Raw genomic sequence first — 922,746 nt, forward strand, 5'->3', positions numbered from 1 at the left:
AATCCTTAAGACAAACCACTTCTTCTTTAGCATTTAAAACCCCTAAACAAGGTTCATTATTTAAAAGAAAATTGAGAAATTTCATTTTTTAACTCCTAAATCTTCAAGTTTTGGCGGAAAATTTTCCAAATAAATGCTACGACTTGGAAAGGCAAAAGACAATCCATTTTTTTCAACAATCCTCATCACTTCAAGTAAAATTTGATGCCTTGCCTCTCTAAAATCTTTTCCTGAAATACTTTTGATATAAAAATCAAGCTCGATATTGATAGAACTTTCGCCAAAATCACTTAAAGTGATATAAGAAGATTTTTTATAGCCCTCTAAATCATCGATTGAAACCAAATTTTGACGATATTTCGTCCTATAATCTCCATATTTTAAGGCTCCATCATCTTCATGGGCAATTAAAGGGCAGGTGTCAATAAATTCTTTCAAATCCTTAACGCAAGACTCAAGTTGCTGTGCATTTGCATCATAGGTTACTCCGACATAGGTTTTCATTCTGCGTCCCATTTGTCTTCTGCTTAAATTTTCAATGTTTGCAGCCATAATCGCGGAATTTGGTAAAAAAACCAAAGAATTATCAAAGGTCCTTATGCTTGTTTTTCTAAGTCCTGTTTCAACGACATTGCCCTCAATTCCTGCCACTTTAATCCAATCTCCCTGATTAAAACTATCATCAAATAAAAGCAAGACTGAAGCAAAGAAATTCGCAATGATGTCTTTAGCCGCTAAAGCCACTGCTAAACCGCCTATTCCTAGCGAAGCAATAATGGCTGAAATATTAAAACCAAGTTGAGATAAGACAAAAAGTGCAGCGATGATAATCACAACAAAATATAAAATTTTTATCGCCAAATTGATGATTTCTCTTTTTCCACTCTTTTCTGCAAATTTTGAAACAAAAACCACTCCATAACTATCCAAAATTACAAGCAGAGTCCAAGTGATAAAAATTGCATAAATAATATAAAACAGATTTGAGATTTTAAGCGGAGTAGGAGCTGGATAAAATGCGATAGAAACGCAAATGCTTGCAGCATAAATAATCAATAAATATCCTATAGGTTTTTTAATCTTTTCAACAAATATACTCTTAATCGCATTAGGATCGAATTTGTCTTTATTGCGATAAATAACTTCAACAAGGAAAAAATAAAGCAAGTAAGAGAAAAATTTCCTAAAAGAAGCAAAGAAAATAATCACCAAAATCGAAACAATCGTTTTGCCGACATTAAAAAAATTTATATTTACAAATTCATTGATTTTATCAATCCAAATTTGAAGTTTAAAAACACTAAAAAAATAATTGCTTTGAAGCAAATTTGCATTGTTTTTAAGGTATTTAAAAATTTCATTATAGGAATTGATAATCAACTCAACTTCTCTTTCTTTAATGTTAATTTCTTCTAATTCTTCAGAATTTTTAATCCTGTCTTTTTGCTCTTTTATGTCATAATTTGTATTTTTTTCTAATTTTTCCATAGCAGAATCTATGGTTTTTACTAAGGTTGTGCTATCTGTATTGTTCTTAAAAAGCTTTTCAATATCAAGCAAAGAAGAATAAAAACTCTCAATTGCCCTTAAATGTGTCAAATCAAGCGTAGTTTTTGCATAGGTAAAATCATTTTTTTTATTTTTATTTTGTAAATTTTCTAATTCTCTTTTAATCTTAAAAAAATTTTTAACTCTATCTTCATCAATATTTTGTTCAGTAATGTGTAAAGGAATTTTTTCAAGAATTTGATTTTTCTTTTTTTGAAAATCATTTAATATTTCTTTACTTGCATTTTTTTCTTTATTTTTATATTGTTCAAGCTCATTATTTAAATTAATATATTGACGCACTAAATTATAGACATCTTCTTTTGTTTCTTCATTCATAATCGCACTTTGATTTTCATCTAAAATTTGATTTTCATCTAAAATTTCAGACTCTTTGGCAAAAGCACTTAAAATCAAAAACATTAAAATCCAAAGAATTTTTCTCATTGTTCTCTCCTATTTTGAATTAAGCTAAAATTTTGTGTTTTAATATCGCATTCGTAAATTTCGCCCGTTTCTATAATATAATACCAAGCATGAATTTCCATTTTGCCTTCTTCTAAAGCTTCTTTGATTCCCGGATAAGTTAAAAGATTTTGCAAGGAATTGAGTAAATTAAGCTTTTCAGTAAGCCATGAACGCATAGCTAAATCCTCTTTTGCAAAAAGTAAAACGCTTTTTTTAATAGAATCTAAAATGCTCAGCCATTTTTTAAAATTTGGAGCAGATTCTAATTCTTTTTCTTCTGCATAAAGAGCATTACAACCTCCACAATTACTATGTCCGCAAACGACTATATTTTTTACCTTTAAAGCATTTACAGCATATTCTATTGCTGAAGTTGTCGCCAAATAATCACTCCCTATATGATAAGGAGGAATGATATTTGCTACATTGCGTATTACAAAAAGATCGCCCGGACCTGTATTTGTAATCAAATTTGGAATCACTCTAGAATCCGAACAACCTATAAAAAGAGTATGGGGGCTTTGTTTATTTTTCAAACTTGCAAAAAGCTCTTTATGCTCTTTAAAATCTTCTTGCATAAATTTAATAGCCCCGTTGATTAAATCTTGCATCATCAATCCTATATATTTTTTAAAAAAATCATTATAACAAAGATTTGGTAAAACTTAAATTTTTTAAATATTTTATTTTTTTTACTTCTTGTTAAACTTTTTATGATAAGTTTTTAAAATCTAAACAAATATAATTAAGGGAGAAAATTATGAGTCTTTATGATAGAGATTATTCTAAATCAAGAGAATTTGCAACTTCACACCCTTCAAGTGAGCTTAGCAATTTTATCAAGCAAACTTATCAGCTTTTTGCTGCATCTTTACTTGCTGCAAGTGTGGGGGCTTATGTAGGAGTTTTTGTTTTAGCTGGATTATTTTTTCAATCTATGGCAACTTTTTGGATACTTTTTGCCGTTGAAATCGGATTGCTCTTTGCTTTAATGTATAAAAAAAGAGAGGCACCGCTGAATTTAGTCCTACTCTTTGCTTTTACTTTTTGTTCGGGGCTAACCCTTGCACCAACAATTATACTTACTCTTTCTTTACCAGAAGGTGGAGTGATTGTAGCACAAGCCTTTACTTTAACTACAGTTGCTTTTGGTGCATTAAGCATTTTTGCAATGAATACCAAAAGAGATTTTACAACTATGGGAAAAGCTCTTTTTATTGTTTTAATTGTCGTGGTGGTTGCTTCGTTACTCAATCTTTTCATTCAAAGTAGTCCTTTGAGCTTGTTTATTTCAGGTGTTGCTGCAATTTTATTTTCGTTTTATATTCTTTATGACACACAAAATATTATTCGCGGAAATTATGAAACCCCTGTCGAAGGTGCTGTGGCTCTTTATCTTGACTTTATTAATCTTTTTATCTCTCTTCTTAATATTTTAAGAAGTGTTAATCGATAAATTTCTATGGGACTTCCCATAGAAATTTTTTAAAATTCAAATCTTTTCAAGCTAAAATTTGCTAATATTTTCATTTTAATTCTAAAAATCTAGGAAGAATTATGATTACTCTTTTGATTATCTTGCAATTTATTATTGTTGTGATTATTTGCATTGCCATTTTGTTGCAAAAAAGCTCAAGTATAGGACTTGGAGCTTATAGTGGAAGCAATGAAAGTCTTTTTGGTGCTAAGGGTCCGGCAGGATTTTTAGCTAAATTTACTTTTGTTATGGGTTTATTACTCATCACAAATACAATAGCTTTAGGCTATCTTTATAATACAGCAAGTAAAGATTCTTTGGCTGAAAAAATTGTTGAAAGCAATACAAGCATTCCTCCAAGCGTCCCAAATAATGCCAATATTCCTTCACCTGCTCCTAGTGCTCCACAACTTTCAAATGATACAAATGCTACAAATTAAAGGAAAACGATGTTGAATGAAATTTTTAATAAACAAAAAAGTCAAAATGAAAAGAGTCTTGAAGCCTTGAAAAAGGAATTTACAACCTTAAGAACAGGCAAGGTGAATATCCATATTTTAGACCATATCCTTATAGATTATTATGGTTCTCAAACTCCTTTAAATCAAGTTGCAACCATACTTGCAAATGATGCTTCAACTCTTAGCATCACTCCTTGGGAAAAAACAATGCTCAAAACGATAGAAAGTGCTATCGCAGCAGCTAATATCGGAGTTAATCCTAACAACGATGGGGAAAGTGTAAAACTTTTTTTCCCTCCTATGACAAGAGAACAAAGAGAAGAAAATGTCAAACAAGCTAAAGCTATGGGTGAAAAAGCTAAAATTTCTATAAGAAATATAAGAAAAGATGCAAATGATTCGATAAAAAAACTTGAAAAAGACAAAGCTCTTTCAGAAGATGAAGCCAAAAAAGCCTACGATGAAGTGCAAAAACTTACGGATAATTATATTACAAAAATTGACGAAAGTGTCAAAAATAAAGAAAGTGAGCTTTTAAAGGTTTAAGAATGAATCTAGAATCAATTTATAAAGAATGCAAGGCGTATTTAAGCGGACATTTTTTGTTAAGCTCGGGCAAACACTCCGGATTTTATTTACAAAGTGCAAAGGTTTTAGAAAATCCTCAACTTGCCGACAAGCTTTGTAAAGAATTGAGCTTAGTAATAGAACAATATGGGCTTGATTTTGATAGCATTTGCTCTCCTGCTTTAGGGGGCATACTTGCAGGATATGAACTCGCAAGAGCGTGTAAAAAAAGATTTATTTTCACTGAAAGAGTCAATGGAAAAATGACTTTAAGAAGAGGTTTTGAGGTCAAAGATAAAGAAAAATTCATAATTTGTGAAGATATTATCACCACAGGTGGAAGTGCCTTAGAAAGTGCCAAAGTTTTAGAGGATTTAGGTGCAGTGGTTGTAGGTTTTGCAGCTTTAGCAAATCGCGGTTTTTGTGCAGTTAAGAATCTTAATACAAATTCTAAAGTCAATGCTAAACTCCCCGAAAATTTACCTCTATTTGCCTTAGGAAATTTTGATTTTGAAATCTATGATGAAGAGCATTGCCCTTTTTGTAAAGAAGGCAGCAAGGCTGTAAAACCCGGAAGTCGCACAAATTAATGAAAACTAAAGCAAAAATTGCCTCAAGATGGTTAAGATTTAGGGCTTTGCTTGTAGATGTTTTTTTAATTTATGTGCCGATTTTGTATCTATTTTATTTCATACTTGGTTCTAAGGAAGCTTTTTTAAACAATTCTTTCGTAACAAGCTTTTGCACTTTTCTTTTTGGTTTTATCCAAGCTTTGTTTTTGGTTAAAAAGGCACAGAGTCCGGGTCTTAGAGCGTATGATTTGTATTTGATTGATGTGAATACAGGTGGGAAATTAAGTTTTCTTAAAATTATTTTAAGATATATAATATTTATTGTGAGCTTTGGATTGCTCATCGGTTTTTTTGTCAGTTTTCTAAGAAAAGATGCCCTAAGTTTGCATGATGTTTTAACGCAGAGTTGCATAGTTACAAAAGTTTAAAAGAAAGGTTCAAATGCAAAGAAAAAGAATTTACAATCCGAATTCAAATGAAACTTTAACAAACAGAAAAATTTTCTCAGGAAATCCCCATGGAATTTTAAATTTTACAAAGGCTAAATACACTTGGGCTTTGAAACTTTGGGACCTTATGGAGGCAAATACTTGGTTTCCAAAAGAGGTGGATACAACTAAAGACGCTTTGGATTATCGCTGTAATCTTACAGCAGGTGAAAAAAGGATGTATGATCTTGTTTGGTCTCAACTCATTTCAATGGATAGTTTTCAAACAAATAATCTTGCTGATAATATCAATCCTTATATCACAGCACCTGAAATCAATGCCGTTTTAGCAAGACAAGCCTATGAGGAGGCTAATCATTCTAAATCCTATGCTGTAATGGTCGAAGCGGTTTGTGATAATACGGATTTGATTTATGAAATGGAAAAACATGATGAGACTTTAAGAGAAAAGAATGATTTTATTTCAAGCATTTATGAAGAGCTTGCTGATGATGTGGATGATAATAAGCTTTTGCTTGCTATGGTGGCAAATCAAATTTTAGAGGGTGTGTATTTTTATAGTGGTTTTACGGCAATCTACGCCCTTGCAAGAGCTGGTAAAATGCTGGGTTCAGCTCAAATGATTCGCTTCATTCAAAGAGATGAAATCACGCATTTGCTTTTGTTTCAACATATGATTAATTCTGTGCGTAAAGAAAGAGCGGATTTGTTTCATAATGACAATATCAATAAAATTTATGAAATGTTTCATAGGGCTGGAGAATTAGAAATCAAATGGGGTAAATACATTACGCAAAATCAAATTATGGGTTTTACCGATGATATTATTGAGGAATATATCCATTATTTGGTTGATCAAAGACTTAGTGCGATTAATCTTGATCGTCTTTATAATGCCAAACACCCTATCAAATGGGTTGATGATTTTTCTAAATTCAATGACCAAAAAAGTAATTTTTTTGAAAGTAAAGTGACAAATTATTCTAAAGGTAGTATAAGTTTTGATGATTTTTAAACAAAATTTAGCCTTACTTTGCGATTTTTATGAGCTTACTATGGCTCATGGATATTTTAAAAATGGAAAAAAAGATCAAATTTGCTATTTTGATATTTTTTTTCGTAGAATTCCTGATGATGGGGAATTTGCAATTTTTGCAGGGCTTGAAAATATTTTAACTTTTATAGAAAATTTACATTTTGATAAAGAGGATATTGATTTTTTAAGAAAGCAAAATTTTTTTAGTGAAGAATTTTTGCAATTTTTAAGTGAATTTAAATTCAGTGGAGAAATTTATGCACTCAACGAGGGAGAGGTTATTTTTCCTAATGAACCCTTACTTTGTATTAAAGCAACCGCGATAGAAGCACAACTTTTAGAAACTTTTTTACTCTTAAGCATCAATCATCAAAGTTTAATCGCAACAAAGGCAAATCGTATTGTAAGGGCTGCAAAGGGACGCGATGTTTTTGAATTTGGTGCGAGAAGAGCTCACGGAGTGGGTGCGGCTTTAGATGGTGCGAGGGCTGCGATTATCGGTGGTTGCAAAGCAAGTTCTTGCACTTTGGCAGGAAAACTTTATGATATAAGCCTGTGTGGAACTATGGCACATTCTTGGGTGCAAATGTTTGAAGATGAATACACCGCTTTTTGTGAATATCTAAAAATTTATCCACAAAATCCTACTTTACTCATTGATACTTACAATATTGATTTAGGACTTGAAAATGCTATGAGGGCTTTTAAACATTTTGGGATTAAAGAGGGGGCTGTGAGGCTTGATTCTGGAAATTTAGCACAATTGAGTAGAAAAATTAGAAAAAAACTTGATTTAGCAGGTTTTAAAAAATGTAAAATCATTGTTTCAAATTCCTTAGATGAAACAAGCATTAAAACCTTACTTAAAGCACCTATTGACAGCTTTGGGGTGGGCGAAAAGCTCATTACCGCTTCAAACAATCCAATTTTTGGCTGTGTCTATAAACTTGTTGCCATTGAAGAAAATGGTATCATCAAACCTAAAATTAAAATCAGCGAGGATCCTGAAAAAATCATCAATCCCCATTTCAAAAAACTTTATAGAATTTATGATAAAAATTCACATGAAGCCCTTTATGACAAGCTTTGTATTTATAATGAGAATTTAAAATTAAGCTCAAAACTAGAGAGTAAAGAGCTTTTGAGTCTCGTTTTTAAAGAAGGAAAACGCACTCAAAAGCCTAAAACTTTAAGTGAAATTCAAAATTATGCTAAAGAACAAATTTCAAAACTCAATCCTAAGCTTTTAAAAGCTAAACAAAAATACGCGATTAAACTCTCAAACAAACTTGAAAAAATCAAAAATTCTCTCAAAGAAAATCATCTTTAAAATGCACATAATTTTGAGCTGAAATTTTCAAAAAGGCTAATTCTTCTTCTTTTAATTCTCGCACAAATTTGGCAGGATTGCCAAGAATCAAAGAGCGAGGCGGAAATTTTTTACCCTTAGTTACTACACTTCCTGCACCCACTATGCTATCCTCTTCTATGAGTGCATCATCCATTACAACCGCATTCATACCAATCAAAACCCTATCTTTAATCGTGCAAGCATGGATAACACAATTGTGTCCTATAGTAACATCATCGCCTATAGAAGTTGGAAAACCTGCGTCTTTGAGTGAGCCATCTTCATTGAATTCTCTGTGCCAAACATGGATTGTGGTTAAATCTTGTATATTAGTTCTTTTGCCGATTTTAATGAAATTCACATCAGCCCTTAAAACGCAATTAAACCAAACACTGCTTTCATCACCGATTTCTACTTCTCCGATGATTTTAGCTCCTTGTGCAATGAAAACATTTTGTCCTATTTTAGGATTTTTACCTTTAAATGCAATCAACATTTTTTCTCCTTTTTAATATAGTATATCTAAAATAATTTATTTTTTTTAGATACAATTACAATTTAAGGAGAAAAAATGAATTCTTTTGAGAAAAAACGTTGCGAAGCTATGGCAGAAGAAATTGCCCATAGAATTTTTATCAATGAAGAGCTTTTTAATGCTTTTTGTGAAGTTCCTCGAGAAATTTTCTCTCCTCTTAAGGCTCATTCTTATCGTCTTGATGCGTTACCTTTAGCGAATTCTCAATGGATTAGCTCACCTTTAACGGTTGCTAAAATGACTATGGCTTTAAATTGCAAAGATGCAGATAGTGTTTTAGAAATAGGCTGTGGAAGCGGATACCAAGCTGCAATTTTAAGCCGTATTATACGACGCGTTTTTACAATAGAGCGTATAGAAAAACTTGCGAAAAATGCGGCACAAATTTTTAGAGAATTAGGATTTAGCAATATTAATGTACGTTTTGATGATGGGCAAAATGGTTGGAAAAAATACGCTCCCTATGATAGAATTTTATTTTCAGCTTATACGACTCAAATTCCTGAAATTTTAATTGACCAGCTTAGTGATGGTGGAATTTTAATTGCACCTATAGTGCATAATGGAAAGCAGTTTATCACAAGATTGATTAAAAATGGTATGAATTTGCAAAAAGAAATTTTAGAAGAATGTCTTTTTGTGCCCATACTTGATGGCAAAGAAGCTTAAATCATCTTTGAGAATTTTAAAAACATTAAGGATAACTTCAAATTTTGCTTTGTAAGATGTTAAATTTTTAGGTATTAAAAATTTAAAATAAAATACAACTTTTATATTAAAAATTGACTCATTTGCTAAAAATGAAGCAAAAATTTAAAAATCTATCATTGAGCTTGAATTTCATCATAATTTTTAGTCTTTTGCAAAACTGATTTAAAATTTTGCAAAAGAAAAATAACATTAAATATAAAAATCGCATTGAAATGAATTTTGATTAAAAGAATTTCACCCAAAAGCTCCGCTCAAATAAGCTCTGGTTTTTTCTTTTTGTGCATTTGTAAAAAAAGTTTGACTTTGTCCAAATTCCACAAGCTCACCCAGATGAAAAAATGCGGTATAATCGGCTATGCGTCTGGCTTGTTGCATATTATGAGTGACCATAATCATAGAAAGATTAAGGCTTAATTCCTTTAAAAGTTCCTCAATAATTCCAGAAGAAATGGGATCAAGTGCCGAAGTCGGTTCATCTAACAATAAAAGAGTCGGCTTAATCGCTAAAGCCCTTGCAATACAAAGCCTTTGCTGTTGTCCGCCTGAAAGTGCTAAAGCATTTTGTTTAAGTTTGTCCTTAACCTCTTTAAAAAGCCCAACTTTTTCAAGACAATCTACAACCAAATTTTCCTCTTCTTGTTTATTTTTAACCATGGCATGAAGTCTTGGCGCATAAGAAATATTCTCATAAATGCTTTTAACAAAAACATTAGGTTGCTGAAAAACCATACCAACCTTTTTTCTAAGAGCTGTTTCATTTTGAATTTTAACATCTTCTTCATCAACCTCAACGAGTCCATAAATTTTAGCAATTTTGTCATTCATGCGATTAAAGCATCTTAAAAATGTTGATTTTCCACAACCTGAAGCACCGATGAGTGCGGTGATTTTATTTTTAGAAATTTCCATATTAATATCAAATAAAGCCTGTTTTTTTCCATAAAATAAATTTAAATTTGTAGTTTTTGCAATCATTTTATTCTTCCTTGAAAATATTTTCTTAAAAATATAGCACTTAAATTTAAAAACAAGACCATAAATAAAAGCACTATAATACCCGCTGCTGTCTTTTCTAAAAAAGCCCTCTCTGGCATAGAGGACCAAGAATAAATTTGAGTACTTAAAACGCTAGTAGGTTCAAAAATATTTTGTGCCACATCGGGTATAAAAGCCAACATACCAACAATCATCAAAGGAGCTGTTTCTCCAATGGCTTGAGCTAAAGCAAGTATAGAACCTGTCAGTATCATAGGCATTGCTAAAGGAAGGCTGACGGCTCTTATCATTTGGAATTTTGTCATACCAAGTGCGTAGGCTGCATTTTTTATATTCTCATCAACACTCTTTAAAGCGGCTTGAGTTGAAACTATAATGAGTGGAAGACTCATCAAAGCCAAAGTCACTCCTCCAACAAGAGCAGAAGAGCGGGGCATACCAAACAAAGCTATAAACACTCCAAGCCCTAAAAGTCCAAACAAGATACTAGGAACACTTGCGAGATTATTGATACACACCACAATCAAATGGGTTATAAAATTTTTTGGAGCTAATTCTTCTAAATAAATCGCTGCACCTATACCTACACTCATACATACTAGCATACATACAAGCATGCATTGTAAGCTTCCTATCATAGCCGCTAGAATTCCAGCGTTTTCAGGAGATTTAGAATCTCCATTTAAAAAGAAAGTTGTATTAAATCTAAGCTCAATCCTTTTTTCTTGCTTCAACAAATCCACCAAAGCCTTTTGCTTATCGTCCAATCGATTGTAATTTTCTTTCATATAAGCATCAACTTCGGAATTTGCTAGAAACCAAGAAGTTTCTTTGATTTGTCCGGATCTTATCTTTCTTTGCTCTGCACGTGATAAAAGCTCATAATAAGAATTTTCACCATTTTCAACCAAAATATAACTTTGCTTAAAAGCTCCAATTCCTAAGAAAAATACACTGCCTAAAAAAATACAAAGAAAGACTAAATTACTCAAAAGTGCAAATTTGCAAAATCTTTTAAAATTCTTTGAAGCTTTTTGTCTTTTTTTAAATAAAGTCATAAATTTTTCCTTTTATGAAAACGATTGATGAGATAAACACTCAATATATTGATCATCAAAGTTAAAATAAAAAGCACAAAACCCAGAGAAAAAGCACTCAAAGTTAAAGAGCTATCAAAAGCTTGATCTCCGCTTAAAGCTTCAACAATTTTAACGGTAACAGTTGTCATATCTTCTAAAAAATTCATAGTTAAATTAGGTCTTAAACTTGCAGCCATAACAACAATCATCGTTTCTCCTAAAGCACGGGAAAGCCCTAAAAGACAAGCTGCGATAATGCCACTTAAACTTTCAGGTAAAATCACAGCAAAAACGAGTTCTTTTTTTGTCATACCCAAAGCAAGTGCAGCATTGATTCTTTTTGTGCTTACGCTTTCAATGCAATCAGAAGACAAAGAAGCAACAATAGGCACTATCATAATACCCATAATAAATCCCGCCCCCAAAGCACTTTGAAAACTTGCTTCTATACCGAAAAGACTGAAAAACCATACTATAAAAGGGGCTATAACAATCGCGGCAAAAAAACCAAAAACCACAGTTGGAATAGCTGCTATAATTTCAAGGACAGGCCTTAAATAATTTTTAGATTTTTTACCTGCAAAAACACTCAAATAAATTGCACACGCTATCCCTAAAGGCAAAGCTGTTATCATAGCAATGAGTGAGATGTAAAAAGTCCCCCAAAAAAGAGCTAAAGCACCAAATTGACCCTCTTTACTTTCACCATCGGCTCCTACAAACGCAACATCGGCTGTCCATTGAGATGAAAATAAAAAAGTAAAAACGCTTTCTCTTTGAAAAAATTTCAAAGCCTCAATTAAAATTGTGAGCATAATAGCAAAACTCACTACTACGCTCACTAAAGCACACAAATAAAGAATAAAATGAATGATTTTTTCTTTTACCATTAAAATATTTTTCCAGCCTTAATAAGTTGTTCATTGAGTAAAGTTTTATTTTCTATATGTTTTTGCATAGTTTTTAAATCCTCATCACTTAAAGGCACGAGACCTATTTTTTCAAGTTCTCCTCCACTTTTTGCAAGCTCATCGCTTAAATAAATTTTTGCAAAATCAAAAACCTTTGGATTTTTCTTTGTATTGATATAGATAAACAAACTTCTAGCAAGTTTGTAACTTCCATTTGAAATATTGCTCTCATTTGGCTCAATATCATCAATCTTTGTTGCATTAATCTTATCTTGATTATTAACTAAAAAGCCATATCCAAAAAGACCAAAAGCATCTTTATCCACTGAAAGCTTTGAAATGATTAAATTATCATTTTCTCCACTTGGTATATAAGCTGCGTCAGCTCTTATATCTTTATAAGGTTTTTCATATTCTTTAAAGGTTTTAGAGGTATTAAGCATAACAAGCTCTTCTAAGGTATCTCTTGTTCCAGAGCTTGATGGAGGTCCGTAAATGGTAATCTTACGATTTGGTAGGTCCTTATTGATTTGATTCCAATGCGTATAGGGATTTGGAACAAGCTTACCATCTTGTGGCACTTCTTTAGCTAAAGCTAAGAATAAATCTTTTAGGGTGATGTTTAAATGAGGATTGATTTTATTTTGTGCTAAAACTATACCATCATAACCTATCATAATGCCCATTATATCGGTTACTCCTGCTTGTTTGCATGCTTGAAATTCTGATTCTTTCATCATTCTTGAAGCATTCGCAACATCGCTAATATTTTCGCAAAACACTTTAAATCCCCCACCCGTTCCTAAGCTCTCTACTATAGGTGTTTTAACCTTTTTGATTAAAGCATATTCTTCAGCCACAAAAGTGCTAAAAGGATAAACCGTGCTTGAACCTGCTATTTTTAAATCCTGTGCATAAAGTAAAGATGTTAATAATACTGCTGCACTGATGAGTTTTTTCATATTTTCTCCTCGAATTTTTAAAAAATAATGCAAGTTTAAAAAAATTTGGAAACTTTTTGGATACTTTATTGAATGAAAATTTTAAAAAATTTTCTAAAAAACTTTGTCAATTTCGAATCATGGTTGTATTGATAAATTTTTTAATCAGTTTTGAAAACAAGATTGAATTGAAAATGATGGGATATAAGATTTTTTTAAATTTATTTTATTTTTTTAAATTTTTTGTATTATTAAGTAAATAATTTCACTATTAAAAGGAGAAAAAGATGCTTTCAAAACAAGTTGTAAAATTGCTCAATGAGTAAATTGTTAAAGAAATTTCAATCTTTTTTATCAAATCAAATTTTTTCCCTTATCCCCCTCAACCTTTACATCAAATACTATGATAAAAAATACCATTTAATTTTAATTTAAAAATTTAATATTGCTTTATATTTTTTAATATTTTACTTCATATCAAAAAACTTTTTTTAAAAAAAATAAAATTTTTATTCAAAAAATAACCATAAATTCCTTAATCCTCCCTTTTCAGTTCTTCATCTTAATCCCAAAAAATGCAAAAACCCTGCAAAGAATTTAAAACCTCATTAATTAATATCTCTTTAAGTTTCTTTAGCTATAATTTTATTTCTTTTTTTAATTTTAAGCAAGGGATTAAAATATTTGATTCTAAGGGAGAGTTTTTAAAAGAATTAAAATTCTTAAGCTTAGACTTGTATTAAAATCACACTTAAATTTAAAAAGTTTTTGCAAAGGATTTTAAAAAGATTTTTTGCTTGTGTTCTTTAAATTGAGATATTGTTATTTCATTCTTATAGTCAATCTTTGAAATCTAAACAAGTGATCGATTGAGTCAAAAAGCTTTTAAGCTTTTATATTTTTTTCTTAAATTTTGAGAAAAAAGATTAAACAATCCAAATTTTATGGAGAGTTTGATCCTGGCTCAGAGTGAACGCTGGCGGCGTGCCTAATACATGCAAGTCGAACGATGAAGCTTCTAGCTTGCTAGAAGTGGATTAGTGGCGCACGGGTGAGTAAGGTATAGTTAATCTGCCCTACACTAGGGAATAACACTTAGAAATGAGTGCTAATACCCTATACTCCTATTGAACCTAAGTTTAATAGGGAAAGTTTTTCGGTGTAGGATGAGGCTATATAGTATCAGCTAGTTGGTGGGGTAAAGGCTTACCAAGGCTATGACGCTTAACTGGTCTGAGAGGATGATCAGTCACACTGGAACTGAGACACGGTCCAGACTCCTACGGGAGGCAGCAGTAGGGAATATTGCGCAATGGGCGAAAGCCTGACGCAGCAACGCCGCGTGGAGGATGACACTTTTCGGAGCGTAAACTCCTTTTCTTAGGGAAGAACTTTGACGGTACCTAAGGAATAAGCACCGGCTAACTCCGTGCCAGCAGCCGCGGTAATACGGAGGGTGCAAGCGTTACTCGGAATCACTGGGCGTAAAGGGCGCGTAGGCGGATTATCAAGTCTTTTGTGAAATCTAATGGCTTAACCATTAAACTGCTTGAGAAACTGATAGTCTAGAGTGGGGGAGAGGCAGATGGAATTGGTGGTGTAGGGGTAAAATCCGTAGATATCACCAAGAATACCCATTGCGAAGGCGATCTGCTGGAACTTAACTGACGCTAAGGCGCGAAAGCGTGGGGAGCAAACAGGATTAGATACCCTGGTAGTCCACGCCCTAAACGATGTATGCTAGTTGTTGGAGTGCTAGTCATTTCAGTAATGCAGCTAACGCATTAAGCATACCGCCTGGGGAGTACGGTCGCAAGATTAAAACTCAAAGGAATAGACGGGGACCCGCACAAGCGGTGGAGCATGTGGTTTAATTCGAGGATACGCGAAGAACCTTACCTGGGCTTGATATCCTAAGAACCCTATAGAGATATGGGGGTGCTAGCTTGCTAGAACTTAGAGACAGGTGCTGCACGGCTGTCGTCAGCTCGTGTCGTGAGATGTTGGGTTAAGTCCCGCAACGAGCGCAACCCACGTATTTAGTTGCTAACAGCTCGGCTGAGCACTCTAAATAGACTGCCTTCGTAAGGAGGAGGAAGGTGTGGACGACGTCAAGTCATCATGGCCCTTATGCCCAGGGCGACACACGTGCTACAATGGCATATACAATGAGACGCAATACCGCGAGGTGGAGCAAATCTATAAAATATGTCCCAGTTCGGATTGTTCTCTGCAACTCGAGAGCATAAAGCCGGAATCGCTAGTAATCGCAAATCAGCCATGTTGCGGTGAATACGTTCCCGGGTCTTGTACTCACCGCCCGTCACACCATGGGAGTTGATTTCACTCGAAGAGGGGATGCTAAATCGGCTACTCTCCACAGTGGAATCAGCGACTGGGGTGAAGTCGTAACAAGGTAACCGTAGGAGAACCTGCGGTTGGATCACCTCCTTTCTAGAGTACTTAAGTGATGAGTCTCACAACTATCACTTTAAAATAAAACTCAATAGTCCTTGTTTGGATTTTAAAGATTGATGTAAAGGCTAAGCCTTATCATTATTAGTGTAAAACACAGACTTCAATAAACATTTCATTAATACAAATTTCATTAATACAGATTTAATAAAATTATGGTAAGAATTTATTAGTGTTTTTGAATTAAAACTTATTTTATTATAATCCATTGTTTTATGAATGCATTATAAAACACAGCTTTTTAAACAAACACATTCTTAGCAAGAAATCATCAAAAAATGATTAAAAGATGCATTGTGTGAATAAGACACTTTTAAAACATAATCATTTTAATCTTTGACTCATTGTTTCAATGAATAATCTTTTATAAGGCATTGAGTTTCTTGTTGATAATGTGAAGAAAGAGCTTAAGATGATAAGAATGTTTGATTTTTTTTACTTCTGTGATGATGATATGTTAGCTCTATATTTCTTAGGTATTTTTGCAATATGCATTCTTGCAGGAGTGATTTATGCAAAATTAAAACCCTAACAAGATATTTTCTAAAAATAATATTTATTTTTGTTGATTTAATTCTTAGCATTGTCTCTGCTTTTCATCTTAAAATCTGTTAAGAAGCCATAAAAGAAACTCGTTTTATTCTATATATTTATTTAAAAATAACAAAGATATTTAAAAAGATATTTAAAATATTTTTATATTCTAAATCTTATAATAAGCTTTCTTAGTTCTTATGAAAATAAAATATCAATATTAATCTTAAATTCTAAGCATTGAAAAAAGATATGATATTAAATAATAAAAATTAAAATAAAAAATGATTTGAATGTAAAGAATGTTGTTTTTTAAATCATTATAAATATAAAAGAATGTATTTTTAAAATGATAAAAATCTTTTTTATCATTTTAGAATTGATATAAAAGATTAAGATGATGATTTCATAAAATAATCATTTCATAAGATAATCATTAAATTGATGATTAAATTCTTAAAAAAGTGTTGTTGATTGAGAAAGAAAATTCACAAATGAGACTCAATGTTTAAAGAATTTTAATCTTAATGAGTGAAAAATCAATTGAGAATTTTTGCTTGTGGGTTTGTGATTTTTTTTGGGGGGGGGCTAAAAATTAAAAAAATAACAAAGAGCTTATCAATCAATTTTATTGATTGATAATAAATTGATTGATAATAAAATATTGAGAAAATTTTATAATATATTGAAAGTTTTTTTAGAGAAAAGCAGGCTTATAATTTATATGTATAAATAAAAACTAAATTTTTAAAATTTTTAAGAAATTTTAGATAAAATTTGAAAAATTTAGTTTTTAAGGGTTAAAAAATTGGCGAGTAGCGTAGAATTTAAAGATTTTGTTATGGAACAACTTCAACAGAATTCTTTTAATTTTAATTTTAGTTTTAGAAAAATGTTTGGAGAATATTTTATTTATCTTAATCGGCAACCCGCTTTTTTAATTTGTAATGATATAGTATATGTCAAGCCCTTTGAAGAATTAAAAATTCTTTTAAAAGATAATGAGCTTTCGCGTCCTTTTAAAGGAGCTAAAGAATGGTTTGTTTTAGATATAGAAGAGAGCGAAATCTTAAGCAAACTTATAAAAATTTTAGCTAGAATTTTGCCAAAATATTATAAAAATTAATGAGTAAAAATGCAAAGAATTGTCATTAAAATCGGTTCTCATATTATCAGTGAAAAGCACACTTTAAGCCATGAAAGACTTAAAAATTTGGTGGAATTTTTAGCTCAAATTATGGATAAATATGAAGTGATTGTCGTAACTTCAGCTGCAACTTCTACCGGAAATACGAAATTAAGTTTAGATAGAACTTTGTTGATTAACAAACAGGTTTTAGCAGCTGTGGGACAGCCTTATTTGATTGCAAGTTATAATGAATATTTAGCAAAATACGGCAAACTTAGCGGACAAATTTTGCTCACTCCTAAGGATTTTAAATTTAAAAAATCAAAGCAAAATGTTAAAAATGTTATTGAAGCAATGCTTGATTATAAAATTTTGCCTATTATCAATGAAAACGATGTTACTGCGACAGAAGAGTATTTTTTTGGAGACAATGATAGTTTATCATCTTTGGTAACATATTATTGCAATGCAGATTTATTAGTTATTTTAAGCGATATTGATGGTTTTTATGATAAAAATCCTCATTCTTTTAAAAACGTTAAAAGATTTGATAAAATAGAAAAAGTCAAAAAAAAATGGCTCAAAGATGAAGCAAAAGGTGGAAGCGAACACGGAACAGGCGGCATAATTACAAAGCTTAAAGCAGCTCGGTTTTTACTCGGTAAAAATAAAAAAATGTTTTTATGCAGTGGTTTTGATCTCAAAGTTGCAAGGACTTTTTTGCTTGAAAATAAACAAATTGGCGGCACTTTATTTGAAAAACTTGATGCATAAAATTGATTTAAAGCTTTGATTAAAATTTTTTATCAAAATGAAATCTTAATGACAAAAAAGCTTAATTTGCGATTCTTTGCTTAAAAAACCTAAATTCATTATCATAGAAAATAAATCTGTTGAATTTTTCAAAACGATTTTTTGTAAAATTAAGCTTTTTAAGAATCATTTTAATCAAGCTCAATTTCTTTATCCTTGCTTTGACAGAGATGGCTTAAAAAACATTCTTTGCATAAAGGTTTTTTAGCTTTACAAGTGTAGCGTCCAAACAATACCATAGCTTGATGTAAATGATTCAACTCATCTTTAAAAATTTTTATCAAATCCTCTTCAGTGGCTTGAGCTGTCTTAGCCTTACTTAATCCCAAACGATGAGAAACACGAAAGACATGAGTATCCACAGCCATAAGATTTGCCCCGCACCATTCGATTAATACAACATGGGCTGTTTTTTGTCCCACACCTGCTAAGGATTTTAGTTTTTCTTCATCGAGTGGAATTTCTTCGTTAAAATCATTGCATACGGCTTGAGCCATTTTGATGAGATTTTGTGCTTTATTATTAAAAAATGAGCAACTTTGTATATAAGTTTTTAAGCTTGATAAATTAGCATTTGCTAAAGATTTTATATCCGGATAAGCTTTAAAAAGTTTAGGAGTGATGAGATTAACTCTTTTATCCGTGCATTGAGCTGAAAGCATGACGCAAACGATAAGTTCGTAAAGATTATTGAATTTAAGCTCGGTTTTAGCTCTATCAAAATGTTTTAAAAAAAGTTCTTTGATTTGTAAATTTCTTTTCATTTTTTTATTTTAGTTAATTAGCTTTAAACTAAGTTGAGATATAATAACTCTTAAATAAATATTTTTTACAAAAGGAAGAACTATGAAAAAAATTTCTTTAATTGCGGCAAGTTTGATTGTGAGCGTAAGCCTTAATGCAGCCACAGTGGCTACTCTTAATGGTAAAAATATCAGTGATACAGAAATCAATGAGGCTTTTGCACCAGTGCTTAGAGGGCAAGATTTTAAAAATCTTCCAGAGCAACAAAAAAAGGCTTTAATCAATGAATACATCGCACAACAATTATTTCTAGAAGATGCTAAAAAACAAAATTTAGAAAAAGATTCCCTTTATAAAGAAGAGCTTGAAAAGGTTAAAGATGCGGTTTTGCTTAAGGTTTATCAAGAAAAACTTTTTAGCACAATTAAAATTGATTCTTCAAAAGTTAAAGCCTATTATGAGCAAAATAAAAATGAATTTGTTAAACCTGCGAGGGCTAAAGCCAGACATATTTTAGTTGAAAGTGAAAAAGAGGCAAAAGATATTATCTCTCAACTTAGTAATTTAAAAGGTAAGGCTTTAGAGGATAAATTTGCCGAAATTGCAAGGGAAAGATCGATCGATCCGGGTTCTGCTACTCAAGGAGGAGAGCTTGGTTGGTTTGATCAATCTAATATGGTAAAACCTTTTACTGACGCTGCGTTTTCTCTTAAAAATGGAGAAATGACAAAAATTCCTGTAAAAACAAATTTTGGTTATCATATCATCTTAAAAGAAAATTCTCAAGCAAAAGAGCAAGTTAAATTTGATGAAGTTAAAAAAGGCATAGAAAATAGATTAAAGCTTGAAGAATTACAAAAACTTATGGCTGAAAAAGGTAGAACTTTGTTTCAAAATTCTAAGGTGGAATACAAATAATGGGTGTTTTGAATTTAGTTAAAGCTGGTGTTGTTAGTGGTGATGAGCTTAATAAAGTCTATGAATATGCTAAAACAGAAAGCTTTGCTATCCCTGCAGTTAATGTTGTAGGGACAAATTCCATCAATGCAGTTTTAGAAACCGCTAAAAAGGTCAATTCACCTGTAATCATCCAGTTTTCTAATGGAGGGGCGAAATTTTATGCAGGAAAAAATTGCCCCAATGGCGATGTTCTAGGAGCAATCAGCGGAGCAAAACATGTGCATTTGCTTGCTAAAGCTTATGGAGTTCCTGTGATTTTGCATACAGATCACGCCGCGAGAAAGCTGCTTTCTTGGATTGATGGACTTATTGATGCGAATGCTGAATTTAAAACTCAACATTCTCAAGCTCTTTTTAGCTCTCATATGCTTGATTTAAGCGAGGAGAATTTAGAAGAAAATTTAAGCACTTGCGAAGAATATCTTAAAAGACTTGATTCTTTAGGAATTTGTCTTGAAATTGAGCTTGGTTGCACAGGTGGGGAAGAAGATGGAGTGGATAATACAGATATTGATAATTCTAAGCTTTACACTCAACCGCAAGATGTAGCTTTAGCCTTTGAAAGATTGAGTAAAATCAGCGATAAATTTTCTATAGCGGCAAGTTTTGGTAACGTGCATGGAGTCTATAAGCCCGGCAATGTGAAATTAAGTCCAGAAATTCTTAAAAATTCTCAAAAATATATCAAGGATAAATTTAAACTGACAAAAGATAAGCCTATTAATTTTGTTTTTCATGGAGGAAGTGGAAGCGAATTAAGCGATATAAGAGCGGCTGTGAGTTATGGTGTGATTAAGATGAATATCGATACAGATACTCAATGGGCATTTTGGGACGGAGTTCGAGGATATGAGTTCGAAAATAGAGCCTATTTGCAAGGGCAAATTGGCAATCCGCAGGGTGAAGATAAGCCTAATAAAAAATATTACGACCCAAGAGTGTGGTTAAGAGCGGGTGAAGAAAGTATGATTAGGCGACTTGAAATTGCTTTTGAAGATTTAAATTGCGTTAATAGAAATTAAAAACTAGCTTGAATGAGCTAGTTTTTGGATTGATTTTATTTTAAGATTTAAATCTTAAAATAAAATCAATTTATTAAGGTCATTCAATGGATATAAAATCTGAAGAAGTTTTAGAGCTTGTTTTACCTGAAGGTAAAGAAAGAAAGAGTTCTTTAGTTTATTTTAAAATTATTTTTATCCCAGCTTTACTCTATGTTTTTATTTTACTTGGATATTTTAAAATCATTCATTTTAAGATTGAAATTCACACAGTGATCATGACAGGAATTATTTTTTTAGCAGCTTTGATTTTCTCACGACATAGTGCAGAATACGCTTATAGCATTTTTGAACAACAAAAAGATGAATTCAGACAAGCCTTAAAACGTTATATAATGAAAAATTTTTTAACAATCGGTAAGGATACAAAATCTAATGCAAATTTCGATGATTTTGCTTATGCCTATATCAAGGGTGCAAGAAATGAAAATTTTGCTTCTATAGGTGCAACCATCTTTCCTATGATGGGAATTTTAGGAACCTTTATAAGCATTGCTGTATCTATGCCAAATTTTAACTCAAGCGATACACAAGCTTTGGAGCAAGAAATTGCCGAGCTTTTAAGCGGAGTTGCTACAGCATTTTATGTTTCTATTTATGGAATTTTTCTTGCTTTGTGGTGGATGTTTTTTGAAAAATACGGCACAAGTAAGATTAATAAACTTTTAAATCGACAAAAGAATGCTACAAGCGGTTTTTTTTGGACTAAAGAAGAGCTTGATCAAAGATATTTAAATGAGAGTTTAAAACATTTTGATAAAATCGGCGTGATTTTTCAACAAGTAAGCAGTGATGATTTTTTTTCTGGACTTGATAAAACAATTGAACGTAAATTTGGTCTGTTTCAAGATATGTTAAATACTGAAGAAAAAGCTATTAGGATTAGTAGTGAGCATATTAAACAAACGATGGGAGAGTTGAGCAAAGCTCAAAGAGATCAAAGAGATTTAGGCAAACTTTATGGAGAAATGCTCAATGCTATTAGCACCTTAAGTCAAAATTTAAGAGATATTAATACAAGAATGTCCGAACAATACAATCGTTTGCTAGATATCAGCACTGAAAAAATCACTCATTTTGATAAAACTTTGATTAATTTTGATGAAAGGGTTGAAAGATTTGAAAAGAATTTTGAACTCTACGAAAAATTTATGCTTGAAAATCAGGAAAAAATATTCAATGGTTTTAAAACGAGTCTTTTTGAGGGAATGCAACAATTTAAAGAAATTTATGAAGAAGAAAGAAATATCGATGATAAAATAGAAATGATGGACGGACTTAAAAAAGAAATTCAAGCCTTAGATGATGAAACAAATCAAACATTGATGAAGCTTGAAAATAGCGGTTTAAGTCAAGCAATCAAACAAGATGCACAAAACAATACTGATGCGAAATTACAAATGCAAGATGAAACCGATTTAAATGACCAAAATAAAGAAAATGAAAAAAACGAGGACAAAGAAAACTCTCAAACTAAAGAAAATCAATGAAAAATGATGTAAAAGAAGACAGCAATTTTTGGGTGGCTTATGCAGACTTGATGGCGGGTTTGCTTTTTGTTTTTATTCTTTTAATAGGAGCTATCGTCGTAAAATACGTGTTTTCTCAAAATGATTTAGAGGTCATAAAAGAAAATTTAATCAAACAAGAAGAGCATTTAGAAGAGAATAAAAAAGAGCTTAGAAATAAAGAATCTATCGTATTTGAATTGAGTTCAGCTTTGAGTCAATTAAAACTTGATTTAAACCAGACTTCAAATTCTTTAAATCTTATCAGTCTTGAAAAAGCAGCACTTGAGGCTAATATTACAAATTATGAGAGATTAAGCAAAGATTTAAATTCTCATCTGGATAGCAAAGACAAACAAATTCTTATCTTGTTAGGACAGCTTGAAAAAAAAGATGAAGAAATTAAAAAATTACGCAATAATTTTAAAGAAGCTAAAGAAAAAGTGCAAGGTTTAAATCTTATTCGAGAAAATTTAAGTAAAGAACTTAAGACCAAACTTGATAGCAATATCAGCATTAATGAAAAAACAGGGTCAATCTCTTTGCCTTCTGAAGTGCTTTTTGATAAAAATTCTTATATGCTTAAAAATGAAGCCAAAGCAAATCTTAGAAATATTTTAACTCAATATTTTACTGCTGTGCTTGATGATGAAAATATAAGTAAAAATATAGAAAATATCATTATCGAAGGACATACAGATAGCGATGGTTCTTATATTTACAATCTTGATTTATCACAAAAAAGAGCCTATGAGGTGATGAATTTTATCTATACTTTTTATAAAGACCCAAGACTTCAAAAATTTTTAATGGCAAGCGGCCGTTCTTTTTCAAACCCTGTGCTTAAAAATGGGAGTGAGGATAAAGAATTAAGTCGTAGGATAGAGATTAAATTCAGTATTAAAAACGATAATGCTTTAAAAGAGGTTGAGAATTTTTTTGATTTGTATTGATTAAATTTTTTAACACATAATTTAATATTATCTGCGTAAAATTTTTTTTATGATTATTATCTTTTATAGAGTAGTCTTAGTGTTTTATTTCTTTTAATTACAATTTTATTTCTTTCTATGCAAGAGGTGTTTAAAAATAAAACTTACACAATAAAGCTCTAATAAGGAGGTTTATATGGCGGATAAAAAGGGTGTGGAAAGTTTTTTACGCTGTGTTGGAGATAAATTAAGCCCGGGATAAAAACATATGCTTGAACTAAAACTAGCGGTATGCGGATTTATAAATCAAGATATTTTAAAGACATATTAGAAGTAATCGATTTAACAGCCACAGCAATAGCTGATATTATGGGCTGTGCTGAAAACATTTATTTTAAAAATTAGAAAGTGTGTTCCATTTTTTTAACACTTTTGCTAAAATAGTAGTTTATGTGCATCACATCTTCTTAGAAAATATTTTGTTTTTCAAATTTTAAACCATTCCTCAATATAATTTTCGTCGTTATTATCTTTAAATCAATTTTTAGCTTTTACATTAACAATTTTTACATTTTCTTAAGTCATCAAAAAATAAGAATTCTCAAATACGCTCAAATATTTTTTCTTGCTTAATAAATTCTAAGTTTTAACACCCTTGCAAATTTTTTGTGTTAAGACGTTTTATATTTAGCTTTCTTACGAATCTTATTTATCTCTACAAAGATTTTTATTCATCAAGTCAAAATTTATTCTAAACATTTTTATAATTTTAAATGATTAATTATAATAAAATTTTTAATAAATTTTAAACCTTATAAATTTCGTGCGACATTGTTTTTTATGCCTGAAGTGCAACGATTAAAAACCACAACTTGTAATGTCAAGTCCAAAACCTTTAAGTGCTATAAAATCTTTATCGCAGCTTTGAGATAAGAGTTTAATCTCTTTAATTTTAAAATATTTTAAAATTTGTGCCCCGATACCATAACTTTTAAATTGTGCTGCGTGAGATTTTTCTCCTTGCATAAAGATAATAATCCCACCCTTATCGTGTAAAAATTGAATTTGTTCCAAAAGTTTTGAAAATTTTTGAGAGGTTAAAAGTTCAAAATCACTTCCGCTAATATGAAATTTAACATTTTCTTTTTCTTTTAATTTTCCAAAACAAAACGCAATATGCTGGATATTATTATGGTCTTTAAAGATAAATTTTTGTGCTTTAAAACCTGCTAAAGAAGAGGGAAGTTCTTCAAGAAGTTTAATCAGACTTTCGTTTTTAAGTCTATACTCGATAATATCAGAAACAGCTATCATATTCAGCTCGTGTTTTTGACAAAATTTTTCTAAATCCGCTCTTCTTGCCATATTTCCATCATCTTTAACGATTTCACAAATCACACAAGCTTCTTTTAATCCTGCAAGTTGGCATAAATCCACACTCCCTTCAGTATGCCCCGTGCGTTCCAAAACTCCACCTTTTCTAGCGATGAGAGGATTAATGTGTCCGGGTCGGACAAAGCTATTTTCATTCGCATTTTCATCGGCAAAAATTTTAATCGTCATATCTCTTTCATACGCACTCACTCCTGTTGTAGCTTCTTTTGCATCAACTGTGATTGTAAAAGCGGTTTCGTGATTTGAAGTATTTTTAGGCACCATTAAGGGAAGTTTAAATTTGAGGGCAATTTTTTCACTCAAAGCAACGCAAACAACACCTCGAGCCTCTTTAATCATAAAATTAACTTTTTCTTGTGAGCTAAATTGTGCAGGAAAGATTAAATCCCCTTCATTTTCTCTATCTTCCGCATCAACCATTACAAGCATTTTGCCATTTTTTAAATCTTTAATTGCTTGTTTTACACTAACTAATTTCATTATTTTCCTTAAAATTTTTAAAAAATTATAACCTTATTTTCTTGACAAATGCTTTAATTTTGACTATAATCACAATCTTAAATCAAAAACATTGGGGTATAGCCAAGCGGTAAGGCAACAGGTTTTGGTCCTGTCATTCAGGGGTTCGAATCCCTTTACCCCATCCACAAAATTTGTCGCGAAGTAGAGCAGTGGTTAGCTCGTCGGGCTCATAACCCGAAGGTCGGGAGTTCAAATCTCCCCTTCGCAACCAAAAAATGCATTAAAATTCAAAAACGATACATAAATTCATGACAAATTTATTTTATAAAATTAAAATTGTTGTATTTTTTAAGATTATTTCAGCAAAATTTTTCATCTAAGCATAGAGACAAATGCGTTTTTCTTTTTTTATTCTCTTTCATTATTGTGATGATTGATACACTTGCATATAAAAAACTAAGCTTTATTTTGTGTGTCAATCTTAGTTGATTAACTTTGTTAAAATTTATGCAAATTAGTTCATTGATATGAATGTCTTTTCTCACCTTTTAAGGGACAAACAACCTTACTTTTACTTATTTAATCTACTTTAAATGATATTTTAGCAGAATTTTATCTTAAAAAGCATTGAGATTTTAAGATATTTTAAATTTTTTGAATGAAAATTATATAATTATATATAATTTTAAGAAAATTTTTATTAGAATACTTTAAAGTAGGATTTCATAAGCAATTTACATTTGAATATAAGGAAATTTATGTTTAATCACAAAAACATACTCATTACAGGTGGAACAGGTTCTTTTGGTAAAACTTATACGAGAATTTTACTTCAAAATTATAAGCCAAATCGTATCATTATCTACTCACGTGATGAATTAAAGCAATCCGAAATGGCAAATGTTTTTAATGATAAATGTATGAGATATTTTATCGGAGATGTGAGGGATTTAGATAGACTTAATACAGCGATGCGTGATGTGGATTTTGTCATTCATGCTGCTGCCTTAAAACAAGTTCCTATAGCCGAATATAATCCTATGGAATGCATTAAAACTAATATTAATGGAGCACAAAATGTCATTGAGGCATGTTTTAAAAATGGAGTGCAAAAATGTGTAGCTCTTTCAACAGATAAAGCATGCAATCCTATCAATCTTTACGGAGCAACCAAACTTGCAAGTGATAAAATTTTTGTGGCTGCAAATAATATCGCAGGTAAATTTCAAACACGTTTTAGCGTTGCAAGATATGGAAATGTTATAGGTTCAAGAGGTTCTGTTATACCTTTGTTTAAAAAACTCATTGCAGAGGGTGTTAGGGAGCTTCCTATTACTGATGAAAGAATGACAAGGTTTTGGATTTCTTTAGAAGATGGGGTTAAATTTGTATTGAGTAGTTTTGAAAAAATGCACGGAGGAGAGATTTTTATCCCTAAAATTCCTTCAATGAAAATCGTTGATTTAGCCCATGCTTTAGCTCCTAATTTAGGTAAAAAAATCGTGGGCATAAGGGCGGGTGAAAAACTTCACGAAATAATGATTTCAAGTGATGATAGTCGCTTAACTTTTGAATTTGAAAAATACTATGTGATTGCTCCTAGCATACGATTTATAGATGAAGATAGTGATTTTAGTCTTAATGCTTTGGGTGAAAAAGGCAAAAAAGTTAAAGATGGTTTTTCTTACAGCTCGGATAACAATTCTCAATGGGTGAGTGAAGCTGAAATTTTGAAAATCATCAATCACACACAGGTTGATTAAAATGCTTAGTTATTCTCATCAAAATATCGATAGAAGCGATATAGAGGTTGTCAGCACCGCTTTAAAACAAGATTTTTTAACCGGTGGCAAAAAAATAGAGGAATTTGAAAACGCACTCTGTGAATATGTGGGTGTTAAATATGCTTGTGTTGTCAATTCTGCTACTTCAGCCTTACATTTAGCTTATAGAGTCTTAAATGTGAATGAGAAAATTGTTCTTACCACTCCAATGACTTTCGTAGCAACAGCAAATGCAGCTTTGATGGCGGGTGCAAAGGTAGAATTTATCGACATTAAAGACGATGGCAATATAGACCCAGAAAAACTTGAAAATAGGCTTAAAAAAGATAGTAAGGATATTGGGGCGATTTGTGTGGTTGATTTTGCAGGAAATAGTGTTGAGTGCGATAAAATTTCAGCTCTGGCTCAAACTTATAATATCCCCTTACTTGATGATGCAAGCCATGCTTTGGGAGCTTTATACAAGGGAGAAAAAGTTGGAAGCAAAGGGGATTTAAATATTTTTTCTTTTCATCCGGTTAAACCTATTACCACCTTTGAAGGTGGAGCAGTGGTAAGCAATGATAAAGAAAAAATTGAACAAATCAAGCTTTTAAGAAGCCATGGAATCATTAAAAAAAGGCTTTGGGATAGTGATATGCTTTCTTTAGGATATAATTATCGCTTGAGTGATGTTGCTTGTGCTTTGGGGATTAATCAACTTAAAAAACTTGATACGAACATAGAAAAACGAGAAATTATTGCACAATTTTATGAAAAAGAATTTGCTCAAAATCCTTATTTTGCGACTATAAAAATTAAAGATTATAAAAAAAGTTCAAGACATTTGTATCCTATTTTATTTTTTCCGCAATTTTATTGCCAAAAAGAAGAAATTTTTCAAGCTTTCATTGATGCTCAAATAGGAGTGCAAGTGCATTATAAACCCGTTTATGCCTTCAGTTTTTATAAAGAACTTTTAGGTGAAATTCAGCTTGAAAATGCAGATAAATTTTATAAAGCAGAATTAAGTTTGCCTTGTCATCAAGAAATGTCTTTACAGCAAGCTCAATTTGTACGTGATAAGCTTTTTGAAATTTTAGAAAATTTAGGACCTAAACATGGATAATGTTGTAGCATTTAGTGGAGCTAAATAAAGATGGAAAATTTTCAACAAGATACTTTAGGTCAAATGATGCACAATCTTGCACAAAAACTCTTTCCTATCTGCAGAAGTATCAGTGGTGAGGGCTTCAGAAAAAGCTTGAAAATCCTAGATAATGCCCTCTGCGGGGGGGGGGGTATTATTAGAATTCACTCTATTAAGAGTGGAAGCAAAGTCTTTGACTGGACTGTGCCAAGTGAGTGGAATGTTAAAGATGCCTATATCATTACACCAAATGGCAAAAAAATCTGCGATTTCAAAAAGCACAATCTCCATTTATTAGGTTATTCTCAAGCGGTTGATCAAGAAATAAGCCTTGAAGAGTTGCAAGAGCATCTCTATTCACGTAGCGACATGCCCGATGTGATTCCCTATTATACGAGTTATTACAAGCAACGTTGGGGGTTTTGCCTCTCTCATAATGAGAGGTTGAAGCTCAAAAGTGGAATTTACAAGGTTTTTATAGATTCAACGCACGATAAAAAGGGCGTTTTGAACTATGCTGACTTCATCATCCCTGCAACGCAAAAGACAAACGATGAGATTCTCATCTCAAGCTATCTCTGCCATCCCTCTATGGCAAATAATGAGTTAAGCGGTCCTATCGTGGCTGTGTTTTTAGCCAAATGGCTCTTAGAACAAAAGAGTCGCAAATACAATTATCGCTTCGTCTTGATACCAGAAACTATAGGCTCTCTTGTCTATTTAAGTAAGAATCTCAAAACGCTTAAGGCTCACGTCAAGGCGGGATTCGTACTCTCTTGCATAGGCGATGAGTGTGCTTATTCTCTCATACACACTCCAAGCACTATCTCTCTAAGCGATAGAGTTGCCCTGCATACGCTCAAAAACAAAGCAAACTTCAAAGAATACAGCTTTCTTCACAGGGGAAGTGATGAGAGACAATACAACGCTCCTTTAGTGAATTTAGACATTGTGGGGATTTGCAGAAGCAAGTATGGGGAATTCAAAGAATATCACACCTCAAAAGATGATTTGAATTTTGTAACGCCTAAGGGATTAGCCGGAGGACTTCAAGCATGCAAAGAATTAATTTTGAATCTAGAAATCAATGAAATCTATCAAAGTACAACTTTTGGTGAGCCAAATTTGGGCAAACGCGGACTCTATCCGACTTTAAATTTAGAAAACAAAAGACCCTTAATCACGGATTTTCTTGCCTATTGTGATGGACAAAAAGATGTGCTTGAAATCGCTGATATTTTGGGTGTGCAAGGCTATGAACTGCAAGAATGCATTGAAAAATTGCTCACATTTGATTTGATAAAAAAGATTCAATAAGGAAACGTTATGCAAGTTTTTTTAAAACATAAAGATCGCAGTTACACCAAAGATGATTTTATAGGGATTCTAAGGGATTTAGGAATCAAAAAGAATGATTGCATTTGTGTGCATACGGAGATTTTTAAATTAGGCATTCCTCTAGTGAGTAAGGAGGAATTTCTAAGGATTTTGCTTGAGGGATTTTTAGAGGTTTTAGGCACTCAAGGCACACTCATTATGCCAACTTTCACCTATAGCTTTTGCAAGAATCAAGCCTATGACAAAGTGCATTCTAAAAGCACAATGGGAATCCTCACAGAGTATTTTAGGAGGCAAAAGGGAGTGTTAAGGACAAATGATCCGATTTTTTCCTTTGCACTTTGGGGAGCAAAAAGCAAGGAATTTTTGAGCGAGAATCAAAGCTGTTTTGGTGAAAATTGTGTCTATGAAAGTCTGTATAAAAACAATGGGAAAATCGTGCTTTTTGGCACAGAGCATTTGGGCTATACCTTCACGCATTTCATAGAGGAACAAGCTCGTGTGAGCTATCGGTATTTCAAAGAATTTCGCGGAATCCTCATTGATGAGCATGGGCAGAAGTTTGAAAAAAGCATTTTGTATTTTGTGCGGCATTTGGATAGGAATTCCACCGTGAGCCTAGAGAAGCAAATCAAAATTCTCAAAGAGAGCCATAATTTCAAAAGTCTTGAATTTGGTGGTGCACATCTTGTGCTTATTCGTGCAAAAGAGTATTTTGAAGTCTGTTTAAAAGCTCTCAAAAAAGACGAAAATGCCTTACTTTTAGATTAAATTAAAAAAGGATAAAAATGATAACTCACATTGATGACTTTTTAGAAAATACTGCACGAAGATTTGGCACAAAGACGGCTTTTGTTGAAAATGAAAAGAGCATAAGCTATGGAGATTTTAATATTCTAAGTCAAAAACTCGCAAGTGAGATTGCCAAATTCAAGCTTTATCAAAGTCCGATTCTGATTTTGTTGCCTAAGGGCATTGCTACACTTGTAGCGTTTTTTGGCGTTGCAAAGAGCGGAAATTTTTATACTTTGCTTGATGAAAAAACCCCCAAAGAGAGAATCAAAAAAATCTTAGAAGTCCTACAGCCTCAACTTCTCATCACTTCTAAGGATTTAAATTTTGATTTGAATTTACCAACACTTTTTGCAGAAGACTTTGAGAGTTACAGCATTGATATTTGTGTGCTAAGAGACATAAAAGAGAGGCATATTGATACAAATTTGCTCTATGTATTTTTCACAAGCGGAAGCACAGGGATTCCAAAGGGCGTAAGTATCGCACATAAAAGCGTGATTGATTATACATTTTGGGTTTGTGAGTGCTTTAAACTCAATGAAAACGAGATTCTAGCAAATCAAGCCCCCTTTTATTTTGACAATTCCATCTTAGATATTTTTTCAAGCATAAAATCTGGGGCTTGTTTGCATATTTTGCCTAATGCACTCTTTGCCTTTCCGCATAAGATATTAGAATACCTTTGCAAACATAAAGTTTCTATGATTTTTTGGGTGCCTTCTGTGTTGATTTATTTTGCAAACACAAAGGCTTTAGATCATTTTAATTTAGAATCTTTGAAAAAAGTCTTGTTTTGTGGAGAGATTATGCCCAATAAACAATTAAACTATTGGAGAAAGCTTTTGCCCCATGCTTTGTTTGCAAATCTCTATGGACCAACTGAAATTACAGATGTGTGTTGCTTTTATATTGTAGATAGAGCTTTTAGCGATGAAGAGCTCTTGCCGATTGGAAAAGCGTGTAAAAATACAGAACTTTTGGTCTTTGATGAAAAGCTCAAACTCATAACCAAAGAAACTCCCCATAAAAAAGGAGAGCTTTTTGTACGTGGATGCAGCTTGTCTTTAGGCTATTACAACGATAGAGAAAAGACAAGAGCGGCTTTCTTGCAAAATCCTTTGCATAAAAATTATTTGGATTTACTCTATAAAACAGGTGATATTGTCGCATATAACGAATTTGGTGAGTTATTATGCTATGGCAGAGTGGATTCTCAAATCAAAGTTCAAGGGCATCGCATAGAGCTTGGCGAGATAGAATCCGTGATTAATGCTTGTGAGAATGTCAAAAATAGTGCTTGCATTTTCAAAGAAGAAATCATTTGCTTTTATGAAAGCACTTGTGAGCTTGACTTTAAAGCCTATCTTAAAGACAAACTTCCAAGCTATATGTTTCCTAAGAGATTCATAAAAGTAGAGAGCTTTAAACTCAATGCAAATGGCAAGATTGACAGAAAGGCTTTAAATGAGCTTTGAAAAAATCTATATCATAGGCAAAGGCAGAGTGGCTAAGGTTTGTGCAAAAATTGCCACGCAGTTTTTTTCTCAACAAGTTTTTGAAATCACAGAACAAGACACAAAAGAGCTTGACAGATTCTTTTCACAAATCAAAAATGCACTCATCATCTCTGCAAATAATTTTTATATCTTTAAAAAAGAATGTGTCAAAAATAACCAAATCATTAATTATCATAATTCTTTGCTTCCAAAGCATAGGGGTTTAAACGCTCATATTTGGAGTATTTTTAAAAATGACAAAAAGAGTGGAATCACTTGGCATAAGGTTGAAGAGAGCATTGATACAGGTGATATTTTAATACAAAAAGAAATTCTGCTTGATGAAAATATTTCGGGCATTAATCTCCTTAGAAAACAGCACGAACTTGCTATTGAATCCTTTGAGGAGGGACTAAGCAATCTCATCTCAAATCAAAGCATCCCACAAAAGTGTGCGTTAAATGAGGCTGTTCTCGGGGGGGGGGTATTTAATAGAAAATTACCTAATAATGGCTATTTAAAGCTTTCTTGGAATGCTCCAAAAATCCATCGTTTCTTAAGAGCTATGGAGGGCAAACGAAAGGCAAAAATAAAACTTTTAGGAGGTGAATTTGAAATTTTGTTTTATGAATGTGATGTAAATTGCATTCATTTAGTATTAAATCAACAAATCAACTTAAACATAAAAAGGAGTAAAAATGCAAACCATCAAACAACTTTTCATTAATATCGGAAGAACAGACATTAATGAGAGCATGCAAAATCTCGTCAGTGATGATATCATTGATAGCATTGACATTATGGCATTAGTCGCAGAGATAGAGAGATTCTACAAGGCTCCTCTGTCAGCGGAATTTATAGTGAGTGAGAATTTTGAGAACTTCACCAAAATCTCTGCTATGCTCAAAAAAGCCTATGGACAAGCCTAATGAAAGCTTTTTTGCATATTGGCACCACAAACACGGGCAATCAAGAAAAACAAGGTTTTTTAATGCAAAATCAAGAATTGCTTTTGCAAAAGGGTTATTGCTATGCTAAGAGCTTAAGGGTAGCGAATAGACATTGGGCTTTGGTGGATATGGTTTTAGAGCTTGTCAATAAAACACATTTAAGCAAAAATGTCCTCAATGATTTGCAAAACATACGTCTTAAAGAAGCGGTGAGGACATTTGAAAAAGAAAGGGAGGAACACAAAGATAAGATTTTTATTTTTTCTGCAGAGGGTGTGGTATGGGATTTTTCTAGCAAGAGGCATTTTGAGATTCTAAAGTCAATTATGGAAAATTTGGGCTTTGATGAAATCAAATGTATCGTGTATTTTAGGGAAATAACAAGCTATTTTAATTCACATTGCTCACAAGATATCAAAAACAATATGGGCTTTTATTCTGCGGATTTTACTCCCGATAAGCATCCAAGAAAATGGATTTTTGATTATAGAGGCATTTGTGAGAATGTTACAAGCTATTTTGGCACAAACAATCTCATCGTGCGACTTTTACGTGAAGATTATGTTGGGGGAAATATGATAAGTGATTTTTTGCATCACTTAGGAATTGCTTGGGATGAATCCTTCAAACCAGCTAAGACAAAAAATGAGAGTTTCTCACTTCTAGGAATGGAGATTATGAAAAGGCTTAATCAAAAGGCACAAAATGAGCCAAATTTTAATTCTATACTCTATTTTTCAAGAAAGATTTTTGAAGGTTCTAATGAAGACAGACTTAGATTCAATGCTCCTAAAGACTTAGCAAGAGCCTATGAAGAATATTATGCCCCTGCACTTGAATGGGTAAGAGAGAGATATTTTCCGCACAAAAAGACGCTTTTTTCACCGATTGATTGGGAGAATTATAAAGAAAATTACACCCTTAAAGACATTAAGAGCTATGATTTTGATAAAATAGTGGATTTTATGGTACAAATCATTGATTCTAAAAATACAATCATAAAAAACGCTCTAAGGAATAAGCCATGAATCTAGTCCTTGAAGCACATGATATAAGAGCCATAAGCATTGTTTTTCCGCTCAATCCCCATCAAGAAAATGAAATGCAAATGTGTAAAATCACTCCGCAAAAACTTGAGCTTTTGCGGACAAATAGCGGAATCAAAAGGCATTTTAGTGCAGATGAAAACACATTTTCAAGCGACTTAGCGTGTGAGGCGTTAGGGACGCTTTTAAGAGAGAATATTTTGCACAAAGATGAGCTTGATATGTTGCTTATCTGTAGCTTTTCTCCTGATTTTTTAGCTCCTGCTATGAGTTCTTTAGTTGCAAAAAACTTGCAGTTAAGCTCACACACATTGTGCGTGGATATTGTCGGATTTTGCCCGAGTTTTTTGAGTGCTTTGAGTCAAGCCTTTTTGTTTCTTAACCATAAGGACATTTCAAAAATCGCCCTCATCTGTACTAATACTAAGAGCAAAAAGATTCCTCCCACAGATAAAATCACCTATTTAAACAATTCTGATTCCGCAAGTTGTGTGCTTTTAGAAAAGTCAAGCAACCCAAACAAAGCCGCATTTTCTCAAAAGATTTTTCCCGCCCTTGCTTGCGAGGAGACGAAGCCACTTAGGGCTTTTAATGCAAATGCCAATGATTTTATTGAAGTTAATGCCTCTTTAATTCTTACTTTTGTGAGTGAAAATTTCCCCCTGTTTTTTGAGGAATTTTTGACCTCTCACAAACTTAAAAGAGAGGCGATTGGCCAATTTTTCTTCCAAAGTCCCAATGTGTTTGTCAAAGAAAAGCTTATGCAAAATCTCCATCTCAATCTCCCCAGCACAGATGAAACATTAGAAAATTTTGGGGACACTACGATAAACAAACTCCCCATAGACCTTGCACTCTGTGCAAATCTGGATTCCAATTCTGCGGGGGGGGGTATTTGCCTCAAAACATTCATCTCAAAACTCCTCTTAAGAGACAAAAAGTCCTTCTTGCGTCCTTTGGCACGGGAATTACCTTTAATGCCATGTGCTTAGAGCTTGATTTTCCTCAAATCAAAAGTTTTTTCACCTTTAAAGAATTTTGATTTTTGCCTATAGAAGTTTTTCTTAAGTTTCTATAGGCTACATTGTGCGGAAAATTTTGTTTTAAGGAGAAAAGAATGCAAAAATATCTTAAAAAAATTTCCGATCCGAGAATTGTCGGGATTTTTAGCAAGAGCGGATTAGGACTTGCTGCGATTTTATTAATCACAGGTTGCGATTCTAATTTATAATGACACGAAGTCTGGTTTCTTTACATAAGAATTATTTTATAAATAAAACCTTGCAAGAAACTTTGCCACTTAGTGTTTATAAAAAGGGTTTGGAAATTATTAGACTTAATAATAAGCTATTTTTATATGATATTTTTACAGATTTTTCTAAGTTTTTCAGCGAATTTTGTGCATTCAATGCACTAGAGATTGATATTTATTTTATTTCAGTCTTCAAATATCTTTTTTTATAAAAAATTGCGGCAAACGCTTAATTTAGACTCTAATAAGGTCTATAATCGACAAGACTTTGCTTATTGCATATTAATTATTTTTTTATTTGGCTCTTTATTAAAGAAATTTTTGAGTTTTTAGAATTTTAAAATTCTGATAAAATGTGGAGAAGATGACCCTAATAATATTGCTTTATTTAGCTTTGGTGTAGGAATTGTAATTAGTGCTTTGAGTTTTGAGATTGATTTTAAAAGTCTTAAAATAAGGGTTGAATGCTAAATTTTAAGTCCAAATTTATAAATTTTTAGATAGAGTAGAGTTTTTTTAAAAGGGCTTTGATATGAAAAATCTTTGCATTATCCCTGCTCGTGGAGGTTCTAAAAGGATTCCACATAAAAATATTGTTGATTTTTGCGGTAAGCCTTTGATTGCTTATAGTATTGAAAACGCTTTAAATTCAAATGTTTTTGATGAGGTAATTGTATCAAGTGATGATGAAAAAATCATTGAAATATCCCTAAAATATGGTGCAAAAGCACCTTTTGTAAGAGCTAAAGAATTAAGTAATGATTATGCTTCAAGTACGAGTGTGATTAAAGATGCGGTTTTTAGACTTGAAAAATTAGGGCAAAATTATGAAAATGTGTGCTGTCTTTATGCTACTGCACCGCTCATTGATGCACAAATTTTAAAAAAAGCTTATGAAAAATTTATAGCTTCTGAAATGAAATTTTTATTTGCAGCAAGTGAATTTGAATACCCCATCCAAAGAGCATTTTATTTAGAAAATGAAAGGGTGAAAATGTTTGATGAAAGCAAATATTTTTCACGCTCTCAAGACTTAATTCGGGCTTATCACGATGCTGGAGCTTTTTATTTTGGTAAAACTAAGGCTTGGCTTGAAGAAGATTTTATGTTTAAACCTTATTCTAGTGTGTTTTTATTGCCTAAAAATCTAGTTTGCGATATCGATACACCACAGGATTTGGAATTTGCAAAAATACTTTTTAAGATAAATACAAAGGAGATTTAATGATTATTAAAAAGTTAAAAGGATTTAAATACCCAGATATTGAACTTGTAAGGTGGTTTTTTAAAGGAATGAATTTGAGCTTTTTATTGTATTTTGTTGATTTATCTGCGGTTTTATAATATCTATAAAATTTTTACAATTCTATATTTGCATTCAATAAATTTTTAATTTTATTTCAATTATTTTTAATGCTTGATTATTTTAGTGTCAATATTTACCTAAATTAGTTTTCATTAAATCACTATAATGATGTATAATGACCTTGTTGCAATTTTACTTTAGGTTTTATCAATCACTATGTTTATATCTAATCGTTGGTATATTTGCGAAAATTGAAGTCGTTAAATATGGAATGATAATAAGAGATAGCTTTATCCTTTCTACTATTCTTTTATTTTATTCTGTTTTTGAATGTGCTGTTAAAAGCCTGTTTGTTTTTTGATTATCTTTACTTATATATTCTCTGCTACCATAGACCAATAAACTTTCATCATTAGCTTTAATTTTCCAAGTATAATTCTTAGTCCCCTCAATGAATTCAGCTTTTACATTTTTTGCTACTTTAGGAAAGGATAATAATTCTTGTGTGTTCACCATTTCTCTTAGATTTGGATTATCTAAGTGCTTACGAACTTCTTTTTTTACAAAATCTTTATCCACTTTGATATTGCCCACATTGCTTTTTATTTTTGCGGGTTTCTTTTTCTTGTAAAATATTAAACATTTAGTTTTAATTGTTTTTTTTGCATTGTTTGATATATTCTTTTGTATTTTAATATAATTTTCAAACTCTAAAATTTTGTTCTACAATTCTTATTTTTTCTTTCATTGCCACACTTTTTCTCAAATCTTATTTGATGAATTCTTAGTCTATTCATTGTTAATTAAATAAGGTCTGCTCAAAGATTTACAAGCTAATTTTTAGTTTTTAAAGTTAAATTTTTTGATAATATATCTCTTTGTTTTACTAAGATAAGCTGCATTATTTAATTTATAAAACAAAAAAATTATACCAAATACACTTTACTCTGTGCTTCGTACTTTTTTATTTCTTCTTCATGCTTTAGAGTTAAATCGATTTTATCGAGTCCATTGAGCAAACAATTTTTATGAAAATCATCAATGAAAAAACTAAATTCTTTATCAAAAGCCAAGACTTTGTTATCTTTGAGTGAAATTTCTATGTTTTTATCTGGGTTTTGATTAAGCTTTGTGATAAGCCACTCCACTTCTTCCTCTTTTAAAATCACAACAAGTAAGCCATTTCCTAAAGCATTGTTTTTAAAAATATCTGCAAAAGATGGTGCAATGACAACTTTGATACCAAAATCCATTAAGGCCCAAGGTGCATGTTCTCTTGAAGAACCACAGCCAAAATTATCTCTTGCAACCAAAATAGAAGCTCCTTGAAATTCTGTTTGATTGAGTTTAAATTTTGGATTTAACACGCTTTCTTTATCGTCTAAATAACGCAAATCGTGAAATAAATGCTTTCCAAAACCTTGTTTTGAAACTGAAAGTAAAAATTGCTTTGGAATGATTTGGTCTGTATCGATATTTGCGTATTCTAAAGGACAGGCTATACCTTTATGTGTGATAAATTTTTCCATTTAAACTCCTAAATATTTTCTAAGGTCGCAAATTTTTCCCTCAATAGCTGCTGCTGCTGCTGAAGCAGGGGACATTAAATGTGTAATAGAACCCTTACCTTGCCTTCCGATGAAGTTACGATTTGAAGTTGAAGCAACTCTTTGCCCTGATTCAGCTTTATCATCATTCATTGCAAGACACATTGAACAACCCGGAAGCCTCCATTCAAAACCTGCTTCAAGAAAAATTTTGTCCAAACCTTCTCTTTGTGCTTGCTCTCTAACCCACATAGAGCCCGGCACAGCTAAGGCTTTGATTTCAGGATGAATCTTTTTACCCTTTAAAATTTCCGCTGCAATTCTAAAATCTTCAATGCGTCCATTTGTGCAAGAACCTATAAAAACAATATCAATCTCCACTCCTGCAATTTTTTGTCCTTCTTTAAGTCCTACATAAGCTAAAGCATCTTTTAAAGATTTTTTATCCACTGCATTATCAAAATCTTGCTCTCTTGGGATGTTTTGATTGATTGCAATGACTTGAGCCGGATTTGTCCCATATGTGATTTGAGGTTCGATTTTATCCGCATCAATTTCTATAATTTTATCAAATTTTGCATCTTTGTCACTTTTTAAATTTTGCCAAAGCTTAACTTGTCTTTCAAATTCTTCGCCTTTGGGTGCAAATTCTTTATTTTTAATGTATTCAAAAGTTACTTCATCGGGAGCTATCATACCAACTTTTGCACCAAGTTCTATGCTCATGTTTGAAAGAGTCATGCGACTTTCCATTGATAAGGCTTTAATGGCTTCGCCACAAAATTCAATGCAATACCCTGTCCCTCCAGCTGTACCAAGCTTTCCTATGATATAAAGAATCAAATCTTTAGCATAAACTCCTTTTTGAAGTTTGCCTTTGCATTCGATTTTCATTGTTTTAAGTTTAGCTTGTTTAAGTGTTTGAGTTGCCATTACATGTTCAACTTCCGAAGTGCCAATGCCAAAAGCTAAAGCTCCAAAAGCTCCGTGTGTAGCCGTATGAGAATCTCCACAAACTAAAGTTGTACCCGGCAAGGTCCAGCCAAGTTGAGGTCCTATGATATGCACTATACCTTGATTTTTATCTCCTAAACCAAAGAGTTTAACTCCAAATTCTTTGGTATTTTGCATTAAAGTTGTAATTTGTTCTTTTGCCATAGCTGAACAGGCTTCTAAATTTGAACTCTGCGTGGATACATCATGATCAATCGTTGCTAAGGTTAAATCTGCTCTTGCCATCTTGCGTCCGCTAAGTTTAAGTCCGCTAAAAGCTTGAGGACTCGTTACTTCATGTATAAGATGTCTGTCGATATAAAGGGTTGGAATTTCATTATTTGCTTCAAAAACAATATGACTCTCATAAACCTTTTCATATAAAGTTTTACCCATAATTTTGCTCCAAAATTTTTAAAATTGCATCGCCCATTTCATCAGTGTTTAAATAAGAATTTGCATTTAAATCCTTTGTGTAATTCCCTTTTTCTAGGGCTTTGCAGACTGCATTATCGATTTCATCGGCTGCTTTGACTTCATCTAAAGAATACCTTAACATTAAAGCCGCACTTAAAATTTGTGCAATAGGATTAGCGATATTTAAATGTGCAATATCCGGAGCAGAACCACCAGCAGGTTCATAAAGCCCAAATTTCTTCTCATTTAAACTTGCTGAAGAAAGCATACCCATAGAACCTGTAATCATCGCCATTTCATCAGAGAGTATATCACCAAAAAGATTTGAGCAAAGCATTACATCAAATTGAGAAGGGTTTTTAACCAGTTGCATAGCCGCATTATCCACATACATATGAGTGAGGCTTACATCTTTGTATTCCTTTGAAAGTTCATCTACAATTTTACGCCATAAAATTGAGCTTTGTAAAACATTCGCCTTATCCACTGAAACAAGATTTTTTTTCCTCATTCTCGCACTTTCAAAGGCTACACGAGCAATTCTTTTAATCTCACTTTCTTTATAAAATTCTGTATCAAAAGCATAAAATTCGTCATTTTGCTTTTCAATACCTCTTGGCTTTCCAAAATAAATTCCACTCGTAAGTTCTCTTACGCATAAAATATCCACCCCTTTAGCAATAATTTCATCTTTTAAGGGCGATAAATGCTCCAAACCTGCATAAATTTTTGCCGGACGAAAATTTGCAAATAAATTAAAATGCTTTCTTAAAGGAAGCAACGAAGCCCTTTCTGGTCTTTGTTCTATAGGTAAATTATCCCATTTAGGACCACCAACTGAACCAAATAAGATGGCATCTGAATTTTCACAGAGCTTTAAGGTTTCATCACTCAAAGCCACCCCATAGGCATCAATAGACGCTCCTCCTATTTTTGCTTCTTTAAATTCAAATTCAAAATTATATTTTTTAGCGATGAAAGCCAAAATTTTAAGGGCTTCTTTCATCACCAAAGGTCCTATACCATCTCCTGCTAGAACAGCTATTTTATAGGAATTCATCCTGCATTCCTTTTGACATCTTCTATGAGTAAATATCTATGGATTGCATTAAAAACACTTATAAAAGCTTCTGCTGAAGCCTCTATAACATCAGTAGATAAGCCTTTTCCGTGGAATCTTCTGCCTTTAAATTCAACATCAACATCAACTTGTCCTTGTGCATCAACTCCTGAACCTTTTGCACTGATATTATAATTTTTAAGCAAACATTCAATCTGTGTTAATCTTGTAATGCAATTAAACACAGCTTCCACAGGTCCATTTCCTGTGCTTGATTCTGTTTTTAATTCTCCATCAATACTCATTTTGACCGAAGCAGTAGGGATAACCCCTTTAGCACCACTGATGACATTAAGATTTTCGAGCACAAAACCCATTTGTTCTTCTTTATCTTGACTTAAAAACATTAAGGCTTCTAAATCATAATCATACACCTGTCCCTTTTTATCTGCAAGTTTTAAAAATCTTGCATAAACATCATCTAAATTATAGGTATTTGCAGCATAACCAAGATTATCAAGACAAATTTTAATCATATGGCGTCCGCTTCTTGCTGTCATTAGCATTCTATTATCGTTAATGCCTATACTTTGCGGAGTCATTATCTCATAAGTTTCTCGGTTTTTAAGCACACCATCTTGATGAATGCCCGAACTATGTGAAAAAGCATTACTTCCTACTATAGCTTTATGTGAAGGCACAGGTTCATTGCAAATTGCTGCAACAAGCTTTGAAGTTTTGGCAATATTTTCGTGGATAATATCTGTATAAAGCCCATCTAAAAATTGCGTCCTTGTCTTAATCGCCATAACCACTTCTTCAAGAGCACAATTTCCAGCTCTCTCGCCAAGTCCATTCATTGCACATTCGATTTGTCTGGCTCCTTGCATTATTGCACTAAGGCTGTTTCCTGTTGCCATACCTAAATCATTATGACAATGCACAGAAATTATGGCTTTATCAATATTTGGTACGCGGTTGAATAAATTTTTAATGATTTCTCCAAATTCATAAGGTAAAGTATAACCTACAGTATCAGGGATATTAATCGTCTTAGCTCCCGCTTTTATAGCCTCTTCAACAATTTTACAAAGATTATCAATAGGCGTTCTTCCAGCATCTTCACAAGAAAATTCCACATCATCAGTGTAATTTCTTGCTCTTTTTATAGCGTTTTGTGCCATAATTAAAACTTCATTAAAATCTTTTTTTAATTTATCTTTCATATGCAAATCAGAAGTTGCTATAAAAGTATGAATTCTAAAATGCTGGGCAACCTTTAAAGCTTCATAACAAGCATCTATGTCTTTATCCACAACGCGACTTAAAGCACAGACTATAGAATTTTTAACATTTTTTGCTATGCTTTGAACAGAATTAAAATCACCCGGTGAAGAAACAGGAAAACCCGCTTCTATGACATCAACACCTAAATTTTCAAGAGCAAGAGCGATTTGCAGTTTTTGATTGAGGCTTAAAGATTGCTGTAAAGCTTGCTCTCCATCTCTTAAAGTAGAATCAAAAATTATAATTTTTTTGTCTTTCATCTTTTGCTCCTTTTAAAATTTTAAATTCTTTTAAAGTAAAGTTGTCGTAATTTTTTAAACATTTAAATTACGGAATTTAGTCTTTGATTTTATTAATAATAAGCTAAATTTTTACTAAAATTTAAAAATAAATTGAGCTTTTTTAAGCTTTTGAGTAAATTTTACATTAAATTTTTTAATAATAATATGATAAATAAAAATATGGTTAATTATAAAAATCAATCACAATCTTAATCAATAGATTATTAAAATTTTGCTAAATAATAAAGACAACTAAAATTATAATTAAGAATTTAAATTTTTAATTTTATTATTTAAGATAAATATTAAAAAGAAATAAAGAAAGAGCAAAAATTAAAGAAAAAGTATAAACAAAAACCACAATTATTAAATTGTTACAAGTTTTAAATAAATTTAAAAAATAATTTTGCTAAAGGATTGTTTCTTAAAAAACTTATAACAATAAATAATTTGTTTTATAAGATAATTTAAATTAAATTTATTAATCTTTAATAAGAAAATTTTTGAATACAAGTTTAAATTAGATGAAGAAAATTAAATAATAATTTTTATGTAATAATGATAATAATTTATAAACTTTGCATTTGTTTTAAAAAAATATCTAAAAATTATTTTCAAAATTTAAGATTTATAAAAAATGCAAATGATATAAATGCAGAATTTAAAAAATATTGTCTAAAATTAGTTCAGTTTTCTTGACAAAGGCTTTTTTTTAAGATATAATAATAGTTTTATTTGTAAATGCTGGTTTAGCTCAGTTGGTAGAGCAGCTGCCTTGTAAGCAGCAGGTCGGGGGTTCAAGTCCCTTAACCAGCTCCATAGTTTAGCAGTGTTTGACCAGATAAAAGTAATTTTAGGTGAGTTACTCAAGTGGCCAACGAGGGCAGACTGTAAATCTGCTGGCTTTCGCCTTCCGTGGTTCGAATCCACGACTCACCACCATTGCGGGAATAGCTCAGTTGGCTAGAGCATCAGCCTTCCAAGCTGAGGGTCGCGGGTTCGAGTCCCGTTTCCCGCTCCAAATTTTAGAACTGGGAGCTGTATTCTTACAAGTCTCTCTAAGTTGTCTGTGTTTGTTTATAATTTTTCTGAGCGCTCGTATGGCTCAGAGGTAGAGCACTCCCTTGGTAAGGGAGAGGTCGCGGGTTCAATTCCCGCTATGAGCTCCATAAATTTGAAAAAATTATTTTTATAGATATAGACTTGCTTTGCTTAAATTTAAATTTTTATACGGAGGATTAAAATGGCTAAAGAAAAATTTTCTCGTAACAAGCCACATGTGAATATCGGCACTATCGGTCACGTTGACCACGGAAAAACTACTTTGACAGCTGCGATTTCTGCTGTTTTATCAAGAAAAGGTTTAGCAGAGCTTAAAGATTATGATAATATCGATAATGCTCCAGAGGAAAAAGAACGTGGTATTACGATTGCTACTTCTCATATTGAGTATGAAACAGACAATCGCCATTACGCACATGTGGATTGCCCGGGACACGCTGATTATGTTAAAAATATGATTACAGGTGCAGCTCAAATGGATGGGGCTATTCTTGTTGTTTCTGCTGCAGATGGTCCTATGCCTCAAACAAGAGAGCATATTCTTCTTTCGCGTCAAGTTGGCGTCCCTTATATCGTTGTTTTTATGAATAAGGCTGATATGGTTGATGATGCTGAACTTTTAGAGCTCGTTGAAATGGAGATTAGAGAATTATTAAGTTCTTATGATTTTCCCGGTGATGATACTCCTATTATTGCGGGTTCTGCACTTAAAGCTTTGGAGGAAGCTAAAGCTGGACAAGATGGAGAATGGTCTGCAAAAGTTTTAGACCTTATGGCTGCAGTCGATAGTTATATTCCAACTCCGGTACGTGATACTGAAAAAGATTTTTTAATGCCTATTGAAGATGTTTTTTCGATTTCAGGTCGTGGAACTGTTGTTACAGGTAGAATTGAAAAAGGTGTGGTTAAAGTAGGAGATACCATTGAAATTGTAGGGATTAGAGATACTCAAACTACAACTGTTACCGGTGTTGAAATGTTTAGAAAAGAAATGGATCAAGGTGAGGCTGGAGATAATGTCGGCGTTTTACTTCGCGGAACTAAAAAAGAAGAAGTTATTCGTGGTATGGTTCTTGCTAAACCAAAATCAATTACCCCTCATACAGATTTTGAAGCAGAAGTTTATATTTTAAATAAAGATGAGGGAGGACGCCATACTCCATTTTTTAACAATTATAGACCGCAATTTTATGTTAGAACAACCGATGTTACAGGTTCTATCAAACTTGCTGAAGGCACAGAAATGGTTATGCCGGGTGAAAATGTTAGAATCACAGTAAGCCTTATAGCTCCAGTAGCTCTTGAGGAAGGGACTCGTTTTGCGATTCGTGAAGGTGGCAAAACCGTTGGTTCTGGTGTTGTTTCTAAGATTATTAAATAAAATTTAAAAAGAGCCAAGTTGAACTTGGCTTAATTTTTTTAAGGAAAAATCAATGAGAGTGAAGATTGGTTTAAAATGTGAAGAATGTGGTGATATTAATTACAGCACTTATAAAAATAGTAAAAATACAACTGAAAAGCTAGAATTAAAAAAATATTGCCCAAGACTTAAGAAGCATACGCTTCATAAAGAAGTTAAATTAAAAAGTTAAGCTTGTGCCTTAGGGCAATAGCTCCAACGGTAGAGCACCGGATTCCAAATCCGATGGTTGGGGGTTCGAATCCCTCTTGCCCTGCCACAATTTGAGGTTGAAAAATGGAAAAATTAATAACTTATTTTAAATTGTCAAAAGTCGAATTAGGGAAAGTAATTTTTCCTTTAAAAGAACAGGTAAGAAATGCTTATCTTGCTGTTTTTATAGTGGTTACTGTGATTTCTTTATTTTTAGCATTGGTTGATTGGATTATGTCCTCCATTGTTTCTTTGGTTGTATAAGGAAGATTTAATGAATACTTATAAGTGGTATGCAATTCAAACTTATGCTGGAAGTGAGATGGCTGTAAAAAGAGCAATTGAAAATTTGGTTAAAGACAATGGGATTGAAGAAAGACTTAAAGAAATCGTTGTTCCAACTGAAGATGTGATTGAATTTAAGAATGGAAAAGAAAAAATTAGTGAAAGAAGTTTGTATTCAGGTTATGTTTTTGCAAATCTTGATTTAAATACAGAACTCTGGCATCGCATTCAATCTCTTCCAAAGGTTGGTCGTTTTATTGGAGAGTCTAAAAAGCCTACTCCTTTGAGTGAAAAAGATATTAATTTAATCCTAGAAAAAGCTCATAATAAATCTGCACCTAAACCTAAAATTTCTTTTGAAACAGGAGAAAATGTCAGAATCATCGAAGGACCTTTTGCAAATTTTACAGGTATGGTAGAAGAATACGACATGGTACGCGGTTTGTTAAAGCTTAATGTTTCTATTTTTGGACGCTCAACGCCGGTAGAAATTTTATATTCTCAAGTTGAGAAAATTATTTGAAAATTGATTTAAATATTTAAAGGAGATTTGTTATGGCTAAAAAAGTTGTAGGAGAAATTAAATTGCAAATTGCAGCCACAAAGGCGAATCCATCACCTCCTGTCGGTCCGGCTTTAGGACAGCAGGGTGTTAATATTATGGAATTTTGTAAAGCTTTTAATGAGAGAACAAAAGATATGGCAGGTTTTAATATTCCTGTTGTCATCACTGTTTATGCGGATAAAAGTTTTACTTTTATTACAAAGCAACCCCCTGCTACAGATTTAATCAAAAAAGCAGCAGGTATCAGTAAAGGTGCGGATAATCCCCTTAAAAATAAAGTGGGTAAATTAACGCGTAGTCAAGTTTTAGATATAGTTGAAAAAAAACTTGCAGACTTAAACACTAAAGACAAAGAACAAGCAGCAAAGATTATTGCTGGTTCAGCTCGATCTATGGGTGTTGAAATTGTCGATTGATATTCCTTTACCACTTAGGTAAAAGTGGTAGCACTTTAAAATGCGGAGAAAAAAATGGCTAAAATAACAAAAAGATTAAAAGAATTATCTCAAAAGATTGACTCAAGTAAAAATTATGCTTTAAATGAAGCAATTGAAGTTGTAAAAACTTTAGCTTCTGCTAAATTTGATGAAACGGTTGAACTTGCTCTTAAACTCAATGTTGATCCAAGACATGCAGACCAAATGGTTAGAGGTTCTGTCGTGTTACCTGCGGGGACAGGCAAAAAAGTTCGCGTAGCTGTGATTGCAAAAGATGCTAAGGCAGATGAGGCTAAAAATGCGGGAGCAGATATTGTTGGAAGTGATGATTTGGTTGAAGAAATTCAAAAAGGCAATATTCATTTTGATGTGTTAATTGCTACTCCAAATTTAATGGGACTTGTAGGAAAAGTAGGACGCATTTTAGGACCAAAAGGTCTAATGCCAAATCCAAAAACCGGCACTGTAACTATGGATGTGGCTTTAGCGGTAAATAATGCTAAGAGCGGACAGGTTAATTTTCGCGTTGATAAACAAGGCAATATCCATGCGGGGCTTGGAAAAGTAAGCTTTTCTAAAGAGCAGCTTTGGGAAAATATTTCAAGTTTTGTAAAAGCAATCAATAAGCATAAACCTGCAGCTGCAAAAGGCAGATATATTAAAAATGCAGCCCTATCTTTAACAATGAGTCCTTCTTTAAAGCTTGAAACTCAAGAACTTTTAGATATGAAATAAGAGTTGCAAACGCAGCTCTTAAAATAGACATTTGAGTGAATTTTTTTCTTTGAGATGTTTATTTTAGATTGGAGATAGTCGAGGCGTAAGCTTAATTGGATGATTCCGCTCTGCTTGAAATCTCAAATCGGAAAGGAGAAAGTATGACCAAAAGTGAAAAGATTCAAATCGTTGCAAAACTTGAAGAAGGTTTTAGAGCGAGTGAAGCTATCGTGGTTTGTAACTATAAAGGTCTAAGCACGAAAAAACTTGAAGAGTTAAGAAATAATGCGAGAGAAAACAATGTTAAAGTTCAAATCATTAAAAATACTTTAGCTCGTATTGCACTTGAGAATTCCGATAAAAAAGGTTTAGAACTTAAAGATACGAATGTTTATCTTTGGGGTGAAGATTATCTTAATGTTTCAAAAGTGGCTGCTAAATTTGAAGAGAATAATGAATTTTTCCAAATTAAAACCGCCTTCATAGAAAATGAAATCGCAGATATTGCTAAGGTTAGAGCTCTTGCTAAGATGCCTTCGCGTAATGAGTTGCTTGCTATGCTTTTGCAAGTTTGGAATGCACCTATTACAAATTTTACAATAGGTTTAAATGCACTCAAAAATAAAAAAGAATCAGAATAAAAGGATAAAAAATGGCAATTACTAAAGAAGATGTATTAGAGTATATTTCAAATTTAAGTGTTCTTGAATTATCAGAACTAGTAAAAGAATTTGAGGAAAAATTCGGTGTTTCTGCAGCTCCTGTTGTTGTAGCAGGTGGAGGCGGAGGAGGTGCTGTTGCCGCAGCTGAAGAAAAAACAGAATTTGATTTGGTTTTAACAGATAGTGGTGCTAAGAAAATTGAAGTCATTAAAATTGTCCGCTCTTTAACAGGACTTGGACTTAAAGAAGCAAAAGATGCGGTAGAGCAAACCCCTTCTACTCTAAAAGAAGGTATGGCTAAAGCTGATGCTGAAGAAGCTAAGAAACAACTTGAAGGAGCTGGTGCTAAGGTTGAGCTTAAATAAGTTGTTTTATAAATGTTTGAGAAGGTTTGAAATTTCAAATCTTCTTTTTGCCTAAGTTTTTAGGTCTTCTTTTTTAAATTTACAAAATTTACCACGAGGTATATGCAATATGTTAGATAATAAATTAGGAAATCGTTTAAGAGTAGATTTCTCAAATGTTTCAAAACAAATAGAAATTCCTAATCTTCTCCAATTACAAAAAGCAAGTTTTGATTATTTTTTAAATTTCAATAACAATGGTAGCGAAAGCGGTATAGAAAGAGTATTTAAATCTATATTTCCTATTCATGACCCGCAAAATCGTTTAAGTTTGGAGTATGTCAGTAGTGAGATAGGTAAGCCAAAATATACTATAAGAGAATGTATGGAAAGGGGTTTGACTTATTCAGTAAATTTAAAAATGAAAATTCGACTCACTTTACATGAAAGAGATGATAAAACCGGTGAAAAAGTAGGTATAAAAGATATTAAAGAGCAAGAAATTTATATAAGAGAAATTCCATTAATGACGGATAGAATTTCATTCATTATCAACGGCGTTGAAAGAGTTGTAGTGAATCAATTACACAGAAGTCCGGGTGTGATTTTTAAAGAAGAAGCGAGTTCTACCATTGCAAATAAACTTGTTTATACAGCACAAATTATCCCTGATAGAGGTTCTTGGCTGTATTTTGAATACGATGCAAAAGATGTGCTTTATGTAAGGATTAACAAAAGAAGAAAAATTCCTGTTACTATGCTTTTTAGGGCTTTAGGATATAAAAAACAAGATATTATCAAACTTTTTTATCCTATTCAAACTATAATTGTAAAGAAAGATAAATTTTTAACTGAATTCAATCCTAATGATTTTATGGATAGAATAGAATATGATATTAAAGATGAAAAAGGTGAGGTTGTCCATCAAGCGGGTAAAAGACTGACAAGAAAAAAAGCAGAGCAGCTTTTAAAAGATGGTTTAAAATGGATAGAATATCCTGTTGAAGTGCTTATCAATCGTTATTTAGCAAGTCCTATCATCGATAAACAAAGCGGAGAGCTTTTATTTGATTCTTTTACTTTAATCGATGAAAGTAAATTAGCAAAAATTAAAGAGCAAAAGAGCTTTGAGATTGCAAATGACTTAGCAAATGGCGTTGATACAGCGATTATCAATTCTTTTGCTCAAGATAATGAAACTTTAAAATTACTTAAACAAAGTGAAAACATAGAAGATGAAAATGATTTAGCTGCAATTAGAATTTACAAGGTGATGCGTCCGGGAGAACCTGTGGTAAAAGACGCTGCACGAGCTTTTGTGAATGATTTGTTTTTCAATCCGGAAAGATATGATTTAACTAAAGTAGGTCGTATGAAAATGAATCATAAACTTGGTTTAGATGTGCCTGAATACTTGACCGTTTTAACCAATGAGGACATTATTAAAACCGCAAAATATCTCATTAAGGTTAAAAATGGCAAAGGGCATATTGATGATAGAGACCATTTAGGCAATCGTCGTGTCAGAGCCATAGGAGAGCTTTTAGCAAATGAGCTTCATTTAGGACTTGTGAAAATGCAAAAGGCGATTAAAGATAAATTCACTTCTTTAAATACAGAGCTTGATAAGGTTATGCCTTATGATTTGATTAATCCAAAGATGATTACAACAACTATCATTGAATTTTTTACAGGCGGACAGCTTTCTCAATTTATGGACCAAACCAATCCTTTGAGCGAGGTGACTCATAAACGTCGTTTGTCTGCACTTGGTGAAGGAGGATTAGTCAAGGAAAGAGCAGGGTTTGAAGTAAGAGATGTCCATGCAACTCATTATGGAAGAATTTGTCCGGTTGAAACGCCAGAAGGGCAAAATATAGGTTTGATTAATACTCTTTCAACTTATGCAAAAGTCAATGATTTAGGCTTTGTTGAAGCACCTTATAAAAAAGTGATTAATGGTAAAATAAGCAATGAAGTGGTGTATTTGACCGCTACGCAAGAAGAGGGACTTTTCATAGCTCCAGCTTCAACAAAAATTGATGCTAAAGGCAATATAATAGAAGAATTTGTCGAAGCAAGACAAGATGGCGAAACGATGCTGGTTAAAAGAGAAGAAGTGCAATTAATCGATCTTTGTTCTGGTATGGTTGTGGGAGTGGCTGCTTCTCTCATTCCTTTTTTAGAGCACGATGATGCTAACAGGGCTTTAATGGGTTCAAATATGCAACGTCAAGCTGTGCCTTTGTTAATCTCTAATGCTCCTATTGTTGGGACAGGAATGGAAAAGATTATTGCAAGAGATGCTTGGGAAGCCATTAAGGCTAAACGCGGTGGAGTGGTTGAAAAGGTTGATAATAAAAGTATTTTCATCCTAGGCGAGGATGAGAAAGGTCCCTTTATAGACCATTATACTATGGAAAAGAATTTAAGAACGAATCAAAATACAAATTACATTCAATATCCTATCGTTAAAAAGGGTGATGTCGTTGAAGCAGGGCAGATTATAGCTGATGGTCCAAGTATGGATGGAGGGGAATTAGCTATCGGTAAAAATGCTCTTATAGCTTTTATGCCTTGGAATGGTTATAATTACGAAGATGCCATTGTCGTGAGTGAAAGAATTATACGCGAAGATGTTTTTACAAGTGTGCATATTTATGAAAAAGAGATTGAAGCGAGAGAATTAAAAGATGGGGTAGAAGAAATCACTAAAGACATTCCAAATATTAAAGAAGAGGATATAGCTCATCTTGATGAAAGTGGTATCGCAAAAATAGGAACTCATATAAAGCCGGGTATGATTTTAGTCGGCAAGGTCTCTCCAAAAGGTGAGGTTAAACCTACTCCAGAAGAAAGACTTTTAAGAGCGATTTTCGGTGAGAAAGCCGGACATGTAGTCAATAAATCTTTATACGCCACAGCTTCTTTAGAGGGAGTGGTTGTTGATGTTAAAATTTTCACTAAAAAAGGCTATGAGAAAGATAAAAGGGCAAAAGAAGCTTACGATAAAGAAAAAATGTCTTTAGAAAAGGAACATCACGATAGGCTTTTGATGATGGATAGAGAAGAAATGTTAAGAGTTTGTGCTCTTTTGGCAAAATCTCCTTTGAATTCGGCTCAAAAGATTAATAACAAAGATTATAAAAAAGGGCAAAAGGTTGATATAAAAGATCTTGAAAAAATCAATCGTTTTACCTTGACAACTTTCATTAAAGCTTATTCTAAAGAAGTGCAAAAACAATATGAAGATTTAAAAAATCATTTCCAAAATGAGAAGAAAAAACTCAAGGTTGAACACGATGAAAAGCTTGAAATTTTAGAAAAAGATGATATTTTACCGAGTGGGGTTGTTAAACTCGTTAAGGTTTATATTGCAACAAAAAGAAAGCTCAAAGTGGGCGATAAAATGGCAGGAAGACACGGAAACAAAGGCATAGTTTCAACCATAGTTCCAGAAGTGGATATGCCTTATCTTCCGGGCGGAAAGAGCGTGGATATAGCCTTAAATCCTCTCGGCGTCCCAAGTCGTATGAATATAGGGCAAATTTTAGAAAGCCATTTAGGACTTGTAGGATTAAGACTAGGAGAACAAATTCAAGAGATTTTTAATGCAAAACAAAAAGATTTCATCAAAGAATTAAGAGTAAAAATGCTTGAAATTTGTTCCATTCCAAGACTTGCAAAGGAAAAAGAATTCATTAAAAATTTAAACGATGAAAAGCTTTTAAATTATGCAAGGGATTGGAGTAAGGGAGTGAAATTTGCCACTCCTGTTTTTGAAGGTGTTAATATAGAAGAATTTAGCAAACTTTTCGAAATGGCTAAGATTGATATGGACGGAAAAACCGAGCTTTATGATGGACGCACGGGAGAAAAGATTGCTGAAAGAGTCCATATAGGTTGTATGTATATGTTAAAACTTCATCACTTAGTCGATGAAAAAGTCCATGCAAGAAGCACGGGACCTTATAGTCTTGTAACTCAACAACCCGTCGGAGGTAAAGCTTTATTTGGTGGGCAAAGATTTGGAGAAATGGAAGTTTGGGCTTTAGAAGCTTATGGTGCGGCTCATACTTTAAGAGAAATGCTGACAATCAAATCAGACGATGTTGAGGGAAGATTTAGTGCTTATAAGGCATTGACTAAGGGAGAGAATGTCCCAGCTACGGGAATTCCAGAAACTTTTTTTGTTTTAACCAATGAGCTTAAATCTCTTGCTTTAGATGTTGAGATTTTTGATAAGGACGAGGATAATGAGTAAATTTAAAATCATAGAAATCAAAGAAGAAACAAGACCTAGAGATTTTGAGGCTTTTCAATTAAGACTTGCAAGTCCTGAAAAAATCAAATCTTGGTCTTATGGAGAGGTAAAAAAGCCTGAAACAATCAATTATAGAACCTTAAAACCAGAAAGAGATGGATTATTTTGTGCGAAAATTTTTGGACCGATTCGCGATTATGAATGCCTTTGCGGAAAATATAAAAAAATGCGTTTTAAAGGCGTTAAATGTGAAAAATGCGGAGTTGAAGTTGCAAATTCTAAGGTACGTCGCTCAAGAATGGGGCATATTGAGCTTGTAACACCTGTAGCACATATTTGGTATGTTAATTCTTTACCAAGTCGTATTGGCACACTTTTGGGTGTGAAGATGAAAGACTTAGAGAGAGTGCTTTATTATGAAGCTTATATTGTTGAAAGCCCCGGAGATGCGTATTATGATAATGAAAATACTAAAAAAGTTGAATTTTGCGATGTTTTAAACGAAGAGCAATATCAAAGCTTGATACAACGTTATGAAAATAGCGGTTTTAAAGCCAGAATGGGCGGTGAAGTTGTTCGTGATTTGCTTGCAAATTTAGATCTTGTTTCTCTTTTAAATCAGCTTAAAACTGAAATGCAAGCCACAAGCTCTGAAGCAAAGAAAAAGACTATTATTAAAAGACTTAGAGTGGTTGAAAATTTTCTTAATAGCAATTTAAATGCCGATATTAACAGCGATGAAGCCGTTCCAAATCGTCCTGAATGGATGATGATAACTAATTTACCGGTATTACCGCCTGATTTGCGTCCTTTGGTTGCTTTAGATGGAGGAAAATTCGCGGTTTCTGATGTGAATGATTTATATCGTAGGGTTATTAATCGCAATACAAGGCTTAAAAAACTTATAGAACTTGATGCTCCAGAGATTATTATAAGAAATGAAAAAAGAATGCTTCAAGAAGCTGTCGATGCTTTATTTGACAATGGACGTAGGGCTAATGCTGTTAAAGGTGCTAATAAAAGACCTCTAAAATCCTTAAGTGAAATCATTAAAGGAAAACAAGGACGTTTCAGACAAAATTTGCTCGGTAAAAGAGTGGATTTTTCAGGTCGTAGTGTTATTGTTGTGGGACCAAAACTTAGAATGGATCAATGTGGTTTGCCTAAAAAAATGGCTTTAGAGCTTTTCAAACCACATCTTTTAGCAAAGCTTGAAGAAAAGGGTTATGCAACCACAGTAAAACAAGCTAAAAAAATGATAGAAAATAAAACTAATGAAGTTTGGGAATGCCTTGAAGAAGTGGTTAAGGGACATCCTGTTATGCTCAACCGTGCCCCAACCTTGCATAAACTTTCTATACAAGCCTTTCATCCTGTTTTGGTTGAAGGTAAGGCAATACAACTTCATCCTTTGGTTTGTGCAGCATTTAATGCGGATTTTGACGGAGACCAAATGGCAGTTCATGTTCCTCTTTCTCAAGAGGCTATTGCAGAATGCAAAGTTTTAATGCTTTCTTCAATGAATATCTTATTGCCTGCAAGTGGAAAATCTGTTGCTGTGCCTTCTCAAGATATGGTTTTAGGAATTTATTATCTTTCTTTGGAAAAAATTGGAGCTAAGGGAGCACATAAAATTTGCACGGGCATTGATGAAGTGATGATGGCTTTAGAAGCAAAATGTTTAGATATCCATGCAAGCATACAAACAATAGTCGATGGACGCAAAATTACAACCACTGCGGGACGCTTAATCATTAAATCCATATTACCTGATTTTGTGCCTGAACACAGCTGGAATAAAATTCTTAAGAAAAAAGATATAGCTGCTTTGGTGGATTATGTCTATAAGCAAGGCGGACTTCAAATCACGGCAAGTTTTTTAGATAAGCTTAAAAATTTAGGTTTTGAATACGCAACTAAGGCTGGAATTTCTATTTCAATCGCAGATATTATTGTCCCAAATGACAAACAAAAAGCCATTGATAGTGCGAAAAAACAAGTCAGAGAAATTCAAAATTCTTATAATCTTGGTTTAATCACTTCAATCGAAAGATATAATAAAATTATAGACATTTGGAAAAGCACAAATAACATTCTTTCAAAGGGAATGATGAATTTGATTGAAAAGGACAAGGAAGGCTTTAATTCTATTTATATGATGGCTGATTCTGGTGCAAGAGGGAGTGCAGCACAAATTTCTCAACTTGCAGCGATGAGAGGGCTTATGACAAAGCCTGATGGTTCAATTATTGAGACTCCTATCATCTCAAATTTTCGTGAGGGTTTAAATGTGCTTGAGTATTTTATCTCAACTCACGGAGCCAGAAAAGGTTTGGCTGACACTGCTCTTAAAACGGCTAATGCAGGTTATTTGACAAGAAAGCTCATCGATGTGGCTCAAAATGTAAAAATTACGATTGAAGATTGTGGGACACATGAGGGCGTAGAGATTAATGAAATCACTGCCGATAGCTCCATTATTGAAACCTTAGAAGAAAGAATTTTGGGCAGAATTTTAGCTGAAGATGTGATTGATCCTATCACAAATTCGGTTATTTTTACTGAAGGAACTTTGATTGATGAAGAAAAAGCAAGGATTTTAACTGAAAGTGGAGTCAAAAGTGTTAATATACGCACTCCTATCATTTGTAAGGCGAAAAAAGGAATTTGTGCTAAATGCTATGGTATCAATCTTAGCGAGGGAAAACTTGTAAGACCGGGTGAGGCTGTGGGTATCATTTCAGCACAATCCATTGGTGAGCCCGGTACTCAACTCACGCTTAGAACCTTTCACAGCGGAGGTGCGGCAAGTACAGATTTACAAGACAGACAAGTCAGTGCTCAAAAAGAAGGTTTCATAAGATTTTACAATCTTAAGACCTATAAAAATAAAGAGGGCAAGAATATAGTCGCAAATCGTAGAAACGCAGCCATTTTGCTTGTTGAACCAAAGATTAAAGCCCCATTTAAAGGTGTTATCAGCGTAGAAAGCATTCATGAGGATATTATTGTTTGCATTAGAAATAAAGAGCAAGAAAGCAAATTTATCTTAAGAAAATATGATTTGGCTAAACCAAATGAGCTCGCAGGTGTGAGTGGAAGTATTGATGGAAAATTTTATTTGCCTTATCAAAATGGAAGTGAAGTCAATGAAAATGAAAGTATAGTAGAGGTGATTAAGGAAGGTTGGAATATCCCTAATCGTATCCCATTTGCAAGTGAAATTTTAGTCAAAGATGGGGACCCGGTTGTGCAAAATATCAAAGCAGGTGAGAAAGGCACTTTGAAATTTTATATTTTAAAAGGCGATGGACTTGATAGAGTGAGAAATATCAAAAAAGGCGATATTGTCAAGGAAAAAGGTTTCTTTGTTGTGATTGCTGATGAGAATGATAGAGAGGCTAAAAGGCATTATATTCCGCGAGAATCTAAGATAGAATTCAATGATAGCACTTATATTGATGATCCAAATACAATCATTGCAAGTGCATCTAAAAAAGAAAAAACCATCATTGGAGAATGGGATGCTTATAATAATACCATTATCGCTGAAATTTCGGGTGTTGTGAGTTTTGAGGATATTGAAGCAGGTTATAGTGCAGATGAACAAATTGATGAAGCCACTGGAAGACGTTCTTTGGTGATTAATGAATATTTGCCAAGCGGAGTAAGACCGACCTTGCTTGTAGCCGGTAAAGACGATAAAGTTGTTCGGTATCAATTGGAGCCAAAAACGGTTATTTTTGTCCAAGATGGCAGCAAAGTTGAACAAGCAGATATTTTAGCAAAAACTCCGAAGGCGGTTGCAAAATCTAAAGACATTACAGGTGGTCTGCCAAGAGTTTCTGAATTATTTGAAGCAAGAAAACCAAAAAATGCCGCAGTCATTGCCGAAATCGATGGAGTGGTGCATTTTGATAAGCCTTTACGTTCTAAAGAAAGGATTATTATACAAGCTGAAGATGGTGCAAGTGTGGAGTATTTGATTGATAAATCAAAGCACATTCAAGTTAGAGATGGTGAATTCATTCACGCTGGTGAAAAGCTTACTGATGGCGTTGTTTCAAGTCATGATGTGCTTAAAATTTTAGGGGAAAAAGCCTTGCATCATTATCTTATTTCTGAAATTCAGCAAGTTTATAGAGGACAAGGGGTTGTTATTTCTGATAAACATATAGAAGTGATTGTTTCTCAAATGTTAAGACAAGTTAGGGTTGTCGATAGCGGAAATACTAAATTTATTGAAGGAGATTTAATCTCAAGACGTAAATTTATCGAAGAAAATGAAAGAATTCTTCGTATGGGAGGAGAACCTGCCATTGCAGAGCCTGTATTATTAGGTGTTACTCGAGCTGCCATTGGAAGTGATAGTGTGATTTCTGCAGCATCATTCCAAGAAACAACGAAAGTTCTAACCGAAGCGAGTATAGCAGGTAAATTTGATTATCTTGAAGATTTAAAAGAAAATGTGATTTTAGGTCGTATAATTCCTGTCGGAACAGGGCTTTATAGTGAGCAAAAATTTAAAATTAAAGAACAATGATAAATGAATTTTGAATTGATTTGTTAATTTTAACTAAAATATAAGCAAAATTTAGATAAAGTTTAAGCTTTATTATATTTTAAAGAAAGGAATGAATGTGCCAACCATAAATCAATTGGTTAGAAAAGAGCGTAAAAAAGTTTTAGAAAAGTCTAAATCTCCAGCTCTTAAGAATTGTCCGCAAAGAAGAGGAGTTTGCACGAGGGTTTATACAACAACACCTAAAAAACCAAATTCCGCTTTGAGAAAAGTTGCTAAAGTAAGACTTACAAGTGGTTTTGAAGTCATTAGCTATATTGGAGGTGAAGGTCATAACCTTCAAGAACACAGCATTGTTTTAGTACGCGGAGGTAGAGTTAAGGATTTACCGGGCGTGAAATATCATATTGTACGCGGTGCTCTTGATACTGCAGGAGTTGCAAAAAGAACGGTTTCTCGTTCTAAATATGGAGCTAAAAAACCTAAAGCAGGTGCGACAAAATAAGTTTTTTGATACAGGCAAATCCATTGTTTTGATTGAGCTTGAGTAAAATTTTAAATTTGAAGGAAAAAAATGAAGAAAATTGTGTTTTTAGTATTTTTTATCGTCAGTTTCGCTTTTTCTATAGAGCATTCTTTAAGAAGCGAAAGGGGTAGATTTGTGTTTGGGCAAGTGAATCCATCTTCAACTGAACAATATTTATTAGATACGCAAACGGGCAATATGTGGCACATTGTAACAGAGGGAAAAGATTTATATCTTCAACGCATTTATTTTATTGATGAAAATGGTAATGTATCTATATCTTTAGAACCTAGACCACTAGAACCACCAAGACCACCTAGACATAGACCACCAGAACCCCCTAGACCACCGGAACGATAAAATCAACAAAACTAAGATGACAAAATTAAAATAAGGAATAAAAATGAGAAGAAGAAGAGCTTTAGTAAGAGAGGTTTTACCTGATCCAATTTATGGTAATAAAATCATTACAAAATTTATCAATTCTTTAATGTATGATGGCAAAAAAAGCACCGCAACAAAGATTATGTATGGAGCTTTAGAAACTATTGATAAAAAAGGTGGTGAAAAGAAAGGTATAGATATTTTCAATGAGGCTATTGAAAATGTTAAGCCTATTTTAGAGGTTAAATCGCGTCGCGTCGGCGGAGCAACCTATCAAGTGCCTGTTGAAGTACGTCCTATAAGACAGCAGGCTTTAGCGATTCGATGGATTATTTCTTTTGCAAGAAAAAGAAGTGAAAGGACGATGATAGAAAAACTTGCTGCAGAACTTTTAGATGCTGCAAATTCCAAAGGTGCGTCTTTTAAAAAGAAAGAAGACACTTATAAAATGGCTGAAGCAAATAAAGCTTTTGCACATTATCGCTGGTAAAATAAGGAGAAAAAAATGTCAAGAACGACTCCTTTGAAAAGGGTTAGAAATATCGGTATTGCTGCTCATATTGATGCAGGAAAAACAACAACGAGTGAAAGAATTTTATTTTTTACAGGAATGAGTCATAAGATTGGTGAAGTCCATGATGGTGCAGCAACTATGGACTGGATGGAACAAGAAAAAGAAAGAGGAATCACTATCACTTCCGCTGCAACCACTTGTTTTTGGAAAAATCATCAAATCAATCTTATAGACACTCCCGGACACGTTGATTTTACGATTGAAGTTGAAAGATCTATGCGTGTTTTGGATGGAGCGGTGGCAGTATTTTGTTCTGTGGGTGGGGTGCAACCTCAATCCGAGACCGTTTGGAGACAAGCAAATAAATATGGTGTTCCAAGAATAGTTTTTGTCAATAAAATGGACAGAGTGGGAGCAAATTTTTATAGCGTTGAAGAACAAATTCGTAATCGCTTAAAGGCTAATGCCGTTCCAATTCAAATTCCTATCGGTGCGGAGGATAATTTTAAAGGTGTGATTGATTTAGTTACAATGAAAGCTTTGGTTTGGGAGGATGATACAAAACCGACTGATTATGTGGAAAAAGAAATTCCCGCTGAACTCAAAGAAAAAGCTGAAGAATACCGCACAAAAATGATAGAAGCAGTTTCTGAAACTTCTGATGAGCTTATGGAAAAATATTTGGGAGGAGAGGAGCTTAGCGTTGAAGAGATTAAAACGGGAATTAAAGCAGGTTGTTTGAATCTTTCTATGGTGCCTATGCTCTGTGGGACAGCTTTTAAGAACAAAGGAGTTCAGCCTTTACTTGATGCAGTGGTAGCGTATTTGCCCGCTCCTGATGAAGTTGCAAATATCAAAGGTGAATACGAAGATGGAAAAGAAGTTTCTGTAAAATCAACCGATGATGGGGAATTTGCAGCACTTGCATTTAAGATTATGACAGACCCTTTTGTAGGACAGCTCACCTTTGTACGTGTCTATAGAGGAAGCTTAGAAAGTGGTTCTTATGCTTATAATTCTACTAAAGATAAAAAAGAAAGAATCGGGCGTCTTCTTAAAATGCACTCAAATAAAAGAGAAGATATTAAAGTGCTTTATGCAGGAGAAATCGGTGCTGTGGTAGGGCTTAAGGATACCTTAACAGGAGATACTTTAGCCAGTGAAAAAGATAAGGTGATTTTGGAGAGAATGGATTTTCCAGATCCTGTTATCTCTGTTGCGGTTGAACCAAAAACTAAGGCTGATCAAGAAAAAATGTCTATCGCTCTTAATAAACTTGCTCAAGAAGACCCATCTTTTAGGGTTAGCACAGATGAAGAAAGCGGACAGACTATCATTTCAGGTATGGGGGAACTTCACTTAGAAATTATTGTGGATAGAATGTTAAGAGAATTTAAAGTTGAAGCTGAAGTTGGACAACCTCAAGTTGCGTATCGTGAAACCATTAGAAAAGCTGTTGAACAAGAATACAAATACGCTAAACAATCCGGAGGTCGCGGACAATACGGACATGTCTTTTTACGTCTTGAACCTTTAGAACCCGGAAGTGGTTATGAATTTGTGAATGATATTAAAGGTGGTGTCATCCCTAAAGAATACATTCCAGCAGTGGATAAAGGTGTGCAAGAAGCTTTACAAAATGGTGTGTTAGCAGGTTATCCTGTTGAAGATGTTAAAGTTACTGTTTATGATGGAAGTTATCATGAAGTGGATTCTTCGGAAATGGCTTTTAAACTTGCTGCTTCTATGGGCTTTAAAGAAGGTGCTAGAAAAGCGGGAGCTGTTATACTTGAGCCTATGATGAAAGTTGAAGTTGAAACTCCAGAAGATTATATGGGCGATGTTATAGGCGATTTAAACAAGAGAAGAGGGCAGGTTAATTCTATGGACGAAAGAGGGGGAAATAAAATCATCACAGCCTTTTGTCCTTTGGCTGAAATGTTTGGTTATTCAACCGATCTTAGAAGTCAAACTCAAGGAAGAGCAACTTATTCTATGGAATTTGATCATTATGATGAAGTGCCTAAAAATGTTTCTGAAGAGATTATCAAAAAAAGAAATGGTTAAGCTTTAAGGCAGATTTTCTGCCTTTTGCTGTCCTCGTAGCTCAGCAGGATAGAGCACAAAATTCCTAATTTTGAGGTCGTGAGTTCGAATCTCGCCGGGGACACCATATTTTAATGTGTTAAAGGGTGTTTATTTTGGATTTTTATATACAAGGACATTCCGGTTGTAGCTTAAAAATTATAAATGATAAACTTATATTTAAAAGCTCGCAGCCAAATTATTTGCCAAGACTTAAAAAACAATGTGAAAAACAAAAAGAATTTTATGAGTTATATAAACACCATAGAGCTTTAATTATACCTAAAGTTTTGTATGAGAATTTTAATACAGAGAGGTTAGGGGGGGGGATTTGAGTTAGATAAAGGTATTTCTAAGGAAAAAATTTGTGGCTTTGCAATGGACTTTGTCGTTGCAAAAGAATTTATAACTTTTTTTGAATGTTATAGATTTGATTCTATATTAGAAAAATTTAATCTTTTAATCCATTTTTGTTATACAAATATTCAAAAATCAAAACTTTGTGAAGTAAAAAGAGAACTTTTCGAGCAAAAATATTTAAATATCAAAGAAAATCTCATTAAAAATAAATTCTATAATTTTCATCTTAATCATATTTTTGAAAATTTAGAACAAGACATATCTCAATTAGAAAAAATATTAATTTTACCTTTAGGGCGATGCCATGGGGATTTAACTTTATCTAATGTGCTTTTCTTAGAAAATAAAATTGTTTTAATCGATTTTTTAGATAGTTTTATAGAAACTCCTTTGCAAGATATAGTTAAGCTTAGACAGGATACAAAGCATAAATGGAGTTTAAATTTATATAAAAATTCCTATGACAAAACTAAAATCAATATAATCTTAGATATTTTAGATAAAAAAGTGGAACAATATTTCAAAACATTTGATTTTTATAAATCATATTATACATTTTTTCAAAAAATCAATCTCTTTAGAATAATGCCTTATGTAAAAAATAAAAAAATAATGTCTTATTTAATCAAAGAAATTTTAAAACTTAAAAATGAGGAGGAACAATGAAAATATTGATTACAGGTGGAGCTGGATTTATCGGCTCTTCTCTTGGTTATTATCTAAGCAAAAAGGGATATGAGGTGATTTTAATCGATAATTTTTCTTATGGTCGGCTTGATAATTTAGTCATTGATGGAGAAGTTTTTGGTGAGTTTATAGGACTTGATATAAGAAGTAAAGAACTTAGCTCCTATATGCAAGATGTTGATATAGTGTTTCATTTTGCTGGAATTGCAGCTTTACCGGATTGTCAAAGTGATCCTTATGAAGCTATTGATGTTAATGTTGCAGGAACTGCAAATGTTTTAAATGCCGCTCGGATTAATGGAGTTAAAAAAGTCATTTTTTCAAGCACTTCAGCAATTTATGAAGCTAATAGAAATTTTCCTTGTCAAGAGAGTGATTTTACTAATCCTTATCTTATTTATTCAAATTCAAAAAAACAAGCCGAAATGCTTTGTTATAGTTTTTTTAAAACTTATGGTTTAAATAGTGTGATTTTAAGATTTTTTAATGTTTATGGACCTCATCAGGATATGAAAAGAAAACATCCTCCATTGATAGGTTATATTTTGAAAGAACTTTTGCAAATGGGGGGGGGGAATCGACCTATACTTTATTCAGATGGAAATCAGAAAAGAGATTATGTTTATATCGATGATGTTATTTCTTTATGTGAGCTTGTTATGAGTAATGATAATGTTCATAATAAAACTTTAAATGTTTGCACAGGAGAAGTTGTAAGTGTGGCAGAGATTTATGAAATTATAGCTCAATATTTAAATTCAAATATCAAACCTCTTTACAATGAAGCAAAAGATTTTTGGAAAAAATATCCAGCACTTTATGAGGGAAAAATGATATTAAAAAATAGCATTTTAGAGGACGAAGTCAATAAATATGCATTAGGCTCAAATTCAATAGCTAAAAGTTTAGGCTGGAAACCAAAATACAATATAAAACAGGGTTTAGAAGAATGTTGTAAATATGCAGAAAAAATATTTGGAGGACAAAGATGAATTTAATTTTACCAGTAGCAGGAAAAAGCTCAAGATTTCCTAATCTTAAACCAAAATGGCTTTTAACACACCCAAATGGAAATTTAATGATTACAGAAGCTATTCGTGGTTTGAATTTGAAAGATTTTGAAAAAATCTATCTCATTTCTCTTGACAGACATTTTGAAAATTTTAATTTAAAAGAGGTTTTATTTAAACAATTTCGTAGTTTAAATATCGATAAAAAGCTCGAATTTGTCTGTTTAAAAAGACAGACAAATTCTCAACCGCAAACCATTTATGAAGGGATTAAACATATAGGTTTGGATGGAGGAATTTATATCAAAGATAGTGATAATTTTTTCAAAGAACTAGTGAAAAAAGGTAATTTTATATCAATTGGAGATTTAAATGAACTTGAATTAGCAAATGTAAAAAACAAAAGTTATGTGAGTATAAATGAAAATAATATTCTTACAAATATAGTAGAAAAAAGAATTATCTCACCATTTTTTAATGTTGGGGGATATGGTTTTGAAAGTGCCAAAGATTTTGTAAAATACTATAAAATTTTATCAAACGAAAAAGAGCTTTATATTTCACATATTATTTATAAAATGATATGCGACGGACATACCTTTATAGGCTCAAAAGTTAAAAATTATTTAGATTGGGGAACTTTAGAGGATTGGAATAAGTATAAATCTCATTTTATAACACTTTTTGTGGATATTGATGGAGTTTTAGTCTATAATTCAAGTCAATTTTTTTCTCCAAAATGGGGAGAAACTGCTAAAATAAAAGAAAATGTAGAGATTTTAAATAAACTTTATGAAAGTCAAAAAGTTCAAATTATACTTACAACTTCAAGAACTATTGAGGTCAAAGATTTAACCGAAAAGCAACTAAAAAAAGAAAATATAAAATACCATCAAATCATTTTTAACCTTTATCATACTAAAAGGATTGTTATTAATGATTATGCCTATTCAAATCCATATAAAAGTTGTGATTGTATCAATTTGCAAAGAGATAGTAAAGAATTAAAATTTATGTTAGGGTTATAAATGAAAATTTGGCTGTGAAAAATGATTATTTGATTAATTACCTATAAAAATATAGAATTTCAATCAAATTTCTTTGATTGAAAAAATTTAAATGAGTTAAAAAACTATAGAATTTTTAATCAGAGAGAATTTAAATTCTCTCTTAATTTTTTAACTATGATTGTAAGCTTTTTCGCCGTGTAAAGCAAAATCAAGCCCTTCTTTTTCAGTTTTTTCCTCAACTCTTAAACTCGTAAAAAGAGAAATGATTTTAAAGATGACAAAACTAACAAATGCTGATAATGCAATGCAAATTATGGTGGTAAAGATTTGTTCCTTAAATAAATCCAAATTTCCACTGATTAAAAGCCCTTCGCCCAGAGCATTTTCTGCAATTACATTAGGATTAACCTCTGCACTCGCAAAAAGTCCTGTGGCTAAAGCTCCCCAAATTCCACCTATACCGTGTAAAGAAAAAGCATCTAAAGAGTCGTCCCATTTGAGCTTATATTTAATGAAACTTAAACCAAAATAACACAAAATTGACGCGATAAAGCCTATCAATAAAGATGAAAAAATACCCACAAAACCGCACGCAGGAGTAATGCCTACAAGTCCTGCTACTAACCCGCTCAAACTCCCTAAAAGAGTTGGTTTTTTATGGATAAACCATTCGAGTAAAACCCAAGTTAAAAATCCACTTGCAGCGGATAAAATACTCACAATAAAAGCATTTACAGCGATTTCATCAACCGCTCCAGCACTTCCTGAATTAAATCCTAACCATCCCATAAAAAGCAAAATTGCTCCTAAAAAGGCATAGGGAATGGAATGAGCATTGTCATTGATAGCATGATTTTCTTTTCTAGAACCTACAAGTAAAGCTCCGATTAAACCAGCAACTCCGGAGCTGATATGAACCACTCCTCCCCCTGCAAAATCAAGACTTCCTCGTTGAAGTAAAAATCCGTCTTTACTCCAAATCATGTGAGCTAAAATATCATACACTAAGGTGCTCCAAAATAATAAAAAAACCACCAAAACCCCAAGTTTAATTCTACCCACCAAAGAGCCTGTAATAATGGCTGCAGCAATCAAAGCAAAAGCCATTTGAAATATGGCAAATAAGATATTTGGCACACCTAAATCATTATAGGCACTTACATCTTTTAAGGCAAAATTTCCCAAATCTCCCACAATTCCAAAACCCAAATCTTGACCAAAGGCAAGAGTGAAGCCGATGAAAACCCATTGAAGAGTTATAACTCCAAAAACAATGAAGCAATTCATAATGGTATTTAAGGTATTTTTACTTTTTACCATACCAGAATAAAACATAGCCAAAGCAGGAGTCATCAACAAAACCAGCAAAGAGCACAACATAATGAAACTTGAATTGACAGCATTCATTCTATATCCTCCAAATAAATATATAAAAAAATTATAATTAATATATACTAAAAAAATATTTAAATTTATAAAGGTATATATTTTTTTATAAAGATATATACTTTGTAAATTTGAAAGCTTTTTTGCTTAAAATTGTTTTTTTAATCAAATCACAACAAAACCCATCATTGCAAAATTTACTTTGCTGTTTGAAGCTCTTGTTATTTGGTTGAGTAAATTTTTATTTTTAAACTTTTTTGCTTTATTTCAAAAAAGCTTTATATTTTTAAATTTAAATCCCTTGTTTTTTAAATTTTGCTTTGTTTTTTGTTTGTAAATTTTATTTTAAAAAAAGCTTTTCTATACTTAATCCTAAAAATTTTTATTTAAGTTTTTGCAAGTTTCAAGCTTATTCATTAAATAGGGCTTAATTTTAAATCTTAATTTCAGCTCATTTTTTTGCTTTGATTGCAAGGCTTAGTATCCCTCTAAGAGCTTTAATACAAAAACAAGCAACGACATTTTTAAATTTTGTTGTATTTTTTGCTTTACCTTGTTTAATCTTTGATAAAGTATATCATTTAAATTTTGATTTTTCTTTGATTTTGTTTGCTTTTATGGGATTTTTAAGCTGCGTTGTAGCAGCCTTTTTCGCACTGGTTTTAGGCTTTTTGTTTCAATTCACTCAAGCCACTTTAGCGAGTATGTTTTTGCTTTCTTGTTTTAGCAATAATCTGTTTATAGGTTTGCCCATTGTTGCTGGAATTTATGAGGACATTCAAGCCCTTAGTGTGTTGGTTTTTTACGATATTTTAGCGACAACTCTACCGATTTCTTTATTTGGCACCTTGATACTTTCTTTAGCGAGTAAAAATCAAGTCAATTTCAAAGAAAATATTAAAAAAATTTTCACTTTTCCGCCTTTTTTAGCTCTACTTTTTGCATTCTTTTGTAAATTTTTTCATCTTAATGAAGTGATTTTTGCACCCATTAGACTCTTAGGCGATAGCACCACTGCTATAGCACTTTTTGCCATAGGACTTGGATTTAGTTTTAAGACGATTAAAACTTCTTATAAAGCTACGATGATTGTGATTATAGCAAAGATGATTCTTGCACCCTTGCTTTTTATATTACTCTTAAAAATTTTCAATTTTGATTTTAAACAAGATGTTATTGTAAGCATCATTGCTTGTGCTACGCCAACTATGATTTTAGCTGGAGTTATGGTTATGAGAGCAAAACTTGATTCTAATCTAGCCGTAAGTGTTATAGCCTTTAGCACACTTTTTACCTTTATAAATATGCCTGTATTGTTAAATTTTTTGATTTAATTTTTAAGTTTTTTTCTACAAATTCATCTTTTAATAAGAGTATTAACCTAACTTATACATACAAATCAATCTATAATAATGGAATTTTACAATCTAAAATCCCATTATCAATTTTTTATTTTTCTTTTAGGTTTTATAGATAGTAATTTATCATCACCAAATGCAAACATAAAAATTTTAACTAGTAATTCCAACGAATCCTTTCATCTCTAACGAAAAGATAATCAAAGGCATTCCACATAAGCATTCTATAACCTTTACTTTTTAGCAATTCGCTGACTTCTTTTTGTGCATCTTTAAAATAATTATGCTCTATCGCAATGCAACCAAAGCTATATTTGTTAAAATCAATTCCTTTTAGCACTTCTAATTCTCCACCTTCCACATCTAAAGACATAAAATCAATATGTGAAATTTGCGGATAATTTACCATAAGTTCATCGAAAGTTATTGTTGGCACTTGCACATAAGTAATCTCTCCGCCTTTCTCCACCCTTGCCTTGTGAGCTGCGGTAAGATTTAATTCTAAAGTGTCCAATCCACTATTGCAAGAGGTTGCCATTCTAGTGATTCCAATATTTTTAGAAAAAACTGCAAAATTATACACATCACATTGACGATTTTGCTTTAATTGTGCGAAAGTTTTTGGGTTTGCCTCCACGCAAAATCCTTTCCAGCCAAGTTGTTCAAACAAATAAGAATTAGAAACCATTAAACCATTATGTGCTCCAATATCCACAAAAAAGCCTTGTTTCTTGCAATCATTTAATACATAAGCTAATGCATCTTGTCCTAATTGTCCGCGAAATGAAATATCATTAATCTTAGAGCTCCAAAAGACATCGTTAATTGCCTCAATATGCTTCACTCGCATTAAAAGTTCTTTAAAATAAGACTGATGAGGATAAATATTTTGTTTTGCTCTTGACTCTGCTTTAATGCTTGGAATTCTTAAATAAAAATACAGCAATCCTCCGCACCACCAGAATTTCCAAGCATTAAGAAATTCCTCTCCTAAACGATAGCCGAGTTGATTTTGAAGTTCTAAACTTTGGGGATAATCTTTTAAAGATTCTAAAGGGGGATATTTTAAATTTGAGTTAAGCTTTTTTTGAATTTTGTGATTTCTGGCAATTTTTAAAAGCCTAAATACCCCCCCCCCCATTGTAGGTTTTATCAGTTCTTGCCCTAATTTGTAGCTAAGATGATTTTTCACCCTTTCCACAGCACTATTTGGATTCATATTTGTCCTTTCTTTTTTTTTGATAATTTTAAAATTTCGTTAGAAATTTTTGAAGCATATTTTACATTATTTTAACTTTAATTTTTATTTTTTAAAAAAATATTTTTAGAATTCTTTAAATCTTAATGACTTTAACTGATAAATTTTTTAATCTTTAAAAATTTAAGTAAAGTAAATTGAATAAATTAAGATAAAAACTAAAAATTAAATTTTTCATTCAATTTCTAATTAAAACTATAAAAACAAAAAAAATATTTAAAAATTTATTCAACAACAATCCAAAACACTATCACATCAATATTTAAAAAGATAAATTTAAGTCATAAAAAAGTATAATTGATAGTTTTAAGACTTTATCCTTAAAGACTTGGCTTTGAGTTTAGGGGGTGTCTAGTATGATTGAAGTAATTTACTTTATGATAGCTTTAATCGTTCTTGTTCTAGTCTGCAAAAACTAAAACAAGAAACATCTTTTTGAAACTAAGCCTATTATAGTCTTACCTTGCTTAAGTTAGTCTTAAAATACTTTAATTTTTCAAGCTGAGTCTTTGCAAGGTGAGACTTAGTTCTTAAATTAAAGGAATATTAATTAAAGAAATATTAGAAATTCTAAAAAGATTAAGAGAAAAAGAAAGATTTCAATCAATCAAAATACATTAAGAAATTCAAAAAGAAATAAAAACAAAAATAAAATTTAAAAAACAAGAATTTAAAAATTAAATTTTTCATTCAATTTCTAATTAAAACTATAAAAACAAAAAAAAATATTTAAAAATTTATTCAACAACAATCCAAAACACTATCACATCAATATTTAAAAAGATAAATTTAAGTCATAAAAAAGTATAATTGATAGTTTTAAGACTTTATCCTTAAAGACTTGGCTTGTTTTAAGGAGGTTATGATGGTGGAATTAGCTTTAATTTTAATTCTTTTCATCGTCTTAATCTTAGCTGTAAAAAACTAAAATTAAGACAAATCCAAAAAAACTAAGCCTATTATAGTCTTACCTTGCTTAAGTTAGTCTTAAAATACTTTAATTTTTCAAGCTGAGTCTTTGCAAGGTGAGACTTAGCTTTTACTATCACATCAATATTTAAAAAGATAAATTTAAGTCATAAAAAAGTATAATTGATAGTTTTAAGACTTTATCCTTAAAGACTTGGCTTGTTTTAAGGAGGTTAAAAGATGAATGAAATTTATTTTCTAATTATTCTTTTAATCGTGCTTATCTTAGTTATTAAAAACTAAAATAAAGCACATTCTTAATTAACGGGCTTATTATAGTCTTACCTTGCTTAAGTTAGTCTTAAAATACTTTAATTTTTCAAGCTGAGTCTTTGCAAGGTGAGACTTAGTTCTTACTATCACATCAATATTTAAAAAGATAAATTTAAGTCATAAAAAAGTATAATTGATAGTTTTAAGACTTTATCCTTAAAGACTTGGCTTGTTTTAAGGAGGTTAAAAGATGAATGAAATTTATTTTCTAATTATTCTTTTAATCGTGCTTATCTTAGTTATTAAAAACTAAAATAAAGCACATTCTTAATTAACGGGCTTATTATAGTCTTACCTTGCTTAAGTTAGTCTTAAAATACTTTAATTTTTCAAGCTGAGTCTTTGCAAGGTGAGACTTAGTTCTTACTATCACATCAATATTTAAAAAGATAAATTTAAGTCATAAAAAAGTATAATTGATAGTTTTAAGACTTTATCCTTAAAGACTTGGCTTGTTTTAAGGAGGTTAAAAGATGAATGAAATTTATTTTCTAATTATTCTTTTAATCGTGTTAATTTTAGTTATAAAAAACTAAAAATTAACACTCTTTAAAACCTAACCTATTATAGTCTTACCTTGCTTAAGTTAGTCTTAAAATACTTTAATTTTTCAAGCTGAGTCTTTGCAAGGTGAGACTTAGTTCTTAAATTAAAGGAATATTAATTAAAGGAATATTAGAAATTCTAAAAAGATTAAGAGAAAAAGAAAGATTTCAATCAATCAAAATACATTAAGATAGAAATTTAAGAAATTCAAAAAGAAATAAAAACAAAAATAAAATTTAAAAAACAAGAATTTAAAAATTCAATTTTTCAAACTAAAAATTTAGCAAATTTAAAAAGAAATTTAAAATACCTTAAGATAAAAAACTCAAAAATTTTAACAAATTCAAAAAGAAATTTGAAAAATTTAAAGATTTTGAAAATTTGAAAAAAATCAAAGGTTTAAAAAACTCAAAAAGATGAAAATAATTTAAGAGAAAAAATGAAAATATAAATAAAAAAGGTAAAAAAACGAGAAAAATATCCTCAATAAAAGAAATGAAAAAAACAAAAAATAAGGTTGAAGCGAATAAAAATTAATAAAAAATTAAGTAAGAGAACAAAAAATAAAGAAAATTTGAAGTGAAAAATAGAAAAAATCAAGAAAGTTTGAAATGAAAATAACAAAAATAAAGAAAATAATAAAAATGATAAAGAAAACACTTGAAACAAGAAAAACAATCAACAAAACAGCAAAGAAAAATAAAAAAATTTGAAACAAGAAAATAAAATAAAGCAAATAAAACAACAAAAATAAAGATAAAATCAAGGAAATTTGAAATATAAAAATATAAAAAAAGAGAAAAAATACAAATAAAATAAAAAAAAGAGAAAAATACAAATAAAATAAAAAAAAGAGAAAAAAATATAAATAGAGATAAAAGTCAATCAATATAAGATATAAAAAACTAAAAAAAATAAAGAAAAACAAAAGAAATGAAAAAAAGAAAGAAGCAAAAAAATTAAAAAATTAAAAAATTAAAAAACAAAAAAAGTGAGAAAAGAAAATCAATAAAATAACCAAAAAAGAAAAAAGAAAAACAAAATAAACTAAAAAACTAGAAAACTAAATAAACTAAATAAATAAAACAACAAAACAAACAAAAAATTAAAAAAGAAAAAAACCAAAAAAAGAAAAAAACAAAAGAGAGAAAAAAGTTTGAAACTCCAAAGTTAAACTTTGGAGTTTGATTCTAAGTGTTTTTAGAATTTATAGAGAGCTTGAAGTCTTACGCTGTTTTTGCTATTGTCGTTAGCTTTAGTTTGAGCATCAATATCTACATAAGAATACCAAGCTTGGAAGTCAAGTTTTGGAGAGTATTTGTAATTCACTCTTGCCACAACTTCGAATTTATCTCCAGCTCCAGAACCTAGAGCATTATTTTCGATTTTAGTTCCACCATAAACAAGATCCACACCTAAGCGAAGCACTTCGTTGAAGGTATAACCTGCTTTGATGAATCCAAAGGTGTTTTGTCCTATATCACCTGTGAGGTTAGAGCCGTCTGTATAGTAAATTTCTTGTCCTGCAAGAAGGTGTCCTATGTTACCATTATCTTCTAAAGTGGTTAAGCTCAATTGGTCTTTGTCCCCATAGTAGAAGCCCCCTAAGCTTGCGTCAAAGCCCATGTATTCTAAAGTTCCGTTAAGTCCTACGAAGTTACCATTAGTAGCAGCACCCGGCATTCCAACAACGATATCTTCAAAATCATTTTCTACAGCGTTTCCTAGATAACCAAGATTGAGCTTCCAAACAAGGTCATTTGCGAAAGTGGTTTTAAAGCCAAGATCGATTGCATAAAGGAAAGCTGTATCAGTAAGATAGGCTAACCATAATTGAGAATTGAGTTGTCCAAAACCTAAATCATAAGAACCTATACCTGCTACACCATAGAGGTTATTGCTGTATGGGTTGTAAGTCATACTATTAACAAATCTGTTATTATTAAGAATAGTATCACCTTCTACACCATTTGCACCAAAACCAGCTCTAACATTACTATTTGCGTCAAAATTATCAAAAGCGTAAGCTGCTAAGATGGTGCCCTCAAGGCTGGTGTTGAGGATTTTAGCACCTGTTCCTACGAGTCCTAAGAAATTTGTAGTCCAAATGCTCTCAACTTGCATTTTACCGAGAAGCACACTTGTATCGACTGCGTCTGCTGTGTAAGTTAGATAGTATTGTCTTACATTAAATCCTGTGTTAGTATCAGTTCCGATTTCACTGCCATTACTTGCAAAGCCACTTTCTTGTCCTGCATTATAGTAAAGTTCTACGAAAGCTTTGAAATTATCCGCAATCGCTGCTTGGAAACCAAGTTTTCCTACAAATTGATGAGCTTGTTTTGAGTTACCTATACCACCAGGTCCGTTGAAAAGATTATCTCTGTTATGCTCTACTACTCTGCCGTTATTATAGCGGTAACGTAAAGCACCACTAAGATCTACATCTTTAATCGCTTCATCAAGCGGAGTAGCATTTGCCACTGAGAAAGCACCTGCAGCAAGAGCTGCTACTAAACTAAGTTTAACTAGTTTCATAAGAATTCTCCTTACTAAAATTAAAATTAACAAGTGCAATTCTAGCATAGAAACTTCATATTTTTGCTTAATATTTTCTTAAATGTTTAATATTTTGCTTATTTTTTGAATGGGGATGAGATTTAAGCCCGAAAAAAAGCCCTAAAATAGGGCTGATTCGAGCTTCATTAAGGAGCTTCTTTGTAATGAAATGTTTTTAGCTTTCTGAATGAGAAGTATAAAATTAAAAAGTAAATGATAAGTAATTTATGAGGGGGGGTTAAATTTTTAAGAGAGGGAGCGAAAATTTGAGCGGAGGAGGGTTGTTTTTTGGGCGGGGTTGAGGATTTAGAAAATGTATGAGTTACTAAGAATTTTAGAAAAGGGTATTTGTGTGTGGTTTGGGTTGTGTGAGGGAAAAGGGTGTTGATGATGAAAATAAAAATTTAAGGGTTGAAATTGATTTGTTTATAGGAATTTTTGAAAAAAAGATATTGATGAAAAAATCGCTCGAGGTTTGCTTGCAAAGGGTTTGTTTAAAAAAGTCCTATTTAAAGAGGGAAAAAATTTCTGGGGTGTTAAATATAAGGTTCAAAAATAGCCCCTATAAAATAGCCCCTATAAAATAGCCCCGATTTAGGGGGTTAGAAATTTTCGTCTATGATTTGGCATAGGCTGTGGATTATTAAAATATGCATTTCTTGGATTCTTGCTGTGTCATTGCTTGGCACGACAAGATTAAAGTCGCTGAGTTCATTCATCGCACCGCCCCCTTTTCCACTAAGTCCTATGGTGTGAATTTTGAGTTCTTTTGCTTTTTTGAAAGCCTCTAGCACATTTGGACTCTTTCCGCTTGTTGAAATTCCTATGAGTGTGTCTCCCTCGCGTCCTAAGGCTTCAAGCTGCCTTGAAAAGACAAATTCAAAACCATAGTCATTTCCTAAGGCTGTGAGTGCTGAAGTATCGGTTGTTAGGGATATTGCTGCTAAGGCTTTGCGTTCTTTTTTGTATCTGCCACTAAGTTCGGCTGCAAAATGTTGAGAATCTGCGGCACTGCCTCCATTTCCGCAAATTAAGATTTTATGACCTTTTTTCAGTGTGTTGCTTAAGAATTCGCCCATTTTGGCGATTTGTCCCTTGAGAATTTCTGCAGATTCTAGGGTTTTTTTATGTTCTTTCCATTCTTTTTCAATTATGTGTATCATTTTTTTGTCCTTGTATTTTTTCTATGATTTTACTCGTGCTAAATCCTTCTTTATAGTCTATGAGTTCGACTTTAGCAACCAAATTTGCTCCGATGATTTCTTTGTTTTCATAATCCTTTCCTTTGACTAAAATATCGGGTTTTAAAAAGGAGATGAGTTCAAAGGGTGTGTCCTCTTCAAAAATCACCACATAATCCACAAAATACAAACTTGCCAACATACAAGCACGTTCGAATTGCGAATTTATAGGTCTTGTGTCGCCTTTGAGTCGCTTAATGCTTGAATCAGAATTTAAGCCGACGATGAGTAAATCGCCGAGTTTTCTTGCTTTTTCAAGATAGCTTAAATGCCCTAAATGCAAAATATCAAAGCAACCATTTGTGAAAACCACTTTTTTATTTTGTCCCTTAAGTCTTTTTAACAATTCTTCTTTGCTTGTGATTTTGTTTTCAAAATTTGATTTTTTGAAATTCTTAAGCTCATCAAAACTGACGCTAACACTTCCGATTTTGCTTACAACCACAGCGGCAACTTCGTTTGCGATTTCACAAGCTTTTATGATAGGGATTTGACTTGCCAGACAAAAAGCTAGAATGGCTATGACGCTATCTCCCGCACCTGTTACATCATACACTTCTAAAGCCCTAGCGGCAATGATGTGTAATGTTGTATCAAAGAGTGCTATACCGCCCTCTGAAAGCGTGATAACTCCATAGGTTAAATCAAAATCTTTTTTGAGTTTTTCTATACCAAATTTTAAATTTTCTCCCTCTAAATTTTCATATTTTAAGGCTTCTAAGGCTTCTTTTTTGTTAGGAGTGAGTAGGGTTGCACCTTTATATTTGCTATAATCATTGCCTTTTGGGTCGATTAAAATAGGAATTTTAAGCTCTTTGGCTTTTTTTATCAAAGCTCTGCAGACTTTAGCGGTTAAAACTCCTTTCGCATAATCGCTTAGAATAATGGCTTCAAAATCTTTTGCAATTTGGTTGAATTCCTCGATGAGCTCTTCTTCGCATTCTATGTCTTCGTTGTCTTCATCATCGAGCCTTAAAACTTGTTGATTGTGAGCGATAATGCGATTTTTAAGAGGCGTTTTGCGGTTTTTTTGAATCAAGAATTTTGAGGTTAAATTTTCTTTGAGAAATTTTGCACTCTCATCTTCTCCTACAACGCCAAGTGCAAACACACGAGCCCCAAAAGCCTTTAAATTTGCATACACATTTGCCGCACCGCCGAGTCTTTTGTCTTCTTTTAGGGTTTTTGCTATCAAAACAGGAGCCTCCGGACTCACACGCGAACAATCGCACCATATGTAATTATCCACCATAAAATCGCCTACAACAAGAATTTTAGGGCTCTGTTTGCTTAAAAATTCAAGCATTAGTTTTCCTTATAATGAATGACTTAAACATGGGCTTTGCTTTCTTCTTCAAATAGTCTTTTTATCTCGCTTAAATAGTCTTTTATGCCCTCTTCAAGACTAAATTGCGGAGTGTAAGCGAAGTTTTGTTCTAGTTTTGCTTGTGTGTGGTATTGATAAGCGTTTTTATAAGGGTTTGGTATGATTTCATAGCTGTAATTTGTGCCTAATTCTTTTTGCAAGATGTCTGCAACTTCTTTAAAAGTCCTTGCAACCCCGCTTCCTACATTATACACTCCGGATTTTGCGTTTAGGGCTGCTAAATTTGCATTTATAACATCTTTAATATAAACAAAATCCCTATAAATTTTATCGCTTCCCTCAAATAAACGCGGAGCCTTTGCACTTAAAATTTGATGAGCAAATTGTAAAATCATACTTGAAGTTTTACCCTTAAAAAATTCGCCTTTTCCATAAACATTAAAATATCTAAGTCCTACTAAATGGGCTTTATCGTAAAATTTTGTAGCAAGATTTTCCATCATCAGTTTTGAAAAAGCATAAACATTCTTAGGTTTTTCACCAAAACCGACGCTTTGAGGGCTTTTTGCGTCTCCATAAACTGAAGCAGAACTTGCATAAATGAGTTTGGCATTAAGCTCTATGCTTAGTTTGATTAAATCCTTAAAGGAATTGAGATTCACATTTAAAATTTGGTTTTGATTGTTTGCAGTGGTGTCCGAAATAGCCGCTTGATGAAAGATGACTTCGGGCTTAAATTCACGCATTATTCTTAAGGTCTTTTCGTCTAAAATATCGCCGATAAAAAGCTCTCCTTTAAATTCAAGCAAATTTTTAAAATGTCCTAAGCATTGCAAATTTCCATTTTCAAAACTCTCTTTGCCTCGCATTTTATCGATGATTAAAATTTCATTTTTATCTTGTAAAAAAAGTGCGAGTTGAGAGCCGATAAATCCAGCTCCTCCTGTGATTAAAATCCTCATAATCTTTCCTTTGATTTTAAAAAATTTAAAAGCTCGGTTAGATTTGCAAAGGTTTTGAAATTTTCATTTTCTTTTACCTTAGAATCAATCAAAGCTAAGGTCCCCACTTCGGCACTTAAACCTGCTTGCATGTCGCTAAGATTATCCCCGATAAAAATAGAATCTTGCATGTTTATATTGAATTCATTTTGAGCTTTTAAAAGCATACCCGGCTTTGGTTTGCGGCATTGACAATGTTCTAAATGCGGACAATGATAAATTTTTGAAATTTTAATATTTTTTTCCGCAAATGCGTTTAAGATAAAATCACTTAGAATTTTAAAATCTTCTTCGGTGTAATACGCTCTTGCGATTCCGGATTGATTAGTGATGATAAAAATCAAAAATCCCTTTTTGGAAAAAAAATCGCAAAGCTCGAAAATTCCCTCGCAAAATTCAAAATCTTCTATTTTATAAACATATTTTTTATCAACATTAATCACGCCGTCTCTGTCTAAAAATAAAGCCTTGTTTTTCATACGAAGCATTATAACTTGTTTTTGTTTAAAATTAAAAAAAATCGTAAATTTTTATTTTGTTAAGAAAAGATTTAAAGTTTCAAAAGTATAATAATATATCCAAAAAATATAAGGAGAAAAAATGAAAAAGTTACTTGCATGCTGTGCTTTAATCTGTCTTGGCGTGTCAGCTTATGCTGCTGATGGTGCGACACTCTTTAAAAAATGTGCGGTTTGCCATGGAGAAAAAGCGGATAAAGTCTATCTTGGTAAGGTTCCGGCTTTAAAATCAATTTCTACAGCTGAAAGACTTCAATATATGAAAGAATATTCAGAAGGCAAAAGAAATGCTTATGGTCAAGGTGCGATTATGAAAGTTAATCTTAAAGGTTTAACTGAAGAAGACTTTAAAGCAATCGAAGCTTATATAGAAACTCTATAAGCTCTTAGGACTCTTACAAGGAGTCCTAAGCTTTTTGAATTTTATCATTTCTTAAGCTAAATTTTATATTTTATTTTTGCGGATTATTATCGGACTTTGATTTTTTCCTTGCTTTTATGAATTGCCCTTTTCAATCGATTTTAATTATTTTTTATTTTGTCTTTTTTCTAAGGCTTGTTTTTTGCGATTTTCAAGCTCTATGGCGTCTTTTAGGGACTCTTCATCGTCATTTAAAGTTGTAAATTTATAATCATCGTCAAATTGTTTATTTTTAATTCCCCAAAGTAAGGTGCTAAGTATGATAAAAAACACAATAACCGAAACCCCTATCATCATCATAATGACTGCATTCATTCTTTAATCCTTAAAGCATTTAAAATCACCATTATACTACTTAAAGACATAGATAAAGCTGCGATGAGGGGATTGATAAGCCCTAAAAAAGCTAAAGGTATGGTTAAAGCATTGTATGTTATAGAAAGTGCTAAATTTTGTTTGATGATTTTATAGGTATTTTTAGAAAGACTCAAGGCTTTTTGTAAAGAATCAAGGTCGTTTTTTAAAAGCAAAATATCACTGCTTTCAATCGCTAAATCACTGCCTTCTTTAAGTGTGATTGACACAGCTGCATAATTTAAAGCCAAAGCGTCATTAACCCCGTCTCCTACGAATAAAACCTTATGTTTTTGACTTAAATTTTCAATCATTTGCATTTTATCTTCAGGCAGACAAGAAGCCTTAAATTCATTGATACCAAGCTCATGGGCAATTTTTTGCACGGCTGAGTTATTATCCCCGCTTAAAATCATCGTGCGAATTTTTTTTTCTTTTAAATAAGCTACAAGTTCTTTTGCCCCTTTTCTCAATACGCTTTGAAATTCAAAAAAAGCCAAAATTTCACCTCCTTTAGCAAAGATAAAATGAGAATTTTCAAATTCCTTGCTTTGAATATGATGTTCCTCTAAAAATTGAGAGCTTCCCCCTAAAAATAAAATTCCATTTAAATAAGCTTTTAAGCCTCTTGCTTGGATATTGCTTAGCTCTTTAAAATCCAAATTTTCATCTTTTGCCCCTTTTTGCTCTAAAAATAAAGCCACATTTTTAGATAAAGGGTGGTTTGAAAGCTTGACAAAATTGTAAAGTTCATTGATGTTTAAATGAGGATTGAGATAAAATTCCTTAATATTAAGTTTTGATTGTGTTAAAACTCCTGTTTTATCAAAAACTGCAATATCGCATTTGCTTAAATCTTCAATCACACTTGAGCTTTTAAAAAGTATGCTTTGTTTTAAAGCCCTAGAAAGGGCGATGAGATTGCTGACCGGTGTTGCAAGGGCTAAGGCACAAGGACAAGCGATGATTAAGACAGAAATTGCGTTGATTAAAGAACTTTCCACACTTGCATGTTTAAAGAAAAACCAAAAACAAAAACAAAGCAAGGCAAGGCTTAGGATTGTCCGCGAAAAATAAGCACTGATTTGACTGACTAAGCTTTCAAGTTTAGCTTTTTTAGAATGGGCAAATTCTAAAAGTTTGATGATTTGAGAAAGTTTTGAATCTGTATAAAGCTTTGTAGCAAGGTATTCTACGCTACCATCAAGCACAATACAAGCAGAATTGAGTTCATCACCTTTTTGGATAAGCTTTGGCTCGTTTTCCCCATTTAAAGATGAAGTATCCACGCTTGCTTCACCTTTTTCACAAATTCCATCGATGAGAATTTTATCTCCGCTTTTAAGCAAAATCAAGTCCCCAACTGCAACCTTTTGCACTTCTTTAGGTGAAAATTTTTCTCCATCATAAACTAAAATTTCGTTTTGCAAAAAATCATTTAAACCATCTATGGTATCCAAAGCCCTTTTTTTGCTAAAAACTTCAAGATATTTGCCGATGAAAACAAAACAAATAATCATCGCCACAGAATCAAAATAAACCTCACCGAGCCTTGAAAACATAGCCCAAATCGAATACAAAAAAGCCAAAGTTGCACCGCTAATGACTAAAGTGTCCATGTTAAGACTCTTATGTTTTGCCGCTAAAAATGCACTCTTATAAAAACTCGAACCCGTATAAAAAAGCACAGGAGAGCAAAGTATAAATTCAGCAAAATTTAAAATATCCTTAATATCGCTTTGCATACCGCTAAAAAATCCTGCGTATTTTGCTACTGCCACCCACATAATATTCATCACACAAGCGATTGCAACGACAAGCTTAGAGTAAAATTCTCTTTTTGTCATATCTGCTTTTTTTTGTGCTTTAGTGGGATCATAAGCACTTGCTTTATAACCTATGCTTTGTATTAAGGTTAAAATTTGCTTAAGGGTGATGGAATTTTCATCAAAGACTATTCTTGCTTTGTGTGTAAGATGATTAATATCAAGCTCTAAAATGCCTTTTTGTTTGATAAGAATTTTTTCATTCAGCCAAATACAAGCTGCACATTCTATGCCATGTATCATAAGATAAATTTCACTCAAACCCTCTTTGTTTTTATGTATAAATTCATCGTAATTTCTGCTCTCTTGATTTAAATTTACGGGATTTAAACTGACATTTCCTAATTTTTCATAAAATTCACTCAAATCATTTTCGTTTAAAATTCTATAAACGCTTTGACAACCCTTACAGCAAAAAAAATTGCCTTTTTCTTCTATCATTTGTTCTTTTTTAAAATTTAATCTACAATGTGTGCATCTCATAATCAATCTTTAAATAAATTTTTTTTATAATTATAAACAAATTTGACAAAAAGTGTATTTTTTTATTAAAATCATCTTTTTAAATTCTAAAAATCTAATTTTCTCCTGAGGTCTTATGGAAAAAAAACAACATCAAAGAACCCACATTCCTGTGGAAGGTTACAAAATTGAAAATTTAAAATTGCTTGATTTAGAAAGCTTGATTGCAATTGCTCTTGAATGCGAGATAGAAAATCCTAGAGAATTTCGTCGCCAAGAGTTAATCTTTGAAATTCTAAAAGCTCAAACCAAAAAGGGTGGATTCATACTTTTTACGGGTATTTTAGAAATTTCAAGCGAGGGTTATGGTTTTTTAAGAGGTATGGACGGGGATTTAAGCGATAGCATTAATGATGCTTATGTTTCAAATTCTCAAATTCGTAAATTTGCTCTAAGGGTTGGAGATATAGTTACCGGACAAGTTAGGGAGCCAAAGGACCAAGAAAAATATTATGCCTTGCTTAAAATTGAAGCGGTTAATTATCTGCCTTTGCAAGAAGCTAAAGAAAGACCGCTTTTTGATAATCTTACGCCGATTTTTCCTACTGAAAAAATCAAGCTTGAATATGATGCGATGAAATTAACGGGTAGGGTTTTAGACCTTTTTACACCTATTGGTAAGGGGCAAAGAGGGCTTATCGTTGCTCCTCCAAGAACGGGTAAAACTGAATTGATGAAAGAACTTGCTGCCGCGATTGCTAAAAATCATCCCGAAATGCATCTTATCGTGCTTTTAGTCGATGAAAGACCTGAAGAGGTTACAGATATGCAAAGATGTGTTAAAGGCGAGGTTTTTAGCTCCACTTTTGATTTACCGGCTTATAATCATGTAAGAGTTGCTGAACTTGTGATAGAAAAAGCCAAAAGAATGGTAGAAACGGGAAAAGATGTTATCATTTTGCTTGATAGCATTACAAGACTTGCAAGGGCTTATAATACCGCTACTCCAAGCTCTGGAAAGGTTTTAAGTGGTGGAGTGGATGCTAATGCACTCCATAAGCCCAAAAGATTTTTTGGAGCTGCTCGAAATATAGAAAAAGGAGGCTCTCTTACCATAGTTGCAACTGCTCTTATTGATACGGGTTCAAGAATGGATGATGTGATTTTTGAGGAATTTAAGGGCACAGGAAATAGCGAGATTATCCTTGATAGAAATATATCAGATAGGAGAATTTATCCAGCAATTAATATCATAAAATCAGGCACAAGAAAAGAAGAGCTTTTACAAAATCCAGCAAATTTGCAAAAAATTTGGGCTATAAGGTCTGCAATCTCGCAGATGGACGATGTGGAAGCCTTGAAATTTTTGTATTCTAAAATGCTTAAAACCAAAGATAATATCGAGCTTTTATCGATTATGAATGAGTAAAAATGTTTAGAGCCTTAGCGATAAAATACAGACCTAAAACCTTCGATGAACTTGTTGGACAAAAAACCATAAGCACAAGTTTAAAATATGCTCTAAATTCTAAAAGACTTGCACATGCTTATCTTTTTTCGGGACTTCGCGGGAGTGGAAAAACTTCGAGTGCAAGAATTTTTTCACGTTCTTTAGTCTGTGAAAAAGGACCAAGCGATACACCTTGTTTGAGTTGCAAACAATGTCTTGCTTCTTTGGAAGGCACTCATATGGATATTATCGAAATGGATGCAGCAAGCAATAGGGGGCTTGAAGACATACAAGCTTTAATCGAGCAAACCAAATATGCCCCGTCTATGGCACGATTTAAAATTTTTATTATCGATGAAGTGCATATGCTCACCCCGCAAGCGGCTAATGCCCTTTTGAAAACTCTTGAAGAGCCTCCAGATTATGTTAAATTTATCCTTGCAACGACAGACCCTTTAAAGCTACCAGCAACCGTGCTTTCACGTACTCAACATTTTCGTTTTAAGCAAATTTCTCAAGGTGAAATTTTAAGTCATCTTAAAAAAATTTTAATTAAAGAAAATGTGGAATTTGAAGAGGAGGCTTTAAAATTCATTGCCAGAAGTGGAAATGGTTCTTTAAGGGATACCTTAACCTTGTTAGACCAAGCCATTATTTTTTGTCAAAACCATATCAGCACTGCAAAAATCACCGATATGTTAGGCTTTTTAGATCCTTTTAAAATCAAGGAATTTTATACTGCTATCTTACAAAAAGATAGAGAAAGGGTCTTTAGTTTTTTAGAAGAACTTCAAGACTATGAAGCTTCAAGTGTTATCGATGAAATGCTTTTTTATCTTAAAGAGAGCTTTTTTGCAAGAAGCAATGAATTTTCAACTCTGATTTATGAAAGATTTTTTAGAATACTTTCAAGAGCTAAAAATATGCTTTGTGATGATGATAGTTTCACGCTTTGCGTTATGACTTTTATGATGATGGAGGCGAGTCATCTTAAGGAAATTGACACTCAAATCAATGAAATTCAAAATACTCCAACAATTCAAAAACAAAGCCCTAAAATTCCTATAAATTCAACGATACAAAAAACAAGTCAAAATGCTTATGAGCTTTTGCTTGAACTTATTTATGATAGGGATTATGATTTGGGAGAATGTTTTGAAAAATTTACGCAATTTGTCAATTTTGAAAATCAAATTTTAACAATCCATTCAAACGCACAGGGGCAAGAACGTGATATGCTCAATAAAAATTTTAAGCTCATTGTAGAACTTTTCAAAACTAAATTTGGAAACGATGCAAAAATTGAGGTTAAAAAGCAGATTGAGATTGATGAAAGTAAGTTAAATTCAATCAAAAAAGACGGGGATTTTAAAAATAAAATTGATTTTTTAAAAAACAATTCTAAGCCTTACAATGAAGATGAAGAGAAACTTCAAGCTTTAGAAGAATGTTTTGGAAAACCTATAGAACAACATTTATGAGTTTTTTAAATTTTTAATTGACTTATACAGCAATAAAATATTTTTTTTAAAAGTTTTAAATTTTTAACTCATTGTTTAAAAAATAAAAATTTTTAAAAGCTAAAGAATATAGGTAGATAATAAAATATTTTTAAGAAAAATTGAGTATAATATAATCTTTAATTTTTAATGGATTCATAGCTCAGTTGGTTAGAGCAACCGGCTCATAACCGGTTGGTCGCAGGTTCAAGTCCTGCTGAATCCACCATATTCTTTTAAATTTCTTAGTTTCTCATCTGCAAAATGTTTTTTAATGAATGTTTATTTTTTACTTAAGATTTTTTTAGTAATAATATATTTATTTATCAAGAAAATATTAATTTCTCTTGATAAAATTTATATTTTAGTTTAATTTTTTAAAAAGCAAAATCAAAGATTACAAATACAAGAGCTGACATTATCCCAGCTGCTGGCAGAGTGATAATCCATGCTAAACCGATAGGCTTCATTGTTTGCCAATTTGCATTGCGATTATAAACACCTATGCCTAAAACTGCACCGATTAAAATATGTGTTGAGCTTACAGGAATTCCAAGCCAAGTTGCAACTAAAATCACTAAGCTTGCCCCAAGTTCAGCACTAAATCCTGTTGTAGGTCGAATTTCTGCAAGTTTTGAACCTACAGTGCCGATAACTTCTTTGCCCAAAAACCAAAGTCCTACAACTAAGGCTACACCAAACATAGCCATTACAGCAAAAGGAACGGGCGAACTTTCATTGATTGCATTGCTTCTTAAAGTATCTAAAATTCCTGCAAAAGGACCTACAGCGTTAGCAATATCATTTGCTCCGTGTGAAAATGCAAAACTTGAAGCAGTAAAGATTTGAAACCAAGAAAAAAGTCTGTCTGCTGTTTTATCAAGTTCAGTTTTTCTAACGATTTTAACAATGGCAAAAGTTGTTACATAACCTATAGAACCTAAAATTGCAACAATCCATAAACTTTGTAAAATGCCCAGAGTATTAATATTATTAAGTCCTTTGAATAAAAACATTGCAGCGATAGCCATAGCACCTATACAAGCAAGCACAGGCATATGAATTCTAAAAACTGAAAAAATATCAATATTTTTTTCTTTTTCTCTAAATTCTTTGAGCTTGTTTTTATAAAAACTTTCTTCTTTTTCTTTATCATCTAAATCATCCAAAACGATAGCACTTAGCTCCTTAACTTGTTCTTCTAAGGGTTTTGCTTTAAGATTTGAAAAATACCCTTCTTTAAATTTTTTTCTGTCTTTTTTAATATCTTTAACTTGTTTATTTAGAATTTTAGAAGGCTTTAATATCTTTTTGTCAATATAAGCATAAATAATATAAGCAACCACTCCGCCTAAAACAGGAGAAATCACCCAGCTTACGGCAATTTTTAAAATTTCACCCCATTTAACCATAGAAAGAGCTTCGCCTCCGCCAAAATTTAAAAAGCCCATCATAACACTCGCACCGACTATACCCCCTACTATACTATGTGTGGTCGAAACAGGTAAGCCTTTTTTTGTCGCGATAAAAATCCAAAGCCCAGAGCTTAAAAGAGAAGAAATCATTATAATGACAAAAAATATAGGTTCAAGATTGTCTTTTGGAAAATTCACTATACCACTACGAATGGTTTTGGTTACTTCCCCTCCAGCGAAGATTGCACCACTAAGTTCAAAAAGTGCAGCAATAATCAAGGCTTGTTTAATCGTAAGAGTCTTTGCCCCAACACTTGTTCCAAAAGAGTTAGCCACATCATTTCCACCGATATTGAAAGCCATAAAGATTCCAAATATAGATGCGAGTATGAAAAGGATGAGATGGTATTGAGGGATATAATTAAATCCCCAAATCATAAAAGCAAGAGTGCTTATAGTAAAAATACTGAACGCAAGAAGATTGTCTTTTTTCATAGGGTGAAATTCCTTAATTTAATTTATGTCTTGAAAATAAAACGGATTTATTATAATTGTTTTAACTTAAATGGTTATTAAAAAAATTCTAATAAAGTAAATCAAAATTAAATTTTATCATTAATAATTTGTTTATATTTAAAGATTTTTAAATATAAAATAATCAAACAGATTGAACCTAAATTAAACAAAGAAATTCATTGTAAAAAATCATAGTTGTTTTGAATATCTTTTCTAAAAAGCTGCTTTGAAAAATTTTCATTAAAATTGAAATCAAAACCAAACAGAACAGAATTTGAATCGATATTTTCGTTAAAATTTTTATGATTGAGATTGATACTAAAGGCATTTCCGTAAGGTTTATAAGAAAAACCATAATTTTCCCCTTGATTATCTTTACTAAGGTCAAAATTAAGGTTTAAAACCATAAATCCTAAGCTTTGTTGCAAATCGTTTTCATCATTTTGTGTGTATTGTGTGTAAGCTTTGAAATAATCTTTATAAATCAATTCGCTCCTTAGATTAGGATTAAAATTTTTTCCATTGATAGAGCTGTGAAATCCTAGAGAAAAATTATCCTTTTTATAATGATAGATTAGAGCACTTTGATATTCTTGATTGTTATTATTGAGTGTGCTTTGTTTTTGAAAAAATAAAAAATTCGATTTGTTTTCATAGAGTGGAGTTAAATTATCAATGCTAAGATTATTTGCATTAGGGTCTGATTTTAGCAGTGTTTTACCGAATTCGTTATTGTATTCTTTTTCTGAATTTTGCTCACTTTGATTTTTGAGCATTTTTTCAAAATCATTTGCATTTAAACAAAGTAAAATAAATATTATACAAAATATTGTTCGCATTTTTATCCTTATTTTTTAGCATTATACAAATTTAGGTTTTACGAAAAACAAATTTTTTTAAAAAAAATCATATTTTTCAATATTATGACATAACCTGTCGTTCGCTTTGTATATATTTATTTAATTATTTTAAAACAAAGGAGAAAAAATGAAAAAATTATTTTTATATTAGTTGTTACCTTAGATTTTATGATTGAAAGTTTTACATTAAGCTTTGTATCCGTTTAGCACAAATTTTAATGCGTTTAAATAATGCATAATGCTTAAATTTAAAAGAATTAGCCGATGAATTCGGTGTTGATGAACGCACGATACAAAGGGATTTAAATGAAAGACTCGCATTTATGCCTATAAATAAAGAAAATGGTGGATGTTTTTAGAGGGTTTTGCTTTAGGAAAATTGAGTTTTAAAGATATTCAAAATTTTTCTAATTTAAGCGGAGTTAGAGAGCTTTATTCTAAATTAGATTCAAGTTTTATCACGGATTTGTTAAGCACAAAAATTAATGGAATTTTAATAGTGTGAAATCAAGGCTATGAAAATGTGGATTATAGAGACTTTAAGCTTGTAAGTTTAGCGATTTTAAGTAAAAAATTCTTTATTTTGGTTATAAAAAATACCGCGTTGTATCAAGCCCTATAAACTTGTAAGCAATAATGAAATTTGGTATGTTTTGGCTGATGAAAAGGATATGCTTAAAAATTTCACCCTTTCTAAAATTTAAAACTTAGCGATGAAAATTTTTCATCGTTGCGGTTGAAATTTCTTAATGAAATTTTAAATATCATAAAACAATGGATACCTTATATAAAAATTCTTTCTCCAAAATACTTGCAAATCAAACTTAATGAACTTTTAAAGCAATATTTGGAAAATGATTAAAAAATTTTAATCATTTAAGACATTCCAGCATGACGAAATTTATCGGGATTGTCAATAGCATAGCGGAATTTATCCCAGTCAATTTGCTTATCCCAAATCGCTACAATAAGGGCTGCAACGCTATTACCGCACAAATTTCCCACAGCTCTCATTTCTGACATAAATTTATCAACACCGAGTAAAATTCCTATTGCCGCAACAGGTAAAATTTCAGCTAAAGTCGCACCTGCTCCATTATTTGCTTCTGCAATTTGCATTCCGCCTAAAGCACTTAGTGTGCTTCCAAGCACGATAAAACCAGAACCTGTAACACCCACAGCTCCTTTAGAAGCTATCATTAAGACAATTAAAATGCTCATTTCATGTGCTAAAGAAAGATTTACATTAAAGGCTTGTGCTAAAAAGATAAGGCTCATTGCAAGATAAATATTTGTGCAATCAAGATTGAAACTATAGCCTGTCGGTAAAACAAGTCCCACCGTTGCCTTTGAAAGACCAGCTTTTTCAAGTTTTCTCATCAAAGGTGCAAGTGCGGCTTCACTTGAGCTTGTTGCAAAGACTATTAAAACTTCTCTTGCAATAAAACGCATAAATTTAAAGATATTGACTTTTGCAAAATGACAAATAATGCCTAAAATTCCAAAAATAAAAATCAAACAAGAAAGAAGCATAACGATAAGCAAATAACCAAGATTAATAAGCGTTGTAAGTCCATATTGTGCAATCAAAACAGCCATAGCTGAAAAAGCAGCAACAGGTGAAAAATACATTATAATCTGTAAAATTTTAAAGATGAAATTTTGCACCACTTCTAAAACACTTCGTATGCTTTTTTTATCGTTAGTTTTCATCAAAGAAACGATTAAAGCAGTAACGATGGCAATGACTAAAACTTGCAAAGTTTTTCCTTCCGTAAAAGGACTTATAATATCCCTTGGAATGGCATCGTGAAGAATATGCATAATTTCGGAAGTTGGACTTATTTCTGTAGTTTGAGAGATATATTTTTCTACATTTTTAATATCAACTTTACTTGCATCTAAATTCATACCAGAACCGGGTCGCATTACATTTGCCATAAAAATACCGATAGCCAGAGCAAATGTGCTAACAATTTCAAAATAAACCACAGCTTTAATGCCTATACTCCCTAGTTTTTTAAGACTTTCAAGGCTTATAATGCCAAGAACTATAGTAACGAAAATAATAGGACCGATTAGAATTTTTAAAGCCTTGATAAAATAATCGATTCCGGGCTTACTAGCAATTGCTAAATCTTTATCTATATATCCTAAAGTAATTCCAGCAATAATGCCAATTATGACCCAAAAACCAAGACTTTTAAGAATACGTTTTAAAAGTGGAGGTTTTTTATCGGCTAAAGTTTGACTTAAAGTTTCCAAAGATATCTCCTTAAAAAACAGCATAAATTACAATGAAATCAGTGCATTGCAATCACTATATTTTGTTTTTAAATTTTTTAAAATTATAATAGAATTTTGATATAAGTGTTATAAATTTTCTTAAAAAAATAAAAATTGTCAAAAAATTATGTTTAAAAAGTATTAAAATTTCATTACAATAATCAAACTACATTTAAATTTGTTTAATTTTTAAGATAATTTAATGTATAATTTAAGACAATATAAATCAAAATTTAAGGATAGCTATAAATATGGAAGAAAAAGAAATAGTCCTGCTAGAAGATACACTCATCACTTCTAAAACAGACTTAAAAGGCGATATAATCTATGCAAATGAAGATTTCTTAAAATATGCAGGTTATAAAATGAACGAAATTTTATACAAACCACATAATATTGTGCGTCATAAAGATATGCCAAAAACCGTTTTTAAATGTTTATGGGATACCATCACGCAAAGTAAAGAAATTTTTGCTTTTGTTAAAAATAAAGCAAAAAATGGGAATTTTTATTGGGTTTTTGCAAATGTAACGCCTTCATTTGACGCAAATGGACGCATTATAAATTATTATTCTGTGCGTCGTTATCCTAATCGCAAAGCTCTTCCTATCATAGAAAATGTTTATAAAACCTTACTTGAAAAGGAAAAAGAAGGTGGAATGAAACTTGGTGTTGAAACCTTAATGCAAATTGTTTCTTCATATAATATGGGCTATAATCAGCTGATTTTAAGTCTTCAACAAAGCTAATTTTAAGATAGGAAAACAAAAATGAAAAATATTTTTATTTTAGCAATAATACTTAGTTTGATGGGAATTTTAGGTGTAGTTTTTATCCATTCTTTGGTTGCTATTTTTTGTTTTGTTTTGATTGTTATTGCTCTTTTTTATGCTTTTATACTTTTAAAAGATGAGCAAATTATGACGGATAAGCTTTTAGCACTTTCTAAGGAATTAAGAGAAGGAAATTTTGATGGTAGAATCATTTTTACTCAAACAAGAAGTGCTAAACTTGCCGAAATTTCAAACAATCTTAACAACACCATAGACGGGCTTGAAGCCTATTTGAGGGAGATTAATACTTCTATTTCTTCATCTCAAAAGGGAGAATTTTATAGAAAAGCTTTGCCACAGGGTTTAAAAGGGATTTTTTCTCATAATATTGAATTTACTAATAAAGCTTTAACAAATATAGAAAATACAGCAAAATCAAGCTTTAAAAATGCTCTTTCAAGAACCTTGATGGATTTGAGCTTAGGCAATCAAAACAAAGATATGTCAAGCATTTCTCAATCCCTTAACAATGATATTATCATAATGAAAAATGTCTATAATGTCGTTGATACCATTTCTCAAACTGCTATGGCAAATAGCTCTGAAGTTAATTCTTTGCAAAATGCTACAGCGAGTTTAATGGAAATTTCAAATTTAAATCAAGGCATCATCCAAACTTTTGCCAATAATTCCCAAAATATCAGCTCCGTTGTTGAGGTTATTCGTGATATTGCAGACCAAACGAATTTACTCGCTCTCAATGCTGCCATTGAAGCAGCTCGTGCAGGAGAACATGGACGCGGTTTTGCTGTGGTGGCTGATGAGGTGAGAAAACTCGCTGAAAGAACACAAAAATCAACGAGTGAAATTTCTATTGCCATACAAACAATGCAACAAGATTTTGACAATATTCAAACAAATAGCGAACAAATGTTTAGTATCGTTAGCGAATCCGAAGCAAGAATCAATAATTTTTCAGAAGCATTTAAACTCCTAAAGGATAGCAGTCTTACTTTAGGAACTGACTTTACAAGCTTTGCTAAAAAGCTTATTATATCTATGATGAAAATTGATCATATTCTTTATAAATCAAATATTTATCTTAATCTTAACGGAGCAAAAGAATTTAATCTTGATAGTGCCGATGTCATTTCAAATCTTTGCAATGATGAAGATTCAAAAAAGGTCATTGAAGCAATGATTGATAAAAATGACTTTGAACTTGGAAAAGAAGCGATAAAAGATAATGCAAGAAGGGCTATTGAACAATCAAAAGTTGCGTATATCGATAAAAAAACTTATGATAATATTATAAGCGACATTCAAGCACTTGAAGCAAAGAGTGCTGAAATTTTAGCTCAATTGAAAGATTAAAATGTTTGATATTATCGTCATCGGTGGCGGACACGCAGGCATTGAAGCAAGCAGTGCAAGTGCTAGAATGGGTAAAAAAACCTTACTTTTAACAACGCTTATTGAGCAAATAGGTGCTCCAAGCTGCAATCCAGCAATAGGCGGACTTGCTAAGGGGCATTTGGTTAAAGAACTTGATGCTATGGGCGGTTTAATGGGAGAAATCACCGATGAGGCGGGAATTCAGTTTAGAATTCTTAATGAAAGCAAGGGTGTAGCAGTGCGTGGAAGTCGGGTACAAATTGATATGGATTTATATAGAATTTGTGCAAGAAATAAGCTTTTGCGTTTAGAAAATTTAGAACTTTCTCAAGAACAAGTTTGTGGCTTAATCATTCAAAACAATGAAGTAAAAGGTGTTAGAACAAATTTAAATCATAATTATTTGGCAAAAAAAGTCATTTTAACCACAGGAACTTTTTTAAATGGATTGATACATATTGGTGAAAATCAGCTCGGAGCTGGAAGAGTTGGAGAATTTGGCTCAAATCAGCTCGGAGATGATTTGAGAAAAATAGGTTTTAAAATAGGCAGATTAAAAACAGGAACTTGCCCCCGGGTTAATGCTAAAAGCATTGATTTTAGTGTTTTAGAATTACAATATGGAGATGAGAAGCCTAAGGCTTTTAGTTTTAGGACAAAAAATTTCAATCCCACTCAACTTCCTTGTTATATCGCAAGAACGAATTTAAAAACTCATGAAATTATAAAAAACAATTTTTATCGTGCCCCACTTTTTACCGGACAAATTGAAGGAGTTGGACCAAGATATTGTCCTTCAATCGAAGATAAAATCAATCGCTTTAGCGACAAAGAAAGCCATCATCTTTTCATAGAACCTCAAACCAAAGATGCCACAGAATACTATATCAATGGTTTTTCAACCTCTTTGCCCTATGAGGTGCAAATCGCAATGTTAAGAAGCATTAAGGGTTTTGAAAATGCTAAAATCACGCGTTTTGGCTATGCGATTGAGTATGATTATATCGAACCTACTGAACTTAAACACAGCTTAGAAACTAAGAAAATCAAAGGGCTTTATTGTGCTGGACAGATTAATGGAACAACCGGTTATGAAGAGGCTGCAGCACAGGGCTTTATGGCGGGAATTAATGCTGTTTTGGCTTTAGAAAATAAAGAAGCTTTTGTTTTAAGACGCGATGAAGCTTATATTGGTGTTTTGATTGATGATTTGGTCACTAAAGGCACAAAAGAACCCTATAGAATGTTTACTTCAAGGGCGGAATTTAGATTGCTTTTAAGAGAAGAAAATGCGATTATTAGGCTTGGAAAATATGGTTTTGAATTTGGACTTTTAGAGAAAAAAGATTTTGAGTGGATTGAAAATATTTCTTTAAATTTAAAAAAAGGTTTGGATTTTTTACTCTCTAAAGAATTCACTCCAAATGCTCAAAATAATGCCTTTTTAGAAAGTTTGGGCGAAGAAAAAATTACATCAATCGTCTCTTTACAAAAAATTGTCGCAAGAGCGAGTTTTAATACAGAAAAACTTAAAAAACTTGATTCTATGTTTGAAAATATGGATTCTTATTCTTTAAATGAAATTTTAAATGAAGCGAAATATTATCATTATATTTGTATGCAAAAAGCAGGAGTTGAAAAAATGAAGAGTCTTAATGAACTTAAGATTCCTGAAAATTTTAATTTTAAAGAATTAAGCGGTTTGAGCAATGAAGTTGTAGAAAAATTAGAATCATTTAAACCTCCTACAATCTTTGCTGCAAGTATGATTAGCGGAATCACTCCAGCCGCTTTAGATATTTTACAAATTCATATTAAAATGCAAAAGAAAAAACATTAATGTCAGCCTTAGTGCTTTGCTTAGCGACGCTTATTTTACTTTTTTGGCGTCCTTTTAATCTCGCTCTTTGGGTGTATTCAAGTTTGGCAGCTTTTCTGGCTTTTATTTTAAAACTCGTGGATTTTGAAGATGCCAAGTTTATTTTTGATTTGATTTGGGATAGCTCTTTAACCCTTATCGGACTTATTTTGCTTTCTTTTAGTTTGGAGGCTTTAGGTTTTTTTGATTTTCTTGCCTATGGAATTTTAAAATTTTCACGAAAAAATAAGCAAGAAATTGACACTTATAAATTAATGTTTTTTATGTTGATTTTTGTTTTTTTTCTGGCAACTTTTTTTGCAAATGACGGAGCAATCTTAGTCATAACACCCATCATAATAACCCTTTTTTCCACGCTTAAAGATAAAAATTCTCAATCCATTTTGATTGCTTTTTTGCTTGCTCTTTCTTTTTTATGTGATGCAGGTTCAAATTTATTTGTGATTTCAAATTTGACAAATATCATCACAGCAAATTATTTCAAACTCGATTTTTTAAGCTTTGCATACACAATGTTAAAGCCAAGTTTATTTGTTTTTATTTCTACTCTTATCATGGTTTTTGTCATTTTTAGACGCATTTTGCCAAAAAAACTTGAATTTAATTTTATCCAAAAAAACGAAGGTTCTAAAGCCCTTTTTATTTTTTGTTTGATTTTTTTGATGTTTTTTACGCTTGGATTTTTCATAACTCAAAATTATGGTTTGAGTAAGGGTGTTTTTATTTTAGGTGTAGCATTGATATTTTGGCTTATTGTTAGTGTTTTAAAACCAAAACAAGGTTTAAAAATTTTTAAGAATTCTCCTTGGGGCGTATTGATTTTTAGTTTTGGACTTTATTTAGTTGTTTTTTCACTCTATAAAGTTGGTGCAGGAGAAATTTTGATAAAAATTTATACTTTTTTAATGCAGGATAAAGATTTTGGAATTTTTGGCACAGGCTTAGTTTCAGCTCTTGGCTCATCACTTTTTAATAATCTTCCTATGGTTTTAGTTGGAGATTTAGCCTTAAAAGAATATTTTGATGCAAATTCTTTTGAAAAATTGATGATTTATGCCCATCTTTTAGGTGTAAATATAGGAGCTAAACTCACGCCCATTGGTTCTTTAGCAACCTTACTTTGGCTTGGAATTTTAGTGCGTAAAGGAATCAAAATTTCTTTTTGGCAATACACAAAATTTGGGTTTTCAATGACATTTATCGTGCTTATGAGTGCTCTTTTTGGGCTTTTTTTATAAATGAATTAATAATTTGTAAATTTTTGATTTTTAAAGAATAATTTTATTTATCTTAGATAAAATATATTTTTGCAAAATCAAAATTTTAATGAAAGGAATAGGATATGGCTATTTCTGAAAATAGACGAAGTTTTATGGGCTTTGCATTTGGAGCGGTAGCTGCTGTGGGAGGAGCTTTCTCACTTGTTGCCTTTAAAAAGACTTGGGACCCACTTCCAAGTGTTAAAGCAGCGGGTTTTACTACAGTGGATTTAAGTGGAATGCAAACCGGAGAGCTTAGAACAATAGAATGGCGTAAAAAGCCGATTTTTATCCTTAAAAAAGATGAAAGTATGCCTAAAGATGAAAAACGTGATGTTATAGTGGATAATGTCGCATATACGCTTGTAATAGGACTTTGCACTCATTTAGGTTGTATTCCTGCTTATATTCAAAGTGAACAGATGTTTAAATGTGCCTGTCATGGAGGAGAATTTAATATTAATGGAGTCAATGTTTTTGGACCACCTCCTAGACCTCTTGAAATACCTCCTTTCAAAATCGATGGAACCAAACTCGTTTTAGGCGAAGAGGGACCTGAATATCTCAAAATAAAGACGGAGGCTTAAAATGGCACAGATTAGAGAGGCTAATGGTATTGTAGATTGGCTTGATCAAAGACTTGCAGTGCGTAAATTGCTCGATGTTTTGATGAATAAATATTGGATACCAAAACAAATTAATTTTTTATGGGCTATGGGTGTTATTTTAACCACTCTTTTTACGATTTTATTTTTAACAGGGCTTTTGCTTGTAATGTATTATAAACCAGATACCGCCCTTGCTTTTGATAGCGTGAATAAAACGATTATGCAAGAGGTTGAGTATGGTTGGCTTTGGCGTCATATGCACGGCGTTGCAGCTTCAGTTGTATTTTTAATCATTTATATCCATATGCTTACGGGAATTTATTATGGCTCTTATAAAAAGGGACGTGAGATGATTTGGGTCAGCGGTATGCTTTTATTTGTTGTTTTTTCAGCCGAGGCTTTTAGCGGTTATATGCTTCCTTGGGGACAAATGAGTTATTGGGCGGCACAAGTGATTACAAATCTTTTTGGAGGAATTCCTTTTATTGGACCTGAACTTGTGATTTGGATTCGTGGAGATTATGCGGTTTCAGACCCTACTTTGACAAGATTTTTTATGTTGCATGTGTGTTTATTGCCTGTTGTCATTATGGCAATCATCGCTTTTCATTTCTATTCTTTAAGAATTCCACATGTTAATAACGAAATTGCTGAAGAGCTTAATTTTGATTTAGAAGCAGAAAAATACATACTAGGGGATACAAAAGGTTCGAAAGTCATTCCTTTTTGGCCTGCATTTTTATCCAAAGATTTTGTCTATATTTCTTTATTTATGATTTTCTTTTTCTATCTTGTGAGTTTTAAATTTGATTTTGCAATGGATCCTATTAATTTTGACCCGGCTAATGCACTTAAAACTCCAGCACACATTTATCCTGAATGGTATTTTCTATGGTCGTATGAGGTTCTAAGAGGATTTTTCTTCGATATTGGGAGCATTAAGGCTTTTGATATAGGTTTAGCAGCTTTTGGTATCGCACAAGTGATATTTTTCTTACTTCCTTGGCTTGATAGAAGCGATGTTGTGCGACCAGCTCACGATAGACCTTTATTTTTCATTTGGTTTTGGGTTTTATTGATTGATTTGATTGTTTTAACCATTTATGGAAAGCTTCCTCCGACAGGCGTCAATGCTTGGGTAGGATTTTATGCTTCACTTGTATTTTTGTTGCTATTTATTGTGATTTTGCCATGGATTACTATTTTAGAAAGAAAAGGAGCTAAACAATGAGAGAGCTAAAAATATTTTTAGTTGTAGTTGTATTTACTGCTCTTGTATATTGGGGAGTTGAACCTTATGCACATTCTGTAATGAAACCTCATGTTACTCCTGCAAATTTTAATTTTGCCGAAGAAGATATAAGTTTTGCAAAAGGTATTGTTGAAGCTAAAGAATTAGCTTTGAATGAAGCACAAAAAAACAATGATGAAAATCAAACAGCGAGTGCTCAAAAGGCTCTTGATTTGGCTAAGCAGAATTTAGCTAAGGACGAGGCACTTTGGGCAAGTGTGGAAAAAATTAATTTTGCAAAGGGCAATGCTGCAAAGGGAAAAGAATTCTTTGAAAGCAATTGTTTTGCTTGTCATGGGCTTAAAGAAGATGGCATAGCGGCAAATATTACAGATTCTTCTTTAGGAGTCATTCCACCAGATTTAAGTTCCGCAGGAGTGATTTTCGATGAGAAATTTTTAGCAGCCTTAGTGTTAAATCCATCTTTAGCTCTAAAAGTTGAGCATAAATTTGGTGATGCTTTCATCATGCCAGCCTATAATGCAGAAACTTCAGGAGAGAGTGAAGAAGTGGTTAATGAAAACATTGCAAATCTTATTGCTTATCTTAAAGAAATAGGGCATAAATTTGAAGCCAAGCAAAATTCAGAGATAAAAACAGAAATTGAAGCTAAATATGCTAATTTAGAAAACAACCCAGAAAAAACTGCTTTAATTGAAAAAGATATAATTTTTGCAAAGGATAGAATTTCTTTTATCGAAGCTTGCGGACGTTGTCATGATATGAAATATGATGGCTATTTTACCCCTTCTAAAGCAGAGGATTTAAAAAATTATTTAGGTTCTATTCCGCCTGATCTTTCTATGATGATTAGATCAAGAGGGTCGCAGTACTTGAATGATTTTATCAATAATACTCAAAAATTACTTCCGGGTACAGCAATGCCAAGAGTAGGGCTTAATGAGGATACACAAGCTAAAGTTATCTCTTATATTGAAAAAGTGGGTGATAGCAAAAAAGACGAAAGAGAAAGCTTGGGAATTTATATTATGATATTCTTTGTTATCTTAAGTATTTTTGCAATAGCTTGGAAACAATCTGTTTGGTCTAAACTTCATTAAAATTTTAAAAAAATGGACACTTGCTATTATGTTAAAATAGCAAGTGTTTTTAATGTAAATATTCATCAAATTTTTGAATGTAATAATATTTTACAAAATAGACTTTCAAAATTGAGCTAGTATCAAGTAAAGAAGCGGGAATTTATCAAGCCCTTAATCAAATCAATGAAATTTATGGCTCAAAGCTAGAAATCAAAGAAATGAGTGATGTTAAAACAATACTTGATAGGGGTGAAGGCAGACTTAAATGGTAATATAAATTAAGTGTTTAAATTCCAATCAATCTCTTTTTTTCCAAGTCGTCTTAAAATTTCATTTGCCTTAGAAAAATGCTTACAACCTAAAAATCCACTCCTTGCTAAAGGACTAGGATGAGCTGCTTCTAAGATAAAATGTTTGCTTGTATCAATAAGATTTTTTTTATTTTTAGCAAAATTGCCCCAGAGCATAAAAATCAGCCCTGTTTTTTCATTGCTTAATTTCTCAATCACAGCGTCGCTAAATTGCTGCCAACCCCATTCACTATGACTTGCAGGTTTTCCCGCTTCAACGCTTAAAATAGAATTTAAAAGCAAAACACCTTGTTTTGCCCATGCACTCAAATCCCCATTTTTTGGTAAATTTAAATTTAAATCCGCGTGTAATTCTTTATAAATATTGACTAAAGAAGGCGGTAATTTCACCCCATAAGGCACAGAAAAACTAAGTCCCATAGCTTGATATGGTTGATGATAAGGATCTTGTCCAAGCAAGATGATTTTAAGCGAATTTAAAGGAGTGAGATTAAAGGCATTAAAGGTTAAATTCGCAGGCGGATAGATGACTTTTTTTTGTTGAATTGCCTCAATATATTTTTTTTTAATGTCTAAAAAATAGGGTTTTTTAAATTCATCTTTTAAAAATTCTTTCCAGTCTTCATTCATTTTAATTTGTTCAGGTTTGATTGTAATTTCACTCATCATTTTTCTTTAAAAATTGTTTTAAAATTTTTATTTTAGCAAAATATGATTAAATTCAAAACTTAAGCTAAAATTGATAACAAATTATAAACAAAAATTAAACAAAAAGAAAGAATTAGAAAATTTTGTGTTATAATAAAATCTAAAAATTTGCAATATTTAATCATTGTAAAAATTCAAAAAAAGGTTTATAAATGGGAACAAGAAAAGAGCATGATTTCATCGGGGAGTTAGAAATTTCTGATGAAGTGTATTATGGGGTGCAAACTTTTAGGGCGGTTGAAAATTTTAATATTTCTCATGACAGATTGAAAAATTTTCCTCGTTTTGTGAGGGCTTTAGCAAGAGTTAAAAAAGCTGCTGCAATGGCAAATTGTGAGCTTGGGTTGTTAGATAAAGACAAAGAAGAGGCTATTGTGAAGGCTTGTGATAAAATTTTAGAGGGTGGATACTATGAGCAATTTGTCGTGGATATGATTCAAGGAGGTGCTGGAACAAGCACAAATATGAATGCAAATGAAGTGATAGCAAATATTGCTTTAGAGCTTATGGGGCATAAAAAGGGTGAATATCAATATCTTCACCCCAATGATCATGTTAATTTGTCTCAAAGCACTAATGACGCCTATCCGACAGCTTTAAGAATGGCTTTGCATGATTATTTGAGTGATTTGGCTAAGGCTATGGAACATCTTAAAAAGTCTTATGAAAGAAAGGCTGTGGAATTTAAAGATGTTTTAAAAATGGGAAGAACGCAGCTTCAAGACGCTGTGCCTATGACACTAGGACGTGAATTTCAAACCTTTGCAGTAATGATAGAAGAAGACATTCAAAGAGTTTTAGAAGCTAGAAAACTTGTGCTTGAAATTAATCTTGGTGGCACAGCTATAGGAACGGGCATTAATTCCCATCCGGATTATCCAAAAATCGTAGAAAAAAAATTAAGAGAAGTGACAGGGTATGACTATACTGTGGCAGAGGATTTAATTGAAGCCACGCAAGATACAGGCGCTTATGTGCAAATTAGCGGGGTTTTAAAAAGAGTTGCGACAAAGCTCTCTAAGGTTTGTAATGATTTAAGACTTTTAAGCTCCGGACCAAGATGCGGTTTAAATGAGATTAATCTCCCTAAAATGCAACCGGGAAGCTCAATCATGCCCGGAAAAGTCAATCCGGTCATTCCAGAAGTTGTCAATCAAGTTTGTTTTTTTGTCATCGGAGCAGATGTAACCATTACTTTTGCTTGTGAGGCTGGACAATTACAGCTTAATGTTTTTGAACCTATTGCAGCTTATAGCTTGTTTAATTCCATTGTTATGCTTGAAAAAGCCATGCATACCTTAGCCGATAAATGTATCGATGGAATCAGTGCAAATGAAAAAATTTGTGCAGATTTTGTTTATCATTCTGTAGGCATTGTAACGGCTTTAAATCCTTATATCGGCTATGAAAATTCTGCTTCTATTGCTAAGGAAGCCATGAATACAGGCAAAAGCGTCGCAGACATTGCCCTTGCAAGAGGACTTTTGAGTAAAGAGCAAATTGATGAAATTTTAACTCCCGCAAATATGCTCAATCCTCATATGACAGCTAAAAAGTAGGGATTTATTGTGTTTGAGTTAATTTTACAGCTTGTCGTTTTTTTAGGAGCTATTTTCATAGGGATTAGACTTGGAGGAATTGCAATCGGTTATACCGGAGGCTTAGGCGTTGTAATTTTAGGACTTTTTCTAGGTATGAAACCGGGAAATATACCTTGGGATGTGATTTTAATCATTGCAGCTGCAATTGCTGCTATTTCGGCTATGCAACAAGCTGGTGGGCTTGATTATATGGTGCGAATAACTGAAAGGATTTTAAGAGCTCATCCTAAATTTATCAATTATCTTGCTCCAGCTTGTGGGTGGTTACTAACGATTTTAGCGGGAACAGGAAATGCAGTATTTTCACTTATGCCTGTTGTAGTTGATGTAGCAAAATCCCAAAATATCAAGCCTTCAGTCCCTCTTTCGTTGATGGTTGTTTCTTCACAAATCGGCATTACCGCTTCTCCTGTAAGTGCAGCAGTGGTTTATATGAGCGGGGTTTTAGAGCCTTTGGGTTGGAATTATCCTGTTTTGATAGGAATTTGGATTGTAACGACTTTTATTGCTTGTATGCTTACAGCTTTTATTGTAAGCATTATCACTCCTTTAGATTTAAGTAAAGATTCTGTATATCAAGAAAGATTAAAGGCAGGTTTAGTTAAAGATGAGGGTGAAATTTTACATTCTAAAGACAAGCCGGGTGCCAAACTTTCGGTCATAATTTTTCTATCTGCAGTGTTATGCGTAGTGTTTTATGCAACAGCTATTTCGGATAATATCAAGCTTATTAGTCCTGTTATCGTAAAACGTGATGAGGCAATTATGAGTTTTTTACTCACAGCAGCAGCTTTAATTACTTTATTTTGTAAGATTGAGCCTGCAAAAATTCTTGATACAAGTGTTTTTAAATCTGGTATGACAGCATGCGTTTGTGTTTTTGGTGTGGCTTGGCTTGGAAACACCTTTGTAGCAGGGCATGAACAACAGATTAAAGATTTGGCAGGAGAATGGGTTAGAGATTATCCAGCAATGCTTGCTGTGGCATTTTTCTTCGCAAGCACTCTTTTGTATTCTCAAGCAGCAACAGCTAAGGCAATCACACCCATCATTCTTACCGCTTTAGGAATTTCAGCGACAAATCCTAATGATTCTTATATGCTTGTAGCCTGTTTTGCAGCTGTTTCTGCACTTTTTGTTCTCCCAACTTATCCAACTTTACTTGGTGCAGTGCAAATGGATGATACAGGTTCAACACGGATTGGTAAATTTATTTTCAATCATCCCTTCTTTATACCGGGTATTTTAGCCATTGTTATTGCTGTAATTTTAGGTTTTTTAATAGCTCCTTTATTTTAAATTTCTTCTCTCTTATATTTTAAGAGAGAAGTAACATTTAAGTTAATTATGCTAAGATTTTATTGATTAAAATTTTATCTTTGGAATTCATTCATGTTTAAATTTTTTTTCATTTTCTTCTTTGCATTTTTTTTCATATCTTGTTCCACTCACCAAAAAGATAATGTTTTATATCAACACGAACTTGTCTCTCAAAATTGTAGTGAAAATTTTTTTACTCAAGAGCTCAATGAACTGAAAAAAGAAAATGATGTGATTTTTAAGGGCTTAAATGCAGGTTATATCGCTAGAGATTGTAAGAAATTTAAATTGAGTAATGAATTTTTTGATTTAAGTGAAGAATCATATAAATATGATGTTGATTTGCAAAGTGATTCAAGTAAAATTCTTAAAAGTGCTGCTTCAACTTTGATTAATAATACAATTTTTGATTATCAAGGTTTTTACTATGAAAGGACAATGCTTAATCTCACTAAGGCTTTAAATTTTATGAGTTTGGGTGATTTTGCTAATGCAAGAATAGAATTCAATCGTGCCTTAATGCGTCAAGAAAAAGCTAAAGAATATTTCGCCTTTTATTTAGAACAAAACCGCAAAGAACTTGATAAGGCTAAAAAAGAAGATGAAAATTTTGAGCAAAATATCGAGAAAAATTCAAAATTTATCGCAAGAGAATATGAAAATCTTTTTAAGGATTTTAAAATTTCAGAAAATTTTACAAATCCCTATGTTACTTATGTTTCCGCTGTTTTTTTCTTTATGGATAGGGATTATAGAAAGGCTTATGATTTGCTTAAAGAGGTTTTTGTTTTACATAGTAAAAATGAAGAAATGCAAAAACAATTTCAAATTTTTAATCAATTTGCAAAGAGCTTAAATCCAAAAAAGCTTAAAAAACATATTTTTATCATTTATGAAAATGGTTTAGCTCCCGCCTTTGATGAGTTTAGTCTCACTTTGCCTTTTATTTTTGATAAAAAAATTGTCAGTGCAAGTGTGGCTTTACCTATACTTCAAAAACGCTCTTCTTCTTTTGAATATCTTAGTGTTTTAGATGCAAATGAAAATTTGCAAACTCAAAATTTATTTGATTTTGATGCCATTGTCGCAAGTGAATTTAAAACAAATTTAACCCCTATAATCACCCAAGCTCTATTGACTACGATTTTAAAAACAAGTGTGAATGTAGCAGTTGCAAACAATGATAATACAGGCATTTTATCCTTAGTTAGCAATCTTTTTAGCATTTTAAGCACGAGAGCAGATTTAAGATTTTGGAATTTTTTACCTAAAAATGCACAAATTGCAATGTTAGAAAATAAAGGTTTTGTAGAAATTTTAACCCCTATGCAAAATTCAATTTATAGTTCAAATTTAGACAAAAATAAAGATATTTTGATTTTAGTCCGCTCTTTTACAACACAAATTTCACCAAGAATTTACATAATAGAAAATTAAGAAGGATATAATCACAAAATCAAAAGGAGAGATTAGAATGAAAACGATTTTTTTAAGCTTTTTAGCATTGCTCTTTGCAGCGTGTTCAAGTCCTATTTATACAGATGGCAAAGCTTCGCAGGAAAAACAAGGTCCTGCTCTAACTTTAGGACTTGATAGGGAGGATTTTGAAAAAACAGCTGAAATTATGGTAGAGAGTATGTTAAAAAGCCCGGCTTTTTCAAACATTCCAAGTGGGCAAAGAAAGGTTATAGCCATAGGCAGAATCATCAATGACACTCCACAAAGAATCGACACAGATAAACTCATCTCTAAAATCACCATAGCCCTTAGAAAATCGGGCAAATTTATACTGACAACCGCTGTGGCTGCGGGGGGAGCTAGAGATGAAATGAGTGAGGCTGTAAGAGAACTTAGAGATAATGAGGAATTCAATCAAAACACCATAGCACAAACGGGGACTTTGGTTGCTCCTGATTTTTCTTTGAGTGGAAAAATCAGACAAGATAATGTAAAATTAGAAAATGGAGACATACAAGCAGAATATTTCTTTTATCTTAGTGTAACGGATTTAACTTCGGGTTTGGCTTATTGGGAAGATGAACGCACAATCGATAAGGTTGGCACTAGCAAATCGGTAACTTGGTGATGAGAATTGTTTTATTTTTTCTCGCTCTTGCGGGGCTGCTTTTTGCAGTCGATGAAAATCAAAGCATAGAAGTTAATGTTATTAATAATTCTAAAAATTCCAAACAAGATGCGATTATTTATGATTATATCCCGCAGGAGTTGAATTTAACAGAAGAGGCATTCAAAGCTCAAAACACGCGAACTTTGAATGCAAGAGTGATGACTAAAATCATAGATGCTAGGGGAAGTGGGTCTAATGAGCAAGAGGCTCTAAACAATGCTTTGATTGTGGCTTTATCTCAACTTAGAGGCGTGAGCGGGGAAAATTTAAGACAGGAATTTAAAAGTATAAAATTCAATCTTAGCTCACTTGGACAAATTGAACAAAACTCAAATCAATTCTTACAAAATGTCTCCAAAGGACGCATTGATACTTATAAAATCAATTCTGTCAAACAAACAGAACAAGGCGTTGAAGTGGAAATTTCTGCCTATAAATATATGTTTGAACACAATCAAAAAAACAAGCTCATACTCTATGATTTAACCCATACAGCCCTAAGCGAGAGACTTAAACAGGCTCTTAGTGATATTTTTTCTCAAAGCGAAAATTTTCAGCTTTTACAAAGAGATGAAAACTATGAAAATGAAAACGATTTACTCAAAAGTGAAGACATTTCAAGCGATGAGATTTATAAACTTGGAAATGTTTTGGGGGCGGATTATATTTTAGAATTTAAGATTTTAGAGGGACAAAAAAGTTCAAGTAAGATTAATTATGGTGAAAAATTAAGTCTTAATATAGCCTATAAACTCGTTTTTTTCCCTACAAGGGAGGTGATTTATTCAAAGACTTTAAATTCAAAGCTTGTTGTGAGCGATGATATCAACAAACAACAAAAAGCACTTGAAAAAATTGCCCTTAATGTCAATAAAGAACTAGAAAATCATCTCTTTGCCGTTGCTAAAGATGATAAGACTTCATCTGAAAATTCTAAAGCCATAAATTATAAACTTGGTGAAAAAGGTGGGGTTGATTTAGGATTTTAACCAAAAATTAAAGAAAAATTTTGTAGAATTTAAGTTTTTTAAACCATTAAAGCTTTTAAATCCAAAATTGGTGCTTTATGGTAACTTACCCTAAGGAAAGTTTAATGTATGCTATTATCAAACACGGCTCAAAGCAGTATAGAGTGAGCGTTGGCGATGAGTTAAAGCTTGATCGTTTTGAAGCTGAAAAAAAATCAAATGTTGAATTGAGCGAAGTTCTTGCAATCAATGATAAAGAATTAAAGGTAGGTTCGCCCTTTATAGCGGGTGCAAAGGTTATTTTAGAAGTGATCACTCACGGAAAAGATAAAAAAGTTGTGATTTACAAAAAAAGACGCAGAAAAGATTCTAAACTCAAAAGAGGCTTTAGAAGACAATTCACACGCGTCTTGGTCAAAGACATTCAAGGAGCTTAATATGGCACACAAAAAAGGTCAAGGTTCAACTCAAAACAATCGCGATTCTGCGGGTCGTCGTTTGGGTATTAAAAAATTTGGTGGAGAATTTGTAAGAGCAGGGAATATCATCTTGCGTCAAAGAGGTACCGCAACTCATATAGGAAACAATGTGGGCATAGGAAAAGACCATACAATTTTTGCTTTAATCGATGGTTTTGTGAAATTTGAAAGGAAGGATAAAAACAGAAAAAAAGTTTCTGTTTATCCTGCTTGAATTAATTTTTTTGCTTTAAATTAGAAAATTGACTAAAATTTAAATCACTTGTTCATTGATAGATTTTTATTTAATTCAATTGATTTAAATTTTTTAGTCAATATTTTCTATGTGATTTTATCTGATTTAAAGATAAAATACTACACAATCAATGAAAATACTAAAAAATTTTTATTTTTTAAAGATTTATTTAAATTCAATATGCAAAATGAAGGCTTATAATGTTTATAGATAATGTCCAAATTCTTGTAGCTTCTGGTAATGGAGGTGCGGGAGCGGTGAGTTTTCGTCGCGAAAAGCATGTGCCTTTAGGAGGACCTGATGGAGGCGATGGCGGAAGAGGGGGCAATGTGTATTTTTTGTGTGATAATAACACCCATACACTTTCGCATTTTAAAGGCAAAAAGGAATTTTGTGCTAAAAATGGTGAAAACGGGCTTGGACGCAATAAAAATGGTAAAAAAGGCGAAGATTTAGAGCTTATTGTTCCACAAGGTACTCAAATTTTCGATGCACAAACAAATGAACTTTTGCTGGATTTAACTCAAATTGGAGAAAAAAAACTTTTCTTAAATGGTGGAAAAGGCGGACTTGGTAACACGCATTTTAAAAATTCAATCAATCAAAGACCCGATTATGCTCAAAGCGGTATAAAAGGAGAGAAAAAACTTATACGTTTGGAATTAAAACTCATTGCAGATGTCGGACTTGTAGGCTTTCCAAATGTTGGAAAATCCACTTTGATTTCTGTGATTTCACATGCTAAACCAGAAATTGCAGATTATGAATTCACTACACTCACGCCAAAATTAGGGCTTGTAGATGTTGATGAGTATCATAGCTTTGTGATGGCAGATATTCCGGGTATTATTAGAGGTGCAAGCGAGGGAAAGGGTTTGGGGCTTGAGTTTTTAAAACATATTGAACGCACGAATTTTTTACTTTTTGTGCTTGATCCTTTAAGAGAACTTTCTTTAAAAGAACAATTTATCATTCTTAGAAATGAGCTTGAAAATTTTTCTAAAGAGCTTTATCAAAGGGAATTTGGGATAATGATTTCTAAAATTGATAGTGTTAATTTTGGTCAAGAATTTAAAGAAAATCTTTTACAAAATTTTAATCAACTACAAAATTATCTTTCTGATTTAAATCATCCTGAAAATTTTTTAATGCAAATTTCAAGCTTAGAAAAAATCGGTTTAAAAGAGCTTAAATTTAAGCTTTTAGAGCAAGTTAAAAAGGGTAAGGCATGAGACGCGATGAATTTATTTTTGAGGATAAAATTTATATCGAATCTTTTTTAAATTCCATAGAATTTGGCGTTTTGGCTATACCCGATAAGGATTGTGCTTATGCTGTGCCGATTAGTTTTTGTTTTCATCAAAATGAACTTTATTTTCACGGGGCTAAATCAGGACGCAAATATCAGCTTTTAAAAAATGAACCTCGAGTCAGTTTTAACGCTTCAAAACCTTATTCTTACATACCTTCAAGCTTTTTAAATCATACGATGATACCCACTCAATTTTTCTTCAGTGTTTATATTGAAGGAAAATTTGAAGTTATCACTGAAAATCAAAAGAAAAAACAAATGCTAGAATTTTTGGTAAAAAAATACGAAAATCAAAATTTCATTCTTAAAGAAGGACAAGAAAATGGAGTTTTTACAGGCATTATCAAGGCTCAAACTTTGAGTGCTAAAGCAAAATTTGGACAAAATTTAGATGATGAAAAGATTAAAATTTTGATTAAAGACCTTAAAAATAGAGGAAATGAGCTTGATTTTCAAACCATAAAATGGATTGAAAAATTAAGGGTTTAAAAATATAAGAGTTAATCACTCATTCGTTAATTTATCTTTTTATTTCATAAAAGCAAAAATTCAATTTTTTTCAAGAGCTTTTATAATGATTTGTATCTTTTCATCAAGCATTCCAAAATGAGTGTTGTTGATGATTAAATCAGGTTTGGGCTCATCGTATTTTATATCCACACCTACAACATTTTGAATTTTTGCATTTAATGCACCGCTGTATAGACCTTTTTTATCGCGTTTGAGTAATTCTTCAAAATCGCATTGTATATAAATTTCAAAAAAATTTTTTAAATTTTTTCGGTTATACTCATAACATTCTTTAAACATAGAAATTGCACTCACTATAACAATCATTCCTTGAGAGCTTAAAAAATGGGCAAATTGTGCCTTTTTTAAAGATACTTTAATGCGCTCTTGTTTTTCATAACCAAAATGTCCTAAAAGTTCTCTAAATGCGTCGCCATCAAGATGGATAATGTAATTAAAATTTTCACGCAATTTTTCATATAAAGCTTGTGCAATATAGCTTTTGCCACTTCCGGCTAAACCTGTGAGCCAAATGACTCCGCCTTGATTTAAAATTTTAGCCATAAAATTCCTTATTTTTTTAAAAAAAATCTTAGCATAAATAAACTTTAATTAAAGCAAAAACACGCTAGAATTTAAAAAATATAGTCTTTAAAGAAAAAATATGGAGTATAAAAGATTTAAAACCAAACAAATTAAAGTCGGTGAAGTTTTAATAGGCGGTGATGCACCCATTTCTGTTCAATCTATGCTTTTTAGCAAAACAAGAGATGTTGAGGCTTGTTTGGAGCAAATCAATCGCCTTTATTTTGCTGGAGCAGATATTGTTCGTTTAGCTTGTTTGGATATGGCTGATGCAAGGGCTTTAAGGGAGATTAAAAGCAAAAGTGCTTTGCCCTTAATTGTAGATATTCATTTTAATCACAAATTGGCTGTATTTTGTGCTGAATTTATCGATGGAGTGCGTATAAATCCCGGAAATATAGGTTCTAAAGAAAATATCAAAGAAGTTGTAAAGGCTTGCAAACAAAGAAAAATTCCTATAAGAATAGGCATCAATCATGGCTCAATTGAAAAACAATTTAGCGATAAATTCGGCTATGGGATTGAAGCCATGCTTGAAAGTGCAAAATACAATATCAAGCTTTTGGAGGATTTTGATTTTGAGGATATTAAAATTTCTATGAAAACTTCAGACACTCAAAAAACTATAGAAGCTTATGAAAGACTTAGACCACTTTGTGATTATCCTTTTCATCTTGGAGTTACAGAGGCTGGGACGCAGTTTCATAGCACGATTAAAAGTTCGATTGCACTTGGAAATTTACTCCTAAAAGGCATAGGGGATACAATGAGAGTTTCAATGACAGGAGAGCTAGAAGAGGAAATTCGTGTTGCAAAGGCGATTTTGCAAGATAGCGGAGTGCAAAAAAGCGGAGTAAATATCATTTCTTGCCCTACTTGCGGACGCATTCAAAGCGATTTGCTTAAGGCGATTAAGATTGTTGAAGAAAAGACTAAACACATTAAAGAAGCTTTAAACATAAGCGTTATGGGCTGTGTTGTTAATGCTTTGGGCGAGGCTAAAGGTGCAGATGTTGCCATAGCTTTTGGAAAAAATCAAGGTTTAGTCATAAGACATGGAGAAGTTGTTGCGAAACTTAAAGAAGAGGAGCTTGTGGATAGATTTTTACTCGAAGTTGAAGATGAGGTTAAGAGCAGAGAGATGAAACATTAATGAAAAATATTTGTATAATTTTTTAAAAAATATATAGGAATTTTAGGGTAAAATTAGAGTATGAATTATATTTTTGTAAAATTCTGTATTTAAAAATTTATAGAACTTAGTATAAAATTTGTTAAAATAGAATTTGAAATGAAATGACTTACTTAGATAAATACATAATCTTTATAGAAGTTATTTAAACTTTTATAAAATAATCTCTTTTGGAATAAAATAAACAAGTTATTAATGAAAACATTTTTTGCTTCTATAACTAAAGAGCTAAACATTTCGAGCAATATTGACACAAAAACTCAAATTTTAAAATTTTTAGGCTCTGTTAAAATATATTATTGATTTTTAATGTCGATTTAGTTTCTATTATTTTAGAATCTCAAAATTCAGAAGCTTTGAATATTAATGAAGTTGCATTTTTCAAAGAAAGTATTAAAATTCGAAGTCTTTTAGCAAAATATCCTCCAAAAAGCAAGGCAAATAGAGTGAATAAAGGAGTGAAAATCAAGCTTGTCCTTTTAAAATTTAAATTCATTCAAAATATTTTAATTCTTTCATTTTTTCATAAATTTTAGCTGTGGCTATCCCCGAACTTATACTTCTACCCCCATGTTCGAGTAAAACGGTTACAACATATCTTGGATGAGCATAGGGAGCATAGCTCGTCATCCAAGTGTGCGACCTTGTGTAGTATTCTAAATCTGCTTCATTGACTCTGTTTTTATCTTTTTGAGAAAAGCCTATAACCTGTGCTGTTCCCGTTTTTGCTGCTACTTTAATAGGAAGATGGCTAAGGTAGCGGTAGGCTGTCCCGCCTTGCTCATTTGCAACGGCATACATTGCATCGCGTATATAGGGGAGTTGAGTTTGTTCAAAAAGTGTAAAAACTTCATTGTTTGTATTTTGTGTGCTTAAATTTTTATCTTCAACTTGTTTTAAAAAATGTGGAGTCACACCCGATCCTTTAGCAATTTGAGCTGTGTATTTAGCAACCTGCATAGGTGTTACTAAAAAATCGCCCTGTCCGATTGAAGTGTTTAAGGTTTCACCTTGATACCAAGGCTTTTTAAACCTTTGCATTTTCCATTCTCTGCTTGGAACTATCCCCACAAATTCATTAGGTAAATCCACTCCTGTTTTTGTGCCAAAACCTATACGACTTAAAGTTGAGCTAACCCTATCAATGCCCACATTCAAGCCCCCGTTATAAAAATACACATCACAGCTTTGTTTAATGCCATTTTTTAAATCCACATTTCCATGCCCACTTCTATTCCAACACCTAAAATCTCTCCCACCAAATTCGAACGCCCCGCTACAAAAAAAACTCGTATTTGTATTGATTTTCTTCGAATCTAAAAAAGACAGCCCAACGCCCATTTTTACAATAGAGCCTGGAGGGAAAAGCCCATTGACAAGTTTATTTGTAAAGGGATGATCCGGATTGTTTGAAAGCTCGGTCCATTCTTTATTTGAAATTCCGTTTACAAAAGGATTTAAGTCATATTCAGGAAAACTTCCAGCAGCTAAAATTTCTCCATTTTCAATGTCCATCACCACAACAGTACCTGTATTATCACTAAAAAGCTCACTTAAAAAGGTTTGAAGTCTTATATCGATACTTAATTGTATGTCAGTGGTAACAGGTAAGGTGTAAGAAAGTTGTTCAATTTCTTGATTTAAGGCGTTAATTTTATAGGTTCTTTCTCCCTTTTCTCCTTGCAAAATTTCATTATAATAACGTTCAATGCCACTTCTTCCTATATAATTTGTCAATTTTGCAATTTCATTTTCACTCACATCTTGCAAATTTGCTTTACCCACATAACCGATAATATGAGAAGCTAAGGAGTTAAAAGGGTATTTTCTTCTCACCACAGGTTTAACCTCGATGTTTTCATTCAAGTGAAGGATTGAAAAATAAGGCATCATTTTTTCATAAGGCACAAAATCTATCACTTCTATGAAATTTTGATTATAATATGAATCATTTCTTTTATAATTTCTTTCTAAAATTGTTGCATTTAAGTCCGTGAATAAAGAAGTTAAGGTATTAAGCTCTTTATTTAAAATTTCTTGATTAGATTTTTTTATGCTTAAATAAGGCTTGATAGAAACACTAAAACCCAAATCATTGAGAGCTAAAAATACCCCGTTTCTGTCTAAAATTTGCCCCCTAGTTGGAGCTAAATTTTGAGTTTTAATCGCATTTTGTCTTGCAAGTTCTTCATAATAGACATTTGATTTGATACTAAGATAATACACGCGACTGAGTAGAAAAATAAAAAACAAAAGGATAAAACCCACAACAATACGCATTCTCATTCTTCAAACTTCCTTTTTATCATATAAAAGATGAGAATCAACACTCCTGCTACAAGATAAGGTTCTAGTCAAGCAGATTATGAAAATGAATACAGCATAGAGCATTCTTAGTAAAAATATAAAGACAGCTGTTAATATACTGCTGGTAATTAAGAAGAATGATGCTGTTATTGTGCCAAAAAATGCCATTAAATTTTATCCTTAAAAAAAATATAAGCAATGAATGCTTCTATGAGTATAGAAATAAAATTAACTATACCAAAAAAATGCACATTTTGATTGCTCATATAAGAAAAAATCATATCTAAAATCCAAATAAAACCATAACTGCAAAGCACGAAAACACTTGCTATTAATTGACCGATTTTAAAATTCGTCTTAATCCAATCCGCACAAGTATAATAAAAAATAAAAAAAGCTATCCAAGAAGAAAAAATAAAAAAATTATGAGTGATGTCTGCAAAAAGCAAAAAAGCCAAACAAAAATACCAACGAAAATCAAGTTTTTGCAGAGTCTTTTCACTTTGCTCTAAAAGATAAAAAGCATAACAAAAAAATATCCCATAAAAGGGAGGTAAATAGACAAAAATCGAGCTTAAAATTTGATAGAAAATAAAAAAAAAGCCTGAAATAACATAATTTAAATTCAAATTTTCAACGTAATTTTTAACATGAGCATTTTTTTTCATTGAAACTCCAAAACGCTTGAGATGATTTTTTCTTCAAGAGTTTTTAAGCCAAATTGATTGAAATTTGAAATCAAAAGGGCGTCTTTGAATTCATTTTTAAGTTTTGATTTTTGACTTTGATTTAATTTATCGCATTTTGTAAAAACTTTTAGAATTGTTTGCTTTTCTTGTAAAAAACTTTGCAAATACCGCTCTACATTTAAATCAAGCTCTAAATTTGTATGTCTTGAATCGATTAAATGGATAAAAAGTTTGATTGAGCTGCGAAGTTTTAAAAATTCGTCTAAATTTTGATTCCAAAGTTTTTTGAGTTGCTTTGAAACCCTTGCATAACCAAAACCGGGAAGGTCTATAAAATAAATGCTGAATTTTTTTTCATCTTTTTTACACAAGACTTCAAAAAAATTAATGAGCTGTGTTTTTCCCGGAGTTTGAGAACTTTTCGCAAGTTTTTTTTGTTTGCAAAGAGAATTAATCAAAGAACTTTTGCCCACATTAGAGCGTCCCAAAAAAGCCACTTCAGCGGATTTTGAAGAAAAATTAGAATCAAATTGAGTGAAAGAGGTGACGAATTTGGCATCAAGTATCATTTTTTATCCAAGTCAAAAACAAAATGAGCCGGTTTATTGTCTTTGCTCTCAATGCGATAAATATTTGCTTTTCTATCCACGATGATTCTATTTCCATAGAGTTTTTTATTGCTTTGAATTTCGTTGATATAAGCGTTTCCGTTAATCTCATAAGTATCTTTAGCCACATCATAAATGAATTTATCCCCACTGCCCTCATAAACCTTGCCCTTAAGAGTGATTTTAAATCGAGGCTGTTTGCTTGCCTCGTATCGAATAGGTTTTCGATTCTTATCACTAAAAATGACAAGCTCACCAGAATTTAAAACATCATTTTCATGATTGACAACAACATTGCCACTCAAAACACTTTTCCCGGTATTTTCATCAGAATAAAAATTTAAGGCTTGAATTTTGATTTGATTTGCAAAAGATAAATTGATACAAAATAAAAATAAGATTAACTTCCTTGCAACCACGCTTGAACTCCTTGAACTTGTAAAATTTTATTTTTTATATCGTAGTTTAAAACATTTCCGTTAATGATATTTCCATCAATAAATGCTTTAAAACCAAGATGAGTGCTTAAAATCTTTTCTCGAGGATTAAATTGCATTTTTGGACTCAAAAGCTTTGTCTTGTCTTTTCCTAAATACACGACATCTCCTTCGAAAACAACTTGATTAAAATCCTTGCCCAAAAGCTCTAGGGTATGAGCACTTAAATTAAAATCTAAATTTAAATTCACAAAATTTTTAAACACATCTTTATTTTCATAACGAGTCCAAGAATGTGCCTTATAATAGGACTTAATCATAGAAGAATTAAGCTCATAAGCATCAAGGGAATTTGCTTCTATATTTTTAAAATCCAAAGAATAATTCTTTAAATTTAAAGAATAGGGATCTTGCAAAGACAATATAGTAAAACTTATCGTAAAAAGAGCGATTAAAATCCCAAAAATTTTTATAGCCAAAGCTTATTCCATTCTTTTTGCATATGATTTTTTTTGATAATAATCTCAATCATTTCTGCCACAGCAGCTTTGCCACCTTTTTTAGAGAGTTTAAAATCCACTTTTAAATCCCTGTGTGCATCTTTTGGTTTGAAACTGAATTTTACATTTTTAAGCAAGGCTTTATCATTGAGATAATCACCTATCGCAGCACTTTGCGAAAAATTTAAATTCAAGTCTTGTAAAATTTTTTTTGCACAAGAAAGCTTGTCTTTAACGCCCTGATAAACAAGCTCGATTTTTAAATCCTTTGCTCTTTGCTCAACACAGATTGAAGTGCGTCCTGTGATGATGGCAATTTTCTTACCAAGTTTAAGCCAAGCTTCAATCGCCGCACCATCTTTAACATCGAATTCTTTAAGCTCTTTAGAATCCGATGAATAAATAATCTTCCCGTCTGTCAAACAACCATCAATGTCTAAAAATATAAGTTCAATCATCTATAAATCTTTCAATCCAAATCTTTTAATCCCTAACTACAAAAGCTCCCGCAAAAGCTCCACTTGCAGCAAAATCTCTTGCCTCCTCTTCACTTCTAAAACCGCTTAAAAACACACGGGTTAAGCCATCACTTGAACTTGTGCGAATTGTAGAAGAATAAGTCCTATAAGTTTTGTATTTAGCGGCTATACTTTTAGCACCTTCTGGGTTTTTAAAAGCTCCGATTTGCACCATAAAAATACCGCCCTCATAACTTTGTCCGTTGTTAAAAATTTCCCCGCTATTGCCGTAATTTACATTAGAATGAATGATATTGTGATCAGAATTTGAACTCCCAAAACCTACGACTTCAAGCCTTACCGGAGCTGTGCCTGTTTGAAGCATATCGATTTGAGATGCTGCACCTTTAGATAAATCAATGATACGATTTGCCACAAAAGGACCTCTGTCATTCACTCTAACCGTTACTTGGCGATTGTTGTTTAAATTTGTTACCTTTAAAATGGTATTCATAGGTAAAGTCTTATGGGCTGCACTTAAGCCATTTTGATTGTAAATTTCTCCATTAGAAGTCTTTTTCCCGTGAAAACCCGGTCCATACCAACTTGCAATCCCATCAGCAGTTTCTCCAACTGAAACAACGGTTGGATAATAGGTTTTTCCATTGATTGTGTAAGGCTTCATCGTGCCTTTTGTGCCTGAAGCACTTGGAGAGCTTTTAAAATCATTGCTTGGATAATACACTTGAGCATTTCTAGAATCATCAGAAAAAAAACTTGTAACCCCACAAGCACTTAAAAACAAAGCACAAAAATTAACGAGAAACAATTTGAGTGTAATGATTTTTAGACTTTGTATTTTTTGCATTTTTATCCTCCTTAATTGGTATGATGAGTTTTTGATTGATGCTAAGATGATTTTTCTTAATTTTGTTTAATTCCCTTAAATCTTCAATGCCAACATTATGAGTTTTAGCAATTTTATAGAGAGAATCACCAGCTTTAACCACATAAATTTTCGTCATCGGTATGCTTGTATCCACTTTTTTAAAATGAGTATTTTTAAAATTTTTTTCGAAAAATGCTGTTTTATTTAAAGGTATATACATATAATACCCATTTCCGGGCGGAGTAAAATTGTGTTTAAATTGTGGATTGTATTTTTTAAAGGTTTCTAAATCTATATTAGCACTTTGAGCTAAATCCTTCAAAGCAACTGATGAAGGAATATCAACTTTGACAAAATCATTGCTTAAAGCATAATTCATTAAAGAACCATCTTTTTGAAGCAAAAAGTCCTTATCATTAGCTAAAAAAGCAAGAATAAGAATTTTTCTGATAAAATTTCTTGTTTCTAAAGAGAGATATTTTTTATCTGAATCAAGTAAAATACTTAAATCATCGCTTCCTGCTTTACTGATAGCCTGCTTTAATTTACCATTTCCACAATTATAGGCTAAAAGGGCTAAATACCATTTGCCAAATTCATTTTTTAAGTTTTTAAGATAATTTGCTGCAGCATAAGTAGATTTAACCGGGTCGCGTCTTTCATCGACATAGGCATCGATTCTAAGCCCTAAATTTCGAGCTGTAGCTTGCATAAATTGCCAAACTCCTACAGCTTTAGCATTTGAAATGCTATGAGTTTTAAGTCCTGATTCTATCATCGCTAAATACAAAATTTCTTCAGGAACCTCTTCTTTAGCTAAAACCTTTCGTATCATAGGAGTTACTTTAGAAAAATTTTGTATAGAATTGACTAAAACACCAGAATGTTTAGATTCTAATTCTTCTCTAATTTGCACAAAAATCAAATCGCTCATAAAACTAGGGTCTATATCTAAATTCCTTAAAATTTGAGCCTGTTTTTCGTAGTATTCTGAAGTATAAGTTTGAGCAAATATCACATTGAAAGCAAGGATTAAAAAAAATAAAATTTTTTTCATTGACAACCTTTAAAAAATAATTTTTCAGAATTATTAAAACAGAGTTTTAAAAGTTCTTCAAGGGATAAATTAAGAAGCTCGCTCATCTTGTTTGCAACCATTTGAGTCAGTAAAGGATCATTTCTTCTGCCTCTAAAGGGTTCTGGGGTAAGATAGGGAGCATCTGTTTCTAATAAAAGTTTATCTTTTGGAATTTTAGGTAAAATTTCAACTAAATTTTTAGCATTTTTAAAGGTTAAAACTCCACCGATTCCAAAATAAAAGCCCTCATCAGCAAGCTTAAGCAAATGTTTGCTTGCATTAAAACAATGCAAAACGCCACCACAAAGATTTTTAGCATATTGTTTTAAAATTTCATAAGTGTCCTCATTTGCATCGCGAGTATGAATAATCACAGGTTTTTGGAATTCTTTAGCAAGTTCAAGCTGAAGAATAAAAAATTCTTTTTGCTGTTTTTTGAGTTCTGTATCCTCGCTTTTTAAACGATAATAATCAAGTCCGCACTCTCCCACAGCAACACATTTTTCATCTTTTAAATGTTCTTTTAAAAGTTCTTCATCAAAAACACAGGGCTCACAAGGGTGAATTCCAGCTGCATAAAAAACTTTTTCATAATTGTGTGCTATTTCTCTTGCACGAGCTAAATTTTTAATGTCCGCACCGGGTATGATGATTTTGTCTATGCCATTTTCAAAAGCGTGTAAAAGCATTTCATTTAAATCACCATAAAAACTTTCATCGTCTAAATGACAATGTGTATCGATAATCTTAAATGTATTTTGGAATTGAAGATTTAAGAACATACTTCAACTCTATTTTTACCATTAGCTTTAGCCTTAGAAAGAGCCGAAGAGGCTTTATCTGCTAAGTCTTTTAATTTATCTCCGGTTTTACCAAATACAACACCTATGGAGGCTGTAAAGAAAACCTCATCTAAATTAACTAAAATTCCGGTTTTTTTGATATTAACACGAATACGAGAAAAAATTTTAATGGCTTTTTCTTGTTGAATATTTTTAAGCACAATGCAGATTTTTTCAGGACTATAACGTCCGATTATATCGCGTCCTTTGGTTTCATTAACACTTTCTTTTGCACAAATTTTAATTACTTCATCGCCCGCATTGTATCCATATTCATCGTTGATTGTTTTTAATTCATCAACATCCAAAAATGCAAAAGCGAATTCTTCCTCTGTTTCTTTTGTAGCAAGTTCATTTAAATAATCCTCAATATCTGCAACCACTGCGTTGTAATTTTTAACACCCGATACAGGATCAATGGTATTATAAGAATTAAGAAATTTCATATTATCCATATAGGCTAAACATCTGTCTAAATAATGATTAAATAATTCTTTATATAAAGGTTTAATCAAATAAATATTTAAGCCGTTTTTAAGTAAATTTGTAACCAAAAAATCATCTTTATCGCCCAAGAGTATCACACCAAGCTCATCATAACTATACTTAGCTCTCACTTCAGCCAAAAGACCCCCTCCGTCGAGTACAGGCATTTGTGCATCTGCTATGATAAGTTTTGTATCAGGATTATCTTGAAAATAATTCAATGCTTCCTCTCCGTGTGCAGCAGCCATCACATCAAAAAGCCTTTGAGTGAGATATTTTTTAACTTGATTTCTTTCAGGCATTTTGCTCATCGCTAAAATCACTTTAGTCTTCGCATAACGTTTAAGTTTGGTGATAGAATCTAAAATTTCATCGATACAAGTTTCACTCTCTTTAAAAATATAATCAAGCACATCTTTTTCCATAAATTTTTCTCTGGTTTCTTTATTATTATTTGCAGTAAGGATAATCGTAGGAATCTTTTTTTCTGCCATAAAATCAACCACTTCACCTTGAGGTGCATCGGGCAAAGCAAGATCTACAAAACTTAAAAAATACTCATTTTTTACAAGCTCTTTAGCTTCAGCAAAACTTGAAGCAACATCGACTTCATAGTTAGAAAATTCATTCTCAATTTTTTTAGCCAAAAGCTTACATAACATCTTATTATCATCAACAAATAAAATCTTTCTAGTCATCATAAATCACCTAAAATAAAAATTTTGGGCTATTTTAACATAATTAAATCTATAATTAGCTTAATTCTTGAGTAAAGTTTTAGCAAATTCTAAGGCTTCTTCACTGACAAGCTCTCCGCTGACCATTCTTGCAAGTTCTTTAATGCGCTCTTCTTTTTCTAAATTTCTTACTCTGCTTTGTTCTTTTGTTTTTTCGACTAAAAAATGATTGTGTGCTTTAGAAGAGAGTTGTGGCAAATGAGAGATAGCAAAAATTTGGTAAAAATTTGAAAGCTCATTTAAAACTTTTGCAATACTCATCGCTTCTTTTCCACTCAAATTTGCATCAATTTCATCAAGAAAAATTATACCTTTTCCTGCGTTTAAAACCTTACATTCTGTCGCAATCAAAGCAAGTCTTAAGCGATTAAGCTCACCCGAACTTAGATTTTTTAAATGCGTATTTTCAATGCTTAATTTTAACTCATCTTTACCAAATGCTGAAATTTTCTCATTTTGTTCTAATTCAAGCTTGACATCTTTCATGTAAAGATTTTTCAAATAATCATTGAGTAAATTCTGTAAATTCTGTAAATTTTTTATCCGTGTTTGGGTTAAAATTTCAGCTTTTTGTTCTAAATTTTGCTCTAAATTTTGCACTTTTTTTTCAAGATTTTTTTTCTCAAAACTCAAATTTTCATAATGTTGTAATTCTTTTTTCTTTTGCTCTAAAACCTCTAAAGACTTTTCTATGCTCTCATAACGTTTAATAAGATAGGATAGATTTTCGATTCTATCAAGCATTTTTTCAATATCCATTTCAATTGTGTCAAATTTTTGATTTTGAGCAATGATTCTTAACTCATTAATGCATTCTGAAAAAAAACTCGAATCCACTTCACTCAAATTTAAAGCGTTTATAACCGCACTTTCAAGTTCAAAAATCGCCTCCGCTTTACTCCAAGCTTGTTCTAATTTATCTTTTTTTGAAAGCTTTTTTTTAAGATTTAAAAGCTCTTCGTATTCACCGATTTTAGGATTGATTGATGCAATCTTTTCAATTTGAGAATTCGCAAGTTCTTTTAATTCTTCTATTTTTTTTTCTTCTTCTAAAATCTTTTTTAATGCATCAAAGGCTTGATTAAATTCTTGAAAATTCTTTTGAAATTCTGTTTTAAATTCCTTAAAATTAGGATTTTTTTGAAGTTCTAAAGTATCGAGGAGCGTTAAAAATTTTTCATTGCTGAATTCATTGTTTTCTTTAGAACCCAGATATTTGATGAAACTCTTACTTAAAATTTGCAAACTTTTTTTACTGATACTCTGATTATTGATAAAATATTTTGTATTTTTTTCCTTGAGAAGCTTAAAAATATTTTCATCTTCGCTTTCTATGCCAAAGCTTTCTAAATCCAGCTTGTCATCAAGTTCTATTTCAACAAATTTTGCTTCGCTTTCACTCAAAGCAAAGGCAGATAAAATCGCCTTAAAAAGTATGGATTTTCCCGCACCGCTTAATCCTGTAAAAACCACAAGACCGGGCTTGATATAAAGCTCACTCTGTTTAAAACCTAAATTTTCTTTGATTAAAATTCTATGAATCATTTAATTTCCCCAACCTAGTTTTTCTTTTAAAATTTGAAAATAATCTCTATTTTTAGGGTGGATTAAAGCCACACTTTTATCACTTAAAGCCACTTTTACACTTTTAAAATCATTCATATTAAAATTTTCTTGTCCATCTATGCAAAAAATACACTCGCTCGCTCTGACTTCAAGCTCAAAACCTCGCGGTAAAACAATGGGTCTTTGAGTCAAAGAATGCGAACAAACCGGAGTTAAAATAAAAACTTCAGCTAAGGTATAAACAATAGGACCATTTGCACTCAAATTATAAGCCGTAGAACCTGCAGGAGAAGAAATAATGAGCCCATCCCCAAAGTATTGATTGAACATTTTATCATTGCGATACACTTCTATATGAGCCATTGATTGAGAATGTTTTCTGTAAAAAACCACATCATTAAAAGCATTTTTATAAATGATTTTATCTTCTTGTGTCTCTAGCATAAGATCAAGCATAAAAGGTTTTTCAATTCTAAATTTTCCGCAGAAAAATTCATCAAAAAATTGTTTTGCACCTTCAACCTTAAAATCAGTTAAAAAACCAAGTCTTCCTGCATTAATACCCAAAAGTGCTTTATCATATTCATAAGCTTTTCGACAAAGTGAGATTAAAGTTCCATCTCCTCCTAAAGAAATCAAAAAATCACTCTGTTTAAAAAGTTCGTCCAAATCATAACTTTTAAGTTTTAATGCTTTAGAGCTTTGTTTTAAGAGCAAAAGTTCTATACCTCTTTGCTCTAAACTTTGTTTTATCTCTAAAATTTCTGCATCGAAATTTGAATTTGGTTTTGTTACAAGCCCGATTTTTCGTATATTTTTATAGTCTAATTTATTTTGCATAAAAAATTATAGCAAATCTTAGCTAAGTAAAAGAATAAAAAAGTTACAATTTGAGTTAAAAATATTTTTCTAACAAAGGAAAAGCATTGAGGAGTCATTATAATACAGACTTAAATCTTAGCAATGTTGGGCAAATTGTGAAACTTTGTGGTTGGGTCAATAGCTACCGCGACCACGGAGGTGTCATTTTTATTGATTTAAGAGATAGAAGTGGGATTATCCAGCTTGTATGCGACCCACAAGATAATGAAAAAGCCCATGAAAAAGCTTCTAAAATAAGAAATGAATTTGTTTTGATTGTTGAGGGTAAAATTCGTCCGCGTGGAGAAGAACTTGTTAATTCTAAGTTAAAAACCGGAGAAATCGAAGTCGTTGTTTCAAATTTAATCATAGAAAATGAAAGTGCAGTGCCCCCTTTTATAATAGGCGATGAAAGTGTTAATGAAGAATTGCGTTTAAAATATCGTTTTTTGGATTTAAGAAATCCTAAGCTTTATGAAAATTTTGCCTTGCGTTCTAAAGTCTGTATGGCAGCAAGAACTTCTCTTGTTAATATGGGTTTTTTAGAAGTAGAAACGCCCATTCTTACAAAGGCAACTCCTGAAGGAGCAAGGGATTATCTCGTGCCTTCTCGTGTGCATAGAGGTGAATTTTACGCTCTTCCGCAAAGTCCTCAACTCTTTAAACAACTCTTAATGTGTGCGGGTTTTGAACGTTATTTTCAAATCGCAAAATGCTTTAGAGATGAAGATTTAAGAGCTGATAGACAACCTGAATTCACACAAATTGATGTTGAAATGAGTTTTTGTGAGCAAAAAGATGTGATTGAAGTGGCTGAAATTTTTTTAAGGGATATTTTTAAAGCCTGCGGCAAAGAAATCAATACGCCTTTGCGTCAAATGTCTTATAAGGAAGCAATGGAGCATTATGGTTGTGATAAGCCTGATTTGAGATTTGATTTAAAACTCATTGATGTGATAGATATTTTTGCAAGAAGTAATAATGAAATTTTTGCAAATATTGCTAAAGATACAAAGAAAAATCGCATCAAGGCTTTAAAAGTCCCAAAAGGGGATACAATTTTTTCAAAAAGGCAAATGCAAAGATTTGAAGAATTTGTGCGTAAATTTGGAGCACAAGGCCTGGCTTTCATTCAAGTTAAAGAGGAGGGACTTAAGGGTCCTCTTTGTAAATTCTTTACTCAAGAGGATTTGGATGAGCTTAGCAAAAGATGTGCTTTAGAAGTTGGTGATGTGGTATTTTTTGGTGCGGGGTCTAAAAAAATTGTACTTGATTATATGGGACGCTTTAGAATTTTCTTAGCTCAAGAGCTTAAACTCATTAATCCTGATGCGTTAGAATTTGTGTGGATTGTTGATTTTCCGATGTTTGAGGAAAATGAAGAGGGAACTCATTCAGCCATGCACCATCCTTTTACTATGCCAAAAAATATTGATGAAAAAGAGATAGAGGATATTAGCTCTATAGCCTATGATATTGTGTTAAATGGTGTAGAATTAGGAGGTGGAAGTATAAGAATTCATAAACATGAAATTCAACAAAAAGTGTTTAAGCTTTTAAATATTGATGAAAATGAACAAAAAGAAAAGTTTGACTTCTTGCTTGATGCTTTGAGTTTTGGAGCACCGCCACACGGAGGGATTGCAATAGGGCTTGACAGGCTTATTATGTTGCTAAGTAAAGCAAATAGCATAAGAGAAGTGATAGCCTTTCCAAAAACTCAAAAAGCACAATGTCTGATGACTCAAGCACCTTCAGCACCAAGCAGTGAAGCCTTAAGAGAGCTTGGAATTAAATTAAGGGAGAATTAAAATGAAACAATTGTTTTTAATTATAGGTGCTCCGGGTAGTGGAAAGACTACGGATGCAAGTTTGATTGCAAAGTCGGATGAAAATATTTCCCATTATTCAACCGGAGATTTGCTCAGAGAAGAAGTTGCAAGCGGAACTGAGCTCGGACAAAGAATTGATAGTTTTATTTCTAAGGGAAAATTAGTGCCCATAGATATAGTCATTCATGCTATTATTTCAGCTCTTAAAAGTGCTAAGACAAAAATCATAATCATCGATGGCTATCCAAGAAGTGTGGAACAGATGGTAGAATTTGACAAGATTCTTAAACATCAAAGCGAAGTTACACTTAAAGGAGTGTTTGAAGTACGTGTGAGCGAAGAGGTAGCAAAAGAAAGAATTTTAGGTAGAGCCAGAGGGGCCGATGATAATGAAGAGGTGTTTTACAATAGAATGAAAGTCTATCTTGAACCTTTAAGTGAAATTTTGGATTTTTATCAAAAAAAAGAACTTCATTTTGTGATCAATGGTGAAAGAGCGATTGAACCTATAGTAGAAGATATGAAAAATCTTATCAAAGAAATTGAAAATCAATGAAAGATAAAAAATTAATGAAAAAAGTATCATTACCAATATTAAAATGCTGGAAGTTTTGAAACAGAAACTAAACTAATAATGGGATGGTTTGGTGGAGATTTTAAAAGCACTCTTGATAATAGTGCTAAAGAAATAGTCAATCTCATTAAAAAATATTATATAAAAAAGGAGAAATGATGGATGTATCAAAGATAAAAATCGGAGAAATTCCAAATAAAATTAACGCAGTGATTGAAATTCCTTATGGTTCAAATGTTAAATACGAGCTGGATAAAGAAAGTGGTGCAGTTTTTGTTAATCGTATCGTTGCAAGTGCAATGTTTTATCCAGCAAATTATGGTTTTATCCCTAATACTTTGGGACAAGATGGTGATCCTATAGATATTTTAGTTTTAACTGAATATCCTGTTGAACCTAAATCTGTATTTCCTTGCCGTTTGATTGGGGTTTTGATAATGGAAGATGAGAGTGGAATAGATGAAAAACTTTTAGCTGTGCCACATACTAAGATTGACGCAAGATATGATAATATAAAAAGTTACACCGATTTACCGCAAGCGACTTTGAATAAAATTAAAAATTTCTTTGAAACTTATAAGATGTTAGAGCCAGATAAATGGGTTAAAGTGCAAGATTTTAAAGACCAAAACGCTGCAATAGAAATTTTAGAAAAAGGTATTAAAAACTATAAGTAACTCAAATTAAACGATGAAAGTCTTTGCTTTTCATCGTTTATAATTTATACTTTCTATCCTAAGCTTTCTTGGTTTTATTTTAAAGAATAATGCTCTTTAGTTTTTATTAAGGATTATAAAAGAGAAAAAATAATTCTTTAACAAACAATCTTAATGAAATTTTAAAATGTTTATAAAACATGCTGTTTTTTTATCTCTCTTTTTATATTTTTCATCTCTTTATTATATAAGTTTTAATTATTTCTTTAAATTATAAATTCTTAAGTTAAAGAAAAGTTATTAAAAATTGGCTCTGTTAAAATATATTATTAATTATATATTACTTCCTAAGCCCGGTTCCATTTTTAATTACAGTTGCTATATATAATGCTTGTTCTGATTTACCATGTTGTGGCATACGTTTTATTGTAGAGTTTTTAATAAAATTTTGCTTTGTTATGTAACCCATTATATGAATATTAAACAAATTACTATCAGTTTGCTCTACATAAACCCTAGCATAAAAATCATATATATTTTAATTCAATTTCTTGTAAGGTAATCAAATTAGTATTAAATTGTATTCGGTTATTACTTATGCAATAGTTAAGATATTGTTGCCAATTATTTATTTCAATACTGCTAGGCACTTTTCTATAAAATTTTTGGATATGCTAAAAAGTCATCATTTAAAATAGCTCCATAATCCACTATGCTATTTTTCTTATGTCTGTCAGTAATCCTTGTGGATTTTATCTCCATTGTAAATATTCTAGCATTTTTTAAAAGTTCCTTTGTGTTTTCGTTTATTGCTCCATTTGGATTATTTGTAGCATCTAAATTTATAGCACTTATTACTGATTGTAGATTAGTGTTTTGCTTTTTAAATACTATGCAATCTAGTGGAGCGTGTTTTTTTAGTTATTGACTCTAAAATCATCGTAATCTAAAATAGCATAATCAGAATACCTAACTATATGTTCTTTTAATGCATACTCCGCAATTTTACCTATTGTGGTATCTTTTATTATATCGGCTATGATTCCCAAGTATTTTGTGTATGTGCTGCAATTATTTTGATTTGTTCTAGTAACTCACTGGGGCAAGAAACATTTTTATACAAGATAATATCTTGTGAAGTTATCTTTTAACTCCTTATGTTAAATATTAGCAATAAAACTATCAATTCTATCAATAGCTTGTGTATAGTAGCTTTTATCTAATTCGCATCCTATTACTTGCCTATTGTTTTTAATGGCAGAAATAATTTCGCTACCACTTCCTGCAAAAGGTATAAAAACTAAATCGTTCTCATTTGAGTGGGCTTTTATTAGTCTATCACATAACTTTTGAGCCTTTACTGTGGGGTGAAAACAACGTTCAATGCTTGACTGACTAGCCTCTGTTATATCACACCATACATTAGAAACTCTTTTATGAGTATTTGTTCTAGGTTTGCCATTTGCACCTAAATCTTTTCTTGTAGATTTTTCATCAGTATAAGGGATATTAAACGTGTAGTTTTAACTTTTTGTAAGAAATAAAAAATCCTCTCTTGCTGACATGTAGTTTGTTTTTGCTCCTATACCACGAGTATTAAGCTGCGTAACCCAGTTTTTAATGTTAAAAAATTTTTCATCCTCTATCATTATTGCAAGTCTAGCAGATGTTAATGGTTTATGTCCTACGCCACCCCATAAAATAAGAGTTCCACTATCCTTTAACACTCTTTTTGCTTCAAGTAACCATATTTTAGACCAAGCAAGATACTCTTTAACATCTTTAAATTTACCAAAATCAAACTCTCCACATATCTCAAAGTATGGTGGGTCTGCTATTATTAAATCAATGCTATTACTTTTTAGATGATTTTTCATAAAGCTGATAGCATCTATATTATAAAATGAGTAGTTTTTATTACTATCTAATTTTAATACTCTACTCATTTTTTATCTTTTATGCAACCAATAACGGCACAGCAGATCTATTTGCTATATCAATGATTTACTTATGCAATTAGTATTAATTATGTGATTTAGTAGTATCCGCTCTTTATTTTGTATTGTTTCTTTCGCAAAATTTATGAAATTATAGTAAACAAGATAGTTATTAAGATACTTTGTAGCAACGCCTTTAAAGTTATAGGTTATCATCGTTTTTAATCTGCTTGGTAGCTGTTGATAGATTAAAAAATTTAATATTTTTGATTTTCATAAAGGAGATTTAGCACAGGCTTGGGAGAAATGTGCTAAAGCCTTGTTTGATTTTGTGGAGGAGAAAGAAAAATTCTATAAGGATTTTGAAAGGAACGAGGAGAAATTCATTGATTATTGTTTTGATATTAAGGAGGAGAATTTGCGGGAAAAATAAAATCTTTGATTTAAGGAGTTAAAACGCAAAACATAACTTAATCAATGGTATAAAAATGGTTATAAATGATTTAAAGGATTGTTAATCATATTTTTAATAGAATTGATTAATGTTTTTAAAATAATAAAGAAAGGATTAAAAATGAGTGTTTTAAAAAATCATTTCAAAGATATGAGTGTGGAGAAAAAGACAAAGGGCAGGACTAAAAAAACGCAAGGAAAAAGAGACAAGGTTTATTCTTTTTATTGCACAGAAGAAGAGCTTAAAGAACTTAATGCTAAGGCTGAACAAAGGCATTTGAGTCTGTCAGAATATTTTAGAATGAAAATTTTTGATTAGGATTTAGGTGATGTTTTGTGAAAAGAATATATAATATAAAAGGGTAAAAATTTTATGAGTAAAAAAGATGAATTAAAAATTAATGGTTGAATTGTATAAAGCTTTATTAATAAGTTTTCTTACAGCTTTATTTGGTGTTTTAGGCTATACATTCATTCATTATGAGGATTTTACGACGACAAAAATTATTATAGTGTCTAGCGTTGCGGCTTTACTTTTTATTTTTATTATTGTGCTGTTAATTTTTTTCTTAAAATTAACAAAGAAAATTGCTAAGGAGGATTAAATGGTTGCTTTAATTATCACAACAATATGCTTTTTAGGAGCTTGTTTGGCTGTTATCATTACACTTGCTAAAATTCAAAAGGATTTGTAAAAAAGGAGGAATAAAATGACAGAGAAAAAAGTAAGAGAAATCTTAGAAAAAGTCCTTAAAGAAAAGGAAGAAAAACAAGAAATCATTCAAAGAGGAATGACTCCGCCAACACATAATGTAATGGTGTTACTTCAAAAACTGCAGATTTTACAGAGGATTTAAAAGATGAAATAACAAAGCAAGGGCTTCTTAGGGTATCTTTTTTTATTATGCTTATTCTTTTTTTGCTTTGTGAAATATATTTTGCTATCAAAATTTTGCAGTCATGCGGGTTGTTTTTATTTCTTCCCTTTAGATTATAAAATTTCTTAAATTTTTTAATGATATTTATGAAATTTTTAAGATAGTTTGGTTAGAATTATCTTGTTTGACTTCCTAAGTGTAAAACTTGGCTGAAGAATGGCTTACTTTTAGTTAAGTAACCTCCCCGACTTAGAGCGGGGGTATTTATTTTATAATATTCTCTTTTATTTTCTTTTTTATGATTTCAAAATTGTCTTTACTCACAATAAGTGTTTTTGAGTTTTTCAAAAAGCTCTCTATCAATAGAGGAATTATTTAAAACAATTGACAATAAATTATCTTTTATTTCATAATCAAATTCTTCTTTTATTTTTATCCATAAAATTTCACAAATTTTAGCTCTCCTGCTTCTTTTATATTATTTAAAGCCTCTTCATAAGTATTGCCCTGTAAACACAGCCCTCAAGCTCTAAAATACAAGCAAAATATCCATGTTTATCTTTTTCAATAATAACATTTAACAACATTTAAGTCCTTTTTTTCTAAAGCCTTTAAAGCCCATTGTATATCTTCCTCGCTAGGTTCTATAATGTCTTTAAATAATTCCTCCGCTTCATCTATCATAGCTTTAAATTCTTTAAAGGCCTCTTCGCTATTTTCATCATAGAGTTTTAAAAAATCAGCCACATCTTTACTGATACCCTTATGCAAATTCTCATCATCTAATATTTCATTATCAGAAGATAAATCATGGACTTGTCTTTTTTCTTTCATCACTTTTTGAGAGATTTCTCTTGCTCTCTCCTCTGTCATTTCATTTTTTCTTTTAATGAACCTTTTATTGATATTGAAGGAAACAAATCAGCAAAACTATTTGAATGGGAAAATGATAAGGGTATTAGATTAGAGTAGCAACTGATAAAATCAAAGGGGAGGGTCTCATCCCGCCACTATCCCCCTTTGATGAAATCATTATAACATTTTACTCTGATAGAAATCTTAAGGAAAGAATGGAATTTAAAAATCCTTTAGTTAAAGAATATTACAAAACAAAAGATGTAAATTCTACACAAGAAAATAATCAAACACATCAAACAAAAAATTCAAACAAATATAAATTTGAAAGGATAATCAAATGAATTTATCTCTATTAACCTTAGGGGGATTAGCTCTAATGGGAACTTATTTTGGATACAAAAAGAAAGATTCAAGTGCAAGTCTTTCAAATTGTTTTTTAGATAAAATTGCTCAACCTTTATACAATCTTTTTGTAGAATATCATTCTAATTCTTTATTTCAAATCGATTATATCAAAGAGGATTATATTATATGCAATACTCCTTATGAAAAATTATATGGCATAGAACTTGTTTCAAATGAAAACATAGAAAAACATATACATAACGAAACAATCAAAGAACTCATTAGAGATTCTAAGGACAATGAAAATGGATTTTTTTATTATGTGATTTTAATATGTGTGTTTAAAATGCTTTCTTTACCAAGTTCATAAGCAAAGACCGCAGGAAAAGTTTTTGTGTTATCAAATCCTAAATAAGTAAAAACTCCATCATCATAGGCAAAATTAGGTGTAATGTCTTCACTGCCTTTATTGACTTTCATATAAAAATCCCAATTTCTAGGTATTGAAACTCTGTTAAGAGAAGTATCTAACTTATCTTCTTCAATTTGTTTTTGAAGTTCTGCTTGAAGTTTTTGTATGTTTTCTAACTCTTTTTGTGGATAAGTAAAAGAGAGCTTATAAATTTTCTGTTTTGAATTTAAAGTGAGTTCAAAAACATACATATTAAGATTAGTTGTTACAATGAGGTTTGTTTTCCATTGATTTGGCGTTGGATCAACAATAATTTCACTGATAGCATTTTGTTCTTCTGGATTTTCATTTTGAATATATTTTGTGGTGTAAGCCTTTGGTTTAATGAATAAAAGATTGCCTCTATCAATAAGCTCCCATCCCTCATTAAATCCTGTTGAAACATTAACCACTCTTTCATCTTTACCAAATTCTATGACCGTAACATAGCCATTTTCGGCAGAAATTTTGAAAACATCATGGGCGTTAAAAACCGCATAAGTGATTTTCTTATCATATCTACTTGTTTGTGGTATTTGCAATCCGTAAGAAACTCCAAATAAACAAAATAACATTATTAATCTTTTAAGATTTTTCATCTTTTTATCTCCTCATCGACTCTATAATTTAAAACTTTGAATCCTAGAGGATTCTCTAAACGATTTTTTTCATCTGTCTGTGAAAGTTGATATTCATAAGAAAGTGTAATGACTTTTGTTGAAATTCTTTCTTCTTGTGAGTTTTTATTAATTGTTCTTAAGTTAGTTCTAATGGTAGCTGTTTTTACTCCATTTGAGTTCCCTAAAACAATACTTAAAATACCCACTTCAACCCTCGTAGAATTTCCTAATTTGGCTTCTCTAGAGTTTTCTCCTGAATAAATTGCTCGGTAATTTTCCGCAACTTCTGGGCTTGAGAGTAATTGCACGAAAATATAATCTTGATTCAACATATCAAAATAATACCCCTCCCTAGCTTTAACATATTGACTAATGAAATGTTTGTCTAAAGCTTCATTTTGAGTAATTTCCTTTTCATCCATAATTGTTAGAATATCTACCATTCCTGTGGTGTTATCAACACGAATCACATAAGGCTCTACTGTTTTTAAGGGAGTGAGTAAAAGCACAGCCAAAATACTTAAAAATGCCAAAGCTATACTTATAAAAGCAATCAACCATGCCCTTTTATTACTTTGTTCAACAAGAAATTTGACACTTGCTTCAAAATCCATACCTTGTTTATAGACATTCATTCTTTTTCCTCTATATTTTTTTGTGAATTAACAGGTATCCATTCGCCTTTATCACTGAAAAACTCATCATAATTGTTATTTTTCTTTGTAGAGCAAGCACTAATAAGAATTGCTATTAAAATCATCTGAATCATCTTCATTATTATTTCCTTTTTGAAAATTAGTTGGATTAAAATTATCGAGTTCTGAACAATTAATAAAAATTTCATATTCTCTAAGCTCTTTTTTTAATGTTGCATTTTCCAATTCTAAGTTGCACAATTTTGTTCTAAGTTCTGTAATTTCTTTATCTTGAGCAGAATCAAGCTTATATAATATGAAATCTTCAAGTTCCTTAATAATGCACTTCAATGCCGAAATTTTAACGATAATTTGATTTTTAGAATCCATTTTTTCTCCTTAAATTTTTATGCGAATTATTGTTTATTTCTTGCTGAAGAAAAAAGGCTTTTAACGACTTTTTTAGCTCCATAACCCGCTAATCCAGCTAAGCCTCCTTTAGCACCCGCTTTTAAAAATCCGCCACTTTTTGCACCGATAGAAGCCTTAAGTGCATTATTTGTTACCCCTTTAGTTCCTCCCCAAGCTAATTTACTTGATGAACCTATCATTCCCATCGCACGTCCCATACCTGAAGACGCCGCACTATCAAGAGAAACTTGAGCTAAATTTGAAGCTAAAGTTTTAATGACTTGAATGATAGTAATCATCACTGAAGACCAGAACATGCATTTAACAATGATAATAAATTCATTTTCCCCTTCTCCAAAATTATAAATCTTAGAATAATTTTCTATAAAGAAGTCTGTAATTGTCCCCATAAATAAAAGCAAAAAGATGTTTGAAATAAACATATTAAGCCATTGATTAAAAGCTTGTCTTGTCGCTTCATACATAAAACAAAATAAGGCTAAAGGTAAAGAAATAATCAATAAAGTGTTTGTGATAGAAGCATTAATAATCATAAAAGCAAAAGGAATGATGACGGCTAAAAAAGAGAGAAATAAGAAAAAGATGACAAAAACACAAAAAACAATTTTGAAAGATAAACCTGAAACACTATTCCAATATTTTGAAACCGCTTTTATAAACTCATCTGTTAAAGTGTCAAGCTGTGTATAAAATTCCATTCCTCCACCCGCCCATTCATAGAGTCCTTTTAAAGCGTCAATACTTAAATTGAGCCAACCATTGACATTTAAAATAAAAGTTAAAATAAACATTTTTCTTGCAATATCCCAAATAATATCCCTAATGGGGTCTTGATTTCTTCCTGCTATAGTTTGATAGCCCTTATACATAATGCTTAAAACTAATAAAAGACTCATTAAGCTTTGAAGTTGTATAAATTTTTCATTTAAAGAGGCATTTGAAATTATATTTAAGGCATATTCAATAAATTCACCTATTTGTTGAAATATCTGCATTATTGACCCTTTTGTATAGGTATAGGCACATATTCAAAATTATTAATTCTTTGAGAGTGCATTTGTTCTAATTGTTCTTCTTTTTCCCTTCTTTTAAGTTCAAAAATTTTATTATCTGCTTCAATACTTGCTTGAATCATCTGTATCTTTAAACTTTCAGAAGCAAGGGCGTTAGCAATGTCTTGTGATTCTTTAATATCTTTTGAATTTCTAAGTTTTGTGTCAAGTTCTGCAATTGTTTTACTGACTTCATTTAAATTTTTTTGATGGTCTTGTATTGATTGCTCCTGTGCTACATAGGTTATCATATCCACCATGCAAGCTGTTTTTATTTGGGTGCTTTCTATTTTTTCACATCTATCAAATAGAGTATATTTTTTATAGGTTTCTCCAATTTTATCTGTAATAAAGGATTGTGGGTCTTCTAAGACTTTATTGTTAAAATCCTGTATGTTTTCATAGGCTCGACCAAAATCATTATAAATTTGTCTAAAATCTCTTAAATTCTAAATTCAATGTAAAACGAGTTTTAATATTTCAATATTAAATAACAAATTTTTCAATCTTAATTTTTATAATTTGCAGAAAAACTTTAAGCTTTCTTATCTTACATTAACGCAAATCATAGTAAAATTATCTCCGATTTTAAAAAACGGGGAAATTTAAAATGTTGAAAGATGTTTTGCCTCTATCTTTTATCGTTGGAACAAGATTTTTTGGACTTTTTATTGTGTTGCCGGTTTTAAGTCTTTATGCTTTAGAATTAAAAAATGCAAATGAATTTTTAGTAGGACTTTTAGTCGGCGTTTATGCTTTAGCTCAAATGGTTTTGCAAATTCCTTTTGGAATTTTAAGCGATAAAATGGGGCGCAAAAAAACTATGCTCATAGGATTGATTATTTTCATAATAGGCTGTGGAATTTGTTCTTTTGCTCAAGACATTTATACCATGCTTTTGGGTCGTATTTTACAAGGCAGTGGTGCAATAGGAGCTGTGGCTACTGCAATGATTAGCGATTTTATCCGCGAAGAAAATCGCTCTAAGGCTATGGCGATAATGGGTTCTTTCATAGGACTTTCCTTTGCGGCTTCTATGGTTATTTCTCCTTTAATGAGTGCAAAATGGGGACTATCGAGTCTTTTTGATTTGAGTGCGATTTTAAGCTTATTTTGCATCATTTTACTCTATACTATTGTCCCTAAAGAAACTCAAATCACACACGAAAATACCAAAACTCCTTTATTTCATCTTTTAAAACAAAAAAATTTAGCCCTAATGAATTTAACTAATTTTATGCAAAAAATGCTTATGAGTATAGCTTTTTTAAGCATACCCATTATTTTGGTTTCTCATTTTAATTATTCTAATGATAAGCTTTGGATTGTTTATACCCTTTCTATGATTGCAGGTTTTATTGCAATGGGTTTTGCAGGAAGTTTAGGAGAAAAAAGGGGTTTGGCAAAACAGATTTTACTTTGCGGGGTGGGATTTTTTATCTTATCTTACGCGATTTTTGTTTTGGCTCATTCTCTTGATATTTTTATTTTAGCGGTTGTGATATTTTTTATCGGTTTTAATTTGCATGAACCCATTATGCAAAGCTGTGCATCAAAATTTTGCAAGGTGAATGAAAAAGGGGCTGCACTTGGAATTTTCAATGCTTTTGGTTATGGAGGAAGCTTCTTAGGAGGTATGATTGGGGGTTTTTTTTTGCATCTTGATAAATTAGAGCTTTTAGCCTGTATTTTAATCATTTTAAGTTTATTATGGCTTATTGCTCTTTTTTTCCTTAAAAATCCTTTTGATTTTAAGAATTTCTATTTATCTTTAGACACTCCTATTAATTTGAATGATTTTGCTCAAAATTTAGGTGTCATTGATATTTATAAAAACTCGAAAAACTTAGTGATTAAATTTGATAGCAAACTCACTAATAAAGAAGAATTAGAAAATAAATTGCAAAAAATTAAGTGATTTTTGGTATCAATGATAGTTCATCATCTGCTTATAGTTCTATACTTTCTAAGAGTAAAGACTCAAAAGAGAATAATCAAGTCAAATTTGTTCATGCTATGATAAAAGATAATGTTACAAAATTAAGTGGAATCTAAACTCAAAATTCTTTCACTCTAGCAAAGAATGAAACACTCAATTCAAATCCTTTAGATAATCCTTTACAAGATTCTATTTATATAGTAGAAAACGTTAGAATAAATAAAGAATTATTTATATCGAATTTATATTTATAATTGCGAACCCTTTGATAAAAATGTCCCGGGTGCTGCTTATAGAAAAAACAATAAATCCAAAAAATCTTAAGCAAAATAATTTATAAATTTAGAGTCTAACTCTTAAATCATTTTAATAATAGCCGGTAGGATTTTATATCTGCTATAAAATACACCCAAAAATAAAGTGTTATTGTGCTTAAATCTTATAAGAGTCCCAGAAGTATAGGTTAAAAAGCTTTACTAGAGCATATCAATATTCTTCATATATTTATCAGTAAAAAATAAATACTTTTTTTATCTTATTAAACATTTTTAATTAAATTTAATTAAAAATTTTGACGAGTTAAAATTTTTTGTTTTAAATTCTTTGTTTTTTTAATCATTAAAATATTAAGCCTTGTTTTTACAAGGTAAATACTCTTAAGACTCTTGTTAAAATTGTGTTAATTTATTTAAAAAATATCATTATTTATTATAAAAACTTGACAAAATAGTAAAAATATGTTTTACCGATACTTTAAAAAAGTATGAGATTAAAAGAAAGGAGACATTAAAAAGATGAGTTTTATAGACTTTTTGATTAGGTTAGTGTTTCTTATTTACTTAATCATAAAAATTTTTAAGCTTCTGGCTTAAAAAAAGGAGGTGTGAAAGCCTCCTTACTCATCTTTTTAATATTATAGCATAAATGAGTGCGGTTTTAGAATTTTTTTTGGATATTTTAGAGCTTTTATTATTAGCTTTAATTGTGTTTAAAATCACAAGGGAGAAACAATGACTTATGAAGAATTAACAAAGAGGCTTTAAAGCTTTGGATTTGAGTTTTAAGGATTTTTCGCGGCTTTGCGATTTACATCATAATTCTGTTTTAAACTGGGGACAAACGCAAAAAGTGCCGGGCTGGGTTGAAAATTTTTTAAACTTTTATGAAAAAAGTGTGAAATTTGATGCCTTAGTGAAACATATCAAAGAATGTCAAAAAATGCTTAAAGATTGAAAGCTTTTTAAACAGCTTTCAAAGCCCTTTAAACGCAAAAAACTTGAAGCTAATAATAAGCCTTTCCATAAAAAACGCGTTTAAAGCTTGTTTTTGTAAAGATTTAAGCTGTCAAATCAATGCAATTTTTAATGAGAATAAAGATAAAAAATACTGATTAAAGCCAATTTATGCAAGTTCAAAGTCTCCAAAAAGCTAAGTCTATAAAAGAAATATCACTTTTAACCTACGTTAAAATGAGTTTATTTTTATAATATTCTATCCATTTTTTAAAATCAAAAAATCTAAGTTGAATACATTTAATTTATTTCCAAATAAAAATAAATCTAAAAATTTAATTTTCTTGACTCGCTCTTATAAGTTTTTTCATCTATACTTTTTTTGTTTTAAACTTAAGCGTCCTTTAAAGCTTGATTATATCCTAAAAACGAGCAATACCCAAAATGGCACAAATATTTAAAAATTTTCCGCTTTGCTTTGAAAACATTCTCAAAAGAGATTTATTTAATTACTATATTTATTTATAATTTTTATAATAAAACCAAATTTATATTTGTTATTGATTTTTTATATAAGTTTTATAAATTAAAAATTTTTAAATTTTCTATTAATTTTCATCAATAAGCTTAATAGGATTGAAATAAGATATTTATTTATCACTAATCTTGAAAAATTAATTGATTTTTTATTAAAATAAATTTTTGATTGATATTGTTTTTATAACATTCATTCATCAATAAATCTCTTGCTTAAATCTCCAAAATATTCTATGCGTCTATCTCGTAAAAAGGGCCACCAACGACGCAATTCTTCACATTTTTTCAAATCAAGCTCGATAATTTTACAGAATTCATCTTTGCTGTTTGCCCTAAAAATTTCTTCACCTTGAGCACCAAAAACAAAGGAATTTCCCCAAAATCTTATACCTTTTTCCATCCCACTTTTATCTTTTTCAAAGCCCACGCGGTTGATTGTTACTACAGGCAAGGTATTTGCGATAGCATGTCCTCTTTGTATAGCAATCCAAGCTTCAAGCTGTCTTTGTTTTTCATCTTTTTTATCCTTATCAAACCAACCTATAGCCGTAGGATAAATCAAAATTTCTGCCCCTTTTAAAGCCATAATTCTTGCTGCTTCAGGATACCACTGATCCCAACAAATCAACACTCCAAGTTTTCCAACGCTTGTAGATATAGGATTAAAACCTAAATCTCCGGGAGTGAAATAAAATTTTTCATAAAAACAAGGATCATCAGGAATATGCATTTTTCGGTATTTTCCTGCTATACTACCATCTTTTTCAAAAACCACAGCACTATTATGATAAAGTCCAGCACTTCGCTTTTCAAACAAAGAAGTGATTAAAACCACTTGATGTTTTTTTGCAATTTTAGACCAAAATTTGACATCTTTTTCATAATCCTCTGCAAGATTAAAAAAATCCACATTTTCACTTTGACAAAAATACTCACTTTGATGAAGCTCACCCAAACAAACGAGTTTTGCTCCTTTTATAGCTGCTTCTTCTATGAATTTACAAGTTTTAGCTATAGTTTTTTCTTTGGTTCCATGAAATTTTTGTTGTATTAAAGCAAGTTTCATTGTCTTTCCTTTTCTGCATCTTGATCATCATAAGGATCAAGATGAATTTGTATGTCCCATTTTTCATCATCAAAAGTTTTTCTAATATTTTCTTCAATATGGTCTGAAATTTGATGGGCATTAAATAAAGAAATTATAGGACAAAAAACTAAATGCACACTAAGATAGTTGATATTAGGAGCCTTGCGAGTTTTTAGCTCATGAAAACTTATAATTTCTTGATTTTTTTTAATGATTTCACAAATTTTTTTTACTTTATGCTCCTCAAGGGCTGCGTCCATTAGAAAAGATAGGGCTTTTTTGATGATTTTAAATGCACTAAAAGTTGTATAGACACTGATGATGATGCCAAAAATTGCATCAATGATATGAAAATTTGTAAAGTGGATTAAAATCAAAGTGATTAAGGCACAAAAATTTGTTAAAAAATCATTCTTATAATGCAAACAATCACTTTCTATAATCAAACTTTTGGTTTTTTTAGCAACAAAATTAAGAAAAACAACGAGAAAAAAAGTAACAAATAAAGCAAAAATCATCACAAAAATGCCTAAATTTAAATCAGAAATTTCCTCTTTGTGATAGATTTTTAAAATACTTTGATAAAAAATAAAAATTCCTATACCCGCGATAAAAGAGCCTTCTAAAACGCCCATAAGAGCTTCAATCTTACTAAAGCCAAAATTATAGTTTTCATTAGGTTTTTGAGAGGATTTTTTAAGAGCTAAAAAATTAAACGCTGAAAGAGCAAAATCCATCATAGAATCGATTGCACTTGAAAGCACAGCCACAGAACCGCTTAAAATTCCTACAATAAATTTAACCAGAGCTAAGAAAAATGCACAAATACTTGCAGTGATAGCAGCTTTTTTTTCTAAATTCATTTTAAATCCTTAAAAAGATTTTGACAAGAACAATGGATTGAACCATTTTGCCTTAAAAATACTCTTGCATCTATGCCTATAACTTCTCGGTTAGGCAAAGCATTTTGAAGTCTGTTTTTAACAATTTCATCGTTTTTATCACCATAAAAAGGCACAATGAGAGCTTGATTGATAAAAACAAAATTTGCATAACTTGCCCCAAGTCTTTGATTTTTGTAAAATAAGGCTTTGGGCAAGGGAAGTTCTACAAGTTTAAAATGCGTTTTTTCAAGCTCTTCTTTCATTAGGGCTAAGGGTTTAAAATGCTCATCTTCTTTATCGTCGCAAACGCAAAAGGCTATGGTTTCTTCATCGATAAAACGTGCTAAAGTATCGATATGATGGTCTGTATCATCGCCTTTTATAAAGCCATTTTCAAGCCATAAAATTTCATTTAAACCAAAAATATTTTTGAGTTTCTTTTCGAGTTCGGTTTTATTCAGATGAGGATTGCGATTAGAATTTAATAAACAATACGCACTTGTTAGCATAGTTCCTTTTCCATTAAAATCGATACTTCCCCCTTCTAAAACCAAGTCAATTTTTTGTAAATTTTGTTTTAATTTATCTTTAAAAAGCTTAGAATTTACCGCATTATCGAGTGAGCTTTCAAATTTATTTCCCCAAGCATTAAAAGTAAAATCAAGAGCTTTAATTTTGCCATTTTCATACACTTCAATCGCTCCAAAATCTCGTATCCAAGTATCATTTGTAGGACATTGAAAAAAATCCACATTTTTAAAATGTGAAAAGGGTTTAAAATCTTTTTCATTTGGAGCAATAAGCAAGACTTTTTGAAAAGAACTTACAAGCTCAATGAGATTCTTATAAGCTTCTAAAATTTCATCCAAATAGGGCTTCCAATCTGTTTTTTCGTGTGGCAATGCAAGAAGTAGGTATTCTTGCTCACTCCATTCAGCTATAGATTTTATCATTTAAATGCCTTTTTGATAATAAAATCTAATTGTAAGTATTTTTTATATTTTTGTCAAGAGATTTGATGAATTTTTGCCCTAAAAAATTTAGAGCAAAATTATTCAAAAAATATTTTCATTGTGCCATTGTCAAGGATAAGTTTATCATTTTCGTATGAAATTTTAAAATTTCCTTGTAAATTTGTGAGAAATAAGTGTTCAAATTCCATGACTTCTAAAGGATGACAAAGCATTTGTGTAGAAGCTACACTTTGATCTTCTATACTCATACTCTTAGAATTTTTTTGATAAGAACCAAAAAAACGATTACAACCTGAATAACCATAAAATTTATCTGCACCAAAATTGATATTTGGTTTCGATTCTGCACTTTTTGCATCATAAATTTTGCCATTTATGCTGATTTTTTCTATATTTAGAATTTGATTTTCTTTTAAAATCAAATTTTCTTGCCCATTTGCTTCATCAGCATTTGAAGAACAAGCCGTGAAAAAATATAAAAAAAACATTAAAGGCAGTAAATAAAGCGTTTTCATCTTTTCTCCTTAAATTTCAAATTTACTAAGCTCTCCTTCAAGATTATGACATACTATTTTTAACTCATCTACAATTTGAAGTAAAACTTTAGAAATTGTTTCATTTTTTTCACTGACTTTAACATTTTCTTCCATACACATCAATAAATTTTGTATGTTTTCTTGAGAATTTTTTATTTTTTGTGTGCATTGAATTGCAAGGTTTTTAGCTTCTTGATTGCAAATTTTAACTTCATTAGCACCATCAACCAAAGAAGTAGTGTTAGTGTTTAAAGAATTAACATTTTCAGCATTCTTTTTTAGTTCTTTGCTGACATCATTGATGCTTTCAAGAAGTTCTTTGACGATTTTAACGACACTAGCTAAAAATTCTTCGCTGCTTTGAGCCAAATTTCTTACATCTTCTGCAATAACTGAAAATCCTCTGCCATAAGTGCCTGCACGAGCCGCTTCAATCCCTGCATTTAAAGAAAGAAGATTAGTTTTATCTGCAATTTCACTAATCATTTCTGTAGCTTTTTGGATATTATTTGCTTGATTCATCATATTTTCAACTTTTTTAGCAAGTTCATTTTCATTTTCTGCAACATTAGAAACTTTTTGGGCTACACTAAATAAAGAATCAAGCATTTGATCAAGGAGTTGATAAGATTTATCATTAGCATGGCTTGCATCGCCTGAAAGTGCTGCAAGTTCTCTTAATTCATTGCTCACATCAGCACTCAATTGAAAACTTTCATCAATTTTTTGATGGCTTTCTTTTGTCGCCTCATTTAAAGAAATGGCACTTGTATTGAGCAAACCTGTTTGATTTTCAACATTTTTCGAGCTAGTCGTTACAGAATTAACCGCATTTTGTGTTTTTTCGATGAATTGATTGATATAACTGCAAGCATTTGCTATTTCATCGCGTCCTTTAACGGAAATTCTAGCCTTCAAATTACCACTTCCTTTAGCAAGCTCTCTTGCACGTTTTAAAAGCTCTACAATAGGATTTCCAACCACGATTTTGAGCACAGAAAGCACAACGATTAAGGTAAAAATTAAAGCTAAGGCAAAAATTATAATATAAGAGCGACTCGTCTTAGCAATATCCTTTTCTATGCTTTCTAAAGAATGATAAACATCCATGACACCTATAACATTCCCAATTTTTTCAGTGGCGTGGCAAGCAATGCAACTTTCATCTGCAATTAAAGGACGTATTAATCTTAGATGGTTGATTCCATTGACTTGTTCCTCAAAAGATTTAAATTCGGGTTTATTAAATTGTTCAAGTATCAATTTATCGTTTGAAATTTTAGCATCTTTAATCTCAAAAAGTTCTATAGTGTCTTTAGAAGGATAAATATTAATATCACTAATGCCTTCAATTTTCTTAGCATCATCAATAGCTCCATGAATTTTTTCTCTGTCTCCTAAATTCATTGCCATTCTCATTGTTTGAAAAACTGAAGTGCCTATCATATCTAAATTTGCTCTACTCATTCTATCTGCTGTATTTTTAAAATCTATGCTTATAATAAATTGAATGATTACAAAGCTAACAAGCAAAACGCCACATACAACTGCCGAAACCTTAAATCCTATGCTCTTAAACATAAAATCCTACCTTACAATTTTTAATGCCTTTATTTTATATTTTGTTTTATTAAAATCTTGTTAAAATATCATTTACATTAAAATTTTTATTTTGTTGATAAAATTTAAAAATTTTATCTTTAATCTGCGAAAAGCTCAATTTGTATTATAAAAAATAAAAAAATTAAAAAAGACATAAGCAAAAATTTATATTGATTTTTATAAAAATATAAACAAATAAAAAACTTTAATATTATTGCTTTGAAAAATACTTAAAAAAATTATAAAAAAAATGAGTTTTAAACATACATGGATAATGAAACAATATAATTAAAGCTAAAAATTTTTAATTTTGCTTGATTATATTGTTTGCTTTTTTAACAAGATGAAGCAATAAAATTTAATGTAAAAAATGTCTCACTCCTGTAAAATATAAAGAAATTCCATATTCATTTGCTGCTTGTATCACCTCATCATCTCTTATGCTTCCGCCCGGTTCGACTATAGCTTTAACTCCGACTCTACTTGCCTCATCAATGCTATCTCTAAAAGGAAAAAACGCCTCACTTGCTAAAACACAACCCTCTAAATCTAGTCCCATTTCTTTAGCTTTCATTATGGCTGCTTTAGCTGCATCAATTCTGCTTGTCATTCCCATACCTATAGCAACCATAGCTCCGTTTTTAACATAAACGACATTATTAGATTTTGTTAAAGCAGCAATTTTTAAAGCAATTTCTAGGTCTTTTAACTCGCCCTCACTTGCCTTTCTCTCACTCTTAAGTTCAGCATTTTTTAATTCTTTTTCGCTCACTTCATCGCTATTTTGATAGACAAATCCTCCATTGATGTGTTTAAAATCATATAAATCATAGGGACGCACAAGATAGGGATTTTCTTGAGTGAAAATTTTAATACGTTTTTTACCCTCAAATACCGCTAAAGCTTCCTTTGTAACATTTGCTGCAAGGATAACTTCAACATAAATTTCGTTGATTTTTCGGGCTAAAGTTTCATCCAAGCTTCCATTGATTGCAACAACTCCGCCATAAGCACTGATGCTATCGCATTTTAAAGCATGGGTATAGCTTTGAAGCAATCCTTCTTTAATGGCAAAACCACAGGCGTTGCCGTGTTTAACAATAGCCACAGCAGGAGCTTTATCAAAGGCACTTGCAAGATTTAAAGCCGCATTCATATCGGTTAAATTATTAAAACTTGCTTCACCTTTTAAGGCTTTAAAATGATGATTAAAAAAGTCATCAAACTGATACAAAATTCCTTTTTGATGAGGATTTTCTCCATATTTGGTTTCAAATACTTTTTGTCCAACTATGAATTTACTTGCACCAAAACCTCCATTAAATCTTTCATTCATATAATTTGCTATGTAAGAATCATAATTTGCGGTGTGTTCATAAGCTTTTATCATTAAATCAAGCCTAAATTTTTCATCGTCTTTGCCTTCTTTTAAAGTTTTAATGATTCTTTCATAATCCAAAATATCACACACAACCAAAACATCTTTATAATTTTTTGCCGCACTGCGAATCATCGTAGGACCGCCAATATCGATATTTTCAATAATCTCATCTAAATCATCACTCATAAGAGTCGTCTTTTTGAAAGGGTATAAATTCACACACACTAAATCAATCTTTTCTATATTATATTCTTTAGCTTGATTTTTATGGTTTTCATCGTCTCTTTTGTATAGAATTCCCCCGTGAATTTTAGGATGCAGGGTTTTGATTCTACCTTCGAAAAGTTCGGGACTTTGAGTGTAATCACTCACTTCTAACACTTCAATATGATTTTCTTTTAAAAGTTTGAAAGTTCCACCTGTTGAAAGCAATTTAAAATCCAATTTCACAAGCTCTTTAGCAAATTCAACTATACCCTCTTTATCACTGACGCTAAGCAATGCCTTTTTCATTATCAATTCTCCTTTTAAGACTGAAAAAATTTTTATATAAATTTTTAATGTATTATAGAATAAATTCTAGTTCAAAATGCATTTTTTATGAATAAAATTTTGATTTTTAACATTTTTTATTGATATATTTTTGTTAAAATTTCTTATCATAAAACTACAAAATCATAAGTACAAATGCTTAAGCCCATAGATTTTAAAAGTTAAAATCATATTTTAAGCCGATATAAGAGCTATTTGTAAAAATTCTATAGCGGATAATTATTTTAAAATAAAGCAAAAGAATGAATTTTTCAATTCCCTAAGCATTAATTTTCCAAATGTTTTTTAATGAGCTCATAGGCTTCATTGATTTTTTGAAATTTCTTCACACCTTGCTCTAGTTCTTCTTTAGAAACATTGTTTGCGTTTAAAATGTCAGGATGATACTTTTTAGCCAAGGCTCTGTATTGTCTTTTGACAAGATTTAAATCCGCATTTTTATCGAGTTCTAAAATTTGATAAGCCTCCTCTAAAGTTAAGGTTTTTCGAGGGCTTTTTAAATTATTAAGGCTTTGGATAAAAGAATCTAATTCATCTTTACTGATTTCAAAGGCTCGAGCAATTTCATTTAAAATTTCTTGTTTTTTAGCACTAAAATCTACATCAATTAAAGCCATAAATACAAGCACCCTAAGCACATTAAGCCTTTCATTTTTCGGCAAAGGAACTTCTTTTAAAAAATCTTTTGCAACATAAAAAGTGTCGCTTAAATTGTCTTTATGCTCGTTAAAACTTGCTTTTAAAAAGGCTCTTTCTTTTTCATCTTTAGTGTTAGCGTCTAAAATTTGACTTATCAAGTCTGCTTCTTCTTCGCTCACCCTGCCATCGCTTTTTGCAATTTTGGCTAAAAGTGCGATAACATAATAATTCATGCGTCTTCTTAATTCATCAATTCTTTCTTCCATAACTCCTCTTGCAAAACCCCTCGCAAAACCCCTTGCTCCGCGTTTAGCATTGTTTAAAAAATCCTGCTTACCCCAAGTTTTATAATACCAATAAAAAGCCAAAATTGCTAAAACAATCAATATAAAAATCATAATAAATTCTCTCTAAAGCTGTTAAAATAAATTTCCTTAAGCTCTTTAATGCTTAAAGAAAGTTCATCTAAAGTAAAATTTAAATCATTATCCGTGCAACCTAATTTTGTAAAAGGGATGTTAAATTGATGAATGAGATTTAAAAAAAGTTTCTCATCTTTTACACCCACAATCACACGACTTTGACTCTCTTCAAACAGCCAAGCATTCTGTTTAAAACCACTCTTAAGCCTTGCACCCACATTTGAAATGGCAAACATTTTTGCTAAACTCACCGCAAGTCCTCCTATGCCAACATTGTTAGCACATTCTAAGCATTCTTTTTCATTTGCCTCATATAAAAAATTCCAAAGTTTTAATTCCGCCTCAAAGTCTAATTCTCTAAGCTTTCCTGCAACTTTATTGTCTTGAATTTTCATAGCCAATGAAGCTCCAAATTCTCCAAAACTTTCGCCCAAAAGGTAGATAGGAATTTGGGCTTTATTAAAATGCGATTTTAAAATTTTATTAGCATCCTCTTGTAAGCCTACGCTGACTATGGTCGGACTTGGATAAATGCTTATTCCATTGCTTTCATTGTATAAAGATACATTGCCACTGACTACAGGCGTATTGAGGGCTTTACAAGCTTCTTTGATACCCTCACAACCCTTTGCAAATTGCCACATGACTTCAGGATTTTCCGGATTGCCATAATTGAGACAATCACTGATTGCTAAAGGTTTAGCTCCCGTGCAAGCAACCTTTCTTCCAGCACTTGCTACAGCTATGGCTGCACCGATTTTTGGATTGATGAAATTCAATCTTGAATTGCATTCACAAGCCATTGCAAGTGCTGCATTATTTTCTTTCACACGAATCACACTTGCTCCTAAACTCCCATCGGCTTTTAAGGTATTTGTTTGCACACTTGAGTCAAATTGTTCATAAATATAAGATTTATCGCTGATATTTTCATTGCTTAGCATTTTTACGAAAAGCTCTTGAGCGTCCATTTTAAGAGCGAAAGAAACATTTTGAATTTCACTAAAATATTTTGGCTCACTCAAAGCTCGATTTAAAATAGGACTCTTTTCACTCAAAGGCTCTATAGGTATGAGTCCTACAAGCTCACCTTCCCAAAAGAGCTCCATTTTTCCCGTATCACTCACTTCTCCTATAACTTCCGCATCCAAATCCCATTTTTTAAAAATTTGAATCACTTCATTTTCATAGCCCTTTTTTGCACAAATGAGCATTCTTTCTTGAGATTCACTCAACATCAATTCATAGGGTGTCATTTTGCTTTCACGCATAGGAGTTTTATCCAAATAAAGTTTCATTCCGCTCCCACTGCGTCCAGCCATTTCAAAAGAACTTGAAGTAAGCCCCGCCGCACCCATATCTTGAATGCCTATGATAAAACCGGTTTTAAAAAGCTCCAAACAAGCTTCCATTAAAAGTTTTTCGCAAAAAGGATCGCCGATTTGAACCGTAGGTCTTAGACTTTTATTTTTTTCATTAAAGCTATCACTTGCCATGACAGCACCACCTAAGCCATCTCTGCCTGTTTTTGAACCCACATAAATTACAGGATTTCCTACACCTTCAGCCTTAGCATAGAAAATGTCCTCTTTTTTGCAAATTCCAAGTGCAAAGGCATTGACTAAAATATTGCCATTGAAACATTCATCAAAGGCACATTCTCCGCCTATGGTAGGCACACCGACACAATTTCCATAATGTGAAATGCCACTTACAACGCCTTTGAGAAGGTATTTTTGAAATTTTCCTATTTTTTCATCGTGGATATTGCCAAATTTGAGTGAATTAAGTCCTGCAACCACTCTTGCCCCCATAGTAAAAATATCCCTTAAAATTCCTCCCACTCCGGTTGCTGCTCCTGCAAAAGGCTCGATAAAACTCGGATGATTATGGCTTTCTATCTTAAAAACCGCTGCCATACCCTTTCCTATATCAATGACTCCAGCGTTTTCTCCGGGTCCTTGTATCACCCAAGGAGCTGTAGTTGGAAAGCCATTGAGATATTTTTTACTCGATTTATAAGAGCAATGCTCACTCCACATTGCTGAAATGACACCAAGTTCAAGCAAATTAGGTTCTCTGCCTAAAATATTTAGAATTTCTTTGTATTCCTCATCGCTGATTTTATGAGCTTTTATAAGGTTTTTATCCATATTTTATCCTTTATTTTCCTAAGCAAAAATGACTAAACATCTCATCTAAAATTTCACTGCGGTCAAAATTTTTAGTGAATTTTGCAAGTTCATCAATAGCAAGATTAAGCTCGAAAGCAAAAAGTTCTAAACAACTCTCATCTAAAAGCTTTTTAGCCCTATTGATGGCTTCACTTGCATTTTTACAAGAATGAATCAAACTCAAAGAGCTAAGCATAATGCCATCAGTATCTTGAGTGTTAAGATAATTTTCAAGTGCGTTTTCAAGTGCGTTTATATCATTTTTAGTGCTGATTTTTATAAAATTATATGCGTTTTGATTTTGAAATTTTAACTCCAAATCGCATTTATTTAAAATGAAAAAAATCTTTTTTTGACTTTGCTTTAATAATTCATAAATTTCAAAATCTTGCTCATCTTCTTTTCTCGAAGCGTCAAAAACAGCCAAGATAATATCTGAATCCTCAAGGCTTTTTTTGCTCAATTCTATGCCCTTTTGCTCTATATTATCCGTGCTATTTCTAATGCCGGCTGTATCGATGATTCTAAGAAAATGCGTGCCAAGTTTAAAATTTTCTTCTATAGTGTCTCTTGTTGTGCCTGCAAAGGGTGAAACTATGGCTCTTTCATAGCTTAAAAGAGAATTTAAAAGCGAACTTTTGCCCACATTTGGTTTTCCTATAATTGCAATTTTAAAACCCTCAATCAATCCTTTTTTTTTCTGTGAAAGCGTGTAAATTTCATTGAGAATTTTTGCGTTTTCTTCGCACATTGTTTGAATTTGAAGAATTAAATTTAAGGGTAAATCTTCATCAGCATAATCAATGCTTGTTTCAACAAAGGCAAGAGTTTTAACAAGATCAAGCCGAATTTTTTCTAAAAGTTCTGCAAGTTTTCCTTGCATATTTCTGGCAATGATTTTTGCTGCAAGAGCCGATTTTGAAAGGATTAAATCTTGTATGGTTAAAGCCTTTAAAGCACTCATTTTTCCATTGATACAAGCTCTTTTACTGAATTCACCCGGCTTTGCTAAATGAGCACCAAGCTTTAGAAGTTCTTCAAGTAAAATTTCACTCACGCTAAAACCTCCGTGAAGCTGAAATTCCACGACATCCTCTCCCGTGAAACTCTTAGGGGCTTTAAAATAAATCACTATAGCCTCATCGATAAAATCTCCTTTGAGATTATAGAGTTTGCAAAAAGTTGCGTAACGGGGATTTAAATTTTTTTTTGTGATTTTCAATCCAAATTCTAAAGCCCTCTCTCCGCTTACTCTAACGATAGATATAGAGCCTATGCCGTGTGCGGTGGCTAAAGCAACTATGGTTTCACTCATCTTTTTTGAAAAAATCGTTAATGACTACAATTCTTTGTTCGCCAACTTGTTTAATGCCTACATATTTATTTGGAAATTCTTTGCGAAGTTCCTCAAGGGCAATTTTTATCAAAACTCCGTCCAAAGCTTTGGTTTGTCCGCGTCCGTGAATTTTAATTTTTTCAATCACATTTTGAAGATAAAATTGCATATTTTGAATTTGATTTTGCAAAAATTGTGCAATTTCAAGTCGCACCAGAAGATTGTATTTTAAATTAATCCAATTATGCAAAAGATAAGAAATGGCTTTATAACGATGAGCCTCTTTGCCTATCATTAAGGCTGCATCTTTGCCATCAAGCTTTATAAAAACACAATCCTCGCTATACATTCTAAGTTCAACAAGTTCAATCTCAAACCAAGAATTTTTTAAGAGCCTTTCAAGTCCGTTGCGAATTTCATCTAAAATGTCCTGCGTGTTTTTCTCTTTTTTCTCTTCTTTATCTTCTTTATAAAAACTATCGAAAATTTCATCATTTTTAGCCAGATATTTTTCTTTGTTAAAAGAAATTTTTGGCTCTGTTTTCGTTTCTTCATTGATTTTCGTTTCATTTTTGAAATTTTTCTTTGATAATTTTTCTTCAAATTTATTTTCTATTTTTTCAAAATGCTTACTCGGGCTAAAATCTTTCTTAAAATTCTTTTTGAATTTCTTTTTGACATTAACCTCTATAATAGTATTTTTTCGACCAAAACCTAAAAATCCACTCTTTGCTTGTTGCAAAATTTCATATTCTAAATCCATAACCGAACATTCCAAATTTTTTGACGCTTCAATCAATGCACTTTGAAGATCTTTAGCTTCTATTTTCATATTTTACTCGCTTTCTTTTCTATGGTGCTCTCTTGCAAAAAGTTTATTAATCACCCATTGTTGCACTAAAGAGCACAGATTATTCACAAACCAATAAAGAGTCAATCCAGCCGGGAAAGCCAAAAAGAAGAAAGTGAAAATCAAAGGTAAGAATTTCATAATCTTAGCTTGAGTTGGATCTTGTATTGTCATCGGCGTAATCAGCTGTTGTGCAAACATCGTCAGACCCATTAAAATCGGTAAGATAAAATAAGGATCCATTAAAGATAAATCATGAATCCAAAATGCCCAAGGAGCTGCTTTTAGCTCGATAGCGTTTAAAAGCACACGATAAATTGCAAAGAAAATAGGAATTTGCAAAAGTATAGGCAGACAACCACTCATAGGATTTGCTCCATGTTTTCTATAAAGCTCCATCATATGAGTGTTCATCTTTTGAGGGTCTGCCTTGTAACGTTCTCTAATGTCCTTCATTTTTGGAGCTAAATCTTTAAGTTTATTCATAGAAATCATTGATTTATAAGTCAATGGGAACAGCACAACACGTACAATTAAAGTCATTATAATGATAGCCCAGCCCCAATTTTTCGTATAATTATGAATTCCATTTAAAAAAGCAAACATAGGTTTAGCAATGAAAGTGAACCAGCCGTATTCCACCACAGCTTCGAGTCTAGGGTCTATGGATTTTAAAGTATTATGGTCCTTAGCCCCTATATATCCACCAGCTTTAAATTCGTTATCGCTATAAGCAAAAATCAATGGATTTTGTTTTGCATCTTTGCTGATTGTGATGTTTAAAGTTTTGTCAAAATTATAAAATGAAGTTGCATAATATCTGTCAAAAGCTGAAGTCATTTTGGCATTTTTAATATTTTCATCATTGTCCATATCTTCATCTTCATAAGTGTGAATAGTGTCTTTATCATCAAGAACTAAGACTCCATGAATGGTATAACTATCCACAGCTATATTAGGTCTAAAACCCGGAGTGATAAAATAAGGAGAATTTTGACTCAATTTAACCTCAATTTCATAATTTCCGCGAGGATAAAAGGTTATGATTTTTTGTATTTCAAGCTTTGATAATTTTTGAGTTAAATGCAAAGTTTTGCTTGAATTTTCATCGATAAATAATTCTTTTTCATTCGCTGTATAATTGACATTAAAAGCTTCTTGATTTGTTTTTGTATCACTGAAGCGAATTTCGAGGGGATAGGGAGAATTTTCACTTGAAATGAGATTGATTGCCTTTCCGTCTTTGTCTTTGTATTTTTCATCTTTAAGAATAAAGCTTGAAATGCGACCCAAAGAATCAATTTTTGCATCGAAGTGTTCGCTTTTAATCTCTGCAATGATATTATTTTGTGAATTTTCAGAATTGTTTTGATTTAAATCATTGAGAATCTTTGAATCGGTATTTTTTAAAGCAGGAGCTTCATTTGCCACACTTGCATTTTGTGAGCTGTTTTGCTCCTCTGTGAGATTTTGTTCCACATTCAAAGGCGGTTTAGGGATAAAAAAATAATCATAGATTATAAAAAATACAAAAGAAAGCACTACGGCTAAAAATATACGTTTTTGTTGAGCCTTATCATTATTCACTATTTTTCCTTTTGATTAAAAGATTTTAATAAAATAAAACCCTTATTTTTATAAGGGATGTATAAAAAACAAAGAGGTTTTTGTGCTAAAAATTTAGGTTTGAAGCAAAAATTTTGACTTTGCATAACCTTAAAAACCTTTGGATAGTCAAATCCCCCTTTAAAGAGAGGATTGCATCTTAAAATTCGCAAAAGAGTAAAATAAAAAGCAAAAATGAGTCTATTTTTTTGAAACTGCCAAAGGGCATATTCTGAGCAACTTGGATAATATCTACAAGTTTGAGGCTTTAAGGGACTTAAAAATCTTTGATAAAAATGCAATAAAATTAAACAAATTCTTTTAAACATTCTAATTTTTTAAAACCTCGTTTCAAGCCTTTTTCCAAATTAAAAAAAGAAATTTCAGTCAGCTCACTCTTAGCTATCAAAATATATTTTCCCTCTTTAATCTCATCTTTAAATCTAAAAAATAAAGCCCTTAAAATGCGTTTAGCACGATTTCTTTTCACTGCTTTTCCAACTTTTTTACTCGCAACAACCGCCATTTTTTTTTCTGTATCTTCAAGGTAAAAGATGATAAAACCATCACAATACCATTTTTTACCCATCTTATATACAAAAGAAAATTCCTTAGAATCTCTAAATTTTAAGAAATCTTTCACACAGCAAGTCTTTTTCTACCTTTGGCACGTCTTGCTCTAATCACCTTGCGACCATTCTTAGTTTTCATACGAACACGAAAACCATGAGTGCGTTTTTTTGGAGTATTATGTGGCTGATAAGTTCTTTTCATTCTATCATTCCTTAAATATATAAAAATAAATTTGGATTTTATCTTAAATTTACTTAAAATTGCTTTTAATTTAAGAGTAGTTTTTACTTTATTTTGATAAATTTTTTTAAAACTTTAAGCAAGAAAGTTTTTATTTGCAAGGGCTAAATCGCCTAAGCATTGATTTGATGAAAATGTGATAATATATCGTTTTGCATTGCTTAATGAATATTTAAGAATCAAATAAACCTTATTAAGATGATTTTATTGAACAAAGCCATATTTAAGCAAAAACAGAGTTTTTTGAGTTTAAATTGATTTTAAGTTTCTAAGTAAATTGAGCTTGTATTGAGGTGCGATTATAGAATGCGATTTATAGAAAGAGATGATTAAAAAATGCAAACGATAAAGCGATATTATATGAATTTTCTTTTATAAAGTTTGGATTATGATACGAGAATTACACTATCTTAAAGCAATGGGTTATGATTTCATCGATGAAAATTTAAAAGATGAAAATTTAAAAAATGATTTTTCTGTTAAAAATTTCAAAGATTTACAAAATAGCGTAAAAAATTGCACTCTTTGCCATTTTTCTAAAACGCGTCGCCATGTCTTAATGGAAAAAGAACAAAAAAGTGTTAAACTCTTAATCCTAGCGAGTTTTGCTCAAAAAAGCGAGAATGAAAGCGGAATTTTACTTGATTCTTTAAGGGGTGAGAATCTTAAAAAAATATTGCAAGAAATTTTGGGGCTTAAAAGAGAAAATTTTTATTTTTCTTATCTTTTTAAATGTTTTTCTTATTCAAAATTTGACAATTTTTCGCTACAATCTTGTTTGCCTTTTTTTTGGAATGAGCTAAAGCTTGTTAAACCTAAAATTGTCCTTTGTTTAGGAGAATACGCGTTTGAGGGCTTAGGCTTTAAAAATTTCAATGCTTTGCGTGGAGAAATTTTTGCCTACGAGGATTTTTTTATCATGCCAAGTTTTGAGCTTGAATTTATAGAGAAAAATCCCAGCTATAAAAAAGACTTTATTGACGATTTAAAAAAACTTAAAGGATTTTTATGAAAAAAATATGTTTGATATTTTTTTTATGCTTATTCATTGCAAATGCTAAAGAACAAAAGCTTGTAAAATCAGATTTTCCTCAAGAAAATTACCCGAATTTAAGCTTAAATTCTTGCGATAAAAATTGTTTGCTAGAGCTTTTAGAAGCAAGGCTTTATCTTAGTTTTTTGTGCGAATTTGTAGAAAATAATGACGAATTTTTATCAAATGTTTATGCAAAGCTTTTAAATTCCATTACAGATTTTGACAGCAATTTGCAAAAAATCACCGCAGTTAAACTTGCTATCATTATCCCTGAAAAAACATTAAAGAGTTATTCAAATATCATCATCAACGCGTCTTTAGCCTATCTTTTAAGACAAAGGGCTGAAATCAAAGTTAAAGTTTTTTTAATAGGAACTGAAGACAATAAAAAAATTCAAGAAACTTTAAGTCAAATCGAAGCACAAAACTACGCATATGTGATTGCAGGTTTTACCCTCAAAGGTGCCAATGCTTTAAGTGCTTATAATGGAAATTTAAAGATTTTTATCCCAACTTTAAACAAAAACACAAGCCAAATACAAAATCAAAATATCTATTTTGGTGGCATTGATTATGATGCACAAATTGCCAAGCTTTTAGAAAATTCTAACGCAAATATCGCGGTTTTTACCGATAATTCTAGCCTTGCAAGCAATCTTAATACAAAAATACTCAAGCAAAAAGAACAAAGCAGATTTTACAGAATAGAAAGCGAAAAGATTAATTTCCAAAATTTCTTAAGGACTCAAGGCGGTTTAAGACAAGCTTCAATCTTCTTTAACACGCCTTTGATTAAAACCGCTCTTATTAGCTCTCAACTTAGAGTGCATAACATCAACCCTTACATCTTGCTTTCTACGCAAATCAACTATGCTCCCGCTTTTTTAAGTTTGACTCAAGCTAATGACAGAAAGAATTTTTTAATCGCAAATTCTATCGATAAAAACGATACAAATTTAAATTATCTCAATGAAATTTTTAACCAAAATCTTGATTATAATTGGGTCGCTTATGCAACAAGCGTTGGGATTGATTATTTTTATACTCAATTCTTAAACACGCAAAGCGAGAGAATTTTTGAAGAAAAAATACAAGATTCTCAATTCATCTATAAAATTCGCTTGATGAAAGCCTTAGAGGGAAATTTTGAAGAATTACAATAATTCTTCAAAAATCCTTTTTAAATTCTCATCAATCTTTGCAATCTTAGAATCTTTAACAAAAGCAAGAGTGAATTCCGCCCTAAAAAGCTTTTCATCTTGTTTATAAATTTCTTGACAAAGAATCAAAGACGCCCTTTTGATGTCTAAAAGTTCAGTTTTTATCTCTAATATATCTCCAAGTTTAGCAGATTGTAAAAAATGACAATCCGCCTTTGTCAGCAAAAAATGCCCCCTTTTAGCGTCAAAAATATCAATATTTTTAGCAAAAAATATCTCACTCCTTGCCCTTTCACAAAATTTTAAATAATTACTATGATAAACCACTCCACCCGCATCAGTATCCTCATAATAAACGCGTATTTTCATATCTTTAAACTCCTTTTCACTTCCAAGTTTCATTCAAAGCCAAAATCGCTTCATTTTTTAACTTCATTTTTTAACTTCATCAAACTTCATCTTTTAACGCCCTTATTTTTCATCGCATTATGATAATAAGCCTTAGTTAAAAAATCATTTAAGATTATACCAAAGATGAGCCAAAATTCCATAAAATTAAAAATGATTACAACGTATAAAATTGACTTTTTGGAATTTTTTAACTATAATTTAACCCGTGTTTTAACAAAAAAGAGTATTTCAATCATAGCTAAATTCAAATCAAACAATGTAAAAAAGCTATAAAATTGCGTTAAAATCATTCAAAATTTCGTTTTAAAAATGATTTTAAAAACTTCAATGCAATTAAAAAATAAATACAAAACAAAAATACTCAAACCATATTAATTTAATCTTTAAAGGATTAAAATGAACAAAACTTCACAAACCATTATCAATGACATTTGCTGGAAAGCCTGCAATGTCCTACGAGGAAGCATAGACAGCAACGACTATAAAGACTACATCCTCACCCTGCTGTTTATCAAATATCTCTCGGATTTTCATAAAGAAAAAGTAGAGGAACTCAACGCACAATACGAAAACAGCAAAAAAAGAGAAGAAAGAGTCAAAGCTCTACTCCAACATCAAGCCTTTAAGCTTGATGAATCCTGCGACTTTGACACTCTTGTTAAAAAGAAAGAACAAGACAAACTTGGCGACATTATGAATGCCATACTTGAGAGGATTGAAAAGCTCAACGCACAAAAATTACAAGGAATTTTTAATGTTGATTTCAATCAACTCGGCGATAACACAAGCACAAGAAACGCATTATTAAGAAAGCTCATAGAAATCTTTGATGATAAAAGATTAGACTTAAGACCTAAAATGCTAGAAAACAACGATGTTTTAGGCGATGCCTATGAGTATTTGATTGCAAATTTTGCAAGCACTGCGGGCAAAAAGGGCGGAGAATTCTACACACCCAAAGAGGTTTCAGCCCTGCTTTCACAACTCGTTTTTGCAGAGCAAAAGGACAAAAAAGAGGGCATTTCTATCTATGACCCCACCTGCGGGAGTGGTTCATTACTCATAAAGGCGTCAAAGGAGGCTTCTAAGCATAACAAAGCCTTTCGCCTCTATGGTCAAGAGAGCAATCCCCAAACTCACGCCCTTTGCAGAATGAACATGGTTTTACACAATATCAACGACGCCGACATTCAACGCGGAGACACCTTAAGAGACCCTAAACACATAGAAAATAATCAGCTTAAAACCTTTGATATTGTTTTAGCAAATCCGCCCTTTTCACTTTCGCAATGGGGAGAGGAGCAAGGCGACCCCTATCACAGATTTGCATTTGGCATTCCGCCTAAAAACAAGGGCGATTATGCCTTCATTCTCCACATGCTAAGCTCTCTTAATGCACAAGGCACCTTAGGCGTCATATTACCGCATGGAGTCTTGTTTCGCGGAGGCAGTGAGGGCAAGATTCGCACCAAACTCATTGAGAACAATCTCATTCACGCCATTATCGGCTTACCAGCAAATCTTTTCTATGGCACAGGCATTCCCGCTTGTATTTTGATTTTTAAAAAACACAAACAAGACAAAAATGTCTTATTCATTGACGCAAGCAAGGAATTTGAAAAGGGTAAGAAGCAAAACGCCCTTAAACCAGAGCATATTGAGAAAATCATCCAAACTTACAAAGACAGAAAAAGCGTTGAAAAATACGCTCATTTGGCAAGTTATGAGGAGATAAAAGAAAATGACTATAATCTTAACATCGCACGTTACGTGGATTCCTTTGAGGAGGATGAGGAGATTGATTTACAAGCCCTTAAAACAGAGATTGCAGAATTAGAAAAAGAATGTCAGCACCATTCTGCAAAACTCAAAGCTTATTTAAAAGAATTAGGACTCTAAGGAGCTTTTATGAAACCACCAAAGGGCTATAAACAAACAGAACTTGGCATTTTACCCGATAACTGGAAAGTGGTGAAATGTGGCGAGGTGTGCGAAATTATAGCAGGAGGAGATGTCCCCAAAAAATCTTTTTCAAAATACAAAACAGAGCAGTTTTGTGTCCCTATTTATAGTAATGGAATAGCCGAAAATGCTTTATATGGCTTTACAAATCAAATAAAAGTAGATAAACCTTGCATTAGCATTTCAGCACGAGGAACAATAGGTTATTGTATGTTGCATAAAGAGCCATTTTATCCCATTGTTAGATTAATTGTAGCAATTCCAAAAATTGATATAAACGTAATTTTTTTAAAATACTCAATTGATTTTAAAAAAATCATAAGCACTTCCGCAGGAATTCCTCAATTAACTATTCCTATGACTTCCAAAATTCAAATCCCTTTGCCGCCACTCAAAGAGCAAGAAAAGATTGCGGAGATTCTTAATGCGGCAGATTTGGAGCTTTCAAGTTATGAAAAACTCATTGCTTTGAAAGAAAAATACAAAAAGGGCTTAATGCAAAAACTCCTCACCCCAAAAATCCGCTTCAAAGAATTTAAAGAACAATGGAAAGTGGTGAAATTAGGTGAGGTGTGTGAAGTAAAAAAGGGCGAACAATTAAACAAAATTACACTTCAAGACGAAGGCTATCCGGTTATTAATGGCGGAATTTTGCCATCTGGATATTTTCATAACTTTAATACAGAAAAAAATACTATAACAATTAGTGAAGGTGGTGCTTGCGGTTTTGTTAATTATATGACTGAAAATTTTTGGAGTGGTGGTCATTGCTATACTCTTAATAATGTCAAAGAAAATACAAAGTTTTTGTTTTTTGTATTAAAACATAATCAAAATAATATTCAAAATTTAAGAGTGGGAAGCGTATTATCAAATATTCAAAAGCAAAATATTGTAAATTTTCAAATCCCTTTGCCGCCGCTCAAAGAGCAAGAAAAAATCGCAGAAGTTTTAAGCTCTTGCGATGCAGAAATACAAAATCTCAAAGACCTTTGTGCGTTATTAAAAAAACAAAAACACGTCCTTATGCAAAGATTGCTCTGCGGAAAAGTAAGGGTAAAGGGGACATAAATGCATACAGAAACAATTTTACAAAATCATTGCATAAAACTTTTTGAAAAACTAGGATTTAAGTTTCTATCAAGTAAAGAAGCTTTGAGCTTAAGAAAAAATAATCATAATGTTTTATTAAAAGACATTTTAAAAGAAAGGCTCAAAACGCTCAATCACAATAAATTTGCCTCCGAGACTCTTGAAAGAGCCATAAAAGATTTAGACAAACCCTTAGACAAGGGCTTAAATGAGACAAATAAAAGCATTACAGAATATCTGCTGTATCCGCAAAGCTATCCTGTGGAGGGCAAGAAAAAGAAAGAAGGGCTTACATACATTGACTTTGAGCATCCTTGCAACAATGATTTTCATATCAGTGCAGAATTTAAAGTCGCATGTCATGGGAGTGATAAGACAAGGCGTCCGGATTTGGTCGCGTTTGTCAATGGAATCCCCCTTGCTGTGATAGAGCTTAAAAGATGGAGCGTGGGTTTTAAAGACGCGATTAACCAGATTCTAAGTGAGCAAAAAAATGGTGAAATTCAAAACTTGTATAAATTCATTCAAATCACCCTTGCAGGAAATGGCATAGAGGCAAAGTATGGCACGACCGGAACGCCTTTAAAGTTTTATAATGTTTGGGAGGAGGAGGATGAGGGCATTAAGGAAGGACTAAAGACGCATATCACTGATAGAGACATCTCTAAGCTTGATGAAACAATTGCTGCACTCTTTTCAAAAGAAAGGTTTTTGAAGCTTTTAAAGCATTATATTTTCTTTGATAAGGGGGTTAAGAAAATTTGTCGCTATCCGCAGTTTTTTGCCACAGAAAAGACTCTGCAAAGGGTTGAAACAATGCAAGGAGACAAGAGAAATGGGCTCATCTGGCACACTCAAGGAAGTGGGAAGTCTCTGACTATGATTATGCTAACAAGACTGCTTAAATTGCGTTTTGGAAGGTCTAAAATCATCGTTGTAACCGACAGAATAGACCTTGATAAACAGCTTAGCGAGACATTTAGGGGAGTTGCTATTGACATTAAACATGCAAAAAATGGAAAGGATTTGTTTAAAAAACTGCAAAGCGGGGCGAGTGTCATTACAACTTTGGTGCATAAATTTGAAAAGCTAGATTCTATGGAGCCTTTGTTGGAGGAGAATATTTTTGTCCTCATTGATGAAGCTCATAGGACACAAGGGGGAAGCTTACATGAGGCTATGAGAGCGGTTTTGCCCAATGCTTGTTATATCGCATTTACAGGAACGCCACTGACAAAAGCAGAAAAAAACAGCTTTGTAAAATTTGGCGGAGAGATTCACAGATATACGATTAATCAAGCCTTAAAAGACGGGGCGATTGTGCCTTTGGATTATGAGGGACGCTTTGTTGAGCAAAAGATAGAGGACAAAGAGGGAATGGAAGACGCGTTTGAGCGTATGACAAAAAACTTAAGCCTTGAAGCAAAAGAGGAGCTTAAACGCAAATGGTCGCGTTTTTCAAAAATCGCTTCCAGCGAGAAAAGATTAGAATGTATCGTGCAAGATATAAGCATGGATTTTAGGAAAAAATGCAAACGTGTTTCTTTTAAAGCGGGGGCAATATTTGCGACAAATTCCAAATATGAAGCGACGCGGTATTATGAGCTTTTTAAGAAAAATACAGATTTGAAAGTGTCCTATGTGATTTCAAGCAATGAGCAAGAGGAGCTTGAGGGAGGGCATAAAAAATATATCGCTCAAATTTGGAAAGAAACCACTTGCGGAAATGATGAAACGTATATCAAAAAAGTGTGCGATGAGTTTAAAAAGGGGGACATAGAACTTCTTATCGTGGTGGATAAACTCCTTACAGGCTTTGACGCTCCAAATGCCCTTGTTTTATACATTGATAAGCCTTTGAAAGAGCATAATCTCTTACAAGCGATTGCAAGGGTTAATCGCGTGAAAGAGGGAAAGGAGTGCGGGTTTATCGTTGATTATAGAGGGCTTTTAGGAGAGCTTGATAGAACTTTGACGCAATATTCTTCTTTGAGGGATTTTGAGCCAGAGGATATTCAAGGAGCGGTTTTTAGTATCCAAGATAGGATTAAAGAAATACAAAAATTTTATATGGATTTAGAGGAATTTTTCAAAGAAGTGGAGCACAAAAATGATATGCAAAGCTATGTGAATGTCATAACAGGCGCACATAAATTTAATGAATTTAAGAATCTCTTTTGGAATTTTGCCCATTCTTTTCATGTGGCTTTAAACCATGCAAAGATTTATGAACTCCTTGATAAAGAGACAATTAAGACATACAAAGAAAAGATTAAATTCTACAACGAACTAAGAGCTGCCACACAGCGACAACTTCACATTTCAGCAGACTTGAAAGAATATGAAGTTTGTATGCAAAACCTGCTCAATCAATACATCAATGCAAACGGAGTGAATGAGATTCAAAAGCTTACGAGCATTTTTGATGTGGAATTTGAAAATGAAATGCAAAAGATTGAGGATTTAAGTGCTAGAGCGGATGCGATGATTTGTGCCACTAATGCGGTGATAAGAGAAAAGCAAGAGAGCAATCCTGCCTTTTATGAAACACTCACGCAAGAGATTTTAAAAATCATTGAGGAGTATAAACAAAAGAGAATCAATGCAGAGGAAAAACTCAAAAGAGCCACAAATATCGTGCAAAAAACCAAACAAGGCTCCTTGCAAAAGAGCTATCCTGCAAGTATCAAGGGCAAACGTTTGATTGCTCTGTATGATTGTCTTAAAACACACTTTTCTGCTTTGTCTTTAAAAGAGGATTTAAAAGAAAATTTAGTCGAATCTGTTGCATTAGAGATTGAGAAAATTTATAAAGAGATTACTGTGATACCTGATTGGCCAAGCAGTAGCAAAGCAAACGAAAAGATGAAAAGTGGAGTAGCTGACATATTTTGGAACATTAAACGCAAATATCAAGTGATAATAGAAAATCAAGACGCACTTTGTCAAAAAATTTGGGAATTAGGAGTTAAAAATAGATGATAAATGATGTTTTAATCATTAAAAAAGATGTTAAAAATATTATTTTAAAAGTCAAACCAAATGGAGAAGCTTCTATCATAGCACCAAAAGACACGAGCGATGAGTATATCCAAAAAATCCTTGTAAAAAGAGCGGATTGGATTGAGCAAAAAAGGGAAAGATTTTTGAGATTTCAAAAGAAAGAAAAAGCGTATATAAGCGGTGAGAGTCTTTCTTATCTGGGCAGACAATACAAGCTTAAAATCATACAAGCGAATGAAGAATGCGTAAAATTGCAAAGAAATTATTTAGAAGTTTATGTCAAAAATACAGACGATATAAAGCTTAGAAAATCCCTTATAGAACAATGGTATCACCAAAGGGCTTTAGTGGTTTTTGATGAAATTTTTACACGTTTTAATCAAATCACAAAAAAAGAGGTTAAGAAATTTGCAATCAGAAAAATGAAAACGCGATGGGGAAGTTGCAATGCGTTTAAATCTTATATTCATATCAATAGTGAATTAATTAAAAAGCCAAAAATTTGCATAGAATATGTGATATTTCACGAACTAACTCATATGATTTTCCCTAATCATTCTAAGAATTTTTATAATTATTTAAGTTATTATATGAGAGATTGGAAAGAAAGAAAAGAATGTCTTGAGAATTATAATAAAGAATGAATGATTTGCTGTTTAAGGGCTTAATGAAATATTATTTTTGTTGATTTAAGAGACATTTTTAGAATTTTTTACCCCATAATCTGCAAATATAAAAAGCTAGAATTTATATAATGATTGCTATAGTGTGTGGCTTTATTGTAAATTAATTAAAATAAATTTAAGCATTTAAAACATCAATATCAAAAATAGCTCTTATAAATGCCTTTTTAAAATATAATTTAACAAATATTTTTATCAATTTGTGTTTTATATTTTAAATAAATTTTTTGATATTTTATTTTTTTTCAAAGCTAAGAATGCTAAAATTCAATCAAAAAGAGTTAAAATGAACGCCGATAATGCTTTAAACATTCAATTTTATAATCACCCTTTATACGCACAAATTCAAAGCTTAAAAGAAACAAAATGCGAATTTTGGCTCTCTGAAAGTGTGAATTTAAAAACAGATAAAAGTCAAAGTCAAAAGATTAAAAAGATTGCTTTAGAGCTTAAACCTTGGCGTAAAGGACCCTTTTGCATTGATGAGCTTTTTATAGATTCAGAATGGAAAAGTTTTATTAAATTTGATATTTTAAAGCCTTTTATGAATGAAATTTCAGGCAAAATTGTCGCAGATGTGGGCTGTAATAATGGCTATTATATGTTTAAAATGCTTGAATTTAATCCTTCTTTGTTGATAGGATTTGATCCTAGTGTGAAATATCGTTTGCAATTTGAACTTATCAATATTCTTGCTAAAACTCCTATAAAATATGAACTTTTGGGCGTTGAAAACATACAATTTTATTCCCATTCTTTTGATGTCATTTTTTGTTTAGGAGTGATTTATCATAGAATGGACCCTATAAAAATGCTTAAGGATTTAAAGGCAAGTTTAAATAAAGGCGGAATAGTATTTTTGGATACTATGTATATAGAAGATGAGAGAGAAGTTGCATTATTTCCTAGAAAAACTTACTCAAAAATATCAAATATTTTTTTCATTCCGTCGATATTAGCTTTAAGAAATTGGTGCGAACGAGCAGGATTTAAAGAATTTGAAGTTTTGGCTACCAAAAAAACGGATAAAAACGAACAAAGAAAAACAGAGTGGATTGATTCTTATTCTTTGGAAAATTTTTTGGATTCAAATGATGAAAATTTAACCTGTGAAGGTTATGGAGCTCCGCGAAGAGTTTATGTAAAATTAAAGGTTTAAAATGGCAAAAGAAAAAAATAATTTTGACGAATACACTCAACTTGAAGAATACGCTTCACAAGAAGAAATAGCACAAGCTAAATCAGAGCTTTTAACTTGTCCGGATATTAATAATTCAATCTCTGGAACCATCATCTCTGTGTCTAAAAATCACGCAAAATCCGTAATGATTACCACAGCTGACATGGTTGTTGATTCTCAAGGACTCATTTTTGATGGTTTCATCTTTGCCGCGGCTAATTATGTCGCACAAGCGGCTATTAATAAAGAATTTTCTGTCTTAATCGGGTCAAAATGTTTTTTTTATGCCCCTTTAAAACTCGGAGATGTTTTAGAACTTGAAGCACAAGCTTTATTTGACGATAGCTCTAAGAAAAGAGATGTTAAAGTTTTAGGGTATGTCAAAGAAATAAAGATTTTCGAAGCAACTTTGCAACTTGTATCCACAGATGACCATATCTTTAGGCTTAAACGTCCTCCTCTTAATACATCAAAACCTAAAGAAGAGCAAAACCCTCAAGCAATGCCTAATCCCGAAGATGTAGCAAAGACCTTATCTGCGTCAATGAGATAAAACTATAAACTTGAAGGAAAATTAATCCAATTTTCTGGGCAGTCTTTGTGATACATTCCGCTTGCATCGTAGTATTCTTCACAATCACTATAAAGACGTTTAGAAAGTCCTCTTTCATTGACAAAGCAACCTGAATTTAAAAAAATAAAAATTAAAAATAAAACTATCTTTTTCATTTAAACCTTTAAAATCGATTTTGCTTACGCCATTTATAGGGCTCCAAAGGATTTTTATTTTTCCAAAGCCCTAGCTTTTTTTCTTGAGCTAATTTTTGCTCTCTAAGATACATATCACTATAATAACTATAAGCCCAAGCATGTCCTGTATCGACCATAATTTTATTAATATCTTTATCCTCAAATTTAATAAGAGCTAGAATTCTACCATATTTATCCTTATCTTTATAAATAATGCGAATTTTTTTATCTCCTATCATTGAAGCTAAAAAATTTTTTGATTCTATTCCAAATTCCTGCTTACTTTCAGGGGCATCAATACCAAATAACCTTATCTTAACAATCTTATTGCCCTCTAAAACATTAATCGTATCCCCATCTATGACTTTAACAACCTTAACCTCTAAACTTTGCGGATTGACAATATATTCTTTGGTAAAAAGTGTAACGAGGATTAAAATTAAAACTATGAAAAAATTTTTTGGATGATTAAGTATTTGGTTGATTATTTTAGAATTTAATAGTTTTTTATGATTTATTCTCATCAATAGCCTTAAAAATTTAAAAAAAATATGCCATAATTTTACCAAAACAAGGAGAGAAAATGCAAAGTATTTTACAAAATTTTAAAAATTTATCTCAAATTCCACATTGTAGTTATGAAACTGAAGAATTAAAAAAATTTTTAAGTGCTTATGCGAGAGAAAAAGGTTTTAAAGTGAGCATTGATAAGGCTGGAAATATCCATTGTATCAAAGGTAATCCTAAAATTTGTTTGCAAAGTCATTATGATATGGTTTGTATGGGAAATGCACCAAAGATTGAGCTTTACGAGGAAGAAGGTTTTTTAAAAGCTAAAAATTCATCTTTAGGAGCAGATAATGGTATGGGCGTTGCGATAATGATGAAAATGATGAATGAATTTAATCATCTTGAATGCCTTTTTACGAATGATGAAGAAGTAGGGCTCATCGGAGCAAAAAATTTAGAGCATCGATTAAAATCAAAAATGCTTCTTAATTTAGACCACGAAGATGAAAAAGATATTATCATAGGTTGTGCGGGTGGAGTGGATATAAAGGCTATTTTGCCTTTTGAATGTGAAAAAAAATTTGGAGAACTCTATGAGCTTGAAGCTGTCAATTTTAAGGGTGGGCATTCTGGCATTGATATTGTAAAAAATTCAAAAAATTCCATCAAAGAAATGGCAAAATTCATTAAAGAAAATCAAGGTTTGGTTGTATTTTTTGAAGGAGGAGAAAGGATTAATTCTATCCCAAAACACGCTAAAGCCTTAGTGCATTTTAAAAATAAGCCTAAAGAAAATCAGTGGATTAAATGTCAATTTTTAGAAGAAAAAGAATTTAATTTTTGCAAACAATCAAAGCTCTTGCTTAATGTTATAAACGCCTTTGCACAAGGAATTCGTTCTTATAATCTCAATCTAAATATCGTTCAAAGTAGTATTAATTTATCTCTTTTAAGAATGCATGATGAAAAAATCACAATCGAGCTTTTTGCAAGGGCGAATTTTTTAGAAGATTTAAAAGAATTAGAATTCCAAACTTTGGAATTTTTTCAAGCCTTTGATTTTAAGGTGCAAAGTTACAATTTTTATCCGCCTTGGGAGGGAAAGAATAATGCTTTAAGCGATGAGGTCTTTAAAATTTTAAGTCAAATCATTCCAAATCCTAAAATTTCAGCCATACACGCAGGTCTTGAGTGTGGAATTATAGAAAAGAATCAAAAAATCCTTTGTTGTTCTATAGGACCAAATATCTATAATCCTCATTCTACAAACGAGCGTTGCGAACTTGCTTCAGTAGAAAAAATTTCTCAAGTTGTTTTTGAGGTGCTTAAAAATCATCAGTGAAATAAATTTTTAGCTTTTTTAGCACGTCTTTATAAATATTGATTTATGGCGTGAATTTAATATAAAGATTGATTGTAAAAGTGAGTTTGGAATTTTAGTATCAGTTATATTTGAGTTTAAAATAAATTCTTGTTTATAAAAAAGCAAAATGTGTTTTAAAAATATTGAAGTCTAAAAAGGGCTTAAAAAAGCCCTTTAATTTAGAATTTTCCACCCTCAATCACAACATCATCTGCTTTAATATCATCTGAAAAATAACTTTTCAAAGTTTCATCATAGGCTTTATGAAAGAAATTTTCATCAGCAAGTTTGATGATGAGATTGTCTATAAAATCTTTAAGCTCTTTATCCCCTTTTTTAACCGCAGGAGCAATCACATCTTGGTCGCCTAATTCTTTTATCACAACTTTAAAATTAGGATGTTCTTTAACCCAAGCAAAAAGCAAGGTATTATCGTGTGCTACAGCATCTCCTCTTTTATCGAGTAAAGCGGCAAAAGTTTCAGTGTTTTGGTCATATTTGAGCATTTTAATGTCTGGGTAATTTTTTGTAAAATAGGCATCAGCTGTTGTTCCTTTATTGACGATTAAGGTTTTACCTTTTAAATCCTCTATACTTGAAATGTCAGAGTCATTAGGCACAGCTACACCTAATGCAACTTTCATATAAGGTAAAGCAAAATCCACTTGTTCAGCTCTTTCAGGAGTCTTAGTAAAATTCGCAAGGATGATATCCACTTTATCTGATTTTAAAAACTCAACGCGATTTGCAGCTTCAACAACCACAAATTGAACCTTATTTTCATCACCTAAAAGCTCTTTAGCAATACGTTTTGCAAAAGCCACATCATAACCTTGATTGAGTCCTTTTTCATCAATATAGCCAAAAGGAGGTTTGTCTCCAAAAACACCTATTCTCACAACACCATTTTGCTTGATTTTTTCAATGGAGCTTTTAGTTTCCATGCTAGAATCTTGACAAGCAGTTAAGAATACTGCAACAAAAATCGCAAAAATACTTAATAAAGCATTTCTCATAAACTTTTTTCCTTTCTTTAAAAGATTTGATTGATTATTATACATTAACTTGGTTAAAAATTAAGATAAAAATATTCTTAATTTTTATAAAATTTTTCTAAAGTTTAATTTTATTTTTATTTAAAAAATGAAATAATACCGCTTTGAGAAACATTATGGAGAAAATTTTTATGAAAAAATACATTTTAATGGGTTTGAGTGCTTTAATTCTTTGTGGTTGTGGAGAGAGTGTATCGCAAGAGCTTGTAAAAAGATATGAGACTATGATAAATACTAAACTTAAAGAGGGAACAAATCAGCTTAAAGAAATGTATAATGTCGAGCTTGAAATGCCAGATTTTAGTTGCAAGACTGATAAAAATTTCATTAAATGCACCAGCAATAATATAGCAATTTTTTACAAAGAACCTCGAAAAGAAAAGTATGAAATTTTTAGTATTAAAAGCATAGAATATGATTTCAATGAAATTTATAAGGGTGAAAATAAAGGATTGATTTCCATCCAAGATTATTACAATGAACTTTTCAAAGACAATAAAAAGCTTGAAACTTCATTAAATATAAAGGGTATCAGACTTTCTCAAGATGTGATTGAAAACACGAAAATAAAAGATGTTAATTTTGAGGATATAAAAGTTAAAAATTTAATCATAAAATTAATCCAAGAAGAATACAATCTTAACCACATCAACTACACCACTTTGTCAAATAAAGCTTTAAAATACGATTTTTCTCAAAAATTTTATAACACCAAAAATTCTTTAAATTTAAACTATGGAGGAAGTGTTAATCTTAAAGAAGAAGGTTTTACTGCTCTTGAAAAAGAATTAGAAGTTAAATTTAATACACAAACTCTAAATTATGAGAGAAATTCCACAAATGAATTGAGCAAAGTAAATTTTGATTTACTCTTGCCTCAACTTCCTCATTTTATTTCGATTAACGATTTAAAATTTAACTTTTCTCTTGATACTGAAAACGCTCTTCAACCTTATGTAGATATACTTAAAAGTTCTCTAGAATTGCAAAAAAATACAAGCAAAGATGAGCAAGAAACTTTAAAGCTTGATAAGATTTTAACCTTGCTTGAAGATATTATTAAAAATCCTGTCTATAATATTGATATAAACGCTCAATTTAAAGATATTTTACTCAAAGATTATCAAAAAGAGGGTGTAGAAGTTATAGAAAAAATCACCATCAATGGCAAGGATTTTACAGATATTCTTAAAAAGAATATGAAAGATATTTTGGGAAGGTTTTAACTTTTTTAATTGTGAAGATACTTTTTTCTCCAAGCGAAAATAAGAATGAATTTTGTCCTTATCCTGTGATAAATCAAGATTCATTTATATTTAAGGATTTATTTCAATTAAGAATTCACGCCCTCTCTTGCTATGAAAATTTTGTCAAATCAAGTGATGATGAGAGTTTAAAAGATTTTTTTGGAGTTAAAAATACCAAAGAATTTTCCAAATTTAAACAAGATTTAAAACTTTCTCCTACAAACAGAGCTATCGAACTCTATAGCGGTGTTAGCTATCAATTTCTTGATTTTAAAAGTTTAGATAAAACAAGCAAGGATTATATTTTAGAAAACACTTTAATTTTTTCTAATCTTTTTGGCGTTGTTAGAGCAAGCGATACTTTGCCTTTTTATAAATTCAAGCAGGGTGCAAAAATCGAAAATTTTGCCATAGAAAAATTTTATAAAGACAATTTTTCTTCAAAACTTGATGAATTTTTAAAGGATGAAAATATCATAGATTTAAGGGCTGGATTTTATGATAAATTTTATATTCCCAAAAAAAGATTTACCACATATAAATTCATTAAAAATGGAAAAATAGTCAGTCATTTTGCTAAAGCTTATCGGGGAATTTTGCTTAGAATTTTAGCTCAAAATCAAATCAAAGACAATCAAAATCTCTTAGACAAACTCCCTGATAAGCTCCATTTAAAGGAAATTAGAATTTTAGGACCTAAGGAAGAAATTATCTTAGAAATTTTAGAATAAAGCTTGAAATGAACTTTTATAGTATGAAAAAGGAGGAGAATTATGGAATATTTATTATTTTTAACCATAATCATTATATTTTTATTCATAGTGTTTTTAATCACTATGCGTTATGAAAGAAAGATTAAGCTTTTAAACCAAAATATACAAAATTTAAAAGAACATATGAGTGAAATTGAAAGCAAGGTGATTCAAAATCGCACTTTGATTGAAAAAAATAGAGCAAATATCGAGGATATTTCTAAGCAATAAATTTAATTTTAAGCTTATAAAATGGATTTTGATTAAGAGTAAGGGTAAAAATCTTTTCTCCTATAATTTTATCTTTACTCTTATAGATAAAACTTCTCAAAAATGCAAAAAGCTCTGAATTTTGCATTTTTCCTAATAAAATAATACGTAAAATATTCTTATAAATTCCATATTTATAGCTTACTCCGCTTGGGAAAAGTTCAAGATTAAAGCTAATACTATCACAAGAATCATCATAATTTAAAATTTCAATTTTTACAAAACAAAGCTCTTGCTCACTCTCCTCTAAATCTTTAAAAAATTCGAGTTTTTCTACATTTGAAAGCTCAAAGCTCTCATTTTTTTCAAATTCTTTTGTGTATTTAACAAATAAATTTTTACCAAAAATCCTTGAATAATACTCTGCTAAAGTTAATTGAAATTTTTCTTGTTTATTGCATACTTTTTCCTCTTCATTGCAAGGAAAATTTTCGTTTTGATTTGAATGATTTTTTTGAGAATTCAAATCTTTTTCTTTTAAATTCCTCTCATCTTTTTCAAAAAATTCATCAACAATGATTGTATTTTCATCGCTCGAAGTCTCTAAAAATTTAATGATTTCATCAAAACTAAAATGTTCATCGCTAAATTCCAAAAAATCGACATTTGAAGTTATGAAATTCACCCCATCTCTCTCGTTGATTTTATCCTTAACCACAAAAGCATGGGCACAAAAATGCGATTTTTCTATTTCATATTCTGCACTTTTACCCTTAAAATGCACTTTCATCTAATGCCTTTGCTATGAGCTCTAAAGGATTTTTAAATATAACTTTACTTTTATTTTGTTCAAGAGAATTTGAAATTTGCATTCTACAGGCTGAACATTCTGCACTCACAATTTGTGCTCCGCTTTCATCAATCATCTTTGCTTTTTTAAGTCCCACACTCAAAGCTTTATCATAATAATCCATTTGCATCGTTACACCACCAAAACCACAGCACGCGTTAGAATCTTCCATTTCAACAAAACGATAATTTGCTTTTAAAAGCTCTCTTGGTTCTTTAAACACCCCTTGCATTTTTTTAGCGTGACAAGGATCGTGATAGGTTAAACAAATATCACGTCTTTGTTTTTGATTTAAGAGTTTTAAAAGCTCTGTGTTTTTATAAAAATACCAAGTGGCTAAATGAATTTTTGAAGAAATCTTTTTTGCTCTTTTTGCCCAATCTTCTTGTCCTTGCATCATAAAAAAATGCTCTAAATCAACATTAAGCATAGCCGAACAGGTAGCTTCTGGCACAATGATGGCTTCTAAAGTTTGAAGTTTTTTTTCAAAATATTCTATATTTTTTTTAGCTAAAATTTCAACGCTCTTAAAATCACCCGTAAAAAAATGTGGTGCCCCGCAACAAACTTGTTCTTTCATCAAATCCACATTGATTTTTAATTTTTGAGCTATTTTAAGCACGGAATTTGCTGTATCTGTATAAAAATAATTTGACAAACAACCTACAAAAAAACCTAAAGTTTTTTCTCCGCCATTATCGATAAATTCAGAATTTTGATTCAAAAAACTCGTTTGAGTCAAGGAGCTTAAAAGCCTTCCTTTTTTAACAAAAGGCAAGGAAAACCTCGCTTTCATTCCTAAATTTTTACCTAAATTTTCTTTTGAATTAATATCTAAAGGTTTTTGAATTTTAAAAGCACAGCTTTGTAAGACAAAGCCAAATTTTGCTACAATATCCAAAATTCTGCGTTTTCTTAAAAGAAAAAGAATGATTTTTTTATACCAAGCTATGCCAAATTTTTTAGCAAGATCATAACGCACCGCTTCAATCGCATTATCCACTTTTAGATGAGATGGACAAACTTCAACACAATTTGTGCATAAAAAACAAGACTCAAAAATCTTTTTTGCCTCCTTATCAAGCTCAATATTCCCTTCTTTATAAGCAGCTAAAAGATCTAAAAATCCTCTAGGACTTGTGCTTTCATCAGAATTTATTTCATGTATTGTGCAAGTTGGGATGCATTTTCCACATTTAACACAAGCATCCGAAAGTTCTTTAAAATTCATCATCTACACCACATTTTTCAAAACTTTTTTGTATTAAACAAATGATTTTCTAAGAAAATTGATTTAAATTTCTTAGTCAAAAAATAATAAAGTGTTTTATTCTAGCATAAATGTTTTAATTTGATTTTAAACCACTCTAGTTTGATTTATGAGATTATTAAGTCTATCCATAACAGAAGCTACATAAGAATTAATGCTTTCACTACTTGCTTTCCAACCATTAGCCTTTGCTTGATTAAATTGTCTGTCAAACCAAGCACCACCATAGCCTATACTAGAATCTTGCCATTTAACCCCATTTTCATAGGCATAGATATGACCATCTAACCAACCTCCTAAAGCATCCGCTTTTAATAAACTTGTAAAATCAACCTTACCTGTCATAATATCATCGATATCAATATGAAAACCATTAAAACTTTCTTTAGCCATAGCTGTATTATAAGCCTCTACTCTTGGATTTAGTGTAGTCTTTGAACTTTCAACAGGTTGTCCCCCATTTGCTCTTAAAAAACTCATAAACAAAGCTTCTTTAGGATATTCCCCTTTTTCATTCTTTGAATATACAGACATATCAGGGTTAAACTCCCAATCATTACCACCATTAGTATAAGTTTCTTTTAAATCTTGTAAAGATAAACCAAAATTATTTCCTTCTATGCCACTTATAGAAAGTCCAGATTGTATATACAGACTTGAAGCTTCTTTCATTTGTTCAGAAGTTCTATAAATATTTGCAACAGAAGCCTCAGATAAATCTTTTAGATGAGTAATATTCATTCTATTATTTGGGTCATTAAAATCTATTGTTTTAATCCCACTCACACTATAGCCCTTAGGTAAGCTTTCCAAATCCGCTTCACTAAAACTTGTTTTATTACTAGGAAAACTTTTATCTAAGGCATTAGAAAAAAGATTGTAATATTGTTTTATAGTGTCTGCCATATCTATATTAGTGTAGTATTTATCTACTCCTAGATATTCTTTGATACCTGAAGTAATAGCAGAATTTTCTGCAGCCCTCTCTATCTCCTCTAAAGTTGATTTATGTATCTTAAAATCCTCTGGCAATCCTGCTGCTTTATTAAAATCACTTGTCATATAACCTTGACTATCCACTCCATAACCATAAGCCATAGAAACAGCTTGATTTGTTTCACTTTGTTTATTGATTTCACCTTGTTTATATTTTAAAGCATAAATAGAATTTTGTAAAGGATTATCTAAAGGATTTGAATTGAGTATTTCATTCTTTGCTAGAGTGAAAGTATTTTGAGTTTGAATTCCACTTAATTTTGTAACATTATCTTTTATCATAGCATTAGCAAATTTAACTTGATTATTCTCTTTATTTTCTTTACTCTTAGAAAGTATAGAACTATAAGCAGATGATGAACTATCATTGATACCGAAAATACTCATATTTGTCTCCTTATTTTAGATTAAAAGCAATAATCTAAAACAAGCAAATTTTATTCCATTTTTAGATAAAACTCAAATTTAATCATTGTAAATTATTATGCTATAATTATCCTTTTAAAAAGGATAAATCATTATGAAAATACTTAATTTTTTTTATGAAAATCACCCTAAATTTGAGCCAAATTTTGAAAGAAAAGTAAAAATTTCTTTAAAAAATACACTGATAAAAGGTCCTAAATATTGCGGTAAAAAAAGTTTGATTTTAAATTTTCTTTCAGATTTTAAAGCCGAAGAAATTTTATTTTTGGATTTAAAAGATTTAAGATTTGAAAAGGAAAGCTTAAAAAATTTAGAACTTTTTTTAAAACAAAATTCCCAAATTAAAATTCTTTGCCTTTATAATCTTGATTTTATCCCAAATTTAGATTCCATTTCTATCCCTATAATTCTAAGCACGGATAAGAAAAATTTTATTGTGCCAAATTTTACAGAATTTGAGCTTGATTATTTGGATTTTGAAGAATTTATTAGTGCGAGTAAAAAAAACTTACCCATCAATCATCTTGTGGGACTTTTTTTACAATCAGGACGTTCGGTATTTAGGGATAATGAAATATTAAGAAAAAATTTTAATGTCTTAGAGCTTGAAATTTTAAAATATTTAGCTAAGAATTTAGGCAAACAAATCAGCATAGCCCAGCTCTTTATAGAAGTTAAAAATAACATTAAAACCTCTAAAGATAGCCTTTATCAAAGTGTAAAAGACTTAGAAGATTCTTTTATGATACACAGCATTTTTCATGATGAAAAAAAGCTTAGAAAAATTTATTTTAGGGATTTTGCTTTAAAAAATGCTCTTTGCATTCAAAAGGATTTTAAACATTTATTTGAAAACCTCATTTTGAATGAGCTTTTTAAATTAAAACAAAATTTTTTTTATAATAAATTCTTTCATTTTTATTCTAAAGATTCTAAAATTGCTTATATTTCAAGTCCTACTTTAGATCTTGATTTTATCAAACTTCGTGCGAAAAAAATTTTACCTAAAGCCCTTGAGCTTGGAATTTTTCATATTTTTTTTATCACCCTTTCAAATGATGAAAGTTTTTTTGAGCAAGGAGTAAAATTTGAGGTTTTACCTTTTGATAAATGGGCTTTAGGATTTTAAAACAAATTTTCTTTTTGAATTTCATCGTATTTTTCTAATTCATATTTTTTTATAACGCTTTCTAAGATTTTAATATAGTTCTTATTTTCAGAATAAGAATGCATAGAGTGAATAGCGTCTAAACCTTTAATCTCTTTACCTTGTTCTAAAAATTTAGCCCTTGCTTCTCGAAAATCTTCATAGGCAAAATGACGATTTAAATTCAGTACATAAGAATCCACACTTTGTTGCAGATTATCAAAGATGCGAATTCTGTGATTTTTATTTGTGTGTCTTCTTTGAGGCAATAAGCCCTCTCCGCTCCAAGTCCATTCTCCAAAAAGATTGTTTGCTTCTCTTGCAAAGCGACTTGTCCCAACAGCACTCTCAACCAAAGCTTGAGCCATACCTAAAGATTTTGGAATAAAATTAATTTTTTTTTGATATTCTGCTAAGTCAAAAAGATTTTCAATGCGGTATTTATTTTTAATTTCTATGAGTTTTTCTAAATTTTTTTGATTTTTAATTCTAAAAGCATTTTTAGCACTTTCATTTAAAAAAGCCTCCACGAAGGCTCTTTCTTGCTTAATATTTTCAAAAGAAACATCAAGCATTTCATTCATTTTAACGAAAAAAATTTGCTTTCTTTGCTCTGCGTCTAAATCATAATAATTTTCTCCAAATTCACTTGCAAAAATCAAAGACATAAAACTAAGAAAAATTATAATTTGCCTCAAAACAATATCTCACCTTACCCTTAAAATAAATACAATCCTTTTGAAATCTAAAAAACACCTCTTCTTTGCTTTTAGGGATGATTTTAACCTCATTTTGCACCATTTTTTTTAAAAAAGCCAGGTAAAAACAAGCCGCCATTCCTGTTCCACAAGCTAAGGTTTCATCTTCAACACCTCTTTCAAAGGTGCGAACTTTGATTGAATTCTTATTTATAATTTCGGCATAATTTACATTTGCATTATACTTTTTTCTTAAAAATTCACAAGTTTTTTTATCAAATGCGTCTAAATTTTCACAAAAATGCACAAGATGAGGCACTCCACTATCACATTCTTGCCATGTTTTATTGTCAAATTCAAAGGCTTTTTTTGTGTATTTTATTTGACCTAAATTCACTTCTACAAAGTCTTTTTCAATTTCTGCTTCAATCACTCCTGCAGAGGTTAAAAAACGAAGTTTTACATCCATTCCTTTAATATAATGTGCAAAATGTGCCACTGCTCTTGAAGCATTGCCGCACATTGAAGCTGTGCTTCCGTCTTTATTGTAAAATTCCCATTCAAAATCATAATCTTTATGCGGCAAAAGCACGACAAGCCCATCCGCTCCTATACCTTTATAACGATTGCACACAATTTTTGCAAGCTCACTTCTGTCCGCCTTTTTGTCCGCACTAAAAATTACAAAATCATTGCCATTGGCATAATATTTATAAAATTTCAAATTTCTCCCCTTGAAATTTTTTCTATAAATTTAATACACTCCGCCTTAAAATTCTCATAAGTGCTTGTATTGTAGATGACAAAATCTGCTAGAGGAATTTTTTTTTCAATATCCATTTGTGCTTCAATGCGTTTTAAAGCCTCTTCTTTGCTTAAATTTTCTCTTTTCATCAATCTTTCTAAACTTTGTTCTTTGTTTGCATAAATGAGTATGCTTTTTCCAAGATTTGCGTAATTATTGTTTTCAAAAAAAAGCGGAAGTTCAACAAAAAAAGGCTTGTTTTTTTGCTCTAAAATGTGTATTTTTTCCAAAAGTCTTTCTTTGATTTTAGGATGCATAAAATTTTCGAGCTTTTTTTTAGCATTTTTATCGCTAAAAACTAAAGCCCCTAAGGCTTTGCGATTGATTTTACCATTGATAAGCAAAGCAGGATTTTCGAAAAGTCTTGCAAGTTCATTTGAAAATTCATTTAAAATTTCATGGGCAATTTCATCAGCACTTAAACTTTCAAAACCCATAGAATGGGCAATTTTTATAAAAGTACTCTTTCCACAAGCTATGCTTGCACTCACAAAAAAAGTATGATTCATCTTTATACCTTATTAAAATTTTTTTTGTTAAAATACCTTGTAAATTCTTAAAGGAAAATAAATGAAAATTTCATATGAACAAGCTGGAGTCAGTATAGATAATGCAAATGCCTTTGTCAATGCCATTAAACCTCTTGTAAAACAAACTTTTAATGCAAATGTCTTAGGAGGCATAGGTTCTTTTTCTGGAGCCTATAAAATGCCTTCTCATTTTAAAAATCCTGTGATTTTAGGAGCAACAGACGGAGTTGGGACAAAATTGCGTCTTGCTATTGATGCAAAAAAATATGATACCATAGGGCAGGATTTGGTTGCAATGTGTGTGAATGATTTGATTTGTAATTTTGCTACACCTTTGTTTTTTTTGGATTATTATGCGAGTGCTAAACTTGAAATAGAAGTTGCAAAAAATGTTCTCTGTGGGATTGTAGAAGGTTGCAAGAAAGCTGGTTGTGCTTTAATCGGAGGCGAAACAGCTGAAATGCCCGGAATGTATGCTCAAGGTGATTTTGATTTGGCGGGTTTTGCAGTGGGAATGGCTGAAGAAGAGGAGATTGATAGAAGAGAATTTGTTAAAAATGGAGACATTTTACTCGCTTTGCCAAGTTCAGGGCTTCATTCTAATGGTTATTCTTTAGCCAGAAAGGTGCTTTTTGAAAGCTTAAAAATGAATTTTGAAGACAAAATAGGCGATGAAAAACTTATCGATATTTTGTTAAAACCAACAAGAATTTATGTGAAAGATTTTTTAAAACTTAAGCCTTATATCAACGCTTTAGCTCATATTACAGGCGGAGGTTTGGTGGAAAATCTGCCCCGAATTTTCCCTCAAGGCATAGGTTGTATTATAAGAAAACATCATCTTAATACTCCCGAAATTTTTTATAAAATTGCTGAAGCTGTCGCAGAAAATGAAATGTATAAAAGCTTTAATATGGGCGTTGGAATGGTGCTTGTTGTGAGTGCTAAAAATGTCTCTAAAGTGCTTGAAAATTCTGACGCTTTCATCATAGGAGAGGTGGTTATTAATGAAGGAGTGAATTTAGAATGATTGCGATGTGAATGGAAATTTTTAAAGATTTGCAAAAATGATTTAAACAATGTTTAAAATTGACTTTTTTATCTATAAAAATTTGCAATTTGTATAGATATTTAAAATTTTTAAAAACCAAGAATTAAATCATTGAAATTAAGCATAAAAAGACTTTTTTTAAAAATTTCAAAGACGTATTGTGTGAATCAAAGCAAAAATATTTTTATAAAATCTTTAAAAAGATTATTTGTTTAATGAAAGTCAATAAAGAAATTAATCTTGTTCGTGTTTTAAAATATTATGTTCAATTGATTTTGATATATAGCAGTGTTAAAATTTATTAAAACTTAGATTTAGACAATTTAAGATTATATAAAATATATTCTAAAAAACTAAAATTCTTTTCTTTGCTTAACCCAAAATTTTTTTGACAATTATAAACCCAAAATTGCTTTTTAATTGTATAATACGCATTAAATTTTGTATTTGGAAAAAAGATGAGAAAATTAAACGATGAAGAAAAAAGAGTGATTTTAGAAAAGGGCACAGAGGCTCCTTTTAGTGGAAAATATAATGATTTTTACGAAAAAGGTTTTTATCATTGTAAGCAATGTGGTGCTAAGCTTTATGACTCTAAGGATAAATTTAAATCAGGTTGTGGATGGCCAAGTTTTGATGATGAGATTAAGGGTGCTGTGAAAAGATTGCCTGATAAAGATGGTATAAGAACGGAAATTTTGTGTGCAAAATGTGGGGGACATTTAGGGCATGTTTTTAAAGGGGAGGGTTTTTCACCTAAAAATATCAGACATTGTGTCAATTCTATCTCTTTAGAATTTGTTAAAAGTCAAGACTAAAAATACAAAATGTTTGTGCATATGCAAGAAATTCACTTAATGTTTTTTTCAGCCATTACTCTACTTGCTGTATTGAATCCTTTTGGAAATCTCACTCAATTTTTAGCAATGAGCGAGGGCTTATCCTTAGAATTTAGAAAAAAACTTTTTAGGACTATTTTATATACTGCTTTTATCATTGTTTTGGTCTTTTTGTTTTCAGGCTCTTTGTTTATGAACTATATCTTTCGTGTAACCCTTGATGATTTAAGGGTTTCTGGTGGATTAGTGCTTATTATTATGTCTTTAAAAAATTTACTTTTTTCAACGAGAAACGCAACGAAGGATTTTTCACATTATCAAGAAATGGACGAAAAAGAGCTTTTAAGACAGAGTTTAATCCCTATGGCCTTTCCTATGCTTGTAGGACCTGGAACCTTAGCAACCATTGTTGTGCTTTCAGAAGATGGAGGACTTGAAATCGCATTGGGGGCTGTGATTATAGCCTTTATTTTTATGGGAATTTTATTTCATTTTGCTGCAATGATTGAAAGAATTGTTGGGAAACTCATTTTGCATGTTTTTTCTAGAATAGCCCTTGTTTTCATTGTCGCTATCGGTGTTAAGATTATGGTAACAGGTTTAAAGGGTATATTTAATTTATAAATTTAAGTTGCAAGAGTTAATTTTTTAGTAAAATAAAATCCTTAATCACATTCTAATAGCGATTTTATCATAATTTATAAGCAATTTTTTCGCGTATTTAAATCATAAAATCGCTTTATTTTTTTCAATTTTAAAAATTAAGACTTATTAAACTTTAATATCCACACTTTTATGCTTGATATTGTTTAAATTCATTTGAGAAAGAATTTGATTTAAATTTGAGTGTTTGTCTTATCATTGATTTGAATGCTAAATAAAAGTTCTAATTGTTCTTTTAAAACAAATTGCTCTTTTAAAAGCTTTTTTAAAATTCGTTTGTGTCATAAGTTTTGCTCTTTTTTTAACTTGTATGGGGTGAAGGGTTTGTTTTCATCTTGTTTATTTTTATCAGCTTTGGTTATGACTTTTTTATTGTTAGATTGTTCTTGCATTTCTTTTTGAATGTCTTTTTTGCTTTGTTCTGCAATTTTATGAAATTTTTCATCAATCCAATGCGTTGAAGCTTGATTTTTAGCTTTGAAATCATTAAGTGATTGAATCTGTTTTTGTGTCATTTTGTCGTTTAAAATTTTATTTTGTATAGAATCTTTGAGAATAAAAATTTCCTTTATAGGCTCATCATAAGCATTATATGACAGATAAAAACAAAATGTTTAATTTTATCATATTAAAAACAAGTTATTGATATATGCAGATTTAAAATCATTTGTTGAATTGATTAAAATATCTTTTTTTATATTAAAACGACAAAGATTGCGAGAATTTGAAATGAAATTAAGATTTTTGATATAAATAAAAATCTTTAAGAATATTGAGTTAATATTTAATATAAAATCAATCATCATTAAAATTTTTTTCAACATATGATTTTGAAATATTTTTTATTTGAAAATGTAAAAGTAAATACCTTAAAAAGGATTTACTTTTTAACTCAAACGGTTTTAGAAAATACCTTTTTATCTTCGCTAATATTTCTAAAATAAGCATCAAAACACATAGCAATATTGCGGATAAGCAAAACTCCTGTTTCATTAACCTTGATGAAATTCTCATCTTTACTTACAAAATCTTTGTATTCTTTTAAATCCTCTAAATCTTGCTTAAAATATTCCTCAAATTTAAGATTGAATTTCTTTTCAATCTTTTTAATATCCAACTTAAAATTTGCCATCAAAGACATAATCACTTCTTTTCTAATTTTATCCTCTTCGCTTAAAAGCACACCCCTTTCAAAAGGCAAAAATCCCTCATCAATAGCTTTTTCATAGCTTGACATATCTTTAAAATTCTGTGCATAATGTCCAATTCCCTCACCAATGCTCGTAAGCCCAATTCCTATCAAATCCGCACCATCTTTTGTGGTATAACCTTGAAAATTGCGATGCAAGGTATTGTCTTGCAAAGCCTTAAAAAGTTCGTCATTTTCTTTTGCAAAATGGTCCATTCCTATCATTTTATAGCCATTTTGACTTAGAAATTTTTCACAAAATTCCAAAATTTGAAGTTTAACTTCGGGAGTTGGTAGTGTTTTTTCATCAAATTTTCTCATATTTTTTTTAAGCCAAGGAACATGAGCATAGTTAAAAATCGCTAAACGATCAGGATTTAAAAGCAAAATTTTTTCCAAAGTTTGAGAAAAACTTTCTAAACTTTGATAGGGCAAACCATAAATAAGGTCCATATTTAAGGATTTAATCTTTCTTTTTCTCACTCTATCTACTGCTTCTTTGGTGAGTTCAAAGGGCTGAATTCTATGGATTTCTTTTTGCACTCTTTCATCAAAATCTTGCACTCCAAAACTGATACGATTGAAACCATTTTGGGTTAAAACATCGGCTTGTGCGTCATTTAAAAAACGTGGATCAATTTCACAACTTATTTCGGCATCTTCTGAAAAATTCCTAAAAACATCCTTAATCTTTAAAATGAGTCTTTCTAATTGCTTTGCACTAAAAAAAGTAGGAGTTCCGCCTCCAAAATGCATTTGCACAACCTCTCGCTTTGTGTCTAAAATTTTATCCAAAAGATTAAGCTCTTTAAAAAGATAGTCCAAATACCTTTCCTTACTCTCTTCTTTGGCTGTATATATAACATTACAGCCACAAAAATAGCAAGCACTTCTACAAAAAGGTAAGTGAAAATACAAAGAAAGATTTCTGCTTTGTTCTTTTAAAATTTGTATGTATTCTTCGTATTTAAATTTCGAGCTAAATTCCACAGCAGTGGGATAAGAAGTATAGCGGGGTCCTGCTTTAGAATACTTCACATAAGCCTTATAATCTTTCATCGTTTCTTGCCCTTTCTACCATAGCTTCCATATCTACAAATAGGTTAGGATGTTCTTTTTTTATATCTGCAATCAATTTTTCAAGGTCGATATTTACCTCCATTAAGCCATTTTTTGCTTTTTGTTTAATAGCGTCCATAGCGACCGTCCAAGCATCGTTAAAATCAATGGGAATTTGTTGATAAATTGCCTTTTCGAGTCTGAGTTCAAAATTTTCTTTTTGGTTTTGTTTTAAATTCTCTAAAATATTTTTAAGACTTTTTAAAGACACTAAAGTATGAATTTCATCATTTTCATCGACGATAAACCAAGGTTCAGGTCCATCAAAACTACCATTTTTCAAAACCAAGAGTTTTTCATTTTCCTTTTGAGTTTTTTTGAGTTCTAAAATGGTTTGATCTTCTTTTTTTATCCCTAAATTTTGAGAAAATTCATTAATACGTTTTAAACAAGTATTGTATTTTTTTAATTCTTTCATCTTCTATCCTTTTGTTTGATTTAAAAAGCAAAGCAGAGCTTTGACTACGTACAAGCGATTTCTTGCTTCTGTAAAAATCACTTCACTATGGGCTTCAAAAAGCTCTTCACTGACTTCATACCCTCGATAAGCTGGAAGACAATGGAGTAAAATCGCTCCTTCATTTGCCACACTCATTGCTTCTTTATCAACCATAAAGCCTTCAAAATCCTTAATCTTTCTGTCTTTATCCTCTTCTTGCCCCATAGAAATCCAAGTATCTGTAATGACAACATCTTTATTTTCAATCGCTTCGAATTTATTATGTGTGATTGAAATTTTTGCCCCACTTTTGAGAGCTTTATCTCTAGCAAAACTTAGAATTTCAGGGTTAATCTCGTAATTTTTTGGAAGAGCTATACTGATTTCATAACCTAAAATTGCAGCAGCAATCAACCAAGAATTACACATATTGTTACTATCACCGATAAAAGCGATTTTTCCTTGCTTATTCCATTCTTGAATTGTCAATAAATCGCCTAAAACTTGAGTGGGATGACAAAGATCACTCAAAGCATTAATCACTGGAGCCTTTGAATACTTAGCAAATTCAACTAAATCCTCGTGGTTTTTAACCCTAAGCATGACAAAATCCACCATAGCTCCAATCACTCTTGCTGTATCTTTAATCAATTCACCACGATGAAGTTGCAAGTCATTTGCACTCAAAAACAAAGCCTTTCCTCCAAGCTCTGTGATAGCAAGTTCAAAAGCCATTCTTGTTCGTGTAGAGCTTTTTTCAAAAATCATGGCTAAGGTTTTATCAGGCAAAAGTTTTTGAGGATTTTTTTTAAGTTCAGCCGCATGAGTGATTAAAGCGTGAATTTCTTCTTTGCTAAAATCCTTTAAACTTAAAAAATGTCTCATAAACCCTCCTTTAACATTTTGGCTAATTCTTTAGCATGATAGGTAATGATAAGCTTTGCACCCGCTCTTTTAAATGCTATCATTATCTCAAAAACCATTTTTTGATAATCAATCACCCCAGCCTTAGCCCCAGCTTTGAGTAAAGCATACTCTCCACTCACATTATAAACACACAAAGGAAGTTTGGAATTTTGACTGATTTCTTTAACCACATCAAGATAGGCTAAAGCCGGCTTTACCATTAAAATATCCGCTCCTTGCAACTCATCTTCTAAACTCTCAAGCAGGGCTTCTTTTCCATTTCTAAAGTCCATTTGATAGCTTTTTCTATCCCCATAACTTGGAGTTGATTGTGCCACGTCTCGAAAGGGTCCATAAAAACTTGAAGCAAATTTAGTAGAATACGCCATAAGCGGTAAATTTTCAAAACCATTTTCATCTAAGCTTTTTCTTAGAATTTCTATAATCCCGTCCATCATTCCGCTCGGTGCTATCATATCCGCTCCCGCTCTAGCTTGAATTAAAGCTTGTTTTGCTGAAATTTCTAAAGTGGCGTCATTATCTACACTTTTAGTCTTAGGGTCTATAATGCCACAATGTCCGTGTTCTGTATATTCACAAAAACAAAGATCACAAATGACAATTAAATTTGGAAATTTCTCCTTAATCGCTCTAACACTTTTTGCTATAAGCCCCTCATCATCAAGACTATCGCTCCCACAGCTATCTTTTTTTGAATTTTCTAAGACTCCAAAAAGCATAATGGCTTTTATGCCTAATTTTTCTAATTCTTTACATTCTTTTAAAAGTTCATCAAGACTCATTTGAAAAACATCGGGCATTGAAGAAATTTCTTTTTTGATTTTTTTTCCTTCAACCACAAAAAGCGGATAAATTAAATCACTGATTTCTAGGTGATTTTCGCTAACCATAGCCCTAATATTTTCATTCATTCTAAGTCTTCTAAACCTTTTAAACATAATTTTATCCTTTTTTTGACATAATTTTGAATTTTTAATAAAACTATAAAATTAGATTTTAGCATAAATTTAATGATAAAGAGTAAGTCAATGGATATAAAAATTTCAGAAATTGCAAATTTGCCGAGCAAATGGGGAATGTTTAAAATTCAAAGTTTTGAAGAAAATAACAAAGAACATCTTTGTATCTTTAAAGAACTTTCTCAAAATCCTATAAATTTAAGAATTCATTCAGAATGCTTAACAGGCGATGCCTTAGGAAGTTTAAAATGCGATTGTGGAGAGCAACTTGAATTTTCTTTAAAATACATAGAAAAATATGGTGGAATGGTCATTTATCTCAGACAAGAAGGAAGAGGCATAGGGCTTTTTAATAAGGTCAATGCCTATGCTTTGCAAGATAAGGGTTTAAATACCATAGAAGCAAATCATCAACTCGGCTTTAAGGCTGATGAACGTAGTTATGAAGTTGTAAATTTTATTCTTAAATATTATAAAATTTCGCAAATCAATCTTCTAACAAACAATCCTAAAAAACTTGAATGTATCAAAGATAAAATACTCACTCGTATCCCTATACTCATAGAACCAAACCGCTTTAATGCTGAATATATTAATATCAAGCAAAGACAAATGGGGCATTTAAAAGAGTGAATTTTTTAGAGCATCTTGATTGTTTAAAAACTTGTGATATAAAAGATTTTGAAATGAAAGTGCAAAATTATAAAATTTTGCTTAAAAAATTTAATTCAACCCACAATCTCACAAGATTTAAAAATATCGATGAAAATATTATAGACAGCCTTAAAATTTTGGATTTTAAGGATTTAAGTTTTGCAAAAAATATCGTAGATATAGGAAGTGGAGCAGGATTTCCTGCCATATTTTTAGCCTTTATTTTAAAAGCTGATTTTTATCTTTTTGAACCAAATGCAAAAAAAGCCTCCTTTTTAAGAATGCTTAAAATAGAATGTGAGTTGCCTCATTTGCACATTTTTAAACAAAAAATTGAAGAATATCAAACCCCATTTAAAGCCGATATTATCACTTCAAGAGCCTTAATGAATGCTTCTTCATTAATCAAACTTTGTCAAAATTTTATCGATGAACACACTCTTTTCTTACTCTATAAAGGGAGCGGGGTCGATGAAGAATTAAAAAATTTTAAACATTATGAAATTTTCGCACGCGGTTTTAGGAGGTATTGTTTCATTAAACCTTGATTTTGTTAAAAAGGGGTAAAAGTGAATAAAATATTATTTTTGATGATTTTTATATATGAAGTAATGGTTATATTTAAAGATGAGTTAGAAAAGATTTTAAATGCCTTTATAGTGTTAAGTTTAATAAATTTTAAAATTAATTTATTGTATCATATCTGCTTTGTTATTTAGAAAATTTCGGATTTTAAGGAGAAAATTAATGAGAAAAATTTTCATACAAATTCTTGTTTTTTATTCTTTATTTTTACTTGTTTTTAGTGCAATGCGTTTTGTGATGTCCTATTATTTTATCTTAAATCAAGCCTATGAAGAGCTTACAAAAATGTTTCTTGCAGGTTTAAGAATGGACTTAAAAACATTGACTTATATCTTCTTGCCTTTATTGCTCGCAATGCTTTTAAGCCCCTTATTTAAATCGAAGTTAGCTAGGGGGGGGGATTCATTTGTAATTAGAATTTATACTTTTGCTTCAAGCCTTTATCTTGCTATTACTTCTTTTCTTGTTTTGCTCTTTGTTTTTATCAATTTTTATTATTATCAAATGTATAAAAACAAAATTGATATTTTTATTTTTGGCTTAAAAGACGATGACACTGCCGCGATTTTATCTATCATTTTTAGAGATTATCCCGTTTTATTTTTGACTTTTTTGCTTTTTGCTTTCAGTATCTTTTGTGTGTTTTTAAATCGCATTATTTTAAAAGCAAAAATCAAAAAATACTCCTTGAAAACTTCAACCATATTTGTCCTTAATGTTTGTTTGATTTGTTTGTGTTTTGCAAGTTTAAGGGGGCATAATTTAAGATATGATTATTATCAATTTTCAAGCAATAAAGCCATCAATGAACTTTCTACAAATCCTCTTTTGGCATTTTATTGGGCTTTGAAAAATTACAATAAAGACACCCTATCAAAGCAAATTTCTATGACTAAAGAACAAGGAGTGATTCTGCAAGAACAGCTTTTTCCTCTCTTTCAAAAAAGTCCTAAAAATGATTTGGCAAAAGAGATTAAGCCCCATGTTTATTTTAATCTTATGGAAAGTTTTGGCTTAAATGTCCTTGAATTTAGCAATGAAAAATATAATTTTTTGGGGCATTTGGATAAACATTTTAAAGAAGATTTTGTTTTCAAGCGATTTTTATCAAGCACTAATGGGACTTTAAATTCTATGATGAGTTTATTTTTTATTAGTCCTCTTACTAAAGAGCTTACGACTTCTAAATTTTCACTCACAAAGCTTGACTTTACTCCTTTGCAGCTCTACAAACAAGCAGGATATAAAATCGTTTTTGTCACTTCAGGGAAAAAAGATTTGTATAATTTTGGAGAATTTGCACAAGTAAATGGAGTGGAGCTTTTTATTGATGCAAATGTGCTTTTACAAGAATATCCCCAAGCAAAGGAGACAATCCATCGATACGGCGTTGCCGATGAATTTATGTATCAAAAGATTTTTAAACTCTTAAAGGACTCTAAACAACCCCTTTTTATAATGTCTCTAAGCGTCTCAAATCATCCACCTTTTACACATAAAATCAATGAAAATTTGCTTGATTTTGAGAAAATTTCCAAAGATTTATTGAATAAATTTTCTAATCAAGCTCATAATACTTTAAAATATTATACTTATGCTAACGATGAATTTGGTCAATTTTTAGACGCAGTTAAAACAAGCTCCTTTAAAGATAGAATCATCATTGCTGCAACAGGGGACCATAGGGTAAGAAATTTTGACATTGATTTTGACAGAGAAAAAGCCTTTGCTTATAGTGTGCCTTTTTATCTTTACATCCCTAAAGATTTTCAAAAAGGATTGTATGTTGATAAAAATCGCATAGGCTCACACAAAGATATTTTTCCCACTCTTTATCATTTGAGTTTAAGCGAGGTGGAATTTTTAAGTCTTGGCGGACGTAGCATGTTGCAAGCCCCTATGAATCCTAAGCTTGAATTTGGTTTTAACGACTCGGGAGTTTTGATTGATGAAAATGGCATATATCTTGCAAAAAGCCCTAAGGCATATTTCTATGAAAATAACACAACCCTTAAAAACACTCAACAAGATTTTGAGCCTGATGAATATCATCAAAACTTCTTTAAGTTTTACACAGAACTTAGTTTATGGCAGTTATATTGGAGGTTGAATCTTTTGCGTTAATAATTTGTTAATAAAAATTATTATAGAATATAACTTTTATTTTACAAAAATTAAGGAGAAAAATCAATGAAAAAAATTATTCTTGCCTCTATGGCAGCAGCAAGTTTGCTTTTAGCAGCAAATACAGAGATTTTCGACCCAAAATCAGCTAAAGATCATTTAGTGGTTCAAGTTGAGCTTCTTGGAAAAGATGGCAATAAACCAGCAGGTGAAGTTATCGCAGTGCAAACTGAATACGGAGTGGCATTTTTCCCTAATCTATCGGGCTTAGAGCCGGGAATTCATGGCTTTCATATTCACGAAAATGGAGATTGTGGTGCAAACGATAAAGGTTTAGGAATGAAAGCGGGCGGACATTGGGATCCTAAAAAAACCGGCGGACATTCTTTACCTTGGGATGATAATGGACATATGGGAGATTTACCAGCACTTTATGTTGATAAAGATGGCAAAGCTACAAATCCTGTTTTAGCTCCTAAAATTAAAAATCTTAGTGATATTAAAAATCACGCTTTAATGGTTCATATCGGTGGAGATAATCACAGCGATACACCAGCAGCACTTGGCGGTGGCGGTGCTAGAATGGCTTGTGGCGTTTTTAAATAAAAATTTTCTATCCTCAATTTTGAGGATAGTTTTATTTTTAAAATTTAAAAAATCTTAAGCATTAGAGCTTTTGGTTTTTAAGTCGGTTTGAATTTTTTAAAAAATATAGAAAATCATCATTTTAATCCATAATTGTCTTTAAATAGGTCAAATATCTAAAATATATTTAAGTTTTTATCAAATTTATATGCAAATAAAGTGTTACTTATATTTTAAATTCTTTATATAATTTAAAATATATATTCATAAAATATAAATAAATTTTTGTAAATAAAGTGTCTTTGTTTTTTACTCTATGTATAAAAATATAATCTAAAAAAATAGGCTAAAAATAGATTTAAGGATTGAGTTTTAAAATAAATTATCATAGTTGAAAAAGATTAAATTTTTAAACTATATTTTTATAATTTTATAGTGTTTTTTGTCAATTTTTATTTTGAAATTTCTTAAAAATTTATTTTATTGAGGTGAGATATTAAATTAAAAATTTAGTTAAAATTGATTATATTTTTATAATGGAATTTTGGATTTAAAGACTATGTTGCTTACTATACTCTATATTATCGGTATTTCAGCTGAAGGAATGAGCGGAGCTTTAGCAGCGGGAAGACATAAAATGGATCTTTTTGGGGTTATATTTATCGCTCTTGTTACAGCAATTGGAGGTGGAAGTATAAGAGATATGCTTCTTGGGCATTATCCTTTGACTTGGGTGAAGCACCCTGAATATGTTCTTTTAGTTTGTTTTTGTGCTTTAATCGCAACGAAAATTCCTCGCATGGTGAGCAAACTTGAAAATTTATTTTTAACTTTAGATGCAATAGGACTCGTTGTTTTTAGCATACTTGGAGCACAAATTGCGGTTGAGCAAGATTATGGCTTGATTATTGCTATAGTTGCGGCTGTAATTACAGGCGTTTCGGGCGGAATTTTAAGAGATGTTTTGTGTATGAGAATTCCTTTAGTGTTTCAAAAAGAAATTTATGCGGGTATTGCTATAATTGCCGGAGGACTTTATTATACCTTGATAGTTTGGCTTCATCTTCATACCTTGCTTTGCACACTGATTACGCTTTTCATAGGTGTTCTAGCAAGACTTTTAGCGATAAAATACCGCTGGTCTTTGCCTGTATTTTCTTATGATGAATGAAGGATTTATGATGAGGATTAAAATATTTTTTTTGTGTTTTTTTGGATTTTTCTTAAATGCTTGTGAAGAAACAAAGTCTGTCGAATACTATAGAGAACACCCTGAAGAAGCAAGAGAAAAATCTTTACAATGTCGTGCTTCTCGCAAAATTTCTCAAGATTGCATCAATGCTTATAAAATAGGCTTTCCTACTGATAATGATGAGAATTTAAGCATAAAATAAACTTTGAAAATTTAATAAAATAAAAAGATAAACTAAGATATAATCAAAAAATCGTTCATTTTAAATTTTTAGGAATTTAATGTTAAATGTAATCTATGCTTTATTCTTTAGAGAGTTAAAAACAAGATTTGGGGCAAATAAATATTTAGGCTATATTTGGGTTGTTGGTGAGCCTATGTCTGTGGTTTTGACTATTACGATTATTGTTACAATCATTAGAGAATATCATCATCAAGTCATGCCCGATGGAATTTCCATTTTTATGTTTTTAATCTCTGGAATTGTGCCTTATTTTATGTTTAGAAGTATCGTAACGCAACTTATGCATGGCATAGGAGCAAATTTAGCCCTTTTTGCCTATAAACCTGTTAAACCCATACATGTTTTTATTGCTAGGACCTTGTTAGAATTTTGTATCTATTTTACAATTTTTGTTGTTGTGCTTTTTATATCGGCTTGGTTTTTAAATTTAAATTCCATTCCCAGACATTTTATGGAGGTCATGTTTAGTATCTTTTTGCTTTTATGTTCAGGGTTTTCTTTGGGGCTTTGTTTTGCAATCATTTGGCACTTTGTGGAGCCTTTGAGGACTTTATTGAATTATTTTAGTATTATTTTTTATTGGAGTTCGGGAGTTATTTTTCCAACTTGGCTTATGCCAAAACCTTTGCTTGATATATTTTATTATAATCCTTTACTCCATATTATGGAACTCTTAAGATACAATTTTTTCGAACATTATCCCTTGCAAGATGATTATAATTATATTTACCCTATATTTTGTATAGCCGTTGTCCTTTTTATAGGGCTTTTTATATATTATTATAACAGACAAGCTTTAACGGCGGCTCGAAGAAAATGATAAAGCTTGTGAATTTAACTAAATCTTATCCTTTATTTAATGGCAAAAGACATTATGTTTTCAAAGATTTTACCTTTGAATTTCCTGAAAATTGTAGTATAGGACTTATGGGATATAATGGAGCGGGTAAATCTACGCTTATGAGACTTTTGAGTGGTTCAGAGCTTCCTGATAAAGGCAAGATTCTTACTAATAAAAAGCTTTCATGGCCTTTGGGTTTAAATGGAGCCTTTCAAGGCTCACTCACTGCAAGAGATAATGCTAAATTTGTTGCAAGGGTGTATGGTTATAAGGGTGAAGAATTAAGAGAAAAAGTGCAATTTGTCGAGGATTTTGCAGAGCTTGGAAAATTTTTTGATGAACCGATGAAGACCTATTCTTCGGGAATGAGTGCAAGAATCGCTTTTGGACTTAGCATGGCTTTTGAATTTGATTATTATCTGATTGATGAAGCTGGAGCGGTTGGAGACCCTAAATTTAGGGAAAAAAGCATAAAACTTTACAAAGAAAGACTTTCAAAATCAAAGGTCATTATGGTTTCTCACAATGTTGCTGAAATTAAGGAATGGTGTGATAAAATTATTTTTATGCAAGATGGCAAAGTGAGTGTTTATGATGATGTCGATGAAGGTATAGCTGTCTATCAAGGAAAAAAATGATTGTTAAAAAATATGCAAAAGAATATAAAAATGTATTAGAAAAGATTAAAGATTTAAGCCTATTTGATTCTTTTAAAATTGTTTGGTTTTTGATGATTTTTGTGGCGATTTATTATTTTTTGATTGCCACAGATAGATATGTAAGCACTATGACTTTAAGTGTGCGTTCAACTAATGGAGAAACAGCAGATACAAACGGGGTGCTTTCTTTATTGACTGATACTTCAAATACAAGCGAAGATTTAAAATATTTACAAGGTTATATTTATTCTTTAGATATGTTAAAAATTTTAGATGAAAAAATAGGGCTTAGAAAGCTTTATCAAGAGCAGTTTATTGATTTATTTTTTAAAATTTGGGATTTTAGTTCTATGGAAAGTTTTTTAAAATATTATCAAAATCGCGTTAAAATCTACACTGATGATAAAACAGGACTTTTGAATGTCGATGTGGAAGGTTTTACTCCAGAATCTGCTCATTTGATTGCTCAAAATATTATGGAAGAGAGTGAAAAATTTATCAATGAAATTTCACATGCTGCAGCAAGAGAACAAATGGCTTTTGCTGAAAATGAAATTGTAAAATATAAAGAAAGATATAAAAAAGCTCAAAATGATTTGATTGCGTTTCAAAATAAATATGGAGTTTTTGATCCCCTTAAACAAGCTGAAAATCGAGTCGGTTTAGTCGCACAACTTGAAGGCAATTTGGCTCAAAAAGAAGCCACTCTTTTGACCTTACAAAGCTATATGAATGATTCAGCACCCGAAATTGTAACTTTAAAAGCAGAAATTGAAGCGATAAAAAGACAACTTCAAAGAGAAATAGCAAAAATTTCATCGAGCAATTCTTCGCAAAAACTTAACGATTTGGTGGCTCAATTTCAAGATTTAAGTATAGAAGCGAGTTTTGCACAAAGTGCCTATGAAGCAGCTTTGAAAGCTTATGAAACTGCCAGAATTGAAGCAGCAAGGAAGATTAAACAACTTGTGGTGATTCAAAATCCTGATTTACCTCAAAGTGCAGAATACCCTAAAAGAATTTATAGTGTTATCACTGCTTTTATGATATTATCTTTAATTTTTGGTATTATTAAATTCATTAAAATGATTATAGAGGAGCATAAATACTGATGAAAAACATATTAATTTTATTATTAGGTTTTATTTTTTGTTTTGGAGCGGTTGATATTTCGCAAATTGTTTCACCTGAAAACAATGCTCCAAGTTATGAACAAAATATGAGCTCGTCATATCCAGCTCAAAATACAGAAAATTCAGAAAATAATGTAACTTATATGAGAAATTCCAGCACAATCGCTGTTTTTGGTTCTCATCTTTTTAATGGAAATTTTAGAAATTTTACTCAAAAACTTTATAATCCTGATTATAAAATTGCGGTTGGAGATCAAATCAGTCTTAAAATTTGGGGAGCCGTAGAATTCACTCAAGTTTTAGTTGTGGATTCTCAAGGCAATATTTTTATCCCAAAGGTTGGAGCCATTAATTTATTAGGCGTGAAAAATAGTGCTTTGGTTTCAGTGATTAAGGCTCAAGTTAATAAAATTTATAAAAACAATGTCTTTGTTTATGCGGATATGAATGCTTATCAAAATGTCAGTGTTTTTGTAACAGGAAGCGTCAATGCTCCCGGACTTTATGAGGGTTTAAGCTCGGATTCTATCATTCAGTATTTAGACAAAGCAGGGGGAATTAATTTAGAATATGGAAGTTTTAGGGATATTAAAATTTTAAGAAATAATGCAGTGGTTAAAAAAATCGATTTGTATGATTTTTTACTCAAAGGACAAATGGAACTTTTTGCTTTTAGAAGCGGAGATGTGGTTTTAGTGGGCAATGTGCAAAAATACGCCTTTGTGAGCGGAGATGTGCAAAAGCCTTTTAGATTTGAATTGGGTGAAGATATAAAAACTTTAAGTGATTTGGCTGTGGTTTGTGGAGCAAAGCCCATAGTAACAAATGCCGTGGTGAGAACTTACGCACCTAATCACAAGCTTGATGTTGTTGCCTATAATAAAATTGATTTTTCAAAAGCACTTTTAAGGACAGGCGATGAGGTTGAATTCAGACCCGAATATGTTTCACAAAATATTAGCGTTATCGTAGATGGGGAGCATGATGGTTTAAAAACCTTAGTGGTAAAAAAAGGGACGACTTTAGAAGATGTTTCAAATCTTATCATGCCAAATGCAAGATCGGATATGAATGCCTTGCAAATTTATCGAAAAAGCGTCGCAAAAACTCAAAAAGAGCTTATTGCTGCACAGCTTAGAGAGCTTGAAACCTTAGCTTTAACAAGTTCAGCGGTTAATTCAGAACAAGCCGCCATTCGTGCAACTCAAGCAAAGACCATTTTAGAATTTATAGAAAGAGCCAAACAAGTTGAACCTAAAGGACAAATCGTTATTGATAACACAAAGGCTTATAAAAGCATTGTCTTAGAAGATGGAGATATTATCAATGTGCCGAGTAAAAACAATCTTGTCATTGTGCAAGGCGAGGTTTCATTACCCGGTGCTTTTGTTTATATGAATAAGGAAAATTTGAAATATTATATTGATTTAGCAGGAGGATACAGCGAAAGGGCTGACACTTCAAAAATTTTAGTCATACGCATTAATGGTAAGGCTGAAAAATATCGTGGAAGTATTGACATGAAGCCCGGAGATTCCATACTTGTTTTACCAAAAGTTGATAGTCAAAACTTGCAAATTTTTGGTATGATTACGCAAATTCTCTATCAAATTGCAATCGCAACAAATGTTGTGCTTAATATATAAGGAAGTGAAAAATGTTTGATGGAGTTGAGATTGCTAAGAGAGTTTTTGAGATTGAATCTAAGGTTATAGCTGATTTAGCTAAGAATTTAAACGAGGATTTTAATAAAACTATAGAACTTATTTTGAGTATTAAGGGACGTTGCATATTAAGCGGTATGGGAAAATCAGGACATATTGCGACAAAAATCGCTGCAACCTTAGCAAGCACGGGAACTCCAAGCTTTTTTATGCATCCAAGTGAAGCCTTGCATGGGGATTTGGGTATGCTTACTTCTAATGATATTTTAATCGCTATTTCAAATTCAGGTGAAACTGAAGAGCTTTTAAGAATCATTCCAGCGATTAAAAGATGTAAAATTCCCCTTGTAGTGATGAGTGGAAACAATCAATCCACTTTAGCAAAACAAGCCGATGCCTTTTTGAATATTTTTGTTGAAAAAGAAGCTTGCCCCTTGCAACTTGCTCCGATGTCCTCTACAACAGCGACTTTAGCAATGGGAGATGCCATTGCAGCTGCCTTGATGAAAATAAGGAAATTTAAACCTAAAGATTTTGCTTTGTTTCATCCGGGGGGAAGTTTGGGACGCAAACTTTTAACTAAGGTTGAAGATTTGATGGTTTCATCTCATTTGCCCATCGTCAATCCTCAAACCGAATTCAATGATTTAATCAGCATAATGACAAGTGGAAAATTAGGACTTTGTATAGTTTTAGAACAGGATAAACTTGTGGGTATTATCACAGACGGGGACTTAAGAAGAGCTTTAAAATCAAATAATAAACCAAGATTTGATTTTAAAGCCAAAGAAATTATGAGCACAAATCCTAAGATTGTCGATGCAAATTCTATGTTGAGTGAAGCAGAAGAGATTATGCTTAAACATAATATCAAAGAAATTGTCGTGCAAAAAGAAGACAAGGTCGTTGGTGTCATACAGCTTTATGCGATAGGAAAAATATAGTGAAATATAGTATTGCAATTCCTTTAGACCTTAAATTACGTCCATTCGATATACTTAGGAAAGTTAAAGATATTATTAAAAGAGCGAGTGATGATATTGAAATTGTTTTTGGACATAATGATAGAAATTGTTGGTTTGATAAATATTTAAAAAGGCTTATTAAAAATAAAGACAATGTCAAGCTTGCATCTGGAAATTTTTATACAAAACTTGTGAATATGAGTTTATTAAGAAATAAAGCTGTAGAGCTTTGTTCTTGTGAATTTATTTATCTTATGGATGTAGATTGTTTGTTTGATAAAGAATTAAGCGATTCTTGTATAGAAGAGCTTAAGAGTGAAAAAAAAACTTTTATTATTTTGCCTTGTTTGTATCTTACTCCTAAGGGCTCAAGAGCAATTTTTCATCATAGCAGAGAAGAGATGTTTGAAAAATTTATTTCTTTTAGAAAAGATTTATTTTCAAGCATTGCTTCGCCGAGCGGAGGGACGATATTTTTGAAAAAAAAGGATTATTTAAAACTCGGTGGTTTTGATGAAGATTTTGTAGGTAGAGGTGGAGAGGACTTCGAATTTATGATAAAACTTGCACTTTTTCATAAAGCCATAGAGCCTACGAAAGACTTAATGCTGAATAAATTTTATAAAGCCCCCCTTTTAAGTGAGGGTTTTAGAAAGTATTTAAGTTTTATTTGTTTGCCTTATTTTTTTGAAAAAAAGGTTGCGTTTCATATATATCATAGTAGAAATAGACTTTTAGGTTATTACAGACAATATGATAAAAATTCAAATTTGCTTCAAGAAAAAATTGCATTTAAAGATGACAATTTAAAAGCCTATGGAGCGTCTTTAATGGCATTTTATGAGGAACTTTGTCATAAATATGAGATTCCTTTAGATAAATATGCCATTCTTTTTGATTCTAATAAACCTAAGATATTGAGTTTATCTTGGTTTATACTTTTTTTGAAAAGACTTTAATGTTAAGACTTTCAAGAGAAAATAAAAAACAAATTAAAATTATCCTTGATGGTATCTTTAAAATTTATCTTAAAATCTTTTTAAACCGCTTTAAACCCAAAAAATATCAAGCCTATCAAAAATATGTTGTCATTTCAGCTGTGTATAATGTAGAAAAATATCTCAAAGATTATTTTAATTCTATAATCCATCAAAGACTTGATTTTAAAAACAATATTCTTTTAATCTTAGTCGATGATGGTTCAACGGATAAAAGTGCAACAATTATCAAAGCCTATCAAAAAAAATATCCTAAGAATATCATTTATCTGTATAAAGAAAATGGAGGACAAGCAAGTGCTAGAAATTTAGGTTTAAAATATTTAGAACAAAATTTAAAAGAAAGTTTTAAATTCCTTTCAAAATCAAATAATAAAAATTTAGATTCAATTGACTCTTCAAAGTTAAATACAACTTCACTCAATTCTTTAAATTCAACATTACCTTTTATACCTACTTGGGTGAGTTTTACTGACCCTGATGATTTCTTGGATAGAGATTGTTTTTATAAAGTCGATAAGTTTTTAAATAAAAATAAGAATGAAAATTTGGTTATGATTGCTTGCAATATCATATTTTATTTTGAAAAATTTAAAATATATAAAGATAATCATCCTTTAAATTTTAAATTTAAAAAAACCAGCATACTTACTAATCAAAATTTAAATGATTTTATACAGCTTCATTGTGCATCAGCCTTTTTTTTTGTGCAAAAAATTCTCAAACAGAATATAAAATTCGATGAGGATTTAAAACCAAATTTTGAAGATGCAAAATTTGTTAATGAATTTTTACTTGAAAACTTAAAATCACAAAGTGTTTTTCTTAAAACAGCAAAATATTTTTATAGAAAAAGAAAGGATAAAAGCTCAACTTTAGACAATAAAAAAGAATCAGATTTAAAGCAAGTTTTGAAATTAGGTTATCTTCTTCTTCTTCTTCTTGCAGAAAAAAAATGCTTTAATATTCCAAATTTCATTCAAAATACTATAATCTATGATTTATATTGGGTTATTAAAGACACAATCAATAATCCAAATAAATTTAATTTTCATACCATTGAAGAAAGGAAAAAATTTTTTAAACTTTTTGATAAAATTTTTTCTTTAATTGATGCTGAAAATATTTTAAATTTTAATGTGGCAGGATTTTCTTTCTTTTATAAAGTAGGAATTCTTCATTGTTTTAAAAATGAATATCCTTCTTTTCATATCGCCTATATAGAAGATTTAGATGATAAAAACGAACAGATTTTAATAAGATATTTTACTCCTAATGATAAAGATACAGAAAGTATCAAATTTGATGGTGTGGAAATTTATGCGGATTATAAGAAGATTGTTAAACATTGTTTTTTAAATAGAGTGTTTTGCTATGAAAAAAGACTTTGGGTAAAGATGCCTCAAAACGCACAGAAGCTCGAAATTTTTATAAAAAAAGAAAAGAGTAAAATTTATTTTGAAGAAAAAGAGCTTGAGGGTTTAACTCAAATTGACCAAAGAATGCAAGAATCTAAGGTGCAAAGAAGTAAAAATGATGATTTGTGGCTTTTTGTAGATATGGCTTTTAAGGCTGATGATAATGCCGAACATCTTTATCGATATATTGCTAAAAATCATCCAGAGCAAAATATAATTTTTGCATTAAGGAAAAATTCAAAAGATTATGAAAGACTTCAAAAAGAAGGATTTAAGCTTATAGACCCTAAAGGTTTGAAATTTAAATATTGTCTTCATAAAGCGGATAAAGTCATTTCTTCTCATATCGATAAATATATTTTTAATGCTTTTGGTGGGGATACTTTAAAGACTAAAGATTTTATTTTTCTTCAACATGGGGTTACTAAAGATAATCTTTCAGCTTGGTTTAATAAACGCAAGATTGATTGTTTTATCACTGCAACAAAAGCAGAATATAAAAGCATAGCTAAGGATTACAATGAATACAAATTTAGCTCTAAAGAGGTTGTTTTAACAGGATTTGCAAGACATGATAATCTTTTAAAAAACAATACAACTCCTTTAAAACAAATTCTTATTATGCCAACTTGGAGGCAATATTTAGTCGGTGAAATACAAAGTTTTGGAAAAAGAAAAAAGAGAGACAATTTTGTCCAAAGCAAATATTATAGACATTGGAAAGCTTTTTTAGACAGCAAAATTTTAAGAGATTTAATGCAAAAATATCATTATCAAATCATTTTTAATCCTCATCCTCAAATTCAACCTTATTTTAAAGATTTTGAGCTCGATTCTTATATTAGATTAAGTGAAGGTTCTTGTTTGCAGAAGCTTTTTATAGAAAGTGCTTTGTTGATAACTGATTATTCTAGTGTGGCTTTTGAAATGGCATATTTAAAAAAACCCGTGCTGTATTATCAATTTGACAAAGAAGAATTTTTTGCAAATCATATTTACCAACAAGGTTATTTTTCCTATGAAAAAGATGGTTTTGGAGCAGTGTCTTATACAGAAGAGGAGCTGCTTAAAGAGCTTGAAAATTTACTTGCAAAAGATTGTAAGAGTGATGAGCCTTATAAAAGCAGGATAGAAAATACCTTTGAATTTAGAGATGGTAAATGTTGTGAGAGAATTTATAAAAAAATCAAAGATTTATCATAAAATATTTTATGATAAGCTTTTAAAAAATTGCTAAATTTGATAAAATACCGATAAAAATCAAAAATATTTTACAAATAATTTTTTAGAAAATACAGACCTTAAGGAGAAAAACTTGTTTTTTAATTTTCTTAAAAAATCCAAACAAAATACCGCAGTTTCAAAAGATTTTTCAAAACAAAACACTCAAAATTCAAATGATTTTTTAGCAAACAAAGAGGAAAATACTTCAAATAAAGAATTTTTAAATGATGAAAACAAGGAAGAAAATTTAATCAAAAAAGATGAAAATTCAGACTCTATAAAAGTCTTAAATTCGGCTTATTCTTTCAAAAAAATCGCTTTAGGATTAGTATTTGCTATGATTTTAGGCATTATTTGTGCTTTTTTGGCAAGTTTTTATCTCGGAGCGTCTTTTAAAGTTTCTGCTTTGATAGGCATCATCGCTTTGCTTGTAACACTTTGGACAAATAAGGCTTTGCCTTTAGGCGTTGTATCGCTTTTGCCTATCATTTTGTTTCCAAGTTTTGGAATTTTAGACACGAAAACTGCAACAGCAAATTATGGCAATCCTATTATTTTTCTATTTTTAGGAGGTTTTATGCTTGCCACAGCAACGGAAAAAATCGGTTTGCATAAAATCATCGCTAAAAAATTTTTATCCTTTTTTCCTAAAACCCCTAAAGGAGTGATTTCTGCTTTAGGATTTGCTTCAGCAGCCTTAGGAACAGCTTTGTCAAATTCTACGGTTGCAATCTTACTCTTACCCATTGCACTTTCTATCACAAAAGATTATTTTTTAAAACTTAGATTTTTACTTGCTGTAGCTTTTGGAGCAAGTATTAGCGGTATCACCACGCCCATAGGCTCTCCGCCAAATCTCATATTTTTAGGATTTTTAGAAAATCTTGGTTTTGAAGGCATCAGTTTTACAACTTGGATTTTTATGATGTTGCCGCTTACTTTGCTTATGCTTTATGCGATGATTAAAATCCTTTCATTCAATACAAAAAGTCATTCTATGGAAGTGAATCTTTTTGAAAATGAGGAATTTACTTTTGCACACAAACGTTTGACATTTTTTCTCCTTGTGCTTTTGGTGATACTTTTTATCAATTCTCCTATTAAACCTTTTTATAGTGGTTTGGGTTTAAATGAAAATGTCATACTTTTAGCCTTTGGTTTGCTGATGTTTGTGCCTAAAATTGGCTTTTTGGATTGGGACGATTCTAAGTCTATACCCTATGAATTGATATTTTTATTTGGAGCAGGATTTTGTATTGCAAAAGCCTTTGCAGGAACTGAATTGAGCAAAGCATTTGAGGGATTTTTTTCCCAATTTTCCTCTTTACCTTTTATTGTCTTTTTATTTTTAGCTTGTGTGAGTGCGATTATAGCGACAGGATTTTTAAGCACCACAGCCCTTATTGCTATTTTACTCCCTATCGTTTATACAGCCACGCAGTCCTTTTTAGAAGGTAAAGAACCCACAATCACTATGCTTGCGATTACAATTTGTGCGAGTTTTTCATTTATGATACCCATCAGCACACCTCCTAACGCCATTGTTTTTGCTAAAGGTAATATCAAGGCGTGGGATATGATACGTTTTGGTTTTATGCTAAGCGTTGTAGGGATAGTAGCTGTAACGCTTTTTTCATATGTGTATTGGCGTTGGTTTTTAGGAGTTTAAACGAAGTTCGCTTTTAAATTCTGCTTTTTTTGTAAGATATAAATATTTAATTTTTATATCAATTTAAAGAGAAAATTTATAATTTTTAGTGTATGTAAGAAAATCGCTTTTAATAAAAATTCATAATGGTTTGCTAATAAAGGGGGAGATATTACTCCAAAAAATTTATTTTTGCAGTAATATTCATCAAACCCGCTTTAATTTCTTCATTATATATGCTAGGGCTTAAAATTATAAAAGAATTGTTTTGATTTTTTAGAATTTGGGGATTTTTTACAAATAAAGGAGTTCCATAAAGTCTTTTATCCCATTTATTTGGATTATTATCTAAAATTCCTTTAATTTTAGAGAGTTCTAAACCATTATAAATCAAAACTTGAGAGAAAAGATGAGCCCCAAAGAGATAAAAAGAAGCATTTGTATTTTTTAAAATTTCATTAAGTTTTTTAACTCGGTTTTTGTAATATTCTTTATAATCTAAAAATAACTTTTTGTTCTTTTCATATTCATTTTTTAGTTGAATGTAAGGGGCGTTTTTATCTTTTATTACTTTGTAGAATATACTATGTTCTTTAAAGTATTTTTTATCTAATATCTTAAATCCACTTTTAGAAAGGATAAATTCAAGCACATTTTCATTTAAAAAAATTGTATGTTCAAAACACAAACAATTTGCACTTTTTAGTTCAAGACTCTTTTGCAAATTTGGGAGAGAAAAAATCATAATCCCCCCCCCCCCGTCAGTACTTCAAAGCAATCTTGTAGAAAATCCAAAGGTTTATAGATGTGTTCAAAGGTATGAGAATGCACAATGCAATCAAAATTTTGTTCAATATTTTCTTTTTTGAAAAATGAGTCAATATAATTTATATTATTGTGTTTTTTTGTAGAATTTGGCTCTATGATTGTATATTTTAATTCAGGATTAATTTCAAGGCAGTTTTGAGAAAGTTTTCCATGTCCCCCGCCGATTTCTAAGATATTCTTAGGGTGATTTTGCATAATAAAATTTGCAAATTCTTTGTGATGTTCTTCCCATAATGCCCCGATAGCACCGGCATCATGTCCATTCTTATAGAGCAAATCAAGCGGTATAAGTTTTTTTAATTGCAATACTCCTTCTTTGGATATAGCAATTTCTTCTTCGCAAATCAAATCTTTATCACTTTCTTTTTCAGTGCAACCACAAAATAAAGGAAATTTTTCCTTACTTATGATTTCAAGCTCACTTTGATTGATAACGCATTGTTTTCTTTCAAGATAATTAATCTTTTGCATTCTTTTTAAACTCCAAATATTTTTTTAAATCCTGCGGCGTGCCGATGCCATGCATTTTTTCTTCTTCTATATTATAAATTCCAAATTTTAACCCTTTCTTAATGGCATAATTATAAACAGGAGCGGTATAAAATTCATTATTAATTCTGTCATTTTCTAAAATCATTTGTAAGGCATTATCTACAAAAAATTTACCTTTAGAAAAAAGATAAATTCCAACGGTGGCAAATTTTGAGATGACTTGTTTTTCTCTCACCTCTACAACAAGATTATGTTCAATTTTGACAAAAGACCATTTATTGTCTTTTTTACTATCAATAAAGCAAAGTAAAGACCCATCAAGCTTTCTTATTTTACAATCTTCAATAAAATCCTTTAGATTTAAATCAACAATCTGGTCAGAATTTGCAATAATCAAAGGTGTGTCGTTATTGATAAATTCCCTTGCAAAAAGCACTGTGCAAGCTGTGCCTTCGGTAAGTTTATCAATACCTATAAATAACACATTGAAATCCTTTTTTATTTGTTCGCAAAGAATTTTTTCAGATTCTAAATGTTCTTTTCTTAAAATAATAATAAATCTCGCATCATCACAGGCGAGATTTTCTAAAACCCTAACAATCATAGCTTTTCCTAAGACATCAATAAAAGGCTTAGCTTTTTTAAATCCTTCTTTGGCGAAGCGACTTCCAAGTCCTGCGGCAGGGATAACAATATTTATCATTCTTTTTCTCCTAAGTATTTATCATTTTTGGCACAAGGAAGTTTGACAACAACATTTATAGTATTTTCTAAAGCTTTAAAATCTGTGGATTCATTAGGTTCTATTACAATAATATCACCCTTTGAGTAAATTTTATCATTCATTAAGACCTTGCCTTCTATGATAGCCGTAATTTCAGTAGCTATTCTATGATGATGTCTTTGTTCATAGTCTCCTTTTTTATATCTTTTTACACCCACTTCAACGGCTTCTGTGTTAAAGACACTTGGATTAAAATCTCCTATAAACCAACCTCTAATCATATCATCGAGTTTGAAAATTTTCATCTTAAAACTCGTAAAGATAAGCTCTAAGTTTTACAATTTTTTTATTTTTCCATTCAATAATATCCACTCCTTTTAAATTTGTTTCATCGAGCTTTAGAATGAATTCTATGAAACTTGTATCATCATCTTGATAAATTTTATTTGCTTCAAAGCTTAGTTTTGAATGTTTTTCAAAAAGCTCATTTATAGCATTAAGACATATTTGTTTTCCTTCTAGATGTTTAACAGCAGGATCTTCTAGAATAAAATTTTCATCAAGTAAAGAAGAAATTGTTTTCAAATCTTTGTCATTAAAGGCTTTGATATAATTTTGAGTGAGTTTTTTAAGCATTTTTTATCCTTTCAAATTCTTTAATTTTTTCTGGGCTATAAAAAGTATGATACAAATTTTTGTCGATTCTTATATTTAAGATTTTTTTATTTTCTAAAATGAGTTCATTTAAAATGGGAGCAACAAAGTATTTTCCTTGATAATTCACATCTTTTCTAATCATATTTTTAGCCCCATTTATAAAGAATTTTCCATGTTTAAAATAGTAAAATCCTGCAATGGCATCTTTGCTAACAGGTTTTTTTTCAAAGGCTTCTAAAACTATATTTGAAGAGTTACATTTTACATAAGCCCAACGCGGATGTATATTTTCAAAACTTAGAATTCCAGCATCATAAGCAGAAAATTTTTCAATCATTTCATTTAAATCAAATTCAAAAAATTGGTCTATATTGACAATAAGCAGAGGCTCATCGTTGTCAATAAAATCAATTGCCAACATACAAGAACAAGCCATTCCACCTGTTTCTTTTTCTGTGAAGATATTTTTAGCTTTTTGATTTGTAAGAGTATGGATAGCATCATCAATATGAAAACGAAATGCTTCATCTTTCTTAAGTATAAAAATCAATTGTTTATTTTTAATATTTTCAAAATTTTTGATAAAAATCTCTAACATTGTTTTTCCGCAAATTTCAACAAAAGGCTTGGGAAAACCTTGTTTTGATTCATCAAAAAAATAACTCTTACCAGCTATTGGAACGAGGATGTTTAACATTTAATCCCTTTCAAATTTTTCTATGTGATTTTTGATATTTTCATAATTAACCTCTTCAACTTCTTTAACAATCATAACATTTGCTCCGCTTGCTTTTGCTGCTTTAATGCCATTTTCATTGTCTTCAATTATCATACATTGCTTAGGTTCTAAGTTAAATTTTAAAATTGCTTTAGAATACATTTGTGGATGGGGTTTAGGCTTTTCTACATCTTCATTTGAAAGGCAAAAATCTAAATACGACTCCAGAGCTGCTTTTTGCATCATTACATCAATAGTATGTCGTATGGAATTTGAACAAACAGCTAATTTATACCCTTCATTTTTGAGTTTTGAAAGGGCAAATTCGTGATGAAATCTAGGTTTGCAATAATTATAAACCATTTCCATAGTGTATTGTTGTTTAAGTTCATTAATGAATTCGTGCAAATTGTTACTTAATTTTTTATCAATTGAAAGCATCTTAAGTTTTTCTTTAGTTGGAAGTCCATCGAAAGTTGTTAAGTGTTCATACCTTGAAATTTCTGTGCCAAAAAGCCTTAAAGCTTTATTTAATGCTTCATAATGCCATTCTTTTGCTTCTATTAAAACTCCATCCATATCAAAAATAATTGCTTTAATCTTAGACATTGAAAAAATCCTTTGCTTTTTGAGGATAATCTGTGCAAAGCATTAAATTTTCTCTAGGATTTAATTCTAAGTCAATTTTTTTATATTCTTCCCATTCTTTTATGAAATCTCTACAATGAAGTTCAGGGGAAACAATGCACACTTTCTTTCCTTGTTTTAAATGATTTTTAATAATTTCTTTATCAATCCAATGAGTATAGAATTCATCAAGCCATATTCCATCTGCTTTTTCATATAAGCAAGGCTTAGGTTCTAATTCACTTTGTCTTACAAAAACTTTAAAATTTAAATCAATATAAGCCAAAGTATCCGGGATAGACATATCGAAAACGAAATAGTTTGTAATTTTATATTCTTCTAAAACTTGTTTGAGGGCAAACTGAAGCCCGTCAGCCTTAATATTTAAAGCAAGTGGGCATTCTAAAGGGTATTTTTTATAAAGAGCAAGGAGATTTTTTAAATTTAAAGCATTTTTATCAGCTATATCATGCGATACAACTAAATCCCCCCCCCCATAATCTCTTATATCTGTTTCTATTCCATAATTATTTTCAAAACTCTTTTTAAAGGCTTTTAGAGTATTTTTTTCAATATTTTCTTGCCAAAAACCTCGATGAGCAAGCAAAAGCATTTTTCTTATTGTATCCTCTCTATTTAAAATTTATGCTACAATATTAGCATATGCTAATTTAAAATGTTTTGAAATTTTTTGAGAATAGCAAACGTTTTAATTATTTATCAATAAAAAATACTTACTTTATTTAAATGTTTTATGCAAAATTTAGGGTTAAAATAAAATTTTAAATTGATTTGATGGTATTCGTTCAAAGCAAGTTATTTGACCTTGCTTTGAATTTATTCTTTGAAACTCCAAGTGTCTTTGATGAATTGCATTAGTTTGTTGTATCTTTTATCAATAGCTTTTTTATCCCATTTGTCTTTAGCAAATTGTGAAATTTCTCTTTGTTGCAAGAGAGAGTTTTTATAACTTTCGCGTTTAACTTTAAAGGGTTTGTTTCCAAGTGAGCTATTGTGTCGTTTAGAAATCAGTAAAAGATTGCCTATGCAATCCACATACATTTCTCTAAAATGATCATTATATGTTTCATACCCACTTTTTGCTTTTTCGCCTTTTTCAGTTCGCGGAGCAATGTGTTCAAGTTCTGGATTTTCGATAGAATCTTTTGTTGCTTTATAGCCTCTTGTTTTAGCATCATCTTTTCTTAAATAATTTTCATAACGCATCAAAATATAAAGAGCAATCTTTGAATTTTCTCTGTAAATATACCTAAGACTATTTTCATCCTCATCATCAGCCCCAAATAGTTTTTTATCGCTCCAATATTGATTTTTACAAATTTCTTTTAAAGAATTTGTAAGATTTTCTACATCTTTTTTTTCTTTAAATTTTTTTAAAACACCATTGAGTCTTGAAGATAAATCCGCTCTAGTTCGTGCAAGTTTATCCCTAAAAGCAATGATTTCTAAAGCTTTGAAAATTTCTTCTAAATTTTTTTTATCTTCTCTAAAAAATTCATAAGCTTTGATGATAAAAGGATACACTTCCCACACATTTAAATCAAGTAAATAATCCTTATAATCACTCTTTAGTTGCCCAAAATTTTTCATATCAATAAAGGCTTGTTTAAGCTCTTCCATATAGTCTTCAATCCAAATAACCTTATCCTTAGGCTCTTTTGCTTTTTTTAGTTCTTTTTTATAATTTTTCTCATCATCGTTTTCGCGATAATTAAAATCAAATTTTGCAATATTAAAATAATTCAAAATTCTATCTTCATCAAGAAAATTTATATCCTTTAGTAAACGATAAATATCTTCAAAAATTTTTGTGATTTTTCGTAATTTTTCCTCACAGGATTCTTTTTCACAATAAGTATAAATTTGATAGCTAAGATAAGACTTGAGTTTCTCTAAATTTGTGAGTTCTTTACCACGATTGTTTTGAAGTTCAAACATTAGGATAGAATCTTTTTTATTATTAAAAGCTATGCTTAGAATTTGAGCTTTTTTCAAGGATTTAAAAAGTTTTAAGATTTCTTCTGTGCTTTTGCTTTCTAATTTTTTATTAAAAAATTCTTTCGCCTTTTTAATGCGGTCTTGAGAGAGTGTTTGAGCAGGATAGCTGTTGCTATTTTTGATGATATAATTTTCGAAATATCCATCATCATATTCTACGGTTTTAAGTTTTGCTTTTGGGTTAAGATAAATTTCTTTGAACTTACTAAGAATTTCTTGCTTTTTTGTCTGATTTTCATTAAATTCTTTCTTTTCTAAGATATTGTATAAAGCACGGATAAAAATTATAATGGTTGTGATTCTTTGCTGTCCATCGATAATTTCAGCAGTATTATTTTCAGACTCTTCAAGTAAGATATTGCCAAAAAAATAGCAATTTTCACTTCTTGTTGCCTCTTCTAAATCTTCTAAAAATATATTCCATTGTTTTTCTTCCCAAGAATATGCCCTTTGATAAATAGGAATTTTGTATTGTTTTTCGCGTTGAAAAAATTCCTCAATGGTCTGCTTTTTTGGAGTCATTTCGCTTTCCTTTGCATACTAAAGAATTAAAAGAGAGCTTATTTTACAAAAAAAAAAAAAATAAATCAAGCTCAATTAAGAATATTACAAAGACGATTAAGCAAATTTTTACTTTTCTAAAAATACCTTTTGACAAGGTTATTTTTAGATTTTTCTTAAAACTAAGAGATGCAAATTTAATCTTTGATGATTGTTGGCACAGATTTTAAGCCCAAACTTCTATATTTTTCATAAAGCTTAAAAGCTTCTGCAAGTTCTTTTTCACTAACTTTTGGAAGGGTTTTGATGTTTTCATCGTAGTATTTGTTGAGTATAGCGATTTTTTCTTCATCGTTTTTAGCTTTTTGAGTTTCTTTGTAAATGAGGGCAGATTTTTCAAACGCACTCTTTCCATGCACAGGGGTTAAAATATAATTGACTTGATAATCTTTAAGCTCATCTTTAATCTCTTTTAAATGTTCCCTGCAGAAAGGGCATTCTGGGTCTGAAAACACATAAATAGCGGGTTTGTTTTTATCTCCCATACGAATCACCTTGTCTTCTTTTTGAATTGTGGTTTTAGCATTTTGAATGAAATTTTCTCTTGCCTCTTCGAATTTTTTTACTTCATAGGCTTGACGATAAGAAATTTTGGATTTGATATCAATAAGATCAGGGACGATGAGATTGTCCTTTGTAAAAAGAATTTCTTCTTGTTTTTTTCCATCGATTTCTACATTTAAAACAACACTTTCAAAATCTGTATTTGCAACTTTTTGTCTTTGTGAAACACTGATTTTTGCGTCCGGAAACCGCGTCTTAATAGAATCTGAATAAAATGCAATAATTTGTTCATTACTTGCACCAAATAGGACATTTGCACAAATTAAAGCTAAATAAATCTTTTTCATTTTTACCCCTTAAAAATTTTTACTTTTTTATTTTATACTTTTAATCCAAACAATTTGTTTTTAAAAATCTTTTTTCTTCTTTTTTTATCACAGCCTCTTGTTTGTCGAGGTATTCTAAATATGCGATTGCGTATTTTCTAGAAAGTTTAAAATTTTTCTTAATGATTTGAACATCAAGACTTTGCGTGTTGAGTAGGGTAAGAAATTCTTGCATTAAATTTTCAAGAGCATTTTTTTCTATGAAAAGATTATGAGTGAGTCTTATAACCAAACCATTTTTGGTTAATTTTTTTAAAATTTCATCTCCGCTTTTTCTATCAAGACCTAAATTATCATAAAGATTATAAGGAGAATCGGGTTTTATACCTTGTTTTTTTAGAATTTGATAGAGTGCGTTATTGTTTTTTTCTTTGAGTTTTTCAAAATTCATACCCTTTTTAAAATACACACCTCTTTCAAAGTCTAAAAAATCACTCATTTGTTTTAAAAGCAATTCGCAAAGACTTTCACTCGCCCAAGCAATCCTTAAGGCTAAAAAATGAGCTGAAAGCATGGCGTAAGGATTTTTTTCTAAAACAAAAAATACAAAGTTTTTAAGCTCATCTAAAACCCAAAGATGATAAACATTGAGTTCTTTTTCATCGACAAAAACCTCTCGTAAATCTTTTGCAAGGGCTAAAGCCTCTTTGTGATTGAGTTTAAATCTTTGATAGCTAGAAAGTAAGCCAAAGCCGTATTTATGAGTGTTTTTTAAGAATTCAAAAACTTCTTGAAAATTCTTTTTTTCAAGCAAATGCAAAAGCTTATTTTTTTGTTCCTTTTTCAAAGGTTCATTGACAGGATTTAAAATCCTGCCACCGCCGATTAAGCGATTGTTTTGAAGAAGTATGAATTTTTCATCAAAGCTTAAAAAAAGCTTTTTCTCAAATTTAAAATGCACGAAAAATTTATCTTTTGCGAGTTTTTTTAAGATGAAACTTCTGCATTCTATTTGCCTTGTTCCTACGCAAAAAATCATTTTTTCATTTTTAAGATCTCCATTAACCACGCCATCGCATTCAAAAAAGCCTTTAAAAAAACCTTTTTTGCTCAGCAAAAAACCTTTTTTGAGTTCTTTATAATTGCAATTTAAACTCAAAGCAACGCGGTTAAAGGCGCTCATACTTTCATAGTTTTTTTCGTGATTTTGTATATTTTTAACCAAAAGTTCTTTTTGATTGTCAAGGCAAATGATTTTTTCTCCCACTGAAATTTTACCCTCATTAAGACTACCCGTAACCACAGTTCCTATACCCTTTAAAGAAAAAATTCTATCGATATAATAATGAAAAACAAGATTTTCATCAGCATTTTTAGGCTTTAAACTAAAAAGATATTGTTTAAGCTCCTCAATGCCTAAATTTGTCAAGCTGCTTGTATAAAAAATTTTTAGAGGTTTTAATTCTAAATTTTCAAATTCTTTTAAGAGAAATGCAGCCCTTTGTAAAAAATCTTTGCAAAGGTCGCATTTGCTAAAAACCAAGATGATTTTTTCTATTTCTAAAAGTTTTAAAATCCTTAAATGCTCGATACTTTGTTCCTTAAAACCTTCATTAATATCCACAACAAACAAGCAAGCACTAAAGGCAAATGCTCCGCTTATCATTGTTTTAACCAAGTCTTTATGTCCGGGAACATCGATAAAAGAAATATTTTTATCCTCTTTGCTTAAATTTGAAAAACTTAGATTTATAGTAATTTTTCTTTCTTTTTCTTCTTCTAAAGTGTCGCCTTCAAAACCATTGATGGCACGAATGAGTGAGGTTTTTCCATGATCAATATGCCCTGCTGTGCCGATGATGAGTGAATTCATAAGTCAAGCTCGTTGATTTTTAAAATAAGAGTATCTAATTCATTTTCTCTGATACTTCTAAAATCTAGCACAAAAGAGTCTTTTTCTATGCGTCCTATAATGTTTTTTTCTCTAAATTTTTTTTGTAAAATCAAGGCATTTCCTTCAAAACATAAAACCACACTTTCTAAATTTTTATCAGGCATAGAACCTCCTCCTACAAGGCTCTTGCTTGTTTTTAAAAGACTTTTGAATTTGATATTTTTTTGTACTTTTAAGGCTTTGTCTTCAATGTGCGAAAGTTTATCGTTTAAAAGCCTTAAGGTCGTGATTTTATCATAGTTTTTTTCAAGATAAGCCCTTGTTGTTTCATTGAGAAATGCAAGGGTGAGTTTATCCACTCTTAGCATTCTTAAGAGCTGATTTTGTCTTAATTTTTCAATGAATTGTTTTTTTCCAAGTATGATTCCAGCTTGCACAGAACCAAAAAGTTTATCCGCACTAAAGCTTAAAATATCACAATGTTTGAGAATTTTTTTTACTTGTGGTTCATTTTTTGTTAGTTTTTCGTTTAAATTTTCACACCAGCCCGAACCTAGATCATAATAACTTATAAGGCGATTTTTTTGAGCCAAAATACCCAAATTTTCGATACTGACCTCACTATGAAAACCTTGAATGCTAAAATTTGAACGATGAGTTTTTAGAATAAGGATTGAGTTTTCATTGAGTGCGTTTTCATAGTCTCTAAGATGAGTTTTATTGCTTGTGCCAACCTCGCAAAGCCTAACTCCTGCTGCCTTAATAACCTCAGGCATTCTAAATCCTCCACCAATCTCGACAAGTTCACCCCTAGAGCTAATGACTTCTTTGTTAAAAGCAAGAGAATTCAATACAAGAAAAACCGCAGCAGCATTGTTATTGACAATTAAAGCATCTTCGCACTCAAAAAGAATTTTCAATTTATCAAGCAAACTTGTATATCTTGAGCCTCTTTTGCCATTTTGAAGATTAAATTCTAGATTAGAATAAGAACAAATGCTTTTTTTGCAAGATTCATACAAATTTTCATCAATCACACTTCTGCCTAAATTTGTATGAATGATAACTCCGGTGGCGTTAATAACGCTTTGTAAATCTTTGTGCATAAAATTTTCAAGCTCTTTTTTAATGTGCATCAAAAGAGTTTTTTTATCAATGCGTCCTTGAAAATTTTTCTTAAAATCTGCCACGACGATTTTAGAAAAATAAGCCTTGAGATAAAAAGGATATTTTTTAAGACTTTCATCTGTGATTAAATTTTGAATTTGTGGAAAAGCTCTTAGCGGATTCATTTTTTACCTTAAGAAAAGATTTGGTTATTTTAACATAAAATTGAGTAAAATTTTTAATTTTTAAGGATAAAAATGCGAAGTTTTGTTTATATAAAAAACGATGAGGTTTTGCCTTTGCCGGATGAGATTGAAATTTTGGATACTCCTTTAGATGAAGAGGTTTTAATCAGTAATGATAAAAAACAAAAAGCACTAATTTTTGCTCCTGAAATTAATTTTTATCTCAAAAATTCTAAAGACAACACTCTTCAAAAAAGCAAAAATATTTTAAAACTCTATGAAGCAAGAGAGCATATTTATAATTTTGGACTTGATTTAGAGCAAGAAAAAAACATAGGAAATAAAATCATTCTTGCGGACATAAATGAAAATTTAGCTTCTTTTTTGAAACAACATAATTTTGAAGTGCTTTGTCTTAAAGAAGATGAAATTTTAGCAATTTTTGGTTGTGTGGGTGAGCTTTGTGCTATAGTAAAAAACGCAAACGAGGAGTATGAATTAGATTTTGATATTTTACTTTTTAAAACCAAAGAAAGAGCTGATTTTTTAAGACAAAGTGGATGTTATAATTATGAAAATTTTAAAGATGAAGTTGAGCTTTTGGAATTTTTACAGAGCAAAAGTCCTCGTTATTTTTATAAAAATTATATTATGTATGATTCAAATATTTGTCAATATCATCAAAGACGCACAGAGCATTGTGCAAAATGCGCTGAACTTTGTCCAACAACAGCAATTTTAAAAAATGATGAAAAGAAAGAATTAGAATTTTCTCAAATTGATTGTTTGGGTTGTGGAGCCTGTATCAGCGTTTGTCCAAGTGGTTCTCTTGATTATGCACCTTTGCCAAGAGAGAGTTTTTTTAAGCTTACAACCTTGTATCAAAAACAAAAAATTCTCATCATTCCTAAAAAAATGGACTTAGAAAATTTAGTACTTGATTTGCCCGAAGATGTTTTACCTTTGATGATAGAGGGCGAAAAAGTACTTAGTGCTTTGCATTTTTTAACCCTTTTACAAAGCTCTGGAGCGAATTTGGTTTTTTATACGGATGTTGTTTCAGAAGGGAGTGGGGAGGCGATTTTTCTTTTAAACGCAATTTTTAAAAGAAAATTTAATCAAACAGCCGTGTGGGTTGCAAAGGATAAAATAGAACTTCAAAACGCTTTGCAAAAACTTGAATTTATAGAAAATTTAAGTTTTGATTTCCATAACAACACCTTAACAACAAGGGAAAATTTTGCTAAGGGGTTAGAGCATTTAATCGATAAAGATGATTTGGGTGTAGTGCCAAGCGGAGAATGGTTAAGATATGGAGAAATAAAAATCAATCCAAACACCTGCACTCTTTGTCTTTCTTGTGTGGGTGCTTGTAACGTGGGAGCCTTAATCGCAGACAGCAAAGAAAATGCTTTGAAATTCAATGCAAGTTTATGCACAACTTGTGGGTATTGTGAAACAAGCTGTGCTGAAAAAGATACTTTGGAGCTTTTAAGGAATGGCATAAAGCTTAATTCTTCGTATTTTAACTTTCACACTTTAGCTAAAGATGAGCTTTTTAAATGCATTGAATGCGGAAAAGAATTTGCGACCTCTAAAGCAGTCCAAAAGATAGCAAACCTAATGAAACCTCGATTTTTAGGTGATGAAACCAAGATTAAAAGTCTTTATTGCTGTGCGGATTGCAAGGCTAAGGTGATGATAGCAGCGATGAGAAAAATTTAAGAGGAATGCGAGTGAGATTTTAAAACTTTGAGTTGATTTGAAAAGATAAAAAGATAAATTGTTTATGATAAAATCAGCTTTGATTGTATTTGATAAAATATTTTAAAATATAAATTTTTAAATGAAATTTTTAAAGTATTGATATTAAATTTTTTAAATTCTAAAATTTAAATAAAGATTGAAAAAGATAATTTTATCTTGTTTTAAAGATTTCTAAAAATATATAAAAATTGAAAGCTTTGATGATAATCAAATCCTAACGCAATTTAAACTTATTTTGGTTTGCAAACCAAAATAAGTTTAGAAATATAAATTTATTTGTATTTAAGAGATGAGGCTTTCTGTGATTTTAGCGATTTCTAATTCTTCATCTGTAGGAATGACAAAAATTTTTGTTTTAGAATTTTTTGTGCTGATTTCTTTTTCACCAGAAGAATTTTCTTCGTTTAATTGTTCATCAATTTCTATGCCAAGATGTTTGAGTTTTTCACAGGTCAATTTTCTTACTGCAGCAGCATTTTCTCCCACTCCAGCGGTAAAAATCAAGGCATCAGTATAAGGCAGAATCGCAAAATAAGAACCTATATATTTAGCCAAACGATAACAATACATTTCAAAAGCAAGTCTTGCGAGATTGTTTCCATTTTGAATTTCGCTGATAATATCCCTAAAATCATTGTATCCGCAAATTCCATACAAACCACTTTGCTTATTCATCATTGTATCGAGCTTATCCGGATTTAAATCCTTAGCCTTAGCAATAAAAGGTATGGTTGCAGGGTCTATATCTCCGCATCTTGTCCCCATTATAAGACCTTCTAATGGGGTAAATCCCATTGAAGTGTCAATGCTTTTTCCATTTTCAATGGCACAAACACTTGCTCCATTTCCAAGATGAGCACTGATGGCGTTGATTTCTTCGTTTTTTTTACCCATAAGTTTAGCAACTCTTTGACTGACATAAGAATGAGAAGTGCCATGAAAACCATATTTGCGGATATTGTATTCGGTATAATAATCATAGGGCAGGGCATACATATAAGCATAATCAGGTATGGTTTTATGAAAAGCTGTATCAAAGATTGTCGCATTGGGCACTTTTGGTGCAGCTTTCATCATCGTTTTAATCCCAGCTAGATGTGCAGGATTATGCAAAGGTGCAATGGAGCTTACTCTGTGGATTTCTTCAAGCACAAAATCATTAACCAAACAATGCTCTGTTAAATTTTTACCTCCATGGACAATGCGATGTCCGCAACCATCAAGCTCATTGAGGTCTTTTAAAATTCCAGATTCTTCAAAAAGCTCATTGACAAGCTTAAGTCCTTTTTCATGGTCGCCTATATGAGTATCGCGTCTCATTTTAGTTCCGGTTTTTAATATTTTAAGCTCAATTTTAGACTGATGATTGCCGATTTTTTCAACCAAACCACTACAAACAGCCTTTTGATTTTCAAAAAGTTTAAATTTAATTGACGATGAACCAGAATTTAAGACTAAAATTTTCATAATGTATCCTTATGCTTGTGCTTGAATGGCACTTAAAATAACCGTATCAACTATATCATTGATAGAACAACCGCGACTTAAATCATTGACAGGTTTTTTAAGCCCTTGTAAAATAGGTCCTATGGCTAGAGCATTAGCTGTTCTTTGCACAGCTTTATAGCAAATATTTGCAGAGTCTAGATTAGGAAAGATATAGATTGTCGCTTTTCCTGCAATTTTAGAATCTGGCATTTTTTTAGTTCCTGTTTTCATATCATAGGCACAATCAAATTGCATAGGTCCATCAATTTGAAGTTCGGGGTATTTTTCTTTAGCGATTTTTACAGCTTCATTTACAAGATCAACGCTTTCACCCTTGCCACTATCTCCGCTAGAATAAGAAAGCATAGCGATTCTTGTTTCAAGTCCAAAAGATTTTGCAGTTTGAGCACTGATATAAGCTGTTTCAGCGAGTTCTTTTGCGTTTGGATTAGGATTAACAGCACAATCCGCAAAGGCTAGAATTTTATCCTCAAGCCCCATAAAATATATCCCTGAAACGCAGCCTATGCCTTCTTTGGTTTTGATGAGTTGAAGAGCAGGGCGTATAGTTTGAGCTGTCGTTGTTGAAGCCCCGCTTACCATAGCATCTGCTTTTTGATTATAGACAAGTAAAGTGCCAAAATAAGTTCTATCCTTGACTAAATTTTGAGCTTCTTCTAAACTCATTCCTTTCGATTTTCTTGCTTCATAGAGTGAATTTGCAAATTCGGAACTCAAACTTGAATTTTGAGGATTTATGATTTTTGCATCATTTAAATTTAATCCTAAATTTTTAGCCCTTTGTTTGATTTCATTTTCATCACCAAGTAAAATCAATTTAACCAAAGCATTTTTAAGCAAAATATCACTTGCTTTTAAAATTCTCTCATCATCACTTTCAGGTAAAACCACGATTTTTTTATCTTTTTTTGCTTTTTCATTGAGTTCAAATTTAAAGCGATAGGTTGTTTTAAAATCGTAATTTTTAAGACTTAAAAGCTCTTTAAAATCAAAATTTTCATCGATTAAAGCATAAGGGCGTCCGTCTAAGCTTTGGTTTAGATAATTCTTAATCAATGCTTCGTTTTCTTTTTCATTTATCACAACAAGAGGAGTGTTTAAAATTTTAGCAAGTTTAACATTGCTTTCAAAACCATCTAAAATTCCAAGTTTGTGAAAACCTTCGACGAAAATAAAATCATATTGAGCCTTTAAATTTTCAAAATCTTGTATGATTTTATAAAAAAAGAAATTTGAATCTTCACTCAATTGTTTCAAAGCATTCTTAAGTGTAAAACTATAAGTGCTTTCCAAATTTTGTTTGATGTTAAAGTGCTTAAGATTTTTTTCTACCCTTAAAATAGCATTCTCACAGGCTACTGCACGATAAATTGCAATATTTTTGTAAGTTTTAACACATTCTTCTAAAAGCCTTGCACCGATTTTAGTGTCTGGCTCAACATTTTTTGATTGAATCAAATAAAAACTAGCCATAATAAATCCTTTAGAATTTTAAAAATTGGAACACTCTTTGCTTTTAAGTGTTTAATCGGAATTTATTTTAACGAATAAATAATAAATAAATAAATAATAAATGTAAAATTTTTATATAATGGAGGCAAAATGAAAAAAAAATTAATTTATGTGTTACCATTTGTATTTTTTGGTTGCAGTGCTGTGGTTGATCCACAAATTTCTATGAAACCGCCCGCTTATGTTGAAGAACTTGCACCTAAACAAAGTAACAATATAGAAAGTGCTCCGGGTTCGCTTTTTGGTAAGGGAGATAATCCTTTGTTTTCTGATAAAAAGGCTATGAATGTTAATGACCTTGTAACCGTTGTCATACAAGAAAACACAACGCAAAGCACTCAAGCTAATAAAGCTACAACGAGGACTAATACAGCTAATTTAGGCGGAGGAACTATCACGGGAAGCACAGGAGTGGTTTCAAGTGTGATTGATAAGGTGAATTCCTATTCTAATATAGGTTTTCAAACTAATAGCACAAATAATTATCAAGGCACAGGTACTCAAAGCAGAAATGAAAGTTTTAATACAACCATTTCTACAAGGGTGATTAAAATTTTATCAAATGGAAATTATTTTATCGAAGGTTCAAGGGAACTTTTAATCAACGGAGAAAAGCAGATTATTCAACTTAGTGGAGTCATTCGTCCCTATGATATAGGGCAAGATAATACCATAGATAGTCGCTATATCGCTGATGCAAAGATACTTTATAAAACTGAAGGTGAAGTCGATAGAAGCACTAGAAAGCCTTGGGGTAGCAAATTTATAGAGGCAATTTGGCCTTTCTAAACATAGAAATTTATAGGCTGGTTTTAATGAGACTAGCCTTAAATTGATTTTTAACAAATTTTTTAATTTTGCGATGAAACGAAATATTTTTGCTTAAAACGGGAAAATTTCTTAAACCTAACTTAGCATAGCTTACACAAAGGGTTTTATATTCTAAAATTCTCATTTAAATAACTTAAGGCACCCTCAATCCATTTTATATTTGAATTGATTTTGTATGTGATGAATTTTAGATTTAAAACAGAAAATTAGACTGATAAAACCTTGATTTTATTCAATGATTTTGTAATTTAGGGGTTAAAATCGTTAAAATTGCAGTGAGTGAAAACAATAAACTAAAAAGTAAATTTAAAACACATTTGAGTTAAAGGCTAAAGAAATGTTTTTCCATTTTTAATTCATTTTAATAGTGTTTAACACTCAAAAAATTTATATTTTTAAATTTCACATTAGCTTCACACATTTTATTTAAAATATCACTTAAAATTTTTAAAAGGATAAAACATGCAAAAATCTTTTATGACCGAACTTCCTTCAAAAGCAAATATGCTTAAAGGGCAAGGACTTAGTTTTTTCGAAGCTTATCGAAATTTAAAGAAAGAATACAAAACTTTTTTAAGTTTGAGGGAAAAATTTTTAGAATTTTTAGCTTTTTTGATGTTTGCTCTAACTCTTGTTTTGGGAATTGCAGTGTATTATATTTTCTTACAAATTGATTCTCATATGGGTGCATATATGGCCTTTGATTATGGAAATATCATTTTCTTTTTTGTGCTTTCTGTTTTAGTATTTTTGGGAATTTTATTTCTCATTCGTGAGAAAATTTATGATTTTTTTAGCTTCAATCAAACCCTACTTAAGACATATGATGAAAATTCTTTAAAATTTTATTTTAAATATATTTTCTTATCTCTCTTTGTCTTTTTAGTTATAAGTGTTGTGTTGATAGGATTTATCGCTTATCATTATGCTTTAGAAACAAATTCATCTTTAGGGTATTCTTTTTCTTTAATATTAATGGAAATTTTTGATTGATTTATAGATTTGCAAGATGGAAAAATTTCTTATTTTAAAAATCTTTCTTGTGAAGTTATATTAAATTTTTTAAAGAAGTTTTTGTTATTCTTACATATATAACAAGACTTCTTCAATGCTTCCATTAACTCCATTAATTTTTTATATTATTATACAGAACTTAAATTTATGTATTTTTAAGTTTTTAAAATTGTTACTAAAAGTATCAAAAAACAAAAAAAAAAAAAACAATTTTTATCTTTTATTAATTTTTCTTGACTTTATAATTTTTGTTTATATATTATTATTAAAATATATACTTAAAAAATTATGTAAAAGGATTTTATTATGCTAAAGAGAATATCTTTAAAGTTTAAAATAATTACTTTAATCATAGTTTGTTTTTTGTCTTTATTTACCACAGCTGCGTTGATTGGAATTAAAGCGAATATGATTAATGCAATGGTTTTTGAAAATACAAAAGAGAGTGTAACAGCAGAAAAAAAGACTCAACTCAAATTATCTGTTGATGCTATGGCGACTTCTTTAGGGAATTTAGTTGCTTCACTCGATGAAAAAGAGCAAATAAGAATCATTCAAAAAGCGATTGAAAATTTTTATTTTGAAGAGGATAAAAGTGGATATTTTTTCGCTTATAAAGGCACAATTAATATTGCTCATCCTATTAAAAAAACATTTATTGGTCAAGATTTAGCTCATATAAAAGATGATAATGGAGTGTATTATATCAAAGAACTTTACGCAGTTTCTAAAGATAATAGTAAGGAAGTAAAATTTGTCAATTATAATTTTTTAAAGCCAAATGGTAATTTTCAACCAAAAGAAACTCCAAAAATTGCCTATGCTGCAGCTATTCCAAATACAAATAATATGTGGATAGGAACGGGGGTTTATACAGACACTTTAGAAGAACATATTCGCAATATCTCTTCAAATATTGCAGATGAAATTGAAGATATTTTATATAATTCAATAGGACTTTGTATTTTTATTACAACAATGATTTTAATTGTTTTGCTCTGTATGTTTTATTTAGATATTATAAAATCTCTTAAAGTTGTGAGTTTAAATTTAAATTTATTTTTTGATTATCTGAGTCATAAAATTAATTCTATTAATCTTAAGCATCTTGATAAAGAAGATGAATTAGGAAAAATAAGCCTTATGATAGAGGATAATATAAAAAATGCACAATTAGGTCAAGAACAAGATAAAAAACTTGTTGAAAATTCTTTAGAGGTGTTAAATTATCTCAAACAAGGCTTTATATCTCAAAGAATAGACCAAAATGCTACAAATCCAAGACTCAATGAACTCAAAAATTCAGTCAATGAATGTCTTAATGTGCTTTCAAATCAAATTTGTAATGATATTAATGAGCTTAATAGGGTTTTTGATTCTTATATTAAACTCGATTTTACAACTCGTTTAAAAGATAGTGATGGTAAAATCGCATCAATAGCAAATTCTTTAGGAAATGAAATTTCAAAAATGCTTTCTAATTCTTCACAATTTGCACACTCTTTAAATATTACAAGCGATAAACTTAAACAAGTTGTGCAAGATTTAAATCATAGCTCACAAACGCAAGTTAATTCTTTAAAAAAGACAGCGACTTTAATGAATGCAAGTGCAAATGCTATGCAAGATGTTAATAATCGCTCTTCTGAAGTGATTCATCAAACAGAAGATATTAGGAGCATAGTTGGGGTGATTAAAGAAATTGCTGAACAAACTAACCTTTTGGCTCTCAATGCTGCCATTGAAGCGGCTCGTGCGGGAGAACATGGACGCGGTTTTGCTGTGGTGGCTGATGAGGTGAGAAAATTAGCCGAAAGAACGACGAGATCTTTGACTGAAATTGAAGCTAATATTAATTTATTGATTCAATCCATCAATGAAATTACAAAAATTATCTCTAATCAAACTTCAAATTTTATGAGTATCAATGAATCGGTTGGAGATTTAGAAAACACAATGCACGAAAATGTTAAGATAGCAAATTCTTCTCTTGAAGCTTCAAATGAGGTTTCAGAAATTGCAAAATTAATCCTTGATGATGCAAGTAAAAAGAAATTTTAACATTGAAAAAATTTGCGAAAACCTTAGTTTAGAGATTAAATTTCACTAAAGTTTTAGCAAATTACTTGAAAATAACATCTACTACAGATAACTCGGTGCGTCATTTGAAAACAAAATTAAATCCCCATTTTGAGTGTATTGAGCTAAAGTTTCTACAAGTTCTGCTTTATTTTTGAGGATAAGAGTTTGAATTTTAAGCTCGTTTTTGAAAATTTCAGCATTGATTGAAGCCGTAATGATAGCCAAATCAAAGCATTCATTGATGATTTTACAAAGTTTGATGTTCTCTTCTTCATTCACTTCAACAATGCCCGGAGTGACTAGAATTTTGCGTCCTTTATAATGCTTACAAAGTTCATAACTTGCACTCATACCCTTAAAATTCCCATTAAAACCATCATCAATGATAAATTTTGGTTCTTTGGAAATAAGCTCTAAACGATGCTCTACGGATTTGATTTGACTCATTTGCTTTTGAATTTTAGAATTCTCAACCCCTAAAAAACTTGCACAAAGCACACAGACACAAAGATTTTCCGCATTAAAAGCTCCTAAAATTTTACATTCAAAATCTTGCTCTTTTTCTTTTAAAAGCATTTGAAATTTCAAACCCTCAAGAGTAGAATGGACTTTTAAAAGCTTTTCATCATAAAGCTCTATGAATTCGTTTGATTTTTTTCCTGTGCTCGTGTGTAAAAAAGCCTTTTGCAATCTTTTAGAATTGAGGGCTTCTAATTTGGTATTTTTTATATTTTCTCTATTTTTAAAATACTCCAAATGAGCGTTTCCAATTTCACCGATGATGCAAATTTGAGGTTCTAAAAAACGCGTGATTTCTAAAATATCGCCTTTGTTTCTAGCCCCTGCTTCAGCAATATAAATTTGCGTATGAGCTACTAAATTTTCGTTAATGTCTTTGACAATTCCCATTAAGGTATTAACACTTCTTGGAGTTTTGTAGGTGATAAAATCATCTTTTAACAGCTCATAAAGAAAATTTTTAATGCTTGTTTTTCCAAAACTTGCTGTAATGAGTATGATTTTTAAGTTTTTATTAGAAAAAATTTTTGTTTTTGCTTTGCGTTTAAAATACCCAGCTTGTAAAATTTCATAAATTTTTAAGGCAAATAAAGCAAAAGGAAGGCTTAAAAAATTAAAAAGAAAACTGAATTTCCAAGAAAGTATAGAAAATAAAATGCTGAAGATAAAAACAAAAAGAAAAAAAATCTTAATTTTTGCAGTAAAAACAAGTTTTTTGTCAATTTTTTTGTTCCAAAAATATAAAAATGCTGTGTGAATAAAAATGAAATAAGGCAAAGAATACAAAGGAAAAATCAAAAATAAAAGATAAGGAATGGCTAAAAAATATAAATGCCATAAGGGCTTATGATAATGAAAAATAATGCGTTTAAATTTGTAAGAATACCATTGTAAGGCACTCATAAGATAAAAAGCAATGCAGAAATTAAAAATCAAAGCATTTAAAAAATACAATGAAGTTTTTATAAAATCAATAGTCATTCTCTTGCCTTAATTTTTCTAAAGTTTGTGCTATAAATTCTGCATTTTTAGGGGAGGTTAAAAAGAAAAAATGCTCCCCTTCGAGAGGATAAAATTCACTTTTTTCTATGAGTTTGTGAATTATTTCTCCGCTTTGTAAAGGGGTGGCTTTATCATCTTTACCCCAAAAAATTAAAGTTTTAGCCCTTTGATTTTTAAAAATCTCATTAAAATTTTCATCGACTACTTTTTTAAAAATTTCATACATTAAAGGCGAGAGTTTGGCTCCATCTTCACTTGCAAAATAACGATAAAATTTTCCAAAGCCTAAAAATTTAAGCATTTTAAACAGGCGAATTTTAAAGAGGACTTTCAAGGATTTTTTTACAATAATCCCCGCACTTGAAAGTAAAATTAAAATTGCTTTATCATCACAGAGTAGAGTGCTTACCTTGCCACCAAAGGAATGTCCCATAAAAAAATGGACCTTAAAATTCTTAGCTTTTAAAAATTCTTTAATCACTTGTGCATAATCCTTAGTTTCTAAAAGATCTTCAACGCTTGAATTTCCAAAGCCGGGTAAATCCACATAAATTTGATAAAAATTTGTTAAATGCTTTTCAAAAGCTTGTTTCATCAATTCTTTATGAGCTCCCCAGCCGTGTAAAATAAGGATTTGAGGATTTGCATCAATGCCTAAAAGTTCATAAGAAATTTTATAAATTTTTCCTTTATAGCTGATTTTTGCTAGAGCCATTTTTAAGCCTTTTGATTGTTGTAAATATTTTCCAAAAGTTCTACGGCATTTTGCAAACGTTCAAATTCCTCTACGCTAAGTATTACAGCTTCGAATTTATTGTTTTTCAAAACGACAATTTTTTCAGACTCATTTTTTTTGAGCCTATCAATAATCGCACTAAAATTTCTTACCACTTCCGTTGCAGTGTAAATTTCATTTTGTTTAAAAGAAAGCATAAAAATCCTAGAATACACAAAATTTTATGTAAAATTAATCATATTTTATCTTAAAAAAGTTATAATTTTCCTTTTTGTCCATTTATAGAATGTAAAAAACTATAAGTGATAGAAATTTTTTTCTCATTTTTTACATCTTTGCTTAATTTGTTGATGATTTGATTAAAATCCTTAAAGAGATAATGAGCCAAAGAACCCGGATTTGGATTGATTTCATTGAGATAAACCTCTTCATCTAAAATAAAAAAATCACAACGAATCAAAGCACCTTTAAATAAAGGATTATAAATTTTTTTAAAATTTTCTTTAAGTTTTTCTTTTAAATCTTCGCTTAAATTCGCTTCGGTAAGTTGATTGTGCCGTGAAAAACTAAGATATTTTTGCTCAAAATCTAAAAAATCTTTTTTTTGAGGCTCTTCTATAATAGAAAAGATGAATTCATCTTCAATCATACAACCCGCTAGATTGTATTCTTTGATATTGTTTTTAAATTCTTCAATCAAAAGATCTTCATCAAATTCAAAGCCTATATCTTTAGCGTATGCGAGTTCTTTTAAATCTTTAACCACGCTAATTCCTATGCTGCTGCCTAATCTTGCTGGTTTTAAAATGCAAGGAAAATTTGGTATAAAATCTTTATTTTCATAGCTTCTAAGCATAGTATAGGGCAAAGTTTTCACTCCTATACTTTGAGCATAAAGTTTTGTCCATTCTTTGTTAAAAGAAAGCACACTTGCTTCGAGTCTAGGTCCTATGAATTTCACCCCATAAAATTCAAATAAAGCGGCGATTTTTCCATCTTCTCCATCGCGTCCATGTATGAGATTGATGATGCAATCACATTCAAGTTTGTTTTCACTTAAAAAACTCTTAAAATAAAATCCACCTTGCTTAAGATAAAGCTTTTTTTCCTTTTTAAAGGCTTGTGAGCTGAAAGTTTTAGCATTGAGTTTTATGCTTGGAATTGCGTAAAATTCTCTATTTTCATCGCAAAATATAAAACTCAAATCAGCTTTTAAAATTTTTTTTAAGACCACAGCACTCACTATGCTGATTTCGTGTTCGTAAGAATTTCCACCAAAGAGTATAGCGTATTTCATTATGATAACCTTTAAGCAAGTTTTTGAAGAGCTTCTTTGACGAGTTCGCTCGTGCTTGAGCTTTTGCAAGTACTTAAAACATTTAAAATTTTATCCTGCTTAAAACCTAAAGAAAGTAAAGCTGCTAAAGCCTCGCTTTTATCATCGCTGATACTATCAAGCTGCATTTTTGCGTCGCTAAGCTCTATAATAATACGTTTAGCACTTTTTGCTCCTATGCCCGGCACCTTTTTTAAAGCATTTTCATCGCCTTGATTTAAGGCTTTGTAAAAAGAACTTGTATCTAAGCTTGAACAAACCGCCATAGCTGTTGTAGCACCCACGCCATTAACTTTTAAAAGCATTTCAAAAATTCTTTGCTCGTCTTTATCTAAAAAACCATAGAATTTATTAGAATCTTCTTTGAGAATTTGAGTGATTAAAAGTTCAATTTTTTGCCCTTTTTCAAGTTTTGTTGCACTAAAAAGAGAGATAAAAATTCCATAACTTACTCCACTAGCACATTTAAGCACGACAAAGGTGGGTTCTTTTTTTGTGATTATTCCTTCGATTGCGACAACCACTGCGTATCCTTTTCGTCATAATTTGGTTTTTTATCAATTTCTATAATTTCTTCATTATTTTGTATATCTTTTTTAAGCCCGATAAATTTTATATCCTCATCTTTAGAGCTTGAGTAAAAAAGCTCTTTTTTCGGTTCAATTAAAGTAAAACGCACTTCATTCATATTTGTCCATTTTCCACTTTTATTGATAAATTTTGCTTCCAAAAGGATTTGTTGAAGTTCTAAGAGCTTTTTATGTATCGCATTTTCTTCATCCAAAAGTTCTTTTCTTTTATTTTGTAATTTTGTTAATTGTTGGTTGTGAAGATTGTATTCTCGTATGATTTTTTCATATTGAAGCGGAATGTTTTTTTGGGAATTTTTAAGTTCGCTCACTTTTTTTTCTATGGCAACGACCCCGCTTTTACTAGAAATAATGTGCTGTTTGATGATATGAATTTTTTTGCTGATATTAAACTCTTCATTTTTAAGAGCCATCAATTTTTTATCATAATCTTCATCCAAGATTCTGATTTTAGCACAAAATTTATTATTATCCCCCTCGATATTTTGAATGATTGCATTTTCATAAAAGATTAAAAAATTATTGCTTGTTACATTTTCTATATAGATTTTATCTGCTTCTATATTGCCTCCTAAGCTTTTTTTAATCTTTACAACTTTAGCTTTGATTGTGCCATTTTCAAGAAGGTCAATGTCAATATTTTCTCCTTCTATATAGCCTCGATGGGTTTTGATATAAGCATTTTTAGCATAAATTTTTGATTTTGAATTTGTCATACCTTCAATTCTTAAATTTGTAGCTTTAAGGTCTGTATTTCCTGCAACACTTCCAGAAATATTTAACTCTTCGCATTCTATACCAACTCCAGAATTAACAGCATCTTGCATATCGGATAAAAATTTAATATTAATCTTAACATTTTTATCAAGCCCCGCACGAATGACACCTATGCTTTTAAAATCCACACTCCCATTGAATTCAAGAACATTTGAAATATCGTATTTATCGGCATTTTCAACGATAAAACCTTTTTTAAGTGCTATATAATTTGTGCCGTTTTCATTTTCTACAGCTTTAAAAGCATCTGTGCAAGAAAAATTAAATTTATGTTCTTTAGGTTCTAAAGCTTCTAAAATATGCAGGTTTAAATCCTTTCCCTCTTTCCCTTTTTTAGCCTTAAGATGTGTGAAAACGAGTTCATTTTCATCGACGGAAATGATTCCTGATCTTTTTTCATCTAAAGTATAATTTTTAGCCTTATCTTTATAATTAAAAATCAAGGCTTCATTTTGAGTTGCAATAGGTTCAACACCTCTTGCAACAACAAGCTGCACAGGTTTTTTTAAGGCATTAGTTTTATGCTGGGTTACTAGAGAAATGAGTTCTTTTTTAAAATCAAAAATTCGAATTCCTATAAGAAATTTTAATTTAAGCATTTTTTTATAGATATTTTGCAAAAGTTCTAGAGCAAGTTTGTCATGGTATTTTAATTTATTAAACTCAATTTGAGCGACAATTTTTGTTAAAGTTTTATTTGCTACAAGTTTGATTGCATTAAAACTTGTATTTATGTTTGCATTGTGAAAAATTTCAATTTTGTATTCTTGTTTGATTTGTAAATTTTCTTTTAAGAAATTTTCATCCTCATCAAATAAATTCAAATCTTTTTCACTGATTTTATTCCATTCTGAATCACTATTGAAACGATATTGAGTTGAAAAAGAGAGTAAATTAAAATCAAGTTCATTAATGTTGATATTTGTTCTTTGAGCAACACTCAATAATTCTTGATAAGGATTTTGGGTATAAGATATAATTTTTTCTTCTAACAAAACTCTCTCCGCAGTTAAATTTTAAGACATTATAGTCAAATTTTAATCAAATTTAGTTAAAATAAGACATAAATTTTATAATGAATTATCTTTTAATGAAAAGTTTAGTGTTTAAAAATTTTATTATCAATGCCTTAGGAATTTTATTTTCTAGAATTTTAGGTTTAGCAAGAGATGTTTTAATCGCCCTTTTTTTAGGGGCGGGGCTTTATAGCGATATATTTTTTGTTGCTTTAAAAATGCCTGCTTTTTTTAGGAGAATTTTTGCTGAAGGTGCTTTTGGGCAATCTTTTTTGCCTAATTTTGTCAAAGCAAGAAAAAAGGGTGCTTTTTGTGTGAGTGTTTTATTGCAATTTGGCTTTGTAGTCTTTTTATTTTGTATGTTTGTAAGTTTTTTTGCTTCTTTTTTTACAAAAATTTTTGCCTTTGGCTTTGATGAGAAAACCATAGCTTTAGCCTCTCCTTTGGTGGCGATTAATTTTTGGTATTTATTTTTTATTTTTATTGTAACCTTTCTTGGAGCGATTTTAAATTATAAGCAAAAATTTTTTATCACTTCTTTTTCGGCAGCTTTGTTCAATCTAGCCATAGTGATTGCAGCCTTTTTTGTGGATAAAAACACGCCTCAAACCACTCTTTATTATTTTTCTTATGCAACGGTTTTAAGTGGAGTGGCACAGCTTATTTTGCATATTTTAGTGCTTTGGAGAAATCCTGTGATTAAAGCCATGACTCTTTCTATAAAATTAAAAAGATTTAGAGTTAAACTCAAATCTTTTTATCATAATTTTTTCCACGGGGTTTTGGGTTCAAGTGCTACGCAATTGAGCTCACTTTTAGATACAAGCATTGCAAGTTTTTTAATCACCGGAAGCATTTCTTATCTTTATTATGCTAATCGTGTCTTTCAACTCCCTTTGGCTCTATTTGCCATAGCTTTAACGCAAGTTAGTTTTCCTAAAATTTTAAAACATCTTAAAAGCAATCAAGAAAATTTGGCTTTAAATTTTATGCGTAAAGCCTTAGGAGTTTTAGCGATATTCTTGCTCCTTGCAATGATTATTGGAATGGTATTTTCTGTTGAAATTTCACAGCTTTTATTTCAAAGAGGAAATTTCACAAAAGAAGATACCTTAATCACAGCTTATGTTTTAATCGCTTATCTTGTCGGACTCTTGCCTTTTGGTCTGCAAAAACTTCTCTCCCTTTGGCTCTATGCAAAATTCAAGCAAAAAATCGCCGCTTCAATTGCGTTTAAATCCTTAATCCTAAGTGCTTTTTGTTCCATTGCTTTAATCTTTGTCATTGAGGATGAAAATTTAAAAGTTTTAGCCGTTGCTCTATCGAGTTCTTTAAGTGCTTTTTATCTGCTTTTTGCTAATATTAAAGAATTTGGTTTGAGACGTTTTTTTGACCTAATTTCTTGGAAATTGAGTGTTTTAACGTGTTTGTTTTTAAGTCTTTTTGGAATTTTATTGTTTGAATTTAAAGGACTGATGATTGGTATTTTAATAGAAATTTTTATAAAAATTAAAGGAATATTTTAATGAAACTTTTAGATAGTATTTTAAAAGAAAAAATCAAACTTGAAAAAACACAGCTTAATATTTATCTTTGCGGACCCACAGTTTATGATGATGCCCATTTAGGACATGCAAGAAGTAGCGTTTGTTTTGACCTTTTAAGACGCACTTTAAAGGCTCTAGGATACAAAGTTAAATTTGCTAGAAATTACACAGATATTGATGATAAAATTCTTAAAAAAATGCAAGAAAGTGGCAAGAATTTAGAGGAACTTAGTGAATTTTATATTTTAAATTATGAAAAAGATATGGAGGCTTTAAATGTTTTAGATCCTGATTTTAAACCTCGAGCCACGCATTATATTAAAGAAATGTTAATCTTAATCACAAAGCTTTACAATCAAGGCTTTGCTTATATTTTAGAAGATGGAATTTATTTTGATACAAGCAAAGATAAAGAATATTTGAGTCTTTCAAAAAGAACTTTAGAGCAAAATCAAAGCCGCTTAGAGAATTTTGCAAACAAAAAAAATGAGAGCGATTTTGTGCTGTGGAAATTTGATGAAAATTTTTATGAAAGCGAATTTGGCAAGGGAAGACCGGGTTGGCATACAGAATGCGTTGCGATGATTGAAGCTTTGTTTAAGAATCAATGTGATATCCACGCGGGGGGAGCTGATCTTTTATTTCCTCATCATGAAAATGAAGCTTCTCAATGCCGTTGTGCAAATCATTATCGCTTGGCTAAAATTTGGCTTCATAATGGTTTTGTGAATATCAATGGTGAAAAAATGAGTAAAAGTTTAAATAATAGTTTTTTTGTAAAAGATGCTTTAAAAGAAGTGAGCGGAGAGCATTTAAGATTTTATCTTTTAAGTGTGCATTATAGGGCTAATTTTAATTATTCTTTAGAAGATTTAAGGGCTTGTAAGAAAAGACTTGATAAATTTTATCGTCTTAAAAAGCGGCTTGTTATGGGAGAAATTAGGGATTTTAATCAGCAAAATATAAGTTTTCAAAGTGAAATTGCAAAAGAAATTTTGGAAATTTTAAGTGATGATTTAAACATTTCTAAAGCCTTAGCTGTGCTTGATGAATTTATCATCAATGCGAATTTAAAACTTGACGCACAGACTAAAAATAAGTTTTTAAAACAAGAGCTTAAGCAAGGACTCTGTGAGCTTTCGCAAATTTTTGGTTTTGGTTTTTTAGATGAAAATTTATATTTTCAATGGGGGATTAGTGAGGAGCAAAAGGCTATGATTGAGGAGAAAATTCAAGCAAGATATAAGGCTAAAAAGAATAAAGATTTCAAACAAGCCGATGCGATTCGCAATGATTTAGCTGAACTTGGAATTTCACTTTTAGATACCCCAAATGGGACGCTCTGGGAGTGTATAAATTAATGAATTTAAGAGAAGTTTTAATCCGCTTTAAGCCCTTTTATATCAAATATTGGAAGCATTTTTTCATTGCAATCATCGGTATGATTTTAGCAAGTGTTGGGACGGCTGGAAGTTTTTCTGCCATCAAGCCTATTATTGATAAAATTTTTATTGAAAAAAATGAAACTATGCTTTATATAGTGCCTTTTTTTCTTGTTTTTGCGTATTTGTTAAAAAATTGCGGAATGTATTTGCAAACTTATTATGTTTCTTATATTGGGACAAATATACTAAGAACTTTACGCTCTCTTGTCTTAGAAAATCTTTTGCGTTTGGATATATTATTTTTTAAAAAACACAGAAGCGGAGAGCTTATTAGTCGTTGCACTAATGATATTAACGCTCTTCAAATGATTGTTTCAAGTATCATTCCTGATTTTTTAAGAGAATTTTTTACAGCTTTGGGGCTCTTAATTGTGGTGATTTATCATAGTCCAAAACTTTCTTTTTTTGCTTTAATTGTGTTGCCATTAGTTGTTTTTCCTTTGATATGGTTTGCAAGAAAACTTAAAAAATATGCAAAAAGAGGACAGGAAAAAAACGCAGATTTACTCTCACGTTTGAGTGAAATTTTTTCTAATATTGAGCTGGTTAAAGCAAACAATACAGAAAAAAAAGAAAAGGCAAAATTTGATGTTGAAAATAGTGAGCTTTGTAAAATTCAGCTCAAAAACACTCGCGTCGATGCACTCATAAGCCCTTTAATAGAAATTTTTGGTTCTTTTGGAGTTGCGATAGTGATTATTATTGGGGGAAAAGAAGTGATACAAGGTGTTATGACTCCGGGAGATTTTTTCACCTTTGTTTCAGCCCTTTTTGCCATCTATAATCCTTTAAAAAGAATGACTTCTTTATATGGTAAATTGCAAATTGCAGTGGTAGCGAGTGAGAGGACTTTTTATTTGCTGGATTTAAAACCACAAATTCAAGGGGGTGCAAAGGAGCTTGAAAATATCAATCACTTAGAATTCAAACAAGTAAAATTTGCTTATGATGAGCATAAAGAGGTTTTAAAAGGCATTGATTTTGCTTTTAAAAAGGGTGAAATTTTAGCCTTTGTTGGTCCAAGCGGAGGGGGAAAAACTTCGATTATTGGACTGATTTTACATTTTTTTCAAAAAAAATCAGGGCAGATTTTAATCAATGGTGAAGAACTTGATAATTTTTCTTTAGAATCTTTACGCTCTAAAATCGCTTTGGTGACTCAAGATATTTATATTTTTAATGATACCATTGCACAAAATATCGCTTATAGTGGGGAAATTGATGAAGAAAAAATCATAGAGGTTTTAAAACTTGCAAATGCTTATGATTTTGTGATGCAAATGGGTGGAATTCATACAGAAATTTTTGAACACGGAAAAAATTTAAGCGGAGGGCAAAAACAAAGGATAGCTATTGCAAGAGCCTTGTATAAAAAGCCTGATTTGCTTATCTTTGATGAATCCACTTCAGCACTTGATAATGCAAGTGAGAGGGCTATCGTCCAAACCATAGAAAAACTTAAAAAAGAACATTTGATTTTAATGATAGCCCATCGTTTAAGCACGATTGAAAATGCGGATAAAATTGCCTTGCTTGATGAAGGAAAGATTGTTGCCATAGGAAGTGATGAGGAGCTTATGAGATTTTCTTCTGTTTATCAGAATTTTAAAAATCAAAAAGACAAAGCCGAACTTTAGTTAATTTTAGTTAAAATGTCTGTAAAAAAAGGAAAAAAGATGACTTATGATTTGATAAAACCTTTGCTTTTTAGACTTGAAGCTGAAAAGGCTCATTGTTTGGTTGAATTTTCTTTAAGGACTTTAAATATACTTTTACCGGGTGCTTTAAGCTTTTTAGCCCATCGATATATTGTCAATGATGAGAGTTTAAAGCAAAATTTACTAGGACTTCAATTTTATAATCCCATAGGTCTTGCAGGAGGTTTTGATAAAAATGCGACAATGATTAAGCCATTGAGTGCTTTAGGTTTTGGTTTTTTGGAATTTGGAACCTTTACACCAAAGGCTCAAAAGGGTAATGAAAAGCCTAGATTGTTTCGTTTAAGCCGACAAGAAAGTCTGCAAAATGCTATGGGTTTTAATAATCAAGGCAGTGATAAAATCACTTCAAGACTCTCTCAAATTTATCCTTTTGTCTTGCCTTTAGGTGCAAATATCGGTAAAAACGCCTTGAGTGAAGAGGCTTTAGAGGATTATCTTTATTTGTTAAGAAATTTTAAGGATTTGTGTGATTATTTTACTATCAATATTTCTTCACCAAATACTAAAAATTTAAGGGATTTGCAAAATGCAGAATTTTTAAGTACTTTGCTTGAAGAAGCCTTAAAAATTACTTCAAAGCCGATTTTGATTAAAATTGCACCCGATATGAAAATCAAATATGCTTTAGAGCTTTGCGAAAATGCTATAAACAAAGGTGCTAAAGGTTTTATCATCGCAAATACAAGCACGGATTATTCTTTGCTTGATAATCAACGCACTTTTGGGGGGATTAGCGGTAAGCTTATCACTCAAAAAAATGGAATCTTTTTTGAAAAACTTGCTAAGGAGCTTTTTGGAAAAGCGATTTTGATTGCAAGTGGAGGGGTTGATAGTGCTGAAATTGCGTATGAACGTATTAAAAAGGGTGCTAATTTGGTTCAAATTTACACAGCCCTTGTTTTTAAAGGTCCATCTTTGATTAAAACTATCAATGAAAAATTAAGCCTTTTACTCAAAGAAGATGGTTTTGTAAATATTTGTGAAGCAGTGGGAGCGGATTTAAAATGATACATTATGAAAAAACAATTCTTAAAAACAAACTCGAGGTTTATAGCTTTGCTGTCAATAAAAACAGCAAGGTCATTAGCGTAGATATTTTTTATAAGGTCGGTTCAAGAAATGAAACTATGGGAAAAAGCGGGATAGCTCATATGCTTGAACATCTTAATTTCAAAAGCACAAAAAACCTTAGGGCAGGTGAATTTGATGAGATTGTCAAGGGCTTTGGAGGAGTGGATAATGCAAGTACCGGTTTTGATTATACGCATTATTATATCAAATGTGCTCAGCAGCATTTAGATAAAGCTTTGGGGCTTTTTGCTGAACTTATGAGTCATTTGAGCCTAAAAGATGAGGAATTTCAACCTGAAAGAAAGGTTGTTTTAGAAGAAAGACGATGGAGAACTGATAACAATCCTTTAGGATATTTATATTTTAGACTTTTTAATCACGCTTTTATCCACCACCCCTATCATTGGACTCCGATTGGTTTTTTAAAGGATATTGAAAATTGGAGCATTGAGGACATTAAAGATTTTCATCAAACCTTTTATCAACCTAAAAATGCCATTTTAGTTGTGAGCGGGGACATTGAGAGTGAAGAAGTTTTTGAGTGTGCAAAAAAGCATTTTGAAAAGATTAAAAACCGCAAATCCATTCCAAAAATTCACACTAAAGAGCCTAAACAAGATGGGGCAAAGAGAGTGGAGCTTAAAAAAAATTCGGACACCGAACTTTTAGCTTTAGCCTTTAAAATTCCAAATTATAAACACAAGGATATTCCAGCTCTTAATGTTTTAGCCGAGCTTTTAGGAAATGGAAAAAGCTCTTTAATCAGCGAAATTTTAGTCGATAAACTCAATCTTGTCAATGATTATTATTCTTTTGTCAATGATAGCATTGATGAAAATTTATTTATTTTTATCTGCAATTGCAATCCTCAAATCAAGGCTGAAATGGTCGAAAAAGAATTGCTTAAAATTTTAACCTCTCTCAAGCAAGGTAAAATTTCAAACAAAGCCTTGCAAAAAGTGAAAAATAATATAAAAAGTGATTTTATTTTTTCTCTAAATACCGCAAGTGCTGTTTCTAATACCTATGGTTCTTTCCTTGCAAGAGGAGATTTAAAACCGCTTTTAAATTATGAAAAAGATACGCAGAATTTGCAAATTAAAGATTTAATAAGATGTGCAAATGAATATTTTGTGAAAGAAAATTCCACAACTATAATTTTAAGAAAGGATTAAGATATGGATAAGAATGTCATTATCGGTGCTATGACAGCACTTATAACCCCTTTTAAGAATGGCAAACTTGACGAGCAAACTTATATCAAGCTCATTCAAAGACAAATTGCCCATGGTATTGATGCGGTTATTCCTGTCGGAACAACGGGTGAAAGTGCAACTTTAACGCATAATGAACATAAAACTTGCATAGAACTTGCCGTGCAAACTTGTAAAAATACAAAGGTTAAGGTTTTAGCAGGAGCTGGGAGCAATGCAACTCATGAGGCAGAGGATTTAGCAAAATTTGCACAAGAGCAAGGAGCTGATGGAATTTTAAGCGTAACGCCTTATTACAACAAACCCACTCAAACAGGACTTTTTGAACATTATAAGGCTATTGCAAAGAGTGTGGATATTCCGGTGCTTTTGTATAATGTTCCGAGCAGGACAGCTTGTGAAATTGCTACAAATACAGCAATTAAGCTTTTTAGGGAGTGTGAAAATATTTATGGGATTAAAGAAGCGAGTGGAAGTATAGATAAATGTGTGGATTTACTTGCAAATGAGCCTAGAATGATTGTCATTAGCGGAGATGATGCGATTAATTATCCTATACTTTCAAATGGTGGCAAGGGCGTTATTTCTGTAACTTCAAATTTATTGCCCGATAAAATCAGCCTTTTAACGCATCAAGCTATGGAAGAAAATTTTAAAGAGGCGAAAAAAATCAATGACGCACTTTATCAAATCAATAAAATTTTATTTTGTGAAAGCAATCCAATCCCTATAAAAACAGCAATGTATATCGCAGGACTCATTGAAAAATTAGAATTAAGGCTTCCGCTTTGTCCTCCAAGTAAAGAAAATTTTGATAAAATTGAACAAACAATGAAAAAATATGAAATAAAAGGATTTTAATGAAGAGTGAATTTCAAGGAAAAACTTTAGTCATTAGTGGCGGGACTCGTGGTATAGGAAAGGCTATTGTTTATGAATTTGCTAAAGAGGGTGTGAATATAGCTTTTACTTATAATTCTAATGAAAATTTGGCTAAAGAAATTGTCGAGGATTTAGAAAACAAATACCAAATTAAAGCAAGGGCTTATGAATTTAATATCTTAGAACCAGAAACCTACAAAGAGCTTTTTGAAAAAATTGATAGGGATTTTGAACGTATAGATTATTTTATTTCTAATGCGATTATTTCGGGAAGAGCTGTCGTGGGCGGTTATACTAAATTTATGAAATTAAAACCTAAGGGCATTAATAATATCTTTACCGCAACCGTCAATGCTTTTGTCGTAGGGGCTCAAGAAGCTGCAAAAAGAATGGAGAGGATAGGGGGTGGAAGTATTATTTCTATCTCATCAACAGGAAATTTAGTCTATATAGAAAATTATGCAGGACATGGCACGGCAAAAGCAGCCGTTGAAACTATGGTAAGATATGCGGCTACCGAGCTTGGTGAAAAAAATATACGCGTTAATGTTGTCAGCGGAGGCCCTATTGAAACTGATGCTTTAAGAGCTTTTACAAATTATGAAATGGTTAAAAATGCTACAATCGAGCTTAGTCCTTTAAATCGTATGGGACAGCCCGAAGATTTAGCTGGTGCTTGTCTTTTTCTGTGTTCTTCAAAGGCTGGTTGGGTAACAGGACATAGTTTTATCATTGATGGTGGAACAACTTTTAAGTAAAATTGCGAAAGAAAATTTTGAATAAAATGTATTTTAAGGTAAATGATAATTTATATTTTTAAAAGAAGTGATAAAATCGCGTTTATTTGAGTTTAAAAATTTATTTTTGTAAAAAATGCTTAGTGTAAATTTTAGGAAAAATAAGAGTTTTTTATTAAAAATTTGAAAAATTGCTGTGTTTTGCAAAAAGCGATTTTATCAAGATTTTTTAACTAATTTTATTTGGAGTAATTCAGTCTAAATTTAAACTTTTAAAACAAAAAATTAAGCAAAAAGGGGATTGTAAATTTTTATTGATTGTTTGCAAAATAGTCTTTTAATTATAAAATTTAAGAATAAATGAATTTTTCATTTTACTTTTAAAGATATTATAAAGTAATTTTTTATTTCAAAATTAAATCTTATTTTTTTAAGAAGTGATTTAAAATATCCCCCTAAGGGGCTTCTCAAATCTTTTTCTTTGTGTTAAAATACAAAAAAATTCTTAAGAAAAGGAGAAAAAATGGCGTGTTTTACAGCGGCTATTGCAGAACTTGCTGTTGTGGCGGTGATTAAAAAAAGAGTGGAGAAGAAAGAAAAACTTATGGGCGTTAAAGAAGGTAAAATTGCTTTAAGTGTAAAACTTTCTTGGCTCATGAATTTGCTTTGGGGTGGAATTTTTTTACTCGCAATCGAACATATTTGGCACGGAGAAATCGTTCCTTGGTTTCCTTTCTTAACTGCTATGCAAAATCCTCAAGATACAAAGATGATGTTAGAAGAAATTCTAACTATAGGCGGTTGTATTGATTTATTTATCCCTTTTGTATGGTTTATAGCTTGTGTTTTCATAGATAAAATGACATTCCATAAAGGCTTAAAATGTGCCTAATACTTACCTGCTTTGCGGCTGTGGCAGCTTCTATTTTATGGTATTTTAAAGATGAGAAAAATCTTTATAAACTCGGCACACTTGCTCTTATGTATTGGGGAGCTTGTTTGATGTGGTTTGTGGATTGTTTTTTTGCTTTGATGCAAGAGGAGGCTTTTTTGGATTTAAGTCTTAATGATACCTTACTTGGAATTTTAATCATACTTTGTGGTGTGTTAATGTGGTTTGCAATTCTCATCTATAATGATCCCAGAAAGGTTTTAAATCACAAAAAAAATTTCGCTTAAATCAAACTTCAAGGTCAATCATACCTTGAGGTTTAAAATTCATTCAAGTTTGAGTTTCCAGCCTAAAATTGCACATAAGAGTGAAAATGCAAGAATGAGATTAAAATACAATTCCCCAAATCCCACAAGACTTATAGAACTTGTGCTGTATAAAAATCCTCCCATAGCACTATACATACAAATAAGGCTTAAACTTCCACTTTCAGCCATTTTTTTACAGGGACAAATTCTATAAATTTTTTTTTCATTTAAAGAAGGATTTTTTCCGCTTTTTTTTCTTAGCATTAATCCTAAAAACGAAAAGGCATTTAAAAAAATCAAATAATAAAGCAAAAATTTATTTAAACTCAATCAACTTCCTTAAAAATATCTCAACCAACTCGGCAAGTGTTTTTGCTCTTCTTTTAAAGAAGTTTCTCCGCCATGTCCGGGAAAAAGACGATAATCTTCTTTATAAGTCATAATTTTTTCTAAACTTTGTTTCATTAAATTCGCATCTGAATAAGGCAAATCCCATCTTCCTATGCTTTTAAAAAATAAAAAATCCCCGCTAAACATTAAATTTTCACCTACAAATTCTATCATCGTACAACCGGGTGTATGTCCGGGAAGAAAATGAAATTTAAATTTCAATCCAAAAAGCTCGATTTCATTTTCATTATCAATTAAAAAATCCGCCTTATGTTTTTCAAAACCTTGATTATATGGGTCTTGAAGGAAAAATTCATCATTTTTATGGATATAAATAGGAATATTAAATTCACTTCTAATTTTAGCATTATCCCATACATGATCAAAATGTCCATGAGTGTTGAGTATGGCTAAGGGTTTTTTAACATGAAGTTTGACAAAATCGTAAGCATTCACACCCGGATCTATGATAAATTCACCTTTATGTGTATTTAAAATATAACAATTTGTTTCATACGCCCCGCAAGCTTGTTTTAAAATTTGCATTTATATCCTTAAATTTTTTCGTTATTATATATTTTTTTGTTAAATTTTTTAAACTTTAATTTTCATATAGCTAAAATTTTATTATAATTTCAAAAATAAGCACAAGGGTCAATATGGATTATGAAAAAATTTTAGAAATTACGTGCAATTTTATCAAGCAAAAGGTTAAAGATGCAAGAGCAGAAGGTGTGGTTTTAGGACTAAGCGGAGGGATTGATTCAGCACTTGTGGCTCATCTTTGTAAAAAAGCTTTAAAGGATAAAATTTTTGCCCTTTTAATGCCTAGTTCTTCATCAAACAAAGACAATCTCAAAGATGCTTTAGAGCTTTGTGAAGAGCTTAAAATCGCATACAAAATTCTATCCATACAAGAAATTTTAACTTCTTTTTTAGAAAGATGCGAACAAGCGGACAAGATACGCATTGGCAATCTTTCTGCTCGAATTCGTATGGCTTTGCTCTATGATTTTTCTATGTTAAAAAATTTTTTAGTCATCGGCACTTCAAATAAAAGTGAATTACTCTTAGGTTATGGCACGATTTATGGCGATTTAGCCTGTGCTTTTAATCCTATAGGGGACTTGTATAAGAGTGAAATTTATGAATTCGCTCGCTTCTTAAAACTCAATGAAAAATTCATTCAAAAATCTCCTTCAGCAGATTTGTGGGAGGGACAGAGTGATGAATCGGACTTAGGTTTTTCTTATGATGCGATTGATAAGGGTTTACAAGCCTTAGAAAAAAATGATAAAGAAGAGCTTTTAAAACTTGATAAAAAGTTGATTCAAATGCTTAAAGAAAGAAGTTTAAAAAATGCTTTTAAAAGAAAAATGCCTGAAATTTTATCGCTTAAGAATTTTCAATGACTTGGCTTGATTGTTATTTTTTTAAACCTAATCTTTTTCAAAAAATTCTTGCTTTCTTACTCTTGCCTTTGAGTTTGGTTTATGTTGTATTTGCAATTTTAAATTTTCATTTGAGAAAAAAAGTGGATTTTCAAAAACCTATCATTAGCGTTGGAAATTTGAGTTTTGGTGGAAATAGTAAAACCCCTTTTTGTAAGGCTGTGGCAAAGGAATTTGAGGGAAGTTTTATTGTGCTTAGGGGTTATAAAAGAAAAAGTAAGGGTTTAGTCATTGTAAAAAATGATACAAAAATTCTATGCAGCGTCAAAGAAAGTGGAGATGAGGCGATGGAATATGCTTATGAGGAGCATATAAAGGGCGTGATTGTCAGTAAAAACAGAGAACTTGGAATCACAAAAGCCTTTGAGCTTGGGGCTAAGATTGTGATTTTAGACGATGCTTTTTCTAAATTTCATATTAAAAAATTTGATATTTTGCTTCAGAGTCAAGTCAAGCCTTATTTTAATTTTGTTTTACCAAGCGGTGCTTATCGTTTGCCAAAATTTTATGAAAAAAAGGCAAATTTGATTGCAGAAGAGGGACGAGATTTTTACACTCATTCTTTTACGAAAGAAAATCCTAATGCCATTCTCGTAACAGCCATTGCAAAGCCTTTTCGTCTGTATGAGCATTTTATCAAGGCAAGGGCTTGTTATTTTTTTTCTGATCATTATGAATTTAAAAAAGAAGAATTACAAGCTTTGCTTCAAAAGCATAATTGTGATACACTTATGCTTACTTTTAAGGATTTTGTAAAAATTAAAGATTTTGGTTTTAAATGTCAAGTGATAGAACTTCATATCGAGCTTAAGGAGCATTTAAAACAAGAATTAAGAAAATATATAGGGAGTTTTTATGCTTTTAGTGGAAAGTAGAAATGCAAACAATCAAGTGGATTTTAAAGAAGCTATTTTACACCCAAATGCTAAGGAAGGAGGACTTTATACTCCTTTGGAGCTGCCACAATTTGATGGATTAAAATATGCGGATTTAAATTATAAAGATTTTGCTTTAGAATTGATTAAAAGTTTTGATTTTGGTTCTGAAGAGCTTTTTGAAAAAGCTTTGCAAAGTTATGAAAATTTCGATGATAAATTTTGCCCGATTTTTTTAAGAAAAATTGATGATAAACTTTTTATCAACGAGCTTTATCACGGACCTACAAGAGCCTTTAAAGATATGGCTTTACAGCCTTTTGGAGTGCTTTTAAGGGAATTTTCTAAAGATAAAAAAATTCTTATCATCTGTGCTACAAGCGGAGATACAGGACCTGCGACCTTAAAGAGTTTTGAAAATTCTAAAAATATCAAAGTTGTTTGTATGTATCCACAAGGTGGCACAAGTGCCATTCAAGCATTGCAAATGAGGGCTTTAGATAGGGGTAATTTAAAGGTTTTTGCTATCAAGGGCAATTTTGATGATGCACAAAATACTCTTAAAAATTTGTTAATAAAAGCTGAATTTAAAGAGAAATTAAATCAATTAGGATACGAATTGAGTGCGGCAAATTCTGTGAATTTTGGGAGAATTTTATTTCAAATCATTTATCATTATTATGCAGCGGTTAAAATAGGCAAGGGCGAGGAAATAGACATTATCATACCAAGCGGGAATTTTGGTAATGCTTTGGGTGCATATTATGCTAAAAAAATGGGTGCGAATATTGCTAGAATTAAAATCGCTTCAAACGCAAACAATATCTTAACCGAGCTTTTTACCAAAGGAGAATATGATTTAAGAAATAAGAGCTTGAAAAAGACGATTTCACCTGCTATGGATATACTTGTTTCGTCTAATATAGAACGTTTGTTTTTTGATAAATTTGGAGATAAACGCACTAAGGAATTGATGCTTTTGCTTAAAAATGAGAAATATTTTTCTTTGCAAAAATGTGAATTAAAGGCTTTAAAAGAGGATTTTGACGCGGATTTTTGTGATGATGATTTGTGTATGAGTTTTATTAAACAAAATAAAATTTTAATCGACCCACACACAGCCACTTGTTTTAAATTCCAAGATAAAAATCGCACAAGTATTATTGCTTCAACCGCTGAATGGACGAAATTCACTCCAAGTATGGTTAAGGCTTTATATGATAGAGAATGCAAAGATGAAAAAGAAGATTTGCTAAAAATTTCTAAGCAGTATAATTTTGAGGTAAAAAAAGAGCTTTTAGCACTTTTTGATTTAGAAAATCAAGTTTCTAGGACTTATGAAATGAGTGAAATTGAAAATAAAATTTTAGAATGGATTAAACAATGATTATTATACCCGCAAGACTTAAATCGACGCGTTTTGCAGAAAAGATTTTATGTGAGATTAAAGGTGTGCCTATGTTTATCGCAACAGCTAGGCAAGTTTCAAGTGTTGATGAAGTTTGCATTGCTGTGGATGATGAAAAAGTTTTGCACATTGCTAAGGATTTTAATTTCAAGGCTGTTTTAACCCAAAAAAATCATGAAAGTGGCACAGATAGAATCAACGAAGTGTGCGAAATTTTAAAGCTTAAAAACGATGAGCTTATCATTAATGTGCAAGCTGATGAACCCTTTATAGAGAGTGAAAATCTTGCAAAATTTAAGGCTTTTAGTGAGGATTGTTTAAAGAGGGACGCTTTTATGGCAAGCTGTTATAAAAAAATCAGTTCCGCTCAAGCACAAGATCCTAATCTTGTTAAAGTTGTATGCGACAATCAAGGTTTTGCTTTGTATTTTTCAAGGGCAAAAATTCCCTATGAAAGGGAGAAATATACCGAAGATTTTAAGGGGCATTTGGGAATTTATGCTTATAGTGTCAAGGCTTTGAATGAATTTTGTCATTTTAAGAATTCTCATTTGGAAAAAGCTGAAAAACTTGAACAATTAAGAGCCATAGAAAATAGTAAAAAAATTAAAATGCTTGAAATTTCTACTCAAAGTATGGGGATTGATACAAAAGAAGATTACGAAAAAGCTTTAAAAATTTTTAAAGCTTGATTTATATGGTTTTATTATTGATTTAAATTATAATTAAATTTATATTTAAAATATATTTTTTGGTCATTATTAGTTTAATATAAAATAAAGCTAAAAATTTTATTTTTTGTTTATATTTACTTCAATGAGTGTTCTTGTAAGTATCAATAATAAAGATAGAATCGCTTTAATTTATGGCATTAGGATTAAAAATCTTTTAAGGGCTTTAATGACAAAAAGCTTTGCTTACCTTAATGTTAAGCATTCATTTTTTATTACAACGGATATTGTTTTACATTTCTAAATTTTTTAAAATTTTTCTTAATAAAATTCTCTCAATGCTTATTTTAGAATTTTTAATTTGCGAAAGTTTTGTTTTTATATTCTATTTATCTTAGAAATTCTTTTTATTAAAGAAAACTAAGTCATAACAAAACTTTCTACCAATCTTTGCACGAGCAAATTCCACCCATCTACAAGCACAAATATAAGCAATTTAAAAGGCAGTGAAATCATTATAGGCGGAAGCATCATCATACCCATAGACATTAAAACCGAACTCACAACCATATCAACGACTAAAAAGGGCAGATAGATTAAAAAACCTATTTCAAAAGCTGTTTTTAATTCCGAAATCATAAAAGCAGGGACAAGAACGCTCAAAGGCACATCATCAATGGTTTTTGGATTAGGAAGATTGCGTATGCGATAAAATAAAGCTAAATCCTTCTCTCTTGTATTTTTAAGCATAAAATCTTTGAAAGGTTTTATGCCGCGATTAAAAGCCTCTTCATAGCCTATTTCTTCAGCTAAATAGGGTTTTATGCCTTCATTGTATGATTTTGTTCCCACAGGTTCCATAATAAAAAAAGTTAAAATTAATGCCAAGCTTACCAAAATCGTATTTGGTGGCATACTTTGTGTTCCCATAGCTTGTCTTAAAAAAGAAAAAACTACAATGAGTCTCAAAAAAGAAGTAATCATAAAAATAAGACTTGGAGCCAAAGCAAGTAGAGTTAAAACGATGATAATATTGAGTGTTGTAACGAGTTGATTTGGAGTATCTGGGGCACTAAGACTTAAATTCACGGTGGGAATTGTTGCTTCTGGAGCAGCAAAAAGATACAAAGAAAAAAGCATTAAAAGAAAAAATTTTTTCAATTTCAAGCAACCTTGTTAAAATTAATAAAGAATGTCAAAATTTATTTTATCTTTTGCTATTTTAAAATCAGTTTAACTTTTTATAAAAGGCATTGAATTTTTTATCAATATAAATGCTCATAATTTTTATAAAAATTTAGAAATTCACAAATCAAAGTTAAATTTCAATTGTATTTTTATAAAAATTTAAACCGATATAAAACAAATTTAAAATAAATTTTGTATTTTTAATTCTAAAAAAACTAAGAGTTGTTAAAGCTTTATAAAAATTTTTAACTTTAAAATGTTAAAATATGCTTTAATTTTTTCAAGGGATTTAAAAAGAATGAAAACTTCGGTTATTGTTTTAGCAGCGGGACTTGGCACAAGAATGAAATCTCACAAACCTAAAGTTTTACAAAAAATTTGCAATAAGAGCATGATTTTACACATTTTGCAAAGTGCTTTTGACTTAAGTGATGATGTCAGCGTTGTTTTAGCTCATCAAAAAGAACTTGTAGCAAAAGAAATTTTACAATATTTTCCAAAAACACAAATTTTAGAACAAGATTTAAAACATTTTCCCGGAACTGCAGGAGCATTAAAAAATTACATCCCAAAGAATGAAAAAGTTTTGATTCTTTGCGGAGATATGCCCTTAATGAAATCTCAAAGTTTGCAAAGACTCATTGAAAATAAAGCTGATTTTACTTTGGCTGTATTTGAAACAAAAGAACCTAAAAGTTATGGTCGCGTGGTTTTTAAAAATCAGCAAATTGAAAAAATCGTAGAATTAAAAGATGCTAATGAAGAGGAAAAAAAAATTTGTTGTTGTAATGCAGGAATTTATGCTATCAATTCTAATCTTTTAATGCAAATTCTGCCCTTGATTAGCAATGAAAACAAAGCTAAAGAGTATTATCTCACAGATGCTGTAAAATTAGCTAAAATGAAGAATGCAAACATCGAAGCGGTTTTTGTCGATGAAAAAGAATTTATGGGAGTGAATGATAAATTCGAACTTGCCCTAGCTGAAAATATTATGCAAGAAAAAATCAAAGAATACTGGTCAAAACAAGGCGTGATTTTTCATTTACCTCATACAAGTTTTATTGACCCTGATTGTGAATTTATAGGTGAATGTGAAGTGTATGAAAATGTGAGAATTGAAGGTCAAAGTAAGATCATTAATTCTGTGATTAAAAGCTCTAGTGTGATTGAGAATTCTATAGTTGAAAATAGCGATATAGGACCCCTAGCACATTTAAGACCTAAGAATGAGATTAAAAACACTCATATTGGGAATTTTGTTGAGTGTAAAAATGCAAAATTAAACGGGGTTAAAGCAGGACATTTGAGTTATTTGGGCGATTGTGAGATTGAAGAAGGCACGAATATAGGTTGTGGGACTATAACTTGCAATTATGATGGGATTAAAAAACATAAAACCTTGATAGGAAAAAATGTTTTTATCGGTTCAGATACGCAATTGATTGCTCCTGTAAAGATTGAAGACGAAGTTATAATTGCAGCTGGAAGCTGTGTCGATAGAGATGTTTTAAAGGGATCTTTATTCATCAATCGCAGCCCTTCAAAAACCATAAAAGATTATTTTTATAAGAAATTTAAAAAATGAAAACCATACTTTTAGCTGTGAGTGGAAGTATAGCCTTTTATAAGGCTTATGAACTGATTTCTTTGTTTAAAAAAGAGGGCTTTAAAATCAAAGTTTTACTCTCTAAAGGACTTTTAAAATTTGCAAATAAAATAAGTTTTGAAGCCCTAGCTGATGAAGTACTTTGCGAGGAAAATGAATCTTGGAGTGATTCAAACAATCATATTGCATTCAGTAGAGATTGCGATATTGTTTTATTTGCTCCTGCGACGGCTCATTCTATCAATAAACTTGCACATGGAATTTGTGATAATTTATTCATTCAAAGCTTAATGGCGATTAAAACTAAACTCATCATTGCTCCTGCAGCAAATACGAAAATGTATCAGCATTTTAGCACTCAAAATTCCCTTCACATTCTTCAAAAACAAGGTGCAATCATCATCAAGCCCCTATGCAAAAAACTTGCTTGTAAAGATGAAGGCGAGGGGGCTTTGGCTGAAATTGATACGATTTTTAATACCACCAAAAGAGAGCTTTTAAGAGAGGAATTTTTCACAGATAAAGCTGTGATTGTAACCGGTGGAGGCACTAAAGAAAAAATCGATGAAGTGCGTTGTATAAGTAATTTTTCAAGCGGAAAAATGGCAAAAGCAATAGCCGATGCCTTTTATTTTTTAGGAGCTCGGGTGATATTTTTAAGCAGTGTTAAATTTAAGGTCCCTTACGAGCTTTTAGAATTTGAAAATTCCAAAGATTTAAAAAGACTTTTAGAAAAATTTAAAGATAAAGACTTTTTAATTATGGTGGCAGCTGTGAGTGATTTTATCCCTGAATTTCATCAAGGGAAAATTAAGAAAAAAGAGCATTTGCAAGGCTTAGAGCTGAAATTTTTACCCAATGAAGATCTGCTTGAAAATCTTAAATTCAAGGGTAAAAAAATCGGTTTTAAAATGGAAGTTGATTCTAAAAATGCTTTGGAAAATGCAAAAAAATCCCTTTTAGAAAAAAAGCTTGATATGGTTTGTTTAAATGTTTTAGACAAAGAAAATTCCTTTGGTTCGGATAAAAATAAACTTTGTTTTATCACAGCAAATGAGCTTTTAAATTCCGCCTTAAAGAGTAAAGAAGAATTAGCTTTTGAACTTGCAAGGTTGTGTCAAAAACTATGAGTAAAATCAACGCAACCCTTCCCATACCAATGAAAGTTCTTGCAAAATCAGGTTATGGACGCTATACCTTGCTTTTAAATCACAGAAAAATTCAAACCAAAAGTATGATTGAGCTTGAAGTAGGAGCACAGTATTTGGCTGAACTTTATACTCAAGAAGGTGGAGTGATACAATTTAAAAATCTTTCAAAATGTCCTCATATACCATATTTTGAAAAGGGTCTTGCTTTGATGGTAGAAATTTTGGAGAGAAATTATGATTTTAAAAATTTCATCATTGAAAATCTTTTAGAATGCAAGGATAGAAACGAATATCAAATTTTAAAAGAAATGCTCTTTGCAAGTTTTGAAAACATCTATCATATTCCTTTTGTTTTTGAAAATAAAGCTTGTTTGTTTCAAATGAGAAAAAAAGGCGAAATTTTGGAGCTTTATTTTTATTTTAGCGTGTTTGGAGCTTTGAAAATTTTAATTGATAAAGGCGGAGTTTCAATTTTTACCCCATTTTTTAAGGTGCAAAATTTTCTTAATGAAAATTTAAAATTTAATGTTTTTCAAGATTCTAAGATTGAGCCTCTTTTTGCATTGAAAAGATTATTTGATTTTAAAGGATAATGATGAATGAGTTAAAACACCTTGCAATCGTGATGGATGGAAACAGACGCTGGGCTAAAGCTAAGGGTTTTTTGGCAAAATTAGGCTATTCTCAAGGTGTTAAAACTTTGCAAAAAATTATGAAAGTGTGTATTGAAGAAAATATTTCAAATTTAAGTCTTTTTGCCTTTAGTACTGAAAATTGGAAGAGACCACAAGATGAGATTGACTTCATTTTTGAGCTTTTAAATCGCTGTTTGGATGAGGCCTTAGAGCAATTTCCAAAAAACAATATCAAACTCCGTGCAATCGGGGATTTATCCCGCATTGATAAGGATTTAAGAGAGAAAATTTTTTTAGTGGAGAAAGAAACAAGGGCTTGTAATTTACTCTGCGTGAATTTAGCAATCAGTTATGGTGCAAGAGATGAGATTATACGGGCGGTTAAGCGAACCTTGGAGAAAGGTTTAGAACTCAATGAGCAAAATTTAAGTCAAAATTTAGACCTACCTTTAGATGTGGATTTGATGTTACGCGTAGGAAATGCTAAGAGACTTTCGAATTTTTTACTTTGGCAATGCTCTTATGCTGAAATTTATTTCAGTGAAACCTTATTTCCGTCCCTTACAAAAAGGGAATTTAAAAAGATTATAAAAGATTTTAGAAAAAGAGAGCGAACTTTTGGAAGGTGAAAACTAAGCTGTGAATGAATTTTTAATACAAATCATATTTTTAGCAATTTTAGGAGCAAGTTTGGGGTCTTTTTGTATGGGTTTAGCCTCGCGTTTGACTCAAAATCATAGGCTTTTTACCTTGCATTCTTTTTGTTTTTCTTGTAAAAAAAGACTTGGAATTTTTGAACTCGTTCCTATTTTTTCTTATCTTTTTTTAAGAGCAAAATGCAAACATTGTAAGGCTAAAATTCCTTTGATTTTATTTTTGAGTGAAATTTTGGGCATTATTTTGCTTGGATTTTGCTTTTATTGCAGTAAAAATTTTTATGATTTTTTATTTTTAACTCTTTTTGTATTTAATCTTTTCTTGCTTTCACTCATTGATATAAAGCTTAAGGCTGTGCCCGAATTTTTGCTTTGGACTGCTTTTTTCTTTGCTTTTCTTTATGCTTTTAGTGAAAAAGAATTTATCAATCTTTTTATCTTTGAGGAGTTAGACGGAGGATTTTTCTTCGATGCTATGCTCTTTGCGGGTTTTATGTTTTTGCTTAAAAATTTTATTGCCTTTTTGAGTTCTTTTAAAAAGGGTGAAAAAGAAGAAAATTTAGGCGAAGCCGATCTTATACTTTTAGCTTGTATGAGTGGAATTTTAGGTTTTAAATGGTGCTTTTTAGCTCTTTTTATTGCTGCGATTTTAAGTTTGCCCTTTTTTTTAATCCAAAAAAAACTCGCCTTTATACCTTTTTTAAGTCTTGCTTTTATCGCAATCTTATGTTATAAAAATTGGGAAAATTAAAATGAAATTAAGTTATAAATATATTTTAAATCAATTTTTAAGCACAAATTTATCAATATTTTTTGTGCTTTTTAGCATTGTTTCTGTCGTGTTTTTTATACAAATTGCTAATTTCACTTCAAGCATAGAAATCAGTTTTTTAGACCTTTTAAAACTCTATAGTTTTATGTTGCCACGAATTTTAATTTTTACCCTGCCGATTGCCTTTTTTATCGCTTTAACCTTAACGTTATTTAGACTTTCTAAGGAAAATGAAAGCATAGTGCTTTTTACCTTAGGTTTTTCTCCATTTTTACTCGCAAAATTTTTTTTAAAAATTGCAGCATTTGTGAGTGCTTTAATGCTCATTGTTGCTTTGATTATACTTCCTATTGCCTTTGAACTTCAAGATAATTTCATTGATTTTAAAAAAAGTCAGATTAAATTTAATTATAAAACAGGAGAATTTGGACAAAAATTTCTTAATTGGATGATTTTTATCGAAAAAGAAAATAAAAATAAATACGAAAATATCATTATGTATCACCCAAAATATACTGATAAAGACAAAGAGCAACTCATCATTGCTAAAGAAGCTCAAGCTGAATACAAACAAGATAGCATTACTTTTAGACTTGCTAAGGGTAAAATTTACAGCTTTGAAAATGATGGAAATGTCTTTGTGGGCGGTTTTGATGATTTATCGATTAACACTCAATTAGTGAATAAAAATTCAGGGATAAAGAAATTTTATCATTATTGGAATGATCTTTTTAGCAGTGAGCAAAAAGCTAGGGAATTTGTAATTTACACTACGATTGCACTTTTTCCTTTGGCTAGTGCTCTTTTTGCGTTGTGTTTTGGCATTGTAACTTACCGCTATGAAAAAGGATTGATTTATTTGGGTATGTTTGGAGTGATTGCTTTTTATTTTGGGCTTTTAAGTTCTTTTCATAAGCCTCCGCTTTTGGTTTGTGCTTTGATTTTTTCTAGTGTATTTTTTGCCTCTATTTTTTGTTTTAAAAAAATGATTTTAAGTCGGTATTGATGAAATTAAAACTTATTTTTTCTTATGATGGTTCAGCTTTTTTAGGTTCAGCCAAGCAACCTCATTTAAAAGGGGTTCAAGATGGTCTTCAAAATGCCTTGAAGCATTTAGGAATTTCAAAACCTGTTTTATTTGCTTCAAGAACAGATAAAGGAGTACATGCAAACAGAGCTGTTGCAAGCATTGAATGTGAAGACTTTTTTAAGGATTTAAAAAATCTTAAAAATCAAATCAATCGCTTTGCACATCCTTTCATCCATATTAAAGAAATTCAAAGGGTTGAAGAAGATTTTGAAGTAAGATTTTGCGTTAAGGCTAGGGAGTATAATTATGTTTTTTTTCACGGCGATTTTAATCCCTTTCTTGCAAGATATGTGCATTTTTATCCCCCATTTGATATAAAAAGGGCTCTTGAGATTTTATCCCTTTTTAAGGGCAAACACGATTTTAGGTATTTTTCTAAATCAAAAGGCTGTGCAAAAACAAGCACGAGAGAGATGTTTTATATCAAAGCTTATAGATATAAAAAAATCACCATATTTAAATTTAGAGCAAATGGTTTTTTAAGAGCACAAATTAGACTTATGGTGGCAAGTGTTTTGGCTGTTTTAGAGGGGCGGTTAAAAGAAGAAGAACTGAAAGAACAACTTGAACTTAAAAATTGCTATTTTCGTCTTTTAGTCCCTCCAAATGGGCTTTATCTTAGTAGAATCATTTATTAAAGAGTTTCATAAAAATCAAAAGACTTTTGAGTGAGTATTTTTCTCACCTCTTCTTGATGTTCTTTGCCTTTGGTTTCAAGTGTGATTGAAATCATCGCATCTCCATAATTTAATTTCGTTGAAAATCTATCATAGTCAATCTTGACTATATTGGCATTAGCATTCTTAAGACTATCTGTAAGATTGAGTAAGGCTCCGGGCTTATCGATGAGGGTTACATTGATTTGCATTTTGCGATGAGCCTTAAATAAACCTTTTTCTATGATGATATTAAGCATTTGCACATCGATATTTCCACCGCTTAAAATGGCTGCAATTTTTTTACGATGAGTCAGTTTAATCTTTTGATGCAATAAAGCCGCGACACTTGCAGCTCCAGCCCCCTCAACGATGATTTTATGTCTTTCAAGTAAAAAAAGCACAGCATTAGCAATTTCTTCATCATCAACAAGCACAAATTCATCAACACTTTCTAAAATGATTTTTAGATTAATAGAACTCACATCGCGAACCGCAATACCATCAGCAATAGTGCGGACACTATTAGAATTTAAAGCCTTTTTTGCGTGAAAACTTTCATACATAGCAGGAGCACCTTTAGCACCCACACCGATAATTTTAATGTGAGGATTTATCTGTTTAGCCGCACTTGCAATCCCGCTAATCAATCCCCCTCCGCCAACAGGAACGATAATGGTGTCTAAATCACTTATATCATCGAGCATTTCGAGCATTAAAGTGCCTTGTCCTGCCATCACAAGCTCATCTTCAAAAGGATGAATGAAAATGAGACCTTGTTCTTTAGCATAATTGATTGCAAAAGCATAAGCTTCATCGAAATTATCGCCTTTTAAAAGCACTTGTGCTCCTAAATTCTTTGTTGCACTCACTTTTAAAAGAGGGGTGGATTCTGGCATAACAATAATGGCTTTAATCCCAAATTTTCTAGCACTTATTGCAACTCCTTGTGCGTGATTTCCAGCACTCGCAGCGATGACTCCCTTGCTCTTTTGTTTTTGGCTTAAATTGGCTATTTTATTATAGGCTCCGCGAATTTTATAAGCACCCGTAAGCTGTAAATTTTCTTTTTTAAGATAAATTTCAGCTTTATAAAGCTCACTTAAAAAAGGTGCATAAGCTAAAGGGGTTTTGACTATAAAGTCAGCAATTTTTTGTTTGGCTTGATAAATTTTATTAAGCTCTAGCATTGTTTTTCCTATTTTGGTATTCTATCATTATACATTTATTTTGAATGAAATTAATGTCTAAATTTTTACATTTTTCTTTGACTTCATCATTGAAAATTTCAAGCTGAAGCCAAAAATTTGGTATCTTTTTTTCTATGAGTAGGGGCAAAAGCTCATTTGCCACTTCACCCTTGCGAAACATCAAAACCAAATCAATTTTATCTTTGATTTCACCTAAATTTCTATACACTTTTTCACCTAAAATCTCATTTTCTTTTGGATAAATGGGATAAATTTTAAATCCTTCATTTTGCAAAAATTGTGCTACTTGAAAAGAGCTTTTAGCACAATCAGGGCTAAGTCCGACAACGGCGATATTTTTAGCGGTTTTTAAAATTGTATCAATGACATTTTGCATTTATCTTCCTTGAGAAATAATCCTTTTGTATTCTATCATTGATAAATTTAATATTTTATTAAGCTGAAATTTATGGGGGGGGGTATAATGTTTTTTTTGTTTTGATTGAGAGGTAAAAAATGATTAAACAAGAAGATATTGTGGAGCTTAGTTTTGAGAATGGAGTGCATTATAAGATGTATTTACCTTTTAAGGAAAGTGATTATATACAAAAGATTGTGTTTAATACTAAAAAACCTTATGAATATGAAATGCTTTCATATATACTTACTCAAATTCCTAAAAATTCAACCTTGCTCGATATAGGAATGAATATAGCTAATCATAGTTTGTTTTTGGCAGCAAATGGTTTTAAAATATACGCCTTTGAGGCTAATTCTAAAATGAGTGCAATTGCTAAAGAAAGCATTCGACTCAATAGTTTTGAAGATAGAATAAAGATTTATGAATTTGGGGTGAGTGATAGGGATGAGAAGGCTTATTTTGAAAAAGAAAAACCATGGAATTTTGGTTCTATGTCTTTAAGCACCATTGATGAAAATCATCAAGAAAATTTAGATTTTATAGAGTGTAAAAGTATCGATAGCTTAGACATACAAGATGAAATTGCTTTGGTTAAGATTGACATTGAAGGTATGGAATCAAAGGCTTTAAAAGGTATGAAAGAACTCATTAAAAAGAATAGACCGATTATCTATGCGGAAGCAAATTTTGTTGAAGATTTTTTAAAAATTGATAGGATTTTAAATGAATTTAATTATGTGCATTGGGATATTTTTGGAAATTCGCCCACTCATTTGTATTATCCTATTGAAAAATTAAATTTAAATCAAATGCTTCAAAAAAATCTTTCAAATATCGCAGGACTTAAGCTTTATTGGACTGAATATATGCAAAAAGATTGTTTTTTGCATAGAATTGTAAATTCAAATTTAAACGAAACAAAACAAATGAAAAGGGATTTAACTTTAAATTTAAATGAGATGAAACAAATGAAAAAAGACTTGGCTTTAAATTTGAATGAAGTAAAACAAATAAAGGAATTTATTAAAGAATTGACAAAAAATACAGAAAATGTCAATCATCTTAAAAAAACTTTAACATACAGATGGGGAAAATCTTTAGTTGAATCTTCAAAATCTGTGTGTAAATTTTTTATCTTACCTTTAACTCTATGCAAAGATTATAGAGCGTTTAGGCAATATCTTAAAAAAAGAAATAAAAAATAATTTTTAAATCACTTGCATTTGAATGTTAAAAAATAAATGAGAATATTTTTCTAAAAATACTATGGGTTTTTAAATTTATCTTATAATATTGCAAAAATTTAAAAGGAAAATAAAATGAGTGAGCTTTATCCTTATATACTCATAGTGCATTTATTGTGTGCAATATTTTTTATAGGTTATTTGTTTGTCGATGTTTTGATTTTAGCCTTGATAAAGAAAAAATATCCTAATTTTGATAAACAGCTTTTCAATTCTGGTGGTGTAAAGATTATGCCTTTTATCGTCTTGCTTTTGTTTTTAAGTGGCGGAGCTTTGGCATCTTTTCATTTTAATCCACTTAATTTACTCTTTGTTTTAAAGATGGTTTTAGCTTTTGGCATTTTAGCTTTGGTTTTATTTTCTTTATTTTTTCATTTTGTTCTTAAAAAACCAAATCCTTTAGGGAAATTCATCCACCCTTTAGTTTTTGTCGTTTGTATTTTTGTTGTATTTTTGGCAAAATTAATGAATTTCGTTTTTATCGCTTTTTAAGCAAGACTCCGCATTCTAAATGGGGAGTATCCTTAAACTGGTCAAAAAATGCAAAATCAGTGATTTTATGACTTTGATTTAAAATTGTTAAATTTTCTTTAAGACTTAAAGGATTGCAGGAGATATAAATGATATTTTCAAAATTTTTTATCAATTCTATAACCCCTGTTGAAAGTCCTGAACGCGGAGGATCTACCAAAATATGAGAGAAATTAAAATCATCCAAATCAAGTTCTTTCAGCCGATAAAATTTTCTTTCTTTTTTAAAAGCCTTACTCAAATCTTCACTTGACATTCTTATGAAATTGATATTAGAAATTTCATTGAGAATGCAGTTTTTAAGGGCAAATTCGATATTTTTCTTACAAAGTTCTGTAGCTAAAACTTTTTTAAAGCATTTTGACAAAGGCAAGGTAAAATTTCCATAGCCACAATACAATTCAAGCAAGTCTTTTTTGATTCCATCTTTTAAAATCTTTAAAATCCATTCTATAATTTTTTCATTGATTGCCGTGTTGGGTTGAATAAAACAATCAGCACTGAATTCATAAAAAAATTCCTCATCTTTTATATTTAAACTTTGTTTTAAATTTTCTTGACCAAAAATCAGCTTTTTTCCTTTGCTTCTTGCAATGAGATTGATGTTAAGCTCTTTGCTTAAATTTTTTAAATCTTCTTGAATGCAACTTATATCTTTATGATAGAGCAAAGTTACACTAAAATCAAGTTTTGTGGCTAGAAATTCCGCCCCGAAAAGCTTTTGATTTAATTTTGAATTTGCATTGAGTTTTTCTAAAATTAAAGGCATAAAATTATAAATTTTTTTATTGACAAAATCTAAATTTTCAACAATATATTTTTTCTTATTTTTTGCATCAAACATTGCATAAAAAATCCCTTCATCATTATGAAAAAAGGATAATTCTGCCCTTGTTCTAAAATGTTTATGCGGTGAGGAAAAAAGCTCAAAATTCTGTGCATAAAAATCCTTAAATAAATTTTGAGCAATTTTTGCTTTTTCTTCTAAACTTTTAGCGTGAAAAAGATTTTCAAGCTTCATTGAATTTTTCTATAAAAAACCCATTCCAAGTTTGAGTTACGGGCATCAATTCTATTTCATTGACATTAATATGACTTGGCAATTTTATTAATGCAATGAAGACCTTTGCAATATCTTCAGCACTAAGAAATTGAGTATTTTCATAGAGTGCATCAGCTTTTTGCTTATCTCCTTTAAAACGTACCTCACTAAATTCGGTTTTACAAAGCCCTGGAGCGATATTTGTTACTTTGATATTGCTTCCCCTTAAATCATTTCTCAAAGCTAAAGAAAACTGCCCCACAAAGGCTTTAGTACCACAATATACATTTCCACCAAAATAAGGATTTCTTGCTGCAACAGAGCCTATATTAAAAATATAAGCACTTTTTTGTTTGCGAAGTAATGGGATAACAGCTCTTGCGATGTATAAAAATCCTTTGATATTGGTATCAACCATAGTATTAATATCATCAAGACTTAAATTATCAAATTCTTTTTGTTCAAGAGCTAAACCTGCATTATTAAGAAGAATTTCAAGGTCTTTAAATTCACGCGGTAAGTTTTCTATGGCTTCAAAAACTTCTTCTTGATTGCGGACATCAAGATTGAGTGTATGAATTTTTTCTTTAAATTCACTTTTTAATGTTTCTAATCTTTCTTTGCGTCTTGCAAGAGCAACAACTCTAAAACCTTCTTCAATCAAAGCTTTCACACAAGCTCTTCCAAAACCTGAACTTGCTCCGGTTACTAAGGCACTTTTCATTCTAAACTTCCTTCATAAAATAAATTTTCATTTGCTTTTAAACCTAAACTTTCTAAGTATTTTGCATTTTCTGTTTTGTGAGTGGCTAAAGCAAAATCTAAAGCATTAAATCCTAAATCATCAACTTCAAAAAGATGAGCCCCTTTACTGATTAAAAGTTTTAAAATTTGAGTGTCTCCATAGGCTGCAGCTTGCATTAAAACATTTTTAGAAGTATGTTCTAAGCTACAAAAAGTTATGAAATAGGGAATATCTTTTCCTATATTTGCACTTAGGGCTAATTTTTCATTGTTATTAATGTATTTTTGATTGACATTCGCTCCATTTTCGATGAGAAGCTTGATAATGTCTTTATTTCCAAATTCTATGGCATAAAAAAGCGGAGTTTTGCCAAAGGCATTAGCTTGATTGACATTCGCTCCATTTTCGATGAGAAATTTTGTATTTTCATAATTTTCTAAAGCATAAAAAATTGCACTTTCATAGCCCTCATCAATTTGAGCTCCAAATTTCAAAAGAAGTTTTAAAATTTCCGGACCTCTTTGGTTGAGCAAAGCTGATCTTAAAGCGAGAGTGAGTTCAGCTTTTGGAGGATTGTTTGCATAGATATAATCTTGCAAACGAGCACTTGTATAATTTTTATTTGCTACAAATTGAGAAAGAGGAGAAATATCCCTAAAAATTTTGGTTTCACCTACAGCCCAATTTAAAAATTCATTTAAAGCGTTTGAAGTGTAATAAATATTACTCCCTTCATCAAAATTAAAATGAGTTTGAAAATAATATTTCAAAGGCTCAATCGCTTCATTGTATTCTTGCCAAAAAGCCCGATAAAGCCTAAAATTTCCTATACTTTGATAAGCCCAATACCTAAAATACGCCCTAAGAGCATTGTATTTTTTTTCTAAATTTTTAGGACTATCAAGGCTTTTTTGATAATTGATTGGGTCTAAGCTAATTTCTAAAAGCAAATAATTAAACTGAAATAATTTTGGCAAATAAGAAATCCCCGAGCATATATTATTGTTTCCGCGAATTTCATTAGAAAGTTCGTAAAGTTTTTGTGTGAATTTTTGATTTTTTAAAGAATCCTCACAAGTTGAAACAATTTCAAACAAATCTTGATTTAAATGAGAATTATTTTTAAAAAAACTTGCTTGATGAGTCTTGATATAATCGCAACTCATCTCTTCTTCAGCCACACAAAAAACAAGATACAAACACAAAAATAATAAAAATCTCACTTTTCACCTCAATGTTTATTATTTTAGCTTAAGAATGACTTTAAAATTTAATTAGCCAATTTAAAATTATCAATTTGGTCAAAATTTAAATATTTGTAAATATTAGCCTTTTTCTTATCATTCAGTTTGTCGCTTACGATTTGCAAATATTCTTCTTTACTTGGAATTTTTCCAAGCAAGGCACAAACTGCTGCAAGTTCCGCACTACCCAAATAAACTTTTGCACCCATACCCATACGATTATCAAAATTTCTTGTCGAGGTTGAGAAAACTACGGCTCCATCATTGACTCTTGCTTGATTTCCCATACATAAAGAACAACCCGGCACCTCAATTCTAGCTCCAGCAGCACCAAAAATACTATAATAACCCTCTTTAGTAAGTTCAGCTTTGTCCATTTTTGTCGGCGGTGCAATCCAAAGTCTTGTTTTTAATATACCTTTATCTTTTAAAATTTCACCCAAAGCCCTATAATGTCCGATATTTGTCATACAAGAACCAACGAAAACTTCATCGATATTTTTTGGTCTTTTATCATCTTCTAAAATTTCACTCAAAGTTGCCACATCGTCAGGGTCATTTGGACAAGCTAAAATCGGCTCTTTAATATCATTGAGATTAATATCAATAATATAGGCATAATTTGCATCTTTATCAGCCCTTAAAAGAGTAGGATTCTCAAGCCATTGACGCATTTTATCGGCTCTTCTTGCAAGAGTTGCTTTATCTTCATATCCTGCATCAATCATGGCTTCAATCAAAGAAATATTAGAATGTATATATTCACTCACACTTTCAATGCTCAAATCCACACTACAAGCTGCTGCACTTCTTTCAGCACTTGCATCACTAAGTTCAAAGGCTTGTTCGACTTTTAAATTCGGTAAGCCTTCTATTTCTAAAATTTTACCTGCAAAAATATTTTTCTTATTTTTCTTTTCAACCGTGAGTTGTCCTTGTTTGATAGCATAATAAGGAATAGCATTAACAAGGTCTCTTAAGGTGATTCCGGGTTGTAATTCTCCACTAAAACGTACCAAAACACTTTCTGGGACATTTAAAGGCATAGAACCAGTTACAGCTGCAAAAGCGACCAAACCACTTCCTGCTGGAAAAGAAATACCAATAGGAAATCTCGTGTGAGAATCCCCGCCCGTTCCAACTGTATCAGGCAATACAAAGCGATTGAGCCAAGAATGAATCACTCCATCTCCGGGTTTTAAACTCACTCCTCCGCGACTTGTCATAAAACTTGGTAAAGTGTTATGTAAATTTGAATCGCTAACCTTTGGATAGGCCGCAGTATGACAAAAACTTTGCATAACAAAATCAGCATTAAATCCTAAACTTGCAAGTTCTTTAATCTCATCCCTTGTCATAGGTCCTGTAGTGTCTTGAGAACCTACGGTTAGAGTTCTAGGCTCTATATACATACCCGGCCGCACTCCTTGAACTCCGCAAGCACGTCCGAGCATTTTTTGAGCAAGGGTATAACCTCCTTGACTTTCTTTTGGTTGTTCAGGTTTTATAAAAATATCTTCTTCTTCAAGCCCTAAAAATTCTCTTGCTTTAGCACAAAGCCCACGTCCTATGATAAGAGGAATTCTTCCGCCGGCTCTGACCTCATCAAAAATGGTATTTGGAGTGAGTTTAAATTCAGCAATACTTTGTCCATTTTTGACAATTTTTCCTGCATAGGGATGAATTTCAAACTCATCTCCCATTTCAAGCCCTGTTACATCGCAAACAATCGGTAAGGCTCCACTATCTTGTGCGGTATTAAAAAAGATAGGAGCTATGGTTGAGCCTATAACAATACCTCCGCTGTGTTTATTTGGAATTCCTTTAATTTCTTTACCCAAATGCCATTGTATGGAATTTATTGCCGATTTTCTGCTCGAACCTGTACCTACAACATCGCCGACATAAGCCACTTCTAAGCCACTTTTTTTAAGTTCTTTAATTTTTTCTAAAGAACCTGCCTGACGCACCTTAAGCATAGCATTAGCATGTAAAGGAATATCGCTTCTTGTGAAGGCATCTCCTGCGGGACTTAAATCGTCAGTATTTGTTTCACCTGCGACTTTAAAAACAACGCATTTAATCACTTCAGGTAATTTTTCTTTCTTTAAAAACCATTCAGCTTTAGCCCAGCTTTCAAGGATGGATTGAGCATAGGCATTGTTTTTGCTAAGTTCAGCTATGGTATGGAAATCATCATGAACAAAAATAATATTTTTAAGCACTTCTGCGACATCTTTGGCAATATCTTCTTGCTTTAAAGCCTCGATTAAAACCTTAACATTATACCCACCTAACATCGTTTCAAGCATAGATAAAGCTCTTTTTTTATCGATACTTGGAGCTTTGATTTTATCCTTTAAAATTGCATCTAAAAATTCGCATTTAATCAAAGCTGCATCATCGACTCCCGGATTGACTCTTTCTTGTAAGAGTTTTGCTAATTCTTCATCATTATTTGTTTTAAGCAATTCGCAAAGTTCTTTAGTTTGAGTTGCATTTAAAGGTAGAGGGGGGACACCTAAAGCTTTTCTTTCTGCGACCAGTTTATTGTATTCTTGTATGAAAGACATTTTCACTCCTTTAAAATTTTTTTTGTTATAATTATAACGACTAAAAGGATAAAAAATGTTTAAACTTTATTATAAATCTCCTATATGTTACTTATCTTTACACAGCGATGGAAATTTTTTAATAAAACTTGATTTTTGTCAAGAAAAAAGAGAAGAAAAAAGTTGTGAGCTTCTTGAGTATGCGAAAAATGAACTTGAGCTTTATTTTTCTAAGAAATTAAATGTTTTCAAAACCCCTTTAAAGATTCAAGGGAGTGATTTTGAACAAAAAGTATATAAAGCTTTAATTGAAATTCCTTATGGAAAACTTCAAACTTATAAACAAATTGCTGAAAAAATAGGACATAAAAATGCTTTTCGTGCTGTTGGGAACGCAAATTCTAAAAATGAACTTCCTATTTTTATCCCTTGTCATAGAGTTATAGCTTGTAAGGGACTTGGGGGATATAGTGGGGGTTTGGGGATTAAGAAATTTTTACTTCAGCTTGAGGGGGTTGATTTAGCTCAATTTGCCTAAATGAATTCTTTTTTGATTAAAATCTTTTGTTTTGTAATATTCTTTGACTAAAGGATTTTTAAATTCCATTCTTTCCTTAAAGTTTCTATCAGAATAAAAAGATATAATCTAAGAAATGTCTGGAGAAACACCCGCTAGATGTGTGGCGGTGACTTCAGGCATTTTATCGACGACAGCTCTAAATCTAACATTTTTATTATTTTCCCATTGTTTTATAAATTATTCCTTTCAAATTTATATTTGTTTTAATTTTTTGTTTGATGTGTTTGATTATTTTCTTGTATAGAATTTATATCTTTTGTTTTGTAATATTCTTTAACTAAAGGATTTTTAAATTCCATTCTTTCCTTAAAGTTTCTATCAGAATAAAATGTTACAATAATATCATCAAAGGGGGATAGTGGCGTTTTCGGGAGACCCTCCCCTTTGATTTTATCAGTTGCTACTCTAATCTAATACTCTTATCATTTTCCCATTCAAATAGTTTTGCTGATTTGTTTCCTTCAATATCAATAAAAGGTTCATTTGGTTGCATAATGATTAATGATATAAAACATTCATTTACAAATTTAATGCTAGGACTTTTATATAATAATTTCTTTTTTGTAATTTAAGTTTTTTAATCATTAATAAAATTATCTTATTAATATTTTTTACTCTTAATGATTATTTTGTAAAAAGCGTTTTTATTTCAATGATAATATTTTTTTAACAAGCTCTAGTATAACTCTTTAAGAAAGATTTTGTTATAGGCTTTGTTTTGTTTTTATAAGCTTTTTAAAATATAGAAATTTGTGTTTTTTTAAAATCATCTAAATAGAATTTCTTACTCATATAACCCTTAAATATAAAATTTCAAAAATGTTCTATCATCTCTTAAACTTTTATCATCTAAGATTTAGAGCGTATAAATTAGAATTAATCTTAAAAAATTATAAAAATGACAAAAACATACTCAAAGCAAAGAAGCATTTAAGCTATAGATTAGAAATGGCTTTGGTTAAAGCACACAAAGCTTAGTATAAAGGTGGATATATTAAATTTTTAAGGAATTTAGAGTCATAAAAAAGATTTTAATCATAGTTTATAAATTGAAAAATAAAAATCATATTTTAAATATCTTAGCTCATTTTTATGAAAAAAATGAGGAATTTTGATAATTTAAAATACATTTAGAGCAAGAAAGCGAGGGACAAATCACAATAGAGGAATTATTGAATTTAGGAAATTCTATAAGAGCCTATTTGAAAATATTTAAAGAACCTTTCATGGATGAAAAAGGTGGAAAAGTATTTGAATGGGAAAATAATAATAGAGTGCGTTTTAGAGCTGTAACAGATAAAATCAAAGGGGAGGGCGACAACTTCCACTCAACCCCCTCTGATGAGTTAATTATAACATTTTACTCTGATAGAAATCTTAAGGAAAGAATGGAATTTAAAAATCCTTTAGTCAAAGAATATTACAAAATTACAAAACAAAAGATGTAAATTCTATACAAGAAAATAATCAAACACATCAAACAAAAAATTCAAACAAATATAAATTTAAAAGGAATAATTTATAAAACAATGGGAAAATAACGAAAATATTAATTTTAGAGTTATTACAGACAGAATGAAGTATTCACAAAAAACGATAGAAAATATCAAAGGGGAGGGAGTCAACTTCCACTTTCCCCCTCTGATGAGTTAATTATAACATTTTACTCTGATAGAAATCTTAAAGAAAAAATGGAATTTAAAAATCCTTTAGTTAAAGAATATTATAAAACAAAAAAAGATTATATTAATTTTTGATTGTAGAGTTTTAAAAAGAGATGTTGTAGAATTTAGGAAAAATTTTAATAATTTGATTATTAAAATTTCTTTATCTCTTTCTTATAATTCTTTTAGCAAACTCGCAGTAAAATACCGCATTTATTATCTTTAACAAGATTTTCTATGAATTCTTATAATGTTTTAGCTTGGCTTAATTTTTTTGTTGCTGATGTTCGCGATGGTTTAGGACCTTATCTTGGAGTGTTTTTGAAAGGACATGGATTTTTAGAAGGGCAAATCGGTTTTATCGGCACAATTACTTCACTTAGCACGCTCATTTTAGGAATACCATTTGGAATTTTAGTCGATAAAACGCACTATAAACGCACACTTATTACTTTCTGTATTCTTATGATTATGTTTAGCACACTTGCAAATTATTTTTATCCAACCTTTATTTTCACGCTCCTTGCACAATTTAGCATTTCTTTGTGTGCAGTGTTTCTTGCTCCTGCATTTGCGGCATTGACACTTGGAATTGTAGGACAAAAAGCTTATGCACAGCAAACAAGTCGCAATGAAGCCTACAAACACGCTGGGACAGCCTTTAGTGCAGCTTTGAGCTTTGTATGTGCTTTATATTTTGGAATCGCTTCAATTTTTGCTATCACTACATTTATGGGAATTTTTTCTTTACTTTGTCTTATATTCTTACGCAATGCTTTTATCAATCACGAAGTAGCAAGAGGTGCAGAAGTAAGCCTTGAAAAACCTAAAAATCCGCTCAATGAATCAAAATTAGAAGAAACTCTAATGCAACCACAGAAAACATTTAAATTTAAACAGAATTCTAATGAGCAAAAGGCTTCTTTTAAGCTGTTTAAAGCAATTTTCGATAAACAACTTCTTGTGTTAAGTGTTGTGCTTTTTTGTTTTCACCTTAGCAATGCTGCAATGCTTCCACTTTTAAGTCAAAGAGCACACACCTTAGGTGTAGATTCTAGTGGAGCATATGCGGCAGCAACAATTATAATTGCACAAGGCACAATGATTTTTGTTGCTTTATTTTGCGGAAAATTCTTAGACATTTCTCAAACACAAAATGCATACAAACAAAATAATATATTAAATTCGTTTAACACATTGATTATATATATAAAAACGAGAGTCTCTAAAACGCAAATCATATTAATTCTTATGGGAATTTCTCTTTTTGAACTTTTGATTCGCGGACTGATTGCTGCGTATTTTGAAAATATCAGCGGTATGATTATTGTGCAAATTTTAGATGGTGTTGGTGCAGGGATTACGGGTGTGATTGTGCCGATTTTGGTAGCATTTATCCTAAGAGGGAGTGGGCATATCAATGCCGGACTTGCTTTTGTAATGACCTGTGGAGGCGTTGGCGGGGCATTGAGCGGAAGTTTAGGGGGCTTCATAGCACAATACTATGGATATTTTATGGCATATATGGCTCTTGCTTTAGTCGCTGGAATAGGGCTTGTTATATGGTGTTTGTTTGCAAATATATTTAAAAATAATGATAAAAGGATACAAGAATTTTAAAATTAGGATTTTGAAAAATTCCTTATTTTGTGATGAAATAATCCCCATTAAAACTCACAAGGGAATAGGCTCTTTCATCTCCTATGCTATCCACAAGTTCATCTATGCTTAAAAAACTCAAACTATCTGCTTTAATGTATTTGCGTACTTCTTCAATATTTTTATGGGCACTGATAAGCTCTTCAAAAGTTGGCGTATCTATACCATAAACATCGGGGAATTTGATTTCAGGACAGGCGATTGCAAGATGAATTTTACTTGCTCCTGCACTGCGAAGCAAGGAAATGATTTTTTTAGAGGTTGTTCCACGCACTATGCTATCATCAATCACTACAATTTCTTTGCCCTTCAAAACTTTTCCCATAGGATTTAATTTGAGTTTAACCTTTAAATTTCTGAGTTCTTGAGTGGGCTCTATGAAGGTTCTACCCACATAATGATTCCTTACAATTGCCATTTCAAGTGGAATTTTAAGATAATGTGCAAAACCTATAGCAGCACTCACTCCACTATCTGGAACAGGCACGACAAAATCGGCTTTATAGATGAATTTTTTAGCTAAATTTTCACCCATTTTCTTACGCACTTCATAAACGCTTTTTCCTTCAACAACGCTATCAGGACGTGCAAAATACACATATTCAAACGCACAAATTCTAGGCTCACTTTTGAAAAGCTCTATGCTTTCAAATTGTTCTTGTCCGAGTGTGAAAATCAGCATTTCTCCCGGAAGTATATCACGTATAAATTCAGCTTCTATTAAGTCAAATGCACAGGTTTCACTCGCTATAATATAGCCTCCGTCTTTCAATCTGCCCAAAGAAAGGGGACGCACACCATAAGGGTCTCTCGCAACATAAAGCTTTTCTTTATCCGCCAAAACAAAACAATACGCACCAACGCAATCTCTAAGGCTTTCTATAAATCTTTCTTTTAAATTTTGTTTTTTGCTCCTTGCAATTAAATGCACGACATTTTCGGTGTCCATATTTGTTCTAAAAATCGCACCATCTTGAATGAGTCTTGTTCTTACTTCATCTTTATTGACTAAATTTCCATTATGAGCTAAGGCTATATCGCCTAAAATACAAGTTGCAGCTATGGGTTGAGTGTCATTAAGACTTGAATTTCCTGCTGTAGAATAACGATTGTGCCCGATTGCAAGCTCACCTTCTAAACTTTTGAGCTTTTCTTCATTAAATACTTGACTGACTTCGCCTTTAGCCTTAATGGTTTTTATGTTTTTGCCATTGCTGACACTGATTCCACTTGCTTCTTGCCCACGATGTTGCATAGCAAATAAAGCATAATACGCATAAGTGCTTGCATTTTTTGAATTAATCACTCCAACCACAGCACACATTTAAATTCCTAAAAAATCATTAATTGAATACAAATTTGGCTCTTTAGAAACAAGCCATTTAGCGATTTTAATCGCACCTTTAGCAAAAGTAGCCCTTGAAGTTGCATTATGAGTGAGTTCTAAGTATTCTCCATCTTCATAAAAGCCTATAGTGTGGCGTCCTACTATATCTCCACCCCTTAAACTCATCACAGCAATTGTGTCTTTATTGCGTTCTCCTATGATTCCATCGCGTCCGCTTATACGCACTTTTTCTAAGTCCAAAAATCGAGCTTTTGCAACATTTTGTGCCAGACTCATTGCCGTGCCACTTGGAGAATCCTTTTTATGACGATGATGCATTTCTAAAATTTCTATATCGAAATTTTCAAGCAAGGTGCTTGCTTTGTTTGCAAGATAGTTTAAAACCGCTACTCCTAAAGACATGTTGGTTGCATAAAATACGGGCATCACTTCAGCTGCACTTTGTAAAAGTTGAAAGGTTTTTTCATCAAGTCCTGTTGTGCCTATGACTAAGGGTTTGGGATTTGTTCTTGCAAAATTTAAGAGTTCTTTTGTGCCGATGGGAGAGGAAAAATCAATCACCACTTCACAATTTTCAAAAAACTCACTTATATTGTCATTTTGGTCGAATAAAGCAGAGGCTTTTGCATTTTCCTCTTCTAAACAAAATTGAATTTGTTTTCCCATACGCCCTTTTGCACCATAAATTCCTATTTGTAGCATTGTCTTCCTTAAGCTTTGTATTATATAAATTGTAGCATTTGCTTGATTAAACTTAGATAAGCTCAAAAAATAAATTTATTTTTTTGAGCGAAATTAAATCTTTTTGTTTTAATATTATTGAGCTTCGCTCTAAAAATAATTTAAATTTTATATTTAAAATTCATACTTTTAACTCAAAATATATAGAAATATTACAAACTAAAAATTTTGTTTTTTAAATTTTGAAAGATAATCTTTAATCCTTGTTTTTTCACTTTCTTCTAATCTTATAAAAGAAATTTCTTTAAGTTTTGAGAGCAAAAGATTTTCGTCAGGGATTTCATCCTTGCCGATTTCTAAACCTGTAATGACACTTCTGCTTATCAAAAGTCTTTTGCTTTCGCTTTTTCTAAGCCCCCAAATGCTATGGATTGCAAGTTCTTTGTCTTTAAAACTCCCCACATAAAGCATTATATGTCCTTTAAGATAAAGCAAACTTAAATAAGGTTTAGCAAAATTTTTTAAGAATTCTTTTTTTTGAGTGTTGCTTAAAAAACTTATATCAAAATGTGAAAAAGCATTATTTTGTGCTAGAGAATTTCGAGGCATATATAGACCAAAAGGCACAAAAATATCGTGTGTGAGTAAAGAACAATCGCGTTCAAAACTATATCCGCCCCAACCATAAGGCAGATTTAGAACTTCAGATAATTGATGTTTTAGATGCAAGTCGTTAAATTCTAAAGGGAAATTTGCTGCCTTATCTTTAGCAATTTTGTATTTATTTTCTCCAATTTTTCCATAATAATATTCTTTATCGCTTTTATAATAAGGATAAATCGCACCTATTCTTGTTTCAAAAAAATATCTTCCTTTTTCATCAAAAACAGGCATTTTTTCAAATAAAGGTGTGATAAAATTGAGATTTTCGTAAATTTTTGTTCTGTGTTCGCTAAAAATTTCTAAGGCATCGGTTTGAATAAAACCAAAACTATTTTCAAATCTTACAAAGGCATAGCGTTTATCTTTGGTTAAATGGGAAATTAAAACAGGGCTTCCTATATTTAAAATATTATCGATTGCATAATCAAAAGGAATTCCCTCGCCTTCTTTAAAAGGATTTTTTAAAATCAATCCTTGAGTTGGAAAATTTTTCAAAAGAGTGTTTTTAATCACCAAAGCCTTTTTATTAATACTTCCTAATGCTGAAATATTAGCATTTATAATATTTTTTTCAAACCAAGATTTAGGAATGATTTGCTTGTTAAAAAAATAATATTTATTGTTCTTATTTAAATAAGCCTCAAAAGACCAAAATAAATTTTTAGAATTTAAATTTCTAAAATCACTATGCCAAGCAGAGAAAAAATATTTTTTATATGTTTTACCATCGTTTTTAAAAAACTCTTTAGAAACCGGAAGCAAGGAGAGATTTTGTTCAAAATCAAGTTTTGCGTAGTGTTTTGAACGCGAATTCATTTCAAAATTCGTTTGATTTAAAACTTCATTTGTGTTTGTTTTCAAAGAGCAAGCTGTAAAAATGAGTGCAAATATTAAAAAAATATAACGCATCAATAAACCTTTGCTAAAAAATTGTTATAATTATAATCAAGGAAAAATAATGCTTAATAAATTAGAAAAAATTTTAGAAAGGCACAATGTTTTTTTAAGCGGTGGAGCAGGTGTTGGAAAATCTTTTTTAACCAAAAAAATAAAAAATTCCTATGAAAAACAAGATAAAAAAGTCATCACCTTAGGTTCAAGTGCCTTAAGTGCTATTAATATCGGTGGGATAACTTTACACAGCTTTTTTTGTTTTGGACGCTGTGTGAATTTAGAAGAGCTTTATCTTTATGATAAAAAACAAAGAAAAAAACTCATTCAATTAGAAAAAATTCTCAAAAAGATTGATCTCATTATTATCGATGAAATTTCTATGGTGAGTGCAGACCTTTTAGATATGATTGCTTTTAGGGTTAAAAGCTTTGGTTTTAAAGGGAAATTTTTAATTGTAGGGGATTTTTTTCAATTGCCTCCTGTGATAAAAGATAAGCAAGTTAATTCTTTATTTGTCAATTCCCATTATGCTTTTTCTTCTTTATTTTGGGAGGAATTAATGCTTAAAAATTTGAGTCTTTCTGTGTCTAAAAGAACTCAAAATGAGCAGTTTTATGAAAAACTTTCTCTATTAAGACAAGGAATTTTTAATGATGAGCTTTTAGAATATTTTCAAACATTTCTCTTAAATCCAAAAAAATTAGAAAGTGAATTTGATGATTTTACCTTACTTTGTGGGATAAACAAAAAGGCAGATGATATCAATGAACAAAGATTAAATAAAATTCAAAATCCACTCTTTTCTTTTAGAGCTGAATTGACAAAAGAGGATGAGGATTTAACACAAGCTCAATTTGATTCTTGGATAAAAAGCCTTAGCATCGTTGAAAATCTTAAGCTTAAAGTGGGTGCAAGAATCATTTTCACTCTTAATAATTTTGATAAGGGATATTTTAATGGCGAACAAGGCATAATCGATGAAATTTTAGAGCAAGAAAATAAGTTTTATATCAAAATCATCAAAAATAATGGTTGTGAAATTTTACTTGAGCCTTATACTTATTTATTTGAGGAGGTCAAACAAATAGGAGAGGAAATTTTTACCGCTATTCGTGCAAGTGTGAGTCAATTTCCTATAAAATTAGCCTATGCTATCACCATTCACAAATCGCAAGGAATGAGCATTGAAAAGCTTATTTGCGATATTGATAATATTTTTGAAAACGGACAGCTTTATGTCGCTTTGTCACGTGGTATTAATCCTAAAAATCTTAAAATTTTGTATTCTAAAAGCTTGAATTTTAAAAATTATTTTGTTAATGTTTTAAAAACTGATGAAAATGTTAAAACTTTTTATAGAGAAAATGACTTTCTAGATTTAGAAAACGATGAGGAATAAAAATGAAAAAATTGCTTTTGGCTTTGCCTTTGATTTTAAGTGCAAACAGCCTTGAGATTGAAAATTTAAGAACAGATCTTTATTCTAAAAGTGGAGTTAATGTGTTGAAAAAAATTGAACTTTCTTTAGAATTTGAGGGAGAGAATGTGGATTCAAAAAAAACTCAAATTATTGATAGCGTTAATACCGTAATTTCGGGATTTTTCTATGAGGATATTTTCACAGAATCGGGTAAAAATAATTTTAAAAAAACTTTAGAAAAATTCATAGAAAAAAAATATAAATTTAAGGTTGATGAGATTTATATTTTATCCTTAAGCGGGATAGAAAAATTTGATATTGAGGAATTTAAAAAATTTTTACAAAGCACAGAGGCTAAAGAAAAAAATACAGAAAATGAGCTTAAAAAAATTCTTGACAATATAAAAGTACCTGAAGTAAAAGAAGTGCAAACTCCGCATATACCAGAAATACCAAAGGATTTTTTTGATAATAATGAGCAAAATTTAGATGATACAGATATTAATCCTAAAAATTTAGATATTCCGAAAATCACACCGGATATTGAAGAAAAAATTAAAAGAGATTTAATCAGCAATCAAGAGCTTAACCGGTCTGAAAAAGCTAATATTTTAGAACGAAATCATTTAAAAGAAGATTCATCTTTAGGACAAAATTTAGAAACAAATCAAACCGAACAAAATTCAAATTTAAATCAAAATTTAAACGGATTTGAGCTTAATTTTGATGAAAACGAAACTTCGATTTAAAAATTTTTAAAATTTGTATCCAAAACTAACGCACTAAATCGTAATTTTTTGGAAATTTTGGTATAAAAATATTTTCATCAAGCTTAGTGTTTTTACTTTGCTTTAAAAGAGTGATTAAAACATAATTTTCAAATTCATCTTTATAGCCTATACTTTTGACTTCATCATTTTCTAAAAGAATTTTATAATTTATGTTTTGGTATTTTGCTTCAAGTTCGTTGGGGCGAATTTTTTTAGCTGATTTGAAAATTTCATTTAAGTTAGGAATTGTATCCAAAGTAGAAAAAATCACTTGTTCTAAATCATGTTCTACGATAGTGATTTGATTTTTATTGATATAAATTTCTTTTCTTGTTGGCTTTTCATAGCTCCAAAAAGCTTTATTTTGTGTTAAAACAAAATGTCCGCTGTAATTGATTTTTGAATTTTTAGAGCTCACACTTTGGATAAAATCACTTGAAAAATTCGTAAAATTCAAATCCAAACAAAAAAGTTTTGCCACAAAAAAAGTTATAAAAAATAAAATTCTCATCATCAACCTCAAAGTTTATAAAAATATTTTTATTTATTCTAGCTAAGTTTAATTAAATAATGGTTATAATATAAGCTTAGAAATTTCTAATAAAGGTCTAAAAATGGTTTTAAAAGCTTTAAAAGCTGTATTTGGGACAAAAAATGACAGAGAAATTAAAAAATATTTTAAACGAGTTGAACAGATTAATTCTCTTGAAAAAAAATATGAAGCTTTGGATGATGAGGCTTTAAAAACAGAATTTGCTCAATTAAAAGACAAGGTTTTAAACAATGAAAAAAGTTTAGACGCACTTTTAAATGATGTTTTTGCAATTGTGAGAGAGGTTGGTAAAAGAACCTTAAATATGAGGCATTTTGATGTGCAACTTATCGGAGGAATGGTCTTACATGAAGGAAAAATTGCTGAAATGAAAACGGGCGAGGGAAAGACTCTGGTCGCAACCTTAGCTGTAGTTTTAAATGCAATGAGTGGTAAGGGGGTGCATATCGTTACGGTCAATGATTATTTAGCTAAAAGAGATGCGGAGCAAATGAGTGCGATTTATAATTTCTTAGGTTTTAGCGTGGGCGTAGTACTTTCAAATCAAAACAGCGATTTGGCTCACAAACAAGCCTATGAATGTGATATAACTTACGGCACGAATAACGAATTTGGCTTTGATTATCTAAGGGATAATATGAAATTTTCAAAGAGCGAAAAGGTCCAAAGAGAACATAATTTCGTTATCGTTGATGAAGTGGATAGCATTTTAATTGACGAGGCGAGGACACCTCTTATCATTAGTGGTCCTACAAATCGCACACTCGATGGTTATATTAAGGCTAATGAAGTTGCAAAACAGATGAAAAAAGCTAAAGAAGTTTTACCGCCAAATAAGCCTGAAGGGGATTTTGTGGTTGATGAGAAAAACAGAAATATACTCATCACCGAAGAGGGTATTGCTAAGGCTGAAAAGCTCTTTGGGGTTGAGAATTTATACAGCCTTGATAATGCAATTTTAGCTCACCAGCTTGATCAAGCTTTAAAAGCTCACAATCTTTTTGAAAAAGATGTGCATTATGTTTTAAGACATAATGAAGTCGTCATTGTTGATGAATTTACGGGGCGTTTGAGTGAGGGAAGAAGGTTTAGCGAGGGATTGCATCAAGCCTTAGAGGCTAAAGAAGGGGTTAAAATTCAAGAAGAAAGTCAAACTTTGGCAGATATTACTTTTCAAAATTATTTTAGAATGTATGAAAAATTAGCGGGTATGACAGGCACTGCTCAAACTGAAGCGAGTGAGTTTTCTCAAATTTATAAACTTGATGTGATTTCAATCCCAACAAATATAGCAATCAAAAGGCAAGATAAAGATGATTTGATTTATAAATCTATGAATGAAAAATTCAAAGCAGTGATTGAAGAGATTAAAAAAGCAAATTCCAAAGGACAACCCGTATTAGTAGGCACAGCAAGCATAGAAAGAAGTGAGCTTTTGCATGCACTTTTGGTGAAAGAAAAAATTCCTCATTATGTACTTAATGCTAAAAATCACGAACAAGAAGCTTTAATCATTGCTGATGCAGGTAAAAAGGGAGCTGTAACCATAGCAACAAATATGGCAGGACGCGGTGTGGATATAAAAATCGATGATGAAGTCCGCTCTTTGGGAGGGCTTTATATTATCGGTACTGAAAGGCATGAAAGCAGGAGAATTGATAATCAACTTCGCGGACGTTCGGGCAGACAAGGAGACCCGGGAATTAGTCGCTTTTATCTTAGTTTAGAAGACAATCTTTTGCGAATTTTTGGCGGGGATCGCATTAAAAGCATCATGGAAAAAATAGGCATTAAAGAAGGTGAAAGCATAGAATCTGGTATTGTGACAAGGGCGGTTGAAAATGCACAAAAAAAGGTGGAAAATTTGCATTTTGAGAGTAGAAAACATTTGTTAGAATACGATGATGTTGCAAATGAGCAAAGAAAAACCATTTATAAATACCGCAATGAGCTTTTAGATGAGGATTATGATATTAGGGCAAAAATTTCTCAAAATATCACAGAATATGTCCAAAAAATTATCAATGAAACAATGTTAAATGCAAATGATAGTGTAGAATTTGAAAATTTAAAACAAAGAATTCTTTATGAGTGTTCAACTGAATTGGATGAAAAAGATTTTAAGGATTTAAGTCTTGTAGAAATTACAGACAGACTCGTTGAAATTTTAGAAAATTCTTATAATGCCAAAATGCAAAACATTCAAAGCACTGAATTAAGGCATATTGAGCGTATTTTATATCTTCAAGTACTTGATAAGGTGTGGCGTGAGCATTTGTATCAAATGGATATTTTAAAAACAGGTATAGGGCTTAGGGGTTACAATCAAAAAGACCCCTTAGTAGAATACAAAAAAGAAAGCTATAATCTTTTTTTAGAGCTTGTAGAGCGTATAAAATTTGACAGCATTAAGCTTCTTTTCAGTGTGCAATTTAATGATGAAAACGTTGAAAATTTAGAGCAAAAGGCAAATAAAGAAAATGAAAAAATTTTACAAAACTCCATACAAATGGGTGCAAATGAAGATGAATTAGGAAAAGCTGAATTTAAAAAAGTCCCAAGAAATGCTCCTTGCCCTTGCGGAAGTGGTAAAAAATTTAAAGAATGTCATGGAAAAAGCGGACCAAAACAAGGAATTTTGGCTTGAAAAAAAGTATACCGAGGTATTTGCTTTTTAAATATTTACGTTTTGATAAAGAGCAGCCCTTTATTAATCTTTCTATGTTTTTGGCTTTTTTAGGTGTTTGCGTAGGACTTTGCGTGTTGCTTGTGGCTATGGCAATTATGAATGGTTTTGATAAAGAATTTCAAAAAAGATTTTTTGTGATGAATTATCCTATTACTATAATTCCTAAATTTTATACAAAAATTGATGATTCTTTGGTTAAAGAATTAAAACTTAAATTTCCTCATTTGCTCTTTAGCCCTTATATCAGCACTCAAGTGATTGCTAAAGAAGAAAATCGCTTTGAGGGCGGAATACTTTTTGGAGTGAATTTTGAAGAAGAAAAAAAAATTAATGATGTTGTAGCCCATGCTTTAAAAGATGAGAATTTGCAATCTTTTGATATTTTGATTGGTTCGGGTTTAATGGCAGATTTTGGCTTAAAAAAGGGCGATAAACTTTCCTTAATCTTTGCAAATTTAAGCCCGAGTGGCTTTTCTTTGATTCCGCAGACAAAGAGATTTGATATTAAAGCTCATTTTAGCTCAAATCTTGCTTTTTATGACAAAGCTTATATGTATGTTAATGTCGATACTTTAAGAAAAATTCTTGGTTATAATCAAGATTATGATGGAATTCATATATACAGCAAAAATGCTTTTGAGGATATAGAAAAATTAAGGCAATATTTAAAACAAGACTATATTAGTATAGGTTGGTGGGAACAAAATCAAAATTTTTTTTCCGCTTTAGAGCTTGAAAAAAGGGCACTTTTTATAGTTTTAATGCTGATTATTTTAGTGGCAAGTTTAAATATAGTCAGCTCTTTGTTGATGATTGTGATGAATAGACGCAGTGAAATCGCACTTTTGCTTGCACTTGGAACGAGCAAAGCGGAAGTTAAGAAGAGTTTTTTTGCTTTGGGAATGCTGATTGGTGGAAGTGGAATGATATGCGGAATTATTCTTGCTTTTATCGCTCTTTGGATTTTAGGAAATTTTGACATTATACACTTGCCTGCTGATGTTTATGGCACTTCTAAACTGCCACTTGATTTATCTGTGCTTGATTTTTTTCTTACCCTTATAGGAGCTTTGTTTATCATTGCTTTATCGTCTTTTTATCCTGCTAAAAAAGCTACTGAAGTTAATATTTTAGATACTTTAAGAAATGAGTGAGAAATGAAGTTTATTTTTGAATATGAGTTTTTAAAATGACACCATCAACACCAAGCTCAAAGGCTTTTTTTAAATTTTTTAAAGTATGAACGATAAGAAGAATCTTACTATCAAAAAGATAAAATTCCGCCACTTTTGCTCCAAAACGAGCTAATTTTTCATCTTCAAAAAGTATAAAATTCGCCTCAAAATGATTTGCAAGAAAAACTTCATCTTCATTTTGGACCAAAATTCCAAATTTCACTCCACTTTCTTTAGCTTTTTGAATGAATTTTTCATCATAAAAAAAACAATTGATTCCTTTTTTGAATTTAAAATTTTCTGTCCAAAAAAATTCTTTTTGAGTGTCGAGTTTATGTCCAAAAATCAGCATTATCTTCCCTAAAAATTATTTTGGATAATTTTACCTGCATAAACTTAAAATTTAATTTTTATAAATTTAAAAAATGAAATAAAATTTTTATTTTTTTAAAAACCAAAATCTATGAAAATTTTTATTACATTGAAAAGAAAAGACTACTCGATAAATGGCATTTTTAGTTAAAAATCTGCATTTTTTTATAAAAAATAATTAAATTCATTGTTTATTTTTTGAAATTATTTTTAAAATCAGCAATGCAAACAAGTTTATTAGATGGTTTGATTTTTTACTAGGATTTAATTTATTTAAATCTTTTATTTTATCAGTGCATTAAGTGGAAAAATAGGGCTTGTATTTGATATTTTTATTTTTTAAATGGAGCTTGATGCGTTTAATATTTAAACCTTTACTATGTTAAAATTTTTGAAAATGAGTTTATATTTAAAACAAGATGTGTGAAAAAGAAATTAAAATCTTAAATGATTTAATTTTTAATAAATGCTATAAAAACTCTTGACAATTCAATATGATTTTTGATACAATCACAATTTATTTTCAAGTCTCGTTAGCTCAGTTGGTAGAGCATCTCCCTTTTAAGGAGGGGGTCGTTGGTTCGAATCCAACACGGGACACCATATTTAGGGTATGACCCTTTCGTCTAGTGGCCCAGGACAACATTCTCTCTGTATGGAAACAGAGGTTCAAATCCTCTAAGGGTCGCCAAATTTGGTCGCTTAGCTCAGTTGGTAGAGCGCCACCCTTACAAGGTGGATGTCATAAGTTCGAGTCTTATAGCGACCACCATAGTTTTAAAATTGACAAAATTATAAAAAATAGCTTAAAAGGCTAGATTTTATAGAGTCTTTATTCTTAATACGCAGCGGTAGTTCAGCTGGTTAGAATGCCGCCCTGTCACGGCGGAGGTCGCGGGTTCGAGCCCCGTCCGCTGCGCCATTTATAAGCCTTAGAATGTTTTTTGTTGGAATATGCCTTTAAACTATGAGGATGATTTTGAAAAACTCGATTCTTAAAGTCTCGTTAGCTCAGTTGGTAGAGCATCTGACTCTTAATCAGGTGGTCGTAGGTTCGAACCCTACACGGGACACCAACAATTTAAATATAAATTTTTCATTTTTTTAAGCCTATTATATTGTTTTTTTTTTTTTTGATATAATTGCATTTTTAAAATATTGATAAAACATAAAGGGAAGTTATATGGTCTTTAAAAAACAAGATTTAAATGAAGTTAAATTGATAAAAGATGAGCACAATAAATACAAATTTGCTCAAAAGAGCCTTCTTGAATGCATAAAAATCTATTTTTCTAAAAACCCGACAAAAGAAGAAATCTTAAACAATCTCAATGTTAAAATCAATGATGAATCAATCAATTTAGAAAATAGAATTGAAATGACAGAAAATAAAGTTTATATAATTTTAAGTGAAGATTTTGAGTGTGAGTATTTTGAAATTCAAAGCTCTTTAGAATTTGTAGAAGTAAAGATTTTTAACAGAAAAATTAAAGGCTTACTTATAGCTGCACGCAACGATGCTTTTGGCTCAAGAATGAGTGCTTTTGTAACAGCTATTTATTTTGCTAAAAAAACAGGTTTTAAATTTGGTTTCGTGTGGCGAGCAAGAGTTAATAAGGATAGAGATGGAGTATTTTTAGAAAAAAAAGAAAATTTATTTGAAAAAGAATTTTTAGATGAGTTTGATTACTCAAATGTTTTACCCCTTGGTGATACGAATGTATTATGTTTTAAAAGTCTAACCGAACTTGCTTTAAAACCTTATAAAAAACCTTGGGGTTCTTTTGTAATGAATTATTATATAGTAAATAAAACACATATTAGTGATCTTGATGAAACTGAATATAAGAAAGAATTCCAAGATATTTTTTTCAGCCTTCCTTTTAAAGCTCCTTACAAAAGCCAATTTCAATGTGCTAAAGACACAGCTTTGAATTTAGGATCTTTTGTTGCTATACATATGAGAGGTGGAGACAGTATAGAAACAACATGGTATCGCAGTTTTATTTTTTCTCCTATAATTTATAAATACATTTTTCCTGTGGATTTAGCTATTTTTACTGCAAGACATTTTATAGAAAAAGGATTTAAGGTTGTGCTTTTTTCAGCAGATTTAAAAGCAAGTTTAGCTGTAAAAGAATACTTAAAAGATGAAGTTTTAGATGAAAAATTTTTTATTGCTTCTGATTTTTCTGAAAATTTAAATGCAATGCAGGCTCAAATTTTTGAAGTTGTATTAATGTCAAAGGCAGAAAAGATTATTGCTAATCATTCCACTTATTCAAAATTTGCTGCACATTTAGGACAAGCAGAACTTTTAAATTTCAACACTTATTTTAATACAAAAGAACTTTACAATGCTTTTATTATCCCAAAATTGAAAGATATTATTAATATTTCTTCTGTGCAAAAAACAGCAAGCTGTGCTTATGCTTATTTAATTGGTTTAAAACTTAATATTTCTTTCGAAGAAAAAATCAGACTTTTAAATTTAGGCTTAGAATTTGACACAAATAACAGTGCTTTTAGGGTAATGATACTTGATGAGTTTTTTAAAAAAGGATATTTGACAAGAGCAGAGCATTATTTAAAAAATGTCATCAATGAATATTATGAAAATTTTATTTCCTCTCTTTTATCTAAACTTTGGGGTACCCATTCCACTTTTCAAAGTCAATTTATTTTTTATTTAAAAAATGCCACTCACAACACACCTTATATCTCTTTTGTTGCTGCTCAAATTGCAATCTTTAACAAAAATCAAAAACAAGCAAAACGATACATTCACTTAGCCTTGCAAAAAGAACCTTATCATGAACTTTTTTTAGAAACAGCGAGGACTTTAGGTTTAAAAGTTAATTTAAACAATATAAAAGCTCAAAATCCAATACCCCTCTATTATTCAGCCAAAGCAAGAATTCACAATCATCTTGCCTATAAATTAGGACAGAGTATGATAAAAAATTCTAAAACTTTTCTTTCTTATATGAAAATGCCTTATATACTCATAGCTCTTAGTATAGCTCACAGAGAGGAACAAAAGATTAAATGTAATGATATTTTACCTCCTTTAGAAAGCTATCCTGATTACAAAGAAGCTCTAAAAGAAAAAGAATGTTTCACTTATAAACTAGGACTTGCTCTTATGAAAGCTCATAAAAAGTGGTATGGGGGGGGGTATTTAGTCTTTTTCTTTAAAGAATTGCCCAAATTAAAAGAAGAATTTAAAAGAAAAAAACATAAATTTTAAAACAACAATATAAAAATCAAAGAAACAAAAAAATCAAAAGAATTTCTAAAAATTTGGATAATTCTTTTATCTAAATTTTAATTTAATCAATCAATCTTATTTTTAAAGCTTATAAAATAAGATTGAAATTTAAACCTTGATTTAAAAATAAATTTTTAAAGTCTTAGAATAAGATAGAGTTAAAATGATTTAATTGATTTTTCTTTCATATAAATCAATTTTGATGTATCAATAGAATATGAATGAGATGTTAAATAAATTCTTTAAATGATTTTAAGAATTTAAATTATCAAATTCTTTTTAATCCTTTGCTTTATTTATCAAAGACATTATTGATAAAAACAATATTTTATTCATTTCTTAATAAAAAGAATATTTAAAGATATGTAATAATAAATAAATTATCTCTTTTTTATCACAGATTAAAACCTTATATCAAGTGTTTTTTTAAAGATGAATTTTTATTTAATACAAATCATAAATTCATATGAATACTAAAAAATTCAATTTCACATATCACTTAAACATTTGATAGAGTTTTCCTATAAATTCTTGGTTAATTTTAAACTTTGAGATGTGAGTTGAGATATTTTTTGCCATTCTTTGCGTAAAACAAGCTCTTTTGGGGTGAGCCAAGAACCTCCTATACAAATGACATTATCAAGTTTTAAATATTCTTTCATATTATCGATGCTAATTCCTCCTGTGGGACAAAATTTAATGTCTTTAAAAGGACCAGAAAAAGATTTTAGCATATTGACTCCCCCTGCAGCTTGAGCAGGAAAGAATTTCAAAGTGTCAAATCCAAATTCCAAAGCAAGCATCAATTCTCCAGCACTAGCAATACCGGGAATGAAAGGGAGATTAAATTTCTTTAAAGCTGTGGCAAAAATGGTATTAAGCCCCGGACTTATCCCAAATTTCGCTCCTGCTTTGATTGCGAGTTCAAGCTGATGAGCATTGAGTATCGTTCCAGCTCCCACAACAAGCTCTGGTAATTCTTTACTGATTGATTCAATGGCCTTTAAGGCTTCTTTAGTACGAAGTGTGATTTCTAAAACCTTAGCACCTCCGTCCATTAAAGCCTTAGCTAAATCCACACTAAGACTTACATCTTCAATGGTTATTACAGGGATAATCTTACTCAATCCTAAAATTTCTCTTGCTTTCATCATCAATCCTTATGCGAAATATCCGCCAAAACTCATAGCTCCTGTTTCTGCACTCGAGCTTTGCGTCCTAAAACCGGAAAAAAGTTCTTTACCACAACCAAAATTTTTTATGTTTTTAAGTTTTTTTGGCTTTCTTTGCATCCATTTTTTTTCATCGATTAAAACTTCAAGTTTGCCATTTCGAGCGTCTAAAATAATCTCATCTCCATTTTTAATCTTAGAAATATTGCCACCTAGCAAGGCTTCCGGACTCATATGAATGGCGGCAGGGACCTTACCTGAAGCTCCAGACATTCTGCCATCGGTTATTAATGCAACCTTAAAGCCTTGATCTTGTAAAATTCCTAAAATAGGGGTTAATTTATGCAATTCAGGCATACCATTTGACCTTGGACCTTGAAAAGGAAGCACAGCAATAAAATCCCTTTGTAATTGCTTTTTATGAAAACTTTCTAAAAATTCTTGTTGAGAATGAAAAACCAAAGCTGGAGCTTTTATCATTTGATGCTCTTCTTTTACAGATGAAATTTTAATCACAGCTCTGCCTATGTTTCCATCTAAAATTTTTACCCCTCCATCTTTAGAAAAGGGATTTTCAACCGGTCTTAAAATGTTTTCATCTTTGCTTGTATCTACGCTTTCTTGATAAATGATCGCACCATTGATTAAATAAGGTTCTTTTGTATAAGTATGCATATCTTTACCCATTATAGTATCCACATCTTCGTGCAAAAGCCCTTCTTTTAAAAGCTCTTTAATGACAAATCCTAAACCTCCCGTAGCCTGAAACTGATTGACATCGGCTTTACCATTAGGATAAACTCTTGCAAGAAGCGGGGTCATATTAGAAATGGCATCAAAATCATCCCAATTGATAATAATCCCAGCGGCTCTAGCAATGGCGACAAGATGTATAGTGTGATTTGTAGAACCACCTGTTGCCATAAGCCCTACTATGGCATTGACGATATTTTTTTCACTCAAAAGCTTTGCAAGAGGTTTAACTTCATTTGTAACCATATGTTTTGCGGCTTGTTTAACCAAAGCTTCTCTTAGAGGAGTGTTTGGATTGACAAAGGCGGAATTAGGTAGATGAAGTCCCATAAATTCCATCATCATTTGATTTGAATTTGCTGTTCCATAAAAGGTGCAAGTGCCTACATCGTGATAGGATTTCATCTCGCTTTCTAAAAGTTGGTCTCTGCTAATCTTTCCCTCTGCAAAGAGCTGACGTGCCTTTGACTTTTCATCATTTGAAATGCCACTTGTCATAGGACCTGATGGGACAAAAATACTTGGCAAATACCCAAAACTTAAAGCACCTATTAAAAGACCCGGAACGATTTTATCACACACGCCTAAATAAAAAGCTCCGTCAAAAACATTATGAGAAAGGGCTATGGCTGTGCTCATGGCAATTACATCACGAGAAAAAAGAGACAATTCCATTCCTTCATAACCTTGAGTGATTCCATCGCACATTGCTGGCACTCCTCCTGCAAATTGTGCATAGGCTCGATGAATTAAAAGCTCTTTTTTGATAATATCGGGAAAAAATTTCAAGGGTTGATGAGCCGAAAGCATATCATTATAAGCTGAAATTATGGCGAAATTTAATCCTTTATTTTCTTTGATTTTATCCTTAATATGAGATGGAATACTCGCATAAGCATGGGCTAAATTTGCACAAGCTAAATCTTTTCTGTGAATTTTTTTTTCATAATTTTGCATACGCTTTAAATAAGCTTGTCTTGTTTTTCTGCTCCTATTGACAATCTTTTCTGTAATTTTTAAGAGTTTTTTTTGTGCCATTTTCTCTCCAAAATATTCTATATAATTTTTATATTGATATTTTATTTTAAATAAAAATTACTAAATAATAGCTTTAAATTGTAACCTTTTTTTGCTATAAATATTATTTATAACAAAAAAATATTTAGGAAATTTTATGCAAAATTTTGATTTTATTTTATTTGGTGCAACGGGAGATTTGGCAATGAGAAAGATTTTTCCTTCTCTTTATCAAGCTTATTACGATGGATTGCTTTCTTTAGAGGGTAAAATTATTGCTACAAGTCGCACAAAATTTGGTCGAAAAGATTTTTTAAAACGTTTAGAAACTCAATCCAAAATTCATATAAAAAATTATGATGAAAAAAAATGGGAAGAATTTACACACAATATTTATTATTTAAGTATAAATATAAATGAAGTGAAAGAATTTAATCTTTTAAATCAACAGCTTAGTAAAAATAGCAAGAATATCATCATTTATTTTTCAATATCTCCTGAATTTTTTATCCAAGCTTGTGAAAATTTAACCCTTGTAGGACTTAACGATAAAAGGGTTAAAATAGTGCTTGAAAAGCCTTTGGGTATGGACTTAAAATCTTGCTGTGAGATTAATGAAAAAATTTCAAAATTCTACAAAGAAACTCAAATTTATAGGATTGATCATTATTTGGGAAAAGAGAGTGTTAGAAATATTCTAACGTTAAGGGCGTTTAATCCTATTTTTCAAGCTTTATGGAATAAAAAATACATTCAATGCATAGAAATTAGCGTTTTTGAAACCTTAGGAGTGGAAAATAGAGGAGAATTTTACGACCATACAGGAGCTTTAAGAGATATGTTGCAAAACCATATTCTACAAATTCTTTCTTTAATTGCAATGAAAATTCCTAAAAATTTTGATGCTAATTCTATAAGAAAAGCAAAACTTAAAATTCTAAAAAGCCTTAAACCTCTAAAAATTGATACTTTAAACAAGCAAGTTATAAGGGCTCAATATGTTAAAAATGAAGAATTTAAGTCCTATTTGGAAGAAAAAAACATCAAAGCAAAGAGTCAAACAGAAACCTTTGTAGCTTTAAAAGCGGAATTGATGAATAAAACTTGGCAAGGAGTGCCATTTTACTTAAGAACAGGTAAAAGAATGGCTGAGTCTTTTGCCCATATTGTTATATCTTTTAAAAATAAAAAAAATACAGCAAATGACATCAATAAATTAATCATTTCTTTACAGCCTCATCATCGAATTTCTTTTGAAATGAATATTAAAAAAATAGAAAGCGATACGGACTTTGAAACTAAAATTCTTAATTTAAATTTAAATCATAATTCAACCATGCAGTCTTATGAAAGACTCATCCTTGATATTATCGAATCTAATCCCGCTTCTTTTAACCATAAAGAAGAGCTTGAAGCCGCTTGGAAATGGGTGGATTCTATACTGAAAAATTGGAAAAATAAAAAGAGCGAATTATTCTTTTATCCTGCTAAAAGTTGGGGTCCAAAGCAAGCCTTTGAATTGATTGAAAAAGATGGTTGCGAGTGGTATAATATTTAATTTTTAATATATAATAAAAAAAATAAATAATGTGAAATTTTGAAACATTTTTTAATTTTTTAGAATTCCAAACTATAAATAAATCATAATTTTATATATTTTTTATATATTTTTGTTAAGATTTGAAATAAACAATGTATTTGGGAGTGATTTTACAATGGCATTTAGAATTTACGAATTTGAGAATTCTGAACTATGTGAAGATTCTTTGGTGGAAACTCTAAGCAGTTCAATTAAAGATTATATATCTCAAAAAGGGTTTATCAATTTAGCATTTTCAGGCGGTAAATCTCCTATTAATTTATTTGTAAAATTAAGCAAAGCGGATTTAAATTGGCAAAAATGCAATATTTCTTTAGTGGATGAAAGAATTTTGCCACAAAGTCATACAGAGAGCAATGCTGGGCTTGTTGAAAAATATTTTTTACAAAATAAAGCAAAATTGGCACAATTTAATCCTTTGATTAAAAATTTTAATGAAAATTTAAACAGCAATGATTTCGTAGAATCTGCAAATTCTTTTTATCAGCAACCCGATTTAGCTGTGCTTGGAATGGGTCTTGATGGACATACTGCATCTTTATTTCCTAAGGCAAAAGAATTTGCAAACGCCCTTAAATGTGTGCAAAATATAGTTCTTATAAATCCTACTGAAGCTCCTTATCAAAGATTGTCTATGAGTTTAAATGCTTTGCAATCTTGCAAAAAACTTTTTTTATTCATTATAGGAAAAGATAAAAAAGAGGTTTTTGATAGAGCGAGTTTGAAAGAAAATGCTGATTTTCCCATTTCATTTATACTTCATTCAAGAAAGGTTCAATGCGATGTCTATTACTCAAAATAATTCTTATCCGAGACTTTTAGCTGATATTGGAGGTACAAATGCGAGATTTGCCCTTGAAAGAGCACAGAATCAAATCGAGCATATTGAGGTCCTTGCTTGTAACGATTATGATACTGTTGTTGATGCTGTGAAAGCTTATTTAGCAAAACTTGGCAATCCTAGAGTTAAGCTCGGTGCATTTGCTATTGCAAATCCTGTTATAGGTGATTGGGTGCAAATGACAAATCATCATTGGGCGTTTTCTATCGAAACAACAAAACAAGCATTGGATTTAGATATTTTAATCCTTATCAATGATTTTACAGCACAAGCCTATGCTATCAGCAAAATGTCAGATGAATATCTTATGCAAGTTGGAGGCACTTTGCAAGATATTTGTGCTCCAAAAGTTGTTTTAGGTCCGGGTACCGGGCTTGGTGTGAGTGGTTTAATCCCTTGCGATGATGGAGCTTATATTGCTTTAGCGGGAGAGGGTGGTCATGTCAGTTTTGCTCCTTTTGACGATACAGAAATTATGATATGGCAATATGCAAAGAAAAAATACGGGCACGTTTCAGCTGAACGTTTTTTAAGTGGTTCTGGACTTGTTTTAATTCATGAAGCCTTAGCAAATAGAGAAGGCATCAAAACCCCAAAAATGACTCCTAAACTCATTAGCGAACAAGCTCTTAGTGGGGAATCTCCTCTATGTCGCTTAACTTTAGATATATTTTGTGCTATGTTAGGAACCTTATCTTCTAATTTAGCCTTGATACTTGGAGCAAGATCTGGAGTTTATTTATGTGGAGGCATTATCCCAAGATTTATTGACTATTTTAAGACCTCTCCGTTTAGAGTACGTTTTGAGAATAAAGGCAGATTTGATGCTTATTTAGCTGCTATACCTGTTTATGTCGTTTTGGCAAAATATCCCGGAATCAGCGGAGTAGCAGTGGCTTTGGATAATTATTTAAAAAAACAAAGGCAATAAAATGAAAGCTTTTAATGAATTAAATTCCTACAAAGAACTTCAAAAACATTTTGATGAAATTAAACATATGCATATGCGAGAAATGTTTGAACATGATCCTAAACGTTATCAAAGGTATTTTAGTCATATTGGGGGAATTAGACTTGATTATTCTAAAAATAGAATCACAGATAAAACTATGACTCTTTTAGAGAATTTGGCTCAAGAATGCTCTTTAAGAGAAAAAATTCAGCAAATGTTTCAAGGAAAAAAGATTAACAATACAGAAAACAGAGCCGTTTTGCATACAGCTTTAAGAAATAAAGGCAAGACTTGCATTATGGTTGATGGGATTGATATTATGCAAAATGTCCATTCTGTTTTGGATAAAATGAGTCAATTTTCAGATTCTATTCGTATAGGCTCTTGGCTTGGTTATACAAATCAAATCATTACAGATATTGTAAATATAGGCATAGGTGGTTCAGACTTAGGGGCATTAATGGTTTGTAAGGCTCTTGAAAATTATGGTCATCCGCGTTTAAATATGCATTTTGTTTCTAATGTTGATGGGGTCCAGTTGCAAAAAGTTTTAAATCACATCCATCCTGAAACCACTTTATTTATCATAGCTTCTAAAACCTTTTCCACTCAAGAAACATTAACAAATGCTCTTACAGCTAGAAAATGGTTTTTAAATCATTCTTTAGATGAAAAATTTATTTCCAAACATTTTGTTGCTGTATCAACAAATAAAGAAGCGGTCAAAGAATTTGGAATCGATGAAAATAATATGTTTGAATTTTGGAATTGGGTCGGGGGACGCTACAGCCTTTGGTCTTCTATAGGTTTGTCTATTATGATATATTTGGGCAGGGAAAATTTTGATTCTTTGCTCGAAGGAGCGTATTTAATGGATGAACATTTTTATAATGCAGATTTTAAAGACAATATGCCTGTGATTTTAGCTTTGCTTGGGATTTGGTATATCAATTTTTTTGATGCAGGAAGTCATTTGATTGCACCTTATGACCAGCATTTGCGTTATTTTTCTAAATTCATTCAGCAACTTGATATGGAAAGCAATGGCAAACAAGTGAGAAAAAATGGACAAAAGGTTGAGTATGATACAGGTCCTATTATTTGGGGTGATTTGGGAATTAATTCCCAACATGCTTTTTTTCAACTTTTACATCAAGGAACGCATTTAAGTCCTATAGATTTGATTGTTTCTTTAAGTAAAAAGGGGAATTTGCCGGGTCATCATGAAATTTTATTGAGTAATGTTTTTGCTCAAGCTCAAGCTTTTATGAAAGGCAAAACATATGATGAAGTTTGCATTCAAATGCGTCAAAATGGGATAGAAGAGCAAGAAATTCAAAGACTTGCACCCCATAAGGTCTTTTCAGGAAATCGACCGAGTAATATGATATTGCTTGATGAAATTTGTCCTCAAAATATCGGAGCCTTAATTGCACTCTATGAGCATAAAATTTTTGTTCAAGGAGTGATTTGGGATATTAATAGTTTTGATCAATGGGGTGTTGAGCTTGGCAAAGAATTAGCCAAAGACATTTTAGATGAATTTAAAGGAGGTGAAGAAAGCAAAAAACACGATAGTTCTACAAAAAATCTTATTCAAATTTATAAAAATTTTAATTCAAATCTAAAGGAGAAATAATGCAAAAATCAAATACCTTTTCTCTAGCAACTTTAACAGCTTTGTTTTTTGCTATGGGATTTATCACGGTTTTAAACGATATTTTAATTCCGCATTTAAAGGCTGCTTTTGAATTAAATTATTTTGAATCAGCTTTAATTCAATTTTGTTTTTTTGGTGCTTATTTTATCACGGGTGGGTTTTTTGGAAAATTGCTTTCTGAAATAGGTTATCCTGCGGGGGTGATTTTTGGATTCATTCTTACTGCATTTGGTTGCATACTTTTTTATCCTGCAGCTTCAACGGCATCTTATGGTGTATTTTTAGCCGCTTTATTTATTTTAGCCAGTGGAGTGGTTTTGCTTCAAACTGCTGGTAATCCTTTTGTAACCTTGCTTTCACCCGGAAAAGAAGCGAGTTCTTTAACCTTAGTGCAAGCTTTTAATTCTTTAGGGACAACCTTAGGACCTCTTTTTGGAGGAGCTTTTATCCTTTCTAGCACAGCTCAATTTGCAAGTAAAGCTGAAGAAGCACAATCGGTTCAAATTCCTTATTTGTGTATAGCTGGAGTTTTGTTATTTTTGGCTTTGGTGGTTTATCTTTTAAAACTTCCTGATGTTAGGGAAACTGCAGAAAAAATTAGCGAAGAAAATCAAGATGGCAAAACAAGTATGTTTGAATACAAGCATTTAGTTTTAGGAGCTGCGGCAATCTTTTTTTATGTTGGAGCGGAAGTTTCAATAGGTTCATTTTTGATTTTAACGATGAAAGATGTTTCGGGTATCGATGAAGTTTCGGGAGCAAAATATATTGTATTTTATTGGGGAGGAGCTATGGTAGGCAGATTCATAGGAAGTGCTGTTATGAGATTTATAGCACCTAATAAATGTCTGGCTTTTAATTGTTTTATGAGCATACTTTTAGCTTTAATCGCAATTTTATATGGGGGACAAATTGCTATGTTTGCTTTGCTTGCAATAGGATTTTTTAATTCTATTATGTTTCCAACGATTTTTTCTTTAGCAACAAAAAATTTAGGAAAATTCACTTCTCAAGCTTCAGGGCTTATTTGTATAGCCATTGTAGGAGGTGCGATTGTTCCACCTATACAAGGTTTGATTGCTGATTCTACAAGTTTGATTTTATCTTATATTATTCCTATGCTTTGTTATTTTTATATATTATTTTTTGCCTTAATAGGCTTTAAAGCAAAATAAAGAGCTTGAAATTTCAAGCTCTTTATTGATTAGCAAGAATAGCAAGTTTTAAATTCATAAGCAGTTGGTCTTGCTTCTACTGGCCAAACTTGAGTTTCAAATTTTAAATGTTGATATTCATCGATGAAAATATCACTCATCACAGGTTTAAGGAAAGAATTATAGCGAATCAAAGCCTCTAAGCTGCCTCTTAAAGTATGAGGGAGTTGCTCTATACCTTTTTCTCTAATTTCATCCAAAGTTAATTCAAATAAATTCTCGTCCATTGGACCCACAGGAATGCTTTTATTTTTAATGCCATCAAGTCCTGCCATTAAAAGACTGGTAAAAGCAAGATAAGGATTAGCTGTGCTATCAGGGAAACGAATTTCAATTCTAGCACTATTTTTGCCAACTCCATAAGGCACACGACAACTTGCACTACGATTTTGGCAAGAATAAGTTAAAATGCAAGGAGCTTCAAAACCCGGAATGATTCTCTTATAAGAATTTGAACTAGGATTTGTAAAAGCTGCGACACTTCTTGCATTTTTAAGCACTCCGCCTATGTAATGGATAGCAGTTTGACTTAAATTTCCATAACCTTCTTTATCATAGAATAAATTCACTCCATCTTTCCATAGGCTCATATGCACATGCATTCCGTTGCCATTGTCTCCATAGAGAGGTTTTGGCATAAAGGTCGCAGTTTTGCCATTAAGATGAGCAACCATTTTCACAATGTATTTATAAATTTGCACATTATCCGCAGCCTCAACTAAGGTGCCAAAATTAACCCCGATTTCTGCTTGTCCTTGAGCCACTTCGTGATGATGCACAAAGGTTTTAAGTCCTACTTTTTCAAGAGTTTGGACAATTTCAGCCCGAATATCAACTGAAGAATCAACAGGCTGAACAGGAAAATATCCTCCTTTGGTTCTAGGACGATGTCCTGTATTGTAACTATCTACAAAATCTCTATCATCATTCCATTCTCCTTCTTCAGTATCAACTTCATATTTAGAACAATTCGCATTATCTACAATCTTAACACTATCAAAAATAAAAAATTCATTTTCTGGACCAAAATAAGCTGTATCAGCTATACCACTTTTTTTAAGGTGTTCTAAAGCCTTTTTAGCTATGCTTCTTGGGCATTTTTCATACATTTGCCCCTTGTAAATATCATAAATATCACAAAACACAACGATAGTTTGGTCTGCAGTAAAGGGGTCTAAAAAAGCTCCTTGTATATCTGGTTTTAAAATCATATCCGATTTATCAATCGGTTGCCAACCTTCAATTGAGCTTCCATCAAATGGAATTCCATTTTCAAGACTTTCTTTGCTTACAGCATGGAGACTATAAGTCATATGATGCCATGCTCCTATCATATCTGTGAAACGAAAATCCACAAAAAGCACTTCATTTTCTTTGCAAAATTTGAAAAAGTCATTGATATCGCCGACAAATTTACCCATTTTTTTCTCCTTAAAATAAAATTAATATTTAAAATTATAGCATAAAATTTTTAATTCAGCTTTAATTAATATTTTTTTTATTATGTTTTTAAAATTTTATTTTTATATTTTTAGAAAAAGCAACATTTTAAGGTTATTATGTGTTAAATTATTAAAAAATAAAAATTTATATTTTAATTTTAGTTTAATTTCATTATAATTATACGCAAAGTGTGATTCTAAATTTAAAAAAGGAAAGCTATGACCCAAGAAGAATTAGATGCTTTAGCTAATAGTGTTGAGCTTGATGAAGATACAGACTCTGGGGAAGATAAAGAAAATCAAAGCGGACAAGCAGATACAGAGATACTTGAAAGCGATGATTATAGAATAGACCATAAAACACTTTGGCCACCACCTCCACCTAATCAAGAACATAAGGTCGTCCATCAGCTTGATGATGTTACAAAGGATAGTGAAAAAAAAGCCACTGAATTATTAGAAAAACTTGAGCATATTAGTGATTATTTTGCAAATTCAGAAAATTTAATGAATGAGCTTAGTCAGGTTTTCGATAAAAACATTGAAATTTTTGCTAAATTAAATGAAAAATTTCCTAATGTTAAAAGTTTTATGGAAATTTTAGAACTTAATCAAAATAGCACAAGTAAAATTAAAGATATACTTAAACATTTACAAAATGGACAAGATGAAGTTATGGTAGCAATGGACGCTATGCAATATCAAGACATTCATCGTCAAAAGATTGAAAGAGTCATTAATGTTATGAGAGCTTTGAGTCGTTATATGAGTTCCTTATTTGAAGGTAAGATTGACGATAAAAAACGTGTAAGTTCTGCAGTTTATATCGAAGGAGATAATAACACTAATATTGTAAGCAACGATGATATTGAAGCTTTAATAGCTAGTCTAGGGCAGAAATGATCATTCCTCAAATCGTCTCTCCTGCAGGTAATTTTACAAAACTTAAAATCGCTTTAGCTTATGGAGCTGACGCTGTTTATGCAGGGGTGAATCATTTTTCACTGCGTTCAAGGACGGCTAAGGAATTTGATTATAAAAGCTTTGAAGAGGCTATTGAATATACGCATTTAAGAGGTAAAAAATTTTATGTAACGCTTAATGGTTTTCATTTAAGTACTCAAATCGAAGGTTTAAAAAGACACATTCTAAAACTTAGAGCAATGAAACCGGATGCTTTTATCGTTGCTTCTATCGGAATAATGAATTTGGTTAAAGAGTTTGCTCCTGAAATTGCTCTGCATGTTTCCACGCAAGCAAATGTTTTAAATTATTTAGATGCACAAGTTTATAAAAATATGGGGGCAAAACGTATAGTGATTGCGAGGGAGCTTGGATTAAAAGATGCCCAAATTTTAAAACAAAATTGCGATATAGAGCTTGAAGCCTTTGTGCAAGGTTCGATGTGTTTTGCTTATTCCGGACGTTGTTTAATCAGTAGTGTTCAAAGCGGTAGAATGAGTAATCGTGGCTCTTGTGCTAATGATTGCCGTTTTAGTTATGAACTCTATGCAAAAAATCCAGAAAATGGGGTCTTATTTCGTTTAGAAGAAGATGAAAATGGCACACATATTTTTAATTCTAAGGATTTAAATTTATGCTCTTATATAGAAAAAATTATGAAAGAAGATTGCATCGATGCTTTTAAAATCGAGGGCAGGACTAAAAGCGAGTATTATGTCGCTGTTGCAACAAGGACTTATAAAATGGCAATCCTTGATGTTTTAAACAATCAATTTGAACCCGAAAAATATGAAAAAGAAATTCATACGCTTAAAAATCGCGGTTTTACAGATGGTTATCTTATCTCGCGTCCTTTTGAAAAAAACGATACACAAAATTATATCACAAGCATAGAACAAGGCACACATCAAGTTCAAGCCTTTGTTGAAGATGGAGAATTTTTTAAATGCAAAGGGAAGATTGTGCCAAATGTAGCTTATGAACTTTTAATGCCATTGAATGCAAAGGTTTTAGAATGCGATAATGAACTGGGAAAAATTTATAAAAAAGATGAAAAATATTTCGTAGAATTTAAGAAAATCATCTCTAAAAATCATAAAGAATTTAAAGAAATTCATAGCGGAAACGAAAATCAGATTAAAATGCCTTGCAAGGTCAATGAATTCAGCTTTTTAAGAAAGGAAATCGAATGAAATTTATTGCGATTTTAATGGGAAGTAAGAGTGATTATGAGATTATGCAAGAATGTGCTAAAATTCTTGAAAATTTCAAAATAAAATACGAACTCATTATAACTTCAGCACACCGAAGCCCACAAAGGACAAAAGATTATATTAAAGAAGCTGAAAAAAGAGGGGCTCAAGTTTTTATCGCTGCAGCGGGTATGGCGGCTCATTTAGCCGGAGCGGTGGCTGCTTATACAACCAAACCTGTTTTGGGTGTGCCTATGCAAGGGAATGCCTTAGCAAGTATGGATTCTCTTTTTTCTACTGTGCAAATGCCAAGTGGAATTCCTGTGGGAACTTTAGCTATAGGAAAAGCAGGGGCTGTCAATGCGGCTTATTTGGCTGTGCAAATTCTAGCATTAAATGATGAAAAATTAGAAAAAGCCTTAAAACAAGATCGTAAAGATAAAGAAGAAAAGCTTATAGCAGATTCTAAAAGCGTAGAAGTTTTATTGTAAAAAAAGGATAAGAATGCAAACTTATTTAGAACTCAATGAATTTTGTAAATTAGTTCATCTCAATGAAGATGTGGTTAAAGGCATGATGGCAAATGGAGCCTTAAATTTTAAAGAAGAAGAGGGTAAAATTTATATCGAAGCCAATCAAGGCACTTTTAGTGTTGTCCCGAGCAATTCTTCAAAATCTGCAATGGTTAATTCTATGACTTTGGCTGGAGAGAGTTTTGTAGAAAAGACTATAGGCACAATTTTAAATTTACATGAAAAAGTTTTGGATGCAAAAGATGAAACCTTAGAAACTTTAAAAAATGAAAATAAATTTTTAAAAGATGCCCTTTATTCTATGCAAGAAATTTATGATGAGGATAGAAAAACCATAGAAACTTTAAATGCTGAATTAAAACATGCAAGAGAAGAGGCAGAATTTTTAAAACGAAAATACAAATTAATGTGGAATAAAACCATTCAAATGTATGGCGGTGCGAATTCTAATGAAAAAAGCAACGAAGAGCAAACAGAACAAAACAATGAGGGCAATAAAGAAGGTTAAAATGACTTTTTCACAAATGATACTTAAATTGCAAAATTATTGGCAAGAATGTGGTTGTGCAATCATGCAGCCCTATGATATGCCAGCAGGTGCAGGTACTTTTCATCCTGCAACTTTTTTAAGAAGCTTAGGAAAAAAACCTTGGGCGGTTGCTTATGTTGCTCCAAGTCGCAGACCTACTGATGGAAGATATGGAGAAAATCCTAATCGCTTAGGGGCGTATTATCAGTTTCAAGTTTTAATCAAACCAAGTCCGGATAATATTCAAGAGCTTTATTTGAAAAGCCTTGAAAATTTAGGTTTTGATTTAAAAAATCACGACATTCGTTTCGTTGAGGATAATTGGGAAAGCCCTAGTCTTGGAGCTTGGGGGCTTGGTTGGGAAGTTTGGCTTGATGGGATGGAAGTAACGCAATTTACTTATTTTCAGCAGGTGGGTGGAATCGCTGTTGATTTAGTCAGTGCTGAAATCACTTATGGACTTGAAAGAATTGCTATGTATCTTCAAGATGTGGATAGTGTTTATGATATTGTTTGGAGTGAATTTAATGGAGAGTTTATCACATACGCTGATGTGCATAAACAAAGTGAATACGAATTCAGCCGATACAATTTTGAAGTCAGTGATGTTAGTATCTTAAATTCTCAATTTGATAATGCTTACAAAGAATGCAAAAATATTTTAAAACAAGAATTGGCTTTGGTGGCTTATGATTATTGTATGCTTGCAGCTCATACTTTTAATCTTCTTGATGCTAGAGGTGCAATTTCAGTGGCACAAAGACAAGATTATATGCTAAAAATTCGAGAGCTTTCAAAAGCTTGTGCTGAACTTTATAAGAAAAATTTAAATGAAACTCATTGAAATTTATAATTTTTTAGATTCTATAAGTCCTTTTTGCACTCAAGAAAGTTGGGATAATAGCGGGTTATTGCTTGGAAATTTAGATGATGAAATTTCTAAGGTTTATCTTAGTCTTGATTTGGATGAGAATTTAATCAAAGAAGCAGAGGAAAATTCGCTTTTTATCACGCATCATCCTTTGATTTTTAAGGCCTTGAAAGATTTAGCTGGAGAGTCTTATCCTAAGGCTTTTGTTAAAGAAATGATTAAAAAAAATCTTTCTTTAATTGCTTTGCATACAAATTATGATTTAAGCCATCTTAATGCCTATTTTGTAAGAGAAATTTTAGGTTTTAAGCGTTTCACTCAAGATAAATTTTTAATTTTTGTTGATGTGGATATGAGCTTTGAAATGCTTTGTGAGCATATTAAGCGGAGTTTGAATTTAGAACTTTTAAAAATAAGTTTTTGTGGTAAGCAAAAACTTAAAAAACTTGCTGTTTGCACAGGAAGCGGAGGGGATTTTATTTCAGGACTTAAAGCTGATTGTTTTTTAAGCGCAGATTTTAAATATCATCAAGCTTTGGAGGCATTAAGCAATGATTTGAGCTTAATTGAGCTTGGACATTTTGAAAGTGAGAGATATTTTGCACAATCTCTTGCAAAAGACTTGCAAAATTTGCCACTAAAAGCTATAATAAAAGTTTCAAAAAATCCATTTCAATATTTTTAAGGAAATTCAATGAATAAATATTTAGAGCAAATCGTCCTTTTATCAAAAATCGATCAAGAAATCGATAGTTTTGAGCCAAAGATAGAAAACATTAGCAAGGCTTTAAGGGATTGTGAAAACAAAATTTCAAAAATCAATGCCGAGCTAGAAAGCATTGATGAAGAAATTAAAGACATACAAAATCAGAAAATTCAAAACAATGCACATATTGCTGAATTTTCAGCTAAAATTAAAGAACTTTCTAAAAAAAGCGGCTCCATTAAAACGGAAAAAGAAGCTAATGCCTTAAAGATTGAAGAGGATATTGCCAAAGAGCAACTTGATGCGGCTAATGATGAAATTATTAGACTGGATAAAATTTTAGACAATAAAGAAAATTTCAAAAAAGAGCTTTCGCAACAGAGAGAAAAAGAAGAAGCTGAGCTTGTAAATATCAAGGCAAATATTCAAATGCAAATGCAGGATTTAGAAAAAGATAGAATGAAAATCTATGATAAAAAAACCAAACTTGTTGAACAAATCAATCAAAAAGTTTTATGTTTTTATGAAAAAATTCGTAAATGGGCTAAAAATACCGCTGTAGTTCCTGTAAGAAAACAAGCTTGTTATGGATGTTTTATGAAAATTTATGATAAAACTTATCTTTCTGTGGTAAAAGGCGAGGAGATTATAACTTGTCCGCATTGTGGAAGAATTCTTTATAAAGAGCAAGAATAAAATTGATTTTTATTTATTATTGTTTGGTGTGGATTGTTTATATCATCCTTGCCTTTCCTTTATTTTTGCTTTCTTTTTTTAAATTTAAATATAAAAATTCTCTTAAAGCGAGATTTTTTTTGTATAAAAATTTTCATCAAGATGTTGCAGATGTGCATTTTCACGCTTGTTCTTTGGGAGAAGTAAGGAGTATTAGAGAACTTGCTTTGTGTTTTGATTCTAGAATAAGCACAATCACTCAAACCGGCTATGATGAGGCGAAAAATTTTTGTCAAAAGGTTAATTTTTTGGCTTTTGAAAATTTTATTCCTTTTTGGCTCAAACCTTGCAAGGTTTTGGTGATTTTTGAAGCTGAATATTGGCTTATGCTTATTTTTATAGCGAAATTAAAAGGTGCAAAAGTGCTTTTAATCAATGCAAGAATTTCAGATAATTCCTATAAAAATTATAAAAATTTCTCTTTTTTTTATCGTTTGATTTTTTCTTATATTGATAAAATTTTTGCTCAAAGTTTGCAAGATAAAGAAAGACTTTTAGAGCTTGGGGCAAAAAAAGTCGCAATTTATCAAAATATCAAGGCAGCTTTGAAACCAAAATTAAGCAAAAACTATCCTAAATTAAAACAAAAGCTTATCATATTTGCAAACACTCATTCTAAAGAAGAGCAACTTTTACTTCAAGCTCTTAAACTCAAAGACAATGAAAAACTCATTATTGCTCCAAGACATCCAGAAAGATTTAAAGAAGTAGAAAATTTGCTTAAAGATTTGAATTTAAATTTTGATCGGTTGAGCACATTAAAAAATTGTGAAGATGATTTGGAAAAGGAATTTAAAAGTCAAATTTTACTTTTAGATCTTTTAGGAGAGCTTGTAAATTTTTATGCAATCAGTGATGTGGTTGTGCTTGGCGGGTCTTTTTTTGAGGGAATAGGAGGGCATAATCCCATTGAAGCGGCAAGTTTTGAGAATGTTATAATCTCTGGAATTTATATCCACAATCAAAAAAAATTATTTAACGAGGTTGAAAATATTAATTTTTGCGAAAATTTAGAAGAGCTTGATGAGAAAATTCATCATTTAAGTCAAAGGGCTAAAATCTCTAAAAAGCTTGATTTAAAGCCTATGATTAAAGAGATACAAGAGAGTATTGATGCAAGAAAAAGCCTATAAAGTCCTAGCTTTACAAGAGGGTATTTCAAACAGAGAAGCTAAAGAGCTCATTGATAGAGCTTGTGTTTTTTTAAAAGGAAAAAAAATCACACTCGCAAGAGCCTTAGTCGATGAAAAATCCCAATTTATTATAAAGAAAACTCAAAATCCTCAAGTGATTTTTGAAGATAAAAAAATTCTTGCAATCAATAAACCGCATTCTTTTGTGAGTGAAAATTTAGAAAAACAATTTAAAGCCAAACTTTTAAATCGTTTGGATAAAGAAACAAGCGGAGTTATTTTGCTTTGTAAGGAAGAAAATTTTCGTCAAATGTGTATAGAAGAATTTAAAAAACACAAAGTTTATAAGAGCTATATAGCGATTCTTAATGGAATTTTAGCTCAAGAAATTCAAATCAATGAGCCTCTTTTAACAATTAAAACCAAAAAGGGAGCTTTGAGTAAAATTTCAAAGGAAGGATTTGAGGCAAAAAGTGTGATTAGCCCCTTGATGATTGAGGGTAAAAAAACCTTAGCTAAAATTGTAATTCAAACCGGACGCACCCATCAAATTAGAGTGCATACAGCCTTTATAAAACACGGCATTATAGGAGATGAAAAATATGCAAAAATTCGAGCAGAAAGAATGTATTTGCATAGCTATGAGCTTGGAATTTTGGATTATTTTTTTAAAGCAAATTTAGATGAAGATTTTAATGCATTTGGCTTTGAGATAAAGAATTTAGATTTTAAAGCGATTTAAGCAAAAATTTGATATAATAATGCCTTTATTAAATAAAAAAGGGGATTAAGGTGTTTGAACTTGTTAGCGAATCATTTAAGTCAGCTTTGAGTAAAATTCGCTTTGTCGATGATGAAAAAGCTCTTAAAAATGCTTTGGAAACCTTAAAAAAATCCCTCTTAAAAGCTGATGTCCATCACAAGGTTACGAAAGAACTTTTGATTTTAATTGAAAATGAAGTGAGAAAAAATGGAGTGGGACAGAGGCAATTTTTAAACGCAATTAAAAATAATTTAGAAAATATTCTTAGCGTTAAGGGTAAAAATCAAGGCTTTGTATTCAGCTCTAAACCGCCTACTATTGTTTTAATGACAGGTTTGCAAGGAGGGGGGAAAACAACAAGCACTATGAAACTTGCAAACTATCTTAAACTTCGCAATAAAAAAGTCCTTGTTGCAGCCTGTGATTTGCAACGTTTGGCAGCTGTAGAGCAGCTTAAACAGCTTTGTGAAGCCCATCAAATCGAGCTTTTTTATATTGAAAATGAAAACAATCCTTTAAAAGTCGCAAAACTTGCCCTTGAAAAAGCAAAAAATTCTATGATTGATGTTTTACTTGTCGATACTGCGGGACGTTTAGCCATTGATGAAGCTTTGATGCATGAGCTTAAAGAACTTAAAAAAATTCTTAATCCGGATGAAATTTTTTATGTCGCTGATGCAATGAGCGGACAAGATGGCGTTAAGACAGCTGCGAGTTTTAACGAGGCTTTAGAGCTTAGTGGGGTGGTTTTGTCTAAATTTGATGCAGACACTAAAGGTGGTATTGCTTTGGGTATAGCAAGACAGATAGGAATTCCATTAAGATTTATCGGTGTGGGTGAGAAGGTTGCGGATTTAGAACTTTTTATCCCTGATAGAATTGTAAGTCGTATTATGGGCGAGGGAGATTTAGCAACTTTGGCTGAAAAAACTGCTGCAGTGATTGATGAAAAAGAGGCTAAAATTTTAAGTCAGAAGATTAAAAAAGGAGCTTTTAATTTTAATGATTTTTTAACTCAAATGGAGAGTGTTAAAAAATTAGGCAGTATGAAGTCTATTGTCGGTATGATTCCCGGTCTTGGCAATCTTGCTTCACAGGTTAAGGATCTTGATTTGGATAATTCTAAGGAGATTTTGCATATTAAGGCAATGATTTCATCAATGACTCCTAAAGAAAGAGAAAATCCAGAACTTTTAAATAATACGCGAAAGCGTAGAATTGCTGAAGGTGCCGGTCTTTCTCAAATGGAGGTCAATCGTTTTTTAAAGCAATTTTCAAATGCTGCAAAACTTGCAAAGAGATTTTCAGGGAAAAAAGGTATGGAAAGTCTTACTCAAATGATGAATCAAGCAAGAAAGCAATTTTAAGAAGCGTTAAAATTGATTCATGGGCAAAAAATCAATGCTTATCAATCAATTTTAATTTTTTAAGGAGATAAAGTGACAGTAATCAGACTTACAAGAATGGGCAGAAAAAAAAGACCTTTTTATCGTATTGTTGTAACAGATAGCAGAAAGCGTCGCGATGGAGGTTGGATAGAAAGCATAGGATATTATAACCCTATGGTTGAACCTGAAGTGCTTAAATTTGATAAAGAGCGTTTGGAATATTGGAAAGGCGTAGGTGCTAAACTTAGCGACAAGGTTAAAAGCATTACGAGTAAATAATGATAGAAAATTTCTTAAAAGAGTATGCAAAACTCATTGTAGAATACCCCGATAAAATTCACATACAAAGAGTTGATTTAGATGAGAATTTTGTCGAGTTGATTATCTTTGCGGATAAAATTGATGCGGGAAAACTCATTGGTAAAAATGGCAAATTAATCAATGCAATCAAAACCGTTATCTCATCATCTAAGAGCAAAGATGCGACTTCTTATCGTGTAACGGTTAAAGCACTTGAATGAAAAAAATTTAGTTCAAGTTGCGAAACTTGGTAAAACCATAGGATTAAAGGGTTATATTAAACTTCATAATTTGAGTGATTTTCCCGATCAATTTAAAAAAAATGCAAGTTTTTTTTGCAAGGATATGAGAAATATTTTAAAAATTAAGGATTATAATCCTTCAAATAATACTGCCTTGTTTGAAGGTTTTGAAAATATTGAAGAGGCAAAGAAGCTAACGCATTCCATACTTTATCAGAGCATAGAAGAAAGTCGTAGAACCTGTAAGCTTAAAAAAGATGAATTTTTTTATTTTGATATTTTAGAATGTCAAGTCAGAGATTCTAAGCAAAAATTAGGAAAAGTTGTGGATATTTTAGAAATTTCACATTCTTATTTGTTTGAAGTTTCTACCGATGAGGAGCTTATTAAAAATGGTTTGGCTAAGAGTTTTTTTATCCCTTATTTGGATAAATTCATTAAAAAAATTGATACAGAAAAGAGACTCATTGAGTGCAAGGATGAGGCTTTTTTAATCTTGGAAAACTCGTGAAATTTAGTTTTGTTTCTTTATTTCCTCATTTGATTGAATTTTATTTTGAAGATTCTATTCTTGCAAAAGCTCGAAAAAAAGGGATTTTTGAGCTTGATTTTTATAATCCTAGAGATTTTAGCACCCATGCTTATAAAAAGCTTGATGATTATAAAATAGGTGGAGGAGCGGGACTTTTGATACAAGCTCAACCCCTATTTGAAACCTTAGAAACCATTCAAAAACTTCATACTAATGTGCATTTTATTTTTCTTACGCCCAGTGCGAAAAATTTTAATCAAAAAGATGCAAAACGTTTGAGTAAAAAAGAGCATATTGTGTTTGTGTGCGGAAGATATGAAGGAATAGACGAGAGAGTGCTTGAAAATTTTGCTAACGAGCTTTTTAGTATAGGAGATTTTATTTTAACAGGTGGCGAACTTCCTGCTCTCGTGCTTTGCGATGCGATTTTAAGAAATGTAGAAGGAGTGTTAGGCAATGTTAAGAGCTTAGAAGAGGAAAGCTTTGAATCTTATCTTCTTGAAGCTCCTTCTTTTACAAAACCTTTTGTTTTTAGTAAAAATTTTAAAAAATTTGTTGCCCCTTCAGTCTTTTTAAAGGGTAATCACGCTAAAATTAACGCTTTTAAATCTACTTTAGCGTTATGCAAAACAAAATTTTTTCGTCCCGATTTGTTTTTAGAACATAAACGCAAAAATTTAAAGGATTTTTATGAAAAATAAATTTATAGAGCAATTTGAAGCCAAGCAAATTGAAGGTAAAAAAGTTCCTGATTTTCGTGCCGGAGATACTTTGAAACTTGCGATTCGAATCAAAGAAGGAGATAAGACAAGAATTCAAAGCTTTGAAGGTATTTGTATTGCAAGACGCGGAAATGGCACAGGTGAAACTTTTATAGTTCGCAAAATCGGTGCTAATAATATCGGTGTTGAAAGAATTTTTCCTATCTATAGTGAAAGTTTGGAGAGCATTTCAGTTTTAAGAAGAGGTCGTGTGCGTCGAGCAAGATTGTTTTATCTTAGAGACAGACGCGGTAAGGCTGCTCGTATTAAAGAGCTTAAAAAATAATTTTTTAGAGATAAAATTGTATAAAAATTATTGATAAATTTATTTTATTGATAATTTTTATTTTTTAATAAATAAATCAGAAAATTTATGCTATATTGGCACTCAATTTTTAAGAATCTAAAAATTGAGGGAATCGCATAAATTTTTTAATTTTATTTTAATGAAATCGAAAATTTTTTAGATAAATTTATATTTATGGATAAATGATGAATTGGACAAAAAAATCTTGGAGAAATTATCCCATTAAACAACAGCCTGTTTATCCTGATGAGCAAGAGCTTAATCAGATTCTTAATCGACTTGAAAAATTACCGCCTTTAGTTTTTGCTGGAGAGGTTAGAAACCTTCAAAAAGCCCTAACGAGAGTGTCTAGAGGGGAGGCTTTTTTATTGCAAGGTGGAGATTGTGCTGAAAGTTTTGAAAATTTTGGTGCAAACAATATTAGAGATATGTTTAAAATGCTACTTCAAATGGCTATTGTGCTTACTTTTGCTGGAGGTTGTCCTGTGGTGAAAATCGGACGCATTGCAGGACAATTTGCCAAACCGAGAAGTTCTGATTTTGAAGAGCTTAATGGGGTCAAACTTCCAAGTTATCGTGGAGATATTATCAATGGTTTTGAATTTGATGAGAAAGCTAGAATTGCTAATCCTCAAAGGATGCTTGAAGCCTATTATCAAAGTGCCACCACTTTAAATTTACTTCGGGGTTTTGCTCGAGGTGGTTTAGCGGATTTACACGAAGTTCATCGATGGAATCTGGATTTTCTTAAAAAAAATGAATTACACAAACAATATATTGATATCAGTGAAAAAATCTCTCAAGCTTTAGCCTTTATGGAGGCTTGTGGTATCAATACAAACAACACTCCAAGTTTAAGAGAAGTGGCGATTTATACTTCTCATGAAGCCTTACTTTTGCCCTATGAAGAAGCTTTAACGCGAGTGGATAGTTTAAGCGATGAAATTTATGATTGTTCGGCTCATATGCTTTGGATAGGTGAAAGAACAAGGGCTTTAAATGAAGCACATGTGCATTTTTTAAGCGGGATTAAAAATCCTATGGGGGTAAAAGTTGGACCTCGTGTCAGTGCAAGTGAGATTGTTGCTCTTTCAAGAGCTTTAAATCCTAGCAATGAGGAGGGAAGGCTTAATATCATCATTAGAATGGGAGCTGATATTATTGCTCAAAGATTGCCTGAAATTTTTAAAGAACTTAAAAAAGAGGGCTTAAATCTTATCTATAGCATAGATCCTATGCACGGAAATACGGTAAAAGCTGGAAATTATAAAACAAGAGAATTTGATAAAATTATGCAAGAAGTGCGGTATTTTTTTGAAATCGCAAGGGCTGAAGGAATTTATCCGGGCGGAGTGCATCTTGAAATGACCGGACAAGATGTAACAGAATGCACAGGTGGGGCGTCAAATATCACTGAAGAAAGTCTTAAAAAACGTTATGAAACGCAATGTGATCCAAGGTTGAACGCTGATCAAGCCTTAGAACTCGCGTTTTTAATCGCAGATTTGGTTAAAAAAGCTAAAAAATGAAACTTTATGGCATAAAAAATTGCAATAGCGTCAAAAAAGCGATGATTGCTTTGGAAAAATTTAATTTTGAATTTTTAGACATTAAAAAGATAGATAAAGAAATTCTAAGTTCTTGGCTTAAGCAAAAAACTTTCGAAGAGCTCATCAATACAAACGGAACGACTGCTAAAAAATTAGCCCTTACCAAAGATAAACTTAAAAATCTCAATAAAGAAGAATTAGAAAATTTAATTTTAGAAAATCCTAGTATCATTAAAAGGCCGGTGGTTGAATTTAAAAATGAAATTTTTGTTTCTAAGGAATATGAAAAGCTTTTATAATATAAGCATAGCATCGCCATAAGAATAAAATCTGTATCGTTTTTCAATAGCAATTTTATAAAGTTCTAAGGTTTTTTCTCTTCCTATAAAAGAGGATACGAGCATAATTAAAGTGGATTTTGGTAAATGGAAATTCGTTAAAAGATAGTTTTGCCTTAAAGGCTTATTAAAGGGGTGTAAAAATAAATCACAAGTCCCGCTTTGAATTCCTGTCCTAAAAAAATACTCAATGCTTCTTGTTGTGGTCGTTCCTACTCCTAAAATCGGTGTTTTGGATTTTATCAGCTTTGCTGCTTTATCATCGATAAAAAAAGATTCAGTGTGCATTATATGTTCTTTTAAATTTTCACATTCTACATTTTTAAAGGTCCCCGCTCCTATGTGTAAGGTAAGATAATAAATTTCATGTTTTTGCTTTAAAAGATTGAGCATTTCTTGACTAAAATGCAAACTTGCCGTCGGTGCAGCTACAGCTCCTAAATTTTTAGCAAAAATGCTTTGATAATCACTCTCATCACTTAACTCATCTTTCCTTTTGATATAAGGAGGCAAGGGAATATGCCCGATAAGATTTAAAAGCTCGTAGAGTTTAGTGCTGTCTAAAAAGGTATGATTTTGCTTAAATCTGACTTTGCGTCTGCCATCTTTTAAAAGCTCTAAAATTTCAGCTTGTAAATTTTTTTCAAAGCTTAAAATTTCACCTGCTTTAACCCTGCCTTTAATTTGAACCAAAAATTCAAATTCTGTATAGGCTTGATGCAAAAAAAGCTCTATTTTTGCTCCGCTTGTTTTTGTTCCAAAAATTCGGGCTTTAATCACTTTGGTATCGTTAAAAAATATTGCACAAGGAGGTAAAAATTCAGGCAATTTTCCAAAATAAGTGTGCGTAATCTTGTCTTTTTTTCTTTCATAGATTAAAAGTTTCGCATCTTCTTTAGGGGTTATAGGATAAGTAGCGATAAGCTCCTTAGGTAAGTGATAATCGTAATTATGAAGCTTTAAATCCTTATGCATCATTTTTTGCAGAGGGATTGATTTTTTGTGCGATTAAAATTGAAAGCCCATAGAGTCCGCAAAGTGGCACAGCCATTAAAAATTGAGAAATCATATCCGGCGGAGTCATCATTGCTGAAAAAACAAAAATAACCAAAACTGAAATTCTAAAATATTTTTTTAAAAAATCATCATCTATTAAGCCTAATTTTGCAAAGAAAAAGGTCAACACAGGCATTTCAAAAGCGAGTCCAAAAGCGACTACGAGTTTTGTAAAAAAGCTCACATAAAGCCCTATACTAATGAGTGGTTTAAAATCTTGAGTTTGCACTCCAAAATCGATGAGAAATTTAAAAGTTAAAGGAACCACGACAAAATAGCAAAACAAAGCACCTAAAGCAAACATTACACTTGCAAAGCAAACAAAGGGTATGACGAGTCTTTTTTCATTCTCATAAAGTCCGGGTGCTACAAATTTCCAAAATTGATAAAAAATTATAGGCAAAGAAATCAAAAAAGCTGTAAAAAATGAAACTTTCATCGCTGTAAATAAAGGTTCTTGTAATTCTACGAAGGTGATTTGTTTTGAAACTTCTGGCAAAACGGCTTCTATTGGACTTTTGAGTATATTAAGGATATAAGAATTAAAAGTAAAGCATACAAAAAACATCACAATAATGCAAGAAACACTGATAAAAAGCCTTTTTCTAAGCTCGGTTAAATGAGGTTTTAATTCTTCAAACATTTTGTTTTTCCTCACTTTGATTTGAAATTTGCTCTGTTTTTAAATTTTTTTCTTCTTTCATTTCTTTTTGTGCATTTTCTTCTAAATTTTCATGGGGATTAGACGAAGAACCAAAGGTTAAATCGACTTTTTTATTGTCTAAAATATCCTTTTTAAGCTCATCAAATTCCTCAAAACTAAGTTTTTTGCGTATATTTTCATTTACGGAGGAAAATTCATCTTGGTATTTTTTAGTTTCGCTTTTAAGCTCATTGATACGAATTTCTTTTTCTATACTTGATTTTGCTTCGTCTATGTTGCGTTTTAAGGCTTTTAAAATTTTTGCAATTTGCACGATGGTATCAGGGAGTTTGTCTGGTCCTAAAACTAAAATTGCGACAACTAAAATGACTAAAATTTCACCCATACTCATTGTATCAATACTTCTTTCTTTATATCTTTTTAAAGACACATTTTACATTAAATTGCTTAAAAATTTACTTTAAAATTGTTTAATTATTATTTATGAAGTGAAATTATAATACAATAAAAAATTCATTAAAGGAGCTTTAAGTGAAAGAATGCTTCAAAGACAAAGTCGTGCTTATCACAGGTGCGAAACAAGGAATCGGCTTAGCCACTGCACAAGAATTTGCAAAAGTTGGTGCGAAAGTCGTTCTTTGTGATATTGTGGATATGAGTGAGGAAGTTAAAGAGCTTAATGACAAGCATTATCAGGCTATGCAAATTCTTTGTGATGTGAGTGATGAAAAGCAGGTGGCAAAGATGATTGCAGAGATTATCTCTGTGCATAAGAGATTGGATTGTGGATTCAATAATGCAGGGATTCAAACACCACAAAAACCGATGGCACAAATCACTCAAGCGGAGTTTGATAAGACTATTGCTGTGGATTTAAAAGGCGTTTGGAATTGTATGCAATATGAGATTGAGCAGATGCTCACACAAGGTGGAGGCTGTATTGTCAATACCTCTTCACAAGGGGGAATCACAGGCTTTGTCGGACAAGCCGCTTATATCGCTTGCAAACACGCAGTGATTGGGCTTACAAGGACTGCCGCACTTGATTATGTAGCAAAAAACATTCGCATTAATGCTGTTTTGCCCGGTGCCATTTTAACGCCTATGGCAAAAGATTTAATCAAAAGAAATCCCGAGATTGAAAAAGAGCTTTTAAGAGATATTCCTAAGGGGAGATTGGGCGAACCAAAGGAGATTGCCGATGCGGTGATGTGGTTATGCTCACCCTATGCGAGCTTTGTTGAGGGGGCGGCTATTTGTGTTGATGGAGGATTTACTGCACATTAATAGAATGCTGAAGAAATATTAAATTTTGCTTAGTTTTAATTAGGGAGCTAAATACAAAGCAAGTTCATCGCTGATGAGGAAATTAAGATTGTAAAAGCGATTGTTTTTTAATTCAAGCTTTTTATTCGCTACAAGCTCATTTGCTTTTTGAATTTGAATTGTATTGAGTATTTTTTTATGCACACCGACTTTGCTTCTAAACCCTAAAAATAGCCTTTCTAAGCATAATTCTTTCTGATTTAAATTTTCTATTTGTCTCAAACTTGGATTTAAGATATAAGTCTTTAAATTTTTTGCTGTATAAAATCTTTGATTTTTTAAAAATCCCACCGCACTTAACCCACAACCTATATAATCCTTGCCTTGCCAATATGCTAAATTGTGCTTACAAATGCGTCCAAAATTGCTAATTTCGTATTGTTTAAATCCTAAAATTTGAATTTGCTCTATAAAATATTTCATCAATCTCGGAGCATTCTTTTTGAAATGAAAACAATTTGCAAAGGCTGTATTTTTTTCTATACTCAAGTGATAAGCACTCACATGTTTTAAATTTTTTTTGATTTTTTCTAAATGCAAAAGTTCAAAATCAAGCATTTTTTTATCATCAAATTTTGTATCATAGATTAAATCTAAATTGATATTTTCAAAGCCATTTTTTTTAGCATTTTCCACACTTTCAAACAGCTCTTTTTGAGTGTGTTGTCTGCCTAAAAATTCAAGTTTTTTAGAATGAAAACTTTGTGCTCCAAAAGAAATGCGATTTAAACCAAAATTTTTCATATTTTTAAGCCAAGAATCAATGCTTGATTTTGGATTGGCTTCGATGGTATTTTCGGAATTTTGACTCAAATAAGGAGCTAAAAAATTAAAAATTTTTTCATAAAATTTTTCTTCCACCACACTTGGCGTTCCTCCTCCTATGAAAAGCGTTTGAATGGAATTTTTAGAGAGTTTAAAATAATCAAATTGAAATTTTAAATCTTCAAGTAAGGCTTTAAAATAAGCCTCTTCATAATCTTTTTTCTTCAAAGAAGTAAAAGAGCAATAATGACATTTGCTTTCACAAAAAGGAATATGGATATATAAATGCATACAAACCTTAAAAAAATTTATTTCTATATTTTTGAATTTTAATAAAATTTTATTTGAAATAAGTTAAAATTACACTCATAAGTTAAGGAAACTGATGTGGAAAAAGAAAAAAAATACAGACCCAATGTTGCTGCTATTGTTCTTTCAAGTGATTATCCTTTTGAATGTAAATTTTTTATTGCAAAAAGAAGCGATATGGAGAATATATGGCAGTTTCCTCAAGGTGGTATTGATGAGGGTGAGGATGCTAAAAGTGCTTTAAAAAGAGAGCTTAAAGAAGAAATAGGCACAAATGAAGTTGAAATTATTGCTGAATATCCGCAATGGCTTAGCTATGATTTTCCTAGTAATGTGGTGAAAAAAATGTATCCTTATGATGGGCAAATTCAAAAATATTTTTTAGTGCGTCTTAAACATAATGCTAAGATTAATATCAACACCAAACATCCTGAATTTGATTCTTATCGTTTTGTGGGAATTAAAGAAATTTTTGAAATGGTTAATCATTTTAAAAGGAAAATTTATATTCAAGTTATCAAATATTTTGAAGAAAAAGGTTATATTTAATGCTTATAGTGCAAAAATACGGGGGAACAAGCGTAGGAGATTTAGAACGCATTCGAGCTGTTTCACAACGAGTGATACAAAGTGCAAAACAAGGAAATAAACTTGTCATTGTCGTTTCTGCGATGAGTGGGGTGACCAATGAATTGATTGATTATGCGAATTTTTTTAGCAAAAATCCAAATGGTAAAGATATGGATATGCTTTTAAGCAGCGGAGAGAGAGTCACTGCGGCACTTTTATCCATTGCTTTAAATGAACAAGGTTTTAAAGCTGTTTCTTTTTCAGGCAGAAAAGCAGGGATTACCACTGATGAGGTTTTTACTAAGGCAAGGATTAAATTTATAGACACTCAAGCAATTAAGCAGGAGTTAAATCAAGGAAAAATTGTCGTTATAGCAGGTTTTCAAGGTGTGAGTGAGCAAGGCGATGTTACGACTTTAGGACGCGGGGGAAGCGATTTGAGTGCTGTGGCGGTTGCAGGAGCTTTAGAAGCTGATTTGTGTGAAATTTACACTGATGTTGATGGGGTTTATACTACTGATCCAAGAATTGAACCAAAGGCTAGAAAACTCGATAAAATTTCTTATGAAGAAATGCTTGAACTTGCAAGTTTGGGGGCTAAAGTTTTGCAAAATCGTTCAGTGGAGCTTGCAAAGAAATTGAATGTGAATTTAGTTACAAGAAGTAGTTTTAATCATAATGAAGGAACAATAATCACAAAGGAAAATAATATGGAACAAGCCTTAGTTAGTGGCATTGCTTTGGATAAAAATCAAGCACGAATCACTTTGAGAAAAATAAAAGATAAACCCGGTATTGCAGCTGAAATTTTTTCAACCTTAGCAAATGAGAATATCAATGTGGATATGATTATCCAAAATATAGGTTTAGACGGAGCAACAAATTTAGGTTTTACTGTGCCTGAAAATGAGCTTGATTTGGCGAAAAATGCTATGCAAAAAATTCTTGATGATGAGGCTGTGATAGAAAGTGATAGAGCTGTTGTTAAGGTTTCTGTTGTAGGAGTTGGGATGAAATCTCATTCCGGCGTTGCAGCAACAGCTTTTAAGGCTTTGGCTGATGAGAGCATTAATATAGGCATGATTTCTACAAGTGAGATAAAAATTTCTATGATAGTTCAAGAAAAATATGGAGAATTAGCCGTTAGAGCTTTGCACGAGGCTTATGAGCTGGATAAAAAATGAATGATTTTTTAGCACACACTCTAGAAAATATAAGGGCTGGGGGAAATTTTATGGCTTGGATGGAGTCGCGTCGTTTAGAATGGGCTCCTCTTATGGCTGCAAGGCTTAAATATCTCTTAGAAGGACATACTTTTGTTTTAATGTGTGATGAATCAAGGTCTTGGTATGAAGAGTATTTTTTGAAAAATATCAATGCAAAAGCTTCAAGACCTATGCTTCCTTTTGTATCTTTAAGCTCAATTTATAGAAAAAAAATTCACAATCAAGAAGACATTGCTTTGCTCAATGATTTATTAGAACTTACTTTTCCTAATGGCTATATTTATTTTTATATAGGAAGTGCAAATGATAAAAAGTCTCAAATTGCAAAATCCAAAGATGATAGTTTGTTGTGGCTTTTTGATGAGCAATTGCAAAATAGTTTTTATTTAAATTCTAAAGATAAAGACTTAGACAACAAGCTCATTTCTTTGTTTAAACTTTTGGATATGAGTTTGGATGCGATTTTATTTTCAAAAGTTAGTCTTTAATGTTTGTCAGCAAAATTTTAATCAGCGATGCATTTGAAGAACTAAAAAATGAACTCATTGCTCAATTTACAATCAATGCTTTAAGATTTATCCCAAAAACTCCCGCAGATGAATTTTTAATCGAGGATGCAAGAGCGGTTGAAAGGGAGAGTTATATCGCCGAAAAAGATGAAAAAATCATCGTTATAATGGCAAATTCTTTTAGAATCGAGGCTCAAAATTCCTTGCTTAAACTTTTAGAAGAACCTCCAAGAAATATTAAATTTCTTATTGTAGCACCTTCAAAAAATTTGCTTTTACCGACCATTAGATCCCGATTAATTTGTCAAAAACATAAGAAGATAAAAGAAAAAAAAATTTTAAATTTGGATATAAAAAAACTCGATTTAAAAATGATGTTTGAATTTCTAAAGGAACATGAAAATCTTAGCAAAAATGAACTTTTAGAAATCATTTCCCAACTTAGTCAAGAAAGCCTTAAATGCAAGACTTTTAACGCATATGAACTTGATTTTTTTTATAAAAGTTATGAATTAGCTCAATTAAATTCCAAAGCAGGAATTTTACTGAGCACTCTTTTGCTCAATATCTATACAAAGAATGAAAAATGATTTTTTTAAAACTCAATGAAAATACCGATTTTAACGAACTTTGCAAGATTATATGTCCTGATAAAATAGGGCAGAAAATTATGCAAAAAAAAATTAAAATCCATTTTATATATATTAAAAATATACGCACAGTTGCTGCAAATATTTTAAAACAAGATGCTTTAAGAGTAGGAGCTGAACTTGTTACACATAAAGAGGTGGTTACAGCCGGAATTTCTCATTCAAATGCTCTTTTAATGGCAACTTGTGAGCAAATTGAAAAACTCATTAAAAAAGAAGCTATGCAGGATTTTGGGCTTAAAAATTTGGCTCTTTTTTTACAAAAACAATTCATCAAACCCAAAAAACCAAAACTTATGGCAGTTTTAAATATCAATAAAGATAGTTTCAACCCAAAAAGTCGCACAGATGAAAAACATTTTCAAAGCAGATTAGAAGAGCTCTTAGAATTAAAACCAGAATTTATCGATATAGGTGCGGTTTCTTCAAGACCGGGCAGTGTGTATTGTGGTGTGAAAGAGGAATTTAAAAGATTGAAAAAAAGTCTTGATTTAATTTATGCACAAAATTATTATAAAAAGGCAATTTTTAGTTTGGATAGTTTTGATGAATACAGCTTGGAATATGCTTTAAATAAGGGTTTTGGCTTGATTAATGATATCAGCGGTTTAAAAAATGAAAATCTTGCAAAACTCGCTTGTCAATATAAGGCAAAATATTGCTTAATGCACATGCAAAATGAACCTTACAATATGCAAGATAATCCGCATTATGAGGATGTTTTAGATGAACTCACGCAATTTTTTACGCAAAAACTTGAAATTTTACATAAATATGGTGTTAAAGAAAGCATTTTAGATGTGGGTATAGGTTTTGGCAAAAGTGCGTGGCATAATATGATTTTGATTAAACATTTGGGGCATTTTTTGCAGTTTGATAAACCTTTGCTTATAGGTGCGAGTCGCAAAAGTGTTATTAATGCTTATTTTAAAAGCAAGGTTGAAGAAAGACTTCCAGCAAGCTTGTATTTGCATCTTAAAGCCTTTGAAAATGGAGCAAGCATTATAAGAACTCATGATTTATATGAACACAAACAGATGTTTAAATTACAAAGTATTATGCAGGAGTTAAGTTTATGACAAGACAAGAATATTTAGAAAAAATTACTCAAGCTAATGAGTGGGCTCAAGCATATTATAACAAAGATGACCCTCTAGCAAGCGATGAAGAATACGATGCTTTAATAAAACAATTAAGAGCCTTTGAAGAGCAAAACCCCACTCAAATTGCTCCTAATTCACCCACACAAAAAATTGCTCCGACTTTACAAAGCGAATTTCATAAAATACCGCATCTTAGCAAAATGTGGTCTATGGAGGATGTTTTCAATGAAACTGAACTAAGAGCTTGGGCTAAGAGGGCAAATTGTGAAAAGAATTTTTTCATCGAGCCTAAATTTGATGGGGCAAGTCTTAATCTCATCTATGAAAATGGCAAACTTATAAGCGGTGCTACTCGTGGAGACGGCGAGGTTGGCGAGGATATTACTTTAAATGTTTTAGAAATAGAAAACATCCCAAAAACTATAGCTTATAAAGAAAAAATCGAAATTAGAGGCGAGATTGTGATTTTAAAAAAGGATTTTAATAGCATTAATGAGCAAAGAATCAAAGAGAATCAAAATCCTTTTGCAAATCCTAGAAACGCTGCAAGTGGAAGTTTAAGGCAGCTTGATACAAGCATCACAAAAGAAAGAAATTTGAAATTTTATCCTTGGGGGGTGGGTGAAAATACTTTAAGCTTTAAAAAACACAGCGAAGTGATGAATTTCATAAGAGAGCTTGGCTTTTTAAAAGATGATTTTATAAGGCTTTGTGCGAATTTAGATGAGGTTTTAACTTCTTATAAAGAGCTTTTAAGCTTAAGAGAACAAAAAGCTATGATGATGGATGGGATGGTTGTAAGAATCGATGATATAGAACTTTGCAATGAGCTTGGTTATACGGTTAAATTTCCTAAATTTATGGCAGCTTTTAAATTTCCAGCTCTTGAAAAAACGACGCGTTTGTTGGCTGTGAATTTGCAAGTTGGTAGGAGCGGAGTGATTACGCCTGTGGCGGCGTTAGAACCTGTTAATTTAGATGGGGTGATTGTAAAATCCGCAACTCTTCATAATTTTGATGAAATTTCAAGGCTTGATGTGAGGATTAATGATTTTGTGAATGTGATTAGAAGCGGAGATGTGATTCCAAAAATCACTAAAGTTTTCAAAGACAGACGCGATGGCTTAGAGCAAGAAATTGTGCGTCCACAGCTTTGTCCTGTATGTCAAAATGAGCTTTTGGATGAAAAAACGATGATAAAATGCCAAAATTTGGATTGTAAAGCAAGACTTGTTAATTCTATCATACATTTTGTGTCTAAAAAATGCCTTAATATCGATGGATTGGGAGAAAATATCGTAGAGCTTTTATATGAAAAAGGTAAAATCAGCACTTTGGAGAGCATTTTTCATCTTAAATATGAGGATTTTGAAAATTTAGAAGGTTTTAAAGAAAAGAAAATCACTAAGCTTTTAAAGGCGATTGAAGATTCAAAAACTTGCGAACTCTATCGTTTTATCACGGCTTTGGGCATCGAACACATTGGTGAAGTTGCAGCTAAGAAACTTGCAAAAACCTTCGGCAAAATGTGGCATAAACAAGGCTTTGAGGATTATAAAAATCTCGAAGGCTTTGGAGAGGAAATGGCAAAGAGTTTGGAGGAATTTAGCCGTGTGAATCTGCAAAGAATTGATGATTTTTATATTTTATTGAATTTAAGCGAAGAAAAGAGTGAAGTTGTGGAGCAAAGTCCTATTAAGGATAAGATTTTTGTGATTACAGGCACACTTTCGCGTCCTAGAGATGAGTTTAAAGCTTTGATTGAAAAATTTGGTGGAAAGGTCAGCTCTTCAGTGTCTAAAAAAACTTCTTTTGTGCTTTTTGGGAAAGAGGCGGGTTCAAAACTTGATAGGGCTAAAGAATTAAATCTTGTTTGCCTTAGTGAAGAAGAATTTAACCAAATGCTTCACAATGCGTTATGATACCTTTGTGGCTTTAAGTCTAAAAATCAGCAGAAATAAGGCTTTAGAGCTTATAGAAAAAAAAGAAATTTTACTCAATCAAAAATTGTTTAAACCTTCTTTTAATGTGAAAAAATATTTGCAAAATTTACTTGCTTGTGAGAATTTGCAAGAGAAAGATTTGTTTGATTGCAAGGAATTAAAACTCGAGCTTTTAACGAAAATTTATGTGAGTCGTGCAGCTTTAAAACTTAAAAATTTTATTTTGCAAAATGATTTAGAAATTAGCGGAAAAACTTGTTTGGATATAGGTTCAAGTACGGGAGGTTTTGTGCAAGTTTTACTTGAATTTGGAGCCCTTAAGGTTGTAGCTTTGGATGTGGGAAACAATCAACTCCATTTAAGTTTAAGAGAAGATCAAAGGGTTAAATGTGTTGAAAATACGGATTTAAAGGATTTTAAAACTGAAGAAAAATTTGAATGGATTAGCTGTGATGTGAGTTTTACTTCGCTTTTAAATTTGCTCTCTTATATCGATAAGCTCGCACTTAAAGACATTATTTTGCTTTTTAAGCCCGAATTTGAGGTGGGTGTGAATGTTAAGAGAAATAAAAGGGGTGTTTTAAAGGATGATTTAGAATCAATCAAAGCCAGAAAAAAATTTGAAAAAATGTGCTTGAATTTAGGTTGGTTGCTAAAGAGTACTGCCGTTTCAAGCATTAAAGGAAAAGAGGGGAATGTTGAATATTTTTACTACTATAGCAAAGTGTGAGATTGAAGCTTTGGCACTTGGTTGTTTTGATGGTTTGCATTTGGGACATTTTGAGCTTATTAAATGTTTGGGTGAGAATTCTGCCCTTTTGGTGATTGATAAATTTAAGAGTAAAAAACTTTGCACAAATGAAGACAAACGCGAATTAAGCAAAAAAGAAATCATAGAACTTGATTTTGAGAGCATTAAATTTTTAGATGGACAAGATTTTTTTAACGCACTTAAAAAGGAATTTCCAAAGTTAAAGCATATAGTTGTGGGATATGATTTTTCTTTTGGTAAAGATAGAAAATACAAAGCTGAGGACATTCAAAGAATCAGCGGATTAAAAACGACGATTATCGCTGAATATAAAATCAATTCTCAAGCCGTGCATACAAGCTTAATCAAAGATTTTCTTAGCAGGGGTGAGCTTGAAAAGGCTAATGAATTTTTAGGACGCTCTTATAGCATTAAAGGAGCTTTGATTCGGGGGCAAGGTTTGGGTTCTAAGGAGCTTTATGCAACTTTAAATTTAGAATGCAAAGAATATTTTTTACCTAAAAATGGAGTTTATGCAACTTTTTGTGAGCTTAAGGGTAGGGTTTATAAAAGTGTGAGTTTTATAGGAATACGTTTGAGCGATAAAAAATTTGCAATAGAAACGCATATTTTAGGAGATTTTAATCTTAAGCTTGAATTAGGAGAATGTTTAAAACTTAGTTTTATAAAATTTTTAAGAGAGAATCAAAATTTTAAAGATTTCACTCTTTTAAAGGCTCAAATTTCAAAGGATATTGAAGAAGCTTTAAAGATTTTAGAAAAAAAGGAACAAAAATGAAAGACAATCTTTTCAAAAAAAGTCCTAAAAAACAATTCGAATTTGATAAAAGTGTAGCGAGTGTCTTTGATGATATGATTTATCGTTCTGTGCCATTTTACAAAGAAAATTTAGAGCTTTGCGTGAGTTTAGTCTCCAAACTTGCACCGCAGAAAGCCAAAATTTGCGATTTAGGTTGTGCGAGTGGAAATTTTTTGTTAGAACTTTTTAAATCGCGTAAAGATTTTATTTTAAGCGGGATTGATAATGCCAAACCCATGCTTGAAATTGCCAAGCAAAAAGCTAAGGCTTATGGAGCTAAGATAGAATTTTTTGAACATTCTTTGAATGAATTTAGTTTTTTTAAAAATGATGTTTTTATCGCAACTTATACCTTGCAATTTATAAGACCGCCTAAAAGACAGGCTTTGGTGGATAAAATTTATAAGAATTTAAATGAAAATGGAATTTTTATATTGAGCGAAAAAATCCTTTATGAAGATGCCTTTTTATCTAAAAAAATTTTAGAACTTTATGCTGAATATAAAGAAAAACAAGGTTATACTAAATTTGAAATTTCTGCAAAAAGAGAGGCTTTGGAAAATGTCCTTGTGCCTTATAGCACAAAAGAAAATATCTTTTTGCTTCAAAATGCGGGCTTTAAAAGCATAGAAACTTTGTTTAAATGGGCAAATTTTGAGAGTTTTATTGCTTTTAAATGAGGGAGATTTATGAATTATGTTGATTTTGATTCTATGGAATTTATCTCAAAACCACAAGAGAGAAAAGAAGATAGAGCTAAGATAGCTGAAATTTTAGGAATTAATGAAGATAAAGTGGAATATGGTGAGTATTCTATTGCTAATGAAAAAATAGAATGTTTTTGCATTCAAGGAAATCAAAATGAAAAAATACATATAAAAACAGAAGAAAATCTCAAAGAATTATTAAAAAATTATTCTTTAGTTTTTAAAGATTGCACATTTAAATCTTTTAAATGTATTGCTGATAAAAAAGAAAGTATTGAAAAATTAGGTTTTATAAAATGCGAAATAGAATCTTTTTTGATAGAGAATATTGAGTTTAAAGCTTCTTTTAAAATGTTAGATTGTGGAATAGGAAATAAACAAAATACTGAGTGTAATTTTTCATCTATAATATTTAAAGGAGATTGTAATTTCTTTTATACAAGATTTTATGCAAATTGTCGTTTCTCTGATTCTGAATTTCAAAGCAAATGTAATTTTTCAAATGCAAGATTTTACGCAAATTGCAATTTCTCTAGTTCTCAATTTAAACTTAGATGCAATTTTTCATCTGCAACATTTGAAGGAGATTGCGATTTTTCAAAAGTGGAATTTGAAAAAAGTGATGAATCACAAATACATAGGAATAATTATGCTTTTTCATGTGCAACATTTAAAGGAAATTGCAATTTCTCTAGCTCTAATTTTCAAGGCAAATGTTATTTTAGAAATGCGATATTTTATAAAAGGTGTGATTTTCAAAAAGCAACATTTGGAGGGGATTACGATTTCTCTGGTTCTCAATTTAAAGAAGATTGTGATTTTTCAGAGGTAGAATTTAAAGAGTATTGTGATTTTTCTAGGGCTGATTTTAAAGATAATGTAAGTTTTTATGCAGCAATTTTTGAAAAGGGATTTGATTTTTCTCAAACAAATTTTGAGAAGAATTTAAATCTTGTCAATACAGATTTAAATTTTGATTTTAAAGTTTTAAAGAAAAAAATAGAAGAAAAGTCTGAAAATAATAAAGAACAAGGTATTGATAAAACTCTAGAACAGCTTGCAAATGATTTTAGAGATAGCTTTAGAATATGTAAAAATGCTTTGATAAAAGACAATAATCTCTTGGACGCTTCAAATTTTCATAAACTTGAGCTTTATGCTAAAGAAATTGAATTAGAAGAAAAATCGAAGAGAAAAATTGAATGGGATAAAAGCAAACTCGAAGAAAATATAAATAAAATTGTAAAAAAATTTAAATATTTTATAGAACATTTGCTTTTGGCATTTTATAGAAAATCAAGCGACCATCACACGGATTTTTTAAAAATTTTTTAACAATTTCATATTGCTCATCAGTTTATATGCCGTGTTTCTTTTAAAATTACTTGGAATACATCAAGATAAATTACAAGATAAAACAATTTATTTAACAATAATCCCTAGTTTTTTTAATAATTTTGAATTCCTTATTAAAATACATAAGGATAAAGTGCAGGATAATGCAATTTATTCAATTTTATCTGATTTTTTTCATAGTTATAAATTTTTGATATTGATTATATCCTTTTTATTAATTTTAGGAATTTTTATATTTAAATCAAAGATTTGTGATAAGTTTTTGAAATTTAAACATTTTATTAAAAAATTTAGAAAAGATTTTTGGGAGTTGATTAAAACCATTATTTTTCCTTGTTTATTTAATATTATTTTTATCTGTTCGATTGGTATTGCTATTCTTTTTCTATTTTATACTTTATTTAGTGAAGATGTTGCGTTTTCTTTATTTATAAATGTCTCATTTGTAATTTTGTATTTGTTTTTTGTTTGTACGCAATCATTGTTTTTGAGATATCTATGCTTGGTATCTTTTTATCTGTTTTTTATTTACATTCTCATACAAGCTCCTAGCATTATCAATATAATATCTCATTTTTCAAGCGATTCAAATTTTAATAATCCTAATTATCCAGCTCTTATGACTTTAAATACTATTTATATTATATTGTCATTATTGATTCTTTTCTCTGTGCAAAAAACCGCTCGTAAAAATTCTATCGTGCCAACTTAAACGCAATGAGTTGGCTGAAATGAAATTGTAATATTTATGAGTTAAAATTATTTTTACATTTTTTATTGCCATTGTTTTGCAAAAAATTGAAAATTAAAAAAAAGGATTTGGAAATGTTTAAAGAATTTAGAAATTTCATTTTAAGAGGCAATGCCTTTGATGTAGCGGTAGGAATCATCATCGGAGCAGCTTTTAGTAAGATTGTGGATTCTTTGGTTAAAGATGTGATTATGCCTCCGCTTGGCTTTTTACTTAAGGGTGTGGATTTTTCTAATTTATTCATTGTTTTAAAAGAAGGCACAAAAAAAGCCCCCTATGCTACACTTGAACTTGCTAAAAGTGCAGGGGCTATTACGCTCAATATCGGGCTTTTTATCAATACATTAATCACTTTTTTCATCATAGCCACAACCATTTTTCTTTTGTTTAAAAGCATAGACAAACTCAGACGCATGACTTTGAAAAATCAAACGCAAAGCCAAGAAAAATCTTGTCCCTATTGTCTGTCTAAAATCCCTAATCAAGCTATAAAATGTGCATATTGCACGAGTGATTTATAAAACATGATGAATTTAATTTTTTAAAATTAAATGATTTTTGCTGTTTTTTAAATCATTAAAAAAGCATTCAATTTTATAAAAATTTCTCAATTTGTTTAAATATAATAAATATTAGCTCATAAAACTTTAGTCATATAGACTAAATAAAATTAATAAAATTTTTTTATTTTATACTTGACAAAATAACACTCAATGTTGTATAATTTTACAAAAATATCCTAAAAACATAGAGGAGGTCAAGTGGAAAATCAGGAAAATGAAAATCAATGCGGAGAGAATGAAAAAACTGAAAATCAAAATTTTGAGCAAGAAACTTCATCAAATGAAGAATCCCATCAAGAAGCAAAATTGCAAAAAGAATTTGACGAACTTAAGGACAAATACATTAGAGCCAATGCTGAATTTGAAAATATTAAGAAAAGAATGGAAAAAGAAAAACTTAATGCTTTAGTGTATGCAAATGAAAGTTTTGCTAGGGATTTACTCGATGTTATAGATGCTTTAGAAGCAGCAATTAATGTTGAGGCAAATGATGAGTTGAGTTTAAAAATCAAAGAAGGAGTGCAAAATACTTTAGATTTATTTTTCAAAAAACTTGAAAAACATGGTGTAAAAGCCATTGAAGAACTCAAAGAATTTGACCCTAATTTGCACGAGGCTATGTTTCATACCCAAAGTGCAGAGCATTCAAGCGGTGAAATTGTGCAAGTACTTCAAAAGGGCTATAAGATTGCAGACCGTGTCATCCGCCCAACCAAAGTTAGTGTGGCAAAATGAATTAAAACTAAGGAGTAGCAATGACAAAGCAGAAGAAAGATAGAGACAAAGCAAAAAATTTGTCTGTTAAAAAAGGATGATTTTAAAAATTGATGCGTTTGCAAATGAAAATTTGTAAAATTCGTTTTAAAAATACAGAGAAAAATTTAAGCATATTTTGTGTGTGCTTGGAGAGTTGAAAATGGAAAATAAGACCATTTTTTAAATGAGTCAATTTAATATTTAAGGATAAAAAAGGATAAAAAATGAGTAAAGTTATAGGTATAGATTTAGGAACAACAAATTCTTGTGTTGCTGTGTATGAACGTGGCGAAAGTAAAGTGATACCAAATAAAGAAGGTAAAAACACCACTCCTTCTATCGTGGCTTTTACAGATAAAGGCGAAATTCTAGTCGGCGATAGTGCAAAGCGTCAAGCTGTAACGAATCCTGAAAAAACCATTTATTCGATTAAGAGAATTATGGGTTTGATGATTAATGAAGATGCGGCTAAAGAGGCTAAAAATAGACTTCCTTATCATATTACTGAAAGAAATGGTGCTTGTGCAATTGAGATTGCGGGTAAAATTTACACTCCACAAGAAATTTCTGCTAAGGTTTTGATGAAACTTAAAGAAGATGCGGAAGCTTTTTTAGGAGAAAAAGTTGTTGATGCGGTCATTACGGTGCCTGCGTATTTTAATGATGCTCAAAGAAAGGCGACTAAAGAAGCTGGAACGATAGCGGGTTTAAATGTGCTTAGAATCATCAATGAACCGACTTCAGCGGCTTTAGCCTATGGATTGGATAAAAAAGACTCTGAAAAGATTGTGGTTTATGATTTAGGTGGCGGAACTTTTGATGTTACTGTGCTTGAAACAGGTGATAATGTTGTAGAGGTTCTGGCTACGGGCGGAAATGCCTTTTTGGGCGGAGACGATTTTGATAATAAACTCATAGATTTTTTAGCAACTGAATTTAAAAATGAAACAGGAATTGATCTTAAAAATGATGTGATGGCTTTACAAAGACTTAAAGAAGCTGCTGAAAATGCTAAAAAAGAGCTTAGCTCTGCAAATGAAACAAATATCAATTTGCCTTTTATTACAGCCGATGCGAGTGGTCCAAAACACCTTACTAAAACTTTAACAAGGGCTAAATTTGAATCAATGATAGAGGGCTTGGTTGCTGAAACCATTACTAAAATCAATGAAGTCGTCAAAGATGCAGGACTTAAAAAAGATGAAGTTAAAGAAATTGTTATGGTGGGCGGTTCTACCCGTGTGCCTTTGGTGCAAGATGAAGTGAAAAAGGCATTTGGTAAAGATTTAAATAAATCGGTCAATCCTGATGAAGTTGTAGCCATTGGAGCAGCGATTCAAGGTGCGGTCATAAAAGGTGATGTAAAAGATGTGCTTTTACTCGATGTTACTCCGCTTTCTTTGGGTATTGAAACTTTAGGAGGTGTGATGACTAAGATTATCGAAAAAGGCACAACCATTCCAACCAAAAAAGAACAAGTTTTTTCAACTGCAGAAGACAATCAAAATGCCGTTACTATCAATGTTTTGCAAGGAGAGAGAGAATTCAGTCGCGATAATAAATCTTTAGGAAATTTTAATCTTGAAGGAATTCCACCGGCTCCAAGAGGTATGCCACAAATTGAAGTTACTTTTGATATTGATGCGAATGGAATTTTAACCGTTTCAGCTAAAGATAAAGCTACGGGTAAGGCTCAAGAGATTAAAATCACAGGTTCAAGCGGTCTTAGTGAAGAAGAGATTAATAATATGGTTAAAGATGCTGAATTGCATAAAGAAGAAGATAAAAAACGCAAAGAAGCGGTAGATGCTAGAAATTCAGCAGATTCTTTGGCTCATCAAGTTGAAAAATCTTTAAATGAACTCGGTGAAAAAATCGCGAATGAAGACAGAGAAAATATACAAAAGTCCCTTGATGATTTAAGGCAAACTCTTAACAATCAGGAAGCAAGTAAAGAGGAGATTGAAGCAAAGATGAAAGCTTTGAGCGATGTTTCGCATAAACTTGCAGAAACTATGTATAAAAAAGATGAAAATAAAGCGGGAGATAAAAAGAAGAAAGATGACGATATAATTGATGCTGAAGTCGAATGATAGAATTTTTAGTCAGATTAAGCCTTAAAATGGGCTTAATCTTTGATGAATTTTTTAAAGTTTTGTAACTCATATTTTTTAAAATATTAAAAAGTATGATTAACTTGATTATTTAATGAAGCCTTATTTTAAAGAAACTTATAATATTGTTAAATTTAAACACAAAATTTAATTTTTAATCTCTCTGTTGTTTTTTATAGACATTCTAAAAGAAGAATCTTGTTTAAAACAAGCCATTACATCAAAACACGCTTTTGAAATATGAGTTTATCTAAATTCTTTTAAAATTTATAAAATTGTTGCACACACTATAAAAACGCAATATTAAATTAGATATTAGGGTAAATATATTAAGTGGTTTTAATTTTGATGTAATGTAGATTTCACATTATAATATATTAATAATAAATACAAATGGTTTTACCTATTTTATCGCTGTTAAAAAGATGATTTTTAGAGGCTTTTGTTTATGCAGCTTTTTAAATATTTAATTTTAATTACAAAAGGTTTATGTCTTTAAAAATATCTTTAAAGTATTAAAATAAAATATAAAAAATGGAAAATTTTATTTAAAATATAAATTTATTTTTAAATTCTAAGCAAAAAATGTATTATAATTTTGTTTGATTTAAAATCAATTTTATTTTTCATTTTAAAAATCGAGATTTCATTAATAGAAATCCAAATACCCATTTAAATACAATAATTAAGAATTTTTATAAAAAACAAAATCAGGTTTTTAAAAGCGGGAAAATTCCCGCCGTTTAGTGAGAACAACCGCAACCGCAACCGCCTTTATTTGCAAAGAAAGCATCAAGTTTAGAAATGTCTGGTAAGTTAGTTACTTCGCTTACTATATCTTTATAGGCAATCTTTCCATCTTTCACAACAAAAATAGCTCTAGCAAGCAAACCTTCAAGAGGACCATCTCCAATTAAAACTCCATATTTTTCACCGAATTCTTTTGCTAAAAAATCGCTTCCAACAATCAAATTATCAATGCCTTCAGTGCTACAAAATCTTCCCATAGCAAAAGGCAAATCAAGAGTTATAACGATAACTTCAGCTCCCGGATAAGATGAAATTTTTTTGTTAAATTCTCTTGCTTCAGTTGCACAGACAGCGGTATCTAAACTTGGCATAGAAAGTAAAATTTGAGTTTTACCTGCAGTGCCAATCTCAACCACACTCAAATCTTTTGCCTTAAGTTTTACAACAGGTGCTTTATCATTAACTTCTAAATTTTGTCCTTTAAGTGTAATTTTATTTCCTTTAAAGGTTACTGAACTCATTTTTTCTCCTTTTATTTTTTAAATTTTTGAGTTAGTTTGCAATTCTAGCAGATAAAAGTTAATTTGTATCTTATTTTGTTAAAAGAATTATAAAATTTTTGTAATAAAATTCAAGCATTGATTAAGATACAACGCCCTTATTCTAAAAAATTTAAGATGAATTTTTATCGATAAATCCCGCTTCGATAAGAAAACACGAAGGGGCATAATTTGCTTTTTTATTTCTATCATACTTAGCATAACTTAGATAAAGAATATTTTTAGCCCTTGTTACAGCAACATAAAAAAGTCTGCGTTCCTCTTCTAAACTCCCGCTTGTTGCCATAAGTTTTTGATTTGGAAAACGACCCTGTGCCAAATCCACAACAAAAACCATATCAAATTCCAAACCCTTACTCGCATGAATGCTCAACAGATTAACACCTTTGCTATTGTTCATTTCATTTGAACCTAGAGTCAAAAAATTATAATAACTATAAATATCGCTGTAATTTTTACTCAATTCTTTTAAAACCGCTAATTTAGAAGAAATTTTTTCTAAATTTTCGCTTTTTCTTAGCAAGTCAATTTGTCCCGCTTTGTTTGTAGCCCTTTTGATTGCAAGTGTTTCGCAAATTTCTTTAAAAAAAGCATTATCGCAAAGCTCATTGATGACATTTAAAGAATGGTGATTTTCATTTGTTTTTTGAATAAAAATATAAATTTTTTCTAAATTTTTAGCACATTCTTCATTGATTTTAGAAAGTTTTAAAATCGGATGAGTGTTAAATTCACTCTCTAAAACAAAACGTTTTTCACTCGCAAATTCATCCAAATCAGCAAAAAGCCCTAAATCATAATTGTTCTTTTTTTCGCTTTTTAAATTCACATTTTTATCCGGATTTAAAAAACCTTGAATCAAATTCCCCCGTCCTAATTTAAGCAAAGCATCAAAAAGCTCTTTAGCCAAAACATTTCCAACCCCCTTAGTGTATGTCATCAAATGAATAAATGCCATAATATCCTTAGGATTTATCACAAGGGCTAACATTGCACAAAAAGCTTTGACCTCTAAACTCTCAAAAAAACTTCCACTTCCTTTTCTCACACTAGCAATTCCTCGTTCTCTTAAAGCAACTTCTAAACCATCAGCACTTGAATTGTTACGAAAAATAACGGCAATATTTTCAAAACTCACCCCACTTGTAAGAATCATTTGAGCAATATGCTCATATTGCTCAAAACTTTCATCAAAACTAAGCAAGGTAGGGGCTTTAAATTCATCATTTCTTGTAACGATAAGTTCTTTTGGATACAATCTTTCATTGTTTAAAATGACTTTATTAGCCAAAGCTAAAATACTTCTCGAGGAGCGGTAATTTTTATTTAAAGAAAAAATTTGTGCATCCTTAAAACGTTGCTTAAATCCACCGATAATGCTAATATCTGCTCCATTAAAAGCATAAATGCTTTGATCATAATCTCCCACGCAAAAAAGACTCTTACTCTCAAAAGCTTCAATCAATGAACTTTGCAAAGCATTTGTATCCTGATACTCATCGACTAAAATTTCATCGAATTCATATTTTTGAATTTTTAAGAGCTGTTTAAGATTTATTAATAAATCATTAAAATCCACATAATTAAATCTTATTTTTTCTTCTTCATATTCTTTAAAAATATCTTCATAAATTTCTGCATAAATGCTTTGCTCTTCGTAATTTTTGCAAAACCAAGTATAAAAATCTCCTTGAGTGTTTTTGTTTTGAAATAAAGAATATAAATCATAAAGATAACTTGCCCCATAAGGTTTTATCTCACTTAAATGTCTGAATGTCCTTTTTTCATAAAGACTTTTGAGTAAAATTTTTAATTCTGAAGCCTGTTTTAAGGCTAAATTTTTATTAGAATTTTTAAGTAAAGTATAAGCAACGCTGTGAAAAGTTCCAGCAAGGATTTTTTTTATAATATTTTTATCAAAATGATAGCTTAAACGATGAATCATCTCTTTACTTGCTTTATTTGTAAAGGTTAAAAGCATAATTTTTTCGGCTCTTATGCCTTGTTTTAAAAGATATGCAATCCTTGCAACAATAGTCGAGGTTTTACCTGTACCTGCACTTGCAATGATAAGATTGTGTCCAAAGTTTGCAGTTGCTGCTTTTAATTGTTCTTCGTTTAATCGCGAAAGAGGCATTTTTTGTCCTTAAAAAAGCTAAAATTATAAAAAAAATTTGCTTAAAAAATACAAATTTTTACTTTTCTTTGTGTATAATAATAACTAAAATTTCAAAATTTTTAAGGAATTAAACAATGAACGTTAAAGTTTTTTCTATTTTGGTTGCAATTTTTATAGCAGTTATAGCTCTTCTTGGAGGGACTTATTATTACCTTTTTGAATATTCTGCAACATCAAATACACCAAATTATTCTTATTCTAACACCACAGAAAATTATAAGCAAAACACTCCGCAAAATACTCAAGAACAGACGAGCATTCCATTAAACGTTCCATCGATTGACGCACAAAGGGATTTAAATGAGCAAAATACAAGTTCTACACAAGAAAACACTCCTGTGATAGAAGAACAAAATTCTCAAAACGTTCAAGAAAATTTAAAAACTCAAATTCCGCAAAAAAATGAAAAAGAGCAAACTCAAACAGAAAAAATTTCAGAAAACAAAAACACTCCAAAATCAAACAAAGACACAAATCCTTTAAAACTTGTTTCAAATTCACAAAAAACTAAAGGCAAACTAAGCACCATAAAAGAATATCAACAAAGAGGTAAGGATAGTCGTTTAGAGCCACAATTAAGCTCTGAAACCCTTAAAGTTTATGTAGTCGATGGTAAGGCTTTGAGTGATTATAGGATTAATCTTTTAAAAGATATGCTTGAACCTGTGCAAAATCGCTCAAAAGACTATAATTTAAGTGTTTTTATAGAAATGTTGCCTCAAAGTGAAATGAGTGTAACAATTTATAATAAAGACATCATTTTTTCAGACAGAAAAAAATCTTACAAACATATAAGTATGGACAAACTCAAACCTTATTTGAATGAGCCTGAAAATATCAATAAAAATGTCAAAAGAGAAGAGGTTATAGAAAGGGTTAATTTTCAAATCAAAACCGATGCCAAGGGAAGTCATTTTTCAAAACATATAAAAAGCCTAAAAAATGGACTCGATAAAGCACAATACTTTTTCCCATTCTGCGAAATCATTCAAATTGATTCAAAAAAATAGACAAATATGTCTCTTTATTAAAAAAATATTTACAAGGGATAAAATTTAATCCTTTGTAAAAGTTAAATTTAAGGTTAAATATTATGTATGATAAGAGTATAGAAAAAAAATACTACAGACTTTGTGAAGAACGAGGGTATTTTGAGATTGATTCAAATCAATCCCTTCAAAAAGAAGGTAAGAATTTTTGCATTATGATGCCACCACCTAATGTTACAGGCAGTTTGCACATAGGACATGCCTTAACTTTTACTTTGCAAGACATTATGACTCGCTATAAAAGAATGGACGGCTACAAAACTCTCTATCAACCCGGACTGGACCACGCGGGAATCGCAACTCAAAATGTTGTGGAAAAACAACTTTTAGCACAGGGCATTAAAAAAGAAGAACTTGGCAGAAAAAAATTCATCCAAAAAATATGGGAATGGAAAGAACAAAGCGAAGGAAAGATTTTAGAGCAGATGAGGACGCTTGGAATTACTCCAGCGTGGAGTCGTTTGCGTTTTACTATGGATAAAGGGCTTGTAAATGCTGTAAGAAAAGCTTTTGTGGAACTTTATGATAAGAGATTGATTGAGCGCGGAAATTATATGATTAATTGGTGCACTCATGACGGAGCCTTAAGTGATATAGAAGTTACATATAAAGAGAACAAAGGCAAACTCTATCATATAAAATATTTTTTAAAAGACAGCGAAGACTTTCTTGTTGTTGCAACCACAAGACCTGAAACCTTTTTTGGTGATACGGCTGTCATGGTTCATCCGGATGATGAAAGATATCAAGCCTTTATAGGCAAAGAATTGATTTTGCCTTTGAGTAAAAAAACGATTAAAATCATTGCTGATGATTATGTTGATAAGAGTTTTGGAACGGGAGTGGTGAAGGTGACTCCAGCACATGATATGAATGATTATGAAGTGGGCTTAAGGCATAATTTAGAATTCATCAGTGTTTTTGATGAAAAAGGAATTTTAAATGAGCATTGTTTAGAATTTCAAGGTTTAGAAAGATTAAAAGCTCGCGAAAAAATCGTGCAAAAACTCCAAAATTTAGGTTTTATTGAAAGGATAGAAGAACATACGAATCAAGTGGGATACTGCTATCGTTGTAATAATATAGTCGAACCTTATATTTCAAAACAATGGTTTGTTAAAAAAGAGATTGCTAAAGAGAGTATTGAAAAGGTTGCCTTAGGTGAGAGTAAATTTTATCCGAGTCATTGGATTAATAGCTTTAATGCTTGGATGAAGGATTTAAAACCTTGGTGCATCTCAAGGCAGCTTTGGTGGGGGCATCAAATTCCTGTGTATTATTGTGAATGCTCCTATGAGTGGGCAAGTGAAGATGAACCTGAATTTTGTCCAAAATGTAAAAATAAAAATTTCACTCAAGACCCTGATGTGCTCGATACTTGGTTTTCATCGGGACTTTGGGCGATGAGTACTTTGGGCTGGGGAAATGGAAATTGGGGTAAAAATGAACTTTGGTTTGAAGATGATTTGAAAGAATTTTATCCTAATTCTTTATTGATTACAGGCTTTGATATTTTGTTTTTTTGGGTCGCTAGAATGATGTTTCAAAGCACAAATGCCTTAAAAATTCTCCCTTTTAAAGATATTTATCTCCATGCCTTAGTTAAAGATGAACAAGGCAGAAAAATGAGTAAAAGTCTTGGAAATGTGATAAATCCTAATGAAAGCATTCAAGAGTATAGTGCGGATATTTTGCGTTTTACTCTTGCTTTATTAGCCATACAAGGAAGAGACATAAAATTAAGCAATGAAAAGCTTTTACAGGTAAGAAATTTCACAAACAAAATTTATAACGCAGCTCATTATTTGCTTTTAAATCAAAAACATTTTGAGGATTTAGACAAGATAGAAATTCAAAGTCCTTTAGGAAAATACATGTATGCTAAATTCATAGAATGCATTGGGCAAACAAGGGAAAATTTAGACCATTATCGTTTTAATGATGCGGCAAATACTTTATATAAATTCTTTTGGGATGATTTTTGCGATTGGGGTATAGAATTAAGTAAGGCTGAAAAATCAAGTGTTAAGGAATTGGGAAGCATTTTCAAAGAAGCCTTAAGGCTTTTAAGCCCTTTTATGCCTTTTATCAGCGAATATTTATATCATCTTTTAAGTGCAAGTAAGCTTGAAAATGCCCCTTCGATAATGATAAGTAAATACCCCGATTTTAAAGATAAAGATGAAAATATAGAAAAAATTTTTTCTTTACTTATAGAAAGTATTGTCAGCATAAGACGTGCAAAAAGTTTGGTTGAACTTGGGAATTCTAAAATTCAAAAAGCCTTCATCAAGCTCAATGATTCAAAACAAGAACAAGAACTCAATCAATATAAGAATTTTATCACCTTACTTGCTAAATGTGAAGAGATAGAATTTATAAACGAAAAATTACAAAAAGCCATTTGCGATGTGAGTGAAAATTTAGAAATTTTTATCGCTCTTGAAAATATAGACCTTAGTGCTATGATTTCAAGACTTGAAAAACAAAAAGAAAAAATCAGTAAAGAAAGTGCAAAACTCGATTCTATGTTAAATAATGAAAAATTCTTAGCTCATGCACCTTTAGAAGTGGTCAAACAAAATAAAACTGCCTTAGAAAATTTAAAAAATCAGCTTGAAAAAATCGAAGCGGAGCTTGGTTATTTAAAGGGTTAAACTTGATTAAAATTCAAAATTTAAAAAAATATTATGGTAAAGACCTTGTGATTAATGATGTTTCTTTGGAGATAAAAAAAGGAGAAATTTATGCCATTGTTGGGCACAGCGGTGCAGGGAAATCCACGCTTTTAAGATGCATTAATGCTCTTGAAGAATATCAAGAAGGAAAGCTTGAAGTGCTTGGACTTGATGTTAAAAATTTAACTCAAAACAATCCTAAAGAACTCATCAATCTTAGAAAAGATATAGGAATGATTTTTCAAAATTTTGCTTTGATGAACCGAAAATCTGTATTTGAAAATGTTGCAATGCCCTTAAGAGTGCATTATACAAGCTCAAAATTTTACTCAAAACTTTTTAAAAAAGCATATTTGAGTGAAGAAAAAATAAAACAAAGAGTCAATGAGCTTTTAGACATTGTAGGGCTTTCAAATAAACTTAAAGCCTATCCTAAGGAACTAAGCGGAGGGCAAAAGCAAAGAGTCGCGATAGCAAGAGCCTTAGCCTTAAATCCTAAAATTTTATTGAGTGATGAAGCCACTTCAGCCCTTGATCCTAATACAACTAAGAATATTTTAGAATTGATTGCTCAAATCAATGCAGAATTTGGAATCAGCGTTGTTTTGGTCACTCACGAAATGGAAGTGGTTAAGGATATTGCTAAAAAAGCCGTTTTGCTTGAACACGGACAGATTATCGGTCAGGGTGCAATTGATGAACTTTTTTTAAAACCAAATGCTAAGATGAAAGAATTTTTAGGCGAGAGTGAATTTTTACCTAAAAATGGAATAAATATTCGTCTTTATTTCCCTAAAGAAATTGCACAAAATAGTATAGTTACTCATATGGCAAGGGCTTTAAATATCGATTTTAGCATAGTTTGGGGCAGGATAGAAAAACTCAATAACACTGCAGTGGGAAATTTAGTCATCAATATCAATGAAAAAGACAAGCAAAGTGTCTTAGAATACATAGAAAAAAGCGGTGTTTTATGGGAGATGGCTGATGAATGAGAATTTAAAAGCTTTAAGCGATTTTTTTGGACGCATTGAAAAATTTCTCAATGAAAGTTCTTTAGAAGCCATTAAAGAGGTCAGTTTAAATTCCATTTACACTTTCAATCAAAACTATCAAAATATACTCAAACAAGCTTTAGATGAAACGATTTTTATGAGTTTGGTGTCGGTTTTTGTCGGATTTTTACTTGCGATTATTCCGGGAATTTTACTTGCCGTTTGGGGTAAAGAAGGCATTAAAGAAAATAAAACCGCCTATGCGATTTTAGATTTCATCACAAATATTTTGCGTGCCTTTCCTTTTCTCATTTTGATTGTCGTACTTTTGCCTCTTTCTAAAATCATAGTTGGAACAAGCATAGGAACAGCAGCAGCTACCGTGCCTTTAGCCATAGGAATAGCTCCCTATCTGGCTAAAATGTTAGAAAGTGCATTTAAAGAAGTGGATAAAGGAGTGATAGAAGCTGCAAAATCTTTTGGTGCAAATAATTTTCAAATCATCTTTAGGGTGATTTTTGTTGAAGCTCTACCGAGTATTATCAGCGGTCTTACTCTTACTTTGATTTTTACTATAGGTTTTTCGGCTCTTGCTGGAACGGTTGGAGGCGGAGGACTTGGCGATGTTGCCATTCGCTATGGTTATGAACGTTTTAATAAAGAAGTTATGATACAAACTGTGGTAATTTTATTGGTTTTGGTGCAAATGGTTCAAATTTTAGGCAATTTATTTTATATATGGGCAAAAAACAATAGAGAAATTTTCATCTTCATAACAATAAGTTTGCTACTTTTTATCAAAATGCTTTTTTCGATTTATAATGATGAAGCAATCTTTTTTGAAGCCATAGTATTTGTTTTTTTAATTTTATCTTTACTCTATAAACTCAAAAGAAATTAAGCTTTTTTATAGTAGAATTTTTGCCGTAATCATTTAATCTTATATTAAATCAAGAGTTGATTTATTGGAGTGATTTTAGATTGAATTCTAAAATCATAGTTAAAAAAATTACAAAGGTTAAAAAAGGAAATCAAATGAAAATTAAGTCTTTACTTATAGCGAGTCTTTTAGGTTTGGGTTTAAATTTAAATGCTTTAGAAATCATCTCTGTTGCGGCTACTCCCGTTCCTCACGCTGAAATTTTAGAGCAGATTAAACCTGATTTAGAAAAAGAAGGTTACAAACTTGAAATTAAAGAATTTACAGATTATGTCTTACCAAATCTTGCAACAGATAATGGTGAAGTCGATGCAAATTTCTTTCAACACATACCTTATTTAGAGGAATTTAATAAAAATCAAGGCACGAAACTTGTCAAAGTAGCCTCTGTGCATATTGAACCTATGGCGGTTTATTCTAAAAGATATAAAAATTTTAACGATATAAAAGAAGGTATAAGCATTGCTATCCCAAATGACCCAACCAATGAAAGCCGTGCTTTGGATATTATCGCTAAAGCTGGACTTGCAAGTTTTAATGATAATGCTTTAAAAACTCCACTTGATATTGTGGATAATCCTAAAAAAATCAAATTTGCAGAGCTTAAACCCGCTCAACTTCCAAGGGCTTTAGATGATGCAGATTTTGCCATTATCAATTCAAATTATGCTCTCTCTGCAAATTTAAATCCTGTGAAAGATTCTGTATTCATTGAAGACAAAGAAAGTCCTTATGTTAATGTGCTTGTTGTCAAGGAAGGAAATGAAAACAGCCCTAAAACAAAGGCTTTAATCAAAGCCATTCAAAGTGATAAAGTTAAAAAATTTATCCTTGAAAAATACAATGGCTCTGTTATTCCTGCCTTTTAATGCTAGAGATTTTATGAGAAAAATGAAATGATAAAAGCGATTCAAAGAATCTTTTTATCTCTAGCTTTTATAGCTTCTTTCCTTTTTGCAAATGATGATAAAACCATCATTATAGGGGTTACTCCAAATCCTTTTAAAATTTTAGTACAAGCAAATGAAGAAAATTTTAGGGCTAGGGGCTATAATCTTAAAATTGTAGAATTTACAGATTATATTTTACCAAATACCGCTCTTGCTGCAAAAGAACTTGATGCAAACCTTTATCAGCACAAGCCTTTTTTAGAGCAATACAATAAAAATCACAATACAAATCTCATTGCTATAACCCCTATTGTTATAGCTCCTATGGGAATTTATAGCAAGAAAATTAAAAATTTAAAAGAATTAAAAGTTGGTTCTAAAATCGCTATCCCAAATGACCCAACCAATGAAAGCCGTGCCTTAGAACTTTTAGAAAAAACAGGACTGATTAAACTTAATGATAGTGCTTTAAAAACTCCGCTTGATATTGTGGATAATCCTAAAAAACTTGAATTTGTAGAGCTTAAAGCTGCTCAACTTCCAAGAGCTTTGGAGGATGTTGAACTTTGTGCAATCAATTCAAACTATGCTTTAGAAGCTGGTTTAAATCCTGTAAAAGATTCTATTTTTAGAGAGGATAAAGACAGCCGCTATATCAATTATGTGGTTATTCGTAGTGAGGATAAAGATTCTCCAAAAACAAAAGTGATTGATGAGATATTAAGAAGTGATGAATTTAAAACTTTCATCAATAAAAACTATGAAAATATACTCATTCCCGCTTTTTAAAAGAATAAATTTTAATAAAGGATAAATATGAAAACGTATAAAATATTTTTAGTTTTAGTGTTTTGTTTTAATTTGCTTTTAGCAAATGATAAAACCATCATCATAGGAGCAACTCCTACCCCGCATGCTGAAATTCTTCATTTTGCTAAATCTTTATTTAAAGATAGGGGCTGGAATTTAGAAGTAAAAGAATTTACAGATTATATTTTACCTAATGTAGCCTTGAGTGAAAAAGAACTCGATGCAAATTTTTATCAACATCAACCTTTTTTAGATGATTTCAATAAAAATAAAAACACTCATCTCGTCAGTGTTGAAAATGTGCTTCTTGTGCCTATGGCGATTTATTCTCGCTCAATTAAAAGCATTAAAGAAGTGCCAAATGGCATAAAAGTTTCTATCCCAAATGACCCAACCAATGAAAGCCGTGCCTTAGAACTTTTAGAAAAAACAGGACTGATTAAACTTAATGATAGTGCTTTAAAAACTCCGCTTGATATTGTGGATAATCCTAAAAAACTTGAATTTGTAGAGCTTAAAGCTGCTCAACTTCCAAGAGCTTTGGAGGATACTGCTTTGGCTATTATCCCTACAAATTATGCCTTAGGAGCTGGTTTAAATCCTCCAAAAGATGGACTTTTCATCGAGGATAAAGACAGCCCCTATGCAATTGTTATTGCTGTAAGAAAAGGCGATGAAAATAATGAAAAAACTAAAATCATTAAAGAACTTTTGCATAGCCCAAAAATTAAAGAATTCATCGAACAAAAATATCAAGGTTCAGTCATTCCAACCTTTTGAATTTGAAATTTTAAGGATTTAAAGGGATTTTTATTAAATTTAAAAGAGTAAAATACGGAAATTTCATTTAGGATTTTTATGAATAAGGTATTTTTATTTCTTTTTATTTTGTTAAGTTATGCAAGTGCGGGTAATTTAGACCAAATTAAAATTGCATTGACTAAAGAATTTACAAATAATTTCCCTAAAATTGCAATTAAAACAATCGATTTAAAAATCTCTTCTTTGCCTAAAGATTTTGAAGAATATGAATTTTTAAGATTAGCTGATGCAAAATTCAATCGTTCCATAGGCTTTGGACGTGCAGAATTTAAAACCGCAAAGAATGAGCAAAAAAATATTTTTTTTAAATATTTTATTAAAGCCTATTTAGAAGTGGTAAAAAGCACAAGTGCTATAAAAAAAGGTGATAAATTAGAAGCTTTACACTATAAAGGGGTTTTAATCGACTTTGATAAAATGCCTCTTAATGCTCTTTCTTTAGAAGACACACACAATCTTATTGCTAAAACTAATATTAGAAAAAACACCATTTTAAAAGAAAATATGTTTAAGATTAACGCTTTGATTAAAAAAAATGATCCTATCATCGGGGTGTTAAAAGATGAAGGAATTGATGTTTTAATCGAGCTTATTGCCTTAAATAGCGGAGATTTAAATGAAAAAATCCGTGCTAAAAATAAAGAAGGAAAAGTGATGCAAGGCATTGTTATAGGAAAAAATAGGATATTATTGCAATGAAAATACTTCTTGGAATTTCTGGTTCAAGTAGCGTTCATTTGGGATTAAAATTGCTTGACAATTTAGAAAAAAAAGCTAAGGTTTTTTGCATTATTACAGAAGGAGCAAAAATCAGTTTTGAAGCTGAAAATAAAAAAAAATTAGATAAAATTTGTAAAGAACGTTTTAAAAAAGTGGTTTTTTTTGAAGACAATAACCTTAAAGCTCCCGTTTCTAGTGGTTCTTTTGGTATAAAAAAAACCATCATTGCACCTTGTTCTCTTTCAACCCTTGCTAAAATTCACGCAGGAATAAGCGATACCTTGCTTACAAGAGCCTGTGCTGTGGCTTTAAAAGAGCAAAAAAAACTCATCTTAGGAGTGAGAGAAATGCCTTTTAGTTTTTTAAATTTAAAACAAATGACAAAATTAAGTCTGCAAGGCGTTTGTATCGCACCTCCTATTTATGCAAGTTATAGCGGGGTAAAAAATTTAGAAGATTTAGAAAATTTTATCGTGGGAAAATGGCTTGACTTACTTAAAATCAAACATAATTTATTTAAAAAATGGGAGGGATAATTTATCGATAAATCTTTAATTTAAGCTGTATATAAAAATTAATTTAAGTCGTTTTTGAGTAAAATATGGCATTTTAAAACGAGGGAGAATTTATGACTTGTCTGTATCCGGGGACTTTTGATCCCATTACAAATGGACATTTAGATGTGATCATTAGAGCTTTAAAAATCTTTGATAAAGTTGTTGTAGCTATTGCAAAAAGTGAGCATAAAAGCCCCTATTTTAGTTTAGAAAAACGCAAAGAACTTGCAATTTTAGCTACAAAAAATTTGGAAAATGTAGAAATCATCAGCTTTGAAAATTTGCTTGTCGATTTAGCAAAACAACTGCGTATTAATACAGTGATACGAGGGTTGAGAGCTGTGAGTGATTTTGAATATGAATTGCAAATTGGTTATGCAAACAATGCACTTTGGAAAGAATTTGAAACCGTTTATTTAATGCCAAATCTCAAAAATGCCTTTATTTCAAGTTCTATAGTCCGCTCTATCATTTCGCACGGAGGTGATGTGAGCAATCTGGTGCCTCATGAAATTCTAGCATTTTTAAAGGATTGATTTTGTATGTAGCAATTGAAGGGATTGATTGCATGGGCAAAAGCACACAAATTGCACTTTTAAAAGAAAAATTTAAGGATGCTATTTTCACTCAAGAGCCGGGTGCAACAGAACTTGGAAAACATTTAAGAGAACTTTTGCTCCTTAAACCTTACACAATGAGTAAAAAAAGCGAATTTTTACTCTTTTTAGCAGACCGCAGTCAGCATTATGAAGAAATTTTAAGTCAAAATAAAAATAAACTCATTATTAGCGATAGAAGTTTTATTTCAGGTATGGCTTATGCAAAAGATTTTGATAAAAATTTTCTTTTTGAGCTTAATGACTTTGCTTTAAATCATTTTTTTCCCGAAAAAATCATTTTTTTACAAGGTTCTAAAGAACTCATAGAAAAAAGACTTTCTCAAAAAAAGCTTGATGATATAGAACAACGGGGAGTAAAATATTTTCTAGAAATTCAAAAAGAATTAACAAGCGTTTTAGAATTGATTGAAAAAAAAATCAAAACTCGAATTTTAAGTTTAAATGCTCAAGATTCAAAAGAAAATTTACACAAACAAATAAAGGATTTTATCGATGATTAATGCTTTAAGAGGAATGAAGGATTTAGAGGGGCAAAATGCTTTTTATTATGAAAAAATCATCAAAGTTTGTGAAGAAATAGTTAAGAATTATGGTTTTAATTTAATCCTTACTCCGCATTTAGAGCTTAGCAAACTTTTTAAAAGAAGCGTTGGAGAAAGCTCTGATATTGCTCAAAAAGAAATGTATGAATTTGTCGATAAGGGCGGTCATGAAGTGTGTTTAAGACCTGAAGGCACTGCTGGAATTGTCCGCTCTTATATAGAACAAAAATCAGACAAAACCCAAAGTGTTAAACGTTGGTTTTATCACGGCTCTATGTTTCGCTATGAAAGACCTCAAAAAGGACGTTTGAGAGAATTTCATCAGTTTGGAGTGGAGAGTTTTGGGACTAAAAGCGTGTATGAAGATGTCAATATGATACTTATGTTAGCTGAAATTTTCAATCGCCTTGAAATTAAATTTGAACTCCTGCTTAATTCTTTAGGTTGCCCTGTTTGCTTTCCTATTTATCGCGACAAATTTGTGGAATTTTTAAATTCTAAAGAAACCCTGTGTGAAGATTGTCAAAAACGTAAAGAGCTTAATCCTATACGCATTTTAGATTGCAAAAACGAAGATTGTCAAAAATTACTAAGCGATGCTCCTGTTTTAAATTCAAGTCTTTGTGAAACTTGCAAAAAGGATTTTAAACTCCTGCAAAACTCTCTTAGAGACAATGGCATAGAATTTCAACTTGATGCTAAGCTTGTTAGAGGGCTTGATTATTATAGTAAAACAGCTTTTGAATTTATCAATGATGAAATTGGTGCAAAATCTGCGATTGCAGGAGGTGGTAGATATGATAGACTCATTGAAAATTTAGGAGGTAAGAAGGGCTATGGCATAGGTTTTGCAATAGGTATTGAAAGACTTATCGCGATTTTAGAGCAAAAAGAGCAAAAAATATCAAGAAGCGGAATTTATCTTTGTGCTTTAGATGAGTTGTATATCCCAAAACTTTTAAAAATTGCCACAAAATTAAGAAAAAATCGCAAAGTTTTTTTATCTTATGAAGCCAAAAAACTTGCAAAACATCTTTCAAATGCAGACTCTGCAAATGCCCAAATTTTCTTATGTATGGGAGAAAATGAAGAAAAAGACAATACCTTGTTTTATAAAAATTTAGAAAATAAAATTGAAAAAAAACTTTTGATTGAAGCTTTGGAGAAAGAACTATGATGGATTATGGTATAGATATTTGGGGCGATGAAAATTTTGTGATTAAAAACGGCAAGGTTTGTGTGAATTATGAGAAAAAGCCTGCAATCATTGATATGGTTAAGGATTTAAGAAATGACGGATACAGAGGACCATTGCTTCTTCGCTTTCCTCATCTTATCAAAAAACAAATCGAAAATATTTATGGTCATTTTAATAAAGCCAGAAAAGAATTTAATTATAAGGGAAAATTTAATGCAGTTTATCCTTTAAAAGTCAATCAATATCCCGGTTTTGTTAAAAATCTTGTGAAATTTGGAAAGGATTATAATTACGGACTTGAAGCCGGTTCTAAGGCTGAACTTTTACTTGCTATGGCTTACAATAACGAAAACGCACCTATAACAGTTAATGGTTTTAAAGACAGAGAGCTTATAAATATAGGATTTATCGCTGCTGAAATGGGACATAATATCACTTTAACCATAGAAGGCTTAAATGAACTTGAAGCCATTATTGACATTGTTAAAGAAAGATTTAAACCTAAGCCAAATATAGGATTAAGAGTAAGATTGCATTCTGCTGGAGTAGGAGTTTGGGCAAAAAGCGGAGGAATTAATTCTAAATTTGGACTCACTTCAACCGAACTCATAGAAGCTGTGAATTTACTTAAAGAAAATAAACTTTTAGAGCAATTTACAATGATTCATTTTCATTTAGGCTCACAAATCACAGAAATTCATCCTCTAAAAAAAGCTCTCAATGAAGCGGGAAATATATACACTGAACTTAGAAAAATGGGAGCAAAAAATTTAAAAGCTATCAATCTTGGTGGTGGTTTGGCTGTGGAGTATTCACAATTTAAAAATGAAAAAAGCAGAAATTATACCTTAAAAGAATACGCTAATGATGTGGTATTTATCCTTAAAAATGTCGCTGAACAAAAAAGTGATTTAGAGCCGGATATTTTTATTGAAAGCGGACGTTTTGTTGCTGCAAATCACGCTGTTTTGGTGGCTCCTGTCTTAGAGCTTTTCTCTCAAGAATACACCGAAAGCAAACTTCTTTTAAAAAAAGACAATCCAAAACTTATCGATGAGCTTTATGATCTCTATAAAAGCTTAAAACCTTCTAATGCTCTAGAATATTTGCATGATAGTATAGACCATTTAGAAAGCATTTTAACGCTTTTTGATTTGGGTTATGTGGATTTAAAAGACCGCTCTAATGCCGAAATTTTAACACATTTAATTGCAAAAAAAGCGATTTTGATTTTAGGTGATCAACAAGCAGATTTACTCGCGATTCAAGATGAAGTGCAAGAAAGGTATTTGGTGAATTTTTCACTTTTTCAAAGCATACCTGATTTTTGGGGACTTAAGCAAGGTTTTCCAATTATGCCGCTTAATCATCTCGATGAAAAACCTACAAGAAGTGCGAGTATTTGGGATATTACTTGTGATAGTGATGGAGAAATTTCTTATTCTAAAAACAATCCTTTGTTTTTACACGATATTGATGTTGAGGAAGAAACTTATTTTTTAGGATTTTTTTTGGTTGGTGCCTATCAAGAAGTGCTTGGAATGAAACACAATCTTTTTATCCATCCTACTGAAGCAACCATTAATATTAATGAAAAAAATTATCAAATTGAAAATATAATTGAAGCACAATCTATCCTTGATACTTTAGAAGATTTGGATTATGATATACACGAAGTTATGGATATTTTAAATGAACGCATTTCAAATTCAAAACTTGTTGATGAAAAACAAAAAAAACATATTTTGGGTGAAATTTATCTATTTTTAAATGATAATGGTTATCTTAAAAGTATAGGAGTGTAATTTGGGACTTTGGAGCATTATTAAAGAAGATTTTATACAACCTAAGATTCAAGATCCAGCTTTTAGTTCTCGTATTGAACTTTTTTTTAATTATCCGGGTGTTTGGGCTATAGTTAATTATCGTTTTGCACATTTGCTTTATCAGAAAAAATTCAAAGCTCTTGCAAGGATTATCAGCGGAATTTCTCAATTTTTAACAGGAGTGGATTTGCATCCGGAAGCTAAAATCGGCAGACGCGTTTTTCTTGATCATGCAAATGGTATTGTGATAGGACAAACCACGATTATAGAAGATGATGTTTTAATCTATCAAGGTGTAACCTTAGGAGGAACAAGCTTAGAAAGAGGCGTTAAAAGACATCCTACAATTAAAAAAGGAGTTATCATCGGTGCAGGAGCTAAAATTCTTGGAAATATTACAATAGGAGAAAATGCTAAAATCGGCTCAAATGCCGTAGTGGTAAAGGATGTCGGTGCAGGTTTAACTGCGGTGGGAATTCCAGCCTATATTATTGAGCATAAAAAACAAGAAAAAAGCCGTGCTATAGATGAATTTTGCGAAAATAAACTCGATAAACTTGAAAACGAAATTTTAGAACTGAAACGAAAATTTAAAATATAAATTATCTTAATTGATATGAAATTTTCTAAAAATAATTAAAAATGAAATAAAAAAATAAATAAAGTACTGCAAGGTAATTAAAAAATATAATATTTTTTAAATTTGATTAAAAAATATTATATTTAAAATATTAAAAAAATAATTTGAGTTTATAAAAATATGATTTAAAACAATATTGATTTTAAATAATTTTAATAATAAAATAAGCATTAAAATAATTTTATTTTAATATAATTGTGAAATTTAAATACTTTAAAATTAAGGAAAAATATGAAAATTACAAAATGGAATGAGGCAGAATTTAGCCCTAAAGAAGTTAAAATCAATGTTTTAATAGACAATGAAAGTGGCAAAGAAATCCAAATTTTACTTGCAAAAGATAGTATAATGAAAGAACATAAGGCTCCATTTTCTATACATGTGCAAGTTTTAAGCGGAAAGATTATCTTTGAAGTGCAAAATGAAAAACTAGAGCTCAATGCCTTAGATATGATAAGTTTAAATCCAAATATACCGCATTCTTTGAGTGCTTTAGAAAACTCTATCGTAAGATTAAGTCTTAGCAAAGCAGATAACATTCAAAGGCTTAATGCTGTATTGAAAAAACCTTAAAAATAAAAAATGACAAACTTTGAAAAAAATTATTGTCTTTATTTATTTTACATCTATAAAATTATAGAGTTTGCTTTGTTATGCAAAAAATTTATAAAATTAAAATAACTTTATAAATAAAAATCTATTTGCATTGTTTATCTTTGTGTTATTTTCAATAATTTTATTTCAAAAATATAAGCTAAAAAATGACAAAAAATAATTTTAGGCTTTAAAAAAGCCTAAAAATTTAAAGATTAAGCTGTATAAGTGTCAATAAATTTTGCAATTCTTTCCAAACCCTTTTTAATAAGCTCATCGCTTGTTGCATAAGAAAGTCTAAAATACCCATCCATTCCAAATCCTACTCCGGGGACAACCGCTACTTTTTCTTTTTCAAGCAATTTTTGACAAAATTTCATGGAATCTTTTTCAATCCTAGAGATATTAACAAAAAAATAAAAGGCTCCTTGAGGCTTATAAACACTGATATTTGGAATTTTGCTTAAGATTTCTAAACCTATGTCGCGTCTGGTTTGAAAAGCTTTTCTCATATTTTCTATATCTTGTTCGCATTCTCCATTTAGGGCTGGAATGGCTGCGTGTTGAGTGATGGTGCAGATATTTGAAGTGCTTTGTCCTTGCAATCTTTTCACAGCTGAAATTAAATCTTGATTTTTACTTGCCATATAACCAAAACGCCAACCGGGCATAGCACCACATTTGCTAAGCCCATTAATGGTCACAGATCTTTGTAAAGCATCTTCGCTTATGCTTGCAAAAGCATCAAATGCGACATTATCATAGCGGAGCTTTTCATACATTTCATCGCTTAAAACCATTATTTTTGTGCCTTCTAAAACCTTTGCTAAGGCTTGAAGCTCTTCTTTAGAATAAATAGAACCGACAGGATTTGAAGGTGAATTTAAGATGAGAAGTTTGGTTTGAGCTGTGATGGCCTTTTCAAGTTGTTTTGCTGTAATTTTGAAACCATTTTCCTCCAAACCTTCAATAAAAACGGGCACCCCTTCAGCAAATTTAACCATTTCGGGATAACTCACCCAATAAGGACTAGGGATTATGACTTCATCGCCTTTTTCAACCAAACATTCAATGCATTCAAACAAAGAATGTTTAGCACCAACATTTGTTATGATTTCTTTAAGTTCATAATCAAGCCCATTGTCTTTTTTAAGCTTATTTTGCACCGCTTTTAAAACTTCATTGATACCAGCAACTGCTGTGTATTTACCGCAACCCTTTTCTATGGCTTTAATGGCTGCATTTTTAATGATTTGAGGAGTATCAAAATCAGGTTCGCCTGCTGAAAAACTGATGATATTCTCACCTTTGGCTTTAAGCTCATTAGCAAGAGCTGTGATGGCTAGAGTTATGGATTCTTCTAAAACTTGCGACCTTTTGCTTAACATGTTTTTCTCCTTAAAAATTTTTCTTATCATTTTAGCTAAAATTCTTAAATTTTTGACTTTTATTTTCAATTTATTTGGTTTAAAGAGTGATAGAATAGGAAATTTTAAAATTCGCAACTAGGTTTTTAAATTCTTAAATATATTTCTTATTTAAGAATTAAAATTTTTATCCTTATAAACAATCATACATAATTTAACAAAACATATATTTTAAAAAATCTTTTGTTAATGAAAAAATACGGGTATAAATTCATTGTAATTTGAAATATGAATTTTTATGATTTTATAAAATTGTAGAAATTTGTATATAAATTATATTTTTATTAAAAATTATAATTTATATTTTAAAACATTCAATACACTTAAAATAATAAAAATCTTATTTAATGGTGCGGTTAGCGAGATTTGAACTCGCACACGCAAGGCGCACCACCCCCTCAAGATGGCGTGTCTACCAATTCCACCATAACCGCATAAGCCTCCGATTTAGAGGCTTTTTATTAATAATTGAGGATTTTACAAATAAGGATTTGCATAAAGAGCTATCAAAGCTATAACAAGTGCGTAAATAACTTGTGCTTCAATCATCGCTAAAGCGATAAACATTGTAGTCATTAATTTTGCACCAAGACCCGGATTTCTAGCAGTTCCTGCTATAGTTGCTGCTGCAGTATTTCCCATACCGATAGCTCCACCAAGTGCAGCAACACCAAGTCCAATTCCTGCGGCTAAGACAGAAAAAGCCTTAATCCAACCATTAATAACATCTTGTTCTGCAGCAAAAGCCACAGCCACAAAAGCTAATAATAAAAAAGTAATTTTTTTCATTGTAAAACCTTAAATGTTTATTTTGTTTTAAATCAGTTCGGCTTGCGTATCCCTACTTAAGATTTAAAATCAATGAGCAAATTTTAACAAAATTAACTTTATTTTTATTGAAAAATTTACAAATTTTCACATTTTAAGCAATAATTACAAATTTTATCATAGAAATTGATAGAAATTTTAGTTAAAAATTGCTTTAATATAAAATATTTAATTAAAAATTAAGGTTGCAGCATTGAATTCAAAATTTTCAAAAATCGGTTTTATTTTAGCTGTTGCTGGTTCTGCAGTGGGTCTTGGAAATGCGTGGAAATTCCCAACTTTAGTAGGAGAAAATGGTGGTTCAGCCTTTGTATTGCTCTATTTGATTTTAACTTTAGGAGTAGCTTTTGTGATATTTTTAGCCGAGTTAAGTTTAGGAAAACTTAGTGAAAAAGATCCTGTCAATGCTTATAAAACTCTTGCACCAACTCATAAAAAAGCTTGGTCTTTTGCAGGTTTTACTATGATAGGAGGAATTTTAATTGTTTCTTTTTATAGTATGGTGATAGGCTGGATTTTAAAATATGTTTATTTGAGTGTAAGCGGGAATTTACCTTTGGATTTTCAAGCGAGTAAAGAACTTTTTGATCATCTTCTCACGCAGGATTATTCAAGTCAAATCATTTGCTTTACTTTGATATTTTTATTTGTTTTTTATGTTGTTTCTAAAGGCGTTAAAGAGGGTATAGAAAAATTAAATGTTTGGATAATGCCCACTCTTTTTATCTTGCTTTTGATTATGCTTTTTTATTCTGCAAGTAAAGATGGTTTTTCTTTAGCTGTACAATTTTTGTTAAAGCCTGATTTTTCGAAAATTGGCGTAGAGTCTATTCTTGAAGCTTTGGGTTTGGCTTTTTTTAGTTTATCTTTAGGCGTTGGAACGATTATTACCTATTCTGCGAGTTTGCCGGATAAAACAAATTTTATTTCAAGCAGTTTGAGTATAGTTTTTATCAATATTTTTATTGGCATTTTAATGGGACTTGTAGTTTTTACTTTTATTTTTGAATTTGGAGCTGATCCTTCACAGCAAGGACCGGGCTTGATATTTATTTCTTTAACGACTTTATTTGCTAAATTTGGGGTAGTGGGTTGTATTTTTGCAACAATATTTTTTATCTCTCTCATTTTTGCTGGAGTAACTTCTGCAATTTCAATGATAGAACCTTTTACTTTTTACTTAATCAACACTTTTAAAATGTCGCGTTTAAAAGCTTTAGTTTTAACTCGGTATCATTGTGTATATACTTGGAGTGAGTTGTATTTTATCATTTATGAGTAGCACAAGTGAGACTTTTAGTTTGTTTGGAAAAAGTGTTTTTGATATATTGGATTTTCTTTCAAGTAAGTTGATTATGCCTATTGGAGGGATTTTAACAGCAATTTTTACGGGTTTTATTATAGATAAGCAAAAATTACAAAAATTATTTGAGCCCTATGTAAAAAAAGTTTATTTCGAGCTTTGGTATATCTTTTTAAGATTTGTTTCACCTTTGGCAGTTGTGATTATTATGATAGTATCTAAGTAAAAAATTTAATATGAAAAGAAAGAGAAATTTTAAGGGTTAAGATATAAAATTTTTGATATTATACCAGAGGAAAAAAGTATTTTAAGGATATTTAAAAATAGAGTCAGTTTTATTAATTAAATATTTAAAAAAAATGCTTTTTATTAGAAATTTCATTGTATAATAGTAATAAAAAATATTATTTTAAGGAATTTTATGGCTAAAAAATTTATAGATATAATGGATACGAGTTTTAGAGATGGTTTCCAGTCTGTTTTTGGAGCGAGGGTTTTAATGGAAGATTTTTTTCCTGCACTCCAAGCAGCTAAAGAAGCAGGGATAACACATTTTGAATTTGGCGGGGGTGCAAGATTCCAAAGTCTATATTTTTATCTCAATGAAGATGCTTTTACAATGATGGATAAATTTAGAGCTATTGTTGGAAAAGAAGCAAATTTACAAACTCTAGCAAGAGGAGTGAATACTGTTACACTTGATACAGGAAGCAGGGAGCTTGTGGATTTACATGCTAAGCTTTTTGCTAAACATGGCACGACAACTATACGAAATTTTGATGCACTCAATGATGTCAATAATCTCAAATTTAGTGGAGAATGTATTACAAAATATGGCTTAAAACACGAAGTTGTAGTAACTTTAATGGACCTACCACCTCATTGTGAAGGTGCTCACGATGTGCCTTTTTATGAGAGAATTTTAAATGATATACTTGAAGCTGAAATTCCTTTTTCTAGCGTTTGTTTTAAAGATGCAAGCGGGACTTCAAATCCAAATAAAATTTATGAAACCATAAAAATGGCAAGAAAGAAATTACCAAGTGATACGCATATTAGACTCCATACACATGAAACAGCAGGTGTGAGCGTGGCTTGTTATTTAGCTGCTTTAGAAGCTGGAGTTGATGGGATTGATTTAGCTGCTGCACCTGTGAGCGGAGGAACTTCTCAACCCGATATTTTGACAATGATGCATGCTGTAAAAGGAAAAAATTACGATTTAGGCGGTTTAGAAGAAGAAAAAATTCTAAAATATGAGGAAGTTTTTATGGATTGCTTGAAGGATTATTTTATACCGCCTGAAGCCACTATGGTTAATTCTTTGATTCCTTTCTCTCCAATGCCCGGTGGAGCTTTAACAGCGAATACTCAAATGATGAGAGATAATAACATTTTGGATAAATTTCCTCAAGTGATTAAAGCAATGCGTGAAGTCGTAGAAAAAGGTGGATTTGGAACCTCTGTAACTCCTGTATCGCAATTTTATTTTCAACAAGCTTTTAACAATGTTATGTTTGGAGAATGGAAAAAAATTGCTGATGGTTATGGAAAAATGGTTTTGGGTTATTTTGGAAGAACCCCTGTTAAGCCAGATTCTAAGATTATCGAGCTTGCTGCAGAGCAATTAAATTTAAAACCTACGACTGAACTTGCAATTGATCTTGCCGATAAAGATGAGACTAAAAGCCTTGCTTATACTCAAAAACTTCTTGAAAAAGAAGGTATAAAAATTAATGAGGAGAATATTTTTATCGCTGCAGCTTGTAAAGAAAAGGGTATTGCTTATCTTAAAGGGGAAACTAAGATTAATGTGAGAAAAATCAGCACAATGCCAAAAGCTATAAGTGCCGATGAAAATCGTTTCACCGTTGCGGTCAATGGTAATAAATATCATGTTGAAGTGCATAGCGGTTTTGATAAAGATGTCAATATCAAAAATGTTAAAAAAATAAACGAAAATCCTGCAAAAGTTAATGAAAATGAAACAGCTATTTTGGCAGGAATTTCTGGTAATGTTTTTAAAATTCATATAAACGAAGGAGATGAAGTTAAGGCTGGTCAAATTGTGATGATTTTAGAGGCTATGAAGATGGAAATTGAAGTTAATGCTTCAAAAGATGGTATAATTGAAGAAATTTGTGTCAAAACAGGAGATAGCGTTAGCGAAGATCAAGTTGTTGCGATTTATAAAAAATGATTAAGGAAAAAAAATGAAAAATTTTGAAGATTTAGGCTTAGAAAATGTAAAACAAATTTTTCATAATCTAAGTTACGATGAGCTCTTTGAGCATGAAAACAAAAATAAAGAAGGTCTTTGCACTGCAAACGGAACTTTTAGTGTGGATACGGGAATTTTCACAGGAAGAAGTCCTAAAGATAAGTATTTTGTGAAGCAAGATCCTTCACAAAAATACATTGCTTGGGGCAAGATTAATCATCCTATCACTAAAGAGCTTTTTGATAAGCTTTTAAAGAAAGCAAAAAAAGAATTAAGCGGTAAGAATATTTATATTCAAGATGCGTATTGTGGAGCATCTTTAAAGAGTAAAAAAGCTGTTCGTTTTGTTGCAGAGATTGCTTGGCAAGCCCATTTTGTAAAAAATATGTTTATACGTCCAAGCAAAGAAGAGCTTGAAAATTTCAAACCAGATTTTGTGGTTTATAATGCTTGTAAATGTGTTAATGATGAATATGAAAGTGACCATTTAAATTCTGAAGTTTTTGTCATTTTTAATATAGAGGAAAATGTTGCAGTGATTGGTGGAACTTGGTATGGAGGAGAGATGAAAAAAGGAATTTTTTCTATGATGAATTATTGGTTACCACTTGAAAATAAGCTTTCAATGCATTGTAGTGCAAATGTTGGAGAAAAAGGCGATGTGGCTTTATTTTTTGGGTTAAGTGGTACGGGAAAAACTACACTTTCAACAGACCCAAAGAGGAAACTTATCGGCGATGATGAGCATGGTTGGGATGATGATGGGGTGTTTAATTTTGAAGGTGGTTGTTATGCAAAAACTATCAATTTAGACCCGAAAAATGAGCCTGAAATTTATTCAGCGATTAAAAGAAACGCTCTTTTGGAAAATGTTGTTTTAAAAGAAAATGCAGAGGTTGATTATTTTGATGGGTCAAAGACTGAAAACACAAGGGTTTCCTATCCTATAGAACACATTGAAAATCATGAACCAAGCCTAAAAGCCGGACATCCTAAAAATATCATTTTTTTAAGTGCAGATGCTTTTGGAATTTTACCTCCTGTGAGTAAGCTTAGTAAAGAACAAGCAATGTATTATTTTTTAAGTGGTTACACAGCTAAGGTTGCAGGAACTGAAAGAGGTATTACAGAGCCTCAAGCAACTTTTTCAGCTTGTTTTGGTGAGCCTTTTATGCCACTTCATCCGACGATTTATGCGAGATTGTTAGGTGAAAGGATTGATAAATATAATGTTAATGTTTATTTGGTCAATACCGGTTGGAGCGGTGGAAGCTATGGAGTGGGTAAGAGAATGAGCATTAAAGCAACGAGGGCTTGTATCAATGCGATTTTAGATGGTAGCATACAAAAATGCGAATTTGAAAATTTTGCTGTGTTTGATTTGGCTGTTCCTAAGACTTTAGAAGGAGTTGATAGTAAGCTTTTAAATCCTATCAATACTTGGGAAAATCAAGAAGAATATAAGCATACAAGGGATAAATTGGCACAAATGTTTATTCAAAATTTCAAACGTTATGAAGATGTAAAAGAGGGCGTTGAATACAGTCAATTTGGTCCTAAATTTTGATAATTTTTGATTTTGAAAGAATATGATGAAAAATTCTATGTGGTCTGGACGCTTTAGTGGTGCAAGTGATGAGCTTTTAAAACAATTTAATGCGAGTTTAGATATAGATAAAACTCTTTATAAGCAAGATATTGAAGGCTCTATTGCTCACGCAACGATGCTTGAAAATTGTAAGATACTTCAGAAAAATGAGCTTGATGCTATTATTAAAGGGCTTAGGGAGATTGAAAAAGAGATAGAATCAAAGCGTTTTGTTTTTGATATTAAAGATGAAGACATTCATATGGCGATTGAAAAACGTTTGAGTGAGCTTATAGGTTTTGAAATCGGTGGAAAACTCCATACAGCAAGGAGTAGAAATGACCAAGTTGCAACAGATTTTAAGCTTTTTGTCAGACAAAGCAATCAAGAACTTCAATTTCTACTCAAAGAACTCATTAAAACCTTGCTCATTCATGCTAAAGAACATAAAACAACCCTTATGCCTTCATTTACGCATTTACAACATGCTCAAATTGTAAGCTTTTCTTTTTATATTTTGGCTTACGCTTTTATGTTTTTAAGGGATATTAAACGTTTGAAATCAAGTTTTGATTTAGCTGATTTTTCTCCGCTTGGAAGTTGTGCTTGTGCCGGGACGAGTTATGCGACAAATTCTTTAATGAGTGCAAAGATATTAAATTTTAAAGATATAATGCCAAATGCAATGGATGCGGTAAGCGATAGGGATTTTGCTCTTGATTTGCTTTATGATATTGCTGTAATTTTTACGCACACTTCAAGGCTTTGCGAGGAACTTATTCTTTTTTCGAGTTCCGAATTTTCTTTTATCACTCTTAGTGATAGTTTTTCGACAGGAAGTTCTATTATGCCACAAAAGAAAAATCCCGATGTTTGTGAGCTTATACGCGGAAAAACCGGACGCATTTATGGAAATCTTATTTCTCTTTTAACCACGATGAAAGCCTTACCTTTAGCATACAACAAAGATATGCAAGAGGATAAAGAGGGAGTTTTTGATAGCATTAAAACAGCAAAAGATAGCCTTATTATCTTAAACGCAATGCTTAAGGAGCTTACCATCCACAAAGAAAATATGCTTAAAGCTTGTAAAAAAGGGCATTTGCTTGCGACTGATTTGGCTGATTTTTTAGTCAGAGAGAAAAATATCCCTTTTAGAAAAGCACATTTTATTGTTGGAGAGCTTGTTGCAGAAGCTGAAAAACAAGGTGTTGATATAAGTGAGCTTAAGGATTTATCAAAAATCAATCCTATTTTTGATGAAAAAGCCTCACATATTTTGGATTTTGAATTTTCTTTAAATTCTAAAAAAAGTCAAGGTTCGAGTTCGGTTCAAAGTGTGGAAAAGCAAATTGAAATTTTAGAGGATTTTTTAAAGAGCTAAATTTTTAAAAACCTCTCTTTTTGAAAAATTAATTTAAATCTTTTAAATTTTTTAGTGCTTGTGCTGATTATTTTTTAAATTCATTATGAATTCTTTTAAATCGTATTATTTGAAGGAGGCTAAAAAGAGTCCTTGTATGTTTCATTTGTAAAATTTATTAAACCTTGAGCAAAGACAAAGAAGAAAGTTTTATTTTTAATCATAAAAATTTATATTATAAATCTAAATTTTTATTTCATCTAATCTAAAATTTTTTATTGTGTCAATCTACTTTTGCAAAGTTAAGACTATGGTTTTAATTTTTAAAGTGTAAGCCTTGTTAATTCAATTTTTATATCCACCATTAAAAAAATAAAAACATCTAAAACTAAAAATATTGTTCTAAGCATTTTTAATTTTAAAAAAACTAAAATTATAAAGCTTTTATTTTAAATTTTTAAAATAAAAGCTCAATCGCTAAAAATACTCATTTTTTAAAATAAAGTTTGAGGATTTGCTCCCATTTCAATATCTCTTGGCAATTGTGAGCCTCCTAACATATGAAAATGCAGATGAAAAACCTCTTGTCCGCTATTTTTACCGCAATTTGTAATCAAGCGGTATCCACTTTTATCAAGCCCCAAAAGTATAGCAAGTTCTTGGATAAAAGAAGTCATTTTTGCCATCAATTGAGGATCAAATTCTTGAAAATCTTTGAAATGTTTTTTTGGAATGATTAAAATATGAATCGGAGCTCTTGGGTGAATGTCATGAAAGGCTAGAAAATCGTTATTTTCTAAGACTTTATTGCAAGGAGCTTTGCCTTCAGCAATGAGTTCAAAAATAGTTTTTTCTTCCATAATTTTTCCTTTTTATATTAAATTTATATGCAATTATACCTTAAAAGTATAATTTTTTATGCTTAATTTAAATTAGTTTTCAATAAAATAAGACTTTAAATTATTAAATTAAGGTTAAAAATTGCAAGATTTTATTAAACAAATTGAAGAATGTAAGAATTTAAACGAATTAGAAAGCCTTAGGATTTTGGTGCTTGGAAAAAAGGGAAAGCTCACAGAGCAATTTGCGAAGCTTAGGAATTTAGATGCGGAGTCAAAAAAAGAATTGGCAAGTACTCTTAATGCTCAAAAAGAGGAATTCAATCAAGCTTATGCTAAAAAATTTAAGATTTTAGAGCAAGAAAGCTTAAATGAAAAGATGAAAGAGAATATTTTTAATTTTACTTATTTTGATAAAAATGCCCAAAATGGAGCCTTGCATCCTGTTATGAGTACTATGGATAAAATTATAGAATATTTTGTTTCTTTAAATTTTAGTGTTGAAAAAGGTCCTTTGATAGAGGACGATTTTCATAATTTTGAGGCTTTAAATTTACCAAAATCTCACCCTGCAAGAGATATGCAAGATACTTTTTATTTTAAAGATAAGAGACTTTTAAGAACTCATACTTCACCTGTGCAAATTCGCACAATGCTTAAGCAAAAACCTCCGATTCGTATGATTACTCCGGGAGCTGTTTTTAGAAGAGATTTTGACCTAACGCATACTCCGATGTTTCATCAAGTTGAAGGACTTGTTGTTGAAAATGGACAAAAAGTAAGTTTCGCAAATTTAAAAAGCATTTTGGAGGATTTTTTACATCATATGTTTGGTGATGTTAAAATTCGTTTCCGCCCGAGTTTCTTCCCTTTTACAGAGCCTTCTGCGGAAGTAGATATTTCTTGTGTATTTTGCAAAGGTTGTGGTTGTAGGGTATGTAAAAATACAACTTGGCTCGAAGTTTTAGGCTGTGGAGTGGTTGATCCTAATGTGTATGGTTTTGTTGGCTATAAAAATGTCAGTGGTTATGCTTTTGGTTTAGGTGTGGAGAGATTTGCTATGCTTCTTCATCAGATACCGGATTTGCGTTCTTTATTTGAAGGAGACTTAAGATTGTTGGAGCAATTTAGATGATTATTACAAAGAGTTGGCTCAATGAGTGGATAGATATTGAAGAGCGAAGTTTAGAGGATTTGGTTAAAACCTTAAATTCCATAGGGATTGAGGTTGATGAGGCGTATCATTTAAAGGCACCGGATAAAGTTGTCGTAGGCTATGTTAAAGAAAAAATCAAACATGAAAATTCAGACAAACTTAGTATTTGCAAGGTTGATGTGGGAGATGAAATTTTACAAATCATCTGTGGAGCGGCTAATGTCGCAGTAGGGCAGTTTGTTCCGGTCGCTTTAAAAGGTGCATTGATGCCAAATGGTATGCAAATTAAAGCTACAAAGCTTCGTGGAGTGAATTCTTATGGTATGATTTGCTCTTCAAGTGAGCTTGGTTTTGCTAAGATTAATGAAGGAATTTTAATTCTCGATGAAAGTATAGGAAAACTCGAGCTTGGAAAGGCTTTAAATACTTATCCTCTTTTTAATGATGTATTCATTGAGGTCGAACTCACTCCAAATCGCGGGGATTGTTTGAGCATTTATGGTATAGCAAGGGATTTATCAGCAGCTTGGGATTTGGATTTTAGGAAAAGTCCTATTTTTAAAGATGATGAAAATGTTTTAGCCATAGGCAGAATTTTAAAATTAATCGTCGATAAAAAACTCAATAGCTTTCATATATATAAAGTTATAGAGCTTAAAGAGAGTATTAAGACGGATTTGTTGATTCATTTGCGTCTTGCTCAAATTGATTTTTTGGGTTCTCATGCGATTGAAAATTTATTAAATTACACAATGCATTCTACGGGTGTGCTTTTTAATGCTTATGATTTGGAGTATTTTAATAAAGAAAAAACAGGAATACTTTTAAAATTAAATCAAGAAAATCATGGTGAAACCAAGATAATGTGTGAAGATAAAATTTTAAGCATTAGCGGTATTTATCAAGAAAAACAATTTAAATGCAAAGAAGAGAGTAAAATCATCATACTAGAAGCTCATTATACACAACCTTTAGTCATTGCAGAGGCTAAAATTCATTATAAAAAACAAGATGAAAAACTCCTTTATAGAAGTTTTAGAGGAAGTGAGCCAGAACTCAATACAGGTATGAATTTCTTGCTGAATTTACTCCAAAAAAATCCTAATGTTTTAATTTACAGCTCTTCGCAACAAATTTTAGAAAATAAAGAAAATTCAGTTATTGATATTCATATAGAAAATATTAGTGAGATTATAGGACAAGAGATACATAAAGATATAGTGCTAAAGATTCTAAAAAAACTCGAATTTGAATTAACATTTTTTGGCGACGATCGCATCAGTGCTAAAATTCCCTTGCATCGTCCGGATATTGAAAATTTAGCTGATATTTGCGAAGAGATTGTTAGAATGATAGGCATTGATAGTATTGCTTCTAAAGGTTTAGAATTCGTAGAAAAAAATCGCAATAACCAAACCTATAAAGAATACAAAAAGCTTTTAAATTTAAGAAATAAAGCCGTGGATAATGGGTATTTTGAGAGTTTGCATTATGTTTTAGACAATGAAGAGGAACTTAAAGAATTTGATTTTGAACTTGTGAAGTTAAAACTTATAAATCCCATAACCGCCGAGCTTAATACCTTAAGAACCACGCTTTTAAATCATCTTTTAAATGCAGTAAGTTTTAATGTCAAAAATTCTAAGAAAATCATCAAACTCTTTGAAAGTGGAGCTGTGTTTAATGTTACAAATGAGGAATTTTCTCACATGGCTTTGGTGCATTCCGGTTTTAAAGAAGAGGCTCAAATTTCAAACAAAGCCAAACCTGCATTAGTGGATTTTTACAGCTTTTTATCGGATATTAAAAATATTTTAGGAGCTTTTGAGCTTAAAAATTCACATTATAATTTTTTAAGTCCTTATGAGCAAGCTGATTTATATGTCAATGGTATTAAAATAGGCTTTTTAGGAAGACTTCATCTTAAACTTGAGAGAAAAAAAGACTTGCCTAAGACTTATGTTTGTGAATTTGATGTCAATTTATTTAAACAAGATCCAAAAATCGCTCAAATTTACTCTAAATTTCCAAGTGTAAGCAGGGATTTAAGCATACTCATTCCTAAAGATTTTTCTTTTAATGCAATTAAAAATTGTATCAAAGAGCTTAAATTAGAGAATTTAGACAATTTTAGAGTCATTGATCTTTATGATGATGAAAGTTTAAACGGACAATTGAGTTTGACAATGAATTTTGTCTTTAAAAGTCTTGATAAAACCTTAGAAGAAGCAGAAATCACAGCTTATATGGATAAAATTCTAAGGAGCTTAGAGAATTTAGGATTAAGTTTGAGATGAAAATCAATATTTTAGAAAATTTTAACGCCCAAATACAAAACCTTGCCGCAGATAAAAGCATAAGCCATAGATTTGCGATTTTTTCACTTTTGACCAATTCTACAAATCGGGCTAAAAATTATCTTTTAGCAGAAGATACTCTAAACACTCTTGAAATCATTAAAAATTTAGGAGCAAAAGTAGAGAGAAAAGAAGATGAGGTTAAAATCATTCCGCCTTTAAATATCTCTTCTCCAAATTGTGTTTTAGAATGCGGAAATTCTGGCACGGCAATGCGTTTGATGATAGGTTTTTTAAGTGCTTTGGAGGGTTTTTTTGTCTTAAGCGGAGATCAATACCTTAACAATCGTCCTATGAAAAGAATTTGCGAACCTTTAAAAAAAATAGGAGCAAAAATTTATGGCAGAGAGTATGCGAATTTAGCCCCGCTTTGCATAGAAGGGGCTAAACTTGAGGCTTTTGATTATATGAGTGAAATTTCATCGGCTCAAGTAAAAACAGCTATGATTTTAGCGGCTTTTAATGCAAAGCAAACTTGTTATTTTAAAGAAAGAGAGCTTAGTCGCAATCATAGTGAGAATATGTTAAAAGCTATGCAAGCTCCTTTAAAAGTCAGTCAAGATGGATTAAGCCTTGAAATACAACCCCTAAAAGAAGCTTTAAAACCCTTAGACATAATCATCCCAAATGACCCTTCTTCAGCGTTTTATTTTGTTTTAGCTACGATTTTATTGCCTCATTCTAAAATTTGTATTAAAAATATTTTACTCAATCCTACACGCATTGAGGCTTATAAGGTTTTGGAAAAAATGGGAGCAAAAATTACTTATAAATTTTATGAAAATAGTTTTGAAAGCATAGGTGAAATTTACGCACAAAGTAGCGAACTTAAAGCTGTGGAAGTGAGTGAAAGAATTTCGTGGTTGATTGATGAAGCTCCTGCTCTTGCAATAGCTTTTTCTCAAGCCAAAGGGACGAGTATTTTAAGAAATGCTAAAGAATTAAGAGTGAAAGAGAGCGATCGCATTCGCTCTGTGGTTGAAAATTTAAAAAAATGCGGTATTGATGCTCAAGAATTAGAAGATGGTTTTAAAATCACAGGAGGTGTGCCACAATCTGCAAAAATTCAAAGCTTTGCAGACCATAGAATTGCTATGTCTTTTGCGATTTTAGGCTTAATTTGTGGGATTGAAATTGATGATGAAGAATGCATTCAAACTTCTTTCCCAAATTTTAAAGATATACTTAAGAATTTAGGAGTGAAGATTGATTATTGAATTAGCGAAAAATTATGGTTTTTGTTTTGGCGTTAAAAGGGCTATTAAAAAAGCAGAACAAATCAAAGATGCTGCAACCATAGGACCACTTATCCACAATAACGAAGAAATTTCTCGTTTGCAAAAAAAATTTAATGTCAAAACCTTGCAAAATATCACAGATTTAACAAATGAAAAAAAGGCTATCATAAGAACACATGGCATCACCAAACAAGATTTAGCCGAACTTCAAAAAAAGAATATTGAAATTTTTGATGCCACTTGTCCTTTTGTAACTAAGCCTCAACAACTCTGTGAACAAATGAGCAAAGAGGGCTATGAAGTGGTGATTTTTGGGGATGAAAACCATCCTGAAGTTAAAGGTGTAAAAAGCTATGTTAGCACAAAGGCTTATGTAGTTTTAGATAAAAGTGAGTTAGAAGATTTAAAACTTCCTCATAAAATTGCTGTGGTGAGTCAAACAACTAAAAAGGTAGAGCAATTTATGGAGCTTGTTAATTTTTTGATGTTAAAGGTTAAAGAAGTGCGTGTTTTTAATACCATTTGCGATGCAACGTTTAAAAATCAAGCGGCCATTACCGAGCTTTCTAAAAAAAGCGATATTATTATCATTGTTGGAGGTAAAAATTCAGCAAACACGAAACAACTTTTCTTGATTGCTAAGAATTATTGTGAAGATAGTTATCTTATAGAAACTCAAGATGAGCTTGAAAAATCGTGGTTTAAAGACAAAAAACATTGTGGCATTAGTGCAGGAGCTAGCACTCCGGATTGGATTATTAAGGAAGTGGTGGATAAAATTAAAGCATTTTAAAAAAATGTAAATCAATGGTTTAAAAATTGTGAAAAATTGAAATAAAATTTTAGGAAAATATTTAAAATTTAAAATAAAAATAATTTCTTAACACTAATTAAAGAAAAAATAGGATAAAATCAAGCTAATTTTTAATGATATTCTATTTAAAGGAACACGATGAATGAGTCGAACAAAAAAGTTCAAAATAATATAGACGACTATCTTGAAGAAGAGAATTTTGAGCAACTTTTGGAAGCTTTTGATAAATCAAGAGAAAATGCCACAACTCAAGGCGTCATTGTTGAAATTAAGAATGATGAAGTTTATGTGGATATAGGAAAGAAATCAGAAGGCATTTTAGCATTAAGTGAAATTCAAGATGAGAAGGGAAATTTACTTTTTAATGTGGGCGATTCAATCAAAATTGCTGTCATAGGTTCTCGCAATGGAAAACCTTTAGTATCTCATAAAAAAGCTTTAAAAAAAGAAAAAATTTCTGAATTTATTAAAAATTATAAAGAGGGAGAAAATGACATTTTTGAAGTCAAAATTATGAGTAAAAATAAGGGAGGTTTGATTGTAGCAAATGAAGAAGGGGTTGAATTTTTCTTACCAAAATCTCAATATAACTTCAAAGATAGCAATAATCTTAGCAATAAAACCTTTAAAGTTAAGATTATCAAAATAGACAAAGAAGGACAAAGTGTCGTTGTTTCAAGGAAAAAGATTGTTGATGATGAGAGAAAAAAACGTAAAGAGCTTATCCAAAATATAGTAGGACAAGAAGAGGCGATTGAAGGAGTGATTAAAAAAATCACCACTTATGGTATGTTCGTTGATGTTGGCGGTATAGATGGGCTTGTGCATTATAGTGAAATTTCTTATAAGGGTCCTGTTAATCCTAGCACCCTATACAAAGAGGGCGATAGCGTTCCTGTTAAGGTGATTAAGTATGATAAAGAGCGTCAGCATCTTTCTTTATCCATTAAAGCAGCCTTACCCGATCCTTGGGGTGAAATTAAAGATAGCTTAGAAGTGGGCGATACGGTTAAAGTCATTGTTTCTAATATAGAATCTTACGGAGCTTTTGTAGATTTGGGAAATGATATTGAAGGTTTTTTACATATCAGTGAAATTTCTTGGGATAAAGACATTAAGCATCCTAAGGATTATATCAGCAAGGGACAAGAGCTTGATGTTGAAGTGATTGAGATTGATTCAGATGAAAGACGTTTAAGGGTATCCTTAAGGAATTTGCTTTCAAAACCTTTTGATGAATTCATTAAAAATCATAAAGCTGGAGAAGTTTTAGAAGGTGTGATTACTTCGATTACTGCTTTTGGAGCTTTTGTGAAATTAGATTCTATTGAGGGTCTTTTGCACAATGAAGATGCTTCTTGGGATAGAAATGATAAATGTAAAGATTTATACAAGGTTGGAGATAAAATTAACGTTAAAATCATTAAAATTGATGAAGAAAAACAAAAAATTTCATTGAGCACTAAAGAATTAAGCACCAGTCCTATACAAGAATATGCTAAAAATCATAAAACAGGAGAGAGCGTTAAGGGTGTGGTTAGAGATATTAAAGAATTTGGAGTTTTTGTAGAACTTAGCAAAAATGTCGATGCCTTAATCCACAAAGAAGATATAGGAAATTTGGATTTATCGAGTCTTAAAATCGGAGATGAAATTGAAGCAGCAATTGTTTTCATTGATGAAAAGAAAAATAGAATTCGTCTTAGTGTGAAAAATCTGCTTAAAATAAAAGAACGCGAAGCTTTAAACCGAATCAACAAAGAAGACAAAATGACTTTAGGTGATATTATCAAAGAACAATTAACTTAAAATGAAAAAATACACCCTAGTTGCGATTTTAAGTGCTTTGGTGCTTGCTTTACTTGTTGTTATTTTTTATTTATTGTGGAATTTTAATTCACATTCAAATACCCTTCCACAATTTGCCACAGATAACGATACAAATCAAAGCATTGTGATTGATGATAAAGAACTCACTTGGCAAGAAGAACTTGCACAATGGCCTAAGAGAGATTTTATCCCTGCAACAGAGAAATTCAGTCTGTATTTTGATGCGGATACAAGTGAGCTTAAAGAAAAAAATAAATATTTTCAGCTCATTATCAATAAATATGATGTCTATTCTATGTTTTGTTTAAGGCAAATTCTTAACTCATTTAATGTAAAATACTTTTTATTAAAATCAGATGAGAGCCCTGAAATATTTTTAGATACAGGTAATAAAAATCTCATTGAAGATATTATCGAGGAACTTAAAAAATACAAAATCAATACAGAAGTAAAGGAGATATGGTTGTGAAGAAAAAAATCATAATTTGCGATGCAATTTTAGATAAAGGAATTGAACTCTTAAGAAAAGCTGAAGATATTGAGCTTATTGAGGCTTCTAAAATTCCTAAAAATCAGCTTATGTCAATGTTAGATGATGTAGATATTGCGATTACGAGAAGTTCTACTGATGTTGATGAAAATTTTTTAAATCATGCAAAAAAACTTAAAGCCTTGATTCGTGCAGGAGTAGGGGTTGATAATGTGGATATTCAAAATTGTTCTAAAAGAGGCGTTATAGTTATGAATGTCCCAACGGCTAATACCATTGCTGCAGTTGAATTGACTATGGCTCATCTTTTAACTTCAGCAAGAGCCTTTGTCAATGCCCATAATTTTTTAAAAATTCAAAGAAAATGGGAGAGAGAAAAATGGTACGGGGTTGAGCTTATGGGCAAGACTTTAGGAGTGATAGGCTTTGGAAACATAGGTTCTAGAGTAGCCATTAGAGCTAAGGCTTTTGGAATGAAAATTTTAGCCTATGACCCTTATATCCCCGCAAATAAAATTACAGATTTAGGAATGCAACAAGCTAAGCATTGTGATGAAATTTTGGAAAAAAGCGATTTTATCACAATCCATACACCTAAAACCAAAGAAACAAATAATATGATAAGCTTTAAAGAGCTTGAAAAAATGAAAGATAACATTCGCTTGATTAATTGTGCTAGAGGGGGATTATACAATGAAGAAGCCTTATGTGAAGGCTTAAAAAGTGGTAAAATCGCTTGGCTTGGGATTGATGTTTTTGACAAAGAACCTGCGATAAACCATCCGCTTTTGGATTTTGAAAATGTTTCAGTAACTTCTCATTTAGGTGCAAACACTTATGAAAGTCAAGAAAACATTTCCATACAAGCCTGTGAACAAGCTTTGAATGCAGCTCGAGGGATTAATTACGCTAATGCTTTAAATTTACCGATTAAAACGGAGGATTTACCTGATTTTGTTGAGCCTTATATCGAGCTTGTTTCTAAAATGGCATTCTTAGCTGCACAAATTGATAAAAATCCTATTAGAAGCATTAAACTTGAAGCACAAGGGGCTATCAGTGAATATATGCATTCTTTATTGACCTTTGCGGTTGTGGGTGCTTTGGGTAGAATTTTAGGTGAGAGTATAAATTATGTCAATGCTGAATTTGTAGCCAAAGAAAAGGGTATAGAACTTCTTTGTGAAACCTCTCCAAATAGCGGTTATAACAATAAACTTAGCGTTAAAATTAGCACAGAGCATTCTAGTGTCAATGTTTCTGGAACTGTGTTTGGAGAAAACGAACAAAGGATTGTGGATTTAAATGGTTTTAAAACAGATTTTAAACCAAAAGGAAAAATGCTCGTGTTTAAAAACAAAGACATTCCGGGAGTGATTGCTAAAATCAGTGCTGTTTTAGCTTCTAAAAATATCAATATCGCAGATTTTAGACTAGGACGCGATAATTTAGGATATGCTTTAGCCGTAGTTTTAGTTGATGAAGCGATAAAAAAAGAAGTGCTTGATGAGCTTAATAGGCTTGAAGTTTGTATTTTTGTTGAATATGTTGAAATTTAAAGCTAAAATTTGTATTATTGAAGATGATAGGGATTTAAACGATTTACTCACCCTTAAATTAAAATCAAACGCGTATGAAATTCTTTCACTCTTTGATTTTAAAGAACTTGAAAGTGTGCTCGATGAACAAGAGATTGATTTATTGATTGTAGATAGAAATTTGCCAAGCGGAGATTCTTTAGAAAAAATTAAAAATTTAAGAAAACAAGGTTATAAAGAACCTGTAATTTTCTTAACCGCTAAAACCCTACATAAAGACTTGCTTGAAGGTTTTGAGGGAGGCTGCGATGATTATATTTGCAAACCTTTTGAATTTGATGAGCTTTTACTTCGTATTAAGGCGGTTTTAAAACGTTATAAAAAAGATGAAGAAAAGCTTTTTTATAAAGATTTCATTTTGGACACTATCAATAGGGATTTTTTTTATAAAGATGAATTAATAGAGCTTTCAAATTTAGATTATGAGTTGATTAAATGTTTATTTGAGAATCAAAACATACTCTTAAGCCGACAATTTCTAAGTGAAAATGTGTGGAAAGATGACACGACAAATGATAAAACAATCAATATTGCTTTGACAAGATTGAGGAAAAAAATTCCAAAACTTCAAACTCATATTAAAAGCATTCGCGGAGTGGGCTATAAATTATGTTAAAAACCAAAAATATTTTTATAATATTTTTTAGCTTACTTGTCTTAGTCTTTGCTTTTATTTTTTATATTCTTGCAAATTCTCATCTTAATTTATTATTGCTTAAACAATACGAACAGAAGATAAAAAGTTTAGATGATACCTTAAGATTTGGACTTTTAGAACAACTTAATCCGCAAAATATCAAAGAATTTGCCACATATACAAGGGCTGATTTTATAATCAAAAAAAATGGAGAGCTTTTTTCTTCTTTAGATGAAACTTTTGAAAATTTTGAAAAAAAGGCTCTCTTAAATGATAAAAAATTTTTAACTAAAGAATTCAATTTTAAAGATTATAATTACACCATCATCGTTTATCCCTATTTTACAGATTTTAAAAAATTTTGGTCCAAAATGCTTTTATTTTTTGGTTTTTATTTAATTTTGGTTTTGATTTTGTTTTATTTTATAGGTAAAAAACTTGCCAAACATCTTCAACAAATTCTTGAATTTTTGCAAAATATCGACACTCAAAAAAATGTTTTTTTGGAAAATTCAATCTTTAAAGAACTCAATTTGCTCAATAAAAAGCTTTTTAAAACTAAGGATAAAATTCTTAAAAAAAATGAAAAGGCAAAAAAACAGAGCGATAAAATTTCTCTTAAAAATACCCAGCTTACGAGTGTTATTAGTGCAATCTCTCACGAACTTAAAAATCCTTTAAGCGTAATTGATCTCAGTCTTTTGATATTAAAAGATGAAAATTTAACGGATGAAAAACTTAAAAAAGAGCTTTTAGAAAAGATTATGCGACAAAGCTTAAAGCTTAATAAACTTACTGAAAAACTTAATTTTGTATTTAATTTTAACACTCAAAATTTAAAAATGCAAGATTTTGATTTATTTGAACTTTGTAAAAAGATTATAGAAAATCCCGGTTTTGAAAGAGTGATTCTTCAAGGAAAAAGTTCAAAGGTTAAAGCTGATGAGTTCTTAATCGAACAAGTGATTATTAATTTGCTTTCAAATGCTTTAAAGTATAGTCAAAAAGAAGTGATTTTAAGTGTAGAAAATTCAAGGCTTTGTGTGCAAGATTTTGGCATAGGCATAGAAGAAAATCAACTCAAACTTGTTACAAAAAAATTTTATAAAATCGATTCAAAAAGCGATAATTCTTTTGGTTTGGGACTTTTTTTGGTGAAAAAAATTTTAAGCATTCATAAAAGTTATTTGGAAATCTTTTCAAAACCAAATCAAGGAAGTCAATTCAGCTTTAAGCTTTGAGGATAAAAATGGCATTGATTGATTTAATAGAAGTTTCGAAAAAATTTGGTGAAAAAATTATCTTAAATGAGGTTAATTTTAGTGCAAATGAGGGAGAAAAAATCGCCATTATAGGTAAAAATGGGGAAGGAAAATCCACTTTTTTAAAGATACTTTTTAAAAGTTTAAGTCCAGATAGCGGCGTGGTGTCTTCGCAAAATGGTAAAAGTATGGCGATGCTCTCACAAAATATTGATTTTAATATAAATTTAAGCGTAGGTGAGATGATTAAAAAAGAGCTTGATGAGATATATTTTGCTTTAAAAGAATATGAACTTTTGCAGGAAAAATTAAACAAAGAACCTGAAAATAAAGATTTATTAAGAGCCATTGATGACATTATTAATTGGATTGAAAGTAAGGATGCGTGGAATATTGACGCAAAAATTGAACGTATTTTGAAAGAATTTCAGCTTTTTGATTATAAAGATAGGGCGGTTTTTTCTTTAAGTGGTGGAGAAATACGTCGCGTGGGTCTTTGTGTGCTTTTATTAAAAAATCCAGATATTTTACTTTTAGATGAACCAAGCAATCATTTAGATGTTTATATGACGCATTTTTTAGAAAAATTGCTCAAAAATTCAAAAATGTGTGTGATATTTATCTCGCATGATAGACATTTTATCGATGAAGTTGCAGATAAATGCGTGGAGATAGAAGCAGGAAAAGTCAGTATTTTTAAGGGAAATTATGCAAATTATTTAGAAAAAAAGGTGCAAATTTTACAAAATTTAGCCAAGAGTCATGAGAATTTATTGAAGCAATTAAAAAGTGAAGAAGAATGGCTAAGAAGAGGGGTTAAAGCAAGGCTTAAACGCAATGAAGGACGCAAAGAAAGAATTTTTAAAATGCGTGAGCTTGCAAAGAAAAATCCTAAGGACATTAGGAGACTTAAACTTGAGCTTTCAAGAGCAAGTTTAAATTTCAATCAAGAAAAAAGCATTAACCGCAAAAAAATGCTTTTTGAGCTTAAAAATATCAGTAAAAGTATAGGAGGAAAGACGCTTTTTAGGGATTTTAGTGCAAGAATTTTACAAGGAGAAAGAATAGCCATTGTCGGTAAAAATGGTTGTGGAAAATCCACTTTTTTAAAGATACTTTTGGGTGAGCTTTGTTGTGATAGCGGAGAACTTAAAAGAGGAGAGATAAAAATCGGCTATTTTGACCAAGCAAGAGAGATGATTAATCCGGATAAAAATTTGATTGAAATTTTTTGTCCCAATGGAGGAGATAGGGTTGAAGTGCGTGGAAAAAATATGCATATTTATGCTTATCTTAAAAATTTTTTATTTCCTAAGGAATTTTTAGATAAACCTGTAAGTGTATTGAGCGGGGGAGAGAAAAGTCGCCTTGCCTTAGCCTTACTTTTTACGAAAAATTATGATATTTTGATTTTAGATGAGCCTACAAATGACCTTGATATTGCAACGATTAATATTTTAGAGGAATATTTGCTTTCTTTTGAGGGAGCCATTTTGTTTGTCTCACATGATAGGTATTTTGTGGATAAAATCGCTACAAAACTTTATGCCTTTGAAGAAAATTCAAAGATTAGCATAGAATATATACCTTATACAGAGTATTTAGAAAATGAAAGAGATTTTAAAGAATTAGAAAATTTTGTTTCAAATTCAGAAAAAAATTCTCACTCAAGCAAAGAAAAAAGTTCTAAAAAACTGAGTTATAAAGAAAATGAAATTTTGCAAAAATATCCTGCAAAAATCGAAAAATTAGAGCAAGAAATTTTAGAATTAAATCACTCTTTATCCAAACCAGAGCTTTATCAAGAAAAGGGGATTAATGCTCTTTATGAAAGACTTAAAGAGGCTCAAAAAGAATTAGAAATTTTAGAGCAAATGTATTTTTCTGTCTTAGAAAAAAGTATATGAAATTGTTTTCATTTAACATTGATTTGATATAATCCGCTGAAATTTTAAAATAAAGGATACAAATGCAAAAGAAAATTTTTACTCTTTTAATGTTTGCTTTGTTTGCGGTTTTTGCGACTGCCCAAGAACACAAATATCATCCACAAACCAAAACAGAATTAAAGGCTTTAGTTGAGAATTTATCAATCAATCTTGGTGTAATTGATACGAGCAAAATTACAGATATGAGAGCGTTGTTTGCCGAAACTAAACGAAAAGATTTTAGTGGCATAGAAACTTGGGATGTTAGTAATGTTAAAGATATGAGTTGGATGTTTTTAGAAGCAGAATCTTTTAATCAAAATATAAATGCTTGGAATGTTAGCAATGTTAAAGATATGCGTGGTATGTTTGCAGGTGCAACATCCTTTAATCAGCCTTTAGATAAATGGAATGTCAGTAATGTTGAATATATGCATGGTATGTTTTCAGGTGCAACATCCTTTAATCAACCTTTAGATAAATGGAATGTCAGTAATGTTGAATATATGCTTGGTATGTTTCAATATGCAGAATCTTTTAATCAAAATATAAATTCTTGGGATATCAGTAATGTTGAATATATGGACGGTATGTTTGAAGGCTCTCCTTTGGAAAAAAATCCACCTCAATGGTTTAAAAAATAAATCAAAATTTCTTGGCTTTAATGAGTTAAGGCGAAGTTGTTTTCATTTAACATTGATTTGATATAATCCGCTGAAATTTTAAAATAAAGGATACAAATGCAAAAGAAAATTTTTACTCTTTTAATGTTTGCTTTGTTTGCAGTTTTTGCGACTGCCCAAGAGCACAAATATCATCCACAAACCGAAGCAGAATTAAAGGCTTTGGTCGAGGATTTGTCAATCAATCTTGGTGCGATTGACACAAGCAAAATCACAGATATGAGTGAGTTGTTTTATGAAACCGAACGACAAGATTTTAGCGGTATAGAAACTTGGGATGTCAGCAAGGTTGAAAATATGCGTTGGATGTTTCGTGATGCAAAATCTTTCAATCAAAATATAAATTCTTGGAATGTTAGTAAGGTTGAAAATATGAGTGATATGTTTCTTGGTGCAACATCCTTTAATCAGCCTTTAGATAAATGGAATGTCAGTCATGTTGAATATATGAGTGCTATGTTTTCAGGGGCAAAATCTTTTAATCAAAATATCAATTCTTGGGATGTTAGTAATGTTCTAGATATGAGTGCTATGTTTTCAGAAGCGAAGTCTTTCAATCAACCTTTAGACAAGTGGGATGTTAGTAATGTTGGAATTATGGAAAGTATGTTTAGTGGAGCAACATCCTTTAATCAACCTTTAGATAAATGGAATGTCAGTAATGTTAGAAATATGGAATGTATGTTTTCAATTACAAAATCTTTCAATCAAAATATCAATTCTTGGGATGTCAGTAATGTTAGAAATATGAGATATATGTTTGCAAAAGCAATATCCTTTAATCAACCTTTAGATAAATGGAATGTCAGTAATGTTGAAGATATGAGTGATATGTTTTTATTTGCAAAATCTTTCAATCAAAATATAAATTCTTGGAATGTTAGTAAGGTTAAAAATATGTATGGTATGTTTTCAGGTGCAACATCCTTTAATCAACCTTTAGATAAATGGAATGTCAGTAATGTTGAGAGTATGAGTTATATGTTTTCAGGGGCAGAATCTTTTAATCAAAATATAAATTCTTGGAATGTTAGTAAGGTTGAATTTATGAATAATATGTTTTTACTTGCAAAATCTTTTAATCAAAATATCAATTCTTGGGATGTCAGTAAGGTTGGAAGAAATATGAGTTATATGTTTGAAAGCTCTCCTTTGGAAAAAAATCCACCTCAATGGTTTAAAAAATAAATCAAAATTTCTCGGCTTTAATGAGTCGCGAGAGCTGTTGTATTTTTCTGTTTTAGAAAAAAGTATGTGAAATTGTTTCATTTAACATTGATTTGATATAATCCGCTGAAATTTTAAAATATAAGGATACAAATGCAAAAGAAAATTTTTGCTCTTTTAATGTTTGCTTTATTTGCTTTAGTGCTTACTTTGTTTGCAGTTTTTAGCAAATATCATCCACAAACCAAAACAGAATTAAAGGCTTTAGTTGAGAATTTATCAATCAATCTTGGTGTAATTGATACGAGCAAAATTACAGATATGAGAGCGTTGTTTGCCGAAACTAAACGAAAAGATTTTAGTGGCATAGAAACTTGGGATGTTAGTAATGTTAAAGATATGAGTTGGATGTTTTTAGAAGCAGAATCTTTTAATCAAAATATCAATTCTTGGAATGTTAGTAATGTTGAAACTATGGATGGTATGTTTTCAAAAGCAAGTTCTTTCAATCAACCCTTAGATAAATGGGATGTCAGTCAGGTTGAAACTATGTATGATATGTTTTCACGTGCAACATCTTTTAATCAAAATATAAATGCTTGGAATGTTAGCAATGTTAAAGATATGAGTGCTATGTTTTCAGGTGCAACATCCTTCAATCAACCCTTAGATAAATGGAATGTTAGCAAGGTTAGAAATATGGAATATATGTTTTCAGAAGCAGAATCTTTTAATCAAAATATCAATTCTTGGAATGTTAGTAATGTTAGAAATATGGGATGTATGTTTAGAGGTGCAGAATCTTTTAATCAAAATATAAATGCTTGGAATGTTAGCAATGTTAAAGATATGCGTGGTATGTTTGCAGGTGCAGAGTCTTTCAATCAACCTTTAGATAAATGGAATGTCAGTAATGTTGAATATATGCTTGGTATGTTTCAATATGCAGAATCTTTTAATCAAAATATCAATTCTTGGGATGTCAGTAATGTTGAATATACGGATGGTATGTTTGAAAGGTCTCCTTTGAAAAAAAATCCACCTCAATGGTATAAAGAAATCAAAATTTCTTGGACTCAATGAGTTAAGAGAGCTGTCTTGTTTATAAATAAAAAAATTCAAAGATGAGCATAGAATGCCTATCCTATACAGATAAAATTTTAAAATAAAGGATACAAATGCAAAAGAAAATTTTTGCTCTTTTAATGTTTGCTTTGTTTGCGGTTTTTGCGACTGCCCAAGAACACAAGTATCATCCACAAACCGAAGCAGAATTAAAAGCTTTGGTCGAGGATTTGTCAATCAATCTTGGCACAATTGATACGAGCAAAATTACAGATATGAGTGGGTTGTTTTATAGAACCGAACGAAAAGATTTTAGTGGCATAGAAACTTGGGATGTCAGCAAGGTTGAAAATATGCGTTGGATGTTTTTAGAAGCAGAATCTTTTAATCAAAATATCAATTCTTGGGATGTTAGTAATGTTAAAGATATGAGTCTTATGTTTTCAAAAGCAAGTTCTTTCAATCAACCTTTAGATAAATGGAATGTCAGTAAGGTTGAAAATATGCATGGTATGTTTGCAGGTGCATTGTATTTCAATCAACCTTTAGACAAATGGGATGTTAGTAATGTTGAAGATATGAGTAGTATGTTTTTATTTGCAGAATCTTTTAATCAAAATATAAATTCTTGGAATGTTAGTCAGGTTAGAAATATGGAACATATGTTTTCAGATGCAAAGTCTTTCAATCAACCTTTAGACAAATGGAATGTTAGTAATGTTGGAAGTATGAAAGGCATGTTTTTCCATGCAGAATCTTTTAATCAAAATATAAATGCTTGGGATGTCAGTAATGTTGAATATACGGATGGTATGTTTGAAAAGTCTCCTTTGAAAAAAAATCCACCTCAATGGTTTAAAAAATGACTTAAAAAATGGTATAAAAATAAATCAAAATTTCTCGGCTTTAATGAGTTAAGGCGAAATTGTTTTCATTTAACATTGATTTGATATAATCCGCTGAAATTTTAAAATAAAGGATACAAATGCAAAAGAAAATTTTTGCTCTTTTAATGTTTGCTTTGTTTGCTTTGTTTGCAGTTTGTGCGATTGCTGAAGAACACAAATATCATCCACAAACCAAAACAGAATTAAAGGCTTTGGTTGAGGATTTATCAATCAATCTTGGCACAATTGATACGCACAAAATTACAGATATGAGTGGGTTGTTTTATAGAACCGAACGAAAAGATTTTAGTGGCATAGAAACTTGGAATGTCAGTAATGTTAAAGATATGCGTGGTATGTTTTCATACGCAAAATCTTTTAATCAAAATATCAATGCTTGGAATGTCAGTCATGTTGAAACTATGCGTGGTATGTTTTCAAATGCAGAGTCTTTCAATCAGCCTTTAGATAAATGGGATGTCAGTAAGGTTAGAAATATGGAACATATGTTTGAAGGTGCAGAGTCTTTCAATCAAAATATAAATGCTTGGAATGTTAGTCATATTAAAGATAACAATATGGTTTTTATGTTTAGATTCTCTCCTTTGGAAGAAAATCCACCTCAATGGTTTAAAAAATAAATCAAAATTTCTCCGCCTTAATGAGTCGCGAGAGCTGTCTTGCTAATAAACTTGCACTCGCTTCATCTTTAGAGAGCTTTTTAACTTTTTTGCTGAATTCATAGAGTCTGTTGTCTAAAAAATCTTCATTTGAGGATTTTATTGTTTGCGTTTTAAGATTCTTTGAATTTGTTTTTATTTGATTTTTCACTTGATTTTTTTTAAAAAACAACATTTTAAAATCCTCTTAGGTATAATTTTAAACAAAAAAGCTTGTTTTGATTAACTATCATATTATTATTTTAAGCTAGAATTTCTAAATTTTCAATAAAAGGTAAAAAATGATTTTGGTTTTTATTTTATGTTTTTATGCTGTGATTTTTACAATCATTTCTTATATGCAAATTCGTTTTTTAAAAAAAGAAAGTCAGAAAAAAGCTTTTATTTTAAGTGAGCAAGAGTATCAAAAGGCTGCAAATATAGCTGTGCAAAATGAAAAATTTAAAATTTTTTCCACTCTTTACACCCTAATCATAAATATAATATGGATAAGCTTTGGTTTTTTTTATCTCAAAAATATCATTATCAATGAAAATTCCAGACTTGAAAACACCTTATTTTTGCTTATTTTCTTGCTAGTAACGACATTTTTAACCCTACCACTTGGAATTTATGAAAGCTTTTTTAAGGATAAAAGTCAAGGATTTTCAAACATAACTCCTATGCTTTTTATTAAAGATACGATAAAATCTTTGCTTTTAATGTTGGTTTTTGGTTTTCTTGTGATTTATGCTCTGCTTTTTTGCTATGATTTTTTTGGTTCATTTTGGTGGATAGTGGCTTTTATCTTTTCTTTTGGAGTCATTTTGGTCATTAATTTAATTTATCCGACTTTGATTGCTCCCATTTTTAATAAAATGCAAAAACTTGATGATGAAAATTTACTGACTAAAATCACGGCTTTAATGCAAAAATGTGGTTTTAATGCAAATGGAATTTATGTCATGGATGCGAGTAAAAGAGATAAACGTTTAAATGCGTATTTTGGGGGACTTTTTAAGAGTAAAAGGGTGGTGCTTTTTGACACTCTTTTAAAAGCCTTGAATGAAAAGGAACTTTTGGCTGTTTTAGGGCATGAGCTTGGACATTTTGTGCATAAGGATATTATAAAAGCTTTATTTAATGGAGCTTTGATGGTTTTTATTTTATTTTTTATCTTTGCACATTTACCGAATTTTGTTTATGAAGAAAGTCATTTAGAGGGGGTTAAAGGCGGAATTTTCGCACTTTTATTGATTTTTGGCAATGTTTTTAGTTTTATTTTTTCACCTTTAATCAATGCTTTAAGTCGCAAAAATGAATTTGCAGCTGATCAACATGGAGCTAAAATGACCTCTAAAGAAGATATGAAGAATGCTTTAATTTCTCTTGCTAAAGAAAATAAAGCTTTTATTAAAACGAGTAAAATTTATACCTTTTTCCATTTAAGTCATCCAAGCATTAGCGATAGAATCAAGGCTTTAGCTTGAAGATTAAAGATGCTCTTAGTTTAGCTAAAAATGAACTTAAAGGCTATGAAAATCAAGCCATTTTTATACTTTGTGAGCATTTACAAAAGGATAGAACTTGGCTTTTTTTCAATGAAAATTTTGAATTTGATGAAACATTTTATTTAAGTTTAATCAAACGTTTTAAAGACGGGGAGGCTTTTGAATACATCTTTAACAAAGCTTTTTTTTGGGATTTGGAATTTTATATCGAAAGAGGGGTTTTAATCCCACGATATGATAGTGAAATTTTACTTTCACAATTGCTTAAACTTTGTGAAAAACAATTTTTTAATAGAATTTTAGAAATAGGCTTTGGGAGCGGAATTCTAAGCATAGTTTTAGCTAAAATTTTAAATCTTAAAATCAAAGCTTGTGATATAAGTCAAAAAGCTTTTGAAATTGCACAAAAAAATGCAAAAATTCACAGGGTGCAAAGCTTAATCGATTTTGTCTTAAAAGATTTTAGAGAGCTAAGGGGCGAATTTGATTTAATTTTTTCAAATCCTCCTTACATTAAAAATGATTACAAGATAGATAAATGGGTGAGTATGGAGCCTAAAGAAGCTTTATTTGGTGGAAAAAAAGGCTATGAAATTTTAGAAGAAATTATAGAATTTAGTGTCAAGGCTAAGGCTAAGGTTGTGGCTCTTGAATTTGGTTTTGATCAAAAAGATATTTTAGAAAAAATTTTTCATCAAAATGATTTTAAAACTGAATTTTTCAAGGATGAACGCGGTTTTGATAGAGCGGTTTTAGCCTATAAAAATTAAGGAGAAAATTTTAATGAAAGCGATAAATCTTTTCTTGCTTGCAGCTCTTGTAGGTATAGAATTAATTTTAGGCATTGTGGTTGCAAGGGTGATTTTTTATCCTCAAAATTTAATCGGTGAAGGGGTTTTAAGTCTCTTCCAAAGTGGCTTAATGATGAGTCAAATTTTTATTCAATTTGGCTATGTTTTAATCGTTATATCCTTGATAAATTTTTTATTCGAGCTTTATAGCTATTTTAAAGATGAAGCTAAATTTCAGTTGAGATTTTCAAAATTGGCATTAAGTTTGCTTATATTTATTTTGAGTTTGTTCTTTGTATTTTATTTCACTGCCTTTATAATACAGGCTCAAGCTTTGGGAGAAAGTGCAACGCAAAGCGATGAATTTAAAAGTATGCATGCGGCAAGTGAAGTTGTGATGAAAATTATTTTAATTATGCAAGTATTTTTGTATTTTTTAAGTTTTAAAATAGCTAAAAAAGTGTAAAATATAAATACATTAAGAAAGGAGTTCTTATGACAATCAACAATACAAATGCTACGCAACAAAATTATTATTTAAACAATGCTCAAAAAGCTTCAGACAAGGCTTTAGAAAATATTGCCGCAGCTCGAGCTATTAGCGGGGTAGATAGTGCGAATTTGTCGATAGCAGATTCTTTAAGATCTCAATCAAGCACTATAGATCAAGGCATAGCGAATGCTTATGATGCAATCGGTGTTTTACAAATTGCAGATGCAAGTTTGACAAATATTTCACAGAGTGCAGACAGACTTAATGAAATTTCAGTTAGAATGAATAGCGGAGTTTTAAACGAAGCTCAACAAGGAATGCTTAGGGGTGAAGCTACGCGTATTACAGAATCCATCAATGATTCTTTTAATAATGCAACTTATAATGGAAAAAATGTATTTCAAACTATGAATTTCGTTGTGGGAAGTGGCACTGAAACGACAAATTTAAATGCTTTAAATACAAATAATCTTAGTATTGATAATCCAAGTTCTATTTCAAGTTTTATGGATCAACTTGGAAGTTTAAGATCTGAAATTGGTTCAGGCATTAATGCTATCACTTCAAATATTAATTCAAGTGTGCAAAATAGCGTCAATACTAAGGCAGCAGAAAATAATTTGCTTAATAATGATATGGCACAAAATGTTAATGATTTTAACGCAAATTATCTCAAAGAAAATGCTTCAGCCTTTGCGGCAGCACAATCAAATTTAGCTTTACAAACTAAAATTGCTAGTTTATTAAATTAAAAACAAAAGCCCTTTTTTAGGGCTTTTAATTTGTCTTAGAATTTAAAAATCTTTTAAGCATTAAATAGAATGCTTCCTAAACGTATCATATTTGAACCGCATTTTATAGCAAGTTCAAAATCATTGCTCATACCCATAGAGCAAATATTTGCTCCGTATTTTTGCAATTCCTCATAAATTCTGTAAGTTTTTTCAAAGCTTTCTATAATTTTTCTTTGTTCATTGCTGTGTGCTCCCATACTCATCACACCTTGCAATTTTAAATTTTTGCATTCTTCTTGAATTTGCAAATACTCTTCTACAGCTTTTAAAGGCTTAATTCCGCTTTTACTTTGTTCATTTGCGACATTGATTTCAAGTAAGGTTTCAAGTGTGTAAGAAAGTCTTTCATTGACTGCTTTTGCAATTTTAAGCCCATTGCAAGATTGCCACAAAATAGGCTTTTGCTTAATGAGAGCATTGATTTTATTGCTTTGTAAATTTCCTATAAAATGCCATTTTATATTTAAATTCTCATCTTTTAAAGCTTCTTTTTTATCTTTTAAGGCTTGAACCTTATTCTCTCCAAATTCTGTGATTCCTTTATAATAAAAGGCTTTAATGATTTTGTAATCAACATATTTACTTGCAGCAACCAAACGAGTGTTTTTAATCTTTTCAAAGAGTGTTTCTAAATTCATCATCATCCAAATGGTACGCCCGAGGGGATTCGAACCTCTGACCTTTTGAACCGCAATCAAATGCTCTATCCAGCTGAGCTACGGGCGCAAAAACAAACTTAAATTATACATTTTTTTTCTTAAAACAAGGTTATTTTGTGATATAATTAAGATTTTATGATTTTATAAGGATTAAATTTATGTTTAAAATAACTCCAAAAAATGCCTTGCTGTATCTGAAATTTCAAATCAAAAGAACAAAAGCAACCTTACGCAAGTGGCATTTCAAACTTTTTCCCTCAAGCTATTTTAATGAAAACCTCCCTCATCATTATAAATTTATCGTATTTGGGAGGGCAGTGAGCGGAAAACACGCTCTTTTTAGATTCTTGTCTTTATGCGGATTGAAGCAACTTACACTCTATAATGATGACATTTGCTTTTTAAATGAAGTCAAAAAGACCTTAAAAGAATCCCCAAAGACACAAGAAAACTATTTCTTAACCCTTATTATTCATCGCTCTTATAGAAGCATTAAGTGGGATTTTGGGAGGGTCATTCGCAATGCAAATTTACTCATACTGCTTCGCGATCCTATTTCGCGGTGCAAAGGAATGCTCAATCACGGCACACCAAATCGCTCCAAGCTCATTCGTGGCTCTTGTTTTCCCGCTCAATACCTTAACACCCCCCCCCATACTGCTTTAGACAGAAAACGTTATAAGCATAAAAGAGGATATTCTAGCAAGGCTGTGGCCCCAAGCGTAGAAGGATTAAGCTATGTTTTAAGACGTGAGCTTAATTTCACTTATTATTCTAGCATTTTATCTTTTTTAAACCCGCAATATCATATAAACATTCACTATCTTGACGTTAAGGAATTAATGCCAAAAGTCGCCTTTAAAACCATGCAAAACTTAGCAGAGCAATTCAATTTCACTCCGCCAAAAGAGGAGGATAGGGATAAATTTGAACAAGTGATTTGGAATAAGATTAAGGGACACTTGCCCTTTGAACTCATCATCACACCAAAGGACTTTGCAGAACTCAAAGAAAATATAAAAATCACAATCATTGAGAGCCATTACACGCAAGATTATGAGAGGGAACAAAATAGCATTGACATAAAAGATTCTCTTTTAGAGCACACAGCACCGCTCTATGTGGATATATCCCTTATGGTTAAAGACACAGATGTAAAGCTCATTAAAGAATCACAAAATATAATAAAAAGATTGAAAGAATATTTTGCAGAATTCACTCAAGCCCTTAAATATTGGGTTGATTTTAAAGAGCAAAATCAAATCACAGAGGAGCAAGTCTTAGCATATTTTAAAGAAAATAAAGCCTTAAGGGTGAAATTTAAAAAAATGCTTGATAAAGAACTCATTCACATTAAACAAACACGTCCTGACATCGTGGAATCTTGGAAATATTATAAAGAATTTGAAAGGATTTGTGAAGAAGATTTTAATTGATTATTTTAAAATAAAAAATTAAAAATTTAAAACATATCTTAAAAATTATCAGTTTATGAGGTGAATTTTTGAGTAAAGGCTTTTTATTGATATTCTTAAGAGTTAAGCTTTAAAATGATTTTTAATCTTTATTTTATAGTTTTTTTGGTTTTGTATTTTAAATTATACTTGATTTTCATCTTATTTAATTCTTACACTAGGCTCCTCCTTTTTTACAATCCCAAAATACGCAATCAAAACAAAGGATAAATTTTAAGAAATTCTTTGCCTATAAAATTCTTTTTTAAACGCATCAAAGCGATTATTCTTTATAGCTTCTTGCATTTGTTTTGTAAGAGAGAGGTAAAAATGCAGATTATGCAAACTTGCCAGACGAAAAAAGGTGAGTTCTTTTGCTCTAAAAAGATGATGAAGATACCCTCTTGAAAAATTTTTACAAGTATAACAAGAACAAGTTTTATCTATACTCTCATTATCGTTGATGAATTCAGCTTTTTTAATATTAAATTTTCCAAAATTTGTAAAAAAAGTTCCATTTCTTGCATTTCTAGTTGGCATAACACAATCAAACATATCTACACCACGACTCACAGCTTCAACCAAATCTTCAGGAGTTCCAACTCCCATAAGATAACGCGGACGATTTTCATCCATAAAAGGCATTAAATTTTCTATGGTTTCATACATTAAAGCATTTTCCTCTCCAACGCTAAGCCCTCCTATAGCCAAACCATCAAATTCCATTTCATTTAAAGCCAAAGCACAATGTTTTCTATAATGAAAATCCGTCCCCCCTTGTATGATTCCAAAAATATTTTGATTAATTCCTATGCCATTATTTTTGTTTTCTAAATGATAACTTATAGCTTCTTTTGCCCATTTTATAGTCCGTTTAACAGAAAGCTCTATTCTTTTTTTATCAGCAGGTAAGGCGATTAAATCATCAAGTATCATCATAATATCGCTTTTAAAATCATATTGAGCATCCAGCACACTTTGAGGAGTAAAAAAATGCAAACTCCCATCAATATGGCTTTTAAATTCAATTCCATTTTCATTTTGCTTTGAATTTTGACTCAAAGAAAAGGCTTGAAAACCACCGCTATCAGTCAAAAAACTTCTTTTAAAACCGCTAAATTTATGCAAACCACCAAAATTCTTAATCACTGCACACGTAGGTCTTAAATACAAATGATAAGTATTTGCAAGTATGATTTGAGCGTTAAGTTCATCCATCAAATCATTTGCATCAAGGCTTTTAACAGCCCCTAAAGTTCCAACGGGCATAAAAATTGGGGTTAAAAAACTGCTGTGGGCAGTTTTTATCTCGCAAACTCTTGCATTTTGATCTCTATGTTTTATTTTAAAATCCATTTTGGTATAATTCCTTAAAATTTGGAGTAAAATGATGAATAATATTTTAATCATAATCGGCGGTATTTTATCAAAGCATTTCTTAGAAAGGCTTTGTTTGGAGAGGGATTTAGAATATTTTTTTACCATAGTTTATCAAGATGATGAAGATATAAAACTTCATATCAAAAATGAGTATTTAGAATTCCATAAATTTGACTCTACAAGTGTTGCAAGACTTGAATTGCTTATGCAAAAGGCTTATAAACAAGTTTTTATTTATTTGCAAGATAAATTTCAAACGCAAAAAACTTATGAGGCTTTACGTTCCTTAGATACAAAATTAGAAATTAATATTATGGATTTTTGGGGACTTAGCATCAATGATGAGCTTTGCAATCTTATTGATGCAAGAGCAACCTTAAGCCACAGATTTTTAAGTTTTTTGCCTAATATCGCTCTTACCGCACAATACATAGGGCTTGGAGTGGGCGAGGTGATGGAGGTTAAAATTCCTATAGGTTCGATTTTTGCTTACAGACATATTAGTTCTATCCATCAAAAAAGATGGCGTATTGTTTTAATCTATAGAAATTCAAAAATCAATTTTGCTAAACCTTCTTTTATTTTACAGCCTAATGATAGCATTTTAATTGTCGGCGATCCTGTTGTTCTTAGAAGTGTTTTTCATAATATCAAAGCAAGTGTTGGACAATTTCCTGTGCCTTTTGGAAGCAATATTTTCACCTTAATCGATATGAAAAATATGAGTGAAAAGGTGCAAAATAATCTTATAGAAACGAGTTTAACTTTGGTGCAAAGGACTAATGCTAAGAAATTTTTTATTAGAATCATTAATCCTCAATTGAATCAAATTTATACAAAACTTAAAAATTTATCGTATGAAAATGAAAATATATTTTTTGATTTTTTCAATACAAATTTTAAAAATTTTCAATCCTTTTTAGAAAACAACGATATAGGTTTGTTTATAACCGATACTAAACATTTTGAGAGAGAGAAAAAGAATTTTTTTGAACTTAAGATTCCTATTTTAAAAATCGGAGAGATTGATTTTAAAGATTTAAAAGAATCTGTGATTTTAAGTGATGATGAAAGTGAGCTTGAGAATCAAGCTAATGTTATTGTTGATTTAAGTAAGCAGCTTCAATTCAATGTTACTCTGTATCATTATAATCCTCATTCTAAAAACACAGCGGATATGCAAGAATATTTTGAGAGTTTGTCAAAACTTTATGATAAAAATATTCAAATCATTGATAAAAACGATCATAATCCTATATTAAATTTACAATACAGAGAAGATTTACTTCAATTCATAAGTTTTAATCAAGAGCTTTTAAATGGGATATTAAGCAGAAGTTTGAGCGTAAATTTAAACAGACATTATCATAAAATGAAAAAAAATTACCAACTTTTTATACCAATGAGTTAAAATATTGATAAAATAACTTTTTATAAAGAAGAAAAAATGCAGATACAAGTGAATTTAAAAGATAATCCTTACAAAGTCTTTGTCGATGAGCCTTATTTTTTAGAATTAAACACTAAGGTAGCCCTTCTTAGCAATCCAAAAATTTTAGGCTTACACCTTAATTCTTTGCTTAAAAGGATAAAATGCGAGGAGCTTTTCATCATCAGCGTCAAGGATGGAGAAGAGTATAAAAATTTAGCAAGCATTGAGGAAATTTTAAACCAAATGTTTAATTCCAAACTTGATAGAAAAAGTTTGCTTATCAGTTTTGGAGGCGGAGTGATTTCGGATATGGGAGGATTTGCGGCAAGCATTTATCAAAGAGGCATTGATTTTATTAATATTCCTACGACTCTTTTAGCCTGTGTTGATGCTGCTGTGGGTGGAAAAACAGGAGTGAATAATCATTTTGGTAAAAATCTCATCGGCTCATTTTATCAACCTAAGGCTGTGTATTGTCAAAGTGAATTTTTAAGAACTTTAAATGAAAGGGAGTTAAAGGCGGGTTTGGCTGAATTTATCAAAATGGCTATAATGTTTGATGAAAATTTGCTTGATTTTATTGAAAATATTGATGAAACAACCTTTTTAAATGCAAATTGCAAAGATGAAATTTTCACTCAAATCATCTCAAAAAGTGTCGCATTAAAAGCAAGAGTTGTTGAAAATGATGAAAAAGAAGCAGGACTTAGAATGCTTTTAAATTACGGACACACCTTTGCTCATATCATAGAAAATCAAACCAAATATAAAATTTATTTACACGGAGAGGCTGTGGCGATTGGAATGAATATGGCAAATTCTTTGGCTTTAAATTTAGGGCTTATCGATGAAAAAGAATGCAAAAGGGTGGAAAATATTTTAAAAAAATTTAAACTTCCTACAACTTATAAAATCAAAAATTTAAATGAATTTTACGAGGCTTTCTTTTTGGATAAAAAAACACATCATCAAAAGATTAATTTTATTTTACCGCATAAGCTTGGTCAAGGCATTATCAAAAACGATATAAGCAAAGATATGATTTTAAAAAGTTTAGGACAATTTCAATGAAGAAAATTTTATTTTTGATTTCATTTTATATTTATGCTTTTGCGAGTAATGATATAGCACAAATAAGACAAACAATTGAAAATCTTGACACAATTATCAATGCAAGTGTTTGGAATGTGCGTTATGACAATTTTATTAAATACGAACATATAAATGATGAACTCATTTTACTTAATTTAGAGCTTAAAAAGAATTTAAGTCCAAATCAAAAAGAAGAAATTACGAGAAAAATTGCAACCTTACAAGAACAACTTAATCTCTTAAAAGATTATAAGGATATTAATTTCATCCAAAGTCTTAGTGCTCCTGAAACCATAGAAATTTTGCCAAAACTTACAAATCCTTTGGCGATTATTGAGGGTTTTTCTCACATTAAAAAATTAACAAATGAAAAAGAAGAATATGTTTTTAAATACAATGATTTTAAAAATTTAGTTGAAAAAATCCGTGAAAAAAATTCTATGCTTAAAGAGCTTGTTACCCTTGAACCTAATAAAAATAATACAGAAGCTTTAAAGCTTTCAGATAAAAAGCTTGATGAATTTGAGCAAGCTTTGCAATTTGCTTCTGTATCCTTTTCGGTCTATGAAAAAAAGGTCGATGAGGAAATCACTCGAGTCAATGTCGAAATTAAAGTGCAAAGTATAAGAGCTGCTAATATACTCATCACTATCATTTTTGTGATTGTTGTTTCTTTTTTACTTAAATTTATAGCAAGAAAATATATTAAAGATAATGAGCGTTATTATACTGCAACGAAGATTATTAATTTCATTAATATCAATCTGATTTTTTTAATTTTACTTTTTGCTTATATTGAAAACATCACTTATTTGGTTACAATCTTAGGTTTTGCTTCTGCAGGTTTGGCTATCGCAATGAAAGATATGTTTATGTCTATGCTTGGTTGGTGTGTGATTGTATTTGGCGGGAGTTTTCGCGTTGGAGATAGGATTAAAGTCATACAAAATGATTTAACCTATGTCGGAGATATTATCGATATTTCTTTTCTTAGAATTACAATTTATGAAGACATTACTTGGGAAAGTTATATAAAAAATCGTCGCAGCGGACGCATTATTTTTATCCCAAATAATTATGTTTTTACTCATTTAATTGCAAATTATACTCATCATGGAATGAAAACGGTCTTAGATGGTATTGATATTACTATAACCTTTGATTCTAATCTTGAAAAAGCAGGAAAGATTGTCGAAAAAATCGTTATTCAACACGCTAAAGGTTACACAGAATTAACCAAAAAAACTATGCTAAAACTTCAAGATGAATACAGCATTAAAAATCCTAAAGTTGAACCGCGATTTTTTATGTTTTTTGAAAATTGGGGCATGAGAATTTCAGCGTGGTATATGACAAATTCTTACGCGGCTTTATCTTTAAGAAGTGCTATAAGTAAAGAAATTATCAAAGAATTTAATAAGCATGAAGATATAAAAATCGCATATCCTAGTCAAAATCTTTATTTAGGAAAAAACACTCCTACAAATTTTAAAGAAGGAGAAATGTTTTGAAAGAAAGGATTTTTTTTAAAACCTTTGGTTGTCGGACGAACATTTATGATACTGAACTTTTAAAATCTTATGTGAAAGATTATGAGATTGTTGATGATGAAAATTTAGCTCATATTGTTGTGATTAATTCTTGCACGGTAACAAATGGAGCTGATTATGATGTTAAAACTTATATCAATAGTCTGCAAAAAAAGGGGATTAAAATTATATTAACAGGTTGCGGTGTAGCAAGTAGAGGCAAAGAGCTTTTAGATAAAAATAAAATTTTTGGAGTTTTAGGAGGTTCTCATAAAGATAAAATCAATGATTTTCTAAAAATGCAAAAAAGTTTTTATGAATTAGGGAATTTAAATTTCATCGATGAAAATAGAGTTGAAAAATATAAAAATCACACAAAGGCTTTTGTGAAGATTCAAGAAGGCTGTGATTTTGCCTGCAGTTATTGTATTATCCCTAGTGTGAGAGGAAAATCAAGAAGTGTCAAAGAAGAAAATTTACTCAATCAAGTCAAAACTTTAGTGCAAAATGGCTTCAGTGAATTTGTTTTAACAGGCACAAATATAGGAAGTTATGGCTTAAAAGAAGGCACAAGCTTAGGCAAACTTCTGCAAAAAATGGGACAGATTTCTGGGGTTAAACGTATAAGACTTGGGAGTTTAGAGCCCTCTCAACTCGATGAGAGTTTTTTTGAAATTTTGGATGAAAATTGGCTTGAAAGGCATTTACACATTGCTTTGCAACATACAAGCGAAAAAATGCTCCGTATTATGCGTCGTAAAAATCGCACCGATAAAGATTTAGAACTTTTTAATATCCTTGAAAATAAAGGTTTTGCTTTGGGGACTGATTTTATTGTGGGGCATCCGGGCGAAGAAGAGGAGCTTTGGAATGAAGCTTTAGAAAATTTTAAGAATTTTAAACTCACTCATTTACATGCCTTTGTTTTTAGTCCAAGAGAAAATACGCATTCTGCGACACTTGAACGAAAAGTTAATCCTATTTTAGCAAAAGAAAGGCTTCAAATTTTAAAAGCCATTGTGGAGAAAAATAATTATGAATTTAGAAAAAAGCAAAATGTTAAACTTGAAATTCTTGTTGAAAATTTAAAAAACGGGGTTTATGAGGGTTATGATCAATTTTTTAATAAGATTAAAATTATCAGTCAAAAAAATCTTGCAAGACAATGGATAAGTCTTGATAAATATGAGGTCAAAGACAAATTTAATCAAGCCATTTTATAAGGAATCATAGTGAAAAATAAAAAAATTATACTCATCTCTTTTGTGATTTTGTGTTTGCTTTTTGGAATTTTATATTTTAAAAATGAGCCAAAATTTATTGATAAAGACTTATATGAAGGCTTACTTAAGCAAAATCTCATACAAAAAGCTGTGATAGAAGAGGATAAAATTCTACTCAAAGCTGCGGGTGAAAATTATGCGATTATCAAGGAAGGCGTGGATTTAAAGGAGCTTTTAACTAAGGTGCCTGTTGAGATTAAACGTGATAATAGTCTGTGGATTTTCTTTATTTTAATGGTATTTTTACTGACTTTATTTTTATCTTTGATTTATTTTAATCGCAAAAAACAACTTGAGAAATTTCCTATTTCTAAAAATCCTACCCCGCAAAATTCGAATTTAGAGTACTCAAATATCAAACCTGTTATTTCAAATATTAATTTTAATGATGTTGCAGGTGTTGATGAAGTTAAGTTAGAATTAAGCGAACTTGTTGATTTTTTAAAAAATCCCAAAAAATATAAAGAATTTGGTGTAAAAATGCCAAAAGGTGTTTTAATGATAGGACCGCCCGGGGTGGGTAAGACCTTGATTGCAAAGGCTGTTGCAGGCGAAGCGGGTGTGCCATTTTTTTATCAAAGCGGTTCGAGTTTCGTTGAAATTTATGTAGGAATGGGAGCTAAACGCGTGAGAGAACTTTTTTCAAAGGCTAAAATGATGGCTCCAAGCATTGTTTTTATTGATGAAATTGATGCTGTGGGTAAAGCAAGAGGTGAGCTTTCTAATGTTGAAAGAGATAGCACACTCAATCAGCTTTTAACCCAAATGGATGGCTTTGAGGATAATAGCGGTGTTATAGTTATCGCTGCTACAAATAAAATCGAGCTTATTGATTCTGCACTTTTAAGGTCGGGTAGATTTGACAGACGCATTTTTTTATCTTTACCGGATTTTAAAGACAGATTTAAGATTTTAGAAATTTACATGAAAAACAAAAAAAACAATGTCAATTTAAGTAAAATTGCTAAAGTCAGTGTCGGTTTTAGCGGTGCAGGACTTGAAACTTTAGTTAATGAAGCAGCCATCAATGCTTTGCGCAGGAATTCAAATTTGGTTGAAGAGAATGATTTTTACGCCGTGTTGAGTAAGGTGCTTTTAGGAAAAAAGAAAATTTTAAGTTTTAATGAAAATGAGAAAAAAATTCAGGCTATTTATCAAGCAGCAAAGGCTTTGAGTGCCTATTATTTTGATATAGGTTTTGAAAAAATTACTTTGATTGAAGATCGTTTTAAAGAATATGAACACAATATCAAATCCAAATCAGAATTAGTCAATAAAATCAAGGTTTATTTAGCGGGTTCAAGTGCGATGAAACTCATTTACAACGAGACTTATACAAATTCGCAAAGTGATTTTCTTAAGATTAAAGAATTGCTTGAATTTATGTTGAGTTTTGGGATGGCAGAAGAGCTTAATTTAGAAGAACAAAAGAAGGAATTAAACGAATTTCTAAGTCCTATGAAGGATAAAATTTTAAAACTTGCAGACATTTTACTTGAAAAAGAACGTTTGGATTATGAAGATGTTAAAGAGCTGTTTCAAATTTAAGCAAAAATATGATAGAATCCAAGGTTATCATTAAAATTAAATTGAGATATTAAAAGGTAAAAATGAAGAATGTAGTCTGTCTTGGTCACTCAAGTGAGCTTAGAGAAACTAAAGAATTTATCAAAGGAGTTTTAAAAATACCAGAAGTAAAAATTTCTTTATTTGTAACACCGCATTCTAAAGAAATTAAAAAAGAATTTCAAGATAAGATAGATTTTATTTTACCTCCAGTATTTAAAAATGATGAATTTGAATCAATTTATAATAATAACTATAATTTAACTTATGAACAAATTGAATCTTTTCGTGCCACTCAACTCAAGGTGGAACATTATTTTCATAGATATCAAATCAATAGAGGATTAGCGAGTTATAGGTATTTTGTAGCCCTTGGTTTTTGGCTTAATTTTTTTGAAAAAAATGATATAAAGCTGGTATTTTCTACAGAAATAGAACATGGTAGGCTTTTTGATAGCATTGCACTTGATGTTGCAAAAAGTAAAAAGATAGCTATTTATAACATAAATTTAATTTCTGGCAATAAAAACGACACACTCTACACTTTAAATTCTTACAATGATGTTAAAGAAAATTTTTTAAACATTAAAGAGATAAAAGAATATGAAAATGGGGGGGGGATTAGTGATTATATAAAAACTCTTGCTAAGGATAAGGCAAATTATCAAGCAGGAATGAAAACCCCTTTTCGATACTTTTTTGACACACAAATAAAAACCCTCTCAAGAATCCTAATACATTCACTCTCAACCCATAAAATTCAATATCTTTATGAATGCAGAAAAAATCAGTTCTTAAGAGTTCCAAAATTTGAAATCGCCAAACAAGCTCGTTTTATAAAGAAACTTAAGAAATTATATGATTATTTATCCGTAAAGCCAAATTTTAATGAGGATAAAAAAATCATTTATTATTCTTTGCATATGGAACCAGAGGCTTCTATCATACCAAGAGCTGTTTTAAATTCTCAACTTTTTATTATAAAAATGTTATCTCATGCTCTTCCAAAAGATTATGTGATTTATGTTAAAGAGCATCCGGATCAATTTTTTATTTATGAAAACAATAAAGGTTTTCTTTGCAATATCAACCATTATAGAGATTTAAGTTTTTATTGGCAACTTAAGCAAATTCCAAATGTCAAAATCATTGATATAAACACTTCATCTTTGCAACTTGTTAAAAATTCAAAGGCTGTTTCTACTATAGCGGGCACTGTGTTGTTAGAAGCTGTTTTGCTTAAAAAACCTATTTTAATTTTTGGTAAAAATTTAAGTGTTTTGGAATTATTAAAAGAATCATTTACAATTTGCTCACAAAATGAGGTGAATTTTGCTTTAGAAAAAATAAAACAAGGTTTTAATCCCGAATACAAAGACTTAAATCAAATCTTAGATGAATATTGTTTTACAAAAAGCGATTTAACTCAAAATAAAAAATTTTTATTAAATATATTTAAATATTGTCTTAAAATTTAAATTGAAACAAAAATATCAATCATAATTTTTAAATGTCTTTGAATAAATTTTTTAGCTTAAAAAGCTCAATGAATTTTTATAAAAATATTTCTTAAATTTGTTAGGAGGTGGGATTATTTTATAGGGTATAATTTTAAAATTATTAATCTTTTATAGGGACAATTAAGCATTATTAGCAAAATTAAAATTACAAAATTTCATAACTTATCAAAAAAATCAAAATTTAAATTTTAACAAGCATTAAAAACAAGAATGCAAAAATAAATATTGCATTAAAACCAATCTTTAAAATCTTTTAAACGTATAGCAAAAGAAAATCAAGTCCTATCACTTATTTTGCCTAAATGGTAAGCAAAATAAATGTGGTTATTATTTTTATTTTGTAAGAAACAAAAATAATTTTTACAATATTTTAATGTATCAATACAAGACTTAAAAGATTAATTTTTGAATTTGTTTTTTAAATGAAAAGATTGACAAAGTTGATTGAAATGATAAAGTAAAGATTTAAAAAAATAACTCATTCTTGATTGAGAATTTTAAGGGCAAGATTTAAAGAATCTTCTATGGTTTCTCCGTGTGTTTTATCTTTTAAAAGAGTGAATTTAAAAGGGCAATTTTTTAATGTGTTTAAGAGTTTTTCCATGTCTTTATCTAAATTCACTCCTGTCTTTTTTTCTAAAGAACCCTTTGTTATGAATATATAAGAATTGCAAGAATTGATTTTATGATACTCTAAACCACGCCATAAACTTGGAGAGGCTATAAAATAATGGCTGAAATCATCTTGTTTTTCAAAAAACACATACAAGCCAAATAAAGCTCCAAAAGAATGTCCAAAAAAGGCTTTAAATGATGCATTTATAGGGTATTGCTCGTTTAATAAAGAAAAAATTTCATTGTGTAAAAAATTTAAAAATTCTTTTGCTCCTCCGCCCTTTCCTTCTCTTTGAATGGGTGTGTAATCCCTTGTCCTTTGTGCTGTATCGTAAGCTAAATTTGTGTTATGAGCTATACCTACTATCATCAAATCAAAACTAAAATGATTCTTAGCATAAAGATTTAAAGCCATAGGAAAATGGACATTTGCATCCAAAACAAAAAGCATTTTGTAGAATTTAGCCTTGTTTTTTGTTTGTGCTATGAAGAGTTTGTAAGATTTGTTATCAAAATGCACATTCTTTTCTTTGATGGAAAAAATTTCTTTTGCTTCTTTAGAAATGATTGGGAGTTCTTGTTTGGGTTGTGCAAAAAGCAAAAGAGGGAAAGAAAGTAATAAAATTTTAATCATCGAATTCTTGATGTAAAATCGTTCCATTAAAATCTATGATAACTTTTAAGCCGTTGTTAAGTTGTATTTTATAATAATTAATCTTTTTTTTAATCTCTAGCATTGTGGCATTGGGATAGTTATTTTTGATAATATCAGCCAAAATCGGAGGCAGGATATTAAAATTTAGAGGATTAAATTTAGACTCTATCTCTCTCCAAGAGCCGTCCATATCAAACTCAAGTTCAGTGCCATCACTAAGATACACTTCGTAATTATTTTTATCTACTTGCACAATTCCAATTTGAGCATTGAAATTCTTTTGCAAAAATTCTTTAGCATTAGGAGGCAAAGATTCGGGAGAAATGATAAAATCCGCAAACAATACACACAATAAAATCAAAGTTAAAAATATAAATTTCAAAGTCTTATCCATTAAAAAAATAATCTCTAAAAATTATTTAATCATTTTTATGTGAATTTTATGTGAATTTTACGACAATTATCTTAAAATTTTTTATAAAAGGTTGATTTTGGTTACATTTTTTTTAATTTTTATTAATGTTTTAGTTTATTTTCTCGTGCAAAATGATAAAATTTATATCATATTAGGGCTGAATATCTTATTTTTTAAAGCGGGATATTTTTGGCAAATTTTAAGTTCTATGTTTATGCACGCGAATATAACGCATTTGGTTTTAAATATGCTGGTTTTATTTCAATTTGGCAGAATTTTAGAAAATTTTTTAGGAGCTTTAAAATTTTCTTTGCTCTATTTTGTAGGAGGTTTGCTTTGTTCTTTATTGAGTGCTTTTTATGTGTTTTTTGCGTTTGATTTTTTGAATCAAAACATCAATATTGTTGGTGCAAGTGGAGCGATTTGCGTTTTAATGGGATTTTATGCCTATAGGGATAAAAGTGCGACAAAAGGATTGATTGTAGCGATTTTGCTGATGAGTTTTGTTCCTTTATTTATGGGTATCAATATAGCTTGGTATGCCCATATTTTTGGTTTTATTTGTGGTTATATTTTAGCAAAATTAAGGAGGGTTATATGAAAAAAATTTATTTAATAAGACATGCAAAAGCAGAAAAAGATGAAATTAAGAGTGATTTTGAAAGAAAACTCAATCATACAGGCAAAGAAGACTTAAAAAGACTTTTTTTAAGATTGCAAAATTATGAAATCAATCCTGATATGATTTTTTCTTCTCCAGCCAAACGCACAGCAAAAACAGCAAAAAAACTTGCAAAATTTTATCATTTTAATCGAGGAAAAATTACTTATATTAATTCACTTTATACAGCAAATGCAGAGCAAATTTATGATTTGATTAAGGATATGAGTCGAGCTTTTAATGAAATTTTCATTGTAGGGCATAATCCTGCACTTAAAGAACTCGGTGAATTGTTAAGCACCTTATGTTTAGATTCTTTTCCTACTTCTTCTGTGCTTTGTTTGGAATTTGATATTAATGATTTCACTCAACTTAAAACTCATAGCGGAAAACTTATATTTTTCGAGCATATTAGAGCCTTAAAAAGTGAAAAAATGGGCAATGATACACAAGAAAATATCAATCAAGGTTGATGATAAAATCAACCTTCGATATAATTTTTAAGCTTTCTTCCTACCTTAGGGTGTTTGAGTTTTTTTATCGCAGAACTTTCAATTTGTCTGACTCTTTCCCTTGTAACATTGAGTTCTTTACCTATTTCTTCTAAGGTTCTATCACTCTCATCATCTAACAATCCAAAACGCATACGAATCACGGCTCTTTCTCTATCATTAAGCTGGTCTAAAACTTCGTCAATCTGCTCTTTTAAATCGTCTTTAAGGATGTGTTCCATAGGAGAAAGCGAATTTCTATCCTCTACAAAATCTCCAAATTTACCATCATCTTCACTTCCTATAGGAGCTTCAAGAGAAACAGGTTCTTTTGTAATCTTAATCACCTGTTTGACTTTATCTATGGTTAAATTCACTTCTTTAGCGATGATATTCACATCAGGTTCTTTGCCATTTTTTTGCAAATGCTCTCTAATGATTTTATTGATTTGATTGATGGTTTCTATCATATGAATCGGAATACGTATTGTTCTTGCTTGGTCTGCAATGGCTCTTGAAATTGCTTGACGAATCCACCAAGTCGCATAGGTTGAAAATTTATAACCTCTCTTATACTCAAATTTATCAACAGCTTTCATGAGCCCTATATTTCCTTCTTGAATGAGGTCTAAAAATGGCAAACCGCGATTTGTATAACGTTTGGCTATACTTACAACAAGACGTAAATTTGATTTTGCCATTCTGGCCTTAGCTTCATCAGAAATTTTTTTACCTCTTTTAATCTGTTCTAAAATTTCTTTTAAGCGATTTTTTTCCAAATCAAAACTTTTTTCACTCGCTTCTTTTGTTTGAAAGAGTTTTTTAATCTCCATATAAGTGCTAACCATAGTTGTTTCTAATGCTTTTTCAGCAATTTCTTCTTTGCTAAGCTTTGTGATATCTTTAAGGATGTTAGCATGGCGCATTTTTAACTCATCGGAAAACATCGGCAAACGATATTCAAGTCTTTTAAGCTCTTTATCAAATTCCTCATCACTTTTAAGTGCTGTTTCTATGGATTTTACAATTTCTGAAATAAGTTTAGAAGTGGGTCCAAGATCCATTAATTTTTCTTTAAGTATATTTTTTTTAAAGGCTATGCTAAGTTTATCTAAAAGAGCGTTGCCACTTTCTTTGTCCTTTGTAACCTTAAGCCAATCTCTCTTTGCTTTTTCTAAGGCTTTAAATTTTTCAATGACTTTTAAGGCTCTTTCATCTTCTTTTTTGTTGTTTTTTTTAGCTTTTAAATTATCTTCTTCAAGCTCCATATCTAACAAATCATCTTCATTTTCATCGGCGTCATCTAAATCTATATCATCGAGTTTTTCTTCATTTTTTTCTTCATCATCAAAACTTTTAAAAAGCTCCTTAACCCTTCTTTCACGATTAAGCAAAGGCTCTTTATAATCTAAAATAAAATCAATCAAATAAGGCACAGAACAAAAAGCATCGATAATAATATCTTCACCTAACTCAATTTTTTTGGAAATTTCTATCTCTTCATCTTTATTCAGCAAAGAAATTTGCCCCATCTCTCTTAAATACATACGCACAGGAGAATCCGAACGACTCCATTCAAGCAAATCATTTTCATTTGCCAAATCAAATTCATTTTCTAAGCTTATATCTTGGAGTTTTTGCTTTTCTTCTTGCAATCTCTTTGCATCTTCTATATTTTGTTTTTGTGCAATTTCAGCAGCAGAAAAAAGCTGAACTTTGTATTTTTTTGCTAAAGATTCTATTTTTTTTGCATTGCTTAAATTAGGTTGTTTGGTAAAATATTTGACTAATTTTTCATAAGTGAGATAATCTTTAGCATTTTCTTTAAATAATTCTTCTAGTTCTATGTATGGATTTTTAGCACTCATTCAAATTCCTTTTATTTTTTTAGCTCGGTCGCTGATTTTATCCAAAATTTACTTAATTTTTGTATAATCGGCTTATGAAAATTAAATTTTAAAAAATTGGAACACTCTTTGCTTTAAAGTTTGTAAATTTTATATTTTAGCAGGTGAAAAATGCAAAATGGGTATTATCAAGCAACCGGCGGTATGGTAACTCAATTTAACAAACTTGATGTTATCACAAACAATCTTGCAAATATCAATACAAGTGGATACAAAAGAGATGACGTTGTGATTGCAGATTTTAAAAGGATTTTTAAAGAAACTCAAGACGAGCTTCCTATAGAAAATCACACAAGAGATGCTTCGCGTTTTGTTAATACTACAATTGATAGAGTTCCACAAATAAGTCAAGAATACACAGATTTTACCGCAGGTTCAATGAAAGCAACGAGCAATCCTTTGGATTTGGCTATGGTCAGAGAGGATACTTTTTACCTTGTTCAAACTAAAGATGGAGAGCTTAGACTCACTAAAGATGGAAATTTCCAGCTTGATGATGAGGGCTATTTAGTCAATAAGCAAGGCTACAAGGTTTTAAATAGCAATTATTTTGACAATCCCGAAAATGCAAGCATTAGAATCGACAATGGTGCTTTACAAATCAATGTAGATAAAAATGGCATTATTTCAGTTGATGGTGTGGATAATGCGAGATTATTTATTGCACAAGTTGATGATATAAGGGCTTTGCAAAAAGAGGGAGATAATGTCTATAAAATTGACAATTTAACAAGAATTAGAGATTTAGAGAATTCAAATTCAGTCAGACAAGGTTTTTCTCAAGGCTCAAATGTTAATCCCGTAACCGAAATGGTAGGATTGATTGAAGCTAACAGAATGGTTGAAATGTATCAAAAAGTTATGAATGCTCATATGGATGATTTAAACCAAGAAGCAATCAATAAACTTGCAAGTGTTCGATAAAAATTAAAGGATAAATTATGATAAGATCGCTCCATACTGCTGCTACAGGAATGATAGCACAGCAAACACAAATTGATGTAACCTCGCACAATATTGCTAATGTCAATACAGTCGGGTATAAGAAAAATCGTGCAGAATTTGCGGATTTGATGTATCAAGTCATGAAATATGCTGGAACTTCTACTTCGGCGACCACTCTTTCTCCTTCTGGGATAGAAGTGGGTTTAGGTGCACGTCCAACAGCTGTAACAAAAATTTTTACTTCAGGTAATTTTAAATCAACAAGCACAGAGAGCTTTGATATGGCAATTACAGGAAATGGTTTTTTCCAAATTCAGCTTCCTGATGGAACAACAGCTTATACAAGAAATGGTTTATTCACTAAGGATAATGAAGGAAATATCGTTAATTCAGACGGATACAGACTCTTACCTGAAATGACCGTGCCTGAAGGAGCAATAAATATAAGCGTAGGCACAGATGGAACTGTTTCGGTTATGCTTGCAGGAGAACAAGAAGAAACACAGATAGGGCAAATTGAGCTTGTGCAATTTATCAATCCAGCTGGACTTCATTCTATGGGCGATAATCTTTATTTAGAAACCGGAGCGAGTGGGGCTCCTGTTGCAGGCATAGCCGGACAAGATGGATTAGGGCAAATAAGACACGGCTTTGTGGAACTTAGCAATGTGCAACTTGTAGAAGAAATGACCGATTTAATCACAGGACAAAGAGCCTATGAAGCAGGCTCAAAAGCCATTACTACAAGTGATGATATGTTAGCGATAGTCAATGGACTTAAGAGATAAATACTTCAAAATTAATAAAATTTAGTTTTAGATAATATTAACTTGTCTTTTGATTAAAAAGACAAGTTATAAAATTATATAAACTTAAAAAATAAATGATTTAAGTATCATAAGGTCAAAACAAACAAATTTTATTTTTCAATATGGAATTTAACTTTAAAACGATAAAAACCAAAGGGATTTTGTAAATTATTTTAACTCTTTTATTGTTTTCATTATATTATAAATTGTAATAGAGCAAGTCCTAGAAAACTTAATAAAATTCGTTTTTATTGTAAAAAACAATAAGCGTTAAATTTCACAATACAGATACAAACCGATTTTAAAATATAAGCTCATAAAAATATAAAAATTTTTGAAAATTCACAATTTTACTTTTTTATTGATGCAATTGATACATAAAAAAATATTTTTAAATTCTCAATAAAAATTAATTGCAAAAAAATCATTAAAAATTTAAGCCAAAAACAACATAAATAAATTAATTTTTAGTTTAAATTATATTAATAAATTTATTTTATTTATAATTTGAAAAAATAAGATATAAAAAGCCCTTAAAATATTGCTTTAAAAATATTTTAATTTTCAATAAATTAAGATTTTATTTATTATTTAGATACTATAATATTAGAGTTTTACTAAAAATACTTTAGGAGGATTAAAGTTATGAATAGAAGGGATTTTATTAAAAATACCGCTATTGCAAGTGCTGCAAGTGTTGCAGGACTTAGTGTGCCTAGTTTTGCCGCCGGTGAAGAAGAATGGCGTTGGGATAAAGCTGTTTGTAGATTTTGCGGAACAGGCTGTGGGATTATGGTTGCAAGAAAAGATGGAAAAATCGTTGCAGTCAAAGGAGATCCAGCAGCTCCGGTCAATCGCGGTTTAAATTGTATCAAAGGATATTTTAATGCTAAGATTATGTATGGAGAAGATCGCATTACAATGCCTTTGCTTCGTGTAAATGAAAAGGGAGAATTTGATAAAAAAGGAAAATTTAAACAAGTTTCTTGGCAAAGAGCTTTCGATGAAATGGAAAAACAATTTAAAAGAGTTTATAATGAGCTTGGAGTTACAGGCATAGGTGTTTTTGGAAGTGGGCAATACACCATTCCAGAGGGTTATGCTGCTGTTAAACTCATTAAAGGCGGATTTAGGTCTAATAATATAGACCCAAATGCAAGACATTGTATGGCTTCTGCTGTCGTGGGATTTTATCAAACCTTTGGAGTTGATGAACCTGCAGGCTGTTATGATGATATAGAGCTTACAGATACGATTATCACTTGGGGAGCAAATATGGCTGAAATGCACCCTATACTTTGGTCAAGAGTGAGCGATAGAAAGCTTAACAATCTTGATAAAGTTAAGATTGTGAATTTAAGCACTTATTCAAACAGAACTTCAAACATTGCTGATTTGGAAATTATTTTTAAACCAAGCACAGATTTGGCGATTTGGAATTATATCGCTAGAGAAATTGTCTATAATCACCCTCAAGCTATGGATAAAAAATTTGTTGATAAACATTGTATTTTTGCCACAGGTTTTGCAGATATTGGTTATGGTATGAGAGCTAATCCAAATCATCCTAAATTTTCAGAGAGCGAAAAAGATACAGTAATGAAACAAAAAGTGATTACTATCGATGATGATGAAGCTGTGTCTTTGGGTTATTTAGGTGTAAAAGTAGGGGATAAATTTGAAATGAAACATAGTGATGTTTCGGACGCACACTGGGAAATTAGCTTTGAAGATTTCAAAAAAGCTTTAGCTCCTTATACTCTTGATTATGTTGCAAAAGTCGCAAAAGGCGATGATAATGAAAGTCTTGATGAATTTAAAAGAAAATTGCAAGAACTTGCAAAACTCTATATAGAAAAAAATCGCAAAGTGGTAAGCTTTTGGACTATGGGCTTTAATCAACACACTCGCGGAAGTTGGGTGAATGAACAAGCTTATATGGTGCATCTTTTACTTGGAAAACAATCTAAACCGGGTAATGGAGCTTTCTCTCTTACAGGACAACCAAGTGCTTGTGGAACAGCAAGAGAAGTGGGAACTTTCTCGCATCGTTTGCCTGCAGATATGCTTGTAGCAAATCCAAAACACAGAGAAATTACAGAAAAAGTTTGGAAACTTCCTTCAAAAACACTCAATCCAAAACCGGGTTCTCCTTATCTAAAAATTATGAGAGATTTAGAAGATGGAGTGATTAAATTCATTTGGGTTCAAGTTAATAATCCTTGGCATAATACTGCTAATGCAAACCATTGGATTAAAGCAGCAAGGGAAATGGATAATTTTATCGTAGTGAGCGATCCTTATCCGGGAATTTCAGCCAAAGTAGGGGATTTAATTCTTCCAACTGCTATGATTTATGAAAAATGGGGTGCTTATGGTAATGCAGAAAGACGCACTCAACATTGGAAACAACAAGTCTTACCTGTGGGACAAGCCATGAGTGATACTTGGCAGATGATGGAATTTGCAAAACGTTTTAAACTTAAAGAGGTATGGAAAGAATCAAAAGTCGATGATAAACTCACTTTACCAAATGTATTAGAAGAAGCCAAAGCTATGGGATATAGCGAAGATGATACCCTTTATGATGTGCTTTTTGCTAATGCAGATGCAAAAAAATTCAGTGCTAACGACCCGATTATAGGAGATTTTGACAATACTGAAGTTAAAGGCGATGAAAGAGCTGTTATAGGAAGTGATGGTAAGGAATTTAAAGGATATGGCTTTTTTGTTCAAAAATATCTTTGGGAAGAATACCGCAAATTTGGTGTGGGCGAAGGACATGATTTAGCAGACTTTGATACTTATCATCAAGTTAGAGGCTTAAGATGGCCTGTGGTAAATGGTAAAGAAACGCAATGGCGCTTTAACACTCAATTTGACTATTACGCAAAAAAAGCAGCTCCAAATTCGGATTTTGCTTTCTATGGAAAATTACTCAAAGCTGTTAAAAGAGGCGATTTGACAAAGCCTACAACAGAAGAAACTTATCCTTTGCCAAATAAAGCTAAAATCTTCTTTAGACCATTTATGAAAGCTCCTGAAACTCCGAGTAAAGAATATCCATTCTGGCTTTGCACAGGAAGAATTTTAGAGCATTGGCATAGTGGAACTATGACTATGCGTGTGCCTGAACTTTATAGAGCTGCACCGGAAGCTTTATGTTATATGCATGAAGATGATTGTGCTAAACTTTCTTTAAAACAAGGTGATGTGATTTGGATAGAATCGCGTCGTGGCAAGGTAAAAGCAAGAATTGATATGCGTGGAAGAAATAAACCACCTGTGGGGCTTGTTTATGTGCCTTGGTTTGACGAAAATGTTTTTATTAATAAAGTTTGTTTAGATGCAACTTGTCCTCTTTCGGGCGAAACTGATTTTAAAAAATGTGCAGTTAAAATTACAAAGGCTTAAAATTCTATGAGTGATAGAAGAAAATTTTTTAATACTGCTTTTAAGGGTCTGTGTCTTTGTGCTGGAGGTGGATTTTTAGCAACTCTAGCATTAAAGGCTGATGATAAATATTATCTAAGACCACCCGGTGGCGAAGATGAGGAGAGATTTTTGAGCGAGTGTATTCGTTGCGGATTGTGTGTTAAAGCCTGTCCTTACGATACACTTAAACTTGCAAATTTATTTGATAGTGCTAAAAATGGAACTCCTTTTTTTGAGCCGCGAAAAACAGCCTGTGAATTATGCGAGGATATTCCTTGTATTAGGGATTGTCCGACCGGTGCATTAGATAAAAAATATCTTAAAATGGATAAGGGTTATGCTCAATTAAAAATGGGTATTGCTGTCGTTGATAATGCAAATTGCATAGCACATTGGGGAATTCAATGTGATGCCTGTTATAGAGCCTGTCCTTTGATAGATAAAGCCTTGAAAGTGGAATTAAAACACAATGAACGCACCGCAAAACATGTTTTTATGGTGCCTGTAGTTGATAATGACATTTGCGTAGGCTGCGGAAAATGCGAAAAAGTTTGCATTACAGAAAAGCCATCGATTCGTGTTTTGCCTAGAGATTTTGTTTTAGGTTTTGCAGGAAATCATTATGTGAAAGGTTGGGATAAAGAGGACGAAAATCGTTTAAAAGATATAAATTCCAAAAAGAAAACTGATGATAAAAAGGCTCAAGACTATCTTAATGAAGGAGGATTGTTATGAAATATCTCATCTTAAGACGTATCGTGCAATTAGGAATTCTTATGCTTTTTGCTTTTGGGACCTTTGATTTTATTTTAAAGGGAAATTTAAGTTCTTCTAAACTTTTTTCAAATATACCTTTAAGCGATCCTTTTGCTGTATTTCAAATTTTTCTAGCCTCCTTAAGTATTGATTTAATGGCTGTTTTTGGTGCTTTAATTGTGTTGATTTTATATGGTATATTTTTAGGTAGAGCTTTTTGCTCTTGGGTATGTCCTGTTAATCTAATCACTGATTTTGCAGCTTTCATACGCTCTCGTTTGGATTTTAAAACAAGTAAATTTTTTATCCTTAGTAAAAATTTGCGTTATTATGTTTTGGCTTTGGTTTTAATCCTTTCTTTTATACTTTCAATACCTGTATTTGAGAGTTTTTCTTATATAGGTGTGATTCATAGAGGGATTATTTTTGGTGGAACTTCTTGGCTTTTTGTTGCTTTTATTATCTTTTGTATTGATACTTTTTTAAGTTCTAGAGCGACTTGCTCTCATTTTTGCCCTTTGGGTGCATTTTATGCACTGACAAGCCGTTTTGCTTTACTTAAAGTGAAATACAATACAGATAAATGCACTAAATGTTTTCGATGTGTGGGAATTTGTCCGGAAAATCAAGTACTTTGGATGATAGGAAAACAAAGTTCAAGTGTTAATTCTGGAGAATGCACAAGATGCGGTAGATGCATAGAAGTATGCAATGATGATGCTTTGAATTTTAATATATTTAATTTAAGGAAAAAATGATGAAAAAGAAAATATTTTTACTTTCAGCAGCTGCGAGTTTATTTATAGCAGCTTGTGCTTTAAATGATGGAGTAAGCTCTGAACAAATCGGACTTAGAAAGATAGCTTTAGAAAATGAAAACAAAATTGTTTTAGACAATGTTAATTATAATGAGACACAACCCGGAGAATCTGCTTTAGTCGAAAGGTCCTTTGAGAATGCTCCTCCTCTTATTTCACATTCAATAGAAGGTATGCTTCCTATTACTACAGATAATAACAGCTGTCTAAGTTGCCATGATAAAAGTATTGCTAAAGATGTGGGTGCGACTCCTGCTCCTGCGACACATTATTATGATTTTAGGAAAAATAAATCCACAGGAGATACCATCAGTGATACAAGATTTAGTTGTGATCAGTGTCATATAGCTTTAAGCAATGCGCAACCTTTGGTTAAAAATAATTTCAAAGCAGATTTCAAAGATGAAAATAGCAAAAAAAGTTCTAATTTATTTGATGTTATGAATGAGGGAGTAAAATAAAAATGAGAATTTTGTTTTTAATCTTTTTTTTAGCATTCAATCTTTATGCTTATGAGTCATTAGAGCTCAATGCAAGTGTAACAACACTCAAACAAGATGCGAATATCTTGTATATAGGCACTAATGACGGACAAATTTCAAGCATTGATTTAAATCTTGGCATTGACAAACAAAATTTAAAAAATGTAGCGAAATTTGAAAAGATTAAAAACTCTTATAATGAATTTCTTCCACAAATTTATAGCATTGATGTGTATAAAAATAGCTTTTTGATTATTTCTGAAGCGGATTTTGGTGCAAAAAATCTTAGCACCTTAAAAGACGGGGTATTGAATACAAAAAAATTTGAATTTGATGGACTAAAAAAAGCTTATTTTATTGATGAAAATACTTATTTGTTCGTCTTTTCTGGTGCTACTATCACTCTTGTTGATTCTAATTTAAAGGTTTTAAAAAGCTTTAAATTCAATCATTCCCTTTTAAACAGCTCTAATATCAATTTGGCAAGAAACACACTTGAAGTTGATTTTGAAAGTGGTGAGATAAAACTCTTTGATATAAAAAAATGGGAGGTGATTGCTAATTTTGACGCTGTGCATAAAGATAATATTTATCAAGTCGATTATAAAAACAATACACTTGTAAGTTGTGCAATAGATGGGAAATTAGGAGTGATAAGAAATAATCAACAAAGCTTTATGCAAAAAGACTTTTTTATCTATGCTTGTGCTTTGAGTCCTAATGGAGAATTGATAGCTTATAGCGATTATAATCAAAACACCATAGAAATTGTAAAAAGTTCAAATTTTGAAAAAGTAGCAAGTTTTGAAAATATCGATGATGAATTTGTAGTTAGAAATATACTTTTTGTTGATGATTATAAATTTTCAATTTCAGGTTATAATAATAAAATCTTTTTTTGGAGTATAAAATGAATATTTCAAGTATATTGCTAATCGTTAAACAAGAAGACCAAGAAGAATTTCTTAAAAATTTAAAGAAAATAAAAGGTTGTAGCATAGAGCTTATAGAAAAAGAAAAAATTATTGCTGTGATTGAAAGCGATACTTTAGAAAATGAATTGAGTATTTATAAATCCATCGAAGCCTTACCAAAACTTATTAGTATAAATATGGTATTTTCTTATCAGGATTTAGATGAGGATATACAAAAGGTTACAAATAGTAACGCCATTGAAGTTATAGAAAAAAATGAAAGAGCCGAAGATATAGAATATCACGGAACAATTTTTAATAAATTTTCTTAAAATATCATAATTTTTAGTTATAATTTCTTCATAAAAATTTAGAAATTTAAAGAAAAATTATGATTTTTTTGATACCTTTGCTTCTTATTATCGCTGTTATTTTTGGAATAGATTATTTTTATTTTAATGATCAAACAGACAAAAAAGAATACAAAATTGAACACAATTCAAGCTTAGAAAAACAAAAACAAGATTATATTGAAAATCTTTTTAAGCAAAAATGATAAAGCAAGAAAATATTTTTATCCTAACCTTACCTATTTTTATGGGCTATATTTCTTTAGGTGCTGCTTTTGGAATTTTAGCTTCAAGCAATGGTTTTAGTCTGTTTGAAGTTGTGTTAAGCTCTTTGATAGTTTATGCAGGAGCAGGACAATTTGTTTTGGTGGCATTGATTGTTTCAGGGGCTGGATTTTTAGAAATTTTCATCACTTTGTTTATACTCAATTTTAGACATTTTTTTTATACTTTAGCCTTGATTACAGATTTGAAAGGAATGAATTTTTTAAAGCATTATATTATGTTTTCACTCACTGATGAAACTTTTGCCTTGCTAAGTGCTCAAAGAAATGAACTCATCAAGCTCAATCGTGCTCAAAAATCTTGGCGTGTTTTTTGGATTTGTTTTTTAAATCAAAATTATTGGATTATCGGTTCAATTTTAGGTTTTTTGTTTCAAAAAAATGTGAAAATTGATTATTCTGGCGTTGAATTCAGCCTTAATGCACTTTTTATTGTCTTAACCTATGAGCTTTTTAAACAAAATCCAAATTTAAAAATTCTTTTAGGAACTTGCTGTATCGCTTTAATTGCTCTATTTTTTATCGATAAATCTTATATGTTTGCCTTTTGTTTAGCTCTAGCGATTTTCTTGCTTTTTATAGGAAGAAAATATGTTTGATATGAAAATTTTAATTCTCATTTTTGCAGGATTTTTAGGAACTTATCTTACAAGGATACTTGCTTATGTGCTTTTTAAAAATAAAAAACCCGGATATTATTTTTCTTTCATTCAAAAAAACATGCCCTTAATCATCATTGTTATTTTGTTTTTTTATACTTTTTATGGAGTGGATTTTACCCATTTTCCCTATGGTTTAAATCTGATTTTGGCTTGTATTTTTGTATTTTTATTGCATATAAAATTTAAAAATATGCTTCTTAGTGTGATTTTAGGGACAGTTTTTTATATGTTGCTTCTAAGAACATTAGAATAAGAGAAACTTAAAAAGCTTTTTGCTAAAATTGAATTTTAAATTTAAACTTTATGGGTGAATTTTATGAAAAATACCATTACAGAAGCATCGATTTATGAAGCACAAGGACTTAAAAATGAAGCTTTAGAAATTTATAAAAATATTCTTAAAGATGACCCGTCCAATCAAAATGCCATTGATGCGATACGAAGATTAAGTGGTTTTAGGTCAAAACATAAAGATTTAAACACTCAAATGTTAGATTTTTTCATCAATATGAAGAGCGAAGAAGAAATCAATGAATTTAAAAGGTGGTTGATTAAAATATGAATTTAGAGGATTTAGCAAAAAAAACAATCAATGAAATAAGCTCTGAAATTAAAGAGCTAGAGAGACAAAAAGAACTTTTAAAAAAACAAGAGCTTAAAGAAGAAAAGACTGAAGAACAGGATTTAGAAATTATAGAAGCTCCTTTGGAAATTCAGCCAGAAATTCAAGAAGATTGTCCAAAAGAAGAGAAAGAAAAAAAAGAACAAGAAAATGAAGAGCATTCTAAGATTGAACAGCAAATCCTTCATTCAAATTTAGAAAGCGAAGAAAAACAAGAACTTTCAAGTGAGGTATTAAACGCTTCGGTTATAATGCAAATGCAGAGTTTAGGCGAGGATATATTTTTAAAAAATTTAAGAGAGCGTATTTTAGTACTTTTTGAAGGGCTTAACCATATCAAAAAAGAGGATTTAGAACAAAGATTAAATTTAACAATTCATTTTTTAGAGTTTTTACTTGCAAATATCGAAGACAAGCTTAAAAAATAATGCGGAACTTTCTTTTATAACTGACTTTCTAAAAGCCCATACTCAAAGGGCTTTTTTGGTCGGTGGAAGTGTGAGGGATTTGCTTTTAGGACTTGAAATTGATGATTATGATATAGAAATTTATGATTTATCCGTTTTAGAATTTGAAAATTTGATGCAAGAACTTGGAGCAAAGGGCTTTGGAAAGAGCTTTTTTGTGTATAAATTTAAAAATTATGATTTAGCCTTAGCAAGAAAAGAAAATAAAATTTCTCAAGGACATAGGGGTTTTGAGATTCAACCTTGTGAGAATGAAAAAGAGGGGGCTAAAAGACGTGATTTTACTTTCAATGCTTTAATGTTGAATCTTTTTAATTTTGAGCTTTTAGATTTTTATGGTGGCATAAAGGACTTAGAAAATAAAACCTTAAGGCATATCCATGAAAAGAGCTTTAAAGAGGATAGTTTAAGGGTTTTAAGGGCACTTTATTTTGTGGCAAAATTTAATTTTGATATTAGCGATGAAACCCTTAATTTAATGAAAACTATGGATATAAGTGATTTAAGTCTTCATAGAATCAATGCTGAATTTTATAAGCTCTTTAAGGGAGAATATTTGCTTAAGTCCTATAAATATCTGCAAAAATTAAATTTAGAACAAAAAATCTTTGGGCAAAATTTTAAAGACGAAAAATTCTATTTTTTACTTGAAAATGCAAGGAAATTTGTTAAAGATGAGAGGCTTTTTTTGTATTTGTATCTTAATCATTTTAAAATCAATAAGAAGCTTTTTTTTGAAAAAACTCAATTCAAAAAAAGTTTTTTAAGGGCTGTAAATCAAGCGTATTTTGAAGAAGATATAAGCGATTTTGATTTGGCTAAAATTTCTATACAAATGCCCTTAAAATCTTGGCTTGGACTTTGGAATGAAGAGCGTATCGAAAGGGCAAAGAAATTGAAGCTTTATGAAAATAAATTTCAAAGTAAAATTTCAAGCAAAAAACTCATAGAACAAGGTTTTAAAGGGAAAAATTTAGGTTTAGAACTCAAAAGACTTAAAGAAGAAGAGCTTAAAGCATACTTAAAAGGTTTAGGATGAATTATATTTTAAAAATTTTTACTCAAGATGAAAAGGGTTTGATTTATAAAATTTCAGATGTGATTTTTAAGTATCACATTAATATCATTAAAAATGATGAATTTGTGGGCGAAGGGATGTTTTTCTTTCGAGCGGTTTTAGAAGGAAAATTCAATCAAAACGCGTTAATCCATGCATTAAGAACAATGCTTGGCGAACATTCTTTAATCGAACTTCATGAAAAAAGAAAAAAAGACATTATTATTTTTGTTACAAAGGAGAGTCATTGTTTGGGGGATTTGCTTATAAGGCATTATAGTAATGAGCTTGAAGCAAATATCAAAGCAGTCATTTCAAACTACGACGCACTTGAAAATTTGGTGTCTAAATTTGGCATTCCTTATCATAGCATAGAAACTCAAAATTTAAGCAGAATTGAGCATGAACAAAGGATTTTGGATTGCCTTGAGCTTTATTCTTTTGATTATCTGGTTTTGGCAAAATATATGAGAATTTTATCTCCAGCTTTTGTGAAGCATTTTACAAATCGCATTATCAACATCCATCATTCTTTTTTACCTGCTTTTATCGGTGCAAATCCTTATAAACAGGCTTATGAAAGAGGGGTTAAAATCATCGGTGCTACAGCTCATTTTGTAAATAACAATCTTGATGAGGGACCCATAATCACTCAAGCCGTTTTAAATATCAGTCACGAATACACTTGGCAAGATATGCAACAAGCAGGAAGAAACATAGAAAAAAATGTTTTATCTAAGGCTTTAGAACTTGTTTTTGAGGATAAAATTTTTATTTATAATAACAAGACTATAATATTTTAAATTTTTAGGATATTAAATTTATGCAAAATTTAAATAGAAATTTTTTATAGATATTTAAATATTGTTAAAATATTATTTTTTGTAAAAATATAAATTTTTCATATTAAAGATGAGAAATTTATTTAAAAATAGGTTATAATATAAACAAAAGGAAAAACAATGCTTTATATTTATACAAAAACTAAAAATGCCTTAGTGCAAAGAATGGAATTTAAGCTTGATAATAAAATTTTACCTGAAAATATTTTATGGATTGATTTACTTTATCCAAGTGTCGATGAGATTGCTTATATTTCATCTCAATTTAAACTTAAATTTCCTACAAAAGAAGAAAGAGAAGAGATAGAATTAAGCTCAAAATACTGGGAAGATAATACAACCATTACCATTAACGCGTATTTTTTGATAAGAGAAATTGGAGTTGGGAATGACAGAAAAAACATAAAACTTCGTAATGAAATCATCACTTTTGAAACCACTAAAAAAATTTTATTCACCATAAGATATAGTGAGTTTAGCACTTTTGAAGAAATACAAGCAAGGATTTTAGCAAGTCCTAAAAATTTTGAAGATGGCTATGATATTATCGATAAAATCTTTGAAGTACGTGTTGAAAAAGACGCAGACCTTTTAGAATGGATTGATAAAGATGCAAGATTGCTTAGAACAAGTGTTTTAGAAAAAAAAGGCGAATATGGTTATGATGAAATGCTTAAAGACATTTCGTCTTTACAAGAATTTAATATGCGTGTTAGAGATTCTTTGTTTGATAAACGTAGAGCTATGACCTCGCTTTTAAAAAGTGATAAAATCGATAAAGATATTAAACAAAACTTAACTATAGTTTTAAAAGATTTAAATTCTCTTGTTGAATTTAGCATTTCTCAATTAAGTATTTTAGACAATATCCAAACCATTTTAGCAAGTCAAGTGAATATCGAGCAAAATAAGGTCATAAAATTATTCACAGTTGCCACCGTTGCAATGATGCCACCGACTTTAATTGGAACAATTTATGGCATGAATTTTAAATTTATGCCCGAACTTGGGCTTCATTATGCTTACCCTATAGTGCTTGGGATTATGGTCATTTCTACAATTTTACCGGTGATATTTTTTAAGAAAAAAGGTTGGTTATAAATGCAAACAATTCATATAGGCATTCTAACTTTAAGCGATAGAGCAAGTAGTGGGATATACGAGGATAAAGCAACTCCAGAAGTTGAAAGAGTATTAAATTCTTATATTAAAAATAAAATCATTTATCATAAAGAACTCATTAGTGATGATTATGAATTGATTGTTGAAAGATTGATTTTTTTAAGCGATGAAAAAAAATGCGATTTTATCGTTACAAGTGGCGGAACAGGTCCAGCTCCTAGAGATCTAACTCCAGAGGCTACCGAAAAAGTATGCACTAAAATGATGCCCGGTTTTGGAGAATTGATGAGAATTCAAAGCTTAAAATATGTCCCAACGGCTATACTTTCAAGGCAAAGTGCAGGAATTCGTGGAAAATGTTTTATACTCAATTTACCCGGAAATCCAAAAGCCATAAAAGAATGTTTGGAGCCGGTGTTTCCTGCGATACCTTATTGTATAGATTTAATCGGAGGAGCTTATATAGAGGCAAATGATGAAAATATCAAAATTTTTCGTCCTAAAAAGAAAGATTAGTTTTTAAATTTATTTTTACACAAAGATAGATAGTGATTTTAAATTACTTATAAATATAAAAATATTTTTGAATTTTTAAAATATTGATAATGATTCGATTGAGATAGGCGATAAAAATAAATTTGAATATTTTTTAACTAATGTGTATAGAATTCATTCGTTATATGGTGCCCAAGGTCGGACTCGAACCGACACAAGGTTGCCCTTACTAGATTTTGAGTCTAGCGCGTCTACCAGTTTCACCACTTGGGCTTAAAAGTTATAATTATATCTTTTTTAGTTTAAAAATACTTAAATTAAAAGAATTTTAAAATCAAGCGATTTAGTCTTAGAAAATTTAGGAACGATTTTTGCTTTATTAATAAAAAATTTAAAAATGAGGAGATATTATGAGAGTAACTAATAAACTAAATTTCACAACTTCACTTAATAACAATATAGGCGGACAAAATGCTTTGTATAAGATTATGCAGCAATTATCATCAGGACTTAAGATTCAAAATTCTTATGAAGATGCAAGCGTTTATATAGACAATACAAGATTAGAATACGAACTTAAGACCATAGAGCAGGTTAAAGAAGCAACATCAAGGGCACAAGAGCTGACTAAAAACAGCATGAGTGCTTTAAAAGATATGATTGGGCAGCTTGAAAAATTTAAAGTGAAGATGACTGCAGCTGCAAGCGATGGAAACTCTCAAACCTCAAGAGAAGCTATAGCAAATGAACTTAAACGTATTAAAGAAAGCATACTAAGACTTGCAAATACAAGCATCAATGGACAATATCTTTTTTCGGGGACTCAAGTCGCAAATAAACCTTTTGATTCTTTAGGCAATTATTTTGGCGATAAAAATTATCTCAATGTTGTAACAGGTTCAGGGACTCAATCGCGTTATAATGTTTCAGGTTGGGATTTATTTTATAAAGCAGATAATGACTATAAAAAACAAATTACAACAAATGTCAGTTTTTATGACAATCGCTATGATTTAAATCAAAATCCCGACCAAACCAAGTATTTAAATTCTGAATCCAAATGGCAGGATTTAATCGGACAAAATTATGTCAATGATAAGGGGCTTGATATAGATGCTGATTTTATTTATGAAGATTCGAGATTAGATTTTCCACCTTCAACTCTTTATGTGCAAGGAACAAGACCTGACGGAACAAGTTTTAAAAGTGCATTGCTCGTTGGAAAAGATGATACTATAGAAGATGTTATGGAGACTATAGGAGCACTTTATGGAAATACAAGCACAAGCAAAGTTGTCGATGTTAGTATCAATGATAGCGGACAAATTCAAATCACTGATTTAAAGCAAGGCAATAATCAGCTTGATTTTCACGCAGTTGCTTACACACCTCAAACTGAAACTACTCAAGAATTAAAGGGTTTGATTGAATTTGCAAATGCAAATGGTTTAAGTATGGAAGATCTTACCAATCAAGCTATGCAAGAAGCAATGGCTGCTGCAAATGCAAATGGCGATATTACAAAAATACCCGATTCGGTCACTTTTCAACCTGTCGATGCAGCAGGTAATGGTATAGTGGATGCAAATGGTAATCCCGTATTAGTTACTCTTAATCTTCATAGAACCGATTTTATTAAAAGCAATATGACAGATACGGACGGCAATGCTGCAAATGGAGCAGATTATGACAATGTCTATTTTGAAAAAAATGGCAATAATGTGCGTGCAAATGTATCTCAAGTGATTAAAGGAAGTAATGAATACGCTACTGATACTACAAAATTAAGTGAAGTGATGGCAAAAGATAGTCTTAATGGAACAACTTTAACTCTTCAAGTGAATTCAAAAGGCGGTAATACCTATGAAGTTGCGATTGATTTAGAAAATTCAATGGTAAGCTATGTCGATGCAGCAGGTGCTACAATTTCTTTTCCTATTATGCACACAGACCCAACGACCTTAAATAGTGGTGTTGTAACCCCTTCAAATGATATTACCTATAAACAAATCAATGATATTATAGGATTATTTGCAAGTGATAGAATGCCAACAGCAAACATTAATCCTGTAGCGGGACAAGTTACTCAAGCTGATTATGAAGCTTATCAAGGACTTTTAAATGATTCTAAATCAAGTGTTGAAGTGGTTATGGATTACAAAGGACGCATTAGTGTTACTGATAAACTTTCTACGGGAACGAATATTGAAATATCTTTAAGAGACAGCTCAAGCGGACAATTTCCACAACCTCCTTATAACGCGACTGCAAACACTCAAGATGGTCCAAATTTCAGCTTTAGTGCAAATAATGCCTTAGTGATTGATGAGCCTAATGTTGATATGGTTAGGGATTTAGATGCGATGATTGATTCGGTTTTAAAAGGCAATATGAGAGCAGATTCTGAATCAACTGACCCAAGAAATACCGGTATGCAAGGGGCTTTAGAAAGACTTGAACATCTAGAAGATCATCTTAGAAAATTAAACACCACCATCGGAGCTTATCACAATGATATAGAAAATGTCAATACGCGAGCCTTATTTTTAAATGTCAATGTGCAATCCATAAAAAGAGATGTTATTGATGCAGATTATGCAGAGTGTTATATGAATTTAATGCAAACACAAATGGCGTATCAAAGCTCTTTAAAAGCAAGCACAACGCTTATGCAACTTAGTTTATTAAATTATATGTAAAGTCTTTTATGATATAATAGCCTTTTTAAATTTTATAAAAAGGCTATAACATAAAAAAAGAGATTATTTTTATAGGTTCTACTTTTATTATTTTTTATCTTTGTCTTTGTATGTTAGTTCCTTCAATGGGAGAATGGCTTTATGAAATTAATTTTTCTTTATTGGGGGAATTTGGCTATTATTTCCCCTTTGCTTTATTTATTTTGAATTATTTATATTATAAAAGAGGATACGAACTTCAAAATTTCACTCGCAGAGAGCTTTTCGGCTTTGTTTTTGCTCTTTTTGCTTGTGTGCTTTTATTTGCGATATTTTATCCTGATGATGGTTTTGTTTTGCAAATGTTTTATACAGCTTCTTCTACGCTTTTTGGATATATTGGAAGCGGGATTATTGGAATTTTGTTGTTACTTTTTTCTCTTGTTTTGTTGTTTCCAAATTTTATTAAAGAGGTGTTTAAATTTCAGCTTGATTTTACAAAATTAGAAAAATTAGAAAATCGCATAAAAAATTCTTTGATGCAAATTTTTGGGGGAGAAAATGATAAAGATGATATAGAACACAATGAACCTAAGGCTCCTGTTATCATACCTAAAACTGCACAAAAAAACGAAGATAAAATTGATGATTTAAACAAAAAAGATTCTAAAATTCATATTTTAGAATCAAAAAATTCCACTTTAAAAGAAGAAAATTCGCACATTATGCAAGAGATTCAAATGTTAAATATTAAATCAAGCAAAAATTCAAAAATAGATCTTGATTCTTTTAAAAATTACATTTTAAACCAAAAAAATGATTCAAATCTTAATTTAACAAAAGAAAATTCCAAAGAGCTTGCAAAAAAAACTCAAAGTTTTATCTATGAAAATTCATCTGAAGTTAAAAATTTTGCTCAAAAAGCAAGCAGAATAAGCATAAATCTTGATGAAGATTTTAATTTTATTTTAGAAAAAGAGGTCGATATGATTCCAGAACGTTTTTTAAAACCCAAAAAAATAGAAGATTTTAAGGAACTTCAAACAAAAGAAAATTTAGATACACCGAGCTACAAAAGAAAAAATATTACAATTGAAATGACAAACAACGAGGTTAAACCTAAAATTTTCAATAAAGAGCTTGAGTTAAGAGAAGAGCTTATGCAAAAAGCTAAACTTGAACAAGAATATAAAGAATATGAAAGGCAAATCAAAGCCCAAAAAGAACGTGAGGAATTTGAAAAAGCGGATATTCCTATTATCCAAAGCTCAAAATATAATATTGAAAACACAAAAAATTTACAAACAGAAGAAAAAATCGATGAAAATTTAGATTTAAAACAAGAGAGCAGTGAAAAACCTGAAATTTTAGATTTTAACGAAAATGATTTTAAGCCTAAGAGTGTGGAGGAGTTAAGGGATAATCATCTTGATTTTGTGCCTATTGTTGAAGAAGTGGATACTCCTTTGGCTCCCGAAATTCCTATCATTAAAATGAGTGAATTTCAAACGCAACCAAATTTAAAAACTGATGAAAAAGATTTAACGAAAACTTTGACCATCCAAAATCAAGAGCCAAATTTAAAAACCGAAGAACAGCAAGAAATTTTACCAGAAAATCAAGAAGAATTTAAATTTCAAAGTCCGCAAACTTTTAAGAGTCAAGAAATTGCTATCAACCAAAGTCTTTTAAGAGAGATAGAGCAGGGTGAGCCTGAAATTCCAAAAGATTTTAACTTACCTCCGCTTGAATTTTTAACAAGTGCAAATTCTCAAAAACAAGAAATTAATGAAAGCGAGATTGACAAGAAAATTTATGATTTGCTTGAAAAATTGCGTCGCTTTAAAATCGGTGGTGATGTGATTAATACTTACACAGGACCCGTGGTAACAACTTTTGAATTTCGTCCCAGTGCAGATGTAAAAGTCAGTCGCATTTTAAATTTGCAAGATGATTTGGCTATGGCTTTGAAAGCTAAATCCATAAGAATACAAGCTCCTATCCCCGGAAAAGATGTTGTAGGTATCGAAGTACCAAATGAAAAAATTCAAACAATTTATTTAAGAGAAATTTTAGAAAGTGAGGTTTTTAAAAACGCTAAAAGTTCTTTAACCATTGCTTTGGGTAAGGATATAGTTGGAAATGCTTTTGTGACAGATTTGAAAAAATTGCCACATTTACTCATTGCAGGAACAACAGGAAGCGGTAAAAGCGTGGGGATTAATTCTATGTTGTTGAGTTTGCTTTATAGAAATTCTCCAAAAACTTTAAGATTGATGATGATTGATCCTAAGATGCTTGAATTTAGCATTTATAATGACATACCACACCTTTTAACTCCGGTTATAACTGATCCTAAAAAAGCGATTAATGCACTTTCAAATATGGTGGCTGAAATGGAAAGAAGATATCGTTTAATGGCAGAAGCTAAAACAAAAAATATAGAAAATTATAATGAAAAAATCAAAGAACTTGGTGGAGAAGAATTGCCTTTTATTGTAGTGATTATCGATGAATTAGCGGATTTGATGATGAATGGGGGTAAAGATGTAGAATTTTATATCGCCCGTTTAGCACAAATGGCAAGAGCAAGTGGAATTCATCTTATCGTTGCAACTCAAAGACCTTCTGTTGATGTTGTAACAGGGCTTATCAAGGCTAATTTACCAAGTAGAATTTCTTATAAAGTAGGGCAGAAAATCGACTCTAAAGTTATTTTAGACACTATGGGAGCTGAAAGTTTGCTCGGACGCGGTGATTGTCTTTTTACTCCACCTGCAACTAGCAATATCATACGATTGCATGCACCTTATGCAAGTGAATTTGAGATAGAAAAAGTGGTTGATTTTTTAAAGGCACAGCAAGATGTTGTTTATGATGAAAGTTTTTTAAAAGATGAACAAAATACAAGTTTAAATGGAAATGATTTTCAAAATAACGGGGAACTCGATGAGCTTTATGAGGATGCTAAAAGAGTGATTTTAGAAGATCAAAAAACAAGCATTTCTTATTTGCAAAGACGTCTTAAAATTGGTTATAACCGTGCTGCAAATATTATCGAGCAATTGAGTGAAAATGGAGTGTTGAGCAAACCAGATTCTAAGGGACAAAGAGAAATTTTAGGCTGATGGGTTATGATGATTAAAAGGGGCAAAAGTCGCAAGGATATAAAACTCTAAGGCAATGTTGTATTTTGTTTATCAATACAATAAAGCCTAGTTTTACTAAAATTTAAGCCTTTTTAGCAAGGAAATAACTCTCTCTTATACAAAAACAATCTTTGGGAATATTTCCATGTTTTAAGAAGTAAGAAGTGATTGATAAAATCAATACGAGTTTTTTGAGTAAATTAAGAAGTTATAAAATATTTTATATAAATCTTTAGTTTATATATGAATTTTTGTTGTTACAATTTGTAAAAATTAAGTAAAAAATTTAACTAAAATAGAAGCATCTTCTCTTAATTTTTTAAATAATTCTATATACTTAACGATATATAATTAAATCTAAAGGAGAACGTATGCTAAAAAATATTTTGCTCGTTAGTTTTGTTTTTATTCCTTGTATTCTCGAAGCTTATAGCACTTTTGGAGCTTATGGTTATAGACCTCAAAATCCAAATTTATCGGTTGAACGTCCTTATAGACCCGGAAAATATGGTATGAATAATATCTATAATGAAAAAAATAAACATAATTATTGCTCAAAATACAACGGAATATTTATATGCTTTGTATGAAAGGTCTTATACAATAATGCTTATTAAAATTAATGCTCAAGCTTTACTTAATCAAGTTGTGTATCATTCTTCTTATAGTGTTTCAAAGAAAATGAATGCAGAGGAATTACTTGATTTTGAAAAAAGAATTTCTGCTTTTAAAACACAGGCTCAAGCTTTAAATTCTAGTGCAAATGAAAAAACTCCACAGAATTTAAACAATACAAAAATCTTAAATGAATTAGAAAAGGGACTTGTTGATGTATATTTTAGCGATTTGGATAATAAAATTTATAAAGTTAAATTGAGTTTTAATTCTATAGCTATTTTAGAGAAAAAATTTGATGATATTCTTGCGAGAGATGATAATTCTTTTTTATTACATGGAGAGAGTGCAGCCTTTGTTTCAGGGTGGTATAAAGATATAGCAATGAGGAGAAACTATATCAAAGCAGATGAAAATCAAGATGGTTTCATCAATCAAGAAGAGGCATTAAATTTAAGGCAAGATTTTAATCCTAAACAATTTTTTCTTTGCATTGATGAAGGTGTTTTTAATTTTAAATTTGCAGGATTAAATCAATATGCACACTTAAAAGATAGTGAAAATTTCAAAACCACGACACTCAATCTCGCTCTTAATGAAAGTATAAAACTTGATGATGATTTTGATGGCGTGATTAATTATGAACAGGCGAGTAAGGGTAGGGCGGATAAAAATTTAGGTGATTTAGCAAGAAAAATTTTAGATGAAAATAAAATTTTAGAATTTCTTTTAAATGATGAAAAATTCAGGGAAAAATATAAGGCTAAAATCACTCAAATGCTTAAAAAAAGGGCTGAAGATGAATTAAAACTTAAGGAAGATGAAGAGAATAATAAAAAAGAAAAAATTAGAAATAAAATCCTCAATAATGGCATTGAAAATCTTAGTGAAGAGGAGAAAATTTTTGCACAAAAGAATTTTCCTCAATTAATACAAAAAAAGATTTTTGAATTAAAAGATGATGAAATTTTAACTTTGTTAAATGATTTTCTTAAAATAGAAAAAATAGAACAAGCACAAGAGCTTTTAAATCTTAAAATTTAAACAAATATTTTTATCGATAAATATTTGTTTAAATTTTTCCTCTTCCTCTTTTTCTTGGGTGTTTGTGTTGTTTTTAGAATAGGAATTGTAAAGTTCATAATCATCATAAAGAGTATATTCTTCATAGGAATCGAGGTCTTTGTCATTTGGCATTTTTTATCCTTTGATTTTTTTAATAAAACTTAATATTTTATTTAAAATCAAAATTTTAAAAAAGTGCGACTTTTTGCGGAAAGGTTTTTTATTGTTTTGCTGTAAAAAATGTAAGAATGGGGATAAAATAATAAGAAGTTTTTCTTAAAAATATTTGAAAAGAATTTTTTTATTTACCAAATACAAAGTAAGAATAGGGATTGACTTTAAAAAGTAAATCCGCAAAAAGACAGGGTAAAAAATTAATATTTTTTTCCATTAAAAGATAAACCAACTTGCCTACAATTATATATATCTATCCCTCTCATTTCATCTGTGTTGATTTTTTCTGAATAACTAAAAGAATCAGCTTTTTTCCTTAACTTGTTTTCAAATTCAACCAAATTTTTGATATTAAAATCATAGGGAGTATCTAATTTTTCAAAACACCATTTTAATTTATTTTCAGCTTCATCTAAATGTGTTTCATAATATTTTTTGCTTTTTAAAGCTGTATCTTCCATATCATTACTACCACAAGCATTGAAAAACAATGCAACTCCTGCGACTAAAGGTAAAGCAATTTTTTTCATTTTTTTACTCCTTAAATTTTCAATTTTTCAATTGTAATATCTTAAGATTAATCGTCTTTAGAAAATGATTTATTTGTTTTAATTTCTTTGGAATTTCTTTAAATTTAATTTTACATTATTACAAATTGCCTAATCAAATTGAATATTTGATTCATAATAGTGATAATATAGCCATTATAAGTCTTGCTTTGTTCTGTTATATTATAATGAGCTTATTACTTTACTTGGTAATAAGCTTGAATTATTTTTTTAAAGAGGTGTGAGGGGGATTTAACGAAGTTTTACTTTTGCCTTAATTCCTTTTGCTTTATTATTATAAATGACGCACAGTATCAAACCCTACAACATAACTTGCCCTATAGCAATTATAAATATCTATACCTCTTATTTTATCCATATTAATATTTTCTTTTTCAATAAAATCTTTAGAATATAATTCTAGCTTATTAAGAGCTTTATTAAATGACATAGCTACCTCATTTTTACTTTTACTATTAGGGTAAGGAATATCTAATTTTTCAAAACACCATTTTGCTTTAGCTTTTGCCTCATCTAAATGTGCTTCATAATATTCTTTGCTTTTTAAAGCTGTATCTTCCATATCATTACTACCACAAGCATTGAAAAACAATGCAACTCCTGCGACTAAAGGTAAGGCAATTTTTTTCATTTTTTTACTCCTTAAATTAATAAATTTTCTAAAACTTCAATTTCTTGTTTTAGTTTTTGATTTTCTTTTTCAAGTTCTTCAAGATTTTTATCTTTTAAGATAATTTTAGCATTTTTTACGAAGTTTTGGCTTTCATTTTTCAATTTTACTAGGATACAAAATTTTAATATAAAGAACTATTTTAAGCGAAAAATCTTTTTGATTTTAAATAATAAAGATTGAAAGAAAATTTTAAATGAACCAGCTTCTTTCTTGCCCAAAGCTTGAAAAACACAATGCTCTAAATCCCTTTTTTCTTCAACGCTTAAATTTTTCATATAAAATCAACCTTAAAAAAATATTGTGCTACAAATTATATCATATTTTCTTATCGATTTTCTTAAATTGCACAATAAAAATCGCAAATAAAAACAAAAAACATATCAAAGAAAATAAAAAAATCAAAAAGCAAATTTCAGCCATATTGATAAAATCAAAATATGGAATGAGATGCCAACCCTTTGAATAAATTCCATCGTCAAAAGAGGGGGGACGTCCTATAAAAAATTCTTGCAAGGGACTTAAAAGCGTATCTTTAGGCACAAAAGCTTTATCATCTCCACACTCTCCGCTTGGCATAAACCATTCGCTAAAATACTCATGCAAGGGCAGATTAAAAGGAAAAATAGGAATTTGTTTGCAGGTTGTAAGAGCTCCGAAAGGATTTTCGTTTTGGATGAGTGTGTAAATTTTTTCTAAAATAAGGCTGTGTTTTAAACCCAAATAACAACCATAAAAAGCAAAAATAAAAGCTAAGCATTTAAGAAAACGATTTTTAGGATTTAAAAAGCCCAAAAACGCTGCAAAACTCACAAGGAGCATATCAAAGCGGATATAAACGCATTGCTCACAAGGTCGCATATAAAGATAATTTTGCAAAAAATAATGAGCAATCAATACAGGAATTAAGGTTAAAAGCATAAGAAAAAACCAAATTTTCCTATTTTCTTGCTGTATTTTAAAAATCATTTCTAATCTTCGGGCTTGTTTTAAACTTCATTTTACTCGTTTTTACTCAACTCACTTACAATTTTAAGTAAATTTTGCATTGAACTTAAAGCTTCCGGTTTGATTTGATATTTGCCATTGACTATAAAAGTAGGAGTACCATAAATTTGGGCAAACTCATTTGCTTTTTCATAATTTGCTAAAATTTTTTTAGCCTCGTTGCTTTGCAGAAAATTTTCAAGCTCATTTTTAGAAACATTTAAGACATTTAAAGCGATTTGTTCAATTTCGTTTAAATTTTGAATTTCTTGCTTTTTGACAAAATGCAAAACAAATAAATAATCAGCAAGTCTATGCACAAAACCATCTTCACTACTTGCATCTTTATTTTCTTGCATATCTTTAGCTTGTGCAAAGGCAAAAAGCTCGTTGAGTTCTTTACCGAATCTTTTATCTGCTAAACTTATAGGATAAAGATTATAAGAAAGATTTGGCAATTCCTTTTTAAGCTTGTTTAAAGTTCCAAATTTATGATGATTGTAACAATGGATGCATTTATAAGAAAAAAGCTCTATCAGCGAGTTCTTAGAATCAAACCCATCTTCTAACACAATAAAATCTTTAGCAAAAGAAAAATTTGCAAAACAAATGAATATCAAAAATAATTTTGAAATTTTTTTAAAAAACATTGAATCTTCCTTGAAAATTTTTAATATAGAAAACATGAATTTTATAAGAAATTTGATTAAATTCTCGTAAATGAAAAAATTAAATGAAAAAAATTAAAAAATAGGGTAGAAAAATTTTATTAATTTTTTATCATAATTTAATATTTTTGATAATTTATAAATATTAAATTAAACTTAATAGATTTAAATTTTTATAGACAAATGACTTTCCCAGCTTTAAAATACAAAATAAAAAACTATAAATTTTACATTAAATTTTATGGATAAATTAAAAATACCCAAAAGGTAAAATGTAATAAATCCTTATAAAATAGGAATTTTATTTGGATGAGAGAGTGGTATAATTTGTATAAATAAAAAAGTTTGAAAATTATAGTTTTCAATACAAAAATATAAAATTTAAATAATTTTACTTTTTATCATATTATTTTATGTTTTAATAAATTTTAATTTAATATTTTATTTTAAAAAAAATACAAATTTATATAAAAATATGGATTCTCAAAAAAAGCTTTTATTTAGAAATTCCATATTAAAATATCAATCTCGGTATTGATTTTATTTTTTAGGAAAATGCTTTTATGAAATATCCCTTAGATTGTGAAGAAAATTTTGAAAAATCTTTTTTATTTTGGTTGGCAAAATATGTAAAATTTAAGCTTAATTCCCTTTCAAATAAAGAATTAAAAAATCCTGAAATTCTAAGCTCTGTAAATCTTGCTTTGGCTCAAGGTGTTAAAAACATACACGAGCTAGACTCTTTGGTGAAAAAAGCAAGAAATTCTGGTTTAAGTGGCGTGAATACTTATTTTAATCCTTTAAAAAAACTTTTTGAATACCTTTGCTTTTATAAGCTTTATTCTTTGAAGCAAATTGATGAGGAGCTGGTGATTGAAATTTTAGCAAGTATTACAGGCTCTTTATCTGATGCAAGCAAAAAAAACTACCGCGTTGCTATGATTAATTTTTTTGATTTTTTAGATAAGCAAAATGAAGAAAATCAAAAATCGCATATTTTTGATATTAATCTTAAAAATTGGGCAGGAATAGTCGGTAAAAAAGGGGTCAAACTCCCTGAATTTATGAATGAAGAAGAGCTTAAAAAATTTTTATATACAATTGAAAATACAAATTTTAAAAGCAATACAATACGCAATCAGCTCATCATTAAACTGATTATTTTCACCGGAATTAGAGTGAGTGAAGCCATTCATATAAGACTTAAAGACATTAACGAAGAAAATGACCTTTATACAATAAGAATTAGAGCTAAGGGCAATAAATATCGCGTTGTAATGATAAAAAAAGAATTGATTGAAAATTTACTTAAAAATATAAAAATCAATTATTTAAGCCAAGATTCTTTACTTTTTGTCAATAAAAAAGGCAAACCACTCACGCAATCTTACATCAGCCGAATTGTTGAACAACTCCTTTTTCACGCAGGAATTCGCAAAAGAAAAAATGGAGCACATATGTTGCGTCATACCTTTGCCACCCTACTCTATAAAAAACAAAAAGATTTGCTTTTAGTCCAAGAAGCTCTAGGTCATGCGAGTTTGGATACTTCGAGAATTTATACGCATTTTGATAATGATAAACTCAAACTTGCTGCAGAGGTTGCAAAGGATTTTAATGACAATCAAAAATGAAGATTTTTGCGTTTTTGGGAAATTTTTGTATTATGATTTGCAATTCACCCTTAAAGCTCACAATAAAACTCAAAGTAAAAGAATTTTTAAATTAATAGAAAGATATAAAAAAAAATTTTTCTTTTTAGGCTTTATTCAATACGAATTTTACAAGTATTTTGAAGAAAAAAACTACAAGAGCGAAGAGCCTTATTTGTGTTTTTTTGCCTTTAAAAAAAGACAAAAATTTGAGGCTTTGCAATGCGATGAGTATAAATTTTTACCCGAATTTTTAAGTTTTTTAGATAAAAAAAACTATGAGAGAAATTTTAAACAGGTCAAAAAAGCCATTGCGAGAGGGCAAAGTTATCAAGTGAATTTAACCCAGAGTTTTGAATTTGAAACAAAACTTGATTCTTTTGCTTTATTTAATCTTTTACTCAAGCGACAAGACACTTCACTTAAAGCCTATATAAAAAGCGATTTTTTAGAACTTCTGTCTTTTTCACCTGAACTTTTTTTTAAAATTCACAAAAGAAAAATCATTACAAAACCTATGAAAGGCACAGCTCCAAGAAGTAAAAATAAAAATACAGACAGAAAAAACAAACAATTTTTACAAAAAGACTCAAAAAATTTAAGTGAAAATGTCATGATTGTGGATCTTTTAAGAAACGATATTTCAAAACTGATTTGCAAAAAAAGTATGAAAACAAAGCTTTTTAAGGTCAAATCCTACCCTACTTTACACCAAATGATTTCTAAAATAAAAGGAAAATTAAAGCATAAACAAAATTTTTATGAGATTTTTAAAGCCCTATTTCCATGCGGTTCAATCACAGGAGCACCAAAGATTGAGACTTTAAAATTGATTGAAAATTTGGAAAAAAGAAAAAGAGGTGTGTATTGTGGTGTTATAGGACTTATTTATAAAAATAAAAGCAAATTTAATGTCGCCATTCGCACCATAGAAAAAAGAGATGGGATATATAAATATAGCGTTGGAAGTGGCGTTGTTTGGGATTCTGATAAAAATGATGAATTTAAGGAACTTAAACTTAAGGCTAAGATTTTAAAACCCTGCCCTTTTTATCTTTTTGAAACGATGCTTTTTGAAAATTCGCATATTTTATTTTTTAAAAAACATTTGCAAAGACTCATTAATTCTGCTGTAAAATTTGGTTTTAAAACTCAAAAAATCACTAAAAATTTTCAAAACATTCTTAATTTTACAAACCATTTAGAAAGATTTGAAAATCTTAGTCTTAAGGAGCTTAATCAAAGGCTTTTCAACGCATCAGATAATCCATTTTTTTATCCTTTTAACGAATTTTCTTTTAATCAAAAGAAAATTTTGCGTTTAAAGCTCTATAAAAATGGAAATTATGAATTTGAGGTTTTTGATTTAGGTTTAAATTCAAGCGATATTTTACTTTTGAGTGAAAAAACCTTGGATTCAAAAAATGACACCCTATTTCATAAAAGCTCTTTAAGAAAACTCTATGAGACTCAAAGTTATCTTTACAAACAAAATCTTTGCTTTGATGTGGCTTTTTTTAATGAAAAAAGAGAACTTTGCGAAGGAAGCAGGAGTAATCTTGTTTTAAAAAAACACGATGAATTTTTCACACCCGATTTGCAAAGTGGTTTGCTCAATGGAATTTATAGGCAATTTTTACTTCAAAGGAAGCTCATAAAAGAGAAAAAACTTTATAGAGAGGATTTATTTGATGCTGAAGAATTGTATTGTATCAATTCAGTCAGAGGCTTAAAAAAGGTTAAACTTAAGGAAGGATTAAATTTTTGAAAAAACAGAGTGAGAAAAAAAGCATTTTAATGATTGATAATTACGATTCTTTCACGCATATTCTTGCTTTTTATTTTAAGGAATTAGGATATAAATGTAAGATTATAAAAAATGATAGTTTTAAAAAGGTCGAAAAACTTGAAGATTTTAATTTTTCTCATTTAATCATCTCTGCGGGTCCAAATTCTCCCAAAGAATCAAAACTTAGCATTAAAGCAATCAAGCATTTTAAAAAAACGAAAAAAATTCTAGGAATTTGTTTAGGGCATCAATGCATCGCTTATGCTTTTGGTGGTAAAATTGCAAAATTAAAAACTCCTATGCAAGGTAAAACTTCTTTTTTAAAATTTAAAAAAAATAGGCTTTTTAAAGGGATAAAAAAAGAGCCAAGAATTTGTCTTTATCATTCTTTATATGTTAAGAAATTGCCTAAAAATTGTAAAATTTTAGCTTACAATAAAGAAAAATTTATTATGGCTTTAAAACATAAAAAATACCCTATTTATGGTCTGCAATTTCACCCAGAAGCTGTGTTGAGCGAAGAGGGTAAAAAAATTCTTAAAAATTTTATAAAATTATGATAATTTTAACATTAAAAATATTTTTGCAATTTTTTATTGTGTTTAAACTTGAATTTTTTAAATGAAAGCATTGTTTAAATCATTTCTTAATAAACTTTAAAAATAAACCATGCCCTTAAAGATAAATGATGAGTTTTGAAAGACTTTTTTGACTTTAAACTCTTTTGAATTTAAAGTTTTAAATTTAAGTTTTAACTTTAAGTCTTTTTAACTTTAGAAAAGAACATTATACTTTAAATAAATACAGCAAAGTTAAAAAAGGGTGATTGCAATAAACATTACAATTGATTTAAAAAAAGAAATTCAATGCATTTTATCCTAAGGCAATGAATTTTTATTTTCCCCTCTTAATGCTTAATATCCTTTTTTCTTATTTTTAATGCAATGCTGGTATAAAAACAATAAAAGAAAGAAAATCAATCTTTCTATAAAACATAAACCATATAAATTTTATAAAATAAAGCTAAACATCTTTTTAGCTTTAATGAAAAGAATTCACAAAGAAGCTTATGAATTTCATTAAAGAAATAGCAGTATAGTTTTAAGAGATAATCAAAGATGATTTTAAAAACCTTGCTTTCATGATTTCAACATCTAATGAAAAAATAAAAAAAGAATTCACAATTAAAATGATTCATTTCATTTATAATTTTTCAAAGCATTAAAAAATAAAACCTATGATTTTCATAAAATCTAAATTGTTAAGAGCTTGACCCTTAAACAATGATGAAAATTAAAAAATTATCATTTTCTTTAAATCCTGCATTATGTATTGCAGCAGAATGAAATTTTTAAATCTTTTCATTTTTTCAATCTTTTAAGCAGGATGAAGAGAAGTTAAAAAAATAATAAATATTTTAGCACGATAAAATTTTTAATCTTTTTTAAAAACAAGATAAAATTTCTAATCAAAAAGTCAATTGATTTATCAATTTTTTAAATCAATTTGCATTTTGCTTTAAAAAATATGAGTTTATGCCTTTAAATTTTTGCTTTTGTTTGGGTTTTAAATGACGGGCTTGAAATTTCCACTAAGATATGATTTTAATTAAAAATAAAGCTTTGAAATATTTATCACCTTCAATTCATCTTAAGGACTTCATCAGTTTTGCTTTAAAATAAAATTCTAAAAAATTTCTCAATTCAAAAACTTAGGAGATAAAAAATTCATTATGATGCGTTTTAAGGTATTCCACAACTTCTAAAATCTCATCAACGCCCTCTTTTTGGGAATTTTCTAAAATCTCATCTATTTTATCGATATAAAGTCTGACAAGGTCTTCAAGTTTCTCCCTTTTTGCTCCTGCGTATAAAAGCATTGCTTCCAACACGATATTAAGCTCATAACTTAAATCTTCAAGCTCATTTTGTAAATCTCTTTTATGTTGTTGTGGCATTTGCATTATCCTTTTTAATCTCTTTGCTTTTAATCAAATCAATAATTTGAGCCTTTAAAAAAGCATAATTCGCACTCTCTTTAAAAGCACTAAAAAATCCTCCACTCGCATTTTTATGCCCTCCTCCGCCGACAAGATTCTTTGCCATCAAACTGACATCAATCTTTCCATTTGCTCTAAAACTCAAAGTTTTGCGTGAGCTTACATCGATAAAAAAATCAAATTCAGGATTTTTCAGCAAGAATTCATTGCCTATAACAGAAGTATTGCCTATATTTGAAGTAAGAATTCCTTTATATCCCTCATAATACAAAATCAAATCTTTTTTAATTTCACTTAAATTTTCAACCACGAAAAACGAGATTAAATTTGATAAAGTATCATCTTTTCCTTTAGAAAAAAAATCTTTTTTAATAAAATGCACCGCATTTTCAAGTAAAATGTGTGCATTTTCTTTGCCTATAAATTTTCTCGCGTGATTGAATAAAAAAAAGATATATAAAATATTTTTATCCTTAAACATCACGCGATTGATTTCTTTAGCATTCGCAATCAAGCCCAAAAAAACCTTTCCAAGTTCAAAATTTTCATCTTCTTTAAGCCAAATATCCACAGCATTGACCACATTAACAAATTGAGTAAGTCCTTCATTACAAGAGCAAATTTTTGAAAAAAAATCATAAACAATTTTTGCAGCACATCTTGAGCTATCAAGCAAATACCAAGAGTATTTTTGCATACATTCTTCCCCGCTTTGATGATGATCAAGAAGTAGAATTTTAAGCCCTCTTTTTTCGCATTCTTTTTCAAATTCATCACATTGTGCAAGAGTTAAATTTAAATCCGTGATGAGAATCATAGCTTTATCTGGTTTGCTTGTGTCAAAGTCATTTAAAATTGCATTGAAATTTTCATTAATTTCTTTACCATAATTAGAATTATAAAATTCCACATTCTTAAAATAAAAATTTACAATATATTGACACGCATAACCATCCAAATCCGTATGGGATAAATGATAAATTTTCATATTTTTCCTTAAAATTCTATCTTAATGATACCTTCTGTATTGAAATTTGTATTTTCTGCAATTTCTGCAAAGCTTAAAACGACAATATTAATATTAAAATTAAAACAGATATTAGAAATGAATTTTCTAAGCTGTGGTTCTACACAAAGGATGAAAGGTTTAATGCGTCCATTTGCCACAGCTGCGACTTCAGCTTTTAGGGTATCAACTAAAACCCCTGTTTGTGCAACACTTAAGGGTAGATGATAAGTACCATCTCTAAACTGCACAGCTTCCATTAATACAGCTGAACTCGCAGGGTCTAAAATGAAAATATCCAAATTTCCTTTATCATCTAAATACATATTTGTAATCACTCTTGCTAAAGATGCCCTAACATGTTCAATAATCATATCAAAACTTTTGCTAATCTCACCAATATCACTTATAGATTCTAAAATCGTAAGCATATCTTTGATAGGAATTTGATGTTTAAGCAAGTCTTTAAGGACTTTTTGTATGATATTTTCAGGCACAGCTGCTAAAGCACTTTCAACAATAATAGGATAATCATTTTTAACCTTATCAAGAAGATTTCTAACCTCTTGACGTGTGAGAAGTTCTGAAGCATGGGTTTTTATAAGTTCATTCATATGAGTTGAAATCACACTTGCAGGGTCTATAACAATATAACCATTTAAAGTGGCTTCATCTTTTAAATTCGCATCAATCCAAAGCGCATCGGAATTAAAAGCAGGTTCTTTTGTCGCAATACCTTCAATCTCTTCAGTAACAAAACCACTATCCATAGCCAAGTATTTATCGGGATAAATTTCGGCATTTGCAATTGCAATACCTTTGAGTTTAAAGCTGTATTCATTAGGTTTAAGCTTTAAATTATCGCGAATTCTAATTTTTGGCATTAAAAATCCTAATTCTTGTGCAATACTACGGCGCATAGAGCGAATGCGTTCTGTTAATTCAGATTCTGCAAGTTTAATCAACCCATAACCAAGCTCAAGCTCAAGCACTTCAACCTTAAGTATATCGTTGATTTTATGCTCTTCTTCTTTGATGATTTCTTCTTCACTCTTCTTAACAGGTGGCATGGCTACGCCTCCGCCACTTCCACCCTTTGTTGCTGCTGGTTTGGATTTTCTAGGGCTTTTTATATCGATATTTCCTTCTTTAACTTGCTTGGTTAAATAACCTAAAGACAAAAACACAAGGGACATAAAACCTAAAGATAAATGCGGCAAACCCGGCACCAAAGCAAAAATAAAAAGCACAAAGCCTACAATCAAAAGGGTTCTGTATTCACTTAAAAGCTGTTTTAGTGTGCCTTCGGCGAAATTTTCCTCATCTTTGCTTGCTCTTGTAATGATAATGGCTGTTGCTGTTGAAGTGATAAGCCCGGGAATTTGCGAGACAAGCCCATCGCCTATGGTTAAAATCGTAAAAGTTTCTGCTGCTGCACTCAAGCTCATATTATGTTGAAAAGAGCCGATTAAAAAGCCCCCGATAAGATTGATGATAGTGATGATAATCCCAGCAACTGCATCACCTTTGATGAATTTGCTCGAACCATCCATAGCTCCATAAAAATTAGCTTCAGCAATAATCTCTTGCCTCCTTGCTCTTGCGGTTTCTTCGTCAATCAGTCCAGCATTTAAATCCGCGTCGATTGCCATTTGCTTACCGGGCATTGCATCAAGAGTAAAACGGGCTTGGACTTCAGAAACTCTTGTGCTGCCCTTAGTTACAACCATAAAATTAATTAAAACCAAAATACAAAAGACAATCACACCTATGACATAATTACCCCCAACGACAAATTCTCCAAATGCTGCGATAATTTCACTCACTGAATCGGGTCCATTTTGCCCCTCACTTAAAATCATACGCGTGGTGGCAATATTTAAAGAAAGTCTAAAAAGAGTGATGATAAGAATTAAGGTTGGGAAGGTTGTTAAATCTGTAGGTCTGGGAATATAAATTGAAATTAAGATGATTAAAACCGACAAAGCTATACTTAGTGCCAAAAAAAAATCCAAAATCGCACTTGGCAAAGGCACAATGATAATGGCTAAAATACAAACGATAAAACCTACAATAGTAAGACTTTTAGCCTTAATGACAGGAGCAATTAAGGGTCCTAAAAAGGGAAAAACTAGATTAACAAGTTTATTCTTTGCCATTATTGATAATATCTGCTAAAGTAATGGATTCTAAAAAATCATCAATTCTATTTTGTAAATTAACCAAAATCGGCAACAAAGAGCAATATTTTTCTTTATTGCTTGGACAAGTTCCGCCACTGCATTCAAACACATTAATATCTTTTTTTTCTGCACTATTGATAATTTCTTTGATGGTATAGCAATGAGCTTCTTTAATAAGAGTAAAACCTCCCTTAGCTCCCTTAAAAGATTTTAGCAAACCATCTTTTGCTAAAGTTTGCAAAATTTTTGCTAAAAAACTTTTTGGAATGTCAAGCTCAAAAGCCATAGTATCTACATCTTGCGGTGTTTCTTTTTGAGATATATAAATCAAAGAAAGTAAGGCATATTCACTCGCTTTAGTTAAAAGCACACAATCTCCTTAAAATTTTTAATTATCATAAGTCCAAAATTATAATCAAAAAAGCTTAACAATCAAAGAATAAATTTAAAATCTTTTACAATAATTTTAGAATAAAATCCGCCTAAACTTATAAATTTCAGTTTAGTTTTTGTTTTTTTAGTTATAATCAGCCTTTTAATTTCACCAATCAGGAGGTCTATTATGGCTTTGGATTCGGCTAAAAAAGCAGAAATTGTTGCGAAATTCGCTAGAAAACCCGGAGATACAGGTTCAACAGAGGTTCAAATCGCACTTTTAAGCACAAGAATTTCGGAACTTACAGAGCATTTAAAAATTTATAAAAAAGATTTTTCTTCTCGTTTAGGACTTTTAAAACTTGTAGGAAAAAGAAAAAGACTTTTAACTTATCTTAAAAGAAAAAACTATCAAAGTTACACAAAAATCATCTCTGAACTCGGTTTGCGTGATAAATAATTTTTAAATTTTAAAGGCTTTTTAGCTTTTAAAATTTCATAGAAATTTTTGAAATTTGATGGCTGTCTTGATTTAAAAAAGTATTTATCTCATCGGTTTTTTTGATATACAAATCGTTTTATCTGTATCAAAAATATATTGAAATTTAATTAGTGAGGAAAATATGACTTATTTAGAGATAGAAGGAGCGAATCAGCTTAGTGGAAAAGTAGAAATAAGCGGAGCGAAAAATGCTGCTTTACCTTTGATTGTTTCTAGTATTTTAGCAAAGAATGAGGTCAATATTTCTAATGTCCCAAATGTTGCTGATATTAAAACTTTAATCCATCTTTTACAGAATTTAGGCACAAAAACTGAATTTAAAAATCACAACTTAGTCTTAGATACAAGTTCTTTAAACAAAACCATAGCTAAATATGATATTGTTAGAAAAATGCGAGCTTCTATATTGACCTTAGGTCCTCTTTTAGCAAGATTTAAAAATTGCGAAGTTTCACTTCCGGGAGGCTGTGCTATAGGGCAAAGACCGATAGATTTACATCTTTTAGCCCTTGAAAAAATGGGGGCAAACATACAGATTAAACAAGGTTATGTGGTTGCGAATGGGAATTTAAAGGGAGCAGAAATCATTTTTGATAAAATCACCGTTACAGGCAGTGAAAATATCATTATGGCAGCAGCCCTTGCTCAAGGCAAAACGCGTTTGATTAATGTCGCTAAAGAGCCTGAAGTCGTGCAACTTTGCGAAATTCTAAAAGAAGCTGGACTTGAAATTTCAGGTATAGGAAGCGATGAGCTTGAAATTTATGGAACAAATGGAGAGCTTTTAGAATTTAAAAAGATTGCTGTGATTCCAGATAGAATAGAAGCAGGAACTTATCTTTGTGCTGGAGCTATCACAAATTCTCAAATCACGATTGAAAAGGTCATTCCAAATCATTTAAATGCCGTTTTATCAAAGCTTAATCAAATGGGTTTTGAAAGTTTGATACAAAAAGACAGCATTACCCTATTTCCTGCAAAAGAAATTAGGGCTGTTGAGATTATTACCAGCGAATATCCGGGTTTTCCTACCGATATGCAAGCACAATTTATGGCTTTATCCTTGAAAGCAAAGGGCACAAGCATTATTGATGAGAGATTGTTTGAAAATCGTTTTATGCATGTGAGTGAGCTTTTAAGAATGGGTGCGGATATTAAACTCAATGGACATATTGCAACCATAGTAGGTGGAAAAGAACTCAATGCTGCTGATGTTATGGCAACAGATTTAAGAGCCTCATCAGCCCTTGTTTTAGCTGCACTTGCAGCAAAAGGAACGAGTCGCGTGCATAGAATTTATCATTTGGATAGAGGTTATGAGAATTTAGAACACAAGCTTAAAATTTTAGGGGCTAAAATAACAAGGCTAGAAGAATGAAAAATGTTTTTGAAACCTTAATGGATTTAGAAAAGCAAATCAAAGCTTTAGATGAATTTGAACTCGTTTCTTTAGAATACGCCAAAGGAAGATTTTTATATGAAGATTTAAAAGCAAGAAAAGATTTACCGAGTTTTGATAATGCCGCTTTGGATGGTTATGCGTTTAATTATGCGGATAAAGATGAGCCTTTAAGCATTAAAGGGACAATTTTTGCTGGAGATACTCATTCTTATGAGCTCGGTAAAAACGAATGTTATAAAATAATGACGGGTGCAAAAATGCCCAAAAATGCTGATACAATCTTGATGCTTGAAGATGAAAAACTGCAGAATCAAAAGCTCATCATTTCTAAAGAAATCAAACAAAACAATGCTCATCGCTATAGAGGTGAGGAGTTGAAAAAAGATGAGCTCATTCTTAAAAAAGGCGAATATTTAACTGCTGCAAAAATCGCACTTTTATCTTCTCAAGGCTTATATAAAATTAAAGTTTTTAGAAAAATAAAAATAGGCATTTTTTCAAGTGGAGATGAACTCAAAGAAGCTTGGGAATTTTGCAGTGATGAAAACATTTATAATGTCAATGCTCTTGCTTTAAATGCCCTATTTTCTGAATCTAATTGCGAAGTGTCTTATCTTGGAATCATCAAAGATGATTTTATTTCAACCAAAAATTCTTTAGAAAAGCAAAATTTTGATCTTTTGCTTTGTAGTGGCGGTGCGAGTGTGGGTGAAGCTGATTTTATGGAAAATGCTTTAATTTCACTTGAATTTAAGGCACTTTTTAAGGGTATAAAAGCAAGACCAGCAAGACCAACCAAACTCTATGAAAAAAATGAAAAATATGTCTTAATCTTACCCGGAAATCCTATGGCAGCTTATTTGGCTTGTTTTATTTTTGGGCTTAAAATTTTAAGGCTTTTGTGCGGAAATTCAGACAATGAGCTTAAAATTTTTGCTAAAATGGGAAAAACTTTAAAACTTAAAAGCGGAAGAAATAATTTCATTTTAGGAAATTTAAAAGAAGGTCTTTTTTATCCTACAAACGACAATCGCTTTGGTTCTGGTATGATAAAGCCTTTAATTCAAAGTCAATTTTTATTGATTAGTAATGAAAATCAGGCAGAACTTAAAGAAGGTGAAGAATTAAACTTAATTTTACTTTAAATTTTTAAAATTGAAGCTAAAATTTTTGACTTTATTGTTAAAATAAAGTATAATCAGAATCTTTAATTTGCGGGAATAGCTCAGGGGTAGAGCACAACCTTGCCAAGGTTGGGGTCGCGAGTTCGAATCTCGTTTCCCGCTCCAACAAACCCATTCACACAATCAAGCCTATAATTTTTAAACTCAACCCTCTTAAAAACAAATCTTTGTTAGCAGGATAAAATACAAAACCCTAGCTTAGCACTTAAAAAACAACTTTTTACTCTATTTGATAAAAACAGCTTTAAATTCTTAAAAATTCTCAAAACAGAAGAATCAACAGAATTTTTAAAACAAATCCTCATCACACTCAAACAAGAAAAAGATGAGGAAAAACTAGAATTGATATTTAAATATTTTTATAAAATTTTTCAAAAATCTTCTTTGGATAAAGCAGATTTAAAATGGGATAAAAACGAAACAGAGCAGGAAAATCCTTTTTAATTTTTTAAACCTATAAATGAATTTTAATTTTTTAAAATCAAAAAAACTTTTAACATATCAATCAAAACTGATATTGCAAAGCTTATGTTTTTATTCAATCAAACATTTAAGCTTAAGCTCTCATCAATCTTTAACATCATTCATAAGATTTAAATATCAATTTCATTGAAATCAATTGTTTTATTTTAGTATGTATTTTAAATTAAAGCTTTTTAATCTTCAGACGATATAGAGTTTGAATCTTTTCAAAATATTGCGACAAAAAAGCTTAGCTTGTCTGGGCTTTTTTGATTGAATTTTAAGACTGTTTTTTATGAAATTCTTTTTTAATCCTTTTTATATCAAAAAAGAAAAATTTAATCATTCCTCCAAAATAAATATTTTTAAAAGCTTTGATTAAAGCTTCACCAAGTCTATAAGAAAAATAATTTTTAATTTTTAAAGCTTCTTCATAATCTTTGAGTGTTTCTAAAGGAGGAAGTTTTATGCCTTTTTGCTGTTCGCGTTGAATTTGATGTTCTTTTGCAGCTTGAATGAGTCTAAGAATTGTATTTTTGTATTCTTTAAATGTTTTAGGATTATTACTGACCATTATATTTCCAAGCTTATAGGCAAGATGATTTTTAACACGAAGCACAGCACCACTATTTTGCTGTGAATTGATTTTTACTTTCTTTTCTTTTAATCTTAAAAAGCAAGGATGTTGAGAAATACAATTTTGTCTTTGTTCAGGTTCTATTTTATAATATTCACAAACAAGTTCAAAAAAATCTCTATAATCCTTAAGCTTTTCCTCACTCACTCCATCTTGTTTTAATTTTTCAAAATCAAGTTGGAGTTCTTTGGAAATGTCGGGAAAGGTTAGTTTTTCATCAACTGTATAAGTCATTCGAGTTATATAATTCATTTTTAGTCCATTAAAAAGCATCCAAAAATAATATAACCCGTGAATTCCTCCAAGGAATCTGCAATAATTATTAATAAAATTAAATTCTTCATATTGAAAAAGTTTGAAAAATTTAATTATAGCTCCTCTTGGTCCAAGAATTCCTTCACCGCCAGCTCCTAAAACACCACCATCTATCATAATTTCATTATCTTTTATTAAACAATATTTTTCTGGAATTTTATGCTCTCTATCAGGACGGATTCTAAAAACATAATCATACTTAAAATTATGTTGCATTTCATAATCTTGCATAAGTTTAAGAGCTTTATTCCAACCATAACTTTCTCTAGCAGCAATCTTGTGAAGATAGAGTTCTGCATAGTTATTCTCAAAATTTTTATCGTCTTCGAGTAAAATCCCTTTAAAATCATAATTTTTTAATTTTTTAAGTTCTTCTTTACTTTTTTTTACTTGTTTGAGTGTTTCAAAAGTATTTGGAAAAATTTTAATTAAATTACTATTAAGTTCCAATTCTTTAGGTACTGCTGAACAAAGAACAGGAAAATTTCTATAAACCCAAGTATTAGTTCCCCTTAAACCCGGCCACAAAGCCACTTCATCCCAAGAAAATAAAAACATATCTGCATTCAAGGGTTTTATAAGATTTTTAATATTTTTTTGAAGTATATATTCCCAATCTCCTCTTAATTGTCCTGTGATTAAAACTGCGATTTTAGGATTTTGTTTTGGTTTGGGGTTTAGGTTAAGGATTTTCTTGAGTTGGCTATGAGCGAGTTCTATGTAAAATTCAGATGTCTTATATCCATTTAATGTAGTTTGTAATAAATAAAGATATTTTACAATATTATGCCATTGAAAGAAATTTTTATCATCCAAAACATTAAAATAATCTATTATTGTTTTCATAAAAAAACTTTTACTTAAAAGGGAAGGTTCTTTTAGGATGATTTCAAATAAAGAATTTGCTAATTCTAAATTTAATCTTTGTTCCTGTGTATATTTTCTCACAAGATAACAAGCTATTGCACCTCTTAATCCTATTCTAAAATCATTGATTTTAAGTTCTTTATAATCTTTTTGAAGGAGGGTTTCTAATTCTTGTTTAAAGCCCCCCCCCATTTTAGTTTCATTTAAATTTAAATCCTTAAGTGCATTCAAATCAAATTTTTCAAAATTTCCTGTTTCAAATAAAAACTCAAAATATTCTTTTAAACCTTTTTGTTCTTCATTGAGTTGTTTTAAACTCTGTTCTGCTAATTCAAAATTCCAAAAAGATAGAGCTCTTTTTATATAATTTGCTTGTTTGATATTGTTTTGCAAAGAAATCATAAATTATCCTTTAATTGATTTAACATCTAAATTAATAAAAGAGAACAATTATATCAAAAAAAAAAAAACAAATGCAAATGTTTTGTGAATTTAAGTATAAATTTAAAAATTCTATAAAATTAAAATTCGAAAATTAAAATTCGCTCTAATGTTTTTTTATAAAAATACCGATTTACTTTTTATTAAAAATTTTAGCAAGGATTTAAGATGATGGAAATAAATAACATCAACACATATACTTATGCAAAAAATTTACAAAAATACACTCAAAAAGCTCAAGAAACACAGACTTCAAGTAAAAATGAAGATGAGGATTCGTTGAGTTTGCTTTATGAACGTTTGAAAGAGCTTTACACTCAATTGCAAAAGCTTACAGCCAAACTCGAAAAAACTTCAAATGAAGAGCAAAAAATGCAAATTCTTGAACAGCTTCAACAGCTTAATGGACAAATTTCAGAAGTTTTTTCAAAAATTCTTAAAATTCTTGAAGAGCAAATGAGAGGGTCTTAACTTAAACTATCCTCATCGTCTTCTTCAAGTATGTATTTTTCATCATTTTCTAAAGTATCGCTTAAACGTCCTATTCTTTGCCAACGCACATTATAATTTTTATCCACAGAAAAATACACAAACCAAGGAGCTCCCACTATAAATTTATAAGGCACACTTCCCCAAAAACGACTATCAAAAGAATGATCTCTATTATCGCCCATCATAAAATACTCATTTTCTGGAACATCAAATTCATAAGCATTGCCACCAGCTGGACTTATCTGATTGCCAAGCTCCTCAAAATACACAGGATTCATCGCAAAATCTTGTATATTGATATATCTTAAAATATCTTCTTCTATATCCTTTTTATCATCATAATGAATTCCTTTTTGTTTATAAGGCTCTTTAACATAAAGCTCACTGCCAAGAATCGCCAAATCTTCTTTTTTATAATGTGCCCGCATAAAATCATCGCCCTCGTGCATTCTTACATATAAAGTCTTATTTGCATAAACGACTTTATCTCCACCCATTCCAACACAACGTTTGACAAAATGGATTTTTTCATTGCGTGGATTTCTAAATACAACGATATCGCCCCTTTGAGGACCCTCACCTTTAAATAAATGTCCATCTTTATTAAAATCCGGAAGAATAGGAATTTCAGCCCAAGGAATATGCGGTATAGGTATCCCGTAGGAGAATTTTTTCGCAAATAAAAAATCCCCAACAAGTAAAGTATTTTTCATAGAACCCGAAGGTATAACAAAAGGCTGCATAAAAAAGAATATCACAAGCAAAACAATAATAATAGTCCCTACCCAAGAATTTGAAAAATGATAAAGTTTTTTTAAGAAATTCATAAGTTTTTCCTAGAAAGTTGCAAAATTAGAAAGTCTGTTTTTAGCTGATTTTATAGTATTTTCTAAAAGCATTGCAATAGTCATAGGTCCCACCCCGCCCGGAACAGGAGTGATATAACTTGCTTTCTTAGAAACCTCTTTAAAATCTACATCACCGACTAAAGAATTCCCTATACGAGTGATGCCCACATCAACAACAATCACCCCTTCTTTAACCATATCAGCTTTAAGCAAATGAGCACAACCTGTTGCACTGATAATCAAATCAGCTTTTTGAGTATAAAAATTTAAATCCCTTGTTTTAATATGGCACACACTCACACTTGCATCTGCGTTTAAAAGTAAAGTTGCCATCGGTCTTCCAACTATATTTGAAGCACCGATTACGACACAATCCAAGCCTTCGATTTTTATATCGTATGATTTTAAAAGTTTCATCACCCCCAAAGGTGTGCAAGGTAAAAACCCACTTTCAAGTCCTAAATTTAAATACCCAACATTAATAGGATGAAAACCATCAACATCTTTAGAACTCGCAATGCTTTCAAGGATTAAATTCTTATTAATATGTTTAGGCAAAGGAAGTTGAACTAAAATTCCATCAACGCTATCATCGTAATTGAGTGTGTTAATAAGAGCTAAAAGCTCATTTTGAGTTGTACTCTCATCAAGTTTATAAACTAAAGATTTAATCCCACAAAGCTCACAAGCTTTTGCTTTATTATTCACATAAGTTTCACTTGCAGGGTCTGTGCCGACTAAAATCACAGCCAAACAAGGTTCAATTCCTTTGGTTTTTAACTCTTTACTTTTATGCTTTATCTCTTCTTTAATTTTTTGACTTAAAGCTTTGCCATCGAGCAAAATCATTATCTTCCTTTTTTTAATTACTTTTTTAAAATAAAAATTGTATCATATTAAAATTGCATTAACAAGGTAGAAATTTTGAAATTTATATTTGTATTTTTTTTAAGCATTGCATCTCTTTTAAGTGCTGATTTTATCACTCCAAAAGAATATGCAAAAATGCTTTATGAAAATCCTAGAGGTATTAGTTGTAAAAATTGTCATGGAATAGACGGAGCAGAGCAAATTTTAGGACATTATATTCAAAATGGGACTCAACGTTCTTTTATTGTCCCAAACATTCAAAATCTTAGCTTTAAAGAATTTAAACATTCTCTGACTCAATTCAAAGATTCAAAATCTATAATGCCAAATTATTCATTAACCGATGATGAAATTGTAGCTTTATATAATTATATTCACCAACAAAAGGAGAAAAAATGACAAATTTAGAAGCTTTCGATGAAGCTTGCAAATTTATAGCCGGAGGCGTGAATTCACCTGTTAGAGCCTTTAGTAATGTGCAAAGTCATCCACTTTTTATTGCTAAGGGCAAAGGTGCATTCATTACAGACATAGAAAATAAGACTTATATTGATTATGTTCAAAGTTGGGGTCCTTTGCTTTTTGGGCATTGTGATAAAAAGATACAAAAAGCTTGTAAAAACGCTTTAAAAAATGGTTCAAGTTTTGGAGCTCCTACTTTGCTTGAAACTGAACTTGCAAAATTGATATTAGAGAATTTTCCACATCTTAGCAAAATTCGCTTTGTAAATAGCGGGACAGAAGCAACGATGAGTGCGATTCGCCTTGCAAGAGCCTTTACAAAAAAAAATAAAATTCTTAAATTCGAGGGTTGTTATCATGGGCATTCGGATTCTTTGCTTGTAAGTGCGGGAAGTGGAGCAAGTACTTTTAATACTCCAAGTTCTTTAGGCGTGTTGAATGAATTTGCTCAACAAACCTTAGTGGCAACTTATAATGATATAGAAAGCGTTAAGATTTTGTTTGAAAATCATAAGGATATTGCTTGTGTTATCATAGAACCTATAGCTGGAAATATGGGCTTAGTGCCTGCAAAGCAAAAATTCTTAGAAGAATTAGCAAAACTTTGCAAAGAAAATCAAACCCTTTTAATTTTCGATGAAGTAATGAGTGGTTTTAGAGCTTCATTTTTAGGTTCTTTTGGGATTAATCAAATCAAAGCCGATATTGTAACTTTTGGTAAAGTTATCGGCGGGGGCTTACCTGCAGCAGCTTTTGCTTCAAGAGATGAAATTATGAATCTTTTAAGCCCAAAAGGTGGAGTGTATCAAGCAGGAACCCTAAGCGGAAATCCTCTTGCAATGGCAGCTGGAATTGCAAGCATCACTCAAGCAAAAAATGACCCTAAACTCTTTATAAGGCTTGAAAAACTCGCTAAAAAACTTAGCAAAGGTATGAAATCACTTGCAAAAGAAAGGGGAATTCCTTTAAAAACTCGCTATGTTGGCTCTATGTTTGGATATTTTTTTACAGATAAAAAAGTAAGAAATTATCAAGACGCTTTAAAATCAGATTTAAGCCTTTTTGCTAAATTTCACGCTAAAATGTTAGAAAATGGGATTTATCTTGCTCCATCTCAATTTGAAACTTCTTTCATTTGTTCAAAAATGAATCAAGAAACACTAGCTCTAACCTTAGAAGCTGTAAATAAGAGTTTTAAAAGTCTATGAGTGAAAAAAGACGCAAAATCATTCGCAAAAGCCTCGAAGCAGCCGATGGATTAAGTCTTGGAATTTCTATTGTTGTTGCAGTTTTAATCGGCATAGCTCTTGGAATTTTGATGAAAAAATTCACACCCTACCCTTGGCTTTTTTGGGTGGGAGTGTTTTGGGGCGTTGCTGCAGCAATTTTAAATGTCTATAAAGCTTACAAGGCTCAAGTTAAATCCTATGAAGAATTTGAAAAAAGAGATCTTTTGGTTAAGAAAACTCAAAAAAAGAGTGAATGAGTGAGAGGAAAAAAAATTTTTTTGCTTTTAATCTGTCTTTGTCATTTGTGTTTTTACTTAGTATTTTTAAGCTTTAAGCTTCTTGATTTAAGTATGATTTTAAGCTTTGAATTTGCCTTTTTAAGTGCTTTATTGATAATTTTCATTTCTTATTTAAATTATAAAAAAAATATTCTTGCAAAAACAAAAGAATATCATTTTGAAAAAAAACCCCTAATGATTTTCTTAAAAAAAATGAAAAAAAATCAAAAAATTCTAAATTTTAAAGAAATGAATGACGATTTAAAACCAAATTTTAAAGAAAAATTGCAAAATTTCGCCCTATTTTTTTCTTTGATGAAATTTTTAGCTTATGGAATTTTAGTTGCTGGATTTTTGTTTTTAAAAAACCAAAATCATCTTTCGATTTTAGGATACTTAAGCGGAATTTCAGCTTTATTAATCTGTGTATTATTTTTTACTTTGCGTGTGAAATATGAGTCCTAAAAGAATTATCCGTTCAATGACAGCCCTTTTTGCTGGAATATCCTTTATGTTTATCGGAAATGGTTTGATTGTAAGTTCAGCTGGTGTGATTTTAAAACAGCAAAATTTGGACTCTTTGACTATAGGTGCGATTAATTCTTTCTTTTTTATAGGGGCAATGTTTGGAACGATTTTTGCTCAAAAAATCATCACTCAAATAGGATATATACGTTCTTTTGGAATTTTTGCTGCAATTTTTGGAAGTTCAGCCATTTTGCACATTTTGAGTGAAAATTTAATTTTTTGGGCCTTTTTGCGATTTTTAATCGGAGTTTGTTATTATAGTTTACTCATTATCACAGAATCTTGGTTGAATGAAAAGGCTAAAAATTCAGTCAGGTCAAGAATACTTAGTTTTTATGAGGTGATTTTTTATCTTTCTTTTGGTCTTGGAATTTTAATCTTTTCTTTAAATTTAGACAAAATTACGATTTTTATAAGCAGTGCGGTTTTGATTTTGCTTTCATCCATTCCTTTAAATTTAATTAAAATCAAAGAACCTTTACCCCCAAAAGAAAGTAAAATTTCTATTCCTAAAATTTTCGATTTAGTCCCTTTGGCTATAGTAACGAGTTTCATCGCTGGAATGCTTGTGAATGGATTTTTTTCTATGGCATCTTTATTTATGCTTTTGCAGGGTTTTGATGCTAAAATTGCTTCATATTTTATGTTTTGTGCAATGATAGGAGGTTTAGTTGCTCAAATGTTTATAGGAAATATTTCGGATAAACTTGGACGCAAATTTGCAATCATCGCGTGTGCAAGTGTAGGTTTTATCACTCTATTAATTTTTATGATTTCAAAACCACAAATTTATTTTCAATATCTCTTAGCATTCTTTATGGGGGTTGGAATTTTTTGCCTTTATTCCTTAGCTTTAGCCCGAGCAAATGATGTTTTAAGGGATAAAAATAAAGCCGTAGAAGTCGGACGCGGGGTTCTTTTTTGCTATTCTTTAAGCTCCTTAATTTCACCTTTGATTTTAGGGGTATTAATGCAATTTTTTAATTTTTCAGGTTTTATTTGGTTTTATCTTATCAATTTAGGATTTTTAATCATTTTTGCTCTCAATAAACCTAATATTTTGAATAAAAATTACAAAAAGAATTTAGGAATGGTAACAATCAATGATTAATCAACTTTACGCAGGACAAGTAGCAGCAAATGCTCCAAAAAGCGATTTAAAAACGGATTCAAATCTTAAAGACAGCAAAGAAAAATTAAATTCTAAAGAGGCTTTAACTCAAGCCTTAAAACAAAATTTAGGTTTAAGTCAAAATGCAAGTTCTGAAGAAATCTTACAAAAATTCACTCAAAATCAAGTGGGCGAAAAACTTAAAGAACTTGTCAATAAACTTCTTGAACAAATCAATGCAAATAAAAATCCCGATTCTCCTATTTTAAAACAAGGTCATAATCTTAATTTTGCTCCTAATTTTGCTAACGAGCTTAAAACTCTTAGCATGGAACTTGGCAAAAACGATATATTTACCGAAGTTTTAAATAAACTTGAGCAAATTTTAAAACCTGCAAGTGAAATTAAAGCTAATAATCTTGCTCCCTTGCTTAAAAATTCGGGTGTATTTTTTGAAGCTAAACTTAAAGATGCTTTAAATGAGGAATTTTTACCGAAGAGCTTTCACAATCTTTTAAATACGATTAAATCTTTAAGCAGTGAAAATATCTCTAATCAAATTGCCAAACTTGCAATAATGAATTTAAGCCCCGAAGAAACTTTAAAAGGGCTTAAAAATATCATCAATGAAAACCGCTATGAGAATAAAGAAATTTTAAAAAATAGCAATTTTAAAGTCCTTTTAGAGCTGGGAGCAAAAATAGAAAATTTCAAAAACTACATCAATAAAAACCCAAATATTGCTCAAAATAAAATCATACAAATTGCAAATAAACTTGCAAAAGAAATTAATTTGATAAAGGATAGTTTTTTTAAAGCTCTTAGTAAGCCTGAAAATTTGATGATTAAAGACCCTAATACACTCAAACAAAGTGCTCAAAGTTTTGAAAAACTTCAAAATACCTTAAAAAATATCTTAGAAGCAAAAAATACTCCAAAGCAAAATGAGTTTCAAAGCTTAGATCAAAAAATTCCTTCCTCTAAAATTCCACAGCATAATCATAAAACAGAACCAAATTTAGAAAAAGATTCAAAGTTGCAAAGCAATGAAAATTTAAAAGATAATAAAAACAACGCAATTTTAAAACAAGAACAACACACAGAAAAATCAGCAAAAGACAATGAGGGGCTAAAAGATTTTAAAAATGAAAATAAAGAAAATTCAAATAAAATAAATGAACATAATAAAGAGAATTTAAATAAAACAAGTGAAAACAAAGAAAATTTAAGTAAAACGGGCGAAAATAAAGAATTTTTAAATAAAACGAGTGAGAAAACAGAACCAAATTTAGAAAAAGATTCAAAGTTGCAAAGCAATGAAAATTTAAAAGATAATAAAAACAACGCAATTTTAAAACAAGAACAACACACAGAAAAATCAGCAAAAGACAATGAGGGGCTAAAAGATTTTAAAAATGAAAATAAAGAAAATTCAAATAAAATAAATGAACATAATAAAGAGAATTTAAATAAAACAAGTGAAAACAAAGAAAATTTAAGTAAAACGGGCGAAAATAAAGAATTTTTAAATAAAACGAGTGAGAAAAATGAGGGATTTTCCAAAGGCTTTGAAAATAATTCTAACCAAAACACCTCAAATGCAATCAAAGAATCTATCAAACAAAATTCCTTTAAGAATTTAGCTTTTAGCACTGAAAATGGAAATTTGGAAGAGCTTGAAAATTTAAGTAAAGATTTATCCAATTTATCAAGAAAAATTAACGAAAGTCTTAAACAACTTGACCCACATTCTCAAAATGCTAAAATCAATCTTAATGAACTTAAAAATTTAGAAAACAAGCTCAATCTATCCACTAAAGACCTTCAAAACATTAAAATCAAAACAGAACAAGACATAGCAAATGAAATTCGGCATGATGTTAAATCCACCCTGCTTCAAGTTTCAAATTTAGCCAAAAATGAAGGCAATGAAGCCATATATAATCAAGCCAATCGTTTATTAGCACAAATTGAAGTCAATCAGCTCATGTCCTTAGCTAACGATTCTATCAATACCTATTTACCATTTTTTTGGGACGATTTAAATGATTCTAAGGTGATGTTTAGAAGAGGAAAAAAGGACAAATTTTTTGCTCAAATTAAACTTGAATTTGTTAAACTTGGAAATTTAGAAATATTGATTTCTTTAAATAATGAAAAATATATTGATATTAATATTATGGCAGAAAATCAAAATTTTAGAAAGACTATTTATGAAAATGCTCACGAACTTAAAAGAAATATTAATAAAGCAGGACTTTTAAGTGCAAATTTCTTTGTGGGCGATATTATTCGCTCTAAATTTGACCTAAGAAATATAAAAAATTACGACCTTGAAATGGGTATGGATAAAAAAGTATGAGTAAAATCAAAAAAGCTATAAAAAAAGCTGTTGCACTAGGATACAATCAAGAATTACATAAGGCTCCTAAGGTTTTAGCAAGTGGAAAAGGTGAAAGTGCGGCAAAGATTATCTCTTTGGCTAAAGAACATGGGGTGCCGATTAAAGAAGATGAAGACTTGATTGAAATTTTAAGCAAACTCGACCTTGGTGATGAAATTCCACCTAATATGTATAAAGCAGTGGCTGAAGTTTTTGCCTTTATTTATCAAATGGCAAATAAAACACCAAAATGAATTAATAATAAATCGATGATGATATAATTTTTGTTTTTCTAAAATGAATATTTGTTTTATAATATCGTGTCAATAGGATAATTTTCAATGATTTTAGACGCGATTTTTTTATAAAAAGCTTTGAAAAATTTAAATAAAAATTCAAAAATAAAAAAATTATTACAAAATCATTTTGCATTTTTACAATTTTTTATAAACTATAGTGTTCATCTCAAAAGTGCTTTTTTGGCAAATTACATTTTATTTTTTTAAACTCCACTTTGATTTCATAAATAAATTGCACTTAAAATTTAAATTTTTATTTTTAATGATGTATTTTTGTTTTGAAATTGCAATATTTATAGAAATAATACCTTATGGACTTTTAGAAGGAACTATTTCGAAATGAAAGAAATAATAAAATATTATGCAACAATTTATGTAGATGAGTTATTAGAAGATGAAATGTTAAAGCATGTTGATTTTTCTTTGCTATTTAAAGCAAAATTTTCTCAAATTTCTAAGCAAATCGACCTCACCCACGCTTTTTTAGGACTTACTAAAGGTAAAAGTCCTGATGAGTTAGATAAAATAGATGAAACATTAAAACAAGAATATCTTAAAAATAAAGAATGGGATAAAATAGATCAAAAATGGTATGAAGCCAAAGAATTTAGTGAATTTATGATAGTTTAAGAAATTTTTTCTTACTGAAACAATCAAAATTTTAAATAAATTATCTTATAATAGAATAACTTATTATATTAGGAGTAATTTTGCAAATTCCTATTTATTCTAAACTCAAAGCAAAACTAGAAAGTAAAGGAATAGACAATATATCAAGCGGACAAATTGCTTGGTTTGTGTGTAGTTTGGTTCTTGCTTTGGTGACTTTTCTTATTGTCTATTTTACAGGGATTGTTGAAGATAAAAATTTATTTTTAGCAATATTTGAATTGTTTCGATGGCAACTATTTATTTTTATCATATACTTTTGCATTCCTTTTAATCTATTATATATTTACAATGCCATTCCTTTGGTTTTGTCTGGTATAATGATGTTTTTAACAATTATAACAGTTAAATATTTTAGCATATATTTTATTATTTGTTGTGGGGTAAGCATATTGCTTTTGTTGGCTTTTTTCAAAAGAAAATTTATATTTAGCGTTTTGTTATTTGCCATGGGTTATACTTGCACACTGTTCCTTCTTATTGTACTATTTAGAAGTTAATCATTAGGGAGATTTATAAATGAAGTATTATGTAACGATTTATATTGACGAGTTATTGGAATTTCAAACAATAAAAGATTTGTGGAATATGAAAGGTTCAGACTTCACTCACGCTTTTCTAGGACTTACCAAAGGTAAAAGTCCCGATGAGTTAGATAAAACAGATGAAACATTAAGACAAGAATATCTTAAAAATAAAGAATTTAAATTATTTAAAAATATTAAGAAAATTAGTTATAATAAAACAATTTATCTATATTAGGAGTGATTTTGCAAATTCCTATTTATTCTAAACTCAAAGCAAAACTAGAGAGCAAAGGAATAGACAATATATCAAGCGGACAAATTGCTTGGTTTGTGTGTAGTGTAGTCTTTACCTATATGTTATTTTTGTTAATTCTAATTGCAAATGTCAGATCAATATCTTTTGAGGATTTTAGATTTCTTACTTTTGAAGTTTTTTTTAAATTTTTTACTTGTGTTTTTACAAATCACTTTTTTTTATTTATTTTTATGTGGATTATTTTTATAATAAATTTTTTTAATATAAAAAATTTAATTCCAATAACACTAAATTGGATAATAAGCTATTGTTATTTTGTTCTTGAAATTAATATTTATTTTATTTTGATTTTATGCATAGCCCTTTGCGTTGTATTTTATTTTTTACAAAAAAGATTATTATATACTTTTTTATTTTATTTTGTTTATATGGTATTGACTTATACTTTGTTTTATCTTGGTGGAGGATTTTATAAATGAAATATTATGTAACAATTTATATTGAACCATTGGTGGAATGCTTTTTAGATTGTGAAAATGAAAATTTTATTGATACAGAAGACTTCACTCACGCCTTTTTAGGACTTACCAAAGGAAAAAGTCCTGATGAGTTAGATGAACAAGATAAAGAATTAATACAAGAAAAACTTAAAAATATTGATTGGAAAGATTTTGATAAGAAATGGTATGAAGCCAAAAAATTTAGTGAATTTAATGATGGTTTTTGGGGTTTTGGTGGAGGTGGGCAATGGTATGAGATTGGTGTGCTTTCTGGTGTTATAGGAAAAGTATTTGATAATAACCAATATGTATTGGATAACAATGTTAATAAAAATTGCTATATTATTAAAAAACTAAGAAGTTCACAAACTTTCTACCCTTCTAATCGTTGCACCTTAGAAATCTCACAAGAACAATATGAAACCTTACTTGCAAATATTAAAGATGATTTTAACACCACAAAAGAAATTACACCCAATAGTCAAAAACCAATCAATCAAAATTTCAATTATCACATTAAAAACAACAACTGTGTTCATTGGTTGCAAAAACAGCTAAGAATGATTGGTGTAAATGTATTTGAGCAATTTAATATACCCGGTTCTTTTATGGATATTTTTGATTCTATAAGAGAGACACATAATATTTTCCTCAAATTTCAAGCTATAGATTCTAATTTGGAATCAATTTTGGGAACAAAAACATTCATAAAATGGGTTAATGAAATGATTGGCAATAAATATATGGAATGCATTTTAAGCGATAAAAAAGATAGGAGAAATAACGATGTTTTGACAACACCATTAGTTTGCACCATAGAGGAACAAGAACGATTTTATACATATTGGGCTCGTAGAGAAAAAACAATTAAGGTTTATAAAAGATTGGCTGAATATTTGCAATCACTAAACGATAAAACTAAAAGTCTTAAAGGACGATTCTTGTTTATTTATGTGAGCAATAATCAGGGTTTTATATTAGACCCATTAAACAACTATGAGCTTCAACAAATTGATGAATTAGACTTAAGTATCCCAGCAAATAATTTTAGTGCCAATGAGTTTTATCCTTTTATTTTTATACCTAAAGATGAAATGATTTCAAGAATGCTTTATCATAAGTATGATTATGGTAATATTTCACAAGAATACCAAAAAGATAGAAATGAATTTTATTTTGAATTTTTAGAAGGTAAAGAGATAAAAGACTATTGGAGTGAAAGCTATCACGCAATTAACAAAAGGGTGCAAAATGAATGCGAACTTGCGTAAAAAAATAATTAAGGCAACAAAATCTTCCTATAAGTGGAGGACCTTGCACATAAGTTGTAAGCATACTTCCTAGTGCAAGAGGATTAAAAAAACATAATGAGGATTATCCACTAATGCAAGATTTAGTTTTGTGAGGAGAATGAGTTATGCAAAAAAAAGAAAAATTCGAATGGGTTAAGTTTATTTTAGATTGTTTTTTGTGTTTTGGAATTTTAATAATATCTCCATTTGTGTTTTTTTATCCTATACAATGGTTTTTTGGCTTATATCCTATACAATGGATTATTAATTCATATCCTATACAATGGATTATTAATTCATATCCTATACAATGGTTTTTTGGCTTATATCCTATACAATGGTTTTTTGATATAGGTTGGATTGAATCGGAGATTATTTTTTGGTTTGCTTTGGAAAGTACAATTGCACTTTCTATAATCAATTTCTTTTATAAAATACACAAGTTGAGTCTATTGTTATCGTTGATTTTTGTGATATACTATGGTATATTTGCGTGTTATTTTTTTAGTCACGGAAGATAGAAATTTCAATGCCATACTTCATAACAATCTATATCCACTAATGCAAGATTTAGTTTTGTGAGGAAAATGAGTTATGCAAAAAAAAGAAAAATTCAAATGGGATAAGTTTATTTCAGATTGTTTTTTGTGTTTTGGAATTTTAATAATATCTCCATTTATATATTCTTATTTAATTAAAAGTGATGATTTGAGATGGTTCTTATACCCTATACAATGGCTCATATACCCTATACAATGGTTCTTATACCCTATAGAATGCCTCTTTAATATTGACATTCATACTATTATCGATATATCGGAATTTATTGTTGGCTTTTTCTCTTTAAGTGCTATTTCATTTCTTATAATAAATATTTTTTATAAAATACATAAAATAAGTTTGATTTTTAGTTATATAATATGGGTTTTATTTGCTACTTATCTTTATTATATTTTATATTATCATTTTACGAAATAAGGATTTTAATGCCATACTTCATAACCCTATACATAGAACCTATGAAACCAAAATTAGATAAAATACCTGTTTCTATCCCTCACGCCTTTCTAGGACTTACTAAAGAAAAAAGTCCTGATGAGTTAGATAAAATAGATGAAACATTAAGACAAGAATATCTTAAAAACAAAGAATGGGATAAAATAGATTTTCAATGGTATAAACAAATTTATCCTAGTATATTAGACAATGATTTTAAAGATGAGGGATTTTTTGGCTTTGCTCCTGTTGAATCTGCTCCTAGCCATTGGGGTAAAGTGTTTGAGAATAATCAATATACTCCACAATGGAATGAAAAAGCTAAACATTATGACTATATTTTAAGAGATAAAGACACTTTTAGAGAATACAATCGCTGTATTTTTGAAGTCTCACAAGAGCAATATGAAAGCTTACTTGATGAGATTAAAAAAGAAGTAGAGAAAACAAAGGATAGAAATCCCAATCTACAAAAAGATGATAGCAAAATGGTAAGTCTTGAAAGTCTAAAGCAGAATCTATATTATAATTCTAACACCATCAATAAATATTCATATCACAACTGCGTCACTTGGGTTTTACACAAACTAGATTCTATTGGTATAGAAGTAATAGACTTAAAAGAATGGATGCCTGATATAATGCCTAATCCAAATCCTACTTATCAAATAAGCAAATACTTTTTAAAACAAGTTTTTGATATAGAATTTAATCTTATCAATACCCTTAAAGATTCCTTGCAAGATTTAGCTTATTATCATCTTGTCCTTAATAAATTTCAGAGTATTGATAAAGATTTAGAATCTATTAAAGGAACAAAAGCTTTTAGGAAGTGGGCTAGAGGAATGATAGATAATCGCTTTGCGTGTACCTTAGAGCCAAACTATAATCGTTTATCCAAATATAACATCAAATGTTCTAGTCAAGAGGAGGGATTTATTGCTACACTCACAGAGTGGAAAGAGAAATTACAACACAAAAGAGAGCGATTAAGATATGTCTATACAATGCTTGATAAGATTCTTAGCTCTCAAATCAAAAAGGCAAATGATTTACAAGGAAGCTTTACTTTTATAAGCTACAACAAGAAAACAAAAAAGATACAACTAAGCAATAAACAAAGCAACTATGAATCTTATGATGAAAACGAATTAGACCCAAATATCCCTGCCAACAATTGGAGTCTTAATCAGCTCTCGCCTTATATCCTTATCCCCAAAGACAAAACAATTTCAAGGATTCTATATCACAAATACGATTATGGAAAAATTAGCGATTCTTATATAGAGGCTATTAATCAGAGCTATTTAGGAATCTTGAGTGATAATGATAACTTAGTATATTGGAGCAAAGCTTTACATAAATTAAGAAAATCTGTCAATCAGGTAGTAAAAGAGATAGAAAATGTCTGAAACAACAAACACAACCAAAACAAAAGAAACAATCTTTGCTTATGATAATCAAATCATTGATATAGAGAAATTAGAATCCAAAAACATAGACATTCTAAACTCTAAATTATATTTTATGGGCATAGAACTCACAGGAGGCACAGAATCTTCTAATCCTCTCTCTCAATACTTCTTCGGTGCATTAGATTCTCAATCTAACATAGGATTAGATGAATTAAAACCTATCTACTACTAATCAAAATCATTTCCAAATCCTCATTGAAACATAGGATTAGATGAATTAAAACCTATCTACTACTTCTCCCCCCCCCCAAAAAAAAGATGAAGAATATAATCTTGGCACACTGACTATCTTTTTAAACTATTCTACTCTTACTCTTCTAAATTATTCCCTCTTAGATTCTAGTTTAAACATTAAACTCAAATTAACAAACAAAGAATCTCAAGAAAAACAACAACAAGCAGAACTTAAAACAAAACAACAAAAACAATCAAAACCTTTAAGCATTGCAATGCTTCACCCTATACTAGAAGATAACGAAATTAAATGCATTCATGGAGGAATTGTGCAATTGAAATCTAATCTAGGTAAAAGTATTCAAGATAAGAATATTCCTTTTATTTTAGAAACTGATTTATTGTATAGCTCTATCATAGGTTGTCCTAATCCTCCTACAAGTGGAGAACCTTGCACACAAGTTGCAAGCATACTTCCTAGTGCAAGAGGATTTAAAAAACATAATGAGGATTATGCTATAATGCAAGATTTAGTAAGCTCTGGAGTATTCTCTGATAGGGAAGTTCCTTATGGGGTTTAGGGGATAAGAATGGAAACATTTTTTAAAATTTTATATATTGGTTGGTTAGGATTTTGCGTTTTGATATTTATTATGTCATTAGGAATGGCGTATCAACCCGACTTTTTTGGAAGCTTTTTTTTGCTTTAGCATTAGCCATTATGCCTTATTTATATTTTCTATGTATTTTTAAAATTCCTGTTGATTTTGAAATTTGGTGCAATGAAAATAATTCTCATATCAATGATTTTAAATTATTTTTTAAAAGATATGTGCTATATTTGCTTATTCCTATAATAGCATTTGTTTTATTTGTGATATTCCCTGAATGGTATCAATATTGCTACTTATTGAGTTTGCCATTTATATGGCTATATCTTGTCGGGATAAAAAAGATTCTTATGTTTTATATAGAAAAACTTTGGAGATAATATGGAAAGAACGAGAATTCAAATCAATAATCTCAAAGACTATGCCGAACTTGCACAAGCTTCTTATTTTTACTTTGATTTCCTTAAAGACTCCAACAATATCCCTAGAAAGATTTATGAATTAGATTTCAATAAAAAAAAGAATCAAAGATGAAAATTATCCTAGAGGATATAAAGAAATAAAAATCACTTTAGAACATATAGTGAATCAAAAATATTATAACCACAAAGCATTGGTAAATCTTAAAAAAGGTAATGATATTTTTACAAAAATGAAAAATGAAGCTAATGAATTTAATGATGGTTTTTGGGGCTTTGGAATTGGAATGAATTCTGTTAATGTTACGACTAATAAGGTATTAAAAAATAATCAATGTATAGCAAGGGATATCTATGAATAACAAATTTAATTTTGCTAAATTCATATTAGATTGTTTTGCTTGTTGTGGATTGACTATAATATCTTATTTCATATTTTTCTTACCTATTATTTATTTTATTAGATTTATTCATTTAATAATAATAAATATAGATATTTTAAATGGATTTGGTAACTATGCCTTGTTTTTTACATTGTGTCATATTGCATTTTTACTATTTGGTTTTTATTAGAAAAGAGAAATATTATAAAATATAAAATTCATAAATTAAGTTTTTGGATAGTATTTGCATTTGCAAATAGTTTTTGGTGGTATTTAGCTTATTGGTTATCAAATGGAGGATTTTATAAATGAAATATTATGTAACGATTTATATCCACCCTATGGATTGGAACATTCCCCATGCCTTTTTAGGACTTACTAAAGGTAAAACTCCTGATGAGTTAGATAAAACAGATGAAACATTAAGACAAGAATATCTTAAAAATAAAGAATGGGATAAAATAGATCAAAAATGGTATGAAGTCAAAGAATTTAGTAAATTTATGATAGTTTAAGAAATTTTTTCTTACTGAAACAATCAAAATTTTAAATAAATTATCTTATAATAGAATAACTTATTATATTAGGAGTAATTTTGCAAATTCCTATTTATTCTAAACTCAAAGCAAAACTAGAAAGCAAAGGAATAGACAATATATCAAGCGGACAAATTGCTTGGTTTGTGTGTAGTTTGGTTCTTGCTTTGGTGTGTGCTGTGTTTGTTGTTTTGTATAAGCTTAAGAATTTAGAAATTAGGCTTTATGTTATTTTTTTATTTCCCATCTTGCTATTTTACATTGCTATATTTTGGTTTATTTTTTTAAGTTTTTATAAAAACTTCTTTTTTGTCCATCTTTTTTGTTATTTTTTTATGTATATCTTTAATATAATTTTTGATGATTTTTATTTAAATCTTGCAATAATGAATATTTTATTAATGATAATATGGCTTTTTTTTATTAAATTGCATTTAATTTCTGCTCTTTTTTCAAATTTTTAGCTTAAAAAAGTTGAATAATAGAAAAACTATACCGCTAAAATCATTTTTTATTTTTTCAAAAAGATTGTCTTGTGGATATTTTTCTAAAACAATTTCAGCTTCTCTGCAAGCTCCCCATAAATATTTAAAATGTAAAACTTTCATACTTTTTTAATGCGGTTTTTAAAATCTTTTGTAAAAAGTTGAGGATAATCTTTTAATAAGGATTCTATTTTTAATAATTCATTATTTTCTAAAGAAAAATTCATTTTATTCCTTTTTTAATAAAATTATAAGATTATTATATTATAACTATTTTAATTTAGAGGGCTAACCTGCCAAAAGTTGCGGGGAACTCTTCAGTGAGAGGCTACTCTAAATTTCCATTATGTTTTAAACTAAAAAATTTATTCTTTTTTATCCCAAAATATTTCTGCTTCTCTTTTTAGGTTTTGTTTCATTATCTTGTAAAATGTTTTGTTGAGAATTTTGTATCAGATTTTCTAATAAAGCATTAATTCTGTTTTCTGTATTTTTATTTTCTTGTTTTAATTCTGCAATGATTTCTTTATAAGATTTTTCTTTTTCTTCAAAAATTTCATTTATTGCTTGAAGTCTATAAAATTCCTTGTTTTGGTTTTCAAAGATATTTTCTTTATCCTTATAAGATTTCATTTCTTTTTCTAAAGAATTTATCTCACTTTCTAATCTTATTTTGTTTTCATTGAGTTCTTGGTTTTCTGTTTTTAAATCATTTGAAATTTCTTCTTGTTTCTTAAAAAATCTTTTAATCTTAAATTTTAAAATATTTTATAATGGTTTTTTTAAGCTTTTATTTTTAAATGAGTTAATTTTGAAAAAATTATAAGCTTATCTCTTAAATGAAAAATAAGCTTATATTTTGGATTTAATAATCGTATTTTTGTCCAAGAAGTTTTCCTTCTCTATCGAAAAAAAGCTCCATTCTATTGCTAAGCTCAACTTCATAACCATAAGCTTCATAATCAATATCGCGAACATAAACACCCGGATACATTTGATTGATAGTTTGCATAATTTTTGGGGGCAATCCATAATTATGTTGAGGATACGGAGCAGGTGGAGTTTGATTTGGCATATTTGCTGGTGTTTGTGGAGCAGGTGCTGGCATAACATTTGTTTGTGGAGTTAAATTTGACTCAACGGAAAAAGCAATGCAACTTAAGGCTAAAAGCATAAAAATTTTTGATTTCATTTTTGACCTTTCATTAAAAATAATAATAAAAGTTTAAATTTATTTTGTGAAGTTTATGTGAATTTAATTCTTAATTGTTTTTTAAGCTTTATCGGATAAATAAAGCTTAAAAAATGTTTTAATTTTAAAGATATATTTTTATCAATTTGCCTTTAAAACTCATTTAAAAAATACAAAATAAAAAACTTTATAATAGCTATAAAATAAGATTTTTATATTTTTAAAAATGATTTTTTTAGATGAATATTTTTAAGTTAATATAAAATGATATTTTTCATTTATCTTTGATACATTTTAAATTTTTGTGTTATAATATTATTTAGTTTTTAAATTTTAAAAAGGATGAATAGATGAAAAAAACATTGTTTTATTTTATTCTCGTATCTTTTTTATGGGGAAAAGAAAATCTAGTGTATAGTGATGAAGTTTTATCTCTCTACTCTCATCAAAACGACAAAAAGATTTCTGGAAGATTGCTTCCTACAAATGCTTTTGAAGTTTTAAAAGAAGAGGGTGATAAGGTTTTTATTAAAATAACCGGCTATGTTAATCCAAAGGCACCATCGGTAATTTATTATAATGATTATCAAAGGATTATCGTTGCAGCATTTTCTAAAAATACAAAGTTGGATTTTTCTCAAAAAACCGCTTCTAAAAGTGGCAAATGGGATAAAGTTAGCCTTGAAATTTGGGCGGATAAAAAGGAATTTGCAAAAGATAATCAAGCAATGTTAGCAAAAGCTAAAGAGCAATTTACAAATAATTGTGGAATTTGCCATGCTTTACACAGAGAAAAAGAATTTAATGCTAATGCTTGGCCGGCTATTTTTAAATCAATGGCAGACAGAACAGGAATCGAAAAAAAAGACAGATGGCTTGTCATTGAATATTTACAAAAAAATGCAAAAGACTTTAAAAAAGGAAAATAAAATGGGTTTAGACAGAAGAAAATTTTTAAAAATCGGTGCAAATTTAAGTATTGCCTTACCTTTAATGCCAAATATTATCCACGCAAAAGGTATTGAAGCTTCTAAGATAAATTCTGGTCTTGTAAAAAATGGTTCAGTCATAACAGCGGCTCACTGGGGAATTTTAAAATTAAGTATAAAAGATGGAAAGATTGTTAAAAGTGAGCCTTGGGAAAAAGTTACAAATATGGACAATCCTTTGCAGCATTATACCGCTGATATGGTCTATAAATCTCGCATTAAGTATCCTTATGTCCGCAAATCCTATTTAGAAAATCCTGACAACCCAAAAACCGAACTTCGTGGCAAAGACGAATTTGTACGCGTAAGCTATGATGAAGCCATTAAACTGATTGCTAAAGAACTTAAAAAAACAAGAGAACAAAAAGGCACGCAAGCCATATTTGGCGGAAGTTATGGTTGGAAATCTAGCGGAAATATGCAAAATGCAAGAATCTTGTTGCATAGATTTTTAAATGTAACCGGTGGTTTTGTAGGTGTTAGCGGGGATTATTCTACGGGAGCTTCACAGGTTATAATGCCTTATGTTGTAGGCTCTATAGAAGTTTATGAACAGCAAACTTCTTGGGATAATATTTTAAAGCATTCAAAATATGTGGTGATTTGGGGAGCTGACCCAATTTCTACTTTAAGGATTGCTTGGACAGCTAGCGACCAAAGGGGATTAGCTTATTTTGAAAAACTTAAAAAAAGCAAAATCAAAGTTATCTGCATCGATCCTATTAGAACTGATACTTGTAAATTTCTTAATGCAAAATGGATAGCACCTAAGCCAAATACTGATGTAGCTTTAATGATGGGTATGGCAAGCCATTTAATTGCTAAGCAAAAAGTTGATTATAATTTTTTAGAAACCTATACAACAGGGTTTGAACAATTTAAATCTTATCTTGAAGGCAAAGAAGATGGCATTAAAAAAGATGTTAAATGGGCGAGTCAAATTTGCGGTATAGAGGAGAAAACCATACGAGAATTAGCAGAAAATTTTTATGATAATCCTACAATGATTATGAGCGGTTGGGCTATGCAAAGGGCTCAACACGGCGAGCAACCTCACTGGATGCTTGTAACACTTTGCTCTATGTTAGGACAAATCGGAACAAAAGGCGGTGGTTTTGGACTTAGTTATCATTATAGCAACGGAGGTGTGCCTACTTGCAAAGGCGGAGTAATAGGTGGTATCACCGCTTTAAGTGTGGGAATTTGGAAGAATGGCAAATTTAAGGGCTTGGCACAATCAAATAACGCAAGCGAGGGAGCTGAATGGTTGCAAAATGCAGCAAGCTATTCCTTTCCTTTAGCGAGAATTTCTGATGCCCTGCTCCACCCCGGAAAAACAATCGACCATAATGGTGAAAAAATCACTTATCCAAATATAGATTTTATTTATTGGGTGGGTGGTAATCCTTTGGTGCATCATCAAGATACTAACACCTTGCTCAAAGCTTGGCGAAAACCACGAACTATTGTTGTCAATGAAATTTATTGGACACCAAGTGCAAAAATGGCAGATATTGTTATGCCTGCAACTTCTTCTTATGAAAGAGATGATATTACAATGAGTGGAGACTATGCCAATATGCATATTGTGCCGATGAAACAAGCTGTTTTACCAGAGGGCGAAAGTAAAGATGATTATGAAATTTTTGCTGATATTTGTAAAGTCTATGGTGAAAATGTTTTTAATGCCTACACACAAAACGGACTTAAAGCAAAAGATTTTATCAAAGAATATTATGAAAATGCTCTCAATCAAACAAAATCATTTGGAGAAGTTTTTGCAACTCCTATGCCAAGTTTTGAAGAATTTTGGGCAAAAAATGAACCTATAACTTTTCAAGCTCCTAATGAAAATGTAGAATATATACGTTTTGCAGATTTTATTGAAGACCCTATACTTAACACTCTTGGCACAGATTCTGGACTTATAGAAATTTATTCTCAATCTATAGCAAAATATAATTATGATGATTGTAAAGCACATCCAACTTGGTTTGAACCTATCGAATGGCTTGGAAATGCAAGTAAAGAGGCACCTTTTCATCTTCTAACAAATCATCCTGCTAATAGACTTCATTCTCAAATGTGCCACACTTCATTAAGGGAAAAATATGCCGTAAAGGGCAGAGAACCTATACTCATAAATAAAAAAGATGCTAGTAAATTAGGCATCAAAAATGGTGATATTGTTCGTGTGTTTAACAAAAGAGGCGAAGTCTTAGCAGGAGCTGTTGTGAGTGATGATATCTTAGAAGGTGTCGTAAGACTTTGTGAAGGCGGTTGGTATGACCCCGATGAAAAAGGACTTTGCAAATATGGCAGTGCTAATGTTTTAACCTTAGATATGCCTACCTCGAAACTTGCTAATGGCAATATTGCTCATACAGGACTTGTTAATATAGAAAAATATAAAGGAGATTTGCCTTTAGTTACTGCTTTTAAATCTCCAAAAGGTGCATTATAAATTTAGAAAGCTTTCGGGCTTTCTACTGATGAGTCCTATAAAGTATTTAATTTTCTTAATTTAAAATAAAAAATTAATATAAAACTCATATTCTATCAGTAATTCTTAATAAAAAATATATTTTATCTACAATATCAAAATTTAAATAAAATCCGCAATTTTAGAACCAAATTTGAGATTTTGCCCGTTTTTTATCTTAAAATTTAAACAAGCTTTTTGTGCGATTAAAACTATGGTTGAGCCTAATTCAAAATATCCTAATTCCTCACCCTTTTTGAGTTTTAAATTTTCATAAACACGACTAAAATCATGGGAAGTTTTAGCATTAGTTTGAATGCTTTCATCAAAATGAAAACGCATTTTGCCCACATTTTGTGCTCCAACAAAAACAAGCCAAAAGATAAAACCTTTTGCACTTTTACATTTTAAACTCACTCTTTCATTTTTTGTGTAAAGATTAGGAATTTTTTTCAAATACTTTTCACTCACACTATAAAGAGCTCCCCTCGTATAAACAGCTCGTAAAATCTCTAAATCACAAGGAGCATGATAGCGGTGATAATCTTTAGGTGAAAGATAGATATTGACATAATCAAGCCCTTTTTCAAGCTCTTTTTTTTCAAAATTTTCTCTTAAAAGCTCTTCTAAACTATAAGTATATCCTTTAATGCTAAAAGCAAATTGTTCATTTTCAGCTAAAAAAGCTTGTCCGCTTTGTAAAATCTTGCCATCGCTTGGACTTATAAAACCATCATCAAGTTTGCGATTTTTTTGCAAACTTCGTGTAAAAAGTGCATTGAGACTTTCATATTCATTAGGATTTTTAAATTCACCCATGTCGATTTTAAAATATTTTACATAATTTTGATTGATAAAATCTTGCAAGGGTTTAAAAAATTTATACCGAGCTAAGAGTCCAAAAAGTCTTGAGCTTTGATTTGAAAAACTCATTTTTGTGCTTTTAAATTTAAAATTGCAATTTCACTTTGAGCAAAAACGCGTATGCTAGGTCCCCAAAATCCAGCTCCAGTGCTGACAAAAAGCTTAGTTTTATGATTTAATTCATACAATCCTTTAAGAAAACCTTGATTGATTTTAACTAAAAACATAAATGGAAAAACCTGTCCCCCATGTGTATGTCCGCTTAAAATCAAATCAAAATCACTCAAATCATAAAGCAAGGCTGTTTTAGGTTGATGAGCAAGTAAAATACTTGGTTTAGAAGTGTTTAAATCCACTTTAACCCTTGCTAAATCGGGAGCTAAAATCCCTTTTTGCAAACCCGCTAAATCACCCAAACCAGCAATATTTATAAAACCTAAATCCATGTTTTGATTGAGCAAGATGTGCATTTTGGTATTATTTTTTAATGTTTGTAAAATTTCATTGATACCATGATAATACTCATGATTTCCGGGAACATAGAAAACTCCATATTTAGACTTAAAATCATCAATTTTTGAAATATAATTTTCAAAAATTGATGATTTTGTATCCACCAAATCACCTACAATCATTATCATATCAGGATCTTGCTGATTGACTTTAACAATGAGTTTTTCTAAAAAACCTTCATGTAAATTCTTACCCAAATGAATGTCAGTTAGCACAGCGATTTTTAAATCTTGCTCAAGTCCGGAAATATTAATATCCAAAGTTTTAATTTCAGGGACTTTAATGGCATTATTGATGCTCACATAAGTGAAAAAGACCCCTAAAGCAACCAAAAATAAATTTGAAACAATTTGTAAAGATATGTAAGGTTTTTTATATTTACCTAATAAAAGCAAAATGAGTCTTATAATATCAAGGATTAAGGTCATAAAAAATAAACAATAAGTCGGTGCATAAAGCATAGATAAAAAAGAGTAAATTTCATCATTTAAAAGCTCTAAGGTATTGCCACGAATGAGTAAAAAAGATGCTTGAATGACAGAAAGTAAAAATAAAACAAATATAAAAAATTTATGGAAGTATTTAAAAATGATAAGTTTTTTAATCAATCTTTTATAAATATAAACATTAGCCAAGATAAAAATCAATGAACTGATAAGGGAAAACAATAAAAATACCATAAGATAATTATAGCAAGTAAAATTAAATGTTCGTATATTTTTTTTTGTTATAATTGTGTTTTTAAAATTTAAAAGGTTTTTTAATGTATCGTTTTGCACCCTCTCCAACAGGAGATATGCACATAGGAAATTTAAGGGCGGCTTTGTTTAATTATATTTGTTCTAAACAAGAAAATACAGACTTTATCTTGCGTATAGAAGATACAGACAAAGCAAGAAATATTGAAGGAAAAGAAGAGGAAATCAAAGAGCTTTTAAGGCTTTTTGGTATAGAATGGCAACATTTTTATATACAAAGTGAAAATTTAAAATTTCATCGTCAAATGGCGTTAAAACTTTTGAGTGAAAAAAAGGCTTTTGCGTGTTTTTGCACTGAAGAAGAATTAGCAAGAAAAAAAGAAGAGGCTAAGAAAAAAGGTGTAGCTTATAGCTATGATGGGACTTGTGAAAATTTAAGCGATGCGGCAGTTTTAAATAATGAAAAACCCTTTGTCATTCGTATTAAAAGACCGCAAAAAACCATTCGATTTAGTGATTTTATTAAAGGTGAGCTTTCTTTTGAACCTCAAAATTTAGATTCTTTTGTGATTATGAGAGCGGATAAAACCCCAACTTATAATTTTGCTTGTGCTATTGATGATATGCTTGAAAATATTACTTGCATCATACGCGGAGAGGATCATACTTCAAACACTCCAAAACAAGAACACATTCGCCAAAGTTTAGGATATGAACAAAAAATGAGCTATGCCCATTTACCCATCATTCTTAATGAATCTGGGGTAAAGATGAGTAAAAGAGAAGCTCATTCGAGTGTGAAATGGCTTTTAGAAAATGGAATTTTACCTGAAGCGATTATAAATTATCTTATTATGTTAGGAAATAAAACTCCTTGTGAAATTTTTACTTTAGAAGAAGCTTTATCGTGGTTTGAGCTTAAAAAAATTTCTAAGGCTCCTGCGAAATTTGATTTAAAAAAACTCTTGCAAATCAATAGAGAACACATCAAAAAATTGAGTGATGAAAGATTAAATTCGCTTTTAGGTTTCGAAAAAGATTTGAGTGCTTTAGCCAAATTTTATACTCAAGAAGCAAGCACTCTGAATGAAATCAAAGAAAAATTAAAACAAATTTTTACTCCAAAAGATTTTAAAGAATTTAAAAATGAATGTGAGCTTTTAAAGGCGATACTTAAGGACTATAATGCAGAGGAAAACTATGAAAATTTTAAAAAAAATTTAATGCAAAAAACAGGGCTTAAGGGTAAGAATTTCTTTATGCCTTTAAGGCTTATTTTAACAGGCAGGACACATGGACCCGAACTGAGTGATTTATATCCACTTATAAAGCCTTTTATCAATGATTTAGCAAGGATTTAATATGTTACTTGATTCTTTAATTTTTTCAATTGTTTCTATCATACAAATCATTATTACAATTTACACTTGGATTATTGTCATCACCGCTCTTTTAAGTTGGGTGAATCCGGACCCTTATAATCCCATAGTGCAAATTTTATATAAACTTAGTGCTCCCGCTTATGAGCTTGTTCGTAAAATTCCAACGCGTATAGGCAATATAGACTTAGCTCCTTTAATTATCATTTTAATTTTGCAATTTATCAGTATTTTTCTTGGGAGACTTGTGGGGAGTTTATTATGAAAAAAATTTTAATTTTAAGTCTTTTAACCCTAAATCTTTTAGCCTATGAATACAGCTTAGAAACCTTAAAAAAACAAGAAAATTCTTTGGCTAAAGATTATTATATTTATAGACTTTTAGAAAAAAAATCTCTCAACGCAAAAGAAGTTCAAACCCTTAAGACTCACATTTTTCGTTATGCAGGAAAAATTAAAACTGAATTGAATAAAATCATAGCCTTTAAACCCTATATAGACCCTCAAATTGCTGCATGTTATAATTATACCAAACAAACCATACTCGATGCGAATTTAACTTGTCAAAATGAAAGATTAAAATCCCTTGCTTTCATTTCAAGTTTAGCTCCGCAAACTCGCACCAGCTTAGCTCAAAGATTAAATTCTTCAAAACCTGATTTAAGCAATCTCTTACTTGCCTTTAATACTCCAAATCCTATGGCTTATATCGCACAAAAAGAAGATACAAATGGTTTTTTTAGGCTCTATAATTACTCAAAAAAAATGGACACCGATTTAAATGCAAGTTTTATCAATAAAATTGCGGCACATCCTTCTTTTAAAAATTTTGCTCAAGGCATTATCATTAAGAAAGAAAATCCAAAATTTAGACATTCTTTACTTCAAATCAAACCCCAATCCGTAACCGAAGACTCTGCCTTTTATCTTGGAGTGAATGCCTTAGTCTGTCAAGATGAAGCTTTAGCTTATGAATTCTTTAAAAAAGCTTACGAAAGTTTTAAAATGCAAGAAAATAAAGATAATGCTTTATTTTGGATGTGGCTCATCAAAAAAGACCCTATTTTATTGGAAAATTTAGCCCAAAGTGAAACGATAAATATTTATAGTCTTTATGCTAAAGAGCTTTTAAACAAGGCTTTACCGCATATTATCATCCCAAATCCTAGCAAAGAAAAAAATTCTTTTAATATGCAAGATCCTTTTGCTTGGCAAAAATTGTTTAAAGAAATTAAAAACGCAGACGAGGCTAAACTTTTAAAGCTCGCGGATGAATTTAACACCAAAGAAACCCTTGCTGTTTATACTATTATTATGGAGAGAATTTCTAAATTTAAAAAGAATTATTTTATTATGCCTTATTATGAATATATCAAGGATTATGATACAGCAAGACAGGCTTTTATTTTAGCAATCGCAAGGCAAGAAAGTCGTTTTATCCCAACAGCCATTTCAACATCTTATGCCTTAGGCATTATGCAATTTATGCCATTTTTAGCCAATCATATCAACAATAAGGAGCTTAAAATTCCAAATTTTGACCAAGATTTTATGTTTGAACCTAAAATTGCTTATGAATTTGGCAATCATCATTTAGATTATTTACAATCGCGTTTAAAATCCCCTCTTTTTATCGCCTATGCTTATAATGGTGGTATAGGTTTTACGAACAAAATGTTAGCAAGAGAAGATATGTTTAAACCGGGAAAATTTGAACCTTTTTTATCTATGGAACTTGTGCCTTATCAAGAAAGTCGTATCTATGGAAAAAAAGTTTTGGCTAATTATATTGTGTATCGACATCTTTTGAACGATAATATAAAGATTTCGAGTATTTTTCAAAATTCAATTCAAAGCAATTAACCCCTTCAAAGCAAACGATAGTTTTAAGTCTGTCCTCGCTTTTAACACTCGGGAGAGAAATTTTAAAGTATTGAGAAAATTGATTGTCAATAAGATATTTTAAAAGCTCATCATTTGAGTCTAAGAATTTAATATTTGCAAGCTTATTATTTATAAATACTTCTAAATTTTTAAAATCAAGCGTATTTGGAGTAACAATCAATGCAAACACATCATCTTTACTATCTAAATCTAAAACCGGATTTAAATAACTCATCGTAAAAACAGCATTTTTTCCGTCTATATTTATCTTTTGTTTTTGAGAAAACATTAGGGTTTGAGTCTTTAAATTTGTTGCAACGATTTGCTCATTTTTTAAAGAACAAGCACTCAATAAAAAAAGGCTTAAAAATAAATTATAAATTTTCATATTTTAAATTCCAAATTTTTTAATTTAATTGTAGCTATATTAATCCTATTTTTTGCTTTAAAAAGATATAATTTTATAAAATTTTTTTAAATGGTGTCAAATAATCAATGAAAAGAAAAATTATAGCTTTTAGCGGTCCTTCAAATTCTGGAAAAACAACGCTTATAACAAAAATAGCAAATAAATTCATCCAAGAAGGATTGAAAATTCTTATCATCAAACACGACCCTAGCGATAAAGCACAATTTGATTTTAATGGCAAAGATAGCTTCAAATTTTTTCAAACCGGAGCCGAAGTTATGGTTTTAAGCCCTACTCGCACAACCTTTTTTTCTCATCAGCAAAGAAATATTTTAGAAAGTCTTAAGATGATAGATGATTTTGATTTGTGTATGGTTGAAGGCTTAAAAAATCTTGATTTGCCTCGTATCAGTGTTTTTTGTAAAAAAATCGATGAGGATTATTTTGCTTTTTCAAATGCAATTGCAAGTTATGAAAAGATTGAATATAAAAATTTACAATGGCTGGATTTAAATGATTTAGAATCCATTTGTGCTTATATACTTAAAAATGCTAAAAATTTATAAAGGAGAGAAAATGCAAGAACTCATTTCTTTTATCAAACAAGCCGTTTTGCAAATTTCATATGAACTTAAATTTCCGGATACAAGCTATGAAAAGAGTCAAAATCACACAGGAGACACTCAACTTAAATTTGATATTTTAAGCGATAAAATCATAGAAAAAACCCTAAGTCAATGTCCTAAAATTAAAGCTTTAATCAGCGAAGAAAAAGAAGAAATGTTGCTCATTAATGATGAGGCAGAATTTATCGTTGCTTACGATCCTCTTGATGGTTCATCTTTAATGGATGTTAATTTTGCAATAGGTTCTATCTTTGCAATCTATGAAAAAAGTCCTAAGGCTTCAAATTTAAAAGCAGCCGTGTATAGCGTTTATGGACCAAGAATAGAACTTGTTGTTTGCGAAGATGTTGCATGTCTTTATCGTCTGAATCAAAAAGATGAATTTGTTTTAATTAAAGAGCTAAAAATGCTTGAAAAAGGCAAGATTAATTCTACAGGTGGCACACAAAAAAATTGGGATAAAAAGCATATTGATTTTATCAAAGCTTTGTTTGATGAGGGGTATAGATTAAGGTATTCTGGAGCTATGGTAAGTGATGTGCATCAAATTTTACTCAAAGGCGGAGGGCTTTTTAGCTACCCTGCTACAAAAGATGCACCAAAAGGTAAATTAAGGGCTTTTTTTGAGGTTTTTCCTTTAGCTTTTATCATTGAAAAAGCAGGAGGTAAGACAAGCAATGGAGAAAATTTTTCTTTATTAGAACTTGAATTTAATGACATACACTCAACCACTCCTTGTTTTTTTGGCTCAAATTATGAAATTGAAAAACTCTTAAAGGCTTATACATGAATGAAAGAGATGAATTTGAAAAAGCAATGGATACAAAAAAAGAGCTTTTAATGCAATGTCAAAACTCAAAAAACTTAAATTCTTGCTATAATTGCACAGAGCTTTTGAGTTGCCTCACACGTAAAGAATATGTTGATGCAGTTTATAATAGCATGTCTAAGGGTAAAACCGAAGGCGGATTTGAGTTTTAAGGAAAAAATATGCGTTATATCACCACACCGATTTATTATGTTAATGATGTGCCCCATTTAGGACACGCTTATACGACAATCATTGCGGACACTCTGGCAAGATTTTATCGTTTGCAAGGGCATGAAACCCTGCTTTTAACCGGAACAGATGAGCACGGACAAAAAATAGAACAAGCTGCAAAAGCAAGAAATTTTACTCCTAAAGAATATGCCGATAAAATCAGCTCTGAATTTAAAAAACTTTGGGATGAATTTGAAATCAGCTATGATATTTATGCAAGAACAACAGATTCAAGACATATAGAATTTGTTAAAGATTTATTCTTAAAAATGTGGAAAAAAGGAGATATTTATAAGGATAAATACGAGGGGTATTATTGCATTTCTTGTGAAAGCTTTTTCACTAAAATCCAGCTTAAAGATGAAAACGCTTGTCCTGATTGTGGTAAAAAAACTGAACTTTTAGAAGAAGAAAGCTATTTTTTTAAACTTTCAAAATATCAAGATGCTATTTTAAAATGGTACGAAGAAGCTGATCCGATTTTACCTAAAAACAAAAAAACTGAACTTGTGAATTTTGTCCAAAGTGGCTTAAAAGACCTTTCTATTACAAGGACAAGTTTTGATTGGGGGATTAAACTGCCCGATGAAATCAAAGACAATAAACACATCATTTATGTGTGGCTTGATGCCCTTTTTATCTATGTTAGCTCTTTGGATTTTTTAAATCAAGGTAAAAATGCTAAATTTTGGCCTGCTCATTTGCTCTTAGTGGGTAAAGATATTTTGCGTTTTCACGCCGTTTATTTTCCGGCTTTTTTAATGAGTGCCAATCTTGCTTTACCGCGATTTATAGGTGCTCATGGCTGGTGGACTAAAGAGGGTGAGAAGATGAGTAAATCCAAAGGCAATGTGATTAAACCTAAGGACATTGCTGATGCTTATGGTTTGGATGCTTTTAGGTATTTTTTACTTCGCGAAGTTCCCTTTGGAAATGATGGAGATTTTAGTGAAACCATGTTGATTAATCGCATCAATTCTGAATTAAACAATGAATTTGGCAATTTACTCAGTCGCATTGTAGGAATGAGTTTAAAATACTCAAATGGTATCATCTTAAACGAGGGAATTTTAGAAAATTTTAAAACAGAATTTGATGTGGTGCAAAAACATCTTGAAGACTCGATTATTTTTTTAGAAAATCTTCAACCCAATCGCTACTTAGAAGAGCTTTTTAAAGCTTTAGCTGTTGCGAATTTGAGTATTACTAAATACGAACCTTGGAATTTAATCAAAAAAGGTGAAGTCAAAAAAGCCAATGCCTTAATCGGACTTTGTGCAAATATTTTGGCTAAAGTGAGCCTTTTATTAAGCCCTACCCTACCAAAAAGCACGGCTAAAGTCGCCGAGTCTTTAAATTTTAAAATTGACACAAAAAATTATCAAGCTTTAATTTTAGAAAAACAGCTTTTAAATTTCAAGGTCAATGCACAAGAAGCTTTATTTACTAAGATTGAAAAACCGCTTTTAGCTCAAGAAGCTCCCTTGCAACAAGAGCAGAAAATTAAAATTGATGATTTTGCTAAGATTGAAATCAAAGTCGCTATGGTAAAAGCTTGTGAAAACATACAAGGAAGTAAAAAACTCCTTAAATTTCAGCTTGAACTTGACAATGGAGAATTAAGACAGGTGCTTTCGGGTATAGCAGAGTATTATAAAGCAGATGAGCTTATTGGCAAACAGGTTTGTGTCATTACAAATCTTAAAAAGGCTAAAATCTTTGGCTATGAAAGCGATGGCATGATACTCACAGCTCAAAGTGGAGATGATTGTGTTTTAATAGGTCCTAAAGAGCTTGTTTTAAATGGTTCATTGATAAGTTAATGAATATTAGTAATCTTAGTGAGCTTTTAAATGCTTCGATGATTAATGAAGGAAGCACCTTAAGTGTTGATGGTTTTGCTTTGAATTTAAATCAAATCAAGTCCGGTTTTGCCTTTTTTTCTAATATACAAAATGAGATTAATGAAGCGATAAAAAAAGGAGCCTTTGTTATAGTGTTTGATAAAGACATTAAAATGACAGATTTAGAAGTTTTTTATCTTAAGGTTGAAAACCTAGAAAATGCACTCTTTAGGCTCTTGCGTTTTTTATGTGAAAATAAAGAACTTCATTTTCTATTGACAAACAGACATCAATTTAATTTTTCAAAGGCTTTTCGTTTTAAAAATTTAAGTGGGAATGTTTTTTTAGATTTTCAAAATTTAATTGAGGCTAAAAAAGAGGATTTTTTTTGTTTTTGTGATGAGAACTATTTATTAAAATTTTGTGCAAATTGTGAATTTTTAAAGCCAAGTTCTTATACGATTTTAAGCCATTCAAGCTTGTTTTGGACGAGTTTGATTTGTGAAGATTTGTATTTTAAAAATCTTCGTTTTCCCTTTATTTATGCAGAAATTTTTGCACAATTCATTGCCTTTTTAAAGGAAAAGGGAATGAAGATTGATTTTGATTTAAAAAAATTAGATTTTTTCAAAAGTTATTTTATCAATCAAAACATGCAAATTACAAAATTTGGAGAGGGATTTCAGGCTTTTATTTTGGTTTTTAACGAAGAAGATTTTGATTTTTTTCAAGAAAATTGTCAGCATATAAAGGGCTTTAAAACTTCTCGAAAAAACTCACTTTTTTGCGATTTTTCTTATAATGAAATCAAAGATTTAAAAAATTTTAAAGCCTATACTTATTGCCTTGTTTTAATAGAAGATGAAGAAAATTTTCTCAATTCTTTTGAAACCGAAAGAGATAAAGAAATCACTTTGTTTGACTAAGGAAATTTATGTATCATATTTGTTTTTGTGCGGATGAGAATTATATTAAATTTACAGCTGTAATGATGCATATATCTTAATAAAACAAATGCCAAACAATACGAGAAAAAACCTTATATTTTTCATATACTTACAAATAAAATAAAAAACCAGATCATACAAAAATTAAATCAGCTTGAAAAAATTTAAATCTCAAATATCCTTGCGAAATTAAAATAAAAAAAGATTTTCATAATGATTAAGTTATACTTTTCAAAATGAGTTTTTAGATAAATGCTCTTTTAAAAGAAAATATGATTGAAAATTTTTATTACAAAAATTTAGATATAAAAAATAAATTTACAAGTTATACTTTTATGAAAACTAGACTTCTTAATATCAATGATGAATAATTTAAAAATTTTTTAAAGATATAATCAAATAAAATAGACTTTATTCCAAGACAAAAATTCATATAAAATCAACTCATCTGCTAAGCTTCGCGATGCTTTTTTGCAAAGATTCAAAAAAATAATCCACATCTTTTTTTTCATGTGTATAATGGGGGCTGATTCTAAGCCAACCGGGCTTGAAATTAAGTTTTTCATTGTCCCTAAGCCCTAATAAATCATGTCCATAAGGTCCAGCACAAGCACAACCTGCCCTCGTTTCTATGTGAAATTTTTCACTCAATTGATGGGCAAGATCAAAAGGGGAAATTCCTTTGATATTGAAAGAAAAAATCGCCAATCTTTTTTTCAAATTTTTTGCATAAAGCTCTAAATTTGGAATTGCTTCAAATCTTTCAAAAATATATTCTTTTAAGATTTTCTCATTTTGAGCAATCTCTGTTTCACCAATTGCATCTTTGATTTTAAAAGCCAAAGAAGCTCGAATCAGCTGTAAAATTCCCGGTGTCCCGCCCTCTTCTAGAGCCTCTTCATTGCAAAGATAATTTTGTGAAGTCCTTGAAACATAACCCACTGTTCCACCGGCTGCAAAACTTGGTTTATTTCCACAAAGATTCTTCTTAATGACTAAAAGCCCACAACCTCCTATTCCGCCTACAAATTTATGTGAGCTGATAAACAAGGCATCATAAAAATTACACGCTATGTTTTTATAGGGCATAAAACTTGACGCATCAAAAGCCACAATACCTTTATATGCACGTATAAGTTTTGAAATTTTTTTAAAATCACTCAAAATTCCTGTGACATTAGAAGCCAAAGAAAAACTCGCGATGATTTGCCGTTTTTTATTTTTTTCTAGTGTGCTTTGCAAAAATTCAAAATCAATCTCACCTTTAGAATTTAAAGGAATGCGGACACATTCGCACAATCCTTCTCTAAAAGAAAGCTCGTTAGAATGATGTTCATAAGGTCCTACAAGCACTAAGGGTAGAGTTTTTTTATCTAAAGTACCAAAATACCTTTGTTTAACCACAGGCGGAATATAAATTCCTAAAAGCTCTTGAAATTTTTTAATCGCCCCACTAGAACCCGTACCGCAAGCAATCACAGCAAAATCATCGTTTAATTTTAAGCTTTTTTTAATATCCTCTCTTGCACTCTCATAAAGCATTTGAGTCTTAAAAGAATTTAAGGAGCTGTCCGAATGCGTATTTGCATAACTTGGAAGAATTTTTAAAATTTCTTTTTCCACACTCTTTAAAGCCAAAGCACTTGCAGCAAAATCAAAATAAAGTGTTTTCTTTTTTAAAATTAAATCTTTTTTCAAATCCTCAATTTGCAAATAAAAATCCTTTAAAAATTTGCTAAAATTATACAATAAATAAGTTTTAAAAAAGGAGAGAAATATTAATTTTAACGAATTTGCATCTTTGCACACTGAACTCAAGCTCGATGAATTAGTGAATTTTTATAGTGTTTTTGATGGAAGCGGGGTTGAAAATTTCTACCCTTCTCTTTTTGAAAGTATTGAAAATTTGCTTTTGAAAAATTATTTTGAGTTTAAAAATAAATTTAATCTTGACCCCTTAAGCTCTTACGCACTGACACTTTTAGCTAAAAATAGTCGTAAAAGATATTCCATTCATCGTAAAATTCATCGTTTTAAAGCCTTAAATATCATTCATAAACTCCTTGACTTAGGAATTTTAAAATTAGAAAAAAGCAAAGAACTTAAAATCATAAAAAATAAAAAACAAAAACTTAAAAAAGAATTAAGAACCTATACCATACAAGATAAAATTATATTTAAAGACCATTTCACGCGTTTTTTCTTTCGTTTTCTCAAACCTAATGAAAATTTCATTTTAGAAGGACAATTTGACAAAATTTTAACTGAAATTAAAGAAAATTTTGAACATTATCAAAGCTTTTGTTTTGAACAACTTTGCCGAGAATTTTTAGAAAAAAAATTTAATATCAGTCCTGTGCAAAGCTATTGGGATAAAAATTTGGAACTTGATTTGTATTATAAAGATGAAAATTTTTGTTTGCTTGGTGAGGTTAAATTTAAAAATAAAAAAATTTGTAAAAATATTTTAAATCAACTCCAAAATAAGGCAAAAAGCCTTAATTTAATACCAAATTATTATATACTTTTTTCAAAAAATGGTTTCAGTAAAGAATTTGAGAAAATTCATGAACGCAATTTGCTTTTATTTGATTTAAGTGATTTTAAAATTTTATTATAGGGATTAAAAATGGACAAAAATATTTTGCAAAGTTTAGATTCTAAAGACAAACAAACTCTACAAAAAGGGCTTGAAAACCTCATCGAGCAAACTTATGTGATAGAACATGAATACAAAATTCTTAATGAAAACTACAATTCTTTAAAGGCTATGGTCAGTGAAATTATCGAGGTTTTACCTACGGCTCTTTGGATACTTGACACTCAAAAAAATATTATCTTGCAAAATCGCGAAGCTCTCAATCATTCTAATTTACTCAAACAAATTAAACTTGAAAAAAAACATTATGAGCTTGAATTTGAGGGTCAATTTTATATCGTAAAAATCATCACTCAAAATCAAAAAACCATCATCAGTGCCACAGACATTAGTGATGAAAAACGCAATGAAAGACTCGCAAGTATGGGAAGTGTTGCGGCTCATCTTGCCCATGAAATTCGCAATCCTATAGGCTCAATCTCTTTGCTTACTTCAACTCTTTTTTCTCGCAGTGAACTTAAAAATAAGCACATTGTTTTAGAAATTCAAAAAGCAATTTCAAGAGTTGAACGTATCGTTAATTCAACCTTACTTTTTACCAAAGGAGTGCATATTAATGCGAGTGAATTTAATCTTTTGGAACTTAAAGACGAATGCGAACAGGCTATCAATTCTTATAATTTTTCAAGTGCTATTGAATTTGAAATCATTTTTTTAGATCTTAAAATCAAGGCTGACAAAGCTCTTTTAAGTCTTGTCTTGCAAAATCTTATCTATAACGGAATCGATGCAATAGAAGAAAATGAAAATCCAAAACCAAAAATAAAAATCATTGCAAGCATCGAAAAAAACAGCTTAATCATAAGGGTGTATGATAATGGTTGTGAAATTAAAGATGAAAATTTGGTTTTTGAAGCTTTTAAAACCACTAAACTCAAAGGAAATGGCTTAGGGCTTTCGCTTTCAAAAGAAATCATTAAAGCACACAACGGGGAATTGGGCTTTGAAAAGGAACCAAAGAATTTTTATCTGTCCTTGCCTTTGGTATAAATTGTGCATCCATGCTAAGAATACAAATATTAAAATTATCCTAAAAACACATAAATATTTTTGACCCATTATGACTAAAAATTAAATTTATTTTCTATAAGTTTAAAAAAATGTCATAAAAACAAATATCTAAACCAGAGCAAATCAAGAATTTTCATCACTTTTTCTCTATCAAAAATTCTCACACAAGGATTAATTATAATGATATTTTTAAAATTTTGTAATAAAAATTAATTTTTCTAAGATAAAAAAATTAAATTTTTATTTCACCATTTTTTTTAATACATCTTTTTTAATGCATCTAAAAACAAAATAATAAAAAAATAAAGTGGCAAGATTAAAAAAGAGCATTTATTTTACTTAGGTAAATATTAGAATTTTTAAGCAATTTTTAATTTTTCTAATTTTTTGTATTAATCTTAATTATGTTAATCTTAAAATGAATTTTCTTCTTTAAAATCAAAAAAAATGACAAAAATTTATATTTTAAAATATGATTTTTAAATCATTTCGCCTTAGTTTTTAATCTTTTGAGAGCAAAATTTGCATGATTTTTTTGTCTTTTTACAAAGGTGCTTTCAGTTAAAAATTTTCTCAATCAAGCAAAAATCATCGATTCATCAAAGCAATTAAAGTAATTTTTGTAAATCTTTAAAATTTTCAAAACCACTTTCTTGTTCGCATTTTTTTTCTAAGATTGCAAGAAAATCTTTACGTGCAATGTTTTTAGCTCCCATAAATTCTAAATGCATATTATAAACTTGACAATCAATGATAAAATCATAGGGTTTTAAAAGTTCGCAGAGTTTAATCAAAGCAATTTTAGAAGCATTTTTTCTCGCACTCACCATACTTTCACCAAAAAACACCTTCCCTAAAATCAAGCCATAAATTCCACCTATAAGCTCATCTTGCTCATAAAGCTCTAAGCTATGTGCAAAACCTTGCTTAAAAAGCTCATTATAAACTCGTATAAAATCTTCATCAATCCAGCTTTGAACACGCATTTGTTTGCAAAGTGTGATTAATTTTAAAAAATCATAATCTAATTTTATCTCATAAGTTTTTAAAAATTTTCTCATATTTTTTTGAATGTGAATTTCATCGGGAAAAAGCACACATCGAGGATCCGGACACCACCAAGTTACAGGGTGATTTGTCCAAGGAAAAAGTCCAAAGGGATAAAGCTCTAAAATAAAATCACTCTCAAGCTCCGGACTTAAAAAAACAGGAGAGTCTTTAGGAGCGGTTAAAAGTTTAGAATACAATTTCGATTTGTCCATTTTTTCCAAGCTTGATTTTAGCAGTTCCACCTTTTTTGAGTTTTCCAAAAAGAATTTCATCGCTGACTTTTTCACCAATTTCTTCGGCAATAATACGTTTTAAAAGACGCACTCCAAATTCCTTCTGATAAGCTTTTTTTGCTAAGTGAATTTTAACCTTTTCATCTGCAATTAAGCTGACATTTTTTAAATTTTTTGAAATTTCATCAAGTTCTTTTTGAACAATTTTGATTAAAATATTGTCATTAAGGTCGTTAAAATGTAGAATTTTGTCAAGTCTATTGATGAATTCAGGGGCGAAAAATTCCTTAATGGCACGATTGCTTTTTTCCTCATTTTTACTTAAAAATCCAAGTTCATTGCTTTCTTTAAGTCCTAAATTTGAAGTCATAACAATGATAGTGTTCTTAAAATCAACCTTTAAACCACTATTGTCGGTAAGCATAGCATTATCAAAGATTTGTAAAAAAGTATTACTAAGGTCCGGATGAGCCTTTTCTATCTCATCAAAAAGCACCACACTGAAAGGATTTTTGCGTATAGCATTACTTAAAAGTCCGCCATCTTCATAGCCAATATAACCAGCAGGAGAGCCGATGAGCTTACTAAGAGCGTGTTTTTCAGCATACTCACTCATATCAAATCTTTCCAAATTCAAACCTAAGAATTTGGCTAAATTTTTACAAAGTTCTGTTTTTCCAACTCCACTTGAACCTGTAAAAAGAAAAATTCCTCGAGGAGAATTTTGATTCTTAAACCCTGCGTAACTTTGTTTTAAGGTTGCACAAAGACTATTAATCACTTCATCTTGTCCAAAAATTCTACTTTTTAATTTTGCATTAAGACTCATCAAAGCCTTATTTTGGTCAAATTCAAAAATTTGATGAGAATGAGTCATTTTGGCTAAGGTCAGTTCTAAATCCTTTAAAGTCGCTGTTTTTTTAGCCTTTTGACGCAAAGCAAATGAAGCTCCGAGCTCGTCAATTAAATCAATAGCAGAATCGGGCAGGAATTTGTCATTGAAAAATTTTTTACCCCATTCTACACTTGCTTCTAAAATTTCATCGCTGAGTTTAATATGATGGAAATTTTCATATTTGCTTTTTAAGCCTTTTAAGATAAGCAAACATTCTTCTTTACTCGGTTCATCAACATTAATTTTAGCAAAACGACGACTTAAAGCTTTGTTTTTATCAAAGGTATTTTTGTATTCTAAAAAGGTTGTTGCACCAATGCATTTTAATGTTCCTTTACTCAAAGCAGGTTTTAAGAGATTTGAAAAATCCGTATGGCTTTCACCCGCTGCTCCTGCTCCTACTATGGTGTGAATTTCATCGATAAAAAGTATAGCATTTGGGATAAGAGAAAGTTCGCTTAACACTTCTTTGATACGTTTTTCAAAATCCCCGCGATATTTTGTACCTGAAAGAAGTCCCGTGATGTCAAGGCTATAAATTTTTGCATTAAGCAATTGTTTTGGGACTCTTTTTTCAAAGATAGCCAAAGCTAAACCTTCAACGATAGCCGTTTTTCCAACTCCTGCTTCTCCGATTAAAACAGGATTGTTTTTTTTACGACGTGCTAAAATTTGCATCATTCTTTCAAGTTCAAAATTTCTGCCAACTAAAGGATCAATCTTACCTTCACTTGCTAAAAGAGTGAGCTCACTTGTGTAAAGATTTAAATGTTCTAAATTGTTTAAATCTTTTATTTCTTTGAGTTTTTGAAAATTAAGTTCATGTTTTTGAAGTAAATAATTTGAATAACTTCTTCCATCTTGCAAGATTTTATCTAAAAAATCGATGGTTTTTATGCTTTTATTAGGATTTTCTTTTTTGATTGTATTGAGAATTTCATCTAAAACTATAGAATTAACAGGTTCAATTCTTTTCGTTAAACTTTCATTTTTTTGAGAAAGATAATCCCTTAACTCATTTTCCAAAAGTTCAAAATCCCCATCGCCAAATTCCTTAAAAATTGCCTTAAAATCCCCGCTAGATTTGAGTAAAGCAAAGAGCAAATGTTCGCAGGTTATAAATTCATGGTGATTGACAAGACTTAAATTTTTAGCACCGACAAGATATATTTTAAGCTCTTCTTGATATTTCATTCTTCCTCCACTCTGGTTTGTAATGGAAAATTCGCCATTTTTGCCATATCATTAACCTTTTTTTGTTTTGAAAGAGCGATTTCTTGTGTGTAAATTCCACAGACTCCACTTCCCTTAGAATGCACTTCAAGCATAATTTTGCTGGCGTTGTTAAAATCATGATGAAAAACACTGATTAAAACTTCGATAACAAAATCCATAGTTGTAACTTCATCATTTAAAAGTAAGACTTTAAACATCTTTGGTTCTTTAAGTTTGTTTTGTTCTAAAATTTTTGTTTTCGTTGGCATCATTAGCCCTTATAAATTCGTTCTAAATCTTTTTGTATAACCATTGTAGGCACCTTTCCAAGATAAAAATTCACCTTTTCTTTTCCACCCCAATAATCACTTAAATTTTGATATTGTCCTTCTTTTAGAACCACCTTAAATGGCAATTGCTCCATATTATGATAGTCTATATCCTCTAAAATTTGAGCAATGATTCTATCATTTTGCTTATCATTGCTTAGAAAATAATACGCTCCATAATCATCAGCGAATTTCTTTACAGCCTCATCGCTCACATCTTCAAAATGACTCAAACCTATGATAACAAAATATTGAGCATTATCTCTCCAAAGTTTGCTAAGGTCTAAAGCTTCTTCTTTGCAAGGAGCACAAAAAGTTCCAAAAAAATCAAACATAAGAATTTTATTCTCTTCGCCCTCTATCATAAAACCTTTATCTGTGCGAATGAGTGTCTTAGAACCACCATTGACACTATGTAAAGTGATTTTTTCACCAAGCTTGAATTTTTCAAACATTAGGTCATTTTTAACCTCTTCATCATTACAGGCTATGGTAAAAAATCCTATAAGCATAATTATACTTAATTTTAAAAATTTTTTCATCTTAAATCCTTATAAATTTTTCATTGCCATCTTAGCATCTAAATCAGCTTGCTTTCTTTTCAAGGTTTGACGTTTATCATGCAAATTTTTACCCTTAGCTAGAGCCAAAGTCGCCTTTGCTTTATTTTTAGCATTAAAATACAAATCTAAAATCACCAAAGTATAACCTTCAATGCTCACTTTTCCTAAAAGCTTGTCGATTTGTTTTCTATGCATTAGAAGTTTTCTAGCACCTCGTTCTTCGTGTTTATAATAAGAATGTGTTGTGCTAAGATATGAAATGTGTGCATTGAGTAAAAAAAGCTCTCCTTTAATAATGCGGACAAAAGAATCTTTTAAATTCGCTCTTGCTTGTCTAAGAGCAACAACCTCACTGCCTTTTAAAACAAGTCCCGCTTCAAAAGTTTCAATAATACTATAATCAAACAAAGCTTTTTTATTTCTTGCGATAATTTTTTTCATTTGCAAACCTTAAAAACACTGCTTCCACTTCCACTAAGAAAAAAATTTGCCTCTAAAAACTTTTGCATTTTAGGATATAAAGCTACACAAGAAGTAAATAAATCGTTAAGTTGTAAATTTTCATATTCTAAAAGTTGCGTAGTTTTAAGCTTTTCAAAGAGTTTTGCGTTTTTTTCATTTTGTTTAAAATCAAACACACTTTCATCAAATTTTTGATAAACAGCTGAAGTTTGACAAGCAATTTGAGGAAAATTCCATTCAAGTTTTGGAATTTCATCTTCAAATTCTTGTATCATTTCTCCACATCCACCCACATTTGCACTTTTAAAACCGCTTAAAAAAAACGCTATATCAGAGCCCAATTTCATGCTTAATTGAACGAGTTTTTCTTTAGAAATTCTAAGATTTAATTCCTCATTCATCATCATCAAAAAACAAGCTGCATCAGAGCTTCCACCCCCAAGTCCTGCACAAACGGGGATATTTTTAACCAGTTTTAAACTCTTATTTTTAAAAAATTCTTTTAGCTCATTTTCGTAACCTTGATTGCAAAGCAAATCATAGGCTTTTTTTATGATATTGTTTTCACATTCAAAATCACTGATGAGTTCAAAACCCTCTTTGAATTTTTCATCTTGTAAAATCAGCTCATCATAAGGCTCATCAAGCAAGATAAAACGCGATTTTATGAGATGATAAGAACGTTTATCCCGACCTATGAGTTTAAGAAAAATATTAGCTTTAGCCCGAGCTTTCATTTTTTAAGCTTTTTACTTAGAATTTCGAGTTTAACATCATTTTGAGTTGCAGAATGCAAATTTTCATCTTTGATTTGAGTGATAAGCTCTTTTCTTAAAATCATCAAAGATTTTGGTGCTTCTATACCGATTTTAGCACAACCTTTGGTGGTTTGTATGATTTTAATCTCTATATTATCACCGATTTGTATGCTTTCATTTTCTTTTCTTGATAGTATTAACATTTTTTAACCTTATTAAGAATATATTTTACTTTATTATCTTTAATATCAATGATACAAAAAAAATTCTTATTTTGTATATAATAACTTCCCTCTTCTTGAAATTCAAGCTCTTCAAGCTCTATTTTATCGCCATTTTCAAGTTTGCTTACATCTTTAAGAAAATTTTCCTTTAGATCCAAATATTCTAACACATTTAAATCTTTTTCATCTTCGTAGCTAAAATTTCCTTCTTGAACACGTTCTAAGGCACTCAAAGTTGCATCAATGCCAAGTTTTTGAGCAAAAATTTCACAATAAGAGCGTATATAAGCTCCTTCACTCACACAAAGTTCAAGACTGAGGAAAGGATGCATATAATGCAAAATTTTACAATAAAAAATTTGCATTTTGCATTTTTTTAAAGAAATTATTTCGCCTTTTTTAGCAAATTCATAAGCTCTTTTACCTTGAATTCTCTTAGCACTAAATTGCGGAGGTGTGAAAGTGATTTCACCTAAGAGCTCTTCTTTGATTTTTTCAAGTTTATCTAAATCAAAAATAGGAAGTTTCACAACACTTTGTATGTTTTTATTATCAAAACTTAAAGAATGAACCCCAAACCAAAATGTGGCACGATAAATTTTTGGACTTTTTTTAAGAAAACGAAAAAGTTTGGTAAATTGTCCAAAAGCTATGATTAAAACGCCTTGAGCAAAAGGATCAAGTGTGCCTGAATATCCAGCTTTTTTAACCTTATATCTTTTTTTAAGTGAGCTTAAAAAGGCATTTGAACTCATTTCTACTTTTTTATAAGCAACAAAAAGTCTATTCATAGGGCTTTTTCTACAAAAGAAGCTAAAATAATGCGTTTGATTCCGCCAAAATTGATATGAAGCATTTGTTCTTTTTCTGTCTGTATATCTACAATTCTACCGATACCGAAAATTTTATGCTTGATTAAATCTCCTTTGTTAAATTTTTGTTTTTTTTCATATTCTTCATTTTCCTCTGTGATTTTCTGACTTTCATTTAAAAATCTACTTTTTTCAAGTCTTGTTCTTGCACCTTTATAAAATCTTGAATCCGCATAACTCAAACAAAGAGCCTTTTTTGCACGTGTTATAGCAACATAAGCAAGTCTTCTTTCTTCTTCTATATCACTTGTTTCAGAATGAAGGGGAAAAAATCCTTCTTCAAGTCCGGCAATAAAAACATAATCAAATTCCAAACCCTTACTCGCATGTATGCTCATCACATAAACGCACTCTCCACTGACTCCATCTTGTTCACTTAAAAGCGAAAGTTCATTAAGAATTTCATTCAAATTTTCATAATGTTCATTTTTAATTTTATCCTTCATTCCCGCATAAAATTCATCAAGATTGCGAATTCTATCCTCTCCATCTGCTTGAGTCTTGTAATATTCTTTGAATTTAAACTCACTTTCTAATTTATCAAATAATCTTTCTAAAGTCTCACATTCTTTTAAATTTTTAATATGCTCGATGAATCCATGAATTTCTTTATCGAGTTTTTTTGCAAAAAAACCGCTTCCTTCAAGATTGCAAAGGGCTTCAAACAAAGAAATTTTTTCTTTATTGGCATAATTTTCTAATTTTTCTAAGGTACTTGCACCAAAGCCTCTTTTGGGATAATTGATGATGGCTTTAAAAGAAAAATCGTCATTGAAATTGCTTAAAAATCTTAGATAAGAAAGTATATTTTTAATTTCTAATCTCTCATAAAATTTCATTCCGCTTAAAAGCTTATAGGGAATTTTTTCTTTATTAAAGACCTCTTCTAAAGAACGCGAAAGAGCATTGACTCGAAAAAGCACAGCGATTTTATTGGCTTTAATTCCTTTTTGAATGAGTCTTTTAATTCTTAAAACAAGTTCTTTGGCTTCTTCTTTTTCATCAAGAGCTTGTAAAATTTCAAGTGCATCGCCTTGCTCTTTCGTGCAAACAAGCTCCTTGCCGAGTCTATTTTCATTGTGTTTTATAAGCTCATTTGCAGCTTGGATAATCGTTTGTGTGGAGCGATAATTTTTTTCAAGTTTGACAAGTTTGACATTTTTAAATTCATTTTGAAAATTTAAGATATTATCAATCTTTGCTCCACGCCAACTATAAATGCTTTGATCATCATCTCCTACAACGCAAATGTTTTCATGTGCTGTGCAAAGATTTTTAAGAATTTTATGTTGTAAATCATTAGTATCTTGATATTCATCAACCATAATATAATGATAAAATTCACTTTGTTCCTTTGCAAAATTTTCATCCCTCTCAAGCAAAGTATTACTCAACATCAAAAGATCGTCAAAATCCACAAAATTATATTTTAAGAGATAGTTTTGATAATTTTGATAATATAAAGCAATTTTTTCAAATTTTTTATATTTTTCTGGCTCATTTTTAAAAAAATTCAAATCCTCAAAAACCTCTTCAACACCCTTAGAATGATTCTTAAAATGTGAAATATAGTGAAGAATATTTGAAGCATTTTCTTTTTCGTCGATGATTTCTTTTAAAATTTTTTTTGTATCGCTCGTATCGAGTATATTAAAATCGTTTTTGCGTCCTAGTTTTTCTATATGCAATCTTAAAAATAAAAGCCCAAATTTATGAAAAGTGCAAAGCAAGGGATTTCCATAAAAAGAATCATTTCCTATAAGATTTAAAGCCCTTGTTTTCATTTCATTTGCGGCTTTATTTGTAAAAGTTAAGGTTAGGGTATTAAGGGCTGGAATTCCCACTTCACTGATAAGATATGCAAGACGGGTCGTAATGGTTTTAGTCTTTCCACTTCCAGCACCTGCTAAAATCAGCATAGCTCCATCGATATGTTGCACAGCCTCGATTTGACTTTCATTGAGTCCTTTAAAAAGATTCATTTTTTAAATAAATTCTTATTTTTAGGATTATTAAGAAAAATATCGATAGAATTTTGAGTGAGATTTTCACTTTTTTCGCGTTTATAAAGGCTAAAATTCACAAATAAAACATTATTTTCAACTTGAATGTGTGTGATAGCTCCAAGATCAACGCTTACAAAGGTGGCAAAATCTTCAGGACCAAAACCTGCGTGGAAATTGATTTTTTCTTTATCAAGCCTAATGGATTCAAAGGTATAACCTGCAAGAGCAAAGACTGCATAGGGATTCTTTTTTATGTCTAAATTTTCGGGTAAAACCGGATCAAAATCAACAAATTCAGTCTTAACAGCAATAGAAAAAAAAATATTCTTATCCATTAACATTTCAAGGACATTAAAACAATGTTTTTGCATCAATTTGATAAAATTTTCATCTTCTAAAAATTTAAGCATTTTTTCCCTCTTTATGAACAAATTCATCAACAAGTTTTGCAATTTCTTTAATTCCAATCTCCCAAAAATCTTTATCCTCATAATCAAAGCCAAACATCGCAATCAATTCTTTAGGACTCACACTTCCTCCTAAAGAAAGCATTTTAATATAAAGCTCTTTGAAATTTTCACATTTTTTACTTTTATAAAGTCCATAGAGAGCTAAAACTAAAAGCTGTGCAAAGCCATAGGCATAACAATAAAAAGGAGAATGGATAAAATGAGGGATATAAGACCACCATAAAGAATAATTCTTACTTAAGCAAATGCTATCTTTAAACATTTTTTGAGATTCTTCTATCCAAATTTGATTGATTTGTTCTTTACTAAGCTCGTCTTTATGGGCGTGAATGCGTCTTTCAAAACAAGTAAAATTGATTTGTCTGTAAAGGGTTGCAAAAATATCTTCAATTTTTGCCGCATAAAGGGCTATAAGTTCGTCTTTTTCAAGCTTGGTTTTAATATAATCAAACACGAGCATTTCAGCAAATACAGAAGCCATTTCAGCTGTGGTTAGGGGTGTATCCTGATTTAAAAAGCTCACTTGATAAGAAAGTTTTTGATGTATGGTATGTCCTAATTCATGTGCTAGAGTAAAGAGATCGCGTCTTTGCTCGGTAAAATTAAGCAAAATAAAAGGATGAGTATCGGGTGTGGCAGGATGAGAAAAGGCTCCCCCTTGTTTTTTATCTTTAGGATACACATCAATCCAACCTTTTTTAAAGGCTTCTTTTGCAATTTTTTCAAATTCAGGCGAAAAGGCTTTAAAACTTTTGAGAATAATATCCTTACTTTGTTCAAAACTAAATTTCTTTTCTTTACCGATAGGAGCGTATCTATCGTAATCTTTGAGTTTATTAAAGCCTAAAATTTGCTTTTTTCTTTTATAAAATTTTTCCACTAAATCAAAATGTTTTTGCGTGGTATTGATGAGTGCATCGACACTTTTTTGTGAAATTTGATTGCTAAGATGTCTTGGTGCTTCAGCATTTTCATAGTTTCTTAAAAAGCAAATATTTTTTCTTTCTGTTTTAATCATATTGAGAATAAAAGTTAAAAGATTTGAATTCTTTTCTAAAACTTTAGTAAAATTTTTAGCCGCCTTTTTGCGAATTTTTCGATCGCTATCATAAAGTTTGCTCAAAATCTCTTCTTCACTAAGTTTTTTCCCTTCAAAAGGAATTTTTAAAGCACTCATATTTTCATCAAAAAGTCTGGCAAAAGCATGAGAGCCTGTATTTGAGAGATAAAGCATGACTCTTTCTTCTGCTTTACTAAGCTGATGTGTTTTGCGTTTGAGCCAATTTTCTAAAAAAAGTCCATATTCTTTACAAAAATTTTTAAATTCCAAAGCCTTATCTTCATCTAAAGCACAAAATTCAAGCTCAAAAAAGAGTAAATTTTCTTCAATTTTTTTGCATTCTTCTTCATATTTAGCGTAAATTCTTCCGTAACTTGTATCTTTGGCGAAGATTAGATACGCATAGCTTAGGATTTTATTGAGTGCTAAATTGATTTGTTCAAATTTTTTAAGAGCATTTAAAAAATTATCAGCATTTAAACGGCAAAGTTGATTTTCAAATTTTTGTTTAAACAATAAAGAGTCTTTTTTGCATTTTTCTGTATGAGTTTGCAAAGCTTCTTCATCCTTAAATAAAACACTTAAATCCCATTCCAACATATTTTTCTCCTTAATTTTCTAGGATAAGTTTCTTTAAAACAGCCATTCTAATGGCAACACCATTTTTAACTTGTTGCAAAACCAGAGTTCTTTTATCACTCATCATTTCATCGCTGATGTCTGTATTGCGATTAACAGGTCCTGGGTGGAGTAAAATCAGTTTTTTATTTTTAATCAAATTTGATTGAATGCAAAAATCGTTCGCATAATCCTTCAAAGAAGCGTAAATGCTTTTATTATGCCTTTCAGTTTGCGTTCTTAAACTCATAATAATATCAGCTTTATCGATAAGTTTATCATCGAGTTTGTAAGATTTTTCTAAATTTGAATGGGGCATAAAATGAGGTGGGGCAACTAAGATGATTTTCAATCCAAAGCGATTTAAAAGCTCTATATTTGAAGCCGCAACACGAGAATTTTTAATATCTCCAACAATGAGAATTATTTTATCTTTAATTTTTCCTTTAAAATGCGTCCAAATTGTAAAAAGATCAAGTAAAGCTTGAGTGGGATGAGCGTGTTTTCCATCTCCTCCATTTAAGACCGGACAATGCATGTGTTTAGCTAGGATATGTGGCACACCAGAGTAAGCATGTCTTACAATGATAGCATTTGGGCTCATAGAATCTAAAATCATAGCTGTATCATAAAGCGTTTCACCTTTTCTTAAACTGCTTCTTGAAGTATCAAGTCTTAAAACCTTTGCTCCAAGCCTTTGAGCTGCACTTTCAAAAGATGAAAGAGTGCGGGTTGAGTTTTCAAAAAATATAGTTGTAACACTCTTGCCTTCAAGCAAAGTTCTAGGCTTTTCATCTAAGAATTCTTTTGTATCCTTAAACAGCTCTAAAATTTCATCTTTATTGAAATCTTTTGTCGTGATAAGATGCCGCATTTTACTCCATTTATAAATTTTTGTTTAATTATTTTAGCGAAGTTAAGCTTAATTTTCATAAATTTGCTTGATGTCTAAAATTTAAGGAAATTAAGTTATAATTATAGCCTTTTAATTTTTTAAGAAAGGACTTTTATGTATCTATTCACTTCAGAAGTCGTAAGCCCTGGTCATCCTGACAAGTGTGCTGATATAATCGCTGATACAATAGTGGATATACTCTTGAAAAATGACAAAAATTCAAGGGTGGCGAGTGAGGTTTTTGTCGCAGGAAATAAAGTTGTGATTGGAGGGGAAGTAAAATCTAAACACAAATTATCTAAAGCTGATTATGACAATTTAGTTAAAAATGTTTTAAAAAACATAGGCTATGATGGAGCAGGATATTTTACCAAAAAACAATGTTTGCATCCTGATGAGGTTGAAGTTTTGGTTTTTTTAAATGAACAAAGCCCGGATATAAATCAAGGTGTTGATCAAGAAAGTGGAGAAATTGGAGCAGGAGATCAAGGCATTATGTTTGGTTTTGCAAGTGATGAAAGTGCAGAATTTATGCCTGCAGCAATTTCTTATGCAAGAATGTTGTGTGATAAGGTTTATGCTTATGCTAAATCCCACCCCAATGAGCTTGGTGTGGATATTAAAACTCAAGTTACGATTGATTATGGCACAAAGGAAAATTTTGAAAATTGCAAACCTCAAAGCATTCATACCATAGTGATTTCTGCTCCTTGTGTTGAAAGTATGAAAATAGAAGATTTAAGGGCATTGATAAGAAAACTCATTGATGATACAAAATTACCAAAGGAGCTGTTTAATGCTGATAAAACAAAAATTCTTATCAATCCGACCGGAAAATATGTCAATCACAGCTCCTTACACGATAGCGGTTTAACAGGTCGTAAGCTCATTGTCGATAGTTTTGGTGGTTATGCTCCAATTGGAGGGGGTGCACAATCAAGTAAAGATTACACAAAGGTTGATAGAAGTGGACTCTATGCTGCAAGATGGCTTGCAAAGAATATTGTCGCAGCAAAACTTGCAAAAAAATGTATTGTTCAATTAAGCTATGCTATCGGGGTTGCAAAACCTACTTCTGTAAGTGTGGATTGCATGGGAACTAATACCAAAGTGAGTGACGAGGTTTTAAGTGATTTTGTTATGCAAAATTATGCCCTAACTCCAAATTGGATTTGCAAACAATTTGCTTTAGATAAACCGAGCAAGGAAACTTTTCTTTATGCTGATGTGGCTGCAAGGGGTCAGGTTGGGCAAAAAGATTATCCTTGGGAAAAGCTCGATGTTGTGGAGGATTTTAGAAAATTATTAGGATAAAAATTTTTAAATTTGAAAATTCTTAAAGATTTTTAAAATAAAAGTGAAGTTTTGAAAAATATTCATAAAACTTCACTTAATAAATAGCATTTATTTTTAAATTATACTTACAACAAATATTTTATAATTTCTAAAAAATTAAAAACGAATTTTGTTTTTTATGATTTTAATATAATTTTTTAAATTCTTTATATCAAGCCTATATAAAACTCTATATTCAAAAATAAATTAAACCTTATAATAATATTTTCATCAATGGAAATTTATCTCCAAAATAATTTTTAATTTGCAAAGTCTTTCTTCTAAAAACACTTGGTTTATTTTAAGTGATTATATCCACTATAAATCTTTATGCTTAACCAAATTATTTTTAATGTTGTAATTAAAAATCTACAAATATAAATTTTTTACAAAAAACAATATAAAGCAAAAATTTGAAAATAACTTAAGTCATTTGGATATTGACTTATTAAAAAATATTTGAATAATTTTAATTCTAATACCACAAAACAAATTTTAAAAGACTTAAATAAAAATATTTAATTATCAAGGACATTACAATATCTTAAAATGTTTATTATTCAAAAAAATAAATAGATATTAAATTAATAATCACTGAATTTTCGAGTTTTAAAAAGAATTTTAAGCAAGGTTTTTGCCTTGCTTAAAATTTAGACGCATTTAGGTTTAGCCTCGCTTGCATATTTAATCCCTAAATCAAAAGCTTTTGCATTCGCATCTCTTGTTTTTGGCGGAACCATATGAAGCATGGTGTCTTTTAATTTATCCAAATCAATGCACTTGCTCATATAAGCAGCGATAGCCAAAGCGACAACAGATTGAGTTGCAACATTGCCCACTTCATCTTTAGCGATTGTGATGATAGGAATTTCAAACACCTTCCATTTTTTATAATCCTCACTTTCAGGATGAACTAAATTAGGCTCAACAACAATCACACCACCTTCTTTAACTCCACCTCTAAAACCCTTGTAACCTTTATCTGCGGTAGAAAGCATAAAATCAACCTCACCTTCAACTGCATAAGGGAAAAGAATTTCTTTATCATCAATAATAATATCTACTTTTGTAGGACCTCCACGCACTTGAGAGGTATAAGTTGAAGCCTTAAAAGCAGAACGACCTTCTTTAATAGCAGCTTCAGCTAAAATCTCACCCGCAGTTATAACGCCTTGTCCGCCTTCACCGCCAAATCTTAATTGATATTTCATTTTAACGCTCCTAAATCCACCATTCTTTTTTCTTTAGCCGCACGACGCACTTCTTCGTAAGCGTGGCAGTATTCAGGTTGAGTTTCATCTTGATATAAAATTCCCGTTGGGAATTTACCCTTTTGCTCTTCAGGGCTTAATTGGTCAAATTTTGCTTTATCAACAATGAGATTTTTAATCCAATCAAGCATAGCTACAGCTTCTCCCATCTTGTTTTTGCGTCCAAGATTAATATGGCAATTTGAAAATACATCAATAAAACTATAACCCTTATGCTCTAATGCTTTATAAATTAAATTTTCAAGTTTATTCGCCTCAATCACATTTCCTCTGGCTACAAAAGACGCACCTGCAGCCTTTGTAAGCTTACAAGCATCAAAATTTGGGTCAATATTACCAAATTGAGCTGTTACTGTGTAAAAACCTTTTGGAGTGGTTGGAGAAGTTTGAGAATTTGTAAGACCATAAATGAAATTATTAATCACAATATGAGTTAAGTCTATATTTCTTCGGCAACCATGAATGGTATGATTACCTCCAATAGCTAAAGTATCGCCATCCCCGCTGACGACAATGACCTTTTTACTCGGATTTGCAAGTTTAATGCCTGTTGCATAAGCAATGGCTCTTCCGTGAGTGGTATGCACGGTATTGCAATTAACATAAGAACTCATTCTACCGCTACATCCTATCCCTGAAACCAAACACACATCGTCCATATTCCAACCAATTTTTTGTATGGCTCGAATGATACATTTTAAAACAACGCCATCTCCACAACCCCAACACCATTGTGTAGGAAGTTTATCCACTCTTAGATATTCATCATAATCAAATGCCATTTTATATATTCTCCTTTACTTTAGCAATAAGCTCACTTGGAGTGATAGGGCGACCATTAGCTCTATGGAGGCTGATAAAATCCCTTCTTCCACTCACTCTTTGAATTTCCTCAAGATATTGTCCCATATTAAGCTCGCTGACTATGACCTTTTTGAAACGATTGACCACTTCTGCGATTTTTTCTTCTGCAACCGGATAAAGAGTAATAGGGCGGAAAAGTCCCACTTTAATCCCTTCTTCTCTTAATCTTAAAATCGCTTCTTTAGCCGAACGACTCACACTTCCATAAGCGATAATCAAAAGGTCTGCATCATCTATCATATATTCTTCATAAGCACAAATTTCATCTTTGCGATTCTTAATCTTTCCAACCAATCTTTCTATATTTTTTTTAACAATAGCTCCATCTTCTGTTGGAAAGCCTATATCTCCGTGATGAAGTCCTGTAATATGATAGCGATAACCCGTAAAGAAAGGATTAAGCGTAGCAGCTTCATTTTCACCGGCTGCATAAGGTTTATAACTTTTTTTATCTCCTTCAAATTTAGCACGATTGATAATCTCAATATCCTTTAAATCAGGCAAAATTGCTTTGCCATTCATATGTCCTACGGTTTCATCCATAAGTAAAAACACCGGAGTCATAAATTTTTCGGCTAAATTAAATGCTCTTATTGTTTGAGTATAAGCTTCTTCTAAAGATGCTGGAGCAATCGCTATGCTCGCAAAATCCCCATGAGTTGGTGCCTTAGCTTGAAATAAATCCCCTTGTGCAACTCGTGTTGGAAGTCCTGTTGATGGACCGCCTCTCATAACATTGACGATTACAAGGGGAATTTCAGCGATAAAAGCAAGTCCAATTTGTTCAGCTTTCAATGAAATTCCCGGACCGCTACTTGCTGTCATTGATTTAACTCCACTCATTGCTGCTCCTATGGCTACACTCACACCTGAAATTTCATCTTCCATTTGGATAAAAGTACCATCATTTACAGGCAATAAATGGCTTAATTCGTGAGCAATTTCAGAACTTGGAGTGATAGGATAACCTCCAAAAAATTTGCATCCACAATCAATTGCTGCTTGAGCAATCAATACATTTCCTGTTGCTATAACTTCTCTCATCGATTTTTCCTAAACATTTAATTTTCTGTATTTATTGTCTTTTACTGCCTTAGCTCTATCTTTAGATTCAGGAGTAAGTTTGGCAAATTTAAATTCATCTCTTTTTGCCACCATAATAGCAAAATCAGGACAATGCAATTCACATTCAGAGCAACCTATACAGGATTCAGGATGCACCACTTCTATCATTTGTCCCAAAACTGCACTCAACTCATCACGCATAGCTAAAACCCCAGCGGGGCAATAGCTAACGCAAATATTGCAAGCCTTACATCTGTGCTCATCAACCCAAACCGGGGTGTCTTTTGGAGCTGTTATACTCATAATTTTTCCTTTAACCTAGTATTTTTTTAATCTCTTCACCAATCAAAGCAGGAGAATCAACCACATGAATTCCATAAGATTTAAGTGCTTCTTTCTTTGCTGTTGCACTTTCATCTGCACTGCCTACAATAGCACCTGCGTGTCCCATTCTTTTTCCTTTCGGTGCAGTAGCACCTGCGATAAAGGCTACAACAGGTTTTTTAATATTTTCTTTAATGAATCGGGCTGCTTCTACCTCTAAACTTCCGCCTATCTCACCAATCATAACCATAGCCTTGGTTTCATCATCTTTTTCAAATTCACTCAATAATTCCTTATAAGAAAGTCCTATAATAGGGTCTCCACCTATTCCAACAGCAGTTGAAATTCCATAGCCACTTTTTACGACTTGATTTGTTGCTTCATAGGTAAGGGTTCCGGATTTAGAGATTAATCCTACGCAACCTTTTTTAAAGATAAATCCGGGCATAATGCCTAATTTACACTCTTCAGAAGTGATAATACCCGGACAATTTGGACCTATGATTTTCATTCCTTTTTTATTTGCGTAATTTTTAGCAAACATCATATCTTTAACAGGAGTATGCTCTGTGATAACAACGGCGAGTTTTATACCCGCATCAGCTGCTTCTATAACGCTATCTCCCACAGCAAAAGCAGGGACAAAAATCAAGCTCACTTCTGCACCCGTTGCCTTAACAGCTTCTGCAACAGTATCAAAAACAGGTTTATTTAAATGAGTTTGTCCGCCTTTAAAAGGTGTAACCCCACCAACTATATCAGTGCCATAAGCTATGCATTGTTCAGCATGAAAAGTTGCTTCTTTACCTGTAAAACCTTGAACAATTACCTTTGTGCTTTTATTGACTAAAATACTCATTATTTTTTCCTTATACTAAACTTTTTACAAGCTCTGCACCATTTTTAAGGTCAGTCGCTGCTTTAATATTTTTAAGATTTGATTTTTCTAAAATTTCTTTTGCTTCTTTAGCATTTGTCCCATCAAGACGCACAACAACAGGAACATTCACTTCAACATTTTTTGTTGCTTCTAAAATTCCATTTGCAATTCTATCACAACGAACAATACCACCGAAGATATTAATAAAAATAACCTTAACATTTTTATCTCTTAAAATGATTTCAAAGGCTTTTGCCACGGTTTGTGGATTTGCCCCACCACCCACATCTAAGAAATTTGCTGGTTTGCAACCGCTATAATTGATGATATCCATAGTTGCCATTGCAAGTCCGGCTCCATTAACCATGCAAGCAACATCTCCATCGAGTTTAACATAGCTTAATCCATATTCACCCGCTTCTCTTTCAGCAGGATTTTCTTCTGTAATATCTCTCAATTTTGCAATCTCTTCGTGGCGGTAAAGAGCACTATCGTCAAAACTGCATTTTGCATCTAAGGCATAAAAATCACCTTCAGCAGTTTTGATTAAAGGATTGATTTCTAACATATTCATATCTTTATCCATGTAAAGTTTATAGAGTTTTTCTATCATTGAAATTAATTTTTTCGCTTCATCTTTGTCAAGTCCAAGCACCTTAGCAACCTCAAGTCCATGAAAGAGTTTAAAGCCTATTTGTGGATCAATACCTACTTTTGCAATTTTATCCGGACTTTCCTTAGCCACTTTTTCTATATCCATTCCTCCTTCACTTGAAGCAATGATAGTGATTTGTTCTGCCATTCTGTTAAAAAGTATAGCCAAATAATATTCTTTAACAATATTTGCTCCACTCTCTATATAAAGCTTTTGCACAAGCTTACCTTCGGGTCCTGTTTGATGTGTGACTAAATTCATACCTAAAATTTGGTTTGCGTAGTTTTTAACTTCATCTAAATTTTTAGCGATTTTAACACCGCCCCCAAGTCCTCTACCTCCTGCGTGAATTTGAGCCTTCACCGCCCAAACGTTGCCACCTAAATCTTTAGCATTTTGCACAGCTTCATCAACGCTAAATGCTACCTTGCCCTTAAGGGTAGGTATATTATAACTTGCAAAAATTTCTTTTGCTTGATACTCGTGTATATTCATTCATTCTCCCTTGTATTGATATTTAATTAAAGATTTTTTTAACTTTTTTTCTTCCTCAGCACTAAGAGTGAGTTTCATCACCTCAATAACGCCTTCTAAACCTAATCTTGCCATCACACCTAAAGCCTTATTTTCCACTCCAAATTCACCATGTAAAATCACACTCATAGGCAAAAACTCGCCACTTCTTATGGACTCAAGCATTCTTATACAAGCACTTGCAGGTGCTAAGAAAGCGGAAGTTTTAAGGTGTTTAATCACCTTCGCACCTCCTGTTTTAACTTCATTTTCTAAGTCCTCAAGTTCTTCTTCGTCTAAAAATTCTTCAATGCTTCTGTTTTTAACTTTTGCATAAGAAAAAAGTAAGACCATATCATCATTATGAAAACCTATGAGTCTGGTATCAACACTTGAAGTTGGAACTCCAAGCTTCTTAGCTGCTTCGTATTTAAATCTTGCATTGTCTAAAATTCCTGCCATCGCAATAATCTTTTTAGGCGAAAAAAGATTGCTTTCATAGAGGGTATTGAGCAAGAAATCCACCGGATTTGTGATGATAATAAAAAGAGGATTTTCAACAAATTGCTTTATATTTTTAGCACAATCGAGCATAATCTTTGCATTGGTTTGGTAAAGCTCATCCCTACTTTGTCCATCTTTTCTTGGTACACCTGCAGCAAAAATGACAATATCAGAATTGCTCGTATGAGAATAATCCTTAGTGCAAATAAGATTTATAGCTAAATTGAGTGCTGTGATGCTTTGAGAAAGCTCTAATTCTCTAGCTATAAGCACCTCCTCACTCCGATCGATTAAAACAAGTTCTTGTGCAAATTCCCTTAAAATCAAAGCATAAGCAATGCTTAAACCTACATTTCCTGCACCGATAATAGAAATTTTCATCTTTTTTGCTCTATCTTTGCAATGATAGCATTAAAAGTCTTGCTAGGACACATAATGCTTTTAGCTTTTTTATCATCAAATTTATAATACCCACCAAGATCAACTTTAACCCCTTGTGCGTCTATAAATTCTTGTCTGATTTTTTCTTCATTTGAGCTAAGTTCTAAAGCAATGTCCTTAAAGAAAGTTTGAAGTTCTATATCATTAGCCTGTCTGGAAAGATGATGAGCCAAATACATTGCAAGATAAAAATGGCTTGTGCGGTTGTCATCTTCATTGACCTTTCTCGATGGAGCCTTATTATTTTCTAACCATTCGCCTATAGCCTCATCAAGGCAAGCCGCTAAAACTCTTGCTTTGTTATTGGAGCATTTGTTCGCATAAAATTCCAAACTCGCTTGCAAAGCTAAAAATTCGCCTAAACTATCCCAACGCAAATGATTTTCCTCGATAAGCTGTTCAACTTGTTTAGGAGCAGAACCTCCCGCTCCGGTTTCAAACATGGCTCCTCCATTTAACATAGGCACAACTGAAAGCATTTTTGCACTTGTTCCAAGTTCTAAAATAGGAAATAAATCTGTAAGATAATCCCTTAAAACATTTCCAGTGATTGAAATCGCATCTTTTCCCGCACGAATAAGCTCTAAACTTTTTAAGCAAGCTTCTTTTGGGGCTAAAATTTTTATATCTTGACCTTTTTCTTTAAGTCTTTCTTTAACCAAAGAAGCCATAATTTTATTGCTTTCTCTTTTCTCATCAAGCCAAAAAATTGCTTCACTCCCCGTTAAATTTGCCCTCTCAATACCTAAATCAATCCAATTAATAATCGCATCAAATTTCGCTTGATTGGCTCTATAAATATCGCCTTTTTTAACCCTATGTTCAAGTAAGGTCTTGCCCTCTGCTACGATTTTAAAAATTCCCTCTTCTTTTGCCACAAAAGTTTTGTCGTGAGAGCCGTATTCTTGAGCTTTTCTAGCCATTAAACCCACATTTGAAACCGTTCCTAAAATTCTAGGATTAAGCGTACCATTTTCGTGTAAATCTTCAATAACCGCTTCATAGATTGTCGCGTAAGTTTGGTCTGGAATGAGAGCATTTGTATCCTTTTCTTTGCCATTTTTATCCCAAAGTTTTGCTCCATTTTTAAGCATAGCAGGCATTGAAGCATCAACAATCACATCACTTGGGACATGCAAATTTGTGATGCCTTTATCGGAATTAACCATAGAAATTTCAGCTCTTGTGTCTAAAATTTCTTTGTATTTTTTAAGTATTTCTTCTTTTTTCTTTGAATTTTCGATTTTATTTAAAAGCTCGGATAAACCATTGTTTGCATTAATGCCTAATCTCCCAAATTCATCTTTAAATTCAGCAAAGAGTTCTTTAAAAAATACTTCAAGAGCGTAGCCAAAAATTATAGGGTCGCTGACCTTCATCATCGTTGCTTTAAGGTGCAAAGAAAAAAGCAAATCTTCTTTTTTACAAAATTCAATTTCCTTTTCATAAAAGGCTTTAAGTTTTTCAACATCCATAAAAGTCGCGTCTAAAATTTCATTTTTTTCAAGTTTTAAACCTTCTTTTAAAATTTCACTTTTTCCGCTATCTGAAACAAATTCTATATTTGCAGTGCAATCTTTTTCGATTAAAACCGCTTTTTCATTTGAAAAAAAATCTCCTTCTTTCATATAAGAAACTTTGGTTTTAGACTTTTTATCAAAAGGTATAACGCGGTAGGGATTGTTTTTCGCATATTCTTTTACAGCTTTAGTGCAACGGCGGTCCGAATTACCTTGACGCAAAACGGGATTGACAGCTGAACCTAAAATTTTTTGATATTTTTCTTTAATTTGAATTTCTTCGTCATTTTTTGGTTCATCTGGGTAATTTGGTAACATATAGCCCTTATCTTGAAGCTCTTTAATCGCTGCTTTAAGCTGTGGAATAGAGGCTGAAATATTTGGGGTTTTAATCAAATTTGCATCTGCTTTTTTAACAAGCTCCCCTAAATCTTTTAAGGCATCTTCGCATTTTTGTTCATTTGTAAGGTAATCGCCAAAATGAGCTATAATCCTTCCGGATAAAGAAATATCAGAGGTCTTAACAGCTATATTTGCTCTGCTTAAAAAAGCTTGGACGATTGGAAGAAACGAATAAGTCGCAAGAGCTGGGGACTCATCAGTTAAAGTATAAGTAATATGCATTTTTATCCTTTCTATAAAAATTTTAATTCTAACTATGAAAGTATAATACAATTAAAAAATTTTTCAAGGGTAAATTTAAACTTCGTTTTATATTTAGCAAAAAAATGTTTAATTTTATCATTGAAATAAATTCACCGGAAGTTGAATGATGTTCTTAATCAAATTAAAAGGCGTTTTCAAAGTGTCAGTTAAAATTTGAGTGTGAAATTTAGGATCTTCAAAGGTGCCATCAATTTTTAAATTCGTGCTGATTTCTTGGTCTTTACCTAAAACCACATAATTAAGAAATGGAACTTTTGAAATTGCTGTAGAAGCAGATTTTAAAGTCTTAAGCTCTAAATCCAAATCTATAGTGCTTAAACGCAAATTCGCATTTCCTAAGCCAAAAATATCCACACTCTCTCCGTTTAAATTAATTGCTTCAATACTCAATAAATCTTTCTTACGATTAAATACTACTTTACCTTCAATCAAACTGAGTCCTTTTTGATTAAAAGTTGGAGATTTAAACAAAAGCAAACTCGGCACAGTGTCGATAAAAGAAATCAACGCGTTAATCCCTTTTAAGTCTTTTAAAAAAGTATTTTTCAATTCAAATTGCCCTGAAAAAAATTCTAATCCACTCCCCTTTACATTTAAATTAAACACACCATCTTGCACCGCTTGTTTTTGTAAAAAGGTATTGATAAATTCATCGTTCATATTTTTTACTTCAAGTTTTAAATCATCAGGAGAATAATAAAGCTTAAAATCGGCTTGATTTTTATTTGCCTTTGCGTTTATAATCCCCTTATCTAAAGAAGCTTCAATCTTATCAAATTGCAAAGTCTTATTCATATCTGCTAAAATAATGCCAAAATTTGCTCCGCCAAAAACAATATTTTCTTGATCAATGTTAAAATTTCCCCCCTCGCTCTTTTTGTAAATATAAGTGAGATTATTTAAATGAATTTCTTTGTTTTGTTTGTTTAAATTTGCATTGACAAGATTGCTTTTAGAATGAATCTGTATTCTGTCGTTTTGATTGCTGATGTCAAAACTATCCCTTTCATAAGGAGTTTTACCCGCGATTAAAAAATCGCTTTTAAATTGTGCTTCATCAATTTTTAACGTAAAATCTTTAAAATTTTCACTCTTATAATATACATTTGAGGCATTTTTTAAATTAAATTTTTGAAGCAAAGACGAATAGGGAACAAGGGCTGAAATTTTACTCAAACTTGCCTCTAAACCTTGTTGAAAATTCATATCAAGCCCCCATTGAGGAACAGACATTTTAACGGCTTGAGAAAAATCTAAATTAAGATTTATTTTTTGATTTTTCATATCTATAAATTCATTATGCAAACTCAAAATATCAGTTAAAAATGTGCCCTTTTTTTCTAGCAAATCAATATTTGCATCAAAATGAGCTTCTAAAAAATCATTTTTCACATCAGCATTTTCAATCTTTAAATCATCTTGCTTAAGATAAACAAAGGCTTGAGTCACATTAAAATCAAGCAAAGACAAATTTGCATTTTTAAGCTCAAATTCCCCGTTGTATTGTATATTTTTTCTATCAGCTTTTAAAAAAGCTATTTTTAAATTAAAATCTGTTTTGACTGCTCCGCTTTTTTGATAAAAAGGCAAGGTTAAACCATAAGATTTTAAGAGTTGAAAGAGTTTTTCATCTAGTTTTAAATTATGAGATAGAATATGTAAAGACATTCCTATGTTTTTATTAAATATATCATACAAATAAATCTTGCTTTTATCTAAATCTGCTCCGTTGTAAGTTGCTTTATCAAAATTAAAATCAAGTCTTTGTGCTTCAAGCTTTAAAGCAAGATGAGGAATTTTAATCGCATTCATATTATGATTTAATTTAATTTCAGCATTTTGCATAAAAGAAGAGCTTTGAATTTCATCTAAATAATAATTTTGTTTTTTTAAATCCGCAAAACCTTTAAGGTATTCTATATGATAAAATTCAGCCTTAATGCCCTTTGTCAATAAATCAGTAAGATGTTGAGACAAGGCTATCTTGTTTTGACTTTGTTCTAGGATTTGTTTTAAAATTTGTGAAAGATGTTTTGTATTAGCATTTGTAATTTCATAAGACATTTGTCCCTTTTTATAAGAAATGCTTGTATTAAAATCTATCAAATGTGAATAAGCTTTAGCATTAAAATAATAGAATTGACTTTTTGTATCAATGTCTAAATTTCCTTCTATACTTAAGTTATAATCCTTAATCCATAATTTCTTAATATCTGCATTAATAAGATGTTCGTTTGGCTTTTGCAGGTTGATTCTAAGGAGAAAAAGCTTGTTATCAACAAGAAAATCATCATTTTTAAAAAGAATTCTTATATGGTCATCTTTAAAATCGAAATTTGCAATATCAATTTCTTGCACAAGCATATAAAGATAATTGATATTTTTTACAACTTCTAAAAGCTCTTTTGAGGTGTCGTCTATGTTTTGGGAATTTTTATTATTTTGTAAATTTAAAGTGATATTTTTTGCTCGTAAAATGAGTTTTTTATCTAATTTAATATATAATTGCTCTAATGTTAAAAAATTAGAATGGACGCTAGATATGGAAATTCCGTTTTTCAAAACCAAAAATGAAACAAATATAAGCACACCAAACACGCCCAAAATATACAGAATCTTTTTTTTCATCAGAAACTTCTTTTTATTTTTTATGATAGCCCTTTTAAATTACCTCAATCAGCCTCTACAAAGCAATTCTGTGGTCTATATCCCTCAAGGCTCAATCTCTAAAATTATAACACATTTAAACCAAAATAATTATGAAATGAGCGAAATGGATAAATATATTTTATTTTTACTCGGAAAACCTCAATCAGGTTGGATTAATATAGGCACAAAACCTCTTAATCGTGCTGAATTTTTACACAAACTCACAAGAGCTAAGGCTGCTCTTGTAAATATCACCTTAATTCCGGGCGAAACAAGTTTGATTTTTTTAGAACAAGTTGCAAAAATTCTTAATCTCAACAAAGATACACTTTGGACTGAATTTAAAAAACAAGCCCCTTTTGAAGAAGGGGTTTTCATACCCGAAACCTATAAAATTCCTAAGGGAATCACTGAAAATTTATTGATTTATTTTTTGCTTAAACATTCTGAAAATATTTACAGGCAGAGTGCGAAAAAAATTTTTGGTGAATACAACGCTAAAAAATGGCATCAATATGTCATCACTGCTTCAGTGATTCAAAAAGAAGCCGCAAATGAAGAAGAAATGCCCATTGTTGCAAGTGTGATTTATAATAGACTGAAAAAAAATATGAAATTGCAAATGGACGGGACACTTAATTATGGAATTTATTCTCATATTAAGATTACTCCGCAAAGAATTAGAGAGGATGAAAGCTTTTATAATACCTATAAATTTGAAGGCTTACCAAAAGAGGCGGTTTGTAATGTTTCTTTAAATGCGATTAGAGCAGCAATTTTTCCAGCAAAAACAGAATATTTGTATTTTGTTAGAGATAAAAATACAGGTTTGCATGTTTTTACAACGAATTTAGAGGCGCACAATCAAATCATCGAAAAACAAAAATAAATTTAAACACCTAAGCTTTAATCTTAAGTTACAAATAGTTTTTTGGTGGATTTTACTCAATATTTTCAGTCAGTGAAAATTTAGAATTCAGTCGCGGTTATTTTTTAGTATCTTAGCCCCATTTGCTTTGTTTTTCTTAATTCAATGACTTATTTCTTAGCATTTGCTAAAAATTTGAAAAATTTCTGCTTCTTTTTTATCATTTTTTACATTTAAAGAATAAAAACGCTTGATAGTTCTTCACATTCTTTTTTTAAATCAAACATTTTTTTCTAAATATAAATTTAATTCTCATTTGTTTTCAATATAAAGCATTCCACACTTTTTTCCTTATTTATTAAAAAACACTCGAGTTAAAAAATACTCAAGCAATTTTAATTCTTTATTTAAATTTTCATTTTATCAATCAAAAAATTTAGCTCATTTCTATATTAAAAACTAAGTTTTTATTTTATTTGTATCTATGTTTTAAAACATTTTTCTTCAATTTTTCATTTTAACTTATGCCTAAAAAATAACATCTCTTAGCTCATTTTCACAATATTTAAAATAATCAAGTGATTTTAAATATTTTTCGCTTCTTTCCTTATTAAATTTTTATACAAAAACTGATTTGAAATGTCTTTGGAATTCATTATAATTTTTAATGTTATATTTCAATTCCAAACACCATCAAACAGCACATTTACTAAGAATTTCCTCACTTGCATTATCAGAAATAATAAAGTCTGTATAATGAAGCAAACAAGAACCAGACCTTATAACCTTTAAAACAAGTTTTTTATTGCCTTTTTCTTTTGGATTGTGTGCATTTCTAGCGAGCTCATAAATTTCATAAATGATTTCTTTGTTTAAAGTACTCAAATCAAGCTCTATCACCTTATCTTCAAATTCATTTGGTTCTTGAATGAATTCTTTGTCTGTAGTCTTTGTGTTGCTTTTCTTTATTGATTTAATTTTTAAATCTTCTAATTCCTCTAAATTTTTTATATCCTTTAAAGAAAAACTTATTTTACCCTCATCGGTCCTATAAGAAAGTAAAAAACCATAAGCCAAATTATTCTTTTGAGGGTCCTTAAAAATTTGTTCTATTTCCTCAACATTTGCTTGAAAAACAACAACTTCAAAAGATGAGTACAAATCTAAAATTGTAAGCGAACCATAACGTTTATTGCTCTTACTCATCATTGTTTTAAAATCTTCTATCTTTCCTATATTTAAAATTTCACCCTTGCCCTTAAGTTCCGAAAAATCAATGCTTTTAACATATTCTATTTTATCTATTTTATCAAAAAAACCATCCAAAGGATGTCCAGAAACATAAATCCCTAGAATTTCTTTTTCATAAGCTAATTTCTCTAAAGGCTTAAATTCTTCATCATTTTTCACAATATTAACTTTCAAATCCGCATTTAATTCTTCTTCACCAAATAAAGAATTTGCAGATTCTTTACGAATCTTTGCCATATTTCTTGAAGTTTCAGCCAAAAGCTCTAAATTATCGCACAAACACTTTCTTGTATAACCAAATTCATCAAAAGCTCCTGATTTGGCTAAGCTCTCTAAAGTCCTACGAGTGATTTTAGCGGGTTCAATTTTACTTAAAAATTCACTAAGATCTTTAAATTCCCCATTTTTTCTAATCTCAAGCAAATTCTCTACCGCTGGAACACCCACACTCTTAATCGCATTTAAACCATAGATTATTTTTTCTTGTCCATTTTCGTTGATAGCACTGAATTCTCCGATAGCTTTGTTGATACTTGGTGGGGAAAGTTTGATATTCATTTTTTTCATCTCATCAATATAAACAGCAATTTTTTCAACATTATTTTCTTCGCTCGTTAAAAGAGCTGCCATAAATTCACTAGGATAATAAGTCTTTAAAAACGCTGTTTGGAAAGTGATGAGAGCATAGGCTGCAGAATGAGATTTATTAAAACCATATCCTGCAAATTTGACAATAAGCTCCCAAAGTTCTTCAGCCTTAGTTCTATCATACCCTTGTTTTTCAGCTCCGTCTGCAAATTCACTTTTAAGTTTTTTCATCTTTTCTGGATCTTTTTTACCCATAGCACGGCGCACCACATCGGCACCACCTAAAGAGAATCCGCCGATAATTTGGACAATTTGCATCACTTGTTCTTGATACACAATAATCCCATAAGTAGGCTCTAAAATATTTTTTAAAGAATCAAAAGGATATTGTATGGATTTTACGCCATGTTTTCTGTCGATAAAATCATCAAGCATTCCTGATTCCATAGGTCCTGGGCGATAAAGTGCTAAAACCGCTATGAGATCTTCAAAACATTCGGGTTTTAATCTGGCATTCAAACTTTGCATACCGCTTGATTCAATTTGAAATATCCCTAAAGTATTGCCACTTTGTATGGTTTTATAGACCTTAGGATCATTCACATCAACACTTTGCCAAACAATATCGCGATTGTGTCTTTTTTTAATCAATTTAATCGCATTATCAATCAAAGTCAAGGTTTTAAGACCCAAAAAATCAAATTTAATCAAATCAATATCTTCTAAATGGTCCTTAGAATACTGCGTAACCAAATGTTTTTCATCATTTTTACTCTGTCTAAAAAGCGGGGTTTTTTTCCATAAAGAATCGTTTGAAATCACCACTCCAGCCGCATGCATACCTGCGTTACGATTGAGTCCTTCTAAAGCCCTAGCATATTCCCAAACCTGCCTACCTTTAGGATGTTTTTCAATAAATTCTTTAATTTTAGGTTCTCTTTCATAGGCACTATCAAGCGTTTTAAGCTCTTCAGGTATGAGTTTAGTCAGCTCATCTGCATCGGCAATACTCATATCACAAACCCTTGCAACATCTCTTATCACACCCTTAGCCAAAAGCTTACCAAAAGTAATCACTTGTGCAACTTTATCCGCTCCATATTTATCAATCACATAATCAATCACCTCAGCACGTCTGTATTGACAAAAATCCACGTCAATATCGGGCATAGATACACGTTCCGGATTTAAAAATCTCTCAAAAAGCAAATGATACGGGATAGGGTCTAAATCCGTAATTTTCAAACAATACGACACCAAACTTCCTGCCGCTGAACCCCTACCCGGTCCCACAGGAATTCCTTTATCTTTCGCCATTTTAATGAAATCATGGACTATGAGCATATAACCTGAAAATTTCATATTTTTAATGATTTGTATTTCTGTATCAAGTCTTTGCTTGTATTCTTGATGTTGTTTTTCATCAACAAATTTAAGTCTTTCTTCAAGTCCTATTTTACAAAGATACTCAAAAACTTCATCATCATTAGCAAAACTTATATCATTGTTTGGTTCTGGTATATTTATATTATATTTTTTAGCGTATTCAAGGGTAAATTTAAAATTTGGGGGAGTGGGATTGCCTAATTTTAATTCTAAATTGCATTTATCAACAATCTCTTGTGTGTTTGAAATGGCTTCTGGTATATCTGCAAAAAGCTCACTCATTTGAGCAGGAGTTTTAAGATAAAATTCATGCACATTATGACGCATTCTATCAGGGTCGTTGAGTTTTTTTCCCATAGAAATACACATAAAAACTTCGTGTGCTGGAGCTCTTTCTTTAAAGGTATAATGTGTATCATTTGTAGCAATGATCTTTATATCAAGTTCTTTTGAAAGTCTTATAATCTCATCATCAATAAACCTTTGGTCTAAAATACCATGCCTCATAAGCTCAAGATAAAAATCCTCGCCAAAAACCTTTTTATACCAAAGAGCTGCTTCTTTTGCGGCTTCATAACCCTTTGCACCAAAGCGAATGTTTTTTTCATTGTGAGTATTTAAATGCCAATTCACCTCCCCTTGCAAACAAGCTGAAGAACAAATCAAACCTTCGCTACGCTCTTCTAAAAGCTTTTTATTGATTCTAGGATAATAATACAAACCTTTAATATAACTTTGAGAGCTAAGATACATTAAATTTTGATACCCTATTTCATTTTTAGCATACAAACAAAGGTGAAATCTCTGCCTTGAACTTTTATCACCAAGTTCTTCATGATTATGCAAATAAGCTTCCATTCCTATAATAGGTTTTAGACCATGTTTTTTCATTTTTTGATAAAAATCAATGGCTCCAAACATATTGCCATGGTCGGTCATTGCAACACTTGTTGCACCTTGCTGTTTAAGGGTTTGAGCTAATTCCTCGAGCTTATTAGCTCCATCAAGTAAAGAATATTCTGTATGTAAATGCAAATGGGTGAATTGACTCATCATTAATCCTTCAAAAATTTACACTCTATAATTTTGAGAGATATTATAAAATTTATAAGCTGAATTTGAAAGAAAATTTTTCTGAAAATCTCATAAAAATTTGGATTATTGCAAAGAATAATCCAAAAAATTTACCGCGTTAATGGAACTTGCAAGCCTTCATACAAAGCTTGATAAATTGCATCACCACAAAGTACTTTAACAAGCTCTAAACCAAATAAAATCGCTGTTGCAGGACCTGCTGAAGTGATGACGTTTTTATTCACATTGACTGCTTTTTGCACTCTTTGTCCCTTAAGTCCAACTTCACAACCCGGATAGCAAGTGAATGCACCATCCAAAACACCCGCAGCATCTAAAACGATAGGAGAAGCACAAATGGCAGCAACGATTTTACCTTGAGCATATAAATTCTTAATAATCTGCAAAATTTCTTGATTGTTTTTAAGATTATTCATTCCTTCAAAACCGCCGGGTAAAGCAATTGCGTCTAAATTCTGGCTGTCAATTTGCCCTAAATTGAATTCAGCCCTTATGCTTATCCCATTTGCTCCTTTCACCAAAAGTTCTTTATCTAAAGAAGCGATAAAAACCTCCAAATTTTTATCCATTTGCGTTGCACGTTTTAAAACATCTGCAATACCTATAAATTCAGCTTCTTCAAAGCCTTGTGCAAGTGGAATTAAAATTTTCTTACTCATTTTTTCTCCTTTTTATTTAATTGACTCCATTTTTCTTCTCTTTCTTTGGCTCTTTGATTCATTTGCCGATTAAATCCTACAACCAAAAAAGCAATAAACAATATAAAAAATAAATATAACATATCTCTTAAAATTTCCATTATCTTAACCTTTTAATTTTCATTGTAGCACAAAAATATAAATCTTTAAGAAAAATCAATTTTATTTTGCATTTTTTATTAGTTTTATTTTTAAAATTAAAAATGCAAAATGCTGTGATTAAAACATGGCTAAAAATACAAAAATAATTTAAAACAACAAATATTTTTTAACAAATCAATTTTACACAACGATAAAAAATCAAAGTTTAAAAATTTTAATTCAAAAATTTTATGTTTGATTAAAAATTAATCTTCTAAATCAAATTTTAAAGGAATTTCAACATTTGCAAGATAAGTTGGCGTGTCAAAATCTTTTAAATTTCCCTCTTTTCTAAAGCCATTTTGCAAAAATTTTTCAGCTAAATCTTTTCTTAAATAACTCACCTCAATCGTTGTGCTCCAAAACAAACCTCTAGAATAAAAAATTTTACCATGATTGTTTAAATGCGTATGGATAGGAACAAAATACTCATTAAGCCTTTCAAGCACCTTTTTGCGTCTTTTAAACCCTTCAATTTCTTCAACATTACAACCATGAAATTCGAAGATAACTTGAGTAAAATATGCACTTAAAAGCTTTATATCAATGTCTTCTAACATTTGCCATTCAGAATTTTCTATATCGCATTGCAAAATATTTGCTTGAGTTGTGTCAAAAGCGTTGTCCATTAACGCTTGAGTGATTGTAATGGTATGCTCATCATTTTTTGCACCGATAAATTTTTTATAAAAATGAATGTTTTTGTGGATATAGGGAGATTTTTCTATACTTGCATCATATTCTATAACTTCAAATCCAAATTCTGCCATCTCTAAATCCCAAGGCGAATACTCACTCACGCCCAAAGATAAAGCCTTAGGAGAATTTTCTAATCCCCCCCCCCATTTATACATAACATAGCCTCCATCATTAGCACCGCCAACGCGTATAAGCTTGTCTGTATCGAGTTTAAGAGGTTTTAAAAGCGTGAGATAATTGCGAATGTTTTCAAAAACTTGTTCATTAGGATTGATACGAATGAAATTTCTATCTCTGCTTTGAAGAAGCAAAAGTAAAAGCTGCTTATCTTTAGAATTTATATCTGAATTTATAATGATATTTGACATTAAAAGATTATAAATGAGCTGATTGTTTAATTCTAAATTTTTATTAAAAATTTCTAAATCCTGCATGACTCTTTCCTTAAACTCTCTTTGTTTTTTAAAAAAATGCAAATATTATAATTAAAAATCACTTATAGAAATATTATTAAAACTAAAAAATTTAAATTTTTCTTATCTCTAATCCCAGCATTCCGCATTTTTAATACCAAGTTTTGTTGCACTAAATTGCGGATTAATCCCAGATTTTACTTGAATGTTAAAATCATCAAGAACCTTAAGCACAATTTTTCCTAAAAGGAGCAAAGAAATGATATTTGTCGTTGCCATAAATGCCATAGTTAAATCTGCTAAACTCCAAGCCAGATTGAGGTTGATTTGAGTGCCGATAAAAATCATTGCTACTGCTGTGATTCTAAAGAAATTCATAGCCAATTTTGACTCGCTTAAATACTTCACATTAGCCTGTGCGTAATAATAATTTCCTATCAAAGAAGTGATAGCAAAAAGCACGATGGCTATAGTTACAAAATGAAGCCCAAAAGAACCATAATATCCCCTCATCGCTTCTTGCATCAAAGGCATTGCTGTGAGCAAAGGCTTTCCATTTTCTCCAAGGTCAAAATACGCTGCAGAAAAAAGAACCAAAAATCCGGAACTCGTGCAAATGATGACATCAATCAGAACAGAAAAAGCTTGAATCACGCCTTGTTTAGCCGGATGAGTGGTAAAGGCTGCTGCGGCTGCATTAGGAGCTGAACCCATTCCTGCTTCATTAGAAAAAAGTCCTCTTTTAATGCCAATAACCAAAACTGAACCCGCAAAACCACCAAAAATGGCTTTAAAATCAAAGGCGTTTTCAAAAACTACTTTGAAAACAAGAGGAAATTTTTCAAAATTCATTAAAATCGCAATCAAAGCAAGAAAGATATAAGCAATCGCCATAAATGGAACTATCAAAGAACTCACTTTACCGATTTTAGTATGATGAGAGAAAAACATCCAAATTCCAAACAGACTTAAAATCACTCCAATCACAATAGGATAAGAGCTTTCATTATAAGGCAAAGCGGAGTTTGGATTAAACATTTTATAATAAATTTCAAAAGATGAAGTCAGAGTATAGCTTTGAAGACCATTAAAACCATAAGCATAGGTTAAGATAAGGGCAAAGGCAAAAAACATTGCTAATTTATCAAAGCCCAAAGCTTTTTTAATGTAAAAAGCGGGACCACCCTTATACCCCCCCCCATCTTTTGATTTATAAACTTGAGCTAAAGTGCTTTCTGCAAAGGCTGAAGCACCACCAAAAAAAGCCATTGCCCACATCCAAAACAAAGCCCCTGCTCCACCTGAAGATAAAGCAAAGGAAATTCCTGCAATATTTCCTATACCCACTCTTGAAGCGGTTGATACCATCAAAGCTTGAAAAGGAGAAAGTTGTTCTTTACTAAAAGTAACATTTTCTCTAAAAATCTTAAAACTTAAAAACAGCATTCTAAATTGCACAAAACGCGTTAAAAAACTATAATAAAAACCGCAAATTATCAGCAAAATAATCATCATTGTATCGGTATAAGGGATAATATCATTAGAGATAAAATCTGGAATTTTATGATTGATTAAATTTAAAATCGCATTGTTTGAAGAATCCATAAATAGCTCCTTTACACTTTTACACTTATTCTAGTGTATTTTTCTATAAAAAGTCTATTTTTGTCAAATAAAAAATATAAATTTTAAAAAAATGAGAAAATATGAAACATTTAAACTTTAAAATTGCAAAAATTTTGCCTTAAAGCCTCATAGGCAATAATTCCTACACTTGTGGCTAAATTTAAACTTCTTCCATAAGATTTCATCGGTATGGTAATGGCATTGTTAGGATTTAACTCCATAAGTTCTTTTGGCAGACCAAAACTTTCACTGCCAAAAAACAAAAAATCTCCACTTTGAAATTCTGCTTCAAAATAAGGTCTTTTACTCTTAGTTGTAGCAAAGAAAAAACGATTTTTTTGAATCAAATTTTCTTTCAAAAATTCCTCTAAATTCTCCCAGATTTGAGGTTCTAACTTGCTCCAATAATCAAGACCCGCTCGACGCACAGCCTTTTGAGAAAGCTCAAAAATCGTAGGTTTTATAATATGAAGTTTAAAACCCGCATTATAACACATTCTGCCTATACTACCGGTATTTTGAGGAATTCGTGGATTGACTAAGATGATGTTAAACATTTTAAATCACAATTCTTGGAATATTTGGATGAAGTTTGACTAAAATTTCATAGACTATAGTATCAAAAAATCGTGCCCAAAGTTCAGCATCATCAAACACGCAAATTTCTTCTCCTAAATCCTCACAAGAAAAACTATCCATAGACATTTTACCGAGTATAGCCTTGCCATTTGCTAATCTTAATTCACCCTTGCCATTAAAACGTAACAAACCATCCGCATAGCCCAAATCATAAGTTGCGATTTTTAAATCATTTTCAGCCGTATAAGCACCACCATATCCTACACTTTGCGAGTTTTTTAACATCCTTGAACTCAATCTATGGGCATAAAGACTTAAAACTTTTTTTAAATTTTCATTTGTATAACCAAATTGAGCAAGCCCTACCCTACAAAGCTCATCATCAGGTAATTTCGCAACCCTAAAAAGTGCAGGAGAATTAAAAGAATGAAAGATGAATTTTAAATCACTCTGTTTTTGTAATAATTCTTTAGCTCTTTGAAATTTTTTTCTTTGTATAAAAAAACTCGCATCCATTTCATCTGCACGAGCAAAATGCGTGAAAGCTCCTTCTAGTTTTAAAGGATGTTTTTTTAATTCTTTTAAAACAAAATCTAAATCTTCCAAGCAAACACCATTGCGATGCATATTTGTATCAATTTTAAGATGAATTCTTGTATGTTTTTTAAACCGCGTTATCAAAGAAGAATCATTGAGTGCATAAATAAAACAAGCATTTTCATCACCATGGGGACGATGAGAAAGTATGAGTATATTTTCAAAGAAATTTTTTAATTCAAAGGCTTCTTTTTCGCTTTTTACAGCGATGAATTTAACACCACAAGCCTTAGCAATGGGTGCTAAAATCTTTGCTCCATGTCCATAGGCATTGTCTTTAAAAACACAGATGAGTTTTTCAAAACCACCGGCTTTGATGGCGATTTGATTGAGATTGAATTCATAAGATTTTTTATCGAGTTTAATTAAAGACATTATTGTTCTGCAATAATCTTCATCTTGCCCCTATTATCAAGTTTAACATATAGAATTTTATTGCCCTTGAATTGATAATTTTTAGTATAATAATCCTCATAAAAAGAAATTCTATACATTCTTTCATCGTCTAGATTTGGATAGGGGCTGATAATAATATTTGAAAATTTAATACTCTTTTGCTCTTTTCTTGAGAAAATTGTCTTTTTCATTGAAGCAAATTGACTAAAATCACTTTTATCAAAGCGTCTGAATCCTTTTTCATCATAAAAACTTAAATAAGCATTCACATCACTTATAGTCCAAGCCTGTTTCCAAGCAAACAAATCCGCAAACAAAGAAGCCACTTCATCTTTTTTTGCCAAAACTTCGTTTTTTTCTTCAGTCAAAACATAAACTTTTTTACCTTCTACAACTTTAGCAAAAAGCTCTAATTTATCATTGAGTAAAGCGATACAACCTCTGGTTTTAAACTCATCAAGTCTTGTTCCATCAAGCGGATAGCCGTGTATCCAAATTCCTCCGCCGGTTTTTCCTTGAACTTTATCAAGCAAATTAGGATAACTTGTCGCAAAAGCAAAGGGTCCATAATACTGGTCTGCCTTAAATTTAGTCCCAAGCTCATAAAAACCTATCGGAGTTTTTAAATCCCCTTCTTTTTCTTTATTGCCCATTAAACCTGTAATCACATCTTTTTGCTCGAATTCTTTTTTTATAACTCCATCATTGTAAGAATAAATTCTAAGAATTTTGCTCGTTTTATTCGTTACAACGATATAACTTTCTTGGTCATAATATCCAAGAGAGACATTTTGCTCACCAAGTTCTTTAAGCCAAAAATCCTTGCTCGTAAGCTCCTTTTCTATAGCAACACCTACCGCATTCAAACCATCATTAAGATAAATTTTAACCAAATCAACGGCATTAACACTTGAAACAAAAATCAAAACAACAGCAATGATTTTAAGCGTAAATTTAAACAAGACTTATCCTTTATTAACATTCTATTTTATCTTTAAGATACAACATTTTCATCACAATATTTCATTTATTAATTTTGTAATTATAGAATTTTTTCCTTAAAAAATAGCAATTAAAATGAAAATTTTAAACACTTTTAATAAAATCTTAAAATTCAAAGCTTATCTTTTTCTAATAATTTTCTAAGAATATATTTTATGATAAAAAATATCATTTTTTATATGAATTTTAGAAACATTTTGTTATGATTTACATAGTAAAACTATTAGATTAAATTTTTAAAGGAGAATGAAAAATGAAAAAAACATTGATTTTATTGTTACTAAGCATGAGTTTATGGGGCATGGATAAAGTGAGTATAGAAAATGCCTATATCAAACAAACTCCACCCCATGCAAAGGCAACTGCGATTTTTTTAACCATTAAAAATGACAGCGACAAAGATCTTTCCTTGCTCAAGGCTCAAACTAATTTAAGCAAAGAAACAGAGCTTCACACGCATAAAAATGAAAACGGCAAAATGGTTATGAAAGAAGTGCCAAGTATCCCTATAAAAGCTCATTCAAGCACAGAACTTAAACCGGGAGGTTTGCATATTATGGTTTTTGATATTAAAAATCAAATTGATGAAAATACTCGAGCCGATTTAACCCTATATTTTGATAACAATCAAAGCATTGAACTTAAGAATATCCCAAGTAAAGCGATTGTAAAACATTGATAAAAAAAGTTTTTTTTACCCTAAATTTTGTTTGTATTATGATATTTTTTAGCTCTTGCAAAGACGAAAAAAAATCCTTCGATGAACCCTTAAGTTGCGATTTAAATATCAAGGATTGCACCTACAAATTCAAAGATAAAACAATTCTCATATCTTTAAATCCAAAACCCCTACAAGCCTTAGATATTACGCATCTAAAAGTAGAAAATTTAGGTGATTATGACAATTTAAAGCTTAAAATCTATGGTTTGAATATGTTTTTAGGCGAAATTAAACCTAAACTTATCAAGCTTGGAAATGGAAATTATGAAAGTAAAATTGTTTTAAGCTCTTGCACTCTTGATGCGATGCGTTTTAGGGCTGAATTTACACAAAATGACAAACCCATAGGATTTTATTTTGATTTTGAGTTAAGAAGATGAAAAGAAATTTTATTTTTGCGATTTTAGTGCTTGTTTTAATCCTTACGAGCTTTTATTTTATTCCCAAAAACAATCCCTATGACTTTTCTTTAAGGTCTGAATTTGGTGAGCAAACAACATTAAAAAATTTTAGGGGCAAAAAACTCATTGTATATTTTGGCTATACTTTTTGTCCTGATGTTTGCCCAGCGACCCTTGCCCTACTTTCACAAACGCTTAATAAAATCAAAAATGACAAAGCCTATTTACTCTTTATTTCACTTGATCCGCAAAGAGATAAAGACATAGAAAAAACTAATGAATGGCTAAGATATTTTTATCCTCATGCTACAAGTTTGATTGCAAAAAATGAAAAAGAGCTTGAAAAACTCGCTAAAAATTATGGTGTGATTTATGAAAAAATTGATTTAAAAGATTCTGTTATGCAATATTCTATCGCACACAGCAATGAAATTTACCTTATCGATGAGCAAGGTAAATTTCAAAAAGCATTAAAAGATTTAAATCCCGAAGAATTATTTAAAGATTTAAAGACTTTTTTGCAAGATTAAAAAGCAAAAAGATCAGTTGAGAGATACCTTTCAGCTGTATCATTGAGCATAGTGAGTATTCTTTTTTCGGGAAATTTTTGTGCTAAAAGTTTCGCTGCATAAACATTTGCTCCGCTTGAAATTCCCACCATTAACCCACTCTTTGCAAGTTCTCTTGCTGTAAGGATGGCATCTTCATTGCTTACGACCATTATCTCATCAATCACTTCTTTGTTTAAAATTTCTGGGATGAAATTTGCTCCTATGCCTTGAATTTTATGAGGTCCAGCTTTACCCTCACTAAGAAGCGGAGAATCAAGCGGTTCAACGGCTATAATTTGAATGTTTTGCAGTTTTTCTTTTAAAATTTCACCCACTCCACTGATGGTCCCACCTGTTCCAAAACCCGCAACAAAAATATCAAGTTGAGAGTCTAAGTCATTGAGAATTTCCATAGCTGTGGTTCTTCTATGGGCATTTTTATTGGCTAAATTTGTAAATTGAGAAGGTATGAAAGAATTGGCATGAGTTTTTAAAAGCTCATTAGCTTTATCAACCGCACCTTTCATTCCTAAACTCGCAGGAGTAAGCTCGAGTTTTGCTCCAAAAAGCTCCATCATTCTTCTTCTTTCTAAGCTCATAGATTCGGGCATAGCAATCACGAGTTTAAGCCCTAAATCCGCACAAATCATCGCTAAAGAAATTCCTGTATTTCCGCTTGTTGCTTCGATAATCAAAGTATCTTTGTTAATCTTACCTTCGTCCAAAGCAGTTTTGAGCATCTCAAAAGCCGCTCTGTCTTTGATAGAATGACTTGGATTGAAAAATTCACATTTTCCAAAAATATTTTTGCCAAATTTTTCTAAACTGATTATAGGAGTATTGCCTATAAGCTCACTCACTTTGTGATAAATTCTCATGATTAACCTTTTTTTGTTTATTATAATAAAGAAAAAAAGTAAATAAGGAGTAAAAAAAGAATGATTAAAATTGAAAGCGATAGGCTAGAAAATCTAGCCTAATTGTTATTTTTTCTTTTTAGCTTTAGCAACTGCTTCTTTAAGATTTTTACCAACTTTGAATTTAGCAACTTTGGTAGCAGGAACCTTGATAATTTTACCTGTACTTGGCACTCTCGCTTCTCTTGCTTTTCTTTCTGCTATTGAAAAAGTTCCAAAACCTATGAAACTCACACTATCCCCTTTAGCTAATGCGTTAGCGATTGTAGAAATAACCGCATCAGTAGCTGTTGCAGCGTCTTTTTTTGTTATCCCAGCACTTTGAGCCACTTGGGAAATGAAATCTGCTCTAGTCATAAAAACTCCTTCTAAAATTTAAGAATGTGGAATTATAGCACATTTTAATTAAAAAACAAGTTTAAATTATCGTTTTTTTTTTTTTTTGTATTTTTTTGCATTCATTTTAACCCATAACGCTTTATTTACCTTACTTAAGATATATGTAAAATTCAGCTTTGCATCTTATATTTTTCAAATTCTCCACTTGTGTCTGTGTCATTTCCAATTTTTTCATACAACTCATAATAAAATTTGACAAAATCGCGACATTCTTCTGATTGAGGCAAAAAAACTCCCTCTTCTAAAACACAAAAACGATTTAAAAATTCTCTTGCATCAAGTCTTAACACATAATGTTTCGCTAAATCATGATAATTTTTTAAGCATAATTCTTTAAATTTTTCATAAAAATCCAAAGTAAAATTAACTTTAAATTCATTGTTTTTAAATTCCAAAGTTCCGCTTTCAAATAGCAAACTAAGATGTATCAAAGCTTCTGTATAATAAGGCTTAAGCTCATCAACCCTTTGCCACGCTATCAATCCCACAGCCCTTTTAATAAGCTCATTAAACACGGGCATTTTAAGTTCTTCTTGCTCATGATAAAAGAAATTAACAAGTCCTCCTGCTGTGGCTTTGTATTCTTCAATATTTTTAAAAAATCCACTTTGATTCATTTGTTTTTCAGTCTCTTCAGCAATAAAAAAAATATGCCCAAATTCGTGTCCTATAGTTGAAATTTCATAAACTCTTTTCCAAATTTCTTCTTCAAAAAATAAAATTTCTCTTGAAAAATCTAAAAATTTTTTATCAAAAATTTCACTCGAAATTCTCATAAAGGGTTTGCTTTTCGTATTTTCATACACAAAATTTAAAAAAGCAAAAATTTTCTTACCCGCTTTTTTACTTACAAATTCATCATTTGGCACGACTTGAGCAGAAAACAAACCCTTAAGTTCAGCCCCATAAAATACCATAGGAGAACAAATATAAAGCTGTGTTTTAGCTATATTATGATACACCTCATTTTTTAAATTCTCATCAATAATGCCGATATTTTCATAAACTCTGGTAAAGCTTTCCTTAATTTCTTTGCTAAAATTTAAAGCATCAAAAGTGCTTTCATCTTCTAAACGCAAATCCCATTCTAAAGCCACAGCATGAGTGTAATTATCCTCATAATACTCCAAAGGATGTCCCACTTGCAAAGGTGATTTGACTTTTAACCAAGCAAATTCAGCCTCTTGCCAAGCACTGATAATCTTTTCATCTTCTTTTTCACAAAATGCTTCTTTAAGCTTGTTAAAATATTCTATATAAGCAAATTCTTCTTCATTTTGTGCAAAATTTTTAAGTTCAGTGAGCATAGTATCAAAGGCAAATTCAAGTTTTAGAATTTCATTTTCAAAAAATCTTGCATAAGGAACAAATTTCCAAAGATTGCCGATTTTAACCAAAACGCCATAACTTCTTTCGCAAATTTGTCCTTGAGGGTTGAGCTGATAAAGCTTATTTTGACGCAAAAATTTCAAAGCATCATCTAAATTTGGAAAGAGCTGTGCTAAAATTTTATTATTTTTTTCTAAAATTTCTTTGGTCCAAACCACTTCAAAAGCATTCATAACAAGCCCTATACGATGCACTCCTTCGATTAAAGCTTGATAAAAATCATTTAAAAGCTTTTTTTGTTTAATTTCAAGGATAAGATTTTGGTGTTCTTCTTCATAAAATTTCCTAACCTCATCATATAAAAGATGTTTGATTTCTGTAATCTTTTCATCTTTAAAATGATGCTTTTGAAATTCTTTAACAAAATTTTCCTCTTTTAAATCAACAAGTCTCCTAAGAGCCGCTAAAATAACACTTGGCTCTTTTTCTAAACCACTAAGTTTGATTAAATTTTCTATGCTTTGATGACTTTCATTGCTGTCTAAAATTTCATAGAGAGCATTGATTTTTGCTTTGCGATGTTTTACAAGTTGAGATAATTCTTTAAAATGATTCATATTTTTCCCCTTTTTTAACTTTTTTAATTATAATTAATTTTTTAAAATAAGGAGTAAAAATGAGAGATATGGGAGAACCTAAATTAAAAATTGTTGCAATGCCAAATGATACAAATCCAGCTGGAAATATCTTTGGAGGTTGGATTTTATCTCAAATTGACCTTGCGGGAGCCATTGCCGCGAGGGAGCTTTCGCCTGAAAGAGTTGTAACAATTTCTATGGATAAAGTTGTGTTTAAAGAGCCTGTTTTTGTCGGTGATATAGTATCTTGTTATGCAAAAATTATCAAAGCAGGAAATACTTCAATCGCCGTTGAAGTTGAAGTGAGTGCTCAAAGAGTTGATGAGCTAGGTTGCACCTCTTGCATTAATGTAACTTCAGCCATAGTCACTTATGTCAGTGTGGATAAAAGAGGCAGAAAAAAACCTATCAGCAATGAATTAAAAAGAATTCACGGCTTTTTAGAGTCTTAAAGCAAAAAAGCTTTAAGACCTAGCAACAGCGGTTTAAACCTCCGCTATTATATTTTCTTTCTAAATAATCCTTAAAAAATTCCTCTCTGCTCTTAGGAGTTTTTTCGGGATGTTTTTCTTTCATATGTTCTAAATATTTATCATAACTCGCAACGCCCACTAAGGGGTGAAAAAACCTTTCGGCTTTTTCATAATAAAAATAAATTTTTCTAAGCATTAAGTTTGACATAAGGACTTTCCTTAAGCGGAATTTTAATCTTACCCAAACAAATTCCTATACAAGAAGCAACCACTAATAAAGTTGTTAGCATAAAGAATATACAAAGAATGGCGTCGAGTAAATTCGCAAATTTAGCCTGCGAAGCAGCTGAAATGTCCTTTTGTATCTTAGCTTTTTCCGCTTCATCGCTTGTTTGTATGAGTTGTTCTTCTAAAGCTTTGATTTTATCACTATTGATTTTAACTGCTGCAATATGAGAAACGGCATTTGCGACTTTATTGCCCTCTTCATAAGGTAAAACTTTTTGAATTCCGCCATATAAAGTTGCAACCAAAACAAAAATTGCAGGGATTAAGGTCACCCAAGTGTATTTAGCTTTGCCCATTTTAACTAAAATCGAGGTCACCAAAAGCAAAGCCATACCCGCTAACATTTGATTGCTCACACCAAAGAGAGGCCAAAGCGTGTAAATTCCGCCTTTAGGATCAATCGCTCCTTGATAAAGAAAATATCCCCAACCTGCAACACTTAAAGCTGTGGCAAAAATTCCCGCACCATAGCTATGAATATCGCCTAAAGGTTTATAAACATTACCCAAAATATCTTGCACCATAAAACGACATGCTCTCGTTCCCGCATCAACTGCTGTTAAAATGAATAGAGCCTCAAAAAGTATAGCAAAATGATACCAAAATGCCATCAATTCAACTCCTCCAAAAAGCTCATGTAAAATAAGAGCGACACCGATTGCAAAGGTTGGAGCCCCTCCTGTCCTTGAAAGTATAGTATTTTCTCCTATATTAGAAGTTAAAACAGAAATTTCTTCAGGAGTGATAGAAAAGCCCCAATGAGATATAGTTGCTGCAACACCTGCTAAATCTGTGCCTATAATCGCACTTGAAGAATTGATTGCAAAATAAAGCCCCGGATGTAAAATACAAGCACAAATGAGAGCCATAACTGCAACCGCACTTTCACAAAGCATTGAACCATATCCAACAGCTAGAGCATGAGTTTCATTTTCTAACATTTTAGGACTTGTTCCACTTGAAATTAAAGCGTGAAAACCACTGATTGCCCCGCAAGCTATGGTTATAAATAAAAATGGAAAAATTTCACCTGCAAATACGGGACCTGTGCCATCAAAGTATTGAGGATTAGTTTTTGGCATATACATATCTGGTGCAACAATCACAATAGCAATTGCCATTATAACAATAACACCAATTTTTAAAAAAGTTGAAAGATAATCTCGTGGAGCAAGCAAAAACCAAACAGGTAAAACCGCCGCAATAAAACCATAAGCCATTATGATTAAAGCTAGAGTTGGGGCATCAAAAGTGAATAATTGAGCCAAAGCTGGATCACTTGCTACAACACTTCCATAATGTATGGCTAAAATTAAGAGAATAAAGCCTATAATTGAAGCTTCTCCAACTTTTCCGGGTCTTAAAAATCGCATATAAATTCCCATAAAAACCGCAATAGGAATTGTCATAGCAATGGTAAATAAACCCCAAGGAGAATCTGCTAAAGCCTTCACAACCACCATAGCTAAAATCGCAATGATAATAATCATAATCCCAAAAATTGCAAGCATAGCGACTCCGCCGGTAAAATTTCCCATTTCATCTTTAATCATCTCTCCTAAAGAGCGACCATTGCGACGCGTAGAGATAAAAAGCACGACAAAATCATGGACCGCACCGGCAAAAACACCACCGACTAAAATCCAAAGCATAGAAGGCAAATAGCCCAATTGAGCTGCTAAAATAGGACCTACCAAAGGACCTGCACCCGCAATGGCTGCAAAATGATGTCCAAATAAAACAATTTTATTTGTAGGAACAAAATCATGCCCATCTCCATTGACCACAGCAGGAGTAGCTCGATTTTTATCCAATTCTAAAACCTTATAAGCTACGAAACGTCCATAAAATCTGTAACCAATTGCATAGATACATACCGCAGCGACAATTAAATAAATCGCTGAAACAGATTCACCATTTTGCAAAGCTAAATAACAAAAGCAAAAAGCACCTAAAATCGCTACCAAAAGCCATAAAATTTTAGCTCCAAAGCCACTCATAAATCTCCTTTGTGTTGTAAATATTTTAAAAATATAGTCAATTTTTAATAAAAACAAACTAAAAATAAAACGAAACTTAATTTAAATGCCTTAAATTTTTACAAAATGTAACATTAATCCAAGCTCTTGACTCAAATAAACAAAGAATTAATGCTTTCATTATGATAAATGCGACGAATCACTTCAGCAAAAATGGGTGCGACGCTCAAAATTTTGATATTAGGAAGCTCTTTTTTTAAAGGAATAGTATCGGTTACGACAAGTTCATCTAAAATTCCACTTGCAATTCTCTCATAAGCTTCTCCGCTTAAAACAGCATGAGTGCAACATGCTGTGATGGATTTTGCCCCTTTATCTTTTAAAGATTTTGCGGCTTTAACTATAGTCCCGGCTGTATCGATAATATCATCAACCAAAATCACTTCTTTATCCTTAACATCACCGATGATATTCATCACTTCACTCTCATTTGCTCTTTCCCTACGTTTATCCACGATAACAATATCAAGCCCTAAATCCTTAGCCACACTTCTGGCTCTAGCAATGCCTCCTATGTCCGGACTTGCAATTATGGGATTTTTAAAATGTTTATTTTTGATGAATTCATTAAAAACAATGCTTCCATAAAGATTATCCACAGGAATATCAAAAAAACCTTGAATTTGTCCCGCGTGCAAATCTATCGTTGCAACTCTATCAATTCCAGAAGTTTCAATCAAATTTGCTACAAGTTTAGCGGTGATAGGAACTCTAGGACTTGCCTTTCTATCTTGTCTTGAATAACCAAAATAAGGCATAATGGCTGTGATAGAATTTGTGCTAGAGCGTTTAAGGGCATCGGTTAAGATGAGAAGCTCCATTAAATTATCATTTGTCGGCATACAAGTACTTTGTATGATAAAAACATCTTTCCCTCGCACACTTTCGCTGATTTGAACGCTAATTTCTCCATCACTAAAACGTTTTATATCTGCATTGCTCAAGGGCAAAGAGAGATATTTAGAAATTTTCTTTGCAAGTTCTATATTTGCTGAACCTGAAAAAATTTTATAACCACGCATGAATAACCTTTTTAAATTTTAAGATAAAAGTAAATTCTAATAAAAATAATGTTAAAAATTGCTTGATAAATTTTTTATAAATTTTTAAAAATTAACAAAAATTTAAATCATAAAACTTTTTTAAACAATTTTCAAACAATTTTGAATTTTAAAAAAATTTATATAAATTTTATCATATTTATTTATCATATTTAACTCTTGGTTTAAATTTTAAGTTTAAACTATGTTCTATCTAATATTATTATAAGCAAAAGGAATTCAATGAAAAAAATTTTATTATTTGCTCTTTTTGGAATAATCGTGCATTTACAAGCCACTGAAGTTGGCACAGGAAATACCTATAAACCTTTTACCTATGTTGATGAAAAAGGTCAAGCGGCGGGATTTGATGTGGAACTTTTAAAAATCTTACAAAATTATGATGAAAAACTTGAATTTCATTTTCGCCCGGTTCCTTTCAATGCCTTATTTGCTGGGCTTGATAGCAATAAATTCGACATGTTAGCCCATCAAATTGCTAAAACCAAAGAAAGAGAGGAAAAATACATCTTTTCAGATACGCCCTATTTTAATGTTATATTAAATATCATCACAGCTGCCGATACAAAAATTGATTCTATAAAAGGACTTCAAAATAAAAGTTTTGGAGCGGTTGTTGGCTCAAATCAAGCCCTAAAAATTGAAGAATATGCAAAGAAAAATCCCGATTTAAAAATCAAAATTGTATATTTTAAAAATTATGGTACACAGCTTCTTGCTCTAGCCAATCACCAAATTGATGCAATCTTAGACAATCCTATTGTGGCTTTGGATTACGCTCAATCTGCCGGAGTTGAGATTAAAATCACAGATTTAACCCTGCAAAAAACCTCTGTGTATTTTGTTTTCAATAAAAAAGATGAAGACCTAAAAAACAGAGTTTCAAAAGCCTTGCAAAGGGCGAGAGAAGATGGAAAACTTAAAAATCTGTCTCTTAAATATTTCAACAAAGATTACACCTAAAATAAAGGAGATAAAATGAAAATTTTAATTGCTATTTTTTTAAGTTTAAGCACACTTTTTAGTGTAGATCTTAAAGTAGGAAGTGAAAATGCCTATAAGCCTTTTGCTTATTTAGACGAAAAAAATAATGCCACAGGTTATGACAATGAAGTTGTTAAAATTGTAGCAAGTTACATCAAAGATGCAAAGCTTGACTTTGTATCTGTGCCTTGGAATGCAATTTTTAGCGGTTTAGATTCTGCTAAATTTGACATAATTGCAAATCAAATCGTAAAAACTAAAGAAAGAGAGGAAAAATACATCTTTTCTAAATTTCCTTATTTTTATGGTGTAAGCACTTTGATTACGCTTGAAGATAAAAATATTACAGATATAAAAGAATTAAACAATCCAAAAATAGGAGTTACAGTAGGTTCAAATCACGCCTATCTCTTAGAAAATTATCTCAAAAATAACCCAAATTTTAAAGCACAAATTGTATATTATAAAACAAGCCCAACCTTAGTGGCTGACCTTAAAAATAAACGTTTAGATGCTATTGTAAATGACCCTATTGCGATTGTTGATTATGCAAAGGCACAAAATATCAAAGTGAAACCGAGTGCATTTGTTTTTGAAAAAGTGCCTGTGTATTTTGTATTCAGAAAGGACTCTAAAAAACTCGCAAATTTAGTTGATGAAGCCTTAGAAAAAGCCATCAAAGAAGGAAAAATTTCAGAGCTTTCACTCAAATATTTTGGAGTGGATCAAAGTCAATAAATGTTTGATTTTGCGTATTTTTACCATACAGCACAAAGCTTACTGCCCGGACTTCCCATAAGCTTTTTGATTGCTTCATTTTCTTTTTGCACAGGAGGCTTATTGGGGCTTATTTTCGCTCTCATACGCGTCTATAAATTTCCTTTTTTGAATCAAATTGTCATTTTATATGTGTCTTTTTTTAGAGGCACACCCCTGCTCGTTCAACTCTTTATGTTTTTTTATGGAATTCCTATTTTTCTAAAATCTTTAAATTTTAATTTTAATTTTGCCTTAATCGATGCGATTTATTACGCCTTAGTCGTTTTTTCTTTATATGCGAGTGCCTATTTAACTGAAATTTTTAGATCGGCTCTTTTAGCCGTAGATAAGGGACAAATCGAAGCGGCTTATTCTGTAGGAATGAATAATTTTCAAACCCTAAGACGCATTATTTTACCTCAAGCTTTTATGATTACTTTGCCTAATTTGCTCAATTTTTTTATCCTACAAATTAAAAATACCGCCCTTGCTTCTATTATAACCGTTCCTGATCTTATGGGTTTAGCAGATATTGAAGCAGGAAGAAGCTCAAAATTTTTAGAAGTTTATTTAATGGCTGCGATTATGTATTGGATTTTATGTATGATTTTAGAATTTATTTTTTCAAAAATTGAAAAATATTTTGAGAAATTTAGAAAAAGCTATCATTAAAATAAAGCAAAATATTTTAATTGATTCGCTTTTAAAATTATGATAAAATCAAATTTATTTCTTGTTTTGAAATGCATTGTCCTATTATTTTTGCTTTAATTCCCTCATCGTGCAGGGCTTTTAAGCAATCTTTAACTTTATCTTCTGACAGAGCCATTAAAAGACCTCCCGAAGTTTGAGGGTCGCAAAGAATTAAATTTTCATCTTTAATTTTAGGGCAGAATGCCTTAACGAATTCAAAATTTCTATAGGCTCCGCCCGGAATCAAACCACTCTCTAAATACTCCTCAACTCCATCCAAAATAGGAACTTCATCTTTAAAAATTTCAATTGAAATGAAACCATTAAGCATTTCACTCAAATGTCCCAAAAGTCCAAAGCCCGTAACATCGCTCATAGCATTTGCCTTAAATTTTTTAGCAATTTTGCTTGCTTTTAAATTTAAAGTCTGCATACTTTCTAACATAAGATTTAAATGCCTTTCTTGTAATAAATCGCCTTTTAAAGCTGTGCTTAAAATTCCTACGCCCAAAGGCTTAGTAAGCACGATAAAATCTCCTATTTTTGCTGTATTATTAGCGATAAATTCTTGAGGATTAACAAGACCTGTTGCACTCAAACCAAAAAACAACTCAGAACTTTCAATCGTATGTCCTCCCACAATCAAAGCTCCACATTCATTCACTTTATCGTTTGCACCCTCTAAAAGCTCTTGCAATATTTCTAAATCATGATTGCATTTATCAAAACCTACGATATTTAAAGCATTGATTACTTCTGCACCCATAGCAAAAACATCGCTCAAAGAATTTGCTGCAGCAATAGCTCCAAAATGATAAGCACTATCAACGATAGGAGTAATAAAATCAAGGGTTTGAACCAAAGCTAAATTTTCATTAAGCTGATACACACTTGCATCTTCATTGTTGCCGATACCACTAAGCAAAGCTGGAGATTTTTGCATAAAGTTTAAAATTGTTTTAAGACCACCCGGGCTTAACTTTGCTGCACAACCTGCGGCTTTAACATAATGGGTTAATTTTTGATTTTTATACTTCATAAACTCACAAATAAACCCCAGAAAAACATTTAAATTTCAAAAATTATTATTTCTACTTTCTCATTTTACCAAAAAAATCTAAATTAAATATAATTTCTAAATAAAACTCTACTAAGTATTTTCTTAATATCACAACTATATGCAATTAGAATAAAAAATTTATTCTTTAAATTAAAATCGTATTTGAGCTAAAAAAATATTTTAAAATTCAATGAGTTTAAATTTTTTATTATTAATATATCTTAATTTTTACCATCTCTTTAAAATCCTTTTGATATAATAACAAACAAAAAACTACATAAAGGATTTAAAATGTCAAATTACCCTAAAGCTATAGGACCTTATTCCGTTTTTCGCCAAACAAATGATTTGCTTTTTATTTCAGGACAAATTCCTATCAATCCAAACACAGGAGAAATTGAGAGTTCAGATATAAAAGAACAAACCCGACAAGTTTTAAAAAATATCGGTGCAATTTTGAAAGAAAATGGACTAAATTATGATAAAGTTTTAAAAGCTACTTGTTTTTTAACTGAAATTGAAAATTTCGCGGTTTTTAATGAAATTTATGCTGAATTTTTCACTCCACCCTATCCTGCAAGGTCAGTTTTTGCTGTTAAAGCTCTTCCAAAAAATGCAAAAATTGAAGTAGAGATTATAGCTCAAAAATAATTTCTAAATCGAAATTTGTATTAAATTTATATTTTTAATTGTTAAGTTAAAATTGTATCTTAACAATATTTTATATTTATTTTATAATTATAATAAATATAAAAAACCAACAACAAATTTTTACATATAAACCTTACACAATCGTGCTTACAACTAGAATTTGCAAATTTCATCAAAATATCTCAAAAATTTAAAAAACAAAGACTAAAAATAATTAAAATATTCTTTAGTTTAAATCCAAACCAAAGAATTTTAAAATCAAAAATTATTTTTAAGCAAAATTATATTAAAATTACACTCTAAAAATTACAAGGCTTTAGTTTAAAGCAGTCAGACTCTTTCTTCATTTCTGGCTATCTTAATCCACAGAGGAAATTAAATGTTAAAAGACTTTAAACAAAATTTTTTGATAAAATTTTGGTCGCCTATGCCTGCTATCATTGCTCTGGGTGTTATGGCAGCTTATTATTTTGGTTTAACTGGAACCTACTGGGCAGTTACAGGAGAATTTACCCGTTGGGGCGGACATATTCTTAATTTAATCGGTATTGATACAAACACTTGGGGATATTTCAAAATCATCGGTTTGCAAGGAGCTCCTTTAGATAGAATCGATGGAATGATGATTATTGGAATGTTTGCAGGAGCCTTAGCGGCAGCTTTAATGGCAAATAATGTTAAATTCCGCTTACCGCAAAGTAATATTAGAATTTTTCAAGCTTTAATTGGAGGCATTATTGCTGGTTTTGGGGCAAGGATTGGTATGGGATGCAATTTAGCGAGTTTTTTCACCGGAATTCCACAATTTTCTCTCCATGCTTGGTTTTTTACCTCAATGACTTTGGCAGGAGTTTGGGTTGGGACTAAAATTGTATTTTTACCTATATTTCGCTCTCATATTCCTCTCATTAAAGTATCAAACATCAAAGAAATTGAAAATTCAAAAACTAAGGCGGATTTTTTATTTAAATTAGGTATTTTAGTTTTAATTGTGGTTGGAATTTGGATTGCTTATTTAATGTTTTTTGGCAATATTTCAGAGGGCAAAAAATCTCAAATTCTTGCCATTGCAATGCTTTTTGGAGTTGGTTTTGGTTTTGTAATTTCAAGAGCACAAATTTGTTTCACTTCAGCGTTTAGAGATTTATTCATTACAGGACGCGGATATATGGCAAAAGCAGTAATTATCGGTATGATGGTTTCAACCATAGGAGTTTTTAGCTATATTATGTTAGGCGTTGCACCTAAAATCATGTGGGCAGGTCCTAATGCAATGATTGGCGGGTTTTTATTTGGTCTTGGAATTGTGATTGCTGGAGGCTGTGAGTGTGGCTGGATGTATCGTGCGGTTGAAGGACAAGTGCATTATTGGATTGTAGGGATTGGAAATGTGATTGGTGCGACTTTGCTTGCAGCTACTTGGGATTATTATTCTCAAAATTTAGCGACAAATTTTGCACGTATTAATCTTCTTGAAAATTTTGGAAATTATGGCGGCTTGATATTAAATTATGTATTATTGTTTTTATTTTTAATCCTTGTTTTATATATTCAAAGACATTGTTTTTTGAAAAATAAACATTTTAAAAGGATATAAAATGCAAGAAATTATCCCAAATTATCGTTTAGATTTACAAGGTGAGCCTTGTCCCTATCCTGCCATTAGAACTTTAGAAGTGTTGCCTGAATTAAAAAAGGGTGAAATTTTAGAAGTTTTAAGTGATTGTCCCCAAAGCATTAATAATATTCCTATTGATATAAAAAATTATGGTTATGAGATGCTTAAAATCGAGCAACTTGGAGCGACAATTCGTTATTTGATTAAAAAGCCTTAAATTAAAATGATATATTGTTTTATGGTAAAAATTTTTATGATTATTTATGAAATTTTAGCCGTTTGTTTATAGTGTTAAATTTTTAATTAAAATTGCACTTAAAATTTAAATTTTTATTTTTAATGATGTATTTTTGTTTTGAAATTGCAATATTTATAGAAATAATACCTTATGGACTTTTAGAAGGAACTATTTCGAAATGAAAGAAATAATAAAATATTATGCAACAATTTATGTAGATGAGTTATTAGAAGATGAAATGTTAAAGCATGTTGATTTTTCTTTGCTATTTAAAGCAAAATTTTCTCAAATTTCTAAGCAAATCGACCTCACCCACGCTTTTTTAGGACTTACTAAAGGTAAAAGTCCTGATGAGTTAGATAAAATAGATGAAACATTAAAACAAGAATATCTTAAAAATAAAGAATGGGATAAAATAGATCAAAAATGGTATGAAGCCAAAGAATTTAGTGAATTTATGATAGTTTAAGAAATTTTTTCTTACTGAAACAATCAAAATTTTAAATAAATTATCTTATAATAGAATAACTTATTATATTAGGAGTAATTTTGCAAATTCCTATTTATTCTAAACTCAAAGCAAAACTAGAAAGTAAAGGAATAGACAATATATCAAGCGGACAAATTGCTTGGTTTGTGTGTAGTTTGGTTCTTGCTTTGGTGACTTTTCTTATTGTCTATTTTACAGGGATTGTTGAAGATAAAAATTTATTTTTAGCAATATTTGAATTGTTTCGATGGCAACTATTTATTTTTATCATATACTTTTGCATTCCTTTTAATCTATTATATATTTACAATGCCATTCCTTTGGTTTTGTCTAGTATAATTATGTTTTTAATAGTTATATATTCTGGCATAGATTTTTTTATTATTAATTGTTGTGGGGTAAGCATATTGCTTTTGTTGGCTTTTTTCAAAAGAAAATTTATATTTAGCGTTTTATTATTTGCCATTGGTTATATTTGTTCATATTTTTTGCTTTATGCAATTGCAACTTATCATTAGGGAGATTTATAAATGAAGTATTATGTAACGATTTATATTGACGAGTTATTGGAATTTCAAACAATAAAAGATTTGTGAAATATGAAAGGTTTAGACCTCACCCACGCCTTTTTAGGACTTACTAAAGGTAAAAGTCCTGATGAGTTAGATAAAATAGATGAAACATTAAGACAAGAAAAACTTAAAAATATTGATTGGAAAGATTTTGATAAGAAATGGTATGAAGCTAAAGAAGCTAATGAATTTAATGATGGTTTTTGGGGCTTTGGAATTGGAATGAATTCTGTTAATGTTACGACTAATAAGGTATTAAAAAATAATCAATGTATAGCAAGGGATATCTATGAATAACAAATTTAATTTTGCTAAATTCATATTAGATTGTTTTGCTTGTTGTGGATTGACTATAATATCTTATTTCATATTTTTCTTACCTATTATTTATTTTATTAGATTTATTCATTTAATAATAATAAATATAGATATTTTAAATGGATTTGGTAACTATGCCTTGTTTTTTACATTGTGTCATATTGCATTTTTACTATTTGGTTTTTATTAGAAAAGAGAAATATTATAAAATATAAAATTCATAAATTAAGTTTTTGGATAGTATTTGCATTTGCAAATAGTTTTTGGTGGTATTTAGCTTATTGGTTATCAAATGGAGGATTTTATAAATGAAATATTATGTAACGATTTATATCCACCCTATGGATTGGAACATTCCCCATGCCTTTTTAGGACTTACTAAAGGTAAAAGTCCTGATGAGTTAGATAAAATAGATGAAACATTAAAACAAGAATATCTTAAAAATAAAGAATGGGATAAAATAGATCAAAAATGGTATGAAGCCAAAGAATTTAGTAAATTTATGATAGTTTAAGAAATTTTTTCTTACTGAAACAATCAAAATTTTAAATAAATTATCTTATAATAGAATAACTTATTATATTAGGAGTAATTTTGCAAATTCCTATTTATTCTAAACTCAAAGCAAAACTAGAAAGCAAAGGAATAGACAATATATCAAGCGGACAAATTGCTTGGTTTGTGTGTAGTTTGGTTCTTGCTTTGGTGTGTGCTGTGTTTGTTGTTTTGTATAAGCTTAAGAATTTAGAAATTAGGCTTTATGTTATTTTTTTATTTCCCATCTTGCTATTTTACATTGCTATATTTTGGTTTATTTTTTTAAGTTTTTATAAAAACTTCTTTTTTGTCCATCTTTTTTGTTATTTTTTTATGTATATCTTTAATATAATTTTTGATGATTTTTATTTAAATCTTGCAATAATGAATATTTTATTAATGATAATATGGCTTTTTTTTATTAAATTGCATTTAAAATTTAAATTTTTATTTTTAATGATGTATTTTTGTTTTGAAATTGCAATATTTATAGGAATAATACCTTATGGACTTTTAGAAGGAACTATTTCGAAATGATAATAAAATATTATGCAACAATTTATGTAGATGAGTTATTAGAAGATGAAATGTTAAAGCATGTTGATTTTTCTTTGCTATTTAAAGCAAAATTTTCTCAAATTTCTAAGCAAATCGACCTCACCCACGCTTTTTTAGGACTTACTAAAGGTAAAAGTCCCAATGAGTTAGATGAACAAGATAAAGAATTAAGACAAGAAAAACTTAAAAATATTGATTGGAAAGATTTTGATAAGAAATGGTATGAAGCTAAAGAAGCTAATGAATTTAATGATGGTTTTTGGGGCTTTGGAACTGGAACAGGTGCTGTTAATGATACAGCTGGCAAAGTATTTAACAATAACCAATATGTATTGGATAATAATGTTAATAAAAATTGCTATATTATTAAAAAACTAAGAAGTTCACAAACTTTCTACCCTTCTAATCGTTGCACCTTAGAAATCTCACAAGAACAATATGAAACCTTACTTACAAATATTAAAGATGATTTTAACACTACAAAAGAAATTACGCCTAATAGTCAAAAACCAATCAATGAAGAATTTACTTATAAACTTCTTGAAAATAACTGCGTCACTTGGGTTATTCAAAAACTTTCTGATATAGGAATAGAGGTTATCAATATTGATGAATGGATTCCTGATGCTCCTATGGTAGATGATTTAAAGGAAAATCTTGATTTAATTAAATCTCTCCACTCTATCTTTTTAAAATTTCAAAATATTGATGATAATTTACAAAGTGTAAAAGGTGCAAAAGCTTTTAGAGATTGGGCTAGAATGCTTATAAATAATTCTTTAATGCAAGAAATTTATCTTGATGAATATAAAAAACAATACAATAATGAAAATCTTAGTTTGGAGCAAAAAGAAGTTTTGTATGCTTTATGGAATATTACAAGGGCTTATAAAACCTTAGAAAATCTTTTAGAGCGTTTGATTATAAAATCCAACACTAAAAATCTAAAAGGCGATTTTGAATTGATTTATTTCGATAGAAAAGATAGGCAAATTAAACTTTTAAAAGCGAGCAATGATTATGAAGCTATCATTATACAAGATTTAGATTTGAGTCAAAAATATAATAATTTTAGTGTGAGTAAGTTTTATCCTTTTATTTTTATACCTAAAGATGAAATGATTTCAAGAATGCTTTATCATAAGTATGATTATGGTAATATTTCACAAGAATACCAAAAAGATAGAAATGAATTTTATTTTAATGTTTTAGCGGGAGAAAAAAGTGATAAATACTGGAGTTCTAGCTATCATAAAATGACTAAAAATTTAAGAAAAATTCATGTCTCTTGAAAAAGTAAAAGAAACAATTTTTGCTTATGATAAAGAAGTGATCGATTGTGAAGTCTTAAGGGTTAAAAATATTGATTTAATTCATTCTAAAATTTATTTCAAAGGTGTATTACTTACAGGCTCAACCGAACTTCCTAATAATCCTTTTTATTTTGGAGAATTAGATAAAGATAATATTATAAAACAAGACAGACCCAGTTATTATTTTTCTCCTAAAGATGAAAGCAGTGGTTTAGGAAGACTTAGTATTTTTTATAAAAATGATGAACTTTGCTTACTTAATTATTCTATCATAGAAAATTCTTTAAATATCAAATTAGAATGCTTAAGTAAGCAAAGCTTAGAATATAAAGATTTAATTTCAAACACTATAAAAGAACAAAAAACCACACAAGTAGATAAAAAACAAAGTATAGCTAAACTTCATGCCCTTTTAGAAAATCAAAACCTAGAATGCATCCATGGAGGTAAAGTCATACTTCAATCAAATAAAGGAAAATCTTTTAAAGACAATAACATCCCTATTATGCTAGAAAGTGATTTGCTTAATTCTAGTATAAGTGCTTGTCCTAATACTATAGCAGGTGTAAGTGTTCCTTGTAGTAAAGTTGCGAATGTAAAAGGAGCCTTATCTCAAAAGAAAGTCAATAATGAATATGCTATATTACAAGAACTAATCTCAGCTTGTATCACAGACAAAGGCTTTCCTTTAAAAGTAAGCTTTACTCCTACTCAGTTTAAATTCGATCATAGTTTTGATCCTAAGGAGGGCTTGGTAAAACAAAGCAAAAACCAAACAGAGTTAAAAGAACCTATAATAAGACTTCATTATAAAAGCGATAGATTTCAAAAAGATAATTTACCTATCTATAATCTTTTAATCAATAATGAAAGAAAAGAACAAGATAAGGCTTTAAATGAATTAAATATAGATTTAAAAGATTTAAAAGATATAGAGGACATTAATATTCTTAATCAATTCAAGCAAGACTTTAGTAAAGATTATGAATTTAAGGCATTAAACCTTAGCTTGGATACTAATTTAATCAAGCTTTATTTCATTATCCCCAAAAACATTGCTAAAATTCATAAAAGTGCTTATAAGGAATTTGAAAATAAAGATTTAGGAGCGGGGTATTTTACACAATTACATGAGTATGATAAAATCATAAAAAATGCTTTAGAAGATAATAAAAAATTAAACGCATATCATTTTAGTTTTTTAGCCCCTGCTAAGATGAAAAATTTAAAACTTCAAATCGCAAAAGGACTCGATGAGATCTTAGAAGATGAAGATAGAAAGCAAGAGCTTTATGTTTGTAAATTTGTGGTGGTCAATGGGATTAAAATATGAAAATAAAAAATTTTACTTTAATTACATCAAATCATAACTTAGAAATCGCATTAAAAAATCTTACCAAAAATGCCAATAAAATTATTTTTATATGTGGTGATTTTGATGGATATAAAGAAGCTAAGAATTCTTTGTATCAAACATTGCATACTATTGAGGATGATTTTAAAAGCGACAATACAAAAGCTTTTAAAATTATACATTTAAATCAAGCTAATAAAGATGAAATCACAAAAGAACAAAATTTTACTTCTGATAAAAATTTATCCAGCATTAAAAAAATTATCTATAATAATTTAAAACTTTTAAATAATGCAATCAATCAAAATGAAAATAAAACACTCAATAAAATTATTGATGAAAACAATGAAAAAAATATTGAAAATTTTTTAAAAGAAATTCAAAAAGAATTAAATACTTTATTAAAAAATATTAAAGAATCTAATTATTTTGAGCAAGAGATTAAACCAAAGATACAAGTGGCTTTAGATACGCTTTTTAATACACTTTTAAAAAATATTACTCAATCTAATGATGATGAATATAAACAAATTATTAGAGCTGTAGCGAAATTTTTTATCAATATATTAGATTCTATAACCAACCTTAAAAAGCCCATTTCTTTAATCAAAAAAAATCCTTATGTTTTTGTTGTAAATACATTATTTGAAGCTTATAATTCTTACTCTGAGTATGAAGAGTATAAGGAAAAAAAATATTATTATGATTTTGCTTATCCACTTTTAGAGCTTATCACTAGCAAACTTTATCCTATTATTGCTTTATGCAATGAAGAGATTTTATCCGATGTATTAATTATAGATGATAAAATATTATTAGATTTTTCATCTTATATTGACGCACCTTCTATCAGTCTTTATAGAAATAGCTTTTATAAAATTATTTTAGACGAAGAATTTCAAGGCATTTTTGATAATTTTTTAGAAAATAATCAAAAATTTGAAAATGAAAAATCAGATGATACGCTTTTAGTGAATTCTAGTTTAAATAATTCTGATACAACATTAAAAAAAGCGATAAATTTAAATATTTTTGAACTTCATCATTTTTTTTATGCAGAATACCCTGATTTAAATTCTTCCATGCTAGTAGAAATGATATTAGATAAAAAAAATGCTGATCAAATCAATACAAGCAAAATGGGTAAAAATTATTTATTTATTACCAATCCACCACAACTTAATAATGCAGGGCTTTGTGAGGACTTGTATCAAAAAAAATTAGGAGTAAAGATAAAAAATCGTCCTAAAGCCCTTACAAAAAATGAAAAACTTGGATTAAAAGAAAAATTTCCTAGCAAAAGAGATTATGGCTCTTATTTTATAGAAAGAGATGTTAAAAATGAAGATGATTTTGTATTGCAACTTTGTCCTTTTGTAAAACTTGATGGACAGATTTATCAACAATATAAGGAATATTTTAATTTTTATAATCAAACATATTCTTGGTTAAAATTTTATTCATTAGAGTGTATAAATGAGTCATTGAAATACAAAGAATATAAGCAAGATTTTGCTTATATTGATAGCTTTTTTAAATCACCTAAAGAACTAGAAGAAATTAGCAAAAAAGAAAAAGCAAAAGCAGAAGAATATGTCAGGCTTTTCAATGATTATTTGGATAATATCAATTCTTACTATGATCAAATACAATCCAATCTTGACTTTAAGAAATACTCGCCTTTAACGGTTGTTTTATTGACTTTAACTTTGTATGTTTTACAAAAAGACTTAGCTTTTACGCAAGAATATTCTCCTGGTGTTAAAAATATTGTAATTCCAAATCTAGATTATGGCGATGAAGTAATTTCCCTTAATTACCAAAGGATTAAAATACCGAATTATTTTAAGAAGTATATCTTATTTATCCCTGATGATATTTATTTTTATGATAATGATAAAAAAATTTACATCTTTTTATCCAAAGAATTAAATAAAAACAAAAAAGAAGATGAAGTCATTTATTTAGATGAATTAGCTAAAGCTATGTTTGAAAATGATTTTGAAGAAGAAGATCAAACTTATGTAAATTTTTTAAACACCTTAAATGAAGGCTTTGATGAGGAAATTGAATTTGAAGAAAATATACAAACAGACCAAACTCTTCCTTCAAAAAAAGATTTAGATAAAAGCATTCAAGATATTATGCTTGATAATGAACTTGCAAAATTATCTATAGATATTACTTTTTTTAATATCATTAAGCAACTTTTTCCTTTTACAGAATTTTTTATGAGTCAGCCTGATTTTTTTAAAAAAATGATTTTATTTTTTATAGATTCAAACTTTGATAAAAAGCATTATGGTAATAAATTATTTTCTAGTTTTAAAGCACATTTTTTTAAAGAACTAGGAATATTTTATGCACTTAGCCCTAAAGGGCGTTTTATAAAAATTAATCCAAAAAGCAAAAAGCCACTCAATAAGCTTTTTTTGTATCAAATAGGAACAAATTATTATTATTTTAATCAATCAGAATATGCAAGCAAGTTAAAAAAGTCAAAGGGTTTTTCAAGATTGGATAAAGCTAAGCAAATTCATTTGATATCAAAAGTAAGAAAACAATTAGCCCTTGATTTTTCTATTAAAATGAGTCAAAATTTAAGTGGGGATGTATTAAAAAATTTAGCAGGTTCTTTTATCGATACACTTTTGCCTACAAATTACGAAAGATTGAAAATTTTATATGAAAAACTAATGTATGAAAAATTTACTTATAATTATGATTTTCCTTTAGCTGTAAAAAAAGAAGAATATATGACCTATCCTTTATTGATAAATTCTAGATTTATGAGTTTTGATTTATCGCGATTTATTTTTGGTTCTTTATTATGCACAGGTGGGCTTAATTATTATCCTAGTATTGCTTGTACTACGACTTCAGATGAGGCTAAAGAATTTGCCTTAAAAAGACTTTTATCTTATATCATTTTAGATGAGAAAAGAAGTGCTTTTATGGAAGATAAAATCAATGAGGGCAAATATATCTTAAATGATAGGGAATTTTTTGAAAAAAACAATATAGAACTTAAAAATTGTAATATATATAAGCTAGAACATTTTCAAAGAAAAGAAGAGTATAAAACACAAAATCCCATGATTAAACAACACCCTATCTTAGCCTATAATGATACTATACAAATTTTATGTGAATATGCAAATGGGATTTATAATACTATAAAAAATGAAAGAGCTCATCTCATAGAAGATAGACAAAAGGCAAGAAGATTGATGGAAAATTTAGAAGCTATAGGACAACATAATTTAGAAGTGATGTATAAGGGGATAGGGGACGAAAAGACAAATGATAAAAGTAAGATGAAAGAAAATGAGGAAGAAAGCGATGATGCTAGTAAAGCCCAAGATTATTCTAATAAATTCATAGGCAGACTAGCCACGATTATAATCATGGAAGATGGTTTATATATAGGATGAAAGGATAAAAATGAGTGAAACTTATGAAATTTATACACCTAATGGAATTATATTAGATGTAGAAAAAGAAACGAATAAAATTTTATTAGATGATAGAGGAGCCAAAGTAGGCAAATACACCCAAGAATATTCTAAAGCCCTTTTTGAAGCTGATCGTATATTAAGAAATTCCCCCTATATCAATTATCAACCCCAATACCTAGATCCTAACCTCAATACAGGGCAAAGATCTACTTTGCTTGAATTTAAAGATTGGCAAAAGATTTATTTAAAAGATCCTATAAAAGGAGCGATTGCTCCTTGGACTAAAGCAGAAAAAGCTTATTATAAATCTTTAAAAACTAAAAAAGAAAGATATAAATATTTAGTTATTAGAAGTGGCATAAGAAGTGTTGTTATAGATATACCTTATGATGCTATAGGAGCTGTAGATGAAAAAGGAAATGTAGATTCTCAATATGAAGAATTATATAGAGAAGTAGATGATAATAAAAACAGTCTAAGATCAAGTTTATTTCATAATGAATGGGGTATGGCAGCAGGAATATTGGGTGATTATAAATATCTGGCTAATGATATGTCTCAAAATGGTTTTAATGCAAGATTTATCCAAGCGACTATACTTTATATACAACTCAGTGGAGGAAGTAGTATACTAGACAAACCTAATTTATTAGGTGCTATTTATGGTTATGCAGATATTGCAGTAGGAAGTGGTTTAGTAGGAGTGCATAAAAATCCTTTAAGAGAACAAGAGATTAAAACTTTAGCTAAGACTTTAAAGCCTGATGAATTTGGTATGCTTCCTTTTATAGATGAAATTATGGGAGTGGATTGGGTGATTGATTATAACAAATATGATATAGCTAGTGATCAATTTGGAAGTATGTATAGAGCCTTAAGAAGTGATGTGGTTGAGGGTAAAATAAAAGATCCAAGGGATGTAGATTCTACTTATGAAAGCAGAAGGGAATTTGATCGTCATAGGGGAGGGTATAAAAATGGCATGCTACAAGGCTATGGAACCGATACACCTAATGATTGGAGTGAGGAAAGAGCACAACTCTTTAATGATACCTTAATACTTCATGCCAAACTCGCAGCCCTAACTCCTCCTCAAGGTTATCCTAATGCCCCTTATTATTTTACCCCTGAAAACCTAGAATGGTATTATAAAAGACATAAGCTTGACAGACTTCTTGATCCAAGAATTCCTGCTATATATAGATATAATTTCCCAGAGGATTTAAGAGCTAAGATAAGAGCCTATGCTAAAGAGCATAATATAAAAGAATGAAGAATAAAAGAAAGAAAAAACAATGCAAAAAATACTTCAAATTGAAAGAGCTAATCTCATAGAAGATAGACAAAAGGCAAGAAGATTGATGGAAAATTTAGAAGCTATAGGACAACATAATTTAGAAGTGATGTATAAGGGGATAAATAATAAAGATGTTGATAGTGAAAAAAATAGAATAAAAGATAAAGAATATTTGAATGATATTAGTAAAGCCCAAGATTATTCTAATAAATTCATAGGCAGACTAGCCACCACTATCATAGCAGAAAGGACTTATTAATGAATAAATTATTTTTAGCCACCTTACTTATTTTTACCCTAAATGCTTGCAAAGGAGAGGATATGAACGATAAAGATATTAAAATGGTCCATACACCTAATGGAGGAGGTATAAAACTCAATACAAAAACCAATGAATTTTTATTCAATCAGCGAAAAAAACCCACTGGCAAATACACCCAAGAATACACCAAAGCTCTTTTAGAAGCTGTTCATATAGTCGATAATTCTCCTTATAAAAAATCTTATGAGCCTAAGTATTTAGATCCAGAATTTCATACAGGACAAAAATCCACTCTAGTGGAATTTAAAGATTGGCAAAAGATTTATTTAAAAGATCCTATAAAAGGAGCGATTGCTCCTTGGACTAAAGCAGAAAAAGCTTATTTTCATTCTTTAGATGGAGAAGGAAGGTATAATTATTTAGTAAAAAGAAGTGGCTTAGTATGCACTCCTGTAGATTTAAAAGATAGCACTTTAACAAGACCTAAAAGACCTAAAGAAAAAAGATTTATAAATGCTTATGAGCAAGGTATGAAAGATTATAAAGAAGCTAAGAGATTAGATTATAAAGGATATGATCTTTTTCAAAAAGCCATTAAGAATTTAAGCTATGCTTATGAAGAGGGTAAAGATTATAAAGCAGGACTTGCTTTAGCAGAACTTGGATATTCAAAAGATTATTTTAGAGCTATTATAGGTAAATTAGATCAAGATGAAAATAATGAAGCTTTATTGGATAAATTGATTAATGAATTTTTAAAGGCTAATTATAGAAGTATAAGGATTTATGAAGAACTTATAGAAAAGTATGACTTAGGGGATGCTTATTGGGGTTTGTATGTTTATTCGCGTAAGATAGAAGATACAGTATTTGATGATAGATTTTATTTTGTTCAGCTTGAAGATAGCAGTGAAGAGCTTTATAAAAATGCTTTTGAACATGGAGCTTATGGAGCTTTTGGTGCTAAGGCAAATACTATATATTCTGATCTAATTGCAGGAGAATATCAACTTTGCTTAGGTATCTTGGGTAATAAAAAGGCTTTTTATGATGCAGCCATAGGGCTTAGTGATTCTGGTTTAAAATCAAGAGGCTTTCAAGCTCTTTGGCTTGGAGTGCAATTAGGAGATAAAAAATGTTTAGAAAGATTGTATCATCCTTTATATGGAATACATAAAAATCCTTTAAAACAACAACTCATCAAAGACTTTGCTAAAAATCCTCCTTATGATAAATACGGAATGCTTCCTTTCTTAGATGAGTTAATCTCTACAGAATGGATTATAGATTCAAATGAATATGATTTTATTAGTGATGTCGATAATGGTGTAATGAGAACATTCTTAAATGAAATCGATGAAGGCAAAATAAAAGATCCAAGAGATGTGGATTCTACTCCTGAAAGTAGATGGGAATTCGATAAATATTTAACTGGCAACAAGACCGGCTTTGTAAGAGCTTATAGTTATGATATACCCAATCACTGGAGTGAAGCAGATGTAGAAATTTATTTAGAAGAGCTTTATTTACAAGCCAAACTCGCAGCCCTAACTCCTCCTCAAGGTTATCCTAATGCCCCTTATTATTTCACACCTGAAAGACTAGAATGGATTTATAAAAAAGGAGACTTAGATGCTAAACTTGATCCAAGAATCCCAGCTATTTATAGAGCTAACTTTCCTGAAGAGCTTAGAGCTAAGATACAAGCCTATGCTAAAGAGCATAATATAAAAGAGTGAAGAATCACTCAAAATCTTTAATATACTTTTCCAATGCTTTTAGGGTAAGATTCTCAAAAAGAATCTTATCTTCTTTAATATTGTTTTGTATGGCGGTTTATGGATATTTTGACTTAATAGATAAGAGGTTTGAAACAAAAAAGGTTGAAAATACAAGCAGACAATCAACCCCTATCATCACTTACACTGACATATTAGATAATACTTACAATAAATATATCGCAGTGGAGCTAAATCCACGAACAAATCAATACGAAAAAATTGGCAAACTCAATGGCGATTTCTCCCCATTCCAAGCCAAACAATTCTTTTCTCGCTATGATTTATTAAAACATTGCCCTAATACAGATTCAGGTTTTTCTGCTACTTTGTTTTACGATAAAGAAAAAGATAAATTTATAATAGGGTTTAGGGGGACAGAGTGAGAACACTAAAATTTTTATATATTGTTTGGATGGTATTTTGGGGTTTTTTTACTATTTTTGGTGTTGCTTTTGGACATCATGGCTATAATGATAATGTAATTCTTACCGCATTGTATTTATATTTGTTTTTATGCCTTTTTCCATTATTACCTTATTTTTACTATTTAATTTTTGGGAAAACAAAAAGCAAAAATATACTTGTTGCTATTTGTTGCTATTTGTTGCTATTTATTATTATGTTAATAGCCGATGATATAAATATCATCTATTTTATTCTAGCTATCATTATACATACTGTAACATTTAGCATAATTTATTGGATAAAAAGGGCTTAATTTGAAACAACAAATTAACAATCTCAAAGACTACGCTGAACTAGCCCAAGCTAGTTATTTTAATTTTAATTTTTAAAAAGGTATAATGATTTTATTAAAAATATTAAAAAGGAAGATAAATGGGTTTATTAAAGAAAATTTATATCATTTGGGGGATACAATGAAAATATTAAAAATACTTTATATTTGTTGGATTATATTATGTGTTGTAGGTTGGTTTATATCTCCTATTGTTGGACATAATCCAGATAGAGTGTATGAATTTTTTGTAATGCTAGGTTGGATAGTCTTTCCACCAATGATAGCCAATCTATGGCTTTTTGGAATAACAAGAATTAAAAAATATTTGATAAGGTTTTTTCTATTATTGTTATATTATCCTGTAGCTTTTATTATTTTTTTAATAATTGTTCGTTCAAGTTTTTAGGTGACTAAATGAAAACTCAAATTAATAATTTAAAAGATTATGCAGAACTTGCACAGGCTAGTTATTTTTATTTTGATTTTTTAAATACTAGAAATATATTTGAGTTAGATTCTAATCAAGAAAAAATTCAAGATAAGAATTCTCTTAGAAGCTATAGAGAAATAAAAGTAAATTTAGAACATGTTGTAAGTCAAAAATATAAAGATAAAGAAGTATTGATTGATTTAAGACAAGATGATGCTTGGCAATCAAAAATGTTAAATTTCTTTGATGAAAAAACAAATTTTGATAAACTCAACGGAGAATTTAGTGAAATCCAAGCACAAAACTTTACTAAAAGATATGAGATTAGATTCCACCAACCAAATACAAATTCTGGTTTTTCTGCTACTTTGTTTTATGATAAAGAAAAAGATAGGTTTATAGTAGGGTTTAGGGGGACGGAAACTGATAATTTTATTGGCTCGGTTCAAGACATAGCTCAAGACATAACTCTATCTCTTAATGGCAATATCCAATCTTCCCCTCTTTTAGAATTTTTAGAACAAGCGGATAAAATAAATAAATCCAAAGAATTTAGTAAATTTATGATAGTTTAAGAAATTTTTTCTTACTGAAACAATCAAAATTTTAAATAAATTATCTTATAATAGAATAACTTATTATATTAGGAGTAATTTTGCAAATTCCTATTTATTCTAAACTCAAAGCAAAACTAGAAAGCAAAGGAATAGACAATATATCAAGCGGACAAATTGCTTGGTTTGTGTGTAGTTTGGTTCTTGCTTTGGTGTGTGCTGTGTTTGTTGTTTTGTATAAGCTTAAGAATTTAGAAATTAGGCTTTATGTTATTTTTTTATTTCCCATCTTGCTATTTTACATTGCTATATTTTGGTTTATTTTTTTAAGTTTTTATAAAAACTTCTTTTTTGTCCATCTTTTTTGTTATTTTTTTATGTATATCTTTAATATAATTTTTGATGATTTTTATTTAAATCTTGCAATAATGAATATTTTATTAATGATAATATGGCTTTTTTTTATTAAATTGCACTTAAGTTTTATAAAAAAATTTGTGATTAAAAATTTAATGCTTTATTTTTTTGTATTCTTTTATCAAATCTTCATCTTTAAATTTTGCATTAGCTGAAGAGCTTGAAGGTAAAGATAAAAGCCTTATATCCCATTCTTTTGCGTAATTTAAAATGCCTTGATTTGAAGATGAGATATATTGTTGATAAAAAGAGCTTTTTTGAAATAATTCGAAAGCTTTTTTGCCGCTAAGGGCTATGGTTTGAATTTTAGCTTGATTTAAAATCAAGGTCAAATCATTGATTTGAGGATTTTTTATTGTAGAATCGCTTGAATTTTTTATCTCACAACTTTGCACCACATCCCAAAGGGCTATATTGTGTTCTTTCAAAAAAAATTTTTGAGCTTTTATATCCTTAAGCTCTCCCTTTTTTAAATGATACACAGCTTCTAAAATTTTCCAAAAACGATTGTTTTTATTTTGATAATAAAAACCAAGTTCTCTTGATTTTATGGACGGAAAAGAACCTAAGATTAAAATCTTAGAATTTTTATCAAAAAAGGGTTTAAAAGGGTGTTTCATATCAATTCCTTTATATAAAAATCTAAAAATTTTGCTTGATTGACTTTTTAAATTTAAAAAATAATAATGTCATACAATTTCTTTCAATTCATTTAAAAACTATAAGCTTGTTTCTTTTTTACTCAATCATCTCATAAATCTTTAAAATAAAATTTAGTTCTTTTCTATCTTAAGCTATAATATTTTATATATGTTTTTTATGATATATTAAAAAAGGAGATTGATGTTAAGCATTCATGTGAGATTGTTCGAAACTTTAATGATAGCGGTTTTGTTGATTTATTTTGGAGAATTTATCTTAAATAAAATCTCCATTTTAAAGAAATGGTGCATACCCTCTGCTGTGGTTGGTGGCACAATTTTTTCTGTATTAACTTGTTTTGCTTTTTATTTTAAAATCGCGGAATTTAAATTTGATTTTCAAACGATGAATACCTTTTTTTACAATATTTTCTTTGCTTCTGTGGGTTTAAGTGCTGGTTTGAATTTTATAAAAAAAGGAGGTAAATTAGTAGCAATTTTCATCTTTTTAGCTGCTTTATTGGCTGCTTTGCAAAATCTTTTGACCTTAGTGTGTGCCTATTTTATGAATATAAACGCCTTAGTCGCCTTAATGGCAGGTTCAGTTGCTTTAACAGGGGGACATGGAAATGCTTCCTCTTTTTCTCCTATAGCACAGCAAATGGGTGGTGTGGGAGCTTTAGAAGTGAGTATAGCTGCAGCAACCTTTGGCCTCATTGCGGGTTGTTTGATGGGAGGTCCTCTCGGTAAGAGCTTGATTAAAAAATACCATTTGGATAAAAACTACATTTCAAATGATGAAAATTCCTCTCTCACAAAGAAAATTCAAAATACAATCAGTTCAAAAAGATCCCATCAAGCTACCTTTATCTTGCTCTTATCTTGTGGTTTAGGAGAATGTTTTTTTGTTATATTCAAAGAGCTTTTTCCCTCTGTTAATCTGCCTTTACATGTGATGAGTATGTTTTCTGGCATAATCATTCGTTTTATTTTGGATTATAAAAAGCAAGAAGAGGCTCTTTATGAAAATATAGACATTATAGGTTCTATATCTTTATCCATTTTTGTGTCTTTATCCATTATGACAATGAAACTTTATGAGCTTGCCGATTTAGCCTTACCTTTGGTAATCATTTTGGGCTTACAGCTTATTTTGATGTATGTTTTTGCAAACTTTGTAACTTTTAGAGCTTGTGGAAAAAATTACGATGCTGCTATTATTGCAGTTGGACACACAGGATTTGGTTTGGGTGCTGTGCCTGTATCTATGGCTACGATGAATGCGGTTTGTTCTCAATATCATTACTCCAAAAAAGCCTTTTTCGTTGTGCCTTTAGTCGGCGGTTTTATCAGTAATATTACAAATGCTCTTATTATTACTATATTCTTAAATATAGCTAAAAATATGGTTTGATTTTTTAAAATTTATGATTTGTTAAAGATTTTTCTTTTTTATAAAAATCAAAAAATAAAACAAAAATTCTAAAATTGCTTTAACATTAATTTCATAGCGAAAATAAGTTAAGTTTTTTTAAATTGATTACATTCTTGTTTTTTAAAATTTGCTTTACAAATTTTTAAATATAGTCTTTCTATAAAAATAAATTTTTTAAATTTGACACATTGTTAATGTGATAAAAAATTTTATTTACAAAGCATTTTTTTAAAAGCAAATAATTTTTTTCAAAAAATTAAAACAAAAATTCCAAACTATTGCTGAATGATAAAAGAAGCTAAAAAATTTTTGAGTTTATTCTTTATATTTTAAAAAACATTATTTTTTAAGCTTTTTAATTTTATCCACAAGAATTAAGAATTTTAATGCTTTAATAAGACATTTAAGTCTTATAAGACAAATCAGCCCACCAAATCCACAGAAATTTTACCATTTTTAATTTCTTTAATCTTCACCCTCATTCTATCGCCTTCTCTTACTTTGTGTTTAATTTTAGAGCTGTGCAACAAACCATCAACACCATCTTTTAACCCGACAAAAACTCCAAAATTTGTGATTTTTTTAATCTCTCCTTCGAATTCTTCACCGAGTTTAAAATTTGAGAGGTCTTTATCTTTGAATTTTTTATTTTTTTGTGTTTGCGTTAGAGTAAAGATAAATTCTTTTGCGGCTTTGATTTGTTCATTTTTTGAAGCCGAAATTTTTACCTCGCCTTTTTCTCTATCCAAATCAATACACACCTCAAATTTTTCGATAATGTCTTTTATAGTTTTTCCTCCCTGTCCTATAATATCAACGATTTTAGATGGCTCAACATTGAAAATTTCAAGTTTTGGTAAAATTTCATCGTTGATTTTGATTTTTGCATTGGCTTCTTCCATAATTTCTAAAATATGAAGTCTGGCTTCTTTGGCTTGATTTAAAGCTTCTGTTAAAATCTTTTTATCAATCCCACCGAGTTTTATGTCCATTTGAAGAGCACTCACCCCATCTTTACTTCCTGCAACCTTAAAATCCATATCCCCATCGTGATCTTCTAAACCCATAATGTCTGTTAAAATTGCATATTTATCTTCTTCAAAAACAAGTCCCATTGCCACTCCTGCAACAAGTTTAAGGCTATGAACCCCTGCAGCACGAAGAGCTAAAGAACCTCCGCACACCGTTGCCATAGAGCTTGAACCATTGCTTTCTAAAATTTCAGAAACCAAACGAATGACAAAAGGATAATTCTCATCAATGCTCGGATAAAGGGCTCTTTTGGCTAAATTTCCATGTCCTAATTCTCTACGCCCCGGTGCTTTTATCGCACTCGCCTCACCCACACTAAAGCCCGGAAAATTGTAATTTACCATAAAACGTTCGCTAATAGGATTTTTTTCATTTAACAAATCTATCATTTGTGCATCATTTTCAGTTCCTAAAGTCGCTACAACTAAGGCTTGAGTTTGACCTCTTGTGAAGAGACAAGAGCCGTGAGCATTTGGTAAAATATTAGTTTCTATACTAATGTTTCTCACCTCATTTAAAGCCCTTGAATCAGCTCTTTTTCTTTCAAAAATAATCTGTTTGCGTATGATTTTTCTTTTGATTTTTTCTAAAGCTTTGAAAATATCTTCTTCACTCCACGCTTTTTGCTCTGCTGTTTCAAGTTTAGAAATCGTCTTAGCAATTTTATTAAGCTCTCCCGCTCTTTCACTCTTTGCCATTTGATTGATTGCATTTTTAATTTCATCTGTAAAATTTTGCTCAATAAAAGCAAAGAGTTCTAAATTTTCTTCTTCGCTTTTAAATTCAAGCTCACTTTGCTTTTTATGTTTTGCAAAATTTTCTTCATAAGCGTTTGAACCTTCTAATATAGCCTTTTGAGCTAAGGTTAAAGCCTCTAAAATTTCATCTTCGCTCAATTCATTCATAGCTTGAGTCGTATCATTTTGAGTCGGTAAAGCCCTCATTTCTATCATCAAAAGTTCATCTTTAACTCCAGCAACATATAAATCAAGTGAGCTTTGTTTGAGTTGAGTATTGCTTGGATTGAGTATAAATTCCCCTGCTATTCTTGCAATTCTTACCCCGCAAACAGGAGCTTTTATAGGAATATCACTTAAAAAAAGTGCCACACTTGCAGCATTAAGACTCATAACCTGCAAATCCACTTCATTGTCAGCTGAAAGCACAATCACAGAAATTTGCGTAGGGTAAGCATAACCTTTAGGAAAAAGCGGTCTTAAACTTCTGTCGATAATTCTTGCAGTTAAGGTTTCATAATCACTTGGTTTGGTTTCTCTTTTGATATAACCTCCCGGAATTTTTCCAGCAGCATAAGCCTTTTCTATGTATTGAACGGTTAAGGGTAAAAAATCCTCTTCAACCATCTTTTCTTCTCTCGCTACTGCAGCTAAAATCACACTTTTACCGATTCTCATCAAAACAGCACCTGCTGCTTGTTTGGCAACATAATCAACATCGAAAATTTCTAAATTTTGATTAACTTGTATTTTGTATTGCATTGTTGCTCCTCCTTTTTTATTTAATAATTTGTTTAAATTTTTTAAAAATTTTAGCATAATTTATCCTTAAATCGCATTTTCGCTATCTTGTAAAGAAAAGTCATATTTTATCCCGCCGATAGGATAAAAATTAAAGATAAAATACACTCCACTTTGGTTTCTTGCCGTGATTCCTCCGCTTGTTAGCTTAGGATCAATCCTCTCTCTATACACCAAAGAATAATTCCAACATTTTCTTTGGTAAGTATAGCCAAATTCCCACATATTTGCGTGTGCTCTTTGAGTGTCAAACCAAATTCCTCCAAAAAGATTATAATGAGGCGTGAGATTGTAATTTGCACGAGTGCCTATAAAGCTGTATTTTCCATACTCATCATTTTGATAGTCATGAGAAAAATCCCAGCTGAATTTAGGATTCAAATCGATTTCAAATTGACTTAACACATTGCTAAAACGTTTTTGCAAATCAGAATAAATCACCTCGCTATTAAAACGAATGTCTTCATTGTAATAATAAGTGAGTAAATTTCGCAATTCTTCAAAGTCGCCTTTTTTGCTAAGATAATTCGTGCTTAAGCGATGTTTGAGTTTTTTTTGTCCCTGTTGATTGTAAAAATATTGAGTGATGAAAAATTCAGCCTGTTCCTCTTCTTTTTCTAAATCCAAATAATCTTCTGTGATTTTTCCAGATTCTTCTCCGGGCAAAAGATAGCCCACGCCGATATTAAGAGTATGAAAAAAATTATCATAAGCCTTAGAAATATCTGTATATAAATCAAGCTTGTGTGTGTTTGTAAAATAATGCTCGTGTTCTTTATTTTCATCATGGGTGTAATTAACAAAAGAAGCATAAAGACTTTCTGTGAAATTTAAATGTAAAAAATCATTAAAAAAACTATCGTGATAAGAAATAGGAAGACTTAAATTAACGCTATTTGCATAAGGTCCTATGCGTCTGTAATAATTATTAAAACTTGCATCAAAAGAATAAAGAAATTTTCCTTCAAAAAAAGAATCTAAAAAGCGATGATATTGAAAAGAAGGGTATTCTTGTAAGGTGTCTTTATTGTTTAGCTTAGAAGTGTCCATATAATACCTTGCATAAGCACCATAAAAATTATTTTCATCAGCTAAGAAATAATTAATCTTTGAAGTAATCAACGAATTTAAATCCTTATAATCACGAGAGCCAAGTGTAAGAAAATCTACATCATTAAAATAATTCGCATCAACCCAAAAACCTTCTTGAAAATTATCCTCTAACAAAGCTTTAATAAGCTCATCTCTTGCATATTTAAATTCAACGCCTTTATGTGTTTGATTTTTTAAATTTTCATCGTGATAATAAGATGAGTTTTCTCTAAAAATACCAAGATTAAATTCTCCCATAGAATGTAAAGAATCCATAAATCTTAGAGTTGAGTAAATTCCTACCCCGCGATTTGTTCGAATTTGCGGATTTAATTCCAAATCCCAATTTTCTTGCTCGGCAATATAAATAGGCTGTTCATAATAAAACCCCTCTTTACTTTTAATCGTAAATTTTGGCACTAAAAGTCCGCTCTGTCGATTTGTATCCGCACTAAAACCAAAATAAGGCAAGTAAAAAATCGGCACATCTTTAACATACAATCTTGCATTATAAAGATGCACATAATTGCTTTTACGATTAAGCCAACCATCACTAAAGCGAATTTCCCAATCCGGATCTTCAACATTACAACTTGAAACCGCAGAAATTTCACTTTCAAAACTCTTATCATCTAAAGAGCTTTTTTTACTTTGGAACCAAACTTCTAAATTATTGTTAGAAAAAAAGAAATTTTCAAAATTTGCTTGATTTGTGTTGAGATTGATTTTAGCGTAATTTGAATGAGAACGTTCATTTTTCCCTCTTAGTATATTGACATCGCCAAAAAGCTCAATCTCTTCGGTATTTTCATTATAAATGGCTTTATTTGCTGTGATAAAATAAAAATCAGAAAAAATCACAACATCATCGACAGCCGTGAGTATTGCTCCTTCTTTTTTAACATCAAGTGCATAAATATCAACTTGTGTTGCATTTAAGGCAAGAGTGGTGCTAAGCATTAAAGAAATTTTACGCCACATCAACAACTATAGTCCTTGCTAAATAATCATGCCAAGTCTTACGCAAATCATTTTCTAAAGCCCAAAAAAGACCTAACATAAAAGCTATATCACTAAGCTGTCTGAAAGCTGATCTTATAAGACTTTGGATAAAAGTTGGTTTATCTAAGAAATCTTCATTTAAAATCGTAATTTTACAAGCCATTTTACCTAAACTTGCTCCATACATAAAAGTGAAAAGGGTGTGATAGACCAAATGAAGTAAAAAAAATCCCATAAAAAAATTTCCTAAAATATTAGCCATTTCTATCATATCATTAACAAAAATCAATCGGTCATAAAAAATAATAAAAACAATGCAATTTAAAATAAAATTATCCATCAAATATGCAATAACTCTTTTAGTAAAGCTTGCGATTTTTAGATTTTCCCTTTCAAGTTTATCGATTAAATTTTCTTTCATTGACAGACCCAAAATCCTATATCTTTTCTGAATTGTTTGCCTTTAAAATCAACATTAGCACAAAGTTCATAAGCTTTATTTTTAGCCTCTTGTATGTTTTCTCCTAGTCCGACACAAACTAAAATTCTGCCTCCATCTGCCATAAGTTTATCTTGCTCTAAACTCACTCCTGCATAAGAAATATGTGAATTTTCCGGAATATTTTTAATGTGAATTTCACTTTTTGGTGAAGCTTTGTAAGGATAATTTTCACTTGCACATACAACAGCTACAGCACATTGATTTTTAATTTTAACAGCAATATTTTTAAGATTCTTTTGAGTTGCAGCTAAAATAAGTTCTAAAGGATTTTCAATCAAAGGCATTAACGCTTCGCATTCAGGGTCTCCAAAACGCACATTAAATTCAAGCACATAAGGCTCTTCATTGACAACCATAATCCCTGCAAAAAGCACCCCGCAAAATTCAGCACCCTCTTCTTTCATACCTTTTAAAGTAGGAATGATAATATTTTTTTGTATTTTTTCTAAAAGCTCTTGATTAGCCAAAGAACTTGGTGCATAAGCACCCATTCCACCGGTATTTGGACCCTCATCATTGTCTAAAAGTTTTTTATGATCTTGTGCGACAGGTAAGAGCACGAAATCTTCTCCATCGCAAATTGCAAAAATGCTCAATTCAAAACCTTTTAAAAACTCTTCTATAATAACACATTTTCCAGCTTCTCCAAAGCTTTCTCCACTAAGCATTTTTTGTGTTTCTTCTAAGGCTTCTTGATGGGTTTTTGCGATGATAACCCCTTTACCCGCACAAAGCCCATCAGCCTTTACAACTATCGGTAAATTAAGATTTTCTATGAATTTTTTAGCTTCGTTTATATCTTTTGTATTTAAATATCGAGCGGTTTTAATGTGATATTTTTTTAAAAAATCTTTCATAAAAGCCTTTGAACTTTCAAGTTTTGCAGCGGCTTTGCTGGGACCAAAAATATTAAGATTTAAGTTTTTAAAAATATCCACAACTCCATCCGCTAAAAAAGTTTCACTTCCTACGATACAAAGATCAATGTTTATTTCTTTAGCATAATTTGCAAGTTCATTCAAATCTTTTATGTTTAAATTCATCCCTAATGCTTTTGTTGCACCATTTCCGGGCATAAAATAAAATTCTATATCTTTTTGAATTTTTTTAAAAGCTAAGGCAATAGAATATTCTCTTGCACCGCTACCTAAAATCATAATTTTCATTATTTCTCCTTATAAAACCCAAGCAGTCGTTTAACAAAGATTGACCCCAAAAGTCAAGAAAACCGCTAGGCAATTTTTAAAGGCTGCAACTTCTCGCTTTTTTCAAAGCTCAAACGACGCCACAGACACGGTAAATCGCACAATCGCAGTAAATAAAAATATGTTGGATCACTTTAAATACCACGAGCTGCTTAGGCAAGGAATTATAACTTAATTTAGCTTAAAACTTTATGGTTAAACGAGTTTAAATTTGGTTTTTCCCACTTTATCAAAATGCTTTCCTTGTAAAATAATATCCGCAGCACTTTCCCAAATGTGCTCCTCATCAATATAGACAATATCAAAAATATTATCACGCATCAAGGATTGATAACTCACTTTTTTAGGTGCGTATTTAACGATATAATAGGGATTGATTGAAAAAACCTCAATTTTAATCTTATAAAGCAAATCAAGATCTGAAGTAACCACAAGGAATTTTTTTCTTTGTTCTTTAGCGATTTTTTCGATATAAAATAAAAGTTTTTGGTCAAAAGGATTGAGTGCTGCCTTATTAAGGCGACTTAAATAATGTTCAGCAAAAGCTAAAGAACAGAAAGAATTTTCTATATTGCTTCTTGTAAAATAAGAATTTTTTACCCCTGAAGATTTTAAGGAAAGACGCCAAATTTTCATATCCATTATTGTGGCACAAAGATTGAGTCCGGTAACAATTTTATCAAAAAGCTTTTTTCTTGAAATTTTAAAAGCATTTTCAAAAATACTTAAATTTTTCTTATAAAAATCTTCGCGTATCGCGTCTAAACGTTTGAGTGAAGTTTTATAATAATTCACTTCTTTTTGAAGTGTTGCCACTCTTTCTTCTTTTGATTTAATTTTTTCGGGAGTAGCATTTGGATTGTTTCTTAAAAAATTGATTTCGGAATTGAGTGTTCTGATTTGAGCCTCTAAAGAAGTTGCACGATTTTGACGCGTATCAATGGTTGCAATCAAAGCTTGATAATGACATTGTAAGGACAAAAAAGTTTCATTAAAAATTTTAGTTGTATTAAGCAATCTTTTATCTTTCATATCATTATAGGAATTTTCAAGATGCATCACTATACTTTTGAGCGAATTGAATTGAGTTTGGTCAGTCGAGCTATCCATAAAAATCAAAGTATCAAGAGCCTTATTTAAAAAGCGTTTAATAATAAAATAGTCTAAAACACAAGGAATTTCTTTTTCATCTTCAACATTTGACCTTAAAGCTTCAACAGAAAGAATCTCGGTAGCAAAGTATTTTGATATAGCTTGAGGAATTGTAAAAGATAGGGGAATTTTCTCTATAGTATCATAATCTGTGCTCCTATAAAGTTCAGTAATATAACCACTGCGTCTTGAATTTTGCAAATCCTCAAGCTCATCGTCGTTATCGGTTTTGAAAAAATCGTTTTCAGTGATAAAATCACCTTCTTTAAATTCTTGAAATTTTGAAGGATAAATTCCTGTGATATTTTTACCATCAGAACGGAATTCTACCAACATTCCAACGCTTGGCATACTTTTTTTATCATTCCAAGTTTGACGATTGAAATCAAAAAAAACTTTTGCTGAATTGACAACCGTTCCTCTTCCTGTAGTGTCCATATAAATCGCTATTTTTCCGTGCATTTTTCTTCCTTGAAAATTTCATAGAGCAAATTTTAGCTTGATTTTTATAAATTTACAATAATATTTAAACAAAATCATTCCCACTCTATTGTTGCAGGTGGCTTACTCGAAATATCATAAACCACGCGATTGATTCCTTGAACTTCATTGATGATGCGCCGACTGATATTTTCTAAAATTTCATAAGGTAAATGAGAAAAAACTGCTGTCATTCCATCGTTTGCATTGACAACGCGGACGCAAATCGCATTTTCATAAGTGCGATTATCTCCCATAACTCCAACACTTTTAACATTTAAAAGCACACAAAAAGCCTGCCAAGTTTTATCATACCAAGCATTGCTTTTTAATTCTTCAATCAAAATAGAATCTGCTTTTCTTAGCGTGTTAAGTGCGTTAATTTCAACTTCGCCCATAATGCGTATGGCAAGTCCGGGTCCGGGAAAAGGATGTCTGAAAATAAGCTCTTTATTGAGCCCTAATTCAAGACCTAAAGCTCTCACTTCATCTTTAAAAATTTCTTTTAAGGGTTCAATGAGCTTTAACTTCATCTTTTCGGGCAATCCACCAACATTATGATGGCTTTTAATGGTCTTTGAATTCCCAACAACAGAGCTTTCAATAATGTCTGTATAAAGTGTGCCTTGAGCAAGATATTTAACATCTTTATGTTTTTTAGCTTCCTTTTCAAAAATTTCTATGAAGGTATTGCCGATGATTTTTCTTTTTTTTTCGGGCTCAATCACTCCTTTAAGACGTTTTAAGAAAATCTCACTCGCATCAATGCTGATAAGATTAATATTTAAGATATTTTTAAATGTATATTCAACTTGTTCTCTTTCTTTGTCCCTTAAAAGCCCATTATCCACAAATACAACGATAACTTGTTCTTTAATCGCCTGTGCTAAAAGTGCAGCAACCACAGTGCTATCAACTCCTCCGCTCACAGCACAAAGCACTTTATCTTGACCAACTTCTTGACGAATTTTTTCAATTTGACCCTTTGCAAAAGAACCCATATTCCAAACACTTTCGCAATGACAAATGTATTGAGCAAAATTTTTAAGTATATAAGCACCAAATTCGCTATGTTCAACTTCAGGATGAAACTGCAGAGCATAAAGCTGGAGTTTTTCATTGACAAGGGCACAAAAGGGACTATTTGTGCTTGTGGCTAGAATTTCAAAACCATCGGGCAAACTTTCAACCCTATCAGAATGACTCATCCATACGATTTGTTCTTGAGGTAAATTCTTAAACAAAACATTGTCTTTTTGAATTTTTATATGGGCTTTGCCGTATTCTTTATGCAAAGCAGGAGCAACTTTGGCTTTAAAATGAAAGGCTATCAATTGTAAGCCATAACAAATTCCTAAAATAGGAATTTTTAAATCAAACACAGCTTTTTCGCAAAAATACGCTTCATTTGAATAAACACTCGCAGGTCCTCCGCTTAAAATGATTCCTTTTGGTTCTTTAGCCTTAATATCCTCAATGCAAACATTAAAAGGCAAAATTTCAGTATAAACACCTTGTTCTCTAAGTCTTCTAGCAATCAATTGCGTGTATTGTGAGCCAAAATCAAGGACTAAAATATCTGTTTTTTTCATTTTACCACCTGTTTAAATTTTGATAAATTTTAATGTCTTTAACCGAGCCATTTTGCTCATAGCTTGTATATTGCGGATTTGCTTTATAACCGCAAGCATTTAAGAAAATTAAGAAAAAAAATGCTAAAATTAACATATGGAAAAGATTAAAAACACACAGCAAATTCTTGAAGAACTTATACACACACATAATGAACATAATGAACAACCTTACAAAAAGATGAGAAATTTTTTTTATCAAGATTTTCTAACTTATCTAAGTCCCGGCCATCAAAAATTGATATTAAAAATTTACTTAAAAAATCAAATTTTAAATATCATTGTCAAACATCAAGTTGCATACCAAGAACTTAACCACGATAATACCAAATTTTATATTAAAAAACTTATAAAAGATTATGTAAATTTTAAACCCAATCATTTTTTTAGTCAAAGCATTAAAGAAAATGGCGGAGTTAAAGAGGTAAAAATATTTTTTTTTAAAACCCCGCAGCAAAACATAAAAAATGACGATAAAGAAGAAACAAATTATCATCACATTGAACTTTCTTTAGGAGAATTTAAAAATAATTTTGAAAACAAAGAACTTCATCTTAAATTTGAAAAGATAAGGGCTTTAATCAAAGCAAGGATTAAAAATTCCCATGGATGAAGATTTAAAAAAACATTTAGAAAATCAGCTCAAAAATTTACCTTTGAGTGCGGGAGTGTATCAGTATTTTGATAAAGAAAATAAGCTTTTGTATGTTGGAAAGGCTAAAAATTTAAAAAACCGCATACGAAGTTATTTTAGTTTTTCACCAAAATTTGGAGTCAATCCTAATAATTCATTAAGAATTCAAAAAATGATTTCACAAACAGCTCATTTAGAATTTATCACTACAAATTCTGAAGCTGATGCCTTAATTTTAGAAAATTCCTTTATCAAGCAACTGCATCCAAAATATAATATTTTATTAAGAGATGATAAAACTTATCCCTATATTTATGTTGATTTTAGCGAGGATTTTCCGCGTCCTTTAAGCACGAGAAAACTTGTTAAAAAACCTAAAATTAAATATTTTGGACCCTTTTTTAGAGGAGCAAAAGAGCTTTTAAATGCCCTTTATTTTTATTATCCTTTAAAACAAAAAAAAACCTGCAAGAGTCCTTGCATTTTCTATCAAATTGGACGCTGTAAGGCTCCTTGTGCTAAACTTATATCCCAAAAAGAATACAAGAAAATTTTAGAACAAGCCTTAAATGCTCTATTAAATCCTAGTATTTTGATTAAGAATTTAGAAAAGCAAATGCTTTTTTTAGCACAAAAAGAATATTTTGAAGAGGCAGCAAAACTTAGAGACCAAATTTCTACAATTAAAGACCTAGAAGTTAAAATTCAAATTGATATTGCTAAATTAGAAGATTTTGAAATTTTTGCCCTTGCTTTTGAAAAAAATTTACTCTCTACCTTGCGTTTTGTTGTGCAAAATGGAAAGATTATAGGAGTTAATCATAAAATCACAGCTTTAAAAAATCACGCGGATTTTGATAAAAATGAAATTTATAAACAGCTCATTTTAGAAAATTTTAATGCAGACACTCCTTTAATCGCAAAAGAAATTTTTGTTTATGAAGATTTTGAAGATGCAAAGGTTTTAGAGCTTTTACTTTCTGAAAGATTTGGTAAAAAAATACACATTAAGAGTCCAAAAATTGGTGAAAAAAGAAGAATTTGCAATCTGGCTCATCAAAATGCTTTGCTCAATATCCAAACCCATCTTAAAAATAGCGATTTTAGCATACAAACTCAACTTAAAGATTATTTTGAACTTGAAAATTTTCCCGATTGTATCGAAATTTACGACAATTCACATTTGCAAGGAGTGGCTAGGGTTGGGGCTATGGTTTGTTATAAATTTGGAGTTTGGGATAAAAAGAATTATCGTAAATTTCATTTACAAAGTTCAAATGATTATGAGCAAATGAAAGAGGTTTTAACGCGTAGAGCCTTAAGCTTTGATAAATTTCCCCCTCCTGATTTATGGCTCATTGATGGAGGAAAAGCCTTGCTTGATTTGGCAAAAGATATTGTGTTAAGTTCTGGGGCAAATATCGATATTCTAGCTATTTCTAAAGAAAAAATCGATTCAAAAGCACACAGAGCCAAAGGAAGTGCAAAAGACAAAATTCATTCACTTAAGGGAGAATTTTCACTTGGTGCTGAAGATAAAAAACTTCAATTTTTACAAAAATTAAGAGATGAGGCTCATCGTTTTGCAATCAGTTTTCATCAAAACACTAAGAAAAAACAAGATTTGCAAAGCTCAAAGCTTATTCATTTAGGTGTGACTCAAGCGAGTTTGCAAAAATTGCTTAATTTTTTTGGAAATTTCGACGCGATTTATCAAGCAAGTTTTGATGAGATTGCAGAGCTTACAAACAAAAAAACTGCAGAAAAAATTAAATCAATCAATATGGGTGCGAAAAATTAAAGCTTGTCTTAAAGATATAAAATCCACATTTTCTAAATTAACCCCATTAGGAATTCCTTGTGCGATTTTACTCAATTTCAAATTTAAATCCTTAAGTTTTTCTTCAATAAAAAAAATCATAGCATCGGAGTTAAGACTATGAGTCAAGGCAAAAATCAATTCTTTAACCCCCATATTTTGAATCATTTTTCTAAGTCTTTGTATCGTATTTTCATCAAGCTCATTTAAGATAAAATAAAGCCCATTATAGCTTTGACTCTCTTCAATCACAAGCACATCTTTAGGGCTTTGAGTGATGCAAAGTAAGCTTCTTTGACGCTCTAAATCTGTGCAAATTTCACAGAGTTCATTTTCACTTAAGGCTCCGCATTGTTCGCAAGGTCTGATGAAACGTAGGGCGTTTTCTATGTTGTGTGCAAGTTTCATTCCTTCTAAAGGCTCATTCATACAAAGATGAAAGGCTAGACGCAAAGCAGTTTTTTTACCGATAGTGGGTAAATTTGCAAAACTTTCTACAAGAGAATTAAATTTTTCTAAACCTTTAAGCTTCATTTTTTTCTCCAAAAAAAACTTTAAAACAATGTTTATTTTCTGTATAATGATAAGAAATTTCAAAGCCGTGAAGTTTGCAAATTTCATTCATTATATAAAGTCCAAGTCCCATTCCTTCGGTTCTCAAATGATTTCTTCTTGTAAAGGCTTGAAAATAATATTCTATGGAGTCGGTTAAGGGTGCTCCTTGATTTGTAATTGTAAAATAATTTTCAAAACATTCAAGCTCACAAGTGTTGTCATTTGAGTATTTTAAGGCATTATCAAGCATATTTTTAAGTAGTAAAGAAAAAAAATCAATGTCAATATGTATGAGTGGATTATGATGTAATTTGATTTTAATGATTTTATCTAAATTTTCTTTCATTAATTCTGTTTTAGCCTGATTTAACACAGAATTAAAATCAACAGCTTTGATTTGAAGCTCATAATTTTTAGAAAATAATTCCTCTATTTTTGCAAATTCATTAATGAGTGAATTCATTTTATCAAAAATCACAATGAGTCTTTCTTTTTGCTTTTTTTCTTTAAGCATTTCAGAAATGATTCTTCCTTTGCCAATCGGAGTTTTAAGCTCGTGCATAATGATTCTTAAAAAAAGTTGTCTTGAATTTGCAAGTTCTTGACTTTTATTTAAAGCTTTTTCAAATTCAAGTGCTATTTTTCCTATTTCATTGTCCTCATAATCTATGAAACTAGGTTTTTCTTTATTATTGACTTGACTGATTTGTTTTTTGAGTTTTTTCAAAGAATCTAAGGATTTTAATACAGAAAAATACATAAAAATCATCAAAAATAAGAAAAAAGTAAAACCTATGATAAAAATTTTATAAATTCTATTGTTAAAATTTTGTTTAAAAAGTCCATTAAAATTTTTGCATTGTAAGTCAAAATAAGTATCATCTTGATAATTTAAAGAAGTAAAAATGCAAAAATCATTTTGAGCTTTAAAGTTAATTTCCGCTTTTTCTTTTATGGTTTTAATGCTTTGTAAATTTTCAATTTTATTAAATCCATTATTATATAAGTATTCTTCAAGATTGACATTTTCTAAATTAAGATTATTAAACAGACCTGCAATGAGATTTTCTTGTTTTAAATTCTCTCTTTTTATGCGATCACCTTCTTCAGTTTTAAGGAAAACGATAAAAAGAGTGCAAACAAAAATAAAGGTTGCAATAAATAAAACTATCAATTTTGTGTGGATAGAATAGCTTCTCATCCTATAAGCTTGTATCCTATGCCTCTAACCGAAAAAATATGTTTTGGGGATTTAGAGCTATCGCCAATTTTCGCCCTCAATCTTCCAATAATAACATCAAGACTTTTTGAGTCTTTATCTTTTAGTTTTTTGCATTGATTTACAAGTTGTTCTCTAGAGATTGAATAGCCATTTTGATTGATAAGACATTCTAAAATTTCATATTCTGCGGGAGTAAGAGTTAAAGCTTTATTTTTATAAAAAATTTCATGTTTTCTTGTATCGATTTTAAAAGCAATATTGTGATTTTCTTCTATTCTTTTAGTGCGACGAATGATACTCATAATCCTCGCATACATTTCTTTTGGGTCATAAGGCTTTGGTAAATAATCATCAGCACCAATTTGCAATCCTACAACCTTATCGCTTAAATCTCCTCTTGCAGAAGAAACAATAATGCCGATATTGCTTTTTTTTCTAATTTCTTTGCAAACTTCAAGTCCATCGATATGAGGTAAAGTTAAATCTAAAATCAAACAATCATAATTTTCAACGCTTGTATTTAAAACCTCTCTAGGGTCGCTAAAATTTGTAACTTTAACATTAAATTGAGCAAGATATTCTGATAACAATGCTGCAAAATCTGGATCATCTTCTATCATTAACACATTAGTCATTAACTGCTCCTTTCTTAAAAAAAATATTTTTTAAACTTTTATTTCAAAATTTATTTTAATTATACCTAAAATTTGGTAAATTACTTTATTTATTTTTCACAAAATTATATATTTTAAATTTATAAGGAGAATTTGTGGAGATTGATTATTATGAAATTTTAGAAATCACACAAAATGCCGACAAAGAAACTATTAAAAAGGCTTATCGCAGACTTGCTTTAAAATATCATCCTGACAGAAACCAAGGAGATAAAGAAGCCGAAGGTAAATTCAAGCTCATCAATGAAGCTTACGAAGTTTTAAGTAATGATGAAAAAAGAGCTCTTTATGATAAATATGGAAAAGAGGGGCTTAAAGCAGGAGGTGGCTTTAGCAGCGATTTTAGTGATTTAAGTGATATATTTTCAAATTTTTTTGATGAAGCCTTTGGCAGGTCTTCAAATCGCAAAAGAAGCGAAAATAGCGAGAAATTTAGTGCTGAACTTATGATAGCTTTAAAACTTAGTTTCAAAGAAGCTGTTTTTGGCTGTAAAAAAACTATCGATTTTATCTATAAAGATTCTTGTAAAGCTTGCAAAGCAACTGGGGCAAAAGATGGCAAAACGACGACTTGTCCTAAATGTCAAGGTAGAGGACAAATCGGCATAAAACAAGCCTTTATCACTTTTGCTCAAACCTGTCCTGATTGTGCAGGGAGCGGAGTGAGTGCGGCTGAAAAATGCCCAGAATGCAAGGGTAAAGGCTATAACGAAATTAAAGACAGCGTAGAAATAAATGTGCCAGAAGGAGTTGATACGGGAATGTCTTTAAGAGTGCCTCAAAAAGGAAATGTTTTAAAAGATGGCTCAAGAGGGGATATGTTTGTAAAAATCATTGCTGAAGAAGATGAGACTTTCATACGAGATGGTGAGGACATTTATATAGAATTTCCAGTGTTTTTTACACAAGCAATTTTAGGGCAAAGTATCAAAGTGCCGACGATTCGAGGAGAGGCTATTTTAACTTTACCTATAGGAGCAAAAGATGGGCAAAGATTTGTACTCGAAAAAGAGGGGGTAAAAGATATCCATTCAAATTCTTTAGGGCGACAAATTGTGCAAATTTCTATCAAATTTCCTAATTCTTTAAATGATGAACAAAAAGAGCTTTTAGAAAAATTGAGCGAAAGTTTTGGGATAAAAGATGGCATGCATCATGAGCAAAAAGGCTTGTTTGATAGGATTGCATCTTGGTTTAAAAATTAAATTTTTAAATTTGAGTAAAATTTTATATTTAAGCAAAAATTTATTTTTGATATTTTTAAGAATTAAGTAAAAATAATTCAAAAATATAAATTTTTATGCATAGTTTATATATTTTTATGACTTTAAGTTGTATTTGTATTGATTGCTTGAAAAATTTATAACAACTTAATGGTATATTAATAAAATATTTTAATTTGATTTTAATCAATTTTTCTATTAATTATCAACAAATATACTAGAAGTATATGCATTTAAGGAATATAATTTATCATTATTTTTTGAATTATAGATTGCCTTAATGTATCAATTAAAATTCTTCTCTGATTTGAATTTAATTTTTTGTCTGTTTATTTTCTAAATTCGATATTTTATTTAATGTGTCAAAGATGATAAATTATTTCATTTTAAATCATTAAATTTTGTTCTTTAAGCTCTTTAATAAAAATTTCAACAGCTTTTTTGTATCCCAGATTGCACCTAAATTCTTTGCTTCTTGTCTTTCTTCATAAGGCACATTAAGATATTGTCTTTGACGAGGCATTTATCGCTCCAAATCTTTATTTTGAGATAAACTTTTACTATCTTTGTCTTTGTGTAAGCTTTGTTTAACCTGTTCCATTAATTGTTTTTTTGCTTGTTCTTTTTGAGAATGTTCTTTGGTTGGAGATTTTACTTCTAAGTCTTTGTTTATAGAGATAAAGTCTTTAAAGATATGATTGAGACTATATTGTTCTCCTATATCGGTTACATCAAATTCTTGTATGCAAGAACTCAACCAAGAGAATTCTTTAACAAGTTTTTTTGCTAAAATATCTATTTGAATATCATCCATAGGCTCTTTTGAAGCATAGCCTAAATATTGCCTGTGTTCAAAACCATTCTCAAGCATAAAAGTTTTTATTTTAATGTAAGGCTCTCTTGTATCCTTGAAATGCTTTTTGAGTTCATTTGTGGATAAATCAAAATTAATAGCCTTACGAGAGAGACTCACGCCCAAACTCCTTCATTATTTTCTTTACAAAAAGAAATCATGTCGCTATTCCCTTCTTTTTCACTCAACCATTCCCATTCTTTGACATTGAGAGTAAACCAATCACATTCAAGTAAGCCACCATACACAAAAGAACCTAAACGCCCTAAATCCTCTCTATCGCCCTTACAATGATAAGTGTTTTTATCGATCTTAATCAAGCCACATTGATTTGCCATTTCCTCAATGATTTCATACATTTTGTCTAAGTCATATTTATCTTCTCTTAGAATCTTTTCTTCATCTAAAACAAATCTAGTGCCTAGTAGTGGATAAGCCATTATTTGCTCCTTTTGAATTTTTTAAAGATTTTATATTAAATAAGCTTTACAATGTATAAAATATATAAAATTGACATACCATATTCTTTTAATATCTATTTTATTGATATTTTTAAAACAAATCAAAGTCAAAAAAAAGACAAATTGACATAGTATTATAGCTTGAAAATATGGTCTTACCATAATTTTAATTAAAAGCATAATATTTTATCAATGATTAAAAATTTGATAAATTTAAGAAAATAAACAATTTTTAAGTCCATTTTGTGTAAAATTTCAAGTTTTTATTAGGGAAAGAAGCGAGGCTCGCTTTAACAAAAAAGTGTCCTATTTAAAAAGTTAAGAGTTTAAATCATACTAAATTGATACGTTATTATATTCATTTTAGCAAAATTTAAAACACTCAAAAACCTTCAAGTCTTCTTTTATACAGCTTCATCAAAAGCTATCCTAAAATTCAAATATATTAAAGGATTTTTAATGAAAATTGCAATCTTACCTGTTTTAGCAGGTGCGGTTTTTGGGATTATTGCACCTTTGCTTGTATATTTTGGCAATCCGGGTAATATGGGACTTTGTGCAGGTTGTTTTACACGTGATATTGCAGGAGCTTTGAATTTACACAATGCTGCCGCTTTACAATATATGCGACCTGAAATTTTAGCTCTAGTTTTAGGCTCATTTCTAAGTGCTTTTTTATCAAAATCTTATAATCCTCGTGCAGGTAGTGCACCGATTGCAAGATTTTTTTTAGGCATTTTTACAATGATTGGGATTCTAGTATTTTTAGGCTGTCCTTGGAGAGCATTTTTAAGAATTTCTGCTGGAGATTTAAGTGCTTTAGCTGGAATTTTAGGACTTGTTGCGGGAGTTTGTTTGGGTATATTCTTTCTTAAAAAAGGTTTTAGTTTAGGCAGAGCAAAACCTACAAGTAAATTTATAGGATTTATTTTCCCTGCTTTTATCATTTTATGTCTTGTGCTTTTATTTATCAGCTTAAATGAAGAAAAGCCTCTGCTCAAATTTTCTACTTCTGGTGTGGGTTTTATGCATGCTCCTGTTTTAATCTCTTTAATCGCAGGACTTATCATAGGTGTGCTTTTTCAAAAAAGCAAATTTTGCAGCATTTCTGGGATAAGTGCATTTTTACTTTTTAGAGACACTTATCTTTTGCAAGGTGTGATAGCATTAATCATATGTGCTTTTTTAAGCAATCTTGCACTTGGATATTTCCATTTAGGTTTCACTGAACAACCGATAGCACATAACGATTTTATATGGAATTTCTTAGGAATGTTTTTAGCTGGAAGTGCTTTGAGTTTAGCTGGAGGTTGTCCGGGAAGACAACTTGTTTTAAGCGGTGAAGGCGATGGCGATGCGGCTGTATTTGTCATGGGAAGTTTATTTGGTGCTGCCTTAGCACATAATTTTTCTTTAGCTTCTTCACCTGCTGGAATAAGTGCTAACGCTCCTTTTGCTGTAATTCTAGGTTTAATTTTCGTGCTTTGCTTGGGTTTATTTTCTAAAAATAAGGAGACAATATGAAAATTGATGTAAGAGGACTTTCTTGTCCGCAACCTGCCATTGAATTAAATAATGCTTTAAGTTCGCAACCAGAATCTCTTGAAGTAGTATGCGATACAAGCACTCCGCTTGATAATCTTTTGCGTATGGCAAAGAAAAACAACTATGAGCTTGCTTCTAAGGAAGAACAAGGCTTAGAAAGAATTTTACATTTTACTAAGCATTAAGGTCTAATTTAGCAATATGGGAGTGCTCTAAATCATAAAGCACTCCGTCCTTATAGCCAATTTGCAAATTAAGCTCGGGAATTTTTGAAAAATCAAGCTCTCTAAAGCTCTCAAGCAAATTCTTAAAAGATTCATACGCAAAGCCTCGAAATTCAGGCGGAATCGAAGAATCCTCCAAAGCATTTTTGTAAATTTCAAGAGCATTTTGTCCATTTTTATCCGTGAAATTTACACCATCTTGATGAAAAGTGCCTAAGTCTAAACCCGTTAGCCTCGCGAATTCGCTTGTGGCTCTGTATTTTTCAATCACGCCCTCTTTGAAATTGAATTGCCAAACACGCAAACTTTGTAAAATATGGAAAAACAACTCTTTTGAATTGTCATTTTGATTTAAAAGATTTTCAATTTTTAATTTTAAATTCTCATCATCTAAGCCCATAATTTTCAAATGATAATCATTTGGACTGATAATAAATTGAATATCTGCTCCCTTTAAATCAATACCATTTTGACTCAAAATATTTTGAAGTTGTGAATTCACCATTTTTCTATTATAATCTTGTTGTTCTTCATCACTTGGAGCATGAACAGGGTCAGTGATTAAGGGGTCATTAATGTTTGTCGCATAACCAAAAGCACTCATTGAAAGCTCATTGTCATACATCGCCCTCCTCTGTTCTGAAGTGTATTTTTGAAACGGGGAATCAACGCTAAAATATTTTTGTGATAAAGCCTGCTTTAAATCTTCATAATTAGAGTATTTCGCACGATTAGCCTCACCTAAGGTGTAATAACGTTCTTCTAGCTTTAAATAGGCTTTATAGACGTCATTTTCTGGATTGTGGTTATTGCCTTCAATACGCTCTGTTATAGGTGTATAGAGCTTTTCCCAGCTTGTTTTTTGCTTTTCTTGAGGATTATAACGTCCTTTTACACCATAATAATTATAATAATGCGACTTTATCTCCATATTAATAACTCTCCCCTTTTTTAATTCTTTAATAAGATTAAATCGGATTATATTAAAAAAAATAAAGTTTTTTTGATTTCAATGCACATAAATTCCTTGCAATATTTGGAATTTATATTTTGAAATTTATATTAAAAAATAGTTTTGTATTTTAAGCAAGGTCTTCGTAATTTTTAAGCTTATATAAAGAATGGGGGGGGGTATAATGCCTTTTTTAAAATCAAAAATAAGGAGATTTAATGCTAAAAAATACTATGTGTATAGTTTTATTGTCCTTTAGTTTTTTTGGGTGTTCGCCTTCACTTTACAACACTCAAGCCGATGAAAAACTAAGTGTGGCTAAAGCTCAAAAAGACATTAAAAAAGGTATGAGTTCAGCTGAAGTGGTTGAAGTTATGGGTTCTCCTAATGTTATCTCAACAGATGCAGAGGGAAGAGAAGTTTGGGTTTATGATAAAATTTCTACTCAACAAGCTTATCAAAATTCCTCCGGTGGTCTTAGTATTATTATAGCTGGAATTAGCGGCGATAGTGGAAGCTCTGTAAAAAATTCAAGGACATTAACTATAGTCGTAAAATTTGACTCTCAAAATAAAGTTAGAGATGTTTCTTATCGCACTTCAAGTTTTTAAAGGCGATTGATGAAGTGTGTTAAATCTTTTAAAATATTTTTAGCATTCGGTATTTGTTTGTGGCTTGTAGGTTGTGCAACAACTTCTAAAAAAATGATGAGTATTTCTGCATCAAGCCTTGAAGCAAGACAGCTTGAAACGCGATACTATGAGAGTAAAAAAGATTTAGAAATTCTATCTGCAAGTGTAGCAACTTTACAGGATTTAGGATTTCAAATTGATGAAATCAATCGAGATTTTGGGGTTATTACAAGTTCTAAAAGTAGAGATGCTAGAGAAGCTGGACAGCAAACAGGAGTATTTTTAATGGCTATACTTTTTGGTGCAAATATGTCTATGTTAGCAGATCACACGCAGACTATTAAAGCTACTGTTGTCGTTACACAAGTGAAAGATAAATCTTATGTTAGACTTACAATTCAAAGGATACTCTATAATAATCAAGGCATAGTCAATGGCGTAGAAACCATTAAAGAGCCTGAAATTTATAGTTCCTTTTTTGAGAAGCTTTCTCAAGCAATTTTTTTGGAGGCAAATAATTTATGAAAGTCTTTATTCAACTCGTTGGACTATTTTATTGTTTTTTAATTATGACAGGTTGTATGGCAAATTCTAAGCAAATGATTATAGAAAATACTCAACAATTAGAAGTTAGAAGCTATCAAACTAAAACTTACGAAACTTCAAAAAATATCGCGGCAAGAGCTTGTGTTGCAGCTTTACAAGATTTAAGTTTTATCATCGATAAAGCAGATATGGAAACAGGAACATTATCTGCTACAAAACTCGATAAAAACGCAAACCTTAAAATGACAATTGTCGTTAGAGCTAACGGCACAAAACAGGCTATTGTTAGAGCAAACGCTCAATTTTCATCTTCAATGCAAATGCCCGCAAGTGTTGATGACCCAGAAGTTTATCAAAGATTTTTTGAAGTACTTGATAAAGCTATATTTTTTGAGGAAAAAGGTATCAATTAACTTTTAATTTGAAAATTTGAGTTTTATTATTAAATAAAAGTATTAGAATTATTTTTTATTTTATATAGATTTTAAGCTAATGTTTATTTATTTAAATTACAATATCTCTTACAAAAATAAAGGAGAAAATAATGGGTAAATACATAGATCTTACTGCAGAAAATTTTTCTGTAGCAAAAGAAGGTGTAGCTTTAGTAGATTTTTGGGCACCTTGGTGCGGACCTTGCAGAATGCTTGCTCCGGTTATAGATGAACTTGCAAATGAATTTGACGGCAAAGCAAAAATTTGCAAAGTTAATACTGATGAACAAGGAGATTTATCAGCCGAATATGGTGTGAGGTCTATTCCTACTTTGATTTTTTTTAAAGATGGACAAGTTGTTGATCAACTCGTTGGTGCACAATCAAAACAAGCTATTAGTGATAAAATTAATTCTTTACTTTAATTTTTCAAAGCTAGTTTTCTAGCTTTGATTTTTTTCAATTAAAAATCAATAATTAAACTTAAATAATAATTTTTATTAACTACATATTAAGAAATCTTTTTATATTATATCAAAAATACTTTTAAAGGAAAAATTTATGTTAGATTTAGCAATTATTGGCGGAGGTCCGGCAGGTCTTAGTGCAGGGCTTTATGCAACTCGCGGGGGGCTTAAAAATGTTGTCATGTTTGAAAAGGGAATGCCCGGTGGACAAATCACTTCAAGCTCTGAAATTGAAAATTATCCCGGTGTTGCTCAAGTTATGGACGGAATTTCTTTTATGGCACCTTGGAATGAACAATGTATGCGCTTTGGTTTAAAACACGAAATGGTAGGAGTTGAACAGATTTTAAGAAATTCAGATGGAAGTTTTACTATAAAAATTGAAGGGGGGAAAACAGAGTCCGCAAAGGCTGTAATCGTCTGCACGGGCTCAACTCCGCGTCGTGCAGGATTTAAAGGCGAGGATGAGTTTTTTGGTAAGGGAGTGAGTACTTGTGCAACTTGCGATGGTTTTTTCTATAAAAACAAGGAGGTTGCTGTTTTAGGAGGAGGCGATACAGCCTTAGAAGAAGCTCTATATCTTGCAAATATTTGTTCTAAAGTCTATCTTATCCACAGACGCGATGAATTTAGAGCCTCTCCTTCAACGGTTAAAAGGGTTAAAGATAATGGAAAAATAGAGCTTGTTACAAATGCAAGCGTGGATGAAGTCTATGGAGATAAAACGGGCGTTAATGGCGTAAAAGTCAAGCTTAAAGACGGAAGCATTAGGGATTTGGCAGTTCCGGGAATCTTCACCTTTGTAGGGCTTAATGTTCGCAATGAAATTTTAAAACAAGATGATGGAAATTTTCTTTGCAATATGGAAGAGAGCGGACAGGTAAGTGTTGATCTTAAAATGCAAACGAATATCGCAGGTCTTTTTGTTGCAGGAGATTTAAGAAAAGATGCTCCAAAACAAGTGGTTTGTGCAGCGGGTGATGGAGCAGTTGCTGCCTTGAGTGCGATAGCTTATATTGAAAATTTACATTAAAAATTGAAGGCGATTTGAATTTATTTTTCATTAAGAATCAAATTTTGTCGCCTTTTAATTACATTGTCAATTTAAAATCAATTATTTTTTTAAGGTATTATTCGCTAAAATGATAAAGATTAGGAATTTATAATGCAAAAACAAACTCAAATTTATGGATTTAAAAAATTTCAACTCATTTTTATTTTAGCCCTAATGTCAAGTTTAGCTCCGCTTTCTACAGACATGTATTTGCCTGCACTCTCTCATGTTCAACAGAGTTTTAAAACCGATTCATTTTTAACGCAACTTTCTTTGGCAAGTTTTTTCATTGCCTTTGCATTTGGACAGCTCATTTATGGTCCTTTAAGCGATATTTTTGGACGCAAAAAACCTGTTTTGGTTGGGATTGCGATTTTTATACTTTCAAGTTTTTTTTGCGTGATTATTGATAATATCTTTGGTTTTATCGCTTTTCGCTTTTTTGAAGCCTTAGGAGGTTGTGCTGGAGTGGTTATTGCAAGGGCTATAGTCAATGATCTTTTTGAGATAAAAGAAGCGGCAGGAATTTTTTCTTTAATGATGGTTTTTAGCTCTCTTGCACCTATGCTTTCACCGACTTTTGGAGGAATTTTACTTCAATATTTTTCTTGGGAAAGCATTTTTATCACTCTATTTTTATTAGGAATCTTGCTTTTTTTAATGATATTATTTGGACTTAAAGAAAGTGCTCCGATTCTTGTTTATAAAAAATTTTCTCATAAAGAAACTTTAAAAAACTATAAAATCGTTCTTAAGGATAAATTTTTCTTAGTTTATATTTTTTCAGCTGCTTTTGCCCTTTGTGCAATGTTTGCTTATATTACAGGTTCTAGTTTTATTTTTACTCAATTCTTTGCTTTAAGTGAGCAAAAATTTGCAATACTCTTTGGAATCAATGCCTTAGGTTTTGTGATATTTGCAAACATCAATGCAAGATTAGTGCAAAAATTTGATTCTCAAAGCATACTCTCAAAAGCTTTAGTGATTATGTTTATTTCAACCTTGATTTTATTTGTCAGTGCGTTTTTAAAACCAAATTTTTGGATTTTTGAAGGCTCACTTTTTATAAGCATTGCAATGTTAGGTTTTATCGCACCTAATACCACAACCTTAGCTATGGCTCGTTTTAAAGAGCAATCAGGCACAGCTTCAGCCGTTCTTGGTGCGAGTCAATTTGCCTTAGCCGGAGTTATATCCTTTAGCGTAGGAGCCTTTCATGCCAACACTCCGCTCATCCTTGCAGCTGTGATGTGCGTTTGTGTTTTAATAGCAAATGGGATTTATTTTATCTTTAAACGGATTTGATTAAATTTTTAGCCATTTCAACGCATTCTTTTAAATTTTGTTTTGGACAAATGAAAAGATTTTCATAGTTTTTAAGCATTTTAGCTGTGCTTTCTCCTAAGGCTACAAGTTTATCTTGACTTTTGATTGTATAATTTTTTAAAAAATTTCTCACACTAGAAGGCGAAGTAAAAATGATGATACAAGGATGATTAAGACATAATTGACTTTTTTTATAAACATTTTCATAGACGATTTTTTGAGTTAAATTCACACCGAAATTAAGCAAATCTTTATCCAAAGTCGAGGCAATTTCTTTAGCCCTTAAATACAGACATTTGCACTCTTTTAATTCTTCTTTAAATTCTTTAAACAGCTCATTTGCATAGAATTGTTTAGGAAATTTCACTTCTTTAAAGCCTAAATTTAAAGCCTCTTTAGCAGTATTTTCTCCTACAGCATAAACTCGCAAGTTTAAATTGAGAGGATTTTTACTCCGCTTTAAAGCTTTTAAAGCATGTTTAGAAGTGATGATAAGGGCTTGAAAATCATCGAGATTGACCTTAAAATCATAAAAAATCAATTCATTTAAAATAAGATTTTTTACCCCCTCAAAAGGCGTAGAATTTAAAAGATAAATTTCCATTTTAACACTCTTTAAAAAGCTTTTTTAAACGTCTTGCGGCTAAAAGAGGATTTTTGGCCTCCATTATAGCACGTACAACCGCTATACCTGCTAGTTTTAAACCTTTAAGTTCATGAACAACATTCTCATCAATTCCTCCAATAGCAACCACAGGCAAAGGGCTTAAAGCAATGATTTTTTTTAAATCCTTTAAGGCTAAAACCTCGCTTTCTTTCGTCGGCGTAGGCTTAATCGCACCACAACCTAAATAAGTCGCACCAGCTATAAAATCAAGCTGTTTAGGTTTTTTTAAGCTCAAACCTATAATTTTTTCTTGTCCCAAAAGTTTTCTAGCAAGTTTTACTTCTAAATCCTCTTGTCCTAAATGCACTCCATCAGCGTCCATAGCTAAAGCTATATCGAGTCTGTCATTGATAATCAAAGGAATTTTATAGGCACGAGTGAGCTTTTTAACCTTAAGAGCCAATTCATAAAATTCCCTTGCATTAAGAGTTTTTTCCCTAAGCTGAATGATACTCACTCCGCCTTTTATAGCATTTTCTAGATGCTGTAAAAAACTTTCATCATTTAAATTTCCACGACTTGCAACCAAGTATAAACTTAAATCTAACATTTTTCACTCAAAAAATTGATAAAAATGATTTGTTGGACCGCAACCTTTGCCTAAATTTAAAGAATACAAAATCGCATTAAAAACATAGTCTTTAGCCCTTTGAATGCTTTGTTTTGTATCAAAACCTAAGGCTAAATTTGAGGCTATGGCTGAAGAGAGGGTGCAACCTGTGCCATGCGTATTTTTTGTATCAATGCGTTCGCTTTTAAACGTATGAATTTGCTCACCATCATAAAATATATCATCAGCATTATTCTCGCTGTGTCCCCCTTTAATAAGGATATTTTTCGCACCAAGTTGATGTAAAAACCTTGCTGCTTTAATCATATCTTCTTTATTTTTTATCTTAAAACCACAAAGAAATTCTGCTTCGGGTATATTTGGGGTTAAAACATCGGCAAAACTTAAAAGCTTTTCTTTGAAAAATTCGCAATTTTCAACTGGCATCAAAGCAAATCCATTTTTAGCAAACATCACAGGATCAATGACCACATTTTCAGGCTTAAATTTCTCTAAATTCAAGGCAACGCATTGCATAAGCTCTGTTGAACCTATCATACCGATTTTTGTTGCCTTTGGAGTTATGTCCTCAAAAACAGCTAAGATTTGCTCATCAACAATATTTTTTGGGATATTATGCACACAAATCACCCTTGCTGTATTTTCAGCCACCACACTTAAAATCACGCTCATACCAAAAAGCTTATGAGCACTAAAGGTTTTTAAATCCGCTTGTATCCCAGCCCCTCCACTACAATCACTTCCAGCTATACTCAAAACAGGAATGATATTTTGCGTTTTTGCTCTCATTGTTATTCCTTAACTTTCAAATAATTCACAAGGATTGAGTTTGAATTGCAACATATTTGCACTCTTTCTACCACCATCACCACCTTTTCTTTGCATAGTAATTTTTCCTATTTTAAGGCTACCTTGTAAAGAAAATTCAACTTCACCACTATAAAGATTAATCACTTCATTGATAGGCTTTAAAACCCATTTTAGTTCTTCTTGTTTTATTCTTAAAATCACCAAAAACCATTCACTTGCAAATTGTCCTCTACCTTTTAAAATATCATTGACAATCAAAGGCTGATTTTGCGTAAAAAAATTAAGAATTTTTTCTTGCTCTTTATAAGAAAACTCATTGAAAAACATTCTACGTTTATCCTTTGAATTTGGAATTTTTGGTAAAAGCTCACCTGTAAAATACTTTAAAATTTCTAAAATATCTTTTGGAAAGTTCCATAAATCATTATAAGACTTTAACCACCTTTTATCAATTTGATTAAACCCCTTAGGATTAGACACGAGTTTAACTTGCAAATTTTGCACATCTTGCAAAGTTGTTAGGGAAATTTGCACCCAAACAATCACTTGAATATCAGCTTTAAAAGTTCCTTTAATTTTTTGAGCCTTAACTTCTTTAATCTGCTTTAAATCATAATTCATACTCATAAGCCAAGATTTAGCTAAATCATTATCTTTCCAACTATTAAAGACATTAATTACAAAATTTTCATTTGCAAAGCCGTTTTTTGCAATTCGTGAGCCTAACTCAATCTTATCCACTCATCTGCTCCTTTAAATTCTTGCAAATATTCTCAATCACATTCACACTCATAGCATTACCGCATTGTTTTAGAATATCACTTTCTTTGAGATTTTTTATCTTATCTTTTAAATTCAAAATTTTTCCAAAACCTTGTAATTTTAAAGCTTCTAATGCACTTAATTTATATAATTCTCGCTCATAAACATATAAAATTCCTTGTCTGTCGCGTCTTAGAGTGGGAATTTTATTTTCATAAATTCGCAAATCGCTCTGCCTTGTATCAATAACTAAGAAATTCTTTTCTAAGAGTTTGTTTAAATTTATTCTGTTTTTATTGTATTTATTTTCTAAAAATTTTAAAAAGGTTTGATAGCTTTGAGAATTTTTAGAAAATTTATTATTCTCATTTGGATTTAAAAAATCCAAAAGATTAATCCGTTTTGTCTGCAATAAAGAAAAATCGAAATTTTTATTTAAATCTTTACGAATTCCTATAAAATAAACTCTTTCTCTGCTTTGTGGCAAAGAAAAATCAAGGGAATTTAATGTTTTAAAACTAAGTTCATACCCGCAATTTTGTAGAATTTGTAAGGTTTTTTTAAGAGTTTGTCCTTGATTGTGATTGACAAAGCCCTTAACATTTTCCAAGATAAAAAATAAGGGTTGTTTTATCTTTAAAATTTCAATCAAGTAAAAAATAATCTGCCCTTTTATATCGGCAAATCCTTTTCTTTTGCCAACTATACTAAAACTTTGACACGGAAAACCAGAGATTAATAAATCAAAATCAGGCAAATCATAGGGATTAATCTTAGTTAAATCTCCAATTTCTAGTTCGTCTTTTGTAGAGAAAAATTCTTTATAGGTTTTAATTGCTGCTCTATCAATTTCACTAAAGCCTAAACACTTTAAACCATTGAGTTCTAAACCCAAGCGTCCTCCACCGATACCAGCACAAAAATCAAAAAAAGTTAAAGATTTTCTGAAATCTTTTTTGTTTGGTTTTAAGCCCAGCGACATTTTGGTCATTTTCCTCAATCATTTAAATTTTTATCTCTCATTCAATGTATTCTCATTCATTTTAAACCAAATGTAAAAATTTATACAAACACTACGTATCGATTCGCTTTTTAAGATTGAGTTAATGCAAGGTTTCATTGAGTTTAATAGCCTTTTTATTCAAACCAACTATCATAGCTCCACTTAAAGAATCTTGCCTAAAATGCAAACCATTTAAACCCTTAAGCTCTAAGCCTTTGTAAATTTCTTTACTAAAATCAAAATCTTTGTTTAATTTCTTAAGCTCTTCTTTATCCTTGAGCACAAATTTAGTCCCCTCAAGTACAGCAATACCTGCATCGACGACGCAATTATCTCCCAAAGGAATTCCCGTAACTGAATTCGCACCCAAAAGACAAGCCTTACCTATGCTAATGGCATTGCCACTTGTCCCGCTTAAAACGCCTAGAATCGATGCCCCGCCACCTATATCGCTGCCTTCTGCGACAATAGCACTTGAACTAATGCGTCCTTCAACCATACAAGCACCCGTTGTTCCGGCATTAAAATTCACATAAGAAGCACCCGGCATTATTGTTGTCCCTGCGGCTAAAGATGCACCCATTCTAACTTTGGAGCTTTCTAGTATCCTCGTGTTATCTTCTGGAATGATATGGGCTAAAAATCTTGGAAATTTATCGACAAAATCAATTTTTGGATATTGCTTACTCATTTTTAAACGCATTTCATTGACTCTAAGATACTCAAGCTCAATGGGTGTGTTATCGCTCCACGCGACATTATTTAGCAATCCAAAAGCTCCATTTAAATTCAAACCTCTCAAAGGGACTTTTTTGCTTGAAAGCAGATAAAGTTTAAGATAGACACTTTCAATGCTCTTTGGCTCTTCATCTTCAAAAAGACAAACAAAAGCGAATTCATCTTCTTTAAATTTATCTTTAATAATCTTAATTAAATCAATATTCTGATGCCCCTCTTCTTCTAAAAAAGGTTTAAAACAAGACAAAATAAAAAGAATATCTTCAAGTTTTAGACTTTGCACAAATTCACTTTGCTTAAAATCAATCTCCACTCCCCTTTGCATAAAAGACTCAAGTATGATTGCAGCAGAACCATAATTTTGCTCATAATTAACCAAAGCAAAGGTTGCTTGCAAGACCTTGTCCTTATTAAGTTGTCCAAAATCCCTCCTTGCTATACCAAAGGCTTTGGGCTTTTTATAACCGGATTTTTGCTCAATTTGTTTAATCAACAATAAAAAATCTTCTTTAGTCTCAACATTCATCTTCTTTCCTTAAAGCCATAAAATTTAATGCGAACATGCACTTTTACCATTCATTATAGGTTGTATGGCTGAATTATCAGCCTTATCAACCCTTTCTATAAAATCCCAAAGTTTTTGTGCAGCCTCTGCATATCTTTTCGCACTCAAACTTTCAGGTTGATAAAAACTTACAGGTCTTCCCGCATCTCCCCCCTCTCTCACACTCATCTCAATAGGAATTTCTGCCAAAACTTGACTCTTATAAGCTTTAGCCAATTCTTGTGCTGTGCCTTTTCCAAAAATAGCATATTCTTTGCCATTATCCGGACATAAAAAACCACTCATATTTTCAATGATTCCAGCGACATGGATATGGAGTTTTTCAAACATATCCAAAGCCCTTTTGGTATCATCTAAGGATACAATTTGCGGTGTGCTTACGCAAATTCCTGCTGTAATAGGAACACTTTGTGCGGAAGTAATTTGTGCATCGCCTGTTCCGGGTGGCATATCTAAAAAAAGTACATCAAGCTCATCCCAAAGTACATCGCTTAAAAGCTGTTCTATCGCTTTCATAATCATAGCTCCACGCCACATAAGCCCCTGTCCCTCTTCGATTAAAACACCCATACTCATCATATAAATTCCATGCGTTAAAATCGGTTTTAATTTTTGTCCTACGACTTCAGGTTGAGTCTTGGTTTCTCCTAACATTCTAGGAATATTAGGTCCATAAATATCTGCATCCAAAATTCCGACTTTTTTACCCATCTTTGCCATAGAAATTGCTAAATTAACAACAGCAGTACTCTTGCCCACTCCACCCTTTCCGCTTGAAACCATAATGAAATTTTTTATTTGCGGAGCAATGTTTTTACCACTTCTTGAATTGCTCTTTTCTTCAGGAATTTTAGGTTGAATGATATGAATATGAAGTTCTTTAAAATTAAAATCTTTAAGCACAGCTTTGACATCTTGTTTAATTTTGTCCGCTACATCTTGATTGGCTGAAACAATTTCAATAGCGATTGATAAATTTTCATTTTCAATCCTAATATCTTTGACAAAATTAAAGCTGACTATATCCCTTTCAAAACCCGGATATTTTACAGATTTGAGTTTTTCTTTAATTTTTTCTATCATAAAATCACTCCTTTTCCTTAAAATTAGTAATTCTACTAATAAAAAAATAAAATTTAGCTTTTTTATATGTAAAATATAGTAACATTCCAAAGAAAATTTTACAGAGGAGTGAAATTTGGCGGATATAAGTTTGATTATGCTTGCAGCTGGAGATTCTACGCGTTTTAATTTGGGTGTAAAAAAACAATTTCTTCGCTTGGGCAATGAACCTCTTTGGCTCTACGCCACAAAGAATTTAAGCTCTTTTTATCCTTTTAAAAAAGTTATCGTTACTTCTAGTAATGTTTCTTATATGAAAAAATTTACAAAAAATTATGAAATCATAGCTGGAGCTAACTCCAGAATGCAGTCTTTAAAAAAAGCTCTTAAAAAGGTAGAGAGTGAATTTGTTATGGTTAGTGATGTTGCTCGTGTTTTAGTGAGTAAAAATTTATTTGATAAACTCATAGAAAATATACACAATGCAGATTGTATCACACCTGCTTTAAAAGTTGCCGATACAACCCTTTTTGAACATAAAAGCTTAAAAAGAGAAAAAATCAAACTCATACAAACTCCGCAACTCTCCCGCACAAATTTACTTAAAAAAGCTCTAGAAAGCAAAAAAGAATTCACAGATGATAGCACAGCTATAGCCTCTATAGGTGGTAAAATATGGTATGTAGAAGGCGAAGAGAATGCAAGAAAAATCACCTTTAAAGAAGATTTAAAAAAACTTAATCTCCCTCCTCCAAGCAGTGAAATTTTTAGCGGAAATGGTTTTGATGTCCATGAATTTGGACAAAAACGTCCCTTGCTTTTAGGTGGGATTAAAGTGCATTCAAGCATGGGCGTGAAAGCTCACAGCGATGGTGATGTTTTGGCTCATTCTTTAACAGACGCTCTTTTAGGTGCTGCGAGTCTTGGAGATATAGGTGAGCATTTTCCAGACTCTGATATAAAATATAAAAATGCAGATTCTATGCAATTGCTTAAAGAAGTTTATTTAAAAATTAAAAAATATGGTTTTGAGCTTGTCAATGCGGATATTAGCATTATAGCACAGACTCCAAAACTTAAAGAATTCAAAGAAAAAATCACACAAAATATTGCTAAAATACTTGATGTTGATGAATTTAGAATCAATGTTAAGGCAACGACGACTGAAAATTTAGGTTTTATCGGCAGAAAAGAGGGTTTAGCAGTCTTTAGCACGGCAAATTTAAAATATTTTGATTGGACTAAGATATGAAAGTTTTGATTATAGAAAATGAAATTTATTTAGCACAAAGCATTAGTATAAAATTGAGTGATATAGGCTATAATTGCGATATTATCAATGCCTATGAAGAATTAAATCATGAAAAATTTTATGACATTGTTTTGCTCTCAACAAATACAGACAATTTTTTAAAAGCTGTAGAAAAATTTAAAAAAAGCATCATCATTTTAATGATTTCTTATATCAGCACAGATACGGTTGCAAATCCTTTGAAAATCGGAGCGAGTGATTATATACAAAAACCTTTTATGATAGAAGAACTTTTAAGAAAAATTAAGCATTATCAAGGTTTTAAAAAACTCTCCATCCTAAATAAAGCCTATAAAAATTATATCCATTCGCGACTAGATAAAATCAATCTTCCAGCATATAATTATAAAAAAATTAAACTTCCCCTTGTGATAAAATCTAACAAACAAAGTTATGCAGATGCTTTTGTGTTTCATTATATCCATGAATGTGATAAAACATTTTTTTGCGTGGATTTGTCCATTGAACACTCCATCGAACAAATGATGCAATCTTATACTCAAAATGATTTATTATTTTTAAGTAATTTCCAAGTTTTAAAAAGCCCGGAGAGGGAAAAAATCTTAGATTTTATCCAAAATAAAGCAGTGATTTTACATACAAATGCAAGCACTGAAGATTTAGGAATTCATTCTATTGATTTTGATTATAGTGAAAAAAACATTAGTAGCAATGAAATTTTAACTATAGATGAATATGTCAAATATATCATTGCAACCTATCAAAACATATTTTCTGATACAGATCTTTCTAAAAAACTTGGCATTTCACGCAAATCTTTATGGGAGAAAAGGAAAAAATATGGAATTTCAAGAAAAAAATGAAACCCTTAATATCAATAAAAATGAATTAGGCATACTTTCACTCATCAAAGAGGGATTATTTGGCACTTGTAAGCATTTGATGAATGAGGAAGAAAGTCAAAAAATACTCAAAACTCATAAATTCAAAGGAGAAATTTTTCCCTATCCTTTAAGTTTTGCTCCCAGAAATAATGAAGAAAATTTAAAGGCTCAAACTCGGCTCAATTTGCTTTTAAATGATGAAATTGTCGGACATATCGATATAAAAAATTTATTTAGAAATGATGAAAATTTTATCGATATTTTTAATCCTAATGAATGTTTGCTTAAAAATAAAATGCGTATATCAGGAGAATTTGAAATTTATAATTCTGAAATTAAAACACTGAAAGAAAATTTTCTTAAGATTAAAAATAAACTCAATGCTAAAAGAATCACAGCCTTATTTTCAAGCTTTGATCCTTTACACAGAGCCCATGAGAGAATGTTTCGATGGATGATTGATAAGGCGGATTTGGTTGTCATTTTTTTGATAGAATCTTATAAAAATGATGGTTTTGAATTCACTTTAAAAGAAAAGTATTTGAAAAAATTTATACAAAGCTATCTTCCTCCGGAGCATATTTTTATATTTCCTCTAAAAGGCATTGATATTTTTCATTCGCGTTTAAATCCGGGGCTTGAAAGCATCATAGCTAAGAATTTAGGTTGCACTAAATTTGTTGTAGGACAAAATCACAGCGGACTTGGAATGTTTTATGACCATAATCAACCCAAAACCATACTCGATGATTTTTCAAAAGATTATGGTATAGAAATCATTGTTTTGCCTGAATTTGTATTTTGTGATAAATGCAGAATGATTGTCAGCACAAAATCCTGCCCTCATGGCAATCATCATCACATACACTATGACAGCAATTCTCTTAAGAATTTATTAAGAGCAGGTCTCATTCCCCCTGCGGTTTTTATGCGTAAAGAGGTTTCAAGCATTATTTTAAGCTCACTTTTTCCAAAACGTTTTAAAAATATGCAACAGATTTATTATAGTTTATTTCCAACTAATGGAATTTTAGAATATAAAGAAGATGAGGAATTTTATCAAAAACTCTTAGAAATTCATCAAATGTCTTATATGGTGTAAAATGCAAAAGATTTTCTTAACTTTTTTTTATTCAGGTTGTATGAAGAAAGCTCCGGGAACCTTTGGAACCATTGCAGCTTTAATTCCTGCTTTTTTTATTCTTAAATATCTTGGTGTGCAAACTTTATTTTTGCTTTCTGTTTTGATTTTTCTTGTTTCCATTCGCATTATTGATGATTATGAAGAAAAAAGTGGAATTCACGATGATAAACATATAGTCATTGATGAAGTAGCAGGAGTATTCTTGGCATTAGCAATCTGCGGTCAAAGTCTTTTCACTTTTATATTTTCTTTTATTATGTTTAGAATTTTTGACATTAAAAAACCATCAATCATCGGTAAGATTGATAAAAAAGTCAAAGGGGGGCTTGGGGTAATGCTTGATGATATGATTGCTGGAGCTTTTGCTGGACTTTTTTGTGCGGTTGTGTATGGTTTTTTACTACGTTTTGAATTGATAACTTGGGATATAAAATTAACGGATTTATTTTGAAAGCCTTTTTAAATTTTGCTTAAATTAATTTGTTTTTAAAATTTATTCTTATATAATTTAGTCTTTAATTTTAAGAAAGGAAAATCAATGGCAAACCACAAATCTGCTGAAAAAAGAGCAAGACAAACCCTTAAAAAAACACAAAGGAATCGATTCTACAGAACAAGACTTAAAAATATTACTAAGGCGGTTAGAGAAGCTGTAGCGACAAATGATAAAAATGCAGCTAATGAAGCTTTTAAAATAGCAAATAAAAGCATACACGCTATGGTAAGTCGTGGCTTTCTTAAAAAACAAAGTGCCTCGCGTCGCGTCAGTCGCCTTGCCCTTTTAATCAATAAAATCGCATAAAAATTTCATTAAAATTAATGTTAGCCGATAAACTCAAACCTTTTTTTAAACGTTATGAAGAGCTCGATACTCTTCTTAGCAATGCTGATATTTTAAGCGATATTAGCAAAATGACTTCTCTTTCTAAAGAACAAAAAAATTTAGAACCCCTTATTGTAAAGGCTAAGCAATACTTAGCAATTTTAGAACAAATCGAAGAAAATAAAGCTTTACTTAATGATTCAGAGCTTGGTGAGCTTGCAAAAGATGAGCTTAAGAATTTAGAAGAAAGAAAAGTTATTTTAGAAGAAGAGATTAAAATTTTACTCTTGCCTAAGGACCCTAACGATGAAAAAAATATTTTTCTTGAAATTCGAGCAGGAACAGGCGGAGATGAATCTGCTTTATTTGTAGGAGATTTGGTTAAGGCTTATGCGAGATATGCAGAACTTCGCGACTATAAACTTGAGATTGTCAGTCAAAGTGAAGGAAGTGTTGGTGGATTTAAAGAAATTATAATGCTTATCAAAGGTGCGGGGGCGTATTCAAGGCTTAAATTTGAAGGAGGAACACACCGGGTTCAAAGAGTGCCACAAACAGAATCTCAAGGCAGGGTGCATACTTCTGCTATCACCATTGCCATTATGCCTGAAGTTGATGATATTGAAATTCAAATCAATGCTAATGATTTAAAAATCGATGTCATGCGTTCAAGCGGACACGGGGGACAAAGTGTCAATACAACCGATAGTGCGGTGCGTATTACGCATATCCCAAGTGGAATTGTTGTTGTCAATCAAGATGGAAAATCTCAACACAAAAATAAAGAAAACGCCATGAAAGTCTTAAAAGCAAGACTTTATGAAATAAGAGAAAATGAAAGACGCGAAAAAGAAAGTTGGGCAAGAAAATCTCAAGTGGGTAGTGGGGATAGAAGTGAGCGTATCCGCACCTATAATTTTCCGCAAAATCGCATTAGCGACCATCGAATCAATCTCACTCTTTATAGACTTGATGCGATAATGCAAGATGGATTATTTGATGAAATTATCGAACCTTTAATTGCTCATTATCAAGCCAAAGCTTTAGAAGAACAGAATTTAAACTAAAACAAACAAGTAGAAAAATGACAGAATGAGAATTCATCTTTGATTATAAAAACAATGACAAACACATAAGAAGAACAATAACTGCTATAAACAATGAAAGCAAAAACCCATTAACTGACTGAAAAATTTAAATTTGTGTATTTTACCTCGCAAGTTAAAATTTATAAAGCTATAAATTAAATTGCTATGAAAAAATACGAAAATTTAACAAAAAAGCGAAAGATAATTATAAACAATGCAATTAAAAATCAAAATAAAGGTTAAAACATATATCGTAAAGCTGGTAAATAAATGATTTATGAAAAATGAAAGATTAAAACAATGATGATTTCATAATTCTATAAAAATTTATAAGAATATAAAAAAGTTTAAATAAACAAGAAAAGCAAAACTTGCATAGAAGAGGAGTGCTTAATAAATACAATGGGTTAAAATAAACACGCATTATTTATTTTTTATATTTTAAGCTCGATGAAAAAATAGCTTACAATCAAAATTTAAGAATTTTTTATCGCAAATATAAAATTTTTCATTAAAAATCTATGAAAAACTAAAAATTTTACTCAAAAATTTATTTAAAAATTATCTTGATTTTTTAATGAAAAGAAATTATAATTGTATATTAGTATCGAAATATAAATGAAAAATTTTAAGGATTTAAGCAATGAGAAAAACAATCCTAGATTTATACAAACAAAAAGAAAATAAACAAAAAATTACTATGGTAACTTCTTATGATTATTTAAGTGCTAGACTTTTGGATAATGCAGGTATAGATATGATTTTAATCGGCGATTCTTTGGGTATGGTTGTTTTAGGATACGAAGACACTCTATCTGTAACTATGGAGGATATGATTCATCATTCTCGTGCTGTGTCTAGAGGTGCTAAAAACGCTTTTATTGTAGCGGATTTGCCCTTTATGTCTTATCAAGCAAGTGTTGAAGATGCGGTAAAAAATTCGGGCAGACTTTTAAAAGAAGGTAGGGTTAATGCTGTGAAATTAGAAGGCGGTTTAGAATTTGCATCTCATATTAAAGCAATTTCAAATGCCTTTATACCTGTCATGGCACATATAGGCTTAACCCCGCAAGCAGTGCATATGCTTGGAGGTTATAGGGTGCAAGGTAAAGATGAAATTTTAGCTAAAAAACTTATAAAAGATGCGAAGATAGCAGAAGAGTCCGGAGCTTTTGCTCTTCTTTTAGAATGCATCCCTTATGCTTTAGCTGAAATTATCACAAAGGAAGTTTCCATACCAACCATTGGCATAGGAGCGGGAAAATATTGCGATGGGCAGGTTTTAGTTTGGCATGATTTATTGGGTTTAAACACTGAATTTAAGCCAAAATTTGCTAAGGTTTATGCGAATACACTCGAGGGAATTAAAAAATATATCGATGAAGTAAAACAAGGCGAATTTCCAAGTCAAGAGCATAGTTTTAGTATGGCTGACGAGGTTTTAAGAAAGATATACTAGTATGCAATTGATTTCAGACATTCAAGCAATGAGTGAGCAAATTGACAAGTGGAGAAAACAAAATTTAAGCATAGGTTTTGTGCCGACAATGGGATATTTGCACGAGGGACATTTAAGTTTGGTTAAGGCTGCAAAAGAAAATGATAAGGTGGTTTTAAGTATTTTTGTCAATCCTATGCAATTTGGTCCTAAAGAAGATCTTGCTTCTTATCCAAGGGATTTAAAAAGAGATACTAAGCTTTGCGAGGAAAATGGGGTGGATATAATCTTCTCTCCTACAGCAGAGCAAATGTATCCGCAAAATTTTAGCACCTATGTGGATATGAACTCTATAAGCGATAAGCTGTGTGGAGCAAGTAGAAAGGGGCATTTTAGAGGAGTTTGCACGGTTTTGATGAAACTTTTTAATATTGTGCGTCCTCATAATGTATATTTTGGACAAAAAGACGCTCAACAATGTGCAGTTGTAAAGCATATGATAGAAGATTTAAATCTTAATTTAAAATTAAAAATTTGCCCTATCATAAGAGAAGAGGATAAGCTTGCAAAAAGTTCTAGAAATGTTTATCTTAACGAAAAGGAAAGAAAAGCCGCTTTAGTGCTTTCAAAAGCCATTTTTTTAGGGGAAAATTTAGTTAAAAATGGACAAAGAAATCCAAAAATTATTATAGAAGAGATGAAAAAAGAGCTTTTAAAAGAAAAACTTGCGAAAATCGATTATGTGAGTTTGGTTCATCCAAAAACAATGCAAGAGCTTGAATGGATTGAAAATGAAGTATTAGGAGCCATAGCTGTGTTTATAGGAAAAACAAGATTGATTGATAATTTTTTAATACAAGAACTTCAATGACTATAACTTTACTGAAAGCAAAAATTCATCGTGCGGTTGTGAGCGAAGCAAAGCTTAATTATGTTGGAAGCATTAGCATCGATAAGGAATTACTCAAAGCAAGTGGAATTTTAGAATACGAAAAAGTGCAAGTGGTGAATCTTAACAATGGAGAAAGATTTGAAACTTATACCATTGCTACAAAAGAAAAAGGAATGATTTGTCTTAACGGAGCTGCAGCACGTTTGGTGCAAGCTGGGGATAAGATTATCATTATGTCTTATGCGAATTTAGAGGCTAAAGAGGCTTTGGATTTTAAACCTAAAGTTGTATTTGTTGATGAAAACAATGCTATCACCCGAATTTCTCACTATGAAAATCATGGAGAGCTTTTTTGAAATTCACACATAATTCACTTTAATTGATTAATATTTTCAAAATTTTTTAGGATTTTTATTGATGAAAAAAAAGATTATTATTTTAATAGTTACTATTTTTGCGTTAGTTATTGTATATTTTTCTTTTTTTTATTCTGACAATGACATTCAGTTTTTAACACAAAAAGTGGGACGCACAGATATTTCTCAAACCATAGAATCTGTAGGCAAGGTGTATGCTAAAGACCAAGTTGATGTTGGAGCACAAGTAAGCGGACAAATCACTAAACTCTATGTTGATGTGGGCGATAGAGTCAAGCAAGGGGACTTGATTGCTCAAATTGATAAAGACAAGCAGCAAAATGATTTAGACATTACAAAGGCACAGCTTGAAAGTGCTAAGGCAAATTTAGAAAGCAAAAAAGTTGCTTTGGATATAGCCACAAAACAATATCAAAGAGAGCAAAAACTTTACGCAAATAAGGCTACTTCGCTTGAAAGCTTAGAGACGCTTAAAAATAATTATTTTACTCTTAAAGCAAATGTAGCAGAATTAAATGCAAGTGTCGTTGGACTTGAAATTTCACTCAAAAACGCCCAAAAAGATTTGGATTATACAACCATTGTTGCTCCAATGGATGGGGTTATTATCAATGTTGCTGTGGATGAAGGGCAAACTGTTAATGCCAATCAAAACACACCAACCATTGTCCGCATTGCAAATTTAGATGAAATGGAAGTAAGAATGGAGATTGCGGAAGCTGATGTCAATAAAATCAAAATCGGCACAGAAGTGGGTTTTGCGGTTTTAAGCGATCCGGATAAAATTTACCACGCTAAAATCTCAAGCATAGACCCTGCCGATACTGAAGTTAGCGACTCAAGTTCAATTTCAAATACCACATCAAATTCAAGCACTTCAAATGCAATTTATTTTTATGCGAAATTTTTTGTTCCTAATAAAGATAATTTCTTGCGTATAGGAATGAGCATACAAAATGAAATTGTTGTTGCAAGTGTTAAAAATGTGATTGCTGTGCCAACTTATGCGATAAAAAATGATAAACAGGGTTATTTTGTAGAAATTTTAGACAATAAAACAGCTGTAAAAAAATATGTTAAATTAGGGCTTAAGGATTCTTTAAATACCCAAATTTTAGAGGGGCTTAATGAAAATGAAGAATTGATTTTAAGTTCAAGTGCCGATGATTTGGCTCCAAAAATAAAATTGAGATTTTGATGATTCATCTTAAAAAAATTTGTAAAAAAATCGGTGAAAATATTATCTTAAAAGATATTGATTTAACCATCCATAAAGGCGAATTTGTTGCGATTATAGGACAAAGTGGGAGCGGTAAAACCTCTCTTTTAAATATCATAGGAACCTTAGATGAGCCAAGTAGCGGGGGTTTTATTTTTGAAAATTATGAAGTAACAAGTTTAAATAAAAATGAAAAAGCAAGACTAAGACGCGAAAAAATTGGTTTTATCTTTCAACGTTATAATCTTTTAAATTTATTGAGTGCAAAAGAAAATGTTAGTTTACCTGCTGTTTATGCGGGTAAAACCCATACACAAAGGAATCAAAAGGCTGAAGAATTATTAAAAAGTTTAGAATTAGGCTTAAAGCAAGATTCTAAGCCTAATGAGCTAAGTGGCGGACAGCAGCAACGCGTGAGTATAGCAAGAGCCTTGATGAATGGCGGGGATTTGATTTTAGCTGATGAACCGACCGGAGCTTTGGATAGTAAAAGTGGGGAAATGGTGCTTGAAATTTTACAAAATTTAAATCAGCAAGGACATACCATAATTTTAGTCACTCACGACAGAAATATAGCTCAAAAGGCTGGACGCATTGTTGAGATTAAAGATGGGCAAATACTTAGTGATAGCAATCCTCAATATATTGAAAAAACTGAAATTCGCACAATGGCAAAGGAAAGAAAAACTCTAGCCTTATTTAAAAATCAAGCCTTAGAATGTCTCAAAATTGCTTATTCTTCTATCTTAGCACATAAGCTTAGATCCCTTTTAACAATGCTTGGTATAATTATAGGAATTGCTTCTGTGGTTTGTGTGGTGGCTTTGGGTTTAGGTTCTCAAGCTAAGGTTTTAGCTTCGATTGCAAGTCTTGGGACTAATATTATTGAAGTAAGGCCGGGTAAGGGATTTGGAGATTTGCGTTCGGGTAAGACGCGTTTAAATTTTAGCGATTTAAATGCCTTAAGAACTCTTGAATATTTAGAAGCCGTTGAGGCACACGCAAACACTTCAGGCATTGCAACCTATAAAAATATTTCTTTAAATGCAAGGGCTGAAGGCGTAGGGCTTAATCATTTTAATATCATTGGAGTAAAACTTGAAGCAGGAAGGAATTTAACCGCAGATGAGATTAGAGATAGTGCAAATGTCGTTGTGCTTGATTTTAATGCTAAAAAAAATCTTTTTCCCCATGAAAAAAATGAGGACATTTTAGGACGCGTCGTGATTTTTGATTTTCAACCTTTTAAAATCATAGGAATTTTGCAAAAAAATACAAATAAAATCATAGAGGATAATGTCGTGCAACTTTATATGCCCTATACAACTCTTATGAATAAAATCACGGGTGATAGGCAACTTCGTGAAATCACGATTAAGGTTAAAGATGAAGTTAATTCAGTTTTAGCAGAAAATGCAATCATTAGAATTTTAGAAATCAAACGCGGACAAAAGGATTTTTTTACTTTTAATTCAGACACTTTTAAACAAGCCATAACTGCAAACAGGCGGACAACAACCCTATTGACTATTTCTGTGGCATTGATTGCTTTGATTGTTGGTGGGATTGGAGTGATGAATATTATGCTGGTTTCTGTGAGTGAGAGGACTCGAGAAATTGGCATTAGAATGGCAATTGGGGCAAGAAAAGAGGACATTTTAATGCAATTTTTAATTGAAGCGGTGATGATTTGCATAGCAGGAGCCATTTTAGGGGTTTTGCTCTCAATTGCACTGATTTTTGCTTTTAATGCTCTTAGCACGGATTTTCCTATGATTTTATCAGTAGGTTCGATTTTTTTAGGACTTTTAAGTTCAGTTTTAATTGGCGTGATTTTTGGCTTTTTTCCTGCAAAAAATGCAGCGAATTTAAATCCTATCAATGCTTTATCGAAGGAATAAAATGAAAAAAATTTGCGTTTTAATTTTAAGTATTTTGCTAAGTGCTTGTGGAGTAAAACTTAGCGAAGTGCATGAAAAAACCATAAATGCAAATGAAATAAAGGATTTGAATTTAAGCAAAGAATGGTGGAGGGCTTATAAAGATGATAAAATTGATGAATTTATAGACTTTGTTTTACAATACAATAGCGATATAAACATTGCTAGAACGACATTTTTAAGTATGGTGGCAAGGGCTGATTTGATTGATTATGATTTATATCCTAGTTTGAGTGGAAATTTGGGACTTAATGGTTCTAAAGATTTAAATTCAGGGCAGCAAAATAAAAGCTTTTCAAATTCTTTAAATTTAAGTTATGAGCTTGATATTTATGGAAAAATTCTTGATTCTTCTAAGGCAAGAGAATTGAGTGCTAAGGCAAGTGCTTATGATTTAGAAAATTTGAAGTTAAGTATCATTAACTCAAGCATTAATGGAATTTTCGAGCTTGCATATTTTAATGATGTTGAAAATTTACTTTTATCCTATAAGAATAATTTAGAGCAAATGAAAGAGCTTTATCAATTTAAATATGAACTAGGAAAGATTGAAGAGCTTGATTTGCTCAATATTGAGCAAAATTTACTTCGTGCAAAGCAAAATTTAATCTCAAATGAACAAAACCGCGATTTGCTCATTAAAAATCTGCAAGATTTAATAGGAAATCAAAAGGGTTTTAAATATATAGAATATTTTAAAAATTTAAGTTTGGCACATTTTAAAGAATTAAAACCTAATTTTGATTTGCCCCTAGAAATTCTTTCTTATCGTCCCGATGTTAAAGCTAAACTTAACAATCTCAAAGCCGCATTTAAGGATTATTCTAGTGTTCAAAAGTCGCTTTTACCAAGTATTAATTTGGGCGGAGGCTTAAGCGGAAGAGACAGAAAATTTGATGAGAGTTTTAAATTTGAAATTTTAAATGGCGTGATTGAAATTTCTTTGCCTTTTTTGGATTTTGGTAGGGTGCGTCAAAATATAAAAATTTCTCAATACGCTTATGAAGCTTTGCTTTTTGAATACGAGCAAATTTTGCAAAGTGCGATTAATGAATTTATGTTAAATTACAAAGATTATCAAAATGTAAATATGCTTTTAGAAAATCTTAAAATAATCAATTTAAAACAAGAGCAAATTACAAAGGCTTATCTTCAAAAATATGAAGCTGGAAAAAGTGAGCTTAAAGATTATTTGGATGCAAGTAATGCTTTAAATTCCTCACAACAAGAATTTTTAAGAGCGAGATTTAATCTTTTAAGCACTATCAATTCTTATTATCAAATTACAACCATTGATGATAAAGAATTAAAACTTAATTGAAAAGCTTTTTCAAATCCTGCACCATTTTCCTTGCCATAAGCTCATAGCCACTTATGCTAAGATGCACATCTTGTAAAGATAATTTTTGCTTAATCCAAACATTTTTTCCACCGCTATCTTCTATAAATTTATGCATATCAAAAAAAAGCATTTTTTCTTCTCTAGCAAGTTCATCTAAGGTTTTGCGTAAGGTAAAAAAATATGGGCTGATTTCATATTTTTTGCCTTTTTTTTGCGTTATAGTAGGGGGAGAAATAATCATAAAAACAGCATCTTTATTCTCTTTTTTTAAAATTTTAAACCATTTTTTTAAATTATCCTTGAAAATTTGTTTATCAAACGCACCAAATAAAGCGTCATTTGAGCCATAAGCAAGGATAATCAAATCATTTTTTAAAACCTTAAGTTCCTCACTCACAACCTTTTGATTCCACCGAAGCCACAAATCACTTTTTGCCCCATTAATCGCTATGGTATCTAAAAAAAGATTCCCTCCTTTTTTATTGGTGATAAAATATCCTCCAAGTTGAGCGTCTTTTTGCAGAGCTGTAATCTGCAAAGGAAAAGTGAGTTCAAGTTCTTTATAAGACCATTTATTAGCTTTATTTGAGCGAAGATTATAATTTTTACCTTGAGAATCCTTGATGTGAAAAGCATTTGTATTTGAAGGAGCCCTAAAAAGAAAGGCTGTATTAAATTTTTGTTTTTCTAAAGAAAGTTCTAGTGAAATTTTTGCTCCTTCTTTTAAAGCTTTTGCTATAACTCCGCCTAAGGGATAGTTTTCTTCAGCACTTGAAATTTTAGAATTAAGAATTTCAAAATCCTGAAAATCGTATTTTACATTTAAATTCTGTTGATATTTTGGTTGTAAAGGATAAACGAAACCTATGGAATTGGGTTCAAAAAAAGCATTTCTTAAAATATTTGGAAAAAAATCTGCCGCCATATGAGAATCGCCATAAATTCTAATGCCTAAATTTTTTTGTGCCTTGATTTTTTGACTCAATTGATGTAAATTCGCTCTTGTGGTGTAATTTTTGATTGCACTTTGATTTTTAGCTTTTTCAAGAATATTGTCAAAATTCGCAGCCGCTTCAATCTTGATACAAAAAATAATTAAAAAAAGTATCTTTAAAATTTTCATTTTCAATCTTTATAAATATGTTCGAGTAAAAGCTTTGATATTTCTTTAGCCCCTCTAGGAGTAAAATGAATTCCATCATCAGTTCTTACTTTTGTGCTTTTATTATTTTCATCTTTAATATAGCTTGAAAAGGCATTATTGACACTAAAAAATAGCTTGGTATTGACAAGAATTTCGTTATTTTTTAATATTTCAGAAGAATAAATTTGATTTAAAACTTGAATTTTTTTATTTAAATCTTCTTTTTTTACGGGCGGAATTTCAAACCAAAATATTTTAACCCTATGCTTTTTTGCAATATCGATAATTTCTTTGACACGTTCTGTATAAATTTCTATCCAACCCGGAGTGTTGAAACGATGATACACCCCACCCTTTTTAATGTCCCAAGGATCATTGACTCCGAGCAAAACAACAAGATATTTGATACGATGATTATTGTTAAGAGCTGAATTAGTCGCATTTGCCCAATTAAAATAAGATTTATAAGAAAGCCCTGTGTTTTGTTTGCTTAAATCCGTTGCTTTAATCCCCAAACCCTTTAAATCTCTACTTAAGGCAATGGCGGCTCCTTGCATTAAAGAATCTCCTATGAGTAAGAATTCCTCTCCTTCTTTGATTTGAATTTTTGTATTGTCAATAAAACTTATATTTTCATCTTTGATAACTTCATCAATTTTTTCTTCATTCAAGCTTTGATTTACATCTAAAATGTTATTTTCAAGGGATAAATTTTCATCTTGAGTCGGAAGTTCTAAGCTTAATGTTATAATTTCTTCATCGTCATTTGTTTTTGTATCTGCTTGTGTTTTGTTATTTTGCGAAAGGGGCTCATCGTTTAAAATGGCTCGAATTTGTTCTAATTTAACCTTTAAGGAATTTGCTTCTTTTAAAATATCATTTTGAGGATAAAAGACAAAATGGTATTTTTGTTCTATATAAGAGCTTATGCTTTGATTCATTACAAGCACAACCAAAATGAAAACTACAATTAAAATGAAAAAAAATCTTAATACACTCATTTAAAAACTCGAATAAATAAATTCTGGAATTCCGCTTGGCATAAAAGCAAAAACGAGGAGTAAGATAAAGGCTATAATGAAAGGTTTTAGTAAAAGAGGGGTTAAATCTAAAATTTTCACACAATAATCTTTAAAATTAACAAACAAAGGATAAATCATAAAAAGCACCGCGAAAATAACTAAAATATAAATGTCTTTGTATTCTGGAATCAAAAAGAAATTTTCATAACAAGCCTTAAGATATACAAAAGCCTCCTCTAAACTTTGATAATAAAAGAAAATCCACGCAAAACAAACAAATTGAAAGGTGATAAAACGACCTAAAGCTGGAATTTTCTTAAGATTAAAACGCGTTGTAGCGATGAGATGGATAAAAACAACTCCAAGCCCATGCAATAAACCCCAAATCATAAAATTAATCGTGCTGCCATGCCAAATCCCTGAAAGCACAAAGGCGATGAGTATATTCAAGCTTGTTTTAAACATACCTTGTCTGTTGCCCCCTAAAGGAATATAAATATAATCCCTTATGAAAGTTGAAAGACTTATATGCCACCTTGCCCAAAAATCCTTAAGATTCCTTGCCAAATAAGGCATATTAAAATTAAGCGGTAGAGTAAAACCGAGCATTAAAGCAAAGGCACTGACTAAATCCACATAACCGCTAAAATCACAATAAATTTGCACAGCATAAGCATAAAGAGCACTTAAAAGCTCAATGAAATTATAAGAACTTGGATTGTTTAAAATAGTCTTAGAATAAAGCTCTAAATAATTTGCAATCAAAACTTTTTTGACAATACCAAAGATAAGTAAAACGATAATTAAATTTGTATATTTAAATTCACGTTTTTTATAAGCTTGTTCAAAGAAAAATTCACTTCTCATAATAGGACCTAAAAGCAAGGTTGGGAAAAAGGAAAGAAAGGTTGCAAGATTGATAAAGCTTTCAAGTTTTTGTTTTTTATAAACATTGACAAGATAAGTGATAGAGCTAAAAGTGTAAAAACTTATGCCGACAGGAAAAATAATATCAATATCTAAAAATTCTAAGCCTAAAAGAAGTAAAATTTCATCAAGACTGCCTTTGATGCTCGGAAAATACTTAAAAAAGCACAGATTGAGTATAACAAAGGCTATACAAGCAGAAAAAATATGTCTTTTGCGACGCACAAAAATAAGTAAAGCAAAATAATGTATAAAAAAAGTATATAGAATTAAAACCAAAGAAAAATAAGGATTGATTAGGGTATAAATGATATAACTAAAGATTAATATTAAAACATTTTGAGTTTTATAATCTGCTTTAAAAAGCCAATAGATTGCAAAAAAAACAATCATCAAAATACTGAATTCTAAAGAAAAATAAGTCATTTTCACCTTAATGTTTGATTTTGCCCTTTTAAAGGGCAAGTATTATTTATTTTTTAATGAGAGTTTTGATGTATTGATCGACCAAATATATACCATTTCCATTATCATCGACCAATTTAATCTTATCAACAATTCCTCTAAAAAGAGCCTCTTCTTCGTGTTGCTCACTCACATACCATTGTAAAAAATTAAAAGTAGGATAGTCTTTATGGGCTAACATATGATCAACCAAAGAATTAATAGATTCTGTAATAGTTTGTTCATGTTTGTAAGTTTTTTCAAAGACATCGAGTAAAGATTTAAAATTATTTTCAGGTTGTTTGATGGATTGTAATTCTACATGAGAATCGGTTTCATTAAGATAAGAAATCAAACGTTTTGCATGATCGCTTTCCTCTCCAGCATGTTGAAATAAAAAAGCCCCTGCTCCATCATAGCTATTTTCATAGCACCAAGAACTCATACTAAGGTATAAATTTGCCGCATACATTTCTTTAGCAATTTGCTCATTGAGTAAATTTACAACTTGTTTTGAAAGCATTTTTTCTCCTTTTAATAATGAAATCAGTTATTTAATAATACAAAAAAAATCTAAAATATAGTTTAAAATATTTTTTATTGACTAAAATAAAATCCATCCTCTTGCTTAAAATTTGTTTAGTTTTATGGTTAAATATACTTTTGATTTTAATTCAATTTATCTCTTTCTGAAAGGATAGGATTTTGCGTTGCCCAATTAATGCCGATTCTCTCATCATTCCACGCATAAGTGAATTGCTCCTCTGCATCAACATACGCACCAAGATAGGCACATTTATAATAATACACCGCTTCTTTACTTAAAACACAATGGGCATTTCCAAAACCTGCAGGGACAAAGATGATGAGTTGATTGTCTGCGTTGATTGTCCATTTTTCCCATTGAAGATAAGTTGGAGAGTTTTTATCACAATCCACAACCACTTGCTCTACCTCACCATAGACGCAAGTTGCAAGTTTATAAGTCTTTGTATCGCCGTGGATTCCGCGAATGACATGTTGTTTGGAATGAATGAATTTATCGTGGATAAATTTTAAAGGCTTTGGCAAAAGTTTGTCTATGACCTCACTTGTGAAAGCGGTATAAATTTCACCTCTTAAATCTTTGAATTTATTAGGTTTTATGATATAAACGCCCTTTAAGAGCTTTGATTCGCAAATCTCAAATTCTATCGCCATTTATGCAACCTTTAAAGTATATTCTAAAGGTTGCGTTAGGATATAAGATTTACTTAAATCCCCCCCCCCATTTATAATTTTATGAAGCAAATGGAGTTCTTCAGAAATGTCCTTTTGATGATTTCCTACAAAAAATCCTTTTTTATGAAGATATTTTGCATTTTTAAGCTCTTTAAAAATCTCATAATCAAAGTATTTTATCACTTGATTTTGAGTGAAATCTCCCGCACAAATAGGGCGATAATCAATGCCATTTTGTCTTAATTTTTCTAAAAGTTCCTCTCTGTTTAACTTTGAATTTTCTTTAATGATGAGCGAAAATCCAAACCAAGAACTGCTTCCAATCTCCTTTTGTATGATAAAATCTTCACTCTCTCCAAAAAGCTCACAAAAAAGTTTTGCATTTTCTCTGCGATGTTTTAAAAAATTTGGCAGTTTTTTGAGCTGTTCTAGTCCTATGGCACCACTCATCTCGACAGGACGGACATTGTATCCGGGCAAAATAAAACGAAAGGATTCATCAAAAGCATTTTCACTTTTTTCAACAAGAAGATTATGCTTTGGTAAATTCCTAGTCCAGCCATGCGCTCTAAGGCAGAGTAAAATGTGATAGAGCTCTTCATTATCTGTTACGACAAATCCACCCTCCATTGTTGCCATATGATGAGAATAAAAAGTTGAAAAAGTTCCCATAATGCCAAAAGTTCCAGCTTGTTTTCCCCTATATTCTGCACCCATAGCTTCACAATTATCTTCTAATAAAATAATATCCCTATCTTTTATAAAATCTTGTATCAAGTCAAAATCATTAGGATTTCCAAGCAAATTAACAAGCACAATCATTTTAGTTTTTTCACTGATGCATTGTTTTAAAGCATTTAAATCATAATTTAAACTTTGCAAATCCACATCAACAAATTTAAGTTTCAATCCATATTGATACAAGGGATAATAAGTCGTACTCCAAGAAACCGCAGGAACAATCACCTCATCACCTCTTTTGAGCTTTGCATTCTTTGTATAGAATAAAGCCGCTGTAGCGATGAGATTTGCCGTTGAGCCTGAACTTGTCATTACGGCATATTTTGCACCAACAAACTTTGCAAATTCCTTTTCAAATTCCGCAACCTTTTCCCCCATAGTAAAACAATCCCTTTTTATGACTTCATAGATTGCATTTAATTCTTTCTCATCCCAAGTAGAAGACGCCATAGGATAATTAAACATTTATCTCTCCTTAAAATTTAAAATAATTCAAGTTTTTATAAAATTTTATAAAAACATTTGAATGCCTATACTTTGATTCTTATATTGAACTTAAAAAATAAAAATGAATCGGTTAAATTCTACTAAATACAAGAGATTCTAACACAATTTTTATAAAAATTTACTGACATAAGCTTCATACATTTGCGTTAATCCCTCTTTTAAGCCTATTTTAGCACCACTCCAGCCTAATCTTTTTGCTTTATTAAAGTCGGAGAGTTTTTTAATCGTGCCATCATTTTGTGCCTTATTTTCAAAAGAAATTTTGCCTTTAAAATCCACAATTTCTTTAATTAAAAATGCAAGTTCTGCTATAGAAACAAGCTCTCCTGTGCCTATATTGATTTGTGAATTTTTCATTTTTCCATTTTCATTTTCCAAACATTGCTTAAAGCTTGTATTCTCCATAAAATATACACAAGCTTGTGCCAAATCATCACAATGTAAAAATTCCCTACTGACCTTACCTGTGCCTAACAAAATAACTTCATTTTCATCGATATTATAAGACTTTAAATAAGCCTTTGCCGCATTAATATCACTTATATGTTCATAGTGCCTTAAATCCTTTAAAAGTTCGTTATATTTGCCCTCATTAAGGAGCTTAGCAAGATAAATTTTTCTAAAAATAGCCGCTTGGACATGAGAGCTTAGAAAATCAAATCTGTCTTCTGCCCCATAAACACTTATAGGAGCTATACTCAAATAATCAAGTCCATATTGCAAACTATAAAATTCACACATTTTAACTCCTGCAATTTTTGCAATTCCATAGGGTTCGTTGTTGTATTGTAAATCTCCTTGAAACAGAGCATTTTCTTTAATCGGTAATTGTGCAAATTCAGGGTAGATACAAAAACTAGCAATAAAAAGCAATCTTTTACAACCATTTTCATAGGCACTATGGATTACATTACTTTGCATCATAAGATTTTCGTAAAGGAAATTTCCTCTTTGTTTAAGTTGAGCCAACATTCCCCCTACTTTTGCAGCACAAAAAATCACCACTTCGGGCTTTTCTTTTTTAAAGAATTCTTGCACAGCTTTTTGATTGATAAGGTCTAATTCTTGATGTGTTTTTGTGATGAGATTCTTATAACCCTCTTCTTTAAGCTTTTTTAAGACAGCTGAACCCACAAGCCCCCTATGTCCTGCGATGTAAATTTTAGAATCTTTTTGTATTGATGTTGCCATTTTAAGCCACCTCTACTTTGCAAAGATTTGCATTGTCAAAATTACAAGAAAGATTTGTGTTGCAAACCCTTTTGTGATTTGAAAATTTAAGATTTGTCTTTAGAGAAGATTGAGACCCATCTGTTTGCAGATAAGTCTGAAATAAATTTTGATATAAAGAAAGAGTGAAGATTGATTTATTTAAATCCCCCCCCCCCATATTATTGAGATAATTCTCATACATCATTTTAACTCCTTGTTCTAATGTGATTTTTGCTTGCCAACCTAAATTTTTAGCCTTTGTGCAATCTAAAACTCTATCCATAGTGCTATCGGGACGATTCGCGTTAAAAACAAACGCACCTTTAAAGCCTATGAGTTCTTTAATGAGCTCTGCGACTTCTTTAATTGTATAAGAAATTCCCGTGCCTATATTAATATGCGTATTGATAGGATTTTTTTCATAAAGATTTTTAAAATCTATATTTTGCATAAAATAAATAGAAGCTTCTGCCAAATCATCACTATGAATGAATTCCCGCCTTACTTGTCCTGTTCCCCAAATTTCAACGCTATTTTTGCTGATTCCAAAGCTTTTAAGATATTCTTTTGCCTCATTGAAATTTGTAAAAGCTTCTTTTGTGTGATGATTTAAATCCTTTAAAACCTCCTCATCTTGCCCCTCACTTAAAAGCTTAGCGAGATGAATTTTTCTTAGTAAAGCGGGAAGGACTCTTGATTTTGCAAAGTCAAAATTTGCTGTTTTACCATAGAGATTATTTAAAACGAGGGTGAGAAAATTTGTTTGGTATTGAATATTATAAGATTCACACATGGCTGCTCCAGCAATTTTAGCGATAGCAAAAGAATAAGCACCATATTCTAAATCCCCTTGAAACAAATACTCTTCTTTTAAAGGGTTGCGACTATGCTCAGGATACATATAGCCTGAACCATAAAATATGAGCTTACGCACCTCATTGACATAGGCACTATGAATGATATTATTTTGTATCATTAAATTTTCATAGATAAAATCTGCCCTTTGTGCGACATTTGCTGCCCCGCAAGGTAAAACCGCAGCTAAAAATACAAATTCGGGCTTTTCTTTTTTAAAGAATTCTTGCACAGCTTCTTGTTGCGTTAAATCCAGCTCTTTGTGTGTTTTATACACAAGATTGTTAAAACCTTGTTTCTTTAAATTTTCAAGCAAGGCTGAACCTGCCGTGCCTCTGTGTCCTGCGATGTAAATTTTAGAATCTTTTTTCATTGAGCGTCCTTTAGGTGTTTCATATCTCTTTCTGAAAGAATCGGGCAAATCCCACCCCAATCAATACCGATTCTCTCATCATTGTACGCATAAGTGAATTGCTCCTCTGCATCAACATAGTCCCCCTCATAAGCCCATTTGTAATAAAATAAAACTTCATCGGTTTTTGCATAATGTGCATTACCAAAAAAAGGCGGGATAAAGATAAGAAGCTGATTGTCTGCGTTGATTGTCCATTTTTCCCATTTAAGATAAGTTGGAGAATCTTTGCGACAATCCACCACAACTTGCTCTATCTCGCCCCAAACACAAGTAACAAGCTTATAGGATTTATGATCACCATGAATTCCTCTTAAAACATTACGATGAGAAAGGGTGAATTTATCTTGTATAAATTTTAAAGGTTTTGGTAAAAGCTTGTCTATCTCTTCGCTCAAAAAAGCTGTGTAAATTTCACCTCTAAAGTCCTTAAATTTATTAGGTTTTATGATATAAACGCCCTTTAAAAGCTTTGATTCGCAAATCTCAAATTCTGCTGCCATTTTAAGCCGCCTTTGCTCTGCAAAACTTTGCATTGTCAAAATTACAAGAAAGATTTGTGTTGCAAACCCTTTTGTGATTTGAAAATTTAAGATTTGTCTTTAGAGAAGATTGAGACCCATCTGTTTGCAGATAAGTCAAAAATTTTAATTGAAATAAATTTTGATATAAAGAAAGAGTGAAATCTAATTTATTTAAATCCCCCCCCCCCATATTATTGAGATAATTCTCATACATCATTTTAACTCCTTGTTCTAGTGTGATTTTTGCTTGCCAACCGAGTTGATTGATTTTAGAGCAATCGCTTAGCTTTGATAATGCTCCATTAGGACGCTTTGCGTTAAAAACAAGCTCACCTTTAAAGCCTATGAGTTTTTTAAGCAAATAGGCTAATTCTTTTATGCTAATGTTTTCATTTGTGCCAAGATTAAGATGTGTGTTTTGAATTTCTTTTTCATTTTTCTCATAAAGATGTTTAAAATCTATGTTTTGTAAGATAAACAATACAGCTTCACTCAAATCCTCGCTGTGTAAAAATTCTCTTGTCGGCGTTCCATCTCCCCAAATTTCAACGCTATTTTTGCTGATTCCAAAGCTTTTAAGATATTCTTTTGCTTGATTGAAATTTGTAAAAGCTTCTTTTGTGTGATGATTTAAATCCTTTAAAACCTCCTCATCTTGATCTTCACTTAAAAGCTTAGCAAGGTGAATTTTTCTTAGCAAAGCGGGCATAACATGGGCTTTTTCTAAGTCAAATTTATCATTGTTTCCGTATAAATTTGTCGGTGCAATTGCAATAAAATTTGTGTGATATTGAAGATTATAGCTCTCACAAAGTATCAATCCTGCAATTTTAGCAATAGCGTAAGGTTTGTTTGTGTATTCTAAATCTCCGCTTAGCATTTGATTTTCGCGAGTTGGCAAACTTGCATTTTTAGGATAAATCGTTGTAGAAGCGATGAATAAAAGTTTTTTAACCCCATTTAAATAGGCATTGTGTATGACATTGCATTCAATCTGTAAATTTTCATAGATAAAATCTGCACGATAAGTGTTGTTTGCAACCACTCCTCCCGCTTTTGCGGCACTTAAAATCACCACTTCGGGCTTTTCTTTTTTAAAGAATTCTTGCACAGCTTCTTGTTGCGTTAAATCTAGCTCTTTGTGTGTTTTATACACAAGATTGTTAAAACCTTTTTCTTTAAGCTTTTTTAAGACAGCTGAACCCACAAGCCCCCTATGTCCTGCGATGTAAATTTTAGAATCTTTTTGTATTGATGTTGCCATTTTAAATTTCCTTTACATTAAAAATCATTGAATCATCTTTAATCATTATAATAAAATTTCTTTGTAAAATTCTCATTTTAAAATTCTTAATCCTAACACAAATATCCTTTTAATCTTTTTATGCAATCTTAGAAAAAACTAAGGGCATTGTCTTTTGTTTTTTCAAGTGAGCAAAAAAGTTCATAATCACTTGGCACACCAATATCTATAAAATAATCTTCAAAAATTTCGGCTCTGGCGATTAATTTTTTAAAATTTTTTTGCAAAAAATCCTCAAAAGAAAATTTATCTTTTAAATAAAATCCGCTAAAAATATCTTCAGACACCAAATAAATACCACCATTAATCAAACCTTCTTTCGTAGGTTTTTTTTCTTTAAAAAGCTTGATAAAACCATTTTCATCAAGCTCTACGCAACCATATCGCTCAAAATTTGACATTTTTTTAAGTGCCATACAAAGCTTAGAATTTTCGAGTTTGAGTTGTTTTAAAGGAATATCAAAGATAGTATCTCCGTTTAATACAAAAATTTCTTTTTGTTGTGTCAAAGTAAGAGCTAATTGCAAAGCACCACCCGTTCCTAAAGGTTCTTTTTCTATACTATATGCAATCTCAAGTCCTAAAAATTCATCTTTGAAATAATTTTGAATCTTTGAGTATTGATAAGAAACCGCTAAAACAACCCTTTTAACTCCCTGTGCTTTAAGATATTTAAAAATAAAGGTTAAAAAAGGTTTATCTCCAACGGGTGCCATAGGTTTTGGTCTATCCTTAAGGACACTTCGCAGTCTGGTTCCTAATCCTCCACATAAAACAATTGCTTCCAAAAACTAAAAACCTTTACCAAAGAGAGTTTCTTCTACAATCGCACAAAGAATATGCCCTATGAGTATGTGAGATTCTTGTATTCTAGGCGTTTCTTTAGAAGGCACCTTGATACAATAATCACAAAGCTCTGCCATCTTTCCACCGCTTTCTCCTGTAAAACCTACAGATACAATGCCTTTTTCTTTGCAAATTTTTAGAGCTTCAAGAATATTAAGGCTATTACCACTTGTTGAAATTCCGATAAAAATATCGCCTTTAACGCCTTGAGCTTGCACTTGTCTTGCAAAAACTTTCTCATAACCATAGTCATTTCCAATCGCTGTAAGTATGCTCGTATCTGTGGTTAAAGCAATGCTAGCAATACCCGGTCTGTCAAAATAAAAACGGCTGACAAATTCTCCTGCAAGATGCTGTGCGTCTGCTGCAGAGCCTCCATTACCTGCAAGCAAAGTTTTATTGCCTTGTTTATAGGCTTTAACGCATTCTAATGCTACTTTTTCTATAAGCAGAAGTAAATTTTCATTTTTTAGAATTTTCTCCTTAACCTCGATAGAATGTGTAAAATGCTCTTTAATGTATAAATTTAAACTCAAATTTCATCCTTTTTCATCTCTATAAGTTCTATTTTTTTCGCAGTTTTTATCACTGCTTTTAAATTTTTACATTGATTTTCTTTGAAAAATCTCAAAATTTCATTTTCAAAAACAATTTTTTCTACAATAGACATAGCCATTAAAATACAATCTATATCCTTTAGCTCCTCTTGACTCGCTTTGACGATAGAAATCTGACTATTTTGCAAAAATCGTCCCGATTTTTCTGGATTTAAATCTATGCATTTTTTAATTCTTTTTAGATTCAAATCATCAATAAAAGTCAATATTGTATTAGCATGAATCCCCCCCCCCCATAAATAGCTATGTTTTCATAGTTTAAAAGGTGGGCATTCATCTCTTTGATACTCGCGTCAAAATAGGTTTCATCGTTAAAGAAAATTAAAGGCAAATCCCGCTTTGTTACTTCTTTTTTCTTTTCAAAGAAAAGACCCATATGCTGCTCTTCATACGAAAAATATCTGTCGATAAATTCACAACCTAAGTCTTCAAGGGTATTAATGAGGACATTTTCTTCAAAAAACCCAAAATGATCATGGAAAAACTCATAGAATTTTTTATGTTCAAAAATTTCTAAAACATTTGGCACTTCAATATAAATTTTTCCTCCATAATCCAAAAAATCAACCACATTTTTCAAAAAATTTCTCGGATTTTCAATATGCTCTAACAAATGCCTAAAAATAACAAAATCAATCTTATGCTTAAGATAGGATTTGATACTTTTTGCATCAAAAAAATCTTGAATATGCAAAGTGTTTTGCAATTTCAAAGAATTCAAAGCAGTTGGAGAAGGATCAACACTATAGACAAATTTAAATTCTTCAGCTAAAGCACGGAGTAAATCACAATGTCCGGGTGCTATCTCTAAGAATACATCATCTTTTGAAGCGAGACTTTTGATTTTATCTTTAATTTTAAGAATATTTTTGCTTAAAAAAGAAGTGAAATTCTTTTGCTGATAATATTCTTTACTTGTATAAACTTCTTTCATTTTAGCAAGATTAAAGCTTTTATTAAAAATGAATCCACATGCTAAGCATTGATGTAAATCCATCGTGCAATCACCTCTTGCATAGTCTTTATGCCCTAGTTTTCTTTTAGCCTCAAAATTGAAAATATCTCCACTTGCAAAAACTTTATCTTTATAAAAAACTCTTTTTGACCTCAATTTTTTATCACATAAAGGACATTTTTGATTCATATTCTCCACGATTTTGCTCCTTCTTTAGTAAATGAAAAATTCTGCACATAGCCCTTTTCTAAATTTAAAAGCTCTATAAGTTTATATTTTTTAATCGGATCAACTAAAAAAAACATAAAACCCCCTGCCCCTGCACCACTTACCTTGCCTCCATACGCTCCGTTTTCTATGGCAAGATTGTAAATTTTATCACATTCATCGTTGCTGACAATTTCAGAAATAATCTTCTTAGAATGCCAAGATTTAGAAAGAATTCTTGCTAAGGCATTAAAATCTGCTTTAAATAAAGCTTCTTTCATATCCACAGCATCTTGTTTAATGCTATGCATAGCCTTAAGACTCTTGCTATTTCCTAATTTTCCTTTTTTATGCTCTTCAACATCTTTCGCCTCGCGACTTATGCTCGTAAAATACAATACCATTCTATTTTCAAGCTCACTAATAATATAATTTTTAATGCGTAAAGGATTTACAATAACCCTTTTATCTTTATAAAATTCCATAAAATTAAATCCACCAAAGGTTGCAGCGTATTGATCTTGTGCTCCGCCGATAATGCCTAAGTCTTCTCTTTCAATTTCATAAGCAAGTCTTGCAATCTCATATTCGCCAAGAGGTAAATTCAGCCACTCTACAAAGGCTTTTATCACGCCTACAACTAAAGTTGAGCTGCCTCCTAGACCGCTTCCACTTGGAACATCAGAATATGTATGCAAAGAAAAACTTAAGGATTTATGTGTAAAATCTTTAACGATACGATTATAAACCGCTTTAAAAATATCCAAAATTCCATCATTTTCTAAATGCATTTTGCTTTCATATATGGCATATTGATTTGTATCGGGAGAATCAAAGATAATTTTATCATCATTTCTTGGTTTTAAAGTGCAATAAATATAAAGATTAATGGTTGCATTCAATACAAAACCTATGTATTTATCACTATATAAATTAATATCTGTCCCACCTCCTGCGAGTCCTAATCGCAAAGGAGTTTGAGAACGCACGATTTTCATAAATCCCCCCCCCCCATAATCATTTCCATAAACTTGTCCTTGTTTCTTTAAAACTCAAATTCTAACAAAATCAAAATTAAAATATCATTTAAATGATATAAAAAATTTTTAAACCCAATCCAAAAAGATATTTTCAATCTTTTGTTCTTTAATTTGCTTTTGAATGCTAGAAAGCTTAGTCTCTCCATCTTCAAACATATACTCATGAATCTCACAAGCAATGAATCGAATTTTTTGATAGAGCTTTGTTGCAATAAGCCTTTCTAAAATTTCAAATTCAACCCCTTCTACATCAAGCTTCAAAAAATAAATTTGCGAATGATGCTTTAAAATTTCATTTTCTATAAAATCAATCAAATCAATGACTTCAACCTCATAACTTTGCGTTGTTTTATCATCTTGTTTGCTTGAACAAATTCTATTTCCTTGTGAAAGCATACGATTTTCAAACATTAAAAAATTCGTTTTATATGCTTTAGAATCCACTGCTTTTTGATAAAGGATTGCATTAGGATTGTTTTTATATTTTCGATTCAAAAAATAATTCAAATAAAGATTTGGTTCAAAAACATAACTTTTACCACCACAATGCAAAATAATATCAGAAATTAACCCGCAATGTGCCCCACAATCAATACAAACAAATTCCTCTTCCCCCCCCCCATAGAGCATTCCGTAAAAAATGTCATAATATTTAGGTGGAATTTTGGCATTTTTAAGCATTAAATTAAGCTTTCCTAAACCATTTGGATCACAAATTGCTCCGGTGATAAGATTTAAAAATTCGCTTGTTTCTTCGTTATATTGCCATTCATTAAAAGCGTTAAGACTTTTAACGAGTTTTGAAACATTTGCAATTTTATTTCTATTTTGCTGATGATTTTCGATTTGATGAATCAAATTTTCTAAAGCCCCTTTTAATTGTTCTAAACTTTGTTTTTCCATATTTGCCCTCTTTCCTAAACATTTGCAAAGCGATTAACTTTTAACATAGAAAAAGCCATTAAAAGCTCTTTTATACCCTCTTCTAAACTCACATCTGCACTCCAACCCGTATTCTCAAGCTTAGCATTAGAAACAAGATAGTCTCTTTTATCAGGGTCTTCTCCGATAGGTGCACTATGGATATAAAAATCTGGTATATATTTTTTAATCGTATTTGCAAGTTCTCTTTTTGTTAAATTTGCAGAGCTAAGTCCCATATTATAGACTTGTCCTTTCATTTTTTCATAATTTTCAATGGCATGTAAAAAGCCCTTTGCCACATCACGGATATGGATATAATTTCTCCTAAAATGTTCTTCAAAAAGCACGATAAATCGGTCTTTAAATGCACGATATGTAAAATCATTAACAAGCAAGTCAAGACGCATTCTAGGACTCACGCCAAAGACTGTAGCAAGACGAAAAATAACTGCATTGCCTTTATCTAAAAGATATTTTTCGGCTTCAACTTTATCAATTCCATATTGAGAAATAGGATTTAAAGGTGAATTCTCATCACACATTGCATCTTTTTGTCCGATACCATAACCGCTATTTGTATTAGGAAATATAAAAATTTGAGAAGAGCTTGCAAAATCTCTAATCATCTTTACTGCTTCAAAATTCACCATTCGAGCTAATTTGGGATTTTTTTTACAAAGTGGAGCACCCACTAAAGCAGCCAAAGGGATGATAATATCGGCTTTTGAAACCTCTTTTTTTACTAAATTTTCATCTAGGGCATCTCCATTGATGAAATTAAAATTTTTATGAGACACACAAGAAAGAAGTGGAGTCTGATTAAACATCAAATTATCAATCACACAAACTTCATAATCCTTAGCAAGTAAAATCGGCACAAGAGTCGAACCAATATAACCTGCTCCACCGGTAATTAAAACTTTTTTTGGCATTTCATTCCTTTCAAATCGAAAGTCTTATCGATTTAAAGGAATTCTGCCTCTCTTAATCTCATTTCTCCAATGATTTAACAAATCCTTAAGCATTTGTCTCACAGGAATTTGCGGTTTCCAATCGATAAAACTCTTTATTTTTGTATTATCAAACATTTGATAGTCTGCATCAATAGGACGCAGTCTCGCTTTATCTATTTCTACCTTAATCCCCCCCCCCATATCGCTAAATTCAAGCAATATTTCTATAATTTCTGGAAGTTCAAAGGCTTCTTCTCCTGCAATATTAAACGCTTCACCCTTTGGAATTTTACCTTTTTGACTCTCTAAAGAAAGGAGATAATAAGCTCTTATCGCATCTCTACAATCTTGAAAAGTCCTTACACTTGATAAATTCCCAACTTTAATCACAGGCTCTTGATAGCCTGACTCAATCAATGCAATCTGTTTTGCGACCGTGCTTTCAAAGAAGACATCAGAACGTCTTGGTCCGCTGTGAGTCCCCATTCGCGTTATAAAAGTTCTTATTCCATAAGCCTCCGCGTAAAAGCGTCCAAGATAATCTGTGCCGATTTTACTAATGCTATAAGGGCTTGCCCCATGAAAAGGCGTTTCTTCATTAAGCTTAATGCCTGTTTTAGCACGTCCATAAACTTCGCTTGAGCTACAAACATGCACCACAGGGTCATAATCTTCACTCTGTTTTAAAATGCGAATATTTTCTAAAAGATTCGCTGTGCCGATAATATTTGTCTGCAAAGTTTCAATAGGAATATCAAAAGAAGTTTTTGGAAAAGATTGAGCGGCTAAATGAAAGACAAAATCCGGCTTATGCGTCTTAAAAAGTTTCTGAAGGCTTGAATAATCATTTAAATCCCCATAAAATATAGAAATTCTATCTTTTTTATTGATTCTATCGGTCAAATGATAGATATTATCCATGCTTTCTTGCCAACGCATTAAAGCTAAAATTTCGTAATCTGTGTTTTCAAGCAAAAAATCCGCCATTTGCGAACCTACTTGCCCTGTAAAACCTGTAATTAAAGCTTTCTCCATAAAAATTTTCCCTCTCTTGCAACACACTTTAGAGAAAAATTGTATCTTACATTTCTTTTAACTTTGCTTATATTTGATTATTTTATTGCTTGTAAAGATAATATCCCCTTGAAAAATTCCTTTTAACTCATTTTCAAAAACCACTTTTTCATAAAGAGGCATAGCCATTATAATGCACTCTATGTCTTGTAAATTCTCAATGGTAGGTTTCATAACCTTAATGCAAGAATTTTGCAAATAAGTCCCTTGCCTTCTTTCATCTTTATCGATAGCCATTTTGATTTTTTGACAATTTTTTTCGCTCAAGTAAGAAAGCAAAGAATTTGCATGACTTGCTGCTCCATACAGAGCTATATTTTGATATGCATTTAAAAAAGATTCTAATTTATCAATTTCTTGTTGAAAACATTTACCTAAATTTGCGTCAAACAAGGAGATTTGTTTTTCGAGTTTAAGCGGAATTTCACGTCTTTTAAAAAATAGTCCTATATTTTGTCCTTCATAGAGATGAAGTGTCTCTACAAGTTCGCAACCTAGATCATTTAAAATATTAATTAAGGTATTTTCTTCATAATACCCACAATGCTCATGTCTTATTTCAAAAAATCTTCTACACTCAATGATATTAAGCATATTTGGAGTTTCAATATAAATCATACCTTCAATTTCTAGCAGTTTTACCACATCTTCTAAAAATTTTCTTGGCTCACAAATATGCTCAATCAAATGCCTAAAAATAATAAAATTGATTTTATGCTTGAGCTGTTTTACAACTTTTTCATAGCTAAAAAAATCCCTTACATGCGAAACATTTTTACAATCTTTAAGCAATAAACTCGGCGTCAAAGAAGGGTCGATACTATAACAAAATGGGGAAAATTTCGCTAACTCAAATAAAATATCACAACCACCGGGTGCAATTTCTAGGTAAATAGTATCTTTTGAAGAATGCTGCTTGAATTTTTCTACTAGAAATTTCACATTTGCATTCATTGTCTTAGAAATGGCTTTTGGAGTGATATATTCTCCATGAAAATATGCTTCACTCATCTTTTGGTTATCAAAATTAATATTCCAAATATATCCACATTTGGGACATTGCATGAGTTTTATCTCTAATGCACCTTTTCCAATCCCCCCCCCCATTTTCGGTTCTCTTGAAAGTTCTCCTACAGAAACCAAAGCCTTTTTAGCTTCAAAAATTGAAATTGCTTTGACTTGTTCTACACACATGGGACAATTAACATTCATTTTATTTCCTTTCTTGCTTGTTCATACCAACAAATACAATCTTTACAGACATCAAATCCACCGCGTCCTTGTGTTAAATGGATTTGTCTTATTTCTTTAAGTTTTTTTGACTCTTGCCAAACTTCAGCAATGCTTTGAACTTGTAAATTTCCAAGAGTAACATTTCTACATTGATCAACACAACATAAAGCGACTTGACCATCGGTCTTAATCACCATAGTATTAAACAACACATAGCAAGGATTTTTACTTGCTGCGGTGAAAATATTTTCTCTATTGTATTCAAGTTGTGAAAGCCCTTTATCTTTAACCTTATCAGTTATACCTAAATTAAGGTCATCAATCTTCAAGCTATCCCCTCTTTGTTTATCCAAAATTTTTTCCCAAAAAGCAATGATTTTATCCATATCTTTTAAATAATATTGATTTTTAATTATGCTAATACGCACAGCTGTTTGAGCGTTTAGTTGATTCCTTAACATAATAAATTGTATAACATTGCCTAAAACTTCTTCAAAGGATAAACCCTTTCTGATTTTTTCATACGCAGTTTTATCCAAACCATCTATGGAAAAATTAATCCACGCTAATTTCGCAGAAAAAATTTCTCTCGCTATTTTTTCATTCATCAAGGAGCCATTACTTGTAAGACTTACTTTAATCCCCCCCCCCGTAAGATATTTTACTCTTTGTGGTAAATTTTGGTCTAAAAAAGGTTCATTTCCAACAAATAACGCAACCTTTTGAACAGAATTTTTATTTTCGATGATTTCATCTGCTATTTTAAAAAATAACTCATCTTTCATATAAGGTTGTGTGATATTTTTTCTCCATTCATCAATACCACACATAACACATCGTGCTGTGCAATTGTTTATAGTTTCAAGATTGATAAATCTAGGAAATTTTTCACAATCTTGCAAGGTTTTACATTTACCGCCTTCTAAAACCTTTTGAGTAACATAAGAAAGATTTTCTTCAAACATAAATAACTCCTTGATAAATTTAAATTCAAAGTTAGGATTGTAGTTTATCTAATAAAAACTTTAAGAAACCTCAAACCAAGAGAGCAAAAGAAATTCAAACATTTCATTGATATAAAAATTTTAGATTTTATAAAAATTAATTTTATTTTATCCTCAATGCACTTTCGCAAAACACCGCTTCTTTACTTTGTGATACAATAAACACCTATAAGGACAAAGATGATGAGCTGACTGCTTGTCTTTACACAAATATAATTTTAATATTTTTGATTCAACCCCCTTCATTTTTATAAAACTTTAAGCATTTTAAAGTATAATTCTAGCTTTACTTTGCAAATTTTACTTTCGCAATAATACAAAAATATTTTTATTTTTTACATTTAAGTTAAGTGGAATTTCAAAGCTGTTCTTTGAATTATTATTGTTAAAAACACAAGCAAGTTATAAACAATTTTACTGAACTTGTTAAAGCATTGTTGTTTTAAATTTCTTTAAATATTTTAAAGCTTAAGTTTCAAGTTTGAACTTGAATGCTTTCCGTCTTGAATTAAAATGGCAATGATAAAACTTTAGCAAGGAAGTGATGCGTTTTAGAATGAAAAAAGGTAAGCTATGAAGAGCAAATGGTGGATGCCTTGACTGGTAAAGGCGATGAAGGACGTACTAGACTGCGATAAGCTACGGGGAGCTGTCAAGAAGCTTTGAGCCGTAGATGTCCGAATGGGGCAACCCAAGATATAGAGATATATCTTACCATAATGGAGCGAACGAGGGGAATTGAAACATCTTAGTACCCTTAGGAAAAGAAATCAATAGAGATTGCGTCAGTAGTGGCGAGCGAAAGCGTAACAGGGCAAACCTAGTGCTTGCACTAGGGGTTGTAGGACTGCAATGTGGAAGGAATGAGTTTAGCAGAACACTCTGGAAAGTGTAGCCATAGAGGGTGATAGTCCCGTATGCGAAAAACAATTTCTACCTAGCAGTATCCTGAGTAGGGCGGGACACGTGAAATCCTGCCTGAAGCTGGGGAGACCACTCTCCAACCCTAAATACTCCTACCAGATCGATAGCGAACAAGTACCGTGAGGGAAAGGTGAAAAGAACCGCGGTGAGCGGAGTGAAATAGAACCTGAAACCATTTGCTTACAATCATTCAGAGCCCTATTGTGAGTCCCTTTGAGGAATTTAATGAACATAGATTCTAAAAAACTCTTTGTTAAAATGAGTGTATAAAATACAATGGATATAAATCAATATTTGATTTAGAGTTTGAAAGAGTTTAAATCATCAATTCATATTTTATATTTTTACAGAGCAACACATAGAAATGATAAAGAGAAATGATAAAACTAATCCTTGTTTTATAGAATTTGTGTATCACAATACAAGAGATTTTTACAGCTTCTTGCTATAAAAATAATTCTTCAAAGGGATTCACAAGGGTGATGGACTGCCTTTTGCATAATGAGCCTGCGAGTTGTGGTGTCTGGCAAGGTTAAGCAAACGCGAAGCCGTAGCGAAAGCGAGTCTGAATAGGGCAAAAAGTCAGATGCTGCAGACCCGAAACGAAGTGATCTATCCATGAGCAGCTTGAAGCTAGTGTAAGAGCTAGTGGAGGAGCGAACCCATAGGCGTTGAAAAGCCCCGGGATGACTTGTGGATAGGGGTGAAAGGCCAATCAAACTTCGTGATAGCTGGTTCTCTCCGAAATATATTGAGGTATAGCGTTGTGAAGTAGCTTAGGGGGGTAGAGCACTGAATGGGCTAGGGCATACACCAATGTACCAAACCCTATCAAACTCCGAATACCCTAAGTGGTATCACAGCAGTCAGACGGCGAGTGATAAAATCCGTCGTCAAGAGGGAAACAACCCAGACTATCAGCTAAGGTCCCCAAATCTTACTTCAGTGGAAAACGATGTGAAGTTACTCAAACAACCAGGAGGTTGGCTTAGAAGCAGCCATCCTTTAAAGAAAGCGTAATAGCTCACTGGTCTAGTGATTTTGTGCGGAAAATATAACGGGGCTAAAGTAAGTACCGAAGCTATAGACTTGCATACAACTTAGACTGATTGATAAGCTTTTTATGGATAAGTTTTTTCAGTTCTTTAGATTAAGTTTCTTTATAAAACTTTTTATAAAACTTTTTATCAATTCTTTATTATAAAGTTTTTGAGATTTTTTATAAACTTAGAATAAAGGTTTTAAAATTCTAAGAACTTTTATGTTAAATTGACTTGTTTTAATGCTTGATTTGATTAAGGGCTTTAATCATTGAATCTTAAAAAAGATTATGAGAATGATTAAACACATACAAACACTCAAATCAAAAAAGATTAAGATACAATTTAAATGAAAATTATAGAAAGAATTATAAAGATTATAAAGAAAAACTTTTAAAACAGAAGTTTAACATCAATCCCAAAGTAAATTCTTTTTTAAGAGGATGAATTAAACTTTAAGATAAAAACAAATAATAGAGATAAAATGAAAGAGCTTATAAACCAAAGAAGCTTATAAAAAGAAAAACTGAAATTTTAAGTCAAATAATAAAATAAAACAATAAAAAAGATTTAAAATAAAAAAGATTTAAAATTTGAAAAGTTTTAAAAAATCAAAAAAAGTTTTAGAAAATTTTTAGAAAGCTTGAAATAAAAATTCAAAGCTCAAATGCTTGATAAAGAATTCAATTTCAAAGGTTTTCATCAGCTTTAATCATCAAAGCAAAAATTGATTGTTTAAAAAAGCTTTTATGACAAAGAATTAAATCAAGCAGTTTAAGTTGTGTGCAAGTGGTAGGAGAGCGTTCTATTAGCGTTGAAGGTATACCGGTAAGGAGTGCTGGAGCGAATAGAAGTGAGCATGCAGGCATGAGTAGCGATAATTAATGTGAGAATCATTAACGCCGAAAACCCAAGGTTTCCTACGCGATGCTCGTCATCGTAGGGTTAGTCGGGTCCTAAGCCAAGTCCGAAAGGGGTAGGCGATGGCAAATTGGTTAATATTCCAATACCAACATTAGTGTGCGATGGAAGGACGCTTAGAGCTAGGAGGGCTAGCGGATGGAAGTGCTAGTCTAAGGATGTGAGTGCTTATACAGGCAAATCCGTATAAGAATACACTGAGGTCTTAAAGGCTCTTCAAAGTCTTCGGATAGCGAGGAGAACCTCTGATGCTGTCGAGCCAAGAAAAGTTTCTAAGTTTAGCTAATGTTGCCCGTACCATAAACCGACACAGGTGGGTGGGATGAGTATTCTAAGGCGCGTGGAAGAACTCTCTTTAAGGAACTCTGCAAAATAGCACCGTATCTTCGGTATAAGGTGTGGTTCGCTTCGTATTAGAATTCACTTCGAAAGCGAAGAAACTTACAACAAAGAGTCCCTCCCGACTGTTTACCAAAAACACAGCACTCTGCTAACTCGTAAGAGGATGTATAGGGTGTGACGCCTGCCCGGTGCTCGAAGGTTAATTGATGGGGTTAGCATCAGCGAAGCTCTTGATCGAAGCCCGAGTAAACGGCGGCCGTAACTATAACGGTCCTAAGGTAGCGAAATTCCTTGTCGGTTAAATACCGACCTGCATGAATGGCGTAACGAGATGGGAGCTGTCTCAAAGAGGGATCCAGTGAAATTGTAGTGGAGGTGAAAATTCCTCCTACCCGCGGCAAGACGGAAAGACCCCGTGGACCTTTACTATAGCTTGACACTGCTGCTTGGATAAGAATGTGCAGGATAGGTGGGAGGCTTTGAATATATGACGCTAGTTGTATAGGAGCCATTGTTGAGATACCACTCTTTCTTATTTGGGTAGCTAACCAGCTTGAGTTATCCTCAAGTGGGACAATGTCTGGTGGGTAGTTTGACTGGGGCGGTCGCCTCCCAAATAATAACGGAGGCTTACAAAGGTTGGCTCAGAACGGTTGGAAATCGTTCACAGAGTATAAAGGCAAAAGCCAGCTTAACTGCAAGAGACACAACTCGAGCAGGGACGAAAGTCGGTCTTAGTGATCCGGTGATTCTGTGTGGAAGGGTCATCGCTCAAAGGATAAAAGGTACCCCGGGGATAACAGGCTGATCTCCCCCAAGAGCTCACATCGACGGGGAGGTTTGGCACCTCGATGTCGGCTCATCGCATCCTGGGGCTGGAGCAGGTCCCAAGGGTATGGCTGTTCGCCATTTAAAGCGGTACGCGAGCTGGGTTCAGAACGTCGTGAGACAGTTCGGTCCCTATCTGCCGTGGGCGTAAGAAGATTGAAGAGCTTTGACCCTAGTACGAGAGGACCGGGTTGAACAAACCACTGGTGTAGCTGTTGTCCTGCCAAGGGCATCGCAGCGTAGCTAAGTTTGGAAAGGATAAACGCTGAAAGCATCTAAGCGTGAAGCCAACTCTAAGATGAATCTTCTCTAAGTTCTGTGCAAGACTAGCACTTTGATAGGCTGGGTGTGTAAGAGATGAAAGTCTTTGAGCTGACCAGTACTAATAGAACGTTTGGCTTATCTTAAACTTTTTGACTTAAGGTCTTGATGATTTTATAAGTTCAATCAGTGAGCATCACTTCCTTGTTAAGGTTTTTATTAATCTTAAGGAAATGTTTATCAGCTTGTTTGTTTTTAACCTTGTTTTTTATGGGTATAGTTTAAATCTTAGAAGAGAATACTTGAATGTATTTTTATGCTTGATTGAAGTTAAGAGATGTTTTTAAAAGGATTGATTTTAGGATGAAAATCTTTTGATGAGAAGTCTATTGAGTCTTTGTTTGAGTTTTTAAATTTGGACTTTTAGAAATAAAAAGATTTTAACATTCTTTCATTACACTAAGACTTAACATCTTAAATCAGTGTCTAAGGCTTAAAAAGCATCAATCTTCTTTGTATCCATAAATAACAAGGTCCGTGATTATACAGATATGGAAACGCCTTGCCCCATCCCGAACCAAGAAGCTAAGCATATCGTGGGTGATGATACTAAGTCTTACTGACAGGGGGAAAGTAGCTCATTGCGGGCTTTGTTGATTTTTACTTATTGAATGAATAAAGATTTTAATTTTCTTTGCGGGTGAAAGACTTTATAATTATCAGAATTCGCTTTAAAAATTAAATTTATTTTGGGTTTTTGTGTGATTAAAATCAAATTAATCATTTTATTCTTTGAAAATTCATTTCTTAAAATCATCTTTAGAGTAAAAAAGCTTTTTAAAGAAATCGTCAATTATATTTAATTTTTTTAAAACAAAGACTCAATTTTAGAAAGGTATTGCATTAAATCTGTATTAAAGCAGATTGATAAAAAAATATATTTCATTCAATCAATTCGTTTTATTGTATCAAAAAGTTTGGATTGTTTAAGGTAAAATATAATTTATTCCATACTAAAATGAAAGTTAAAGACAGAATTTTGGCTTTTTTGCAAGGCAAATTTGGTTTATATAATATAATTTATCTTTATAAAGGAGTATGATGAAAATTCTTTTAACATCAAATTCTATGAGTATAGGGGGGGGGGATTGAACGCGTTGTGTGCAATCTCGCTAATGCTTTTGCAGAGAGAGGGCATGAGATAAGCATCTTTACATTGTATAAAAAGGGAGCGGATTTGTCGCGATTGCGTTCTAAGGACATTCAAGTCAAACTTTCCACCCGTCGCTTAGGATTTAAGAAGCCTAAAAATAAAGGAGGCAAGATTCTAAGAGAGTTTTTGCGCCTTTTGATAACACCACTAAATGCCTATTTACTCTATCAATGCAAAAGGGATTTTGAGAAACTCGTTTGCAAAGAAAACCCCGATTTTATCATTTGCAACGCCCCCTTTAATACGCTCAATAAAGTTGTTGCAAAACATGCGGAGATAAGATTTATAAAGGTCTTGCACACGAGTTATGAAGATCATAGAATTCGCCATCATAATTTCTCAATCTTTCCTCACATTGTTTTGCTTAGCTCCAAAGAACTCAAATCATTCCAAGCAAAATATCCAAAGAGTCATTTTTCTATCATTCCAAATTTCATTCCCACAATCCCTAAAGAAAGCACAAATCATGCACAAAAGATTGTTTTGAGTGTGGGGAGATTAGTAGAACAAAAAGGATTTTCGCGTTTGATTGAAATTTGGGACTTGGTGCAAAAAAATCAAGCCTTTAGAGAGTGGAAATTACACATTGTCGGCGAGGGAGGATTAGAACAAGAGCTTAGAGAGCAAATTAGTGCAAAAAATCTTAATGATTCTATTATACTAAAACCCTTTACAAAAGAGATTGAAAAGGAATATTTAAGTGCAAGCATTTATGTGATGACGAGTTTGTATGAGGGTATGCCTATGGTGCTCTTAGAGGCAAGTTCTTTTGCTCTGCCAAGTGTTGCTTTTGATGTAAATACTGGTCCTAGCGATATTATAGAAGATTCAAAAACAGGCTTTTTGATTGAGGATAATGCCCTTGAGAGCTTTGCAAAAAAACTCTGTGTTTTAATGGAGAATCAAAACTTAAGGGAACAAATGGGCAATGCAGCCAAAAAGCGTATGCAAGAAAAATTTTCTAAAGAGGTGATTATGGAAAAATGGGAGGAATTGTTTGAGAGTTTGAAAATAAAAGAGAGACAATCATGAAAATATTATTGACAATAAACACTATGGTGATAGGGGGGGGGACTGAACGCGTTGTTTGCAATCTTGCCAATGCTTTTGCAGAAAGAGGACATGAGATAAGCATCTTTGCATTGTATAAAAAGGGAGCGAATTTGTCGCGATTGCATTCTAAGGACATTCAAGTTAAACTTTCCACCCGTCGCTTAGGATTTAAGAAGCCCAAGAATAGATGGGGTAAGATTCTAAGAGAGTTTTTACGCCTTTTGATAACACCACTGAATGTCTATTTGCTCTATCAATGCAGAAGGGATTTTGAGAATCTCATTTGCAAAGAAAACCCCGATTTTATCATTTGCAATGCAACTTATGATACACTCGATGGAATCATTGCAAAATATATAGAAAAAGCCATTAAAATAACACATGTAGACTACAAAAACCACATAATATATCATAATTTCTCAATCTTCCCTCACATTGTTTTGCTTAGCTCCAAAGAACTCAAATCATTCCAAGCAAAATATCCAAAGAGTCATTTTTCTATCATTCCAAATTTCATTCCCACAATCCCTAAAGAAAGCACAAATCATGCACAAAAGATTGTTTTGAGTGTGGGGAGATTAGTAGAACAAAAAGGATTTTCACGTTTGATTGAAATTTGGGACTTGGTGCAAAAAAATCAAGCCTTTAGAGAGTGGAAATTACACATTGTCGGCGAGGGAGGATTAGAACAAGAGCTTAGAGAGCAAATTAGTGCAAAGAATCTTAATGATTCTATTATACTAAAACCCTTTACAAAAGAGATTGAAAAGGAATATTTAAGTGCAAGCATTTATGTGATGACGAGTTTGTATGAGGGCTTTGGAATGGTTTTGGTTGAGAGTGGAAGTTTTGCTCTACCAAGCGTTGCCTTTGATGTAAAGACGGGTCCTAGTGATATAATAGAAGATTCAAAAACAGGCTTTTTGATTGAGGATAATGCCCTTGAGAGCTTTGTAAAAAAACTCTGTGTTTTAATGGAGAATCAAAACTTAAGGGAACAAATGGGCAATGCAGCCAAAAAGCGTATGCAAGAAAAATTTTCTAAAGAGGTGATTATGGAAAAATGGGAGGAATTGTTTGAGAGTTTGAAGGCTTAGCGTTTGTTTGTGAATTCAATAGTGCTTCAATTTAAAGCCCAGACACAAAGAAAATGACAAAACAGAATTCTCAAGCAATCACAAACTCTATCTTAATCCATTAGGGAAAGTTTAAAACCCTGCTCTATCGTTTATGCTAAAGATAAAAACTATAAATATGAGAAAATGATATTGCACTAAAATTAGGCTTAATTTAAAAAAAAATTAAGCCTTGCATAGTTACAATTACAGCTTATTGCAAAATTGATGGATTTAAAGATACACATTCATTTTTAACATTTGAGTAGAATTAAATTTTGTTTGGTTGATTAACAAAAAAATTTAAGCCTTATCAAATTTAAATTTCTTTGTTGCAATGCTAAGCTTTTCAAGCATTAAATTAAACCACATTTTTATCTTTTATTATATTCTTGCAATTTTCAAAGATTTATTTTTACAGAGCTGTCCCCTCCCCTCATTAAGAAAATATCAATTCTTATAAAAATTAATTTTTATAAAGCTCTTTATCAAAACTTCTAAATCTTTTATGAAAGAAAAAATACTCATCAGGTTTAAATTTTATCATCTCTTCGCAACATTTTGCTTGATAAAATGTCAGTTCTTCGCTACTTTTAAGTCTTGAATCTTGAATTTCAAAGCATTTGATATGATATTTTCCTTCTTTTTGGTAGATAAAAGCACTCAAAAGCAAGGCATCCATTTTTTTAGCAATCACACTCGCACCCATTAAAAAATTCACTTCTTTATCAAAAAATTTTACCCTCATGCTTTCATTCGCACTTGCATCTTGGTCAGTTAAAATGCCTAAAGTCCTTTTGTCTTTAAGGGCTTTAATCATTTTTTTTAACCCCCCCTTTTTATCGATGATTTGCATATCAAATTGAGTGCGGTTTTGACTTAAAATTTTATCCATTGCCTTGCTGTCTAAGGCTCTACTTACAATCGACATTGCCCCAAATCTTGCCGCATAAGCAAGTGCACAAAGTTCCCAATTTCCATAATGAGCTGTAGTGAGTATCAAACTCCTTTTAGAATGAACAGCTTTGATTAAGAGCTCTTCATTATCAAAATGCACTTTTTTGAGAATTTTCTCCTTAGTTGTGTTTTGATTCTCTATGCAATCAATACCAAATTTTGCAAAATTTTGATAAATTTTTAAAGCAATTTGTTTTCTTTCTTCGGGGCTTTTTTCCGGAAAGCAAAGTTTGAGATTGATGTCGATGATTTTTCTGTGTTTGCTATTGCACCAAAAGGTGATTTGAGCTACAAATAAAGCAAGAAAATTCAATAGCGATTTTGGTAAAATAAAAACAATCATCTTGAGAAAATAGTAAATAAAAATATAAATTCTCTCTTTAAACATAAAGCAATTCCTTAACCAAAGCAAAAATATCCCTTTCATTAATTTGAGTGATACAAAAATCTTTTTTGTTGATATGTTTAGCATTAGTGATTTTTTTTCCCGCATCAATCGTTTTATTAATACTCGTTTCAAAAGAGTTTCTTTTACTAGGAGTTGCTCCAAAAATTGTAATGGAAGCTTTATTCATTGCAAAGGCTAAATGCGTAGGACCGCTATCGTTTCCTATGATTAAATCCATCATTTTTGTTAAGGCTATGAGTTCTTTTAAGCTCATTTTTCTAAGTACTTCGATATTTTGATGAGTTTTTGCAATCTCTTTTGCCATTTCTTTTTCAAAGTCATTTCCCCAGCAAAGAAAAATCTTAAGTGTTTCATCTTGAGTGATTAAGGAACAAAGTTTGATTAATTTTTCCTTAGGATAAATTTTATTTTTTTCACTTGAGCCCACATGCAAGAGTATGTTTTTTTCTTTCCATTCTAATTCTTCAAAAAGGCTTTGAGTTATGTTTTTATCGACATTAAATACGGCTTGTTTAAAATAAATATCCTTAGGTTCAAATTCAGCATTTAGCATAAAAGCACTCAAACTTAAATACCGCACAAATACATTTTCATTATAACTCATTGCAAATTTTTGATGATAAAAAATTGACGCAAAACTTTCTTTAAGGCTGAATTTATCAAAACCAAAATTATTAGGACTTAAGATGCGGCTTGTAAGAGCGGATTTGATGAGTCCTTGTAGGTCTAGAGCAAAATCATAGCGATTTTTCCTTGCTTTAAAGAGTATTTTGAGGGTTTTATAAATCTTTTTGTCTTTTAGAGGCAGAGCGTAAAGGCGGTCAATTAAAGGATGATTTTCAAGTATATCTTTGAATTTTTCATCGACAAACCAGTGAAGTTCTATGTCTTTTTTTAATCCTTTAATAAACTGCAAAATTACCGCACTTTGGATAATATCTCCAAGTGCAGACAGACGAATGATTGCTATTTTCATTAAATCAGCCCAGTGTTTTGAAATTTTTGCTATGATTTTAACAAAGATATTTAAAAAAAAGGTTAAAAGATGAAAAATGAAGGTTATATTTGCATTTTTGATTGTGAGAGCATTCCGGATAGTGAGCTTATCCGCAAATGTTTTGGTTTTGAAGGAAATGATTTGGAGGTGAGTTTAAAGGCTTTGGAGCAAGAAAAGCAAAAAAATGGAAATGAATTTTTAGCCCTGCCTTTTCACAAAATCGTTAGCATTTGTGCGGTCATTAGCGACCATTTTGGACGATTCATAAAGGTCAATAAAATTGAAGGTGAAGATGAAAAAACGATGATTGATAATTTTTTTGATTTTATAGAAAAATATAAGCCAAGACTTGTGAGTTTTAATGGCAAAAATTATGATATGCCTTTGCTTGTTTTAAGGGCTTTAAAATACAATATCAAGGCTGCGAGTTATTTAGACACTCAAACAGATAAATGGAATAATTACAAAACGCGATTTAGTGAGCTTAAGCATTGTGATTTATTCGAATCTTTGGGAGCTTTTAAGGGTTTAAGACTTGATACTCTTTGTTTGATGACAGATTTGCCCGGAAAATATGATGTAAGCGGGGATTTGGTCATGAATCTTTATTATGAAAATCAGCTTGAAAAAATTCATGAATATTGCGAAAGTGATACGCTTAACACCTACATGCTTTTTTTAAAATATGAGTTGATTAAGGGAAATTTAAATGAAGATGATTATGTGGATTTTCTCGCTTTGATGAAGCAATATTTAAGCGAAAAAAAGGCTCATCGTGGTTATTTGGAAGTGTTTGTTAAAGCTTGTGAGAATGAAATTTTAAAAATGAGGAATTAATGTTTAAATAAAAATGCTAAAATTATTCTTTTGATTTTTAATTTGATTTTAAGGGAAGATGATGAAAATTTTAATTACAGGCGGAGCGGGTTATATAGGCTCTCACACCTTGAGACAATTTTTAAAAACCTCGCATGAACTTTACGTTTTGGATAATCTTTCTAAGGGGTCTCAAACTTCACTTGAGGATTTAAGTCGCATTAGAAATTTTGAATTTTTTAAACAGGATTTAAGTGATTTTAAAGGACTTAAAGAGCTTTTTAAAACGCAAAAATTTGACGCTGTGGTGCATTTTGCTGCAAGTATTGAGGTGTTTGAAAGTATGCAAAATCCTTTAAAATATTATATCAATAACACAGCTAATACTGCAAATCTCATACAAACTTGCCTTGAAAATGGGGTTTTTAAATTCATCTTTTCATCAACAGCTGCCACTTATGGAGAGCCTAAGACTCCGGTGGTGAGTGAAACAAGCCCTTTAATGCCGATTAATCCTTATGGTAAGAGTAAATTGATGAGCGAAGAACTTTTAAGGGACGCAAGTGTGGCTTTTCCTGAATTTAAGCATTGTATTTTAAGATATTTTAATGTTGCAGGAGCTTGTATGGACTTTAAACTTGGACAAAGATACCCAAAGGCAACCTTGCTGATAAAAGTCGCAGCTGAAGTCGCAGCAGGTAAGAGGGAGAAGCTTTTTATTTTTGGTGAAGATTATGAAACCAAAGATGGAACTTGCATTAGAGATTTCATCCATGTCGATGACATTTCAAGTGCCCATTTAGTGGCTTTAGAATATCTTAAAGACAATGCAAGTGATGTTTTTAATGTCGGCTATGGACACGGCTTTAGTGTTAAAGAGGTGATTGAAACGATGAAAAAGGTGAGCGGGGTGGATTTTAAAGTAGAAATTGCTGCACGTCGTGCAGGAGACCCTAGTGTTTTAATTTCAGATGCTTCTAAAATTCGCTCTCTTACTTCGTGGCAACCTCAATTTGATGATTTAGAACTCATTTGCAGGAGTGCCTTTGAGTGGGAAAAGCAGTGTTAAAAAAACTTTTTTTTATATTGAGTCAAGAGGATAAAAAATTTTTATTTTCTTTGCTGATTTTTTCGGTATTTATTTCTTTTATAGAAAGCTTTGCAATCTCTTTAATTATGCCTTTTGTTGCTTTAGCGAGTGATTTTTCGTATTTTGAAAAAAATGCAATTTTGATGAAAATTAAAGAATACTTTGCCCTACCTAGCTATGAGCTTATTGTTTATTTTGGAATTTTGCTTGTTATTTTTTATGTTTTTAGAGCCTTTTTAAATGCTTATTATTTTCATCTTTTGGCTCAATTTTCAAAAGGCAGATACCACAATATAGCTCTTAGGGTCTTTTCCGCCTTTTTAAGTTCTGATTATGAGAGTTTCACGCGAAAAAATCAATCCGAAATTCTTAAGAGCATTACAGGAGAGGTGTATAATCTTAGCACGATGTTAGCGTCTTTTTTGCTTATGATGAGTGAAATTTTTGTATTGATTTTACTCTACGCTTTAATGCTTTTAATTGATTATAAAATCACTTTATTTTTGAGTGTTTTTATGATTTTAAATGCTTTCATTTTAGTTAAAATTTTAGCCCCCATTGTCAAAAAAGCAGGCTTAAAAAGAGAAGAAGCGATGAAGAATTTTTTTGAAATTTTAAATACAAATTTAAATAATTTTAAATTCATCAAACTTAAAACAAAAGAACAAGGTGTTTTAAATCTTTTTAAAGAGCAAAGTCTGGCTTTTAGCAAAGCAAATATTACAAGCGAAACCGTCGCAGCCTTGCCACGTATTTATCTTGAGGGTGTAGGTTTTTGTGTGCTTGTATTGATTGTTGTGTTTTTGGTATTTGCGAATAAAAGTGATATTTCAAATATCTTAGCTACAATTTCTATCTTTGTTTTAGCCCTTTATCGCTTAATGCCAAGTGCAAATCGCATTCTTACAAGTTATCATGATTTGCTTTATTATCGCTCTTCTTTGGAGATTATTTATCAAATTTTAAATCAAAAAAAAGAAAATTTAGGCGATGAAAAGCTTGAATTTAAAAAAGAACTTCGTTTGGAAAATTTGGGTTTTGGATATGAGGGTAAAAATCTTTTGTTTAAAAATATCAATTTAAGTATTAAAAAAGGTGAAAAAATCGCTTTTATCGGTGAAAGTGGAAGCGGTAAAAGCACTCTAGTGGATTTAATCATAGGGCTTTTAACTCCTAAAGAAGGTCAAATTTATATCGATAATACCGCACTTAATTCTAAAAATATAAAAAATTACCGACAAAAAATCGGCTACATCCCGCAACAAATTTATCTTTTTAATGATAGCATTGCCAAAAATATTTCTTTTGGAGATGAAGCAAAAGAAAGTTTTCTTAAAGAACTCATACAAAAAGTGCATCTTGAAAAATTCATTAAAAATCTCCCTCAAGGCATTGACACACAGGTAGGAGATGGAGGGAGCAATTTAAGCGGAGGACAAAAACAAAGGATAGCCATAGCAAGAGCACTTTTTTTAAATCCCGAAATTCTCGTTTTAGATGAAGCCACTTCAGCCCTTGATAGCAATATAGAAGCTAAAATAATGGACGCAATCTATGAACTTGCTAAGGATAAAACGATGATTATTATTGCTCACAGGCTTTCAACGATTGAAAATTGCGATAAAATTTATAAACTCGAGCGAGGAAAACTCATCTTAGAAAGGGCAAGATGAAAATCACTTTTATCATAGCGACCTTAAATTCTGGCGGGGCTGAAAGGGTTTTGGTTACCTTAGCAAATGCATTGTGTAAAGAGCATGAAATTTGTATTATAAAATTCCACAAAGAAGATTCTTTTTATCCTCTTGAGCATGAAATTTGTGTCAAAACCCTGCCCGAATTTCGCTTTGATACAATCTATCATAAGATTGCAAGTCGTTTTAAGAAATTTTTTGCCTTACGTTTAGCCCTTAAAGAGAGCAAGAGCGATGTTTTTATTTCTTTTTTAGATACAACAAATATTGCTTGTATCGTTGCAAAATGGGGTTTAAGAACTCCTTTAATCATCAGTGAGCATAGTCATCAAAGTTATTTAAAACCTAAAATTTGGAGATTTTTAAGAAGGATGAGCTATCCTTATGCCAATGCTTTAACAGTGCTTTCAAGTTCGGATAAGAATTATTATGAAAATTTTGTTAAAAGGGTGATTTTACTTCCAAATCCTTGTCATTTTACCTTAGAAAACAAAGAATTCAAAAAAGAAAATCTTGTGCTTTTTGTCGGGAGATTAGATAAAAATAAAAATCCTCAAATGTTTATCAGAGCCTTTGAAAATTTAGAGGAAAATTTGCGTCAAAATTGCGAATTTATAGTTGCTGGAGATGGGGAGCTTAAAGAAGAATTAAAATTAAGGGCTAAGGGCTTGAATATCAAATTTTTAGGTAAGGTTGAGGATATAAAAAGCCTTTATGAGAGGGCTAAAGTGCTTTGTCTTTGTTCTTTTATAGAGGGTTTGCCTACGGTTTTGATTGAAAGTTTGTATTTTGAGGTGTGTAGAATTTCGAGTGCTTATACAGCTGGGGCAAAGGATTTGATTGAGGATTTAAAAGATGGCTTTATTGTGCCTTGTGATGATGATTTGGCTATGGCAGAAAGGATAAGTTTGGTTTTAAATGATGAACAATTAAGACTTAATTTGGTTTGCGAAGCCAAAAAAAGATGTGAAAACTATGAAATTTCAAATATTAAAGAAAAATGGCTGGTTTTAATCAAGGAGTTAAGAGAACATGCCTAAACTTTCGGTGATTATAGCAACTTATAGGCGTCCGGATTTATTGCTTAAAGCGATTAAAAGTGTGCAAAAGCAGGATTTTAAAGACTTAGAAATCATTGTAAGCGATGATAATTCCAAAGATGAAACAGAAAAACTTGTTAAGCAAATGCAAGAAAAAGATAGTCGCATTAAATATGTCTTAAACACGCGATACAAACAGGGTCCAAATGGTAATAAAAACAATGGTTTAGATTATGCACAGGGAGAATTTATAAGTTTTTTAGACGATGATGATGAGCTTTTAGATGGTGCTTTAAGTGAGTTATTGTCAAAAGAGGGTTATTCTCATATTTTAGGCAATTGTTTGATTGAAGAAAATGGAGTGTTAAGCTCTCGGTTGAGCGGAGTGGGTTTGGATAAAGATACAGAGCTTTGTAAAAAAGATTTTTTAATGCAAAAATTTCAAGGAGAATTTTTTTCAGTTTTTAAAAAATCTTTACTTAAAGGCAAACGTTTTAATGAAAATTTTTATGGCAATGAAGCCACACTCTGGGTGAATTTATATGATGAAAAAAGTTTTTATATCCATAAAGCTTTTAGAATTTATAGGATTAAAAGAGAGGATAGCGTTACTTTAAATGCAGCAAAGAATGCACATCGTGTTTATTTGGGATATTTAGAACTTGCTTTGCTTTTAGAAACACAATTAGAGCTTAGCAAAGATAAGGACTATAAAAAAGCTTGTGCGAGTTATTATAAAATGGCGGCTTATTATGCTAAATTTGCAGGCGAATTTAAAAAAATGTATTTTTATCTTTATAAAAGTTTGAAAATAAAATTCAATCTCCCCGCTTTAATTTTACTTTGTTTAAGTATAATTCCAAGTAGTTTTATAGCAAAATTATCGCGTATTCGGGTGGCTTTATGCAAAAATTAGCAATTTTTATTTATTCTTTAGGAAGTGGCGGGGCTGAAAGGGTTGTTGCAACTTTATTACCGATTTTAAATTTAAAATTTCAAGTGCATTTGATTTTAATGAATGATAAAATTTCTTATGAAATCCCCCCTTGCAATATCCATTTTTTAGAACAATCTCGTCCCGATGAAAACTCTTTAATGAAATTTATAAAACTCCCTTTTTTAGCTCTAAAATACAAAAAACTCTGCAAAAATTTACAGATAGACATACAATTTGTTTTTTTAAATCGTCCTAATTATATCGCTTTGTTTGCAAGAATTTTTGGCTTAAAATCAAGACTTGTTATCAATGAATGCACCACTCCAAGTGTAATGTATGCGAAAAAAAATGTCAATTCTTTCATCAATCGTTCTTTAATCCGCTTTCTGTATCCTAAGGCGGATTTGATTTTAGCAAATTCTAAGGGCAATGAAGAAGACTTAATCGAAGTTTTTAATATCAATGCTCAAAAATGTCAGATTTTATACAATGCAATTGATTTAGAAAATATTGAAAAAAAAGCTTTAGAAGCTATACCTTTGCAAGATAAATTTATACTTAGTGTTGGCAGACTTGATGAGGGGAAGAATCACAAACTTTTAATCAAAGCTTATGCAAGATTAAAAACAGATTTAAAACTTGTGATTTTAGGCGAAGGTATTCTTAAAAACGACTTAGAAAATTTGATTGAAGAATTGAATTTAAAAGATAAAGTTTTGCTTTTAGGCTTTGATTCTAATCCTTATAAATATATGAGTAAATGCGAATTTTTTGCGTTTGCTTCAATTTTTGAAGGATTTTCTAATGTTTTGATTGAAAGTCTTGCTTGTTCTTGTGCTGTGGTTTGCACCGAGCATAAAAGTGGAGCTAAGGAGCTTTTTGGTAATGATGAATTTGGTCTTTTGGTTCAGGTTAATAACGAAAATAGTATGTTTAATGGTTTAAAACTCATGCTTGAAGATGAAAATCTCAGACAAACTTATAAAAAAAAGGCGCGATTACGTGCTTTGGATTTTGATAAGGTTAAGATTGCTAGAATGGCTCTAAAGTATTTGATAGGATAAAAAATGCAAATGATGAAAAAAGAATTTTCGCGGTCGTTTTTAAATCGATTGAATCAGTATTATAATGAAAATTTCATTTTATTTATGTTACTTGCTTTTTGTTTCAGTGTTTTATGCCGCTTGTATTGGGTGTTTTGGGCAAGTGAATTTGCTCAATTTTTTTTCAATGAGCAATTGATGATTGTTTCAAATGATGGCTATGCCTTTGCTGAAGGTGCAAGAGATATGATTGCTGGGTTTCATCAAGAAAATGACCTTTCTTATTATGGCAGTTCTCTTTCTGCTTTGACTTATTATCTTTATAAATTCACTCCTTTTAGCTTTGAGAGCATTATTTTGTATATGAGTACTTTTTTTTCTTCTTTAATCGTTGTGCCACTCATTTTAATCTCTAGAGAATACAAATGCGTTTTAATGGGCTTTATCGCGGCTCTTTTAGCAAGCATTGCAAACAGCTATTATAATCGCACAATGAGCGGATACTATGATACAGATATGCTAACTATAACCTTACCTATGTTTATCTTGTTTTTTATGGTGAGACTTCTTGAAAAGAAAGATTTTTTTTCTTTGATTGCCCTGCCTTTTTTTATAGGAATTTATCTTTGGTGGTATCCTTCAAGCTATACTTTAAATGTTTCATTGATAGGATTTTTTTTCATTTATATTTTAGTCTTTTATAGACAGGAAAAGATTTTTTATATTGCGGTGATACTTAGTTTGCTCACACTTTCAAATATTGCTTGGTTTTATCAAAGTGCGATGATTGTTCTGCTTTTTGCTTTATTTGCTTTTAAAGAAAGGTATTTTAAATTTTCTTTGATTGCCTTTTTAATTTTTGCAACTTTGATATTTTTGACTTTTAGCGGTGGAATCGACCCTATACTTTATCAACTTCGTTTTTATATTTTTAGGAGTGATGAGAGTGCAAATTTAACTCAAACTTTTGCATATTTTAATGTGAGTAAAACCATACAAGAGACTGAAAATATTTCTTTGGATATTTTTATGCAAAGAATCAGTGCTAGTGTTGCGGTTTTTTTATGTTCTCTTTGGGGCTTTTTTTGGTTTCTTAAAGAACACAAAAGCATGATTTTAAGCTTGCCTATGCTATTTCTTGGCTTTTTGGCTTTAAAAAGTGGGTTGCGTTTTACGATTTATGCTGTGCCTATAATGGCTTTGGGTTTTGGTTTTTTAAGCATTCAATGTTTAAACAGGATTGAAAGATTAAAATACACTCCTAATTTAAATAAAATCAAATATTCTTGCTGGATTTTATTGCTTTGTTTTTTTCTTTTTGCTTTGATTAATTTTTTATGGCTTTTATGGAAGAATGACTTTGTTTTGGACAAAGTTTCATATTTTAGAATTTTTGTTGATTTGTATTTTGAAAATTCATTCTTGTTTCTTTTATTGCTCTTTGCGATTTTTACTCCTTTTATCATCAATCTTTTATACAAAAAACGCGTAAGACAAGTGCAAATTGTTTCTGTCATGGGAATTTTAATTTTTGCTTTATTTTTTGCTCTTAAACACATTTATGAGTATAAAATCGCTACCGTTTTTAACCACAATGAAGCCACACTTTTAGATGATTTTAAAAACAAAATTTCAAGAGAGGATTATATCGTTGCTTGGTGGGATTATGGCTATCCTATACGCTATTATAGTGATGTAAAAACTTTGGTTGATGGAGGAAAGCATTTAGGGAAAGACAATTTTTTTCCTTCTTTTGTATTGAGTAAAGAGCAAAGAGCAGCAGCAAATATGGCAAGACTTAGCGTAGAATACACAGAAAAAAGCTTTAAAACACCTTATGATGATTTGCTACAAGAGATGATGAAAGATTATGGATACAATAATGTTGATTTATTTTTAGCAAGTTTAGAGAAAGATGATTTTGAGCTAAAAACCCCAAAAACTAGGGATATTTATCTTTATTTTCCTGCGAGAATGGCATCTATTTTTTCAACCGTTGCAAGTTTTTCTTATGTGAATTTAGAAACCGGTGAATTTGAAAATAATTTTACCTTCAGTCCCGCGTCCTATCAAGGCGAAAAAGATGGGCTGATATATCTTAGTAATAATATTTTATTGAGCAATGACTTTAGAAGTTTTATGTTTAATGATAAAATTTACACACTCAATAGTCTTATAGAATTAAATTCTGTGCGTCAAAAAGACTATAAAATCATTCCTATCGATGAAAATGCAATTTTTTATCTTTTTTATATCAAAGATACAAATATACCTTTTCAATTTATTTTAATGGACAAAGCTATGTTTAATAGTGCTTTTGTTCAAATGTTTTTTTTAAGCAATTATGACGAAAATTTATTTGAGCTTGTTGTTAATTCTAATGAAGCAAAGATATTTAAGTTAAAGATATGAAAATAGGATTTTTAAGCCATTCAGGCATGAGCGTTTATCATTTTAGAATGCCTATTATCAGGGCTTTAGAAGCTAGAGGTGATGAGGTGTTTGTCATTGTTCCTAAGGATGATTATACCTTAAAACTTGAAAATTTAGGGCTTAAACTCATCATTTATGAGCTTAACAGAAAGAGCATTAATCCTTTGGTTGTGCTTAAGAATTTCTTGCATTTAAAAAAACTTTTAAAAACTTTAAATTTGGATTTAATACAAACTGCTGCACATAAGAGCAATACCTTTGGAGTCCTTGCTGCAAAATGTGCGAAAATTCCTTATATTTTTGCTCTTGTTGAGGGATTGGGTTCTTTTTATATCAGCGAAGATTTTAAAAGCAAATTTGTGCGTTTAAGCATTAATTTTTTATACAAAATCAGCTTTAAAATCGCTCATAAATTGATATTTGTAAATTCTAGCGATGCACAATTTATGCGAAATTTAGGACTTAGGAATGAAAAAATTTGCATTATAAAATCTGTTGGAGTTAATCTTAAAAAATTTTTTCCCATCCCAATCCCTTTAGAAAGCAAACAAGAAATTTTTAAAGAATTCCAAATGCCTCAAAAAGCGATAGTTTTAATGGTCGCTAGGGCTTTATGGCATAAGGGAGTCAAAGAATTTTATGAAGCAGCAGAGCTTTTAAAAGATAAAGCAAATTTCGTTTTAATAGGCGGACGCGACGAAAATCCTAGTTGTGCTCCGCTTGAATTTTTAACCTCTGCTTGTGTGTTTTATTTGGGAGCTAGAGAAGATATTGCATATTGGCTTAATCTCTGCGATATTTTTGTTTTACCGAGCTACAAAGAAGGTTTTCCTGTAACGATTTTAGAAGCTAAGGCTTGTGCTAAGGCTTGTGTTGTAAGTGATTGCGAAGGCTGTATTGAAGCGGTGGAAAATGGTTTTGATGGACTTTTTTCAAAAACAAGAGATTCTAAGGATTTGGCTCAAAAGATAGCCTTGCTCTTAGAAGATGAAAGGTTAAGAAAGAATCTTGCACAAAACGCCTTTAAAAATGTCTTACAATATGATGAAAATTTGATTGCTCAAAAATATTTGCAAATTTATGATGAAGCATTAAAAGGAAATTAAAATGTATGAAAAATTCATTAAAAGAATTTTAGATTTTTGTTTGGCTCTATTGCTTTTAGTGCTTTTTTCTCCTTTGATTTTATTTGTGGCTTTGCTGTTAAAACTAACGCAAAAATCTGTCATTTTCACTCAAGAAAGACCCGGATTAAATGAAAAAATTTTTAAAATTTACAAATTTAAAACAATGAGTGATGAAAGGGATGAAAAAGGAGAACTTTTGCCTGATGAATTGCGTTTAAAATCTTTTGGTAAGATAATTAGAACCTTAAGTTTGGATGAACTTTTGCAACTTTTTAATGTTTTAAAAGGAGATATGAGTTTTGTGGGTCCTAGACCCTTGCTTTGCGAGTATTTAAGTCTTTATAATGAAGAGCAAAAACTAAGACATAGGGTAAGACCGGGAATTACAGGTTGGGCACAAGTGAATGGAAGAAATGATATATCGTGGAAAAGAAAATTTGAACTTGATGTGTATTACGTGAAAAATATTTCTTTTTGTTTGGATGTGAAAATTTTATTTCTTACTGCATTTAAGGTCCTCAAACGCAGTGGAGTTAATAAGCAAGGTTGCGTTACAACGGAAAAATTCAATGGAAAAAACTGAAAAAATTTATATTTATGGAAACAGCGGACACGGAGCCGTGTGCGAAGATGTAGCAAGGGCTATGGGCTATAAAGAATGTCTTTTTTTAGACGATAATAAAGGCACTGCTTTTGATGAAAATTTACCAAAACACGATATGTTTATCGCCATAGGAGATAATGCCACAAGAAAAAAAATTTATGAAAAAGTGGTAAAATATGGTTTTAAAGTTGTGAATTTAATCCACCCCAGTGCTGTGATTTCTAGCAGTGCAAGTTTAGCAAAGAGTGGAATTTTAGTCATGCCCTTAGTTGTGATTAATGCTCAATCAAAAATCAGCAAAGGTGTGATTTTAAATTCCTCTTGTGTGATTGAACACGAGTGTGAAATTGGTGAATTTTCACACATTAGCGTCGGAGCTAAAATAGCAGGTAATGTCAAGATAGGAAAATTATGTTTTTTGGGGGTAAATTCTTCTGTTTTACCTAATTTAAGCTTAGCTGATGAGAGCATTTTGGGTGGTGGAGCACTTTTGACTAAGAGTATTGAAAGCAAAGATATTCTTGTTGGAATTCCTGCAAAAACATTAAAAAAGGATAAAAAATGAGATTTTTTCTTTCTCCTCCGCATATGAGCGGCAATGAATTAAAATACATACACGAAGTTTTTAAGAGCAATTATATCGCACCTTTAGGAGAATTTGTTGATAGATTTGAACAAAGTGTGAAGGATTATACTCAAAGCAAAAATGCCTTAGCTTTAAATTCAGCCACAGCAGCCTTACATTTGGCTTTAAGAGTGAGCGGGGTTAAAGAAGGGGATTTGGTTTTAGCCTCTTCTTTTACTTTTATTGCTTCAGTTGCACCGATTTATTATCTTAAGGCTAAGCCTATTTTTATAGATTGTGATGAAACTTTTAATCTTGATATTAATTTGCTTAAAATCGCAATTAAAGAATGCGAAAAACCGCCAAAAGCTTTGATTTTAACACATCTTTATGGAAATAGTGCAAAAATGGATGCTATCCTTGAAATTTGCAAAGAAAATCACATCATTTTAATCGAAGATGCCGCTGAAGCCTTAGGTTCTTTTTATAAAGAAAAAGCCTTAGGAACTTTTGGAGATTTTGGAGTCTATTCTTTTAATGGCAATAAAATCATTACCACTTCAGGAGGTGGAATACTTGTTGGAAAAGATGAAAAACAAATTCAAAAAGCGAGATTTTACAGCACTCAAGCAAGAGAGGATTGTTTGCATTATGAGCATTTAGATTATGGCTATAATTATAGATTGAGCAATGTTTTAGGAGCTATTGGTGTTGCACAAATGGAAGTTTTAGAGCAAAGAGTGCTTAAAAAGCGACAAATTTATGAGTGGTATAAGGAATTTTTATCCAAATATTTTGTTTTTTTAGATGAACTTGAACATTCAAGATCAAATCGTTGGCTTAGTACTGCTTTGATTGATTTTAAACAAGAAGAGCTTTTTAAAGAACAAAAAAGCATTCAAAGCTCACAAAAAGAACTTACTTTGCATCCAAAAATTTCAAAGCTCATCCATGATTTAAAAATTCAAAAAATTGAAGCCAGACCTCTTTGGAAAGCAATGCACACTCAAGGGGTTTTTACATCTCAAAGAGCCTATGTCAATGGAAATAGCGAGTTATTTTTTCAAAAAGGACTTTGTTTGCCAAGTGGCACAGCAATGAATAAAGATGATGTAGAGGCAATTTGCAAAGAGATTTTAAAAAGTATAGAGGCTTAAAATGTATAAAAATAAGAGATTGATATTTTTTTTAAGTTTTGATGTGGTTTTATTTTCTCTTTCAATTTTTTTGGCATTTTCTTTAAGATTTAGCGGAGATATTCCAAGAATTTTTTATGAAGGAATGATAAAAGCGGGACTCATTTTGCTTGTTTTAAAAATTGTATTTTTATTTATTTTTAGAATTTATAAAGTAGCGTGGAGATTTTTTTCCTTGAATGAAGCGAGAAAAATCTTTTTTGCTCTTGCTTTTGCAGAATTGATTTTTTTGCTGATTTTTTATTATTTTAGTGATTTTTTTAATCCTTTTCCAAGAAGTGTTGTTGGGATTGATTTTGTGCTTTCTTATATGTTTATAGGGACTTTAAGGATTAGTAAAAGAATGCTGATTGATTTTAAATCCTCTCAATTTAAAGACGAAAGAATTCCTTGCATAGTTGTAGGGGCAACTTCTAAGGCTTTGCATTTATTAAAAGGTGCGAAAGAAGGAAGTTTGGAGCTTTTTCCTATCGCAGTTGTCGATGCAAGAAAGGAGCTTATAGGAACTTATTGTGATAAATTCGTTGTTGAAGAAAAAAACAAAATTGAAAACTATGTCAAACAAGGCATCAAAACCGCAATTATCGCTTTAAAACTCGAACAAAAGGACTTAAAAAAACTTTTTGATGAGCTTGTTTCTTATGGTCTTAATGATATAAAAATTTTTTCTTTCACACAAAATCAAGCAAAAGACATCAGCATAGAAGATTTACTTGCCAGAAAGCCTAAAGACTTAGATGGAGCTGTGGTGGCTGAATTTCTAAAGGATAAAGTTGTTTTAGTTACAGGAGCAGGTGGGACAATAGGAAGTGAGCTTTGTAAGCAATGCGTTAAATTTGGAGCAAAGAGTCTTATTATGCTTGATCATAGCGAATTTAATCTTTATAAGATTAACGAAGAGCTCGGTGCTTACAGAGAAAAAATCAATCCGGTTTTATTAAGCATTTTAGATGAGGAAGCTTTAGATAAACTCTTAAAAACTTATAAAATTGATTTGATTCTTCACGCAGCAGCTTATAAGCATGTCCCTCTTTGTGAGCAAAATCCTCATTCTGCTGTCATTAATAATATAGTCGGGACAAAAATTTTAAGTGATTTAGCAAAAAAAAATGGGGTAAAAAAATTTGTGATGATTAGCACAGATAAGGCTGTGCGACCTACGAGTATTATGGGTTGTTCTAAGAGGGTTTGTGAGCTTTATACCTTAAATTTAAGCGATGAAAATTTTGAAGTTTCTTGTGTACGTTTTGGTAATGTTTTGGGTTCGAGTGGAAGTGTGATACCTAAATTCAAGGCTCAAATTGCAGCTAATGAAGCTCTGACTTTAACTCATCCGGATATTGTGCGTTATTTTATGCTTGTTGATGAAGCGGTGCAACTTGTTTTGCAAGCTGCAGCAATTGCAAATGGGGGTGAGCTTTTCGTGCTTGATATGGGTGAGCCTGTGAAGATTATGGATTTGGCTAAAAAAATGCTTATACTTTCAAATCGCAGTGATTTGGAGATTAAAATCACAGGTCTTAGAAAGGGTGAAAAGCTTTTTGAAGAACTTTTGATTGATGATAAAGATTTGAAGACTAAATATGAAAGTATCTTTGTAACACAAAGTGAAAAAATGAGCTTGGATTTTTTAAATTCTCAAATTCAAAGATTAAAACAAGATAAAAATATAGCAGAAATTTTAGCTCAAATTGTGCCAGAATTTAAACATAATAAAGAAGGTGAATTAATGTAAAATAAAAAAACGCCTTTAATTAAATAAAAATATAAGCAAAAAATGCTATAATTCAACTTATTTTTAAATTTTTAGTCTTAGTTAAAGCTAAAATTTGGTAAAATTATAAAAAAATCGAAAGGACAAAGTTGTGAAATTATTAGTCGTTGACGATAGTTCTACTATGAGAAGAATCATCAAAAACACTTTAACAAGACTCGGGCATAATGATGTTCTTGAAGCTGAACACGGGGTTGAAGCTTGGGATTTACTTACGCAAAATGATGATGTGAAAGTTTTAATTACAGATTGGAATATGCCTGAAATGAATGGCTTAGAACTTGTAAAAAAAGTAAGAGCCGAGAAGAAATATGAAGACATGCCTATTATCATGGTTACAACTGAAGGCGGAAAAGCTGAAGTTATCACAGCTTTAAAAGCAGGAGTGAATAACTATATCGTTAAACCTTTTACACCACAAGTTTTAAAAGAAAAACTTGAAGATGTTTTGGGTGTAGGAAGTGATACGGCACTTGAATAATAGTCGAACATATTAAGTCAAAAATGGAAAAATTTTATTATGAATTGTTTTTTGAAGTAGAAAAACAATATAAAGACTTGTTTTTTGATTTCGTTTTTGATTTAGGAGTTGAAGCCATAGAGGAAAAAGACGGAGGTGCTTATATACGCTCAAGTGAGAATTTAGAAGAAATATCTTGGGCGTTGGAGCTTTTAGCACAAAAGCTATCAAATTCAAAGATTATTCTTAAAAAGACTCTTGCAAAAAAAGAGAATCAAGACTGGGTAGAAAACTATAAAAAAAGCATTCAACCTATTCTTATTGATGGAATTTATATCCACACGACTTGGCAAGAACCTCAACAAAATCATCTTAATATTCAAATCGATCCGGCTTTAGCCTTTGGTTCAGGACACCATGAAAGCACTTATTCTTGTATTAAACTTTTGCAAAAATTTGCTTCAAAAGGTGCTAAGGTTTTGGATTTAGGATGCGGGAGTGGAATTTTAGCCATCATTTTAGCTAAAATGGGTTGTAAAGTTGATGCCTGTGATACCGATGAATTAGCGGTTAATAGCACTTTAGCTAATGCTCAACTCAATCAAGTGAAATTGCAAAACATTTGGCAGGGTTCTTTAGAAAAAACTCAAAGTAAATATGAATTAATTGTTGCAAACATTATTGCAGATGTCATTTTAATTTTAGAAAAAGAAATTAAAAAGCATTTAAAAGAAAATGCTATACTTATCTTAGCTGGAATTTTGGATAAATATGAGGCAAGAATTAAAAATAAATTTCAAAATTTGGAACTTATTGATGATTTTAAATTCAATGAATGGATAAGTTTAGTTTATCAAAAAAAGGAAAAATGATGAATAATAACAAGCAAAATAATCAAAATAATTCTAAACAAAACCCACAAAATTTTTTCAACAAAAATCCTATTTTTATTTTCGCGATTTTTGCTATTGTGATGGTTGTTGTTTTTAAATTTTTTGATACCGGTAGTTCTTTTAGCGGAGGTTTAAGTGGCAATGAAGCGAGTAAAAATGTTGCATATTCCGAGCTTAAAAAACTTATAGAAAGCGGACAGATTAATCAAGTTAGCATAGGACAAACCACAATCAAAGCGGTTTCTTCTTCTCATAATACCATTTATACGGCTAAAAAGGTCAATGATCCTGATTTGGTGAATTTACTCGATCAAAAAAATATAGCTTATGGTGCGTATTCTGAAACAAATTGGTTTACAGATGTGCTTTTTTCTTGGGTTGTGCCTATCTTTATTTTCTTTGGAATTTGGATGTTTTTAGCCTCTCGTATGCAAAAAAATATGGGCAGTTCTATACTTGGCATAGGAAGCTCTAAAAAACTTGTAAATTCCGAAAAACCAAAGGTAAAATTTAACGATGTTGCAGGCGTTGAAGAGGCTAAAGAAGAGGTGAAGGAGATTGTTGATTTTCTTAAATATCCTGAAAGATATATTAAACTTGGGGCTAAAATTCCTAAAGGACTTTTACTTGTAGGACCTCCGGGTACGGGGAAAACTTTACTCGCTAAAGCTGTTGCAGGAGAAGCGGATGTGCCATTTTTTAGCGTTTCGGGTTCTAGTTTTATTGAGATGTTCGTAGGAGTGGGTGCAAGTCGTGTTAGGGATTTGTTTGAAAATGCAAAAAAAGAAGCTCCTGCCATTGTGTTCATCGATGAAATTGATGCCATAGGCAAAAGTCGTGCAGCAAGTGGTATGATGGGTGGAAATGATGAGAGAGAACAAACTTTAAACCAGCTCTTAGCTGAAATGGACGGCTTTGGGAGTGAAAGTTCTCCTGTGATTGTTTTAGCAGCTACAAATCGCCCTGAAGTTTTAGATGCTGCCCTTTTAAGACCGGGAAGATTTGACAGACAAGTTTTGGTGGATAAACCCGATTTTAAGGGCAGGTGTGAAATTTTAAAAGTTCATATGAAGGATGTGAAAATTTCTCCAAAGGTTAAGGTTGAGGATATAGCAAGACTTACAGCAGGTTTAGCGGGTGCTGATTTGGCAAATATCATTAATGAAGCAGCCCTTTTAGCAGGCAGAGATTCTAAAAGATATGTCGAGCAAAATGATTTGGTTGAAGCTGTTGAGAGAGCCATTGCAGGACTTGAAAAAAAATCGCGTCGCATTAATGATAAAGAGAAAAAAATCGTGACTTATCACGAATGCGGACATGCTTTGATTGCTGAAACAACTAAAGGGGCTAAAAGAGTGAGTAAGGTTTCTGTCATACCTAGAGGTTTAGCTGCTTTAGGTTATACCCTTAACACTCCTGAGGAAAATAAATTTTTAATGCAAAAACACGAGCTTATTGCGGAGGTTGATGTACTCTTAGGGGGAAGAGCCGCTGAAGATGTATTTATCGGCGAAATTTCAACAGGAGCAAGTAATGATCTTGAAAGGGCTACAGATATTATTAAAGCCATGATTTCTATGTATGGTATGAGTGAAATTGCTGGGCTTATGGTGCTTGAAAAGCAAAGAAACACTTTTTTAACCGGTGGGCAAACCATTAAAGATTATTCTGAAAAAATGGCAGAATCTTTAGATGATTATGTTAAAGAAACTTTAGATAAAAGATATACAGAGGTTAAAGAAACCTTAAAAACATATAAAGGAGCCATTGAAACTATGGTTTTGGCTCTGTATGAGGAGGAAACCATCGAGGGAGTGAAGGTTAGAGAAATCATTAAGGAATTTGAAGAAAATAATAATCTCCCAACGCGTTTGCAGGAAATTAAAGAAAGTGAAAAAGAAAAGAGTAAAGAAGAATTATAATGAAAAAAATTGTCGCTAAAGAAGGATATTTAAGCATAGCTTTTATTTTTATTTTATGGATTTTAGTGTGGATATTTTGGAGCTTTTCTTTTATATTGTTTCTTTTGCTTTTGATTTTTTTATTTATTTTTCGCAACCCAAATCGTGAGCTTGTTTGCAATGATAAATCAGCTATTTTATCCCCAATTGACGGAAAAATTACAAAGATTGAAAATTGCAAACATAAGGATTTGGGCGAGTGCATAGAGCTTAGCATTAAAAACGCATTCTATGATTGTGGAGTTTTAAATTCTCCTATGCAAATGCAAATTGAGGAAATTAGACCCAAACATGGACTTTTTTTATGCAATGAATTAGAATCTTCAAAAAAAATGAATGAAAGAATTTTCATTTTAGCCCTTGCACAAGGACAAAGAATTGGCTTGAGAATTTATGCAGGTTCTTTAGATAGAAAATTAAAACTTAATGATATTTCTTATGATGTAAATTGTGGAGATAAAATCGGCTTTTTAATCAATGGTTCAATCCATTTATTATTACCAAAACAATCGCGAATCCATGTAGGTTTGGGCGATTATATTCAATCAGGAAGTTTGTTGGGTTATTTAGGAAAGATATGAATAACAAACTTCAGTTCATCTATGTTTTACCGAATCTTTTTACCGCAGCTTCAGCTTTTTTAGGAGTGATTTCTATCATCTCCTCTTTGCATGGGAATTATCGAGGTGCCTTAATTTATATCATTTTATCTTTAATTTGCGACGGCTTAGACGGACGCGTTGCAAGACTTACAAAAACCACTTCTAAATTTGGAGTGGAATTTGATTCTTTGGCGGATTTAGTGGCTTTTGGAGTTGCTCCTGCTGTACTTTTTTATATGGGTATAGGTGTGAATTTTGGCAGATTAGGTTCTTTGATTACGGCTTTTTTTGTTGTTTTTGGTGCCATTCGTTTGGCAAGATTTAATGTAACTGCACAAACAAATGAATCTTCTGTTTTTATAGGGCTTCCTATTCCTACTGCAGCTCTTGTAAGTGCGATTTGGACTTACGCGTATTTAAGTTATAATGTTTTTAAATTTTATGATCTTGCTTTTTTGATTTTACATGGAATTTTAGGTCTTTTAATGGTAAGCAATATTCGTTATCCAAGTTTTAAAAAGATTGATTTAAGCCGTCCAAATGTTTTAAAAGTTTTAGTGATTTTAATCGTAGTTTTTTCTTTTTTGTATCTTTATCCTCTAGAAAGTCTTTTAATTTTGGTAAGTTCATATGTGCTTTATGGAATTTTAAGAGCTATTTATATGTTTTTTATATTGAGATTTAAAAGGATTAAAAATTAATTTTGATAAAATTTTGCAATTTTTTCACATTCTTGTCTGTCAAAACCCGCTTTAAGTTTTGCTAAAAAGTTAAATGATTAAAAATCATTTTTTTAGCTTTTATGGATAAAAATAAATTCCATTTCCCAAAGTCAATAAAACAAGTCATTTAATGTTTATATAAATTTCTTAGTTTTAAAAGAGTTTATTTTACATTATTTTCAATTTACTTTGGCTAGAATGCTTAAAAAATTAAGGAGAAATTATGCAATACTTTGCTCATATGCAAGAAATTAAAAGTGATATTTTAACTAAGGTTTTAACACAAACTAAAGATTATAATGAAAATGAATTTAACAAAGATGATGTTTTAGATGCTTTAAATAGCGAATATTTGAGCGTAGAAAATTTGAAGGCTTTGCTTTCAAGTGTGGCTGAAGATTTAATCGAGGAACTTGTCTTTAAAGCTGCTAAAATAAAACAAAGATATTTTGGCAATAATATTTCTTTATTCACACCTCTTTATCTTTCAAATTTTTGCAATAGCAAATGCGTGTATTGTGGTTTCCAAAAGGGGAATAAAATTGTAAGGGCTAAACTCAATGAAAATGAAATAAGACAAGAAATGCAAGCGATTTCAAAAACAGGTTTGCAAGAAATTTTAATGCTAACGGGCGAAGGCAGAGAATTTGCAAGTGTTGAGTATATCGCAAGGGCTTGTGAGATTGCAAAAGAATATTTTAAGGTTATAGGGGTTGAAGTCTATGCGATGAATGTCGATGAATATAAACTTTTGCACGAAAAAGGTTGCGATTTTGTTACGATTTTTCAAGAAACTTACAATCCTTTAAAATATTCTAAAATTCATTTAGCGGGTGAAAAAAGCGTGTTTGAATATCGATTCAATGCTCAAGAAAGAGCTTTAAAAGCTGGAATGAGGGGCGTGGCTTTTGGGGCTCTTTTAGGGATTGATGATTTTAGAAAAGATGCTTTAGCAACAGCTTTGCACGCATATTTTTTACAACAGCTTTATCCTAATGCTGAATTTTCTGTATCCATACCACGTTTGCGTCCCATTCTTAATAACGCAAAAATTCATCCCAAAGATGTCAATGAAAGGCGTCTTTTGCAAGTGCTTTGTGCCTATCGTTTGTTTTTACCCTTTGCACACATAACAATTTCAAGTCGCGAAAGAAAGGGCTTTAGAGATGAAGTGATTAAACTTGGAGCGAGTAAAATGAGTGCGGGAGTGAGTGTTGGTATAGGAGAACATATGGGAGAAAAAAAAGGCGATGAACAATTTGAAATCTCTGATAATAGAAGCGTCAAGGAAATTCTAACAATGCTCGAAAATTCAAAGCTTCAAGCTGTAATGAGTGATTATGTGGGATAAAAAAATCGTTGCCATAAGCGATAGAAAATGTGTTGAGGGTGATTTTTTAAAGCATATTGAGCAACTTACAAAGGCAAATATCGATGCTTTGGTGCTTAGAGAGAAAGATTTGAGTGAATTTGAATATTATGATTTAGCTAAAGAGGTCTTAAAAATTTGTGCAAAATCAAAAATTCCGTGTTTTTTGCATTTTTTTGATAGAGAATGTTTAAAATTAGGACATCGTTACTTTCATGCTCCGCTTTGTTTATTGAGAAAAGAACCAAAACTTAGAAAATATTTTCATATTCTAGGAAGTTCTGTGCATTCTAAAGAAGAATTGCTTGAAGCTATGAATTATAAGGTTAATTACGCCTTTGTTGGACATATTTTTCAAAGCTCTTCTAAGATGAATTTAATGCCTAAAGGTTTGAATTTTTTAAAGCAAATGCTTGAATTTAGCAAAATTCCACTCTATGCCATAGGAGGAATCAATGCTGAAAATATCGCTGAATTTAAGGATTTAGATGTGGCTGGAGTGTGCATGAGAGAAATTTTAATGCGTGAGAAAAAACTTAAGGATTATGTAAGCAAATGCAGAAAAAACCTAAAAAATTGATAAATTTTAAAGCACAGATTCAAAAGGATTGATTGTATGAAAAAGATTTTTTGGATTTTTATTTTTATGTTTTCGTTAGCAAATTGTTACGAAATGAAAACAATCTTAGGTTTTAAAAATCCTAAGGGTATTTTTGCAAATGAAAATGTAGTTTTTGTTTCAAATATAGGTGAAAAAACGAATTTTTTGATTAAAGATAAGGGTGGATTCATCTCAAAATTGAGTAAAAATGGAGATATGATTGAGGAAAAATTCATCATAGGACTTGATAGACCAACAGAGCTCACTCAAATCGAAAACACTCTTTTTGTGCTTGATATTGATAAGATTAAAGCTTTTGATGCAAGAACTGGAGAGCAAATTTTTGAATTATTCATTAATAGTAGAAGTGATTTAAATGGCATTAAAAAATTAAACGAAAATGCCTTGCTTGTAGGAGATTTGAGAAATTCAATCCTTTATAAAATCGACCTTCAAACAAGAACTTATGAAGAATTTTTGAAATTAAACACAAATAAATTTGGAAATCTTAGAGATTTTGCTTTAGATTTTGCAAACAACAAGCTTTATATACTAGGGCATGATGAAGAAAATACAAATACCATTATAAGTATATATGATTTAAATAATAAAAATATAAAAATTTTTAAAGAGGAAAAAAACGATTACAATGCTATGATTTTATACGAAAATATGGTTTTATTAAGTGCTTTAGATGAGAATTTAGATGGAAAAATTTATCGTTTGAATTTAAACAATAAAAAAAGCGAAGCTTTAAAACTAAACAATATCCAAACCCCTTCAGGTATGTTTTTAGACAATGAAATTTTATGGCTTACAATTTTAACTCAAGCAAAGGTGCTTAGGATTATATTTAAAAACTGATTTTTAAAAATTTATTTTCATCATTTACAAAGCCTTGGTTCTTAATTTAAGCCATTTTAAAGCTTTACCCTTAAGTTTTGGAGCAAGTTTTTCATAGACTTTTTGATGATAGGCATTCAACCAAGCTTTTTCTTCACAATTGAGTAAAGTTGTATCAATGCATTTTGGTTCAAAAGGACAAAGAGTAAGAATTTCAAAGCGTAAAAATGTGCCAAATTCCTTTTCCTTAGGATTTGTGAATTTCACATTTAAAGCAAGATTTTCAAGCCTAATTCCCCAAAGTTTTTTTCTATAAATTCCGGGTTCTATAGAAGTAAGCATTCCTTCTTTTGCCTTATTGTTAGGATTTAAAGGGTTAAAATAAGATATGCTTTGAGGGGCTTCATGGACATTTAAAAAATACCCCACTCCATGCCCTGTGCCATGTGCATAATCCAAGCATTCACTCCACAAAATTTTTCTCGCAAGACTATCAAGCAAAGACATAGAGATATTTTGCGGAAAAATAGCACAAGCAAGTTGGATGTGAGCCTTTAAAACAAGAGTATAATCCCTTTTTTGTCTCTCATTTATCACACCTATAGGCACGACACGCGTGATATCGGTTGTTCCGTTTTTGTATTGAGCTCCTGAGTCTATGAGTAAAAGACCATTGCCTTTGATTTGAGCACATTTTTTTTCATCGGCTCTGTAATGCACGAAGGCTCCATTTTGATTAAATCCCGCGATGGTTGCGAAACTATTGCTGATATAAAAGGGGCTTTGAGCCCTAAATTCTGTGATTTTTATATCAAGCTCTGCTTCATTGATTGATTGTTTGTTTTCTAAGCTTTCTTCAAACCAAGCAAAAAAACGACACAAAGCAAGTCCATCCTCTATCATTGCTTCTTTGATGTGATGAATTTCTTTAGAATTTTTACACGCTTTTAAAAGAGTGCTAGGATTGATTTTATCAATGATTTTAACGCTTGAATTTAAATAACTCATCGTTAAAGCTGTAGTCTTTGAAGTTTGAATCAATAGGCTTGTATTTTGAAGTTTTTTAAGCTCATTTGCGAGTTTTTCAGGCTTCTCAATGAAAATTCCATCTTTTTTAAGTTTTTCTTGAAGTTTTAAAGCAATTTTATTTTCATCAACGAAGAATAAAATTTTATCCTCAAAGATGAGCAAATGGCTTAAAAATACGGGATTATAATCCACATCTTTGCCCCTTAAATTTGTAATCCAAGCAATATCATCAAGGCTTGAAATGAGATGAATGTCTGCTTTAAATGTGGCCATTTTTTGACGTACGAATTTGATTTTTTGTTTTCTTGTATAAGAACAAAATTTTGCTTCATGTTCGTAAATTTTAGCCTTTGGTAAATGTGGTCTTTCTTCCCAAATTACAGAAACTAAGTCTTTGTGTAAAATTTGAGCCTTGCAATTTTTATCTAATTCTTGTTTTAATCCAAAAGGCAAAACTGAAAAATCTGTCGCCAAAATCGTCTTTTCATCGCAATTTTGCTCAAGCCATTGACAAAGGCTATGATTTGTATCTTGTTTTTGCAATACAATCATACTTCCTAAAAGTTCTTTTTTAGCTTGAAGATAATACCGACCATCAGTGAATAAAAACGCCAAATTTTGAGTTATAATCAAGGTTCCAGCCGAGCCGGTAAAACCACTTACAAAGGCTCGGGTTTGATAAAAATCGCTTAAATATTCCGATAAATGAGGATCTGAAGTTAAAATCATATAAATATCGATTTTATTTTCAAGCATAAGTTTGCGTAATTGTGCAATTCTTTCTTGATAAATATTCATTTTATCCCTTTTTTAGCATTTTGTGAATAGGTTTTTTGATTAAAAATAAAATTATACTTAATATAAATAAACTCCACATACATTGCTCAAATAAATTTGGTAAAGAATTGATTTGTTTTATATCCACATGTCCTCCCATAAGTCCAGCTATCACATTGCCCAAAGCAGTTGCTACAAACCAAAGCCCCATAACTTGATTCTTGATTAAATTTGGAGCGATTTTTGTCATAATAGAAAGTCCCACAGGAGAAAGACAAAGCTCACCCATAGTCAAAAACCACATGCTTGAAATAATCCACAGCATAGACACAGAATGTTCATTATTTGCTAAAGCATTTTTTGCTGCAAACATCATAATCATAAAAGATATACCCGCTCCTAAAACTCCTAAAGCAAATTTAGTGATAGAAGAAATTTCTAAATTATGCTTCGCAAGAAAAATCCAAATCAAAGCAACAAGAGGAGCAAAAATGATTATAAATAAAGGATTTAAAGATTGAAACCAAACGGCAGGAATTTCATAATCAAAAATCTTTCTATCTGTAAAATCAAGTGCGAAAAGATTAAAAGAAGTTGGTTGTTGCTCAAAAGTGCTCCAAAAGAAAGCTGCTGCAAAAAATAAAATCATAAAGACGATTAAATTCTTTTTTTCTAAAGGGGTTAAGGAGCTAAAAAAGAATAAATATAAAAAATAAATTCCCGTAAAAGCTAAAATCACAAAAAACATTTTTTTAGATAAAGAGACGGGATTTAAGTCAAATGCCCCTCCACATTTGGATAGAATATAAGCTAAGAGAATTAAAATAATGATAAAGGCAAGAGAGCTAAAAAAGATGAATTTAATGTTTTTATTCTTTGTTTGAGGTTTATCCCAGCTTTGTTCTAAGCCTATTTTATCGTCGTATTCTTTTAAGTCGGCTATGGTTTTAAAATAAAATATCAATACCGCTAAAAGCATACCCAAACCTCCCGCACCAAAACCAAAATGCCAACCATATGAAACTTGCAAAAAACCACAAATCAAAGGGGCAAAAAAGGCTCCGATATTAACGCCCATATAAAAGATAGTAAAGCCGGAATCTCTTCTTACATCATCTTGTTTATAAAGCATACCCACTATAACAGAGGCACAAGGTTTAAAAAGCCCTGTTCCTATAACGATTAAAATCAAACCCACAAAAAACATGAAAGAAACAAAATAGGACAAAGCTATAGACAAATGCCCTAAGGCTATGATGATAGAGCCTAGTAAAATCGCGTTCTTTTGTCCTAAATAATTATCAGCAAACCATCCTCCGGGCAAGGTTACAAGATACAAACAACCTCCAAAAATTCCTACAATTGCTGCGGCATTTTCTCTTTCAATCCCGAGTCCTCCAGCATTGATGGCTGCTGCCATAAAAAGCACAAGTAAGGGACGAATCCCATAAAAAGAAAATCTTTCCCAAACTTCAAGCATAGACAAACTGAATAAAGGTTTTGGGTGTCCTAAAAAGGCTTTGTCTAAATTTTTCGTATCCAAAATAAACCCCTTGTGATTGAGTAGAATTTTAATTTATTATAGATTAATTTCCTTAAAGACATATATAAATTATTTATATATCAATATTATAAGAATATATTTTGTTACTATGTGTTACATTTATTATAATAAATAGCTATCTCAATCTGTATAAAGAAAGATTAATCTTAAGATTCAATTTTAAGCCTATTGTTTTGAGCTCAATGCAATGAAATTGATAATTTAAATTTTCTAAATCCTGTATCAATTTAAGCAAAGATTTAAATTCACCTTCAAATTCTAAAAATAAATGATATTTATTAAAATCCTTTTCTTCCTTGTAAGAATCTTGCAATTTTTTGACATTAAGTCCATATTTTTGAGCCAATGATTCAAGTTCGCTAAGGTGATTTTCAATGTTTTGATTAAAAATTTTCATTTTATTTTCATAAAAATTAAGTTTTTCTTTTTGAGTTTGAAGCTCTTTTTCTAATGTGATTTTATCCTTTTGCAAAATAAAATTTTGCTCTCTTTTTTCTAATAATTCTTGCTCATCAAGGCTGATAATTTCATCAAAAAAGCTTTTTAAAAATCCCTCATAGGTTTTAAATCCTAAAAAAATTCCCAAAAGTGCTAAAAAAGATAAAAATAAAATCTTCTCTCTCAAACTCAAATTTTCTAAAAACAATACGATTTTATCCATTGTCATAACCTAAAATCAAATGATAATTACTCTCATCTTTTTGAAGTATCTTAAATCGGGTTTGATTTTCAAAAAAATTTAAAGCCTTGTCTAAATTTTCTTTGTCATTAAAAATCAGTTTTAATTCCTTATTTTCAAGACCTAAAAATGAAATTTTAATGGAATTTTGATTGAGAATTTCAATCATTTCAACAAGGATTAAAATTCTATTTTTATCCGGATAAAAATTTTGACTTAAGTTCTGCAAAAATTCTTCATTTTTTTGAAGTGTCATTGAATTTTCTTTAAAAGTGGCATTAAGTTTTTCAAGTTCTTCATTTAAAAGTTTTGTTTTTAAATCAAGCTCTAAAAGCTCATTTGTCAAATTTTCATTGCTTTGTTTTGTATTGATATTTTGCTTATATTGAGGATAACTTGAAAGTGTTAAAAAAAATAAAGTTGCTAGATAAAAAGCTAAAAAAGAAATGAGAGATTTGATATAAAATTTCATTTGACTTTTTTCTTTTTTAATGAAATTTGCATTTGAATCAAGGTATTTATGACTGAATATACTTAAATTTTCCAAAGCATTTTCTGGGATTAAATTTTCAAGCTTAATATGAGTTTTAAGGGTTTTTTGACTTAAAAATTCTCCAAAACCAAATGCATCACAAAAACTAATAAGAATCTCGCTTTGATTGTATTTGAAAAGCTCGAAAACTCTGCCTTGCTCGAAGAGAATTTGTGAGAATAAATCTTTTCTTTGCGATTCATTTTTTTCTAAAATATCCTTAAGGGAAAATTGAGGGATATTTTTGACGCCATTTAATTTCCCTTTTTTATAAAAGCATAAAAAAGTGAAATTTTCATCAAAAACTAAGACAGCAAAATTTTCTTGTTCAATGAATTTTTCATAAAATAAGGCTTGAAAAATCAAAGGTTGAGGGTAAGAAAATGAATTTTTATTTAAATTTTTAATATGCGTTAAAAAGATATAATATTTTTCTTGATTTTTTAAAAAACTCATTTGATAGTCAAATATAGGGCTTAAACCAAGTTCCATAGTCGCTTGTTTAAATAAAAAATCATTTTGAAATTCTCCTTCTTTTTGAAGATAAAAAGTCTTATCAAAAGAGACAAAATGGTTTTGTATTTTATTCTTCATAGTTGAGAAGTTTTTTTAAAAAAATTTCATCTTTTTGCCAATTTTTCTTTACTTGCACAAAGAGTTTAAGAAGTGTTTTTTTTTGAGCGAATTTGGAGATTTTAATCCTCGCGGCTTTTCCTATCCTTTTAAGAGTGAGCCCGTTTTTTCCTATCAACATTGCTTTATGCGAATTTGTATCTGTGATGATTGAAGCTTCTAGGATTAAAAGTTCGCTTGTTTCTTTGAATTGAGATATTAAAACTTCACTTGAATAAGGCAATTCATCACTTAAATTTTCAAAAAGGACTTCTAAAATAAAATCTTTAAAAAGCTCTTTTTGGCTGCTTGTCGTAAGAAATTGCGGGTCAAAAAAGTATGCGTGTTCGGGCAGGTGTTTCACAAGCTCATCTAAAAGTATGTTTTTATAAATTCTTTTTTTACAAGAATACGGGATGATGGCTTTAAAATTTTCACTCAATGCAGAATATTCTTCAAGTTTTTTAAACAAAATTGCATCATCACTTAAATCAATCTTATTAAGAATGATAATATGGGGCACCTTAGGATTTAAACTTAAAAAATCTTTATAATCTTTAAGCGTATCAAAAACACTTGCAATAAATAATATCACATCACAATCGCCTATGGATTGAATCGCACTTTGTATCAGCATTTGATTAAAAAGTTTAGTGCTTTGATGCAATCCGGGGGTATCTGTGAAGATGATTTGATGATTTTTATGCATAACTATGGCTTTGATTTTGCGTCTTGTAGCATTTTGTTTGTGAGAAACAAGAGCGATTTTTTCTTCAAGTAAAGAATTAATCAAACTGCTTTTTCCCGCATTACTCCTGCCTATGACGCTCACAAAGCCTGATTTCACAAAATATACCTCGCAAGGTCTTTATTTTCAACAATTTGGCTAAGTTTTTCTTCAACCATTTTTTTATCCACGATGAATTTCTCTCCCGCATATTCATTGGCTTCAAAACTTAAATCTTCTAAAAGTTTTTCAATCACGGTATGGAGGCGTCTAGCCCCTATATCTTGCATTTCTTCATTGGCTCTGCTTGCAATCTTTGCAATCTCTCTAATCGCCTCATCTTCAAATTCAAGCGTTAAATTTTCAGTTTTTAAAAGCTCAATGTATTGCTTAAGAAGAGAATTTTTAGGACGCGTAAGAATTTCATAAAGAATTTTATCATCAAGACTATCAAGCTCAACTCTTAGGGGAAAACGTCCTTGAAGTTCTGGGATTAAATCGCTTGGTTTGCTTAAATGAAAAGCCCCTGCCGCAATAAAAAGAATATGGTCTGTTTTTAAAAGCCCTATTTTAGTTTGCACATTACTTCCCTCGACAATAGGAAGCAAATCCCTTTGCACCCCTTCTTTGCTCGGATCTTGACGATTTGAATTCCCGCTTGAAACGGCTATTTTATCAATCTCATCGATAAAAATAATCCCTTCATTTTCAGCTCGTTTCAAGGCTTCATTTTTAATGCCTTCTTGGTCAAGTATTTTTTCACTCGCTTCATTTTTCAAAGCCTCTTTGGCATCTTTAATCTTCATTTCTTTTTTAACTTTTTTACTTCCTACACCAATCACCTTAACTATATCTTGCATTGCACCCATTTCAGGCGGTAAATTAGGATTTGTATCAAACATATTTTGAGAAATTTCAATTTCAATGATACTCTCATCCAAATCCTTATTTTTAAGTTTAGTTCGCATTTTTTCAAGGCTATTTTTATATTCTTCTTGTTTTTCTTCACTCACTCCTTTTGGTAAAGGGGGCAAGAGTTTTTCTAAAATTTTATTCTCAACAAATTCATCAATCTTTTCGCGATTTTTTTCTTTTTGCTCATTTTTAACTAAATTTAAGGCTGCATTTGCAAGGTCTCTTACCATACTCTCAACATCGCGTCCTACAAAACCCACTTCAGTATATTTACTCGCTTCAATCTTAATAAAAGGAAAACCCATCATTTTAGCAAGTCTTCTTGCAATTTCTGTTTTTCCAACTCCGGTTGAGCCTATCATCAAGATATTTTTAGGCATAATATCATCTTGAAGTTCGGGAGAAAGCTTCATCCTCCGATAGCGATTTCTTAAAGCAATGGCTATGAGTTTTTTAGCATTTTTCTGTCCGATAATATAATCATCTAAAAATTTAACGATTTCTTTAGGAGTGAGATTCATTTTGTATCCTCTATGCTATAAATTTTTATATTTGTATTTGTGTAAATGCAAATTTCACCAGCAATTTGAAGGCTTGAACGCACAAGTTCTTCTTCATCAAGTTCTGTATGTTTTGCTAAAGCTCTTGCCGCTGAAAGTGCGTAATTTCCTCCACTTCCAATCGCAGCTATGCTTCCATCTTCGGGCTCAACCACATCTCCGGTGCCAGAGAGCAAAAAAATATGATTTCTATCCAGCACAAGCATCATAGCTTCAAGTTTCCTTAAAAATTTATCTTTCCTCCACTCCTTAGAAAAATCAATCGCAGCCTTAAGCAAATCGCCCTTAGAGCTTTGAAGGAGATTTTCAAACATATCAAAAAGATTGAAAGCGTCTGCTGTGCTTCCTGCAAAACCTGCTAAAACTTTTCCATTATTGAGTTTGCGAATTTTCACAGCATTAGCTTTTAAAATGGTATTTCCAAAACTCACTTGTCCATCTCCACCGATGACGGATTTGTTTTTGCCTTTATAAGCGAGTATAGTCGTTGCGTGAAACATTACAAAGCCTTTATATTGATTTTAAATTGAGCGTGAATGGCATGTCCTAATTTAACACTCACTTCATAAAATCCAAGTTTTTTAAACGTTTCACATTCTAAACTTTTTTTATCAAGCTCTATATTTTTTTGTTCTTTTAAGGCATGAGCGATTTCATCCTTAGTTACCCCACCAAAAAGAGCCCCATTAGCACCCACAGGCTTTGAAATTTCAAGAGTAATTTTGGCTAATTCTTCTTTGAGTTTTTCTAAATTTGCAAGTTCAAAACGCAAATTTTCTGCTTGCTTTTTTTTATCGCTTTCAAATTTTCTTAAAACTTCAGTTGTAGCAGATTTAGCAAAACCTTTTGCGATTAAAAAATTTTGCCCATAGCCATCTTTAACCTCTTTAACCTCCCCTGCTTTTCCTAAATTTTTAACATCTTTAACCAATAATACTTTCATTTATTTTTCCTCAAAGATTAAAATTTTCTCCCATTTTTTCCCGCAATAATCAAACGCAAAGCATTGAGCTTAATAAAACCCGCCGCGTCTTTTTGATTATACACTTCATCCTCTTCAAAAGTAGAATAAGCTGCATTAAACAAGCTGTCTTTAGCACTTTCCCTGCCTATAACGCTGACATTTCCTTTATAGAGTTCGAGTTTGACCTTACCATTGACATATTTTTGAGACTCGTCGATTAAAGCTTGAAGCATAATTCTTTCAGGCGAAAACCAAAAGCCATTATAAATGAGCTTTGCGTATTTTGGCATGAGTTCATCTTTAAGATGAGTGGCTTCTTTATCAAGTGTTATGCTTTCTATGGCACGATGAGCCTTTAAAAGTATAGTTCCGCCCGGCGTTTCATAACAACCTCTGCTCTTCATGCCCACAAAACGATTCTCAACAATATCAAGCCTTCCAATGCCGTGTTTTGCACCAAGTTCATTGAGTTTTTCTAAAAGTTTTGAAGCAGAAAGTTTTTTGTCATTGATTTTAATCAAATCCCCCTTTTGAAATTCTAAAGTGATAATCTCACTTTCATCCGGAGCATTTTTAGGGCTTTTTGTCCATCTCCACATATCCTCTTCAGGTGGATTTGCAGGATTTTCCAAAACAAGCCCCTCATAAGAAATATGCAATAAATTCGCATCCATAGAATAAGGAGATTTCCCCTTTTTCTTAGAAATATCGATTTTGTGTTTTTTTGCGTAAGCTAAGAGTTTTTCGCGACTATTTAGGTCCCATTCTCTCCACGGAGCAATGATTTTTAAATCCGGATTAAACGCTAAATATCCTAATTCAAAACGCACTTGGTCATTGCCTTTTCCCGTTGCTCCGTGGCTTACTGCGTCTGCACCGGTTTGGATTGCGATTTGAGCTTGTGTTTTTGCTATGAGAGGTCTTGCTATGCTTGTTCCAAGCAAATATTCTCCCTCATAAATCGCATTAGCTCTAAACATAGGAAAAACATAATCCCTAACAAATTCCTCCCTCAAATCCTTAATAAAAATGTTTTCTTCTTTAATGCCAAGAGACAAAGCCTTTTTTTTAGCACTTTCAAGCTCTTCACCTTGTCCTATATCCGCAGTGAAAGTCAGCACTTCGCATTTATATTCATCTTGAAGCCATTTTAAAATAATGCTTGTATCAAGCCCTCCTGAATAAGCTAAAACAACCTTTTTGATTTGATTTTTCATTATAAATGTTTTCCTTTGTGAAAATTAATAATCTTAAATTGTATCTAAAATTCATTAAAACAAAATTTTAAAAAATATTTTTAACCATAAATTTTTAAAAAAGACAAAAAATATTTTATTGTTTAAAATTTCAAAGAAAAAAAACTCAATGTAAAAATAAAAAGCTAAAAATTTAACAAAATCAACCATTAAAAAACAAAATTTCTTTTTTTGATTGCATTTTATAAATTTAAAATCAAATGAATTGAATGAAAGATAAACATCATTTAAAAATTTGAAAAATAATGCAAAAAATTTAAAGTCTTAAAATTGAGAAAAAAGTTAAATTTTATAAAAAATTCTAAGGAGAGTTTTTAAATAAACTCCCCTTTTTTAGAGAATTCCTACAAGGATTTATTAGGTTTGGACAGATTAAAATTTATATTTAAATCCTAATTGTCCTGTTGCATAGGTTTCATTTTTGCTATCGACTTTACCCGCTAAAATTTGTTTCACACCTAAGCCTATATTAGCACTAAATTGTTTGCTTAAGTTGAAATTTCCACCGATGATGACTTGACCATAAGTTTTATTTTTGTCTGCACCATCAACACTTGGTAGAGCAATTCCTGCTAAAGCAGCTTCAAAATCGCCTCCGTTATTAAGAACATATTGTTCAACCTTAGGAGTAATGAAGAAATAAGATTCTTCGTTGAAATATTTTCTAAATTCAGCACCTAAGTCAAGAGAAAGGGTATTGTTAGTTGAGCTATCGATATTAAGACCTGCTGCACCACTTTCTTTATAATCTGGTGTAAGAGTAAGATAGTAGTTTGCTCCTACAAAAGGTTTAACGATAAAAGTGTCTTCTTGAAAGCCAAAGCTTCTACCGATATTTGCACTAAGTCCAAAAGATTTTCTTGTAAAATCTGAATCATAATTTCCTAGCACATCCCATCTGCTTTGGTCAGTTGGAGAAACTTGTCCATAGGCTTTAAGATTAAGTTCCCACAAAGGTGCCACTTGTATAGATGAGTAAAGACCTAATTGAAAATTATTGCTTTCTTGAGAAAGTGAGTTGTCTTTGATTTCAGCATAGGCATAAGTAAAGTATCCGCCGATAAGCACATTATCTGTTGCTTGTTTATCAAAGCCCAAACTCAAACCATAAAGACCTCCTGTATCTCCATCGATGATATTAGCTCCACCAAATACATTAGCCCAAATTCCATTGCTGTAGCTATCCACATAATTTGCTCCCATATCACTTGCTACGGCTGCAAATTTAAGCTCACTCATCTTAGAAGCATAAGAGCCATAAGGATTGTTAAGCATTGCAATTCTTGAACCTATAGCAACATCATTAGCAGTATTAATCACAGAATTGACCGTAGAAACAGCTGAATTTGTATTTGCGATACTTTTTGCACTTTCGCGAAATTCATTAGCAAGTGTATTTCCTAAATTTTCAAGTTTGATTCGAGCTATCGCATCTAAAGTGGCTCCATTGTCGTATGTGCCTATTTTATTGCCGTCTTTATCTAAAATATCGCCTTGTCTTGCTACATTTCCCACATCTTGTGTGTGAAGGTCAGCATTATTATAAGTCTGTCCTGCATTATTTGTTCTTTGTCGTAAGGACATTTCAAGTCCGTCTAAATATCTTGCAACGATGGCTTGATTTCCTCTTTGGATATTGCCTATATTTTGAACGAAAACATCATTTCTTGTATATTTTAATGCAGCTTTATCAACGCCTGCAGCATTATTTTTACTCAAAGCCTCATAAGCAGCTCTATCAGCTAATAAAGTAACTTCAAATGGGGTATTTCTACCATTAACGACACGATTTTCTGTATATTTTCCCGCAGTGATATTCGCAAGAGCAGCTCTTTGTGCTTGTATGGCTTTAGCAGCTTTTTCAACCTCATTCATCTTGGCTTCATCTGTTTTAGTGAGATCAAATTCTATCTTGTTATCATCTGCAAAACTTTTAAGCAACCCGGTATTACCAGCATCATTAATATATCTGTCTAAAGTGCCTTGTATGATTGCAACTAGATTTTTACTATCAAGTGCATTTGTGCTTGCCCCACCGCTAATTCTTAATTGAGTCGCAGCTTTAACAGGGTCTTTGGTTTCATTAGTATTAAGAGTATATTCTACTAAATTTCCTAAATCAACCACATTTGAAAAATTTTTATTGACATAGTCTGCAAAACTAACTCTATCGCCTTCTTTAACTCCGCCTGTAGCACCTTTTCCTGCTACACCGCTTAGAGTGTTAAGATTGACATTATCAGTGATATAAGTCCTATCATCAACTTGTAATTTCGCACCCACTACATTAGCAGTATCAAGTCCTGTAACTTGAAGCGTGAAAGGAACACCTTTTTCATCTTGTCCTGTAACATTAACAAGCACAGCATTGTTAAAGCTTTGAATGGACTTTGAACTCAAAAGCACAGAACCTGTAGCAAGAGTGCCTAAATTCGCATTGCCTTTAACCTGTATGGCACTAAGTCTATCGGCATTAAAAGCAAGTTTTGTATTTGCAAGAGCAAGAGCTCCATTAACATTGATAGAACCACCATCAACGATGAGTGTGCCTCCGCTTAAGCTTGTGTTTCCATTAAACACGCTTGAACCTGAAGTAGCTCTAAAATTTATGCCTGTGGCTTTAATCGCATCAGCAGAAGCCTCTGTGCTTGTTAGAGTGAAATTATTAAGCGTATCGGCTCCTGTTGTGCTAAGAGTTAATTTCTTTTCTCCTGCATCGATAGAAATCTTTTCATCTTTTGCATTGAAATTTTTAAACTTAGTTGTGCCTTTTTCATCAAAAAGACTTGTTTCCTCTGTTGGTGCTTTGGTATCATCATCGTCCCAACCTTGAGTGCTGATATTGCCTAGAGCTATATCATAGTCCGTGCCTTTATAGCTGAAGCTATTGCCCTTTTTTTCAAAATTTTCTTTTATAGTTGCATTGCTATCAACATTTTTAGCAGCATATAAATTTGAAGCACTAAGGGCTAAACTCATTCCTAGCAAAACTTTGCAAGTTGTAGAAGAAAGTTTTGTTTTAATCATAATTTGAAACTCCTTTTAAAAAATTTTTTAAAGTTCAAGTATAAGTTTAATCAAAAAAAAAAAAACAGCTTAAACGAAACAAAATTTCAAAAAAAAATTGAAATTTTTTTAAAAAATCTTATAAATTTGCTCCTCATTTGAGTGAATTTTTGAATTTTTAAGAGAAATACTTGAGTTTAATTTTTAAAAAATCAAAGCTGATAAAAGTCGCGTTTTAAATTTTGAAGATTTTTTATTTTTATTTGAAATAAATTTAAGATGATTGTGAATAAAAATCGAAAGAATTTTGTTTTTATACTTATGAATTTTTGTTCAGATTATTTTTTTATATTTTTTGGTATTTTATAGAATTTCTAAGCTTTAAAAATTTTGTTTTATCGCTTGCTTTCATTCATGATTTTTTGTTTTAAATCAATCCAAATTTTAAAGCAATATTTTGTATATAAAACTAATTTTTATTTTTTATAATTATCTTGTATGAATAAACTAAAGTCCCATTTTAAAAGGATTTAAAATATTATTTGGGTCAAAAGCTTTTTTTATATTTCTCATTAAATTCATTTCAGCTTCATTGAAAGCAAGTTTCATAAAAGGCGCCTTAGAAATTCCTATGCCGTGTTCTCCGCTTAAGGTGCCCCCAAGTTCGATTGTCAGTTTAAAAATCTCCTCCACAGCCTCATATCCTTTTTTGACTTCAGCCTCATTGTTTTTGTCACTAACCATAACATTAGTATGCACATTGCCATCGCCTGTATGTCCAAAACAAGGAATTTTAAAATCATATTTTTGTGAAATTTCTTCTATACCCTCTAAAAGTTTAGGGAGTTTAGACCTTGGCACGGTTATATCTTCATTGAGTTTTAAATTTCCATACATTGCTATGCTTTGAGAACAATTTTTTCTCGCAAACCAAATATTTGCTGCCTCCTCTTCATCTTTTGCTATTTTAAATTCTAATGCCCCCTCTTCTAAGAAATAATGCTGAAGTTTTTTCAAATCCTCATCAAGAGCTTCCTTGACATTGCCATCAACATCAGCAATCAAAATCGCCCCCGCATCGACAGGCAAACCTTTTTGGAATTTTTGCTCAACCGCTCTAATGCTTAAATTATCCAAAAATTCCATAGAAACAGGACTCACTCCACTTGCAAGGCTTTTATACACAGCATTCATCGCACTTTGCACACTAGGAAAAATTCCCATAGCCGTTTTTTTAAATTTTGGTAAAGGGATTAATTTTAAGGTTAATTCACTTAAAACTGCTAAAGAACCTTCACTTGCAATTAAAATTCCAGCCAAATTATAACCCGCCACATCTTTAATGGTCCTCTTTCCCGCTCTTATGACTTCACCATTTGGTAAAACCGCTCTTAAAGCCATCACATAATCTTTTGTGATTCCATATTTAGCGGCACGCATACCGCCAGCATTTTCACTGACATTCCCTCCCAAAGATGAATACTCCATACTCGCAGGGTCAGGGGGATAAAAAAGCCCATATTTTTTAACTTCTTTTTGCAAGTTGATGTTAATAAGCCCCGGTTGCACCACTGCAACCAAATTTTCAAGGTCAATTTCTAAAATTTTATTCATATGTTTTTCAAAACTTAAAATCACTCCGCCATTTATTGCTAAGGCTCCACCCGTAAAACCAGAACCCGAACCTCTTGGAATGATAATGATTTTATTTTCATTGCAAAATTTCAAAATCTCACAAATATCCCTTTCATTTCTTGGAAAAAGCACTCCATCGGGCAAATAATGCTTCCTTGTTGCATCATAACTATAAGCTCTTTTATGAATTTCATCAAAATACGCATTCTCTTCACCTAAAAGTTTTTTAAAAAAAAGTTCAAATTCTTGTTTCATCGATTTGTCCTATCTAAACCAATCAAGGCTTCATAATATCTGTAAAAATTTCCTATCTCTTGAGAATTAAAGTCAAAAAAATTGCTTCTATAATCTGTTATCCTTGAGTAAAATGGCACTTGCACACTACTTGGCTTAGAAATAGGAACTTCATACAAGGTTTTAAAATCTTGACAATCCACAAATTTAGCCTTTTGCTCTAAAGCAAAAATCAAAATTCCCACAGCATTATCCGCACAAAATTTTCTCAAATCCGACCTTTTTGGAGCAACTTGTGCGTTTCTAATCATTTGAGCTCCTAAAATATCAATATGAGTAAAATAAAATTGTGGATAAGAATTAACAATCTCATCATAGCTTTGTTTATCGGGTGCAATCACTGCAGCTCTATCATAAAGAAAATTTAAAATCACCTCATCGCCAACTTCTGGTAAGATATTTGGCAGGGGTAAAGCCTCTTGCTCTAAAGAAGAAAATACGCTAAATTCAAGCTTTGCCATACCATTTTCTTTTGCAATCACACTCGCTCTGGCAATAATGCTTTTAGATTTATCAAAATTATGCATCACAATACCGCTAGAATTAAGCTTGATTCTTGGGTCATCTTTGACATAAGCATAAAGATCTTCAGTTTTTAAAAGCTGTGTTTTCACCACTTTAAAATCAAAATCAGCAAATAAATTCAAAGTCAAAACCAAAAAAAATAAAATGAATTTAAACAAGCGGACTCCTTTATTTATCAATATAGTTTTAAAAATTAAATTGTATTATAATCCTTTTTGTTAAATAATTGTAAGAAAAATAAAGTAAAATACTCGTTTTTGAAATAATTTTAAAATGAGATGATGAATGATGAAGAAAATTTTACTTTTATTTTTATTGAGTTTTAAATGCTTTGCAGCTCTTAGCATAGAAGAGCTTACTTGGGAAAATGGCGATACTTTGCTCGAATTTTTACAAAGAAATTCTATCCCTATGTCTTTGTATTATAGTCTTGACAGAGAAGACAGAGAACTTGCTTCAGAGATTGCTGCAAAGATAAAATATCAAGTTTTAAAAGATGACAATAACAACATAGAACAAATTTTAATCCCCATCAGCGATGAACTGCAAATTCACATCTATAAAAACAAAGACAATCAATACAATCTTACTTTCACTCCTGTGGATTATGATAAAGAAGAGAGAATTTTAACCCTCACTCTTGAAAATTCAGCCTATCAAGATGTTTATAAAGAAAGTCAAAGCTCCACTCTAGCAAGGGCAATGATACGCTCTTTTAAGGGCAGTGTTAATTTTCGTAATATGCAAAAAGGCGACCAAATCACTTTATATTACGAACAAAAAAGGAGAATGGGACGACTTTGGGGGGATATTACGATTAAAATGGCGTCAATAGAAATAAACAAAAATTCTAAGGAAATTTTTTATTTTAATGACAATTATTATGATAAAAATGGAAAGGATATTGAATCTTTTTTACTTGCTAAACCTATAGGTGCGGCACGAATTTCATCCTATTTTACAACGGCAAGATTTCATCCTATTTTAAAAAGATACCGTGCTCATCTTGGGGTTGATTATGCTGCACCCACCGGAACCCCTGTAAAAAGTGCAGGAGATGGGACTATCATTTTTGTAGGAGCCCAAAGTGGCTATGGAAATGTTGTAAAAATTCAGCATTCTTCTGGATATTCAACCGTTTATGCACATTTGAGTCGTTTTGCCAAGATTAAAAAAGGACAGAAAGTCAAACAAGGACAGCTCATCGCCTATGTTGGTTCAACAGGAATGAGCACAGGTCCGCATTTGCATTTTGGTGTGTATGTGAATAACAAGGCTATCAATCCGCTTTCAGTCGTTAAAATTGCCAAATCAGAGCTTAAGGGAAAAAATAAAGAAGATTTTATAAAACTCATCTCACAATACAAACAAATTGTGCAAAATCACATCCAAGACAATAGACCAAATCCGCCTAAAGAAGAGGAATTTGAAAATTATATAGAATTTTAAGTGATGTCTTAAACAAGATTTGATGATGATTTAAAATTCATCAATTCTACTTGGATTAAAAAGATTTTAAGCTGATTTTATAACATCACATATGTTTTTATACCCGCCCTATTCTTGTTTTTATAATATCATTTTCTTTCATGTGTGTAAGAAAAAAATATGAAAATTCCTTGCTGTAAAAATATGTTTTTCTTTTTAAAAAAGAGTGCTTGTATATCTAAAAACAAAGAAATTTTAAGAATTCTTAGTTAGAACCTATAAGATAGTGCTTTGAAAGGATTTTTGCTTGTTAAGAATTTTTAACCCAAAAGCTAAAAATTCTTAACACTTTCACTCACTATAACATGAATTTAAAAGCTAATTTTTTAGCACAGATTGAAAATTTTCACTCCTATGATATTTAAAAAATTAAATTTTTCTTAGCGAATTTAAAACCACAGCAAGAGAGCTAAAACACATCGCCAAAGCGGCAATGTGCGGACTTAGAACGATAAAAGGCAATATTCCAGCAGCAATAGGAATGCAACAAATATTATAGATAAAAGCCCAAAAAAGATTAAATTTTATAAGGGTTTTGATTCTTTTTGAGAGCTCAAAACACATTACAATTGCACTTAAATCCTCTCTTATCAATATAAAATCGCCCGTTTTTTTAGCAAGCTCACTTGCTTGAGCAAAACTCATACTCGCACTTGCTAAATTCATGGCTATAGCATCATTAATCCCATCTCCTACAAATAGAACCTTTTCCTCTTTTTCTTTAGCCCTAATAAATTCAAATTTTTCTTCAGGTTTTAAAGAAGCATAAAATTCATCAATCCCAAGCTCTAAGGCTGTTTTTTGCACACTTTTTAAATTATCTCCGCTTAAGATAATGCTTTGAATGTTTTCTTTTTTTAAATTTTGTATCAATTCTTTAGCCCCATTTTTCAAAGCATTGCTTAGAGCAACGCCTCCTAAGCATTTTTGATTTTTAGCGAAATAAACCTGTATCGGGGCTTCATTTTCATATTGATTTAAAAATTCTTTAACCGATTCAAAAGGAATTTCATTCTCTTTTAAAAATTCCTCATTTCCCACCAAAAAAATATCCTCTTGTTCCTTATAAATCAAACCTTTTCCTACAAGAGTTTGAATTTCAGCCTGTAAAGGTTTTTTTTCTAAATGCGAAGCCTTAAAAATTGCTTGTGCGATAGGATGAGGACTAAAACTTTCTATATGAGCAAGTTTTTCAAAATCTTTTTGAGCAAGATTGTGTTTAAAAACAGACAAGTTATTTTCTGTAAGGGTTCCCGTTTTATCAAATACAACGCATTGAATTTGACTTAAATTTTCTAAAGCAGCAGGATTTTGAATGAGGATAAAATTTTTAGCTGCTTTTTCAAAAGCTCTCGTAAGCACTATGGGCGTAGCAAGTCCTAAGGCACAAGGACAAGAGATTAATAAAACCGCACAAGAATGCAAGAATGCGATACTTAAATTCTCTTTAATGCTCCAAAAAATAAAAACACAACAAGCTAAAATGATAATCATAGCCACAAAATATGCACTGATTTTATTGGCAAGATTTGACAGAGGTGTTTTAATGCTACCGGCTTTAAAAACGAGGTCTTTAAGCTGCTCTAAAGTGCTATCCATAGCCTTTTTACTTGCTTTTATCTTTAAATTTCCACTGATGATGAAACTTCCTGCTAAAATTTCATCTCCGGCTTGTTTTAAAATGGGCAAAAACTCCCCATTTAAAAAACTCAAATCCAACTCAGCCTTTCCCTCCAAAATCACCCCATCAACACTGACATTTTCTCCCTCATCAAGCAAAAGAATGTCTCCAGCTTTCACAAAGGCACTAGAACTTTCCTTGATGTTTCCATCTTTATCTAAAATTTTCACTTTTTTCGTGTCTATTTTTTCAAGTTTTCTTTGGTATTTTAAGGCTTTAAATTGAATTCTTTCTTCTAAAAATTTACCCAAAAGCACAAAAGAAATAATCATCGCTCCGCCACTAAAATACAAATGCTCTTCACGGGCAAAAAACCCAAAATAAACAAAGACAGAATACACAAAAGAGCTTAAAGCTCCAAGTGAAACTAAGGTATTCATATCCAAATTTTTATATCTTAAACCCGCTAAAGCATGATAAAAAAAGCCTCTTCCACAATAAAAAATCGCAAAAAAAGCCAAAAACATTTGTAAGCTTTTAGAATTTTCACTCTTAACAAACATTTCAAAATACATAATCACAAGACTTAAAACGATGCTTAAAAAAAGGTTGATTTTAAGTTTTAAAACCCGTTTTTTTTCGTCGATTTCTAGGTTTTCCTCTTCTAAAATTTCAAAACCAAGCTCTTTGATTTTTTGAGAAATTTTATCTTTAAGTTTTAAATTTTCAACCAAAAAAATTCCGCTAGAATTGACATAAGAAACACTCACATCACTAACACCATCAATTTTTTTACACACTCTTTCTATGGCATTAGAGCAATTTGTGCAAGTCATTTTACCGATTTTAAGTCTTAATTCCTGCATTAAGCAATTCTTTCTAAAATTTCAAAACCAAGCTCTTTTAATTCTTTATCAAACGCTTCTAAACGATTTTCTTCTAATTCCACGTTTAGAATTTTGGTATTTAAATCAATTTCTATTTTTCCAAATTCGGCTTCGAGGGATTTTTTGATTAAATTAACGCAATTTATGCAATTAACATTTGCCATTTTAAATTTCATGTTAAACTCCTTTGGGGTTGTATGGTTAAATGTCCGATTTCAAATTCTTCTAAAAGCTTTTTTGAAAGTCTTTGTGCGAGCTTTTCAAAATCATTAAAATCCTTAACAACAATATGCATCGTAGCCACAAGCATTCTGTGAGTGATTTGAGTGATATGCAAATCTTTAACTTCCAAAACCTCCTCATCCTCTAAAAGTGTGGCTTTGACCTTAGAAATATCGACAGGAGAGCTTTCAAGAAGGATATTTACACTTTGTTTAAGAAGTTTAAAAGCATAACGAATGAGTAAAAAAGATAAAATAATGGCTAAAATTGTATCAATATAAACAATACCACTAAAATATACAAAAATTCCCCCTATAATCACACAAACAGAACCAAACAAATCACTCATTAAGTGTAAAAAAGCGGATTTGATATTGATATTGTCTAAATTTGCACCTTTAAACATCAAAAAAGCACAAAAAGCATTGACTAAAAATCCTATAAAAGCAACGATAATCATAGTTTGAGCATCGATACTTTGAGGATTAAAAAGCTTAGCAATGCCTTCATAAATGATGAAAATTGCGGAAGCAATAATCGTAAGTGCATTCACAAAGGCAACTAAAATTTCAAGACGAAAATAACCAAAAGTTTTTTGATGATTTTGCCATTTTTGAATCGCAAGTATAGCTAAAAGACTAAAAACCAAAGATAAAGCATCCCAAAACATATGCAAAGTATCGCTTAAAAGAGCCAAAGAATTTGAAAGCAAAGAATAAATAAATTGAATGATTATCATCGCACTTGTCATTATAAGTGAAATTTTAAGAACTCTTTTATCCATAAATCTTGGGTCTGTATGATTGTGTTCTGCGGAGTGATTGTGAGTGTGCTCATAATGTTTGGTTTTTTGAAACAAAGGCTCATGAGCTAAATATTCTTGCATTAAAATCCTTATAAATCAAAAATTTATGCACCTTGATAAAAATATGCTAACAGCTGAAATTTATCTTAAATAAAGGCTTTGTATTAAATTTTCGCAATATTATTACAATTTATTTTAATTTACACTTAAGTCGTTTATTTTAAGAATTTCTTGCTTAATGAAACTAAAAAAATTTATATTTTAAAAGCAAATTTAGACTTTTTATCCTATACTTTTAAGATTAAAAAATTCAAAGAAAGTAAAAAATGGGACGAGCATTTGAATACCGAAGAGCTTCAAAAGAAGCAAGATGGGACAAGATGAGTAAGCTTTTTCCAAAACTAGCCAAAGCCATACAAGTTGCCGCGAAAGAAGGCGGGAGCGATCCGGATATGAATCCGAAATTAAGAAGTGCGATTGCAACTGCAAAAGCTCATAATATGCCAAAGGATAATATCGATGCAGCGATTAAAAGAGCAAATGGCAAAGATAGTGCGGAGATTAAAAACATTCATTATGAGGGAAAGGCTGCCCATGGAGTGCTTGTGATTGTCGAATGCATGAGTGATAATCCTACGCGCACTGTGGCAAATGTTAAAGCTATTTTCAATAAAAATGGTGGAGAGGTTTTGCCAAATGGCTCTTTAAGTTTTATGTTTTCTAAAAAAGCAGTGTTTCATCTTGAAAGATACAATGAAAATTTAGAAGAGCTTGAGCTTGATTTGATTGATGGGGGGCTTGAAAATTTAGAGCAAAATGAAGAAGAGCTTTTAATCAGCGGAGATTATACAGCTTTTAAAGAATTAAGCGATATAATAGAAAGCAAAGGTTTAATCATCAAAAAAGCAGGACTTGAATATCTTCCAAACAATCCTGTGAATTTGAGTGAAGAGCAACTTGTAGATATTGAAAAATTGCTTGATAAACTTGAAGATGATGATGATGTGCAAGCGGTTTATACCAACATAGAATAAAGGAGAAAAAATGTTAAAAACCATAGATACAAGCAAGGTGAATGAGTATAATTTTGCTGTGATTAAGACAGAAAAGGGCGATATGAAACTTAAGCTTTTTGGGGATGAAGCTCCGCAAACGGTTTGTAATTTTGCAAATTTAGCCCATCAAGGTTTTTATAAAAATCTCACTTTTCATCGTGTGATTGATGATTTTGTGATTCAAGGGGGTTGTCCTAGTGGCACAGGCACAGGAGGACCGGGCTATGAGATTATTTGCGAATGTGATGACCAAACACACAGACACAAAAGAGGCTCACTTTCTATGGCACACGCTGGACGCGATACAGGTGGCTCACAATTTTTCATCTGCCATAGTTCTCAACCTCATTTAGACGGAATTCATACGATTTTTGGGCAAATTGATAAAAAAGACAAAAAAAGTTTAGAGGTTTTAGATTCTATTCGTCAAGGGGATAAAATTTTAGACATTGAAATTTTAAGTTAAAACTCATTGTAAGTTTATAAATTATTATTTTTAGCCTCAATCAAGGATTTAAAAAATTAAAAGAGTCCTTTAAGTTAAATAAAAAATAATAATTAAATCTTAAAAAAAGATATTGCTTTATAAATTTTATTTAATTTCATCTTAGCTTAAAATTTCTTGGATAACTTTAATTTATATATAATCATAAAAAAAGAGTTTGAGATTTTTTACAGATATTTAATCCAAAAAATTCATTTTATATTTAAAATGATTGAGCTTTATTCTTTATATTTTTCTAAAAATAGCAATAATGTTTTGCAAATTCTTGGGCGAAAATTTCTAAAATTAAAACAAATTTCATCACTTGAATATTTGTAATATTTTCTTTGATAATTTCTATACTATTTTTACTTTGTATTATTTATTCAAATTCCAAAATTTTTAAAAGATATTTATTCATCTCTAATTTGATGATATAAAATTATATTCTTTATATTTTTTGCTTCTATACTCTCACTTTTTTCTAACTTATTTTCTTATTTTATATTTTTGAGTGATGTAATTTTTGATGATTGCTTTTATTATCTTTTGTATCTTATAATATTTCTTTTATCAAAAGATTTTCATTTAAATTTCAAAACAAAAAGTATTTAAAAATTTGGCGGATAAATCCACCAAATGCTCATCTAAAAAGATTTTTAAAATCTCTTTGCGTATCTTGAGTTAAAGCTTTACTAAAATCCATATCTAAGGTTATAGCTGTAGCTAAATCCACAAGTAAAGTTGAAATTTCTTCTCTTTTATCTTCTATGTAAGCTAAAACACCCTCATAATTGCTTTTTTCAAGCACGAGAAGAGGATTGACAATCTCAAATTCAAAAAGCTTTTGCCCCATATAAACTTTAAAAACATTATCAAAAAGAGCTGTTTGCATAAAAGAGCAATTTTGTATCAGTTGCGAAACATTTGCATCAATTGTTCTTTTTTGCATATCATCTAACTTTGTGTCATTAAGTCTTTGGCTGATTTGATTGTGAATTTTTTTAAGATTGAGGTCTAAAATTTGTAAAGCTCCGATAAAATCATTCGCATCACTGATTTGAGAGCAAATTTGTTTTGCTTTAAAAGCACTTATCCCCTCAACTTCACCTAAATGTTTTTTTAAGATATTGATTTCTTGATTCATTTTTCTGCCTTTCAAAATATTATCTTAAAAATAAAAAGCAAATTGTGTTCCTAAATTTTAGAATCAACCCAAAAAACAATTTCATTTGTGAGTGTATTGAGGGCTTTTTCAAAGGCTTTAAAAGTTAGGTTAATATCGATTTTATCAATGTTTTCTTTGACGATAAAATTTTTATGTGCAAGGAGGCGATTTTTTTTAAAATCTATCAAATTTAAACTCAAAGAAAGTCTGATATAATTTTCTTTTTCACTTAAAATTTGCTCAAAAGAATCCAATCTTCCTTCTAAAATAAAATCCGCTATAATCGGGCTATTTTGTCCAACTAGACTTGTAAAAATTTTACTTTGTTCAAATTTACTCAACAACATGAAACGATAAAGATTGCTCGGTAAATCTCCCCAAAAATGATAGGCATAAGCGTTGCTTAGTTCATTTTGTATATAAATCACTTGATAAGAATTAAGATATAAAGGCACATCTGGAGTTAGAATTTTAAGACTCTTAGCCCTTTGTTTAAAACTTGTTTCAAAGGCTTTATTATCATTTTTTAAGATAATTTTTTGAGTTTTATCCACTTCAACTTGTTTTAAACTGCAAGCACTTAGAACAAGTATTAAAATTGCATTTAAAAATATTTTCATTCTTTCTCTCCCGGTCCTAATTTGGGTTTGTTTTCTTTAAAGATTAAATCCGCAGGACTTCTTTGTAATTGCAAAAGCAAAGCATTGCTTTCTAAAAGAAAAATTTTAAAAAGCTCTAAATTGTCTTTAAATTCATATCTTAACTCATCATACAAATCAAGTTTTTTTGAGGCTTTTTGCGTTAATTCTTCAAAAGATTTTGTGCCTTTGTCAAATCCTGCTAAGCTATGATTTAATCTTTCACTAAGATTGCTGATTTTATCGCTCATAAGATTAACTTTCTCACTTGTTTTAACTAAATTTTCTAAGATTAATTCAAAATTTTTTAAATTTTTCTCACTCAAAAGCTCTTTAGTTTTTTTATCTGCAGTTTTAATCAAAGAAAAAAGATATTCACTTTGTCTGTCAATCGTTGTTAAAAAGCTTTCTTTAAATTTAATGATAGGAATTTCATCTTCTTCTGTTTTAAGTCTTTTAGAATTTTTACTTCCTCCTTCAAGCTGAACCGATTTAAGCCCAGTAATACCTTGAAGTTGCAAGGTTGCAAGAGTGTCTTCTTTGATAGGAGTGTCTTTTTTAACTTTGATTAAAATATCCACCCCCAAACCATTTTCATCAGAAATTTTGATATTTTCAACGCTGCCCACCTCAACACCTAAGAGTCTAACCGGTGCTTTTAAACTCAATCCACTCACAGACTCTTGCGTATGAATTCTATAATAATCAAAGCTTTCTTGTTTAGAATAGCCGCCAAGCCACAATACACAAAAAAGAGATGCAAAAAACACTCCAAAAACAAAAAGTCCTACAAAAAAATAATTTGCTCGATTTTCCACATTCACTCCATAAATTTTTTAAAAAGCCTTGAATTTTGCTCCTTAAGTTCATCATAAGTGCCACAAAATGCAACTTTTTTATCCTCTAATATAATAAAGCGATTTAAAAGATTCTTCATACTTTCTTTATCGTGCGTTACAAGAATTATCGTTAAATCAAAGCTTGATTTAAGATTTAAAACTAAATGATCAAATTCTCTTGAGCTATGAGGATCAAGACCGCTTGTAGGTTCATCTAAAAACAAAAGCTTAGAATCCAAAGCTAAAGCCCTAGCTATAGCAACTCTTTTTTGCATTCCTCCGCTAAGCTCACTGGGATAAAGACTTAAAACGCTCTCATCTAAACCCGCCATTTTAAGCTTCATTAAAACAAGTTCAAAAATGGATTCATCATCTAATTTTGTATATTCTTTTAAGGGTATGGCAATATTTTCAAATACAGAAAAAAAACTAAAGAGTGCGGCAAATTGAAACACCACACCCCATTTTAAACGCAAAGCCAAAGCATTTTCCTCGCTAATATTTTTTAAAGAATAACCCAAAATTTCATAATCGCCCCCATCAAAATGTTCAAGCAAAAGCATTTGTTTTAAAAGCACGGATTTTCCACTTCCACTTCCGCCTAAAATTCCAAAAATTTCATTTTCTTTGATACTAAAACTCACTCCATTATGGATAATTTTATCCCCAAAACGCGTTAAGATATTTTGTGCTTTAATAATCATTTAAAGATCCATTTGCGTCAAAACGACTGAAAAAATTGCATCAAAGGCTATCACCCAAAAAATTGCATTGACCACACTTTTTGTTGTATAAATTCCAATGCTGCTTGTTGTATTTTTAACCTCAAAACCACGAAAACAAGCAATGATTCCAATTAAAAATCCAAACATCGGAGCCTTAATAAGCCCTATAATGACATGTTTGAGTGCAACAGCTTCTGCAAAACGTTTCAAAAACTCTTCAAAACTTACGTCTAAATTTATCTTTGCAATAACCATACCACCAAATATACTCACAAAATCACTCACAGCAACAATCAAAGGCATAGCAACAACCAAAGCCAAAACCCTTGGAAGCACTATAAATTCAAAAGAACGAAAACCCATAGTATTCATCGCTGCAATTTCATCGGTAATCTTCATCACCCCAATTTGTGCTGTGTAAGAACTCGCACTTCTACCCGCAATCACAATGGCACTAATCAAGGGAGCCAATTCTCTTGTAGCTGAAATGCCCACCAAATCAACGATAAAAATATTTGCACCAAATTGTGCAAGCTGATAAGCAGCTTGATAGGCTAAGACTATACCGATTAAAAGTGAAGTTAAAATGATAATCGGTAAGGCTTTTAAACTTGAATTTTCAATATGATATAAAAAAGAAATGAATCTAAAATTTCTAGGTTTTTTAAAACACAAAAAAACACTCACAAAAAAAGCTCCCGTGAAATCAATGAATTTTTTAAGAATTTTTAAAAGAGTGTGAGTAAGAATTCCAAGCTCTATGAAATATTCTTTTAAATTTGACTTTGTCTTGTCTTTTTTTATTTGAGAAATCCTTTGATAATTTTTTTGACAAAGTTCAAAAAGACTTTGAGCGTTTGGATTGAGATTGAGTTTTTTGATTTTAATCCCTTTTAAACTTAAATCATATTCCAAAGCTAAAAAAAATCGCACTCCAGCTGTATCGATAAATTCTAAATGCTTAAAATCAAAAATCAAGTTTTGTTTAAAATTTTGCTTGATGAAATCTTTAAGTTTTAAATCAGCTATGCTGTTTTTATCCCAAATTCCAAAAATAACTAAGGATTCGTTTTTAAACTCGAATTTTGCACTCATTGTTATTTCTTGCTAAGAGTAAAATCAACAAGTTTTGAAACACTAAAACCAAAATGCTCAAAAACTTCTTTATCTTTACCACTTTCTCCAAAATTTTCAATGCCATAAAATTCATCACAAAATTGATAAAGCTCCTTAGAATGAGCCGCCTCAACCCCTATAACCTTACCTTTTAAAAGTCTTTGTTTGTATTCTTTACTTTGTTTTTCAAAAAGCTCATAACAAGGCATTGAAACGACATTACAAACTACGCCTTGTTTTTCTAGTTCTTCAGCACTTTGCAAACAAAGATAAACCTCACTCCCACTCGCTAAAAAAGTGATTTGTGGATTTAAATTTTCTTTAAGCAAATACGCTCCATTTTCAACATCTCCAAACACCGCTTCATTTAAAGCTTTAAGTTTTTGACGCGAAAGCACAAAGGCACATGGAAGCTTTGAATTTAAAGCCACCTCCCATGCCTTGACATTTTCAACCCCATCAGCAGGACGGAAGGTTAAGAAATTTGGTAAGGCTCTAAAAGTGCTTAATTGCTCTATAGGCTGATGTGTTGGACCATCCTCACCCACACCTATGCTATCATGTGTAAAAATAAAAAAATGCTGAATTTTCATCAATGCAGCAATTCTCGCCGCAGGTTTTAAATAATCACTGAAAATAAAAAAAGTTGCAGAAAATGGCAAAAACAAACCATATCTTGCAAAGGCATTGTTAATCGCTGCCATAGCGTGTTCTCTAATGCCAAAATGCAAATTTTTTCCCTCGCTAAAATCACCAAACCCTTTAAGTTCAGTTTTATTTGAAGGAGCTAAATCCGCACTTCCACCCAAAAAACCCTCTAAATTTTTTGCTAAAACATTTAAAATTTCGCCATTGCTGTCTCTGGTTGCAATGTCTTTGCCTTTAAAATCAGGATAGATGATGTTTTTAAAATCAGGATTTAAAAGTCTTTCAAGCAAGGCTTTTTGCTGCGAATTTTCGAGCTTTTCTTTCCATTTTGCTTCTTCTAAATCTCCAAGTTCCACCGCACTTTCAAAACGAATTTTCACTTCAGGACTAATTTGAAAATTTTGATTTTCATCAAAACCAAGCCTTTTTTTTGCTCTTTGAATCAACTCCTCTCCCAAAGGTGCTCCATGACTCATATGAGAACCTTCAAGCTCCAAAGCACCCTTTGCAATTTGAGTGTGAGCAATGATGAGATTTGCACGATTAGAATTTTTGGCTTTTTTCAAAGCCTCATCAATTTCTAAAAAATCATGCCCATTGATTTCAAACACCTCAAAACCTTGAGAAATAAATCGAGATTTAATATCCTCATTAAAGGCTAAAGACACATCTCCTTCTATGGAAATTTGATTGCTATCGTAGATTAAAATCAGATTGTGAAGTTTATGAAGTCCTGCTAAAGAACAAGCCTCGTAAGAAATTCCCTCTTGCAAATCCCCATCGCCACAAAGACAATACACCTTGTGATTGATTAAATCTTTTCCGAGCAAATTCTCTGCTTTTTTTGCTGCCATCGCAAAACCAACCGCGTTAGCCACGCCTTGTCCCAAAGGACCCGTTGCAATTTCAACGCCTTTGGTTGTAATTTCAGGATGTCCGGGCGTTTTAGAATGAAGCTGTCTGAATTTTTTTAAATCTTCTAAACTTAAATCGTAACCGCAAAGATGTAAAAAACTATAGAGTAAAGCACTTGCATGTCCGCCTGAAAACACTAATCTGTCGCGATTGAGCCAAGAAGGATTTTTAGGATTGTGTTTAAGATGAAGACTTAAAACACTTAAAATATCAGCCAAGCCTAAAGAAGCACCCGGATGTCCGCTTTTAGCCCTTTCAATCATATCCGCACTCAAAAATCTTAAAGTATTTGCTTGTTTTTGCAAAATTGTTAAGTCCATATTATTACCCTTATAAATATTGTTGAATTAAATTTTTTAAATTATGAGCAAGTTTAGAATCAAGTTTTTCTAAATCACATTCTTTTAAGAGTTTTTCTTTTGTTTTAAGGGCTTTTTCTAAACCCATTAAATTCACAAAAGAATTTTTTTGCGTATCATGATGAGTGGGCTTTCCTAAATCTTTCTCATTCATTGTTACATCGATAATATCGTCATTGATTTGGAAAATGAGTCCAAGTTTTAAACCTATTTCATAAATTTTTTTACTTTCTTTAGAAGAAAGTTCGCAAATTTCACAACCCATTTTTAAACTCGCCGCAATGAGTTTTGCTGTTTTGTGAGTGTGTAAAAACTCAAGCTCTTTTAACTTAAGTTTTTTATTTTCAAAATGACAATCCAAAGCTTGTCCTATAATCATCCCTCTAAGTCCAGCATTCAAAGCCAAAGTGTGAATGAGTTTAAGTCTTATGCTTTTTTTTAAATTCAAACGACAAAGCAATAAAAAAGCTTCAGTATTAAGAGCATCTCCAACTAAAATCGCCGTAGCCTCATCATAACTTTTATGTAAAGTCGGGATTGAGCGTCTAAAATCAGCATTATCCATAGCGGGTAAATCATCGTGAATTAAAGAATAAGTATGGATAAATTCAAGGGCTAAAGCAGCATCCAAAGCAACGTTTAAAAGAGAAGGTTTTTTGCTTTCTACAACTTTTAAGAGCAATTGAGCACGAAAATGCTTTCCTCCAGCCTTTAACATTTGCTCTAAGGCTTGATTAAAAAAAGGATGAAAACTCTGTACTTTTGGAAGATTTTTTTCTAAATGGGCTAAAAAAAGCTCTTTTACATTCACTTTGTCAGCCTTATGAAAAATTGAAATTTTCCATCATTGGTATTTGAAAGCTCTGTGCCTGTGTTGAATTGATTCAAAGGAAGTTTATTGCTTTTTCTTTCGATTAAAACATTAAAATCATTGCCTCTAGCAAGAATGTCTTGCAGGGTTTTAAAATCTGTAATGATTTGATTATTCACCCTTAAAATTTTATCTCCCACCATAAATCCTGCTATACTTGCCCTAGAATTAGCATCGATTGAAGTGATGAGCAAGGCAGAATTGACATTCATACCTAAATTGCTTTTAAAGCTTGTTGGAGGCGGTTTTGGTTTATTATCGGGTAATTTAAAATGACTTAAATCTTTTTCAAAAACCATAGTAGAAATATTTAAATCTTGATTATCTCTTAAAACATTAAAATAAAGAGTGCTTCCGCGGTCTGCAAACAAAATTTTTTCATTGAGTTTTCTTAAATCCCTTACAGGCTCACCATCAACACTCACGACCTCATCATTGACTAAAAATTGCCCATTTTTACGCACAACTCCGACATAAATTTTATTTTCTCTTTGTATAAAATCTATACCAATATCGCCCCAATAAGGATCATTGTATTTCATAAAATGCTTTAAATAACGATTGCCGATAAAATCACCTTTATCCAAAGAAATTCCTAGCATATTACAACATGGAGAATTTAAAAGTCCGATTTTTGAATTAAAATCAAGATGGTCTTTTTCATTGATATTGTCTGCTAAATATCCAATATGCCCTATTTGCGGATTTACAGGATCTAAAATTCCAACCCAATCGTTTCGCGTTAAATTTTGCTCATTAATCATATTTGTAGGAATTAAGCTAAAATCTGTTCTGACCAGATACAAATTCAAATAGGGATCATACTTGACATATTTATTCAGCTTGGTATTAGGTGTTTTAAGCACAGCGAGTAAATTTTCACTTAGAGCAAAGGCTGGCATACCCTCATAGGTTAAAATGCTGGCTTTATTTCTTTCAAAACAAGCTATAAAATCTTCTTTTTTAGGTCTTTCAACCCCAAAAATCAAAGAAATAAAAACACAAAATATCCATAAAGCCCTCATCATCACACCTTTCCTAAATTTCCTAAAACATCACTCGCTAAGCTGTTTTTATTTTGAACGACCATTGCTAAAACATCATTGATGGCTGAAATGAGTAAAATTTGTAAAGATTCTTTATCTTCAAGCAAAGAATCATCAATACTCACATCGATAATCTCACCCTTACCATTTGCACTAACTTTAACAAGTCCCGCTCCACTTTTTGCAGTAAATTCTCGATTTTCCAACTCCGATTCTATGCTTTTTGCTTTTTCTTGCACCTGGGCTAAGAGTTCTGTCATTTTCGAAAAATCCATATTTTCAAACATTTATTTTCCTTGATTTAAAATTTCTTTCACAATAATTTTATCATTAAAATCATATTTAACGCCTTGAATTTCTTGATAATTTTCATCACCTTTGCCTAAAATCACTACTAAATCGTCTTTTTCTTTAAGCTCTAAAGCTTTTTTTATTGCCTCTTTTCGGTTCTCAATCAAAAGGGCTCTGTTTTTATCCTTAAAACCTTCTAAAATGTCCCTTATAATTGCCTTAGGATTTTCATCGCGTGGATTATCACTTGTAATGATAGCACGTTTTGCAAAATGCTCCACAACTGCACCCATTAAAGGTCTTTTAGTTCTATCGCGATTGCCCCCAGCTCCAAAAACAACGATGAGTTTTTTATTTTTAAGGGCGTCTAAAACTTTTTCTATGCCATCAGGAGTGTGAGCAAAATCCACAATCACACCTTCGCTCACTTTCTCAACCCTACCGCAAACACCACCAAAATGAGTAATAGCCTTTTCTAAATTCTCTAATTTTGGTTTTACAAGCTCATTGACACAAGCACTTGCGGCTAAGAGATTGTAAAGATTGAAAAGTCCTAACAAAGAAGAATCGATGGTATATTTTTGCTCTTTTGTTGCAACAAGTGCATTGATACCCTCTTCTAAAGCATAGGCTTTGACATGATAATAAGCGGGATTTTCAAGTCCATAGGTAAAGCAATTGCGGACGTTAAATTTAATCATAGCAGAGTCTTTATTGATAAATTTTAGGCTTTCATCTGTGAAAAAACTTTCTTTAGCTTGTTTATAATTTTCAAAAGTTTTGTGAAAATCTAAATGATCTTGAGTTAAATTTGTAAAAATTTTGGCTGTAAAATTAAGCCCTTCAATCCTCTTTTGCACCAAAGCATGGGAGCTGACTTCCATGACAAAAAAATCACATTTTTCCTCACTTGCATGAGATAAATAGGCTAAGGTTTTTAAAATAGGTTGCGTGGTAAGCGATTTTTCATCGATTTGCACCTCATTGACAAAAGCTCCTCTTGTGCCACACAAACCGCATTTAAAGCCTAAATCAAGCAAGATAGAATAAATCGCCGCTGCGGTGGTTGTTTTGCCATTTGTGCCTGTAATACCGATGAGTTTAATGTTTTCATCGATATTTAAAAGCCTTTTGCATTCTTTAATGTCAATGAATCTTGCATGTTTATCTTGAGCCTGTTTAGAAAATTTTTCATTTTGCGAAGTGAGTAAAAAATAACACCCCTCTTCGCATTCTAAAGAATTATCTGTGATAAAATTATCCTTAAGCCTTAAAATCACCTTTAAGTCCTATTAATTTTTTCTGAAGTTTTATAAATTTCTCATTTGTCCAAAAATAAGCTGAAGTGTTTTCTATATAATTAAGAGTTATATCTTCATAGCCATTATCCAAGAGCTTTTCTAAAAATTCTAAAAAATCTTCTTTATTGTCAATCACGAGTTTTCCACTAGAAACTACATTCTCAAAACTTTTTTTAAAACCGATTTTCTCCTCACTCTTTAAAAAATCTTGATAATTTAAAGCATACCCGTCTTCAAATTCTACATTTTGCTCCTCTTTTAATTCTACTGAAGCTAAAATTTTTTCAAAATCCTTCTCTATATGGTGCATTTTATAATGTTGTAAATAAAAATCAAACAATAAAAAAGCCTCTTTTTGGGATTTTAAAGCCAAATCGCAAAGTCCGATGAAGCTAAGCAAATGTTTATTTTTTCGTTTTTTGTAAGCCAAAGAAAAATATATTTTAGCGGTTTTAAAATCTTTTCTATAAAAATGTTCAATACCAAGTTTTTTATAATTTTGCAAATTCTTGTGCTCCGCCATCTAAATTAATGATAGAAATTTCCGGATGTATATCAATCTTAAGTTGTCTTTCAAGCCCGTATTTAAGCGTGGTTCCACTTGCTGCACAACCCTTACAAGCACCGACTAAATGCACATAAACAACACCTTGCTTTATCCCTAAAAATTCAAGCCCTCCCCCATCTCTTTCTAAAATCGGTAAAGTTTTCTTAAGACTTTCTTTTACAGGATTTACAAGCTCTTCATCACTAAAAGGCATCATATTTTATCCTTAAAAAAATTTACTTACTTTAGCGTGATTGTCTTTAAAAAAAGGTAAATAATTAAATTTTTATTCATTTTTTTAATAAATTTTTGATTTTTATCATTTAAAATTTTAATGATTAACATATTTTTACAATTCATTTTAACGGCTTAAATTCTAAAAATTCTATCATCTTTAAAGCATTATTTGTTATAAAATTTGCTTGTTTTAAAAAAATAAAATACAAATTCATTATCTTTGGTATGATAAAAATTTCTATAACAATTAAAATTATCTAAAAAATTTGGTCATAACACATTAAAAAATCATCTTTTAAATTCAAGTTTTGAATCAAGCATTAAAGTATTATCAGTAAATTTTGCCCAAAATAATTCTAAAGCATAAAGTTTAGCATGAGAAAGTCTTGCAAAAGGAAATTTTTTATAATAAATTCGACTCTGCTCTTTACTTGCTTCTTTAAATAAAGCTTTAGCCTGTAAGCCTTTTAACAAAGCGATTTTATCCTCTTTAGCAATGCTTAATGCAATTTTAGGATTTAAAAAAGCAAGTTGAATGTGCTTACTTTCTTCATAAGAAGAAAAAATCAAAGCTAAATTGGATTCATCAAAAGCATAAAAGACATTAGCGATATAAACTTCCTCATCCTCGCGAACTGCTAAAGATAAAAGTTGCATTGATTTAATGTATTCTAAAATTTTTTTATCCATCGGTAAAATTATACTCAAATAAATTTTAAAAAAGCCGATTTGATTCTATGAATTTAAATTTTAGGAGATTTTAATGCAAATTGATGCGAGTAAAAATCAAAATTTTGGTATGGATTATACAACAAAAAGTGGAAAACATCTCTCTTTTTCTATGTTTGATAAACAAAATGTGAGTTACAATAAAAACGAAGAAGGACAAAGTCTAAGCCTAAGAAGACAATACGGCTTTAGCTTTACTTATGAAGGCTCTCAACTCACTCAAGAGGATTTGAATGAAATTAAAAATGCAATGAAAGATGTTGAACCTATGATACAAGAATTTTTATCTCAATCTAAAGTCGGAGAGCTTAATCCTCAAAGTTTTATTGAAAATGCAATGCAAATGGCAAAACTCTTGCCTAGTCCAAAAGATGAAAATCATCAAAATGCCATTATGGATAATTTTACAAACAAATTAGAAAATCTTTTAAAACAAAATCAAACAACAAATCAAAGTCAAAACAGCTCTATGCTCGAAGATAGTAAAAAACTCTTAGAAGAGCTCTTAAAACAAATGAAAAAACAGCTTGAAGAATTTAATAAAACCCAAAACAAAAAAGATGATGGAAATTTTGATTTTTATGCCTAACTTCGAATTCAATCTGCTTCAATCTCTAAAATTTAGTTAAAAATAATCTCATAATGAGTTAAATTTTATGAGATTTGAAGTCAAAATAAACTTTCTTTTATTTAAATTTTGAAGTAAAATTTAGAAAGTAAAAGGTCAATGTCGTTTTATTGTATTTTTTACCATTAAATTTTCACAAAATTTTATGTTTATTGTTATGCTTCTCATTAACAAAATAAAGATGAAATATTTATGTAAGATTTTACTAAATTCTAAAATAAATTAAAAATATCCCATTTAATTATTTTTAATTTATTTAGCTATAATGAGTTAAAAGGATTTATCGTGCAAGAAAATGAAATTTTAGAAAATATGCTCAAACTACAACAAAAACTCAACGATGAAACAAACGGCTTAGGTTGGGAAAATGGCTATACAAAAGAAGGTAAGCTCATAAGCTTTAGACGTTGCATTTATATGGAATGTGCTGAACTTATGGATTCTTTTACTTGGAAGCATTGGAAAAACATTCACACTCCTACAAATTGGGAAAATGTCCGCATTGAGATTGTTGATATTTGGCATTTTATTTTAAGTCTTGTGCTTGAAACTTATCATAATAAACATCACAGAGATTTTAATTTTATAGCTATGGAACTTAGCTCAATCAATGTTTTTAAAGATTTTTGCAAAGAGGAAAGCACACCGAATGAAAATGATATTTATGGCATTTTAAACGATATTGAATTGATTATCCATAAATGCAGTGGTTTTGGTCTTGATTTGTGTGAGCTTTTATCTGCTTATTTCACTCTATCCATAAAATGTGGCTTAAATTTAGAAAGTCTCTATAAAATTTATATCGGTAAAAATGTCCTCAATGCCTTCAGACAAGATCATGGCTATAAAGAAGGTCTCTACAAAAAAAAATGGAATGGTAAAGAGGACAATGAAGTCTTAAATGAAATTTTAAAAAATGAGTTCAGCTATGATGCGATTTATCAGAGTTTAAAAAAATATTATGAGAAGGTTTTATGATTGAAATTTTACAACTCTCTCTTAGGGATTTTTTTACCTTAAAATTTTTAAAATATACTCTTGTGCCTTTTATTGTGAGTTTTATTTTTTTAGGAATCTTTGCCTTTTTTGGCTTTTCGCTTTTGCTTGAATACTTCAACACTCTCTTTGGTGAAGGAAATGAAATTTTAGCTTGGTTTTATTCTTTTGCTTTTATCCATTTTTTAATAGGAGTTTTAAGTTTTTTGCTCACTTCTTTTGTGTTTATATTTGCTTCGGTTTTTTTAGCAATCCTTATCACCTCTTTTCTTACACCCTATATCGCTTCACAAATCAATGCAAAATATTATCATCACGAGCTTAAAAACAAGGTTTCAATCTTAAAAGTCTTTCTTCATATGCTTTGGATTTTAATCAAATTCATAGGGCTTTTTATCCTTGCAACCCTTTTGCTTTTTTTGCCTTTTATCAATCTTTTTGTTTATTATGTTGTGATTTATTATCTCTTTCATAATTTTTTGATTTTAGATGTATCAAGCTCAATCCTCAATCAAGACGAATTTAAAAAATTTTGCTCACAATCCTCTGCACTTGAATTTAAATTCAGCACTCTTTGCTTTTATATCATCTCGTCAGTGCCATTTTTAGGGATTTTATTGCAAGTGTTTTTTGTGATTTTTCTCACGCATCTTTTTTATCAAAAAGTTTTGAATTTAAATCACAAGGTTCTAAATGATGATGATACAAATAAGCCCTAAGCAATCTTGGAATTTTAGCCTGACGGCATTTTTCCTTAAAGCTCTTAGGCAATTTCTCACATAATTCATAATTAAAAATCAAAGCCCTCTCATCATTCAAACCCTGTTTAAAATAAACAATACCCACTTTTGAACTCACGACACAATCACCCTTTAAAGCCTCTTTTCTTTGTGCCCAACTCATGACAACGCCTCTTTTTTTTACAGCCTTAGAAATAAGACTTTCATGTTTTTTGCAAATTAAAATTCCTTTAAATTCTAAAATTTCGCTTTCTTTTTCATCGCCTAAAAAATCTTGCAAATCCTTACCAAGATACTCAAAACTTTTTTTAACCCCTTTAGAAAATTGCGTGATAAAATCTTTTGCAAAATGTTTTCTTATAAAATTTCTAAAATATTTTTCATTCTCATTGCTCTCATCGTTAAAATATTTTATTTTTCTTTGTTTTAAAAATGCTAAAATTTCATCTTTACTGACAAAAAGCAAGGGACGCACAAGAGTGAAAAATTCACATTTTTCTCTGTCTTTCATTCCTATGAGTTCAGCCAAACCCGCCCCCTTTGAAAACTGCATCAAAAACCACTCAAAAAGGTCATTAAGCTGGTGAGCTAAGATTAAATTTTGATATTGCTCCTCGCAACAAAGTTTCTCAAAAAAAGCATATCTAAAATCTCTGGCTTGTTTTTCAAAATTATTTTTAAAATAAGGTGCATTTTGAATGAAAATTTTTTTATGAAATTTTTGAGCCAAATGCCTCGCTTCAAGCTCTTCTGTGTCGCTATGAATCCTTGTTTTATAATTGATAAAAACCAAGTCAAATTCAATATTAAAATCCATCAAAATATAAAAAAGAGCTGTAGAATCACTTCCATAAGAAAAAGCAAGGAGATTTTTTTGCCCCCTAAGTGCTTCTAAAATTTCATTTTTAATCATCAATTTTTCTTAAGGCTCTTGCAAGAAGTTTTTTATCCAAACTTTGCAAAATTTCACACTCATAAAGCTCTCCCATTTCCAAAGTTCCGCATAAACTTTCATTGATGAGAATCTCTCCATCAATATCTCTATCCCATCTTAAATCTTTTCCAGCAATAAAAAATTCGCCCTCGCTGCTTTTACCTGTGCAAAAAACCTTGCGAATTTGACCAAGTTCTCTCTTAAAACTTTTTTCTGTGCTTTCATCGACAATTTTTTCTAAAATTTTAAGCCTTGATTGTATGATTTTAGGACTAATTTGTTGCATATTAAAAGCAGGAGTTTGCTCTTCTTTAGAATATGCAAAAACACTGATTCTATCAAAATGAAATTCTTTAACAAATTCACAAAGTTCTTTAAAATCCTCCTCATCTTCAAAGGGATGTCCTACGATAAAACCCGTTCTTAAAAAACTATCCGGTGCGGCTTTCATTAAATTTAAAAGCTTTTTAAGTCTTGATTTTGTGCTCCCTCGTTTCATAAGTTTGAGCATTTTATCACTAATATGTTGCAGAGGCATATCAAAATAATTGACAAAAATTTTAGAATCAATAATCCTTTGTATCAAAGCCTCACTCAAACTTGTAGGATAAAGATATAAAATTCGTGCTGCTCTTATACCTTTGATTTTTTCAAGTTCATCAATCAACGCAATCAAGCCATTTTTAACGCCTTTATCCAAAAGATAAGAACTGCTATCTTGTGCAATGAAAGAAAAATCCTTATAACCTCGCAAAACAAGTTCTTTAACCTCCTTAACCACACTTGAAATTTCTCTAGATTTTAACCTGCCTTTAAAACTTGGTATTGCACAAAATGAACATTTTTGATTGCAACCTTCAGAAATTTTGATGAAAGTATGAAAATTTGAACCCGTGATTAAACGTTGAGTTTCTTCACTTTGCAAATAAACCTCAGGTGAAAATAAATTTTGTCTTTTAAGAATAAGCTCATCGATTTTTTCATAATCCCCCACTCCCGTAAAAAGATCCACTTCAGGCAATTCTTTCATCAATTTATCTCTATATCTTTGCATCAAACAGCCGGTTACGACTAAGAGTGAATCCTTCTTACGTTTTTGATGCAAACTTAAAATAGCATGAATGCTTTCTTTTTTTGCACTTTCTATAAAACCGCAAGTATTAACGATAAGCACATGGGCTTCACTAGGCTCATCGGTGAGCTTGTATTTGCTCAATCTTCCTAACATAATCTCACTATCAACCAAATTTTTATTACAACCTAAAGATAAAATATAAAGTTTTTGCATAAGTTCTGCCTTAATTTTTTTCGCATTATACCTAAAAATTTAAATTTTCTTTGACGCATAAAAAATTCATCATACAAATCAAGTGTAAAATTGAGAAATAATTGTATAAAAATTCCTTAAAATTTAAGAAAAATGGCATTGTTTTTTTAATCAATACAAGTTTTAATCACTGCTAAAGTTTGTTTGGGCTAAAATATTAATTAATTTTATTCTACGAGAAGATTTTATGGATAATTACGAATTGAGCGAACTTTTAAAAAATCTTAAAAATAAAATAAACAATATTGCTTCAATCATCAAGCCTGAAAATTTAAAAACAAGACTTGATGAACTCTTAAAGCTTGAAAATTCTCCTGATTTTTGGCAAGATATTAAAAAAGCCGGACTCATAGGCAAAGAAAAGAATCAACTCACCCTCTTGCTTAAAAATTATGAAGAGGCTTTTAATTCCCTTAAAGATACTGAAGAACTCTTTGATTTAGCCAATGCAGAAAATGACAATGAAACCTTAGAAGCTTTATTTAATGATGTTCCAAAGCTTGAAGATACTATCACAAAACTCGAAATTTCAATGCTTTTAAGCGGAGAAAATGACAATAAAAATGCTATTGTTTCAATCCATCCGGGAGCTGGTGGAACAGAGAGCAATGATTGGGCTAGTATGCTTTATAGAATGTATTTGAGATTTTGCGAAAGGGAGGGTTTTAAGGTTGAAACCTTAGATTTTCAAGAAGGAGACGAGGCGGGACTTAAAGATGTGAGTTTTTTGGTTAAGGGGGAAAATGCTTACGGCTATTTTAAGGCTGAAAATGGAATTCATCGTCTTGTAAGAACCAGTCCTTTTGATAGTGCTGGACGTAGGCATACAAGCTTTTCTAGCGTGATGGTGAGTCCGGAGCTTGATGAAGATATAGAAATAGAGATTGAAGAAAAAGATATAAGGATTGATTATTATAGAGCAAGTGGTGCGGGGGGACAGCATATCAACAAAACCGAATCGGCTGTGCGTATCACTCATATGCCCAGTGGAATTGTCGTGCAATGTCAAAATGATAGAAGTCAGCATAAAAACAAAGCCACAGCTTTTAAAATGCTAAAATCGCGTCTTTATGAGCTTGAGCTTTCAAAACAACAAGATAAAGCCAACCAAAATGAAAAAAGTGAAATTGCTTGGGGGCATCAAATCCGCTCCTATGTGCTTTTTCCCTATCAACAAGTTAAAGATAATCGCTCAAATGAGTCTTTTTCTCAAGTCGAAAATATACTTGATGGAGACATTAAAAAACTCATTGAAGGGGTTTTGATTGCTCTTAAGAATTGATTTGTTTCTTAAATTTTATCTGTAGGAATGTGTTATGATTGTCAATCAAACTTATGAGATTGATTCTTGTGATGATGTTGAACTTGAACTCAAAAGAGAATCCAAACTTGAATTCAGACTTTGTTTTGATGATGAAAAAGTTATACAAACTTTGTTTTTTATCATACCCGGATGCGGAGGGGATGCAGATTCAAATTATAGAGAGCATTTAGCTTCTTTTGTGGCTGAAAATTTCAATGTGGCTGTGGTGAGTGTGAATTATCATTGTATAGGCAATCGCCCTCAAACAGGAGCAAAAGCTTATTTTGATGAGATTGACACACTTATCATCAATGAACATTTAAAAGTCTTTAAACTCAATCATAAAATACCCTCAAAAACAATGGATATTGAAACGATGCATAAAGAATTTATGGCTTTTGATGAACTCATACAGGCTCAAAAAGATGCAGGAAAAATTGCTCAAAATTATATTCTTAAATTTCCTATCTCCTTCATTCCCACCAAAAACGAATACCAAAATTTTGGCATTATGCAAGCACAGGATTTAATCAATGCTTTGCTTTATATCAAAGCTAATCCGCCTTTTAGTCTAAGGAGGGGGGGGGATTTGCGTGTGATTATGCTAGGAAGCTCACACGGAGGATATTTAGCTCATTTAACTGCTAAGATTGCACCCTATCTCGTTGATGCTGTGATTGATAATTCTTCTTATGCAAAATTCTCTTGGCATTATATTGGTTTTGGAAAGGAGATTGATTTTATAAGTATAAAATATAGAGAAGTAAATCCTATTATAGGTAAAAACACCTATATTTATCCCTTTAGCAAAACCCTTTGGACGAGCAATCAACATTCTAAGAATTTCTTTTCTCCTACAAGAAGGCAAATCAGAAATATTTTAGAACCTCATCATCTTAAAATTCAAAGCAAATATCCTAAGCCCTATTATGTCAGCTATCATTCTTTATATGATACAATCATAGCACCACCACAAGAAAAAGCTGAACTCTATAAAATCTTAAAAGATTTAAATTTCAATGCAAGATTAAGAATGATTTGTTCTGCTGATGAAATTGATGGGAAATTTATAAAAAATTTAAGTCATGGAATGGGAATGAGTCTAAAGACTTTGATTTTAAAAGAATTGCCCTTAATGCTTGAAAATTTAAAACAAAATCCTAAACAACAATGGGACAATACAAGCATTAGCTATCCTTGTGAAGATACAATCTATCATTTTAGTCAAAAAGAAGCTAAGATAGTTTTAGAATGCGAGGAGTTAAAGAAATAAATTTATATTTAATTATACATTGAGATAAATTATAATTTAACCCGATTATGCTTTATAAAAACTCTTAAAATTATAATGAGTTGATTTGTTATTTTAAGTCATTTTTGTTTTAAAATTTAATGCTTTATTTTTTATCTCTTAAAATAATATGAAAATTATAAATAAAATTAAAAAAATTTTATGCCTTGTTTTTATGTTTTATTTTCTCAAATATGTTTGAGACTTTTAAGTCTTGTTATAAAATCAATTTTTTACGAATAAGCTAAAAAATTAACTTAATTGAGATATATTTTGATATTTTTATACTTTTAGGAATTTAATGCTTGAACATTTTAGTTATGGTTCTCTTTTTATGATAAGTTTTCTCTCAAGCACTCTTGTGCCTCTTGCAAGTGAGGCTTTTGTTTTAGCTTTTATAAAACTTGATTTTAACCCTTACATCGTGCTTTTTATCGCAACTTTTGCAAATACTTTAGGAAGTTTAAGCACTTATTTTCGCATTATAATTCAATCAAGTTTTTATATATTCAGTCCATTTGGCGACGCAAGAAAGTAGGCGTTTCAATCTGTGCCATCATCTCTTCATCATAACCCCCACTGATTTTTTTAAGATTGATGTAAGGATTTTTCTTATTCTGTGTTTCTGCATTGTTTTTAGGCTCGTTTTCATTAGATTTATCTTCAAATCCTGTCGCAATAATCGTTACTTCAACCCTATCTTCCATGCTATCATCAATAGTTGTTCCCCAGATAATCTTAGCATTTTCATCAACAATTTCTTGCACACTATTTGCAGCAGCAGAAATTTCAAAGAAAGAACACTCTGAACTTGTTTTAAAGTGTAAAATCACACCTTTAGCCCCCCTAATATCCATACCATCAAGTAAAGGAGATTCTAAAGCATTAGATAAAGCTTCTTCTAAGGCATTTTCTCCTGAAGAACTTCCCGTTCCCATCAAAGCAAGTCCTCTATGACTCATAATCGTTCTAACATCAGCAAAATCGACATTTATATCGCCATTATCCATCAATATAGACACCATTCCCCTTACGGCACGGGCTAAAATATCATCAACAAGCTTGAAAGCATCTTTAATCCCAGCTTTTTTATCGATAATGCTTAAGAGCTTTTCATTTTGAATAACCAGTATAGAATCACTTTCTTTTTTAAGTTCAGCAAGTCCATTTTCAGCAAGTTTTCTTCTTTGTTTTCCCTCAAAATTAAAAGGCATGGTTACCACTGAAACGGTTAAAGCTCCAATCTCTTTTGCGGCTTGAGCGATGATAGGAGTTGCACCGGTTCCAGTGCCTCCACCAAAACCAGAAGCGATAAAAACTATATCACTTTGACTCAAAGCAGCTTTTATTTCCTCAAAACTTTCTCTAGCACTTTCAGCCCCTACTTCAGGTTGCATTCCAGCACCCAAACCCTTTGTTTTCTTTTCTCCAAGTTGAATTTTAGTTTTAGCTAAAGAATTTGCAATAGCTTGTGCATCAGTATTTGCTGCAATCAAATCCAAATCATTAAGTCCCATTTTTATCATATGATTAATCATATTACCGCCGCCGCCGCCGCAGCCTATTACCTTTATTTTTGCACCCTTGCTGTGTTGAACTTCCTCGACTAAAAATTCACTCATAAAATTCTCCTTGTTAGAATTGATTCATAATTTTGTTCCAAACCTTAGAAAACATACTTGTTTTTTTCTGTTTGGACTCTTTAAAATCCAATTGCTCTTGTTGCAATGCAATTGTATCATTTTCTTGCAAATCTTGGTTAAAAAAATCAGTTTTTATTTCATTTTCTTGTTGTTCTTTTTGTGAAATGGAATTTGATTTGATTTGATGATTGAAATTTTCAATCTCACCTTTATATCTTAACTTTTCATTAGAGTCAAGCTCATAAGGGGTAAAATACCCCGCCCCATAAAGACAAAGCCCAATTGCACATGTATTTTCAGGATCATTAAAAATTTCACTAAAACCCATAATCAAATCCTTTCTAGCTGTTGCTAAACGAATGGATTTGTTATCAAAAATCGAAGGTGCTAATTCATCAATTCCGGCTAATTTTGTCATACCACCCGTTAAAACCACTCCTGCACCTATGGTATTTGCATAACGATTTTCACTTAGAATTTTCGCTAAAATCATTAAAGTTTCTTCAGCTCTTGCATAAATCACATTTGAAATAATATCTAAAGAAACTTCATTGACTTTTCTTTCATCACCCATAGAAGGAATTTGAATCAAAGAATTAGGCTGTTGGCTTAGTGCAGCATAATTAAGCTTGATTTTCTCTGCTTCCTTAAGAGGAGTGTGTAAAGCCATAGACAAATCTTGAGTGATATTAATAGAACCAATTTGCAAACAATCATTATAGCGAATGGAATTTCCCATATGCACAACCATATCGCAAATAGCTCCTCCCATATCAATCAATACGGCTCCAAGCTCCTTTTCACTATCATCTAAACACGCTATGGCAGAAGCATAACCCGATAAAACAATATTATCCACCCTTAAATCTGCAAGCTCAACAGCTTTCTTAAGATTCTTAATATGAGATTCTTGAGAAATGACAATATGAGTTGAAACCTCTAAACGATTGCCACTCATTCCTAAGGGATCATCAACATGTTCTAAATCATTGACCTTAAAATTATAAGGTAAAACATGGATAATTTCATAACCACTTGGTAAATTCGCTGTATGCTTAGCAGTACTTACAGCACGATGAATTTCTTTAATGCCTATTTCATGATTAGGAATATTCACAACGCCTACACTATCGACACTTTTGGTATAAGCACCAGAAATTGAAACAACGACCTTATCATAATGCACCCCGGACATCATTTCAGCACTTCTAACAGCTTCTTCAATGGATTTTGAAGCAAGTTCTATATTGGTAATGGCACCCTTTTTCACCCCATTAGTTTTGGCTTTCGCAAAGCCGATAATCTTCAAACCCTCTTCATCTTTTTGTGCAATTATTGCACAAGTTTGCGTTGAACCTAAGTCAATTCCTAGTATATTCAAGATGATTTCCCTTTATAATAAATTTTAATTGGATATTCTTTTTTAAGTTTTTCAACAAGTTCTTGTTTGATTTCATTGGCTTTTAAATTCTTTAAATTTTGTTCGAGCATAGTTTTATACTGCTGAATTTTTTCTGGATTTGGCATTAATTTTTGTGCATTAATCTTATAAAGTATAGCTTTATCATCATTTAAAAGCACATAAGATTTGTTTTCATCAGAATTGAAAACATTCATTAAAAAATAACTGAATTGAGAATCATTGAGAATTTTTTCATCAATTTTTTGTGAATCTCTTTGAGAATCTCGACTAAAAAATCCTATATTTGTCCCCTTAAAAGTTTCTAAAGAATTTTGGGCTTTTTGTTTAAGAATTTCCCGTGCTTTTTCACTCAAATAAATCGGCAAAACCTCTTCTTTTGCCTCTTCAAAATTCTTAATACGTGCAGGATTAACCTGCTTAAGCTTAATGATATTATAACCTTTTGCAAATTCAAAAGGTCTTAAAATATCGCCATTTTTAGCTTTTGCTAAAAGTTCAAGCGGATAATACACATCATTATCTGTGATATTTAAATCTTTTTGAAAGGCTATTTTACCATCTTTGAGTTCTAAAAATTTTTCATTGGCAACATTTCTAAGTTTATTTAAAGCATAAGCCTTGATTACATCATCTTTTGCTTCTTCAAAGCTTAAAATTTTACCATTAAAATCCTTATACTTAGAATTATCCTCATTATAAAAAGCTTGAAGTTCTTTATCATCGTAATTTTGCTCATCAGGTTTTAAAAAATAACTTGAAATTTCATAAATTCTTTGAGTTTTAAAATCCTCTTTATGCTCCTCCCAAACTTTTTTAAGCTCCCCTTCGTCAATTTTAATATCTTTTTGATTGAAATCAATTTCTTCTATGCTTAAAGAATCTCTCATAAAATAGCTTGATGCAAGCATTTTAAATTCCTCTTCTTTTTGAGGTAGGTTAAAAATTTGATTAAGTTTATTGATAATAACTTCATTTGAAAGACCTTGCTCGTAGTCTTTTGTGCTGATATGATTGAGTCTTAAAAGCTCATAATAAATGCTTTTGTCAAAATCCCCGTTTTGATTTTGAAATGCAGGAGTATGAGCGAGTTCTTGTAAAATTTCATTTTCGCTTGAAGTTAAACCTAAATTTTTAGCAAAATTAAGCAAGAGTTTATCTTCAATCAAAGAGCTCAAAGCCATATTTTCTACATTTTCTTTTAATTTTTCATCTTTTTCTAAGGCTCCGTTGCTGATTTGATTATAATAGCCAAAAATTTGATTGTATCTCATATTAAATTCACTAAAAGTGATTTTTTCATCGCCTACAACTGCAACCGATGAGCTGCGGTTAAGATTAAAATCATAAGCACCCCAACCTGCAAAACCAGCTCCAACAAAGGCAATGACACTAATCCATATCGTAATAACAAGATATTTTTTATGATGCTGCATCCAAGTAAGCATAAATGATATTCCTCGATTAAATATAAGCACATATTTTAGCAAATGAGTGTTTAAGTAGAGTTTAATTATTGAATTTTTTTTAATTTTTTATAACAGATTTTTGATATAATTATACTTTAAAAAATAAAAAATTTAGGATAAAAATTTGCAAATTCCTCACACACCTGTATTATTAGAAGAAGTGAAAGAAATTTTTAAAAATTGCGACGAAGGTGATTTTTTAGATTGCACCTTAGGCTATGCAGGACATAGTAAAAATTTGCTTAAAACACACTCAAAACTTCACCTTATAGGTTGCGATCAAGACATAAACGCCCTTGAATTTTCTAAAAAATCTTTAGAAAATTTCAAAGAAAGAATACAATTGTATCATTGTAATTTCAGCGAAATTTTAGATAAAATTCACACAAATAATTTAAGAGGTATTTTAGCAGATATTGGGGTTTCGTCTTTGCAACTTGACAAAAATGAAAGAGGTTTTGCTTTAAATTCTGATTTTTTAGATATGAGAATGAATCAAGATTCTCCTCTAAGTGCCTATGAAATTGTGAATTTTTATCCTAAAGAAAAACTTGCTTTTATTTTTAAAGAATATGGAGAATTAAAAGACTCTGAATTTCTGGCTCATAAAATTTGCGAACAAAGGGCTAAAAAAGAGATTAAAAGTGCTAAAGAGCTTTTTGAAATTATCGGTAAAATGAGATTTGATAACAGAAAAATTTTGAAAGCAACCCTACTTTTTCAAGCCTTAAGAATCGAAGTCAATCAAGAGCTTGACGCACTCAATCGTTTTTTAATGCGTTTAGAAAATTTAAGACTTAAAGATTGTATTTTGGCAATCATTTGCTTTCATTCTTTAGAAGATAGAATGGTCAAAAATTTTTTTAAAAAATGGAGCAAGGCTTGTATTTGTGATGATTTAGCTTTAAAATGTGAATGCGGGGCAAATCATAATTTAGGTAGAATTTTAAGTAAAAAACCCATTGTGCCAAGTGAGGATGAAAAAAGGAATAATTCTCGTTCAAGTTGTGCTAAGATGCGTGTTTTTCATTTTCAAAATTAAGGGTAAAATGTGCTAGAAGATGATTTTTTAAAAGAAAGACAAAACATAAGAGAAAAAATGCTTAAATATTCAAGGGCTATCAATCAAGGAAAGCCTTTAGATGAAGAATTTAAAGATGAATTTTCTAGTGATGATATTTTAAGAAGAAGGTTTAAAAACAAAAAAAGATTGTCTTTAGAATCTTTTGAAGAAACAAAGGATTCTAAAACTTCTAATATTTATCTTAAAGAAGATTTAATCAATGTTAAATTAGAAGAAAAACAAAGTCTAGCCCTTAAAATTTTATCCCATTTAAGCAAAAAAAAAGAAAAAAAGAAAAATGAAAAAATAGACAAAAAGACAAAAAAAATTTTTAATTTTTCTCTTAAAAAGAAAAATGATAAAAAAATACTTGAAAAACCCCATTTAAAGGAAATTCCAAAAGAAGAAATAGAAAAAAAATCAAACATCTTTGATAAAAAAAATACAACGCAAAAAAACGATTTAAAAGAAAAAATTATAGAAAAAAATGAGATTAAAACTCAAAATTTAAAAAAAGATTCAGAATTAAAAACTGACATTAAAACCAAAAAAAATATTACAAATCTTAACATTGAAAAAAAAGATGAACATATAAAAAACATCAATGAAGACAATGAAAAAACAAAAAATGTCTTGCTAGAAGGTTTTAGTGCAGCAACAAAAGAGGATAGAAATCTCAACTCTAATCACTTGCTTTTTGCGATTTTATTTGTAAGTTTTGCTTTATTTTTGTTTGCTCCTCAAATTTATATAAGGAATCAAATTTATTATTTAAGTCGTGAAATTGCCTCACTTAGAGCTGAAGAAAGTGTTTTAAATGAAGAGAGTAAGGAGCTTAAAAGAAAGCTTGAAAATATGCGTTTTCAAAATCAAATTTTAGATTATTTAGAATAAAAATTAAATTTGAAAAATACAAGATATGTAAATAAAACCTTGATAAATATTAAGCAAAATTTGGATTAAAATCCTCTTTTTTAAAATCATTTAAATTTTTAAATTCAATCATAATAAAATATTTTATTTACAAATTTAAACGCTATAATAAAACAAAATTTTAAAACATTTTTTATTATAAATTCTTCAACAATTCCCTATCTAAATATCTTTCTAATTTATCAGCAAAAATCGTGATTATGGTTTTATTTTTTACCCTTTGTGCTAATTTTAAACTCGCCATTAAATGAGCTCCTGATGAAATTCCTGCTAGAATTCCTTGTTTTGAAGCCAAAATTCTTACACCCTCTAAGGCTTCTTCATCGCTGATTTTAATCACTTCATCAATTAAATTTATATCCATATTTTTAGGGATAAAATCATTGCCTATGCCCTCAATTTTTGAACAAATGTTTTGACTATTTCCACCGATAATTGAATCTAAAGGGTCGCAAAGTATGGCTTTAATCTTAGGATTTTTTTCTTTAAGATATTGAGCAATTCCGCTAAAAGTCCCACCACTTCCAGCCCCACATACAAAATAATCAATCGCACCCTTGCAATCTTTATAAAGCTCTTTTGCTGTCGTTGAATAATGTGCCTTTGGATTATCTGGATTGTCAAATTGAGATAAACTGACGCTATGTTTAATTTCAGCTAAAAGTTCTTTGGTTTTGTTGATTGCTCCTTGCATACCTTCTTGAGCAGGAGTATTAATAATCTTTGCTCCTAAAGCCTTCATAAGAATTTGCTTTTGAGATGAAAATTTACTCGGCACAACCATAATGCAAGGATAATTATATTTTAAAGCCCCTAAAGCAATGCCAAGCCCTGTATTCCCAGCTGTTGGTTCTATAATCACACTTCCTTTTTTTAAAACACCCTTTTTTTTAGCCTGTTTAACCATATAAAGCCCTATGCGGTCTTTAACGCCACCGGCAGGATTTAAGAATTCACATTTTCCTAAAATTTTATTTTGATTAGGAATAGAAATTTTTCTAAGATGAAGCAAGGGCGTGTTTGCAACAATTTCACTTAAATCTTTAATCAACATCTTAAGACTTTTTAGCTAAATCAATAGCTTGAGTTAAATCTGCTATCAAATCATCTGCATCCTCAATGCCTACGGATAATCTTATGAGATTTTCTTTGATACCGATTTTTTCTCTAATCTCCTTTGGAATTGAAGCATGAGTCATAGAAGCAGGGTGGCAAAGTAAAGATTCTACGCCTCCTAAAGACTCTGCTAAAACGATGATGCGAGTGTTTTGACATAATCTTTTATAATCATATTTTTTATTGAGTTCAAAGCTTATCATTCCACCACCTGCTTTGGCTTGAGCTTTTTGAATTTCATAACCTTCATCACTCTTTAAAAAAGGATAATACACCCTATCAATTGCCTTATGCTTTTCTAAAAAATTTGCAATTTTTAAAGCATTTTCGCAATGTTTTTGCATTCTAAGTCCAAGAGTTTTAATCCCTCGCACCAGCAAAAAACTATCAAAAGGGGCTAAAACTGCACCTATGGAATTTTGTAAAAATCCTATCCTCTCTGCTAAATTTTTATCCTTTGTAACAATGAGTCCAGCAACCAAATCACTATGCCCACCCAAATATTTAGTTGCTGAATGCACTACAATATCAACCCCTAAATCCAAAGGTTTTTGTAAATAAGGAGTCATAAAAGTGTTGTCAATGATGCTTAAAATTTTATGTTTTTTTGCGATTTTTACAAGTTCTTTGATTGAAACCACTTGCATCAGCGGATTTGCAGGGGTTTCAAAAAATATTGCTTTCACACAAGAATCGATTTTACTTTCTAAAAGTTTAACATCTCTCATATCAATGATTTCATAAGTGATTTCAAAATTTGAAAAGACCTTATCTAAAACCCTGAAAGTTCCGCCATATACATTACTTGAGATTAAAATTTTATCTCCACTTTTAAACAAACTAAACGCACAAGAGCTTGCTGCCATTCCTGAAGCAAAAGCAAAGCCAAATTGACCATTTTCTAATTCTGCTATGAGCGTTTCTATAGCATCTCTTGTGGGATTTTTTGTGCGCGAATACTCATAACCTGAATTTTGACCCAAAGCCTGTTGTGCATAAGTTGAAGTTTGATAAATAGGGAAATTAACAGCCTTGGTTCTAGGATCTGTTGTCGCTCCGCCGTGAATGAGTAATGTGTCCATTTTATAATTTTTCATAAAAATTTCCCTTTCTTAAGGATTATAAAGATAAAAAATATCCTAGTTTAGCCACAAAAAACTTAAGCTATACTTAAAATTTGATTAAATGGATATAACTTTATAATATAATTAAGTGCAAAAATTTTAGATATTTTTTAACTTTTGAATTTTAATTGTCTAGAATTTTAAGATAAATTTTACTCTTTTAACTCAATTTTCAATTGAAATTAAATTCATTCAGCTTCATTGATATACAATGATGATTTTTCAAAAAAGCTTAAATCATTTTAAATTAAAAAACTTAATTTTTTATTATTTTAACTTTTATTTAAGAAATATTTGCTAAATTTTCAAAATTAAAAAGTATTTTACACAAAAAGGAGGAATTTATAATGCAAACTCAAGCTTTACAAATTAAATTCGCTCTTTTTATTTTTATGTCTTCTGCAATGATGTGCCTTTTGGCACTATAATACAAATCTACATTAATATTTAATCCATTGATTATATTTATTTAAAAACTCTAGGTTGTAGTTTATTTAAACTACTGAGAAATATTGATTTTGCTAAAAGGCGAATTTTATGAAAAAAATTAACATTTTATTGATTGCAAGAAGGAGTTGCTAAGTGGGCACTAAAACTAAAAAACAAATCCGTTTTAATGCTTTTGAGATGAATTGCATCACGCATTTAAGTCCGGGTTTATGGCGTTATCCTAATGATGAGTCTTTGCGTTATAAAGATATTGAATATTGGCAAAATATTGCAAAAATTGCTGAAAAAGGACTTTTTGATGCAATTTTTATTGCCGATGTTTTAGGGGTGTATGAGCTTTATCAAAACAACGATATAAACGCACTTGCATACGCTGTGCAAACTCCTGTTAATGATCCTGTGCAACTTGCAGCTATTGGTGCAGCTGTAACGAAAAATTTAGGTTTTGGCATTACTGCAGGTGTGCCTTTTGAACATCCTTTTCCTTTTGCAAGGAGATTAAGCACTTTAGATCACTTAACTAAGGGACGCGTGGGTTGGAATATCGTTACGGGCTATCTTCCAAGTGCAAATAAAAATATGGGCACAAAAGAACTTCCGCACGATGAAAGATATGAAGTTGCTGATGAATATATGGAAGTGATTTATAAGCTTTTAGAAGGAAGTTGGGAGGATGATGCGGTGATTTTAGACAGACAAAGTGGAAAATTTGCAAATGCGGATAAAATTCATCACATAGGACATAAGGGCAAATATTTCGAAGTTCCCGGAATTCATGTTTGTGAGCCGAGTTTGCAAAGAACTCCTGTGCTTTTTCAAGCAGGAAATAGCCCCAGAGGTCTGCAATTTGCCGCACAAAATGCAGAAGCCATTTTCATTTCTCCTATGACAAAAGAATACACAAAAACCGCAGTCAAACGCGTGAGAGAAGCTCTTATAAAGGCTGGACGCGACCCTTATAGTGCTAAAATTTATGTCTTAGCCTGTGTTGTTACAGACCAAACGCAAAGACTCGCAGAGGCTAAATATAAAGATTTATTGCGTTATGTCAATGAAGAGGGTTCTTTAGTGCTTAATTCGGGTTGGCTTGGAGAGGATTTAAGCAAATACAATCTTGATCAGCCCCTAACGCAAATTAAATCAAATGCAATGTTAGGAAAAGTTGAAGAATACACTCACAGCAAAACTGATGATGGGAAAGAATGGACCTTAAGAGAGCTTATCAAAGTTGGAGGAATTGGAGCTTTAGGACAAAAGATTATAGGGGGAGCTAAGGAGGTTGCTGATACACTTGAAGAACTTGTCAATGAAGCTGACGCTGATGGTTTTAATCTCGCTTATGCGACCACACCCGGAACCTTTGAAGATATTGTTGAATTCATTGTTCCTGAACTTCAAAAAAGGGGAGTGTATCAAGAAGAATACGCTCAAGGAACTCTACGCAATAAGCTTTTTGGTAAGGGCGATAGATTGCCAAATTCTCACAGAGGAGCAAAATATCGTGTTGGAGGAGAGCTTTCAAGTATAAATGATTATGCAAATACAGGCAGAAAATATTAATTAAAAGGAAATGATATGCTTTATAATGGACTAAAAGATGGGATATATATATTGCACGAAAATCCAGAATGGATTGCACCTTTTAAAGAGGCTTTTGAACGGGCGGAAATACCTTTTGAAGAACTCATTCTTACAAAAGGGAGTATTAATCTTGATATTGCACCACCTCAAGGTGTGTTTTGGAACAGAATGAGTGCCTCTTCACACACAAGAAATCATACTCATTCAAAAGAATATGCTCGTGCGGTATTATCTTGGTTACAAACTCATAACAGACGCGTCATTAATGGACTTAATGTTTTAGAATTTGAAGTCAGCAAGGTTGCACAATATCTTGCACTCAATCAAGCAGGTTTTCGCACTCCTAAAACTTTAGCTGTTTTTGGGAAAGAAGATTTATTAAGCAGAGCCAAAGAGCTTAAAACTCCTTTTATTTCTAAACACAATCAAGGGGGAAAAGGACTTGGAGTGAGGAGATTTGACAGCTTGGAAGATTTTAAAACTTATATTGATTCAGAAGAATTTGAAGAGCCTGTTGATGGCATCACCTTGCTTCAAGAATACATTGTTTCGAAAGAATTTTATATCACACGTGCAGAATTTATAGACTCTAAATTTCATTATGCGGTTAAAGTGGATACGCGTGCGGGTTCATTTGAGCTTTGTCCAGCCGATGCTTGTAATGTGAATGAAACGTCTAAAATACCAGAATTAGCGGGGGCTATGTGCGATATTGGCGGTGCAGAAAAATTCAGTTTAAGAGAAGATATTCATGCAAACACAGCTTTAATCATCCAGCTTGAAAATTTTTTAAAAGCACATAAAATAGAGGTTGCAGGTGTAGAATTCATTGAAGATATCAACAATGAATTTGTGGTTTATGATATCAATACAAATACAAATTATAATAAAGTCGTAGAATCTCAAGCAAAAATGCGTGCAGCAGATAAGATTGTAGAATTTTTACACAGAGAATTTAAGAAAGTGAAAGGATAAGAGATGAAATTTGGATATTGGACTCCTATTTTTGGAAGTTGGTTGAGAAATGTTGATGATGATACAACAATAGGTTCTTGGGAATACATTAAAGATTTAGCTTTGTGTGCTGAACAAATGGGCTATGATTTAACTTTGGTTCCAGAACTCTATCTTAATGATATTAAAGGAGAAAAGGCTCCTGCTCTTGATGCTTGGGCGATTGCTAATGCCTTAGCAGCTGTAACATCTCGCATAGAAATTCTAGCTGCTTTGCGTCCTCAATACCATCAAGTCGCCCTTACTGCAAAGCAAATTGCAACCATTTCACAAATATGCAATGGACGCTTTAGTATCAATATGGTTTCAGCGTGGTGGGAAGAAGAGGCAAGACAATTTGGCATTAATTTTGACGGACATGATGACAGATACACACTCACACACGAATATACTGATGTTTTAAGAGGATTTTGGACTCAAAGTCCTTTTAATTTCAAGGGCAAGTATTTCGAATTTAAAGATTCTTATAATGAGCCTAAACCAAAGAATCTTCCAAAGGTTTATGCAGGTGGAGAGAGTGAAACGGGTAGAAATGCTATTGCACAATTTGCGGATAAATATTTGATGCACGGAGGAACCCTTGAAGAAGTGAGGGAAAAAATCAAAGATATGAAAGAGCGTAGAATCAAGGCGAATCGTCCTCCATTTGAGTCCTTTGGTATGGCAGCTTATATTATAGTGCGAGAGAGTGAAGAGGAGGCAAAAAGGGAATTGCAACGTATCACACGTATTAAAAATTTTTCAGATTATGAGAATTCTTATAAAGATTTTACAAGCAATTCTGATTTAGATGTAGAAATTAATCGCTATGATTATAGTGTTTCAAATCGAGGTTTAAGACCGAATTTAATCGGCACACCTCAACAAGTTGCAGAAAAAATTCGCGAATATGAAAAAGTGGGATTGAATTTACTCATCATACAATGTGCTCCTATGAAAGAAGAACTTGAAAGAATCGCAAAGGATTTAATCCCTTTGGTCTCTTAAATTGACTTAAAAACAGAATTTATAAAGATTATAAATTCTGTTTTGTGAAAAATAAAGAGCTTTTAAGTCTCACTCAAAGCAAAGCTTTCAACACAAATCATACAAAGAGCAAAAGAGATGAAAATAAGCTTATTTTAAGACATACTCTTAAAAAGCTTATTGAGCTTGAAAAATTAGAAAGTTTTAAGATATTTGCTACTGAAAATGTTAATAAAATTATAAAAAATAAAGCTTTTGAATATGAATATGAGGAAGCTGATATTCTTAAACCCTCAACCACATTCTTAACCTTTCTAAAAAATTCTTTTTTACTCACATATTGAGTGAGCGGTATCTTTGCATCACTCATTTTCTCATAAATTGTTTTCTTACCCATTGAAAGCAATGAGCTTTCAGCTTGTGCTATAGCTCTGTGAAGTTTTCCATTAGCAAAGATAAACATTTCTCCTTCACTGATATTAACCACTTCATTATGTTCTATAGCATCTTTTTCCTCTACCTTATAACTATCTTCAACTGCACCTTGTCCCTTAACAAATTCTCTTCTTTTAACAAAATCTCTGCTCATTACTTTGATTTTTTCTACCATTTTTGCATAAAATTCTGTTGTTTCAGGGTGCATATTTCTCATTAAGATATGCACTCCTGTAACATCTATGATTTCTTTTCTTTCATAATCATTCTTTGCAACCACATCAATTTGTGCTGGACTTTGAAAAAAGGGAAAGATACTAATGCCTAAACTTCTACTTTTAGATTCTAATCTCCCAAATCCCTCTATCACATAAGAGCCTAATTCATCTAAAAAACAAACAAAAGGAATTTTAGGTTCTACTACAAACTTAGCCTTTTGTGCGGCTACTCCTTTGATGAGTCCTAAGAGTAATCGTCCTAATTCTTTAGGTGTTGTATCACTATTCATAGTCGGCAGTGTAACAAAGATGATTTTATTTCTTTGTGTCGCTTCCCATAGACTTATATCGGGATGAGGAGAATTAAATATTTTGCCATAATCAGAGCTTAAATTCGTTAAAACATTCCTCCAAGCTCCAACACAAACAGACACATCATAGATTCCTTGTCCCTCTCCACTTGTCTTTTTTTCCATTTCTTTAACCCATTTTTCATCTTTGCTATCTCCCTTTAAAAAATCTTCAATATCCACTTCAATAGTAGAACTTATATATTTTACAAAATCCATTATGCCTACATTCTCTCTTGCTAGATGTTTATAAGCAATAGCCTCTTTTAAGAGTGTGCTTAAACTCATCATATTTGTAAGAGCTGAAAAATCAAAGATGAAATCTTTTTCATTATCTCTCTTATAGACCATTAGTTTTAAAATACATTTCATAAATTCTTTTTGTTTTTCTTTCCATTCATTTTCCTCACCTATGAGTAAGGCAATAAGAATCTCATAAATACTCAAAGCCCCTCCACTTAAAAGAGGATTGATTGTATGAGTGTTATCCATATCTAAGAAGTTAAGATATATAAAATCATCTTCTCTTCCTAAGCTTACAATAAGTCCATAAATCTCTTTCGCAAATTCATCAGTGCCTTTTCCATCAACAATAAACATTCCACCGCCTAAAAGAATGTATTGTTCTATAAGTCCTTTCATCAACACAGATTTACCCGCACCTATGGTAGCCATACAAAGGAAATGTCTTTTCATTGTTTCTGCATTGATGAGTAAGGGTCTTAATTGATTCTTAGGAGCTTTTCCACTCTTTACTGCATTTCCATAGAATTTTTTTATCTCTGTGCCTAAACATAAAAGATAATCTTTGTTTTCTTCATTTGCTATTATCGCTTCTTTTTCGTCTTTTTTCTCCTCACTCAAATAAAGGGTGAGAGAGACAAAACAAGCTAAGATGGCACTAATATATAAATAAAGACTGATATTTAATTCATTTATATAAAAACTTGCAAGTAAAGAAAAAAGAATGGCGACATAAAAGATGAAACAAAGAAATTTTCTAGGGAGTTCTTCTTTATTGAGATATTCTAATAGATTATCTTGTTTGGGTTTAAAATGTCTGACATCACTATGAATGATTTGCATTTGTTTTTCCTTTATTGAAGGGTTTTGATATGATTGATTATGTTTTGGATTTGATTTGAAATCTTTAAGAGGAAATTTTCATTTTTCATTTTTAAGTTAATGTTTTGTTCAAGTTTTAAGAGAATTTTATTTTCTTTCAAGGCTTCTTGTTCAGCTTTTAGAATTTCGTTTTCTAAGAGTTCATTAAGTTCTTCTATGCTTTGAAAGATAGCATCTTCACCTTGATGATAAAAATTCTTAGCTTCATTTGAAAGCTCATTGCCTAAATAAGAATCCCTACAGCCTCCACAAGCATAACTTTGTTGTATTATACCTAAGAGTAAAAAAATAAACAGAGAATATTTGTATATTTTATTCATTTATGTTTCCTTTTTATTGTTTTGGTTTTTGTGGTTTGTTGGGTTAAGTCAATCTCAAAATAATCCAAAAGTTCTTTGTAATAATCTTGACAAGATAGACAAGTTTGTATGAGATAACCTTGATTATTTTCATATTCTTTTAAACCCCTATAATAAAATAATTTATGCTCTTCATCTATAATAAAAGGTATTATATTTTCTTTAAGGCATTCTTTAAACATTAACAATCTTCCAACTCTTCCATTGCCATCTTCAAAGGGATGTATTTTTTCAAAATAAAAATGAAAATTAATAAGCTCATTGATGGCTTTGTTTTGAATTTCATTATAAGAATATAATAATTTCTGCATTTGTGCATTGACAGATTGAGGGGGAGTGGTTTTAATATCGCCTACAAAATTTTGTTTCTTTTTAAAATCTCCTATGATATTAATATCACTACAATTCTTTTTTAAAATCAAATGCAATTCCTTGATAAAATCAATATCAATATTTTTGTAAGTGTTTTCTAAGATAAAATCAAAGGCTTTAAAATGATTTTTAGCTTCTAGTATATCGTTTGTTTTTATAATTTGTTCTCTATTGGCTATGAAAGAATTTGTTTCAAAAATACTTCTTGTTTGGTCTTGATTTAAACTACTGCCCTCGATATGATTTGAATTATAAGCGAATAAAATTTGTGTTTTATGATAAAGTCCATTTTTGTATCCATTGCTATATTCTTCGAATAAGGTTTGATAAATTTTATTTTCATTCATCATCTGTGCCTTTTTTTATGTTTTTCTGACAAAGTTTGTGTTTTGTTTTCTTGCAAGGATGAAACATTCTTATCTTGCTGTGTTGTTCTTGCTTTTTGTCTTTGTAAAGAAGAATCTAATTTTTTATTCAGTTCTACTAAGTTTTGAGTTTCTTGTGTTGTTTGATTGTTTTTTTCTTCTTCATCTAAACAATAATAAACACTCTTTGGCATAGCTTTAAATTCTAGTTTTTCATTTCCTAAAAGTTTTTTAAAAAAATCTTCTAAGTATGAAAAATTTTCACTAATATTGTTTTTCATATCTGAATAATTAGCTAATACCAAAGCATTTCTAAAATATTTTGAATGCTCTTTAAAAATATCATTGTTAAAACTAAAACCCATAGAATTTAAATATTTAATCGTAAAAACAGCAATAGTCCTCGTATTGCCCTCTCTAAAAGGGTGAATTTGCCAAATATTTGAAATAAATTGAGCAAGACTCAAAGCCTTTTCATCATTGTTTAAAAGGGTATAATTTTTTTTCTTTTCTTTAGAAAAATCATATTCTAAAAGCTCATCAATTTCATCATAATTTGCATAGAATACAGAGGCTTTTTCGTTAAATATTTCTTCTTTTTTGAATATATTAACTATTCTAAACACTCCCACACAATTTTCTAATTCTTGAGAAAAAACTCCTTTAAAAATTTTTCTATGAATAGCTTTTAGACTGATTGGAGATAAAGAAAAACCCTCATCTTCAATCAATTTAGCAATTCTTTGAGAGACCAAATCACATTCTTTTTCTCTCTTAGAAAATGTATCTTCTTTTTGATTTTTGTAATAATGGATTATTTTTTGTTCTAATTCTTCATAGCTATGCGATTGATTTAAGGCTTGATAAAAATATTTTGAAGGTTTTAAATTATCAACCTTATTCAATCCTATGCCTATTTGGATATTTTCGGAATTGATTTTTTTATTTAAATCATATTCATCGTATTCACTTTTTTGCACACCTATCTCCTTAAAAACTCTTTCTTTTTTCGCACTTTTATCTCTTTCATCATCTGTGCCTTTTCTTATGTTTTTCTGACAAAGTTTGTGTTTTGTTTTCTTGCAAGGATGAAACATTCTTATCTTGCTGTGTTGTTCTTGCTTTTTGTCTTTGTAAAGAAGAATCTAATTTTTTATTCAGTTCTACTAAGTTTTGAGTTTCTTGTGTTGTTTGATTGTTTTTTTCTTTGAGAAATTCTAAAGCCCTTTTAGCTCGTGTTCTTATACAATTTTCAATAGGGATGAGCCATTCTTCACTCAAATTAAATTGCGAATGTCTTTTGAAGCTAAAATTTGTGAGTTTTTCTAAATTTTCTTTGTGTCGCTCTTGCACGAAAAGTTTGAGTTGTTCATCAAAGGTAAAATCAAAATAAGTTCTTTTATTGCTCAATACAGCATTTATGTCTTTTAGTTCCTTTTCAATGAGAATATTTATCATACTAAAACCATTATCAAAGATGGGTGCAGGACGCAAAATCTCATTTGTGTTATTATCAATCATCATTCCAAAATTCCCTAAATGTCTGTCTTTATTGCAAATCAAGGCATCAAAAAGCAGTAAATCTTGCAATTTTTCTACAGAATAATATTTTGCGATGTAATCTATTAATTCTATCCTTTGCAAACCTTTCCATTTCTCATCTCTGAAAACCTGATATACAGGCATAAATCCCTCATTTTCATTTGTAAAAATAGGACAAACACTCACAAGCTCATTATGAAAAAGCTTTAAATCATAAAAAACACATTCAAATTCCATAATTTGAGCAATTTGAGCCATATAATATTCACTATAGGCTTCTTTGCCTCCATTTGCATATTCTTTTGTCTGTCCTTTATAGAGATAAATTATATTGTTTTCTCTATGCCAACATTTCTTTAACATTCCATTAGTGGTGTATTCGGGTGAGCTTGTAAAGCCTTTGATTTTTAATAATTCTTCTCCAAATGAAGCTCTTTGTAATGCTTCACTGAATTCATTTTCATAGAGATTATAATCTTTCCATTGATAGTTCTTATCATTTGGGACAATCCAAAAAGAATCATTAAGAGAGAGTCCAAAAGATATATCAATATAGTCCATTAAAAGTTCTTGTTGATTTATACTATAAGTTGCTACGATATTTTCTACAAATTGTCTGTTTTTAGGAATTTTTCTATCTTTAATCCAAAGTTCTAAGTGCTTTTCTAAGCCATCAATCTTAAGATTTTTTGGCAATAAATGTGAATTTATAATATGTATATTTTTAATTTTTTGAGTCAATTCTTTTGTTTTAGATACAAGAGATTGTATTTCTAGATTTTTTACTTCAAACTCCAAAATAATCTTATCTTTATTCTTCAAAAGATATTTACTCATATTTTATCCTTTTTATATTTCTTAGCATTATAATCATTTTTCTTTTTATCTGTATAAAATTCTAAAACAAAAGAAAGAATTTTCATTTTCACTTCTGTGCTTTTTCATTATTTGTATAAGGTGTTTTATCACTATCATTTTCCTTTGCATAATTTTCATCAAATCCTTCTTCTTTAGGATTGAGTTCTTTATTATCCTCTTTAAGATAATCTTTAATTCTATTTTTAAATTCCATATATTGATAAAAAAATACAGCACCTTTTCTTTTCACGCAATTAAGATTGAGTAAATCCAAAGCTCCTAAAAATTCTTTTTCTTTTGTGTTTTGAGCTAGAATTTCTAAATTAGCTACAGAGATATTAAACTTGAAAGTGTGTTCTTCCCATAAGGACATCAAAAAGAATTCTGCTTTATTATCATTTTCTTTTAAAACTTCTTCATAATCTACTTTTACCTCTTTTGCTTTAATGAATTCTTTTATCTTTTCAAATACAACTTTAAACACTATGCTAGAATTAAGCTCTTTTAAATTCTTAATATGTGTTGGCTTTATAGTCTTTAAGTCTAAAAAGAATTGAGGAATAATCACACCTTCTTTAATGAGTTTTTTGTTCTCTTTATTCACAAGGACTTCAACTCTATCTTTTTTTATGCTTTTTCTTACTTGAAAATATTTTATAATATCTTTTGCTTTAACCTCATTGAAATATCTTTGTTGATTAGCCTTTATATCTAAAGTTTTAGCCTTTGTTTTATGTTTGATGAGATAAAGACTTGTAAGATATAAAGGTAAAAGAGCTAAAAAATAAAGATTAATTTTTTTCTCAAAATCTCCAATGTATAAAAAAGTAAAACACAGCACCGCACTCAATCCTACAATGTAAGTTGCATTTTCGAGTAATTCTTGAGCGTCAAAAAAATTCCCTGAATTAAGATAAAGAATAAAGGCTAAAACTAAGAAAAATACAAGAACAAACATTCGCATTCCTTTCTAAAAATTCATAAGATTTTTATAAGATTGTATGATTTGAGTGATGATATCCCCATTAGGAATAAACATTGCCAAACTTGCAATCTTAGCCCATAAGTAAAAAATAAAAGCAGCAATAACATTAGAAACCAAAAGCCAAACAAAGATTTGCATTACATTGCTTTGCATTGCATCTTTTTTTGCTTCTCTCAATCCATAGGCACAAGCAACTATAAAAACAACCCATACTATGAGTAAAAATATCCAATCACAAACAGCTTGGACTAAACGCAATTGTAGATAAAGTCCCTTATCCTCAAATTCTCCACTAGCTCCTGCTAAAGAAAAAACTTCATCTTCACTTCTAGCCCAAAAGATTGAAAAGATTTTTCCTTGCAAATAATTTGGTTCATAAATTGCGTAAAAAGCATCTAAAGTTTTTATTGCTAACATAAAACCCAAACAAGAAATAAAATGCACACTAAAAGCCATTGCAAAAACACTTAAAATTGAACTAGAATGTGTATTATGTCCTGAATTTGCTTTGAAAATTCCCTTTAGGAGTATGAATAAAAAAGGCAAACTTGCAAACACTAATGCACTTGTGCCAAAGGTAAAAGCAGAAGCTATCATTTGTGAAGCACTATTTCCCATTAATCACTCCAATCTTTTGTTCATTGAGTAAAAGCTCATTGTTTTGCCTAAGAAGAAATAAACTTTGACTTTTTTCTGTTAGGGTATTGATTTTAGTTTGAATGTTTTGTTCATGTTTTTGATTTTCTTCTGTATGAAACTCATTGAGTCTTATAATAAGCTCGTTCATATTATCAATAGGATTTGCAAAAGAAATACTGCATAAGATTATCCCTATAAAGAAAAGCTTATAAAACATTTCTTGCTCTCTTTTTTCTTAGAATTTTAAGAAAATGCGTATATTTTTTTAAGATAATGAGCTTCATCCACAATCAAACAATCAATTCCTAAATCTTCGAACGCAATTTCATCATCAAAAGTTTTTCCTTTAGCTAAATTGGCAAGTTTCATTTTAAATCTATTAATTTGTTTATCGATTTCTTCTAAAATTCTTTTTGTATCCTTGAATCTTATAGTTTCATTTAATCTTTTTTTATCTGCAAGTTGTATAGATAGGCTTTTCATTTGTTCTTCAATCACTTCTTCTTGAAAGCTTTGCATTACATTCATATTTTCAAAAGTAGAATGCTTCATAATAATAGCATCAAAATCTCCATTTCTTGCTCTGTATAAAAATTCTTTTCTTGCCTTTTTATTATCAATCTTATCTCCTACTAGAATTTTTGCACTAGGATAGGCTTTTATAAATTCTTTAGCCCAAGCAGAACTTAAATGATTTGGCACTAAAATTAAAGCTTTTTTGATAAGATTCATTCTTATTTGTTCCATAACTAAAGCAATTCCAGCTAGAGTTTTACCTGCTCCGACTTGGTGGTCTAAAAGTAAAGTATTTTGCATAATTCCTTTAAAAATTGCATTTTTTTGATGCACTCTTAAAACAATATCTTTATTGAGGAAAGGTGTTTCTAAAAAATCCTCAAATTCAAATTTATTCGTTGAAAAAACATTGATGTTTTGATTGTATTCATTTTCAATTTGGTCTCTGTATGCTTTATTTCTAAATATGAATTCACTAAAAGCATCTTTAATATAAGATGCATTTCTTAGTGCTTTGTTTGTAGGAGCTTGTTCGCTGATTTTTTTGCTTTTAGTTTTTCCATCTTCTTCAAATTCTTCATAATGATAAACTTCAAGACTTTTATTATTTATAATTCTTTCAAGTAATTTGTGTAAAGTAAAAAAAGTTTCTCCTTTATCATTTTTAAGCCCCTTTAGGTAGAAATCCCAAAGGTCTTTAACCTTGATTTTCTATGTAAGCCTTTATTGTTTCTGGATTTGCTTCTCCAATAGAGCAAGCAAAAAATCCATCACTCCAAAATGTATTCTCTTTCCAAAAGTTTTTTTGTAAAAATAAAATAAACCTCTCGTCTCTCCAAACTCTATAAGTTGTAATTTGCTTGATTGTTCTAATGATAGAACTAATAGATATTCTTGGGATATACTGGATCATCAAATGTATATGATCTTTATCACTTTCCATTGCAATAATTATAAAATTGTTTTGTTCTGCTATCTCCTCAATGATAGCTTTTATAAAATCATTGAGAGTGCCTTGCAGTAATTTCTTTCTATATTTACAGACTAAAATCAAATGGACTTTTAGATTGTGTTTGCTTCTATTTGTAGAAATATATCCTCGCAATTTGTAATGATTCTCTCTCATTCTTGACACCTTTGATTTTTTATAATATTATTATACAAAATATGATAGGAATTTATATTTGCGTAGTGCCATTAAGTATAGAATTTATCCTAATGTCAAACAAAAAGAATTGATTCATAAACACTTTGGTTGTTTTCGTGTTGTCTATAATCATTTCTTAGATTACAGACAGAAACAATTTGCATTAGGCATTAAAGAAACATACTTTACAATGCAAAAACAACTCACAATCTTGAAAGCACAACAAGATTATCAATATCTCAATGAATGTAATTCTCAATCCTTACAAATGGCATTGAGGCAACTTGTGAGTGCATTTGATAATTTCTTTGCCAAAAGAGCTCAATATCCTAGATTCAAATCCAAAAAACATTCCAAGCAATCCTTTGCCATTCCACAAAATATAATTTTAGACCCTCTTACAAAAAGAGTGATTATTCCAAAATTCAAAGAGGGAATAAAGACAAGAATTCATAGGAAACTCCCTAATGGAGCAGTTATAAAACAAGCCTTTATTTCTTGTGTAGCAGATGAATATTATATTTCTTTGAGTTATGAAACAAATGAGCCTATACCTAAATCCAAAATTATAAAAAATGCAGTGGGTTTAGATATGGGCTTAGAATCTTTGCTTATAAGAAGTGATGGAGTTGTATATCAAACACAGAAATTCTTAAAAGACAAAGAAGCTAAGCTTATAAAATACCAAAGGAGATTAAGCAAAAAGAAAAAAGGCTCAAACAATCAAAAAAAAGCTGTCAAAAAAGTAGCAAAAGTGCATTTAGAAATACTAAGAGCTAGAGAGGATTATCTCCATAAAATCAGCGATGAGATAACCAATCAATATGATTTTATAGGATTAGAAACTCTCAATGTAAAGGGGATGATTAGAAATAAACATCTATCAAAATCTATTGCTAATGTTGCATGGGGCAAATTGATTTCTATGCTTATCTATAAAGCAGAAAAAAAGGGAAAAACTCTTATGCAAGTGGATAAATTTTTTCCTAGTTCTCAAATATGCAGTTATTGTGGCACTAATACAGGTAAAAAGCCACTTCATATTAGAAGCTTTACTTGTCCTCAATGTCATACAAAACACAATAGAGACCTCAATGCAGCTATCAATATAAGAAACTATGCACTAGGCATTATTGATGATAGATATAAAATCAAATTAGATAAATCTAGGGTAGGGATTACCCGAAGTTACGCTTGTGGAGATAGCACTAGCGGGGTATCAAAGTATGGAAACATCATTGATACTAGCTATCTATCGCAGAAACAAGAAGCCCAAGTGTCTTTAGCACTTGGGTGATTCACGAATAGGTGTGTTTGACAAAACCTATAAGAGTCGTAAATGGTTCTTTGATTATAATTCTAATCCTCAAAAGGTAGTTGATTTTTGTAATCTATGTGTTTTTGATTCTTTTGATGAAAAAGATTTAAAATACCTATACAGAATTTTCTTTTACACTGCAAGACCTTTAATTAAGTATAATCTTTTACATGATTTAAAAAACAATCTAAAACAATCATTAAATAATTTTTTTTCGTAAATTACAATAGTTTAAACAGACATATTTAAAAGCTGATTTTTTTTATTATCTGCTTTATCTGTATTTGTAGAATTGCTTTGTTCTTCTTTTTCAGCTTTAACCTCTATTTTTTCTTTTTTTTCTTGAAATTTCAAAGAAAAATCTATAGTTTGTCTATTGACTTCACTTTTGCCAAAATTTACGGTGTCTATAACACCACAAGGCGTTACAAGTATCATTTGCATTGTCCTCTTAGTTTGCAAAGCTTATAGTCAATATTATCAGTATAAATACCTTGATTATTGCATTTGCTATAATCTGCACCATATTGATACACTAAAACACAACCCTCATAATGTGGTTGAACTATAGGTTGTTGAGATACAGTAATCTTTGCTAAAGCAACACTAGATAATAAAGCAATGACTGCTAAACCTAAGATAATTTTTTTCATTTTTTCTCCTTTTTATGATTTAAATCATAAATATTATATATTGTATATATCGACAAAATTAATAAAAACTTTAATTTATTAAAACAAATTTATCTGATTTTATTTATAAAAGTATTAATTTTTTGAAAAAATTGCCCTTGGTTTTTGGCAGTGAAAAGTTTGAGATTGAATAAAGAGTAATGAGAAATCATAAAAGATGATTTTTATATAAAACTCAAATATAAAATTTTTATAGAAACTAAAATTTTTATATTTATATGATTTTATATTGAAAAAGCTTAATGTATAGGGCTTATTTTAGAATTTTCTAAAATAAGCGAGGTTTTAAAGTCTTAATATTTTCTTTTGAAATCGTCTGTCAAACCAAGCACCACCATAGCCTAAATTTAAATTATCTTGTAATTTAACCCCATTTTCATAGGTGTAAAGAAATCCAAATATTAAACTCTATTGTTTTTCTACATAATGATTTAAATTTTTATATTTTCAAGCCTTAATATCTATACTTTTTGGTGCAGAATTTAAAGAAAGGATTTTATTAAATTCTCCTGCATCATCATCACTAAATTTCATACCAAAAAGAAGTTCTAATTCTTTACTAGTGCTAAATTTACCTTCTAATAGTTTTTTTACAAGCTCGTTTCTTGTACTATCATCTTTATAAGTTTCTTTGTTTTTACTTTCGCCTTGTATGGGTGTGAAAGGTTTTTCTTTGTTTTCTTCTGAATTTTTTTGCGATGAATTAATATTTCTAAAATCGACTAAATATTTTTGTTGAAGCTCAAGATATTTTGTTTTAAATTCGTCTATATTTTTGCTTGTATGAAAGAGTTTAGTATAAGCTTCATCATAACTCACCCCATCAACTTCCATCCAATGGGGTGATTTTGTATTTTCATCTATCCATTTAAATAAGCTTTTAACCTCAGATTCTGAAAATTCATTTTTCCTAAGTTTATCTTCTATTGATCCTTCAACCAATTCTACTTTATCGCTTAGTTTCACATAATCCTTGTACACATTTATAAAACTATTACCAAGTTTTTCTCTTGCTTCTTTTGTAAGCTCAGGATTTCCATTTTCAATAATTTCATCTCTAATTTTAGTAAGTGTCTGTAGAGGATTATTTCCAAAATATCTATTAAAAGAACTTAAAGTAATCATCTTGCATACCACCCTCCAAGAGCAGACTCCATTTGCCCTTTGTATTTGTTTGCCATTTCTTTAATAATTATATTATTATTTAACATAGGGCTAGAATTAAATTTATACATTTGCTGAGTTTGTGTATCATATGCTCCAACTCCATAAGTGAAAAGAACATAAGGTTTTCCTAAATCAGAAACTTTTACTTGTCTTTTAACTGTATATACAGGAAGGATAGAGAGAGAATTTTGTGTTACTTGTAAAAATGCTGTAAATCTATTTTTACTAGGATTTGAGCAAGATGTTTGATCTATACCACAAAGCCCTTGTGGAGCGTTTGCATTGCCTTGAAGGTAGTTTGCCATATATTGCAATTCTCCTTCAGTGTATTTTGCTATGGCATATAGTTCATCTGCTGGATTCCATTGAGTTCCATTATGTAAGAACACAACTTGATACCCACCCTTAACTTGTTTTTGCTCATCAAGGCTAAGAACTTTAACCCCTTTGCTATTATCACTGATTGCACCATTGCTAATTTTAGCTAATAAATCATCAGCTAAAGCAGAGCTTATAAACAAAGAATTTAAAATAGCAAGACTTAGTAGTTTTTTAAACATTTTAGTTCCTTATTTTAAAATATAGCATGATTTATTTTATCATAGAAAATATTTTAAATCAAATTTAATAAAGCATTATATTATAGATATTTAAAAAAATATATAATGATTTTATGGGATTTATGAAAGTTTTTGTTTTTTATAAAATATTTTTTATAAAATGTGTAAAATTGTAATAAAGCTAACTTAAATTATAGATAAATAATTTTTTTTATGCTTATTATCTCTGTATATATTAAAACAATACATTAGTATCTTAATCTTGTATGCATTAAATTCTTTACATAAAAATGCAAAAAGCTCTATACAAACTAGGTGTTATTTCTGTATAAAGCTTTTAAATTATCATAAGCGATTTGAATTTTTTCAAACTGCTCCCTGCAATAAGCTTGTTCTAAAGCACTCTTACCTTGATAAAAATCAGGATGATAAAGTTTGACCATTATAAGATATTTTTGCCTTATTTCACTCAAATCATTTTGCGGGGTGCATTCTAAAACATTAAAATAATTGCTAAAAAGCTTAGCTAAGGCATTAAATTTCCACTTCATGCCCTCTTTTTTATGCAAATTCTCACGAAAATTTTTATATTCATTTTTATCAATATCAAAATTCACACAATATTTTAAATGCTCACTTTCATCAGCAAAGGCTTCAAAAAGCTCCAAAGTTATTGCATCTTTGTATTCAAGAATTAAGACTAAATTGTCCTCGTTGTATTCGATTTTATGATTTTTAAAATAATTTTTCATATAGCTTATAAAAATTTTTTCATGGGAGCTGAATTTCATTAAAATATTTCCTGCTGTAAAATTCACCTTAATGAAAAGCATAGGTTTTAATGTATTTGCTTGTTCAAAATTAAGTTTTATAGTTTTAAAATGTGCATCTTGAATATTTTTAATCCCTTCATTATCATCTTTTAAATATTTTTTATTTAAAACCTTTAAAAAATACTTTCTTTGAGGGATTTCACTCTCTTCAAAAAATGAAAAAATCTTATTCTTTCTTCCTATAACTTTTGAAAAATTTTTTGTAATTAAATTCTTAAAATAATAAAAAATCGAAATATCATCTGTATTGATATTAATCGTTTCTAAGGTCTGAACAACTTGCATTTGATTTCTCCCATAAAGACGCACACTCATTAGGTAAGCTTGTGTCTTTTAATTTTTCATTGGGTGTATAATCGGCTTTATAAGATAAAGATTGACACTTTTTAACAAAATATCCCAAATAAATGTATTTTAAATTTTCACTTTTTGCAATTTGAATTTCACTCAAAAGAGAAAATTTACCCAATGAAAGATGTGAAAAATCCGGATCATAAAAACAATAAATGCTTGAAATTCCATCTTCTAAAATATCGATTAAATCCACACAAACAAGTTTTTCTCCTATATAAAAATCAAGCTCATAACCAAAGTCTAAAGCACCATCGATATAAAGATTATAATATTGTTTAAAATTAACATCATATTTCTTCCAGCCCCTTTTTTCTTCCATAAAGCGATGATATTTATCGTATAAAAAAAGATGTTCATTGTTTAAAGCAGGTTTTCTTAAAACAACTTTAGTATTTTGATTCTTGTTTAAAACCCGCCTTTCACTTTTAGAAAATTCATATTCTTTGGCTAAAATTCTAAGACTTAAACATTCATTACAGCCATCACAAATCGGTCTTGAAAAATATTTTCCAAATCTCCTCCAACCTCTACAAATTAATTCCCAATTAAGCTTTTGCGAACAATTTTCTATGTATTTGTATTCCACTCTTGTCAATTTATTTTCCAAATAAGGACAAGCGTCTTCTAAGGTGCAAAAGCCTATTTCTTGCATTAAAAAATCTTCTTTATATCAGAATCTTCAATAAATTTTTCAAATTCATCTCTAAGTTTTTCTTCTTTTAAAAACACTTCTTGCATTTGCTTATCAATTGAGTCTTCATAATCCTCCTTTGGCTTTGTTTTTGCGGTATAATTTTTATTTTTATCAGTATTTTGACTTGAATTAAACCTTGTTTTTTTATGCTCTACTTTTTGTTCTTTGATTAATTCTTTTTTAATTTGCTTCAAACTATCTAAAAAATCCATTATTTTCTACTCTCTCTAATCTTTTTAAGCGTAGCCGCAATCGCTGCAATCACTTCTTCTTTATTATCTTGATGACGATCCTCTGTATTTTCTAAAAGCTCTTTCATATGTGTTTCAATAAAAGAAGTGTCAAAATATCCCCTTCTAAATTCTCTAGTTTTAGTAATGGCAATCAAAAAAGGTATGGTTGTTCTTATATCTGTGATGATGAATTCCTTCAAAGCTCTTTCAAGTTTATTAACCGCTAAATCAAAACTTGTTGCTTTAATGATAAGTTTTGCAAGCAAAGAATCATAAAAAGGCGGGACTTTATAGTCCTTATAAATATGACTATCCACTCTTACAGAGGGTCCTAAAGCAGGGTAATACTCGCCAATTTTACCCGGACTTGGGATAAAATTTTTCCACACATTTTCTGCGGTGATTCTTGCTTCTATCGCAAAACCTCTAGGCTTAATATCGCTTTGCTCTAAATCCAAAATTTCTCCTCCTGCAATACGAATTTGACGCACAATCAAATCAACTCCGGTAATTTCTTCTGTAACAGGGTGCTCAACTTGAATTCTTGTGTTCATTTCCATAAAATAAAAGCGATTGTAATCATCGAGCAAAAATTCCACAGTTCCTACATTAGTATATCCCACAGCTTTAGCTGCTGCAATTGCAGTAACGCCTATGGTCTTTCTAAGATGTTCTGAAATTCCCGGACAAGGAGCAATTTCTATAATCTTTTGATGTCTTCTTTGTATAGAGCAATCCCTTTCACAAAGATGAATGATATTGCCATAATTATCACCTAAAATTTGAAATTCAATATGACGCGGACTGACAACATATTTTTCCATAAAAACTTCATCATTTCCAAAAAAAGTTAAAGCCTCTCTCTTGCAAGAATCTAAAGCATTTTCTAATTCTTCTTGTTTATAAACCACACGAATCCCGCGTCCTCCTCCTCCTCCACTTGCCTTTAAAATCACAGGATAGCCGATTTTTTCTGCAAAAACCTTAATCTCATCTAAGCCATAAGAATTGAGCTTTTCTGTGCCGGGTACAATAGGAATTCCATTGCTTGCCATCAATTTTCTAGCAATATTTTTATTACCCATTTTACGAATGACTTCAGATCTTGGTCCTATGAAAATAATCCCACTATCCTCACAAGCCTTTGCAAATTCATAATTTTCACTCAAAAAACCATATCCCGGATGCACAGCATCCGCACTACAAGCTTTAGCAATCTCTATAATTCTAGCAATATCTAAATATCCTCTTATCGCATCTGTTCCTATTCTATAAGCCTCATCAGCAATCTTTACATGCAAACAATCCCCATCAGGTTCTGTAAAAAGTGCTACGCTTTTAATGTGTAAATCCCTACAAGCTCTAATAATTCTAACAGCGATTTCACCACGATTTGCAATTAAAATTTTGTGTATTTGTATCATAAAACAACCTTAAAAAATTTTTTCAATTTTAGCAAAATTAAGTTTAAAAAATATTAGCATATTTTAAGTATAATAAATTTTTAAAATTTTATTGCAAAAAAAGTTACAAATAATGACAAAATCTAAGAAGTTTATTTTCATAAAAATTTAGGCTCTAAATGGTTGTTGATAAAAAATTATTTTATTTAAGTTCGATTTTAATCACCATAGGCATAGTTTTTTCTTATTCTTTAAGTGCTTTTACTGTGCTTTATTTTGGATACAATGAATTTCATTTTTTTATACGTCAATTATTTTTTGGCGTGAGTGGAATTTTAATTATGTTTTTTATTTCTCAACTCAATCCCGATAAAGAAAGCTCAAAAAAACTCATTTTGGGTGTTTTGATTGTTTCTTTTCTTTGTATTATTGTTCTGCCTTTCTTACCCTCTTCTTTAGCCACAGCAAGTGGGGGTGCAAAACGTTGGATTCGCTTTGGTCCTGTTTCTATCTCTCCGGTTGAATTTTTTAAAATAGGACTGATTTATTTTCTCGCTTGGAGTTATACCAGACGCATTGACGATAGCAAAAAGGTCCTTAAACATGAAATTCTTATTCTTTTGCCTTATTGTATCGTTGCAACCATTGTTATAGGCTATATTTATATCACGCAAAATGACTTAGGACAAAGCGTGATTTCTTTTTTTCTTATTTTTGCTTTAGCTTTTTTTGCTGGTGCAAGTAAAAGACTCTTTGCTTTTGGGACTTTGGTGGTCATGATGATAGGCATTATGGTCATTTTTAGCAATCAAAGAAGAATTCAAAGAATAGCAAACTGGTGGGGCAATATCCAAGATGCCTTTTTACCTCTATTACCCGAATCTTTAGCATCTGTTTTAAGGGTAAGTACAAACAACGAACCTTACCAAATTTCACACTCTCTCAATGCCATAGCACATGGAGGCATGTTTGGCGAGGGACTGGGACTTGGAATTTTTAAATTAGGATTTTTAAGCGAGGTACATACAGATTTTGTGCTTTCAGGAATCACTGAAGAAATTGGGCTTTTTGGGCTTGGAATCATTTGCATAATCTATCTTTGGATGATTTTAAGAATTTTTAGAATCGCTGGACGTTGCGAAAAAAAAGAATATTTTATCTTTTGTTCAGGCATCGCGTTGCTTTTGCTTTTTTCTTTTTTTATGAATGCATTTGGAATCATCTCTTTAACACCCCTTAAAGGAGTTGCTGTGCCACTTTTAAGTTATGGAGGAAGTTCAATGTGGGCAATTTGCATAGGACTTGGCTATGTTTTAATGATTTCTAAAAAGGTGAAATTATGATAGCTCTTACAGGCGGGGGAACCGGCGGACATCTTAGTATTGTTAATTCTTTGTTGCAAAGTGCTTCAAAACAAAATTTAGAATGCATTTATATAGGAAGTGAAAATGGACAGGATAAAAAATGGTTTGAGAATCAAATTCTTTTTAAGGCTCAATATTTTTTAAATTCAACCGGGGTTGTTAATCAAAACAAACTAGGTAAAATCAGAGCTCTAAGCCATATTTTAAAACTTGCTTTTGAATGCAAAAAAATCTTTAAAAATCATAAAATCAAAGCTGTATTTAGCGTAGGTGGATACAGCGCAGCTCCAGCTTCTTTTGGGGCGATTTTAGCAAATATTCCTCTTTTTATTCACGAGCAAAATTCTAAAAAAGGGAGTTTAAACACTCTTTTAAAACCTTTTTCAAAAATTTTTTTTAGTGCCTTTGAAGAAAATTTTTGTCCCTATCCTGTTGATGAAAAATTCTTTCAAAATGCAAGGACACGTGATAAATTAGAAACAATCATTTTTCTAGGAGGCTCTCAAGGAGCAAATTTCATCAATAAACTTGCCCTTGAACTTGCTCCGATTCTTCATCAAAATAAGATAAAAATCATTCATCAATGTGGCAAAAATGACCTTGAATTTTGCAAAAAAAATTATAAAAATTTAGACATTGAAGCTGATGTTTTTGATTTCAGTAAAAATTTAGAATCAAAAATGCAAAAAGCGGATTTAGCTGTGTCAAGAGCTGGAGCAAGCACTCTTTTTGAATTATGTGCTAATGAGCTTCCTAGTATTTTTATCCCTTATCCTTATGCGACTAAAAATCATCAATTTTTCAATGCAAAATTTCTAGAAGATAAAAATTTATGCAAAATTTTTACAGAAAAAGATTTCAATAAAGCCCTATTTTTAGAAAGTATTTTTAAACTTGATTTAAAATTTATCAGTCAAAATTTAAAGGGACAAGTTTCACCAAATGCGGCAGATTTTATGCTTAAGAGACTTAAAGAAGTTGTAAAATTATAACATCAACTCTTCATCTTCCTCCTTGCAAGTCCCATTTGTTCATAAGCATCAATCTCTTTTTTATAAGAATTTGAAATTTTCTTAAGCTCTTTGTTTAAAAAACTTATATTTTCAACACTTGCATTTACATTAGAAGCGAGAGCTGCAATAAATTCAAGTTTGTGTTTGGTTTTTTCATCGAGCTGTTTAGAAGTTTTTGAACCAAGTTTGTGAGTTTGCACAAAAAGTTTGATAAGCTCTTTAAGCTCATTATTGTCTAATCTTGTATTTTTTGCCGATTCTATCATTTTATCTAAATCTGTGCTGAATTTTTTATTTTTGATTTGCGTTTGAGGTTTTGAATGTGATGTTTTATGAGATTTTTTTCCTTCATTAAGAATCAAATACGCAACCACAGCCAAAAAAGATAATAAAAATAAAGCTACAACTAAAATAATCCAAAACATAAATCAAAGCCTACCGACAAATTGAGATTTTCTACGAGCTAAAACACCTAAAAACACCATAATAATAAAACTCCAATACACATAAGATGGGATTTGAGCCGCTTCACCTGCTGCATAAGAATGCATTCCAACTAAAAAATAATTGACTCCAAAATAAGTCATAATGATAGACCAATACGCAAACATAGAGCTTAAAGCAAAATTAAATTGATTAGAATATTTTGGAATCATTCTTATATGCAAAATAGCAGCATAAATGAGTATGCTGATTAATGCCCAAGTTTCTTTAGAGTCCCAACTCCAATATCTTCCCCAGCTTTCATTTGCCCAAATTGCACCTAAAAAATTCCCTATTGTGAGCAAACAAAGTCCTAAAATCATCGCCATTTCATTAATTCTAGTCGCTTCTGTGATATTTCTTAAAATATTTTCATTGTATTTACCTTCCCTTGTAAGAAAACACATAAGGATTAAAACAAAAATTCCAAGCAAGGCACAAAGTCCTAAAAATCCATAACTAGCCGTAATAACAGAGACATGGATACTCAACCAATGAGAATTCAATACAGGCATTAAATTTGTAATTTGCGGATTCATTTCTCCTAAATGTGCGACAAAAAGGACAATACCTGCTAAAATTGAAGTTAAAGAAAGTGCGAGAGGACTTTTTCTTGAAAAGAAAATTCCAGAAAGTGCTAAAGCCCAAGAAATATAAACCATGCTTTCATATGCATTACTCCAAGGTGCGTGGTCTGCAAGATAAGCTCTTAAACAAAGCCCTAAAGTATGGATTAAAAATACCACGATATTAAAGATATAAACGCTTTTAAAAATTAAATTAATCTTAAGCTTAGGATTGAGCATTTTTGCAAGCACCAATACAAAAAGTAAAAAACCTGCAAGCAAATAAACAGATGTGAGTTTAACAAAAATTTGAGCATGATTGATAAAAATTTCAGTCTTAATCTTTGTTTGACTCGGTATAAGCTCATATCCCACCTTGTTTTGATACTCTTTAATAAGCTCTAAAGCACTATCAGCCTTTGTCCAATCCTTGCTTTTTAAAGCTTCATCTACTGCATTAAAATAATTTTGAATCAAAGAAAATACTATTTCTTTTTCTTGACCTTTGAGATTCTCAATCGCACTAAAAGGGGCAAGCCAAGTATTGTTTTTATCGTTTTGAACAGGGATAAAACGAAACAATTCTCCGCTAAAAACAAGATTAACGATATTAGCCCTGTCATCGAGATTAAGCAATTCTTTATCAAAAACCCCTCTGGCATTTGGATTTTTGCGATTAGCATTTTCTACATATTTTTGGAGTTTATATTGTTGTTTTTCCACATCAAAAAAATCTATATAAGAAATATAGTCCTTACTTTCAACCCCTAAAATTTTAGCAATTTCATCGCGAACAGCCTGATTTTTAGGCATCAAAATGATCGGCTCTTTTTGCCAATTTTCTATACCGACCATCATAGAAAGCATAATAGCGTTTGCATCTTGTCCCTTATAACTCATATTTTTATAAAGCTTCTCTAAAACTTCTTTAGCCATGGTATCAAAAGGCACCATTCTGCCACCATTTTTTTGCAAGATAAGAGTGCTAAGCTTTTTAGAATGCTCAGGATTAATTTGTGGTAAAGAATCCGTATGAGCTAAAGCTTGAGAGCTTCCAAATAAAAGAAAAACACCCAAAACAAAACCCGCTGTATTTTTTAATGCATCTTTATTGATAAGTTGAGCTAAAGTTCTAAATCTTGAATGAGGATTTAAAAAATTTAAAAACATTCCAAGACAAAGCAAAAAATAACCTATATAGGTAGGAATTTTACCCGGGTCCTTATTGACAGAAAGTCTTGTCCCTAACTCATCTTGATCATAAGAGCTTTGATAAAACCTATATCCTTCATAATCTAAAACATTATTCATAAAAATCCTATAATTAAATTCTTTATCCTTATTTTTCACAATGACCTCACTTGCATAAGAAGCCGCGGACATAGACCCCGGATAACGATCAAGTACAAAATCTTTTAAATAAATTTCAAAGGGTAATTCCCTATAAGAAATATTCCAAGAAATAAAAAATTTCTGTCCTCCAAGCACAATTGAAACAGGTTTTGAATACTCAAAAATATAAAAATCTTGCTTTTCATCTTTATAAGAAAGTTCAAGCTTTAAAGCATTTTGTCCCTTAAGTTCTAAGGGTTGATAGCTCGTACTCATTGCAAAATCCTTTAAATTTAAAAGCGTTGAATTTTTCCAATTTTGAGGCTCGCCAAAACTTGAAATTAACAAAGTTCTCATCAATTCAAGCCAAGAAGCTTTAAACCAAAGCCAAAAATTTTCATCTTGCGGTCTATTTTTACCCTCTATACTTTCTTTAGCGTGTAAAGAAACAAATTTAACAACAAAATTAAGATCTTTAAGTTCGTAAAGTCTTCTTTGTTTGCTGTCTGCTTTTTCATTAGCTTTTAAAAGAGAATTGACGCCATCTTGCATACTCAAAAATTTTAAATCCTCACTTGAACTTAGTTCTAAATTTTCATTGATTTTTACAAAAGGAGCCTTAATTTTAGTCTGTGTTTCATCATTTAAAAAAGCAAAATTAACGCCATTAATCTTTTTAATTTCACCTTTTTTAAACTCAATTTCTTCCCCTTGTTGCCCATTTTGCGAAAGCATTAAAACAAGCAAAGCTTCACCATTTTGATCCTCATTAAAAGCATAATTTGCATCTAAAATTAAATCTTTGTATTTTAGTTGTGCTTTATCGTTTCCTAAATTTAAACTCAAATCAAAAGAATTAACAAAAGGCAAAACCGCTATATCTTTATCCATCGCTACACTATAAAGTTCTCCATCTTTTACAGCAGAGATTCTTAAAAAGGATTTAGAGCTTTCAACCAAAGAGCTTGATTCGTTTTCTCTAATGTTTATGAATCCTTCAAAGCCTCCATATCTTGTCATGGCTGCACCTAAAAGTATCAGTAAAAATGAAAAATGAAAAATCATTAAAGGCAGTTTTTTAAGCCCGAACATCTTGTATCTAAACATTCCGCAAAGTAAATTGATACCAAGTAAAAGCTGAATATAACCAAACCAAGCTGTCCCATAAACCATAGCCCAAGCTGTCGGAGTTTTATACGCACTTTCAATGAAAGTTGCTAAAGCACAAGCAAGTGCAAAAAGTAAAAACAATACAATAGAGATTCTCAAATCTCCAATACTTTTAACAATAGATTTCATTCAATTTTTCCTCAAAGTCCTAGATATTTTTTGCGAATTTCATCATTTCCGATTAAATTCTGGGCTTGATCTTGCATAACAATAAGCCCATTTTCCAAAACATAAGCATAATCACTAATTCTTAACGCAGAGTAAGCATTTTGTTCAACTAAAAGTATAGTGATACCCTCCTCTTTTAAACGTAAAATGATTTCAAAAACTTCTCCAACAATCTTTGGTGCGAGTCCTAAAGAGGGCTCATCAAGCATTAAAAGTTTTGGCTCACTCATCAAAGCCCTTGAAATAGCAAGCATTTGAGCTTCGCCCCCGCTTAAATTCCCTGCTAAAGAATTTTTTTTATTCGCAAGTCTTGGAAAAATTTTATACATTTGTTCTCTTAAATGCTCATAATTTTCAGCATTATTAAAGGCTCCGATTTTTAAATTTTCATCAACACTAAGATTAATAAAAACTCTGCGTCCCTCTGGAACTAAAGCTATACCTCTTTGCACTAAAGTATGTGTAAGATGTCTGCTTGTTTCATAACCTAAAAAATTAATCTCACCACTTCTTTTAACTGCATTGAGCAGGGCATTTAAAGTAGAAGTTTTACCGGCACCATTTGAGCCAATGAGTGAAACAATATGTCCGGTCTCAACCTTAAAATCAATACCCTTAACCGCTTCAATCAAACCATAATAAACATGCAAATTCTTAACCACTAACATCAAAATCCCCTAAATACGCTGCAATCACTTCTTTATGATTCACCGCATCTTGTAATTTTCCTTCAAAAATAGTCTTACCATAATCAAGCACTAAAACCCTATCACTAAGCTTATGCACAAATTTCATATCGTGTTCTATGAGTAAAACCGCGATTTGATAATTTTGTCTAAGTTCTAAAATAAGCTCTGCTAACTCATCACTTTCAGAGGCATTCATACCCGCAGCAGGTTCATCGAGTAAAAGAAGTTGTGGTTTTGTCGCCATAGCTCTTGCAAGTTCGATTTTTCTTTGTTGTCCATAGCTTAAATTTATAACTTTTTCTTTTGCAAATTGATTGATACCGAGTTCTTTTAAAAGCTCATAGGCTCTGTCTTTAAATTCACTTTCTATTTTAGAAAATCTTCCCAAATGTAAAAAAGCTTCTAAAACGGAATATTTCATTTGATGACCAAAACCGATGAAAACATTTTCAAGGACATTCATACTTGAAAAAAGTCGTATATTTTGAAAAGTTCTCGCTATACCAAGACGAACAATTTTATAGGGCTTGAGTCTATCAATTCTTTGTTGTTTAAAAAATACTGCCCCGCTTGTTGGTTTATAATTTCCACTGATGATGTTAAAAAGCGTGGTCTTACCTGCACCATTTGGACCAATAAGGGTAAAAATTTCTTTTTCATTGACCTTAAAAGAAGTATCATTGATAGCTTTCACTCCGCCAAAACTTTTTGAAATTTGCTTAAGTTCTAAAATCACTTATTTTTCCTTAAAAAATTTTGAATCTTTTTTAAAAAATAAGTTAATTCTTTATCCCCCATAATACCTTTTCTTGCAAAAAGCATAACTAAGATTAAAATCAATGAGAAGATAACCATTCTAAAGCCGGGCATTGCTTTTGTTTGATACCCAAAAATATTCATACTCTCATCTAAAAATCTCAACCATTCGCTTCCGCCTATAATCAATACAGAGCCTAAAATTGCACCGGTAACAGAGCCAAGTCCTCCTAATACAATGATAATTAAGAGTTGAAAAGTGAATAAAAAATCAAATTGCTCTGGAGAAACAGCAGTTAAAAGACAGGCGAGCAATCCACCGCCCACCCCTTCCAAAAAAGCAGAAGTACCAAAAGCTAAGGTTTTAATCCAAAAGGTATTAATACCCATAGCTTCTGCTACATCTTCATCATCTCTTATGGCTTTCATTGCACGACCGAATTTAGAATAAATCAAATTTAAAACCAAAATCACAGCTACAATCGCAATGCCACCCGTCCAATAAATATTTGAAAAATTAGGAATATCTACAAGTCCTCTAGAGCCATTAGTAAAGGTTGGAAAAGAAAGTGCTAAAAGCTTGATGATGATACCAAAACCTAAAGTTACAATCGCTAAATAATCTCCTCTGACACGAAAAACAGCAAAAGAAAGTATCAAAGAAAGCAAACAAGCACAAATTCCAGCTGCTAACAAGGCAAGAACAAAGCTTGGAGTGTATAGAGCAAGGATGAGTGGATTGATACCCTCATAATAAAACTGGTCATTTTTAGCTTCTGTATTCAACAGCAATAATGCTGCAACATAAGCTCCCACAGCCACAAAACCATTAGGCTCAAGAGAAAATTGTCCTGTGACTCCATTGATGAGATTATAACTGACAGCAAGAATAATAAAAATGGCGATTTGATTTGCAATGTTTATCCCATAATCTGTAAAAATTCTCGGTGTCAAAAAAATAAAAACAAAGGCAAAAAATAAAAAAATAAGAGGGAAAATTTTAGTCTTTATCATTAAAACCTACTTCTTTCAAAATTTATACCTAAAATTCCTGTAGGTCTAAAAAGCAAAATAAAAACCAAAAAAATAAAAGCAAAAGCATCTTTAAAACCTGAAATTTCCGGAAATAACGCAACGGCAATCACTTCAGAAAGCCCTATAATCAAAGCCCCCAAAACTGCTCCAACAACTGAACCAATTCCTCCTAAAACAGCAGCAGCAAAAGCTTTAAGCCCCATTAAAGTTCCCATAGTTGGCGTTACAGAATAATAAGTTGCCGCCCAAAAAACGCCCCCTATGGCAGCTAAAATTGAACCTATTGCAAAAACAATAGCTATGATACGATTTGCATCAATCCCCATTAAATTAACGGTTTGTATATCAAAGGCTAAGGCTCGAATCGCTATGCCATATTTGCTTTTATAGAGTATTAAAAGGACAAAAATCACAACTATGAGAGTGATAAAAGGCACAAGCAAAGAACCTAAAGTCGTATGTATATCACCAAAATTTATGCTTTTTTCAAAATAACTTGGTGCATTAAAAGCTCTAGGCGTAGAAGTAAAAAGCATATTGAAAAGGTTTTGTAAAAAAAAGCTTATCCCAATGGCTGTAATAAGAAGTGAAATTCTAGGAGCTTTTCTTAAAGGTTTGTAAGCAATTTTATCGGTTGCGATACCCACACACATAGAAAAAATCATTGCTAAAGATAAAGCTCCTAAAAAAGGGATGCTAAAATTACTCATACAAAACAAAGCTGCATAGGCTCCCACCATCATAATATCGCCATGAGCAAAGTTAATGAGTCTTAGCACCCCATAAACCATAGTATATCCTACAGCAACAAGAGCATACATGCTTCCAAGACTTAATCCATTGACAAGTTGCTGTAGAAATAAAGTTAATTCCATATAAATCCTAAGGAAGAATGGTATCTTTATAGACTGGTTTTTGGTCTTTGATTTCTTTCACAACTAAAGAACGCGTTGCGTTGCCGGTTTTATCGATGTTTATAACCCCGCTCACTCCTTCAAAATTCTTAGTTTGATGAATTGCATCATTGATACATTCGCTTGTAAGATTATTGACACAAGTATTCATTGCATTAAACATTACAAAATACGCATCAGCTCCCATAGCTGTAAAATTTGAAAGCTCTCTGCTCTTTTTTTCTTTTTCATAAGAAGATATAAATTCCTCGCTTAACTTAGTGCTTGGATTATTAGAATCAAAGCTATCGGTAAAAATATAACCCTCACTTGCTTTTCCCGATAAAGAAACAAAAGTTTCATCTGCCACCCCATCGGCTGAACCTATAGGTGTATCCAAACCTAAATTTCGGGCTTGTCTTACAAATAAAGACGCTTCAGTATAATAAATCGGTAGATAGATAAAATCTGTATTTAAGCCTTTGATTTGAGAAATAACCGCTTTAAAATCTTTATCTCCGGAATTAATCTTAATGCTTTTAAGAATTGTTCCGCCCTGTTCTTTAAATGTTTTTTCAAAAGCTCTTGCTAAACCCAAAGAATAATCCGTGCTTTGATCAAGTACCACAACAGCAGTTTTGTAAGATAATTTCTCAAAAGCATATTTTGCTAAAGATGAACCTTGAAAACTATCCATAAAACAGACCCGACTTGAATAAAGCTTTTTTTCTAAAAGTTTATCTCCCGTAGCTGCAGGAGCAATGAGTGGAATTTTTTTATCTTCAGCGACTTTTATCACTTGCAAAGTGTTTGCTGTAACCATTTCTCCTATAAGTCCTATAACCTTATCTTGAGAAACCAAACGATTTGCCGCACTTGAAGATTCTATTTTATCGCCTTTTGTATCAACAACGACAAGAGAAATTGTGTCATTATTGCTTAAAGAATTCTGCATAGAATTTGCAAGTTTAATTCCCTCTAAAGCACTTTGTCCATAAGCAGCAACGGCACCGCTAAGAGGCAAAACAACACCGATTTTTACTTCTTTAGCATTGATGGCTAAAGTTAAAATACTCATTAAAATTAAAATTTTTTTCATTATTAATCCTTTCTGAAAAATTTAATCATTTTATAAAAGTTCCATGCTTAGTTTTTTTAGCTGGCTCTTCTTCCATTAAATCCTGAACTTGCAAATCGATTGCAAAATTTATTCCTTTAATATAAGCAATCAATTCGTCCATTTCTTCATGTCTTAATTGACTTGCATAAAATACCATTTGAGAAGAACCAAACGAAGAGCTAGAATCAAGAGTATAGCCGATAAGTGCTCCTTTAATGTCTTCAGCTGACATATCTTTTAAAACTCTTGAACCTCCTATTTTTTTCTCACCCTCATCGCCGTGGCAGGTATTGCATTTTTTTTGAAAATAAAGCTCTTTAGCCTTTTGTAAATCATAATTTTTATTCGCATCAAAAGTATAGGTCAAAAGAGATTTAAGATTGATTCCAAAAACAAAGACACTTAAAAAACAACTTAAAAATATCCAACGCAACATCAAAACAACCTTTAATTTATAGTAATCTTAGTTAGAGTTGTTTTTTGGTGTTTTTGGCTTTTTTTATCATATTTTTTGCTTTTTTGCATTTCATAGCGGTAACGCAAAGCACCGGATACCTCAATATCTTTGAATGTTTCATCTAAAGGTGTTGCCACGCTAAAAGATAAAAAAAACGATAAAAACACGAAAAATAAAATCAACTTCTGCATTTTTTCTGTCCTCAATTTAAAGTAAATTTATTTGATTATAACAAAAAAAAATAAATTCAATGCTCACCCTTATGTAAAAAATAAAGCCCCAAACAAAGAGCCAAAATTGAACCCGCAAGATAAGTCATATCAAGAGGAGTGGAAAATTTCATTTGAAGAGCTCTTTGAAAAAAATTAACAACTAAAACCATAATAATAACCTTAGCAAGTTTATCCTTAAGCTGATCTAAACTATGGACTTCTAGGACTTTTGACTGCTTACTTTGTTTAAATTCCTCTATTTCACTGATAAAAAGTTCATAAACTCCAAAAGAAAAAATAAACAAAACCAAAGCCATTAAATACAAATCCACAGCACCTATAATCAAAGCAACAACATCTTCATGCAAATCAATCTCTACATTTGAGATAAAAAAATACTTATAGGTATAGATTAAAACCTTCAATACATCATAACTCGCAATAAAAAATAATACAAAAGCACCTATAAGTCCAAAAATAACGGGTAAAATCGTAACAAAACGGCTCTTAACAAGTAAAAATTCAAAAATTCTCTCCAGCATTTTTAAATCCTATTTTTTTAATTCCAACCATTTTTTTGCAATACGCACAGCATTAGTTGCAGCTCCAACGCGAATTTGGTCTGCTACGCACCAAAGATGTAAAATATTTTTATGCGTCAAATCTCTGCGAATGCGTCCAACATAAGTTTCATTTGTATCACTGGTAAAAAGTGGCATAGGGTATTGCTTGTTTTTAGGTTCATCGATTACCACAACACTTGGAGCATTTTTCAAAATTTCTCTTGCTTCCTCTGCATTAACTTCTTTTTCAAAATGTAAAGTCATAGCCTCACTATGGCTTCTTAAAACCGGCACACGCACACAAGTTGCTGAAATTTCAAGTTTTTTGTGGAGAATTTTTTGAGTTTCATTCACCATTTTAAGCTCTTCTTTAGTGTAACCATTTTCGTTGAAAACATCAATATGCGGGATTACATTTAAGGCCAGAGTATAAGGAAAAGTGCTTGCTTTAAATTCATCAAGTTTAAAGGCAAAAAAACTCTGCATCGCTTCTACTAATTCTTGCATTCCTTTTTTACCTGCACCGCTTGCTGCTTGATAGGTGCAAACATCAACCCTTTTGAGATTAAAAACCTCATCGAGCGGTTTTAAAATATGCACCATTTGTATGGTTGAGCAATTTGGATTTGCAATGATGCCTGTATTTTTCCAAAGTTTAATGTCTTCTGGATTGCATTCAGGCACAACCAAAGGCACTTCTTCTTTCATTCTAAAATGACTTGTATTATCAATGACAACGGCACCGGATTTTACTGCAAATTGAGCATATTTTTCAGAAACACTTCCACCAGCACTAAAAAAAGCTATAGCGACAGGATTTTCCTTGAAAACATTTTCGTTGAGTTCTTTGATTTTATAAATTTTATTTTTAAACGCGATTTCATTGCCTACACTTTTGGCACTCGCTAAGGCTAAAATACTCTCAACAGGAAAATCAAGCTCTTCTAAAACATTTAAAAGCTCTTCACCAACAGCACCCGTTGCACCAACTATAGCAATTTTTTGCTTTTTTAACATCTTTATCCTTTTATATTGTATTTTTTCATTTTTTCATTTAAAACCGCAATTTCCATTCCTAACATATTTGCAGCCTTTTGTATGTCAAAATCAACATCTTTTAAAACCGCGTCAATCAAATCTTTTTCTAAATTTTTTATATCTTTTTTAAATTTTCTTGATTCTAAAAACAAATCTTCGCTAGAAATTTCTTGTTTATCGCTTAAAATACAAGCCCTTTGAATGATAGAGATAAGCTCTCTGACATTGCCGGGAAAATCGTAATCAAGCAAGGCTTTTTGAGCCTCTTGACTCAATTTTTTATCTTCAAATTCATATTCTTTGCAAGTATCTTTTAAGACTTTATGAGCAAGGTCTAAAATCTCTTCTTTTCTTTCTCTTAAAGGCGGTATAAAAATAGGAATGGTGTTAAGACGATAATAAAGATCGGCTCTAAATTCACCTTTTTGAATTTTTTCATCTAAATTTGCATTGGTTGCACTGATGATTCTTACATTAATCTTAATGCTTTTTGTGCCACCTAAACGCACAATCTCTTTCTCCTGCAAAGCTCTTAAAAGTTTAGCTTGAATTTCATAAGGCATTTCTCCAATTTCATCTAAAAATAAAGTCCCCTCATTTGCCATTTCAAAAAGCCCAATTTTCGTAGAATTTGCATCTGTAAAAGCCCCTTTTTCAAAACCAAAAAGCTCACTTTCAATCAAATTAGCCGGAATGGCTGCCATATTTATAGCTATAAAAGGTTTGCCTTGTCTTTTGCTTTGTTGATGAATGTATTTTGAAAAGACCTCCTTACCCACTCCACTCTCGCCAAAAAACATCACAGAAACATCTGTTTTTGCAGCTTTTAAACTTAAATTTAAGGCCTGTTGAAGTTTTGGAGAGCTTGCAAAAAAATCTTTATTTTCCTCTTTTTTCTTATTTTTTTTATTTGCTGTTTTTTCACGAATGATTTTAGTACGTTTGATAGCTTCAACCAAAGTATCAATATCAAAAGGCTTGGTTAAAAAATCTTTTACGCCCAAACGCACCGCTTCAATAGCCCGATTTAAAGTCGCATTTCCTGTAATGATAATAAAATCATATTTATTTTCACAAGCTTTAACAAATTCAAGTCCATCAAGCCCGGGCATATTAATATCTGTGATAATCAAATCTGTATCATTATCAAGTTTTTTTAAGGCTTCAGTAGCGGATTTGAAAGATTTGATTTTAAATTCATCATACTCAGCTAAAGCAATCTCTAAAGACTTTCTCATATTAATATCATCTTCAACTATAACTACATTCATTTTAAACACCTTAATTTTTACAAGATTATAACAAATTTGACTTTAATAAAGTAAATTAGCCCTAAATTGATTTAAAATTATATTTAAATTATTAAAACAAAGGAAAAAATTTATTCTCAATTTGTTTTTTTTTTTTTGATATAATGCTTTAAAAAATGCAAATTTAAAAAACAAAAGGAAAAAATTCATGCAAAAAATTTATCTTTGTTCTTTTGCTGATACAAGGCTTGGAATTTCAATTTGTCGCTTCAAGCAACAAGCACAGACTATGGGGGGGGGTGTTTGAAGAAATTTTTATTCATACAGAAGCGAGTTTGCCCTTAGAATTTAGAAGGACTTTTAAGCATAAATTTTATAAAGAAGATGGCACTGTGAGCAGAGGTTTTGGGTATTGGGTTTGGAAACCAAAGGTTATTTTAATGGCTTTAGAAGAGCTTAAAGAAAATGATATTTTGTTTTATCTTGATATAGGTTTTGAATTTAATTCTTCAAAATCACATACACTTCGCGAGTGGATTAATCAAATCAATCAAAATGAAATTATGGGCATGATTGCTAATTTCCCTGAAAAAAATTGGCAAAAAATGGACACTTTGGTGCATTTTGGACTTGATAAAAATGAAGAATTTTTAAATTCAATGACTTATGCAGCAGGATTTATAGCCCTTAAAAAAACAGCTAAAAATATAAAAATCATACAAGAATGGATGAAAGTGTTTTACGAACATTGGGAATTTGTTGATGATAGCCCAAGTAAAATTCCAAATTTGGCTTGCTTTATAGAAAATCGTCACGATCAGGCCATATGGAATATTATTGCAAAACTTAATGGAGTTAAAGCTTTTCCTGCGGAATTTTATCATCAAGCATTTAATCAACCTTTGCAATATTTTAGAAATAAAATTTATCTGCCACATAATGCAGAACAAACAAAAACAATCAACGAAATGATAAGATATAAAGGTAGAGGTGCTTATCAATTAAATCCCTTAAATCTTAAAAATAATATTCTTGAACAAAGTAATGAATACCATGAATATAAAATTCTTCAAGCCCAGATCCATTCCAAAAAAAGCAAAAAACAAGATTTAAAACTTTTAAATTTAGAACAAGAGCTCATTAACAAAAAACTTAAAACGAAAAAATATGCTAAGCAATTAGGTCTAAAGAATGATGAAGTGATTATGCCAAGAATGACTTTAATCCAAGCTAATTGTGCCAAAGCAAGAATTTACAATCATCTTGCCTATAAATTAGGACAGAGTATGATAAAAAATTCTAAAACTTTTCTTTCTTATATGAAAATGCCTTATATACTCATAGCTCTTAGTATAGCTCACAGAGAGGAACAAAAGATTAAATGTAATGATATTTTACCTCCTATAGAAAGCTATCCTGATTATAAAGAAGCTCTAAAAGAAAAAGAATGTTTCACTTATAAACTAGGACTTGCTCTTATGAAAGCAAATAAAGCATGGTATAAAGGAGGGTATCTCATCTTTTTCTTTAAAGAATTGCCACGACTCAAAAAGGAATTTAAACATAAGAATTTATTTTAAAGACAATTAAAAATATCGCAAGAAAATATAAGATTTATAAAAAAGTAAAAAGCAATCAAGCGATAAAAATAAAAGGAGAATTTCTTGATTAAAACTTGGTGCAATGAAAAGAGCTCTTCACTCAAAATAATTTTCATTTTTGCAATGTTTAATCAACTGAGTATGATTAATCTCAATGAAACGAAATTGCTTTCCTTTAAAATTCTAAGAGAATTTAAAAAGAGTTAAAAATGTTTGAAATGGAATTTGAACTTGATGAGGAAAAATCTAAGAGAAGACAAAGACAACTTGTATAAATGCAAAACTCTAATACTTTTTTAATGCGGTTTTGAAAATATTTTGTCAAAAATTTAGGATAATCCTTTAATAAAGATTTTATTTTTACAAATTCATTGTTTTTTTACTCAACAAGATGAAAATTCTTAAAGTTCATTTAACTCCATTCATTTTAAACACCTGAATTTTTGCAAGATTATAACAAATTTGACCTTAATCAAGTAAATTTTTATGTCTAATATTTTTCTTTAAATTCCTTTCTTAATTTTTTTAGTTCAAAGAAAAATTTAAAAAATCCGCCCTTATAAAAAGTTTTACAAGACTTGATAAAAAGCTCGCCTATCCTATAACAATAACTTTGTTTTTCTTTTAAAGAAAATTCTCTTTTCGCATAACCTTCACTTATAATTTCTCTTATATTATATTTTTTCAATCTTTTATAAAAAACATAAAAAAATATTTTATTTCGCAGTTTTTAACACAAATTTCTATTAAACAAATGGGCTTATTGGGCTCTAATAAAAAGCCTTGTTTTATCAGTTAAAATGACTCCTATTCTGTGTGTAAAATTCTCCGGTTGTCTTGTTGCTAAACCTAAAAAAGCAAAATATATCATCATTTATTATTTCTTTATATTTAACAAAATAGGACATTAAATGAGAAAAATCATACTCTTCAGAAATGTTAAAATGTTCTTGTAAAAATTCACTTTGATTTAAATTTTTCAAAATTTCTTCTCCTCCCTTATCTGCTAAAAATAAATCTATCAAATCACATCTTTTTAAAGAAAATCCGCTCCAAAAATTTATGGTTTGAGCCTCTAAAAAAGTTTTTTTATCAATTAAAACATTTGCATTTAAATTATTAAATTTAATAAAATTTTCTAAAAAATCCTGAGATATTTTATCGGGATTGATTTGAATTTTTTGATCCGCGTTTTTTATTCTAAATATTAAAGACCTTTGGTTTTAAGCATTTAAAGCTAAGATATAATGACCAAAATACTGCTCCGGAAAGAAAAGTTTATGTTCCTCTATCCTAAAAACTTTTTCATCAAACATAGAATTTTTAGCTTCAAAACTCTTTAAATCCCCCCCCCCATCAACAATCATATCTTGCGGGGTTAGAATGGTAAAATTGATTTTATTTTTTAAATCCATTTTTTTAGGGGATAAAAAATCATCTGCATGATTTGCGATATTTTCTCCTAATTCTTGCATTATAGTAATGTGTTGATGGGCAGGATCGACCATATTTGCAAAATAATAACAATGATTTTCCTTATAATATCTTGTCCTATCGATGAGATTAAAGCCAAATTTTATACATAAAAACCTATGGAAATTATTAATAAGTTGAAAATTGCTTTTAAAAAAATTAGGGAGGATTAAAATGAGAATTTTCTTTCCGCATTGACTCAGCTCTTCATAAAACCAAGTTAAATCCCTAAAAAATTCCTCTTTAATTTAACCCTTATCATTCATATAATTTATAGCATCATTGACATTTGATTCACTGATGATTAAATCAGCGTTTTGGATAAATTCTTGATTTCTTTTTCTTTTTATCGCATAGAGATTTTGCAAACAAGTACTACCGCCCAAAGCTAAGTTAATAAGATGAATATTTCTTTGTTTTAATCCCGATGATAAACCTTTAATAATAGAATTTGACCCGCCCAATAAAACAATATTTTTCATAAAATTAACCCCTCTATTTTTTGCGAAATTATATCAATCTAAGCTTAAGCTTTACTTTTTTTTAAGATAATAAATCAAAGCACTCCTCTCACCAAATTCAACACTAAAACGTAAAGGAAGTATTTTGATATAAGTTTCACTTTGTGCCTTTGCAAAATCACTTTTAACAATATCTTTGACGCTGATTTTTGCACCGATAAAACATTCACTAAGCTCATCTCTATGCGAATTTAAAAAATTTAATTTTTCATTTTTCGGCATTTCATCATCGATAAGTCCTAATTCTGTTCTTGGTAAAAGGGTTAAGTCTTTTTGAGTATAAATGATTTCACATGCAAATTCACTCTGCACATTTTGACTTTTTGTCATAGCTGGGGATAAATTTTGACTTTGATGAAAAAGAATTAAATTTTTATTTGAAAGTTCTGCCCAAAATATGAATTCATCTTGGGCAAAAAGCTCAAAACTCAAAAATATCAATAAGCAAATAATTCTTTCCACTTTTCAGCATCAATTTTAAGTTCTACATTGACTCTATAAAGTCCTTGATTGAAATTTTCATCAATAACACTTGCATTTTTAATCAGTCCATTAACTTGTGCGGTAATGGTTGAACTTCTAAGCATTGCATCTTTAACAGTGTCTTTACCATTGACTCTCACACCATAAAGTTTGCTTGCAAGCTGTCTGTAAGCATCGGTTAATGCAGCTCTCTTAGCTAAAGCAAGGGCTTGGGCTGTTGAAACCGTATTCAAAGGAGCAATTCCTTCTCCAACTGCCGTAAAACTTAATTCAGTTTCACTCACATCAGGAGCTAACATTTTTTCTTGTCTGATGATATCACGTACATCGTCTTTATCGACTTTTTGCACAATAACATCACTAGAATCAGCTGCATTTGCATTTGTATTGTTAGCCTTTGTAGTGCTATTTCCTGCACCAGAGGCACATCCGCCAAAAATTGCTGCTACAATCAGCATAAAAAATAAAGCTTTTTTCATTTTACACCTTCAAAATATTGTGATTCATCATTAAGACAGCAAAATCTGTTCCAAAATGAAAATCACTTGTTTTAATTCAAATTCAAATCCATTTCGCTATCATTATCCTCTTCTTCTTGTTTTGGACATTTAGCGATACTGATAACCTCATCATTTTCTACATTAACAACAATCACTCCACTTGTATTGCGTCCCGCCTTTCTAATGCTTTGCATATCCACACGAATCATTTTTGCACTGCTTGTTAATGCCATTAAATCCATACTTTCATCGACTATTACAACGCTAATTAGATCCTTAGTCTTATCTGTAAGTTTCATACAAATAACACCCTTTCCGCCTCTGCTTTGAAGTCTGTATTCTCCTGCGTTGGTGCGTTTTCCTATGCCTTTAGCACTGATGCTTAAAATTTCTTGTTGGTCATTTTCAATGACAACTGCTCCTACTAATTCGTCATTTTTCTCTTTAAACTTTATAGCAGTGACTCCCCTGCTCACGCGTCCTATTTCTCTAACCTTAGCTAAAGGAAATTTAATACACATACCTTTTTTAGTTACTGCAAAAAGCATTTTGCCTTGATTATTTTCTTCTAAATTTTCATCTTCATTTTGATTTTCGTCGTTGATTTTCATCGCATCATTTTGAACATCAAAAGGCTCATTTTCATCTCTTTGGACGATGATTGCTGTGACTAATTCATCTTTTTCATCTAAATTAATCGCCCTCACTCCAACACTACGAATATTTTGATACTCACTTAAATTTGTGCGTTTAACAATACCATTTTTAGTGAAAAAGCATAAAGATTTACTTTCATCAAAATCTGCCGTTGGAATGATTGCCATAATTTTTTCATCCGCTTGTAAATTGATAAGATTAACCACTGCTTTACCCTTAGCCACACGCGTTCCTTCTGGAATCTTATAAACCTTAAGCCAATAGAGTTGCCCCCTATCGGTTACGAACATCAAAGTATCATGAGTATTTGCAGTAAAGAAATTTTCAATAAAATCATCATCATAAGTTGTTGCGGCTAATTTACCTTTACCCCCGCGTTTTTGTTTTTCGTATTGTTTGCTTGGCATTCTTTTGATATAACCGCGATGTGTAATCGTTACAACCATATTTTCATTAGGAATTAAATCCTCAACATCAATGTCCTCGTAATCATCTTCAATTTGAGTGATTCTTGGGACATTGAATTTGTTTCGCATTTCTTTTAATTCCTCACGGATTAAATTTTCAAGCTCTTCTTCACTCTTCAAAATCTTTTCAAGTCTTTCAATTTCTTGAATCAAGTCTTTGAGTTCATTTTCAATCTTATCCCTTTCAAGCCCTGTTAAGCGTCCAAGTCTCATCTCCAAAATCGCATGAGCTTGAAGTTCGCTCAATTTAAATTTCTCAACCAAAGCCTCTTTCGCACTCACATTGTCTGCGCTATTTTTAATAAGAGCAATCACTTCGTCAATATCATCTAAAGCAATCTTCAAACCCTCTAAAATATGAGCTCTTGCCCTTGCTTTTTGAAGATCAAAAATAGTCGCTCGTATAATCACCGTTTTTCTGTGAGTTAAAAATAAATTTAAAAGCTCTTTTAATGAAAAAATCTTGGGTTCTTTATTATGAATGGCAAGCATAATCACACCAAAAGTGCTTTCCATAGTCGTGGATTTAAAAAGATTGTTAAGCACAATATCACTCATCGCTTCTCGTTTAAGCTCTATGACAACGCGAATACCCTCTCTATCACTCTCATCTCTTACCTCTGAAATTCCTTCGATTTGTTTTTCTTTGACGAGTTCTGCAATTTGCTCAATCAATCTTGCTTTATTAGTTTGATAGGGAAGTTCATCAATGACAATAATATCTTTATTGCTCTTTTTTTCTATATGAGTTTTAGCACGAATCTTAATCCTACCCCTGCCCGTGCGATAAGCCTCAATAATACCCTTTTTACCATAAATAATTCCAGCAGTTGGAAAATCTGGTCCCTTAATAAACTGCATCAACTCCTCTAAACTCGCATCTTTATTTTCAAGCAAATGCAAAAGCCCGTCTATAAGCTCATTGAGACTATGAGGAGGAATATTTGTCGCCATACCCACTGCAATACCACTTGAACCATTGAGCAATAAATTTGGAACCCTTGAAGGCAAAACATCAGGCTCACTCAAAGAATCATCATAATTTGGAACAAAATCCACCGTGTCTTTATCAATATCGCGTAAAAGTTCTTCAGCTAAAATTGTCATTCTAGCTTCAGTATAACGCATAGCAGCCGCACCATCTCCATCAACTGAACCAAAATTTCCTTGCCCATCGATAGTTGGATAACGCATAGAAAAACTTTGAGCCATGCGAACAAGGGCATCATAAACAGCTGTATCTCCGTGAGGATGATATTTACCTATAACATCTCCTACGATACGAGCAGATTTTTTATAAGCACTTCTGCTTCCTACATTAAGATCATTCATCGCATATAAAATTCTACGATGCACAGGTTTAAGCCCATCTCTAGCGTCCGGTAAGGCACGTCCGATAATCACACTCATCGAATAATCCAAATAACTGCTCTTAATTGAATTTTCTATATCTACAAGCTGAATATCAGAGTTTTCATTAAAAATATTATCCATAAAAATCCTTGTAAAGATTAAAATTTTATTCTATCATATTAAACTTTTGCATCAGCTAAAACGAGAGCAAAAAGCACAGAAATTTTATTTTTTTCTAAAATTTTTTTAGCTTCTAACAAACTCAAACCCGTCGTTACTATATCATCAACTAAAATTACAGGATGCTTAATCTCTTTTAAAAGTTTATATTTTCTTTTATTTTTTTGACGAAAAGCTACACTTTTTCCCGAATACTTTACTTGATTTTGTGCTTGTAAAACTCTATAAATAGGTTTTATAAACCGGGTTTTAAGATGTCGTGCTAAAATCGCAGAATGAGAATAAAGCCCATCTTGCACCCTATCATCTAAAGCCAAAGCATTGATTTGAATTTCTGGATTGAAAAAATTTTTAAATTGAGCAAAACTTAATTTTGCTAAGGCATTAAAGACAAAATACCCATAAAAATGATGTTTAGAATGCAAAAGATGGCTGATTTCGTTGTATTTATAAAAAGAATAAACCTTAAATCCTTTTTCAAGCTCTCTTACTCCCAAAGAAAACTCTGCCAATTCTTCAGAGCAATTTTCACAAAAACTTAGCAGAGTAAAATTATGACAATTAAAGCATCTCAAAGCGAAGAAATAATGCTTGCGGCTTTATTTGCCATTTGTTTGATGAGCAAATGAGTGTAGAAGGTCAGCTCTTTTAAATTTTCAAAACCCTCCACATCTTGTTTGGTCCTTATGGTAAATTTTTTATTTCTGTTAATATCCTTGACACTTAAGACCCCAGCAACTCTTGAATGCAAACCCGAACTATCTTTCTTAGAAGCAAAATCTATAAAGCTTAAATCAACCTTCATAACATAGGGCGAGTTATTATTGTTATTTTCAAGCACTTCTATATCCCTAGCTTCAAGCTCTTGCTTAAGATAAGTGTAAAAAACTGCATTGAAATTTAAGTCGATTAAATATCTTTGATTGTCCGCGAGTAATACTTTTTGATTCTCTGCTAAGTCATAAAAACGATGCAAATAGACCTTTTTTAAAGCCACAGCTGAATCTAAGGTCCTTTTATTAGCACAACAAACAATGCCAATATCACTAACATACAAAAGCCCTTTAATCTTAGCTTCAAAGCCTCTTTCGCTTTCACAACTTGCACATTGAGTGTTTCTAGAGAGCTGATTCACTTGTGCAAAAGTATTTTGAGAAGCACACGCACCGAGCATAAAAACTGCAATCAAGCAAAACATAAAATTCTTAATCATCTTAAACCTTCCTCCAAAATATAATTGTATTTAAAAAATAAGCAAATTTCAAGCCAAATTTTATAAAAATATAAATTTTATTTTCATAAATTTTTTAAATTCTTTTAAAAATATTTTTCTTCCAAAAATAAAATGCAAAAACTAGCTTTATAAAAAGTCTAAAAAATTTAAAAGACAAATTATTTTCACAAAATTCTAAAAATATAAATGTTACAAATCGTTAAAACATAAAATAAATTTTTAACAATTTTACACAAAAAATTATAAATAAAAGCTGTATTAAGTTATAATATTTTTAACAAAAATTAAATTTTATTTAAGGAGTATGGTTTATGTCTTCAACAACTAAAACTTTTATTGTTCTTGCAGATATTGTTATTTTTATTTTTCTGCTTTATCTTTTACCTTTTGAAACTAAGGTTAATCAAGGTTTAGCAATTTTAGTTTTCATTGCTATCTTATGGCTTAGCGAGGCTTTACATGTTACAATCACTGCAATTTTAATCCCTATTTTAGCCGTTGCTACAGGTTTAATCAATACAAGCAAAGCTTTAACGGGATTTGCAGACCCAAATATCTTTTTATTTTTTGGAGGTTTTGCTTTAGCTGCTACCATGCATTATCAAGAGCTTGATAAAATCATTGCCCAAAGAATATTGCTTTTAGCAAAAGGAAATTTTGCTCTTTCTGTGCTTTACATTTTTTCAGCCACTGCATTTTTGTCGATGTGGATTAGCAATACTGCCACAGCAGCGATGATGTTGCCTTTAGCCATCGGTATGCTTTCTCAAATTGATACCAAAGATAATCCTAATATCTATGTTTTTGTTTTACTTGGGATTGCATTTAGTGCGAGTATCGGAGGAATTGGGACCTTAGTGGGAACTCCGCCAAATGCTATTGTTGCTTCAAATTTAAAAATCACTTTCGCTCAATGGTTAAGATATGGAATTCCTATTGTGATTATTTTTATGCCTTTGATGATTGTTGTGCTCTATATGGTTTTTAGACCTAAATTACATTATAAAATCACACAAAATATAGAAGAAACTCTTCCTATGACAAAGCAAAGATACATCACTCTAGCGATTTTTATATTCATTGCAAGCTGTTGGATTTTCTCCGCTTATATCAATCCTTTTCTTTCAAATCTTTTTAACTTAGAAAAGCCTATGGCTGCCTTTGATAGCGTCATAGCCATTTTTGCTGCAGTTTTAGTCTGCTCTTTTAAGGTTGTTGAATGGAAAAAAGTGCAAGAAAATACAGATTGGGGTGTTTTGATGCTCTTTGGTGGCGGAATTACTCTCAGTCTTATTTTAAAAGATTCGGGTGCGAGTAAGGTTATGGCTGATGGGATTATTTTTCTGATTGAAGATGCGAATTTGTTTGTTATAGCCTTGATTGTATCTTTATTTATAGTATTTTTAACAGAATTTACTTCAAATACAGCTTCAGCCGCTTTACTTGTTCCGCTTTTCATCTCCATAGCAGAATCTCTAGGTGCTCCTGCTTTAGGACTTGCTTTAATTATAGGCATAGGAGCAAGTTGTGCTTTTATGCTTCCGGTGGCTACACCTCCGAATGCTATCGTTTTTGGGACAGGACATATTAAACAAGCTCAAATGGTTAAAGCGGGAATTTTCTTAAATATCGCTTGTTCTTTTGTGATTGCTGCAATGGCTTATTTCTTTTGGCTTTAAGGAATTTGACTCTTAATTTTTGGAGTCAAATTCTCTTTTAGAAAGCAACTCAATCAATCTTTAACACGCTTAAAAAAGCTTCTTGCGGTAAATTGACCTTTCCTATAGCTTTCATTCTCTTTTTGCCCTCTTTTTGTTTTTCTAAGAGCTTTCTTTTCCTTGTAATATCACCACCATAACATTTTGCAGTAACATTTTTTCCAACAGATTTTACATTTTCCCTCGCGATAATTTTATTGCCTATACTTGCTTGAATCGCCACCTCAAAAAGCTGTCTTGGAACAATTTCTTTCATCGCTTTAACAAGTTCTCTGCCCTTGCTCTGTGCCTTTTCATTTGGCACTATAATGCTTAAAGCATCGACATTTTCACCCGCAACTTTAATATCAAGCTTGACCAAATCCCCCACTCTAAATTCAATCGGCTCATAATCAAAACTCGCATAACCCTTAGTTAAACTTTTAAGCTTGTCATAAAAATCCATCACAATTTCATTCAAAGGCAAATCATACTCAAGCAACACTCTCTCACTTGTAATATAATCCATCTTCACTTGCACGGCTCTTTTGCGATTTAAAAGCGTGATTAAATTCCCTAAAAATTCACTTGGAGTGATGATAGTCGCTCTCACATAAGGCTCTTTGATAAAATCAATCTTATTCACTTGCGGAAGCTCACTGGGATTTTGAATTTTTAAAACCACCCCATCATTTTGATGAATTTCGTAAGTAACCGTCGGTGCTGTAGCGATTAAATCCAATCCAAATTCCCTCTCCAATCTTTCTTTAATCACCTCCATATGCAAAAGACCTAAAAATCCAACTCTAAAGCCAAAACCTAAAGCCAAAGAAGTTTCAGGTTCATAAGTGATAGAGCTGTCATTAAGCTTAAGTTTATCCAAAGCATCTCTTAAATCCTCAAATTTATCTGTTTCTATAGGATAAATCCCTGCAAAAACAAAGGCTTTTGCCTTTTCAAAACCGCTGATGGCTTCTTTGGTTTTATTTTTACTAAGCGTGATTGTATCGCCCACTTGTATATCACTTGTGCTTTTAAGTCCTAACACCACCACACCAATTTCGCCCGATTCTAATTTTTGTGTTTTAATGAGCTTTAAAGGATGCGGATAAAAAAGCTCTTGCACATTATATTTTTTCTCTGTACTCATCACTAAAATTTCATCATTTTTTGAAATTTGCCCTTCATAAATTCTTACCAAAGCCAAAGCTCCTAAATAATTATCAAACCAAGAATCATAAATCAAAGCCCTTGTTGGAGCTTCATTGTCTATTTGAGGGGCAGGAATTTGAGTGATAATCCTTTCAATAAGTTCTTTAATGCCCTGCCCTGTTTTTGCACTAACACACACCGCATCTTTACAATCAATACCGATAATATGCTCAATCTCGTGCTTAACCTTTTCTATATCTGCAGAAGCGAGGTCAATTTTATTAATCACAGGAATGATTTCAAGATTATTTTCAAGAGCAATATAAACATTAGCTATGGTTTGAGCCTCCACACCTTGACTTGCATCAACAACAAGTAAAGCTCCTTCACAACTTGCTAAAGAGCGACTCACTTCATAAGAAAAATCCACATGTCCGGGAGTGTCTATTAAATTTAAAATATAATCTTCATGGTTAAAATGATAATTAAGCCTTACAGATTGTGCTTTTATCGTGATGCCTCTTTCTTTTTCTATATCCATAGTATCCATAACTTGCGAACTCATTTGCCTTTGAGCAATCGCTCCACATTCACTAATAATCCTATCAGCAAGAGTGCTTTTTCCATGATCAATATGAGCAATGATTGAAAAATTTCTTATATTTGCCAAATTTATAATCCCAAAAAATTAAATTAAAGCTTAATTTTAACAAATTTAAAGTTTAAAACAAATAAAAATAAGATTTAAATTTTAAAACGATATTTTTACAAAAATACTCAATCATTTTATCTAAGTTTATTCTTAAACTCTTTAAAAAATCTCATTTTTTCAAAATAATTTCAATCAAATTTTCTTTTCCAAGTCTATAACCTGAACAATTCTATAATGCTATTTTATGATATTTTTATTTTTATTAAGATAGAATATTTTTTCACTTTTCAAGGATAAAAAATGTTTCCCATTGTCTTTAACGCAGATGAAAACTATATCAAATACACAAGCACTCTTATAACAAGCATCATAAAAAACACAAATTCTCAAAAAAGCTTTAAAGAACTTTGCAAAGATTTGACACAAGATAGAGAATCACAATCAAAAATGAGTGCAGAAAAGTTACATTTTATTGACTATGAATCTTTGAATGAAAATGAGCAAAAAGAGGGCTATGTCTTCGTGATTTTAAGCGATTTTGTAAGCACACAAACGCGTGATAAACTCGCAGAACTTCAAAGAGAGCTCAATCTCATTTATCCTTGCAGCATTGAAGTCAAAATCGTTGATGAAAAGGAATTTGAGGGCTTTCCTAAGAGTGGAGCAGCACACAGCAATTTTTTGCCCTATTATCGTTTGATTGCACCACAATTTTTGCAAGAATATTCCAAATGCTTGTATTTGGATTCTGATATGCTCTGTTTGTGTGATATAAGAGAGCTTTTTACTTTAGATTTGAGTGATAAGATTCTTGCTTGTGTAGGGGATTACGGGAGTAAAAAGAGAAAAATTAAATTTAAAGAAAATGGCAAGGAAAAAATATTTTATTATGATGAACATTATTTTAATTCAGGTTTTTTACTCATAAATACATATGAATACAAGGCTGTTGCAAAACAATGTGAAAATTTAGCCAAACAAGCTACCTATATTAAAGCAGCAGATCAAGATTTGCTTAATGCTATCGTTAATAGAGAACAACGACTGAAACTTTCTTTTGCTTACAATTTTGTAACACATGCCTTTTGCTATTGCATTTGCAAAGATGAGGATAAGACGCGACTTAATTACACGCGTGCGGAGTTTTTAGAAAGTGCTAAGAATCCCAAAATCTTGCATTTTGGTTATAAACCTTGGAAATTTTTGGAGAGCTTTAGCGATTTTAAGGGCGTGAATGTGTGTTCATATTGGTGGGATATGGCTTCACAAACGCCTGTTTTTAAACAAGAATTGCTAGAAATTCAAAAAAGCATTACAGAATCTTCTAAAAACACCATTGCATTAGGATTTAACGCACTGGAGGCTTTTAAAACTTGCAATTTCTTCAAAATGCATTCTTTGCTAAAAAATGAGGATATAAAATACACAAATGCAAATAAAAGGAGTGTGTGTGAAAACTCTGGGCTTTGCATTCTTTTGGCTGAAGTGATAGAATTTGCAAGAAGAAGACACAAGGGGCTCTTAAATGTTTTTTTTAAAATTGCTAAAATCTTACGACATTATAAAAAATACGCAAACAAGATCTTAAAATAAACAAAGGAGATGATTATGTTTAAAATCAAAAATATCGACCATATTGTGCTTACGACTGAAAATTTGCAAAAATGTTGTGATTTTTATCAAAATATCTTAAATATGGATTTAGAGGAAAAAAATGGCAGATATGCTCTTAAATTTGGGAATCAAAAAATTAATATTCATCAAAAAAAGGGTGAATTTCAACCCGCAGCGACTTATCCTACTTCTGGAAGTTTAGATTTTTGCTTGATTGTAGAGGATATTTTGCAAGTTAAAGCGGAGCTTGAAAGCAAAAATTATCCTATAGAACTTGGGATTGTTGAGAGAATGGGAGCGATTTCAAAGCTTAAAAGCATTTATTTAAAAGACCCTGATGGAAATCTTGTAGAGCTTGCTTCTAAAATTTAATTTGCAAAAAATAAATCTTTGACTAAAAGTTTGATGTTAATAAAAATTTAAATTTAGCTGATTTTTTTATATGATTGATTATAAATAAAATCAATCCTTTTCGTAAATATTTTTTTCAAATTCTTTCAAACGTTTATAAATGCTTCTAAGCTGCGTTATAGTCGTCCAATTTGTGATAAATACGCTAAAAGATGAACGCACTTGATCAAAAGCATTATTGATTTGCATCACAATGCCAAGCCCTATTATCCCGCTAAAAAGACTCGGTGCCATCACTAAAAAAGGGACAATAACTATCATTTGCTCAAATAAAATCAGCCAAATATTAAAATACCCATAATGCAAAAAAAGCCTCTTGTAATTAAATTTCAATCCACTAAAAAGCTCAAGCATTGTTTCAGGCTTAGCATAATCTTTGCGATTATCCTCTGCAAAAACAAGCTCTTTTCTAAAAGCAGCTTCGGCTTTTTGATTATTATACTCAAGTCCGGGCAATTTAATACCAACAAACCAAGAGATGATTAACCCTCCTAAAGAAATAAAAAATGCAACATAAACAAGCAAACCTTCAATATCTTTAAGAATATAAAAAAGTGAATTAGGGTCAAATTCTTTGAATAAAGATTGAGAAATTTTATCGCTTAAATTCCAAAGTATAGGGATAAAAGCGATTAAGACCATTAAGGCTTTAATGAAAGAAAGCCCTAAACTTTCAACAATTTTAGAAAAATTATAAGTATCTTCTTGAATTCTTTGTGAGCTTCCTTCTATATTATTGTCGCGTTTTTTCCAAAATTTAAGATATTTAAAGGTCATTGCTTCACGCCATTTAAAGGCATAAACGCTTGCAAAATAGATATTAATCGTCGCAATGATGACATAGGGAATTGCAATGCATAAAAACACAGCGATTAAAAAATAAAAATCTTTTATATCATAATATTCTTTCACCCCGATTCCTTTGGCATCAAAAAACTGCTTGACTAAAAATTGATAATAATACAAAGAAGATTTGTTAAGAAAATTTGCTTTATTTAAATTTTCTTCAGCGAGTGCATCGGCTTCTTTTCTAAATTCAGCCTCGCTCGTTTGATTGCTGTCTTTTGTCGGCACTAAGCTCTCAATCTTTGGTTTTTGCAAGACATTGTAAAAATCTTTATACCATTCATTGATTGCAACACTTAAGCTTGTTTGTAAATATAAAAAAAATAGAAGTAAAAAAAGTCCAAAATATGCCCACAAAGCCCATTTTTTAGAAAGAAAAAAAGAATGAAACATTGAAAAACCTTGAAAATAAATTTTAATCTATTAAAATTATATATTAAAAAACCAAATTAATTTTTTATTTTTTAAATTCGTATTAAGATTTAAGATAAAATTGTATAGAATAAAAATTTATTAGGCTATGACACTTAAAAACTCTTAGTCTATTTATATAAAATAATTTAAAATATTTTTAACAGTTATATATTTTTTATGCAATTTCATCTCTCTAACATCTCTATGAATTTTTAAAATAAATTCAATAAAACTTCCTAAAACACTTGACAGACATTAGGTGTTAGATTGTATAATTCTTTATTTATTTTAAAAAAAGGAGTCATTATGGCAAAGATTTATATTTTAAATGGTGCAAAGAAATTTGGCAATTCTTTTAGAAGACTCAATGATACTTTATGCGAACTTGCTAAAGAAACTTTAAGTCAAATGGGACATGAGGTTAAAGAAGTCGTAATTGATAAGGGTTATGACGCTCAACAAGAAGTGCAAAATATCGCTTGGGCGGATTATTTGATTTATCAATTTCCTGCTTGGTGGATGGGTGAGCCTTGGATTGTGAAAAAATACATCGATGAAGTGTATCTTGCTGCTCATGGAGTGCTTTTTAGCGGAGATGGTAGGAGTAGAGAAGATTTGAGTAAAAAATATGGCAGTGGAGGTTTGGCACACAATAAAGCCTATATGCTTTGTTCAACTTGGAATGCTCCGCTTGAAGCCTTTGAGGATAAAAATCAATTTTTTGAAGGCAAGGGTGTGGATTATACTTTGACGCATTTGCATAAGGCACATGAATTTTTAGCAATGCAAAAACTCCCTAGTTTTATGTGCAATGATGTTGTTAAAAATCCTCAAATAGACGCATATAAAAAGGCTTATAAAGAGCATTTGCAAAAGGTTTTTAAAAAATAATACTTTTTTGATAAAATTGATTTAAAAACTCTTGATGGCAGATTGAATTTAAATTTATGTAAAAATTCTCAATTTTTTACTTATTTTATCTTTATTTTTAAGAGTAAAATTTTACAATTGAATTTCTATCAAGAGTTTAATAATATATAAATGATTTGTAAGTTTTATATAATTTTTGATTTTTAGATAATTTGGTTGTATTAAAATACAATGTAAATCTTTTTTATTTATTTTTTTAATATTCGCATAATTTTGATTTTTAAATTAAATTTTTATATATAAATATATTTGTCAAGGTTATAAGTTTTTTATAGAGATAAAAAAAGTTAAGATTAGTAAAATAAGCCTTTATCATTTTAAAAACTGAACAAAAAGGGATAAAAATTTATATCTATGGCGGACAGAGAGGGATTTGAACCCTCGAGACCCGTTAAGATCTGCACCCTTAGCAGGGGTGTGGTTTCAGCCACTCACCCATCTGTCCGCTTTTAAGAAATAAGATTATATAAAAACTTAGTTAATACCTAGCTTAAAGGCTTATGTAAGCGAGGATAAAAGTTATTAAAATCCCTGCTATCAAAACAAGAATTTGATTTTTTCTATCTTTTTTACTCGCAAATAAAGTAATCATCAATCCAGAAATATAAAGCAAAAACAAACTCACACCAAAACCGACAGAAAGCACAGAAAAATACCAAGCTCCTTTATCCTTATGAAGCATGATCAAATCCCCTAAAAAACTTCTCGTCTTTGTAGTGATTTGATATTGATTTTCTCCATTTTCTGCAATAGAAACACTATAATGTGTTGAACCTATTGTTATACCTTTATCTTTGCTTTTAATTGCTTGAGTGTTGCTTGGAATTTTTATATTATTATCCTTCAAAAAACCTAGCAATTTTTCTATTTCTTGACCTTTTTCAACCCTTTCATTAAGGGTATAAATTTGTTTTTCAAGCCCTATATCTTGATTAATACCAAAAATATACGCTATGCCTGTGAGTGCAAAAATAAACGCACAAGGTAAGAAAAAAAGGCTCAAATAAATATGAAACTGCCGAAACAACTTGTTTTTATTCATTGTTTTTCTCCTTATTGATAAAAGTAAAAGAATTATAGTTAATGAATGTGAAACAAATGTGAAATTTTCTAAGAATGAATAAGAATGAATAAGAATGAATAAGAATGAATAAGAATGAATTTACATATAAAAAGCTCCCCTAAGGGAGCTTAAAGATTATTTTTTATCAACATAAGTGTAGTTGTAAGGATTAAGATTTTTATCATCTTCTAAAAATTTAGCTGGTGGATTGCCATTGACATTATCATGTTCATAATAGCGATCTCCTGCTTTATGTCCATTTAAATCCACTTTATAGTGAATTTCACCCGGATTGAATTTTTGAATGTCTTCAAAACCTAAATTTGAAGTTTTAAAATCTTTAATACCATTTGCAGAAGCAATTTCAACCAACTTAGCTTGTCCCATTCTTGCCATATCTACCGCTTGTAAAAGCATTCTTGAAGCTTCTCTAGGATTATGGAAACCTGTTGAATTTTCAGCACCAACGAAATCTGCTCTCATTTGAGATTTTCTATGAAGTTCTAAAACATCTTTTAATTCTGCGTTGATTTTTGCAGCATCAGCCTTGCCATCTGTTTGGTATTGCTCTAACCCGCCCAAAGCCTCGCGTAAATTTTTAATATCAGTAATCAAACTGACTATGCTGTATTCTGCTGAACGCAAATCATAAGCCACTGAATTTTGAATGTCTCTGATTTGTGATTTAAGATATTCTTCACTTTGAGTGTGGCAAGTTTTACACGCAGCATTGATATTTTGCAAAGGTGAAGTGACATTGTGCTGTGTCAATTTTTTAGAACCTTTTCTGATATAAGGCATATGACAATCCGCACAAGATACCCCATTAGCAGCATGGACACCTCCACTGAAAAGCTCACTTTCAGGATGTTGAATTTTAATCATAGGAGCACCTGTGATTTTATGTGCCCAATCTTTGTCAAATACAGAACGAGCTTTATCATAATAATCATCGAACATTTCAATTCTAAATGGTTGTCCTTTTTTCCATTCTCCCCAAGGGAATACAAGCTCAATGCCATCGACTTCAATTTCAGTTGGACTATTGCCATCTCTCCAAGTATCAAATTCATCATAGGTCTTTTGAGTGCCATTCCACCATTTTTTAGAGCTATCTTTTGCTATGCTTTCGCCCATTATTTTAGTCTTTCCTCCTGTTGGTCTAAAATAATATTCAACATGGCATTGTGAGCAAACAAGAGTTCTCATTTCTTCTCTTGAAGCTTTTACACCTATAGTATCATCAGGCTCATAGCCTCTAAATTTAACCAAAGCATTGATTAAACCCGGACGTGTTAATCTTAATTCCATAGTATTTGGAACGTGACAATCCGCACAGGTTACACCCATTCTTTTTCCTCCATGTGGTCCGCTATGTTCAACAGACCCTTCTTTCATTCCATTCATCGCTGGAACATTTTTAATCATAGTCCAATATTTTGTAGAGTTAAACGCCACCCAATCATTTTTCGCAACATTTTTTAAAAGCCAAGGAGTCCAACCACTATGACAATTCATACAAGCAGTCGGTTGTCCTGCAAAAGCTGCAAAACCATGTGCATTTAAGAAATCTTTATTGTTTCTCGCTGTATCCATTTGATCCACTTGTATCCAAAAATGCCCTCTTTCTTCATTAGCATCAAGTGAAAAAGGATATCCTGCCCAAAGGATAGTCAATTGCGGATAGCGAATCAATTTAGAATAAGCCAAATTTCCGCCAAATTCAGTTGGAATAGGCTCTTGTTTTTCAACCGTTAAATACATATCAAGATGATCCGGGAAATTTTTACCCCATTCATCAAAAGTAGGATTATCATCACTCAATTCAACAATTTTCTTGCTTGTGTTAGCGATTCCACCTGCACCTTCTTGTTGCTTTTGGCTCACATCATTATTGAGCCATAAAACGCCACCAATTAAGATGACTAAAATAATTATACCGAAGTATAAAACGCCTTTTTTACCCATATTAAGAAACCTCCTTTAAAATTAAAATCCTCGTTTGTGTCCAACGCTACTATGACAAGATACACAGCTTAAGCTGCTTTCTCCATGCGGCTTTGAAGTCGCATTAATCGCTACTGCTGCATAATCTGAATGACAGCGAATACAATTTGTTTGCACCATTTTTTTGCTTTTTTCAGTTGCATCTAAATTAGTTGGTAGTGTATCAAGTTTGAAAGTAAAGGCATAAGCATGCCCAATCCCACTTTCAGCCTTAGCGATCCATTTATCTACAAAATCATGTGGTAGATGGCATTCTACACAACTTGCTCTTGGTTTTCCATCTATTTTTTTAGAATGCGGAGCTGCTAAATAATCATTATAAACCTCATTCATAACATGACAATTATTACAGGACTCACTTGCATTGCTAAGATATGAAGTGCCTTTTGCATTATAAAAAGTATAAAAACCTACTGCAAAAAAGACAAAAAGTAAAATCAAAAAAATACTAAGAAGATTCGAAGAACCTGATTTTTGCTCCAAGTTACCCTCCTTTAAACAAAATGACTTATTAAAGTTAAGTAGTATTATAATATTTTTTATTTAAAAATAATTTAAGGATATTTTTAGTCTTAACTATGATATTTATACTGAAAAATCGGGCATAGTTTAAGGCAAAATTTTTTGATTAATAATTTGATTAATAAAATATTTATTTTAATTTTAAAAATTTTAAATCAATTTAAAATAAAAAAATGTTAAAATCTATTTTTAGAAGAATTACAAAAAAGGAGAAATAATGCAAACAAATCCGGACATGTTTTTAAATAGAGAGCTTTCTTGGCTTAGATTTAATTCAAGAGTTTTAGACCAATGCTCAAAGAATTTACCCTTGCTTGAAAAACTTAAATTTATTGCAATTTATTGCACGAATCTTGATGAATTCTATATGATAAGAGTCGCAGGGCTTAAACAACTTCTTTTGGCGGGTGTTAATATCAGCAGTAGTGATGAAATGTCTCCTTTAATGCAACTTAAAGAAATTCGCACCTATATCCATAAAGAAAAAGAACTTTTAGAAAGTTATTTTAAACGAATCACTGCAGAACTTGCAAAAGAAAATTTATTCATTAAAAATTATGAAGAACTTGATGAAAAATTAAAACTTAAATGTGATGAATATTTCTTCTCTAATATCTTTCCTGTCATTGTGCCTATCGCTGTTGATGCAACACATCCTTTTCCACATTTAAATAATTTATCTTTTGCTTTAGCTGTTAAAATTTGTGATAAAATGGACACTAAGCTTATAAAATTTGGAATGATAAGAATTCCAAGAGTTTTACCGCGTTTTTATGAGGTCAGTAGCAATATTTATGTGCCGATTGAAAGTATAGTTCAAAAACATGCTGAAGAAATTTTTCCGGGTTATAAACTTCTTTCTTCAGCAGCTTTTAGGGTGACTCGCAATGCAGATATTGTCATCGAAGAAGAAGAGGCTGATGATTTTATGATGATACTTGAACAAGGTTTAAAACTTCGCAGAAAAGGAGCCTTTGTCCGCCTTCAAATTCAAAAGGGTGCAGATGAGCAAATCGTCGAGTTTTTAAACACTCATATGCAAATCTTTCCTAAAGATATGTATGAGTATTCTATACTCCTTAATCTCCCTAATCTTTGGCAAATTGTAGGCAATAAAGCTTTCACTCATCTTTTAAGTCCGCTTTATATTCCAAAAGTTTTACCACCTTTTGGCGAAAATTTATCTATATTTGAAGCCATTGACAAAGAAAATGTTCTCATCATACAACCTTTTGAAAGTTTTGACCCGGTTTATCAGTTCATCAAAGAAGCGAGTAAAGACCCTGAAGTTATATCAATAAGAATGACTCTTTATAGAGTGGAGAAAAATTCAAATATAGTCCAAGCCTTAATTGATGCTGCAAATGGAGGCAAACAAGTTACGGTAATGGTTGAACTTAAAGCAAGATTTGACGAAGAAAATAACTTACATTGGGCAAAAGCTTTAGAAAATGCAGGAGCCCATGTCGTTTATGGAATCACGGGTTTTAAAGTCCATGCTAAGGTTTCTCAAGTGATACGCAAACAAGGTGATAAACTTAAATTTTATATGCATTTAAGCACCGGAAACTATAATGCGAGCTCTGCAAAAATTTACACAGATGTGAGTTATTTTACAAATAAAAGCGAATTTGCTGTGGATACAACGAGCTTTTTCCATATTCTTTCAGGTTTTAGCAAGGAAAGAAGGCTTAAAACTCTCACGATGAGTCCTAATCAAATTAAAGAAAAAATTTTAGAAATGATTCATGTTGAATCTTCAAAAGGCAGTCAAGGTGTTATCGTTGCAAAGATGAATTCCCTTGTTGATCCTGATGTGATTGAAGCTCTTTATGAAGCTTCGATTAAAGGAGTGCAGATTGATTTGATTATACGCGGAATTTGTTGCTTAAAACCTGATGAAGAATACAGCAAAAATATACGCGTTAGAAGTATTATCGGTAAGTATTTAGAACATGCACGTATTTTTTATTTTAAGCACAGCACTCCAAATTATTTTATCTCAAGTGCAGACTGGATGCCTAGAAATTTAGAGCGTCGCTTAGAGCTTATGACTCCAATTTTTGATGAAAAATCAAAGGCAAAACTTGCTCAAATTTTGCGTTTGCAACTTAGTGATAATGTCCTTGCTTATGAACTTGACAATAAGGGAGAATACCATAAAAGAAAACTTAAAGAAAAAGAAAAGGCTATTGATTCTCAACAAGTTTTAGAAGAATATATAAGCAAAATTTACAAAACGCTTAAAAAAGATACCGATGAAAACAAGGCGATACAATTGTCTTCAAAGCTTTTTAAGGAGAATTAAATTCTTTTTTTAAAGTTTTGAGCAAATTTTTACAAGCTGTCAAAACAATATGATAAGTTTCGTCAAAATTGCCACTATACCAAGGATCAGGCACCTCATCATAGCCGAGTTCCTTGGCAAAATCTGTCATTTTTAAAACCTTATGTTCAATCCTTTGAAAATTTCTTAAAACATACTTTAAATTTGAATCATCCATAACGATGATATAAGCACTTTCATCACAAAGTTTTTGGGTGAGTTTTTTGCTCACAAAACCTTGCGTTTTTATACCTGCTTTTTCAAGTTTATCTTGACTTTTATAATGCATAAACTCTCCATCGTGTTCTCCAGAAGTTCCAGCACTTGTGATTTCAAGCTTAAATTTTTCTTTTGAAATTAAATCTTTCATCACAAATTCAGCCATAGGTGAGCGGCAAATGTTTCCTAAACACACAAAAATAATTTTTTTCATCTTTTTCCTTAAATTTTTAAATCAAAAATTACAAAAAATATCATATAATAAATTTATGAATAGTTTCAAAAGAACTCTACTTGTATGTTGGCTTGGAGTATTTACCACAAATATGGGACTAAGCCAAATTGCTCCTATTTTACCCTTATATCTTAGAGAACTAGGGCTTAAAGATCATGCGGATATAGCCTTTTTTTCAGGGCTTGGCTTTGGAATCACTCCCTTATTTGTTGCTATTTTTTCGCCTTTATGGGCTTTTCTTGCCGCAAAATATGGTTATAAAAGTATGCTCTTAAGAGCAAGTTTAGGGATGTCAATTTCTACTTTTTGTTTAAGTTTTGCAAATTCAGGCGTTGATGTGGTGATTATCCGTGCGTTAATGGGAGTTGTAGCAGGTTTTACTTCAGCAGCTGTGGTTTTCATTGCTGTGATTTTTCCAAAAAGTAAGGTTGCATATGCATTAGGCACACTTTCAACGGCTTCTATTAGCGGGAGTTTGATAGGACCCTTATTTGGCGGAATTGTTGCTGAATTTTTAAGCATTCGTTCAGTATTTTATCTCATAGCCTTTTTTATCGCTTGTTCTTTTATAACAATCTATTTTTTCATCGACGAAAAAAGAATCCTTAAAAAACAAGAAAAAAGCACGGGGACAATCAAACAAAATATATTTTTAATCCTTACTTTATTCATTGCAACTTTTTTTATACAATTTGGAGTTTCTGGGACTATGCCTATACTGACCTTGCTTGTGGAGCAAATTTATCAAGGAGAAAAAATCGCTTTTTGGGCGGGTATAGTTGTTGCTTCAAGTGGAATCAGCAATCTTTTATTTGCAACAAAACTCGGTAAGATTGCAGACAAAACCGGACCAAGCAAGATTATCTTTATCGCTTTGCTGTTTAGTGGCTTAATGTTTTATCTTCAAGCCATTGCTCATAATGTCTATATGCTCATTCTTGTGCGTTTATTTTTAGGGATAGGACTTGGGGGACTTGTGCCTTGCATCAACGCCTTGCTTAAAAAAAGCATCAATACAAAAAACCTTAGCCTCGCCTTTGGAATCAATCAAAGTGCCTATTATTTAGGAAATTTTAGTGGTTCTTTTGGAAATGGAATTTTGGCAGGGAAATTTGGAGTGCAATTTGTTTTTTTAATGATTTGCATTCTTTTTATTTCAAACGCCCTGCTCTTTCTTTTACTCAATAAAAAACGAATTTTTTCAAATAAAGATTTATAAAAAATCGCTTTTTTAAGATATTTTTACTTAATAATATGAAATTTTTTCAATTTTTCATTTAAGTAAATCTTTACTTTTTTATTTGTTTGTGCTTACTTTATATCTAAAATTTTATTTTTTATTCTATATATTTTTGTTCAAATAAATATTATAACCAAAGGAAATATTGATTGAAAATCTTAAAAAAAACTCTTTAGAATTTTCATTAGAATTGAAAATTTAAATTCTAGTTTTCTTGCGAATCTTTCTTTATGATTTGAATCAAAGGCTCTAAATTATAAGCTCTTATTTTTTGTTCCATAAGTTCAAAATATCTGTCCATATTTTGAGTGGTAAGGATATGAGTATTGTTTTTTATAGCATCAAGATGCATAGAATTCATATCGATATTGTAATGAGCTTCATCTCTATAGTTTCTTAAATCATCAGCATAGTCTAAATCATCAAAACCATAAATTTTTACATTAGGGTATTTGCTCGTTTCTTCAATAAGCCATTTTAATACAGCTTTGTATTTTGAAAATAAGATAAAATTCTTATTATAATAACCTCTGCTTCCTCGCTCAACCCTATAAAGAAATCTTGAGTTAGTGGGTATGATAAGCCTGAATTGAATTTGAGGATAATCCTTTATAAAAGAGAGTAAATCTTTTTGTATCAATTCTTGATTCTGACTTATGTCAATATTTTCTTGAGTAAAAAATGCTCTGGTATTTAAAATTTCATCGATTAGTTGTTTCTTGTTTGATTTTTTATAGGTTTTTAACCAATTTTCAAAACCAAATCTATTATGAAATTCATCAACCCATTTCGGGAGGTCTTCTATTTTCTCTATCTTTTTACCTACACATTTTTCTTTTGAAGAATAAGTTAAAGCACATAAAATGGTTTTGTAATTTAAATAAAGCCTAAAACCATTAAAAAAATTTTCGTTATTATTATACAAAAAGTCAAATTTTTTAGTGTCATTATTAACATTTAAATTCAAAGCGAAAGAATCTAAAGAATAAATGATTTCTTTTATTTCTTTCTTTTTTAATTTTAATATATAATTTAAAAAAACCTTTCTTTCGCTAAGAGTAGAACCATCCATGCTTAAATTCACCCATTTTCCGCCAAGTTTATTCTCAGCTTCTTTAGAGCTTGTATTTCCTGTCATTGAAGTTCCAAGTATAAAAGAGTCAAAATCATAATAATCTATAATGCTTTTACCTACCATTCTCATAGACATATAAGTTTCTTCTCTAAAATAAGGCTTATGATAAAACATATAAGGGTCATAGATGTATAATAATATCAACAACATAGCAATAAAAGGAAGGGGGATAAGTAGAGTCAATATAATAAATTTTTTATAAACATTCATCTGAAATTCCTAAAAATTAAAATAAATAAATTCTGTATAAGGAGTTGAAACAAGCGTTAAAACAGCGACATAAAACAAAATCATCGTAAGCAAAAGATTTTTATAATCGACTTTGAAATTTTTTGTTAAATCTATACTATTTTTAAAACCAAGACAAAAAATCAATGCTAAAACCACTAAAGCAATCGTTCTATCTTTTCCACCTATAGCAAGTAAAAGAGCATTGATTTTATACCAATTGAATGGGAATTCTTCATAAGCTATCCCAAACATTGATTTTAAAAGATTTATCGCTCCTTCTAAATTTTCACTTCTAAAAAATACCCAAGCAATATTGATAAAATTAAAGGTTAAAAACCAAGCAAAAATTTTATAGCTTTTATATTCTAAAAATTCTTTTCCTTCTGTATAAAAACTATAAATTCTATGTATAATCATTGCAAAAGCGTGTAAAAGCCCCCAAATCACAAAGCCCCAACCTGCTCCATGCCAAATGCCACTTAAAAAAGCTACGATAAAAAGATTCCTAAGATTGATAAGCTTTCCCAGACGATTACCACCCAAAGGGATATAAAGATATTCTTTTAAGAATCTTCCCAAAGTCATATGCCAACGACGCCAAAATTCAGCGATATTAAGACTTTTATAAGGTGAATTGAAATTTACAGGTAAGAGTATGCCAAAAAAGAGTCCTAGACCTATTGCCATATCACAATACCCGCTAAAATCAAAATACAACTCAAAGGTATAGCAAAGACTTGCAACCCAAGCTTCTGCGATATTTAAAAGCCCTCCATTTTCTACAATTTTAAATCCTGCATTAGCCCATACCGCAAAAGAATCGGCGATAAAAACCTTTTTAAATAAGCCTATACTAAAGATAAACAAACCTTTAGCCATAAATTCCCAATGAACAAGTTCTCTGTTTTCATTCAACAAAGAATGAAATTGAGGCATCATTTCCCTATGATGCACAATAGGACCAGCAATTAATTGCGGAAAAAAGCTTATAAATAAACAATAATCTATAAAATCGATTCTTTGTTTTTCTAAATTTTCAAGCTTAGATTTTTTATAACAATCCACTAAAAAAGCAATTTGCTGAAAGGTAAAAAACGAAATAGCTAAAGGCAAGAGTATATGGGGAAGCGGGATTTGAAAATCTAAATTAACGATTTGAAAAAAGAGGTTGAAATTTTCTAAAAGGAAGTCTGTATATTTAAAGAAACTTAAAAGTGCGAGATTAAAAATCACACCAAGATAGATAATACCCCCCCCCCATTTATTTAAAATAGTGTTTGCAATGAAGTAATTAACCACAATGGAAAAAAATAAAAGAAAGAGGTAATCGACTTTCCAATACGCATAAAAAACAAAACTTGCACTTACTAAGAAAATTTTAGAAAGATAATAGAGTTTTAAAGATTTAAGTATATAAAATCCTAGTAAAGCACAAGGTAAAAAAACAAAGATAAAAGCAAAAGATGAAAATACCATTATATTCCTTTGGAATTTTATAATCAAGCTGATATTATATCGTGTTTTTTTTTTTTTTCAAATCCACACATTTATAATTGCAATTAAATTTTTAATTTAAATTAAGCTTTTTCAAGGAGTTTTTTAATTTCTTTAATCACAAATTCGGGTTTTAAGTCTTTCATACATTGATGATGTAAAAGCGGACAAGTTTTTTGCATACAAGGAGAGCAAGGCAAACCCAAACGCACAATTTTAGCATTTGGATTTTTCCAAGGAGAGGTTTGGGTCCAAAGTGTGGGTCCAAAAACTGCAAGAGTTTTGATTTTATAAACCGCACCAATATGCATAGGACCGCTATCATTGGTCACCAAAATATCGCACATTGAAATGTTTTTACAAAGGGAACGAATGCTTGTTTTATTGCATAAATTTTTAACCCTTATCTCTGATTTTTTTAAAATTTGCTCAATTTCATCGCAAAGCTCTTGTTCATCTCCTGCACCAAAAATTAAAATCTTATGCGTATTTGCAAAAAATTTTGCCACTTCAGCAAAATAACTCGGCTCCCATCTTTTGGCACTTCCATAATGTGCTCCGGGATTTAAGGCTAAAATTTTAGTTTGAGTAAATCTCGGTAAGATAGGGAGTTTTAAATCTTGCGATGAGGCTTTAAAATCAAAAGTATTTTCTACAAAATAAAGATATTTTAAAACCTGATGTTCATTTTTAAATTTATATTTATCAAAAAAAAATCTTTGTTTGGTTTTGATGAGTTTTAAAACAATTTTACTTGAAAAAGCCGAGCGAAAACTCAAAGCATAGTCAAATTCTCCAAGTTTTCCGCGAATTTTTAAAATTTTAGAATATCTTTGCGTTTTATCCTCTACTAAAATGCTTGAATTTTGAAAATTCTTAAAAAGTTCTGTGCTGACAAAAGAGCCATAAAATACGAAATGAGCGTCTTTAAAATGCTCTTTTAAAGCGTAAATTGCAGCACTTGCCATCACGCTATCGCCTAACCAAGTGGGAAGATTGATAAAAATTTTCATAATTTTCCTAAATATTTAATAAAATAATTTTTGTAAGTTTATCAAAATTTTAGAAAAATATGACAAAAATTTCTATAATTATTTTTGTCTTTAATATAAATTATCTCTATTTTTAAAAGAGTCCTTTCAAATTGTATGAAATAAATTATAAAGGAATTTAAATTTTTCGTTATTGATGAGAGTTTGTAAAAAAATTTAAATAAAAATGATTTATCATCTCAATCAAAAAACCGCTTGCATTTAAAAAAAATCTAAATTGACTAAGCATTGATACAAACGCTATTCAAAGCAAATTGATTTAATGGCATTTAAAAAGGTTTTAATAAGATTTTTGCGAAAATTTAAAAACATATATTTTTACAAAAATTCTAAAAACTTAAATGATTATAAAAATTTTTAAAAACATAAAATACTTTTCATATATTATTTTTATTTTATCAATCAATAATATTATGATTTTAAAATATGTTTTTACAGATAAAATTCTTAAATATAAAGAATTCTTTGTTAAAAATTTTAATAAACTTAAAAATAATCATATTTCACAAAAGACAAGTTTGATAAAATAAATATAAAAAACTCAATTTTTATATTTTTACGCATATGAATTGAAAATTTTTTTATGCTTTTTTTATTTTTGAGTATATTTTTTATTTATGATTTTTATATAATATAGCGACCAAAATCTTTTCAATCGCCTTTAAATCAAATAAATTTTTAACAAATTTTAAACAAAAGTTTTAGAGTCTATGAAAAGCAAACTCTAAAACTTACTCCTCTGTATTTTCTAAAAAATCTTGTAAGCTATTTTAATACCATTATAAATGCTTTGCACCACTTACTATAGAATTTAAATCCCTTTAAAATACTACTAAAACACTAGAAAATTACCTTCTCTATACGCTTTCTTAAGTGTATTCTTTATAAAATTTTATAGGTTGTTTGCATACCTTACAAACAAATTTAGCATTTTTTAATGTAATTTTTTGATGAATTCCATAAGGGACATCGTGCATTTTACCTGCACAATCGCAAACATAAAGATAAGTTATCGGTTTTTCATCGTCGTTTAAATCCTCTTCTTCAAAACTAATTTCACTTCCATCATCTGAAGCAAGAGCAGAGCGTCTCCATTGTGCTATCTTCATATCCTCATAGAGTATATGCTCTGAAAGCCATTTTTTAGCTATATTATAAAGTTTCTCTTTTAAATCATTTGTCGTTTTAATGTCTTTAATCAAATCAATCATACTTCGAACAATCTCTTTGTGAATCTTGCGGTGCGATTCTAATTCCGGATACCCGATGAGCTGCATATATTTTTCTTCATCGCTGAAATGATATTTCATATAATTAAAAAATTCGGTCAATAATTCTTTAATCTCATTCTTACTTACAGGTTTATCAGAAATCATCTCAACCTTAGCACATAAGTCAAAAAGCTTTTTATGCTGTTCATCAACTCTAGCATTAAAAATACTATAACTATTTTCCCAAAGCGGAAGCATTTTAAATCCTTTGATTTGTAATACAATTATGTTATATTATAAAACAAATTAAATAAATTTTTAATTATGATTTTTTTATTTATTAAATGTTTGTTAATATTTTAAACAAAAGGATAAAAATAAAATGGTAAAAATTTTACTCTTAGAAGATGATGTGAGTTTGTGCGAGATTATCGAAGAATATTTAAGTGATGAGGGCTATGAAATCGACGCTTGTGATAACGCAAAGGAGGCTTTAGAATTAGCTTATGAAAGGCATTATGAACTTTGGATTTTAGATGTTAAGGTGCCTAGAGGCGATGGCTTTTCTTTACTTAAAGAACTAAGAGCTTTGGGTAAAAATACCCCTGCGATTTTCATCACTTCTCTTAATACAACCGATGATTTAAAACAAGGCTTTGATTCGGGTTGTGATGATTATATACGCAAACCTTTTGAGTTGGCTGAACTTGGAATTCGTATTAAGTCCTTACTCAAACGAGGATTTTCACATAAAAAAGAGGATTTTGAAGAATTGGGCGAGGGATTTAAATTTTCTTTAACCTCTCAAAATCTTTATCATTTTGATAAAATTATCCCTTTGCCGAAAAAAGAAACCATGCTTTTAAATCTTTTTTTGCAAAATAAAAACCATTTCTTAAGTGTAGAAAAAATTTTTGAAGAGCTTTGGGAATACGGCGAAGAGCCTAGTGAGCTAAGTCTTAGAGCTTATATTAAAGATTTGCGTAAAATTTTAGGCAAAGAAAAAATCACAAACCAAAGAAACAGAGGCTATTGCTATGTTGGAAGCTAAAAAGGTCATTCGTCAAATTTTACTCATTTACTTGACAACAACGGGTATTTTTTTGATTATTTTTTTTAGTCTATGGTATGATAAACTCAAAGATGAACTCATCGTTTCAAAAACAAATCCTTTAAGAGAAATTCATAGAAATATTATAACAAGCATTCTTAATTCCCGCTTCACTCCTATAGAGCAAAGTGCTAAAAATATCGCAACAAGCTCGAATTTTTTAAATTTTGCAATTTTTAATAAAGATAAGGTATTTTTTAACAATTTAACCTTTCATTTCAATCCATCTGATTTTAAAAAGGGAGCAAAAAAAAGAAGACTCAAAGGAATTCTTGAAAATAAAGTTTTTATCTTAGCCCCTATGAATTTTAATGATTATTTTTTAAATCACATCAATTTAGACGCAGAAAATTCTAATCAAAACACCGACGATGAACTTCAAATCATCATACAAGGCGATGATATTATGAAAGATTTGTTTTTGATAAGGATTAAAGTTTTTGGTTTTGCTTTATTAGCTTTTATTTTGCTTGGTGTGATAGCATATTTTTTAGTGCGTATATCCCTTAAACCTTTAGAAGATAAAATCAACACACTCAATCGCTTCATCAAAGACTCCACACATGAAATCAACACCCCATTGAGCGTAATTTTAATGAGTATAGAGCAACTTGAAAAACAAAATATTTTTGATTCTAACACTAAATTTTCTCGCATTAAACTTGCGGCAAAAACTCTCAATCAAGTTTATTCAGACTTAGTTTTTTCTAATTTTTCACACACACTTAAAGGGGAAAAAGAAGAATTATTATTAAAGGATTTAATCTTAGAAAGACTAGAATATTTCAAAGCTTTTTTTGAGCAAAAAAAGATAGAGCTTAAAAGCGATTTAAATCAAAAAAGCACTCTATTTGCAAGTAAAATTGAAATTTCAAAGCTTTTTGACAATCTCCTAAGCAACGCGATTAAATACAATAAAAAAGGCGGAAAAATCATCATAGAACTTAAAGAAAATTCCCTAAAAATTAGCGATAATGGTTGTGGTATTGCTAAAGAAAATTTAAAAAATATTTTTGAACGTTATACGAGATTTAATACCGATCAAGGTGGATTTGGCATAGGACTTTCTTTGGTAAAAAGAATTTGCGATGAAAATAAAATCACCATTTCTTGCACTTCAAATGAAAATCAAGGAAGCACTTTCACTTTAGAATGGTGATTTCATCTTCAAAGAATTTAATCAATGCTTATCAAACTCCTCGCATATCTTTTCAAATTCATTATAATAGTTCCAAGAAGCGACAATATCCGGATGCACTTGTTTAAGATGAGCGTATTCTTTATCAAGCTGTCTTTTGAAAATTAAAGCGGGGGTTTTATCTTTTTTAAATTCCTCTAAAATATCTTTTTCATTAATGAGTTTTGTTTCTTCCTCGCGATAAAATTCTTCCATTTTTATAAAGTATTCTTTAAGATAGCTTTTTACCTTATCTAATAAATTTTTTTCCTCATTCAATAAAATAAATTGTTCTTTTAAACAATAAACTCTGGCTTTAATTTTATCAATTAAAAAAATACTTTGAGAAAAAAGTTTTATGCACTCAACAAAGTCTTTTTCCTTTCCATTTTGTTCTAAAGTAATTTCTAAATGAATAGGATTATTATGTGAATTTAAAATTTTAAAGATTTTTGGGAAAAAAATAGCATTGCTATAGTAATTTGCAGAATTGATTCTTCTTTCAAATTCCACAAGTCTTTGAGGCTTGTTAAAACCAAGTTCTTTGCTTAAAAATAATAGAGTGTCATAAGTTTTGGGAGGTAGTATATTCTCCATAGGGATATAATAAATTCTACTTGCTTGATTGAGAAAATGATTAATACGACATAAAGATTCTGGAAAATTTGCCTTAGCGTGATTTTGAATTTGAACTGAAAGTTCTAAGGATTTAATTCGCGTATAAATTTCAAAGTCAAATAAATCTTGCATAGGAGTTTCAAGCCCAAAATTTCTTAAAGGTTGTTTATCGAGTAAGTATTTATCACGGCTAGGAGAGAATGTTCTATGATTAAACAAATGTTTAAAAACAGATATAGGATCCCTAACCACACATAAAACAGGACAGCTTTTATCACAAAGAGCTATCATCTTATCTCTCCTACCATCAAAATTACTGCCAGATACAATGATAGCATTATAATTATTTTTATTATTCAAAAGCATTTGATAAGATTGTTTATATTGAAAATCCGCATTTCCCCAATGTCTGTTTAAACTCACTCCGCACAATCTTAAAAAATGAGTCATACTCGTCGTTCCAGCCCCGTGTATGAGGACAAATATAAATTGATATAAATCAGGCAAAGGCACATTCATATCCCAAGCTAATTCAGCATCCACACTCTCATAATCAAGCTTTAAAGGATTAAGCAAAGAGGGATAAGGATGTTTTGTATCAAGGTATTTTTCTTTGAATTCTTTTGAATGAAGCCATTCTTTGATGAGAGTTAAATTGTTATTGATGAATTGAAGATGAAAGGAGATATTATGTTTTAAAACAACAAGTAAGGCTTCATAATCTTTAAATTCCTCAAATAATTCTTTAAACTCTTTCAATAAAGAATTTGAATTTGGTAAAGAGAATAAGAGTTTAATGAATTCTTGTTTTTGTTTAGGGTTTAGATGTTGCAGTAAGAATGTGAGATAATTTTTATATTCCTCATCATTGATGAATTCTTTATTTTCAAAGATAAGAATAAGAGAAGAGTTATTGAGTTTAAAGTCTTGATGGTCTTGAATGAATTGTTTGAATTCTTTATAAATCTTACGAGCATCTTTGATTGAAGTGTAGAGTTTTAAATACCCACCCCTATACCAAGATTTATGAGCCTTAATCAAGGCTTGTCCTAAGAGATAAGACAGATGATATTTATATCTTAAAGCCTCTTCATAATCACTGCATTGTTCTAAAGCAGGATATTTAAGATGGGGATAAAGAGAGATGAAATCTTTGTAGAGTCTTTGAGTTCTTTGATGAGTTTTACTGATATGATAGAGCTTTTTGATTAAAAGACAAAGCCCCCCCCCATTTTTATCATAATCAATAAGAGCCTGTCCTAAACGATAAGAGAGACAATCTTTGATTCTTAAAACAGCACAATGAGCCTTTTGCATTTTCATCCTTTATATAATAATGTGTTTTGTTTTTAAATTCTTTTCATCTTTTTAATGAAGCTTTCATAGACTTTGTTGATTGAAATTGCTTCATCCCTTAGCAAAATACACAAAGCTCTTATCTTTAGCCCTACAGGGATGATGAGTCTTTATTTTTAAAAAAGCTTTTATCTTTAGTCTTTGCTTTTACAAAGCTATGCTATTTTATGCATACTTAAGTGCTTTCAATGAATGTTTATGCCTTGAAACATCTTGATGAAAAAGATTTTAATAAAAACAAAAAGCTTATTGTATCAAAAAAAAAAAAAACAAATGCAAGGGATTAAATAAAAAAGATATTTTATGAAATTTTTTTATTGATTTTATAGAATGGGGGGGGGGTGATAGTTTGATTCATTAAAAAAAATAGATTGTAATATTTTAAGGGTATTATAAAAAAGAATAGAATTTTAGAGAGAAAATCAGCAAGAAAATTTTCTTGCTGATAAAATTTTGGGCTTACATCATTCCGCCCATGCCACCCATTCCGCCCATACCGCTCATATCAGGCATAGCTGACTTTTCTTCTTTAATTTCACTGATTGTCGCTTCTGTTGTTAAAAGCATACTTGCAACAGAAACAGCATTCAACAATGCAATTCTTTCAACTTTTACCGGGTCAATGATTCCAGCTTTAAACATATCAACATATTCAGCTTTGGCTGCATCAAACCCTAAATTTTCTTCTTTGGAATTTTCAATGGTATTGACAACAACACCTGCATCAAAACCTGCATTTTCAGCAATTTGTCTCAAAGGTGCTCTTAAAGCCCTTTCCACAATAGCTGCACCTATAGCTTCATCTCCTTTGACATTGAGTTTGATTTTAGCCTTAGCCTTGATAAATGCTGCCCCACCACCGATAACGATACCTTCTTCAACTGCTGCTTTAGTAGCACTTAAAGCATCATCAACGCGATCTTTTTTCTCTTTCATTTCGGTTTCAGTTGCTGCACCCACTTTAATCAAAGCAACCCCGCCACTAAGTTTTGCAAGTCTTTCTTGTAATTTTTCTTTATCATAATCTGAAGTTGTTTCAGCAATTTGAGTTTTGATTTGACCAACTCTTGCCTTAATTGCTGCTTTCTTTCCTAGTCCATTAACAATGGTTGTATTGTCTTTATCGATTATAACGCTTGAAGCCTGTCCTAAATCTTGTATAGTAGCACTTTCTAAAGTTCTTCCAAGCTCTTCAGAGATAACTTCTCCCCCTGTTAAAATCGCTATATCTTCAAGCATAGCCTTTCTTCTATCTCCAAAGCCCGGAGCCTTAACAGCTGATATATTTAAAACTCCGCGAAGTTTATTGACAACTAAGGTTGCAAGAGCTTCACCCTCTATATCTTCAGCAACGATTAAAAGAGGTTTGCCGGTCTTTTGAATTTGCTCTAAAATAGGCAATAAATCCTTTAAATTTGTGATTTTTTTATCATAGAGCAAAATATAAGGGCTTGAAAGCTCAACTTGCATTTTATCGGCATTCGTGATGAAATAAGGGCTTAAATAGCCTCTATCAAATTGCATACCTTCGACCACATTGAGTTCGTCATTGATTGATTTTGCCTCTTCAACGGTTATAACACCATCTTTTCCTACTTTTTCCATAGCATCAGCAATTAAAGTTCCGATTTTTTCATCTGAATTTGCTGATATAGTAGCAACTTGAGCGATTTCTTTCTTGTCTTTAACTTCTCTGGAAAGTTTTTTAAGTTCTGTTATAATCGCTTCGCAAGCTTTATCCATACCGCGTTTAACCTCAATAGGATTTGCTCCCGCTGTAATATTTCTTAAGCCTTCCTTAAAAATAGCATGGGCTAAAACCGTTGCTGTTGTTGTGCCATCTCCTGCTTGGTCAGCTGTCTTACTTGCAACTTCTCTCACTAAAGAAGCTCCCATGTTTTCTAAAGAATCTTTAAGCTCTACTTCTTTAGCCACACTCACTCCGTCTTTTGTAATGCTTGGAGCACCAAAACTTTTTTGTATTAAAACATTGCGTCCTCTTGGTCCCATAGTTACTTTTACAGCATCATTGAGTTTTTTAACGCCTTCAAAAAGTTTATTTCTTGCTTCATCTGAAAAAATAATTTCTTTTGCCATTTTTTATCCTTTTATTTTAAAATTCCTAAAATATCGTCCAAATTTAAAACTAAATATTCTTTATCATCTAGTTTTATCTCTGTTCCACCATATTTTGTAAATATGATTTTATCTTTTTTGGATATATCTTGCACTTCTTTGCTCACTGCAACGACTTCTCCCACTAAAGGTTTTTCTTTAGCGTTATCTGGTATAATAATCCCAGAAGCTGTGGTTTTAGTTTCTTCAGTGCGTTTAACTAAAACTCTTTTACCTAAAGGTTGAAAATTCATTTTGTCCGTCCTTGATAAATTTTTTATTTTTTACACTCTGTAAATTTTTGAGTGCTAGAATTCTACTAAAAAAAATGAGTTTTGTCAATACTTTAAGTAAAAATATTAACAAAACTTTAGCCTATATGACTAAATATAGTTTATAAAATTTACTAAAGGATTTAAAATGAAAAAAATTCTCTACGGCTTTCTCGTCCTGATTTTGGTGCTTCTTGTTGCCATTTACACCCTACTTTTTACAAGTTTTGGTAATGGTATTGTTGCGAACTATGCACAAAATAAAATCAAGCAAAACACGGGACTTGACCTCAATATCACACGTTTTGACTTGCGTTTTTCTTCTTTGAATTTAGAGGCAAGTTTAGCTGATTTGGCTAAACTTAATTTGGAAGGAAATTTGAGCCTTCTAAGTTTAGGTTTTGATTTATCCTATCTTATAAATTTTGATAAAAATTATGCAAAAACTATGGGCTTAAATTTAGATAAAAACTTAGAATTTCAAGGTGATATTAAAGGTAAAGCGAGCGATTTTATCGTTAATGGCAAGGGCTATCTCTTAGGCTCTCATGTACTTTTAGACTCAAGAATTTATAATTATTCTCCGATTGCTTTAAATTTAGATGCAAAAAATCTAAAAATAGAAGACATAGAACATCTTTTGAATTCAAATGAATATCTCAAAGGAAATATTGATATAATGGCAAAAATTGAAGCCAAAGATTTAAAACCTGATGGAAATGCTATCATAAAACTTTATACTAATAGTATCAACTATGAGCAGATAAAAAAAGATTTTGGTATCGATTTGCCTAAAAAATCAGAATTAAATTCTGAAATTTTAGCGACCATTAAGGAAAATCAAATTTATGCTGTGAGCAAAACAAGCAATGATTATCTTAATTTACAAACTCAAAAAACCCTTTATGACTTGACTAAAAATACCTTAAACACAGATTTTGAGCTTAAAATTCCTAATTTAGCAAAACTTGAAAGCTTAACTCAAACAAAATTAAATGGAGCCTTGAATGTGATGGGAAATTTGAGTCTTTTAAACAATGCTTTAAACACTCTTGATGCAAGCATTGATGGACTTGGTGGAGATGTTAATGCAAGTTTAAAAGACAATAAACTCGTCGCTTTACTCAAAGATGTTAAGCTTGAAAGACTTTTAGCTCTTGCAGGTTATGGCTCTTTAGCTCAAGGAAATTTAAATGCTCATTTGCAAAGTATGGGGCTTGATTTTAAAAATTTTAATGCTGTGGCTCAAATCAACAATGCTAAAATCAATCCTAGCGAGATTAAAAGGCTTACAAAACTTGATTTTCCAAACAATTCTTTCAGTTTAGATGCAAAAGCAAACGCTAAAAATGGAGTGATTGATTATAATGCACTTTTGGCTTCAAATTTATTAAATATCAAAAAACTTAATGGCACTTATAATCTCAATAACAACGAGCTTAAAGTCGATACACAAGCTTTTATCGATGATTTATCGCAATTTAATGCTTTGAGCGGACAAAAATTACAAGGAAATTTAGCCCTTGATTCAAAGGCTCATCTTATCGGCTCAAATATCCAAAATTTAAATGCTGATTTTAATTTAGCAGGTGGAAGCATAAAGGCAAATTCAAATGGAAAAACTTTGGATTTAGACATTTCAAAACTTGATTTAGAAAAGCTTTTTGTTATAACCGGAATGCCAAATTATGCAAACGGACTCATCAATGCTAAAGGGCATTTAAACAGCATTGATTTTAAAAATCTTAACGGAAATGTCAATTTAGAAGCCAAAGGGCTTTTAAATGCTACAACTTTGAGTAAAATTTTGGAGAAAAAATTTCCAAACAATACTTCATATGATTTAAAAGCAGATATTAATCTCAAAAACAATATAGCGAATTTCGACAGCTCCTTAAAATCAAGTCTTGCAAATTTGACGCATTTTAAAGGAAGTTTTGACATCAATAAAATTCTTTTAAATTCAGATTTTGTCCTTGATGTGAGTGATTTTTCAAAACTAGGCTTTTTGCTTGATAGAAAATTAAGCGGAAAAGCTTTATTTAATGGAAAATTAGACTTTGACAAAGGTATAAATGCTTCGATTAAGAGTGAAAATTTATTTGAAGGAAAACTTGATAGCACCTTAAAAAACAATGTTTTAAATGCAAATTTAACTGATGTGGAATTATCAAATTTGACAAAAAGCTTCGATTTAAGCGATATATATCAAGGTCGGGCAAGTCTTAATGTGAATTATAATCTTTTGAGTGAAAATGGTCAAGTGAATTTAAATATGAAAGAAGGAAGACTCAAGCAAAATGCCATTACAAACGCTATTAAGCTCATCACTCTTAAAGACATTACTGATGATGTTTTCCATACTGCAAAGGCTGATGCGACAATCCGTAAAGAATTGATTGATTTTAATCTTAACATGCAAGCTCAAAGGAGTAATATACAGATTGCAAAAGGGAATTTTAACTCAAAAAATGGGACTTTAAATGTGCCTTTTGAAGCCAAACTTGATAGAGCAGATTTTAAAGGAGTTATTACAGGAACAAGTGAAAATCCTAAAGTTAAGCTTGATACAAAAAGCGTAGTTAATACCCTTAAAAATGTTATAGGTGGTCAAGAATCAAATTCTCATAAAGAAAACAAGCCCGTCAATAAACTTTTAAAAAAAATCTTTTAGGAAATTAAAGTGTTTAATGGACTCATTCGAGAAATTGCTGAAGTTAAATTCTATAACAATCACATCTTAAGCCTAAAAGCACATTATCGCCCTAATTTGGGCGATAGCATAGCGGTCAATGGAGCTTGTTTGAGTGTGATAAAAATCAATGCTAATGGCTTTGATGTAGAGCTTTCAAAAGAAAGCAGAACTCATATTGCCACAGAAAATTTAAAGCATAAGGTGCATATAGAACCGGCCTTAAAATTTGGCGATAGAATCGATGGGCATTTAATGCAAGGACACATTGATATGTTAGGAAGACTTGAAAAAATTCAAAAAGATGAAAATGGGATTGATTTTTTTATCAGCTTACCTCAACAAGGTATGAAATTTATGGCAAATAAAGGCAGTGTAGGAATTGATGGCGTGAGTTTAACCATCAACGAAGTGTTAAAAGAAGGCATTCGTGTTACAATCATACCTTTAACTTTTAGAGAAACCTTATTTCAAAGCTATAAAATAGGACGCAGGATTAATGTGGAAAGTGATTTGCTTTCAAGATATATTGACGCTCGATTTGAGTATAAAAAAGGAATTTCATGGGAAGAAGTGGAGAGAATTTCTTATCTGTATTAGACAATGATAAAATCAGCGTTTTTTGTGCTTACGACAAAGATTATAATGTCTATCGTGCTAAGATTCATCGAGAAAATTTATTTAAAGATTATTGCAAAGACATAAAAGAATGTGTCTTTATGAATCAAATTCATTCCAATCAAGTTGAAAATTATGATGAAAATTTAGGTCATTTTTCTTGCGATGGACTCATCAGTGTGCGTAAAAATACAGCCCTTTGCGTTTTAAGTGCGGATTGTTTGCCTTTGCTTTTATGGAATGAAAGCGGAGTCATAGCAGCCTTACATTCTGGCAGAAAGGGAAGTTTTGGCAATATTTTAAAAAACTGCGTCGATAAAATTCACTCCTTATATCCCAATTCTTATCATTATGATTTTCATCTTTTTATATCTGTTGGAATTTGTGCTAAGAATTACGAAATTGACGGAGAAGTTTTGGAATTTGCTTTAAAAAATTTTAAAGATTTTGTAAGGGATAAAAAACTTGATTTAAAAGCTTTGGTTAAGGCTCAAGCAAGGGAACTTGGTATTAAAAATATTATAGATATAGGAATTTGTAGTTTTGAAAATAAAAATTTTTTTTCTTATCGAAGAGAAAAAAGCACCCAACGTTTTGCAAGTGTGATTGTTTTAAAGGCTTAAAATGTATGAAAAAAAAGATTTAAGAGTGCTTAAAATCTTACAAAAAGCAAGAGAATTTGGAGATGAAGATTTGCTGAATGAAGATTTGCTTACACAGCTTATTAATACTCAATTGTGCAAACTTTCTTTAGAAGAAAGAGAGGAAGTTGTGCTTATTTTAAATTCTTTAATTGCAACTAAAGACAAAGCCCTTTTGAGTAATAAATAGCCTTTTTAATGATTTTTCAAAAAGAGCTTGTATTTTAGTCAATTGTTACGCTGTGTTTAATCATATTTTTAGAAATTTTCAAATCTTAAAACATCAATAGAACCTTATAAAAAATTTAAAAATATATGCGTTTTTAAATGATTATTTTATTGATGATTTAAGCTCTTAGCATGACTTAAAGTCCCCTCTTTTTTACTCCTCAATGCAAAATAATGAATATAAAATAAATTAAAATGAGAGTGATTGAGTCCAAATCAAACATTTATATTTAAAAACAAAAATGCTCGATTTAAAAACCTTGATTTTAAATTCAATTGAGTTTTAGCCATAGTTTTTTATCATGTTAAGAATTTTTTATTGAATTTTATCCAATTCCTCGCATATTTTTTCAAACTCATTATAATACTTCCAAGAAGCAACGATATCCGGACGATGAATTTTTATATGTGCGAGTTCCTCATCTAAAATTTGTTTGAGTTTTTTTCTTAAAATTTTATTTTCTTTAAGATAGATGAGAATTTGCTCTTCTTTGATTTGATTTTGAAGTTTAAAATTCACCCAATATTCTAAAGCTTTAAAGAATTCTTTAAGATAAATCTTAAGTTTTTCTTGGATTTCTTGATGGGCTTTGATGATTTTTAAATCTTCGGCATTAACTAAAATAGCAATCTCCTCGTAAAAAGCTGTATCCTTCTCTATCAACTCCTCTTTTAAATCTACACAATCTAAATCCTTAAAATATCTTTCACAAAGTTTAATTCTTAAATCTTTTTTAAGCACAGCGAAATCATTTTTTGTAATTTTTAAAATCGTGGGCAAGAGAAATTGAAATTTATTCCAAAAAATTTGAGAGAATTTTTCTTTATCTTCTTCTTTTGGTGGCGTAAAATCTAGCTCTTTGGCTAAATTTTTCATCGTTTCAAAGGCTTTTTGAGGTATTAATTCTTGCATGTCAATATAAACAATTTTATGATTAAGCTCTGGCTTTAAGAAAGGTTTGAGTAGAGTGAAGTATCTAAAACTGACATTTTTAAAATTTTCTTTACTTATATCAGGTTTAATCCCCCCCCCCGCATAGCAAATTCTATCTAAAATTTCATAAGGCTTGTCTTTTAGGGATATTTCTTTAGATGAAAGGAAACCTTCTTTAAATCCCATTTGATTTAAACGAAGACTTCCGTGATTGACCGCAGTTTTCATTCTAGAGATAGGGTCTCGAGTTAGAATTAATAATTGAGTATTATTAATGAGTTTGCTGACATAAGAAAAATATTTAATATTAAAATGTTTATTGCCATAATTATATATAATACAATAATTATTCTTTAAATCCCTAGATGCATTTTTTTGAAAATCCTTTTTAACCTCAGAGTAAAGAAATTTACCATTTGAATTGATTAAGCAAATGGAATTTAAGCCACAAAGTTTGAAAAAGGTTTGAAAGGCGGCATGTCCGCTTAAATGAGTAAGAAAAACTACAAATTTATAATTTTGTGGTAGGCTTTTATTAAAATCTAAAGCATAAATGTGATTTTGAATTCTTTTTACTTGATATTTTATTTTCTTAAATTTGTATGCTAAAAATACTTTCAATCCTTGATTTTTAAGGATATAAAAACCTTTTGATTCTTTCATATTTGTATCTCCAAATCTTTTTTAAAATCAATTTCAAGCCAATTTCCATAAATTTCAACCGCTTTTGCGGGTTTGATTTTATCAATCAAAGCTTGTAAAAAACTCGTCATGTACATATTATCAAAATCTTTTCCATCGTAAATTGCATTTTTATCCAAAGTATCATAAAAATGTAAGACTTCAGCTAAGAATGAGGCAGAAAATTTGAAAAGCCCTATGTATTGAGCTTGAATTTCATCGTAATCTTTAGCTTTTTTGCCAAGCTCTACTATATAAGAATCCTTAAGTTTGAGAGTTTCAGCGTCTTCTAAAGGATTTTTAAATCTTTTTTCCCAAAGACTACGCCAAGCCTTATCCACAACGATAGCCAAAGATTCTTTTTCATTTTTAAGCTTTAAAATTGTCTCTTTAAAATACACAATATCCGCATAAGATACAATCAAATCTTGTTTTTCTTTCAAACAAAGTTCTAAAAATTCTCTTGCACAAAAAAGTGTGCTGACCATATTTGTTTGAGCGTAATTTTTGTTTTGATAGATTTTTTCTATCCCATGATTTTGCTTTAAGAAAGTTTTTAAAGTGTCAAATAAATACCCGCCCACAACAGCTATTTCTTCGATTTTAGCTTCTTTTAAAGCCTCGATTTCATAGTCAATAAGTCTTTTGCCTTGATATTTCACCATACATTTAGGCTCATTTTGCGTTAAGGGCATAAGTCTTGAACCAAAACCTGCTGCTAAAATTAAAGCTTTCATCTTTATCTCCTTATACTTTCAAGCCATTCTTTAAGTAAGGTATTTTCATTCAAACCTTCTTTTCTCTCAATATGCCACATTAAGCCGTAAATTTTAGCATTTTTGTGCTTAAAAGCTTCTATGGTCTCATCTTCTGCAAAAAAAAGTGGGCTTAAATCTTTGCCAAGTTTTTCAATCGCATAATTATGAAAAGAATTAACCTTAAATGTTTCACCTTGAGTGTTAATGATATGATGTTCTTGAGTGTGATTTTGACAAGATATAAGAGTGGAGTTGAAAAAGTGAGCTATGATTTGTGCTCCTCTACAAATGCCTAAAAGCGGAATTTCATCTCGCAAACAATGTTTTATAATCTCATTTTCATAAGCATCTCTTTTTAGAGATAAAGCATTAGGATTATAACAATTTAAATCATTTCCCCCGCTTAAAATTACAGCTTTTAAGTGTTTTTTATAAAGATTAAAAGGAAATTCATAACTTAAAGGCAGAGGTAAAAAATCTTTCAATAAATTTGAATGTGCAAATAACTTACCCCAATCAAGTGCCAAAGCTTCTCTTTCTTCATAATAGCTTTCATTTAAAATAAGTCTTTGAGTGATTCCTATAAACAAAAGATTTGCTCACTTTCACATTCAATGCGGAGTTTGTTTGCTTTTAGGTATTGATTGAACGCAAATTCACCCACGCCGATGACTGCAGGAAGAGCGAGTTCAGAAGCTCTAATCGCCATATGAGAATTTGCTCCCCCATAGCAAGTAACAAGCCCCGCAATCTTTTTGCTAAATAAATAATCATAACCCGGATCAGCCGAAGCAATCAAAACTATCTTACCCTCCAAATCGCTTTCATTCTCTCTTGCAATCGGTGCTATAATGCTTTTTTGAGTGATGAAATTTGGTAAAATACGGCTGGTAAAGAAAGAAAAAATTTGAGAAGCTTGACTCAATAAAGAAGGAAGTTTTAAGGCTAAAGTCAGCTCATATTCTTTTTTATAGTATTTTATCTCCTCTAAAAACTGCTCTTTAGGATTTTTAGAATAAACACTAGAATACAGATTAAGCAAACTTTTTATATCCAAATGTGCCATATCTTCTTTATCGATATTATAATAATTTCCAAGCTCCTCAATATAAGAAATTGCCTTTGAAAGTAATTTTGTAAAATCAAATTTAACAAGCTCTCTTCCTTCAATTGCGAGTTTTAAAAAGCTTAAAAACTCACTTGCATTGCTGTTTAATCCATGTTCTTTCAGTAAAGATTCTAAGGCTTTTTTCTTTTTAGAATTGAGCTTAAAAGAAGGTTCTTGCTTTAGGGGCGATTTTTCATTTTTAAGCTCAAAATAATTTTCAAATCCCTCATCATATCGGGGTGATAAAATATTATAAGTGCCGGCTCTAAGATGCCCATATTTTTGTAAAAATTCTTTTTTGTTATTAAGGTTTAAATTATGAGTGCTTCGACTTAAAGTTTTGCTGATAGTTTGCAAGGAATTTAAAAAAGCATTTTTATCCTCTTTGCTAAAAAAGCCAATTTCGACTAAAGAATTAAGCATAGCCATAGCAACAAATCCAGCCCTTGCAACCCCAGCAAAAGGCAAAGTGCCATATCTTTTGCATTCTTCTAAGAGCCAATAAATTTTATCAATTAAAGAAAATTTTGAATTTGTGATTTCTTCGTATTTTTTATGCAAAATTTTTGCCTTTTGTATGTCCTTAAGATAAAGTCCTTTTGCTGGATCGATGATGGATTTTGTAAGTTCTAAAAGCGAGAATTCAATTCTTTTAATCTCATTTTCATTGAAACCAAAATTTAAAAGTTCTTTAAGTTTATTTGGTAAATTAAAATCATAACAAGAATATACGATTTCAAATTCGATTTTATCGTGAAGTTCGTGATTTAAATCAAGTTTTTGCAAATAATAATTAACGAGTTTTGAAGCGATTTTTTCGTCTAAATTTTCAGGGATAAAAGAATTAAAAGAAAGTCTTACATCAATATAAGGAATTCCTAAAAAAGAATGGATAAGAGGGTGAGACCTTAAATCTCTGTATCCGTAATTGTCCCTTTGATAAGCCCAAATATTATCCGTAATAATCTCCTTATAAAGACTTAAAGCCAATCTTTTAGGACGCAAACCTATAATTTCAGCAGGATTCCAATCAGGCATCACACCAAAAAGTGCTTTATCGCCTAAAATTCTCGGTCTTGCAATTTGTAGAGATTGAAAACGTTTTTGAAATTTCTCCAAAGCTTTTTTGGGTAAGGCATTAAAAAGATTGATTTTATTTTGCATAACCAAAGGACGCACCTGCAAACAAAATAATTCTTCTTTTAAACCTAATCGAGCAAAAGCAAATTCTATGTCTAAAAAATTACAAGAAAAAAGTTTTTCTAATTCTTTAATCAATTCAATAATCTTTCGAGTTTTTTCATCTTTAAATTCCAAAGATTCTCTATAATGAAAATAACTCACCGCATTTTTGCTTGAACCATCGGTTATAGAATGATTTGAGCCATTTTCATCATATTGAAGACAAAAATAGGGAGAAAAATTATCTTTATCGACGCTAAAACCCACTCCACATAAGCTAATATGCTCTAGCATAGGTTGGATGAGAATTTCATCATCTTTTGAAGGCATAGAATTCCCCACTTTTTTAAGGGCTTCAAGCAGGGCTTTTTTATCCGTTGCCTCGATATTTGCAAGACTTAGGAAAGCTCCAGCATTTGAATTTTTGGAGCTGTCTTCATTTTGAGATGAGGAGCGAATGATGAGTTTTTTAGCTTGTAAAATTTCAATATCCCTTAAAATTTGACTTGTATTTTTTTCTAAAGCCCTTAGGGAAGTAAGCACCAAAGGTAAAACCTTAGCGGATTTGAGTTTATTTTGCAAGGCTTTTAAATTTCTGCCTTTGGTTTGAAATTGAAGCATTTTGTTTATTCTCCTTAGATTTTTTTTGCACTCCAGCAACGTGTTGTGTATTTTATGTCAAATTCTTTTGGAATTCTTGCTTGAATTTTTTTACTTATTTGCTCAAAAAGCTCTGCACCCTCTTTGGTCTCTAAGTCCCAGTAAGGATTTTTCACGCTTTTCCAAGCAAGGATATAATTTTGCGAAGTTTGATGAAAATAAAAATCTTCTTCTATATAGACAATGTTATCAAAAAGATCTTTTCTTGATTCTATGATAGGTCTTTGGTCCTCTCTTCGAACGCCTCTGTTGTAATTTGGAACAAATTCCACTATAGTTTCTTCAGCAATTTTTTGAATTTCATCATTCAAATCCCTATGATTCCACATACAAGAAAAATACCCGTCTTTTTTAAGCAAACGATGCGTTTCTTCTAAGGCTTCATTTCTATCCATGACATTAAAACTCGAACCAAAACTCACCCAGTCAAAACTCCCGCTTTCAAGCGTGGAATTTAAGCCTGTGGCTCTGACCCATTTTATATCTTGTCCCTTTGTCCTCTCTATGCCAAGCTCTCTCATCGCATCATTTGGTTCAACTGAAGTAACCTTGCAAGCTCTTTCTAAAAGCATTATACTTAAATTTCCTGTTCCAGCTCCAATGTCTGCTACCTTAAGCGGAGTTTCGCGATTCCCCCCCCCCACTAAAGTGATGAGCATATCAATTGTTTTAGGAGCATAATTTGGTCTAAATTCATAAAATTTCGCGTGTTTGGTATAATCCCAAACATTTTCAACTAGTTTTTGCATTTTTCCTCTTTTCATTGTTTATCAACAAGCTTGATGAAAAGAGGAGAGCAAAATCAAGCTTTTTTAGCTGTCCAAGCCCTTATTTTATAAGGTATTTCTATATTTTGCATCGAAGAAATTTTAGACTCAATCATTTCTAAAATTTCTTTCCACCTTTTTTCACCCGCTTGTGCTTGTATGTCATTTACAGAGTGCCAAGCTCCAATGTATCTTTCTTTACTCCAAAGCTCCGTATAATCACACTCCATAAAAAAGCAGTCTTTAAAATCCCCTGTGGAGATTAAAACATCTTCGTATTTTTTAACATTTTGTGTGCCACTACTCACTCGAGTAAGCTCTGGAACAATATGCTTAATCTCCTTTTCAATCTCATCAAAGATTGTCCCCTCTACGATATGACGCGGATTGTAAATGGCTGTGAAATATCCATTTTTGCAATCCCCCCCCCCTAAAATACGGGCAAATTCCGGCAAGGATTGCTTTGGATCAGTCCAATGAAAAGAACTAGCCATTATCACCCAATCAGCTATACCGCTCTCAATGCCTGTCTTTTCTCCGCTTCCTTTTTTCCAAGAGATATTTGGACAATCTCGTGTGTATTTAATGCCTTCTTCTCTCATATTATCATTTGGTTCAACAGCTGTGATATTAAGATTAAAATCTTTGGCTAACATTTTAGTCAGCTTTCCCGTTCCAGCTCCCACTTCAATAACCTTTATTTTATCGTTACTCTTGCCCTCATCATTGATACAACGAATGAGTTTTTCAAGCAACATAGAAGAATACGCAGGACGATTATGATAGTGTTTTGCAACCGCAGTAAAATCACCTTGTTTCATCTGTTTTGTTTCCTTTCTAAACTAAAGATTTAATTATATCAAAAAAAAAAAAAAACAAAATTGAAATTTCATTTTTTACTGAATTTTATAAAAATTTTATCATTGATTTATCAGTGTAATTTTTATAGAAAATATTTTTTTTAAAAAACACTGATAAATCATAAAAAACTAAAAAATTTAACACAGAAAAACACAAACACTTTTAAACACCAAATTTAAAAAATATAAAAATGTTCTCTTTTATAAACATCACTAAAAAATTATAAAAATGGAATTTAATCCTTTTCATAAAAACTAGAATCAAAGGCTAAAAACATTTTGTTTTATGCAAAATCAATGGATTTTATCTGACAATCAGTTTTTATTGTTGTTTTCTTTTTATTTTCTTTACAAGCTCATCTTAAAAAATATTTTTGATGAATATTTTGAAAAAATGATTTTATATCATTCAATAAAAAATTTAGATATTGAAATTTTTAAATTAATCAGCATTTTATAATTTTTAAGTAAAATTTTTAGCTTTTAATTAAAGCTTGAAAAATCCAAATTGATTGACTTAAAAATCATAAAATTTTAAAATCAAAGGTTCATTTTTCAAAATTTAAAAGGAAATCAATGCAAGAGCTTGTTGAAACTATTATCCATTTTGCAGATAAATGGGGTTATATAGGCATTATTTTACTTATGACTTTAGAAAGCTGTTTTATCCCTTTTCCTAGTGAAATAGTGATGATACCTGCTGGATATTTGGCAAGTAAAGATGAATTAAATCTTTGGCTTTGTATTTTGTGTGGAATTTTTGGTTCTGTTCTTGGAGCTTTGATTAATTATTATATTTGTTATTTTTGGGGCAAAGATTTTGTTTTAAAATGGGGAAAGTATTTTGGAATCGATGAAAAAAAATTTTCTAAATTTGAAAGCTTTTTTAACAAACACGGAGAATTTTCAACCTTCATTTCTCGTCTTATACCCGGAATTCGTCAATACATCTCCTTGCCTGCCGGACTTGTTAAGATGAAAATTTTAAATTTCATCTTTTTTACGGCTGCTGGGAGCGGAATTTGGGTGAGCATACTTGTATGTTTAGGATATTTTATAGGAGAAAATGAAGAACTCATTAAGGATTATTTGCATCAAATTCTTATTTTTATCCTTATTTTTGTTGTATTTGCAAGTTTGGTTTATATTAAAATGAGAAAGATTTTAGATAAAGATTAATGTGAGTTAAAAAGAATAAAATTCAATCCACTCACATCTCAAAGTTTAAAATTAACTAAGGATTTATAGGAAAACTCTATCAAATGTTTAAGTGATATGTGAAATTGAATTTTTTAGTATTCATATAAATTTATGATTTGTATTAAATAAAAAATCTTTGATAAATTCATCTTTGAAAAAACACTTGATTAAGGTTTTAATCTGTGATAAAAAAGAGATAATTTATTTATTATTACATATCTTTAAATATTCTTTTTATTAAGAAATGAATCATTGTATAAAAATATTGTTTTTATCAATAATATCTTTGATAAATAAAGCAAAGGATTAAAAAGAATTTGATAATTTAAATTCTTAAAATCATTTAAAGAATTTATTTAACATCTCATTCATATTCTATTGATACATCAAAATTGATTTATATGAAAGAAAAATCAATTAAATCATTTTAACTCTATCTTATTCTAAGACTTTAAAAATTTATTTTTAAATCAAGGTTTAAATTTCAATCTTATTTTATAAGCTTTAAAAATAAGATTGATTGATTAAATTAAAATTTAGATAAAAGAATTATCCAAATTTTTAGAAATTCTTTTGATTTTTTTGTTTCTTTGATTTTTATATTGTTGTTTTAAAATTTATGTTTTTTTAAATTTTAGGATTTAAAAGTCATTCATTTTCTTTTGGTATTTCATAAATTTCTGAAATTCTTTTAAGACAATTTTCATTGTAGGTTTTAAAATCAAATTCTTTAAATTGAAGGGAATTTTGAAAAATTTTACACAATCCTTCATACAAACCTTCTTCACCGATTGGAACAACAAGTCCAAACTCATCGTGCCGCCCCAAAAAATCCTTTGCACAAGCGAAGCTTGTGCAAAGGATAGGTTTTTTTAAAATCATCGACTCAGCCAGCACGAGGGCCTGCCCCTCGTGCTGGCTGGAGAGGACAAAAAAATCGCTTTTTAAAAGATAAGGAAAAGGATTGGAAATAAAACCAAGCAAAAACACACTTTTGTTTAAAGAAAATTTCTTAATGAGTTCTTGTAAATTTGATTTTAAAGGTCCATCACCAAGGATTAAAAGAATTGTTTTAGGAAATTTTGCATGAAATTTTGCAAAAGCCTTAATCAAACTTGTTTGGTCCTTTTCTACACTCAATCTTGCAAGATTGATAAAAACCTTATAATCTTTCTTAAAATATTTATCCAAAATTTCTTTAGGAAGTGGTTTGTGAGCTTTTTCTAAAACCTCATCAACATTGACAAAATTAACAGCTGTTTGAAATTTCTCTTTAGGGATATCATAAGTCTGTGCTAGATTTTTAAGATTATCTTCATTAGTTTGTTCTGAAACACTAAGAATAACATCAAATCTTTTATAAAGATAAAAAATTCCCCTAAGATAGGGGAATCTTTTATAAAACTCACCTTGCATATCGTTATGAGCGTAAATGATTTTTTTAAAATCTCCTTTAGCATAAGCAAAAAGAGTTGTCCAATACCTTTGATAGCCATCATACTGAATGATTGCATTGAATTTTGCGTCTCCATAAAGTCTTCTGAATTCTCTTTGATAAGCTTTGGCAAAAATTTTCTCCTGTTCTTCATTATTTCTTTCCATACCAAAAACATCTTCTCTCATCAACCATTGTTCTTCTGGTTCAAGATTAAATATCTCTGCTTTAGGTAAAACAAAAAGCTTATCCTTAAGGTCATTAAAGGCTTCAAGTCTTTCTTCAAATCCACTGATATTTCCCGGGTCTATGGCAATATTGATGCTGATTTTTTTTGGATCCAAATGATGGACAAGATTTTTAAAAGCAGAGAGTATTCCGTTGCGTAAAAAAGGTCCTGCAAAAAATAAAAGCTTCGTTTTTTGTGCTTCATTTTTAAAAAGATTCTTTTCATCATAAATATCAAAAAAGAAAAAATCCACAATACGTTTTGTAGAATGCCCATCTTCAAGAGGAAAAAATCTCTCTTTGAGATGATTATAACGATTTTTTTGATTTAAAAATTCTTCATCTTGTAAAAGAGTCTTGAGTTCTTCTGTGTTTTTACAATAATTAAAACCTATATCTTTTAAATCAAAATAAATCCCGCGTTCTTTTTTATATTTTTCATAATCATAACAATAATAAATAATAGGCTTATCTAAAGGCATAAAATCAAAAGCAATAGAACTATAATCCGTGATGAGTATATCCACTACACTTAAAAGCTCATTAGTATCAATATCTCTATCGTTTGCGTCGCCGACTTTTAAACCATATTCTTCAATCATCTTAAGAGTTTCGTGATGCCCTTTAAAGAGAACTTTAAAGGGCATTACGGAAAGCTCTTTTAAGAGTTTCGTGATGAATTTTATATCAAAGTCTGGATTACCAAAATCTCCTCGATATGTCGGAGCATATAAAACAACTTTTTGATTTTCTTTTATATCAAAACGAGTTTTAAGAAAATCGAATTTTTGAAAATTCAAATCGTTTCTTGCATATCCACTTATTAAAGATTTTCCACTATAAATATCTGCTATATCATAATCTTTAAGTAAAACATTTTGAGTGAATTCATTAGGATTTATAATGTGAGTGCTCTGAAGAAAATTTCTTTGGGTATTTTTATGTTCCATAAAACTCGTTTTGATATATTTACCAAGACATTTAATAGGGGTTCCATGCCAAGTGTTTAGATAGAGTTGCCCCTCCTTGCGTATAAAATAATCTGGAAAAGTTGTATTGTTGATAAGATATTTTGCACTTGCAAGATAACGCAAATAAAGATGACTTCCTTTTCGAACTAAAATTAAATTTTTGAGTTTTCTTAATTCTTTTTTAATATAATCACTGCTTTCTAACACCCAAATATGCGTAAAATCTTTAAATCTTTCATCTTCAAGTAAGAATTTAAAAATTGCATAGGGATTACAAGACATTAATCTGCCGTGAAAACTTTCATAAAGTATGGTTTTATCTTGCAATTTTAAATTTTCATAAAAATAGGTGTAAAGGGCTTTTTGGTTAAAACTTCGATTCTTGATAATCATCATACCCCCCCCCCAAGGTTTAGATTCGACTCTTTGCATATTTAAAAAAGATTCGATAGCTTTTTGAGTCTGTCCGATTTGATTCAAACACAAACCTAATCTATAATACCAAAGACCTTTAAAATCACTATTTCGTTTTATAGCCTCTTCATAGGAATAAACAGCTTCTTGATATTTCTTTTGTCTTTCATAAACCAAACCTAAATCAAAATGAGTTTGTGCAAGTTGATAATTAAAATCTAAAGATTTTTTATAATAAATTTCAGCATTTTGCCATTCATAGAGCTTATCAAAAGTCTTCGCTATCCTATAAAATAGACCTTCATTTTCACCTGAAGTTTTCATTTTATCTAAATATGCTTCGTTTGCAAGCTTCCAACGCTCTTTTTCCTCATGAAAGACTCCGATGCCATATTTTAAAGCTTGTTTTTTCTTATCCTCTTGAGGTTCAAAATAAATGGCTTTTTCATAAGCAAGTTGTGCTTGAGCCTTTGCATTTAATTTTTCGTAACAATAACCTTTGTCATAATAAAGCTCACTTATTATTTCATTTTCCTTACATAATTTAATGGCTTCTTCGTAAGCCTTAATGGCTTTTTCATAACGATTCATCATTTTCAAGGCAGTAGCAAGCTCAAAATATGAAGTAAAATCTCCACCCTTTTTATCAATTAAGGCTTGAATGTCTATAATTTCTTTCCACCAAAGCTTTTGAGGTAAAAAAATAGAAATTGTAAAACTTTTAGAAGATTCTAATTGATTTTTCCATTGTTCATTATTTGGATTAAATTTTAAAGCTTTTTCAAAAGATTCATTTGCATTGTAATAATCTTTAAGTTTATAATAACACATTCCTATTTTAAAATGGTTTTTTGCATGTGTGGGTAAAAATTTCTCTGCTATTTTATAGTATTTTTTAGCTTTTTCATAATCTTTATCTTTATGATAAATCTTCATAGCATAAGCATAAAAAATATAAAATATTAAAGTTTTCATCCGATTTGCTCCTGTTTAAGATTTAAATATTCTTTAACAAAACCTTCTTCTCCATAAGTCTTTAAGGCATTAAGAATTTGCTTTTCATTTTTTATCGCAAAAGTCTTAAAAAGTAATTCATAAAGAAAAATAATCATTCTATTTTCATCTAAAATTTCAATGTTTGGAGTGTCTAAAAAACTATTAAATTGCGTAGAATTTTTAGGAATTTTCCAGTCGAGCCCGTAATTTTCTTTTAAATATAAATCATAATTTTTTGGTCCTAAATATTTACGCCCTAAAAAATCATATGAAATAAGCTCAAAAGGAGTATTTCTCCAACGCATAAAATCTCCATTATGATAAACAAAGCCATTTTCTTCGTAATGCAAAAATACATCAATATAAACACCATTGATATGATATATTTGCACTCCACCTTCATAGGTATAACTCTTTAAGATAAAATTTTTACTTTCAATGAAAATTTCTCTAAGTTTTTTAAGGTCTGTATAATAAACCCCAACATCAATATCATAATCATGTGAAAGTATATTTTTTTCTCTGATGCAACCTAAAAAGGTTCCACTGATTAAAAACATTTGAATATGGTTTTCTTCTAAAAGCTCCCTAAGTTCGCTTAAAGCTTCTTTTGCATCTTCTAAACGCATAGCTTCCTTTGAAATAAAATGAGCCTTCGCACCCTTTTTCATGAAGATAAATAAAGCTTCTTTTGCAAATTTTTTTGCTAAGGTAAAATCTTTAATATTGATAGCAGCTTTTGCAAAAGCCTTTAAAATTTCATCGTGTTTTTGTTTGAATTTGGGATAATTGTCAATATTTTGTTTATAAAGATTTAATAATCTTTTCAAATCTTGATTATCTTGGACTAATTTTGCAAACATCATCCAAGTTTTAATCCTTGAAGAATTTTGGAGTAAATTTTCAAGGAGGTTAAAAGCTTCATTTTTTTGTTCGCATAAACTAAGAATATCGCACTTAAAATAGATTGCATCAGCGTGATTTGGACTGGACTTTAAAAAAATATTAATATAGCTTAGGCTTTGAGTTAAATTGTTATAGATATAAGCTAATTGTGCTAAATAAAAATATGCTATATTTTGCTTTAGAAATTTTAATACATTTAAGATTGTAAGAGCTTTTTTATGATTTGAAAGTTTTCCTAAATAAATATTTACAATCAAACAAACCATACGAGTTAAAAAAAAAGAATTCTTTGTTTCTCTATAAGTTTTTTTCACAAGAGACTTAAAAGTCATTTTTAATCCTCTGCAAAAGCTCACTTGTGGAAATATCACGAGTCCTTGGAAGATAAACAACTTCACAAAGCTCTTTAAATTCATCAAATTTTCCAGTCCAATCATCACCCATTACTAAAATATCTGCTTCATAACGTAACAAATAAGTTTTTTTTAAATCTAAAGATTCTTCTAAAAATATACTATTGACAAATTTTAAAGAAGCTACAATATGTGCTCTTTCGTATTCATTCATAATAGGAAAACGATTTTTTTTTAAAAAATTAAGCTTATCTGAAGATATACCTACAAAGAGTTCATCTCCTAGTTTTGCAGCTCTTTCTAAAAGCTTTAAGTGACCAAAATGAAACAAATCAAAAGTTCCAAAAGTTAAGACTCTTTTACGATTTAATTGCAACAACACTCATATCCTAATTTGAGAAAATCAAGGTTTGAAAATAATGTTTCCAAACTTCATTTACAAAAAATATTATTATATCAAAAAATATAAAAAAATATCAAAAAAAAAAAAAACAATTTTTGTAAAAAAACAATTTTTATATAGTTTTTGTGCCGTTAAAAATATTTTTGTTTATTATAAAAATTTTATATATCAATAATTTTTTTCATTTTTTGATATTTCAATTGATAAATTGAAAAACTGACTTATTTTTAAATAAGATAAATAAATCTAAAGTAAATAAGAAAATTGCAAAATTTATCTTTAATGAAAAGACACTAATCGCTCTAAAAGTTCTTTCGCTCCTATAAATCCCGTAAATCTTATCATTTCTTTATCTTTATCTAAAAAGATTAATACAGGAGGAGCGAAGACTTGAAATTTTTTCATTATTTCTCTTTGATTTTCGTCATTTTGAGTTAAATCCACTTTAATGAGTTTGTAATTTTTAAGTTCAGCAATCACTTTTTCATCTTTAAAGGTGATTTCATCCAAAAATTTGCAATTTTCACACCAAGAGGCGGTAAAATCTAGCATTATTTTTTGATTGCTTTGCTTAATTTCTTGTTCAAGTTCATTTAAATTTGAAAGAGTTATGAAAGTTAAGCCCGATTTTTCTTGTATTTGAGAAGAAAAATTTAAAGGATTTAAAAATTCTTTTGCTCCAAAAAGTCCTCCTAAAAATAAACAAAGAGAATAGGATAAAAGCAAAATCAAAAGAGCCTTTTTCATCTTTTCTAAAACACTCAAAGCCCTTTCAAAAATTCCCATAAATACGCTAAAAAATACCCCAAGTATCCCATAGACACAAAGAATAATTCTTGCTTCTAAGATACGCGAAAGTATCCAAATTGCCATTGCTAACATGATAAATCCAAAAAGAAATTTAATCTTTTGCATCCAAATTCCCGGTTTTAAAAAACCTATCCCAAAACCTACAAACAATAAAGGAATTCCCATTCCAAAGCTCATGATAAAAAGTGCCGTTGCTCCAAGTAAAATATCTTTTGAATCTGCTATATAAAGCAAGGCTCCAGCCAAAGGAGCAGCAATGCAAGGTCCTATGATTAAAGCAGAGAGAAAGCCCATCATAGCTATGCTTAAAATTCCTTTGCCTTGATTGCTTTTTTGAGAGATGAAATTTTGAAATTTCAAAGGAAGTTGAAAATTAATCACTTCAAACATTGCTAAAGCAAAGACAATGAAAATTAAAGCAAAAAGTACTAAAATCCAAGTTTTTTGTAAATATCCTTGCAAACTCGTGCCCAAATAACTCGCAATCACTCCAGCAATTGCATAGGCTAAGGACATAAAAAAAACATAAATGAAAGAAAGAAAAAGATTGTATTTTTTGGAATTTTTATTTTGATTTTTTGCAAGAATGAGAGAGGATAAAATCGGAATCATCGGCAAAGAGCAAGGTGTAAGAGAAAGCAATAAACCATAACCAAAAAAACTTAATAAAATCACTATTAAATTTTCTTTAGCTAAAAAATTTGCGATGATATTTTCTTGAGAATTTTGAGTTTTTATAACATCATTTTTTTTTACCATTTGAAGAGTATAAATTCCTGCTTTCTTTTCGAGTTTAAAATTAACTTTTTGAGGCTGATAACAAAAGCCTTCATTCGAACAACCTTGATAATCAAATTCTAAAAAATTTTTATCTTTAGAATATTGCTCTATAAGAGAATGAGGTAAGATGAGCTTTAATTCATTATAATGCACTCTTTCATTTTGCTTTAAAACAGGCTCTTGATGATTGATTAAAGGGCTTAAATCTTGATTGTTGAGTAAAATTTTAATCTTATCATCATAAAGATAAATTTCATCTGCAATCTTAAGCTCTAAAAAAATGGCTTTATCATCACTATAAGTGTTTAATTTAAAGGCTTCATCTAAACTTAAAACCTTTGCAAAATTTAAAGTTATAAAAAAAAATAATAAACAAATAAACCGCATTTAAAATAAACCTTAAAAATTTACATTTTTTTAAAAAAATTTATTTTTAATTATAGTTTGTTATGGTAAATTTTCAATTTCAATTTCATTTATAAAGGATTTAAAATGCAAGAAGAAAACTCAAATAAAGAAGTTGTTGAGCAAGACAATTCCCAAAAAGAAGTTATTCGTGAAGAATTAAAAGAATTAGGTCAAAAAATAAGATCTTTAAATGAAAATTCTCATGAAGAAAATGAAAAAGAGAAAAAGGAAAAAAAGAAAAAAGACGACAAATATGTTAATGTGAGAATGAAAAAAAGCACATTAAAATATGAAAAAGACTTAAGAGATCTTCAAATCGAGCTTTTAAAACTCCAAAATCATATCAAAGATACAGGTAAGCGAATTTTGATTGTCATTGAAGGACGCGATGCTTCGGGTAAGGGTGGTTCGATTAAAAGGCTTACAGAGCATTTAAATCCTAGAGGCTGTCGTGTTGTAGCCCTTGAAAAACCAAGTGATGTTGAAAAAACACAATGGTATTTTCAACGTTACGTAGCACATTTGCCTTCAGCCGGTGAGATTGTAATCTTTGATAGGTCGTGGTATAATAGAGCAGGAGTTGAGCCTGTTATGGGTTTTTGCACTCCAAAACAGCACAGAGCCTTTTTAAAAGAAGTGCCATTTTTTGAAAGCACTCTCGTTGAAAGTGGAATCATATTTTTTAAATTTTATTTTTCTGTTTCTAAAAAAGAGCAACAAAAAAGATTTGAAAGAAGAACTGTCGATCCTTTAAAACAGCACAAACTTTCGCCTGTGGATCAAGAATCTCAAAAATTATGGGATAAATATACGATTGCAAAATATTCTATGCTTTTAGCTTCAAATACAGCAGATGCTCCTTGGGTCATCATCAAATCAGACAATAAAAAGAAAGCAAGGCTTAATTTAATGCGTCATATTCTTTCAAAATTTGACTATCCTAACAAAAAAGAAGGAGAATTCAGCAAAATTGATACAGAAATATTAAAAAGCGGAGAACAAGAGATTTTAAATATGGAAGATAGAATTGAGAAAAAAATGGATATCATTGAAGAGGAACAACACCTTATGAAAAAAATCGATAAAATCAAAAAACATGACAAAGATAAAGAAAAAGATAAAGATTAAAAATATCTTAATCTAAGGAAAAATCATGCAGGAACTTGTTGGAATTTTGGCAAAAAAGTATTATCCTAAAATCGTTGAATTAAGACATCAAATTCATATGCATCCCGAACTTGAATTTGAAGAGGAAAATACGGCTCATCTTGTATGTAAAATTTTAGATGAGTATAAAATTTCTTATGAAAGAAATATCGCAAAAACCGGAATTCTAGCAAGTATCAAAGGTAAAGATGGGGGCAAATGTGTGCTTTTAAGAGCAGATATGGATGCCTTAGCTGTGCAGGAAAAAACAGGATTGAGCTATGCTTCAAAAATTGAAGGCAAAATGCATGCTTGCGGACACGATGGACATACAGCAGCTCTTGTAGGTGCTGGACTCATCCTTAATGAACTTAAAGATAAATTTAAAGGCACGATTAAATTAATGTTTCAACCCGCAGAAGAGGGAAGTGGCGGAGCAAAACCTATGATAGAATCAGGAATTTTGGAAAATCCAAAAGTTGATGCGGTTTTCGGATGCCATCTTTGGGGTCCTTTGCTTGAAAATACAGCTCAAATTGTTAGTGGAGAAATGATGGCTGGCGTTGATGTGTTTGATTTGGAATTCATCGGTAAAGGCGGACACGGAGCACATCCGCATACAACAATTGATCCTATTGTCATGGCTGCAAAATTCATCAGTGATATACAATGTGTGGTCTCAAGACGCTTAAAACCTGTGGATGCAGGAGTGATTACCATAGGAAAAATAAGTGCTGGAACAACTTTTAATGTGATTGCTGATAGTGCTTTTTTAAAGGGGACAGCACGTTTTTTAAGCGAAGAAAATCAAAAAATTTTGCAAAATAGTATAGAAAATATCGCAAAAGCAGTTGCTTTTGAATTTGGCGGGGATTTTAAACTTGATTATAAAAGAGAGTATCCTCCGCTAATCAATGATGAATCGGCTGCGAAAATTGCAAGAAAGGCTTTTGCTAAAATTTTGGGCGAGGAAAATATTATCCATACTGCAAAGCCCGATATGGGAGCTGAAGATTTTTCTTTTTTAACAAGAGAAAGAAAAGGAGCCTATGTCTTTTTAGGCATTTCAAAGGATCTTAAAAACCCGACCCTACATCATAGCTCTACTTTTTGCTGGGATGATAAAAATTTAAACGTTTTAATGCAAGGTGATGCAATGATGGCTTTAGAATTTTTGCAAAATTAACGTTGCTTGTCCTGCTGTGTTTTTTGTCTGCTAAGTTTTATATTTTCATTTTAAAATTTCTTATAAACTAAGCTTTAAAACAATAAGTTTAAAAAACGAATATTTTAATAAAAATTTATTTTTTTGTTGGATTTAAAGAAAGAATTTTTGAAAAAGATATTTAATCTTAAACAAATTAATCTTGTTTTTACTCTAAATTTTAAGCCATTGTTAAAAAAGAATGCAAATAAAAAATATTTTACAATAATTTAGAAAAATGATAATAAAATACCAAAAGATATTAAAAGATATTAAATGTTTATAAAAGCTTTTAAATCACAAAGGAAACAAAATGAGCAAAAAGAAAATTTATGAATTTGATATTGTTTTAGAATTCACGCATAAACTTGGATTGCCTAATAAGACTGATGGCTCTTTGTTTATTTATAAAAGCACAAGCAAAGGACAATCCACAAAACCCGATGGTTACTACTTCTATGAGGGAATCACTTTCATTTTAGATGCCAAGAGTCCCCATGCAAAATTTAGCGGTCAAATCTTTGATTATATGAAACTTGAGAGCAATGAAAATTTCATAGGCTTTGAATACAATCAAAAAGAATTGCACTGCTATGTCAATGGAAAGTTGCAAGAAGATGAGTTGATTTTGCACGATAAGGAATATTATAGAGCAAAATATTTTCCAAAGAAAATTAATAACGAAACAATTGTAAATAAGAGTGCTAAAAAATTAGCGAATCTGTTTAGAAATGCACGTGTGGATAAACAAATGAATGTCCCTTTTATCGGTGCTGTTATTTTGTGTATGAAATTTAATGTGGATCTTGATTTAAGCTCCACACAGACCATTTTAAATTCCATTAAAATCGGCATTAATACGATTTTAGATGATAATAAAATCAATATTGTCAAAAAACAAAAGAAAGAATTTATCTTAAGAATGCTTGGTGATTCTACGCTTAAGAGAGCAAAAGATGAGGATTGTTATAAAATTATACAAGAAATCTCTACAATTTATAATTTTATCAATATTTCTGCTGATGATTATAAGGGACATGACATTATGAATAATTTTTTAAAAGTTTTTAGGAGGTGGAATTCTGCAAATTCTAACGAAAAGGGTGAGGTTTTCACGCCTGATCATATCGCAAATTTAATGTATCAATTAGCCCATTGCTCTAAAAACAATACGATACTAGATCCCACTTGTGGAAGTGGCACTTTCCTCACAAATGCTATGGCTCACATGTTTAATGAGATAGGAGAATTTGAGGATTTGCACGAGGCACAAAAGAACATCAAAGAGGGACATTTGATAGGGATAGAATCTAATGAATTTAATGTAACCTTAGCGGGAATCAATATGATGTTGCATGGCGATGGCTCTTCGTGTCTGTATTATGATAATTGCTTCAGTATCCTACCAAAATTTAAAAATATGTATGATCGAGTGCTTATGAATCCTCCCTTTTCTCAAAGCGATGCGGAATTAAAGTTTGTCTATGAAACGCTCAAATACATGAAAGAAGGGGGTTATCTTGCAAGCATTTTGCCTAAATCTTGTGTGAAAGGAAGCATTGCCACAAACATAGAATATCTAGAGAAAATCTTTGCAATTGCACATTTAGAGGCGGTTGTCTCTCTGCCAAGAGATTTGTTTTATCCTGTGGGAGCAGATACTTGTATTATTATATTACATAAAGATAAAGACAAAAAGGGTGGTGATACATTGCTCATAAATGGACTTGATGATGGCTTTTGCGTGACAAATGAGAGCAGAATTGATGTCAATAATCGCTGGGAAGAGATTCACAAATCCCTGCTTGATACCTTTTTGAATCATCATTTTGATGAATTTAGAGCGATTAAAAAATCAAATCTATCCCCCTATAATGAATTGCTGTTTGAAGCCTACAGCTCTCACAGACCTGTGGATATTTCCCAAGAGGTCTTTGCAAGATACATTAGGGAAAATATTGCCGCTAAGATTCTTTGTAACATGCCCCTTTGTGCAAAACAGCTTTGTACAAAAAATATCAGCCCCAACACATACAAAAGATTTTTAATCAGCGATTTGATAGAAAAAATAGAAAAGGGCAAGGAAAAGTCAATTGACAGAAAGCTAGAAAACAAATACGATCTAAGTGGAATCCCCTTAATAGTGGCAAAAAAGGACAACAATGGAATCGGGGGAATGAAAGCACATCCAAAGCACACTTATAGCGATAAAATCTGTATCATTAGTGGTGGTGATGGGGGCGGGGGCAAGACTTATTATTGCGATTTTGAATTTTGTGCGACAGGTTTTGTAATGATTTGTGATTTCAAAGAGGAATTAAAATCAAAATTAGACAAATATGCAAAATATTATATCGCAATCATTATATCTGAAAGACTCTATAAAACCATAGGACATGGCAGAACCATTTCAGAAGTGCCTTGCGAGATAGACATAAAATTGCCGATAGATTCAACGGGGGAAATGGACTTTGCCTTTATGTCAAATTCCATCAAAGGGCTTAAATTCGCGGAATTTTTATAAAATTTAAAACTTCACATAAAATTCACTTTCATCTGTAAAAATTACAAAATTCTAAAAATTTAAGGAGAAAAAATGAAAAAAATTTCAATATTTTTAGCCCTAACTCTTATAAGTTTATCGGCTAATGAATTTAACCCTGCTATGCAAGAATACATTAATTCTTTAAAAGATGAAGCAAAGACGATAGACAAAAGCTTTGTAGATTTTGACGCTAAAAGAGGAGAAAAAATTTTTAGCACAAAAAGTAATGGCAAAAATGGTGAGCTTATTTCCTGTCAAAGCTGTCATAATGAAAATTTGACTCAATCTGGCTTTAATATTTTTAGCGATAAAACCATAGAAGCCCTCGCTCCAAGCGTCAATCCTAAAAGACTTAGTGATGTTAAAGAAGTGAAAAAATGGCTCAAACGCAATTTTAAAGATGTGTATCTACGCGAAGGAAATGCTTTAGAAAAAGGCGATGTTTTATATTATATCATCAGTCAATAAGGAAAATCTATGAAGAAAATTGTTTTATTTTTAAGCTGTATTTTAGCTCTAAATCTTAGTGCAAGAGATTTTAGGGGAAATAGAAAAGACTTTGAGCCTGCAAACAATGAACTTTACAAAAAAGAATGCACAAGTTGTCATTTTAGCTACTCTCCTGCAATGCTGCCTGCTAATTCTTGGAATTATATGATGGATAATTTATCGAATCATTATGGCACAGATGCGAGTTTAGATGAAGAAAGTGTTAAAAGCCTTAAAGAATACTTACAAGCTCATTCAAGTGAGAATTCTAATTCTAAAAGAAGTCGTAAAATCACTGCTTCTTTAGAACCTAATGTGCTTTATACTTCAATCACTCAAATTCCTTATCTTCAAAAAAAACATAGGAAAATTGAAAAGAATTTGATTATACAAAAAGAAGTAAAAAGCTTAGCAAGATGTGCAGCCTGTCATAAAGATGCGGATAAAGGAATTTTTGATGATAAAACCGTAAATATCCCAAATTATGGACCTTGGAACAATAAAAAATGACAAAAAGTTATATCTACACTTTGGTTAATCGTTTAGGGCATCTTTATTTGATTGCCCTTTTTACATTAGCTTATATTTTTGCAAATTTTTATTTTCTGTTTTCTTGGCATAATTTTTTAGGAGTGCTTTTTTTAATCGGAATTTGTTTTCGTATCTTTTGGGGCTTTTTTGGCACGAAATATTCTCGTTTTAAAGACTTTGAATATAGAGGAATTTTAGCCTATTTTCTTTTTTATTTTAAAGAAAGGAAAAATTTTGTTTCCCACAACCCTGCTTCTTCTTTTGCAATCATCTTAATGCTTTTCTTAGGCATTTTGGTCAGTTTGAGTGGAATTTTAGCTTATGGAAGCGAACAAGGGGGCGGAATTTTTGCAAATTTATATTTTCATTATAGTTTATTTGATTTTAAAACTTTGCACAAATTTAGTGTAAATTGCCTTTTAGCTGTTATTTTGGTGCATATTTTAGGAGCTTTACTCGATAAATTTTATCATAAAAATGACACTTTAAATTCTATAATTAGTGGATATAAAATCACAAAATACAAGCAAGAAGTGCATTTGAATGCTTTGCAAAAATGCATTTGTGTGATTTATTTGTTTTTGCTTTCATTGTTAATTTGGTATTTATTTTATCCAAAAAATATTTTACTTGGTTTTAAATTTGAACCCAGTGCTTTTTACGAAAAAAATGCTTTTGAACTTTATAAAAAAGAATGCGGAAGCTGTCATTTTGAGTATCCACCCTTTTTACTTAATCTTAGCTCTTGGGAAGAGCTTATGAAAAATTTAGAAAATCATTACGGCACAGACGCGAGTTTAGATGAAGAAGATTTTGAACAAATTTTAACTTTTTTAAAACAAAATAATGCAGAAAATTTTGATACAAAATTTAAAAAAAGCCTTAAAGAAACCCTTAATGAAATTTCAAATTCAAAACAAAAAAATTCTAATACAATCTCTATCACGCAATGCGATTTTTACAAAAAAGCACATCAAAATTTGGATCCTCAACTTTTTCAAAAGAAATCCATTAAAAAGGAAAATTGTATATCCTGTCATAAAGACGCAGCAAGTGGAATTTTCCAAAGAGAAAACCTATCAATCAAGCCATAATTAATCTTTTAAAATTTATTATAAAAATTTAAGAATATTGATTTTCATAGAAAAATCCATAAAAACTTTGCAAAACATTCTTTTAAATTGATGGCACAAAAAATTTTAAGAATCAAATTTTTGTTAATACTTAAGCATTATAATGAATTCATTTTAAATATAAAATAACTTAAGGAATAATAAATTATGAAAGAAATTGCAAAATACATCACTCCCGAGAGCTTTTATAAAAGAAGAAGAGAATTTGTCAAACTTGGAGCTGGAACCTTGCTTAGTTTATCTTTGATTCAATCAAAACTTATGGCACTTGATTTTAAAAATGATGAAAATTTAGACAAACTTAAAATTAGCGATGAAAAACTTGCAACGAGCTACGTGAATTTTTATGAATTTTCAACAGACAAAAGAAAGGCTGTTGAATATGCTCAAAAATTTAATACTCAAGGCTGGAAAGTGGAGCTTAGCGGAGAGATTGAAAAGCCTTTGATTTTGAGTATGGAGGATTTATTGAGTTTTCCTTTGGAGGAAAGAATTTATCGTTTGCGTTGCGTTGAAGCTTGGTCTATGGTAGTGCCTTGGATAGGTTTTGAATTAAGACATTTGATAGAAAAAGCACGACCGACAAATGAAGCAAAATTTATTAAATTCACAACGCTTTTTGATAAAACACAATTTAATGACCAAAATTCATTTTTTCCAACTTTGGATTATCCTTATGTTGAATCCCTTAGAATGGACGAAGCTTTGCACCCTCTGACCTTGATGGCAGTTGGAATGTATAAAAAACCTTTGCTTGGACAAAATGGAGCTCCTATACGTTTAGTTGTGCCTTGGAAATATGGTTTTAAAAGCATAAAATCTCTAGTAAAAATTGAATTTGTTAAGGAGCGTCCTAAGACCACTTGGGAGCTTTATGCACCTCATGAATATGGATTTTATGCTAATGTTAATCCTGAAGTTTCTCATCCTAGATGGTCACAGGCACATGAAAGAATTTTAGGCAGTTTTTCAACTCAAAAAACCTTACTTTTCAATGGTTATGAAAAGGAGGTTGCTTCACTCTATGCAGGTATGGATTTGAAGAAAAATTTTTAATGTCCTTAAATACTAAATTTTTTGCTCAATTTGCCTTTTTTACTTTTATATTAAGCCTTATTTATAGTGCTTTTCGTGTGATAGATAATGTCCTTTATGGATTTGATTTAATCAAAGAGCTTTATTTTTATAGTGGAATTTTTGGGCTTTTGTATTTAATTTTGAGTTTATTTTTTGCTCTTTTTAAATTCAAATACACAAAACAATATCCTAAATTTCTAGGAATTTTTTGTGGAATTTGGATTTTTATCCATTTTTTTGTCTATTTTGCCTTTTCAAAAAATTTAAATGGATTAAGAATGTTTGAAGACATCACTCAAAGACCCTTTGAGGCGAGTGGTTTTATAGCTTTTGTTTTGATTTTTTTAATGTTTTTAAGCTCTTTTGATTTTTTTAAAAAACTTTCTAAAATAAGAAAATTAGGGTATTTGTGTTTATTATTTGCAAGTTATCATTATTTTTTATCCTCAAAAATACCTATGTTTTGGCAATACCTAGCTTTAAGTGTAGCGGTGATTTTATTTGTTTGTCGATACATTAAAAGTTTTTATCAAAAAAAGTTTTGATTTTGTTTCATTCATTTAAGATTAATTTCTTAGTAAAATGCAAATTATATTTTAAAAACAAAATTTTTTATCAATTTAAGAATAAATTCTTTAGAATGAGATTGAAATTTTAAAAAATTTATGCTTATTATTTTTAGTTTTATCATTACAAATTTTATTTTCTTTACTGCAAAAATATCAGCATATCTGAATCAAAAATTCTTTTTAATTATGTTTAACTTTTAGTTTTAATTTGGTGGAGACGAGGGGAATTGAACCCCTGTCCAAAAATAATCAAAAAAAGACCTCTACATACTTAGAAAAGATGAAAATTTCACTAAGCTTAGCTCATCTTTCAAAGCTTTTAAGCTCAGCTAAGACTGAATTTGACTTAAAATGCGTCAAGTTTTAAGCTACACTATCAAAGATGACCAAATCCTAAATGAGATAGTATGCTTTAGAATTTGGGCTCAACTGAACTTACGCAACTCTAGCGTAAGCAGGAGCGAAATTTTTGTTATTTGCGTTTAATTTTAAAAAGACTTTTTACGCTTTGTCCAAAGCGGTATGCCATCTTTATTTTTTTATTCCTGTCGAAGCCAAGTCGTCCCCTTATTTAGAAATAACATTTGGAACATTAACAATTAAAGGATTAAAAAGAGCTAAAACAGAATCATCATTTTCATATGAGCGACAATATTTTTCAAATTGATCACTCATCAAAAGCATCCAATCTGTAAATTCCTCGCTTGCAGGTCCTTCAAAACGACTAGCCTCATTCATTATCTCTTCGCAAAACACACAAAAATCTGTTACTTCATTCAGCTTCAAACGTCTTGCAGCCCAAGCCGTATTATGTGCTAAGGCTTCAAGCTCTTTAATAGCTTCTTTATATTTTTGTTTATCGCTACCAAGTTTGATGATTAAAGGCTCAAATTTATCGCACATTGTCCTAAAAAATTGCAAAAATTTTTCTATATCATCAAGGTCATATTCAAGTTCTAAACTCTTTAAAATCCCCATTGAACACTACTTTAAAAAATTTTATTTAAATTGTAGCAAAAATTAGCTAAAATCTTATTTTAATTTCAATAACAAGTGTAAAAATGGATAGAATTGTAGAAATAGAAAAATTTTCCCTTGATGAAAGTTATGAAAATTCTTTGCGTCCTTCGAATTTTGATTCTTATATAGGACAAGAAAAGATTAAAAAAAATCTTAATATTTTTATCAGTGCCGCTAAAAAAAGAGCAGAATGCTTAGACCATATCCTTTTTAGCGGACCTGCTGGACTTGGAAAAACAACTTTAGCAAATATCATTGCTTGTGAAATGGGAACAAATATCAAAACAACAGCGGCTCCTATGATAGAAAAAAGCGGGGATTTAGCAGCAATTTTAACAAATCTTAATGAAAAAGATGTGCTTTTCATTGATGAAATTCATCGTCTTTCTCCGGCGATTGAAGAGGTGCTTTACCCTGCAATGGAGGATTTTAGACTCGATATTATCATAGGAAGCGGACCTGCTGCACAAACGATAAAGATTGATTTGCCACAATTTACCCTTATCGGTGCAACAACAAGGGCTGGAATGCTTAGCAATCCTTTGCGAGACCGCTTTGGGATGCAATTTCGTTTGGAATTTTACAAGGATAGCGAACTCGCTCTTATCATTCAAAAGGCTGCTGTAAAATTGCATAAAAATTGCGATGAAAAAGCTGCTTTAGAAATCGCTAAAAGGTCACGTTCCACACCGCGTATTGCCTTAAGGCTTTTAAAAAGAGTGAGGGATTTTGCTGAAGTGAATGATGAAAACATCATAAGCGAGAAAAGAGCTATAGAAGCTTTAAATTCTTTAGGGGTCAATGAGCTTGGTTTTGATGCAATGGATTTAAAATACTTAGAGCTTTTAACAGCTTCTAAACAAAGACCTATAGGACTTGCAAGCATTGCCGCAGCTTTAAGCGAAGATGAAAACACGGTCGAGGAGGTCATAGAGCCTTATTTGCTTGCAAATGGCTATATTAAACGCACTGCTAAAGGGCGCATTGCGAGTGAAAAGAGCTACCGCATTTTGAATTTAAACTATGAAAGAACTTTATTTGATGAATGATGATTGACGCAAAATTTTCACACTAAAGAAATTGAAAAATAAGCTATAGATTTTCTTATATCTATAAAATTTTTATAAAAATACAAAATTATCTTTTATATTTTCCATAAAATTTAGCTTTTTAAAAATTTTATACAATTAATTTTTATTTAAAAATCAATTAAAATATTTTTAAGTTATAAATTTTCACTAAAATAAAATCATATTTTATTATGATAATACTTATTGATATATAAATAAATTATAATTCTTAATGTTAAAAAATAATATTATAAAGTTATTATATATGTAAAATATTATTTAATTTTGATAATAATTATAAAAATTTAGCTTAATTTAATTTTTAATTTGTATAATCATCAATCGATATTTCATATCAAAATTAAAAAGGAGGTTTAATTTGAAAACAAAAAATAAATCAATCGTTTATGAACAAAGTTTAAATAAAAATAGAAAATTCAAGCTTTGTCTTTTTGCTTTCTTTGCGTTAAATTCTTATGTGTTAGCCGAAGAAAAATATGAATTAAACGAAGTGGTTTTCAGTGCAAGCGGTTTTGAACAAGAGTTGATTGACGCACCTGCTTCAATTTCAATCATCACTAAAGAAGAGCTTGAGAAAAAACCTTTTAAAGATATAGGAGAAGCGATTGCGGATATTCCGGGCGTGGATATTACGATGAATAAAACGGGCACCTATGATTATAGCATACGAGGTTTTGGTTCAGAATACACTCTTGTTTTAATTGACGGAAAAAGACAAAGCGTTGCAAATGGTTTTTATAGCAATGGTTTTGGCGGAAGTGAGTCAGGATATTTGCCCCCTCTATCAATGATAGAGCGTATAGAGGTAATACGCGGACCTGCTTCAACACTTTATGGAAGCGATGCTGTTGGAGGTGTGATTAATATCATTACGAGAAAAAATCCTAATAAAACTGAAGCCTCTATCGAATTTAACACCCTTTTGCAACAGCATTCTAACAAATACGGAAACGCTGGCGGAATCAATGCTTATATTGCAACGCCGCTTATAGAGGATAAACTTTCAATTTCAGCAAGGCTTAAGTATTATGACAAGCAAGAATCAGATTTAAAATGGCCGACCCCGGTTTATAGAAATGGGCAACCAAGACCGGATAATTTTCAAATCGCATCTCATAGTCCGGGATATTTTACCTCTTTGGGTTTTGGGACAAGGCTTAATTATAGTGCAGACGATAAAAACAATATCTATTTGGATTTGGAGCGTTATATCAATGAAATTTCTGTTAATTCAACAAGTGGAAATGCCATTAAGAGTGAAAGGCAAATTTTTAAAGATAATATTGTTTTAAATCACGATGGAAGCTATGATTTTGGCACAACAAATTCATATGTGCAATACGGAAGCACCAAAGATCCAAATTATCATAGTCAAATTTACGTCGGCGAGAGTAAAGTCGTGTTACCTTGGGATTTGAAAAATTATGGAAATATGATAACAAGTTTTGGTGCAAGAGTGGATTATGAAACCTTAAAAAGTGATAGCAATAATCTTGTAGGCAAAGGTAAAAATGCAAGTCAAACCACAGCTGCACTCTATGGAGAAGATGAGTATTTCATCACTGATGATTTGATTTTTACGCTTGGTTTAAGATATATTTATAGCGATTTGTTTGGTTCAGAATTAACTCCTAGAGTATATCTTGTTTATCATGTTAATGACGATATTGCTTTAAAGGGAGGGATTGCTAAAGGCTATAAAACTCCTGCTGCAAAGCAACTCAACAATGGGTATTATAGTCTTAGTGCTACAGCCGCAAGTTTTGGGAATCCAAATTTAAAGCCTGAAAGAAGCATTAATTACGAGCTTGGAGTTGATTTTAATGTATTTAATTTTGCTCATTATTCTATAACAGGTTTTATCACAGACTTTGATAATAAACTAAGCACAGAAGTTTTAGCCGGAACTATTGATGGGATAAATTGCGATACACTGACTTGCTCAAGAGACATTAATATCGGTAAAACTCGAACCAAAGGAATTGAATTTGCTTTCAATACAAAAGCCTATGAGGGTTTTAGCACAAATGCCTCTTATACCCTAATGGATCATCGCTATAAAGAAGGGCAAAAGAATCCTTATGGTGGCGATAGAATCCCAAATCTACCGCGTCATATTGCAATGCTTAAACTCAATTATGAAAAAGGAAAATTTGATTCTTGGATTAAGGGAAGAGCAAGGCTTGATACCATTTCACAAGCAAAAGGTGGAGGGGGAAGAGCTTTACCTTGGGAGAAATATAAACCTTTTTATATAGTAGATGTGGGTGTGAATTATAAAATAGACAAACAATCAAGTCTAAGTTTTAGCATACAAAATCTTTTCGATAAAAATTTCTTTGAACCAAAAATCACAGGCGGCACTCCAGCACAACCAACAGGCTATCAAAACCGCTATCAAGACTATACTGAAGGGAGAAGTTTTTGGGTCAGTTATAAATATGATTTTTAATCGTTTCATAAGAATTCAGTAGAGAATTTTAAATTCTCTACGATTTGAAGTTTTTTTAAATTTTCAATGCTAAACTTGAATTTTTAATTGAAAAGTTTTAATCATCGAAAAATTTCTGATTTCATTTAAAATTTCAAATCACAATTTAAAATAAAATTTTATCTTAAAAAAACAATTTAAAAAATAAATCTTGTTTTTAGAATTTTTGCAAGGATTAAAAAAGACTATGAATCTTTATCTCTTGTGTTAAAACTCTAAAATTACATTTGAAAAACTTTGCAAAGTTCTCTTTCATAGGATTTATTGTGTTTGTTTTAAGTTTGGAATGTGAAAGTTCTGAAAAGGTTTTTCAAAGATATCCTAACGCGTTTTTCTATTGTAATCGGCTATATTTTTTAAAAGGAGATTCTTATGGGAGTTTATTTAAATATTTAATTTAATTAAAAATTTTATGTTAGAATAAAATATTATGGATTTATTAATTTTTTAAGGAGAAAAAATGAATTTTGAAGATCTTTTGCATAAAAGACATGCTTGTAAGCTTTTTAATGATAAAAAAATTAGCGATACAGATATGCGTTTTATCCTAGAAAGCGGGGTTTTAACGCCAAGTTCCAAAGGTTTTGAGCCATGGAAATTTATAGTGCTTGGTCAAAAAGAGCAAAATGAAGAGCTTTCAAAATTATGCTGGAATCAGCAAAATGTCGCCACAGCAAGCCACAATATCATCATTTTAGCGAGGACAGATTTACAAAGCAAAGATGAATTTTTACAAAAACAAATTCGTCGCTTTAGTGGTAGAAGTGAAGAAAATTTCCAAAAAATTTTAGCCACTTATACGCATTCATCAACAGATAAAATGAACAAAAAAGAGCTTTATCATTATGCTCAACTTCAATGTTATCTTGCTTTAATGCAAATGTCTTTAGCGGCTATGAGTCGCGGGATTGATACTTGTATGATTGGGGGATTTGAAAAAGAAAAAGTTGATGCCTTTTTAAAACTCAAAAAACCTTTTGAAACTGCTGTGATTTTGTCCTTAGGTTACAGAGCTAATGAGCCAAAATATGCAAAACAAAGACTAAAATTTGAAGAAGTGGTGGAATATCTATGAAAAAAGAATTAGAAATTTTTAAGACGCGTTATTCTTGCAGGAATTTTAAAAATGAAAGCTTAAAAGATGAGGAGCTTAAAACCCTCTTAGAATTTGCGAGATTAAGTCCAAGTTCTTTAGGGCTTGAGCCTTGGAAATTTATAGTTTGCAAAGATAAAACTAAGCTTGAAGAATTGAGTTTAATCGCAAATCATCAAGAACATGTTAAAAATGCTGCTGCTGTGATTATTATCGTTTCAAGACTCGATTTTGCCGAGTACTTTGAAGACAAACTTCGCAAAAGGGATATGAGTGAGGCTGAAATTCAAAAGCGTCTAAAATATAAAGATTTTTTAACTGCTATGAATCAAGAACAAAAACTCGCTTATGCAAGAGAACAAGCCCATATCGCACTCGCTTGCATACTTTATGGTGCAAATGCTTTAAATATAGCAAGCTGTCCTATAGGTGGCTTTGATAAAGACAAACTTGATGATTATCTTAAGCTTGAGACACAAAAACAAAGAGCAAGTATAATGATAGCTTTAGGATTGAGTGCTGATGAAAAAATTCCGCAAAAAGAACGTTTTAGTTTTGAGGAAGTTGTCGAATTTATATAAATACTTAAACAAGTCTTAAATTCTAAGACTTGTTTGAATCAAAATTTCACTTTGAAAATATGATGAGCTATTTTATCAAAAGGCTTTCTCAAATAAGGCTTATGAATGACCAAACCACCTAAAAGCCCTAAAACACTTCCTATGGCAACATCTTCAAGCCTTGCTCTGATAATCAAATCTTTATTAAGCTCCATTAAACTCGAAGCTTCTGCAAGATAAGTAACATAAGGGGTAACAAAAACCATTCCTAAAGCATAATTTCTCGTTACTACAAATTCTGTCATAAAAACTAAAAACATCATCAAAAGCACGAATAAAAAAGGATTGAATTCAATCCCTAAAAGCCACCACGCAAAAATCACTCCTAAAGCGGTTCCCAAAATGCGTTGAATTTGTTTAATCCAAACTGAATTTAAAGTAATGCCCTGCATAATTGCTGTGCAACTTACTGCCACCCAATAACTTCGCTCAAGTTCTAAAAATGCACCTAAAACCACAGCAAATCCCACAAAAGTTCCCATAATCACAGAATCAACGACGATAATATTAAATCCCAAATATCCTCTTGGTGGAATAGGCTTTGCTAAAGAGTTTTTAAAAAAATAAATCACGCATAAAGAATATAAAAAAGCAATTAAATTCGCAACCATAGTTCCTATGCAAACGATTCCTGTTAAAAAAATATAATCTTTAAGCTCAAAAGGAGAAAAGGCTCCGAGCAAACAAGCAAAAACAAAGAAAAAATACCCCGGAGTGCCTATATCGTAATAACGCACTAAAATAGAGCTTGTCGCTGCTACAAATGCTATTAAAAAAGGTGATAACAAAGGCAATAAATGAGTGAGAAGTCCTAGTAAAAAACAAAGAGTGATTCCAAAAGAGCAACACATCACAACTGCCATTCTATGATACATTGGAGTATTTGGGACATAAAGAAAAGCCATCACGCCTATCATAGCAATCAATCCCAAATCAATACGTTCATAATACGCACCCACACTCAAAACCATGCCAACACCCAAAGCCATAAAAAACGGCAATTGCCACACCCTTTCGGTGCTATTAAACATCAAAACATTTTTAACGTTTTCGACGATGATTTTTTTCATGTTCTAATTTGCCCCTCTCCGCTGATAAGATACTTATAAGTGCAAATCTCCTCTATTCCCATAGGTCCTCTAGCATGAAGCTTACTCGTAGAAATTCCAACCTCTCCTCCAAAACCAAATTCCCCGCCATCACTAAAACGCGTTGAAGCATTGACATAAACACAAGCTGAATGTATATATCTTTGAAATTTTGCAATATTTTTCACATCATTTGAAAGTATGGCTTCAGAATGAGAAGAACTGAATTCATTGATATGAGCTATAGCCTCATCACAATCTTTAACAAGTTTCACACTCATCTCGTAATCAAGCCATTCTTTTTTAAAATCCTCTTCATCTGCTAATAAAACTTCTAAATTAGAATCTTTAAAAAAATTCAAAGCATTTTGATGGGCGTGAATTTTAACCTTAAATTTTTCTAATTCACAAATTAAAAGATTAAAAAAATCTTTAGCGATATTTTTATGCACAAGCAAAGTTTCTAAAGCATTACAAACGCTCACTCTTTGGCATTTTGCATTGATAATAATATCCACAGCATTTTGCAAATTTGCACTCTCATCGACAAAAATATGGCACAAGCCTTTATCTTGTTTTATCAATGGAATTTTAGTGCTTTTAGCTAATTCTTGTATCATCGCAGTAGAGCCTCTTGGAATGATTAAATCAATCAAATCATCAAAGCTTAAAAGCTCCGAAAGCTCCTCTCTTTGAGAGAGCATTAAAAAACACTGCTCTAAACCATAATCTTTTAACAGCTCACAAACCAAAGCAAATAAAGCAAGATTAGTATTTTTAGCCTCGATTCCGCCTTTAAGGATGCAAGCATTTGAACTTTTAAGCATTAAAGCAATGATTTCAGCACTTAGGGCTGGACGTGCCTCATAAATGACGCAAATTAAACCGATAGGAATGCTGATTTTTTCGATTCTAAGCCCGGCATAATTCACCCAACCCTTATGCACCTTATAAATAGGATCTTCTAAAAATGCGATTTTTTCTAAACTTTTACAAAGGGCATTGAGTCGATTTTCATTGAGCAAAAGTCTATCTTTTAGGGCTGAATTTTTATTAAAATTGAGCAAATCTTTAGCATTAGCTTCTAAAATCACTTTGAAATTTTCTCTTAATTTTTGTGCCAAAGCTAAAATCATATCCTCTTTTTGCTTAGGGGTTAAATCAAGTAATTTTTGAGAATTTTTCTTGATATTTTGTATTAATTTTCGCACTTTTATCCTTTTTTTACAAAAAATTTGCTACATTAATTATTACATAAAAAATTAAATACCAAAGGTAAAATTATGAAAAAAATAGATTTAATTATCATCGGTGCAGGACCAGCAGGTATAGGCTGTGCTGTGGAAGCAAAGCTTCACAATAAAGAAGTTTTACTTTTAGAAAAAAGTAATAATATTTGCCAAACTTTAGTGCAATTTTACAAAGATGGCAAAAGAGTTGATAAAGCCTATAAAGGTTGCGATGGCACAAATTATAGTCATGTACCCTTTGAAGATGGGACCAAAGAAAGCACTTTAGAAACCTTTGAAAAAGCCTTAAAAGAACATAAAATTGAAGTGGAATTTTCAAGCGAAGTTGAAAATGTCAAAAAACAAAACGAAAATTTTATAGTCAGCACAAGCAAGGGCGATTATGAGTGCAAAAATATCATCATCGCCATAGGCAGAATGGGAAAACCAAATAAGCCTGATTATAAACTTCCCCTAACTCTTACAAAAATCATTAATTTTAATGCAAATTCAGTCCTTGGCAATGAAAAAATTCTCATTGTAGGGGGCGGAAATTCAGCGGCAGAATACGCTGTGGATTTATCAAATTCAAATAAAGTAAGCCTTTGCTATCGTAAAAAAGAATTTACAAGATTAAACGATATTAATCTTAAAGATATAAACAAGGCGGGAAATTCTGGCAAGGTGGAATTGAAGCTTGGTATAGACATTAACGAAGTTGAGGATGAAGGTGGTAAGGCTCGCGTGAAATTTAATGATGGCACAAATGAGCTTTATAATAGAATCATCTATGCAATTGGGGGTTCTACGCCACTTGATTTCTTGCAAAAATGCGGAGTAAGTGTTGATGATAAAGGTGTTCCTTTAATGGACGCAAATAAACAAAGCAATGTAAAAGGAATTTTTGTAGCTGGAGACATAGCAACAAAAAATGGTGCGAGTATAGTTACAGGACTTAATGATGCTGTGAAAATCATTGAAGTGCTTGATTGATTTTTGGGAATTTTTGATTCCCAAAAAGAAAACGAGATGATTTAAAAAACAATACTTTATACACTCATATAAAAAATTATTGCTCGCCAAATTATAAATCACTGCACTAAATCACAAATTTCTCAAAATACCAAAAAACAAAAATCTTTAAAAAACAAAATAAATTTTTATCGTTTTATTTTAAGCAAAAGAATAAAAAATTTATTTTGCTTTTCCCTCAAGTTCATAAAGCTTTTTTCTATCGCTTGAACTCGGTATTTTAAGTTGTTGCCGATATTTTGCTATGGTTCTGCGTCCTAAATTGATTTTAAATTCTGCTTGAATTAAATCCAAAATTTTACTATCGCTTAAAGGTTTGCTCGTGTTTTCATTTTTGACTAAATTGAGTATAAAATCTTTCACACTCGCATTTGAAGTTTCACCCTCTTCATCTAGAGCAAAAGCAAAAAAATCTTTCAAAGCAATCAAACCTCTCTCACAACTTAAATATTTATTTGAAATCGCTCTTGAAATTGTCGAGGCATTGCGTTCTAAATCGTCTGCAAGGTCCTTAAGCCTCATCGGTTTAATCTCTTTTCCTAAAAAAAATTCATATTGATGTTCAACAATCATCAAGCCGATTTTATATAAAGTCGCTTTACGCATCGCTAAGGCATCGACTAAATTCTTAGCCTCTTTGATATAATGGCTTAAAAATTCGTGATTTAAGCCATCGGCTTGAAAAGAAATTTCAGGGTAATACTCATCATTAATGCGGACTTTTATCTCATCATTTTCACGATAAATAAACAAATCCGGCACAATCTCTTGACTTTCTTCAAAATAATCCAAAAAAGGCGGGATATGAAATTTTTTTATCACAGCAATCGCTTCTTTATAAAGCTTTTCTTTTGTGTATTCTTGTATGTTTTCAAAATCCAAAATCAGCATTTTACAAAAATCATAAAGCTCATCGTCAAGCTCTAAATTCTCCAAAGCAAATAAAAAAGACTCCTTATAATTTTTTGCTCCAACACCCACCGGATCAAGAAATTTAAATCTTTGACGCACTCTTTCAATCTCTTCCTCACTTAGCCCCCCTAAAATCGTCTCATCATACTCAAAATACCCCTCATGACTTAAACATTCTATGATTTTATTTGCAAGTTCTTGGCTCTTCGCAGTAGGAAACAAAGGCGGAACAATTTGCTCACTTAAAAGCTCATAAACACTTTTTTGACTGATTCCCTTAGTTTCAACCCATTCTGAATTTGCACTACTTTTATAAAAAGAATCATAATAATTTTTTCCATTATTTTGCGTTTGAATGGATTGTTTAATATCAATGAAAGGATTTTCTTCTGCAAATTTATCTAAATTTTCTTTTAAGTCCTCGATATTAGCTTGTAAAATAGGCAACCAACTCCTCAAAGTTTGCGATATTTTATTTTTCGGGGCTAATTTTTGCTTTAACATCAGTCTAAGAGTTTAAACTCTGTTCCTAAATAATATTTTTTAACATCTTCGTTATTTGCAATCTCTTCAGCATTTCCACTTGCAAGTAAGCCTCCGGATCTTATAACATAGGCTCTATCACAGATTGCTAAAGTTTCACGGACATTATGGTCTGTGATTAAAATTCCTATATTAAGCTTTTTAAGCTCCTTAATCAAAGTCTGAATTTCAGCCACAGCAATAGGATCAACTCCAGCAAAAGGCTCATCGAGCAACAAAAATTTAGGCTCACACATTAAAGACCTTGCAATTTCACATCTGCGTCTTTCTCCTCCGCTTAAACTCAAGCCCTTTCTCAAACGAATCGGTTCTATACTCAAAAGCTCTAACATATTCTCCACCTTAGCTTGCAAGATTTTTTCATCTTTATAAAAAATCTGTGCCGCTAAAAGTAAATTGTCCTCAACGCTTAAATCCTTAAAAACACTGCTTTCTTGCGGTAAATATCCTATGCCCTTCCTCGCTCTTTGATTCAGCGGTTCTTTGGTAATATCCACTCCATCAAGCAAAACCCTACCACTACTTGGTGCAATCAATCCACAAATCATATAAAAAGTCGTTGTCTTCCCTGCTCCATTAGGTCCTAAAAGCCCAACAACTTCACCGCTATGAAGCTTTAAAGAGATCCCTTGAATGATTTTTGTTTTTTTAATGATTTTTTCTAAATTAATAATCTCAAGCTCACTCATAAATCACATACTTTCTTTTATCTTTTAAAAATTCAATCCTAACATTTAAACACTCAAACCCCATTTTTTCTAAAGCTTTTTTTAAAAAATCATCCCCCCATTCCACCAAATGCAAAGCCTCCTCATAAAAATTCTCAAACAAACCATTTTCTAAAATTCTCTCAAAAGTCGCTTGATAAAAATCATAATGATACAGAATTTTATCTTTATAATTGTATTTTTGCATTAGGGCAAAAGTCGGAGAGCTAACATCCTCTTTAAAACCCAAATACTTAGAAAATTCTCTCACTAAAGTGGTTTTACCGCTTGCTAAATCCCCGCGAAGCAAAATAATGCCTTGATTTGGAAGTTCTTTAAACAGCTCTTTGAGTTCATTTTGAGCTAAAATGAATTCTTTCATATTTTTTCCACATATTCATTTTGTGCATTTTTAGGAGTATTTTTTGTCGCAGGAAGGGCTAAAACCTTATAGTTTTGTGTTTTTTGATTTAATTCAAGCGAAATTATATCTCCGATTTTCACCTCTTTACTTGCCTTTGCAACAATACCATTAATCTTTACAACACCACTTTTACACATATCTTCAGAAATTGCACGTCTTTTAGTGATATTGACTGAATTTAAAAATTTATCAATTCTCATGGTTTAATTTTATCAAAAAAATTCAAATTTTTAAAGCCTTTTAAAACTTAATGGATACAAAATTCTAAAGATTTGATTTAAAATAAAAATTTATAAATTAAAATTTCTATTTTTCCAAACAATATTTAAAAACAAATTTCTAAACTCTTAAAACCGCAATTTATCATCAAAAAACCCAAATAAAACACATGACAAAATAAATATTATTGATTTGCTTTTTAAATGCATAAAAACGATATTTTTATCAAAACACTCTTCTTAAAAATTAAAATCCTAAGGCATTTTAATTAAATAAATTTTTTAATTTAAAATATGACTTAGAAATCTTTATAAGAATTTTTATAAATTGAGTTTGCAAAAATAGAGTTTATTTTTTAAAACAAGCTAAAATAATATAAATTTTATAAGCCAAATTTAAATCAAGCTTTTAAAATCAAAGATAAATCCAAAATTAATACATTTAAAAAAAATATTAATAAAATCACAATTTTCTTCCTAATACAAAATTAATTTTTATAAACCTCTATGACAAAAACTCAATTAAATTTCTCTCATTAAAAATCAATAACTCCAAAAAATAATATCCTAAAAAGCCCTAAAATTAATAGTTTCATAAAATATTTATAAAATTGGAACACTTATTGCTTTGTAGTTTCTAGCAATATTTTGAAAGGATTTAAAATGGGTTTTAGAATCAATACAAACATCGGTGCGTTAAACGCTCACGCAAATTCATTAGTCAATGCTAATGAACTTGACAAATCTCTCTCAAGACTCTCTTCAGGTCTTAGAATCAATTCAGCTGCAGATGATGCTTCAGGTATGGCTATTGCGGATTCTTTACGCTCTCAAGCTGCAACCTTAGGACAAGCTATCAATAACGGAAACGATGCAATTGGTATCTTGCAAACTGCAGATAAAGCAATGGATGAGCAACTTAAAATCTTAGATACAATCAAAACTAAAGCCACTCAAGCGGCTCAAGATGGACAAAGCTTAAAAACAAGAACAATGCTTCAAGCTGATATTAATCGTCTTATGGAAGAACTTGACAATATCGCAAATACAACTTCATTTAACGGCAAACAACTCTTAAGTGGTAGTTTTATCAACCAAGAATTCCAAATCGGTGCAAGCTCAAATCAATCCATCAAAGCCACCATAGGACCAACTCAAAGCTCTAAGATAGGGGTAACGAGATTCGAAACAGGGGACGCAGTTTTTGAGAGTGGAGTCGCTGGGCTTGTGATTAAAAACTATAACGGAATCGATGATTTTAGATTCAGAGACATTAGAATTTCATATTCAGTAGGAACAGGACTGGGAGCCTTAGCTGAAGAGATTAACAAATTTGCAGATAAAACAGGGGTAAGAGCCACTGCTGATGTAAGAACAATCAGTGCAGGAACTATCCTAGCGGGTAAAACAGGAAATGATTTTGCTATCAATGGCGTTGTTATAGGTTCGATAGAATTTAAAGCCGGTGATGAAAATGGCTCTTTAGTGGCTGCAATCAATTCTGTTAAAGATACAACCGGAGTGGAAGCCTCTGTTGATCAAGGTGGTCGCCTTGTTTTAACCTCAAGAGAGGGAAGAGGGATTAAAATTGATGGTCGCATTGATGGAGTAGCTTTAAACCGAGAAAATTATGGACGCCTTTCTTTGGTTAAAAACGATGGACGCGATATACTCTTAAGTGGAGCGGGAGTAAGCTTTACAGGATTTTACTCAACTCAATTCATCTCTCAAGGTTCTGTATCTTTAAGAGAATCTAAGGGAAGAATTGAAATGAATATGGCAGATGCTATGGGCTTTGGAACAGCCAGAAAAGAAAATGTAGCAATTGGAAAACCTTTTGCAACTTATTTAGCAGAAACTTTGGGTGTTGCTTCTTCAGAACTATCTGCTGCACTTGCTATGACTGTTGCCTTTGCTGCTACTTGGAGCACAATGAGTGCTGTTTTCTCTGGTGCTCATGGAGCTTATGAAGATATTTCTAAAATGCTTCAAGATGTTATGGGATATTCAGCATCAATAACTGGTGTAACAGGTGCTATTGCTTCATATGGTGTGCCTTATTTGGTTTCTGCAGGGTCAGGCTTCTCTGATGGTTCAGGTATGTCTCAATTTGCTCAACTTAGAGATAGTGGCATAAGTGCTATGAATAGAGGTTTTAACATCAAAGATGAAACTTCAGGTGTAACCACACTTAAAGGAGCTATGGCTGTGATGGATATCGTTGAAACTGCGACAACGAATTTAGACCAAATCAGAGCTGATATCGGTTCAGTGCAAAATCAATTGCAAGTTACTATTAACAACATCACTGTCACTCAAGTGAATGTCAAAGCGGCTGAAAGTCAAATCAGAGATGTGGATTTTGCTGCTGAAAGTGCAAATTTCTCTAAATATAATATCCTTGCACAAAGTGGCTCTTATGCGATGAGCCAAGCAAATGCTGTTCAACAAAATGTTTTAAGACTCTTACAATAAATTTTCTTTCAAATCAAGCTTACTCTTTGAGTAAGCTTTTAATCTTTTTAGAATTCTGGCTTAAGATTTTGTTTTTAAAACTTGAATTGAACTTTTTTAGCTTTGTTTTTTACAATTTTTCTTCAATGAAATTTTTAAAATTAAATCTAAGATACATTTGATTAAAATCTTTGGTTTAAAATTTTAAAAGGCTTTTTAAGTGAAGCAAAAATTTTATTCATCTTAAAAATTTAATTTTTATCCCTTGTGCAAAGAAAATTTAAATTTTTCTTAGCTTTTTTCTTAAATTTTTGTTTGTTTTTTATCTTAAGATAATCTTTGCTTTTAGCTCATATTCACTCACAGCTTTTTTAAATGATTTGATTTTTTACCCTTTGAGTTTAAAATCATTTAAATTTCTTGCAAAAAACTTAATAAAAACACAAAATCAAATCAAAACTTTTAATTTGATTTTGAAGTTTTTCAGCATAAGCTTTTCATTGATTTGAGTTATTTTTTGAGTTTTCAATAATTTTTAAAAACTCATTCATAAAATTTTTCTTTTTTCTAAAAATTCCCTCAAAGGCACAACAGAATTCTTTAAAACTTCATTTTGAGCATTCAATATCTCAACAATACTTTCAAACAAAGAATTATGGGCGTAAATCCAAGCAATGAGCTTATTTTGTCTTTCACTTTCATTTGTAATATCTCCAAAATAAAGCGGAGCTAAAACATTTTGTTCGTGATGAAAAGTAGGTCCTAAAATTTGTCTTACGGCAGAATACCGAGGAGTTTCGAGTTTGGTTTTAAATTTATCGATATTGAGATTGATTTCATCAAGAGTGAGTTTATTTTTATTGTTAAAAAGATTTTTAATCTGTCCTTGAATTTTTTTAGCCTCTTTGACGAGATTTTTACCTAAACTGATATTTTTTTTGATGATATTATATGCATTGAGAGCAATTTCGTTTTGTCTTTTACGTGGGAGTTTTTTAAGCTTTCTAAAAGGTTTTTTAAGCTCCTCATCAAGCAAGGTTTCACAAGCTTCTTTAAAAGGCATTTCTATAGTCCCTTCTATCCTTGCACCTCCTTCGGTGCAATTATAGAGTTTAACATAAGGATTATATGAATAATTTTCAAAAATTTGCCTAAAAAGAGTCCAAACTTGAGAGCTTTCCACTTGTCCTTGACCCCCATAAGCTGTGGTGGTGAATTTTCCAAAATCTCTTTCGTAATGTCCTTTATGTATGTTTAAATTTTGATAATCTTTAGTATGAGAATAGCCATCTTCACCATAAGCTAAATCTTGTCCGATTAAAAGTATATTTTTATAACCTAATCTCGCAGCAAATTCGTAAGCCATGTGAGCAACACTCATTCCTCCGCCTATAAAACCAAAATCATTAAGCTGCAAAGACATCAAAAAAGGTTGAGCTCTTTCAACGAGCATATATTCTCTTTTATTTTGTTCAAGATATTTAATGGAATTAGAATGGGTGAGAGAACAAGGTATAAACAAAATGTCTTTATCAAAAGCTCCAAAATCATTGTTAAAAAATTCTGAAGTTAAAGCACCTCTTTCTAAAGATAAAACATAATCAGGTTTGATATTATTCTTAGCTAAAATAGGATAAGAGCTATCGGCACAAAAAATTGCTGCTTTATTAGCATATTGCTTAAGCAAGGGAAGTTGTTTAGTCAGACTGGGACCAGTTGCTACGATGATAGCGGTTTTACCTAATCGAGATCTTTTTTTTATCAATTCTTTGAGACTTGGGTGGGTTATGGTTTTTGGTATATGTTGTATAGCATAATCGATACCTATTAAAACATCAATAGGATCATTGCCTTTAGTAAGACTTAATTTCATAATAATAGAGCTATTGAGTTTATTAAGTCTTAAAATATCCTCTTTATAAGCCTCATAAAAATCACAAGTTATATGAAGATTATAAGTTTTTAAAAACAAAGGATTGACTAAAGAAAAAATCTTTTGAATGATTCTTGGGTCTAAATCTTTGGTATGAATTATAATCAATCTTCCCGTAGCTATCTCTGAACTAAAGTCAATGAAATTTAAAGCCAAAAAGATAAGCTCAAGTTCATTTTCAAAAACCACAATTCTTCTATGGTTTTGATTTTTAAGCAAAGCTTTAAATAAAATTCCATTTCCAAAACCATAAAAAAAGAGTGCAGGATAACGAGCAAAAGGCTTGAGCTCTTCCAAACTTTTTTCTAGTTCTTCAACAGGATTTTTATACATTGTTTTAAGTGTTCTTTTTTGAATGATATTAATATCTAAATTATCTTTTCCAAAATTAAAACTAAAATCTCTTAATTCTTTTAAATTTTCAAGTTTTTCTTTAAGTTCTTTATAAGAATCTCCATTCATTGCTATTAAATTTTTTTTAAAATTTTCGCCGGTTTGCATTTTTACCCCTTTGTTGTAATTTCTAAATCCATATCGTCAAAATTCCATTTTTCTATAAACTTTTTAAGTCCTTGATTTTGCGTATCCAAATAAGCCAAAATTTCCACAAACCAACTTCCCAAATGCTCTAAAAAAACTTTTAATTTTTTTTCTTGCTCAAGATCTTTTAAAACCTCGTATCTTAAAACTTCGCATTCTTCGTGAAAATATAAAGGTATTAAAAGTTCATTAAATAATCTAAGTTTTTTGATTTTTTCGAAATGAACGAGTAATTTTTGTCTTATTGATTTTAAATTTTCTTCATCAACTTCTTGTTTTTTAAGTTCAGTTTCAAGTTTCTTAAGTTCAATTTTAACTCTCTCAATGAATTTTTGAGCTTGTATTATGCCATTTTGAATTTTTTCTTGAGTTTGCATTAGTTTTTTTCTAGCCTTTTTAGAATCTAAAATTTTTGCTCCCTCAAAAGGTTTTTTAAGCTCCTCATCAAGCAAGGTTTCACAAGCTTCTTTAAAAGGCATTTCTATAGCCCCTTCTATCCTTGCACCTCCTTCGGTGCAATTATAAGTTTGGATTTCTAATTTATGTTTTGCATAAAAAATATCTTCTTCAAATCTTTGTCTGAACATAGTCCAAACCAAAGAGCTTTCCACTTGTCCTTGACCCCCATAAGCTGTGGTGGTGAATTTTCCAAAATCTCTTTCGTAATGTCCTTTATGTATGTTTAAATTTTGATAATCTTTAGTATGAGAATAGCCATCTTCACCATAAGCTAAATCTTGTCCGATTAAAAGTATATTTTCAAATCTTAAAGCTGTGCAAAGCTCAAAAATCATATTAGCTACGCTAAATCCTACACCTAAATATCCAAATTCTTTAAGTTTCAAAGATACAGAAAAAGGTAGAATTCTAGAAACTATCATATAAGAGCATTTTTTTCTTTCTAGGTATTTTAAAGTATTTTTATGGACAACTGAAGCAAGTATAAACAAAATGTCTTTATCAAAAGCTCCAAAATTATTGTTAAAAAATTCTGAAGTTAAAGCACCTCTTTCTAAAGATAAAACATAATCAGGTTTGATATTATTCTTAGCTAAAATAGGATAAGAGCTATCGGCACAAAAAATTGCTGCTTTATTAGCATATTGCTTAAGTAAGGGAAGTTGTTTAGTCAGACTGGGACCAGTTGCTACGATGATAGCGGTTTTGACTTTAGATTTTCTTTGTTTTAAAAATTCTTGAAAAATTCCGTGAGTAAGCATTTTTGGGACATTTTGAATGGTGTGCTCAATGCCCTCCATAGAATCTTTAGGATCGTTCCCTGTTTTAAGCACAAAATTACAAATATAAGAAGTGATTTGAGTGTTAAGACTTTTAATCTGCTCACTGTAAAAATCAGCGTAAAAATCGCTATGGATATTTAAATCATAGGTCTTTACATAGCTTTTAACAACTTGATGTAAAAGTATATCAAGCTGCACTCCTGTGAGGTTTGGAGTGTAAAAAAGTATGAGTTTTTCATTTCTAAGCTCTTGAGTAAAATCAATGAAATGAAAAGCCAAAGCCAGAATTTCAAGCTCACTTTCAAAAATAATAATATGCTTGTGTTTTTCATTTTCAGCTAAAAGCTTGTAAAGCAAACCATTGCCAAAACCATAAAAAAATAAAATCGGATATTTTGAATAATTTTCTTTAAAAAAAGCCAAATCTTGTATGGTTTTTTCCATAGGATTTTCATAGAGTTTTACGCCTTGCTTATTGATGAAATTAAGCCCTGTTTCGTCTTGCTTTATCGTAAAATTATAGGGAGTTTGAAGCTTTCTTAGTTGATAGGCTAAAATTTCATCGACCTCAAAAAGTGCTTGAGTGTTAGCTAAAAAAAGTTCAGTTGAAAATCGCAATTTTATTCCTTAACGATTTTGTAGTTATATAGAAATTTATCTTTAAATAACTTTTCACAAATTTTCATTTAAAATATTCCTCTTTTAAAGCCTCGCCAAATTCAATATCTTTTGTAGCTCTCTTGCCTAAAATTTGGCGATAAAATTTAGGATGAAGTCCAAAAGAAGGACGCACACTTTTTACATTTTTTTCACTAAAAATTTCGCCTTTTTTTATATCCTTACTCGCATACAAACTTCTTGCAAAAACGCGGTTTTTAACAGCTTTTTCATTAAGCTTTAAAGAGCCATCACCTAAGGCTTTTTCTGCTTGTCTTACAGCATTGACCATTGTTTTAAATTCATCAAAATCAAGACTGAATTGATTGTCTTCGCTTGGTATATTTTTATCTAAGATAAAATGCTTTTCAATCACTCTTGCACCTAAAGCCACAGACAACACAGCAGCTAAATGCCCGCTACTATGATCGCTTAATCCAACCTCAACTCCAAATTTTTGCTTTAAGCTTTGTAGGGCGTTGAGATTTAAATCTTCTATTTTAGAGGGATAAGAAGAGGTGCATTTTAAAAAAAGTAAATTTTCATTTTGCTCTTCTTTGAAAATTCTACAAAGTTCTTCAAGTTCAAATTCATCAGCAATTCCCGTTGAAATCAAAGTGGGTTTATGTTCTTTAGCGACAAAACGGACAAATTCAAAATCATTTGCTTCAAAGGAGGCAATTTTATAAGCAATGGGGTCAAATCTTTTAAGAAATTCCACATCTTCTTTGCTAAAAGGGCTTGAAAAACATAAAATCCCCTCATCTTGTGCAACTTCAAAAAGTTGAGAATGCCATTCATAAGGCGTTTTTGCGTTTTCATAGAGTTCGTAAAATTTGCGTTTATCCCAAAGTCCTCCCTTAATGATAAAATCTTCTTTATCACAATTAAGAGTCAGACTATCTGCAGTATAGGTTTGAAGTTTAATGGCATTTGCACCAGCTTTTTTAGCCGCTTTTATGGTTTGAATAGCTGTTTCTAAGCTTCCTGCGTGATTGGCTGAAAGTTCAGCGATGATAAAAACTTCTTTATTTGTATCAAAATCAGCAATTTTCATAAATATCCTTGAATTTATAAACCCATTTCATTGCGTTAAAATGAGTTGAGATTTTCAAAATCGGCATATTTTTTGATTTTTGTTTAACCTCGCGTCAATTTTAAACTATGATTTTTTCCATAAAATCAAAAAGCACAAATTGCACAAAACCCATTTTATTTTTAAATTAAGCTATGATTTTAATTTTTAGAATTTTGCCATAGTTTTTATTAATTCCTTATTTAATTTAAGCAATTTTTATTCCTAATCTGCATTGCTCGTTTGAAAATTTTCAAAAGAATGTAAAATTTGATTGTTTTACCCAAAAATTATACGCGTTTTCTTAAAACAAAGCATTTCATTGGTGAAAAATCGCCTATTGCTGGTAATTTTGCACTCAAAAGATTGAGCTTTGAATTATAATCAACAACATCACTCATTAAAGCATTCAATGTCCTTGAGATTAAATAATAAGTACTTGCGAAATTATCAATCTTCTCACACACAAAATCTTCTTTCACAAATTCTAGCAATTCTTTTTCTTTAAAATAGCAATTATGCCACCGCACCGCAATAGGTTCTAATCCGAATCTCTCCCTTACATCATTGAGATTTTTTAGAGCATCTAATGTGTTTTCAATACACAAAAAAATGCCGTCTTTTTTCAAAAAAGAAGCAATATTTTTTATGGCTTTCTTTTGTGCTTGAAAATTTCTAAGATTAATCAAGCAACGTGTGCTTACAACCTTATCAAAACTTTGTTTTTCAAAAAGATTTTGCTCTAAAATATCAGCTTGTTTAAAAGTGATTTTAAGTTGAGGATTTTGCTTTAAAAGCTCTGAACGCACCGCATTTGCTGCCTTTATCATTTGCCCAGAAAAATCAATCCCCACATAATCGCACTCTAAATTCACAACCAAACTTTTTGCTTTCATGCCATTACCACAGCCGACATCACAGATTTTATCCCATGAAGATAAATAGTGCATAAGCGTCTCAATCTCAAGCTCAAAAGCGATAGAATCGGGCGAAGTTGCGAGAGAGGAATTATGAAATTTCAAAGCCTGATTCTCCCAATATTCTTTAATATGATCATGCATGATAAATCCTTTCAAAAGAAGTTAAAAAAGTAGAAGAAAATTCCCCGCTAAGAATGTGATTTTTGTAAATTTTAAGCGGACTTAATTGCGTATTAAAAAATAATTTTGCAAGAATATAATTTTCAAAGTATTTTTTAAAATACTCTTTAGAAAAGCAGTGATTGTTTAGGATTTTTTGCCACGAAAAAATCCTAAAAAAGAGCAAAATAACTAGGGCTTCACCCCCCCCCGCAGAACAACTCATTAAGAGTACTTTTGCATCTTTGATTGATTTTTCACCCACGACTTGAAAGCCAAATTTCTTGTGCAAATTTATGACTTGTTTGTTGTGTGAAAACACCTCAAGGCATAATTCCTGCACTCTTAAAACATAAAACGCATAAAAGAGGCTCACCTGCTCTAGTGTGCGCCCCATTCCGCTTATGTCCGGATTGCCAAAGAATCCAAACTCCGCCCTCTCTTTGCTTTTTGTAAAATTAATGCTTCCCAAAAATCTCTGATGGAATCTTAGAACAAAGTATTCTTTACATAAATTGCCCCTTAGGGATTCCACGAATGCGCAATGCTCTTTAAAACCTATGGTGTGTCGCGTGTAGAAGTTTGCGTTAATACGTGGATCGTTGCGGTAGTTTAGAATCTCTTTTTGTTGTGTCGCATTTAAAAAGACATAATTTTCTAGCTCTATAATAAGACTAGAAATTACCCCCCCCCCCGCAGAAGAGGCGGATTCTGCATAGATTTTTAGAATAAACTTTTTGCCATCTTTGTAAAAAAACGCTGGAAATTCCTCATTGCTGACAATACGCAATAAATTAAACTGCTCATCTAGGCTCTTTGCAGGATTTAATTCACTATCTTTTGGACTTCTCTTAGGATAGAAACTCTCCTCTCCACTCTGTGCCTTTGGGCTTAAATGAGGAAATTTTTCCAAAAATTCCAAACAGAGTTTTTGACACATCTCTGCTTGCTTCTGACGCAATTCCTCATAAAGCTCTAAGCCACTTAAATGCAGAGTTTCTTGCAGATAAATCTCTCCGCTATCCACCGCACTTGAAGCGTTAAAAAGACTAAAAACAATCTCCCTTTTACCCTCAAGCACTTGCCAAAACATCGGCGACCAACCCTTGCCTTTGGGCAAGGCTGAAGCATGAACGACTAAATTGTATTTGTGCTTGTCTAAGAATGTTCTATCTAAGATTTTATGATAAGAGAGTATGAAAACAAGCTCAAAAGATTCCACCATTTCTGTGCTGTCAAAATATAATTTTGCATATGGAATCTTTTCTGCAAGTTGCTCTGCATAGGGGATAAACCATTGATTAGGCGCAGTGAGAATCGCGATTTTCATTGCCTAATCCTTTAAAAAATCTTAAATTTAAGTTACAAAAAAGGTAAATCCCCCCCCCCATTGCTTAAACTTATATAAAACATTTTTTCATCCTCTTTATAAATTTCAAAAGCATTTTTAAGATATAAATTCAAAGCTTTTTCATTGTGTTTAAATACGCAAGCTTTGATTTTTCTAACCTTTAAAATCCCAAAAGCATAGTTTTTTAACTCATCCATTAAAATTTGCCCCTTGCCTTTAAGATAAGGATTAGCATAAAGCCCAAATTCACAAGATTCTTCACAAATATCTATGAAATTGATTACTCCGATAGGCTCATCTTTGTCAAAAACTAAAAAATATTTTTTATCATTAAGAATTTTAAGTTTATCGAAAAAAGTTAAATGCTCATTCAAAGAAATTTTTTGATTCTTTGTAAAATGAGCTATATTCGGGTCGTTACGCCAAGCCAAAACCAAATAAAATTCACTCTTATTTAAAGAAGTAAAATTCTTAAGCTCTATCATAATTTATACTCCACTTCATAGCCTTTTTGGGTAAGCCAAGCGGCAATTTTTTGTTGATTTTTAGCAAGACAAATGGCTTTAAAATTTGCCTTTAAAATTAAAGCTTCATTGACCAAAGAACTTGCACTGATAATGAGTTTATCGCTTTCATTCATTAATTGAGCTAAATTTTCATAATCAACAAAAAGTTTAACATTAGGATTTTCATTGACAAAATTCATAAGTTTTGTAAGATTTTTGTTAGAACTGCTTGTTGCAAGGGCGATTTTTTTATCTTTTGGTAATTCTAAAATCAAATCAATAGATAAATTCTTAACATCCGTTGCACCCAAACAAACAAAAAAATCATAAATCTTTTCTCGCTCTTTCTTGCTCTCTTCATAAAATTCATCTCGTATCAAAGCATAAGAAAAACCACATCTTAGCTCACATTTAAAAGGCACTAAACCTTCATAATCACTCGCCTTTGCATAGGCATTGACATTGAGCAAAATATCACAATGATGAGGCTTAAGCTCATCATCAAAGCTTAAAATTTTTACTCCTGTTTCGTATTTTATGAGTTTTTCATCATCAGCATTGATTCCATAATGGTCGATAATTAAAAGTTCAAATTTTTGATTTTTAATCAGATTGACAAGCTCGTAAATGCTCTCACTTTCTAGCTCAAAAACCGGATAAGGAATTTCATCAATCAAAGAACCCTCCAAATCCAAACACGCAAAAGACACATCTTCGTATTGTTTTGCAAAAATAAGATCGCGTTTAATGTGTCCAAAACCGATTTCACTTGAGCTATCACTCCTAAAAAGAACTTTCATATCATCCTTATTTCTAAAAATTTATTTCAAAGTTTAGCAAAAAAGTCATTAGGATTAGATAAAAATTTGCTCCCTCTTCTCTCCTTCTCTCTCTATTTTATTAAAATTTCACATTCGACTTAATTTTAATTAAAAACAAACTTCATAAAGCCTTAACGCATTCTTTGAAAACCTCTCCTCTGTGTGCATAAGAATTAAATTGATCTAAACTCGCACAAGCTGGACTTAATAAAGCCACCTCTTCTTTTTTAAGCTCCTTTGAAATTTCATTGACTGCTTTGCTTAAAATTTCGCATTTTACCGCTTTTATACCATGTTTAAGGGCATAAGCCATCATTTTATCGCTGCTTATTCCTATAACATAGATTTGAAGGTTTAATCTACGCATAAATTTAAAAAGTTCATTCAAATCCACACCCTTATCATCACCGCCGATAATGAGATGAATTTTTTTATCTTTATAACGATTGAGAGCTTGCATTAAGGCATCTTCATTAGTAGCCTTAGTATCATTAACCCAAAGTCTATTGTATCTATCATAAAATTCTTCAAGCTTGTTTTTTTCCATAACAAAATCGTTTAAAAGCTCGTAACTTGCAGTATCTAAAAGGATTTTTTCTATACTTAAAGCCATAACAGCATCGAGTAAAAATGGGGTCTTAAAATGAATTCGCCTACTATCAATCCCAAATTTTTGAGCCAAATCTTCTTCATTTTTATAAGTGATGATATGAGCCTTAGAATTTGTCTTGGCATAGAGTTCAGGTAAAATCGCAACATCATTCTCGCACATACGCTCTAAAACACTCAATTTGTCCCTAACATAGGCTTCAAAACTTCCATGCCAAGAAATATGATCAGGCGTTATAGGCAAGAGTGCGTAAATTTCAGGCTTAGCGATATGAGTGTAGTGTAAAGTAAAAGAAGAGGTTTCAAGTATCCAAAGCTTTGCATAGCTATCAAGTTCAGCTAAAGGTATGCCAACATTTGCACCCATTTGTGAGCCGATTTTAGCTAAAAGTTGTTGAGACATTTGCGTTGTCGTGGTTTTGCCGTTTGTTCCGCTAATCCATACACTTCTTGGCATCACATCATAGAAAAAATCATATTCACTTTGAAGATTTTTAGCTCTAAGAATCAAAGTATGCTCTCTTGGAAAGCCCGGGCTAGGAATTTCAAGTTTGCTTAGCTCTTCATCAAATTCACTCACAGGCAAAAAAGTGTTGCCAAATTCATCTTGTGAAATTTCACTAAAACAATCATCATAAATATCAAAACCTCCAAATTTTTTTGCCAAAGCCTTTGTGGTTTTTCCGTATCCAAAGAGTGATTTTTTCATCTTATTTTGATTGACGCTAGAGCAATTAAATTTGAGAGAAGAGCTATCATCCAAAAACGGACAATGATTTTATTTTCCACCCAACCTGCTTTTTCAAAATGATGATGAATCGGTGCCATTTTAAAAACCCTTTTATTAAAAATTTTAAAACTCCCCACTTGTAAGATGACAGAAATGGTTTCTAATACAAAAACAAAGCCTATGAGTAAAAGCAAAATTTCATTTTTGCTAATAATGGCTAAAAAACCTATAAAAGCTCCTAAACTTAAGCTTCCACTATCTCCCATAAAAATTTGTGCAGGGTAACAATTATACCACAAAAAGCCCATTAAAGCTCCAATCAAAGCAGCACATACAATCACAACTTCGCCTAAACCTTGAATTTTAGGTAAAAGCAAATACTCGCTATAATTTAAATTTCCACTCAAATAAAGAAAAATTCCTAAACTTGATAAAGAAAAAATCGAAGGAACGGTAGCAAGTCCATCAAGTCCATCGGTCAAATTGACAGCATTAGAGCTTGAAATGAAGACCAAAATCCAAAAGAAAAATGCAAAGATACCCATATCAAAAAGCGGATGCTTATAAAAAGGGAGATAGAGTTCGGTATTAAATTCAGCACTTAAATACAAAGGAATGATACAAATCACACTTGCAAGAATTTGTAATATAAATTTTACTCTTGCACTCAATCCACAATGATTGTCTTTTTTAAGGATTTTTCCTAAATCATCAATGAGTCCAATCAAGCAAAAAAGCACAAGGCACAAAATTGCACAAATTGTAAAAACATTATCAAATTTCACACAAAACAAACTTGCAACAATCGCACAACTGATAAAAACAAGTCCGCCCATTGTCGGAGTATCATTTTTGTTTTGATGATTTTGAGGGGCGTATTTATAAATGGGTTGATTTGCTTTTTTCGCCTTCGCCCAAAGTATAAACCTGGGCATTAAAAACAAGCTCAAACACAGAGCAATAAAAAATGCAAAGCCCGCTCGCACACTAATATAGCTAAAAAAAGCATAATTGCTAAGTTCGGAAAGATAATACAAAATTTAAGCCTTTTTTGGTTTTTGAAAGTTTAATTTTAGTAAAATATAGCAAAAAATATTCTTATAAAAGAGTGAAAAATGAAACAAAAATGTATTTTAGTTATAACCGATGGTATAGGATATAATAAAAGTCCAAAATTTAATGCCTTTGAAGCAGCTCAAAAACCAAATTATGAAAAATTTTTCAAACAAATTCCTAATTCTTTGCTTAAAACAAGCGGTTTAGCAGTAGGTTTGCCTGAAGGACAAATGGGAAATAGCGAAGTGGGACATATGTGTATAGGAAGTGGGAGAATCATTTATCAAAATTTAGTTAAAATCAATAGAGCCATAAAAGATAAAAGTTTAGAAAATCATCCCCAACTCAATCATCTTTTAAAAAAATGCAAAAAAATCCATATCATCGGGCTTTATAGCGATGGCGGAGTGCATTCTAGTCACACGCATTTTGATGCTTTGCTTGAAATTTGCAAAAATAAAGGCAATGAAATTTATGCTCACGCCATCACAGACGGACGCGATGTGAGTCCTAAAACGGGATTGAAATTCATTCAAAATTTAGAGCAATTGTGCGAAAAAAAAGGGGTGCATTTAGCTTCAGTATGCGGAAGATTTTACGCTATGGATAGGGATAAACGATGGGATAGAGTTGAAGAATATTATAAATGTCTTTTAGCTCAAGTTCCTAAAGTTTCAAATTTTAGCTCTTATATCGAAAATTCTTATAAGAAAAACACGACCGATGAGTTTATTAAAGGTGTGGTTTCAAATGATTTTAAAGGCTTAAGTGAAGAGGATGGTTTGATTTTTGTTAATTTTAGAAATGATCGTATGCGAGAATTGATTGAAGTTTTAAATTCTAAAGATTTTAAGGAATTTAAACGCGAAAAAATTTTTCAAAATTTATTGACAATGTGTGTTTATGATGAAAAATTTAAAATTCCTGTTCTTTTTGAAAAAGAAAAAATTGAAAATACCTTAGCCGAAGTCATTTCAAAAGCAGGTTTAAGTCAGCTTCATACCGCAGAAACTGAAAAATACGCCCATGTAACGTTCTTTTTTAACGGGGGAAAAGAAGAGCTATTGGAAAATGAAACGCGGGTTCTTATCCCAAGTCCAAAGGTTAAAACCTATGATGAAAAACCACAAATGAGTGCCTATGAGGTTTTATCTGAAGTTAAAAAAGGCATTGAGAAAGGTGAAGACTTTATCGTCGTGAATTTTGCAAATGGCGATATGGTAGGACATACAGGCGATTTTAATGCATCCATTAAGGCTGTTGAAACTGTGGACAGCTGTTTGGGTGAATTGGTTGCTTATGCTAGAAAATTTCAATATGCTTTTATCATCACAAGCGATCACGGAAATTGTGAAGCAATGCAAGATGAGAATGGAAATTTACTTACAAATCATACAAATTTTGATGTTTTTGTTTTTGTTGAAGCTTTAGGGGTGAAAAAAATCAAAGAAAATCAAGGACTTAGCAACATAGCCGCAAGTATTTTAAAGATACTTGGACTTGAAATTCCAAAAGAAATGAATGAAGCTTTATTTTAAATTCACTCAAATTTTATATAATGATAAAATTAAATTAACAAATAAAGGAAAAAATTAATGAAATTTAGCGGAAAAAATGTTTTAATTACAGGAGCAAGTAAGGGAATTGGTGCAGCTATTGCTAGAGTTTTGGCAGATTTTGGACTTAAGGTCTGGATTAATTATCGTTCAAAACCAGAATTAGCCGACGCTTTAAAGGATGCAATCACTTCAAAAGGTGCAAAGGCAGCAGTGATTAAATTTGATGCGAGTGAAGAGTATGAATTTGAAGCAGGGATTAAAACCATACTTGAAAGTGATGGAGAATTAAGTTATTTAGTCAATAACGCAGGAATTACAAATGATAAACTCGCTTTAAGAATGAAACTAGAAGATTTTACTAAGGTTTTGGATACAAATTTAAATTCTGCTTTTTTGGGTTGTCGTGAGGCTTTAAAGGCAATGAGTAAAAAACGTTTTGGTGCTGTAGTGAATATCGCTTCTATAGTAGGAGAAATGGGAAATATCGGGCAGAGCAATTATGCTGCAAGCAAGGGTGGAATGATAGCCCTAACCAAAGCTTTTGCTAAGGAGGGAGCGAGTAGAAATTTGCGTTTTAACTGCGTAACGCCGGGTTTTATTAAAAGTGATATGACACAAAACTTAAGCGATGAAATTAAAAAAACTTATACAGAAAATATTCCCTTGAAAAGATTGGCTGAACCCGAAGAGGTGGCACTTTGCGTTGCATTTTTATTGAGCGATTATGCTTCTTATGTAACAGGAGATGTGCTTAAAATCAATGGCGGACTTTATATGTAAGGAAAAAAAATGAATCTTCAAGACATTATGGATTTTTTAGATAATAACGCTCCTGCGTTTTTAGCGACTCGTGGCACTTGTGGCAATCCTCGTGTGCGTCCTATACAAAGCCCTCTTTTGTATGAAGATAAAATTTATTTTTGCACTTCAAACACTAAAGGACTTTTTAAACATATTAAAAATCACGACGGCATAGAATTTTGCTCTTGTGCTAAAGATGGCACTTTTTTAAGACTTAGAGCCAATGCGGTTTTTGAAAACAATGCTGAAGTCAAAAAAGCAATGTTTAAAAAATATGAAATATTAAAAGAACTTTATGATAATCCTAACAATCCTAAATTCGAAGTGTTTTATCTCAACCATCTTAGTGCAAGAATGCAATTTTTAAATGGAGATTTTAAACTCTATAAAGCTTAAAAGGATTGATTTGTTTTAATCCACTTCTACTTTTTTGTGAAAAAGTAGAAGTTCAAAATTCATTTAAATTTCAAGATTCATTGTCAAGGCATGTTGCCAGAATGCAGTTTCTAAACGCACAACTGCGCCAAAAATTGTATTAAGTTTGTCAAATTTTTCCTTACTCGTTTGATTGCTGTAAGAATTTAAAAAATCTTCAAATTCTTTGATTTCATCTTGAAATTCTTTACCTGAATAAGTCAAAATCCATTCCCTATAAGTATGATTTTCAAGTCCTTTAGCACCTAATTTTTCATAGAGCTCCTTACCGATATAACCATAGCCTATTGCACAAGCACTCAAGGCAACAAGCAAATCTAAAAAATCTCCGCTTTGCCCAACATTTAACATATAACGCGTATAAGCGATATTGACTATGCTTTCATCTTTGACACTCAAACGCTCTGCATCAATACCGAGTTTTAAAATGCTTTTATGGAGTTCAAGCTCACCTTCTAAAATATAGTTTTGAAATTTCATAGCAAAATGTAATTCCTTAGCATTGTTTGCATTAAGAGCAAGTAAAGCATAACATTGAGCGTAATGAATAAGGTAGATATAATCTTGCTTAAGATAAAACAAAAAATTTTCCATAGCTAAAGAGCCATTTTCTAATTTTTTAACAAAATTATGATGCAAATATGCATCCCATATCTTAGAATTTTCTTTGATTAATCTTTGAAAAAGCATTCTTTCTCCTTTAATTTAATATTTTTAAAACAAGTATAATCAAAAACCATAAATATTTTAAGTTTTTTTATGATAAAATACGTTTTATTTTTTAAAGGAGAAAACAAATGGCAACATTTGACGATGTAAAGGCAGTAGTTGTAGAACAGCTTAGTATTGATTCGGATGCAGTAAAAATGGAATCAAAAATTATTGAGGATTTAGGTGCAGATTCTTTAGATGTGGTAGAGCTTATTATGGCTTTAGAAGAAAAATTTGAAGTCGAAATTCCTGATAGTGATGCCGAAAAACTGATTAAGATTGAAGATGTTGTAAATTATATTGATAATCTTAAAAAATAATTTTTAATTTAAGGTTTATTTTTGAAAAGAGTTGTAATTACAGGCATTGGAATGAACAATGCTTTAGGTTTAGATAAGGAAAATTCTTTCAAAGCAATTTGCGAAGGTAAAAGTGGGGTGGATACAATCACTCTTTTTGATGCATCTGCTCTTTCTGTGCAAATTGCAGCGGAAGTTAAAAATTTTAATCCTTTAGAAGTTGTAGAGGCTAAAGAAGTAAAAAAAATCGATCGTTTCATTCAACTGGGGATAAAAGCAGCAAGAGACGCGATGATTGATGCACATTTTGATGAAAAACTTAATACAGAGGAATTTGGTGTTGTTTCGGCTTCTGGTATAGGGGGTTTGCCTAATATAGAAAAAAATTCTATACTCTGCGAAAAAAGTGGAGCACGTAAAATTTCACCTTTTTTTATCCCCTCAGCCCTTGTAAATATGCTTGGGGGTTTAGTTTCAATTGAACATAAATTAAAAGGACCAAATATTTCTTGTGTTACAGCTTGTGCTGCAGGAACTCATGCCGTATGTGAAGCCTATAAAAGCATATGTTTAGGAACAGCGGATAAAATGCTTGTTGTTGGAGCAGAATCTGCAATTTGTGCCGTTGGTATAGGTGGATTTGCTGCAATGAAAGCTTTATCCACAAGAAATGATAGCCCTACTACAGCTTCAAGACCTTTTGATAAAGAAAGAGATGGTTTTGTCATGGGAGAAGGTGCTGGGGCTTTAGTCTTAGAAGAATATGAAGGGGCGAAAAAAAGAGGGGCTAGAATTTATGCTGAACTCGTAGGCTTTGGCGAAAGTGCTGATGCTCATCATATTACAACTCCAACTTTAGATGGACCTTTAAGAGCTATGAAAAAAGCATTAAAAATGGCTGGAAATTTAAAAATAGATTATATCAATGCTCACGGAACTTCAACACCTATAAATGACAGAAATGAAACTTCAGCGATTAAAGAGCTTTTTGGCAATGAAATTCCTCCTATAAGCTCAACAAAAGGGCAAATCGGACATTGTTTAGGAGCTGCTGGAGCGATTGAAGCTGTGATTAGCATTATGGCTTTAGAAAAGGGTATCATTCCTCCGACTATCAATCAATTTGTAAAAGATGATGAATGCGATTTAGATTATGTGCCAAACCATTCTAGAAAGGCTGATTTAAAAGTGGTTATGAGCAATTCTTTTGGTTTTGGTGGAACAAATGGCTGTGTGATTTTTAAGAAAGTGGATTAAATGGCCTCATATTTAGATTTTGAAAAAAGTATTCAACAGATTGATGAAGATATTATCAATGCACAGATTAAAGGCGACACTCATGCTGTAGCCATTTTGAAAAAAAATCTTGAGAAAGAATTTTATAAAACTTATAAAAATTTAAGTGATTTTCAACGTTTGCAACTTGCACGGCATCCTGATCGCCCCTATGCACTCGATTATATCGAACTTATCTTAAATGATGCATATGAAATTCACGGAGACAGAGCCTTCAAAGATGACCCTTCTATCGTTTGTTTTATGGGTTATTTAGCTGGAAAAAAGCTTGTGGTGATTGGAGAGCAAAAGGGGCGAGGAACCAAAGATAAAATTGCAAGAAATTTTGGTATGCCTCATCCTGAAGGCTATAGGAAAGCTTTAAGAATTGCTAAACTTGCTGAAAAATTTGAACTTCCTATTTTATTTTTGATTGACACTCCGGGTGCTTATCCGGGCATTGGAGCTGAAGAAAGGGGGCAAAGTGAGGCTATTGCTAAAAATTTGTATGAATTGAGCGACCTTAAAACCCCTACAATTGCTGTAGTTATTGGCGAAGGAGGAAGTGGAGGAGCCTTAGCCATAGGAGTGGCAGACAGACTTGCTATGATGAAAAATTCTGTTTTTTCAGTTATCTCTCCAGAGGGCTGTGCAGCCATACTTTGGAATGACCCCACAAAAAGTGAAGCGGCTACTAAAGCGATGAAAGTAACAGCTACAGAACTTAAAAATCAAGGTCTCATTGATGAGGTCATTGATGAACCTATCAATGGAGCCCATCGCAATAAGGAACAAGCTGCTACAGCAATAGCTGATTATGTTAAAAAATCTTTAGAAGAACTTGAAAAAATTGATAAAAGAGAGCTTATTGCCCACCGTATGCAAAAAATTCTTAAACTTGGCGTATTTAACGAAAAAAAATAGGTTTAGAAATATTAAATTTGAATGCAGAATCAATGATAAAGAAAAATTTCTTTTTTGAATTTTATTTTAAGGCGAATTTGAATGCAATTTAAGAAGTCATCATAAAGCTGTATATTTTATTATAAACCTAAAAATTATGCTCGCAAAGACTTATAAATTCTAAAGGATTTAATATAACAAAAATACTAATAATAGACAAAAAATTACAAGAATACTTAAAATCTTTAGCTTTAAATATCCAAAGTAATATACCAACAAAATATATGATTTAAAAAGTTTTTGTTTTCAATTTTAAAAATTTAAAAATACAATTTTTATCAACATAAACAAAATTTATTTCCTAAAACCAAACAAAAATTTAATTTGATTAAGATTTTTATAATTTATTTTTTAGTTTTTAAATTTATATTCCATTAAAAAATTACAAAAGTTTGATTATTTAAAGCAGTTAAAAACTAACAATAGGTGTTTTTATACTTAATATTTGATTGTGTTGCAAAGTTAAAAAAGAGATTAATGATTAAATCAAAGAATGAAAATTAAAATATAATATTAGTTTTTAATATAGACTAAAAGTTTAAAAGACAAATTGAATTTAGAAGCTTTGAAATAAAATTTGAAATAAAAAAGAGATAGAGAGGGCATTAGAAATTCAAAGTAAGATTAAAATAAAATTTAAAATCTATTATTTTAAGGATAGTGAGGAAAATTTTAATTTATTGTCGCAAAAATAAAAAATTATGAATTTAAGCGAAGCTTGAAAGAGTTTAAATTTAAACACATTGAGTTTATTATTTTAATTGATATTTATATAAAACCTAGTAAAAGAGTGAGAGGTAAAACTCAATAAATATTAAAAAAATATTTAAAGATAATTAAACTCCTTAAATGAGTTGTTTTGTAACATTAAAAATACTTTTGAATACAAAAAAATATTTTAAAATAAAATTTTATAAAACATAGTTTATAATTGTTTTTATAAATATGTATGGTTAAAAGGAGTTGCTATGACAACACAAGCTAAAAAAGACGCTAAAGCTATATTCCGCGTCGCAAGCGGTAATTTCTTAGAAATGTATGACTTCGCTGTGTATGGATTTTATGCACCATTCATAGCGTCGATTTTCTTTCCTGCGGAGAATGAATTTATTTCTATTATGCAAAGTTTTTTGGCTTTTGGAATGGGTTTTCTTATGCGTCCTTTGGGAGCCATTATGCTTGGGGCGTATATGGACAGACATGGAAGAAAGAACGGGTTATTGCTCACGCTCACGCTTATGGCGATAGGGACTTTGACCATAGCCTTTTGCCCGGGATATGAGAGCATTGGAATCTTAGCACCAATTATCGTTGTGCTGGGACGTCTTTTGCAGGGCTTTAGTGCGGGGGCTGAAGTGGGAGGAGCGAGTGTGTATCTCGCAGAGATTGCCCCTAAGCATTTACGTGGATTCTATGTGTCTTGGCAGAGTGGTTCGCAACAAGTAGCAACAGTGTTTGCTGGGGCTATTGGTGTGGCTTTGCACTATTGGGTGGGCGATGTGATTATGGAAGATTGGGGCTGGAGAATCCCCTTTATCATTGGTTGTATGGTTGTGCCTTTTATCTTCTATATCAGACGCACATTAGAGGAAACACCTGAATTTGAGGCGAAAAAACATCACGCACCAAAGACTTTTGGAGCGATTTTTAAGAATATGTCTGAAAACTATCCGATTATCATTACGGGTGTGTTCTTTGTGATGATGACAACGGTGACTTTTTATTTTGTGACCTCCTTTACACCACATTTTGCGAACAATATTTTGCATTTTTCAAAGTTGGAAAGTTTCATTGTAACCGCTATCGTTGGGCTTAGCAATCTCTTTTGGTTGCCTGTTTCTGGCTTTATCGGTGATAAAATCGGTCGCAAGAAAGTTGCATTCTTTGTTACCTTTTTGGGTATGATTTCGGCTTATCCTATGTTAAATTTCTTGGCAAATAATGTAACTTTCACAAATCTTATTTTGGTAGAATTGTGGTTTAGCTTCATTTTTGGAGCTTATAATGGAGCTATGGTTTGTGCTTTGTCAGAAATTATGCCAAAGCATGTCAAGGCTCTGGGATTCTCTTTTTCTTATTCTATCACGGTGGCGATATTTGGAGGATTCACTCCTGCGGTGAGCACTGCACTTGTTCAATGGACAAGCAATCCTGCTTCTCCTGCGTTTTGGCTTACTTTTGCGGCGGTTTGTTCATTCATTGCGAGTGTGGTTATTTTTAGGAAAAATGGTTTTTATGAAAGACAGCAAAGAGAGGGGGAAGCTTAATGCAGACAAAAGAATTTGATGTGATTGTCATTGGCGGTGGCAATGCCGCACTTTGTGCAGCGATTAGTGCTAAGGAAGAAAATAAGAATCTAAAAGTTGCGATTTTAGAATCTTCTCCAAAAGAATGGCGTGGCGGAAATTCACAGCATACAAGAAATTTACGTTCCATGCACGATGCACCCACTGATGTTTTAACAGATGCTTATAGTGAGGATGAATTTTTTGATGATGTTTTTAAGGTGACCAAAGGGCAGACAAACGAAGAATACGCAAGATTTGTCATTTCTCATACTCCACAAGCTGTGGAATTCGCTAAAAAACACGGCGTGAGATTTCAACCTTCTATGCGTGGAACCTTGCATTTAGGACGCACAAATGCCTTTTTTTTAGGGGGCGGAAAATCTTTGGTTAATGCTTATTTTACCACAGCAAAAAAATTAGGCATTGAAATTTTTTATGAATTTGAAGCTTTGGATTTGATTTTTGAAGCAGATGCTTGTAAAGAAGCTTTGGTTTTAGATAAAAAAAACAATCAAGAAGTGAAATTTAGGGCTAAGGTTTTTATTATTGCAAGCGGAGGTTTTGAGTCAAATTTAGAATGGCTTGAAGAGGCTTGGGGAGAAAAAGCAAGAAATTTCATCATCAGAGGAACAAAATTTAATCAAGGAAAAATGCTTAAAGCCCTGCAAAAAAATAAGGCTCAAATCATAGGAGACCCTACTCAAGGACATATGGTGGCAATCGATGCAAGGACACCTAAATACGATGGAGGAATTGCTTCAAGGGTTGATTGCGTTTCTTTGGGTATAGTGGTTAATAAAGATGCTCAAAGATTTTATGATGAGGGTGAAGATTTTTGGCCTAAAAGATATGCAATTTGGGGGCGACTTGTGGCAAATCAAGAAGAGCAAATTGCCTATTCTATCACAGATTCTAAAGTGCAAAGTTGTTATATGCCTTCGCTTTTTCCGCCTATTGTTACAAATTCCATTGAAGAGCTTGCTCAAAAGATGAAACTTGATGAGAAAAAATTAAAACAAACCATTGATGAATACAATCAAAGCGTTGTTGCAGGGCAGTTTAATCACACCATACAAGATAATTGCTTCACAAAGGGTTTGAAGATTGAAAAAACTCACTGGGCTTTGAAGATTGATACCCCGCCTTTTTATTGCTATCCTTTAAGACCGGGAGTTACTTTTACTTATATGGGGGTTAAGGTTGATAAAACTGCAAGGGTTTATAAAGATGATGGGAGTTTATTTGAAAATTTATTTGCTGCAGGTGAGATTATGGCTGGAAATATCCTTACTCAAGGCTATGTTGCGGGATTTGGTATGAGTATAGGCACGGTTTTTGGAAGATTAGCAGGTGAAAATGCTGTAAAAGTAATGAAAGGATTAAAATGAAAATAACTCGAATTTATGAAGATGCTATGAAATCCTGTGTGATTTGCAATTCTTGCAGATACTGCGAAGGTTTGTGTGCTGTTTTTCCTGCTATGGAAAAAAAGAGGGTGTTTAACTTGCAAGATATGGACTATTTGGCAAATTTATGCCATAATTGCTCGGAGTGTTTTTATGATTGTCAATACGCCCCTCCACATGAATTTAATGTGTCCATTCCTGCACAATTTGCTGCATTAAGACAACAAAGCTATAAAAAATATGCTTTTCCTAATTTTTTAAGTTTTATTTTTGAAAAAAATGCTTTTATAAGTGCTTTGCTTTTAGTGGTGCTTTTCTTTGCGGGTTTTTATCTCGCTTTTGCGGGTAAAAATTCACAAAGCGGGGATTTTTTTGACATTATGCCTTATACTTATATGACGAGTTTATTTAGTATTGTAGGAATTTTGGTTTTGATAGCTTTGATTGTAGGTATTGTAAAATACGCTAAGGCAATTGAGCTTAAAAATGTCAGTTTTTCAGCCTTTATCCAAACTCTAAAAGATGCTTTAAGTCTTAAATATCTTGGCGGACATAAAAATGAGGGTTGCACTTATCCTAATGAAACCAGAAGCAATGTGCGTAAAATTTTTCATCATTTAACAGCTTATGGTTTTATTTTTTGTTTTATTGCTACAAGTTTAGGGGCTTTTTATCATCATTTTTTGCATATTTATGCTCCTTATGATTTAACGCAATTTCCTAAGCTCTTTGGTTTTATCGGTGGAATTTTTCTTTGTATAGGGACTTTGGGTTTGTTGATTTTAAAACTTAAAGCGGATAAAAAACTCATCGATAAAGAAAGCGTTGGCATGGATTATGTTTTTATTCTTATGCTTTTTATTGTGAGTTTCACAGGTCTTTTGCTTATGTTTTTTAGAGAAAGCGAATATTTAGCAGCTTTGCTTTGGTTGCATTTAAGTTGTATCTTAACTTTTTTTATCCTTTTGCCTTATTCTAAATTTGTGCATATGTTTTATCGTTTCACCGCACTTTTAAAATACAATACAGAAGAAGAACAACATTAATAACTTAGAGCAGAAAAGCTCTAAGTTAAATTTTTATCCTTTTGTGCTTTTCTTAGCTTTGTGATACTTTGACCACCTAAACCATAATTATCCGTGCAAATTTCATCAATAATCACCACGGTTGAAGCTTTATTTTTGTTTAAAACCTTTGCGAGCAAATCTGTGACTCCAGCTATGAGTTCTTCTTTTTGCTCTGTTGTGGGCTCTCCATTTTCTTTAGTGATTCTAATATTAACAAAGGGCATATTCACTCCTTAAAATTGAATGTTTTTTATATTTTATCTTAAATTTATGCTAAAATCAAAATCATTTCAAAAAATTTAATTACAGAAAAGGCAAAGAATGATTTTTCGCATATTTTCTTGCTTTTTAGCAAGTTTTGTGGCAAATGGTTTGGCAAGATTTGGTTATATTGTGCTTATTCCGCTGATGATTACTCAAAGAGCTATGAGTCAAACTCAAAGCATAATGCTAGGAGTTGCAATTTTAGTGGGTTATATTTTTGGTTCAATTTTTATCAATCTTTTAAAAAGACATTTAAGCCTAGAAAGCATAGCGAAAATAAGCTTTTTTATCATTTCTGTGAGTTTTTTTGCTTGTGCTGTGGAAACTTTGTCCTTTACTTCAGCTTTTATTTGGAGATTTTTAGCCGGAGGAGCGAGTGCGAGTTTGATGATTTTAGCTGCACCGCTATCTCTGCCTTATGTTAAGGAAAAATTAAGAGCAAGTATAGGAGGTTTAGTTTTTAGCGGGATAGGTTTTGGAGCTGTTTTTAGTGGTTTTGTGCTTCCACTTGTAACAAAATATAGTCTTAATTATGCTTGGATTTTATTAGCTTGTATCTCTTTGTTTGCTTTTGTTTGGAGTTTATTTGCCTTAAAAACCTTAAATCCCGCTAAAAAACAAGATGAAACAAAGAAATTTAAAATTCCTTATTTTTTATGGCTCTTAATTATTTCTTATATACTCAATGCCATTGCATACTTGCCTCATACCTTATTTTGGGTAGATTTTTTGGTAAGGGATTTGAATTTTGATATCATTTTAGCAGGAGCTTCTTGGGCTTTTTTTGGTATAGGTGCAGCATTTGGGAGTTTAAGCAGTGGCATACTTGGCGATAAAATAGGACTTAAAAACGCTCATATTTTGATTTTAGCTCTTAAGGCTTTTTCTTGTTTGATAGCCGGATTTTATTTTTTATTGCCGCAAAATTTTTTACTTTTTTGTCTTAATATTTCAGTGTTTCTTATGGGTTTTGCAACAACGGGAAATGTTGTTTTAACAAATGCTATGGCATTAAAAATTGCAGGAAAAGAATATTTCAGTCAGAGTTCGAGTTTTTTAACTCTTGCCTTTGGAATTTTTCAAGCTGTATTTTCTTTCATTTTCACTTATAGTTTGAATTTTGCAAGTTATTCTTCTCTTTTTAATCTCTGCGTGATTTTGCATATCTTTAGTGCCTTAGTGCTTGTGCCGATTAAAAATCTACGTTGAGAGCTTTTTATTTTTAAGCTTAAATTTTGTAAAATCAAAACTATGGAAAAAAATAAAAATTTAAGACTTTTTTTAGTTTTAGTCAGCATAGATTTTTGTGCTTTGATTTATGGTATTAATTCTCTTAGTATCAGCGAAGATGAAGCAGAAATTTATTTTGGTGAAAAATCTTTGCTTTATTATATCACTCATTTTGGGACCTTGCTTTTAGGACAAAATGATTTTGGTTTAAGAATTCCTTTTTTGTTTTTCCATGTTTTAAGCTGTATTTTACTTTTCTTACTTGCTTTAAAATATACAAAAACGCAAAATGACGCCATCTTAGCCCTTTTACTCTTTATCTTATTGCCCGGTTCGGTTGCAAGTGCCTTGCTTGTGAATAAAGCTTCTTTAGTTATACTCTTAAGCCTTGCCATACTTTGTGCGTATGAATACAAAAAACAAATTTTATTTTATATTCTTTTAATTTTTGCCTTATTTGTGGATAAATCCTTTAATATTTTATTTTTAACCTTTTTCTTTTTTGGAATTTATAAAAAAAATTCCTTACTCTTTACACTTTCTTTGGTGCTTTTTGCTTTGAGTTTATCCTTTTATGGCTTTGAGGTCAGCGGACGTCCTAGAGGACATTTTTTAGACACTTTAGGCATTTTTGCAGCCTGTTTTTCACCCTTGATTTTTGTGTATTTTTTCTATGTGATTTATCGCTTAAGTTTTAAAAATAACAAAAGTTTGCTTTGGTTTTTAATGAGTGTTACTTTTATTTTTTGTTCTTTGCTTTCTTTAAGACAAAAACTTTATTTAGAAGAATTCTTGCCTTTTTGCGTTATCAGCACCCCTTTACTGATAAAAACCTTGATAGAATCTTATCGCGTCAGACTTCCTCAATTCAGACTTAAATATAAAATTTTCATACAATGCAGTGTGATTTTTTTATTGATTTGTTATGTTGTGATTGTAGCAAATCAATTTTTGTATTATTTTTTAGAGCCTAAAAGGCATTTTGCAAATAACTATCATTTTGCAAAAGAGTTGAGCATAGAGCTTAAAAAACAAAATATCAACGCTTTAAGGGTGGATAAAAATTTACAACAAAGATTAAAATTTTATGGCATTAAAGACAGCAACACGTTTTATCTTAAAAGCATTGACAATAAAAAGAATTTAAATTCAAATGAAAAAATTATAGAAGTTAAACTTGGAAAATCAAATAAAATCTATCAAATCAAAAGCTATGAAAAAAGCATTTAGCCTTTTAGAGCTTGTTTTAGTCGTGTTCATTTTGGGTATAATTTTTAGTGTAATGCCTTTTAATTTTTCTAAAAATAAACTTTTAGAAGGAGCTCAACAAATCCTTAATGATATTCGTTATACAAGGACTTTAGCGATGATGCAAGAGGATTTTAGAATTGAAAATTTGGCTGTGGCAAAAAGAGAATGGTATAAAAATAAATGGCAGCTTTATTTCATCAAATCAAGTTCAGCCACGCAAAATCAGCAAACTTATACGATATTTTTAGACAAAAATGGAGATGGAAATGCAAATTTAGGAAAAACTCAAGTGAATTTAGATAGAGAAATTGCTATAGATTTAATCAATCCTAAAAAACTAATGAATTCAGGGCAGAGTGGAGTGATTTCTAAAAATGATGAAAAAGCGAGTAAGAAATTTAACATAGAAAAAAGTTTTGGTATCACTCAAGTGCAATTTAAAGGCTCTTGCTCGGGAACAACGCGTCTTGTTTTTGACAAATTAGGCAGACTCTATTCTCCTTTAAAAAATGCAAAAGGAAATTTTGATAAAAATCTTGCTTTAAAAGATGAAAAATGCATCATAAAACTTTTAGACAAAAACAAACAAAACCTTTGTATCGTGGTGGAAAATTTAAGCGGTTTTGCTTATATTCCTCAATTTCAAAATGCTAATCAACAAAATATAGAATTAAAAAAGGGAAAAATTAAATCTTGTTCCCAAATTTAAAGATTTTTAATAGATTTAAAATTTTGTTAATTAAAAGTTAATATAATTAACTAAAAATTATTACTTATGAAAGAGGTATTTTTTTATGAAAAAGAAGAATTTTGGGATTTCTACAAGACTTTATTTAAGTTTTGCTTTTATCATAATTGTTATGTTAATGATAGCTTTTTTTAGTTTAATAACAATCAATACTTTAGATACAATTCTTACAACAGCAACTGGAGAAAATGCTTTACTCTCGCGCCAAGCGATTAATTTTAGAGGAAGTGTCCATGATAGATCGATTTTGATTAGAGATGCTGTTTTAGCAACAGATGCACAAGATTTACAAAAAACTCTCGCTCAAATTAAAAAACTTGAAGATGATTACACAAATGCAGAAAAGAATTTACAAGAAATTTTAAGCAAGGGTCATGCAAACACAGACATAAGAACTATGGCTGCAAATATTGAAAAGATTAAAATACAAACGTTTAAAACTTATACCGAAATCATTGCTAAAATCAATCAAAACGACATTGAAGAGGCAGAAAAAATTCTAGCTCATACAGCAAGAGCTCAATTTATTGTATGGTTAGCAGAAATTAATAAACTCATTGATTATGAAGAGCAACTCAACAATGAATTAACCATAGCAGCACTCAAGCAAATTAGTTCTTTTAAAATCATTATGTCTTTTATCATCGTTATAGCAATTGTGATTTCTTTAATTATCATTTACTTTATTGTGAGATACATTAGAAATTTAGTCGGCGGTGAGCCAAGTGAGGTTAATCATATCATCAGTGAGGTTGCAAATGGAAATTTAACTCAAAAAATTGAAACCAAAGAGCAAAGTAGCATACTTTATTCTGTTTCTAAAATGCAAGAAAAACTTAAAAACATCATTGAAAAAATGATTGTCATTTCAAAGCAACTTGAAGAAAAGACAGATTTTGTGGTTAAACGCATCAGTGAAACTGAAAAATCTATGATTATCCAAAGACAAACTTCTAAAGAATCTGCATTAAGAATCAAAGAAGCAACTCAAAAAACTCAAAATATTTCTCAAATTGTGCTTGAAACAGAGCAAAATTCCAAAAATACCACTGAAGTTTGTGAAAACAACAAAAAATCTGTCGAGGATACAGCCACACAAATGGAAATTATCGCGGATAATTCTGCTAAGCTTTCTGAACAAATTTCATTTTTAAGCGAACATGCACAAAGCATAGGAACAAGCACGGATTTAATCAGTGAAATTACAGACCAAACGAATTTGCTTGCTCTTAATGCTGCCATTGAAGCGGCTCGTGCGGGCGAGGTGGGAAGAGGTTTTGCGGTTGTCGCAGATGAAATTCGAAAACTTGCTGAAAAAACAGGCGGAGCAACCAATCAAATTGCGGTGATTAATAAAAAAATTCAAGAAGAAACCGTAGCCACTGCAAATGCGATTGAAGAATCCATACCTTTGATTAATAAGGGGCAAAAACTTAGTGAAGATATTAGAGATAGCGTGGATTTGATTTACAATCAAGCAAATGATAGTCTTTTAAAAGCTGAAGAGGTGAGTAAAGAGGTTGCTGAACAAGTTAAACTTATGGAGGAAATTGAAAAACAAGTCATATCTATGGCAGATATTTCAGAGCAAACCAAACAAGCTGTAAGTGAAAATAAACAAGCAATGTTTGAGCTTAAAAAAGTAAGCGATCATTTGCAAGATGAAATTAAAATTTTTAGAATTTAAAACAGATACAACCGCTCTTTTAAAAGAGCGGAATTTTAATTAAATTTTAAATAAACTCAATTTACATCAAGGTTATATTCATCACAAAATTCACCGCCCAAATTACGCCAAGGAAGTTCTTTGCGTCCATTCTTTTCATACCAAAATATTAATTCATCTTGCATATGTTTAAGTGTTTGCATAGTTTAGAGTATAACAAAATTTCTATAATGAATAAAAATTTATTCTTTTTAGAAGATTTATCCTTTTGAAAGAATCTGTTTAAATCTTTTGCTAAGCTTATATATTTGTCGTTTAGTTTCTTTTAATCTTGCTTTGAAAATTCTTAAAATCTTTTTTAATGTCAAATCTCTATCAAAGGCTTTTTATATCTCTAAACGCACCACATAGGAGCTTTTAGAAAAACAGCTTCTGTAATTTTAAAACATTTTGATTATACAAAAATACCTTAATATAAATTTTACTCAAAAAATAAATGCTGAATAAATATTGTTTTTAATCTTAAATTTGTTTCAATTTCATATTAAGTTTATTGATAAATTTGCAAATACAAAATGATTTTAAAAATTATACAAATAAGGTCTATAATAAACCCTAGAAAGCTTCTAGGGTTTGTATTAGAATTTCTTTTTATTCACATCTTCAAGGATGTTGTTTGCTATAGTGCTAACAGAATTAGCAATGATAGAAGATTCATTAGCGATTTCAACATTGTCTTTTGTGCTTTGGTCAATCTGTGAAACACTCTCATTGATTTGAGTGATGCCTTGAGTTTGTTCTTTAATGCTTTCAGCCATATCATTGATGGATTGCACAAGTAAATTTGTATTGGCTTCTATCTCACTCAAAGACTTTTGAGTCCTTTCAGCAAGTTTTCTTACTTCATCAGCCACAACAGCAAAGCCGCGTCCATGTTCTCCTGCACGAGCTGCTTCAATGGCAGCATTAAGAGCGAGGAGATTGATTTGGTCAGCTATATCTCCTATAATGCCTGTAACATTTTTAATGTCTTCACTTTGAGTGATAACATCACTAGTCTTTTGAGAGACATTTTGCATAGAAGAAGTGATTTGCTCTAAGGCTGCAGCGGTTTCTTCTAAAGAAGCTGCTTGGGAATTAGAGCTGGAGGTGAGAGATTGGACTGCGGTTTGGAGTTTAGTGCTTTCTCCTGCTAAGGCATTAGCAAATTCTGAACTTTGTCTTAGCATTTTAATGATTTCTTCTCCTAAAGCATTGGTTGTCACCTCAACATTTCCTGTGGCATTTTCTATTTTATTTCTAAAGTCTAGACGTTTGTATTCTTCAAAGACACTGCGAATGGCATTCATATCACTTCCTACTCTATTTTGCAAAGCATCTAAGAGACGATTGAGTACATTTTTGAGTTCTACGAGTTGAGGATTTCTTGGATTGGATGTGATTCTTGCTGTGAGATTTCCTGATTCTACAATGCCGACTGTTTCTACAGCTTCTTTCACAGCAGAATTGTCTTGTTCAAAACCTAGTTTGGTTTGACGAATGTTTTCATTGATGGCTGTTGCCATTTGACCGAGTTCGTCGTTGGCTTTGATAGGCAAAGGAGCAGGAGCTGTGCTTGTTTCGTAGTTGATGTATTTGAATAAGCCTAAAAGCGAAATTTTGATTTGTTCTATCGGAGCTGTCATTTTTTTGATGATAAAGAATAAAACCGCTGCACTTATAATCAATACTGCTAAAAATACAGCCAAACTCATTATGAAAATTTCATTAATCGCATCAGTATAATCATCTAGTCTTGCCCCCGATACTATAGTCCAACCAAAAGGAAATTGTCTGTAAAATCCTATCCGATTATTTCCTTCGGGGTCTTCATAAGTAAATTCTCCTTCTTTATTATTTTTAAGCAATTCCTTCAATTTAATTTCTTGTGGCAATGGGTTTTGATTTTCAACGATGGCTGCATTTCTATGAGAAAAAATCTTTCCCGAAGAATCTGTAATATATACTTGTAAGCTAGGCAATTCTTTTCTTTCAAAATTTTCAAATCTTTTTTGAAAATCATTGATAAATAAATCAACGCCTAAAACTCCTATAAATTTTCCATTTTTAATCAAAGGATAAGTAATGGTAACAAGTTTCTGTCCTTCATATTTTCCGCTTCCTGAAACATACACAGGAGTAACGATTGAATCCCTTTTGTTTTTAGTTTCAACATACCAAAATCTTTGTCTTAATTCTCTGGGAGGAGTGAAATGAGGAGAAAGTTGATTTTGCATTTTGTTTTCTTCATAATTCTCTTCTATTAACGCACCATCGTCATCATAAACAATATACATAGAAGGATATTTGATGAGCGATTCTGTTTCAAATAAAATTTTTCTTTGAGATAAAACATCGTTTTTATCTAAAGACAAAATTTCTTTAGCCACAGCTTCTAAATGTTGTCGGGCTTCTAAATTCATTGTGATATTGATTGTCGTATAAGAAGCATCAAGGACACCTTGTTGGATACTCCTATAAAGACTTCTAATTTCAGAAGCAGTGCTGTTGTAATTAAAGCCTAAAACCAAAGCAATAACTACTACAAATATAGTTACTATATATAAGATTAATTTTCCACCTAATGTCCTTGTCATAAATTCTCCTTTTTCAATAAAATAAATTGTATATACTCATTATATCAAAAAAAAAAAAAAAAGAAATGAAAAAAATGAAAAAATGAAAAATTAATTTAAAAAAGGTTATAATTTTGCTACAATTTAGAATTTTTTAACTTATAATAAGGATTAAAATGAAAAAAATTTTTTTATTTTGCCTCATGAGTGTGTTTTTAAATGCCGAAAATATCGTAAGTGTTAGCATTCCTCCGCAAGCTTTTTTCGTGCAAAAAATTGCGGCAAATACTTTAAAAATAAACACTTTGATTGAGCAAAATGCTGATGAGCATACCTTTGAACTCAAACCCTCTTCTATGAAAGAGCTTGAAAAAAGTGATATTTATTTTACCATAGGTTTGGAGTTTGAAAAAGCTTTCAGTCCTAAATTCAAAGAAAATTTTAAAAACTTAAATTTTGTAGATATGCAAAAAAATATAGAGCTGAAAGACTTTGAAGAACATTCTCATGAAGAACATGCACATGAAGGAGAACATGAAGAACAAAAAGACATTCACACTTGGCTCAATCCCCTCTTAGTTAAAACTATGGCAACGACAATTTTTGAAGCATTAGTCCAAAAATATCCGCAAAATAAAGCCCTTTATAAAAAAAATTGGGAAAAGTTCTTAAAAGAACTTGACGCCCTTGATTTTCAAATCAAAACTGAATTTAAAGACATAAAGCAAAAGGAATTTATCGTTTATCACCCGTCTTGGGGGTATTTTGCCTCTGCTTATGGTTTGGAGCAAATTCCTGTTGAGATTGAAGCTAAAGAGCCAAAAATCAAAGATTTGCAACGACTCATTAAACTTGCAAAAGAAAAAAATATCAAAGTCATCTTTGTTCAGCCGGGTTTTCCTGAAAATGCTGCAAAAACCTTAGCTAAAGAATGCGGTGCGAATATAATTTCTATCAATCATCTTGCGTTTGATTGGGAAAATGAGCTTAAAAAGAGTGCTAAAATTTTGGCTGATAGCTTAAAATAAAGTAAAATAATGGTTTTTTTTGAAATTTCAAAACTCAATTACGCCTATGAAGATGAACTTGTTTTAAAAAATATCCATTTAAGTTATGATAGCAAGGATTTTTTTTCTGTCATTGGACCTAATGGGGCGGGAAAATCAACTTTGATTAAATTGATTTTAGGTTTGCTTGAAAACAAAAAACATAATATTAAATTTTTTTCCCTTGAAAAAAAAGACATAGGCTATGTCCCTCAACACAGCTTGGCTAATTCTCATTTTCCTGCAAGGGTGCTTGAGATTGTGCTTATGGGTTTAATCAGTAAAAAAAAATTTGGCTTTTATACAAAAAAAGATAAACAAAGGGCTTTAAACGCTTTGGATAAGGTTGGTATGAAAGAATTTTGGAATAAAAGAATCGATGAATTAAGCGGGGGACAAAGACAAAGAATTTTCATTGCAAGAGCCCTTGTTGATGAATGTAAAATGCTTATTTTAGATGAACCTACAGCAAGTGTTGATAGCAAGGGAGCGGTGCAGATTTTTGAGCTTTTAAATGATTTGCATCAAAAAGGTATCGGCATACTCGTTGTTTGCCACGATATTAATCTCGTGCTTGCTTATAGTGATAAGATTGCTTATTTGGACAAAGAACTCTTTTTGCATTCTAATACCAAAGAGGAGCAAAAAGGTGCGTTTTTAAAGCATTTATATGAAAAACACTCGCATTTTTGTGCTGTGGAAATGAGTTTAAATTCCTGTCTTAATGAAAATTGCGAGGACAGAAAAGCCTGTGAAGAAGAATTTGCAAAAAGGCAAAAAAGTTCTTTTAGGAGTAAAATTTTTAAACCAAAGTTTGAGATAAATCATGCTTGAGCTTTTAGGTTTTGACTTTTTTCAAAATGCACTTTTAGCCGCTTTTTTGGTGAGCATAGCTTGCGGAGTTATGGGGGCTTTGATTATGGTTAATCGCCTTTTTTCAATGGCAGGGGGCATCACTCATGGAGCTTTTGGGGGCATAGGGATTGCTTTTTATTTTTCTTTGCCGATTTTATTAAGCACAAGCATTTTTACCCTCTTTTTAGCCTTTTTACTCGCATTTTTAAGCCAACATTATGAGCATAGAAGTGATAGCATTATCGCTGTAATTTGGGCTTTTGGAATGGCTGTTGGAATTGTGCTGATTGATTTAAGTCCGGGCTATCAAAATGACTTAATGGCTTATTTATTTGGCAGCATTTTAGCTGTTTCAAAGTCTGATTTAGTGCTTATGTTTGGCGTCGATGGTGCAGTTGTAATGCTTATAATGCTTTTTTACAGACAATTTGAAATTTTAAGTTTTGATAAAGAATTTAGCAAGGTTAAGGGCATTAATACAAGTTTTTTTTATTATCTTTTAATCGCTATGATAGCCCTTTGTATCGTTATTTGTATAAGGCTTGTAGGACTTATTTTGGTCATGGCTTTATTGAGTATTCCAAGCTTTATTGCTGAAAATTTCACTAAAAATTTAGGACAATTAATGATTTTATCAGCTCTTTTAAGTATGCTTTTTTGTATTTTAGGGCTTGGATTAAGTTATTATCTTAATCTTGCAAGTGGTGCTTGTATTATAATTTTAGCTTGTATGGCTTTTGCCATTAATTTAGGATTTCAAAGTTTAAAAAGAATTTAAGAAGAAAAACAAGTTCTAAGCTAAGCTTGACTTTAATTTTTTTGTTTGCTGTTTTCTTTTTTAGCTTTAAAGGCTTGTTTTAAGAGGGTAAGGGTGCGAAATAGACCTTGAGGTGTATGTTTGGATTTTTATTTATATCTTGTGAATTCTCTGCTTGTTTGCAAGTTTCTTGTTCCTCATTAAAAACCCATTCTTTTTGGGACATTTTTTCTTTTAAATCCTTTGTTCTCTCACAAAATGGATAAATGAGCCAAACTTCTTTTGCACCATAAAATTTCGCATAGGCAAAGACTTGATACAAATCGCTTTGGGAAATGCCAAATTTCTCATCATTGTTTGGAATTTTCCATTTTGTATCTGCGATGATTTTTTTATGATTTTTTTCTATCAGTAAATCTGGCTTTAAAGGAAAAAGTCCTTGTTTGCCATCTTCTTGTTTGTCATCATTAACATCAATAAGCATGTTTTTATGACGCACTTGTGCTGTGATTTCTAAAGCGGGATTGCTTCTTTTAGGGTTGCTTCTTTTAAACATAGCAGCCACATAATCCTCAAAAAGCTTCTCCATAGGAAAGAGCAAGGCATAAGCTTTGTCCTCTCCTTGATAGGGTGTGAAAGTCTTTCCTTTTAAGAAAAGCTGACACCAAGAAAGCAAGTTCTTATAATAATCATAATGCCTTGTTTGCTGACATTGCAGAAAATCCTTTTTGAAATTTTTTGAAAATTCCACGCATTCTAATCTTTCTAAAAAATTTTTTATATCGGATTCGTAATTTTTTGTTTTGGTCTTTAATAAAGCAAGAGTGGATTTTATAAGACGATTTGCGGGATTGTTTAGGATAAATTCATTGCTTTGAGTGAAAAATCGCTCTTTGTGAATGAAGTTGTATTTTAAATTTTGAGCAAAAAGCAATTTGCCCTTAAGAAAAGTTCTATTTTCCTCAATGCTTACATAATCGCGTTTAAAACCCTTTTTAAAAATCATTTCAAGTTCTTGTAAAAACATAGAAATGAAAATATCAAACAAAGGCATTTTTTCGGATTTTAAAGAAGAGAGTCTGCTCTCTTTAAAAGGGCTATTTTTTAGAGTCCTAAGAAGTTCAATTAAAAGTAATTTGGGATTTGGAAATTTATCAGTTGGAAATTTATCAAAAGATGGTTTTAGACTTTGAATGTCGTTTGAATATTCAAATTTATAGGCTTTTTTGAGTTTCTCCTGCAGTTCTTGCCGGTGCATCATTTTTTGGCTTTCTGCTTCAGAATTTTTTAAGCTAGAATCATTGTTTTTGTTTTCTAAAACTACTTTTGGATAAATCTCCAAAACACCGCTTTTTGTCTCTATCAAGCCCACATAATTTTTAACCCTTAATCTCTCTTTGCTCTTAAAGCCCAAAAAGGAAGAATGATTCTCATCTTTTGCAAAACTTTCAAGCTCTTTATAAAATTTTTCAGCCCGATTTTCAAGTTCTTGTTTTTTAGCTTGACGCATTAGCTCCTCTTTGTCAAAGCTTTGATATTCAATAACTTCAGCTCTTATTTTCTTCATTTGCGTCTTTCATATCATAAATTTTTTGATACTTCTTCTTAGCTTTTTCCCGAATTCCATCATCAAAAGAAGCGATTTTATAAATTGTTTTATCCTCATCGCCCAGCTCTTTAATTTCTGATGTAAGAAAATCTTGATTTTCTTCTTCTATCATACCATTATCATTTAAAACAGCCTTTATCTTTGCATAATCCTCATAAAAATACTCTTGCAAAAGAGAGATAATTTTTGTTTTAAAGACCTGTTCTAAGTCCTCTAAATTTTTTATATCCATAAAAAAGGCATGTCCTATTAGGTGTTCTCTATCAAGCAAAAATTCTATACGTTCATTCATGGCTTTTAAGAGTTCATTGAGTTTAATTCCCTCTATTTCTTCTAATTTTTCTGGCTCTGGCATCATTTCAATGAACTCAAAGCGTCTGCGTAAAGCTGTATCCATGAAAGCTATGCTTCTGTCTGCTGTATTCATTGTGCCAATGATATAAAGATTCTTTGGCACTCCAAATTCCTCTTGACTATAAGGCAGTTTAAGCTTTATTTCCTCTTTCGCACCCATTCTTTTATCTTCTTCAATCAAAGTGATAAGCTCACCTAAAATTTTAGAAATATTTCCACGATTAATCTCATCAATGATTAAGATATAGGGGTGTTCTTTGTCATTTTCTGCTTTCTTACAAAGTTCTTTAAAAATTCCATTTTTGACTTCGTAGCTGATTTGTCCGCTTTTATTATCACTTAAATTAGGTTTAATTCCCTCAACAAATTCCTCATAAGAATAGCTTTGATGAAAGGTGATAAATGCAATTTGTCCTTTTTCTTTGAAGTCATTGAATAATTTTCTTGCCTCATTTCTATCTTCTTTGCTATAACCCAAAATCTCTAAAGCCCTATCAATAGTGCTATAGGTCTTTCCTGTCCCGGGAGGTCCATAGAGAATTTGGTTAAGAGTGGCATGACTTAACAACTTTGTCTCTTCCTTTTTATCAAAAAATTTTTTTTTAAATTCCTCTTTATCAAAGCTTTTAAGAAACTCAAAGAGTTCTATAAATTTATCAATAATTTTATCCTTATCCTTCTCAAAATCCTCACTCACTAAACAACAATGATCATCATCATAATCTTTAAAAAATTTAAAATTCTTCTCCTGTTCTATTGTTTTAAATATCTTAGCATTAAAATCTTGTGTTTCAAATTTCTGTGCCGCATGAATTTTTAACACAAAAGCCGGTATTTTCGCTGTATAGCAAAACCAGATATAAATTCCTTCTTGTAAAGAAAGCTTTGAATTCGTAAATTCTTCTCCTATAACATCTGCTCTAAAAAAGCTAACAGAGGGATATTTTGTTAGATTTCCGCTACCAAAATTCACGCGAGTTTTGTAACCAAGCTTTTCAACAAGTTTATCAAATCCTTCTTCTAATTCCCTGTGCTTTGATCCTGAAGTTGTCGCGGTTCCCTCAGTATTTCTGCAATCATCCACACGAGAAATAAAATCTCTTAAAAGTTCTATAAATCGGTTTCTTTCCTCTATTGTAAGAGTCATCTTATATCTCCTTAAAAAATTTTTCTTATTATAACAAAAAAACAAAATCAAGCAGAAATTTTGAAAGCTTAGCTAAAAGAACAAATAGTTACTAGTGAGGCTGTCCGCTCTCCTCACACCTTAAGAGCCGGGCAGTAATAATTAAAAATTATCCGGCACAAATGCATATTCAGTAATTGCTAGAGAAATTTATCACAAGATAAAGATAAAAATCAAGCAAAATCATAGAGCTTCATAGAATCTCTAAGGGATTCTATGAAAGCATAGAGTGAGGCTATAAACATAGCCTTTAATGAAGTTTAAAGCCAAGCGTGAGCGACGTATTTCACCCAAGGAATGCAGATGACTAAGGTTGCGACCAAATAAATCATACCAAAGATGAAGCCAAGCTTCCAAAAGTCTTTTCCACTCACATAGCCCGAACCAAACCACACAGGCGAAGGTCCCGTTCCATAAGGTGTGAGGATGCCCATAACACCGAGTGAAAGCATAAGATAGAGTGTCACCTCTCTCACATAAGCAGGGTCAGGATTCACACTTGCAGCAATGGTGATAAACAAGGCTAAAAGTGCAGTAACATGAGCTGTTGTGCTTGCAAAGAAGTAGTGGAGTAAATAGAAAAGCACGACTAAGATAATCATCGCTGTGCTTGGATCAACACCTTGCAAATTTGCTTCACAAAGTTTGCCAACAAACTCCAAGAATCCGACATTTTTCAAGCCTCCCGCTAAAGTTACAAGAGAACCAAACCACGCCAAAACATTCCACGCTGCTTTATTGCCGATAATGTCTTGCCAAGTTACGATTCCTAATAAAACCATAGCAATCATCACGGTGAGTGCAACAGCTGTAGCGTTAATGAAGCTGCCTCCAAAAATCCAAAGCACAAGGGCAAACACAGCCAAACCTAGCATAAGCCATTCTTTTAAAGTTGTTTTGCCAAGTTTTTCTAACTCATCTCTTGCCCATTGTGCCGCTTCTGCAGAACCTTTAGAAGTTGGAGGATAGAAAATGTAAGCCAAAAAAGGAGTGGCTAAGAATAAGATAATCCCACAAGGTAAAAATGCCATAAACCAGCCCATCCAGCTTATCACTTCAACGCCTGATTTTTCCGCTGTTGTCATCGCAAGGAGGTTTGGTGCAAGTCCGGTAAAGAACATTGAGCTTGTGACGCAAGTGGCAGCCAAAGACACCCAAACTAAGTATCCACCCACTTTACGTGGCTCTTTATCGGGAAGACTTCCAAGCATAGGAGGAATCGAGCTTACTATAGGATAGAGAGTCCCACCACTTCTTGCTGAATTTGAAGGGATAAAAGGAGCTAAAATTCCATCGGCAATTGCGATAGCATAGCCAAGTCCTAGAGTTGTCTTGCCTAAAGCACGAAGCAAAATGAGGGCGATTCTTCTACCAAGTCCGCTTTTTTGGTAACCAAGTCCTATCATAAAGGCTGCAAAAATCAGCCAAATGGTCGCATCTGAAAAGCCCGCTAAGCCCCAAGATATGGCTGCAGCAGGTTTGACATTTGCATCAACTGCCCCGCTTCCCGCAGGTCCTATTCTAAACCAAATACAAATCCCAACGCCAATGAGTCCGACCAAAGCCGGTGGTACAGGCTCTAAAATAAGCCCTACAACAACGCCCATAAAAATGGCAAAATAGAGCCACGCATTAAAACTAAGCCCATCGGGTGTAGGTAGGATAAAAATCACTACAGCCACAATAACCGGTAATAACAATTTGACATAATTCATTACCTAAATTTCCTTTCCTTTGTTTTTTATGATTGCTTTGAGGCAACACAAAATTTTAAACGCAATATTATATTACTTTAAACTTAAAATAATTTAATTTTAGAATGCAAAAAAATATTTGCATTAAACGATGTAAAATTAGCTTTTTTTGTAATTTTTTTAGGCTGTCTTGTTATGATATTGTTTTGTTTTTATTTATAAATATTTGCTTTATATTTTTATATTTTAAAAATCGTTTTAAATTTTTTGATGGCTTGATTAAAAAACAAAATTATTAAGATTAAATTTACAAAAAATTTTATTTTTGTGCTAATATTTTGAAAAAATTTAAAATTTATTGAGAAAGTCATTGATGTTTTGGTTGATTTTTTATTTTTTATTAGCCGTTGTGGTTTCTTTTATTTGCTCTATTTTAGAAGCGGTTTTGCTTTCTATCACGCCTTCTTTTATGGAAAGTTATGCTCGAAAACATTTAAAAAGCGGCAAAATCATCAAGCATTTAAAAGCAAATATCGACAATTCTATCGGTGCAATTTTAGTGGTCAATACCTTTGCTAACACCGTTGGTGCAGCAGGAGTGGGGGCTCAAGCTGTAGAAATTTTTGGCGAAACTTGGCAGGGTTTTGTGGCTTTGTTTATGACTCTATGCATACTTTATTTTTCTGAAATTTTACCTAAAACCATAGGGGCGACTTATTATAAAATCCTTGTTTTACCCGCGTCTTATTGTATTGTTTTTCTTTATTGTCTCACTTTTCCTTTGGTTTATATTTCAAGAATTATCACTTATGCATTTAAAAAAAATAAAAACAATCAAATGACTCGTGATGAAATTCTAGCCATTACGGAGCTCGGTGAAAAAAGCGGTTCAATCAATGAACTTGAAAGCGATATTTTAGAACATTTACTCTTGCAAAAAAATCTTAGTGTTAAAGACATTATGACTCCTAAAGAAAGAATTTTTGCCCTCGATGAGCAAACAAGCATTGAAGAATCCTTAAAAAAGCTTAAATTTTCTCGCATTCCTTTATACGATGAAAAAAATCAAATCAACTCTCTTGTCTATAAACAAAATATTTTGCAAAAAAGTCTTGAAAATAAAGAAAAACAAACATTAAAAAGCATAGCTAAAACAATCACAAAAGTGGATTCAAATATGGCTTTGCTCGATTTGTTAGAAAAATTTATCACACAAAAAGAGCATTTGTTTTTAGTTGTAGAAAAAACTCAAACAGAAAAAATCATAGGCATTGTGAGTTTAAATGATGTGATTGAAGCAGTGCTTGGGGTTAGAAATTTACAAAGGGAGGATTAAATGTTTCTTTTGATTCTTTATTGTCTTATAGCCATTGTTTTTACTTTTTTATGCTCCATTATGGAATCTGTTTTTTTAAGCATCACTCCTTCTTTTGTCAATAGTTTTTCTAAAAAAAATCCTAAAATCGGAGCTTATTTAAAATATCTTAAAAATAATGTCGATGATGCAGAAGGTGCGATTTTAGTGCTCAATACCTTTGCTACCACCGCTGCCGCCACAGGGGTTGGGATTGAAGTTGCCCATATTTTTGGTTTGCAATATCAAGCTTTAGGTGCGACCTTACTGACTATCATTTTGATTTATTTTTCTGAAATTTTACCTAAAACCATAGGAGCGACTTATTGGAAAAATTTAGCTGTTTATGTTATTTTAGGCATACATTATCTTTTAAAAATCACCAAACCCTTTGTGAAGATTGCAAAACTCATCACGCATTTTGTGAAAACAAGCGGGGACTTACTCATAGCACGTGATGAAATTTTAATCGCAAGTCAAATGGGACAAAAGAGCGGCTCCATCTCAAAAAATGAAGAAAATATCATAGAAAATTTACTCCAGCTTAAAAATTATAAAGTTATAGATATACTCACACCGCGAAGTGTTGTCGTGGCTTTGCCTTATAATTGCTCTGTGCAAGAAGCTTTAAACACTCAAGGTCTGCATAATCATTCTTGCATTCTTGTCTATATGCAAAATCTTGATACCATCATCGGCGTCGTGCAAACGACAAAAATTCTAAAAACAGCAAAAAGCCACAAAGAGAAAAAAATTGTTGATTTGATGAAACCCGCTTATATCGTGCCTTCAAATCTCAATGTGCTCAATTTAATCAATCTTTTTATACTCAAACAAGAAAAGCTCTTTATCGTGCAAGACAGATACGCTCAATTTGCCGGAGTTGTAACCCTTGAAGATGCTATAGAAACGCTTTTGGGTAAAGAAATTGTTGATGAATTTGACGAGGCTGCGGATATGCAAAAAGTTGCCAAAGAAAAACTAGACCGCTTTAATTTTTTAAATAAAATCAAAAAGATATGATTGAGCCTTTTTCAAGGCTTAAATTGACAAATTTTCTTATCATTAAGCGGGTTTTTGTCAAATCTTATTGCAAATTTTTGATTTTATGACTTATTCTTAATTTTATAACTTAGGTTTTGAAATTTTTTGCTCTTTTATCATCACTTTGATTTTAATATAAAATTAAGATTTAATGTTAAAAAATTGATAAAATGTATAAAAAACTCATTTTTTTAATATTAACAATCCTTGCTTTGATTAAAGCATTTTAAATAAAATTTATCTATCAAAAGAATAAATGATGTTTTGATTTAAGAAATTTTAAAAGCAAAATTGAGTTAAAATTTAAAATCAATCACATTTTACAAAAAATAGCCCCCCCCCTATTTAAGAATGTTCTTCATCAAAAACAAAGTTCTCGTCACCAGACAATGCAAAAATAGATTTAAAATTTAAAGAAATTGATTTTGAGTTTTGTAAGGATAAAATATCAAATTTTAAATATTAAATTTTAGAATTTTACTTGTAAATTTTTTGCATTTTTTATAAAAATTTCTATAATTTATAGAATGAATTTATCAATTTATTTGTATAATTTTCATATTTGAAACTAAGGAAAAATTAATGAAAAAATATCTCTTAAGCTCATTTTTAGCACTCAATCTTTTTGCAAATGATTATTTTATAGAGCTTCATTTAAGTCCAAGTTGTGGTTGTTGTGAATCTTGGGCTGATTATATGCAGAAGAAAGACTATGAAATTAAATTTATCAAAACAAGAGATTTTTACAAAATTAAAGATGAATATCACATAAAACCACAATACCAAAGTTGCCACACAGGCATAATACAAGGCTATGTTATCGAAGGACATGTGCCTCAAAGTGCTATAAAATGGCTTTTAGAAAACAAACCTAAAAATGTGATAGGAATTTCTGCACCGGGTATGCCTTTGGGAAGTCCGGGTATGGAGCAAGGAGACAACACAGAAGAATATCCTGTCATTTTGCTTTTTAAAGATGGTTCGCACAAACTTTATGGGTATTTTAAAGGAGATGAGCTCACTCAAAAGGGATTGTAATTTAAATTTGGATTTGCAAACATTTATTTTTTTATCGATAGGCAATCCATCTATTTTTATATATTGAAACAAGTTAGATTTTTATCTGTTTAAATCTTTTTGCAAGATTGATAAATAAGCATTCGTTTTTTTAATGGCTTAAATTACGCCTAAAATATACCTTATAAATATGCTTCTTACCAAAAAACTAGAATCTTTGTAATAAAAAAAGTTAAAATACAATGATAAATACTGCATAAGAATTACAATAAAACTAATTTTTAACTCATTTTTAGTAAATCTCTTGTTTCAAGTGTTTTTAATATATAAGTCTTTTGTAAATTTCACCATTCTTTTTATAAAATTTAAGACTTAATAAGAAAATATTTTGTAGTTTATTTTTATATATGTTTTACAACATTTTTTTAAATAAAGTATTTTATTGTAATTTATTAATAAATTTTATAAGAATTTTGAGCAAGCTCTCTTAAAGAATAATCAGCAATTTTTTCATAGCTAAAACCTTCTTTGCTTAAAAAATCAAGCAGAATTTTTACCATAATTTTAGCAGCTTTGACAATTTCATCGGAAAGCTCAAAGCTCATTTCTTCTATACGCTTTGGAATGCAAGCTAGAATTTGGGTTTGAGGAAGGTCGCCGAGTAATTCTATGTATTGCAAGGTCTGAAGCATTTCTACTTCATGGGCACTTCCGCTCCAATGAATTTTTTTAGGCATAGCCTCATAAGGGAAAAAAAACACATCTCCTATTTTTGAATCATCTGCATCAATACAATCAAGCACTATCATTTTATCATATTGAACAATAATAGTGCTTAATTGCAAGGCTAGAGTCCCGCCATCAACAAAATCTATACTTGAAGTGGGATGAGAAAAACTATAATTTTTTTGGATTTGTTTGCAAAGATGAACGCCTAAGCCTTCATCTGCAAACATAATATTTCCAATGCCTAAAACAAGAAATTTCAATGTTTTTCTTCTTTGACAAATTTATATCCACTGACAATAGCATCTAAGCCACCATCTTTTCCTTTAACCGCATTAAAGACTGCCATATAAATATGCACAGGCACAAAAATCAAAATGACCCACATTAAAATTCTATGATAAGTCCTCACTTCAGCAAGTCCTCCAAGCATAGCCTCAATAGGTCTAAGTACATTATATAAAGTTCCTCCCAAACCCTCATGATAAGTGTGAGTATAAAGAACGAGTCCTGTTAAAATAATACCAAGAATCACCATATAAAAGAAAAAATAAGTTACAAATTGCAAAGGATTATAAACACCTCTTAAATGAGGATGTTTGCCTAAAAACATATAGAATTTAAGCTGCTGTATCCAAAGTTTGATATTAAAAATATCCAAAAAACTTATTCTTTCTTTGCGACTTATTTTATCGAAAAGAAAAAGATAAATTTTAAATATAATACAACCTATAAGAACAAAGCCTACAGCTTGATGAACTAAGCGGTATTTTGCTTGCATAAAATTCGTCGGCTCTCCTGTTTGTATAGGAGCTTGAAACACATAAGAAAGATAAAAACCTGTTCCTACTAGAATCACAATGCAAATGGCTCTAACCCAATGCGTCAAACGCAAACCTATACTAAATTCATATTCAGCTTTTCTTTGCAATTTTTGTTCTGAATTTTGATTTTGCATAAAAGCCCCCTTATACATTCACATTCACTTTATAATCATTCAAATGATTGCCCTTAGTATCCATAACATGAACTGAACAAGCTATACAAGGATCATAGGAGTGAATTTTTCTAATGATTTCAAGCGGTTGTTTTACATCAGCAATCTTAAGTCCAATCAAACATTGTTCATAACTTCCACCAACACCCTTTGAATCCTTTGGACTTGCATTCCAAGTTGAAGGCACAACAGCTTGCCAATTTTCAATGACACCATCTTTAATTCTACACCAATGACTCAAAGTACCACGAGGAACATTACCTATATAGCGACCCTTATATTCTTTGTTTTTATCAATCACATAAGGAGAACAAGTGCTCTCATCGACTTTTAAATTCTCTACTAAGTTATTAAAAGCTTTTAAAGTATTGTCTGCTACGATTTTTGCTTCCAAACAACGTGTCGCTGTTCTGCCTAAGGTGCTAAAAACTGCTTTTAAAGGAAGTCCTGTTTCTTTGAAAAAACCATCAACCACAGGAACGACATTTTTATTGCCCTTTGCATAATTCACAACAACATTTGCCAAAGGTCCCACTTGCATAGGCTCTCCATCATATCTAGGAGCTTTAATCCAGCTGTATTTGCCTTTCGTATCAAAGACCTTACTATGTGTATTTTGTCCGTGCTGATCTATGCTTTCTCCATCAATCAAACCTGTGTAATTTGGATTTGTTTTACCATCATAAGGATGTAAAGGCTCATCATCTGCATACCAAGAATGTGTAGCCTCTTCTGTGATTTTATCCTCTTCAACCTCATAAACTTTGCTGATATCACCATTTTTAATAATACCACTTTCAAAAAGCCATTCATCTTTTCCGATTTGAAATTCTTTAAAGGTAAAGAGATTGCTAACCCCGACATCATTTAAAACACTCGCTTCATTTGCATAAGCTTTTCCTGCCATAACTAAATCAGGATAATAAGCACGATTTACAAAATCCGCCACTTCTTGGAATTTAACCAAATACTCGCCCATTCTTGAAGGATTTAAAAGATCCATCACACAGGTTACTCCTCCTACGGTTAAGCTTTGCGGGTGAGGATTTTTAGCTCCAAAAATTGCCATACATTGAGCAACGATTCTTTGAATTCTTAAGCATTCAAGATAGTGAGAAAGAGCGATTAAATTTTCTTCCGGGCTTAAATGATAAGTTGAATGTCCATAATAAGCATTTGCAAAAGGTCCTAAATTTCCTTTTTCTACAAAAGTTTTGATTCTTTGTTGCACTTCTAAAAGTTTATCTGCACCCGTAGCATAAGGATTTGGCGTATATAAAAAGGCTATATCACTTGCTTTTTTTACATCGGCACTCAAAGCACTCACTATATCCACCCAGTCAAGAGCATGGAGTTGATAAAAATGCACTATATGGTCATGTAAAAATAAAGCCGCATTCATCAAAGTCCGAGTCAGCTGTGCGTTAAGTGGCGGAACGATTCCTAAGGCATCTTCAACGGCAACAATTCCTGCTTTATAATGAGAAAAGGTGCAAACTCCACAAATTCTTTGCGTCATAAAAGCCACATCTCTAGGATCCCTTCCCTTGACAATCACCTCAATACCACGCCATAGAGTTGAACCTGAATAAGCCTCTTGAACAACATTATTTTCATCAATAATAACCTCGACTCTTAAGTGTCCTTCAATTCTTGTAATAGGATCTACGATAATTTTTTGACTCATTTTTATTCCTTATCTTTTTGTGTAGAAGATATAACAGCATGTGCTGCAATCGCAACTCCGGTAAGACAAAGCACCCCGATACCAATTTTATCTGAAACACTATCCGCACCAAGCCCAAAAACCGTATCAAATTTATGCGAAGCCATAGGCTCTTCAAAAGGTCCCATTGCGTCCCAAAAACTCGGTTCAGAACAGCCGATACAGCCATGTCCGGCTTGAATAGGCCAAGACGTGTGTTGATTGAATCTTTCTCTTGAACAATTATTAAAAGTATAAGGTCCCTTACAGCCTACTTTATAGAGACAATATCCCTTTTTAGCTCCTTCATCACCAAAAGCTTGGACAAATTCACCCGCATCAAAATGTCCTCTTCTCTCGCAAAGGTCGTGAATTCTAAATCCATAAGCCCATTTTGGACGATTATAGACATCAAGGCTAGGAAGCTCTTTGAACAATAAAAGTTGCAATACATTACCCACAATATTTTTTTCACTTGGAGGACAGCCCGGCACATTAATCACAGTTTTATTTGTAACCTTACTTAAAGGTTGAGCATTACTCGGATTTGGTCTTGCTGCTTGAATTCCGCCAAAAGAAGAACAGGTTCCTATAGCTAAAATAGCCTTAGCATTATTAGAAGCTTCTTGTGCAATTTTATAACCTGTTTTTCCGTGTGGTCCAATGGTTAAATAAGATTCTGTATCTCCCATAGGAATTCCACCCTCAACCATTAAGACATAATTGCCTTTATGTTTTTCCATTGCACTTTCTAAATTTTCTTCAGCTTGCCAACCACTTGCAGCCATAACTGTTTCGTGATATTCTAAAGAAATATAATCAAAAATCAAACTATCAATCGTTGGAGTATCACTTCTTAATAAGCTTTCAGAACAGCCTGTGCATTCAGCCATATGAAGCCAAATCACAGGCAATCTGTCTGCAAGTTCAGCTGCTCTTGCCACCATAGGTGTTAAACTAGCTGGCAATGCTAAAAAGGCTGTCATAGCTCCTGCCCATTTCATAAAATCCCTTCGCGTAAAACCTGCTTTTTCTAAAGCCTTTGGAATAGAATTGTTAGATTTTAAAGAAGGAAGCTTTTCAAGCTCTGCTAAGCGAGACTTAATTTGCGTATAATCAACCATTGCTTCTCCTTAAATTATTATTTTAAATTATTCTCTAATATAATAAAGTAAAAAATTTTAAAACTAGATTAAAAATTTAAATTTATTTTAATTTTTAATTTATTGTTATAAGCCTTTTTTGAGTTTGCGTATCAAAAATCTTGCAGGATGAATGCAGGATACAAAATCCTTAAAAATTCCTAAAGGTTCATTGTTGATTAAAGCACAAAGATAACGAGCTGCTAAAACACTCGTGCTAAAAGCCCTTGAGCCGTGTGCGAAATTAAGATACAAATTAGGGATATTTTGAGGTGGAATTTGAGGCTTGTTTTTAGTCCATAACAAAGCTTTATAATTTTGTTTATAAAAATTTTCATCATAAGCAGCCCCAATTATAGCAAATCTATCGCTTGAATAAGACCTAAAACCCACTTTTGAACCTTTAATTTCAAGTTTTTCATCACCTTTTAAAAATTCTTTAATATTTTTTAAATTTTCATCATCATCGCTATTTTGAGGCAAAGGATTAGAATTAAGCCTATCATAACTTGCACCAATTACTTGCAAATCATCTTTTGCAGGACATATATAAGCCTTAGAAGAAAGAGCAAATTGTGTGTCGCAAAAGGGTTTTAAATGCGTTACTTGTCCGCGAACCTTACTCAACTTCATTTCTTCATAGGCTAAAAAGTCTTTTGTATCCGCTCCCATTGCGTAGATTAAGATTGAAAAATCTTCTTTTTTTAAATTGTTTTTGAACTTTAAAATGAATTTTTCGTTTTCATACTCAAAGCCTATAAATTCGTGATTAAAATATAATTTCGCCTCGCTAAGTTTAAACAAATCTGCAACAATTTTTTTAGGAGAAATTGCCCCTGCATCTTCTAAAAAAGCTTGATTTTTCTCAATTTTAAACAAGATATTTTGACTTTGAGCTAAAAATCTTTGCTCCATAGCCAAAGTATGGGCAAATTCAAACACTCCATTGAGATTTAAATTAAGAATTTTTTTATAAAAACGACTCGCTTCAATCAAAGCATTTTGCGAGAATTCTCCTAAAGCAACTTCAGGTTTTAAAATCAAAGAGCTTAAAATTCCACTCTCATTTCCGCTCGCACCTTGATTTAAAATTGAATTTTTTTCAAAAACACTCACTTCAAAATCTCTAAGTTTAAGCTCATAAGCTAGAGTTGCTGCACAAATTCCAGCTCCTATAATGGCAATTTTTTTATTAGGAATGCTTTGCATTACTCTTGCAAAATACGCTTCTTTGTCGCAATTTTGACTCTTTGGCTGAAATTTTGCCCTTATCATCTCTCTTTTTTTAAAGCCTCGTATTTTCTCAACAATAAAGCCATAATTTTTAAGATTTTTTTGCAAAAAACTCGAAGCAGAAAAAGTTAAAATTTGGGCATTTTCTTTAGAAAGTCTTGCCAAATGAGGCATTAAATCTTGCTCAAACATTGCTTTATTTTTACGTGGAGCAAAGCCATCTAAATACCAAATATCCGCTTGAAATTCAAGTTTTTTTAAAACACTCACATCATCAAAAATAAGATCTAAAAAACAATTTTTAAAATAAAAACGATAATACCCATGTTTGCATTTAGGATAAAAGAGTAAAAATTCCTCTAAATATTCTTTAAATTCTTCATAAATTCCAAGTTTTTTGTAGCATAATCTTAATTCTTCTTTTTCTATATAAAAACCCTCCACACTCACATAAAAAAGCCTTTTGGGAGCTTTTTTAGACTTAAAAAATCTTTGCAGGGTTAAAAAGAAATTTAAACCTATGCCAAAACCGAGTTCAGCAATGATAAATTCATCTTTTTCATCCCAATCAAAAGCTTCACTATAAATATATTTGCTTTCATTTATGCCATCATTTGAGTTAAAATAAAAATCATCAAAATCTAAAGAAAAAGGCGTGTTATTTTTAAAAACCAAACGAGCTTTTTTCACTAGAAAAACCTTTCTATAAAGAATTTAAAAATCACAAAAATTTAAATCAATTTCAATCTTCAAAGATTCATCAAAATTTTTTTTAAACAGAAATTGAGTATTTTTAAAACTAAAATTTTCTATCGGTTGTTATAAAAATAACCATCAACCCCATCAGCGACGCCTCTAGCTAAAAGTTCTTGGAAATTTTTATTTGCAATTCTTTTTCCTTCATTAGGATGCGTAATATAACCAATCTCAATTAAAATTGCGGGCATTTGAGCCCCAACTAAAACCCAAAACGGAGCTTCCCTTACACCACCATCGACAATTTTGTATTTTTTACGCGTTTGGCTTAAAACTCCTTTTTGAATATCGATTGCAAGTTTATTTGATGAAACAATTTTTTCGCGATTTAAGAAATTTAAAATGCTTTGTTTGGAAAAATAATTCATTTCTTCAAAATCGCCTTGATTTTCTTTTTCAGCGGCATTTTTACTTCGCTGACTCCTTGCAGGAGATAAAAAGAAAGTTTCAAGACCTTCCGAAGTTTTGGCTTTGGAATCACTTGCGACTGCATTAGCGTGAATGGATAAAAATAAATCCGCTTTTTTATCATTTGCAATTTTAGTTCTATCTCTAAGATTGATGAATTTATCTTTATTTCTTGTATAAAAGACCTTATAACCTCTTTTTTTAAGTTCATTGCCAATTTTTAAAGCAGTATTTAAAACAATATCCTTTTCTTTCAAATTTCCCTTTAAAGCTCCGCTATCCTTGCCTCCATGTCCTGCGTCAATGACTATGACTTTACCTGATTTAAAATTTGAGTTAAGCGGATTTGTGTTTAAATTTTGTTTTGAACTTTGTTCTTGAGTTTTTTTATTGTTTGGGGTTAAATTTTCTTGATTTAAATTTGAAAAATAAATTTTTAAATTTTTATTTTTTAATTCTTTAGAGAATTCAAAATCCTTAGGTGAGCTAAGCACTATGCGGACAATTTTAGGATTAAACTGCGTAATTGTGATGAATTGTTGTCCAAAATTAAAATTTCTAGCTCCGCCTTCTAAAATTCCTTCAAAGCTTATGATTTTTCTAAAAAGTTTATTGTCTTTAGTGCTAAGTACAGAAAGTTCATCGGCACTTAAATCTTTGTTTAAATTCAAACTCACACCTTCTGAAAACTTCGTAGTTTTCAATACATAAAGTGGTTTTTCCTGTTTTTTTTGTGCGGTTTGTGTTTGAGTTTTTTGCTCTTTTTGAGGCTCTTCTTTGGAATTATTTTTTGTCTTTTGAGTTTGATTTGCTAAAATGGTAAAAGTTTTTTGATTGAAATTAAGATTGAGAGGAATTTTTTCTTTAGAGCGTATAACCATACGAATGGTTTTGGGATTATATTGCGAGAGAGTGATGCTAAAATCATCGAATTTATAATCCTTTTTACCCCCTTCTAAAATGGCTTCAAAATCCATAATATAACGAAAATTATTTTTTTCATCAAGAATAATGGTTTTAATATCATTTTTTTCTAAGTTAAAATCAAGCCAAAGCTCCACTCCTGCTTGAATTTGTTTCGAATTTAAAAGATATTTTTTTTTAGAATTTTCTTTTGCTGCGGTTAAAATGAGTTTTTCATCATTATTTGGTGTAAAAACAGCATTTTGTGCTTTCATTTCTTGAGTAGAAATTTGCCTTAAAGTATCGATATTCATATCGCTCATACCGCTTTGTTTAAGCTCATTAACATAGCTTGTATCGTCTAAATTTAAAACACTACAACTGATTACAAGTCGTTTTAAAACTTCGATTTTTTCTTTTTCATTTTCATTAATCACGCTTTGTATATAAAAACTTTTGAGCTGATGATGAAATTTGATTTGAGTGTTATATTTTGAAGTGAGAAAATTCTTATCAAAATATTCAAGCTCTTTTTCAAAGGCTCCAAAACAAAGATTTATCAATATAAAAATCGAAAATAAAATTTTAAACATCATTCCCCATTAACAAGTTTATCCATAAGCTCTTTAACGCTAATCAATTTTTCTAAACGATAACCATTTGCACCCGTGAAAAAAAGCCCCGTTTCTTTTTTACCTGCCCAAGCATCAAAAAGCCTATCAGCAATGCAATATCCTACTTTAGTTGCTTCTTTTCCGCGTCCGCAAGGAGCAACACAATTGCTCGTGCAATTAATCTTTGGTCCCATTCTTTTATCAACCAAATCAAGCAAATGAGTTCGAATCCCCCTTGCAGGATAACCCACAGGAGATTTGATAAGTTCAATATCCTCTTCTTTACAAGCAATTAAAAGCTCTTTAAATTCAGCACTCGCATCACACTCAAAAGTCCCTATGAAACGCGTCCCCATTTGCACTCCACTTGCTCCTAAAGACAAAACTTTTTCTATATCTTTTTTATCCCAAATTCCTCCTGCAGCAATGATAGGAAAAGAACCCCAATTTTTAGCCTCCTCGACTACAGGCTCAATCAGTTTTTCAAGTTGATAATCCGGATGCAAACATTGCTCATAAGTAAAACCTTGATGCCCTCCGCTTTTAGGACCTTCAAGCACAACAGCATCGGGCAAACGATTGTATCTTGATGACCATCTTTTACAAATGATTTTTAAAGCCTTAGATGAAGAAACAATAGGCACCAAAGCCACATCGGGAAAGTCCATACTAAATTCGGGTAAATTTGTAGGCAAACCCGCTCCCGAAACAATGACATTAAAACCCACTTCACAAGCATCTTTGACTATTCTTGCATAATCATTGCTTGCACATAAAATATTACAACCCAAAGGTGCATTTGCACAAATTTTTCGAGCATTATTGATAATACTTTGCAAACCTTTTTTAGAATAAAAATTTTCACTTCCATAAGGCTTGAGATTGAGCTGTTTATCCACATAAGCAAGATTCTCATAATATCCTGTTCCAACAGATGAAATAATACCAAGCCCACCATTTAAGGATACAGCTGAAGCAAGTTTATCCCAACTAATGCCTAATCCCATTCCACCTTGAAAGATTGGATATTTAATCGTGTGTTTTCCTATTTTTAAGGGTTTTAAATCCATTATTTAACCTTTAATTTTGCAAATTTTCTCTTACCTACTTGTAAAATGTATTCCCCCACTCCAAGCTGCATTTGTTCTTCTTGAGTTTTTTGTGAATTAACACTCACTGCCTTTGCACTGATTGAACGTCTTGCAGCAGAGCTTGAATTTTCTAAACCGCATAATACTAAAGCCTTAACAAGCCAAATTTCACCCTCCACTTCAAATTCAGGCATAGAACTTGGCAAAAGATTTGCACAATGAATTCTATCAAATTCAGCCTTTGCTTGCATTGCCTCTTCTTGATTGTGAAATCTTTGTGTGATTTCAAGGGCTAAATTTTCTTTAGCAATTTTAGGATGAAGTGAGCCTTTTTTAACCTCCTCTTCTATCTTTTGAATTTCACTCAAACTTTTTTCACTCAAAAGCTCATAATACCTAAACATCAATGCATCGCTAATGCTTAGAATTTTAGCATACATATCATCAGCTTTTTGAGTCACTCCTATGTAATTGTTTAAACTCTTACTCATTTTATTGACCCCATCTAATCCCTCAAGTAAAGGCATCATCATAATAGCCTGTTCTTTTCCAACATTATAAATTCTTTGAAGCTGTCTCCCCATTAAAAGATTAAATTTTTGGTCTGTACCTCCCATTTCAATATCACATTTTAATGCCACACTATCATAACCTTGAAGCAAGGGATATAAAAATTCACAAATCGAAATAGGACTTTGCTCCTTAAATCGCTTTGTAAAATCATCGCGTTCAAGCATTCTTGCCACACTAAAAGTCGCACTAAGCTCTATGATACCCGCTGCACCTAAGGCATTGAGCCATTTAGAATTAAATTCAATTTGAGTTTTTTTCCTATCAAGAATTTTAAAAACCTGTTTTTCATAGGTTTTAGCATTTTCTAAAACTTCTTCTTTATCCAGCTTTTTTCTTGTCGCATTTTTTCCGCTAGGATCGCCAATTTGCCCCGTAAAATCACCGATTAAAAATTGAACGATGGCTCCGTGTTTTTGCAAAAATGCCATCTTGGATAAAACCACACTATGCCCTAAATGCAAATCAGGAGCAGTTGGGTCCATACCGATTTTAACATAAAAATTTTCGCCTTTTTCATAGTAATTTTTGATTAAATTCTCAATTTTTTCTTCATCAATAATTTCCACACAAGCTCTTTTAACTTCTGCTAAAATATCTTTTAAATTCATTCTAAACCACCTTCTTTATATGCGTCATTTAAGGAAGTAAAATCCAAAATTTTATAACTTGATTTCAGTCTATCGCGGACATTTTCAACTTTGAGATTGTTTGGAATTTCTATAGTGATTTCAAAATAATCCATTGCTGAATAAGAATTACTCGATAGATTGATGGTCAATAAATTAATTTGCATTTTAGCAAGTAAAACTAAAAATTCGGCTAGAATTCCTTTTTTATTTTCTAAAGAAAAAATCACTTTATATTGTTTTGGGATATTAGAATCCCATTTTATAAATATCATGTCTTTATTTTCATTAAGCATTTGTTCAGCTTTATCACAGAGTTTATGATGCACAATTGCGTTTCCGCCTTCAACAAAAGCAATGATAGAATCGCCTTTTTTAGGGTGGCAACAATAATCAAATTCCACATTAGAAATTTTGTTATTAGAATAAAATAAAAAATGTCCGATTTTTTGTTCCCTGATTTCATACCTATTAAACCAAGATTTTTTAGCATATTTTTTGAGGGCATTGACTATATCTTCAAAATAAGCATTATCGCTAGAAATTTGATGAATTCTACGCCCTAAATTTTCTTTTTTAATCCAATCTTCAATCTGCTCTTTATGTGTGCGAAAAACACAACAAAGCATATTAATCGCACTCGTAAAATCAATTTCTCTGATTTTTTGTTTGCAAAATTCTCTAATGTTTGCTTTAGCCTTGCCTGTTTTAACACTATCTATCCAAGAACAACGATAAAATCTTTCATCTGTAGTTACAATACGAACTATATCTCCATTTTTAAGCTCTGTTAAAAGGGGAACTTTGACACGATTGACATAGGCACTTTTTGCATGCAAACCTATCTTAGTATGCACTTCATAGGCAAAATCAAGCACCGTTGCACCGCGTGGAAGGGTAAAAATCTCGCCCTTAGGAGAATACACAGCAATATCCTCAACATAAAGGCTATCTTTAGCATATTCGTAAAGCTCGATGGCATTATAATCTTCTGCATTTTCAAGCTGATTAGCATTTTGCATAGAAATATCAGTAAGCCAATCCAATTTTGGAGCCGCGATACTGCCCTCTTCTTTGTATTTCCAATGTGCAGCAATTCCAAATTCGGCAATCTTGTGCATATCAAAAGTACGAATTTGAGCCTCAATAATATTTTTTGTATCAAAAAGTGTGGTGTGAATCGTTTGATAGCCATTTTGTTTAGGTAAAGCGATATAATCTTTAAAACGCGAGATTAAGGGATTAAAATTTGTATGCAAAATTCCTAAAGCCAAATAACAATCAGAAATTTTATTGACTAAAATTCTCACCCCTAATAAATCAAGCACCTCCTCGATACCAACGCCCTTTCTTTGCATTTTAAGATAGATAGAATAGCTGTGTTTTATACGCTTTTGAATTTCAAAAGTGCCCTGTCTGAAACCATTGCTTAAAAATAATAATTCAATTTTAGATATAAAATCATTCAATCCAAGTTGCATTTGCTGATTTTTTGAGTTGATATAATTATAAATTTGTTTATATTCATCGGGCATTAAATATTTAAAACTCAAATCTTCTAAATAATTTTTAATGCTTGAAATTCCAAGTCTGTGTGCAATAGGAGCATAAACAACTAAGGTTTCTTCACTGATTCTTTTTTGTTTATCCTCTCTTAATGCCTCTAAAGTGAGCATATTGTGGAGTCTGTCGCAAAGCTTTACAATCAAAACTCCCACATCTTCTATACTTGCTAAAAGCATATTTCTAAAGGTTAGTGCGGATTTGGTGAGATTTTTTTTTGATTTAGAGCTAATAAGATTATCTTCTCTAATTTCTATGATTTTAGTCAATCCCAAAACAAGCCTTAAAACTTCAGAACCAAATTCTTCTCTTAGTTCCTCTTCAGTGCAATCAGTATCCTCAATCACATCGTGTAAAAGTGCCGCCAAAATAGTCGGTCTGCTATCGCTTAAAAATCCTACCAAACTCGCCACTAAAATAGGATGCACTGCATAGGGCTCACCGCTTTTTCTCAATTGTCCTTGATGATAAGCAATACAACGTTGCACCGCTTTTTCTAAAACCTCATCTTTTTCACAGACCCGGTAAAGAATTCTTTGTGCATTTTCTAAATTTCTACAATTTTTAATCTCTTCGATTAATTTTTCAAGTAAAAATTCTTCATCAAATGTTTTCAACTAAACCCTCTAAAGTGATTTTGCTTTCTGCAATTTCATAGAGTGCAATATCTGCTAATTTGAATTTATTTTTATCAAGTTCAACCAAAGGCATAGCTCCATCAGCAAGCTGTTCAGCTCTTTTTGCGACCACTAAGGCAAGATGATAGCGGTCATTTCCCATTTTTTCTAAAGCTTTAGCAGCTATTTGTTCGATTCTTTGCATAATTTCTCCTTTATTGATTTTTAACGATAGAACAAAGACTTGTATCGCCTTGAAGAATTTTAAGCAAATTCCCCTCTTTAAACATATTGCAAACGACGATAGGAAGCTGGTTGTCCTTAGCTAGGGCTATGGCTGTATCATCCATAACTTTAATATTATCTCGCATAGCCTCATCATAACTTAAGCTGTTTAAAAATACAGCATCACTAAATTTTTTAGGATCTTTATCATAGACTCCATTGACCTTTGTAGCCTTAATCACCATTTGCGCCCCAATCTCAACTGCTCTTAAAATTGCTGTAGTATCTGTAGTAAAATACGGATTTCCTGTCCCCGCAGCAAAAATCACAACGCGTCCTTTTTCCAAATGCCTTTGAGCTCTTCTCATAATATAAGTTTCACAAAAAGCCTCCATTTTAATCGCACTTTGCACCCTCACCTCAAGTCCATAACTCTCTAAGGCTTCTTGAATGGCTATAGCATTAATCACCGTTGCAAGCATACCCATATGATCTCCACTTGTTCGCTTAATGAGTCCGCCTTTTGCAGCCGAAACACCGCGTATGATATTTCCTCCGCCTATAACGATACCCATTTCGATATGATTTTCTATTAAGCTCTTAATTTCTAAAGCGATGAATTTTAGGATAGAATTTTCAATGCCAAAGCCATTATCTCCCGCTAAAGCCTCTCCTGAAAATTTAACTAAAACTCTTTTTTTATCTTCCATAATCTCCCTCTCCTTAAATTTAGTAAGATTATAGTTTAATTTGTATTAAAATTAGCTAATTTAGACTGATTAATTCTAAAGGATTGATATGAAAATTTTTTTGAGTCACTTCAAAAGTTAAATCATTTTTGATTCTTCCAAGCACAGCACCTTTTTTAATATTCTTACCCGCTTTTATAGTCGGTGCGATTTTATCAAGATGGGCATAAATTGTATGCACTCCATCGCTATGCTCAACAATCACAACTCTTTGAAGCATACTTGTATCTTTAGCAAAAACAACCTTTCCATCTAAAACACTTTTAACCGTTGCATCAGATTTTTTACTTCTTAAAACCACATTTTCATTAAAAATTTTAATATTATAAATGGGATCAACATAATTTCCAAATTTTTGTTTAACAACAAAAGAATCAAGCGGGGCTATGGTTTTTTTACCTGTGTATTTTTTAATATTTGTGCCTTGATAACTTGAACCGATTTGTCTTATGGTTTGATTATTATTTGGTACTTTTGAGATGTTTTGATTCGCTGTCTTTTTTTCCTCTTGTTCTTTATTTTCTATGATTTTAAGTTGATTTAAAGTATTTCTAAGTTCATCTTGCTGGGCTTTTAAATCTTCAAGCTTTTTAGTGTAGATGGCTCTATCAGTTTTTTGTTTATTGATTTCATCAACTTGTTTTTGTCTTAAATCTCTAAGCTTAGAAATTTGCTCATTGTAATTTTTAAGACTTAAATGAATGTTTTTAATCTGCTCTTGTTTCTCGTCAATCAAACGACTCACCTCCTCATAATTTTTAGACAGATTAAAAATTTCCTCTCTTAAAACCTTATCCACATTTTCTAAAACCTCAAAAGCCATAAAACTTTCCTCACTTTCAATATAGCCTTGTGGTATAGGCAAATCATAAGCAAAATCTTTAGCGATGAGTGAAACAAGCTTATTTTCCATCAAAGCTTTGTTTTGAAGCAATTCTTTGTTTTGATTGTTGAGTGTATTGAGTTCTTTATTTTGTAATTTTGCACTTTCTTCGAGCTTTGAAGTTTGGGAATTAAGAGTTTGAATTTGCAAACTTAATTCCTTTAAGCTTTTTTCGCCATTTAAAATATCACTTGCTAAATCTTCTAATTTTTTATTCAATTGTTCTTGTATGCGTTTGTTTTCTTCTAAATTTTTAGTCTTTTCGTTGATTGTGCTCGCTAAAATAAAGGTCAAAATACAAGATAAAAATAAAACAAACCTCATCTTTTCACCCTAAACATAACAAAATTGACACACATCAAACAAACAAAGAGAGTGGCAAGAAAAATTCCACCCAAATGCACAATAAAATTCACAGGAGGCAAAACAATATCCACAGCTTTTAAGCTCTCTTGTATGAAAGTAAGATTATAAAAACGGGTAAAAAAAAGCAAAAGAATTAAAAAAGAAATGAAACAATCCACAAAAACCACACGATAGAGCATAAAAGAACGAAACCAAAAAGGTGCTCCAAACAAACACATAATTTCCACCCTTTGAGTGTGTTCATAAAGCCAAATTCGCATTTGTTTTAAAAATAGCACAAAACTAAGTAAAATGATAATGAATAAAAACAACCAAAACACAAGCTTAACCAAAACAAGCAAAGAATAAATTTTGTCATGAGTTTTAGAAAAGGTTTCAACTTTACTGATGCCATTTATACTCAAAAGCTGATTTTTTATTGTGTTTAATTCGCTTTGATTGGGCAAATGATTAAGTTTTATGCTATAAAATTTTGGTAAAGAATTTCTTAAAATCTTTAAATTTTTATCTGAAATGTCTTTTTTTAGTCTTTCGATTAAATCCTTAGGGTCTAAAATTTCAAAACTTACAAAAGAAGAAATTTTTGTCTTTATTATATTTTCATCAAGATTTGAAGTGCTTGTAATGATGATATTATAGTCTTTATTCACAAGTTTTTCATAATAATTTAAAGTTGAATTCGTAAGCAAAATAAACTCAAAAGCAAACATCATAAAAAGCAAAGGTAAAATCAAAGAGATATGTGTTTTAAAAAATTTCATTCATTTTTCCATTTTCTATATTAAATCTTCTATAATTAAGTCTTAAATTGCTAGGAATTCTGTGAGTGACAACCACAACACAAGTGTTTAAAAGCTCTCTAGCAGATTTTAAAAGCGTCCAAATAATATCCGAAGAATATTCGTCTAAATTTCCAGTAGGCTCATCACAAAGCAAGAGTCTTGGATTGTGAGCTAAGGCTCTTGCCATCGCGACTCTTTGTTGCTCCCCTCCTGAAAGCTGGTCGGGTTTTTTATCGGCTTTAAAAGTTAAATTGACATGCTTTAAAAGCTTTGCAGCTTGTTCTTTACAAACCTTTTTGCTATAACCTTTAATCATCAAAGGAAGCATAACATTCTTTTCTACGCTGTATTCTTGAATGAGCTTATAATCTTGAAAAATGATTCCTATCTTTTGACGCAAGGCTAAAAGCTCTAAATTTCCTATGTTTTTCATAGATGTTTTACACACTTCAAGCTGTCCTGAAAGCAATTCTAAATCCCCATAAAAAGACTTTAAAAGTGTGCTTTTTCCACTTCCACTTTTCCCTGTGATAAAAACAAAATCATCGTTTTTAAAAGCAAAACTTGCCTCTTTAATCACAAGTTCATCATAACCTAGAGTCAATCGTTCTGCTTTTATAAGATAGGGCATTCATTTTCCTTACAATTTTTTGTATTCATAATTTTGCTTTATTTTTGCTTAAAATTCAAGCAAAATTTTAAATTTTTATGAAAAATTTTCAAAAATTTGTTGAAGCCTTTTCATAGCCTTTAAATTTTCTTTGGTTTTAAAAGGTTTTTTAAAAACAAAGTTCAAATCCTTACCTAAAAGTAAATAGAGCTTTTCAGGTTTATTAAAAGAACCCAAGCTGATTTTAACGAGCAAAGTGCCATCATCGAGTCTATAAAAATTTTGAAAATGCAAGAAAAAATCCTCTTCTTTAAAAGTTTGATTTTTAAGCTCTTTTTGCAAACACGTTAAATTATATGGAGTGAAAGTTAAAACCTTTAAATTCGGCTCATCTGTTTTTTGATTGTCATTTTCTAAATTATCTAAATTCCAAACGCTTAAATCATAAATATTTTTGTTTTGTCTTTTCCATCTGTCTTCATACTTGCTTGAAATTTCTAAATTTTCGTTCTTTTTAAGAGAAAATCGAGGGCTTTGAAATTCCAAAAAATTTTTAAGTGCAAAATCAAAATACTCCAAACTATCCGTTCTAAGCTCAAAAACTCCATTCTTTGTAAGCACCCTTGCACATTCTTTACAAAAAGCTTGACTTATGATGCGTCTGTGTGGTTTTTTATCCCAAGGCACAGGAAAATGTAAAAAAATTTTTTCTGCACAATTTGAATTTAAAACACTCATTAAAAGCCTTGCATCACTTTGAATGAGTAAGATATTATCATAATTTTTTGCAAGTTTTGCAACTTGAGTTAAACATGGGGTATAAATTTCCACTCCAAGCATTAAAATTTCGGGGTTTTCTCTGGCTTGATAGAGCAAATGTCTGCCCGACCCAAAGCCTATTTCTATATAAATTCTTTTATTTTTTAACTTTTCAATCAGCTCATCAAAATCATTAACAATGCAAGCAGTCTTTTGCAGCAAAGCCTTATGTTTAAAAGATTCACTTGTCAGCTCCTCGCAAAAATTCTCTTTAAAAACTTCTAAAGCCTTTTGCAAATAACTCATTTGAGAGGGTTTAGAATGCTTGTCTGCTTTAATGATAAACTCATCTTGCTCTTTTTTAATCTGCAAAAAAAATTTTTGTTCCTCCACCTGAACAAAAACAAGAATAATGTTTTCATTTGCAGCCTTCCAAAGCAATTTAACCCCATTTTTTTCAAAAGGCAAATCAAAAGTTTTGATTTTTTTTGCTTTGAAATTTGGCATTATTGTCCCGCTTTAACCCTTTTTGAAGGTGCTGATTCATTTCCTGCTAAATCAACACTTATGACTTCATATTCATATTCAATTCCCGGTAAAGCCTTAATGTCTTTGAGTCTTTTTTCTTTAACACCCTTAAAAATTACAGGAGAATCTCCTCCATAACGTTTGATGATATATTCACTCGCTCTATCATCATTATCCACCCATTCTAAATTAATACCATCACTTGCACTTTGAGCTAAAATGATGCTTGGTGCAGCAGGAAGTCCCAAAGTTTTACCCTCTACACCTTCTTTAGGCATAGGGCTTTCAAGGGCATCTTTATCCACTTGAGTGATTTTATAATACTTGCTTTTTCCAACTTCATTAACAAGATCTTCATAATGATTAGAATCCGTTTGAGCCAAAAGAGTATAAGGCAAGAAACTTGAGCTTGTGGAATAAATTTTATAATAAGAAAAATCCGCATCATTTGAAGCATTCCAAGAAAGAGAGATTTTATTTGATAAATCTGTACTTGCTTTTAAGCCTTCCACTTGCGACGGCAAAGCCTTGCTTGTAGAGCTTAAAATTTCACTCGGCTCACTTTCAATCCCATCAAAACTTATTGCAAAGATTCTATAATCAAAACTTTCATTGTCCTTCATATCTGTATCGATATATTCAGCATTGAGACGATTTTTAAGCTTGGCTATTGTTTTAAATTGATTTTCACCCATTTTTGTTCTTTCAATCCTATAAGAATCCACTCTTAAATCCGGATGGGGACGCCAAATCAATTTAATGCGATTGGGAAGATTTGTTACAGCTTGGACAAAAGGCAAGGCTTCGATTCTTGGTTGAGTTATAAGCTCTATACTTGTGCCTTCTTCAGAAATATGGTTTTGATTGTTAAAACTTTTCATCATATAGTGATATTTTTTTCCGGGTTCAAGCTTACTATCAACATAATGCGTTTGAAATTTATCTTTAATCGTTGCAACAAGTTTAAATTCAGGACTATCTTCGCTCGAACGATACAGATAAAAGCCCTCTATGTTTTCATTATACAAAGGCTCCCATTCAAAGGCTGCACTACTCATATCACTTATGCTTTTTAATTTTTCAATCTTTGGCAAACTTTCATTCACTAAAGTTTCTTTTGAATTTGTCATTCCCGCAGGAATGCTACAAGCACTAAGCAAAAGAATCAAACAAAGAGAGTAAAAACTCAATTGCAATTTTTTCATCGATTTCTCCTATGCTAAATTTTTTTAATAAAATTGTTTCAAAATCATTCATCAAAGGGGCTTTAACAAAAATTTTTTCCTTTGTTTTTGGATGGATAAAATAAAGCACATAAGAATGAAGCATCATTCTTAAATCTGTTTTAGCCTTATATCCATACAAAATATCGCCTAAAATATGACGATTCAAACTTGCTAAATGTGCTCTAATCTGATGAGTTCTACCGGTAAAAAGTTTTGCTGCAATCAAGGCACAATCTTTAGAATTCAGCAAATTTACAAAGGCACTTTTAGCACTTTTAGCCCCTCTTATTCCCTCATCCACAACGCTTTTTTTAATGGGATTATAAACGCAACGTGCTAAGGCTTTATTGATGATTATTTTATCCTCTTTTAATGGCAAATCAATTAACGCAAGATAAATTCTACCTAAAGTTTTATCTTGCAATTGTTCGCTTAATTTTTGATGCGTGAAATTATTTTTAGCGATGATAATAGCTCCGCTCGTATTTTTATCGAGTCTATGCACTAATCCTGCACGAATTTCACCACCTAAATTTGAAAGGGTGTAATTTTTAGAAACCAACCAATCCACGAGAGTGGCTTGTTTAACACTACTTGCTCCATGCACGGGAAGTTGAGGAATTTTATTTAAAACAAGCAAATCTTCATCTTCATAAAGAATGTCAAGCTCAAAATGAATTTCATATTTAGGATTTGTTTGAGTTTGAAGTGGAATTTTTATTTGAATTTCATCGGCGATTTTAAGTTTAAGTGAATTTTTCTTTTGAATTTCACCATTGACACAAACACCTCCATTTTCAATAAGTGAAGCCACTTGAGAGCGACTTTGTTTGAGTTTTTGAGCTAAAAAAATATCCAATCTCACATTCTCATCGCTTAAAAAATTTTGCATCTTTTCCCTATAAACATAAAAAATAATTTTTAATTGTAAGAATTTTAGCATATAATTATAATAAATTTAAATACAAACGAGGCAAATTTTGTTTAAATTAGACAGACGCATTTTAACGCATTTTGATTTCGTTCAACCCTTTTTGATTTTACCCATTATATTGACTTCGTTTTTTTTGATTTTTGAGGCTAATAGCTTTTTAGCTGAAAAACAATTTGTTTATATGTGTATAGGTTTTTTAGCCTTTAGTTTTTTCTTTTTCTTACCTATACGCAGATTGATGTGGCTCATACCCTTGCTTTATTGGGTGAATATTTTTTTACTTTTAAGCACGGATATTTTCGGAGTTGAAAAACTTGGAGCTAAACGTTGGCTTGAAATTCCATTCACTCATTTTACCATACAACCTTCAGAACTCTTTAAACCCTCGTTTATCTTAATGCTTGCCTATTTGATTTATCAAAAACCTCCTCCAAAAAATGGCTATAAGATTAAAAGTTTCATTAAGCTTAGTTTCTATATCATTTTACCCTTTTTGTTGATCGCTAAAGAACCCGATTTAGGCACTGCGTTGGTGCTTTTGATTGTAGGTTTTGGAGTGCTTTTTATCATAGGTGTCAATTATAAAATTTGGCTAAGCATTGCCCTTATTGTGGGGCTTTGCTCTCCTATGGCTTATACTTATCTTTTAAAGCCCTATCAAAAACAAAGGATTCAAAAATTCATATCTCAAGCTCCTGATTATCAAGTTGCACAATCAATGATAGCGATTGGAAATGGTGGATTAATCGGCAAACCTCAAGATGAAGCCACTCAAACTCATTTTAAATTTTTGCCGATTTCAACGAGTGATTTTATCTTTGCTTATATGATAGAAAGATTTGGATTTTTAGGAGGTTTAACCCTTATTTTGTTTTATATTTTATTGATTTTTCATCTTTTGAGTTTAAACCAAAAACTTAAAGAAGATTATTTTGCAAGAGTTGTGCTTAATTGCGTTGCACTTTTTATTTTTATCTATTCAGCTGTTAATATTTCTATGACCATAGGACTTGCTCCCGTTGTAGGTGTGCCTTTGCCTTTTTTCAGTTATGGTGGTAGTTCTTTTACAATTTTTATGATTTTTTTTGGAATTTTACAACATCTCATTACTTTTAGATTTTCTTGGGTTGAAAAGAACAAATAATTTTTCAACCACTTCATCAACCTAAAATGCTTTAAAATATTATTAAGATAATGAATATAGCAAAAATGCAATTGCTGATTGAGATTAAATTTTAAAATATGTTTTTTACATTTTAAATCAAAATTTAAATTTATACTTAAATTCACAAAACATTTGCATTTGTTTTTTTTTTTTTTTTGATATAATTGTTATCTTTTATTAATTTAGATGTTAAATCAATTAAAGGATAATTTATGATTTCTTTGCAAAACAATATCAAACAAGCAAATTATATAAAAAGAGCTCTATCTTTTTGGAATTTTGAATTAGCAGAACAGAGTTTAAAACAACTCAATGAAGAACAAAAAGGTTTAAAAGAATATTTTGAGTTTTTATTTGAAACAGGAAATTTTGAAAAATTTGATTTGAATGCACTTAAGGATTTAAATTTAAATGAAACTAAAATGGGGGGGGGCTTTAAACAAGAATTAGAAACCCTCCTTCAAAAAGATTATAAAGAACTTAAAATCAATGATTTTAGAATAGGATTAAGAGGTGCAATAGCTTGTTATCTTGTGAGAAAATATACACAGGAACAAAGATTAAATTTAGAATTAGCAAATTCTTTATTTGAAATCATCCTAAAAGAACCTTCCCTTTTAAGTAAAAGTTTTTTTATGAAAACAATAATAGATTATTTTAATGTTTTGGATGATGAGGAGTTTTTTAAGTCTCTCACTCGCTTAAAATATCTTTATTTATTGCATACTGCATTAAATTCACAAGAAGGTTCTAAAATTTATTCAAAGATTTTATATGCTCGAATAAAGAAAATCCTTAACCTAAACCCCAAACCAAAACAAAATCCTAAAATCGCAGTTTTAATCACAGGACAATTAAGAGGAGATTGGGAATATATACTTCAAAAAAATATTAAAAATCTTATAAAACCTTTGAATGCAGATATGTTTTTATTTTCTTGGGATGAAGTGGCTTTGTGGCCGGGTTTTAGGGGAGCAGCTGGAAATTATGTGGCTAGAAATTTTTCTCACATTTCTCACATTTGTCCCGGAGAAATTCACCATACATCCGGATTAAAAAAATATTTTCCAAATACTTTTGAAATATTTGATAAGAGTATTAAGCAAAAAGTAGAACTTGAAGAATTTAAAAAATATAATTTTAAGAAAATTCATCTTGCAAATGAAAAAGAATTTGAAGAAACATTAAACAATCAATACGGACAACTTATAAGATATTGGAAAAATATTGTGAAACAGAATTATGGTTTTCTTCAGGCTGTAGAATTGATAAAAAGTTATGAAATGCAACATAATTTTACATATGACTTTTTAATCAGAATTCGTCCCGATGCAGAATATTTTGAAATGGATCCTTTATATCTTCATACACTAAAAAATCATCAAATTTCTGCTGGTGCCAGACCTTTTGGCACAACTGATTTTTTGATCTATGGGAGGAGAGATGCAATGGTAAAATTTTTGTTAATTTTAGAAGATAAGGATTTTAAATTTGTAGATTATTATGGAGGAATTCATCCTATGATTTCCGATTGGTTAATTTTTAATGAAATCGAATTTATTGATGAAGAAGTCAAATACACAACAATAAATGAAAAGCTTTCTATACCAAATTTTAATAAAGAACTCCAACTTGATTTTGAAAAATTAAAACAAGATGGAGTGAGTGAGGAAAAGCTTAAGGATTATAGAGATTTTTTTGAACTTGTTTGTGAATATTATAAAATAGAACCTGAACAAAGACAAAATTGTATTTCTCAACATCCTTGCTTTTTAAGATTAAAAGAAAAGAAAGTAAAAATCAATTCACAGCAAAATAGTGGTGCTGTGCTTCGTGTTAAAAATCATCTTGCCTATAAGCTTGGAAATATAATGGTCAGTAATAATCCTAAAACATTTAAAGAATACAAAAATACAATTCTTAGACTCATTCAAGCTGCAAAAGAACATCAAATTCAACGCGAACAGCAAAAAGGCATAAAACTTCCTCCTTTAGAAACACTCAAAGATTATGAAGAAGCTTTAAAAATTAAAAATTATTTTTCTTATAGACTTGGTGAAGCTTTAATCAAAGCTTTTAAAAATATTTATTTTGGAGGAATGATTAAATTTTTCTTTTTTGATATAAAAAGGATTAAAAAAGAATTTCATAAAAAACAGTCTTAAAATTCAATCAAAAAAGCCCAGACAAGCTAAGCTTTTTTGTCGCAATATTTTGAAAAGATTCAAACTCTATATCGTCTGAAGATTAAAAAGCTTTAATTTAAAATACATACTAAAATAAAACAATTGATTTCAATGAAATTGATATTTAAATCTTATGAATGATGTTAAAGATTGATGAGAGCTTAAGCTTAAATGTTTGATTGAATAAAAACATAAGCTTTGCAATATCAGTTTTGATTGATATGTTAAAAGTTTTTTTGATTTTAAAAAATTAAAATTCATTTATAGGTTTAAAAAATTAAAAAGGATTTTCCTGCTCTGTTTCGTTTTTATCCCATTTTAAATCTGCTTTATCCAAAGAAGATTTTTGAAAAATTTTATAAAAATATTTAAATATCAATTCTAGTTTTTCCTCATCTTTTTCTTGTTTGAGTGTGATGAGGATTTGTTTTAAAAATTCTGTTGATTCTTCTGTTTTGAGAATTTTTAAGAATTTAAAGCTGTTTTTATCAAATAGAGTAAAAAGTTGTTTTTTAAGTGCTAAGCTAGGGTTTTGTATTTTATCCTGCTAACAAAGATTTGTTTTTAAGAGGGTTGAGTTTAAAAATTATAGGCTTGATTGTGTGAATGGGTTTGTTGAGGCTATAAAAATAAATGTTACTAAATTACTCAAATATTTCAAATATCCCTTTAGAATTTTTGATTTCTAAGCAATAATATTTTAAAATGTAAAATTATTAAAAAAGAATTTAATAAAAATTTAAATATCCTAAGGAGTTTCAATGTGGCAACAAAATTATGATCCACTCGGAAGTATTTGGTTGAGTGCGATTTTTGCATTTTTACCCATCATTTGTTTTTTAGCTTGTCTTGTTTTCTTCAAGCTTAAAGGGTATCAAGCAGGATTTTTGACGGTGATTTTAGCAAGTGTGATTGCTTTATTCACTTATGATATGCCCTTTTCATTGATTGGTGCAAGTTTTGTTTATGGTTTTGCTCAAGGAATGTGGCCTATTGCGTGGATTATCATTGCAGCAATTTTTCTTTATAAACTTTCAGTTAAATCCGGAGCTTTTGAAATCATCAAACAAAGCGTGGTGAGCATCACACCTGATCACAGAATTCAAGTCATACTCATCGGTTTTTGTTTTGGTTCTTTTTTAGAGGGGGCGATTGGTTTTGGGGGACCTGTAGCCATCACAGCGGCTTTACTTGTCGGCTTAGGATTGCGTCCTTTACATGCGGCGGGACTTTGTTTGATTGCGAATACAGCTCCGGTTGCATTTGGTGCAGTAGGAATCCCTATCATTGCAATGTGTAAAAGCGTTGGCATTGAATCAGAAGCTGTATCTGCAATGGTTGGACGTATGCTCGTGCCTTTGTCTTTAACTGTTCCATTTTTCATTGTATTTTTAATGGACGGCTTGAAAGGAGTTAAAGAAACTTTTCCAGCTATTTTTGTAGCCGCATTAAGTTTTACAGCAACTCAATTTTTAAGTTCAAATTTTTTAGGAGCTGAATTACCAGACATTGTTTCGGCTATCGTTTCTTTGGTTTGCACGACGATATTTTTGAAATTTTGGAAACCAAATCATATTTTTAGATTTGATGATGAAACAAATTTTACTCAAGAAAAGCAACTTGAATTTAAAGAAATTCTTAAGGCTTGGACTCCTTTTATCTTGCTCATTGTTTGTATTATCATTTGGACTCAACCTTGGTTTAAGGATTTATTTGTAAAGGGTGCGATTTTTGATTACACTCAAATCACCATAGCCTCCACGAATATTGAAAATAGCATTGTTGATAGCGACTCAAAGGCTATAAGTTTAAATTTACCGATTAATTTTATCGCTAATCAAGCGGGCACAGCCATACTCTTAGCAGCCTTTTTGACCATTTGGATTTTAAGGATTAAAGCTCATGATGCTGCAGAGTGTTTTTGGGATACCTTAAAAGAAATGGCAATTCCTTGTATCACCATAGGACTTGTTGTTGCATTTGCTTTTATTTCTAGAAATAGCGGTATGAGCACCACTCTAGGACTTGCTTTTGCACAAACAGGCAATGCTTTTGCTTTCTTCTCTCCTGTGATAGGTTGGATAGGCGTTTTCTTAACCGGTTCAGATACAAGCTCTAATTTGCTTTTTGGGACTTTACAGCAGGTAAGTGCTAGAAATTTAGGTATAAGTGAAACCTTATTTTTAGCAGCAAATTCTGTAGGTGGGGTTGTTGGAAAGATGATTTCTCCTCAAAGTATAGCTATAGCTTGTGCTGCGGTAGGACTTGTTGGTAAAGAATCAGATCTTTTTAAATTTACATTGAAATATTCGGCGGCTTTTATTATTTTAATAGGACTTTGGACTTGTTTTATAACTTTCTTTTTAAGCGGTATTATTCCGGATGCTGTGCCGTTAAAATAAATGATTAACCTTGCTTTTGCAGGGTTAATGCAAAATTTATAATCATTAAGGAAAAAAATGAAAAAAATCTATTTTTATGCAACCTGTTTAGGAACAGCTGCAATGCAAGAGAGCATAATCAATGCAATCAAGCTTTTGACACGAGAAGGAATTGAAGTGATTTTTAAAAAAAATCAAACGTGTTGTGCACAGCCCTCTTTTAATTCTGGTTATTTTAAAGAAAGCAAAGAGATTGCTCTTTATAATGTGAATTTATTTGAAAAAGATTATCCTATCGTCGTGCCAAGTGGTTCTTGTGCGGGAATGATGAGCCATGATTATATTGAACTTTTTAAAAAAGATAAAGAATTGGAAAGGGTTGAAAAATTTAGCAAAAGAATTATAGAGCTTTCTCAATATTTAGATAAAGTTTTGAATGTAAATTATGAGGATAAGGGAGAACCTATAAAGGTAACTTGGCATTCAAATTGCCACGCTTTAAGGGTGCAAAAAAGCATAGAATCAAGCAAGAATCTCATCAAAAGACTTAAAAATGTTGAATTGATTGATTTAGAATATGAAGAGGAATGCTGTGGTTTTGGTGGGACTTTTTCGGTTAAAGAGCCTGAAATTTCAAATGCTATGGTCAAAACGAAGATTAAAGACATTCAAAACACAGGTGTAAAATATCTCATCAGTGGTGATGGGGGCTGTCTTTTAAATATCGATGGAACAATGAAAAAAATGGGACTTGATATCAAAGGGGTGCATTTGTATGATTTTTTGCTTAAACGCATTGAAGGAGAGAGATTATGAGCAGTGAAAAGATAGCACACGAAGAAATTGTTCGCATTAAACTCAATGACACTCAAATGCGTGAAAATTTAATGACGGCTATGCATACTTTGCAAAAAAATCGCCTTAAGGTTATAGAAAATAAATTCGAGGATTGGGAGGGTTTGCGAACTAAGGCTAAAAAGGCTAAAAATAATGCTTTGATGAGTTTAAAAGATAGGCTTTTAGAATTTGAAAAAAATGCTCAAAAAAATGGTATGAAAGTGCATTGGGCAAGCAGTGATGAAGATGCTTGTGAGCTTATCTATGAGCTGATGAAACAGAAAAAAATCACTAAAATTCTCAAAGGCAAATCAATGGCTAGTGAGGAAATTGGGCTCAATCATTACTTAGAGAAAAAAGGTATAAAGGCTATAGAGACGGATTTAGGAGAGCTTATTTTACAGCTTAATGGTGAAAGTCCTGTGCATATTGTTGTTCCGGCTATCCATAGGAATCGCAATGAAGTTGGACAAATTTTCAAAGAAAAACTCGGAGCAAAACTTGAAAGCGAACCTGAAAAGCTCAATGCTATTGCAAGAGAGCATTTAAGGGCTGAATTTGAGGAGTTAAAACTTGGACTGAGCGGGGTTAATTTTGCTATGTCTAAAGAAGGAGCTTTTTGGCTGATTGAAAATGAAGGCAATGGCAGAATGTGCACCACAGCTCCGGATATTCATATCGCACTTTGCGGCATAGAAAAGGTTATGGAAAGCTTTGAAGATGCTGCGACTATGGTATCTTTACTCACTCCTTCTGCAACCGGGCAGTTTATCCCAACTTACAATAATATCATCACAGCACCGAGAAAAAATGGAGACTTAGATGGACCTAAAGAGGTGCATATTATATTATTTGACCATCATCGAAGTGATATGTTAGCCCATGAGGATTATTACGAGGCTCTAAGATGCATTAGATGTGGAGCTTGTATGAATTTTTGTCCTGTTTATGACCAAATTGGCGGACATACTTATCAAACCATTTATCCCGGACCTATTGGTGAAGTGATTAGCCCAAATCTTTTTGGGATTGATCAAACGGGTGATATTTTAAACTTTTGTTCGCTTTGCGGCAGGTGTTCTGAAGTATGTCCGGTTAAAATTCCTTTAGCTGAACTCATTAGAAAACTTAGGGCTGATAAAGTAGGACAAAGGCAAAACCCGCCCTTAGGAGCTGAATTTATGCATAAAAACAAAGGAGAATCTTTTGTATTTAAGCAATTTAAAAATTTAGCAACAAATGGAGAAAGATGGCGTTTTTCACTTTCAAAGGCTCATTATTTCAATTATTTTATCCAAAATTTCAAGCATTCTTTACCAGTCATTAAAAAATGGAGTGCCTTTAAAGAATTGCCTCAAATTAAAAAAGATTTATACAAAGAAGTGCAAAATATTCAAGGAGTGGTTTATGAATAGAATTGATGAAATTTCAGCCAGAAGCAAAGAAGATATTTTAGCTAAACTTGAAAACGCTTATAAACAAGAGGATTTTTCCCATCAAAGTAGCATAGATCCGATTGAACATATAGCCGTTTCAAATCTTAGCCCCTTAGAAGAAATGAAACAAAAAATGTCAGAAAATAAATACATTGTTGAAGAAGCAAGTGCGGAAATTTTAGAAGAAAAAATCAATGAAATTGTAGCAAATTACAATTATGAAAAACTCATTTATCCTGCAAATTTGACTTTAAATTTAGAAAAAATTAATGCGAAAGAAAAAATTTGCTTCGATAAAGAGATTGAACATTTAAGAAAAGAAGTTTTTGAGTCTGATTTTTCTATCATTAATGCAAGTGCTGGAGTAAGCTCACATGGCGTTGCACTCGTACTTTCTTCAAAAGAACAGCCTAGAATGCTTTCTTTAGCTCCAAAACTTTGCATTATCCTGCTTAAAAAAGAAAAGGTTTTAAGGAGTCTTAGTCAGGCTCTTCATTTAGTGAAAAAAGAAAATGAAATATTGCCGAGTAATATTTTATTTATCGCTGGTCCTTCAAGGACAGCAGATATTGAGCTTATAACGGTTTTTGGAGTGCATGGACCTCAAAAAGTGCATATTATTTTATATTGATTTGAGCCTTTTTTAGGGACTTAATTTTTATTCATAGTCAAGTTAATTTTGCTTTGTGTTAGAATGAAATTTATATTTAAAAAGGAGTTCATTTCTTTTTTGCCATAGGGATTAAAATTCTAAAATCAGTTTTTAAACTCTTTTGAAAAATTCAATCTCATTTAAATATAATAAAATGGCTTTATTTATTATCGATTTTTTTATTATAATGGTAAGTGAGTTTTAATTTTTATTGTTTTTTATGGAGGTTTATTTTCACAATATTTCTTAAATTCAATCGTTGATTTTTGAAATTTGCAATGCTTAATTTATAAGACTTCAAATATTTATTTAAGCTTAATTTCTTTAATATTTAGAAGTTTTTAGACAAAAAATTGTTTTTTAAAAATTTAAGCAACAACTTGTTTTCAAAAAAGGGCGAATTCTCGCCCTAAAATCATTTTTGTGCATCTTCTACGATATTAATAATCGTGTTTGCCACTCTTCTTGCGGTTTTATCAAGGAATTCTGCAGGTGAAGTGAAGCCGACACAAGAGCAGTTAATCTCGCCTAAGACATATTTGTCTTTGCCATTTTCATCGGTATCAAGGATAAAATCCGCTGTCCAAATGAGCGGTAAGTCGTAGTTACCGAGTTTGCTTTTAATCTCGGGCAAATTAGAGAGGAAGTAATCCACGAGTTTGCTCCATTGTTCAGGCTTATCATAGCGGTATTTTGCCCCGCTAAAAAGAGTCGCAGAAAAGGCGTCTGCACCTTCGGCTGGTTTTTTATGCACCACATAAATAGGGTCTTTATAGAGCATAAGAATACGAATCTCACCCTCTTTAATACGTGGCAAGAAAGTCATATCCACGAGCATACCATTATCGCCTTTAAGGTATTTTTCGCAAAAGTCCATAAACTCGCCAAGTTTGCGTTCCTCTACGTGATTATCCACCGCTTCTGTGCAGCGAATCTCTGCATCAAGGGGCAACTCACTCACGCCTTTGTATTTATCGGGATTTTTAATTTGCACACGCCAAATTCCTTCGCCTGTTGAACCACGATTTTGTTTTAAAACTCTCTCGCCCTTTGCAAGTGTTTTAGGGAAATTCTTTTTAAAATCATGCTCACCACCTGCTTCCCATTTAACTCCGATTCTCTTTGCTTCTGCAGGGTCATAATACGCCAAAGTATCCGTTGGGACAAGCTCTGTGTTGCGCAGTTTTGTAAGAGCATCCTTTGCCCCATAGCCTATCATGGCATCTGGATGAGGCATACCAATCACGCCATTTTCACAGAGTTTGCGTAAAACATCAAAATAGAGTTTTTCCTCTTTAAGATTTCCCGGATTAACACGTGAAACATACGCATCAGCAGATTTTTTTACATATTCGTAAATTTCATTTTTTTTGCTCTCATCGCGTAAAATTTCATCTGTGAAAAACACAACTTCTGCATTCCAACCAAGTTTCTTAAGATAGTCCATCATAGGCACAGTGTCTCTTCTGTGTCCATCGCGACCCTTATCGCTACCACCTACTGCTTCAAAAAATACGATATTTTTTTTCATAGTTTCTCCTTATTTTGCAATCTTAATAATTATTCCATAAAAAACATTATAAATAATTAAATATCAAACTCAATTTTAAAATAATTTATAAATTTTTTTTAAATATTCAAGTTTAGAACTTGCATTCAAAAGCAAAGAATCAGCAATAACCAGACGCACCATAGCCGTAGCCACAACGCTGCCTCGCACTCCAACACAAGGATCATGTCTGCCTTTTAACTCACAAAGCACATTTTCTCCCGCGATATTTTGAGTTTGTTGAGCCAAAAAAATTGAAGGCGTGGGCTTAAAATAAGTTTTTGTTTCGATTAAATTTCCATTTGAAATCCCACCTAAAATTCCCCCAGAGTGATTGCTTAAAAAGACATTATCCTTCATCAAATCGTTATTTTGTGAGCCTTTCATCTGACTTGCTTTTATCCCACTGCCTATTTCTACGGCTTTTACTGCATTTATACCCATTAAAGCGTGTGCAAGTTTAGAATCAAGCTTGTCATACAAAACCTCTCCAAGTCCTGCAAAAGCATTTTTCACACGCGTATAAACTCCTGCTCCTACGCTATCTTTAGCCTTTTTAGCCTTAAGAATTTCTTGTTTAAATTCTTCCTCAAGTTTTGGATCCAAACAAAAAATTTCGCTTTTTTGAGCAAAATCAAAATCAAATTCAGCACTATCAAGCTTTGAATTAATTGCTCCTACGCTAAAAATTCCACTCTGAACCTCAATCTCAAATTCTTTCAAAAGCATAGCTGCAACCGCTCCTGCTGCAACTCTTGCAGCACTTTCTCTAGCACTACTTCTGCCCCCACCTCTATAATCTCTTATGCCAAATTTATGAAAATAAGTAAAATCAGCGTGTGCAGGGCGGAATAAATCTTTGATATTTTCATAGTCTTTAGAATGTGCATTTTCATTAAAAATGACTATAGCAATAGGTGCTGCAGTTGTAAAACCTTCAAAAACCCCACTTAAAATTTGTGCCCTATCGCTTTCTTTGCGTGGCGTTGAAAAGGTATTTTTGCCGGGTTTTCTTTTATCCAATTCTTTTTGTAAAAATTCCTCATCAAATTTAACCCCTGCGGGCATTCCATCAATCACACAGCCAATAGCCATGCCATGGGATTCTCCAAAGCTTGTGAATTTAAGTCTTGTTCCAAAAGTATTCATAAAACCTCCAATTTTTCTAAAGCGATTTTAGCCGCCATTTGTTGAGCCTCTTTCTTGCTCTTAGCTGTAGCACGAGAATATTCCTTGCCTTCAAGTTTTAAAGCAATTTCAAATTGTTTTTGATGATCAGGTCCAAAAGCTCTTAAGGTTTCGTATTCTGGAGTTTGTCCCATTTTGCTTTGAGTGATTTCTTGAAGTTTGGTTTTATAATCTTTGATTAAATTTTTAGCATCGATATTTGGATAATTTTTTTGGATTAAAAACAAAGCAATTTCCTTAGCTGTCTCAAAACCTGATTCCAAATGCACCGCACCAATGAGTGCTTCTAAGGCATCTGAAAGTAAAGATGGTTTAGATCTTCCTCCATTATTTTCTTCAGATGCTGACATAAAGATAAAGGTTCCTAAATCTAAGCTCAAAGCAATCTTTGCAAATGATTTTTCATTGACCAAAGCGGCTCTAAGCTTAGATAAATCGCCCTCCGCATCATTTTTAAATTTGTGAAATAAAAATTCACCCACAACCAAATCCAGCACCGCATCGCCTAAAAATTCGAGTCTTTCGTTGCTGTAAGGCTTTTTGAAACTTTTATGCGTCAAAGCATGGATGAGTAAATTTTGGTTTTTAAATTTATATTTAAGTTTTTTTTCTAAAAGCTCAAGTTTTTTCATTGTATTCCTTTTGTAAATTAAGAGCGGCTTCTTTAGCAAGTCTGTCACATGTTTCATTTTCTGCATGATTGTTATGAGCTTTAACCCAAAAGGCTTTGATTTTATGATTTTTAGCTGTTTTGAGGTATTTTTGCCACAAATCCACATTTTTCTTGCCTTTAAAGCCCTTTTTGACCCAATTTTCAAGCCATTGATTGATACTTTGCACCATAAGATTAGAATCTGTAAAAAGCTCAATTTCACAAGGTTCTTTTAAAATTTTCAAAGCTTCAATAATCGCCAAAAGTTCCATTCTATTATTCGTTGTATCTTTTTGTGAGCCAAAAGCTATTTTTTCGTGTTCTTTATAACGCACGATATAAGCCCAACCACCAAAACCCGGATTATTAAGGCAAGAGCCGTCTGTATAAATTTTAATTTTCTTCATCGTTTTTAACTTCAAATAAAATTTTGCACCGATTGAATTCATAACACACCGGGCAATGATAAAAAAACAAAGGCATAAGATTTTTGCATTCTAAACACAGATAAGAAAAATCAAGCCTTGCTTTAAAGCCATTATCTTTTAAGATTTTAAGCATTTTTAAATGAGAATTTTTAAATTGAAAACCTTCTTTTTTATCAACCAAAGAAAGGGCATAAAAAAATTCATAATATTCTTCATCGTCTAAATTTAAAGGCTTTAAGCTTTTATAGAGCAAATCCACTAAATTTGAAAATTCTTGCTTTTTAAAAATTTCATATTTTTCAAATAAATATCTTTCTAGCATAGCATTGTCCTTAAAATCAAGACTTAAAAAGCTTTGTTGTTTTTGTTCTTGACTAAGATTTTCGCTTTCAATTTTTAAGGCTTTAATGAATTCATTTTCTTTAGAAATATCTTCACCAAGTTCAAAAAGACATTCTAAAAGCTCTAAATTTTCTTTATAAAATTTAAGTTTGAGATAGACAATTTTTAAAAGTTTTAAAGCTTCTTTATTTCGGGGACGAATTTTTAAAGCATTGAGTAAAACTTCGCGACTTTTTTCTAAAAATCCTGCCTTAAAATATACTTTAGCTAAGGATAAAAAAATTTTTTCCCGTTTGTCCTTGTCCGCTGTTTTTTCTAAGGCAATCAAATAAATTTGAGTTGCTTTTTCAAATTCTCCACTTTTTGTAAAAATTTCAGCCAAAAAAATGAGATTATTAAGGCTCAAACTCTGTGCCCTTAGTAATTCTTTATGCGTGTGATTGAGTTCAAATTTTTTGATAAAAGATTCAAGCTTTTGTTCCGCGTCTTTATTTGCATAAAATTTCCAAACATAGTTCGCCACAGCCACTACAAAAATTAAAATGGTAAGAAAAATCAGTCCGACTAAAGGGTCTCTATATTCTACAAAGAAAAAATCCATATTCTAAACTCTAAAAATTTTTACTCAATTATAGCCAAATCTTTGTATAATTTTAGCAAGGTTTTAAAAATGATTACTAAAGAATCCATAGAAAATTTAAGTCAAAGAGTTGATATCGTTGATATTATCTCACAATACATAGAAGTGAGAAAACAAGGGAGTTCGTATGTGTGCATATGCCCTTTTCATAACGATAAAAATCCTTCAATGCACATTAATTCCCAAAAAGGTTTTTATCATTGCTTTGCGTGTAAAGCGGGTGGAGATGTGTTTAAATTTATAATGGATTATGAAAAATTAGACTTTAGCGATGCTGTTGAAAAAGTTGCCAGACTTTGCAATTTTACTCTCTCTTACACTCAAGAAAAAAAAGAAAAAAATTCAAATCTAAAATACATTTTACCGCGACTTAATGCCTTTTATAAACAAAATCTATCACAACACAGAACAGCTCTTGAATATCTTTATCAAAGAGGTTTAAACGATGAAGACATTAAAAAATTTGAGTTGGGTTTTGCCCCTCAATCTCATCAAACCTTAAGGCTTTTGCAAAATGAAAAAATTCCTTTTGATGAGGCTTTAAAAGTAGGAGCGATTAAAGAAGACAAAGAAAACAATGAATTTTATGCAAGTTTTATCAATAGAATCACCTTTCCTATTTATGATCACAAAGCTTTTCTTGTAGGTTTTGGGGGACGCACTCTTGATGCCAATCATATGGCTAAATATGTTAATTCTCCTCAAAGTGCTTTGTTTGATAAAGGACGCATTTTTTATGCCTTCCACCTTGCAAAAGAAAGCATAAGTAAAAAGAAAGAAATGATTGTTTGCGAGGGTTATATGGATGCCATTGCCTTTCATAAAGCGGGATCGAATAATGCAGTAGCAGTGCTTGGAACAGCTTTAGGTGAAAATCATTTGCCTTTGATAAAACGATATGAAGCTAAGGTGATTCTTTGTTTTGACAATGATGAAGCTGGTCTTAATGCCGCGATGCGTTCAGCTTTTTTGCTGAGCATTCATAAAATCGATGGTAAAGTGGTGCTTTTAGAAGGCGGTAAGGACCCTGCCGAACTCGTTTTAAATCATCAAGAAAAAATTCTTTTTGAAAGACTTGAAAGGGGGATTGAACTCGGTGAATTTTACATAAGAATGCTTTTAAAGGAGCCTTTAAATTCAGCTCTTCAAAAGCAAAAAGCTCTTGAAAATGTGCAAAAATACACTCATTTATTAGAACCTTTGATTGCAAATTCTTATGTGGGTTTGGTTTCAAGACTTTTAGGTGTCAATGAAAATTTAATCAAACTGACTAAAAATACTTCTTCTCAAAAAAACTCGTTTGATTCTCATTCAAATCTTACTGCTTCTAGAACGAAAATTCATATCGCTGAATTTGGACTTTTAGATTTTCTTAAAAAATCTCTTAAAGCAAGAGAGCTTTTTATGCAAATCAGTGATACAGCTTGTTTTGAACATAGAGAACTTTTAAGTAAAATTTTACAAGGATTAGGCAATGAAGATAGTGATATAAGGGAATTTGAGCTTTATGATATCAAAAGCCTTAAGAATCAAAATGAATTTTTACTCGGTATCATCAAGGTCAATCTTGCTTTTTTAAACCGCGTTAAAATACAAAACCCTAGCTTAGCACTTAAAAAACAACTTTTTACTCTATTTGATAAAAACAGCTTTAAATTCTTAAAAATTCTCAAAACAGAAGAATCAACAGAATTTTTAAAACAAATCCTCATCACACTCAAACAAGAAAAAGATGAGGAAAAACTAGAATTGATATTTAAATATTTTTATAAAATTTTTCAAAAATCTTCTTTGGATAAAGCAGATTTAAAATGGGATAAAAACGAAACAGAGCAGGAAAATCCTTTTTAATTTTTTAAACCTATAAATGAATTTTAATTTTTTAAAATCAAAAAAACTTTTAACATATCAATCAAAACTGATATTGCAAAGCTTATGTTTTTATTCAATCAAACATTTAAGCTTAAGCTCTCATCAATCTTTAACATCATTCATAAGATTTAAATATCAATTTCATTGAAATCAATTGTTTTATTTTAGTATGTATTTTAAATTAAAGCTTTTTAATCTTCAGACGATATAGAGTTTGAATCTTTTCAAAATATTGCGACAAAAAAGCTTAGCTTGTCTGGGCTTTTTTGATTGAATTTTAAGACTGTTTTTTATGAAATTCTTTTTTAATCCTTTTTATATCAAAAAAGAAAAATTTAATCATTCCTCCAAAATAAATATTTTTAAAAGCTTTGATTAAAGCTTCACCAAGTCTATAAGAAAAATAATTTTTAATTTTTAAAGCTTCTTCATAATCTTTGAGTGTTTCTAAAGGAGGAAGTTTTATGCCTTTTTGCTGTTCGCGTTGAATTTGATGTTCTTTTGCAGCTTGAATGAGTCTAAGAATTGTATTTTTGTATTCTTTAAATGTTTTAGGATTATTACTGACCATTATATTTCCAAGCTTATAGGCAAGATGATTTTTAACACGAAGCACAGCACCACTATTTTGCTGTGAATTGATTTTTACTTTCTTTTCTTTTAATCTTAAAAAGCAAGGATGTTGAGAAATACAATTTTGTCTTTGTTCAGGTTCTATTTTATAATATTCACAAACAAGTTCAAAAAAATCTCTATAATCCTTAAGCTTTTCCTCACTCACTCCATCTTGTTTTAATTTTTCAAAATCAAGTTGGAGTTCTTTGGAAATGTCGGGAAAGGTTAGTTTTTCATTAGGTGTGGTGATTGTATAAATTATTTTTGTTTGCTTAAAACTTAAATCATTAAAAATTAACCAAAGCAATAACATTGCATGGTATCCATAAGGAGAATTAATAAACTGAATTTCTTTATTTTCCCAAATTGAAAAACATTTAATCATCGAATTTCTTTTTCCATAATTACATCCTCCACAAATTCCACCGCTCCTTAATGTTGTAGCAACAATTTCATTATCTTTTAGACAATTTAATTGTTCAAATATCTCTAAAGCTAGTTTTTGATATTCTAAATCAGTGCGAATGATAAAAACAAAATCATATTGAAAATTATGTTTTAGTTCATAATCTTGCATAAGTTTAAGAGCTTTATTCCAACCATAGAGTAATTTTCCTGTACCCCAATCCTCTTTTGTATTTTGTCTTATTAATTCTGCATAAGTTTTTTGAAAATCCTTTTCAAACTTTCTTTCATCATCTAATGTAATCCCTTTAAAATCATAATTTTCTAATGCTTTTAAACTTTTTTTGTCTTTTATTTCTTTATCAATTGTTTGATATATATTAGGAAGTATTTTTGTGAAAATATTAAAATTTGAAATATCTTGAGGTGCAATTTGTGTCAAAATACTAAAATTTCTCCACACCCAGTTTGGATTATTACCCCTTAAACCCGGCCACAAAGCCACTTCATCCCAAGAAAATAAAAACATATCTGCATTCAAGGGTTTTATAAGATTTTTAATATTTTTTTGAAGTATATATTCCCAATCTCCTCTTAATTGTCCTGTGATTAAAACTGCGATTTTAGGATTTTGTTTTGGTTTGGGGTTTAGGTTATGAAGTTTCTTAAGGCGTGTATGGATAAGTTCCATATAAAATTGAGAAGAGTTATAATCAATTAATGTAGTCCTCACACAACCAGAGATTCGCATTGTATATCCCCAATATTTAAAAAACTCCTCATCATCCAAAACATTAAAATAATCTATTATTGTTTTCATAAAAAAACTTTTACTTAAAAGGGAAGGTTCTTTTAGGATGATTTCAAATAAAGAATTTGCTAATTCTAAATTTAATCTTTGTTCCTGTGTATATTTTCTCACAAGATAACAAGCTATTGCACCTCTTAATCCTATTCTAAAATCATTGATTTTAAGTTCTTTATAATCTTTTTGAAGGAGGGTTTCTAATTCTTGTTTAAAGCCCCCCCCCATTTTAGTTTCATTTAAATTTAAATCCTTAAGTGCATTCAAATCAAATTTTTCAAAATTTCCTGTTTCAAATAAAAACTCAAAATATTCTTTTAAACCTTTTTGTTCTTCATTGAGTTGTTTTAAACTCTGTTCTGCTAATTCAAAATTCCAAAAAGATAGAGCTCTTTTTATATAATTTGCTTGTTTGATATTGTTTTGCAAAGAAATCATAAATTATCCTTTAATTGATTTAACATCTAAATTAATAAAAGAGAACAATTATATCAAAAAAAAAAAAAAAACAAATGCAAATGTTTTGTGAATTTAAGCAATGCTTTGGTATTTTTTTTATAATATATCATTAATTTATCATCTTAAAACAAAGTGAGAAAAAATGGGAAATGTGAGAGGATTTTTGGATTTTAAAAGAGTGGATTTTAAAAAAGTTGCCCCTAAAGAAAGAATTTTAAATTTTAAAGAATTCACCAAAGCTTTAGACAAAAAAGAACAAGAAATTCAAGGGGGTCGCTGTATGGATTGTGGAGTAGCCTTTTGTCATACCGGCGTTTTAGCAGAAGGTAAAGAAGTGGGCTGTCCTTTAAAAAATCTCATCCCTGAATGGAATGATTTAATCTACAAATCTCTTTGGAAAGAAGCTTATAAAAGACTTGATTTAACCAATCCTTTTCCCGAATTTACAGGACGCGTTTGTCCAGCACCTTGTGAAGATTCTTGTGTTTGTGCGATTAATGGAGAAAGTGTGAGCATTAAAAACAACGAACTTGCTATCATAGAAAATGCTTTTAAAGAAGGCTTTGTCAAGCCAAATTGTCCTCAAAAATACAATGGTAAAAAAATCGCTATCATAGGCAGCGGACCTGCGGGTTTAAGCTGTGCAACGACTTTAAATGCTTTGGGCTATAAAATCAGCGTATATGAAAGAAGCGACAGAGCAGGGGGGCTTTTAATGTATGGCATACCCGATATGAAGCTTGAAAAACACATAGTGGATAGACGCATTGAGTTGCTTAAAAAGTCCGGCATAGAATTTAAGGTCAAACAAAATATCGATTCTAAGGATAAAGTCAATAAACTCTTAAAAGAATTTGATGCTTTGATACTTTGCACAGGAGCGAGTGAGCCTATTGATCTTAAGATAGAAGGAAGAGAATTAAAAGGCATTGAATTTGCGATGGATTTTCTAAGCAAAAACACTCAATCTTTACTTGAGACTTCAAAACCTGCTACAAGTGCAAAAGACAAAGATGTGCTTGTGATTGGGAGTGGAGATACAAGCGTTGATTGCATTGCTGTGGCGGTAAGACAGGGTGCAAAATCCATTACAAGATTTGAACGCAGTCCAAAAAGGTCTTTAACAAGAAAAGCGGACAATCCTTGGCCACTAAAAGCTGATGTTTTCAAAACGGATTATGGTTTAGAAGAAGCCATAGCAGTGTATGGAAAAGACCCTAGAGAATACCAAAAACTCACTCAAAAATTCTTGGGTAAAAATGGAGTTGTTCAAGGCGTTATTGCAAGTGATCTTAAAAGGGAAATAAAAAATGGCAAAATGATTAATTGTGAAATTCCAAATTCTCAAAAATCTTATAAAGCGGATTTGGTTTTACTTGCTATGGGTTTTTCTGGAACAGAGAAAAAAATCAAAGAAAATTTCAATATAAAACTTGATGAAAAAAATAATATTTTCACTCAAAATTTCCAAACAAGCCATAAAAAAATCTTTGCTTGTGGCGATGCTAGAACGGGACAATCCTTAGTTGTTTGGGCGGTTAAAGATGGGCTTGATTGTGCTTTTGCTGTGCATAAGAGTTTAGCTCAATGAATGTATCGCGTGAGTATGAAAAAATAGTGATTAAATTTTGTCGGTAAAAACTAAAATTCAAAAGAATTTCAATCGATAAAAAAAGATGAGATAAAAGGACTTAAAAAAGTCCAAAATATCAATTCAAGTAAAAATCAATTTTAATTCATAGAATTTAAATTTTTCATCAGAAAAAGAATTGACTTTAAAGGACAATTCTTATCTTGTCAAAAAATCGCGAGTCATTTACCCCCCCCCCCCCCAATTCTATAAAACCAATAAAAATTTCATAAAATATCTTCTTTATTTAATCCCTTGCATTTGTTTTTTTTTTTTTTGATACAATAAGCTTTTTGTTTTTATTAAAATCTTTTTCATCAAGATGCTTTAAGGCTTAAACATTCATTGAAAAGATGAAAGGACTTAAGTATGCATAGCTTTGTAAAAGCAAAGACTAAAGATAAAAGCTTTTTTAAAAATAAAGACTCATCATCCCTGTAGGGCTAAAGATAAGAGCTTTGTGTATTTTGCTAAGGGATGAAGCAATTTCAATCAACAAAGTCTATGAAAGCTTCATTAAAAAGATGAAAAGAATTTAAAAACAAAACACATTATTATATAAAGGATGAAAATGCAAAAGGCTCATTGTGCTGTTTTAAGAATCAAAGATTGTCTCTCTTATCGTTTAGGACAGGCTCTTATTGATTATGATAAAAATGGGGGGGGGCTTTGTCTTTTAATCAAAAAGCTCTATCATATCAGTAAAACTCATCAAAGAACTCAAAGACTCTACAAAGATTTCATCTCTCTTTATCCCCATCTTAAATATCCTGCTTTAGAACAATGCAGTGATTATGAAGAGGCTTTAAGATATAAATATCATCTGTCTTATCTCTTAGGACAAGCCTTGATTAAGGCTCATAAATCTTGGTATAGGGGTGGGTATTTAAAACTCTACACTTCAATCAAAGATGCTCGTAAGATTTATAAAGAATTCAAACAATTCATTCAAGACCATCAAGACTTTAAACTCAATAACTCTTCTCTTATTCTTATCTTTGAAAATAAAGAATTCATCAATGATGAGGAATATAAAAATTATCTCACATTCTTACTGCAACATCTAAACCCTAAACAAAAACAAGAATTCATTAAACTCTTATTCTCTTTACCAAATTCAAATTCTTTATTGAAAGAGTTTAAAGAATTATTTGAGGAATTTAAAGATTATGAAGCCTTACTTGTTGTTTTAAAACATAATATCTCCTTTCATCTTCAATTCATCAATAACAATTTAACTCTCATCAAAGAATGGCTTCATTCAAAAGAATTCAAAGAAAAATACCTTGATACAAAACATCCTTATCCCTCTTTGCTTAATCCTTTAAAGCTTGATTATGAGAGTGTGGATGCTGAATTAGCTTGGGATATGAATGTGCCTTTGCCTGATTTATATCAATTTATATTTGTCCTCATACACGGGGCTGGAACGACGAGTATGACTCATTTTTTAAGATTGTGCGGAGTGAGTTTAAACAGACATTGGGGAAATGCGGATTTTCAATATAAACAATCTTATCAAATGCTTTTGAATAATAAAAATAATTATAATGCTATCATTGTATCTGGCAGTAATTTTGATGGTAGGAGAGATAAGATGATAGCTCTTTGTGATAAAAGCTGTCCTGTTTTATGTGTGGTTAGGGATCCTATTTGTCATTTCTTGCCCTTAATCAATCATGTAAGTGGTGGATTGTCAAAGGTTGTCTTGAAAGAATTTACTCTCGATACTCCTATGGAAGATTTATTTGACTTTGAAGTTCTAAGGAGAAAAGACCGAACCACTTTAAAAGAACAATTAACCTATTATTCCGATAAAGATAAAGATAAGGAAGGAGCTTGTTATTTAAATCACTTTTTAAAACAAGCCACAAAGGTTATTTGTATAGATATGGAGCAAATTTTGCCTCATAACGCGTTTAAAACTTTAAATCATTTAGCTAAAGAATTAAATTTTTGCCCTCCTCAAAATTCGGTATTGTTTGAAAAATATATAAATTCAAATGGTCTTTGGATTGGCAATGCACTTTTTTATCGCATCTTTAAATATAAAAATATCAAAATCGAGCTTAGCAAAGAGCGTCAAAATGACGAAAATTTTATAGAATGTATAAGGAATTTCACTCAAAATGAATTTATTATTCATAAAAACAAGGCTCGTGTCTATATCGCTAAAAAAGATTTTGAAATTTTAAAAGAAGATAAAGAACTTTTTGAAAAAATTACAAATTATCTTAAAGAGTATTTCGTAAAATGTGAGGAGAAATTTCAAGAAGATTCAAAAAAAATCTATAAAGAGCAAGATGTGCTTGATTGTTTGAGACAAAATAGTATCTTAGCTTTAAAATTTAAAGAAAAGATAGACACACAATATAGTTTTGTAAAAAAACATTATCCAGAAATTTTTAAATCTTGGAGCTATTATAATGAATTTGAAAAGATATGCGAGGAGTTTGATAAGCATTGATTTATCAATCAAAACAAGAAAAGAAAGTTAAGAAAAATCAATCGGGTCCATATCCGCACTCACGCCTTTAAAATTTAAAGCATAAGCTTGAGCTTTCATTAGAATTTTATGTGTATGAGCACGCAATAAAATATAAAAACGAAAGGTCAAGCCGAGCATTTCAATCGCACAAGCACCATATCCTACAAGCTCTAAATTCTCTATACCTTCAAAGTCCTTAGCTAATTTTTCGCAAATTTCTTTTGCCTCATCCCTTCTTTTGCTCTCTATAATCAATCTTAAAAGTCTTTTAAATGGCGGATACAAGCCTTCTCTAAGCTCTAATTCATCTTTTAAAAAACTTTCATAATCCTGTATATATCTTTCGAAAAAAGCACGATTTTTCGTTTGAAAAAGCACCCTTGCCTCACCCTTACGTCCTGCTCTGCCTGCAACTTGCATTGCAAGGGAAAGGCTTTCCTCACTTGCTCTAAAATTAGGACGAAATAAAAACTCATCTAAACCTAAAATGACGCTTAAATCTACATTATGATAATCATGTCCTTTAGCAAGCATAGAAGTTCCAACCAAAATATCGATTTTTCTGTCGTTAAAATCCTTTAAAATTTTATCAAGTTTTCTTACACTCGTAATTTCATCGCTATCAAATCTATTGATTGTTGCCTTTGTAAATTTTTTTTGTAAGAGTTCGCATAGTTGTGCTGTTCCCATTTTTTTAGCCTCTAAAAGCACTCCTTTACAATTTGGACAAAATTCATCAATCATCTTAGAAAAATTACAATAATGACATTTTAAGATATTTTTATGCAAACTCATAGCAACAGAGCAAAAAGGACATTTAATGCTCTTGCCACAACTTTTGCAAAGAATTTGACGAAAATGAGCACGTGTAGGAAGAAAGATAATGGCTTGTTTTTGATTTTCTAAACTTTTTTTAAGTTCTTTAAGCAAAAGCACAGAAACACTCAACTCATTTTCATCAAATAAAAATTCCTTTTTGGTTTCAAAAAAAGTGCCCTTTAATCTAAAGTATTTTTGTTTATAAAAACTTGTAAGAGAGGGGGTTGCAGAACCTAAAAGCACTTTAATATTGCATTTTTTTCCTAAAAACAAAGCCAAATCTCTTGCGTTGATATAAGGTTTATTTGAAGCTTTGTAAGAATTATCATGCTCCTCATCAACGATAATAAGCCCTAAATTTCTAAAAGGTAAAAAAAGAGCTGACCTCGCTCCTGCAACTAAAAGAGCTTTGCCGTTTGTTAATTGTTCTAAATGTTCTTGTTTTTTTTTCTTTGAAATTTTAGAATGCCATAAAAAAAACGCATCTTTAAAATACACCTGAAGTCTTTTTTGCATTTGGGGAGTGAGTGAAATTTCGGGCATTAAAAGCAAAACTTGTTTTCCTTGTTCTAAATACTCTTTTATCAAAGCAATATAAATTTCAGTCTTTCCGCTTCCTGTATCGGCAAAGAGCAAAGAGCTTGATTGAGTTTTGATAAAATTTAGGGCTTCTTCTTGCAAAATGCTTAAACTAGGACGCTTTAAACAGCTTATTTTTTCGCATTTATAGAATTTAGAGCTTTCAAAAGAATTTAAAATAAAACCTAATTTGCACGCATAATACTTAGAAATAAAATTTGCAAGTTCAAACTGCACTTCGCTCAAAGATTTGAAAGTATTTTCTTCAATGGGCCTTGTTTGAAATTCTGGTTTTTGACATTCTTTAATGACTATGGCTTTAAGGTTTTTTCTAGAACCAAGTGCGACAATCACTTCACTCAAAACCAAAAGCTCTTCTTCGCTTTCATAAATTAAATTTTGTAAATAAAGCCCTTTAATACTTAATTCATAATATCTCATAAAAGCTCTTTACACCATTTGCTATGCAGACATTCTAAAATGCCCTCATTTGCATTATAGATAAAATCCACACTTTCTTTGGAATTTAAAAAAAAACGATAATGGTTAAAGCCTTGTTTAATCCAAGCCTTAGAATGAGAATACAAAGGGGAGCTTAAAACAGAATAAGAACAACAATTTATGCCATTTTGACAATTTAGAATTTCTTTTTTTTCACAATAAAATAATTTTTCTTTTTCAAAGGCTATTTTTGCACTATCAAGTATGGGGCTAAAATGTGCAATTTGCTTGAGTGAAAATTCACTTCTCATCGAGGCAAGGGCGGATTGAAGCATTTGATAATCGGCTTTGAGTTTCAATAATTTGGCATCATTTTTATTTTGATTTAAAAAAGGAAAAGAAATAAGGGCTAAAATTCCTATGATTAATATCACAAAAACGAGTTCAAGCAGGGTAAAAGCTTTTTTAACTTTCATTTGGTGGGAAGTTCTTCATTGATAGCTTTAATAAGCTTCTTAAGTTCTCTTTCTAAAATATAATTTTCATAACTTTTTTTAATGAAAGCATCGACAAAGCTTTTAAGCTCTATTTTTCGAGTTCCACCCGAAATTAAAGCAATATCATCTTCTAAAAAATTTGCAAACTCCTCACTGCATTTAACGATAAAATCCTTTGCCGAAACATTAATAACAACTTGCTTTAAATTATCACTTGCCAAGCACAGCCTCTATTTTTTTCACTATATCTTCGCTTTCTATATTTTTACTCTTAAGCTCTTCTTCTAAACGCATAATCTGATTACTTTTAGCTTCATTTTGAGCCTTAACACTGACTAATTCATTTCTTAAATTCTCATTTTGCTCACACACTTCATTGTATTTAGCTAAAAGCTCATTAACCTTATCTGTCATCGTATTGATAATTTTTTCATCATACATTTTGATTTGCCTTTTTTTGATTTTAAGTAAAAAATATTTATAATTTGCAAATTATAGCAAAAAAATGTTTAATTTTTATGTTTTATTTTAGAATTAATTTTAATTAAAGTATTTTTTTTTACAATTTTTGTTTTAAAACTCTAAAAAAGTAAAAAAATGTTTGAATTAACAAGTGATTTTAAACCTAGTTTTGACCAAGAGCAAGCGATTGAAAATATTGTTAAAAGCATTAAAAAAGGCAACAAATATCAAACCCTACTCGGAGTTACAGGTAGCGGTAAGACCTTTACAATGGCAAATGTAATCCAAAGGCTTAATATGCCTACTTTGATTATGTCCCATAACAAAAGCTTATGTGCTCAACTTTATAGCGAATTTAAAGGCTTTTTTGCAAACAATCACACAGAATATTTCATCAGCTATTATGATTATTATCAGCCTGAAGCTTATATCCCACGTACTGATGTTTTTATAGAAAAAGATAGTTCAACAAATGAAGATTTAGAAAGATTAAGATTGAGTGCGACAGCTTCTTTGCTAAGCTATGAAGATGTGATTTGTGTTGCAAGTGTTTCTGCAAATTATGGTTTGGGAAATCCTAAAGAATATGTCGGTATGGTGCTAATTTTTGAGTTAGGAATGATTTTAAATCAAAAAGAGCTTTTAAAAAAACTCGTGGATATGGGATATAAAAGAAATGACAATTTTTTTGACAGAGCAGATTTTAGAGTCAGTGGCGATACAATCGATATTTATCCTGCTTATTATGAAGATGAGGTGATAAGGCTTGAATTTTTTGGCGATGAATTAGAACATATGTATCATTATAATGTCTTAGAAAACAAAAAAACCAAAGATTTAAAAAGATTCATTCTTTATCCTACGAGTCAATTTAGTGTCGGCGAAAAGCGTTTAAAACAAGCGATTAAAGACATAAAAGCTGAACTTTTGGAAAGACTTGCTTATTTTGAAAACGAAAATAAACTCGTAGAATACCAAAGACTTAAGCAAAGAGTGGAATTTGATATTGAAATGCTTGAAAGCACAGGAATGTGCAAGGGCGTTGAAAATTACGCAAGACATTTAACAGGACTTAAACAAGGAGAAACACCTTATACACTTTTTGATTATTTTGCGATTAAAGAGCGGGAATTTCTTGTTATCGTTGATGAAAGTCATGTGAGTTTGCCACAATTTCGTGGAATGTTTGCAGGCGATAGGAGTCGTAAACAAACCCTTGTTGATTATGGTTTTAGACTTCCTTCAGCTTTAGATAATCGTCCCTTAATGTTTGATGAGTTTATCAATAAAAATTGCAAATTTCTTTTCGTTTCTGCCACTCCGGCTCCTCTTGAACTCGCATTAAGCAAGGGAAATGTTTTCCATCAAATTATGCGTCCTACAGGACTTTTAGACCCTATAATTGAGCTTAAAGATTCGGATAATCAAGTAGAAATTTTGTATGATGAAGCCAAAAAAGTCATAGCAAGAAATGAAAGAATTTTAGTTACAGTTTTGACAAAAAAGCTTGCAGAAGAATTGAGTAAATATTATCTTGAACTTGGCATTAAGGTTAAATATATGCATTCAGATATTGATGCTATCGAACGCAATGAACTCATACGAGGACTTAGAAGCGGTAGTTTTGATATGCTCATTGGCATTAATCTTCTTAGAGAAGGACTTGACTTACCGGAAGTTTCTTTGATTGCTATAATGGACGCAGATAAGGAGGGTTTTTTAAGAAGTACAACAAGTTTAATTCAAACTATGGGAAGAGCTGCAAGAAATGTTAATGGTAGGGTTTTGCTTTTTTCTAAAAAAATTACAAAATCAATGCAAGAAGCTATAGACATCACAAACCAAAGACGCAAACTCCAACAAGCTTACAACAAAGAACATCATATCACACCAAAATCTGTCCAAAGAAACTTAGAAGAAAGTCTTAAAAACGAACTCAATGACGCTGAAATTTATCGCAAGGCTAAAGAGCTTGAAAAAATGCCTGCAAATGAGAGGGCAAAAATAGTCAAACAACTACGTAAAGAAATGCTTCAAGCGGCTAAAGAACTTGAATTTGAAAAGGCTGCTATGCTAAGGGATGAAATTAAAAAACTTAGAGATTTATAAATCAATTTGCAAATAATGAGCTGTTGGAATTCATTTTGGTTTTTAAATTTGAAATTTTATTTTTTACAACTTTTCTTAATATTGCTTAAATTATATTTTATTTTTGATTTTAAAATTTCATTTTCTAAAAATATGCAAAATTTAGTGTTTATTATATTATAAAAGATAATTTTACGAAAAATTTAAAAAATATTAAGTCTGTCTTTGCTTATCAAAAAAACTTGAAAATAATTTGTATAAATCGCACAAAAAAGTTTGATTCTATCTCTAAAGTAATCTTTGATTGTAATTTAGCATAATATCTTTTTTATTTGGGTTATATTTTATATTTTTTTCATTTTCACAAAAGACTTTTTTGTCATTAAAATCGCTAAAAAGAACATCATCATTGTTAAACGCATATTTGCATTATTATTTTGCGTGATTTTAGCGTGTGAAAATGCATCGATATAAACCATATTTTCCCATTTATCAAGCACTTGAAACTCTTCTTTGCTTGAAGCAAAGCATAATGGCACAATGTGGTGTGATTCAAATCCCTTTTCTTTGCAGACATTGTGCTGTTTGAAATATTCTATCTTTTGTTGCATTGAACGTTTGAGTTTTGTGGAATTTTCAAAAAGGCTCTTTTCATTGATGCGTATGTGAAGTTTTTTGTCTGTTTTATTCCATTCAAAATACGCCATTTGTGTTAAGAGGCTTAGAATTTGTTGTGTTGCGTTTGTCCAATTATGAAAATCCCGTTTTTGTGTTTTATCACCTATAAAATTTTGAGGATTGCAATAAGTTTTTAAGTGCTTAATCAATGTTTTTTGCTGGATTTTGCTTAAACGCCTATAATCTTGTATGAGTTCTATTATATCATTTTTGTGGTAGATTCTAGCTTCTAATTTCTGTCCCAAAAACGTTGCAAAAAATAAAATTTCATACATTGTAAGATAGGAAAATTTTAATTCTAAAATCATGCTCAAAATTTCCTCGCCAAAACCTTGCATAAGGTTTTCTAAAGCCCTTGTAAAAAGCAAATTCTGTGTGAAAATATCTTCAGTTTGTAAAAATTTTATACCAAAAGATGTAAGGGCTGTGTATTTTTTCACGCCTTTATCAAAGGGATTTAATCTCTTCTTTTTAGGATTGAACCTATCAATCAGCCCCATTCTGTGTAAATCAACAAAGATGTTTTTGCGTAAAGAATCTTGAGTACATCTTTTTATTTCTCTTGCAATATTATTTGTCAGTCTTGCATATTTTTCCTCGCCCTCAATATTAGAGGGACGTTTGCTTAAATCAGTTGTGCGCATTTGCAATAATTCATCCTTGCAAAGTTCATAGATCTCTTTTAAAATGACTAAGATTTCCTTTTGTGTGTAACGATTATGTTGTGAAATTTGCAAACCCCTATAATTGTCATTTTGTATCCTCTTTACTAAAAATTTTATACATTCTTTACTCGGATCTATTCTTAACAACTCTTGCAAAATTTTATCCATCAATACTCCCTTATACTCAAACTAGAATCCACATAGTCTTTATTGCTTTCACAACCGATAAAATGGCGCTCTAAATCCCTTGCTACAAGACTTGTCATTCCACTTCCGCTAAATAAATCAAGAACAATATCTCCCTTTTTAGAACTCGCCTTTATCATGCGCTCTATCATTTCTCTAGGTTTTATGGTGGGATGAGAAAGCTTTTGTGTTTTTCCTTTGATTTTTTGTTTGTGCCTTTGACTCGCTATCTCCCATACATCAGGGCAGAGTTTGCCCTTTGCGTTAGGATACCATCTCTTACCATTTTTTAAAATTCCATTTTTTCTTGCATGTTCTATACGCTTTGTTGATTCATAAGGCATACGCACAGCTTCAGAATCAAAAGTATAATTTTTACAATCAAGAGTATAAAATAAAATGCTTTCTTGATTATTGACAAAACGTTTTTTTGTATAGCTTAAGCCGTCCTTTTTATACCAAGTGATGAAATTTTGAAACACTGCTTTATCTTGCAAATAATGCAAAAATAAAGCACAATGATAGGGAGTGTTAAAGATATAAAAACTTCCATGTTTTTTTATTTTAGGCAACAAAGCGTCCATCCATGCAAAGCTAAAATCTAAAAAATCTTGTTCGCTTTTAAAGCTGTCCCATTGTGCAACTTTGAGATTATAAGGTGGATCAATGATAGCCAAATCAATGCTTTCATCTTCAAGGGATTGCAAAAAAGAAAAAACATCTAATATGTGGATTTTATCGAGCATGATTTATCCTTAAAGCACGGCACTCGTGCAAGTTTTTCTTCAATGACATCTTTGTAATGCGGATAAACTTCATAGGCTACAAACTTTCTCCTCAATTCCTTTGCAACTTTTAGAGTCGTTCCACTTCCAGCAAAGGGATCTAAAACAATATCGCCCACAAAAGAATAGAGTCTAAGCAATCGATAAACAATCTCTTCAGGCATTATAGCGGCATGTTTTCCAAAGGCTGTATCGCTTTTATTTGGAATAGGAATGTCCCAAATTTGTTTGGTGAATTTTATCCATTCTTCTTGTGTGAGTTTGCTCTGCTCTTTTTGCTCTTGTGTTATTTTATCCTTTGCTTTTCCGTCTTTGACATAAATAGCAATGAATTCGCTTGTATTTTGTGCATAAAAATTACGCGGATAGGGATAACTGCCAAACATTAGTTTTTTCGTTGTATTTGTGCGATTCCAAATATAAAGATCAAGCAAAAAAAGCTTTGTATGGCTTAAAATACTTTGTTGTATATCGCTTTGTAAATCAAAAATATGGCGGTTGTAATGCGTGTTAAGGTCCTTTTTAAGCATAGGCATGAGGGGGACATTGATGCAAAGCTTTCCATTAGGTTTTAGCACCCTCTCACATTCACGCCATACTTTTAAAAGCTCGGCAATATAGTTTTTATAATCACCAATCGCCCCTAAATCTTGCTTGTGTGTCTTTGAGTGTTTTGTGTCTTGATGCCCATCTTTTGCATAATCTTTAATGTTAAAATACGGCGGTGAAGTGATGATAATATCAATTTTTTCTTTCTCAATCTCACTCATATTTTGACTGGATTTATAAAATATTTGATTCATATGTGTTCATTTCGTCTTAATTTTTAGTTTGCAATTTTTATCAGTCAAAAAGCTTTACTTCCATTTTTGCTTTTCCAAAAAATTATAATAAAAATTTTCTTAAGAGTAGCAAAGTTTGAAGCAAATTTTAAAGGGCTAAAATATTTTATAAAAAATTAGTTTAAGTGTTTTTAAAAAATAAATTTATTTTTTAATTACTATTTATCGAAATAATAGAATTAAAAACACTTACTAATTTCATTTTCTTTTTATATCTTTAATAATATAAAAAGAATTACATACCATTATACAAAACACTTTTGGCTAATTTTTTAAGTTTCTCTCAAGCAAAATTTTTGAGTTTTAGACTTGGGGCTATAATTTAGATTAATATTTAATTTTTAATTATCTTTTCGTTTGATTATGAATTTTAAAAAATATTATTATTTTTTTTGAAATTCTTGATTAAAAAATATTTTTACATTTTATTAAATTTAAATTCTTAATTAATATAGTTTTTTAAGATTAATATTTCTATAATTTTATATTATGACTTTTTTAAATCAATTGATATGAGAAAATGATGAAAATTATCTTAGCGACAAGCAACGCACACAAATTTGCTGAAGTGAAAAAATTTTAAAAAATTTTGAGCTTTATCCCTTAGAAGAATCGCGATTAATTCCTTTACTTCGTTAATTATGAAATAGAAACGAATTGATACTAATTAAACTTCTTAAAATACTCATCAATTTCTGTTCTCATTTCACACCCAACCTCTTCAAAAGCCGATAAAATCAGTTTATAGCTTCCTTTTCCACCCAAAAAATCCCAAAAATCCTCCGCTACTTTCAACTCAAAATCCAAATCTAGCATACCAGCCATAGTCCATCGTTCATAAGGTTTTGGCTCATAGGGATTATAAGGAATGGCTATGAGTGATTGAATATTGGAATTTGGACTATGATATGCAAAGCAGGCTATCCAAGTTAAAAGGGTGCGTTTAAATTCTTTAAACCCTCCCTTGTTTGGCTTAGCAGTCTTAATGTCAATCAAATAAACATTATTGCCTTTGTGCAAAACTAAATCCACCTTAGTGGGTTTAACGATGCTTGTTTCTCCACTTCGTGAAACTGCCAAAATTCTAGCAATTTCCTCGTTTTTATTTGGTTTAGAATTTCCACTTTCTAAAGAATCCATGATATCTTGTATAACTCTTTGTGCTTCTTTGGTAATTGTATTTGCAACTGCTACTTGACGCTTAATGCTATCAAAACGTTTTAGACCTAATTCTTCAGCCACAGGTTCAAAAATGCTTGTACCAAAATTTGTATTAAGGCTTTGAATGAAGCTATAAAGTGCCATTCTGTCTTTGCCTAAAAGCCTCGTATGAAAAGGCATTGAGGAGGTTTCGGGCTTATAGTTTTCAAATTTATTACGCAAACTTAGAGTCAAGCGGTTTTTGATATTGCTTTTAAGACTTTATATTAATCTTTAACTCCTATTTTTCAAATGAAATACACTCTCACTATATTTATTTTTATCTTTTTCACTGCGATTAAGCACAGGTCTATCGTATTTTTTAACAATTTGCATCTTTGCTAATTCGGCTATTTTTGGATAGAGATTAAATTTGTCGTTTGCTACTAAAAAAACATTATAATCCTCTCTTAAAAATCTCTTAGCATTTTTTAGAGCTTGTGCTATCGCACAAATATATTTTTCTTGTGCAAGTTTGTTTTGCCCCTCACTAAGTTTGCCGATTTCTAAATTATCTTTACGAGGCAAGTTAAATATATCATAGGCATAAGCATGTTGTTCATGATAATCAATCAATCCAACATAGGGCGGAGAGCTAAAGATTCCAGCAATCTTTTGAGATTTCACAAGATTTGCAAAATCTTTATCTTGTTTTTGTATTTCAGTGATAATGTCTGCATTTGTAGAATCTGCATTTAAACAAAGCTGTTTTGTCGTTGCACTTCGCAAGGATTGAAATTCTCTTAATCGCTTTAAAGTATCTTTAGTATAGCTTTTCCACCATTTTGTAATGCTAAAAAGTGGTTTGCATACCCTCCCATGTTTGGCACAATAATAAGTTGTATTGATAGGCTCTAAAAGCGTAGCCAAATCCGAATGTGTCGTAGCACGGCAACTTCTTGCTGTGCGACTTAAAATAATGCATAAAATATTTTGTAAAGATTGAGGGGATTTTAAAATTTCATTCTTAAGTAGAATAATCTCCTGCTTTATAGAATCTATATACCATTTTTCAAAGAAATTTCCTCGTGTGTTTGTGCTGATATTAATATGATATTGACTCATTAAATCATTGTAAATTTTTAAAAATTCTTGTGCTTTTACTTTGCCATAGGTTTTTTCATCAATTTGCCCAAGTGCAACTTGACGCTTAAAGGTTTTATTAGGAAAATAGAGCTGATTAAAGGCACTTAAAGCCTCATTTAAAGCGGATTCAAAAAGGCTTATTTGGGTGGTTTTTGTATAATTTTCCAAACAATTTGTAAGCCTTAAACATTCATTTTCAAGAGCATTGAAATCATATTGAGCAACTTTAGCATTGCTAAGTAAGGCATTGAAGGTTGAAACATCAATCCCTATTGCATTCATTCCTAGTTCATTTGCTACGCACAAGGTCGTGCCACTCCCCGCAAAAATATCGAGCACAATATCATCAGGCTTAAAATAAATTTCTCGTTTAATGGAATCTGTATGAGAATCCAAAAAATATTCTACAAGTTGAGGGATAAATTTGCCTTTATAGGGGTGGATTCTATGGACGTGTTTGGTTGTTTGTGCTTCTTTGTATTGTGCAAAAGAAAGGGGATTTTGCAAATGCTTTGCAGATTTGATTGCATTATCATAATACGCTTTAAGCTCGTTTTTCTCAATCAAATTTTCTTTTAAATGCGTGCTATGATTTGCTATTTTTCCATAATTTAAAAGATAAATAATATTATTGCTTGTTACCTTTTTTCCTAAATACTCACTCGCCCAAACACTAGCTTGTTTGGGTGTCAATAACGACATTTCTTTCATAAATCCCTTATCAATCAACTTTTAACTCCTCTTGCTTCCATTATAAATTATGGAATCACTCATAGTTTGCCCATATTCCTTGAAATTTATGTTATTCTGCAATTTTTAAAAATCGTTCTAAAATATTACAATAAAAAAACATAAATATATTTATACCTCTCACTCTCATTCAATTGTTTTGCATAAAATACTCATTTTTTAGTTCAATAAATACTTTTTAATTATATCCCGGCACTAAAAATTTGGATTTTTTAATTTTTATTTCGATACAATTTTATGACAAAAAATTAACCTTTAGCTATGAATTTTTTTAGATTATTTTATTAAAACTCAATCCCTTGAGTGAAAGTTTAGCATAAAAAAGTTTTTATGCTAAGCCTTTTTAGCTTAAAATAATATTTAATATTATTGTTTATGCTTGATTGCTACTCTTTGTTTTTTATAAGGCTAAGGATAAGAACTTGTTCGCTTAAGAAAATATTTATTTTTTTAAGTTTATAAAAGATTTTAAGTAAGAAACATTATCATAAATGGATGAATGATAAATTTTGATTATAAAAAATAAATGATAAATTGTTTTAAAAATTCTAATGGTTTGAAAAATTTTTTAAAATTGATAAAGAAGTTATTTGTCTCATCTGAACTAAAAAATTTTAATGTTTATTGTGCTATAATTAGGCTTTTTTAAATCAATTGATATGAGAAAATGATGAAAATTATCTTAGCGACAAGCAACGCACACAAATTTGCTGAAGTGAAAAAAATTTTAAAAAATTTTGAGCTTTATCCCTTAGAAGAATTTTTAACACCCTTTGAAATCAAAGAAAATGGTATGAGTTTTAAAGAAAATGCTTTGATTAAATCAAAAGCCGTTTTTAATGCTATTAGCAAAGAAAAGCAGAAAAAAATCGTTGTTTTAAGCGATGATAGCGGACTTTGTGTTGAGGCTTTAGGAGCTCAACCCGGAATTTATTCTGCAAGATTTTCTAAACAAGGCACAGATGAAAAAAATCGCGAAAAACTTATCAAAAAACTTCGCAAACTCAAACTTAGTCAAAGCAAGGCTTATTATAAAACCGCAATAGCTTTAAGCTCGATTTGGGGCGATTTTTGTGTGCAAGCAACAATGCATGGCAAAGTGATTTGTAAGGAAAGGGGAAGCGGAGGTTTTGGTTATGATTGTCTTTTCATTCCTAATCATTTTGATAAAACCTTAGCCGAACTTTCTAGTGAAGAGAAAAATTCAATTTCACATCGCTTTAAAGCCCTTGATTTAGCTCAAATTTTATTAAGAATTTTGGCAAGAAATTATGGATGAATTTCTCATTTTGATTTTAAGCTAAGAAAACTTTCAAACAAAAACGAGCAATGATAACAAAACACAGCAAAATATAAGGCAAAAATCATTATTTTTTAAATTTGTTTGATTCTAAGAGTGCTTTGAATTTTAAACATCTTTCGCGTTTTAAAAAAGCTTACTTCAATGATTTTAACAAAGATTGATATATGCTTGGATTTTTTTAGTTAATCTTCAATAAGAATTCCTAAGCATTTTAATGTAAAAATTTGCTTGAAGGCTTGATAAAGCTTATGAGAAAGCTTGGAAGCAAAATCAAACTTCCGCTTAAAAGCAAGAGCATGACAAACACGGTTAAAAAACCAAAATAAATCGTTGGGATAAAATTACTACTCATCATCACCCCAAAGCCTAAAACCACGCTTATGGTTGTATAATAAAGAGCAGAACCTATGCTAAGATGAGAAGCAAGAACTGCTTCTTTAACATTTTTTGTTTTTAATTCTTCTTTAAAACGATAGATATAATGGATAACATCATCAACTCCTATACCGATAGCGATTGCAGCAATGGTGATGCTCATCATATCCAAAGGAATGCCTAAAATTCCCATAAAAGCGAAGACAAGACTTAAAGGAATGACATTGACTAAAATGGCTAAAATTGAAATTTTTAAATCTCTAAAAATCACAACAAAAAGAATAAAAATGGCTAAAATCACGAAAGCAAGAGTGTTAAATTGTGAAGAAAAAAGGGCTTGAAGCATATTGTTATAAAGCAACATAATGCCTGTGATTTCAAAATTCACTCCATCATTTTTCAAAAGTTCATTCAATTCTTTTTTAAGCTCAAGCAAAAATTCATTCCTATGTAATGTAGGGTCAGAATCAACAATACGCATACTAAAACGCAGTTCATTATTTTCAATGCTTACAAAACTTGAAAGCAAATCTTGCTTAAATTCTTCAGGTAAATTTTCATTTAAAAAAGCCAAAGCAAAATCATCTAAATCCTTACCATCGTTGATATTTTTACCTAAATTTAAAAGGCTATTAAGGCTCAATACTGAACCCACATAAGCTTTATGTTCTAAATATTCATGAATTTTTTTAGCGATTCTTGTTTTTTGAGAATTAAAAAAATAAGTGTCTTCATTTGCAAGAGTTTCAAATTCCTCCTCAAAACTATCCAAATTTTTACTTTGCTTTGAATCTGTTTTCTTAAAGCTCACAATCACTTCCAAAGGCAATGTTCCGCCTAAATTTTTATCGATAATCAGCAAACCTTTTTTAATCTCACTTCCATCTTTAAAATAATTCACAAAGGAATTTTCTACTCTTAAAGAACTGATGCCCCAAAAGGCTAAAATCACAGCTAAAACCGCTATACTATAGACCATTTTGCGATGTTTAAGACTGATATTTGCACAAAAAGCTAAGAAATTCCATTTTGCTTTTTTCCTCACATAAATTTTTGGTTTGACTAACACGAGAGTGCTGGCTAAAAAAAGATAGGATAAAACAAGGGAAAAAGCTATACCAACGCTCATCATAATACCAAGCTTGATAATGGGTTCTATATTTGAAAATACAAGAGAAGCAAAGCCTATCATTGTTGTAAGAATGGCATAAAAGCTTGGTTTGGCTTTTTCAAGTAAGGTTTTTAAGATTAGTCGTTGAATTTTACACTTGCTGTGTTTTGTGGAATTTTCTATAAAATCAGAAACAATATGAATGACAACACTTAGAGTGATAATAAGCACCAAAGCAACATAATTTGAAGAAATAACAGTGATATTAAAATTTAAAAGTGCAAAAAATCCACTCGCAGTGCTTAAAGTAATGAAACAAATAAAAAGCGGTAAAACCACAAAATACAAAGTTCTAAAAAAATACCAAAGTGCAAAAGCGAGTAAAAATACAAGGCTTAAACCATAAAGCACCAAATCTGATTTAATATAGCTTATCATATCATCAGCTATCATACTCAAGCCTCCAAGATAAAGCTTGTCGCCTTTGTCTTCGTATTTTTTAACCAAATTTTTGATTGAATCCAGCCTTTGTTTGACAATCATTCTTTGAACATCTTGATGCTTTTTAATCTCAAGACGATAAAAATGCTTTTCACTCTCAAGCAAAGATTTATCCCTTTTTTCTATGAGTTGATTGTAGATTACATCCGGTTTAAGATAAATAATCAAAGCTGCGAATTGACCATTTTTTGAGATGATATTATCCCTATAAAAAGGACTATTTAAAATTTCATTTTTAGCCTTAGTTTGATTCACATCTTCGCTTGTAATTGAGGGAATATCTTTTAAAAGCTCTTTTAAATCTTTAGTATCAGAGCTTTGAAATAAAGGAGCATTGATAATGCTAAAAACCCTTTGCACTCCATCGACTTTTTCCAAAGCTTTGTGCAAATCTTCAAGTTTGTTTAAATTTTCTTTTGAAAAAGGATTTTCATCTTTTGGTTCAAAAGCAAGCATTAAAAAATCATCGTTTTTATAGTGCTTTGAAAGCTCTCTAAAAATTTTCAAATCCTTATCATTTTCTAAAAGCAAACTTTCAGCACTTGCATCAATTTCGAGTTTTGAAGCAAAAGAACTCAACAAAATGCACACAAAAAATGTGCTAAAGAAAGTTATTTTAGGATTTTTGATGAAAATTTTTAAAAGCTTGGCTAGCATTACTCAAAACTGACTTGTTCTAGTTTTTTAAGCAAGGTATTAAAATCCCCATTTTCTAAAATATCACCAAATTGCGACCTATAAGTTTGAATGATACTAATGCCCAAAACATCAACATCGTAAATAAGCCAATTTCCATTATCATTGTAGAATTTAAAAATGACAAATTTCTCTTCACCATCTATTATCATCGAAGTTCTAAGAAAATATCTTTTATCGTTTTTTTGCTCACCACCCTTAACCTTTAAAACCTCATCCTTATAAAGACTAAGTTTATCACTAAAGCTTTTTTTAAGACTTGCCTCAAATTGTTTGTTAAATTCTTCTTTTTGCTCTGCATTCAATGTGTCATAGTATTTTGAAAGGCTTAATTTTGCCATTAATTTAAAGTCAAAAATTCCATCAAAAAGCTTAAAAATTTCATCTGCAACAACTCTTTTATCTCCTTTAGCTTCCTTTAACAGCTTAAGACTTTTATCAATATGAGTTTGCATGGTTTGGTTGATTTCATTGAGGGTTAAACCAAAACAATTTAAACCCAAACAGAAAATTAAAATCCATTTTTTCATTTTTTCTCCTATTTGCTAAGTTCTATGCGTCTTTGTTCATAAGCATCGCGTAAAAAAGGATAAACATTTGGTGTGTTATAATAAATTTCATCAAGTTCATCGAGTCTAAAAGACAATTCATTGCCAAAACCATATGCACTCACTACAATTTCAAGCCAAGTAGGATCGATATAAGCCGTAGGTTGCAAAAACCAATCCACAGGTAAAGCTAAAGCATCGCGTAAATTGCTAGGTCCTAATACAGGCAGAACAATATGAAAACCACTTCCCACTCCCCAATGTGCTAAAATCGCTCCTACATCAGCGTGATGTTTTTGAATTCCCATCACACTCGCAACATCTCTAACTCCACCAAAACCTAAGATTGTATTTGCTAAAAAACGTTTAAATTCATCGCCAGCTTCATTAAATTTAAATTGAAAAACATTTCCGATAAATCTTAAAGGTGCAAGCAAATTATCGAAAAAATTTCTTACTCCTGTGCGAAAAAATTCGGGCGTAATGGCATTATAACCCTTTAAAATCGGTCTAAAACCATAATCATACAAGGCTATATTAAAATTTGTCATTATTTTATTATAACCAGAAATTGGGTCATTGACTTCATAGCTTGAATATTCTTGTTCAAATTCATCTAAGCTGACTTCATCTGCACACACTTCAATATTTAAGAAAAGCAAAAAAACTAAAATCAAATGCCAAATTTTCAATCAAGCTCCTAAATCTAATCTTATTTTCAGCTAAAAAAGCAAACATTATACCAAAAAATAAAACGAAATTTGTAAATCAATAAAAAACAAAATGACAATTTTGTCTCATGACTAACTATAATTTTTCAAGTTCAATATATTTTTAATGCTTCAATCAAAATAGTAAATATTTTTTTAATAAATTTAACCCTATAAAGCTAGATAAAAACTAGAATTTTAGATATATTTAGAGATATTTTAAATAAAAAATAAACAAAAAATTTGTAAATTAATAAAAAATGAGTTATAATCTCGCCGTTACGATTTACTATGATTTTTGAATCAAGCTCTAAATTTTATGGTAAATGCTATTCAATATTTAAGGATTATTCTATGAAAAAGGAAAAATTGCCTTTTCTTGTGCTGTGCATAGTGATTGCAGCACTTTTTTGGTTTATTCCCGTACCAGAAGCTTTGGAGGAAAATGCTTGGCATTTTCTAGGTTTATTTATTGCTGTGATTTTAGCAGTTATTTTACAAGTTATGCCTTTGGGAGCAGTTTGTTTTATAGCTATTGCTATCGTAGCTTTAACCGGAATCACCACGACTAAAAGTTCCATTCGAGACGCTCAAATCAAAACCTTAAGCGCTATAGTTTTAAAAGATAATTCTCAAAACTATAAAAATCAAATGGAAACAAGTATGAATTTAGCTGTATTTGAAGCTTTAAAAGCAGAAACTTTAGGAAAACTCCCCCCCCCTGCACAAGAAAAAGCTCATGAAATTTTAAATAAAAATTTAGAACAATCTTATAAAATCATAGAACTTGAAAAACTTTACACTAAAAATACTTCAAAAGAAAGGGCTAAAAGACTTAGTGATGAAGCTAAGATTGAGGCTTTAAATACTTTAGCTTTAACATTTTTATCACAAAAAGAAATCGACGCAAAAGTCCAAAAAGCCGTAAGCTCTTTAAAAGCAAAAACAGCAATCAATGATGCCTTAAGTGCTTTTTCAAATAGCCTCATTTGGCTTATTGTTGTTTCAGTTATCATCGCAAGAGGTGTGATAAAAACGGGACTTGGAGAAAGACTTGCATATTATTTTATCAGCATTTTTGGTAAAAAAACTTTAGGAATAGCTTATTCTATATGTTTAAGTGAAACGATTTTAGCTCCTGTAACTCCTTCAAATACAGCAAGGGCGGGAGCTATCATCAATCCTATCGTTCAAGCAATTTCGCGTTCATTTAAATCCACTCCAGAAGATGGAACACAAAATAAAATAGGAACATTTCTTTCTTTGGTTAATTTTCAAGCAAACCCTATAAGTTCAGCTATGTTTATCACAGCAACAGCACCTAATCCTTTGGTTGTGGATTTGGTCGCAAAAGCTACAAATATGGATTTACAAATCACTTGGGGACAATGGGCTTTAGGAATGTTACTTCCGGGTCTTTGTGCTATGGCAATTATGCCTTTGGTTGTGTATTTTCTTTCACCGCCTGAAATTAAATCCACACCGAATGCTTCAACTTTTGCAAAAGAAAAACTCGCAGCTTTAGGAAAGATGAAAAATTCTGAAAAGATTATGTTAGGAGTTTTTATACTCTTGCTCTTGCTTTGGGCTGGTGCTGCTGGGTATTTATTTGGATTAGAATTTGATTCTACGACGATTGCTCTTTTGGGGCTTTCTTTGGTTTTAATCAGTGGTATTTTAACTTTTGGTGAAGTTTTAGGAGAAAAAGCTGCTTGGAATACTTTAACTTGGTTCTCTGGTCTTGTTATGATGGCTACAATGCTTGGAAAATTAGGAGTAACCAAATTCTTAGCCGATTCACTTGGAATTCTTGCTTCAAATATGGGGCTTGGCGAAATTTCAATTATGATTTTCTTATCTTTAGCTTTTCTTTATGCTCACTATTTCTTTGCTTCGACAACAGCACACATTTCAGCTATGTTTTTTGTATTCTATAGTGCCGGACTTGCACTTGGAGCACCACCTCTTCTTTATGCCTTTATAATGCTAACAGCGGGTAATGTTATGATGGCTATAACACATTACGCCACAGGGACTGCTCCGGTTATTTTTGGAACAAATTATGTATCTATGAATCGCTGGTGGGGAGTTGGATTTGTGCTTTCTATTGTTGATATGGCAGTGATGACAAGTGTCGGGTTAGTTTGGTGGAAATTTTTAGGTTTTTATTAAAATAAATGTTAATTAATATCTATGTCCCAAAAAAAATTAACCCATTCTTTAGCTTCTTTAACCTTAAAATCAGGGATTAAAGAAGCTGATTTTTTATAAAAAATCGTAGCAATTTTAAGTTTTATCTGTGGAAATTCTTGTTTTAAGAGTTTAGAAATTTGAGTTAAACTCTCTCCGCTATCGACTATATCATCAATGAGTAGAATTTTTTGGTAAGATTTAAGATTAGGGGTGTTAAAAATTTTTACCTCATCAAGTTTTTGTTTTTCTTCATAATGGATTGAATTGAGTGAAAAAAGATTGCGATTGTTTAAAGCCACAGCTAAAGAATGCCCTAAGCTCATTCCACCTCTTGCAACTGCTACAAGTGCATCGGGTTGAAAATCTTTTTTAATTTCTTTGGCTAGAATTTTTACATCTTCTTTAAAATCCTCATAAGTATAAAAAAACATTTTATTCCTCTACTCTAAATTTAAACTCGTTTTATTTTAGCTTATCTTTTTAAATTTGATTTTTTTTTTTTTTGATATATAATATTTTAAAAAAATTATATATAAGGAGTTTAAAATTATGAAAAAGATTTTTTGTTTTTGTTTATTAAGCTTGATGGTTTTTGCCGTAGAATTTAGAAATAATCTAGGAGATTCTAGTACTCATCCAGGTAATCATGTACAGCCATTAGGAAGACAAGCTCCAGACTTTTCTTGGCATGGTAATGCATGGGATAATGATAGAGCTACTCAAGCTATTAATCAAATGGCAGATTCTCTAAACAATATAGCTAAAAGAGAACAATATTATCAACAACAAATTCAAATGCAAAAAGAAGCTCAAATGCAAATGCAAATGCAAATGAGAATTGTAGAATACAAAAAAATCTATGAAACAACTCATAAAGAAAAACAACTTGATCAATGTGCAAATCAGCTAGTCGCTGAAGATTCCGGCAAAAAAGCAAATTTAAAATTCTGTCTTAATTATCTTAATCCAAATCAATAAAGAGAAAAATTATGAAAAAATTTTTAATTTTAATTTTAATATTCTTTACATTTTATGGTTGCACAATGGATGTATCAAATCAAACCCCAAAGGAAACAAGAGAACAAGCTTTAATAAGAATGTGTGAAAATGAAAATAATGAACAAGCTTGTCAAGCTTTGTTCATAGAAGCTCGTATAGCTTGCGATAATTATAATCCAACAGCTTGCGGTATTTTAGGAGGAATGATTTATACTCCTCAAAGAATAAATTTGTTTGTTAAAAATATCTCACAAAAAGAACTTTATAAAAAATCGATTATGTATTTGACAAAATCGTGCATGTTAGGTCATCCACTAGCTTGTCAACAATTAGAGCAAATCAAAGTATTTTTAGAAAATTATAATCCATAAATAAAATTTGCAAGGTTTTTTGAAATTTTTATCACACATTAAACCTTTTTGTCAAGCCATCAAAACCTTGCAAAGCTTCATCAATAAGCCTTAAGCTCATTATAAAGGCTATCGCGTTCGATAGGAATGAGATTTGAAGTTTTTATCATATCGATAAAGGTCTTAAGTTTTGTCCCCCTTGCACTTTTAGCCCCGCCTGCACTTTGTATGCTCTCTTTTTCTATGGTTCCATCCAAATCATTTGCTCCAAATTCTTGAGCAACCATTGCTAAATTCAAACCCATTGTTGCCCAATAAGCCTTGATGTTTTTAATATTGTCTAAAACAAGTCTTGATATAGCAATGGTCTTTAAAATCTCTTCGCTATCCATAATATGATCAACCTCTAAAAAGCTATTATCTCTTTGCCAAACCAAAGGGATAAAGGCATTAAATCCCCCGCTTTCATCTTGTAAATTACGCAGTCTTAACATATGATTGATTCTATGCTCTCTTTGCTCTATATGCCCAAAAAGCATAGTTGCATTACTTTGTTTGCCTTTTTTGTGCCAAAGTTTGTGAATTTTGAGCCAATTTTCACTGCTGACCTTACCCTTGCAAATTTTTTTGCGAATTTCCTCATCAAAAATTTCCGCTCCTCCTCCGGGCATACTATCAACTCCATATTCTAGCATTTTTTCAAGCACTTCTTCATAGCTCAAATCAAAACGACGATGCAAGAAATCCACTTCGGCAGCCGTCATAGCTTTGATATGAAGCTGGGGATATTTTTCTTTAATCATTTTAAAAATTCCTAAATACCATTGCCAAGTTGTGTCTTTATTGTGTGCAGAAACAATATGCACTTCTTTAGTGCCTCTTGCAACCGTTTCATCAACCACTTGCATAATTTCTTCGTGGCTCATTAAGTAGGGATTAGGATTTTTGCGGTGTGCTGAAAAAGCACAAAATTTACAAGTATCTGCACAGATATTTGTAGGATTAATATGACGATTCATATTAAAATACACCTTTTTTCCATGAAGTTTTGTGCGTCTTAAATGAGCAAATCGTGCTAAAGTAAAAAGGTCTAAATCCCAAAGTTTATTTGCTTGCTCTTCATTGAGTCTTTCTTCATTTTCCAAGCTTTTAAGTAAGGTTTTCATCACTAAACTCTCTTTTTAAAATCATTTCAAAAGAGTTTATCAAAAAAAACCAAAATAAAGGTTAAATTTGTTAAAATTTATTTTGAAATTCTAATTCAAAAGTGAGCAGTTTTGTTAAATAAAGATTTAGAAAAATTAAAACTTGAATACACACAAAAGCAATATTTTAAATATTTTTTAAGACAGGGAACTTTTAGTTTGCATTATTCTAGGCAAATGGATTGCTTAATCAAACAAGCCTATGAAATTGTTTTAAAGGATTATTTTGAAAAATTCTTGCCACAAAATGAACTCATTCCTTTTTGTGTACTTGCAAACAACCATTACGCCACAAATAGCCTCTGTGTGAATGAAGCCGTGCCTTTGATTTTAAGCTATGAGGACATTAAGGGCTATCATTTAAAGCCTATGATTAAAACTTTTATCGAGGTTTTAAATGATTTGCATTTGCAACTTGAATACAATATCATAGAGCTTAAAGGTTTGAAAAACATTGCTAAAAATGAACTTAAAAGCACTCAAATACGTTTTATTTGCGGGTCTAAATTGTTATTTAAAAAAATTAAACAAGATTTTAATGATTTTCTAAAAGAAAACAAAGAAATTCTTGCCGAAAATTTACTTAAAAATTTTCAAAATCAAACCCTGCCCTTTTTAAAGCAAGAATTTAATATCAAAAAAGATTGCGGTGGTTTAAATGATTTAAGAAAGCTTGAAAATTTACTCGCTCTTTTTAAAGATTCTCCAAAAAATTATGCCTTGAATTTTATCGATGAAAAATGCTTGAGTGAATTGCGTTTAGCGAGTGAGTTTTTACTGACTTTAAAATCGGCTCTGAATTTACAGAGCGGAAAGGATGATGATGAATTTTCATTCACAAAAACTGAAGAACTTGTCAAACTTCTTCATAAAAAAGACCAAAAAAATTTCAAAGCAGAAGAACTTCTAATCCAAAAAAGTTTGCAAAGCAGATATTTGCTGTGTTTGTATGCTGCTTTTTTGGCTTCAAAAATTCAAAAAAAATATTTTAAAACCTTACCTTTGAATTCAAATGTGCTTTTTTTAGAACAAGAATTTAAAAATTTAAATCAGGCTTTAGAATTTTTAAATTCCTTAGAAGATAGGGTTTATCATTTTGATATAGCCTTTGTTTTTGCCCTTAAAAATTTGGATTTTGATAAAACAAATCTTGAAAAAGCTTTGAAAATTTTTGAAAATTTTTTTTATAAAAAACATAGTTTTTGTATTTTAAAACTTTTATTTGATAGTGGAATTTTAAAAGAATTTTATAAACAAATTCCAAGATTTTTAAGCGATGAAGAGTCTGATTATAGTTTTGATATGCAAGCTTTTTTAACCCTGCAACAATTTGAGAAAGAACAAGAAAATTTAGAATTTTTAAAACAATTGCAAGATGAGGAAAAAATGATCTTAAAATTTGTCATCTTTCTTAGTGCAATCAACAATGAAAACGCAATTTCAATAGCAAGTATCTATAGAAGTTATACCCTAAAATTTGATATAAAAGCCGAGAATTTAGAACTAGGACTTAGACTCTTTAAAAATTTTAACGCCCTTAAAGAACTTGTTGAAAAAGAAGACATTTACAATCCTGTAATCCTTTTAAATTTGCTCTCTAAGGTCGAAAATTTAAAGACTTTAGAACTTTTATATCTTTTAACCCTTACCAAAGCTCAAGCCTTAGGTGCAAATGCATTTTTTTACAAGGCTCTTGATAAACTTTTGCAAAATGCTAAAGAGGGCTTTGAGGATGAAAATTTGCTTGAAGAGAGTGCAAAAAGGGTGAAAAAAGAGCTCACTCTTAAGAGGACGAAAATTTTTTTGGAGCAAGAAAAAATTTTGCAAGATAAAATCATTCATATTAAATCCAATCTTTTCATCATCAAAAATAGTTTTGAAAATATCATTCATGTTTCTCAACTTGCAAAAGACAATGATTTTAAATTTTGGTTAGAAAATGAACCAAACTTAAATCTACAACTTGTCGCTTTGAAGGACTTTAATGCGGGAATCATTTTAAATTCTTTAACGAATTTAAATCTTATTTTTATGAGTTTTTTTGAACTTTTTGATGATAAAATTTATCTTAAATTTGAATACGATAATATCATCACTCAAGAGCAAAAAAACAAGCTTATAAAGCTTTTAAACTCGAATTTACAAAGCTCTATAAAAAATAAAATCAAAAAACCAATCATTAAAAAAGATGAGCTAAAATTAGATTTAAATTATTCTAAAAATTATGCTAAATTAAATCTCAACACCAAGGACCAGCAGGGTTTAATGGCATTTTTGATGAATGTTTTTAAAATTTTAGGCTTGAGTTTGAGTGCAGCTAAAATTCAAACCATAAGACAAAGAACGAGAAATACTTTTATTTTTCAAAAAAATCAAGCTTTGTTAGAAAAACAACAAGAGCTAATCACTTCTTTAATAAGCGAGTAAAATATGTGCGGAATTGTAGGTTATATAGGAAAAAATGAAAAAAAGCAAATCATTTTAAACGGCTTAAAAGAATTAGAATACAGAGGCTATGATAGTGCCGGAATGGCAGTGATGAAAGATGGGGAATTAAGCTTTTTTAAGGCTGTAGGAAAACTTGAAAATTTAGCTCATAAATGCCATGATTTTTTAAGCGAAGGCGAAGGACTTGCGATAGGACATACAAGATGGGCAACGCATGGAAAACCTAATGAAATCAACGCTCATCCGCATTTAGGAGAGTATTCTTGTGTGATTCATAATGGTATTATAGAAAATTATAAAGAGCTTAAAGATAAACTTCTTAAAGAAAATATAGAATTTCTAAGCCAAACAGATACTGAAATTATCGTCAAACTCTTTGAATTTTATGCTCAAAAGATGGATCTTTTCAATGCTTTTAAAAAAAGCATTGAAGAACTCAAAGGAGCCTTTGCGATTTTATTGATTTCTAAAAAAGATGAAAATAAGGTCTTTTTTGCTAAAAATGGTGCTCCTTTGATTGTCGGAAAAAATTCTCAAAAAGAATTTTGGTTTGCTTCAGCAGATGCTCCTTTGATTGGTTTTTGTGATGAGGTGATTTATTTGGAGGATTTAAGTTTAGGCTATGCAAGCAAAGATGAACTTGTGATTTATGAAAATGGAATTTTAAAAAACAACACCTTTGTTAAACTCAATAATGATAAAAGCTATGCACAAAAAGATGGTTTTAGATTTTTTATGGAAAAAGAAATTTATGAGCAAAGCAGGGTTTTGAATGAAGTTTTAATGGGTAGGATTAAGGGCGATGAAGTGGTTTTTGATGAACTTGAAAATGAAAATTTAACCGCAATCGATGAAATCACTCTTTGTGCTTGTGGAACGAGTTATCACGCGGCACTTGTGGGCATGTATTTGCTTGAAAGAGTGGCTAAGATTAAAGCAAGGGTGGAGATAGCAAGTGAATTTCGTTATCGTAAGGCTTTAATCAAAAAAGATTCTTTATTTATCGTCATTTCTCAAAGTGGAGAGACTGCCGATACTTTAGAGGCTCTTAAAATTGCCAAAGCAGAGGGAGCAAAAACTTTTGCGATTTGCAATGTTGATAATTCTAGCATAGTGCGTCTTGCCCATTTAAGTTTGCTGACGCGTGCAGGGATTGAAAAAGGTGTGGCTTCAACTAAGGCTTTTGCAACGCAGGTTTTAACGCTTTGGATGTTTGCAATCTTTATCGCACAAAAAAAGGCTTTGAATGTTAATGAAGAGATTAAAGCCTTGCTTCATACACCAAGCTGTGTTGTAGTCAAACAAATTTTGCACGATAAAATTCATCGTCTTTCTAAAAGATATTTAGATGGACATGGCTTTTTTTATATAGGACGCGATGTGTTTTATCCTTTGGCTTTAGAAGGAGCTTTGAAGTTAAAAGAACTCTCTTATCTGCACGCAGAGGGCTATCCTGCAGGTGAAATGAAGCATGGACCGATTGCTTTGGTGGATTCAAAACTTTATACTATAGCCTTAATGCCTGAAAATTTACTCTATGAAAAAACAAAATCCAATGTCGAGGAGCTTATCGCTAGAGATTCGACCTTGTTGAGCATTTCACCTTTAGATTTTGATTTAAGTGATGATTTTATCAAGACCTCAAAACAAAATCATTTCATGTGTGAATTTTTTGAAATGATGCTCATCACTCAACTTTTAGCAATGGAAATTTCAATAAGACTTGGCAATGATGTCGATATGCCACGAAATTTAGCTAAGAGTGTAACGGTTGAGTAAAAAAGTAACCGCACAAAAAATTTTTATTTTCAAACTTTAATTTAAGTTTATTTTTATTTTTTATACCTTAAAATGCAAATAATATATATATATATAAGGAATTTATGATGAAAATATTTAGTATGTATATTTTATTACTATCTTTGTCTTATGGACTTTTTGCAGATACAAATTCTTATGACAATATAAATAATAAAAGGGTTTATGACCCAAATTATTATGATAAACTCTCTTATTGTAATTCTTTGCCTACAAATTTTCAAAGACAAATGTGTCGCTTGGGTTTATTTTCTCAATATTCTTTATAGGAGTTTGCGATGCTTACGAGTGCAAATTTTAGCGGGGTTGATTTTAGAGGTTTAAACAATATTGCATTTAAAGCTAAGGATATTAATATTGCACAAAAAACTCAAACACAGCTTAGCAAAGAAGAAAATGAACGCGAAATTTTAGACCTTAGTCTTAATGCAGGAATAAAAGTCATTTTTGAAGACACTCTTAATAAAACTCTCATAAGTCTTAATTTAACAGAGCAAAATTTTAAAACCTTGAAAGATAATTTTAATAAAAATAATAATTTTTACCAAAGAGAAGATGGTAGTATTAGGCTTAATGGTGAAGCTGAAAATTTCATCTCCTCTTGGTTTTACGACTTTGCTCACGAGCTTAATTTTCTCAATGCTGACAGCAACAAAGACAAGCTCATCAATGGCAATGAGACAAATAATGCCTATGCACATGCTTCTTTGATTACCTTTGGTCCAAATAGTGTAACTTTTAATACTTTAGGTAAAATCAGCTATGCTTTAGCCGGATATTCAAATTTAAGTATAGAAGAAGGCATAAATACGCGTATAGAACAAGATAAAGATTTAAATGGAGAAATTAAATTTTCAGAAAAATTCAGTCAAAAAGATTTGAATATTTTTGCCAACACAGCTCGTAATATAGCTCAAGGTGAAGATGAGGATTTAGAATTTAAATCCAAAAAAGAAGATTTATTGCAAAAAGTTTTAACTCAAGGAATAAATGCTTTAAATCAAAAAGAACTTGAAGAATTTAAGTTTAAATATCCTAAAGAATATGAAAATTTAAAACAAGAGCAAGTAAAATTTGAACTTTCTAAAGATTTTTTAGGATAATTTTTAAATAAAGATTTTAAAATGCTTGATTTAAAAGTTTAGTTAAATCAACTTATAAATGTCTTTATATTTTCTATTTTTAATTTTGCAAAATTTTCTAAAAGCTTATTTTAATGTCTTTTGAAATCATAAAATGATTAAAAAAATTAAAATAGGAGAAATTTTGCTTATTAAGCTTCAAAAAGCTTTAAAACCCATATAAGCGAGAATGATTCCATAAATGATGATGAGAAAATAAGAAAGGGTATTAAAAAGCTTTTTTAAAAAATCACTCAATAATTGAGAAAGTTTTGAGAAAAAGAGCAAGGCAGGTAAAGTTGAGACACCAAAAATAGCCATAACTAAAATGCTTTCTAAAAAATTTTGCTGACTTAAAGCACTTGCTAAAAAAAAATACACCAAACCGCAAGGCACAAAACCATTTGCAAAACCTAAGATAAGAGCAGATTTTATGCCTTTGAATTTTCTTGCTTGCCGGACTGCTGTTTTTAAAATTTTTTCAAAAAAGATATTATTTTCGATAAAAGCTAAAATTTTACCCCTTAAAATCAAAGCAAAACCTAATATCATCATAAACACACCGAGTACAAAAAAAGAAAGACTTTGAGTTTTAGCATTTAAAGCTAAAAGATTTCCAAAAATTCCAAAAATTCCCCCGAGTAAAATATAGGCAAATATACGTGATAAATGGTAAAACAAAGAAAGCAAAAATAAATTTTTAGCTTTAAGATTAAGTTGTATAAATGCGAGATTAAAACCCCCGCACATAGAATAACAATGCCCAAAACTTGATAAAAAGGCTACACTAAAGATAGCTGAAAAATCCGCAATGCTCACATTAAATTCATAAATTCTTTAAAGATATATTTGCTCTCGTGCGGACCTGCGGAGCTTTCTGGATGATGCTGGACTGAAATGATAGGATAATCTTTATATCTAACGCCCTCAACATTGTTGCCAAATAAATTTCTATGCGTGATAACAGCCACTTCGCAAAGCTCTTCTGGAACATTGTAGTTATGATTTTGTGCGGTGATTTCAACGCTTTTATTTTCCAAATTGATTACGGGATGATTTGAGCCATGTTGTCCAAATTTCATCTTATAAGTCTTATAACCAAAAGCATTGCTTAAGAGCTGATGTCCTAGACAAATACCCAACATAGGAATTCTAGCCTCAATGAGCTTTTTAAGTTCAGCAATTTCATTTTTAAGAATTTTTGGCTCTCCGGGTCCATTAGATAAAAAAATGCCGTGAATTTTGCCTTTTTGATAAAGCTCTATGAGCTCTTCAGCCTTAGTATTATGGGGAAAAACCTCCACTTCTAAACCCAGCTCAACGAGTTCATTAAGGATATTCATTTTAACCCCATAATCAATCACCGCAACCCTCTTCGTGCCTTTTTTGGCTTGATTGAAATTTTTACCATTCCAAACACCTTGTTTATGGATATAAGGCTTTTTCGTGCTCACCTCTTTAACAAAATTAATTTCTTCTATCCTTAGACTAGAATCAAGCAATGTTTTAAGATCTTCTTTACTTGAAATTTCAGTTGAAATAACAGCTCTAAGATTTCCAAAATCTCTTATCATTTTAACTAAAAATCTTGTATCAATCTCATAAATTCCTATCTTAGAATGCTTTTTAAAATACGACTCTAAGCTTTCTTTAGCTCTAAAATTTGAAAAAGTTGGACTAAGCTCACGTATTAAAATTCCACTTGCAAAAAGTTCTTTGCTTTCATTGTCTGCATCATTTGTGCCTACTATACCGATTTCTGGCATTGAAAAAACGATAAATTGCCCCGCATAAGAAGGGTCTGAAATGATTTCTTGATAACCCGTCATTGAAGTGTTAAAAACGAGTTCGCCAAAAAAAGTTCCGCTTTTGCCAAATGCCTTTGCACTCAAAAAAGTATCATTTTCTAAATATATCCAAGCTTCCATTAAAACATACCTTTTTTTCTAAGCTCTTCTTGATAAAGTTTTTCAAAAATCAATTCGTATTCTTCACTGCCCGGTATAGGTTTTGTTTTGTAATTGCTGATTTTATCATAAACCTCATCTTCAAGTTTTTCATAAATTTTTAAGTAATTTTCTATGCTTAAAAAAATCAAATTCTTAACACGATTTTCACTCACAACAAAATTAATAAAATCATTTTCTATGAGTTCATTAAGAATTTGATGGGCAAGGTGATTGTGCCTGTCTTCTGAATTTAAAATCACTCCAAAATCATTAGCAAGTTTTTTCTTAACAAGCCAAAACATATTTTTTCTATCCACCTGCATAAGCTCCATTTCCTCCTCTTGCTCTTCAAGGAGTTCTTTAACCCTTTCATCGAGTTTTTTTTCATTCATTGCGTCTTTTTCAAGGACATTTTTAACGCTTTGATTGAGTTTTTCAAGCTGATCTTTAATCTCAATAAAAGAAGAATTTGCAATATCAAGCATAATTTTATTTGCAATATAAGGAATATGTGGTAATTTTATACGCATTTTAAGCCTTTATTTAAGATTATGTAATGATAGCTTATTTTTGGTAAAAAAATGTTAAAAGAAAATTTTTCTTAAAATTTTACGCGATAAAATTTTTAAATCAACTTTATATTTGAAAAACATTCTAAGCAATACAAGCAATTAAATTTAAATTCAAAAGCCTCACTTCAAAAAAAAAAAAAAAAAGACGATTTATTTATAAAATTGAATTTAAAAGGAGTTTAAAATGGCTTTAGAATTTCCTCAAAACTTAAGCACAAAATTCAATGTGGAGTTAAAGGTAGAATCTCAAAATTCCAAAAAAGATTTTGAAAATCTGCAAGAATACACAAAGTATTTAAGCGATAAATATGGAGTCAATGCAGGACAGAGAATGATTAGTGGAGTGCCAACGACGATTAATGTTTCAAGTGCTTTTATCAAAGAAGCCTTTGAAAATCCCGATAAAAGAAAGTTTTTAGAGGAGAATTTAGAGGCGATGCAGAGTTTGGATGATGCCTTGAGAATGCTGGCGATAATATCCCCGAGTTCTGAAATGACCCATGCCGGTTTTATCGTTGATGAGAGCGGGAATATATCTATGTTTAGCGGTGGAAAAACCAAAGATTCTTGGGTGAGCAAAAACAAGACAAATTCTTGGCAAAACACTTCAAGCAGTGCAGATGAGCTTGAGAAAATTTTAGAAAAAGCAAGAAAAAGACAAAAAGAATTTGAAAAAAATTTAGAAAAAAGTCTAAAAAAGGCAGAAGAAAAGGCAAAGCAGTTGCAAGAAGAGTTGCAATCTCATGCAACACAGAATCAAACCAAAACCACGCAAACAACCTTGAACAAGGATTTGTCCTTTGAATTTGAAGTGAGTGGCAAAGATACGAGTGAGCTTTTAGAAAATTTCAAAATCACTCTAAGCAATATCACTTCAAGCAATGCTTTGCTTGATTTAAAGGCTTAATTTACTAAGTTTAACAGAATTAACAAAATGTTTAAAGGTAAAATATCTTATTTTGCCAGATTATAAAAAGCTAAATTTTAGAGATTTTAAATTTTTATTATCTTTTAACCTTAGAATTTTAATTCTAAGGTTTTTAATTTTTTAAGTTTTTGTGAGAATATTTAAAAGATCATAAAAAATTTTTATCTATACTAACAAGATATTTTTTTGTTAAATTTTTACAAAAGCTCAAAAAATTTTCACAGAATAAAATTTTCTTTAAATTCTAGTATCTTTAGAAAGGTTTAAATTAAAAATAAAGCTTTCATCACACGCTAAAATCAAGCCATGATGCACTCATTTTTGCCTTGATATTTACCACGCTTGTGCCCTCTAAGAGAGATTCACGTACCGCGTTGAGTTCCCTTAACTTCTCCATAATCTTTTCCAAAGAATTTTCGTTTTTGTCCGCTTTGTCTTTTTTCTGTTTTTCTTGTTCTTTGAGTTCTTCTAGCAGACGCTCTATAAGGCTTTTATTCTTAGAATCACTGCTAGAAACGCTCACACTCATCGCTGAAATCTCACCCTTTTCATTGATATTCCAAGCTTGAGAGATGAGTTTGCCCTTAACTCCGCTGTAATCCATTTTTGATATCGCCTCTAAATTATCCTCTAAAAACTTTCTTTTATCGGGATTTTCAAAGGCTTCTTTGATAAAAGCACTTGAAACATTAATCGTCGTTGGCACTCCACTAATCATTCTCTGTCCTGCATTGACTCCATATTTATCGCTTAAATACTTTGTGTATTCTTGCAGATTTTCAAAATCTTTTTTGGAATTTTGAGATTCTACCTTTAACTCCACATTGAATTTTGTGCTTAAGTTTTGAGGAAATTCTAAAGCCATTTTAAACTCCTTTTAAATTCAATTTTATAAATAAATCGTCTTTTTTTTTTTTTTTGAAGTGAGGCTTTTGAATTTAAATTTAATTGCTTGTATTATTGTCCATATTTTTAAGCAATAAAGTCAGTTCAGAAGCTTTTTTAGGGTCCATTTTTGAAAGCACACCTGAAATTTTACGCGATTCTAAAGAAAGCATAATTTTACTCGCATCCTCATTGTCCATTTGACTCAAAACTCCTGCAACAGCAGCATCTTTCATTTGTGAATAAATCTCTCTCACTCTGCCTTCGGTTTTTTCATTGATGCTATTTAAAATCTCTTCTTTTTGTTTTAAAAGCCTTTCGTTTTCAGCCTTTAAATTTTCAATTTGAGCTAAGGTTGCATTCACTTCGGCTTCTCTTTTATTTAAGGCTTCAAGTTGCTCTTTTTGCAAGGTTTCAAATGAGGCTTTAAAAGCTTCTAAAGCTTGTCTTGCTTCATCGAATTCTTTTGTTTGAAGTTCAAGTTGAGCTTTTTTTGCTTCAAAATACTGCTGACAATCTTGCTCTGCAGCAAAAGCAAAAATTCCAAATGAAATTAAGATTAAAATTCTAATCATCTTTTTTTTCTCCTTTGTTTCTAAAAAACCGCGTGATTGCAAGTTCATCGATAAATTTTTGTTCAGCTTTTTGAAGTTCTTTTTGTTTTTCTTTGATTTCCTTTGCTTCTAAGGTCTTGATTTTTTCATATTCTAAATTTGCTTTTTGGTATAAAAATTGATAATGCACAATCTCTTTTTCCGAAAGCTCAACCTTTTCTTTGGCTCTTTGCAGGGCTTCTTTGCCTATATTTGCCATTGCGAGATTAGATTTTAACTCATTGCTTAAACCAGAATTTGGCACAAGGCTTAAATTTCTAAGCTGTGCATAAGAAAGTTCATAGAGTTTTTGGTGTTCTCTTTGTCTTTGTTTGGCTTCACTCAAACGCAATTCAGCATTATCAAGCTGCTGTTTTCTCACCTTTGCAATTGCACTGAATTTTGTCTTCATAGTATAATGGTATCATCTCTTTCCGCACTTGTTGAAATAATCTTAATCTTTACTCCCACAAGCTCTTCTAAACGCTTAATATAAAGCTTTGCATTTGAAGGCAATAAATCAAAATCCCTAAGCTCAGAAACCTTGTCCCAACCTTGAAATTCCTCATAAATAGGCTTTACATTCTCCAAATCACTTGGCATATAGTCAATTTCTACTCCGTTATACTCATAGGCTCTGCAAATTTTTATTTTTTCAAAACCATCTAAAACATCGAGTTTGGTCAAGGCTAAAAAATCAAGCCCGTTGAGTCTTGCAGCATAACGCACCGCAACGGCATCAAACCACCCACAACGTCTTTTGCGACCTGTGCTTACGCCGATTTCTTTACCAATTTGTGCGATTCTTTCTCCATCGTCGCCCTTGTCTTCAGTGGGAAAAACTCCATTTCCCACCCTTGTTGTGTAAGCCTTAACTATGCCTATGATAGAACCTATTTCTTTAGGATTGAGTCCTAGTCCTGTTAAGGCTCCTGCTGCAATCGTGTTTGAACTCGTTACATAGGGATAAGTGCCATGGTCTATATCGAGCATTGAACCTTGAGCACCTTCTAAGAGCACTTTTTTATCCTCATCTAAGGCTTTCCAAAGTAAATTTGTCGTGTTTGTGATGAAAGGTGCTAAGATTTTATTGTAACGATTTAAATCATCAAGCAATTCTTCTTTTTTTGGAATTTCTATCTGCAAAATTTCTAAAAAAGTCCGATTGATTTCAAAATCTTTCATTAAAGATTCACAAAGCCTTTGCGGGTCTAAAAGCTCACAGACTCGATGTCCTGTGCGGTTAATTTTATCAGCATAACTTGGTCCTATGCCTTTTCCGGTCGTGCCTATAGCATTTTTGCCCTTGAGTTTTTCTTTGGCTATATCGATTAAAGAATGATGTCTTAAATTAAGATGGGCTCTATCACTGATGTATAATCTTCCTTTTAAATTGTCAAATTGTCCCATTTCAGCGATGAGAATTTCGGGTGATACTACAACGCCATTGCCGATAAGATTAATACAAAGTGGATTTAACACACCCGAAGGGATAAGATGAAGTGCATAACGTGTATGATTGACACAAATTGTATGTCCTGCGTTATGTCCTCCTGCACTTCTACAAACAAAATCATAATTTTCGCATAATTTATCAACAATCTTGCCTTTGCCCTCATCGCCCCATTGAACGCCTACGACAATATCCGCTTTACCCATAAAATTTCCTTTATTTTATAAAATTTTTTAGTGATAATGTTTGGCGAGAAGATGAGAGAATCGAACTCCCCAAAGAATAGCCAGCTATCCTTTCATCTGATTTGAAGTCAGTGGTAATCACCAGATACACTTATCTTCCAAAAGTAATTATAGCGATTTTGAGTAAAAATAAAATAAAAATGTCATTATAGTTTCATTTAACATTGACAAATAAGATTAAAAATGAAATTTAAGTTTGGATAAAATTTAAGGCTTTTTATGAAAAATTTTTCTAAAACCTTGCTTTAAATAGAATTTGCAAAGGGATTAAATTTAAGAATTTTAAACATTTAAATCAATTTAAACAAAAATTGATTTCTTAAATTTTATTTAAAAAAACAAGTTATAAATCAAATAATTTTCTAAAATTATTAAAAATTAAAATATCAAATTTATGCTAAATGAAAAGCATTCAGACCTTTAATAATATATTGTGGTTAAAATGCAAAATTTTATTTGCAAGAATTTCACAATCATTTTTAAAAAATAAAAATCTTAAGATTTGCAAGAATTTTCTTTCATTTTTTTGAGATTTTCTAAAAGTCTTGCTTCATCGCCCTTGCCTTTGCTGTGATAAAAATTTAAAGGGCGGGTGAGATATTTTTGCTCCACCCAGCCACCAAAATCGTGAGGATAAAGATAATTTTGACTCGAGTGATTGTTAAGATAGCTTGGAATTTCTAAAGCTTCATTGTTTTTAACAAAATCCAAAGCCTTTTCAATCGCCTTATAGCTTGAATTAGACTTTATACTGCTTGCAAGATAAACCACACATTGAGCTAAGAGAATTCGTGCTTCGGGATAACCTATATTTTTTACCCCTTGAAGGGTATTGACTGCTAGATTTAAAGCATTTGTATCGGCATTTCCTATATCTTCACTTGCAAAAATCACTAATCTTCTTGCGATAAAATCTGCACTCTCTCCGCCCTCAATCAATCTTGCAAGATAATAAAGTGCCGCATCCACATCACTGCCTCTAAGACTTTTTATTAAAGCACTTGCTAAAAGATAATGCGTATCCTTGCTACTCACACCCTCGCTTTGTATGTTCGGACGCAATTTTCTAAGATTTTCAAGACTGACTTGTTTAGGATTTAAAACCAAAGCAAACTCAAGCACATTAAGCATAGCCCTTGCATCCGCACTTTTTAAAATAAAATCTTTTGCATCTTCATCAATGTCAAATTGCAATTGCTTTTGCACCCTTTGCAGTAAAATTTCAAGCTCTTTTGGTTTTAAAGCCTTAAATTCAAAAAGCATACTGCGACTTCTTATACCAGAACTTAGCACAAAATAAGGATTTTCAGTACTTGCACCGATGATAATGCAACGATAATTCTCCATAGGAACGAGCAACATTTCTTGTTGAGTTTTATTAAGTCTGTGGATTTCATCGATGAAAATCAAAGGTTTATAAAGGCTTTCTTTGTATTTTTCTATGATTTTTCTTAGCTCCTCAAGCTTAAAATTTCCGCCATCAAATTCGTAAAAATCAAGTCCAAAATCATTCGCAACTGCTCTTGCAAAGCTTGTTTTTCCAGAACCTGCAACGCCGAAAAATATGCTATGAGGAAGTTTTTGCATATTTAAGAATTTTTTAAAAACCGCGACAAGCTCTTTTTGTCCTAAAATTGAATCAAGTTTTTTGGGGCGAAATTCTAAAGCCAAATTCATATTTAACCTTGTTTATGAAATGATATATTGTATTTTGATATATTCTTGTTAAAAAAAAGTTGAATTTTCTTTAAAATTAAATAAAAGTTGAAGGTATCATAAAATAGTCTTTTTGCAAGATGAGATGATTTGATTTTTTAATCCAAATGAAATTTTCAGATTTTTAATGTTACAATTTTGCTTCTTTTAAAATTAAATGCTAAAAATAAATCAAGCTTATGATATGATTTTAATCACAAAAGGGCTTAGAATGAATTTAAAAAATATTTTGCGTTTTTTATTGCTTTTTAAAGATAAAGAGATAATGAATTATTCCGCTGCATTGAGTTTTTATACGATTTTATCTTTGATACCGATTTTATTTGTGTGCTTTTCTGTTTTTACGCAAATTTCAAGTTTTGAAAATTATTATGAAAGAGCTAAACAAGTCATTTTTACTTTTTTAATTCCTGCACAGCAAGATATGGTTGCAACTTATATTGATACTTTTTTAAAAAATAGCGTTAATTTAGGCATAGTGGGACTTGTGGCTATGGCTTTTACCTCCCTTGCTTTTTTTTCAAGTTATGATTTTGTCGTGCATAGGATTAGTAAAAGTGAGCCGCGAGGACTTTGGCAAAGCATTAGTTCTTATTGGACCTTGCTAACGCTTGTTCCTTTAGGGCTTGGACTTAGTTTTTATATTTCAGGCTTTATACAAAAAACCTTAGATGATTATCATATAGGATTTAATTTTTTTGAAATTCTGCCTTTTATTATCATTTGGGCTTTATTTTTCATTTCTTATTCAAGTTCTTTGCATAAAGGCAGTGTAAAAACTCTAGCTTTAACCTCGTTTGTAAGCTCTATGGTGTGGTATGTGGGAAAGAATTTATTTGTGTATTATATAGTGTATAATAAAACCTATGCAAGTGTTTATGGTTCTTTTTCTACTATACTTTTCTTTTTTATTTGGATTTATATTTCTTGGGTGATTTATCTTTTTGGACTTAAATTTTATTATGAATTAAATTGCAATCCAAATGAAGGCAATCAAGTTCGAAAATACACAAAAAAGAGCGAGAATAGCAAAACGAATGCTAAGCAAAGCAGATAAAATATAGACTAAAAAAATCCAAAAATTTAAATGAATCTCTGTTGCAGTAAGTTTAAAATTCAAAAAAATCAATAAAATTTCATCTAAAATTCCACCAAAACCAATCAGGTGCAAAAATAAAACGCAAGGATAAAAGAAAACAAAAATCATGCTTAAAAATACACCGAGAATTTGTTGATAAGAAATCAAAGGGAAAAAATAAAGCACGGGCAGAGTCATTGCAAAAAAAGTCCAAAAATTTAAAAGAATGATATTTGTAAAAGTATTAAAATATTTAGAAAAATGATGTATATATAAAAATATATAAAAAACTCCCAGCACAGAAAATAAAAATCCCACACTAAAAAGAAGCTTTGGATACAAAGATATAGCGATACAAACACTTATAAATAGAGTTAAAAAGCTAAAAATTTTGATATTTTTCATCAATAAATAAAATCCAAAAAATGCCATAATCAAAGAGCGGATAAAAGAAGGCACAAAGCCGATAAAATAAGCATAAACAAGGAGTAAAATAAAGATTATAAGACTTAAATCAAATTTTAAATTGCGGTAGGGAAAATATCTTTTTTGAAAAAAACCATATAAGGGAGCGAGGATAAAAAATGTTAGAGTGAAAAGTAAGCCGATATGATAGCCACTGATTGCGATAAGATGGGCAATACCATAATGATTAATATCTCTTCTAAGTTCAGAAGAAATGTCTAATGCAAAAAATAAAGCCCCATAAAATTCTTTGATTTTGGTATTTTTGTGTTGATTGAGAAAATAGCTTATGAAAGCATTTTGTGCTTTGATTTGAAGAGGTTTTAAGTCATAGCTTGGGACATAAAATTTTTTGGATAAATAATCTTTAAAGCTTAAATTTTTTGTGATAATTCTTAGGCTTAAATGTTGATTTTTACTTAAATTTAAATCTTTGTAAGTTGTAGTATAAAAAGAAAATTCTTTATTTTTAATCTTTAAAACAAAATATTGTTTATTTTTTGAATTCATTTTAGTAGAGCTTTGAAGTAAGATTGCATCTTCTATAAAATGGTGTTTGCTTTGTTTAAATTCAAGGAAATTTTTATATTCTAAACTGATATTAAAAATAAAAATACTCAAACATACCGCAAATAAAAAAAGAAATTCTTTATTTTGAGAGAAAAAAGAATTTCTAAAGAGGGTCATTTTTTAGAGAAACGAGAAAGATAAAACCAAAGCACAAGGATTAAAAATACCAAAAATAAAGGTGCTATATAAGGATATTCCCCGAGTTTATTAAAGATTGTTTCAATCAAATATCCAAAAACAAAGCCCAAATATCCAAGCAATACAGCCCAAAGCAAACTTGCTAGAGTATTGACAATAAAAAATTTCATAAAATTATATCTTGCAAGAGCCGCAGCTATAGGAATAAAAGTTTTTAAACCATAAACAAATTTTTGTATAATCAGCAAACTCACTCCATATTTTTTGATTTTTATCGTAGCAAGGGCAAATTTACGGCGATGTTTTTTTAAATAGGGTGCAAGTTCCTTTTTATAGTATTTTCCTACGATAAAAAGCAGGGTTGAGCCTAAGACATTGCCTAAAAAAGCCAAACCGATACACAAATAAAGATCAAGTTTTCCACTACTGCTTAAAACCGCAGCGGCTAAAATTCCAACCATTCCGCCACCAAGTGAATAGAAAAATAAAATAATATAGCCATATTCAAGCAAATTTTCTATCATTTCTTGCATAAAAACCCTATTTTGCGTATTCTACGGCTCTTAATTCTCGTATCACATTGACTTTAATCTCGCCCGGATATTGCATTTTTTCTTGAATTTCAGAAGCAATTTCTTTAGCTAAAAGCACCGATTCATCATCATTGACGAGTTTTGCATTTGCAATGACGCGAATTTCGCGTCCTGCATTGATCGCATAAGCGTTTTTAATGCCTTCTTTACTCTTAGCAATATTCTCAAGCTCCGTTACTCTTTTTAAGAAAGCTTCTAAAACCTCTCTTCTGGCTCCGGGTCTTGCTGCACTTAGGGTGTCTGCGGCACAAACAGCGGCACTTTCTATGCTTATAGGTTCTTCGTGTCCGTGATGGGCGTAAATTGCATTGATAACCACAGGATGTTCTTGGTATCTTTTGCAAAGTTCAGCTCCTAAATCCACATGAGAGCCTTCAAATTCGTGAGTTAAGGCTTTTCCAATATCGTGCAAAATTCCAGCTCTTCTTGCTAAATTCTCATCTCCTCCGCATTCTGCTGCGATGATTCCTGCAAGATGAGCCACTTCTAAAGAATGAGCTAAGGCATTTTGTCCATAACTTGCTCTGTATTTAAGTTTTCCAATGTATTTAGCAATCTCAGGATGTATTTTATTCAGACCTAAATCCATAATGATGGTTTGTCCCTCTTCAAGGACTGCATTATCAAAATCTTTACAGACTTTTTCATAAATTTCTTCTATCCTCGCAGGTTGAATTCTCCCATCTTCAACCAAAAGCTCAATCACCTTTGTAGCAATGGCTCTGCGATAGAGATTAAAACAGCTGATTATAATCGCACCCGGCGTATCATCAATGATAATATCCACGCCCAATACCATTTCAAGAGTCTTGACATTGCGTCCTTCTTTTCCAATAATGCGTCCTTTGAGTTCATCATTTTTGATATTGACAACATTAATAAGCCTTTCAGCGGCAAATTCACCTGCAAATCTTGAAGTCGCTTGAGCAAGGATAAAATTCGCCTTTCTTTGAGCTGTATTTTTAGCTTCTTCTTCATATTTACGCGTCAAATGAGCGATTTCACTGCGAGATTTTTCTTCAATTTTTTGGAGTAAAAGTTCCTTAGCTTCAACTTGAGTCAATCCGGTTAAATTTTCTAAATCACGGATAATTTCATCAAGTTTTCCTTGATAGCTGTTTTTAAGCTTTAAACTATCATCGTGGAGTTCTTGTGTTATTTTTTTATTTTTTAAGAATTCCTCTTCGTTAGTTTTAAGCTGTTGTTCTTGCTTAAGAATTCTCTGCTCTTTTTTGTTGAGTTCATCAAATTTTTGATTGAATTCTTTTTGAATTTTATTTTCATATTTTCTCTTAGCTTCAAATTCAGCGTTTAATATGGAATTTTTGGCATCTTTTAAGATAAGCTCGGCTTCGTATTCTATAGCTTTTGCCTTAGCTTTTGCTTGTGCGACAAAAATTTCATACTTGGCATCGTTGATTTTTTTAGCAACTAAATATCCGACTCCAATGCCTATTATAGCGGCGATAACTGCAACAACGACTGCTATCATTTTTACTTTCTTTCCTAAAATATTTTTTATAAGGATTTATATAAAATTTTCCCGTAATATCGTGTTTTTGTGTTAAAATTTTTTCACTGAAACTATCGATACTTTCGATAAAAATTATTAAAGGTTTATACTTTAAACTTTCAAAAAATCTGTCGTAAAAACCCTGTCCGTGTCCTATTCTTTTAAAAATTCTATCAACTCCAATCACCGGCACTATAGCCATATCGATTTTTGTTTTCAAAAAAGAATTGTTCGGTTCAAAAATCCCAAATTTTTTCCTTGTTAAAGGTAGCCTTAATTTTACAATTTTTAAACTTTTATTTTGCATAAATGGGACAAAAATTTGTTTATTTTTATTTAATTTGTTACGAAAGCGTAATAAATTAGGTTCATAGGGCAGGGGAGTAAAAATCAAAATTTTTTTGGCTTTGAATTTCTTAATTAAAATAAAACATTCTTTAAACACTTGAAAATCTTGTTTGAATTTAAACAAGATATGCTGTTTGAGACGTTTTTTTTGACTTTGTCTAAAAAATTGTTTTTGCATGGTATTCCTTAACAATTATTATCTTATTTTTGTTATAATTTTAATATTTTTATAGTTTTTATATTCTTAAGGAAATTGATGAAGAATTTATTTTTTATTTTGATGATTTTAGCGTTTTTTACTGCTTGTAGTGATGAGCAAGAAAAAAAAGATGAAAGTGCGAATGTGCAAACAGACACTACGGCTAGTTTTTCTCAAGGCGATAAACTTGATTTTGCTTTAGAAATGCTTGATGGGGGGAGTTTGGTCATTAAAGCTGATGATGCAAAAATTCATTTTGATACTCAAAATAAGGCGACTTTATTTGTATTTTTTACCACTTGGTGTGCCCCTTGTATCACAGAAATTCCATACTTAAATAAACTTGAAGAAAAATATAAAGATGAATTTAATATCGTAGGTGTTTTACTCGAAGATAAAAATGCAGAAGAAATTAAAAATTTCGTTGAAAAAAATAAAATTATTTATAAAATTGCAAATGGCGAAAATAATTATCTCCTTGCTAAAGCCTTAGGTGGAATCAATGGAATTCCTACGATGTTTTTATATGCAAAAAATGGCTCTTTTATCAATCAATACTTAGGAGTCATTCCATCTGAAATGTTAGAGCTTGAAATTCAAAAGGCTTTATCTTAATGCTTGATTTTTTAAAAACTTCACTTAAAAAAACCCTTGAAAATATAACAAAGGTAAAAACAAATCAAAAAATCACTAAGGATTTACTAGAAGAAATTTTGCTTGAATCTGATGTGAGTTATGAAATTGTTGAAGAAATTTTATATTATTTACCACCGAGTCAGGAAGTAAAAAAAGAAGATTTAAAACGAGTGATGGGTTCTTATTTTCTTTATGAAAAACCAGAAATTACAGATGCAAAACCTTTTGTAGAATTGATTTTAGGAGTTAATGGTGCCGGTAAAACGACAAGCATAGCTAAACTTGCTTATCTTTATAAAAATCAAGGACAAAAGGTTATTTTGGCAGCTTGCGATACTTTTAGAGCGGGTGCGATTGAACAGCTAAAACTTTGGGCACAAAAAATCGGGGTGGATTTTGTTGCAAGTTCTCAAGGACATGACCCTTCGGCTGTAGCTTTTGATACGATTTCAAAGGCTTGTGCAAAGGATTTTGATAGAGTGATTATCGATACAGCCGGAAGACTGCAAAACCAAAAAAATTTAAGCAATGAACTTGAAAAAATCGTAAGAATTTCAAATAAAGCTATGCAAAATGCTCCTCATCGCAAAATTTTAATCCTCGATGGCACTCAAGGAAATGCTGGAATTTTACAAGCTAAGGCTTTTAATGAGCTTATAAAGCTTGATGGAGTGATTATTACAAAACTTGATGGCACGGCTAAAGGTGGGGCTTTGTTGAGCGTAGCTAGAGAGCTTGAACTTCCTATTTTTTACGTAGGAATGGGTGAAAAAATGCAAGATTTATATGAATTTGATGCACAAGTTTATTTGGATACACTTTTAGAACCTTTATTTCAATGATATAAATTTTATTTGAAAACTCTTAAGCAATATTTGATTGAGCTTTAATGAAAAAATATAATAAAATATTTAAAATTCTATAAAGATTTATAAAAAACTTAAATGATTCAAAAGGCTCAACTGCTTTTTTATCAAAGCAAAAATTGTATTGCTTTGCTTTGTGTTAAGAAATATTTTTCTTATTATTAAGTAAGAACTGAAAAAGCGACAACTCAAAAGCTTTTTATTGACTGATATGAATTGTTTTGGTTAAGAAAATCTTGCTTTTTAAGCTAGGATGACATTTGAATTAGGATTTAAAAAACCTTGCAAGGATGCAAGAACCTTTTGCAAATCCAAATTTTTAGCAATGAAAACAAGATGAGAGCTGTTTTGTTGCTTTGTTTTTTTAATATGGCTTGGAGGATAAATAAGATGCCCTACACCATTGATATTAACAAGAAAATCCTCTCCTATGTCTAACAATCCTTTAACCCTTAAAATTTGCGAGCCATATTGATGTAAAAGCATACTCAACCAAATGCTAAAAACACTCCAATCCAAAGCTTCGTCAAAGCTAAGACTTAGGCTTTGAATGTTTTGATTGTGTAAATTCTGCTCAAGCTTTGAATTTTGGAAATTTTCACTCTGATGTTTTATGCCAGAAAGCATAGAAAAATTAAAATTTTCTTTTTCGAAAATATCAATGCCTTGATGAATGGAGTTGATTTTTTCTTTTAAAGGAGCGATATGAGGATTTAAATCTGTTTTAGTGATGAGAATGCAATCTGAACTTAAGATTTGATTATAAGCCTCTTCATTTTCATCGATATGAGAAATTCCATTGAGTGCATCAATGCAAGTGATGATATTGACAAGATTGAAATGGTTGCATAAAAAAGTATCGCTAAGTAAGGTAAAAACTATGGGTGCTGGATTTGCAAGTCCTGTAGTTTCGATAATGATTCTCTCTAAAATTTCATTCTTTTTTTCATAAACATTAAGAAGTTCCCTAAGTTTATCCACCAAATCACTTCGTTTATTACAACACATACAACCGGCATTAAGGATTAGAGTTTTTTCTTGTATATAAGAGGCATTGATAATAGAATCATCAAGAGAAATTTGTCCGAGCTCATTGACAATAAGAGCGATATTTTTATGATTTTGTTTTTGCAAAAGCTGTGCTAAAAACGTGGTTTTACCGCTACCTAAAAAGCCGGTAATGATATGGATGGGAATTTTAGCCACAGGATTTGGACTTTAAGAAATTGAGTAAATTCTCATCAAGAGCGTCTAAAGGTTTTTTGTGAAGCTCTTCAGCCTTTTGCCATAAATCGCCTAAATCATTGACAATAATCGTGTAACCTTTCGCATTGCTTAATATATACTTACTTCCTTGCCATTCTTTGATTTTAAGTCCGTAAAATTCTAAAATTCGGTTAAGAATTTTTACTCTTTTAAGTCTTGCTTTCATTCTATCTTTTGCCAAAGAACCTACAACGACAAGGGCATTATCTTCTTTAAATTTCACATCACTCCAATGAAAATTACTGACAAGCTCACCACATAAAACACACATATTAAACCTTATATCCCTTTGAAGCAGAAATTCATCTGCTTCAAGATTTCATTTTTTTCTTGGACTTCTTTTTAAGAAATCATCTGCCATATCATTTAAATTAACCCATTTGACTCCGCTGTGCTGATTGATATGTTCAATGATTCTCTCATGCATTAGCAACACCTGCGGACGTGCACTCACATCAGGATGTATAGTCATAGGAAAGATTGCATAATCACACTCCCTATAAACCCAATCAAATTGATCAATCCACATTTGTCCTATATCTCTAGGCGAAACAAAGCCAAAGCTGTTTGGAGATTTTTTGATAAACATCATCGGTGGTAAATCATCTAAATACCAATTTGCAGGAATTTCAACCAAATCCGTTTCTTGTCCTCTAATTAAAGGCTTCATCCAAGTTTTTGCCTCTGCACTATAATCAATCTTTGTCCATTGATCGCCCACACGCACATAATAAGGACTAAAATCATTATGCATTAAAGAATGGTCATATTTAAAGCCATGTTTGAGTAATAATTCATTTGTTACATTAGAAAATTCCCACCAAGGAGCAACATAACCTGTAGGCTTTTTACCGCTAATTTTTTCAATCAATTCTATACTTTTAAGCAAAACATCTTCTTCTTGTTTTTCACTCATTGCAATAGGATTTTCATGAGAATATCCATGTGCTCCTATTTCATGTCCTGCATCGACAATCATTTTCATTTGTTCAGGAAAGGTTTCAATGGAATGTCCGGGTGCAAACCAAGTTGCTGGGATATTATATTTTTTAAAAAGTTTTAAGAGTCTAGGAATTCCAACTTCTCCTGCAAAAAGCCCTCTTGAAATATCATCAGGAGAATCCTCTCCGCCATAACTTCCAAGCCAACCTGCCACAGCATCAATATCCACGCCATAACCCACTAAAATTTCTTTTGCCATTTTTTCTCCTTTAATTTAGTAATGTTAGTTTTTTTAAAATTTTTTGATTTAAATCTAAATTTAAATCTTTAAGATAAGGTAAAGTTTCTCTTTGATTCTTAACTTCATCTAAGTCAATTTCTTCTAAAATGTATCCCTCATCTTCTATGAGTTCTTTAAGAATTTCTCCTTTGGGATTGATGATTCTTGATCTGCCTGCAAAATATAAATTTTGTTTGCTTAGTTGAGAAAATTCTTCTTTAGAGCGATTGATAGCCAAAACAAAAACACCATTTTCTAAAGCCCTTGCCCGACTTGCTAAATCCCAAACATAAGTTCTAGCCTTTCCAAAAGCACTCGGATAAAACAAAAGTTCAGCACCATTTAACGCTAAAAACCTCGCCCCCTCACCAAAACCAATCTCATAACAAATCTGAAGCCCGATTTTAACATACAAATCTTTTTGAATTTCAAGCTCAAAAACAGGATATTTTTCACCAAAATTAAATCTCTTTTTTTCATCGCCCCAAAGATAAATTTTGCTATATTTTCCTGCTAAACCTTGTTTTGAGATTATGTAAGCTGTATCAAAAAGTTTATCATCTTGCTTTTCTATACTGCAAGCTATGAAAATAATATCGTGCTTTTTTGCAAAATCAAACAAGGCTTGGAGTGTAGGGTGGTTGAGATTTGAAAAATCAATGCCAAATTCTTTATCTCTATCCTCAACACAATACCCGCTATCAAAAAGTTCAGGCAAAGCTATGATTTTTGCTCCCTCATCAACAGCCTTAGAAGCCAAATCCAAAGCCTTAGCTAAATTTTTTTCTCTTTCATAAGAAAGGGGTGCAAACTGCACAAGACAAAGTTTAACCTTCCTTGACATATTCGTCCTTATTTGGCGTATCGATATTATTGTATTTTATGATTTGATTATATCAAGTCAGCTTAAAAATTTAACTGAACTTTGTGAAATTTCATTAAAATCTATTCTAAAAAGTGATTTAAGTTACAATTTTACCCAAATTTTATAAAATATTTTTAAGTAATTTTTGTCCTTTTATCACTATATCAAAATTTTTTACCTTTTAAATCTTTCTTGCAAGGTCTTTATCCTGCTATTTTTGACTATAAAGGTTTAAATTGATTTGGAGATTTTTTAATTTAAGATATAAGTGAAGTAATTTTTAAAGCTTTCTTTTTCTAAAAATTCCTCTTCTTTGAAACACATCAAGCTCTTAAATCTTTTTCATAAAACTATCAAAATCGCACGAGAAGCTAAAAAATCACTCTAAAATTCATAGCATAAAATAACTTTTATGAATATAAAATTTTTTAAAAAGCAAAGTTAAGTTATAATTTCAAAAAAAAGGTAAAATATGGCAAAAAATAAGACTTTATTTGAATGTGAAGCTTGTGGCAATCAGCAAAGCAAATGGTTAGGAAAATGTCCTGAATGCGGTGCTTGGGATAGTTTTATAGAGCTTAAAAGTCAGCAGGTTAAAGTTTTAAAAGAGATTGCAAATTTAAGCTTAAAAGCAAGTGAAGCTGTGTGCATTGAAGATGTAAAATTAGAGAATTTTTCACGATTAGATACCGGTGATGAGGAGCTTAATCTCGTTTTAGGAGGAGGTTTGGTTGAAGGTTCTTTGGTTTTAATAGGAGGAAGTCCGGGTGTTGGAAAATCAACTCTTTTATTAAAAATTGCTTCTAATTTGGCTAAAAAAGCTAAAAAAGTGCTTTATGTAAGCGGAGAAGAGAGCAAAACTCAAATCAAATTAAGAGCAGATAGACTTGAAGCTAATACCCCTGATTTATTTTTACTCACAGAGCTTTGCTTAGAAAATATACTTGAAGAACTTTACAAAAAAGATTATGCAGTTTTGATTATAGATTCCATTCAAACTCTTTATTCAAATAAACTCACTTCAGCAGCGGGAAGCATTTCTCAAGTCAGAGAATTAACCTTTGAATTGATGAAAGTGAGCAAAACTCAAAATATCAGCACTTTTATCATAGGGCATATCACAAAAGAAGGTTCAATCGCAGGTCCTAGAGTGCTTGAACATATGGTTGATGTGGTGCTTTATTTTGAAGGGGATGCGACAAAAGAAATTCGACTTTTAAGAGGATTTAAAAATCGTTTTGGAGGGGTGAGTGAGGTTGGAATTTTTGAAATGACTCCAAAGGGTTTAATCAGTGCAAAGAATTTAGCAAATCGTTTTTTTACAAGGGGCAAAGCAAGTGCTGGAAGTGCTTTGGGGGTTGTGATGGAGGGCTCTCGTGCTTTGGTTTTAGAAATTCAAGCCTTAGTTTGTGAAAGCTCTTATCCTAAACGTAGTGCCACAGGTTACGAAAAAAACCGACTCGATATGCTTTTAGCCTTACTTGAACGCAAACTTGAAATTTCGCTTGGGCATTATGATGTATTTATCAATGTCAGTGGTGGAGTTAAGATTAATGAAACTGCGGCGGATTTGGCTGTGGTGGCTGCTATCATTTCAAGCTTTAAAAATCGCCCCTTAAGTAAGGATAGTGTTTTTATAGGGGAATTAAGTTTAAATGGGGAAATTCGCGATGTTTTTAATTTAGATACACGTTTAAAAGAAGCTAAGATGCAAAAATTTAAAAATGCTATCGTCCCTTCAAAACCTCTAGAGGATTTACAAATGAGATGTTTTGTAGCTAAAGAATTGAGTCAGGTTTTAGAATGGATGTAGGTATTGATTAGAATTTTTATGCTATATTTTTTAAGGATTACAATGAGCAAAATAAATTCTTATCAAAACAAGGAAAAATAAAATGCAAAAACGTCTATTTTTTCTAGGTTTTACTTTATGGAAACGCGGATTTATTAAGCCTTTTTTTAAAACTCAAGACAATGAACTCATTTTTTTAAATTCTCTCCAAAATCTTAAAAATTTTCATTTAAAAAAAGAGGATGAATTTTTTATCTGGGGGAAAAGAATCTCTAAAAATCAGCTTGAAGATACCATCAAAAAGCAAATTCAAAATTCTTTCGATTTTACTCCGCAAATTTCTTTTGTTGAAGATGGTTTTATACGCTCCGTTTCTTTGGGTTCTGATTTAACGCGTCCTTATTCGATTATTATTGACAATAAAGGTTTATATATTAATCCAAATACAGAAAGTGAGCTGGAAAATATTTTACAAAATTATGATTTTGATGAAAATTTGTTAAAAAGAGCTCAAAAACTTATAGAATTTTTAAGAATCAATAAATTTTCTAAATACAATGGCTTAAAACATGAAAATATCAAGTTTAAAGCAAAAGAAAAACAAAAAATCATACTCATTCCTGCTCAAGTTGAAGATGATGCTTCGATGATACTTGGAGGTTGTGGATTGAGCACTGAAGAATTTATCAAAGAGGTGCGTCAAAACAATCCCAAAGCTTATATTGTTTTCAAACCCCATCCGGATGTGCTTAGTGGCAATCGCTTAGGTTTAAAAGATGAGAAAATCATTTTAAAATTTTGCGATGAAATGATACAAGATTTAAGCATTGATAGTGCCATAAATGCAAGTGATGAAATCCATACAATCACTTCGACTGCAGGTTTTGATGCACTCTTAAGACATAAAGAAGTTTTCACTTATGGAAAGCCGTTTTATGCAGGTTGGGGGCTGACAAAGGATAAACATAAAATAGAAAGAAGAAAGAAAAAACTTAGCTTAGAAGAGCTTGTAGCTGGGACTTTGATACTTTATCCAAAATATATTCATCCAAAAACTAAAGATTTATGTGAAATTGAGCTTACTTTAGATATAATGCTTCAAATGCAACAAGAATATTTTTCAAAAACTTGGTTAAAAATGAGGATTGATTTAAGAAATTTTTTTCTTAGAAAAATTCGCAGAATTTTTGAGAATATTATGAAAAAAACTTAAATGGGGGGGGCTTTGCTCTCTTAAGATAAATTTTTATGAATTTAAATCAAAAAATCAAAGAGGAATTTAGCGGTAAAAATGTTGTGCTTTTGCAAGGTCCTGTTGGAAATTTCTTCGCTTGTTTGGCAAAAATTTTTAAAAAAAATCATACAAAAGTGAGTAAAATTAATTTCAATGGCGGGGATTTTTTTTTCTATCCCTTGGGACATCGTTGTAGGGTTTCAAGACAAAATTTAGACAATTTTTACGAGGATTTTTTCCAAAAAAAAAGTATTGAAGCGATAATTATGTATAATGATTGTCGTTTTATCCATAAAAGTGCGATTAAAATCGCTACAAAACTCGGTATAGAAATTTGGATTTTTGAGGAGGGGTATTTAAGACCTTATTGCATTACTTTTGAAAAAAATGGAGTGAATGCAAACTCGAAAATTCCACGCGATAAATCCTTTTTTTTATCTTTAAATTTTTGCAAAAATTCCACGAACATTAAAGTCATACCCGGAGGCTTTAAATTTATGGCTTTTAATGCCTTTTTGTATTGGTTTTTTGCTTTCATTTTTGCCCCTTTTTTCAATAACAAACTCCATCATCGCTCTTTAAATCCTTTAGAAATGTTTTTTTGGTTTAGGGCGTTATTTAGAAAATATTTATATAAAATAAGCGAAAAAAAACTGAATGAAAAAATTTATAGCCTTAAGAAAAAATATTTTTTAGCCATCTTGCAAGTGCATAACGATACACAGCTTTCAAATCATTATAAAAAAAGCATAGAAGATTTTATCGAAGAAACCATACTTTCTTTTGCTAATCACGCAAGAGCAAAGTCTTATCTTGTTTTTAAACATCATCCTATGGATAGAGGGTATAGAAATTATAGTGCTTTGATTGAAAAATTAAGTCAGAAGTATTATGTTGAGGGACGCATTTTATATGTGCATGATACATATTTGCCGACTTTGCTTAGAAATGCTTTAGGTTGCATTACTATAAATTCCACCGTTGGACTTAGTGCTGTGCTTGAGGGCTGTGCGACTAAGGTTTGTGGCGAGGCTTTTTATGATTTTGAGGGCTTAACTTACCAAAGAAAGCTTAGATTTTTTTGGACTGAAGCTCACTCTTATAAACCGAATTTAACTTTGATTAAAAATTATAAAGAATACCTTTTGCAAAACAATCAAATCAATGGTAATTTTTATAAAAATTCGTTTTTAAATGAAAATAAAGACTGAAATACTCTTTTGACAAAATAACCAAAAGTTAATAGAATGTTTAAAATGAGACTTAGAAGAGTAAAATGTTAGAAAGAGATGTGTTTTACATAGCTGGATATGACCCTAGAAGTTATAGGCATTATTATGCTTTATTTAAAAAAGAATTAAATTTATATGATGATTCTTTAAAAATAAATATTTCTAAAAATAATGAAAAATTTCCTTTTTGGGAAATTCTTACACCGCGTGTGAAAACTTGTTACACCTTTTTAGCGTGGAACGACCTTGTGAGAAAAAATTGGACTCAAAACATTCAAAATTCCTTTAAAGATGCCTTCAATCTTTTTAGAATTTATATCATTACAGGCTTGTTTATTAAATTTGGAAAAGAGTCTATTTATCAGTTGATTACAGGGTTTTATCCTTTTTTTTATGTGCTTTTTTCTTTACTTTTTTCTTTTGTTTTAGGTTTTTTTGTATTTATTGTTGTAAAAATTTATGCGTTTTGGTTTTTTGCTCTTATTTTGGGAATTTTAGCTTTGGTTTTAATCAATCAAATTTTGTTTAAATTCGGTAAAAAGCTTGCTGTATTTTGGATTACTAGAATCTGTGTTTTTTGTGCTAAATGGCATAGAATCAAACAGGGTGCGTTTGATAAGAGATTAGAAGAATTTGCTCAAAGCATTTTTAATGCTTTAAAGGCTCATCAAAACGTTAAAAATTATGAACTCATCTTGCTTTCTCATAGTGTAGGAACTATACTTTGTATCGAGGTTTTGGCTAGGGTTTTATTTTTGTGTAAGGAAAATAATTTGGATTTTTCTCAATTTAAAATCTTAACTTTAGGTGAGTGCATTCCTTTGGTGAGCTATCAAAAAAAATCTTTAGAATTTAGAAAAAAACTTGAATTTATTTCGAAATTTGATTTAAAATGGTATGATTATACTTCGATTATTGATGGAGCGTGTTTTCCGCAGGTGGATTTTTTTACAACAAGCGGGATTAAAGAGGGATTTAGACCTAAGTTTTATTCGCCTAAATTCCATACTCTTTATGAAAAAGAGCATTATAAAAAGATTAAAAAAGATAAATACAAGGCTCATTTTTTATATTTAATGAGTAGCGAAATTAAGGGACAATACGATTTCTTTGATTTTGTTGTTGGTGAAAAAATTTTAGAAGAAAAGATTAATTAAGGAGAAAATATTATGAGTCAATGCCCTTTTCACCCTAAACCCTATAAAAACAAAGCTTCAACTTTACTGACTTTTCTACTCAAACGTCGTTCTTGGCTCGATGGCTTATATGAAAGAAGTTATGAGATGCAAACAGGTTATGTTAAGATGCCAAATTTTGACCTTTATGTGATAAATGACCCCAAAGAAGTTAAAAGAATTATGGTTGATGAGGTAAGAGAATTCCCTAAAAGTGCGTTTTTACACGAACTTTTAAAACCCTTGCTGGGAGAAAGCATTTTTACAACAAATGGAGAAATTTGGAGCAAACAAAGGGAGCTTTTAAGACCTTCTTTTGAAATGACGCGTATTTCTAAGGTTTTTAATCTTATGAGCGAAGCGGTTAAAGATATGATGAAACGTTTTGAAAAATATCCAAATGATTCTATTATAGAAGTTGATGAAATGATGACTTTTGTTACTGCTGATGTGATTTTTAGGACGATTATGTCTTCAAAACTCGATGAACAAAAAGGCAAAAAAATTCTTCACGCCTTTGTGAATTTTCAAGAACAAAGTGTGCATACCGCAATGCGAAAAATGTTTCGCTTTCCAAAATGGTTTTCTTATATCTTAGGAGATAGAAAAAGGCTTAAATCAGGCGAGATAATTAGAGAAATTTTAAGTGATATTATCAAACCCCGCTACAATGCAGTCAGTGAAGGTAAAAATTTAGGCAATGAAGACATTTTAGAATCTTTACTCCTCGTCGTTGATGCAAAGACAAATCAAAGATTTAGTTTTGAAGAAATTTTAGATCAAGTGGCTATGCTTTTTTTAGCAGGACACGAAACCACAGCAAGTTCTTTGACTTGGACTCTTTATCTTTTAAGTTTGTATCCGCAAGAGCAAGAAAAAGCTTATGAGGAAGTGAGACAAATTTTAAATGGAGAAGAAATTCAAATTTCACATTTAAGGCAGTTTAAATTTCTGACTAATGTTTTTAAAGAATCTCTAAGACTTTATCCACCGGTGGGATTTTTTGCAAGAGAAGCAAAAAAAGATACAAAAATTCGCGATAAAAACATAAAAAAGGGTTCGGGAGTCGTTGTTGCACCTTGGCTCATTCATCGTCATAAGCATTTTTGGGACAATCCAAATGACTTTAATCCTTCTCGTTTTGATAAAGAATACAGAAAAGATGCTTATTTGCCTTTTGGAATGGGAGAAAGAATCTGCATAGGACAAGGCTTTGCAATGCAAGAGGCGATTTTAATCCTTGCAAGCATTTTAAAAATTTACAAACTTGAGCTTGAAAGCGGTTTTGTCCCTGATGTTGTAGGGAGATTGACCATACGTTCGGCAAATGGTATGAACATTAAATTCAGTAAAAGATAAAAAAATGAAAGAAAAACTCGCAGGGACCTTTTTACTTTGTGCTATCGTGCCTTTGGCTGTTTTAGGATATATTTTTATCGTTTTAGTGGGAATTTTCATCAGCACTAAAAGGGCAAGACAAGGCGTTAGAGCAATGGATCATTTTGTCAATGCGAGTTTGTTTGATGGTTATGCTTGGGAGAGCGTTTCTTCACATGCTTGGCGGGAAAGAAAACGCAAAAGATGGGCTAGGGTAGTGATTAAAATCACAGATTTATTTCAAAAAGATCATTGCAAAAGGGCTAATAAAAGAGAACAAGCTGTGGTGGATTTCATTTTAAAAAGAGGCTTAGACGAGCAAACCATAGGAAAAAAATGACAAACATAAAATATAAATTTTTACTCCATAGAAATTTATATTTTTCCTCTTGACTTTTTCGTTTTTTTTTTTTTTATAATTACGCATTTTATTTTTATTATAAAGGAAAACTAATGAATTGTGTCACTCATAATGAGGTTGCTGCTGTAGCAACTTGTCAAAATTGTAGCGTCGGACTCTGCAAAGAATGTATTGATAAAGGCTTAAAGAACGATAATAAGCCACTTTGCAAAAATTGCTCTTTAACACAGCTTGAACAAATTCTTAAAGAACTTGAAGTAGCGAGTAGAAATATTGATATAAGAAAAATTGTTTGGACAATTATTTTCATTGTAGGAGGTATATCTATACTTTATGGTCTATATATAACAGAAAGAGACAACGTTTTTTATGTTATAATAGGTCTTTTAATCTGGGCTTTAGCAGGAATTACAGATTTATTTAAAATGCTTGGAGGGGCTCAATCAAGTCAAGACACAGAAACAGCAGTGAGAAATGCCATTCGTAAAGAAAAAGGGCAAGATGATATTATCGGTCATTCCATCGGTTATTTCATCGGTTATTTCATTATAGCTTTAGGAAGGGGTTTGTTTTTTCCGATTTTTTACTTTAAATTGATGTTTTTTTCTGGTAAAAAAGAAATACAAAATCAAATTTTAGAAACGCAAAAACTTAAGGAAGAATTAGAATCATATTAAACTCTAAAGAGAGTTTAATATGAAATGCTTTTAATTTGCATTCAAATATTAAAATAAATCTAATTTTTATTTGTTGATTATTTTAAGCAAACATTTTCATAAATTTTTTGTTTTTGGCTGTATCGAGTTTTATTTTTTAATTTTATGGATAAATCTATATTTGAGGATTACTAAAATTATATATAATTTTAGTAATTTAATCAATAAAACTATCTTATTATGATTAAAAATTAGGTGATATATTATCATCGAATATATCTTATTTTAAAATCATTTCGCTTTTTGTATCGCTTGTTTGAATCTTTTTGTATTGTTTAGATTTGTAAAGGAATATTTTATTTTTTAAATTTATGATTTGAGGTCAAAAACTAAAATCAAATCACTTAAGAATGGGCACAATAAAAGGGTGAATTTTGCTTTTAAGCGTAAAATATAAGAGCCATTCAAAAAATGAAATATACTTATCTTAAAAGCAAATTTTAAAGCTTAGATTAAAGATTCTTAAGCATTTTTTCATAAGCAGCTTTTGTCCCCGGACGCACCTTAGTGAGCAAACTTACGATGATTATAACCAAAGAGGCAGCTAAAAAGCCCGGAATGATTTCATAAATGTCTAAAAATTGCTTAAAAAATTTATCCCATAAGACCACCACGACAGCTCCTGTAATCATTCCTAAAATCGCAGCCATTCTTGTCATTTGACTCCAAAAAAGAGAAAAAATCATAACCGAACCAAAACTTGCTCCAAAACCCGCCCAAGCATAAGCAACGATTTTCAAAACACTTGATTCTTTGTCTGTAGAAATTAAAAAAGCAATCACTGCAACGATTAAAACGCCCATTCTTCCAAGTTTCATAACAAGCTCACTCGAGGCTTCTTTATTGAAAATTCTTTTATAAAAATCTTCAGCTAAAGCCGAGCTTGAAACAAGGAGTTGAGAACTTGCTGTACTCATAATCGCCGCTAAAACCGCACTGAGCAAAATTCCTGCTATCCAAGGATTAAAAAGCAATTGAGACATAACGATAAAGATTTTTTCAGGATCTTGTAAGCTTAAATTGAATTGATTGACATAAGCAATGCCTAAAACTCCTATAAAACAAGCACAAATCAAGCATATACTCATCCAAGCAATGCCTATAAAAGTCGCTTGCGGAATATGTTTTATCGAACGAATGGACATAAAACGGACTAAAATATGAGGCTGTCCAAAATATCCGAGCCCCCAAGCCAAAGCTGATACTATGCTTAAAAACCCTATCCCTTCACCCATTGATAAAACATTAGGCTTGACTTGCTTTGCAATTTCCATAGCTTCTTCAAAACCACCCAAATGATAAAGCATCACCAAAGGAACAACAACTAAAGCTCCTAGCATCAAAAGCCCCTGAATCATATCCGTCCAACAAACTGCTTTATATCCTCCAAAAAAAGTATAAATCACAATGATTAAGGTCCCCGTTGTCAAGGCATAAGAATAATCAATCCCAAAAGCACTCTCAAAGAGTTTTGCTCCTCCAACAAGCCCCGATGAAACATAAAAAGTGAAGAAAACTAAGACCACAATCGCACATACAATTCTTAAAATATGCTTATCATCATCAAATCTTGTTTCAAAATAATCCGGTATTGTAATCGAATTAGCAATCACACTTGTATAAACCCTAAGTCTTTTAGCCACAAAAACCCAATTTAAAGTCGCTCCTACGGTTAAACCTATAGCGATATAACTATCTATGAAACCATTGACATAAAGGGCTCCGGGCAAACCCATTAAAAGCCAACTGCTCATATCCGAAGCTCCTGCACTCAAGGCTGAAACCACAGGACCTAAAGAGCGTCCGCCTAAAAAATAATCTTCTGAACTTTTATTTTTCTTATAAAAATAAAAACCTATAAAAAGCATCAAAGCTGAATAAGCAATAAACATAATTGCTATTTCTTTACTGATAGTAATGGTTTGCATTTTTACTCCTTTTTTAAACCGCGAATGCCTAAATTTCCGTAACGATGATAAGAAATGCTTAAAGATTTTTCATTGTGATAAAACAAAAGTTCAAAGCGTCCATTAAGCAAAGGTTTATCTCTAACGATGATTTTAGCATTTTTAGCTGCTTCTTGATAAATTTTATCTTCTTTATTTGGCAAAGCAAGATAACGAATTCTTTCATACAAAGCGAGTTTTTGACAAAACTCCGCTTCATCTTCTGCGACAAATTTTGCTCTAAAACCTATTTTATGCGATAAATCTTTAGCGGTTTGAATTTTAGAATTTTGATTAAAACTTACTAAAAGTTCTATATTTAAGATATTTGCTGCCAAAATCACAGCTAAAATATCTCTTAAGTCGTCATTTTCACACACTCTATAAGCAATATTTTTAACTTTGGTATAAGAAAAAAGATTTTCCTCACCGCGTATGCAAACATAATCTCTTTCGCACTCAAATTCATTTTTAAGATGATAAAAATAGGATTTAGCCATTAAAACAAGCTCATTTAAAAGCTCTTTATCTTGAGTATTTTCTTGTGAAATTATATTTTGCAAAGCTCTTGAAAAATCATTTTCAAGCAAATTTTCATCCGCTTCTTGTTGTTTAATATCCAAAAATTGCGTGATATAATTATAAATTCCTACCTTTCTGCCAAAACCTATTGCAGATTTTTTGATTCCTCCAAAAGGCTGACGCAATACAATTGCACCGGTGGTTGGTTTATTGATATAAAGATTTCCTGCTTCAATTTTTTGTGTAAAAAATTCCCATTCTCTTTCATCTAAGCTTTCAAAACCTGCTGTAAGTCCGTATCCTGTAGAATTTGCTAAATCAATTGCTTCTTCTAAATTCTTAGCTCTCATGACGCTTAAAATCGGACAAAAAAGCTCATTCATATGAGTGAAATCACCTTTTTTTGTGCCGTATTTAATGCCCGGAGTCATTAAATATTCCCTTAAAAATTTAGGTTTTAAAGCCCATTCTTCATAGGGTTTTAACTCATTTAAAGCCTTTAAGATTTTTTCATCGGGCTTATTTGCTAGGGCTGCAAGTTTATTTTTAAATTCAAAAGGACTTCCTATATTTAAAGAAGCTGTAGCATCGACTAAACTCCTCTTAAATTCTTCATCATCATAAAGCTCATCTTCTAAAATCAGCAAAGAAGTTGCCGAGCATTTTTGCCCAGAATTTGAAAAAGCAGAATGGACTATATTTTTGATAGCACTTTCTTTGTCTGCAAATTTAGAAACAATGGTAGCATTTTTCCCTCCTGTTTCTGCACTTAAAACTAAAGTGGGATTAGCTTTTAACATTTCATAAGCTGTTTCTTCTCCTCCTGTAAGAATTGAAAATTTTACGCTCTCATCATTCAAACAATATTGAGAAATATCCCTTCCCCTAGCAGGTAAGAAGATCAAAGCATCTTTTGGAATTCCTGCATCCCAAAAACATTCACAAAGCCTATAGCCTGTTAGGATTGAAAGTGATGAGGGCTTATAAATCACAATATTTCCTGCAGCTAAAGGTGCAGCAATTGTTCCTGCTGAAATTCCTATGGGAAAATTCCAAGGAGCTATGGTTACAGCTATGCCTTTGGGCAAGAAATTAGTTTTGGGATTCTCCATTTTAAGTTTTTCTAAAGAATGTGGATAAAATTCCACAAAATCAATTGCCTCGCTCACTTCAGAATCAAGCTCAAGAAAAGTTTTTCCAACTTCTAAAGCTCCTATTCCTATCAAATCCCCTCTTCTTTCTCTGATTAAAGCAGAAATTTTTGAAAAAATTTCATAAATTTCATCGTGGCTTTTTTCTGAAAATTTTGAATTTTTAGCAAGGTCTAAAGCTTGTTGAATTTCATTTTTACCAGCTAAATAAACCTTAGCTATAAGTTTTTGCTCGATTTTATCTTTAAGTTCTAAAAGTTCTAAATTTTGTTTTTGAAATTCTAAGTTTCCTGCAACAGGACAAAGTTCTAAGGGTTCTAAATTTTGATATTTTGCACGAATGTTTTTTGCCCAAATTCTATTTTGTGGCAAAATAAAATCAGTATCGCTTTCATTGATAAATTTTTTACTCTCATAAGAGCTTAAAACCTTTTGTTTTTCATTTCTATTTTGCTTACGATGTGTGTTTGTATTAAGAGTTTTAATCCCTTCAATGGATTTTAAAAAAAGTTTTTTTTGAGCATTATAATTTTTATCATCGTATTTAAGATTAAAAAAATAACGCATAAAATTATCTTCGCTTGTATTTTCATCAAGTCGTCTCACTAAATACGCTATGGCGTTGTTAAAATGTTTTGCATCACAAACAGGAGCATAAAGAATGAGTTTTGCAAGATGAGAAAGTTCTAAAGAGCATTGCTCACTCATACCCTCTAGCATTTCAAAAGTAAAAAATTCCAAAGCTCCCGCTTCTTTAATCCTCGTATAAGCATAAGCAATTTCAAAGATATTGTGGCTGGCTATGCCGATATTAATGAATTTAAAATTTTCATTTTCAAGTATAAATTCAAGCATTTTTTTATAATGACTATCGGTGTGAATTTTTTGATTAAAGGGTGCGAGTTCCCAAGATTTCAAAGAAGAAATGCTTAACTCATTTTCCATATTTGCCCCTTTGACAAAGCGAATTTTAAGCGGTTTTTTTCCTTGTAAAACCCTTTCTTTGGAAAAAGCAAAAAGTTTTTGCAAGTATTGATAAGAATCGGGTATATAAGCTTGAAGCACAATTCCTGCTTTTATATCAAATTTATTCACACTTTCCATAAAAGCTTCAACCGTAAGCTCCAAATCCTTAAATTCCTCCATATCAAGATTGATAAATTTCTCTACACCTTGCTTTTTTTGTTCCTCTAAAGCCAAAGCGTATAAAAGATCAAGCCTCTTAACAAGCTCATTTTTAGAATACTCAAAATCAATGATATTAATTTGAGAAAAAATTGTTGTAATTTTGATAGAAATATAAGTAATATAAGTTGATTTTAAGGCTTCTTTGTATTTTTGCATCCTAAAATCAGCTTCTTTTTCGCCCAAAACCTCTTCGCCAATTAAATTGACATTTAAAGTGATGTTTTGTTGAGTTCTTTGTAAAATATGAGTTTGGATAGAATCTAGATCTAAAACCATATTTTGAGTGTCTTTTCTAAGATGAGAAATAAAAAAAGGCACACTCAAATGCGGTGCAATCTTACCAAAAGTTAAAAAATTCCAAAGTAAAAATTTCTCAAAATTTGTAAAAAAATCCGCTATACCATACCGATAAAGCGTATATGAAATCAAATCAAAACTCGCTTTTTTATCCTTACATCTAAAGGATCGATCAAGAAGTTCTATCAGCATAATTTTATTTTTAGGATTTAAGAGAAGTTTTTGCATTTTAGCGTGAAAATTTTTTTCTTGAGTTGAAATATTATTTTGAATTTTTTGTTGTAATTCTTGAGCTAAATTTAAAGCCTTTTGTATCATTATAATTCCCTTTATTTGTGTGTAATTTTTAAGAATAACACACAAAGTTTAAAATAAACAAAACATTTTAAAAAAGCAGGATAAAAAATTCAAATAATGAGTAGTTTAGTAATAAATATTTTTAAATCAAAGGGCTTGTTATATTTCAATATATTTTTTAGCAATCACATTAAAAATATTTTCAGAATTTAAAATTATTAATTTTTCTGTATTGAATTTATCTTGTTGTTTTCAAAACAAACTATCGCAAAACTTAGAAATGATGAGGATAGATTTGTAAGAGTTATTGTTAGAAATTTTAAAGATATTAACACCTTATAAAAGATAAAGCAGAGGAACTCTTTTATTTGAATAAAGCCAGAGTGATGAATTCAAGAGAAGCAAGAAAATTTGCAAATTTATTCAGTAATCCTATTTAGATATAATAAAATATTATCGTTAAATTTATAGTGTTTTTAATGCTTGTTTCTAAACACAATTTTCAAATTTTACCCTAAAAAATATTCTAAGATTTTACTATTTTAGCAACCAAAATAACACCAAGAGCAAAGGCTATGATTCCAAACATAGCAACAAAAGCACCTATCATTTTTCTTTCTCCAATTTATCAAGTTCTTTATTGAAATTTATGCTAAGATAAACTAATGCTAAGAGTAACACAATAATCCAAACCATAAGGGATAAAACAAAATCTAAAGTTTTATAATGTATTAGTGCAAAACCAACAACACCAAATAAAGCAGAACTTGCTAACAAAGAACATAGAATTAATAAACTTGCTAATTTTTTAACGTAAACTCTCCTTTTTATGATTTAAATTTTAATATTGAGTTCTTTTCTTTTTTTAAATACTCTATCAATTCTTTTTGCTGTTTCTCCATTATTTCAATTAAAGGTGTAAAGCTTATATTGCTATCATTTGTATCAACAATACCAGCACCTTGAACTATATTATTAGAATTGAGCTTTAAATTATAATTCCTATCATGCCACCTTTTTGCTACTTCTTTAGCGTCCATAGACTTATCAAAGCCTTCACTTTTGCCCATTGCAGTGGCTTTACCTTCTCTAGTATAGATATTTTCATTGATGATAGCTACTAAAAGCCCTCCTTTAGTGATAGTGCCATCAGAATTAGTGTATTTGCTAGGTGTAGTATCAAAAAATACACTTGTATTAACACTTTCTTTGCCATCATTGTTATTGTTAAAAATATCTGTAGCAGAATTTCCTTTCATAAGATTTTCAGTAGAATTAAAAAACAAGCTATCTATTTTTGTATCTGTTGTGTTTTTATAATCAAAATTTGAATCAGCATCTAAATAATCTTTTGCAGAATTATAAATCCTTGTTACTTTCATACTTTGGCGATTAAATTCATAACCTTGTGGAAAGTTAGCAATATCTTCTAAACTAAAGCTTTCTTTAGAATTTAGACATCTTTATCTACAACTTGACTTAAAATTTTATAAGCATTTCCTACGGTTTTAGCAATGTCTATACTTTCAAAAGCCCTAAAGGGATCTTTTTCATTAGTGGACACTTTCACTAAACTTTCCATAGTGCTAGAATGAATTTTTATATCCTCAGGAATTCCCGCTGCTTTATTAAAATCACTTGTAAAATAACCTTCATTATCCACTTCATAGCCTAAAACCTTATTGCTTGTTTTAGAGTTTTGTTCTGTATTTTGTAGATTTTTTACATTATTATTTGAATTGAGAGAATAATTAGTATTGTTTTTAACATTAAGACTAAGGTTGGCAAAAATATTGTTAAAAGTTGCATTGATACTTAGCATTTTTTACTCTTTATCTACTCATACAAATATTTTAATATTTTTTTACTGATTTTTATATAAAGAGTTTTATATAAAACTCAAAGATAAAGATTAAAACATTTAAGCCCTAGTTTGATTGATAAGATTATTAAGTCTATTCATTACAGAAGTTACATAAGAATTAATGCTTTCACTATTTGCTTTCCAACCATTAGCCTTTGCTTGATTAAATTGTCTGTCAAACCAAGCACCACCATAATTTAAATTATCTTGTAATTTAACCCCATTTTCATAAGCATAAAGAAATCCAAATGTTCATTATATTGTCCATCGTCTGTTGCTATATAATGATTTAATTTTATATTGTCAAGCCTTAATATCTATGATTTTTGGTCTGGTGTTTTGAGAAAGGAATTTAACAAATTCCCCTGTATCATCATCATTGCTAAATTTCATACCAAAAAGAAGTTCTAATTCTTCACTTGTGCTAAATTTAGTCTGTAAAAGCTTCTTTACAAGCTCATTTCTTGTATTGTCATCTTTATAAGTTTCTTTGTTTTTACTTTCACCTTGTATGGGTTTAAAGCTTTCATCAATAGGCTTGACTAGCAAATTATCGCCCATAGCCGTTTCAAATTCCTTTACAAACTCATCGTGTCTTTGTTTAAAATCAAGATATTTGGTTTTAAATTCATCTAGAGTTAAATCTTCTTGCATGAGGTTGTCAAATTCACTTTCAAAATCTTTAGCCTTTTGCACTAAAGAACTATCCAAATGAAAACTCACAGCATAAGAAACATAAGTTTGCAATTTACTTTTTTCTCTATCAATCCCCATCCAAGTATCAGAAACGATATTTTTAAAAGATGATTTTTCTATTTTATTAGCATCTTTTAGTTGATTTTTTTGCATGAAAGCATAAAATTCACTCATATCTTTTTGCTTTATATTGTTATCAAAGCCGTTGATTTTACCATAAAGAGTGCTTTTGGCTTCTTTCATTTTAAGTCCTTTGCTCATAAAAAGCTCTTGTAAAACATCATTTTTAGTAAAATTATCCCTAAGAGTGATATTCAATTCTCTCTCAATTTGTTCTTTATTAAAATTTGCACCAAATTTATCAAAATTTTGCAAATTTTCTTTGTAAAAATGACCCAATTCTTTCGCCCAATCCACATAATCATATAGGGCTTGAGAACCAAGTTTTATTGTAGTTAAAGTCTGATCTAAATCTTTTATCCAATTTACATAAATCTTATAATCCTTTGGTAACCCAGCAGCCTCATTAAAATCGCTTGTAAAAAAGCCATCTTTATCCACACCATAACCTAAGACTTTATCTACCGCTTGTGATTTATCATTAACTAAATTTGAATTTATTTCTTTGTTTTGTTTAAAGTGTTGCTTTGAAGAAATATTATTATTTATTTGAGTATTCTTGTTTGAATTTAAATTATCTGTATTGTTTATATAATTTGAATAAGAATTTATCATTTGACTGCCTTTAAGATAAATTTTTATTAAATCGGTAAAAATGATTTTTTCTTTTAATTCTGAAAATACCGGCTATTAAAATCTGATTTCATATATTTTTACATTTACTTGCAATTTTTGGCTATTTATATAATTATTAACTTTTTTTATCTTTTAAAAATAATTCTTTAAAACGTTTGTTTGCATATTCTTCAATATCTTTTTGCAAAAGAGAATAATTTTCCATAAGCTCTATGGCTCTTGGCGTAAGTTTTGTCCCAGAATCCTTGCTACGTCCTTGCTTTGTAACGACAAGATCTTCTTGACTATTTTTTTGTAAAACCTGCAAATGAGTCCAAGCTTTTTTATAATTTATCCCCATAATCTTTGAGGCATGGAGCAAACTCCCTGTTTGAGCGATGAGTTCTAAAAGCTCGGTTTTTCCCTTGCCAAAAAGCAAATCTCCGTCCGCATTTTCTATCCAAGTTTTAGTCTTTACTACAAATTTCTTGCCTCTTTTTTCTTTAAAACAACCTAATAAACAATATTTCACATCGATTTTATAGCTTTTTAAAGCAGAGCGTATGCTTTTTAAATTATAATGTTTTTTAGCTAATTCTCTAGCATCCTTGCAAAAAATTCGACGCTTTTCATCGAGTTTTGGTTCTAAAATTTTAAGCACCTCTATTTTTGGTTTTTCAAACTCAAGATGTCCAAATTGTCCTAACTCACAATTATCAATACGAATTTGATTTTCATCGGCAATTTGTCCAATTTCTTCTATATTTTTGTTAAATTTCTTAGCAATTTTAAAAGCCGTCCCGCAATCTAATTTTTCATTGCTATTTAAAAGTTCTTTCATAGCAGCTACAATTTCTTTATTTTTCAATTCTAAATTCCCCGCTGTAAATATTAATCTTATCTCCTCTTGCAAAACCACAAAGTGTGAGATTAAATTTTCTAGCAATCATGACGCCTAAACAAGTTGGAGCTGTCCTTGAAACAATAACAGGAATTTTATGCATCACTGCCTTTGCGACCATTTCAGAGCTTAATCTCCCGCTAAGCATTAAAAAGCATCGACTTAAATCCACACAAGCAAGTCTTGCCTTACCCAAAGCCTTATCTATGGTATTATGTTGAGCTATATCTTCACCTATAAAAAAGGTTTTTTCATCAACGAAAAGTTTAGCTGTATGCACACAACCTGTTTTTTCATACAATTGGCATTGAGTATAAAATTCACTCATTTGTTTTAAAATTTGCCCTTTTTTAAAATGAATTGGGGAGTCAATTTTCGTTGCTTCAATGCTTTGTGGGTCAATATTTGCACTATGTGCTCTCCCACAACCGCTAATGACCACTCCAGAGGCATTGAGTTTGGCTAAATTTTCTTCATCAATTTTAGCTCTAATATGCACACTCATTCCATCATTTTGACTTTCAATGCTTTGTATATCTTTAACACTCGCAATGATATTTTCACTCATCAAATACCCAACAGCTAAAGCTTGTTCATCAATAGGCGTTGCCATTAAAGCACCGACACTTTTTTCATTGACAAAAATTTCAAGTTTGATTTCACGCACTAAAGTATCATCACAAATAAAGGATTCATCGCCCTTAAATTTAAGAATTTCAGTTGTCCATAAAGCTTCCATTTTATAAATACCTCTTGCAAAATCATACTAAAACATCACAAATTGCAAATTAACCAAGATCTTAATCAAGGCTCATTTGCATGAAGTTTTGTGGATTAATCTTAGAGTAAAAATTTTCAAAAATTAAATTTTTACTCCAGCTTCATAAGAAAAATTTGGCTTAATTTTATTTTTCTCGCTCAATTCTTTATACCAATAACTATGAAGTATATAAACTTCCTCTTCTTCTTTGTATCCGCTTACCATAGAATGGATGCTTCCTTTAATTGCAAACACAGCCATATAAATATGTATGCCAAAGAAGACAGCACAGATAATGCCTAAGAAATTATGAATGATGGCACAAATTCTTAAAAGTTCAATTTGAGTTAAACTAAATAAATTTTGAATGGCGGTGGAATTAAAATCAAGAAAATACATAAATCCTCCCGTAATAATCATAATCAAACCACCAAAAACAGCGATATAATACCAAGATTTTTGCCCAAAATTAAATTTTCCCGCAGGAATAGGACGTTTGATTTTGCTTAAATATCCACCCACTATCATAATCCAACGCAAATCATAACTTGCAGGAAGCATTCTTTTAATCCACCACAAAAACATAGGAATGATTGAAAGGATGAATAAAATTGTTGCAAAAACATGTAAATTTTTACAAACTCTGACAAAAATTCCTCCACCAAAATAAGAACCAAACATCATAATAAAGCCTGTTGGAACTAAAATCACCCAAGAAAGTGCTGCTATAAAGTGAAAACTTCTCTCAAATAAAGTGAAGGCATAAATTTTCTTTCCTGCGTGAGAAAACTGCTTAGGACCTATGACCATATAATGAAGGGCAAAGGCTGCTAAAACAGCAATGAGCGAAACAAGTGCGATTGTAGCAATATACTCTCCTTGCAAACTTGTCCAAAGTTTTCCAAAATTCTGATAATTTTCTATATTTGTAATACGATGAAAATCCCAAATTTGCGTATCTTGTCCCATACGCTCTTGACCATAAGCAAATAAATTCACAAAGCTTAATACCATTAAAAATAATTTTTTCATAATCTTTCCTTTCCGATATAGGCGATTTTCCATTCTATGCTTTGCGAAGGCGAGGCTATGCCGTATTGACGATTTTGCAGACGATTCTCATAAATTTGCTCAATTTTAGAACTCTCTCCAACAAGTAAAGCCTTCGTGGAACACATTGCAGCACAAACAGGGACTTTGCCTTCTGCAATGCGATTTTGTCCATAAAGCTCTCTTTCTTTTTCTGAATTTGTCGGTGCAGGACCTCCTGCACACATTGTGCATTTATCCATAATGCCCTTATTGCCAAATACACTATCTTTAGGAAATTGCGGAGCTCCAAAAGGACAAGCATATAAACAATATCCACAACCTATACAAATTTCTTTATCGTGCAAAACTATACCATCGGCTCGTATATAAAAACAATCCACAGGACATACAATAGCACAAGGTGCATCATCGCAGTGCATACAAGAGATAGAAGTTGAGACCTCTTTGCCTTGAACTCCTTCATTAAGAGTAATCACGCGTCTGCGACGAATGTGAATCGGTAGTTCATGGGCTTCATCACAAGCAACTGCACAACCATTACAATCAATACAACGTTCATTATCACAGAAAAATTTTAATCGCTCTTTTTCTAAATTTGCAAAATCTATCTTACTCATACTCCATCCTTACTAATCCTGCAAAGTCCGCCTTTGGTTTCTGGGATTTGACATACTATATCATAACCATAATTTGTAACGGTATTTGCACTTTCTCCACTTGCATAGGGCTTTGTTCCCTTTGGAAAATTATGTGTTAAATCCACACCTTGCATCACCCCCGTAAAATGAAAGGGTAAGAAAACCATATCTTTAGCGACACCATTATTAATCTTGACCCTAACTTTAATTTTTGTATGTTCAGGAGAATGTATCCAAATCATATCTCCACCTTTAATGTCAAGACTTAAAGCAAGTTCTTCATTTAATTCACAAAACATTTCAGGCGTTAGTCTTGTCAAATACATTGAAGCACGATTTTCCATACCTGCACCATTTAAATTCACCAAACGTCCCGTAACTAAATTTAAAGGATATTCTTTAGAATAATCCTTAGCTTGTTGTATGGAAATGAACCGAGTATCCACACGATATTGAGCTTTTTGGTCTTCAAAAGTTGGGTATTTTGCAACCAAATCTGCCCTTGGAGAATGCAAAGGCTCTCTGTGAAGCGGAATTTTATCTTTAAAATTCCAAACCACAGCTCTAGCCTTAGCATTTCCATAAGGCACTATACCTTTTTGCATACATTTATCCGCAATGATATTGCTATCATCATAAGCCCAGCTTGCTCCCATCCGTGCTTTTTCTTCATCGCTTAAAGTGATGCCTAAAATTTTTTCGATATTTTCTTTAGTGATTTGCGGGTAGCCCGTATTTATAGGCGAATTTAAAGGCGCATTTTTGGCTAATAAATTCTCACCTTCATATTCTAAACCAAAATTATTTCTAAAACCCATACCGCCTTTTGCAACTTCAATATCTGTATTGTAAAGCACAGGAGTTCCCGGATGTTTTTCATTCCAACAAGGCCAAGGAAGTCCATAATACTCCCCTGCGAGTTCTCCCTTGCCTTCTAAAGTTACTTCATCAAATTGATCCCAATTTAAAGTGTGTTTTTTAAGCCTTTCAGGGCTCCAACCATTAAGCCCTATACTACGAATGGCTCTTGCAAATTCTCTTGTCGCGTTTTCAGGCCAAACAAGTTCCCCTTTTTCGTCTCTTAAGGTTTGAGTGAATTTCTCATAAAAACCTAATCTTTTAGCAAGTTCAAATAAAATTTCTTGATCCTCCTTGCTTTCATAGAGTGGCTCTATAATCTTAAATCTCCATTGTCCGCTTCGATTTGTGGCGGTTACACTTCCGCTGGTTTCAAATTGAGTCGCTGCAGGTAAGAGATAAATTCCATCTTTTCTTTCTGCAATAACCCCCGCTTCATTTACAAAAGGATCGACTAAAACTAAAAGTTCTAAAGCTTCTAAACCCTCCTTAACCTTAGCTTGTTGAGCGGTTGAAGTGATGCCATTTCCTAAAACGATTAAAGCTTTTAGAGCTGTTCCTGCATTATCCACCTTATCGTTTCCATCTTTGCCATTAAGAGCTGCAGCCCACCATCTAGCAAGACTTAGTCCGGTTTTATGCATCCAATCTTTACTGACAAAATTTCCTAAGAGCCACTCATATTCAACGCCCCAAATTTTTGCATAATACCTCCAAGTTGCTTCATTTAAAGCATAATAACCCGGTAAATTTTCACTCAAACACGCCATATCTGAAGCACCTTGAACATTATCGTGCCCTCTTAAAATATTCACACCACCGCCAAATTTTCCTATATTTCCTAAAACCATTTGCACAATAGGTGCTAAACGCGTATTTGAAGTTCCAATGGAATGCTGTGTTAAGCCCATAGCCCAAACAAGGGTGCTCGGTTTGTTTTTAGCCACCTCGTAAGTGATTTGATAAAGCAATTCTTTTGAAATTCCCGTTACATCTTCAACAAGTTCAGCCGTCCATTTTGCAGCCTCTTCTCTAATCTTATCAATCCCAAAAACTCTCTCATCGATGTATTGAGTATCCTCCAAACCCTCATCAAAAATAATTTTTAGCATTCCATACATAAAAGCTATATCTGTTCCGGGTCGAATTTGTGCGTAAATATCAGCCTTTGCTGCACTTTTTGTAAATCTTGGATCCACAACAATAATCTTAGCTCCCTTTTCTTTAGCCTTTAAAAAATGTCTAAAGCCCACAGGGTGATTCACAGCTGGATTTGAACCTATGATAAAGATGCATTTACTTCTTTGTATATCACCAAGATGGTTTGTCATAGCACCATAACCAAATGTATTCGCCACACCGGCGACTGTTGCACTATGTCAAATTCGAGCTTGATGATCTACATTATTTGTGCCAAAAAATGCTCCAAATTTTCTTATGTAATATGCTTGTTCATTGCTTAATTTCGCAGAACCTAAAAACATAACGCTTTCAGGATTTTCTTTGCGATATGCAGCAAGTTTTTCTCCAATTTCATCAAGAGCTTGTTCGTAAGTGATACGTTTCCATTCCCCATTTTCTTTTTTCATAGGATATTTTAAACGCACGTGAGAACGCACCATATCAATCATATCCGAACCCTTGCAACAATGCCCACCAAAACTTACAGGATGATCTTGTGCAACCTCTTGACGCACCCAAACTCCATTTTGCACTTCTGCGATAATCCCACAACCTACAGAACACGCAGTACAAACACTTTTAACCTTTTTACTTCCCTCAAACGCTTCTTTTAGCTCATCCTCTCTTGCCTCTCTTAAAATTTCACTGCGTCCGAGTAAAGGTGTCGCCAAACCCGAAAGTGCAGCCATTTTTAAAAAAGAACGACGAGCAAGTTTGATATTTTCTTTTATATTTGACATTA

At 31.0% G+C, this 922,746-nt stretch carries 849 protein-coding genes, 20 tRNA genes, 3 rRNA genes, 1 other RNA gene and 14 pseudogenes (2 of these 887 only partly in view); 465 read left to right on the forward strand and 422 right to left on the reverse strand.

The features are described from left to right. The 3 genes in view from CCUN_RS02925 to CCUN_RS02935 are tightly spaced (each overlapping or abutting the next) and all read right to left on the reverse strand, a layout consistent with a single transcriptional unit that may run on beyond the window. Window positions 1-85 carry the 5' portion of a fumarylacetoacetate hydrolase family protein gene (locus CCUN_RS02925; RefSeq protein ID WP_027306328.1) on the reverse strand. It extends 788 nt beyond the left edge of the window, so the window shows 85 of its 873 coding nt (coding positions 1-85); it begins with the start codon at window positions 83-85; its stop codon lies beyond the left edge, outside the window. Beyond that, window positions 82-1,995 (reverse strand): mechanosensitive ion channel family protein, encoded by a 1,914-nt coding sequence (locus tag CCUN_RS02930; protein ID WP_027306327.1) that lies wholly within the window; start codon window positions 1,993-1,995, stop codon window positions 82-84. Before CCUN_RS02930 ends, CCUN_RS02925 begins: the two co-directional genes overlap by 4 nt. Then, a complete protein-coding gene (locus CCUN_RS02935) occupies window positions 1,992-2,627 on the reverse strand; it encodes a carbonic anhydrase (protein WP_027306326.1) in 636 nt (211 codons plus the stop codon). The genes CCUN_RS02930 and CCUN_RS02935 overlap by 4 nt, the downstream gene beginning before the upstream one ends. A gap of 149 nt (window positions 2,628-2,776) precedes the next feature. On the opposite strand from CCUN_RS02935, the gene CCUN_RS02940 reads away from it, so the two are divergent. The 7 genes from CCUN_RS02940 (at window position 2,777) to CCUN_RS02970 (ending at window position 7,908) form a co-directional block, all read left to right on the forward strand. Then, a complete protein-coding gene (locus CCUN_RS02940) occupies window positions 2,777-3,472 on the forward strand; it encodes a Bax inhibitor-1/YccA family protein (protein ID WP_027306325.1) in 696 nt (231 codons plus the stop codon). Window positions 3,473-3,573: 101 nt separating this feature from the next. Further along, entirely contained in the window at window positions 3,574-3,933 is a 360-nt protein-coding gene (secG, locus tag CCUN_RS02945) for a preprotein translocase subunit SecG (RefSeq protein ID WP_027306324.1), read from the forward strand. 9 nt (window positions 3,934-3,942) lie between these two features. Continuing rightward, complete coding sequence (gene frr / locus CCUN_RS02950) at window positions 3,943-4,500, forward strand: ribosome recycling factor (protein WP_027306323.1); 558 nt, start codon at window positions 3,943-3,945, stop codon at window positions 4,498-4,500. Between the two features lie 2 nt (window positions 4,501-4,502). After that, a complete protein-coding gene (gene pyrE / locus CCUN_RS02955; RefSeq protein WP_027306322.1) occupies window positions 4,503-5,111 on the forward strand; it encodes an orotate phosphoribosyltransferase in 609 nt (202 codons plus the stop codon). After that, window positions 5,111-5,521, forward strand: a complete 411-nt coding sequence (locus CCUN_RS02960) for an RDD family protein (protein WP_027306321.1) — start codon at window positions 5,111-5,113, stop codon at window positions 5,519-5,521. Before pyrE ends, CCUN_RS02960 begins: the two co-directional genes overlap by 1 nt. Window positions 5,522-5,534: 13 nt before the next feature. Further along, window positions 5,535-6,557 carry a ribonucleotide-diphosphate reductase subunit beta gene (locus tag CCUN_RS02965; protein WP_027306320.1) on the forward strand — a complete coding sequence of 341 codons (1,023 nt, stop codon included), beginning with the start codon at window positions 5,535-5,537 and terminating at the stop codon, window positions 6,555-6,557. Continuing rightward, the gene (locus CCUN_RS02970) at window positions 6,547-7,908 is read left to right on the forward strand and encodes a nicotinate phosphoribosyltransferase (protein ID WP_027306319.1); all 1,362 of its coding nucleotides are present in this window, start codon (window positions 6,547-6,549) and stop codon (window positions 7,906-7,908) included. Before CCUN_RS02965 ends, CCUN_RS02970 begins: the two co-directional genes overlap by 11 nt. On the opposite strand, the gene CCUN_RS02975 is transcribed toward CCUN_RS02970, so the two are convergent. Beyond that, entirely contained in the window at window positions 7,889-8,425 is a 537-nt protein-coding gene (locus CCUN_RS02975; protein WP_027306318.1) for a gamma carbonic anhydrase family protein, read from the reverse strand. The genes CCUN_RS02970 and CCUN_RS02975 overlap by 20 nt on opposite strands. Window positions 8,426-8,500: 75 nt before the next feature. Between CCUN_RS02975 and CCUN_RS02980 the strand changes: the two genes are divergently transcribed. Next, on the forward strand, window positions 8,501-9,133 hold the full coding sequence (locus tag CCUN_RS02980; RefSeq protein WP_027306317.1) for a protein-L-isoaspartate(D-aspartate) O-methyltransferase: 633 nt from the start codon (window positions 8,501-8,503) through the stop codon (window positions 9,131-9,133). 276 nt (window positions 9,134-9,409) lie between these two features. Here CCUN_RS02980 and CCUN_RS02985 read toward each other — a convergent pair whose 3' ends face one another. From CCUN_RS02985 to CCUN_RS03000, 4 genes are read right to left on the reverse strand one after another with little or no spacing between them, the layout of a single operon-like run. Beyond that, window positions 9,410-10,150, reverse strand: coding sequence for a phosphate ABC transporter ATP-binding protein (locus CCUN_RS02985; RefSeq protein ID WP_027306316.1), 741 nt, complete (start codon window positions 10,148-10,150; stop codon window positions 9,410-9,412). Further along, entirely contained in the window at window positions 10,147-11,229 is a 1,083-nt protein-coding gene (gene pstA / locus CCUN_RS02990) for a phosphate ABC transporter permease PstA (RefSeq protein WP_027306315.1), read from the reverse strand. The genes CCUN_RS02985 and pstA overlap by 4 nt, the downstream gene beginning before the upstream one ends. Next, entirely contained in the window at window positions 11,226-12,140 is a 915-nt protein-coding gene (pstC, locus tag CCUN_RS02995; RefSeq protein ID WP_027306314.1) for a phosphate ABC transporter permease subunit PstC, read from the reverse strand. Before pstC ends, pstA begins: the two co-directional genes overlap by 4 nt. Beyond that, window positions 12,140-13,123, reverse strand: a complete 984-nt coding sequence (locus CCUN_RS03000; RefSeq protein WP_027306313.1) for a substrate-binding domain-containing protein — start codon at window positions 13,121-13,123, stop codon at window positions 12,140-12,142. Before CCUN_RS03000 ends, pstC begins: the two co-directional genes overlap by 1 nt. Before the next feature lie 920 nt (window positions 13,124-14,043). On the opposite strand from CCUN_RS03000, the gene CCUN_RS03010 reads away from it, so the two are divergent. The 3 genes from CCUN_RS03010 (at window position 14,044) to proB (ending at window position 18,014) form a co-directional block, all read left to right on the forward strand. Then, window positions 14,044-15,556: ribosomal RNA gene (locus tag CCUN_RS03010) — 16S ribosomal RNA — on the forward strand. A 1,363-nt stretch (window positions 15,557-16,919) separates the two neighbouring features. Continuing rightward, the gene (locus tag CCUN_RS03015) at window positions 16,920-17,237 is read left to right on the forward strand and encodes a hypothetical protein (RefSeq protein ID WP_027306311.1); all 318 of its coding nucleotides are present in this window, start codon (window positions 16,920-16,922) and stop codon (window positions 17,235-17,237) included. Between the two features lie 9 nt (window positions 17,238-17,246). Beyond that, entirely contained in the window at window positions 17,247-18,014 is a 768-nt protein-coding gene (gene proB / locus CCUN_RS03020; protein WP_027306310.1) for a glutamate 5-kinase, read from the forward strand. 170 nt (window positions 18,015-18,184) lie between these two features. On the opposite strand, the gene nth is transcribed toward proB, so the two are convergent. Further along, on the reverse strand, window positions 18,185-18,817 hold the full coding sequence (nth, locus tag CCUN_RS03025; RefSeq protein ID WP_027306309.1) for an endonuclease III: 633 nt from the start codon (window positions 18,815-18,817) through the stop codon (window positions 18,185-18,187). Between the two features lie 82 nt (window positions 18,818-18,899). Between nth and CCUN_RS03030 the strand changes: the two genes are divergently transcribed. The 4 genes from CCUN_RS03030 (at window position 18,900) to CCUN_RS03045 (ending at window position 23,279) form a co-directional block, all read left to right on the forward strand. After that, window positions 18,900-19,715 carry a peptidylprolyl isomerase gene (locus CCUN_RS03030; RefSeq protein ID WP_027306308.1) on the forward strand — a complete coding sequence of 272 codons (816 nt, stop codon included), beginning with the start codon at window positions 18,900-18,902 and terminating at the stop codon, window positions 19,713-19,715. Next, window positions 19,715-20,779, forward strand: coding sequence for a class II fructose-bisphosphate aldolase (fbaA, locus tag CCUN_RS03035; protein WP_027306307.1), 1,065 nt, complete (start codon window positions 19,715-19,717; stop codon window positions 20,777-20,779). Before CCUN_RS03030 ends, fbaA begins: the two co-directional genes overlap by 1 nt. 86 nt (window positions 20,780-20,865) lie before the next feature. Next, window positions 20,866-22,308: a MotA/TolQ/ExbB proton channel family protein gene (locus CCUN_RS03040; protein WP_027306306.1), complete on the forward strand. Its 1,443-nt coding sequence runs from the start codon at window positions 20,866-20,868 to the stop codon at window positions 22,306-22,308. Next, window positions 22,305-23,279 carry an OmpA family protein gene (locus tag CCUN_RS03045; RefSeq protein WP_027306305.1) on the forward strand — a complete coding sequence of 325 codons (975 nt, stop codon included), beginning with the start codon at window positions 22,305-22,307 and terminating at the stop codon, window positions 23,277-23,279. Before CCUN_RS03040 ends, CCUN_RS03045 begins: the two co-directional genes overlap by 4 nt. A gap of 837 nt (window positions 23,280-24,116) precedes the next feature. Here the strand turns inward: CCUN_RS03045 and CCUN_RS03050 are convergent. Then, window positions 24,117-25,133 carry a bifunctional 3,4-dihydroxy-2-butanone 4-phosphate synthase/GTP cyclohydrolase II gene (locus CCUN_RS03050; protein WP_027306304.1) on the reverse strand — a complete coding sequence of 339 codons (1,017 nt, stop codon included), beginning with the start codon at window positions 25,131-25,133 and terminating at the stop codon, window positions 24,117-24,119. A gap of 92 nt (window positions 25,134-25,225) precedes the next feature. Between CCUN_RS03050 and CCUN_RS03055 the strand changes: the two genes are divergently transcribed. The 12 genes from CCUN_RS03055 to pseF all read left to right on the forward strand — a co-directional run bounded on the left by CCUN_RS03055 (window position 25,226) and on the right by pseF (window position 36,130). Further along, window positions 25,226-25,300, forward strand: a tRNA-Gln gene (locus CCUN_RS03055). Window positions 25,301-25,310: 10 nt separating this feature from the next. Next, a tRNA-Met gene (locus CCUN_RS03060) sits at window positions 25,311-25,386 on the forward strand. A gap of 487 nt (window positions 25,387-25,873) precedes the next feature. Beyond that, complete coding sequence (gene pseB, locus CCUN_RS03065; protein WP_027306303.1) at window positions 25,874-26,878, forward strand: UDP-N-acetylglucosamine 4,6-dehydratase (inverting); 1,005 nt, start codon at window positions 25,874-25,876, stop codon at window positions 26,876-26,878. Window position 26,879: 1 nt separating this feature from the next. Beyond that, window positions 26,880-28,007, forward strand: coding sequence for a UDP-4-amino-4,6-dideoxy-N-acetyl-beta-L-altrosamine transaminase (pseC, locus tag CCUN_RS03070; RefSeq protein ID WP_027306302.1), 1,128 nt, complete (start codon window positions 26,880-26,882; stop codon window positions 28,005-28,007). Window positions 28,008-28,037: 30 nt separating this feature from the next. Next, a complete protein-coding gene (locus CCUN_RS03075; protein ID WP_051521745.1) occupies window positions 28,038-29,345 on the forward strand; it encodes a DUF4910 domain-containing protein in 1,308 nt (435 codons plus the stop codon). Window positions 29,346-29,354: 9 nt separating this feature from the next. Then, on the forward strand, window positions 29,355-30,137 hold the full coding sequence (locus tag CCUN_RS03080) for an AAC(3) family N-acetyltransferase (protein WP_027306300.1): 783 nt from the start codon (window positions 29,355-29,357) through the stop codon (window positions 30,135-30,137). A 17-nt stretch (window positions 30,138-30,154) separates the two neighbouring features. Beyond that, window positions 30,155-31,636: an amino acid adenylation domain-containing protein gene (locus tag CCUN_RS03085; RefSeq protein ID WP_027306299.1), complete on the forward strand. Its 1,482-nt coding sequence runs from the start codon at window positions 30,155-30,157 to the stop codon at window positions 31,634-31,636. Then, window positions 31,626-32,384, forward strand: coding sequence for a formyltransferase family protein (locus tag CCUN_RS03090; protein WP_027306298.1), 759 nt, complete (start codon window positions 31,626-31,628; stop codon window positions 32,382-32,384). The genes CCUN_RS03085 and CCUN_RS03090 overlap by 11 nt, the downstream gene beginning before the upstream one ends. Beyond that, complete coding sequence (locus tag CCUN_RS03095) at window positions 32,356-32,586, forward strand: hypothetical protein (RefSeq protein WP_027306297.1); 231 nt, start codon at window positions 32,356-32,358, stop codon at window positions 32,584-32,586. The genes CCUN_RS03090 and CCUN_RS03095 overlap by 29 nt, the downstream gene beginning before the upstream one ends. Then, window positions 32,586-33,635 carry a hypothetical protein gene (locus CCUN_RS03100; protein WP_027306296.1) on the forward strand — a complete coding sequence of 350 codons (1,050 nt, stop codon included), beginning with the start codon at window positions 32,586-32,588 and terminating at the stop codon, window positions 33,633-33,635. The genes CCUN_RS03095 and CCUN_RS03100 overlap by 1 nt, the downstream gene beginning before the upstream one ends. Next, window positions 33,632-34,645 carry a beta-ketoacyl-[acyl-carrier-protein] synthase family protein gene (locus CCUN_RS03105; RefSeq protein WP_174564652.1) on the forward strand — a complete coding sequence of 338 codons (1,014 nt, stop codon included), beginning with the start codon at window positions 33,632-33,634 and terminating at the stop codon, window positions 34,643-34,645. The genes CCUN_RS03100 and CCUN_RS03105 overlap by 4 nt, the downstream gene beginning before the upstream one ends. Before the next feature lie 792 nt (window positions 34,646-35,437). Continuing rightward, window positions 35,438-36,130, forward strand: a complete 693-nt coding sequence (gene pseF, locus CCUN_RS03115) for a pseudaminic acid cytidylyltransferase (protein ID WP_027306294.1) — start codon at window positions 35,438-35,440, stop codon at window positions 36,128-36,130. A 396-nt stretch (window positions 36,131-36,526) separates the two neighbouring features. On the opposite strand, the gene CCUN_RS03120 is transcribed toward pseF, so the two are convergent. The 5 genes from CCUN_RS03120 to leuA all read right to left on the reverse strand — a co-directional run bounded on the left by CCUN_RS03120 (window position 36,527) and on the right by leuA (window position 41,775). Next, window positions 36,527-36,805: a hypothetical protein gene (locus tag CCUN_RS03120; protein ID WP_051521744.1), complete on the reverse strand. Its 279-nt coding sequence runs from the start codon at window positions 36,803-36,805 to the stop codon at window positions 36,527-36,529. Between the two features lie 332 nt (window positions 36,806-37,137). After that, window positions 37,138-37,740, reverse strand: coding sequence for a 3-isopropylmalate dehydratase small subunit (leuD, locus tag CCUN_RS03125; protein ID WP_027306293.1), 603 nt, complete (start codon window positions 37,738-37,740; stop codon window positions 37,138-37,140). Then, a complete protein-coding gene (gene leuC, locus CCUN_RS03130) occupies window positions 37,741-39,147 on the reverse strand; it encodes a 3-isopropylmalate dehydratase large subunit (protein WP_027306292.1) in 1,407 nt (468 codons plus the stop codon). Beyond that, entirely contained in the window at window positions 39,140-40,228 is a 1,089-nt protein-coding gene (gene leuB / locus CCUN_RS03135; protein ID WP_027306291.1) for a 3-isopropylmalate dehydrogenase, read from the reverse strand. The genes leuC and leuB overlap by 8 nt, the downstream gene beginning before the upstream one ends. Beyond that, a complete protein-coding gene (leuA, locus tag CCUN_RS03140) occupies window positions 40,225-41,775 on the reverse strand; it encodes a 2-isopropylmalate synthase (RefSeq protein WP_027306290.1) in 1,551 nt (516 codons plus the stop codon). Before leuA ends, leuB begins: the two co-directional genes overlap by 4 nt. 764 nt (window positions 41,776-42,539) lie before the next feature. On the opposite strand from leuA, the gene CCUN_RS03145 reads away from it, so the two are divergent. From CCUN_RS03145 to CCUN_RS03260, 24 genes are all read left to right on the forward strand, one after another. Beyond that, a tRNA-Thr gene (locus tag CCUN_RS03145) sits at window positions 42,540-42,615 on the forward strand. Window positions 42,616-42,652: 37 nt separating this feature from the next. Beyond that, window positions 42,653-42,738 (forward strand) — tRNA-Tyr (locus tag CCUN_RS03150). 2 nt (window positions 42,739-42,740) lie between these two features. Then, window positions 42,741-42,817 (forward strand) — tRNA-Gly (locus CCUN_RS03155). 73 nt (window positions 42,818-42,890) lie between these two features. Continuing rightward, window positions 42,891-42,965 (forward strand) — tRNA-Thr (locus CCUN_RS03160). 74 nt (window positions 42,966-43,039) lie between these two features. Next, window positions 43,040-44,239: an elongation factor Tu gene (gene tuf, locus CCUN_RS03165; protein ID WP_027306289.1), complete on the forward strand. Its 1,200-nt coding sequence runs from the start codon at window positions 43,040-43,042 to the stop codon at window positions 44,237-44,239. 52 nt (window positions 44,240-44,291) lie between these two features. After that, window positions 44,292-44,450: a 50S ribosomal protein L33 gene (gene rpmG, locus CCUN_RS03170; protein WP_027306288.1), complete on the forward strand. Its 159-nt coding sequence runs from the start codon at window positions 44,292-44,294 to the stop codon at window positions 44,448-44,450. Window positions 44,451-44,461: 11 nt separating this feature from the next. After that, window positions 44,462-44,537 (forward strand) — tRNA-Trp (locus CCUN_RS03175). A gap of 17 nt (window positions 44,538-44,554) precedes the next feature. Next, the gene (secE, locus tag CCUN_RS03180) at window positions 44,555-44,734 is read left to right on the forward strand and encodes a preprotein translocase subunit SecE (protein ID WP_027306287.1); all 180 of its coding nucleotides are present in this window, start codon (window positions 44,555-44,557) and stop codon (window positions 44,732-44,734) included. A gap of 10 nt (window positions 44,735-44,744) precedes the next feature. After that, entirely contained in the window at window positions 44,745-45,278 is a 534-nt protein-coding gene (gene nusG, locus CCUN_RS03185) for a transcription termination/antitermination protein NusG (protein ID WP_027306286.1), read from the forward strand. 32 nt (window positions 45,279-45,310) lie between these two features. Further along, complete coding sequence (gene rplK, locus CCUN_RS03190; protein WP_027306285.1) at window positions 45,311-45,736, forward strand: 50S ribosomal protein L11; 426 nt, start codon at window positions 45,311-45,313, stop codon at window positions 45,734-45,736. A 54-nt stretch (window positions 45,737-45,790) separates the two neighbouring features. Continuing rightward, window positions 45,791-46,492, forward strand: coding sequence for a 50S ribosomal protein L1 (gene rplA / locus CCUN_RS03195; RefSeq protein WP_027306284.1), 702 nt, complete (start codon window positions 45,791-45,793; stop codon window positions 46,490-46,492). 143 nt (window positions 46,493-46,635) lie between these two features. Further along, on the forward strand, window positions 46,636-47,115 hold the full coding sequence (gene rplJ / locus CCUN_RS03200) for a 50S ribosomal protein L10 (RefSeq protein ID WP_027306283.1): 480 nt from the start codon (window positions 46,636-46,638) through the stop codon (window positions 47,113-47,115). Window positions 47,116-47,126: 11 nt separating this feature from the next. Beyond that, window positions 47,127-47,501 carry a 50S ribosomal protein L7/L12 gene (gene rplL, locus CCUN_RS03205; RefSeq protein WP_027306282.1) on the forward strand — a complete coding sequence of 125 codons (375 nt, stop codon included), beginning with the start codon at window positions 47,127-47,129 and terminating at the stop codon, window positions 47,499-47,501. Window positions 47,502-47,610: 109 nt separating this feature from the next. Continuing rightward, complete coding sequence (gene rpoB, locus CCUN_RS03210) at window positions 47,611-51,744, forward strand: DNA-directed RNA polymerase subunit beta (protein WP_027306281.1); 4,134 nt, start codon at window positions 47,611-47,613, stop codon at window positions 51,742-51,744. Further along, the gene (rpoC, locus tag CCUN_RS03215) at window positions 51,737-56,287 is read left to right on the forward strand and encodes a DNA-directed RNA polymerase subunit beta' (protein WP_027306280.1); all 4,551 of its coding nucleotides are present in this window, start codon (window positions 51,737-51,739) and stop codon (window positions 56,285-56,287) included. The genes rpoB and rpoC overlap by 8 nt, the downstream gene beginning before the upstream one ends. 97 nt (window positions 56,288-56,384) lie before the next feature. Then, window positions 56,385-56,771 carry a 30S ribosomal protein S12 gene (rpsL, locus tag CCUN_RS03220; protein WP_027306279.1) on the forward strand — a complete coding sequence of 129 codons (387 nt, stop codon included), beginning with the start codon at window positions 56,385-56,387 and terminating at the stop codon, window positions 56,769-56,771. 69 nt (window positions 56,772-56,840) lie between these two features. Continuing rightward, complete coding sequence (locus tag CCUN_RS03225; RefSeq protein ID WP_027306278.1) at window positions 56,841-57,152, forward strand: hypothetical protein; 312 nt, start codon at window positions 56,841-56,843, stop codon at window positions 57,150-57,152. 43 nt (window positions 57,153-57,195) lie between these two features. After that, on the forward strand, window positions 57,196-57,666 hold the full coding sequence (gene rpsG / locus CCUN_RS03230) for a 30S ribosomal protein S7 (RefSeq protein ID WP_027306277.1): 471 nt from the start codon (window positions 57,196-57,198) through the stop codon (window positions 57,664-57,666). Between the two features lie 15 nt (window positions 57,667-57,681). Continuing rightward, window positions 57,682-59,757 (forward strand): elongation factor G, encoded by a 2,076-nt coding sequence (gene fusA, locus CCUN_RS03235; RefSeq protein WP_027306276.1) that lies wholly within the window; start codon window positions 57,682-57,684, stop codon window positions 59,755-59,757. A 29-nt stretch (window positions 59,758-59,786) separates the two neighbouring features. Continuing rightward, window positions 59,787-59,863, forward strand: a tRNA-Arg gene (locus CCUN_RS03240). Between the two features lie 28 nt (window positions 59,864-59,891). Further along, entirely contained in the window at window positions 59,892-60,110 is a 219-nt protein-coding gene (locus CCUN_RS03245) for a hypothetical protein (RefSeq protein WP_027306275.1), read from the forward strand. Window positions 60,111-60,153: 43 nt separating this feature from the next. Beyond that, entirely contained in the window at window positions 60,154-60,801 is a 648-nt protein-coding gene (locus CCUN_RS03250; protein WP_027306274.1) for a phosphotransferase, read from the forward strand. Then, window positions 60,798-61,814: an NAD-dependent epimerase/dehydratase family protein gene (locus tag CCUN_RS03255; RefSeq protein WP_027306273.1), complete on the forward strand. Its 1,017-nt coding sequence runs from the start codon at window positions 60,798-60,800 to the stop codon at window positions 61,812-61,814. Before CCUN_RS03250 ends, CCUN_RS03255 begins: the two co-directional genes overlap by 4 nt. Continuing rightward, the gene (locus CCUN_RS03260) at window positions 61,811-62,860 is read left to right on the forward strand and encodes a glycosyltransferase family protein (protein ID WP_027306272.1); all 1,050 of its coding nucleotides are present in this window, start codon (window positions 61,811-61,813) and stop codon (window positions 62,858-62,860) included. Before CCUN_RS03255 ends, CCUN_RS03260 begins: the two co-directional genes overlap by 4 nt. A gap of 150 nt (window positions 62,861-63,010) precedes the next feature. On the opposite strand, the gene CCUN_RS03265 is transcribed toward CCUN_RS03260, so the two are convergent. Further along, window positions 63,011-64,249 (reverse strand): ammonium transporter, encoded by a 1,239-nt coding sequence (locus CCUN_RS03265; RefSeq protein ID WP_027306271.1) that lies wholly within the window; start codon window positions 64,247-64,249, stop codon window positions 63,011-63,013. Window positions 64,250-64,665: 416 nt separating this feature from the next. Here CCUN_RS03265 and CCUN_RS03270 point away from each other — a divergent pair, with 416 nt between their 5' ends. After that, window positions 64,666-65,562 (forward strand): AEC family transporter, encoded by an 897-nt coding sequence (locus CCUN_RS03270; protein ID WP_027306270.1) that lies wholly within the window; start codon window positions 64,666-64,668, stop codon window positions 65,560-65,562. A 181-nt stretch (window positions 65,563-65,743) separates the two neighbouring features. Here the strand turns inward: CCUN_RS03270 and CCUN_RS03275 are convergent, their stop codons facing one another. From CCUN_RS03275 to CCUN_RS03305, 6 genes are all read right to left on the reverse strand, one after another. Then, window positions 65,744-66,805: an FkbM family methyltransferase gene (locus tag CCUN_RS03275; RefSeq protein ID WP_085296634.1), complete on the reverse strand. Its 1,062-nt coding sequence runs from the start codon at window positions 66,803-66,805 to the stop codon at window positions 65,744-65,746. Between the two features lie 3,027 nt (window positions 66,806-69,832). Then, window positions 69,833-71,170 carry a major outer membrane protein gene (locus tag CCUN_RS03280; protein ID WP_027306269.1) on the reverse strand — a complete coding sequence of 446 codons (1,338 nt, stop codon included), beginning with the start codon at window positions 71,168-71,170 and terminating at the stop codon, window positions 69,833-69,835. A gap of 623 nt (window positions 71,171-71,793) precedes the next feature. Beyond that, window positions 71,794-72,354, reverse strand: a complete 561-nt coding sequence (gene gmhA, locus CCUN_RS03290) for a D-sedoheptulose 7-phosphate isomerase (protein WP_027306267.1) — start codon at window positions 72,352-72,354, stop codon at window positions 71,794-71,796. Next, complete coding sequence (gene rfaE1, locus CCUN_RS03295) at window positions 72,338-73,738, reverse strand: D-glycero-beta-D-manno-heptose-7-phosphate kinase (RefSeq protein WP_027306266.1); 1,401 nt, start codon at window positions 73,736-73,738, stop codon at window positions 72,338-72,340. Before rfaE1 ends, gmhA begins: the two co-directional genes overlap by 17 nt. Before the next feature lie 23 nt (window positions 73,739-73,761). Continuing rightward, complete coding sequence (gene rfaD / locus CCUN_RS03300) at window positions 73,762-74,721, reverse strand: ADP-glyceromanno-heptose 6-epimerase (protein WP_027306265.1); 960 nt, start codon at window positions 74,719-74,721, stop codon at window positions 73,762-73,764. Continuing rightward, entirely contained in the window at window positions 74,718-75,239 is a 522-nt protein-coding gene (locus CCUN_RS03305) for a D-glycero-alpha-D-manno-heptose-1,7-bisphosphate 7-phosphatase (protein ID WP_035175982.1), read from the reverse strand. Before CCUN_RS03305 ends, rfaD begins: the two co-directional genes overlap by 4 nt. A 121-nt stretch (window positions 75,240-75,360) precedes the next feature. On the opposite strand from CCUN_RS03305, the gene CCUN_RS03310 reads away from it, so the two are divergent. Then, window positions 75,361-75,660 (forward strand): c-type cytochrome, encoded by a 300-nt coding sequence (locus CCUN_RS03310; RefSeq protein ID WP_027306263.1) that lies wholly within the window; start codon window positions 75,361-75,363, stop codon window positions 75,658-75,660. Between the two features lie 144 nt (window positions 75,661-75,804). On the opposite strand, the gene ccoS is transcribed toward CCUN_RS03310, so the two are convergent. Continuing rightward, window positions 75,805-76,014 (reverse strand): cbb3-type cytochrome oxidase assembly protein CcoS, encoded by a 210-nt coding sequence (gene ccoS / locus CCUN_RS03315; protein ID WP_027306262.1) that lies wholly within the window; start codon window positions 76,012-76,014, stop codon window positions 75,805-75,807. Continuing rightward, the gene (locus CCUN_RS03320; RefSeq protein WP_088245184.1) at window positions 76,011-78,368 is read right to left on the reverse strand and encodes a heavy metal translocating P-type ATPase; all 2,358 of its coding nucleotides are present in this window, start codon (window positions 78,366-78,368) and stop codon (window positions 76,011-76,013) included. The genes ccoS and CCUN_RS03320 overlap by 4 nt, the downstream gene beginning before the upstream one ends. Window positions 78,369-78,477: 109 nt before the next feature. Between CCUN_RS03320 and rho the strand changes: the two genes are divergently transcribed. From rho to CCUN_RS03335, 3 genes are all read left to right on the forward strand, one after another. Beyond that, the gene (rho, locus tag CCUN_RS03325) at window positions 78,478-79,770 is read left to right on the forward strand and encodes a transcription termination factor Rho (RefSeq protein ID WP_027306260.1); all 1,293 of its coding nucleotides are present in this window, start codon (window positions 78,478-78,480) and stop codon (window positions 79,768-79,770) included. A gap of 2 nt (window positions 79,771-79,772) precedes the next feature. Beyond that, the gene (locus CCUN_RS03330) at window positions 79,773-81,272 is read left to right on the forward strand and encodes a DNA polymerase III subunit gamma/tau (RefSeq protein WP_027306259.1); all 1,500 of its coding nucleotides are present in this window, start codon (window positions 79,773-79,775) and stop codon (window positions 81,270-81,272) included. Window positions 81,273-81,442: 170 nt separating this feature from the next. Next, window positions 81,443-81,519, forward strand: a tRNA-Ile gene (locus tag CCUN_RS03335). A 148-nt stretch (window positions 81,520-81,667) separates the two neighbouring features. Here the strand turns inward: CCUN_RS03335 and CCUN_RS03340 are convergent. Next, a complete protein-coding gene (locus CCUN_RS03340) occupies window positions 81,668-83,200 on the reverse strand; it encodes an inorganic phosphate transporter (protein ID WP_027306258.1) in 1,533 nt (510 codons plus the stop codon). Between the two features lie 197 nt (window positions 83,201-83,397). Then, window positions 83,398-84,060: a hypothetical protein gene (locus tag CCUN_RS03345; RefSeq protein WP_027306257.1), complete on the reverse strand. Its 663-nt coding sequence runs from the start codon at window positions 84,058-84,060 to the stop codon at window positions 83,398-83,400. A 239-nt stretch (window positions 84,061-84,299) separates the two neighbouring features. Here CCUN_RS03345 and CCUN_RS10195 point away from each other — a divergent pair. Next, a pseudogene (locus tag CCUN_RS10195) lies at window positions 84,300-84,943 on the forward strand (helix-turn-helix transcriptional regulator). Between the two features lie 14 nt (window positions 84,944-84,957). On the opposite strand, the gene CCUN_RS03355 reads toward CCUN_RS10195, so the two are convergent. Beyond that, the gene (locus CCUN_RS03355) at window positions 84,958-86,346 is read right to left on the reverse strand and encodes a cation:dicarboxylate symporter family transporter (protein WP_027306256.1); all 1,389 of its coding nucleotides are present in this window, start codon (window positions 86,344-86,346) and stop codon (window positions 84,958-84,960) included. 272 nt (window positions 86,347-86,618) lie between these two features. Between CCUN_RS03355 and cetC the strand changes: the two genes are divergently transcribed. The 7 genes from cetC to CCUN_RS03390 all read left to right on the forward strand — a co-directional run bounded on the left by cetC (window position 86,619) and on the right by CCUN_RS03390 (window position 94,633). Then, window positions 86,619-87,116, forward strand: coding sequence for an energy taxis response protein CetC (gene cetC / locus CCUN_RS03360; RefSeq protein ID WP_035175959.1), 498 nt, complete (start codon window positions 86,619-86,621; stop codon window positions 87,114-87,116). A gap of 663 nt (window positions 87,117-87,779) precedes the next feature. Then, window positions 87,780-88,514 (forward strand): methyl-accepting chemotaxis protein, encoded by a 735-nt coding sequence (locus CCUN_RS10255; protein ID WP_415270578.1) that lies wholly within the window; start codon window positions 87,780-87,782, stop codon window positions 88,512-88,514. A gap of 1 nt (window position 88,515) precedes the next feature. Then, window positions 88,516-90,375, forward strand: a complete 1,860-nt coding sequence (mnmG, locus tag CCUN_RS03370; protein WP_027306253.1) for a tRNA uridine-5-carboxymethylaminomethyl(34) synthesis enzyme MnmG — start codon at window positions 88,516-88,518, stop codon at window positions 90,373-90,375. Beyond that, the gene (locus tag CCUN_RS03375) at window positions 90,375-91,652 is read left to right on the forward strand and encodes an arsenic transporter (protein WP_027306252.1); all 1,278 of its coding nucleotides are present in this window, start codon (window positions 90,375-90,377) and stop codon (window positions 91,650-91,652) included. Before mnmG ends, CCUN_RS03375 begins: the two co-directional genes overlap by 1 nt. 104 nt (window positions 91,653-91,756) lie before the next feature. Then, window positions 91,757-92,260 carry a Rieske 2Fe-2S domain-containing protein gene (locus tag CCUN_RS03380; RefSeq protein WP_027306251.1) on the forward strand — a complete coding sequence of 168 codons (504 nt, stop codon included), beginning with the start codon at window positions 91,757-91,759 and terminating at the stop codon, window positions 92,258-92,260. Between the two features lies 1 nt (window position 92,261). Next, complete coding sequence (locus tag CCUN_RS03385; RefSeq protein WP_027306250.1) at window positions 92,262-93,512, forward strand: cytochrome b; 1,251 nt, start codon at window positions 92,262-92,264, stop codon at window positions 93,510-93,512. Beyond that, window positions 93,509-94,633 (forward strand): c-type cytochrome, encoded by a 1,125-nt coding sequence (locus tag CCUN_RS03390; RefSeq protein WP_027306249.1) that lies wholly within the window; start codon window positions 93,509-93,511, stop codon window positions 94,631-94,633. Before CCUN_RS03385 ends, CCUN_RS03390 begins: the two co-directional genes overlap by 4 nt. A 260-nt stretch (window positions 94,634-94,893) precedes the next feature. On the opposite strand, the gene ung is transcribed toward CCUN_RS03390, so the two are convergent. Continuing rightward, entirely contained in the window at window positions 94,894-95,592 is a 699-nt protein-coding gene (gene ung / locus CCUN_RS03395; RefSeq protein WP_027306248.1) for a uracil-DNA glycosylase, read from the reverse strand. Between the two features lie 194 nt (window positions 95,593-95,786). Between ung and aspA the strand changes: the two genes are divergently transcribed. The 9 genes from aspA (at window position 95,787) to CCUN_RS03440 (ending at window position 104,166) form a co-directional block, all read left to right on the forward strand. Next, window positions 95,787-97,193 carry an aspartate ammonia-lyase gene (gene aspA, locus CCUN_RS03400; RefSeq protein WP_027306247.1) on the forward strand — a complete coding sequence of 469 codons (1,407 nt, stop codon included), beginning with the start codon at window positions 95,787-95,789 and terminating at the stop codon, window positions 97,191-97,193. A gap of 9 nt (window positions 97,194-97,202) precedes the next feature. Further along, the gene (locus CCUN_RS03405) at window positions 97,203-98,534 is read left to right on the forward strand and encodes an anaerobic C4-dicarboxylate transporter (protein WP_415270566.1); all 1,332 of its coding nucleotides are present in this window, start codon (window positions 97,203-97,205) and stop codon (window positions 98,532-98,534) included. 93 nt (window positions 98,535-98,627) lie between these two features. After that, entirely contained in the window at window positions 98,628-99,992 is a 1,365-nt protein-coding gene (locus CCUN_RS03410) for a COG3014 family protein (RefSeq protein ID WP_035175956.1), read from the forward strand. Window positions 99,993-100,029: 37 nt separating this feature from the next. Next, window positions 100,030-100,641, forward strand: coding sequence for a penicillin-binding protein activator LpoB (gene lpoB, locus CCUN_RS03415; RefSeq protein WP_027306244.1), 612 nt, complete (start codon window positions 100,030-100,032; stop codon window positions 100,639-100,641). Beyond that, a complete protein-coding gene (locus tag CCUN_RS03420; protein ID WP_051521742.1) occupies window positions 100,641-101,672 on the forward strand; it encodes a CsgG/HfaB family protein in 1,032 nt (343 codons plus the stop codon). Before lpoB ends, CCUN_RS03420 begins: the two co-directional genes overlap by 1 nt. A 104-nt stretch (window positions 101,673-101,776) precedes the next feature. Beyond that, window positions 101,777-102,088, forward strand: coding sequence for a 50S ribosomal protein L21 (gene rplU / locus CCUN_RS03425; protein ID WP_027306242.1), 312 nt, complete (start codon window positions 101,777-101,779; stop codon window positions 102,086-102,088). Window position 102,089: 1 nt separating this feature from the next. Beyond that, window positions 102,090-102,344, forward strand: a complete 255-nt coding sequence (gene rpmA, locus CCUN_RS03430; protein ID WP_027306241.1) for a 50S ribosomal protein L27 — start codon at window positions 102,090-102,092, stop codon at window positions 102,342-102,344. Window positions 102,345-102,565: 221 nt separating this feature from the next. Then, complete coding sequence (gene obgE / locus CCUN_RS03435) at window positions 102,566-103,597, forward strand: GTPase ObgE (protein WP_027306240.1); 1,032 nt, start codon at window positions 102,566-102,568, stop codon at window positions 103,595-103,597. Further along, window positions 103,594-104,166 (forward strand): pyridoxamine 5'-phosphate oxidase family protein, encoded by a 573-nt coding sequence (locus tag CCUN_RS03440; RefSeq protein ID WP_027306239.1) that lies wholly within the window; start codon window positions 103,594-103,596, stop codon window positions 104,164-104,166. The genes obgE and CCUN_RS03440 overlap by 4 nt, the downstream gene beginning before the upstream one ends. A gap of 60 nt (window positions 104,167-104,226) precedes the next feature. Here CCUN_RS03440 and CCUN_RS03445 read toward each other — a convergent pair whose 3' ends face one another. Continuing rightward, window positions 104,227-104,751, reverse strand: a complete 525-nt coding sequence (locus CCUN_RS03445) for an adenylyl-sulfate kinase (RefSeq protein ID WP_035175954.1) — start codon at window positions 104,749-104,751, stop codon at window positions 104,227-104,229. Between the two features lie 100 nt (window positions 104,752-104,851). Between CCUN_RS03445 and ispG the strand changes: the two genes are divergently transcribed. Together ispG and CCUN_RS09920 are read left to right on the forward strand one after the other, a co-directional pair. Continuing rightward, window positions 104,852-105,925 (forward strand): flavodoxin-dependent (E)-4-hydroxy-3-methylbut-2-enyl-diphosphate synthase, encoded by a 1,074-nt coding sequence (gene ispG, locus CCUN_RS03450; RefSeq protein ID WP_027306237.1) that lies wholly within the window; start codon window positions 104,852-104,854, stop codon window positions 105,923-105,925. A 338-nt stretch (window positions 105,926-106,263) separates the two neighbouring features. Next, window positions 106,264-106,500 carry a hypothetical protein gene (locus CCUN_RS09920; RefSeq protein WP_027306236.1) on the forward strand — a complete coding sequence of 79 codons (237 nt, stop codon included), beginning with the start codon at window positions 106,264-106,266 and terminating at the stop codon, window positions 106,498-106,500. Here the strand turns inward: CCUN_RS09920 and mrdA are convergent. The 12 genes from mrdA to CCUN_RS03515 all read right to left on the reverse strand — a co-directional run bounded on the left by mrdA (window position 106,457) and on the right by CCUN_RS03515 (window position 117,401). Beyond that, window positions 106,457-108,250, reverse strand: a complete 1,794-nt coding sequence (mrdA, locus tag CCUN_RS03460; RefSeq protein WP_027306235.1) for a penicillin-binding protein 2 — start codon at window positions 108,248-108,250, stop codon at window positions 106,457-106,459. The two genes, CCUN_RS09920 and mrdA, sit on opposite strands and share 44 nt — an antisense overlap. Window positions 108,251-108,438: 188 nt before the next feature. Beyond that, window positions 108,439-108,939: a hypothetical protein gene (locus CCUN_RS03465; protein WP_027306234.1), complete on the reverse strand. Its 501-nt coding sequence runs from the start codon at window positions 108,937-108,939 to the stop codon at window positions 108,439-108,441. Then, on the reverse strand, window positions 108,936-109,529 hold the full coding sequence (gene yihA, locus CCUN_RS03470; protein WP_027306233.1) for a ribosome biogenesis GTP-binding protein YihA/YsxC: 594 nt from the start codon (window positions 109,527-109,529) through the stop codon (window positions 108,936-108,938). The genes CCUN_RS03465 and yihA overlap by 4 nt, the downstream gene beginning before the upstream one ends. Next, window positions 109,526-109,987, reverse strand: coding sequence for an LptA/OstA family protein (locus CCUN_RS03475; protein WP_027306232.1), 462 nt, complete (start codon window positions 109,985-109,987; stop codon window positions 109,526-109,528). The genes yihA and CCUN_RS03475 overlap by 4 nt, the downstream gene beginning before the upstream one ends. Next, the gene (locus CCUN_RS03480) at window positions 109,969-110,484 is read right to left on the reverse strand and encodes a hypothetical protein (RefSeq protein WP_027306231.1); all 516 of its coding nucleotides are present in this window, start codon (window positions 110,482-110,484) and stop codon (window positions 109,969-109,971) included. Before CCUN_RS03480 ends, CCUN_RS03475 begins: the two co-directional genes overlap by 19 nt. Next, on the reverse strand, window positions 110,475-110,963 hold the full coding sequence (locus CCUN_RS03485; RefSeq protein ID WP_027306230.1) for an HAD hydrolase family protein: 489 nt from the start codon (window positions 110,961-110,963) through the stop codon (window positions 110,475-110,477). The genes CCUN_RS03480 and CCUN_RS03485 overlap by 10 nt, the downstream gene beginning before the upstream one ends. A gap of 25 nt (window positions 110,964-110,988) precedes the next feature. After that, on the reverse strand, window positions 110,989-111,831 hold the full coding sequence (locus CCUN_RS03490) for a septal ring lytic transglycosylase RlpA family protein (RefSeq protein ID WP_027306229.1): 843 nt from the start codon (window positions 111,829-111,831) through the stop codon (window positions 110,989-110,991). Beyond that, window positions 111,779-112,909, reverse strand: coding sequence for a lytic transglycosylase domain-containing protein (locus tag CCUN_RS03495; protein ID WP_027306228.1), 1,131 nt, complete (start codon window positions 112,907-112,909; stop codon window positions 111,779-111,781). Before CCUN_RS03495 ends, CCUN_RS03490 begins: the two co-directional genes overlap by 53 nt. Next, window positions 112,906-113,712: a TatD family hydrolase gene (locus CCUN_RS03500; protein WP_027306227.1), complete on the reverse strand. Its 807-nt coding sequence runs from the start codon at window positions 113,710-113,712 to the stop codon at window positions 112,906-112,908. Before CCUN_RS03500 ends, CCUN_RS03495 begins: the two co-directional genes overlap by 4 nt. Then, window positions 113,703-114,956 (reverse strand): bile resistance response regulator CbrR, encoded by a 1,254-nt coding sequence (gene cbrR, locus CCUN_RS03505; protein WP_027306226.1) that lies wholly within the window; start codon window positions 114,954-114,956, stop codon window positions 113,703-113,705. Before cbrR ends, CCUN_RS03500 begins: the two co-directional genes overlap by 10 nt. A 60-nt stretch (window positions 114,957-115,016) precedes the next feature. Next, window positions 115,017-116,540, reverse strand: coding sequence for a DNA repair protein RecN (locus CCUN_RS03510; RefSeq protein ID WP_027306225.1), 1,524 nt, complete (start codon window positions 116,538-116,540; stop codon window positions 115,017-115,019). Beyond that, window positions 116,541-117,401: an NAD(+) kinase gene (locus CCUN_RS03515; protein ID WP_027306224.1), complete on the reverse strand. Its 861-nt coding sequence runs from the start codon at window positions 117,399-117,401 to the stop codon at window positions 116,541-116,543. A gap of 86 nt (window positions 117,402-117,487) precedes the next feature. On the opposite strand from CCUN_RS03515, the gene aspS reads away from it, so the two are divergent. The 3 genes from aspS to ppa all read left to right on the forward strand — a co-directional run bounded on the left by aspS (window position 117,488) and on the right by ppa (window position 120,505). Then, a complete protein-coding gene (aspS, locus tag CCUN_RS03520) occupies window positions 117,488-119,233 on the forward strand; it encodes an aspartate--tRNA ligase (RefSeq protein ID WP_027306223.1) in 1,746 nt (581 codons plus the stop codon). 1 nt (window position 119,234) lies between these two features. Further along, window positions 119,235-119,810 (forward strand): adenylate kinase, encoded by a 576-nt coding sequence (locus CCUN_RS03525; protein WP_027306222.1) that lies wholly within the window; start codon window positions 119,235-119,237, stop codon window positions 119,808-119,810. A gap of 176 nt (window positions 119,811-119,986) precedes the next feature. Continuing rightward, the gene (gene ppa / locus CCUN_RS03530; protein ID WP_027306221.1) at window positions 119,987-120,505 is read left to right on the forward strand and encodes an inorganic diphosphatase; all 519 of its coding nucleotides are present in this window, start codon (window positions 119,987-119,989) and stop codon (window positions 120,503-120,505) included. Window positions 120,506-121,644: 1,139 nt separating this feature from the next. Here ppa and CCUN_RS10035 read toward each other — a convergent pair. Further along, window positions 121,645-122,430: pseudogene (locus tag CCUN_RS10035) on the reverse strand (DNA-methyltransferase). 10 nt (window positions 122,431-122,440) lie between these two features. Continuing rightward, a pseudogene (locus CCUN_RS03545) lies at window positions 122,441-122,655 on the reverse strand (IS1595 family transposase); the annotation flags it as partial. Between the two features lie 340 nt (window positions 122,656-122,995). Here CCUN_RS03545 and CCUN_RS03550 point away from each other — a divergent pair. The 3 genes from CCUN_RS03550 (at window position 122,996) to CCUN_RS09745 (ending at window position 123,731) form a co-directional block, all read left to right on the forward strand. Further along, window positions 122,996-123,193, forward strand: coding sequence for a plasmid mobilization protein (locus CCUN_RS03550; protein ID WP_035175854.1), 198 nt, complete (start codon window positions 122,996-122,998; stop codon window positions 123,191-123,193). Window positions 123,194-123,275: 82 nt separating this feature from the next. Continuing rightward, a complete protein-coding gene (locus CCUN_RS03555) occupies window positions 123,276-123,479 on the forward strand; it encodes a hypothetical protein (RefSeq protein WP_027306219.1) in 204 nt (67 codons plus the stop codon). Window positions 123,480-123,584: 105 nt separating this feature from the next. Continuing rightward, the gene (locus CCUN_RS09745; protein ID WP_157258369.1) at window positions 123,585-123,731 is read left to right on the forward strand and encodes a hypothetical protein; all 147 of its coding nucleotides are present in this window, start codon (window positions 123,585-123,587) and stop codon (window positions 123,729-123,731) included. Window positions 123,732-124,208: 477 nt separating this feature from the next. Here CCUN_RS09745 and CCUN_RS03560 read toward each other — a convergent pair. Both CCUN_RS03560 and CCUN_RS03565 read right to left on the reverse strand, forming a co-directional pair. After that, window positions 124,209-124,339 (reverse strand): annotated as a pseudogene (locus CCUN_RS03560) (type II toxin-antitoxin system HicB family antitoxin); the annotation flags it as partial. Further along, a complete protein-coding gene (locus CCUN_RS03565; protein WP_027306218.1) occupies window positions 124,317-124,625 on the reverse strand; it encodes a hypothetical protein in 309 nt (102 codons plus the stop codon). The gene CCUN_RS03565 and the pseudogene CCUN_RS03560, both read right to left, overlap by 23 nt. 322 nt (window positions 124,626-124,947) lie before the next feature. Between CCUN_RS03565 and CCUN_RS03570 the strand changes: the two genes are divergently transcribed. After that, a complete protein-coding gene (locus CCUN_RS03570) occupies window positions 124,948-125,325 on the forward strand; it encodes a hypothetical protein (protein WP_027306217.1) in 378 nt (125 codons plus the stop codon). Here the strand turns inward: CCUN_RS03570 and CCUN_RS03575 are convergent. The 5 genes and pseudogenes from CCUN_RS03575 to CCUN_RS03595 form a co-directional block, all read right to left on the reverse strand. Next, window positions 125,283-126,005 (reverse strand): annotated as a pseudogene (locus CCUN_RS03575) (TrbG/VirB9 family P-type conjugative transfer protein); the annotation flags it as partial. The gene CCUN_RS03570 and the pseudogene CCUN_RS03575 overlap by 43 nt on opposite strands. Next, a complete protein-coding gene (locus CCUN_RS03580; RefSeq protein ID WP_027306216.1) occupies window positions 126,002-126,661 on the reverse strand; it encodes a VirB8 family type IV secretion system protein in 660 nt (219 codons plus the stop codon). The pseudogene CCUN_RS03575 and the gene CCUN_RS03580, both read right to left, overlap by 4 nt. A gap of 99 nt (window positions 126,662-126,760) precedes the next feature. Beyond that, window positions 126,761-127,051 (reverse strand): hypothetical protein, encoded by a 291-nt coding sequence (locus CCUN_RS09750; protein ID WP_027306215.1) that lies wholly within the window; start codon window positions 127,049-127,051, stop codon window positions 126,761-126,763. A gap of 26 nt (window positions 127,052-127,077) precedes the next feature. Next, window positions 127,078-128,088 (reverse strand): TrbL/VirB6 family protein, encoded by a 1,011-nt coding sequence (locus CCUN_RS03590; RefSeq protein ID WP_027306214.1) that lies wholly within the window; start codon window positions 128,086-128,088, stop codon window positions 127,078-127,080. Next, window positions 128,088-128,573, reverse strand: a complete 486-nt coding sequence (locus CCUN_RS03595) for a type IV secretion system protein (RefSeq protein ID WP_084483709.1) — start codon at window positions 128,571-128,573, stop codon at window positions 128,088-128,090. Before CCUN_RS03595 ends, CCUN_RS03590 begins: the two co-directional genes overlap by 1 nt. Before the next feature lie 182 nt (window positions 128,574-128,755). Here CCUN_RS03595 and CCUN_RS03600 point away from each other — a divergent pair, with 182 nt between their 5' ends. From CCUN_RS03600 to CCUN_RS03605, 3 genes are all read left to right on the forward strand, one after another. Next, window positions 128,756-130,063 (forward strand): MFS transporter, encoded by a 1,308-nt coding sequence (locus CCUN_RS03600; RefSeq protein ID WP_027306212.1) that lies wholly within the window; start codon window positions 128,756-128,758, stop codon window positions 130,061-130,063. Continuing rightward, the gene (locus tag CCUN_RS09755) at window positions 130,060-130,200 is read left to right on the forward strand and encodes a hypothetical protein (RefSeq protein ID WP_157258366.1); all 141 of its coding nucleotides are present in this window, start codon (window positions 130,060-130,062) and stop codon (window positions 130,198-130,200) included. The genes CCUN_RS03600 and CCUN_RS09755 overlap by 4 nt, the downstream gene beginning before the upstream one ends. 931 nt (window positions 130,201-131,131) lie before the next feature. Next, complete coding sequence (locus CCUN_RS03605; protein WP_051521741.1) at window positions 131,132-131,317, forward strand: hypothetical protein; 186 nt, start codon at window positions 131,132-131,134, stop codon at window positions 131,315-131,317. A 726-nt stretch (window positions 131,318-132,043) separates the two neighbouring features. Here CCUN_RS03605 and CCUN_RS03610 read toward each other — a convergent pair. The 14 genes from CCUN_RS03610 to rpmH form a co-directional block, all read right to left on the reverse strand. Then, on the reverse strand, window positions 132,044-132,919 hold the full coding sequence (locus CCUN_RS03610) for an N-carbamoylputrescine amidohydrolase (protein WP_027306211.1): 876 nt from the start codon (window positions 132,917-132,919) through the stop codon (window positions 132,044-132,046). After that, on the reverse strand, window positions 132,916-133,803 hold the full coding sequence (locus CCUN_RS03615; protein WP_027306210.1) for a cation diffusion facilitator family transporter: 888 nt from the start codon (window positions 133,801-133,803) through the stop codon (window positions 132,916-132,918). The genes CCUN_RS03610 and CCUN_RS03615 overlap by 4 nt, the downstream gene beginning before the upstream one ends. Continuing rightward, on the reverse strand, window positions 133,800-134,777 hold the full coding sequence (locus CCUN_RS03620) for an agmatine deiminase family protein (RefSeq protein WP_027306209.1): 978 nt from the start codon (window positions 134,775-134,777) through the stop codon (window positions 133,800-133,802). Before CCUN_RS03620 ends, CCUN_RS03615 begins: the two co-directional genes overlap by 4 nt. A gap of 98 nt (window positions 134,778-134,875) precedes the next feature. After that, a complete protein-coding gene (locus CCUN_RS03625; protein ID WP_027306208.1) occupies window positions 134,876-135,313 on the reverse strand; it encodes an META domain-containing protein in 438 nt (145 codons plus the stop codon). Window positions 135,314-135,322: 9 nt separating this feature from the next. Continuing rightward, on the reverse strand, window positions 135,323-136,915 hold the full coding sequence (locus CCUN_RS03630) for a methyl-accepting chemotaxis protein (protein WP_027306207.1): 1,593 nt from the start codon (window positions 136,913-136,915) through the stop codon (window positions 135,323-135,325). A 379-nt stretch (window positions 136,916-137,294) separates the two neighbouring features. Beyond that, on the reverse strand, window positions 137,295-138,830 hold the full coding sequence (gene purH / locus CCUN_RS03635) for a bifunctional phosphoribosylaminoimidazolecarboxamide formyltransferase/IMP cyclohydrolase (protein ID WP_027306206.1): 1,536 nt from the start codon (window positions 138,828-138,830) through the stop codon (window positions 137,295-137,297). Between the two features lie 305 nt (window positions 138,831-139,135). Continuing rightward, window positions 139,136-139,906, reverse strand: a complete 771-nt coding sequence (locus CCUN_RS03640) for a TerB family tellurite resistance protein (protein WP_027306205.1) — start codon at window positions 139,904-139,906, stop codon at window positions 139,136-139,138. Next, a complete protein-coding gene (gene purL, locus CCUN_RS03645; protein ID WP_027306204.1) occupies window positions 139,903-142,083 on the reverse strand; it encodes a phosphoribosylformylglycinamidine synthase subunit PurL in 2,181 nt (726 codons plus the stop codon). The genes CCUN_RS03640 and purL overlap by 4 nt, the downstream gene beginning before the upstream one ends. Window positions 142,084-142,093: 10 nt before the next feature. Then, the gene (mnmE, locus tag CCUN_RS03650; protein ID WP_027306203.1) at window positions 142,094-143,419 is read right to left on the reverse strand and encodes a tRNA uridine-5-carboxymethylaminomethyl(34) synthesis GTPase MnmE; all 1,326 of its coding nucleotides are present in this window, start codon (window positions 143,417-143,419) and stop codon (window positions 142,094-142,096) included. Beyond that, on the reverse strand, window positions 143,412-144,272 hold the full coding sequence (locus CCUN_RS03655) for a Jag N-terminal domain-containing protein (RefSeq protein WP_027306202.1): 861 nt from the start codon (window positions 144,270-144,272) through the stop codon (window positions 143,412-143,414). The genes mnmE and CCUN_RS03655 overlap by 8 nt, the downstream gene beginning before the upstream one ends. A 3-nt stretch (window positions 144,273-144,275) precedes the next feature. Further along, window positions 144,276-145,877, reverse strand: a complete 1,602-nt coding sequence (yidC, locus tag CCUN_RS03660; protein ID WP_232087676.1) for a membrane protein insertase YidC — start codon at window positions 145,875-145,877, stop codon at window positions 144,276-144,278. Further along, a complete protein-coding gene (gene yidD, locus CCUN_RS03665) occupies window positions 145,877-146,224 on the reverse strand; it encodes a membrane protein insertion efficiency factor YidD (protein ID WP_027306200.1) in 348 nt (115 codons plus the stop codon). The genes yidC and yidD overlap by 1 nt, the downstream gene beginning before the upstream one ends. Continuing rightward, the gene (rnpA, locus tag CCUN_RS03670) at window positions 146,203-146,538 is read right to left on the reverse strand and encodes a ribonuclease P protein component (RefSeq protein ID WP_027306199.1); all 336 of its coding nucleotides are present in this window, start codon (window positions 146,536-146,538) and stop codon (window positions 146,203-146,205) included. The genes yidD and rnpA overlap by 22 nt, the downstream gene beginning before the upstream one ends. Then, window positions 146,535-146,669 (reverse strand): 50S ribosomal protein L34, encoded by a 135-nt coding sequence (rpmH, locus tag CCUN_RS03675; RefSeq protein WP_027306198.1) that lies wholly within the window; start codon window positions 146,667-146,669, stop codon window positions 146,535-146,537. The genes rnpA and rpmH overlap by 4 nt, the downstream gene beginning before the upstream one ends. 427 nt (window positions 146,670-147,096) lie before the next feature. Here rpmH and CCUN_RS09870 point away from each other — a divergent pair, with 427 nt between their 5' ends. Both CCUN_RS09870 and CCUN_RS03680 read left to right on the forward strand, forming a co-directional pair. Next, entirely contained in the window at window positions 147,097-147,720 is a 624-nt protein-coding gene (locus CCUN_RS09870) for a uracil-DNA glycosylase family protein (RefSeq protein WP_027306197.1), read from the forward strand. Next, the gene (locus CCUN_RS03680; RefSeq protein ID WP_027306196.1) at window positions 147,717-148,907 is read left to right on the forward strand and encodes a hypothetical protein; all 1,191 of its coding nucleotides are present in this window, start codon (window positions 147,717-147,719) and stop codon (window positions 148,905-148,907) included. The genes CCUN_RS09870 and CCUN_RS03680 overlap by 4 nt, the downstream gene beginning before the upstream one ends. Here the strand turns inward: CCUN_RS03680 and CCUN_RS03685 are convergent. Beyond that, window positions 148,899-149,273: a YbgC/FadM family acyl-CoA thioesterase gene (locus tag CCUN_RS03685; protein WP_027306195.1), complete on the reverse strand. Its 375-nt coding sequence runs from the start codon at window positions 149,271-149,273 to the stop codon at window positions 148,899-148,901. The two genes, CCUN_RS03680 and CCUN_RS03685, sit on opposite strands and share 9 nt — an antisense overlap. A gap of 438 nt (window positions 149,274-149,711) precedes the next feature. On the opposite strand from CCUN_RS03685, the gene CCUN_RS03690 reads away from it, so the two are divergent. The 6 genes from CCUN_RS03690 to CCUN_RS03715 all read left to right on the forward strand — a co-directional run bounded on the left by CCUN_RS03690 (window position 149,712) and on the right by CCUN_RS03715 (window position 157,788). Continuing rightward, window positions 149,712-151,214: a type I restriction-modification system subunit M gene (locus CCUN_RS03690; RefSeq protein ID WP_027306194.1), complete on the forward strand. Its 1,503-nt coding sequence runs from the start codon at window positions 149,712-149,714 to the stop codon at window positions 151,212-151,214. A gap of 9 nt (window positions 151,215-151,223) precedes the next feature. Then, window positions 151,224-152,348 carry a restriction endonuclease subunit S gene (locus tag CCUN_RS03695; protein WP_051521740.1) on the forward strand — a complete coding sequence of 375 codons (1,125 nt, stop codon included), beginning with the start codon at window positions 151,224-151,226 and terminating at the stop codon, window positions 152,346-152,348. Then, window positions 152,349-155,351 carry a type I restriction endonuclease subunit R gene (locus CCUN_RS03700; RefSeq protein WP_027306193.1) on the forward strand — a complete coding sequence of 1,001 codons (3,003 nt, stop codon included), beginning with the start codon at window positions 152,349-152,351 and terminating at the stop codon, window positions 155,349-155,351. Beyond that, window positions 155,348-156,016 carry a M48 family metallopeptidase gene (locus CCUN_RS03705; protein WP_027306192.1) on the forward strand — a complete coding sequence of 223 codons (669 nt, stop codon included), beginning with the start codon at window positions 155,348-155,350 and terminating at the stop codon, window positions 156,014-156,016. Before CCUN_RS03700 ends, CCUN_RS03705 begins: the two co-directional genes overlap by 4 nt. A 325-nt stretch (window positions 156,017-156,341) precedes the next feature. Further along, the gene (gene cmoB, locus CCUN_RS03710) at window positions 156,342-157,214 is read left to right on the forward strand and encodes a tRNA 5-methoxyuridine(34)/uridine 5-oxyacetic acid(34) synthase CmoB (RefSeq protein WP_027306191.1); all 873 of its coding nucleotides are present in this window, start codon (window positions 156,342-156,344) and stop codon (window positions 157,212-157,214) included. A gap of 1 nt (window position 157,215) precedes the next feature. Next, window positions 157,216-157,788, forward strand: a complete 573-nt coding sequence (locus CCUN_RS03715) for a hypothetical protein (RefSeq protein ID WP_027306190.1) — start codon at window positions 157,216-157,218, stop codon at window positions 157,786-157,788. A gap of 2 nt (window positions 157,789-157,790) precedes the next feature. On the opposite strand, the gene CCUN_RS09760 is transcribed toward CCUN_RS03715, so the two are convergent. Together CCUN_RS09760 and CCUN_RS03720 are read right to left on the reverse strand one after the other, a co-directional pair. After that, the gene (locus tag CCUN_RS09760) at window positions 157,791-157,964 is read right to left on the reverse strand and encodes a hypothetical protein (RefSeq protein ID WP_088245182.1); all 174 of its coding nucleotides are present in this window, start codon (window positions 157,962-157,964) and stop codon (window positions 157,791-157,793) included. Between the two features lie 8 nt (window positions 157,965-157,972). Further along, window positions 157,973-158,509, reverse strand: a complete 537-nt coding sequence (locus CCUN_RS03720) for a thermonuclease family protein (protein WP_027306189.1) — start codon at window positions 158,507-158,509, stop codon at window positions 157,973-157,975. Between the two features lie 59 nt (window positions 158,510-158,568). Here CCUN_RS03720 and CCUN_RS03725 point away from each other — a divergent pair, with 59 nt between their 5' ends. Beyond that, window positions 158,569-159,837 carry a M20/M25/M40 family metallo-hydrolase gene (locus tag CCUN_RS03725; RefSeq protein ID WP_027306188.1) on the forward strand — a complete coding sequence of 423 codons (1,269 nt, stop codon included), beginning with the start codon at window positions 158,569-158,571 and terminating at the stop codon, window positions 159,835-159,837. Between the two features lie 200 nt (window positions 159,838-160,037). Here CCUN_RS03725 and CCUN_RS03730 read toward each other — a convergent pair whose 3' ends face one another. Next, the gene (locus tag CCUN_RS03730) at window positions 160,038-160,874 is read right to left on the reverse strand and encodes a cysteine ABC transporter substrate-binding protein (protein WP_027306187.1); all 837 of its coding nucleotides are present in this window, start codon (window positions 160,872-160,874) and stop codon (window positions 160,038-160,040) included. Window positions 160,875-161,044: 170 nt separating this feature from the next. On the opposite strand from CCUN_RS03730, the gene CCUN_RS03735 reads away from it, so the two are divergent. Genes CCUN_RS03735 through CCUN_RS03745 form a run of 3 tightly spaced genes read left to right on the forward strand, consistent with a single transcriptional unit; the run spans window position 161,045 to window position 163,143 of the window. After that, window positions 161,045-162,139 carry a JlpA family lipoprotein adhesin gene (locus tag CCUN_RS03735; protein WP_027306186.1) on the forward strand — a complete coding sequence of 365 codons (1,095 nt, stop codon included), beginning with the start codon at window positions 161,045-161,047 and terminating at the stop codon, window positions 162,137-162,139. Between the two features lie 11 nt (window positions 162,140-162,150). After that, the gene (locus CCUN_RS03740; protein ID WP_027306185.1) at window positions 162,151-162,891 is read left to right on the forward strand and encodes a YaaA family protein; all 741 of its coding nucleotides are present in this window, start codon (window positions 162,151-162,153) and stop codon (window positions 162,889-162,891) included. A 42-nt stretch (window positions 162,892-162,933) separates the two neighbouring features. Continuing rightward, window positions 162,934-163,143, forward strand: coding sequence for a hypothetical protein (locus CCUN_RS03745; RefSeq protein WP_027306184.1), 210 nt, complete (start codon window positions 162,934-162,936; stop codon window positions 163,141-163,143). On the opposite strand, the gene CCUN_RS03750 is transcribed toward CCUN_RS03745, so the two are convergent. The 3 genes from CCUN_RS03750 to CCUN_RS03760 all read right to left on the reverse strand — a co-directional run bounded on the left by CCUN_RS03750 (window position 163,133) and on the right by CCUN_RS03760 (window position 166,625). Next, complete coding sequence (locus CCUN_RS03750; RefSeq protein WP_027306183.1) at window positions 163,133-163,912, reverse strand: DUF5416 family protein; 780 nt, start codon at window positions 163,910-163,912, stop codon at window positions 163,133-163,135. The genes CCUN_RS03745 and CCUN_RS03750 overlap by 11 nt on opposite strands. Continuing rightward, on the reverse strand, window positions 163,896-165,203 hold the full coding sequence (locus CCUN_RS03755) for a (Fe-S)-binding protein (protein WP_027306182.1): 1,308 nt from the start codon (window positions 165,201-165,203) through the stop codon (window positions 163,896-163,898). Before CCUN_RS03755 ends, CCUN_RS03750 begins: the two co-directional genes overlap by 17 nt. Window positions 165,204-165,329: 126 nt before the next feature. Next, window positions 165,330-166,625: a Cj0814 family flagellar-dependent secreted protein gene (locus CCUN_RS03760; protein WP_027306181.1), complete on the reverse strand. Its 1,296-nt coding sequence runs from the start codon at window positions 166,623-166,625 to the stop codon at window positions 165,330-165,332. A gap of 133 nt (window positions 166,626-166,758) precedes the next feature. Here CCUN_RS03760 and CCUN_RS03765 point away from each other — a divergent pair, with 133 nt between their 5' ends. Further along, a complete protein-coding gene (locus CCUN_RS03765) occupies window positions 166,759-167,793 on the forward strand; it encodes an ATP-binding protein (protein ID WP_027306180.1) in 1,035 nt (344 codons plus the stop codon). Here the strand turns inward: CCUN_RS03765 and CCUN_RS03770 are convergent. The 3 genes from CCUN_RS03770 to coaE are packed head-to-tail and all read right to left on the reverse strand — an operon-like array spanning window position 167,790 to window position 169,823. Continuing rightward, window positions 167,790-168,509: a glucosaminidase domain-containing protein gene (locus CCUN_RS03770; RefSeq protein WP_027306179.1), complete on the reverse strand. Its 720-nt coding sequence runs from the start codon at window positions 168,507-168,509 to the stop codon at window positions 167,790-167,792. The two genes, CCUN_RS03765 and CCUN_RS03770, sit on opposite strands and share 4 nt — an antisense overlap. Next, complete coding sequence (gene dapF, locus CCUN_RS03775) at window positions 168,484-169,233, reverse strand: diaminopimelate epimerase (RefSeq protein ID WP_027306178.1); 750 nt, start codon at window positions 169,231-169,233, stop codon at window positions 168,484-168,486. The genes CCUN_RS03770 and dapF overlap by 26 nt, the downstream gene beginning before the upstream one ends. Continuing rightward, window positions 169,230-169,823, reverse strand: a complete 594-nt coding sequence (gene coaE / locus CCUN_RS03780) for a dephospho-CoA kinase (protein WP_027306177.1) — start codon at window positions 169,821-169,823, stop codon at window positions 169,230-169,232. The genes dapF and coaE overlap by 4 nt, the downstream gene beginning before the upstream one ends. Window positions 169,824-169,884: 61 nt before the next feature. Here coaE and purM point away from each other — a divergent pair, with 61 nt between their 5' ends. From purM to CCUN_RS03795, 3 genes are all read left to right on the forward strand, one after another. Beyond that, window positions 169,885-170,874: a phosphoribosylformylglycinamidine cyclo-ligase gene (gene purM, locus CCUN_RS03785; protein WP_027306176.1), complete on the forward strand. Its 990-nt coding sequence runs from the start codon at window positions 169,885-169,887 to the stop codon at window positions 170,872-170,874. Between the two features lie 479 nt (window positions 170,875-171,353). Next, a complete protein-coding gene (locus tag CCUN_RS03790; RefSeq protein WP_027306174.1) occupies window positions 171,354-171,713 on the forward strand; it encodes a methionine-R-sulfoxide reductase in 360 nt (119 codons plus the stop codon). A gap of 21 nt (window positions 171,714-171,734) precedes the next feature. After that, entirely contained in the window at window positions 171,735-172,358 is a 624-nt protein-coding gene (locus CCUN_RS03795) for a MarC family protein (protein ID WP_415270579.1), read from the forward strand. 320 nt (window positions 172,359-172,678) lie between these two features. On the opposite strand, the gene CCUN_RS03800 is transcribed toward CCUN_RS03795, so the two are convergent. The 5 genes from CCUN_RS03800 to hemB form a co-directional block, all read right to left on the reverse strand. Beyond that, a complete protein-coding gene (locus CCUN_RS03800) occupies window positions 172,679-172,912 on the reverse strand; it encodes a hypothetical protein (RefSeq protein ID WP_027306172.1) in 234 nt (77 codons plus the stop codon). A 377-nt stretch (window positions 172,913-173,289) separates the two neighbouring features. Next, window positions 173,290-174,645 (reverse strand): oxygen-independent coproporphyrinogen III oxidase, encoded by a 1,356-nt coding sequence (gene hemN, locus CCUN_RS03805; protein ID WP_027306171.1) that lies wholly within the window; start codon window positions 174,643-174,645, stop codon window positions 173,290-173,292. After that, complete coding sequence (locus tag CCUN_RS03810; protein ID WP_027306170.1) at window positions 174,632-175,123, reverse strand: DUF2603 domain-containing protein; 492 nt, start codon at window positions 175,121-175,123, stop codon at window positions 174,632-174,634. Before CCUN_RS03810 ends, hemN begins: the two co-directional genes overlap by 14 nt. Before the next feature lie 3 nt (window positions 175,124-175,126). Continuing rightward, complete coding sequence (gene argF / locus CCUN_RS03815; RefSeq protein WP_027306169.1) at window positions 175,127-176,029, reverse strand: ornithine carbamoyltransferase; 903 nt, start codon at window positions 176,027-176,029, stop codon at window positions 175,127-175,129. Next, window positions 176,026-177,009: a porphobilinogen synthase gene (hemB, locus tag CCUN_RS03820; RefSeq protein WP_027306168.1), complete on the reverse strand. Its 984-nt coding sequence runs from the start codon at window positions 177,007-177,009 to the stop codon at window positions 176,026-176,028. The genes argF and hemB overlap by 4 nt, the downstream gene beginning before the upstream one ends. Before the next feature lie 90 nt (window positions 177,010-177,099). On the opposite strand from hemB, the gene ribA reads away from it, so the two are divergent. The 14 genes from ribA to CCUN_RS03890 all read left to right on the forward strand — a co-directional run bounded on the left by ribA (window position 177,100) and on the right by CCUN_RS03890 (window position 192,985). Beyond that, entirely contained in the window at window positions 177,100-177,663 is a 564-nt protein-coding gene (gene ribA / locus CCUN_RS03825) for a GTP cyclohydrolase II (protein WP_027306167.1), read from the forward strand. Between the two features lie 53 nt (window positions 177,664-177,716). Next, window positions 177,717-178,232 carry a 16S rRNA (guanine(527)-N(7))-methyltransferase RsmG gene (gene rsmG, locus CCUN_RS03830; protein ID WP_051521749.1) on the forward strand — a complete coding sequence of 172 codons (516 nt, stop codon included), beginning with the start codon at window positions 177,717-177,719 and terminating at the stop codon, window positions 178,230-178,232. Between the two features lie 199 nt (window positions 178,233-178,431). Further along, window positions 178,432-180,393 carry an LTA synthase family protein gene (locus CCUN_RS03835; protein ID WP_232087677.1) on the forward strand — a complete coding sequence of 654 codons (1,962 nt, stop codon included), beginning with the start codon at window positions 178,432-178,434 and terminating at the stop codon, window positions 180,391-180,393. A 66-nt stretch (window positions 180,394-180,459) separates the two neighbouring features. Continuing rightward, window positions 180,460-180,999: a superoxide dismutase family protein gene (locus CCUN_RS03840; RefSeq protein WP_027306163.1), complete on the forward strand. Its 540-nt coding sequence runs from the start codon at window positions 180,460-180,462 to the stop codon at window positions 180,997-180,999. 538 nt (window positions 181,000-181,537) lie between these two features. Next, complete coding sequence (locus tag CCUN_RS03845) at window positions 181,538-182,149, forward strand: trimeric intracellular cation channel family protein (RefSeq protein ID WP_035175951.1); 612 nt, start codon at window positions 181,538-181,540, stop codon at window positions 182,147-182,149. A gap of 10 nt (window positions 182,150-182,159) precedes the next feature. Beyond that, window positions 182,160-182,372, forward strand: a complete 213-nt coding sequence (locus CCUN_RS03850) for an EexN family lipoprotein (protein WP_027306161.1) — start codon at window positions 182,160-182,162, stop codon at window positions 182,370-182,372. 79 nt (window positions 182,373-182,451) lie between these two features. Beyond that, window positions 182,452-183,234 carry a capsule polysaccharide transporter KpsM gene (gene kpsM / locus CCUN_RS03855; RefSeq protein WP_027306160.1) on the forward strand — a complete coding sequence of 261 codons (783 nt, stop codon included), beginning with the start codon at window positions 182,452-182,454 and terminating at the stop codon, window positions 183,232-183,234. Then, a complete protein-coding gene (locus tag CCUN_RS03860) occupies window positions 183,231-183,893 on the forward strand; it encodes an ABC transporter ATP-binding protein (RefSeq protein WP_027306159.1) in 663 nt (220 codons plus the stop codon). Before kpsM ends, CCUN_RS03860 begins: the two co-directional genes overlap by 4 nt. After that, on the forward strand, window positions 183,890-185,026 hold the full coding sequence (locus tag CCUN_RS03865) for a KpsE/RkpR family capsule polysaccharide export protein (protein ID WP_035175948.1): 1,137 nt from the start codon (window positions 183,890-183,892) through the stop codon (window positions 185,024-185,026). Before CCUN_RS03860 ends, CCUN_RS03865 begins: the two co-directional genes overlap by 4 nt. Next, window positions 185,026-186,693, forward strand: a complete 1,668-nt coding sequence (locus CCUN_RS03870; protein ID WP_027306157.1) for a polysaccharide biosynthesis/export family protein — start codon at window positions 185,026-185,028, stop codon at window positions 186,691-186,693. The genes CCUN_RS03865 and CCUN_RS03870 overlap by 1 nt, the downstream gene beginning before the upstream one ends. An 11-nt stretch (window positions 186,694-186,704) precedes the next feature. Continuing rightward, window positions 186,705-187,655: a KpsF/GutQ family sugar-phosphate isomerase gene (locus CCUN_RS03875; RefSeq protein WP_027306156.1), complete on the forward strand. Its 951-nt coding sequence runs from the start codon at window positions 186,705-186,707 to the stop codon at window positions 187,653-187,655. After that, window positions 187,652-188,635 (forward strand): galactosyltransferase-related protein, encoded by a 984-nt coding sequence (locus tag CCUN_RS03880; protein ID WP_174564656.1) that lies wholly within the window; start codon window positions 187,652-187,654, stop codon window positions 188,633-188,635. The genes CCUN_RS03875 and CCUN_RS03880 overlap by 4 nt, the downstream gene beginning before the upstream one ends. After that, window positions 188,635-191,295: a CDP-glycerol glycerophosphotransferase family protein gene (locus tag CCUN_RS03885; RefSeq protein WP_027306154.1), complete on the forward strand. Its 2,661-nt coding sequence runs from the start codon at window positions 188,635-188,637 to the stop codon at window positions 191,293-191,295. The genes CCUN_RS03880 and CCUN_RS03885 overlap by 1 nt, the downstream gene beginning before the upstream one ends. 358 nt (window positions 191,296-191,653) lie before the next feature. Beyond that, a complete protein-coding gene (locus tag CCUN_RS03890; RefSeq protein ID WP_035175975.1) occupies window positions 191,654-192,985 on the forward strand; it encodes an SLC13 family permease in 1,332 nt (443 codons plus the stop codon). A gap of 151 nt (window positions 192,986-193,136) precedes the next feature. Here CCUN_RS03890 and CCUN_RS10040 read toward each other — a convergent pair whose 3' ends face one another. The 12 genes from CCUN_RS10040 to selA all read right to left on the reverse strand — a co-directional run bounded on the left by CCUN_RS10040 (window position 193,137) and on the right by selA (window position 203,606). After that, a complete protein-coding gene (locus CCUN_RS10040; RefSeq protein WP_244893543.1) occupies window positions 193,137-193,709 on the reverse strand; it encodes a hypothetical protein in 573 nt (190 codons plus the stop codon). Then, the gene (locus tag CCUN_RS10045; protein WP_244893544.1) at window positions 193,706-194,263 is read right to left on the reverse strand and encodes a methyltransferase domain-containing protein; all 558 of its coding nucleotides are present in this window, start codon (window positions 194,261-194,263) and stop codon (window positions 193,706-193,708) included. Before CCUN_RS10045 ends, CCUN_RS10040 begins: the two co-directional genes overlap by 4 nt. After that, complete coding sequence (locus CCUN_RS03900) at window positions 194,250-194,984, reverse strand: glycosyltransferase family 2 protein (RefSeq protein WP_027306153.1); 735 nt, start codon at window positions 194,982-194,984, stop codon at window positions 194,250-194,252. The genes CCUN_RS10045 and CCUN_RS03900 overlap by 14 nt, the downstream gene beginning before the upstream one ends. Further along, the gene (locus CCUN_RS03905; protein WP_027306152.1) at window positions 194,984-195,313 is read right to left on the reverse strand and encodes a hypothetical protein; all 330 of its coding nucleotides are present in this window, start codon (window positions 195,311-195,313) and stop codon (window positions 194,984-194,986) included. Before CCUN_RS03905 ends, CCUN_RS03900 begins: the two co-directional genes overlap by 1 nt. Window position 195,314: 1 nt before the next feature. Continuing rightward, complete coding sequence (locus CCUN_RS03910) at window positions 195,315-195,644, reverse strand: nuclear transport factor 2 family protein (protein WP_027306151.1); 330 nt, start codon at window positions 195,642-195,644, stop codon at window positions 195,315-195,317. Beyond that, a complete protein-coding gene (locus CCUN_RS03915) occupies window positions 195,637-196,362 on the reverse strand; it encodes a glycosyltransferase family 2 protein (RefSeq protein ID WP_027306150.1) in 726 nt (241 codons plus the stop codon). Before CCUN_RS03915 ends, CCUN_RS03910 begins: the two co-directional genes overlap by 8 nt. Further along, entirely contained in the window at window positions 196,363-196,992 is a 630-nt protein-coding gene (locus CCUN_RS03920; protein ID WP_027306149.1) for an HAD family hydrolase, read from the reverse strand. After that, on the reverse strand, window positions 196,985-197,623 hold the full coding sequence (locus tag CCUN_RS03925; RefSeq protein WP_085296635.1) for a PI-PLC domain-containing protein: 639 nt from the start codon (window positions 197,621-197,623) through the stop codon (window positions 196,985-196,987). The genes CCUN_RS03920 and CCUN_RS03925 overlap by 8 nt, the downstream gene beginning before the upstream one ends. 224 nt (window positions 197,624-197,847) lie before the next feature. After that, window positions 197,848-199,551, reverse strand: coding sequence for a DUF262 domain-containing protein (locus tag CCUN_RS03930; protein ID WP_027306148.1), 1,704 nt, complete (start codon window positions 199,549-199,551; stop codon window positions 197,848-197,850). A gap of 176 nt (window positions 199,552-199,727) precedes the next feature. Next, window positions 199,728-200,441 carry a bifunctional thiol oxidoreductase gene (locus tag CCUN_RS03935; RefSeq protein ID WP_027306147.1) on the reverse strand — a complete coding sequence of 238 codons (714 nt, stop codon included), beginning with the start codon at window positions 200,439-200,441 and terminating at the stop codon, window positions 199,728-199,730. A 40-nt stretch (window positions 200,442-200,481) separates the two neighbouring features. Further along, the gene (gene selB / locus CCUN_RS03940; protein ID WP_027306146.1) at window positions 200,482-202,293 is read right to left on the reverse strand and encodes a selenocysteine-specific translation elongation factor; all 1,812 of its coding nucleotides are present in this window, start codon (window positions 202,291-202,293) and stop codon (window positions 200,482-200,484) included. After that, the gene (selA, locus tag CCUN_RS03945) at window positions 202,290-203,606 is read right to left on the reverse strand and encodes an L-seryl-tRNA(Sec) selenium transferase (RefSeq protein ID WP_027306145.1); all 1,317 of its coding nucleotides are present in this window, start codon (window positions 203,604-203,606) and stop codon (window positions 202,290-202,292) included. The genes selB and selA overlap by 4 nt, the downstream gene beginning before the upstream one ends. A 72-nt stretch (window positions 203,607-203,678) precedes the next feature. Between selA and CCUN_RS03950 the strand changes: the two genes are divergently transcribed. Beyond that, window positions 203,679-205,331 carry a 4Fe-4S binding protein gene (locus CCUN_RS03950; protein ID WP_027306144.1) on the forward strand — a complete coding sequence of 551 codons (1,653 nt, stop codon included), beginning with the start codon at window positions 203,679-203,681 and terminating at the stop codon, window positions 205,329-205,331. Between the two features lie 324 nt (window positions 205,332-205,655). On the opposite strand, the gene CCUN_RS03955 is transcribed toward CCUN_RS03950, so the two are convergent. Further along, window positions 205,656-206,840, reverse strand: coding sequence for an acetate kinase (locus tag CCUN_RS03955; RefSeq protein ID WP_027306143.1), 1,185 nt, complete (start codon window positions 206,838-206,840; stop codon window positions 205,656-205,658). Between the two features lie 9 nt (window positions 206,841-206,849). Continuing rightward, window positions 206,850-208,355 carry a phosphate acetyltransferase gene (gene pta, locus CCUN_RS03960; RefSeq protein WP_027306142.1) on the reverse strand — a complete coding sequence of 502 codons (1,506 nt, stop codon included), beginning with the start codon at window positions 208,353-208,355 and terminating at the stop codon, window positions 206,850-206,852. Between the two features lie 129 nt (window positions 208,356-208,484). On the opposite strand from pta, the gene flgH reads away from it, so the two are divergent. The 4 genes and pseudogenes from flgH (at window position 208,485) to CCUN_RS10265 (ending at window position 212,300) form a co-directional block, all read left to right on the forward strand. Continuing rightward, window positions 208,485-209,183, forward strand: coding sequence for a flagellar basal body L-ring protein FlgH (flgH, locus tag CCUN_RS03965; RefSeq protein ID WP_027306141.1), 699 nt, complete (start codon window positions 208,485-208,487; stop codon window positions 209,181-209,183). A gap of 504 nt (window positions 209,184-209,687) precedes the next feature. After that, entirely contained in the window at window positions 209,688-210,218 is a 531-nt protein-coding gene (locus CCUN_RS03970) for a hypothetical protein (protein ID WP_027306140.1), read from the forward strand. Between the two features lie 441 nt (window positions 210,219-210,659). After that, window positions 210,660-211,202, forward strand: a pseudogene (locus CCUN_RS10260) (cache domain-containing protein); the annotation flags it as partial. A 657-nt stretch (window positions 211,203-211,859) separates the two neighbouring features. Next, window positions 211,860-212,300 (forward strand): methyl-accepting chemotaxis protein, encoded by a 441-nt coding sequence (locus tag CCUN_RS10265; protein ID WP_415270580.1) that lies wholly within the window; start codon window positions 211,860-211,862, stop codon window positions 212,298-212,300. An 81-nt stretch (window positions 212,301-212,381) separates the two neighbouring features. Here the strand turns inward: CCUN_RS10265 and CCUN_RS03980 are convergent, their stop codons facing one another. From CCUN_RS03980 to CCUN_RS04005, 6 genes are read right to left on the reverse strand one after another with little or no spacing between them, the layout of a single operon-like run. Beyond that, window positions 212,382-213,821, reverse strand: coding sequence for a Mur ligase family protein (locus CCUN_RS03980; protein WP_035175947.1), 1,440 nt, complete (start codon window positions 213,819-213,821; stop codon window positions 212,382-212,384). Then, window positions 213,811-214,557, reverse strand: a complete 747-nt coding sequence (locus CCUN_RS03985) for an alpha/beta fold hydrolase (RefSeq protein ID WP_027306137.1) — start codon at window positions 214,555-214,557, stop codon at window positions 213,811-213,813. Before CCUN_RS03985 ends, CCUN_RS03980 begins: the two co-directional genes overlap by 11 nt. A gap of 2 nt (window positions 214,558-214,559) precedes the next feature. Further along, window positions 214,560-214,775: a type II toxin-antitoxin system Phd/YefM family antitoxin gene (locus CCUN_RS03990; protein WP_027306136.1), complete on the reverse strand. Its 216-nt coding sequence runs from the start codon at window positions 214,773-214,775 to the stop codon at window positions 214,560-214,562. Window positions 214,776-214,834: 59 nt separating this feature from the next. Continuing rightward, window positions 214,835-215,875 carry a D-alanine--D-alanine ligase gene (locus tag CCUN_RS03995; RefSeq protein ID WP_027306135.1) on the reverse strand — a complete coding sequence of 347 codons (1,041 nt, stop codon included), beginning with the start codon at window positions 215,873-215,875 and terminating at the stop codon, window positions 214,835-214,837. 11 nt (window positions 215,876-215,886) lie between these two features. Continuing rightward, window positions 215,887-216,438 (reverse strand): Holliday junction branch migration protein RuvA, encoded by a 552-nt coding sequence (gene ruvA, locus CCUN_RS04000; RefSeq protein ID WP_027306134.1) that lies wholly within the window; start codon window positions 216,436-216,438, stop codon window positions 215,887-215,889. Continuing rightward, the gene (locus CCUN_RS04005) at window positions 216,414-218,276 is read right to left on the reverse strand and encodes a flagellar assembly protein A (protein ID WP_027306133.1); all 1,863 of its coding nucleotides are present in this window, start codon (window positions 218,274-218,276) and stop codon (window positions 216,414-216,416) included. Before CCUN_RS04005 ends, ruvA begins: the two co-directional genes overlap by 25 nt. Before the next feature lie 95 nt (window positions 218,277-218,371). On the opposite strand from CCUN_RS04005, the gene murJ reads away from it, so the two are divergent. The 9 genes from murJ (at window position 218,372) to CCUN_RS04050 (ending at window position 228,093) form a co-directional block, all read left to right on the forward strand. Continuing rightward, a complete protein-coding gene (gene murJ / locus CCUN_RS04010) occupies window positions 218,372-219,823 on the forward strand; it encodes a murein biosynthesis integral membrane protein MurJ (protein ID WP_027306132.1) in 1,452 nt (483 codons plus the stop codon). After that, window positions 219,823-221,205 (forward strand): cysteine--tRNA ligase, encoded by a 1,383-nt coding sequence (cysS, locus tag CCUN_RS04015; protein ID WP_027306131.1) that lies wholly within the window; start codon window positions 219,823-219,825, stop codon window positions 221,203-221,205. The genes murJ and cysS overlap by 1 nt, the downstream gene beginning before the upstream one ends. Beyond that, window positions 221,193-222,926 (forward strand): ABC transporter ATP-binding protein, encoded by a 1,734-nt coding sequence (locus CCUN_RS04020; protein WP_027306130.1) that lies wholly within the window; start codon window positions 221,193-221,195, stop codon window positions 222,924-222,926. The genes cysS and CCUN_RS04020 overlap by 13 nt, the downstream gene beginning before the upstream one ends. 39 nt (window positions 222,927-222,965) lie before the next feature. Next, window positions 222,966-224,018: a quinone-dependent dihydroorotate dehydrogenase gene (locus CCUN_RS04025; protein WP_027306129.1), complete on the forward strand. Its 1,053-nt coding sequence runs from the start codon at window positions 222,966-222,968 to the stop codon at window positions 224,016-224,018. Further along, window positions 224,015-225,256: a M16 family metallopeptidase gene (locus tag CCUN_RS04030; protein WP_027306128.1), complete on the forward strand. Its 1,242-nt coding sequence runs from the start codon at window positions 224,015-224,017 to the stop codon at window positions 225,254-225,256. The genes CCUN_RS04025 and CCUN_RS04030 overlap by 4 nt, the downstream gene beginning before the upstream one ends. A gap of 3 nt (window positions 225,257-225,259) precedes the next feature. Continuing rightward, the gene (dapA, locus tag CCUN_RS04035; RefSeq protein WP_027306127.1) at window positions 225,260-226,156 is read left to right on the forward strand and encodes a 4-hydroxy-tetrahydrodipicolinate synthase; all 897 of its coding nucleotides are present in this window, start codon (window positions 225,260-225,262) and stop codon (window positions 226,154-226,156) included. Then, the gene (locus CCUN_RS04040) at window positions 226,156-226,935 is read left to right on the forward strand and encodes an enoyl-ACP reductase (protein WP_085296636.1); all 780 of its coding nucleotides are present in this window, start codon (window positions 226,156-226,158) and stop codon (window positions 226,933-226,935) included. Before dapA ends, CCUN_RS04040 begins: the two co-directional genes overlap by 1 nt. Window positions 226,936-227,437: 502 nt before the next feature. Further along, window positions 227,438-227,806 (forward strand): hypothetical protein, encoded by a 369-nt coding sequence (locus CCUN_RS04045; protein ID WP_035175946.1) that lies wholly within the window; start codon window positions 227,438-227,440, stop codon window positions 227,804-227,806. After that, window positions 227,797-228,093: a hypothetical protein gene (locus tag CCUN_RS04050; protein ID WP_027306125.1), complete on the forward strand. Its 297-nt coding sequence runs from the start codon at window positions 227,797-227,799 to the stop codon at window positions 228,091-228,093. The genes CCUN_RS04045 and CCUN_RS04050 overlap by 10 nt, the downstream gene beginning before the upstream one ends. A gap of 39 nt (window positions 228,094-228,132) precedes the next feature. On the opposite strand, the gene CCUN_RS04055 is transcribed toward CCUN_RS04050, so the two are convergent. Both CCUN_RS04055 and CCUN_RS04060 read right to left on the reverse strand, forming a co-directional pair. Next, window positions 228,133-228,444 (reverse strand): hypothetical protein, encoded by a 312-nt coding sequence (locus CCUN_RS04055; protein WP_027306124.1) that lies wholly within the window; start codon window positions 228,442-228,444, stop codon window positions 228,133-228,135. Between the two features lie 9 nt (window positions 228,445-228,453). Beyond that, entirely contained in the window at window positions 228,454-229,050 is a 597-nt protein-coding gene (locus CCUN_RS04060; protein ID WP_027306123.1) for an MBL fold metallo-hydrolase, read from the reverse strand. A gap of 113 nt (window positions 229,051-229,163) precedes the next feature. On the opposite strand from CCUN_RS04060, the gene CCUN_RS04065 reads away from it, so the two are divergent. The 5 genes from CCUN_RS04065 to CCUN_RS09925 all read left to right on the forward strand — a co-directional run bounded on the left by CCUN_RS04065 (window position 229,164) and on the right by CCUN_RS09925 (window position 233,213). Next, complete coding sequence (locus CCUN_RS04065; RefSeq protein ID WP_027306122.1) at window positions 229,164-229,916, forward strand: NAD+ synthase; 753 nt, start codon at window positions 229,164-229,166, stop codon at window positions 229,914-229,916. Beyond that, a complete protein-coding gene (locus CCUN_RS04070) occupies window positions 229,913-230,830 on the forward strand; it encodes a tetraacyldisaccharide 4'-kinase (protein WP_027306121.1) in 918 nt (305 codons plus the stop codon). The genes CCUN_RS04065 and CCUN_RS04070 overlap by 4 nt, the downstream gene beginning before the upstream one ends. Then, complete coding sequence (thrC, locus tag CCUN_RS04075) at window positions 230,811-232,217, forward strand: threonine synthase (RefSeq protein ID WP_027306120.1); 1,407 nt, start codon at window positions 230,811-230,813, stop codon at window positions 232,215-232,217. The genes CCUN_RS04070 and thrC overlap by 20 nt, the downstream gene beginning before the upstream one ends. Further along, window positions 232,214-232,930: a 3-deoxy-manno-octulosonate cytidylyltransferase gene (kdsB, locus tag CCUN_RS04080; protein ID WP_027306119.1), complete on the forward strand. Its 717-nt coding sequence runs from the start codon at window positions 232,214-232,216 to the stop codon at window positions 232,928-232,930. The genes thrC and kdsB overlap by 4 nt, the downstream gene beginning before the upstream one ends. A gap of 124 nt (window positions 232,931-233,054) precedes the next feature. Then, window positions 233,055-233,213 carry a hypothetical protein gene (locus CCUN_RS09925; RefSeq protein WP_169732377.1) on the forward strand — a complete coding sequence of 53 codons (159 nt, stop codon included), beginning with the start codon at window positions 233,055-233,057 and terminating at the stop codon, window positions 233,211-233,213. A gap of 116 nt (window positions 233,214-233,329) precedes the next feature. Here CCUN_RS09925 and fliP read toward each other — a convergent pair whose 3' ends face one another. Continuing rightward, a complete protein-coding gene (gene fliP / locus CCUN_RS04085; RefSeq protein WP_415270581.1) occupies window positions 233,330-234,049 on the reverse strand; it encodes a flagellar type III secretion system pore protein FliP in 720 nt (239 codons plus the stop codon). 346 nt (window positions 234,050-234,395) lie between these two features. Between fliP and glmU the strand changes: the two genes are divergently transcribed. Genes glmU through truA form a run of 7 tightly spaced genes read left to right on the forward strand, consistent with a single transcriptional unit; the run spans window position 234,396 to window position 240,648 of the window. Next, window positions 234,396-235,685 carry a bifunctional UDP-N-acetylglucosamine diphosphorylase/glucosamine-1-phosphate N-acetyltransferase GlmU gene (gene glmU / locus CCUN_RS04090; RefSeq protein ID WP_027306117.1) on the forward strand — a complete coding sequence of 430 codons (1,290 nt, stop codon included), beginning with the start codon at window positions 234,396-234,398 and terminating at the stop codon, window positions 235,683-235,685. Next, window positions 235,682-236,836: a bifunctional phosphopantothenoylcysteine decarboxylase/phosphopantothenate--cysteine ligase CoaBC gene (gene coaBC, locus CCUN_RS04095; protein ID WP_027306116.1), complete on the forward strand. Its 1,155-nt coding sequence runs from the start codon at window positions 235,682-235,684 to the stop codon at window positions 236,834-236,836. The genes glmU and coaBC overlap by 4 nt, the downstream gene beginning before the upstream one ends. Beyond that, window positions 236,833-237,450, forward strand: a complete 618-nt coding sequence (locus CCUN_RS04100; RefSeq protein ID WP_027306115.1) for a hypothetical protein — start codon at window positions 236,833-236,835, stop codon at window positions 237,448-237,450. Before coaBC ends, CCUN_RS04100 begins: the two co-directional genes overlap by 4 nt. A 2-nt stretch (window positions 237,451-237,452) precedes the next feature. Then, window positions 237,453-238,121: a polyprenyl diphosphate synthase gene (uppS, locus tag CCUN_RS04105; protein WP_027306114.1), complete on the forward strand. Its 669-nt coding sequence runs from the start codon at window positions 237,453-237,455 to the stop codon at window positions 238,119-238,121. Between the two features lie 10 nt (window positions 238,122-238,131). Further along, on the forward strand, window positions 238,132-238,899 hold the full coding sequence (locus CCUN_RS04110; RefSeq protein WP_269474138.1) for a prepilin peptidase: 768 nt from the start codon (window positions 238,132-238,134) through the stop codon (window positions 238,897-238,899). Between the two features lies 1 nt (window position 238,900). After that, window positions 238,901-239,926 carry an LptF/LptG family permease gene (locus tag CCUN_RS04115; protein ID WP_027306112.1) on the forward strand — a complete coding sequence of 342 codons (1,026 nt, stop codon included), beginning with the start codon at window positions 238,901-238,903 and terminating at the stop codon, window positions 239,924-239,926. Next, window positions 239,926-240,648, forward strand: coding sequence for a tRNA pseudouridine(38-40) synthase TruA (gene truA, locus CCUN_RS04120; protein WP_027306111.1), 723 nt, complete (start codon window positions 239,926-239,928; stop codon window positions 240,646-240,648). Before CCUN_RS04115 ends, truA begins: the two co-directional genes overlap by 1 nt. Here the strand turns inward: truA and ilvA are convergent. Together ilvA and CCUN_RS04130 are read right to left on the reverse strand one after the other, a co-directional pair. Further along, window positions 240,645-241,856 (reverse strand): threonine ammonia-lyase, encoded by a 1,212-nt coding sequence (ilvA, locus tag CCUN_RS04125; protein WP_027306110.1) that lies wholly within the window; start codon window positions 241,854-241,856, stop codon window positions 240,645-240,647. The two genes, truA and ilvA, sit on opposite strands and share 4 nt — an antisense overlap. Further along, entirely contained in the window at window positions 241,843-242,253 is a 411-nt protein-coding gene (locus CCUN_RS04130) for a CoA-binding protein (RefSeq protein WP_027306109.1), read from the reverse strand. The genes ilvA and CCUN_RS04130 overlap by 14 nt, the downstream gene beginning before the upstream one ends. A gap of 119 nt (window positions 242,254-242,372) precedes the next feature. Between CCUN_RS04130 and CCUN_RS04135 the strand changes: the two genes are divergently transcribed. Beyond that, window positions 242,373-243,482 carry an FkbM family methyltransferase gene (locus CCUN_RS04135; RefSeq protein WP_027306108.1) on the forward strand — a complete coding sequence of 370 codons (1,110 nt, stop codon included), beginning with the start codon at window positions 242,373-242,375 and terminating at the stop codon, window positions 243,480-243,482. A gap of 114 nt (window positions 243,483-243,596) precedes the next feature. Continuing rightward, window positions 243,597-244,013 (forward strand): membrane protein, encoded by a 417-nt coding sequence (locus tag CCUN_RS04140; protein ID WP_027306107.1) that lies wholly within the window; start codon window positions 243,597-243,599, stop codon window positions 244,011-244,013. Here CCUN_RS04140 and trmA read toward each other — a convergent pair. From trmA to CCUN_RS04160, 4 genes are all read right to left on the reverse strand, one after another. Beyond that, window positions 244,000-245,073: a tRNA (uridine(54)-C5)-methyltransferase TrmA gene (gene trmA / locus CCUN_RS04145; protein ID WP_027306106.1), complete on the reverse strand. Its 1,074-nt coding sequence runs from the start codon at window positions 245,071-245,073 to the stop codon at window positions 244,000-244,002. The genes CCUN_RS04140 and trmA overlap by 14 nt on opposite strands. Beyond that, a complete protein-coding gene (locus CCUN_RS04150) occupies window positions 245,063-245,818 on the reverse strand; it encodes an SDR family NAD(P)-dependent oxidoreductase (RefSeq protein ID WP_027306105.1) in 756 nt (251 codons plus the stop codon). Before CCUN_RS04150 ends, trmA begins: the two co-directional genes overlap by 11 nt. Then, entirely contained in the window at window positions 245,815-247,005 is a 1,191-nt protein-coding gene (locus tag CCUN_RS04155; RefSeq protein ID WP_084483716.1) for an ankyrin repeat domain-containing protein, read from the reverse strand. The genes CCUN_RS04150 and CCUN_RS04155 overlap by 4 nt, the downstream gene beginning before the upstream one ends. A 104-nt stretch (window positions 247,006-247,109) precedes the next feature. After that, entirely contained in the window at window positions 247,110-249,656 is a 2,547-nt protein-coding gene (locus CCUN_RS04160; RefSeq protein ID WP_027306103.1) for a bifunctional aconitate hydratase 2/2-methylisocitrate dehydratase, read from the reverse strand. A gap of 55 nt (window positions 249,657-249,711) precedes the next feature. On the opposite strand from CCUN_RS04160, the gene CCUN_RS04165 reads away from it, so the two are divergent. The 3 genes from CCUN_RS04165 to CCUN_RS04175 all read left to right on the forward strand — a co-directional run bounded on the left by CCUN_RS04165 (window position 249,712) and on the right by CCUN_RS04175 (window position 253,499). Further along, window positions 249,712-250,173: a methylated-DNA--[protein]-cysteine S-methyltransferase gene (locus CCUN_RS04165; protein WP_027306102.1), complete on the forward strand. Its 462-nt coding sequence runs from the start codon at window positions 249,712-249,714 to the stop codon at window positions 250,171-250,173. A 1,214-nt stretch (window positions 250,174-251,387) separates the two neighbouring features. Beyond that, a complete protein-coding gene (locus CCUN_RS04170) occupies window positions 251,388-251,663 on the forward strand; it encodes a hypothetical protein (RefSeq protein WP_174564653.1) in 276 nt (91 codons plus the stop codon). 453 nt (window positions 251,664-252,116) lie between these two features. Further along, window positions 252,117-253,499: an MFS transporter gene (locus tag CCUN_RS04175; RefSeq protein ID WP_051521737.1), complete on the forward strand. Its 1,383-nt coding sequence runs from the start codon at window positions 252,117-252,119 to the stop codon at window positions 253,497-253,499. A gap of 22 nt (window positions 253,500-253,521) precedes the next feature. On the opposite strand, the gene purF is transcribed toward CCUN_RS04175, so the two are convergent. The 3 genes from purF to CCUN_RS04190 form a co-directional block, all read right to left on the reverse strand. After that, window positions 253,522-254,862: an amidophosphoribosyltransferase gene (purF, locus tag CCUN_RS04180; protein WP_027306100.1), complete on the reverse strand. Its 1,341-nt coding sequence runs from the start codon at window positions 254,860-254,862 to the stop codon at window positions 253,522-253,524. Beyond that, window positions 254,863-255,588: a 4-hydroxy-tetrahydrodipicolinate reductase gene (gene dapB, locus CCUN_RS04185; protein ID WP_027306099.1), complete on the reverse strand. Its 726-nt coding sequence runs from the start codon at window positions 255,586-255,588 to the stop codon at window positions 254,863-254,865. A 198-nt stretch (window positions 255,589-255,786) separates the two neighbouring features. Further along, window positions 255,787-257,139, reverse strand: coding sequence for an SH3 domain-containing C40 family peptidase (locus tag CCUN_RS04190; RefSeq protein WP_027306098.1), 1,353 nt, complete (start codon window positions 257,137-257,139; stop codon window positions 255,787-255,789). Window positions 257,140-257,188: 49 nt separating this feature from the next. Between CCUN_RS04190 and CCUN_RS04195 the strand changes: the two genes are divergently transcribed. Both CCUN_RS04195 and CCUN_RS04200 read left to right on the forward strand, forming a co-directional pair. Beyond that, the gene (locus CCUN_RS04195) at window positions 257,189-258,523 is read left to right on the forward strand and encodes an ATP-dependent DNA helicase (RefSeq protein WP_027306097.1); all 1,335 of its coding nucleotides are present in this window, start codon (window positions 257,189-257,191) and stop codon (window positions 258,521-258,523) included. Between the two features lie 2 nt (window positions 258,524-258,525). Continuing rightward, window positions 258,526-259,293: a hypothetical protein gene (locus tag CCUN_RS04200; protein ID WP_051521736.1), complete on the forward strand. Its 768-nt coding sequence runs from the start codon at window positions 258,526-258,528 to the stop codon at window positions 259,291-259,293. 25 nt (window positions 259,294-259,318) lie between these two features. On the opposite strand, the gene lolA is transcribed toward CCUN_RS04200, so the two are convergent. Next, on the reverse strand, window positions 259,319-259,828 hold the full coding sequence (gene lolA, locus CCUN_RS04205; protein ID WP_415270567.1) for a LolA-like outer membrane lipoprotein chaperone: 510 nt from the start codon (window positions 259,826-259,828) through the stop codon (window positions 259,319-259,321). Window positions 259,829-259,928: 100 nt separating this feature from the next. Here lolA and secA point away from each other — a divergent pair, with 100 nt between their 5' ends. Both secA and CCUN_RS04215 read left to right on the forward strand, forming a co-directional pair. Continuing rightward, window positions 259,929-262,514, forward strand: coding sequence for a preprotein translocase subunit SecA (secA, locus tag CCUN_RS04210; RefSeq protein WP_027306095.1), 2,586 nt, complete (start codon window positions 259,929-259,931; stop codon window positions 262,512-262,514). Then, window positions 262,472-263,710, forward strand: coding sequence for an ABC transporter permease (locus CCUN_RS04215; RefSeq protein ID WP_415270568.1), 1,239 nt, complete (start codon window positions 262,472-262,474; stop codon window positions 263,708-263,710). Before secA ends, CCUN_RS04215 begins: the two co-directional genes overlap by 43 nt. 10 nt (window positions 263,711-263,720) lie before the next feature. Here CCUN_RS04215 and CCUN_RS04220 read toward each other — a convergent pair whose 3' ends face one another. After that, the gene (locus CCUN_RS04220; protein ID WP_027306093.1) at window positions 263,721-264,083 is read right to left on the reverse strand and encodes a hypothetical protein; all 363 of its coding nucleotides are present in this window, start codon (window positions 264,081-264,083) and stop codon (window positions 263,721-263,723) included. Window positions 264,084-264,630: 547 nt separating this feature from the next. Between CCUN_RS04220 and CCUN_RS04225 the strand changes: the two genes are divergently transcribed. The 6 genes from CCUN_RS04225 to CCUN_RS04245 all read left to right on the forward strand — a co-directional run bounded on the left by CCUN_RS04225 (window position 264,631) and on the right by CCUN_RS04245 (window position 267,353). Further along, window positions 264,631-264,706: transfer RNA gene (locus tag CCUN_RS04225), tRNA-Lys, on the forward strand. Window positions 264,707-264,718: 12 nt separating this feature from the next. Then, window positions 264,719-264,794 (forward strand) — tRNA-OTHER (locus CCUN_RS09765). A gap of 5 nt (window positions 264,795-264,799) precedes the next feature. Continuing rightward, window positions 264,800-264,875: transfer RNA gene (locus CCUN_RS04230), tRNA-Val, on the forward strand. A 73-nt stretch (window positions 264,876-264,948) separates the two neighbouring features. Continuing rightward, window positions 264,949-265,025, forward strand: a tRNA-Asp gene (locus tag CCUN_RS04235). 78 nt (window positions 265,026-265,103) lie between these two features. Then, a tRNA-Lys gene (locus CCUN_RS04240) sits at window positions 265,104-265,179 on the forward strand. A 107-nt stretch (window positions 265,180-265,286) separates the two neighbouring features. After that, complete coding sequence (locus CCUN_RS04245) at window positions 265,287-267,353, forward strand: hypothetical protein (RefSeq protein ID WP_085296637.1); 2,067 nt, start codon at window positions 265,287-265,289, stop codon at window positions 267,351-267,353. 542 nt (window positions 267,354-267,895) lie between these two features. Here CCUN_RS04245 and CCUN_RS04250 read toward each other — a convergent pair. Then, window positions 267,896-268,531, reverse strand: coding sequence for a bifunctional 4-hydroxy-2-oxoglutarate aldolase/2-dehydro-3-deoxy-phosphogluconate aldolase (locus tag CCUN_RS04250; protein ID WP_415270569.1), 636 nt, complete (start codon window positions 268,529-268,531; stop codon window positions 267,896-267,898). A gap of 3 nt (window positions 268,532-268,534) precedes the next feature. After that, complete coding sequence (edd, locus tag CCUN_RS04255; RefSeq protein ID WP_027306504.1) at window positions 268,535-270,337, reverse strand: phosphogluconate dehydratase; 1,803 nt, start codon at window positions 270,335-270,337, stop codon at window positions 268,535-268,537. Window positions 270,338-270,473: 136 nt separating this feature from the next. Between edd and zwf the strand changes: the two genes are divergently transcribed. The 5 genes from zwf to CCUN_RS04280 all read left to right on the forward strand — a co-directional run bounded on the left by zwf (window position 270,474) and on the right by CCUN_RS04280 (window position 276,544). Next, on the forward strand, window positions 270,474-271,874 hold the full coding sequence (gene zwf / locus CCUN_RS04260) for a glucose-6-phosphate dehydrogenase (RefSeq protein WP_027306503.1): 1,401 nt from the start codon (window positions 270,474-270,476) through the stop codon (window positions 271,872-271,874). 157 nt (window positions 271,875-272,031) lie between these two features. After that, window positions 272,032-272,718: a 6-phosphogluconolactonase gene (gene pgl / locus CCUN_RS04265; protein WP_027306502.1), complete on the forward strand. Its 687-nt coding sequence runs from the start codon at window positions 272,032-272,034 to the stop codon at window positions 272,716-272,718. After that, on the forward strand, window positions 272,699-273,688 hold the full coding sequence (locus tag CCUN_RS04270) for a glucokinase (RefSeq protein WP_027306501.1): 990 nt from the start codon (window positions 272,699-272,701) through the stop codon (window positions 273,686-273,688). Before pgl ends, CCUN_RS04270 begins: the two co-directional genes overlap by 20 nt. A 1-nt stretch (window position 273,689) precedes the next feature. Further along, window positions 273,690-275,348, forward strand: a complete 1,659-nt coding sequence (gene pgi / locus CCUN_RS04275) for a glucose-6-phosphate isomerase (RefSeq protein ID WP_027306500.1) — start codon at window positions 273,690-273,692, stop codon at window positions 275,346-275,348. Then, window positions 275,348-276,544 carry a sugar MFS transporter gene (locus tag CCUN_RS04280; protein ID WP_027306499.1) on the forward strand — a complete coding sequence of 399 codons (1,197 nt, stop codon included), beginning with the start codon at window positions 275,348-275,350 and terminating at the stop codon, window positions 276,542-276,544. Before pgi ends, CCUN_RS04280 begins: the two co-directional genes overlap by 1 nt. A gap of 29 nt (window positions 276,545-276,573) precedes the next feature. Here the strand turns inward: CCUN_RS04280 and glnA are convergent, their stop codons facing one another. Then, window positions 276,574-278,004: a type I glutamate--ammonia ligase gene (gene glnA / locus CCUN_RS04285; protein ID WP_027306498.1), complete on the reverse strand. Its 1,431-nt coding sequence runs from the start codon at window positions 278,002-278,004 to the stop codon at window positions 276,574-276,576. A 240-nt stretch (window positions 278,005-278,244) separates the two neighbouring features. On the opposite strand from glnA, the gene CCUN_RS04290 reads away from it, so the two are divergent. The 17 genes from CCUN_RS04290 to CCUN_RS04370 all read left to right on the forward strand — a co-directional run bounded on the left by CCUN_RS04290 (window position 278,245) and on the right by CCUN_RS04370 (window position 290,830). Further along, a complete protein-coding gene (locus CCUN_RS04290; RefSeq protein ID WP_027306497.1) occupies window positions 278,245-278,928 on the forward strand; it encodes a hypothetical protein in 684 nt (227 codons plus the stop codon). Then, a complete protein-coding gene (locus CCUN_RS04295; RefSeq protein ID WP_027306496.1) occupies window positions 278,925-280,181 on the forward strand; it encodes a peptidase U32 family protein in 1,257 nt (418 codons plus the stop codon). Before CCUN_RS04290 ends, CCUN_RS04295 begins: the two co-directional genes overlap by 4 nt. Next, on the forward strand, window positions 280,178-280,672 hold the full coding sequence (purE, locus tag CCUN_RS04300; RefSeq protein WP_027306495.1) for a 5-(carboxyamino)imidazole ribonucleotide mutase: 495 nt from the start codon (window positions 280,178-280,180) through the stop codon (window positions 280,670-280,672). The genes CCUN_RS04295 and purE overlap by 4 nt, the downstream gene beginning before the upstream one ends. Before the next feature lie 13 nt (window positions 280,673-280,685). Continuing rightward, window positions 280,686-281,222 (forward strand): DUF3972 domain-containing protein, encoded by a 537-nt coding sequence (locus CCUN_RS04305; RefSeq protein ID WP_027306494.1) that lies wholly within the window; start codon window positions 280,686-280,688, stop codon window positions 281,220-281,222. Window position 281,223: 1 nt separating this feature from the next. Continuing rightward, window positions 281,224-282,087, forward strand: a complete 864-nt coding sequence (gene glyQ, locus CCUN_RS04310) for a glycine--tRNA ligase subunit alpha (protein WP_027306493.1) — start codon at window positions 281,224-281,226, stop codon at window positions 282,085-282,087. Beyond that, on the forward strand, window positions 282,074-282,799 hold the full coding sequence (locus CCUN_RS04315) for a Nif3-like dinuclear metal center hexameric protein (protein WP_027306492.1): 726 nt from the start codon (window positions 282,074-282,076) through the stop codon (window positions 282,797-282,799). Before glyQ ends, CCUN_RS04315 begins: the two co-directional genes overlap by 14 nt. 9 nt (window positions 282,800-282,808) lie before the next feature. Further along, window positions 282,809-283,516: a zinc ribbon domain-containing protein gene (locus CCUN_RS04320; protein ID WP_027306491.1), complete on the forward strand. Its 708-nt coding sequence runs from the start codon at window positions 282,809-282,811 to the stop codon at window positions 283,514-283,516. Window positions 283,517-283,518: 2 nt separating this feature from the next. Beyond that, window positions 283,519-284,688 (forward strand): lipid IV(A) 3-deoxy-D-manno-octulosonic acid transferase, encoded by a 1,170-nt coding sequence (gene waaA / locus CCUN_RS04325; protein WP_027306490.1) that lies wholly within the window; start codon window positions 283,519-283,521, stop codon window positions 284,686-284,688. After that, window positions 284,669-285,430, forward strand: a complete 762-nt coding sequence (locus tag CCUN_RS04330) for an RluA family pseudouridine synthase (RefSeq protein WP_027306489.1) — start codon at window positions 284,669-284,671, stop codon at window positions 285,428-285,430. Before waaA ends, CCUN_RS04330 begins: the two co-directional genes overlap by 20 nt. Window positions 285,431-285,480: 50 nt before the next feature. Continuing rightward, entirely contained in the window at window positions 285,481-286,818 is a 1,338-nt protein-coding gene (gene ffh, locus CCUN_RS04335; protein ID WP_027306488.1) for a signal recognition particle protein, read from the forward strand. 72 nt (window positions 286,819-286,890) lie between these two features. Further along, window positions 286,891-287,118, forward strand: coding sequence for a 30S ribosomal protein S16 (rpsP, locus tag CCUN_RS04340; protein WP_027306487.1), 228 nt, complete (start codon window positions 286,891-286,893; stop codon window positions 287,116-287,118). Beyond that, the gene (locus CCUN_RS04345; protein WP_027306486.1) at window positions 287,118-287,360 is read left to right on the forward strand and encodes a KH domain-containing protein; all 243 of its coding nucleotides are present in this window, start codon (window positions 287,118-287,120) and stop codon (window positions 287,358-287,360) included. Before rpsP ends, CCUN_RS04345 begins: the two co-directional genes overlap by 1 nt. Continuing rightward, window positions 287,353-287,892 (forward strand): ribosome maturation factor RimM, encoded by a 540-nt coding sequence (gene rimM / locus CCUN_RS04350; protein WP_027306485.1) that lies wholly within the window; start codon window positions 287,353-287,355, stop codon window positions 287,890-287,892. The genes CCUN_RS04345 and rimM overlap by 8 nt, the downstream gene beginning before the upstream one ends. After that, on the forward strand, window positions 287,889-288,614 hold the full coding sequence (trmD, locus tag CCUN_RS04355) for a tRNA (guanosine(37)-N1)-methyltransferase TrmD (protein ID WP_027306484.1): 726 nt from the start codon (window positions 287,889-287,891) through the stop codon (window positions 288,612-288,614). The genes rimM and trmD overlap by 4 nt, the downstream gene beginning before the upstream one ends. Beyond that, window positions 288,604-288,960, forward strand: a complete 357-nt coding sequence (gene rplS, locus CCUN_RS04360; RefSeq protein ID WP_027306483.1) for a 50S ribosomal protein L19 — start codon at window positions 288,604-288,606, stop codon at window positions 288,958-288,960. Before trmD ends, rplS begins: the two co-directional genes overlap by 11 nt. A 206-nt stretch (window positions 288,961-289,166) precedes the next feature. Continuing rightward, window positions 289,167-290,510 carry a class II 3-deoxy-7-phosphoheptulonate synthase gene (locus tag CCUN_RS04365; protein ID WP_027306482.1) on the forward strand — a complete coding sequence of 448 codons (1,344 nt, stop codon included), beginning with the start codon at window positions 289,167-289,169 and terminating at the stop codon, window positions 290,508-290,510. After that, the gene (locus CCUN_RS04370) at window positions 290,507-290,830 is read left to right on the forward strand and encodes an ArsC/Spx/MgsR family protein (RefSeq protein WP_027306481.1); all 324 of its coding nucleotides are present in this window, start codon (window positions 290,507-290,509) and stop codon (window positions 290,828-290,830) included. The genes CCUN_RS04365 and CCUN_RS04370 overlap by 4 nt, the downstream gene beginning before the upstream one ends. On the opposite strand, the gene queA is transcribed toward CCUN_RS04370, so the two are convergent. Genes queA through tatB form a run of 3 tightly spaced genes read right to left on the reverse strand, consistent with a single transcriptional unit; the run spans window position 290,825 to window position 292,980 of the window. Further along, window positions 290,825-291,844 (reverse strand): tRNA preQ1(34) S-adenosylmethionine ribosyltransferase-isomerase QueA, encoded by a 1,020-nt coding sequence (gene queA, locus CCUN_RS04375; protein ID WP_027306480.1) that lies wholly within the window; start codon window positions 291,842-291,844, stop codon window positions 290,825-290,827. The genes CCUN_RS04370 and queA overlap by 6 nt on opposite strands. Beyond that, the gene (gene tatC, locus CCUN_RS04380) at window positions 291,837-292,568 is read right to left on the reverse strand and encodes a twin-arginine translocase subunit TatC (RefSeq protein WP_027306479.1); all 732 of its coding nucleotides are present in this window, start codon (window positions 292,566-292,568) and stop codon (window positions 291,837-291,839) included. The genes queA and tatC overlap by 8 nt, the downstream gene beginning before the upstream one ends. Continuing rightward, entirely contained in the window at window positions 292,561-292,980 is a 420-nt protein-coding gene (gene tatB / locus CCUN_RS04385) for a Sec-independent protein translocase protein TatB (RefSeq protein ID WP_027306478.1), read from the reverse strand. Before tatB ends, tatC begins: the two co-directional genes overlap by 8 nt. A gap of 140 nt (window positions 292,981-293,120) precedes the next feature. Between tatB and CCUN_RS04390 the strand changes: the two genes are divergently transcribed. Next, entirely contained in the window at window positions 293,121-293,876 is a 756-nt protein-coding gene (locus CCUN_RS04390) for an SDR family NAD(P)-dependent oxidoreductase (protein WP_027306477.1), read from the forward strand. 39 nt (window positions 293,877-293,915) lie between these two features. On the opposite strand, the gene hemW is transcribed toward CCUN_RS04390, so the two are convergent. Beyond that, window positions 293,916-294,971: a radical SAM family heme chaperone HemW gene (hemW, locus tag CCUN_RS04395; protein WP_027306476.1), complete on the reverse strand. Its 1,056-nt coding sequence runs from the start codon at window positions 294,969-294,971 to the stop codon at window positions 293,916-293,918. A 96-nt stretch (window positions 294,972-295,067) separates the two neighbouring features. Here hemW and CCUN_RS04400 point away from each other — a divergent pair, with 96 nt between their 5' ends. From CCUN_RS04400 to CCUN_RS04445, 10 genes are read left to right on the forward strand one after another with little or no spacing between them, the layout of a single operon-like run. Then, window positions 295,068-295,538, forward strand: coding sequence for an RNA pyrophosphohydrolase (locus CCUN_RS04400; RefSeq protein ID WP_027306475.1), 471 nt, complete (start codon window positions 295,068-295,070; stop codon window positions 295,536-295,538). Further along, window positions 295,538-296,743: an aspartate kinase gene (locus CCUN_RS04405; RefSeq protein WP_027306474.1), complete on the forward strand. Its 1,206-nt coding sequence runs from the start codon at window positions 295,538-295,540 to the stop codon at window positions 296,741-296,743. The genes CCUN_RS04400 and CCUN_RS04405 overlap by 1 nt, the downstream gene beginning before the upstream one ends. Beyond that, window positions 296,740-297,273, forward strand: a complete 534-nt coding sequence (locus CCUN_RS04410) for a HobA family DNA replication regulator (protein WP_027306473.1) — start codon at window positions 296,740-296,742, stop codon at window positions 297,271-297,273. Before CCUN_RS04405 ends, CCUN_RS04410 begins: the two co-directional genes overlap by 4 nt. Further along, entirely contained in the window at window positions 297,273-297,884 is a 612-nt protein-coding gene (locus CCUN_RS04415) for a DNA polymerase III subunit delta' (protein ID WP_027306472.1), read from the forward strand. Before CCUN_RS04410 ends, CCUN_RS04415 begins: the two co-directional genes overlap by 1 nt. Then, window positions 297,881-299,023, forward strand: coding sequence for a dihydropteroate synthase (gene folP, locus CCUN_RS04420; RefSeq protein WP_027306471.1), 1,143 nt, complete (start codon window positions 297,881-297,883; stop codon window positions 299,021-299,023). Before CCUN_RS04415 ends, folP begins: the two co-directional genes overlap by 4 nt. Next, on the forward strand, window positions 299,020-300,969 hold the full coding sequence (gene ligA / locus CCUN_RS04425) for an NAD-dependent DNA ligase LigA (RefSeq protein WP_027306470.1): 1,950 nt from the start codon (window positions 299,020-299,022) through the stop codon (window positions 300,967-300,969). The genes folP and ligA overlap by 4 nt, the downstream gene beginning before the upstream one ends. After that, on the forward strand, window positions 300,959-301,720 hold the full coding sequence (gene tlyA, locus CCUN_RS04430) for a 23S rRNA (cytidine-2'-O)-methyltransferase TlyA (protein ID WP_027306469.1): 762 nt from the start codon (window positions 300,959-300,961) through the stop codon (window positions 301,718-301,720). Before ligA ends, tlyA begins: the two co-directional genes overlap by 11 nt. After that, on the forward strand, window positions 301,686-302,540 hold the full coding sequence (locus tag CCUN_RS04435) for a bifunctional riboflavin kinase/FAD synthetase (protein ID WP_035176008.1): 855 nt from the start codon (window positions 301,686-301,688) through the stop codon (window positions 302,538-302,540). The genes tlyA and CCUN_RS04435 overlap by 35 nt, the downstream gene beginning before the upstream one ends. Next, the gene (gene cmoA / locus CCUN_RS04440; RefSeq protein ID WP_027306467.1) at window positions 302,537-303,241 is read left to right on the forward strand and encodes a carboxy-S-adenosyl-L-methionine synthase CmoA; all 705 of its coding nucleotides are present in this window, start codon (window positions 302,537-302,539) and stop codon (window positions 303,239-303,241) included. Before CCUN_RS04435 ends, cmoA begins: the two co-directional genes overlap by 4 nt. Before the next feature lie 9 nt (window positions 303,242-303,250). Then, window positions 303,251-304,603 (forward strand): pentapeptide repeat-containing protein, encoded by a 1,353-nt coding sequence (locus CCUN_RS04445; RefSeq protein WP_027306466.1) that lies wholly within the window; start codon window positions 303,251-303,253, stop codon window positions 304,601-304,603. Window positions 304,604-305,276: 673 nt separating this feature from the next. Here CCUN_RS04445 and CCUN_RS10155 read toward each other — a convergent pair. Continuing rightward, window positions 305,277-305,408 (reverse strand): hypothetical protein, encoded by a 132-nt coding sequence (locus tag CCUN_RS10155; protein WP_276202720.1) that lies wholly within the window; start codon window positions 305,406-305,408, stop codon window positions 305,277-305,279. Between the two features lie 41 nt (window positions 305,409-305,449). Between CCUN_RS10155 and mscL the strand changes: the two genes are divergently transcribed. The 3 genes from mscL (at window position 305,450) to dnaK (ending at window position 308,787) form a co-directional block, all read left to right on the forward strand. Next, complete coding sequence (gene mscL, locus CCUN_RS04450) at window positions 305,450-305,896, forward strand: large conductance mechanosensitive channel protein MscL (RefSeq protein WP_027306465.1); 447 nt, start codon at window positions 305,450-305,452, stop codon at window positions 305,894-305,896. 240 nt (window positions 305,897-306,136) lie between these two features. Next, window positions 306,137-306,673 carry a nucleotide exchange factor GrpE gene (gene grpE / locus CCUN_RS04455; protein ID WP_027306464.1) on the forward strand — a complete coding sequence of 179 codons (537 nt, stop codon included), beginning with the start codon at window positions 306,137-306,139 and terminating at the stop codon, window positions 306,671-306,673. 245 nt (window positions 306,674-306,918) lie between these two features. Further along, window positions 306,919-308,787, forward strand: coding sequence for a molecular chaperone DnaK (gene dnaK, locus CCUN_RS04460; protein WP_027306463.1), 1,869 nt, complete (start codon window positions 306,919-306,921; stop codon window positions 308,785-308,787). 764 nt (window positions 308,788-309,551) lie between these two features. Here the strand turns inward: dnaK and tpx are convergent. Both tpx and CCUN_RS04470 read right to left on the reverse strand, forming a co-directional pair. After that, window positions 309,552-310,079 (reverse strand): thiol peroxidase, encoded by a 528-nt coding sequence (tpx, locus tag CCUN_RS04465; RefSeq protein ID WP_027306462.1) that lies wholly within the window; start codon window positions 310,077-310,079, stop codon window positions 309,552-309,554. A gap of 151 nt (window positions 310,080-310,230) precedes the next feature. Then, window positions 310,231-312,255: an ATP-dependent helicase gene (locus tag CCUN_RS04470; RefSeq protein WP_027306461.1), complete on the reverse strand. Its 2,025-nt coding sequence runs from the start codon at window positions 312,253-312,255 to the stop codon at window positions 310,231-310,233. A 116-nt stretch (window positions 312,256-312,371) separates the two neighbouring features. On the opposite strand from CCUN_RS04470, the gene CCUN_RS04475 reads away from it, so the two are divergent. From CCUN_RS04475 to CCUN_RS04545, 15 genes are all read left to right on the forward strand, one after another. Next, a complete protein-coding gene (locus CCUN_RS04475) occupies window positions 312,372-313,307 on the forward strand; it encodes a hypothetical protein (protein WP_027306460.1) in 936 nt (311 codons plus the stop codon). A gap of 83 nt (window positions 313,308-313,390) precedes the next feature. Further along, a complete protein-coding gene (locus tag CCUN_RS04480) occupies window positions 313,391-316,003 on the forward strand; it encodes a valine--tRNA ligase (RefSeq protein ID WP_027306459.1) in 2,613 nt (870 codons plus the stop codon). Window positions 316,004-316,005: 2 nt separating this feature from the next. Beyond that, the gene (locus tag CCUN_RS04485; protein WP_027306458.1) at window positions 316,006-317,019 is read left to right on the forward strand and encodes a methionine ABC transporter ATP-binding protein; all 1,014 of its coding nucleotides are present in this window, start codon (window positions 316,006-316,008) and stop codon (window positions 317,017-317,019) included. Next, entirely contained in the window at window positions 317,009-317,920 is a 912-nt protein-coding gene (locus tag CCUN_RS04490; protein WP_232087707.1) for a methionine ABC transporter permease, read from the forward strand. Before CCUN_RS04485 ends, CCUN_RS04490 begins: the two co-directional genes overlap by 11 nt. A 134-nt stretch (window positions 317,921-318,054) precedes the next feature. Beyond that, entirely contained in the window at window positions 318,055-318,828 is a 774-nt protein-coding gene (locus CCUN_RS04495; protein ID WP_027306456.1) for a MetQ/NlpA family ABC transporter substrate-binding protein, read from the forward strand. Between the two features lie 30 nt (window positions 318,829-318,858). Continuing rightward, complete coding sequence (locus tag CCUN_RS04500; RefSeq protein WP_415270582.1) at window positions 318,859-319,638, forward strand: MetQ/NlpA family ABC transporter substrate-binding protein; 780 nt, start codon at window positions 318,859-318,861, stop codon at window positions 319,636-319,638. 27 nt (window positions 319,639-319,665) lie between these two features. After that, on the forward strand, window positions 319,666-320,439 hold the full coding sequence (locus CCUN_RS04505; protein ID WP_027306454.1) for a MetQ/NlpA family ABC transporter substrate-binding protein: 774 nt from the start codon (window positions 319,666-319,668) through the stop codon (window positions 320,437-320,439). Between the two features lie 78 nt (window positions 320,440-320,517). Continuing rightward, window positions 320,518-321,180 (forward strand): flagellar basal body P-ring formation chaperone FlgA, encoded by a 663-nt coding sequence (gene flgA / locus CCUN_RS04510; protein ID WP_027306453.1) that lies wholly within the window; start codon window positions 320,518-320,520, stop codon window positions 321,178-321,180. Further along, window positions 321,177-321,737 carry a UbiX family flavin prenyltransferase gene (locus CCUN_RS04515; RefSeq protein WP_027306452.1) on the forward strand — a complete coding sequence of 187 codons (561 nt, stop codon included), beginning with the start codon at window positions 321,177-321,179 and terminating at the stop codon, window positions 321,735-321,737. The genes flgA and CCUN_RS04515 overlap by 4 nt, the downstream gene beginning before the upstream one ends. 92 nt (window positions 321,738-321,829) lie before the next feature. Then, on the forward strand, window positions 321,830-322,294 hold the full coding sequence (gene coaD / locus CCUN_RS04520; protein ID WP_027306451.1) for a pantetheine-phosphate adenylyltransferase: 465 nt from the start codon (window positions 321,830-321,832) through the stop codon (window positions 322,292-322,294). Window positions 322,295-322,296: 2 nt separating this feature from the next. Then, complete coding sequence (gene tmk, locus CCUN_RS04525; RefSeq protein WP_027306450.1) at window positions 322,297-322,878, forward strand: dTMP kinase; 582 nt, start codon at window positions 322,297-322,299, stop codon at window positions 322,876-322,878. Further along, the gene (gene hisS, locus CCUN_RS04530) at window positions 322,871-324,097 is read left to right on the forward strand and encodes a histidine--tRNA ligase (protein ID WP_027306449.1); all 1,227 of its coding nucleotides are present in this window, start codon (window positions 322,871-322,873) and stop codon (window positions 324,095-324,097) included. The genes tmk and hisS overlap by 8 nt, the downstream gene beginning before the upstream one ends. After that, window positions 324,094-325,923 (forward strand): biosynthetic arginine decarboxylase, encoded by a 1,830-nt coding sequence (gene speA, locus CCUN_RS04535; protein WP_035176006.1) that lies wholly within the window; start codon window positions 324,094-324,096, stop codon window positions 325,921-325,923. The genes hisS and speA overlap by 4 nt, the downstream gene beginning before the upstream one ends. A gap of 1 nt (window position 325,924) precedes the next feature. After that, entirely contained in the window at window positions 325,925-326,545 is a 621-nt protein-coding gene (gene cysE / locus CCUN_RS04540) for a serine O-acetyltransferase (RefSeq protein ID WP_027306447.1), read from the forward strand. A gap of 270 nt (window positions 326,546-326,815) precedes the next feature. Then, window positions 326,816-327,157: a cupin domain-containing protein gene (locus tag CCUN_RS04545; RefSeq protein WP_027306446.1), complete on the forward strand. Its 342-nt coding sequence runs from the start codon at window positions 326,816-326,818 to the stop codon at window positions 327,155-327,157. A gap of 236 nt (window positions 327,158-327,393) precedes the next feature. On the opposite strand, the gene CCUN_RS04550 is transcribed toward CCUN_RS04545, so the two are convergent. The 3 genes from CCUN_RS04550 to CCUN_RS04560 all read right to left on the reverse strand — a co-directional run bounded on the left by CCUN_RS04550 (window position 327,394) and on the right by CCUN_RS04560 (window position 329,394). After that, window positions 327,394-328,566: a pyridoxal phosphate-dependent aminotransferase gene (locus CCUN_RS04550; RefSeq protein WP_027306445.1), complete on the reverse strand. Its 1,173-nt coding sequence runs from the start codon at window positions 328,564-328,566 to the stop codon at window positions 327,394-327,396. Window positions 328,567-328,953: 387 nt separating this feature from the next. Further along, a tRNA-Leu gene (locus CCUN_RS04555) sits at window positions 328,954-329,039 on the reverse strand. A gap of 43 nt (window positions 329,040-329,082) precedes the next feature. Next, entirely contained in the window at window positions 329,083-329,394 is a 312-nt protein-coding gene (locus CCUN_RS04560; RefSeq protein ID WP_027306444.1) for a F0F1 ATP synthase subunit C, read from the reverse strand. 232 nt (window positions 329,395-329,626) lie between these two features. On the opposite strand from CCUN_RS04560, the pseudogene CCUN_RS04565 reads away from it, so the two are divergent. The 4 genes and pseudogenes from CCUN_RS04565 (at window position 329,627) to argH (ending at window position 335,929) form a co-directional block, all read left to right on the forward strand. Beyond that, window positions 329,627-330,962, forward strand: a pseudogene (locus tag CCUN_RS04565) (sodium-dependent transporter). Between the two features lie 195 nt (window positions 330,963-331,157). Beyond that, entirely contained in the window at window positions 331,158-332,936 is a 1,779-nt protein-coding gene (locus CCUN_RS04570; protein ID WP_027306443.1) for a biotin/lipoyl-containing protein, read from the forward strand. A gap of 13 nt (window positions 332,937-332,949) precedes the next feature. After that, the gene (pckA, locus tag CCUN_RS04575; protein ID WP_027306442.1) at window positions 332,950-334,524 is read left to right on the forward strand and encodes a phosphoenolpyruvate carboxykinase (ATP); all 1,575 of its coding nucleotides are present in this window, start codon (window positions 332,950-332,952) and stop codon (window positions 334,522-334,524) included. A gap of 25 nt (window positions 334,525-334,549) precedes the next feature. After that, window positions 334,550-335,929, forward strand: coding sequence for an argininosuccinate lyase (gene argH / locus CCUN_RS04580; protein WP_027306441.1), 1,380 nt, complete (start codon window positions 334,550-334,552; stop codon window positions 335,927-335,929). A 473-nt stretch (window positions 335,930-336,402) separates the two neighbouring features. Here the strand turns inward: argH and CCUN_RS04585 are convergent, their stop codons facing one another. Beyond that, on the reverse strand, window positions 336,403-336,768 hold the full coding sequence (locus CCUN_RS04585; protein ID WP_027306440.1) for a histidine triad nucleotide-binding protein: 366 nt from the start codon (window positions 336,766-336,768) through the stop codon (window positions 336,403-336,405). A gap of 121 nt (window positions 336,769-336,889) precedes the next feature. Between CCUN_RS04585 and pheS the strand changes: the two genes are divergently transcribed. From pheS to CCUN_RS04660, 15 genes are all read left to right on the forward strand, one after another. Continuing rightward, window positions 336,890-337,882 carry a phenylalanine--tRNA ligase subunit alpha gene (gene pheS, locus CCUN_RS04590; protein ID WP_027306439.1) on the forward strand — a complete coding sequence of 331 codons (993 nt, stop codon included), beginning with the start codon at window positions 336,890-336,892 and terminating at the stop codon, window positions 337,880-337,882. Further along, a complete protein-coding gene (gene pheT, locus CCUN_RS04595; RefSeq protein ID WP_027306438.1) occupies window positions 337,879-340,200 on the forward strand; it encodes a phenylalanine--tRNA ligase subunit beta in 2,322 nt (773 codons plus the stop codon). Before pheS ends, pheT begins: the two co-directional genes overlap by 4 nt. Then, window positions 340,197-341,477, forward strand: coding sequence for a 3-phosphoshikimate 1-carboxyvinyltransferase (gene aroA / locus CCUN_RS04600; protein ID WP_027306437.1), 1,281 nt, complete (start codon window positions 340,197-340,199; stop codon window positions 341,475-341,477). The genes pheT and aroA overlap by 4 nt, the downstream gene beginning before the upstream one ends. Continuing rightward, window positions 341,467-342,291 (forward strand): 4-hydroxy-3-methylbut-2-enyl diphosphate reductase, encoded by an 825-nt coding sequence (locus CCUN_RS04605; RefSeq protein ID WP_027306436.1) that lies wholly within the window; start codon window positions 341,467-341,469, stop codon window positions 342,289-342,291. The genes aroA and CCUN_RS04605 overlap by 11 nt, the downstream gene beginning before the upstream one ends. Window positions 342,292-342,450: 159 nt before the next feature. Continuing rightward, window positions 342,451-344,121, forward strand: coding sequence for a 30S ribosomal protein S1 (locus CCUN_RS04610; RefSeq protein ID WP_027306435.1), 1,671 nt, complete (start codon window positions 342,451-342,453; stop codon window positions 344,119-344,121). A gap of 1 nt (window position 344,122) precedes the next feature. Beyond that, window positions 344,123-344,611 carry a hypothetical protein gene (locus tag CCUN_RS04615; protein WP_027306434.1) on the forward strand — a complete coding sequence of 163 codons (489 nt, stop codon included), beginning with the start codon at window positions 344,123-344,125 and terminating at the stop codon, window positions 344,609-344,611. Beyond that, window positions 344,608-346,191: a phosphoglycerate dehydrogenase gene (gene serA, locus CCUN_RS04620; protein ID WP_027306433.1), complete on the forward strand. Its 1,584-nt coding sequence runs from the start codon at window positions 344,608-344,610 to the stop codon at window positions 346,189-346,191. The genes CCUN_RS04615 and serA overlap by 4 nt, the downstream gene beginning before the upstream one ends. Continuing rightward, a complete protein-coding gene (locus CCUN_RS04625; protein WP_027306432.1) occupies window positions 346,178-346,846 on the forward strand; it encodes a response regulator transcription factor in 669 nt (222 codons plus the stop codon). The genes serA and CCUN_RS04625 overlap by 14 nt, the downstream gene beginning before the upstream one ends. Further along, window positions 346,840-348,108: a sensor histidine kinase gene (locus CCUN_RS04630; RefSeq protein ID WP_027306431.1), complete on the forward strand. Its 1,269-nt coding sequence runs from the start codon at window positions 346,840-346,842 to the stop codon at window positions 348,106-348,108. Before CCUN_RS04625 ends, CCUN_RS04630 begins: the two co-directional genes overlap by 7 nt. Before the next feature lie 8 nt (window positions 348,109-348,116). Then, on the forward strand, window positions 348,117-350,036 hold the full coding sequence (abc-f, locus tag CCUN_RS04635; RefSeq protein ID WP_027306430.1) for a ribosomal protection-like ABC-F family protein: 1,920 nt from the start codon (window positions 348,117-348,119) through the stop codon (window positions 350,034-350,036). A gap of 62 nt (window positions 350,037-350,098) precedes the next feature. Continuing rightward, a complete protein-coding gene (locus tag CCUN_RS04640; RefSeq protein ID WP_125921771.1) occupies window positions 350,099-350,701 on the forward strand; it encodes a BspA family leucine-rich repeat surface protein in 603 nt (200 codons plus the stop codon). 96 nt (window positions 350,702-350,797) lie between these two features. After that, entirely contained in the window at window positions 350,798-351,928 is a 1,131-nt protein-coding gene (locus CCUN_RS04645; RefSeq protein WP_085296638.1) for a BspA family leucine-rich repeat surface protein, read from the forward strand. Window positions 351,929-352,060: 132 nt separating this feature from the next. Continuing rightward, window positions 352,061-352,990, forward strand: coding sequence for a BspA family leucine-rich repeat surface protein (locus CCUN_RS04650; RefSeq protein WP_085296639.1), 930 nt, complete (start codon window positions 352,061-352,063; stop codon window positions 352,988-352,990). A 95-nt stretch (window positions 352,991-353,085) separates the two neighbouring features. After that, window positions 353,086-353,838, forward strand: a complete 753-nt coding sequence (locus CCUN_RS04655) for a BspA family leucine-rich repeat surface protein (RefSeq protein ID WP_084483726.1) — start codon at window positions 353,086-353,088, stop codon at window positions 353,836-353,838. 119 nt (window positions 353,839-353,957) lie between these two features. Next, window positions 353,958-354,500: a BspA family leucine-rich repeat surface protein gene (locus CCUN_RS04660; RefSeq protein ID WP_051521753.1), complete on the forward strand. Its 543-nt coding sequence runs from the start codon at window positions 353,958-353,960 to the stop codon at window positions 354,498-354,500. 1 nt (window position 354,501) lies between these two features. Here the strand turns inward: CCUN_RS04660 and CCUN_RS04665 are convergent, their stop codons facing one another. Continuing rightward, complete coding sequence (locus tag CCUN_RS04665) at window positions 354,502-354,711, reverse strand: molybdenum cofactor biosynthesis protein (protein ID WP_415270583.1); 210 nt, start codon at window positions 354,709-354,711, stop codon at window positions 354,502-354,504. A 109-nt stretch (window positions 354,712-354,820) separates the two neighbouring features. On the opposite strand from CCUN_RS04665, the gene CCUN_RS04670 reads away from it, so the two are divergent. Genes CCUN_RS04670 through flaC form a run of 4 tightly spaced genes read left to right on the forward strand, consistent with a single transcriptional unit; the run spans window position 354,821 to window position 358,065 of the window. Then, window positions 354,821-356,008, forward strand: coding sequence for a M48 family metallopeptidase (locus CCUN_RS04670; protein WP_027306426.1), 1,188 nt, complete (start codon window positions 354,821-354,823; stop codon window positions 356,006-356,008). Further along, the gene (locus CCUN_RS04675) at window positions 356,005-356,799 is read left to right on the forward strand and encodes a HemK/PrmC family methyltransferase (protein WP_027306425.1); all 795 of its coding nucleotides are present in this window, start codon (window positions 356,005-356,007) and stop codon (window positions 356,797-356,799) included. Before CCUN_RS04670 ends, CCUN_RS04675 begins: the two co-directional genes overlap by 4 nt. A gap of 13 nt (window positions 356,800-356,812) precedes the next feature. Beyond that, window positions 356,813-357,286 carry a DUF4149 domain-containing protein gene (locus CCUN_RS04680; protein WP_027306424.1) on the forward strand — a complete coding sequence of 158 codons (474 nt, stop codon included), beginning with the start codon at window positions 356,813-356,815 and terminating at the stop codon, window positions 357,284-357,286. A gap of 29 nt (window positions 357,287-357,315) precedes the next feature. Beyond that, window positions 357,316-358,065: a flagellin C gene (gene flaC, locus CCUN_RS04685; RefSeq protein WP_027306423.1), complete on the forward strand. Its 750-nt coding sequence runs from the start codon at window positions 357,316-357,318 to the stop codon at window positions 358,063-358,065. Between the two features lie 53 nt (window positions 358,066-358,118). Here flaC and CCUN_RS04690 read toward each other — a convergent pair whose 3' ends face one another. Both CCUN_RS04690 and CCUN_RS04695 read right to left on the reverse strand, forming a co-directional pair. Beyond that, window positions 358,119-358,745 carry a YggS family pyridoxal phosphate-dependent enzyme gene (locus tag CCUN_RS04690; protein ID WP_027306422.1) on the reverse strand — a complete coding sequence of 209 codons (627 nt, stop codon included), beginning with the start codon at window positions 358,743-358,745 and terminating at the stop codon, window positions 358,119-358,121. An 11-nt stretch (window positions 358,746-358,756) separates the two neighbouring features. After that, window positions 358,757-358,833: transfer RNA gene (locus CCUN_RS04695), tRNA-Arg, on the reverse strand. Between the two features lie 91 nt (window positions 358,834-358,924). Between CCUN_RS04695 and CCUN_RS04700 the strand changes: the two genes are divergently transcribed. Beyond that, on the forward strand, window positions 358,925-360,202 hold the full coding sequence (locus CCUN_RS04700) for a DUF2972 domain-containing protein (RefSeq protein ID WP_027306421.1): 1,278 nt from the start codon (window positions 358,925-358,927) through the stop codon (window positions 360,200-360,202). 252 nt (window positions 360,203-360,454) lie between these two features. Here the strand turns inward: CCUN_RS04700 and tgt are convergent, their stop codons facing one another. Continuing rightward, the gene (gene tgt, locus CCUN_RS04705; RefSeq protein WP_027306420.1) at window positions 360,455-361,576 is read right to left on the reverse strand and encodes a tRNA guanosine(34) transglycosylase Tgt; all 1,122 of its coding nucleotides are present in this window, start codon (window positions 361,574-361,576) and stop codon (window positions 360,455-360,457) included. A gap of 34 nt (window positions 361,577-361,610) precedes the next feature. Here tgt and CCUN_RS04710 point away from each other — a divergent pair, with 34 nt between their 5' ends. The 6 genes from CCUN_RS04710 to CCUN_RS04735 all read left to right on the forward strand — a co-directional run bounded on the left by CCUN_RS04710 (window position 361,611) and on the right by CCUN_RS04735 (window position 369,980). Further along, the gene (locus CCUN_RS04710) at window positions 361,611-363,011 is read left to right on the forward strand and encodes a COG3400 family protein (protein ID WP_027306419.1); all 1,401 of its coding nucleotides are present in this window, start codon (window positions 361,611-361,613) and stop codon (window positions 363,009-363,011) included. Between the two features lie 36 nt (window positions 363,012-363,047). Continuing rightward, on the forward strand, window positions 363,048-364,103 hold the full coding sequence (aroB, locus tag CCUN_RS04715) for a 3-dehydroquinate synthase (protein ID WP_027306418.1): 1,056 nt from the start codon (window positions 363,048-363,050) through the stop codon (window positions 364,101-364,103). Continuing rightward, window positions 364,100-365,635, forward strand: a complete 1,536-nt coding sequence (locus CCUN_RS04720) for a mechanosensitive ion channel family protein (RefSeq protein ID WP_027306417.1) — start codon at window positions 364,100-364,102, stop codon at window positions 365,633-365,635. Before aroB ends, CCUN_RS04720 begins: the two co-directional genes overlap by 4 nt. Next, window positions 365,632-366,876 carry a tRNA (N(6)-L-threonylcarbamoyladenosine(37)-C(2))-methylthiotransferase MtaB gene (gene mtaB / locus CCUN_RS04725; protein WP_027306416.1) on the forward strand — a complete coding sequence of 415 codons (1,245 nt, stop codon included), beginning with the start codon at window positions 365,632-365,634 and terminating at the stop codon, window positions 366,874-366,876. The genes CCUN_RS04720 and mtaB overlap by 4 nt, the downstream gene beginning before the upstream one ends. A gap of 9 nt (window positions 366,877-366,885) precedes the next feature. Further along, a complete protein-coding gene (locus tag CCUN_RS04730) occupies window positions 366,886-368,484 on the forward strand; it encodes an AAA family ATPase (RefSeq protein ID WP_027306415.1) in 1,599 nt (532 codons plus the stop codon). A gap of 62 nt (window positions 368,485-368,546) precedes the next feature. Continuing rightward, window positions 368,547-369,980 (forward strand): capsular polysaccharide export protein, LipB/KpsS family, encoded by a 1,434-nt coding sequence (locus tag CCUN_RS04735; protein WP_085296640.1) that lies wholly within the window; start codon window positions 368,547-368,549, stop codon window positions 369,978-369,980. 520 nt (window positions 369,981-370,500) lie between these two features. Here the strand turns inward: CCUN_RS04735 and CCUN_RS04740 are convergent. Both CCUN_RS04740 and CCUN_RS04745 read right to left on the reverse strand, forming a co-directional pair. Continuing rightward, window positions 370,501-371,271 (reverse strand): alpha/beta hydrolase, encoded by a 771-nt coding sequence (locus tag CCUN_RS04740; protein ID WP_027306414.1) that lies wholly within the window; start codon window positions 371,269-371,271, stop codon window positions 370,501-370,503. Continuing rightward, window positions 371,264-371,686, reverse strand: coding sequence for a PepSY-like domain-containing protein (locus CCUN_RS04745; RefSeq protein WP_035176003.1), 423 nt, complete (start codon window positions 371,684-371,686; stop codon window positions 371,264-371,266). Before CCUN_RS04745 ends, CCUN_RS04740 begins: the two co-directional genes overlap by 8 nt. Window positions 371,687-371,783: 97 nt before the next feature. On the opposite strand from CCUN_RS04745, the gene CCUN_RS04750 reads away from it, so the two are divergent. Continuing rightward, complete coding sequence (locus CCUN_RS04750) at window positions 371,784-372,308, forward strand: rhomboid family intramembrane serine protease (RefSeq protein ID WP_027306412.1); 525 nt, start codon at window positions 371,784-371,786, stop codon at window positions 372,306-372,308. Continuing rightward, window positions 372,305-372,841 carry a SixA phosphatase family protein gene (locus CCUN_RS04755; protein ID WP_027306411.1) on the forward strand — a complete coding sequence of 179 codons (537 nt, stop codon included), beginning with the start codon at window positions 372,305-372,307 and terminating at the stop codon, window positions 372,839-372,841. The genes CCUN_RS04750 and CCUN_RS04755 overlap by 4 nt, the downstream gene beginning before the upstream one ends. Before the next feature lie 8 nt (window positions 372,842-372,849). Here CCUN_RS04755 and rpoD read toward each other — a convergent pair whose 3' ends face one another. Then, window positions 372,850-374,727 (reverse strand): RNA polymerase sigma factor RpoD, encoded by a 1,878-nt coding sequence (rpoD, locus tag CCUN_RS04760; RefSeq protein ID WP_027306410.1) that lies wholly within the window; start codon window positions 374,725-374,727, stop codon window positions 372,850-372,852. 150 nt (window positions 374,728-374,877) lie between these two features. Between rpoD and CCUN_RS04765 the strand changes: the two genes are divergently transcribed. The 17 genes from CCUN_RS04765 (at window position 374,878) to mog (ending at window position 388,847) form a co-directional block, all read left to right on the forward strand. Then, entirely contained in the window at window positions 374,878-375,690 is an 813-nt protein-coding gene (locus tag CCUN_RS04765) for a flagellar hook-basal body protein (RefSeq protein WP_027306409.1), read from the forward strand. 17 nt (window positions 375,691-375,707) lie between these two features. Next, window positions 375,708-376,499, forward strand: coding sequence for a flagellar basal-body rod protein FlgG (gene flgG / locus CCUN_RS04770; RefSeq protein ID WP_027306408.1), 792 nt, complete (start codon window positions 375,708-375,710; stop codon window positions 376,497-376,499). 666 nt (window positions 376,500-377,165) lie between these two features. Further along, window positions 377,166-379,934, forward strand: coding sequence for a periplasmic nitrate reductase subunit alpha (gene napA, locus CCUN_RS04775; RefSeq protein WP_027306407.1), 2,769 nt, complete (start codon window positions 377,166-377,168; stop codon window positions 379,932-379,934). 6 nt (window positions 379,935-379,940) lie between these two features. Next, window positions 379,941-380,690 (forward strand): ferredoxin-type protein NapG, encoded by a 750-nt coding sequence (gene napG, locus CCUN_RS04780; protein ID WP_027306406.1) that lies wholly within the window; start codon window positions 379,941-379,943, stop codon window positions 380,688-380,690. Then, window positions 380,687-381,469 (forward strand): quinol dehydrogenase ferredoxin subunit NapH, encoded by a 783-nt coding sequence (gene napH / locus CCUN_RS04785; RefSeq protein WP_027306405.1) that lies wholly within the window; start codon window positions 380,687-380,689, stop codon window positions 381,467-381,469. Before napG ends, napH begins: the two co-directional genes overlap by 4 nt. Beyond that, entirely contained in the window at window positions 381,469-381,990 is a 522-nt protein-coding gene (locus tag CCUN_RS04790) for a nitrate reductase cytochrome c-type subunit (protein WP_027306404.1), read from the forward strand. The genes napH and CCUN_RS04790 overlap by 1 nt, the downstream gene beginning before the upstream one ends. 2 nt (window positions 381,991-381,992) lie before the next feature. Beyond that, the gene (locus CCUN_RS04795) at window positions 381,993-382,925 is read left to right on the forward strand and encodes a WD40 repeat domain-containing protein (protein WP_035176001.1); all 933 of its coding nucleotides are present in this window, start codon (window positions 381,993-381,995) and stop codon (window positions 382,923-382,925) included. Continuing rightward, window positions 382,922-383,257 (forward strand): chaperone NapD, encoded by a 336-nt coding sequence (locus CCUN_RS04800; RefSeq protein WP_027306402.1) that lies wholly within the window; start codon window positions 382,922-382,924, stop codon window positions 383,255-383,257. The genes CCUN_RS04795 and CCUN_RS04800 overlap by 4 nt, the downstream gene beginning before the upstream one ends. Before the next feature lie 59 nt (window positions 383,258-383,316). Next, the gene (locus CCUN_RS09770; protein ID WP_088245188.1) at window positions 383,317-383,481 is read left to right on the forward strand and encodes a hypothetical protein; all 165 of its coding nucleotides are present in this window, start codon (window positions 383,317-383,319) and stop codon (window positions 383,479-383,481) included. Further along, a complete protein-coding gene (locus CCUN_RS04805; protein ID WP_027306401.1) occupies window positions 383,481-384,158 on the forward strand; it encodes an AzlC family ABC transporter permease in 678 nt (225 codons plus the stop codon). The genes CCUN_RS09770 and CCUN_RS04805 overlap by 1 nt, the downstream gene beginning before the upstream one ends. Continuing rightward, window positions 384,151-384,474, forward strand: coding sequence for a branched-chain amino acid transporter permease (locus tag CCUN_RS04810; RefSeq protein ID WP_027306400.1), 324 nt, complete (start codon window positions 384,151-384,153; stop codon window positions 384,472-384,474). The genes CCUN_RS04805 and CCUN_RS04810 overlap by 8 nt, the downstream gene beginning before the upstream one ends. 63 nt (window positions 384,475-384,537) lie before the next feature. Continuing rightward, a complete protein-coding gene (locus CCUN_RS04815) occupies window positions 384,538-384,783 on the forward strand; it encodes a hypothetical protein (protein ID WP_027306399.1) in 246 nt (81 codons plus the stop codon). Next, the gene (gene ciaD / locus CCUN_RS04820; protein WP_027306398.1) at window positions 384,780-385,271 is read left to right on the forward strand and encodes an effector protein CiaD; all 492 of its coding nucleotides are present in this window, start codon (window positions 384,780-384,782) and stop codon (window positions 385,269-385,271) included. Before CCUN_RS04815 ends, ciaD begins: the two co-directional genes overlap by 4 nt. After that, a complete protein-coding gene (locus CCUN_RS04825; protein WP_027306397.1) occupies window positions 385,240-386,349 on the forward strand; it encodes a tRNA nucleotidyltransferase/poly(A) polymerase family protein in 1,110 nt (369 codons plus the stop codon). The genes ciaD and CCUN_RS04825 overlap by 32 nt, the downstream gene beginning before the upstream one ends. Then, window positions 386,346-387,170 carry a formyltetrahydrofolate deformylase gene (gene purU / locus CCUN_RS04830; protein WP_027306396.1) on the forward strand — a complete coding sequence of 275 codons (825 nt, stop codon included), beginning with the start codon at window positions 386,346-386,348 and terminating at the stop codon, window positions 387,168-387,170. Before CCUN_RS04825 ends, purU begins: the two co-directional genes overlap by 4 nt. 159 nt (window positions 387,171-387,329) lie before the next feature. After that, window positions 387,330-388,310 (forward strand): magnesium/cobalt transporter CorA, encoded by a 981-nt coding sequence (corA, locus tag CCUN_RS04835; RefSeq protein WP_027306395.1) that lies wholly within the window; start codon window positions 387,330-387,332, stop codon window positions 388,308-388,310. After that, entirely contained in the window at window positions 388,311-388,847 is a 537-nt protein-coding gene (mog, locus tag CCUN_RS04840; protein WP_027306394.1) for a molybdopterin adenylyltransferase, read from the forward strand. Between the two features lie 165 nt (window positions 388,848-389,012). Here the strand turns inward: mog and CCUN_RS04845 are convergent. Further along, window positions 389,013-389,099: transfer RNA gene (locus CCUN_RS04845), tRNA-Leu, on the reverse strand. Between the two features lie 137 nt (window positions 389,100-389,236). On the opposite strand from CCUN_RS04845, the gene flgL reads away from it, so the two are divergent. From flgL to CCUN_RS04865, 4 genes are all read left to right on the forward strand, one after another. Continuing rightward, window positions 389,237-391,525: a flagellar hook-associated protein FlgL gene (gene flgL, locus CCUN_RS04850; RefSeq protein ID WP_027306393.1), complete on the forward strand. Its 2,289-nt coding sequence runs from the start codon at window positions 389,237-389,239 to the stop codon at window positions 391,523-391,525. Between the two features lie 110 nt (window positions 391,526-391,635). Then, window positions 391,636-394,632 carry a DNA translocase FtsK gene (locus tag CCUN_RS04855; RefSeq protein ID WP_035175997.1) on the forward strand — a complete coding sequence of 999 codons (2,997 nt, stop codon included), beginning with the start codon at window positions 391,636-391,638 and terminating at the stop codon, window positions 394,630-394,632. 392 nt (window positions 394,633-395,024) lie between these two features. Further along, entirely contained in the window at window positions 395,025-395,243 is a 219-nt protein-coding gene (locus CCUN_RS04860) for a hypothetical protein (protein ID WP_027306391.1), read from the forward strand. Window positions 395,244-395,259: 16 nt separating this feature from the next. After that, a complete protein-coding gene (locus CCUN_RS04865) occupies window positions 395,260-396,312 on the forward strand; it encodes a hypothetical protein (protein ID WP_027306390.1) in 1,053 nt (350 codons plus the stop codon). Here the strand turns inward: CCUN_RS04865 and CCUN_RS09775 are convergent. The 7 genes from CCUN_RS09775 to CCUN_RS04885 all read right to left on the reverse strand — a co-directional run bounded on the left by CCUN_RS09775 (window position 396,295) and on the right by CCUN_RS04885 (window position 399,383). Further along, window positions 396,295-396,465: a hypothetical protein gene (locus tag CCUN_RS09775; protein ID WP_157258380.1), complete on the reverse strand. Its 171-nt coding sequence runs from the start codon at window positions 396,463-396,465 to the stop codon at window positions 396,295-396,297. The genes CCUN_RS04865 and CCUN_RS09775 overlap by 18 nt on opposite strands. A 242-nt stretch (window positions 396,466-396,707) precedes the next feature. Next, entirely contained in the window at window positions 396,708-397,037 is a 330-nt protein-coding gene (locus tag CCUN_RS04870; protein WP_027306389.1) for a hypothetical protein, read from the reverse strand. A gap of 313 nt (window positions 397,038-397,350) precedes the next feature. Beyond that, window positions 397,351-397,707 (reverse strand): hypothetical protein, encoded by a 357-nt coding sequence (locus CCUN_RS04875; RefSeq protein WP_027306388.1) that lies wholly within the window; start codon window positions 397,705-397,707, stop codon window positions 397,351-397,353. An 11-nt stretch (window positions 397,708-397,718) separates the two neighbouring features. Continuing rightward, on the reverse strand, window positions 397,719-397,850 hold the full coding sequence (locus CCUN_RS10160) for a hypothetical protein (RefSeq protein WP_269474139.1): 132 nt from the start codon (window positions 397,848-397,850) through the stop codon (window positions 397,719-397,721). Between the two features lie 33 nt (window positions 397,851-397,883). After that, on the reverse strand, window positions 397,884-398,024 hold the full coding sequence (locus tag CCUN_RS09780) for a hypothetical protein (RefSeq protein WP_088245187.1): 141 nt from the start codon (window positions 398,022-398,024) through the stop codon (window positions 397,884-397,886). A gap of 40 nt (window positions 398,025-398,064) precedes the next feature. Further along, the gene (dsbI, locus tag CCUN_RS04880) at window positions 398,065-398,715 is read right to left on the reverse strand and encodes a protein-disulfide oxidoreductase DsbI (RefSeq protein ID WP_051521750.1); all 651 of its coding nucleotides are present in this window, start codon (window positions 398,713-398,715) and stop codon (window positions 398,065-398,067) included. Window positions 398,716-398,747: 32 nt separating this feature from the next. Then, window positions 398,748-399,383 (reverse strand): DsbA family protein, encoded by a 636-nt coding sequence (locus CCUN_RS04885; protein ID WP_035175996.1) that lies wholly within the window; start codon window positions 399,381-399,383, stop codon window positions 398,748-398,750. 581 nt (window positions 399,384-399,964) lie between these two features. On the opposite strand from CCUN_RS04885, the gene CCUN_RS04890 reads away from it, so the two are divergent. The 3 genes from CCUN_RS04890 to CCUN_RS04900 are packed head-to-tail and all read left to right on the forward strand — an operon-like array spanning window position 399,965 to window position 403,402. Continuing rightward, the gene (locus CCUN_RS04890) at window positions 399,965-401,035 is read left to right on the forward strand and encodes a tyrosine-type recombinase/integrase (RefSeq protein WP_027306386.1); all 1,071 of its coding nucleotides are present in this window, start codon (window positions 399,965-399,967) and stop codon (window positions 401,033-401,035) included. After that, window positions 401,019-402,821 carry a bifunctional chorismate-binding protein/class IV aminotransferase gene (locus CCUN_RS04895; RefSeq protein ID WP_027306385.1) on the forward strand — a complete coding sequence of 601 codons (1,803 nt, stop codon included), beginning with the start codon at window positions 401,019-401,021 and terminating at the stop codon, window positions 402,819-402,821. Before CCUN_RS04890 ends, CCUN_RS04895 begins: the two co-directional genes overlap by 17 nt. A 29-nt stretch (window positions 402,822-402,850) precedes the next feature. Next, window positions 402,851-403,402 carry an anthranilate synthase component II gene (locus tag CCUN_RS04900; RefSeq protein WP_051521759.1) on the forward strand — a complete coding sequence of 184 codons (552 nt, stop codon included), beginning with the start codon at window positions 402,851-402,853 and terminating at the stop codon, window positions 403,400-403,402. Between the two features lie 1,151 nt (window positions 403,403-404,553). Here the strand turns inward: CCUN_RS04900 and CCUN_RS04905 are convergent. From CCUN_RS04905 to CCUN_RS04920, 4 genes are read right to left on the reverse strand one after another with little or no spacing between them, the layout of a single operon-like run. Further along, window positions 404,554-404,799 carry a hypothetical protein gene (locus CCUN_RS04905; protein ID WP_027306383.1) on the reverse strand — a complete coding sequence of 82 codons (246 nt, stop codon included), beginning with the start codon at window positions 404,797-404,799 and terminating at the stop codon, window positions 404,554-404,556. Next, window positions 404,783-405,829, reverse strand: a complete 1,047-nt coding sequence (locus CCUN_RS04910) for a DHH family phosphoesterase (RefSeq protein ID WP_027306382.1) — start codon at window positions 405,827-405,829, stop codon at window positions 404,783-404,785. The genes CCUN_RS04905 and CCUN_RS04910 overlap by 17 nt, the downstream gene beginning before the upstream one ends. A gap of 8 nt (window positions 405,830-405,837) precedes the next feature. Next, window positions 405,838-408,006 carry a flagellar biosynthesis protein FlhA gene (flhA, locus tag CCUN_RS04915; protein WP_027306381.1) on the reverse strand — a complete coding sequence of 723 codons (2,169 nt, stop codon included), beginning with the start codon at window positions 408,004-408,006 and terminating at the stop codon, window positions 405,838-405,840. Further along, on the reverse strand, window positions 407,993-408,400 hold the full coding sequence (locus CCUN_RS04920) for an Rrf2 family transcriptional regulator (RefSeq protein WP_027306380.1): 408 nt from the start codon (window positions 408,398-408,400) through the stop codon (window positions 407,993-407,995). Before CCUN_RS04920 ends, flhA begins: the two co-directional genes overlap by 14 nt. Before the next feature lie 192 nt (window positions 408,401-408,592). On the opposite strand from CCUN_RS04920, the gene rpsO reads away from it, so the two are divergent. The 4 genes from rpsO (at window position 408,593) to CCUN_RS04940 (ending at window position 411,598) form a co-directional block, all read left to right on the forward strand. Beyond that, complete coding sequence (rpsO, locus tag CCUN_RS04925) at window positions 408,593-408,865, forward strand: 30S ribosomal protein S15 (protein WP_027306379.1); 273 nt, start codon at window positions 408,593-408,595, stop codon at window positions 408,863-408,865. 163 nt (window positions 408,866-409,028) lie between these two features. Beyond that, the gene (gene murA, locus CCUN_RS04930; protein WP_027306378.1) at window positions 409,029-410,285 is read left to right on the forward strand and encodes a UDP-N-acetylglucosamine 1-carboxyvinyltransferase; all 1,257 of its coding nucleotides are present in this window, start codon (window positions 409,029-409,031) and stop codon (window positions 410,283-410,285) included. Further along, a complete protein-coding gene (locus CCUN_RS04935; RefSeq protein WP_027306377.1) occupies window positions 410,282-411,454 on the forward strand; it encodes a molybdopterin molybdotransferase MoeA in 1,173 nt (390 codons plus the stop codon). Before murA ends, CCUN_RS04935 begins: the two co-directional genes overlap by 4 nt. Window positions 411,455-411,523: 69 nt before the next feature. After that, window positions 411,524-411,598: transfer RNA gene (locus CCUN_RS04940), tRNA-Gly, on the forward strand. Between the two features lie 637 nt (window positions 411,599-412,235). On the opposite strand, the gene CCUN_RS04945 is transcribed toward CCUN_RS04940, so the two are convergent. Next, window positions 412,236-414,176, reverse strand: a complete 1,941-nt coding sequence (locus CCUN_RS04945; protein ID WP_085296641.1) for a hypothetical protein — start codon at window positions 414,174-414,176, stop codon at window positions 412,236-412,238. 207 nt (window positions 414,177-414,383) lie between these two features. Here CCUN_RS04945 and CCUN_RS04950 point away from each other — a divergent pair, with 207 nt between their 5' ends. Further along, window positions 414,384-414,686, forward strand: a complete 303-nt coding sequence (locus CCUN_RS04950) for a hypothetical protein (RefSeq protein ID WP_027306057.1) — start codon at window positions 414,384-414,386, stop codon at window positions 414,684-414,686. Here CCUN_RS04950 and lepB read toward each other — a convergent pair. Both lepB and folD read right to left on the reverse strand, forming a co-directional pair. Beyond that, the gene (gene lepB / locus CCUN_RS04955; RefSeq protein WP_027306056.1) at window positions 414,683-415,534 is read right to left on the reverse strand and encodes a signal peptidase I; all 852 of its coding nucleotides are present in this window, start codon (window positions 415,532-415,534) and stop codon (window positions 414,683-414,685) included. The genes CCUN_RS04950 and lepB overlap by 4 nt on opposite strands. A 9-nt stretch (window positions 415,535-415,543) precedes the next feature. Beyond that, window positions 415,544-416,404 (reverse strand): bifunctional methylenetetrahydrofolate dehydrogenase/methenyltetrahydrofolate cyclohydrolase FolD, encoded by an 861-nt coding sequence (folD, locus tag CCUN_RS04960; RefSeq protein ID WP_027306055.1) that lies wholly within the window; start codon window positions 416,402-416,404, stop codon window positions 415,544-415,546. Between the two features lie 75 nt (window positions 416,405-416,479). Between folD and CCUN_RS04965 the strand changes: the two genes are divergently transcribed. From CCUN_RS04965 to CCUN_RS05075, 18 genes are all read left to right on the forward strand, one after another. After that, window positions 416,480-416,824: a c-type cytochrome gene (locus tag CCUN_RS04965; RefSeq protein WP_027306054.1), complete on the forward strand. Its 345-nt coding sequence runs from the start codon at window positions 416,480-416,482 to the stop codon at window positions 416,822-416,824. Beyond that, entirely contained in the window at window positions 416,821-418,095 is a 1,275-nt protein-coding gene (hemL, locus tag CCUN_RS04970; protein ID WP_027306053.1) for a glutamate-1-semialdehyde 2,1-aminomutase, read from the forward strand. Before CCUN_RS04965 ends, hemL begins: the two co-directional genes overlap by 4 nt. Then, a complete protein-coding gene (locus CCUN_RS04975; RefSeq protein ID WP_027306052.1) occupies window positions 418,092-418,373 on the forward strand; it encodes an AtpZ/AtpI family protein in 282 nt (93 codons plus the stop codon). Before hemL ends, CCUN_RS04975 begins: the two co-directional genes overlap by 4 nt. 234 nt (window positions 418,374-418,607) lie before the next feature. After that, window positions 418,608-418,859: a hypothetical protein gene (locus tag CCUN_RS10060; protein ID WP_240471204.1), complete on the forward strand. Its 252-nt coding sequence runs from the start codon at window positions 418,608-418,610 to the stop codon at window positions 418,857-418,859. Continuing rightward, window positions 418,849-420,033: an MFS transporter gene (locus tag CCUN_RS04985; protein WP_027306050.1), complete on the forward strand. Its 1,185-nt coding sequence runs from the start codon at window positions 418,849-418,851 to the stop codon at window positions 420,031-420,033. Before CCUN_RS10060 ends, CCUN_RS04985 begins: the two co-directional genes overlap by 11 nt. Beyond that, window positions 420,026-422,395, forward strand: a complete 2,370-nt coding sequence (fliK, locus tag CCUN_RS04990) for a flagellar hook-length control protein FliK (protein ID WP_027306049.1) — start codon at window positions 420,026-420,028, stop codon at window positions 422,393-422,395. Before CCUN_RS04985 ends, fliK begins: the two co-directional genes overlap by 8 nt. Continuing rightward, complete coding sequence (locus tag CCUN_RS04995; protein ID WP_027306048.1) at window positions 422,392-422,670, forward strand: FlhB-like flagellar biosynthesis protein; 279 nt, start codon at window positions 422,392-422,394, stop codon at window positions 422,668-422,670. The genes fliK and CCUN_RS04995 overlap by 4 nt, the downstream gene beginning before the upstream one ends. 384 nt (window positions 422,671-423,054) lie before the next feature. Next, window positions 423,055-423,345, forward strand: coding sequence for a hypothetical protein (locus CCUN_RS05005; RefSeq protein WP_085296642.1), 291 nt, complete (start codon window positions 423,055-423,057; stop codon window positions 423,343-423,345). 80 nt (window positions 423,346-423,425) lie between these two features. Beyond that, window positions 423,426-423,884: a hypothetical protein gene (locus CCUN_RS05010; RefSeq protein WP_085296643.1), complete on the forward strand. Its 459-nt coding sequence runs from the start codon at window positions 423,426-423,428 to the stop codon at window positions 423,882-423,884. 19 nt (window positions 423,885-423,903) lie between these two features. Then, entirely contained in the window at window positions 423,904-424,146 is a 243-nt protein-coding gene (locus tag CCUN_RS05015; RefSeq protein WP_051521733.1) for a hypothetical protein, read from the forward strand. Between the two features lie 496 nt (window positions 424,147-424,642). Beyond that, window positions 424,643-425,938, forward strand: coding sequence for a hypothetical protein (locus tag CCUN_RS10065; protein ID WP_027306060.1), 1,296 nt, complete (start codon window positions 424,643-424,645; stop codon window positions 425,936-425,938). A 1,007-nt stretch (window positions 425,939-426,945) separates the two neighbouring features. Next, window positions 426,946-428,367, forward strand: coding sequence for a hypothetical protein (locus CCUN_RS05040; protein WP_027306063.1), 1,422 nt, complete (start codon window positions 426,946-426,948; stop codon window positions 428,365-428,367). Continuing rightward, window positions 428,360-428,602 carry a hypothetical protein gene (locus tag CCUN_RS09785; RefSeq protein ID WP_035175904.1) on the forward strand — a complete coding sequence of 81 codons (243 nt, stop codon included), beginning with the start codon at window positions 428,360-428,362 and terminating at the stop codon, window positions 428,600-428,602. Before CCUN_RS05040 ends, CCUN_RS09785 begins: the two co-directional genes overlap by 8 nt. A gap of 337 nt (window positions 428,603-428,939) precedes the next feature. Beyond that, complete coding sequence (locus tag CCUN_RS09790; protein ID WP_169732374.1) at window positions 428,940-429,185, forward strand: hypothetical protein; 246 nt, start codon at window positions 428,940-428,942, stop codon at window positions 429,183-429,185. A gap of 411 nt (window positions 429,186-429,596) precedes the next feature. After that, window positions 429,597-429,749, forward strand: coding sequence for a hypothetical protein (locus CCUN_RS09905; RefSeq protein WP_174564654.1), 153 nt, complete (start codon window positions 429,597-429,599; stop codon window positions 429,747-429,749). A 79-nt stretch (window positions 429,750-429,828) separates the two neighbouring features. After that, window positions 429,829-429,996 (forward strand): hypothetical protein, encoded by a 168-nt coding sequence (locus CCUN_RS09930; protein WP_197548207.1) that lies wholly within the window; start codon window positions 429,829-429,831, stop codon window positions 429,994-429,996. A gap of 329 nt (window positions 429,997-430,325) precedes the next feature. Continuing rightward, window positions 430,326-430,532: a hypothetical protein gene (locus tag CCUN_RS05070; protein WP_085296645.1), complete on the forward strand. Its 207-nt coding sequence runs from the start codon at window positions 430,326-430,328 to the stop codon at window positions 430,530-430,532. An 80-nt stretch (window positions 430,533-430,612) separates the two neighbouring features. Beyond that, window positions 430,613-431,017: a hypothetical protein gene (locus CCUN_RS05075; protein WP_085296646.1), complete on the forward strand. Its 405-nt coding sequence runs from the start codon at window positions 430,613-430,615 to the stop codon at window positions 431,015-431,017. 396 nt (window positions 431,018-431,413) lie between these two features. Here the strand turns inward: CCUN_RS05075 and CCUN_RS05080 are convergent, their stop codons facing one another. Then, window positions 431,414-431,671 carry a hypothetical protein gene (locus tag CCUN_RS05080; RefSeq protein WP_027305425.1) on the reverse strand — a complete coding sequence of 86 codons (258 nt, stop codon included), beginning with the start codon at window positions 431,669-431,671 and terminating at the stop codon, window positions 431,414-431,416. A 232-nt stretch (window positions 431,672-431,903) separates the two neighbouring features. Continuing rightward, on the reverse strand, window positions 431,904-432,230 hold the full coding sequence (locus CCUN_RS09610) for a PepSY-like domain-containing protein (protein WP_027305426.1): 327 nt from the start codon (window positions 432,228-432,230) through the stop codon (window positions 431,904-431,906). Between the two features lie 350 nt (window positions 432,231-432,580). On the opposite strand from CCUN_RS09610, the gene CCUN_RS05090 reads away from it, so the two are divergent. Together CCUN_RS05090 and CCUN_RS05095 are read left to right on the forward strand one after the other, a co-directional pair. Further along, window positions 432,581-433,159, forward strand: coding sequence for a cytochrome c3 family protein (locus CCUN_RS05090; protein ID WP_027305427.1), 579 nt, complete (start codon window positions 432,581-432,583; stop codon window positions 433,157-433,159). A 1-nt stretch (window position 433,160) separates the two neighbouring features. Then, window positions 433,161-435,683, forward strand: coding sequence for a molybdopterin guanine dinucleotide-containing S/N-oxide reductase (locus CCUN_RS05095; protein ID WP_027305428.1), 2,523 nt, complete (start codon window positions 433,161-433,163; stop codon window positions 435,681-435,683). A gap of 141 nt (window positions 435,684-435,824) precedes the next feature. Here CCUN_RS05095 and CCUN_RS05100 read toward each other — a convergent pair whose 3' ends face one another. Then, window positions 435,825-436,634 carry a phosphatidylserine decarboxylase gene (locus tag CCUN_RS05100; RefSeq protein WP_027305429.1) on the reverse strand — a complete coding sequence of 270 codons (810 nt, stop codon included), beginning with the start codon at window positions 436,632-436,634 and terminating at the stop codon, window positions 435,825-435,827. After that, window positions 436,631-437,758 carry a metallophosphoesterase gene (locus CCUN_RS05105; protein WP_027305430.1) on the reverse strand — a complete coding sequence of 376 codons (1,128 nt, stop codon included), beginning with the start codon at window positions 437,756-437,758 and terminating at the stop codon, window positions 436,631-436,633. Before CCUN_RS05105 ends, CCUN_RS05100 begins: the two co-directional genes overlap by 4 nt. 83 nt (window positions 437,759-437,841) lie before the next feature. Here CCUN_RS05105 and gltX point away from each other — a divergent pair, with 83 nt between their 5' ends. From gltX to CCUN_RS05120, 3 genes are read left to right on the forward strand one after another with little or no spacing between them, the layout of a single operon-like run. Next, entirely contained in the window at window positions 437,842-439,137 is a 1,296-nt protein-coding gene (gene gltX, locus CCUN_RS05110) for a glutamate--tRNA ligase (RefSeq protein WP_027305431.1), read from the forward strand. A gap of 1 nt (window position 439,138) precedes the next feature. Further along, window positions 439,139-439,420, forward strand: coding sequence for a YggT family protein (locus tag CCUN_RS05115; protein WP_027305432.1), 282 nt, complete (start codon window positions 439,139-439,141; stop codon window positions 439,418-439,420). After that, the gene (locus CCUN_RS05120) at window positions 439,417-441,018 is read left to right on the forward strand and encodes a lytic transglycosylase domain-containing protein (protein WP_035175728.1); all 1,602 of its coding nucleotides are present in this window, start codon (window positions 439,417-439,419) and stop codon (window positions 441,016-441,018) included. The genes CCUN_RS05115 and CCUN_RS05120 overlap by 4 nt, the downstream gene beginning before the upstream one ends. Here the strand turns inward: CCUN_RS05120 and CCUN_RS05125 are convergent. Then, the gene (locus CCUN_RS05125; RefSeq protein ID WP_027305434.1) at window positions 440,936-441,427 is read right to left on the reverse strand and encodes a hypothetical protein; all 492 of its coding nucleotides are present in this window, start codon (window positions 441,425-441,427) and stop codon (window positions 440,936-440,938) included. The two genes, CCUN_RS05120 and CCUN_RS05125, sit on opposite strands and share 83 nt — an antisense overlap. 107 nt (window positions 441,428-441,534) lie before the next feature. Between CCUN_RS05125 and mobB the strand changes: the two genes are divergently transcribed. From mobB to CCUN_RS05150, 5 genes are read left to right on the forward strand one after another with little or no spacing between them, the layout of a single operon-like run. Then, window positions 441,535-442,014, forward strand: coding sequence for a molybdopterin-guanine dinucleotide biosynthesis protein B (mobB, locus tag CCUN_RS05130; RefSeq protein WP_027305435.1), 480 nt, complete (start codon window positions 441,535-441,537; stop codon window positions 442,012-442,014). 10 nt (window positions 442,015-442,024) lie between these two features. After that, on the forward strand, window positions 442,025-442,864 hold the full coding sequence (locus CCUN_RS05135) for a class 1 fructose-bisphosphatase (protein WP_027305436.1): 840 nt from the start codon (window positions 442,025-442,027) through the stop codon (window positions 442,862-442,864). Beyond that, complete coding sequence (locus CCUN_RS05140) at window positions 442,861-443,055, forward strand: hypothetical protein (protein WP_027305437.1); 195 nt, start codon at window positions 442,861-442,863, stop codon at window positions 443,053-443,055. Before CCUN_RS05135 ends, CCUN_RS05140 begins: the two co-directional genes overlap by 4 nt. Window positions 443,056-443,064: 9 nt before the next feature. Beyond that, window positions 443,065-444,939 (forward strand): methionine--tRNA ligase, encoded by a 1,875-nt coding sequence (gene metG / locus CCUN_RS05145; protein WP_027305438.1) that lies wholly within the window; start codon window positions 443,065-443,067, stop codon window positions 444,937-444,939. Continuing rightward, complete coding sequence (locus CCUN_RS05150) at window positions 444,939-445,886, forward strand: hypothetical protein (RefSeq protein ID WP_027305439.1); 948 nt, start codon at window positions 444,939-444,941, stop codon at window positions 445,884-445,886. Before metG ends, CCUN_RS05150 begins: the two co-directional genes overlap by 1 nt. A gap of 465 nt (window positions 445,887-446,351) precedes the next feature. Here the strand turns inward: CCUN_RS05150 and CCUN_RS05155 are convergent, their stop codons facing one another. After that, on the reverse strand, window positions 446,352-447,620 hold the full coding sequence (locus tag CCUN_RS05155) for an aminotransferase class V-fold PLP-dependent enzyme (protein WP_027305440.1): 1,269 nt from the start codon (window positions 447,618-447,620) through the stop codon (window positions 446,352-446,354). 118 nt (window positions 447,621-447,738) lie between these two features. Here CCUN_RS05155 and CCUN_RS05160 point away from each other — a divergent pair, with 118 nt between their 5' ends. Together CCUN_RS05160 and CCUN_RS05165 are read left to right on the forward strand one after the other, a co-directional pair. Then, window positions 447,739-448,527, forward strand: a complete 789-nt coding sequence (locus CCUN_RS05160; protein ID WP_051521691.1) for a DUF234 domain-containing protein — start codon at window positions 447,739-447,741, stop codon at window positions 448,525-448,527. 9 nt (window positions 448,528-448,536) lie between these two features. After that, on the forward strand, window positions 448,537-449,556 hold the full coding sequence (locus CCUN_RS05165; protein WP_027305442.1) for a fla regulon two-component system sensor histidine kinase FlgS: 1,020 nt from the start codon (window positions 448,537-448,539) through the stop codon (window positions 449,554-449,556). Between the two features lie 629 nt (window positions 449,557-450,185). Here the strand turns inward: CCUN_RS05165 and aat are convergent. The 12 genes from aat to CCUN_RS05225 are packed head-to-tail and all read right to left on the reverse strand — an operon-like array spanning window position 450,186 to window position 461,206. Then, complete coding sequence (gene aat, locus CCUN_RS05170; RefSeq protein WP_027305443.1) at window positions 450,186-450,839, reverse strand: leucyl/phenylalanyl-tRNA--protein transferase; 654 nt, start codon at window positions 450,837-450,839, stop codon at window positions 450,186-450,188. Then, window positions 450,814-452,949, reverse strand: a complete 2,136-nt coding sequence (locus tag CCUN_RS05175) for an AAA family ATPase (RefSeq protein WP_027305444.1) — start codon at window positions 452,947-452,949, stop codon at window positions 450,814-450,816. The genes aat and CCUN_RS05175 overlap by 26 nt, the downstream gene beginning before the upstream one ends. Continuing rightward, a complete protein-coding gene (locus tag CCUN_RS05180) occupies window positions 452,946-453,239 on the reverse strand; it encodes an ATP-dependent Clp protease adaptor ClpS (protein ID WP_027305445.1) in 294 nt (97 codons plus the stop codon). The genes CCUN_RS05175 and CCUN_RS05180 overlap by 4 nt, the downstream gene beginning before the upstream one ends. Window positions 453,240-453,241: 2 nt before the next feature. Further along, window positions 453,242-453,841 (reverse strand): TlpA disulfide reductase family protein, encoded by a 600-nt coding sequence (locus CCUN_RS05185; RefSeq protein WP_027305446.1) that lies wholly within the window; start codon window positions 453,839-453,841, stop codon window positions 453,242-453,244. A gap of 9 nt (window positions 453,842-453,850) precedes the next feature. Beyond that, entirely contained in the window at window positions 453,851-454,303 is a 453-nt protein-coding gene (gene smpB, locus CCUN_RS05190) for an SsrA-binding protein SmpB (RefSeq protein WP_027305447.1), read from the reverse strand. Continuing rightward, window positions 454,300-455,061 (reverse strand): 4-(cytidine 5'-diphospho)-2-C-methyl-D-erythritol kinase, encoded by a 762-nt coding sequence (locus tag CCUN_RS05195; RefSeq protein ID WP_027305448.1) that lies wholly within the window; start codon window positions 455,059-455,061, stop codon window positions 454,300-454,302. The genes smpB and CCUN_RS05195 overlap by 4 nt, the downstream gene beginning before the upstream one ends. Further along, on the reverse strand, window positions 455,058-455,285 hold the full coding sequence (gene csrA / locus CCUN_RS05200) for a carbon storage regulator CsrA (protein WP_027305449.1): 228 nt from the start codon (window positions 455,283-455,285) through the stop codon (window positions 455,058-455,060). The genes CCUN_RS05195 and csrA overlap by 4 nt, the downstream gene beginning before the upstream one ends. Continuing rightward, window positions 455,279-456,097, reverse strand: coding sequence for a tRNA pseudouridine(55) synthase TruB (gene truB, locus CCUN_RS05205; protein WP_027305450.1), 819 nt, complete (start codon window positions 456,095-456,097; stop codon window positions 455,279-455,281). Before truB ends, csrA begins: the two co-directional genes overlap by 7 nt. Continuing rightward, window positions 456,094-458,160: an ATP-dependent helicase gene (locus tag CCUN_RS05210; RefSeq protein ID WP_027305451.1), complete on the reverse strand. Its 2,067-nt coding sequence runs from the start codon at window positions 458,158-458,160 to the stop codon at window positions 456,094-456,096. Before CCUN_RS05210 ends, truB begins: the two co-directional genes overlap by 4 nt. Next, the gene (locus tag CCUN_RS05215; RefSeq protein WP_027305452.1) at window positions 458,157-458,594 is read right to left on the reverse strand and encodes a hypothetical protein; all 438 of its coding nucleotides are present in this window, start codon (window positions 458,592-458,594) and stop codon (window positions 458,157-458,159) included. Before CCUN_RS05215 ends, CCUN_RS05210 begins: the two co-directional genes overlap by 4 nt. Then, window positions 458,587-460,314, reverse strand: a complete 1,728-nt coding sequence (locus CCUN_RS05220) for a M3 family oligoendopeptidase (protein ID WP_027305453.1) — start codon at window positions 460,312-460,314, stop codon at window positions 458,587-458,589. Before CCUN_RS05220 ends, CCUN_RS05215 begins: the two co-directional genes overlap by 8 nt. Before the next feature lie 10 nt (window positions 460,315-460,324). After that, window positions 460,325-461,206, reverse strand: a complete 882-nt coding sequence (locus CCUN_RS05225; protein WP_027305454.1) for an aspartate carbamoyltransferase catalytic subunit — start codon at window positions 461,204-461,206, stop codon at window positions 460,325-460,327. A 135-nt stretch (window positions 461,207-461,341) separates the two neighbouring features. On the opposite strand from CCUN_RS05225, the gene metK reads away from it, so the two are divergent. Then, window positions 461,342-462,541, forward strand: coding sequence for a methionine adenosyltransferase (metK, locus tag CCUN_RS05230; protein WP_027305455.1), 1,200 nt, complete (start codon window positions 461,342-461,344; stop codon window positions 462,539-462,541). A gap of 671 nt (window positions 462,542-463,212) precedes the next feature. Here metK and CCUN_RS05235 read toward each other — a convergent pair. The 9 genes from CCUN_RS05235 to CCUN_RS05275 form a co-directional block, all read right to left on the reverse strand. Beyond that, entirely contained in the window at window positions 463,213-463,773 is a 561-nt protein-coding gene (locus tag CCUN_RS05235; RefSeq protein WP_027305456.1) for a 2-oxoglutarate:acceptor oxidoreductase subunit OorC, read from the reverse strand. After that, complete coding sequence (locus CCUN_RS05240; RefSeq protein ID WP_027305457.1) at window positions 463,770-464,615, reverse strand: 2-oxoglutarate ferredoxin oxidoreductase subunit beta; 846 nt, start codon at window positions 464,613-464,615, stop codon at window positions 463,770-463,772. Before CCUN_RS05240 ends, CCUN_RS05235 begins: the two co-directional genes overlap by 4 nt. Window position 464,616: 1 nt before the next feature. Continuing rightward, complete coding sequence (locus CCUN_RS05245; protein ID WP_027305458.1) at window positions 464,617-465,741, reverse strand: 2-oxoglutarate synthase subunit alpha; 1,125 nt, start codon at window positions 465,739-465,741, stop codon at window positions 464,617-464,619. A 9-nt stretch (window positions 465,742-465,750) separates the two neighbouring features. Next, window positions 465,751-466,065: a 4Fe-4S dicluster domain-containing protein gene (locus tag CCUN_RS05250; RefSeq protein WP_027305459.1), complete on the reverse strand. Its 315-nt coding sequence runs from the start codon at window positions 466,063-466,065 to the stop codon at window positions 465,751-465,753. A gap of 10 nt (window positions 466,066-466,075) precedes the next feature. Continuing rightward, window positions 466,076-466,945, reverse strand: a complete 870-nt coding sequence (sucD, locus tag CCUN_RS05255) for a succinate--CoA ligase subunit alpha (RefSeq protein WP_027305460.1) — start codon at window positions 466,943-466,945, stop codon at window positions 466,076-466,078. A gap of 10 nt (window positions 466,946-466,955) precedes the next feature. After that, a complete protein-coding gene (gene sucC / locus CCUN_RS05260) occupies window positions 466,956-468,116 on the reverse strand; it encodes an ADP-forming succinate--CoA ligase subunit beta (RefSeq protein ID WP_027305461.1) in 1,161 nt (386 codons plus the stop codon). Further along, window positions 468,117-469,019 carry a malate dehydrogenase gene (locus CCUN_RS05265; protein WP_027305462.1) on the reverse strand — a complete coding sequence of 301 codons (903 nt, stop codon included), beginning with the start codon at window positions 469,017-469,019 and terminating at the stop codon, window positions 468,117-468,119. Further along, window positions 469,016-471,223 carry an NADP-dependent isocitrate dehydrogenase gene (locus CCUN_RS05270; RefSeq protein ID WP_027305463.1) on the reverse strand — a complete coding sequence of 736 codons (2,208 nt, stop codon included), beginning with the start codon at window positions 471,221-471,223 and terminating at the stop codon, window positions 469,016-469,018. Before CCUN_RS05270 ends, CCUN_RS05265 begins: the two co-directional genes overlap by 4 nt. Window positions 471,224-471,340: 117 nt before the next feature. Beyond that, window positions 471,341-473,893, reverse strand: coding sequence for a YhdP family protein (locus CCUN_RS05275; protein ID WP_027305464.1), 2,553 nt, complete (start codon window positions 473,891-473,893; stop codon window positions 471,341-471,343). Here CCUN_RS05275 and mltG point away from each other — a divergent pair. After that, window positions 473,808-474,803, forward strand: coding sequence for an endolytic transglycosylase MltG (gene mltG / locus CCUN_RS05280; RefSeq protein ID WP_027305465.1), 996 nt, complete (start codon window positions 473,808-473,810; stop codon window positions 474,801-474,803). The genes CCUN_RS05275 and mltG overlap by 86 nt on opposite strands. Before the next feature lie 672 nt (window positions 474,804-475,475). Here mltG and dnaE read toward each other — a convergent pair. The 8 genes from dnaE to pgp2 form a co-directional block, all read right to left on the reverse strand. Further along, the gene (gene dnaE, locus CCUN_RS05285) at window positions 475,476-479,060 is read right to left on the reverse strand and encodes a DNA polymerase III subunit alpha (protein WP_027305466.1); all 3,585 of its coding nucleotides are present in this window, start codon (window positions 479,058-479,060) and stop codon (window positions 475,476-475,478) included. Between the two features lie 131 nt (window positions 479,061-479,191). Beyond that, window positions 479,192-479,761, reverse strand: coding sequence for a DJ-1 family glyoxalase III (locus CCUN_RS05290; RefSeq protein ID WP_027305467.1), 570 nt, complete (start codon window positions 479,759-479,761; stop codon window positions 479,192-479,194). Then, window positions 479,758-479,901 (reverse strand): hypothetical protein, encoded by a 144-nt coding sequence (locus CCUN_RS09795; RefSeq protein WP_088245167.1) that lies wholly within the window; start codon window positions 479,899-479,901, stop codon window positions 479,758-479,760. The genes CCUN_RS05290 and CCUN_RS09795 overlap by 4 nt, the downstream gene beginning before the upstream one ends. 246 nt (window positions 479,902-480,147) lie before the next feature. After that, window positions 480,148-481,074, reverse strand: a complete 927-nt coding sequence (locus CCUN_RS05295) for a hypothetical protein (protein ID WP_085296647.1) — start codon at window positions 481,072-481,074, stop codon at window positions 480,148-480,150. A 108-nt stretch (window positions 481,075-481,182) separates the two neighbouring features. Then, entirely contained in the window at window positions 481,183-482,658 is a 1,476-nt protein-coding gene (locus tag CCUN_RS05300; RefSeq protein ID WP_085296648.1) for an alanine/glycine:cation symporter family protein, read from the reverse strand. Window positions 482,659-482,768: 110 nt separating this feature from the next. Further along, window positions 482,769-483,236, reverse strand: coding sequence for a tRNA (cytidine(34)-2'-O)-methyltransferase (locus CCUN_RS05305; protein WP_027305470.1), 468 nt, complete (start codon window positions 483,234-483,236; stop codon window positions 482,769-482,771). A 1-nt stretch (window position 483,237) separates the two neighbouring features. Continuing rightward, window positions 483,238-484,230: an alanine racemase gene (locus CCUN_RS05310; protein ID WP_027305471.1), complete on the reverse strand. Its 993-nt coding sequence runs from the start codon at window positions 484,228-484,230 to the stop codon at window positions 483,238-483,240. Beyond that, entirely contained in the window at window positions 484,230-485,192 is a 963-nt protein-coding gene (pgp2, locus tag CCUN_RS05315) for a cell shape-determining L,D-carboxypeptidase Pgp2 (RefSeq protein ID WP_035175733.1), read from the reverse strand. Before pgp2 ends, CCUN_RS05310 begins: the two co-directional genes overlap by 1 nt. A 314-nt stretch (window positions 485,193-485,506) precedes the next feature. Between pgp2 and CCUN_RS05320 the strand changes: the two genes are divergently transcribed. The 3 genes from CCUN_RS05320 to CCUN_RS05330 are packed head-to-tail and all read left to right on the forward strand — an operon-like array spanning window position 485,507 to window position 486,905. Further along, the gene (locus CCUN_RS05320) at window positions 485,507-485,932 is read left to right on the forward strand and encodes a copper chaperone PCu(A)C (protein WP_027305473.1); all 426 of its coding nucleotides are present in this window, start codon (window positions 485,507-485,509) and stop codon (window positions 485,930-485,932) included. Then, window positions 485,932-486,354: a hypothetical protein gene (locus tag CCUN_RS05325; protein ID WP_027305474.1), complete on the forward strand. Its 423-nt coding sequence runs from the start codon at window positions 485,932-485,934 to the stop codon at window positions 486,352-486,354. The genes CCUN_RS05320 and CCUN_RS05325 overlap by 1 nt, the downstream gene beginning before the upstream one ends. After that, window positions 486,351-486,905, forward strand: a complete 555-nt coding sequence (locus CCUN_RS05330; protein ID WP_027305475.1) for an SCO family protein — start codon at window positions 486,351-486,353, stop codon at window positions 486,903-486,905. Before CCUN_RS05325 ends, CCUN_RS05330 begins: the two co-directional genes overlap by 4 nt. Here the strand turns inward: CCUN_RS05330 and cysK are convergent. From cysK to ciaB, 3 genes are all read right to left on the reverse strand, one after another. After that, entirely contained in the window at window positions 486,902-487,804 is a 903-nt protein-coding gene (cysK, locus tag CCUN_RS05335) for a cysteine synthase A (protein WP_027305476.1), read from the reverse strand. The genes CCUN_RS05330 and cysK overlap by 4 nt on opposite strands. 105 nt (window positions 487,805-487,909) lie before the next feature. Then, window positions 487,910-488,200, reverse strand: coding sequence for an HU family DNA-binding protein (locus CCUN_RS05340; protein WP_027305477.1), 291 nt, complete (start codon window positions 488,198-488,200; stop codon window positions 487,910-487,912). A gap of 152 nt (window positions 488,201-488,352) precedes the next feature. Then, window positions 488,353-490,188 carry an invasion protein CiaB gene (ciaB, locus tag CCUN_RS05345; RefSeq protein WP_027305478.1) on the reverse strand — a complete coding sequence of 612 codons (1,836 nt, stop codon included), beginning with the start codon at window positions 490,186-490,188 and terminating at the stop codon, window positions 488,353-488,355. A gap of 59 nt (window positions 490,189-490,247) precedes the next feature. Between ciaB and CCUN_RS05350 the strand changes: the two genes are divergently transcribed. Then, entirely contained in the window at window positions 490,248-490,661 is a 414-nt protein-coding gene (locus CCUN_RS05350; RefSeq protein WP_027305479.1) for an acyl-CoA thioesterase, read from the forward strand. 19 nt (window positions 490,662-490,680) lie between these two features. Here the strand turns inward: CCUN_RS05350 and kcuS are convergent, their stop codons facing one another. From kcuS to CCUN_RS05365, 3 genes are all read right to left on the reverse strand, one after another. Beyond that, on the reverse strand, window positions 490,681-490,878 hold the full coding sequence (gene kcuS / locus CCUN_RS05355) for a KCU-star family selenoprotein (protein ID WP_027305480.1): 198 nt from the start codon (window positions 490,876-490,878) through the stop codon (window positions 490,681-490,683). After that, on the reverse strand, window positions 490,871-492,970 hold the full coding sequence (locus tag CCUN_RS05360; RefSeq protein ID WP_027305481.1) for a carbon starvation CstA family protein: 2,100 nt from the start codon (window positions 492,968-492,970) through the stop codon (window positions 490,871-490,873). Before CCUN_RS05360 ends, kcuS begins: the two co-directional genes overlap by 8 nt. A 131-nt stretch (window positions 492,971-493,101) precedes the next feature. Continuing rightward, the gene (locus tag CCUN_RS05365) at window positions 493,102-494,031 is read right to left on the reverse strand and encodes a ribose-phosphate pyrophosphokinase (RefSeq protein ID WP_027305482.1); all 930 of its coding nucleotides are present in this window, start codon (window positions 494,029-494,031) and stop codon (window positions 493,102-493,104) included. Between the two features lie 261 nt (window positions 494,032-494,292). On the opposite strand from CCUN_RS05365, the gene CCUN_RS05370 reads away from it, so the two are divergent. Genes CCUN_RS05370 through CCUN_RS05380 form a run of 3 tightly spaced genes read left to right on the forward strand, consistent with a single transcriptional unit; the run spans window position 494,293 to window position 496,485 of the window. Further along, window positions 494,293-495,033 carry a substrate-binding periplasmic protein gene (locus CCUN_RS05370; protein ID WP_027305483.1) on the forward strand — a complete coding sequence of 247 codons (741 nt, stop codon included), beginning with the start codon at window positions 494,293-494,295 and terminating at the stop codon, window positions 495,031-495,033. A 15-nt stretch (window positions 495,034-495,048) separates the two neighbouring features. Further along, on the forward strand, window positions 495,049-495,792 hold the full coding sequence (locus CCUN_RS05375) for a transporter substrate-binding domain-containing protein (protein WP_027305484.1): 744 nt from the start codon (window positions 495,049-495,051) through the stop codon (window positions 495,790-495,792). After that, a complete protein-coding gene (locus tag CCUN_RS05380) occupies window positions 495,793-496,485 on the forward strand; it encodes an amino acid ABC transporter permease (RefSeq protein WP_027305485.1) in 693 nt (230 codons plus the stop codon). A gap of 37 nt (window positions 496,486-496,522) precedes the next feature. Here CCUN_RS05380 and selD read toward each other — a convergent pair whose 3' ends face one another. Next, window positions 496,523-497,545: a selenide, water dikinase SelD gene (selD, locus tag CCUN_RS05385; RefSeq protein ID WP_084483669.1), complete on the reverse strand. Its 1,023-nt coding sequence runs from the start codon at window positions 497,543-497,545 to the stop codon at window positions 496,523-496,525. A gap of 312 nt (window positions 497,546-497,857) precedes the next feature. On the opposite strand from selD, the gene CCUN_RS05390 reads away from it, so the two are divergent. The 16 genes and pseudogenes from CCUN_RS05390 (at window position 497,858) to CCUN_RS05480 (ending at window position 513,758) form a co-directional block, all read left to right on the forward strand. Then, window positions 497,858-498,217 carry a Rid family detoxifying hydrolase gene (locus tag CCUN_RS05390; protein ID WP_027305487.1) on the forward strand — a complete coding sequence of 120 codons (360 nt, stop codon included), beginning with the start codon at window positions 497,858-497,860 and terminating at the stop codon, window positions 498,215-498,217. Between the two features lie 379 nt (window positions 498,218-498,596). Further along, a complete protein-coding gene (yedE, locus tag CCUN_RS05395; RefSeq protein ID WP_027305488.1) occupies window positions 498,597-499,814 on the forward strand; it encodes a selenium metabolism membrane protein YedE/FdhT in 1,218 nt (405 codons plus the stop codon). A 1-nt stretch (window position 499,815) separates the two neighbouring features. Further along, window positions 499,816-500,052 carry a sulfurtransferase-like selenium metabolism protein YedF gene (gene yedF / locus CCUN_RS05400; protein ID WP_027305489.1) on the forward strand — a complete coding sequence of 79 codons (237 nt, stop codon included), beginning with the start codon at window positions 499,816-499,818 and terminating at the stop codon, window positions 500,050-500,052. Window positions 500,053-500,251: 199 nt separating this feature from the next. Next, window positions 500,252-500,542, forward strand: coding sequence for a hypothetical protein (locus tag CCUN_RS05405; RefSeq protein WP_085296642.1), 291 nt, complete (start codon window positions 500,252-500,254; stop codon window positions 500,540-500,542). An 80-nt stretch (window positions 500,543-500,622) separates the two neighbouring features. Next, entirely contained in the window at window positions 500,623-501,081 is a 459-nt protein-coding gene (locus CCUN_RS05410; protein WP_085296649.1) for a hypothetical protein, read from the forward strand. Between the two features lie 81 nt (window positions 501,082-501,162). Then, window positions 501,163-501,432, forward strand: a complete 270-nt coding sequence (locus tag CCUN_RS05415; protein ID WP_085296650.1) for a hypothetical protein — start codon at window positions 501,163-501,165, stop codon at window positions 501,430-501,432. Between the two features lie 329 nt (window positions 501,433-501,761). After that, on the forward strand, window positions 501,762-501,968 hold the full coding sequence (locus CCUN_RS05425; protein WP_085296651.1) for a hypothetical protein: 207 nt from the start codon (window positions 501,762-501,764) through the stop codon (window positions 501,966-501,968). Between the two features lie 80 nt (window positions 501,969-502,048). Next, complete coding sequence (locus CCUN_RS09615) at window positions 502,049-502,528, forward strand: hypothetical protein (protein ID WP_125921773.1); 480 nt, start codon at window positions 502,049-502,051, stop codon at window positions 502,526-502,528. After that, window positions 502,525-503,841 (forward strand): hypothetical protein, encoded by a 1,317-nt coding sequence (locus tag CCUN_RS10070; RefSeq protein WP_232087679.1) that lies wholly within the window; start codon window positions 502,525-502,527, stop codon window positions 503,839-503,841. The genes CCUN_RS09615 and CCUN_RS10070 overlap by 4 nt, the downstream gene beginning before the upstream one ends. Beyond that, a complete protein-coding gene (locus tag CCUN_RS05445) occupies window positions 503,831-505,195 on the forward strand; it encodes a hypothetical protein (RefSeq protein WP_085296652.1) in 1,365 nt (454 codons plus the stop codon). The genes CCUN_RS10070 and CCUN_RS05445 overlap by 11 nt, the downstream gene beginning before the upstream one ends. After that, window positions 505,192-508,650 carry a hypothetical protein gene (locus CCUN_RS05450; RefSeq protein ID WP_085296653.1) on the forward strand — a complete coding sequence of 1,153 codons (3,459 nt, stop codon included), beginning with the start codon at window positions 505,192-505,194 and terminating at the stop codon, window positions 508,648-508,650. Before CCUN_RS05445 ends, CCUN_RS05450 begins: the two co-directional genes overlap by 4 nt. Window positions 508,651-508,660: 10 nt before the next feature. Next, complete coding sequence (locus CCUN_RS05455) at window positions 508,661-509,947, forward strand: hypothetical protein (protein WP_085296654.1); 1,287 nt, start codon at window positions 508,661-508,663, stop codon at window positions 509,945-509,947. 37 nt (window positions 509,948-509,984) lie between these two features. After that, window positions 509,985-510,230 (forward strand): annotated as a pseudogene (locus tag CCUN_RS05460) (hypothetical protein); the annotation flags it as partial. After that, window positions 510,230-511,972, forward strand: coding sequence for a hypothetical protein (locus CCUN_RS05465; RefSeq protein WP_085296598.1), 1,743 nt, complete (start codon window positions 510,230-510,232; stop codon window positions 511,970-511,972). The pseudogene CCUN_RS05460 and the gene CCUN_RS05465, both read left to right, overlap by 1 nt. A gap of 89 nt (window positions 511,973-512,061) precedes the next feature. After that, window positions 512,062-512,397 (forward strand): hypothetical protein, encoded by a 336-nt coding sequence (locus tag CCUN_RS09625; RefSeq protein ID WP_125921774.1) that lies wholly within the window; start codon window positions 512,062-512,064, stop codon window positions 512,395-512,397. A gap of 770 nt (window positions 512,398-513,167) precedes the next feature. Continuing rightward, window positions 513,168-513,758 carry a hypothetical protein gene (locus CCUN_RS05480; protein WP_085296656.1) on the forward strand — a complete coding sequence of 197 codons (591 nt, stop codon included), beginning with the start codon at window positions 513,168-513,170 and terminating at the stop codon, window positions 513,756-513,758. Between the two features lie 488 nt (window positions 513,759-514,246). Here the strand turns inward: CCUN_RS05480 and CCUN_RS05490 are convergent, their stop codons facing one another. Further along, entirely contained in the window at window positions 514,247-514,774 is a 528-nt protein-coding gene (locus CCUN_RS05490; RefSeq protein WP_027305619.1) for a DNA-deoxyinosine glycosylase, read from the reverse strand. Between the two features lie 223 nt (window positions 514,775-514,997). On the opposite strand from CCUN_RS05490, the gene gltS reads away from it, so the two are divergent. Continuing rightward, entirely contained in the window at window positions 514,998-516,209 is a 1,212-nt protein-coding gene (gltS, locus tag CCUN_RS05495; RefSeq protein ID WP_027305620.1) for a sodium/glutamate symporter, read from the forward strand. A gap of 443 nt (window positions 516,210-516,652) precedes the next feature. Here gltS and CCUN_RS05500 read toward each other — a convergent pair whose 3' ends face one another. From CCUN_RS05500 to CCUN_RS10165, 7 genes are all read right to left on the reverse strand, one after another. After that, the gene (locus tag CCUN_RS05500; protein WP_027305621.1) at window positions 516,653-518,761 is read right to left on the reverse strand and encodes a polyribonucleotide nucleotidyltransferase; all 2,109 of its coding nucleotides are present in this window, start codon (window positions 518,759-518,761) and stop codon (window positions 516,653-516,655) included. Window positions 518,762-518,827: 66 nt separating this feature from the next. Continuing rightward, window positions 518,828-520,873: an LPS-assembly protein LptD gene (locus CCUN_RS05505; RefSeq protein WP_027305622.1), complete on the reverse strand. Its 2,046-nt coding sequence runs from the start codon at window positions 520,871-520,873 to the stop codon at window positions 518,828-518,830. Continuing rightward, a complete protein-coding gene (locus CCUN_RS05510) occupies window positions 520,863-521,315 on the reverse strand; it encodes an RDD family protein (RefSeq protein WP_027305623.1) in 453 nt (150 codons plus the stop codon). The genes CCUN_RS05505 and CCUN_RS05510 overlap by 11 nt, the downstream gene beginning before the upstream one ends. Next, window positions 521,312-522,562, reverse strand: a complete 1,251-nt coding sequence (purD, locus tag CCUN_RS05515) for a phosphoribosylamine--glycine ligase (protein ID WP_027305624.1) — start codon at window positions 522,560-522,562, stop codon at window positions 521,312-521,314. The genes CCUN_RS05510 and purD overlap by 4 nt, the downstream gene beginning before the upstream one ends. A 234-nt stretch (window positions 522,563-522,796) precedes the next feature. After that, a complete protein-coding gene (locus tag CCUN_RS05520; protein ID WP_027305625.1) occupies window positions 522,797-524,215 on the reverse strand; it encodes a hypothetical protein in 1,419 nt (472 codons plus the stop codon). 74 nt (window positions 524,216-524,289) lie between these two features. Beyond that, window positions 524,290-525,825, reverse strand: a complete 1,536-nt coding sequence (gene guaA, locus CCUN_RS05525; protein ID WP_027305626.1) for a glutamine-hydrolyzing GMP synthase — start codon at window positions 525,823-525,825, stop codon at window positions 524,290-524,292. 1 nt (window position 525,826) lies between these two features. Then, window positions 525,827-525,961: a hypothetical protein gene (locus CCUN_RS10165; RefSeq protein ID WP_276883689.1), complete on the reverse strand. Its 135-nt coding sequence runs from the start codon at window positions 525,959-525,961 to the stop codon at window positions 525,827-525,829. On the opposite strand from CCUN_RS10165, the gene CCUN_RS05530 reads away from it, so the two are divergent. Then, window positions 525,962-526,477, forward strand: a complete 516-nt coding sequence (locus CCUN_RS05530) for a hypothetical protein (protein WP_027305627.1) — start codon at window positions 525,962-525,964, stop codon at window positions 526,475-526,477. Next, entirely contained in the window at window positions 526,470-528,299 is a 1,830-nt protein-coding gene (gene uvrC / locus CCUN_RS05535) for an excinuclease ABC subunit UvrC (RefSeq protein ID WP_027305628.1), read from the forward strand. The genes CCUN_RS05530 and uvrC overlap by 8 nt, the downstream gene beginning before the upstream one ends. Here uvrC and recR read toward each other — a convergent pair. From recR to CCUN_RS05550, 3 genes are read right to left on the reverse strand one after another with little or no spacing between them, the layout of a single operon-like run. Beyond that, a complete protein-coding gene (recR, locus tag CCUN_RS05540) occupies window positions 528,273-528,851 on the reverse strand; it encodes a recombination mediator RecR (protein ID WP_027305629.1) in 579 nt (192 codons plus the stop codon). The two genes, uvrC and recR, sit on opposite strands and share 27 nt — an antisense overlap. Then, on the reverse strand, window positions 528,841-530,073 hold the full coding sequence (locus CCUN_RS05545) for an ArsS family sensor histidine kinase (RefSeq protein WP_027305630.1): 1,233 nt from the start codon (window positions 530,071-530,073) through the stop codon (window positions 528,841-528,843). Before CCUN_RS05545 ends, recR begins: the two co-directional genes overlap by 11 nt. Then, window positions 530,070-530,729, reverse strand: coding sequence for a response regulator transcription factor (locus CCUN_RS05550; RefSeq protein WP_027305631.1), 660 nt, complete (start codon window positions 530,727-530,729; stop codon window positions 530,070-530,072). The genes CCUN_RS05545 and CCUN_RS05550 overlap by 4 nt, the downstream gene beginning before the upstream one ends. Window positions 530,730-530,863: 134 nt before the next feature. Between CCUN_RS05550 and dnaJ the strand changes: the two genes are divergently transcribed. Further along, window positions 530,864-531,973 (forward strand): molecular chaperone DnaJ, encoded by a 1,110-nt coding sequence (gene dnaJ, locus CCUN_RS05555; RefSeq protein WP_027305632.1) that lies wholly within the window; start codon window positions 530,864-530,866, stop codon window positions 531,971-531,973. Window positions 531,974-532,385: 412 nt separating this feature from the next. Here dnaJ and CCUN_RS10075 read toward each other — a convergent pair whose 3' ends face one another. The 3 genes from CCUN_RS10075 to CCUN_RS05565 are packed head-to-tail and all read right to left on the reverse strand — an operon-like array spanning window position 532,386 to window position 533,284. Then, window positions 532,386-532,514: a DUF5710 domain-containing protein gene (locus tag CCUN_RS10075; protein WP_232087680.1), complete on the reverse strand. Its 129-nt coding sequence runs from the start codon at window positions 532,512-532,514 to the stop codon at window positions 532,386-532,388. Then, window positions 532,515-532,964, reverse strand: coding sequence for a VapD family protein (gene vapD, locus CCUN_RS05560; RefSeq protein ID WP_027305633.1), 450 nt, complete (start codon window positions 532,962-532,964; stop codon window positions 532,515-532,517). It abuts the gene before it with no gap. Further along, window positions 532,961-533,284 carry a hypothetical protein gene (locus tag CCUN_RS05565; RefSeq protein WP_027305634.1) on the reverse strand — a complete coding sequence of 108 codons (324 nt, stop codon included), beginning with the start codon at window positions 533,282-533,284 and terminating at the stop codon, window positions 532,961-532,963. Before CCUN_RS05565 ends, vapD begins: the two co-directional genes overlap by 4 nt. 480 nt (window positions 533,285-533,764) lie before the next feature. Between CCUN_RS05565 and yedE (CCUN_RS05570) the strand changes: the two genes are divergently transcribed. Next, on the forward strand, window positions 533,765-534,829 hold the full coding sequence (gene yedE, locus CCUN_RS05570) for a YedE family putative selenium transporter (RefSeq protein WP_027305635.1): 1,065 nt from the start codon (window positions 533,765-533,767) through the stop codon (window positions 534,827-534,829). Continuing rightward, a complete protein-coding gene (locus CCUN_RS05575; protein WP_027305636.1) occupies window positions 534,826-535,035 on the forward strand; it encodes a sulfurtransferase TusA family protein in 210 nt (69 codons plus the stop codon). Before yedE (CCUN_RS05570) ends, CCUN_RS05575 begins: the two co-directional genes overlap by 4 nt. On the opposite strand, the gene CCUN_RS05580 is transcribed toward CCUN_RS05575, so the two are convergent. Then, entirely contained in the window at window positions 535,025-536,005 is a 981-nt protein-coding gene (locus tag CCUN_RS05580) for a DUF4885 family protein (RefSeq protein ID WP_027305637.1), read from the reverse strand. The genes CCUN_RS05575 and CCUN_RS05580 overlap by 11 nt on opposite strands. A 239-nt stretch (window positions 536,006-536,244) precedes the next feature. Between CCUN_RS05580 and CCUN_RS05585 the strand changes: the two genes are divergently transcribed. The 6 genes from CCUN_RS05585 (at window position 536,245) to CCUN_RS05610 (ending at window position 540,464) form a co-directional block, all read left to right on the forward strand. Further along, complete coding sequence (locus CCUN_RS05585; RefSeq protein ID WP_027305638.1) at window positions 536,245-536,637, forward strand: hypothetical protein; 393 nt, start codon at window positions 536,245-536,247, stop codon at window positions 536,635-536,637. A 9-nt stretch (window positions 536,638-536,646) separates the two neighbouring features. Continuing rightward, complete coding sequence (locus CCUN_RS05590) at window positions 536,647-537,183, forward strand: hypothetical protein (RefSeq protein ID WP_051521700.1); 537 nt, start codon at window positions 536,647-536,649, stop codon at window positions 537,181-537,183. Further along, window positions 537,180-537,617 carry a hypothetical protein gene (locus CCUN_RS05595; RefSeq protein ID WP_035175766.1) on the forward strand — a complete coding sequence of 146 codons (438 nt, stop codon included), beginning with the start codon at window positions 537,180-537,182 and terminating at the stop codon, window positions 537,615-537,617. Before CCUN_RS05590 ends, CCUN_RS05595 begins: the two co-directional genes overlap by 4 nt. Before the next feature lie 131 nt (window positions 537,618-537,748). Then, window positions 537,749-538,063 carry a thioredoxin gene (gene trxA / locus CCUN_RS05600; protein ID WP_027305641.1) on the forward strand — a complete coding sequence of 105 codons (315 nt, stop codon included), beginning with the start codon at window positions 537,749-537,751 and terminating at the stop codon, window positions 538,061-538,063. 136 nt (window positions 538,064-538,199) lie between these two features. After that, on the forward strand, window positions 538,200-539,138 hold the full coding sequence (gene trxB, locus CCUN_RS05605) for a thioredoxin-disulfide reductase (RefSeq protein ID WP_027305642.1): 939 nt from the start codon (window positions 538,200-538,202) through the stop codon (window positions 539,136-539,138). Window positions 539,139-539,270: 132 nt separating this feature from the next. Beyond that, window positions 539,271-540,464, forward strand: a complete 1,194-nt coding sequence (locus CCUN_RS05610; protein ID WP_027305643.1) for a multidrug effflux MFS transporter — start codon at window positions 539,271-539,273, stop codon at window positions 540,462-540,464. On the opposite strand, the gene CCUN_RS05615 is transcribed toward CCUN_RS05610, so the two are convergent. The 7 genes from CCUN_RS05615 to CCUN_RS05640 form a co-directional block, all read right to left on the reverse strand. Continuing rightward, window positions 540,451-541,089: a uroporphyrinogen-III synthase gene (locus CCUN_RS05615; RefSeq protein WP_027305644.1), complete on the reverse strand. Its 639-nt coding sequence runs from the start codon at window positions 541,087-541,089 to the stop codon at window positions 540,451-540,453. The two genes, CCUN_RS05610 and CCUN_RS05615, sit on opposite strands and share 14 nt — an antisense overlap. 1 nt (window position 541,090) lies before the next feature. Next, window positions 541,091-541,702 carry a thiamine phosphate synthase gene (thiE, locus tag CCUN_RS05620; protein ID WP_027305645.1) on the reverse strand — a complete coding sequence of 204 codons (612 nt, stop codon included), beginning with the start codon at window positions 541,700-541,702 and terminating at the stop codon, window positions 541,091-541,093. Between the two features lie 3 nt (window positions 541,703-541,705). Then, a complete protein-coding gene (thiD, locus tag CCUN_RS09635) occupies window positions 541,706-542,512 on the reverse strand; it encodes a bifunctional hydroxymethylpyrimidine kinase/phosphomethylpyrimidine kinase (RefSeq protein ID WP_027305646.1) in 807 nt (268 codons plus the stop codon). Between the two features lie 9 nt (window positions 542,513-542,521). Further along, a complete protein-coding gene (locus tag CCUN_RS09640) occupies window positions 542,522-543,274 on the reverse strand; it encodes a PDDEXK family nuclease (RefSeq protein ID WP_027305647.1) in 753 nt (250 codons plus the stop codon). Beyond that, window positions 543,267-544,286 (reverse strand): DNA (cytosine-5-)-methyltransferase, encoded by a 1,020-nt coding sequence (gene dcm / locus CCUN_RS05630; protein WP_415270571.1) that lies wholly within the window; start codon window positions 544,284-544,286, stop codon window positions 543,267-543,269. Before dcm ends, CCUN_RS09640 begins: the two co-directional genes overlap by 8 nt. A 112-nt stretch (window positions 544,287-544,398) precedes the next feature. Further along, window positions 544,399-545,562: a tetrahydrodipicolinate N-succinyltransferase N-terminal domain-containing protein gene (locus CCUN_RS05635; protein ID WP_027305649.1), complete on the reverse strand. Its 1,164-nt coding sequence runs from the start codon at window positions 545,560-545,562 to the stop codon at window positions 544,399-544,401. A gap of 24 nt (window positions 545,563-545,586) precedes the next feature. Next, window positions 545,587-546,684: an Mrp/NBP35 family ATP-binding protein gene (locus tag CCUN_RS05640; RefSeq protein WP_027305650.1), complete on the reverse strand. Its 1,098-nt coding sequence runs from the start codon at window positions 546,682-546,684 to the stop codon at window positions 545,587-545,589. Between the two features lie 115 nt (window positions 546,685-546,799). Between CCUN_RS05640 and CCUN_RS05645 the strand changes: the two genes are divergently transcribed. The 12 genes from CCUN_RS05645 to CCUN_RS05700 all read left to right on the forward strand — a co-directional run bounded on the left by CCUN_RS05645 (window position 546,800) and on the right by CCUN_RS05700 (window position 559,062). Next, entirely contained in the window at window positions 546,800-547,915 is a 1,116-nt protein-coding gene (locus tag CCUN_RS05645) for a bifunctional 2-C-methyl-D-erythritol 4-phosphate cytidylyltransferase/2-C-methyl-D-erythritol 2,4-cyclodiphosphate synthase (protein WP_027305651.1), read from the forward strand. Beyond that, window positions 547,912-548,799: a DNA-binding transcriptional response regulator gene (locus CCUN_RS05650; protein ID WP_027305652.1), complete on the forward strand. Its 888-nt coding sequence runs from the start codon at window positions 547,912-547,914 to the stop codon at window positions 548,797-548,799. Before CCUN_RS05645 ends, CCUN_RS05650 begins: the two co-directional genes overlap by 4 nt. After that, window positions 548,777-549,922 carry a sulfate adenylyltransferase gene (locus CCUN_RS05655; protein ID WP_027305653.1) on the forward strand — a complete coding sequence of 382 codons (1,146 nt, stop codon included), beginning with the start codon at window positions 548,777-548,779 and terminating at the stop codon, window positions 549,920-549,922. Before CCUN_RS05650 ends, CCUN_RS05655 begins: the two co-directional genes overlap by 23 nt. 1 nt (window position 549,923) lies before the next feature. Beyond that, entirely contained in the window at window positions 549,924-550,415 is a 492-nt protein-coding gene (locus CCUN_RS05660; protein WP_027305654.1) for a phosphatidylglycerophosphatase A family protein, read from the forward strand. An 87-nt stretch (window positions 550,416-550,502) separates the two neighbouring features. Further along, window positions 550,503-550,766 carry a 30S ribosomal protein S20 gene (gene rpsT / locus CCUN_RS05665; RefSeq protein WP_027305655.1) on the forward strand — a complete coding sequence of 88 codons (264 nt, stop codon included), beginning with the start codon at window positions 550,503-550,505 and terminating at the stop codon, window positions 550,764-550,766. A 17-nt stretch (window positions 550,767-550,783) separates the two neighbouring features. Continuing rightward, on the forward strand, window positions 550,784-551,854 hold the full coding sequence (gene prfA / locus CCUN_RS05670; RefSeq protein ID WP_027305656.1) for a peptide chain release factor 1: 1,071 nt from the start codon (window positions 550,784-550,786) through the stop codon (window positions 551,852-551,854). 664 nt (window positions 551,855-552,518) lie between these two features. Next, window positions 552,519-553,334, forward strand: coding sequence for a 3-methyl-2-oxobutanoate hydroxymethyltransferase (gene panB, locus CCUN_RS05675; protein ID WP_027305657.1), 816 nt, complete (start codon window positions 552,519-552,521; stop codon window positions 553,332-553,334). Between the two features lies 1 nt (window position 553,335). Continuing rightward, on the forward strand, window positions 553,336-554,184 hold the full coding sequence (panC, locus tag CCUN_RS05680) for a pantoate--beta-alanine ligase (RefSeq protein WP_027305658.1): 849 nt from the start codon (window positions 553,336-553,338) through the stop codon (window positions 554,182-554,184). Further along, on the forward strand, window positions 554,181-554,561 hold the full coding sequence (panD, locus tag CCUN_RS05685) for an aspartate 1-decarboxylase (protein WP_027305659.1): 381 nt from the start codon (window positions 554,181-554,183) through the stop codon (window positions 554,559-554,561). The genes panC and panD overlap by 4 nt, the downstream gene beginning before the upstream one ends. 61 nt (window positions 554,562-554,622) lie before the next feature. Beyond that, window positions 554,623-555,780 (forward strand): efflux RND transporter periplasmic adaptor subunit, encoded by a 1,158-nt coding sequence (locus CCUN_RS05690; RefSeq protein ID WP_027305660.1) that lies wholly within the window; start codon window positions 554,623-554,625, stop codon window positions 555,778-555,780. Next, window positions 555,780-557,702, forward strand: coding sequence for a MacB family efflux pump subunit (locus tag CCUN_RS05695; RefSeq protein WP_027305661.1), 1,923 nt, complete (start codon window positions 555,780-555,782; stop codon window positions 557,700-557,702). The genes CCUN_RS05690 and CCUN_RS05695 overlap by 1 nt, the downstream gene beginning before the upstream one ends. A 1-nt stretch (window position 557,703) precedes the next feature. Beyond that, on the forward strand, window positions 557,704-559,062 hold the full coding sequence (locus CCUN_RS05700) for a TolC family protein (protein WP_027305662.1): 1,359 nt from the start codon (window positions 557,704-557,706) through the stop codon (window positions 559,060-559,062). Here CCUN_RS05700 and CCUN_RS05705 read toward each other — a convergent pair. From CCUN_RS05705 to CCUN_RS05800, 20 genes and pseudogenes are all read right to left on the reverse strand, one after another. Then, window positions 559,055-560,212, reverse strand: a complete 1,158-nt coding sequence (locus CCUN_RS05705) for a GDSL-type esterase/lipase family protein (RefSeq protein WP_027305663.1) — start codon at window positions 560,210-560,212, stop codon at window positions 559,055-559,057. The genes CCUN_RS05700 and CCUN_RS05705 overlap by 8 nt on opposite strands. Next, window positions 560,209-561,228, reverse strand: a complete 1,020-nt coding sequence (locus tag CCUN_RS05710; protein ID WP_027305664.1) for an SGNH/GDSL hydrolase family protein — start codon at window positions 561,226-561,228, stop codon at window positions 560,209-560,211. Before CCUN_RS05710 ends, CCUN_RS05705 begins: the two co-directional genes overlap by 4 nt. Next, a complete protein-coding gene (locus CCUN_RS05715) occupies window positions 561,229-562,602 on the reverse strand; it encodes an MBOAT family O-acyltransferase (RefSeq protein ID WP_027305665.1) in 1,374 nt (457 codons plus the stop codon). It lies immediately after the preceding gene. A 46-nt stretch (window positions 562,603-562,648) separates the two neighbouring features. Beyond that, on the reverse strand, window positions 562,649-563,143 hold the full coding sequence (locus tag CCUN_RS05720) for a ferritin (protein WP_027305666.1): 495 nt from the start codon (window positions 563,141-563,143) through the stop codon (window positions 562,649-562,651). A gap of 146 nt (window positions 563,144-563,289) precedes the next feature. After that, window positions 563,290-563,820, reverse strand: a complete 531-nt coding sequence (locus tag CCUN_RS05725) for a dTDP-4-dehydrorhamnose 3,5-epimerase family protein (RefSeq protein WP_027305667.1) — start codon at window positions 563,818-563,820, stop codon at window positions 563,290-563,292. After that, window positions 563,821-565,047, reverse strand: coding sequence for a DegT/DnrJ/EryC1/StrS family aminotransferase (locus CCUN_RS05730; RefSeq protein WP_027305668.1), 1,227 nt, complete (start codon window positions 565,045-565,047; stop codon window positions 563,821-563,823). 150 nt (window positions 565,048-565,197) lie between these two features. Further along, a complete protein-coding gene (locus CCUN_RS05735) occupies window positions 565,198-566,280 on the reverse strand; it encodes a GDP-L-fucose synthase family protein (RefSeq protein WP_332068407.1) in 1,083 nt (360 codons plus the stop codon). 208 nt (window positions 566,281-566,488) lie between these two features. Beyond that, window positions 566,489-567,529, reverse strand: a pseudogene (locus tag CCUN_RS05740) (NAD-dependent epimerase/dehydratase family protein); the annotation flags it as partial. Then, the gene (locus CCUN_RS05745; protein WP_027305671.1) at window positions 567,526-568,071 is read right to left on the reverse strand and encodes a dTDP-4-dehydrorhamnose 3,5-epimerase family protein; all 546 of its coding nucleotides are present in this window, start codon (window positions 568,069-568,071) and stop codon (window positions 567,526-567,528) included. The gene CCUN_RS05745 and the pseudogene CCUN_RS05740, both read right to left, overlap by 4 nt. Before the next feature lie 199 nt (window positions 568,072-568,270). Beyond that, window positions 568,271-569,344, reverse strand: a pseudogene (locus CCUN_RS05750) (GDP-L-fucose synthase family protein); the annotation flags it as partial. Between the two features lie 140 nt (window positions 569,345-569,484). Continuing rightward, window positions 569,485-570,183 carry a D-glycero-D-manno-heptose 1-phosphate guanosyltransferase gene (hddC, locus tag CCUN_RS05755; RefSeq protein WP_027305673.1) on the reverse strand — a complete coding sequence of 233 codons (699 nt, stop codon included), beginning with the start codon at window positions 570,181-570,183 and terminating at the stop codon, window positions 569,485-569,487. A 3-nt stretch (window positions 570,184-570,186) separates the two neighbouring features. Then, entirely contained in the window at window positions 570,187-570,777 is a 591-nt protein-coding gene (gene gmhA2, locus CCUN_RS05760; RefSeq protein ID WP_027305674.1) for a D-sedoheptulose 7-phosphate isomerase, read from the reverse strand. After that, complete coding sequence (locus CCUN_RS05765; RefSeq protein ID WP_197548211.1) at window positions 570,774-571,046, reverse strand: hypothetical protein; 273 nt, start codon at window positions 571,044-571,046, stop codon at window positions 570,774-570,776. The genes gmhA2 and CCUN_RS05765 overlap by 4 nt, the downstream gene beginning before the upstream one ends. 14 nt (window positions 571,047-571,060) lie before the next feature. Then, a complete protein-coding gene (locus CCUN_RS05770) occupies window positions 571,061-572,002 on the reverse strand; it encodes a class I SAM-dependent methyltransferase (protein ID WP_085296659.1) in 942 nt (313 codons plus the stop codon). Beyond that, window positions 571,999-573,018, reverse strand: a complete 1,020-nt coding sequence (gene hddA / locus CCUN_RS05775; RefSeq protein WP_027305676.1) for a D-glycero-D-manno-heptose 7-phosphate kinase — start codon at window positions 573,016-573,018, stop codon at window positions 571,999-572,001. The genes CCUN_RS05770 and hddA overlap by 4 nt, the downstream gene beginning before the upstream one ends. Window positions 573,019-573,126: 108 nt before the next feature. Beyond that, the gene (locus tag CCUN_RS05780; RefSeq protein ID WP_085296660.1) at window positions 573,127-573,963 is read right to left on the reverse strand and encodes an FkbM family methyltransferase; all 837 of its coding nucleotides are present in this window, start codon (window positions 573,961-573,963) and stop codon (window positions 573,127-573,129) included. A 14-nt stretch (window positions 573,964-573,977) separates the two neighbouring features. Further along, a complete protein-coding gene (locus tag CCUN_RS05785) occupies window positions 573,978-574,916 on the reverse strand; it encodes an NAD-dependent epimerase/dehydratase family protein (protein ID WP_027305677.1) in 939 nt (312 codons plus the stop codon). Window positions 574,917-574,940: 24 nt separating this feature from the next. After that, the gene (locus CCUN_RS05790) at window positions 574,941-575,972 is read right to left on the reverse strand and encodes a GDP-mannose 4,6-dehydratase (RefSeq protein WP_027305678.1); all 1,032 of its coding nucleotides are present in this window, start codon (window positions 575,970-575,972) and stop codon (window positions 574,941-574,943) included. Window positions 575,973-576,029: 57 nt separating this feature from the next. Beyond that, window positions 576,030-577,223, reverse strand: coding sequence for a methyltransferase domain-containing protein (locus CCUN_RS05795; RefSeq protein ID WP_085296661.1), 1,194 nt, complete (start codon window positions 577,221-577,223; stop codon window positions 576,030-576,032). Beyond that, complete coding sequence (locus CCUN_RS05800) at window positions 577,220-578,209, reverse strand: radical SAM/SPASM domain-containing protein (protein WP_027305679.1); 990 nt, start codon at window positions 578,207-578,209, stop codon at window positions 577,220-577,222. Before CCUN_RS05800 ends, CCUN_RS05795 begins: the two co-directional genes overlap by 4 nt. 603 nt (window positions 578,210-578,812) lie before the next feature. Here CCUN_RS05800 and CCUN_RS05805 point away from each other — a divergent pair. The 4 genes from CCUN_RS05805 (at window position 578,813) to CCUN_RS05820 (ending at window position 585,927) form a co-directional block, all read left to right on the forward strand. Further along, a 23S ribosomal RNA gene (locus CCUN_RS05805) occupies window positions 578,813-582,710 on the forward strand. A 387-nt stretch (window positions 582,711-583,097) separates the two neighbouring features. Continuing rightward, window positions 583,098-583,214 (forward strand): 5S ribosomal RNA (rrf, locus tag CCUN_RS05810). A 497-nt stretch (window positions 583,215-583,711) separates the two neighbouring features. Beyond that, a complete protein-coding gene (locus CCUN_RS05815) occupies window positions 583,712-584,809 on the forward strand; it encodes a glycosyltransferase family 4 protein (protein WP_280521952.1) in 1,098 nt (365 codons plus the stop codon). Beyond that, window positions 584,806-585,927 (forward strand): glycosyltransferase family 4 protein, encoded by a 1,122-nt coding sequence (locus CCUN_RS05820; RefSeq protein WP_169712499.1) that lies wholly within the window; start codon window positions 584,806-584,808, stop codon window positions 585,925-585,927. Before CCUN_RS05815 ends, CCUN_RS05820 begins: the two co-directional genes overlap by 4 nt. A gap of 484 nt (window positions 585,928-586,411) precedes the next feature. Here the strand turns inward: CCUN_RS05820 and CCUN_RS05825 are convergent, their stop codons facing one another. Both CCUN_RS05825 and waaC read right to left on the reverse strand, forming a co-directional pair. Continuing rightward, window positions 586,412-587,290 (reverse strand): lipid A biosynthesis lauroyl acyltransferase, encoded by an 879-nt coding sequence (locus tag CCUN_RS05825; RefSeq protein ID WP_027305735.1) that lies wholly within the window; start codon window positions 587,288-587,290, stop codon window positions 586,412-586,414. Beyond that, window positions 587,283-588,287, reverse strand: a complete 1,005-nt coding sequence (gene waaC / locus CCUN_RS05830; RefSeq protein WP_027305734.1) for a lipopolysaccharide heptosyltransferase I — start codon at window positions 588,285-588,287, stop codon at window positions 587,283-587,285. Before waaC ends, CCUN_RS05825 begins: the two co-directional genes overlap by 8 nt. A 69-nt stretch (window positions 588,288-588,356) precedes the next feature. Between waaC and CCUN_RS05835 the strand changes: the two genes are divergently transcribed. The 20 genes from CCUN_RS05835 to CCUN_RS05930 all read left to right on the forward strand — a co-directional run bounded on the left by CCUN_RS05835 (window position 588,357) and on the right by CCUN_RS05930 (window position 610,099). Next, window positions 588,357-589,145, forward strand: a complete 789-nt coding sequence (locus CCUN_RS05835) for a 3'-5' exonuclease (protein ID WP_027305733.1) — start codon at window positions 588,357-588,359, stop codon at window positions 589,143-589,145. A gap of 61 nt (window positions 589,146-589,206) precedes the next feature. Then, window positions 589,207-590,193 carry a UDP-glucose 4-epimerase GalE gene (gene galE / locus CCUN_RS05840; RefSeq protein WP_027305732.1) on the forward strand — a complete coding sequence of 329 codons (987 nt, stop codon included), beginning with the start codon at window positions 589,207-589,209 and terminating at the stop codon, window positions 590,191-590,193. After that, on the forward strand, window positions 590,187-591,887 hold the full coding sequence (gene pglK / locus CCUN_RS05845) for a BC-type lipopolysaccharide transporter PglK (protein WP_027305731.1): 1,701 nt from the start codon (window positions 590,187-590,189) through the stop codon (window positions 591,885-591,887). The genes galE and pglK overlap by 7 nt, the downstream gene beginning before the upstream one ends. Then, window positions 591,884-592,948, forward strand: coding sequence for a GalNAc-alpha-(1->4)-GalNAc-alpha-(1->3)-diNAcBac-PP-undecaprenol alpha-1,4-N-acetyl-D-galactosaminyltransferase (pglH, locus tag CCUN_RS05850; RefSeq protein WP_027305730.1), 1,065 nt, complete (start codon window positions 591,884-591,886; stop codon window positions 592,946-592,948). Before pglK ends, pglH begins: the two co-directional genes overlap by 4 nt. Further along, a complete protein-coding gene (gene pglI, locus CCUN_RS05855; protein ID WP_027305729.1) occupies window positions 592,941-593,864 on the forward strand; it encodes a GalNAc(5)-diNAcBac-PP-undecaprenol beta-1,3-glucosyltransferase in 924 nt (307 codons plus the stop codon). The genes pglH and pglI overlap by 8 nt, the downstream gene beginning before the upstream one ends. Further along, window positions 593,852-594,949, forward strand: a complete 1,098-nt coding sequence (pglJ, locus tag CCUN_RS05860) for an N-acetylgalactosamine-N,N'-diacetylbacillosaminyl-diphospho-undecaprenol 4-alpha-N-acetylgalactosaminyltransferase (RefSeq protein ID WP_027305728.1) — start codon at window positions 593,852-593,854, stop codon at window positions 594,947-594,949. Before pglI ends, pglJ begins: the two co-directional genes overlap by 13 nt. A gap of 9 nt (window positions 594,950-594,958) precedes the next feature. Next, on the forward strand, window positions 594,959-597,340 hold the full coding sequence (locus CCUN_RS05865; protein ID WP_027305727.1) for an STT3 domain-containing protein: 2,382 nt from the start codon (window positions 594,959-594,961) through the stop codon (window positions 597,338-597,340). Further along, window positions 597,337-598,467, forward strand: coding sequence for a N,N'-diacetylbacillosaminyl-diphospho-undecaprenol alpha-1,3-N-acetylgalactosaminyltransferase (pglA, locus tag CCUN_RS05870; protein WP_027305726.1), 1,131 nt, complete (start codon window positions 597,337-597,339; stop codon window positions 598,465-598,467). The genes CCUN_RS05865 and pglA overlap by 4 nt, the downstream gene beginning before the upstream one ends. A 1-nt stretch (window position 598,468) precedes the next feature. Then, on the forward strand, window positions 598,469-599,071 hold the full coding sequence (gene pglC / locus CCUN_RS05875; protein ID WP_027305725.1) for an undecaprenyl phosphate N,N'-diacetylbacillosamine 1-phosphate transferase: 603 nt from the start codon (window positions 598,469-598,471) through the stop codon (window positions 599,069-599,071). Continuing rightward, window positions 599,058-599,657 carry a UDP-N-acetylbacillosamine N-acetyltransferase gene (gene pglD / locus CCUN_RS05880; RefSeq protein WP_027305724.1) on the forward strand — a complete coding sequence of 200 codons (600 nt, stop codon included), beginning with the start codon at window positions 599,058-599,060 and terminating at the stop codon, window positions 599,655-599,657. The genes pglC and pglD overlap by 14 nt, the downstream gene beginning before the upstream one ends. After that, window positions 599,654-600,814: a UDP-N-acetylbacillosamine transaminase gene (gene pglE / locus CCUN_RS05885; protein WP_027305723.1), complete on the forward strand. Its 1,161-nt coding sequence runs from the start codon at window positions 599,654-599,656 to the stop codon at window positions 600,812-600,814. The genes pglD and pglE overlap by 4 nt, the downstream gene beginning before the upstream one ends. 1 nt (window position 600,815) lies before the next feature. Beyond that, on the forward strand, window positions 600,816-602,588 hold the full coding sequence (pglF, locus tag CCUN_RS05890; protein ID WP_027305722.1) for a UDP-N-acetylglucosamine 4,6-dehydratase (configuration-retaining): 1,773 nt from the start codon (window positions 600,816-600,818) through the stop codon (window positions 602,586-602,588). 130 nt (window positions 602,589-602,718) lie between these two features. Next, the gene (locus CCUN_RS05895) at window positions 602,719-603,108 is read left to right on the forward strand and encodes a chemotaxis response regulator CheY (RefSeq protein ID WP_027305721.1); all 390 of its coding nucleotides are present in this window, start codon (window positions 602,719-602,721) and stop codon (window positions 603,106-603,108) included. A 23-nt stretch (window positions 603,109-603,131) separates the two neighbouring features. Next, window positions 603,132-603,959: a 50S ribosomal protein L11 methyltransferase gene (locus tag CCUN_RS05900; protein WP_027305720.1), complete on the forward strand. Its 828-nt coding sequence runs from the start codon at window positions 603,132-603,134 to the stop codon at window positions 603,957-603,959. Further along, complete coding sequence (gene ftsH / locus CCUN_RS05905; RefSeq protein WP_027305719.1) at window positions 603,959-605,902, forward strand: ATP-dependent zinc metalloprotease FtsH; 1,944 nt, start codon at window positions 603,959-603,961, stop codon at window positions 605,900-605,902. The genes CCUN_RS05900 and ftsH overlap by 1 nt, the downstream gene beginning before the upstream one ends. After that, entirely contained in the window at window positions 605,902-606,522 is a 621-nt protein-coding gene (locus tag CCUN_RS05910) for a phosphatidylserine decarboxylase (RefSeq protein WP_027305718.1), read from the forward strand. Before ftsH ends, CCUN_RS05910 begins: the two co-directional genes overlap by 1 nt. Continuing rightward, on the forward strand, window positions 606,519-607,244 hold the full coding sequence (gene pssA, locus CCUN_RS05915; protein ID WP_027305717.1) for a CDP-diacylglycerol--serine O-phosphatidyltransferase: 726 nt from the start codon (window positions 606,519-606,521) through the stop codon (window positions 607,242-607,244). Before CCUN_RS05910 ends, pssA begins: the two co-directional genes overlap by 4 nt. A 244-nt stretch (window positions 607,245-607,488) precedes the next feature. Beyond that, a complete protein-coding gene (gene thiH, locus CCUN_RS05920; protein ID WP_027305716.1) occupies window positions 607,489-608,616 on the forward strand; it encodes a 2-iminoacetate synthase ThiH in 1,128 nt (375 codons plus the stop codon). Then, complete coding sequence (locus CCUN_RS05925; protein ID WP_027305715.1) at window positions 608,606-609,214, forward strand: thiamine phosphate synthase; 609 nt, start codon at window positions 608,606-608,608, stop codon at window positions 609,212-609,214. Before thiH ends, CCUN_RS05925 begins: the two co-directional genes overlap by 11 nt. 36 nt (window positions 609,215-609,250) lie before the next feature. Continuing rightward, complete coding sequence (locus tag CCUN_RS05930) at window positions 609,251-610,099, forward strand: YncE family protein (protein ID WP_051521705.1); 849 nt, start codon at window positions 609,251-609,253, stop codon at window positions 610,097-610,099. A gap of 24 nt (window positions 610,100-610,123) precedes the next feature. Here the strand turns inward: CCUN_RS05930 and CCUN_RS05935 are convergent, their stop codons facing one another. The 12 genes from CCUN_RS05935 to CCUN_RS05990 all read right to left on the reverse strand — a co-directional run bounded on the left by CCUN_RS05935 (window position 610,124) and on the right by CCUN_RS05990 (window position 625,311). Next, window positions 610,124-611,905: an aminopeptidase P family protein gene (locus CCUN_RS05935; protein ID WP_027305714.1), complete on the reverse strand. Its 1,782-nt coding sequence runs from the start codon at window positions 611,903-611,905 to the stop codon at window positions 610,124-610,126. A gap of 1 nt (window position 611,906) precedes the next feature. Beyond that, window positions 611,907-613,364 carry a peptide MFS transporter gene (locus CCUN_RS05940; protein ID WP_084483677.1) on the reverse strand — a complete coding sequence of 486 codons (1,458 nt, stop codon included), beginning with the start codon at window positions 613,362-613,364 and terminating at the stop codon, window positions 611,907-611,909. Between the two features lie 199 nt (window positions 613,365-613,563). Then, window positions 613,564-614,109 (reverse strand): hypothetical protein, encoded by a 546-nt coding sequence (locus tag CCUN_RS05945; RefSeq protein ID WP_027305712.1) that lies wholly within the window; start codon window positions 614,107-614,109, stop codon window positions 613,564-613,566. Then, entirely contained in the window at window positions 614,102-615,253 is a 1,152-nt protein-coding gene (locus CCUN_RS05950; RefSeq protein ID WP_027305711.1) for a hypothetical protein, read from the reverse strand. The genes CCUN_RS05945 and CCUN_RS05950 overlap by 8 nt, the downstream gene beginning before the upstream one ends. Further along, the gene (era, locus tag CCUN_RS05955) at window positions 615,243-616,118 is read right to left on the reverse strand and encodes a GTPase Era (protein ID WP_027305710.1); all 876 of its coding nucleotides are present in this window, start codon (window positions 616,116-616,118) and stop codon (window positions 615,243-615,245) included. Before era ends, CCUN_RS05950 begins: the two co-directional genes overlap by 11 nt. Further along, complete coding sequence (gene hslU / locus CCUN_RS05960; RefSeq protein ID WP_027305709.1) at window positions 616,115-617,434, reverse strand: ATP-dependent protease ATPase subunit HslU; 1,320 nt, start codon at window positions 617,432-617,434, stop codon at window positions 616,115-616,117. The genes era and hslU overlap by 4 nt, the downstream gene beginning before the upstream one ends. Next, complete coding sequence (hslV, locus tag CCUN_RS05965; protein ID WP_027305708.1) at window positions 617,431-617,973, reverse strand: ATP-dependent protease subunit HslV; 543 nt, start codon at window positions 617,971-617,973, stop codon at window positions 617,431-617,433. The genes hslU and hslV overlap by 4 nt, the downstream gene beginning before the upstream one ends. After that, window positions 617,973-618,416 (reverse strand): 50S ribosomal protein L9, encoded by a 444-nt coding sequence (rplI, locus tag CCUN_RS05970; protein WP_027305707.1) that lies wholly within the window; start codon window positions 618,414-618,416, stop codon window positions 617,973-617,975. Before rplI ends, hslV begins: the two co-directional genes overlap by 1 nt. Before the next feature lie 17 nt (window positions 618,417-618,433). Then, window positions 618,434-619,654, reverse strand: coding sequence for an argininosuccinate synthase (locus tag CCUN_RS05975; protein WP_027305706.1), 1,221 nt, complete (start codon window positions 619,652-619,654; stop codon window positions 618,434-618,436). A gap of 411 nt (window positions 619,655-620,065) precedes the next feature. Beyond that, on the reverse strand, window positions 620,066-622,720 hold the full coding sequence (locus CCUN_RS10170; RefSeq protein ID WP_051521704.1) for an autotransporter family protein: 2,655 nt from the start codon (window positions 622,718-622,720) through the stop codon (window positions 620,066-620,068). A 486-nt stretch (window positions 622,721-623,206) separates the two neighbouring features. Then, the gene (locus CCUN_RS05985; protein ID WP_027305705.1) at window positions 623,207-624,589 is read right to left on the reverse strand and encodes an FAD-linked oxidase C-terminal domain-containing protein; all 1,383 of its coding nucleotides are present in this window, start codon (window positions 624,587-624,589) and stop codon (window positions 623,207-623,209) included. After that, window positions 624,586-625,311, reverse strand: a complete 726-nt coding sequence (locus CCUN_RS05990) for a plasminogen-binding N-terminal domain-containing protein (protein WP_027305704.1) — start codon at window positions 625,309-625,311, stop codon at window positions 624,586-624,588. Before CCUN_RS05990 ends, CCUN_RS05985 begins: the two co-directional genes overlap by 4 nt. Window positions 625,312-625,441: 130 nt before the next feature. Here CCUN_RS05990 and pgp5 point away from each other — a divergent pair, with 130 nt between their 5' ends. Further along, on the forward strand, window positions 625,442-626,602 hold the full coding sequence (gene pgp5, locus CCUN_RS05995) for a peptidoglycan metallopeptidase Pgp5 (RefSeq protein ID WP_027305703.1): 1,161 nt from the start codon (window positions 625,442-625,444) through the stop codon (window positions 626,600-626,602). Between the two features lie 408 nt (window positions 626,603-627,010). On the opposite strand, the gene CCUN_RS06000 is transcribed toward pgp5, so the two are convergent. The 3 genes from CCUN_RS06000 to CCUN_RS06010 are packed head-to-tail and all read right to left on the reverse strand — an operon-like array spanning window position 627,011 to window position 630,257. Further along, window positions 627,011-629,128 carry a heavy metal translocating P-type ATPase gene (locus tag CCUN_RS06000; protein WP_027305702.1) on the reverse strand — a complete coding sequence of 706 codons (2,118 nt, stop codon included), beginning with the start codon at window positions 629,126-629,128 and terminating at the stop codon, window positions 627,011-627,013. Beyond that, window positions 629,128-629,325 (reverse strand): heavy-metal-associated domain-containing protein, encoded by a 198-nt coding sequence (locus tag CCUN_RS06005; protein ID WP_027305701.1) that lies wholly within the window; start codon window positions 629,323-629,325, stop codon window positions 629,128-629,130. The genes CCUN_RS06000 and CCUN_RS06005 overlap by 1 nt, the downstream gene beginning before the upstream one ends. Further along, on the reverse strand, window positions 629,322-630,257 hold the full coding sequence (locus CCUN_RS06010) for a cation diffusion facilitator family transporter (RefSeq protein WP_027305700.1): 936 nt from the start codon (window positions 630,255-630,257) through the stop codon (window positions 629,322-629,324). Before CCUN_RS06010 ends, CCUN_RS06005 begins: the two co-directional genes overlap by 4 nt. A gap of 245 nt (window positions 630,258-630,502) precedes the next feature. On the opposite strand from CCUN_RS06010, the gene CCUN_RS06015 reads away from it, so the two are divergent. After that, window positions 630,503-631,210, forward strand: a complete 708-nt coding sequence (locus tag CCUN_RS06015; protein ID WP_027305699.1) for a YebC/PmpR family DNA-binding transcriptional regulator — start codon at window positions 630,503-630,505, stop codon at window positions 631,208-631,210. 10 nt (window positions 631,211-631,220) lie between these two features. After that, window positions 631,221-631,697 carry a peptidylprolyl isomerase gene (locus tag CCUN_RS06020; protein ID WP_027305698.1) on the forward strand — a complete coding sequence of 159 codons (477 nt, stop codon included), beginning with the start codon at window positions 631,221-631,223 and terminating at the stop codon, window positions 631,695-631,697. 661 nt (window positions 631,698-632,358) lie between these two features. On the opposite strand, the gene CCUN_RS06025 is transcribed toward CCUN_RS06020, so the two are convergent. The 13 genes from CCUN_RS06025 to CCUN_RS06085 all read right to left on the reverse strand — a co-directional run bounded on the left by CCUN_RS06025 (window position 632,359) and on the right by CCUN_RS06085 (window position 643,106). Beyond that, window positions 632,359-632,862, reverse strand: a complete 504-nt coding sequence (locus tag CCUN_RS06025) for a flagellar FLiS export co-chaperone (protein ID WP_027305697.1) — start codon at window positions 632,860-632,862, stop codon at window positions 632,359-632,361. A 50-nt stretch (window positions 632,863-632,912) separates the two neighbouring features. After that, the gene (locus CCUN_RS06030; RefSeq protein WP_027305696.1) at window positions 632,913-633,503 is read right to left on the reverse strand and encodes an ABC-type transport auxiliary lipoprotein family protein; all 591 of its coding nucleotides are present in this window, start codon (window positions 633,501-633,503) and stop codon (window positions 632,913-632,915) included. Further along, window positions 633,500-634,339, reverse strand: a complete 840-nt coding sequence (locus CCUN_RS06035; RefSeq protein ID WP_027305695.1) for an MlaD family protein — start codon at window positions 634,337-634,339, stop codon at window positions 633,500-633,502. The genes CCUN_RS06030 and CCUN_RS06035 overlap by 4 nt, the downstream gene beginning before the upstream one ends. 2 nt (window positions 634,340-634,341) lie before the next feature. Then, on the reverse strand, window positions 634,342-635,064 hold the full coding sequence (locus tag CCUN_RS06040) for an ABC transporter ATP-binding protein (protein ID WP_027305694.1): 723 nt from the start codon (window positions 635,062-635,064) through the stop codon (window positions 634,342-634,344). Then, window positions 635,065-636,180 carry an ABC transporter permease gene (locus CCUN_RS06045; RefSeq protein WP_027305693.1) on the reverse strand — a complete coding sequence of 372 codons (1,116 nt, stop codon included), beginning with the start codon at window positions 636,178-636,180 and terminating at the stop codon, window positions 635,065-635,067. It lies immediately after the preceding gene. A 2-nt stretch (window positions 636,181-636,182) separates the two neighbouring features. Continuing rightward, window positions 636,183-638,084 carry a transketolase gene (tkt, locus tag CCUN_RS06050; RefSeq protein WP_027305692.1) on the reverse strand — a complete coding sequence of 634 codons (1,902 nt, stop codon included), beginning with the start codon at window positions 638,082-638,084 and terminating at the stop codon, window positions 636,183-636,185. A 10-nt stretch (window positions 638,085-638,094) separates the two neighbouring features. After that, window positions 638,095-638,934, reverse strand: a complete 840-nt coding sequence (locus CCUN_RS06055) for a polyprenyl synthetase family protein (protein ID WP_027305691.1) — start codon at window positions 638,932-638,934, stop codon at window positions 638,095-638,097. Beyond that, on the reverse strand, window positions 638,931-640,019 hold the full coding sequence (locus CCUN_RS06060; protein ID WP_027305690.1) for a DUF7488 domain-containing protein: 1,089 nt from the start codon (window positions 640,017-640,019) through the stop codon (window positions 638,931-638,933). The genes CCUN_RS06055 and CCUN_RS06060 overlap by 4 nt, the downstream gene beginning before the upstream one ends. Window positions 640,020-640,021: 2 nt before the next feature. Then, window positions 640,022-640,327: a YbaB/EbfC family nucleoid-associated protein gene (locus tag CCUN_RS06065; RefSeq protein ID WP_027305689.1), complete on the reverse strand. Its 306-nt coding sequence runs from the start codon at window positions 640,325-640,327 to the stop codon at window positions 640,022-640,024. Next, window positions 640,328-641,611 carry a UDP-N-acetylmuramoyl-L-alanyl-D-glutamate--2,6-diaminopimelate ligase gene (locus tag CCUN_RS06070; protein ID WP_027305688.1) on the reverse strand — a complete coding sequence of 428 codons (1,284 nt, stop codon included), beginning with the start codon at window positions 641,609-641,611 and terminating at the stop codon, window positions 640,328-640,330. It lies immediately after the preceding gene. After that, complete coding sequence (locus tag CCUN_RS06075) at window positions 641,595-642,137, reverse strand: hypothetical protein (RefSeq protein WP_027305687.1); 543 nt, start codon at window positions 642,135-642,137, stop codon at window positions 641,595-641,597. Before CCUN_RS06075 ends, CCUN_RS06070 begins: the two co-directional genes overlap by 17 nt. Continuing rightward, window positions 642,124-642,396: a NifU family protein gene (locus CCUN_RS06080; RefSeq protein ID WP_027305686.1), complete on the reverse strand. Its 273-nt coding sequence runs from the start codon at window positions 642,394-642,396 to the stop codon at window positions 642,124-642,126. Before CCUN_RS06080 ends, CCUN_RS06075 begins: the two co-directional genes overlap by 14 nt. Window positions 642,397-642,704: 308 nt before the next feature. Next, window positions 642,705-643,106 carry a hypothetical protein gene (locus tag CCUN_RS06085; protein ID WP_027305685.1) on the reverse strand — a complete coding sequence of 134 codons (402 nt, stop codon included), beginning with the start codon at window positions 643,104-643,106 and terminating at the stop codon, window positions 642,705-642,707. Between the two features lie 73 nt (window positions 643,107-643,179). Here CCUN_RS06085 and ciaI point away from each other — a divergent pair, with 73 nt between their 5' ends. The 3 genes from ciaI (at window position 643,180) to CCUN_RS06100 (ending at window position 645,488) form a co-directional block, all read left to right on the forward strand. After that, complete coding sequence (gene ciaI / locus CCUN_RS06090) at window positions 643,180-643,734, forward strand: intracellular survival protein CiaI (protein ID WP_027305684.1); 555 nt, start codon at window positions 643,180-643,182, stop codon at window positions 643,732-643,734. 324 nt (window positions 643,735-644,058) lie between these two features. After that, window positions 644,059-644,751: a dUTPase gene (gene dut / locus CCUN_RS06095; protein WP_027305683.1), complete on the forward strand. Its 693-nt coding sequence runs from the start codon at window positions 644,059-644,061 to the stop codon at window positions 644,749-644,751. Continuing rightward, the gene (locus tag CCUN_RS06100; protein WP_051521706.1) at window positions 644,751-645,488 is read left to right on the forward strand and encodes an EI24 domain-containing protein; all 738 of its coding nucleotides are present in this window, start codon (window positions 644,751-644,753) and stop codon (window positions 645,486-645,488) included. The genes dut and CCUN_RS06100 overlap by 1 nt, the downstream gene beginning before the upstream one ends. Here CCUN_RS06100 and tilS read toward each other — a convergent pair. Beyond that, window positions 645,412-646,425: a tRNA lysidine(34) synthetase TilS gene (gene tilS, locus CCUN_RS06105; RefSeq protein WP_027305682.1), complete on the reverse strand. Its 1,014-nt coding sequence runs from the start codon at window positions 646,423-646,425 to the stop codon at window positions 645,412-645,414. The genes CCUN_RS06100 and tilS overlap by 77 nt on opposite strands. Then, entirely contained in the window at window positions 646,415-647,731 is a 1,317-nt protein-coding gene (gene rimO, locus CCUN_RS06110; RefSeq protein WP_027305681.1) for a 30S ribosomal protein S12 methylthiotransferase RimO, read from the reverse strand. Before rimO ends, tilS begins: the two co-directional genes overlap by 11 nt. Window positions 647,732-647,957: 226 nt before the next feature. On the opposite strand from rimO, the gene prfB reads away from it, so the two are divergent. The 3 genes and pseudogenes from prfB to CCUN_RS06125 form a co-directional block, all read left to right on the forward strand. Next, entirely contained in the window at window positions 647,958-649,052 is a 1,095-nt protein-coding gene (gene prfB / locus CCUN_RS06115; RefSeq protein ID WP_027305680.1) for a peptide chain release factor 2, read from the forward strand. Between the two features lie 34 nt (window positions 649,053-649,086). Further along, complete coding sequence (locus CCUN_RS06120; protein WP_085296663.1) at window positions 649,087-650,346, forward strand: DUF2920 family protein; 1,260 nt, start codon at window positions 649,087-649,089, stop codon at window positions 650,344-650,346. Window positions 650,347-650,665: 319 nt separating this feature from the next. Continuing rightward, window positions 650,666-650,839 (forward strand): annotated as a pseudogene (locus tag CCUN_RS06125) (YqaA family protein); the annotation flags it as partial. A gap of 34 nt (window positions 650,840-650,873) precedes the next feature. Here CCUN_RS06125 and ftsZ read toward each other — a convergent pair. Genes ftsZ through CCUN_RS06140 form a run of 3 tightly spaced genes read right to left on the reverse strand, consistent with a single transcriptional unit; the run spans window position 650,874 to window position 654,875 of the window. After that, window positions 650,874-651,986, reverse strand: a complete 1,113-nt coding sequence (gene ftsZ, locus CCUN_RS06130) for a cell division protein FtsZ (protein ID WP_027305422.1) — start codon at window positions 651,984-651,986, stop codon at window positions 650,874-650,876. Window positions 651,987-651,999: 13 nt separating this feature from the next. After that, window positions 652,000-653,394, reverse strand: coding sequence for a cell division protein FtsA (gene ftsA / locus CCUN_RS06135; protein ID WP_088245166.1), 1,395 nt, complete (start codon window positions 653,392-653,394; stop codon window positions 652,000-652,002). Continuing rightward, window positions 653,385-654,875, reverse strand: coding sequence for a peptidylprolyl isomerase (locus CCUN_RS06140; protein WP_027305420.1), 1,491 nt, complete (start codon window positions 654,873-654,875; stop codon window positions 653,385-653,387). The genes ftsA and CCUN_RS06140 overlap by 10 nt, the downstream gene beginning before the upstream one ends. Before the next feature lie 145 nt (window positions 654,876-655,020). Between CCUN_RS06140 and rsmH the strand changes: the two genes are divergently transcribed. Beyond that, window positions 655,021-655,938 (forward strand): 16S rRNA (cytosine(1402)-N(4))-methyltransferase RsmH, encoded by a 918-nt coding sequence (gene rsmH, locus CCUN_RS06145; protein WP_027305419.1) that lies wholly within the window; start codon window positions 655,021-655,023, stop codon window positions 655,936-655,938. Window positions 655,939-655,947: 9 nt separating this feature from the next. Next, window positions 655,948-656,853: a hypothetical protein gene (locus tag CCUN_RS06150; RefSeq protein ID WP_027305418.1), complete on the forward strand. Its 906-nt coding sequence runs from the start codon at window positions 655,948-655,950 to the stop codon at window positions 656,851-656,853. A 175-nt stretch (window positions 656,854-657,028) separates the two neighbouring features. On the opposite strand, the gene CCUN_RS06155 is transcribed toward CCUN_RS06150, so the two are convergent. Both CCUN_RS06155 and CCUN_RS06160 read right to left on the reverse strand, forming a co-directional pair. Continuing rightward, window positions 657,029-657,946, reverse strand: coding sequence for a PLP-dependent cysteine synthase family protein (locus tag CCUN_RS06155; protein WP_027305417.1), 918 nt, complete (start codon window positions 657,944-657,946; stop codon window positions 657,029-657,031). A 1-nt stretch (window position 657,947) separates the two neighbouring features. Further along, window positions 657,948-659,105 carry a trans-sulfuration enzyme family protein gene (locus CCUN_RS06160; protein ID WP_027305416.1) on the reverse strand — a complete coding sequence of 386 codons (1,158 nt, stop codon included), beginning with the start codon at window positions 659,103-659,105 and terminating at the stop codon, window positions 657,948-657,950. 609 nt (window positions 659,106-659,714) lie between these two features. Between CCUN_RS06160 and CCUN_RS06165 the strand changes: the two genes are divergently transcribed. The 3 genes from CCUN_RS06165 to CCUN_RS06175 are packed head-to-tail and all read left to right on the forward strand — an operon-like array spanning window position 659,715 to window position 663,164. Continuing rightward, window positions 659,715-661,142: an LLM class flavin-dependent oxidoreductase gene (locus CCUN_RS06165; protein WP_027305415.1), complete on the forward strand. Its 1,428-nt coding sequence runs from the start codon at window positions 659,715-659,717 to the stop codon at window positions 661,140-661,142. A gap of 15 nt (window positions 661,143-661,157) precedes the next feature. Then, window positions 661,158-662,138, forward strand: a complete 981-nt coding sequence (locus tag CCUN_RS06170) for an ATP-grasp domain-containing protein (protein ID WP_027305414.1) — start codon at window positions 661,158-661,160, stop codon at window positions 662,136-662,138. A 3-nt stretch (window positions 662,139-662,141) separates the two neighbouring features. Further along, window positions 662,142-663,164 carry an LLM class flavin-dependent oxidoreductase gene (locus CCUN_RS06175; protein WP_027305413.1) on the forward strand — a complete coding sequence of 341 codons (1,023 nt, stop codon included), beginning with the start codon at window positions 662,142-662,144 and terminating at the stop codon, window positions 663,162-663,164. A 97-nt stretch (window positions 663,165-663,261) separates the two neighbouring features. Here CCUN_RS06175 and CCUN_RS06180 read toward each other — a convergent pair whose 3' ends face one another. From CCUN_RS06180 to tnpA, 10 genes are all read right to left on the reverse strand, one after another. Beyond that, window positions 663,262-665,232, reverse strand: a complete 1,971-nt coding sequence (locus CCUN_RS06180) for a type IV secretory system conjugative DNA transfer family protein (protein WP_084483667.1) — start codon at window positions 665,230-665,232, stop codon at window positions 663,262-663,264. A gap of 11 nt (window positions 665,233-665,243) precedes the next feature. After that, the gene (locus CCUN_RS06185) at window positions 665,244-665,591 is read right to left on the reverse strand and encodes a hypothetical protein (protein WP_027305412.1); all 348 of its coding nucleotides are present in this window, start codon (window positions 665,589-665,591) and stop codon (window positions 665,244-665,246) included. Next, the gene (locus CCUN_RS06190) at window positions 665,588-666,349 is read right to left on the reverse strand and encodes a Fic family protein (protein WP_051521687.1); all 762 of its coding nucleotides are present in this window, start codon (window positions 666,347-666,349) and stop codon (window positions 665,588-665,590) included. Before CCUN_RS06190 ends, CCUN_RS06185 begins: the two co-directional genes overlap by 4 nt. Next, a complete protein-coding gene (locus CCUN_RS06195) occupies window positions 666,349-667,464 on the reverse strand; it encodes a Fic family protein (protein ID WP_051521686.1) in 1,116 nt (371 codons plus the stop codon). The genes CCUN_RS06190 and CCUN_RS06195 overlap by 1 nt, the downstream gene beginning before the upstream one ends. Then, the gene (locus tag CCUN_RS06200; RefSeq protein ID WP_232087681.1) at window positions 667,397-668,746 is read right to left on the reverse strand and encodes a HipA domain-containing protein; all 1,350 of its coding nucleotides are present in this window, start codon (window positions 668,744-668,746) and stop codon (window positions 667,397-667,399) included. The genes CCUN_RS06195 and CCUN_RS06200 overlap by 68 nt, the downstream gene beginning before the upstream one ends. An 88-nt stretch (window positions 668,747-668,834) precedes the next feature. After that, entirely contained in the window at window positions 668,835-669,725 is an 891-nt protein-coding gene (locus tag CCUN_RS06205; protein WP_027305411.1) for a hypothetical protein, read from the reverse strand. A gap of 12 nt (window positions 669,726-669,737) precedes the next feature. Further along, window positions 669,738-670,370, reverse strand: a complete 633-nt coding sequence (locus CCUN_RS06210; protein WP_035175699.1) for a hypothetical protein — start codon at window positions 670,368-670,370, stop codon at window positions 669,738-669,740. Continuing rightward, window positions 670,360-670,608: a hypothetical protein gene (locus CCUN_RS09805; protein WP_027305410.1), complete on the reverse strand. Its 249-nt coding sequence runs from the start codon at window positions 670,606-670,608 to the stop codon at window positions 670,360-670,362. Before CCUN_RS09805 ends, CCUN_RS06210 begins: the two co-directional genes overlap by 11 nt. Before the next feature lie 26 nt (window positions 670,609-670,634). After that, complete coding sequence (locus CCUN_RS06220) at window positions 670,635-671,207, reverse strand: SNF2-related protein (RefSeq protein WP_035175697.1); 573 nt, start codon at window positions 671,205-671,207, stop codon at window positions 670,635-670,637. A 397-nt stretch (window positions 671,208-671,604) separates the two neighbouring features. After that, entirely contained in the window at window positions 671,605-672,033 is a 429-nt protein-coding gene (gene tnpA, locus CCUN_RS06225; RefSeq protein ID WP_027305408.1) for an IS200/IS605 family transposase, read from the reverse strand. A gap of 58 nt (window positions 672,034-672,091) precedes the next feature. Here tnpA and CCUN_RS06230 point away from each other — a divergent pair, with 58 nt between their 5' ends. Beyond that, a complete protein-coding gene (locus tag CCUN_RS06230) occupies window positions 672,092-673,351 on the forward strand; it encodes an RNA-guided endonuclease InsQ/TnpB family protein (protein ID WP_027305407.1) in 1,260 nt (419 codons plus the stop codon). Window positions 673,352-673,603: 252 nt separating this feature from the next. Here the strand turns inward: CCUN_RS06230 and CCUN_RS06240 are convergent, their stop codons facing one another. The 8 genes from CCUN_RS06240 to CCUN_RS06275 form a co-directional block, all read right to left on the reverse strand. Further along, window positions 673,604-673,810 carry a hypothetical protein gene (locus CCUN_RS06240; RefSeq protein WP_027305406.1) on the reverse strand — a complete coding sequence of 69 codons (207 nt, stop codon included), beginning with the start codon at window positions 673,808-673,810 and terminating at the stop codon, window positions 673,604-673,606. Next, window positions 673,807-674,025 (reverse strand): hypothetical protein, encoded by a 219-nt coding sequence (locus CCUN_RS06245; protein WP_027305405.1) that lies wholly within the window; start codon window positions 674,023-674,025, stop codon window positions 673,807-673,809. Before CCUN_RS06245 ends, CCUN_RS06240 begins: the two co-directional genes overlap by 4 nt. 486 nt (window positions 674,026-674,511) lie before the next feature. After that, complete coding sequence (locus CCUN_RS06250; RefSeq protein ID WP_027305404.1) at window positions 674,512-675,189, reverse strand: hypothetical protein; 678 nt, start codon at window positions 675,187-675,189, stop codon at window positions 674,512-674,514. Beyond that, the gene (locus CCUN_RS06255; protein ID WP_027305403.1) at window positions 675,186-675,791 is read right to left on the reverse strand and encodes a hypothetical protein; all 606 of its coding nucleotides are present in this window, start codon (window positions 675,789-675,791) and stop codon (window positions 675,186-675,188) included. The genes CCUN_RS06250 and CCUN_RS06255 overlap by 4 nt, the downstream gene beginning before the upstream one ends. Before the next feature lie 311 nt (window positions 675,792-676,102). Continuing rightward, window positions 676,103-676,909, reverse strand: coding sequence for an adenylosuccinate lyase (locus CCUN_RS06260; RefSeq protein ID WP_027305402.1), 807 nt, complete (start codon window positions 676,907-676,909; stop codon window positions 676,103-676,105). Further along, window positions 676,878-677,630 carry an arginyltransferase gene (locus CCUN_RS06265; RefSeq protein WP_027305401.1) on the reverse strand — a complete coding sequence of 251 codons (753 nt, stop codon included), beginning with the start codon at window positions 677,628-677,630 and terminating at the stop codon, window positions 676,878-676,880. Before CCUN_RS06265 ends, CCUN_RS06260 begins: the two co-directional genes overlap by 32 nt. Next, entirely contained in the window at window positions 677,630-677,884 is a 255-nt protein-coding gene (locus CCUN_RS06270) for a hypothetical protein (protein ID WP_027305400.1), read from the reverse strand. Before CCUN_RS06270 ends, CCUN_RS06265 begins: the two co-directional genes overlap by 1 nt. Next, window positions 677,884-679,329 (reverse strand): acetyl-CoA carboxylase subunit A, encoded by a 1,446-nt coding sequence (locus CCUN_RS06275; RefSeq protein ID WP_027305399.1) that lies wholly within the window; start codon window positions 679,327-679,329, stop codon window positions 677,884-677,886. The genes CCUN_RS06270 and CCUN_RS06275 overlap by 1 nt, the downstream gene beginning before the upstream one ends. Window positions 679,330-679,487: 158 nt before the next feature. Between CCUN_RS06275 and ftsW the strand changes: the two genes are divergently transcribed. Both ftsW and CCUN_RS06285 read left to right on the forward strand, forming a co-directional pair. Next, window positions 679,488-680,651, forward strand: coding sequence for a putative lipid II flippase FtsW (ftsW, locus tag CCUN_RS06280; RefSeq protein WP_027305398.1), 1,164 nt, complete (start codon window positions 679,488-679,490; stop codon window positions 680,649-680,651). Next, on the forward strand, window positions 680,645-681,664 hold the full coding sequence (locus tag CCUN_RS06285; RefSeq protein ID WP_027305397.1) for a UDP-N-acetylglucosamine--N-acetylmuramyl-(pentapeptide) pyrophosphoryl-undecaprenol N-acetylglucosamine transferase: 1,020 nt from the start codon (window positions 680,645-680,647) through the stop codon (window positions 681,662-681,664). Before ftsW ends, CCUN_RS06285 begins: the two co-directional genes overlap by 7 nt. A gap of 2 nt (window positions 681,665-681,666) precedes the next feature. Here CCUN_RS06285 and CCUN_RS06290 read toward each other — a convergent pair whose 3' ends face one another. The 12 genes from CCUN_RS06290 to CCUN_RS06345 are packed head-to-tail and all read right to left on the reverse strand — an operon-like array spanning window position 681,667 to window position 693,438. Then, window positions 681,667-682,110, reverse strand: coding sequence for a hypothetical protein (locus tag CCUN_RS06290; protein WP_027305396.1), 444 nt, complete (start codon window positions 682,108-682,110; stop codon window positions 681,667-681,669). A 3-nt stretch (window positions 682,111-682,113) separates the two neighbouring features. Continuing rightward, on the reverse strand, window positions 682,114-685,365 hold the full coding sequence (locus CCUN_RS06295; RefSeq protein ID WP_027305395.1) for a cytochrome c biogenesis protein: 3,252 nt from the start codon (window positions 685,363-685,365) through the stop codon (window positions 682,114-682,116). Between the two features lie 11 nt (window positions 685,366-685,376). After that, window positions 685,377-686,072 carry an ABC transporter ATP-binding protein gene (locus tag CCUN_RS06300; RefSeq protein ID WP_027305394.1) on the reverse strand — a complete coding sequence of 232 codons (696 nt, stop codon included), beginning with the start codon at window positions 686,070-686,072 and terminating at the stop codon, window positions 685,377-685,379. Continuing rightward, a complete protein-coding gene (locus CCUN_RS06305; protein ID WP_027305393.1) occupies window positions 686,059-686,829 on the reverse strand; it encodes an ABC transporter ATP-binding protein in 771 nt (256 codons plus the stop codon). Before CCUN_RS06305 ends, CCUN_RS06300 begins: the two co-directional genes overlap by 14 nt. After that, window positions 686,826-687,863, reverse strand: coding sequence for a branched-chain amino acid ABC transporter permease (locus CCUN_RS06310; protein ID WP_027305392.1), 1,038 nt, complete (start codon window positions 687,861-687,863; stop codon window positions 686,826-686,828). Before CCUN_RS06310 ends, CCUN_RS06305 begins: the two co-directional genes overlap by 4 nt. Next, a complete protein-coding gene (locus CCUN_RS06315; protein WP_027305391.1) occupies window positions 687,863-688,759 on the reverse strand; it encodes a branched-chain amino acid ABC transporter permease in 897 nt (298 codons plus the stop codon). The genes CCUN_RS06310 and CCUN_RS06315 overlap by 1 nt, the downstream gene beginning before the upstream one ends. Before the next feature lie 7 nt (window positions 688,760-688,766). After that, window positions 688,767-689,876: an ABC transporter substrate-binding protein gene (locus CCUN_RS06320; protein WP_027305390.1), complete on the reverse strand. Its 1,110-nt coding sequence runs from the start codon at window positions 689,874-689,876 to the stop codon at window positions 688,767-688,769. A 25-nt stretch (window positions 689,877-689,901) separates the two neighbouring features. Then, window positions 689,902-690,336 carry a c-type cytochrome gene (locus tag CCUN_RS06325; protein ID WP_027305389.1) on the reverse strand — a complete coding sequence of 145 codons (435 nt, stop codon included), beginning with the start codon at window positions 690,334-690,336 and terminating at the stop codon, window positions 689,902-689,904. A gap of 8 nt (window positions 690,337-690,344) precedes the next feature. Further along, a complete protein-coding gene (locus CCUN_RS06330; RefSeq protein WP_027305388.1) occupies window positions 690,345-690,545 on the reverse strand; it encodes a mini-MOMP protein in 201 nt (66 codons plus the stop codon). A 56-nt stretch (window positions 690,546-690,601) separates the two neighbouring features. Next, the gene (locus CCUN_RS06335; RefSeq protein ID WP_027305387.1) at window positions 690,602-691,108 is read right to left on the reverse strand and encodes a YqhA family protein; all 507 of its coding nucleotides are present in this window, start codon (window positions 691,106-691,108) and stop codon (window positions 690,602-690,604) included. A 9-nt stretch (window positions 691,109-691,117) separates the two neighbouring features. Beyond that, entirely contained in the window at window positions 691,118-692,146 is a 1,029-nt protein-coding gene (locus CCUN_RS06340) for an aspartate-semialdehyde dehydrogenase (protein WP_027305386.1), read from the reverse strand. Between the two features lie 2 nt (window positions 692,147-692,148). Beyond that, on the reverse strand, window positions 692,149-693,438 hold the full coding sequence (locus CCUN_RS06345) for a sigma-54-dependent transcriptional regulator (RefSeq protein ID WP_027305385.1): 1,290 nt from the start codon (window positions 693,436-693,438) through the stop codon (window positions 692,149-692,151). A gap of 278 nt (window positions 693,439-693,716) precedes the next feature. Here CCUN_RS06345 and CCUN_RS09810 point away from each other — a divergent pair, with 278 nt between their 5' ends. After that, a complete protein-coding gene (locus CCUN_RS09810) occupies window positions 693,717-694,997 on the forward strand; it encodes a hypothetical protein (protein ID WP_164502898.1) in 1,281 nt (426 codons plus the stop codon). 84 nt (window positions 694,998-695,081) lie between these two features. Continuing rightward, the gene (locus CCUN_RS09815) at window positions 695,082-695,225 is read left to right on the forward strand and encodes a hypothetical protein (RefSeq protein WP_164502910.1); all 144 of its coding nucleotides are present in this window, start codon (window positions 695,082-695,084) and stop codon (window positions 695,223-695,225) included. A 584-nt stretch (window positions 695,226-695,809) separates the two neighbouring features. Here CCUN_RS09815 and CCUN_RS06355 read toward each other — a convergent pair. The 8 genes from CCUN_RS06355 to mapA form a co-directional block, all read right to left on the reverse strand. Beyond that, on the reverse strand, window positions 695,810-696,043 hold the full coding sequence (locus CCUN_RS06355; RefSeq protein WP_027305383.1) for a hypothetical protein: 234 nt from the start codon (window positions 696,041-696,043) through the stop codon (window positions 695,810-695,812). Between the two features lie 198 nt (window positions 696,044-696,241). Continuing rightward, complete coding sequence (locus CCUN_RS06360) at window positions 696,242-696,526, reverse strand: hypothetical protein (protein WP_027305382.1); 285 nt, start codon at window positions 696,524-696,526, stop codon at window positions 696,242-696,244. Between the two features lie 213 nt (window positions 696,527-696,739). Then, on the reverse strand, window positions 696,740-696,973 hold the full coding sequence (locus CCUN_RS06365; RefSeq protein ID WP_051521684.1) for a hypothetical protein: 234 nt from the start codon (window positions 696,971-696,973) through the stop codon (window positions 696,740-696,742). Between the two features lie 51 nt (window positions 696,974-697,024). After that, window positions 697,025-697,474, reverse strand: coding sequence for a hypothetical protein (locus tag CCUN_RS06370; RefSeq protein ID WP_027305381.1), 450 nt, complete (start codon window positions 697,472-697,474; stop codon window positions 697,025-697,027). Then, window positions 697,450-697,974 (reverse strand): flagellar assembly lipoprotein FlgP, encoded by a 525-nt coding sequence (flgP, locus tag CCUN_RS06375; protein WP_027305380.1) that lies wholly within the window; start codon window positions 697,972-697,974, stop codon window positions 697,450-697,452. Before flgP ends, CCUN_RS06370 begins: the two co-directional genes overlap by 25 nt. 71 nt (window positions 697,975-698,045) lie before the next feature. Beyond that, window positions 698,046-700,613, reverse strand: coding sequence for a DNA gyrase subunit A (gene gyrA / locus CCUN_RS06380; protein ID WP_027305379.1), 2,568 nt, complete (start codon window positions 700,611-700,613; stop codon window positions 698,046-698,048). A gap of 38 nt (window positions 700,614-700,651) precedes the next feature. Further along, on the reverse strand, window positions 700,652-701,227 hold the full coding sequence (locus tag CCUN_RS06385) for a ComF family protein (protein WP_027305378.1): 576 nt from the start codon (window positions 701,225-701,227) through the stop codon (window positions 700,652-700,654). After that, a complete protein-coding gene (gene mapA, locus CCUN_RS06390; RefSeq protein WP_027305377.1) occupies window positions 701,224-701,865 on the reverse strand; it encodes an outer membrane lipoprotein MapA in 642 nt (213 codons plus the stop codon). The genes CCUN_RS06385 and mapA overlap by 4 nt, the downstream gene beginning before the upstream one ends. 332 nt (window positions 701,866-702,197) lie before the next feature. Here mapA and CCUN_RS06395 point away from each other — a divergent pair, with 332 nt between their 5' ends. Then, window positions 702,198-703,565, forward strand: coding sequence for an SLC13 family permease (locus CCUN_RS06395; RefSeq protein ID WP_027305376.1), 1,368 nt, complete (start codon window positions 702,198-702,200; stop codon window positions 703,563-703,565). Between the two features lie 49 nt (window positions 703,566-703,614). Here CCUN_RS06395 and lepA read toward each other — a convergent pair whose 3' ends face one another. Then, window positions 703,615-705,411 carry a translation elongation factor 4 gene (gene lepA / locus CCUN_RS06400; RefSeq protein WP_027305375.1) on the reverse strand — a complete coding sequence of 599 codons (1,797 nt, stop codon included), beginning with the start codon at window positions 705,409-705,411 and terminating at the stop codon, window positions 703,615-703,617. Between the two features lie 276 nt (window positions 705,412-705,687). On the opposite strand from lepA, the gene CCUN_RS06405 reads away from it, so the two are divergent. Together CCUN_RS06405 and CCUN_RS06410 are read left to right on the forward strand one after the other, a co-directional pair. Next, window positions 705,688-706,980 carry a glycosyltransferase family 8 protein gene (locus CCUN_RS06405; RefSeq protein WP_027305374.1) on the forward strand — a complete coding sequence of 431 codons (1,293 nt, stop codon included), beginning with the start codon at window positions 705,688-705,690 and terminating at the stop codon, window positions 706,978-706,980. Between the two features lie 15 nt (window positions 706,981-706,995). Continuing rightward, on the forward strand, window positions 706,996-707,373 hold the full coding sequence (locus CCUN_RS06410) for a VOC family protein (RefSeq protein ID WP_197548224.1): 378 nt from the start codon (window positions 706,996-706,998) through the stop codon (window positions 707,371-707,373). 90 nt (window positions 707,374-707,463) lie between these two features. Here CCUN_RS06410 and CCUN_RS06415 read toward each other — a convergent pair whose 3' ends face one another. Beyond that, the gene (locus CCUN_RS06415; RefSeq protein WP_027305372.1) at window positions 707,464-708,651 is read right to left on the reverse strand and encodes a putative transporter; all 1,188 of its coding nucleotides are present in this window, start codon (window positions 708,649-708,651) and stop codon (window positions 707,464-707,466) included. Window positions 708,652-708,978: 327 nt separating this feature from the next. Here CCUN_RS06415 and CCUN_RS06420 point away from each other — a divergent pair, with 327 nt between their 5' ends. Then, window positions 708,979-709,563: an NAD(P)H-dependent oxidoreductase gene (locus CCUN_RS06420; protein ID WP_027305371.1), complete on the forward strand. Its 585-nt coding sequence runs from the start codon at window positions 708,979-708,981 to the stop codon at window positions 709,561-709,563. Between the two features lie 394 nt (window positions 709,564-709,957). Here the strand turns inward: CCUN_RS06420 and CCUN_RS06425 are convergent. From CCUN_RS06425 to nrfH, 4 genes are all read right to left on the reverse strand, one after another. Then, window positions 709,958-710,047: transfer RNA gene (locus CCUN_RS06425), tRNA-Ser, on the reverse strand. 45 nt (window positions 710,048-710,092) lie between these two features. After that, complete coding sequence (locus CCUN_RS06430; protein WP_035175689.1) at window positions 710,093-710,644, reverse strand: membrane protein; 552 nt, start codon at window positions 710,642-710,644, stop codon at window positions 710,093-710,095. A 156-nt stretch (window positions 710,645-710,800) separates the two neighbouring features. After that, window positions 710,801-712,633 (reverse strand): ammonia-forming cytochrome c nitrite reductase subunit c552, encoded by a 1,833-nt coding sequence (locus CCUN_RS06435; protein WP_027305369.1) that lies wholly within the window; start codon window positions 712,631-712,633, stop codon window positions 710,801-710,803. A 21-nt stretch (window positions 712,634-712,654) separates the two neighbouring features. After that, window positions 712,655-713,155 (reverse strand): cytochrome c nitrite reductase small subunit, encoded by a 501-nt coding sequence (gene nrfH, locus CCUN_RS06440; RefSeq protein ID WP_027305368.1) that lies wholly within the window; start codon window positions 713,153-713,155, stop codon window positions 712,655-712,657. Between the two features lie 256 nt (window positions 713,156-713,411). On the opposite strand from nrfH, the gene CCUN_RS06445 reads away from it, so the two are divergent. After that, complete coding sequence (locus CCUN_RS06445) at window positions 713,412-715,502, forward strand: RNA degradosome polyphosphate kinase (RefSeq protein ID WP_027305367.1); 2,091 nt, start codon at window positions 713,412-713,414, stop codon at window positions 715,500-715,502. On the opposite strand, the gene CCUN_RS06450 is transcribed toward CCUN_RS06445, so the two are convergent. Continuing rightward, window positions 715,489-715,953 carry a low molecular weight protein-tyrosine-phosphatase gene (locus CCUN_RS06450; RefSeq protein WP_027305366.1) on the reverse strand — a complete coding sequence of 155 codons (465 nt, stop codon included), beginning with the start codon at window positions 715,951-715,953 and terminating at the stop codon, window positions 715,489-715,491. The two genes, CCUN_RS06445 and CCUN_RS06450, sit on opposite strands and share 14 nt — an antisense overlap. A 55-nt stretch (window positions 715,954-716,008) precedes the next feature. Here CCUN_RS06450 and CCUN_RS06455 point away from each other — a divergent pair, with 55 nt between their 5' ends. Beyond that, window positions 716,009-717,193: an MFS transporter gene (locus tag CCUN_RS06455; protein WP_027305365.1), complete on the forward strand. Its 1,185-nt coding sequence runs from the start codon at window positions 716,009-716,011 to the stop codon at window positions 717,191-717,193. A 226-nt stretch (window positions 717,194-717,419) separates the two neighbouring features. On the opposite strand, the gene CCUN_RS06460 is transcribed toward CCUN_RS06455, so the two are convergent. The 4 genes from CCUN_RS06460 to CCUN_RS06475 form a co-directional block, all read right to left on the reverse strand. Beyond that, window positions 717,420-718,559 (reverse strand): hypothetical protein, encoded by a 1,140-nt coding sequence (locus CCUN_RS06460; RefSeq protein WP_027305364.1) that lies wholly within the window; start codon window positions 718,557-718,559, stop codon window positions 717,420-717,422. A 9-nt stretch (window positions 718,560-718,568) separates the two neighbouring features. Then, window positions 718,569-720,056: an MBOAT family O-acyltransferase gene (locus CCUN_RS06465; protein ID WP_085296664.1), complete on the reverse strand. Its 1,488-nt coding sequence runs from the start codon at window positions 720,054-720,056 to the stop codon at window positions 718,569-718,571. Window positions 720,057-720,157: 101 nt separating this feature from the next. Continuing rightward, window positions 720,158-721,087, reverse strand: coding sequence for a lipopolysaccharide heptosyltransferase II (waaF, locus tag CCUN_RS06470; protein ID WP_027305363.1), 930 nt, complete (start codon window positions 721,085-721,087; stop codon window positions 720,158-720,160). Window positions 721,088-721,995: 908 nt separating this feature from the next. Next, a complete protein-coding gene (locus tag CCUN_RS06475) occupies window positions 721,996-722,595 on the reverse strand; it encodes a bacteriohemerythrin (protein WP_027305362.1) in 600 nt (199 codons plus the stop codon). 124 nt (window positions 722,596-722,719) lie between these two features. Between CCUN_RS06475 and dccR the strand changes: the two genes are divergently transcribed. Together dccR and CCUN_RS06485 are read left to right on the forward strand one after the other, a co-directional pair. Continuing rightward, window positions 722,720-723,388, forward strand: a complete 669-nt coding sequence (gene dccR, locus CCUN_RS06480; RefSeq protein WP_027305361.1) for a two-component system response regulator DccR — start codon at window positions 722,720-722,722, stop codon at window positions 723,386-723,388. Further along, on the forward strand, window positions 723,375-724,607 hold the full coding sequence (locus tag CCUN_RS06485; protein ID WP_027305360.1) for a sensor histidine kinase: 1,233 nt from the start codon (window positions 723,375-723,377) through the stop codon (window positions 724,605-724,607). Before dccR ends, CCUN_RS06485 begins: the two co-directional genes overlap by 14 nt. 21 nt (window positions 724,608-724,628) lie before the next feature. On the opposite strand, the gene CCUN_RS06490 is transcribed toward CCUN_RS06485, so the two are convergent. The 3 genes from CCUN_RS06490 to groES all read right to left on the reverse strand — a co-directional run bounded on the left by CCUN_RS06490 (window position 724,629) and on the right by groES (window position 728,968). Beyond that, window positions 724,629-726,560, reverse strand: a complete 1,932-nt coding sequence (locus CCUN_RS06490; protein ID WP_164502911.1) for a DUF2972 domain-containing protein — start codon at window positions 726,558-726,560, stop codon at window positions 724,629-724,631. Window positions 726,561-727,058: 498 nt separating this feature from the next. Further along, window positions 727,059-728,696 (reverse strand): chaperonin GroEL, encoded by a 1,638-nt coding sequence (gene groL, locus CCUN_RS06495; protein WP_027306007.1) that lies wholly within the window; start codon window positions 728,694-728,696, stop codon window positions 727,059-727,061. A gap of 11 nt (window positions 728,697-728,707) precedes the next feature. Beyond that, complete coding sequence (gene groES, locus CCUN_RS06500) at window positions 728,708-728,968, reverse strand: co-chaperone GroES (RefSeq protein ID WP_027306008.1); 261 nt, start codon at window positions 728,966-728,968, stop codon at window positions 728,708-728,710. Window positions 728,969-729,134: 166 nt separating this feature from the next. Here groES and CCUN_RS06505 point away from each other — a divergent pair, with 166 nt between their 5' ends. The 4 genes from CCUN_RS06505 to CCUN_RS06520 are packed head-to-tail and all read left to right on the forward strand — an operon-like array spanning window position 729,135 to window position 733,127. Then, entirely contained in the window at window positions 729,135-731,660 is a 2,526-nt protein-coding gene (locus CCUN_RS06505; protein WP_027306009.1) for an AsmA family protein, read from the forward strand. A 9-nt stretch (window positions 731,661-731,669) separates the two neighbouring features. Further along, window positions 731,670-732,278, forward strand: coding sequence for a riboflavin synthase (locus CCUN_RS06510; protein WP_027306010.1), 609 nt, complete (start codon window positions 731,670-731,672; stop codon window positions 732,276-732,278). Beyond that, window positions 732,242-732,919 carry a purine nucleoside phosphorylase YfiH/LACC1 family protein gene (locus CCUN_RS06515; protein ID WP_027306011.1) on the forward strand — a complete coding sequence of 226 codons (678 nt, stop codon included), beginning with the start codon at window positions 732,242-732,244 and terminating at the stop codon, window positions 732,917-732,919. Before CCUN_RS06510 ends, CCUN_RS06515 begins: the two co-directional genes overlap by 37 nt. A 1-nt stretch (window position 732,920) precedes the next feature. Further along, a complete protein-coding gene (locus tag CCUN_RS06520) occupies window positions 732,921-733,127 on the forward strand; it encodes a hypothetical protein (RefSeq protein ID WP_027306012.1) in 207 nt (68 codons plus the stop codon). 354 nt (window positions 733,128-733,481) lie between these two features. On the opposite strand, the gene CCUN_RS06525 is transcribed toward CCUN_RS06520, so the two are convergent. From CCUN_RS06525 to CCUN_RS06550, 6 genes are read right to left on the reverse strand one after another with little or no spacing between them, the layout of a single operon-like run. Next, on the reverse strand, window positions 733,482-734,762 hold the full coding sequence (locus CCUN_RS06525) for a DUF2972 domain-containing protein (RefSeq protein ID WP_027306013.1): 1,281 nt from the start codon (window positions 734,760-734,762) through the stop codon (window positions 733,482-733,484). Then, window positions 734,759-735,517 (reverse strand): phosphocholine cytidylyltransferase family protein, encoded by a 759-nt coding sequence (locus CCUN_RS06530; RefSeq protein WP_027306014.1) that lies wholly within the window; start codon window positions 735,515-735,517, stop codon window positions 734,759-734,761. Before CCUN_RS06530 ends, CCUN_RS06525 begins: the two co-directional genes overlap by 4 nt. A 2-nt stretch (window positions 735,518-735,519) precedes the next feature. Next, complete coding sequence (locus CCUN_RS06535) at window positions 735,520-736,128, reverse strand: gamma-glutamyl-CDP-amidate hydrolase (protein WP_027306015.1); 609 nt, start codon at window positions 736,126-736,128, stop codon at window positions 735,520-735,522. Next, the gene (locus tag CCUN_RS06540) at window positions 736,119-738,449 is read right to left on the reverse strand and encodes a PEP-utilizing enzyme (protein WP_027306016.1); all 2,331 of its coding nucleotides are present in this window, start codon (window positions 738,447-738,449) and stop codon (window positions 736,119-736,121) included. The genes CCUN_RS06535 and CCUN_RS06540 overlap by 10 nt, the downstream gene beginning before the upstream one ends. A 14-nt stretch (window positions 738,450-738,463) precedes the next feature. Then, the gene (locus tag CCUN_RS06545) at window positions 738,464-739,237 is read right to left on the reverse strand and encodes a class I SAM-dependent methyltransferase (protein ID WP_085296666.1); all 774 of its coding nucleotides are present in this window, start codon (window positions 739,235-739,237) and stop codon (window positions 738,464-738,466) included. A gap of 53 nt (window positions 739,238-739,290) precedes the next feature. Then, window positions 739,291-740,076: a class I SAM-dependent methyltransferase gene (locus CCUN_RS06550; RefSeq protein WP_027306017.1), complete on the reverse strand. Its 786-nt coding sequence runs from the start codon at window positions 740,074-740,076 to the stop codon at window positions 739,291-739,293. 615 nt (window positions 740,077-740,691) lie between these two features. On the opposite strand from CCUN_RS06550, the gene CCUN_RS06555 reads away from it, so the two are divergent. Beyond that, a complete protein-coding gene (locus tag CCUN_RS06555) occupies window positions 740,692-741,294 on the forward strand; it encodes a DedA family protein (RefSeq protein ID WP_027306018.1) in 603 nt (200 codons plus the stop codon). A 669-nt stretch (window positions 741,295-741,963) separates the two neighbouring features. Here CCUN_RS06555 and CCUN_RS06560 read toward each other — a convergent pair. From CCUN_RS06560 to dsbD, 4 genes are all read right to left on the reverse strand, one after another. Next, window positions 741,964-745,338, reverse strand: a complete 3,375-nt coding sequence (locus tag CCUN_RS06560) for a CDP-glycerol glycerophosphotransferase family protein (RefSeq protein ID WP_085296667.1) — start codon at window positions 745,336-745,338, stop codon at window positions 741,964-741,966. Further along, a complete protein-coding gene (locus CCUN_RS06565; protein WP_051521757.1) occupies window positions 745,335-746,597 on the reverse strand; it encodes a tetratricopeptide repeat protein in 1,263 nt (420 codons plus the stop codon). The genes CCUN_RS06560 and CCUN_RS06565 overlap by 4 nt, the downstream gene beginning before the upstream one ends. After that, window positions 746,587-747,000 (reverse strand): FAD synthase family protein, encoded by a 414-nt coding sequence (locus tag CCUN_RS06570; RefSeq protein WP_232087683.1) that lies wholly within the window; start codon window positions 746,998-747,000, stop codon window positions 746,587-746,589. The genes CCUN_RS06565 and CCUN_RS06570 overlap by 11 nt, the downstream gene beginning before the upstream one ends. A gap of 300 nt (window positions 747,001-747,300) precedes the next feature. Continuing rightward, window positions 747,301-748,998: a protein-disulfide reductase DsbD gene (gene dsbD / locus CCUN_RS06575; protein WP_027306507.1), complete on the reverse strand. Its 1,698-nt coding sequence runs from the start codon at window positions 748,996-748,998 to the stop codon at window positions 747,301-747,303. Window positions 748,999-749,286: 288 nt separating this feature from the next. Between dsbD and ppk2 the strand changes: the two genes are divergently transcribed. The 8 genes from ppk2 (at window position 749,287) to CCUN_RS06615 (ending at window position 757,689) form a co-directional block, all read left to right on the forward strand. Then, window positions 749,287-750,147, forward strand: a complete 861-nt coding sequence (ppk2, locus tag CCUN_RS06580) for a polyphosphate kinase 2 (RefSeq protein WP_232087711.1) — start codon at window positions 749,287-749,289, stop codon at window positions 750,145-750,147. 25 nt (window positions 750,148-750,172) lie between these two features. Further along, window positions 750,173-751,351 (forward strand): M20 metallopeptidase family protein, encoded by a 1,179-nt coding sequence (locus tag CCUN_RS06585; RefSeq protein WP_027306508.1) that lies wholly within the window; start codon window positions 750,173-750,175, stop codon window positions 751,349-751,351. Window positions 751,352-751,682: 331 nt separating this feature from the next. Beyond that, a complete protein-coding gene (locus tag CCUN_RS06590; protein ID WP_035176011.1) occupies window positions 751,683-753,893 on the forward strand; it encodes an HsdM family class I SAM-dependent methyltransferase in 2,211 nt (736 codons plus the stop codon). Between the two features lie 72 nt (window positions 753,894-753,965). Beyond that, window positions 753,966-754,382, forward strand: a complete 417-nt coding sequence (locus CCUN_RS06595) for a DUF1924 domain-containing protein (protein ID WP_027306509.1) — start codon at window positions 753,966-753,968, stop codon at window positions 754,380-754,382. 9 nt (window positions 754,383-754,391) lie between these two features. Beyond that, the gene (locus CCUN_RS06600) at window positions 754,392-754,913 is read left to right on the forward strand and encodes a diheme cytochrome c (protein WP_027306510.1); all 522 of its coding nucleotides are present in this window, start codon (window positions 754,392-754,394) and stop codon (window positions 754,911-754,913) included. Next, the gene (locus tag CCUN_RS06605; protein WP_027306511.1) at window positions 754,910-756,028 is read left to right on the forward strand and encodes a cytochrome b/b6 domain-containing protein; all 1,119 of its coding nucleotides are present in this window, start codon (window positions 754,910-754,912) and stop codon (window positions 756,026-756,028) included. The genes CCUN_RS06600 and CCUN_RS06605 overlap by 4 nt, the downstream gene beginning before the upstream one ends. Before the next feature lie 186 nt (window positions 756,029-756,214). Next, window positions 756,215-757,123: a protein-methionine-sulfoxide reductase catalytic subunit MsrP gene (msrP, locus tag CCUN_RS06610; protein ID WP_027306512.1), complete on the forward strand. Its 909-nt coding sequence runs from the start codon at window positions 756,215-756,217 to the stop codon at window positions 757,121-757,123. Beyond that, window positions 757,123-757,689, forward strand: a complete 567-nt coding sequence (locus tag CCUN_RS06615; RefSeq protein ID WP_027306513.1) for a ferric reductase-like transmembrane domain-containing protein — start codon at window positions 757,123-757,125, stop codon at window positions 757,687-757,689. The genes msrP and CCUN_RS06615 overlap by 1 nt, the downstream gene beginning before the upstream one ends. Window positions 757,690-757,922: 233 nt before the next feature. Here the strand turns inward: CCUN_RS06615 and ssrA are convergent. Both ssrA and CCUN_RS06625 read right to left on the reverse strand, forming a co-directional pair. Beyond that, window positions 757,923-758,280: a transfer-messenger RNA gene (ssrA, locus tag CCUN_RS06620) on the reverse strand. Then, a complete protein-coding gene (locus tag CCUN_RS06625) occupies window positions 758,281-758,691 on the reverse strand; it encodes a hypothetical protein (protein ID WP_027306514.1) in 411 nt (136 codons plus the stop codon). 83 nt (window positions 758,692-758,774) lie between these two features. Between CCUN_RS06625 and ruvB the strand changes: the two genes are divergently transcribed. The 4 genes from ruvB (at window position 758,775) to CCUN_RS06645 (ending at window position 763,989) form a co-directional block, all read left to right on the forward strand. Next, a complete protein-coding gene (ruvB, locus tag CCUN_RS06630) occupies window positions 758,775-759,782 on the forward strand; it encodes a Holliday junction branch migration DNA helicase RuvB (RefSeq protein ID WP_027306515.1) in 1,008 nt (335 codons plus the stop codon). A gap of 499 nt (window positions 759,783-760,281) precedes the next feature. Continuing rightward, window positions 760,282-762,276 (forward strand): TonB-dependent receptor domain-containing protein, encoded by a 1,995-nt coding sequence (locus tag CCUN_RS06635; protein ID WP_088245190.1) that lies wholly within the window; start codon window positions 760,282-760,284, stop codon window positions 762,274-762,276. A gap of 499 nt (window positions 762,277-762,775) precedes the next feature. Then, window positions 762,776-763,390 carry an NAD(P)H-dependent oxidoreductase gene (locus CCUN_RS06640; RefSeq protein WP_027306517.1) on the forward strand — a complete coding sequence of 205 codons (615 nt, stop codon included), beginning with the start codon at window positions 762,776-762,778 and terminating at the stop codon, window positions 763,388-763,390. After that, on the forward strand, window positions 763,387-763,989 hold the full coding sequence (locus CCUN_RS06645) for a nitroreductase family protein (RefSeq protein WP_027306518.1): 603 nt from the start codon (window positions 763,387-763,389) through the stop codon (window positions 763,987-763,989). The genes CCUN_RS06640 and CCUN_RS06645 overlap by 4 nt, the downstream gene beginning before the upstream one ends. Window positions 763,990-764,027: 38 nt before the next feature. Here CCUN_RS06645 and CCUN_RS06650 read toward each other — a convergent pair whose 3' ends face one another. Both CCUN_RS06650 and CCUN_RS06655 read right to left on the reverse strand, forming a co-directional pair. Beyond that, window positions 764,028-765,098: an FUSC family protein gene (locus tag CCUN_RS06650; protein WP_027306519.1), complete on the reverse strand. Its 1,071-nt coding sequence runs from the start codon at window positions 765,096-765,098 to the stop codon at window positions 764,028-764,030. Continuing rightward, window positions 765,095-766,327, reverse strand: a complete 1,233-nt coding sequence (locus CCUN_RS06655; protein WP_027306520.1) for a glutamate-5-semialdehyde dehydrogenase — start codon at window positions 766,325-766,327, stop codon at window positions 765,095-765,097. The genes CCUN_RS06650 and CCUN_RS06655 overlap by 4 nt, the downstream gene beginning before the upstream one ends. Before the next feature lie 72 nt (window positions 766,328-766,399). Here CCUN_RS06655 and CCUN_RS06660 point away from each other — a divergent pair, with 72 nt between their 5' ends. Next, entirely contained in the window at window positions 766,400-767,338 is a 939-nt protein-coding gene (locus tag CCUN_RS06660) for an NAD(P)-binding domain-containing protein (protein ID WP_027306521.1), read from the forward strand. A gap of 201 nt (window positions 767,339-767,539) precedes the next feature. On the opposite strand, the gene CCUN_RS06665 is transcribed toward CCUN_RS06660, so the two are convergent. The 4 genes from CCUN_RS06665 to CCUN_RS06680 are packed head-to-tail and all read right to left on the reverse strand — an operon-like array spanning window position 767,540 to window position 770,163. Beyond that, window positions 767,540-768,793, reverse strand: a complete 1,254-nt coding sequence (locus CCUN_RS06665; protein ID WP_027306522.1) for an RNA polymerase factor sigma-54 — start codon at window positions 768,791-768,793, stop codon at window positions 767,540-767,542. Continuing rightward, window positions 768,793-769,521 carry an LPS export ABC transporter ATP-binding protein gene (gene lptB, locus CCUN_RS06670; protein ID WP_027306523.1) on the reverse strand — a complete coding sequence of 243 codons (729 nt, stop codon included), beginning with the start codon at window positions 769,519-769,521 and terminating at the stop codon, window positions 768,793-768,795. The genes CCUN_RS06665 and lptB overlap by 1 nt, the downstream gene beginning before the upstream one ends. Continuing rightward, a complete protein-coding gene (tsaE, locus tag CCUN_RS06675; RefSeq protein WP_027306524.1) occupies window positions 769,514-769,921 on the reverse strand; it encodes a tRNA (adenosine(37)-N6)-threonylcarbamoyltransferase complex ATPase subunit type 1 TsaE in 408 nt (135 codons plus the stop codon). Before tsaE ends, lptB begins: the two co-directional genes overlap by 8 nt. After that, on the reverse strand, window positions 769,918-770,163 hold the full coding sequence (locus tag CCUN_RS06680) for an RNA-binding S4 domain-containing protein (protein ID WP_027306525.1): 246 nt from the start codon (window positions 770,161-770,163) through the stop codon (window positions 769,918-769,920). The genes tsaE and CCUN_RS06680 overlap by 4 nt, the downstream gene beginning before the upstream one ends. 681 nt (window positions 770,164-770,844) lie before the next feature. Here CCUN_RS06680 and CCUN_RS06685 point away from each other — a divergent pair. Further along, a complete protein-coding gene (locus CCUN_RS06685) occupies window positions 770,845-772,656 on the forward strand; it encodes a flagellin (protein ID WP_027306526.1) in 1,812 nt (603 codons plus the stop codon). Window positions 772,657-773,182: 526 nt separating this feature from the next. Here the strand turns inward: CCUN_RS06685 and CCUN_RS06695 are convergent. The 9 genes from CCUN_RS06695 to mraY form a co-directional block, all read right to left on the reverse strand. Continuing rightward, window positions 773,183-775,069 (reverse strand): motility associated factor glycosyltransferase family protein, encoded by a 1,887-nt coding sequence (locus tag CCUN_RS06695; protein WP_027306528.1) that lies wholly within the window; start codon window positions 775,067-775,069, stop codon window positions 773,183-773,185. A gap of 2 nt (window positions 775,070-775,071) precedes the next feature. After that, a complete protein-coding gene (locus tag CCUN_RS06700; protein WP_035176014.1) occupies window positions 775,072-776,967 on the reverse strand; it encodes a motility associated factor glycosyltransferase family protein in 1,896 nt (631 codons plus the stop codon). Window positions 776,968-777,031: 64 nt separating this feature from the next. Beyond that, window positions 777,032-778,063: a pseudaminic acid synthase gene (gene pseI / locus CCUN_RS06705; RefSeq protein WP_027306530.1), complete on the reverse strand. Its 1,032-nt coding sequence runs from the start codon at window positions 778,061-778,063 to the stop codon at window positions 777,032-777,034. A gap of 308 nt (window positions 778,064-778,371) precedes the next feature. After that, complete coding sequence (locus CCUN_RS06710; protein ID WP_027306531.1) at window positions 778,372-779,142, reverse strand: class I SAM-dependent methyltransferase; 771 nt, start codon at window positions 779,140-779,142, stop codon at window positions 778,372-778,374. Beyond that, on the reverse strand, window positions 779,135-780,490 hold the full coding sequence (gene pseH, locus CCUN_RS06715) for a UDP-4-amino-4,6-dideoxy-N-acetyl-beta-L-altrosamine N-acetyltransferase (protein ID WP_085296668.1): 1,356 nt from the start codon (window positions 780,488-780,490) through the stop codon (window positions 779,135-779,137). Before pseH (CCUN_RS06715) ends, CCUN_RS06710 begins: the two co-directional genes overlap by 8 nt. A gap of 32 nt (window positions 780,491-780,522) precedes the next feature. Then, the gene (gene pseH / locus CCUN_RS06720) at window positions 780,523-780,996 is read right to left on the reverse strand and encodes a UDP-4-amino-4,6-dideoxy-N-acetyl-beta-L-altrosamine N-acetyltransferase (protein WP_027306535.1); all 474 of its coding nucleotides are present in this window, start codon (window positions 780,994-780,996) and stop codon (window positions 780,523-780,525) included. Next, on the reverse strand, window positions 780,993-781,817 hold the full coding sequence (gene pseG, locus CCUN_RS06725; protein ID WP_027306536.1) for a UDP-2,4-diacetamido-2,4,6-trideoxy-beta-L-altropyranose hydrolase: 825 nt from the start codon (window positions 781,815-781,817) through the stop codon (window positions 780,993-780,995). The genes pseH (CCUN_RS06720) and pseG overlap by 4 nt, the downstream gene beginning before the upstream one ends. Before the next feature lie 142 nt (window positions 781,818-781,959). After that, window positions 781,960-783,156 carry a UDP-N-acetylmuramoyl-L-alanine--D-glutamate ligase gene (gene murD, locus CCUN_RS06730; RefSeq protein WP_027306537.1) on the reverse strand — a complete coding sequence of 399 codons (1,197 nt, stop codon included), beginning with the start codon at window positions 783,154-783,156 and terminating at the stop codon, window positions 781,960-781,962. Next, window positions 783,153-784,214: a phospho-N-acetylmuramoyl-pentapeptide-transferase gene (gene mraY, locus CCUN_RS06735; protein ID WP_027306538.1), complete on the reverse strand. Its 1,062-nt coding sequence runs from the start codon at window positions 784,212-784,214 to the stop codon at window positions 783,153-783,155. Before mraY ends, murD begins: the two co-directional genes overlap by 4 nt. Window positions 784,215-784,292: 78 nt before the next feature. Between mraY and gpmI the strand changes: the two genes are divergently transcribed. From gpmI to CCUN_RS06750, 3 genes are read left to right on the forward strand one after another with little or no spacing between them, the layout of a single operon-like run. Next, window positions 784,293-785,771: a 2,3-bisphosphoglycerate-independent phosphoglycerate mutase gene (gene gpmI, locus CCUN_RS06740; protein WP_027306539.1), complete on the forward strand. Its 1,479-nt coding sequence runs from the start codon at window positions 784,293-784,295 to the stop codon at window positions 785,769-785,771. Window positions 785,772-785,828: 57 nt separating this feature from the next. Then, window positions 785,829-786,572, forward strand: a complete 744-nt coding sequence (fabG, locus tag CCUN_RS06745; protein WP_027306540.1) for a 3-oxoacyl-ACP reductase FabG — start codon at window positions 785,829-785,831, stop codon at window positions 786,570-786,572. Window positions 786,573-786,581: 9 nt separating this feature from the next. Further along, window positions 786,582-786,989, forward strand: coding sequence for a pyridoxamine 5'-phosphate oxidase family protein (locus CCUN_RS06750; protein WP_027306541.1), 408 nt, complete (start codon window positions 786,582-786,584; stop codon window positions 786,987-786,989). A gap of 63 nt (window positions 786,990-787,052) precedes the next feature. On the opposite strand, the gene tenA is transcribed toward CCUN_RS06750, so the two are convergent. Beyond that, on the reverse strand, window positions 787,053-787,718 hold the full coding sequence (tenA, locus tag CCUN_RS06755; protein WP_027306542.1) for a thiaminase II: 666 nt from the start codon (window positions 787,716-787,718) through the stop codon (window positions 787,053-787,055). Window positions 787,719-787,825: 107 nt separating this feature from the next. On the opposite strand from tenA, the gene acpP reads away from it, so the two are divergent. The 6 genes from acpP (at window position 787,826) to tcuB (ending at window position 795,016) form a co-directional block, all read left to right on the forward strand. Continuing rightward, window positions 787,826-788,059, forward strand: a complete 234-nt coding sequence (gene acpP / locus CCUN_RS06760) for an acyl carrier protein (protein WP_027306543.1) — start codon at window positions 787,826-787,828, stop codon at window positions 788,057-788,059. A gap of 21 nt (window positions 788,060-788,080) precedes the next feature. Continuing rightward, a complete protein-coding gene (locus CCUN_RS06765) occupies window positions 788,081-789,295 on the forward strand; it encodes a beta-ketoacyl-ACP synthase II (RefSeq protein WP_027306544.1) in 1,215 nt (404 codons plus the stop codon). Continuing rightward, window positions 789,296-790,237, forward strand: a complete 942-nt coding sequence (locus CCUN_RS06770) for an acetyl-CoA carboxylase carboxyltransferase subunit alpha (protein WP_027306545.1) — start codon at window positions 789,296-789,298, stop codon at window positions 790,235-790,237. Between the two features lie 1,007 nt (window positions 790,238-791,244). Next, window positions 791,245-792,543, forward strand: a complete 1,299-nt coding sequence (tcuC, locus tag CCUN_RS06775) for an MFS transporter (protein ID WP_027306546.1) — start codon at window positions 791,245-791,247, stop codon at window positions 792,541-792,543. Then, on the forward strand, window positions 792,543-793,952 hold the full coding sequence (gene tcuA / locus CCUN_RS06780) for an FAD-dependent tricarballylate dehydrogenase TcuA (RefSeq protein WP_027306547.1): 1,410 nt from the start codon (window positions 792,543-792,545) through the stop codon (window positions 793,950-793,952). The genes tcuC and tcuA overlap by 1 nt, the downstream gene beginning before the upstream one ends. Continuing rightward, on the forward strand, window positions 793,949-795,016 hold the full coding sequence (tcuB, locus tag CCUN_RS06785) for a tricarballylate utilization 4Fe-4S protein TcuB (protein WP_027306548.1): 1,068 nt from the start codon (window positions 793,949-793,951) through the stop codon (window positions 795,014-795,016). Before tcuA ends, tcuB begins: the two co-directional genes overlap by 4 nt. A gap of 20 nt (window positions 795,017-795,036) precedes the next feature. Here the strand turns inward: tcuB and CCUN_RS06790 are convergent, their stop codons facing one another. Further along, on the reverse strand, window positions 795,037-795,261 hold the full coding sequence (locus tag CCUN_RS06790; protein ID WP_027306549.1) for a 2-hydroxymuconate tautomerase family protein: 225 nt from the start codon (window positions 795,259-795,261) through the stop codon (window positions 795,037-795,039). Window positions 795,262-795,358: 97 nt separating this feature from the next. Here CCUN_RS06790 and CCUN_RS06795 point away from each other — a divergent pair, with 97 nt between their 5' ends. From CCUN_RS06795 to CCUN_RS06810, 4 genes are all read left to right on the forward strand, one after another. After that, the gene (locus CCUN_RS06795) at window positions 795,359-796,510 is read left to right on the forward strand and encodes a YbfB/YjiJ family MFS transporter (RefSeq protein WP_027306550.1); all 1,152 of its coding nucleotides are present in this window, start codon (window positions 795,359-795,361) and stop codon (window positions 796,508-796,510) included. A 42-nt stretch (window positions 796,511-796,552) separates the two neighbouring features. Continuing rightward, entirely contained in the window at window positions 796,553-797,761 is a 1,209-nt protein-coding gene (locus CCUN_RS06800; RefSeq protein WP_027306551.1) for a membrane protein, read from the forward strand. After that, window positions 797,745-798,491 (forward strand): pilus assembly FimT family protein, encoded by a 747-nt coding sequence (locus CCUN_RS06805; RefSeq protein WP_027306552.1) that lies wholly within the window; start codon window positions 797,745-797,747, stop codon window positions 798,489-798,491. Before CCUN_RS06800 ends, CCUN_RS06805 begins: the two co-directional genes overlap by 17 nt. Window positions 798,492-798,576: 85 nt before the next feature. Further along, entirely contained in the window at window positions 798,577-800,217 is a 1,641-nt protein-coding gene (locus CCUN_RS06810) for a methyl-accepting chemotaxis protein (RefSeq protein WP_027306553.1), read from the forward strand. A gap of 77 nt (window positions 800,218-800,294) precedes the next feature. Here the strand turns inward: CCUN_RS06810 and CCUN_RS10175 are convergent. Continuing rightward, window positions 800,295-800,399: pseudogene (locus CCUN_RS10175) on the reverse strand (A/G-specific adenine glycosylase); the annotation flags it as partial. A 435-nt stretch (window positions 800,400-800,834) separates the two neighbouring features. Further along, a complete protein-coding gene (locus tag CCUN_RS06815) occupies window positions 800,835-802,832 on the reverse strand; it encodes a methyl-accepting chemotaxis protein (protein WP_027305900.1) in 1,998 nt (665 codons plus the stop codon). 155 nt (window positions 802,833-802,987) lie between these two features. Here CCUN_RS06815 and CCUN_RS06820 point away from each other — a divergent pair, with 155 nt between their 5' ends. From CCUN_RS06820 to CCUN_RS06830, 3 genes are read left to right on the forward strand one after another with little or no spacing between them, the layout of a single operon-like run. Beyond that, on the forward strand, window positions 802,988-803,839 hold the full coding sequence (locus tag CCUN_RS06820; protein WP_027305899.1) for a metal ABC transporter solute-binding protein, Zn/Mn family: 852 nt from the start codon (window positions 802,988-802,990) through the stop codon (window positions 803,837-803,839). Window positions 803,840-803,848: 9 nt separating this feature from the next. Further along, the gene (locus tag CCUN_RS06825) at window positions 803,849-804,691 is read left to right on the forward strand and encodes a metal ABC transporter ATP-binding protein (protein WP_027305898.1); all 843 of its coding nucleotides are present in this window, start codon (window positions 803,849-803,851) and stop codon (window positions 804,689-804,691) included. After that, the gene (locus CCUN_RS06830) at window positions 804,684-805,490 is read left to right on the forward strand and encodes a metal ABC transporter permease (RefSeq protein WP_027305897.1); all 807 of its coding nucleotides are present in this window, start codon (window positions 804,684-804,686) and stop codon (window positions 805,488-805,490) included. The genes CCUN_RS06825 and CCUN_RS06830 overlap by 8 nt, the downstream gene beginning before the upstream one ends. 79 nt (window positions 805,491-805,569) lie before the next feature. On the opposite strand, the gene CCUN_RS06835 is transcribed toward CCUN_RS06830, so the two are convergent. The 3 genes from CCUN_RS06835 to CCUN_RS06845 all read right to left on the reverse strand — a co-directional run bounded on the left by CCUN_RS06835 (window position 805,570) and on the right by CCUN_RS06845 (window position 810,333). Further along, window positions 805,570-807,036 (reverse strand): McrC family protein, encoded by a 1,467-nt coding sequence (locus CCUN_RS06835; RefSeq protein ID WP_027305896.1) that lies wholly within the window; start codon window positions 807,034-807,036, stop codon window positions 805,570-805,572. After that, the gene (locus CCUN_RS06840) at window positions 807,017-808,579 is read right to left on the reverse strand and encodes an McrB family protein (RefSeq protein ID WP_051521717.1); all 1,563 of its coding nucleotides are present in this window, start codon (window positions 808,577-808,579) and stop codon (window positions 807,017-807,019) included. Before CCUN_RS06840 ends, CCUN_RS06835 begins: the two co-directional genes overlap by 20 nt. 299 nt (window positions 808,580-808,878) lie before the next feature. Then, entirely contained in the window at window positions 808,879-810,333 is a 1,455-nt protein-coding gene (locus CCUN_RS06845; RefSeq protein WP_027305895.1) for a DASS family sodium-coupled anion symporter, read from the reverse strand. A gap of 352 nt (window positions 810,334-810,685) precedes the next feature. On the opposite strand from CCUN_RS06845, the gene CCUN_RS06850 reads away from it, so the two are divergent. From CCUN_RS06850 to CCUN_RS06860, 3 genes are all read left to right on the forward strand, one after another. After that, window positions 810,686-811,648: a CNNM domain-containing protein gene (locus CCUN_RS06850; protein WP_051521716.1), complete on the forward strand. Its 963-nt coding sequence runs from the start codon at window positions 810,686-810,688 to the stop codon at window positions 811,646-811,648. Further along, window positions 811,649-812,689, forward strand: coding sequence for a CNNM domain-containing protein (locus CCUN_RS06855; protein ID WP_035175843.1), 1,041 nt, complete (start codon window positions 811,649-811,651; stop codon window positions 812,687-812,689). Between the two features lie 603 nt (window positions 812,690-813,292). Beyond that, window positions 813,293-813,748: a DUF411 domain-containing protein gene (locus CCUN_RS06860; protein ID WP_027305894.1), complete on the forward strand. Its 456-nt coding sequence runs from the start codon at window positions 813,293-813,295 to the stop codon at window positions 813,746-813,748. A 431-nt stretch (window positions 813,749-814,179) separates the two neighbouring features. On the opposite strand, the gene CCUN_RS06865 is transcribed toward CCUN_RS06860, so the two are convergent. The 17 genes from CCUN_RS06865 to CCUN_RS06945 form a co-directional block, all read right to left on the reverse strand. Then, entirely contained in the window at window positions 814,180-814,716 is a 537-nt protein-coding gene (locus CCUN_RS06865; RefSeq protein WP_027305893.1) for a HyaD/HybD family hydrogenase maturation endopeptidase, read from the reverse strand. Next, on the reverse strand, window positions 814,713-815,411 hold the full coding sequence (cybH, locus tag CCUN_RS06870; RefSeq protein ID WP_027305892.1) for a Ni/Fe-hydrogenase, b-type cytochrome subunit: 699 nt from the start codon (window positions 815,409-815,411) through the stop codon (window positions 814,713-814,715). Before cybH ends, CCUN_RS06865 begins: the two co-directional genes overlap by 4 nt. A gap of 10 nt (window positions 815,412-815,421) precedes the next feature. Then, the gene (locus CCUN_RS06875) at window positions 815,422-817,137 is read right to left on the reverse strand and encodes a nickel-dependent hydrogenase large subunit (protein WP_027305891.1); all 1,716 of its coding nucleotides are present in this window, start codon (window positions 817,135-817,137) and stop codon (window positions 815,422-815,424) included. Between the two features lie 2 nt (window positions 817,138-817,139). After that, window positions 817,140-818,279, reverse strand: coding sequence for a hydrogenase small subunit (locus tag CCUN_RS06880; protein ID WP_027305890.1), 1,140 nt, complete (start codon window positions 818,277-818,279; stop codon window positions 817,140-817,142). Window positions 818,280-818,384: 105 nt separating this feature from the next. Then, a complete protein-coding gene (gene mnmC / locus CCUN_RS06885; RefSeq protein WP_027305889.1) occupies window positions 818,385-820,220 on the reverse strand; it encodes a bifunctional tRNA (5-methylaminomethyl-2-thiouridine)(34)-methyltransferase MnmC2/FAD-dependent 5-carboxymethylaminomethyl-2-thiouridine(34) oxidoreductase MnmC1 in 1,836 nt (611 codons plus the stop codon). Between the two features lie 119 nt (window positions 820,221-820,339). Further along, window positions 820,340-822,190 (reverse strand): N-acetylmuramoyl-L-alanine amidase family protein, encoded by a 1,851-nt coding sequence (locus tag CCUN_RS06890; RefSeq protein ID WP_035175842.1) that lies wholly within the window; start codon window positions 822,188-822,190, stop codon window positions 820,340-820,342. After that, window positions 822,190-823,281 (reverse strand): nitronate monooxygenase, encoded by a 1,092-nt coding sequence (locus CCUN_RS06895; protein WP_027305887.1) that lies wholly within the window; start codon window positions 823,279-823,281, stop codon window positions 822,190-822,192. The genes CCUN_RS06890 and CCUN_RS06895 overlap by 1 nt, the downstream gene beginning before the upstream one ends. Continuing rightward, window positions 823,281-824,483, reverse strand: a complete 1,203-nt coding sequence (gene tyrS, locus CCUN_RS06900; protein WP_027305886.1) for a tyrosine--tRNA ligase — start codon at window positions 824,481-824,483, stop codon at window positions 823,281-823,283. Before tyrS ends, CCUN_RS06895 begins: the two co-directional genes overlap by 1 nt. Further along, window positions 824,480-826,681 (reverse strand): RelA/SpoT family protein, encoded by a 2,202-nt coding sequence (locus CCUN_RS06905; RefSeq protein ID WP_027305885.1) that lies wholly within the window; start codon window positions 826,679-826,681, stop codon window positions 824,480-824,482. The genes tyrS and CCUN_RS06905 overlap by 4 nt, the downstream gene beginning before the upstream one ends. Then, the gene (locus CCUN_RS06910; protein ID WP_027305884.1) at window positions 826,668-826,889 is read right to left on the reverse strand and encodes a DNA-directed RNA polymerase subunit omega; all 222 of its coding nucleotides are present in this window, start codon (window positions 826,887-826,889) and stop codon (window positions 826,668-826,670) included. The genes CCUN_RS06905 and CCUN_RS06910 overlap by 14 nt, the downstream gene beginning before the upstream one ends. Before the next feature lie 7 nt (window positions 826,890-826,896). Then, a complete protein-coding gene (gene pyrH, locus CCUN_RS06915) occupies window positions 826,897-827,616 on the reverse strand; it encodes a UMP kinase (protein WP_027305883.1) in 720 nt (239 codons plus the stop codon). Window positions 827,617-827,671: 55 nt separating this feature from the next. Then, the gene (locus CCUN_RS06920) at window positions 827,672-828,862 is read right to left on the reverse strand and encodes a murein hydrolase activator EnvC family protein (RefSeq protein ID WP_035175838.1); all 1,191 of its coding nucleotides are present in this window, start codon (window positions 828,860-828,862) and stop codon (window positions 827,672-827,674) included. Next, on the reverse strand, window positions 828,859-829,665 hold the full coding sequence (locus CCUN_RS06925) for an ABC transporter permease (RefSeq protein ID WP_027305881.1): 807 nt from the start codon (window positions 829,663-829,665) through the stop codon (window positions 828,859-828,861). The genes CCUN_RS06920 and CCUN_RS06925 overlap by 4 nt, the downstream gene beginning before the upstream one ends. Next, window positions 829,652-830,317, reverse strand: a complete 666-nt coding sequence (locus CCUN_RS06930) for a cell division ATP-binding protein FtsE (RefSeq protein ID WP_027305880.1) — start codon at window positions 830,315-830,317, stop codon at window positions 829,652-829,654. The genes CCUN_RS06925 and CCUN_RS06930 overlap by 14 nt, the downstream gene beginning before the upstream one ends. A gap of 75 nt (window positions 830,318-830,392) precedes the next feature. Then, on the reverse strand, window positions 830,393-831,562 hold the full coding sequence (gene trmB / locus CCUN_RS06935; RefSeq protein ID WP_027305879.1) for a tRNA (guanosine(46)-N7)-methyltransferase TrmB: 1,170 nt from the start codon (window positions 831,560-831,562) through the stop codon (window positions 830,393-830,395). Then, window positions 831,562-832,788, reverse strand: a complete 1,227-nt coding sequence (locus tag CCUN_RS06940; protein WP_027305878.1) for a fibronectin type III domain-containing protein — start codon at window positions 832,786-832,788, stop codon at window positions 831,562-831,564. The genes trmB and CCUN_RS06940 overlap by 1 nt, the downstream gene beginning before the upstream one ends. Next, window positions 832,736-833,701, reverse strand: a complete 966-nt coding sequence (locus CCUN_RS06945) for an RluA family pseudouridine synthase (RefSeq protein ID WP_027305877.1) — start codon at window positions 833,699-833,701, stop codon at window positions 832,736-832,738. Before CCUN_RS06945 ends, CCUN_RS06940 begins: the two co-directional genes overlap by 53 nt. 88 nt (window positions 833,702-833,789) lie before the next feature. Here CCUN_RS06945 and CCUN_RS06950 point away from each other — a divergent pair, with 88 nt between their 5' ends. The 6 genes from CCUN_RS06950 (at window position 833,790) to CCUN_RS06975 (ending at window position 842,379) form a co-directional block, all read left to right on the forward strand. Continuing rightward, window positions 833,790-834,887 carry an FtsW/RodA/SpoVE family cell cycle protein gene (locus CCUN_RS06950; RefSeq protein WP_027305876.1) on the forward strand — a complete coding sequence of 366 codons (1,098 nt, stop codon included), beginning with the start codon at window positions 833,790-833,792 and terminating at the stop codon, window positions 834,885-834,887. Between the two features lie 233 nt (window positions 834,888-835,120). After that, a complete protein-coding gene (locus CCUN_RS06955; RefSeq protein ID WP_085296669.1) occupies window positions 835,121-837,073 on the forward strand; it encodes a hypothetical protein in 1,953 nt (650 codons plus the stop codon). 782 nt (window positions 837,074-837,855) lie between these two features. Then, window positions 837,856-839,496: an L-lactate permease gene (locus CCUN_RS06960; RefSeq protein ID WP_027306028.1), complete on the forward strand. Its 1,641-nt coding sequence runs from the start codon at window positions 837,856-837,858 to the stop codon at window positions 839,494-839,496. A 57-nt stretch (window positions 839,497-839,553) separates the two neighbouring features. Further along, entirely contained in the window at window positions 839,554-840,291 is a 738-nt protein-coding gene (locus CCUN_RS06965) for a (Fe-S)-binding protein (RefSeq protein WP_027306029.1), read from the forward strand. After that, window positions 840,288-841,727, forward strand: a complete 1,440-nt coding sequence (locus CCUN_RS06970) for a LutB/LldF family L-lactate oxidation iron-sulfur protein (RefSeq protein ID WP_027306030.1) — start codon at window positions 840,288-840,290, stop codon at window positions 841,725-841,727. Before CCUN_RS06965 ends, CCUN_RS06970 begins: the two co-directional genes overlap by 4 nt. Next, complete coding sequence (locus CCUN_RS06975) at window positions 841,720-842,379, forward strand: LutC/YkgG family protein (protein ID WP_027306031.1); 660 nt, start codon at window positions 841,720-841,722, stop codon at window positions 842,377-842,379. Before CCUN_RS06970 ends, CCUN_RS06975 begins: the two co-directional genes overlap by 8 nt. Window positions 842,380-842,815: 436 nt before the next feature. On the opposite strand, the gene CCUN_RS06980 is transcribed toward CCUN_RS06975, so the two are convergent. The 5 genes from CCUN_RS06980 to CCUN_RS07000 all read right to left on the reverse strand — a co-directional run bounded on the left by CCUN_RS06980 (window position 842,816) and on the right by CCUN_RS07000 (window position 847,160). Then, window positions 842,816-843,931 (reverse strand): Cj0069 family protein, encoded by a 1,116-nt coding sequence (locus CCUN_RS06980; RefSeq protein WP_027306032.1) that lies wholly within the window; start codon window positions 843,929-843,931, stop codon window positions 842,816-842,818. Window positions 843,932-844,006: 75 nt separating this feature from the next. Continuing rightward, window positions 844,007-845,098 (reverse strand): chorismate synthase, encoded by a 1,092-nt coding sequence (gene aroC / locus CCUN_RS06985; protein WP_027306033.1) that lies wholly within the window; start codon window positions 845,096-845,098, stop codon window positions 844,007-844,009. Beyond that, entirely contained in the window at window positions 845,095-845,769 is a 675-nt protein-coding gene (rnc, locus tag CCUN_RS06990) for a ribonuclease III (protein WP_027306034.1), read from the reverse strand. The genes aroC and rnc overlap by 4 nt, the downstream gene beginning before the upstream one ends. Beyond that, window positions 845,756-846,196, reverse strand: a complete 441-nt coding sequence (rnhA, locus tag CCUN_RS06995; RefSeq protein WP_027306035.1) for a ribonuclease HI — start codon at window positions 846,194-846,196, stop codon at window positions 845,756-845,758. Before rnhA ends, rnc begins: the two co-directional genes overlap by 14 nt. Further along, window positions 846,183-847,160: a hypothetical protein gene (locus CCUN_RS07000; RefSeq protein WP_027306036.1), complete on the reverse strand. Its 978-nt coding sequence runs from the start codon at window positions 847,158-847,160 to the stop codon at window positions 846,183-846,185. The genes rnhA and CCUN_RS07000 overlap by 14 nt, the downstream gene beginning before the upstream one ends. 69 nt (window positions 847,161-847,229) lie before the next feature. Between CCUN_RS07000 and dnaG the strand changes: the two genes are divergently transcribed. Continuing rightward, window positions 847,230-849,050: a DNA primase gene (dnaG, locus tag CCUN_RS07005; protein ID WP_085296670.1), complete on the forward strand. Its 1,821-nt coding sequence runs from the start codon at window positions 847,230-847,232 to the stop codon at window positions 849,048-849,050. Between the two features lie 298 nt (window positions 849,051-849,348). On the opposite strand, the gene CCUN_RS07010 is transcribed toward dnaG, so the two are convergent. After that, on the reverse strand, window positions 849,349-851,334 hold the full coding sequence (locus CCUN_RS07010) for a hypothetical protein (RefSeq protein WP_085296671.1): 1,986 nt from the start codon (window positions 851,332-851,334) through the stop codon (window positions 849,349-849,351). Window positions 851,335-851,497: 163 nt separating this feature from the next. On the opposite strand from CCUN_RS07010, the gene CCUN_RS07015 reads away from it, so the two are divergent. Beyond that, on the forward strand, window positions 851,498-852,946 hold the full coding sequence (locus CCUN_RS07015; RefSeq protein WP_027306083.1) for a glutamate synthase subunit beta: 1,449 nt from the start codon (window positions 851,498-851,500) through the stop codon (window positions 852,944-852,946). Between the two features lie 610 nt (window positions 852,947-853,556). Further along, complete coding sequence (locus CCUN_RS07020; RefSeq protein ID WP_164502912.1) at window positions 853,557-855,452, forward strand: DUF2972 domain-containing protein; 1,896 nt, start codon at window positions 853,557-853,559, stop codon at window positions 855,450-855,452. A gap of 27 nt (window positions 855,453-855,479) precedes the next feature. Here the strand turns inward: CCUN_RS07020 and CCUN_RS07025 are convergent, their stop codons facing one another. From CCUN_RS07025 to CCUN_RS07040, 4 genes are read right to left on the reverse strand one after another with little or no spacing between them, the layout of a single operon-like run. Further along, window positions 855,480-857,312 carry a primosomal protein N' gene (locus CCUN_RS07025; RefSeq protein WP_027305215.1) on the reverse strand — a complete coding sequence of 611 codons (1,833 nt, stop codon included), beginning with the start codon at window positions 857,310-857,312 and terminating at the stop codon, window positions 855,480-855,482. Beyond that, window positions 857,309-857,788 carry a prepilin-type N-terminal cleavage/methylation domain-containing protein gene (locus tag CCUN_RS07030; RefSeq protein ID WP_027305214.1) on the reverse strand — a complete coding sequence of 160 codons (480 nt, stop codon included), beginning with the start codon at window positions 857,786-857,788 and terminating at the stop codon, window positions 857,309-857,311. Before CCUN_RS07030 ends, CCUN_RS07025 begins: the two co-directional genes overlap by 4 nt. Then, entirely contained in the window at window positions 857,785-858,030 is a 246-nt protein-coding gene (locus tag CCUN_RS07035) for a hypothetical protein (protein ID WP_027305213.1), read from the reverse strand. The genes CCUN_RS07030 and CCUN_RS07035 overlap by 4 nt, the downstream gene beginning before the upstream one ends. Continuing rightward, a complete protein-coding gene (locus CCUN_RS07040) occupies window positions 858,020-858,250 on the reverse strand; it encodes a hypothetical protein (protein WP_027305212.1) in 231 nt (76 codons plus the stop codon). The genes CCUN_RS07035 and CCUN_RS07040 overlap by 11 nt, the downstream gene beginning before the upstream one ends. Window positions 858,251-858,406: 156 nt before the next feature. Between CCUN_RS07040 and uvrB the strand changes: the two genes are divergently transcribed. Then, window positions 858,407-860,380 (forward strand): excinuclease ABC subunit UvrB, encoded by a 1,974-nt coding sequence (gene uvrB, locus CCUN_RS07045; protein WP_027305211.1) that lies wholly within the window; start codon window positions 858,407-858,409, stop codon window positions 860,378-860,380. Between the two features lie 323 nt (window positions 860,381-860,703). Here uvrB and CCUN_RS07050 read toward each other — a convergent pair whose 3' ends face one another. The 5 genes from CCUN_RS07050 to CCUN_RS07070 all read right to left on the reverse strand — a co-directional run bounded on the left by CCUN_RS07050 (window position 860,704) and on the right by CCUN_RS07070 (window position 866,512). Then, window positions 860,704-861,870 (reverse strand): restriction endonuclease subunit R, encoded by a 1,167-nt coding sequence (locus CCUN_RS07050; protein WP_232087684.1) that lies wholly within the window; start codon window positions 861,868-861,870, stop codon window positions 860,704-860,706. Beyond that, on the reverse strand, window positions 861,870-862,634 hold the full coding sequence (locus CCUN_RS07055) for a DNA-methyltransferase (protein ID WP_035175630.1): 765 nt from the start codon (window positions 862,632-862,634) through the stop codon (window positions 861,870-861,872). Before CCUN_RS07055 ends, CCUN_RS07050 begins: the two co-directional genes overlap by 1 nt. Then, window positions 862,610-863,443 carry a DNA-methyltransferase gene (locus CCUN_RS07060; RefSeq protein ID WP_051521677.1) on the reverse strand — a complete coding sequence of 278 codons (834 nt, stop codon included), beginning with the start codon at window positions 863,441-863,443 and terminating at the stop codon, window positions 862,610-862,612. Before CCUN_RS07060 ends, CCUN_RS07055 begins: the two co-directional genes overlap by 25 nt. A 735-nt stretch (window positions 863,444-864,178) precedes the next feature. After that, on the reverse strand, window positions 864,179-864,922 hold the full coding sequence (locus CCUN_RS07065; protein WP_027305209.1) for a TdeIII family type II restriction endonuclease: 744 nt from the start codon (window positions 864,920-864,922) through the stop codon (window positions 864,179-864,181). 27 nt (window positions 864,923-864,949) lie between these two features. Then, window positions 864,950-866,512: a DNA methyltransferase gene (locus CCUN_RS07070; RefSeq protein ID WP_027305208.1), complete on the reverse strand. Its 1,563-nt coding sequence runs from the start codon at window positions 866,510-866,512 to the stop codon at window positions 864,950-864,952. 709 nt (window positions 866,513-867,221) lie between these two features. Here CCUN_RS07070 and rdgB point away from each other — a divergent pair. Continuing rightward, the gene (rdgB, locus tag CCUN_RS07075; protein ID WP_027305207.1) at window positions 867,222-867,830 is read left to right on the forward strand and encodes an RdgB/HAM1 family non-canonical purine NTP pyrophosphatase; all 609 of its coding nucleotides are present in this window, start codon (window positions 867,222-867,224) and stop codon (window positions 867,828-867,830) included. Window positions 867,831-868,065: 235 nt separating this feature from the next. Here rdgB and CCUN_RS07080 read toward each other — a convergent pair whose 3' ends face one another. Genes CCUN_RS07080 through CCUN_RS07090 form a run of 3 tightly spaced genes read right to left on the reverse strand, consistent with a single transcriptional unit; the run spans window position 868,066 to window position 871,771 of the window. Beyond that, window positions 868,066-870,498, reverse strand: a complete 2,433-nt coding sequence (locus CCUN_RS07080; protein ID WP_027305206.1) for an efflux RND transporter permease subunit — start codon at window positions 870,496-870,498, stop codon at window positions 868,066-868,068. Then, window positions 870,498-871,067, reverse strand: coding sequence for a Tgt2/MlaC family protein (locus CCUN_RS07085; protein WP_027305205.1), 570 nt, complete (start codon window positions 871,065-871,067; stop codon window positions 870,498-870,500). The genes CCUN_RS07080 and CCUN_RS07085 overlap by 1 nt, the downstream gene beginning before the upstream one ends. A gap of 8 nt (window positions 871,068-871,075) precedes the next feature. Then, complete coding sequence (locus CCUN_RS07090) at window positions 871,076-871,771, reverse strand: MlaA family lipoprotein (RefSeq protein ID WP_415270584.1); 696 nt, start codon at window positions 871,769-871,771, stop codon at window positions 871,076-871,078. A gap of 378 nt (window positions 871,772-872,149) precedes the next feature. Here CCUN_RS07090 and CCUN_RS07095 point away from each other — a divergent pair, with 378 nt between their 5' ends. Next, window positions 872,150-873,967, forward strand: a complete 1,818-nt coding sequence (locus tag CCUN_RS07095; RefSeq protein WP_085296673.1) for a DASS family sodium-coupled anion symporter — start codon at window positions 872,150-872,152, stop codon at window positions 873,965-873,967. Between the two features lie 8 nt (window positions 873,968-873,975). Here the strand turns inward: CCUN_RS07095 and CCUN_RS07100 are convergent, their stop codons facing one another. Further along, window positions 873,976-874,419: a phosphoribosyltransferase gene (locus tag CCUN_RS07100; RefSeq protein ID WP_027305203.1), complete on the reverse strand. Its 444-nt coding sequence runs from the start codon at window positions 874,417-874,419 to the stop codon at window positions 873,976-873,978. 118 nt (window positions 874,420-874,537) lie between these two features. Between CCUN_RS07100 and CCUN_RS07105 the strand changes: the two genes are divergently transcribed. Together CCUN_RS07105 and CCUN_RS07110 are read left to right on the forward strand one after the other, a co-directional pair. Beyond that, complete coding sequence (locus CCUN_RS07105) at window positions 874,538-874,966, forward strand: hypothetical protein (protein WP_027305202.1); 429 nt, start codon at window positions 874,538-874,540, stop codon at window positions 874,964-874,966. Between the two features lie 11 nt (window positions 874,967-874,977). Then, complete coding sequence (locus CCUN_RS07110; RefSeq protein ID WP_027305201.1) at window positions 874,978-875,358, forward strand: hypothetical protein; 381 nt, start codon at window positions 874,978-874,980, stop codon at window positions 875,356-875,358. Window positions 875,359-875,438: 80 nt separating this feature from the next. Here the strand turns inward: CCUN_RS07110 and mqnE are convergent, their stop codons facing one another. Beyond that, entirely contained in the window at window positions 875,439-876,503 is a 1,065-nt protein-coding gene (gene mqnE / locus CCUN_RS07115) for an aminofutalosine synthase MqnE (protein WP_027305200.1), read from the reverse strand. 111 nt (window positions 876,504-876,614) lie between these two features. On the opposite strand from mqnE, the gene CCUN_RS07120 reads away from it, so the two are divergent. The 4 genes from CCUN_RS07120 (at window position 876,615) to CCUN_RS07135 (ending at window position 881,911) form a co-directional block, all read left to right on the forward strand. After that, window positions 876,615-878,969, forward strand: a complete 2,355-nt coding sequence (locus CCUN_RS07120) for a [protein-PII] uridylyltransferase family protein (protein ID WP_027305199.1) — start codon at window positions 876,615-876,617, stop codon at window positions 878,967-878,969. 3 nt (window positions 878,970-878,972) lie between these two features. Beyond that, on the forward strand, window positions 878,973-880,769 hold the full coding sequence (gene glmS / locus CCUN_RS07125) for a glutamine--fructose-6-phosphate transaminase (isomerizing) (protein ID WP_027305198.1): 1,797 nt from the start codon (window positions 878,973-878,975) through the stop codon (window positions 880,767-880,769). A 107-nt stretch (window positions 880,770-880,876) separates the two neighbouring features. After that, the gene (locus tag CCUN_RS07130) at window positions 880,877-881,077 is read left to right on the forward strand and encodes a hypothetical protein (RefSeq protein WP_035175628.1); all 201 of its coding nucleotides are present in this window, start codon (window positions 880,877-880,879) and stop codon (window positions 881,075-881,077) included. A 9-nt stretch (window positions 881,078-881,086) separates the two neighbouring features. After that, entirely contained in the window at window positions 881,087-881,911 is an 825-nt protein-coding gene (locus CCUN_RS07135; RefSeq protein WP_027305196.1) for a hypothetical protein, read from the forward strand. Between the two features lie 177 nt (window positions 881,912-882,088). Here CCUN_RS07135 and CCUN_RS07140 read toward each other — a convergent pair whose 3' ends face one another. Genes CCUN_RS07140 through CCUN_RS07150 form a run of 3 tightly spaced genes read right to left on the reverse strand, consistent with a single transcriptional unit; the run spans window position 882,089 to window position 884,408 of the window. After that, window positions 882,089-882,742: a sulfite exporter TauE/SafE family protein gene (locus tag CCUN_RS07140; protein ID WP_415270585.1), complete on the reverse strand. Its 654-nt coding sequence runs from the start codon at window positions 882,740-882,742 to the stop codon at window positions 882,089-882,091. 2 nt (window positions 882,743-882,744) lie between these two features. Beyond that, the gene (carA, locus tag CCUN_RS07145; protein ID WP_027305194.1) at window positions 882,745-883,857 is read right to left on the reverse strand and encodes a glutamine-hydrolyzing carbamoyl-phosphate synthase small subunit; all 1,113 of its coding nucleotides are present in this window, start codon (window positions 883,855-883,857) and stop codon (window positions 882,745-882,747) included. After that, window positions 883,857-884,408 (reverse strand): DUF507 family protein, encoded by a 552-nt coding sequence (locus CCUN_RS07150; RefSeq protein WP_027305193.1) that lies wholly within the window; start codon window positions 884,406-884,408, stop codon window positions 883,857-883,859. Before CCUN_RS07150 ends, carA begins: the two co-directional genes overlap by 1 nt. Before the next feature lie 226 nt (window positions 884,409-884,634). Here CCUN_RS07150 and CCUN_RS07155 point away from each other — a divergent pair, with 226 nt between their 5' ends. Continuing rightward, window positions 884,635-885,357, forward strand: a complete 723-nt coding sequence (locus CCUN_RS07155) for a hypothetical protein (protein WP_027305192.1) — start codon at window positions 884,635-884,637, stop codon at window positions 885,355-885,357. A gap of 307 nt (window positions 885,358-885,664) precedes the next feature. On the opposite strand, the gene CCUN_RS07160 is transcribed toward CCUN_RS07155, so the two are convergent. From CCUN_RS07160 to CCUN_RS07180, 6 genes are all read right to left on the reverse strand, one after another. Continuing rightward, window positions 885,665-886,243, reverse strand: a complete 579-nt coding sequence (locus tag CCUN_RS07160) for a hypothetical protein (RefSeq protein ID WP_027305191.1) — start codon at window positions 886,241-886,243, stop codon at window positions 885,665-885,667. A gap of 79 nt (window positions 886,244-886,322) precedes the next feature. Beyond that, the gene (locus tag CCUN_RS07165) at window positions 886,323-886,838 is read right to left on the reverse strand and encodes a MotE family protein (protein ID WP_027305190.1); all 516 of its coding nucleotides are present in this window, start codon (window positions 886,836-886,838) and stop codon (window positions 886,323-886,325) included. Next, window positions 886,831-887,268, reverse strand: a complete 438-nt coding sequence (locus tag CCUN_RS07170; protein WP_027305189.1) for a flagellar export protein FliJ — start codon at window positions 887,266-887,268, stop codon at window positions 886,831-886,833. The genes CCUN_RS07165 and CCUN_RS07170 overlap by 8 nt, the downstream gene beginning before the upstream one ends. Further along, the gene (locus tag CCUN_RS07175; protein ID WP_027305188.1) at window positions 887,265-888,515 is read right to left on the reverse strand and encodes an adenylosuccinate synthase; all 1,251 of its coding nucleotides are present in this window, start codon (window positions 888,513-888,515) and stop codon (window positions 887,265-887,267) included. The genes CCUN_RS07170 and CCUN_RS07175 overlap by 4 nt, the downstream gene beginning before the upstream one ends. Before the next feature lie 41 nt (window positions 888,516-888,556). Beyond that, a tRNA-Sec gene (locus CCUN_RS09820) sits at window positions 888,557-888,654 on the reverse strand. 395 nt (window positions 888,655-889,049) lie between these two features. Continuing rightward, entirely contained in the window at window positions 889,050-890,231 is a 1,182-nt protein-coding gene (locus CCUN_RS07180) for a replication-associated recombination protein A (RefSeq protein ID WP_027305187.1), read from the reverse strand. Window positions 890,232-890,481: 250 nt separating this feature from the next. On the opposite strand from CCUN_RS07180, the gene CCUN_RS07185 reads away from it, so the two are divergent. After that, window positions 890,482-891,327, forward strand: a complete 846-nt coding sequence (locus CCUN_RS07185; protein WP_035175642.1) for a YihY/virulence factor BrkB family protein — start codon at window positions 890,482-890,484, stop codon at window positions 891,325-891,327. On the opposite strand, the gene CCUN_RS07190 is transcribed toward CCUN_RS07185, so the two are convergent. The 4 genes from CCUN_RS07190 to CCUN_RS07205 are packed head-to-tail and all read right to left on the reverse strand — an operon-like array spanning window position 891,238 to window position 895,153. Next, a complete protein-coding gene (locus CCUN_RS07190) occupies window positions 891,238-892,500 on the reverse strand; it encodes a ComEC/Rec2 family competence protein (protein ID WP_027305185.1) in 1,263 nt (420 codons plus the stop codon). The genes CCUN_RS07185 and CCUN_RS07190 overlap by 90 nt on opposite strands. Beyond that, a complete protein-coding gene (locus CCUN_RS07195) occupies window positions 892,497-893,054 on the reverse strand; it encodes a DedA family protein (protein WP_027305184.1) in 558 nt (185 codons plus the stop codon). Before CCUN_RS07195 ends, CCUN_RS07190 begins: the two co-directional genes overlap by 4 nt. A gap of 7 nt (window positions 893,055-893,061) precedes the next feature. Beyond that, window positions 893,062-894,606 (reverse strand): ribonuclease Y, encoded by a 1,545-nt coding sequence (rny, locus tag CCUN_RS07200; protein WP_027305183.1) that lies wholly within the window; start codon window positions 894,604-894,606, stop codon window positions 893,062-893,064. Then, window positions 894,539-895,153 (reverse strand): 5-formyltetrahydrofolate cyclo-ligase, encoded by a 615-nt coding sequence (locus CCUN_RS07205; RefSeq protein WP_027305182.1) that lies wholly within the window; start codon window positions 895,151-895,153, stop codon window positions 894,539-894,541. Before CCUN_RS07205 ends, rny begins: the two co-directional genes overlap by 68 nt. Before the next feature lie 78 nt (window positions 895,154-895,231). Here CCUN_RS07205 and CCUN_RS07210 point away from each other — a divergent pair, with 78 nt between their 5' ends. Further along, window positions 895,232-895,789 (forward strand): TlpA family protein disulfide reductase, encoded by a 558-nt coding sequence (locus CCUN_RS07210; protein WP_027305181.1) that lies wholly within the window; start codon window positions 895,232-895,234, stop codon window positions 895,787-895,789. Beyond that, window positions 895,789-896,652: a signal recognition particle-docking protein FtsY gene (gene ftsY, locus CCUN_RS07215; protein WP_027305180.1), complete on the forward strand. Its 864-nt coding sequence runs from the start codon at window positions 895,789-895,791 to the stop codon at window positions 896,650-896,652. The genes CCUN_RS07210 and ftsY overlap by 1 nt, the downstream gene beginning before the upstream one ends. Window positions 896,653-896,919: 267 nt before the next feature. On the opposite strand, the gene CCUN_RS07220 is transcribed toward ftsY, so the two are convergent. From CCUN_RS07220 to CCUN_RS07235, 4 genes are read right to left on the reverse strand one after another with little or no spacing between them, the layout of a single operon-like run. Next, the gene (locus CCUN_RS07220; RefSeq protein ID WP_027305179.1) at window positions 896,920-897,882 is read right to left on the reverse strand and encodes a CobW family GTP-binding protein; all 963 of its coding nucleotides are present in this window, start codon (window positions 897,880-897,882) and stop codon (window positions 896,920-896,922) included. Continuing rightward, window positions 897,875-898,213 carry a hypothetical protein gene (locus tag CCUN_RS07225; RefSeq protein WP_027305178.1) on the reverse strand — a complete coding sequence of 113 codons (339 nt, stop codon included), beginning with the start codon at window positions 898,211-898,213 and terminating at the stop codon, window positions 897,875-897,877. Before CCUN_RS07225 ends, CCUN_RS07220 begins: the two co-directional genes overlap by 8 nt. 48 nt (window positions 898,214-898,261) lie before the next feature. After that, window positions 898,262-899,143: a polysaccharide deacetylase family protein gene (locus CCUN_RS07230; protein WP_027305177.1), complete on the reverse strand. Its 882-nt coding sequence runs from the start codon at window positions 899,141-899,143 to the stop codon at window positions 898,262-898,264. Window positions 899,144-899,153: 10 nt separating this feature from the next. Further along, the gene (locus tag CCUN_RS07235; protein WP_027305176.1) at window positions 899,154-900,008 is read right to left on the reverse strand and encodes a carbon-nitrogen hydrolase family protein; all 855 of its coding nucleotides are present in this window, start codon (window positions 900,006-900,008) and stop codon (window positions 899,154-899,156) included. Between the two features lie 493 nt (window positions 900,009-900,501). On the opposite strand from CCUN_RS07235, the gene radA reads away from it, so the two are divergent. From radA to CCUN_RS07270, 7 genes and pseudogenes are all read left to right on the forward strand, one after another. Further along, entirely contained in the window at window positions 900,502-901,842 is a 1,341-nt protein-coding gene (gene radA / locus CCUN_RS07240) for a DNA repair protein RadA (RefSeq protein ID WP_027305175.1), read from the forward strand. A gap of 91 nt (window positions 901,843-901,933) precedes the next feature. Then, a pseudogene (locus CCUN_RS07245) lies at window positions 901,934-903,034 on the forward strand (capsular polysaccharide export protein, LipB/KpsS family); the annotation flags it as partial. A 35-nt stretch (window positions 903,035-903,069) separates the two neighbouring features. After that, window positions 903,070-904,266, forward strand: coding sequence for a capsule polysaccharide modification protein KpsS (kpsS, locus tag CCUN_RS07250; protein WP_027305174.1), 1,197 nt, complete (start codon window positions 903,070-903,072; stop codon window positions 904,264-904,266). A gap of 65 nt (window positions 904,267-904,331) precedes the next feature. Continuing rightward, window positions 904,332-905,444, forward strand: coding sequence for a hypothetical protein (locus CCUN_RS07255; RefSeq protein WP_027305173.1), 1,113 nt, complete (start codon window positions 904,332-904,334; stop codon window positions 905,442-905,444). Between the two features lie 12 nt (window positions 905,445-905,456). Beyond that, window positions 905,457-906,821 carry a cytochrome P450 gene (locus tag CCUN_RS07260; protein WP_027305172.1) on the forward strand — a complete coding sequence of 455 codons (1,365 nt, stop codon included), beginning with the start codon at window positions 905,457-905,459 and terminating at the stop codon, window positions 906,819-906,821. A 4-nt stretch (window positions 906,822-906,825) separates the two neighbouring features. Next, window positions 906,826-907,179, forward strand: a complete 354-nt coding sequence (locus CCUN_RS07265; RefSeq protein WP_027305171.1) for a hypothetical protein — start codon at window positions 906,826-906,828, stop codon at window positions 907,177-907,179. Window positions 907,180-907,292: 113 nt separating this feature from the next. Further along, on the forward strand, window positions 907,293-907,877 hold the full coding sequence (locus tag CCUN_RS07270; RefSeq protein ID WP_027305170.1) for a hypothetical protein: 585 nt from the start codon (window positions 907,293-907,295) through the stop codon (window positions 907,875-907,877). A gap of 491 nt (window positions 907,878-908,368) precedes the next feature. Here CCUN_RS07270 and putP read toward each other — a convergent pair whose 3' ends face one another. The 12 genes and pseudogenes from putP to CCUN_RS07320 all read right to left on the reverse strand — a co-directional run. Beyond that, window positions 908,369-909,844 (reverse strand): sodium/proline symporter PutP, encoded by a 1,476-nt coding sequence (putP, locus tag CCUN_RS07275; protein WP_027305169.1) that lies wholly within the window; start codon window positions 909,842-909,844, stop codon window positions 908,369-908,371. Window positions 909,845-909,846: 2 nt separating this feature from the next. After that, window positions 909,847-913,338 (reverse strand): proline dehydrogenase family protein, encoded by a 3,492-nt coding sequence (locus CCUN_RS07280; RefSeq protein ID WP_027305168.1) that lies wholly within the window; start codon window positions 913,336-913,338, stop codon window positions 909,847-909,849. A gap of 806 nt (window positions 913,339-914,144) precedes the next feature. Continuing rightward, a complete protein-coding gene (locus tag CCUN_RS09650; RefSeq protein WP_415270586.1) occupies window positions 914,145-914,741 on the reverse strand; it encodes a hypothetical protein in 597 nt (198 codons plus the stop codon). A 29-nt stretch (window positions 914,742-914,770) separates the two neighbouring features. Beyond that, window positions 914,771-915,139 carry a Cj0814 family flagellar-dependent secreted protein gene (locus CCUN_RS07285; RefSeq protein ID WP_088245158.1) on the reverse strand — a complete coding sequence of 123 codons (369 nt, stop codon included), beginning with the start codon at window positions 915,137-915,139 and terminating at the stop codon, window positions 914,771-914,773. A gap of 99 nt (window positions 915,140-915,238) precedes the next feature. Further along, a pseudogene (locus CCUN_RS10080) lies at window positions 915,239-915,421 on the reverse strand (Cj0814 family flagellar-dependent secreted protein); the annotation flags it as partial. A gap of 63 nt (window positions 915,422-915,484) precedes the next feature. Further along, window positions 915,485-916,612 (reverse strand): hypothetical protein, encoded by a 1,128-nt coding sequence (locus tag CCUN_RS07290; RefSeq protein ID WP_035175626.1) that lies wholly within the window; start codon window positions 916,610-916,612, stop codon window positions 915,485-915,487. Window positions 916,613-916,748: 136 nt separating this feature from the next. Next, entirely contained in the window at window positions 916,749-917,453 is a 705-nt protein-coding gene (locus tag CCUN_RS07295; RefSeq protein WP_051521676.1) for a winged helix-turn-helix domain-containing protein, read from the reverse strand. Between the two features lie 16 nt (window positions 917,454-917,469). Beyond that, window positions 917,470-918,252 (reverse strand): formate dehydrogenase accessory sulfurtransferase FdhD, encoded by a 783-nt coding sequence (fdhD, locus tag CCUN_RS07300; protein WP_027305165.1) that lies wholly within the window; start codon window positions 918,250-918,252, stop codon window positions 917,470-917,472. A gap of 123 nt (window positions 918,253-918,375) precedes the next feature. After that, window positions 918,376-919,305, reverse strand: coding sequence for a formate dehydrogenase subunit gamma (locus tag CCUN_RS07305; protein WP_027305164.1), 930 nt, complete (start codon window positions 919,303-919,305; stop codon window positions 918,376-918,378). Beyond that, the gene (fdh3B, locus tag CCUN_RS07310; RefSeq protein WP_027305163.1) at window positions 919,302-919,943 is read right to left on the reverse strand and encodes a formate dehydrogenase FDH3 subunit beta; all 642 of its coding nucleotides are present in this window, start codon (window positions 919,941-919,943) and stop codon (window positions 919,302-919,304) included. Before fdh3B ends, CCUN_RS07305 begins: the two co-directional genes overlap by 4 nt. Continuing rightward, window positions 919,940-922,744 (reverse strand): molybdopterin-dependent oxidoreductase, encoded by a 2,805-nt coding sequence (locus CCUN_RS07315; RefSeq protein WP_085296674.1) that lies wholly within the window; start codon window positions 922,742-922,744, stop codon window positions 919,940-919,942. The genes fdh3B and CCUN_RS07315 overlap by 4 nt, the downstream gene beginning before the upstream one ends. Then, on the reverse strand, window positions 922,744-922,746 hold the 3' end of the coding sequence (locus tag CCUN_RS07320; RefSeq protein ID WP_027305160.1) for a twin-arginine translocation signal domain-containing protein. It continues 180 nt past the right edge of the window; the window shows 3 of its 183 coding nt (coding positions 181-183); its start codon lies beyond the right edge, outside the window — the gene reads right to left on this strand; it ends in the stop codon at window positions 922,744-922,746. Before CCUN_RS07320 ends, CCUN_RS07315 begins: the two co-directional genes overlap by 1 nt.

This window comes from Campylobacter cuniculorum DSM 23162 = LMG 24588 (assembly GCF_002104335.1).
Taxonomy (GTDB): Bacteria; Campylobacterota; Campylobacteria; order Campylobacterales; family Campylobacteraceae; genus Campylobacter_D; species Campylobacter_D cuniculorum.

What these genes read in the sequence shown, in the direction of transcription:
- CCUN_RS02930 (WP_027306327.1), bottom strand. Translation starts at nt 1,995, where the DNA reads ATGAGAAAAATTCTTTGGATTTTAATGTTTTTGATTTTAAGTGCTTTT.
- CCUN_RS02935 (WP_027306326.1), bottom strand. Translation starts at nt 2,627, where the DNA reads ATGCAAGATTTAATCAACGGGGCTATTAAATTTATGCAAGAAGATTTT.
- CCUN_RS02940 (WP_027306325.1), top strand. Translation starts at nt 2,777, where the DNA reads ATGAGTCTTTATGATAGAGATTATTCTAAATCAAGAGAATTTGCAACT.
- secG (WP_027306324.1), top strand. Translation starts at nt 3,574, where the DNA reads ATGATTACTCTTTTGATTATCTTGCAATTTATTATTGTTGTGATTATT.
- frr (WP_027306323.1), top strand. Translation starts at nt 3,943, where the DNA reads ATGTTGAATGAAATTTTTAATAAACAAAAAAGTCAAAATGAAAAGAGT.
- pyrE (WP_027306322.1), top strand. Translation starts at nt 4,503, where the DNA reads ATGAATCTAGAATCAATTTATAAAGAATGCAAGGCGTATTTAAGCGGA.
- CCUN_RS02960 (WP_027306321.1), top strand. Translation starts at nt 5,111, where the DNA reads ATGAAAACTAAAGCAAAAATTGCCTCAAGATGGTTAAGATTTAGGGCT.
- CCUN_RS02965 (WP_027306320.1), top strand. Translation starts at nt 5,535, where the DNA reads ATGCAAAGAAAAAGAATTTACAATCCGAATTCAAATGAAACTTTAACA.
- CCUN_RS02970 (WP_027306319.1), top strand. Translation starts at nt 6,547, where the DNA reads ATGATTTTTAAACAAAATTTAGCCTTACTTTGCGATTTTTATGAGCTT.
- CCUN_RS02975 (WP_027306318.1), bottom strand. Translation starts at nt 8,425, where the DNA reads ATGTTGATTGCATTTAAAGGTAAAAATCCTAAAATAGGACAAAATGTT.
- CCUN_RS02980 (WP_027306317.1), top strand. Translation starts at nt 8,501, where the DNA reads ATGAATTCTTTTGAGAAAAAACGTTGCGAAGCTATGGCAGAAGAAATT.
- CCUN_RS02985 (WP_027306316.1), bottom strand. Translation starts at nt 10,150, where the DNA reads ATGATTGCAAAAACTACAAATTTAAATTTATTTTATGGAAAAAAACAG.
- pstA (WP_027306315.1), bottom strand. Translation starts at nt 11,229, where the DNA reads ATGACTTTATTTAAAAAAAGACAAAAAGCTTCAAAGAATTTTAAAAGA.
- pstC (WP_027306314.1), bottom strand. Translation starts at nt 12,140, where the DNA reads ATGGTAAAAGAAAAAATCATTCATTTTATTCTTTATTTGTGTGCTTTA.
- CCUN_RS03000 (WP_027306313.1), bottom strand. Translation starts at nt 13,123, where the DNA reads ATGAAAAAACTCATCAGTGCAGCAGTATTATTAACATCTTTACTTTAT.
- proB (WP_027306310.1), top strand. Translation starts at nt 17,247, where the DNA reads ATGCAAAGAATTGTCATTAAAATCGGTTCTCATATTATCAGTGAAAAG.
- nth (WP_027306309.1), bottom strand. Translation starts at nt 18,817, where the DNA reads ATGAAAAGAAATTTACAAATCAAAGAACTTTTTTTAAAACATTTTGAT.
- CCUN_RS03030 (WP_027306308.1), top strand. Translation starts at nt 18,900, where the DNA reads ATGAAAAAAATTTCTTTAATTGCGGCAAGTTTGATTGTGAGCGTAAGC.
- fbaA (WP_027306307.1), top strand. Translation starts at nt 19,715, where the DNA reads ATGGGTGTTTTGAATTTAGTTAAAGCTGGTGTTGTTAGTGGTGATGAG.
- CCUN_RS03040 (WP_027306306.1), top strand. Translation starts at nt 20,866, where the DNA reads ATGGATATAAAATCTGAAGAAGTTTTAGAGCTTGTTTTACCTGAAGGT.
- CCUN_RS03045 (WP_027306305.1), top strand. Translation starts at nt 22,305, where the DNA reads ATGAAAAATGATGTAAAAGAAGACAGCAATTTTTGGGTGGCTTATGCA.
- CCUN_RS03050 (WP_027306304.1), bottom strand. Translation starts at nt 25,133, where the DNA reads ATGAAATTAGTTAGTGTAAAACAAGCAATTAAAGATTTAAAAAATGGC.
- pseB (WP_027306303.1), top strand. Translation starts at nt 25,874, where the DNA reads ATGTTTAATCACAAAAACATACTCATTACAGGTGGAACAGGTTCTTTT.
- pseC (WP_027306302.1), top strand. Translation starts at nt 26,880, where the DNA reads ATGCTTAGTTATTCTCATCAAAATATCGATAGAAGCGATATAGAGGTT.
- CCUN_RS03075 (WP_051521745.1), top strand. Translation starts at nt 28,038, where the DNA reads ATGGAAAATTTTCAACAAGATACTTTAGGTCAAATGATGCACAATCTT.
- CCUN_RS03080 (WP_027306300.1), top strand. Translation starts at nt 29,355, where the DNA reads ATGCAAGTTTTTTTAAAACATAAAGATCGCAGTTACACCAAAGATGAT.
- CCUN_RS03085 (WP_027306299.1), top strand. Translation starts at nt 30,155, where the DNA reads ATGATAACTCACATTGATGACTTTTTAGAAAATACTGCACGAAGATTT.
- CCUN_RS03090 (WP_027306298.1), top strand. Translation starts at nt 31,626, where the DNA reads ATGAGCTTTGAAAAAATCTATATCATAGGCAAAGGCAGAGTGGCTAAG.
- CCUN_RS03095 (WP_027306297.1), top strand. Translation starts at nt 32,356, where the DNA reads ATGCAAACCATCAAACAACTTTTCATTAATATCGGAAGAACAGACATT.
- CCUN_RS03100 (WP_027306296.1), top strand. Translation starts at nt 32,586, where the DNA reads ATGAAAGCTTTTTTGCATATTGGCACCACAAACACGGGCAATCAAGAA.
- CCUN_RS03105 (WP_174564652.1), top strand. Translation starts at nt 33,632, where the DNA reads ATGAATCTAGTCCTTGAAGCACATGATATAAGAGCCATAAGCATTGTT.
- pseF (WP_027306294.1), top strand. Translation starts at nt 35,438, where the DNA reads ATGAAAAATCTTTGCATTATCCCTGCTCGTGGAGGTTCTAAAAGGATT.
- leuD (WP_027306293.1), bottom strand. Translation starts at nt 37,740, where the DNA reads ATGGAAAAATTTATCACACATAAAGGTATAGCCTGTCCTTTAGAATAC.
- leuC (WP_027306292.1), bottom strand. Translation starts at nt 39,147, where the DNA reads ATGGGTAAAACTTTATATGAAAAGGTTTATGAGAGTCATATTGTTTTT.
- leuB (WP_027306291.1), bottom strand. Translation starts at nt 40,228, where the DNA reads ATGAATTCCTATAAAATAGCTGTTCTAGCAGGAGATGGTATAGGACCT.
- leuA (WP_027306290.1), bottom strand. Translation starts at nt 41,775, where the DNA reads ATGAAAGACAAAAAAATTATAATTTTTGATTCTACTTTAAGAGATGGA.
- tuf (WP_027306289.1), top strand. Translation starts at nt 43,040, where the DNA reads ATGGCTAAAGAAAAATTTTCTCGTAACAAGCCACATGTGAATATCGGC.
- rpmG (WP_027306288.1), top strand. Translation starts at nt 44,292, where the DNA reads ATGAGAGTGAAGATTGGTTTAAAATGTGAAGAATGTGGTGATATTAAT.
- secE (WP_027306287.1), top strand. Translation starts at nt 44,555, where the DNA reads ATGGAAAAATTAATAACTTATTTTAAATTGTCAAAAGTCGAATTAGGG.
- nusG (WP_027306286.1), top strand. Translation starts at nt 44,745, where the DNA reads ATGAATACTTATAAGTGGTATGCAATTCAAACTTATGCTGGAAGTGAG.
- rplK (WP_027306285.1), top strand. Translation starts at nt 45,311, where the DNA reads ATGGCTAAAAAAGTTGTAGGAGAAATTAAATTGCAAATTGCAGCCACA.
- rplA (WP_027306284.1), top strand. Translation starts at nt 45,791, where the DNA reads ATGGCTAAAATAACAAAAAGATTAAAAGAATTATCTCAAAAGATTGAC.
- rplJ (WP_027306283.1), top strand. Translation starts at nt 46,636, where the DNA reads ATGACCAAAAGTGAAAAGATTCAAATCGTTGCAAAACTTGAAGAAGGT.
- rplL (WP_027306282.1), top strand. Translation starts at nt 47,127, where the DNA reads ATGGCAATTACTAAAGAAGATGTATTAGAGTATATTTCAAATTTAAGT.
- rpoB (WP_027306281.1), top strand. Translation starts at nt 47,611, where the DNA reads ATGTTAGATAATAAATTAGGAAATCGTTTAAGAGTAGATTTCTCAAAT.
- rpoC (WP_027306280.1), top strand. Translation starts at nt 51,737, where the DNA reads ATGAGTAAATTTAAAATCATAGAAATCAAAGAAGAAACAAGACCTAGA.
- CCUN_RS03225 (WP_027306278.1), top strand. Translation starts at nt 56,841, where the DNA reads ATGAAGAAAATTGTGTTTTTAGTATTTTTTATCGTCAGTTTCGCTTTT.
- rpsG (WP_027306277.1), top strand. Translation starts at nt 57,196, where the DNA reads ATGAGAAGAAGAAGAGCTTTAGTAAGAGAGGTTTTACCTGATCCAATT.
- fusA (WP_027306276.1), top strand. Translation starts at nt 57,682, where the DNA reads ATGTCAAGAACGACTCCTTTGAAAAGGGTTAGAAATATCGGTATTGCT.
- CCUN_RS03250 (WP_027306274.1), top strand. Translation starts at nt 60,154, where the DNA reads ATGGACTTTGTCGTTGCAAAAGAATTTATAACTTTTTTTGAATGTTAT.
- CCUN_RS03255 (WP_027306273.1), top strand. Translation starts at nt 60,798, where the DNA reads ATGAAAATATTGATTACAGGTGGAGCTGGATTTATCGGCTCTTCTCTT.
- CCUN_RS03260 (WP_027306272.1), top strand. Translation starts at nt 61,811, where the DNA reads ATGAATTTAATTTTACCAGTAGCAGGAAAAAGCTCAAGATTTCCTAAT.
- CCUN_RS03265 (WP_027306271.1), bottom strand. Translation starts at nt 64,249, where the DNA reads ATGAATGCTGTCAATTCAAGTTTCATTATGTTGTGCTCTTTGCTGGTT.
- CCUN_RS03275 (WP_085296634.1), bottom strand. Translation starts at nt 66,805, where the DNA reads ATGAATCCAAATAGTGCTGTGGAAAGGGTGAAAAATCATCTTAGCTAC.
- CCUN_RS03280 (WP_027306269.1), bottom strand. Translation starts at nt 71,170, where the DNA reads ATGAAACTAGTTAAACTTAGTTTAGTAGCAGCTCTTGCTGCAGGTGCT.
- gmhA (WP_027306267.1), bottom strand. Translation starts at nt 72,354, where the DNA reads ATGATACACATAATTGAAAAAGAATGGAAAGAACATAAAAAAACCCTA.
- rfaE1 (WP_027306266.1), bottom strand. Translation starts at nt 73,738, where the DNA reads ATGCTTGAATTTTTAAGCAAACAGAGCCCTAAAATTCTTGTTGTAGGC.
- rfaD (WP_027306265.1), bottom strand. Translation starts at nt 74,721, where the DNA reads ATGAGGATTTTAATCACAGGAGGAGCTGGATTTATCGGCTCTCAACTC.
- CCUN_RS03305 (WP_035175982.1), bottom strand. Translation starts at nt 75,239, where the DNA reads ATGAAAAACAAGGCTTTATTTTTAGACAGAGACGGCGTGATTAATGTT.
- CCUN_RS03310 (WP_027306263.1), top strand. Translation starts at nt 75,361, where the DNA reads ATGAAAAAGTTACTTGCATGCTGTGCTTTAATCTGTCTTGGCGTGTCA.
- ccoS (WP_027306262.1), bottom strand. Translation starts at nt 76,014, where the DNA reads ATGAATGCAGTCATTATGATGATGATAGGGGTTTCGGTTATTGTGTTT.
- rho (WP_027306260.1), top strand. Translation starts at nt 78,478, where the DNA reads ATGGAAAAAAAACAACATCAAAGAACCCACATTCCTGTGGAAGGTTAC.
- CCUN_RS03330 (WP_027306259.1), top strand. Translation starts at nt 79,773, where the DNA reads ATGTTTAGAGCCTTAGCGATAAAATACAGACCTAAAACCTTCGATGAA.
- CCUN_RS03340 (WP_027306258.1), bottom strand. Translation starts at nt 83,200, where the DNA reads ATGAAAAAAGACAATCTTCTTGCGTTCAGTATTTTTACTATAAGCACT.
- CCUN_RS03345 (WP_027306257.1), bottom strand. Translation starts at nt 84,060, where the DNA reads ATGCGAACAATATTTTGTATAATATTTATTTTACTTTGTTTAAATGCA.
- cetC (WP_035175959.1), top strand. Translation starts at nt 86,619, where the DNA reads ATGGAAGAAAAAGAAATAGTCCTGCTAGAAGATACACTCATCACTTCT.
- CCUN_RS10255 (WP_415270578.1), top strand. Translation starts at nt 87,780, where the DNA reads ATGGAAATTTCAAATTTAAATCAAGGCATCATCCAAACTTTTGCCAAT.
- mnmG (WP_027306253.1), top strand. Translation starts at nt 88,516, where the DNA reads ATGTTTGATATTATCGTCATCGGTGGCGGACACGCAGGCATTGAAGCA.
- CCUN_RS03375 (WP_027306252.1), top strand. Translation starts at nt 90,375, where the DNA reads ATGTCAGCCTTAGTGCTTTGCTTAGCGACGCTTATTTTACTTTTTTGG.
- CCUN_RS03380 (WP_027306251.1), top strand. Translation starts at nt 91,757, where the DNA reads ATGGCTATTTCTGAAAATAGACGAAGTTTTATGGGCTTTGCATTTGGA.
- CCUN_RS03385 (WP_027306250.1), top strand. Translation starts at nt 92,262, where the DNA reads ATGGCACAGATTAGAGAGGCTAATGGTATTGTAGATTGGCTTGATCAA.
- CCUN_RS03390 (WP_027306249.1), top strand. Translation starts at nt 93,509, where the DNA reads ATGAGAGAGCTAAAAATATTTTTAGTTGTAGTTGTATTTACTGCTCTT.
- ung (WP_027306248.1), bottom strand. Translation starts at nt 95,592, where the DNA reads ATGAGTGAAATTACAATCAAACCTGAACAAATTAAAATGAATGAAGAC.
- aspA (WP_027306247.1), top strand. Translation starts at nt 95,787, where the DNA reads ATGGGAACAAGAAAAGAGCATGATTTCATCGGGGAGTTAGAAATTTCT.
- CCUN_RS03410 (WP_035175956.1), top strand. Translation starts at nt 98,628, where the DNA reads ATGTTTAAATTTTTTTTCATTTTCTTCTTTGCATTTTTTTTCATATCT.
- lpoB (WP_027306244.1), top strand. Translation starts at nt 100,030, where the DNA reads ATGAAAACGATTTTTTTAAGCTTTTTAGCATTGCTCTTTGCAGCGTGT.
- CCUN_RS03420 (WP_051521742.1), top strand. Translation starts at nt 100,641, where the DNA reads ATGAGAATTGTTTTATTTTTTCTCGCTCTTGCGGGGCTGCTTTTTGCA.
- rplU (WP_027306242.1), top strand. Translation starts at nt 101,777, where the DNA reads ATGTATGCTATTATCAAACACGGCTCAAAGCAGTATAGAGTGAGCGTT.
- rpmA (WP_027306241.1), top strand. Translation starts at nt 102,090, where the DNA reads ATGGCACACAAAAAAGGTCAAGGTTCAACTCAAAACAATCGCGATTCT.
- obgE (WP_027306240.1), top strand. Translation starts at nt 102,566, where the DNA reads ATGTTTATAGATAATGTCCAAATTCTTGTAGCTTCTGGTAATGGAGGT.
- CCUN_RS03440 (WP_027306239.1), top strand. Translation starts at nt 103,594, where the DNA reads ATGAGACGCGATGAATTTATTTTTGAGGATAAAATTTATATCGAATCT.
- CCUN_RS03445 (WP_035175954.1), bottom strand. Translation starts at nt 104,751, where the DNA reads ATGGCTAAAATTTTAAATCAAGGCGGAGTCATTTGGCTCACAGGTTTA.
- ispG (WP_027306237.1), top strand. Translation starts at nt 104,852, where the DNA reads ATGGAGTATAAAAGATTTAAAACCAAACAAATTAAAGTCGGTGAAGTT.
- mrdA (WP_027306235.1), bottom strand. Translation starts at nt 108,250, where the DNA reads ATGAGAATGCGTATTGTTGTGGGTTTTATCCTTTTGTTTTTTATTTTT.
- CCUN_RS03465 (WP_027306234.1), bottom strand. Translation starts at nt 108,939, where the DNA reads ATGAAAAAAAATGCTCATGTTAAAAATTACGTTGAAAATTTGAATTTA.
- yihA (WP_027306233.1), bottom strand. Translation starts at nt 109,529, where the DNA reads ATGATACTTGATGCCAAATTCGTCACCTCTTTCACTCAATTTGATTCT.
- CCUN_RS03485 (WP_027306230.1), bottom strand. Translation starts at nt 110,963, where the DNA reads ATGATTGAACTTATATTTTTAGACATTGATGGTTGTTTGACAGACGGG.
- CCUN_RS03490 (WP_027306229.1), bottom strand. Translation starts at nt 111,831, where the DNA reads ATGCAAAAAATACAAAGTCTAAAAATCATTACACTCAAATTGTTTCTC.
- CCUN_RS03495 (WP_027306228.1), bottom strand. Translation starts at nt 112,909, where the DNA reads ATGAAAAAAATTTTATTTTTTTTAATCCTTGCTTTCAATGTGATATTT.
- CCUN_RS03500 (WP_027306227.1), bottom strand. Translation starts at nt 113,712, where the DNA reads ATGTTCTTAAATCTTCAATTCCAAAATACATTTAAGATTATCGATACA.
- cbrR (WP_027306226.1), bottom strand. Translation starts at nt 114,956, where the DNA reads ATGACTAGAAAGATTTTATTTGTTGATGATAATAAGATGTTATGTAAG.
- CCUN_RS03510 (WP_027306225.1), bottom strand. Translation starts at nt 116,540, where the DNA reads ATGATTCATAGAATTTTAATCAAAGAAAATTTAGGTTTTAAACAGAGT.
- CCUN_RS03515 (WP_027306224.1), bottom strand. Translation starts at nt 117,401, where the DNA reads ATGCAAAATAAATTAGACTATAAAAATATACGAAAAATCGGGCTTGTA.
- CCUN_RS03525 (WP_027306222.1), top strand. Translation starts at nt 119,235, where the DNA reads ATGAAACAATTGTTTTTAATTATAGGTGCTCCGGGTAGTGGAAAGACT.
- ppa (WP_027306221.1), top strand. Translation starts at nt 119,987, where the DNA reads ATGGATGTATCAAAGATAAAAATCGGAGAAATTCCAAATAAAATTAAC.
- CCUN_RS03550 (WP_035175854.1), top strand. Translation starts at nt 122,996, where the DNA reads ATGAGTGTTTTAAAAAATCATTTCAAAGATATGAGTGTGGAGAAAAAG.
- CCUN_RS03555 (WP_027306219.1), top strand. Translation starts at nt 123,276, where the DNA reads ATGGTTGAATTGTATAAAGCTTTATTAATAAGTTTTCTTACAGCTTTA.
- CCUN_RS09745 (WP_157258369.1), top strand. Translation starts at nt 123,585, where the DNA reads ATGACAGAGAAAAAAGTAAGAGAAATCTTAGAAAAAGTCCTTAAAGAA.
- CCUN_RS03565 (WP_027306218.1), bottom strand. Translation starts at nt 124,625, where the DNA reads ATGACAGAGGAGAGAGCAAGAGAAATCTCTCAAAAAGTGATGAAAGAA.
- CCUN_RS03570 (WP_027306217.1), top strand. Translation starts at nt 124,948, where the DNA reads ATGAATTTATCTCTATTAACCTTAGGGGGATTAGCTCTAATGGGAACT.
- CCUN_RS03580 (WP_027306216.1), bottom strand. Translation starts at nt 126,661, where the DNA reads ATGAATGTCTATAAACAAGGTATGGATTTTGAAGCAAGTGTCAAATTT.
- CCUN_RS09750 (WP_027306215.1), bottom strand. Translation starts at nt 127,051, where the DNA reads ATGGATTCTAAAAATCAAATTATCGTTAAAATTTCGGCATTGAAGTGC.
- CCUN_RS03590 (WP_027306214.1), bottom strand. Translation starts at nt 128,088, where the DNA reads ATGCAGATATTTCAACAAATAGGTGAATTTATTGAATATGCCTTAAAT.
- CCUN_RS03600 (WP_027306212.1), top strand. Translation starts at nt 128,756, where the DNA reads ATGTTGAAAGATGTTTTGCCTCTATCTTTTATCGTTGGAACAAGATTT.
- CCUN_RS03610 (WP_027306211.1), bottom strand. Translation starts at nt 132,919, where the DNA reads ATGAAACTTGCTTTAATACAACAAAAATTTCATGGAACCAAAGAAAAA.
- CCUN_RS03615 (WP_027306210.1), bottom strand. Translation starts at nt 133,803, where the DNA reads ATGAATTTAGAAAAAAAAGCTGCTATCACTGCAAGTATTTGTGCATTT.
- CCUN_RS03620 (WP_027306209.1), bottom strand. Translation starts at nt 134,777, where the DNA reads ATGATAAAATCTATAGCTGAATGGAGTGAGCAAGAATACCTACTTCTT.
- CCUN_RS03625 (WP_027306208.1), bottom strand. Translation starts at nt 135,313, where the DNA reads ATGAAAACGCTTTATTTACTGCCTTTAATGTTTTTTTTATATTTTTTC.
- CCUN_RS03630 (WP_027306207.1), bottom strand. Translation starts at nt 136,915, where the DNA reads ATGTTTAAGAGCATAGGATTTAAGGTTTCGGCAGTTGTATGTGGCGTT.
- purH (WP_027306206.1), bottom strand. Translation starts at nt 138,830, where the DNA reads ATGAAAAAGGCATTGCTTAGCGTCAGTGATAAAGAGGGTATAGTTGAA.
- CCUN_RS03640 (WP_027306205.1), bottom strand. Translation starts at nt 139,906, where the DNA reads ATGATTTTTATATTGATTGTTTTAGCAATTTTGGCTTTTTATTGGTAT.
- purL (WP_027306204.1), bottom strand. Translation starts at nt 142,083, where the DNA reads ATGGATAAAAACCTTATAAAAGCTCATAAAATCAGCGATGAGGAATAC.
- mnmE (WP_027306203.1), bottom strand. Translation starts at nt 143,419, where the DNA reads ATGAGTGAAACCATAGTTGCTTTAGCCACCGCACACGGCATAGGCTCT.
- CCUN_RS03655 (WP_027306202.1), bottom strand. Translation starts at nt 144,272, where the DNA reads ATGAAAATAGAAGCTAAAGATCTTCAAAGTGCATTGATTGAAGCGTCA.
- yidD (WP_027306200.1), bottom strand. Translation starts at nt 146,224, where the DNA reads ATGTTTAAAAGAATTTGTTTAATTTTATTGCATTTTTATCAAAGATTT.
- rpmH (WP_027306198.1), bottom strand. Translation starts at nt 146,669, where the DNA reads ATGAAAAGAACTTATCAGCCACATAATACTCCAAAAAAACGCACTCAT.
- CCUN_RS09870 (WP_027306197.1), top strand. Translation starts at nt 147,097, where the DNA reads ATGATACGAGAATTACACTATCTTAAAGCAATGGGTTATGATTTCATC.
- CCUN_RS03680 (WP_027306196.1), top strand. Translation starts at nt 147,717, where the DNA reads ATGAAAAAAATATGTTTGATATTTTTTTTATGCTTATTCATTGCAAAT.
- CCUN_RS03685 (WP_027306195.1), bottom strand. Translation starts at nt 149,273, where the DNA reads ATGAAAATACGCGTTTATTATGAGGATACTGATGCGGGTGGAGTGGTT.
- CCUN_RS03690 (WP_027306194.1), top strand. Translation starts at nt 149,712, where the DNA reads ATGAACAAAACTTCACAAACCATTATCAATGACATTTGCTGGAAAGCC.
- CCUN_RS03695 (WP_051521740.1), top strand. Translation starts at nt 151,224, where the DNA reads ATGAAACCACCAAAGGGCTATAAACAAACAGAACTTGGCATTTTACCC.
- CCUN_RS03700 (WP_027306193.1), top strand. Translation starts at nt 152,349, where the DNA reads ATGCATACAGAAACAATTTTACAAAATCATTGCATAAAACTTTTTGAA.
- CCUN_RS03705 (WP_027306192.1), top strand. Translation starts at nt 155,348, where the DNA reads ATGATAAATGATGTTTTAATCATTAAAAAAGATGTTAAAAATATTATT.
- cmoB (WP_027306191.1), top strand. Translation starts at nt 156,342, where the DNA reads ATGAACGCCGATAATGCTTTAAACATTCAATTTTATAATCACCCTTTA.
- CCUN_RS03715 (WP_027306190.1), top strand. Translation starts at nt 157,216, where the DNA reads ATGGCAAAAGAAAAAAATAATTTTGACGAATACACTCAACTTGAAGAA.
- CCUN_RS09760 (WP_088245182.1), bottom strand. Translation starts at nt 157,964, where the DNA reads ATGAAAAAGATAGTTTTATTTTTAATTTTTATTTTTTTAAATTCAGGT.
- CCUN_RS03720 (WP_027306189.1), bottom strand. Translation starts at nt 158,509, where the DNA reads ATGAGAATAAATCATAAAAAACTATTAAATTCTAAAATAATCAACCAA.
- CCUN_RS03725 (WP_027306188.1), top strand. Translation starts at nt 158,569, where the DNA reads ATGCAAAGTATTTTACAAAATTTTAAAAATTTATCTCAAATTCCACAT.
- CCUN_RS03730 (WP_027306187.1), bottom strand. Translation starts at nt 160,874, where the DNA reads ATGAGAAATGCTTTATTAAGTATTTTTGCGATTTTTGTTGCAGTATTC.
- CCUN_RS03735 (WP_027306186.1), top strand. Translation starts at nt 161,045, where the DNA reads ATGAAAAAATACATTTTAATGGGTTTGAGTGCTTTAATTCTTTGTGGT.
- CCUN_RS03745 (WP_027306184.1), top strand. Translation starts at nt 162,934, where the DNA reads ATGGAATATTTATTATTTTTAACCATAATCATTATATTTTTATTCATA.
- CCUN_RS03750 (WP_027306183.1), bottom strand. Translation starts at nt 163,912, where the DNA reads ATGAAAGTGCATTTTAAGGGTAAAAGTGCAGAATATGAAATAGAAAAA.
- CCUN_RS03755 (WP_027306182.1), bottom strand. Translation starts at nt 165,203, where the DNA reads ATGAATTTTAAAGAACTTTCGGATGCTTGTGTTAAATGTGGAAAATGC.
- CCUN_RS03760 (WP_027306181.1), bottom strand. Translation starts at nt 166,625, where the DNA reads ATGAGTATTTTCGGTATCAATGATAGTTCATCATCTGCTTATAGTTCT.
- CCUN_RS03765 (WP_027306180.1), top strand. Translation starts at nt 166,759, where the DNA reads ATGAAAATACTTAATTTTTTTTATGAAAATCACCCTAAATTTGAGCCA.
- coaE (WP_027306177.1), bottom strand. Translation starts at nt 169,823, where the DNA reads ATGAATCATACTTTTTTTGTGAGTGCAAGCATAGCTTGTGGAAAGAGT.
- purM (WP_027306176.1), top strand. Translation starts at nt 169,885, where the DNA reads ATGAAAATTTCATATGAACAAGCTGGAGTCAGTATAGATAATGCAAAT.
- CCUN_RS03790 (WP_027306174.1), top strand. Translation starts at nt 171,354, where the DNA reads ATGAGAAAATTAAACGATGAAGAAAAAAGAGTGATTTTAGAAAAGGGC.
- CCUN_RS03795 (WP_415270579.1), top strand. Translation starts at nt 171,735, where the DNA reads ATGCAAGAAATTCACTTAATGTTTTTTTCAGCCATTACTCTACTTGCT.
- CCUN_RS03800 (WP_027306172.1), bottom strand. Translation starts at nt 172,912, where the DNA reads ATGACACAAAAACAGATTCAATCACTTAATGATTTCAAAGCTAAAAAT.
- hemN (WP_027306171.1), bottom strand. Translation starts at nt 174,645, where the DNA reads ATGAAAGATTATAAGGCTTATGTGAAGTATTCTAAAGCAGGACCCCGC.
- CCUN_RS03810 (WP_027306170.1), bottom strand. Translation starts at nt 175,123, where the DNA reads ATGAAAGAATTAAAAAAATACAATACTTGTTTAAAACGTATTAATGAA.
- argF (WP_027306169.1), bottom strand. Translation starts at nt 176,029, where the DNA reads ATGAGACATTTTTTAAGTTTAAAGGATTTTAGCAAAGAAGAAATTCAC.
- hemB (WP_027306168.1), bottom strand. Translation starts at nt 177,009, where the DNA reads ATGTTTAAAAGGTTTAGAAGACTTAGAATGAATGAAAATATTAGGGCT.
- ribA (WP_027306167.1), top strand. Translation starts at nt 177,100, where the DNA reads ATGGATATAAAAATTTCAGAAATTGCAAATTTGCCGAGCAAATGGGGA.
- rsmG (WP_051521749.1), top strand. Translation starts at nt 177,717, where the DNA reads ATGAAAGTGCAAAATTATAAAATTTTGCTTAAAAAATTTAATTCAACC.
- CCUN_RS03835 (WP_232087677.1), top strand. Translation starts at nt 178,432, where the DNA reads ATGAGAAAAATTTTCATACAAATTCTTGTTTTTTATTCTTTATTTTTA.
- CCUN_RS03840 (WP_027306163.1), top strand. Translation starts at nt 180,460, where the DNA reads ATGAAAAAAATTATTCTTGCCTCTATGGCAGCAGCAAGTTTGCTTTTA.
- CCUN_RS03845 (WP_035175951.1), top strand. Translation starts at nt 181,538, where the DNA reads ATGTTGCTTACTATACTCTATATTATCGGTATTTCAGCTGAAGGAATG.
- CCUN_RS03850 (WP_027306161.1), top strand. Translation starts at nt 182,160, where the DNA reads ATGAGGATTAAAATATTTTTTTTGTGTTTTTTTGGATTTTTCTTAAAT.
- kpsM (WP_027306160.1), top strand. Translation starts at nt 182,452, where the DNA reads ATGTTAAATGTAATCTATGCTTTATTCTTTAGAGAGTTAAAAACAAGA.
- CCUN_RS03860 (WP_027306159.1), top strand. Translation starts at nt 183,231, where the DNA reads ATGATAAAGCTTGTGAATTTAACTAAATCTTATCCTTTATTTAATGGC.
- CCUN_RS03865 (WP_035175948.1), top strand. Translation starts at nt 183,890, where the DNA reads ATGATTGTTAAAAAATATGCAAAAGAATATAAAAATGTATTAGAAAAG.
- CCUN_RS03870 (WP_027306157.1), top strand. Translation starts at nt 185,026, where the DNA reads ATGAAAAACATATTAATTTTATTATTAGGTTTTATTTTTTGTTTTGGA.
- CCUN_RS03875 (WP_027306156.1), top strand. Translation starts at nt 186,705, where the DNA reads ATGTTTGATGGAGTTGAGATTGCTAAGAGAGTTTTTGAGATTGAATCT.
- CCUN_RS03885 (WP_027306154.1), top strand. Translation starts at nt 188,635, where the DNA reads ATGTTAAGACTTTCAAGAGAAAATAAAAAACAAATTAAAATTATCCTT.
- CCUN_RS03890 (WP_035175975.1), top strand. Translation starts at nt 191,654, where the DNA reads ATGATTTTAGGCATTATTTGTGCTTTTTTGGCAAGTTTTTATCTCGGA.
- CCUN_RS10040 (WP_244893543.1), bottom strand. Translation starts at nt 193,709, where the DNA reads ATGATTTTTTCTCTCCCAAATTTGCAAAAGAGTCTTGAACTAAAAAGT.
- CCUN_RS10045 (WP_244893544.1), bottom strand. Translation starts at nt 194,263, where the DNA reads ATGCAAAAGATTAATTATCTTGAAAGAAAACAATGCGTTATCAATCAA.
- CCUN_RS03905 (WP_027306152.1), bottom strand. Translation starts at nt 195,313, where the DNA reads ATGAAAATTTTCAAACTCGATGATATGATTAGAGGTTGGTTTATAGGA.
- CCUN_RS03910 (WP_027306151.1), bottom strand. Translation starts at nt 195,644, where the DNA reads ATGCTTAAAAAACTCACTCAAAATTATATCAAAGCCTTTAATGACAAA.
- CCUN_RS03915 (WP_027306150.1), bottom strand. Translation starts at nt 196,362, where the DNA reads ATGTTAAACATCCTCGTTCCAATAGCTGGTAAGAGTTATTTTTTTGAT.
- CCUN_RS03920 (WP_027306149.1), bottom strand. Translation starts at nt 196,992, where the DNA reads ATGTCTAAGATTAAAGCAATTATTTTTGATATGGATGGAGTTTTAATA.
- CCUN_RS03925 (WP_085296635.1), bottom strand. Translation starts at nt 197,623, where the DNA reads ATGCTTTTGCTTGCTCATCGAGGTTTTTGGCAAGAAAATATTGAAAAA.
- CCUN_RS03930 (WP_027306148.1), bottom strand. Translation starts at nt 199,551, where the DNA reads ATGACTCCAAAAAAGCAGACCATTGAGGAATTTTTTCAACGCGAAAAA.
- CCUN_RS03935 (WP_027306147.1), bottom strand. Translation starts at nt 200,441, where the DNA reads ATGAAAAAGATTTATTTAGCTTTAATTTGTGCAAATGTCCTATTTGGT.
- selB (WP_027306146.1), bottom strand. Translation starts at nt 202,293, where the DNA reads ATGAATTCACTCATCATCGGCACAGCAGGGCATATTGATCATGGAAAA.
- selA (WP_027306145.1), bottom strand. Translation starts at nt 203,606, where the DNA reads ATGAATCCGCTAAGAGCTTTTCCACAAATTCAAAATTTAATCACAGAT.
- CCUN_RS03950 (WP_027306144.1), top strand. Translation starts at nt 203,679, where the DNA reads ATGCGAAGTTTTGTTTATATAAAAAACGATGAGGTTTTGCCTTTGCCG.
- CCUN_RS03955 (WP_027306143.1), bottom strand. Translation starts at nt 206,840, where the DNA reads ATGAAAATTTTAGTCTTAAATTCTGGTTCATCGTCAATTAAATTTAAA.
- pta (WP_027306142.1), bottom strand. Translation starts at nt 208,355, where the DNA reads ATGGCTAGTTTTTATTTGATTCAATCAAAAAATGTTGAGCCAGACACT.
- flgH (WP_027306141.1), top strand. Translation starts at nt 208,485, where the DNA reads ATGAAAAAAAAATTAATTTATGTGTTACCATTTGTATTTTTTGGTTGC.
- CCUN_RS03970 (WP_027306140.1), top strand. Translation starts at nt 209,688, where the DNA reads ATGCAAAAATCTTTTATGACCGAACTTCCTTCAAAAGCAAATATGCTT.
- CCUN_RS10265 (WP_415270580.1), top strand. Translation starts at nt 211,860, where the DNA reads ATGCAAGATGTTAATAATCGCTCTTCTGAAGTGATTCATCAAACAGAA.
- CCUN_RS03980 (WP_035175947.1), bottom strand. Translation starts at nt 213,821, where the DNA reads ATGACTATTGATTTTATAAAAACTTCATTGTATTTTTTAAATGCTTTG.
- CCUN_RS03985 (WP_027306137.1), bottom strand. Translation starts at nt 214,557, where the DNA reads ATGGCTCTAGCAAAAATCAGCTATAAAGGAAAAATTTATAAAATTTCT.
- CCUN_RS03990 (WP_027306136.1), bottom strand. Translation starts at nt 214,775, where the DNA reads ATGCTTTCTTTTAAACAAAATGAAATTTACACTGCAACGGAAGTGGTA.
- CCUN_RS03995 (WP_027306135.1), bottom strand. Translation starts at nt 215,875, where the DNA reads ATGAAATACGCTATACTCTTTGGTGGAAATTCTTACGAACACGAAATC.
- murJ (WP_027306132.1), top strand. Translation starts at nt 218,372, where the DNA reads ATGAAAAGTTTAGTGTTTAAAAATTTTATTATCAATGCCTTAGGAATT.
- cysS (WP_027306131.1), top strand. Translation starts at nt 219,823, where the DNA reads ATGAAACTTTTAGATAGTATTTTAAAAGAAAAAATCAAACTTGAAAAA.
- CCUN_RS04025 (WP_027306129.1), top strand. Translation starts at nt 222,966, where the DNA reads ATGACTTATGATTTGATAAAACCTTTGCTTTTTAGACTTGAAGCTGAA.
- CCUN_RS04030 (WP_027306128.1), top strand. Translation starts at nt 224,015, where the DNA reads ATGATACATTATGAAAAAACAATTCTTAAAAACAAACTCGAGGTTTAT.
- dapA (WP_027306127.1), top strand. Translation starts at nt 225,260, where the DNA reads ATGGATAAGAATGTCATTATCGGTGCTATGACAGCACTTATAACCCCT.
- CCUN_RS04040 (WP_085296636.1), top strand. Translation starts at nt 226,156, where the DNA reads ATGAAGAGTGAATTTCAAGGAAAAACTTTAGTCATTAGTGGCGGGACT.
- CCUN_RS04045 (WP_035175946.1), top strand. Translation starts at nt 227,438, where the DNA reads ATGGCGTGTTTTACAGCGGCTATTGCAGAACTTGCTGTTGTGGCGGTG.
- CCUN_RS04050 (WP_027306125.1), top strand. Translation starts at nt 227,797, where the DNA reads ATGTGCCTAATACTTACCTGCTTTGCGGCTGTGGCAGCTTCTATTTTA.
- CCUN_RS04060 (WP_027306123.1), bottom strand. Translation starts at nt 229,050, where the DNA reads ATGCAAATTTTAAAACAAGCTTGCGGGGCGTATGAAACAAATTGTTAT.
- CCUN_RS04065 (WP_027306122.1), top strand. Translation starts at nt 229,164, where the DNA reads ATGGATTATGAAAAAATTTTAGAAATTACGTGCAATTTTATCAAGCAA.
- CCUN_RS04070 (WP_027306121.1), top strand. Translation starts at nt 229,913, where the DNA reads ATGACTTGGCTTGATTGTTATTTTTTTAAACCTAATCTTTTTCAAAAA.
- thrC (WP_027306120.1), top strand. Translation starts at nt 230,811, where the DNA reads ATGCTTTTAGTGGAAAGTAGAAATGCAAACAATCAAGTGGATTTTAAA.
- kdsB (WP_027306119.1), top strand. Translation starts at nt 232,214, where the DNA reads ATGATTATTATACCCGCAAGACTTAAATCGACGCGTTTTGCAGAAAAG.
- CCUN_RS09925 (WP_169732377.1), top strand. Translation starts at nt 233,055, where the DNA reads ATGAGTGTTCTTGTAAGTATCAATAATAAAGATAGAATCGCTTTAATT.
- fliP (WP_415270581.1), bottom strand. Translation starts at nt 234,049, where the DNA reads ATGCTTTTTTCTTTGTATCTTTTTGCTGCTCCAGAAGCAACAATTCCC.
- glmU (WP_027306117.1), top strand. Translation starts at nt 234,396, where the DNA reads ATGAAAACTTCGGTTATTGTTTTAGCAGCGGGACTTGGCACAAGAATG.
- coaBC (WP_027306116.1), top strand. Translation starts at nt 235,682, where the DNA reads ATGAAAACCATACTTTTAGCTGTGAGTGGAAGTATAGCCTTTTATAAG.
- CCUN_RS04100 (WP_027306115.1), top strand. Translation starts at nt 236,833, where the DNA reads ATGAGTAAAATCAACGCAACCCTTCCCATACCAATGAAAGTTCTTGCA.
- uppS (WP_027306114.1), top strand. Translation starts at nt 237,453, where the DNA reads ATGAATGAGTTAAAACACCTTGCAATCGTGATGGATGGAAACAGACGC.
- CCUN_RS04115 (WP_027306112.1), top strand. Translation starts at nt 238,901, where the DNA reads ATGAAATTAAGTTATAAATATATTTTAAATCAATTTTTAAGCACAAAT.
- truA (WP_027306111.1), top strand. Translation starts at nt 239,926, where the DNA reads ATGAAATTAAAACTTATTTTTTCTTATGATGGTTCAGCTTTTTTAGGT.
- ilvA (WP_027306110.1), bottom strand. Translation starts at nt 241,856, where the DNA reads ATGCTAGAGCTTAATAAAATTTATCAAGCCAAACAAAAAATTGCTGAC.
- CCUN_RS04130 (WP_027306109.1), bottom strand. Translation starts at nt 242,253, where the DNA reads ATGCAAAATGTCATTGATACAATTTTAAAAACCGCTAAAAATATCGCC.
- CCUN_RS04135 (WP_027306108.1), top strand. Translation starts at nt 242,373, where the DNA reads ATGATTAAACAAGAAGATATTGTGGAGCTTAGTTTTGAGAATGGAGTG.
- CCUN_RS04140 (WP_027306107.1), top strand. Translation starts at nt 243,597, where the DNA reads ATGAGTGAGCTTTATCCTTATATACTCATAGTGCATTTATTGTGTGCA.
- trmA (WP_027306106.1), bottom strand. Translation starts at nt 245,073, where the DNA reads ATGAAGCTTGAAAATCTTTTTCACGCTAAAAGTTTAGAAGAAAAAGCA.
- CCUN_RS04150 (WP_027306105.1), bottom strand. Translation starts at nt 245,818, where the DNA reads ATGAAAAGTGCCTTAGTAACCGGAGCAAGTTCAGGTTTTGGAAGAGCT.
- CCUN_RS04155 (WP_084483716.1), bottom strand. Translation starts at nt 247,005, where the DNA reads ATGAGTTGCGATTATATCAAGACTCATCAAGCAAGTTTTTTTAAAAAT.
- CCUN_RS04160 (WP_027306103.1), bottom strand. Translation starts at nt 249,656, where the DNA reads ATGTCTTTCATACAAGAATACAATAAACTGGTCGCAGAAAGAAAAGCT.
- CCUN_RS04165 (WP_027306102.1), top strand. Translation starts at nt 249,712, where the DNA reads ATGTTTAAACTTTATTATAAATCTCCTATATGTTACTTATCTTTACAC.
- CCUN_RS04175 (WP_051521737.1), top strand. Translation starts at nt 252,117, where the DNA reads ATGAATTCTTATAATGTTTTAGCTTGGCTTAATTTTTTTGTTGCTGAT.
- purF (WP_027306100.1), bottom strand. Translation starts at nt 254,862, where the DNA reads ATGTGTGCTGTGGTTGGAGTGATTAATTCAAAAAATGCAAGCACTTAT.
- dapB (WP_027306099.1), bottom strand. Translation starts at nt 255,588, where the DNA reads ATGCTACAAATAGGAATTTATGGTGCAAAAGGGCGTATGGGAAAACAA.
- CCUN_RS04190 (WP_027306098.1), bottom strand. Translation starts at nt 257,139, where the DNA reads ATGCGTTATATTTTTTTAATATTTGCACTCATTTTTACAGCTTGCTCT.
- CCUN_RS04195 (WP_027306097.1), top strand. Translation starts at nt 257,189, where the DNA reads ATGCTTAATAAATTAGAAAAAATTTTAGAAAGGCACAATGTTTTTTTA.
- CCUN_RS04200 (WP_051521736.1), top strand. Translation starts at nt 258,526, where the DNA reads ATGAAAAAATTGCTTTTGGCTTTGCCTTTGATTTTAAGTGCAAACAGC.
- lolA (WP_415270567.1), bottom strand. Translation starts at nt 259,828, where the DNA reads ATGATGAGAATTTTATTTTTTATAACTTTTTTTGTGGCAAAACTTTTT.
- secA (WP_027306095.1), top strand. Translation starts at nt 259,929, where the DNA reads ATGGTTTTAAAAGCTTTAAAAGCTGTATTTGGGACAAAAAATGACAGA.
- CCUN_RS04215 (WP_415270568.1), top strand. Translation starts at nt 262,472, where the DNA reads ATGTCATGGAAAAAGCGGACCAAAACAAGGAATTTTGGCTTGAAAAAA.
- CCUN_RS04220 (WP_027306093.1), bottom strand. Translation starts at nt 264,083, where the DNA reads ATGCTGATTTTTGGACATAAACTCGACACTCAAAAAGAATTTTTTTGG.
- CCUN_RS04245 (WP_085296637.1), top strand. Translation starts at nt 265,287, where the DNA reads ATGGTCTTTAAAAAACAAGATTTAAATGAAGTTAAATTGATAAAAGAT.
- edd (WP_027306504.1), bottom strand. Translation starts at nt 270,337, where the DNA reads ATGGCACAAAAAAAACTCTTAAAAATTACAGAAAAGATTGTCAATAGG.
- zwf (WP_027306503.1), top strand. Translation starts at nt 270,474, where the DNA reads ATGCAAAATTTTGATTTTATTTTATTTGGTGCAACGGGAGATTTGGCA.
- pgl (WP_027306502.1), top strand. Translation starts at nt 272,032, where the DNA reads ATGGCATTTAGAATTTACGAATTTGAGAATTCTGAACTATGTGAAGAT.
- CCUN_RS04270 (WP_027306501.1), top strand. Translation starts at nt 272,699, where the DNA reads ATGTCTATTACTCAAAATAATTCTTATCCGAGACTTTTAGCTGATATT.
- pgi (WP_027306500.1), top strand. Translation starts at nt 273,690, where the DNA reads ATGAAAGCTTTTAATGAATTAAATTCCTACAAAGAACTTCAAAAACAT.
- CCUN_RS04280 (WP_027306499.1), top strand. Translation starts at nt 275,348, where the DNA reads ATGCAAAAATCAAATACCTTTTCTCTAGCAACTTTAACAGCTTTGTTT.
- glnA (WP_027306498.1), bottom strand. Translation starts at nt 278,004, where the DNA reads ATGGGTAAATTTGTCGGCGATATCAATGACTTTTTCAAATTTTGCAAA.
- CCUN_RS04290 (WP_027306497.1), top strand. Translation starts at nt 278,245, where the DNA reads ATGACCCAAGAAGAATTAGATGCTTTAGCTAATAGTGTTGAGCTTGAT.
- CCUN_RS04295 (WP_027306496.1), top strand. Translation starts at nt 278,925, where the DNA reads ATGATCATTCCTCAAATCGTCTCTCCTGCAGGTAATTTTACAAAACTT.
- purE (WP_027306495.1), top strand. Translation starts at nt 280,178, where the DNA reads ATGAAATTTATTGCGATTTTAATGGGAAGTAAGAGTGATTATGAGATT.
- CCUN_RS04305 (WP_027306494.1), top strand. Translation starts at nt 280,686, where the DNA reads ATGCAAACTTATTTAGAACTCAATGAATTTTGTAAATTAGTTCATCTC.
- glyQ (WP_027306493.1), top strand. Translation starts at nt 281,224, where the DNA reads ATGACTTTTTCACAAATGATACTTAAATTGCAAAATTATTGGCAAGAA.
- CCUN_RS04315 (WP_027306492.1), top strand. Translation starts at nt 282,074, where the DNA reads ATGAAACTCATTGAAATTTATAATTTTTTAGATTCTATAAGTCCTTTT.
- CCUN_RS04320 (WP_027306491.1), top strand. Translation starts at nt 282,809, where the DNA reads ATGAATAAATATTTAGAGCAAATCGTCCTTTTATCAAAAATCGATCAA.
- CCUN_RS04330 (WP_027306489.1), top strand. Translation starts at nt 284,669, where the DNA reads ATGCAAGAAAAAGCCTATAAAGTCCTAGCTTTACAAGAGGGTATTTCA.
- CCUN_RS04345 (WP_027306486.1), top strand. Translation starts at nt 287,118, where the DNA reads ATGATAGAAAATTTCTTAAAAGAGTATGCAAAACTCATTGTAGAATAC.
- rplS (WP_027306483.1), top strand. Translation starts at nt 288,604, where the DNA reads ATGAAAAATAAATTTATAGAGCAATTTGAAGCCAAGCAAATTGAAGGT.
- CCUN_RS04365 (WP_027306482.1), top strand. Translation starts at nt 289,167, where the DNA reads ATGAATTGGACAAAAAAATCTTGGAGAAATTATCCCATTAAACAACAG.
- CCUN_RS04370 (WP_027306481.1), top strand. Translation starts at nt 290,507, where the DNA reads ATGAAACTTTATGGCATAAAAAATTGCAATAGCGTCAAAAAAGCGATG.
- queA (WP_027306480.1), bottom strand. Translation starts at nt 291,844, where the DNA reads ATGCATAAGGATTTAAAGCTTCATAATTACGATTATCACTTACCTAAG.
- tatC (WP_027306479.1), bottom strand. Translation starts at nt 292,568, where the DNA reads ATGTTTGAAGAATTAAAACCTCATTTAACCGAGCTTAGAAAAAGGCTT.
- tatB (WP_027306478.1), bottom strand. Translation starts at nt 292,980, where the DNA reads ATGAGTATGGGTGAAATTTTAGTCATTTTAGTTGTCGCAATTTTAGTT.
- hemW (WP_027306476.1), bottom strand. Translation starts at nt 294,971, where the DNA reads ATGCATTTATATATCCATATTCCTTTTTGTGAAAGCAAATGTCATTAT.
- CCUN_RS04405 (WP_027306474.1), top strand. Translation starts at nt 295,538, where the DNA reads ATGCTTATAGTGCAAAAATACGGGGGAACAAGCGTAGGAGATTTAGAA.
- CCUN_RS04410 (WP_027306473.1), top strand. Translation starts at nt 296,740, where the DNA reads ATGAATGATTTTTTAGCACACACTCTAGAAAATATAAGGGCTGGGGGA.
- CCUN_RS04415 (WP_027306472.1), top strand. Translation starts at nt 297,273, where the DNA reads ATGTTTGTCAGCAAAATTTTAATCAGCGATGCATTTGAAGAACTAAAA.
- folP (WP_027306471.1), top strand. Translation starts at nt 297,881, where the DNA reads ATGATTTTTTTAAAACTCAATGAAAATACCGATTTTAACGAACTTTGC.
- ligA (WP_027306470.1), top strand. Translation starts at nt 299,020, where the DNA reads ATGACAAGACAAGAATATTTAGAAAAAATTACTCAAGCTAATGAGTGG.
- tlyA (WP_027306469.1), top strand. Translation starts at nt 300,959, where the DNA reads ATGCGTTATGATACCTTTGTGGCTTTAAGTCTAAAAATCAGCAGAAAT.
- CCUN_RS04435 (WP_035176008.1), top strand. Translation starts at nt 301,686, where the DNA reads ATGTTGAATATTTTTACTACTATAGCAAAGTGTGAGATTGAAGCTTTG.
- cmoA (WP_027306467.1), top strand. Translation starts at nt 302,537, where the DNA reads ATGAAAGACAATCTTTTCAAAAAAAGTCCTAAAAAACAATTCGAATTT.
- CCUN_RS04445 (WP_027306466.1), top strand. Translation starts at nt 303,251, where the DNA reads ATGAATTATGTTGATTTTGATTCTATGGAATTTATCTCAAAACCACAA.
- CCUN_RS10155 (WP_276202720.1), bottom strand. Translation starts at nt 305,408, where the DNA reads ATGGCAATAAAAAATGTAAAAATAATTTTAACTCATAAATATTACAAT.
- mscL (WP_027306465.1), top strand. Translation starts at nt 305,450, where the DNA reads ATGTTTAAAGAATTTAGAAATTTCATTTTAAGAGGCAATGCCTTTGAT.
- dnaK (WP_027306463.1), top strand. Translation starts at nt 306,919, where the DNA reads ATGAGTAAAGTTATAGGTATAGATTTAGGAACAACAAATTCTTGTGTT.
- tpx (WP_027306462.1), bottom strand. Translation starts at nt 310,079, where the DNA reads ATGAGTTCAGTAACCTTTAAAGGAAATAAAATTACACTTAAAGGACAA.
- CCUN_RS04470 (WP_027306461.1), bottom strand. Translation starts at nt 312,255, where the DNA reads ATGCCTCTTTCGCGATTAAACGAAGAACAATTAAAAGCAGCAACTGCA.
- CCUN_RS04475 (WP_027306460.1), top strand. Translation starts at nt 312,372, where the DNA reads ATGAACGTTAAAGTTTTTTCTATTTTGGTTGCAATTTTTATAGCAGTT.
- CCUN_RS04480 (WP_027306459.1), top strand. Translation starts at nt 313,391, where the DNA reads ATGTATGATAAGAGTATAGAAAAAAAATACTACAGACTTTGTGAAGAA.
- CCUN_RS04495 (WP_027306456.1), top strand. Translation starts at nt 318,055, where the DNA reads ATGAAAATTAAGTCTTTACTTATAGCGAGTCTTTTAGGTTTGGGTTTA.
- CCUN_RS04505 (WP_027306454.1), top strand. Translation starts at nt 319,666, where the DNA reads ATGAAAACGTATAAAATATTTTTAGTTTTAGTGTTTTGTTTTAATTTG.
- flgA (WP_027306453.1), top strand. Translation starts at nt 320,518, where the DNA reads ATGAATAAGGTATTTTTATTTCTTTTTATTTTGTTAAGTTATGCAAGT.
- CCUN_RS04515 (WP_027306452.1), top strand. Translation starts at nt 321,177, where the DNA reads ATGAAAATACTTCTTGGAATTTCTGGTTCAAGTAGCGTTCATTTGGGA.
- coaD (WP_027306451.1), top strand. Translation starts at nt 321,830, where the DNA reads ATGACTTGTCTGTATCCGGGGACTTTTGATCCCATTACAAATGGACAT.
- hisS (WP_027306449.1), top strand. Translation starts at nt 322,871, where the DNA reads ATGATTAATGCTTTAAGAGGAATGAAGGATTTAGAGGGGCAAAATGCT.
- speA (WP_035176006.1), top strand. Translation starts at nt 324,094, where the DNA reads ATGATGGATTATGGTATAGATATTTGGGGCGATGAAAATTTTGTGATT.
- CCUN_RS04545 (WP_027306446.1), top strand. Translation starts at nt 326,816, where the DNA reads ATGAAAATTACAAAATGGAATGAGGCAGAATTTAGCCCTAAAGAAGTT.
- CCUN_RS04550 (WP_027306445.1), bottom strand. Translation starts at nt 328,566, where the DNA reads ATGTTAAGCAAAAGGTCGCAAGTTTTAGAAGAATCCATAACTCTAGCC.
- CCUN_RS04560 (WP_027306444.1), bottom strand. Translation starts at nt 329,394, where the DNA reads ATGAAAAAAATTACTTTTTTATTATTAGCTTTTGTGGCTGTGGCTTTT.
- CCUN_RS04570 (WP_027306443.1), top strand. Translation starts at nt 331,158, where the DNA reads ATGGCTAAAAAATTTATAGATATAATGGATACGAGTTTTAGAGATGGT.
- pckA (WP_027306442.1), top strand. Translation starts at nt 332,950, where the DNA reads ATGAAAAATTTTGAAGATTTAGGCTTAGAAAATGTAAAACAAATTTTT.
- argH (WP_027306441.1), top strand. Translation starts at nt 334,550, where the DNA reads ATGAAAAATTCTATGTGGTCTGGACGCTTTAGTGGTGCAAGTGATGAG.
- CCUN_RS04585 (WP_027306440.1), bottom strand. Translation starts at nt 336,768, where the DNA reads ATGGAAGAAAAAACTATTTTTGAACTCATTGCTGAAGGCAAAGCTCCT.
- pheT (WP_027306438.1), top strand. Translation starts at nt 337,879, where the DNA reads ATGATTATTACAAAGAGTTGGCTCAATGAGTGGATAGATATTGAAGAG.
- aroA (WP_027306437.1), top strand. Translation starts at nt 340,197, where the DNA reads ATGAAAATCAATATTTTAGAAAATTTTAACGCCCAAATACAAAACCTT.
- CCUN_RS04610 (WP_027306435.1), top strand. Translation starts at nt 342,451, where the DNA reads ATGAATGAGTCGAACAAAAAAGTTCAAAATAATATAGACGACTATCTT.
- CCUN_RS04615 (WP_027306434.1), top strand. Translation starts at nt 344,123, where the DNA reads ATGAAAAAATACACCCTAGTTGCGATTTTAAGTGCTTTGGTGCTTGCT.
- CCUN_RS04625 (WP_027306432.1), top strand. Translation starts at nt 346,178, where the DNA reads ATGTTGAAATTTAAAGCTAAAATTTGTATTATTGAAGATGATAGGGAT.
- CCUN_RS04630 (WP_027306431.1), top strand. Translation starts at nt 346,840, where the DNA reads ATGTTAAAAACCAAAAATATTTTTATAATATTTTTTAGCTTACTTGTC.
- abc-f (WP_027306430.1), top strand. Translation starts at nt 348,117, where the DNA reads ATGGCATTGATTGATTTAATAGAAGTTTCGAAAAAATTTGGTGAAAAA.
- CCUN_RS04640 (WP_125921771.1), top strand. Translation starts at nt 350,099, where the DNA reads ATGCAAAAGAAAATTTTTACTCTTTTAATGTTTGCTTTGTTTGCGGTT.
- CCUN_RS04645 (WP_085296638.1), top strand. Translation starts at nt 350,798, where the DNA reads ATGCAAAAGAAAATTTTTACTCTTTTAATGTTTGCTTTGTTTGCAGTT.
- CCUN_RS04650 (WP_085296639.1), top strand. Translation starts at nt 352,061, where the DNA reads ATGCAAAAGAAAATTTTTGCTCTTTTAATGTTTGCTTTATTTGCTTTA.
- CCUN_RS04655 (WP_084483726.1), top strand. Translation starts at nt 353,086, where the DNA reads ATGCAAAAGAAAATTTTTGCTCTTTTAATGTTTGCTTTGTTTGCGGTT.
- CCUN_RS04660 (WP_051521753.1), top strand. Translation starts at nt 353,958, where the DNA reads ATGCAAAAGAAAATTTTTGCTCTTTTAATGTTTGCTTTGTTTGCTTTG.
- CCUN_RS04670 (WP_027306426.1), top strand. Translation starts at nt 354,821, where the DNA reads ATGATTTTGGTTTTTATTTTATGTTTTTATGCTGTGATTTTTACAATC.
- CCUN_RS04680 (WP_027306424.1), top strand. Translation starts at nt 356,813, where the DNA reads ATGAAAGCGATAAATCTTTTCTTGCTTGCAGCTCTTGTAGGTATAGAA.
- flaC (WP_027306423.1), top strand. Translation starts at nt 357,316, where the DNA reads ATGACAATCAACAATACAAATGCTACGCAACAAAATTATTATTTAAAC.
- CCUN_RS04690 (WP_027306422.1), bottom strand. Translation starts at nt 358,745, where the DNA reads ATGAATTTAGAAACACTCTTTGAAAAGATTAAAAACACTCGTTTGGTT.
- CCUN_RS04700 (WP_027306421.1), top strand. Translation starts at nt 358,925, where the DNA reads ATGTTTAAAATAACTCCAAAAAATGCCTTGCTGTATCTGAAATTTCAA.
- tgt (WP_027306420.1), bottom strand. Translation starts at nt 361,576, where the DNA reads ATGGATTTTAAAATAAAACATAGAGATCAAAATGCAAGAGTTTGCGAG.
- CCUN_RS04710 (WP_027306419.1), top strand. Translation starts at nt 361,611, where the DNA reads ATGAATAATATTTTAATCATAATCGGCGGTATTTTATCAAAGCATTTC.
- aroB (WP_027306418.1), top strand. Translation starts at nt 363,048, where the DNA reads ATGCAGATACAAGTGAATTTAAAAGATAATCCTTACAAAGTCTTTGTC.
- CCUN_RS04720 (WP_027306417.1), top strand. Translation starts at nt 364,100, where the DNA reads ATGAAGAAAATTTTATTTTTGATTTCATTTTATATTTATGCTTTTGCG.
- CCUN_RS04735 (WP_085296640.1), top strand. Translation starts at nt 368,547, where the DNA reads ATGAAGAATGTAGTCTGTCTTGGTCACTCAAGTGAGCTTAGAGAAACT.
- CCUN_RS04740 (WP_027306414.1), bottom strand. Translation starts at nt 371,271, where the DNA reads ATGATTAAAATTTTATTACTTTCTTTCCCTCTTTTGCTTTTTGCACAA.
- CCUN_RS04745 (WP_035176003.1), bottom strand. Translation starts at nt 371,686, where the DNA reads ATGGATAAGACTTTGAAATTTATATTTTTAACTTTGATTTTATTGTGT.
- CCUN_RS04755 (WP_027306411.1), top strand. Translation starts at nt 372,305, where the DNA reads ATGAAAAAAATTTATTTAATAAGACATGCAAAAGCAGAAAAAGATGAA.
- rpoD (WP_027306410.1), bottom strand. Translation starts at nt 374,727, where the DNA reads ATGAGTGCTAAAAATCCATACATAGAACTAGAAGAATTATTTAAAGAA.
- CCUN_RS04765 (WP_027306409.1), top strand. Translation starts at nt 374,878, where the DNA reads ATGCAAAATGGGTATTATCAAGCAACCGGCGGTATGGTAACTCAATTT.
- flgG (WP_027306408.1), top strand. Translation starts at nt 375,708, where the DNA reads ATGATAAGATCGCTCCATACTGCTGCTACAGGAATGATAGCACAGCAA.
- napA (WP_027306407.1), top strand. Translation starts at nt 377,166, where the DNA reads ATGAATAGAAGGGATTTTATTAAAAATACCGCTATTGCAAGTGCTGCA.
- napG (WP_027306406.1), top strand. Translation starts at nt 379,941, where the DNA reads ATGAGTGATAGAAGAAAATTTTTTAATACTGCTTTTAAGGGTCTGTGT.
- napH (WP_027306405.1), top strand. Translation starts at nt 380,687, where the DNA reads ATGAAATATCTCATCTTAAGACGTATCGTGCAATTAGGAATTCTTATG.
- CCUN_RS04790 (WP_027306404.1), top strand. Translation starts at nt 381,469, where the DNA reads ATGAAAAAGAAAATATTTTTACTTTCAGCAGCTGCGAGTTTATTTATA.
- CCUN_RS04795 (WP_035176001.1), top strand. Translation starts at nt 381,993, where the DNA reads ATGAGAATTTTGTTTTTAATCTTTTTTTTAGCATTCAATCTTTATGCT.
- CCUN_RS04800 (WP_027306402.1), top strand. Translation starts at nt 382,922, where the DNA reads ATGAATATTTCAAGTATATTGCTAATCGTTAAACAAGAAGACCAAGAA.
- CCUN_RS09770 (WP_088245188.1), top strand. Translation starts at nt 383,317, where the DNA reads ATGATTTTTTTGATACCTTTGCTTCTTATTATCGCTGTTATTTTTGGA.
- CCUN_RS04810 (WP_027306400.1), top strand. Translation starts at nt 384,151, where the DNA reads ATGTTTGATATGAAAATTTTAATTCTCATTTTTGCAGGATTTTTAGGA.
- CCUN_RS04815 (WP_027306399.1), top strand. Translation starts at nt 384,538, where the DNA reads ATGAAAAATACCATTACAGAAGCATCGATTTATGAAGCACAAGGACTT.
- ciaD (WP_027306398.1), top strand. Translation starts at nt 384,780, where the DNA reads ATGAATTTAGAGGATTTAGCAAAAAAAACAATCAATGAAATAAGCTCT.
- purU (WP_027306396.1), top strand. Translation starts at nt 386,346, where the DNA reads ATGAATTATATTTTAAAAATTTTTACTCAAGATGAAAAGGGTTTGATT.
- corA (WP_027306395.1), top strand. Translation starts at nt 387,330, where the DNA reads ATGCTTTATATTTATACAAAAACTAAAAATGCCTTAGTGCAAAGAATG.
- mog (WP_027306394.1), top strand. Translation starts at nt 388,311, where the DNA reads ATGCAAACAATTCATATAGGCATTCTAACTTTAAGCGATAGAGCAAGT.
- flgL (WP_027306393.1), top strand. Translation starts at nt 389,237, where the DNA reads ATGAGAGTAACTAATAAACTAAATTTCACAACTTCACTTAATAACAAT.
- CCUN_RS04855 (WP_035175997.1), top strand. Translation starts at nt 391,636, where the DNA reads ATGTTAGTTCCTTCAATGGGAGAATGGCTTTATGAAATTAATTTTTCT.
- CCUN_RS04860 (WP_027306391.1), top strand. Translation starts at nt 395,025, where the DNA reads ATGCTAAAAAATATTTTGCTCGTTAGTTTTGTTTTTATTCCTTGTATT.
- CCUN_RS04865 (WP_027306390.1), top strand. Translation starts at nt 395,260, where the DNA reads ATGCTTATTAAAATTAATGCTCAAGCTTTACTTAATCAAGTTGTGTAT.
- CCUN_RS09775 (WP_157258380.1), bottom strand. Translation starts at nt 396,465, where the DNA reads ATGCCAAATGACAAAGACCTCGATTCCTATGAAGAATATACTCTTTAT.
- CCUN_RS04870 (WP_027306389.1), bottom strand. Translation starts at nt 397,037, where the DNA reads ATGAAAAAAATTGCTTTACCTTTAGTCGCAGGAGTTGCATTGTTTTTC.
- CCUN_RS04875 (WP_027306388.1), bottom strand. Translation starts at nt 397,707, where the DNA reads ATGAAAAAAATTGCCTTACCTTTAGTCGCAGGAGTTGCATTGTTTTTC.
- CCUN_RS09780 (WP_088245187.1), bottom strand. Translation starts at nt 398,024, where the DNA reads ATGAAAAATTTAAGCGTTGAAGAAAAAAGGGATTTAGAGCATTGTGTT.
- dsbI (WP_051521750.1), bottom strand. Translation starts at nt 398,715, where the DNA reads ATGATTTTTAAAATACAGCAAGAAAATAGGAAAATTTGGTTTTTTCTT.
- CCUN_RS04885 (WP_035175996.1), bottom strand. Translation starts at nt 399,383, where the DNA reads ATGTTTTTTAAAAAAATTTCAAAATTATTTTTGATATTCATTTGTTTT.
- CCUN_RS04890 (WP_027306386.1), top strand. Translation starts at nt 399,965, where the DNA reads ATGAAATATCCCTTAGATTGTGAAGAAAATTTTGAAAAATCTTTTTTA.
- CCUN_RS04895 (WP_027306385.1), top strand. Translation starts at nt 401,019, where the DNA reads ATGACAATCAAAAATGAAGATTTTTGCGTTTTTGGGAAATTTTTGTAT.
- CCUN_RS04900 (WP_051521759.1), top strand. Translation starts at nt 402,851, where the DNA reads ATGATTGATAATTACGATTCTTTCACGCATATTCTTGCTTTTTATTTT.
- CCUN_RS04905 (WP_027306383.1), bottom strand. Translation starts at nt 404,799, where the DNA reads ATGCCACAACAACATAAAAGAGATTTACAAAATGAGCTTGAAGATTTA.
- CCUN_RS04910 (WP_027306382.1), bottom strand. Translation starts at nt 405,829, where the DNA reads ATGAAAATTTATCATTTATCCCATACGGATTTGGATGGTTATGCGTGT.
- flhA (WP_027306381.1), bottom strand. Translation starts at nt 408,006, where the DNA reads ATGGCAAAGAATAAACTTGTTAATCTAGTTTTTCCCTTTTTAGGACCC.
- rpsO (WP_027306379.1), top strand. Translation starts at nt 408,593, where the DNA reads ATGGCTTTGGATTCGGCTAAAAAAGCAGAAATTGTTGCGAAATTCGCT.
- murA (WP_027306378.1), top strand. Translation starts at nt 409,029, where the DNA reads ATGACTTATTTAGAGATAGAAGGAGCGAATCAGCTTAGTGGAAAAGTA.
- CCUN_RS04935 (WP_027306377.1), top strand. Translation starts at nt 410,282, where the DNA reads ATGAAAAATGTTTTTGAAACCTTAATGGATTTAGAAAAGCAAATCAAA.
- CCUN_RS04945 (WP_085296641.1), bottom strand. Translation starts at nt 414,176, where the DNA reads ATGATTTCTTTGCAAAACAATATCAAACAAGCAAATTATATAAAAAGA.
- CCUN_RS04950 (WP_027306057.1), top strand. Translation starts at nt 414,384, where the DNA reads ATGATGGAAATAAATAACATCAACACATATACTTATGCAAAAAATTTA.
- lepB (WP_027306056.1), bottom strand. Translation starts at nt 415,534, where the DNA reads ATGAATTTCTTAAAAAAACTTTATCATTTTTCAAATTCTTGGGTAGGG.
- folD (WP_027306055.1), bottom strand. Translation starts at nt 416,404, where the DNA reads ATGATTTTGCTCGATGGCAAAGCTTTAAGTCAAAAAATTAAAGAAGAG.
- hemL (WP_027306053.1), top strand. Translation starts at nt 416,821, where the DNA reads ATGACAAATTTAGAAGCTTTCGATGAAGCTTGCAAATTTATAGCCGGA.
- CCUN_RS04975 (WP_027306052.1), top strand. Translation starts at nt 418,092, where the DNA reads ATGAGTGAAAAAAGACGCAAAATCATTCGCAAAAGCCTCGAAGCAGCC.
- CCUN_RS10060 (WP_240471204.1), top strand. Translation starts at nt 418,608, where the DNA reads ATGAAAAAAAATCAAAAAATTCTAAATTTTAAAGAAATGAATGACGAT.
- CCUN_RS04985 (WP_027306050.1), top strand. Translation starts at nt 418,849, where the DNA reads ATGAGTCCTAAAAGAATTATCCGTTCAATGACAGCCCTTTTTGCTGGA.
- fliK (WP_027306049.1), top strand. Translation starts at nt 420,026, where the DNA reads ATGATTAATCAACTTTACGCAGGACAAGTAGCAGCAAATGCTCCAAAA.
- CCUN_RS04995 (WP_027306048.1), top strand. Translation starts at nt 422,392, where the DNA reads ATGAGTAAAATCAAAAAAGCTATAAAAAAAGCTGTTGCACTAGGATAC.
- CCUN_RS05005 (WP_085296642.1), top strand. Translation starts at nt 423,055, where the DNA reads ATGAAAGAAATAATAAAATATTATGCAACAATTTATGTAGATGAGTTA.
- CCUN_RS05015 (WP_051521733.1), top strand. Translation starts at nt 423,904, where the DNA reads ATGAAGTATTATGTAACGATTTATATTGACGAGTTATTGGAATTTCAA.
- CCUN_RS10065 (WP_027306060.1), top strand. Translation starts at nt 424,643, where the DNA reads ATGAAATATTATGTAACAATTTATATTGAACCATTGGTGGAATGCTTT.
- CCUN_RS05040 (WP_027306063.1), top strand. Translation starts at nt 426,946, where the DNA reads ATGCCATACTTCATAACCCTATACATAGAACCTATGAAACCAAAATTA.
- CCUN_RS09785 (WP_035175904.1), top strand. Translation starts at nt 428,360, where the DNA reads ATGTCTGAAACAACAAACACAACCAAAACAAAAGAAACAATCTTTGCT.
- CCUN_RS09905 (WP_174564654.1), top strand. Translation starts at nt 429,597, where the DNA reads ATGGAAAGAACGAGAATTCAAATCAATAATCTCAAAGACTATGCCGAA.
- CCUN_RS05070 (WP_085296645.1), top strand. Translation starts at nt 430,326, where the DNA reads ATGAAATATTATGTAACGATTTATATCCACCCTATGGATTGGAACATT.
- CCUN_RS05080 (WP_027305425.1), bottom strand. Translation starts at nt 431,671, where the DNA reads ATGAAATCTTATAAGGATAAAGAAAATATCTTTGAAAACCAAAACAAG.
- CCUN_RS09610 (WP_027305426.1), bottom strand. Translation starts at nt 432,230, where the DNA reads ATGAAATCAAAAATTTTTATGCTTTTAGCCTTAAGTTGCATTGCTTTT.
- CCUN_RS05090 (WP_027305427.1), top strand. Translation starts at nt 432,581, where the DNA reads ATGAAAAAAACATTGTTTTATTTTATTCTCGTATCTTTTTTATGGGGA.
- CCUN_RS05095 (WP_027305428.1), top strand. Translation starts at nt 433,161, where the DNA reads ATGGGTTTAGACAGAAGAAAATTTTTAAAAATCGGTGCAAATTTAAGT.
- CCUN_RS05100 (WP_027305429.1), bottom strand. Translation starts at nt 436,634, where the DNA reads ATGAGTTTTTCAAATCAAAGCTCAAGACTTTTTGGACTCTTAGCTCGG.
- CCUN_RS05105 (WP_027305430.1), bottom strand. Translation starts at nt 437,758, where the DNA reads ATGGTATTTTTATTGTTTTCCCTTATCAGTTCATTGATTTTTATCTTG.
- gltX (WP_027305431.1), top strand. Translation starts at nt 437,842, where the DNA reads ATGTATCGTTTTGCACCCTCTCCAACAGGAGATATGCACATAGGAAAT.
- CCUN_RS05115 (WP_027305432.1), top strand. Translation starts at nt 439,139, where the DNA reads ATGTTACTTGATTCTTTAATTTTTTCAATTGTTTCTATCATACAAATC.
- CCUN_RS05120 (WP_035175728.1), top strand. Translation starts at nt 439,417, where the DNA reads ATGAAAAAAATTTTAATTTTAAGTCTTTTAACCCTAAATCTTTTAGCC.
- CCUN_RS05125 (WP_027305434.1), bottom strand. Translation starts at nt 441,427, where the DNA reads ATGAAAATTTATAATTTATTTTTAAGCCTTTTTTTATTGAGTGCTTGT.
- mobB (WP_027305435.1), top strand. Translation starts at nt 441,535, where the DNA reads ATGAAAAGAAAAATTATAGCTTTTAGCGGTCCTTCAAATTCTGGAAAA.
- CCUN_RS05135 (WP_027305436.1), top strand. Translation starts at nt 442,025, where the DNA reads ATGCAAGAACTCATTTCTTTTATCAAACAAGCCGTTTTGCAAATTTCA.
- CCUN_RS05140 (WP_027305437.1), top strand. Translation starts at nt 442,861, where the DNA reads ATGAATGAAAGAGATGAATTTGAAAAAGCAATGGATACAAAAAAAGAG.
- metG (WP_027305438.1), top strand. Translation starts at nt 443,065, where the DNA reads ATGCGTTATATCACCACACCGATTTATTATGTTAATGATGTGCCCCAT.
- CCUN_RS05150 (WP_027305439.1), top strand. Translation starts at nt 444,939, where the DNA reads ATGAATATTAGTAATCTTAGTGAGCTTTTAAATGCTTCGATGATTAAT.
- CCUN_RS05165 (WP_027305442.1), top strand. Translation starts at nt 448,537, where the DNA reads ATGGACAAAAATATTTTGCAAAGTTTAGATTCTAAAGACAAACAAACT.
- aat (WP_027305443.1), bottom strand. Translation starts at nt 450,839, where the DNA reads ATGGACAAATCGAAATTGTATTCTAAACTTTTAACCGCTCCTAAAGAC.
- CCUN_RS05175 (WP_027305444.1), bottom strand. Translation starts at nt 452,949, where the DNA reads ATGAAATATCAAGAAGAGCTTAAAATATATCTTGTCGGTGCTAAAAAT.
- CCUN_RS05180 (WP_027305445.1), bottom strand. Translation starts at nt 453,239, where the DNA reads ATGCCAACGAAAACAAAAATTTTAGAACAAAACAAACTTAAAGAACCA.
- CCUN_RS05185 (WP_027305446.1), bottom strand. Translation starts at nt 453,841, where the DNA reads ATGAAAAAATTTTTAAAATTAAGTATAATTATGCTTATAGGATTTTTT.
- smpB (WP_027305447.1), bottom strand. Translation starts at nt 454,303, where the DNA reads ATGAAAAAAATTATCGCAAGAAATAAAAAAGCTTTGTTTGATTATAGT.
- CCUN_RS05195 (WP_027305448.1), bottom strand. Translation starts at nt 455,061, where the DNA reads ATGAAAGCTCGGGCTAAAGCTAATATTTTTCTTAAACTCATAGGTCGG.
- csrA (WP_027305449.1), bottom strand. Translation starts at nt 455,285, where the DNA reads ATGTTAATACTATCAAGAAAAGAAAATGAAAGCATACAAATCGGTGAT.
- truB (WP_027305450.1), bottom strand. Translation starts at nt 456,097, where the DNA reads ATGAATAGACTTTTTGTTGCTTATAAAAAAGTAGAAATGAGTTCAAAT.
- CCUN_RS05210 (WP_027305451.1), bottom strand. Translation starts at nt 458,160, where the DNA reads ATGAATCTTTTTAAAGGACTCAATGAAAGTCAAATCGAGGCTGTGCAA.
- CCUN_RS05215 (WP_027305452.1), bottom strand. Translation starts at nt 458,594, where the DNA reads ATGCTTAAATTTTTAGAAGATGAAAATTTTATCAAATTGATGCAAAAA.
- CCUN_RS05220 (WP_027305453.1), bottom strand. Translation starts at nt 460,314, where the DNA reads ATGTTGGAATGGGATTTAAGTGTTTTATTTAAGGATGAAGAAGCTTTG.
- CCUN_RS05225 (WP_027305454.1), bottom strand. Translation starts at nt 461,206, where the DNA reads ATGCGGCATCTTATCACGACAAAAGATTTCAATAAAGATGAAATTTTA.
- metK (WP_027305455.1), top strand. Translation starts at nt 461,342, where the DNA reads ATGTATCTATTCACTTCAGAAGTCGTAAGCCCTGGTCATCCTGACAAG.
- CCUN_RS05235 (WP_027305456.1), bottom strand. Translation starts at nt 463,773, where the DNA reads ATGAAATATCAATTAAGATTTGGCGGTGAAGGCGGACAAGGCGTTATA.
- CCUN_RS05240 (WP_027305457.1), bottom strand. Translation starts at nt 464,615, where the DNA reads ATGGCATTTGATTATGATGAATATCTAAGAGTGGATAAACTTCCTACA.
- CCUN_RS05245 (WP_027305458.1), bottom strand. Translation starts at nt 465,741, where the DNA reads ATGAGAGAAGTTATAGCAACAGGAAATGTATTGATTGCTCAAGCAGCA.
- CCUN_RS05250 (WP_027305459.1), bottom strand. Translation starts at nt 466,065, where the DNA reads ATGAGTATAACAGCTCCAAAAGACACCCCGGTTTGGGTTGATGAGCAC.
- sucD (WP_027305460.1), bottom strand. Translation starts at nt 466,945, where the DNA reads ATGAGTATTTTAGTCAATAAAAGCACAAAGGTAATTGTTCAAGGTTTT.
- sucC (WP_027305461.1), bottom strand. Translation starts at nt 468,116, where the DNA reads ATGAATATACACGAGTATCAAGCAAAAGAAATTTTTGCAAGTTATAAT.
- CCUN_RS05265 (WP_027305462.1), bottom strand. Translation starts at nt 469,019, where the DNA reads ATGAAAATTTCTATTATCGGTGCAGGAAATGTAGGTTTAAGCATTGCT.
- CCUN_RS05270 (WP_027305463.1), bottom strand. Translation starts at nt 471,223, where the DNA reads ATGCATATTACTTATACTTTAACTGATGAGTCCCCAGCTCTTGCGACT.
- mltG (WP_027305465.1), top strand. Translation starts at nt 473,808, where the DNA reads ATGGAAATTCCGTTTTTCAAAACCAAAAATGAAACAAATATAAGCACA.
- CCUN_RS05275 (WP_027305464.1), bottom strand. Translation starts at nt 473,893, where the DNA reads ATGAAAAAAAAGATTCTGTATATTTTGGGCGTGTTTGGTGTGCTTATA.
- dnaE (WP_027305466.1), bottom strand. Translation starts at nt 479,060, where the DNA reads ATGAGTCAATTCACCCATTTGCATTTACATACAGAATATTCTTTACTT.
- CCUN_RS05290 (WP_027305467.1), bottom strand. Translation starts at nt 479,761, where the DNA reads ATGAGTAAGAAAATTTTAATTCCACTTGCACAAGGCTTTGAAGAAGCT.
- CCUN_RS09795 (WP_088245167.1), bottom strand. Translation starts at nt 479,901, where the DNA reads ATGGAAATTTTAAGAGATATGTTATATTTATTTTTTATATTGTTTATT.
- CCUN_RS05295 (WP_085296647.1), bottom strand. Translation starts at nt 481,074, where the DNA reads ATGCAGGATTTAGAAATTTTTAATAAAAATTTAGAATTAAACAATCAG.
- CCUN_RS05300 (WP_085296648.1), bottom strand. Translation starts at nt 482,658, where the DNA reads ATGGATTCTTCAAACAATGCGATTTTAAATTTAATCAATCATAAAATT.
- CCUN_RS05305 (WP_027305470.1), bottom strand. Translation starts at nt 483,236, where the DNA reads ATGTTTAACATCATCTTAGTCAATCCACGAATTCCTCAAAATACCGGT.
- CCUN_RS05310 (WP_027305471.1), bottom strand. Translation starts at nt 484,230, where the DNA reads ATGTCTTTAATTAAACTCGATAAAAAATCTTATGAATTCAATCTCAAT.
- CCUN_RS05320 (WP_027305473.1), top strand. Translation starts at nt 485,507, where the DNA reads ATGAAAAAAACATTGATTTTATTGTTACTAAGCATGAGTTTATGGGGC.
- CCUN_RS05330 (WP_027305475.1), top strand. Translation starts at nt 486,351, where the DNA reads ATGAAAAGAAATTTTATTTTTGCGATTTTAGTGCTTGTTTTAATCCTT.
- cysK (WP_027305476.1), bottom strand. Translation starts at nt 487,804, where the DNA reads ATGAGAATTTATCACAAAGTGAGTGAGCTTATAGGCAATACTCCTATA.
- CCUN_RS05340 (WP_027305477.1), bottom strand. Translation starts at nt 488,200, where the DNA reads ATGACTAGAGCAGATTTCATTTCCCAAGTGGCTCAAAGTGCTGGGATA.
- ciaB (WP_027305478.1), bottom strand. Translation starts at nt 490,188, where the DNA reads ATGAATCATTTTAAAGAATTATCTCAACTTGTAAAACATCGCAAAGCA.
- CCUN_RS05350 (WP_027305479.1), top strand. Translation starts at nt 490,248, where the DNA reads ATGAGAGATATGGGAGAACCTAAATTAAAAATTGTTGCAATGCCAAAT.
- kcuS (WP_027305480.1), bottom strand. Translation starts at nt 490,878, where the DNA reads ATGCTTAGAAAAATTTATTTTTATTATGAAAAAGCCGAAAGGTTTTTT.
- CCUN_RS05360 (WP_027305481.1), bottom strand. Translation starts at nt 492,970, where the DNA reads ATGAGTGGCTTTGGAGCTAAAATTTTATGGCTTTTGGTAGCGATTTTA.
- CCUN_RS05365 (WP_027305482.1), bottom strand. Translation starts at nt 494,031, where the DNA reads ATGCGTGGTTATAAAATTTTTTCAGGTTCAGCAAATATAGAACTTGCA.
- CCUN_RS05370 (WP_027305483.1), top strand. Translation starts at nt 494,293, where the DNA reads ATGAAAAAAATTTTATTATTTGCTCTTTTTGGAATAATCGTGCATTTA.
- CCUN_RS05375 (WP_027305484.1), top strand. Translation starts at nt 495,049, where the DNA reads ATGAAAATTTTAATTGCTATTTTTTTAAGTTTAAGCACACTTTTTAGT.
- CCUN_RS05380 (WP_027305485.1), top strand. Translation starts at nt 495,793, where the DNA reads ATGTTTGATTTTGCGTATTTTTACCATACAGCACAAAGCTTACTGCCC.
- selD (WP_084483669.1), bottom strand. Translation starts at nt 497,545, where the DNA reads ATGAAGTATAAAAATCAAAAATTAACCCATTATGTTAAAGCCGCAGGT.
- CCUN_RS05390 (WP_027305487.1), top strand. Translation starts at nt 497,858, where the DNA reads ATGTCAAATTACCCTAAAGCTATAGGACCTTATTCCGTTTTTCGCCAA.
- yedE (WP_027305488.1), top strand. Translation starts at nt 498,597, where the DNA reads ATGTTAAAAGACTTTAAACAAAATTTTTTGATAAAATTTTGGTCGCCT.
- yedF (WP_027305489.1), top strand. Translation starts at nt 499,816, where the DNA reads ATGCAAGAAATTATCCCAAATTATCGTTTAGATTTACAAGGTGAGCCT.
- CCUN_RS05405 (WP_085296642.1), top strand. Translation starts at nt 500,252, where the DNA reads ATGAAAGAAATAATAAAATATTATGCAACAATTTATGTAGATGAGTTA.
- CCUN_RS05415 (WP_085296650.1), top strand. Translation starts at nt 501,163, where the DNA reads ATGAAAGGTTTAGACCTCACCCACGCCTTTTTAGGACTTACTAAAGGT.
- CCUN_RS05425 (WP_085296651.1), top strand. Translation starts at nt 501,762, where the DNA reads ATGAAATATTATGTAACGATTTATATCCACCCTATGGATTGGAACATT.
- CCUN_RS10070 (WP_232087679.1), top strand. Translation starts at nt 502,525, where the DNA reads ATGATAATAAAATATTATGCAACAATTTATGTAGATGAGTTATTAGAA.
- CCUN_RS05445 (WP_085296652.1), top strand. Translation starts at nt 503,831, where the DNA reads ATGTCTCTTGAAAAAGTAAAAGAAACAATTTTTGCTTATGATAAAGAA.
- CCUN_RS05450 (WP_085296653.1), top strand. Translation starts at nt 505,192, where the DNA reads ATGAAAATAAAAAATTTTACTTTAATTACATCAAATCATAACTTAGAA.
- CCUN_RS05455 (WP_085296654.1), top strand. Translation starts at nt 508,661, where the DNA reads ATGAGTGAAACTTATGAAATTTATACACCTAATGGAATTATATTAGAT.
- CCUN_RS05465 (WP_085296598.1), top strand. Translation starts at nt 510,230, where the DNA reads ATGAATAAATTATTTTTAGCCACCTTACTTATTTTTACCCTAAATGCT.
- CCUN_RS09625 (WP_125921774.1), top strand. Translation starts at nt 512,062, where the DNA reads ATGGCGGTTTATGGATATTTTGACTTAATAGATAAGAGGTTTGAAACA.
- CCUN_RS05480 (WP_085296656.1), top strand. Translation starts at nt 513,168, where the DNA reads ATGAAAACTCAAATTAATAATTTAAAAGATTATGCAGAACTTGCACAG.
- CCUN_RS05490 (WP_027305619.1), bottom strand. Translation starts at nt 514,774, where the DNA reads ATGAAACACCCTTTTAAACCCTTTTTTGATAAAAATTCTAAGATTTTA.
- gltS (WP_027305620.1), top strand. Translation starts at nt 514,998, where the DNA reads ATGTTAAGCATTCATGTGAGATTGTTCGAAACTTTAATGATAGCGGTT.
- CCUN_RS05500 (WP_027305621.1), bottom strand. Translation starts at nt 518,761, where the DNA reads ATGCAATACAAAATACAAGTTAATCAAAATTTAGAAATTTTCGATGTT.
- CCUN_RS05505 (WP_027305622.1), bottom strand. Translation starts at nt 520,873, where the DNA reads ATGTGGCGTAAAATTTCTTTAATGCTTAGCACCACTCTTGCCTTAAAT.
- CCUN_RS05510 (WP_027305623.1), bottom strand. Translation starts at nt 521,315, where the DNA reads ATGAAAGAAAATTTAATCGATAAACTTGAAAGGGAAAATCTAAAAATC.
- purD (WP_027305624.1), bottom strand. Translation starts at nt 522,562, where the DNA reads ATGAAAATTATGATTTTAGGTAGCGGTGCAAGAGAATATTCTATTGCC.
- CCUN_RS05520 (WP_027305625.1), bottom strand. Translation starts at nt 524,215, where the DNA reads ATGCACGGAAAAATAGCGATTTATATGGACACTACAGGAAGAGGAACG.
- guaA (WP_027305626.1), bottom strand. Translation starts at nt 525,825, where the DNA reads ATGAAAAAAACAGATATTTTAGTCCTTGATTTTGGCTCACAATACACG.
- CCUN_RS10165 (WP_276883689.1), bottom strand. Translation starts at nt 525,961, where the DNA reads ATGTTAATTTTAGCATTTTTTTTCTTAATTTTCTTAAATGCTTGCGGT.
- CCUN_RS05530 (WP_027305627.1), top strand. Translation starts at nt 525,962, where the DNA reads ATGGAAAAGATTAAAAACACACAGCAAATTCTTGAAGAACTTATACAC.
- uvrC (WP_027305628.1), top strand. Translation starts at nt 526,470, where the DNA reads ATGGATGAAGATTTAAAAAAACATTTAGAAAATCAGCTCAAAAATTTA.
- recR (WP_027305629.1), bottom strand. Translation starts at nt 528,851, where the DNA reads ATGAAGCTTAAAGGTTTAGAAAAATTTAATTCTCTTGTAGAAAGTTTT.
- CCUN_RS05545 (WP_027305630.1), bottom strand. Translation starts at nt 530,073, where the DNA reads ATGAGAAGCTATTCTATCCACACAAAATTGATAGTTTTATTTATTGCA.
- CCUN_RS05550 (WP_027305631.1), bottom strand. Translation starts at nt 530,729, where the DNA reads ATGACTAATGTGTTAATGATAGAAGATGATCCAGATTTTGCAGCATTG.
- CCUN_RS10075 (WP_232087680.1), bottom strand. Translation starts at nt 532,514, where the DNA reads ATGCCTCGTCAAAGACAATATCTTAATGTGCCTTATGAAGAAAGACAA.
- CCUN_RS05565 (WP_027305634.1), bottom strand. Translation starts at nt 533,284, where the DNA reads ATGGCTTATCCACTACTAGGCACTAGATTTGTTTTAGATGAAGAAAAG.
- yedE (WP_027305635.1), top strand. Translation starts at nt 533,765, where the DNA reads ATGAAAATTGCAATCTTACCTGTTTTAGCAGGTGCGGTTTTTGGGATT.
- CCUN_RS05575 (WP_027305636.1), top strand. Translation starts at nt 534,826, where the DNA reads ATGAAAATTGATGTAAGAGGACTTTCTTGTCCGCAACCTGCCATTGAA.
- CCUN_RS05580 (WP_027305637.1), bottom strand. Translation starts at nt 536,005, where the DNA reads ATGGAGATAAAGTCGCATTATTATAATTATTATGGTGTAAAAGGACGT.
- CCUN_RS05585 (WP_027305638.1), top strand. Translation starts at nt 536,245, where the DNA reads ATGCTAAAAAATACTATGTGTATAGTTTTATTGTCCTTTAGTTTTTTT.
- CCUN_RS05590 (WP_051521700.1), top strand. Translation starts at nt 536,647, where the DNA reads ATGAAGTGTGTTAAATCTTTTAAAATATTTTTAGCATTCGGTATTTGT.
- CCUN_RS05595 (WP_035175766.1), top strand. Translation starts at nt 537,180, where the DNA reads ATGAAAGTCTTTATTCAACTCGTTGGACTATTTTATTGTTTTTTAATT.
- trxA (WP_027305641.1), top strand. Translation starts at nt 537,749, where the DNA reads ATGGGTAAATACATAGATCTTACTGCAGAAAATTTTTCTGTAGCAAAA.
- trxB (WP_027305642.1), top strand. Translation starts at nt 538,200, where the DNA reads ATGTTAGATTTAGCAATTATTGGCGGAGGTCCGGCAGGTCTTAGTGCA.
- CCUN_RS05610 (WP_027305643.1), top strand. Translation starts at nt 539,271, where the DNA reads ATGCAAAAACAAACTCAAATTTATGGATTTAAAAAATTTCAACTCATT.
- CCUN_RS05615 (WP_027305644.1), bottom strand. Translation starts at nt 541,089, where the DNA reads ATGGAAATTTATCTTTTAAATTCTACGCCTTTTGAGGGGGTAAAAAAT.
- thiE (WP_027305645.1), bottom strand. Translation starts at nt 541,702, where the DNA reads ATGTTAGATTTAAGTTTATACTTGGTTGCAAGTCGTGGAAATTTAAAT.
- thiD (WP_027305646.1), bottom strand. Translation starts at nt 542,512, where the DNA reads ATGAGAGCAAAAACGCAAAATATCATTCCTGTTTTGAGTATAGCTGGA.
- dcm (WP_415270571.1), bottom strand. Translation starts at nt 544,286, where the DNA reads ATGACCAAAATGTCGCTGGGCTTAAAACCAAACAAAAAAGATTTCAGA.
- CCUN_RS05635 (WP_027305649.1), bottom strand. Translation starts at nt 545,562, where the DNA reads ATGAATGTTGAGACTAAAGAAGATTTTTTATTGTTGATTAAACAAATT.
- CCUN_RS05640 (WP_027305650.1), bottom strand. Translation starts at nt 546,684, where the DNA reads ATGATAGAAAAAATTAAAGAAAAACTCAAATCTGTAAAATATCCGGGT.
- CCUN_RS05650 (WP_027305652.1), top strand. Translation starts at nt 547,912, where the DNA reads ATGAAAGTTTTGATTATAGAAAATGAAATTTATTTAGCACAAAGCATT.
- CCUN_RS05655 (WP_027305653.1), top strand. Translation starts at nt 548,777, where the DNA reads ATGGAATTTCAAGAAAAAAATGAAACCCTTAATATCAATAAAAATGAA.
- CCUN_RS05660 (WP_027305654.1), top strand. Translation starts at nt 549,924, where the DNA reads ATGCAAAAGATTTTCTTAACTTTTTTTTATTCAGGTTGTATGAAGAAA.
- rpsT (WP_027305655.1), top strand. Translation starts at nt 550,503, where the DNA reads ATGGCAAACCACAAATCTGCTGAAAAAAGAGCAAGACAAACCCTTAAA.
- prfA (WP_027305656.1), top strand. Translation starts at nt 550,784, where the DNA reads ATGTTAGCCGATAAACTCAAACCTTTTTTTAAACGTTATGAAGAGCTC.
- panB (WP_027305657.1), top strand. Translation starts at nt 552,519, where the DNA reads ATGAGAAAAACAATCCTAGATTTATACAAACAAAAAGAAAATAAACAA.
- panC (WP_027305658.1), top strand. Translation starts at nt 553,336, where the DNA reads ATGCAATTGATTTCAGACATTCAAGCAATGAGTGAGCAAATTGACAAG.
- panD (WP_027305659.1), top strand. Translation starts at nt 554,181, where the DNA reads ATGACTATAACTTTACTGAAAGCAAAAATTCATCGTGCGGTTGTGAGC.
- CCUN_RS05690 (WP_027305660.1), top strand. Translation starts at nt 554,623, where the DNA reads ATGAAAAAAAAGATTATTATTTTAATAGTTACTATTTTTGCGTTAGTT.
- CCUN_RS05695 (WP_027305661.1), top strand. Translation starts at nt 555,780, where the DNA reads ATGATTCATCTTAAAAAAATTTGTAAAAAAATCGGTGAAAATATTATC.
- CCUN_RS05700 (WP_027305662.1), top strand. Translation starts at nt 557,704, where the DNA reads ATGAAAAAAATTTGCGTTTTAATTTTAAGTATTTTGCTAAGTGCTTGT.
- CCUN_RS05710 (WP_027305664.1), bottom strand. Translation starts at nt 561,228, where the DNA reads ATGAGTGTATTAAGATTTTTTTTCATTTTAATTGTAGTTTTCATTTTG.
- CCUN_RS05715 (WP_027305665.1), bottom strand. Translation starts at nt 562,602, where the DNA reads ATGACTTATTTTTCTTTAGAATTCAGTATTTTGATGATTGTTTTTTTT.
- CCUN_RS05720 (WP_027305666.1), bottom strand. Translation starts at nt 563,143, where the DNA reads ATGCTTTCAAAACAAGTTGTAAATTTACTCAATGAGCAAATTGCTAAA.
- CCUN_RS05725 (WP_027305667.1), bottom strand. Translation starts at nt 563,820, where the DNA reads ATGGCGATAGAATTTGAGATTTGCGAATCAAAGCTCTTAAAGGGCGTT.
- CCUN_RS05730 (WP_027305668.1), bottom strand. Translation starts at nt 565,047, where the DNA reads ATGTTTAATTATCCTATGGCGTCTTCTACTTGGGATGAGAAAGAATTA.
- CCUN_RS05735 (WP_332068407.1), bottom strand. Translation starts at nt 566,280, where the DNA reads ATGGCAACATCAATACAAAAAGATTCTAAAATTTACATCGCAGGACAT.
- CCUN_RS05745 (WP_027305671.1), bottom strand. Translation starts at nt 568,071, where the DNA reads ATGGCAGCAGAATTTGAGATTTGCGAATCAAAGCTTTTAAAGGGCGTT.
- CCUN_RS05770 (WP_085296659.1), bottom strand. Translation starts at nt 572,002, where the DNA reads ATGAATCAAAAATGTCCTTTATGTGATAAAAAATTGAGGTCAAAAAGA.
- hddA (WP_027305676.1), bottom strand. Translation starts at nt 573,018, where the DNA reads ATGAAAATCGTGCGTTCTCAAACTCCTTTGCGATTAGGACTCGCAGGA.
- CCUN_RS05780 (WP_085296660.1), bottom strand. Translation starts at nt 573,963, where the DNA reads ATGGAAAAACAAAGTTTAGAACAATTAAAAGGGGCTTTAGAAAATTTG.
- CCUN_RS05785 (WP_027305677.1), bottom strand. Translation starts at nt 574,916, where the DNA reads ATGCCAAAAAAAGTTTTAATTACCGGTGGAGCAGGTTATATTGGTTCG.
- CCUN_RS05790 (WP_027305678.1), bottom strand. Translation starts at nt 575,972, where the DNA reads ATGGAGAAAGCTTTAATTACAGGTTTTACAGGGCAAGTAGGTTCGCAA.
- CCUN_RS05795 (WP_085296661.1), bottom strand. Translation starts at nt 577,223, where the DNA reads ATGAATGTTAATTGTCCCATGTGTGTAGAACAAGTCAAAGCAATTTCA.
- CCUN_RS05800 (WP_027305679.1), bottom strand. Translation starts at nt 578,209, where the DNA reads ATGTTTGAAGAAAATCTTTCTTATGTTACTCAAAAGGTTTTAGAAGGC.
- CCUN_RS05820 (WP_169712499.1), top strand. Translation starts at nt 584,806, where the DNA reads ATGAAAATATTATTGACAATAAACACTATGGTGATAGGGGGGGGGACT.
- CCUN_RS05825 (WP_027305735.1), bottom strand. Translation starts at nt 587,290, where the DNA reads ATGTTTAAAGAGAGAATTTATATTTTTATTTACTATTTTCTCAAGATG.
- waaC (WP_027305734.1), bottom strand. Translation starts at nt 588,287, where the DNA reads ATGAAAATAGCAATCATTCGTCTGTCTGCACTTGGAGATATTATCCAA.
- CCUN_RS05835 (WP_027305733.1), top strand. Translation starts at nt 588,357, where the DNA reads ATGAAAAATGAAGGTTATATTTGCATTTTTGATTGTGAGAGCATTCCG.
- galE (WP_027305732.1), top strand. Translation starts at nt 589,207, where the DNA reads ATGAAAATTTTAATTACAGGCGGAGCGGGTTATATAGGCTCTCACACC.
- pglH (WP_027305730.1), top strand. Translation starts at nt 591,884, where the DNA reads ATGAAAATCACTTTTATCATAGCGACCTTAAATTCTGGCGGGGCTGAA.
- pglI (WP_027305729.1), top strand. Translation starts at nt 592,941, where the DNA reads ATGCCTAAACTTTCGGTGATTATAGCAACTTATAGGCGTCCGGATTTA.
- pglJ (WP_027305728.1), top strand. Translation starts at nt 593,852, where the DNA reads ATGCAAAAATTAGCAATTTTTATTTATTCTTTAGGAAGTGGCGGGGCT.
- CCUN_RS05865 (WP_027305727.1), top strand. Translation starts at nt 594,959, where the DNA reads ATGATGAAAAAAGAATTTTCGCGGTCGTTTTTAAATCGATTGAATCAG.
- pglA (WP_027305726.1), top strand. Translation starts at nt 597,337, where the DNA reads ATGAAAATAGGATTTTTAAGCCATTCAGGCATGAGCGTTTATCATTTT.
- pglC (WP_027305725.1), top strand. Translation starts at nt 598,469, where the DNA reads ATGTATGAAAAATTCATTAAAAGAATTTTAGATTTTTGTTTGGCTCTA.
- pglD (WP_027305724.1), top strand. Translation starts at nt 599,058, where the DNA reads ATGGAAAAAACTGAAAAAATTTATATTTATGGAAACAGCGGACACGGA.
- pglE (WP_027305723.1), top strand. Translation starts at nt 599,654, where the DNA reads ATGAGATTTTTTCTTTCTCCTCCGCATATGAGCGGCAATGAATTAAAA.
- pglF (WP_027305722.1), top strand. Translation starts at nt 600,816, where the DNA reads ATGTATAAAAATAAGAGATTGATATTTTTTTTAAGTTTTGATGTGGTT.
- CCUN_RS05900 (WP_027305720.1), top strand. Translation starts at nt 603,132, where the DNA reads ATGGAAAAATTTTATTATGAATTGTTTTTTGAAGTAGAAAAACAATAT.
- ftsH (WP_027305719.1), top strand. Translation starts at nt 603,959, where the DNA reads ATGAATAATAACAAGCAAAATAATCAAAATAATTCTAAACAAAACCCA.
- CCUN_RS05910 (WP_027305718.1), top strand. Translation starts at nt 605,902, where the DNA reads ATGAAAAAAATTGTCGCTAAAGAAGGATATTTAAGCATAGCTTTTATT.
- pssA (WP_027305717.1), top strand. Translation starts at nt 606,519, where the DNA reads ATGAATAACAAACTTCAGTTCATCTATGTTTTACCGAATCTTTTTACC.
- thiH (WP_027305716.1), top strand. Translation starts at nt 607,489, where the DNA reads ATGCAATACTTTGCTCATATGCAAGAAATTAAAAGTGATATTTTAACT.
- CCUN_RS05925 (WP_027305715.1), top strand. Translation starts at nt 608,606, where the DNA reads ATGTGGGATAAAAAAATCGTTGCCATAAGCGATAGAAAATGTGTTGAG.
- CCUN_RS05930 (WP_051521705.1), top strand. Translation starts at nt 609,251, where the DNA reads ATGAAAAAGATTTTTTGGATTTTTATTTTTATGTTTTCGTTAGCAAAT.
- CCUN_RS05935 (WP_027305714.1), bottom strand. Translation starts at nt 611,905, where the DNA reads ATGAATATTTATCAAGAAAGAATTGCACAATTACGCAAACTTATGCTT.
- CCUN_RS05940 (WP_084483677.1), bottom strand. Translation starts at nt 613,364, where the DNA reads ATGCTTGAAGTTTGGGAAAGATTTTCTTTTTATGGGATTCGTCCCTTA.
- CCUN_RS05945 (WP_027305712.1), bottom strand. Translation starts at nt 614,109, where the DNA reads ATGGATAAAATCGTATTGTTTTTAGAAAATTTGAGTTTGAGAGAGAAG.
- CCUN_RS05950 (WP_027305711.1), bottom strand. Translation starts at nt 615,253, where the DNA reads ATGAAGAATAAAATACAAAACCATTTTGTCTCTTTTGATAAGACTTTT.
- hslU (WP_027305709.1), bottom strand. Translation starts at nt 617,434, where the DNA reads ATGAATCTCACTCCTAAAGAAATCGTTAAATTTTTAGATGATTATATT.
- hslV (WP_027305708.1), bottom strand. Translation starts at nt 617,973, where the DNA reads ATGTTTCACGCAACGACTATACTCGCTTATAAAGGCAAAAACAAATCC.
- rplI (WP_027305707.1), bottom strand. Translation starts at nt 618,416, where the DNA reads ATGAAAGTATTATTGGTTAAAGATGTTAAAAATTTAGGAAAAGCAGGG.
- CCUN_RS05975 (WP_027305706.1), bottom strand. Translation starts at nt 619,654, where the DNA reads ATGAAAAATCAAATCAAAAAGGTTGTTTTAGCTTATTCAGGAGGGCTT.
- CCUN_RS10170 (WP_051521704.1), bottom strand. Translation starts at nt 622,720, where the DNA reads ATGATTAAAACAAAACTTTCTTCTACAACTTGCAAAGTTTTGCTAGGA.
- CCUN_RS05985 (WP_027305705.1), bottom strand. Translation starts at nt 624,589, where the DNA reads ATGAAACAAGAATTTGAACTTTTTTTTAAAAAACTTTTAGGTGAAGAG.
- pgp5 (WP_027305703.1), top strand. Translation starts at nt 625,442, where the DNA reads ATGAAGAAAATTTTACTTTTATTTTTATTGAGTTTTAAATGCTTTGCA.
- CCUN_RS06000 (WP_027305702.1), bottom strand. Translation starts at nt 629,128, where the DNA reads ATGCAGGAATTAAGACTTAAAATCGGTAAAATGACTTGCACAAATTGC.
- CCUN_RS06005 (WP_027305701.1), bottom strand. Translation starts at nt 629,325, where the DNA reads ATGAAATTTAAAATGGCAAATGTTAATTGCATAAATTGCGTTAATTTA.
- CCUN_RS06010 (WP_027305700.1), bottom strand. Translation starts at nt 630,257, where the DNA reads ATGCAAGAATATTTAGCTCATGAGCCTTTGTTTCAAAAAACCAAACAT.
- CCUN_RS06015 (WP_027305699.1), top strand. Translation starts at nt 630,503, where the DNA reads ATGGGACGAGCATTTGAATACCGAAGAGCTTCAAAAGAAGCAAGATGG.
- CCUN_RS06020 (WP_027305698.1), top strand. Translation starts at nt 631,221, where the DNA reads ATGTTAAAAACCATAGATACAAGCAAGGTGAATGAGTATAATTTTGCT.
- CCUN_RS06025 (WP_027305697.1), bottom strand. Translation starts at nt 632,862, where the DNA reads ATGAATCAAGAAATCAATATCTTAAAAAAACATTTAGGTGAAGTTGAG.
- CCUN_RS06030 (WP_027305696.1), bottom strand. Translation starts at nt 633,503, where the DNA reads ATGAAAATATTTTTAAATGCAATTTTAATACTTGTTCTAAGTGCTTGC.
- CCUN_RS06040 (WP_027305694.1), bottom strand. Translation starts at nt 635,064, where the DNA reads ATGATTATTAAAGCACAAAATATCTTAACGCGTTTTGGGGATAAAATT.
- CCUN_RS06045 (WP_027305693.1), bottom strand. Translation starts at nt 636,180, where the DNA reads ATGAGTGCAAAATTCGAGTTTAAAAACGAATCCTTAGTTATTTTTGGA.
- tkt (WP_027305692.1), bottom strand. Translation starts at nt 638,084, where the DNA reads ATGGACTTAACAATTTTGCAAAAACAAGCAAATACTTTAAGATTTTTG.
- CCUN_RS06060 (WP_027305690.1), bottom strand. Translation starts at nt 640,019, where the DNA reads ATGAGGGCTTTATGGATATTTTGTGTTTTTATTTCTTTGATTTTTGGG.
- CCUN_RS06065 (WP_027305689.1), bottom strand. Translation starts at nt 640,327, where the DNA reads ATGTTTGAAAATATGGATTTTTCGAAAATGACAGAACTCTTAGCCCAG.
- CCUN_RS06080 (WP_027305686.1), bottom strand. Translation starts at nt 642,396, where the DNA reads ATGATGCCTTTTAGTGATGAAGAGCTTGTAAATCCTGTAAAAGAAAGT.
- CCUN_RS06085 (WP_027305685.1), bottom strand. Translation starts at nt 643,106, where the DNA reads ATGGATAAAAAAATTTTAGAATACATTAAATCAATGCAACTTTTATCT.
- ciaI (WP_027305684.1), top strand. Translation starts at nt 643,180, where the DNA reads ATGCAAATTGATGCGAGTAAAAATCAAAATTTTGGTATGGATTATACA.
- rimO (WP_027305681.1), bottom strand. Translation starts at nt 647,731, where the DNA reads ATGCAAAAACTTTATATTTTATCTTTAGGTTGTAATAAAAATTTGGTT.
- prfB (WP_027305680.1), top strand. Translation starts at nt 647,958, where the DNA reads ATGGATAATTACGAATTGAGCGAACTTTTAAAAAATCTTAAAAATAAA.
- CCUN_RS06120 (WP_085296663.1), top strand. Translation starts at nt 649,087, where the DNA reads ATGATTGTCAATCAAACTTATGAGATTGATTCTTGTGATGATGTTGAA.
- ftsZ (WP_027305422.1), bottom strand. Translation starts at nt 651,986, where the DNA reads ATGAGTGAATTTTTAGTCGAGGAAGTTCAACACAGCAAGGGTGCAAAA.
- CCUN_RS06140 (WP_027305420.1), bottom strand. Translation starts at nt 654,875, where the DNA reads ATGCTTACTTGGATGCAGCATCATAAAAAATATCTTGTTATTACGATA.
- CCUN_RS06155 (WP_027305417.1), bottom strand. Translation starts at nt 657,946, where the DNA reads ATGTTGATTAAAGATTTAAGTGAAATTGTTGCAAACACGCCCTTGCTT.
- CCUN_RS06160 (WP_027305416.1), bottom strand. Translation starts at nt 659,105, where the DNA reads ATGAAAAATTATAAAATGGACACATTACTCATTCACGGCGGAGCGACA.
- CCUN_RS06170 (WP_027305414.1), top strand. Translation starts at nt 661,158, where the DNA reads ATGCTTTATAATGGACTAAAAGATGGGATATATATATTGCACGAAAAT.
- CCUN_RS06175 (WP_027305413.1), top strand. Translation starts at nt 662,142, where the DNA reads ATGAAATTTGGATATTGGACTCCTATTTTTGGAAGTTGGTTGAGAAAT.
- CCUN_RS06180 (WP_084483667.1), bottom strand. Translation starts at nt 665,232, where the DNA reads ATGCAAATCATTCATAGTGATGTCAGACATTTTAAACCCAAACAAGAT.
- CCUN_RS06185 (WP_027305412.1), bottom strand. Translation starts at nt 665,591, where the DNA reads ATGAATAAAATATACAAATATTCTCTGTTTATTTTTTTACTCTTAGGT.
- CCUN_RS06190 (WP_051521687.1), bottom strand. Translation starts at nt 666,349, where the DNA reads ATGAATGAAAATAAAATTTATCAAACCTTATTCGAAGAATATAGCAAT.
- CCUN_RS06195 (WP_051521686.1), bottom strand. Translation starts at nt 667,464, where the DNA reads ATGTTTCATCCTTGCAAGAAAACAAAACACAAACTTTGTCAGAAAAAC.
- CCUN_RS06200 (WP_232087681.1), bottom strand. Translation starts at nt 668,746, where the DNA reads ATGAGTAAATATCTTTTGAAGAATAAAGATAAGATTATTTTGGAGTTT.
- CCUN_RS06205 (WP_027305411.1), bottom strand. Translation starts at nt 669,725, where the DNA reads ATGTTTGTTCTTGTATTTTTCTTAGTTTTAGCCTTTATTCTTTATCTT.
- CCUN_RS06210 (WP_035175699.1), bottom strand. Translation starts at nt 670,370, where the DNA reads ATGGGAAATAGTGCTTCACAAATGATAGCTTCTGCTTTTACCTTTGGC.
- CCUN_RS09805 (WP_027305410.1), bottom strand. Translation starts at nt 670,608, where the DNA reads ATGTTTTATAAGCTTTTCTTTATAGGGATAATCTTATGCAGTATTTCT.
- CCUN_RS06220 (WP_035175697.1), bottom strand. Translation starts at nt 671,207, where the DNA reads ATGCAAAATACTTTACTTTTAGACCACCAAGTCGGAGCAGGTAAAACT.
- tnpA (WP_027305408.1), bottom strand. Translation starts at nt 672,033, where the DNA reads ATGAGAGAGAATCATTACAAATTGCGAGGATATATTTCTACAAATAGA.
- CCUN_RS06240 (WP_027305406.1), bottom strand. Translation starts at nt 673,810, where the DNA reads ATGATACTTGTAACGCCTTGTGGTGTTATAGACACCGTAAATTTTGGC.
- CCUN_RS06245 (WP_027305405.1), bottom strand. Translation starts at nt 674,025, where the DNA reads ATGAAAAAAATTATCTTAGGTTTAGCAGTCATTGCTTTATTATCTAGT.
- CCUN_RS06250 (WP_027305404.1), bottom strand. Translation starts at nt 675,189, where the DNA reads ATGATTACTTTAAGTTCTTTTAATAGATATTTTGGAAATAATCCTCTA.
- CCUN_RS06255 (WP_027305403.1), bottom strand. Translation starts at nt 675,791, where the DNA reads ATGTTTAAAAAACTACTAAGTCTTGCTATTTTAAATTCTTTGTTTATA.
- CCUN_RS06260 (WP_027305402.1), bottom strand. Translation starts at nt 676,909, where the DNA reads ATGCAAGTTGTTCAGACCTTAGAAACGATTAATATCAATACAGATGAT.
- CCUN_RS06265 (WP_027305401.1), bottom strand. Translation starts at nt 677,630, where the DNA reads ATGCAAGAAATAGGCTTTTGCACCTTAGAAGACGCTTGTCCTTATTTG.
- CCUN_RS06270 (WP_027305400.1), bottom strand. Translation starts at nt 677,884, where the DNA reads ATGGATTTTTTAGATAGTTTGAAGCAAATTAAAAAAGAATTAATCAAA.
- CCUN_RS06275 (WP_027305399.1), bottom strand. Translation starts at nt 679,329, where the DNA reads ATGATACAAATACACAAAATTTTAATTGCAAATCGTGGTGAAATCGCT.
- ftsW (WP_027305398.1), top strand. Translation starts at nt 679,488, where the DNA reads ATGGTTGTTGATAAAAAATTATTTTATTTAAGTTCGATTTTAATCACC.
- CCUN_RS06290 (WP_027305396.1), bottom strand. Translation starts at nt 682,110, where the DNA reads ATGTTTTGGATTATTTTAGTTGTAGCTTTATTTTTATTATCTTTTTTG.
- CCUN_RS06295 (WP_027305395.1), bottom strand. Translation starts at nt 685,365, where the DNA reads ATGAAATCTATTGTTAAAAGTATTGGAGATTTGAGAATCTCTATTGTA.
- CCUN_RS06300 (WP_027305394.1), bottom strand. Translation starts at nt 686,072, where the DNA reads ATGTTAGTGGTTAAGAATTTGCATGTTTATTATGGTTTGATTGAAGCG.
- CCUN_RS06310 (WP_027305392.1), bottom strand. Translation starts at nt 687,863, where the DNA reads ATGATAAAGACTAAAATTTTCCCTCTTATTTTTTTATTTTTTGCCTTT.
- CCUN_RS06315 (WP_027305391.1), bottom strand. Translation starts at nt 688,759, where the DNA reads ATGGAATTAACTTTATTTCTACAGCAACTTGTCAATGGATTAAGTCTT.
- CCUN_RS06320 (WP_027305390.1), bottom strand. Translation starts at nt 689,876, where the DNA reads ATGAAAAAAATTTTAATTTTAATGAGTATTTTAACTTTAGCCATCAAT.
- CCUN_RS06330 (WP_027305388.1), bottom strand. Translation starts at nt 690,545, where the DNA reads ATGCAGAAGTTGATTTTATTTTTCGTGTTTTTATCGTTTTTTTTATCT.
- CCUN_RS06335 (WP_027305387.1), bottom strand. Translation starts at nt 691,108, where the DNA reads ATGCTGGAGAGAATTTTTGAATTTTTACTTGTTAAGAGCCGTTTTGTT.
- CCUN_RS06340 (WP_027305386.1), bottom strand. Translation starts at nt 692,146, where the DNA reads ATGTTAAAAAAGCAAAAAATTGCTATAGTTGGTGCAACGGGTGCTGTT.
- CCUN_RS06345 (WP_027305385.1), bottom strand. Translation starts at nt 693,438, where the DNA reads ATGAATGTAGTTATAGTTGAAGATGATATTAATATGAGAAAGTCTTTA.
- CCUN_RS06360 (WP_027305382.1), bottom strand. Translation starts at nt 696,526, where the DNA reads ATGGTCGATCCTGCCCATCAACACATTACTATAATGCAAGAATTAGGA.
- CCUN_RS06365 (WP_051521684.1), bottom strand. Translation starts at nt 696,973, where the DNA reads ATGAAAAATATTGTTTTATTGGGCGGGTCAAATTCTATTATTAAAGGT.
- flgP (WP_027305380.1), bottom strand. Translation starts at nt 697,974, where the DNA reads ATGAAAAAAGCTTTATTTTTTATGCTGATTGTAGCAGCAATTTTTGGC.
- gyrA (WP_027305379.1), bottom strand. Translation starts at nt 700,613, where the DNA reads ATGGATAATATTTTTAATGAAAACTCTGATATTCAGCTTGTAGATATA.
- mapA (WP_027305377.1), bottom strand. Translation starts at nt 701,865, where the DNA reads ATGATTAAGAATTTTATGTTTTGCTTGATTGCAGTTTTTATGCTCGGT.
- CCUN_RS06395 (WP_027305376.1), top strand. Translation starts at nt 702,198, where the DNA reads ATGTCTTCAACAACTAAAACTTTTATTGTTCTTGCAGATATTGTTATT.
- CCUN_RS06405 (WP_027305374.1), top strand. Translation starts at nt 705,688, where the DNA reads ATGTTTCCCATTGTCTTTAACGCAGATGAAAACTATATCAAATACACA.
- CCUN_RS06410 (WP_197548224.1), top strand. Translation starts at nt 706,996, where the DNA reads ATGTTTAAAATCAAAAATATCGACCATATTGTGCTTACGACTGAAAAT.
- CCUN_RS06415 (WP_027305372.1), bottom strand. Translation starts at nt 708,651, where the DNA reads ATGTTTCATTCTTTTTTTCTTTCTAAAAAATGGGCTTTGTGGGCATAT.
- CCUN_RS06420 (WP_027305371.1), top strand. Translation starts at nt 708,979, where the DNA reads ATGGCAAAGATTTATATTTTAAATGGTGCAAAGAAATTTGGCAATTCT.
- CCUN_RS06430 (WP_035175689.1), bottom strand. Translation starts at nt 710,644, where the DNA reads ATGAATAAAAACAAGTTGTTTCGGCAGTTTCATATTTATTTGAGCCTT.
- CCUN_RS06435 (WP_027305369.1), bottom strand. Translation starts at nt 712,633, where the DNA reads ATGGGTAAAAAAGGCGTTTTATACTTCGGTATAATTATTTTAGTCATC.
- CCUN_RS06445 (WP_027305367.1), top strand. Translation starts at nt 713,412, where the DNA reads ATGCAAACAAATCCGGACATGTTTTTAAATAGAGAGCTTTCTTGGCTT.
- CCUN_RS06450 (WP_027305366.1), bottom strand. Translation starts at nt 715,953, where the DNA reads ATGAAAAAAATTATTTTTGTGTGTTTAGGAAACATTTGCCGCTCACCT.
- CCUN_RS06455 (WP_027305365.1), top strand. Translation starts at nt 716,009, where the DNA reads ATGAATAGTTTCAAAAGAACTCTACTTGTATGTTGGCTTGGAGTATTT.
- CCUN_RS06460 (WP_027305364.1), bottom strand. Translation starts at nt 718,559, where the DNA reads ATGAATGTTTATAAAAAATTTATTATATTGACTCTACTTATCCCCCTT.
- CCUN_RS06465 (WP_085296664.1), bottom strand. Translation starts at nt 720,056, where the DNA reads ATGGTATTTTCATCTTTTGCTTTTATCTTTGTTTTTTTACCTTGTGCT.
- waaF (WP_027305363.1), bottom strand. Translation starts at nt 721,087, where the DNA reads ATGAAAATTTTTATCAATCTTCCCACTTGGTTAGGCGATAGCGTGATG.
- CCUN_RS06475 (WP_027305362.1), bottom strand. Translation starts at nt 722,595, where the DNA reads ATGCTTCCGCTTTGGGAAAATAGTTATAGTATTTTTAATGCTAGAGTT.
- dccR (WP_027305361.1), top strand. Translation starts at nt 722,720, where the DNA reads ATGGTAAAAATTTTACTCTTAGAAGATGATGTGAGTTTGTGCGAGATT.
- CCUN_RS06485 (WP_027305360.1), top strand. Translation starts at nt 723,375, where the DNA reads ATGTTGGAAGCTAAAAAGGTCATTCGTCAAATTTTACTCATTTACTTG.
- CCUN_RS06490 (WP_164502911.1), bottom strand. Translation starts at nt 726,560, where the DNA reads ATGCAAAAGGCTCATTGTGCTGTTTTAAGAATCAAAGATTGTCTCTCT.
- groL (WP_027306007.1), bottom strand. Translation starts at nt 728,696, where the DNA reads ATGGCAAAAGAAATTATTTTTTCAGATGAAGCAAGAAATAAACTTTTT.
- groES (WP_027306008.1), bottom strand. Translation starts at nt 728,968, where the DNA reads ATGAATTTTCAACCTTTAGGTAAAAGAGTTTTAGTTAAACGCACTGAA.
- CCUN_RS06505 (WP_027306009.1), top strand. Translation starts at nt 729,135, where the DNA reads ATGAAAAAAATTCTCTACGGCTTTCTCGTCCTGATTTTGGTGCTTCTT.
- CCUN_RS06515 (WP_027306011.1), top strand. Translation starts at nt 732,242, where the DNA reads ATGGGAAGAAGTGGAGAGAATTTCTTATCTGTATTAGACAATGATAAA.
- CCUN_RS06520 (WP_027306012.1), top strand. Translation starts at nt 732,921, where the DNA reads ATGTATGAAAAAAAAGATTTAAGAGTGCTTAAAATCTTACAAAAAGCA.
- CCUN_RS06525 (WP_027306013.1), bottom strand. Translation starts at nt 734,762, where the DNA reads ATGAAAGAATCAAAAGGTTTTTATATCCTTAAAAATCAAGGATTGAAA.
- CCUN_RS06530 (WP_027306014.1), bottom strand. Translation starts at nt 735,517, where the DNA reads ATGAAAGCTTTAATTTTAGCAGCAGGTTTTGGTTCAAGACTTATGCCC.
- CCUN_RS06540 (WP_027306016.1), bottom strand. Translation starts at nt 738,449, where the DNA reads ATGCTTCAATTTCAAACCAAAGGCAGAAATTTAAAAGCCTTGCAAAAT.
- CCUN_RS06545 (WP_085296666.1), bottom strand. Translation starts at nt 739,237, where the DNA reads ATGCAAAAACTAGTTGAAAATGTTTGGGATTATACCAAACACGCGAAA.
- CCUN_RS06550 (WP_027306017.1), bottom strand. Translation starts at nt 740,076, where the DNA reads ATGAAACAAGGTGATTTTACTGCGGTTGCAAAACACTATCATAATCGT.
- CCUN_RS06555 (WP_027306018.1), top strand. Translation starts at nt 740,692, where the DNA reads ATGCAAGAGCTTGTTGAAACTATTATCCATTTTGCAGATAAATGGGGT.
- CCUN_RS06560 (WP_085296667.1), bottom strand. Translation starts at nt 745,338, where the DNA reads ATGAAAACTTTAATATTTTATATTTTTTATGCTTATGCTATGAAGATT.
- CCUN_RS06565 (WP_051521757.1), bottom strand. Translation starts at nt 746,597, where the DNA reads ATGACTTTTAAGTCTCTTGTGAAAAAAACTTATAGAGAAACAAAGAAT.
- dsbD (WP_027306507.1), bottom strand. Translation starts at nt 748,998, where the DNA reads ATGCGGTTTATTTGTTTATTATTTTTTTTTATAACTTTAAATTTTGCA.
- ppk2 (WP_232087711.1), top strand. Translation starts at nt 749,287, where the DNA reads ATGAAAAAAAGCACATTAAAATATGAAAAAGACTTAAGAGATCTTCAA.
- CCUN_RS06585 (WP_027306508.1), top strand. Translation starts at nt 750,173, where the DNA reads ATGCAGGAACTTGTTGGAATTTTGGCAAAAAAGTATTATCCTAAAATC.
- CCUN_RS06590 (WP_035176011.1), top strand. Translation starts at nt 751,683, where the DNA reads ATGAGCAAAAAGAAAATTTATGAATTTGATATTGTTTTAGAATTCACG.
- CCUN_RS06595 (WP_027306509.1), top strand. Translation starts at nt 753,966, where the DNA reads ATGAAAAAAATTTCAATATTTTTAGCCCTAACTCTTATAAGTTTATCG.
- CCUN_RS06600 (WP_027306510.1), top strand. Translation starts at nt 754,392, where the DNA reads ATGAAGAAAATTGTTTTATTTTTAAGCTGTATTTTAGCTCTAAATCTT.
- CCUN_RS06605 (WP_027306511.1), top strand. Translation starts at nt 754,910, where the DNA reads ATGACAAAAAGTTATATCTACACTTTGGTTAATCGTTTAGGGCATCTT.
- msrP (WP_027306512.1), top strand. Translation starts at nt 756,215, where the DNA reads ATGAAAGAAATTGCAAAATACATCACTCCCGAGAGCTTTTATAAAAGA.
- CCUN_RS06615 (WP_027306513.1), top strand. Translation starts at nt 757,123, where the DNA reads ATGTCCTTAAATACTAAATTTTTTGCTCAATTTGCCTTTTTTACTTTT.
- CCUN_RS06625 (WP_027306514.1), bottom strand. Translation starts at nt 758,691, where the DNA reads ATGGGGATTTTAAAGAGTTTAGAACTTGAATATGACCTTGATGATATA.
- ruvB (WP_027306515.1), top strand. Translation starts at nt 758,775, where the DNA reads ATGGATAGAATTGTAGAAATAGAAAAATTTTCCCTTGATGAAAGTTAT.
- CCUN_RS06640 (WP_027306517.1), top strand. Translation starts at nt 762,776, where the DNA reads ATGAATTTTGAAGATCTTTTGCATAAAAGACATGCTTGTAAGCTTTTT.
- CCUN_RS06645 (WP_027306518.1), top strand. Translation starts at nt 763,387, where the DNA reads ATGAAAAAAGAATTAGAAATTTTTAAGACGCGTTATTCTTGCAGGAAT.
- CCUN_RS06650 (WP_027306519.1), bottom strand. Translation starts at nt 765,098, where the DNA reads ATGAAAAAAATCATCGTCGAAAACGTTAAAAATGTTTTGATGTTTAAT.
- CCUN_RS06660 (WP_027306521.1), top strand. Translation starts at nt 766,400, where the DNA reads ATGAAAAAAATAGATTTAATTATCATCGGTGCAGGACCAGCAGGTATA.
- CCUN_RS06665 (WP_027306522.1), bottom strand. Translation starts at nt 768,793, where the DNA reads ATGTTAAAGCAAAAATTAGCCCCGAAAAATAAAATATCGCAAACTTTG.
- lptB (WP_027306523.1), bottom strand. Translation starts at nt 769,521, where the DNA reads ATGAGTGAGCTTGAGATTATTAATTTAGAAAAAATCATTAAAAAAACA.
- tsaE (WP_027306524.1), bottom strand. Translation starts at nt 769,921, where the DNA reads ATGAAAGAATTCATTTTAGCTCAAAATGAACTCAAAGAGCTGTTTAAA.
- CCUN_RS06680 (WP_027306525.1), bottom strand. Translation starts at nt 770,163, where the DNA reads ATGAGAATTGATAAATTTTTAAATTCAGTCAATATCACTAAAAGACGT.
- CCUN_RS06685 (WP_027306526.1), top strand. Translation starts at nt 770,845, where the DNA reads ATGGGTTTTAGAATCAATACAAACATCGGTGCGTTAAACGCTCACGCA.
- CCUN_RS06695 (WP_027306528.1), bottom strand. Translation starts at nt 775,069, where the DNA reads ATGCAAACCGGCGAAAATTTTAAAAAAAATTTAATAGCAATGAATGGA.
- pseI (WP_027306530.1), bottom strand. Translation starts at nt 778,063, where the DNA reads ATGAAAATTGCTGATTTTGATACAAATAAAGAAGTTTTTATCATCGCT.
- CCUN_RS06710 (WP_027306531.1), bottom strand. Translation starts at nt 779,142, where the DNA reads ATGCATGATCATATTAAAGAATATTGGGAGAATCAGGCTTTGAAATTT.
- pseH (WP_085296668.1), bottom strand. Translation starts at nt 780,490, where the DNA reads ATGAAAATCGCGATTCTCACTGCGCCTAATCAATGGTTTATCCCCTAT.
- pseH (WP_027306535.1), bottom strand. Translation starts at nt 780,996, where the DNA reads ATGATAGAGCTTAAGAATTTTACTTCTTTAAATAAGAGTGAATTTTAT.
- pseG (WP_027306536.1), bottom strand. Translation starts at nt 781,817, where the DNA reads ATGAAAGTTCTTTTTAGGAGTGATAGCTCAAGTGAAATCGGTTTTGGA.
- murD (WP_027306537.1), bottom strand. Translation starts at nt 783,156, where the DNA reads ATGAAAAAATCACTCTTTGGATACGGAAAAACCACAAAGGCTTTGGCA.
- gpmI (WP_027306539.1), top strand. Translation starts at nt 784,293, where the DNA reads ATGAAACAAAAATGTATTTTAGTTATAACCGATGGTATAGGATATAAT.
- fabG (WP_027306540.1), top strand. Translation starts at nt 785,829, where the DNA reads ATGAAATTTAGCGGAAAAAATGTTTTAATTACAGGAGCAAGTAAGGGA.
- CCUN_RS06750 (WP_027306541.1), top strand. Translation starts at nt 786,582, where the DNA reads ATGAATCTTCAAGACATTATGGATTTTTTAGATAATAACGCTCCTGCG.
- tenA (WP_027306542.1), bottom strand. Translation starts at nt 787,718, where the DNA reads ATGCTTTTTCAAAGATTAATCAAAGAAAATTCTAAGATATGGGATGCA.
- acpP (WP_027306543.1), top strand. Translation starts at nt 787,826, where the DNA reads ATGGCAACATTTGACGATGTAAAGGCAGTAGTTGTAGAACAGCTTAGT.
- CCUN_RS06770 (WP_027306545.1), top strand. Translation starts at nt 789,296, where the DNA reads ATGGCCTCATATTTAGATTTTGAAAAAAGTATTCAACAGATTGATGAA.
- tcuC (WP_027306546.1), top strand. Translation starts at nt 791,245, where the DNA reads ATGACAACACAAGCTAAAAAAGACGCTAAAGCTATATTCCGCGTCGCA.
- tcuA (WP_027306547.1), top strand. Translation starts at nt 792,543, where the DNA reads ATGCAGACAAAAGAATTTGATGTGATTGTCATTGGCGGTGGCAATGCC.
- tcuB (WP_027306548.1), top strand. Translation starts at nt 793,949, where the DNA reads ATGAAAATAACTCGAATTTATGAAGATGCTATGAAATCCTGTGTGATT.
- CCUN_RS06790 (WP_027306549.1), bottom strand. Translation starts at nt 795,261, where the DNA reads ATGCCCTTTGTTAATATTAGAATCACTAAAGAAAATGGAGAGCCCACA.
- CCUN_RS06795 (WP_027306550.1), top strand. Translation starts at nt 795,359, where the DNA reads ATGATTTTTCGCATATTTTCTTGCTTTTTAGCAAGTTTTGTGGCAAAT.
- CCUN_RS06800 (WP_027306551.1), top strand. Translation starts at nt 796,553, where the DNA reads ATGGAAAAAAATAAAAATTTAAGACTTTTTTTAGTTTTAGTCAGCATA.
- CCUN_RS06805 (WP_027306552.1), top strand. Translation starts at nt 797,745, where the DNA reads ATGAAAAAAGCATTTAGCCTTTTAGAGCTTGTTTTAGTCGTGTTCATT.
- CCUN_RS06810 (WP_027306553.1), top strand. Translation starts at nt 798,577, where the DNA reads ATGAAAAAGAAGAATTTTGGGATTTCTACAAGACTTTATTTAAGTTTT.
- CCUN_RS06815 (WP_027305900.1), bottom strand. Translation starts at nt 802,832, where the DNA reads ATGACAAGGACATTAGGTGGAAAATTAATCTTATATATAGTAACTATA.
- CCUN_RS06820 (WP_027305899.1), top strand. Translation starts at nt 802,988, where the DNA reads ATGAAAAAAATTTTTTTATTTTGCCTCATGAGTGTGTTTTTAAATGCC.
- CCUN_RS06825 (WP_027305898.1), top strand. Translation starts at nt 803,849, where the DNA reads ATGGTTTTTTTTGAAATTTCAAAACTCAATTACGCCTATGAAGATGAA.
- CCUN_RS06830 (WP_027305897.1), top strand. Translation starts at nt 804,684, where the DNA reads ATGCTTGAGCTTTTAGGTTTTGACTTTTTTCAAAATGCACTTTTAGCC.
- CCUN_RS06835 (WP_027305896.1), bottom strand. Translation starts at nt 807,036, where the DNA reads ATGAAGAAAATAAGAGCTGAAGTTATTGAATATCAAAGCTTTGACAAA.
- CCUN_RS06840 (WP_051521717.1), bottom strand. Translation starts at nt 808,579, where the DNA reads ATGACTCTTACAATAGAGGAAAGAAACCGATTTATAGAACTTTTAAGA.
- CCUN_RS06845 (WP_027305895.1), bottom strand. Translation starts at nt 810,333, where the DNA reads ATGAATTATGTCAAATTGTTATTACCGGTTATTGTGGCTGTAGTGATT.
- CCUN_RS06850 (WP_051521716.1), top strand. Translation starts at nt 810,686, where the DNA reads ATGTTTTGGTTGATTTTTTATTTTTTATTAGCCGTTGTGGTTTCTTTT.
- CCUN_RS06855 (WP_035175843.1), top strand. Translation starts at nt 811,649, where the DNA reads ATGTTTCTTTTGATTCTTTATTGTCTTATAGCCATTGTTTTTACTTTT.
- CCUN_RS06860 (WP_027305894.1), top strand. Translation starts at nt 813,293, where the DNA reads ATGAAAAAATATCTCTTAAGCTCATTTTTAGCACTCAATCTTTTTGCA.
- cybH (WP_027305892.1), bottom strand. Translation starts at nt 815,411, where the DNA reads ATGCAAAATCAAAATTCAGAACAAAAATTGCAAAGAAAAGCTGAATAT.
- CCUN_RS06875 (WP_027305891.1), bottom strand. Translation starts at nt 817,137, where the DNA reads ATGAGTCAAAAAATTATCGTAGATCCTATTACAAGAATTGAAGGACAC.
- CCUN_RS06880 (WP_027305890.1), bottom strand. Translation starts at nt 818,279, where the DNA reads ATGGTTGATTATACGCAAATTAAGTCTCGCTTAGCAGAGCTTGAAAAG.
- CCUN_RS06890 (WP_035175842.1), bottom strand. Translation starts at nt 822,190, where the DNA reads ATGTTTAAAATTTTATTTTCGATTTTTATATTGATAAATCTTTGTTTT.
- CCUN_RS06895 (WP_027305887.1), bottom strand. Translation starts at nt 823,281, where the DNA reads ATGGATTTAAAACCCTTAAAAATAGGAAAACACACGATTAAATATCCA.
- tyrS (WP_027305886.1), bottom strand. Translation starts at nt 824,483, where the DNA reads ATGAATTTAAAAGATATTTTAGCAGAAGTTAAAAGAGCTTGTGTGGAA.
- pyrH (WP_027305883.1), bottom strand. Translation starts at nt 827,616, where the DNA reads ATGGAAGATAAAAAAAGAGTTTTAGTTAAATTTTCAGGAGAGGCTTTA.
- CCUN_RS06920 (WP_035175838.1), bottom strand. Translation starts at nt 828,862, where the DNA reads ATGAGGTTTGTTTTATTTTTATCTTGTATTTTGACCTTTATTTTAGCG.
- CCUN_RS06925 (WP_027305881.1), bottom strand. Translation starts at nt 829,665, where the DNA reads ATGAAATTTTTTAAAACACATATCTCTTTGATTTTACCTTTGCTTTTT.
- CCUN_RS06930 (WP_027305880.1), bottom strand. Translation starts at nt 830,317, where the DNA reads ATGCCCTATCTTATAAAAGCAGAACGATTGACTCTAGGTTATGATGAA.
- trmB (WP_027305879.1), bottom strand. Translation starts at nt 831,562, where the DNA reads ATGCCAAATTTCAAAGCAAAAAAAATCAAAACTTTTGATTTGCCTTTT.
- CCUN_RS06940 (WP_027305878.1), bottom strand. Translation starts at nt 832,788, where the DNA reads ATGAAAAAATTGCAATTGAGTTTTTACTCTCTTTGTTTGATTCTTTTG.
- CCUN_RS06945 (WP_027305877.1), bottom strand. Translation starts at nt 833,701, where the DNA reads ATGCAAAATTTTTTAAGCGATGAGAATGTGAGATTGGATATTTTTTTA.
- CCUN_RS06955 (WP_085296669.1), top strand. Translation starts at nt 835,121, where the DNA reads ATGATTTCTTTGCAAAACAATATCAAACAAGCAAATTATATAAAAAGA.
- CCUN_RS06960 (WP_027306028.1), top strand. Translation starts at nt 837,856, where the DNA reads ATGTGGCAACAAAATTATGATCCACTCGGAAGTATTTGGTTGAGTGCG.
- CCUN_RS06965 (WP_027306029.1), top strand. Translation starts at nt 839,554, where the DNA reads ATGAAAAAAATCTATTTTTATGCAACCTGTTTAGGAACAGCTGCAATG.
- CCUN_RS06970 (WP_027306030.1), top strand. Translation starts at nt 840,288, where the DNA reads ATGAGCAGTGAAAAGATAGCACACGAAGAAATTGTTCGCATTAAACTC.
- CCUN_RS06975 (WP_027306031.1), top strand. Translation starts at nt 841,720, where the DNA reads ATGAATAGAATTGATGAAATTTCAGCCAGAAGCAAAGAAGATATTTTA.
- CCUN_RS06980 (WP_027306032.1), bottom strand. Translation starts at nt 843,931, where the DNA reads ATGAAAAAAAATATCGTATTTTTTGAAGCAGTAGGTGGTAGCGATAAG.
- aroC (WP_027306033.1), bottom strand. Translation starts at nt 845,098, where the DNA reads ATGAATACTTTTGGAACAAGACTTAAATTCACAAGCTTTGGAGAATCC.
- rnc (WP_027306034.1), bottom strand. Translation starts at nt 845,769, where the DNA reads ATGAAAAAACTTGAGCTTTTAGAAAAAAAACTTAAATATAAATTTAAA.
- rnhA (WP_027306035.1), bottom strand. Translation starts at nt 846,196, where the DNA reads ATGAAGAAAATTAAAATTTATACAGACGGCTCTTGCCTTAATAATCCG.
- CCUN_RS07000 (WP_027306036.1), bottom strand. Translation starts at nt 847,160, where the DNA reads ATGGATTTTTTCTTTGTAGAATATAGAGACCCTTTAGTCGGACTGATT.
- dnaG (WP_085296670.1), top strand. Translation starts at nt 847,230, where the DNA reads ATGATTACTAAAGAATCCATAGAAAATTTAAGTCAAAGAGTTGATATC.
- CCUN_RS07010 (WP_085296671.1), bottom strand. Translation starts at nt 851,334, where the DNA reads ATGATTTCTTTGCAAAACAATATCAAACAAGCAAATTATATAAAAAGA.
- CCUN_RS07015 (WP_027306083.1), top strand. Translation starts at nt 851,498, where the DNA reads ATGGGAAATGTGAGAGGATTTTTGGATTTTAAAAGAGTGGATTTTAAA.
- CCUN_RS07020 (WP_164502912.1), top strand. Translation starts at nt 853,557, where the DNA reads ATGCAAAAGGCTCATTGTGCTGTTTTAAGAATCAAAGATTGTCTCTCT.
- CCUN_RS07025 (WP_027305215.1), bottom strand. Translation starts at nt 857,312, where the DNA reads ATGAGATATTATGAATTAAGTATTAAAGGGCTTTATTTACAAAATTTA.
- CCUN_RS07030 (WP_027305214.1), bottom strand. Translation starts at nt 857,788, where the DNA reads ATGAAAGTTAAAAAAGCTTTTACCCTGCTTGAACTCGTTTTTGTGATA.
- CCUN_RS07040 (WP_027305212.1), bottom strand. Translation starts at nt 858,250, where the DNA reads ATGTATGATGAAAAAATTATCAATACGATGACAGATAAGGTTAATGAG.
- uvrB (WP_027305211.1), top strand. Translation starts at nt 858,407, where the DNA reads ATGTTTGAATTAACAAGTGATTTTAAACCTAGTTTTGACCAAGAGCAA.
- CCUN_RS07050 (WP_232087684.1), bottom strand. Translation starts at nt 861,870, where the DNA reads ATGGATAAAATTTTGCAAGAGTTGTTAAGAATAGATCCGAGTAAAGAA.
- CCUN_RS07055 (WP_035175630.1), bottom strand. Translation starts at nt 862,634, where the DNA reads ATGCTCGATAAAATCCACATATTAGATGTTTTTTCTTTTTTGCAATCC.
- CCUN_RS07060 (WP_051521677.1), bottom strand. Translation starts at nt 863,443, where the DNA reads ATGAGTGAGATTGAGAAAGAAAAAATTGATATTATCATCACTTCACCG.
- CCUN_RS07070 (WP_027305208.1), bottom strand. Translation starts at nt 866,512, where the DNA reads ATGAAAGAAATGTCGTTATTGACACCCAAACAAGCTAGTGTTTGGGCG.
- rdgB (WP_027305207.1), top strand. Translation starts at nt 867,222, where the DNA reads ATGAAAATTATCTTAGCGACAAGCAACGCACACAAATTTGCTGAAGTG.
- CCUN_RS07080 (WP_027305206.1), bottom strand. Translation starts at nt 870,498, where the DNA reads ATGCTAGCCAAGCTTTTAAAAATTTTCATCAAAAATCCTAAAATAACT.
- CCUN_RS07085 (WP_027305205.1), bottom strand. Translation starts at nt 871,067, where the DNA reads ATGAAAAAATGGATTTTAATTTTCTGTTTGGGTTTAAATTGTTTTGGT.
- CCUN_RS07095 (WP_085296673.1), top strand. Translation starts at nt 872,150, where the DNA reads ATGAAAAAGGAAAAATTGCCTTTTCTTGTGCTGTGCATAGTGATTGCA.
- CCUN_RS07100 (WP_027305203.1), bottom strand. Translation starts at nt 874,419, where the DNA reads ATGTTTTTTTATACTTATGAGGATTTTAAAGAAGATGTAAAAATTCTA.
- CCUN_RS07105 (WP_027305202.1), top strand. Translation starts at nt 874,538, where the DNA reads ATGAAAAAGATTTTTTGTTTTTGTTTATTAAGCTTGATGGTTTTTGCC.
- CCUN_RS07110 (WP_027305201.1), top strand. Translation starts at nt 874,978, where the DNA reads ATGAAAAAATTTTTAATTTTAATTTTAATATTCTTTACATTTTATGGT.
- mqnE (WP_027305200.1), bottom strand. Translation starts at nt 876,503, where the DNA reads ATGAAAACCTTACTTAAAAGCTTGGAAAATGAAGAAAGACTCAATGAA.
- glmS (WP_027305198.1), top strand. Translation starts at nt 878,973, where the DNA reads ATGTGCGGAATTGTAGGTTATATAGGAAAAAATGAAAAAAAGCAAATC.
- CCUN_RS07130 (WP_035175628.1), top strand. Translation starts at nt 880,877, where the DNA reads ATGAAAATATTTAGTATGTATATTTTATTACTATCTTTGTCTTATGGA.
- CCUN_RS07135 (WP_027305196.1), top strand. Translation starts at nt 881,087, where the DNA reads ATGCTTACGAGTGCAAATTTTAGCGGGGTTGATTTTAGAGGTTTAAAC.
- carA (WP_027305194.1), bottom strand. Translation starts at nt 883,857, where the DNA reads ATGGAAGCTTGGATATATTTAGAAAATGATACTTTTTTGAGTGCAAAG.
- CCUN_RS07150 (WP_027305193.1), bottom strand. Translation starts at nt 884,408, where the DNA reads ATGCGTATAAAATTACCACATATTCCTTATATTGCAAATAAAATTATG.
- CCUN_RS07155 (WP_027305192.1), top strand. Translation starts at nt 884,635, where the DNA reads ATGGCTTTAGAATTTCCTCAAAACTTAAGCACAAAATTCAATGTGGAG.
- CCUN_RS07160 (WP_027305191.1), bottom strand. Translation starts at nt 886,243, where the DNA reads ATGGCTTTAGAATTTCCTCAAAACTTAAGCACAAAATTCAATGTGGAG.
- CCUN_RS07165 (WP_027305190.1), bottom strand. Translation starts at nt 886,838, where the DNA reads ATGATTAGAATTTTAATCTTAATTTCATTTGGAATTTTTGCTTTTGCT.
- CCUN_RS07170 (WP_027305189.1), bottom strand. Translation starts at nt 887,268, where the DNA reads ATGAAGACAAAATTCAGTGCAATTGCAAAGGTGAGAAAACAGCAGCTT.
- CCUN_RS07175 (WP_027305188.1), bottom strand. Translation starts at nt 888,515, where the DNA reads ATGGGTAAAGCGGATATTGTCGTAGGCGTTCAATGGGGCGATGAGGGC.
- CCUN_RS07180 (WP_027305187.1), bottom strand. Translation starts at nt 890,231, where the DNA reads ATGAATTTGGCTTTAGAATTTCGCCCCAAAAAACTTGATTCAATTTTA.
- CCUN_RS07185 (WP_035175642.1), top strand. Translation starts at nt 890,482, where the DNA reads ATGAATTTAAAAAATATTTTGCGTTTTTTATTGCTTTTTAAAGATAAA.
- CCUN_RS07190 (WP_027305185.1), bottom strand. Translation starts at nt 892,500, where the DNA reads ATGACCCTCTTTAGAAATTCTTTTTTCTCTCAAAATAAAGAATTTCTT.
- CCUN_RS07195 (WP_027305184.1), bottom strand. Translation starts at nt 893,054, where the DNA reads ATGCAAGAAATGATAGAAAATTTGCTTGAATATGGCTATATTATTTTA.
- rny (WP_027305183.1), bottom strand. Translation starts at nt 894,606, where the DNA reads ATGATAGCAGTCGTTGTTGCAGTTATCGCCGCTATAATAGGCATTGGA.
- CCUN_RS07205 (WP_027305182.1), bottom strand. Translation starts at nt 895,153, where the DNA reads ATGCAAAAACAATTTTTTAGACAAAGTCAAAAAAAACGTCTCAAACAG.
- CCUN_RS07210 (WP_027305181.1), top strand. Translation starts at nt 895,232, where the DNA reads ATGAAGAATTTATTTTTTATTTTGATGATTTTAGCGTTTTTTACTGCT.
- ftsY (WP_027305180.1), top strand. Translation starts at nt 895,789, where the DNA reads ATGCTTGATTTTTTAAAAACTTCACTTAAAAAAACCCTTGAAAATATA.
- CCUN_RS07225 (WP_027305178.1), bottom strand. Translation starts at nt 898,213, where the DNA reads ATGTGTGTTTTATGTGGTGAGCTTGTCAGTAATTTTCATTGGAGTGAT.
- CCUN_RS07230 (WP_027305177.1), bottom strand. Translation starts at nt 899,143, where the DNA reads ATGGCAAAAGAAATTTTAGTGGGTTATGGCGTGGATATTGATGCTGTG.
- CCUN_RS07235 (WP_027305176.1), bottom strand. Translation starts at nt 900,008, where the DNA reads ATGTCAAGGAAGGTTAAACTTTGTCTTGTGCAGTTTGCACCCCTTTCT.
- radA (WP_027305175.1), top strand. Translation starts at nt 900,502, where the DNA reads ATGGCAAAAAATAAGACTTTATTTGAATGTGAAGCTTGTGGCAATCAG.
- kpsS (WP_027305174.1), top strand. Translation starts at nt 903,070, where the DNA reads ATGAATTTAAATCAAAAAATCAAAGAGGAATTTAGCGGTAAAAATGTT.
- CCUN_RS07255 (WP_027305173.1), top strand. Translation starts at nt 904,332, where the DNA reads ATGTTAGAAAGAGATGTGTTTTACATAGCTGGATATGACCCTAGAAGT.
- CCUN_RS07260 (WP_027305172.1), top strand. Translation starts at nt 905,457, where the DNA reads ATGAGTCAATGCCCTTTTCACCCTAAACCCTATAAAAACAAAGCTTCA.
- CCUN_RS07265 (WP_027305171.1), top strand. Translation starts at nt 906,826, where the DNA reads ATGAAAGAAAAACTCGCAGGGACCTTTTTACTTTGTGCTATCGTGCCT.
- CCUN_RS07270 (WP_027305170.1), top strand. Translation starts at nt 907,293, where the DNA reads ATGAATTGTGTCACTCATAATGAGGTTGCTGCTGTAGCAACTTGTCAA.
- putP (WP_027305169.1), bottom strand. Translation starts at nt 909,844, where the DNA reads ATGCAAACCATTACTATCAGTAAAGAAATAGCAATTATGTTTATTGCT.
- CCUN_RS07280 (WP_027305168.1), bottom strand. Translation starts at nt 913,338, where the DNA reads ATGATACAAAAGGCTTTAAATTTAGCTCAAGAATTACAACAAAAAATT.
- CCUN_RS07285 (WP_088245158.1), bottom strand. Translation starts at nt 915,139, where the DNA reads ATGCTAAGTATCAATGCAACTTTTAACAATATTTTTGCCAACCTTAGT.
- CCUN_RS07290 (WP_035175626.1), bottom strand. Translation starts at nt 916,612, where the DNA reads ATGATAAATTCTTATTCAAATTATATAAACAATACAGATAATTTAAAT.
- CCUN_RS07295 (WP_051521676.1), bottom strand. Translation starts at nt 917,453, where the DNA reads ATGAAAGAACTTTTAAATAGCAATGAAAAATTAGATTGCGGGACGGCT.
- fdhD (WP_027305165.1), bottom strand. Translation starts at nt 918,252, where the DNA reads ATGGAAGCTTTATGGACAACTGAAATTCTTAAATTTAAGGGCGATGAA.
- CCUN_RS07305 (WP_027305164.1), bottom strand. Translation starts at nt 919,305, where the DNA reads ATGAAAAAATTATTTTTAATGGTATTAAGCTTTGTGAATTTATTTGCT.
- fdh3B (WP_027305163.1), bottom strand. Translation starts at nt 919,943, where the DNA reads ATGAGTAAGATAGATTTTGCAAATTTAGAAAAAGAGCGATTAAAATTT.